Source organism: Gracilibacillus sp. Marseille-QA3620 (assembly GCF_054950035.1).
Map to the genome: position 1 here is coordinate 1,083,529 of NZ_CM143102.1, position 678,972 is coordinate 1,762,500.

The following is a 678,972-nucleotide window of genomic DNA, read 5'->3' on the forward strand; positions in this document are numbered from 1 at the left end:
ATCCAAATTGGTAAAGACATTTTAGGTACAAGTGCTAATACATTATTCTTTGCCTTTTTTGGCGGGTATATGGCCCTGTTGATTTGGTTTAAGGATTTAGACTATTCCTTTGGTGAAATCATCAATTCGAAGATTTTCAGTGCCGAAATGATGACAATATTCTGTGCAGGCACTGGAGTGGCATTAGTTATTCCAATGACCGCCTGGATTACAGCCTATGTCTTTACGAGAGTGAAGAAGACTGAGACATAGTAGAAATTATTGAATGAATTCTCCCTTTTCGGGGAGAATTTTTTTGTTGGTGTAAGTTGAATGCATTTGTAAATAGTTGTAAAATTATTGAGAGGACAAATATTTATTGGAGGACTTTTGATCAAAATCATTCTACGAAATTTATTAACTGTCTTAGTTGTAACAGTCTTTATTGCATTCCTCTTTGTTGGGTTTCTACTATTTATAGAAGAAATTCAATTGGTCGACATCATACCTTTTACGTTAATAACGATTATGTACACCTCCCTTTTAGTGTTTCGTTTTGGATTTGTATCCTCGATCATTGGTGAATGTTTTGCTTATTTTGCTCAAAACGAGCGTCATCGAATGGCTATAAAACTGCTAATCTATTGTTTATCCCTGTCTCTATTTTTATCTCTGGAGGAAAGTAACTTATTTTTCAATATCCTTGGTACCATTGGTGCGATAGCCTATATCCTCTTTGATGAGTTTTGGAGGAAAAGAAGCAGCATGGCAGCCGGTTTAGTCTAAGAGATGTCCGTTTATTCGTTTTCATTTACAAAAGAACAGAAGGAATATTCAGTGGATTAATGCCAGATGAAAGATACATAATTCTGTGTAATTTGGAGAATAGTGTATAATGAATGGTGGTAAATGGAAAAGAGAGGAGTGGATGGGAAGAATGAGAATAGTGAAACAGTTGATTTTGTTGAATCTGCTCGCTTTTTCTGCATGGAGTGCGGAGGCGAGTGCTGAGGGCAGACAGGTTAAATTACATAGTGAACAAAAGATTAGCATTGAGAACAAGGAAGTGCCGGCTGATATGAATCGCTTTCCAGGGGGGAACTATTCCTTTACCTATCCAGATGCGGTTCGGGGAGTTTATGTAACGGGCAATTCTGCCGGCGGGAGCAAATATCAAGAACTTGTCCAATTAATTGAGTCGACAGATTTGAATGCGATGGTCATTGATATTAAGGATGACCGCGGGAATTTGACTTATCTGCCGGATGAGTCGAAGCCTTATGCAAAAGCGGGAATGAACTTGATTAAGAATCCGGAGAAATTGCTGAAGGATATGGAAAAGCGGGAAATATATCCAATTGCCCGTGTGGTTGTCTTTAAGGACAGCTATTTAGCGAACAAGAAGCCGGAATGGTCCTTTAAGGACGGGGAAGAGGTTTGGAAGAATGGACGCGGGGAGTCCTTCGTAAACCCATTTGTGAAGGAAGTATGGGATTATAATGTCGACATCGCGATTGAAGCGGCTAAGATGGGCTTTGAAGAGATCCAATTTGATTATGTCCGTTTTCCTGAAGGATTTGAAAGAAGGGATAATGAGCTTAAATATTCCGTCGGCGATTACGGAGATAAAGCTGTAGATAATGTACAGCACCGAGTGAATGCTGTAACGGACTTTGTGGCTTATGCGAAGGAGAAGCTTGAGCCTTATGATGTTGAAGTGTCCGTTGATATATTCGGGTATTCGGCAACCTTGCCGGAGGCACCAGGAATTGGACAGAATTTCTCGAAGATCTCAGAGCATGTTGATGTCATTTCCTCGATGATCTATCCAAGTCATTGGACCTCTTATTTTGGTATCACGAAGCCAGACCTTGAGCCATACCAGCTGATTAAAGAATATGCCAAGCTTGAGAATAAAAAGCTTGGTGAATTGAAGAATCCACCGGTATCAAGGCCTTGGATTCAGGATTTCACCGCTACGTGGCTTGGCAAGGGCAATTATATGCCTTATGGAAAAGAAGAAGTAGAGGCTCAAATCAAGGCGTTGAATGAGGAAGGAATAGATGAATTCCTTCTATGGAATTCCGGTAATCGATACACCCCTGGGGTGGACTATACACCATAAAATGAAGAAAAGCAGCAAGACCGAAGCGGACTCGCTGCTTTTTTATTACTTTGGCTTGCCGCCGACCGACTTGAATCCTGCTTGTGACAGGCTTGTTTGTTTCACAAAGGAGTTTCTCTTCTGACGAGGGGAGAGGAGATGGCCGATACCGTTTGTAAGCGGGCCCATAAAGGCCGTTAAACCAATGACAAATAAAGCGAACAAGAAGAAATCAACTGCATATTCGGTCATTCAAGGGTCCCTCCAATATATTTCATGAATGTAAAGTTCTTTACAATTCCATTCTAGTCGGTTATTTAGCAGATGAAAAGGGAAAAAGTGTAAAGAATGTAAAAATGCGTGTTGCCGTTTGACTTAAGTGCAACCAGAAATCAAAGGAGAGAAGACAAGACACATGACTTGGTACAATAAACTAAAAGAGTATTTCCCAAAGGAAGAAATGAAATCTAAGGAACATTTTGATGCTCTATTGAATAATAAAAACAAGAATTATTACATTGATGAAGGAAAAAACCATATTCTACTGTATGCAGAAAGAGATGAGTTTATCTTCATTGATTATTTATATGTCATTGGCAATGTGAGAGGCAACGGGATAGGAAAGAAGCTGCTTGAGCAATTGAAGCTGAAGGGTAAGCCGATCTTTCTCGAAGTTGAGCCAGTTAATGAAACGGAGCAAGACACAGAAAGGAGACTTCGTTTTTATAAACGTGAAGGCTTCCAGCATGCGAGCTCTGTTTATTATAAAAAAACCTCCCCAGCAACAGAGGAGGAAGTGGAGCTTGAGATTCTTTATTGGTCCCCGGACCCTGCACTCATGGAGCATGATGTATTAAAGGGAATGCAAGATGTATATCGGGAGCTTCACACGTACAGGGATGAAGAACTATATGGCCGTTCGTTTGAACCGACAGAGCAGGCTTTAAAGATTCATGTTGATAAGGCAGATATATTAGAAGAAATCAAAAGCTGAGGTGTAATTGCCTCAGCTTTTGACCTGTGTAAGGGATGTTTACTCGCAATTGGCAGCGGGTATTAAATAGTATAAGGGGATTGAAATACTTTCCTATTAAGTCCATAGAAATGGTACTTTAGATTTGGTTAATATGACAAATATTTCATCAATATTATGTTTTGTGTAATATTGAGAAATTGAGGCAGGTTTTTCTAAAAAAATCTACCCAACCCAATATTTATCATGTATAATAAATTTAATGTGTTTCTTATTTATAATAATTACAATATAATCACATTACCAATATTATAAACCTATAACTTTACATAGTCGAATATAAAGCCACTGATGGATTTGCGAACTATAACGATAGGGAGAGTGACAGGGAATGGTAACACTATACACATCACCTAGCTGTACGTCATGTAGAAAGGCAAAAGCGTGGTTAGAAGAACACGATATTCCATATAAAGAACGTAATATATTCTCAGAAACATTGAGTCTTGATGAGATTAAGGAAATCCTTCGCATGACAGAGGATGGAACAGATGAAATCATCTCTACACGTTCAAAAACATTCCAGAAGCTGAATGTGAACTTAGATAATCTGCCATTGCAAGAACTGTTCACCATTATCCAGCAAAATCCAGGTTTGTTAAGAAGACCAATCATTATCGATGAAAAGAGATTACAGGTCGGCTATAATGAAGATGAAATTAGACGATTCCTTCCTCGGAAAGTCAGAACCTTTCAACTTCGCGAAGCTCAACGCCTAGTAAACTAACTGCATTACATTCTGCCCCTTGTTAAGCAGCAAGGGGCTTTTCACGTTCATTTAAATGGGCTTTTTGTTTATTTTAATAAAAATAGGTTATTTTGTTTCCCTCTGCCATATATTTATCATAAAATATAACTAGGACCACACTTGACGAAAGGTTCATCCATGATTAACATTTTTTAAAACAGGGAAAAGATATAACAACCTAGTTTGGGGGTAATCCCTTCAATTGACCTCAAACCAGAAGGGAGAGAGTGAATCATGGAAATCGAGCGTATTAATGAAAACACTGTGAAATTCTATATTTCATACGGAGACATAGAGAAGCGCGGCTTCGATCGTGAAGAGATCTGGTATAACCGGGACCGCAGCGAAGAACTATTCTGGGAAATGATGGATGAAGTGCACGAAGAAGAGGATTTTACAGTAGAAGGTCCACTTTGGATTCAAATCCAAGCACTTGAAAAAGGATTAGAAGTGTTAGTTACGCGTGCTCAACTCTCCAAGGACGGCCAAAAGTTCGACTTGCCGATTGACGACCCAGCCAATGCGGTTGATCTGAAGATTGAATCAATGCTGAATGAACATTTTCATCCGGAGCAATCAATGGATGAACAAGCTGTAGAAGAAGGACCGCTTCAGTTTGTCCTTACTTTCCAAGATTTTGAGGATGTTGTGGCACTCAGCAAAACAAATGGAGTCCATGGAGTACTCACGAAACTATACTCCTTTGAGAATAAATACTATCTTTATGTTGAATTCCCTGAAGGGGAATTTGAAGAAGATGAAATAGACAATATTTTATCCATCCTTCTAGAGTATTCGGATGAATCAAGGGTAACCATTCATCGAATTGAGGAATATGGTTCTGTCATTATACAGGAAGATGTATTTAAGACAGTTAATCAATATTTTGCATGATTGTAATCAGCTAGTTTCCATTTTGGGAACTAGCTTTTTATTATTCTTTAATAGCAAGCAGGGGTCAAAAACCCTGAAAATGGGTATAGAGGAAGGTCGTACTACATTTTGAGGATTAGGGTGAATAGGCATGAAGACCACGGTTAAAATCATTTTATTCTTATTAACCATTTTTATTGTTACTTATTTATACCGCGAGAATATTCAGAGTGATCTTGTCCAGTACATCAGTATTGGAGGGACATTATCAGTTATCTTTATCGGTTTTATTATTTTTATGGAAAATCGGCATCCGACGCAGACGCTGGCCTGGCTTGTAGTGTTAGGCGCTTTTCCATTGTTAGGATTTATCTTTTATTTATTATTTGGTCGCAATTATCGAAAGGAGAGAATGTTCAAGAAGAAATACTTCCTTGATAAAAAGGTTTATTTAGGGAGTAAAGCTCCGAAAGAAGGCTATACACATCCAGCGATTGGGGATGATGACTACGATAAACTTCTAGGACTCGCTGAAAAACTCGGCAATACGAATATTTCTATCTCCACTGAAACAGAAGTTCTGACAAATGGCCAGGAAACATTCGAGGCAATTAAAGAAGCCTTACGTTCAGCAGAGAATCATATACATATGGAATATTATATTGTACGAAATGATGAATTGGGGTCAGAGATAAAAGATATTCTAATTGAGAAAGCGAAGCAAGGGGTGAAAGTCAGGTTCTTGTATGATGATGTCGGTTCCTGGAGGCTTCCGGCTAAATTCATCCGTGAAATGAGAGCCTGGGGGATAGAAGTGGTTGCATTTGGACCCGTGAAGATTCCCTTCTTAAATAATAAATTTAATTTCCGTAACCATCGTAAAATTATCGTCGTGGATGGCTATATTGGCTTTGTCGGCGGATTGAACATTGGGGATGAGTATTTAGGAAAGGATGAATCAATTGGGTTCTGGCGGGACACTCATTTACGATTGAAGGGTGAGGGTGTCAGAGCCTTGCAGTTAATATTTATTCAAGATTGGTATTATATGACCGACCATAGCTTCTTGACGGAAGATTATTTAATGCCGAAGGAAACGCCGAATGAAATTCATGGCGGAGTTCAGGTTCTTGCAGGCGGGCCTGATAATGAATGGAGTGTAATCAAAAATATATACTTCTCTATGATCACGTCAGCGAAAGAATCAGTATGGATTGCCTCCCCTTATTTCATACCGGATGAGGATATATTCTCCGCCTTAAAGGTTGCGGCTCTGAGCGGAATTGATGTAAGGCTGCTGGCGCCTAGCAACCCTGACAGCCGTATTGTCTTCCATGCCTCCAGGTCGTATTACCCTGAATTACTTGAAGCTGGGGTGAAAATCTATGAATACAGGGAAGGCTTCATGCATTCTAAGATTATGATTGTAGACGGGCAGCTCGCTTCAATTGGTACATCCAATATGGATATGCGGAGCTTCCATTTAAATTTTGAGGTGAATGCGTTCTTGTATCGCACCAACAGTGTCAAAAAGCTTGTTCACGATTACTTGCATGACTTGCTTGTCTCTAATGAACTTCACAGTGAAACCTTTCAGAACCGCAACTTCTTCGTACGTTTCTTTGAGTCCTTATCAAGATTGCTATCTCCCTTCTTATAATTGCTTGCATAGGAGGATTATCAGCCCTTTTCTAGAATTAGAATAATGACCTTAATTCTAGAAAGGAGCTGTTTGGATGTTGATAGCGGCCGACGAAGAAGGAAGACTTGTTCATTCGACCCATTTGGCAGAACGAAAGAATCGAATATTCAAATGCCCCATTTGCCAAAAGCGTGTACTGTTCAAGGCGGGAAGCAGACGTATTCCTCATTTTGCCCATCAAAGAGAAGAGCGTTGTCCAGGCATGGATGAACCCGAATCCATTATTCATTTAGAAGGGAAAAATCTGATTTATGAATGGGCATTACAATGGGCGGAAAGGGCTGTGTTAGAGCAATATTACCATTCCATCTCCCAAAGAGCGGATATTGCCGTTCATGCGGATGGACTAGACTATGCGATTGAGTTCCAATGCTCAGCTCTTTCTGCAGAAAGACTTATCGAAAGGACAATGGGCTATCAGGAGGAAGGCATTGAACCAGTTTGGATTTTCCATTTACCCCTTCTTAAGAAAAAAGGCAGTATGGAGTGGTCACTGCCGGCATCTCTCCAATCGGCCATTCGATTATCCCCCTCAGGAGATTTATACCTCTTATTCTTTGATCCTCAAAACCCTAAAACCGTTCTTCTACTTCGAAATCTCATACCTATTACGAAAGAAATATTTTTTGGACAAGCTGAAAGGCTTCCGTTAAAAGGACGTACTATCCGACAATGGCTGAGGCCGAGAGCAAGACCTTTCTTGTATATACGGGAGTGGATGAGAAAGCGTGAAAGTCTGATTCGGAATGAGTGGAGGTATCAAGGAGCCAAGAATCCACTTCTTCGCAGCCTCTATTCCATTGGCATACAAGGCATGCTGCCGAAAATGATTGGCATTCCCCTCAAAAGTTCATTTCTGTATGGAAGTGCACCGCATCATTGGCAAGGGCTTGTCTTCATGGATTTGCTTAATTGCCAGCAAAAGCATGGAGAAATTACACACTGGGGAATCCGCCGGCATTTTATGGATAGACTACGTAAAAGAGAGATAGTGATCAGGAGCCTGCCCAGCGTAAAGATACCCTTCTTCGCTCCGGTAGAGGAATATATGAGATTTCTTGAAAAAACGGAATATTTAATAAAAAATAAAGAAAATAGCTATATAATAGAGGAAGGGTTTCTGACAAAAGAGATGCAGCATTCTACGATTAATCAGGTGGTGCTGGACTTTTTAAAAGAGGAACACAATGATTTATGGCGAAACTAATTTAGATATGTGATGAAATGGAGGGAATGAAATGGCAGCAGATGTAAACCAATTGCCAGAACGTAATGATATCCCGGTGGAGGACACATGGAGGCTTGAGGATATTTATGAAACAGATCAAGCTTGGGAGAATGAATTCAAGGAAATTCAGGAATCTCTTCCAAAGGGTAAACAATATCAAGGTAAATTAAGCGAAAGTGCAGATGTATTATGGGATGCCTTGCAATTTCAGGATGAGATGACAGAACGTCTTGGCCGCTTATATACATATTCTCACATGAGGTATGACCAAGATACGGGTAACACCTTCTATCAAGGTATGGATGACAGGGCCAAGAATCTGTATTCACAGGCTTCCAGCATTTTCTCTTATATCGTACCGGAGATTCTTTCAATCAATGAAGAAACAATCAATCGCTTCATGGAAGAGAAGGAAGAGTTAAAGCTTTATGCACAAGTACTGAAAGAAATTAATTTGCAAAGACCGCATGTGCTGTCTGCTGATCAGGAGGCAATATTAGCGCAGGCATCAGAAGCGTTAAGTGCCTCATCCAATACATTCGGCATGCTGAATAATGCCGATCTTCGCTTCCCGTCTATTAAGGATGAAAATGGTCAGGAGGTTGAACTCACTCACGGAAGGTATACAAGATTCCTTGAGAGCGCTGACCGCCGTGTGCGTAAAGATGCGTTTGAAGCGATGTACAAGACATACGGCCAATATAAGAATACATTTGCAAGCACACTTGCAGGAACGGTTAAGAAGGATAATTTCTATGCAAAGGTTCGTAATTATTCATCCGCACGTGAAGCGGCGCTTTCTGCCAATAATATTCCGGAAAGTGTCTATGAGAATTTAGTAGGTGCCATTCATGATAATCTTCATTTGCTGCACCGCTATGTCAGCCTGAGAAAGAAAATTCTAGGTGTTGATGAACTTCATATGTATGATCTGTACACGCCGCTTGTCAAGGACGTAAAGATGGAGATTCCATATGAGGAAGCGAAGGATTATGTCTTAAAAGGGTTGGCACCGCTTGGTGAGGATTATGTATCTGTTTTGAAAGAGGGCTTTGATAACCGCTGGGTGGACGTGCATGAGAACCGCGGCAAACGGAGCGGGGCTTATTCCTCAGGGGCATATGGAACGAATCCGTATATCTTAATGAACTGGCAGGATAATGTGAACAATCTGTTTACACTCGCACATGAATTTGGTCATTCTGTCCACAGCTATTACACAAGAAAGAATCAGCCTTATCAATATGGAGATTACTCCATTTTCGTTGCAGAGGTTGCCTCAACAACAAACGAAGCTTTACTGAATGATTATTTATTAAAGGAAATTGACGATGAGCAGAAGAAAATTTACTTATTGAACCATTACCTCGAAGGCTTCAGAGGCACAGTATTCCGCCAAACCATGTTTGCCGAATTCGAGCATTTAATTCATAAGATGGCTCAGGACGGAATTGCTCTGACGGCTGAAAGCTTTACAAAAACGTATTATGACTTGAATAAGAAGTACTTTGGCGAGGATATTGTGATTGATGAGGAAATCGGCTTAGAATGGTCTCGTATTCCACATTTCTATTACAATTACTATGTTTATCAATATGCAACTGGTTTCAGTGCTGCTGCAGCCTTGAGCAGTCAAATTCTCGAGGAAGGGCAGCCTGCAGTAGAACGCTATTTAGGATTCCTTGAGGCTGGATCGAGTGACTTCCCGATTGAAGTGCTGAAAAAAGCCGGAGTGGATATGACGTCTCCGGAGCCAATTGAGGCGGCATGCAAAGTGTTTGAAGAAAAATTAACCGAATTGGAACAGCTGTTAAATAAATAAACAAGGTAAAAGCGGAGGGCATATATCCCCTCCGCTTTCTTTCGTCTGGTCTAAAATCCTTTAAACCGTTTCTTATGCCGAATACCACAAATAAAAATCAGGAATGAAGCAAAAAGTATAGGAGAGGAAATGTAAAGCGGGATGACATGCATCAGCCCGAGAAGCTGCAGGAAGAAAGAAATCATGATGAGGCATAGCAAGCCGATGAGATAAAATTTTTTCATAAAGAATCCGTCCCTTTAGTTAATAAAATTTCGATGCTGCCTATTATTATCGTATGGCGGGCACGCAAATTTATGAAATGAATGTGACATTTTTGTGAATCGGTGAACAAAATGCTTGTCAGATTCATGAGGATTTGCTATATTAATATTGTGAAGTTGATCACTAGCAAACATTTACCCCTTTGTTTGACCGTGAAAAATTTCTCCCATCCCCTTTGTTCGTATGAAGAAGAAGACTCTGGCCGATTACAGAGTCTTCTTCTTGTATATTCAGGTATTTATTTTATTTTTATATAATATAGTAAAAGGGCTTTTTGAAATTTTTACCTATATCTCCAAAATGTTTCTGATTGCAGCGGAATATGCTCAACTGCCTGCTTCAACATTAATTTCTTCATTTCACGTTCAACCTCATGAGGCTCCATTTGATAAATATAGCTAAGCTCGGATGTGGTGACTACCTCAAATTCCTTTGCGCATTCTTCCAAGGCAGGCAATGCGTTGGCTTTCGGCTGGAATCCTAAAATCTCCTCAAGTATCTGCACATAAATCTCATATGGATAAGAGCCTGCGACCTTGATGCCTTCTTCCTCCATCTTCTGATTGAAGAAGACAAGGGAAGGGAGGTCCTGAACATCCATTTCCTCTGTTATCTTCAAATCACATTCCAAAGCTTTAATGGCACTATCTGATTGAAGGTCTCGAACGAATTCATCATAGTCGATATCTGCTTTCTCTGCACAAGTCAGAAGTGTATCAAGCGCATCTACGCATTCCTGGTTTATAAAAAGGGATTCTTGTATTTTCTTGAAATAACGATATCCTGCTTTTTTACCTTGAAGTTCTGCTGCCTTAATGGCAATTGATGTAATATGACCAGCAAATTCCTTCTCAATCCATAGCTTCTCACACGAAATGCCTGATTGAGAGGTCCTTGACTTCTCAGGCAGCCGTGTATGAGTTTGCTTGCTGAAGACATGCTTGAGCGCAAAATAATGGCCGTATTCTAGTTTCAGACGTTTGAGCGTGCGATCTAATCTGAAGCAGGAAGGGCAGGTAGGGTCAATAAATACATAGATTTCTAAAGGCTTTTCAAGAGGCTTGAAAAAATGATGCACGGTAGACCAATCATGCCAATTGGAAGAGGACGCTTTATGATTTGGCATAAAAATCACCGCTTCCAAAGGATTCTTTTGTGTTAATCATATGCTGGGCTGTCATCGTCAGCCGCCCTAATATATACTCTCTCAATGGATTTTCCACATTTACTGTATCCATCGCTCTTTCCATACACTCCAGCCAGGCCTCTGCCCGTTTTTGTGTTATTTCAAACGGCATATGCCTTGCTCGCAACATTGGGTGTCCATGTTCTTCTGTATAGATGGACGGTCCTCCAAGGAACTGAGTGAGAAACTGCTTCTGTTTACGTGCTGTTTCGCTCAGGTCTTTCGGAAAAATGGGAGCTAGAAGCGGATGGGATCCCACATTACCATAAAATTCATTCACTAATTCATGTAATTTAGCTTCTCCCAATGCCTCGTATGGTGTCAGATTTACTTCAGCCATACATCATTCTCCTCTATTTATAATTGGTTTTACATATAACCATAATTTTAGCAAGGGGGACCTTAATTTTCCAATATCCTGCTTTTCGACCGCGAATTGCTGAGCAAATAAAAGAAAAAGATGAGCATATGTTCGCTCACCTTCCTTACGCATAATATTGATGCAGCACCTTGTTGACATAGTTTTTTGTTTCCTCAAAAGGAGGAACTCCCCCGTATTTATCCACATTACCAGGTCCGGCATTATAGGCTGCAAGCGCAAGTGTGATATCTCCGTTATACTTGGAGAGCATATTCCGTAAATACTTCGTTCCACCCATAATATTATCATGCGGATCAAAGACATCAGATACCCCCAGCCAGGAGGCGGTGGAAGGCATTAACTGCATTAATCCGGAAGCACCTGCCATACTGACCGCGTCAGGGTCAAATCCGCTTTCTTGTTTGATGACAGCGCGTATTAACTTTTCAGGTACATCATAGGTTGTTGCTGCTTTACGGATGATATCGTCATAGTTCCCGCTTGCAGGATTGTATGATGCTTTAATCGTTTGGCTTGATGTCGGTTCTAAGCTGCCAAGCCCGGAATGAATCAAGGTTGCGATTGTTCCAAGCCCAAGTGATGAAGAATCATTGCTGGAACTAGAAAGCGCCTCTCCAAGCATAGATTGAAATAGGGCTGCTGTTTCTGGCCGGGTGTTGCTGTTTTGGCTTCCAAGTGTTGAAAAGGATTGAAGTGCCTGTATTTGCAGGGCGATAGGCAAGTCACTTGCCCTCATGTTGATCACTCCTCAAGTTTTTTCACTCTTTGCATCTCCATGAAAAAGCGTTTGACCTTATTATCGGTTGCCCGCGCTGGAATGTTTGCCGTTTGGAGCAATTCCTGAAAGATTATTTTTCCCTTCTCATAATGATTGGCTTCAAATTCAAGCTCATAATCAGTCACATCAAAATACGTGCTCTTATCAAAAACAAGCAGTCCATCTTCATAAGGGATTTCAGCTCTGGCAGTCGTTAAAGTTCCAAAGCAAGAGAGAAGATTTGGGTCAATGCCCATTAACCGGACTTTGTCATAAACTGGACCCTCTTGAATAGTTTCTCCTGAAAGGAGGGCTCTCGCTGCACCGGAATCAAGCGTGAGGTTTGTCTCAAGCAGTCCATGACCATCAGGCAGAGGCTGTTTCAAGGTCATTTCATACCGGCCGTTTTTTTCTCGGATACGAAGGGCGCTCTGGCAGTCCTTCAGGGCAAAGTTAGGCGTGTCGAAGTAATGGTTCTTCTGTTCAATAAATTGTTCATCGCTTATATGATGCGCCGCAATTAGGCGTTCGAATTCTGCATCCGACAATAAATTCTTAAATTCAATCTCAATTTGTTCAGACATGTTTTATTCCTCCAACTGTCATTAATGGTACCCTCTTATTATGACTTTTTGGTAAGTTTACATCAATCTTAGAAATGAGTTATATTCTTGTGATAAAATAGGAGGTAAGCAGCTAGAGAAGGAATGGTCATCACAATAAGTAACAAAAACTAAGTACATAATTGTTAAATAACAAACAGCCATAGGCTAATTTTGAATAGAACAGATAAAGACAGAACCGTATCCAGCTCGCTAAGGTATTGTTTATGAAAAGTAATCCAGGTGGTGGAGTCCATGAGTAGAAATTGGGATGAATTTTTAGCCCCGTATAAACAGGCAGTTGATGAATTGAAAATTAAGTTAAGGGGCATTCGGTCTCAATTTGATTTGGAAAACGAGCATTCTCCGATTGAGTTTGTGACTGGACGGGTTAAGCCAGTTGCAAGTATTCTAGATAAAGCATATCAAAAGCATGTACCCGAAGATAAATTAGAATCAGAAATCCAAGATATAGCTGGATTGAGGATTATGTGCCAATTCGTCGATGATATTAAACAGGTCGTTCTTCTGCTTCGGCAGCGAACCGATTTCACCATTCTCGAGGAACGGGACTATATCACCAATAAAAAGGCAAGCGGGTATCGCTCCTATCATGTCGTCATTGAATATCCGGTTCAAACCATTCATGGCGAAAAGAAAATCATGGCGGAGATTCAAATCCGGACGCTTGCCATGAACTTTTGGGCGACAATTGAGCATTCGCTGAATTATAAATACAATGGACAGTTCCCGGAAATATTGAAGAAAAGGCTTGAGAGTCTTGCAGAGGCTGCCTTTCACATGGATGAGGAAATGACCCAGATTAAGCTTGAAATTCAGGAAGCCCAAGCTTATGTCGTGAAAAAGAGGGGGAAAAACACTTAACAGGTGGGGATGAATATGAAGTATGCTGTCACGTCAAAAGGTGATACTAAATCAAATGAACTAATGCAAAAAATTAAAGATCAGCTGGACAGTCTCGGGGTCATTTATGATGAAGACCAACCGGATATTGTCATTTCCGTAGGCGGTGACGGGACATTGCTGTACGCTTTCCACCGGTACAGCTCCCGTCTTAATCGGACTGCCTTTGTCGGTGTTCATACAGGCCATCTAGGCTTTTATGCGGACTGGATTCCTGAGGAGATTGAAAAGCTTGCGACGGCAATCGCAAAAACGCCGTATCAGACGGTTGAGTATCCGCTGCTTGAAGTGACGGTCCGTTACAGCCATGGGGGCAGGGAGTCGAAATACTTAGCCTTGAATGAATCGACCGTAAAAAGTGTGGGCAGTACCCTTGTCATGGATGTGGAAATTAGGGGACAGTCCTTTGAGCGCTTTAGAGGAGATGGGCTTTGTGTGTCAACGCCTTCAGGCAGTACTGCCTACAATAAAGCATTGGGCGGTGCCATCATTCACCCATCCATTCCGGCGATTCAATTGACGGAGATGGCTTCCATCAATAATCGGGTGTTTCGGACAATCGGGTCACCGCTTATTCTGCCAGGGCATCATACCTGCATGCTGAAGCCGGTGACAAGCGATGATTTCCAAATTACGATTGATCATTTAAGTCTTTTGCATAAGGACGTGAAATCCATTCAATTTCGAGTGGCTGATGAACGTATCAGGTTTGCACGCTTCAGGCCATTCCCTTTCTGGAGAAGAGTTCGCGATTCCTTTGTGACAGACTGATTAGCAGGGGCCGAGTCATTCGGCCCTTTTTTCATGAGGTAAAGAAAGATTTGAAGATAAAGGATGAGTTTGATGGCAAAGCCGTTTATGTTACAATTCACTGCTGCAAAGGAGGAGGAGGGAATGCTCCTGCGCGAATTTCTAAACCGTAAAAAAATCTCCAAGGCGGCCCTGACTGATATCAAGTTTAGGGGCGGGAAGATCATGGTCAATGGGTGCATTGAAAATGTTCGGTATATCATTCAGCCTGATGATAGGATTATCGTTCAATATCCACCTGAAGCATGCAGTGAAAAGATGAAGGGAGATGATCTCCCGCTGACCATTAAATATGAGGATGATTATGTACTGGTCATTGAGAAGCCGGCAGGCATGAATACCATTCCTTCTCGGGAACATCCAACGAAAAGCCTCGCCAATGCTATTGTTCATTATTATGAGCAGATTGGGCATCAGGCGGCTGTCCATATTGTAACAAGGCTTGACAGGGATACATCTGGATTGGTACTGATTGCTAAGCATCGGCATATCCATCACTTATTTAGTCTGTTCCAGAAGGAGAAGTCCGTATCAAGGGAATATTATGCCTTAATTGAAGGACATATCCATCCTCCTGAAGGCCGTGTGGAAGGGCCGATTGGCCGTATGGCTGACAGTATTATAAAGCGAGAGGTCCGTCCAGACGGTCAAGCTGCGTTGACCCTGTACAAAACGATTCAGCACTATCCATCCTATTCATTGCTCCACTTGAAATTGATGACAGGTCGCACCCATCAAATACGGGTTCATATGTCACACATGGGACATCCTTTACTCGGGGATGATCTATATGGCGGATCGAGGGCTTTAATCAATCGGCAGGCACTCCATTGCGGTTTCTTGACATTCAATCATCCAATCACGGGTGAACAAATGCGGTTTGAGAGCGTCCTTTCACCAGATATGAGCTGCTTGATCAGCGAATAAGAAAAGAAGAAAGAGCTGAAAGGGAAGCGGTCCCATTCAGCTCTTTTCTCATTCGCTATAAACATGAAATTTCTCAGGCACAAATGGAAGAGAAGAATTCACTTGATAAAAGGTTTTCTCCGGATAACGAAGACCCGTCAATTTCCCTCCAAAAACAGCTCCTGTATCAATATTATACGTGTTGTTCTTCACTCTCGGCTCTAAAACAGGTGTGTGGCCATATACGATCATCGGATTGCCTGTATGCTTCAAGGCCCAATCGAGACGCTCTGGACGTCCATCCGGAAGACTTCTGCCCGTTATATCACCGTAAAGAACGAAGGTTTGCACCTTTTTATTCTTTACTCCAATTAGTTCCTTCTTGATACCGGCATGAGCGATGACAAGATTTCCTTTATCAAGGACGAGATATAACGGTGATTCCTCATATAGCTGGATGAATTTTTTTCCGACTTTTTTCCTTGTTTTCGAATCTAAGGCTTCAAGTTCAGCAACGGTAGTTTCCAATCCATGGGTAGCATGTACTTTATTCCCCAGGAAATACCGGTATAATTTATTGCAATGGTTTCCAGGCACATACAGGCCTTTTTTTTGCTGTATAACAAGCTCCCAAACAAATTCAATCATCTTAACGGATTCAGGGCCGCGGTCTGTAATGTCCCCAACAAATACAGGCAGATACCCTTCTGGATGATAGGGCATTCCATCCTCAAAGAGATAGCCCATCTTTTTCAATAGCTGCATGCATTCGTCAAAACATCCATGCACATCTCCGATACAATCATACATCATTGACCCTCCCATCCACTTCTCTATATCCTTCCCAGTGATTGCTTGTTTCAACTAAACCCTTTTTTGGTAAATGAATCATATAGAAATAGTATATCGTTCAACTAGCATGAATCAAAATGAACAATACTGTATTCACGAAAGGAGGCTAATCCAATGGACGACCATAAGGTTTTGACAGACGTGTATGGGGCATTGCTGGCAGAGGGAAAATATGACAGATTCAGGGAGCAATATTTAACCCTCCACCCATATGACCAATCCCAAATATACAGGCAGCTAAACCGAGAAGAGAGGACTATTGTCTCTTATTATCTATCACCGGAAGAAATGGCGGAAATAATGGGGAACCTCCTTGATGAGACAGAGCTGCTAGAGGATGCATTAAGCGATATGGACCCAAATTATGCTGCTTCTGTGATTGCCGATATGTATACGGATGACGCTGTTGACTTGCTCGAGAATTTAGAAAAGGAGCAGACCATTAGTTACTTAATGCTGATGGATAAGGACCGAGCAGAACCCATTCGCCATCTCCTTCATTATGAGGATTCAACCGCAGGAAGCATCATGACAACGGAGTACATTGGCGTCTCAGAGAATCAGACGGTCAGGGACGCAATGCAAATGCTTCGAAAAGAGGCATTGGATGCTGAATTAATCTATTATATTTATGTCGTTGACCACCAGAATAAGCTCACTGGAGTCATATCCTTGCGTGATTTATTGGTCGCTGCTGATGATACGTGGATCTTTGAATTGATGAATGAGCAAGTCCATTATGCAAAAGTAAGTGATGATCAGGAAACAGTTGCAAGGATGATGCGGGACTATGATTTCCTGGCATTACCCGTCGTCGATTTCCAATTGCATATGGTCGGAATTATTACAGTTGATGACATCATGGATGTTATGGACGAAATTGCCTCAGACGACTATTCCAAGCTAGCAGGGGTATCTGAAATGGAAAAGCTAGATACCAATCCGCTTTCCTCTGCTCGAAAACGATTACCGTGGCTGATTATCTTATTGTTCCTCGGATTGATCACAGCAAACCTAATTAGTCATTTTGAGAGTGCTCTATCTCAAAAAGCAATCTTAGCAGTCTTTATTCCATTGATTGCAGGGATGGCAGGCAATACAGGAACACAAAGCCTTGCCGTCATCGTGCGCGGGATTGCCACTGGCGAAATTGCAGAAGAGAATAAATGGCTCCTCCTGTTGAGGGAAGCAGGTACAGGTCTTATCACGGGTGTTACATGCGGAATTCTCGTGACAATCCTTGTCTTTGCCTGGCAGGATGATCTTTTCCTAGCCATCCTTGTCGGTAATTCCATTCTTGTTTCCCTAATGGTGGCTACATTAGCGGGCAGCCTTGTGCCGCTGGTTATGAATAAGCTCAAAATCGACCCGGCTGTAGCTTCAGGACCTTTTATCACCACAATCAATGACTTAATCAGTATCGTCATTTATTTCGGAATGGCCACCATTTTCATGAGTCGCCTAGGATAATTTAGGAAATAGGCTTTACATGAAGATGGTTATTAGTATAAATTAGTATCAGGTACTAATAATATGTATTAATTATGGGGAGGATTCCTTTTATGAACGTGAATGTGGATAATAAGACAATTGTCATCATGGGAGTAGCCAATAAACGGAGCATCGCATGGGGAATTGCGACTGCCCTTTATAAAGCTGGGGCCAGACTGATTTTTACATACGCCGGTGAACGGATGGAAAAGGGAGTACATGAATTAGTCGACAGCTTAGAGGGAGGGAAAGACACCTATGTCCTTCCATGTGATGTCACAAGCGACGCAGAAATCGAAAGATGCTTCGCCGATATCCGCGAAAAATACGGAAAAATCGATGGAATCGCTCACTGCATTGCTTTCGCCAACAAAGAAGAATTAAAAGGCGAATACTTAAATACAAACAGAGAAGGCTTCTTATTAGCTCAAAACATCAGCTCCTATTCACTGACTGCCGTTGCCAAGGCTGCCCGGGACATGATGAATGAAGGAGCGAGCATCGTCACTCTCACTTATTTAGGTGGAGAAAGAGTTGTCCAGAACTACAATGTTATGGGAGTTGCAAAAGCAAGCCTCGAAGCAAGCGTTAAATACTTGGCCAATGATCTCGGACCATCCGGCATCCGTGTAAATTCCATCTCTGCAGGAGCCATCCGGACCCTCTCAGCCAAAGGAGTCGGCGACTTTAATACCATTCGTAAAGTATTCGAAGAAAAAGCCCCGCTCAGAAGACAAGTCACACAAGAAGAAGTCGGAGACACAGCCCTATTCCTCTTTAGCCCGTTATCAAGAGGGATCACAGGAGAAAACATACATGTCGATTCAGGATTCCATATTTTGAGTTTATAATAGATTGGTCCAGAAAGGGAGAAGCAGTGGCTTCTCCTTTTTTATTTGGTTATTCATTCTAAGCATGCATGGGAGAGTAGTGGAAGGGTGGGAGAAAGGTGGGAAGAGCCATGCATAGCCCACCCCTTGCCCAGGCTGCGCATAGGAGAGGTGGTGGAAGAGTGGGAGAAAGGTGGGAAGAGCCACGCAAGTCCCACCCTTTGCCCAGGCTGCGTATAGGAGAGGGGGTGGAAGAGTGGGAGAAAGGTGGGAAGAGCCACGCATATCCCACCCCTTGCCCAGGCTGCGCATAGGAGAGATGGTGGAAGGGTGGGAGAAGGATGGGAAGAGCCACGCATATCCCACCTCACGCCCATGCTGAGCATAGGAGTGGTGGAAGAGTGGGAGAAAGGAGGAAAGAGCCACGCACATCCCACTTCACGCCCATGCTGCGCATAGGAGGGGTGGTGGAAGAGTGGGAGAAGGATGGGAAGAGCCACGCATATCCCACCCCTTGCCCATGCTGCGTATAGGAGGGGTGGTGGAAGTGCGGGAGAAGGATGGGAAGAGCCACGCATAACCCACCTCACAGCCAGGCTGCGTATAGGAGAGATGGTGGAAGGGTGGGAGAAAGGAGGGAAGAGCCACGCATATCCCACCCCTTGCCCAGGCTGCGTATAGGAGAGATGGTGGAAGGGTGGGAGAAAGGAGGGAAGAGCCACGCACATCCCACCTCACGCCCAGGCTGCGCATAGGAGAGGTGGTGGAAGTGCGGGAGAAAGGAGGGAAGAGCCACGCATATCCCACCTCACGCCCATGCTGCGTATAGGAGAGGTGGTGGAAGAGTGGGAGAAGGATGGGAAGAGCCACGCATATCCCACCTCACGCCCATGCTGCGCATAGGAGAGGTGGTGGAAGGGTGGGAAGAGCCACGCATATCCCACCTCACGCCCAGGCTGCGCATAGGAGAGGTGGTGGAAGAGTGGGAGAAAGGAGGGAAGAGCCATGCATATCCCACCCCTTGCCCAGGCTGCGTATAGGAGAGGTGGTGGAAGGGTGGGAGAAAGGAGGGAAGAGCCACGCAAGTCCCACCCTTTGCCCATGCTGCGTATAGGAGAGGTGGTGGAAGAGTGGGAGAAAGGAGGGAAGAGCCATGCATATCCCACCCTTTGCCCATGCTGCGTATAGGAGAGGTGGTGGAAGAGTGGGAGAAAGGTGGGAAGAGCCACGCATATCCCACCCTTTGCCCAGGCTGCGTATAGGAGAGGTGGTGGAAGGGTGGGAGAAAGGTGGGAAGAGCCACGCATATCCCACCCCTTGCCCAGGCTGCGTATAGGAGAACTGGTGGAAGGGTGGGAGAAGGATGGGAAGAGCCACGCATATCCCACCTCACGCCCATGCTGCGCATAGGAGAGATGGTGGAAGGGTGGGAGAAAGGAGGGAAGAGCCACGCATATCCCACCCCTTGCCCATGCTGCGCATAGGAGAGGTGGTGGAAGGGTGGAAGAAAGGTGGGAAGAGCCACGCAAGTCCCACCCTTTGCCCATGCTGCGTATAGGAGAGGTGGTGGAAGGGTGCGAGAAGGGTGGGAAGAGCCATTCATAACCCACCCCACGCCCATGCTGCGCATAGGAGAGGTGGTGGAAGTGCGGGAGAAAGCCAGTAAGTCGAGCTTATCCCCCCCTTTCGCTTAGTCAAATCTACTATCAACCTACTAACATTCTCCTAGGGTTTTATGCATGAATCTCTTCTTTTAACCATAAAAATAGACAGACTATTACACTATTTTATTAAAGGGAAAGACAAAGAAAAATTGGTAAGTAAAGTAAAAAAATCAAATAAATTGTAGTCATTTTTCAAAACCTGTGACATAATAAATCATAATATTTTAATAATTTATATTACTCAAATAATAATACATAATGTGCAGGAGGGAATTGTTTGGGGGACTCTGTGGTTTTAGATGTAAGAGAATTGACAATCTCATTTCGGACAGATGGTAAAGAGGTTCCTGCGGTTGAGAAGGTTGATTTTCAGCTAAAAAAAGGAGAAATCCTCGGGATTGTTGGAGAATCAGGGAGCGGGAAGAGTCTGACGTCCTTATCAATTATGGGACTATTGCCTAAGCCGCCGGCAATCGTTGATTCTGCTTCTTCAGTCATATTTAACGGTGAGGATTTGCTTAAATTGCCGGAGACGAAGATGAGAAAGATTCGGGGAAACCAAATTTCAATGATTTTTCAGGAGCCGATGACTTCCTTGAATCCGTTGTTTACGGTTGGACAGCAGATGACAGAAGCATATCGGCTCCATCATGATACGAATAAGAAAAAGGCATTTGCTGAATGTGTGGCGATGTTAAAGCAGGTTGGTTTGCCAAGGGCTGAGAGTATGATGAAAAATTATCCCCATGAGCTTTCAGGCGGGATGAGACAGAGGGTTATGATTGCGATGTCCATGGTGTGCCGGCCGAATATATTGATTGCCGATGAGCCGACGACAGCACTTGATGTGACGATTCAGGCGCAAATTTTGAAATTGATGAAGGATTTAAATGAAAAGACAGATACATCGATTATTCTTATCACGCATGATCTTGGGGTTGTTGCAGAGGTATGCGACCGAGTGCTCGTCATGTATGCAGGCAAGATTGTGGAGAAGGGGAATGTCAGGGATATATTTAAGAACCCGAAACATCCATATACAAAGGGGCTGCTAAAGTCTGTGCCTGATATTCGTCAAAAGGACAGCAAGCTGTATTCCATACCGGGCAATGTGCCTAAGCCAGGTACCATTGATAATGGCTGTGTGTTTGCACCGCGCTGTGAATATGCCATGCCGGCATGCGGTACCGTGTCTCCATCCTTGCAGAAAATCTCAAATGAGGGGCAGATGGTAAGATGCCTGTTATATCAAGGAGAGGGAGGGGAAGCGGCTCATGACGGAGCAGTTATTAAAGGTTAATGGCCTGAAGAAGTATTTCCCAATCAATGGAGGAATCCTCAGCCGCAAGCAAGGCGAGGTGAAGGCAGTAGACGATGTTTCCTTTTACGTGAAAAAGGGAGAAACACTAGGGATTGTTGGGGAGAGCGGCTGCGGCAAGTCGACGACAGGACGCCTCCTGATGAGATTGATGGATCCGACCGAAGGAAGTATCGTCTTTGAGGACAAGGAAATTATGAAGATGTCCAAAAGTGAGCTGAAGGCTGTTAGACGTGATATCCAAATGGTGTTCCAAGATCCCTATGCATCCTTGAATCCGCGCCATACGGTGAAGAAGATTTTAGAGGAGCCGCTAATTGTCCATGGAGTCGGTAATAAAGAGGAACGCAGAAAACGCATCCGGGAAATGATGGATGTCGTTGGATTAAGTACATATCATTTGGACCGCTATCCGCATCAATTCAGCGGCGGACAGCGTCAGAGAATTGGAATTGCCCGTGCCTTGATGACAAAGCCGAAATTAATTATCGCTGATGAACCTGTTTCAGCACTCGATGTTTCGATTCAGGCACAGGTTTTGAATTTACTTAAGGATATCCAGGCTGAATTTGGCCTGACCTATATATTTATCGCGCATGACCTTGGAGTTGTTCGGCATATCAGCGACCGCGTTGGTGTTATGTATCTCGGGAAATTGGTTGAATTGGCTGATAGTGAAGAGGTGTATACAAATCCGCTCCATCCGTATACGAAAGCTCTTCTTTCCTCCGTTCCCATTCCAGACCCGGATATTAAGAGGGAGAGAATTGAATTGACTGGTGATATTCCGAGCGCTTCAAATCCGCCAAGCGGCTGTGCGTTTCATACTCGCTGTGTCTATGCTATGGATGCCTGTAAATCCATTCATCCGGTCTATCAGGATGTTGAGAAGGGTCATTATGCTGCATGTCATCTATATGATGATGCCATCAGCAATGATAATAAAATCAAAAAATAGGGGGTTACACGTTTGATGAAAAAGAAGCTATTGCTAGCCATGGTAAGCATCATGATTGCCAGTTTGTTTCTAGCAGCCTGTAGTTCAGGTGATGAGGAAACAAAAGGAAAATCAGGCGAAAGCGGCGATAAGAAGGATACACTTGTATATGGCCGCGGCGGGGATTCTACCTCTTTAGATCCAATCACAACAACGGAAGGGGAATCTTATAAAGTAACCATTAACGTATTTGAAACGCTATTGACGTATGGAGAGCAGGATACGACTCTTCATCCTGGACTTGCAGAGAAGTGGACTCCGTCAGAGGATGGGCTGAAGTACACGCTCAAGCTTCGTGAGGATGTTAAGTTCCATGATGGAACTGATTTCAATGCAGAAGCAGTCGTCTTTAACTTTGAACGCTGGATGAACGGCAATGAAGAGCAATTCCCTTATTACACGATGTTTGGAGGCTACAAAGGGGATGAAGGGCATGTCATTAAAGAGGTAAAAGCAACGGATGAATATACAGTAGAATTTACGCTGAAGCGCCCGCAAGCTCCTTTCTTGAAGAACCTGGCAATGAGCAGCTTTGGAATTGCGAGCCCTACAGCGCTTAAAGAGCAGGGCGATGAGAATTTCAGCAAAAACCCAGTAGGAACAGGACCATTTAAGTTTGCTGAGTGGAAGGCAAATGACAGCATCGTTCTAGAGAAAAACGAAGACTATTATGTGGATGGCCAGCCAAAATTAAACCAATTGATCTTCAAAGTTATTCCTGATAACTCTGCAAGATTGAATGCATTATCTACAGGTGAGATTGATTTAATGGATGGTGTAAATCCAACTGACTTGGAGAAGATCAAATCTGACAGCAATCTTCAAGCAATTGAGCGACCGGCAATGAATGTCGGCTATGTTGGCTTCAATGTGACGAAAAAACCATTTGATAATGTCAAAGTGCGTCAAGCGCTCAGCCATGCAGTAGATAAACAATCCATCATTGATTCCTTCTATTCTGGACTAGCGGTGCCGGCAAAGAACCCGATGCCTGACTCCATTGAAGGCTACAATGATGAAATCTCTGATTATGAGTTTGACTTGGATAAAGCCAAGAAATTGCTCGCAGAAGCAGGCTATCCGGATGGATTTAAGGCAGAGCTATGGGCGATTCCAGTTGCACGTCCATATATCCCTGAAGGAAATAAAATTGCTCAAGTTATCCAAGAAAGCTGGGGCAAAGTTGGCGTAGACGTAGAAATTAAAACGGTTGACTGGGCAACTTATCTTGACCAGGCAGCTGCAGGGGATTACCCAGCTTATATGCTCGGATGGACTGGTGACAATGGTGACCCGGATAACTTCCTTTACACATTGCTAGATAAGGATTCCATTGGGTCCAATAACTATTCCTACTATGCCAATGATAAGCTCCATGATATCTTGATTGAGGCACAAACAGAAGTTGACCAAGAAAAACGGAATGAACTATATAAGCAAGCACAAGAAATCATTCACGAAGATGCTCCATGGATTCCACTCGTTCACTCTACACCATTATTAGCTGCCGCAGCGGATATCTCAGGCTTTGTGCCGCATCCAACTGGCTCTGATTATTTCAAAACCGTAGAGTTTAAGTAAAAGTTTATGAGGAAGGGGCACCCGATAAGCATGACAATCTATTGGGCTGTCCCTTTCATTATGGGGGTAAAGTGACATGCTATCTTACACGATTAGGAGATTATTATCCGTTATACCGGTTTTGATTGGCATGACGATCATCGTCTTTGCAATTGTACGGGCGATTCCAGGTGACCCTGCTCAGGTCATTCTCGGTCAACGGGCGACGGCTGATGCGATTGCCAATTTGACGAAGGAGCTAGGGCTTGACCGGCCTTGGTATATCCAATATTTCGATTACATAAAACAATTATTCTCCGGTGACTTGGGAACCTCTTTAAGGACGAAGACACCAATTGCAGAGGAAGTGTGGCCCTATATCGCCGCAACATTGGAGCTGACGTTTGTTGCTATGCTGCTTGCAGTGTTTATTGGCGTCAACGCCGGTATTATCAGTGCATGGTTTTCAAATTCTTGGTTTGATTACTTGGCGATGGTATTGGCATTGATTGGTGTGTCAATGCCAATATTTTGGCTGGGACTAATGGAGCAGTGGGCGTTTTCTATCCAATTAGGATGGCTTCCGACCTCTGGAAGGGAGAATGTCCGTGATCCGATTGATTCGATTACCAATTTGTATTTAATTGATACGTTGATACAAGGCAATTTCGGGCAATTTGTCACAGCTGTTAAGCATTTGATATTGCCAAGCTTTGCGCTTGCAACGATCCCGATGGCCATAATTGCCAGAATGACCCGTTCTACGATGCTGGAAGTGATGAAATCTGACTTCATCCGTACAGCAAGGGCGAAGGGGGTTAGCATGTTTTGGGTGGTGTACAAGCACTCCTTAAAAAATGCGTTCATCCCTGTCCTGACCGTTATTGGACTGCAGACAGGCCTTCTTCTCGGGGGAGCTATTTTAACTGAGACGATTTTCGCATGGCCTGGGATTGGAAGATACTTATATGATGCGATTAATTATCGGGATTATCCGGTTATACAATCAGGCATTCTTTTGATTGCGACAGCCTTTGTATTTATTAATTTAATCGTCGATCTTCTCTATGCACTAGTGGATCCAAGAATAAAATACTCCAAATAGAGGATGTGAATATAGTGGCGGAGTTGGCTGGAAAGACAGAATTACAGCTTGATACAAAACCGAAGTCTCCCTGGGTTGAGGCCTGGATTATTTTTAAGAGAAACCGCTTAGCGCTTGTTGGTCTCGGCATTGTTCTCTTCTTCGTGTTATTGGCGATATTTGCCCCGTTCATAGCGCCTTATGGCATCAATGAGCAAGATTTAACCAAGCGATTACTGCCTCCATCGGCCGATAATTGGTTTGGAACAGATGACTTTGGGCGGGACATTCTGTCTCGTGTCATCCATGGGGCAAGAATCTCGCTTTGGGTAGGATTCTTTTCCGTTTTAGGATCCGTTATTATCGGGGCTATGCTTGGTCTTATTGCGGGCTATTATGGAGGCTTGATCGATACGGTCATCTCCAGGTTCTTTGACATCCTGCTTGCTTTTCCAAGTATTTTGCTCGCGATTGCGATTGTATCTATTTTGGGACCATCTCTTCAAAATGCCCTTATCGCGATTGCGGTAATTAATATTCCGACCTTCGGAAGGTTAATCCGTTCGAGGGTACTAAGCGTAAAGCAGGAGGAATACATATTGGCAGCGAATGCACTGGGAATGTCAGATAGCCGGATTATCTTCCATCATGTCTTGCCAAACAGCATCACACCGATTATTGTTCAAGGAACATTGGCTATAGCGACAGCCATTATTGAAGCAGCAGCACTAGGGTTCCTTGGGCTTGGCGCTCAGGCTCCTACACCAGAATGGGGGAAAATGCTGGCGGATGCGAAAGGATATCTCGTTCAGGCACCTGGTACGCTTTTCTTCCCAGGTCTTGCCATCATGCTGACTGTACTTGGGTTTAACTTATTAGGAGACGGACTGAGGGATGCTCTCGATCCGAAAATGAAGCAGCAATAAAATAAGAAACGCCTCGTGTATGGGACTGTCATGCCGGGCGTTTTTTTCGTTCTTTGCAGCTTGGAAATATTCCTAGGCTTTTGCGCATATGAATGAGTAGGTAAAGTTCGCGGGTCAGGAGGGTATATGATGAGCAATAAACATGAGCAAGAAGGGATACTGCCGGCCAATGCCTGGCTTGATAAAGAACAATTAAAATTACGCATAATGGAAGAAGAAATAGTGGAGATTGATGATTTTTTTACGAATTTGGCAGCAAAGGAGATGATGGAACGAGCTGAAGGCGATTCGAAAGTGGAGGGGGTGCCATTTGATGGGGGTGAGGTGCCGACAGTGCTAAGTTTCGGTGTAGAGAAAAAGAAGGATGAACGTACTGAACTTTTGGATGCTGATGAGGCGACCTCTTACCTGAATGGTACGAAGCGCAAGAAACTAGAGGATATGACTAAGGATGAATTGGTTCGTTACTTGGCTCAAATACCAGCCTTGATGCCGAGACCCATCTGTGATTTCTTCATTGAGGAGAAGACGCTGAGGGGAACGGTTGAAAAGGTTAAAGGAGAATTTGTCTATATAAAGGTGGCGTTCGGGAAGAAGTGGATTAAACATCCGATTAAACAAATCAAAGGGATCAAAATCGTCCGTTTCTAACCATCTGACGAGTGAGGACATTTATAATAGACAAACCTCCTCCCTTTTTCATAAAGTATAGCATCTGGGGAAGGAAGGAGGACCTGAATAGTGAAAGGACAAAGAAAAGTCATTCAGCCGGTACCTAAGGTAGGAACCTCCGCGGTAAAGAAGAAAGGCTGCGGATGCGGGAAATGGAAGAAGGCAGTCCGCCAGCAAGGATAAATGAAGTGAAACGTCGCTAATGCGGCGTTTTTTTTATTTGTAAGCCTGCGGATAAAATTTCGAATCAGGCAGAGAATAAAGTCGAGTGAGTTTTATAGTAGGGGTGAAAAAATAGTGAGGAAAATCTATCTGGTATCAATAACCATGCTTCTTTTCTCGATTTTTTTAGGGGGATGTGCTGGTGATTCGAGCAGCAAGGAAGCCATTCGGTCGCTTATCTCATCAGTAGACATGGACCCTGTGTATTTGGGCGGGGATAAGGAAGCACCGCTCGAGAAAATCAAAAAGACCGTTGCCGATCATGATGAAATATATGATGTGGCGGTCGTGCAGAATGGAAAGGACATATTGGTTGCCTATAAGGTGAAGCATTTGAAACGCTTCAAGATGGCATCAATCGATAAAGACTTGACTAGTGATTTGAATAAGAAGTTTAAAGGTTATGACATTGTCATCTCGAGTGACATGAAAATATTCCTTGAGGTTGTCGAACTAATCGTTCAAGTACAGGATAAAGGTTATTCAAAAGAGAAGGCAAAGAAATGGTTTGGAAAGATAGAAAATCTTGAAAAAGAAATGACTTAGGTAGGTGAAGGGCAATGGCTAAAAACAATAAAACACCTGAGCAAAAACAATATGAGAAATTGGAACAAAAATATGAGACGAAACGTCCGATTTTAATGAATTGCTTAAAGGCCTTTTGGGTGGGAGGATGCTTCTGTTTAGTCGGGCAATTGATTACGTACTTTTATATTTTTTTCTTTAATTTCACAGAGCAGACGGCAGGGAACCCAACTGTTGCTACGATGATTTTCATCGCGATGCTTCTGACGGGCTTTGGTGTATATGACCGGATTGGACAATATGCCGGCGCAGGAAGTGCTGTTCCGGTGACAGGCTTTGGAAACTCAGTGATTTCAGCTGCGATAGAGCACCGTACAGAGGGGCTCGTCCTTGGTGTGGGAAGCAATATGTTCAAACTGGCAGGGTCGGTTATTGTATTCGGTGTATTCTCTGCCTTTGTCGTTGCGCTGATCAAGCAAATATATCAAATGATAATAGGAGGGTAATTATGCTGAGTGGCAAACAATCTTGGCTTTTTCAGAATCATCCTGTGATTACCTCCACGGGTGTCAGCGTAGGCCCCTTTGAAGGTCAAGGGCATCTTCGAGATGATTTTGACATTATTCATGATGATTTATGGCTCAATGAGGATTCCTATGAGAAAGCGCATCGTGTCCTCCTTGAAGAAGCGGCCAGCTGTGCGATAAAGAAAAAGGGCTTGAAAAATGAGGATATTCAATTCCTGTTTGCGGGAGATCTAGTGAATCAAATTACCCCGACAAGCTTTGCGGCAAGAACAATGGCGATTCCGTATCTAGGGCTGTTCGGTGCATGCTCAACATCGATGGAGGGGCTGGCACTCGCAGCCTTTGTCGTCAATTACCGAGGGGCGGAGAAGGTGCTGACAGGTGCATCGAGCCATAATGCGGCCATCGAGAAGCAGTTTCGCTATCCAACAGAGTACGGGGGGCAAAAGCCGCCGACCGCCCAGTGGACCGTGACTGGTGCAGGAACTGCCCTGCTTGAGCAGAATAAGAAAGCTGCTTCGAATCAAATTGTTGTGAAGAGTGCGACAATCGGAAAAGTAATTGATTTGGGGATGGCAGACCCGTTCAATATGGGAGGAGCGATGGCACCGGCTGCGGCAGATACCATTGCTGCTCACTTCAGCGATTTCAATTTAAAGCCCGACCATTATGATTTAATTGTGACGGGGGATCTTGGGAAAATCGGCCAAGCGACAGCTCAGGATCTATTAGAGCAAAAGGGTCTGAAGTTGAAGGAAGGGCAGTTTCGTGACTGCGGTCTTATGCTTTATAAGGATGACCAGAACGTACAATCTGGCGGGAGCGGGGCAGGCTGCTCTGCAACCGTCCTTTACGGCCATTTACTGAATGAGATGAAAAAGGGCACCTATAAACGGATTTTACTAGCGGCAACCGGGGCCTTGCTTTCGCCGCTAACGGTACAGCAGAATGAATCCATTCCATGCATAGCACACGCTGTGTCTATTGAGATGGAGTAGGGAAGGGAGGAAAGCTTATGCTAGCCATGTTTTTTTGGGCTTTTGTCGTTGGCGGGCTGATTTGCGTAATTGGCCAGCTTCTTTTTGACATTGCCAAGCTGACACCTGCCCATACGATGAGTTTATTGGTTGTAACTGGTGCGGTCCTTGGGGGCTTTAGGTGGTATGAACCACTTGCCAATTTTGCTGGAGCAGGAGCAACGATTCCGATTGTCAGTTTCGGCAATTCCCTTGTAAACGGGGCAATGCAGGAGGCAGGCCAGCATGGACTTGTAGGTGTATTGACTGGAATGTTTGAGATTACATCTTCCGGGATCTCTGCTGCTGTTGTTTTTGGTTTTCTTGCAGCCTTAATTTTTAAACCAAAGGGATAAATGAAATAAATGCTGGAACAAAAAAGACAAGGTTAAGCGCCTTGTCTTTTTTAGGGTTGCAGGCAAAGCTCTAACTCTTTCGAAGAGATTTGGTTTACCTTATTATATTTCTCTTTATACAAAACCTCGATGATATCCTCAGGTGTCAAGGATGCCGTCTCATCTAGAATATTCATTTGCAGATACAGCGGGACGGGAATCTGCCCGTGAAAAAGGGGAGGCTGTACATATTCTACTTCGGCAATCTGGAAGCCTAAGCTCTCAAAGAACTTTAGTCTTTTGAGGTTGATGGCATATTCCTCCTCATCATGGGCCGTTGTTTCTTTTTCTGTCTCCAGGACAACAGCGCTAAGAGATGGGTAGCCGCTTGCTTTTGCGTCTAGTTGAAGCCGCCTGCGCATTTCCTCAATCGTTTTCTTCCCTAATCCTATCCCGCGCTTTTCTGGGTGGGCAGCTAAATAGACGATGTATCCGAAATTGGCTCGAGCGAAATAATGGGCTGTTGCCATCGAAATCACCTTCCCATTCTCTAAGCCAACGAGAAAATGATAGACATTCTCGCTTGAGCTAAGGGTCAGGCTGCGTCGGAAAAGATCGTGGCTTTCACGCACTTCCTCTGGAAATGATTCATCATATAAGCGAAGAGCTTCATTAAGTAATGAATCTGAATCATGTAAGTCTAACTCTTTCCATTCAATATTCATAATGTCTCAATCCTTGCTGTGTTTTTACCTTAATTGTAGTGGATGTATCAAGGGTGAGACAAGGGCAAATTAAAATAGGTATTTGAAGCTGTAATTTAGCCCAGACAGGGAGACCGCTTTTCTCATATGTTATGAGTGTACTAAGCGAAAGCGAGGTGACTTACATGTTTGGATGTTACGGCTACGGCGGCGGCGGCTACGGCGGCGGCGGCTACGGCGGCAGCTGCGGCGGCGGTTATGGCTACGGCGGTGGAGGCTACGGTGGCGGATTAGGTTCTACTTTCGTGCTAATCGTTGTTCTCTTCATTCTGTTGATAATTGTCGGCGCAAGCTTCTGCTAATCTGAATATGGTTGTAAAGAAGAGATCCTGCTGTCTCTTCTTTACTAACAAAGTACAATGGAGGGTTCAGTCCAGCTGGACCCTTTTTGTATATAAATTCTTAAACACATCTTCAAGCTGGGCATCATATGATGGCATTATCGAGAAGGAGGCTGAAAAATGGATAACGGGTTCTTTAAAAACATGGAGAAGAAAACAGGCGTAAATATGAAAGAAATTATGGAATTGGCTAATTCCCTGCAGAATGCAAATTTCAAAGATGAGAAAACGGTCCGTTCCGTTATTAAGAAGGTATCCCAAATTGCTAATAAACCGGTTCCGAAAGAGATGGAGGACCAACTGGTCAATTCAATCATTAAGGACGGGAAATCCCTTGATTTTAATACAATCTCTAAAATGATGAACAAAAAATAAAAAGGGAAGGAGCCCCTTGCCCGCATGATGGAAACGGCCGCCGTTCTCCCGAATAAATCCGGGATACATAGGGACCCTTCCTTATTTTGCGGTCATGGCGGCTCCTTTTTTCAAGCTGTTTAAGAAACGGGAAGGTTTGGCTGATTTGCCGCGCCTTTTTGATGAAATGGACATATAAAGCTCAGAGCATGCACGGGTCACGGCTACATATAGAAGGCGTCTTTCCTCCTCAATAGGCTTTCGGTCTCCGTCACGCCAAGCTTCCAGCGCATAGTCATGAGGCATGCAGCCTTCCACGCATCCTAAGAGGTATACATATTTATACTCCAGCCCTTTGGAGCGGTGAATCGTGCCAAGCTGTATGGCGAATGGCTCATCCTTGGAACGTTTCTTGACCTCCTTAGACATCGCGACCATATGGGTAGCATGATCGACAAAGTCCTGCACAGATGTGAATTTGCTTGCGGCTACTTTCACATCCTTGATTTCATCAGATCCTTTATCCATCTTATTGCCCTCATTGCCGCGTTTTTTTAAATAGTTTTGGAAGCCGAGCTCTTTCTCGATTATTTCAATCGCGACATCTGGGCGCATCTCTTTCAATGTGCGGATAACGGATACAGCCTTCTCGATGGTTTTCTTTTGGAACGGCTTTAATCCGCCAATATGGGCTAAAGCGTCAAGCAAGGTGCAATCATTCAAGATGGATAGGGCCTTTGCATCCTGGGCTGCTGTTTTTCGCAAATAAAGGGGCGGGAGTAAGTCATTTAACATACTAGGGTCATCGGGATTCAGGCTTGCCTTCAGGAAGGCGAGAATGCCCTTGACGGCCCGGCGGTTATAAAATGAATCATAATCAGCATCTACTCTGAAAGGGAGGCTTGAGACAGCTAGGCGTTCAAAAATGGCTCGGCTCATCACATTTGTTCTATAAAGAATCGCAAAATCATTTGGCGAGGCACCATTTCGAATCTTTTCCATGATATCCGTCATAATCATCACACTTTCCATCTCCTCATCATGTGGATAAAACAGGACAGGAGCCGGTGATTGATCATGAAGAGCCCTCATTTTCTTTGGTGTGCGGACATGGTTTTGAGCAATGATTTGATTAGCGGTCTGGACGATCTTATGACCTGAACGGTAATTAGCGGCAAGATAAACCGTTTCAAGATCAGGGAAGTCAAGTGATAAATTCAACAGGAAGGATGAATCACTTCCGCGGAATGAATAGATGGCCTGATCATCATCACCTACGAAGCAGATGTGTTCGGCTCTGTCCGTCAGCAATCGCATAATTTCATATTGCACTCTATTAATATCCTGAAACTCATCCAAAAGAAAATAGCGGAAACGGTTTTGATAGGCTTTCAGAAGAGCTTGGTCAGATTTCAGAAGCGTATAGCAGCCAGTCTGCATATCATCAAAATCAAATTTATCGTGTGTTTCTTTATATTGCTCATATTTCTTGTAAAGCTCTAAAGCAGAGTGTTCGAAATCACCTTCTGGCCGGACATCGCTCGGCAGGTACAGGTCATTCTTCCATTTGCCAATTTGCTGTATGCAGGCATCAAACGCAAATTCCCGTTCATCAATTCCAAGCTCAGAAGCTGCCATCTTAAGAATATATTCTTTTTCTCCATCAAATTTAATTAGTTTTGCAGAGTTCCATTTATGCGGATCATGGTGCATGAGAATCCGATAAAAAATCGCGTGAAACGTACCGGTATACAGCGACTGCAGCATGGAAGGATTCATGCCTGGCATCTTTTTAAGTCGTTCCTTCATCTCAAGGGCAGCCTTAGAGGTGAAGGTGACAAGCATGACGGACTTAGGATTGACCTCCTTCTCAAGCAGAAGATAGGCGGTGCGGGAAGTGAGCACCCTAGTCTTACCGCTTCCGGCGCCGGCAAGGACCAGCAGATGGCTGGCATCGGTTGTTACGGCTTTAGATTGCTCCTCATCGAGCGGCCAGCCATGTTCCTTCAGCATCTCTACAAAGGGATGGGAGCTAGCGAGATGGCTGGCTGCCAACTGAACGAATGGAGGCAGGTTTTTAATGTGAAAGGATGGCTGCCAATCGTGATTCCGATCTGATTCAACAGCTGTGATGGAACGAGACTGAGGCAGTCGGAATCCTCCGTACTCGACACTTTCCTCTGTTGCAGGTACATCACCGCTTTTTGCTTTTGGCTTTTCAGGACAAGGAGGGACTGACAGGTCTTTATGAATAAAGTGGGGATTATCATGAATCCCCAAATAGAAAATAACTGCTTGATGGCATGAGGGACAATGCAATTCACCGTTCTTACCGGCCTCATGAACACGTGTATAAGCCTCTTTCGGCCAATCTTCCAATGTAATATATTCATTCTTCCAATAAGCTGTTTTCATTATCAGATTCCTCATTTATATCTTTTTTTGCCTTTGACAGACAAATATAATCTTAACAAAACGTAAGGTAGATTACAAAGAGGGATGACGGTTTCTTCTAGATAGAAAAGGGGTATGTTAATAGATGGGAAGAGGTGATACCGATGAGCTATATCATGCCATTCACGCAGTTTGAGTATGTTCAATATACGAATAGAACGGTATCTGCAGAGAGTATGAGGAAGAATGGCATCACCGGCTTAAAGGCTGTCCAGCCGATTCTTTTTCTTCGCAGGAATGAAAACGGAGTAACCCATACTGAAGAGAACAAAGAAGACCTGATTTACCCGATGCCTGGCTTAAATACAGGCAGCAGAAGCCACCGTATTCCTGAAGCATTAGTCAACCAGACGATGAGTGATCTTACCGGTGTTGGGAAGTTTATTAATTTGAGCATCTAATACTAAAAGCCTCTTGAGAAGATAAGAGGCTTTTTCTTGTGGAAAGAAAAACGAGAGACAATCTCCCGCCTGCTGGCAAGGGAGACAATCTCTCGTTGTCGTTACAGCCGTTTTTTCATTGTTCGATGAGGGATTCCGGCATCAAGAAATTCCTCAGATATAATGCCATAGCCAAGTGATTTGTAAAAAGGAATTGCCTGTACCTGCGCATTAAGCTTCGTAATCTCCAGTCCTTGTGAAAGGGCATGCTGCTCAATGGCTTCCATTAAGGAGCGCCCAACACCGGTTGAACGGGCTTGTGGCAAGACACAAATGCGTTCAACCTTCCCGTAGTTATCAACAATACGGAAGCGACCGGCTCCAATCGGTTCATCATTCTCATTCATGACGAGAAAATGAGTGGATTCCTCCTCAAGATGATCGATTTCTTCCTCAACAGGCACCTTTTGTTCATCGACAAAAACAATCTTTCGTACTTGATAAGCCTGTTGTAATTCTTCTTCGTTCGTGACGATCTTGATGTCCATCAATTACTGGTCCTTTCCAAGTAAGAATGTTTCATATACTGTCCATGTCCCATTTTCCAGCTGATAAAGAAGGTGGAAGCGATCAACGGTTTCTTCATGTTCAAATTTCATTAAGCTCAACTGGCCGAGTACATCATGCATTTCCTTATCAGAAAGGTCTTGGCCAATCGTTAAATGCGGAACAAATGTATAAGGCTTATCCGTGCCAAGCTCTTCCGTGTGAAGGGCTTCATGAAGATTGAACAGTTCCGGATTCGGGTCAATCTTTAAGTAAATGACGTTATTGATTGGTTGAAAGGTACTTACCTTTAAGACCTTTAAGGTAAAGGGCTCATGCTTGGTTGAAACTTCTTTTAGTATAGTTGAAATTCGTTTGATGTCTTCTTCTTCGGTGGATGAAAAGGTTGACTTGAGCGTTACATGCGGCGGAATGAATTTGTAGTGTGCATCGTAGCGTTTTCGATATGAATTAGCTAGGTCCTGCAGCTTTTTTGAAGGAAAAATGGCAATGCCAAAGTTCATGATTGTACCTCCCCGAATGGTTAATGATAAGGTGATTATATTATAGCAAAAGTTTAAAACATTCACTATTCAGGTTAATTCCCGAATAGCCATAACAGTGTTCGTTCCATATCTGCCTGCCAAGAGCGCCAAGTGTGATCGCCGCCGTCTATTTCCTCAAAGAAAGAGGGGAATCCTTGACTTTCAATAAGCAGGTTCAATTCCCGGTTAGGGGTTAGAAAATCAATGAACTCCTGCCTGGTCGTTTGAACCGCTGTTTCCTTATTGCCAATCACATGGTAAATATGCATGAGATGCGGATAAGAAAACTGTTCGACAGCCTCTAGAACGCTCTCGTTGACGAGAGGCGAATGGAGGGCAGCCTTTCCGAAGGTGTGCGGGTAATCAAGGGCGGTCATTAAAGAAACGGTTGCTCCGAGGGAGTCACCGATAAGCGCCCGGCTCATGCCAATATGATAGGTTGGATACTCCTCCTCTAGGTATGGCAGGAGCTCGCGGGCAAGAAACCGCTTATAGGCTTCAAATTTATCACCGCCAGGGTAGTATTTATCCCAACGGTCTTCGCTGTTACGATAAGGAATACCCACTATGATAATATTTTCGATTTTCCCCTCCTCTAGTAAACGGTCTGCTACTCTCCCAATCTTGCCCATTTGGAAATAATCCTTCCCGTCCTGTGCGATGAGAAGGGAATACTTATAGAGCGGAGAAAATGACGCAGGGAGATAGAGGAGTAAAGGGACCTCTTCCTGCAAAGCCTCGCTGTGAAACATCTTATCGATGATGGTGCCTGTTTGTCTGGACATTTATTTCACCTCATGTAATCGTATACATGTCTATTCTAGCATAAGATGGTAAATTTAATATATTTGAGATTTCAAAATGCTCTGAACCTTATAAATGGTATAATTAGAGAAAGCAAGTAAAGGAGTTATGAAGAGATGAAAAAAGAGCATGTACACAGTAAAACCGTCACGAAAGCCGCAAAGCAGGCTTTGCATAAACGTGGTGTCAGTATTGATTCTATTGCTAAAATTGTTTATCAAATGCAATTACCCTATAACGATAATTTAACGATGGAAGATTGTATATACAGTATCGAACGTGTTCTCATGAAGAGGGAGATTCAGCATGCCATTTTAGTGGGAGTGGAACTGGATATGCTTGCGGAGAAAAAGATGCTGTCTGAGCCTTTACAGTCTATAGTGGAATCGGATGAGCCGTTATTTGGCGTTGATGAAACCATCGCCTTTGGAGCAACCCTTAGTTACGGCAGCATTGGGGTGACGACATTTGGTCATCTCGACAAAAATAAAATAGGAATTATCCGCTATTTAGATACGAAGAAAGAAGGGAGCGGCGTTAACACATTCCTTGATGATTTGGTGGCAGCCATTGCTGCTAGCGCTGCATCGCGATTAGCTCATCGTGAACGTGACATAGAGGAATCCTTGACAGAAAAAGAAATAAAAGATATCGATCATGAAGAGTTGATAGGCTGAAGTGAAGAGGTACTTGCCGTACTATCCGGCAGGTGTCTCTTTTTTTATAGCGGGAGTATGGCAAGTGACAAGCCGCCATTTCATATGCTGTAGGGGAAACTTACACCCCCCGAGAGGAAGTGGATCAAATGAGCAATGGCTCACTGGCTTATCATGAGGCACTTGAGCTCCATGAATTAGTCGCAATGGAATCGAATATGCTAATGACGTTGAAGAAGGAAGTCGGCAATGTACCTTGTCAAGAATTAAAGAATCTTTATACTGCCACGATAAAGGTGATGCAGCGCTATTTAAAGGATTTGCTCGCCTTCTTTCCAAAGGCACCAACAAGAGAGGATGCCGAAGAGCGTGCCCAATTGGATAAGGGATATTATGCAGGAAGTATCTTGATTCAGGTCAAGACGCTAATCCGCTCATATGCCATTGCCATTACGGAAACAGCAACACCGGTATTGAGAAGAACCTTGGTGAATCAGCTGAATGGATTGATTGACCTGCATGCGCAAATCTTTCATTATATGAGCAAGAAAGGGTTGTATCATGCATTTGATATGCAGAAGCTGATTGATTCAGATATCAAGAACGCCAATAAGGCGATTGATATGAAGTACTAGTGAAAAGCTCCTGATGAGGGGCTTTTTCGCTTGTTTGGGAATCAACGTTCTCCCTGCTATAATGGGGGTAAAGAGGTGATTGTATGTGCGGGAGATTTACCTTATTTTCGACGTATGAAACAATCATTGAACGATTTGCGATTGCAGCAGGAGCAATCGATGAGGCAGACTTTGAGAAGAGCTATAATATTGCCCCTTCCCAGCAGGTGCTTGCCGTTATCAATGATGGCTCACAAAATTGGCTGGGCTATTTGCGGTGGGGATTTATTCCTTCCTGGGCAAAGGATGAACGGATTGGCTATAAAATGATTAATGCCCGTGCGGAGAGCTTGAGTGAAAAAAGGAGTTTCCGGAATGCGTATCAAAATCGCCGCTGCCTCATTGTTTCGGATGCCTTTTATGAGTGGAAAAGGACGGAGGAAGGGAAAACTCCCTATTGTATTACGCTGAAATCCAATGAGCCATTCGGATTTGCGGGACTATGGGAGACGTGGAAATCGCCGGATGGGAGTTCAGTCCATTCCTGTACCATCATTACAACTGATGCAAATGAAGCAGTTTCTTTCGTGCATGACCGTATGCCTGTCATTTTAAAGCAAGAGGCTGAACAGCTGTGGTTAAATCCGAGCGTTCATGATACAGCCATCTTGGACAAGGTGTTAACTCCGTACAATACGGATGAGATGGAAATCTTTGAGGTATCAAAAGAGGTAAACTCGCCGAGGAATAATTCATCCAAGCTGATTGAACGGATAGGCTGATCATCTTAGCTCATCCCTACTATACTTAGAACGATTGCAAGAAAAGAAAGGATGAGAGCCTTGCCTGCAGCAAAGAGAGAAGGCCTCTTTTTTGGCACAATGATGTGCTTTGGAATGGTACTTGTTATGACATTTTATAATATGTGGCTTAATGGGGTCTTAACGACTGTTACGTTTATGGAGCTATTATTAAGCTTCGCGGCTGGGTTTGTCATTGCCCTGTCACTTGATTTATTTGTCGTTGGTCCGCTTGCCAGAAAGGCTGCGTCAAAGGTATTTCCGACTAAAACGAAAAAAATTCACATGGTATTGAAAATGTCTGCATTTATGGTGTTTGGGATGGCGGCCACTATGTCTGTCTATGGGCTGATTACCGTTCATCTGCACGCAGGCACTGCCGGGGTATCTTGGCTAAGCGCGTATTTGTCCATCTTTTTAAAGAATTTCATTGCAGCCTTCCCATTACAATGGCTGATTATGGGGCCAATTGTTAGGTATTTGTTTGTGAAATTCATTAAAGAAGACACTTTGTCGGCATTAGAGGCAGAATGAATAGAAAAGACCGTCAACTTTATGGAGTTGACGGTCTTTTTTTGACTAATCGGCCGCTCATTGGACATTTCCCTATGGCCGGTTGATTGTCATCCGTTATCATGTACTGTTTCCATTCCCGCTTTTCTTCGTCATCATAAGCACCTAAATCGGGATGGATGGGCATTCCTTCAATTGCTTCTACTTTACGGCGAATGGCATCAATGGCTCGTTTTCCTTGGGGAGTCTCATAGGTGATATCCTGAAAAATTCTCCTTGGCTGAAAAATCAGCACAAGGCATGGACCGACATTCCTGGTTGTGTGCTTTTCGTAGATTGGCGCATTCGCGGAAATGAAAATCGGTTCACCCCCGAAGGAAAATTCCCATAATGGGTCATCTGGGTTGAGCGGAATGTTCTCTGGCCAAGGGAGTGGATCCTGTTCATGCAGGAAAGAAAGAACTTCCCAGAAATAATCATGGTAATCATCAAAGCTATTCCAGGTCTGACCTGGTTTCACAAAAAGAACGAGGGCATGGCGTTTTTCGGGGTGATTCCTAGAGAGTGTAAGAAATTGAATTAATGCCTCTGGCAGATGGGAGAGTTCCTGTTCCTCTGCAAAGCAGTAACGCAGATGATCTGCTTTCTCTGCCTGCACCCCAAAATGACAGGGGAAATGATAATCTGATACGATCTCATGCCATTTCTTGTAAGCTTCCTTGCCCCATGATGGAATGGCTGATTCGTTTGCAATGTCGGTCCGTTTATACATTCGTCTTTCGCTCATGACAGTATACACCTCAAAGCTGATTGTTATGGGTTGATGTTCAAAGCATATGAGCAGGGGAATGGAACGGGAACATGTCTTCATTCATTTGGTATAATGGACAATAATGAAAGCTGTACATAAGGAGTAATACGTATGGGAAAACAAACAGGATGGCTGGTCTATAACGGGGCATTGAATTCAGCCAAATTTAACGAAATTCATGAATGGTATCGGCAGACTGCCAAGAGAAAGAACCTTGCCCTAGAACTTGTGGCAAACCAGGAATTACTGAGTGTAATAGAGAATGGACAGGCTGTCGTTAAATGGGATAAACGGATTCCCTATCCTGATTTCATTCTATTCCTTGATAAGGATATCCGGCTTGCGAGGCAGCTAGAGAGACAAGGGTTCCGGCTATTCAATCGTGCTGATGCGGTTGCGGCCTGTGATGATAAGATTGCTACCTTTCAGAGGCTGGCAGGCAAAGGCATACGTATGCCGAAAACCATTTTTTCTCCGCTGATGTACGAGGGAACGAAAGAAAAGAATACTTCCTTTATTGACTTGGTTGAACAGGAGCTGAGTTATCCAATCATTATTAAAGAGGCTTATGGTTCATTCGGTGAACAAGTATACCTCGTTCGGAATCGAGAAGAATTGGCAGCAAGAAGAAATGAGCTTTTGTATTTGCCCCATTTATATCAAGAATTCATTGAAAGCAGTTTTGGACGGGATTGTAGAATTCATGTGGTTGGCAGCAAGGTGGTTGCGGCGATGATGAGAGTTTCCGAAACAGATTTCCGGGCGAATGTGACCAATGGAGGCGTGATGAGGCCGTTTCAGCCGCCCGCTGATTTTTGTGAGCTGGCGATAGCCGCAAGCGAACAGATTGGGGCAGAATTCTCTGGAGTGGATCTATTATTTGGACAGGAGGGTGAGCCAGTCTTATGTGAGGTCAATTCTAATGCCCATATTAAAAATATTTATGACTGCACAGGAATCGATGTTACTGAGGCCATCTTTGACCATATCATCCAGGCGGTAGGAAAATGATAAAAGGAATCATTCTTTATGAACGTGAGGACTATGAGAAGAATCAATGGTTTGCGAATCGTTTTATTGAGGAGGGGCCGAAGCATGGTCTGGAGCTGCAACTGATTTTGACAGATCAACTTGCTCTTGGTTCTGAGGGGGGCCGTTTATTTATTCAACAAGGAAAGGAAAAATGGGAGAGTGCACCCGATTTTGCCATTAACCGGAGCCGCAACAGCCGCCTTGCCCTGCAGCTTGAATGGATGGGCTGCAAAGTGTTCAATTCATCAGCTGTAACGGATATATGTAATGATAAGGCCAAGACACATCAGCTCATAAACGCACATGGCATTAGGTCTGTTAAGACCCTTTATGGGCTTTCAGACTGGGAAAACCACGGAATGGAATACCCGCTCATAGTGAAGACATTAGCTGGCCATGGCGGAAGTGAGGTGCATAAGGTTGACAATAAAGAGCAATTGACTGAATATGTGGACCAGTATGGGGTTGAACAAATCCTCATTCAGGAAATGTGCCTCAATCCGGGTACTGATATCAGAGCCTTTTGCATGGGCGGGGAGATCGTCGCTTGCGTGAAAAGACAGTCAACAGAAAGCTTTAAGTCGAACTATTCCTTAGGCGGGAGGGCTGACGCCTACTCCTTATCCTCCAAGGAACGAAGGTTGGTCATGAGCATCTTATCCATCATGAAATTTGATTTTGTAGGTATCGATTTCTTAATTGATGAAAAGGGTGAGCTCCTATTTAATGAAATTGAGGATGCTGTAGGAACGAGAACCCTTTATCAAAATTATGATATTGACATTGTACAAAAATATTTAGGTTATTTAAGGAATAATTTGGTAACATAGAGGGTAGGTGTTGAACAAAATCTATTGTGTGAGGCGATGTCGATGTCAAAAAGGGTTGTGTTAGCGGGAGGTACGGGATTCATTGGCCAATATTTCGAGAAAAAATATCGAGAGGAAGGATATGATATTGTCATCATATCCAGGCAAGAGCCCCATATAAATTGGAATGACCGTGAGGGGATATTGGAGGCTGTCGATGGAGCATCCCTTGTCATAAACCTAGCCGGAAAATCCGTAAACTGCCGTTATAATGAAAGGAATAAAAAGGAAATATTGAATTCGCGGATCGACACGACACTGATTATTGGCGAAACGATTGAGAAATGTGAAAACCCGCCTGCGCTTTGGATTAATTCGAGCACAGCAACAATCTACCGTCATGCAGAGGACCGCCCGATGACAGAGGATCATGGGGAAGAGGGCGAAGGATTTTCCGTTAATGTCGGGAAACGTTGGGAGGAAGTGTTCTTCTGCTTCAACCTGCCGTCTACCAGGCAGGCGGCCTTAAGGATTACCATTGCGTTAGGAAAAGACGGAGGAGTGATTCCTGTCTATCAAAACTTGGTGAAATTTGGTTTAGGCGGGAAGCAGGGGTCTGGCGAGCAGATGTTCAGCTGGATTCATATTGAAGATCTCTATCGAATCGTCCGTTTCATTGAAGCAAGGGAGGACATGAACGGGGTATTCAATTGCGGTTCCCCGAATCCGGTTCAGAATAAGGAACTCATGCGCTTATTAAGGCAATCCATGGGCAGGGATTTCGGAATGCCAGCCACTGATTGGATGTTAAAGGCCGGGGCGGTGGTCATTCGAACAGAGCCTGAGCTAATCCTCAAAAGCCGATGGGTGCTGCCAAGCCGTCTGCTTCGAGCAGGGTTCATATTCGCCTATCCAACCTTGAAACTGGCACTTGAAGAAATTAATTCTGAGAACATGAAAAACACCAATACAGCATAGATTGGTGTTGGTTAGAAAGGCTGCAGGATTACTGGCTGCCTTTGCCGTAATGCTCATTGTAAAAATCGATGTAAACTTGCAGCCTCTTGCTGATTTCAGCAGTACGCTCATGATAAAATCCATGCATAAAGATACAATCAGAATGTTTCCGTTTTAAATCAGTAATGCATTCTTTCAATTCCTCAGCAGACATCATTTTTAGTAGCAACTAAAACACTCCAAATAAATAAATTAGAATAATAATAATACTACCATTCTTAATATAAAATGTAAATTTTTGATTATTTTTACACATAAAAGACTAGATTATTTTAGTGCAGAAATAAACATATTACGTTTTGTATTAATATTAATATAACATAAAATCTGGAACGTTTCTCTGATTATACCTACACAAGATAAAAATGGGGCTGAATAACCAAGTATTTGTAAGTTGATGCAGTTGCTAATTGGCGATAAAGGGTGTATTATACTAATACAAGCTGCGTTGTACGTGATGCATAATTAAGTTTTAACCTTTAAGCTGTATTAGGGAGTTTTAAAAATTTATGGAAATGACAAGCCTCTGTCTAGATGACATGGGGGACATGCAGGAACATAATTGCGAACACCCACTTGTTGAAGTGGTGGTTTAAAACTTTCTTATAATGTAACGGCAAAGGCGGCTGTACAAACAACCGTAAACCAATTCCGATGAGGGATTGGTTTTTTTGTGCTTGATTTTTGGAGCGGAGTTGGGGGGCTATGAGACGTTCAATATTCAAACGGTATGGGCGATTCACATAGAAAAACGCTGCCATCATTCTTTGCTCCACTTCATTAAGTACCATGTCTGTTCAAATAAAAAACGGGGACAAAGCCCCGCCAATCTTATCGATTATCAATCTTCTCCGGATACATATCATGATTCATCAGGCGGTGCATAGCCATTTCCTCAAATTTTGTACCAGGCTTACCGTAGTTGCAATACGGGTCGATGCTAATGCCGCCGCGCGGGGTGAATTTGCCCCAGACTTCAATGTACTTGGGATCCATTAGCTTAATAAGATCCTTCATGATGATATTCATACAGTCCTCATGGAAATCGCCATGATTGCGGAAGCTGAAAAGATAGAGCTTCAACGATTTACTTTCAACCATTTTGGGTCCTGGGATGTAGCTGATGTAAATTGTTGCGAAGTCAGGCTGGCCTGTAATCGGGCATAGGCTTGTGAATTCAGGACAATTGAATTTCACCCAGTAGTCATTATCATTATGCTTATTGTCGAAGATCTCTAATATGGATGGATCATACGTATATGGATATTTTGTCCCTTGATTTCCAAGCAAGGTAACGCCATCTAGTTCTGCTGCATCTCTTCCTTCATGATTCATTGTGCATTCACCATTTTCCTTTTTTGATAGATATCTAGTCCGTTTTGTCTCAGCTTACAGGACGGGCATTCACCGCATCCATCACCGATTATGCCGTTGTAGCAGGTTAATGTTTTCGTTCGGATATATTCAAGCTTGCCGAAGGTATCAGCGAGCTCCCACGTTTCTGATTTGTCGAGCCACATTAGGGGTGTATGGACGACAAAGGGGAAGTCCATGGCAAGATTCATCGTGACATTGAGGGACTTGATGAATACATCGCGGCAATCCGGATACCCGCTGAAGTCCGTTTCACAGACACCTGTTACGAGATGGCTGGCTCCTTTTGTTTTTGCCAGGATACCCGCGAAGGTGAGAAACAGCATGTTCCGTCCTTCCACAAAAGTAGAAGGCAGTCCATTTTCATCTTCGGTTATGGCAATATCCTCTCTCGTGAGGGCATTTGGAGCAAGCTGGTTTAATAGGGACATATCTAAAATGTGATGTTCAATCCCAAGCTCGCGGGCGATGTCTGAAGCACATTCCAGCTCTAAATGATGACGCTGTCCATAGTCGAATGTAACGGCAATCACTTCATCGAATTTTTCCAGCGCCCAAAACAGACAGGTCGTTGAATCCTGGCCTCCGCTGAAAACAACAATAGCTTTATTACTCAATTTCATCCACTCCAATCAATTAAATCCTTACACTCCTCGCATATCCTTTGGCCAAATTACCTTATGAACCTGGACTTGCAGCCTGACATCATGCCATTTATGGTCAATCATGAATTCAACAATCCTTTTTGGCTCAGTGGATTCAACAACGGGACTGAGGAAAACCTGGCATTTCTTTGTTAGCTCATGCTCGCTGACGATTCTCCATGTTTCCTGCAGATCCTCTTCAGAGGCGATGACAAATTTATAAACATCCTCTTGTTCGATATGCTTGAAATTAGCTTCCTTCATTGTCATCTGCATCCCGCTGCCAGGTAGCTTGTAGTCAAGAATGTAATAAATATTTGTGCCGTGATATCGTTCCTTATACTTGCCAATATCCATAGCACCGTTTGTTTCAATATGAATTCTTAGTTCCGTATCGGCTGATAGAAGGTCCAATAATAGAAGGATATCCTTCTGCAAAAGGGGTTCCCCGCCAGTCAATGTCACATTGCGGGCACCGCTTTCCTTGATGTATTGATAAATTTCCTCTGCACTTTGTTCCTCATAGGCACATGAGCCGTCCCATGAATACTTCGTGTCACACCAGGTACAGCGAAGATTGCAGCCCTCAAAGCGAATAAAGGCCGCAAGCTCGCCGGATGTTGGACCTTCACCATCAATCGAAATAAATCGTTCAATCACCTTGAACATATGGGACCCTCTGAATATGTACAGCTATTAGTAGGCGTTTCGAAAACCTCAACTTCACAGACTTGTATATTCATTTCTTTCAAGAGCTGATATATATGACGGCTCATTTCCTCTGCTGTCGGGCGATAAGGAACCATGTATAAGTCAAAGTCAGTGGGGCCTTCCTGCAGTTGACGGGCAACTTCCTGACCTTCCGCGTTATCTTCAATCAATAGCTTATGGTCAAATAATTTCTCGATTTCTCTTAAGGCTTGCTTAATTGTCCCGAAATCTTCTACCATGCCCCTAAGCTGTCCCTCTGCATGTAAGCTTTCACTTGCCACCTTGGCGATTACGCGGTAACGGTGGCCATGCAGATTGGCGCATTTTCCGGTATAGCCGCTTAAATAATGGGCTGTGTCAAACTGGATTTCACTCTTTAGGATAAACATTGTTTTCCTCCTCTATATACACAAAAAAAGGATTTGCAGGCTAAACGTTTTTCAGCATGCAAATCCCCTGGAGTGCAAAAAAAGGGCCTAAAAAGGCCCATCTTACACTGTAGTTCATGTGTATATGCCTAGTTTTGTTTAGCGACAGGATGGTCTAACGAACTGTCGTATTTAATTCTTGCTAACTTTAGCACAAAACGTGACATTGCGCAATTATGAAAAGTGAAAAAATACAGATTATTCTAGTTGATTATCTTTAAGGAAAGGCTATTCATACTACGGTAATGAGGAATACATTTATGAGCCGGGGTAATGGTCAACAAAGGGTGATTATGGCTATTCTCCATTGAGAGTGAGATGTTTTTGCCAAGGAGGCGGGCAATCCTTTTCATGAAATTCAGGATGGCTATTAGCCCGTCAACATCTTTAATCTCCCTTGGGCACACATCAAATTCTATTTTATTCAGGTGTATGAAATGGAGGGCAAACCGCGCACCCTCGTAGGTAATATAAAGATAAATATGCTTATTGTATAGTTCTGCAAAAAGTCCATGGATCCTCTGCGGAAGTTTATGAGTTTCTTGTCCATCCACGACAAGGACTGAGCTGGAATTCTGAAGGATAAAATCCCACAGTTGGTTCCAGTCCTCCTTAGAGGTTCTTGTGACAAAAATGTCTCTTAATTTTCCATCATCCTTGAAAAATTGATAGAAAATATCCGTCGCAATGCTAGCCATTTCCTTCAGCTCCCTATTAGATGGTGATGTTCCAGAGATGACAATTTATTTCTCTCTAATCTTTACTTCGGCAGTTTCTTCGCAATATCAAGGGTGAAATGTAGGATGGTTGATAAATAGGGCTATATAAGCACTGTAGAGGACTGACGAATGGAATGGTGATATGATGAATGAGAAGGAAAACGATAAGATGGGGGCAAGGAAGAACGTGAATATCGTAATTATTGGGGCGTCGGGAAAAACAGGGCAATTGGCTGTTCAACAAGCATTAGATGCAGGCCATAACGTAACGGCATTTATGCGCACACCAGAAAAGCTCAAGCTGACTCATGAGCGGCTGACAGTCGTGCAAGGGGACGGAACAGATAGTGAAGCTGTTAATTCTGCCATAAAGGGACAGGAGGCGGTAATCTCCTGTGTAGGATCTAATAGTGGATTGGGAAAGACAACTATTCTGCGTGAAATGGCTGGTACGGTAGCAGAGGCGATGGCGCGTAATGGAGTGGACAGGATTGTTTACATGGCTTCTGCTGGAATTGACAAGGAAATACCAGGCATGATGGGGAAAATGACAATGAAGCTGCTTGGTAATGTCCTTGAAGACCATCGCCACGCAGTCGAGGTTTATAAGTCCTATGATTTCAAATGGACTATTGCTAGACCAATGGGCTTAACGGATAAGCCGCATACAGGGCGTTATGAAGAGACAACTGAAGGTATTCCGAGCGGTAGCCGCAGCATTTCCCGCGCAGATGTCGCAGATTTTCTCGTGCGTGCGGTATCGGATAATCGTTATATCTTCCAGTCTGTCGGACTCGCTTCCAAGGAATAAAAGGGAAAGGTACAAGCTGCTGGCTTGTACCTTTTTATTGATAATATTTCTTCAGTACATATTGTAAGGAAGGCTTAAAGGTAACATATAGGTTAAATTTTTCTTTATAAAGGATCTTGGCTAGCCGCGGGTTTGCACCAATAATTTGTACCTTATTCCCATTCATGAGATGAATGGTCTTGAGGAGGTCCATAAACTTGCTGATGCCACTCTCCTTAATATCCGCGATGGAGGTGAGATCTACCAGTACATCGTCATACTCACCAACAAAGATGGAATGCAGGACATTGGCAGAGATCACATGAATCATCTCCTCCGTTAGATCGCCGAATAAGGGGATATATCCCATCGTCGCCGTTAAGGGGATGAAGGGGCCGGATAGCGAGTTCAATCGGTAAATCGTTCTCTCCAATTTTTCCTTTTGTTCATATAGCTCAAAGTTTGTATTGGCCAGGCGGCTTTGCAGCTGCATGATTTGGTCGGTATAGCCTTGAGTCGTTTTATCCTTTGAGGCGAAAAGAATGTGAAGCTTATCCTCGTGATCCCATGAGATGAATAAATCAAAGAGGGAAAGGGGATTGCTTCGTGTTTTTAATACGACCTCAATGGGATGCTGCTCATCCTGCTGCAATGTGTTGGTGATTAATTTATTCATGCTTTCCTGGTCGATAATGTCATCAATTTGCTTGGTACGCAGGTCAAAGAGATTGAGTGCCCGTGAATTCGAGCTGACAATTTTGCCATTAGATTCAATCACTATATAAGGGAGGGGAAGCGGGATATCAATAAGCTGCATTTTCTTTTTCTCCCATTTGATAATTTTTCAGCCAATCATTTATGACTGTTAAATCTCCAACAATTTGTGTGTTTCTGCTAATATGACTGGTCAGGTCGTACTTGGCTCCCAATCTGCCTCCGGCAAATATTGTGGCAGAAGGGGAGATGGCTTCAAGCTGGTCACAATAGGATTTCAGCTTTGGAAGATTGGTGACGATGGATACAGAAAGGCCAATCGCGTCAGGCTCCCATTCTGCTGCGGTATGCCGGGCATATTCTAAAGGCAGGTTAGGCCCGAAATATTTCGTCTCCCAGCCGTGGTCGATGAACAGAAAATTAGCCATTTTCAAGCCAAGAAAATGCTGTTCTCCTTCTAAGCATAAAAACATGGCACGTTTACGGGGAGCTGAACCATGCCTTGACATATGAATGGAAGAAATCCGTGAGAGGACAAAGTCGCATACAGCGGTTGCTATATGTTCATCCGCGACGGTGATTTCATTGTTTTCCCAGAGTGCCCCTATTTGGTGCATGGCAGGTGTGATAATATTCTCATAGATTGTGAGGATTTCTTCATCCTTATACTTCTCTATATATTCCCACGCGAGAACAGAGTTGCCCTTTAGCAGAATATCGGCGAATTCGGTTGCTTTGTACATATCCTACGCCTCCTCTTTTGCTTTTTCAGCCTCCAATAGCTGTATACCTTCCAAAAGAAGAGCTTGATAGGCTTCTCTTCTCTCTAACGAAAGATCGGATTCCGGGACATGGTTTAATTCTTCTTCAAGGATTTCATAGTTATCCAGGAGAGTTTGCGTTCCCATATGGAATTTCTGAAGGATTCCATTCAGCCATCTAGTGTAATCTGTGAAAATGGTTGAATCCTTCAATTCTGAAGCGGTGTGGAGATGGTCTAAGTGATGCTGGTTGTCCGCTTTACATTTTGCAATGCCCTTTTCCCCGTATCGTTCTTTTAAGGAAGGGTCACGTTCGTATATACGAATGGTCACTTGATTGATTAATTGTGTCGTATTCATTAAGTTGCTACCACCTTATATTTTGTCACCTTTGGAATGATAGCAGCTAGTTCTTGATCCGGGTACTTCTTCTCTAAATCATGGATTTGTTTGAATTCCTTGCTTCTTGCCCAATTTAAATAATCCTCTTTCGTCTCGAAAAGAAGCTGGACAGTTAATTCACCTGATCGGCGATCGTTTTGCAGGAGCAGAAAGTCAATAAAGCCTGCAGCTTGGTCAACAAGCTTCGAACGATTTTGGTAGATTTGAATAACCTCATCCGCTTTTTCGTCTGGAACAAGGAAAGTTGAGAAAACAGTATACATGGTATCCCCTCCTGCAAGAAAAGTAATCTGCCTCATTTATGGATGGACAAGAGCAGGTCCGGTTGTTTATATACAGCAGATCATGCAGTGTTGGAACCTGTTTGTTTACCTAGTAAAAAAAGGAAAATGTGAATCTATTATATCATAGTTGATATCATAGCAAAATTACACGGCTTGCGATTCCCCGCAGCAGTGGTTCTAATGCTTCAGTGGGAAGCTATTTGAATTGAAACAATCAACGATATAATTCTTTGTTTAAGGAGAACACGTTTGATTACGTCGTTATTAGCTTATACGCCCAGCGGTGTCATTAAAACAATTGATTTTAGAAGATACACAAAAGAAAAGCCTGAACACGTAAGGGGTGTTCAGGCTTTTCCTTCCATTGGCTCAACAGGCAGCCTGATTATCGTCTTAAGCCGGTCCGTTCTTGTTCTTCTCGGGTCAGAAAGGTAGATTTCATGATGCTTTCTTTCACACGTCAATGGTCTTTGCAGCTGATGCTCTACCATGTATTCCTCCATTTGTTTGAAGGTTTCCTGTTCAGTATCATAGGATCCTATATGCATCATTTGGACCGTTCTGCCTTCCTTATATACGGACAGATAAACCTTTGTAAAGTCTAATGAAGGTTTTTTCCTGCTAGCTTCCTCCTTCGCCCATTTCACGGCCTCCTCATTAACGAAGCTTGGCTGGCGAATCATAGCAGTCCACAGGAAATGCTTCTTATCTGAGAGGTCATGAGGATTCTCTGTCCACCACAGTCCTTCAAGAGGCGGAACAACGTATTCAAAATAATGATCAATCGGATGACTTCCTTTCTTACTCATCTTAATTGTATATGAAAGGGTATAGAGCATCTCGACAGCCTTTTGGTATTCCCCTTTTTCATCATTTGGATCCCCGCTTCCGTCCACCATCAAAAAAGACATTTCAGGTACTTCAGCCATTACAGGCCGCGTCGGCGGGTTGTATAAGTTTTTCTCTATCTTCTTGAAGTCCACCTTGCTCACACTCATATCGGTCACCTACTATCTTTTTTCTTCTATTCTTACCCGCTTATACATCGCTTTAAATACCCACTATTTAGGTGTGATGATTTTCCAGTCAAGTCCTCAATTTTGTGTAAATTACTAAAACAACTGTTTTCCGCTATCTTAGTTTGATTGGTTTGTTGTTTCCCCCCTACATTTTTTTGAGCGAAACTTCCATGGTTCCCTAGCTCACAATCAGTGAAGGTTGTCAAAGACGCCCTTTCCTTTGACTACCTTCACTGATTGTGAAATCATCATGGATGGAAGTTTAAAATAGACCTATTTACCAAGAGATTTTTTCTTGTCATAGCTAGATTCTTGATAATGCATCAAAACAGCTCCCACTAACCGAAACGCAGATTGGGTGTTTGGAAAAATCCGTATGACCTTTTCTCTTCTGCGGACTTCCTGATTTAGTCGTTCCAGTGAGTTTGTACTACGGATATGAGGATGCATCTTCGCGGGATGACTCATGTATTGGATGGTATCTTCATATCCATCATCAAGTATTTCCAGGGCCTTTTCATACTTAGGTTCGTCACTAAATTGCTTCATTAATTCCTCCTTGAAACGCCGGCTATCCTCTATTTTTACAGCTCCGAATACTCGCTTGATCATGCTCCGTATTTCTTCCGAATTCTTTTTGGGAAGCTTCTCGATTATGTTGCGCTTAAAATGGACATTACATCTTTGCCAGCTAGTCCCAATGAACTCACGCTGGATGGCCTTCTGTAAACCCTGATGTGCATCGGAAATCACGAGTTTTGGGGATTGGAGACCACGAGATTTAAGCTGTTGGAAAAATCTCGACCAACTTTCGAAGCTTTCCACATGATCTATGCTCAAGCCGAGGATTTCCCTTTTGTTTTTCTCCGTTATAGCTGTCGCTATATAGACAGCTTTTGATACAACCCGATGGTTTTCCCGCACTTTAATGTACATGGCATCCACGAAAAGATAAGGATAAGTATCCATATTTAATGGTCTATTTGCCCACTCGTTCACAACGGGATCCAACTTTTGAGTAAGAGAAGAAACAAATGATTTAGAGACACTTTCACCGCAAAGCTGTTCGATGATATGTGTTACCTTACGGGTAGAGACTCCATTGATCACCATTTCCAGCATGGATAAGATGAAGGCTTGGTCACAACGAGCATATTTCTCGAAGACCGTAGGGGAGAAGTCACCACTTCGAGTTCTGGGAACCCTCAACTCAAGCTTGCCGATACTCATCGTCAACTCACGATCATAGTAGCCGTTTCGAAAATCACGTCGCTGGTTGGTGCGCTCATAAGCCGAGGCTTGGATGAACTCATCTCTCTCTTTCTCCATGTACTCGTTTAAGACCAATACAACCGCCGATTTAATGACAGTATCTAGATTAGAATTAATAACGGATTCTTTTAAAATGTCCATATCAAGGTTAAACTGTAACTGAGTCATTTATATTCCTCTTTTCCACTAATTTTTCGTAGCTGAAAACAGTGTTGCCAAGAGTGAATAAAATGACTCTCTTTTTTTACACAATTATATGGACTTAATCTGATTTTCCTGTATTAAAATCATTCTTTTGGAGTGTCCTAAGGATATATAGAGTAGATGTGCAGATGATGAAATGGGAAGAACGTTCTGTTTTTTATTAATCTGAGCTAGATTTTTTGTGAATTTTTCTAAACAGTGATATTCTAACTCAGCTAATTCCGGGGTGAATGAGTAGGAATTAAGTAGGATATAAATGAAATGGAGTAATTGGAGGTACTGAATAAATGACAAATGTGTTAGTGGTTAAGGCGAATAATCGTCCGGCGACAGAGGGAATCTCCAGCAAGATGTATGAAGTATTTATGGAGACCGTGCGAGAAGAAGGGAAACTGAATGTTTCCACTTATGATGTGTATGAAGAGGATACCCCTTATTTCGGGCAGACTTTATTCGATGCATTTGGCAAGAACCAATCAGGTGAAGAGTTAACTGAGGAAGAAAGCCGTCTGTTGAAAGCAAAGCAAAAAGCCATGGATGCCTTTGCTAGTGCAGATATTATCGTGTTTGCCTTCCCTCTTTGGAATTTAACCATTCCGGCAAAGCTGCAAACCTTTATTGATTACATTTATGCCTCAGGTTTTACCTTTAAATATGATGCTGAGGGAAATCTCGTGCCATTAATGCCAGATAAGAAAATTGTTCTTCTCAATGCCCGCGGCGGTATTTACTCTACTCCAGAAATGGCACCTATGGAGATGAGTGTTAACTATATGAGAACTGTATTCGGTTCATTGTTTGGAATGGAAATTATTCATGAGGTCGTCATTGAAGGTCATAACGCACAGCCTGACCAGGCAATGGAAATCATTGAAGAAGGTATGAATAGGGTGCGAAGTGCAGCACGTGAGCTTTCGAATACTTATCAAGTGAAAGCATAAATGGCTAGTAAGACAATCGATGCTTTTTGTCGGTTGTCTTTTTTAGATTAAATGAAAAGGCAGAGTGATTTTGGTCACTCTGCCTTTTCATGCTGTTCACTATATAACTCGTACTGATAAGCTGCCCATTTGCTGTGTGAATTTGCTTGAAGGTTCTTTAGCAATCCTTGGATAACGGCTTTTGGCAAAGTCATCTCCTCGAGATTTTGGCTAAGTAAGCTGATGGATTGCTCGATGATTTCATCTGTGATCTCGCCTTTCGTTTTCTCAAGCAGCTCGAGAAGCTGTTCCTTTGAAGGGGAGAGGCAGCTCAATAAAGGTGTGTTGAAATACTCTGCTGTGACGAATGGAATGGACGCTTCACGTGCAAGAATGATCGTTTTCTCCACAAGTGATTGACATAAGGAATCCAGGTCTACCGGGTAATTGGATAGGATGGATAATTCCGGATAGAATTTAGAGAAGCCTTTGATTGTATAGGCTAAATCTGCCCGCATATTTTCATTTAGCTGCGGGAATTGCTGATCGATGATAGAGAAAATAATAGAATTTATAAATTCATCGTACTTATTAAGCACGAGGAAGATTTCTTGGTTCAATGCGGTTAGATTTTCCTTCATGAATATCTTGGCATGCTGCGATTTCCCTTGGAATTGACTGAAAAATGAATAGAAAAAGTTATAGAGCAATTTATCTGAATTCATGGATTGTCTGACTGAACGGTCAATCTCTGCCACAAACTCACTAATGAAATGCTCAATCATCGCAAAAATTAATTCATCTTTTGATGTAAAGGAAAGATAAAATGCTCCTTTTGATATCCCGCATCGATCTGTTATTTGCTTGATGGATGTGGATTCAATCCCGTTTTCAGCGAATAGTTCCAATGCTGTATCCATGATTAGCTGTCTCTTCACCATGTTAACACTCCTGACTAAATGATTGACATATGACCGGCTGGTCATTATTATAAGTAATTGTAGGAATTTAGTCAATTGCACAAAAGGTGTGATTAGACAGAAAACAAGAATGTGAGAAAAATTACATACATGAGGATGGTGTGAACTTGAAAGGTTTAGTCAATTTTGTCCTGAAGAATAAGCTGGCAGTTTGGTTATTAACCATCATTATTACGGCTTCAGGCATTTATTCAGGAACGAGAATGAAGATGGAATCAATTCCTGATATCTCCATTCCTTACTTGATGGTAATGGATGTTTATCCAGGAGCTACTCCGGAACAAGTAATGAATGATGTATCGATTCCGATGGAAAAAGTAGTCGAGGGCTTAGAGGATGTAAAGGCTGTTTATTCAACTTCCTCCTCGATTGTTGCCCAAGTACAAGTGGAATATGATTATGGCGTTGATATGGATGAGAAGAAGAGAGAGCTTCAGTCCGCACTTGATAACGTGAACCTCCCAGAGGATGCTGAAGAGCCTTCCATCATGTCAATCAGCTTAAATATGATGCCAATCATGGCATTGTCCATAAGCAGTACGGAAGAGGATATTGTTGAATTGACATCAACAGTTGAAGATAGCATTCTTCCGAAAATCGAGAAGATTGACGGTGTTGCGTCAGCTTCCATCACAGGTCAGCATATTGAAGAAGTTAACTTTACCTATGATGAAAAGAAAATGGCTGATCTAGGTCTTGAAGAAGATGACGTGAAACAAATGGTTCAAGCGAGTGATATGGCATTATCACTCGGACTATACGAATTTGAAGATAAAGAAGAAGCCATCAGCGTAGATGGTAAGTTAAAAACAGTAGATGAGCTAAAGGAATTGCTGATTCCAGTAACCCCATCTGAAGCAAACCCGGCTCCGTTCGTGAAGCTAGGGGATATTGCTAAAATTGAAAAGGTGGGCAAGGTTGAATCTGTCTCCCGGACGAATGGCGAGGACGCCATTTCCATTCAAATCGTAAAGGGTCAGGAAGCGAATACCGTAACGGTTGCAAATGCCGTTAAGGACTTGATTAAAGATGAGCAAGAAAAAATGGACGGACTTGAAATCGATGTAACTCTTGACCAAGGAGAACCAATTGAAGAATCTGTCTTTACGATGGTCGAAAAAGCTTTGTTTGGCGGTTTGATTGCCGTCTTAATCATTCTTTTATTCCTTCGTGATGTGAAGTCTACGATTATCTCGATTATTTCCATTCCAGTATCTGTCTTCATGGCGCTTCTGCTATTGAATTGGCTGGATATCACATTGAACATTATGACATTAGGAGCGATAACGGTCGCAATTGGCCGGGTAATAGATGACTCCATTGTTGTTGTTGAGAATATATACAGGCGGATGCACCTGAAGGATGAGAAACTCCATGGGCGAGCGCTCATTCGTGAGGCGACCATTGAGATGTTCAAGCCGATTCTTTCATCCACTTTAGTCACGGTTGCTGTATTTGCGCCAATGATCTTTGTCGGTGGAATGGTTGGCGAGTTATTCACGCCGTTCGCACTGACGATGACATTTGCACTTGGTGCATCACTGCTTGTTGCAATCACGATTGTTCCAGTTTTATCCCATACACTTTTCCGCAAGAAATTGTATGGTGAGAAAGATGATAAGCAGCATAAAGAAGCTGGTAAACTGGCAAACTGGTATAAAGGTGTACTAGAAAAAGCATTGAACCATAAGATTATCACTTCTATCATTGCGGTTGTCCTCCTTGCAGGATCACTTGCCTTGATGCCGTTGATTGGCTTCAGCTTCCTCGGCTCTGAAGAGGAGAAAACGATGTATGTAACCTATTCTCCTGCAACTGGCGAGCTTGAGGATGAGACACTTGCCAATATTGAAGAAGTTGAGAAAGCATTAATGAAACGTGACGATATTGATATTCTTCAAGTATCTGTTACAGATAGTGAAAGTGCGGACCCTGCAGCCATGATGATGGGCGGCAGCGATGGTGCGTTAATGTACCTCATCTTTGACCCGGATATGAAGGACTTCCCGGCTGCGAAGGAAGAAGTGGAAGAGTATCTCTTCAACCTCGGCCAATCCGGTGAATGGAAAACACAGGATTTCACATCCATGTCTGTAGCATCCAATGAAGTCAGCTATACACTCTACAGTGAAGACTTAGATGATTTGAATAAGTCCGTTAAAGATATAGAAGCAGCTTTAGGGGATATCGATGGACTTGAGGATATTGAATCCGATGCCGAAGATCCATATGTAGAAAACGTCTTTGTCGTCGATCAGGAGAATGTGCTCCAATTTGGATTGACAACTGCTCAAATTGTTCAGGCACTTAATGAAAACTCCTCGAAGGAAGTATTGACAACTGTTGAAAGCAACGGTGAAGACATTGAGGTAGTCGTTCAGCATGAAGCAAAAGTACAGGCGAAGAACCTGAAGGAATTACTAGAAACAGAGATTCCAACAGCGACCGGAACACCAATGCCATTGTCTGAGCTCGTTGAAGTAGAAGAAGATACAACCTTAAATACGCTTTCTCGAAGCAAGGGAGAATATTATGCGACTGTAACGGCAACCATTACCGATGATGACATCTCTAAAGCTACCTCTGCAGCTGATAAGAAGATTGATAATCTCGAGCTGCCGAAGGGAGTTACGACTGGAGTAGAGGGTGTTGCAGCTGATATGTCTGAAACCTTCACACAGCTTGGAATTGCCATGATTGCTGCCATAGCGATTGTGTATTTCATTCTTGTTGTAACATTCGGTGAGGGTCTCGCCCCATTTGCGATTCTCTTCTCCTTGCCATTTGCGGTTATCGGTTCATTCGTTGGATTGTACTTGACCGATTTGACAATCTCCGTTTCCGTTATGATGGGTCTTCTGATGCTGATAGGGATTGTCGTCACGAATGCCATTGTCCTTGTCGACCGGATTATCCATATGGAGCATGACGGTATGGGCATGCGTGAGGCAATATTAGAAGCGGGTACAACTCGTCTTCGACCAATCCTCATGACGGCCATTGCAACCATTGGTGCAATGCTTCCGATGGCTCTTGGAAATGGCGGAGGCGGCCTAGTATCCCAGGACCTTGCCGTGACCGTTATTGGCGGGTTGATTTCATCAACTGCCTTGACACTTGTGATTGTGCCAATCGTCTATGAAATCCTCTCCAAGATGCTTAAGAAAAATCGTAAGGACGAACGTGAAGATTAAACAATAAAACACCGCCGGAAAGCATAAGGCATATTGCCTTACAGCTTATCCGGCGGTGTTTTTCTTTTAGGAGCGAGCGACGGCGATATAGTGCAAGCCTTCTTTATAAACCTCTGACGGCTCTAAGCAATTCCTCGCATCGACAATTGTATTCCCTCTCATCAGATCCTTCATCTGTTTGAAGTCAGCCTTCTTAAACTCGTCCCAATCTGTTGCGATAATGACGCAATCGACTCCTGTTATGGCATCTTTCATTGTGCTGTATTCTGTTACCTTTTCAATCGGAACAGGCAAATGAGCTTTAGGGTCATAAGTACGTATTTCTGCGCCAAGATCACTCAATTGCTCAATGAGTGCAATGGCAGGTGAATAGCGGGTATCATCTGTATTTGGTTTGAAGGCAATACCAAGTACCCCTATTCTTAACCCAGCCATATCAGGGAAATGCTCTTGAATCTTTTGCAGGTAGAGCTGGACCTGTGTTTGATTGGTTGTTTGTACAGCCTGCAGGATAAGAGGGATGATCTGCTTCTTCAAAGCACTGTGCTCAAGTGAGCGAACATCCTTTGGAAAGCAGGAGCCGCCATATCCAATACCGGATTGAAGGAAATGGGGACTGATCCTTGGATCAAGGCCAATGCCCTTTACGACATCCTCTATGTTGACGTGATATGAATCGCAAATACGGGCGATTTCATTAATAAAGGAAATTTTTGTAGCAAGGAAGGCATTGGAGGTATATTTAATCATTTCTGCTCCGGATAAGCTAGTCACCACAAACGGAGAGGCTAATTTTTTGTAGATTTCCTGCAGGATTGGAAGGGAACGACTGTCATCATCCTTTTTTCCAATGACAATCTTATCGGCATGGAACATGTCCTGTAAGGCAGAGCCTTCACGAAGGAATTCAGGATTAGAAACAACGGAGAAGAGTGCCGGGTCTACACCTTTAGCAATCAATGTATCATAAATCCATTCATTGGTTCCTGGAGGAACGGTGCTTTTCGTGATAATGGTCGTATAGGAGATTAGTGCACCAGCTAATTGATCGATGACAGATTGTACATAGGTAAGATCGGTTTGACCATCTATCATAGCAGGTGTACCAACGGCGATAAAAACAACAGATGATTGTTTAATAGCTTCTATTGGGGAAGAGCTGAAGGACAGGCGCTCCTTGTTCTTTACAACCAATTCCTTTAAGCCGGGTTCATAAATCGGTATCTCTCCTTGTGATAATGATTCGATTTTCTCTTTATTCGTATCCACGCAGCAAACGGCGTGACCTAAATCGGCTAATACGGCTGCCTGCGTTAAGCCGACATAACCAGCGCCGATTACACAAATTTCCATAATGCTAACCCTCCCGATGATTTGGTACTCCTTATCTTATTAAGAGAGGTAGATAAGCGTCCCTTGCATTCGCCTAATTTCCACAAATAACGTGTCCTCTTATCATTTTTTGAATATGATGTAGCAATCGTGCCAAGAAAGGGGGAGAGTTATTGATCAAGAAAGCCATCATCCCTGCAGCCGGTTTTGGTACAAGGAGTTTACCGGTTACAAAGGTTATCCCGAAGGAATTGTTCCCTATTCATAATAAACCTTCTATTCAATATGTTGTTGAAGAGGCAGCTGCAGCTGGCATTGAACAAATCCTGATTATTGTTTCACGGTCAAAGAATTTAATCATTGATTACTTCGATCATTCGCTAGAGCTGGAAATGTTTCTGCAGAAGGCTAATAAATCCGCTTTAATGAATAAGGTGAAATTACCCGATGTCAAACTATATTACACAAGGCAGCCACTGGCACGAGGGTTGGGAGATGCTGTGAGATTAGGGAGGGAATTTGTCGGAGATGATCCGTTCGCGGTTTTGCTTCCAGATGATATCGTTGTCGGGGGCGGTCTCGGGGAGCTGATTAAGGTTTATGAAGAGACGAAAAGTCATGTGGTCGCATTAAAGGCGGTAGAAGAAGAATTCCTGAAAAACTATGGTGTTGCTCAAGTGAAACAAGAGCGTGAGGATTTATTTGAAGTGCTGGACATGATTGAAAAGCCGCAAACAAACCCTCCATCTAACTTGGCGGTCATCGGCCGATATGTATTTAACTCTTCTATTATGGATGCACTCGCAGAGCAAAAGCCCGGAGCGGGTGCCGAAATACAGCTGACAGACAGCATCAAGAAGGTGCTTGAATCAGAGAGATGCTATGGCAAGGTTTTAACTGGCAAAAGGTATGACATAGCTATGACGGAGGAATACATCGCCCTGCAGCGATATTTACAGGATAGCGAAGATTAGTATTTTAAGAATGGACAAGACAGAAAGGCTAATACCACTGGAGCAGCTGCCAAGGGGCTTTGGCAGTTGCTTTAAAATGTCTTTTTTACAGTTTTGGGACAGACGTATATACGGATAGGGAGGAGGCGGCATTTATTATACGAAGAGGATGGTTGTGGAGTAAGTTTAATGCCATATATAAATACTTGAAGGCAAGGCGTGATTTAAAGGAGGGCAAAATGGAACCTCAGCATGTAAAAACACTACCGGAAGTGATGAGTGAATATAATTTATCTGGATCAGATTATGAGATTATTTCTGAATTAAAGCATGATAAGGTCTGGCTTATCAAGGATAAGAAGTACGGAAGAAGGCTTGTTGTTAAACGGTTAGAACAATCCAGGACCGTATTTCCAATTCTTTTGCACCAAAAATTATATGAAAGCGGCCTTTTAGTACCCCCTGTCCTTTTGACAAAAAATGGTGAGGCTTATGTTCGGAAAAATGACCGCTACTATTATGTGAATGAATTTGTTCAATCATTAGAGAGGATAACGATTGAAAGGCGTATAGAGGCACTTGCTGCTTTTCATAAAACAGCCAGATTTAAAGAATTAAGAGGAATTGATGAAAGTCTTGAAGGGATAAAGCTGGAAGATTTCATGAAGGATTACACCCTAAAGATAAAGGACATTATTTATTGGGGAGATAGGGTCAAAAATCCTGCTTTGAAAGCAGAACTAGTGGAAATGACCCGTATGGGTCTGAAGGTTTTTCATCATATTCAAAATATAGATGTTGAAAATTATCTGCAAAAAATGGAAGGAAGGCATATGATCTGTCATGCTGACTTCAACACGAATAATGCCTTCTTAACAAGAAAAGGAAATGTATTGGTGATGGATTTTGACTTTGCGCACTTTGGCCCGCCTATTGAAGATTTTCGTTTCTTGATGATGTCCTTCATGCGTAAAGAAAATCAAAATATGGAGAAATTGCTAGCCAGCTTGTTTACAATCTACTTCAAATTCTTAGAGGAAGATAAACCTTATATGGAGCTCTATCTTTTAGATTCTATGTTTCCGCACGATTTCCATAAGCAGCTCACAAGCATGCTGAAGTATGGGGACATAGGGGTGCTTGAGAAAAATAAAAAAAGCATCATATATTGGGCAGGCCGTGAAAAAGAGAAATACCGTTTTCTTTTAAAGGGGGTATTGAAATGAAGACAATTGCTGTATATATAAAGGAGAAGATTAAGAATCATCAACGATTTATTTACAACCAGATTGTTCATATCAAACGCTACAGAATGATTGTACTTGGTCCCTTTGATCAAACGGAGGATACACAATACCCGTTCGAGAATTTTTATAATATCAATAGAATCTCGGATTTAAAGACATTCTTTCAAGAAATGAATGTGATTGCCATTCATGCGCATCACGGCTCCCATGCCAATGAAATTCTCCCTGTCGCCGTGGAGCATAATATTCCGTTGATTGTCAGCATTAGGGGGAGAGATGGTTCGGCTGAGCCCGAAATCATTGAGCAAAGCATGAAAAGATATGAGTCCTTGAAGGAGCATGGAGCATTGTTCATTCCCGTTTGTGAATACTTGGCAGATGGGTTGAAACAAATGGGATTTCCAGAGGAGAAAATCCATGTTCTCTATGGAGGAATTGAGCTTGACCTTTTCCCCTTTATCGGTCATTCCCTGCCGAATAAAGGGGAAATTCGCATCCTTTCTGTCGGAAGGCTGGTTGAGAAAAAAGGGCACGAAACCTTAATCTATGCTTTCAATCTTATTCATTTCCTTTATCCAAATGCACGGCTCCACATCATTGGGGAAGGGAAAGATGAACAAAAGTTACGGGCGTTGATTGACCGTCTCATGCTGAATAATGTGGTCATATTGAGAGGAGCTTTGACCTCACCAAAGATTGCCGAGGAACTAAAGAAAGCCCATATTTTCTGTCTTGCCAGCCATAAGGCTTCAAGTGGTGATGTTGAGGGGATTCCTAACGCTATCAAGGAGGCAATGGCAATCGGCATCCCAATTGTCACGACAGAGCATGGCGGAATTCCGGAAATGATGAAGCATAAGAAAACCGGTTATTTGACACCGGAGAAGGATGTACTAGAACTTGCGAGAGGATTTCTTTATTACCTCGATAATCCAGAATTATGGGAAGGGATTACATGCAGGGCTCGCTCAGTTATTGAGGAGAAATTTAACTTCAACAAACAACTAAAAGAACAGGAGCGGTTGTATTCACTGCTTGATCCGAGTAAAAAAAAGGGGAAATCGAAGAAATAAAAAGGCTCGAATAAATTTTCGAGCCTTTTTACACGGACAATTAATCAACGGCTGTGGCTTTGACCGCATGAATGGTGCCTTTTGTGTTAGCGGAAAGATTTCGAATAGCGTCAATCTCTTCCGGATTGATGCAGTTACAGATGGATTGGTCAACCTGGCTCGCAAACTCGGCTGCAGATTTCTCAATTTTCTTAATTTCACGAGTGCGATCAAGCATGTATTTAACATTCTGCAAATGAAGGTCAAAGATCACATCGATGAGCTGCTGGTCACTGGAGGAAGAAAAAAATGAACCATCATGATATTCTTTGCTTAAAGAATCTATCTCAACATGACAGGAACGAATTTGTTCCAGAAGTTCTAGACTTACTTCAAATGCGGCTTTTCTCTTTGAATCTTTGCTAACCATGGTAAACACCCCTTGATGTTGGATTCTATTATTATTGTACAATGAACCTTTATCCTCATCATAGGTTTTCCATGATTTACTTGAACATTACGAATATTCCGCTTGGAAATAACAAGTTGTACAAAGTAATAAAAAGACTGTCTGATTGGATCAGACAGCCTTTAAAAACGTTCTTATTTCTTGCCGGATGGCTCACTTTGGAGTGATGGAATGACCACACGCTTTGGATTGTATTTCTTCCGCAGGAACATATTTTGGACGATTAAGAACAAGCCGCTCGTCGACCAGTATAGTGGAAGGGCGGCAGGTGCTGAGAATGAGATGAACATAATCATCATTGGGGAGATCAATCCCATAATTTTCATCTGTGCTTGCTGTTCCGCTGGCATTTGACTCATGGACATCTTGAATTGAAGGTAGTAGACGGCACCCGCAATTAAGGTCATGATAATATCTGCATCGCCAAGACTATACCAGAGGAAGCTATGGGTCGCAATCTCAGCCGAGCCTTTAATGGCAAGGTAGAATCCCATAAGAATGGGCATTTGAATCAGCATCGGCAGGCAGCCCATATTAAGCGGATTGATGCCTTGAGTTTGATAAAGCTTCATTAATTCTTGTTGAAGCTCTGACTTTTCGGCCATGTCTGTTGCTTTTTTCAACTTCTCTTGGATAGCGGCTACCTCAGGTTTGATGGTTTCCATCTTCTGCTTCATTTCTGCCTGGGATTTGTACTGCTTTGCCATTAAGGGAAGCAGCAGGAATCGAAGTAACAGTGTCGCAAGAATAATCCCAAGCCCATAATTTCCGTTAAATATTTGTGCATTAAATTCCAATAGATGTGTCAGCGGTGAAACAACAAGCTGATGGAAAAAGCCATCTCCTTGAGTGTTTGCTGAACAGCCAGTTAACAATAATGGAATAAATAAAAGTGCCATTCCTTTTTTCAATTAAATTCCTCCTCAAAGTTTGTATGGTTTATACAAAAGAGAAGGAATGAGCGTCTTCGTTATCCGTCGGCATGACTTTCAATCGGAATAAGGTGAAGAAGCGCTGTGTTTTTCTACGGTCCGCAACATTGCATTTATCATTAACATATAGAATGGACGCTTGAGATAAGCCAATTGTTTGGTCTTCTGCGAAAGATCCGTTATGGTTCGTGAAGTACATAACAGCAATCGGAAAGACAATCGTGAGTAGATAGGCAGCAAATACGGCCTGTCTAATGGCTTGATAATCTACGTCCATGAATAGTTCAAACATGGCACATCTCCAATTATTAAGGTTACATTCAATTCTATTTTTACCATTATATCAAATTGCAGACTGAATGTGGAGAGACTGATTTTGAAGTATCCTGTCTAGGTGAGACGGTAGAATGTAAGATAATGACAAACTTTTATTGATAATGATAATTATTTTCATTTATACTAAGAGTAGCAAATAGGTCATCTATCATAATAATAAGGAGATCATTATGAAAGAATTATTTGATATAACGATTATCGGCGGAGGACCTGCCGGTTTGTATAGTGCGTTCTACAGCGGATTAAGGGAGATGAAAACAAAGATAATTGAATGTCAGAACACCCTTGGTGGAAAGGTGAGAATTTATCCAGAGAAGATGATTTGGGACGTAGGGGGACTCAGACCTGTCCTCGCGCATGAATTTTGTGAAGACCTTATTGAACAAGGTTTAACCTTCCATCCTGCTGTATGCCTGAACCAGAAAGTTGAGCGGATTGAGAAAGAGGGAGGCTTATTCGTCATAACAGCAAGTGATGGAGAGGTTCACTATTCAAAAGCAGTTATTCTGGCTAATGGCGGCGGCATCATCTCCCCGCAAAAGCTGGAGGTTGAAGATGCCCACAAATATGAATTGACAAATCTTCATTATACCGTTGGAAGAATAGACCGGTTCCGAGGTAGCAGAGTGCTGATCTCCGGAGGCGGAAATACAGCTGTTGACTGGGCTGTAGAACTAATGAATGTAGCGAAGAACGTGACAGTTGTCTATCGAAAGGAAGAGCTGTCAGCCCATGAGGCACAGGTGAAGAAATTGAGGGAGAATGGAGTAGCCATTATTCTAAACGGAATGATTACTCGCCTGTATCCCAATGAAGAAAAGGATGTCATCGCTGCTGCCGCTATTACAGTGGATGGAGTAAATCAGCTTCTTGAAGTAGATGATGTCCTTATTAATCATGGATATCATCGGGAATCTTCTGTGAGTTTCGCCGAAGCCATTGAGCCGAGGAAAACGAATGAAGCTTATTTTGAGAGTACAGGAAAGGGAGTGCTTTCGGTCGAAGGATTGTTCGCTGCAGGTGATAATATTGCGTACGACGGAAAGGTATATATGCTCCTTGGAGCCTTTCAGGATGCAGTCAACGCGGTTAATAGCGCAAAGCAATATATTGACCCATCCTCCCATCCATCAGGCATGGTCTCCTCCCATAATGAAGTATTTAAGACAAGAAATGAAAAGCTCATTAAGGAGCGGCATGCATATGTAAATGGGTGAACTGGTCCAGATTATGGACCAGTTTTTTTGCTGGTTATTTTATGGAACATAGTACCTGTATTCATCCCGATATCTGAAGATTACAATGAATTGATTAAGTCTATAGATTGGACGGATGAAACCATGAATAGAATTGGATTTAGGAAGACAATCATTATCGGATTTACCGTAATCATGTTTGTATCTGCGATTGTTTTCTGTATTCTCATGGGAATGCTGAATAGTACCCGCAAGGATTTTTTGGAAATTGTTAATGAACGGTCCGAACAATTACATATTACACAAGAGATCCAACAAAACTATCAATACATTGATGCGATTCTTTCCCAGGTTGCGATTGAGAATGTACGTGATGTGAATGATGAAATGATAAAGTCAATCAGTGACCGACACATGGAGATTGAGCAGGGATAAGAAAAGCTGGATGACTTAACAGGCTCAGTCGAAGGACGAGCGTTTCTGATTGAATTGCGGTCGTTGTTAGATGTTTATTTCCAGAATGGGTATGGGATGATTGAAGATTTCTCGGAAGATGAGAGTAATTGAAGGCTATCCGGGCTAATAAGGCATTTGAGACGATTCCCATCCTGGTACTAACCGCCAAGGCATTTAAAGGGGATAAAGAAAAATGTCTTGAATGTGGTGCATCTGATTTACTAACAAAGCCAATCAATCTTGAACAACTATTCTCTACCATTAAGAAATGGCTCGTATAAAATGAGAAGGGCTCCCGTTCCACCATGAACGGAAGCCTTTCTTTATGGCTAATTCTTATCCTGATGATATTTCGTCCAAATGAGGGATGTAAGAAGAATTAACTCGAACGCATTCGTGATGGCTCCGCTTTCTATTGGAAGATCAACCAGGCTGCCGATAAGCATCAGGGCGACACCGATAAACATCCAAAACCATCCTGTCCGCTTCCAAAGAAAAATCGATGCAGCCAAAAGAGCAAGCGTAACCATCAAAATCATGACAGGCGGACCTGAAGGGGAATTTGTCGCTGAATACTTTAATATGCCAAATGTTGTTTCTGCTTTTAGGGTAAGACCGAGTACAACCGTAAACAGCTCAACGAGGAAAGCGATAAGCGTATAAATAACCGTGATCCACATGGCGGCAGACGTATTGGCCCAATTAATACGAGCTCTGCGAAGGACATCCAGGGAAAAGACAATTAACAGCGGGGTGAATATGGCATGCAGCCAATAGCGCGCCGCATTTAAATTCTTTAAAAGCTCTCCTTCTCCAATCCATTTCCCAATTCCAAGAATGGTATTGTCATATATCAATGGTGTTATGACAAGGATGAGAACATTAGACAAGACAGCTATACCGCTCCGTTTGATGGTTAGAAGCATGAAGATGAATAGGCCTAAATAGGCGAGGGCAAAAAGTAAATATAACAAAGTATCCATAAATGACCTCCTACTTTCTATACATTTCCTAAAATAAGGGCTATTTAAACATTTATTAAGCTTATGCAGAATAATCGATTGGTATTATTAAACTAGATTTGATGTTCTTATCAAAAAAGAGGCTGGGAAAATGGAGTAAATGATTTTCAAAAACGAATGATTGTCACTTATTCTTCCTATTCGGGTAGCAGTTGGAAAGACAAGTCCGTTCCATTCCGCTAGTCACTAATAGTAGAAGGTCACAATCAACTCATGCATAGAAAACAACAAATAAAGACCCGAAGGATCAGATGATAGATTCATTCATTTATCGTCTAATCCTTCGGGTTTATCATTGGCTGAGAAACTTATGTACCAGCCTCTTGGTGTTATTATTTATGCTTGTTCAAATTTATAAGGTGTTTGAAGGTATTCCGCGTAATGGTTCATATAAATATGAAATTCCTTGTTATCGAGCTCAGCGAAAAGCAATTCAATATATCGACTATTGGTTTTGGAAATTCTAGCCTTCAAATAGTTAATACCATCGTAGCTGAACCAAATCTGTTGATGAATACTAAATGGGCAGCGTCCGTAATGGGCGATCCCAGCCTTGTTATCCGCATAATAATGGAGCGGGAATTTCCTGGCTGCTCCATTGGCAGTTGTCTTGATTACCACATCAACGGGTGCATCTAATGAAATTTGCTCTGGCTTATGTGTGATCGGTTTCTGATAAGCAACATAAATGCATATGATTAACGCAAACAAATTAAAGACACTCCACATCATATTGATGAGGTAGGAAGGAAGCGTAATAATACCATTCTCAAGATAAAGATAGCCAGTATACCAGCTTACTAACGAAAGAACTGCCAGAATAATATGAGGAAGAACAATCCGGAGCTGGAAATATCCCTTCTTATATTCCGTCTCCTTTGGTGTTACATGAAAGGCAATCTTCAGTTTAAATAGTTGCTTAAGGATAGAAACCGTTAGATGAGGAGCCATTGCTGTATCATAAATATGGGACCATCTAATCGACCGTGTTTTCGGCGAGAGAGCTTTGAAGATTAATAATTGCCCGATAATAAACGGAATAAACAACATGATAAGGTCGTAAACCGAAGCATGAATAATAGGGATGGCAAAGATTAAAAAGAGAATTGGCATCATAAGGTAGATCATCTTTTGGATGCTCGAAAACCAATAAAGCAGCCCGTCAAAATAAGCAAGTCTTTGGGCCATGCTAAGACCCTTAGATGCTTTTGGCCAAAGCTTGTACATAATCTGCAGATTGCCGCGGCACCAGCGGTCACGCTGTTTCAATAGGTCTGTGTAGGTCTGGGCACTTATACCATATGCGAGCTCTTCATTGACGAAAACTCCTTTATATTGTTTGGCGTGCAGAAGCAAGCCGACCCCCATATCTTCCGTAATCGAACAAGTGGGATATCCCCCGATTTCCTCCACATACTTCTTTCTGAAGAGAGCGTTGGTTCCAACATGCAATACGGCATTGATTGCAGCACGAGCTTCCTGAACATCCCGCATGAAGAAATCCTGTTCATTTGGAATATCACTTCTGTAATTGTACTGATACATATCCATGTTGTAGAATACTTGCGGAGTTTGGACAAATGCAACGTCCTCGTCTGCGAAATAACCCAAGGTCTTGATGAGGAATTCCTTTTTCGGAATCATATCAGCATCAAGTACGAGAAACAGATCTCCAGAAGTCTTCGATAAGGCATGATTAATGTTTCCGGCTTTCGCACCTTTCGTATCCTGCCGGGTAATCCAATGACAGCCGTACTCTCGACATAAAGATCCAATCTCCTTTCGATTGCCGTCATCACAGACATATACATTCAGCTTATCTGCTGGATAATGCATATTTAAAGCAGCCACAAGTGTTTTCTTGAGCAAGGATGGAGATTCATTATAGGTACAGATAAGTACGTCTACTTCAGGTAAATCTTGATCCTTATAACTGTCCCATGATTTTTCCTTTCGATTGTATTTTCTAAGAAATAGGAACTGGAAGGTGAAAAATTGACATAAGCCAATTAATTCAGCAGCTATAAGCAAGATTCCGAGAATAAAGCTAATAACAGAAGAAAAAGAGATGGTTGTGAATCTCCAAATTATGTAGTTAAGAGAAATCATCGTATTGATGATGATTAGGTACTTCTGGTATTTTTTATTTTTCTTTGCCAGAAGGTATGACAAACCGAGTAAAATGAGAGCTGAAATACAAAAAATCACATAAACCTCCTGTTTCTTAAATTTTGCTTAATAATATTAAAATAATCCTTTATTCTTGCAAAGTGGTAAAATATCACAGGGGGATACAGCGGCATTTTACGGCAAAATAAGAGACCGGCGCAAAATCCACCATACAGATTTTGCGCCAGCCTTATCAAGTTAGGGGCTTATCCAATGAGAACGTAAATAAATGATCATAATCTCGTAAAACGCTGGCCGTTCCTGTCAGTTTGCTTAAATTATACACAGTGGACCATTGTGTAAAGCTCGTTGATTCCTCTGTTTTCTCCTGGCTGACGAGTTGGAGAAGGGACATCGCCTCGCCTTCCGTGAGCGCCTCTTTTTTGAACTCGAGCACGGATTGCAATATGCGATAACGTTCTACGCCATGACCATATCCATCCATGGAAGGGTCTAGATAGAAATTGGTGACATAATGTTCTTCCACGACAGAGAAGACATCGTGACAATATTCAAGCACGACTGCACGACCACTTGCATCTGCGACCAAGAAGTGGAACGACGATGTATTGCTCGATGCCTGCATATCATAGCCCTTGAATAATTCAATTGCCTCATCTACATTGGCCGCCCGGTCCAGTACGAGACGAATAGCTACGGTTGTTGAGATATTCTGCTTTCCGGTATTCTGTCTTGTTGGCGGTCCTTCCAGCTTCAAGACACTAATCACAAGTCCTTTTTCATTCATTCCATCCATGAGCAAATAAGGGAAGAGGACGGCTGGAGAAAGATCGGTCACTCCGTCGTCAAGGCTGCCCGCAAGATAGCCAATCCAGCCTGCATCCGCCAGGCCGATGGATGCATAGCCATTCTCTGGTCTTGTGCGAACGAGCACAGCGGTCATATTCATCAAATAATCGAAATTCCGCCCATAAATCATTTCCCCTGACCGGGTGGACGCTGTAAACGCACTGCAGCCGCCATTATTCGATCCGGCCTCCGCATTCCCATCATCCAAAAGCTCTCTATTCACAAACTCTACTAAGTGAGGAATATCGGTGATTCCAGCTGCAAGGATTTGATCAAGCTTGTAATCCGCCGTATATTCCATTGAATATAGCTGCCCATTTTTCAGGTTCACGATGGACTCGATGCTAGCTCGCTGGGCATCTGTTCGGAGGTGATTCGCTGGATTGGTTATCCCTGGATTTCTGGGGATATCATCAAATGCTGGGCGAATGTCTAGAAACCTATTCATGAATAATCACTCCTATTGATATATGAAATAATTATTTTAATATAACTGTTTGTTCTATACCCTGAGAGAGAGGGATTTAATCGAAAAGACTGGATCTGCATAAAAAAATGACTCAAGGTGTATACCTCGAGTCATTCATATGGGAGAAATTTTATCAAAGGGAATTTAGCCGGTGCTTAATGAAAAGGAGCAGAATGATGAAAACATGGATGATTGCAAGAATGCCGATATAAACAGAATTTAGAGGAACGACAAATCGATGAACCAAAAAAACAGCCAGACACTCCAGCCCAAAAGCGATGAGAACAGCCCCAATCCTCTTCGCTAATAACTTCTCATCTCGAATGGATCCCTCCTGATATCCGGCAATAAAATTCACGATTCCCTTCCTCGAGACATAGAGACCTATGAGGATGAAGAAGAGACTAAAAGTAACTACGATCAGGATAGACAAATAAACTCACCTGCCTTTTATCTAAAATCAGGTCTTGCTGTGAAAAAGTCCCTGAAGGATAGTTGAGAATGGAATGAGAAAGAAAATACTTTTTTAACTGGTGGTTAATTAAGTATATCAAATGATATGTAATTTTTTTACAAAAGAAATGTATCTGTATACATGATAAAGAAAATAGTCAGGAGGATGAGCTATTTTGGTATAGCTTGAGAATAGTAATTTAGTGTAATGTGCAAAAAATTCATAAAATTGGAAATAAATGATTGAAATATTCTGATAAATTATTATAATTAAAAATTGAGAGGTGATTCATATGTCAGAAAAGCTGGCGACAGAGGATAAGAGTTTGACTCCAAAAGGGTTAGAGACAAGGCAAAAAATCATCAATGCAGCTGAAGAAGTGTTTGGTCAGAAGGGCTATTATGAGACTTCCATTGTGAATATTGCACAAGAGGCTAAGGTAGCCCAAGGAACGTTTTATAATTATTTTCCATCTAAGAAGGACATCTTTGATGAGCTGATTCACATGTATAGCAGGGAATTACGAACAGCGATTAAGGAAGAGATGAATCATGCTAATACTTTTGAGGAAGCGCAGAGGGCAGGCTTCCATGCTTTCTTTAGCTGGGTAAAAAATCATCGTAATTTATACAGTATTGTGCAGCAAGCCGTTGTCGTCGATAGGGATTTGTACCGGTGGTATTATAATAAGCTTGCTAATGGATTTCTAAGGAGTCTTTCAGCTGGGATGGAAGCCGGTGAATTTAAGCAGCTAGATCAAGAGACGGTTGCCTATTGTCTCATGTCAATCGGCCAATTCTTAGGGATGAGATGGGTGTATTGGGAACAAGATGATGTTCCGGAGGAAGCTTTTGAAGCAGCCATGACGTTAATCTTTAATGGTCTAAACAAAAGGTGAAAGGGTGATTAGTAATATGAAAGGCATAGCCTACTGGATTGAAAAACGAGCAACCATTACGCCAGGGCGTATTGCCGTCATCACTGAAGAAGAGAAAATTACGTACAAAGCTTTACATAATAAGATAACAGATACGGCAGCTTTCTTGAAGCAATCGTATGGAGTAGAAAATGGCGACAGAGTCGCCATTCTCTCTCAAAATCGGCTTGAATATTTAGTGTTAATCTTTGCACTTGCTAAATTAGGTGCAATTGCCGTCCCGCTCAATATACGGTTAACGTCTAGTGAATTATGCTATCAGCTAAAGGATAGCGACACGTCTGTGCTAATCGCGGAGGGACTATTCTATGAGCAGGCTCAGTCCTTATTGCAAGAGACAGGGATTGAACATTTAGCGAAAATTGAAGCCTTTGCTGCTATAGAAAGTGCTGGGAATTACCCATTTCGAGAAGTAAATGAAAGCGCTCCCTTTATTATTTGTTATACGTCCGGCACGACAGGGAAACCAAAGGGGGCTGTACTGACGCAAGCAAATATGTTTTGGAACGCCATTAATAATGTCCTTGCCATTGATTTGACTTCGGCGGATCGCTCGATTGTTTTGTTGCCGCTCTTTCATATCGGGGGGATTGGACTCTTTGCCCTGCCGACGCTTTTTGTAGGTGGAACGGTGATAATTCCAGGCAAATTTGAACCACAAAAGGCAATCGCGATGATTGAGCAATATGAGGCAACGATTGTCATGGGTGTCCCCGCAATTCATAAGGCCTTAATTGAATGTCCTTCCTTTAAAAGAGAAAAAATGAAAGCAGTCCGCTGGTTTTATAATGGCGGGGCACCTTGTCCGCATGAACTCATCCAAACCTTTTTTGACCATGGCTTCTTATTTGGGCAAGGGTTTGGTATGACGGAAACCTCCCCTACTCTGTTCATGCTTTCAAGGGAGGATGCTCCAAGGAAGATTGGTTCGATTGGCAAGCCTGTTATGTACAGCAACTTCAAGCTCGTTAATCAAGAAGGGGATGTCGGAGAATTAGTCGTTAAAGGACCAAACATTATGACTGAATACTGGAGGAAGCCTGCGGCAACAAATGAAACCATTATCGATGGCTGGCTTTATACAGGTGATTTGGCGAGGATTGATGAAGAGGGCTTTGTCTATATTGTAGGCAGGAAGAAGGAGATGCTTATATCTGGAGGTGAAAATATTTATCCGCTGGAAATAGAGCAAGCCATCAGTCAACATACGGATGTGAGTGAGGTAGCTGTCACTGGAGTAGCCGACCCTGTTTGGGGTGAAGTTCCAGCAGCATTTGTGGTGAAGAAACCATCTAGTGAGTTGACGGATAAGGATATCATTGAGTATTGCCGAGATAAGCTAGCGAAATATAAGCTTCCAAAGGAAATTATTTTTATGGATGAGCTACCTAAAAACGCAACAGGCAAAATCCAAAAAAATCAGTTAGGGAAACTGATTCAAGAATAGGGGAGGAGAGATCAGAGGAATGGCTAATTTCACAGTGGGTCAGCAGGCAACATGCAGCAAGACGATAACCGAAACAGATGTCGTGATGTTCGCTGGACTGAGCGGCGATTTTAACCCTATCCATATTGACAGCGAGTATGCAAAGAATACAAGGTTTAACGAAAGGATTGCCCATGGCTTATTAACATCGAGTTTACTTTCGCAGCTCTTAGGAGTGCATTTACCTGGGAAAGGATCGGTTTATATGGAACAAACAATCAAATTTAAAGCACCGGTCTATATTGGCGATACAATCACGGCAACAGCGACAGTTCAGGAGTATATCAAAGAGAAGAGAATAATAAAGCTTCTAACAGAATGCCAAAACCAAAAAGAGGTGACCGTCTTAACTGGAACAGCTGTCATGATGGTACCAAAGGAAGGGGAAAGGATATGACGAAGATTGGAATCGAAGCGACAAGCACCTTTTTTCCGGCAGGGATTGAGTCGGCTAGCTTACTCGCAAATAAAACCGGCATCCCAGAAAACATCATAACGGATAAATTCGGATTATACGAGAAACATGTAGCTGATGAAACGATGCATGCATCTGACATGGCGATTGAGGCTGCTAGACCAATTGTTGACCAATACGGACCAGACACCATCGATGTCGTTATCTATTTCGGGAGCCCTCATAAAGACTACTATGTATGGACATGCGCTTCGAAAATTCAGCATGAGCTAGGGTTAAAGAAAGCCTATGCATTTGAAATCATGAATGTCAGCTCAGGATTCCCTGTTGCCTTAAAAGTTGCCAAGGATATGATAAAGGCTGATAACACCATTCAATCGATTCTATTAGTAGGAGGATGTAAGGAATCACAAATTGTTGATTATACGAATCCGCGGTCCCGTTTCATGTTCAATTTCGGTGATGGAGGATGCGCAGCTTTAATAAAACGTGATTCACTTGTCAGTGAAATTTTAGAAAGCGCTATCATAACAGACGGATCCTTCCATCAGGATGTTCGTATTCCGGCAGGAGGATCAAAAAACTTCGCTAGTCATGAAACAGTAGAACAACGGAAGCATTATATAGATGTCCACAATCCCGCTGATATGAAAGAAAGACTCGACCCTGTATCCATTCCTAATTTCGAAAAAGTCATACGAAAATCATTGCAAAAAAGCGGGTTATCTTCAGAAAATCTCTCACTATTACTTCCACTTCATACGAAACGATCGATGTTTAACCAACTTCTCTCTAGTTTAGACCTCCCAGAAGAAAAAGCCATTTATCTAGATCATCATGGGCATATGTCCTCACTAGACCCCTGTGTCGGGCTCCACCTCGCCCAAGAGCAGGGCAGATTGAGTCACGGCGATATAGCGGTTGCCGTTAGTGCGGGTACTGGATATACATGGGCTGCAACGGTGATTAAATGGATGGGAACAAAATGAAAGCAATACTCCGATTTAATATGCTCTTAGCCATGCTCTTGATTCTTAGTCTTTTCATTACTGGAATAAGTAGTGAACAACGGAGCAGGAAATTTAGATCCGCTTGAAAACTGGGGAGAAGAACCGGGCGATTTATTCTTGCCGATTGGTATGGCCATTGATAAAGGTAATCGAGTCTATGTAACAGATACCTCAAATAATCGCATGAATGTCTATGATTCGAACGGAAACTTCATTAAGGAATTCGGCCATTTTAGCGGGAGTGCAGGAAACTTCTTTTCTCCGCAAGGGCTTGATATTGGCAAGGATGGCAGGATTGTCATCGCTGATGGTTTATTGCACCGCATTCAGTTTTATAAATAAGGATAATTCGGGGAGGAATGAAAATGCCAGTAAAGCTAAGGATGTGTTTATCTGTCGTATTGTTGGGGTCAATGCTTGTTGCCGCAGGCTGTTCAGATGATGAAGCAAGCTCGAGTGAGGATACGATAAAAGTTGGTGTGCTTGCATCGATGACAGGTCCGCTTGAGGTCTATGGAAAACAAACGGTACAGGGATTTGAGCTTGGTCTTGATTATGCAACCGATGGCAAGATGGAGGTCGACGGCAAAAAAATCGAATTCATCGTTGAGGATACTGAAACGAAACCGGATGTGGCAGTCAAGCAGGCAACGAAATTGCTTGAGGAAGATGAAGTTGACTTCCTGGTGGGATCATCAAGTTCTGGCGACACGCTAGCTGTTTTGCCGCTTGCTGAGGAGTACGAAAAAATCATGGTCGTTGAACCCGCGGTAGCAGATAGCATCACAGGTGAGAACTGGAACCGCTATATTTTCCGGACTGGCCGCAATTCATCCCAAGATTCGGTGGCAGCCGCGGCTTCCATTGCAAAAGAGGGGGTGAAAATCGCAACACTTGCTCAAGATAGCGCCTATGGTAGAGAGGGCGTGCAAGCCTTTAAGGAAGGAGCAGAGAAACTGGGAGCTGAAATCATGAATGAACAATATGTTGATGCGAACGCAACGGATTTCACATCAAATATCCAAAATATCATAAGCTCTAAGCCAGATTATTTATACATTGTGTGGGCTGGATCGAATTCCCCATGGAAACAGCTGAAGGATATGAAAGTAGCAGAGCAAGGCATTAAGCTTTCAGCTGCTGCTCAAGACATTGCCTCGCTGAAGACGATGGATGCTCTTGTTGGGATGAGTGGATTCTCCATCTATTACTATACCCTTCCTGACAATGAGGTGAATGATTGGCTTGTGGAGGAGCATAAGAAAAAATTTGACGGCGAGGTTCCAGACCTCTTTACGGCAGGCGGGATGTCATCGGCGATTGCCATTGTGGAAGCTTTGAAGAACACAGAAGGGGATACGGATAGTGAGGCGCTAATTGAGGCGATGGAAGGAATGGAGTTTGACTCGCCGAAAGGGACGATGAAATTTAGAGCGGAGGATCATCAGGCACTGCAATCCTTATATGCGATCACTCTTGAAGAAGAGGATGGAGTCGATTATCCGGTACCGGTATTGGTTAGGGAACTGACAATGGATGAAACAGAGCCCCCGATTCGGAATAAGAAATAAATTTGAAGGAGGGGATTTTTCCCCTTTCTTCTCTATGAAAAGGAGGGATTCTTCTTGGAAACTATATTATCAACCGAACACCTTTCTGTTTCATTTGGCCAGCATGACGTGATTAAAAATCTGAACCTATCCATACCAGAGAAGAAGTTGATTTCAATCATTGGTCCTAACGGAGCAGGGAAAACGACGCTATTCAATTTATTGAGCGGTCAGCTTAAACCGACAAAGGGAGAGATTTATTTCAAAGGGGAAAATGTGACAGGCTATTCCATCCCGGAGCGGACGAGACTCGGGATAGGACGTTCATTCCAGCTGACAAATATCTTTCCGGAATTACCTGTGATTGAGAATATCCGGTTAGCCGTCCAAGCAGAGCAAAAGGATTTCTTCTGCTTCATACCAACGAAGAAGAAGTATCTGGTTCAACAGGAGGAAGCAAGGAGGCTGTTGAATGAAGTCATGCTTGAAGGAAAGGATGACGTTCTAGCAAAGGATCTTGCCCATGGGGAGAAACGGAAATTAGAGCTGGCCATGCTGATGGCCCTTAAAACGGAATTACTGCTCCTCGACGAACCGACGGCTGGAATCTCGATTGAAGAAGTGCCAGGCATTTTAAAGGTTATCGAAAAGATCAAAATGAACGGGTTAAGTACCATTGTGCTGATTGAACACAAAATGGATATGGTTATGCATTTGTCTGATCAACTAGCTGTCTTATTTCATGGTGAATTATTAGCTGAAGGCAGCCCCAGTGAAATCATGCAGGATGAACGTGTCCAAAATGCATATTTAGGGGGATTATACGATGACTCTCTTAAAAGTGGATGAGATGGAAACCTATATTGGCCAATTTCATATTTTGCAGGGTGTTTCCTTTGAAATTCGAGAGGGCAATATTACGGTATTGTTTGGAAGAAATGGAGCAGGAAAAACAACCACCTTACGCTCAATCATGGGCTTTCATCAAATCACCAAAGGAAATGTAACGTTTAAGGGTGAACAGTTGAATGGACAGCCCACACACACCATATCAAGAAAGGGAATAGGCTATGTTCCAGAAAACCAGGGGATCTTTCACCACTTAACGGTCGAAGATAATTTTTCCCTTGCCCAAGCGGTGAAATCGGATACGCAGGGAGAAAAAGCGGAGTGGATGCTCGCACTCTTCCCTGATTTAAAGAAATTTTGGCGAAAGAAGAGCGGTCTTTTAAGCGGCGGCCAAAAGCAAATGCTTGCGATAGCGCGGGCCTATATTAATAGTGAGCATTTATTGTTGATTGATGAACCAAGTAAGGGCTTGTCGCCGATTATGGTAGAGAAGCTGATGGAGTCTATCCTGGAAATGAAGAGCAAGACAACGGTATTACTGGTTGAGCAAAATTTTATCATGGCCAGCCAGATTGGAGACGACTACGCCATTATGGATGACGGGAAAATCGTTCATAAGGGCGGGATGGAAAGTTTGAAGGATGATACTGATACATGCAGAAAATATTTAGGAATCGCTTAACCGGCGAAAGGAGAGAACAATGGACATTTTAGTCAATTTATTCGTGAATGGAATATCGACCGGAATGCTTGTTTTTCTGCTTGCTTCTGGTCTAACTCTTATCTTTGGCCTAATGAGTGTCCTGAATTTTGCTCATGGGGGGTTGTTTGCCTGGGGAGCTTTTTCCGGGGTATGGATATTTGCTGAAACGGGAAGCTTTCTCATATCCATGCTAGGTGCCGTCGTTATTGGAATGGCATTGGGCTGGGTTTTAGAGAAATTCCTGATTAGGCCTGTCTATGGAAATCACGTCAGACAACTCTTGATTACGCTTGGAGGCATGCTGGTCTTAAGTGAGATGCTTAAAGTTATTTGGGGACCGAATCCGATTCGAGCCCCATTGCCTGAATGGCTTTCAGGAAGCTATCAATTAGGTGGAATCATTTTGATTAAATATCGTCTTTTTGTTATCCTGGTTGGTATTTTGATTTACATTCTCTTAATGCTCCTTTTGAATAAGACTAAGCTCGGACTCATGATTAGGGCAGGAGTGATGGATAAAGAAATGGTGCAAGCCCTTGGTATCAATGTCAAATCACTCTTTTCCTTCGTGTTTTTGCTCGGAGCAGGCGTCGCGGCACTTGGCGGTGTCTTGCTTGCACCCTATTCAGGAGTCGTATTTGCAGAAATGGGGATGCAATATGCGATATTGGCATTTGTCGTTGTCATTATCGGCGGCATGGGCAATTTGAAGGGGTCGGCTGTCGCTTCCTTGATCGTCGGCCTGGCTGGAGCATTTATGGCCTATTATCTGCCTGACTTTTCTCTGGCGCTCAATATGCTGCTGCTTGCTTTTGTCTTATTAGTGAAGCCTTCTGGTTTGTTTGGAGAGGAGGGCGAGGTATAGATGCGGGTGTTATCGAATAACCGATCTTTTGTGATTGGGCTTGTTGTCGTAGCATTCTTGGCTGTTATCCCGTTTGTAAATGATTCGCGAAGTATGCTTATTTTACTCACACAGGTCTTTATTTTTGCCATTTTCGCGATGAGCTTTGATATTTTGTTAGGGTATACCGGAATCGTCTCATTTGGCCATTGCCTCTTCTTTGGTATTGGTGCTTATAGCGTGGCATTATTATTTGATAGGCAGGGCGGGGAACTAATGTCATTTGCAGCAGGGATGGCCATCGCCCTTGTATTAGCCGTCGTCATTAGCTATATCATCGGAATGCTCTCGCTTAGATTGAAAAGCCATTTCTACGCGATGCTAACATTGGCCTTCTCTCAGTTATTCCTTGTCCTAGCTGAAAAATGGCGGACATTGACCCATGGAGGAGACGGATTTACCTTCATGGTCCCTAATCTCTTTAGAGACCGTCTCTCTTTCTATTACATTACCTTCATTTGTCTGATTGTTCTATTTATCTTATTAAAACTTTTCACCGAATCCTCAGCTGGGAAAGTTCTAAAGGCGATATCACAAAATGAACAAAGAGCAGAAGCGCTAGGATATAAAACGCTGCACTATAAGGTTATCGCGAGCATCGTCGCCGGTACGACTGCAGCGGTAAGTGGAGGGCTTTACGTGGTTACCCTGCGCTTTGTCAACACGACTGTTTTCTCAATCGATGTCACATTGGATGCCCTCTTAATGACTATGATTGGCGGAGTAGGAACGCTCGTTGGTGCCATAGCAGGAGCCGGCATCATCGAATACCTGCAGCATTATTTATCTGAACTAGGCTCAACCTACCCAATCTTCGAACGTTGGACCATTCTCCTTGGATTGCTGTACATCTTCGTCATTCTCGGTTTCCCAAGCGGATTAGCTGGATTGTTTAAGAAGGTGTCAAAGAGAAGAGGAAAGAAGAAATCAGCGGATAGAAATGGTGAGGGATTAGAGAAAACAGCTTGATTTATATACTATTTTCAGTAAGGAGCGGGGGATCGAATCGATTCCCCGCTTTGTCATCAAACAAATCATGTTTTAGATTTATGTTAGTTGGTGTGTGCGACGGCACGTATTTCAATCAATTGATGTGGAAACGCCAAGCCTGAGGTGCCAACGAGAGTACCAGCTGGCCGGTGGTCGCCAACATATTCTTTGAATAGAGTGACACACTGTTCAAAATGCTCTTCTGGGTTTGTCAGGAAGATCTCCATCTCAGCAATATTAGATCTGGTGACTCCGAAACCAGCAAGCACGGAATCAAGATTTTTCAGTGTCTGCCTTGCTTGTGCCTCAAAATCGCCCTCTCCAACAAATGATCCATCCATACTATGAGAAAATTGGCCTGAGATGTAGATGGTATCATTGGCCATGTAACCTTGCGTAAGCCCGAAAGCTTCCTCCCAAGACACTCCATGGTTATATGTTTTAATCATGTTTATGACCCCTTTCCATTAAAGTATGTTCAGTATAAACTGGAAACAAATAGAAAGGTAGTACGCACTTTATTGATAGATACTACCTGAAAGGATAGTGGGAAGATGGGCATGGAGGAGTATAAAGGGAAAGTGAAAAAGATTGAAGACACACCATTCGGTTACACCATATCTGTCATCGGGGGCAAATGGAAGATGGTAATCATTTATCTGCTGGCGGAAAACCAGCCGGTACGCTTCAATGCTTTAAAAAAGCAGATAGGAGCCATCACGTATAAAACATTGAGTTCGCAACTAAAGGAATTGGAGGCAGATGGGCTGGTGAAACGGAAGGAATACCCGCAAATCCCTCCAAAGGTGGAATACAGTTTGACGGAGAAGGCTGATACTTTGCTGCCGGTATTGGAGGAGTTGTGTGAGTGGGGGGCGAGATATCAACAGACAAGGAATTAATCATATGTTGATTCTGAACGTAAAGGAACAGGATGATAACTAGAAAAAAGGATTGAACCCTAATTGGATTCAATCCTTTTTTCTTTTATTCAACAACTACTGTGCCTTTATAAGGAGTATCTTCGCTGGAAGTCCCAACATATACAGTGTACTCGCCAGGTCTTACGACGAAGTCATGTTCATAATAGTCCCATACGCCCATTGGATGGTTCGTAGCAGCTGGGTCAATTGTGATTGTTACTTCACGTGACTCATTAGGCTCTAGGTGAACTTTTTGGAAGCCAACTAGACGTTTAGGCGGCTGTCCTTGGACAGGAATGCCTAGGTATACTTGAACAACTTCAGCTCCAGCCACTTTTCCTGTGTTCGTTACGGTTACTTTAACCGTGATAGGAGATTTGCCGTCTGTTTGTTCTGGTGTGACTGAGAATCCAGAAAGCTCAAAGGTTGTGTAGGATAGCCCATATCCGAACGGGAATAATGGCTTGATTCCTTGAGACTGGAACCAGCGGTAGCCCATGTTGAGGCCTTCAGAATAACGGATAACTGGGAAGCCGTTACCTTCATCTGTACCAGGGTAGCGCTCAGGCTTGTCTGCGTATAATAGGTCGCTTTCAGATGCCGCATAGGTTGTAGGAACCTTACCTGATGGGTTAACTACACCGAAGAGTAAATCAGCCACAACGTGACCATCTTCAGTACCTTGGTTCCAAGCTTCAAGAACTGCTTTAGCTTTAGAAATCCATGGCATCATGACTGGGCTGCTGTCTTTCATGACAACAACAGTTTGCGGATTGATATCCAACAATTCGTCAACCATGCGGTTTTGGTCGTTCAACATGTTTGGTGTTGGCAAGTCAAAGCCTTCAGAGGCAACCAAACCAGCCATTAAGATCACCATGTCTGCTTTAGCTGCAGCAGCTTTTGCTTCGTCAAGATTTGATAAATCGGAAGCAACTGTGAACTTGCTGACTTTAGAGTCTGAACCAAGACCTTGCAGTACATTCTGCATACCTTCTACTGGTGGTACAGTGTAGAGCGGAGTTACCTTGGAAGAACCGCCGCCGCCGTTGCATGCATCATCCACGAATTCAGATTGACCGATGATCACGATGGAGCCATAGGCTTTCGGATCAAGTGGCAGCATTTCATCCTCATTTTTTAGAAGAATCGCTGTTTGTGAACCGATTTTTCTAGATCTAGCTCCGTGTCCTTTCGCATCAATCTCACCTGGATTGTAAGGACGCTCGAATTGATTGAAACGGAACATTTGTGTATAGCGGCGAACCAATGCACGGTCAATCGTTTCAATTTCAAGGCTCGTGTCTTGAAGGGCATTCTTCACATTTGTCTCGTTCAACCATTTCGCATCCGGCATCTCATGGTCCATACCAGCATTCAATGATGCAGCAGCAGAACGGCAAGACCAGAAGTCAGATTGTACATACCCTTGGAAGCCCCACTCGTCACGAAGGATATCGTTAAGAAGGTAGCGGCTTTCCGTTGCGTACACACCGCGAACACGGTTGTAAGCGCTCATCATAGCGGCGATGTCACCGTCTTTGACTAACATTTCGAAAGGCAGAAGGTAAAGCTCGCGCAATACATGCTCATCCAACTCAACACTTGTGCGGAAGCGCTCGTACTCCTGATCGTTAACGGCAAAGTGTTTACCCATCGCAATAACATCATGCTCCTGAATCGCTTTCGTAACCTCAACGCCCATTACACCGGAAAGGTATGGATCTTCAGAGAAATACTCAAAGTTACGACCTGCGATTGGCGTTCTGTGCAAGCAAACCCCTGGTCCTTCAAGTACATGCTGGCCAAGCGTAGCCGTCTCAGAACCAATGATATCCCCGTACTCACGCGCTAGCTCAGGATCAAAGCCTGCAGCAAGACCAATTGTCATTGGCAGTGCAGTAGCTGGCGGGCTTGGATGACCATCCCCCATACCTACGCCTACAGGTCCGTTTGTAATACGGAAACGAGGGATACCCAACTCTTCAATACCCTTAACATGGCGCTGAACTTGGATTTGAGCCATAAGGCGCTCTTGCTCCTCAGGGCTCATCATATTCATTTCATCCATAGACGGCAAGTCATAGATGTTGATTGTATTCATGGCACCGTGCAGCTGGGCAATCTTTTGCTCCAAAGTCATAGCAGCAACAAGCTTCTCAGCACGCTCACGTGGTGAAAGTGACTTGTCCATCCATGGGAACTGCTCGGTCTTATCCATAACCATATTTTGTTGACTCATGTTGAACTCTCCTCACACAATAGTTTTCTTACTTTCTCTTTAAAACGCTTACATCGTTGAAATATCCAGGTAGCCTTCAAACAAAAAGGAAGATTTCTTCCCTTGTTATATCTGGATTAATATCATTTGTGAAGTTTTTCACTAATTATACTATAGTATTTTTCTTATCCTTTCTCTCGCACTATTTTTGTTATATTAGTACAAATTTGATGTGATTAGCAATTGGGAGTCAATGTATTATACTTTTTGGCTGGGTTGCAGAACATTCCTAAGGAACTATATGAATCTGCTGAAATAGATGGCGCCAAAAAGAGATTTATGATGAGGCCCAAGGGAAAATCGGTTATCGCGGCTTATATATGGAAGTCACCGAGAAAGCCGGTCAGCCAATGCCAATGAACCACAAGAAAATCCTTCGATTGATGCGCAAGTTTCACTTTTTTGCCAAGGTACGGAGAGCGAACCCTTACCCTACGATGGCCAAGGCAACAGAGGTTCACCGTCAGGTACCCAACCATTTGAACCGCCAGTTTGACCAACAGGAACCAGGGAAAGTCTTCTTGACCGACATCACCTACCTGCAATTCCGTGGTGGGAAGACGGCTTATTTGTCTTGCGTGAAAGATGTGGCGACACGAGAGATCGTCGCCTATGAACTCTCGACAAGCCTGCGGATGGAGATAGTCTACCGAACATTAACCAAGTTAGAAAGCTTTTATGAGAAACAATTACATCCAGAAGCAATGATTCATTCGGATCAAGGGTTTCATTACACGCATCCTGAATATCAGTCTTGCGTGAAAGAGATGGGGCTCTTACAGTCCATGTCACGAAGGGGAAACTGCCTGGACAACGCCCCTATGGAATCCTTCTTTGGACATATGAAGGACGAAGTTCCTTACAAGAAGGCAAACAGTTTGGCGGAACTAAAATATATGATTGATGATTATATGGAACGACTATAACAATACGAGAAAGCAATGGACATTAAAGAAGATGACTCCGGCAGCTTACCGAAGTCATCTCATCGCCGCATAAACACGGCACATCCCTTTTTATTAAGCTGTCTACTTTATAGGGTGCAGTTCATTCTTGCTTTCTCCTGCACTTCCTCATTCCGTATTTTAAATCTACTCCGTTATCCAAGATTACAACCTATGACATTGATCAGTTCTATGATGCCAAGCTACAGGAGGGTTTGGCGAATGCTACCGTACGAAAGATGCATAATCTCCTCTCAAAAGCTCTGCAGAAAGCTGTGAAATGGGGATTAATCAAGAGTAATCCTGCTCGTGATGCTACTCCGCCGACTGTTCATAAACAGCGTAAGCAAATATGGACGGTGGAAGAAGCGAAAACCTTCTTAGAAGTCTGTGAGCAGGAGGGTGAATTGATTCCATTCCTGTTGGCCATTTTCACTGGAATGAGACGTGGAGAACTGTTGGCGCTTAGATGGAATAACATTGATCTGGAGAATGGTGTGATTCATGTGGTCGAATCATTAGTAAGGACAAATGAGAAGGGCTTATATGTGAAGGAAGTAAAAACAGCTCATTCAGTACGAGAAGTTTTTCTCTCTCCGGATGTCCGTGATGCTTTAGTGGAGTATAAGAAAAGACAAAAACCAAATGAATTAGGAATCGTTATTGCTTCTTCTGCTGGCACATACATGGAACCGTGCAATCTGCTGAGAAAGTATCAACGCCTAATCAAACTGGCAAAAGTTCTTTATATGCCATTTCACAATCTTAGGCATACTCATGCAACGATCCTTATGCGGATGGGAGAGAATCCGAAAGTGGTTAGTGAGCGGCTTGGACATGCCAGAGTCGGAATTACACTCGATATCTATTCCCATACAAATGAAGAAATGCAGAAGCGGACAGAGAATCGGTTTGATGAACATTTTGAGCTTATTGGAAACACTAAAGGTAGCTGAAAATATTGGAATCATTGAGCTTATGCCGTCTCTTTGAACTTATGTACGTTCTTTTTGTAGAAATCGTCTCTTACTAATTCACTTTTAAGAAATAAAACCAATCTTCAAACACCGTTGATTGTAGTGGAAGGCGCTCGACTCCTGTGGGAGCAGCGGACAGGGGAGACCCCACAGACGCAGAAAGCGGCGAGGAGGCTCCCCGGACGCCCCACGGAAAGCGAGCGCCTGTAACGGAAATCAACACCTCATTTTAACGCGTTTATTGTATTTCAATAGAAAAAAGGCCTAAACCCATATGGTTTAAGCCTTCTCAAAATGTATGATCCCGACTGGGTTCGAACCAGCGACCCCCACCCTGTCAAGGTGGTGCTCTCCCAGCTGAGCTACGGAATCGTATATGTAAATGTTTAAGACAATATTTAATATAAATGCTTACAGGATAAAAGTCAATATACCTTGGTGACTTTTTTAATAAAATATTATTCATCCCTTTGTACGTATACAAAAACTCTCCTAATTAGATTTAATCCTATAATTTTTTCTTGTTTTAGAAGAGACATTGACAAGTCCGATAGAAAAATGGTATTTTTATCCTATAAATTCTTGGTAAAGAACAATTTAAAGGTATACATTTGACTATTCAATATAAGGGCTATAAGGATGAACGAATGACTAAACAATTTTAGTGTCATTTTGTATAAATCTAACAGCAATCACTGATTCAGAGGTCAGATAACAATCCTGGCACATTCCTGTCCAATGATGGAAACGTTGGTTTATTTGATCTTATCGTTCTTAATAAAGAATTTAGCGGGTTTGCTGAATAAGGAGATGGTTGCGAGAGATTGTCCTATTGAAGCTTTGTATACAATTCTATTGAAATATGTTCCCTCCTGACATATCGATGATAGATTATTTGCTTTATAATATGAGTACCCCCTATGAAATTGAATAGCTTGGCTGAAAGACCTGATCGTTTTATTTACCTGCCCTGATACTTGTTTTCCATTATTTAGGAATGTCTTTCCGAATGATTAAAGGAAAAGAAGGGTAGGAAGAATAATAACGTTCTTAACCATGTACTGTACATAAGCCATTGCTTTTTGATGTGATGATAGCGTTGTGGGATGGAGAGTAGGATTTCAATGTGCTTTCATAGCTCTTGGTTAATCTTACTTATTGTCCTTGAATACCAGAAATATCATCATAAGGAAGTGAATCGAAGGGGGAGACGACTGTGTTTCTATACTGAAACCGTCCGAACTCAAGGAGTGGGAATTAGATGAATTATATATTAGTGGGAGATGACAGTCATAGCAAGGTTGTCAAAGATATGATTGAAAGCACAGCTCCTGACAGGATTGCTGCGTACTTGGATAACCGATATGAAAAGCTGTTTAAGAAGGGTGACATTTATTATGGGCCGATTGCTGCGGCTAAATCTCTCTTAAGTCATGTGTTCTGTGCGAGGCTCGTTATCACAATTAGTGATAATTTAACAAGAAAAACGGTGGTTAATCAGTTGAATCTAGCGGATGACTGCTATACATCCGTCATTTCCAAGCGTGCGATCGTGAGCCCGAATGCTGAGATAGGAGTTGGCACGGTCGTGATGCCGGGGGCCATCGTGAATGCGGAGGCGAAGATTGGCAAGCACGGCATCATTAATACCGCTTCTGTCGTTGAACATGATTGTCATATAGATGATTTTGTCCAAATATCACCGCGTGCATGCTTGACTAGCGGGGTTAAAGTAAACCAAGGTGTATTGGTTGGGGCGAATGCAACGGTTATACCCGATGTGGAAATTGGGCGCTGGGCTGTAGTGGGAGCAGGTGCAACGGTGACAGCGGATGTTCCTGAATTTGCACAGGCTTTAGCGGTTCCAGCAAGGGTGTATAAGAAAGAAAAGGGTGGCGGTTTTAATACCAATGCGAGTTATTGACTCTGTCAAGACATAGATCGTTTAAATTGATAGGTTAAGTCGTCGATTGCCTAAAAAAGGCCGGATCCATTTCGGAAAGGAGACTTCCATGATTGGAAAAAACATTCAGCAAATACGGAAGAGAAAAGGGATGACCTTGACTCAGCTGGCAGTAAATGCGGGGATATCGAAATCTTATTTGAGCAATATCGAGCGGGGCGTCAATCAGAATCCTTCCATTGAAGTTCTTAAGAGGCTTGCGCTCGTCTTGCATGTTGATTTGAAGACATTGCTGAAGATTGAGCAGCAAATGGATCAAAGTGAAAACCTGAATGAAGAGCTGATTGATTTGATTGAGGAATTGAAGACGACTGTGATTGAAAAGGAGGACATGGAAGAATACAGGGCATTAGTAGAATATATTAAATGGAAGACGAAGAACGTAAAAAGCTGAAGAAATAGGAGCATGATTGTCCCAGTGTATAAGCGAAGTCCTTTTTGCGAGAGAAACGGAAAGTATACGATTGGCCAATGTAGAAATCATTCTCATAAATGATAGCTCAACCGTTTGACAGTGCCGGATAGATCTATTCTAACGGCAGAATGAACGACTCGCAGCCACATTGAATGGAGGTCGCTCGGGATGAGTGGAACCAGGCGGTGTTTGTTAGTAACACACATCCTTTTTTGATTCCGTGTGACGATTCCTTTGAAGAAAATATGGTGTAATGGAGACATTTGGGGCGGATGCGATGCATTCCGCTTTTTATTATGCTCATAATGGTAAGTTTCTCATGTTTTCAATATAAGCCATCAAGTGTTTGGAGGGCTGTTTCAGGAATGCGGAAAAGGTCAAGTACCAATAAAATAAGCCTAGCTGGCAGGCTAAGCATGCTAGCTCCTAGCATAGGCTGAATAAAGTTCAAATAGCTCATCTTTCATACGATTCAAATCTCTATCCATTAGGACCTGTGGAATCTTGTATCCGACAAATAATGGAGAGACAACAAAACGTGGGATGGCCTTGCAAATGATTTTATCTTGGAAGCGGTAAAAGAATAGATTATAGCTATTGCAGGCTTTATGAAAGCCATTTAATATATAGCGGATAAGTATTTGCAGCATATCAGGAAGCGTATCTGCCACATTGTCTGCTGCGGTCAGGAGATTAAATTCCGTAAACCCAATGATGGGGTATGCGGAAATGGTCATCTCTACACCCCTGCAGGTAAAGACATTTGTTCCTTCGAAGTCAGTCATGCTGATATTTTGATGGTAATCTACATGCTTCATTCCGATGATTTGCATATGGGGATGAAGGAGGCTTCCTCCTGAATATGGTCCATGATTCTTGAATAAGATGACAGATTCATACTCCTCTGTATCCTCGACCTCCTGCCATTTATTCAGGCAGAAGTTCATTAATCTCCTCATATGTGACCGGGAGTAACTCCTCATATCTGAGGTGCATTCATCTGTTTCGATGATGACGGTTTGGTACGTATCTTTAAGGGTGGGATACTTGTTCATGAGCCAAATGATTTCTCCTTCTCTTGCCAGAATATTTTGTAATTCATCCGGCTTGCAGAAGGGACACTCAGTCGATTTGTTGTGGATCGTATTCGGTTTATGACTGCTCATATCACTGGAAAAGAATAACTGCTGATGTTCCAATAACTACACCTTCCTTTAAGGCAATATGGATCGATAACAGTTCTTTTCTTTGATTTTAACCAAAATAAGGAAAATGCACAAATGAAAAAATCAAACTTAAGTGTAAATATTCATGAAAGCTCTCCGATAGTAACTATGTGATTGCTTATTTGACCAATAACAATTTAGTGAAAAGGAGATTTTGAGCCATGCATGCACAAAAGGAAATTGGCAAGATTGGTGATGTGATTCATTTCAAGAGAGGCAACTTATTTGTCATTGGCCAAATCATCTCGCTGAGAGAAGTAACCTGTATTGTTGAAATCTCGCAGGCATATGCAAATGAATTGAAACTTGAAACAACAAGAACGGTTGTACGACATGGGAATTACAAAATTATTGATGCTGTGAAGCAACGAGAAATGCCTCCATATGATTATACGCAAGAAGCAAGTGCAGTAATGCATACATAATTTTTTGAAATACGATTAACTGAAAATGCTGGCTAGAGCGACGAGATAACATAAAATAATGAATATAATCGTATAGCTGTGATTGTAAACAAAATTCTTAATCATTCTCATGATAAGAAGACTCCCCTTTTATCTACTGTTCTATTTCTATATCTGAACATAAATAATATTCGGGAATATTTTGAAAAATATGTCGGTTTAAGTAGAATAAAGTAAAAAAAATTGGGTATAAGTAAAATTTATATGTAAATGAGACTGGGATAAAAGGTTTCAGCCATTTTAAAAGCCGAACTATTATGAAGGGCCGTTTAAGCATCATTCGTAATAGTTCGGTTTTTTTGCTTTATACAATTGATCATATGGTTTGGGATACAGCGAATTTAGTTATGCCTCAGCCTCTTTTTTCTATTTAATGAGAGATCTTATTACTTGGAGCAGGGGGAAAATATTTATTCGCAACGTTTTGCAAAAACCACATCAAAGCCGCTGACAGCAAGCTGAGTGTGCCAATCATGATCCATGCCGAGGCAATTGAATTGGCTGAAATATAATTCCCCATAACCATTGGACTGACTGCATTCCCTGTTCCGATAACGAGAGGAAGAATGCTGCTCATCCTTCCTCTATGGGATGCGGGTGTCATATTAGCCATGAATGTGGATGCGTTGATGGCGATTAGAATCTCTCCGACAGTCATGATGAAGATAGATAAATAGAACAAGGGGAGAATCATTGTAAAAGCAAGCATGCCAAAGGCAAGGGCATAACAAAGGGCACCTCCTGCAATAACACGGATTGGACGGGCTTTCTGGGTGATTTTCGTCAGAAACGGTGTAAAGACAATCACTAAGATTCCGTTGAAGGAAGCAAGAATGCCGAAATAAGAAGCACCGACATCCCCGAATAATTCACCTAAATGCAGAGGAATAGAGAAGGACCACTGTGTATAGGCAAACTCGATGCAAAGCAGGATTAGGGCGAACATAATCAAAAGCGGTCGTGAAAGCAGGACCTTGAAGATGGAGCCTTCGACGGTACGCTCTAATATTCTTTCTGGCTCTACAGCTGCGCTTTTTGATTCTTTAATGAAGATAACAATCAGTGTGGTTGCGAGCAGGGTACATATGCCGTCAATGAGGAAGATAAGAGATAGATAATCTTTGAACAGCAGGCCGGCTATGGCGGGACCGATGGCAAACCCTAAGTTCCAACCCATATATAGGAGGGAATAGGCCCCTTTCCGATTATCCGGGTTTGTGAGATCTGCAAGAATGGCATCATAGGCTGGTGAACACATGATGAAGAAAAAGGATGCTCCCATGATCATATAGACCATTGTCATGGAAGGGGAGATAAATCCAGCAGCGATGTAAATGGATGCCCCCAATCCTTGGCAGATGCAGATAATCCATTTCCGGCCAAATGAATCGGCCAGCTTTCCTCCAAGAATCATCCCGGGTACAGCGATGAAGGAGATAAAGGTAATATATGTACCAGCAATGCCTGTATCCAAGCCGACTTTCTGAGTTAGGATTAATACAAGCAATGGATTAACAAATCCACCAAGACTGTTCATGACCCTGGCAACAAAAATGATGTAAATCTCCTTCGGTAAACCTTTATAAGGCGTAAATAATTGCTGCCCCATATTCATTTCAATTCCCCCAAAATGGCGTTTTTTTCTATTATCATATCATTATCATTGCATTGAAAAAATATGAAAGTTTACCAGAAATTTATTGACGGGGGTTTAGCGGCTCTTCGTTGTGATATAGTCAAAGTAGTACTTGTATCAGGAAATGGAAGAGAGAAGGGTAAGAAAGTTGGCTTTTTTTAATGTATTAATTCCTGTCTTTGCGATTTTTATTCTAGGCTACATAGGAGAGAAAAAAATCGGGTTTGACCCGAAATCCATATCAGCCATGTCCTTGTATATTATGACCCCGGTCCTTGTATTTAAGACCTTTTATACGAATATCGTAAACATCGATTATTTGTATATCACGGTATTTGCATTGACCCTTTGCATCGCATTGATTCTAATCATTTATCTTATTTCCTATATTAGAGGGTATTCCATTAAGGAGAAATGCGGGCTCATTCTTGGCTCTGTTTTTATGAATAATGGAAATTATGGTACCCCGGTAGCTTTATTGCTATTTGGAGCGGCTGGTTTTGATTACGCTGTTATTCTAATGGTGATTCAGACCATTGTAATGGCAACAGTCGGCATCTATTTTGCCGCACGCGGCAGCGATATTGGCGGAGGCTTTAAGGATACGCTTGGTGTAGTGATGAGGATGCCAATCGTTTATGGAGCATTGGCAGGCTGGCTCTTCCAAGTCACTGGCATCACGATTGGATCCTCATTCATGACAACAATAGACCTTGTTGGGAATGCAGCTATTCCGACCATTATGCTTGTCTTAGGAATGCAGCTTGCGAAGATTTCCTTAAAGAATGTGGAGAGAGAAAAAATATTATACGCCGTCATGATTAAGCTAGCTGCTGCTCCTGTCATTGCATGGGAAATCGCTTATTTTCTCCCGGTGGATACGCTGCTCAAACAATTGATGGTTATTATGGCAGGAATGCCGTCTGCTGCTAATACGACGATGTATGCCATTCAATTTAACACCGAACCGGAGTTTGTTTCCGTGTGTACATTTGTGACAACCGTTCTAAGCTTGATTTCACTCCCTGTGCTGTTTGCCTTCGTTTTGTAAGCTTTACTGCCCCTCTTACTTAAGGGTCAGGTGTTTTGTCTTTTCTTTGCCAAAATATAAATGGTGTCCCCATCATAAAAGTGAGGGAGGCAGATTATATATAGTAAGAAGAGACGGGAGGAGGAGATGGTTTGAAATATAGCGCTATCATTAAAGGGAATTATCGGTATTCTCTTAAAAGGGAATGGGATAACTATAATTTAAATAAAGCCGTTTTTGTCCTTTTAAATCCTAGCACGGCAGATGAAGCCCTTGATGACCGGACAACGCAGCGTTGCATCTCCTTTGCAAAGAAAATGGATTGCGGCTCCATGGAGCTCGTAAATGTGTATGCTTATCGTTCCACAAACTGGAGGGAGCTGAAGGAATTATCCATGGAAGAAGCGACTGGTCCAGAGAACCAATTCTATCTTGAGAATGCCTTGCACAGCGGGGCGAAAATACTGGTAGGGTGGGGAGAGAATTGTACGATCCATCATAAGGATTATGGTGAACTGGCAGAGTGGTTCAAAGGCTATACACCCTATTGTCTTGGCGTAACAAAGGATGGCCATCCAAGACATCCTTTATATGTGAAAAGTGATACTCCACTTGAAATCTATCGTTTTCCCGAATAATAAAGATATAATGAAAAGCTGCCGGTTTGGCAGCTTTACTTCGTTATCTGTGTATTTGAATCACCTGGAGCTTGATCGCCATTGTCCTTCTCTCCTTGATCAGGTGGAGGCTCTTCATTTGGCGGGTCTTCAGGCTTCACCTCATCTTCCTCTTTCCCTGGCTCGGCTGGTGCTTCTGTTTCAGGATCGTCTGCCGTTTCTTCTTCATCAGCTGGGTCTGTCTTAGGGTCAGCATCTGGTTTCGCAGGTTCTTCGGGCTTTTCCTTATCCGTATTTATCTGCTCATCAGGCTGTTTTTCCTCATCAGTTGTTGAATCTTTCTCCTCATCTGCTTCTTCTTGTTCATCTTCCTCTTTCTTGCCGCCGTTTTGGAGGCTTTTAATGATTTTCTTTAAGCCTTCTTCCCCTTCATCCTTCATTTGATTTGCATTTCCGGTCTCATAATTTAGGGAGAAGCTTGGCAGGTCAGCATAATCTGCTGTTTGTTTATAGGCTAATAGCTTCACATCCTTCATTCCGAGATAACCAAGCTTAGGGATGAAGATGCCTCCTAATTCAATATTGGTGATGCGGACTCTCATTTTCTTTAATTTAGTGACTCCGCCTGACTTTATGACTGTCGTGACCGGGCCATTGGGTGTTTGGGTGACCTTCTTGATAACAAGGTCTTTAATCTCGAGATTATCCATTGCTAGGTCAATCATCGGCACTGCCTTGCGGGTTGCCGTTTCTCCGATGACAATCAATGGAACACCCAATGTACCGGTAATTTCTTCAGCTTCTATGATAAATCCGTCTGTACCAGAGGAACTGGCTAAGATCGGTGGTGAAGAAGCGGTGAAGAGATAGAGTGTGAAGATGCTTATGATGGCTGCTAGTACTGATTTTTTCATACGATTCAATATCATCACCATTCCTAAGTACCTAACGTATTATTTATGAATCACGGTATTCTGGCCAGCTGCGATTTTCTTTTCCTCTTTGTTCGTTTGATCCTTCCTTTTCCTTTTTGCCGAAGCCTTTGGATATGGCCGCCAAGCCATAATCATGGAGCCGCCGATAATACCGAGCAGAGTGCCAATTACAAGACCGCCCATCGCCCCCATGATCGAAAGGATGGCACTGACCATGACGAAAGGTCCGAAAAAGACAGAGAATTGCGGCATAATATAAGTCATTATTCCGCCGAGCAGGACCATGCCTCCAAGGAAGAAACCAATAAAAAGGGTCGTTCCCGGCAATGCGGCAATCTCAATGAGCTGCAATGGAACATATAGAATAATTAAGCCGGAAAGGAGAGCAAGTGCTGCTCCCCAAAACGGCCGGCTTTTTCTCCAATTACGGAATCGTTGTCTCTTTGTGTTATTTGAAAGTGATTTAGCCATGATCATCATCCCAATTCCATATTTGATAGATTACAATTTCTCGAAATAAACTTTCATGCCAGGCAAGGTTAAAGAATCCTGATAAAGATAAAGCGTTTTTAGTGTTGCATCTGTTAAGACAATTTTTGGAGCAACTTGGGTGAATTCTTCCGCAATTTTCTCTTGCGGGTCCTTAATGTCTCCTACATAGTTTTCTTGCATGGTCAGCTTCTCAAATTTGGCATCGCCGTCAATTTGGGTTGCCTTTTGAATGAGTCCTTTGATTTCGACGGTTTGTTTAGGATCGGATTTAACGACAACACGTACACCAAGAGCGGGAATCTCCTTTGTGATGACCAAACCTTGGATTTTTACGTCTTTGATTCTGTTTGTCGCAACGACTGCGCCATTTTTCTTTTCGGCTGTATCAGCTAATCCGCCCAATAGCTTGAAATCCGTCCCTTCCATACGATCAAACTTGACGTTGAATTCTCCCATGCCGCCAATGGCAGCGGCAAAGATGGTACCGCTCATGCCGAAGTAGGTTAAGAGTCCCCCAAAGAATAAGAATCCGCTAAGAAGTGCTACCCAAAAAGTTTTTCTGGCCGTATGGCCGCCCAATTGAACTACTTCAGCATCAGTGTTCATCAACATTCCTCCTCATTCATTCTTGATAACGTATTCGGAAGTGGGAATATGCCTGTACGAATGCTTGTTTCGTAAGCGCTTCCACCTTCTTCCACAATTTTATGTGTTAATCTACCCTTCGTGAATACCTACATTTGTAGCTTTTTTCGCTTTGGATGGGAAGGAGTAAATGATTTTTGTCGAAATGAGACGAATGATATTTAGTGGTAGAGGAATTTACCAAATGGTTAGCGAATCATACACAAATAGCTGTTTTTAGATGAAAATGAGGTGAATGATGAATGTCTAAGTCTTTAACGAATCATATGAATACATTGTTATCAAAGGCCATTAAGCTGATGGCGGAGTATGAGGATGAGCTGCTAGCCGAGTGGAATGGGGTAAAGGATGATTTGGGCGAGGTCAATGATCGGTATATTGAAACTTGTGCGTTCATCATTGACCGGCTAGGTGCTTATATGATGGTGAATCGGTATGGAGTAGAGGCAACCTCTATTTTGAGCAGGATGAGAGAGGATGCACTTGAGTATTTTGCCTATCAGCCAGCGGCGGAGAAAATCATCCATATCTTAAATCTCTTGGAGAATGCAACGCACACTGTCCTAAAAGAGCATATTGAATTTTCGTCCAAGCTTCATCCGTCTATTCATTATTTATTTACGAAGCTTAGTGAGGTATTGGTGAACCTGGATACGGAGGATGAAATGAATTTAGACAAAATGTGTGAAAGTCTAATTCAGAATGCCAACTTGAAAATTGAGTGGATTGTGCGGGTAGAGGAGCAGCCAGATTGTTTTTCTATCAAAAAGATTCATGGAAAGAAAGAAACGCTCAGGGAGAACTGCTTTCCGACATGGTATGATGTGCTGAATGCGTTTGGAATTGACCATTCTACCCTGCCAATTACATATGAAAATGAGCTTTTATTGATTGGCTGTGAGAATGGGTTCCTGCATGAAAGCATGTCCATGCTGTTCAGTTTGATTGATCAGCATGAGAAGTCCTATTCTACCCAATGGAAGGATGCGGTCATCCTCTTTAATGAATGGATTATCAAATCGCAAACACTAGAGCAGTCATGTGAGAATATCTGTTTTGGATTCGGTGAATTTCTCCCATTTGAGAGATCAGCCTTATTCCGTTTTTCAAATATGGAACAAATTGCTGTCGGATTGTATGCACATCATCTTGATAAGGAAGAGGTGAAGGCCATTCGAGAGCAAATGATTGATATTCCAGCCATTCAGCATAAGTTGAATTTGCTGAAGCCGGTTGGTCATACGATGAGAAACTTTCAGCCCATTTATATCGAGGATGCAGCGTTTGGATTCCCGGAAAAGGTCGTAAAGCAATTTAATTTAGCCTCCTTGCTGATTGTTCCAATCTATGTGCCGGAAGAAGGACAAATGATTGGTGGCGTCCTCTTGGACCAAGGACCAGGCAAACACTTCCCGGTCGACCGTACGCTGTTTCCCGCCTTAATGAAGTTCGGACAAAGTGCAGGGGAACTGATGCTAAGATATATGAAGCCTGATTATGTGAAAGGAGATTTGGAAGCAGGGGATGAGCTCAGCTTCTCTCCAAGGGAAATTGAGGTCATTAAATTACTGGCTGAAGGTGCTTCTACCACCGAGGCAGCAGTCAAGCTCTATTTAAGTGAGTATACGGTCAGAGATTATATATCAACTATCATGAAGCGCCTAAATGCTAAAAATCGTACGGAGGTAGCCGTCAAGTCTATTAGAATGGGAATCATCGACTAGTCAGGAGGCAGCCTAGGTAAAGGATGGCTGCCTTTTAAATAAGTATTTTGTTATATAAGTATAATTAAGGTGCAGAATATGGTCGGTTGCTTGTCTAGTTATGGTTCTACGTCAATATGAATCCCTCATTGACATAAATGGATTTATATGGAAAAAATATAGGTTGTTAATCCTGATAAAACCCCAAATTGTGATACATAACGACATTTTGAAATATATTTGTAACATAACGATAACTTAATTGTTATGTTTACATGCTATACTTCAATTTGTTAGAACGTATAGGACGTAAAAAGTAGCTAAAAAGATAGGCTAGATAAATAGATAAATATTATCAGGGGGAAAAAACATGTTGAAGAAGAGTTTTATCGCACTGAACACGGCTTTACTGCTCGGTTTCGGAAGCTATGCGGCAGTTCCGTCAGCAAGTGCAGAGAAAGACCCAGTGAAGCAAGCTGCCGTAGACGAAGCACAAGCAGCGCTTGATAAAGTACAAGCAGAAATTGCTGCACTGAATAAGCGCATCAAGCAAGTGGATCAAGCTGTTAAGGATAACAAAGCCAAAATTGATTCAACTGAAAAAGAAATCACATCAACAAAGAAACAAGTGAAACGCCTTGAAACAGAGATTGCAGATTTAGAAAAACGCATTGAAGAGCGTAATGAAATCTTGAAACAGCGTGCCATTACATACCAACAAACAAATGGTGATGCTTCATACCTAGAAGTTTTATTTGGTTCTACTAGTTTCGGTGATTTCATTGAGCGTATCGGTGCTGTTTCAACAATCGTTAAAGCAGACCGCCAGTTGCTTCAAGAATCTCAAGATGACCAAGCAGCGCTTGAAGAAAAGCAAAAAACAGTTAAAAACAAGCTTGCTAATCTAAATGACATGAAGACAGAGCTTGTCGGCATGCAAGAGGACATTCTTGGACAGCAAGGCCAAAATGAAGCATTGAAAGCGACATTAAAAGAAAAAGAAGCAGAAAGCGAACGCAAATTAGCTGAAGCTGAAGCTCAAAATATTGATATCGTGATTAAAGAAGTGACCGAGGAAGCTGTCGTGGAAGCAGCAGCAACAACGGTTGCTAGAGCTGAATCTGGTTCATCTGAAACAACTACAGCGAAAAAAGAAGAAACGACGACTAGTGAAAAGACAGAAACACAAAAGGAAAGCTCTACAAGTTCTTCCTCTAGCACAAAGCCATCTAACACTAGCTCATCCAACTCAAGTTCATCTAACTCAAGTTCTTCAAGCTCAAACAGTTCATCTTCTAGCAGTTCTACTGCTTCATCCAGCAAAAGCATCCAAAAGGTTGTTTCAGCAGGCTATAAGTACATTGGAAACTCCGTTTATGTATTTGGCGGTGGACGAACTGAAGCCGATATCGCGGCAGGACGTTTTGATTGCTCCGGTTTCGTAAGCTGGGCATTCAGACAAGGCGGATACTCTGTTCCAGCAAGCACAAGTGCGCTTGTATCTGCAGGAACAAAAGTTTCTTACAGCAATATCCAAGTAGGAGACATGGTATTCTTCAATACGTATAAAACAAACGGCCACGTGGGTATCTACGTTGGGAACGGTAAATTCATCGGTTCTCAAAGCTCAACTGGTGTAGCAGTTGCCAGCATGACAAGCGGATACTGGAAAGATACATTCAGCGGACTAGTTGTACGCGTTCGCTAATATAGATTGAAAAGATGCCCCATCAGGTATTATCCTGATGGGGCATTTTTTTATCCTGCTGAACTTCTGATAGTCATCAGCGAGAGTTGAGGAGAAACTAGGCTGATGACTCTTTACTTGATTTGTTTGGCTATTCAGCCGAGCTTGATTATGCTGAGTTTCTTCTATTATATATAGATGCGTGTTTGTATCGGTAAAATGAAAACGTACCTAATGGATTTGTCCATTAGGTACGCAGAATGGTTACTTCTTCTTGACGGTTATTTTCTTTACCTTACTTGTATTGCCGGCCTTATCCTTCGCTGTTACAGAGAGGGTGGTGTCGGCTTTTTGTTTCTTGATCTTGACGGTGTAGGTACCATTTTTCTTTGCTGTAGCTGTACCGAGTGTTTTCTTGCCTGCTTTGACGGTTACCTTTGCTCCGGCTTCTGTTTTCCCTGTGACTTTTGTGGAGCTGATGGTTACTTTGTTGACTGAAGGTGCTGCTGGTGCTGTTTTATCCTTAACCGTTACTTTCTTTGCCTTGCTTGTGTTTCCAGCCTTATCCTTCGCTGTTATGGATAGGGAGGTGCCGGCTTTTTGTTTTTTGATCTTAATGGAGTAGGAGCCGTTTTTCTTGGCAGTGGCCGTGCCGAGTGTTTTCTTGCCTGCTTTGACGGTTACCTTCGCTCCGGCTTCTGTTTTCCCTGTGACTGTTTGTGTTTTATCTGAGACTTCTTTGACAGTAGGGACACCTGGAGCGGTTTTGTCCTTAACTGTAATCTTTGTTTTGGCGCTTACCAAGCCGGTTTTCTTATCTGTTGTCGTTGCATAAAGGATAGTACCGGCTTTCAGTTTACTTGGAAGCTTAATTGAATATTTACCGCTTGAGGCTGTTGCGGTAAGCTTCAATTTCTTGTTATCCGTAATAGTGACCTTTGAACCGGAAGCGGCTTTGCCTGTAATGGTCTTGCTGGCATCAGATACGGCATTGATGCTTGGTTTTTTTGGACCGGAAACTTTATGGATTGTAATCGTTTTGGTCACTTCATGTCCAACAAGATCTGTAAGCACAAATTCCACTTCATTAGCTCCACCTTCTAGTGGGATCGTAATATCTTTTGTTTTCTTAAATTCTTTATAGACTGGTCCATCTCCCATATCGACGAACGTATTGATTTCTTCATTTCCGTTAACCAATAGACGGAGTGCGTCATAATTATCAGCAGCTGTCACCGTTACTTTTTGGCTGGAGGATGATGTGTACTCCTTATACTTGATATCAAGCTTTGGAGCTGTTATGTCGATATAGATCTCACGATTGAAGTCAATTTTATTGCCAGCTATATCAGCTGCGAAGAAACGAATATCATGCTTCCCTTCCTTACTGAAGGTGAGGATGTCCTCAAAGTTATGACGTTTCTTTTCCTCATCCCAAACTAATGACAATTCTTTTGTTTTTCCCTCGTATTCAACCTTTACATAGGCTAGTTTGGAATCATCTGTTACATACCCTTTGATTGGAACCTCTAATGAATTAAATTCTCCAGCCGCTGCCGGAATATCGGAAACGATGTATGGGATGGTCTGATCATTGGATGTTTGGTAATCTTGGTTTCCGGCATAGTCATGAGCTGTTACTTTAATATCATCGCCATCTTCAATGACAACTGGTGTTTTGCTCTCTTTAAATGTGAAATCTGTCAGTTTAACGCGGTATGTCTTATCCTTCGTTGGTTCAACATGCTCCTGCAGCTCTTTTCCGTTGATGGAGAGGGAAATGTATTTAATACCCGAGCCTGAACGGGTGTCAGCTGCGTTGAAGGTGATAGACTTTGTTTCATCATCATATTTTAGTTTTGAGACTGTTGGGGCCGTATTATCTACTAGAATCGGTATCTTAAATACTTGCGGCTGCTTGCCTGCATAATCAATTGTTGATTTGATCTGGTAGAAATACTTCCCTTCAGCGACTAGTTTATTATTTGCCTTGCCATCCCACTTTGTCATGGATGGTTTGATAGATACACGGGTGGAGGCATAGTAATTCTTCCGCTGTTCCTTGTCTGTAAATAGTTTGCGAAGAACATTGCCCTTCGAATCGACGATAGAGTATTCTACTGTCTTTGCATTCCGTAAGAAGGAAAGGGCAGGTGCTGCTGTGTCATATACTCCGTCTCCATTTGGAGAGAAGGCAATTTGGTCAGGATTCAGCGTTTTCTTGAAAGGATTGATTCCGTAATATTCACCGGTAACAGGGTCAATAATGCCGGTATATCCATAGAAGGAGTCTGCTTCACTTGGCAGCGGGTCGATAATATTTGCTTTATTCCAGTCCCCTTTAAAGCCGACGAATGGGACGGACAGCGTTGGAAGGGAATCTTCCTTATTTTTGGCTTTCAAGAAGACAAAACCTTCTGTGAAGTAACCGTTTTTGAATGCTTTTTCAAGAGCTGTTTTGGCATTCTTTAAATTAATCGTAATGGTGATATCCTTAGATTTCCCTGCTTTGATGGTTACTGCTTTATCAGAGGTAACGACTGCTTTGGAAATTTCCTCTGGTGTCAATGCATTGTACAGGTCACCATCTATTTCATACAAGGCATCGGTTAGCACGCTTGTATCAATTGTATAGGCTGCATCCTTTTTGCTGAAGTTTGTGGCTGTTAAGGTGAAGGAGAATTGGTCTTTGGTAATTTCCTTCAAGGAGACCTTTCCTTCGTTTGTACCCTTTTGGACAACATAGACTGGTGTATGGATGGCTGAGTTCAACTGCATGACTCCTGCCCCTTGTCTACGTGGTGAATAATAGGTTGTACCTTCTGGATCCTTAATGGTTGAAGATGTATTCATTAATAAGGTTTTAGCGCGTTGGACCTTTTCTTTGCCTGTAAGCTTAGGGAAGGTCTTTTCAACATATTGGAGGACAAGTGCTGAACCTCCGGCTACATGTGGGGCAGCCATGGAAGTTCCACTCATAACACCGTATTTATCATTATTTAAAGTAGAATAGATTTTTCCGCCTGGTGCTGTAATTTCAGGCTTGAAATCAAGATTTGGTGTTACGCCCCATGAAGTAAAGGTAGATAAATGGCCGGCTGTAAGGTTTGCAAGCTGAATCATATCACCGGTGAATTTAACTTTTCCGTTACCGCCTGCTTCTTTTATTTTCTCCTCAAATTTCGTTCCGTCGTTGATTCGCAAGGATACGAGTGGAATCGTTGGATTGTTTAATGCCATGCTGACGAAGTCGCCATGTGCAGGTGTACCTCTTACGATGACACCGCTTGCTCCGGCATCTTCCGCTTGCTTTTGGATTTCTCCATAATTTGGATTTGCTGCATTTCTGACAGCAAAGACAATCTTGCCTTTAACATCCTTGCCCTCATATTTATCAGGGGCGCCATCGGCTACATAGACAACTTCCTGTTCAGCCTTTTTGAACACATCAAGCGGCAGCGGAGAAGATTGTGTTTTGTAACCCGCCTCATAGTCAACACCGCCGATAGTGAAGATGAATTTATCGACAAATACATGTGTGTTCTCTAGTGATGCAACAGAGAGAGAGTCCTTTGAAAGACTTGGTGCTCCAACCAATCCAATATCAGGGTTGGAAGCGAGCGGGTCATAATAGCCATCAGAGAACTGAGCAGAGTTCCCGGCAGAAATGGCCATAAGGACCCCATTCTTTACGGCTCTCTCAATCGCCATTTGCTCTGGGTTTTCAGCGTTCTGGAAGGAAGCTGTTGATCCTAGGCTCATATTGATGACATCAGCTCCAAGCAAGATAGCATCATCAATTGCCTTGATGTAAATATCTCCCCAAGTAGATGGCATCGCTGCATCATTTCCGAATACTTTCAGCCCCAATATTTGTGTTTCAGGTGCTATTCCCTTAATCCCGCCAGTTTCCTTTTGGCCATTAGCGCCAACCGTTCCGCTGACATGCATTCCATGCATGGATGCATCTGAACCGAGGTCAAGGATTTCTTGGTTTTTGTCATAATAATTGTAGCCATATGGTACTTTGGCTGTGTGATATTTACCTGGAAGCTTGTTCGTGGAGATGGATGCTTTTACATCATTTTCGGATAATTTGGCTTTCTTTTCATTGGTGAGAACCATATCCTTATGGCTAGGGTCAATGCCGGTATCGATGACACCAACAACGGTGCCAGTTCCATTATAGCCGTCGAGCCAAGTCTCCTCAGCTTGGACAATGTCTCCGCTTGAGACCATGTCTGGTTTAACTTTAGGACGTTCATATTCATTAGCAATATAAACAGATGAAACATTCGATAGGCTTTCAATCTTAGGAATATCAGAAACCTTTGTCTCTCCGCTGACACCATTAGCAACAACTGTGAAGGTATTCTCAACGGAGAAATTGATTTTCTTCTTCTTGATGGAGGAAAGAAGGCTTGATTGTTCCTCCTTCACGGGAGCTTGTAAGGTATTTTGTTTGGATTTCGATAAATCCTTGAAAAGGACACCTTGTTCGGTCGCATATTCAATGGCCGGGCTTCCTTCCAGTTCAATGATGATTCGGACCTTTTCATCAGGATGATCAAATTGGCTTAAATCCAGTTTTGTTTGAGCCTTGGTTTCTTGGGGGCCTGTGCTTTTTTGGTCATTTGAATTTGCACTTGCACTGCCAAGCCCGAAGAATAAATTGGAGAGTAATAGGATAACCGCCGCGATAACGGCTGTTCCCTGCTTGAACCTATTTTTCAACACGATTTCCTCCTTTTATTTGTTTGATAGAGAAGAAGAGATGCCCCCCTTTGCCTAGGTATGTAGTTGGAGTCATGAGACTACCAATATGTTAAATTTACCACTCTAGTTCTTTTAGATAAAGTAAATTTTGCAAATATTTAGTATATTAAGGATTTTGATGGGGAAGCATGTGATATCTTTGTTTCTTTTGTCACGCGAAAGTCGCAGAGGGCAATCGGTCTGGAGACCTAGCTAAAAATCAAGCTCAAGGTCGTTATTGTTAAAGGGGAAAGGAGCTAAACTTGAACTATAAGGAGGGAATGAAATTGAAAAATATCGGAATTATCATCATCGCCATCATCGCAGGCTTTATTGTCATTGGAAATATAGGATCCATTCTAGTCTTGGCCATCACATTGGGTGCGCTCTATTTCACCTTTAAGCAATATTTAAAGGCTGGGGACAAGAATGGGAAGATTATCTGGGGCATTATCGGAATCATTATCTTGATTGCCGCCATTAGCAATCTGCCTGCTTTCATCGGTCTAGCTGCCATGGTGCTCCTGTATTATCTATACAAAAATTATGAAGAAGAGAAGGCAGAAAAGAGAAGTAAGGAAGACCCATTCAAGAAGTTTGAAAGGGAATGGGAAGAGTTAAGCAAAAAATAAAAAAAGGAGTGCTTAGAGCATGAATGATTTATTCACAAAATTAAAAAGAACATTGGAAGCTGATTTATATGAAGCAATGGAGACGAAGGATAAGAAGCATCCTTTGTATAAGCTGAATCAATATTTACGGGAATCGGAGACGGAGGTACAGCAGGTTCAGCGATTGATTGAACGCCAGTATCGCTTGAAGGAGGAAGTGAAGCGCGAGCAGCAATCGGCTGCCGGAATGGCAGAGAAACGCAAAGGCCAAGCGGAAATTGCCCGCGCGACAGAGGGAGCAGAGGAATTGTATGAGTATGCGGTACGGGAACAGGCCATTTATGAGGACCGGGCTTCCCGGCTGGAGCATATGCTTGTACAGATTGATATTGACCTTAAGCAGCTGGAAGAGAAATTTACAACGATGAAGCAAAGCCTGAAGGATATGCAAATTAAAAGGCTTGAATTGATGGGTCAGGATAATTTATCCAAGGTGCATGGCAAGATTGATGGCTTGATTGAGAAGGGAGCCGCTCCGAACGGAAAGCGGAAATCTTCAAAAGGGGAAATCGACGGCTTAGATATGAGGGCAAGGACAAATCATTATGGAATGATTATGGATACGCGTCTTGCTGCGTTAGAGAAAGAGACAAAAAAGAATGAGGATTTGAATTAGAAAGATGGTATGCTAATAGATAGGGCGCAGGCTTTGTGACTTGCGTCCTATCGTATCTTTTTTAGCAGGGGGCAATGATATGTCAGGGACGAAGGAACAATCACAATTAAAAATCATATTGGTTGGCATATTAATTGCAGGCTTATTTGAGATTATATTCATCCGGTTTGATGAGCTGCTGTTCAATGGAATTGTGGCTGCTATCTGCCTGTTTTATGGATATAAGAAATACGCTACTTTAACCGGTAAGATTGTCTTATGGGTCGGCATTTTTTTTGCTTTGTCAGGGTTGATCAGCTTATTCGTCATACGTGCCATCATTTTTATTATATTATTAGTTTTTCTTGTTCATTATTTACAGAAAAGACGAAAGCCAGCTGAAATCACTCCTTCCTTTGAAGGGCATAAGGACGAAGCAAATTTTGTGACGGTTCATGGTCCCGTATCAAGCCGATTATTTGGGAACCAATCGACCCCTGAGGATATTTTCGAATGGGATGATATCAATATTGCTGTTGGATTTGGAGATGTGGTGATTGATTTAAGCAACACCGTGCTCCCGAAGGAAGAGTCGATTATCTCCATCCGAAATATCGCCGGAAATGTGGAGATTCTCATTCCATATGATATTGGTGTTAAGCTCTCCCATACAGCACTATACGGCTCGATACGCTTATTTGACCAGGAAAAACGCGATATACGCAATCAGCAGATTGCTTATAAAACGGAAGGATATGAGGAAGCGGGCAGCCGCATTAAAATCATGACCTCTATCGGTGCAGGAAGCATTGTGGTGAGAAGGGTATGAGTATCGTAAAACGCCAGATTCTCCTCTGTCTGACCATTGCCGTAATCGTTGTTATCATAATAGCAGGAGCCTATTATTATGTATTTAAGCCAGCTGACTGGGGGCCCTTCTATGAGAAAGATATTTATCATATTCCATTTATTCTATTTGTCCCGAGTGCCGCCATTGTCACTGGCTTGTTATTCGGGATTGCGAGCGGTTCCTTCTATAAAAGTGAGATTAAGAGTCTTGATGAGTCTCTACATAAGTTGAAGAAGGGGGAGTCTCTTGAGCACGGCAAGGAGCCGAAAATCACCGATATTCGGGAGGCGGCTGAGAAACTTCAGGATGTGCAGCTTATTCTGCTTGAACAGGTAAGACGAACCCAAGTCCTTGCCACGGAGAAGACGGAGGAGCAGGAGAAATTGGTACAAAGCATGGTGAGGGAGGAGCGGAACAGATTGGCGAGAGAATTACATGATTCAGTGAGCCAGCAGCTTTTTGCGGCCTCAATGCTCATCTCCGCCATTAATGAATCACCTGATGCATCAGAAGAATGGCGTACGAAGCAATTGAAGCTGACAGAGGGAATGATTCAACAGTCCCAGCTCGAGATGAGGGCGCTTCTTCTTCATCTCCGGCCAGTTCAGCTCAAGGATAAGAGCTTAAAAGAAGGGGTAGACAGCCTCTTACATGAGCTGAAGCAGAAGGTGCCCTTTGATGTTAACTGGAAGGTAGATGACCTCTTATTGGAGAAAGGGATAGAGGACCATCTATTCCGTATTCTGCAGGAATCTGTTTCAAACACGCTTAGACATGCTAAGGCCAGCAGGCTGGATATTTATATCGTTAAGCATGAACAATCGGTCATCATGAGGGTGATTGATGATGGCAAAGGCTTTGATACAACTTCTGCAAAAGCAGGCTCATATGGTTTGCAGAATATGAGGGAGCGGGCGCTCGAGATTGGCGGCACCTTCAAGATTATTTCATTTCCAAATCAAGGAACACGTGTGGAAGTGCGCGTTCCAATCGTGAATGTAGGTGATAGCAAATGATAAAGGTAGTATTGATTGACGATCATGAAATGGTACGGATAGGAGTCTCTGCCTACTTATCCTCACTTGTGGATATCGATGTTGTTGGTGAGGCGGGAACCGGTGAGGAGGGAGTAGCATTAGCGCTATCTCTGCGGCCTGACATCATCTTGATGGATTTGGTCATGCCTGGTATGGACGGCATTGAGGCGACAAAGCACATCATCGCTAAATGGCCGGAGGCGAAAATCATCATTGTCACGAGCTTCATTGATGATGAAAAGGTTTATCCTGCTCTAGAGGCTGGAGCAATCAGCTATATGCTGAAGACCTCAAAGGCGAGCGAGATTGCTGATTCCATCAGGGATACGTACAATGGTCAAACAGTCTTAGAGCCTGAAGTTACCGATAAATTGATGGCTAAGCTCAGAAAGCCGAAAACACATGAATTGCATGAGGAATTGACGAGCCGGGAAAAAGAAATCCTGCTGTTAATGGCGAAAGGTAAATCCAATCAAGAAATTGCGGATGAATTATTCATTGCCATTAAAACGGTTAAAACCCATGTAAGCAATATCCTGGGTAAATTACAGGTACAGGACCGGACGCAGGCCGTGATTTATGCATTCCGGCATCATTTAGTAGAAGCAGAGGGATAAGATAATCCTCTGCTTTTTGATGATAAGCAAAATGTTAGAATGTACGATAAAAAAGCTGCCCCCAGCAAGCCAAAATCCCTGGCTTTTTGGGGACAGCCCTCTTTATTAATCGCGATCGTGCATTCTTCCCTGATAGTCACGTGTTCTATTTTTCTGAGCAGCCTGCTCCTCAGGCGGCTGAGTGTTACGTTCAAGGTCTTCTGTATCTTCGCCCATACCGCGCAAGAATTCGATTAAAAGACTGATGGCACGGTTGACTTCAGGGTCCTTTAAGGTTTTGGCAAGTCCTAGATAACTGAGTGACTTGTCCGAATCCTTGTTCTCGGCCATGCGGGCAACACCGGCATTTAACTTTACGACAAATGGTTCAAGCTGCTGAACGTTGATTGTGCCGAGCACACCGACTAAGAGCAGCATATTCTTGATTAGATTGGTTGCTTCCGGGTTATCAAGTGCTTTCACGATGGTGTACATGACCTTATCTCCTTCAGCGAAAAGGCTTGCTGCCATCGTTAAGGCACCCCGATTATTGATATGCTTTAATAAATCAATCGTTTCAAGAATGGCGTCCTTGTTATCAAGAAGAGCATTTTCTATTTCGCGAAGGTCCTGAGCTCTTTTTTCTTCCTCTGTCATTTCAATCTTGACGACATTTTTAATTGCCTTAGCCATTGTTTTTCCGCCCCACTTTCGCTAAATCTCCAGGGAAGATATAATCTTTGCGCGCCCATTTGCGTTCAACCTCGACTCCCTTTTGCGGGTTGGGATTTCCGTTCCGGTGGTTGATGCGCGGAAGCGGGTTGTCGCCGTCATAGCTGATGATTTCCATCTTCGCTGAAATTTCCTTATAGGCTGGTGTATCTGTGTCTTTATCAGCAAAGCTTGATGTCAATAGATTGATTGCTCCATCGCCCGAATCATTTAATGGAAGATAGACTTCCTTCCCTTTAACTCGATCGGTGATGAGGCATTTAACCTTCGCAGAACCGTATGGAGAGGTCAAACGGACGAGCGTGCCATCCTTCAGGCCTCTTTCCTCGGCTAGCTCAGGGGACACCTCAAGGAAGACTTCTGGTGTTTTCGAGGTGATGCCTTTTGATTTATAGGTCATATTCCCTTCATGGAAGTGCTCGAGCAAGCGTCCGTTGTTAATATGCAAATCATATTCCTCATCAAATTCCAGCGGCTTTGTCCACTCGACTGGGAAGAGTCGGGCTTTGCCATCCGGGAACGGGAACCGGTCCTTGAATAGGAGGGGTGTATCGGTACCATCTGGTTCAACCGGCCATTGTAATGTATTGTAGCCCTCTAGTAAATCATAGGATACACCGGCATATAGAGGGGAGAGGGATGCGGCCTCCGCCATGATTTCACTTGGATGGTTGTAATTCCAGCCTGCTCCGAGCTTATTGGCGACCTCCATGATAATCTGCCAGTCCGGCTTGGATTCACCAAGCGGCTCCATGGCTTGATACAATCGCTGGATACGGCGTTCCGTGTTGGTAAAGGTTCCTTCCTTTTCAAGGCTCGGTGCAGCAGGGAGGACAACATCTGCAAACTCAGCTGTTTTTGATAAGAAAATATCCTGTACAACGAAGAAATCAAGCTTTTCAAAAGCGGCATGGACGTGATTGATATTGGAATCAACCAACCCCATTTCTTCTCCCTTAAGGTACATTGCTTTGAGAGAGCCGGCATGAATGGCTTCAATCATATCGTGGTTATTCAGGCCTGGCCGGTCGGTTAATTCTACGCCCCATGTTTTTTCATACTTTGCCCTTACATCTGGATCTGACACAAATTCATAGCCTGGGAACCGGTCCGGCATACTGCCGAAATCACTTGCACCCTGTACATTATTATGGCCGCGCAGCGGATAGGAGCCAGCACCTGGACGTGCATAGTTTCCGGTAATCAGCAATAGGTTAGAGATGGCTGTGCTTGAATCACTGCCGCCAAGATGCTGGGTGATTCCCATTGCCCAAAGCACACATACGCCGTCAGATTCATGAATCGTTTTGGCGATGGTGATTAAGTCTTCTTTTGAGATGCCAGTTACCTCTTCGGCATAATCAAGGGTGTATTTTTGAATGCTCTCGATATATTCTTCAAGACCATTTACTTTCTCATCAAGGAAGCGTTGGTCAGCCCAGCCCTGGTCTACGATGTATTTCGTCACCGCTGAAAGCCAAACAAGGTCAGAGCCGACTTTTGGCTGTACAAATAGGTCTGAACGATCGGCCATTTCATGCTTTCGGATATCGGCAACGATTAATTTCTGGCCGTGCAATTTATGAGCACGTTTCACGCGGGTTGCGAGCACGGGGTGAGACTCGGATGTATTGGAGCCAATGACGATTACGCAGCTTGCCTGTGCAATATCGGTAATGCTGCCGGAGTCTCCGCCATAGCCTACTGTGCGGAACAGGCCGACCGTTGCAGGGGACTGACAATAGCGGGAGCAGTTGTCCACATTATTTGTACCGATAATGCCACGAGCGAGCTTTTGCATGAGATAGGATTCTTCATTCGTACATTTTGAGGAGGTGATGAAGCTTAGAGCATCAGACCCGTGTTCCTCCTTAATTTCCGTGAATTTAGAGGCAATGAGACTAAGTGCCTCCTCCCATTCTGCTTCACGGAAATGGTCACCCTCCCGAATAAGCGGTTTCGTGAGACGCTCTTCACTGTTGACATAATCCCAGCCGAACTTCCCTTTTACACAGGTAGAGATGCCGTTGGCTGGCGCATCAACTTGCGGCTCTACTTTCAAGATTTGGCGGCCTTTTGTCCAAATATCGAAGCTGCAGCCCACACCGCAATAGGTACATACGGTTTTGGTTTTTTTGATTTTTGCATCACGCATAGCTGATTCTACATCCGAAACGGTGAGGATGGAGCCATAGCCTGTCTCTACTCCCTTGATGATTTCAATCATCGGGCGAAGGGTAGGCTTCTCAATGGCGGTAAGGAACCCGGCTTCCCCAACCATGCCTTTTTCCATCATGGCATTACATGGGCAGACAGTTGAACAATGTCCGCAGGAAACACAAGAGGATTCATTGATCGGTACATCATTATCCCAAATGACGCGCGGCTTATCGCTCTCCCAGTCTATGCTCAATGTTTCGGTTACTTGAACATCCTGGCAGGCTTCAACACAGCGTCCGCATAGAATACATTGGTCTGGGTCATAGCGGTAGAATGGATGAGAATTATCCTCCTGGTATGGCTTCGGCTCAAAAGGGGTGCTTTGGTGGTTGATTTTCATTTCTTTGACGGTATTATGTATCTCGCAGCCCCCGTTATTGTAATCGCAGACCGTGCAATACAGTTCATGCTTATGAAGAATCCGGTCCATCCCAATGACCTGGGCTTTCTTCACTTCCTTTGATGCGGTGTCGATAACGTCCCCTGGCATGACGATTGTTGAACAGGAACGCACCAATTCACCGTTCACGCTGACAATGCAGGTGTCACATGTTTCAATTGGACCTAAGCTCGGATGATAGCAAACACTGGGAATCTCAATTGAGCTATCTGAAAGCAATTGCAAAACCGATTGCTCATCCTTCAGCTCCATATCGACTCCATTGATTTTGACCTTATTATCGCTCAAATGGATAAACCCCTTTCGATAAAAAATACCCCATATTAAACACACTTATGGAATCTCTACCCCGTTTATGAGGGATAAAACACCAATTGTGGAATATGTGTCTATATATGTTTTTTTACCCATGGAAAGGGTATAGAACGGAAATGGCAGGTGAGTGATATGGCTAAGAACGTAACAAGCAGACAAAAAATCACGAAATATATAGATGGAAAATTAATAGAGAAAAGTGATGAAATGGCGGTAGAGTTTCCCTTTACGATTTACGTGAACGGGGAGGAGTTTGCGACCATGGTCTGTACACCATACCATTTGGATGAGCTTCTCCTTGGATTTTTGGCCTCTGAGGGTGTCATTCGGTCAAGGGATGATATGGAGGACTATCATATAGATGAGGGAAAAGGCTTTGGATATGTAACACTGCGCCATCATAATCCAGTCAGTCAGCTAGAGGCTGGGAAGCGATTCATTGGTTCATGCTGCGGTAAGAGCAGGCAGTTTTACTATCAGGTCGATGTGAAAACAGCGAAAACCTCCTATACAAACATTTGTATTACTCCTGAACAATGCATTAAAATGATGGAAGGGCTTCAAGAGGGCAGTGACTTATTCAAGCAAACAGGCGGGGTACATAATGCGGCACTCTACCATGATTCCGTCCTAATTGCGGCAAGGTCTGATATCGGCCGTCATAATGCTCTTGATAAACTATTAGGCTATTGTTTAATTCATCATATTCCAGTACGCGATGGAGTTATAGCCTTTAGCGGCCGGATTTCTTCAGAGGTTCTTCTGAAGGCGGCAAAGATTGGTGTAGGAGTCATTCTGTCAAAGTCGGCCCCGACCAATCTTGCGATTGAACTGGCAGATGATTTGAATATCACAGCTATCGGCTTTATCAGGGGAGAGAGCTTCAATATTTATTCCCATCCTGAGCGCGTAAGAGAGGGTATTAAGTAGGAAATTCCAGATAGATAACAGGATTGCCAATAAAAAATATAGAATTATATAAAGATATTCCGATATCATAGAAAGGGCAAAAGAATACGAGAGAAGGAATAACATGAGTGAACAGGTTCAACATGGTGTGAGTCAGCATGCTGTCAAAGAAAGAATATGGACACGCGATTTCATCTTGATATGCATCGCGAATTTCTTGATTTTCTTAGGGTTCCAAATGACATTGCCAACCATTTCCCTCTATGTAAAGGAACTAGGGGGAAGTGATCAATTAATTGGCTTCGTTGTCGGAATTTTTACTTTTTCTGCTCTTTTGATTCGGCCATTTGCCGGCAAGGCCCTAGAAACAAGAGGGAGGGGTCTTGTTTATATCGGGGGCTTAATTGTCGTTATTTTGACAGTTGGTACTTTTGGATTCTTGGCGAGTATCGCTATGCTTTTCCTTATGAGAATTATGCAAGGATTCGGCTGGGGCTGCTTAACGACTGCCTCTGGTACGGTCGCATCTGATGTAGTGCCTTCGACAAGAAGGGGAGAAGGCCTCGGGTATTTCGGCTTGTCAGGGAATTTGGCGATGGCGATGGGTCCTTCGATAGGACTTGCCCTCGTTGCAGTGCTTCCTTTTAATCAATTCTTTCTGATTTGTGCGGCTCTTCCAGCTTGCGCATTATTGGCAGCTTCTCAAATTCGCTTTAAGAAGGGAGTCGTCAAGAAGGCTCCAGCTGGCGGGAAACTGCTGGATTTATACGAGATGAGTTCATTAAAGCCGTCGATTCTAGCCTTTTTCATCACCTTCACCTTTGGAGGAATTGCGACTTTCTTGCCGCTTTATACGGCACAGAAGGGTGTTGAGGGAATTCAGTGGTACTTCTTGGTCTATGCGGTATCCGTGATGCTTACCAGGACTTTTGCTGGTCAGCTGTATGACCGGAAAGGACATAAAGCTGTATTCCTGCCGGGAACATTGCTAGTTGTCATAGCCATGTTCCTGCTTTCCTGGATGCCGGGAACAACCGGGCTCTTGATTGCAGCCTTCTTATACGGATTCGGATTCGGAAGCGTTCAGCCAGCCTTGCAGGCTTGGGCGATTGACCAAGCTCCAGCTGATCGCAAGGGGATGGCTAATGCAACCTTCTACTCCTTTTTCGATCTTGGAATAGGGATAGGAGCTATCTCCTTTGGGCAGATTGCCCATTCATTCGGATACGGAAGTATTTATATGACGGCTGGTTTTTCTGTCATCATGGCCATGATTTTATATGTAGTAATGACGAAGGAGAAAGCTGTTAAATAGATCGGCTGTTAAAAAGAATAAGCAAGGGATGAGGGAAGAGCATTGCCGGTGGCAATGCTCTTTTGGTGTCTGCGACTTACTTGAGAACATAGATTTCATTCTCTCTTTCTTTTGGCAAGAACGGTTTTCCTGCAGTATAAATAGTAATAGATTAAGTAAGTCTCTCTAGTATGGTAGGGAAAAGAATAAGCCGGCTGTTGAAAACAGCCGGCTTTCATATTCAATGACTCTTTAAATTTAATTCGCCTACTGTTGTCCCTTTCATCTGTTCATCCGCTATCTGATTAGGATTGAATTCTTTCTCAGACTTTGATATAACAACCGTAGCTACACCGTTTCCAATCAGGTTTGTGATGGAACGAGCTTCAGACATGAAGCGGTCTACACCAATGAGGAGGGCAATCCCTTCCACTGGAATCATCGGGAAAGCAGCTAATGTGGCTGCAAGGGTGATGAAGCCAGAACCAGTCACACCTGCTGCCCCTTTTGAGGTAAGCATCAGAATGCCAAGCAGTGTAAGCTCCTGCCAGATGGTCAGGTCAATTCCATATGCTTGTGCGATAAAGATGGCGGCCATTGATAGATAAATAGATGTACCGTCAAGATTGAACGAGTATCCGGTCGGAATGACTAAACCGACAACCTGCTTGGAACAGCCATAGTTTTCAAGCTTTCTCATCATAGCAGGAAGCGCTGATTCTGAGGAGGAAGTTCCTAGGACGAGCAGGATTTCTTCCTTAATGTAAGCCATGAACTTAAAGATGCTGAAACCATAATATTTGGCGATAGAGCCGAGTATGACCACGATGAATAGGAACATCGTGAGATAGACTGAACCCATCAATTTTCCAAGTGAGACGAGCGATCCGAGACCGAAGTTTCCAATTGTGTAAGCCATCGCGGCAAAAGCGGCGATAGGTGAAATTCTCATGACCATATTGACAATTTTAAAGAAAATATCAGCTACAACTTCAAAGAACGAAATGACTGGCTTCGCTCGCTCTCCGATAGAAGCGGCAGCAAGACCAAAGAGAATGGCAGAGAATAAGACTGGCAGTAATTCTCCAGAGGCAAGAGCACCAACTACATTCTCTGGGATTAGGTTCATGATGAATGCGCCAAAGCCTTGTTCTGTTTCCGATGCTTGGGTGGTGTATTGAGATACGTCACCTGTTTTCAAATTATCCGTGTTTAATCCGCTGCCAGGTTGAACGAGATTAACCACGATAATTCCAATCGCGAGTGCGACAGTTGAGACGATTTCAAAGTATAGCAAGGCTTTTCCGCCAATTTTGCCTATTTTCTTCAGATTGCCCATGCTTCCAATACCAATGACAACTGTTAGGAAGATAATGGGGGCAATCAGCATCTTAATCAATCGGATAAAGATGTCGGCTAGAATTTTTAGACTGGCGCCGAACTCGGGGAAGAGGGCTCCCACCATAATACCAAGGATAATACCTGTGACAACTTGGACGGTTAAATTCTTAAAGATTCTCAAAAGCCAACCCTTCTTTCCTGTTTTATAAAATTGTTAGCGCTTTCAGATATATGGTTAATCTTATAGGATAGAAAGGATAGAATGGGTTTATGGTTTTAAAAATCTTTTTGTTCTTTTTGGTCACGAAGAAGAGACCTTCTATCGAGAAGGTCTCACCGATTCAATTCCTCTTCAATTTCCTTTAAAAGCTTTTTATCATAATGATTCCTATAGTACTGGTAAAGAGGCTTGAAAGCTTCTTCCCATAGGCGTCTTTCTTCTTCGCTCAGCGTCCGGATTTGGAAATCAGGCCAATCTTCCATTTGAATGAGAGCATCCTGGTTCATGACTTCTGATTGCTTCATATTCCAGGCAGTCGCCTCGTCCATCGCTTCAGTTATGGCCTGCTGTACATGATTGGGAAGACTATCCCAGAATTCTCCATTGATCATCACGGCATAGCCAAGGATGCCATGGTTGGTTAAAGTCATATGCTCCTGAACTTGATAAAATCCCTTCGAATTAATATTAGAGATGGTGTTTTCCTGTCCGTCAAATTGCTCATCTTCCAATAGTGTATATACTTGGTCAAACGAGGCTTCCTTTGTTTCTGCACCAACAAGGTTTAACTGCCTTTGGAGCATCTTGCTCGGCATGGTCCGGAGGATAAGGCCTTGCAGGTCCTGCGGTTTTGAGACAGGGGTTTTGGCTGTCGTCATTTGTTTAAAACCATTATTCCAAAAGGCAAGCCCCTTAACATGGTAGTTGTCCAGCATTTGTAACAGCTGGTCCTTCGCTGGCCCAGTGAATATGGTTCGGATATCCTCTTGGTCCTCGAATAAATAAGGCAAGTCCAGAACCTGCCATTCCGGTATCCAATCTGTCACCTTCGAAAAAGAAGGTGCAATCATTTGTATATCCCCGTTTTGAAGGGCATTCAGTTCCTCGCCGTCAGAATAGAGCATGCTATTTGGATACACCTCGACTTGGACGGCTCCGTTTGTCTTCTCCTCTACCAGCTCAGCAAATTTAGCTGCAGTCAGTCCTTTTGGCGTGTTCTCAGCTACAACATGACTGAAGTTTATCACGATTTGATCATTTAAGCCTTCTTGTTCATGGTCAGCTGGCAAGCTTGCTTCCTCGCCAAAGCCATGCTTCACCCCAAGATAGATCGTTAATGCCGTAATGATTAGAATGGCTGTTATGATAAAGTTTCTCATTATGGTTCTCCGCCGCCTTTAAGCATTCTTGCTATTTATCCCGCATAAATGGACAGTAAGCCTCCCTCTAAAAGAGCTTAAGTAAATCGAGAAGCATAGGCGGGAGGAAACTGTCCATAAAAGCCCGATTGGTTCAACTAACCATCAGGGGGGATAAGGCTTCCCCTGATGGAAGTTTCACTTTATCCCGCATAAATGGACAGTAAGCCTCCCTCTAAAAGAGAGCTTAAGTAAATCGAGAAGCATAGGCGGGAGGAAACTGTCCATAAAAGCCCGATTGGTTCAACTAACCATCAGGGGGGATAAGGCTTCCCCTGATGGAAGTTTCACTTTATCCCGCATAAACGGACAGTAACCCTCTCCCCCTAAAAGAGCTTAAGTAAATCGAGAAGTATAGGCGGGAGGAAACTGTCCATAAAAGCCCGATTGGTTCAACTGACCATCAGGGGGGATAAGACTTCCCCCCTGAAGGAGGTTTCACTTTATTCTACCATGCTTCTTGGTGGTACAATGGAAAAAAGAGGGGGAGTGGGCTTTGGACAAAAGACCATTATCAATTCATTGGAAGGTTTTGTTCACGACTTTTTTCATCATCTTTTGCTCATTTACTGTTGCAGGTATCTTCGTGCTCGAAAGTGTTATGGAGATGAAGGAAGAGGAAATCAGCGAGCGAAGCCTCTTGCTATCTAGAACGGTTGCTGAGCTCCCTGAGGTGAAAGATCGGCTTGAGCAAAAGGATCCAATGAAGGCGGCAGAAGCGGTTAACCCGGTCGTTGAGCGAATCAGGGTCATTAATGATGCAGATTATGTCGTTGTACTGAACACTAACCGGATCAGACTCTCTCATCCGGTTAAATCAATGATTGGCACCAAATCACAAACGGCAGATGAGGATGCCGCTTTTACGGAACATACATATATTTCAAAGACGAAGGGTGAGAAGGGGACGGTCATCCGCGGTTTTTTCCCGATTATGGATGAAAATCACCGCCAGATTGGTGTAGTCATATCTGGATACCTATTACCGACGGTTTGGGAGATTATTTGGGGAATCCGATTAGAGATTTTTCTTACGGCAGGCTTTTCTCTATTACTTGGTGCTTTTGGAGCATGGTCCCTTGCTAAGAGTGTGAAAAGCCGGATGTTCGGGCTTGAGCCTCATGAAATAGCCCGTCTCTATGTGGAACGGAACGAAACCTTCAATGCCATGCATGAAGGAATCATTGCCATTGATAATCAGTTGGATATCACCATATTTAATGAAAAGGCCTATCAAATTCTCGGGGTGGATAAATGTGATGTGATAGGAAGGAATATTTACGATGTTCTCCCTGATACACGTTTGCCGGAAATTATTGATTTTAATCATCCTGTCTATAACAAAGAACTGTTAGTCAACCAGCATTCAATCTTAAGCAACCGGATTCCGATACAGGTGAATGGGAAGACGGTTGGGGCTGTTGCCGTCTTTCAGGACCGGACAGAGGTGAAGAAGCTGGCTGAAGAGCTGACAGGCGTGAAGGCGTTTGTGCGTGCACTTCGTGTACAAAATCATGAGCATAAGAACAAGATGCATACCATTGCCGGTCTTTTGCAGCTTGGTAAGCATGAGAAGGCGATGAACTATATCATACATGCTAATGAAGAATCTGATGAGCTTATGGATTTTCTTCATGGACATATTCAAGATGATAATCTTTCAGGTTTGCTGCTTAGCAAGATAAGAGAAGGCAAGGAACTGGGGATTGAAGTTGAAATCGATAAGAACAGCCGCTGGACGTATTTTCCTGATGGAATGGACCATCATGATTTTGTCATCATCATTGGCAATTTGATTGAAAATGCTTTTGATGCTGTGCAGAAGACAAGACATACAGACAAAAAGGTGTTTATCAGCCTGGATCAGACGGAGGATTATACATCTATATTGGTTGAGGACAATGGGATTGGTATGGATGAAGAAACAGCTGCACAAATTTTTAAGGAGGGCTTTACGTTAAAGAAGGATGAAGGTCATGGGATTGGCTTATATTTAGTGCAAGAGATCGTAGCGAAGGGCGGAGGAAGTATTGAGGCAGACAGTATTCCTGACGAGGGAACCAGCTTTGTCATTACATTTTAAGGGGGAAAGCACTCATGGATGCAATTACGGTTTTGCTGATTGAGGATGATCCGATGGTGCGAGAGGTCAACCGCGGTTTTATTGAAAGAGTGGAGAATTGCCGGGTCGTCGGCTATGCCTCCAATGGGCGGGAAGGACTGGAGCAGATTGAGAGATTGAAGCCAGAGCTGGTTTTTATGGATATATTCATGCCGGAACAGGACGGGATCTCCACCATACGTGCCATCAGAGAGAGAGAGCTTCCCGTTGAAGTGATTGCTGTCACTGCAGCAAATGATCGAAAAACCATCAGGCAGATTCTTCAATATGGGGCCTTTGATTATATTATGAAGCCTTTCACCTTTGAAAGGATGAAGCAGGCAATCTCTCATTTTAAGGAATACAGGGAGCGCTTTAAGAAGGGGGAACAATTAACACAGGATGAATTGGATAACCTTTTGCATGGTATTTCTTCGATAGAGGGGCTGGAGCATGGTGAACCGCTCCCTAAAGGGCTTAACCGTGCTACCTTGGAAAAGATTAATCATTATATTGAAACAAGAAAAGAACCAACCTCTGCTGAAGAGGTAGCTGAAGGGGTCGGATTGGCAAGAGTGACAGCACGCCGCTATCTCGATTATTTGGAAAAGCAAAACAAAGTCAAGCTAATCCTGCAATACGGCGGGATTGGAAGACCGGTTAACCGGTATGAAGCGGTTAGGGGTAACTAGAGCCTATGTAGACAAAAAGCCTGATGACTGAACCTTATGGAGGCTCTGTCAACAGGCTTTATTTCATTTCTGGATAGGCGGCTCATCCTCTATCGGAATTTCAGCTATATTCGCCTCTGTGTTCCGAGTAAAGAAAGCAAGGATGGGACGAGGAAGCGGAACTTCTGCAAGGACCATTCCAGCTAGGATAAATGCCGAGCCTGTAATGGCAGCAGGACCAAGCAGGGCACCGTTCCAGGCAAAGTCACCGATGACGGCAAAGATAGGCTCTGTGGCAAAAATGAGTGCGACATGTGCAGGCGTTGTGTATTTAATGTAATGTGTTTGGGCGATAAAGGCAAAAACGGTTGCGAGCAAGCTCGTAATCAATAGGGACATAATGACTATCGAGCTGCTGAAGACGGCGGCCTCTATGGCTGGTTCAAACAGTATGGATGAAATTCCGCTCAGCACACCAACCGTTAAGCACTGGATAAGGACAAGATTGGCTGTGTCAGCCTTGGTTGTATATTTGGCTGTATAGACGAGCTGCAGTCCGAAGCAGATAGCACAGATAAAGGTTAGCACATCTCCCAAGTTAATCGCGGAGAGGTCGGAAAAAGCCATGATATATAAGCCTGCAACGGCAAGCATTGTACCGAAAAGTGATTGCAGCTTAGCTCTATGTCCCAAAATGATAAAGGTCAGAAAGGGAACTAAGGCGACAGATAATCCTGTAATAAAGCCTGACTTGCCTGAGGTGGTATAGAGCAGGCCGTACGTTTGCAGGGCGTAGCCTGCAAATAGGAGTATGCCAAGGATAAGGCCGTACTTCAATTGCCCTGTTAATTTCTTCAGCTGTAGGGGCTTTGCCGGGTTGAATTGTAAATAGAGCCATAATAGTAGAGCCGCAAAACCAAACCTTAAGCCGTTAAAGGCGAAGGGAGGCAAAGTGACGATTGCATCTTGGATGATGACGAATGTTAATCCCCACACCATTGCGACGCTTAGTAAAATTGAATTGGCAACCCAGCGATTTCCTGCCATGTGTATTCCTCCGTGTTCTCGTATGATTTTTCCATTTTAGTGATTTTCTCACTATTTTGAACTTTCATCAAGTAAAAGTGATTTAGTTAGCAGGCAGATGGCGGATGGCATACAGGGCTGCCTGTGTCCGGTCCTGCAGGCATAGCTTCGATAAAATATTGGACACATGTGTTTTGACGGTTTTCTCACTGATAAAGAGAGCAGCCGCAATTTCTTTATTGCTTTTCCCATTCGTGATTTCCCCCAGAACTTCTTTTTCCCTGGCCGTCAGAGTTTCGAGCAATTGATGTTCCGGACTTTTTCTTGTGTTAAGGGCGGATAATAAGCCTTCAGTTACCTTTGGGTGAATTTGCTTCTCGCCATCCATCAGCTTCATAATGGCTCGTATAACCTCATCCGGGTCATTTTCCTTTAATAAATAGCCGGCTGCACCAGCCTCAAGGGCAGGAATGGCATGATTAGAATCAGAGAAGCTCGTCAGGATAAGAATCTTCATGTCAGGCTGCATACGGAGGATCTCCTTGGTTGCGGCAATGCCATCCATAATGGGCATGACTAAATCCATAAGAATAATATTAGGCTGCAGCTCTATGGCTTTCGTGACAGCTTCCTGACCGTTTGCTGCTTCACCAATGACCTCGAATCCACTATGGCTCGCCAGCAGCAAGCTCAGCCCTTTTCTAACAACCGAATGATCATCAGCAATAAGAATTTTGATTGGCATAGATTTTTCCCTCCTATTTTAAATGGGCAGTTCTATTACAAGAGTGGTGCCGTTTCCCCGTTCGCTGTTCATCGCTATTTTTCCATGAAGGCTTTTTACTCTTTCCTCCATGCTTTTCAGGCCGAGGCTGGGTAACCAGGCATTCTCCGTATAATTAAAGCCAATGCCTTCATCTGAAATCGTCATTTCTACTGAATCAGGTTTGAAGTGAAATGCTACATGGACTGTGCGTTCTCCTGAATGTTTTAAGGTATTGTGGAAGGCCTCCTGGGCAATCCGCCATAGGGTCTCCTCCTGGAGGGAGGAAAGCATCGAAACACCCTCAACGGATACATGGACGGCTAAACCAAGCATTTCTCCATATTTCTTCACCGAGCAAGCCAATCCTTCTACCAATCCTGCTGGCCGCAGCTGCCAGATGAGTGCTTTCATTTCTGCTTGGGCATGCTGGGATAATTTCTGGATATCTGCCATGATTTCCTTGATTGGCTCCTCCTTCGCTAACCGATTCCCTGCACTTGCCGTTACATTAATGGAGTAGAGCATTTGATTAACGGAATCATGCAAATCCCGCGCTAGGCGGTTGCGTTCTTCGGCGATTTTGATTTCCTGCTCCTTCATGGTCAGGTGAATCCGTTTTAAGGCGGTCCCGATTTGATAGGCAATAGATTCTAAGAGGGCAAGCTCGTGCTTTTCAAACGTCTCTTTATTCTTCACAGCGACATTTAATAATCCGAATTGCTCCTCGCCAGCCTTTAAAGGGACCGTCGCATGATAGACAAGTCCATATGTATCGCCCCAGTTCCCATTGCGGGCATTTTCCAGACGCTTACATTCTATTATATTAGATGCCTTTGTTAACGTCCCATTTCGAAACCGGTTGACACACCAGCAATCCCCCTCAGTAAGCGCATGATGCTGCGGGTTCGTAAGAGCAGGAGGCAGCGACTCGGCAGCAGCCAGCTCATAGCTTCCTTCGTGATTAATCAGAAAGATCCAGCCTGCTTCAAGCGAGGTCAGCTGGAGCAGCTTTCGCAAACAATCTCCGAGCATTTTTTTTAGCTCAGTGCCTTCATTCAATGTTTCGGCAATCCCCTTTAATAGCTCCAGTTCGGATAGAAAGATATCCCGTTTCATTTTCCCGTCTCCTTAAAGAATCGTTTGTTATTATTATACAGTTTTGCAAGGGAGTACAACTAAAGTTGTAGAAGGTTTCCTTCTAATCACTGATACTCGATTGCCGGAAGATTCCGTACCATAGATGTAAGAACAGTTATGGAAAGGAAGCGAGTATCATGAAAACAATTGTCATTACAGGCGGCTCGAAAGGACTTGGGAAGGCTTTAGCTCATGCGTTCTTAAAAAAGGGGAACCATGTTGCGGTTTGTGCAAGGGGAGAGGAGGAGCTGGAGCGATTGCGTCAGGAGACACAAACGTTTTCGGGTGAGCTCCTTGCGGTGGCAGCGGATGTGTCCATCGAAAAGGATGTGGAGCGATTTATTTCTATGACGGAGCAAAGATTCAGCCGGATTGATGTGCTCATCAATAACGCAGCCATTCTCGGTCCAAGTCCGATGCCTTTATTGCTTGATTATCCGAACAGGGATTTCCTTCACGTCCTAAAGGTGAACATCCTAAATCCTTTTCTCGTCACGAAGCGCGTACTGCCCGGCATGCTCGTTCAAGGGAGCGGGTCAATCATTAATATCACCTCAGAGGCTGGCGGGACTGGTTACGCAGGCTGGGGAGCCTATGGAATATCAAAATTCGGAATAGAAGGGTTAACAGAAACCTGGGCGGATGAATTAGCAGAAACGGCCATCCGTGTGAATATGGTTGACCCAGGGAGCATGGACACAGAGATGCATCATCTAGCCGTGCCGGAACGAGATTATGAGCTGCCAAAGCCGGAGGAAATATTGGATGTCTTTCTTTATCTTGCCTCTGATGATTCGCTTTTGGTTACAGGCAGACGCTTTGAAGCGCAGCAATTCGATGGCGGGGCGAAGGAATGATGAGGGCTGTGGAGCAACCATTCCTTCTGCCTGCTGACTTGAATGCTAGTTCCCCTCCAGAGGAGCGCGGGTTGAGAAGAGATCATGTGAAGCTGATGGTTCTTCAAAAGGAAACAGGAGCGGTAGCCCATGATGTCTTTTGTCATTTAGGCGATTATTTGCAAAAGGGCGATTTGCTCTTATTAAATAATAGCCGTACCCTGCCTGCTGTGTTAAAGACTATTTGCGGCAAGGAGGTGCGGCTGGCAAGGAAATGGGAGAATGGCGATTGGGATGTGCTCGTTATCGATGAGGGTACTAAGGAAGGTGACAACCTCCGCTTTCCTGGTAAATTAATGGCCAAGGTAATCAACAAGGTGGAGGGTATGCCGCTCTGGACTGTCTCGTTTAATCAGGCGGATGAGCTGTTTTATGATTGGCTTTATCGCTTTGGTGAGCCTATCCGCTATGAATATATTGATACACCCTGGGAGCTTGAGAGGTATCAAACCGTATATGCATCTGTACCTGGTTCGACAGAAATGCCTTCAGCAGGAAGAGCCTTTACTTGGGAGCTGCTTTTTGATCTCCAGAAGAAAGGGGTTCAGCTAGGTTTCTTGCAGCTTCACACAGGCTTAAGTGATTTTCTCGATGACCATTACCCCGTTAGACCAGAAGGGAATCCGGAGTATTATCATATTCCGGCAGAGACGCTCAATTGGATTCAAGGAACAAAAAAAGAGGGAGGAAGAATCATTGCTGTGGGAACAACGGTAGTCCGAGCAGTCGAATCAGCCATTCTAACTGGCAAAGCCTCTGGATTCACAAATCTATTTATTGGTGAGGATTATCAGCGGCGGACAATTGATGGCCTATTAACTGGTTTTCATGAAGCTGATGCAAGCCATCTTGATTTGCTCTCTTCCTTTATCGAATCTCATAAATTGATCCATGCTTATGAGATGGCCATTCAGAATAGGTATTTATGGCATGAGTTTGGAGATATGAATTTAATCATATAGGAGGGATGGGATGGAGTTTCATCATCTCGGGCTTGAGGTGAATTCCTTAGAGGAATCACTAGAATTCTATATACATCTATGCCGATTTCAACTAGAAGAGGAACTGACGTTAGCCGGGGAGCGGATCATCTTTCTAACGAAGGGGGAGCTGCGGCTGGAACTTACCGAGAATAAAGAGACTTCTAGCTGGCATATTTGCTTTGAGGTCAAAGAGTTCCCGGCTTTTTTGCCGGGTGCTGCTGATTATCAAAAATATGAAAATGGCTGGGAATCAGCTTTTTTTCATAGTCAAGATGATCATTTGATTGAGCTCCTAAAAAGGAATTGAATGTTTAGGACTCGAATATAGTTTGGGGTGGACGGATAAGAAAGGAGAGGAGCTTAATGGTTACGATCAAACGATTAAAGGACTGTACACTCCAAGATATACTTTCGGCATGGAATAGAGGGTTTGAAGGTTATTTTGTCCAAATGGAATTTTCCTATGAACAATTCATCAAGCGTATGGCTCAGGAGGAATTATCAGCTGAGCACTCCATCCTGTTATATGATGGGAGAATGCCTGTTGGGATTGTTCTTAACGGGATTCGTGAAGTACATGGAGAGAAGCAAGCCTGGAATGGTGGAACCGGAATCGCTCCTGAATACAGAGGCAGGGGCCTTGGACGTTTAGCTATCGCTGAATGCCTGCGTATTTATGAGCAGGAGGGGGTTAAAAAGGCAACGCTGGAGGCCATCCAAGATAATCACTCGGCTATTCATCTCTATGAAAAAATGAGATATAAACTCGTTGGCCGACTCATGAATTATGTCTGCAAGAATCCTATCCTATTAAAGGACACTTCTTCTTCCTATCGTGCAGAATTCCGCGCGCCAGCAGAAATAGCCAGACTCTCATTCTATGATGAACATATCCCGTGGCAGACACAGCGCAGAAGTATTCCAAATGGAGAAGGGCTTGTTATGATAGACGAGAATGGAAAAGAATGCGCTTATGCTATCTTTCAGAGGATATGGCAGGAGGATGGCGGTTTGCCTTCAGTTTATCTATATCAGTTAAGAATAGATGCAGAGGCAAAACCTGAAGCGGCTAAGGTTCTTCTTGAATCCGTTATGCAATTGAAAGCATCCAGCTTGTATGTCGTTAACCTGCCATTAGGAAATGATGTGATGGTTGAAGCGTTAAAGGAAATAGGCTTTGAAGAGACGATTGGTCAAGTATGGATGGAGCGGATTGTAGTTGATTGAATATTCTCCTTTTTTGGTATACTTAATGTGGTAGGAATAAAAGAAAAAGGAGGCATATAAACATGCACGATATCATTGTGATTGGCGGAGGCCCAGCAGGTGCGAGCGCTGCTATTCTGGCAGCGAAAGCAGGGAAGAAAACGGTTGTACTTGATAATGACAAAGGGGTAACAAAACGTGCCTGGTTCGAGAATTTCTATGGAATAGAGGAAATTAGCGGACCGGATTTAATTGCTATCGGCAAGAAGCAGGCTGTGAAATTTGGAGCAGGCTTCTTTGATGAAACGGTTATGAAGATTGAGTCTGGAGAAGACGGCGTGACCGTATTCACTGAAGGCAATTCATTCACAGCGAAAGAGGTCATCATCGCGACTGGGATGCTCGCAACGATCGCAGAGGCTTCCGGTATTAAGACAAAGCCTGGCACAGAGCCGCGCGTGAAGACCATTATTGATGTGGATGCTGAAGGGAAAACGAATATGCCGCATGTATGGGCTGCCGGAACAGTTGCAGGAGAGAGCATGCATGGCATCATTACAGCGGGGCATGGGGCAAAGGTTGCCATCAATGTCATTAGTGAATTGAATGGTGAACGTTATGTAGACCATGATGTGTTAAAAGGATAAGAGGTAGTAGAAAACAGGATTGCACCCGCAATCCTGTTTTCTTATAATCTTTGAAGCTCCTGATCAATCTTTTTAAGGAATTCGCCGGCCTTCTGCCTGTGGATGGCTAATTCTGCATAGAGGTCAAAGTCGGTATTTTATTACTTTTCTGTATTGTTTAATTGTTTATTAATTGTTAAAATAACGAATATTATATTAAAATAATTTTTTTGAAGGGGGATGTGATTGGCCTAGTAGAAAAATGAGTGCATAAAATCAAGATGTAAAAGAGAGGGTTTAGAATGAGGGACAGGTTAATGAGAAAAATGAATTATAACAAGTTTTATGCTGTATGTATTTTGCTAATAATGTCATTTATCATGACAGGGTGCGGAAGTAATAATAATAGTCAATTGGCAGCAAGCTTTTCTGCTAAGAATGCAATTAAAATTGAGGATATAGATTGGGGAGTTACAGAAAGTGTTTTAGATGGAGAAAGATTTATTTCCTTCAATTATACGAACAACAGTCAATATACAATACTGGATGTTGAAATGGAGTTTACACAAAAGGAAGGTACTACTGTAGAGCAGCTCGCAGTTTTTGATAAACTTAAGGAAGAACAAGAATGGACCGACGAGGAAGTTGAAGAAATTTATATTAAAGGCTATAACCGTAAATGTGCTGATCCGGGAGAAACAGTTACAGATTCTCCATGTTTAATAAATGGGACTTACACACTAGTTGAAAATATGGAGCAATATGAAATTATGGAGCCTAGTATGGTTACAATTGCATTTATTGGTCCTGATGAAAAGGGATATGCAATCTATTATGATTTCAAAACCCAGTCATATGGAGAATCGTCATCGGGTGCACAGGATTTACACCAATGGTCAGACAGTGAAATAAGTAGCCTCTTACCTAAGGCTGAGTATAAGGCGGTAATGGTAAGCACTGATGATGATGACCGATTCTTCTTCTATGCTTATGGAGTTTCCAGAGAAGAATTCGAGGCTTATGTTGAGTCAGTAAAATCAAAAGGCTTTACTGATGTCGGCTTTGATGGGAATAATTCTTATAGGGCAACAAATGAGGATGGAATTGAAGCTAATATTACATATAGTGCAGTAGAGGAAACAATGACAGGTTGTGTTGAAGAATAACTTATTTAGTTTAAAGGTTAACAATGTTTTACATGGTTGTTGCTTAGGAATTTCACTACAGAATTGATAAGCACCTGAGCTCATTTTATAAAAACTTCTAATGTGGTAAACAAAAGGAGTCTCCTGAGTCGGAGGCTCCTTTAATAGTTCAATAACGATCTAATCCTGTTTTCTTATAATCGTTGAAGCTCCTGATCAATCTTTTTAAGGAATTCGCCGGCCTTCTGCCTGTGGATGGCTAAGTCTGCATAGAGGTCAAAGCCAGTCGGCTCCATATTGACAATGACCAGCTTTGCGCCATGCTGCTTGGCAATGAGCGGGAATTGATTGGCCGGGGTGACAGTAAGAGATGAACCGATGACGATAAACAAATCTGCTCGTTCACTTTCCTCCTCTGCCATCAAGAACGGCGCCTCAGGCAGCATTTCGCCAAATAAGATGACAGATGGGCGCAGTTTTCCGCCGCATGCCTTACAAGCATAATTCTTCTCTAAATACATGTCACTACCATACTCTGCCCCGCATGACTGGCAGTGGACTTTTTGCAAGGTGCCATGCAGCTCTGCAACGCGCTTGCTTCCAGCCTCCTGATGGAACCCATCGACATTTTGGGTAATGATGCTTTTGACGAGCCCTTCATTCTCCCACTTTGCGAGAATGCGATGACCTTCATGAGGTCCATGTTCTTTCACTCCTACGACCCGTTCCCGGTAGAACTCAAAGAATTCCTTCACATTCTGATTGAGTGCGTCTGTGCTCGCAATTCGGCTCGGGTCTTTCTTTTTCCATAATCCCTTATCATTAGACCGGAAGTCAGGCAAGCCAGATTCAGTGCTCATGCCTGCTCCTGTAAATACAACCGTATAGTTAGATTCCTTCAGTAAAGCTGCTAAGTTGGACAAGATATCTGCCTCCAGTGTTATATTCCCTGTCATAATTGTTTCATAATTATATCATGAGCTAATCGGCAAACCTAAATGATTGGTTTCGTGAAAATCACATCCCTTATATGAGAGAATAAAAGAAACTAGCTTAAAGTTAAGGCGCTCGAAATATCAAGAGAATCGAGTTTGAATCCGTAGCCTTTCTTCTTTTTTCATTTTGTAAAGGAGGAACAACAGTATGAGTTTGATGAAAGCGAGCAGGTTCATGAGTATGATTCTTCGGCATAAACCAGACGCGATTGGCATTTCCCTAGATGAACATGGATGGGCAGATGTTGAAGAATTGATTAAGGGTGTTTCTAAGAAATATCCCTTTGATAGGAATATACTAGAGGAAATTGTGCGAACAGATGATAAGCAGAGATACTCGTTTAACGAGGATAAAACTCTTATACGAGCAAACCAAGGACATTCCATTCCTGTAGATGTAGAATTGGAGATCGTGGACCCGCCGGAGTTTTTATGGCATGGTACGGGAGAAAAGTACACGGAGTCCATTGAACGTATTGGACTCATTCCAAAGAGTCGTTTGTATGTTCATCTGTCAGTTGATGCAGAAACGGCAATCAACGTAGGAAAACGCCATGGGAAACCGGTCGTCTATCGTGTACGCAGTGGTGAAATGAGCGAACAGGGGTATGTATTTTATCGTTCGAAAAATGGTATTTGGCTAACGAAAGCAGTGCCGATTGAGTTTTTGGAGAAGCTGCGTTAAAAGTAGTTCGGGTAATAGTAGATCATTAATGTTCATTCCTTCCCCTTATGACGGTATATGTTATTCGTTCAGCCATTTCGCTGCCTCGATTGCGTATGCCTCTTGCGCTTTTGGAAGTTTTTTCGGGTTTTGCTTGAAACTTTAGCGAGGAGAAGTGATAATAGAATATAAAATTATCAGAAAATTACGCTTAGGGGATATGCAGAATGAAAGTAGTGAAATTTGGCGGTACATCTCTTGCTTCTGGAGACCAGTTGGAGAAGGTATATGATATTGTCGTATCCGATGATACGAGAAAACTAATCGTTGTTTCTGCTCCGGGAAAGAGATTTTCGAAGGATATTAAAGTAACAGATTTATTGATTGCCACCGCTCAAGCCTGGCTTGAGGGAAGTGAGGATGAGGATTTATTCCAAGCCGTCATTAATCGCTACCGATCAATCACGGATGATTTAGGGATGAGTGAAGAGGTGATTGAGCGAATTACGGCTGATTTGTTGGAGCTATTGAAGGGGGACCGCAGCAATCCAGAGCAGTTCATGGATGCCATTAAGGCGAGCGGGGAAGACAATAATGCGAAACTAGTCGCTGCTTATTTCCAGCATAAAGGGGTTGAGGCTTCCTATGTTAATCCGCGTGAGGCAGGCTTGATCGTGAGCAGTGAACCGGGAAATGCACAGGTGCTCCCTGAATCGTATGAAAGACTATCCCGCTTAAGGGAGAGGAACGGAATATTAATCTTCCCGGGCTTCTTCGGATATACAATCGATGACCGTGTCATGACATTCCCTCGCAGCGGATCCGATATTACAGGCTCCATCCTGGCAAATGCCGTAAAAGCGGATTTGTATGAGAATTATACTGATGTGGATGCGGTATTTACCGTCAATCCAACCATTGTTGATAACCCGAAGGAGATTCAGGTCTTAACTTACCGGGAAATGCGCGAGCTTTCTTATGCGGGCTTCAGTGTCCTTCATGACGAGGCTCTTATTCCTGCCTTCCGTGCCGGAATACCGGTTAATATAAAGAATACAAATAATCCCGCCTCTTTAGGCACAATGATTGTCAGCCAGAAGGAGAGTTCAAATGGACCGGTTGTTGGAATCGCTAGTGATAATGATTTCTGTAGCATCTATGTAAGCAAATACTTGATGAACCGGGAAATTGGCTTTGGCCGCAAGCTCTTGCACATATTAGAGGAGCTGCACCTATCCTATGAACATGTTCCATCCGGAATCGATGATTTGACTGTTATTCTGCGCCAAAATCAATTGGATCATGAGAGGGAGCAAATTATCGTCAATCGCATCAAGAATGAATTGGATGCGGATGAGGTAAAGGTTGAGCATAATTTGTCCTTAATCATGATTGTCGGTGAAGGTATGCGCTCCAATGTTGGTACAATGGCACGGGCATCTAGGGCTTTGGCTGATAAAGGCATTAATATTGAGATGATCAACCAAGGTTCCTCCGAGGTCAGCATGATGTTTGGCGTGAAGGAAGCTCAGGAGAAGCTTGCCGTCCAAGCACTTTATGAGGCGTTTTTTACGGAATTGCCGGTGTGAGGAAGAGAGGTGAGGACAGTTGGTAAAGGCGATTATATTTGATTTAGATGATACACTTCTATGGGATCAGCGGAGCGTAAAGGAAGCTTTTGCGGCAACATGCGAGGCAGCTAGGGAGAAATATGACCTAGACCCTGAGAGGCTTGAGGAGGTAGTCCGAATGGAGGCAGCCAAGCTCTATCAATCCTATGAGACATATGCATTTACGCAAATGATTGGTATCAATCCATTCGAGGGATTATGGGGAAATTTCCTTGATGAGTCTGATGATTTCAGGCAATTAGCTAAGGTTGTACCCGGTTACCGAAAAGAGGCATGGGTGAAGGGGCTGAAGGCGCTTGGAATTGATGACCCCGAATTTGGTGCTGATTTAGCCGAGCGCTTCCCAAAGGAGCGCAGGCAGCATCCGTTTATATATGAGGATACTTTTAAGCTTCTTGATTCTCTGCAGGGCCGCTATCAATTGCTGCTGCTGACAAATGGCTCACCCGATTTGCAGATGACCAAGCTTGAAATCACTCCGGAGATTGCTCCCTATTTTGATCATGTCGTAATCTCTGGAGCCTTTGGGAAAGGAAAGCCGGACCCGTCTATATTTGAGCATGCGCTCAGTCTGCTGGGCGTTACAGCTGATGAGGCCTTAATGGTAGGCGATAATTTGATGACCGATATTCTAGGGGCAAATCGAGCTGGTATTCCGTCTGTATGGGTGAACCGTCATGAAAGAATTGCGGAAGAAGTAAAGCCTGTATATGAAATTAAAAAACTTTTACAGTTAAATGAGTTGTTGCAAAGACTTCAGTGAAGGCAGGAGATGAGCTCCCGGATATAAATCCGGGGGCTTTTTTTAGCATTTTTCATCCAGGGTAGGGCAAACTGGATGATATTGACTTTTGGAGATGTATGGTGTAAAAAAATGTAAGGTGAGAAGGCGGTGAAGACCGTGGTTGAACGGTGGTCTCAAGAAAAGAGATATATGTTCATAGCAATCGTGCTATTAGGGATGTACCTAGCACCCATGTTTATTATGGGAGAGAATTCACATATCCGCCTGCATGATAATCTTGATTCAAATATAGCCTGGTATAAGGTACTGAAGGATAACCAGCAATTATTTGGGCCGATTGATGATACGATTGCCCAAATCATTAATGGACTGCCCCGTAATGCATTCGGGACGGAGTTCAGCGGAATTGAGTGGCTTCATTATTTCCTGCCCTCGATGACGGCTTATGCAATCAGTCAGGCGATTGTGAGAGTGTTTGCCTTTGCGGGAATGTACCTTCTCCTGAAGAAGCATTTCATGCAAGGGGAGGTGTTTGGGGCTATTCGTGTGTTTACGGCCCTCGCTTTCAGCTTGACCCCGTTTTGGCCGTCCGGCATGCTGTCGACACTTGGTCATCCGCTGGCCCTCTATGCCTTCTTGAATATTCGCAGCCGGGACAGCTCTTATAAGGATTGGCTGATCCTAGGCCTTCTTCCGTTTTATTCGAGCTTCGTGCTTGGTTTTTTCTTCTTTCTTTTTGCGATGGGGATTCTTTGGCTTTATGACGGAATCTTTCGAAAGGATTGGAATGGGCGGTTTTTGGGCGGAATCCTTTTTATGACGAGCATGTATTTATTGATAGAATACCGCCTCGTCTATTCACTTGTCTTTCCTGGAGAGCCGAATAGCCGGGAGGAATATTTTAGTGCCTATTTGAGCTTTAGGGAGTCAGTAAGGCTTATTTTCAAAAATTATGTAGTCGGCCATACACATGTACTCACTCTGCATCAATACGTCATTCTTCCGCTGTCCTTTTTAGCCCTTGGAATCATTCTTTGGAAGAAGCTATGGAAAAGGGAAAGACGATTTGTGTTCCTGTTTGTGCTCAATTTTGTCCTGTCCGCTTGGTATGCTTTTTGGTTTTATGAAGGCTGGGATTTGCTTAAAGAGCGGATATCCTTATTGAATGATTTCAATTTCGCTCGGTTTCATTTCCTGAGACCGCTAGTGCTTTATTTACTTTTTGCCCTCTCCTTGCGGGTGTTATGGACAAACGGAATGAAATGGAGGCAATTGGCCAAAATAGCGATGATAGCCCAATTGTTCATCCTGTTTCTTGGTAATCCTGAGGTGTATTATGGAAAAAGGAATACCCCTTCGTTTAAGGAGTTTTATGCACAGGAGCAGTTTGAGGAGATTAAGGCGTTCATCGGAAAACCTCAAGATTCTTATCGGGTAGCGAGTATCGGGCTCCATCCCGCTATCTCGCAGTATAATGGATTCTATACCCTTGATACATATAACAATTATTATCCGCTTTCTTATAAACATCAATTTCGAAAGATTATCGAAGCGGAGCTTGATAAGAATAAAAGGCTTGAAAATTATTTCGATAATTGGGGCGGCCGATGCTACATCTTTGTGGATGAACTTGGGAAGAAATATGACTATGGCAAGAATTCGAAAAAGCAGATTCGAAAGCTTGAACTTCATACAGAGGTATTCAAGGAAATGGGTGGAGAATATTTCTTCTCAAGCGTGCCTATCTTGAATGCCTCTGATAATCAGCTTAAGCTGCTGAAGGTATTTGACCATAAGGATTCTGCCTGGAGGATTTATTTATACCAAGCCGTCTAAAGGAGCGAGCGTGACATGAATATGCCAGTATTGACGATTGTCGTTCCATGCTACAACGAGCAAGAGATTCTGCCGAAAACAATGGATGAGCTAACGGCTGTCCTGCTGGAACTGATGGAGCTGAAGCTAGTATCCAATAGGAGTAATATTTTATTTGTCGATGATGGAAGCAAGGATCTCACGTGGAATCTGATTCAAGTGGAAAGCATGCAGAACCATTTGGTGCGAGGGATTAAATTAGCCGGTAATGTAGGTCACCAAAATGCCTTGCTTGCTGGCCTTGAGGCCGCGCAAAAACAATCTGATTGTGTTATATCCATCGATGCAGACCTGCAGGATGATATAAACGTTATACGAACCATGGTAGAGAAGTACAATGAAGGATATGACATTGTTTATGGAGTTCGAGACAAGAGGCAGACGGATACGTTCTTTAAACGGAATACAGCCTTGGCCTTCTACCGGGTGATGGGTACACTTGGCATTCGGTTAATCCCGAACCATGCCGATTATCGACTGATGAGCCGGCGAGCATTGACTGAGCTTCTTAGATACAAAGAAAGAAATTTATTCTTACGTGGAATGATACCCTTAATTGGATTTTCGCAAACGAATGTTTATTATGAAAGAAAGGAGAGGGAGCTGGGGGTTTCTAAATATCCTTTGAAAAAGATGCTTTCCTTTGCTTTTGATGGAATTACGAGTTTTAGTGTCGCACCAATTCGGTTTGTGACCTATTTAGGATTTATTACCTTGCTTGTCAGTGTGCTGGCCGGGAGCTATGCATTGCTTCAGAAATGGTTCGGAAACACGCAGTCGGGCTGGACAAGCCTCATGATATCTTTATGGATGATTGGCGGTTTGCAGTTGATTGGCATCGGGATTGTCGGTGAATATATCGGCAAGATTTTCAAGGAAGTTAAAGGGAGGCCGATTTATGCCATCGATGTTGACCACTACTCAGAAAAGTTAGATGATGCAGCGAACGAGGCTGCATGGAAACGGGAAGGAACCTCTTAACTGAAGAAGAAAGGGATTAAAATGATTTTAGACTTTATTTCACAATATATTCAGAGCTATGGTTATTTCGTGATATTTGGCGCCCTTTTCATCGCCATGATTGGCATCCCAGCTCCAGAGGAGACATTACTAGTCCTTATTGGAGGAATGTTATTAGAAAGCGGGCTGCATTTCATTCAAGTAATTGCAGTTGCCTTGCTTGCTGCCAATACGGCGATGCTTGTCACCTATCTCACTGGAAGGAAGTTTGGGAATCAACTCGTTAGCCGTTATGGACATAAGGTTCATATGACACCGGCTAAATGGGGAAGAATGAAACAGAAGCTAGAAAAATATGACGGGATAAGGGTAATATTCACCTATTTTGTTCCTGGTGTGCGTCAATTGGTCCCTTTTCTATCTGGTATACGAAAGGTATCCTACACGGCTTTCTTTCTTTTTACGTTTACGGGCAGCCTATTATGGACTGTATTCTATACAACTGTTGGCTATTATCTGGGAGGTACGCTTGGACCAGTCTTTCTAGGTTGGTTTGCCATTGGCATGTGTGTGCTGTTTGCAGGCCTCATCCTATCAAAGCGCTTTGCAAAAGGAAGTGCGAATGAAGATCATATCGTACATAAATAAGGGCCTGGGACAAAAGGTTTCCAATAACTAAAGACGCCGAACTATTTTAATGCGCAGTTTAAAATGGTTCGGCGTTTTTTATTTTGTTTAGTTCTGTTAAAGATGAATATTGTTAATAGAGTACCGGTGATTGTAGTGGAAGGCGGTTGACTCCTGCGGGATTAGCGGACAGGGGAGACCCCGCAGATGCTGAAAGCAACGAGGAGGCTCCCCGACCGCCCCGCGGAAAGCAACCGCCTGTAACGAAAATCACCGCTTTAGATTAACTAAGCCTAAATTTCAATGCAACATTCGGTATTAGACACAGCAAATGTTGTTATGTCCCAATCTATTATTTTATTTCTCTGAAAGCTCATCGTCGGTTACCCATTTGTGGTTGGTTACTTTGTCTCCGCCATTCGTTGGGGTGTAATCAATCATATAAACGGTCGTTTTTTCTGCTGAATCGATTTCAGCTAAAGCTCCGTTCATTCCATCCATATGGTCGGCATTGACGGTCACCTTTGTTCCAGGTTCGAGTGCTTCATCTCCTGTTGCTTCTTCAACCTCCTCTTGAATGACCCATTTATGGTCTTCAACTGGATCTCCTCCATCTGTTGGTGTATAGGTGATAGAATAGGCAATCGTCTCATAGGCTCCAACGATTGTAGCAGTAGCTCCTTTCATTCCATCCATATGGCCATCCTTTAAAATAGCTTCACTGCCAACAGGAAAGGCAGGGTTTTCACTTTCTTTAATGCCATCAGGCAAATCGCCTGAGCTTGAATGATTCATTGTTGAATGGTCCATTTCCTGTTTGTCCTCTTCAGGAGAAGAATTCGAACAGGCTCCAAGCAGAATGAGTGTCACAATAGATAACAGGATCAATAATCGTTTTTGCATGTTCCTCTCTCCTTTCATCAATATGAACATCATAACAGAGGAATTTATTTCCATTCAATGAATGTGCATGAGATAGGATGATGATCACAATAATCATGAAATTAGTCCGAATGACAATTGTAAAAATATGTATCCTGCACTATAATTGTTAGATAATTCCAACAAGTGAGAGGGAGGGGAATATGATGAAGATTTACATGTCTGTGGATATGGAGGGGATTACAGGGTTGGTGGACCATACTCATGTGTCCTCAAATCATCATAATTATGAACGGAGCAGGCGCATCATGACAGAGGAGGCCAATGCCATTATTACGAGTCTGTTCATGAATGGCAGTGAGGAGGTTGTCGTTAATGATAGTCATAGCAAAATGAACAACCTTCTCGTGGAACTCTTGCATCCCGATACACAGCTGATTACTGGAGATGTGAAGCCGTATTCGATGGTGCAAGGATTGGATTCCTCCTTTGATGGAGCTATTTTTGCCGGCTATCATGCAAGGGCCTCTATGCCAGGCGTCCTTTCACATACCATGATTTTTGGTGTTCGAAATATGTACATAGATGATAAGCCCATTGGTGAACTTGGCTTTAACGCCTATGTGGCTGGTTATTATAACGTGCCTGTTCTAATGGTTGCAGGAGATGACCAGGCGGCTTTTGAAGCTAGTGAGCTAATTGAACATGTTACAACAGCGGCAGTGAAAACAACAATTTCAAGATCAGCTGCGAAAACACTGACCCCGGCAAAATCAAAGCAGTTACTGGCAGAAGCGGCAAGTGGGGCACTTAAGAACCGATCGCGTGTCAAACCTTTGACACCGCCTAAACGCCCTGTTCTTAAGATTGAGTTTGCTAATTACGGACAGGCGGAATGGGCGAATCTGATGCCAGGGACGGAATTGATTGAAGGAACAACAATCGTTCAGTTTGAGGCAGAGGATATTCTTCAGGCTTATCAGGCCATGCTTGTGATGACGGAATTGGCCATGCGTACAACGTTTTGTTAGGGAAGAGGTGGCCCATCTGAATACATTTATTATCCGCCGCCTTGTCTCTATGCTTTTAACCTTATGGCTGATCATTACAGGTACATTTTTCTTGATGCATGCCGTTCCAGGCTCCCCATTTAATGAGGAAAGGACGACCAATGAGGCAGTACAGAGGAATTTGATTGCTTATTACCAATTGGATGAGCCATTAGTCGTTCAGTATGTGAACTACTTGAAATCGGTCATCACATTAGATTTTGGTCCCTCCATCAAAAAATCCTCACAAACGGTGAATGACATGATTTCTTGGGGATTCCCCGTTTCCTTAGAGCTGGGTCTTTACACTCTTATCGTAACCATTGTGTCAGGCATTACACTTGGTGTGATTGCTGCCTTGAGAAGAAATGGTATCATCGATTATTTGGCTATGACCATTGCTGTTTTAGGAATTTCTATTCCCAACTTTGTGTTGGCAACTTTATTTATTCAAGTGTTTGCTGTTAAGGCAGGATGGCTGCCGGCCGCAACTTGGACAAGCTGGCGTCATATGATTCTGCCTACTTTTGCCCTAGCGACAGGTCCAATGGCGATTATTGCGAGGCTGACCCGTTCGAGCATGCTTGAGGTGCTGACCCAGGATTATATCCGTACGGCCAAGGCGAAAGGATTGAGTCCAGCCAAAATCGTGTTTAAGCATGCCCTGCGTAATGCTCTTTTGCCTGTCGTGACCGTACTCGGGACATTGGCGGCAAGCATTCTGACCGGAACGTTCGTGATTGAGAAGATTTTCGCCATACCCGGGATGGGCAAGTATTTCATTGAAAGCATCAATAATCGTGATTATCCGGTCATAATGGGAACAACCGTTTTTTATAGCTCTGTCCTGATCATCATGCTTTTCTTGGTGGATATCGCCTATGGAATCCTTGACCCTCGCATTAATTTGAATAAGAAAGAGGGGTGAACGCTTTGCACGTGAAATCGAAACAACCAAAAGAAATACCAGATGAATGGTTTAAGCCCCTTGACCAAAAAGCTCTTGATGCAGAGGCTGTCGTTCGCCCAAGCAGGACTTATTGGCAGGACTCGTGGCAAATGCTTCGTCAGAATAAACTGGCGATGGCAGGGTTGGTGTTTCTCTCATTTCTTGTCATCATGGCCATTATCGGTCCTTCGCTCTCGCCAAACCCTATTGAAAAGCAATCCATCATGAATCAAAATATGCCTCCTTCATCTGAATATTGGTTTGGCACAGATGATCTTGGCCGAGATGTATTTGCGAGAACCTGGTATGGTGCCCGTGTCTCTTTATTTGTAGGAATCATGGCAGCCATGATTGATTTCTTTGTAGGCGTGATTTATGGGGGTGTAGCAGGCTATAAGGGAGGAAGAACTGACCATCTGATGATGCGAATCATTGAGGTGCTGTACGGATTGCCTTACTTGCTTTTGGTCATTCTTCTTGCGGTCGTAATGGGACCTGGATTATTTACCATCATTATCGCTTTGTCTGTGACAGGATGGATTGGAATGGCGCGGATTGTCCGAGGGCAGGTGCTTCAAATCAAGAACTATGAATTCGTGCTCGCATCTAAAACCTTTGGAACAAAGACACGAAGGATTATTCGTAGAAATTTATTGCCGAATGCAATGGGGCCGATTATTGTTCAGCTGACATTGACCATTCCATCGGCCATTTTTGCGGAAGCTTTTTTGAGCTTTCTCGGATTAGGCATTCAAGCCCCTCATGCGAGCTGGGGAGGAATGCTGAATGACGCATTGGGCGTTATATTGAGCGGATATTGGTGGCGTTTGTTCTTCCCTGCCCTGTTCATATCGATGACCATGTTTGCCTTTAATGTGGTTGGCGATGGACTTCAAGATGCACTCGACCCGAAGCTTAGGAGATGATTTAGATGGAGAAGGTTCTTCAAGTACATGACTTGTATGTTCAATTCTCGACCTTTGGCGGGATTGTCCATGCCGTACGCGGCGTGTCGTTCAGTCTTTACCGCGGAGAAACGTTGGCCATTGTCGGGGAATCAGGATGTGGAAAAAGTGTAACATCACAAAGCATAATGGGACTTATACCAACCCCGCATGGACGGATTACAAAAGGAAAAATTCAATATGGCGGAAGGGACCTTGCCAAGCTTAAGGAAGCGGATTTGCGGAAGATTAGGGGAGTCGATATCTCGATGATTTTCCAAGATCCTATGACGGCCTTGAATCCGACAATCACGATTGGCGAACAAATAACAGAGGGTTTAATGGAGCATCAAAAGCTATCAAAATCCTCTGCTAAGAGGAAGGGTCTTGAGTATTTGGAGATGGTGGGAATCGCCAATCCGGACATACGGTTTAAGCAATATCCGCATCAGTTCAGCGGCGGAATGAGGCAGAGAATCGTTATTGCTATGGCGCTTATTTGCGAGCCTGATATTTTGATAGCGGATGAGCCGACTACAGCGCTTGATGTCACGATTCAAGCTCAAATTCTCGACCTCTTTCGTCAAATACAAAAGCAGACAGGCGTCTCCATTATTTTGATCACTCACGATATGGGCGTTGTGGCCCAAGTGGCGGACCGGATTGCGGTTATGTATGCCGGAAAAATTGTAGAAACCGGCAGCAGAAGGGATATCTTCTATCATGCGCGGCACCCCTATACAAAAGGGCTTTTGCAGTCTATTCCGCGTTTGGACCAGGAAGGGGAACTCATCCCGATAGCCGGTTCTCCGCCTGATTTATTTGCACCGCCGCAAGGGTGTCCTTTTACCGCTAGATGTGATTATGCGATGGAGGTATGCGCCAGAGTATATCCGGAAAGAACACATATTCAGGATGCCCATCTTGTCAATTGCTGGCTGGAGGATGAAAGAGCTGGACTAGGGAGAAATGCAGCTGGAAAGAACAGCTATTATTAATTATTTAGGGGGATGAGGATGAAGAAAGCAATTTCTGTTTTAAGCATTTTGATGATGCTGGTGTTGAGTGCAGCTTGTACGGCGACAAAGGAATCTGGCAATGAAGACAGGAAGGGCAATCAAGATGGCGATGAAAAGGTTCTTTATTTGAATAATGGAGAAGAACCAACGTCCTTCGACCCGCCAATCGGCTTTAATGCGGTTTCCTGGAACGCACTTAATAATTTGATGGAAGGGTTGACGAGGCTTGGGAAGAACCATGAACCTGAAAAAGCAGCAGCTGAAAATTGGGAGGTATCAGATGATGGGAAGGTATATACCTTCTTTATCCGTGAGGATGCGAAATGGTCTAATGGCGATGATTTGACTGCCTCTGATTTCGTCTATGCGTGGAAACGGCTCTTAGATCCGGAAACGGCTTCTGGTGCTGCCTTTCTCGGTTATTTCATTGAGGGCGGAGAAGCCTTTAATACAGAAAAAGGGACTGCAGACGATGTAAAGGTTGAGGCGGTTGATGAAAAGACCTTTAAGGTAACATTGACAAGTCCGCAAGCATATTTCTTGAGTGTTATCACGAATCCAGCATTCTTCCCTATCAATGAGAAGACAGCCAAAGAGAATCCTGAGTGGTTTGCCGAAGCAGAAAGCTTTGTTGGAAACGGCCCATTTATCCTATCTGAGTGGAAGCATGACAGTCACATGATTATGAAGAAGAACCCGGAATATTGGGATGCTGATTCGGTCAATCTCGATAAAGTAAACTGGGCAATGGTCAATGATACAACGACCGAATATCAGATGTACACGAACGGGGAACTGGATACGTCTGATGTGCCTCCAGAGATGAGCGGTCAATTGATTAAGGAGGATAAAGTAAAGGTTGAAGAACAGGCCGGACTTTATTTCTTCCGTTTCAATGTTGAGAAAGAGCCTTTCCAAAATATCAATATCCGGAAGGCATTTGCGATGGCGACAGATCAAAAGCAGCTAGTTGATTATGTGACGAAGAATGAAGAGGAGCCCGCCTATGGATTTGTGGCTCCAGGATTCAAGGACCCTTCTGGCAAGGACTTTAGGGAGATAAATGGAGATTTAATGGTGACAGATGTGAACAAAGCAAAGGAATTGCTGGCTAAAGGGCTCGAGGAAGAGAACTATGACAAGCTTCCCGAGGTCACGTTAACGTACTCTACGGGAGATGATACGCATAAGAAGATTGCGGAAGCCTTGCAGCAAATGTATAAGGAGAATCTTGGCGTGGATGTGAAGCTGGCTAATTTGGAATCCAATGTCTTTGCAGAAGACCAAAAGGCGTTGAAGCTTCAGTTTTCCAGAAGCTCCTTCCTGGCAGATTATGCAGACCCGATTAACTTTTTGGAAAACTTCCAAACTGGCCACTCGATGAACCGGACTGGCTGGAGCAGTGAAAAGTATGATGAACTAATCAAGAAAGCAAAGCTTGAGAGTGATGAAAAGAAGCGTTATGAGTTGATGTATGAGGCAGAACAAATTCTAATGGGTGAAATGCCAATCATCCCAATTCACTTCTACAATCAATTGTATTTACAGGCAGATGGCGTCACGGACATCATTCGCCATCCAGTTGGCTATTTGGAATTAAAATGGGCGGATAAAAAGTAAGGTTGGTTAGAGCAAGGGTACGAATACAATAGGATAAAACCGATGAGAAGGATGTTCGATTGAGAACATCCTTTTAACAGATTGGAGTGTGCTGAATGGCTGTCAAACCAGAGAGACTTAAGAGGGGAGATAAGGTAGGAATCATTGCGCCTGCAAGTCCCCCTGACTTAGAGAAATTAAAAAGAGCTGTTCCATTTTTCGAGGAGGCTTTAGGACTGGAGCTGGTTGTTGGAAAGAACATAGAGAACCAATACGGCTATTTGGCCGGAAGGGATGAGGAGCGGGCAAGTGATGTGATGTCGATGTTCCTTGACCCGGATATTAAGGCTGTTTTTTGTGCCTGCGGCGGCTATGGAACGGCAAGAATCGCAGATTTACTCGACTATGAAGCTATTAAGAACCATCCCAAAATTTTTTGGGGCTATAGCGATATTACCTACCTTCATACCGCCATTAGACAGCGAGCTGGATTGGTGTCTTTCCATGGGCCGATGCTTGCCAGTGATATCGGAAATAAGGAGGTTCATTCCATAACGAAACAATCATTTAACCAATTGTTCAGTCCAGAGGGGCTTTGTTACACAGAGGAGATCTCAAGGCTTGACGTATTGGTAGAAGGGTCAGGAGAAGGGGAACTTGTTGGAGGGAATTTATGTTTGATTACCTCCTCGCTTGGTACGGAAAATGAGATTGATACGGATGGAAAGATTCTCTTTATTGAAGATATACATGAAGAACCCCGGAATGTTGACCGTTACTTGAATCAGCTGTGGAATGCCGGAAAACTTCAAGGAATCAAAGGGCTTGTTATAGGTGATTTCTCTGACGGAGAGCCGGAACGCCAAAAAACTTTAACGCTTGAAGAAGTTCTACATCATTATGCGGACTTAATTGGGAAGCCTGCCATGAGCGGATTCATGATTGGGCATTGTGATCCTCATTTTGCTATTCCACTTGGCACGGCATGTACCATCGACACAGCTGCAAAGGTGCTCAAGGTAGAAAGCGGGGTAGTAGCGAATGAAAGTAACAAATATTGATACCTTCCTCGTGAGGGTACCCCTTGTTAAACCATTTAAAACGGCGGTCCGTACCGTTCTGTCTGCAGACTCACTTGTGGTACGCCTTGATTGTGACAATGGAATTTCCGGTTGGGGTGAAGCTCCTGCGACGGTCGCCATTACAGGAGACTCCCTTTCATCCATAGATGCTGCGATAAAGGAGCATCTTGGTCCATTTTTGATTGGAAGGAATCTCTTAGCCTATGAGGAGGTGCTTACTGGATTATCGGGTGTTATGGTAGGAAACACAAGCGCTAAAGCGGCGCTCGATATGGCAGTCTATGATTGTCTTGCACAAAATAGTCATCTCCCATTATATGAATATTTGGGAGGCGCAGACGGAGAGCTTGAGACAAATATGACGGTCAGTGTGAACAGCCCCGAGGAGATGGGGGAGGATACGGAGCGTTATAAGGAGCAAGGTTTTTCTATTTTAAAGGTAAAGGTTGGTATAGGAGATATTGAACTTGATATAAAACGCGTGAGGGAAATCAGAAAAAAGGCAGGAAACCATATACGCATCAGGCTTGATGCCAATCAGGGGTGGTCCCCGAAAATGGCAGTCAGGGCTATAGGGCAGATGGAGGATGAGGGACTGGATATTGAACTGGTGGAACAGCCGGTAAAGGCTCATGATCTGCACGGTCTGAAGCAGGTCACTGATCATGTAAACACGTTGATTATGGCAGATGAGTCTGTGTTCTCCCCTAAGCAGGCGCTCGAGGTCATCAGAATGCGTGCGGCAGACTTGATTAATATCAAGCTGATGAAGGCTGGAGGGATTTATCAAGGGCTGAAGATCAACCAGCTGGCAGAAGCCGCTGGGATGGAATGCATGGCAGGAAGCATGATTGAAACGCATCTTGGCATTACAGCAGCAGCCCATTTTGCGGCAAGCAAGCAAAATATCACACGTTATGATTTTGATGCACCTCTCATGCTTTCAAAAAACATTCTTAATGGCGGGCTTTGTTATCAGACTAACAAGGTTCATTTACCGAAAGAGGCTGGCCTTGGAATCAGGGGAATTCATACGCAATAAGGGAGGAGATTAAATGGACGGAATACATATGCAAGTAGCTGTATCTGTTGCGACGGTCTGGACGTCTTCGGCAGCACCGCGGGAATTGGATCGTCCTGTCATCAGTCATCCAGCCAGAATTTCGGAGTGGCTTATGGGAATGACACTGGCGGATCAGTTGGATTTGCATGATTCCAATCGTATTCAAACGCAAGTGTTATTCGGTGAACATGTAATCGTGACAAAGGTTGAGGGAGATTGGGCATCCATCCATGTACCAGGTCAGCCTACATCGAAGAATGAGAAAGGCTACCCAGGCTGGGTTCCTTTGCGCCAGCTTAGAAAGTTCCAAAACGTTGAAGAAGAAAAGGGGACAGCTATTATTAAAAGCAAGACAGCCCTCTTAAAGATAGAGGGAATGGATTCGACCATCCCGTTATGCTATCAAACAGAGCTGCCTCTCATAAATGCAGCAGGGAACACCATTAAGGTTTTAACGCCCCTTGGCAAGGGTGAACTGCATCGGGATGATGTCCATCTCGGCAAGCCTGCTGGGAGGAAATCAGGAGAAGATATTTGCCGATCAGGTGAGCGTTTTATTGGTCTGCCGTATTTATGGGGAGGGGTGAGCAGCTATGGCTATGATTGCTCAGGCTTTGCCTATACCATGCTGAAGGCAAATGGTTTCCCTGCAGCACGCGATGCGGCCGACCAGGCAAGAGGAGGGAGAGAAGTCTCTTTAGATGCTATTAAGCCAGGGGACCTATTGTTCTTTGCCTATGAGGAGGGGAAAGGAGCGATTCATCATGTCGGAATCTATCATGGAAACGGGCGGCTGCTTCATTCCCCTAAGACAGGAAAATCGATTGAGAGCATACTGCTTGAAGGGACTATTTATGAGGGTGAGCTTTGCTGTGCCCGGCGGTATTATAAGGAAGCGGGGATGGAGGAATGAAAGGCGACAAAATACTGGAACTCCAGGAAGTGAAAAAGCATTTCCAGATTGGCAAAAAGCAGACAGTCAAAGCGGTTGACGGTATCACCTTTCATATCTTCGAGGGGGAATCTGTTGGTCTTGTTGGTGAATCAGGCTGCGGGAAATCCACGCTGGGCAGAACGATCATTGGGCTTTATAAACAATCAGAAGGACAAATTCTCTTCAAGGGAAGGAACACACAATCCTTCGGTGACAAAGAGAAGGCAGCGCTCCATCGGGATATGCAAATGATTTTCCAGGATCCATATGCTTCGCTGAATCCACGTTCGACTGTAATGGAGATTGTCTCTGAGCCGATGGAAGTCCATAAACAATATAAGAATAAAAAAGAGAGGGAGAAGCGTGTTATTGAGCTTCTGGAGGATGTGGGACTTAGTCGAGACCATGCCAATCGGTATCCGCATGAATTCAGCGGGGGACAAAGGCAAAGAATCGGCATTGCCAGGGCGCTTGCATTAAATCCTGATTTCATCATTGCCGATGAACCAATCTCCGCTCTCGATGTCTCTGTGCAAGCACAGGTTGTGAATCTGTTAAAAAGGCTGCAAAGGGAAAAGGGGCTGACCTATTTATTTATTGCTCATGACCTTGCTATGGTCAAACATTTAGCCGACCGTATCGGGGTTATGTATTTAGGCCGCCTCATGGAAATGACAGAGAGCGGAAAGTTGTATTCCAACCCGCTCCATCCTTATACAGAAGCCCTGCTTGGTGCGATTCCCATCCCAGACCCCGATGTGGAAGATGCTCGTGAGCGAACCTTGCTAAAAGGGGAAATACCCAGCCCGACTAATCCGCCGAGTGGATGTGTATTTCGTACGAGGTGTCCTTATGCAATGGAAGTCTGCAGTCGGCAAAAGCCTGCATGGCAAGAGGTTCATCAAGGACATTTCGTTGCTTGTCATTTATATAACGAGGAAGTGATGGGAGAAGAGGTCCGAACTCATATCGCGGCATCACGCTAGTAAGATGACCTTGCCGCTCGATGGTAAAATATTTTGTTATTACTATGTTAAAATAATGAATAGTAGACAAAATAAAAGAGGTGCATCATAATGCTTGATCAAGTGAAAGGCGGTTTATTTGGTGTTGCAATTGGAGATGCTTTAGGCGGAACAACCGAATTCATGACTGAACAGGAGATTAAGAATAAATACGGGAAATTGACTGAAATCATTGGTGGAGGAATATGGCACTTAAAGGCCGGTGAGATAACGGATGATACAGCGATGACGTTATGCGTCGCCAAAGGAATCATCGAATGTCCGGATGACCCAATCCCTCATATCGGAGAGGAATTCCTGAAATGGTATAATCAAAAGCCAAAGGATGTGGGCATAATCATCAGTCAGGTGCTGACCATGTTTACTGGGGACTGGGAGAAAGCGGCCAAGGAGGTTCATTACGAACTGAGCGAGAAGAGTGCAGGAAATGGCTCCTTGATGAGATGCCTGCCTATCGCGCTTGCTTACTCAGATCCTAAGGAATTAGAGGAATTGACTGTACGTCATTCAAAGATGACTCATTACGATGATTCAGCTGCGGAGGCCTGCCTGATTTACAACCGGATTGCCTCTCGCCTGCTAAATGGGGATACCTTGAAGCACTCTCTCCGTGAGGAAACAGCCGGTACCATCTATGAGGACCTACTCACAAATGAGCCTGATTGCCTGCCAGATGGGTATGTCGTACATACAATGAAATGGGTTGTTCACTTCCTCTCCAACTTGGAAACCTTTGAGGACGTAGCAGTGGCTGCCGCAAATAAGGGACATGATACGGATACCGTTGCTGCCATAGCCTGCGGACTTAAAGGAATCGAGACGGGCTACAACCGCCTGCCTGAACGGTTCAAGGAAAAGATTCTTGTAAAGAGGGAATTGAATCAGGTGGCTATCGATCTTTATGACATTCGCAAAGGCAGACAAGGTTAATAAATGCCTTTCAAAAATGAAAGGGTTAGCCATCATTAAATGTTCTAGTACCACTATTCTAGACATTGATGTCACTTGCCGGAGCATCTAAAAGAAGGCGCAAGAAGCGAGATAGTTGATGCGACCTGCCCGTGCACCTGAATGAAGGTGCAGGTTCTAAATATTATGGTTTTTCTTCAATATAGAAAAATACAGCTGAAGGAGCGGCTCCATCTGGAGCCGCTCCTATTTAATTTAATGATTTTCTCATTAGATTTAGACAGCATCTTCTTGCATCGACTTAATGTTGAGGATGTTCCATATTCCAGACAACAATCCCGTCTTCTGTTTTAATGCCCGTCAGGAGTACACGATCCCCATTAGTGAATTTCTTTTCGATATTCTCTTCTAATAAAGGACCTCTAAGCTGATAGGCTGCGGCAACTTGCTTGGGCAACGTGACTTCGATCGTATGTGAATCCGCCATGCCTGAATATGTACCCTCTATGTACTGAACTAGCTCACCTTGCTTATGTGTATAAATAATAGCGATATCTATGATTTTGTTCTGTCCGTTTTCATCTTGATAATAGTAGAGAACGATGCCATCCTCATCAGAAAGATTCTTTACCACTGATTCACATTTTGTGTTTCCCTGGCAATGAAAAGTTTTCGTCTTCCCATCTAAATCAACCTCAATGGTATGATTATCGGCTAATCCTATTACTTTTCCTTGTGCTTCTTTATAGGTAATGTCCTGTGAGGATGCCGCTAGAGAAGAAGAGGTTGAATCGGATTTTGAAGCATCCTTTGCCCACGAAAAGCTATCTCCCCAATTAGATAGGGAAAATCCTAGATACAGGCAGCCAGCTATCGTTAATAGTACCCCCATCTTAAGGAAACTGTTTCTGATTTTTTTTTGCCTTTTCTTTTTTTGACGTGCTCTTGTCACTCTCATTCTTTTATTGACCCTCCCTTTTACTATGGAACGGAAAAAATCCCATCCTTATAATAATTTGTTCTTTTTTCCTTCTATATGTCCGTCAGAGATAAAAAATTATTATGAAGTAGTAGCCTAGTGGTTCATTTAATGAAGTGTGTTATAGATATTTCAATAGTATGGGTGAAAAACGTACCCATTATCCTGCCGATAAAAAATGACTACCTCTTTTACTCATGGCAGGCATAGCTCTAACAAAAACGCTGGTTATCAATGTAGATTATTCAATCAAACCTTTTTGAAATAAACATGGAATATATTATACTGAATTCGAGATGTTTTAGGGCTGGCACAAACAAAGGGATGGTGGAAAACCATGATTGATTATTTTGCTAAAGGAAAAGATGAAAAGGCTCCTACGCTGTTTATGCTCCATGGAACCGGTGGAACGGAACGGGATCTTCTTCCCATTGCGGAGCACCTTTCTCCGGCATCCTCCGTGTTAAGTGTGAGAGGAAATGTTCTTGAACACGGGATGCCGCGCTTCTTTAGAAGACTTGCTGAAGGGGTTTTTGATGAAGAGGACTTGAAGTACAGGACAAAGGAGCTTCGGAATTATTTGGATGAGGCAGCTGTTCGATATGAGTTTGATCGTCACAATGTGGTTGCGATTGGTTATTCCAATGGGGCTAATATAGCCGCAAGTCTATTATTCCACTACGAGAACGTACTCGCTGGAGCCATTCTGTTTCATCCGATGGTACCAATCAGAGGAATCGAATTACCTGATTTGACTGGCCTTCCTGTTTTTATTGGAGCAGGAAAGAATGATCCTATCTGTCCTTCGGAGGAAACAAGCGAACTGGAACGAATACTTTCCGCACAACAGGCTGATGTCACTGTCCATTGGGAGAACTCTGGGCATCAGCTGACATATGCTGAATTAACTGCCGCGGCAAATTGGTTTGGGAAGAGATTTTCTTGAAGGGGGGAATAGCATGATTTCCTTAGATCCGACTGCTATGGGCGAGAGAGAAAATTATAAGTTTTTGACGGGAACGATTGTACCGCGCCCGATAGCGATTGTTTCCTCGATTTCGAATGAGGGAGTCGTTAATATTGCACCGTTCAGCTATTTTACGATTGTAAGTGCAAATCCGCCAATGATTGCTGTCTCGGTTCAAAGAAGGGATGGCCATAAGAAAGATACTTCCCAGAATATATTGGATTCACGTGAGTTTGTGGTCCATATCACGGATGAGTTGAATGCAGTGGATGCTAATCAGACAGCGGCGGAGCTGCCGTCCAATGTAAGTGAATTAGAAGTGTCAGACTTTAAGCTGACAGAGAGTGAAACAGTTCGTGTACCTGGGATTACCAATGCAAAGGTAAGGATGGAATGTACACTTTCTAAGGCGATTCCTCTTGGGGGACAGGTAGCAGATGATGCTAGCTGTGATCTGATTATTGGAAATATTACGCGGTATCATATTGACGAATCGATTTATGAGAATGGAAGAATTAATATAGATGAATTAAGACCTGTCAGCCGTCTTGCCGGCAATCAATATATGAAGCTAGGAGAAAAATTTATTCTGGAACGACCGAAATGAAATGTATAAAGAGACCGTATCTTTTATAAAGGATACGGTCTTTTTTTGGGTCTATTAGCCTGAAGGGTGATAAGGAATGCTTAAAATATTGGTTCTATACTAAATGTTGGGGTGTCCACAAAAAACGGACATAAAAAAAGAGCACACATGCTCCACTTTTCTTATACTTGAATTGTCGAGAAACAAGTCGAAAAGGAGATGTGTGCTCTTGAATTTTAACATAACATTGCCAGGTTTAGAAGACGTTAAGGTGATAAAGTCCAAGGTAAATGATCATGGTGTTTTTGAAATGACCGTGGAGATGCCCCTGACCCCGCATATTTGTCCAAGATGCGGCGAGAAAACAGGGAAGGTTCATGATTATCGCATCCAGTCCGTTCGACATCTGAAAATGGCGGAACGACCAACGATTCTCCAGTATCGTAAACGCCGGTATGCCTGTCAATGCGGGAAAAGGTTTGCCGAACAGAATCCGTTTGTCGATCGGTATCAACGCTTCTCAAAAGAATGGAACCAACAAGTACAAATACGAGCCATCAAAGCGAAGACATTCAAGGAAATCGCCGCTCAATACCACACATCCGTCAGTACCATCATCCGGCGGTTTGATGCCATTGTCCCGTCCTCCATGAAGGGGAAGTCAGCCTTACCAGAAGTGATTGCCATTGATGAATTCAAGGGGAATACAGGCAAGGAAAAGTACCAGCTCATCATCGCAAATGCCGAGACTCGCGAGCCAATTGACATCCTACCAAACCGGCGAAAGGACACCATCAAGGACTATTTGCGCCAATACGGCGCGAAGGTGAAAGTGGTGGTCATGGACATGAGCCAGGCCTTTAAAGCGGCGGTTCAACAGGCGTTGGATCGTCCCATCATTGTGGCGGATAGCTTTCACTTTGTGCGATATATGAATTGGGCGCTGGATCGGGTTCGAGTGAGGGAACAGGCCAGGTGGCATGAATATGACCGAAAGAAATGCAAGAAAGCCCGCTATATCTTTCATAAAGCTGCTCATAAATTAACGGAGAAAGACCAATGGCTTCTTCAGCGATACTTCAGCTTTTCCCCTGAGCTCCAGAAAGCGTATGAGCTCAAGGAAGCCTTTTATACTTGGTTTTATAAGGCAAAAGAAAATGGAGAAAATGGGATTGTGGAGACGCAGAAAGAACTTCGCAAGTTCTATCAGAAGGTAGAAGAGAGTGGCATTCCTGAATTGAGCAAGACAGTCCAAACGTATCGAAACTGGGAAAGAGAAATCTTAAATCGCTTCGAGTTCAATTACTCGAATGGGTTTGTGGAAGGCTTAAACAATTTGACAAAGGTCATGAAACGGAATGGATTTGGCTATCGGAATTTCACCCGATTCCGCGCGAGAATCCTTCTCCATCATCAATATAAAAACATCGGCGATTCATTAGGATAAGGGATAGAGCAAAAAGACTCTACCCCAACACTTGAAAAAGAACCAAAATATTGTATTAGTTTTACTTATCACAAGGAAGAAAAGTGTCAAATTATCTAAAATAATTACAAAATATCGAAATACTAGAAGGAATTTGAATGACCATTCAGAATATATATCATTTATACGAGTGGTTGCGCTTTCATAACCACCATGACATAGATATTTCGGACAAACTGGGGGTTAGATATGAACGAATATGGCAGCGGAAATCGATTTTCCGAACTTAGACAGCGAAGGGGTTTCTGGGTATCGATTATCGCCGTATTACTGGTTCCACTCTTATATGGCTTGATTATGCTCACTCCAAGCTGGGGCCCGTATGATAATCTGTCTAATTTGCCTGTGGCAGTCGTTAATAATGACGCAGGAACTGTAACAGACGGGAAGGAAGTAAATGTAGGAAGAGATTTAGTATCCAAACTGAAGGAAGGCAATGACTTAGGCTGGAGGTTTGTCAGCAGCAGCCAGGCACAACGCGGACTAAAAGATAATGATTATTATATGGTGATCGAGATTCCAGAGGATTTCTCGAGGAAAGTTGCGACAGTCATGGATGAGAATCCAGAAAAGCCTGAGTTAAAATACACGCAAAATGAAGGCCTTCATTTCATTGCGGCCACAGCAACGAACTCAGCTATCGAAAAGATAAGCAATCAGCTTTCAAACACGATTACTGAGACTTATACGGAAACCGTCTTTGCTTCCTTAGGGGATGTCGGAGAAGGCTTTTCCGATGGTGCAGCTGGTGCCAAAAAATTAAATGACGGATCTAAGAAGCTTCACGACGGAACAGGCACATTATTGGGCTCTTTAACTGGTAAAGCAGGAGACATCAATAAGCTGGCAGACGGGGCGAACCAAGTCGCTGACGGAAATGCACAGGTAAATGCAGGCTGGGGAACAGCGGTACAGGGGTCTGGCCAGTTGGCAAATGGAGCTGGACAAGTAGCGGCTGGAAGTAGGACGCTTAATCAATCGCTCAGTGCAAAATCAGGTGATATTGCCAGGCTTGCCGATGGTACAAAGCAGGTAGCAGGAGGAACGGCACAGGTAAATGCGGGCTGGGGAACAGCGGTACAGGGGTCTGGCCAATTAGCCTCTGGATCTAGCCAGGTAGCAGCTGGTGCAAAGCAGGTAGCAGGAGGAACGGCACAAGTAAATGCGGGCTGGGGAACAGCGGTACAGGGGTCTGGCCAATTAGCCTCTGGATCTAGCCAGGTAGCAGCTGGTGCAAAGCAGGTAGCAGGAGGAACGGCACAAGTAAATGCAGGCTGGGGAACAGCGGTACAGGGGTCTGGCCAATTGGCTGCTGGAGCTGGTGAAATTGTCGCCGGAAGCAGAACGCTTAATCAATCTTTAAGCGCGAAATCAGGTGATATTGCCAAGCTTGCCGATGGAGCCAAGCAGGTGGCAGGAGGAACAGCACAGGTGAATGCCGGCTGGAAAACAGCAGTTGACGGCTCCGGTCAGCTAGTAGATGGTGCAGGCCGATTGGCTTTTGGAAGCCTGACGCTTAACCAATCTTTAAGTGCGAAATCAGGTGATATTGCTAAGCTTGCCGATGGAGCCAAGCAAGTGGCAGGAGGAACAGCACAGGTGAATGCCGGCTGGAAAACAGCAGTTGACGGTTCCGGTCAGGTGGCAGATGGAGCTGGTCGATTGGCTGCAGGAACAAAGGAATTAAATGATTCCCTAAGAGCAAAATCAAATGATATTGCGACTCTCGCAGGCGGAGCGAAAAATGTAGCAAGCGGTTCAGAGACGCTTTATAACTCTTTGAGTTCTAAGGCTGGTGATATTGAAGCACTTGCCAAAGGAACGGCTGATTTGAAAAAAGGGTCAGAAGATATGTATGGTCAATTAACTGGCAACAAGGATAAGATTCAAAGATTGGCAGACGGCGGGCAAGCGGTGAATGCAGGGGCTCAGGAGCTTAGCAGGGGCACTTCTGATATGCTTGCAGGTCTAAATAAAGCAAAAGACGGAGCTGATCAGCTTGCCGGAAGTATGCCTGAATTAATCAATGGAAGTAAAGGAGTTTCAGATGGGCTGAATGGTCTTGCGGCTCAAACCCCAGGACTGAAAACAGGTTCTACGGGTGTTGTGGCAGGACTGGAAGAATTAGCGGCTCTATATCCTGATATGGCAAATGACCCTAAATTCCAAACGGTACTGGCAAAAGCAAGGGGAGTTCAAGGCGGAGTTGCTGCTGTTGATTCAAGTGTTGGTCAATTACAAGGCGGTGCATCCACTTTATCACAAAGCATTTCAACTAAATTAAGCCCTGGGGTCAATCAATTGGCTGATTCATTTAGTAGTCAGCTTATTCCGGGTCAACAGAAGCTTGTCGATGGCGCTAAGCAAGTAGCAGGAGGAGCGGCGGAAATACAAGCTGGGACGGCGACAGTGAATACAAGCTGGGATGCGTTGACAACAGGTGCTGCAGCATTGAATGGTGGACTGACCACTGTGGCTGCAGGGAATGCTTCTGTGAATGAGGGCTGGAAAACAGCTGTCGCAGGAACAAGTGAATTGGCGAATGGGGCAAAGCAAGTAGCTGCAGGTAATGAGCAAGTGAATGAAGGCTGGTCTGCAGCTGTTAATGGATCTGGTCAATTAGCCAGCGGCGCTGGAGAACTTGTATCAGGAAGCAAACTGCTAAACGGTACTCTAGCATCTAAATCTGGAGAAATTGAAACATTAGCAAATGGAGCAGCAGAGGTCGCGGCAGGAAATGCTTCTGTTAATGAAGGCTGGAAGACAGCCGTTGATGGCTCAGGACAAATAGCAAGCGGAGCAGAGGAGCTTGTGCTGGGCAGCAGACTGCTAAACAGCACCTTAGCGTCTAAATCCGGAGATATCGAAACACTTGCAGCAGGAGCCCAGGAAGTTGCTGCAGGAAACGCACAAGTGAATGAAGGCTGGAAGACAGCCGTTGATGGATCAGGATTACTTGCAGCCGGTTCTTTAAGATTGTTTGAGGGAAGTAAAGAATTGAACAGCTCATTGGCAGCGAAATCGAAAGATATCGAGACGCTAGCAGCGGGAGCGAAGCAAGTAGCAGCTGGCTCGGAGCAAGTAGCCGCTGGAAGTAAGGAACTAAACAGCTCATTGGCAGCAAAATCGAAAGATATTGCAACCTTAGCAGCAGGAGCAAAACAAGTATCTGACGGAGCTGGTCAAGTAGCCGCTGGAAGCAAAGAGCTGAACAGCTCATTAGCAGCGAAATCCGGAGACATTGCGACTCTTGCAGCAGGAGCGAAACAAGTAGCAGCTGGAAATGCTACAGTAAACGCTGGCTGGAAGACTGCGGTGGATGGATCAGGACAATTAGCTGATGGTTCGAAGCAAGTTGCCGATGGAAGCAAGGAGCTTAATTCATCATTAGCAGCGAAATCCGGCGATATTCAAACACTTGCAAATGGAGCAAGACAAGTGGCGGATGGAAACGCTACAGTGAAGACTGGCTGGGCAACCATGACTGACGGTGTTAAACAGTTGGATGACGGTGTCGGTCAAGTGAAGGATGGAACGCAGGAGCTGGCTTCTGGTTTAGGTGATGGGGCTGCAAAAGTGGCCGCCACGAACAGAGGGGATGAAAATAAATCCCAATTTGCAAATCCAGTACAGCTTGCAGGTGAGAAGATTAATGGGTATCCATTCTATCGCTATGCAAATGCTCCTTATATTTTGTCACTCGCTTTGTTTGTTGGAGCTTTATTAATGGTGATGGCCGTTGGTGTTAGAAGGCCTGCAGGCGAAGAAGTGTCACCGCTTGCTTGGTATGTGAGAAGATATGGATTTATGGCTGTATTGGTGGCTGGTCAGGCCATTTTGCTGACTGTCTTTACATCCTTCTATGTCCATTCAGGCTTCTTGAATACCGTATCCATGATTCCTTATGCGATTTTGGCGAGCTTAACATTCATGACAATAGCGTTCTTCCTTGTTATGCTGTTAGGCAATATTGGATTATTGATCGGGGCTGCCTTCTTGATTCTGCAGCTATCCACAACAGGTTCGGCATTGCCGGTTGATATGCTTCCTGAGTATTTGAGGAACTTGAGCCAGTTCTTGCCGATGTCTTATTCAATTGCCGGTTTCCGGTCATTGATTTCGCTCAATGATTTCGGCGGTATGATAACAAATGGCGGTATTTTATTGATCTTCCTTGCCTTGTTTGCGGGATTGGCCATTGCTGTATCGTACTTCAAGAAAGACAGAGCTGTTGAGGATAGTGACATGGCAGCGTAATAGAAAATTATAAGAAAACCCTTGTGTTGGTGATATATACCTTAATGGTGTATTATTTCCACGTAGGGGTTTTCTTTAGTTTGACAAAAATGGAGAAGTTGAGGCAAGGATTTGTGTCCATTTATGGTCAGGAGGTACTATGTTGAAGCAAAGTATTTTACCAGCATTATCAAATATGAAGGATTTTGAGAGGTTTCTAGATTCACCTTATGAGGCGGGTGTCATGCTAGAGATTCATCTTGGTCAAATCAAGCATGTCACCAAGATGGCAAATGCTCGAAATAAGAAATTATTTTTTCATATAGATTTAATACATGGATTGAAGAATGATGAATATGGCACTCAATATTTATGTCAGGAATTCCGTCCTTACGGGTTAATATCTACTAAATCAAGTGTCATCCAGCAAGCCAAAAAGCATGGTGTGGTAGCGGTTCAGCGTATCTTTATGATTGACAGTCATGCGATAGAAAGAAGCTTCAGGCTTGTAGAGAAATGCCAGCCGGACTTTATCGAAGTGCTGCCAGGTTCATTGCCAACCATGATCACAGAGGTCTCAAAGCGTTTCCGTATTCCTGTGTTTGCCGGAGGATTGATCCGGACTGAACAGGAGGCACAGGAGGCTCTGAAGGCAGGGGCGGTTTCTATTACAAGCTCCAATCATCTTTTGTGGGAACATTTTTCCGTAAAATGAGAAAAAAGTCATGATTTTGAAAGAAAAGTCGTTGACAGCGCTTTCAACTCGTTTTATACTGTGAGTAAGTTAATAATTCTGGTCGAGACTTGGAGACACAGGTAAGTGATGCCCTAAATTCTCATTGAATGGGTTCCCATACCTGTGCTCTTTTTTTGACCATATTTCAATGAGGGAGTGGTATTCATGACGCCATTTTGGGGTGAAGTGCTAGGAACAATGATCCTGATTATTATCGGGGCAGGGGTATGTGCTGGTGCAAATTTAACAAAGTCTTATGCAAAGGATGCAGGGTGGATTGTCATCACGCTTGCTTGGGGACTAGGGGTAACATTAGGTGTATTCGCGGTTGGAAGTATTAGTGGCGCTCATTTAAATCCAGCTGTTACAATTGGATTAGCGTTTGCAGGTGCATTTGACTGGAATCAAGTTCCATCTTATCTAGCTGCTCAAATGATTGGAGCTATCTTAGGTGCTGCTATTATCTATCTTCAATATTTACCACATTGGAAAGCCACTGAAGACCCTGGTACAAAGCTTGGTGTCTTTGCTACAGGGCCGGCGATTCCACATACATTCTCTAATTTATTGAGTGAAATTATTGGAACATTCGTCCTATTGCTAGGATTGCAATTTATCGGTGCCAATCAGTTTACGGAAGGTTTAAATCCAATTGCAGTTGGTCTATTGATCGTCGCAATCGGTATGGCACTTGGAGGAACAACAGGATATGCCATTAATCCAGCCCGTGACCTCGGTCCAAGGATTGCCCATGCGATTCTGCCGATAGCAGGTAAAGGACCATCCAACTGGGGATATGCGTGGGTACCAGTTGTCGGTCCAATTCTTGGAGGCTCATTAGGAGCATTATTCCATAAAGTAGTCTTTAATGGGGAAATGACCAATACATTCTGGTTCGTCCTTGCTGCGACAGTCGTTGTTCTATTGATTGCTTTAGCGATGAGCCCGAAGAATCAGGATGCGGCTATCCAAGCGGCGGAGGAACCAACAAAAGCGAGATTGTAAGGTTATAATAGATGAATAAACACTATTTTTAATAGGATGGGAGAGAACAAAATGGAGAAATATATTTTATCAATCGATCAGGGAACGACTAGTTCTAGGGCAATTCTCTTCAATAAAGCAGGAGAAATTGTTCATACATCCCAAAAGGAATTTACGCAATACTTTCCGAAACCAGGCTGGGTAGAGCATAATGCCAATGAAATTTGGGGCTCTGTCTTAGCGGTCATTGCAGGCTGTCTATCTGAATCGGGTATCTCCGCTTCTCAAATTGCCGGTATCGGTATTACGAATCAGCGTGAAACCGCTGTAGTCTGGGATAAAGAGACAGGCAAACCAGTTTACAATGCAATCGTATGGCAGTCACGTCAAACGAATGATATTTGTGAAGAATTGAAAGAAAAGGGCTATGATGATTTAGTACGCTCCAAAACTGGCTTGTTAATTGATGCTTATTTCTCTGGAACGAAAGTGAAGTGGATTCTTGATAATGTTGAAGGTGCGCGTGAAAAAGCTAATGAGGGCAAGCTCTTATTCGGAACTATTGATACATGGCTTATTTGGAAGCTTTCAGGCGGAAAAGCCCATGTGACGGATTATTCCAATGCTTCCCGTACCCTTATGTACAATATCTATGACTTGAAATGGGATGATGAGCTTCTTGAGATCTTGGATGTACCGAAATCTATGCTCCCAGAAGTACGTCCATCCTCTGAAGTATACGGAGAGACAATCGAATACCATTTCTTTGGTCAGAATATTCCAATTGCCGGAGTAGCAGGCGACCAGCAGGCTGCCTTATTCGGTCAAGCATGTTTTGAAACAGGAATGGCGAAAAACACGTATGGTACAGGCTGCTTCATGTTGATGAACACTGGCGAAAAACCAGTGAAATCCGAGCAAGGGCTTCTTACGACACTTGCTTGGGGAATTGACGGGAAAGTCCAGTATGCATTAGAGGGAAGTATCTTTGTAGCTGGATCTGCGATTCAATGGCTCAGAGACGGCTTGCGTATGTTTAAGGATGCGGCGGACAGCGAAGCCTATTGCAGACGGGTAGATTCCACTGATGGTGTCTATGTTGTACCTGCATTTGTCGGCCTTGGTACTCCATATTGGGATAGTGATGCAAGAGGAGCTGTATTCGGTTTGACGCGCGGTACGACAAAGGATCATTTTGTCCGTGCAACAGTTGAATCACTTGCATACCAAACAAAAGCAGTCCTAGATGCAATGGAAAAAGACTCAGGCATTGCTCTGAAAACGTTGCGAGCAGACGGTGGAGCTGTGAAGAATAACTTCTTGATGGAATTCCAAAGTGACATTTTAAATGTACCTGTTGAGATTCCAACGATTAATGAAACAACTGCCTTAGGTTCTGCTTATTTAGCTGGACTTGCGGTTGGCTTCTGGGATTCACAAGAGGAAATCGCTTCCCAGTGGGCAGTGAAGAAATCATTTGAGCCGTCTATGGAAGAGAATGTTCGAGAAGAGTTGGTTAAAGGCTGGGAGAAAGCGGTAGCAAGCACTCGGACATTTAAGTAATTTTACTGCCATTTGATCAAGAATGGTGATATACTAAAAATAAGTTAATAATTGGTTAGAGATTTCGAGAGACCACGAATACATTCTCCTGCTTAGGGTAATGTATTTTGTGGTCTCTTTTTTCATAATTTGGTAAGAAAATTGAGGAGGTACAAACAATGGAGCTAAATAGTTTGCATAGAAGTGAGTTTAAAAACGAGCTTAAACATACAACATTTGATGTATTGGTGATTGGGGGAGGAATAACTGGGGCCGGAATAGCACTTGATGCCGCTTCACGCGGAATGAAGGTCGCTTTAGTTGAAATGCAGGACTTTGCTGCAGGTACATCCAGCCGCTCCACGAAACTCGTTCATGGCGGACTGCGTTACTTAAAACAGCTGCAAGTAGGCGTTGTGGCTGAGGTTGGGAAGGAACGCGCGATTGTGTATGAGAACGGCCCCCATGTTACCACACCGGAATGGATGCTGCTTCCTTTCCATGAGGGAGGAACATTTGGCAAATTCTCTACTTCAATGGGCCTTCGGGTATATGACTTCTTGGCAGGTGTTAAGAAGAAGGAGCGCAGGAAAATGCTCACTGTGCAAGAGACGCTTGAGAGAGCGCCGCTTGTGAAGAAGGATGGACTGAAAGGCGGAGGGTACTATGTTGAGTATCGTACCGATGATGCCCGCTTGACCATTGAAGTGATGAAGGAAGCAGCTGCACAAGGTGCTGTTGTCATGAACTATATGAAAGCTGATCAGCTTGTTTATCATAATGGCAAAATTACAGGTATTATCGGCAAGGATTTAATTGACGGCGAGGAAATCACCATTCATTCACGCAAAGTCATCAATGCTTCCGGCCCATGGGTTGATACGATTCGTGAAATGGATCACTCGAAGAAAGGCAAGGTCCTTCAATTGACCAAGGGTGTTCATATTGTCATTGATCAATCAAAATTCCCGTTGCAGCAAGCGGTCTATTTTGATACGCCTGATGGGCGCATGGTCTTTGCGATTCCTCGAGATGGGAAAGCTTATGTTGGTACAACAGATACATTTTATGATACGGATCCTAAGAGTCCACAAATGACCGATCAAGACAGAGATTATATTCTTGATGCGATTAATTATATGTTCCCGACAGTCTCCGTCACAAAAGAGGATGTCGAGTCAAGCTGGGCAGGTGTTAGGCCGTTGATCAGCCAGGAAGGCAAGGGTGCTTCTGAGATCTCAAGGAAGGATGAGACATGGATTTCCGACAGTGGCTTGATCACAATCGCAGGAGGAAAATTAACTGGGTACCGGAAGATGGCGGAAACCGTCGTCAATCTTGTAGCTAAACAATTCCGCGATGAGGGCTATAAGCTATATTCCAGCTGTTCCACGGATAAAATGCCAATTTCAGGCGGACATGTAGGCGGATCCAGTCAATTTGAGAAATATATCGCTAAGCATGCAGACAAAGGTCTTCAAGCAGGATTGTCAAAAGAAGAGGCTGTTGCCATGCTTAGAAAATATGGATCAAATGCTCCTGTCATGTTCGAACTGGCAAAGGCTTATAAGGAAGAAGCGAAGCTATCAGGGCTCCCTCTTGATCTCTTTGTGGCACTTCGTTATTCAATCGAACAAGAAATGGTCGTCACACCGCTTGATTTCTTTAACCGAAGAACCGGAAAGCTCTTGTTTGATATCGCTTCTGTTTATAAGTGGAAGGATGCCGTCATCGAAGAAATGGCTAAGGTTCTCCACTGGTCAGATAAAGAGAAAGCATCTTATACAAAAGAACTTGAAGAAGAGATGAAAAAGGCGACAATTCCTATGCCTGCAGAAATGAATAAATAAGATAGCTGAACCCTTGAACTTATCTGTTCAAGGGTTTTTTTGTCCATGATCGGTCATCGCTTTATACTATTTGATTGAACATTGAACAAAAAGGGAATAGGGAATCATCGTTGGAGATTACAGATTGGAGGAAATGGAAGCCAATCATATTGATATGACTAACAAGAAGAAGGATATGGCTGTTACAACACTTTCAAATGTCAGCGGCTTAGATAAGCAGAATTCCGAGGAATACAGCAAGCGTTATTTCAATACCGGTACCTGCATGTGTGGAGGTTAAAAAAAGCTGATTTGACCTAGTCAAATCAGCATAAAAGGTTTAATTGGATTCTTGTTCTTGTAAATATTTCATGTATCCTGTATAGATACCGAGAACGATGATGGCCATCCCGCCGTTTAGCATGGCATATTGGATGTCCCATTGGCCAGTAATGAGATTCTTGACGGAAAAGACGCTAATCATAATAAGCATGACAGAGATTAACAGCTGGTAAGTTCTCATTTGCAACACCCCTTAAAAATATCAAACTGATTTTGTTCTCTATTGTACTATGAATTTAGAGAGAATATAAGTAAAAAAATGTCTATTTTATGTTTTTTTTTGTAAGATGGGGGTATAGAGCAAACTTACTTAATCGTTGCCAGGATAGATTCAAGGGTATTCTTATCTAATGGGCCAATCCATTTCTTTCGGATTATTCCGCTCGAATCAATAAAAAAACTTGTTGGCAGGGTGAGGATTTGATAAGCTTCACCCGTTTTTCCTTTCGTATCTAAGAGAATGGGAAAGGTCAGCTTATCTCTCTTGATAAAATTGTGGACATCATCAACGCTTTTCTCTGCGTTGGTCATATTAATGCTTAAAAGGCTGGCATTTTGTTTGTTGGATTTAAAATAATCTTCCAATGCGGGCATTTCCTCGCGGCACGGAGGGCACCATGAGGCCCAAAAGTTGATTACGACCTTTTGTCCGAGATAATCGGACAGGCGGACCTGTTTACCAGAGATGGTTAGAAGGGAAATGTCCGGAGCGGGCTGTCCGACCTTCACTGCTTGGGTAAGGGCTGCCGCGTGAATGATTTGTGTATGCTCTAAAGGCATATTTGCCCCTGAGAGAGGGGTTAAGAGAAAAATGGATGCAAAGCTGGTCAGCAGCTGTTTCTTCATTGGTTGAGCCTCCAAAATTACATTGTCTATCAGCAGTATTACCATATACAATATTCTCTATTATGAGAGTGATTATTAGTGGAAATGAGGGGATTCATGATGTTTTATATTGGGGTCGATATTGGGACAACTTCTACTAAGGCTGTTCTGTTCACCAAAGAGACAAAGGTTCATTGTATTAGTCATGTAGAATATCCGCTACATAGTCCTTCACCAATGATTGCTGAGCAGGACCCCGAAGAGATCTTCCAAGCAGTGGTTAAGGCAATCAAAGGTGTTGTCGATAAGAGTAGAGCAAGGGCTGAAGAAATCCGTTTTGTCAGCTTCAGCTCTGCCATGCATAGTATTATTGCAGTTGATGAGAGAGGACTACCTATAACGGCCTGTATTACATGGGCAGACAGCCGTGCAAAAACGTGGTCAGATAAGATTAAGAATGAATGGAATGGACATGAGATCTATAAGAGGACAGGCACCCCGGTTCATCCGATGTCCCCTCTTGCGAAGATTGCTTGGCTGACGCATGATTGCCCAGATATTGCGGCAGGGGCGCATAAATATATTTCCATCAAGGAATATGTGTTCCATAAATTATTCTCTCAGTTTGTGATTGATCATTCTGTTGCTTCCGCAACGGGTCTATTCTCATTAGCAGATTTAGATTGGGATGAGGAGGCCTTGCGTGTGGCAGGAATCACGAGAGAACATTTGTCACACCCTGTTCCGACTACTTGGTATGCAGCTGGGATGAAGCCTCAATATGCGGAGGAAATGGGGCTCTCGGTTCATACGACTTTTGTGATTGGCGCGAGTGATGGTGTACTCTCTAATCTTGGCGTGAATGCGATTGACCCGGGTATTGTCGCCGTGACTATTGGCACAAGCGGGGCAATTCGTACGGTGACAGGCCGGCCGGTGACAGATGAGAAAGGACGTATATTCTGCTATGCTTTGACAGACAAGCACTGGGTGATTGGGGGACCCGTGAATAATGGGGGAATGACCTTCCGCTGGCTTCGGGATGAGCTTGCTTCAGCAGAGGTAGAAACAGCGAGACGGCTTGGGATAGACTCCTACGAGGTTTTGACCAAGATTGCCGAAAGAGTGGCCCCGGGAGCTGAAGGGCTTCTTTTCCATCCATATTTGGCTGGGGAAAGGGCTCCGCTTTGGAATCCAGATGCCCGCGGATCATTCTTTGGTCTTGGTATGCATCATAAGAAGGAGCATATGGTCCGTGCGGTACTCGAAGGAGTAATCCTTAATCTGTATACGGTTTTATTAGCCTTACAGGAATTGATAGGAGTGCCTGAGAAGATAAGAGCAACAGGAGGCTTTGCCCGCTCTCCTTTATGGAGGCAAATGCTCGCCGATATCTTTAATCAGGAGGTCGAAGTGCCAGAAAGCTTTGAGAGCTCCTGCCTCGGCGCGGTTGTGCTTGGCCGCTACGCCCTCGGAGAGATTGAGGATTTCGCTGTTGTGAAAAGTCTTGTCGGAACAACCCATGTTCATAAACCGATTGAGCAGCATGTGCAAATCTATGAGGATTTAATTCCTATCTACATCAGTATCTATCGCAAGCTGGAGGAGGAGTACACAAGCATTACCGAATTTCAGAATAAATGGGCAAACAAACTAATTGAATAGTCTTTCTATTTCCTTTTTGAAAGACTTCTGTTGACAGTCTATGTTGCTAAATAGTATCCTTTACCTACACAAGTGAATAATTATACAAATCCTCATCAGAAAAGATGAGGTAGAGGTCGCGATATTTATCAGTACGCTAGTAACAAGAGCCGGAAAGCTTGATGACGCTAGCGGAAAGGAACTATCGCCGAAGCGCTGTTCTTTTCCGAGAATGGCAGCTGGGACTGCAGCCGAATAGGTGCAGGACTGTCATGGGAATACATACTTCATGCTCCCATGGAGAACTATCCGTTTTTGTCTGGTGTGAATCTTTTTTTAAGCACACCTGCTCCAAAAGGGTGTGTTTTTTGTTTTATTTGACGCTATGAATGGAAAGATTGCTAGATTACGCTTGTCTTCCTACATAGCTTGCCGACTAAAGAAAGTTCACATCTCATTTGGGCCAAAACATGGATAATCTGAATTGGAGAACATCAGTTTTGGAAGGGGAATGACCAGTGACACAGAATAAACAGCTTGGATTTTGGATTTTAACGGCCTTTGTGGTCGGGAATATGGTAGGCTCAGGAATCTTTATGCTTCCTCGTACCTTGGCAGAGGTTGCAAGTCCTGCCGGCGTCATTATGGCTTGGGGCTTAACGGGACTTGGTGTCTTGACGATTGCGCTTGTCTTCGGGAATTTAGCAATCCGGAAGCCGCATTTAACCGGAGGACCGCAAATTTATGCGAAGGAGCTCTTTAAAGAGGATTCAACTGCGTCGAAGCTATCAGGCTTCATGGCCACATGGGGCTATTGGATAGGTAACTTTGCGGGGAATATTGCCATTATAACAACGTTTGCAGGATATTTATCTACGTTTTTCCCGATTTTGACCAGTCAGGCTGTCTTGTTGACAGTCGGGGACTTTACGCTTAGGGTCGGAAACGCTCTTACATTCCTTGTTTGTACAATTATGCTATGGGGCGTTCACTACATCATCATGACAGGCATTAATCATGCTGGTAAACTGAACTTCATTGCAACAGCGGGAAAAGTGATTGGCTTTGGCTTATTTATCATCATCGGCTTATTTGCCTTTGAGAAAGCGAATATCCTGCCGTTTGTCGAAATGAAGGCAGATAGCAGCGGCGTCAGCCATGGGCTTCTAGGCCAAGTGAATTTGGCGGCTGTTTCGACCCTTTGGGCATTTGTCGGGGTTGAATCTGCCATTGTTTTTGCCAATCGGGCAAAACGGAAATCTGACGTGAAGGCAGCGACCATTGTCGGTCTTTTGATTGCTCTTGCCATCTACATGGGCATCAGCACACTCGTAATGGGTATGCTTACTCAGGATGCTTTGCTTGCCTCTGATAAGCCATTGATCGATGCAATTACAGGAGTACTCGGGCCAATCGGCGGAAAGGCACTCGCAGCCATTGGCTTGATCAGCCTCTTCGGTTCAACAATTGGCTGGGTGCTCTTAAGCGCTGAGATTCCGCATCAAGCAGCGAAGCAGGGTCTTTTTATCCCGGCTTTCATGAAGGAAAATAAAAATGGGGTACCGGCATTTTCAATGCTGGTTTCAAATGGACTAGGTCAGTTGTTCATCTTCTCGACCATATCAAACTCTATTGCCTCTGCCTTTGATTTCATTATCTATATTGCAACCTTGTCTTACTTGGTGCCTTATTTAATCTCTTCTACCTTCCAGTTGAAATTAGTTTGGACAGGGGATACGTATAAAGCCAATGACAACCGTTCACGAATTATCGATGGATTAATCGGGCTTCTGGCAACGGGATACTCCATCTGGGTCATCGTGAAAGGAACGGCTGACTTTGAAACCTTCCTATTTGGGGTCATCCTGCTTGCAAGTGGAATCTTATTCTACCGCCACGTACCTAAGAATCAAAAGGAAGCAGCGAGAATCCAGCATTCCTATCGGGAAGCGGCTGTTTCCGTTGACACAGAATAACAAATCAATTGTCATGAAGAATCAGATGATCATCTGGTTCTTCATGATTTTTTTTGGCTTATTTCGATAGACAATTCAGTCAATATTTTATGTTTTGCGGGATACAATGATATAATTTTGGTGGACATAAAATAGACATAAAACTTCAATTGACATACCTATGGGGGTATATTAAACTTCTAGCTATAGACCTATCATGAGGAGGAAACGAGATGAAGATCCTAATTGTCGGAGGGGTGGCAGGCGGTGCATCAGCAGCAGCACGTTTACGCCGTCTTAGTGAGAAAGATGAAATCATCATGTTTGAAAAAGGAGAATACATTTCATTCGCCAACTGCGGCCTGCCGTATTATGTCGGGGAAGTCATCCAAAATCGTAATAAATTGCTCGTCCAAACGGTGGAGGGTATGGGTACTCGTTTTAATCTTGATATCCGTAATTGGACAGAGATTATTCAGATCAATCGCGAGGATAAAACCGTTACGGCAAGAAAAGTTGCTACAGGCGAAGAATATACAGAGTCCTATGATGTATTAATCCTTTCTCCAGGTGCAAGTCCAATCAAGCCCCCAATTGAAGGGATTAGTGATGCGAATAATGTTTACACGTTGAGGAATATTCCTGATACCGATCGAATTAAAGAGAAGGTTGATAGGGAGAAACCTGAGAAGGCGGTTGTCATTGGCGGAGGCTTCATTGGCCTTGAGATTGCGGAGAACCTGCATGAGCGCGGAGTAGACGTGACCATTGTTGATAAGAGCAGCCAAGTGATGGCTCCGATTGATTATGAAATGGCTCAAATTGTCCATGCTCACCTGCGTGAAAAGGGCGTTCATCTCCTTCTTGAAGAGAATGTATCCGCCATTTTGGATGGAGGAAAGAAGGTTCGTTTAGATAGTGGAAAAGAACTCGATGCCGATATGATCTTGCTTGCTATCGGCGTGAAACCGGAAAGCATGATTGCCAAGGAAGCAGGTCTTGAGGTTGGGAGAAATGGCGCGATTAAAGTCAATGAGCATATGCAAACCTCTGACCCATCCATTTATGCTGTCGGTGACGTGATTGAAGTGAAGGATTATATCCATGGTACCGATACTTATATCCCGCTGGCTTGGCCGGCTAACCGTCAAGGACGATTGGTTGCTGACCATATTCATGGGAAAGAGGCGGTCTACAATGGAACTCTCGGAACATCCATTGCCAAAGTGTTCGACCTATCTGTCGCTTCAACCGGCAGCAATGAAAAGATGTTGAAAAGACAGGGAGTGCCGTATGAGGTCGTTCATGTGACGCCAAACAGTCATGCGGGCTATTATCCAGGTGCAGCCCAAATTAATTTAAAGCTGATCTTCGACAAGGAGAGCGGGCGGATTTACGGCGCACAAGCTGTTGGTAAAGATGGGGTTGATAAGCGAATTGATGTTATCGCGACAGCTATTAAGGGCAATATGACGGTTCTTGATTTGCCGGATATCGAGATTGCCTATGCGCCGCCTTATTCTTCAGCAAAAGATCCGGTCAATATGGCTGGATATGCCGCCACCAATATTATGGAAGGTATGGCTGAAACGGTTCAATGGCATGAAATCGACGAGATTGTCGCTAACGGAGGATATTTACTAGATGTTCGTTCTCCAGGAGAAGTAGCTAAGGGCGCTATTAAAGGCTCAGTGAACATCCCGATTGATGAACTCCGCGGCCGCCTCGATGAAATTCCACAGGACAAAGACTTGTATGTTACCTGCCAAGTGGGCATGCGCGGCTACTTAGCTGCACGTATCCTTGAAGGCAATGGAATAAGCGTGAAGAATCTAGACGGGGGCTATCATTTGTATTCCATCGTCCATCGATAAGAGAAAGAAAAGGAGCAGTTATTAAACTGGTACCTGTAGTTAGGACACTTGAAAAAGAGTGTCCTAGCTACAGGTTTTCTTATATACTAGAGGTCATGAAATAAGATACAAGGGGATACCATGAGTAAGATTACATTTACATCTAGAGAGATTAAACTACTTCAAAAAAACCCAAATGTACAACGTGTCAGCGAGCGATCCATCACCTATACAGATGCATTTAAAAATAGATTTATTGATGAGTATATGACGGGAAAGCTTCCCCGGCAAATTTTTATGGAGGGCGGTTTTGATGTCGACCTCATTGGAATGAAGCGAATCGAACAATCGGCCTATAGGTGGAAGAAAGCCTATGAAACCAATGGGTTACTTGGACTCACGGATTCAAGGAAAACGGCATCTGGAAGGCCGTTAAAACGGGAACTCTCACCATCTGAAGTGATTAAACGCCAAGAAGCTCAAATTAAGCTGTTGGAAGGACAAATAGAGCTATTAAAAAAGCTAGAAATGACCGAAAGGAGGCTGTTAAACGAAAGTCAAAACCTCGCTCCAAATAGAATCTATCAGCTGATTTATGAGACCTTGGAACAACATTCATTCAAGCGATTGACGGCATACTTTTGTGCCCTCTTAGGCGTATCCCGTTCGGGTTACTACAGTTACTTAAAGGCTTTTGAGGTCCGTAAAGCAAGAGAACAATTAGATTTAGAAGCGAAAGAGCTCATTTTAAAAGCGTTTAAACGACGCGGGTATAAGAAGGGGTCTCGCTCCATTAAGATGGTATTAGAAAATAAGTATGGAGTCCACTTTAGTCGAAAAAAGATTCAACGAATCATGAGGAAATATGGGATTGTCTGTCCTCACAGGAGGTCAAATCCTTATAGGAAAATCGCCAAAGCCACTAAGGAACACCAGGTCGTTCCAAACAAGTTGAACCGAGAATTCAAACAAGGAGTTCCTGGTAAAGTACTATTAACAGATATCACCTATTTGCCATATGCCGGAAGACAGATGGCTTATTTGTCGACCATAAAAGATGCCTCGACGAACGAAATCCTCGTTTACCATGTTTCAGACCGAATTACATTGGATATCGCCACGCAGACGATCCATAAGTTAATGAACAACAAGAAAGTAAAATTAGACAAGGATGCGTTTATCCACTCCGATCAAGGAAGCCATTACACAAGTCCTCGTTATCAAAAATTATTGAAGAAATATGGATTGGGACAATCCATGTCTCGCCGGGGAAACTGTTGGGACAATGCCCCTCAGGAATCGTTCTTTGGGCACCTCAAAGATGAAGTCGATTATCGATCTTGCCAGACACTGAATGAACTAAAGGCCAAAATAAAGCACTACATCAATTACTATAATCATGACCGTTATCAATGGAACTTAAAGAAGATGACCCCTGTTCAATTTAGGAATCATCTTCTCGTAGCTTAGTCTCTTTTTTTAATGTGTCCTTGACAGGGGTACCAGTTTATATCACTCTGCTCCTTTTTTCATTATTTTAAGATATAGTCGACTGCTTCCTTAAGATATTTGGTGAAATCCTCTGGAATTGTGTGTCCCATTCCTTTAATAGACATGAATTTATGCGGGATGTGATGATCTTCTAATAGCTGTACAAGCTTTACGGTTTGCCCATAGGCAGCATCCTGCTCACCAGCGATGATTACACCTTTTGCATCATTTACGTGGGCCTTTGCTAGTTTTTCCATCACAGTCATTTCTTTTATGTAAGGGATGACAGCAATAAATCCTTTGACAGAAGGATGGGTTAATCCAAGTTCAACTGCGAGCTTTCCTCCTTGTGAGCCGCCTGCAATAATCAAATCATTAATTGGATGATTTTTTTGAAACAGGCTTAACGTTTCTTCGATATCTGCTTTCGCCTGTTTTTCATCATCCCATACATAAGCATGACTGCCTGTCGCTTGAGAGGATTGGGCAAACCCAAAGGCGTATTGTTTTGCGGTTTCAGGAGTCAGAAACACTTCCGAAAAAATCTCAGCATTCGAGTATCTCATATGTAAGGCATAGATTCCTGTTTTAGCCTCCGGATTTCCTTTCTCCAATATAAGCGCTCTTGAGGATGCTTTCTTTCTGGCGAGTGCCTCATCAAATTGACGAATTAATTCTTTGAAATCGGCCGAGTGCTCGAGAGCTTTAAATTCATCATCCATATGAAACATATCAGGATTAATCCAATATCCTTTGTCAAAAGCTTGCTGCAAGGTCATGATAGCCTCTTTTTTCTTCCCTTCCGCCAGCTGGAGACTTGCCTTCCAAAAGGCAAGCTTATCTAGCATAAGTGGAAATTCGTGTTCCATTTCATGGAGCAATTGAGAACATTCAGCGTGTGCCCCCTTCGTGAACAATGTAATGATTTCCTGCTGCTTGTTTGAAAAATCAGTATATGTCGGCAAGGAATGACCTCCTTTGATTATGGTGCTAGTAAGGATTTCGGTTAGTAAGGTTGATATTCCTGCTTATCCGGCAAGTTTTGCCTCCGCTGGTTCAGAGAGCTTGCTGAGACTGAATACAGCAATGAAAAGAAACGCACCGCCCGTAATGTATGGGACATAAAAGGAGGGAATATAGTCAAGCAATAGCCCAAATAGAATCATCCCAAGGGGGGCAATGGCCGCTGAAATCGTTTCAACAAGTCCAAAGATACGGCCGCGCATTTCGTTTGGCGTCGTGCGCTGGATCAGAACCATGATTGGGATATTGATTATCATGATGGACGCACCAATTAGTCCAAGCAGGATAAGGTAGTAGCTGATATTAAACATGGAAGAATCGGATCCAAGCATTGGCGGGATTCCAATCAGGATGACCAGCAGTGATAGCAGCAGGAAGCCGTTACGAATCATTCGTATTTTTTGATTGTGTTCCTTCTGCTTCGAGATAATCAAAGAGGAAACCAGGGCACCGACTGAAACCATAGCTGCCGTTGTGCCATATGCCTGCGAGGAAAAATTCAAGGTTGTATTCAAGATATAAGGGATTGCGACATTAATTCCGGCAAAGAAAAAGTTAATCCAGAAAGCCATCTTCAGCAGGCTGAACAGAAGACTGTTTTCCTTGAGGTAGCGAAGTCCTCCAGCCAGGCTGTGTAAAAAGCGTTCCTTCTGGACAGGAGCTGATTTGTTCTCAAAGAGATTAAACTTGATAAAGTATTCGATGATGCCGGCACCAAAAAAGGTGATTGCTGTTAATAATACGATGAGGTCAATTGGCAGGAATGCATACAGAATACCAGCAATTAGAGGCCCGACAATCCCTGCCAGAGAAGAGGCAGATTGATTCAAAGAGCCGGCCTTTTGGATGTTGTGCTCACCTGCCATAGATGCAAGCGTAGAAGAGGCTGTTACTGAGAAGAAGGTCGAGGTGATGGCTAAAATGGCTTCGGATAAATAAAGCAAAACGAGCGGCAGTCCAAAAAAATGTCCATAGATTAAAATAAACACCATCAATAGTCCGCTCGTGACCTCAGATACGATGATGATCATCTTTCGATTCACCTTATCCGCAATAGTGCCGGCAATCGGGCCGAATAGAATCCGCGGCAATGAGGCACAGACCAAGGCAAGGGCAAAACTCGTGCCAAGACCGGTGACCTTTAAGATATAAAGCCCGATGACAAATGAATAAATGCTGGCGCCGGATAGTGAAATGAATTTTCCAATGACAAATAACAAGATATTTCTTTGGGCTAATCGTTCCTTTTTCTCGGCAGAGAGGGCGAGATTCACTTTTGTTCCTCCTTCATCCATTGAAGTTTAATTGGATTAAACTAATTATAGGATTGCTAAATTAAGGAAGTCAACGAAAAGTTTAAAATTATTAAACTTTTCGTTGTTGGCAACTAACTTATCTTATATAATTTTCCATATAAGGAGGTGGCAGAATGCTTGGTGAGAAAATCCTTCAATTTCGTAAGGCACGTGGAATGACGCAAAGTGAACTGGCTGGAGAACGCCTGACAAAAGGAATGCTTAGCCAGATTGAAAATGGAAAAGCTGCTCCCTCTATGGCAGCACTCGAGTATTTGGCCGGCCGTCTTGGATGTGAAGTCTCAGATTTAGTAGATAAGAAGAAAGATTACACAGGCCTGCTATCTGAAATGGAAGCACTGAAAGAGGAAGGCAATTATGAAACAATTGACCAAAGGCTTGCCGATACATTGCCTGTGAATATGGATGTTGATTTGGTCTTGGCAAAGCTATACGGTTTGTATGCTGAAGCCGGTTATAAGCTGAGAAAGAAAGACCGAAAGAGATATGCGGACCTGGCTGCTGAATTTTATCAGGCGAACGGATTATATGTAAACAGCGCGAAAATCCTTTGGGCTTATCATGAATATTGCCGCGATGAATGGCTTGATTGGAAAGAGTCTTATCATACATTAGAGCGAATTCGAAAGGAATACACGGGAAACGGACTTGAAGAGGATACGGTTTTTCAATTGAAGCTGCTGTTGGATGAAGCGATTGATCTTATGGCACTTGAAGAATATACAACTGCACATCAAAAGCTAAAAAGTGCGATTAAACTGGCTAATAAGACGAATATTTACTATCAAATGGATAATATTTACCGGATTGCAGCAAATGAGGCACTCCGAAACAATGATGGGGAGGAGTACTTACGGCTCCTTAAGAAATCAGAACAGTATGCCGTCTTTACAGAAAATGAGGCTTCGATTAAGATAATGCCTTTGCTGCGAGCGATGTACCACAATATGATTAAGCATGACCATGCTAGTGCAATGGCAGAGCTGGAGCAATATTCAGCTGAAGGAATGTTCCTAGAGCCGCTGTATCATTTAGAAATGGGCAGAACCTTGTTTGGTCTTGGCAGGATTGAAGAAGCGCTTATTTCTTTAAGCCAAGTTAAATTAGTTGATTACCTTATTCATCCAATTGATATTGCCATGCTGCAATCTGCCGGAATCTATCGTGCCCTTTGCTATGAACAGATGGGACGAGAGGAAGAGGCATTAAAGGAGATTGACCATGCAGAAAAGCAATTGAGAAGAATGCCGAAATCAATTTATTATCAACATGCAGTAAAGGTAAAGAAACGCCTTTCTGAAAAAAAGGGAACTGATGACTGAATCAGTTCCCTTTTATTTTAATGGAAAAGGGGAAGTTGTTAAAAAGGCAGAATGGGCTAAATGGCTCTGGGTCTTTTGTGGTGATTTTCTCTTCTGGGAATTCATTCGTTCTATAAGTCATTATATTGGATTGTCTAAATATTATTTTAGTAAAATAAATATAAGGTTAGTAGGGATAAGAGGTTTGTGTGTGGATGGGATTTCAGTATGGTACGGTGGCTTTGAAAAGGAAGGGTTGTAATATGAACTATTTGCGGATTCTCTTTTTGATGGCGGGCTTATGGCTGCTGCCGGCAGAAATAATGTCCGCTGAGACAAGCCTTCAGGAACAAATTAATGAAACACCCAGCGGGGGGAAGCTGATCATTCCAAGCGGGACATATGAAGGACCAATTGAATTGTCCAAGCCTATTGCGATTGAGGCCGAGAAAGGAGCGGTAATTCAATACAGCGGCAGAGAAACAGCTGTGTCCATAAGCGGGCAAGATGTTTCAGTACGTAATCTGACTATCAAGACGTCGTCAGATAAAGCTGTTGCAGCGGTTCAACTGACCGGTGATGGACATAAGCTGCTTGATTTGGATATTGTGACAGGCGCGACAGCCATCAGGATGGATCAAGCAAGTCAAGTACAGATAGAAGGGACAACGATTACCGGACAGTTCGGGGAGCATGCCATTGACTTGAACGAATCCAATGATAATGTCTTTGCGGAAAATAGCATTAAACGTGTGGAGGATGGATTCTACGTTGAGGACAGTGACCGAAACACCTTTACGGGTAATCAGGTCAGCGAGTCACATTACGGCTTCCATATCATGTATTCAGAAGAAGCTGCGCTTATAGATAATAAAGTGGCTGATAGCTTTACTGGTGCAATGGTAATGGGGGCAAGCGGGGGAATTATTGAAGGGAATGAGTTCAAGAATAACAATGAGAATGTTCATGCACAAGGCTTACTGTTATATGATTCTACAGGTGTGCGTATTGCGGAAAATCAGCTGATTAATAACCGAATTGGCTTATTTATTGAACAAGCTGATGCCAATGAAGTGAAGGACAATCTCTTCTTATCGAATTATATAGCGGTTCAGTTTCTAGAGTCTGCGAATAATATTATTTCAGAAAATGATTTTCGATTGAATTTAAACGAGGCACAAGCCATCAAAAGCAGCCAAAATGAGGTGAATGGAAATTACTGGGATTCAGCCGTGAAGGTGGATGTAAATGGGGATCAATACAGTGATCTGCCTTATGAAGCCGATCCATATTTCTTATCCTTGACTGACGAAGTACCGGAATATCAATTATTCTTTCAATCACCCGGTATGTTGATTTTGCAGAAGATGCTTAAGAGCACTAGCGGGGATTTGCTGATGGATAAGGACCCGCTGATGAAACCGCAAGCCATGGAAGTGACAAGGGGAGGAAGCCCTTGGCAGGTATGGGCCATAGCGACAGCAATGTTTGGAGTAAGTGCCAGTTTATTTCTGATAGGGAGGAAGAAATCATGAAAAAAACATGGATTGGAATTGGTTTATCTATACTATCAGTTTGTTTAATTGGGGTATTGCTGTTTCTAGGAGGCTGCAGCAAAGATGAGGTTGAGCCGCAAGCAATCGATCCGGAAACAGACATATGTTTGAACTGTAATATGTCAGTGCCTGATGACCAATATGCCACTGAGCTCGTCTTGGCTGATGGTAAATATATGAAATTTGATGATATTGGCTGTATGTACAAATGGATGGAAAAAAATCCAGATGAGAATATCGAACAAGGCTTTGTACGTGATTTCAATTCGAAGGAATGGATAGACGAAGAGGATGCCACATATGTGTATGGAATGGAGATAGAGACACCAATGTCATTCCATGTTATCTCATTTGAGGATGCAGATGATGCAAAGGATTATGCAGACAGTCACTCTGCGAAAGTAATGTCCTATTCTGACCTTGAAAACCATAAATGGGTCAAGGAAATGAAATCTGGCGATCATAACATGTAAAGAGCTTGAATGTAATAATGCAGGCAGCCAAATGCTGGTTGCCTGTTTGTTTAGGAGGTGGTTCATCCATGTGGACAATCTGGGGCTCTGAATGGAAAACAACATCAAGACAGAAATCCTATTACAGCATTCTCATTCTTTGGCTGTTTGTCATCAGCCTTTTAATTGCATTAGAAAGGTCGAATGGGTCCATATCTGGCTACACGAATATTACGGGTACGATTGTTAATATCATGCTGTATATATTGCCGCTCTTTATGCTTATTTATGGGTCATTTTCCATTGCCAATGAAATGGAGAATGGGCAGTGGCGTTTATTATGCACCTATCCGCTTGAGATGTCTTCATACTTTTTTGGGAAGCTGGGGGGACAGTTTACTGCTCAGGCTGTTGGTTTTTCGCTTGCCTATTGGCTCAGTATGCTGTTGGGCTTGATTACAGGCATTTCCATCTCGTTGAAATGGATGATCGTACTCTATCTATTTTCACTCCAGCTTATTCTCTTTTTTCTTTGTATTGGATTATTCCTTGGCTCCTTTGTCAAAACGAGATGGCAGGCTTTAACCCATTCTGTCGGGGTTTGGTTCGTACTCATCATGATATGGCCAACTCTGCTGATTGCCATAACGAGTGTACTGCCCTATCCCATGATTGGAACATTCATGAAGACAGCTATGTTTCTCAATCCAGCTGAATTCACCCGTTTTTTCCTCGCATCGAAGCTGAATGCGGGCTCTATCTTCGGGGTTGCCTATGATTCCCTTGTTCCATTATTTGAACAAGGCATTGTCTGGGGAGTGATTTTTCTTTATGGGTTTGCAGTGATTGCGCTGTTAGGAGGTCTTGCTATATGGAAGCTGAAGAAAAGGAGAGCCAATTAAGCGGAAAGCTAATGGTGAACGGTGTTTCCAAACAATATAAACGAACATATGCCCTTCATCCTTTTTCCATGCAAATGAGAGAGGGAGAATGCGTTGTCCTCTGCGGAGGGAACGGAGCCGGCAAAAGCACGATCCTGAATATTCTGGCTGGAATATCACGGCCAACCGCAGGCTCTGTCGCATTGAATGGCATTGAGATGATGAAGGAGAAGATGGCCTATGTAGCTGATATTGGCTATATGCCAGATGAATTTCTAGCGCAAGGAGAGATGAGTGTCTGGGAATTCCTTCGTTTCTATGCCTCTTTGCGTATGGTGGCTGATGACAGAATCGAACAAGTCCTGGGGCAAATAGGGTTGGAAGAGAAAAGGAGCGAGCAGGTTAAGGCTTTATCTAAGGGGATGCGTCAGCGCTTGCTGCTTGGGCAAGCAATCCTTGCTGATCCGGACTTGCTCATCATGGATGAACCGACAAATGGACTGGACCCTTTCTGGATAAATGAATTCGTCGAATTGGTTCATACCTTGAAGAAGAAGGGCATGATGATTGTTTTCTCCACTCATATGATGGATGTAGCAGCAGAGGTTGGTGACCGAATCATGTTTATCCACTCAGGGAAGCTGGCCCAGTCCCTTGTCAATGATGCGAAGGACATTCCTGGATTTACAAGGCGCTTATTGGAGCTTTATCGGTTGAATTGATAAGTGAGACCATGGCGATATGCCATGGTTTTATTGATTATGATGAATGTTCTTCTAGATGATCAAAGGGTGTTGATTATGAAGGACAGGCAGTTTTCTAACGAATAAAGCAGATAAAAAGATTGATTATTCAAAGCAAAGATAAGCAGGGTACTTGCCCTGCTTATCTTAAAATAAACAGTTCAGAAATATTCTTTTTATTTTGGTCTTCTAACAAGTTCACCGCCACAATCAGTGCGTATTTGTTTCATCACTTCAGTACAGAGCTTGCAAAATGTACATTCGTAAACGCAAATATAAGCAGTTGAGTTTTCGCTTAATGATGTTATCGGAACACTCACTTTTCTCTGTTCTCTCGCAAGGTAAATAGCGCGATTTATCTAGTCCCTGTATGAGTCATGAGTTGGACTAAACAAGTCTTCGGCTGAATTCCTAACAATGGAAAAGTGCTCATTATTGTCATGTCCATGAAGAGTGTCATTATGATGATTGATAATTTGTTTTGCGCTTAAAAAGTCACTGTCTGTTGTTGAATGGGCATCGCCGGCCAATGTAACATCAAAACCATTAATAGTGGCTGTTCTGACTGCGCTATCTATACAATGCTGTGTTTTACAACCTGCAATAATAATATGTTTTATCTCTTGAGATTTTAAGTGATCTAATAAGCCTGTTCCATGGAAGGAATTCGTTGCCGTTTTATCAAAAAACCTTAAATCTGCAGGCAGATTGATTTCATCGTGAACCTGAAACCCTTTACCTTTACCCTCAGCAACATCTAAATCCCTGACAAATACAATGGGAACGTTCAATGTTATGGCTTCTTTAATCAGTAAGTTAATATTCTTAATGAGTGATTCTTTATTAAAGACTTCACTTTCTTCTTGATTTCCATCTATTAATTCTTGTTGAGCATCAATGATTAATAATAGTTGATTCAAATCATTATCCCCTTTCGATTAGGTGGGGAAACGCTAATCATACTGGCTATTTAGTCGTAATCCCCTTGTGAATTTTGAAGTGAACATTTCTATTGATTGTCATAATACCTACCCCCTAAACGAAGTTTGACTGATACTGAGTGAATGATCAGACGATTAAATCATATCATGTTTTCATTATTAATCTTCAACAATTCGTAAATTTTTCCATCCTTCCATGGCGTGGTCGAGATAATGAGCCAGTCACGTCCTTTTGGCGATAGATTGATGAATATCACAGGTAAACTTAACACGAAAACAGTCTTCAGGAATGAAAGTCATGAAATGCTTCGGTAGTCATAAATATAATGTATAAAATAAGCGGATGAATGGAGAGAGTGAATGAATCAATTTGCTCTGATTCTAAAAGAATTAAGTCAAACAGATAGGGAATGCGTTTTGGTAACGGTCATACATGTTAAAGGATCCGCCTATTTAGGCGAAGGCACTACGATGTTAATTAAGAATGATGGCTCCTCTGTCGGAATCATTAGTCCGGGTTGTTTGGAAGAAGATGTGATGTTTCAGGCAGAAAATGTATTCCAGGATAAAAAATCCATGACTCTTATTTATGATATGGCTGACGCTGAAGGTTGGGGTATTGGGAACGGGTGTAATGGCATTCTCTATCTCACTCTTGAATACATCGATGAAGAATTGAAGCAACGATTAACTGAAATCCTCGCCAATTTGAATGATGGATTATATACCATCCATCAAAAGTACTTAAACGGCCAATATGAATTGGAACAGACTGTTTTTAAGGCTTTTAAACATCAGCCAGAAGCTTTTCAAGAACAAAAACTGCTACCCAATGGCTCCGGATATGTATTTACACATATGATTGAACCTAAAACACGACTGATTATCTTTGGAGCAGGAATAGATGCCAGACCATTGGTGGACATGGCTCGCCATTGTGATTTTCACGTGATACTGATTGATTCTAGAGTATCACTATGTAATAAGCAAAACATCCCGGGGGCAGATCAATATATTACTGCGCATCCCCTGGAGGCTATAAAAAAAATAAAGTTTAAAAGAAATGATTATATTGTGCTTATGACTCATCATTTCTTACATGATAAAAACATCCTTCAAAAACTGATAGGACAGAGCCTAGATTACATCGGAATTATGGGGACGAAAGAACGCTCGAAAAAGCTGCTGGATTCAAACATACCAAGTAATGTGTATACACCAGTCGGGTTGTCCATAGGTGCTGAAGGTCCATACGAAATTGCTGTTAGCATTCTTGCAGAACTGATTCATATTCGAAACGAAAAGAGAAAAACGGAATGAAGATCACTGGGCTTTATTTAGCTGCCGGTCACAGTCTGCGCATGGGTATGAATAAATTATCCTTGCCATTTGGAGATCATTTATTGGGAATGTGGGCCTTGGAAAAAGCAATTCACTCACAGCTTGATGAGATTATTATCATCTCCAATCAGGTGAATGTCTTACCATATAAAACGGCTGAAGACGAGAAATGTATGGTCAGCATGATAGAGGGAGAGGGGCGCAATCAATCTGATTCAATTAAAGCTGGCTTGGATAAGGCTATTGAATATCAGTCAGACGCCATTATGATTCTACTCGCCGATCAGCCCTTTATTTCTACTAAGATAATTAATCAATTAATCAATATTTATAAACAAGATCATACCAGGTCATTTGTTGCTCCATTAATGGATGAATCTATGAGACCGCCGATATTGCTATCAAAAACATTATTTAAGGATTTATATAAACTTGAGGGAGATCAAGGTGCTAAGCAAATCCTAATGGAAAAAAGGCAAGAAGGAGTGTTAGTGCCTTTTTGGGATAGAAAGATATTTGTAGATATTGACACGATAGATGAATATTTATTTTGGACACAAAATATACAATCAATGAGCCTAGAAGAATCAAATGAATAAAGGAGACTTCCATGGATACGATTGGTCAAAGTGTCATTCGCAAAGAGGCCTGGAATAAAGTGACTGGAAAAGCACTGTATACCGCAGATTTAGATACAGGAAATATTCTCTATGTCCAAAAGGTAATCAGTCCCTATGCGCATGCATGGATAGAGGATGTGGACATTAGTCAGGCTATGCTTGTTCCTGGGGTGCACAACATTGTAACAGGTCAGGATTTACCCTTAACCGGGGAAGAAATAAGAGACCGGTATCCGATAGCGTTTAAGAAAGTTCGTTACCACGGGGAAGTTGTGGCATTAGTCATTGCTGAAACTAAGAAAATTGCCAAAGCGGCTGCTGACCTCATACATGTTATTTATAAGCCGCTGCCGGTTGTCAATTCTCCAACCGAGGCACTTGAAAATAATGCCCCAATCCTTCACGAACAGTTAGGGGGGTATAAGAAAATACCTGATGTCATCCCTATACCAGGAACAAATATCGCTAACCATTCGAAAATCAGAAAGGGAAATAAAGATCAAGGGTGGATGGAAAGTGAAGTGACGGTTGAACAAGTTTTTTCCTTTAAACCATCCGACCATGCGGCTATGGAAACGAGATGCTCACTCGCAGAAATTACAGGCGAAGGTGAAATAATCATTCATTCCTCTTCACAGGCGCCATTTATGATTAAACGATTAATCAGTGAGTACTTTCAAGTGGAAATAGGCAAAGTTACCGTGCATACCCCATTGGTTGGCGGTGCATATGGAGGAAAAGCATCCATCCAGTTGGAACTATTAGCGTATATTGCGTCAAGAGCAGTTGGCGGTAGGAAAGTTAAGGTGATCAATAGCCGTGAAGAAGATATGCTGACTTCCCCTGGACATATCGGTCTTGAAGCGAGAGTTAAGCTGGGAGCTAACCGCAATGGACTGCTTAAGGTGGCTGAAATCACCTATTTGTGGGACGGGGGAGCATACTCTGATAAAGCAACAGATTTAAGTCGTGCCGGTGCAGTCGATTGCACTGGACCTTATCATATAGAAAATATCTATTGTGATTCCTTATGTATGTATACAAATCACCCGTATGCCGCACCTTATCGTGGATTTGCTCACTCAGAGGTGTTATTTGCATTTGAACGGACAATGGATATCTTAGCCCTTAAATTAAAGATAGACCCCCTAGAACTGAGGCAAATAAATGCCATCAAGCCAGGTGATGAGACACCTACTCAAGTGAAATTGAATTCAAGTACAGTTGGCAATCTTCCTGGTTGTATAAAAGAACTGAAGAAATTAATGAACTGGGAGGAAGGAAATTATAAAAGAATCAGTGAAACACAAATAAGGGCGAAAGGGATTTGCTGCATATGGAAAAACTCCACCATTGATCCGAATGCAAGCTCCGGCGCTATCCTTATCTTTAATCCGGACGGGAGCGTAAATGTGATCTCTGGCGTTGTTGAGATTGGGACAGGGACAAAGACAATCTTAGCACAAATGGTTGCTGATCAATTGAAAATGGATATCTCCCGAGTGTTTGTTCAAATGGACGTCTTAACCAAAAGCACACCGGAGCATTGGAAGACCGTTGCAAGCAGAGGAACATTAATGGCAGGCAGAGCGGTCAGTCATGCTTGTCAGGATGTCATCAATCAATTGAAAAGGATTGCTTCCATTGTATTGAAGGCTCCTGTTGAAGATATGGAGATTGGAAATGAAACGGTTTATTGGAGGGAAGAGCCTTCTAAAGCCTTATCCTATAAAGAGTTGGCCTATGGCTATTCTTATCCGGGAGGGAATGCCATTGGGGGGCAAATTATTGGGAGAGGGAGTTATATCATTCCGGGCATTACCACTTTAGATAAGGAAACAGGGGCTGGGAAACCAGGACCAGAATGGACGGTTGGTGCTCAAGGGATAGAAATCGAATACAATCCCCTTAATCATCGATATAAAATACAAAAAGCAATTTCGGTGATTGATGCTGGAAAAGTATTGAATCAAAAAATGGCAGAAGGGCAAGTGATGGGCGCCATGAGTATGGGGATAGCCTTTGCAGGGCGGGAAACCTTTTATTTTGATTTATGGGGGAGAGTTCAAAATCCTCAGCTGAGAACGTATAGACCATTAAGGTATGGAGAGCACCCACAGTATATTTGTCGGTTTCTAGAAACTCCTCACGTAGAAGCCTCTTATGGAGCCAGAGGGCTGGGAGAACATGGTTTGCTTGGGATGCCAGCTGCATTAGCGAATGGCTTATCCACCGCTGCATCTACCTCTTTGAATAAATTGCCCTTACTGCCTGAATTGATTTGGAGAAGTGTGGCAAAGGAGCTGGGGGAATGATCGCCTATGATTTTGATTACTATGAACCAGTAAAGATTGAGGAAGCCGTTGAATTATATCGAAATCTAAAAAAAGAAGGCAAAAACCCTTATTATTTTAGTGGTGGAACAGAAATTATCACTTTAGGCAGATTGAACTTAGTCAAACCAGATGCCGTTATTGATATCAAAAAAATACCGGAATGTAATCTGTTTCGTTATGATCAAGAACATCTCTTCATTGGTGCGGCATTACGTTTAAATGAATTTGAAAAAAACCGTTCATTCCCTTTATTATCAAGTGTTACAAAAGAAATAGCCGATCATACCTCGAATAACACGATTACCCTTGGCGGTAATATATGCGGCCAAATCTATTATCGCGAAGCTGTTCTTCCGTTCTTGCTTGCTGATAGTATTTGTATTACAGCCCGAGAATCTGGATTACAAAAGAGTAAGATAAACGATATGTTTAATAAGTATTTACTGCTGGAGGAAGGGGAGCTTTTAGTAAGCTTAGCTACCAAAAAAGACTATGTAGAAGCAAAGTCAATTAGCATTAAAGTAAGACAACAATGGAATACAGGATATCCGCTAGTCACTGTTGCAGCTCTAAAAATAGAAGGTTTTATCAGGATTGCCTTTAGTGGAGTTTGTTCTTTTCCGTTTCGTTCTGAAACAATGGAACAGATTCTTAATGACCGCAGCCGTTCTTTAAGAGAACGAATAAAAGCCGCCCTGCAACAAATCCCTGGTCCGGTGTTAAATGATATTGAGGGTTCTGAAGATTACAGATTATTCGTTTTGGAAAATACATTGACCACAATTTTTAAAAAGCTTGGTGGTGAATAAGTGGACGATAAACGAAACAGCCAGAAGCATATTGTGAAATTAATGGTGAATCAGCAGCCTTATTATAAAGAAGTTGAACCAACAGAACTATTACTGGAAGTATTGCGCCGCAAAATTGGCTTAACCGGTGCTAAGCCAGGCTGCCTTAATGGTGATTGTGGTGCCTGTACGGTAATGGTTGATAAACGACCAACCAAATCATGCTTAATGCTTGCTGTCGAAGCAAAAGATAAGGAAATTATCACGATTGAAGGACTGAATCATACACCGATTCAAGAAGCATTTGTTACACATTTTGCCTTTCAGTGCGGATATTGCACCCCTGGTTTTATTATGAATTGCCAAGCATTATTGGAGGATGACCCAAACCCTGCAGATGAAAAAATAAAAACATGGCTCTCCTCCAATATATGTCGATGTACGGGTTATGCTGAAATTGAAAAAGCAATCAAATCGGTGATCCATCGTGATGAAAGGAGTAGCAATAGGTAAAAGCGTGAATACGATGGATTACAGGGTGTGATTCATCTTGAATAACGAGAATATGAATGATGAGAACAGTAAAGCAATAATGGCCCTTCACCGAGTAATGGACATTATAACCGCCATTTTATTGTTGACGAAGCAAATTACGATTATAGGTGTATTTGTGAAACCGGGCAGATTTGCGATATCTGTCGGCGGTCCTATATTTGGCAGTTCTAGAATTTTGACAAAAAATAATCTGGCGATAGAGCAAGGCATTGTAGATATACTTGACATCCTATTGGCTATTCTTTTACTTTCAGATCAAATCACGATAACAGGTTTATTTATTTCGTCAGGCGAATTTACGATAAATGTTTCCGGCCCTCTATTTGGCTATCCGAAAGTTACCCCATCCACACTTATGCTTGATAATTATAAGCTCTTCCATTCGGTAGTCAAAGAACATTATACAGTCCCGCCGGAATTATTATCCAATACATTGTGGGAGTGATTGAAATGGACCATAATCAGCAGGAAAAAGAAAAAACGGTTCTATCGGGGAGATTTTTAATTGCTTTGCCAATTATTCTCTTTATATTCTTTTTTACCAAGCAAGAATCAGGTGAATTGCTCTAGGAGTTTTGTAGGCATTTTTTAACGATTCATGTAATTCAATTACTATATAGTTATTTTTAATTGTCCTATATGGAGCAAAGAGAATTACTAGGATGGAAGGACAATGACTGTGTCACATAAAAGGGAGTCCAATTCAAATGAAATTGAAAAAACGATTACGTTAGCTGATTTTTTAGCCATTATAGATACATTATCGGCATCGGCTAATCAGTCATTCTATATAAATAAATGGGATATATTTGAGAAGGAAAAGGCGACAACAAGCATACTTACAAACATTTTCGGTAAAAGAACCGGTTTAAAGGTTAATATCACCTTACTAATAGAAAATGTAGGCGACCGATTAACGGTCTATGATATAAAAGCCTTCTTTATCAATGAACGTAAAAAACAAAGAATGGCTGCTGATAGCCTAATGATTCATTCCAATAGTCTCAACAGCGATGATTTTGTTGTTATAGAAAAAGGTGAGGTAGCCTTAATGAATATTGCCGCCATTTTGAATAATCAACAGATTGAAATCCCTCTGGATTCATTTGAAAATCTCGAGCTCTTTTTTATGGCGACAGGCGGTTATAAAACGATTGTAATTCCTCTATGAAGTTATCATGTCACGTATTTCTAATTGGAGCAAAAATAGGGACGGAATCTTTTTATGAGGAGAGTTAAGCATATCAATAAGTTCAGTCACACTCTGTTTGGATGTGGCATTTTATCGTTTATCATGCGGCAAGGATATAAAAGGAAAGAGGGATAGGGCATCTTCCCTCTTTTCTTTATGCTTCCATTTCTTTAAACCGCCTGGCATCCTCCTTCGGCGGTACTCCGAACAGGCGGGCATATTCCCGGCTAAATTGTGTTGGGCTTTCGTATCCCACCTGATAGGCTGCTTCCTTCGCATCAGCTCTTTCGGTAAACAACAGCCGTCTGGCTTCCTGCAGGCGAAGCTGCTTTTGGAATTGGAGAGGGCTCATGGTCGTCAGTTCCTTGAAATGGCGATGGAAGGTAGCTGTACTCATATTCACGCTTCCAGCAAGCTCTTCAACCTTTATAGGCTCAGTATAATGGTCGAGCAGATAGGAAATAACCTCCTGAATATGACGGATGTGTGTGCCCGCCTTGGCAAGCTGCCTCAGGTTTACACCATGAGGTCCCTGTAAGACCCGATAAATGATTTCCTTCTTGTAAAGAGGTGAGAGCATAGCAATATCCTCAGGTGTCTCGGTAAGCTTGGCCATTCTGATGGCAGCATCAAGGAGGAATCTGTCCGCGCGTCCAATGTACAGAGCCTGCTTCTGATCTAAGTTTTGGGACTGATTTGTATGCGGCATATCCGCTATATCAAAGAGGTCTTGATGACTGAGCTCTAGCTTCATCGCTAGATATGGTTTCTCGGCAGATGCTTTGACGACATTCCCTGATAAGGGTAAGTCAATGGATGAGACAATATATGAGGAAGGCCCATAGCGATATTTTTCAGTACCAAGGAACACCTGCTTTTCTCCTTGTGCAACGATACAAATAGAAGGCTCATTCACTCGGTAAATGGGCTCAGATGGCAACGATTCTCGAATGAATGTCATGGTCGGTACAATGGTTTGGAAGACACCGTCTTCGTTGAGATGATTTGATAAGTATTGGGCAAGCTGTAGTTCACATGCAGGATGTACAGGCATCTTTTTTCTCCTTGTTTATATATAAGTTATGGTTTAATTCTATCTGCGGTTGATTCATTCTGTAAAGAGAAGATGAGAGGAATAGGCAAGCATTTGAGAGAAATATGCTACTGCTCTTCAATATGAATGGTACATAATAGAACAAGGATTAATGGTATCTTCTTAGAGAGCGGAGGTAATAGAAATGGATTATGTAAAACTGGGCCGTACAGGACTTGATGTTTCCCGGCTTTGCCTTGGATGCATGAGCTTTGGAGATAAAGAGAATTGGATACATAAGTGGCTGCTGGATGAAGCAGAAAGCCGTCTGATCATCAAGAAAGCCTTAGAGATGGGGATTAATTTCTTTGATACGGCAAACTCCTATTCAGGAGGCGTGAGTGAAGAAATACTAGGGCGGGCGATAAGGGATTATGCAACACGTGATGAGGTGGTTCTTGCGACGAAGGTGTTTTTCCCTATGCAGAAGGGACCAAACCGAGGCGGACTGTCCAGAAAGTCTATCATAAATGAACTGGATCACAGTCTCAAACGGCTTGGTACCGATTATGTGGATCTTTATATCATTCATCGCTGGGATGACCAAACTCCGATTGAGGAGACGATGGAGACACTTCATGATGTTGTAAAGGCAGGGAAGGCCAGATACATTGGCGCCTCATCCATGCAGGCGTGGCAATTCTTAAAGGCAAACCATGTAGCTGAATCCAATGGTTGGACGAAATTCGTTTCCATGCAAAATCATTACAATCTCTTATACAGGGAAGAGGAGCGGGAGATGATGCCTATGTGTGAAAGTGAGGGAATCGGGGTAACCCCATACAGCCCGCTTGCTTCTGGCAGGTTGACAAGGGCTGTCGGAGAAACAACCTATCGCTCGCAGACCGACCAAGTGCAAAAGGCAAAGTATGGCACGATGGAAGACTCTGATAATGAGATTATTACTCGTGTAGCATCAATCGCGGAAAGAAGAGGTGTCCTGCGCATGCAGGTCGCATTAGCCTGGCTGCTTCAAAAGCAGCCTGTCACAGCCCCAATCATAGGTGCAACAAAGCTTCGCCATCTTGAAGATGCCAAAGGAGCCTTGTCTATTAAGCTGACAGATGAGGAAATGTCTTTCTTGGAGGAATCGTATCTTCCGCATCCGGTAAGTGGATTTGCCTTAAAATGATTAAACGAAGAGGGAGATAGAATGTGTGATGCATCCTATCTCCCTCTTTCTATGGACATATTCATTCAATGACGGGTTTGTTCTCTTCCTTCTTCGTTTCGGAGCTGCTGATATTGGGAACTTCAAGCATATCAAGAATAAAGATGAAGATCGGAATACCAAGAATCAATCCCCAGATTCCAAGGAAATGCTCAGCCAGAACAAGGACAAGGAATGTGTAAAACGTCGGCAAATGGGTTTTGGCTGACATGAATTTTGGATTAAGAATATAGCTTTCAAGCGCATGAATGGCAGCAATTAAGACAATCACATACAGGACATGCATACCCTCGCCAATTTGATAAGCAATCGTGCATAAGGGAACTAATGAGATAATGACACCTGCAACAGGGATTAAGCCAAGCAGGAATATCATAATGCCTAGGCCAAGCAGCTGCGGGAAACCAAGGAAGTACAAAATAATCAGTGATAAGACAGCATTAACGGAAGCAATCAAGAATTGAACTTCGATCACTTTCCCAAAGGAATTGACAAACACAGTGCCTAAATGCTCAAGCTCCTTAAAAATGGTCCCCAGCTTACTGTTTTTGAATGTGCTGGTGAAACGGCCGATTTTCTCTTTCTCCAATAAGAAGAACAAGCTTAATAGGATTGAGATAAATAATTGAAGGCTGACTTTGCCGATATCAGCAGCATATGTGTATATGGCACTGGCGTTCTGTTCAATATCGGTTGGAGAAATCAGCTTGTTCATCGCGCTGATAATCACTTCAATGGCACGGTTATCCGGCGGGTCCTTATAGAAGGCTATTAAGGCTTGCACTAATTCCGTCAGCTGCATGGTGATAATGGGTATGTATTTATAAATAACCATGACCATGGAAGTGATTAAAACGGAATAGAGAATTAGGATAATCAATTGAGGACGTACCCTAAACTGAAGCGTTTTCCTTAATGTAGAGGAGATAAACCGTTCTAATCCGCCCATTAAAAAGATGAAAATAAAGGTAAATAGAATCAAATTAATCATGTCTCTTAATGTATAAAAGAGTATAATGAGAATTAAAAAAGTTAGAAAGCGAATAAATCCTCTGCTTTTAACTAGTTGGTTGACTGAATACATTTGACGGCTGGTACTCCTTTCGGCTCACTCCTGAATAATTCAATTATACCTGTAAGATGCTTGCTTTATAAGAGGGCGAGCAAAATTATTTAGGCAGATAACATTCTCAGTAAAACAAATATGTGGCACGTTTTAGATTTATGCTAATTGGATAAATAAGTGTATACACTGATGGGGGGAATGTTTAAATGGGTAATGTAGAGCAAAGAAGTGAGAAAGTTGCGATTGTGACTGGCGGCGGATCTGGTATTGGAGCCGCTGCAGCAAAAAAATTAGCGGACAGCGGCGTTCATGTATGCCTGTTGGATATCAATTATTCCGGGGCTGCTTCCGTTCGTTCATCCATTGAACAGAGCGGCGGCGGCGCTTGTATTTATGAGGTAGATGTAAGGGATGAGAATCAAATTAAAGAGGCAGTCAATGATATCGTGGAGAAGTATGGCAGATTGGATATCCTCTTTTGCAACGCAGGAATTAATGGAACCTTATCCTCTATTGAACACCTCGATGTCGCTGATTGGGACAGGACGATTGAAACGAATCTTAGAAGCACGTTCCTATTTGTGAAATATTCCATTCCTCATATGAAAGAGAGCGGCGGAGGCAGTATCATCATTACAAGCTCAATTAATGGAAACAGGCGGTTTGCCGGCTTTGGGATGGCAGCCTACAGTACCTCAAAAGCAGCCCAAATTGGCTTCATGAAGATGGCGGCACTGGAGCTTGCTCGTTATAAAATCCGCGTAAATGCCATCTGTCCAGGGGCGATTGAAACAAATATTGATGATTCTACCGATAAATCCGAAAGTGTGAAGGAAATCGAGATTCCAATTGAATACCCAGAAGGTATGCAGCCGCTGGCAAACGGTCCGGGACAGCCGGAGCAAGTCGCAAGCTTGGTAGCCTTTCTCGCTTCAGATGAAGCAAGCCATATATCCGGAACGGAGATATATGTGGACGGTACAGAATCCTTGCTCTAAACTATCTGGCATGAACAGGACTTATTTTAATAGGATATGTAAGGACTTCAGATTTTCTGAAGTCCTTTTTTACGTTGATTTTCATTCAGCTCGCAGTTTGATAACAAGTTTTAGGATGCACCATACGATGAATGTCCCAATAATGGTCATGAGGATGAAAGTTGAGAAGAAACCGCCAGAATAGCCGAAAGCGACTGAGCTGTCGAGGAAATGGACATTCTCATATTCCGTTATATCAGGCTGATAGCGGACTGTTTGAACATATGCCAAGGTTAGAACGCCTGCCATATACAGGATATTGATCAGGATAGATAAAAACATAGACATAAGTACAGTTTTCATGAATGATCACTTCCCGACTCTCTTTTTGCCATAATAGGACAAATCTGCCTGATTTGTAAACCTATAAAATAATCCGTTCATTAAAGCTCCATACTAACGGTATTACGAGACAAAGGAGGGACAGCTATGAAACCAATCATCCCTTTTGAACCTATCGCAGCTGCTGAAACACCCTTAAGTGGAGATTGGGTATTTCAGGTGAAATGGGATGGTGTGAGAATTCTCGTTTATAAGTCCATTTCTGGGACAGAGGTTATTAATCGCCATTTAAACAATCGTACCATTCAATACCCTGAATTGCTGGACACTGAAAGCTATTCTAAGGCTGATAGCTTTATTCTAGATGGTGAAGTGATTGCCCTTGTGGACGGGAAACCGTCCTTTCATGAGGTTATGAAACGTGATCGATTGAGAGGCGGTGCAGAGATAGAGATTAAAAAGAAAGAGATTCCGATTATTTATATGGTGTTTGATTGTCTTTATATGAATGGGGTATCCATGATGGATAAGCCCCTATATGAGAGGCAGAAAATGCTCCGGTCTATCGTTAAGGAAACAGAGCATATCCGATTGACCGAGAATTTCGAGGAAGGTGAAGGCTTGCTCCACGCTGTGAAGGAGCAAGGCCTTGAAGGAATCCTTTGCAAAGACTTGCATGCCTGCTATTTACCAGGGGGCAAGGATGCTCGCTGGCAAAAGATCAAGAACTACCAGGACGTGATTGCTGTTGTGTGCGGTTATATCCAAAAGGGAAGCGGACTTCGCTCCCTTTTGCTCGGTTTATATGACTCTGACGGTCAGCTTCATTATATAGGCAAGGCAGGCAGGGGTCGTTATAATGCACAGGATTGGAAAACCATCCAGCATTATCTTGAAAAAAGCAAACAGGCTTTTTCTCCTTTTGTTAAGGCCATTCATGAAGCAAAGGATTGTCAATGGGTAAGTCCAATTTTTACGGTAAAGGTACAATTTCTTGAATGGTCCGAGTCCAGAACATTGCGTCAGCCTGTCTTAGATTCCTTTGTCGAAAGAAATCCGCTTGATTGCCGGTTTGAGAAAGAGGGGAGTCAATGAGATACCATGCAGCAGCTTTTCTGCAGACTTTTGACCGGGTAAATGGGCTTATCTCTGTGGCTGTCCTAAAACATCAAAAAACGGAAACGATAGCAGTTGTGAAGGAGAGATTCAAGCAGGAGGAAAAGGATGCCCTTATCAAGCTTCTGTTGGAGAGAGGGTGCAGGGAAGAGGCAGAAGGATTTTCTGTGCCGCCTGGCATTTGTGTAGAAATCAGCTTCAAGACTGTAAAGAATGGGAAACTGCACGAACCGCGCTTTGAGCGGCTGCTATTCACTCATGACTGGCATGCATGTACGTGGGTTCATCTTCTCCTAGCTCAATATGAACCCGTTCAGCTGACAAATGCGCAAAAGGAAATCTGGCCATGTCATTCTGTCACAAAGGAGCGGTATATGGAATATTTGCTGGCTGTGAAAGACAGGATGCTTCCGTTCCTATCTGGAAGGCTGCTTACGGTTAAGCGATACCCGGAAGGAGTGGGGGCGAGCGGGTTCTATCAGAAAGCCGCCCCAGAGCATGCACCAGCATTTGTTCAGAAGGTGATAGTGGAGGATGATTCCCATATAATCTGCGGGAACGCACAAACACTGTTATGGCTTGGAAACCAGGCAGCTATTGAGTTTCACATTCCATTCAATACCGTGGATTCACTCTATCCATGTGAGATTGTTTTTGACCTTGACCCGCCCGCGCTTGGAGATTTGACACTTGCTATCAAGGCAGCCCTTGAGATGAAAAGGCTGTTCGATAACTTCAACCTCTTATCCTTCGTGAAATTATCCGGCCGTAAGGGAATTCAAGTTCATTTACCTCTTAATGATGGAATCCTCACGTACAGTGAAACGAGGATATTTACTGAATTTATTGCCTCCTATCTTGTTGAGCAATTCCCCGAGCAATTTACTGTGGAGCGGCTCAAAAAAAATCGAAGGGGCCGCTTATATGTAGATTACATCCAGCATGATGTTAAGAAGACCATCATTTGCCCTTACTCACCACGGGAAACGGAGGAGCCTGGGATTGCTGTTCCCCTATATTGGGAGGAGGTACGACAAGGAATGAAGACGGGTGATTATTTGCTGGAGGAAGTCCAAAAAAGGGTGATAAGGGGGATAGATCCTTTTGCTGAATATTTTACGGTCAATCAAGGAGTACAGATCAAGGAATTGATTGAAGTCCTTCAATCAACCTCATCATGAATCTGCAGGTTTTGGATATCATAAGAAAAAAAGAGAAGGTGTTCTTATGCATACAATCTGGAAAGGGACCATCAGCTTTGGTCTTGTCAGCATTCCCATTAAGCTTCATGCTGCAACCGAGAATCAAGATCTGCCGCTGCGCACTCTGCATGAAAAGTGCCATGCTCCAATTAAGTACAAGAAGGTATGCTCTGTGTGCGGGGAGGAAGTCCCGCAGGAGGATATTGTGAAGGCATATGAATATGTAAAGGGGAAGTTCGTGGTTCTTGATGAGGAAGAGCTGCAGGCCATCAAGAAGGAATTAGAGGAGAAGGCTGTTGAAATCATCGATTTTGTAAAGATTGAAGAAATAGATCCCATTTATTTTGAGAAGAGCTATTATATTTCTCCAAATGAAGGAGGGGTTAAGGCTTATACTTTGCTGAGAAGAGCCCTTAAGGATTCAGGAAAAGTAGGCCTAGCAAAAATCACTATACGGGCAAAGGAGTCAATGGCTGTCGTTCGGGTATATGAGCAGACATTATTGATGGAAACCATCCATTTCCCGAGTGAGGTCAGAAAGGCATCAGATGTTCCGAATATCCCGATGGTGGAGGAGGTCGTCCCTAAGGAGCTGGATACGGCTATCCTGTTGATTGACCAATTAACGACTGAGTTTGACCCTAGTAAATATCATGATGAGTATCGCTCAGCCCTCCTTGAATTGATCGAGCGCAAAAAGGCAGAGCAAACGGTCACACCGGCAGCATCGAATGCACCGAAATCGAATGTAGTGGATTTGATGGCAGCTCTTCAAGCTTCCATAGACCAAACAAAGCCGAAGACAAAGCCGGCAAGAAAGCGTGCGCCGCGAAAGAAAAGAGAGACATCATAAGAAAGGGAAGCCCGTCAAAAGACAGGCTTCCCTTTTGCTGTTTCTTATGCTTGGCAATTGACAATAATTCGTCCTTTTGCCTGACCTTGCAGTGGTATAGAGACTTTCTTTGGCAGCTCTTGCAGAGTTATCTCTTCTTGAATGAATACATCAAAGCTTGCTGGTTTAAAGTCATTTGCCAGACGGTTCCAAATGGCAAGTCTCTTTTCCATTGGACAATAAACGGAATCAATACCCAGCAGGTTAACTCCGCGCAGGATAAATGGGAAGACAGTTGCAGGGAGCTTCGTTCCGGCAGTCAAGCCGCTGACCGCAACAGAGCCTCCATATTGAATTTGGCTTAACAAAGCAGCCAGCGGCTCTCCGCCGACCGGATCCACGCCTGCCGCCCATTTCTGTTTCCCTAATGCTCGTACCTTTCCATCAAACACTTCATTTCGCGGGACAATGGAAGAGGCGCCAAGGCTGGTAAGGAATTCAGCTTCAGTCTCTTTGCCTGTGCTTGCCTCTACCGTGAATCCAAGGGTGGAAAGAATGGATACGGCAAAGCTTCCAACCCCGCCTGTTGCACCGGTAACGAGAACCTTCCCGCTTTCAGGCGTAATTCCATTATCAAGCAGCCGTTGAACAGAAAGAGCTGCCGTGAAGCCGGCTGTCCCGATGACCATCGCTTCCTTTAATGTCAAGCCTTCCGGAACGGGTACAATCCATTTGGCAGGAATGCGGGCATACTCACTATATCCGCCAAAATGAGAAACGCCGATTTCATAGCTGGTGGCAATAACCTCGTCCCCTTCCTTAAAACGTGAATCATTAGAAGAAACCACCACTCCTGCAAGATCGATGCCTGGGACGAATGGATAATGGCTAACGATGTTTCCATTTGGAATAGTCGCCAGGCTGTCCTTATAGTTTACACTCGAATAATGGGTGCGGATGAGCACTTCTCCTTGAGGCAGATCGTCAAGTGACAGCTTTTGAACATCTATCGAGAAATGTTCGTTCTCTTTGTTTACGACAAGGGCGTTAAATTTAGTAATCAACTAGATGACTCCCTTCCTATATTTATTGTATTCCTAGTATATAGAAGATACCCTTATTTCACTATAAGTAATGTCAAATATATACAGGAAATATTTCACTTATAGAGTAGATGATTCACCTATTTTTCTGAAGTAAATAAAATACTGATTATCTTACATCTAGGTGCATGCAATTTATCGGAAAATATAGAGTGTGATAGGATGTGCTAGAAGCGTAATTCACCTGAATAGGAGGAGAATAAGAAGAAAAATGACAGATGCAATTTGTCAGAATTTATTTGTTTTTGTCGGGCTGATAATTTGAGTTCCCCTTTTTGATTCGATAGACTTAGTCTTATATTCCTTTCATTATAGTAAGTTTTTCCTCAAAGTATAAAATAAGTAGTAATAAATCCTCAAAATTCAACATTATATTAATTTTTTTACAGACAAAAGATTCCATGAAATATAACTGTAATGTTTATATGGTGGAAATGAAATTATAGATTGATATAATAAGGACCGTACCAAACATTGGACTTATTGGAATATGTTGTTGATATTTGTCGATTGTTGAAAGAAGCTTTAATGGGTGAGATTGGTTTAGCAGATGGACTCTATATAGGTCTGAGAGTCTATTAAAACCATCAAGCACAGAAGAGTTTTTGAGTTAGATAGAGAGAAAGGGTCTTAGAGGCGGCTCTTTATTGAAAGGGGATCATCATTTGAAGAAGTCATTAATTGCTTTGAACATGGCTGTAGTTGTTGGAGCCGGTTCATTGTTCTCAGCAGGATCTGCATCAGCTGAATCCATTTCTGAATTGAAGAAGAAGGAAAGTCAGATTGAAGAGAATCGTTCTAAGGTTCATTCCAATATTAAGGATGCCGAGAAATCGATTGATCATGTAAAAGGTAAACAAGCAGATTTAGCATCACAGCTGGAAAAGCTTGAAAAGCAAATGAAAGAAACCGAGAACAAAATTGATAAGTTAACGGCAAAGATTGCTAAAACGAAAGAACAAATCGAAACATTGAAAAAAGAAATCAAGGTACTCGAAGATAAGATTGAAAAGCGTAATGAACTGCTGAAGGAACGTGCCCGTTCTTATCAAGCAACAGGCGGAAACATGAACTATCTCGAGGTCGTGCTTGGAGCAAGTGACTTCGGCGAATTTGTTGAGCGGTTAAGTGCTGTATCAACTATTATGGATGCAGACCAAGATTTGATCGCTGAACAAGAGCGAGATAAGAAAGCATTGGAAGATAAGAAGAAATCTGTTGAGCAGAAACTAAGCGATCTTGAATCTATGATGGCTGAAGTGAAAGAAATGAAAGCCAAGCAAGAACAGCAGAAAAAAGAGAAAAATCAACTTATGAAGAAACTGAAAGCAGAGCAGAAAAAGCTTGAGAAAGAGAAAATTGGCATGGAAGAAGAGGCAGACATTCTAGCAGGCCAAAAGGCGGCTATCAAGAAGGCTATTAAGCAAGAGGAAGCACGTCAAGCTGAGATTGCGAAACAAAAGGCCGCGGAGGAAAAACGCCAAGCTGAGCTGGCTAAACAGCGAGCAGCAGATGCGAAGAAGAAATCTTCCCAAAGCTCAAGTTCAAGCAAAAGCACGAATGCTGGTTCATCAAGCGCAAGCTCTAAGTCAAGTACAAGCTCTAAATCAAGTTCTAGTTCCACTTCAAGTTCTAGTCATACTGCTGCACCAGCACCATCCAGCAGCGCAGCATCCGGCATATTCATGAAACCAGCTGCAGGTTATTACTCTTCTGGCTTCGGCGGTAGATGGGGTACAAACCATAACGGTATTGATATTGCTGCATCTGGTTCTGTATCGATTATGGCGGCGGCAGATGGGGTTGTTTCAAGATCTTATTTCTCATCTTCCTATGGAAATGCGATTTTCATTACGCATTACATTAATGGCAAGCAATATACCACTGTGTATGCGCATTTAAGTTCACGTATGGTTAGTAATGGACAAACCGTCAAGAAAGGTCAGCAAATTGGCTTGATGGGGAATACAGGACAATCCTATGGCCAGCATTTACATTTTGAAATTCATGAAGGACCTTGGAATATCAATAAATCAAATGCGGTTAATCCGCGTAAATACTTCTAAGATGAAAAGGGAATCCGCTTAGGATTCCTTTTTTGTTTATTCTCAGCAAGAAAAGATGCGTGTATATGATAAATTTCTTATTTACCTAATTATCCCAGTGATGTATAATTTGCTTGTACTAAATAGTATAAATATTCCGTAAATTTGGAAGCGCTTCCCTAAAGGGAGCCGGAAAGGAGACGGATATATGGGAGAAAAGAAACCGACTTATAAGGAGGAGGGCAGCCGAACGAATTATTCGGCTATTGTTCAATCAGCTGATTTCCAGAAACTGCTGCAAATTAAAAAACGGTTCATCATTCCTTTCACATTGTTTTTCTTAGTCTTTTACTTCGCATTGCCGCTTATGACCTCTTATTCCACTGTTCTTAATCAATCGTTTTATGGAAGCATTACATGGGCGTGGGTATTTGCTTTTGGACAATTTATCATGACATGGGCTTTATGTATGATTTACTCCAAAAAGGCTGGACAATTTGACATACTTACGGATAAGATTCTTCAGATGAGAAAAGGAGAGACGTCCAAATGAATGTAGCTGCCTTTACAATGTTTCTTGGGATTGTTTTCATTACACTATTGATCACTTATTGGGCATCCAAACGAACGAGCAATGCAAGTGAATTTTATACAGCGGGAAGTGGTCTGACCGGTTGGCAGAATGGTCTGGCCATTGCTGGGGATTATATGTCAGCTGCATCATTCCTAGGAATTGCCGGTTCAATCGCTCTTGCTGGGTTTGATGGGTTCTTTTACAGCATTGGCTTTTTGGTTGCTTATCTAGTTGTTCTATATTTAGTGGCGGAGCCTCTTCGAAATCTTGGTAAATATACGTTGGCAGATATGCTGGCAGCACGCTTTGATACGAAGAAAATTAGAGGGTTTGCAGCCTTTAATACAATGGCAATTTCTATTTTTTATATGATCGCTCAATTGGTTGGCGCAGGAGCACTTATAAAATTATTATTAGGGATTGAATATACAACCTCCGTTTTAATTGTCGGCACCTTGATGACTATATATGTTATCTTTGGCGGTATGCATGCGACAAGCTGGGTCCAAATCGTCAAGGCACTTCTCTTGATGACGGGGACATTTATCATTTCGATTATCGTCCTGGCAAAGTTTAATTACAGCATCCCTTATATGTTTGAATCAATGAGATCAGCGACTCCGCTGAAGGAGGCTTTCTTAAATCCTGGAGTTAAATATACGGAGGGGCTTGATACACTCTCGCTAACAATGGGCCTTGTATTAGGTACAGCTGGGCTCCCGCACATTTTGGTCCGATTCTTCACGGTGAAGGATGCCAAGGCAGCGAGAAGCTCAGTCGTTGTGGCAACTTGGATTATTGGAGCCTTTTATGTCATGACCATATTCTTGGGCTTTGGGGCAGCCGCCTTTGTTGGCACGACTGATATCGTTGCAGCGAATGCAGCAGGTAATATGGCTGCGCCGCTTCTCGCACAGGCATTGGGCGGAAATATGCTATTTGCCTTCGTCTCTGCTGTTGCCTTTGCAACAATCCTTGCTGTTGTAGCTGGATTGGTTCTAACCGGTGCATCAGCGTTTGCCCATGATTTCTATAATGAAATCCTTCGTAAAGGTAAAGCGAACGAAAAGGAACAAGTCAAGATGGCGCGCTATGCATCTATTGGGGTATCTGTCATTTCCATTTTGCTGGCTTTAGTAGCTCAAAACTTGAATGTTGCTTTCCTTGTCTCTCTTGCCTTCGCTGTCGCAGCGAGTGCTAATTTGCCGGTCATCCTCTTTACGATCTACTGGAAGAAGTTCAACACAACTGGTGCAATCAGTGCCATGGTTGTCGGGTTAATTTCCTCCGTAGGACTGGTGCTGATTAGTCCGAACGTCTTTAGTCCGGATGGTTCAGCTATTCTGACTGGGGAAGCACTATTTCCATTGACGACGCCTGGACTTGTATCCATTCCGCTAGGATTTATTGCTGGCTATATTGGAACAATCTTATCAAGGCAGAAGGTGGATGAAGCGAAGTATGATGAAATTTTGGTTAAATCCAATACGGGAATGGATACCATTCACCGCATGTGAGAAACAGCCTAAATAATAGAAAGGAGGAGAAACAGATAATGTTTCTCCTCCTTTCTTTGATTTCCCAAGAAATAGTCTAGCCCATCTTGATGACAATCTTGCCCCTTGTATGGCCGGATTCACTGAGCTCTTGGGCATTTCTGACTCCTTTTTCGGAGAAAGGAAAGGTTTCAAGCGGAGCGGGCTTCAATCGTCCTTCCCCTAAAAGGGAGGCAAGCTCCTGCAACTGGTCTCCTCTCGGGATAAGCCAGAGGAATTGCTCTCTAATCCCATATTGGCCAGCCTTTTGTTCAGAGGGAGGTTCCACGATGGAAACAATTTTTCCGCCTTTACGGAGAACTTTCATGCTATTTAGAAGGGTCTGCCCACCTACCGTATCAAATACAGCGTCATACTCACTTAAGATTTCTTCGAATGATTCTGTCTTATAGTCAATGCATTGGTCAGCCCCTAATGAGGTTAAGTAGCCATGATTTTTCTTGCTCGCTGTTGTGGCGACATAAGCTCCTTTTAGTTTCGCCAGTTGGATTGCGTAGGTGCCAACACCGCCCGCCCCAGCGTGAATCAAGACTTTTTGTCCCTCCATGATTTCGAGCGCATCAAATAAAGCCTGATAGGCTGTCAAACCGGCTAAAGGAATAGAGGCAGCCTCGTCAAAGGATAGATTATCGGGAATCTTTGCGAGCAATAAGTCATCCACTACGGTATATTCGGCATATGTACCGAGACGGGTCAGCTCTGGCCGTGCAAAAACACGGTCGCCTATTTCAAAGCCTTGAACATGCTTTCCAACATCGGCTACTACACCTGCAACATCCCAGCCAAGTATGATGGGAAATTCAAAATCATAACGGTCCTGCAGATAGCCTTCTCTGAGTTTCCAGTCAATAGGGTTAACTGAAGCAGCTTTTACTTCCACAAGAACTTGATTATCTAGGGGGATTGGTTTATCAATGACTTTTTCCTTCAGTTCGTTTAATCCGCCGTATTCCTCGATTACAACGGCTTTCATATTATTCTTATGCATGCATACCCTCCTCGTATGTGATGAGGTAATTAAATCCTCTTGTTTCTTCATTCCCTTTTATAAGGAGAGTAATCATGAGATTTAGGACATGAATAGCGGAAATTCACATGTTTATGCTGAGGCGGCAAATTACTTGGGATGTGGAGGTTTCCTGCCCAATAAAAAGCTGACCCTGATGATCGAGTCAGCCCATATTAGACAGCAAATGATTTATGCAGGTGATTCTGCATTAATGCATTTGGCGATAAGAATGATAAGCAGAACAGATAGGATACTGAATGAATAGAAAAGATAGGATTCATTTTCTTTCAAGAAATAGGACATAAGGGGAGGTCCAGCAGCAACCCCGAAAAAACGGGCGGAACTATAGAAGGAAGTAATCGTTCCCCTTTGTTCCTTTTCAATATTTTCGGTAATAAGGGCATCCAATGAGGGAAGAATCGCTCCAAGCCCTGCTCCAAATATGGATAAAACGCCTATAAGTAAATAGAGATTATCGATATGAGAGGTGAAACAAATGGAAACACAGGAAATCACCAAGGAAATGATAATCAATATCTTCATGGCTTTAATATTATCCTTGATCTTCTTTCCTGTGATAAATGAGGCTATACATAAAAAGAACAAAGGAATGGCTAAAATAAATCCCTTTTTAATGTTATGGATATCATATTTAGATTCAAGGATATTTGATAAATAGAACTGTACTGCAAACAAAATCAACATGATAAAGGCACCGGTAATGAACACACTATAGAGCCATCTTCCATCGGTATGAAAAATCTTTTTAACCTGCTGTAAAAAATCTTTGAGCTTAGGAGGCTCATCCTTCTTTTTTGGAACTTTAATAAAGAATAGAACCATCAAAAAACTAATTAAACTGAAGACAGAAATAGAAAAGAAGGGGATATACCATATCCACAGGGCAAGGGCTGCGCCAAGAATCGGGCTCAATACTTTGCCAAATGTATTGGATGTCTCCACAATTCCTAAGCAGGCGCTTGCTTCATCATCGTCCTTATACAAATCACCCACAAGTGGAAGGATGATTGGAAAAGCGCCGGCTGAACCAATTCCTTGGATGATTCTGCCGATGATAATCACCATATAGGGATCACTCATTTTCCAGGAGGCAAAACCGGATACGAGTCCTCCGATAAATGTGATGGCAAGGCTGGGAAGTAAAATCATCTTACGCCCAAATCGATCCGATAAGTATCCTGCAATCGGGATAAGCAATATTGAGGCCACCGAATAACTTGTGATGATCAGGCTCGATTGGAAGGAGGATATGGAAACCTTTTTCTCCAATATGGGCAGAACAGGAATTAGCATGGAATTACCTAGTGTCATAATGAGCGGAACAGCAGCAATGCTGGCCAGGCACCATATGCTCACTTTTGACTGATCAGAATTAAAACTCATAATTGCACCCTCATTTCACTTTCATTCACTGCTTTAATAATTTGCGTAGAATGATAAAAAGTATGTACAACGATATGCAGGCAAAACTGGGCAAATAAAAAAACGCCGCAAAAGCGGCGGAAAACAGGTGGATATTCTTAATCTCTTGAAGAGAGCACTCCAATAAACTGAAGGATGTATATAAACAAGTTGACGAAGTCCAGATATAGATTTAACGCCATTAATGGCACAGCCTCATCTGATACCCCATATTGCTTCATCCTGTTTACGTCAAAAATGACATAACCGCTGAACACAAGAATGCCGATAAAGGAATAAACAAGAGTCGCTGTTGAGGATAAGGGTGAAAACAAGTTGAAAATGCCGATAACAATAAGTGCTAGCAAAGCAGCAGTTAGAAAGCCTCCCAAAAAGGAGAAATCCCGTTTTGTTGTTGAAGCATATAAGGAAAGTCCTCCGAAAATGGCAACAGTAGCAGCAAGACTCATGAGAACAGGCTTTGCTCCAATCGTGATTAAATAGCTAGTGACGATCGGAAACAGGGTGATTCCTGAAATAAAGGTAAAGGCATATAAAAATCCGTATGAAAGCATTTTTCTTCTTCGGACAAAGAAAGCCGCGATTAGCATAACGAACTCTAAAATCATGATTGGCAGGAATAAGGCGGGCGGAACAAAATTCCCGACGATAAATCCTAACAAAGAAACAGCCAATGACAGTGTAAATGTACGAAGTACTTTTGGAAGAGTATACCGATTTGATTCAATATATGTACTCATTTTCTTTCACTCCTTATGATGATTGGTTCTGTTTATCTTACACCATAGTTAAATTCTTATAGATAAGCACGTATTGCCACGATATTTTACCTATGTAAGAGTATATACGAAGGGCTATCAATAAAAGTTTCAATCAAGTATAACCTGCTTCTTGGAAAATGAAGGAGAATATTTTGGATGAACGTGATGCATAAACAGATAAAAGAGGGTATACTACGAGATAGATGGGAACATATGTTCTGTCTTTTGTTTCCAGATAGATAATTGGACTAAAATCTATGTTATTCTATCACTAAGAGTGAAGAGAACTTGATGATTGCTTATAAGGAGGAAAAGGAATAATGGATTTCACATTTATTCATGCCGCCGATATTCATTTGGACAGTCCATTAAAAGGGTTGTCTCGATATGAAGGCGCTCCGGTTGGACGATTACGAAGCGCCACCCGTGAAGCCTTTACCAATCTCGTTGATTTAGCCATTGAAAGGCAAGTGGATTTTATCATCATTGCAGGAGATCTGTATGATGGTGATTGGAAGGACTATAATACGGGATTATACTTTGCCAGTGAAATGGCACGGCTTCAAAAAGAGCAGATTCCCGTGTTCATGATCAAAGGAAACCATGATGCGGCAAGTGTAATCACGAAGGAAATTAAGCTGCCTGACAATGTTCATATGTTTGATGTGAAGAAATGCGGAAGCGTGAAGCTGGATGATATCGGCGTGGTCATCCATGGTCAAGGATTCAGCACGAGAGCGGTTCTTGATAATTTGGTCAAAGGATATCCCAATAGTGTGGATGGCTATTACAATATCGGCATTCTTCATACTTCTGCCGGCGGGCGGGAAGGGCATGAAAACTATGCTCCCTGCTCGATTGAGGATATGAAAGGAAAAGGGTACGATTATTGGGCACTTGGCCATATTCATAAGAGAGAATATCTGAGTGAGAAAGAGCCAGTTATCTTATTTCCTGGTAATATTCAAAGCCGACATAGTAAAGAAACGGGTCCGAAAGGCTGTACACTTGTTGAGGTCGAGGGCGGTACATTAAAAGATATGACTCATATGCCTCTTGATGTTCTCAGATGGGAGGTAATTGATGCGGATTTAACTGGAGTCACTCAGTATGAAGAGTGGATGGCACAAATCGAGCAAGAAATCGAAAAGGCCTATGATTTGGCGGATGGAAGGATGCTCGCTCTCCGCTTTATTCTGAATGGACAAACCCCTCTCCATTTTGAGCTGGCAAGTGATAGGGACAGGGTTCTGAATGATTTGCGTTCAATGGCTTTTTCAATTGGAAACGGAGATATATGGATAGAAAAGGTCAAGCTCAAGACAACTGCGTTGAATTCATTATCAGAAGCGTCCAATTCAACTCCGGTTACAGGAATATTGGAGTGGCTTGATGACATGTCATATGAAGAGATGCTTCAAGAAATCAAGGAGGAATTTCAATCGCTTCATAATGCGCTTCCTATGGACCTGAAACGCGGCGATGAGCCCGTTATACCAGATACGGCAGATGCTTTGAGAGAAAAAATTCAAGCAGCTAAAGATATCATTAATGAAGGATTGCTTATGGACAGGGGGAAACATTCATGAGGTTTGACAGGCTAGAAATTGAGGCCTTTGGGCATTTTACGAATTATTCGATCCCGTTTGATCAAGGACATTCCTTTCATGTGTTATACGGCAATAATGAAGCAGGGAAAAGTACCTTGCTGCGCTCGATTACCCAGCTTTTATACGGCATTCCTCACAATTCTAAGGATTCTTTCCTGCATCCGAATACAAAGCTTCGTATAGGAGGAACCATTTCGAATGCAGCAGGGGATACGATCAAGTTCTATCGGAGAAAAGGGAAGACAAAGACCCTTCTAGATGAGAATGGAGAAGCAATTCCAGATAACTCATTGGTACCGTATATCAATGTCTTATCAGAAGATACCTTTCGTTCTATGTTCGCCTTGAATCATGAAACCTTGCGTGAAGGCGGAGAAGCCTTGCTTGCGAGTAATGGGCATGTTGGTGAGAGTCTTTTTGCTGCTGCATCCGGCATCAATGCAATTAAACAAGTTATGGGGCAGCTAGACTCAGCCAGCAAGGAACTTTATAAGGCAGGTGGGTCAAAACCGCCGATTAATGAACTAATTCGTAAGGAAAAGGAATTAACGAAGAAAGCCAATGAATCTCTCATGCTGGCAAGGCGATGGAAGGAATTGGAGAAGGAATACACAGATGGAAAGGCTGTTATTTCAGAATTGAGGGAGAAACAGGCTCAAGTTTCCGCTCGAATTAATAAGCTTGAGAAGCTGCGCAAAGCTTCACCTAAGCTTGCTGAAAGAAAGCTATTATTGGACAAATTAGCCCCCTATGAATCGATTCCAACTCTTCCTCATGATTGTTCCCTCCAAAGGAGAGAACTATCCAAAATCATTCGCTCTTGTGCAGAAACGGCACAAACAGCAAAGGCAGAAGCGGACAAGCTAAAGGAAAAGCTGGCCCAGCTTTCAGTTGATGAGAACATATTGAAAGAAGAATCCGTTATCCAATCCTTAAACGGTGATATTGGTGCCTATGAGAAAGAAAAACGTGATTATGAGAATCTGAAAGAGCGGGCTGAAGTCTGCCGAAAACAATTAGATGATCTCCTTCAGAATATGGGCTTTATGAGCATGGAGGCTGTAGAAATGGAAAATCTTCGAATTCAGCCTGCACGTAAAGAGAAAATTCGTTCCCTGCATGAAAACCATCGAATCCTAAAAAGTTCTATTTCTGAGCTGCGCCTGCGGATTACGGCAATGGAAGAAGTTGTTTCTTTGAAGAAACAGGAATGGGAGAATTATGGCGAGCTTCATTCACTTGATGATTTACAAGCTGCATTAGCGGCTGCTCATGATGAAGGGAAACTTGAGGATAGGATTGCTGAATTGCAAGCTGAATTAAAAGATATGCAGGATTCCATTGATGAGCAATTAAAGACTTTGCCGCTCTGGAACGGAGGAAGGACGGAATTTGCCGGACTTCATATACCAATCTTAGAAGAGACGATTGAGCAATTCATGAAAGAAGAGAAGACATACAAGGAAGATGTTCTTGCTTGGAAACAAAAGTTTGTTACGGAGGAAGAATTGCTTTCCTCCGCCCGTGCTGCTCTCCGTGATCTTGAAGCGAGTACAGTTATCCCAACAGAGGAAAACCTAAAGAAAGCAAGACGAAATCGGGATGAGAGTTGGAAACTGGTTCGCCGTACATTAGATGGTCAGAAGTTGACGGAAGCGGAAATTGCCCGTTATGCAGGAGAAAACAAGCTTACCGACATTTATGAATCCCAATTAGAAAAAGCGGATGAATTGGCAGATGTTATGAGACATGAGTCTGCGAAGGTGGGCATGAAGCAGAAATACTTGAATGATATAGATGAAGCAGTAAACCGTATGGAAGGGTACAAACGTAAGCTGGAACACCTAGATGATGTGGGCCGTCAATTATATGGCAAATGGAATGCACTTTGGCAAGAGAATGGGATTACGCCCCTTTCTCCGCAAGAAATGAAGGCATGGATGTCTAAGTATAGAGAAATAAAGTATTTGCTTTCACAATGCCAAAAGAAAGAGCATGCCTGCAGCAAGCTGAACGAGCAGAGTCAACTGCTGAAGAAAAGGCTGTATGATGCGTTGGCATCTGTTACTAAGTTGAATGTATCCTATCAAGATTACTCATTGGCCCGCTGGATAAAGGAAGCGACTGTCTTTAAGGATAAAGAATCAGCCCGCAGCCTTGAAAAACAGGCATTGGAATCTGATTGGAAGAATAAGCGAATAGCTCTTCTCGAGATGGAGAATGAATTGAAAGAGAAGAATCGCCAATACGTAGACTGGAAGGATGAGTGGGCGGAAGCGGTATGTCCCATTCAGCTTGATGGGACGTGTCCAACGGATACGGCTCTTGAAAGAGTCGAACGTTATGACCGGTGTGTAAAGCTTTATGATGAATGGATTGAACTGAGTGCGAGAATGAATGCGAGCAGAATGTTTGTCCAAGATTTTGAACAGAAAATCGGCTATCTTCTTGATCAGGTAAACTGGCCGAAACAAGGCAATATTCAATCGTTGGTTTATAAGCTGGCGGATGAATTAAAGAAGCAGCTGCAGAATAAACGTGATAAAGAGGATTGGAATCGTCAGTTAGAGGAGTGCTTGGCTGGGTATGAAACAGCCTCTCAGAAGCAGCAAGCAGCTGAAGAATCGCTATGTGGCCTACTCTCACTTGCCGGTGTTCAGACAGTGGATGAATTACAGGCTGTGGAGGAGCAATATGCAGCTAAGCAAGATTTAACGAGAAGGATCAATGAGCTCGATCTCGTTCTTCAGGAAATAGCAGGAAGCGGGTCCATTGATGAACTTGAGCAGGAGATTGCAGAGCAAGATATGGAGCATCTTGAAGGGCACTTGACAGAATTGGAGCTTGAGCAAAAGGAGCTCGATGAAAACTGTTCTGCTGCCTACCAATCATTTGGGGTTTGTAAGAAAGAGTATGAAGAGAAGATTCACGGAAGTTCAGTTACGTCTGTTATGGCGACTGAAGAAAGGGAATCAGTGATAGCAGACCTTTCAGCCCTTTGTGAGCAATACGTCGAAAAGAGACTAGCTGTTATGATCTTGCAAAAGGGAATAGAATATTATCGAGCACAGAATCAAAATCCTATTTTAACGAGGGCTTCAACATTGTTTGCCCGCCTGACAGAGTATAGCTTTGAAGGACTTACCGTTGATTATAATGAGAAGGATGAGGAAGTTCTTCTTGGAATCAGGAATGGAGAGAAAATTGGGATTGATGCAATGAGCGATGGTACAATGGATCAGCTGTACCTGGCTTTGCGTGTTGCGAGCATCGAGAAATATTGTGAGGACAACGAACCGGTTCCGTTTATTGTGGATGATATTCTCGTTCATTTTGACAATAAACGCTCTAAGGTTACACTCGAGGTCCTGGCAGAATTATCAAAAGCAACACAAATCATCTTCTTTACTCATCATGCCCATTTAGTCGAACTGATAGAAGATACTTTAAACGAAACAGATTATCAGTTCATAGAAATTAATAAGGAAGCTGTCATGCAAGGATAAAAAAACGAGCAGATTATGTCGAGGGCACTGAAAAACTTCGTTTTTTTCATAAGTTAAGTCGACAAACATAAAAAAGACGGCTCAAGTTCAGAATATGAATTTTTGAGCCGTCTTTTATTATTTTTAAGGGATATATTCCATCCCTTTTAGTTCAATAGGGTCAATATCCGTTTCACATTTACGGCGAAAATAGCCATAGCCCCTTGTAATTGCATACCAATCAGACCCGAGGAATTGGCTACATCATACCCGTGTCTGTGTTTTAATTCACTATTCTTTGCCTCAATTTTATACCGTTCTTTCGATTTCTCTTTAAAATACTCACTTTCTTGGAATTGTATCTGTTCCGTGTGTACATTTGATTTGATGCTTACGGAATAACTCTTGGTTTTGGCTCCTTCCTTATAGCACCCGTCTCTAAAAGGACAGACTTTACATTTTTCCACATCAAAATAATAGGTATCAACTTGATTTTTGCTGCCCCCTTTTTTTCCTTGCCGAGCCTTTCGTATGGCCATATGACCAGCTTTACAGACATACATTCCAGCGTCTTTATTAAAATCAAAAACATCTTCGCTTTTACGCGTCCCTTGCGTTACCGCTGGATTTAACTTAGCCACAAGCATCATTTCACTTTTATTCGCATACTCGATATTTCCCTTTTCAGAATAGGCGGCATCACCAATGACGGTTTGAATGTCCATGCCGGCTTTTTGACTCTTCTCAATAAGCGATTTCAATTGCTTTCCATCGTTCTTTTCGCCAGTTGTAATAACGGCGGCCGTAATAATACGTTCTTCGCTCATGGCAAGATGTGTTTTGTAACCGAAAAAGGAAGAGTCAGCTGATTTATGCCCAACTCGTGCGTCTGGATCCTTGGATAATTGGAGCTGGTCATTTATATCCTCAATGGTTTCCTTCAGTACATTTATTTTTTCCTTGACTTTAGGATACTCTTGTAGGACTTCATTCTTTTCAATCACCTCGATAAGCTTTTGGCTATAGCTCACCTCATCCTCTAAGACCTCTGTCTTGGACTTGGCTGGCAGTTGATTTTTTATCTGTTCATCCACTTGATAAACGGCTTTTCGAAGCAGCTTTGATTTCTCTGCCAACAGCTCTTTAGGCGTCTTTTGGTTATATCTAGCCTTGGAATGGGTGGAATCAACGATGATAGAATGGCTTTTAATGATTTCCTTTTCAATGGCGATTTCGACCGTTTTATTGATAAGCAAGTCCAAAAGATTAAGATCTTTTAAACGGAGCTTACGGAATTTCGTTAAAGAACTAGGATCTATGACATCATCCTCAGGAGACAGGTCTAAAAAATATTTGAACGACATATCGTACCGTGAGCGTTCCACGATGTCCACATCTGATAAGTCATAAATGGCTTTTAGCAATAGATACTTAAACATTCGGATGGGGTGAACGGCATTCCGTCCATTGTCATGACAATAATGGTCTTTCAGTTCATCATATACGAAGGAAAAATCAATAAGCTCATTGATTCTTCGAAGAATATTATCGTTAGGAACTATTAAATCGTAAAGAGCCGAATAAGGACTTAAGTTCATAGACAGTTGACGTTGAATCATCGTTACACCCACTTTTTTGTGATAAGGTAAGAATTCGACAAAAAAGCCCCTGTTCCTTCCATAGATTGAAGGAACAGGGGCTTTAGTAAGATTTAAGGACTTTTTCAGTGCCCTCGATTATGTCTGCTCGTTTTTTGGTGATTATTATTTTGCTTTTTCTGCGATTTCATCTACGCGATTAAGATTATCCTCTAAGCTTAATTTTGTAGCAGATTTGCTTAAGAATTGATACAGCATACCAACGAAGACAGCGCCGCCGACAATGTTGCCGATTGTTACTGGAATCAGATTATAAATGGCTGCCCCAATGGAGATTGTATCAGGGTGTGGAGAAATCAACGCGATAGAGAATAAAGAAAGGTTTGCGATACTGTGCTCAAAACCGGAGCTGAAGAACAAGAATACGACAAGAACCATCATCGCCATTTTTGCTCCATCGCCTTTCACTTGCGTTGGCAAGAATACCGCTAAACATACGAGCCAGTTACAAAGAATTCCTTTGAAGAAAAGGGCCGTAACGGATCCGTGCATTTTATAAGAAACAATCTCATGTAATAAATGATCGTTTGGAATATGGCTGAAAATACCGGTGAAATAAAAGAGAATGGCTAAGAAAATAGCTCCAGCTGCATTCCCTAAATAACAAGCAACCCAGTTTCGTCCAATATCACGTAATTGAACCTCATTACGCATATAAGCAACTGTGAAATAGGAAGTATTGCCCGTAAATAATTCAGCACCGCCATATGTAATCAAAATCAAGGCGATACCAAAGAATAATGCCGGGAAAAGGTAAGCGAATGGCGAATCAGCCACACGGAAGTATTCACCTGTACGGAAGCATGTGACAATTAGGAATCCGACAAAGATACCTGCCAGCATAGCTCGAATAAAATAATGAAGTGGATAATGATCCAATAGTCTTTTCTTCTTGTGGGCAAGCGCCACAAAATACTTCAGACCTTGTTCTTCCATAATGTAGTCCTCCTGGTGTAGATAATTAGATATTTAGTAAGCATTAATTAACCTACTATACATGTCCTAAATTATCAATTCTATTTAAGGTAAAAAATTAATAGTAAATTCTTCTTATCCTTTTAAATGGTATGATTACCAATTCTTGATTACGGGTAATGTTCCTTAAAGGATGGTGATACTGATGAAGAATAGAGTCATGAAAAGAATTCTAGTCGCAGCAGCACCAGCTGTTATTGGCTATTTGTCTAAACGTTTTTTTGGGAAAAAGAAGCGAGTAGCATAAAGATTAATGACGGGCTATCGGCCCGTTTTTTTTAATGCCTTTTTGCCCTAAACATAATTTGCCCGGAAAATAGTCCTTTACTATTGATTTAGCCAATTGACTATATTTAACTTGATGTGAGAAAATATGTCTGTTTGACCAAGGATTTATTGAGGCAATTATTCACATAATGATTTCCTGCATGGTATAGTGGAAAGATGGACTTTTATATAAAGGATGGCATATATGACAAATTTAAAAGAGCAAATAGAATCTAGACGAACCTTTGCGATTATTTCCCACCCGGATGCGGGGAAAACAACATTAACAGAGAAACTGTTGTTGTTCGGCGGTGCAATCCGTGATGCTGGGACAGTTAAAGGACGGAAAACAGGAAAATACGCAACAAGTGACTGGATGGAGATTGAAAAGCAGCGTGGAATCTCCGTAACCTCCAGTGTTATGCAATTTGACTATAAGGGAACTCGGGTCAATATTCTCGATACCCCAGGTCACCAAGACTTCAGTGAAGATACGTATCGTACATTGATGGCAGTCGACAGTGCCGTCATGATTATTGATGCAGCGAAAGGGATTGAGGCGCAGACCTTGAAGCTTTTCAAGGTTTGCCGTATGAGAGGAATCCCTATCTTTACCTTTATTAATAAAATGGACCGCCAAGGGAAAACCCCGCTTGAGCTGCTTGCTGAGCTTGAAGAGGTGCTTGGTATTGAATCTTATCCGATGAACTGGCCAATGGGCATGGGGAAAGATTTCTTTGGGATTTATGACCGCTTCTACAATCGAATCGAAATGTTCAAGGCAGAAGAAGAGGATCGTTTCATCCCGCTTAACGAGGACGGAGAAGTAGAAGGAAACCACCACCCAGGCCTGGATGAAGCTTTGTATGAGGAAACGCTTGAAGAAGTGATGCTCCTAAATGAAGCGGGGAATGAATTCTCCCGTGATAAGGTATTAGAAGGTGAACTCATTCCTGTATTCTTTGGAAGTGCCTTGACGAATTTTGGCGTTCAAACATTCTTGGATACGTATTTAGAATTTGCTCCAATGCCTAGTCCAAGGGAATCCTCTGTTGGACCGATAGAGCCTGTTCAGGAAATGTTCTCTGGCTTTATCTTTAAGATTCAGGCAAATATGAACCCAATGCACCGTGACCGCATTGCGTTCTTCCGTATTTGCTCCGGTAAGTTTGAAAGAGGCATGAATGTGACGTTAAGCCGGACAGGAAAGCCGATGAAGCTCAACAATTCTACTCAGTTCCTGGCGGAGGAGCGAAATAATGTTTCAGAGGCAGTTGCTGGTGATATTATCGGTCTATACGATACAGGAACCTACCAAATCGGAGACACGCTAACATCTGGCAAGGAGGCCTTCTCCTTTGAGAAGCTGCCGCAGTTTACGCCTGAGATGTTCGTGAGAGTTAGTGCGAAAAACGTACTTAAGCAGAAGCACTTCCATAAAGGGATTAACCAGCTTGTCCAGGAAGGCGCTATTCAGCTCTTCAAAACAGTGGGGATTGAATCATATATCCTTGGTGCGGTAGGTCAGCTTCAGTTTGAAGTATTTGAGCATCGGATGAAGAATGAATATAATACTGAAGTTATAATGGAGCGCATGGGAGATAAGATTGCACGGTGGACGACAAATGAGAAGGTTGATGAGAAGCTTTCTAGCTCAAGAAGCTTGCTGGTCCGTGATCGTTATGACCAGTATGCCTTCTTGTTTGAAAATGATTTCGCCTTGCGTTGGTTCCAGGAGAAGAATCCAGATATTGAATTATATAATCCAATGGATCAGCATGAAAGATAATTACATTGCTGCCTCTTTATAAAGAGGCAGTTTTTTCATGGTGAAAAACAGTTGACATATTTTTCCGAATGTTCTTACAATGGTGTAAAGTCTTAAGGGAGTGGTTTAGGAGATGGATCATGTATATTTTTTTACAGGGTTTCCTGGTTTTATTTCAAATCAGCTTATACGGGAGTTGCTGGATACGGATAAGAGCTTCAATAAACTTGTGGCAATTGTTCTTCCCTCCCAGGTCGAAAAAGCGCAGAATGAAAGATACCAAATTATGCAGGAATTTCATTTAGGGGAAGAACAATTTCAGCTTGTAGCGGGTGATATCTCTAAACCGAATTTAAATATGACCGGAAATGAAATCGGTTTCAACAGAGAGGATATTACCCATGTCTTCCATTTAGCTGCCATTTATGATTTGGCTGTGCCGAGAGAGATTGCCTATTCAGTCAATGTGGATGGAACAAGAAACATGAATGAATTCGTCAGGTCCTTATCCAATCTTAAGCGCTATACATACTTCAGTACGGCATATGTGGCCGGCCGGCGGGAAGGGAATCTTTATGAGGATGAACTGGTCAGGCCAGAAGCATTTAAGAATTATTATGAAGAGACAAAATATGAGGCAGAGGTGCTTGTTCGGTCATTGATGCCTGAATTGCCAGTTACGATTATTCGTCCCGGAATTGTAAAGGGGAGTACGACGACAGGGGAAACCATCAAATTTGACGGTCCATATTTTATCTTGAACTTTCTTGATAAGATTCGTTTCATGCCAATCATTCCTTCTATTACAAAGTCGGTTTGTGTCATTAATCTAGTTCCAGTTGATTATATCATTCAGGCAACCGCTTACTTAAGCTTGAATGATAAAGGAAAAGGGAAAACCTATCATTTAACCGATCCAAAACCGTATACAGTTACCGAAGTTTATCGGATGTTTTCCACCATGTATAATGGAAAGGAACCGAAAGGCTATATTCCTTTCATACTGACGAAAGCGATGCTAAAGATCAAACCCGTTCGGAAATATTTTGGTGTGGAAGTGGAATCACTTGATTATTTCACCTGGAAGGGGTACTTTGACTGCAGCAATGCCAAGCGTGACCTTGAAGGGAGCGGGATCAGCTGCCCTGATTTTAAAGACGGGGTTATGCCTATGATTGATTACTATAGGGCTAATAAGAAGCGTACAGAATACCATATTGAGATTACATAAGGAGGAATGAAAGGTATGCAGGCTGTGAATAAAGAAAAGACGAAAGTATATGCGCCAGCTACTGGAGAGCTCATCATGGAATACGAGGAAACGCCTGCTATACAAGCCGCTGATATGATGGAAAGGGCCAAATCGGCCTTCTGGGGATGGAGTGCGTTATCTGTCCGTGAGCGTGTTTCCTATATCAAAAATTTACGAGAGGCAGTAGTAGAGGATATCGATGCTATTGCAGAACTAATCGCCAAGGATGTAGGAAAGGTAAGGACAGATGCCCTTGTCGCTGATATTATGCCGTCACTTGATGCCATGCTTCATGTTGAGAAGCATGCAGAAAAGACCCTCAGAAGCCAAAAGGTGAAAACGCCCTTTCTATTGATGGGCAAGAAATCCATGGTTGAGTACATGCCAATGGGTACGGTGCTTGTTATTTCACCGTGGAATTATCCATTCTTACTATCATTATCCCCGATGTTGTCTGCACTGGCTGCAGGTAATACGGTGATATTGAAACCATCAGAGGTTACACCAGCGGTGGGAATATTAATCGAATCCCTTTTTGAGAAAGCAAAATTCCCGCCGAATGTCGTTCAGGTTGCTCATGGCGGAAAAGAGCTCGGGGCAAGCCTGACAAATGCTAAGCCAGATTATATCTTCTTCACTGGCTCTGTCGCTACAGGGAAGATTATTCAGCAAGCAGCTGCGAGAGACTTAATTCCAACCACTTTAGAGCTTGGCGGCAAGGACCCAATGATTGTCTTGCAGGATGCTGACCTGAAACGTGCGGCAGAGGGAGCTGCCTGGGGTGCCTTTACGAACAGCGGTCAAGTATGTATGAGCGTAGAACGGCTGATTATAGAAGAAATGGTGATGGAGCCATTCTTAGAGGAGCTTCTGCCTCTCGTGAATCAATTAAAGCAAGGGTCCGGAGCGGATGATGATATCGGTTCGATGACCTCGCGCATGCAGATTGACATCGTTAAACAACAGGTTGAGGATGCACTTGAAAAAGGGGCTGTCCTTCTTGCAGGGGAACATCCATCCAAGTGGGATCTTGACTCCATGTTCATAAAACCCCTTATCCTCTCCCAGGTGACAGAGGATATGATGATTATGCAGGAGGAAACCTTTGGTCCTGTATTGCCTATTATTTCTGCAGAGGATGAAGAGGACGCTGTGAGGATAGCTAACGGGACTCGGTATGGACTGAATGCGAGTGTATGGTCTAGAGATAAGGAGAAGGCTCGGAGAATTTCATCGAGGCTTCAATCAGGGGCTGTTTTGATTAATGATGTGCTAATTACGGTTGCTAATAATAATCTGCCATTTGGCGGAGTAAAGGACAGCGGAATTGGAAGATATCATGGAGAGAATGGAATCCGAATGTTCTGTCATGAGAAAGCTGTGATGGAGGATTTGGGATACAAAAAATCGGAAATACAATGGTACCCTTATAAAGAGAAATATGAGTCATTCCGTAATCTTCTTGTTGCTAATTTTGGAAAGTCTCGATCCTTTAATGACGTATTGAAGGAATATCTAAAATTAATTAGAATGACTAAATCAAAATCTTAATTCTATCTTATCCTGCAGATTGCTAGACTGTAAAAATATTATACTTGCAGAAGTTGAGCATACCACCTATAATGAAACATACAAACCAATATGAACCCAATTCAAAGGGGAGTAGCGTTAGGGAAACCTAAAACAAAGTCGTCATTACATGGATCGTATCCATCGGCTTTGTTGGCATTTATTGATTTAAAAATGCTTAGCAAGACCTTTGCCAGTAAGTTTAATTACTAGGCAGGGGTCTTTTTTGTTGGATTGGAAAATAAAGGAGGTAATTATTTAGATGGATGCAGCATTAATACTAGAGTATGCATGGGTTTTATTAGTACTAATTGGATTAGAGGGAATTCTAGCGGCTGATAATGCGGTGGTTATGGCTGTTATGGTCAAGCATTTACCGAAGGAACAGCAGCGTAAAGCCTTATTCTATGGATTGGTCGGAGCTTTTGTATTGAGGATTGGTTCATTATTCCTGATTTCCTTCCTCGTAAATGTATGGCAGATACAAGCGATTGGTGCGGCGTACTTACTCTATATCATGATTAACTATCTAATCAAGCATTATATGATTAAGTCGGATAATGGCAAGGTCAAGGAAAGAAAACAATCCGGCTTCTGGATGACTGTTGTGAAGGTCGAAATTGCTGACCTCGCCTTCGCAATTGATTCAATGCTTGCGGCAGTTGCGCTTGCAGTGACTCTTCCTGAAGTGGGTAACTTCCATATTGGCGGTATTAACGGCGGACAATTTATTGTCATGTTCTTAGGCGGATTCGTTGGATTGATTATTATGAGGTTCGCTGCAACGAAATTCGTTGTATTGTTAAACAAACGTCCTTCACTTGAAACAGCAGCCTTCTTAGTTGTCGGCTGGGTCGGTGTGAAATTGGCAGTCGTTACTCTCGCGCACCCAAGTGTTGGTATTCTAAATGAACACTTCCCGCATTCAACTGTGTGGAAAGCAATCTTCTGGACAGTCTTAGTAGCCATTGTAGTCGTAGGCTGGTTTGTGTCCGGTAAATCAGTAGAAAGACAAGTTGGCGAAGATTCCAAAATCGATTAATAGGAAAAAATCCGTATGCTATTATGCATACGGATTTTTTTATGAGGAAATATTACCTAAATTTTCTCTCTACCCCCTTTAATTAAATAGGACAATCGAATCATATAGGGAGGCTGATAATGATCAGTAAAGGAGGGCAGCTAATCTAACATCCAGATAGGGTACAGAAAAAAGTTATAGAAAAGTGCATGGTTTTTAAAAATGTATCTATTCCCTCTATAACCTATTTTTACATCCTGTGGTATAATTTGTGCAGGGTGGGGTGAATTCTATGTTAGGAATGTTCTTTCCAAGTCTGAGGAAACGTCAGTGTCTGGAAGAAATGATGCATTCAATACAAAATGGGGATTTTGATCTACGCAATGACCTCATAGAACAATACAAACCGTTTATAAAAAAATCAGTCTCCTCCGTATGCAAACGATACATAACAGAAACAGATGATGAATTTAGCATAGGGTTAATTGCTTTTAATGATGCAATAGACCGATTCTCCTATGAAAAGGGGACGGCGTTATTGGCATTTGCTGATACGATGATTAAGCGTAGAGTCATCGATCATCTTAGATCACAATCAAGAAAAAACCAAGAACTATCGATAGAGTTCGGAGTTTATTCAGAGGAAGGATATGCACAAAGTCCTCTTGAAGCAGAAAGATCGATTGAATTCCATAAGGAAGAGCTCGATGCGGAGCAAAGAAGAGATGAAATATTACGCTTTACCAATATATTGACATCTTTCGGGATTACCTTCAGCCAATTGGTTCAAGCGTCGCCCAAGCATGCGGATGCGAGAAAGAATGCTGTCTCCATTGCCAGAATTGTGGCAGAGGATCCGCTCATGCTTGAGTATCTTTTTCATAAGAAGAAGCTGCCGCTGAAAAAATTAGAAGACAAGGTGAATGTTTCCCGTAAGACGATTGAAAGGAACCGGATTTATATTGTGGCAATGGTGCTGATTCTTACAGGTGATTACCAGTTTTTGAGTGACTACTTAAAGGGGGTGCTTAAGGATTGAAGCAAGGGGTCATTATGGATATTTCCGGAAACAAGCTGAAGGTATTGACACCTGATGGCGATTTTTTAGAAATCAAAAATGACAATGAATTTAATCAAATTGGGGACCTCGTCTACTTTGAACCTCAAGCTGCAACCAACCTTAAAAATAACCTCTCATCCAGGAAGGGAATAACAGCTAAAGCAATGCTCGCATTGGCTGTATCTATTTTATTGATTTTCAGCCTATTACCAATGGCTATGAATGACTCGACGGTTTATGCATATGTCAGCATGGATGTAGACTCAAGCATTGAATTAAGCGTTTCAGATGAGATGGAAGTATTGGATATAGAAGGTATTGATGAAGAAGGGGAAGAGATGCTCTCTGCTCTAGAGGGATGGCGGAATCAAGATATTGCTATTGTGGTCGCTCAAATACTCTTGCTCATGCAAAAGGAAGGAAAGCTAGGAGAGAACAATGAAATCGTATTCTCGACAGTAGTCCTTGATAAAGACAAGAACCTGGAAGAACATCTTGAAAGAAAGCTGTCCACTGTTGAAGAAAAAGGGATAAAATCTGTGGTTATAGAGACTCAAAAAGCAACGGTTGATGACAGGAAAAAGACGAAAAATGAAGATGTTTCAACTGACTCGTATATAGAGGATCAAACAGATATAGAACGAGAGAAACAAGTGGACAAGAAAGAAGCTGTTCCAAAAGAGGAAAGTCCAGAGACACCTTCAAAAAAAGAGGATAAAGCTTCAAGCGATAAGAAGTCATCGGGACAAATAGAGCGACAAAATGAACATCCAACTGATGAAAAGAAAACTTCTCCCAAAACGCCTGTGCAGAAAAAAGAAAAATCAAGAAATGAAAGCTCGTCTGCACCTGTAAAGGAAAAGAAAAATCAATCGCAAGGTCCAGTGAAAAGTTCCTCCAACAGCGTTCAAGCAAAAGAGAAAAAGGAAACAAAAAGACAAGAATCGCAAAAACATCGAAGTGTGCATGAAACAAAGCAAGGACAGTCTGATAAACGTGTGCAGCAGCGGGATTCAAATAAAAAGGAATCCAAAGAGCGAGAATTAAAGAAGAACAATGATAATCGGTCAAAGCACCAACAAAACAATCAAAGAAATGACTGGAATAAACCAAGCCATTCCGACCAAAAAAATGAAAAATTCACGGGGAATGGGCATAAAGAAAATCCTAAGGGAACTAATGGCAAAGAAAAAAAGCAGGAAGATGACAGAGGTCATCATGGTCATCGATAAATAAAAGAAATGCCCGGATACAGCTATCCGGGCATTTCTATGCCATCATTATTCAGTTTTACCTGACATTTGGGACTGAGCCAGTTTCACAAGCTGTTTAGTGATTTCTCCGCCAACAGAACCATTTGCACGAGCTACGGTATCTGAACCTAAAGTCACTCCAAATTCCGCCGCAATCTCATATTTATATTGGTCAAGCATCTCTTGGACACCTGGAACAAGCAATTTATTTCGGCTTGCCATTCTTATGCACCTCTATCTTTCATTATTGCTGGAATCTGATATTCCGCCTTCATAATATGCTTGTCAAACGGCCTCTTCATTCGGTTTAAACGATGGATGAGGAGGTATCGTTTCCCTTTCCGCACCATGCATGAATAGAGTGATTTGGACAAATAGTAATGGTGAGCTTTAGGAAGAAAGGACGATCATGATGAAGAGAAAAGCACAATTTGATGCCGCAGAGAAAACAAGCAAAACACCTAGAAGAAATTTAAGAGAGACTAATGAACATGAGACTGAGTTTTCTGCAGAGTTTTCTGGAGGAGAGGATGCGATGAAGGGCTTTAACCGCAACTCTAAGCATGGACGAAAAGGGAAATGAAGTGAAAATAAAAGAAGCATACTTGGCACCGTAAAAGGCGGTATCCCGAGTATGCTTCCATTTGGTTTAAGATAAAAGGGTCTCTGGTTCAGTAAAGAAGAGCTTGCTGCAGCCCTCTTTTGGATTGAAATAGGCTAGTACAAGATTTTTCTTGGAGCGGTACTCACCTGTTTGTTGATAATGTGAATAATCAATATCTATTTCTTCGATTAAGACATGCTTGTACATATCCTTTTCATTTAGCTTAAGCGAAGCGAAGTCGGCGCTTATTCGTTCAGGCTCTTGAATAGCTGCTTGATAATATGGCGACTTTTCCTGCTTGGTCATGGTTGTATCCCACCAAGGTTTGCGCGGCTTGAAGGAAAGGTTCTCTAGATAATCAACTTTTAGAAGGGATACAAGCATATCCTGGTTTTCTGGATAGGCCTGTTGATTAAATTCTACAAGGCGCTTAAATAGATCCTCCGGCTGATGGCCGATTCTTGACCAGTTCTTGTCCTCCCAATAGGAACCGAATTCCTGGAAGAAATCAAACGGAGATGGATATACCATGCTGACGAGATATTCTACGCCATGGTCCATGCGATGGTCATTCCAGTACTTCTCTAGAACATCTTCCACTTGTTTGATACGGATAATATCCGTAAATGGCATGACATTATTGCTTACAATTTCATATGGTGCTTGGTCCATGTATTCATAATTCCATTGCTTTGCCTGACTGCGAAGGCCCGTGCCGCGCAGCATCTTCAAGAATCCAAGCTGAAGCTCCTCTGGCCGCATTTCGAAAACATCATTAAAGGTTTTACGGAAGGAATCATAATTCTCCTCTGGAAGACCAGCAATTAAATCCAAATGCTGATCCACCTTAGCGCCATCCTTAATCATGGTGACGGTACGTTTAAGCTTCTCGAAATTTTGTTTCCGTTTAACGAGCTCGTTTGTATAATCATTCGTTGATTGAACTCCAATTTCAAAACGGAACAGCCCCTTTGGAGCTTCCTTGTTCAAATACTCGATGACCTCAGGCTTCATAATATCAGCGGTAATTTCAAATTGGAATACACAGCCGGGTTCATGCTCGCGAATTAAAAAGTCAAAAATATCAAGAGCATAGCTGCGGCTGATATTAAAGGTGCGGTCCATGAACTTAATGGTTTTAGCACCATTTTTCATGAGGAAGCGAATGTCATCCTTGATTCGTTCCCGATCAAAAAAGCGCACACCGGTTTCAATTGAACTTAAACAGAACTGGCAATTGAAGGGGCAGCCTCTGCTTGTTTCTATATACGTAATCCGTTTTGAAAGATTCGGAATATCCTCTTCAAATCGGAAGGGAGAGGGCAAGGTTTTTAAGTCAACTTTGGCAGCGGGCGGCGTGATGACCGGTTTGTCCCCTTCTAGAAAGGCAATCCCATGGACTTGGCGGAAGTCTTTCTTTCCATCTATTTCAGCAAGCAGGTTCTTGAAGGTGGCTTCCCCTTCACCAATGACAATAAAATCAACACCTGGTATTTCTCGCAGCCAAAAGAAAGGATCATAAGTGACCTCGGGTCCCCCGAGAATAATATGAACATTAGGAAGGACCTTTTTTAAGATTGTAACAACCTTTTTAATCTCTTCCATATTCCAAATGTAGCAGCTAAATCCAATTACATCAGGGTTTCGCTTATATAGGTCAGTGACTATGTTCATGACCGGATCTTTAATCGTGTATTCAACTATTTCAACATTGTATTCAGGTGCAGCATAAGCCTTTAAGTAGCGCAGGGCCAAATTCGTATGAATGTACTTGGCGTTAAGCGTTGTTCCAATAATTTTCATGTTCGTGCAATACGTCCTTTCAGCATGATTCTAGCACTAATCTTAACATATTTATGTATATGAGTAACAGGAATGGACGGAATTCCCTTTTTGTTTTTGAAGACAGACGAAGAGGCTAGGACAGAACGAAATAAAGGATCCTCAGAAACGAATGATTGGAACTTATTCTTCCTACTCAATAGCAGTTGGAAATATAAGTCCGTTCCATTTTGCGAAATGCACTCGCTTTCCTCTGCTTCCCGCAGGGGTCGTGCATGGCGCTCCATTCCACTAGTCACAAATAATAGAAAGCCACAATCAACGAATGCATCGAAAACAACCAATAAAGACCCGAATAATTAGACGATAGATTCATTCATTTACCGTCTAATTATTCGGGTTTATCATTAGCTGAAAGACTTATGTCCCAGCCTCTTTGTTTTAATCATTAACGATTTTCGTGAATTTTTCTTTATAGAAATAGGCATACCATTTCCAGTCTCCGAGCATTTTCTTTGTGTTCTTCCACTTCAGCTCGATAAATGGCTGTGTGACGGAAGTGACGAATTGACTGGATAGAATCATGGTCAGCAAGAGTGCAATGCCGGCAAGAAGTAAGTAGCTTTCAACTGTTGTGAAATATTCCTTTAAGCCTGTGAAGCGGAAGGTTCGGACAAAGAATCCATGTAATAAATAGACATAGAGGGTTTGAGTTCCCCATCTTGTAAAAAAGTATTTTCCCTTTGGTACTAAAGCCATAAAGCTGATGATCATTACAGCGTTTAGGCCAAACATCCCAAGCCTTTTGAACATGGAGATAAGGGAAGCTGTTTGTTCAATTTCTGAGTAAGGCTTTGACCCAAGCATCCATTGACTGTCAACAGTGATGAAATAGTAAAAGCAAATAAACAGAATGATGAACGGTACTAAAGCAATAATCCGGCTCCTAAAGGATGTCAGTCGTTCAAAGAATTCCTTCTTCATATGATATCCTGCAAGGAAGAACGGGAAAAAGACAAATGTTCGGGAGAGGCTCAAGAAATTGGAAATGGAATCCACATAGCCAATACCCAAGGCGACTATGACGGCAATCAACAGCCCGGTTGCCGGTTTAAACTTCGCATAAAGGAACAGCATTAGGTTCCAGAAGAATAAGCTTAGTAGAAACCATAGGGCCCAATTGGGGTTGAACGGCTCAATTTGAAAGGTTGAACGGTCGAATAAATAATAGTAGTAAATTGTATAGACAACCTGAAATATTAAATAAGGCAGTATCAATTTTTTTGTCAGTTTCTTTATATAGCCTGGTTTATTGAAGCCTTTAGCAAAGAAACCGGAAACGAGAATAAAGGCTGGCATATGGAAAGTATAGATGGTGCTGTATATGGCATAAATCAGTTCATTCTCATTAATATAGGTCCTGATGATGTGTCCAAAAACAACGAAAACCATTAAGATAAACTTTGCATTATCAAAGTAGCATGTTCTTTCTTTCATGATATCCTCCTGTAAGTCCATCTTAAAACCTTTTAGTTAGTTTTCCCATTTGGCCGTCCCCTAAAACAATCCTTATGTACCAAATTTAACTATGTGAATGAAATCACAATCATATTATAATTGTACTGGTTATCGTCATATGTCTTCAAGAAAATCAAACAATCCATGTTTGATTAAATATATAGATGTGAAGTTACGTAATTCCATTCTTTATGGAATGCATAGGTGAAATAGAGGAGGAAAGAATATGGCCATTCTGCCAAAAAAGAATGATAAAGGCTTCTATGAAATCAGGTTGGAATCCATTGGAGGATTAGGGGCCAATCTGGCGGGTAAAATGCTCGCAGAATCAGGTGTGCTTGGCTCGGGATTTAATGGCTCGAACTTTGCTTCTTATGGCTCGGAGAAAAAAGGGTCACCTGTGAAAAGTTTTATCCGCTTTGCGGATGCTGATACGGAAATCAGGGATCATAGCCCGATTGAAGAACCGCATGTTATCGGAATCTTCCATGAGGCTTTATATAAAATGGTTGATGTCGTAAGCGGCTTACAGCCAGATGGGATCGTACTCGTTAATTCAACGAGGGACTTTGATGAAATAAAAGATGATTTGAAGCTTTCTTATGGAACGCTTGCCATCGTTGATGCGCTAGGAATAGCGGTGGAGGAGAAAACGAAGGTTAATACAGCCATGCTTGGAGCGCTCTTTAGAATTTGCAGCTTTCTTGATGCTGAATCGATGAAAGATGTTATTAGAAGGACCTTCGAAAAGAAATACCCGCACTTAGTCGAGCCGAATATTCGCACGTTTGAACGGGGATATCAAGAAGTCCGCTTTAAAGAATATGAGGTACCGGCTGATGCTGAAGGGAAAAGCTTTACGAAGCCAGCTCCCCTGCTTGGTTATGAAACTCAACTGATAGGCGGTACCATCATTGCACAAGGCAATAGCCTGCTGAAAGACTTAAGCGGGTCCAGACAAGGGTTCCTGCCAAGCTGGGAACAAGAGAAATGTATCCACTGCGCTGCCTGTGATGTCGTTTGCCCCGACCTCTGTTTCGTTTGGAAGGAAGGGGAGGATAAACGCGGCCGTAAGCAAATGTTCCTTACCGGTATTGACTATCAATATTGCAAGGGCTGTCTGAAATGTGTGGAGGCTTGTCCGACAAGTGCTTTGGCCGATATGCGAGAAATGCTTGGGTTTGCCGAGGAACATAGTGTAAAGCATAACCACCCTTTAATAGCAGGGAGTGTTGAATAATGGCAGTGAATGAACTGGAAGTAAAAGAAATGAATGAAACCATGAAACCTAATCAAATAACGACCTTTGAATCAGGCAATGAGATGGCTGCCATGGCAGCAGCTCAAATTAATTATCATATAATGGGGTATTTCCCTATTACTCCATCAACCGAGATTGCACAATACTTGGACATGATGAAGACTAGAGGAGAGCATGATATCAAGCTGATTCCAGCTGATGGCGAGCACGGCTCTGCGGGAATTTGTTACGGAGCAGCGACGACGGGTGCCCGTGTCTTTAACGCAACGAGCGCCAATGGCTTGATGTATATGCTCGAGCAGCTTCCTGTTCAAGCGGGTACGCGTTTCCCGATGGTCATGAATCTCGTAACTCGTGCTATCAGCGGTCCGCTTGATATCCGCGGCGACCATTCTGACTTATACTATGCATTGAATACAGGCTGGGTGATCTTGACTGCACGCAGTCCACAGGCTGTTTATGATATGAATATTATGGCATTGAAGATTTCCGAGCATGCGGATGTGCGTCTGCCGGTAATTGTTGCCTATGATGGATTCTTTACTTCCCATCAAAAGCGGAAGGTGCAATATTTCAGCGACCGTACAGCTGTACAAGCGTTTGTCGGCGAGTGCCCAACGGAATTCCCTCATGTTGATGTGAATAATCCGATTACTATCGGCGCTCATATGAATGGGGATGACTTGACCAATAACCATTATCAGCAATCAAATGCGATGTACCGCGCCGGTGAGATTTTCAAGGAAGTGGCGAAGGAGTATGGCGAATTATCCGGCCGCCATTATGATACCCTTGATCTTTATCAGATGGAGGATGCAGAGGTTGCTCTATTCCTCTTAAACTCTGCCGCAGAAACGGCAAAGGATATTGTCGACAGCTTGCGTCAGCAGGGGATAAAGGCCGGTGTAATCAGCCCGAATATTATCCGTCCATTCCCGAAAGAGGAAATTAAAGCAGCTCTTAAGAATGTCAAGGTTCTTCTTGTCGGTGAAAGAGCCGATTCCTATGGGGCTAATGGACCGAACCTTACACATGAAGTGAAATCAGCCCTTCAAGAAGATAAGGACAATGAAACCCTTGTGCTGAGCCGTGTATTTGGTCTTGGCGGTAAAGATTTCTATCCAGAGGATGCACAGGCATTCTTTGACGAAACCTTACATGTACTGCAAACAGGAGAGATCGAAAAAGCGTTTGATTATTACGGTGTTCACAAGGGACAGGAAGAGAATAAACTGGAACCAATCATCACACCGCAAACAGGCGACGTTTATAAGACAGGGTTAATTCAAGTTACCCCTGATGAAGAGACGGGGAAACTGAAAGTCCGAATCCCTCCTATTCGTGCTCTTATGGAGAAGCCTAAACGGTTAGCACCAGGCCATGGAGCATGTCCCGGCTGCGGAATCTTCCCGGCACTGGAATTATTCTTCAAAGGAATAGAAGGAGATATTGTTGCCTTGTACCAGACGGGCTGTGCCTATGTCGTTACCACGGCTTACCCGCATAGCTCTCATAAGCAAACGATGATTCACAATCTATTCCAAAATGGTCCGGCAACCTTATCTGGAACATTGGAAGCATTCCTGGAGAAGAAACGCAGAGGTGAGATAGACATCAGCGATGACGCAACCTTTGTGATGATCACCGGTGACGGCGGAATGGATATCGGGATGGGATCTGCCATTGGTACGGCCCTTCGCAACCATAAGCTGATTATGCTTGAATATGATAATGAAGGATATATGAATACAGGATCTCAAATGTCCTATTCGACCCCAATTGGCAATATGACAAGCACAACAGGTGTTGGGAAAGGGCAGCAAGGTAAGGCATTCCACCATAAGGATACACCGCAAATCATGGCAGCGACAGGTATTCCATATGTATTTACCGGATCAGAGGCCTTCCCGCAGGATTTAATTAAGAAAGCAGCCAAAGCCCAATGGTATGCTCAGAATGTTGGAACCGTATATGGAAAGATTCTCATTACTTGTCCGTTAAACTGGAAATCTAATGAGAGAGACGGTACGAATATCATGGAGGCTGCCGTCAATTCCTGTTTCTTCCCTCTATATGAAGTCGAAAGAGGAGAAACAAGCATCACCTACAATCCAGAAGCAAGAAAGAAACGGATTGAATTAGCCGAATGGCTCAAATATATGGGCAAGACGAAGCATCTTCTTAAAGAAGAGAATGCGCACTTACTCCATGAGTTTGAAGAAGAAGTGAATAAACGCTGGATGAAGCTGCAAGCAAGACATGAAAATCCAGCTTTATAATGAAAGCAGTTAGAAGGCTGTCCCTTAGCGGACAGTCTTCTTTTTATAGGGAATGTTTTATCGGCATTCAATCGCTCTGTTCGAAGTTCAATAGACCCGCTTTAGGTAAAGGCGTCAGAACATCTCTTATTTCTAAAGGATATGGGAAATTTTGACCGTTTGTCACAATGTTTTCAAAAAGAAAAGGAATTGTCAGGATTTTGTAGAATTATAAAGGGATGAATGTCGGAAGCGAAAAGGAGGATTGTCTTGAGTGATGGTCAAATGATGAATCTAGATGAGGGGTTGAACCACCAAATCAAAGAGGATAATCAAAGGCTAAAAACAGAGATTCAATTATGGGAGAACTTTTACCAATTCCATTCAGAAGCCATAATTATGACGGATAAGGAATTAAATATCCTTTCTTTAAATACAAGGGCGAGCAAGCTGTATCAGCAATTAGGCCAAGTCGACCGGCCGCGGAATTTAAAAGATTTCTTTCATGATGTTTCCAGTGAATTGGTGAAATTTCAAGTGAAGAAACTAAACCAGCATGGTTATTCCTTTGATAAATGGACAACCTTTCTGCATGCCTCACACCCTCTTGAGATTGAAATTTTTGCTGCGGCAGACGGCAAGGAAGAGCTTGGAAACCCTGAAAAATTTATTTACATGTTGATGGTCAGCGACAATAATCTTCTTCCTTCAACAATCGGCAATCAAAATTTGTATGCTGACTTAATCAACGGTCTTAGCCATAATATTGTCATTCATAATGGCAAAGGCACTATAGTAGATGCAAATGAGGCATTTGCAGCCTTGCTGGAAAAGGAACAGTATGAATTGCTCGGGAATAGTTTTCTTAGACTTATGAAGGAAGAGAGTGCCCAATCCTTCCTGGATAACTTAGGGAATTTAAGAACAAGCAAGGAATGCAAAGGTTTTTTTTATGTGGAAATTAGGGGAGTATCCACAAGGTATGAGTATATGGCAAGCTATAATTTGCATAGCGGATTATATTATACGGTGTTTGCTGAGGCTCAAAAGCCGGCAATTACGCATTCGGTTATCCATTTAATAGAAGAAATATCTACACAGGTTGATGGAGCTGTCTTAATTGTTCAAAGGGATGGTCAGATTATCCGTGTCAATGAACAGGCCAGCATGCTATTCGGTTATCCAAGGTCAGAAATGATGAAACTTCATATACGGGATCTTGTACTGCAAGCTGGGGAGCTAGATGAAATGCTGCAAAATACAGCTGAGAATTGGTCATTTGAAACGTACTGCAGATGGCCTGATGGAAAGGCAAAGCTTATTGAAATTACGAACAAGCCCATCAAGGATTCTGAGTACAATCTGTTACTTTGCAAGATGCCGCATGGAATCTATCCATATGAAGATGACTGCTTTTTGTTCCACCAAAAGTTTCGCAGAATCTTTGATGGGACATTTGATGGACTCCTTATTTGGCGGGAGGACGGCCGGATTATTGACGTAAATGCTCCGGCATCTGATATTATCGGGCTGCCGTCAGAGGGGATGATTGGCCAAACCTTTCAAGAGATTTTTGACCTTGATTCAAATCAGAAGAAGCATCTGCAGCGTCATCTTTCTTTAATGGCTAAGAATACACAGCATAATTTTGTTTGTGAGTTGACCTGTAAGGATGGTCAGACGAAGCAATTGGATTTTCTCTCCCGCCCGGATATTATGAAGGGAATGCATTTGACCGTTTTTCGTGATATAACGGATAAGCTTAAGATGGAGGAACAATTAAAGAAATCTGATACATTAAATGTAGTGGGAGAGCTAGCCGCAGGGATTGCTCATGAAATTAGAAACCCAATGACAGCGCTGAAGGGCTTTATTCAATTGCTTGAGGGCAGTTTGAAGGGCGATTATGCCAGTTATTTTCAGGTTATCACATCTGAATTACAGCGGATTGAAACCATTATTACCGATTTTCTGATATTAGCTAAGCCTCAAGCTGTATCCTATCAAATTAAACAAGTAAATACCGTATTAAGCGAAACACTTGAATTATTGAGTGCTCAGGCAGCGATGCTGAATATCCAGTTTCAGACGAACTATGGTGAGCTGCCACTGGTGCATTGTGAAGCCAATCAATTGAAGCAGGTCTTTATTAATCTCCTGAAAAATGCTATCGAAGCGATGCCTGGCGGTGGAACGATTGATGTTTCCACAGAACCTTTTTTTGATAACCATATCTTAATATCCATCCAGGATCATGGCATCGGCATACCGAAGTCAGTCTTAAAGAAACTGGGCGAACCCTTTTATACGACGAAGGAAAAAGGAACCGGCCTTGGGTTAATGGTTACCTATAAAATTATTGAAGAGCACGAAGGCTGGATAGAAGTGACGAGTAAGGAAGGGGAGGGGACCCTCTTTCAAATCTATCTTCCAATCTTCCATGAATAACGTGAGAACCTTCTTTCGACAAGGAGGTTCATTTCATGTCCTTTATCTTAAGAAATTACAATTTAATGAATTATCATGGTTATTGATTTACATTTATTTGGAATTTTGGCATAATCCATACAGAAAGATTGCATAGGAGGAAACGTCGTGAAACAAGCGAACTTTGTTACTCTAGAAGCAGATATTAACATCGCGAGAGAGAAGATGATCAGCTATGCTTCTGAATATGGGTATTTAGATCAAGGGACAATCCAATTAAGCAGACAGCTTGACCAGTTAATCAATCAATATACAAGAATGAAATATAAGCGTACGTAATGCAGCCTTGAGTCCATACTTTGCTGGACCTGACTGCTAATCGGCTTTTGCGTTAAGGCATTCCGCCTCGAAATGAACCTCAAAACAGGCTGGCCGTCATAAACGTGACAGGTGGGCCGCATTTACTTTCCTCATCCTTTTTACCGATAAATAATTTACTTTTGTTTAGTTTAGAAGTATAATAACGCAAATCGAGATTCTTGAAGAAAAACGAATTCGGAGGGTAAGAGGAAATGGTCGAACCAAATCAATCACTAAAACTCTTTGTGGTGATGTCTAAAGCCTACAGAGCGATTAATGATTACACGAATAAATATATTCAAAAAGAAGGGGTCAACCCAACTGAATTTGCTGTACTTGAGCTTCTCTATCATAAAGGTGAGCAGCCCTTACAGCACATCGGGGATAAAATTCTCCTGGCAAGCGGCAGCATCACCTATGTGGTCGATAAGCTGGAGAAGAAGGGACTTCTGAAAAGGGTTGCCTGCCCTAATGACAGAAGGGTGACCTATGCACAAATCACTGAAGAGGGGACGGAATTCCTCGAAGGAATCTTCCCAGCTCATCAAGAGCGGATTGAAGAGATTATGAGCGTCTTATCAGATGAAGAAAAAGCGATTGCCATTGAGTGCATGAAAAAAATTGGCCAAGCTGCACCAGCTAAATAATCGTTCACGAAAAAGGATTGAATGGAAAAGATTCAGTCCTTTTTTTCATCTAATAGCTTAGCTCAGGGGTATGATTGATTTTTTTCCAGTTCTATACATAACAGTCCTTCTCCAGCATAAAGTGTCTATAGGCAGAGGAGGGACAAGTTTGAAAAAACAATGGATGAGCGTATTCCAGGTAGCTGCCGTATATGTTGGGACGGTAATAGGGGCAGGCTTTGCCACCGGTAAGGAAATTTATGAATTCTTTACGAAATACGGATCTTACGGGCTGCTTGGCATTATTTTAGCTGGATATATATTTATCAGTCTGGGCAGAAAGATGATGGTGATTGCCCTCAAGTATGATTTGAAAAATTATATGGAATTCAATGCGTGGCTATTCGGGAAACGTTTGGCCCTTTTTATTAATGTAATTGTTATGTTTATGCTCATTGGGGTGACAGGAGTCATGATGGCTGGAGCGGGAGGCCTTTTTGAGGAACAGCTTGGGTTCTCCAAAATGGGCGGAATGGTGTTTACAGCCTTTTTGGCAGTGGTTGTTATGAGCTGGGGTGTACATGGACTCCTCTCCATTAATACATTTGTTGTGCCGGCTATGGTCATGTTTAATATCATTTTAATGGTGGTTTCCCTTTTTACATTAAAGGGGGCTGCCCATTTAGTGCATATCCCTGACTTTGTGAGCATGAAGGCTTTCTTGTCCCCGTTTTCCTATACGGCCTTCAATCTTGCTTTGACACAAGCTGTACTTGTTCCGTTGGCGACAGAGATTGGGGATGAGAAACTGATTAGAAGAGGAGCCAATCTAGGGGGAGTCCTGTTAGCGCTCGTTCTTCTAAGCTGTCATATTTCCTTATCATCTGTCAGTGGGATTGGAGAGATTAATATCCCCACGGCCTATGTCATGAAGTCCATTGCCCCCTATTTGTACGGATTATATTTGTTCATTATCTTCGGTGAGATCTTTACCTCGCTTATTGGCAATGCCTTTGGGCTTGAGCGGCAATTAAAGAAAGTGACCGGGCTGCCCTCATGGTCACTTTATGTCTTCGTATTAAGTTTCTGCCTCCTGATTGGCCAATTCGATTATGGCCCGTTAATTTCTTACCTATATCCATTGTTTGGTTATATAAGTTTATCCTTCTTAGTTCTGTTGACGGTAAAGAAGGAATGAGATTATTGAAGCGGAAAGACAGCTAGAAGAAGCAGGTCAAATAGTAGGTGAGAGATAATGACCATTTGGAGGTTCTTCTTCCAGGCATACAGGGTACCCCATAATAATCCGCCGCCAATGCCGGCGAGTAAGAGCAGTATATTGCCTGAGAAAGCAAGAGGCAATGTATAAAGAAGGGCGGCGAGCAGGACAGAAGGGATGGTCGTTATATGACCGTGAATCTTCCTCTGGACAAACCCTCTCCAGAAAATCTCCTCACCCGGAATAATCAGCAAAATCAAGACAGCGTATTGCCATGCTGAAGCCGGGGAAAGAAGGCGATATAAATCCTCCAGCTGAATCTGAAGCGGAGGATAGAGCAACGGGAGCCATTTACTTGCCGTCCATGTAATGCCATACATAAGAGCGCCAGAAAGGCTGCCGTATAGAAGGCTATTTCTTAAGGGCTGCTTTTGACTGTCCGGGTGTTCGATAAGGAAGGAAAGTGTCATTAACAGGGTCATGGCTGCCGTATAGGTAAACCAGAATTTCGATAAATCTAGATAAGAAATGAATAAAAGCAAATAAGCAAGACATAAGCAAAGCAGAAGTGGATGGTCCTTGGCTGCATTCTTCATGCTTTTCCTCCTGTTCGTTGAATCATAATTATATGACAGAAAGAAAAGAGAAGGGATTCCTTCTCTTTTCGCTGTTTATTATAAAGTTAGGATGATTGGTTCATTTTTCGTGACAATAATGGTGTGCTCGCATTGTGCGACCAAGCTTTTATCCTTTGTGACATAGGTCCATCCATCTCCAAGCTCTGTTACCATGGATGCTTTCGTGGAGATGAAGGGTTCTACCGCAAGGACTGTCCCCTCATGGAGCAATTCGCTGTCCCAAGGATCAAAATAGTTAAGGATATGATCAGGGCTTTCATGCAAGCTTCTGCCGATGCCATGGCCAGTCAGGTTTTTGATGACATTGAAGCCATTGGCACGAGCGGTGTTGAAAACGGCCTTGCCTATCAGGTTTTTCTTAGAGCCTGCTTTTGCCTTTGAGATTCCGTTGTTAAAAGCTTCAACGGCACATTGGCATAGTTTGTCAATCTGTTCATCAGATTGACCTACCATGAAGGAGATGCCTGTATCCGCGTAGTATCCATCTAAGACGGCTGAAACGTCAATATTGACTAAGTCGCCTTCATTGATGACGCGCTTTCCAGGTATTCCGTGAGCAACTTCCTCATTTACGCTGATGCATGTATAGCCGGGGAAGTCATACTCATTTTTAGGAGCGGAAATAGCCCCGGTTTCATCAAATAATTGTTTGGCGAGCTGATCCAGTTCAAGGGTCGTTATGCCAGGTACGGTTGCGCTTTTCATTGTTTCCCTAACGCGGGATACAATCGCACCGATTGCCTTTAGGCCTTCTAAATCTTTATCACTTTTTACTATCATAATACTAAACCTGCTTTCTGTTCTGCTCTCTGCCAGAGGAGGAGCTTATTGAAAGGTTCCAAAAAGGAATCGGTTTTAATTATAGCGAAGTTTTCTTTAAATAGAAAGAGAGCGGCATGTACGAAAAAAACGAGACATAATGTCCCGTTTTACAGCTCGTTTACAATCGTATAGTTTTTATGGTTAACGACCGTTTTTTCTTCAAGCTCAAGGTCCCGGTAGTTCTCCATTAAGGTTAAATCGACAATAACGGAATTTTCATTCACTTTTTCGACAATTCCGCGCAAGCCATCACGGAATTCAATGATATTTCCTACATTGGCTTTATTCATTCTATTCACACCTTTTCTAGAGTTTATATGGAAATCATTAAAGCATGAAGTCTAATCCGTCATTTCTTTACTTTATATGCTTGTTTTTACCGTTAAGCGGATTATTATTGTCATTATAGTATAAAATTCAAAAATTGTAAGTCATTAAAAGGAATTTTTTGATAATTATTCAAAAGTTAAAACAACTTGAACCCCCTATTTAAAAAAATGTATGATGGAATCACATAAAAGGAGTTGTCAGAGGAATGAATCAAGAAGAAATTGAACGTCTTTTCGAGCAATTGAAGAGTGGGGAATTAACCCAGTTGGATGTAAGCAAGGAGGATTTTCTTGCCTTTCGATCGGTCTTGGTGAAACGGAATGATTTTAAGCATTTTCGAGGGATTGCTCATCTTGGGGGCAGTGTTACGTATGAATATTTGGAGGAACCGAGGAGCTAGCAGCAACAGGCCAATGATGAAAGGAATCATCATTGGCCATTTTTGCGGGTTAAAATGCCTCAGGATGCTGCCTATAGTAGGCTTGTAACTTTTTGATGGTTATTCGTTTCCATGATTTGACGGAGGCGGTTGTCGTTTGACAGTCTGCTGCGATTTCACGGGTAGTTTTACCATATTGAATGTGATGGATAAGCCAGCAGCTTTGATTTGATGTTAAGGTCTCGAGAAAGGCCTTAGGAATGAGCCAATCGAGCATGTGCATCATTTCTTCGTCTTGAATAAGATGATCCATTCCAGCTTCCTTCAACTGTTCGCGCATTTGAATTTTGTTTGATTTCTGCATATGAGACAGCATTCTTCCCTTTATGGTCATGAATGCGTAGGACATGAATTGCCCTTTTGCGGAATCATAGGCCTTACTTGCCTCCCATAGAGCAATCAATCCTATTTGTATAAATTCATCTTTATCTCTATAGATATTTAACCGTTTAATCATGTGATGGATGAGCGGGGTGTACTGCTCTGCAATTTTTTCGAATTCCTCCATTATTAGAAAACCAGCCTGCCTGAGGAGCGACCTCGTTTTATTCCCGGGTATCTATTAAGGTACAGAGGATTTGAATACGTGTAAAAAGGGGAAATGATGAAATAAGACAGCGTTATTGATGAAATTGAATCATTTAAACAGATAAATAAGTTGTTTATGCGCAAAAAGGCCTTCAAATATGAATTATTGGAGAAATTGAAACAATTATTGTTCAGAGGTGAAGAAATGGAGAATAAAGATGTAGTTGTATTGGTTACAGGAGCGGCCAATGGAATCGGAAGAGAGATTGCGATTCAGTATGGTAGAACTGGGGCGAGTGTCGTTTTGGTGGATCGTGACCAAAAAGGCGGTGAAGCAGCAATTGACTCAATGAAGGAGGCTCATTTGGATGCGCATTTCATTGCCGGGGATGTTGGTGAAGAGGATACGGTGCTTGAGGTAATGGAATATATTCGGAAGCAGTACGGACGGCTGGATGTGCTAATTAATAATGCAGGTGTATCCACATTTGTTCCCTTGCTTGAAATGACAACGGAGCAGTGGGACCGAATCATTCAGTCTAATTTGCGGTCTGTATTTTTGTTCGCACGGGAGGGGGCAAAATTGATGAACGAGAAAGGATGCATAATCAACATTGCATCGACAAAAGCGTTCCAATCTGAACCTGATTCAGAAGCCTATGCGGCAACGAAAGGAGGAATCATTGCCTTGACGCATGCTTTAAGCGCCTCCTTGGCCGAAAGACAAATCCGGGTTAATTCTATTAGTCCAGGCTGGATAGAGACAAAGGAGTATGATCATTTACGAGACATCGATCATGAACAGCATTTCTCTAAAAGGGTCGGGAAACCTGAAGATATAGCCAGATTATGTCTATTTCTAAGTGATTCCAGCAATGATTTCATTAATGGAGAAAATATAATCGTTGACGGCGGGATGACAAAGAAAATGATTTATGAACGATAAGTGGATTTTTGCGCAAATAGGATTAAAAGTGCATTTCTCCTAGTTGTTTTATTCTGTTCATCTAGTGTAAAATTAAAAAGGCCGCACGGCTACTTGCCATGTGACTGATTTCCTTGTTCGCTATAAATATGAATGACATACCATTTCGCGGGAAACGTGTGACATGCTTAATTGGATGTTTTATGTATGTCTCCGATTATGAACATCGATAGAAAACTCAATCCCAATGATAAGCAGCATGGTGGAAGAAATTTTTTCCTCCATAAATAAAAGCGTTGAACTCTTTGTCGATTTTCGGTACATTTTATGTGATGGGATACAACCTCTCCTATCACATAAAAGGGACGAAATTTTCGACTGCTAGACGCTTTGTACATAGAACCCGTAGAATTTGGGTAAAATCACATAAAGATGTAGCAGCTAGAAATTATATTGGCCTGAAATGAAATTAATTAATAAAGGAGCTTGATTATTTTGGTACAAAAATCTTTTCACGTAATCGACGAAACAGGAATTCATGCACGTCCAGCAACTTTGCTTGTTCAAACTGCAGGTAAATTCAACTCTGACATTAACTTAGAATATAAAGAAAAGAAAGTTAACTTGAAGTCTATCATGGGTGTTATGTCTCTAGGTATCGGCGCTGGCGCTGACATCACAATCTCTGCAGAAGGCAGCGATGAGCAAGATGCATTAAACGCAATCGAAGAAACTTTAGTTAAAGAAGGTTTGGCTAAGTAATGACAACGATGTTAAACGGAATAGCGGCATCAAATGGGATTGTCATAGCAAAAGCTTATCGTTTAATTGAACCTGATTTAACTGTTAGCAAGAAATCCATCACAGATGAGAAGGCTGAAATGGAGCGTCTTGATAGCGCTGTAAATAAAGCCCAATCTGAATTGGAATCAATTCGCGAGAAGGTAAAAGTAGAACAAGGTGCAGACAAAGCAGCTATCTTTGACGCTCACATCCTTGTTTTAAATGACCCTGAATTGCTTGGTGCTGTTAAAGAAAAAGTAAAATCAGAAAAAATCAATGCTGAATTTGCGATGCGCGAAATGGCAGACATGTTCATTATGATGTTCGAACAAATGGATAATGAATATATGAAAGAAAGAGCAGCTGATATCCGTGACGTTACGAAGCGTGTAATCAGCCACTTATTAGGCGTTCAAATCCCTAACCCAAGCATGATTTCTGAAGAAGTAATCGTTGTGGCAGAGGATTTAACACCTTCTGATACAGCTCAACTTAACAGAGATTTCGTAAAAGGGTTTACAACTGATATCGGCGGACGTACTTCTCACTCTGCTATCATGGCTCGTTCCCTTGAAATTCCAGCGGTTGTTGGAACAAAACAAGCGACTGAATCTATTCAAAATGGCGATATGATCATCCTTGATGGTCTGAAAGGTGAGGTTCACATCAATCCGACGCCTGAATTGATTGAAGAATACAAGAAAGCTGCTGATGCATATGCTCAGCAAAAGCTTGAATGGGCTAAACTTGTCAATGAGAAAACTGTTACAGCTGATGGCCATCATGTTGAGCTTGCAGCTAACATCGGTACACCGAATGATTTATCCGGCGTTATCTCAAACGGCGGGGAAGCTGTAGGCTTATACAGAACTGAGTTCTTATACATGGGCCGTGAAAACCTTCCTTCTGAAGACGAACAATTTGAATCTTACAAAGCTGTTCTAGAAGGCATGGAGGGCAAACCTGTTGTCGTTCGTACACTTGACATCGGCGGCGATAAGGAGCTTCCATACTTGGATCTTCCGAAAGAAATGAATCCATTCCTTGGTTTCCGTGCGATTCGTCTATGCCTTGAAGAAAAAGGTATTTTCAGAACGCAATTGAGAGCGCTTTTGAGAGCCTCTGTATACGGAAACTTGCGTATCATGTTCCCAATGATCGCTACATTGGATGAATTCCGTGAAGCGAAAGCACTCCTTGAAGAAGAAAAAGCAAAATTGATTCAAGAAGGTGTTCAAGTATCTGATTCCATCCAACTTGGAATTATGGTTGAAATTCCTTCCACAGCTGTTATCGCTGATCAATTCGCTAAAGAAGTTGACTTCTTCAGCATTGGAACAAATGACTTGATTCAATACACAATGGCTGCAGACCGTATGAACGAACGCGTTTCTTACTTATACCAGCCTTATAACCCTGCAATCCTTCGTCTTGTTAAGATGGTTATTGATGCAGCACACAAAGAAGGTAAATGGGCAGGCATGTGTGGAGAAATGGCGGGCGATGAGCTTGCGATTCCACTTCTTGTCGGCTTAGGATTAGATGAGTTCTCAATGAGTGCTACTTCTATTCTTCGTGCTCGTTCTCAAATCAAAACATTGTCATTAACAGACATGCAAGAATTAGCAGCAAAAGCTTTACAAATGCAAACAGCTTCCCAAGCTGTAGAACTAGTTAAGGAAGCAACAGCACAAAAATAATTTTTAGTAAAAAGATCTTTTTGTGTTTGATAAAAGAAAAATAGGGGTAACTTAAGTATGGACACAACAGCAACATGCTTTTAGTGACCCCCCTTTCTTAATCAACTGGGAAACCAGTTGATTTTTTTGTTTTCCTAAAGGATAAAGGTTATTTGCCGGCTGATTTCTATCCCTATATGATAGAATGAAGAAGAAAGATGATGTACTTTTGGAGGGCTTATTGATGCAGAAACAAACAATTGGCTTTATAGGTTTGGGTGTAATGGGCAAAAGCATGGCCAGGAATATTATGAAGGCTGGCTACCCGTTGATTGGTTATTCACGAACAAAAGAAAAGTGCGCAGATTTAATTACAGAGGGAATGAGATGGGCAGATACGGTTCAAGATGTGGCTGTTAATGCAGAGATCATCCTCACAATGGTCGGGTTCCCAAAAGATGTGGAAGAAGTCTATTTAGGTGAACACGGATTAATTAATCAGGCTAAGGCTGGTACATATTTAATTGATATGACTACCTCTGCTCCACAGCTTGCCAAGAAGCTATTTGCGGCCGGGAAGGAGAAGGGGATTCATGTGCTTGATGCTCCTGTATCTGGAGGAGATATCGGTGCAAGAAATGGTGCTCTCGCCATTATGGTTGGAGGGGAGAAGAAAGATTTCGACATGATTACGCCTTTGTTCCGTACAATGGGAACGAATATTGAGTATCAAGGGTCTGCGGGCTCAGGCCAGCATACAAAGCTTTGCAACCAAATGGCCATTGCAGGTACGATGATTGGCGTATGCGAATCACTTGTCTATGCTAAAAGGGCAGGTTTGGACCCTGAGACAGTGCTGAAGAGTATTTCTGGGGGTGCCGCAGGAAGCTTTTCGTTGACGAATCTTGCTCCGCGCATCTTAAAGGGCGATTTTGAGCCTGGATTTTACATAAAGCATTTTATAAAAGATTTAAAGATTGTCCTAGATGAAAGTGAAGCGCTTGGTCTTGATTTTCCAGGCGTGTCACTCGCTAAATCCTTGTATGAGGAGCTGGCAGAAGAAGGTCTGGGAGAAAAAGGGACACAGGCTCTATATAAATACTGGAAGTAAAGGAATAAGGAAAGGGAGGAGCGTTTAGACGCTCCTCCCCTTTTTCATTTTCCTTCAAGAAATAGTTCCAGCCGGTCCAGTCCTATTATAAGGGACTCCATGGATACAGCGTAGGAAAAACGGAAATAACCCTCGCCATATTCAGAAAAAGCTGATCCTGGGACAACGGCAACCTTCTTCTTGCGGACTAATTCCAGCGCAAAATCAAGAGAGGTGCTGAAACCATCTGGGATCTCTACAAAGAAGTAGAACGCTCCGTCAGGCATGACGGTTCTTAATCCCATCTTCTCCAAGCGACCATAAACATAATCCCGTCTATTTCGATATTCTTCTTTCATCATGACAGCATCATTCTTGCCGTTTTTCATCGCCTCAAGTGCGGCCATTTGTGATATGGAAGAAGCGCATGATACGTTGTATTGATGAACCTTAAGCATATGCTTGGCGATACTTTCGGGAGCCATTAAAAAGCCAATTCTCCAGCCTGTCATGGCATGTGATTTGGAAACCCCATTAATGATAATCGTTTGTTCTCTCAAGATTGTACCAATGGATATATGCTTTCGGTCAAGAGTAAGCTCGCTGTAGATCTCATCTGCAAGAACAAAGGTATTCCGGCCTCTCAGCAGGTCGGCAATTTCAGTTAATTCTTCCTTGGTCAAGGAAACACCGGTCGGGTTAGAAGGGTAGGGGAGAACAACGCATTTTGTCTTCTCTGTTAAGAGAGGGGCAATTACGTCTTTGGTCATTTTAAAGGATGTACCCGTTGTGTCGGCATAAACAGGTACTGCGCCTGCAAGCTTAATAAGCGGCTCATATCCAGGATAGACAGGGCCTGGAAGGATGACCTCATCCCCTTCTTTCAAAATGGTGCGAAAAGCAATATCAATCGCCTGGCTTGCTCCTACGGTCACGATAATCTCATTGTTTGGATTATAGGCCAATGAATATTTCTCAGACATAAAGGCAGCAGCAGCCTCGCGCAGTGTAAGCATGCCTGCGTTATGTGTGTAGGTAGTCATGTCATTCTCGATTGCCTCTATCGCTTGCTCTTTAATATGCAAAGGGGTAGGAAAATCCGGCAATCCAATCGTGAAAGACAGAACCCCGTCTATCTCTGAGACAAGATTATAAAACTTCCGGATGCCCGAAATTTCGATTTGTTTAACCTTTGGATTGATCAGGTGTTCCATTTTGGTTCTCCTCTCTAGTATGTATCCTTCTATTATATATTTGCTTCATTTACGTGTACACCATCCAGAATTTGATTCATGATTCTATATGAAAATAAATCCAGCTTGATTGGGGACGCTAGTAACTAACAGATGATGTCTGGAGGAATTAAGATGTATCGCATGCTGGGGAAGACACCATCCGGCAAGGTCGAGGAGGCAGATTATTCCCTTTCGAAATTAGGCGAATATGAATGGGTTTGGGTGGATCTTTCGTCTCCGACAAAAGAGGAAGCAGCAAGACTGTTTAGCCAATATCAGTTTCATCCCTTGGCAGTGGAGGATTGCTTAGATGCTATCAATCAACGGCCTAAAGTCGATTTTTTTGAGGATTATATGTTTCTTGTCATCTATGCACTTAAAGAGGATTATTTAATGGCCGAGCTAGATTTGTTTGTTAGTAAGCAATTTATTATTACTTATCATCAAATGACAATTAACGCAATACATGAGGTGTGGGAAACGGCTCTCGGTCAATCGCAGGATACCCCGATTGGTATCCTGCACCAATTGATAGACAGGGTAGTCGATGAATATTTTCCAAAGGCCTATGATATCGAGGAAAGGCTGAATGCTCTGGAGGAAAATGCAGATTTGCTCTCCATTAAGGAATTGATGAATCATTTATATGATCTTAGGATGATTATTTTCAGAATTAGAAGGGTCATACTTCCGATGAATGATTTACTTTACCGCATTACACATACGGAAAAAATGACCCTTGTTTCTGAGAAACAATATTATTTTAATGATGTGTATGACCATCTTTTGAAATTACGGGAGATGATTGAGGGATACCGGGATTTTTCAGCAGACCTGCGCGATAATTACATGAGTGTAAATTCCAATAATATGAATGAAACAATCATGGCGCTCACCATCATTACGACGATCTTTATGCCGCTCAGCTTTATCGCTGGTCTATACGGTATGAATTTCTCTTTTATGCCAATGGCCGGATGGAAACACGGTTTTTGGTATGTGATGCTCGTAATGGGAATTAGTGCTGTTGTAATGGTGGTTTTCTTTAAGGCGAAAGGGTGGGTTTTCCGGGCAAGAGTATATAAGAGAGGAAGGAATAAAGAGCATGGTGGATAGAACTGCTGAAACAATTAAATCAGCAGTTCTTATTTTTTCCACTCTGTATAAGGATAGCTTTCTCCAAGCCGTGCAAATGTTGGTTTATAGTATTTACGCGGTGAGTGCTGTTTTCTTCCAGTATCTTCGCTTTCCTCTTTAATGCCAGTGTAAATCATCAATCGCTGCTTGGCTTTAGAGAGAGGAATTTTTGAGGATGGATTACGAATGTTTTTTGATAGATGGCCTAAATGTGGCAAATTCGTAAAGTCCCCTTTGCATGGGGGGATATGAAAGGTATACTTTCCGCATTCAATCAGCACATCAGACTGCTGGAAACTGAGATGAGGGTGATCGGAGAATTGAAGCCCAAGCTTCTTCGCTTTTCCTTCTTCCAGCATTTTGGTTAATGAACACTTTTTTAAGTGATAAAGAAATTTTGGATTTGAGGCTGTTTTAGCATGCCTGTTTACAGAATAAATGGCTTCGGCCAAATCATCTGCCGAGTAGGATTTTTGATATCGGTTGTTCCCTCTCGTTTCTTTCATAAATTGTCCTTTCTATTCTTTCGTGTATTTTAGCGGTGAATACTAAGTTTGATACTAATAATTATACCGTGTCTAGCAAATGGATGAAAGGGAAAACATCGCTCGAGTTATCACCAATTGCTTAATGAATGAAGGGTTATTGCTTTTTTGATGAGGGATGAGTATTCTAAATGCATATCTTATACATAAGTGAGTGAATAAAATGATGAAGAATGGTCTACTAGCGTCTCTGGGCGGAGCGATAGGCGCATGCCTTCGGTACGGAATGAATGAGATCATCCCTTATACAGTTTTCCCCTTGGCGACATTTCTGATTAATAGTATCGGCTCTTTTATTTTAGCCTTTTTGACCTTTTCCTTATTTAGGGACGAGAGATTTTCGAATTTAAAACTTTTCCTGGGAACCGGATTATGCGGCGGATTCACCACAATGAGTACATATGCCCTGGAGACGGTCAGACTTTTGGATACAGATCCTGCAGCTGCACTTCTATATATGATGCTAACCTTATTCATTGGGGTCGGCATGGCCTTATGCGGGCTGGCGGCGGCTGCCTTACTTCGTAAAGGCAGGGGGGGAGTCAAATGATTTCAGTTATGTTAGGAGGATTCATTGGCACGTTCATACGATATGCAATAACAGAAGGGATGAAAGGGAGAACCTCTATCTTTCCTTCAGCAGTGCTGTTCATTAATTTAGCCGGTTCCTTCTTAATTGGACTCATGGCCGGGATTGGGTTGAATGCAGCATCTCCAGAAGGCAGATTGATCTTTACCGGATGTTTAGGTGCATTCACAACCTTCTCAACCTTTAGTGTGGAAACAGTTCAGCTTTGGAAGGAGAAGAGGCTAAGCACGCTTACTGTTTATCTTCTCTTGTCCTTGCTAGGGTCGGTGATGCTGTGTTTGACCGCCTATTGGCTGGGCCAAGCATTCAAATAATAGGCAGGCGTTTTAGAAACGCCTGCTGTTTCATGTTTCGGAGGGCTGCATGCCGGCTTCGCCATGATAAAGGTCAAAGACAGTAATCTCAGGCCTGCATAGCAGACGGTAAGGAATCCTGGTAGTTCCTAACCCTCGGTTAACATAGAGGGAGAAGGAATCGCTTAATTCGTATAATCCTTCATTGTATTCCTTAGCGTGCGGCGGTGTAATCAATGGACCTACCAAGGGAATCTGTACTTGTCCCCCGTGGCTGTGACCGCTCAATTGCAAATGAACGGGGTAGCGAGCGGCTTCGTTCGCATAATCTGGGGCATGGGATAAAAGAAGGGTAAACAGGTTTCTTGGTTTCCCAGAGAGTGCTTGGGCGATATCTGGTGCACCAAGACTAGAATCGTCTACACCGGCAATCAGCATGCTTTCCCCGTTCTTTTGAACGATATCAGAAGCATTCTTTAGTACTTTAAAGCCGCATTTGTCCATCGTTTGTTCATAAAGCTCTGTTCCATAACCTCCATGGTCATGATTCCCGTAGACAGCGTATTTTCCGAGAGGAGCTTTCAAAGAGTTTAGAAGGCTATATAATTCTGAGGGGACACTATATTCATCCGGATTGTCAAGTAAATCCCCTGCAAAGCAAATTAAATCTGGCTTGAAATCGTTAATAGTTTGAACGGTCTTTTTTAGATCAGTCAAGTCATATTGAAATCCGATGTGGGTGTCATTAAATTGGACGATACGGGTTTGGTTAAATGAAGGAGGAATCAGAAGATGCGAATATGTATACTGGTTGATTTCAACCCAATCAGGTTCTACTTCCTTCATATAGTATCTTCCCCCCGCTAATGAAGTGAGCAGGGTAACTCCATATAGCGCCCCTTTTTTTAGAAAAGAACGTCTTGAAAGTGTTTTCATGGCATTTCCCTTTTCTTCGCAATTTTGCTTTTTATATTCTTTCCCATCCTATCATGCAGGGCTTTGGTTTGTTAAGTAATTCGAATGCAGGAAGGACTTTCTCTCAATCTATGGTAAATTAGGATGGTTTAAGGTAAACTATAATAATAACCCTTATGCTTTTCATGTGGAAGGCTAACCATCAACGTACATTTCCCGAAGTCTAAAAGATGAGGATGTTGAAAATGAATAAAAGCAAAAGCAAGCAATATGAAATGTTGTATATTCCTTCAAAATTCGGGATGATTAAAGTATACATTTATGGTTTTAAACAGAACGGCAAGACAGGCCGAGTATTTATTGTGTTAAATGGTATAAAGGTTAACGGGAAAGGGATTCATAAGAAGCAGACATTGATCAGCACATTATCAAAATTTAATGAGATGATTAAAGCTTCTTAGGTGATTGGGAAATTCCCTTAAATACGATTAGTCCAACAGACGGATGACCATTTGGTTATTCGTCTGTTTTTTTGTTTCCTTGAAGGTCAATAGATAAATAGAGCTATTGCTCATCTATGCCGGAATTTAGGATTTTATTAACTTACATTTTTTTGGATGAAAATGTGGTAAAATTAATTGAATATTCTCAATAATGGAGGGATAGGATGAAGGGGAAGGTAGTTATCATTACCGGTGGTTCAAGCGGGATGGGTTTAGCCATGGCAAAGAAATTCATCTCGGAAGGGGCGAAGGTGGTCATCACGGGAAGAAACCGTGAAAGACTGGAGTCAGCAAAGGCAGAAATCGCCGCTAAAGAAGGAGAACTCTTGACCATTCAAATGGACGTCCGCCTGGTGGAGGATGTAAACGAAATGGTAGAAGAGACCGTGCGTACCTTTGGGACTGTGGATTTCCTGATCAATAACGCAGCGGGGAATTTTATCTGTCCATCAGAGGATTTATCTCCTAATGGGTGGAAGGCTGTTATTGATATTGTGTTAAATGGGACCTTTTATTGCAGCAGTGCTGTCGGAAGATACTGGATTGACCATCAGATAAAAGGATCTATCACGAATATGATTGCGACTTATGCTTGGGATGCAGCACCGCATGTCGTTCATTCTGCTTCGGCTAAAGCAGGTGTACTCGCTATGACAAGAACACTGGCTGTAGAATGGGGGCGGAAATATGGTATAAGAGTTAACGCCATTGCACCGGGTCCGATCGAGCGTACAGGAGGAGCGGGGAAACTGTTTCAATCTGAAGAGGCGGAAAAAAGGACGATTGAGCATGTCCCGCTTGGCCGTCTTGGAACACCTGAAGAGATTGCTGAACTTGCCTGTTTCCTTTTTATGGACCAGGCGCAATATATAAATGGAGAGTGCATTTCGATGGATGGGGGATCACATTTGCGGCAATATACTTTCTGATTTAGGGTGCAGGAAAGGGTTCTCTATCTTTTTCTAATGAAAAGTGTAAGGCCTTCATAAATGGGGAATAGCCTAATTATACGAACAAATTCCTACACTATAGGAGGATGAAGAATGAAGCATCTTTTGCGAACGTTTCTTGCGTCTTTAGCCATATTCATCGTCTTTCCTCTTTTGAATGTAAAAGCGGACAGGCCATTAAGTGAGGAGGAAGCCTTTCGTTTCCTGCAGGAAGCTTTTGATGCCCAATTAGCCATAACTGAAAACCCAAGAAGCATGGAAGAGATAGAAGAATCCCTTGGGCGTTACTTTACGAAGGAATACACAAAGGATTTTATTGAGATGAATGTGAAGGAGAATATGGATGGGGAAGGATATCTTGCCTACGGGACTGATTTTGCCCTTTATTATATCCCTTTCTTTACATATGATGAAAACACAAAGCTTGGCTATGACATAGAGCGGGATAAATGGTATGTGTATGAATGGTTTGAAGAATCAAGTGAAGGACCTGTAAGCTATGATGGACATTATGAGGCCGTTGGGCTGACGTTTGAAGACAATGAATGGGCCATTGATGACTATCAAATCAGCTTTGATCCCGAGGGATTAAGTGATAATCCTACGGTTGAAAAGAGTGAAAACGACCAATCAGAAGTTACTAAATCTGATGACGGAATCTGGGGAACCGTGCTTGGATTCATCAAATACGCATCCATTACACCATTTGCTTCCTTAGGATGGATATCAGTCGAATAATTGCTAAGGTATGACCATGAAAGCCACTCTAAGATCAGAGTGGCTTTTCCAATTAACCGAGCGCCTTGGTAATCCGCTCTTGATCGAAGCCGATGATGACTTCTCCATTAATGACGAAGGTAGGCGTCGAATAGGAATCATATTGATTCATTAATGTCTTTCGAGCTTTGGCATCCTTCTTGATATCAAGTAATGTATAGGCAATGCCGTGTTCATCAAAATAATTTTTTGCAAAGGCGCATGGCGGGCATCCGGGCTGTGTAAAGAATAGGATGGGTTCCACTACGCTCAACCCCTTTCTATAATCATCGTTTTACTCTTTGCTTATCGTAACATGGAAAAGAGGGCTTTGGGGTATATGAAAGAATCTGACCAAAAAATTCCGGATGAAAAAATAGGTGAGTGGAATTTTTATCCCATTGTTTTTATGTTAAAATGGGTAAGTCTCTTAAATTGGGTAACACATTGACATAAATGGCAAAGAATAAGTAAAGACTTTTGGTGTACAATTAAGGCTTATTCCACTATCCTATAAATGATGGATACCTAAGAGAAACTATTTGTTGGTAGTCACGAAAGGAGCATATATTAAATATGTCACGTTTACAAGGAATTCTTACACGATTAAAAAATTTGCAAGAGCAAGCGAAAGTATCTGATACAGCACAACGTGTGTTTGAAGTTGAAGGCCAGGTGAAATGCCAAGTCACTTTCTTTGATAAAACAGAAACATTTGAGTTGGAAATTTTCCAAGACAAAGGGAAGACTTTGAAATATCAATTTGATAATATTGATATGATCGCTATTGAGATTTTTGAGTTAATCTACAGCTAATTAGATCGATGAACATCATAAAAGGATGCTGCCACTAAAATCATAAAAAACACCGCCAAGAATAGCATCTGCTAATGATGGATGACTAGATAAAGGGGTTCTTTTCCATGTTGGAAATACAAAAATTAGATGGGTTTGAACTGGCTGTCAAAGATTTGATGATATCGTCTGAACGTGTGGCACATGTCCAAAAGGGTAATAATCTCGAACATGCCCTTCTTGTCCTGACAAGAAGCGGGTATACGGCCATACCTGTTCTCGACCATACATTTAAGCTTCAGGGCTTGATTAGTACACCCAAAATTATGGATGTCATAATGGGACTTGAGCGAATTGAGTTTGAGAAGCTTGACCAGATTAAGGTTGAGGATGTGATGAACGGTGACATTCCATGTCTTGATGTGAACGATGCCATTGAGGAAGCATTGGAATTGTTAATCGATCATCCGTTTATATGTGTGGTGGAGAATAAAGGGACATTTGCAGGAATTCTAACGCGAAGACAGATTTTAAAGCAAGTAAACCGATTGGTGAAGAAAATGAAATACAATTAATGAAGAGCCTCCATCGTTAGGAGGCTTTTTCTTATCTTTCTGAAGGAATATACAGGGAAGGGACTTTCTTGGATTCCTCGTTTTGGATACAATGGTTTTTAAGGGGGTTCTGTTTTGGAGACGAAAAAAACGAATAGTAAGAAAAGAAAAACGAACCGCCCGCTCGTTCTTATTTCCATTATTCTGGCAACCTTTATGAGTGCTGTTGAGGGAACAATCGTTTCAACGGCCTTACCGGAGATTGTCGGCGAGCTAGGGGGATTTTCACTATACAGCTGGGTATTTTCAGCCTATCTGCTCATGAATACGGTAACAGTGCTCATCTATGGAAAACTGGCTGACTTATTTGGCCGTAAGCCTGTATTGTTGTTTGGAATCTCTGTCTTTATGATTGGGTCTCTCTTTGCCGGTTTTGCCTGGTCAATGCAAAGTCTGATTTTCTTCAGGCTCATTCAAGGGTTTGGAGCTGGAGCGGTTACGCCCATTGCCATGACAGTGGTAGGTGATATTTACTCGCGAGAAGAGCGGGCAAAGATTCAAGGATATTTATCAAGCGTATGGGGAATCTCCGCGATTCTAGGACCTGCCCTTGGTGGCTTTTTTGTTCAGTATTCCTCTTGGAGCTGGATTTTCTGGATCAATATTCCCCTTGGACTTCTGGCCGTATGCGGTTTAGTCTTCTTCTTCCATGAGGAAGTAAAGCGGAAAAAGCATAAAATTGATTATTTGGGTGCAGCGCTGATTACAGGCTCTATTACGCTTTCTATGTATGTGTTTGTGGAAGGTGGCATCCGCTTTGACTGGCTGTCTTCGCAAAGTTTTCTGTACATAGGGATTATCGCTCTGTTGTTTTATTTGTTCGTTAGACATGAGAATCGATTTGAGGAGCCGGTGATGCCGTTTGCTGTTTGGAGAATCCGTCCCATTCTCATTGCTAATTTAACCTCTCTTTTGACTGGGATGATTTTAATCGGAATCTCAAGCTATCTGCCTGCCTTTGTTCAAGGTGTAATGGGGCTTTCACCCACGATTGCAGGGTTTACATTGACAGTCATGTCAATCGGATGGCCAATTGCCTCTACGGCATCTGGTTACCTGCTTTTAAAGATTGGGTACAGAAAAACGTGTATCCTTGGCGGTGTCTTTCTTGTGTTTGGAGGAACGATATTTATGCTTCTTCCCTCTCTTCCAAATCCTTTCTTAGCAGCATTTGGATCGTTCTTGACTGGCGCTGGAATGGGCTTGACAAGTACAGCCTTCATCGTTTCCATTCAGTCCACGGTGGAATGGGAGAGCCGCGGTGCGGCAACAGCGGCCAATATGTTTATGAGGAATCTTGGTAATACTGTTGGAGCGGCCGTGCTGGGAGGAATTCTTAACAATCGCCTTCAGGCATATTTTCTAAGTCACGATTATTCGGGTGAGAAGCTTGATCTCAATTCCGTAAATGAATTGTTAAGTGCTGAAGTACGCAGTACATTGGCTCCGGAAAAATTGAGCCAGCTGCAAAGCGGACTGACGCATGCCTTGGGATACGTTTATACAGGAGTCTTTATCCTTGCGCTTTGTGCGCTCATTCTTATCCTTTTCATGCCAAGAAAAGAAGTCGAAGAATCACGTGGTTAATGTTTGCGGTTACCTGAGGTTAGAAGGTACAATAAACTGTGCGTTCGATTAAAGGATATAGAGCAGTGAGGGAACCGAATGATGATAACCGATTTTGAACTATTGGACACATTGGCAGAAGAATTGAATTTGAGAAGGACGGCTGAAAGAATGTTTGTCTCCCAGCCGGCTTTGTCTCAGCGCCTTCAATCGATTGAAAGAGAGTGGGGTACCGCTCTTTTTATCCGTTCTCCAAAGGGAATGATGCTGACAGAGGCGGGAGAGATTGTCGTTCAATATGCGCGGGATTCATTGAAGTTAAAGAGTAAGGCGCGCGAAAGAGTGGATGCCCTTACACATGATGTTCAAGGGACCTTAAAGATTGCGAGCGCTTCTATCGCCGGTCAGTACTGGCTTCCCTCGGTTTTGAAGAAATATGTAGCAGCCTATCCCAATGTTAAAATCTCGCTTGTAACCGGTTGGAGCAGCGAAATGATCGAGAATTTATACAATGGGAATGCTCATATTGGTATTTTGCGAGGGAGCCCAGACTGGAGCGGATATAAGAAGCTGTTATTTAATGATCCTTTATTTTTGGTTGATACAGAATTGAGCCAGCTTTCAGACGCGATGGATACGGAGAAACCTTTTATTCTATTTAAGAGTGATTCAAACTATTATAGGGAAATCCAGAATTGGTGGATTCGTCATTATAGTATTCCGCCGACGCGGACAATCTTAGTCGACCAAATCGAAACCTGTAAACAGATGGTGATGAATGGAATTGGATATGCCATCTTGCCGGGAATCTCCTTAAGGGAAGAGGATGCTTCCTATTATAAGCTTCCTTTGTTTGATAAAGACGGGCAGGCGGTTGACCGGAAAACATGGATTGTCTGCAGTGAAGCGTCATTAGAACTTAGACAGGTAAAGGCATTTGTTGACCTTGCGCTTCAGATGATGACCGCTGAATCAAAATGTAAGGATTGACTTGAATTTCATTTTTTTGTTTGTTAAAGTTAAGAAAATTATGTAGTGGGAGATGAGGAATCAGCATGAAAATGATGGACGCTAATGAGATTATTTCTTTTATCGGAAATAGTGTGAAGAAAACCCCGGTGAAAGTATACATAAAAGGACAGCTGGAAGGACTTGATTTCGGTCCCGAAGCTTCTGCCTTTATTAACGGCAGTACTGGAGTTGTCTTCGGAGAATGGTCTGTAATCCAGCCAATACTTGAAGAGAATAAAGAGAAGATTGAAGATTATGTTGTAGAGAACGACCGACGCAACTCTGCTATTCCTCTTTTAGATCTTAAAGGAATCAATGCCCGTATTGAACCTGGTGCTATTATCCGTGACCAAGTGCATATCGGTGATAATGCTGTTATCATGATGGGTGCCTCCATCAATATCGGAGCCAGCATTGGCGAAAAAACGATGATTGATATGAACGCTGTGCTTGGAGGACGTGCAACAGTAGGGAAGAACTGTCATATTGGTGCAGGCTCTGTCTTAGCTGGTGTAATCGAGCCGCCTTCTGCGAACCCAGTTGTGATTGAGGATAATGTTCTCGTTGGGGCAAATGCTGTCATTCTAGAAGGTGTTCGAGTTGGCGAAGGAGCCGTTGTCGCAGCTGGTGCAATCGTTGTAGAGGATGTACCTGCCCATACGGTGGTAGCAGGTGTTCCTGCGAAAGTCATCAAACATATCAACGATGTTGAAAAATCAAAAATTGAAATCAAGGACGAGCTTCGACAGCTCTAATCCTGAATGAGAGGGCGCGGAAATGACTTTCCGCGCCTGTTTTCAGATGAAAGTCGAGGTGGAGAAAGAGTGGATAAGGATAAGCTGATTAAAATCCGGAGGGACCTGCATCAAATACCTGAACTTGGCTTCCAGGAATTCAAAACACAGGCCTATTTACTGGATTACATAAAAAGCCTTCCGCAGGAAAGTGTCGAATGGGAAACGTGGAAAACAGGTATCTTTGTTCGCGTCAAGGGACTTAGCCCGAAAAGGACAATTGGTTATCGAGCAGACATAGACGGGCTGCCGATTAAAGAGGAAACAGGTCTGTCCTGCACCTCTCTTCATGAAGGAAGGATGCATGCTTGCGGGCACGATTTCCATATGACCATTGCTCTAGGAGTGTTAACCCAACTTGTAAAAAATCCTATTAATGATCATGTCCTTTTTATGTTCCAGCCAGCTGAAGAAGGACCTGGCGGTGCGCAGGAAATGATTCAGACGGATATCTTCAAACGATGGAAGCCTGAGATGATCTTTGGGCTTCATGTGGCGCCTGAATATCCAGTTGGGACAATCGCGACGAAGCCTGGGCTGCTTTTTGCCAATACATCAGAATTATATCTTGATTTTATCGGTAAAGGCGGTCATGCCGCTTATCCGCATTTGACGAATGATATGGTAGTAGCTTCTTGTCAGTTTGTTAATCAGCTTCAAACGATTGTCTCTCGAAATATTAATCCGATGGATTCGGCTGTTGTAACCATTGGGAAGATTACGGGAGGAACGGTCCAGAATATCATTGCAGAAACCTCCCGTATTGAGGGAACAATCCGAACCTTGTCAGAGGATGCGATGGTATTAGTCAGGGATAGGATTAAGCAAATGGCGAAGGGTGCTGAGGTTACCTTCAATTGCCAGGTCAAAATAGATTTTGGGGCATCTTATTATCAAGTCTATAATGAAGAAAACGTCACGAAGGAGTTCATGTCATTTGTACATGAGCATAAAGAAGCTTCCTTGACCCAGTGCAAGGAGGCCATGACAGGGGAGGACTTTGGGTATATGATCAAGGATATCCCAGGCTTTATGTTCTGGCTTGGTGTTAATTCCCCGTATGGTCTTCATCATGCGAAAATGAACCCTGATGAAGCAGCAATTGAATTTGCCGTTAATCTTATCAGCGATTACCTGCATAAGGCATAATCTTGAGAAAAAAGGGCCAGGTCCGTTATATGGACCTGGCCTATTCTCTGTCCTATTCTGCCGCTTTTGCTGCTTCTTGTTTTCTAATCTCATCAATGGCAAGCTTGATTTGCTGGCGCAGTACACGCTCAACATATGCCTGCTGCCCATTGGTTGTTCTTGCAACAATCCGAATCGTGAAATCCGAAATGCCAAGCTCTTGAATACCGAGAATGTCTGGACCAAGGACGATATCGTCATTTTCCTCCGCCATTTTTCTGCAAATATCCTGAATGACCATGGTAATGAGATCGAAATGGTCATTCTCGCTTAACTTGATCTCAACCATCGCTCTCATTGTGCCTCGTGAATGATTGCTTACTGTGGCAATCTGTCTATTGGGGATGAAATGAAGGCTTCCGTCATAATCCCTTATTTGAAGGGTCTTAAGACCGACAACTTCAACGGTTCCCTTTATAAGTCCGATTGTCACCTCATCACCGACATCAATTTGTCTTTCAAGAAGGATGAAGAAACCTGTAACGACATCACTGACAAGGCCTTGTGCCCCGAAACCGACAGCAAGGCCGACAATTCCAGCACCGGCAAGGATGGCAGTTACCTTAATATCGAATAATTCCAGAATAGTGACGATTAATATGAATGAATAAATATAGCTGATAATATTTTTCGTCAATGATTCAAGTGTTTTTGTGCGGTTATCTGTTCCTTTGCTTTTCGCTTGCAGACGGGCAAAGATCGTTTCAACGACCTTGTTTGTGAAAATCTTGATTAATTTGTAGATGACATAGAAGAAAAGGACCCTTAATAATACCTCTCCTATGTCAATAAGCAGTTGCTCCCATTGGATATTAGCCCAATTGAATGCAGCCGACATGTATAAATTCATGTGACCATTTCCTTTCTCTTTCTCCAATAAAACATCTCCTCTAATAGAATAAAGGAAAAATTGATTGAAAAACAATAGTTTCCTATAATAATAAATGAAATTTCTCTATGATATCTGCTACTATTTAATGTAAAAGATGGTATTTTTAACTTTTCTGCTGTGCATGATAAATTTTCTTCGGTATTATTTAAAGTAGGCTATTTTGTCACAATTTATCCATATGAATCATTGGCTTAAAAACATTATAATGGTCAAATGGAGAAAACATAACGGAAAGAAGAGGCTAAGAGTCATGAGTGTTGAATTAGTCACAATGGGGATACTATGGTGCTACTTATATATTTATATCATCATTGCCTCCATTGAATTTGGAATCGGTTTTTTCGCCTATTATGGCAGATTTGTCAGCAAAAAACCAAGTGTACATAAACTTGAGAACGCTTATGATCCACGCCTATGGCATATAACGATTATCTTCTTTGTTCTATTTGTAGTAGGGTTGATTGGCTTTTTTCCAGATACGCTCGAATATTATGGGAGGGCTTTGATCATTCCCGGTATAGTTGTCGTCATCTTGATTTTGATTCGTTTTTTAGCCCACCTGCTATATAAGAAAGAAAAGAACACAGGCTGGTTTCTCTTCGTATATGGTTCAACCGGCTTATTGATTCCGGCGGCCCTTTCTATCGGCCTGACCATCTCTGAGGGAGGTTTTATCCGCAGAGAGAACGAAGTGGTGGAGCTTTTAAGCTGGAAGCTGTTTTTAAGTCCTTATTCATGGAGTGTTGTTTTCCTTGCGGTTGTGAGTGTTTTGTTTATCAGCGCATCATTTTTGTATTTCTATAAACAAAGAATGGGAGACATAGCCGCCAGTGAGACGACAAGGGGGTATGCTTTGTTTTGGAGCGTGCCGGCTATCTTTGCCTCTATCCTGGTTATTGTCTCGCTGAGAGGGCATAATATTCGCCATTTTGAGAGCGGTCTGGATGTATGGTGGCTGTTCGCCCTATCTCTTATCTTTTACTTTGGGGCTGTTTATCTGATTTATACGAGGAAGAGGCAGGGTCTGGCCTTCCTGTTTGTTCTATTGCAATTCTTGACGGCCTTTTTTGGATATGGAATTTCACATCTTCCCTTTATTTTGGACCCGTTTATTACGATTCAGTCTTTTAAGGGGGAGAGAGGCTGGGCGGCGCTTGCGGCACTGTTAATAATCGGAGTGCTCTTGATTGTCCCTTTTGGACGAATGGTCAGGAAACTGCTTGATGATAAAAAAGAATAATAATAAAAAGCGCAAGGCACCTTTAGAAAGGGCCTTGCGCTTTTGCGTTGTCGATTATACTTCCATGATAATTGGAAGGATCATTGGGCGCCGCTTTGTCCGCTCATATAAGAATGGTCCTAGTGTATCAGTTACTTGATTCTTAATTTCAGACCATTGAGTTGTTTTCTTGGCCATCGTTTTGTTCAAATGCTGGGTAATCAAGTTTTGAGCATCATTGATTAAGTCACCGGATTCTCTCATGTAGACAAAGCCTCTTGAGATGATATCTGGTCCGGCTGCAATCTTGAATTCCTTCATATTGATGCTTACAACAACGATTACCAATCCTTCCTCTGAAAGGATGCGTCGGTCACGCAGCACAATATTCCCGATATCACCTATACCGCTTCCGTCAATATAGACATTTCCAGAAGGTACCTTTCCGGCTACGGATGCGCTGTCCTGTGTAAGAGCGAGTACTTCGCCATTATCCATGATGAAGCAATTCTCTTCCTTTACACCACAATCAACAGCAAGCTGGACATGTGTGCGCTGCATGCGGTATTCCCCGTGAATCGGCATGAAGAATTTCGGCTTCATTAAGCGAAGCATAAGCTTTTGTTCTTCTTGTCCGCCGTGACCGGATGTGTGAATATTGCTGAGCGGCCCGTGAATAACGTCAGCTCCTGCGCGGTACAGCATGTTGATTGTCCGTGAAACGCTGATGGTGTTTCCAGGGATAGGGGAAGAAGAAAAGACAACCGTATCTCCTGGGATGATTTGAATTTGTCTATGTGTTCCGTTGGCAATCCTTGATAACGCTGCCATTGGCTCACCCTGTGATCCAGTACAAAGAATGGTTACTTCATTTGCTGGTGTCCGATTCAATGTCTGGGTATCAATGAATGTTTCCTTCGGTGCATTGATGTATCCGAGTTCAAGACCAATTTCAATGGCATTTTCCATGCTGCGGCCAAATACGGCAATCTTGCGTCCGTTTTCAACGGCTGCTTCTGTTACTTGCTGCAGGCGATGAATATTAGAGGCAAATGTTGCAAAAATAATCCGCCCATCCACTTTACGGAAGATATCCTGGATGCTTTCGCCCACTTTACGCTCAGACATGGTGAAATTAGGAATTTCACTGTTCGTGCTGTCAGACAAAAGGCATAGGACGCCTTCTTTTCCGATTTCAGCCATCTTTGTTAAGTTTGCAGGCTCTCCTACCGGTGTGAAGTCGAATTTGAAGTCCCCTGTATGAACGATGTTTCCTTGAGGTGTCTTTACGACAATCCCGTAGGAATCAGGGATACTATGGGTTGTCCGATAGAAAGTAACAGAAGTTTTACGGAACTTGATAATGTCATCCTCTTTAATTTCGTGGATTGTTGCTTGACGTAGCAGTCCGTGCTCTTCTAACTTTTTCTTAACCAGGCCGATGGCAAGCTTACCGCCGTATATAGGGATATTGATTTGTTTGAGCAAATAAGGGATCCCGCCGATATGATCTTCATGGCCATGTGTGATGAATAGTCCTTTAATCTTATCAACGTTTTTGACAAGATAGGAATAGTCAGGAATCACATAATCGATACCCAATAATTCATCCTCAGGGAATTTGATGCCGGCATCAATCAAGACGATTTCATCTTGGAATTGTACCGCATACGTATTTTTGCCGATTTCGCCAAGCCCTCCAAGGGCGAAAACAGCTGTTTGGTCATTTTTAACGAACTTCATATATTACTCAATCTCCATGATGCGGAAATCTGGGTTTTGCTTTTCAAACTCCAAGTATTCCGCATCAAGTACTTGTACAAATTCAATGTTAAAAGGAAGGCTTTTTAACTTTTGACGAACATCACGTTCAGATGTTCCTTCAACATAAGCAGTTTTTGTTTTTTCGCGTACAGGTACCTCAGCGGCATTTTCCTGAAAAAAAACTTTAAAAATCATAATAAAAATCTCTCCTAACTAAACTCTAATAAAATTTATAAATAAAGAGGCGGCATGGAGCAACAACCAGGCCACCTTATCTATTCAAAGTGTTTTCCTTTTTTGGTTTGTTCCTTTAGTCACTATTATAAGAAAATATCCTAACCATTGCATGTTTAAACCATTAATGCGTGGACTGTTATCTACTTTACCGAAAGAATAAGCCCTCCGCAAGGATATTTGAAGGGCTTTTCAAAAAATTATGCAATTGATTTCCTGCCCATCAGGTCCTTCCATTGTTTAAGAAGCTTTTTTCTGAGCTTTTTTAACATGGTTGACCATCTCCTTTACTTCTTATTTTAATGGTTATTTAATGAAAGTAAATACATCTGCAGATTTATATGCATGCTTTTCATTAATTTCTTATCTCGTTTGAATATTCATAGTATATGTCGGGCAGGTGCTGTTTAGTTTGTTATATATTGACAGTGTTTTATGGATGGTCATGTTTAAGTGACGGAGTGGAAGGGTCATTATATTAGTGATAGTATGAAGATGGGAAAAATCAAACGTATTTACATGCAGGCTGGAGGAAGGTCATGGGAAAGATTTGTTTTTTTGATATTGATGGTACACTGCTGGATTCAGAGAAGAAGATTCCACAGTCGACAAAGGAAGCTTTGCGTTTATTAAAGAAAAATGGTACTTATATTGCCATTGCAACTGGCAGAGCGCCATTTATGATCAAGGGCTTATTGAAGGAGCTGGAGATTGATTCATATGTGTCCTTTAATGGGCAATATGTTGTCTTTGAAGGTGAAGTGATTTATAGAAATCCTTTATCTAGAGAACAATTAACAAGACTTGAAATGGACAGCGGGCAGCATGGCCATTCAATGGTATTTATGAATGATGTGACGATGAAAGCAAATGTCAAGCATGACCCGTATATTGAAGAAAGTTTGGGAACCCTGCACTTCCCTCATCCGGAACTGGACCCGGTTTATTATAAGGAGCAGGATATCTATCAAGGGCTTCTTTTCTGTGAGGAGCATGAAACCGCGCTTTATGAGGGTAAATATCCAGATATTCAATTCATTCGCTGGCATCCTTATTCAATGGATGTCGTTCCATTAGGAGGTTCAAAGGCGAAGGGGATTGAACAGGTTATTAAGCGCAAGGGCTTCACGATGGATGATGTGTATGCCTTTGGGGATGCTCTGAATGATATGGAGATGATCCAAGCAGCTGGATGCGGAGTTGTCATGGGCAATGGTGTACAGCAGGTGAAGGAGCATGCTGATTTTGTTACAAAGAGCGTGGATGATGATGGAATCTATTATGCCTTAAAACAATTGAAGCTTATTTAAAGATAAGCTTTGTTAATCTTAAGTGTTGATTGCGGGCGGTGAAACCAAGGGCGGTCGGTGTGCCTATTCGAGTGTTTGGGCGCATCAGTTGGTGTCTTCCTATCCGCTGATTCCGCAGGAGTCAACCACACCTTCCGCTGCAATCAACAAACAGAGCCAAAGTTAAAATCCCTGCATTCCTATCATTTCTAGAGAGGAATGCAGGGATTTTTTGTTTGATTACCGTTCGATGATCACGGCATTGTCTACTTCGGCAAATGGTTGTTCTGCATTGATATGATCATAGAACATGACGCCATTTAAATGGTCGATTTCGTGTTGGATAATGATGGCCATTAATCCCGTTAAACGGATGGTAATCGGCTCGCCATCCATATTGAAGGCCTGAACCTTTACTTTATGATAACGAGGTACATATCCCGGAACAGGGCGGTCGACTGATAAGCAGCCTTCCCCTGAGGATAAATAAGCTTTTTGGACTGAATGACTGACAATCTTTGGATTGAACAGGGTATAGGAATGAAGCTTATCCTTCTCATCAGTTCCATAAATGGCAAGCATCCGTTTTGAAACATTGATTTGCGGAGCGGCTAGTCCAACTCCGGCTCTAAGCCCGAATTTGCCTGCTATCTCTGGATTCTGGCTGTTCTTTAAGTACTCAAGCATACTTTTCAGTGTTGCTTTGTCCTCCTCTGTTGGAGGAATTGTCACTTCTGCGGCCCTTTGACGCAGTGTCGGATGGCCTTCCTTAATGATATCTGCCATTGTAATCATTGTGTTTCACCTCATGAACATCTGCATTAATACCTTCTAGTGTATCAAATCAATTGATAAATGTTAATTAGCTTGTTAATTTAGCTTTAACGGACAGGAAGCATCCCGTCTAAAAGAACATGAGAAACCAAGATGAATAGGCGTGTGAACAACTGTCCATAAAAGCCCGATTGGTTCAACTAACTATCAGCGGAGAGGAGGGACACTCCGCTGTTGGAAGTTTCACTTAATCCCGCATTAACGGACAGTAAGACTCCCGCCTAAAAGAATGTAAGAAAGTCGAGAAGTATAGGTGGGAGGTCAATTGTCCATAAAAGCCCGATTGGTTCAACTAACCATCAGTGGAGAGGAGGAACACTCCGCTGAAGGAAGTTTCACTTTATGATAAAGATCTGCTTATTGGTATATATGATATAAGTTGTCAAAATATGACTGGTTAGATATAGTAATAGTGATAGGAGTGTAGAACAATGACAGGATTAAAAAAGTTACGGATTGTCCTGCTCGGAAGTGTGCTTGCAGTTGCTATTGCCGGCTGCAGCAGCAAGACTCCGGAAGAGGAGAGTTATGATCTTCTTGAGGAGCTGGCCTCCATTGAACAGGGGTATGAAGAACAGCATGAGCCGCTTCAAAAGCTTGAAGCAGAAGACAATGAGATTTATGCTCAAATCATTGAATTGGGCATGAAAGAGATGGATGAGATTAAGACTCTTTCTGACGAGGCAATCACCGGAATAGAGGAAAGAGAAGAATTAATGAAGAAAGAGAAAGAAAGCATCAACGAATCTCGTGAGCGATTTGGAGATTTTGATGGTCTTATCGAAGAGCTGTCAGATAAGAAGGCTCAAACAGAGGCTGCCGCTCTGCAAAAGATTATGAAGCAGCGATATGACGATTATGATCAATTGTATGATTTATATCTAGCAAGCCTGGCTGAAGAGAAAAAGCTTTATGAGCTTTTTAAGGATGAGAAGGCAACGAAGGATCAATTCGAAACACAGATTGAGAGTGTGAATAAGACCTATACAGAGCTATCAGAGGCTAATGCTCAATTCAATGAACAAACAGAAAAGTATAATAATAAAAAAATAAGCTTCTATAATCTTGCAGGAATTGAAGTAGATAGTGAACAACCATGACCGCCGCACAAATGCAGGCGGTTTTCTTTTGTCTGTAAATCTTAGGGTGTTTGAGGGTCAATAATCATGTGCGGATGTGTAATTCTATGAATGATAGGGAGAAAAATCTTATTCGATGTCCGATGGATTTTAATGCGATTTCAATGAATCTTATGGAAACACAACCAATGATTACCAATGTTTGTGCGGAAATTATACGTTTATAGGTGTTTTGGTCAGGTTGATATAGGGGACAATAATGATAGACAAACCCTTAGGATAAAAGTCTCTATCCAATCTGTACTAGTATAAATTCGTTATAATATATAACAGCGGCGAATGGCAATAGAGGATATAGATGGAAAATATCGGACAAAAACATATTAGTTGACTAGGTTCGTGTTGTTAGGTAAACTTTAACTGTTCATACAATTGTACTATTTTTGCCAGAGGAAATATTGATACAGATGACCTGTTAGAAATAACCTTTTAGTTTTCCTGTGGAAAACTAGTAGTTGTATACTTAATAATTTCACAATTTACTATATTGAGAAAGGGAGATGTGGAATCTTATGGCTTCTAAACAACAAAAAGTCCTGTTTGAGGCAGAGAAGCAATTGGACATCGTCAACGAGCAATTCAAAACGTTACAGATTTTGAATGAAGAGGGGGAAGTCGTAAACGAATCAGCGATGCCTGACCTAACTGACGAACAGCTTCAAGAATTGATGACACGTATGGTTTATACACGTATTTTGGACCAACGTTCCATTTCCTTGAATAGACAAGGAAGATTAGGCTTCTATGCACCTACTGCTGGTCAAGAGGCTTCTCAGCTTGCATCACAATTTGCGCTTGAAAAAGAAGATTTCATTCTTCCTGGCTATCGTGATGTTCCGCAAATGATTTGGCACGGTCTTCCATTAAGCCAAGCCTTTTTATTCTCTCGCGGACATTTTGCCGGGAACCAGATTCCAGAGGGCGTTAATGTAATTTCTCCACAAATCATCATTGGTGCTCAATACGTTCAATGTGCCGGAGTAGCTCTTGGCATGAAGAAAAACAATTCGAAAGCGGTTGCTGTTACGTATACAGGTGACGGCGGTACGTCCCAAGGGGACTTCTATGAAGGAATTAACTTTGCGGGTGCTTTCAAAGCTCCAGCAATCTTTATCGTCCAAAATAACCGTTTTGCCATCTCTACACCAGTTGAGGTTCAATCAGCTTCTCGCACACTAGCTCAAAAAGCGGTTGCCGCTGGAATCCCGGGTGTTCAAGTTGATGGTATGGATCCGCTTGCTGTATACGCTGTCGTTAAAGAAGCGCGTGAAAGAGCAATCAACGGTGAAGGTCCTACTTTAATTGAAACGCTTACTTATCGTTATGGTCCGCATACAATGGCCGGCGACGACCCAACTCGTTACCGTACAGCTGATCTTGACAATGAGTGGGAGAAAAAAGATCCGCTTGTTCGTTTCCGTAAGTTCTTGGAAGGTAAAGGACTATGGAGCGAAGAGAAGGAAAACGAAATCATTGAACAAGCAAAAGAAGATATTAAACAAGCCATTAAAGAGGCTGACAATACACCAAAACAAAAAGTAACAGACTTGATCACAAACATGTTTGAAACACTTCCTCCTAACTTAGAGGAACAATACGAAATTTATGCAGAAAAGGAGTCGAAGTAAGCCATGGCCCAAATGACAATGATTCAAGCCATCACAGATGCATTGCGCACAGAAATGCGCAATGACCCAAAAGTTCTCGTATTCGGTGAGGACGTCGGGGTTAACGGCGGGGTTTTCCGTGCAACTGAAGGATTACAAAAGGAATTCGGTGAAGATCGTGTATTCGATACTCCTTTAGCAGAGTCCGGAATCGGCGGTTTGGCAATTGGACTCGGCTTGCAAGGTTTCCGTCCTGTTCCTGAAATTCAATTCTTTGGATTCTTATTCGAAGTTATGGATTCCATCGCAGGACAAATGGCGCGTATGCGCTATCGTTCCGGCGGAAGATATCATTCTCCAGTTACGATTCGCTCACCATTTGGAGGCGGGGTTCATACACCAGAAATGCACGCAGACAGCCTTGAAGGTTTGATGGCTCAAACACCTGGTGTTAAAGTCGTTATTCCATCTACTCCATATGATGCGAAAGGGTTGCTTATCTCATCTATTCGTGACAACGACCCAGTCATTTTCTTGGAGCATATGAAACTATATCGTTCATTCCGCCAAGAAGTGCCTGAAGAGGAATACACGATTCCACTTGGAAAAGCGGATGTGAAAAGAGAAGGTACAGACCTTACAATTGTCACTTACGGTGCAATGGTGCAGGAATCTATTAAAGCAGCTGAACAACTTGAAAAAGAAGGAGTTTCTGCTGAAGTAATCGACTTGCGGACAATCAGCCCGCTTGATATTGACACAATCATCGCCTCTGTTGAAAAAACAGGAAGAGTAATTGTTGTTCAAGAAGCACAAAAACAAGCTGGTATTGCTGCACAAGTAGTGGCAGAAATTAATGACCGTGCGATTCTTAGCTTGGAGGCTCCAGTTCTTCGCGTAACAGCGCCTGATACAGTATTTGCGTTCTCACAAGCAGAGCCAATCTGGCTTCCAAACTATAAAGACGTACTTGAAACAGCGAAAAAAGTTCTAGAGTTTTAACTTTTTTGCAAAAGTCTCCCGCTTAAATAAACTGGTGAGATTGATGCAAGTTAAACAATAGACTTTATTGATGAGTGCAAACTCCTGCTGAATAAAGTGAAGCCTTCGGCGGATGGCAGAAAAGTTGAGTTGAATGAATGGCTTTCGGGCAAGGGCCCGAACAACTTTTCGCCGCAAAACGCCGAGGTGTTATTGATAGATAGGGGGGAGATGCGCAAGCATTTCCTCTCCCTAATAGAAAGAAATAAGATCTTAGGAGGATGATAGCCGTGGCTTTTGAATTTAAACTTCCGGACATCGGCGAAGGTATACATGAAGGGGAAATCGTTAAGTGGTTCATCAAACCAGGTGATAAGGTACAAGAGGATGACGTGCTTTGTGAAGTGCAAAATGACAAGGCAGTTGTAGAAATCCCATCACCGGTTGAAGGTACGGTTGAAAAGATTTTTGTAGAAGAAGGTACAGTAGCTGTTGTAGGTGATGTACTCGTATCATTTGATGCTCCTGGATATGAAGATGTACAATTTAAAGGGGAGCATGGGGAAGAAAAAACAGAAGCTCAAGTGCAATCAACACTTGAAAGCGGCCAAGATGTTGAAAAACAAGCTGCACCTTCTGAAAAACAAGACTCCCAAACCGGAGCCGGTGCTCAAGATCAAGTAGATGACGCATCTGATAAACGCATCATTGCTATGCCATCTGTCCGTAAATTTGCTAGAGAGAACGGCGTGAACATTCAGAAGGTTTCTGGCTCAGGCAAAAATGGCCGTGTGCTGAAAGAAGATATTGAAGCGTTCATGAACGGCGAAAGCCAACAAGAAGCAGCGCCAGCACAAACAGAGGAAAAAGCTGCAGAACAAAAAGCGGCTCCTCAGCCAATCCCTGCAGGTGAATATCCTGAAACACGCGAGAAAATGAGCGGTATCCGTAAAGCCATTTCTAAAGCTATGGTTAATTCTAAACATACAGCTCCTCACGTAACCTTGATGGATGAAGTGGATGTAACGAAACTTGTTGCTCACAGAAAGAAATTCAAAGAGGTAGCAGCAGAAAAAGGAATCAAGCTTACATTCCTTCCGTATGTCGTAAAAGCTTTGACAAGTGCTCTTCGTGAATATCCTGCACTTAATACATCTCTAGATGATGCTACATCTGAGATTATTCATAAGCATTATTACAATATCGGTATCGCTGCTGATACAGAAAGAGGCTTGCTCGTTCCTGTCGTGAAGGATGCCGATCGTAAATCAATGTTCGCAATCTCTAATGAAATTAATGAACTTGCTGGAAAAGCACGTGATGGCAAATTGGCTCCAAACGAAATGAAAGGTGCTTCTTGCACAATTTCCAATATCGGTTCTGCTGGCGGACAATGGTTCACACCTGTTATTAACCACCCTGAGGTAGCTATCTTAGGTATTGGCCGTATTGCAGAAAAACCAATCGTTCGTGATGGTGAAATTGTTGCAGCTCCGGTATTAGCATTATCTTTAAGCTTTGACCACCGTATGATTGATGGAGCTACTGGCCAAAATGCATTAAATCATATCAAACGCTTATTAAATGATCCAGAACTACTATTGATGGAGGGGTAAGACATGGTTGTAGGTGATTTTCCGATTGAAACAGATACTATAGTAATTGGTGCCGGTCCTGGAGGATATGTAGCAGCTATCCGTGCTGCACAGCTTGGACAAAAAGTAACCATCGTAGAAAAAGGGGAACTAGGCGGCGTTTGCTTAAACGTAGGATGTATTCCTTCTAAAGCGCTTATTACAGCTGGACATCGCTATCATGATGCGAAAAATTCAGCGGACCTGGGAATTTCTGCGGAAAACGTAAAAGTAGATTTCTCAAAGGTTCAAAAATGGAAAGGCACTGTTGTTGAAAAATTGACAAGCGGTGTCGGCGGCCTGTTAAAAGGCAACAAGGTTGAAATTGTCAAAGGCGAGGCTTATTTCGTTGATGCGAACAATATTCGTGTTATGACTGAAACCAGTGCCCAAACATACACATTCAAAAATGCGATTATCGCAACGGGCTCTCGTCCGATTGAATTACCTGCGTTCAAATATTCTAAACGCGTTATTCATTCAACTGGTGCTTTGAATCTTGACCATATTCCTGAGAGCATGGCCATCATCGGCGGCGGTGTAATCGGAATTGAGTTGGGATCTGTATATGCTAACTTTGGTACAAAAGTAACCATTCTAGAAGGAATGGATGAAATCCTTGCTGCTTTCGAAAAACAAATGTCTTCTATCGTTAAGCGTAACTTGAAGAAGAAAAATGTTGATATCTTTACAAAAGTGAAAGCTCAAGGCGTTGAAGAAACAGAAAATGGCGTCATCGTCACTTATGAAGAAAAAGGCGAAGAGAAAAAACTTGAAGCTGAGTATCTATTAGTGACTGTCGGAAGAAAACCAAATACAGATGAAATCGGCTTGGAACAAGTTGGTGTTGAGCTTGATGAAAGAGGCTTCATCAAAACAGACAAACAATGCCGTACATCTGTAGGCAATATCTTTGCGATTGGTGATATTATCACTGGACCGCAATTGGCTCATAAAGCTTCTTATGAAGGCAAAATTGCTGCTGAAGCGATTGCAGGACATTCTTCTGAAATTGATTACCTCGGTATTCCAGCCGTTGTATTCTCTGAGCCTGAACTAGCAACTGTAGGTTATACAGAAGCTCAAGCGAAAGAAGAAGGATTGGATATCGTTGCAGCGAAATTCCCATTCGCAGCAAATGGTCGTGCACTTGCGCTTAATGCGGCTGAAGGCTTCATGAAGTTGATCACTCGTAAAGAAGACGGCCTTGTGATTGGTGCGCAAATTGCCGGACCAGGAGCTTCTGATATGATTGCTGAGCTTGGACTTGCGATTGAAGCAGGTATGACTGCTGAAGATATTGCTATGACAATCCATGCTCACCCTACATTAGGTGAAATCACTATGGAAGCGGCTGAAGTAGCATTAGGAAGCCCAATCCATATCATTAAATAAATTCGTTTTATTCAAGCGCTGGAGACCTGCTGGTTTTCAGCGCTTTTTATTGTCTAAAGCTCGCATCACGAGGATTGGAATGGTAAAATTTAGTTGTTCATTCTAACTAGAGAAAGGCTTGGTTTACGTGAAATATAGTTCCGCCATCTTAGCTGTATCCTTCCTGATTCTTTCTGGCTGCTCTGAAAAGGATCAAGCAGAGGATCATTCGCAGAAAAATGAAACAGCACCAATTCAAAATGAAGAAGAAACGAAAGAAAAAGTGAAGCCGGAGGAAAAGGAGGAGCAGGAAGTCGCCGTGCAGCAAATCAAACAGGATTATGAAGTGAATACGGCGAATTGGAAGATCGAGCCGGTGGGTGATGAAAATAAAAAGGTCGCGCTGCTCACGATTGATGACGCTCCTGATGAACATGCTTTAGAGATGGCCAAAACATTAAAGGAATTAAATGTATCGGCAGTCTTTTTTGTTAATGGGCATTTATTAGAGTCTGATGATAAGAAGGATATCCTTAAGCAAATTGCAGATATGGGCTTTGAAATTGGCAACCATACATATAGCCATGCCTCTTTGCCAGATTTAACCGAACAGGAGCAGGTAGAAGAAATTCGCCGGGTTAACAGTTTGGTTGAAGAAATAACTGGCTCAAAGCCTCGATTCTTCCGTGCGCCATTTGGTCAGAATACGGATTTTTCCAAGAATATAGTCGAAGAAGAACATATGCAATTAATGAACTGGACGATGGGCTATGATTGGGAGAAAGGGTATCAAACGAAAGATGCCCTTATAGATGTAACGCTGAATAGTGAATACTTATTTGATGGAGCAAATATTCTCATGCATGATCGGAAGTGGACGAGTGAGGCCCTTGCTGAAATCGTGCAAGGCTTGAAAGATAAAGGATATGAAGTTATCGATCCGAATAGAATAAAATCATGATCAACACTTTGACTGGGCAGCAGACCAAGAGTATGACGATCAGCGATGGACAATTCTCTGTTCTTGTTGGTATAATTTACCTAAAGGAAGTGATTGTCTTTAAGTGATTTGTAACTCTGATATGAGGAAAGGTGGTTTTAAGTTGATTAAGGCACTGACTCCCTATTTAGTCACAAATGGCAATGGTCAAGAGGTTTTATCATTTTATGAACAAGCATTAGGGGCGGAGATTCACAATCTCCAGACATTTGGCGATTTACCAGATAACCCTGAAAATCCAATGCCTGAGGCGAACAAGAAATTGGTCCTGAATGCATTGGTTAAGGCTGGTGAAGCTGAATTCATGCTGTCGGACAATCAGCCTGGTCATCCATTTCATTTAGGTAACCATATTACGTTAGCCATACAGTCAGATGATGCAGAGGAGACAAGACGGCTTTTTGATCGGTTGAAAGAAAGCGGAAAAATCATCATGCCCTTGCAGGAGACCCCTTGGAGCTCCTTGTATGGTCAATTGATTGATCAGTACGGCGTTTATTGGCAATTAAACACATTAAGTCATCATATGGATTAAATTAAAGAGGACCAGCCCTTTCACGGGCTGGTCCCCTTTATTATTTGTGAAAGTGCATGATTCTGCCGTTAAAGAGCTGAAGGTCCCCTTGCTTCTTTTTAGCCATATATTTGGCCAGTTCATTTGCTTTTCCTTTATCTGCGAATGTCGAGTTTCTCTCAAGGCTAATTTCGATATAAGGGGATAAATCACCCTTCATACCGGGTATTGGCTCTTCGCCAATCCCTATTCTAATCAGGTGATAGTCAGGATCTTTTGAAGAGAGATAGAGACATTCGCCACTGCCTTGATTTTCAGGGGTGAAGATGGAATAGGGAAAAGCTTTCTCTTCATAGGAATAGTCTAATTGCTTACCAGTTTTTTGGACGGATTGACGATAGTCATCAATCATTTTCTGTACTTCTTCAATTGAGATGGTTTGATTTTGCAGTCTGATATAGGATCGAAGTGACATATAAGCCTCCTTTATTTGAATGGTAATCCTTGTAAAATAGTTTACCATGAGAGTTAGAGGTTCAGAAGGGAATTCTTAACAAAAGGGTTATGGGTAAAAGGATATATTATTTTTAAATATTACATACAATTTAGGCTTGTTTTTTTAAATGTGTTATATTATTATGGTGTATATAGTAGTAAAGCGCTTTCTTTATAAAGCGATTAAATTAATTGAAGGAGTGAAATGAATGGGTACAATCGTATGTACAGGATGTAATACAACCATTGATCATTTTGAAGACGAGAAAGTGACTGTATTATACGCTAATTGCGCTGATTGCCATAATTGCCACGAAAAGTAATCATTTGTCGCTGGACCGGTTCATTTCTTGCTAAATAATCTTATTTAACGATGAATCTAGTTAGTTACCAATCTGACTAAGAAATCATCTATGTTAAGAGCTAAGGCAGCCGCTGCTTATTGCAGGCTGCCCTTTTTGTTTCGTCCTGAGTTCATAATGGATGAAAATGGATATGGAAAGTATTGTATAATAGGTGTGTACAAGAAGGATTTCAAGGGGATACAATCATTGCGGGGAGGGAATGGTATGTGGGAAACGAGATTAACGGATTTACTCGGAATTAAACTGCCAATCATTCAGGGGGGACTTGCCTATTTGGCCTATTCTGATTTAGCGGCAGCTGTATCAAATGCTGGCGGGCTAGGTCAAATTACGGCCTTATCATTAGGCAGTCCAGAGGAGCTGGCTGAGGAGATTGATAAAGTACGGATATTGACAGATAAGCCGGTTGGGGTTAACTTTGCGATTGGGACACATGGAAGGCATTATGAAAGGTTTGTTCAAATTGCTGTAGATAAAGGTATTGAAGCCATGTCCGTAACTGGCGGTAATCCAGCTGCCTTTCTAAATATGCTAAAAGGGACTTCCGTGAAGAAGCTTGTTTTGACGGCTGGAGTCAGACAAGCTGTCAAAGCAGAGGAGCTTGGGGCAGATGCCGTAATGGTCGTTGGAAATGAGGGCGGGGGACATCTTGGAAGAGATGAGCTGAGCACGATGGTTCTTGTACCTAAAGTGGTGGATGCCGTTTCGATTCCAGTTGTTGCTTCAGGAGGTATCGCAGATGGAAGGGGAATGATGGCTGCTCTAGCACTTGGAGCGGAAGGGATTGAAATGGGTACCCGTTTTATTGCAGTGAAGGAATGTGTCCACGCTCATCCTGCCTATAAAGAAGCGATTATCCACGGGACAGAGAAGGACACTGTCGTGATCAAGAAAACCCTTGGAACTCCTGGCAGAGCTATTTCCAATGCACACACGGCCTCCATTCTTTCAATGGAGAGTAAAAGCTGTACATATGAAGATCTGAAGGATTATATTAGTGGGGAGACGAATAAGAAATTTATTTATGAAGGGAACCATGAGGCAGGCTTTGGCTGGGCTGGACAGGCGATTGGGCTTATATCTGATGAGCCGACCGTCGAGGAGTTGTTTGACCAAATGCTGAGCCAAGCCAAGGTAATCCGAACCCGATGGCAATACAGCTGACAAACGAAGAATATGACAGAAGAGGTGTATAGCATGGATTATCAATATCCAATCGATTATACGTGGAAAACAGATGAAATCGTTAAGGTAATTTCATACTTTCAAGGAATTGAAAAAGCCTATGAGAAAGGCATTCCACGTGAAGAGTTAATGATGCTTTATAAGGATTTTAAGCAGATTGTTCCTTCCATAGCGGAGGAGAAGAAAGTGTGCGGCGAGTTTGAGGAAGTGAGCGGTTACTCAAGCTATCGAGCTATGCAGAAAGCCAAGAAAAGCCAGGATGGAGAGCTTGTCAGAATGTAAATGGCGCCTTCTTTCAAAAGAAGCACACAAATGAAAATATAAACATGGAGGGACTGTTTTTCTAAACAGTCCCTCCATGTTTTTTGAGTTTATTCGACATTATAGAGGGGTAATAAATGTACAAACACATCACGGATCATCTCAATTAATTCATCCCCGGGAATCTTAACAGCCTCGTCACGAGATAGCTGGAAACCGCATAGAAGCTCCGCCTTCTTCACAGTAGCCAATCTCTCAAACATCTTGTTTAAATCTTCTGTGGATAAAGTATCATGATGAATGACATCGGGTTTCATATGATCGATTGACCAGACGTAATTTGCCGGGATGGATTCTTGGATTTCTTGTGTTCTTGATAAAAAGTGCTGTCCTATCGGTTCTTTCCCTTTTGCCTCATAAATGACAGCATACCAAATAAATAAATGGGTTTCCCATAGTCCTATTTGGAAGTGAGGAACCATTTTGTAGCCGCGCGGATTGGAAGAAAAGGCAATCCACGTATCATTAGGCGGGTTGATGGTGCGTCTGGCATGCTTAGCAATGTGAGGATACATGGGCTCTTTTGTTAATACTGAAAGCTCTTCCGTAAATACATCGCTTAACAGTTCGAACTTAGGGCGGATGATTGTTTTAATCGCATCCATCCGTGCATCTAAACCATCTATTTGAAATACATTAAAATCATCATTCGTAAAGCCTTTGAATGTCATAAGTTTCCCTCCTATTCTCGTTTATTTTACCATAAGAATACTATGGAGAAATAGGATAAAGCTTGGGTAACTGGGCATCTGTGCATTTTGGTTGCAAATGTATTGAGGAAGACATACTATATACAAATTACAATTAAATAACTGAATTTTCAAATATATTAAGGAGTGGATTTCTATGAAACAAGCAGTCAATCATGTTTTAAAAGCGACGGAAGTAGAAAGACATCGGAAAGCGGTCCTTAGAATGGAAATGGACTATGAGCTTGCCACCTTATTTGAGGCAATGGAGCAGCAAAATGAAAAGCAAAAGACGAAATCAAAGCAAAAACTTGAAAGAATACGAAGAGAATTGATGCGCTTAAAAGCGATTTGATTGATACGTACAAAGGCAATTTTGATGCGAAAAGCAAGCGGAAAAGACGGATTTCATGTTCATCTTTCATGGTCTGTCTTTTCTTGTTTATTTTGCCTGACGGGATTAAACTGTAAATTATATACATAATAAGGTCTGAAGGACTTTTGGATTTGAGGTGGGAGAAATGGCAGGTATGAAAGAAATACATGCACAAGCCGTTCAATGGATGAAAGAAGCCGGTCAGAGAATTATCCATTCCTTTGAAACGAGCCTGAATATAGAAACGAAATCAAACATGAATGATTTAGTCACGAATATGGACAAGGATGTTGAACAGTTCTTCTTGAAGCGAATTGCTGAGCGCTTCCCTGAGCATAAGGTGCTTGGGGAAGAGGGGGCTGGCCATGATCTAAAGGAGCTGGAGGGCATAGTGTGGATTATCGACCCGATTGACGGGACAATGAATTTTGTGCACCAGCAAAGAAACTTTGCTATCTCTATTGGAATTGTAGAGAATGGCATTGGAAGGATCGGTCTGATTTATGATGTGGTTCATGATGAATTGTATCACTGCATTAAAGGAGAAGGGGCCTACTTGAACGAAAAGAAAATAGCCCCTATGCAGGAGGCGAAGCTTGAAGAATCCATTGTTGGGCTGAACGCCATATGGCTGACAGATAATAAGAAAATCGATAAGAATATCACTGCTAAGCTTGTTAGAGACGTGCGGGGGACAAGGTCATACGGATCAGCAGCTTTAGAGCTGATTTATGTGGCTACTGGGAGGATGAACGCCTATATTTCCATGCGTCTCGCCCCATGGGATTTTGCCGGGGGAACGATTATCATTGAAGAGCTCGGCGGTATAGTGACGGATCTTCATGGAAGCCCTATTGATTATTTGAATAAGAGCTCGCTGATAGCGACTACTCCACAGCTTCACAAAGTTATCATGGAGCATTATTTAACGTGAATAAGCATGGAAAACGCCGGCAGGAATAGGCTTGCCGGCGTTAATTGGAGCATCCGGTTTAATAGCGGATGCTTTTTTGTTGCAAAAATAGATAAAATGTGGGAGAATTGCCTAATTATTGTATCGTACGGCTTTATAATTTTTCTCTCCAGCGTTTCTTTAGGGTGAATCCGCTGCCCATAATTGCGATGAATGCAGCTAAGCTGATCATGCTAAAAACGGCACTTCCCTCGGAAATGGAGATGGCAATGCCCGAAAGGCTGGCAACAGCCAATAGGGATAAAGCTAAGAAAACAATTTTAATATTCAAAAGTATCACACTCCAATCTTAATCATCATTGTACACAAAATGTTGGCGGTTTTCTACTTTCAGTATGGTATAATGGGAAGGTTGGTTACAATATGCATAAAAACTGGGAGTTGAAATAGGTTGCAATACAGAAATGATATTAAGAATATAGCGATTATTGCTCACGTTGACCATGGTAAAACTACATTGGTGGATCAGCTGTTAAAACAAGCTGGTACATTCCGTTCAAATGAGCAGGTCGCTGAACGTGCAATGGATTCAAATGATCTTGAAAGAGAACGCGGTATTACCATCCTGGCTAAAAATACGGCGGTTAACTATAAAGATACACGTATCAATATTTTGGATACACCTGGACATGCTGACTTTGGCGGCGAAGTAGAACGGATCATGAAAATGGTTGACGGCGTACTTTTAATCGTCGATGCGTATGAAGGCTGTATGCCGCAAACACGCTTCGTTTTGAAAAAAGCGCTTGAGCAAAAATTGACACCAATCGTTGTCGTCAATAAAATCGACCGTGATTTTGCAAGACCGGAGGAAGTAGTCGATGAGGTTATTGATTTATTCATCGAGCTTGACGCGACAGAAGACCAATTGGAATTCCCTGTCATCTATGCTTCAGGTATTAACGGAACGGCATCATTAAGCCCGGATCCAGCTGATCAGGAAGAGAATATGGAATGCTTGTTTGAATCAATCGTTCAAAACATTCCATCTCCTGTTGACAACCGTGAAGAGCCACTACAATTCCAAGTAGCCCTTCTTGATTACAGCGACTACTTAGGAAGAATTGGAATCGGACGTGTTTTCCGCGGAACCATGAAAGTTGGTCAGCAAGTCTCCTTGATGAAACTTGATGGTACAGCGAAAAACTTCCGTGTAACAAAAATCTTTGGATTCCAAGGATTAAAACGTGTGGAAATTGATGAGGCATTCCCTGGTGATTTAGTTGCTGTCAGCGGAATGGAGGACATCAATGTCGGTGAGACCGTCTGTCCTGTTGATGCTCAAGATCCGCTGCCAGTGCTTCGTATTGATGAGCCTACCCTTCAAATGACATTTGTCGTCAATAACAGCCCATTTGCAGGCCGTGAAGGGAAATGGGTAACATCCCGTAAAATCGAAGAACGCTTAATGGCACAGCTTCAAACGGATGTATCATTGAGAGTTGATCCAACAGATTCTCCAGATGCGTGGATCGTATCCGGACGTGGTGAGCTTCACTTATCAATCTTGATTGAGAATATGCGCCGTGAGGGATATGAGCTTCAAGTTTCAAAACCTGAAGTTATTATCCGTGAAGTTGATGGCGTAAGATGTGAGCCTGTTGAGCGTGTTCAAGTGGATATCCCTGAAGAGTATACAGGTGCCATTATGGAATCTCTCGGGGAAAGAAAAGGCGAAATGCTTGATATGATCAATAACGGAAGCGGACAAGTTCGCCTTGTGTTTAATGTTCCATCCCGTGGATTGATTGGATATACAACTGAATTCCTTACATTGACACGCGGATATGGAATCTTGAACCATACATTCGATTCTTATCAGCCAATGCAAGCTGGTCAAGTAGGCGGAAGAAGACAAGGGGTGCTTGTTTCCATGGAGACAGGAAAAGCAACCCAATATGGTATCATCCAAGTAGAGGACCGCGGCGTAATCTTTGTTGAGCCGGGTACGGAAATCTATGAGGGAATGATTGTCGGAGAACATAACCGTGAGAATGATTTGACTGTAAACATTGTTCGTGCGAAACAACAAACTAACGTACGTTCAGCAACCAAGGATAACACGGTGACAATGAAGAAACCAAGAATCATGTCACTTGAAGAAGCGCTTGAATATTTGAACGATGATGAATACTGCGAGGTTACTCCAGAATCCATCCGTCTGCGTAAGAAAATCCTTGAGAAAAATGAACGTGAAAAGGCAGCTAAGAAGAAGAAACTCGCTGAATAATCATTACCTTTTGGGGAGAGGGAGTGCTATTTAGAGTGGATATTACAAGTAATTTGCCGTTCTTTGCCGAGTTATACAGGGTAGGTGACCCAGCGTATACGAAGATTGGAATGTGGGCGTTATACTTGACCATTGTTCTACTTAGCGGCTTAGTTTTTAAGCTTGGCTTTGCGAGAAAGCTATCATGGGGGAAAACAATCGTTGTCTATGGGATCATGGCTTTTTCTTGTTCTTTCCTTACCTTCCTTGCTTTGTTTCTGCCGGTTACAGAAGTATTGGCAGTGGCGGCAGTATTCCTAGCGCTTTATAAATACCGCCTTCATAAAGAAATGAGACGGGAGATTGAGGAAGAAGGAAGGGATGCTGGCTGATGAATGTTCTAATGGATGCGGTCTATAATTGGCTTACCATTCGAATCGTTTATGATGTCAGGCCTGATGATACGGCAGCACGTGACACCGTTCAAATGTTCGAGAAGAACTTAGAGGAGGATCACGGGATTGACCGTTATGCCTATGAGAAAAAGGACGGCTGGTATACAGTCGTCTTCACAAAGGATGGAAAGGAAGATCAGTTCCGCTACCGTGAGGAGATGGTTGAGGTCATGCTTAAGCAGATTCTTAAACATCCGGAACGCTATGAACAATTTCCTTCCGAATAAAAAAAGAGAAATGGATCATCCATTTCTCTTTTTTTATTCACATTTCGCCTTTTACCAATTATCCTCGTTTTTTGCGGCACGATACAGGCGGAATTTCCCGGTTTCCTTCCTATCGTTCGTACGCTCTGTTATACGTTCACTGCATTCGTTGCACATATATGTATGAATGGGACGATTGCGAAGCCTTTTGGCCATCAATGTTTCGTCCTCGATGGATTCGATTTTATCGCAAATCACACATTTCACTCTCATGTTAACACCCCAATCCATTTCTCTTCCACCAGTATATCATTTTTGCAGAAGCTTGTAGAGAGGACGGACGTTTTTTGGGTGATGACCTGGCTCGGAATTTTGTCTTTTTTGTCATAGCCGTCTTTTTTTGAATGAAAGCTCATATATTTGAGCATGAAGATTGTCCCGGACATAAATTGTTATTGAAATAAAAAACATGGCTGGATAATTTACTGGGGACAGGAGGATATGGTTTGAGCAAAATCTATGTTCTGGATACGAATGTGCTGCTGCAAGATCCAATGTCAATTTATTCATTCTCTGATAATGAGGTGGTTATTCCGGCAGTTGTGTTAGAGGAATTGGATTCAAAGAAGCGAAATCTAGACGAAGTAGGAAAGAATGCACGCTATGTGTCAAGATTGATTGACCAGCTTCGAACGACCGGGAAATTGCATGAGAAAATCCCTTTGCATAATGGCGGGAAGCTGAAGATAGAACTGAATCATCGCTCGATCCAAAATGTTCAGGATTATTTCCTTGAGAAATCAAATGATAACCGTATATTGGCGGTTGCGAAAAATCTTTCTCTGGAAGAAGAGACCAAAGCAGATGGAAAAGCCGTTATACTCGTTTCAAAGGATATATTAATGAGAGTGAAGGCAGATGTTATCGGCTTGATTGCGGAGGATTTCTTAAGTGACCGTGTTGTAACGGTTAATCAGCAGTATGCAGGCTTCAAAGAGGCTTATGTAAAACGGGAGGCAATCAATCAATTCTACTCTAAAGGGGAAATCCCTCTTGAGGATGCATTGATTGGTGAAACGGTATACCCAAATCAGTTTATCATCATGAAAAACCATGAGGTTCCCTCTTTGTCAGCCATTGGGATTGTACGAGACGGAGATAGAATAGTGAAGTCGAGATACAACCATGAGCAAATATGGGGAGTAAAACCACGCAATGCTCAACAGCATATGGCTTTTGAATTGCTTCTGAGAAAGGATATCCAGCTTGTAACAATGACTGGTAAGGCAGGTACAGGAAAGACCCTGTTAGCACTAGCTGCAGCTCTTTTGCAAACCGAAGATCTAGGGGAGTACAATAAGCTTCTTGTATCAAGGCCAATCGTGCCAATGGGAAAGGATCTTGGGTTTCTGCCCGGAGAAAAGGAAGAGAAGCTGAGACCGTGGATGCAGCCTATCTATGATAATCTCGAGTACTTGTTCAATACAAAGAAACCAGGAGAACTAGATTCCATTCTAGCTGGTATCCATTCCATCGAAGTAGAGGCGCTGACTTATATACGAGGCAGGAGTCTGCCGGACAGCTTCATCGTCATGGATGAGGCTCAGAACCTGACGAAGCATGAGGTTAAAACCATCATGACGAGGGTAGGGGAGCGCAGCAAGATTATTCTTCTTGGCGACCCTGCACAAATCGACCACCCCTATTTAGATGAAGGGAATAATGGATTGACCTATGTTCTTGAGAAGTTTAAAGGGGAGCCGATTGCAGGGCATGTCAACCTGGTAAAGGGAGAACGTTCTGAACTGGCCCAGCTGGCTGCAGATCTGCTGTAAGGTGATATTAATAATAGGGAGCACCTTTTAATTGGTGCTCCCTATCCTTTAGATAACCGTAATGCTTATTATATTCTTAATGGGCTCATTTCGATTAGAGCCATCCCCTTTGTAGAGGTAAAGGGGTCCTCCCTCTTCATGTGAGAGCGGTTTGCCATTTGAGGAGAAGCCGGCGATAAAAGCCAAGGCTTCTTCTAAAGGATACTCCAGCTCTTCTGTGCGGGTATGTATGATGACCTTGGCAGCATCAGGCATAGGTTCAGTGTTCAAAATAAACGGCTTGAAAGCGATGACAAAATTTCCTTCAAGAAGCTCCTGCTTTTTCGTCTTTCGGGCAGGTTTTTCGCTTGGAGGAGGTGAGGAGCCCTCAATGATTTCCTTGTCCCATTGGGAAGAGACGGATTTCAAATAGCTCTCATGCTCGCTGTCATCCTTTGAATGCTCTTCAGGATGCCAGTCCTCTATATTGAATTTTCGCTCATCGAATATCCAAACACCTGCATCAATATAAATCGGGTATTTCACATTACCTTTAATCTGTATGACTTCTGCCATCCCACTCACTCCTTTACCTATTAATCTTATAATTCCTGCAAATTCTTGTACAGTAATACGCGTCTATCTTACATTCTTGTTTTTTTACATAAAAGAGCAATTGTCTGCCTCACTGTCCTTGCATTTTTGGGGTTTTAAGGGTAAAATTTTATAATAGATTGGTTCATTGGGCCATAATGGGGGGATTGTACATTGACATCTGATATCCTTGTCAATCATCAAGAAAAGGCCTACGCATTACTCAAGGCCGATGCTGATAAAATATTTAAACTTATTAAGGTTCAAATGGATAACTTGACTATGCCTCAATGTCCTTTGTATGAAGAGGTTTTGGATACACAAATGTTTGGCTTGTCCAGAGAAATTGACTTTGCTGTTAGATTAGGGTTAATAGAGGAACAAGACGGCAAAGGCTTGCTAGAGTTTCTGGAGAAGGAATTATCCGCTCTTCATGATGCTTCCATGAGAAAATAAGTAGAGTCGAAACTCAAACGATACAGTATTTGTTTGAGTTTTTTGTTTTATAAATATGTATGACACACCAAAATTCACTATGCGAATTAGAGCAAGGATGATTATGATGTTAAAACGAATAGTAAGATCGTATGATTATACGCTTATTGCTGTCATTCTCGTTTTGAGCATTTTTGGGCTTGTTATGGTATACAGCTCAAGTATGGTGACAGCTGTAGCTAGATGGGACTTGCCGAGCGATTTTTTCTATATGAAGCAAATTCGGCATTTAGTCATCGGCTTAATTCTCTTTACGATTATGGCAATCATTCCTTATCCGCTGTATAAATCAAATAAAGTATTGGTGCCTCTTGTGTTCGGCTCCATTGTTGGACTGTTTGCCTTGCAGTTCTTCGGTCATACAGCCGGGAATGCAGAAAGCTGGTTTAAGCTAGGGGCACTTGGGAGCCTGCAGCCATCTGAGTTTGTTAAGCTTGGCGTGATTATTTACCTGTCTGCTGTCTATTCCAAAAAGCAGAAATACATAAACGTATTTAATAAAGGAGTCATTCCTCCGCTGGTTTATTTATTGATCGTCTGCGGGCTGATTGTTCTGCAGCCGGATATTGGGACGGCGATGATTATCTTTATGGTCGCTTGTACGATTATCATTTGTTCAGGAATGAATTGGAAGAGCTTTGCAAAGCTTCTTTCTATCCTTCTGGGAACGATTCTGATCGCGATACCAGTCATCATCTTGAATAAAGATAAGATCTTCACAGAGAAGCGTTTAGAAAGGTTCACGGGTTTCCTTGATCCTTTCTCTACGGAGAAATATGAAGGATACCAGTTGGTCAATTCATATGTGGCTATCGGTAACGGCGGTCTGACTGGCGTCGGCTTCGGACAAAGCACCCAGAAATACGGGTATTTGCCTGAGCCGCACACAGACTTTATTATGGCTGTTATTTCTGAAGAGCTTGGCTTGATTGGTGTGGCATTTGTCATTATCTGCCTTGCGACAATTGTGCTGAAGGGGATCCGTACAGCCATTAAGAGCGACGATCCTTTCGGAAGTATGCTGGCAGCAGGAATTTCCAGTATGATTGGCATTCAGTCTATGATTAACTTAGGGGGAATCACTGGTTTAATCCCGATTACAGGTGTTACTCTTCCGTTTATTAGTTATGGGGGCTCATCGCTTATTCAGTTATTCCTATCAGTTGGAATATTGGTAAATGTATCTATGAAGACGAGGTATGATGCTTTTTATAAGAAAGGACAAGCCGCCCCGGAACAAATGGATGATAAGCGGATGATAAGTAGTAAATTGTGAGCAGGGACAAGTGTCCTGCTCATTTTTTATGTCTTTTTTACAGAAAACAGCAAAGAATAGCTGCTAGAGGAGTGGTAACTTGATGAAGAAGACAGAGGATTTAAAAAAGAAAAAAATAAAAAAGGTTCTTGTAGCAAATCGCGGAGAGATTGCTATTCGTGTGTTCAGGGCCTGCAATGAGCTGGGTATCCGGACTGTTGGAATCTATTCGAAGGAGGATTACATTTCTTATCACCGCTATAAAGCAGATGAAGCTTATTTGGTCGGTGCTGGTAAGAAGCCGATTGATGCCTATCTTGATATCGAGGGTATTCTTGAAATTGCGAAAATGAGCGGTGCGGATGCCATCCATCCGGGATATGGGTTCTTGTCAGAAAATATTGAGTTTGCCAAGCGCTGTCATGAGGAAGGTTTCATTTTCATCGGTCCTGGGATAAAGCATCTGGATATGTTTGGCGACAAGGTGAAGGCGAAGGAACAGGCGAAGCTTGCTGGTATTCCAATTATTCCAGGTAGTGACGGCCCTGTATCCGGGTTGGATGACGTCATCCGTTTCGGGAAGGAAAATGGCTTCCCGATAATCATTAAAGCTGCTCTTGGCGGCGGCGGACGAGGGATGAGAATTGTCCGGCAGGAGAGTGAAATTGAAGAAGGCTATCAGCGTGCTAAATCTGAAGCAAAGGCTTCGTTTGGAAGTGATGAAGTCTATGTGGAACGATTCATCGAGAATCCTAAGCATATCGAGGTCCAGATTCTTGGGGATCAATATGGAGATATCGTTCATTTATTTGAGCGTGACTGCTCCGTACAGCGCCGCCATCAAAAAGTCGTTGAAGTAGCACCGAGCGTTTCCTTATCCACAGACTTGCGGGAGAGAATTTGCCGTGCGGCTGTTCAATTAATGGAGAATGTCCAGTATGTTAATGCTGGCACGGTTGAATTCCTCGTTTCTGGAGATGAGTTTTATTTCATTGAGGTCAATCCTCGCGTTCAGGTAGAGCACACAATTACGGAAATGATTACAGGAGTGGATATTGTCCAGTCGCAAATCATGATAGCCGAGGGACATCGATTGCATGACAAGTATATGCATATCCCTGCTCAAGAGAATCTAAAAATAAATGGGTATGCCATTCAAGCAAGGGTAACAACCGAGGACCCACTGAATCATTTCATGCCGGACACAGGGCGCATTAAAGCATACCGTTCAGGAGGCGGCTTCGGTGTTCGCCTTGATGCAGGCAATGCTTATCAAGGGTCAGTCATTACTCCTTATTATGATTCCTTGCTTGTAAAGGTTTCTACCCATGCGTCTGAATTTAAACAGGCTAGTGCGAAAATGCTCCGCAATCTTCGTGAATTCCGGATTCGCGGCATAAAAACGAATATCCCGTTTCTTGAGAATGTTATAGGACATGAGAAATTTTTAAAGGGCGAATATGACACATCCTTTATCGATATGACACCTGAGCTCTTTGTCTTCCCAGAACAAAAGGACCGGGGAACAAAGATGTTGAACTACTTAGCCAATGTTACTGTGAACGGCTTCCCAGGAATCGGTAAAAAGGAAAAGCCGCATTTTGATCCGGTCAAAATCCCTGCTCTCCCAAAGGGGGTTAGCCATGAATCAGGAACAAAGCAATTGCTTGATTCAAGAGGACCTGAAGGATTAGCGGCATGGGTAAAGGAACAAAAGAAGGTCCTTATTACGGATACGACATTCAGGGATGCACACCAATCCTTGCTGGCAACACGTGTACGGACACAGGATATGCTGCGCATCGCTGAGCCGACAGCCAAGCTCCTGCCGAATTTGTTCTCGATGGAACTGTGGGGTGGAGCAACATTTGATGTAGCTTATCGATTCTTGAAGGAGGACCCGTGGGAGCGGTTATTAAAGCTGAGACAGGAAATGCCGAATCTGTTATTCCAAATGCTGCTTCGTTCTTCCAATGCGGTTGGCTATAGCAATTATCCAGATAATTGCATTAAAGAGTTCGTTACGAAATCGGCCTATGCTGGTGTAGACGTTTTCCGTATTTTTGATAGTTTGAACTGGGTGAAGGGGATGGAGAAGACCATTGAGTCAGTCCGTGATGTGAATCGAGTGGCAGAGGCTGCGATTTGCTATACAGGAGACATCTTAGACCCAACAAGAACAAAGTATGACTTGAATTATTATAAGGAGCTGGCAAAGGAGCTGGAAGCACAAGGGGCCCATATTCTTGCTATTAAGGATATGGCTGGACTGCTGAAGCCTGAAGCGGCGTACCGATTAGTGTCTGAGCTGAAAGAGGCTGTTGAACTGCCTATTCATCTTCATACACATGATACGAGCGGAAATGGAATCTTCCAGTATACAAGGGCTATTGATGTAGGAGTAGATATCGTCGATACCGCGCTTGGCTCCATGGCTGGATTAACCTCTCAGCCTGGATTGAATACGCTGTATTATGCACTGGAAGGGAACCCAAGGCAGCCACAGACAGATATTGCGGCAGTGGAGCAATTATCTCAATACTGGGAAGGCGTTAGAAGCTATTATCAGGACTTTGAGAGCGGCATGAAGTCCCCGCATACAGAAGTGTATCAGCATGAGATGCCGGGAGGACAATACTCGAATCTGCAGCAGCAGGCGAAGGGTGTAGGGCTATCCGACCGATGGGATGAAGTAAAAGAAATGTATGCCCGCGTAAACATCTTGTTTGGAGATTTGGTAAAAGTAACGCCTTCCTCAAAGGTTGTAGGTGACATGGCCCTATTCATGGTGCAAAATCACCTCTCAGAGCAGGATGTACTGAAACATGGTGATTCACTTGACTTCCCTGATTCAGTCATCGAATTATTCAGCGGTCAGCTTGGCCAGCCGTATGGTGGGTTCCCTGAGGAACTTCAAAGGGTAATCCTAAAAGGGCAAGAGCCGATAACGGTCCGCCCTGGAGAGCTTTTAGAGGATGTAAATTTCGAGCAATTAAAAGATGAGCTTGATGCTAAATTGACTCATCCTGCTACACAGTTCGATGTGCTTGCCTATGCGCTTTATCCAAAGGTCTTTCTGGATTACGAAACAGCGAGAAAGACGTATGGGGACCTTTCTGTTTTGGATACGCCGTCCTTCCATTATGGCATGAGAGTAGGCGAGGAGATTGAGGTTGAGATTGAAAGAGGAAAGACACTGATCATTAAATTAATCTCTATCGGCGAACCACTTGCTGATGGAACGAGAACCGTGTATTTTGAGTTGAATGGACAGGCTAGGGAAGTGTCGATTAAGGACGAAAGCGTTAAGTCAACGGCCGTTACCAAAAGGAAAAGTGACCCTTCCATCCCGGGACAGCTTGGGGCTACGATGCCAGGAACTGTCGTGAAGGTAAATGTACAAAAGGGAGACCATGTAAAAAAAGGCGATCATTTAATGATCACTGAAGCGATGAAAATGGAAACTACTGTACAAGCCCCATTTGACGGAGTTATCAAAATGATTAACGTAGTGAGCGGTGAAGCAGTAGAAACCGGAGATCTATTGCTTGAAATGGAAAAATAAATCATGAATAAAGCTGTACATCTGTGTTAGTAGCAGGTGTACAGCTTTTTTTTGTGGTGTTGTTAACGATGAATGTTGAGATATGAGAATACCGTCGAATGTGGTGGAAGGCGGTTGACGCCTTGCTTAGATTAGCGGACAGGGAGACCCTGCAGATGTGAACAAGCACTCAAGGAGGCTCCCCGAGTGCCCCTAGGTGCGCAGCCGTCTGCAACGAAAATCAACACCTTGAATTAACAGAGCCTTTTGTTTAGATGGTAACTCACTATTAAGCATCGATAGGAATCGGATGTATGATCCGTCATAAGGCCGTATAGGTTTTATCTGAATGCTCCTTGTTCGGATTGCTCCGGTCTGCAGCAGAAAGTCTCTGACTATTCTTCCGGTTTCTTGACACGAGTAAAAGAAAGTAAGAAAAGAGACCGAAAAGACATGAGATGAATAATGCATGCATTAAGGCTATATAAAGGTTTGAACGGGTATAGATAATAAAGGCGCCGGCAATCACTTGTAAAGAAACAAGTATGAGGGCAATGTTCCAGCCGTGAAACATGACCTTGATATGTCTATGATGACGCCAGATAACAAATGCCAGATAAACAATCCAAATAAACAAGAGGCCGGCAGCCAGGCGATGCCCCATTTGAATCCATTGGTACATATTATAGTTAAACCCGACTGCATTATTAAAGCAAAATGGCCAATCTGGGCAGACAAGACTTGCCTCCGTATGGCGAACGAGAGCACCCGTGTAGATGACTAGGTAAGAATAGATGGTTATGGCAATGAAATGAAAAGAAAGCCGTCTTGGGATAATCAGTTGATCTGCTTCGAATTTTTTGTCAACCTCAAAGATCAGCAGGGTGAGAAGCAGCACGGCAGCAAAAGAAATTAACGAAATTCCAAAATGAAGGGCCATGACAAAGTCTGATTGGCTCCAGATGACTGCTGCAGCACCGATTAATGCCTGAATAATGAGAAATGAAATAGACAGTACAGCTAGAAATTTTGTTTCTCTGATACGGCCGATTGCCTTCCATGACCAAAGGGCTAAGCCTGCAACCATGAATGTGCCGACACCGGAGAATACCCGATGAGCCAGCTCGATGACCAGCTCAGGTGTGATGTTTTCGGGAATCAGCTGTCCGTGGCACAGTGGCCATGAACGCCCGCAGCCCATACCGGAGTCGGTTTTCGTGACAAGTGCTCCCCCGAGGAGGATGCAAAGCATGACAAAGGTCGTCATAACAGAGAACCATTTTAACTTTGTATGCATGTTGATAATACACCTGCTTTATAGATAGTAGAGTAAAGGTCAAAATGAAAGGATGCATGCTTATGTAATATGATAAAAATACCAATCTTGGATAATCATTACTTACATATCATAATGAATATTTCTGGGAATTACAAAGGAAATATTCGATTTTGCTCTATTCCCTTGTTATTTGTGACAATAGATTTACAGGATATTGAATGAATATATTTCACGATAGGAAAGGGAAAAGGAGTTAGAACAGGTTTAAAGGGGGTTAATAGTTGAAAGTTCCGGTATAGTTTGTTAGAAATAAGGGAGAGTTTGCTTTTTCATATATTTGACAAATTGTCACAATATAATCATTTACAGGTTAATTTTGCCGCTATATAATGACAAGGGCACGCATATTACAAAATTTAGACAAATTTCATTCACATATTAGGCAATTTCTATGTTTAAATATATATAGGTAAAATATTGGAAAACGCATGCTTGGCGGTTTGGCCGAAATGGAATTTTCATAGATATGTTGGAATTTATTATTGATTGGGGGGATCATCCGTGGAATCGAAAGCAGCTGCACACACCTCATTTGAAAACCAAGAAGGCCTGAAAACGGAGAAGGAAACGGGGAACACTCTTTTGAAGGACTTTTTGGTATTAATTAAGATTGGAATTGTCAATTCCAATGTTATAACTGCATTTACAGGTATTTGGCTGGGATTATATTTCACTGATCAGCATTTTTTTGCTAATTTGGATATTGTTTTGCTTGGAGTTGTCGGCATCGCGCTTATTATCGGCGGGTCAGGATGCTTGAACAATTATATTGACCGGGATATTGACCTTTATATGGAGCGGACGAAGAAACGTCCAACGGTAACTGGCAAAGTTAATCCGTTAAAGGTTCTTTATACAGGGCTGGCTATGGTACTAATTGGTACGCTCATGCTATTTGCCGCATCACCGACAGCAGCATTGCTTGGATTGTTTGGAGTTTTTGCTTACGTAGTGATGTACACAATCTGGACGAAGAGAAAAATTGTATCGAATACGGTTGTCGGAAGCATATCAGGAGCAATGCCTCCGTTAATTGGCTGGGCAGTCGTCGATCCATCACTTCATCCAGTAGCCTGGGGGCTGTTTTTGCTGATGTTTGTCTGGCAGCCGCCGCATTTTTATGCACTGGCAATGAAACGGACGGAGGAATATCGGGCTGCAGGCATCCCAATGCTTCCAGTTGTGAAAGGATTCCATACAACGAAGGTCCATATGCTCGTTTGGGTGGTGTTATTGCTGCCAATTCCTGTTTTATTGGCGCCTATCGGCATGCCGATTGTCGTACTGGTTACTTTGTTGAACATCGGCTGGCTTCTATTAAGTATCAAGGGGTTGTCCTTTAAGAAGAAATTCACGAAGGAAGAAGATTTGAAGTGGGCTAGCAAGATGTTCATTTATTCCTTGAATTATTTAACGATATCATTCGTTACAATGGTTATCATTTCATTGATTAACCTTTTTTGAACAACGGGGGTTCTTTCTTTAAGAAATTCATTATATAAATGGTCCTTTGGAAAGAAGAAATTTTTCACGAAAGAGGGGTAGATCATTGCTATGAAAAAATGGCGAATTGCTTCCTTAATTGCAGTGTTCACGCTAATCTTATCAGGATGCGGGCAACCGTATTTGTCAGCGCTGAACCCTGCAGGCGAGGTAGCGAAGAAGCAATATGACTTAATGCTTTTAAGTACATCCATCATGGTTTTAGTCATCATAGTTGTCGTAATTTTGTTTGTTCTCGCACTTTTAAAGTTTCGTCGCAAGAAAGGGGACAACTCTATTCCGAAGCAGATTGAAGGCAATCATAAGCTGGAGATCCTTTGGACAGTCATCCCAATCGTATTATTGATCATATTGGCTGTTCCGACTATTTACTATACGTTTTATTTCTCAGACGTATCAGCAAAGGACGGAAAGGACGCCGATGGGAATCCTACTGCAGTACAAATTAATGTAAGGGCCAGTTTATATTGGTGGGAGTTTGAATACCCAAATGACGGCTTCATCACAGGGCAGGAGCTTGTCGTGCCGACTGATGAAAAGGTTTACTTTAATCTAAAGGCATCTGATGTTAAGCACTCCTTCTGGATTCCTTCAGCAGGCGGAAAGCTTGATACGAACACAGATAATGTGAACGAATTCTGGCTTGAGTTTAATGAGGGGAAAAGTGAAGAGGCTGGAAGGACGTTCTATGGAAAATGTGCTGAACTATGCGGACCTTCGCATGCTTTGATGGACTTCAAGGTAAAAGCATTGCCAAGGGATGAGTATGATGCATGGGTTGCGGAAATGAAAGAAACAAAGCAATCTGAAGTGGAATTGACAGATGCCACAGCAAAAGAGGGACAGGAGATTTTCAACAAGAGCTGTATTGGCTGCCATGCCATTGACTCCAACGACCAAAGGCCGGAACAGGCCAGACTTGCCCCTAGCTTAGCTAACTTTGCTGATCGTGCACTCGTTGCAGGATATCTCGAGAATAATGAGGAAAACGTAAAGAAATGGTTAGAGGATCCTGAGTCAGTTAAAGAAGGTAACAGAATGACAGATACATACGGAAAACTGACCGATGAGCAGATTAACGCGCTAACAAAATACTTGGGAACCTTATCCGTTGAAGATTAAGAGATTCTAAGGTTGCAAAGGGGAGGTTTATCAGTGAGTACTCTTACTCAGAAAAAAGGGGTTCTTGGGACGATTTGGGATTACCTGACAACGGTTGACCATAAAAAAATCGCCAAGTTATATTTAATCGCCGGAGGATTTTTCTTCCTCATAGGCGGTCTTGAAGCAATGTTTATCAGGATTCAGCTTGCAAAGCCTGAGAATGATTTTATCAGCGGCGGAACATTTAATGAAATTATTACGATGCATGGAACAACCATGATCTTCCTTGCTGCCATGCCGCTGTTATTGGGCTTTATGAATGCCATCATGCCGCTCCAAATCGGGGCGCGTGACGTCGCATTTCCATTCTTGAATTCCTTGGGCTTTTGGCTGTTCTTCTTCGGCGGGATTTTCTTGAATCTCAGCTGGTTTATGGGAGGAGCGCCGGATGCGGGCTGGACGTCTTATGCGTCCTTATCTCTTGAATCGGAGGGCCATGGGATTGATTTCTATGTACTTGGTCTTCAAATATCAGGTATGGGAACGTTAATCGGGGGTATTAACTTCTTAGTGACCATTATCAATATGCGTGCCCCTGGAATGACATTTATGCGCATGCCGTTGTTCACTTGGACGACTTTCGTGGCATCAGCGCTTATTCTTTTCGCGTTTCCTCCGTTAACGGTAGGGTTAACATTGATGATGTTTGACCGCATGTTCGGTTCGAACTTCTTCGTCACTGCTATGGGCGGTAACACGATTATCTGGGAGCATTTATTCTGGATATTTGGACACCCGGAAGTATATATTCTTATATTGCCGGCTTTCGGAATCTTCTCAGAAATTATTCCGACGTTCTCTCGGAAAAGATTGTTTGGTTATTCATCCATGGTATTCGCGACGATTTTGATTGGTTTCCTTGGCTTCATGGTTTGGGCCCACCATATGTTCACAGTAGGTCTTGGACCAGTAGCTAATGCAATCTTTGCGGTTGCCACAATGGCTATCGCTGTACCGACCGGTATTAAAATCTTTAACTGGCTGTTTACGATGTGGGGCGGTCAGATTACGTTCACGACTCCAATGCTTTATGCAGTGGCCTTCATACCTTCCTTTGTAATGGGCGGTGTAACGGGAATCATGAATGCGGCAGCACCTGCAGATTACCAATATCATGACAGTTATTTCGTCGTTGCTCACTTCCATTATGTTATCGTTGGGGGAGTTGTGCTGGCGCTGCTTGCAGGTACACATTTCTATTGGCCGAAAATGTTTGGAACGATGTTGAATGAATTCTGGGGAAAAGTAACCTTCTGGCTATTCTTAATTGGTTTCCATCTGACATTCTTTATCCAGCATTTCCTCGGACTGCTTGGTATGCCGAGACGTGTGTTCACTTATCTGAATGATCAAGGCTGGGATAATGCCAACCTGATATCTACGATAGGGGCATTCTTAATGGCTGTAGCGGTCATTATCCTATTGATTAATATTGTCATGACTTCAATCAAAAATGTTAGAGTCGGTAACGACCCATGGCACGATGGTCGTACATTGGAATGGGCTATTCCATCACCGCCGCCTGAACATAACTTTGACAGGACACCACTTGTAAGAGGTTATGATACATGGTGGATTGAGAAGATGGAAGGACGAAAAACATTGACACCGGCTGAACCGCTTGGAGATATCCATATGCCTAGCGGGTCTATTCTGCCAATCTTTATCTCACTTGGTTTATTCATTGCCGCATTTGGTGCGTTGTACAATGCGACAGATAAAGAGTGGACTGTACCGGTTATGATTATTGGTTTACTGATTACCTTTATAGCCATGCTGGTTCGTGCGATCAAGGATGATCCTGGCTATCATATTCATAAAGAAGACCTAATCGCTTCCGAGCATAATGACAATAAGGGGGTTGATCTATAATGGCAGTGCAGCAAAAATTCACTCCTGAAACATGGCCATCCCACCCGGAGCGATTCACTGAAGAAGGTAAGCATAAGTTTCTCGGGTTCTGGCTGTTTATTGCAGCTGAAACGGTCCTTTTTGCATCCTTGTTTGCGACCTATCTTGCTTTGAAGGACAGTGTACCGGCTAATAAAGAAATGGCACTTGCCTCTGATATTTATGGATTGGAGCTTGCTTTTATTGCAACCATGCTCCTTTTGACAAGTTCCTTGACCAGTGTGTATGCCATGTACCATATGAAGAATTTCGACTTTAAGCAAATGCAGTTCTGGTTATTTGTGACCGTCGTGCTTGGATTGGCCTTCCTTGGTCTTGAAATTTATGAGTTCAATCATTATGTTCATGAGTTCAATCATACATTTACGAGCTCTGCATTTGGCTCTGCCTTCTATACATTAGTTGGCTTCCACGGAGCCCACGTAACGTTTGGTCTCTTATGGATTATTACATTAATGCTGAGACACTCGAAGCGCGGCCTTAATTTAAATAATGCACCTAAATTCTATATAGCAAGTCTTTATTGGCATTTCATCGACGTTGTTTGGGTGTTCATTTTCACGGTTGTTTACTTAATGGGAATGGTGGGGTGATAGTAGATGGAAAATCATACAAATACTCATCTTAGTAAAGAAGCCCTGAAATATAGACGCAAAAAACATGCGGAAGATATGAAGCAGCAGGTCATTACCTTCGTGATGATGATCCTGCTGACAGTGATTGCCTTCTTTGCGGTTGGATATGACGGTTATTCTAAATGGTTTGTAAAGCCGTTCATCCTTCTCTTGGCAATCATACAAGTCATCTTTCAGTTGTATTACTTCATGCATATGAGTCAAAAGGGGCATGGAACGATTGCTACTTTCCTTTATACAGGTTTAATAATCGGTCTTTCTGCTGTTGTTGCTTTTGTTCTCATTGTATGGATCTAAAGAATGGGGAATCGGCTTAACGCTATCGTTAGGCCGATTTTTTTAGAAGGCTCTGTTAAACCATTGATTTGTATTACGGTACTCCTTTTGCGCTTCCTTGAGATTAGCTTAATCGATGCGTACCGTTTAACAGAGTCTTTTAAAATAGGAATCTGTCATTTCTGCCGCGAGCATAATTAATCATGATGTCAGAAAGAGGTGGGATTTGAAATGGATATACGAATATTTGGATTTGAGGCTTTGTGGAGCCCGTATCTGTTAGTCAGTACATTGGTGATCATCCTTGCGTATTTTTATGTGACATACATCAAATCAAGGGAGAGTTTCAAGAAAAAGGAAGGTTTTTATTTTACTAGTGCAATGATCCTTTTTTATATCATTAAAGGGTCTCCGGTTGATTTGCTTGGCCATTTATCATTCTCGGTCCATATGGTGCAAATGGCTTTCTTGTTCTTGGTTATTCCGCCGATTCTTCTTCTTGGGATTCCAGAATGGATCTACAGGAAGTTTGTCTTTAAGAAATGGTTTATTGCGATTTCCAATCCATTGTTTACGCTGATTTTCTTTAATGGAATCTTCTCCTTTTACCATGTTCCATCTATTTTTGACGTGGTTAAGGTTGATATGGTGCTGCATACCTTATTTACTGGGATATTATTTCTGTCCTCCTTATTCATGTGGTGGCATCTCGTTAATAAGGTAGAGGGCAGCGTCCGTCTGTCAGGCTTGAAGAAAATAGGCTATATCTTTGCCAATGGCATCTTAATTACACCGGCATGTGCCTTGATTATTTTTTCGAAGGTACCCATGTATGATACGTACGCAGACCCTGCTGTATGGGCAGAGGCATTGAAGCTTTGTGTGCCGGCTGGAACGCTGTCAGGCTTGAATTTAAGCGGTCCTGAAATGTTCATTTCTATGCCTGTATTAGAGGATCAGCAAACAGGCGGAGTAATCATGAAAATCATTCAGGAGATTGTTTATGGGATTATCCTGGCTACAACTTTCTTCACCTGGTTCAGAGAGGATACGAAAAAGAGCAATGATGCAACAGAGCAATATTTAGAGGCTAACCCTCATGTCAGACATTTGTAAGTTGTTTCAATATGATGAACATTTTTAATGTTCATTGAGAAATAGGTGAATATATTTTAAACTTAAGTAGTTAATAGAAATGCTAGAAACGAGGTTCAAGATTATGAGCAGTTCCATTCCTGTTTTGCCGACGATCAGCACTGCCTGTATTGTTATCAGCGCCATCTTAGTTGGCTTTGGTGTTTGGCAGATTAAAAAGAAAAATCGAGAAACACATGAAAAATTTATGTTTTGGGCTGCGGTCTTTGCAGTTGTGTTTTTTGTCATCTATGCAAGCAGAACAATCTTCATTGGAAACACAGCGTTTGGCGGACCAGACTCCCTGAAGATTTATTATACGATTTTCTTGATTATGCATATCACGTTTGCGACCATCGGAGCCGTGCTCGGCATTATGTCTTTGTATTACGGCTATAAGAAAAATTTCGTTAAGCATAGAACAATTGGACCGATAGCGAGTGCCATTTGGATACCAAATGCATTTGCAGGCGTGGCTGTATACTTGCTGCTCTATGTCATCTACAGCGGCGGGGAAACAACGAGCGTGTTCAAAGCCATTCTTGGGTTATAAATTTAGCATATGAAAAAAGGGCTGTCTCATAGTAATTAGAGACGGCCCTTTTTATTGAATATGCGGAGGTGTGACCATGAATGATCAGAGAACGGAGCATTTGGTGTTTATTCCATGCTCAATAGCAATGGCAAGGTCACTTTTGTTGCATGCAGAGGCTTTAAGGAAGAATGCTCCTGTCTATATTCCAGATTGTTTTCCTACCAGTCAGGCAAAGGCAACGCTGCCTTATGTAATTGAAGGACTTGAGCAGGAACGGGAACCATTGTCCTGGCTGTGGTTCGTGATAGATGTTGAGAAAAAAAGCCTAATAGGCGAGTTGATCCTTGGGAAGAAAAAGTCTGATGATACAACCGTTCAATTTACCTTTACCTTTGATACATTTGACCATGAAATCGCTTTTGGAGAGGAATGCGTCGATTGGCTGCTCTCTTTTTTGGCGAATAAGAAAATCATTTATGTAATCACTGAAATGAGGGAGGGGGCCTGTACGGCGCAATCGATGCTGGAGCAGAAGGGGTTTCATTGCTTTAATAAAAGTGGTTATATGCAGTTTATTAGAAAAATAAATGAAAAATAGCCTCCGGATACTAAGAACTATCCAAAGGCCTGCAGTCATTTATTCGAATACTTCAACGAATACATTGAGCTCAGCTTTAACAGCAGCCAAGGTTGTTTCGCATTGTTTCTGGAGTGATTCAGGGAAATACTCATTCTCACCATATTCGACACCATGAGGGTAATAATGTTTCCCAAGTACAGGCGTCAATAATTGAATAGTCGCACGGTGGGCGCCTACATCTCCTTCTACGGCATAGCCGAATACACGGAGATAATATGTACCATCCTTGATTTCGAACTTTTTATCATAGGATACACGTTCATAATCCCATTGTTCAGCACGAACAAGTCCATTTTCAAGCATCACCTCATCAAGACGATTGAGGTCAACTTGGTATTTTTCTAAACCGGTATTTTCAAATTTCATTTCTCCATTCCTCCTATCCTGTAAACGAGCCAAAAGATAAACAAGTTTTGGAAATTCTCATTTTTAATAATAGTATGAATTTGGCATAACTGCAAACAATTGTTTATATTTCTCTCTGTTTCGTCAGAAATAATATTCTTCCTTGTGTGTTTTTTTCTTTTTCATGACTGTTTAGCCATTCTTGCTTTAACTCGATGCCGTGTCCTAAGGTTAATGTGAACGGACTATCTTTTTTTTTCCTGTAGCTTTCAGAAGTGTAATCGTATATTTTAGATAGAAGATAATGTTATACTAATAGCGATATATAGTAATAAATGTTAGGAGGGCTACCTCTGAAAGCTCTTTTTAGAATATTGATTAGCTTGATTTTCATTTTGGCCGGAACCCTGTATTTCTCCATCCAGAAGGAGGAACCGGATGATCAGGCATTAATCGAGGATAATTCCGTTAACCAAGAGGACCAACAAGAAAAAAAGAAAGAATCGATAGAAAGTTTTACTGATGAAGATACCAATCCAAAGCAAGGACTTTCAACGTGGATAGGGAGGACGGGGGAAGATTTGATTGAGGATATAGGAGAGCCGGATCGTGTCGATTTATCTGCCTATGGGTATGAATGGTGGGTTTATAATGAATCACTCAGCAGCTATGTGCAATTCGGGGTAGATGAAGATAATAAGATTGTCACGCTTTTCAGTTCAGCAGAAGAAGTGAATCTCTACCCGTTTTATATAGGTCAGGAAGTGGATAGCCTTTATAAGAAGCTGAATATGAGCAGCTTTGTGGAGGTTGAATACAGCGGCACAACCTATCGCTTTGAATTATCTGAAGAAGACCTGCATTATCGTCCTCTTGTGAAATTAGGGGATATTTATGCACAGGTGTATTTGGATAAATTCTTGGGGGAAATATCCGGCGTTAGATATTTGGATAAAGAAACGCTCGTTCTTCACCGTCCATATGAATTGACCTATCGGGGCAAGCTGCACGAGGCACCTGAACCGAGTGAGAATGAGTGGAGGCAGATTGAGTCTGGCAGTGAAGCCCAAGTGCTGGATTTGACTAATATTATTCGTGTACGTGCGGGTCTGTCACCTTTAGATTCGGATAAAGGGGCCGCTGAAGTAGCCTATTTGCATAGTGAGGATATGATGGAAAATGATTATTTCTCTCATGAATCCTTAGATGGAAGTACATTAGCCGACCGGCTGAAGGATGGTGATGTCTCCTACACGACAGCTGGCGAAAATATAGCAGCCAACTATTCGGATGCTGTTGCTGCCGTTGAGGGATGGCTTAACAGCAAGGGGCATCGTGAAAATATCCTGAATAAGGATTATACGCAACTAGGCGTGGGTGTCTATCATAAATATTATACACAGAATTTTATCGGCATTCGTTGATGAATGAATAGAGCTTATAAGGGATTTCCTTGTAAGCTCTATTTTTAGTTATCGAGCAGGAACGAGCAGGGGAGATACACACATTGGCACATCACAACATATACTGTGGCATAGGCGAATGTCTTGTGATGAGGTGAGGGAAATGGATGACTCTAAGCTGCATCCTTCCGTGAGGGAATTCAAACAATTTTTAAAGGATAACCCCAAAATAGTCAAAGATGTGAGGCTTGGCAAAAAGACATGGCAGGATCTTTATGAGGACTGGTCCTTGCTTGGGGAAAAGGATGAGCGATGGACAGAATATATGGATGATGATGTCAAAGCGCCAAAAGCTGTTGAGGAGAGCCCGCCAAAAGGAGAGAAGGTTGAATTGATATCGCAGCTGTTTAGCCAGTTGAAGAATATGGACCCTGATCAAATACAAAAGCAAATATCGAATATCAGCCAAGCGCTAGGGGCCATTCAAGGTGTTATTTCCCAGTTTCAATCCTCTCCAGGGAAGAATGAGCAGCCTTCATCCGCACCGGTAAGCAAGAATCCATTCAGTTTTCGTCAAGACTAAAAGAAGGGGTGAGTACCTCTGAGGCAGGATGTGTATGAACAGATTCAAGGAAACGAGGATTTGCAGAATTTTTTGAGACAGCAGCCGATGTGGTATAAACGATTGTCCAGGAATCCTCAGGATTTAGCCGTCTTTGAAACGGAGGCAAAATATTTTTTTAAGAAATCTATCCCAGACCGAGTCTTGCAGCTGTCGAACAGCGTTCAAATGGCCTCCATGATGGTTTCAATGTTCCAGTCCATGTCTATGAACAGCGGTTCTTGAACCGCCTATCTCAGCAGTTGAAGGGAGGACATCCCTCGCTGCTTTTTTTTATTTGCCCGCTAATCTTTCTGCAAGTGGGACAGAGGCTGGAACGATATGTCAGGAAGATTCGCATCTGTCATAAATACATGTTAAAATAAGGCGGGAGGTGAGTATTTTATGCTTGCAACTATTGAAACCGTAGAAATAATGGATCATGCGGAAAGACTAGCACAGGAAATTATCCAGTCAGAGGTTGGACTTCATTACTTAGACAGCCTCAAGAAGATGAGACTGGATCAGGCTGCACAAGAAAAAATACGAACCTTCAATTCCATGAAGGATTCCTATGAAGAGGTTCAGCGTTTTGGAAGATATCATCCGGATTACAGAACGGTGACGAAGGCCATTCGCGAGGCAAAAAGAGAAATGGATTTACATCCATCCATTATAGAATATAAACAAGCTGAGAATCATTTGCAGCAATTGCTTGATGAGGTTAGTGTGCTGATCGGGCATTCTGTATCTCCGCATATTAAGGTGCCGACGGGCAATCCTTTCTTCGAGTCTTCCTGTGGAGGAGGCTGCGGAAGCGGCGGCAGCTGCGGCTGCTCATAACGTCTATCTTACGGCGGAAAAAGGCAATCCTGATTTTAGACAGGATTGCCTTTTTCTATGATGGGGGGAGAAGGCGGATGCAATCGATGCATCCATTTCCGCAGCAAAACATTTTCCGCTGCGGGACAAGAAATCGATGCTTGAAGACATAGAGGGATGCTTCATTGCGAACGAACTGGGTTTTAGAATGAAGCTGTTTCCCCTTCATGACCCTTCCTGCGCAAAGAGAGATTGTTCTTTCAAGCTCACTTCTGGATACTTGATCGTTCTTGGTGGTAATATATAGAAATGGAATGCCTGCGTAGGTCATTCGCTTTGCTTCTAAGATGGAAGCAGATTGTTCGAGACTGGTGAGAAAGCTGAGCCAAATGACGTCAAGGTCCATGATTGTCATCCTTTCCCCTAAACAATTTGTAAGTATTGATACCCATTTTAAACTTGTGGTACACTTAACATAAATGGCAGCTTAAAGGGGAATGAATATGTTTGTAGAAAGACAAAGCCTGGTAGTATGGCTGCATAGTTTAAAACAGGTGAAAACGCTGCGTAAAATTGGGAACCTCCATTATGTTTCGCGCAAATTAAAATATGCTGTATTATATGTAAATATGGACGATATTGAGGCAGTCTCGCAGAAATTATCCTCTTATTCGTTTGTCAAACGGGTGGATCTTTCGCAGAAGCCGTTCATTAAGACTGAGTTTGAAAGCAAGAAGCATGAAAAAGAGAAAGATGAATATAAGATAGGCATATAAAGAAACCGGACAAGTCTTGTCCGGTTCTTTTGTTATTGCAATGGCGGCAGGTAGCGGTTCATTCTTAAAATACCGATTAAGTATTGATAATAAAGCTCCCGGTCGGCAAATGTATCGGAATGGCGTACCTCCATATGTATAACGGTCTTGCTTTGCTCTTTGGCGGCCTGCTCAAATAACTCATATCGCTTGGTGAGTTTCCCTTCAAGCACGGGAATGCCTTCCCGGCAAATATATAAAGGAATGAAATCGCCAAAAGAGGATTTCTTCAGAATAAGCACAAAGGACATGCTTTTTTTGCCTGTAGAAGATACGGCCTCTAAGCATAAGAAGTAATTAGTCCTGTATGCATTTGACTTGGCGAGCTCGAGCAGCTCATACAGGTCTGAAAAGCCTTGTCCCAGCTCAATAAAACGTTGATTCATTATTAAACCTCCTCCTCGGATTCCTACACCAACAGTGTACCATAAAAAAAGCCCTGCGAATCGGAATTCGCAGGGTCCTTCTATATTCCTCCAAGCGTTGGAGGGCAGAAGGCAAAGGGAGAGGAGAAACCGGAGGAAGAACTTATGGGGAAACGTAAGTCTTCTCCGCGGTTGGCAACAACATCAGTTAGAGATGCTGTTACTAACAGTATGACCATAAAAATCAGGGCTATTCATGGATAGCGTAAATTTCCCCATCTGAATTGTGAAAGTGGGAAATTTTGTGGTAGGATATTTGAGAAGTTGAATATTGAAGAAATTTGGTGACAAAATCATGAGAGTCATTTCAGGTGTATGCAAAGGAAGGCCGTTAAAGGCTGTCCCAGGCATGACAACGAGACCTACGACAGATAAAGTGAAGGAATCATTATTTAATATTATAGGCCCTTACTTTGAAGGTGGAGAAGTGCTGGATTTATTCTCAGGCAGCGGTTCACTAGGTCTGGAAGCTTTGAGCAGAGGGATGGAGAAAGGGATCTTTGTAGAGAAAGACCCGAAAGCCCTGCAGGTAATCAAAGCCAATATCCAAGCCTGCCGAATGGAAGAGGAATCAGAGGTGCTTAGAAGCGATGCGCTCCGTTCTGTAAAGACGCTTGGTGCGAGGGGGATTCAATTCAGTTTGATTTTAATGGACCCTCCATACAAAGTGGCTAATACGATTCCGGCCATCCTGAACGAAATTGAGGAAAATCATCTATTAACGAAGGATGGATTGATTATATGTGAGCATGGTGAGGAGCTGGACCTGCCTGAGGAGGTCGGTGTTTTCGTTAAATACCGCCAAGAGAGGTACGGAATTACGGCTATTTCATTTTATCGACATCAGGATGAAGCATAGAAGAGAGAATGTTGCGGGGAGGGAAATAGGTTGAAAAAAATTGCGATATGTCCGGGGAGCTTTGATCCGATTACATACGGTCATTTGGATATCATTCAGCGAGGCGCAAAGATCTTTGATGAAGTCTATGTAGGAGTACTGCATAATTCGGCTAAAAAGTCGCTGTTTACTTTAGAAGAGAGAGTAAGGTTGATTGAAGAGGCGGCGGCACATATCCCCAATGTGAAAGTGGAAAGTTTTCAGGGATTGACGGTTGATTATGCTAAGAGCAAAAATGCATGTGCGATGATAAGGGGACTGAGGGCTGTAACGGATTTCGAATATGAAATGCAAATTACCTCCATGAATCGTGTATTAAATGAGGATGTCGAGACGTTCTTCATCATGACCAATAATCAGTACTCCTTCCTAAGCTCTTCTATCGTTAAAGAAGTAGCGAAATACGGCGGAGATATAACGGAGCTTGTGCCGGAGCCGGTACAACTAGCGCTGTCCAGGAAAATGCAGGCTTGACTTAATTAATAAAAGAAGGATTCCATTTGTACGGAATCCTTCTTTTATTTGAGGTGAGCCTGCCTGTGGGCATGCAGCAATAATAGACAATAAGCCAGCAGGGTGAGCAGGGTTATTAAAGGACCACTTTGGGCAAGGAAGCTAAGAATCTCTTCGGCCTTTCCATGGGAGGCTGCAAAGGTCTCCTCAACGTTGGAATTTTGACTTCGGTTTCTAAGACCCACGTAGATGGGGTTAAATAACAGCCAGGTTATTAAGCCGGATAAAAGGGTATGAAGCAGCCTTGCCAGGAAGAAAGGCTTAAAGCGGATGTCTGTTTCAGCGAGGATACTGGCCACCTGTGCCTGGATACTGAAGCCGCCAAAGGCCAACAGGGCGCTTGTAATGACAGCCTGCTGCATAAGTGTGACATTTTCGACCTGACTGGTGAGCTGGCTGCCCAGGGTGATTTCAAAAAGACCTGAGACAAAGGGAATACTTAACGTTTGCGGCAAGTCCAAAAAGACAAAAATACTTGAAAACAGGCTGGCAGCAAAAGCGGTGATATGTAAATGGAATAAAACTTTATTAATGACAGAGAAAATAATGATAAATCCACCGATCATTAAGAGCGTCTGGACAGAGGAATTAACGGCTTCTCCAAGAATTTTCCCAAAAGGGCGCTTATCATCCAAACGCGTACGATGCATGATTTTGAAGGCCTCTAAAATAGAAAAAGGCTTTTTGCTCCCTTCTTCTTCAAGCTGTTTCTTTTCCTCATTGCGGCCATAGAACCGCATCATCAGTCCAACGCCAATATTGCTGGCATAATGAGAGATCGCAAGCAGAATGCCGAGCTCGGGATTAAGAAAAAAACCTACCGAAACAGCGCCAAAAATAAACAAGGGGTTAGAAGAGCTCGTGAAGGAAACTAAGCGTTCCGCTTCTACCCTTGTCAGCTGACCATCCTGTCTGAGGCGTGCAGTTAGCTTGGCGCCGGAGGGGTTGCCTGAGGCAAGGCCCATAGCCCAGACGAAACCGCCGGCACCTGGTACCTTGAATAAAGGACGCATGAAGGGCTCGAGAAAAACCCCGAGGAATTTGACCACGCCAAAGGCAATCAGCATTTCTGATATGATGAGAAATGGCAATAAGGAAGGAAAGACAATTTCAAGCCAAATATCAAGACCGCGCACGGAAGCTTCAAAGGATTCCTCGGGCATGATAATAAGAGCAGAGGCCATTAAGACAGCGGCACCTGCCAGGGTGATGGATTTAAAAACCGATTTATTCAACATAGATCCCTTCCCTTATCTGGTTTAACCTTACTGAATGAGGTGCTACAATAGATGATGAATATCCGTCTTTTATTGGCGGGAGTTTGTCCTCTATACTTGAAAATATGCTTATGCATCATGCTTTTAGAACTCAGGAAACTTACTTTAGGATGAAGGGAAGGCTGGAAATGAGAAATCCTAAAATCGGCCTTGCGCTCGGTTCTGGAGGAGCACGAGGATTTGCGCATATAGGCCTGCTCAAAGAGCTGGACAAAGAGGGTATTCAGGTTGATTATATTGCCGGGAGCAGTATGGGCGCGCTGATGGGCTGCTTCTATGCCAGCGGAAGTGATTTGGAATTATTAGAGAAGGTGTCCCTCCAATTCAAACGGAAATATTTCCTTGATTGGACGGTTCCAAAGATGGGATTCGTGGCGGGAAAGAAAATAGAAGAATACATAAGGCTCTTCACGAAGAATAAAAGGATTGAAGATCTCTCCATTCCACTTGCAGTTATTGCGACTGATATTGAAAAAGGAGAGAAGGTGGTGTTCAGAGAAGGACCTGTTTATGAAGCTGTCCGAGCGAGCATCGCGGTTCCTGGAATCTTTGTGCCAAAACGAATTGGCGGCAGATTACTCGTTGACGGCGGAGTGGTTGATAGGGTCCCTGTATCGGTTGCACAGGAAATGGGGGCTGATATCGTCATTGCTTGTGATGTATCAAGCTCCTATGAAGAAACAGAGATACAATCGATTTATGATGTTATTATGAAAAGCTTGGATATTCTGCAAATGGAAGTGGTGAAGGCAAGGGGAATCAAGGCAGATGTAACACTTGACCCAGCGGTTAAAATGTATAATTCTATGGCATTCACCAATATCTCAGAGATTATTGAAGCTGGTGAGGAAGAGGCGAGGAGAAGAATGCCTGAAATTAGAGATGTGATACAGCAATGGAAGGAGCAAAAATGATTGAATAAGAAACGTCGGTTATTTTCAGGAAAGATTTGGATTATCCTTTTGGCAATGATTGTGTTGGCAGCATTTTATAAACTGCCTTATTATGTATCGGCACCAGGCTCAGCTGAAGTGATCAGCGATTATGTAGAAGTTGAGGATGGAAACAATTCAGATGGGGAATTCATGTTTACGACCGTTCGGATGGGCCGGGCTAATATCTATTCCTATCTATGGGCGAAAGTGGCAGATTATCATAAAATCTATAGGCTTAATGAGGTGCGTTCTGAGGAAGAGACTGATGAGGAATATGCTGTACGGCAATTAAAGATGATGGATGAAAGCCAAATCACGGCTATCCTGAACGCTTATAAGAAAGCCGGTTATGAAGCGAAGGTCAGAACAAATGGTATTTACATATTGCATGTCGGAAAAGGGACTCCTGCTGAGGGGAGTCTAAAGGCAGGAGATCGAATTCTCGAGATAGACGGTAAAACGATTGCTTCACAGCAATTCTTTGTTGATTACGTATCAGGGAAAGAAGCCGGTGATGAAGTTAAGGTGAAGGTAGAGCGTGAGGATGAAACGATGGAGAAAACTCTTACTCTTGAGCGATTAAAGGAAACGGGCAAGATTGGAATGGGGATATCGCTCGTTGAGGATAGAAGTGTTGAAGCGGATCCAGAGGTGAAATTCAATACAGAAACAATTGGAGGTCCCTCTGCTGGTCTCATGTTCAGCCTTGAGATCTACAACCAATTAACGGATGAGGATTATACGGACGGTAAAAAAATCGCCGGTACAGGAACCATTTCGGAGGATGGGAAAGTAGGACCAATCGGAGGCATCGACCAGAAAATAGTTGCAGCAGATGAGGAGGGAGCAGAAATTTTCTTTGCGCCAAATGAAGAGGGGGCGGAGGATTCTGATTATCAAACAGCCCTTAAAACAGCCAAGGACATTGACTCAGATATGGTCATCGTTCCTGTTGATACATTTGATGATGCTATTACCTATCTTGAACAACTGAAATAAACAGAGGCAATGGGTGTGTAGTGCACCTCATTGCCTTTTTGTTTTCTTAAGACAGCATAACAGGCGGCTGATATTCCCTTTTTTGCACCTGCTGCCACAGCTGGGGAGGAAGAATGGAGGCATGAACATTAGCTGCACGCTGTTCAATAGCTAAGACAGGATCGTTGGAAGCAGCTGGGCGGGTGAGGAATAAATGCCCTTTCTCTTTCTTTAGTGACTGCATATATTCTCTGCCTTTTGGGGAAAAGCCGAGAACTCGGATGTAGCTTGGTTTAAGCTCCGTTGGCACTTCCTCCTTTATGAGATTCATGAGCAGGTAGGTGAGGAGGCGCTGCAGCCTTGTCCATGTATACCTTTTCGTCTTTATCTTATTCATAAATTCAAGGAAGGTTGTTGAAGTCTGGGCTGCACTCACCAATCGGTTTTCAAGCCCCTCCTTCATTTCGTATATTTCCTTGAGGGCAGAGGGCGGGGTTGTTAGGAGCTTCAGCTTTACGAATGGCCAATACTGATCCCATGTGTGCCATATTTTCATTTCTTGCTCATACTCGCAAAGAACTTTAAATGAAGAATCTGGCATGTACTGCGCCACATCCACTAATCTTCCGTTTGCGGTTAATTCTTTTCTTATGGCTGTCGCACTTGCAATGGCATCCTTCGGCAGCGAGGGGTCGTGATAACCGGCTCCTGTTCGTTGAATGGTCGTCGGCTTAATGGATAGATGATTCTTTAATACAGCTGATACGTAATGAAAGCCCAGGATATTATTTGGCTGGTCCAAGGTCAGCATATCGGGGTGACTTTTTTTTAGTTCTCCATATGAGAGGGCCATTGCTTTTGGGTAACTATATCCCTCAGCCATGAATCGTTTTGCATAATCATCAATAAAATGAGCATTTTTCTCTAATAATGTATATGTATTGATAAAAGGCTCAATCGTACCTTGTTCACTGCCGAAGCATACCCATTCGCATTGGAGCTCCTCGAGCAGAAGGACAGCTGCTTCAGAGAAATATTCTGCTTTTTGGACAGCGTGGACGAAAGGCAGCTCGACAATTAGGTCTACCCCCGCCAGCAAGGCCATTTTAGCTCTTGCCCATTTATTAACAATGGCGGGCTCGCCTCTTTGGAGGAAATTACCGCTCATGACACCTATCGCCAGGTCGGCTTTCGTATGTTTGAGGGATTGGGCAAGATGATAAAGATGCCCATTATGAAACGGATTGTATTCAACGACAAGTCCTGCTGCTTTCAAAATAATGTACCTCCTTACAAGTTCTTTGTGTCTTAATAGTATATGACGAGAAACACTGGTTGCAAACGGTCAGACTGATCGGGGAAAATCCCTTGTTTTCAAAACGCTCAGATTCGGGTAAAATAACAAGACAAGCGCTTAAAATATGGATAAGGGTATCACTTATGGCTGTAAAGAAAAAACATTGACAAATGAGTTTACCAAAGCTATAATTACCTTTGTTGCCTTAGAGGTGATAGGATTTGAAATGGACAATTCCACAACTGCAAAAATTCCGCGATAATGGATTTACAATTGATGAAACGGCTGATATGTCGGAGTTAATGAAAATTGACCCGCAAATACGCCGCATTTCACCAATACGAGTATTTGGCAAAGCTGATCTTGGCTCTAACCGAGTAACTTTTCATTTGAAAATATCAGGTACATTAACATTGCCTTGCTCAAGAACTTTGGTTGACGTTCCATTCCCAATCGATGTACAGACAACAGAAACATATTTGTATAACCGATTGGACGGCATGGAGGATGAAGACGGGGAGTTCCATTTAGCAGAAGGTGATGTAGTGGATTTGACGCCGGTCATTCAAGAGATTATCCTTACAGAGATTCCAATGCAGATTTTCTGTGATTCAGATAATCCTGTGAACGGAGCTCCGCAATCAGGTGATGATTGGGAAGTAATCTCTGAAGATCAGCAGGTCAAAAAGGTGGATCCAAGACTTGCAAAGCTAGCCCAGCTTTTTGACAACCATGATCATGACAAAGACAAATGAAAGACTACATACAGTCTTCCATAGAACCATCGTTTTTTAAGGAGGTGTAAAACATGGCTGTACCTTTTAGAAGAACTTCTAAAACTAGAAAGAGATTGCGTCGTACGCATTTCAAACTTCAAGTCCCTGGTATGGTTGAATGCCCAAACTGCGGTGAAATGAAATTGGCTCACCGTATCTGTAAAGCATGTGGAACATACAAAGGAAAAGAAGTTGTAAATAAATAATCAACTCAGGAAAACACAGGGAGACCTGTGTTTTTTTGTTGTTATGGATAGGGAAAGCATGGATTTGACAAAAGGGGGAGATTGTTCTGAGTGCAGTTGAAATTGAGCGTTTAGATGGATGTTTAGTGGCGGTTTTGAACAGGCCGGAGGTACGCAATGCCGTTAATTTCGAAATGATGGACCAACTGGCTGCTGCCATTCAGCTTGCTTCGGAGGATGAAGGAGTTAAAGCCTTTGTTTTAACCGGAGCGGGCGAGGATGCCTTTTGCTCGGGAGGAGACTTGCGTGAATTTCATCAGCTGCATACCTTCCAGGATGCCCATAGAATGCTCTTCAAGATGTCTAATGTGTTAAGGCAGCTGGCTTTCCTGCCGAAGCCATGCTTTTGTTTCGTGAATGGAGCAGCAGTCGGCGGAGGTCTGGAGCTAGCGACTGCATGTGATTTTCGATTTGTCAAAAAGGGGGCCCGACTTGGGTTTATTCAGGTTCGCCAGGCGATTACCACAGGCTGGGGAGGAGGGAGTCTGCTGCTTGAGAAGCTTGATTCCCAAAGAGCGCTTGATTGGCTCATGAGCGGCCGGATTATTTCGGTCGAGGAAGGGGTTGAATCTCGTTTTATCCTCTCCTCTATGGACACGATGGAAAAGGATGACATGATGAACAAGCTTGAGCCATATATGCAGCATGAAGGAACAGCCGTGATGGCATACAAAGAAATGCTTATCCGCAAATGGAGAGAAACCGGTCTTGCTGAGAGAATGGAGCAGGAGGTGGAGCGGTGTGCCCTTTTATGGGAAAAACCTGCCCACTTAGAGGCGGTCAATCGTTTTATATCCAAATAAGAAATCCTTATTTGGTAGAATCTTTCTTCATTCTATCTATCCTACCAACCGCATAAGCATGAATATATAACCATGCAAGGGATGGGAGGAGAATAGATGTCAGGGTCGAGGCAGGATGGCTGGACAGAAGATGAAGATGCCTATTTGGCAGAAGTGGTGCTAAGACATATCAAGGAAGGGAGCACGCAGCTTAAAGCATTCGAAGAAGTGGGCAAGGGAGTATCAAGAACCGCAGCTGCTTGCGGATTCAGATGGAATTCATTTGTCAGAAAGCAGTTCAAGAGTGAGATTGAAGAAGCTAAGAAAATTCGCAAGGGCATGAAGACGCCGGCTTCGGTGGATGACAGCGTTGGTGTTCCTTTGGCTATGCCAGAAGGGCGGACGGCAGAAGCTGAGGCGGCTGAAGAAAGAAGAGACCTAACGCTTCAGGAGGTTATTGCTTATTTAGCCGAGCTGGCAGGGATGCTGGAACAGTATTCGGTTGAATCCTATAAAGAGCTGCAAAAGGCCCATGAACTGCTGAAAAGGCATGCTGATGTATTAATGGAGGAAAAGAAAAGGCTTGAGGAGCGTTATGCGTTGATTGAATCAGAGTATTACGGACTATTGGAAGTGCTTGAGAAGGCTAGAAGATTCTCTGCGGGGAAATAGTAGAAAAAGAGCACATGCTGATGATGTGCTCTTTTTAGCGGTTTGTTCTTGATTTATCCGTTATTTTTATTTTTCAAGCAGATTGATTCCTTCTGGGCGCCAGATGAGTGGATTCTCTCCAAGGTCTCTCTCTACATCATATGAGACGGATTCAAACCCTTGCTTTTCCCAGAAGGTTCTTGAGTGAACCCTTGGATTTGTCTTGATTGGAAGACCGAAAGATTTGGCGAAATCAACAAGCAAGGTCCCGTACCCCTTGCCCTGGTAATCTGGCAGTACTTCGAGCTTCCAAATTTCATAGTAATCATGCGGGGGATTGAAATATTTATCAAAGCGTGATTCGATTTTGTAAAGGCTCATGCGTGCCACTAGTTTGTCTCCGTAATAGATGCCATAGAAAGGTGACTCACTGTCATCCTCGATAAGGTTTGCCTGCAAGTCTTCAAGCATGGATAATTCCTGCAGTCCGTATTCCTTGAATTTCTTGAATTCCTCTAATGTACGATAATTTACCAGTAATCTCTCAACATTTACACTCATCCCATGTCCTCCCCTTGTTTGTATCTCACCCTTATGCTTCCATTATATATAAAATGAAGGAAAATTCATATTGTTTAGTCAAGGGGGGCATTTCAGCTATGAACGTTGATTGGCTATCTTTCCATGATACAAAGGTTTTGTTACAATTATGACAAAAGGGCTGATGGAGGTATATATGAGGATCGGAATTATTGGCGGAGGTTCCATCGGCTTACTCTTGGCAGGGAGATTGGGCAGGGGACATAAGGTTACCGTGTTCACGCGTACGGAGAGTCAAGCTGATGCAATAAATTGTGCCGGAGGAATTAACATTAAAGGCATTCATCCAGTCTTCACTGAGTGCAAGGCAGAGACCCTTTCTCCATCGAGTACGGTTGGTGATCAAGAGCTTCTGATTGTTACAGTGAAGCAAGGAGCGATTGAGGCGGTTCTGCCTTCCATTCATCATCTGAAATCTCCGATTGTTTTCTTGCAAAATGGGATGAGCCATTTAAAGAAATTAGATAGCTTACATAGTGCCTCTGTCTATGTTGGGATTACGGAGCATGGGGCCCTCCGCAATCATGAGACAGAGACCATTCATACAGGCTTAGGTTCCGTACGAATAGGTTTATATAAAGGAGAAAGAAGGGATGATATCTTTGATGCCATTCATCATGAATTCCCTATCGAGATCGTCTCCGATATTTACCCGAGATTAATAGAAAAGCTTGTTGTTAATGCTTGCATTAATCCGTTGACAGCTGTCCTTGGTGTGAAGAATGGCGAATTAATCACTAATTCATATTTCCGGCGATTGCTGTGTGAGATATGCAAGGAGGTGTGCCGCGGTCTCGGTATTGAGGAAGGGGAGCATCGTGATTATCAGGAAAAGGTCCTCCTTATATGTGAGCGAACAGCTGACAATAAATCATCCATGCTTCGTGATATGGAGCTGCAAAGAAAAACAGAGATCGAGTCCATTCTTGGCTTTTGCCTGGAGGAAGCGGAAAAACGCAAGGAAAAGGTGGGTATGGTCTCTTCTTTATATATGATGGTAAAAGGACTGGAAGAAAGCGGGGGGAAGTGAATGGGAAACTTGGTTGCGGGTCTGATTGCTGTATGTGTGATTGTACCGGCATTCGTTTATATAATTGTATACACCATTGCGAAATCGGCATACGGAAATAACAGAAGAGCAGCAAAGCTTTCGGTTGATGTGACAACATTCTTTCTTATATTGGCCGTGCATTTTGCCGTACAGGCAATGCTTGGAGAATCGTATATTTGGCTGATATTCATAATTCTTGCCTTGACAGCATCCATTGTCTTAATTGTGCAATACAAAAAGAAGGACGAGGTCGACTTCCCCCGGTTTGTGAAAGGATTTTGGAGGATGACGTTTTTGCTGTTTGCAGCAGCCTACTTCATCCTTTGTCTGGCTGGGATAGCCGGAAGAGTGATAAAAGCGTTTATATAAATTAATCAGTGAAAAATGATGGATGGATTCTTTCAATATGAGTCCATTCTTCTTTATTTTATGAAGCATGTGATTTCATGGTTTTATAGGTAAATGCTATACTGAATGATAATATGAAATTGTTTAAAAGGAGACAACCTTGATGGATTACATAAAAATGAATCTGCCGGCGTTAAATCGCTTTGCCACAGATTATATGAATGGCAAATTGAAGAAGGGAGACTTCTTTCAATACGATTGGCGGATGGAGAGTGACGTTGCCAAGCGAGCAGAATGGCTTGATTCAAAATCGTTTCCGCGCGAGGAAGCAGCCTCCTATATAGAATCGTATATGGAGAGATTTGGAATATCAGAACGTTCCAAGATGAATATTGATGCTTTGCGTAAAGATGCCCTGGTTGTCATTGGGGGGCAGCAGGCAGGTCTTTTGACTGGACCGCTCTATTCCATCCATAAGGTCATCTCAATTATTAAATTAGCGAAGGAGCAAAGCGCTAAATTAAAGAAAACGGTTATTCCTGTGTTCTGGATTGCTGGTGAAGACCATGATTACAACGAGGTCAATCATGTATACGTAGATACAGAAAGCACCATGCAGAAGCTGACATATCCAGGCCCGCCAACTGGGAAAAGGATGGTATCCGATATTAAGCTTGAAAAAGAAACAGCAATGGAATGGGCAGAGGCTGTATTTGCTGAGCTTGGTGAAACAGACCGGACTTACATGCTAATGGATTGGGTGGAGGATGTCATCAGCCGCTCAGAAACCTTCACTGATTTCTTTGCCTTCTTAATCAATGATTTGTTTCATGATACGGGTCTTCTGCTGGTTGATTCCGGTGATCCAAGGTTTAGAAGGCTTGCGGCTCCTTATTACCATCAGATTGCCTTTGAAGGAAACGGGATAAGCAGTGAAGTGCTCAAGCAGCAAGCAAGCCTTAGAGAGTCTGGCTATAAACCAATCATTGAGATTGATGATGCATGCTGCAACCTTTTCTATTATGAGCCGTCTACACAAAATCGAATCTTGCTGGAGAGAAAGCCTGGAACAGATGAGTTTGTCGGAAAAGGGGCCAATATTGCCTTTACGGAAGCGGAATTAGACCGCCTTCTCTCCAAAACGCCAGAGAACTTCAGTACGAATGTTGTGACAAGACCATTGCTGCAGGAGAAAATATTCCCTGTGTTAGGCTTTATCGGCGGTCCAGGTGAGATTGCCTACTGGAGTGAAATTATGCCGGTCTTTCAAATGCTCGGTGAACAGATGCCGCCGATCTGGCCTCGTTTATCCTTCACGCTCCTTGAAGGTGCGATTGATCGATTGCTGAAGGAATTGAACTTATCCCTAGAGAATGTGCTCGTCAATGGCTGTTCTGCTGAAAAGGAGGCGTATCTGGAGGAGCTTCGCAAAAATGTACCAAATACATATGCTGCGATAATAAAAACGTTGGAAAGTGATCATTTAAAATGGCAGGAGGAAACCGCTCCGCTTGATGCCGGCTTAGAACCTCTATTCGAAAAAAACCGTCAGATTCTCGTGAACCAACTGCTGTTTATGCAGAAAAAGGTAGAAGAACATCTGGCTAGGAAGAATGCTGATACAATAGGTAAATATAACCGTGTCGAAAACAGCTTGCATCCACAAGGGGGCTTGCAGGAACGGATTTGGAATCCGTTTTATTTCCTTAACCATTACGGTTCTTCATGGATTGAGGCACTTCTTGAGGAAGATTTGGCCTTTGATGGTTCCCATTATGTCATTTATTTATAGATAGGACTTAGGACCTTCTTTTTCAAGAAGGTCTTTTTTTGTGGCTTCCATTGAAGTGGCAGAGAAAATGTGAACTCTAGGTTTACTTTGCACACTTAGATGGTAAATTGTGTGTGTATTAGCAATGAATAACTAGTTTAAATTGAATATTTAGATACTTTACCCGGATACCAAAGTTTTTTTGGTGAAATGGTGGTGAAAAGTGGGGGGATGTGGTACATTAAGGTGGAGAAGTGGGGTGAAGGACATGTTTTTGGGTGAATACCATCATTCTATTGATAATAAGGGACGCATCATTATCCCCTCTAAATTCCGTGAGACTTTAGGGGAGACGTTTGTGCTTACACGCGGCCTTGATCAATGTTTGTTCGGGTATCCCATGAATGAATGGTCCGAGCTTGAAGAGAAGCTGAAAGGTCTCCCGCTTACGAAGAAGGATGCGAGGGCATTCACCCGTTTCTTCTTTTCCGGTGCAACGGAATGTGAGCTTGATAAGCAAGGGCGAGTGAATATCCCAAGTTCGCTTTTAAACTATGGAAAATTGGAAAAAGAATGCGTTGTTTTAGGTGTATCAAACCGTATAGAAATTTGGAGCAAGTCCATTTGGGAAGAGTATTTTGCTGAGTCAGAGGATTCTTTCTCAGAGATTGCTGAAAACATGATTGGTTTTGATATTTAATGCGCATACTTCCTTTCAGGAAGGTGAAGAAAGAAATGTTTAATCATACTACTGTACTGTTACATGAAGCTGTCGATGGACTAAATATAAAGCCTGACGGAATCTATGTGGATTGCACGCTTGGCGGGGCAGGGCATAGTGAACTGATAGCGAAAGCTTTATCTGAAAAGGGCAGGTTAATTGCTTTTGATCAAGATATTACAGCACTCGAAAATGCCAAGCAGAAGCTTGGAGCCTATATGGATCGGGTTACCTTGGTGAACAGCAATTTTGTCCACTTCGATGAAAGACTGAAAGAACTGGGCATTGAGAAGATTGATGGAATCCTCTATGACCTTGGTGTTTCATCTCCACAGTTTGATACGCCAGAAAGAGGATTTAGTTATAATTATGACGCTCCTCTTGATATGAGGATGGACCAATCAGCTCCGCTAAGTGCCTATCACGTTGTCAATGAGTGGTCTTATGAAGAATTAGTCAAGGTGTTCTTTAAATATGGAGAAGAGAAGTTCTCCAAGCAAATTGCGAGGAAGATTGAGCAGGCGAGAGAAAACAAGCCGATTGAAACAACATTTGAGCTAGTAGAGTTGATTAAAGAAGGAATTCCGGCTCCAGCCCGCCGAAAAGGCGGACATCCTGCCAAACGTATATTCCAGGCAATCCGCATAGCGGTCAACGATGAACTAAGAGTATTTGAGGTTTCTTTAGAAAAGGCCCTTCCTATGCTGAATAAAGGCGGAAGAATTTCTGTAATTACCTTCCATTCACTCGAAGACCGGATTTGTAAGAGCTTCTTTAAGGAAAAGTCTGAATTGCCGCCAATGCCGCACGGCTTGCCGGTTATCCCGAAAGAATTTGAGCCAGAGCTTAAATTAATTACGAGAAAGCCGATTATACCGAGTGAGGAAGAATTGGCCGTTAATAACCGTGCCAGGTCTGCCAAGCTCAGAGTAGCTGAAAAGATTAAATAGAACAGATTTTATTAGGAGGGGATAAACATGAGCAGTTTAGCGAGAAAACTTCAACAGGAACAAAATAAACGCACCGAAGTCAAGACGAAGAAAGTGATCATACCTAATGGAATTACATTAGGAGAGAAGGTTCTGTACATAAGCTTTGCTTTGTTTATCGCTTTCTTTGCTGTCAAAATTATCTCAACACAGGCTGATATTTATGCCGTTAACCGCGACATCGTGTCTGTTGAATCGAAAATAGAGAATCAAACGAAAGAGAATAAAGATTTAACCGACCAAGTCAGTGAATTGAAAACGTATGATCGAATTTGGGAAAAGGCCAAAAAGCTTGGGCTTACTCTGAAAGATCAAAATGTTAAGGTCGTGGAAGATTGATGAACAATAAAAAGAGCCGGAACAAAGGGGCAGCCTTCTTATTCATGATATTTGGGCTGTTTTTTTGTGTAGTATTTGTACGATTCCTGATCATCCAATATACCGGGGTTGCCGGCGGGGAGGAATTGGCTGCAAAGGCGCAGGATAAGTATCAGGTTAGCAGAACCCTGACTGCACAGCGGGGGTCGATTGTAGATACAAACGGAGAGGTACTCGCACGTGATACCTCTTCATATAAATTAATCGCCATCCTGGATGATTCCATGACAGAGGATGAGGATAATCCTCAGCATGTGGTTGATAAAGAGGAAACGGCGAGAATCCTTGCGGAACATATTGATATGGATGAAAGTGAGATTCTTGCTAAGCTTCAAAAGAAGAATGTTTACCAAACAGAATTTGGCTCTGCAGGCCGCGACCTGTCCCATCAGACAAAGCTGGCTATAGAAGAACTGGAGCTTCCGGGAATCACCTTTATTAAAGATTCGAAAAGATTTTACCCAAATGGGATCTTTGCCTCTCATGTAATCGGATTTGTGGAAGAAAATGAGGATACAGGCAAGGTAACTGGAGCGCTTGGTGTCGAAAAGATGCTGGATAAATATTTGCAGGAAGAGGATGGATCTATTACCTTCCAAGGGGATTTATGGCGTAATATTCTGCCGAATAAGCAAACGGAGGTTGTGGAGCCATCAGATGGGGCTACTATTCAATTGACGTTGGACAGCAAGATTCAAATTTTCCTAGAGGACGCGATGTCTCAGGTCAATGAGGAATACAGCCCTGCGAAGATGATTGGAATCGTGGCAGATCCGGACACAGGAAAGATACTTGCCATGTCCCAGCGTCCAACCTATGATTTAAATACAAGGCAAGGTCTTGAAAACACATGGCAGAACCTTGCGGTAGAAGAATCCTATGAGCCTGGTTCAACAATGAAGGTATTCACGCTTGCAACCGCGATTGAAGAAGGGGTCTGGAATGCAAATGAAACCTATCAATCAGGCACCTATAAAATTGACAAATCGACGACAATTGGCGACCACAATGGAAAAAGAGGCTGGGGTGCCATTACGTATTTAGAAGGTGTGCAGCGCTCCTCCAATGTAGCCTTTGCAAAACTGGCCGTCGAGAAAATTGGGTCAGATACCTTACTTGAATATTTGGAGGAATTCGGGTTTGGCAAGAAAACCGGAATTGATCTTCCGGCTGAAACAACAGGGGCGTTCGCCTATAAATGGGAGTCTGAGAAAGTGACGACTGCCTATGGACAAGGTACAACCGTTACCCCTATTCAGTTGATTCAGGCAGCGACAGCCATTGCTAATGACGGTAAAATGATGAAACCGTATGTCGTAGAGAAAATCACGAATGCAGCGACAGGGAAAACCATTAAGGAAACGAAGCCGACTGTGGTGGCCAAGCCTGTATCAAGCGAAACAGCCGGTGAGGTAAGAAACATTTTAGAGACGGTTGTCACCTCAGAAAAAGGAACAGGTAAACCCTATAAGATTGATGGATATGATGTTATCGGCAAAACAGGTACAGCCTCTATTTATTCAAGTGAAAAAGGCAGTTATTTGACAGGTCAGAATAACTATATATTCTCATTCCTGGGAATGGCACCTAAGGATGACCCGGAAGTGATTGTCTATATTGCTGTACAGCAGCCTCAGCTGAAGCCGAATGAATCAGGCTCGGCGCCTGTTTCAAAGGTATTCAATAGTGTCATGGAAAATACATTGAAGTATTTAAATATCGAATCAGAGGAAACGGATACGAAAACATCCGTTGAGATACCTGATGTAACAGGAACAAATAAAGAGCTTGCCAAGACACAGGTAGAAAAAGCAGGTTTGACCCCGGTAGTCATTGGCAGCGGGACGAGAATTAAGGAGCAGTCGCCGAGCGGTACATCGGTTATAGAAGGAGAGAAAGTTCTCCTGTTGACTGATGGTGAGCTGACCATGCCGGACTTTACGGGCTGGTCAGTAAGGGATGTCATGAAAGCAGCCTCTCTAATGGGGGTTGATTTAAATACATCCGGATCGGGATATGCTTCAAGCCAAAAGCCGAAAGCAGGCACGGCTCTAAAATCAAACCAATCAATCGTTGTGCAATTTGAAGATCCGGAAACCATTTTTGAGAAATCAAAAGCAAAAGCGGATGATGAAGAAGTAGAAGAGGAAGGCGGATGATGAGTCCGCCGCTAAATCTGAAATAGAAGCAAGCCGTAAGAGTAATAGGTTAATTAGGAATCCAGCTGATGCAAAGGAGCAACAGCTGGATTCTTTTTTTGCTTTAGATGGGTGTGTGTGCAAAAGGGATTTCGGTTCAGTTCTATTTCTGCTCGTACAAGCATAAAGTGGAATGTGCTTGTATTGGAGGGATAAATAGTGAGGGCATCAAATCATACGGTTCGCAAACGATTGATTGCGGCTTTGTTAATTGGGTTAGGCGTCTTCTTAGTCATTGACCTGCGGCTTGGATATGTACAGATTTATATGGGGAATTACTTGACGGACCTCGCAAAGGATTCGTGGAGTCGTAACATCCCGTTTGAGCCGAAAAGAGGAGAAATTAAGGACCGAAACGGTGTGGTGTATGCGACGAATAAATCGGCCCCGACCGTATGGGTAGTGCCGAGGCAGGTAAAGGACCCGGCAGAAACAGCTAAGCAGCTTGCAGCCGTGTTGAATATGCAGACGGAAAAGGCGTATAAGTTAATCACTACGAACACCTCAATCGTCAAGATTCCTGAAGGAAGGAAAATCAGTCATGGCAAAGCGAAGGCTGTTCGCAACCTGGACCTCTCTGGTGTATATATTGCCGAGGATTCGATTCGCTATTATCCGAAAGGCTCGGCGCTTGCCCATGTTCTCGGATTTGCCGGAATCGATAATCAGGGGCTTATGGGCCTTGAGCTTGCCTATGAAGATGAATTAAAGGGGAACAAAGGGTATGTGAAATTTTATGCGGATGCTAAGGGCAAGCGGATGGAGAATATGGCGGATGACTATAAATCTCCGCTGAACGGGTATGACTTAACCCTGACGGTGGACAACCGCATCCAAACCATTATTGAAAGAGAGATGGATATTGCTCAGGAAACCTATAACCCTGATGGAATTGTCGGTGTTGCCGTCAACCCGAACACAGGAGAGATTCTGGCCATGTCCAGCAGGCCGACGTTTGACCCGGCTAATTTCCGCAATGTCGCACCGGAAATTTACAATCGGAACCTGCCTGTCTGGAGTACGTATGAGCCTGGTTCAACCTTTAAGATCATTACGCTTGCTGCTGCGCTTGAAGAGAAGAAGGTGGACCTTCAAAATGACCGATTCTATGATGGTGGATATGTCAAGGTAGGCGGAGCCAATCTTAGGTGCTGGAAAAGGGGCGGACATGGTTCAGAGAGTTTTCTAGAGGTAGTTCAGAATTCATGCAACCCTGGTTTTGTTGAGCTTGGGGAGAGACTTGGAAAAGATAAGCTTTTTAATTATATACATGATTTCGGATTTGGGGAGAAAACGGGAATTGACTTACAAGGGGAGGGAAAAGGGATTCTCTTTAATGTGGACAGGGTCGGTCCAGTTGAGCAGGCAACGACGGCATTTGGCCAAGGTGTCTCTGTAACACCAATTCAGCAGGTGATGGCTGTATCGGCTGCCGTGAACGGCGGGACATTATATACTCCCTATATCGCAAAGGAAATAAAGGATCCCGCGACAGGAGAAACCATCATGAAAAAGAGTCCGAAGGCGAAAAGGCAGGTTATTTCAAAGGAGACATCGAAGGAAATAAGGAGAGCTCTTGAGACGGTTGTGGCAAAGGGGTCCGGGAAGGGTGCGTTTGTGGATGGCTATCGTGTGGGCGGTAAGACAGGGACTGCCCAGAAAGCACAAAACGGCCGCTATCTAGAAAACAATTTCATCGTTTCCTTTATCGGCTTCGCTCCAGCGGATGATCCTCAAATTGTTGTCTACATTGCAATCGATAATCCAAAAGGGACCGTACAATTCGGCGGTGTCGTTGCCGCGCCGATTGTAGGCAGAATCATGAAGGATAGCTTGCCGGCCCTTGGCATCAAGCCGAGGAAAGATCAGGTGGAAAAGGAAAAAACATATCTTGATCCCGTGGAGGAGGAGGTACCTGATTTAGTCGGGCTGACATTAAGGGATCTAAGTGAGCAATATTCAAGGTTTAAAATCGTCACTTCCGGCAAGGGGAGCCGGATAGTCCAGCAGTCGCCAAAACCAGGTGTTAAGTTAAAGGAGGGTTCAACCATCCGCATTTATCTGGATGAGGATGAGTGACAGAGATTCTGAGCTTTGGCGGCTGATTTTATCGGCCGCCATTTTTTTCTGCACGGCAAGCTGTCAATTTTTTAAAGCTTGAATATATACTTTCTTATTTCTTATAGCATTAAATTACGATACAATAAGGAAGATTGCTTTAAAAAGAAAGGAACCTGTTTTATGAGACTCGATGATTTAATCAGTATAATACCGTTTAAGCAGAAACAGGGTGAAGGGAACCCCCTCCTGTCATCTGTTGAAAATGATCACCGTAAAGTGAAAGAAGGCAGCTTGTTCATCTGTATTAAAGGGTATACCGTTGATGGGCATGACCTGGCACCCGATGCCGTTAAGAATGGGGCCGCAGCAATCATTTCCGAGAAGCCGCTGAATGTGGATGTTCCCGTTGTGATTGTAAAGAATACGTCTAAGGTTATGGCGCAAGTAGCGGATCAGTTTTACGGGCATCCTACACAAAAGCTAACCTTAATAGGGATTACCGGTACGAATGGCAAAACAACAATCAGTCATCTTATTGAGAAGCTGTTCAACGATAAGAACCAAACGACCGGGTTAATTGGAACCATGTATACAAAGATAGGTAAAGAAATTTTTGAAACAAAAAATACAACTCCTGATAGTCTTACACTCCAAAAGACCTTCCATCAGATGGTGGAAGCAAGTGTCGAGACAGCGGTCATGGAGGTCTCCTCTCATGCCCTTGATATGGGCCGTGTCTTTGGGTGTGATTATGATATCGCTGTATTTTCAAATCTGACCCAGGATCATTTGGATTACCATGGGACGATGGAGAACTACCAGTATGCGAAAGGCCTCCTCTTCTCTCGTTTAGGTAATACCTATACAGACGGAAAACCGAAATACGCCATATTGAATGCCGATGATCAGGCATCCCTTATGTATGAAAAGGCAACTTCTGCGAATGTCGTTACATATGGGATTCACCAAGCAGCAGATATTAAAGCGGAGAATATCCGGATTACCGCTCAAGGGTCGTCCTTTAAGCTGATAACGCCTAATGAGAGCGTAGAGGTCACTCTGCCGCTGGTTGGGAAATTTAATATTTATAACTGTCTTGCAGCCATTGCTGTCGGATTAGTATCAAATATACCGCTTCATGAGATTATTCAGTCTCTCAAGGAAATCAAGGGTGTTTCAGGAAGATTTGAAAGAGTATACGGCGGACAGGATTTCACCGTGCTCGTTGATTATTCCCATACACCAGACAGTCTTGAGAATGCCTTGAAAACCATTAATGAATTTGCAGAGAATAAGGTCTATGCCATTGTTGGATGCGGGGGAGACAGAGATAAGACGAAGCGTCCTCTCATGGCTCAGGTGGCCTGTGAATATAGCACGAACCCAATCTTTACATCTGATAATCCGCGCAGCGAAGACCCAGAGGCCATTCTTGATGATATGACAGATGGCGTGCCCGGCATGAGCTACGAGAGAATTACTGACCGGAAGGAAGCCATTTATGAAGCAATCCGGCAGGCTCAGCCAAAGGATGTCATCTTGATTGCCGGCAAAGGGCATGAGGATTATCAAATTATCGGCAAGGAAGTCATCCACTTTGATGACAGAGAGGTCGCGATGGAAGCGATCCAAGAAAAATTGAATAGTCAGCAGAAAGAAGAGAGGGTTTAAGACAATGCTTGAACAAGTTTTATTTTTTACGATACTCGTATCATTTTTAATTACGGTTCTGCTCTCTCCTATATTTATCCCGTTTCTTAGGAGGCTCAAATTTGGGCAAAGCATAAGGGAAGAAGGGCCTAAATCACATCAGAAGAAAACGGGTACACCGACGATGGGAGGCGTTGTCTTCCTTCTTGCTATTCTTGTGACAACCTTGGTTATGACAGGGAAATTCACAAATGTAAGTGAAGAAACCTATTTGCTGTTATTTGTGACGATTGGCTTCGGTCTTCTGGGCTTTTTAGATGATTTTATCAAGATTGCCATGAAGCGTAATCTTGGTTTAACATCCAAACAAAAGTTCTTGGGCCAGGTTGTGATCTCGGTTATTTTTTATCTCATTTGCCGCCAAAGCAATATGTCTACGGCCATTGAGATTCCATTTACCAATTATGAGCTTGATTTTGGTTGGTTCTATGTATTTATTGTCATCTTTTGGCTTGTTGGGTTCTCAAATGCAGTCAATTTGACAGATGGATTGGATGGACTGGTTTCTGGTACTTCAGCCATTGCATTCGGTGCTTTTGCGGTACTTGCGTGGAACCAGCAAAACTATGAGGTTGCCCTTTTCTGTGTGGCAGTTGTCGGAGCGGTATTAGGTTTCCTTGTGTTTAATGCCCACCCCGCGAAGGTGTTTATGGGGGATACTGGTTCCCTTGCTCTTGGTGGGGCCCTTGCAACTGTGGCTATTTTATTAAAGCTTGAATTATTGCTCGTCATTATCGGCGGCGTGTTTGTTATTGAAACATTATCCGTCATTTTGCAGGTGGCTTCCTTTAAAACGACCGGTAAACGGATCTTTAAGATGAGTCCGCTGCATCACCATTATGAATTAAGCGGCTGGTCAGAGTGGCGTGTTGTTGTCACGTTCTGGTCTGTTGGCCTGTTGTTATCCATTCTTGGAATTTATATAGAGGTGTGGTTATAAAATGAAACCTATTAATGACTATCTTCGCAAGAAAGTATTGGTATTAGGTTTAGCTAAAAGCGGAGTGAGTGCAGCAACCTTGCTGCACAAGCTCGGTGCATTTGTTACGGTAAATGATTTTAAGCCGTTTGACGAGAATCCGGAGGCACAGGGTCTTTTGGAGGAGGGGATTAAGGTAATCTGCGGCTCACATCCAATTGAGCTGTTAGATGACGGATTTGAGCTGATTGTCAAAAATCCAGGTATCCCTTACACGAATCCAATGATTCAAGCTGCCATGGAGAAAAACATACCGGTTATCACGGAGGTTGAGCTTGCCTATAAGATTTCAGAGGCGCCGTTTATCGGTATTACGGGAACAAACGGCAAGACGACGACAACCACGTTGATTTATGAAATGCTGAAAGAGGGCGGCAAAAATCCACTGATCGCCGGAAATATCGGGACAGTAGCGAGCGGAGTGGCTCAAGAAGCGACAAAAGACAATGTGATCGTTATCGAATTATCCTCCTTCCAATTGATGGGGATTCAGGAATTCCGTCCTCATATAGCCGTATTCTTAAATCTGTATGATGCCCATTTGGATTATCATGGTTCAAAGGAAGAATACGGAAATGCAAAGGCGCGTATAACCGCTAACCAAACAAATGAAGATTACTTTATCTATAATGCTGACCAAGAGGTGACAACGGCTGTTTCTCAGGGGTCTTCTGCTGTTTCCATGCCATTTAGCACGGACACGATTCAAAGAGACGGTGCCTATGCAGAAAATGGGTACATATGCTTCCGTGAGGAACAGATTATGCCGATCGTAGACATTGTTCTTCCAGGAAGGCATAATCTTGAGAATATATTATCCGCTGTCGCAGCAGTTAAATTATACGGTGTAACCAATGAAGCTATTAGGAAGGTTTTGACGACCTTTGAGGGTGTTAAGCACCGTACTCAATTTGTCCGCGAGCTGAATGGACGCAGATTTTACAATGATTCTAAAGCAACTAATATCCTTGCTGCCAGTGCAGCCATCTCATCCTTTGACGGTCCGCTGATCCTTCTTGCTGGAGGTCTTGACCGTGGAAATGGATTTGATGAGCTTATCCCATTGCTTCAGAATGTGAAAGCAATGGTCGTCTTTGGCGAAACAGCGGGAAAACTTACAGATACAGCGAAAAAAGCAGGAATATCCATCATTAAACATGTCGATAATGTAGGAATAGCCGCTCGTGAAGCATACGAGCTATCCGAGAGCGGGGATACTATTTTGCTTTCTCCTGCATGCGCAAGCTGGGACCAATACAAAACTTTTGAGGTCCGCGGTGACATGTTTATGGATGCCGTGCATAAGCTAAAATAGGGGCTTGTTCCAAAGCAAGGATGTATGTTCTTTGCTTGCGAATGCAGAAAAAGAGACGATTACGAGGAATAATCGTCTCTTTTTGTTACTAGCCGGTTCATCCCTAATTTAGAATGCGTGAGGTGCATGCCAAGTGCCTGCTAAGAAAACGACACCTGATTTTATCCTAATCATCGCCATGCTGAGCTTATTGTCAATTGGTCTAATCATGGTTTACAGTGCCAGTGCTATATGGGCGACGTATAAATTTGACGATACCTTCTTCTTTGCGAAGAGGCAGCTGTTATTTGCGGGTGTGGGAATTGCTGCAATGTTTGTCATAATGAATATCGATTATTGGAATTGGCGCAGATGGGCCAAGCCAATCATCATTCTCTGTTTCATCTTGCTTTTAGTAGTACTGATTCCGGGGATAGGGACGGTTCGGAATGGCTCAAGGAGCTGGATTGGGGTAGGAGCCTTTTCCATCCAGCCATCAGAGTTCATGAAGCTGGCGATGATTGTGTTCCTGTCTAAGTTTCTGTCGGAGCGGCAAAAATACATAACCTCCTTCAAAAATGGACTTGTTCCATCGCTCGGTCTTGTGTTCATTGCCTTTGCACTCATTATGCTTCAGCCTGACCTTGGGACAGGAACCGTAATGGTAGGGACATGCATAGCGATGATTTTTATCGCTGGAGCAAGAATCAGCCATTTTGCCGGCCTTGCGATGATTGGGGTCATAGGCTTTATCGGGCTGGTGGTTTCAGCCCCGTACCGGATGCAGCGGATTACCTCATTTCTTGATCCATGGCAGGATCCGCTCGGAAGCGGCTTTCAAATCATCCAGTCACTGTATGCTATTGGACCGGGCGGTTTGTTCGGGCTTGGTCTTGGGCAAAGCCGGCAGAAGTTCTTCTACTTGCCTGAGCCGCAAACGGATTTTATCTTCGCGATTCTGTCTGAGGAGCTTGGTTTTATTGGAGGGTCACTAGTCATCTTCCTGTTTGCGCTGCTCCTTTGGAGAGGGATACGGATTGCCCTTGGTGCCCCTGATTTGTTCGGTACCTTCCTTGCGGTTGGAATCATTGTGATGATTGCGATTCAAGTTATGATCAATATCGGGGTGGTGACTGGCCTGATGCCGGTAACGGGAATCACTTTGCCATTTCTCAGCTATGGAGGCTCTTCTCTCACTTTAATGCTGATGGCGGTAGGGGTGCTTTTAAATATCAGCCGATATTCAAATTATTAAGGGGACTGCTTGGATAAGTCCCTTTTTTTATGTTATTTTATATTTTGTCTACACTTGCAGCCAGATGCCATTCATATGTCATCAGGTTAGATGGGCTCTGATTAGCAGTTGGTGTAAAGATGAATAATATGTAAAAGATACTATGTAAACGACGTTTATAGTGTAGTAGAATATGGGTAAACAGTAGAGTTGCTATATTAGCATTGAAAGGTGAATATAAATGAAAATTGTATTAAGCGGCGGTGGCACCGGAGGACATATTTATCCGGCACTTGCCTTGGCGAGAGAAATTAAGAAATTAAATCCAGAAGCAAGCTTTTTATACATAGGTACTGAAAAAGGGTTGGAAAGTGATTTGGTCAGAAGAGAAGGAATTCCATTTGAAGCAATCGAGATTACAGGGTTCAAACGCTCCCTAAGCTTTGAGAATATTAAGACCATCACGAGATTCCTCACAGGTGTTTCGAAGAGCAAGAAGCTCTTAAAGGAATACAAGCCTGATGTCGTAATTGGAACAGGCGGTTATGTGTGTGGTCCTGTAGTCTATGCAGCCTCCCGCTTGAAAGTCCCTACCATTATCCATGAACAAAACAGTGTGCCTGGTTTAACCAATAAATTCTTGAGCCGCTATGTGAGCAAGGTTGCCATCAGTTTCGAGGAATCTGCTCAATTCTTCCCAAAAGATAAAGTCATCTTAACAGGTAATCCCCGCGGATCAGAGGTTGTCTCTCATATTGGATCGAAAGAAATTGAATCTCTCGGTGTCGATCCAACGAAACCAGTTGTGCTGATCTTTGGCGGCAGCCGCGGTGCGAAGGCGATAAATGAAGCTGTCTTAAAGAATATTGAAGCCTTGAAGGATAAACCATATCAGGTGATTTATATAACGGGTGAGGTTCATTATCAATCTGTGAAGGATGAGTTGGATCTTGTAGGTACACCGCCGAATATTATTGTGAAACCGTTCATCCATAATATGCCGGAAATCCTGCCGGCGGTTGATCTGGTCGTTTCCAGAGCTGGAGCAACAACCATTGCAGAGCTGACGGCCCTTGGTATTGCCAGTATCCTTATTCCGAGCCCATATGTCACCAATAACCATCAAGAGAAGAATGCGCAGGCACTTGTTGCTGACGGAGCCGCGATGATGATCAAAGAAAATGAGCTGAATGGAAACACCTTGCTCAAGACCATTGATGACATCATGCTTGATGAAGATAAGAATACAATGATGAAAGAGGCTGCCAAGCGAAAAGGCATGCCGGATTCAGCTGAACGTCTGCTTCAAATCATTAAAGATTTGCAGAAATGAGGCTTTAAGCTGAAACCGATGAGGATGGAACCGGGAAAAGGTTGGGTGTAAGAATCGCCAATTTGGCAGTATCTGCATTCATCCTTTTCTTTTCCATAATGGAACAAAATTCCCTTTTAAGGTTGTTAAACAACCCGGAATCACCAGCTTGCTAAGCTGTATTTCAGCCCCTGAAAATCATTTGTGCATGAAATAAAAAAAATAGAAAAATATAGAGTGCGATATGTTATAATTTTCTCATAATTAGGCATCATTTGTGCCTTTTCTTTTGGTCTTTATAAAGGCAAAAGAATAATAGAAGTATTTGGCTGAAATGTTCGCTCCATGCTTTTTCATGGGTGTTCATCTCAGCAAACTGCCGCAACAGGACAGATAATAACCAAGAACCACTTGACCTTTTACAGGGGAAATGGGTAATTTGATAAAGAAAATATACCAACCATGGGTGTACAATTTCATCAGTGCTATTGTTGCCGCTTGGATTCTTGAGTGTTTCAGCAGAGTTTAATAGGCCGGTTATTACTTCTTTAGGCTGAGCAGGTATTAACACGTGATGAAGTAGAGGTGTATGGGTTGGAAAAAAATATTGTATCTATAGAAGATAGAATTCCAAAATTAAAGCAAATGCGGAAGAAGAAAGCGAATAGAAGATTGATTACCTTATTGACCATTTTCTTTTTGCTCATATTCAGCATTATCTATTTTCAATCGCCATTAAGCAGAATTAAAGCTATAAAGGTTGAAGGTAATTCATATTTGACCGATAAGGAAATTGTTGAGGCGAGCGGCATCCAATTAAATGAAAACTTCTGGGAAGTGAAAAAAGAGGCAGCCGTTACCGCTATTGAGAAGAATCAAGAGGTTAATTCCGCCGAGGTGTCGAGGCAGCTTCCTAATACTATTGTCATCACGGTGAATGAATATGATTACAGCGCATATGTACAAAAAGGCAAGGATTATTATCCAGTTTTAACGAACGGGACAATCTTAAAGAAAAAAGTAGAGTCTATTCCGGATTCTGGTCCGCTGCTTGTCTCCTTTAAGGAGGGAAAGGCGCTTCAAAAAGTGATCGAACAGCTGGATAATCTTTCACCGGAAATCATGAATTCTATCTCCGAGGTTCATTATAGTCCGCGTGAAACAGATCCTTATAGAATTATCCTCTACATGAATGACGGCTATGAAGTAACAGCGAGCGGAGAAACGCTCGCCAAAAAAATGGTTCACTATCCTGCCATTATCAGTCAGCTTGGTGAAGAGGATAGAGGTGTCATTGATTTGGAGGTAGGCTCTTATTTTAGAGCATATGATACCGATATAGAAGAAGAGGGAGCATCTGAAGAAGAAGAAGGGTAAGATGAACTCCGTTTTTCTCTTAAATCTCCCTAGGACTTTAGCTGTAGTTCATTTGTCTTGGTTATGACATTTAAGACGAGAAGATAGACCTTTTGTCAATGGAAAATCATCAAAATGCAAAAAAAGTAATAAAATTAAATAAATTTTAATGAAGATTCTTTTGTAATATCATTTTCGCTGTAAATATGGCTTTTCTAGGCGTTCATCTTAGTGTAGACTTGTATTTATCAAGGGTATTTTTAGCATAATGGAATTACTTTTGTGAAATAGTGCAAATTGAAACCAAATACCTTATAAATTGCAAGTAAATGCCAAAATGAAAACAGGATATCATAAATTTTTGGCGAATAGTATTCTTAAGACAAAAAATGTGACATATAGGCTATGTCAGACATTTTGCTTTTCTGACTAATCATATCTGTAAATCAATAAAGGACATGAGTAGATAAGCAGAAGCGGCAACACCCGTGTCTTGTACGCAGACCAAGATTAGAGAGGGACAAGCGTCCGGCATAAACCTGATAATAAATAGAGAATAGCTATATTAAAAGGAGGTGCCAAAGGGTGCACAACAATGAATATTATGTGAGTTTGGACATCGGTACATCCACTGTGAAAGTGATTATAGGAGAGATGGAAAACAACTCCTTAAACATTATCGGCGTGGGGAATGTTGCATCTGAAGGCTTGAAAAAAGGACAGATCGTTGACATCGATGAAACGGTCAAGTCGATTCGAAAAGCAGTTGAGCAGGCTGAAAGAATGGTAGGTATGACAATACAGCGCGTAATTGTTGGCATCAGTGCAAATCATGTACGCTTACAGCCTTGCCATGGGGTTGTAGCTGTCTCAAATGAAAACAAGGAAATTACGGAAGCAGATAAGCTTCGAGTGAAGGAGCAAGCAGAGCTTGTGACGATTCCTTCTGACAGAGAAATTATCGACTGCATTCCAGTAAGCTATAAAGTTGATGAAATTGAAGATATAAGCGATCCAAAAGGTATGACCGGTGTTCGTTTGGAAATGAAAGGTGTTTTAATAACCGGACTCAGAACCATTTTACATAATACTCTGCGCGCGGTTGAACGGGCAGGTTTAGAAATAACCGATATTGCTTTGCAGCCTATGGCAGCCGGTTCACTAGTTTTGTCCAAGGATGAAAGAAATCTAGGAATAGCCCTGGTTGATATTGGAGGGGGCTCTACTTCTGTCGCTGTATTCGAGGATGGCGAGCTGAAAGGGGCTTCTGTTATCCCGCTTGGCGGCGATGCCATTACGAAGGATATCAGCATTGTGCTTAAGACGCCAACAGAGGAATCGGAGAAGATAAAGATTCGATATGGGCATGCATTCATTGATGATGATGCTGAAGAAGAGATGTTCACTATTCCTGTGATTGGCAGCGATAAAATGCAGAAGTGTAATCAATTCGTTGTTTCTGATATTATGGAGGCAAGACTCATTGAAATCTTTGAAATGGTAGAAGATGAGATTGCCAAAATGGGAGTAAAAGAGCTTTTAGGCGGCTATGTCTTGACTGGCGGTGTTGTCAAAACACCGGGAGTGCTCGATTTGGCACAGCATGTTTTCCAAAATCGTGTACGAGGAGCAGAACCGAATTATATCGGTGTAAGGGAGCCGCAATACACCACCTCTGTCGGCCTCATTACATATGCATGCAGAAAAGCGAGATCACAAGGGCTGCAATTAGGAGCGCATACGGTAGCTGCTGCTAGTGAGCCTGCTGAAAAGAGACCATCTCAAAAAGCGCCACAAAAAGAAAAAGCACCGAAAAACCCAGAAGATAAAATGAGCAACAAGATGAAGAAATTCTTTGGAGTGTTTTTTGAATAGCGGATATATTTAACTGAAAAAATAGGAGGACTATCCATGCTAGAATTTGATACAAATATTGATTCGTTAGCAACTATAAAGGTAATCGGAGTAGGTGGCGGCGGTAATAATGCCGTTAACCGAATGATTGAACACGGCTTGCAAGGGGTCGAATTCATTGCCGTGAATACAGATGCTCAAGCGCTTAACCTCTCTAAGGCAGAAGTAAAGATGCAAATCGGCGGAAAGCTGACACGCGGTCTTGGAGCTGGAGCAAATCCAGAAGTCGGAAAAAAAGCAGCTGAAGAAAGTAAAGAACAAATTGAGCAGGCTCTAGAAGGAGCAGACATGGTGTTCGTCACAGCTGGGATGGGCGGCGGAACTGGAACTGGTGCTGCACCGGTTGTCGCACAGATTGCCCGCGAACTTGGGGCTCTAACGGTCGGTGTCGTAACAAGACCGTTTACGTTTGAAGGCCGCAAGCGTTCCACACAGGCCCAAGGCGGTATTGCTTCTATGAAGGAATCCGTTGATACCTTGATTGTCATCCCGAATGATCGATTACTTGAGATTGTTGATAAGAGCACACCGATGCTTGAAGCATTCCGTGAGGCAGATAATGTCCTTAGACAAGGTGTTCAAGGGATCTCTGACTTGATTGCCGTTCCTGGACTTATCAACTTGGACTTTGCCGATGTGAAGACAATCATGTCCAATAAAGGATCTGCTTTAATGGGTATTGGGGTAGCATCTGGTGAAAGCCGAGCAGCTGAGGCAGCTAAAAAAGCCATTTCCAGTCCGCTTCTTGAAACATCCATTGACGGTGCTCAGGGTGTTTTGATGAACATTACAGGCGGAACGAACTTGAGCTTGTTTGAAGTACAGGAAGCAGCAGACATTGTCGCATCAGCCTCCGACCAGGAAGTAAACATGATCTTTGGTTCCGTTATTAATGAGAATCTAAAGGATGAAATTGTCGTGACAGTCATTGCTACTGGCTTCAGTGAGGTAGAGCAGGCACGTCCGGCGGCAAGGCCGAATTTTGGTCAAAGCAGACCTGCTGCAAACCCTAATCCTGTGAAGAGAGAAGCGCCGAAACGGGAAGAGAGAGAAACGTATGCACAGGAGCCTAGCAGAAGCAATCAAACGTCAAACCAAGGTAATCAGGATGAGGCTTTAGACATTCCAACATTCTTGAGAAACCGCAACCGCCGCAGATAAGTAAATAGATGCAGCTGAAGAAGGCTGCTTCATGTTGTCTATTAAATGACAATGTGGAGCAGTCTTTTTTTACTTTGTGACATTTCTCATCCTCCTCGACAAATACCGTTGAAATTACAAATAAAAAGAGCCTGTCCTCTTTACAGAAAGTGACAACCTTTTAGGAGGAGGGGCTGTATAATTTCTAGTATATTCTGCATTACGCTTATGGGGGATGGGTGCATGGAAATCTATATTGATGCCATCTGGCTCCTGAATGTTGTCTTTGATTCTCTGCTCCTCGTTTGGTCAGCTTTGCTTTTGAGAGAAAAGGTTAACTGGATGAGGATCTTTGGCGGAGGATTGGCAGGTTCCATGATTATATGGCTGTATATCACACCTTATGCGTATTTAGCAGATCAAATATGGCTGAAGGGCTCATTTTCATTCGTTATGGTTCTTGTCTCTTTTGGATTCCGGGCGCCAGGTATCTTTTTGAAGCGGTTGTTGACCTTATATGCCGTGACTTTCATGTCAGGCGGTATTCTGCTAGGATGCTATTATTTTTTCAATTTTAAGGCGGCAGGCTATCTTAATGGATTCGCGAGCGGATCTGGAAGCTTTGGTGATCCTGTCAGCTGGATATTTGTCATCATTGGATTCCCGCTTGCCTGGCACTTTACGAAGAAGCATATCCAAGTGCTTGAGCTTGCCAATTGGAGTGATAAACAATCCGTCCTGCTGCGTATTGCATTAAACGGCCTGACCTTTGAGGCGAAGGGGCTTGTGGATACAGGGAATCAACTGATGGACCCTCTTACCGGCAGTCCGGTTTGCATCATTTCAATCCACGGGAAAGAAAAGCTTCTTCCAAAAGAAGTCGTAGCGGTGATTGAAAAGGGCGTAGAGAACATGAGCATGGAAAGCAAGGAACTTCCTGATGGGTGGCAGGGGAAAATGAGAATCATCCCTTGTAGGGTTGTCGGCGAGGATAACCAGCTCCTAATAGGATTTAAGCCGGATGCACTCTATATTGAAGTTTCAGGTGAATACAAGGAAGCCTCCAAATGTGTGATTTCTTTTACGAAGCAGCAGTTGTCATCTGATGGAAATTTTGACGCCATTATACATCCGAAGCTTGTGCCGGAAGCAACGACGGTCCATGCCTCATAAGGATGCCAAAAAAGGGGAAAGGGCGGTCCTGTAAATGAAAAATATCCGATTCAAGATATCATACTATTGGACAAAAATTCTGGTGAAGTTAAGAATCAAGTCAAAAGAGGTCTATTATATTGGAGGAAGTGAGGCGCTGCCTCCTCCGCTCAGTAAGGAAGAGGAAGAGATTCTCATTCATAAACTCCCAAAAGGGGATGAAACGGCAAGAGCGATACTGATTGAACGAAATCTAAGACTGGTCGTTTACATAGCGAGGAAATTTGAGAACACAGGCATAAATATTGAGGATCTCATCAGTATTGGAACGATTGGGCTGATTAAGGCAGTAAACACCTTTAATCCGGAAAAGAAAATCAAACTGGCAACATATGCATCACGCTGCATAGAGAATGAGATTTTAATGTACTTACGCCGCAACAGCAAAACACGCTCGGAGGTCTCTTTTGATGAACCGTTGAACATTGATTGGGATGGAAATGAATTGCTGCTTTCAGATGTTCTTGGGACAGATGATGATATCATCACAAAAAATCTGGAATCCTCTATTGACAAGAAGCTCTTATCGAAAGCGCTCGATCAATTGAATGACCGGGAGAAACAAATTATGGAGCTAAGATTCGGACTCGTCGGCGGAGAAGAAAAAACGCAAAAGGATGTGGCAGATCTGCTTGGGATTTCACAATCGTATATTTCAAGACTAGAAAAGAGAATCATTAAGCGCCTTCGCAAAGAGTTTAATAAAATGGTTTAATCAAACCATTTTATTTTTTTGCCTCAGGCAATTAAACAGACTCGCTGAAAAGAGAAGAAAAAGTTTGCCATTGTCTTTTTCCGTTTGTGCCAGTATTCATGAGCCTGCAGAAGCATCACATACCGTTTCTTCATTTTTTATATGAATATAATTTCTCCTCAGGGAGATACTTTACTTTGTATATCAGTTCCTGCTAGGAGGGAATGGATTGACTCGAAACAAAGTAGAGATATGCGGTGTGGATACATCCAAATTACCAGTATTGAAAAATGAAGAAATGCGGGAATTGTTTAAGGAGATGCAGGCTGGTGAGAGAAGCGCCAGAGAAAAGCTCGTTAATGGAAACCTGAGACTAGTTCTAAGTGTTATTCAGCGTTTCAATAACCGCGGTGAATTCGTCGATGATCTATTTCAGGTCGGCTGCATCGGGCTGATGAAGTCCATTGATAACTTCGATTTAAGCCAGAATGTTAAATTCTCAACGTATGCTGTACCGATGATTATTGGAGAGATTCGCAGGTATTTACGCGATAATAATCCTATCAGGGTTTCCAGATCACTCCGGGATATTGCTTACAAGGCTCTTCAAGTAAGGGAAAGATTGACGAGTGAAACGTCTAGAGAACCAACTTCAGAGGAAATCGCCAAAGAACTGAATGTTACGTATGAGGAAATTGTCTTTGCCCTTGATGCTATTCAAGATCCTGTATCCCTGTTTGAGCCTATCTACAATGATGGGGGAGACCCTATTTATGTGATGGATCAGCTGAGTGATGAGAAAAGCAAGGACAATACTTGGATCAATGAAATTGCTCTAAAGGATGGTATGAGACGGTTGAATGAACGAGAAAAAATGATACTGAAAAAGCGTTTCTTCCAAGGGAAAACTCAAATGGAAGTGGCAGAGGAAATTGGAATCTCTCAAGCGCAAGTGTCAAGACTTGAAAAGGCAGCCATTCGACAAATGAATAAAAATATATAATGCCCTATTGCCGAAGGCCAAAAAAGGATGGGACAAGCAGCTAATACCTCGTTCTTTTATATTGGCGGACAATATGGATAATTCTCATCATTATTTAATGGAAGAGAGCGTTTGCTCCCTTCCTTTTTTTATGGGCTTGTTACGCTTATGTGTTGATTTTCGCTGCAGTCGGCAGGAAAACAAGGGGCGGGGAGCCTCTTTGAGGTGTTCCCAGGCATCTGCTCAGTCTCCCCTGTGCGTTAATTCCCCCAGAGGTCAACTGCCTGATACGTGATGGGCGGTATACGACTATCAATTAACCAAGCCATTTTATATACAGGCAAGTTGTTTTCAAGCAGCCAGGCTGGGGAATATAGAATAGGTAAGCCCTTGTCAAAGCATGAGGTTCTGTAAACTGCCCTAATGGCATATACTGTCCTAAATCTCTTTATGGGAATAGGATGGGATGAGCATGATTAAAATATCAGATTTTCAAGTGAAGGATATTGTGAATACTCTTGATGGAAAAAGGCTCGGAAATGTAGAGGATATCGATATTAACCTTCATACCGGAAAAATTGACAGCATCACGGTGGGAACAGGAAAAATGCTATCCTTTTTGAATAAAGAAGAGGAAGTCATCATCCCGTGGAATAAGATTAAAATGATCGGGGAGGATGTCATATTGGTGGAATTCCGACAATAGGAAAAACCTTGGGTAATAGAGCGCAAAACGACGGTTTATGATAAAATAAAAGAAAAAGTCAAGGAGTTTACCAGTGGAACCGTTTGTACAAACATCTGAATCAATTTTGTCCATTACACCTTGGATTGCTGATTGTCCCTCACTTACGGCAGGATTTACGACGAAGCACGGGGGAGTCAGCAAAGGGCCTTTTCATTCAATGAATCCGGCTTTTCATGTTCATGATTTAGCCGATGATGTTGTAAGGAATCGAAAAATAGTGGCAAATAGCATACATATGCCCGCTGAGCGCTGGGCAGGAGCTGAACAGACACATGAAACGAATATTGCTAAAATAACGGCTGAAGAAGCCGGGTTGGGCGCTTTGGACTATGATACGGCACTAAAGCGGACAGATGGCATGTATACTAGTGAATCCGGCATTTTATTGACGCTTTTATTTGCTGATTGTGTACCGGTGTTCTTTTTCGCCCCTAAGCATCACCTAGTCGGCGCAGCACATGCCGGCTGGAAAGGAACCGTAGGAGGAATCTCTGCTGCCATGGTCGAAAAATGGACAAAGGTGGAGGGAGTGCCTGTTGAAGATATATTTGTCGCAATCGGACCTTCTATTTGCCCAAAATGTTACATGGTCGACAAAAAAATAATTGACTTATTGGAGCTAATACTAGAAGAAGAGACAAAAACCGCTTATAATCAAATTACAGACACACAATTCGCGCTTGATTTAAAAAAGGCCAACGCGTTAATTCTTCGTAAATCCGGTATCTTAAAAGAGAACATCATCACAACAAGGTTCTGTACAAGCTGCGACGAACAGCTCTTTTTCTCCCATCGCAGGGATAAAGGGAAAACTGGGCGAATGATGGGCTTTATTGGCTTTAAGGAGGAATAGACGCAATGGATGTAGCAAGCAATCTACATAATATTGAAAAGCGCATCAATGAGGCGGCGGCACGGGCAGGACGTAATCCCAAAGAGGTGAAGATCATTGCCGTGACGAAATACGTCACAGCCGAACGTGCCAAAGAAGCGTATGAAGCAGGAATCCATCATCTTGGGGAAAACCGCTCTGAGGGTATACTCGCTAAACGCGATTCTTTTGACGAACAGCCAGTATGGCATTTCATCGGCTCGCTTCAATCAAGAAAGGTCAAAAGCATCATCGATAAAGTAAATGTGATTCATTCGCTTGACCGTATCTCCCTTGCTGAAGAGATTCAAAAAAGGGCAGAGAAGCCTGTCGATTGTCTCGTACAGGTCAATGTCAGCGGAGAAGATACTAAACATGGAATAACCCCTCAAGAAACAATAGAATTTGTTAAACAACTTGCAAGTTTTGATAAAATCAGGGTAATAGGATTAATGACAATGGCTCCGTTAACCGATAATAAAGCTGAAATACGACAATGTTTCAGAGATTTGAAAGAACTGCAGGTCCAAATACAAAATTTATTGTTGCCATATGCCCCTTGCCACGAATTGTCGATGGGAATGTCAAATGATTTTGAGATTGCCGTTGAAGAAGGTTCAACCATGGTCAGAATTGGAACTGCTCTGGTAGGGAATGAATAAAAGAGAGGTGTAAAATATGTCAATCGTATCTAAAGTGAAAACTTTTTTTGCTCTTGATGATGAAGAATATGAATATGAAGAAGAATATGTGCAAGAAAAAGAAGAAGCAACTCCAATGAAAACAACAAATAAAGCAGTGAACCAAGCGCATAAACAGCAAAATGTCGTAAGTTTACAAAGCATCCAGAAATCATCGAAATTAGTTCTGCTTGAGCCTCGGGCGTATGCCGATGCTCAGGAGATTGCCGACCATCTCAAGAACCGCCGCGGGGTTGTTGTTAACCTGCAACGGATTTCTCCTGATCAGGCTCGCCGTATCGTAGACTTTTTAAGCGGTACCGTCTATGCAATTGCTGGGGATATTCAGCGTATCGGCTCTAATATCTTTTTATGTACTCCTGAGAATGTTGATGTTTCTGGTTCGATTTCCGGCTATGCGCAAGAGGATGAGCTGGAGGATGTAAGGTGGTAGTTAAATAAATGAGTCTAATTATTAATATTCTAGGTTCTTTAATAGAAATATACAGCTGGGCATTAATTATTTATATTTTAATGTCTTGGTTCCCAGGTGCACGGGAGTCGAGCATTGGCTCATTCCTTGCCCGTATTTGTGAGCCGTTCCTTGAGCCATTTAGAAGGATTGTTCCGCCGCTTGGCATGATTGATTTATCTCCATTAGTGGCTATTATCGTTTTAAATTTGGCAGGCCAAGGAATTTACGCTTTACAATTTTATTTCTAAAACTGTAAGCTCCCGCTGAAAAAGGCTTGGGAGCTTTTGTTTTTCGGCAAGGAGGACCAATATGGATATTTATCAGCATTTTCGTCCAGAGGAGAAGGACTTTATCGATCAAGTGCTCGGCTGGGCTGATCAGGTAAGGGAACAATATGCACCTAAATTGACTGATTTCCTGAATCCGCGTGAGGCAGAAATCATTCGTATGCTCATTGGAAAAGGGGGAGATGTACTCGTTTCCTTTTTCGGAGGGGCACCTCATGCGGAAAGGAAGCGCGCGATGATTTATCCGGACTATTATACACCGGAGGAGGAAGACTATGAGATTGCTTTCTATCAGTTGTCCTATCCATCCAAATTCACGACGATTGATCATCGCCAAGTACTAGGGACGCTGATGTCACTTGGGTTAAAGAGGGAAATGTATGGTGATATATGGGTTGAGGGAGAAACGGTTCAATTTGCGGTCGCGAAGACAGTGTCGCCTTATATGGAAGCTAATTTGACAAAGGTCGGCAATGTAGGTGTGAAATGTGAATCAATCAACCATGAGAAAATCATTGACGTAACGGAGACTTGGAGGGAGGCGGCGATCACGTCATCATCACTGCGTTTAGATACTATTATCGCAAATGCGGCCTCATTCTCCCGTCAAAAAAGCCAGCTGTTGATCGGGCAAGGCCGTGTCAAGGTGAACCATCGTCAGATTGAATCCCCCTCCTACGAATTGAAGCAAGGTGATATTCTTTCCATAAGAGGAACAGGCCGGATGAAACTTCTTTCTATTGAGGGGAAAACAAAAAAGGATAAATGGAAAGTTGTCATAGGATTACAAAAATAATTGAGAAATTCACAGGATTATCACCATTCGTGTCGAAAGCATAGTATAATAATATAGATAAGACTTAGTATTCGGAGGTGCAGTATATGCCATTATCACCGCTAGACATACATAATAAGGAATTCGGCAGAGGATTCCGCGGTTACGATGAAGACGAAGTAAATGAATTCCTCGACCAGATTATTAAGGATTATGAATTGGTCATTAGAGAAAAGAAGGAACTCGAAGACAAAGTTGTAGAATTGGAACAGCGCCTTGAGCACTTCTCGACCATTGAGGAGACTTTGAATAAATCCATCGTGATTGCACAGGAAGCAGGAGAGGATGTTAAACGCAACTCTCAAAAAGAAGCGAAGCTCATCATGAAGGAAGCCGAAAAGAACGCTGACCGTATTGTAAATGAAGCTCTCTCTAAAGCAAGAAAGATCGCTATTGAGATTGAAGATTTGAAAAAGCAATCAAAAGTATTCAGAATGCGCTTTAAAATGCTCGTTGAGGCTCAGCTTGACCTCTTAAACAGCGAGGATTGGGATAAGCTTTTGAAATATGATGTCGATGCAACCGAGCTTAATATTAATTTAGAAGAAGAAATGTAAGGACCTCTTGACTTTTGAGGTCATAATTGAATATAATACCTTAACGAATCAATTGAAAATATCACAAAACGAAGACGGGAACAGTACATCAGCCAATCTTTTTTAGCGAGCCGGGAAGGGTGGGAGCCTGGTAAAAGACGCTGCATGGAAGATCATCCCCGAGTCCTCTTTCGAAATCCTTTCTTGATTAGGTGAGTAGGATGAGGCGAGTCATTCACGTTACGAATTCCAAGCGGAATATTATTCTGACCAGAATGGTATTCTATAAGGGTGGTACCGCGGAAATTCAAGCCTTTTCGTCCCTTTACCGGGATGGAAGGGCTTTTTGTATTTTAAAAAGATTCTAACAGATTGTAGAATCTCGACTGGAGTGAATGGAATGGAATTAAAAGACACGTTATTAATGCCGAAGACAGAATTCCCAATGCGCGGGAATCTGCCAAACAGAGAACCTCAAATGCAAGAAAAATGGAATGAAGAAGATATCTACAAACAAGTGCAGGAACGCACGAAAGACCTTCCAAAGTTTGTCCTTCATGATGGCCCTCCATATGCAAATGGGAATATCCATATTGGGCATGCAATGAACAAAATTCTGAAAGACTTCATCGTCCGCTATAAGTCTATGAGCGGCTTTAATGCCCCATATGTACCTGGCTGGGACACACATGGTCTTCCAATTGAAACGGCCCTAACTAAAAATAAAAAAGTGAACCGCAAGGAAATGTCTATTGCTGAATTCCGTAAGCTTTGTGAGGAATATGCCTACACACAAATCCATAATCAGCGTGAACAATTCAAGCGCCTTGGCGTTAGAGGGGATTGGGAAAATCCTTATATTACCTTAAAGCCTGAATATGAGGCTGAGCAAATCAAGGTATTCGGTGATATGGCGAAGAAAGGCTATATTTATAAAGGCCTTAAGCCGGTATATTGGTCCCCGTCAAGTGAATCTGCACTTGCTGAGGCAGAAATTGAATATCATGATAAGAAATCAGCATCCATCTATGTAGCCTTTGATGTAAAGGATGGAAAAGGCGTGGTGCCTGAGGATGCAAAATACATCATCTGGACAACAACCCCTTGGACCATTCCGGCGAACCTTGGTATCTCCGTACACCCTCGCTTAAACTATGTGGTTGTAAACGTAGAAGGGACTCGCTATATTGTGGCAGAAGCTCTATTGCCTTCTGTGAAGGAAACGTTAGGCTGGGAAACAGCTGAGGTAGAGAAAACCGTTAAAGGAAGCGAGCTTGAATACACGGTTGCTAAGCATCCTTTATATGGCCGTGATTCCCTCGTTATGAACGGAGAGCATGTTACGACTGATGCTGGTACTGGCTGCGTACACACCGCTCCAGGCCACGGGGAAGATGACTTTATGATCGGTCAGAAATACAATCTAGGCGTACTTGCTCCAGTGGATGAGAAAGGTCATATGACAGCTGAAGCTCCAGGGTTTGAAGGCTTGTTCTATGATAAAGCAAATAAAGCAATCACTGATAAGCTGGCTGAAAATGGCGCATTGCTAAAACTAGATTTCATCACACACTCCTACCCGCATGACTGGAGAACGAAAAAACCGACCATCTTCCGTGCTACGGATCAATGGTTTGCTTCAATTGATCAAATCAGGGAGCAGCTGCTTGACCAAATCAAGGCAACGAAATTTGTTCCAGCATGGGGCGAAACGCGTCTATTCAATATGGTACGCGACCGCGGTGACTGGTGTATTTCCCGTCAGCGTGCATGGGGCGTTCCGATTCCGGTCTTCTATGCAGAAAACGGGGATGCGATTATTACAGATGAAACGATTGAGCATGTAGCCCAATTATTCAAAGAGCACGGGTCTACTGTCTGGTTCGAAAGAGAGGCGAAGGATCTTCTTCCTGAAGGCTTCACTCATGAGGGCAGCCCGAACGGTAAATTTACAAAAGAAACGGATATCATGGATGTTTGGTTTGACTCCGGTTCTTCTCATCAATCAGTCCTAGAGGCAAGAGAAGATCTCGTCAGACCAGCTGATTTATACCTTGAAGGCTCTGACCAATACCGCGGCTGGTTCAACTCTTCCTTGACGACGGCTGTAGCTGTTACAGGAAAGGCGCCGTACAAAGGCATTCTATCCCACGGGTTCACACTTGATGGAGAAGGCCGTAAGATGAGTAAATCACTTGGTAATACAATCGATCCATTGAAAGTTATCCAGCAAATGGGGGCAGATATCCTCCGTCTATGGGTAGCATCTGTTGATTATCAAGCAGATGTGCGTGTGTCTGATAATATCTTGAAGCAAGTTTCTGAAGTGTACCGCAAAATCAGAAATACATTCCGCTTCCTATTAGGAAACTTGAATGGATTCAATGCTGCTAGTGATGCAGTAAGCTATGAAAACCTTCGTGAAGTGGATCAATATATGCTGATCAAGCTAAACCGTTTAGTGGAGCAAGTACAAAACGGCTATGATCGTTATCAATTTGCTGATGTCTATCACGGAATCAATAATTTCTGTACGCAGGACTTAAGCTCCTTCTACCTGGATTATGCGAAAGATATCCTCTATTGTGATGCTGAAGCAAGCACTGGCAGAAGAGCCATCCAAACGGTTCTGCACGAATGCTTAATTAAGCTTGTGAAAATGATTGCCCCAATTCTTCCGCATACAGCTGATGAGGTATGGGCATTCATCGATGATGCAGCAGAAAAAAGCGTACAATTGACAGATATGCCATCTGTTGAAACCTATGAGAATGCTCAGGCTATTGAAGAGAAATGGGATCGCTTCATGGATCTTCGTGATGATGTCCTGAAGGCATTAGAAGAAGCGCGTAATGCAAAAGTAATCGGTAAGTCACTCAATGCGAAAGTGACGCTCTACCTTGGCGAAGAAATGAAAGAATTGCTCGCTGACATTCATGAAAGTCTTGAGCAGTTATTCATCGTTTCGAAAGTGGAGCTTGCCGGCTCTGTATATGAGGCACCAGAAAATGCTCTTAAATTGGAGCATGCCGCAATTCTGATTGAAAAAGCGGAAGGCGAAACATGTGAACGCTGCTGGAATATCAGCGGATTGGTTGGCAAAGTTGAGAAGCATCCAACGTTATGTGAGAGATGCGCAACTGTGGTAGATGCTGAATATCCGGAATTAGGATAAGGATGTAGAAACATTTAGGCCCTTTTCTTTATGCGGAAAGGGCCTATCTGTTTGTCCAGGTTCGTTTTTTATGGAAGGGTATGCTACAATTTTTATGCGTAGTCAGGACATTATAAGCAGGCAGGGGGGCGTTTGTAAGGTGTTGCGTTTATATTACGGAATAGCCTTGGCAATCATACTGGTCGATCAAATAACGAAATGGATGATTGTGAAATATATGGAGTACGGGGAAAGCATCCCTGTCATTGAGAACATCTTCTACATTACATCGCATCGCAACCGGGGAGCGGCGTGGGGCATCCTGCAAGGGCAGATGTGGTTCTTTTATATCGTGACAGCTGTTGTCATCGTTGGGATTATCTATTATATCAAGAAATATGCTGGTGATAAGCTGACAGGGGTATCCCTTGGTCTCATATTAGGAGGCGCTGTCGGGAACTTCATCGACCGCTTGTTCAGGCAAGAGGTAGTGGACTTTTTCCACGTGTATATTTTTTCATACAGCTTCCCGGTATTCAATGTGGCAGATGCATCCTTATGTGTAGGTGTCGTCTTATTGATTATCGCGATGTTTATGGAAGAAAGAAGAGTTAAGGAGTTAACGAATGGACAATCAAAAGATCAAAATTAATGAAGAACAAAAAGGGCAAAGGCTTGATAAGATCCTTTCCCTTATCAATGAAGAATGGTCCCGCTCACAGGTGCAGCAATGGATCAAGTCCGGAAATGTAACGGTAAATGGGGCTTCCTCTAAGGCGAATTATAAATGCCAGGAGGGCGATGAGATTGAGGTAACGATTGAGGAGCCGGAAGAGCTTGATATTGTGGCTGAAGATATCCCGCTTGATATTTACTATGAGGATGCAGATGTCATCGTTGTGAATAAGCCGAAAGGAATGGTCGTGCATCCTGCGCCGGGTCACACAGGCGGTACACTTGTGAATGCGCTGATGTACCATTGCAAGGATTTATCAGGCATTAATGGGGTAATGCGCCCAGGTATCGTTCACCGGATTGACAAGGATACATCAGGCCTATTAATGGTCGCGAAGAATGATATGGCCCATGAGAAATTGGTCAAACAGCTCCAAGAGAAAACAGTGACCAGAAAGTATAAGGCGCTTGTTCATGGAGTTATTCCTCATGATGCCGGTACGATTGACGCTCCTATCGGACGTGATAAACGCGATCGTCAAAGCATGACCGTAACGGATGAAAACTCCCGTCATGCAGTCACTCATTTCCATGTGCTTGAGCGGTTCCGTGATTTCACGTTTGTGGAATGTCAGCTTGAAACGGGAAGAACACACCAAATCCGTGTCCATATGAAATATATTGGTTACCCGCTTGCAGGCGATCCGAAGTATGGACCAAGAAAAACAGTTGATTTAAATGGACAGGCTCTTCATGCAGGTGTGCTTGGATTTGTCCATCCGCGGACAGAGGAGTATTTAGAATTTGAAGCCCCTCTGCCTGAATACTTTGTCGAATTTTTGGATACTTTACGAATAGATCGTTGACAAGTACAACGTATGAGGGTATGATATACCTAATTGAATAAGTCCTTTAATACAGTCCAGAGAGGCTGAAAAGGTACGTGATGATACTTGAACATGGAGAAATACTGTATTTTTCTATGATGATTGCGATCTGAATCCTTTTGCCTCTGGCAAAAGGATTTTTTATTTTCTCAGAAAGGATGCTTCGTATGATAGAAAAAGCAACATTGCTTGATGACAAGGCTATTGCGAGATCGTTAACGAGGATTGCCCATGAGATTATTGAGAGGAACAAGGGCGTGCAGGATTGTGTGCTTATTGGAATCAAGACGCGCGGCATTTTCCTTGCGAAACGGCTTGAACAGCGAATTGCAGAAATCGAAGGAACAAAGATTCCTGTCGGGGAACTGGATATTACGCTTTATCGTGATGACTTAACGAAGAACACGGAAAGCGGAGAACCTGAAGTAAAAGGAAGCGATGTATCCTTCTCGATTGAGGATAAAAAAGTCATCCTTGTGGATGACGTACTCTACACGGGACGAACGGTCCGGGCCGCGCTCGATGCGCTTGTTGACCTAGGGCGGCCGAGCCAAATACAATTGGCCGTATTGGTTGACAGAGGCCACCGGGAATTGCCTATTCGTGCAGATTATGTAGGTAAGAATATTCCTACTGCCAAGAATGAAAAAATCGTTGTAAAGCTTAAAGAAATGGATGGCGGCGAACAGGTTGCCATTTATGAATAAACATCCTTTTTAATTGCAGTCCAGAGAGGCTTGCAAAGAGGAGAGTTCAGTAAAAATTAAATGATGCTTGAATTCTTCTCCTCGAAACAACTTGTTTTTTCTTAATTCAGAGGAGGATTACAAATGGAATCGAATGAAACAACCCAAAAACCTGCGAACATCCGGCTTGATGTCCAGGAAAAACCAACACCAAGACAATGGCTTACCTTGAGTTTGCAACATTTATTTGCAATGTTCGGCTCAACCGTGCTTGTTCCCATTTTGACAGGGCTTGATCCGGGAATTGCCTTATTAACAAGTGGTATTGGTACGCTCGCATACCTCTTGATCACGAAAGGACAAATTCCTGCTTATCTTGGTTCATCGTTTGCCTTTATTGCTCCGATTGTGCTCTTAAATGAGAACAGCGGGGTAGGCTCGGCACTCGTCGGCGGGTTCTTGATTGGGATTATCTACGCACTTGTTGCCTTACTGGTCAAGGCTGTAGGTCCGGGAACGATTCTGAAATTCCTTCCGCCTATCGTAGTCGGACCGGTTATTATGGTCATTGGACTTGGTCTTGCTTCAACAGCCGTGAATATGGCTATGTATGAGGACTCAACAGCAAAAGTGCTGGTTTATAGTTCAAAGCACTTTACGATTGCACTAATTACACTGGGCATTACCCTTTTCTGCTCAGTTGCTTTTAAAAACTTTCTGTCGCTCATCCCTGTATTGCTGGGGATTGTCGGCGGGTACATCGCATCCTTATTCTTTGGAATCGTTGATTTCCAAAAGGTAATCGATGCACCTTGGTTCCAAATACCAAATTTCACAGTCCCGTTTGTGGATTACACTCCACATTTAACTTGGGAGATTATTCTGATTATGGTACCGATTGCGATTGTTCCAATCTCGGAGCATATCGGAGACCAATTGGTGCTTAGCAAGATTGCTGGAAAGAATTTTGTTGAAAAACCTGGTTTGCACCGTTCTTTATTCGGTGACGGTATCTCCATTATGATTGCCTCATGTCTTGGAGGACCGCCGAATACCACATATGGTGAAAATATCGGGGTTATGGCTCTGACTCGCGTCTTCAGTGTTTATGTCATTGGAGGAGCAGCTGTATTCGCCATCGCCTTCGGGTTCATCGGCAAAATTTCAGCACTGATCCACTCTATTCCTTCTGCGGTTATGGGCGGAGTATCCATCTTGCTATTCGGAATTATCGCTTCAAGCGGGCTGAGAATGTTGATTGACAGCAAAGTTGATTTGTCTGTCAACAGAAATTTGGTCATATCATCCGTCATCTTAATCATTGGTGTCGGTGGAGCATTCCTCAAACTAACGGAGAATGCTTCCATCTCCGGCATGGCTCTTGCTGCCATCGTCGGTGTCATACTAAATCTTATATTGCCTGGAAGAGAGAAAACGTCAACTGAACAATAGAGCAGATTGAGCATTTTCAAAAAGCAGGGATAAAGATTAAGGTAAGACAAATCCAATGATGCAGGAGGATTTGTACCTTATCAAAGGCCCTGATTCGTATTAATTCGAATGAGGGCCTTTTTTTGAAAAGATTCATTGGCAAAAATCTATCGACAATAGTAAGAAAATAGATAAGAGTGGGAAGGATGAGAAAGATGAAACATTTGTTGACGATGAATGATTTATCAATCGAAGAGATTATGCAGCTACTGTCAGACGCGGAGCAATTTGCAAAAGGTGAAACATGGCAGCCAAAGAGACCATACTTCATATCCAACCTTTTCTTTGAACCGAGTACAAGAACGAAATCAAGCTTTGAAATGGCTGAAAGAAAATTAGGCTTGGAAATCATTCCTTTTGAAGCCCATACATCTAGTGTTTTAAAGGGTGAGACCCTCTACGATACAGTCAAAACGTTAGAGTCAATCGGAGTTGATTCAGTCGTTATTCGGCATACTGAAGATAATTACTTTGCCAAATTAATACAAGATGGTGTATATTTATCCATAATGAATGCTGGTGATGGATGTGGTCACCATCCTACACAGTGTTTATTGGATCTACTGACAATTAAACAGGAATTTGGCCAATTCAAAGGACTGAAGGTCGCTATTACAGGTGATATCAGACATAGCCGGGTAGCGCGCTCCAATGCAGAAACATTAAGGAGGCTCGGTGCAGAAGTTGTCTTCTCAGGTCCAGAAAACTGGGCAACGATTAATGGCTCCGATATTCCGTACGAACCAATTGACAGAGCTGTAAAAACAGCGGATGTGTTCATGCTGCTCAGAATCCAGCACGAACGCCATTCAGTTGAAATGCCATTGACAAAGGAAGAATATCTCGACCATTATGGACTAACATTTGAAAGAGAAAGCCAAATGAAACAAAATTGCATAATTATGCACCCTGCACCAGTGAATAGGGGAGTGGAGATTGACAGCGCCCTTGTTGAATGTAAAAGATCAAGAATCTTCAAACAGATGGAGAACGGTGTATACGCAAGAATGGCAGCGTTAAAAAACAGCATCGAGCATAAGGAAGGAGCAGGTCTAAATGAAACTATGTATACGAAATGCCAAATTGTTGGCTGAGGATCAAACTCTCGTCAAAACCAATATTGTTATAGAGGACGGCATTATCCAAGAAATAGGGAGTAATGTGGACACAGAGGGTGCTGAATATATGGATGCTAATGGCTGTCTTCTTTCACCAGGGTTCGTGGACTTGCATGTCCATTTGCGTGAACCCGGCGGAGAGAAGAAGGAGACGATTGAGACTGGCACGATGGCAGCTGCCAAGGGCGGATTCACGACTGTCGCGGCTATGCCGAATACTCGTCCTGTTCCAGATACACCGACGCAAATGAATTGGCTGACTAATAGAATCAAAGATAAAGCAGCAGTACGTGTTCTCCCCTATGCCTCTATCACCATTCGAGAACTTGGGCAGGAGCTAACTGACTTTGAAGGGCTGAAGGAAGCTGGAGCCTTTGCTTTCACAGATGACGGTGTCGGTGTCCAGTCTGCAGATATGATGCTTCAAGCGATGAAAAAGGCAGCGGCGATCGACATGCCGATTGTAGCTCATTGCGAGGAGAATACACTCATCCATGGCGGATGTGTCCATGAGGGAACGTATTCTGCTAAACATAACCTGCCGGGCATCCCTTCTATATGTGAATCGGTGCAAATCGCTCGTGATTGTCTGCTGGCAGAAGCGGCCCGCTGCCATTATCATGTGTGCCATATTAGTACGAAGGAATCCGTCAGAAGCGTACGTGATGCGAAGAGAGCGGGTATTCATGTAACAGCTGAAGTAACTCCCCATCATCTCTTGCTCTCAGAGAATGATATTGCCGGGGAGGACACCAATTATAAAATGAATCCGCCGCTCAGAGGGGCTGATGACCAGCAAGCTTTAATAGAAGGACTGCTTGATGGAACGATTGACTTCATTGCAACCGATCACGCTCCCCATACTGAGGAGGAGAAAGCGCAAGGAATGAAGCTTTCGCCATTTGGGATTGTGGGACTTGAAACAGCGTTCCCTCTTCTCTATACAAATCTAGTGAAAAAAGGCGTGCTGACTCTGCAGCAATTAATTGATTTCTTAACCATTAAACCTGCAGAAGCGTTTAATCTTACATATGGAAAATTAGAAAAGGGAGCACCGGCTGATCTTGTCTTGCTGGATTTGGAAAGCGAGCATGAAATCAATCCGGAGGAATTCCTCTCTAAAGGTAAAAACACCCCGTTTGCAGGCTGGAAATGCCAAGGATGGCCGGTAATGACGATGGTCGAAGGAAAAGTGGTTTGGCAGAAAGGAAGAATGCTAGTATGAAAAGACAATTAATCCTAGAAGACGGCACCATCATGATTGGTGAGGCATTCGGCGGAGAAATAGATAAAATTGGCGAAGTCGTTTTTAACACGGGAATGACTGGCTATCAAGAAATTCTATCCGATCCATCCTATTGCGGACAAATCATTACAATGACCTATCCGCTGATTGGGAATTACGGAATTAATCGCGATGATTTTGAATCCATCATGCCTAGTTTGGCGGGCTTGATTGTCAAAGAGGTTGCTGACTTTCCTTCCAATTGGAGAAGCGGCTTCTCATTGGATGAATATATGAAAATCAAGAATATTCCTGGAATCTCTGGGATTGATACACGTAAATTGACACGAATGATTCGGGAAAGAGGAACGGTAAAAGGGGTTATTTGCTCGATTACGAAGGACCCTGAAATGATGCTTCATCAAGTAAGAGCAACCGTACTTCCGAAAAACCAAGTACAAAAAGTTTCTACGAAGAAGCCTTATCCAAGCCCAGGTCGCGGCCATCGTGTCGTAGTTGTTGACTTTGGCATGAAGCATGGCATCCTTCGGGAATTAAATAACCGCGGCTGTGATGTGATTGTTGTACCGCATAACACAACTGCTGAAGAAATCATGACCTTATGTCCAGACGGCATTATGCTCACAAATGGACCTGGAGACCCGGAAAATGTTCCAGAGGCTATCGAAATGATTAAGGAAGTCCTTGGAAAGGTGCCTTTGTTCGGAATTTGTTTAGGGCATCAATTATTCGCTCTTGCCTGCGGGGCAGAGACGGAAAAAATGAAATTTGGACATAGGGGCTCCAATCACCCTGTTAAGGATCTTCGTACAGGAAAGGTTGCACTCACCTCCCAAAATCATGGCTATACCGTTAACCCTGATTCTGTCATCGGAACGGAAATGGAAATCACTCATATTGCCTTAAACGATGGAACAGTTGAGGGACTGAAGCATAAAGAGTTTGATGCTTTTACCGTTCAATATCACCCTGAAGCATCTCCAGGACCAGAGGATGCGAATTACTTGTTCGACCAATTTATCACGATGATTGAACAGGCTAAATTGAAGGAGGCAGCAGCACTATGAGTAAACGTACAGATATCAAATCCATCCTAGTCATCGGTTCCGGTCCAATCGTTATTGGGCAGGCAGCTGAATTTGATTATGCTGGGACCCAGGCCTGCCTCGCACTGAAAGAAGAAGGATACCGAGTCATCCTGGTCAATTCCAATCCGGCTACGATTATGACTGATACGGAAATTGCCGATGCCGTCTACATAGAACCCTTGACGTTAGAGTTTGTCAGCAAGATTATCCGCAAGGAAAGACCGGATGCTCTTGTTCCGACGCTTGGCGGCCAAACAGGCTTAAACCTCGCTGTTGAACTGGCGAAATCAGGTGTGCTTGAAGAGTGCGGCGTCGAGATTCTTGGCACGAAGCTTTCTGCCATTGAACAGGCTGAAGACAGGGACTTGTTTAGAAGTCTCATGAATGAACTTGGTGAACCTGTACCAGACAGTGAAATTATTCATACATTGGAGGAAGCACTGGCATTTGTTGAAATAGTCGGATACCCAGTCATCGTTCGTCCTGCCTATACGCTTGGCGGTACGGGAGGCGGTATCTGTACAAATGAAACAGAGCTGCGTGAAATCGTAGCAAATGGCCTTAAAAGCAGTCCTGTAACTCAATGCTTGCTTGAGAAGAGCATTGCCGGATTCAAGGAAATTGAATACGAGGTCATGCGCGATTCCAATGATAACGCAATTGTCGTATGTAATATGGAAAATATCGACCCGGTTGGCATCCATACGGGAGATTCCATTGTTGTCGCACCTAGCCAAACCTTAAGCGACCGTGAATACCAGCTGCTTAGAAATGCCTCATTGAAAATTATTCGTGCCCTAAAGATTGAAGGAGGCTGTAATGTTCAGCTGGCGCTTGACCCGCATAGCTTTAACTACTACATCATAGAGGTTAATCCGCGCGTAAGTCGTTCTTCTGCTCTAGCATCAAAAGCAACTGGATACCCAATTGCTAAGCTTGCAGCTAAAATTGCTGTCGGCTTAACGCTGGATGAGATGATCAACCCCGTTACAGGCAGAACCTATGCCAGCTTTGAACCAGCCCTTGATTATGTGGTCACGAAAATTCCAAGATGGCCATTTGATAAATTTGAAGAAGGAAATCGTATCCTTGGCACGCAAATGAAAGCAACGGGAGAAGTCATGGCTATTGGACGCAATCTTGAGGAGTCCCTTCTAAAAGCGATCCGTTCTCTTGAAGCGGGAATCCTGCACTTTGAGCTGCCAGGCGGAAGTATGGTAAGTGATGAGGAAATAGAGAAGCAAATCAAGGTAGCGACAGATGAACGCTTGTTCTACCTTGCAGAAGGATTGAAGCGAGGTTTATCCATTGAGACCATTCATGACTGGTGCAAAATTGACCTGTTCTTCCTTTACAAATTCCAAAAAATCGTTCAAATGGAAAGCAGGCTGAAGGAATCTCCGTTCAATCAAGAGGTTTGCCGAGAGGCGAAGAAAATCGGCTTCTCCGATTTTGCCTTGGCGAATCTTTGGGGCTGTACGGAGCTGGACGTTTACAATTGGAGAAAAGAAAAGGAAATTCGCCCGGTTTATAAAATGGTTGATACATGTGCGGCAGAATTTGAGTCAGAGACACCATACTTCTATTCCACCTATGAGGAAGAAAACGAATCTCTTGTGACAGACAAGAAGAGTGTGGTCGTGCTTGGGTCCGGCCCAATTCGCATCGGCCAAGGGGTAGAGTTTGACTATGCAACCGTTCATTCTGTCTGGGCCATTAAAGAAGCCGGATATGAGGCCATTATCATTAACAGCAACCCTGAGACGGTTTCGACTGACTTCAGTATCTCCGATAAATTATACTTTGAGCCGCTCACAATTGAGGACGTTATGAATGTCATAGATTTAGAGAAGCCAGAGGGTGTCATCGTCCAATTTGGCGGACAGACAGCGATTAATCTTGCTTCTGCCTTAGTTGAACGCGGCATCAAGATTCTTGGAACATCTTTAGAGGATGTTGACCGCTCAGAAAACCGGGATATGTTCGAGCATGCCCTGTCTGAGCTTCATATTCCGCAGCCGCTTGGGAAAACGGCGATGTCTGTTGAAGAAGCCGTCGCGGTCGCTGAGTCAATCGGCTATCCAATCCTTGTGCGTCCATCCTATGTTCTCGGCGGACGGGCGATGGAGATTGTCGACCATAAGGAAGAATTGCTTCATTATATGAAGAACGCCGTTAAGGTCAATCCGAAGCATCCGGTCTTGATTGATCGGTACCTAACAGGAAAAGAGATTGAAGTTGATGCCATTTCAGACGGCGAAACAGTCGTCATTCCAGGCATTATGGAGCATATCGAAAGAGCAGGGGTACACTCTGGAGACTCCATCGCTGTCTATCCGCCGCAAAGCATAACGAAAGCTATCAAGGACCGCATTGTGGATTACACGATCAAGCTAGCTAAAGGGCTAAACATCATTGGATTGTTCAATATTCAATATGTTGTATCCAATAATGAAGTGTATGTCATCGAAGTCAACCCGCGTTCAAGCCGGACGGTGCCTTTCTTGAGTAAGATCACGAATGTGCCGATGGCCAACTTGGCGACGAAAGTCATCCTTGGACAAAAGCTTGCTGATCATGGCTTTGAAAACGGCATGGTTGAAGAAAAAGCAGGTGTATACGTAAAAGCACCGGTCTTCTCATTTGCTAAGCTGCGCCAGGTTGAAATAACGCTTGGACCTGAAATGAAGTCTACAGGCGAAGTCATGGGCAAAGATGATACACTCCAAAAAGCACTGTATAAAGCCTTGGTTGCCTCAGGCATCCATATTAAGCAGCATGGCTCAGTCCTCCTCACAGTTGCTGATAAGGATAAGAAAGAAGCGGTTAAACTAGCCAGCCGATTCCATGAAATCGGATATCGTTTGCTTGCAACGAGCGGAACTGCTCAAGTGCTGGCAGATGCAGGCATCCCATGCTCCGTAGTCGGCAAAATAGGCGGCCCTGAACCGAATCTATTGAACATTATTCAGGATGGAAATGCACAATTGGTCATCAATACATTGACAAAAGGCAAGCAGCCGGAGCGTGACGGGTTCAGAATTCGCCGTGAATCTGTTGAGAATGGAATCCCATGCTTGACCTCACTTGATACAGCCAATGCCATTCTTACTGTGCTTGAATCCATGACATTCTCAAGCTCGCCTATGAACCAAATGGAAAAAACGCGGGAGGCAGTAAATCTATGATTGGGCAGCAGCAGATGACGGTCATCAGCCAGACCTTACTTGCTCCGAATATTTATGAATTGACGATGGAGGGGACACTTGTCTCCTCCATGACAATGCCCGGACAATTCGTCCATATTAAAGTATCCGACTCATATGACCCATTGTTGAGAAGACCTATCAGCATTTGCCAGATTGATCAAGAATCATCCCGGTTCACGGTTGTATACCGGGCGGAAGGAAAAGGAACAAAGCGCTTAGCTGAGAAGAAAGCCGGTGAGAAAGTGGATGTACTCGGGCCGCTTGGTAATGGTTTTTCACCGGAAGAGGTGGAGCCGGGAGGCAAGGCTTTATTAATCGGCGGAGGCATTGGAATTCCTCCCCTCCTCCAGCTTTCAAGAGAGCTGGGTGCGAATGGAGTCAAGGTAACCCATATACTTGGTCTCCGCACGGCTGTGGATGTTTTTTATGAAGAAACGTTCAAGGAGCTGGGTGATACGGTTATTACGACGGAGGATGGATCGAAAGGAATTAAGGGTTTTGTGACAAGTGTAGACCTGTTGGAAGAATATGATGCGATTTATACATGCGGCCCAACTCCCATGCTAAAAGCGGTTATGCAAAAGTATGCAGGGAAAAAGGTATTCATTTCTCTAGAGGAGCGCATGGGCTGCGGAATTGGCGCATGCTTTGCCTGTGTGTGCAAGACACCTGATGGTGGATATAAGAAGATTTGCAGTGATGGACCTGTATTCCGTTCAGAGGAGGTATTGATTTAATGACAAGCCCATTAACGATTGAACTGCCCGGACTGAAGTTGAAGAACCCAATCATGCCGGCGTCTGGATGCTTTGGATTTGGCCGGGAATTCGCAAATCTTTATGATTTGAGCAAGCTCGGTGCCATCATGATTAAATCAACCACCCTCGAACCGCGCTTTGGAAACCCGACTCCTCGTGTAGCGGAAACCAATGCCGGCATGCTGAACGCAATTGGGCTGCAGAATCCAGGATTGCAAAAGGTGATGGATGAGGAGCTGCCATGGCTTCAATCATTTGATGTCCCCATCATTGCCAATGTAGCCGGTACGGCCATGGAGGATTATGTGGAGACCGCAAAGGAGATCAGCCAAGCGCCCAACGTACATGCACTCGAACTCAATATTTCCTGTCCGAATGTGAAATGCGGCGGCATTCAATTTGGAACAGATCCAGAGACTGCAAAGGAATTGACGAAAGCGGTCAAAGGGGTATCAGACGTACCTGTCTATGTGAAATTATCACCGAATGTCAGTGACATCGTATCGATTGCGAAGGCGGTTGAGGACGGGGGAGCGGATGGTTTGACAATGATTAATACATTGGTCGGCATGCGCATTGATTTAAAGACAGCGAAACCGGTGTTAGCGAATAAGACAGGTGGGTTGTCCGGCCCAGCCATTAAGCCTGTGGCTATCCGCATGATTCATGATGTTTCACAGAATGTATCCATCCCAATCATCGGAATGGGCGGAATCTCGACCGCAGAGGATGTCGTGGAATTCTTCCTCGCAGGAGCAAGTGCTGTAGCAGTTGGGACAGCAAACTTCGTCAACCCATTTGTCTGCCCGGAAATCATTGACGCTTTGCCTGAATTAGTAGAAGAACTTGGGTATGAGCATATATCAGAATGCACGGGAAGGAGCTGGAAGCGGCATGAACAATACACCGGTTATCGCGCTTGATTTTGCCGGAAAGGAAGAGGCACTGCAATTATTAAAAAGGTTCCCTGATGAGAAGTTAGCGGTGAAGATTGGGATGGAGCTTTATTATGCAGAGGGTCCATCAATCGTGACCGCCATAAAGGAAATGGGCCATGATGTATTTCTGGATCTGAAGCTGCACGATATTCCAAATACGGTCAAAAAGGCGATGGAGCGCCTTGCTGTTCTCGGAGCTGATATGGTCAATGTCCACGCAGCAGGAGGTCAGGCGATGATGGAGGCCGCCTTGGAAGGACTTGATAAGGGGACTTCCGCTGGGAAATGCCGTCCATTATGCATTGCGGTTACCCAACTGACGAGCACGACAGAGTTTCAGATGCAAAAAGAACAATTAATCAAGGAGTCATTGACAGAGAGTGTGCTGCACTACGGCCAGCTGGCAAAGGCAGCCAATTTGGACGGGGTTGTTTGCTCCGTGCATGAAGCGATGGACATACATAAACATATAGGGACGGATTTCCTGACAGTAACCCCGGGAATTCGTCTGGCAAATGATCAAAAAGGTGATCAGAAGCGAATTGCAACACCAGCAGAGGCTAGAAGACAAACGAGCGACTTCATCGTTGTTGGAAGATCAATCACAGCGGCTGAAAATCCGCTTGAAGCCTACCATACAATCTTAAAGGAATGGGAGAGAAACAAATGAACAAACAAACAATCGCTGAACATTTATTAAACATCAAGGCTGTTTCCTTAAAGCCGAATGATCCGTTTACTTGGTCTTCCGGGTTAAAATCTCCCATTTATTGCGATAACCGCCTCACCCTATCTTATCCCGCAGTGCGCAAAGAGATTGCTCAAGGCCTAGCAGAGCTGATTCAGACAAAATTCCCGCAAGCAAAGGTTGTTGCAGGTACAGCAACAGCTGGAATCCCGCATGCCGCATGGGTAAGCGAAATCCTTAACCTTCCAATGGTCTATGTACGCTCCAGCGCAAAAGGCCATGGGAAAGGAAACCAGATTGAAGGAATAGTAAAAGAAGGCGATAAGGTGGTCGTTGTCGAAGATTTGATTTCCACTGGCGGAAGCTCTATTACATGTGTGCAAGCATTGCGAGATGCCGGATGCCATGTTGAAGGAGTCGTCTCAATCTTTACATACGAGCTGGAAAAAGCAACGGCTGCATTTAAGGAAGCAGATATCCCTTATTTCTCGCTAACAGATTTCACTACACTGACTGATGCGGCCAAAGAAAAACAGTCCATCTCAGAAGATGAACTGGAAAGCTTAAGGAAATGGAAAGCCAACCCTGCTGAGTGGGGGAAATAAGAGACCGAAACCGGTGAGCCAAAAAGGGCGCACCGGTTTTTATTTTCTTCCAATTGTCCCTTTACAGCAGGAGATTTATTTAGTAGTATTTAAGTAATTACTTAAATACTTATTTTTTATAAGTAAATTAAAAGCGGGGATCAAGATGAACGATACCTTTAAAGCATTATCAGACCCAACCAGAAGAAAAATTTTGGACCTATTGAAAGACGAGGACTTAACTGCCGGAGAGATTCACCAGCATTTTGACATGTCAAAGCCAAGTATCTCCCAGCATTTGAAGATCTTAAAAGGAGCGGGCCTTGTCCATGACATTAAAAAAGGCCAATATGTCTATTACTCGCTGAACACAACCGTTTTGCAGGAACTGATTTCGTGGGTTTACGATATTACCGGCTCAGAGAAGAAAGACTAAGAGAAAGGGGATACTATGAAAAAACATCTACTATCCATCATCCTGATTGCCATCTCGGCAGCGACATGGCTGGTCTGTTTCCCATCCTTGCCAGAGCAGGTACCGGTTCACTGGGGAGCAGATGGAGCAGACGGCTATCAGCCAAAAGCTATGGCCTTCTTCACCCTGCATGCACTTATGATTGGCATCTACCTCTTTATGACAGCCATTCCGAAGATTGACCCGAAGAAAAAGAATTACAAGTATTTTTCCAAAGCTTACTATGTGACAAACCTCAGTATCGTTATTTTATTCTTTATCATTAATATGCTGATTCTTCTAACCTCTCTTGGGTATGACATCCCAATGAAAAGCTTGGCTGTGCTGCTCGTTGGCCTGCTCTTTCTAGTCATCGGTAATTATATGCAGCAGGCAAAGCAAAACTTCTTCTTCGGCATCCGTACACCGTGGGCATTAATGGATGAAACCAATTGGAGAAAAACACACCGTCTCGGCGGGAGGCTGTTTATGATTGGCGGGGTCATGATCCTGCTGACCTTCTTCCTGCCAGCAAACTATGAAATGTATATCATATTTTCAGTCGTTGCAATGGTCTCCGTTATACCAATGGCATACTCCTATTTATTATTTCGGAAGATAGATAATCAAGGGTAAGAATGACGAGCTCCCGGCTTGAGGCCGGGGGCTCTTTTGTGGTTTTGGAGAGTGGAGGGGGGAGAGGTGTGGGATAAGCCACGCACTACCCACCCTTTCCCCAGGCATTGGGCAGGAAAGGTGGGAAAGGGGTGGGAGGAGTGTGGGAAGAGCCAGGCACTGCCCATGCTTTCCCCAGGCTCGTGGCAGGAAAGGTGGGAAAGGGGTGGGAGAGGTGTGGGATAAGCCAGGCATTGCCCATGCTTTCCCCAGGCATTGGGCAGGAAAGGTGGGAAAGGAGTGGAAGAGGTGGGGGAAGAGCCAGGCATTGCCCATGCTTTCCCCAGGCTCGTGGCAGGAAAGGTGGGGAAGGAGAGGGAGGAGTGTGGGAAGAGCCAGGCATTGCCCATGCTTTCCCCAGGCTCGGGGCAGGAAAGGTGGGAAAGGAGTGGGAGGAGTGTGGGAAGAGCCAGGCATTGCCCATGCTTTACCCAGGCTCGGGGCAGGAAAGGTGGGAAAGGGGTGGGAGAGGTGCGGGATAAGCCAGGCATTGCCCATGCTTCCCCCAGGCTCGGGGCAGGAAAGGTGGGAAAGGAGTGGAAGAGGTGTGGGAAGAGCCAGGCACTCCCCACCCTTACCCCAGGCATTGGGCAGTAAAGGCGGGAAAGGGGTGGGAGAGGTGTGGGATAAGCCACGCACTGCCCATGCTTTACCCAGGCTCGGGGCAGGAAAGGTGGGAAAGGGGTGGGAGAGGTGCGGGATAAGCCAGGCACTCCCCACCCTTTCCCCAGGCATTGGGCAGGAAAGGTGGGAAAGGGGTGGGAGAGGTGCGGGATAAGCCAGGCATTGCCCATGCTTCCCCCAGACTTCGAGTAGGAAAGCTGGGACTGGAGTGGGATAAGTCTGGGTCAAGCAACGCCCCCTGCCTCTATTCCGCAAATGAGACAAGAAAAACCCTTCTCATCCGCCAAATAAAAAAGATGCCTCTCTACTACAGGAGGCATCTTTTTTGAAATAATCATTACTTCTTTAATGAAAGCACAAGTTCTTCATCTGGTGTCACATAATATGTTGTTTGATTATCATAGGTGACGAATCCGGGTTTTGCGCCGGCTGGTTTTTTGACATGTCTGATTAAGGTTGAGTCAACTGGTACCTGGCTTGATTGGCGTGCTTTGCTGAAGTAGGCAGCGAGGGTGGCCGCCTCTTTGATTGTCTGGTCCGATGGTTCAGCATCCCGGATGACGACATGGGAGCCTGGGATATCCTTTGTATGGAACCAGAGGGCATTCTTTGGTGCAAGCCGGTTGGTCAGGTATTCATTTTGCTTGTTGTTTTTACCGACGAGAATTTCGGTGCCGTCACTTGAGACATAGGTGTCGAGTGTTGGTTTCAAGTCTTTTTTCTTGCTGCCTTTTTTGCTGACGCGCTTCTTGACGTAGCCGCCTTCCTCGAGTTCCTCGCGAATCTCCAATAAGTCCCTTGGGGAAGCGGTGTTCATTTGGTGAATGAGATTATCGAGATAATCGATTTCTTTTTTCGTGAGCTCGATTTGTTCGTTTACATAGCTGACGGATTTTTTCGCCTTTTGGTATTTGGCGAAATATTTTTGAGCATTCTCGGATGGTGTAAGCCGTTCGTTCAACTCAATCGTGAGGCTCGGCTGGTTTTCATCATAGAAGTCGATAACCTCTGCTTGCTTCATGCCTTTTTTCAAGGCGTATATATGGCTTGTGATCAGCTCGCCGTATTTCTTGAAGATTTCTGCCTTTTCAGAATCAGCAAGTGTTTCCTCGAGCTTTAGCAATTTCTTCTCATTTTTTTCTTTTTCGTTTTGCAGGAGACGTTCAAGGTCATGGGCTTGCTGTTTAACGCGGTCCCTGTCTGCCTTTTGGAAATAGAAGCGGTCGAGGAGCTCGCTTAATGAGTCATAATGCTTTTTTGAGCCTTTTACATGTTCTAGATCAAGGAGGTAGAAGGCTTCCTTCGGCCCGCCGCTGATTAAGGTTGGTTCATATTGATGGGAATCAATCTGCTCCATTACGCTTTTGAAGCTTTCGGGAAGTGTTTCCCTGTTTACCAATCCTGCTCGATACGTAATCTCCTTGGCGAGGAGTGGGGACATCCCTTGAAAGGTTGAAACAAGCTGTTTGTCTAATCGCCCGGCAAAATAATCAAGGTGGGTTAATCCCTTCTCCATGTCTGTCAATGGGCTGAATTTATCCTGCTCAGGCGGAAGAACATATGGGTGGCCAGGCAGCAAGGTCCGGTAGCTGTTTAAGGATGGGGGAACATGCTTGATACAATCAATGATCATGTTCTTTTCCTCATCAACAAGGATGATATTGCTGTGTTTCCCCATAATTTCAATAATCAACAGCTTTGGAGCGAGATCCCCGATTTCGTTACGCCCATTGACCTTAAAGGTTATGAGCCTCTCAAGGCCCGGCTGTTCAATTCTTTCTATAAAATATCCTTCCAAATGCTTGCGAAGCAGCATGCAAAACATTGGGGCGTCTGTTGGGTTTTCATAGCTTTCTCCTGTCAGCTGAACACGCGCATAGCTTGGATGGGCAGAGAGGAGAAGCTTATGGTTTTCTCTTCCGGCTCTGACAACGAGAATTAATTCATTCTTATATGGCTGGTGAATCTTCGTAATTCGTCCGCTTTTGAGCGTGGCGGATAGTTCCTCCGTCATGGCTCTAGTGAAAAATCCGTCAAAGGACATGTCTAACACCTTCTTCATTATGGCAGCTGTGTATCTGCCAGTCTCTTTAAATTTCTATAGCCTAACAAGTATAGCATTTTTCGGGACAACTCTGAATAAACATGTACAAAAGTAAGTCATTCGGATTGTAGAAGGAGGTTGTACTCGTTACATGAAGTTGGTAGAAATGGACAAAGAACAGTTACAATCCGCTTTTAATGTCGATATGAAAAAGGGATTGAGCCATCAGGAGGCAAAGAAACGCTTAAAGCAATACGGACAGAATGAACTGGCAGAGGGTGAGAAGCAGTCTGCGCTCATACTGTTCTTCAATCAATTTAAGGATTTCATGGTTTTAATCCTGCTTGCGGCCACCCTGGTGAGCGGGTTGCTTGGAGAGTATGTTGATGCCATTGCGATTATCATGATTGTGCTTGTTAACGGATTTTTGGGTTTTTTCCAAGAACGGAAGGCAGAGAAGTCTTTATCTGCGTTAAAGGAAATGGCAGCGCCGCAAATGATGGTGCAAAGGGATGGTTTATGGACGAAGGTTCAGGCTAAGGACTGTGTTCCGGGAGATATCGTTAAATTTGTCAGCGGTGACCGGATTGGCGCAGATATCCGCATCACGAAGGCGCAAAGCCTGGAGGTGGAGGAGTCTGCCTTAACCGGTGAATCTCTTCCGGTTATGAAATCGGAAGGTGCAATGGTAAAGGAAAGCGCAGGTATTGGTGATCAGGTGAATATGGCCTTTATGGGAACGCTCGTGACGAGAGGGTCTGGCGAGGGAGTGGTTGTTGCAACTGGGATGAAAACAGCGATGGGACAGATTGCTGATTTACTGCAGAATGCCCAAAGTCAGCAAACTCCGCTGCAAATTCGGCTTGAGCAATTAGGGAAGATCTTAATTGTGGCTGCCTTGTTCCTGACCTTATTAGTGGTTGGTATTGGCGTTTTGCAAGGAAATAATTTATATACAATGGTTCTTGCCGGAGTATCACTCGCTGTTGCGGCTATTCCAGAAGGATTGCCAGCCATTGTCACGGTTGCTCTCTCGCTCGGCGTGCAGCGTATGATTCGAAAAAATGCCATTGTGCGCAAGCTGCCTGCGGTTGAGACGTTAGGGTGTGCATCGGTTATTTGTTCAGATAAAACCGGGACCATGACCGAGAATAAAATGATGGTGACAAGGCTCTGGATTGGCGGCCGGGATTGGACGGTTACCGGTAAGGGGTTTGAACCTTCAGGTGAGTTTGAATGCTTGCAGGGAAGCACGGATGACACAGAGGTCAGGCAGCTTTTGACTTACGGAATTCTTTGTAATAATGCTGAATTGAAATTAAAGAAAAAGAATTATTATATAGAAGGCGATCCGACTGAAGGGGCCATGCTTGTTGCAGCTATGAAAAAAGGAATCGATCGTCAGCTTCAATTTGAGAATTATCAGCTATTAAAGGAATTTCCGTTTGAATCTGAGCGGAAGCTGATGAGTGTAATGGTTAAGGATGCGAATGGCAGACAATTTGTCATTACAAAGGGAGCCCCGGATGTGCTGCTTGGCCGATGCGGCTCTGTACAAATGAATGGGCGCATGCAGCGGATGGATGAGAAGATGCTATCAACCATTATGGCCTCAACAGAGCAAATGGCTGAACAAGCCCTGCGAACGATTGCGGTTGCTTATAAAAGTGTTCCTGCCAATACGGCGATCCTTGATGAGAATGATGCGGAATGTGAACTCGTTTTCCTTGGATTGCAGGGAATGATGGACCCGCCGAGGGCAGAGGTGGCCCAGGCTGTTCAGGAATGCCGGGATGCGGGAATCAAGACGGTGATGATTACAGGTGACCATATGATAACCGCAAAGGCAATAGGAGAGAACCTCGGCATTTATCGAAAAGGCGACAGAGTCATTTCTGGAGCGGAATTGGACAAAATGTCAGCTGAGGACCTGACGGAGGTCGTGGAGGAAACATCCGTGTTTGCACGCGTGTCTCCGGAGCATAAGCTGAAGATTGTATCTGCATTCCAGGAAAGAGGCCATATCGTCGCAATGACAGGAGATGGCGTCAATGATGCTCCGGCAATCAAGGCAGCTGATATTGGCATTGCGATGGGGATTTCTGGTACAGATGTTGCAAAGGAGACCTCCTCTTTAATTCTCTTGGATGATAATTTCGCCACGATTAAGGCAGCGATTAAGGAAGGGCGGAATATTTACGAAAATATTCGAAAGTTCATCCGTTATTTGCTCGCCTCAAATGTTGGGGAAATCTTGGTCATGTTGTTTGCCATGATCATCGGGCTGCCGCTTCCGCTCTTGCCAATCCAAATTTTATGGGTCAATCTCGTAACAGATGGGTTGCCGGCAATGGCACTTGGGCTTGATCAGCCGGAGGAAAATGTAATGAAACGTCCGCCGCGGCACCCGAAGGAGGGGGTATTTGCCAGAGGACTTGGCTGGAAGATTATCTCGAGGGGATTTTTGATTGGTTCGGCGACCTTGCTGGCATTTGTTACGGTCTATAAGTCAAATCCGGATAATCTCCAATATGCCCAGACTGTTGCCTTCGCCACTTTAGTGCTAGCACAGTTGATCCATGTATTCGACTGCAGGAGCGAGAAGTCGATCTTCTCACGCAATCCCTTTGGGAACAAGTACCTCGTGTGGGCTGTGCTCTCCTCTATTGCGTTAATGGTCGTCGCGCTTTATTATCCGCCGCTTCAGGCAGTGTTCCATACCGTCTCGATTGAACCTCGGGATTGGCTCTTGATTGTTGGTATGGCATCGATTCCAACTTTTTTGCTGGCTGGAACATTTTATGTAAGTAAATCGAAATAAATTGTGATATAATTTTTAAGGTAGTAGAGGGTTCTCTATTACCTTTTTATTTTTATATGGTTTCATTTTAGATAGTGAAACGGTGTAGATTGGAGCTGTTGCTAAATGATCTTAAGCATGACTGGTTATGGAAGAGCAAAAAACGAAGATGATACATTGGCTATTACTGTAGAGATGAAAAGTGTCAATCACCGTTTTTTTGAGTGCAGTATCCGATCGCCTCGACAATTAATGATGTATGAAGACAGAATGAAAAAGATTATTCAGCAAAAGTTACAAAGGGGTAGAATTGAAGTCTTTATCAGCCTCCAAGGAGAAGGGGCTGTTAAGCGGGTTGTAACGCCTAACTGGGAACTAATGGACCAGATTATGAATATATCATCTGAATTCAACAGCAGGTTCAGCGCTTTTACAGAAACGAAGCTGACCGACCTGCTCCAGCTTGAGCACTTCATTCAGATAGAGGAAAAAGAACAGGACAACTCAAGTCTCGAAGGCTTGCTGTTGAAGACTGTGGAAGAAGCAGCCGCACATCTATCCTCCATGAGGGAGAAGGAAGGCCAATTTCTAAAACAGGATTTATTGGGACATTTACAAAAGCTTCAGGGGGAACTTGAGGTTGTCGAAAGGCTTGCTCCGACTGTGCCGAAAGCTTATGAAGCACGATTGAAGCAAAAACTTGAAGAAGCTGTCGGGGATGCTTATGATAAAAATAGGCTGCTGACTGAGATTGCTTTGTTTACGGATAAAGCGGATATACATGAAGAAATCTCAAGGCTGAAAAGCCATATTGTCCAATTTGCTGAGGGTCTGGAGGCATCCGGTCCTATTGGAAGAAAGCTTGATTTCATCATCCAGGAAATGAATCGTGAAACCAATACAATTGGTTCTAAGGCAAGTGATTCAGGCATCGCAAAAGAAGTGGTCGAAATGAAGGCGATTCTTGAGAAAATGAAAGAGCAAGTCCAAAATGTAGAATAAACAGAGTTTATGACCATACATACAAGCAAACAATAGGGATGGAGGCTAATCAATGTCAATCAAATTAATCAATATCGGTTTTGGGAACATCGTTTCCGCCAATCGTATTGTAACCATTGTTAGTCCGGAGTCGGCACCTATAAAGAGAATTATCCAGGATGCAAGGGATAAAGGCTCATTAGTGGATGCCACGTATGGAAGAAGGACGCGCGCAGTCATCATTACAGATAGTGACCATGTCGTCTTATCAGCTGTTCAGCCGGAAACGGTAGCAGCAAGATTACATGATCGAGATGAAAGCGTGTCGGAAGGATAGGTGAAAGTGTTGGAAGAAAAAGGATTATTAATCGTATTATCGGGGCCATCAGGTGTTGGAAAAGGAACGGTAAGAAAAGCCATCTTTGACCAGCCTGATGTTAATTTTGAATATTCTATCTCAGCGACCTCCCGTAAGCCTAGGGAGGGAGAGGTTCATGGGGTTGATTATTTCTTCAAAACGCGTGAGCAATTTGAAAACATGATTGCCAATGATGAACTGCTTGAGCATGCTGAATATGTTGGCAATTATTATGGCACTCCGATTGAGTACGTTAAGAAGACCTTGGAGGAAGGAAAGGACGTCTTCCTTGAGATTGAAGTACAAGGGGCAAAGCAAGTTAGAGAGAAATTCCCGGATGGGCTGTTTATTTTCCTTGCGCCTCCAAGTCTGAAGGAATTGGAGAACCGCATCGTGACAAGGGGAACGGAAACGGATGAGTTAATCCGCAACCGCATGAAAGCTGCTCGTGAAGAAATTGAAATGATGAACCTATATGATTATGTGGTCGAAAATGATCGTGTCGAGCATGCATGTGAGCGAATCAATTCTATTGTTGTTGCTGAGCATCTCCGCCGTGAACGTGTGGAAAAACGATATCGAAAACTATTGGAGGAAGAAAAATAATATGTTATATCCATCTATTGACGCATTGTTAACGAAAATTGATTCAAAGTATTCTTTAGTATCTGTGGCAGCTAAGCGTGCCCGCTTCTTACAGGAATCAGGCGAGCCTTCTAGAATCGCAAAGCCGGTTTCACATAAATATGTCGGCAAAGCGCTTGAAGAAATCCATTCAGGCGACCTTACCTACAAAGTTGTTTCAGACGAAGTTCTAGATTATTGATATAACAGAAAGAAAACAACCTTACAGCTTCTGAAGGTTGTTTTTTTTGCTGGCAGTAATACCGTGCACCGTTTATAGTAAAGAATAATAGGAATAAGTTTGCGGGAAAAGCATTTCCCGCTTTTTTTAGAAGACTGTACGGAAAGCCCGTATAAAGCTGGGTGAACAGCTGGGAAGCACAGTCTGCAGAATAGTTGATGGCGGAGGGAAAGAAATGCTGAAAGATAAGAAAATCCTTTTGTTTGTTACCGGCGGAATTGCCGTTTATAAAGCAGCGACCCTAACGAGCAAGCTTGTGCAGGCAGGGGCAGAGGTTAAGGTTGTTATGAGTGAATCTGCCATGAAGTTTGTCACACCGCTCACGTTTCAGTCCTTGTCTAGAAATGACGTCTTCTTTGACACATTTGATGAAAAAATCCCTGGGAAGATTGCTCATATCGATTTGGCTGATTGGGCAGATGCTGCTGTTATTGCTCCTGCGACAGCCAATATCATTGGGAAATTGGCGAACGGGATTGCAGATGATATGGTGTCTACCATTCTGCTTGCTGTAACGGCTCCACTTTTCATTGCACCAGCGATGAATGTCCATATGTATGAGCATAAGGCAGTGCAGCGCAATATGAATCGCTTGCGTGAGGATGGCTATTCCTTTATTGAACCGAATGAAGGATATCTGGCCTGTGGTTATGTCGGAAAAGGCAGGCTGGAGGAGCCGGAGGCTATTGTCGAAGTGCTGAGCGCGCACTTTGATCCAGGTACACGTCCTTTATATGGGAAAAGGATCCTTATTACGGCAGGACCGACCCGAGAGAAAATTGACCCAGTCCGATATGTATCTAATTATTCAACAGGAAAGATGGGCTATTCTCTGGCAGAGGCAGCGCTGAAGATGGGGGCTGAGGTCACCGTGGTAAGCGGTCCAGTTACCGTCATACCGCCGTCTGGTGCCCGAGTCATTTCAGTTGAGAGTGCATTGGAGATGTATGAGGCAGTCATGGAGGAAATGACAAATGCAGATATTATCATCGGCACAGCCGCTGTGGCAGATTATAAACCGCTTCAAGCAGCAAGCCAGAAGGTCAAGAAGCAGGATGGAGATATGAGCCTGGCGATGACCAGGACGAAAGATATTCTAGCGGAAGCCGGGAGACGAAAAAACGGACAAATTCTAATCGGTTTCGCTGCGGAAACGAATAATGTGGAAGAGTACGCCAAGAAAAAGCTTGTGAAGAAGAATGCGGATATGATTGTGGCCAATGATGTCATGAAAGAGGGAGCAGGCTTTGGCACAGACACAAATATTGTGACACTTTACAAGAAAGATGGCACCTCGGTGGAATTGCCGTTAATGAGCAAGCTTGAGACTGCAGAGGCAATTCTGAATGAAGCAGCCAGGATGGAACCCATCGAGGCAAATGTGTAATGATAGCTGAAGTCATTGTCGATGTGCCGGCCCAGCAAACGGACCGGCCTTTTGATTACCGTGTCCCCGATAAATGGGCCGGAATGATTCAAGAAGGCATGAGGGTTACAGTACCATTCGGACCGCGTAAGCTGCTTGGTTTTGTGGTGAGACTGAAGGAGACCTCTGAGTTTAAGGCGTTAAAGAGTATCAGCGGTCTTCTAGATATAGAGCCAGCTCTGAATAAAGAGCTCCTTGAACTCGGGCATTGGCTGGCTGATGAGACGATGTGCTTTAAGATCTCCGCCTTCCAAGCAATGCTTCCGGCAGCCATGAAGGCGAAATATGAAAAGCAAGTCAGGCTCTCAAGGGACATGTCAGCAGCAGATCTGCTGCCGGAGCTCCAGTCTGCCTTTCAAAAAACAGGAACCGTTAAATGGGATGATGTCCAAAATGATGCGTTATTGCCGCTCATAAAAGCTGAAATGGACCGTGGAGTGCTAGAGCTCTCCATCAAAGTCAGCAATAAAGGAAATGTAAAAAAGGAAAAATATATTAAGCCTCTGCTCGACCGGGACGGCCTGATAAATCAGCTGAATGCAACGGCCAAAACCGCTAAGAATCAAAGGCTTGTGCTGAATTATTTCTTAGAGAACAACGAGGAGGTCTCCCTGTCAAAAGTTTTGAAGGAGACAGGTTTATCCGGCTATTCAGCACTTAAACCGCTCGTCAATAAAGGTGTTCTTCACATGGAAGAACGAGAATCCTACCGGGATCATTATGACCAGCAGGAATTTGAGGCAGATGCTACCCTGCCCCTGACAGAAGAGCAGCGTGGTGCAATGGGACCGATTGAGAGGGCTGTAGCGGAGAAAAGGAATGAAACCTTCCTGCTGTACGGGGTAACTGGAAGCGGCAAAACGGAAATCTATCTCCAATCCATCAAGCGCATTGTCGATCAAGGGAAAGAAGCCATTGTGCTTGTGCCGGAGATATCGTTAACCCCCATGATGGTTACACGCTTTAAACGCCGCTTTGGCAATTTGGTTGCCGTGTTACATAGCGGATTGTCCACTGGTGAAAAATATGATGAGTGGAGGAAAATTCAGCGTGGCGAGGTGAAGGTTGTCGTTGGGGCAAGATCTGCTGTATTCGCTCCGTTTACGAATATCGGCCTGATTATCATTGACGAGGAGCATGAGGGCAGCTATAAGCAGGAGGAGACACCGAGGTATCATTCAAGGGATGTCGCTTTGAAACGGGCAGGCCATCATCATTGCCCGGTTATCCTAGGCAGTGCCACTCCGTCGCTTGAAACCTTTGCCCGTGCAAAAAAAGGGGTATATACCTTGCTCACGCTGAAAAGCCGTGTCAATCAGCGGGCCTTGCCGGAAGTGTCTATCGTTGACATGAGGGATGAAATGAGAGGCGGGAATCGTTCTATGTTTTCTGAGCTTCTATTTGAGAAGCTGAAGGAGCGAGTGGAAAAAGGTGAGCAATCCGTCTTAATGCTTAATCGGCGCGGACATTCATCCTTTGTCATGTGCCGCAATTGCGGTTTGGTTGTTACTTGTCCAAACTGTGATGTGTCAATGACCTTCCACCGCGTCCAGTCGCTCATGAAATGTCACTACTGCGGGCTGGAAGAGAGAGTGCCGGATGTATGCCCTGATTGTGGAAGTGACCATATCCGCTATTTTGGAACCGGTACGCAAAAGGTTGAGGAGGAACTTGGCAAACTGATGCCGCATGCAAGAGTCATCCGGATGGATGTTGATACAACAAGTCGTAAGGGAGCTCATGAGGCTTTATTGAAGAAGTTTGAGGATGGACAGGCTGATATTCTGCTCGGCACGCAAATGATTGCTAAGGGCCTGGATTTCCCGAAGGTAACGCTCGTCGGTGTTTTATCGGCTGATACAATGCTCCATCTGCCGGACTTCCGGGCATCTGAACGAACATTCCAACTGCTTACACAGGTGAGCGGACGTGCGGGCAGGCATGAGCTGCCTGGCGAGGTCGTCATCCAAACCTACACGCCAGAGCATTACAGCATCCAGCTCGCCGCCGAACAGGATTATGAGGGATTCTTCATGCGGGAGATGTTTCTAAGGAAGCAAAATGATTATCCGCCGTATTATTATATCGCCCTATTGACCGTATCTCATGAGGATGTGCTAAAGGCAATGGATACGGCAGATAAGATTACGACATTCATTAAGAGGAATGTCGGCCCGCATACAGTGGTGTTCGGACCATCTGCTTCTCCTATGTCCAGAATCAATAATAGATATAGATACCAATGTCTGATAAAATACAAGCGGGAACCGAAACTAACGGAAATCTTAAAAACATTAAATGAAACATATGGACGAAATGCTGCACAATCCGGTCTTCAACTGTCGATTGATGTGAATCCGTTTATTATGATGTAGAAAGAAGGAAAAAAGAAGTGGCTGTATTACCAATCGTGAAACATCCAGACAAGAGGCTGGAGACAATCTGCAAGAAGGTAGAGGTCTTTGATAAGAAATTAGCAAAGCTGCTTGATGATATGTACGATACGATGATTGAGGCTGATGGCGTAGGTCTTGCTGCTCCTCAAATAGGCAAAAATATTCAAGTAGCCATCGTTGATGTGGATGATGAATCTGGAACAATTGAATTGATCAATCCCGAACTCATTGAAAGTAATGGGAAGGATACGGATATAGAAGGGTGCTTGAGCTTCCCGGGAATTTACGGGGAGGTTGAAAGACCGACATTTGTAAAGGTTCAGGCACAGGACCGCTTTGGCAGATGGTGCGTGATAGAGGCGGAGGATTATATGGCAAGAGCGATTCTCCATGAGATGGACCATCTGGAGGGAGTGCTGTTTACCTCGAAGGTAAGCCGTTATGTGAGTGAAGAAGAGTTGGAAGGATATGAAGCAGAATGACAAGAATCGTATTTATGGGCACGCCGGATTTTTCCGTAGGCGTCTTGGAACGTTTAATTGAAGATGGGTATTCAGTTGTCGGGGTTGTTACGCAGCCAGACCGTCCTGTAGGCCGTAAACGTGTGCTGACACCGCCGCCAGTCAAGGTGACCGCCGAAAAGCATGGTATTCAAGTGCTTCAGCCTGAGAAAATCAGACTGGATGAAGAGGTCGATAAAGTATTGGCGCTTGAGCCAGATTTAATCGTGACAGCTGCATTTGGACAAATTCTGCCGAAACGTCTGCTTGAGGCACCTAAATACGGCTGCATTAACGTCCACGCGTCCTTGCTTCCAGAACTGCGCGGTGGAGCGCCTATTCATTATGCAATCATACAGGGGAAAGAGAAAACCGGCGTGACAATCATGTATATGGTGGAAAAATTAGACGCAGGAGACATGCTTGCAAAAGTAGAAGTGCCAATCGAGGAAACCGATCATACAGGAAGTCTGCATGATAAATTAAGCGCTGCTGGGGCAGAGCTGACTTCAAAGACAATTCCAGCCCTTTTAAACGGGGAAATCACTCCTGTGAAGCAGAATGAGGAAGACGCGACTTTCGCTTCAAATATTAAACGGGAGCAGGAATTAATCGATTGGACAAAAACCGGCGAAGAGATTTATAACCATGTACGTGGTTTGCATCCGTGGCCAGTCGCCTATACTTTATTTAAAGGGAAAGTCATTAAGATTTGGTGGACAGAAAAAGTATCCTCCACAAAGGCTGGCGAACCTGGAGAGGTGCTTGAACTTCTTAAGGATGGTATCCTTGTGAAGACTGGCAATCAAACAGCTATTAAGATTACGGAATTACAGCCTGCCGGCAAGAAAAGAATGAGCGCCGAGCAAATGCTAAGAGGTGCACATGACTTTGCGCCAGGAATGAAATTGGGAGAATAAAGAATGCCTCAAAAAAAGAATGTCAGGGAAATTGCCCTGGATATATTAACGGCTGTACAAAAGAATAAAGCATACAGCAATCTATCACTTAACCACGCTATTAAGGAATCGGAGCTATCTTCAAAAGATGTCGGCTTATTAACCGAACTTGTGTATGGCACGATTCAGCGTGAAATGACATTGGACTATTATATAACCCCATTTATCAAAAATCCTAAAAAAATGCAGCCTTGGGTACTGAGTTTATTGAAAATGACCGTCTTCCAGATGCAATACTTAGATCGCGTGCCAGACAGGGCAGCCATTCATGAAGCGGTCGAAATTGCGAAGAAAAGAGGCCACCGGGGTGTAGCATCGCTTGTGAACGGTGTGCTTCGCTCCATTCAGCGTGAAGGAGTGCCTGATATCTCAGCAATCGAAGACCCGCTTGAGAGGATTTCCATTTCAACAAGCCATCCGCTCTGGCTCGTGAAGCAATGGGCTCAGCAATTTGGTTTGGAGAAAACGGAACAAATGTGTGAGGAAAACCTGCATGCACCAGTTCAGACAGCAAGGGTTAATAGCCTGAAAACAACGAGGGAAGAGGTTCTGAAAATCCTTGCAGAGGAAGGATTTACGGCGGAGCCGAGCCTCTTGAATGAAGATGGTATCCGGTCCTTGCGCGGCAATCTGGCATTGTCTGATGCATATAAGAATGGACTGATCAGCATTCAGGATGAGAGCTCTATGCTTGTTGCCCACGCGGTTTCACCAAATGGAGAAGAGATGGTGCTGGACAGCTGTGCCGCTCCTGGCGGTAAAACAACGCATATGGGTGAGAGAATGGAGAATGAGGGGAAAATTATTGCCCTTGATTTGCATGCTCATAAGACAAAATTAATTGATGAACAGGCAATGAGACTTGGTTTGTCGAATATAGAGACTAGACAGATGGATGCACGAAAAATTGCAGAGTTTTTCGAGCCGCAAACATTTGATAAAATATTAGTAGATGCCCCATGCTCAGGCCTTGGTGTGCTGAAGAGAAAGCCGGATGCCAAATATACAAAAACAGAGGCAGACCTTCATTCTTTATCAGCCATCCAATTAACGATCCTAAGGAAAGTATCCGGACTCGTAAAGGCTGGGGGAACAATCACGTATAGCACATGCACGGTAGGCAGAGAAGAAAATGAAGCGATTATCGATGCCTTTTTAGAGGAGAACAAGGAGTTTGAACGAGACCTTACCCTTGCAAGTCGACTGCCTGAAGCTGTCAAGCCATATGTCAACGAGAACACTGTACAAATACTACCACAATATTTCGGAAGTGATGGATTCTTCATTGCTTCCATTCGAAGGAAGGCTTAATAATGGAACAATCAAAAGTGAAGGCAGTAAAGAAGCAGGATGAAAAGCCGTCAATCTACTCCTTGCAGCTAGATGAACTAAAAGAATGGCTCGAACAAAATGGCGAAAAGGCATTTCGAGCATCACAAATATATGAATGGCTATATGAGAAGAGAGTATCCTCCTTTGAGGATATGACGAATCTTTCAAAGGGTCTTCGCACCAAATTGGCGGAATCCTTTACCTTAACAACCTTAAACACGCTTATTCAGCAAACATCTAAGGATGGCACGATCAAATTCTTATTTGAGCTGCATGATGGCTACTCCATTGAAACGGTTCTAATGAGACATGATTACGGTAATTCAGTCTGTGTTACCACTCAGGTTGGCTGCCGGATTGGCTGTACGTTCTGTGCATCCACATTGGGCGGGCTGAAACGAAATCTGGAGGCAGGAGAAATCGTCGCACAGGTCGTAAAAGTACAGCAAGCGCTTGATGAGCTTGGTGAGCGCGTCAGTTCCGTCGTTATCATGGGTATTGGCGAGCCGTTCGATAATTACGATAATATGATGTCCTTCCTGCGCATTATCAATCATGATAAAGGGTTGAATATCGGTGCCCGTCATATTACGGTGTCAACGAGCGGAATTGTACCGAAGATCTATAAGTTCGCCGATGAGAAGCTTCAGATTAACTTTGCTATTTCCCTTCATGCGCCGAATACGGAGCTGCGAAGCAAATTAATGCCAATTAACCGGGCTTATAAGCTTCCTCAGCTGATGGAGGCTGTTAAGTATTATGTGGATAAAACAGGCCGGCGTATCACGTTTGAGTATGGTTTATTCGGCGGGGAGAATGATCAGGTTGAGCATGCGGAGGAATTGGCTGCCTTAATTAAGGGATTGAAATGCCACGTAAACTTAATTCCGGTCAACTATGTGCCGGAGAGAGACTATGTACGTACCCCGAAAGAGCAAATTAAACTATTTGAAGATACGCTTAAAAAGCATGGTGTGAACGTAACGACAAGAAGAGAACAAGGGCATGATATTGATGCGGCATGCGGACAGCTGCGTGCGAAGGAAAGGAAAGAAGAGACGAGGTGAAGGGATGAAGGCTGTTTTTAGGACTGACCGGGGAAAGGTTAGAGTGCATAATGAGGACCAAGGAGGGATCTTCTTTCGAGAAGAACCCTCTTATATGGCTTTTGCCATCATTGCTGATGGGATGGGCGGTCATCGAGCAGGAGATGTCGCAAGCGAGATGACTGTTTCTATCTTGAAGGAAGCGTGGGAGAAAACGGACCTTGATGAAGCGCCTGCTTCCATCGAATCATTTTTACAAGACCAAATTCAAATCGCTAATCGTGAGCTTCACCGCCATTCTCAGACACATGAGGAATGTGAAGGAATGGGAACGACCATTGTTGCGGTACTTTGCACCGAGCGGAGTGCAACAATTGTTAATGTGGGTGATTCTCGATGTTATTTGTTTAATGAAGATGGGTTTAAACAAGTTACGGAAGACCATTCTTTAGTTAATGAATTAGTGCGTTCCGGTCAAATATCCAAAGAAGACGCCGAGCATCATCCAAGAAAGAATGTCATCCTCAGAGCACTAGGTACAGAAGCAACTGTGGAGGTAGATGTCCGGACGATTGTGTTTGAGGAAGGGGATTTACTCCTCCTATGTTCGGACGGCCTTTCTGATAAATTATCAGAAGCAGAAATACGGGATATCCTTATGAGCGGCCAATCGCTTGATGAGATGGCAGATACGTTTATTCAAAGGGCGAATGATAATGGGGGAGAAGATAATATCACTCTAGCAATCCTTCTTCACAACTTTGAAAGTGAAAGAGGGTGAGTTGAATGTTGATAGGGAAAAGAATCAGCGGCCGTTATAAGATCATCCGCATGATTGGCGGCGGCGGCATGGCGAATGTATATCTGGCGAGAGATATGATTCTTGACCGTGATGTGGCATTGAAGGTTCTCCGGATGGATTTCTCTAATGATGAAGAATTCATCAAGCGGTTTCACCGTGAGGCACAATCGGCAACCAGTCTGACTCACCCGAATATTGTCAGTATTTATGATGTCGGTGAAGAGGACGGTATTTATTATATCGTGATGGAATATGTTGATGGCATGACGCTTAAGCAATACATCCAGGCTTTTTCTCCGATACCTGTAGAGAAAGCACTCGACATTATGAAACAAATTACGTCCGCTTTAGCGCTTGCACACCAAAATCACATTGTACATAGAGATATCAAGCCTCATAATGTTTTGATCGATCATGAGGATAATGTGAAAATAACGGATTTTGGCATTGCGATGGCGCTGAGTGCGACATCTATTACTCAAACAAACTCTGTGTTGGGCTCTGTCCATTATCTTTCCCCAGAACAAGCGAGGGGCGGGATGGCAAACAAAAAGTCTGACATCTACTCCCTTGGGATCGTCATGTTCGAGCTCCTGACAGGCAGGCTGCCTTTCTCGGGAGAGTCGGCTGTTTCCATTGCTTTAAAGCATTTGCAGTCCGAGACACCGTCACCAAGAAGGTGGAACCCAGCTATTCCTCAAAGTGTAGAGAATATCGTCTTGAAAGCAACGGCTAAAGATTCCTTCCACCGTTATGCAAGTGTGGAGGAAATGGCAGAGGATTTGAATACGGCTCTCAACCCGGAAAGGCTGAATGAAAGCAAGTTTGTCATACCGGAAGATGATGATGTCACGAAAGCCATTCCAATTATCACGAATGATGAACTGTTCCAGAATCAGGATGAGACGAAGGTTATAGCTGAACAGGATGATACAGTCGCATCGGGTGCATCATCAAAAAAGAGCAGTGACGGCAAGAAGACCAAGAAGGACAAAAAAGAAAAAAAGAATAAGAAGGCAGATAAAGGGAAAAAGCCGAAGAAGAAACGAAGCTGGGTAAAGATTACGGCCATTATCTTTGGTATTATGGTTGTCTTGGCTGTTTTGGCCGTCCTATTCCTGCCCGGAATTCTGGCTGCGAAGGATGTAGAGGTCCCGGATGTTTCAGATACTCAACTGGACAAGGCCCTTTCCGCTTTGGGAGCATCAGGCCTTGAAATTGGTGAAGTCATCGAGAGAGAGGATGATGAAATCGAAGACGGCAATGTGATTAAAACGGAGCCAGAAGCAGGCAGCATCGTGAAGGAAGGCTCATCGGTCGATGTATACTACAGCATTGGGAAAAAGAAGGTTGAAGTGCTGAATTACATTGGGCGTGATTATGAGGACATTGAAAACCTGCTGGAAAACTTCGGCTATAAAGATATCGTTATTAATAAAGTGAATGATGAATCTGAGGTTGGAACGGTTCTTGAGCAGGAGCCTGGCAAGGGAGAGAGTGTTATTCCATCAGAGACGGTTTTGACGCTGACAGTATCCAATGGACCAGCCAAGGTGAATTTGAAAGACTTAACGGACTATACGAAGAAGGCTTTGGATGATTATGCCGCAGATACAGGTCTAAGAATCACGTTCGCTGAGGAACAATACAGCGATTCCGTTCCTGCAGGCCAGGTTATTTCTCAATCTCCAGCAGCAGGAACTGCTCTTGAGGTGGGTTCCGAGGTGAATGTTGTTCTCTCTAAAGGAGCGGAAGAAATCCCGCCGCAGGAGGAGACGAAGGAAGTAACCATTACGTATGATGAAGAACTTGAAGGAACACCTCAGACAGTGACCATCTTAATTGAGGACCTTGATAATACGATGACAGAACCCGTAGAGACATTCGAAATAACGGAAACGGTTAAGAAAACCTTGCATTTCAGGATTCCGTACAAGGGACGAGCGGGGTATAAAATCATTAAGGATAACAGTGTGTATGACGAAGGCGTCATCAATTATTCCGGAAATGATTGAATAAAGGAGTGAATATATGCCTGAAGGCAAAATCATTAAAGCATTAAGCGGCTTTTATTATGTTATGGATGGTAACCAGATCATCCAGTGCAGAGGACGCGGTGTTTTCAGAAAGAAGAAGGTATCTCCTTTAGTTGGTGATATCGTTGATTTTCAAGCAGAAAACCCGACAGATGGCTATATCATGGAAATTAAGGAACGGAAGAATGAGCTAGTCCGTCCCCCTATCGCCAATATTGATCAAGCCATTCTTGTCTTTTCTGCCGTAGAGCCCGAATTCAGCCCTGGATTGCTTGACCGCTTTCTTGTGCTGGTTGAATCAAAGGCCATTGCGCCAATTATATGCATCAGCAAGGTAGATTTGTTGGATGAAGCTGGATTAACTCAGATTGAGGGATATGCAGAGCATTACCGGAATATCGGCTATAAGGTGATTCTTACCTCTTCCAATGAGGAAACAGGCGTTGCAGACCTAATGCCGTTTATCCACGGAAAAACATCCGTTTTTGCCGGCCAATCGGGCGTAGGAAAATCCTCTTTATTGAACGCTCTTGATCCGGAGTTGAATTTAAAGACAAACGAAATTTCTTCGCATTTAGGACGAGGCAGACACACGACAAGGCATGTTGAATTAATCAATATTGGAGACGGCTTGATTGCCGATACACCGGGATTCAGTTCTCTAGAATTCACCGATATTGATGCGGTTGAGCTTAGTGATTGCTTCCCTGAGATAAGAGAAAAGAGTGCAGAATGCAAGTTCAGGGGATGCATGCATGTGAAGGAACCGAAATGTGCGGTGAAGGAAGCTGTTGAATCCGGTGAGATAGAGTCCTATCGATATGACCATTATCTGCAGTTCCTAGAAGAAATTAAAGATAGAAAGCCGAGGTATTAATTATGGTAAAGATTGCACCATCCATTTTATCAGCTGACTTTTCTAAATTAGGAGAAGAAATCAAGGATGTTGAACGCGGCGGGGCTGATTGGATTCATATTGATGTGATGGACGGGCATTTTGTTCCGAATATCACGATTGGTCCGTTAATTGTTGAAGCGATCCGTCCGATTACGAAGCTCACTCTTGATGTCCATTTAATGATTGATAATCCAGATCAATATATTGAAGCTTTTGCAAAAGCGGGTGCTGATTATATTACCGTTCATGCAGAGGCCTGCACACATTTGCACCGGACCATTCAGTTGATCAAGTCATTCGGCGTGAAAGCTGGTGTGGTGCTGAATCCTGCAACACCGGCTTCTGTGCTGGAATATGTGCTGGAAGAGCTTGATATGGTCCTTCTCATGACTGTCAATCCAGGCTTTGGAGGACAAGCCTTCATTCCATCAGTGCTCGATAAGATCGAACAAGTCCGCAGCATGATTGATGAGAAGGGATTGGCTGTTGAGATTGAGATTGACGGCGGTGTTAATCCTGAGACGGCAAGACAATGTGTCGAACGCGGGGCAACCGTGCTTGTGGCAGGTTCGGCTATCTATAACAAAGCAGACCGAAAACAGGCAATTGCCGATATTCGCGGATAAGGCGAAGATATAAGGAAGATATAGTGAAAAATCACCGATGAAAGGGTGATCCGATTGGGCCGCTTGGCTTATGCCGGATCATCCTTTTTCTTCAGAAGGAGGAATTGATGTGAATATTCGAATTGTCGCAGGAGGACCAGAGGAGGGGCTGCCTGACCTGAAAGCAATCGCAGCCATGGAGGATAGGCAGCTCTGGTGCGGAGCCGACAGAGGTGCTTTGGTACTTGCTGAGAGGGGCATTGAGATGGAAGCAGCCTTTGGTGATTTTGATTCCGTTACGGAGGAGGAAATGGACACAATCCGTCAATTTGCCAAGGAAGTCTATCCATACCCGGCGGAAAAGGATGAGAGTGATCTTGAGCTTGCTGTTGAATGGGCTTATGGGTTAAACCCAGACAAGATAACCATTTATGGAGCTACAGGCGGAAGGATGGATCATGCCATGGCTAATATGATGCTTCTTGCAAGCGAGGAACACCTGAAGCAGCCGGTAAAGACAGAGCTTGTGGACAATCAGAATGAGATCTCCTTTTATGAGCCTGGGGTTTATACAATTCACGAACAAGAGAAGCGTTATGTATCCTTCCTGCCTATTAGTAAAGAAATATCCGGCATGACACTTACCGGCTTTTTGTATCCTTTGACAAATGATACGTTAATCCGGGGCAGAACACGGTCAATCAGCAATCAATTAAATTCCCCTACCGGTACTTTTTCGTTTACCTCCGGCATATTAATGATGATAAGAAGCACAGATTAATATGCTCTAGATAGGCTAATAGCATTTATAGATAAGCCATTAATGCAGGATGAACCAGGAAAAGGATCAGTTTCAGGCTAGCATTAAGGAGGGACAGAATGAAATTTTATACGATTAAATTGCCCCGCTTTTTAGGCGGGATTGTCAAGGCTATGTTAGGAGCATTCAAGAAAGGATAAGGGATGGCGGGCTTTTTTGCCTGCCGGCCTTCGAAATTTATACACTGTTTCGCACCCGTCATTTTCATGAGGGTGTTTTTTTATGAGAAAGTTTTGTTCCTTAAGAGGGTTAATTTGGTGAATAGGGGAAAAATGAAAAAGCATCCTGCCTTGACAGGATGCTTTGTTTCGCTTGATTAAACGCGTTCAACTTTGCCAGATTTAAGCGCTCTTGCAGAAACGTATACTTTTTTCGGTTTTCCGTTTACAAGAATACGTACTTTTTGAACGTTCGCTTTCCATGTACGTTTGTTAGCGTTCATAGCGTGAGAACGGTGGTTTCCGGAAGTTGTTTTTCTACCAGTGATAACACATTTGCGTGCCATAGCCAAATTCCCTCCTTACGTGCTTATGTTAATGAGTTCTTTTAGTCGGTCTCTTCAAAAGATACCTTAATAATTTAACACACCTCCTGAGAGATTGCAATACAATTGGGACGGTCTTTCAAGAAAAAAGCCTTGACATAAGATTTTAACTTTGATTAATTGAAATAGGATAAAGACTTTCCATTCAAAAGTGATTATAGTAAAATGTTTTTAGCTATGGTTAACCTAAAGGGGGAATTAGTATGTCCATTGAAATGAGCACCAAATTCGGACAAATAGATATTTCGAATGATGTAGTGGCAATCATTGCAGGCGGTGCAGCGGTTGACTGCTACGGTATTGTTGGCATGGCATCAAAGAACCAAATTAAAGACGGACTTAGCGAAATTCTTCGTAAAGAAAACTTCTCCAAGGGAGTTGTGGTCAGACAAGAGGAAGATGAAATACACATTGATATGTATATCATCGTGAGCTATGGAACAAAAATCTCAGAGATTGCTCACAACGTACAATCTAAAGTGAAATATACGTTGAATCAAACTGTAGGACTATCGGTTGAATCCGTTAATATTTTTGTTCAAGGGGTTCGTGTGACGAATCCGTAATTTAAGGAGGAAATTTTAGTGGTTATAACATCTATTGACGGCAAAAGATTCGCCGAAATGGTCATACAGGGAGCAAACAGGCTTTCTGCCAACGCAAAATTAGTTGATGCGTTGAATGTCTTCCCTGTACCGGACGGAGATACAGGGACGAATATGAACTTGTCGATGACTTCTGGAGCGAATGAAGTTAGAAATAATGTGCAAGATCATATCGGAAAAGTAGGATCTTCCCTGGCGAAGGGTCTTCTAATGGGTGCGCGAGGCAACTCCGGCGTTATCTTGTCCCAGTTGTTCCGCGGATTTGCAAAGAACATTGAAGCGAAAGCGACGATTAACAGCAAAGATTTTGCACAAGCGTTCGAAGCTGGGGTAGAAACAGCTTATAAAGCGGTTATGAAGCCTGTTGAAGGTACCATTCTTACGGTTGCAAAAGATGCAGCTAAAGCTGGTATGACAGCTGCTGAGAAGGAAGAAAGCATTACAGCTGTTATGGAGGCTGTTCTTGCAGAAGCGAAGGCTTCCTTGAAGCGTACGCCTGATCTATTGCCGGTTCTTAAGGAAGTTGGCGTTGTTGACAGCGGCGGGCAAGGACTTGTATTTGTGTATGAAGGTTTCTTAGCAGAGCTAAGAGGTGAGAAATTAGCTGAAACACCAGATAGCAAGCCGAAAATGGACGAGCTTGTCAAGGCTGAGCATCATATGAGCGTTCAAGGCCATATGAAAACCGAAGACATTGAGTTCGGCTACTGCACAGAGTTTATGGTTCGCTTTGAGCCGGAGAAGATTGCAGAAAACCCATTCAATGAAGAAAAATTCCGTCAGGATTTAAGCCAGTTTGGAGATTCCTTGCTTGTTATCTCAGATGATGACATTGTAAAGGTTCATATCCATGCTGAGAATCCTGGAAATTGCTTGAATTATGGGCAAAAATACGGCAGCTTGATCAAAATCAAGGTTGAAAATATGCGTGAACAGCATTCCACGATTTTGAATGAAACAGATAACCAATTACGTGAGAATACAGTTCCTGCGCAAACAGAAAAGAAACCATTCGGCGTTGTTGCCATCGCCATGGGAGAAGGAATCGCTGACCTGTTCCGAAGCATCGGCGCTGATATTGTCATCGAAGGCGGTCAAACAATGAACCCGTCTACAGAGGATATCGTTAAAGCGGTTGAATCAATCAATGCGGACCACATCTATATCCTTCCGAACAACAAAAATATCATTATGGCGGCTAACCAAGCCTCTGATGTGAGCGAGAAGGCTGTAACAGTGATTCCAAGTAAAACAATCCCTCAAGGATTAACAGCTCTTCTTTCCTTCAACCCTTCTGCAGCTGCACAAGAGAATGAGGAATTGATGAACGAAGCTCTGCAAAATGTCGTGACTGGACAAATTACATTTGCTGTTCGTGACACAAGCATTGAAGGCCTTGAAATTGAGAAAGACGATTACATGGGTCTGATCGACGGCAAGATTAAAGTCAAAAATAAGGATCGAGTCGAGGCGGCAAAAGAAGTTCTAAGCACGATGCTGGATGACGCTGAGATTTTAACGATTCTATATGGTGAGGAAACTTCCGAGGATGAAGTTGATGCCCTTGTTGATTACTGCGGCGAAGAATACCCGGATCTTGAAGTAGAGGTCCATAATGGTAAACAACCGCTTTATTCCTATATTTTTGCGGCTGAATAAAAAGAGCATAATGTGGAAAAGAGAATAGAAGGGGTCTCGCCCCTTCTATTTCATTATGTACAGATATTTAAGATATTTATCGGATATCGTAGGAGGAGAGGATACACACATGAAATATAAAAGTGTCTTTGATATTATCGGTCCTGTCATGATCGGTCCCTCAAGCTCGCATACAGCAGGAGCTGCCCGTATCGGCCGAGTTGCACGCAGTCTATTCAATCGCCAGCCTGACTGGGCGGTTGTTTCCCTGTATGGATCATTTGCCAAGACCTATAAGGGACATGGGACAGATGTGGCCATCATTGCCGGATTGCTTGATTTTGACACCTCAGATCCCCGCCTGCCACAGGCATTGGAAATTGCCAAGAAAGAAAATCTGAAAGTGACATTTATTGAAGAAGAGGCCATTACAGATCATCCGAACACGGCAAGAATTCGCATGGGTGATAGTGAAGGAGAAATGGAACTGGTGGGAATCTCCATCGGCGGCGGGAAAATAGAAATCCTCGAATTAAACGGCTTCGAGCTGCGTCTCTCCGGCCATCATCCGGCCATCCTCGTTGTCCATGATGATAAATTTGGCGCCATTGCCAGTGTTTCCAATGTGTTGGCACGTCATCAGATTAATATCGGCCATATGGAAGTATCCAGAAAAGAGGTTGGAAGCACAGCCTTGATGACGATTGAAGTGGACCAAAATATCGGGCAGGACATATTGGATGAAATCACTCAACTAGACCATATTACAAGAGTAACGAAAATAGCTGATTAAAGGGAGGGTAATGGATGTTTCGCAATGTAGCTGAGCTGGTTGAATTAGCCGAAACGAGACAAGTGAAAATAGCTGAAGTGATGATTCAGCAGGAAATGGATGTGACAGGCAGATCGCGCGAGGAAGTCATCCAATTTATGGACCGCAACCTCACTGTCATGGAAGAAGCCATCGAAAGAGGCCTTAAAGGAGTTAAATCCCATTCAGGATTAACCGGAGGGGACGCGGTGCTGCTTCAAGAATATATTAAGAAGGGGAAAAGCCTTTCCGGCGAAGTATTGCTGGATGGAGTCAGCAAGGCGGTCGCGACCAATGAGGTAAATGCAGCGATGGGGACAATTTGTGCAACCCCGACAGCAGGGTCTGCCGGTGTCGTGCCAGGTACCTTATTTGCCGTTAAAGAGAAGCTGAACCCCACGAGACAGGAAATGATTGAATTTCTTTTCACATCAGGAGCATTTGGATTTGTCGTAGCCAATAATGCCTCCATTTCAGGAGCTGCCGGCGGATGCCAGGCTGAAGTAGGCTCTGCCTCTGGTATGGCCGCTGCGGCAATTGTGGAGCTTGCCGGAGGTACACCATCCCAATGTGCTGAGGCGATGGCAATCACGCTGAAAAACATGCTGGGTCTTGTTTGTGATCCGGTAGCAGGTCTTGTCGAGGTACCTTGTGTTAAACGGAACGCAATGGGAGCAGCCAATGCGATGGTTGCAGCTGATATGGCCCTTGCAGGCATTAAGAGCAGGATTCCATGTGATGAGGTAATTGACGCGATGTACAAAATTGGTCAGACGATGCCGGTTGCACTTAGAGAGACTGCTCAGGGCGGTTTGGCTGCTACTCCAACCGGACGCGAGCTGGAAGCAAAAATATTCGGGATATCGCTGGAGAAGAAATGAACCCGTTAGCACAGCTGTCGGTTGAAGAAGTAAAAGGAGTGGGAAATGAATCAAGGATGCTTTTGGAGTCCATTGGAATTCATACAGTGGATGATCTTTTGAACTATTTCCCATACCGTTATGAGGATTATCGCGTCAAGGATATCGTTGAAGCTGCTCATGATGAGCGAATTACCATTGAGGGAATTATCCAATCAGCTCCGAATGTATCTTATTTCGGCCGGAAAAAATCAAGGCTGACCTTCAAGCTGCTGACCGGCCGCCATCTCATAACCGTTATCTTCTTCAATCAGCCTTATATCAAGAACAAGCTGGTATTAAATGAATCCATTACCGTTACCGGCAAATGGGATAAGAACAGGCTGACGCTGACTGCGTCGGAGTACAAGCTGAATGCAGTTGCTCGTACCCATGAATTTGAGCCTGTTTATCATACGAGAGGCGATTTATCGGTCAAAATGCTCCGCAAGTGGATCAAACAGGCCTATGCCGATTATTATGCAGATATCCCAGAAATTTTGCCGGAGCGTTATTTGACGGAATATAAGCTTCCGCCGCGAAGTGTGGCAATGAGGTATTTGCATTTCCCAAAAGACAGCATGGAAGTGAAGCAGGCACATCGCCGTTTTGTCTATGAGGAGTTCTTGTTATTCCAGCTGAAAATGCAGGCGCTTAGAAAGGTGAACCGCGAAAGCTCAAATGGGAAGGTGCATGCCTTCAATAATGAGAAGGTCAAGGATTTTATTGCCTCCTTGCCATTTGAGCTGACTGATGCTCAGAAGAAGGTCGTGAATGAAATTCTTGCTGATATAAGGTCTCCCTACCGCATGAATCGTCTCCTCCAAGGAGATGTTGGCTCAGGTAAAACGGTTGTCGCTGCCATTCTCCTATATGCGGCCGTTACGGCAGGCAGCCAGGGTGCCTTAATGGTACCGACAGAGATCCTAGCGGAGCAGCATGCAAACTCGCTGTATGATTTGCTGACACCGTTTGGAGTCGAGGTTGCTTTGCTCACATCAAGTGTGAAGGGGAAACGCCGCAAGGAAATGATGGACCTGCTGGCACAGGGTGAGATTGATATTTTGATAGGGACTCATGCGTTAATTCAAAAGGATGTAAACTTCAAGGATTTGGGATTGGTCATTACGGATGAGCAGCATCGGTTTGGTGTAAGCCAGCGCCGAATCCTCCGTGACAAGGGCGAAAGTCCGGATGTCTTATTTATGACAGCAACTCCAATTCCCCGCACGCTTGCTATCACAGCCTTTGGAGAGATGGATGTATCTATTATCGATCAGCTCCCTTCTGGAAGGAAAACGATTGAAACGTATTGGGCAAAGCATTCCATGCTAGGGCGGATTCTTCAATTCATGGAGAAGGAATTAGCTAAAGGAAGACAGGCGTATGTCATTTGCCCGCTGATTGAGGAATCGGAAAAGCTTGATCTTCAAAATGTACTTGATGTCCATGCAGCCATGACTCAATATTTCACGCCGAAATATACAGTCGGACTCATGCATGGCAAGCTGCCGGCTGATGAGAAGGATGAGGTGATGCGGGGATTTGGAAAGAATGAGATTCAAATCCTTGTCTCTACTACAGTCGTTGAAGTTGGTGTGAATGTGCCAAATGCAAGTGTAATGGTCATTTATGATGCCGAACGATTTGGATTATCACAGCTGCATCAGCTGAGAGGACGGGTCGGGCGCGGAGCTGAACAATCCTATTGTGTTTTGATTGCAGACCCGAAAACAGAAGTAGGTGTGGAACGGCTGAATGCCATGTGTGAGACGGCAGATGGATTCGTGTTGAGCGAGAAGGATCTTGAACTAAGGGGTCCTGGTGATTTCTTTGGAAGCAAGCAAAGCGGCCTTCCTGAATTTAAGATGGCTGATATGGTTCATGATTACAGGGCATTGGAGACAGCGCGCAAGGATGCAGATGAATTAGTCAATTCCACGGAGTTCTGGGAGTCGGATGAATATATCTATTTAAGAGAATACTTGAATGCATCAGGTATTCTCGAGGGAGAAAAACTAGATTGACTAAACAGATTGCGCCGGAGTTATCAGGTAACTCTTGCAATCTGTTTTTTTAGATTATATACTACTATTAGTACCTAGTCATAAATAAATCGGAAGGTGAATCATCTTGAGACGTAATAAAAAAGACCGCCAAGTCTTGCTGACAGAAATGATTGAGACAAATCCTTTTATTACAGATGAGGAATTGGCTGACAAGCTTGAGGTCAGTATCCAGACCATTCGATTAGACCGCCTTGAATTATCAATTCCTGAACTTAGGGAGAGAATAAAAACAATGGCGGAAAAGAAAATGACTGATGACATTAAATCATTGCCGGTTGAAGAAATCATCGGCGAGATTATTGATATTGAAATGGACCACAGTGCCATCTCTTTGTTGGATATCCGCTCAGAGCATGTCTTTAAACGAAATGGCATCGCACGGGGGCATCATCTATTCGCACAGGCTAATTCCCTTGCAGTCGCTGTCACAAATGATGAATTGGCATTGACGGCAAAGGCAAATATTCAGTTCACTCAGCCGGTTCATGAAGGAGACCGCGTTATTGCAAAGGCACGTGTAATGGATGTGGATAAAGAAAAGGGGAGATCGCAGGTTGCGGTCCGAAGCTATGTTGGAACAACCCTCGTCTTTAAAGGCGAGTTTAATATGTATCGAGCTACTATGACAAAAAAGGATGAATAGAACATGATTATTGCATTGGATGCTATGGGTGGAGATCACGGACCGAAGGAATCGGTTAAGGGAGCAGAAAAGGCTATACAAGCGTTCCCGGATTTAGAAATTTTGCTGATCGGTAATGAAGCTGAAATCAAGAAATATCAAACCGTCACAGAACGGATAACGATTATACATACTGAAGAGGTCATAACCGGAGATGATGAGCCGGTAAGAGCCGTAAGAAGAAAGAAGAATGCCTCAATGGTTCTTGCAGCACAAGCCGTAAAAGACAAAAAGGCAGATGCCTGTATTTCTGCGGGCAACACAGGAGCCCTGATGGCAGCTGGATTATTTGTTGTTGGGCGCATTGATGGAATCGATCGTCCGGCCTTGAGCCCGACATTGCCGACTGTTGACGGGAAAGGCTTTGTCCTTCTTGATGTCGGAGCTAATGCGGATGCTAAGCCGGAGCACCTCTATCAATACGGATTAATGGGTTCAGTCTATGCAGAAAAAGTACGCAATATTGAAAAGCCGCGAGTAGGATTATTAAATATCGGTACAGAAGACAAGAAGGGCAATGAATTAACGAAGGCAGCGTTTGCTTTGTTGAAAGAGGCTGATTTCAATTTCATCGGGAATGTAGAGGCGCGTGAATTATTAAATGGTGCAGCTGATGTTGTCGTAACGGATGGATTCACCGGAAATATGGTGTTGAAAACAACCGAGGGAACAGCAGGGGCACTCTTCAAGATGATGAAGGAAGCTATGACAGCAGATTTAAAGAGTAAGCTTGCTGCAGCGGTCCTCAAACCTGCATTGAAGGAACTGAAGAATCAAATGGACTACTCCGAATATGGCGGAGCAGGGTTGTTCGGCCTGAAGGCGCCTGTTATCAAAGCACACGGATCATCAGATGCCAATGCCTTCTATAATGCTATCCGTCAAGCGAGAATTATGGTGGAGCACCGCGTGACTGAAACGATTCACGAGACTATTAACCAAGCATAAAGGAGGATATGATGACAAAACTTGCTTTTGTTTTTCCGGGCCAGGGTTCACAGGTTATTGGTATGGGACAGGATGTGTATGAACAGGTACGTTCAGCAAAGGCCTTATTTGATAAGGCGGATGAATGCTTAGAACCGGGGTTCACAAACCTGATCTTTAAAGGGGAGAAGGAGACACTGACTTTGACGCAAAATGCCCAGCCTGCTTTATTAACAACGAGCATGGCGCTTTATCAGACCTTTCTGGAAAGAGGGGGCATGAAACCTGATTATGCTGCAGGACACAGCCTTGGTGAATATACGGCTTATACGGCAATGGGAGCCATATCGTTTGAGGATGCGGTTAAACTCGTCCGCCGCCGAGGTTTGTATATGGAAGAAGCCGTTCCGAAGGGGGAGGGTGCAATGAGCGCCATCCTCGGAGCGGACGAGAATATGCTTGCAGATGTCGTCGGCTCCGTTACGGAAGGCGGACATCCAGTTCAGCTCGCCAATATAAACAGCCCGGGACAAATTGTCATATCCGGTACTGCTGAAGGAGTAAGGCTTGCCTCAGAGCTCGCCAAGGAAAGAGGAGCCAAACGGTCCATGCCGCTTGTTGTCAGCGGACCGTTTCACTCTTCGCTCATGAAGCCGGCGGCAAGAATGCTGGAAGAAGCTCTTTCAGACATTCAAATGACAGAGCCTGACTCACCGGTTGTGGCTAATTATACAGCGAAGCCTGCTGTCGCAGAGGAAATAAAAGCAAGTCTAGTTCATCAGCTCTATTCGCCGGTCAAATGGCAGCAATCCGTTGAATACATGATTGGAGAAGGTGTAGATACCTTTGTGGAATTTGGACCTGGTACCGTCTTATCCGGCTTGATCAAGAAGATTAACCGGAAGGCTCGTACATACTCCATTAAGGATTTAGAGACGTGTGATCACGTGATTGCACAATTGAAGGGGGGAAAGGCGAATGAGTAATTTATCCGGAAAAGCCGCACTTGTCACAGGTGCATCTAGAGGGATCGGAAAAGCTATTGCACTTGAACTCGCACGTCAAGGGGCTGATGTGGCCGTTAATTATGCGGGGAGTGCCGACCGAGCGGCAGAGGTTGTGAAGGAAATCGAGAGCCTTGGAGGGAAGGCCATAGCCATTCAAGGGGATGTGGCTGATTCGAAAAGAGTTACTGAGATGGTTCAAGAAACCATCCAGACGTTCGGCCGTCTTGACATATTGGTCAATAATGCTGGAATCACAAGGGACACGCTGCTCATGCGCATGAAGGAAGAAGATTGGGATGCTGTAATTAATACGAACCTAAAAGGAGTTTTCTTGAGTACGAAAGCTGTCACAAGGCAGATGATGAAACAGAGGAGCGGCAGGATTATCAATATCGCATCAGTCGTTGGACTTGCAGGAAATGCCGGACAGGCAAACTATGTTGCTGCCAAAGCTGGCGTGATTGGTCTGACCAAAACAACGGCTCGTGAACTCGCTCCAAGAGGGATTACCGTCAATGCCGTAGCACCTGGGTTCATAGAAACGGATATGACAGGAGCACTTCCAGAAGGTGTTGCAGGAGACATGCTCGGGCAAATCCCGCTTGGAAGGTTCGGGGCACCGGAGGATGTGGCCAAGCTTGTTGGTTTCCTAGCTTCAGATGATGCTTCCTATATGACAGGGCAGACGCTGAATGTTGATGGCGGGATGGTCATGCAGTAATTGAAGGATTGAATATACTTGTTAACACATGTACAATAGATTGGACAACTTGAAGGGAGGTGAAGTTGTGGCTGAAGTATTAGAAAGAGTAACGAAAATAATCGTAGACCGCCTTGGCGTTGAAGAATCTGAAGTAACACTTGAAGCTTCATTTAAAGATGATTTAGGCGCTGATTCACTAGATGTAGTGGAATTGGTGATGGAACTTGAAGATGAATTCGGCATGGAAATCTCTGATGATGATGCTGAAAAAATTTCAACTGTTGGCGACGCGGTGAACTACATAAAAAGCCAAAGCTAATCAGCACCCTTTAAGCCCCGTAGTATAGCGGGGCTTTTCGTATGATAATCCGCATGAGTTTTCGTGGATGGCTTTGTATATCCTTTTTGAATATAGTAAATTCTAATTTGTACCTTTTCCAAACGTATGGATTTATATATACTTAATGTGGGAATCTTTTTTTAGAAGGATTTAAGCGGGGGGACACTATGCATAAAAACAGAAAAAAAACATATTCAGACAATCACTTTAAAGTGTTTCAGGAAAGAATCGGTTTCACATTTTCCGATATCTCCTTGCTGAAACAAGCATTTACGCATTCATCCTATGTGAATGAGCATCGTCGTAAACCATATGAAGACAATGAACGGCTTGAATTTTTGGGTGATGCCGTACTAGAATTAACGGTATCTCAATTCCTGTACAAAAACTTCCGGACGATGAGTGAAGGGGAATTGACGAAATTAAGAGCGGCTATTGTTTGTGAACCTTCATTGGTAAAGTTTGCGACAGAGCTTTCTTTTGGTCCGCTGATCCTGCTCGGTAAGGGCGAGGAAATGACTGGCGGACGGGAACGGCCGGCACTGCTTGCGGATGTTTTTGAGGCATTCATCGGTGCACTCTACCTTGACCAAGGGTTAGAAGCGGTTATTGAGTTTCTGAAACAATGGGTATATCCGAAGATTCATGACGGTGCTTTTTCTCATGTGATGGATTATAAGAGCCAATTGCAGGAGTTGGTTCAAAAAGATGGAGTGGGTATATTAGAATACCGTATCCTGCAAGAAAAGGGTCCTGCTCATAACCGGGAATTCGTGGCGAAGGTTTCGCTCAATGGGACGGATTTCGGTACGGGAAAAGGCAAATCAAAAAAAGAAGCAGAACAGCATGCTGCTCAGCAAGCGTTGATTCATTTGCGTAAAAGCAGCAAATCCTGAGGAAAAAAGGCAGTTGGATACCATGACAGTAGATAATCAATTGTTCTTGAAACGATTAGATGTAATAGGATTCAAGTCGTTTGCAGAACGCATTTCAATAGAGTTTGTTTCTGGTGTGACAGCTGTAGTGGGTCCGAATGGAAGCGGGAAAAGCAATATCACCGATTCTATTCGCTGGGTTCTTGGCGAGCAATCAGCCAAATCGCTGCGAGGAGCGAAGATGGAGGATATTATTTTTGCCGGCAGTGATTCCAGGAAGCCGCTGAACTTTGCAGAAGTTACACTAACCTTAAATAATGAAAGCAAGTTTCTTCCCATCGATTTTCATGAAGTTAGTGTCACAAGAAGGGTAACCCGTTCCGGTGACAGTGACTTTTATATTAATAATCAGCCATGCCGGCTGAAGGATATTATTGATCTTTTCATGGATTCCGGTCTTGGCAAAGAGGCATTCTCTATCATAAGCCAAGGGAAAGTGGAAGAAATATTAAGCTCAAAGCCTGAGGAGAGAAGAACCATCTTTGAAGAGGCCGCAGGTGTCCTGAAATATAAAACACGAAAGAAAAAGGCTGAGGCCAAGCTTGAGGAAACTAGGGCAAATCTCAACCGAGTTCAGGATATCCTTCATGAGCTTGAAGGACAGGTGGAGCCATTAAAGATACAGGCCTCCATTGCACGCGATTACCTTCAAAAGAAAGAGGAGCTTGAAGAATTCGAGGCGGCTCTGCTTGTGTATGAAGTGGAAGACCTTCATAGAAAGTGGACAAGCCTAAAAGAGCAGCTAGAAGGTCATCAAGCCAATGAAGCTGACTTCAGCTCACGCATTTCGGCTAAAGAGCAGGAGGTTGAGAGGAATCGAGAGAAGCTGGCTTCCCTTGATACGAGACTGCAAGAACTACAGTCTGCCCTTTTGCATGTCAGTGAAGAGCTTGAGAAGGTAGAAGGAAGAAAGCAAGTTCTAAAGGAACGCATGAAAAATGCGAGCCAGAATAAAAGTCAGCTTGAGAGGACACTTTCCGCTTCTAAAGAGAAAATTAGTCTTCTCATTCAGAGTAAAGAGGAGAAATCTAACGCTCTATCCTGCTTGAAGCAAGAAACAGAAGCAGCAAAAAGAGAGCTTAATCAGAAGCAAGGCATTTTAAGAAATTTTGCCGGTGATCTTGAGGCTAAGATTGATGCCCTGAAAAGCGACTATATTGAATATTTGAATAAGCAGGCAGCAGCCAAGCATGAACTGGTGTATTTGAAGCAGCAGGTTGAGCAGCAAACGAATAAACACGAGAAGCTCGACCAGGATAATGAAAAGCTTTTACAGGCAAGAGAAAGCGTGACCTCCCGTTTGAATGAGGCAGAAGCTAGATTGAAAGCTGTCCAGCAGGATTTGACCAATCAAGTCCATCGTTACCGGGAAACGGAACGCTCACATGATAACCTGAAGCGTCAATATGAAAAGCAGGAGAAGACGCTTTATCAAGCTTATCAATACTTGCAAAAAGCAAAGTCGAGAAAAGAAATGCTAGAAGAGATGGAAGAGGATTACTCGGGCTTTTTCCAAGGAGTCAAAGAAATCCTGAAGGCAAAGGATAAACAGCTGCCGGGCGTCCATGGTGCCGTGGCTGAACTCATTCAAGTGCCAAAGGATTATGCGCTTGCCATTGAAACCGCACTCGGCGGGGCTTTGCAAAACATTGTCATGGAAGAAGAGAGCCATGCACGTAAGGCAATCAGCTTCTTAAAGAAAAATAGGCTTGGAAGAGCTACCTTCCTGCCGCTATCCACCATTAAAGGCAAGTATATACCGGCGCAGACCATCCAGGCTATTTCGTCCCACCCGGCATTTATTGGCGTAGGTGCGGAGCTTATCCACTATGATTCCCGCTATAAGGACATTATGATGAGCCTGCTTGGTAATGTCGTCATTGTAAAGGACCTTGTCGGAGCCAATGAGATTGCCAAAATGGCAGGCTACCGATACAGGCTTGTGACGCTTGAAGGGGATGTCGTCAGTCCGGGCGGTGCCATGACAGGCGGTGCGAGCAGACAGTCAGGCTCGTCCATTCTCTCCAGAAAAGGAGAAATCGAAGAGCTCATAGAAAAGCTTGGCCAGATGGAAGAGCAAACAAGCAAGCTTGAAGCACATGTAAAAGCCTTGAAAAACGATGTAGCGGCCTCAGAGAAGCAGTTGAACCGTCTTCGTGAGGCTGGGGAAACCCTCCGTGTCAATGAGGAGGTCATCAAGGGACAAATTCGTGAATGGCAAAGCGAGCAGCGTAACGTGAATGAACGCTTAACCATCTATGATATGGAGAAGTCTACCTTAGATGAGGAACAGTCGTACCGAGAAGGCCGCATTCATGAACTCGAACAGGAACTGAGTCGTCTTGAGCAAGCCATCATGGAGATTGACCGTGATATTAATCTGTTTACTGAGCAGAAAAAGACCGACCAATCAAATAAGGATGAGCTGAGCGAAGAGGTGAATGAGCTTAAGGTACGCCTCGCATCCAAATCAGAGCAGCTTCAGCATCAGCAGAATGAAGTAATCCGTTTGACGGATGAAATAGAAGCGCTGAAGCAGACTGTAAAAGAAGCCGAAGAAGACTTGGCTCTGTTAAATGGGGAAATGACCTCCAGTTCAACAGGTGAGAACAATCTTGTTGAAATGGCAGCTGAGAAACTGAAGGTGAAGGAAGAAACCGTTCAAGATATTGCAGAACTTCAAGGGAAACGGCAGGAGCTCGCCAATATAATTGAAGAAACGGATTATCTATTGAAGGAGTGGAATCGTCAATATAAGGGATTATCAGAGACGCTGCGTGATGAGGAAATCAAGCTGAACCGTCTTGATGTCGAGATGGACACGCGTCTTGACCTTCTAAGGGAAGAGTATATGCTCACCTTTGAAGCGGCGAAAGAAAAGTATCCGCTGACCATTGAAGCTGAGGAAGCAAAACGGAAGGTGAAACTAATCCGTCTTGCCATCGAAGAACTAGGAACGGTTAACCTTGGGGCGATTGATGAGTATGAGCGTGTGTCCGAACGCTATGAATTCCTTGTTACACAAAAGGATGATCTCCAGGAAGCGAAGGATACCCTCTTTGACGTAATCGATGAGATGGATGAGGAAATGAAGCGCCGTTTTGAAATTACCTTTAATGCCATTAAGAAGGAATTCAATTTCGTATTCCCGTCATTATTTGGAGGGGGAAGAGCGGAGCTGAAATTGACAGACCCGGCAGACCTTCTAAATACAGGTGTCGATATTATTGCACAGCCGCCAGGCAAGAAGCTTCAAAACTTAAGCCTGCTATCTGGGGGAGAACGTGCTTTGACAGCGATAGCCCTGCTATTTGCCATTTTGCGTGTGCGGCCTGTTCCATTCTGTATTCTTGATGAGGTCGAAGCAGCGCTTGATGAAGCCAATGTGTATCGCTTCAGCCAGTATTTGAAGAAGTTCAGTAAAGAAACCCAATTTATCGTCATCACCCATCGTAAGGGAACGATGGAGGAAGCGGACGTCCTTTATGGCGTAACCATGCAGGAATCAGGCGTATCAAGGCTTGTTTCGGTGAAGCTGGAGGAAACGAGAGAATTGGTTGAATCAAAATAAAGGTGGTAGACCGATGAGTTTTTTTAAGAAGTTAAAAGATAAGTTCAGCGTGCAAACGACATCCACAACGGATAAGTTTAAACAAGGCTTGGCTAAGACCCGTAATTCCTTTTCTGAGAAGGTCAATGATTTAGTTGCCAGATATCGAGAAGTAGATGAGGACTTCTTTGAAGAGCTTGAAGATGTCATGATCCAAGCCGATATCGGTGTGGAAACAGTCATGGAGCTCATTGATAAACTGAAATTTGAAGTGAAGCGACGCAATATTAAAGAAACAAAAGAAGTACAAAGCGTTATCTCTGAAAAGCTCGTTGAAATCTATGAATCTGGTGAGGAAAGCTCAGCTGAGATGAATATCCAGGAGGATGCCTTGACAGTTGTGCTCTTTGTCGGCGTGAACGGGGTTGGGAAAACGACGACAATCGGCAAGCTTGCCCATAAATATAAGGCTGAAGGAAAGAAGGTTCTCTTGGCTGCTGGAGATACATTCCGTGCGGGAGCAATTGAACAGCTTGAGGTTTGGGGAGAGCGTGTTGGCGTAGAGGTCATCAAGCAAGGAGCCGGCTCTGACCCGGCTGCCGTGATGTATGATGCCGTACAAGCCGCCAAATCAAGAAAAGCGGATATCCTGCTTTGCGATACAGCCGGCCGCCTTCAGAATAAGGTCAACTTGATGAAAGAGCTTGAGAAGGTGAAAAAGGTAATTGAACGCGAGATTCCCGGCGCCCCTCATGAGGTCCTGCTAGTACTTGATGCGACAACAGGGCAAAACGCTCTTATGCAGACAAAAACCTTCAAGGAAGCGACTGACGTAAGCGGCATCGTCTTGACGAAGCTTGACGGAACAGCTAAAGGCGGGATTGTTATCGCCATTCGTCATGAGCTTGGAATTCCTGTTAAGTTCGTAGGGCTTGGCGAGCAGATGGATGATTTGCAGGAGTTTGATGCTGAACAATTTGTATACGGCTTATTTGCTGACTTAGTTGATAAAGCTGAAGAATAAGCATATAATGGCAGACCAGGAATTCTTTTAGAGAGGTTCCTGGTTTTTTTGCATGTGGCCGTGGAGCGGGATGGAGAAAGCCTAATGAATCAGCTATTTTGTTAAGGATGGGTCCTTGACATTCTTTGATTTTCCCTTTAGAATAAATTTTTGTAAAGGTATTTCACTTAACACAGTTGGAGGGTCAGTAATGCTCGAGAAAACAATGCGTATGAACTACCTATATGACTTTTATCAATCATTGCTGACACCAAAGCAGAAAAGTTACATGTCTCTTTATTATCTGGACGATTATTCTCTTGGCGAGATTGCTGATGAATATGAGGTGAGCCGCCAGGCCGTTTATGATAATATTAAACGAACAGAAGCGATGCTTGAAGAATATGAGGCAAAGCTGCTGCTCTTTCAAAAAGCGCAGGAACGCAGCCTTTTACTCAATAAGTTAGGCAATTTAGCGGATGGATTATCTGATAAACATGTTCAACAACAACTGATTGAGATAATAGCATCTCTTGAAAAGTTAGATTAGGAGGCGGCAGAATGGCATTTGAAGGTTTAGCCGACCGACTGCAAGGCACACTTCAAAAGATCCGCGGCAAAGGAAAGGTTACAGAAGCTGATGTAAAAGAAATGATGCGTGAGGTTAAGCTCGCACTTCTTGAGGCTGATGTTAACTTTAAGGTTGTAAAGGATTTTATCAAGCGTGTCAATGAAAGGGCCATCGGTCAAGAGGTATTAAAGAGCTTGACTCCAGGTCAGCAGGTTATCAAGGTCGTCAAGGAAGAATTGACGGAATTAATGGGTGGAGAGCAGAGCAAGATTGCTGTATCCAACCGACCGCCGACCGTTATCTTAATGGTTGGTTTGCAAGGTGCCGGAAAGACAACAACTACCGGTAAGCTTGCTAATCTGCTTCGGAAGAAATATAATCGCAAGCCGATGCTTGTCGCTGCGGATATTTATCGCCCGGCGGCAATTAAGCAGCTAGAAACGCTTGGGAAGCAGCTGAGTTTCCCTGTCTTTTCATTGGGAGACCAGGTCAGCCCGGTCGAAATTGCCAAGCAGGGTGTCGCAAAAGCGAAAGAAGAGCATTGCGACTACGTCTTGGTCGATACGGCTGGACGCTTGCATGTTGACGAGAATTTGATGGGAGAACTGGCAGATATTAAAGAAGCCGTGAAGCCGGATGAGATCTTCCTTGTTGTCGATGCGATGACAGGGCAGGATGCGGTCAATGTGGCAAAAAGCTTTAATGATCAGCTGGATATTACCGGTGTTATCTTAACGAAGCTTGACGGGGATACACGAGGAGGGGCAGCCCTTTCCATTCGCTCTGTGGCGGAGAAGCCGATTAAATTCGTTGGTATGGGAGAAAAGATGGATGCGCTTGAGCCATTCCATCCAGAACGCATGGCATCACGAATTCTTGGCATGGGAGATGTGCTTACCCTCATTGAGAAGGCCCAAACAGATGTGGATGAAGCAAAAGCGCGTGAACTCGAACAGAAAATGCGTACAGCAACATTTACATTAGATGATTTCCTTGAACAGTTGAGCCAGGTTAAGAAAATGGGACCGTTGGATGATATCTTGAAGATGCTCCCAGGTGCAAACAAAATCAAGGGCATGAATAATCTGTCCATTGATGATAAGCAAATTGCCCATGTTGAGGCAATCATTCAATCAATGACACAAAAAGAGAAAGACCAGCCTGAGATCATCAATGCCAGCAGGCGCAAACGGATTGCGAGAGGAAGCGGAAGACCGATTCAAGAGGTCAACAGGCTGCTCAAGCAATTTGAGGAAATGAAGAAAATGATGAAGCAGATGGCTGGAATGCAGCAAAAAGGCAAGAAAAAAGGCGGCTTTAAGTTGCCATTTATGTAAAAAAGTTGTGTGTTAAGAAAAAAGACTTTACAAGGGTATATGGATTTGGTAATATACTTACTTGTGTGATACTATTCGGAGGTGCAATAAAACAATGGCAGTAAAAATTCGTTTAAAACGTATGGGAGCTAAAAAGTCTCCTTTCTATCGTATTGTAGTAGCAGATTCTCGTTCCCCTCGTGACGGTCGTTTCATCGAAACAGTTGGAACTTACAACCCAGTTGCTAACCCAGCTGAAGTGAAAATCGACGAGGAACTAACTTTGAAATGGCTTCAAAATGGTGCTAAACCTTCTGACACAGTTCGTAACTTGTTGTCTAAAGAAGGCATCATGGAGAAATTCCACAACGCTAAACAAGGTAAGTAATATAAAGGTCCGTTATGATAGAGCTTATTAAAACAATCGTAAAGCCTCTCGTCGATCATCCGGATGACGTGACCGTATCAATGGATGAGCAAGCCAAGAAAATTATCTATACGCTTTCTGTTAATCAGCAAGATATGGGAAAGGTTATTGGCAAACAGGGGCGGGTAGCGAAAGCTATTCGGACGGTAGTATATACTGCTGCATCCAAGAGTGACAAAAAAGTCTATTTGGAAATAAGCGATTGAAGCGATAAAAAGGAGGGAATCATTCCCTCCTTTTTCTTATATTCACTGGTCCTATAGAGCCTGATAGAGGAATGCGAAATCATTATAGGCGACCTGCTGCAGGAAACGGGATGAAACAAGTACAGGAGCCTTAGGTTTATCTAAAGACTGACAAAAAAGCTGCCCTATCAGGAGAAAAAAGTTTCCGTTCAAAGGGATTTTGCTTCATAATGATTGGTAAAGAGGAAAAAAGTATACATAGTATCATGTCTGAAAAAAGAACCACATAATTTTTTGAATGGATGTCCATGATCAATTTTAATGTAGCATCTGTATCAACACCAACATTGTCTAAACAGAGCCCGGATGTTAATGAACCTATGATACGGCAAGACGAAAGAGGTGGGTAAATGTGAAAATTTTGCAAAATGTCATTGTAAAGCAAATACTGACTGAGAAAAGTAAGCTTGAGCTCCTAGACCAATTCAACTCAAAAAAAGCAATCCTGAAGAAAGAATGCGACCAGCTTCGTTTTGAACTGAAAAAACTAGAAAAGACCAAGAAATTTCAGCCTGTAAGCCTGAAGACTCACTTCGAGAAGGAAATTGACGTCAGGAAAGAGAAAATCAAGCTTCTTGATTTTCAAATTCAGCAGCTAGATATCCTTCCGTATGGGAGTGAATTAAAGGAGCGGGAGGTCCAAGCAATCGTGGATGTAGAAATCGGACAGAATTGGGAAGAAATTGTGCAAACTAAGACCATCATCGTGAAAGATGGAGTTGTCGACGAATTTAAATAGAGGTGAACATAAAGAATATGCAAAAATGGTACAAGGTTGGAAAGATCGTGAATACTCATGGAATCCGGGGCGAGGTGCGTGTTGTATCTTCTACTGATTTTCCAGAGGAACGCTATCAAAAGGGCAGCACTCTTTATATCTTTAAGAAGAATGCAACAGAGCCGATTGAGGTTGTTGTTGCTTCCTCTCGCCAGCATAAGAATTTTTATTTGCTGACGTTTGTTGGCCATGAAACGATTGAGAAGGTAGAAGGATATAAAGAAGGTGTTCTGAAAGTATCGGATGAACAATTGGGTGCATTGGATGAAGGAGAATACTATTACCATGAAATCATTGGCTGCACAGTTTCAACAGCTGGTGGAGAAGAGCTGGGAGTAATTAAGGAAATTCTCTCGCCTGGAGCAAATGATGTGTGGGTTGTGAAGGCGAAATCCGGCAAGGAGCTCCTTATTCCTTATATTGATGATGTCGTAAAGGAAATCAATGTGGATGCCAAGTCTATCATCATTGAGCCAATGGAAGGGTTGCTGGATTGATGAGAATAGATGTATTGACATTATTCCCGGAAATGTTTGAGGGTGTTTTTGGTTCCTCGATCCTCAAGAAGGCGGCTGAGAAGCAGGCGGCAGAATATCATACCCATAACTTCAGGGAATTCTCTGATAATAAGCATCAATCGGTTGATGACTATCCTTATGGCGGGGGAGCAGGCATGGTCTTGAAGCCGCAGCCAATCTTTGATGCGCTTGAGCAAATCGCTGCCCCGTCGGCAGAAGGGAAGAAGCCGCGTGTAATTTTGCTCTGCCCTCAGGGGGAACGCTATACTCAAAAGAAAGCTGAGGAGCTTGCGAAAGAGGAACAGCTGGTCTTTGTGTGCGGTCATTATGAGGGATATGATGAGAGAATCAGGGAATTTGCCGTAACGGACGAAATCTCCATCGGTGATTTTGTCCTGACAGGCGGAGAACTTGGCGCGATGGTGATCATTGACAGCGTCGTCCGCTTATTGCCTGGCGTGCTCGGCAATGAGGACTCTCCTGTCCTTGATTCATACAGCTCAGGCCTTTTGGAACATCCTCATTATACAAGACCAGCTGATTTTAGAGGGATGAAGGTGCCAGATGTACTTTTGTCCGGCAATCATAAGCATATTGATGAATGGCGGCAGAAGGAGTCTCTAAGAAGAACCTATGAACGCCGTCCCGATCTGCTGGAGAGCTATGAGCTATCCCCAGCGGAAGAAAAATGGCTGGAAGAGATAAAAAAAGAAAATAGGTAGTTGCAAAACTTCTGTTTTATATGGTAAGATAGAGCCTGTGAGTTAAGGTGTAAAGCCTTTTCTCTTTATAACAATGTTCCGCTGCCATTCATCAATCAGGGTTGGCAAGAGCATTGCTTGGAAGGAGTTGAATACGATGCATAAATTAATCGAAGAAATCACGAAGGAACAACTTAAAACTGACCTTCCTTCTTTCCGTCCTGGTGATACAGTACGTGTACACGTGAAGGTAGTTGAGGGAACTCGTGAACGTATTCAGGTATACGAAGGCGTAGTAATCAAGCGTCGTGGAGGCGGAATCAGTGAAACTTTCACAGTCCGCAAAATTTCCTACGGTGTTGGTGTTGAGCGTGCATTCCCATTGCACACACCACGCATCGCTAAATTGGAAGTTATCCGCCGCGGTAAAGTACGCCGTGCGAAGCTTTACTACTTGCGTAACCTACGCGGTAAAGCAGCGCGTATCAAAGAAATCCGATAATTACGTGATGAACGTGAGTGGATACAAGGAGCTTGTGCTAACACAAGCTCCTTTTTCACATCATGGAGATATTGATTGCTTTTTGGTTGTATTGGTTTATATTTAAACGTATAGACAGATAGATGATACGGGGTGTTGACATGGCTAAGCGTAAGGAAAAAAATGAAATTTTTGAATGGGTTAAGGCTTTGGTGATTGCTGTTTTGCTTGCGGCGATTATTCGGTACTTCTTTTTTGCCCCCATCCTAGTTGACGGATTATCAATGATGCCGACATTAAAGGATCAGGATCGCATGGTCGTGAATAAGATTGCCTACAAAATCGGTGATCCGGAACGTTTTGATATTGTCGTCTTTCATGCGACCGAAGAAAAGGATTATATTAAACGGGTAATCGGCCTGCCGGGTGACACAATAGAGTATAAGGATGATACGCTTTACATAAACGGCAAGGCGTATAAAGAGCCTTATTTGGATGAATATAAGGAACAGGTAATTGACGGACCGCTTACAGAACCGTTTACGCTTGAAGAGATTACTGGAGAGGCAACGGTGCCTGAAGGAGAAGTGTTCGTCATGGGTGATAATAGACGCTATTCGAAAGACAGCCGTCATATCGGAACGGTGAAAACCAGTGAAATACTCGGCAAGACAAGCCTTGTATACTGGCCGATGGATGACTTTGGTTTAGTGGAATAAGAGTTGAAGGTGAAAGTATGACTATACAATGGTTTCCCGGGCATATGGCAAAAGCCCGGCGTGAAGTAACAGAGAAATTAAAGCTAGTGGATATTATCTTTGAACTGGTGGATGCTAGACTTCCTCAATCTTCAAGGAACCCGATGATTGATGAAATCATTCAGCATAAGCCGCGCTTAGTTATATTGAACAAAGCAGATATGGCAGACCAGCAAAAAACGAATGAGTGGCTGGCTTATTTCGCAGAAAAAGGAATTAAGGCCGTTGCGGTCAATGCCCACCAAGGGACAGGCTTAAAGAGCATCATGTCAGGGGCGCAGGAAGTACTAAAGGAAAAAATCGATAAAATGAAATCACGCGGTATTAAGCCCCGTGCTATCCGTGCGATGATTGTCGGTATCCCGAACGTTGGGAAATCAACCCTTATTAATCGTCTTGCCGGAAAGAATATTGCCAAGACCGGCAATATGCCAGGGGTGACGAAGGCCCAGCAATGGATTAAGGTCGGCAAGGAGCTTGAGCTTCTTGATACCCCGGGAATTCTTTGGCCGAAGTTTGAGGACCAAGAGGTTGGGTACAAGCTTGCTGTGACAGGCGCCATCAAGGATACCATCCTGAACTTGCATGATATTGCTATCTATGGACTCCATTTCCTTGAAGAGGAATATCCGAACCGCCTGAAGGAACGCTATGATTTAGATGAGATTCCGGAAGAAGTCGTTCAGGCCTTTGACCAAATTGGCGCTAAGAGAGGCTGCTTGGCTGGCCGTGGATTGGTGGATTATGATAAGACTGCAGAACTAATCATTCGCGATATCCGTACAGAAAAATTCGGAAGACTTACTTTTGAACGACCAAATGATTCAGATGATGTATAATAAATAAAGAAATGAAGAGACCCCTTATTAAACGGGGTCTTTATTTATGCTGATAGACAAGTTGAAAGGAACAGGGTTATGCTGACTAAGTTGACGATTGCAGAAATAAAGGGAAGGCTGAACGGAATTAGAGACCTAGAGGACCCGTTTGTAGCTGAGTGCAGAAAGGACGGCCGTAAAGGGGTTCAGCTGGCTCTTAAAAGCCTAGAGAAGGCAATAGACAAGGAACAGATGCAAAGGGAGCATTTCGAGTCAATCTGTGCCTATGAGAGGGATTTAAGGAGTGAGGGATACCAATTCATTGCCGGCGTGGATGAGGCGGGCAGAGGGCCTTTAGCGGGACCGGTAGTAGCTGCTGCGGTTATCCTGCCGGAGGATTTCTATTTACCTGGCTTAAATGATTCCAAGCAGCTATCTGCTTTGCAGAGAACCGAATACTTTGATTTTATCCATGAGCATGCTGCCGCAGTATCAGTCGGCATTATTCATAGTCATGAAATTGATCAAATTAATATATATGAAGCAGCAAGGAAAGCAATGCTTGAGGCCATTAGACATTTGCCGTTAGCCCCGGATTATTGCTTGATTGATGCGATGGAGGTTCAAATCCCAATAGGTCAGCTTTCTTTAATAAAAGGAGATGCCAAATCGGCCTCTATTGCAGCTGCATCGGTTATCGCAAAAGAAACACGTGACCGAATGATGATTGAGTATGGTGCTCGTCATCCCCAATATGGGTTTGAGAAACATATGGGATACGGAACAAAAAGCCATTTAGAGGCTATCAATCAATATGGCCCGACTGATTGGCACCGAATGACGTTTGCCCCCCTTAAGCATTTAAACGGGAGCGGCTTTCAGCAATCGAAGTAATGGCGGCTCAGCTGGAATGCACAATCGATTTTCGTATTTTGATATGTGTGCTTGAAATGGATTAGGTGAGTTTTCCTGTGTATTTATATGGAAAACAAGAATGACGGATAATGGCAGATAGGTGCCTTCAGGACCTATCTGCTTTTTTTATGCAATGATACTTCCCTGTAGTATAGGTCCTGAATATCACCGATTGTATTAATATTTCGGAATATCAATTAACGGAGTTATCACGGTGATGCTAAACTCATCTTTACGAAGTGAAAAGGGGATAGCTGCGGCAGGGTTGCAAGATACCTCACTTGAATAAACCATTAACTCCTATTCTATGAAACTAGCTGGCTTATGAATAAATACTGACCCATCCGCTTATAGGCTGGTGTCCCCTCCTTTCTACCGCTATCTTTTCTTCTTAAAAGCTGTACTAAAAAGAAATACCGAAGAGAATGGTAAAGCCGGCTGTCGGTCTATAAATCACATAAAATGGTTTAGCTGAAAAATGATCCTCCTCAATAAGCCATTACTCGTTTTTAAATAAGGGGAAGGTGGTTCGGAAGATGACGATTGAAATAGAGTCATTAAAGAGACCATCATGAAGAATCCTTTACCGTCTGTATACTGTATAAATATTCATAATCGGGATTAGGGAACCCTTCAAAAACAAAGGAGAAATAATATGCCAAGATAATATCAATGAAAATCTTTGTTATCTGACCAAAAAGAGAAAAAGAACCTGTTATTCCTATAGCTATGGTGAAATGACCTATAGCGAAAATACCGCCAGAGAAAGGGAAATGAGGGAAGGTGAAAGGAACTATTTGTTATAAAATACCGAATTATGGCTGTATTTGCTCTCAAATATTGGACTTTAAATACTAGATTTAATACAATGAAAAAGCAGTATATTCTTTATAGTTTGAAAGTTCGATAGGGGGATAAACAATGAATATCCATGAGTATCAAGGTAAAGAAATCCTCAGACAATACGGGGTTAAGGTCCCTAATGGCAAGGTTGCCTTTTCGGTAGATGAAGCTGTGAATGCAGCAAGTGAGCTGGGAACACCTGTAACCGTTGTCAAAGCGCAAATCCATGCAGGCGGAAGAGGGAAAGCCGGCGGGGTTAAGGTCGCTAAATCACTTGATGAGGTTCGTACCTATGCAGACGAGATTCTTGGCAAGGTGCTTGTCACACATCAAACGGGTCCTGACGGTAAAGAAGTTAAACGCTTACTTATCGAAGAAGGCTGTGATATTAAGAAGGAATACTATGTTGGGCTTGTATTGGACCGTGCCACTTCAAGAATCGTCCTGATGGCATCTGAAGAAGGCGGAACGGAGATTGAAGAAGTAGCCGAAAAAACACCAGAGAAAATTTTCAAAGAGGTAATCGATCCGGTTGTAGGATTGACGGCTTTCCAAGCTAGAAGAATTGCATTTAATATCAATATACCAAAGGAATTAGTCAATAAAACAGTTAAATTCATGATGGGCTTATACAATGCATTTGTTGAAAAGGACTGCTCTATTGCGGAAATCAATCCATTAGTCGTAACTGGCGATGGTGAGGTAATGGCACTTGATGCCAAGCTGAATTTCGACGAAAATGCCTTGTATCGCCATAAGGATATTGTCGAATATCGAGATCTTGATGAAGAGGATCCAAAAGAAATCGAAGCATCCAAGTATGACTTAAGCTATATATCCCTAGACGGAAATATTGGCTGCATGGTAAATGGAGCCGGCCTTGCTATGTCCACAATGGATATCATCAACCATTATGGCGGAAATCCCGCTAACTTCCTTGATGTTGGGGGCGGTGCGACAGCAGAGAAGGTAACCGAAGCATTCAAAATCATCCTATCTGACAAAAACGTTAAAGGGATTTTTGTTAACATTTTTGGCGGCATCATGAAATGCGATGTCATTGCAGAAGGCGTTGTAGAAGCTGCGAAGCAAGTGAGCCTTGATGTTCCATTGGTTGTCCGTTTAGAAGGAACGAATGTAGACCTCGGTAAGAAAATTCTAAGAGAATCCGGTATCGATATTACGGCTGCGGAATCTATGGCTGATGGTGCACAAAAAATCGTTTCGTTAATAGGTTAAGACTGGAGGATAAGGAAATGAGCGTATTTGTTAATAAAGATACAAAAGTTATTGTGCAAGGAATCACTGGTTCAACTGCACGTTTTCATACAAAACAAATGCTTGAATATGGAACGCAGATCGTTGGCGGTGTAACTCCTGGTAAAGGGGGCACTGAAGCGGAAGGAGTGCCTGTTTTCAATACGGTTATTGAAGCGAAGGAAGCTACTGGCGCTAATGCATCTGTTGTCTATGTGCCTGCTCCGTTTGCAGCTGATTCTATTCTTGAAGCGGTAGATGCTGAGCTTGATTTGGTTATTTGTATCACCGAGCATATTCCAGTGCTGGATATGGTCAAGGTAAAACGATATATGGAAGGCAAGAAAACAAGGCTTATTGGACCAAACTGTCCGGGTGTTATTACACCAGAAGAATGCAAAATCGGCATCATGCCAGGTTATATCCATAAAAAAGGTCATATCGGTGTAGTGTCCAGATCCGGAACTTTGACTTATGAGGCTGTTCATCAGCTCAGCCAAGCAGGATTCGGCCAATCATCTGCCGTAGGAATCGGGGGAGACCCGGTTAATGGAACCGACTTTATTGATGTCTTGAAGGCATTCAATGAAGACCCAGATACTTATGCTGTTATCATGATTGGAGAAATCGGGGGAACAGCAGAAGAAGAAGCAGCACAATGGGTGAAAGAAAATATGACTAAGCCAGTAACAGGCTTTATCGGCGGAAGAACTGCCCCTCCAGGCAAGAGAATGGGCCATGCTGGTGCCATTATCTCCGGCGGTAAGGGAACAGCTGATGAGAAGATCCGCATCATGAATGAGTGTGGAATTAAAGTGGCTGAAACACCTGCCGTAATGGGAGAAACAATGCTTCAAGTGCTGAAAGAAAAAGGCTTGTACGACAAATGTAAAACACATTAATCAATCATAGATAGGGTGTTCTCTTCGGGGGGCACCCTTCCTTGCTATCTTTTTTTGGAAAAATACTCAGAATTAAAGGAGAGATTACATGGATGTATGGAAGAATCGGCTGGTGCATTTGGACCATTGTCGAGGTATGTCGTGGAAGGGACTATACCAACTATTAAAGGATGATCCTGAATTGCTGAAAATCTACGAAAGGCCCCTGCTATATTGGAAGAAGCTCCTTCATTTAGAATCCCCTAATCTTCAACTCTTCATAAAAGACCTTCATAACATAAAGCTCTCCCAGATGCCCTCAGTTTATGAGCAAGATGGAATCCATTGTCTATCTTTTCTTGATGAGGAATATCCGATTACCCTCACTAATATTTATCAACAACCTTGGGTTTTATATGCAAAGGGAAATGTCAGCCTATTGACACACGAGAGAATTTTAGCCATTATAGGAACTCGAGCACCGACAGAATATGGAAGTGAGGTGCTGAAGAGATTGGTTCCGGATTTTGTCCAGGCTGACATTAGTGTTGTAAGCGGCTTAGCAAAAGGGATTGATTCCCTGGCTCACAAAATAACACTTGCAAATGATGGAGATTGCCTTGCGGTTATCGGAGGAGGCCTTCATCATATTTATCCGCGGGAAAACATTCATTTGGCCCGTTTAATTATGCAAAAAGGACTTATTATTTCTGAATACCCGCCGGTTGTTCGTCCTAAGCCCTGGCACTTCCCTATGAGAAATCGATTAATCAGTGGTTTATCAAAAGCGATTTTAGTGGTAGAAAGTAAGCAAAAAAGCGGTACGTTTATTACGGTTGAACGCGGGCTTGAACAAGGAAAGGATATTTTTGCTGTTCCGGGGAGCATCTTTTCCGAGCCTTCCTCAGGTACAAACGCCTGGATCAGGGAAGGGGCAAAGCTAGTTACGTGTGCGGAGGATATCTTGTCAGAATGGGAATAAGAGAGCAGGAAAATGACTGGAAATGAATATGACAAAACAGTTATATAAGGTTTTTAAGGTTGCAAAAAAAGTATTTCTGTTATACATTGTGCTTCAGACAAGGTTTTTTTTGGCATCTTGATGAATAAGTCTGAAATAACAGATTGTTTGGAATTGAATTAAAACAATGATTGACAGATACGAAATGAAACCTGCATAATCATACATGCATGATAATAGAGAATAGAGAACCTCTTAAGGAGGAAAAAAATGGCGGATTATTTAGTGATTGTGGAGTCGCCCGCAAAAGCGAAAACCATAGAAAAATACTTAGGAAAAAAATATAAAGTGAAAGCATCCATGGGGCATGTTCGGGATTTACCGAAAAGCCAGACAGGAGTGGATGTTAAACATAACTATGAACCGAAATACATTACCATTCGTGGTAAGGGTGATGTATTGAAGGAATTGAAAACGGCCGCAAAGAAAGCAAAGAAAGTCTATCTCGCAGCCGACCCCGACCGCGAAGGGGAAGCGATTGCTTGGCATTTAGCGCATAGCTTAGGGGTTGACATCAACTCTGATTGCCGGGTTGTGTTTAATGAAATTACAAAGGATGCTATAAAGGAATCCTTTAAACATCCCCGCCCGATCAAGATGAATCTTGTTGATGCCCAGCAGGCAAGACGAATCCTAGACAGATTGGTAGGCTATAATATCAGCCCGCTATTATGGAAGAAAGTGAAAAAAGGGTTGAGTGCAGGGCGTGTTCAATCCATTGCGGTAAGACTTGTCATTGACCGCGAAAAAGAAATTACGAAGTTTATCCCGGAAGAGTACTGGTCCATTAATGGAACGTTCCTGAAAGGAAATAAAGAGTTTGAAGCAAACTTCCATTCTCTTAACAAGGAAAAGGTACAGCTTTCCAATGAAGAGGATGTTAAAGGAATTCTTTCAAAAATAAAAGGTAATGAGTTTACGGTCCAAAAAGTGACCAAAAAGGAGCGGAGACGTAATCCAGCGCCGCCGTTTACGACCTCATCCCTTCAGCAGGAAGCAGCCCGCAAGCTAAACTTCCGTGCGAAGAAGACGATGATGATTGCCCAACAGCTCTATGAAGGAATTGAGATTGGCAAAGAAGGAACGGTCGGTTTGATCACCTACATGCGTACTGATTCAACACGGATTTCTGAAACCGCTCAAACAGAAGCCCGCGGCTGGATTGGATCCCAATACGGTGAAGAATACCACTCACAGGCACCGCGTAAAGACAAGCAGAGCAGCGGCGCACAGGATGCTCACGAAGCTGTGCGTCCAACCAGTGTTCACAGGGATCCAGCCTCCATCAAGGAATTCCTTTCAAGAGATCAGTTCCGCTTATATAAGCTAATATGGGAACGTTTCCTTGCGAGCCAGATGGCGCCTGCGGTCATGGATACAATGGCAGTTGACTTAACGGCTGAGGATGTTTTATTCAGAGCCAATGGCTCCAAAGTGAAATTTCCTGGCTTTATGAAGGTATATGTTGAGGGGTCAGATGACCAGACTGAGGAGAAAGAGAATCTGCTGCCGGAGCTATCCGAGGGAGATATCGTTTATTCAAAGGATATTGTCCCAAATCAGCACTTTACACAGCCGCCGCCACGCTACACAGAGGCAAGGCTTGTGAAGACATTGGAGGAACTCGGTATCGGCCGTCCTTCCACATATGCTCCAACGCTTGACACGATTCAAAAGCGAGGGTATGTTGCTCTCGATAATAAACGGTTTATACCGACAGAGCTTGGAGAAATCGTGAATGATATCATGATGGAGTTCTTCCCGGATATCCTTGATGTTGAATTCACGGCTAAAATGGAAAGCGATCTTGACCATATTGAAGATGGCGAAGTTGAATGGGTCAATATCATTGATCAATTCTATCAAGGCTTTGAGAAAGATTTGGAGAAAGCCGAAGTAGAAATGGAGAAAATCGAAATTAAGGATGAGCCGACGGGAGAAATGTGTGAGGAATGCGGATCTCCAATGGTCTACAAGATGGGCCGTTACGGCAAATTCATGGCTTGCAGCAATTTCCCTGATTGCCGGAATACGAAGCCAATCGTAAAGGAAATTGGGGTTAAGTGTCCGAAATGCCATGAGGGCAATATCGTTGAGAGGAAAAGCAAGAAACGCCGCATTTTCTATGGATGCGACCGTTATCCGACCTGCGATTTTGTCTCCTGGGATAAGCCGCTTCAGCGGCCATGTCCAAAATGTAATGGTCCGCTTGTCGAGAAAAAACTCAAAAAAGGCGTCCAGGTGCAATGCACCAATTGCAGTTATAAGGAAGAGACACAGGCATGAGGAAGGAAGGGCAGCGGCCCTTCCTTCTCTTCATGTTTATAAAGAATCGCATTGAAATGAAACTTTTTCCTTTGGAATACGTAGGAATATAGTATATAGTATTGCTTGCATATTGCTGCTATTCTGTAAAATAATAGTGTGATGAAATAAATTACTGGCGTATTCTACATAGTACGACTTCGTGGAGGTTTATTAATGAAAAAAAGTGTTACAGTAGTAGGAGCGGGACTCGCAGGCAGTGAAGCTGCGTGGCAAATCGCTCAAAGAGGAATCCAGGTGGATTTATATGAAATGAGACCAGTGAAGCAGACACCTGCCCACCATACAGATAAATTTGCTGAATTGGTATGCAGTAATTCCTTGCGGGCCAACACGCTGACAAATGCGGTTGGAGTATTGAAGGAAGAAATGCGTCACTTGAATTCCTTGATCATTGACTCTGCCGACCATTGTTCCGTCCCTGCCGGGGGAGCATTAGCTGTTGATAGACATGAATTTGCGGGTCGTGTAACAGACACACTCAAAAATCATCCGAATATCACGGTTCATCATGAGGAGTTGACAGAGATTCCTACAGATGGTATCACGATTATTGCAACAGGTCCGTTAACCAGTGAAGCGCTTTCGAAGGAAATCAGCAAGCTGACGGGTGAAGACTATTTTTATTTCTATGATGCGGCAGCGCCCATTATTGAAAAAGACAGCATAGATATGAATAAGGTGTATTTGAAATCCCGTTATGATAAAGGGGAAGCGGCTTATTTGAACTGCCCAATGACGGAAGAAGAGTTCAATACTTTCTATGAGGCTTTGATTAGTGCAGAAACGGTTCCATTGAAGGAGTTCGAGAAGGAAATATTCTTTGAAGGCTGTATGCCAATTGAAGTCATGGCAAACAGAGGAAAGAAAACGATGCTCTTTGGTCCAATGAAGCCGGTTGGCCTTGAGGATCCTAAGACAGGGAAACGCCCTTATGCAGTCGTGCAATTGAGACAGGATGACGCAGCGGGAACCCTTTATAATATTGTTGGATTCCAAACACATTTAAAATGGGGACCTCAAAAAGAAGTCATCCGTTTAATTCCTGGCTTGGAAAATGCAGAAATTGTCCGTTACGGCGTCATGCACCGGAATACATTCATCAATTCTCCAAAGGTATTGAAGAGTACCTACCAATTGAGAGAGCGGGAGAATCTTTTCTTTGCGGGGCAAATGACAGGTGTAGAAGGCTATGTTGAATCCGCAGCATCTGGATTGATTGCTGGGATTAATGCCGCAAGATTAGCAGAAGGCTTAGAACCAGCCGTTTTCCCTGTAGAAACAGCAATGGGAAGCATGGCGAATTATATAACGACAACCAATGCGAAGAACTTCCAGCCGATGAACGCGAACTTCGGTCTTTTCCCAGACTTGGGAAGACGGATTAAATCGAAGCAAGAGCGTGCAGAGGCCCATGCAGGACGTGCATTAGAAACGATTCAAAACTTTTCGAATAGTTTGTAAAATTTATTGCCTGGGTCACGAAAATGTGATAACATTTAGTGACCCTTGTGCGGGGTGAATATTATGAACATTGAAACTTCTATAGAAAATTATATAAAGTATTTACAAATTGAAAAAAACTATTCAAAATATACAATTGCAAGTTATCAAAAGGATATTGAAGAATTTGTTTTGTTCATGGATGAGCAAGCAATTTCTTCCTTTGATATCGTAAGGTACCCTGATACCCGATTATTTATCACTAATCTAACCGAACATAATATGTCTAAAAGGAGTATAAGCAGGAAAATTTCATGCTTGCGCTCCTTTTATAAATTTATGATGCGAGAGAATATTGTCTCCGAAAACCCGTTCGCAAGTGTTTCACTTCCTAAAAGGGAGCAAAGACTTCCGAGATTTAAATATGAGGAAGAAATGGAAGTTCTCTTTGATTCCATTGATGGATCAACCCATCTTGGAAAGCGGGACCTGGCATTGGTAGAATTATTGTATGCAACAGGCATGCGGGTCAGTGAGTGCTGTAATGTTGAAATGAGTGATGTAGATTATTCCTTAATGACTGTCCTTGCTCATGGTAAAGGCAGTAAAGACCGTTATATCCCATTTGGAGAGCATGCAAAAAAAGCGCTCATTGAATATATCGGCGATTCAAGAGCAGAGTTGATGGCGAAGAACAGCCAGACGCATAATTTTCTGTTCGTGAACCAGAGAGGCACGCCTCTCACTCCGAGAGGGGTTCGCTACATTTTAACAAATATAATGGAAAAGGCATGTGGTAATACCAATATTTACCCCCATATGCTCAGGCATAGTTTTGCAACCCATTTATTAAATAACGGAGCGGATATCCGGTCGGTGCAAGAGCTCCTTGGGCATTCCTCTGTACAATCGACCCAAGTGTATACTCATGTAACGAAGGAAAGACTGAGAGAAGTATATAATAATAGTCATCCCAGGGCTTAAGAAGATTTAAATAAGTCCTAATCAAGAGTAAGGAGTTGTATGATGGAACAATTTCACGCTACTACTATATTTGCCGTTCAGCATAATGGGGGTTATGCCATGGCTGGCGACGGGCAAGTGACAATGGGAAACGCAGTTGTGATGAAACATACGGCAAGAAAGGTTAGAAAACTCTTTAACGGCAAGGTTCTTGCCGGCTTTGCCGGTTCTGTAGCTGATGCTTTTTCGCTGTTTGAAATGTTTGAGAGCAAATTGCACGAATACAACGGAAATCTACAAAGGGCAGCAGTTGAGCTGGCAAAGGAATGGCGAAGTGACAAGGTGTTAAGGAAATTGGAGGCTATGCTGATTGTCATGGATACAAACAGTATGCTTTTGATCTCAGGAACAGGAGAGGTTATTGAACCTGATGACGGCATCTTAGCAATTGGGTCAGGCGGAAATTATGCATTGTCTGCAGGCCGTGCATTAAAACGATTCTCCGGTGATAAAATGACAGCAAGGGAAATTGCGCATGCTTCATTAACGATTGCCTCTGAAATTTGTGTATATACGAATTCAAATATTATTTTGGAAGAGCTATAAGGCAAAGGAGGATACATGATGAAACCGGATGTACGTAATTTAACTCCAAGACAGATCGTAGAAAGGCTCGACCAATACATAATCGGGCAGAATGATGCGAAAAAGGCTGTTGCTGTTGCGCTTCGCAATCGTTACCGGAGAGGCTTGCTTTCTGAGGAGCTTCGAGATGAAATTGTACCGAAGAACATCTTGATGATTGGACCGACAGGAGTCGGTAAAACAGAAATAGCCCGTCGAATTGCAAAGATTGTGAAAGCCCCTTTCGTTAAGGTGGAAGCAACGAAGTTTACAGAGGTCGGCTATGTCGGACGTGATGTAGAAAGCATGGTCAGAGACTTGGCTGAAACAGCTGTCAGGCTTGTGAAAGAGGAACGGATGCTTGAGGTGAAGGATAAGGCTGTTGAAAATGCCAATAACCGAATCGTCGAGCTTCTTGTCCCTTCAGCGAAAAAGCAAGCAGGCTTCAAAAATCCGCTGGAGATGATCTTTGGGGGTTCATCCAATGAAGCAGACTCATCTGAACATGATGAAGATGAACAAAAGTCCATCAATGAGAAGAGAAGAATAATCAAAGATAAGCTGTTCAAGGGCGAGCTTGAGGAAGAAATCATTACGGTTGAGGTTGAAGAACAGCCGCCGTCTATGTTTGATATGCTTCAGGGCTCCGGCATGGAACAAATGGGTATGAATATGCAGGATGCCTTTAGCAATCTTATGCCGAAGAAGCAAAAGAAACGGAAGCTTGCTGTCAAGGATGCACGAAAAGTCTTGGCTAATGAAGAAGCTCAAAAATTAATTGATATGGATGAAGTGACCCAAGTAGCGCTTGAGCGTGCAGAGCAGAATGGAATCATCTTTATTGATGAAATTGATAAGATTGCTTCCAAATCTGCCGGCGGGTCTTCTGCAGATGTCTCTAGGGAAGGTGTACAAAGGGATATTCTACCTGTTGTTGAGGGGTCGACTGTCGTGACGAAATATGGCACTCTTAAGACAGACCATGTCCTGTTTATTGCTGCAGGGGCATTCCATATTGCTAAGCCGTCTGATTTAATTCCTGAATTGCAAGGGCGCTTCCCAATTCGTGTTGAATTGAAGAAGCTATCTGTTGATGATTTTTATAAAGTATTAGTGGAACCTGATAATGCGCTTATTAAACAATATATCGCTTTATTAGAAACAGAAGGTATACAAATTGAATTTTCAGACGAAGCTATTCGTAGAATAGCGGAAGTTGCATTTGAAGTGAATCAAAATACGGATAATATCGGAGCACGCAGACTGCATACCATTTTAGAAAAGTTATTAGAGGACCTATCCTTTGAAGCACCTGAGATCACGATGGAAAAAATCATGATAACGCCTCAATATGTGGACGAAAAGCTCGGGGAGATTTCTAAAAACAAGGACTTAAGTGAATTTATTCTATAAGACAACATGTTTTAAAAGCACCCTTTTGGGTACATACAAATAGTTTCAATTTACTCGAAAATTATCCAATTCACTTAATGCATTGGTTTAATAGTTATAAGGACAATATCTAGGAGGAAGAATAATGGATTTACTAAACAAGACAAGAAAGATTAACTCGATGCTACAGCAAACTGGAGGGAAACCAGTTAACTTTAAGGAAATGGCTGAGAGCTTGAGTGAAGTCATTAATGCGAATATTTTCGTTGTATCCCGCAGAGGGAAATTGCTTGGCTTCCAAATCAATCAGCAAATCGAAAATGACCGTATGAAGAAAATGCTCGAGGATCGTCAATTCCCAGAGGAATATACAAATAATCTTTTCAATATTAAAGAAACATCTTCCAATATTGATATCAACAGTGAATATACAGCATTCCCTGTTGAAAACAGAGACTTGTTCAAAGCAGGCCTAACAACGATTATTCCAATCGTAGGCGGCGGTGAGCGTCTTGGTACACTTATTCTTTCCCGTGTTGAGCAGCAGTTCTCTGATGATGATTTAATCTTAGGTGAATACGGTGCGACAGTTGTAGGAATGGAAATTCTTCGTGAGAAAGCTGAAGAAATTGAAGAGGAAGCAAGAAGCAAGGCTGTTGTACAAATGGCAATCAGCTCTCTTTCTTACAGCGAATTAGAAGCGATTGAACATATCTTTGAAGAATTAAAAGGCAATGAAGGATTGTTGGTTGCATCCAAAATTGCTGACCGTGTCGGAATCACACGTTCTGTTATCGTAAACGCACTTAGAAAGCTTGAGAGTGCCGGTGTAATTGAATCACGTTCACTAGGTATGAAAGGAACATACATTAAAGTATTGAATGCCAAATTCTTGAATGAGCTTGAGAGCTTGAAACGCTAATCAAATGATAAAGCCCGTTCTCCATAGTAGGAGGACGGGCTTTTTTTATGTTCAAAAATTTATATGGAGGGGTGAAAAAGGACTATATAGGACGAATGATATGTCAATAAAATAAAATAATGTCGAAAATTAGGACTATTGTACTTATCATTTTTGTCCTATTTTATTTATTATTATTTATAACAATTAGTTGATAAATATTCGAATTTTGTCATATTTGACATATTTTTAGCTTTTCTTGTAATAAAAGGGAAGCGTGTTGTGGGTATTTCGTTAAATGGAGGTCTTTTGAACTACTTTTAACCTTGTGTGTTATAGGAAAGGAGAAGGAACGATAGAAATGAATTTATTCTCAAATACGATCACAGCCCTGCAGCAAGGGCTCCAGTATTCATCCATTAAGTCTGAAGTTATATCACAAAATATTGCTAATGCTGATACACCGAATTACAAGGCGATGAAGGTCGGTTTTCGGACAGAGCTGGATGCAGCTATTGAGGTTGCCTCTGTTAAATCGGATGAGAGACATTTTGATTTTCAGGCAAGCAAAGCTAGCCCAATAAAAATGGGACGGGATAGTCAAAACTATAATAGTACGGGCAACAGTGTGGATATGGACAGCGAAATGAGTGAGCTCGCACAAAATCAAATCTATCATCATGCATTGATTGAAAGGCTGAATGGTCAATTCAATACATTGCGTAACGTCATTAAAGGAGGGAATTAACGATGGGTATCTTCAATAGTCTCTCCATCACCTCGAGTGCATTAACTGCACAAAGACTGCGAATGGATGTAATCTCCTCCAATATGGCTAATGCCGAAACAACGAGAGGTGAATATGTAGATGGCCAGTGGCAGCCCTATAAGCGAAAGTCTGTTGTACTTGAAACAAAGAATAACGGTTTTTCTGGTTATTTACACCAAGCGATGGGATCAGGCACATCCTTCGGTGGATCGGGTGTTCGTGTGAAAAGCATTAAAGAAGAAACCAACAGGGTATACGATCCAGCAAATCCAGAAGCGAATGCTGCTGGTTATGTGGAGGAGGATAATAGCAAATTAGTCTATGATCCCTCTCATCCCGATGCAGATCCTGAGACAGGCTATGTGAAAATGCCGAATGTAGATACACTCAGGGAAACGGTTGATCTAATTAGTGCCACAAGGTCATATGAAGCCAATGTAACTGCTTTTAATGCATCGAAGAGCATGATGATGAAGGCACTCGAAATTGGAAGATAAGGAGGGTAATTCTTGGATATATCAGTACTATCAAATTCTGTCTCATCTGTGTTTACTCAGAATAAAACAGATGAAATGCGTTCTAATACAGCATACGAAGCGCAAACATCTTTTGCGTCCGTTCTTAAAGAAACAATTTCAGAAATTAACACTGCTCAAAATGCATCAAGTGACTTGACTCAAAAATTAGCTCTTGGGCAAGACGTGAGTCTCGAAGATGTCATGATTACCGCTCAAAAGGCGAGTATAACACTTGAGGCAGCAATGCAATTCAGAAATAAAGCAATTGAAGCTTATCAGGAAATGATGAGAATCAGCATGTAAGATGGCTGTTACGAATGGAAGTTCGATATACATAACAAGCCCCTTCATTACGGGTAGAAGAATTTTTAACGAAGGTGTTATTCATCGCAGGTAGGATCTTTCTATCATATTTGAATACCAGCCTATTGTGATGCAAGAAAGATAAGTTCGGGGGATCATGATGAAGGAATCATTGGATAAATATAAAAGTCAACTGACAGATTACTGGAAGGGGCGTACAGGTAAACAGAAAACAATGTTTATCACGATGATGGCAGGAATCGTGCTTCTGGCGGCTGTCATTACGTATTACATGACAAGAACAACACTTGTTCCTCTATACAGCAATCTTTCTCCTTCTGAGACAGGAGCAATTAAGGAAAACTTGGATGCAAAAGGTATCCAATCAGAAATAAGTGAGGGTGGTACATCTATCCTTGTGCCTGCTGAAATGACAGAAACATTATTAGTGGAATTGGCAGCAGAGGGCCTTCCTGAGTCGGGAAATATTGACTTTTCCTATTTCAGTGAGAATGCAAGCTTTGGGATGACGGACAATGAATTTGACGTCATTAAACAAGATGCCCTGCAAAATGAAATCGCTGCACTAATCAAAGGAATTGATGGTGTGCAAGATGCGAAGGTTATGCTGACGATACCGGAAAAAGAAATCTTTGTCAGTGATGAGGCAGCAACTGCTTCTGCCTCAATCGTCCTTAACACAAAGCCTGGTCAGGAATTTGAGGATTCCCAAATTCAGGCGCTCTACCATCTAGTCGCCAAAAGTGTGACAAACCTTCCTGTAGAAAATATCGTCATTATGAATCAATACTTTGAGTATTTTGACCTAAACAATTCAGGGAACGGTACATCTGATACATTTGCCTCACAAAGCGGTATCAAGAATGAGGTGGAAAAGGATATTCAAAGGCAAGTTCAAACGATGCTTGGCACCATAATGGGGCATGACAAGGTTGTTGTGTCCGTGACAGCTGATGTTGATTTCACGCAGGAAAACCGTGAAGAGAACTTAGTTGAACCTGTTGACAAAGAGAATATGGAAGGTTTAGCCATAAGTGCTCAAAAACTAACGGAAACCTATAGTGGAAACGATGCGGCTGAAGGAGGAACACCGATTACCGAGGACAGCTCAGATTCTTTAGGGACGCAATATTTAGAGGGGTCGAATGGCAACGGTGACTATGAGAAAACAGAAGAAACAATTAATCATGAGGTTAATCGAATTCGCAAGGAGATCATAGAATCCCCATACAAAATAAGGGATCTTGGAATCCAAGTCATGGTTGAGCCGCCTGATGCTGCAAATGCCGCTTCACTGTCGGCTGAACAAATCGAGGATATCCAAAATATCCTAGGGACAATCATTCGAACCAGTATTGATAAATCGACTATGGAGGAGGAATTGACTGAGGAACAGGTAGAAGAAAAAATCGTCGTATCTGTTCAGCCGTTTAATGGCAAGATAACCTTCGATGAAGAAGAAGTACGCTCAGGTATTCCTGGGTGGATTTATGCGATTGGCGGTTTCTTATTGGTCTTCATTCTCTTGCTCATCTTCTATATCATCCGCTCCCGCAAGGAAGAGAAAATGATAGAGCCTGAATATGAAGAGCTATTAGCGCCGGCAGAGGTGCCTAACATTGAGGAAGAGGTTGAAACAGAGGGGACCATGAGGAGAAAGCAATTAGAGAAATTGGCGAAGGAAAAGCCTGATGAATTTGCCAAACTATTGAGATCGTGGATTGCAGAAGATTAAGGAGGATCAAGGATGTCAATTAGAGAGAAGAGAAATACGCTGACGGGTAAGCAAAAAGCAGCCATTCTGCTCATCTCCTTAGGTCCGGATGTGTCAGCCAATATTTATAAGCATCTATCGGAAGAAGAAATTGAGAATTTGACGCTTGAAATTTCGAGTGTCCGTAAGGTTGGACCGAAGGAAAAGGACGCTGTCCTTGAAGAGTTTCACACGCTTGCTCTGGCACAGGAATATATCTCGCAAGGCGGAATCGGCTATGCGAAGACCGTTCTGGAGAAAGCGCTGGGGGGAGACCAGGCAAAGGCTATCATTAATCGCCTGACGACATCTCTCCAGGTTAGACCGTTCGATTTTGTACGAAAAGCCGACCCAGCACAAATCTTGAATTTCATTCAAAATGAGCATCCTCAGACAATAGCTCTTATCCTATCCTATTTGGATGCTGCCCAGGCAAGCCAGATTCTCTCGGCACTGCCTAATGATATGCAGGCAGATGTGGCTAAAAGGATTGCGCTTATGGATAGTACATCGCCGGAAATCATTAGTGAGGTTGAGCAAATCCTCGAGCGAAAGCTGTCTGCTACTGTTACGCAGGATTATACACAGACCGGGGGCATAGAAGCAGTGGTAGAAGTGCTGAATGGAGTAGACCGGTCAACAGAGAGGACCATACTTGATGCACTTGAAATCCAGGATCCTGACCTGGCAGAGGAAATCAAGAAAAGAATGTTCGTCTTTGAGGATATCGTTACCCTTGACAATCGTGCCATTCAGCGAGTAATTCGTGACGTTGAGAATGATGATCTTCTTCTCTCACTCAAGGTGGCTAGTGAGGAGGTCAAAGACATTGTTTATAAAAATATGTCTAAACGAATGGTCGAAACCTTCATGGAAGAAATGGAATTTCTCGGGCCAGTTCGTCTTCGGGATGTTGAAGAGGCTCAATCAAGAATTGTCGCCGTCATTAGGCGATTAGAGGATGCTGGTGAGATTGTGCTTGCACGAGGCGGAGGAGATGACATCATTGTCTAGAATCATTAAATCCCATTCTGCCTATTATGGAAGTGTAACGAATAAGGTTTTGGCTCTCCGTTCTGTCACAGCACAGAAGTCTGGTGTGATGAAGGAGGAAGCAAGCACCATCCCCTTGCCGGAGGATTTGCTGGAAGAAGCGAGGATGAAGGCAGAGGAAATGATTATGCAGGCAAATGAACAAGCAGCTCTGATAAGGGAAGAGATAGAGACCGAAAGAGCTGCCTGGGAACAGGAACGCAATGCGATGAGTGAGAAAGCATGCCGAGAAGGCTTTGATGCCGGTTTCAAGCATGGAATGGAACATGGCCAGAATGAGTATCAGGAAATGATCCGTCTCGCAAAGGCAACTGCAGAAGATGCGCGTTCAATCTATTACAAAACGATTAAAGAGGCTGAGAGAACAATTTTAGACATATCCATAGAGGTCGCTGAAAAAATTATGGCCCATCAGCTTTACGGGGATGAGAATACGTATTTTGCCTTTGTTCGAAACGCAATCAAGGAGTCAAGAGAATATAAGAATATTGAACTTCATATCCATCCTGCCCACTATGAGCATATCAATCGGAAGAAGGATGAATTGATATCTTTATTCCCGAGAGAGACGGCTTTTTATATTTATCCTGATGAAGAGCTGTCAGAGGGAGACTGCTATATTGAATCCTCAAACGGGCGCCTGAATGCGAGTGTGGATATCCAGCTTGCCCAAATTAAGAAGATTCTTCTTGAATTATTAGAGGAGGAGAGAGGATGAGAATTACTGAGCTTTCTTCTTATGTTAAACAAATTGATTCCTTTAAGCGTTTTGGCAGAATCAAACGAGTTGTCGGATTGATGATTGAATCACAGGGCCCGGTAAGCTCGATTGGGGATGTCTGCTATATACATACAAACAGCCATCATCGGAATGGAACCATAATGGCTGAGGTTGTTGGTTTTAAAGAAGAGATTGTCATCCTGATGCCATATACAACGGTCAATGATATTTCGCCAGGGGCAATCGTTGAGGCAGCCGGTAAGCCGCTTGAAATAAAGGTTGGGCCAGGGCTGGTCGGGCTTGCTCTTGATGCACTCGGAAATCCGCTTGACGGCACCTCCCTTCCAGGGGGACTGCAGGCTGTCTCAGTTGATCAAGAGCCTCCAGGACCCATGATGCGCCCTCCCATCTCGGGAGCGATTGAAACAGGTGTCACAGTGATAGACAGTCTTCTGACGGTCGGCAAGGGGCAGCGTGTCGGCATTTTTGCCGGAAGCGGTGTCGGAAAAAGCACACTTCTCGGTATGGTTGCGAGGAACAGCTCGGCGGATTTAAATGTGATTGCGCTTGTTGGGGAGCGGGGAAGGGAGGTACGTGAATTCATTGAACGCGATCTTGGTGAAGAGGGATTGAAGCGTTCAATCGTCATCGTCGCTACCTCTGATCAACCTCCTTTAATGAGAATCAAGGCTGCTTATACAGCAACAGCCATTACGGAATATTTTCGCGACCAAGGGCTTGATGTCATGCTCATGATGGACTCGGTCACTAGGGTCGCTATGGCGCAGAGGGAGATTGGACTTGCGGTCGGTGAACCGCCAACGACGAAGGGCTATACACCATCTGTATTCAGCATCCTCCCGAAATTGCTTGAGCGGACGGGAACGAATGATCATGGAAGTATCACGGCCTTCTACACGGTATTGGTAGATGGGGATGATATGAATGAACCAATTGCTGATACGGTAAGGGGGATTCTTGATGGCCATTTTGTCCTTGATCGAAAGCTGGCCAATAAAGGTCAATTTCCGGCAATCAATGTGCTTAAGAGTATTAGCAGAGTCATGTCCCATTTGTTTGAACCGGAGCATGCAAAAGCAGCGGAGTCAGCCAGGCAATATCTATCCTCCTATCTAGATGCAGAGGATTTAATCAATATTGGCGCCTACAAGAAGGGCTCCAATCAGATGATTGATGAAGCGATTAGTAAATATCCCCATATTGTTGAATGGATGAAGCAGGGTGTCGAGGACAAGGTGACCAAACAACAGTCAATGGAAAGATTGCTTTTATTAACGAAGTCAGGTGGATGAATAAATGGTCTATCGATATAAGTTTGAGAAAATTATGAGCTTAAGAGAAAAAGAAAAGACAGAATCGCAGACGAAATATACAGAAGCCGTCAAAGAGTTCGAAACAGAAGCTGAAGGATTGTACCGCATGCTGAAAAAGAAGGAAGAACTGCTTGATAAGCAGGCTGAGCAGCTGAAAAAAGGGCTGTCTGTCCAACAGGTACGGCATAATCTGTCCTTCCTTGAGAATCATGAGAGACAGATACGTCATTATCAAAAGCGGGTTGTCGAGACGCGCAACAAAATGAACTTCTTTCATCAGGTGCTTGTTGAAAAAAATATTGAAGTGAAGAAATACGAAAAGATGAAAGAAAGAGATCGACAGGTCTTTATGGAACAGCAGAATCAAATGGAGAATCGGCAAATGGATGAAATCTCAATCCAGCAATATATGGGCCGTACCTAAGTCGCGGAGGGGAGCATATGAAAGAATACGAGAAAAAGGGCTTCGGACTGCCGGCAATCTTTCTAACGTTACTGGTTATCCTCCTTCTGTTTGGTATCGGCATAGCCGCCGTTTTCTTTCTCTCCGGTAACAGCCCTGAGGAGGTTTCTGGGGCTATTTGGAAGGATAAGGGGGAGGCTGGGGAGCCCAAAAAGCTTGAGGAGAACTATACAAAGGAATTGAAGAAGCTCAATCAAAAGCTGAAAGATGCAGAGGCAGAACGAACAAGTCTAGAAAAGATGCTCGATTCTAAGGAACAGGAAGCTTCGAAAAGTGAGCACACGATAGCTCAGCTTGAGAGCACAATGAAGAATCTAGAGGAATCTGCGGGGGAAAAAAATCAGGCGGCAGGGGAAATGATTGCCACCTATGAACATATGGCGCCAAAGAGAGCTGCCCTCATTCTGCAGGAAATGAAAGAGGATGAGGCAGCAAAGGTACTGTCTGCGGTGACAACAGAAGCGAGAGCAGCCATATTAGAAAAAATGGATCCAGCTTTAGCTGCATCGCTGATGGTTAAAATCTCGGCGGAGGCTGATTAATCTCAAGAGATGAAAGAGTGAAAGAGGGGTGGAGAGTTGAGTCAGTTTATATTTCCCGTGCAGAATGGATTTCCATCATATCCTGTGGCTGATGATCATCAGACGGTAGGGGAGAAGGAGAAACGCACCTCCGTGTTTATCGGTCATCTAAAGAGACAGCTTTCTGGGGAGGGAATGGAGAAGGAATCAGTCATGATGACTGATGAAGGACAAGAGGAAGAGCAAAATGAGCTCATAAGACTTCTGCAGGCAGAAGATTGGGAGGATGTGCCAGAGGTCTTTGAATTACTTGCCCTATATCAGGATGGAAATGTAACAGGGGAAATTATGCCGGTCAATTTGACTGCTTCATTTGGAGAGGAGCCGATAGAATCGGTTCTGACAGCCGTTCAAACGCTCGCGGAATTAACGGGATTAAAGGTGCCGGAGAATATCCAAATGAACCCGCCTGATGAAAAAAGCCTGGAGATGCTTGTCTCTATCCTGCAGCAGTCATTGGGTATTAATGATGATGTATGGATGGACAATGCTGTACGTAAGCCATTGCAAATGATTTTGAAATGGAGCAAGCTTGCAGCCCTTGCCGGCACGGTGAACGGAACGGAACCAAGCCTACTAGAATCGAAAGAAAAGCTGGCAAATGCCCTTGATAAATGGTCTGAAAGGATAGGGAGTCTCTTCACTTCTGCACAAGGCACAGAAAAGGATCAAAATCCTAAATCTGATTCGTCCACCCTGCATAATATGCCGCGGGATTCAAGTTTTGGGCTGAGAAGCGGGGTGCCGGAAATGGCCGTTAATCAGACGATTCTTGCTAAAGATCTGCAGAGAATGGATAGCGGACCGCTGATTGTCATGAAGAATGGACAGCCGGTTGAGTCAAATGAATGGATGAAGCAATTGGATACCATTCTTTCAAAGGCGAAGCTTACCTCTTTCAATGGTTTGCAAAGACTGCAAATCCAGCTTGCACCGGAACATCTAGGCACTTTGCAAATTGAAATGATCAAGAAGAATGGTCAGATTACCGCAAGTATCATCGCCAATACTCAGCAGGGGAAAGAAATACTTGATTCTCATTTAAACCATTTGAAGATGACGTTATCGAATCAGGGTATTCAGATGGACAGAATTATTTTGCAAGATTCACATGCAGCCTTTGATGAGACTTTGAAGGACCATCAGCAAAGGAAAGACCAGGATCAGGAACTGCTAAAGGAAGAAGAGGAGCTAGAAATGGCCAGCTTCCTCGATGAGCTTCAGCAATTATTAATAAATGAAACGATATAAAGGAGGGAGATTCCGTGACCTCAATTGATACCAGCCTGATGTACAGCTCGGTTGAGAATAAAGTAAGAGAAGCAAACGGCAATCTTGATAAGGATGATTTCTTAAAACTGTTAATTACCCAGCTGCAAAATCAAGACCCAACGAGTCCGATGGATGATACAGCCTTTGTTTCCCAGATGGCGACATTTTCGAGTCTTGAGCAAATGAGCAATATGAATACCGTGCTTGAATCGATGCTCCAGTCGCAAACGGAAAATTTATTGCTGGGGTATTCGCAATTCGTTGGCAAGGAGATAACCTACCATAATATCCGTTCAGATGACGGATTGAGCAATGGCGCTATACAAGAGGGGAAAGGAACGGTCGCCGCCGTCCAATTTAACTCAGGGAAAGCTGAGTTCACCTTAGAGGATGGAACCGTCTTAAGCCCTGCAAATATTTCATCCTTAAATGCCTCTAATTCTGAACACCGCCCTAATCTTGCTGAAGCAAGCAGGCTTATCGGCAGAAATGTCACATGGTTGGATGACCAGCAAAAGGAGGCAGCAGCTGCAGTATTGTCCGTTTTCTTAAAGGATGGGCAATTGAGTCTGGAAGTTAATGATGAGAAAAAAAGCATTCTTTCCATTGACCAATTGATACGAGTCAGCTGAGGATTTGGGCAATGAGCAAACCATCTAATTTTGATGGAGGATTGTATGTTGGCTTTGCCATAATGGCATCGATTTAAAGAAAGAAGTACGGGCACAGCCCAGGCTGTCAAACCAATCGACAGCCGAAAGAAAGGGGAATGTTCACATGTTGCGTTCAATGTATTCAGGTATTAGCGGGTTGAAAAACTTTCAAACCAAATTAGATGTCATTGGCAATAACATTGCCAATGTGAACACGTATGGCTTTAAGAAAGGCCGCGTCACCTTTAAGGATGCGATCAGTCAAACCACGGCAGGAGCAAGCACATCTACAGATGCAAGAGGGGGGACAAATGCGGTTCAGGTTGGTCTTGGAAGCTCGATTTCCTCCATTGACACCGTTGATACAGCAGGCAGCCTGCAAAATACATCAAGGACGTTGGATCTTGGCATTCAAGGAGACGGCTATTTCATCGTGAAGGAAGGCACGAATAACTATTATACAAGAGCTGGTAATTTCTACTTGGATGAAGAGGGAGTTTTAGTAACGGGTGAGGGCTATAAGGTTCAAGATATTAACGGCAGTGACATCCAATTGAATATCGCTGCTCTCCAAAGCTTCAGTATTGCTCAAAATGGGGACATCAATATTGTTACAACAGGTGGTGCCAATCAGGTTGCAGCCACGATTGCTCTGACTAAATTCAGTAATCCGGGCGGATTGGAGAAGGCGGGGAATAACCTATTCCAAGAATCTGTGAACTCAGGCGCCCCACAAATCGGAGCTTCAGGAACGGACGGAAGGGGTACCCTCTCTTCAGGAAGATTAGAGATGTCAAATGTCGACTTATCTGAAGAATTCACGGATATGATTGTGGCGCAACGCGGATTTCAGGCCAACACGCGCATTATCACGACATCTGATGAAATATTGCAGGAGCTTGTTAATCTGAAACGATAAGGACTAGGAGGAAAGGGCTGAAGGCTGCTTTAGCCCTGTACATATGATTAAAGTTAGAAAGCTGAATGGAAAAGAATATTACTTAAATGCTCTTTACATTGAATCAATTGAGTCAAATCCAGATACAACCTTGACATTGACAAACGGCAAGAAATTGGTGGTTGCAGATGATGAGAAAATGCTCGTTCACTCTGTCATGAATTTTTACAGGCAAGTTAATCTTTTGAAGGTGCCGCAAGAGGAGGTTCTGGATAGTGAGAAATAAGCTGATGGCTGCTGGGGCTATATTGATGGCCGTAATCATCCTGCTTGGTGCAGGGGCAGTTTTCTATTATATAAAATACATAAATAATGAGAGTCAAGAGGAGCTCAGCATTGAGCAAGTGATCAAGCATTCGGTTGAGGTGCCTGAAATAACGACTAACTTAAATGATGACACACTCATCCAAATCTCATTCATGATTGAGACGGATGGAAAGAAAGCACGTGAAGAATTGGAGAAGAGAGAGTTTCAAATTAAGGATATCGTGATTAATGAATTATCGGAAATAGATGCTGATCAGCTGAAAGGGAAGAAAGCAAAGCAGGATTTAGAAGATAAGCTGACAGAACAAATCGATGGATTGATGCAAGAAGGAAGGATCGTTCAAATTTATACAACATCCTCCATTCTCCAATAACAATGCTCGGTTGACGGAAATGCAGGAGGTGAAAGTATTGTCTAGTGAAGTGTTATCCCAAAATGAAATTGATGCCTTATTGTCTGCCATCACCAAAGGGGAGATGGATGCTGATGAGCTTAAGAAAGAAGAAGATGAGAAGAGAGTAAGAGTTTATGATTTTAAGAGAGCCCTTCGATTTTCCAAGGATCAAATCCGCAGCCTTACGCGTATCCATGAGAATTTTGCCCGTCTGCTTACAACGTATTTCTCAGCACAGTTACGCACATATGTACAAATCAATGTTACTTCAACAGACCAGCTTCCATATGAGGAATTTATCAGGTCCATACCGAAAATGACCATTCTGAATGTGTTTGAAGTACCGCCGCTTGACGGTCGTATCTTGATGGAGGTTAATCCTAGAATTGCCTACTCTATGCTTGATCGGGTGCTTGGCGGCACAGGAGACAGCGTCAATAAGGTCGACAGCCTGACAGAAATAGAAACAAAAATCATGTCTAATTTGTTCGAGCGTGCATTTGAGAACCTGCGGGAAGCTTGGTCTACGATTGCGGATATTAACCCTGTCCTCTCAGAATTTGAGGTTAATCCGCAGTTCTTGCAAATGGTAGCTCCAAATGAAACAGTCGTGGTCATTTCCTTCAGTATCACGATTGGGGAAATCAGCGGCATGATTAATATTTGCATTCCTCATGTTGTATTGGAACCAATTATTCCGAAATTATCTGTTCATTACTGGATGCAGACGAGCAAAAAAGAACGTGAACCCGTAGAGCTTCAAATGCTGGAAAACCGGGTTCAGAAGGCCGAACTTCCCATCATAGCCGAGCTTGGACCGACAGAAATTTCTGTGTTGGATTTTTTGAATTTAACCATAGGAGATGTTATTGAACTAAGGCATCCCATTGATAAGCCGTTAAGTATTTCAGTAGGAGAAGTGCCGAAGTTCCTTGGACAGGCGGGGAGAGTCAATAAGAGAATGGCTGTACAAATAGTAGAAAATCACCTAGGAGGAGGCGAGGATGATGAATCATGAGAAATTAACAGAAGAAGAAATTGAAGCCTTATTAAAAAACACAAATGAGGAATGTGAGGCTTCTCCCATGATAGGAGATTATTTTTCCATCATGGACAGGGACACAATTGGAGAGATAGGAAATATTTCCTTTGGCAGCTCAGCTACTGCTTTATCTACTCTTTTAAATCAAAAGGTTGAAATCACAACACCGAATGTCTCACTTATTCTCAAAGAATCCCTAGTGGATGAATTCCCGCAGCCGTATGTGGCGGTTGAGGTCGAATATACAGAAGGGTTTACAGGCTCTAATCTGCTTGTGATCAAACAGTCGGATGCCATGATTATTGCAGATTTAATGCTTGGGGGAAGCGGCACGGCTCCGGCAGAACCATTGTCAGAGATTCATTTAAGCGCCATCCAGGAGGCGATGAATCAAATGATGGGGTCAGCCGCCACAGCTATGTCCACAGTCTTCAATAAGCGGATTGATATTTCTCCTCCTTCTATTGGCATCATGGATTTGCCTAGAGGGGCGGGTCATGAAATTCTTCCACAGGAAGACATGCTTGTGAAGGTTTCCTTTCGATTGACCATTGGTCAATTGGTAGATTCTCATATTATGCAGCTTTTGCCGCTTTATTTCGCCAGGGGCATGGTAGACGAATTGCTGGAGCATTCATGGGAGTCTGCCGAAACGGGTGCAGATGATCGCCTAAAACAAAAGAATATAAACGAAGGAGATGACAGTATGAGGGAGCCGATTCCTTCTGGCAATCTTCATTCAGCATACAACCAAGCAACGACAGAGACTGCAGCAAGTCATAGTTATTATAGCGATATCGAGTCGATGGGAAATCAACAGGAAAGAGTACAGCATACGCGAGAAGTGCATGTTCAGCCAGTAGAATTTTCGTCTTTTACCCCTGAACGTCATCTAATGGGTCAGGAAGCCAATAATCTAGATATGCTCCTTGATATTCCGCTTCAGGTCACCGTGGAGCTTGGAAGAACGACTCGTTCGGTTAAAGAAATTCTCTCCCTTTCCTCGGGCTCAATCATTGAACTGGATAAGCTAGCAGGGGAACCAGTAGATATCCTCGTGAACAAGCGCTTGATTGCCACTGGTGAAGTGGTTGTCATTGATGAGAATTTTGGGGTGCGTGTGACAGATATTATTAGTCAAAGCGACCGGTTGAAAAAATTGAAATAAAGAGGGTGATTTTAATGGCACATAAAATATTGATTGTGGATGATGCAGCATTTATGCGGATGATGATTAAGGATATTCTCGTGAAGAACGGCTATGATGTGGCCGGTGAAGGTGCGGATGGTAAGCAAGCGGTTGAGCTGTATAAAGAAATTAAACCTGACTTGGTTACGATGGACATTACAATGCCGGAAAAGGATGGCATAACAGCCTTGAAGGAGATCCGTGCGATCAATCCCGATGCGAAAATTATTATGTGCTCCGCAATGGGACAGCAAGCTCTAGTTATTGATGCCATCCAAGCGGGGGCTAAGGACTTTATTGTGAAGCCGTTTGCTGCTGACCGTGTCCTTGAAGCCATCAGCAAGGTGCTCGATTAATCATAGAAAGGAAGATTCGAGTGCTGCAACTTATGAAAGACTGCCAAAAGGCAGCCGGCTTGATCATTCTGACGTTTTCGCTGCTTTTATGGGGGGCTCTCCCTATAGCAGCCGAAACGGATGCCGGCAGCAAGAGTGTAGATGAATATTATCATAACAAGGAATCAAACGGGACAAGCCAGGCGGATGACGATGGAGTTGGACAAGATATGACCAAACAAGAGGCTGCAAACGGAGAAAAGGTCGGTATCACGGCGGGAGATGTCATGAAAATGATTTTTGCCCTCCTTTTCGTTATAGGTCTTTTGTTCCTTCTATTGAAATTCGTGGGTAAGAAGAGCCGGGGATTCCACCGCGGGCAAATGATTCAAAATATGGGCGGAGCTCCTCTTGGAGGTAATCGTTCTCTTCAGGTCGTGCGCGTAGGGGGAAAAATCCTTGTGCTTGGAGTCGGTGAAAACGTCCAGCTGCTCGATTTGATTGATGATGAGAAAGAGTATAACAGAATGATAGACGAGTTTAATGAGAGCAGTGAACCAATCTCCGCAGGCTTTGCTCCAAAATGGCTTCAGGGCAGGAAGGGAATGCAAGGGACTGAGACACAGTCATTTGCGGGTCAGCTTTCTGCACAGCTTGAAGGCATGAAAGCAGAGCGGAAAGTGCTGTATGAGAATCTAAGGAAAACGGGGAGCGGGCAGGATGAATGATGTAATGAACATATTCAGCGCAAGCGATCCCGGTACGGTATCGACTTCTGTGAAGCTGCTTTTGCTCTTGACTGTCCTATCCCTTGCACCAAGTATCTTAATCTTGATGACATGTTTTACGCGTATTGTCGTTGTGCTGGGTTTTGTCAGAACAGCCTTATCAACACAGCAAATGCCGCCGACCCAAGTGTTGATCGGCCTATCCTTATTCATCACATTCTTCGTGATGGCTCCAGTCTTCTCTGAGGTTAATGAAGAGGCGCTTCAGCCTCTCTTTAAGGATGAGATTAAGCTGGATGAGGCATATTCACGCGCAGCTGAACCAATGAAGGAGTTTATGGCCAAGCATACGAGACAAGCTGACCTGCAATTATTCTTGGATTATACGAAAGCGAAAGCACCTGCTTCCATTGAGGATATCCCGCTTACAACGCTTGTTCCGGCATTTGCTATAAGTGAATTGAAGACAGCCTTTCAAATAGGCTTCATGATCTTTATTCCTTTTTTGGTCATCGACATGATTGTTGCAAGTGTGCTCATGTCCATGGGGATGATGATGCTGCCGCCAACAATGATTTCTCTGCCCTTTAAGATTTTATTATTCGTGATGGTGGATGGCTGGCATTTAGTGGTTAAGTCGTTATTACAGAGTTTATAGGCAGGTGAAGAATATATGACAGCAGAAACGGTCATCACACTGGCGGAAAGAGGTGTGTGGACAGTTCTCATAATAAGTGCGCCTTTATTGATATTGGCATTAGGGATTGGGTTGATTGTAAGCATTTTTCAAGCAACTACTCAAATTCAGGAACAGACTTTGGCGTTTATTCCAAAGATTGCGGCGGTTCTTCTTGGTATCGTGTTCTTCGGTCCATGGATGCTTGGAAGAATGATGTCTTTTACGCTTGATATCTTTACGAATTTAACGAAATTTGTGGGATAGAAAATGGCGGAAATCGTACCTAAATTCAGTGTATTTCTACTTATTTTTGTTCGGGTGGCAGCCTTTTTCGTAACAATGCCCATTTTCTCATACCGGACCATACCTGCTATGCATAGAATCGGCATCAGTGCCATTTTAGCATGGATCATGTATTATTCCGTCCAATCACCGGGCTATGAGATTGATATGCTTTATTTCTTGATGATCCTGAAGGAGTGCCTCGTAGGATTGGCAATCGGTTTCTTTGCTTACATGCTCCTTTCTGCCATACAGATGGCAGGAGGATTGATTGATTTTCAGATGGGCTATTCAATGGCAAGCGTCATTGACCCGCAGACCGGTGTGCAGACACCGCTGACTGGGCAGTATCTGTACACATTTGCCCTCTTGTTTCTGCTTTCGGTCAATGGCCATCATTTATTGCTTGACGGCATTTACTACAGCTATCAATTCATTCCTCTTACCAGCGGTTTTATGTCATTTGGAAGTGAGGGGCTGCTCACCTTTGTCGTTGAATCATTTTTGGCGACCTTTCTGATTGCCTTTCAAATGGCCATTCCGATTGTCGGAAGTCTCTTTTTGGTGGATGTCGCACTAGGTATCGTGGCAAGAACTGTTCCGCAGATGAACATTTTTGTGATTGGCTTTCCGGTGAAGATTCTTGTCGGTCTTATTCTGCTGATGGTGATGATGAGCGGACTGCTCTTTTTGGTCAAGGATCTGCTCGGTACGATTTTGGAAGGTCTGCGCACATTGATGCACTTGCTTGGAGGTACATAACATGGATTGGCTGAAACTTGATCTGCAATATTTCTCAGGAGAGAAAACAGAAAAGGCAACCCCAAAGAAACGGCAGGATTCAAGGAAGAAAGGGCAGGCTGCTAAGAGTCAGGATGTGAACACGGCGATTGTCTTGTTTGGAGTATTCCTTCTGCTTTCTATAACCGGGGGATTTTTACGAGACCGATTAATTGATCTATTTGTCTATCCGATTAAAGAGATCCAGACATCTGAGTTGACGATTGATGGGCTTACTATTCTATTTATCGGCGTGCTGGTCAAAATGATTAGTGTTATAGGACCAATTATGCTTGCGGCCCTTGCCGCTGGCATTCTTGCTAATTTCATTCAAGTGGGTCCTATGTTTTCGGCAGAGGCCATACACTTTAAGCTGGAGAAAATCAATCCAATTAAGGGCTTTAAGCGGATTTTTTCGATGAGAGCGATTGTTGAATTGCTGAAGTCCATACTTAAGGTTCTCATTATTGGTCTGGTTACCTTTTATTCAATCTGGCAAAGACTCGATGAGATTATGCTTCTATCCTATAAAAATATCGGAGAAAGTCTCGCAACGATTGCGGACATAACGGTAAAGACCGGATTGCTTGCTTCGGGAGCTTTATTATTTCTGGCGGCTCTGGATTATTTGTACCAGCGCTTTGATTATGAGAAGAGCATCAGGATGTCTAAGCAGGAAATCAAACAAGAGTACAAGACAATGGAAGGAGACCCCATCATAAAATCTCGAATCAAGCAAAAGCAAAAGGAAATGGCAATGTCGAGAATGATGCAGGAAATTCCAAAGGCGGATGTGGTCATTACCAACCCGACCCATTATGCCGTTGCGCTGAAATACGACGATGAGAAGATGGATGCCCCGTACGTTGTCGGAAAGGGACTGGATTTTGTTGCACAGAAAATCAAGCTCGTGGCTAAAGAAAATGATGTTCCCATGATGGAGAACCGGCCGCTTGCCAGGGCTCTATATAGTCAAGCGGAGGTCGGCCAGGCTATCCCTGAGGAATTCTTTAAAGGGGTCGCAGAGATTCTGGCCTATGTATATAAAATGAAAGGCAAAACGTCATGAACGTTAGTTTGTTTATGAAAGGTTAGGGGAGAGAGCATATGAGAGCAAGGGATTTAACGGTACTAATAGCCGTCATTATGGTAGTGGCTATGTTAATCATTCCGCTTCCGACATGGCTTTTAAGCTTTTTGATCATGGTCAATATATCTCTTGCCTTATTAGTATTATTGACATCCATGAATACGAAGGAACCATTGCAATTCTCGATATTTCCATCATTGCTGCTGTTGTTGACCTTATTCAGGCTTGGATTAAATATATCCACAACAAGGGCAATTCTCACACACGGAGATGCCGGGGGAGTTGTGGAAGTGTTCGGAAGCTTTGTTGTCGGCGGACAAGTTGTGGTCGGTCTTGTCGTCTTCCTCATCTTGATTATTATTCAGTTTATTGTCATTACAAAGGGCTCTGAGCGTGTGGCAGAAGTTGCTGCCCGTTTTACGCTTGATGCCATGCCAGGGAAACAGATGAGCATTGACGCTGATTTGAATGCCGGCATGATATCTGAACAGGAAGCGAGGATGCGTAGGGATAAAATATCCCGCGAAGCCGATTTCTTTGGTTCGATGGACGGCGCAAGCAAATTTGTGAAGGGGGATGCGATTGCGAGCATCATCATTGTCATGATTAACCTGATCTTTGGGATGGTCATTGGGGTTATGCAGATGGATATGAGCTTCGGCGAAGCAGCCGTTCATTTCTCCCTGCTTTCCGTTGGTGATGGTATCGTCAGTCAGGTCCCGGCGCTCCTGATTTCAACCGCAACCGGAATCATTGTCACCCGTGCGGCCTCGGATGGGAACCTGGCTTCTGATATTACAGGTCAATTATTCGCTTATCCGAAAATGTTATACATAGCAGCAGGGACTATTCTTCTTCTTGGAATTTTCACTCCTATTAATTTGTTTTTAACCCTCTTAATTGCAGGGCTGCTCGCGCTTGGTGCCTATAAGGCTAATGATGCACAGAAGATACAGGATGGAGCAGAAGTGTTTTTAGAAGAGGAAACGGATACGGATGAAATGAAAAGTCCAGAAAGTGTCATCAGCTTGCTGAGTATTGATCCAATTGAATTCGAATTTGGCTATGGGCTTATCCCGCTTGCGGATACGAACCAAGGGGGAGATCTTTTAGACCGTGTCGTGATGATCAGGAGGCAATTGGCCATTGAACTCGGTCTTGTGATCCCGGTCGTACGTATCCGTGACAATATTCAGCTGAAGCCGAATGAATACCGTCTGAAGATTAAGGGGGCGGAAATGGCACGGGGAGAGCTTCTTCTTGATCATTATATGGCCATGGCTCCTGGGATGGATGATGAATCGGTGGAAGGGATTGATACAGTGGAGCCTTCGTTTGGGCTTCCGGCAAAATGGATTACAGAAGAAACGAAGGAATACGCCGAAATGCTCGGCTATACGGTTGTTGATCCTCCTTCTGTCGTTTCCACACATATTACCGAGGTCATTAAGGCAAATGCTTATGATCTCATTGGTCGTCAGGAAACGAAACAATTAATCGAGCATTTAAGGGAAACAGCACCAATCCTAGTGGAGGAAGTCACTCCTTCCCCGCTGGCTGTTGGGGATATCCAAAAGGTATTGGCTAAGCTCTTGAAGGAAAAAGTATCCATTCGCAATTTGCCGATTATCTTTGAGACATTAGCTGATTTCGGAAGGGTAAGCAACGATCCGGATGTATTGACTGAGTATGTACGGCAAGCGCTTGCTAGACAAATAACGAGTCAATACGTCTCTGGGGAGAGCTTAAAGGTTATTACCTTATCAGGGAAAGCGGAGAAGGCGATTGCAGATAGTGTTCAGCAAACAGAGCATGGAAGCTATCTCTCTATTGATCCGGATTCCTCACAGAAAATCCTGCAATCGATAGGGACAAGGCTTGAAGAGAATGCGCTTCTCGATCAATTGCCGGTGCTATTGTGTTCTCCGGCTGTCCGGATGTATGTCCGCCAACTGATTGACCGATACTTCCCGCAGCTTCCGGTGCTTTCTTATAACGAGCTTGAAGCAAATATTGAGGTGCAAGCAATAGGGGTGGTGAATATGGAATGAAGGTCATGAAATTTACTGGCAGTAACATGCAGGAGGTCATGGAACAAATTCGTTCTAAAATAGGATCTGATGCCGTTATCTTGAATTCAAAAACGGTCGAAAGCTCTGGATATTTCGGCCTTTTCAAGAAAAAAAGCCTGGAGGTGCTAGCTGCCATCGATGAAAAGCCGCCAGCACCAGAAACCATTCCGTCTGGAGGATATACCGTAAAAAAGGAGGATTCGATTGAGTCAGAGCGGATTCTAAAGGAATTAAAACAGATGCAGGGACTGCTGCAGGAAAATATGTCCAGGAATCAGTCCCCTGACAAGTATGAATGGTATCCGAAAGAACTGAAAGTCATATACTCACGGCTTCAAGAACGGGGCCTTGGCAGCAGGCTGCTGGACGATCTGATGCCATTGCTTCTTAAGGAATGGAAGCGTTCATTAGCCAATGCTGAATGGGCGGAGGAAGACATTGAGCAGCTGGCCAAAAAAATCATGATAGAGAGGCTTCAAGTCTTCTCTGCTCCTCGCGGTGAATCGAACCGGAAATACATTGCGATAGTCGGTCCTACTGGTGTAGGTAAAACAACCACCATAGCGAAGATAGCGGCAGAATATATGTTGAATAAGCAAAGGAAAGTTGCCTTCATCACAACAGACACCTATCGAATTGCTGCCATTGAGCAATTACGGACATATGCACAAATATTGGGAATCCCTTTGGAGGTTGCCTATAATTTGGAGGATTTCGTTCAGGCATCTAAACGTTTTGCTCATTATGACCATGTATTTATAGATACAGCCGGCCGGAATTTCCGAGATTCTGTCTATGTTGAAGAACTGATGAAAATCATTGATTTTGACTTAAATCTGGAGACCTTTCTCGTTTTAGCGGCGACTGCTAAGGAAGAGGATATGAACAAGATTTACGAGCAATTTGATCTCATGAATATCAATGGCCTGATCTTTACGAAAACAGATGAAACAGAAAGCTTAGGCGGAATGATTAATTTCATTATGAATTACTCTGCTCCCGTTGCATACATAACGAATGGGCAGGATGTACCGGATGATATACAAGCAGCAACTCCGGAAAATATCATCAATATGGTTTTTGGAGGAAGAGAGCATGTCCGATCAAGCTGATATGCTGAGACGAAGATTAGAGGAGCATAATGGGAAACGAGGGAAGGTCATTGCCGTAACAAGCGGAAAAGGCGGCGTTGGAAAGTCCAATTTCTCCATCAATTTCGCTGTTGGGCTGGCGCAGGAACGGTACAGGGTGCTGGTCATTGACTTTGATATTGGGATGGGAAATATCCATCTTTTAATCGGAAAATCAAATCGATATACAATTGCCGACCACTTCGAAAGGGGTGTTCCTTTAACAGGTATTATCGAACAAGGTCCTGGTGGTGTCCATTATATTGGGGGCGGAACAGGCTTAACGCAATTATTGTCCCTTAGTGATCGGCTTTTTGAACGGTTCAGTGCTGAATTTGAACAAATTCTTGGGCGTTATGACTATATTTTGATGGATATGGGAGCGGGAGTGTCTGACCAGTCTCTTCAATTCATGATAGCGGCGAATGAAGTCTTCATTATCACGACACCGGAGCCGACAGCCATTACGGATGCTTATTCAATGATGAAATTTTTGACGAAGCAGGCAGCTGATATTCCTTTTTATCTGATTTGTAATCGTGCTCCCTCCTATAAGAATGGCGAGGAGGTATTGACCAGGCTCGCAGGTGCTGCCGGAAAATTCCTGAATAAGGATGTCTCAAGTCTGGGAGTTATTCCGGATGACAGCAGTGTCAGCAGAGCGGTATTGAGGCAAGTTCCGTTTTTGGAACTGGAACCAAAAGCACGGGCGAGCACGGCACTTAAACAATTACAACAATCCTATTTAGGAAATGAAAACAAAGGGACTGGTCAAGAGTTGTCCTTTATGAGCAAGGTGAGAGGATATCTCTTTATTAGACAGTAGAAATGGCAGATACGAGATTTTTCGTATGTGGAAGGGTGAGTATGAATGGATTTGGGCCAATATCTAGATATTTTTATTGAAGAGAGCAAGGAACACTTGCAAGTATGCAATCATCAGCTGCTTCTGCTGGAAAGGCAGCCAAATAATCATAGATTGGTAGATGAAATATTTCGTGCAGCCCATACATTAAAGGGGATGGCTGCTGCGATGGAATTTGAAGATATCACACAGTTAACCCACGAAATGGAGAATGTCCTTGATGAAATTCGGCACGGGCGACTTCCTGTCACACCTGTTTTACTCGATTCTATATTCCAAATGTTAGATGCTCTGGAAAAGAAGCTTTTATTGATAGAGAAGGGGAGTGACGGTACGGTCCAGTCACGTGCCGCTGTATTGGAGTCTCAAAACTCCAGCGGTGGCCGATCAGAGACAATCCATCATCAAGAAGCTGCACCAGCAAAAGAAGGGCGCAGCATAGCTCACTTTGAATATGCAAGCCATGAACGATTCGTTATGGAAGAGGCAGTAAAGCGGCAATTCAATGTTTACCATCTGGAAATCTCCTTAAGAGAGGATTGCCAAATGAAAGCAGCACGTGCTCTGTTGGTTTTTCGGCTGCTTGAATCCATGGGGGAGATTATTCGTGCAGTCCCTGCAGCAGCTGATTTGGAGCAGAAGCCTTTCGAAAGGATGTTTACGGCCACTATTACATCAAAGAAAGATATCGCACAGGTGCATGAAAAGATCATGGACATCGCTGAGGTCGAAAGGGTCAGAATCCGCCCAATCTCTTTAAATAAGCTTTTGGAGAGTTCTCCTGTTGCTAGGAAAGAACACTCTGAAAGGCTGAACATACTCGATAAACCAATCCAAAAATCGATACGCGTCAATATTGAGAGACTAGATGGACTAATGTCGGCATTCGAGGAATTAATCATTTACCGCAGCAGGCTAGAAAAGCTAGCTCAGGAGATTGATCATCCACGGTTGATAGAGGCTGTTTCTGGCATGGCGGGTACGACGGCAGAAATGCAGAGCATCCTGCTGAATATGCGAATGGTACCTGCCGAGGGCATTTTTAATCGTTTTCCAGCGATGGTTAGACGCTTATCGAAGGAATTAGATAAGGAGGTCAGGCTGGAAATAACAGGGGCTGCAACTGAAATTGATCGTTCTATTATTAATGAAGTTGGGGATTCTGTGCTGCATTTCTTAAGAAATGCCCTTGATCATGGGATTGAAAATCCCAAAACAAGAAAACAGTCAGGTAAACCATCTGAGGGAACTATTGCTATTCGCGCCTATAACAGCGGGAATGATGTCATGGTGGAAATCGAGGATGATGGTGCAGGCATTGATGAAGAGGTGATTGTAAGAAGAGCTGCTGAACTGGGGATTGTGTCTTCTATTCAGGCAGATAGGATGAGTGCGGAAGAAAAACTCCAGCTAATATTTGCTTCTGGATTCTCAACGGCCGAGCAAATATCGGATATTTCCGGACGTGGAGTGGGGCTTGATGCAGTAAAAACCATGATTGAATCCTTGGGCGGTGAAGTGATGGTCCAGTCGATGCGGGGCGTAGGATCTCGCTTTACGATTAAACTACCGCTAACCCTTTCCATGCTTCCAGCCCTGCTCGTGAAAACGAAGTCAGAGACATATGCCTTTCCGCTTATCTCGGTTATTGACTGTCTCATGATTGAAGGTGCCAATGACGAATCTGGAATCGGATCTAGCATGATTTATCAAGGGGAATCCATTCCAATCATCCATCTTGGGGAAGTATTTGGTCTGTGCAGCTCATCATTGAAGGATACACGAAAAGCTGCTGTCTTGGTTATTCAAAAGGGAAATAAGCTGGCGGCTATTGCGGTGGATGAATGTATTGGACAGCAGGAAATAGCTGTTAAACCTCTTGAATCTAAAGCTGATGCCCGTATTTCAGGGAAGGCGATTCTTGGTGGCAAGCCTGTATGGATGGTTGATGTGCAGGAGCTATTGTTTATGATTCATTCTTAAAAGGATAGAAGGCTTCATGAATGAGACGTATGTGAAAAAATAGATAAAAAGTTGCAGGGGGGAACGCATGGTGCCTCAAGTAAATGTTTGTGAGGAACAGCAGTGTTGGCATGCTTGGCTTGATGGCCGTGATGAGCAGGCTGGAGATATATTGGCGAAGAAGTATTTGCCTTTAGTGAATTATCATGTTCAGCGGATTTCTGTGAATCTGCCTAAAAGCGTTAACAGAGATGATATTCGCAGCCTTGGATTGATGGGGCTTTTTGATGCGCTGGAAAAATTCGATCTATCCCGCGACCTGAAGTTTGAAACATATGCTTCCTTTCGGATACGCGGTGCCATCATTGACGGGCTTAGAAAAGAGGATTGGCTTCCAAGAAGCACAAGGGAGAAGGCCAAGCTAATAGAAGCAACCATTGAACAGCTTGAACAGAAGAAAATGAGGAATATCTCCATGGCAGAGCTGGCAGAGGAATTGGGTATGGCAGAGGAGGAGGTCAATTCTGTTGTAAATGAAAATTTCTTTGCGAATGTTCTCTCCATGGATGACCAGCCAAAGGAGCACCAGGAAGGGGAAGTACAAACCTTTATTGTAAAGGATGAGCAAGCCGTATCTCCTGAGGAAGCGCTTATGAAAAAAGAAACAATCGCTGAAATGGGAAGGCAAATCCAGACATTAGGGGAGAAGGAACAATTGGTGCTTGACCTGTTCTATCATAAGGAGCTGACATTGACTGAAATTGGACAAATTCTCAATCTTTCTACTTCAAGGATATCGCAGATTCATTCACGTGCATTGTTCAAGCTGCGCAATGTATTGCAGAAATCAGTCTATCTATAGGTGGAGGATGCAGGGTGGATATTCCATTTACGTTAACGGTATCAAGAGATCGAATGAAGGCATGGGTACATATCGAACAAGATGTCATAATCAGGGAGTCGCCTGAAGAAGTGGAAAAATGGCTGAATGACCAAGGAATCACAGCAGGAATCATGAAAGATGAGCTAGTACGCCTATGCCATGGAGACATCAGCTTGAAGCCTTTTCTCGTTGCACGCGGAAAACAACCAATCAACGGGAAGGACGGAAGGGTTATTTTTCATGTATCTCCCCAGCTTGAGAGAAGAGAAGAAGGAGCTGATTTCCGAGATGTCATTCATATCCCGTCTGTCCAAACAGGGGACCGTATCGCGACGATAAAAGACCCAGAAAAGGGTGTGTGCGGGACAGATATATACGGAAACCGCCTCCTTCCTAGGAGAGGCAAGCCGGCTGCCATAACGCTTGGTCTAAATGTCATTCAGCACGGAAATGAAATCATGGCCGTTTCAGATGGTGAGGTAAGCTTTAATTGGAATGTGATTCAAGTCAATCCTGTTTATGTGGTAGACGGTGATTTAGATTTATCAGTCGGAAACATTGAATTTATCGGAAATGTAACGATTAAAGGCAATGTTCCGCCGGGCTATAAAATACGCGTTGGAGGAGATTTGAAGGTTTTCGGTCTCATTGAAGGCTCGGATATACAGGCGGATGGCTCCATTTATGTTCAAGGGGGCATATCGGGTGAACAGGATTGTCAAATTCGAGCAGGAGCTACGCTTAAATCCCTCTATATTAATCGAGCAAATGTGCTCGCTTTTGGTGATATTGAGGTCAAACATTATATCCTGCACAGCCAAGTGACCTCCTATGGCTTGATACGGTGCAGGAGGGGCCAGTTAATTGGAGGAGCTATTCAAGCTGTTAAAGGAGTGGAAATCCGAGATGCGGGCAACATCCATTATGCACACACACTGATTCATATCGGACAAACAGAGGCGATTGAACGGCATAAATCAGAATTAGACATGCGGGCAAAGCAGTTGTTTGAAACGATTTCGAAGCTGACGATGATTGCAGCGAAATTTGAAGTGATGAGACAGGAAACGGGAACAGTTGGAGTCAGGGAGACAATCCTTCTTAAGAAGCAGCAAAGAACAAGGGAAGTGCTTGAGCAGGAGCTGTCTGGCATAAGGGAGGAACGGCTGCGGCTGGAATACGGTGTGAACGAAATGGATGCTGAAATTATCGTTCATGGTATTTGTTACCCAAATGTACATATTCAGATTGGCAAGTATACGAAGCCATTGAATCAAATCTTTAAATCTGTCAGATTTACGGAAAGCGGAAGGGAGATCTCTGTTCATCCTTTATAACGTCAGAGGTTTCACCTTTAGGCGATTCAGACGAATGATAGAGCTGCCAATCATCAAATAAGGGGCGGAGCGGAGGAGGAAAACACCTCATCCGTTTATCCGTTGATTAAGGGAAAAAAGACTATTCGGGGTGAGAGGGTAGATGGTATTAGTACTAATCGTGAGCATGATGGTAAATCTGGCTGCTATCCTGGCAATTATTATCTTATATCTCCGGCAAAACCGGCTGTTCCAGATGGAAGAAAACATGCATGCCAACACAGAGAATATAGAGAATCTGCTTACAGCTTTCTTAGTTGAGATGAAGGAGGATAATGGCAGGCTGAAGGCCGCTCTTGTGGAGAAAGCAGATGTAGGACAGATAAGCAAAGAAGAGGGTGCGGCAGATTTGTCAGCTGAGGAAAAGGAGAGAGAGCTGCCTGAGAATTCAAGAGAGAACTTTCTCCTCCTTCAGGCACTGAGGCTAAAGGGCCAAGGCAATACCGTGGAGCAAATTGCGAAGGTAATGGGCAGAGGCAAAACGGAAATCGAACTTTTGATCAAAATGAATGAATAAGGCTTGATTGTAAGATGACAGTATGCTATATTATTTCATGGTGTTATTACACACGCTTATTGATTTGGACTGATGGTGCTGCCATTTGAGGCAGTTTCAGCCTGAAAATGATTTAAGCGGAGGAAAAAACAAAACCATAGGAGGAAGAAACATGTCTGTTATTTCAATGAAACAACTGCTTGAAGCAGGTGTACACTTCGGGCACCAAACTCGTCGTTGGAACCCAAAAATGAAAAAATATATCTTCACGGAGCGTAATGGTATCTACATCATTGACCTTCAAAAAACGGTTAAAAAAGTAGAAGAAGCTTACAACTTCGTAAGAGACCTAGCAGCAGATGGCGGCACAATGCTATTTGTTGGTACTAAAAAGCAAGCTCAAGATTCCGTTAAGGAAGAAGCAGCTCGCGCTGGTATGTACTACGTTAACCAACGCTGGTTGGGCGGTACATTAACTAACTTCGTAACAATCCAAAAACGTATTGCACGTTTGAAAGAAATCGAAAAAATGGAAGAAAACGGCACTTTCGAAGTACTTCCTAAAAAAGAAGTTATTCAATTGAAGAAAGAACAAGAACGTCTTGAAAAATTCCTTGGCGGTATCAAGGATATGAAACAAATCCCTGATGCATTGTTCATCATCGACCCACGCAAAGAGCGTATCGCTGTTGCAGAAGCACACAAATTGAACATCCCTATCGTTGGTATCGTTGATACAAACTGTGATCCGGATGAAATCGATTATGTAATCCCTGCGAACGATGATGCAATCCGCGCTGTTAAATTGCTTACTGGAAAAATGGCTGACGCTATTCTTGAAGGTAAACAAGGTGAAGAAACAGCTCCAGTTGCAGAAGCAGCTGAAGTTGAAGCTCCTGCAGAAGCTGAAGAAGCTACTACAGTAGAAAATGCTTAATTGATTTTTTAAAGGTGATAAGAGGATGGTGCCTTTTATCACCTTTTTTTGAAATAAAGAAGCAGTGTATACGTCAACTTATACTGCTACATACTGATTTTATGGACAATTAAAGGAGGAAGACCAAATGGCTATTACAGCTCAACTGGTTAAAGAATTACGCGAAAAAACTGGTGCAGGTATGATGGACTGCAAAAAAGCTCTTCAAGAAACAAACGGAGATATGGATAAAGCAATCGACTACCTTCGTGAGAAAGGTATCGCAAAAGCTGCTAAAAAAGGCGATCGTATCGCTGCTGAAGGCTTAACTTCTATCGTTGTAGACGGCGAACAAGCTGTTATCCTTGAAGTAAACGCTGAAACTGACTTCGTTGCTAAAAACGATGCGTTCCAAACTCTTGTAAAAGAATTGGCTGCTCACCTATTAGCAAGCAAACCAGCATCTGTTGAAGAAGCTCTTACACAAACAATGGAAAATGGTGCGACTGTTCAAGATCACATCAATGCTGCAATCGCTAAAATCGGAGAGCGTATCACACTTCGCCGCTTCGAAATCAAAACAAAACCTGAAAACGGCGCATTCGGTGCTTACATTCACCAAGGCGGACGTATCAGCGTATTGACAATCATCGAAGGTTCTGCTGATGAAGCTGTAGCGAAAGATGTATCTATGCACATCGCTGCTCTAAACCCTAAATACGTTTCTCGCGACCAAGTAACTGCTGAAGAAGTAGAACATGAGCGTCAAGTATTGACTCAACAAGCGTTAAACGAAGGCAAACCTGAAAAAATCGTTGCGAAGATGGTTGAAGGACGCCTTGGCAAATACTTCGAAGAAATCTGCGTATTGGATCAAACATTCGTTAAAAACCCTGATCAAAAAGTTGGTCAATATGTACAAGCTAACGGTGCTACAATCGTAGAATTCGTTCGTTACGAAGTTGGGGAAGGTATCGAGAAGAAACAAGATAACTTCGCTGAAGAAGTAATGAGCCAAGTTAAAAAAGACTAATTAATCTAAAGCAGATACAGCAAGAAGATGAAATAGGGAACACATTGTGTTCCCTATTTTTCAAGAATTCTTCTTTAAGCAGATGGAAAGTATTCTTTCCAAGAAGATTTTTTGCACAAGAATTGAGATGTATGGGAAAATAATTATGGACGATATAATTGGTTCCTACTTTAACATTGGTGGAGGTTTATATGAGCAGCGTAAAGTATAAAAGAGTTGTATTAAAGTTAAGTGGAGAGGCTCTCGCAGGGCAGCAGGGCTTCGGGATTGACCCGGTTATCATCTCTTCCATTGCGAAACAGGTAAAGGAAGTAGCTGAATTGGGCGTAGAAGTAGCCGTTGTCGTTGGCGGGGGCAATATTTGGAGAGGGAAGACGGGAAGCGAGCTGGGCATGGACCGTGCAACTGCGGATTACATGGGTATGCTTGCGACTGTCATGAATTCCCTTGCTCTACAAGACAGCCTAGAACAGCAGGGCATTGGAACACGTGTGCAAACATCCATTGAAATGCGTCAGGTTGCAGAGCCTTATATTAGACGCAGAGCCATTCGTCATCTAGAAAAGAGCCGTGTTGTTATTTTTGCAGCAGGTACAGGCAACCCTTATTTCTCCACTGATACAACAGCAGCTTTACGAGCTGCTGAAATCGAAGCAGATGTTATCCTTATGGGCAAAAACAATGTTGACGGCGTATACAGCGCTGATCCGGTAAAAGACAGCAATGCTGTGAAGTTTGACCAATTATCATATCTTGATTTAATCAAGGATGGTTTGGCGGTCATGGATTCAACTGCGTCATCACTTTGCATGGATAACGATATTCCACTAATCGTCTTCTCAATTATGGAAGAAGGAAATATTAAGCGCGCCGTACTTGGCGAAACTATCGGGACTGTTGTTAGGGGGAATAAATAATGGCAAAGCAAGTTATTTCTAATACAAAGGAAAAAATGGACAAATGCATTCAAGCATTTTCACGTGAGCTGGCTTCTATTCGTGCCGGTCGTGCCAGCGCATCATTGCTGGACCGATTAACGGTTGATTATTATGGTGCTCCAACACCGATTAACCAAATGGCTTCTATTAGCGTACCAGAAGCTCGTATGCTTGTGATTCAGCCTTATGATAAATCCATCCTTGGTGATATCGAGAAAGCCATTCTTAAATCTGATTTAGGGCTGAACCCTGTCAATGACGGGTCCATCATTCGCTTGAGTGTACCAGCTTTAACTGAAGAACGCCGCCGCGATCTTGTTAAACAAGTGAAGAAAGAAGCGGAAGAAGCAAAGGTTGCTATCCGTAATGTTCGCCGTGATGGAAATGACGATTTGAAGAAGCTCGAGAAAAATGGCGATATCACAGAAGATGCTCACCGCGGCTATTCTGAAGATGTTCAAAAAATGACAGATGAGCATATTGCAAAAATCGATCAAATGGCTAAAGATAAAGAAAAGGAAATTATGGAAGTCTGATTGATCTAAATCAGTGAGAGCCCCTTTTTTTAGAAAAGGGGCTTTTTCATATCAAATTGTCCTTGCAGGACAAAATTTATCATATACAGAGTAGATTTGGGGCTTTAGCCTATAATGTAGATAGACCTGTATGTAAGTAGCGGTTATACAATCTTTTTATATGCACAATGTTCATGATATATAATTATGGTATGATTGTAATGGTTTATGAAATACATACACATAAACAGGTTCGCACGGTGAACCTGGTGGAGGAAAAAACATGTTTCGATGGAAGAAAGAAAAAAAGAAAGAAGACCAGCTGACCATAAATGAACGAATGGAACGCGTTAAGCAAGGAGAGGTACCGGAGCATATTGCCATCATTATGGACGGGAATGGAAGATGGGCTAAAAAACGTGCATTACCACGAATTGCCGGCCACCATGAAGGAATGAAGACGGTTAGAAGGACAACCAAGCTAGCTAATGAGCTGGGTGTAAAAGTATTGACCGTATATGCTTTTTCCACAGAGAACTGGAAACGACCAAAGGATGAAGTCGATTATTTACTTCGGCTGCCTGAAGAGTTTCTCGGGACCTTTCTGCCAGAGCTGATTGAGGAGAATGTAAGGGTCCAAATAATGGGCGACCAAAAACGGCTGCCTTTGCATACGGTTAAGGCGGTTTCGACAGCGCTTGAAAAGACGAAGGATAATGATGGGCTTGTGCTGAATTTTGCCCTGAACTACGGAAGCCGTGCTGAAATACTTGAAGGAATTAAGCAGGCTGCCAAGGATATAGAAGATGGGAAGCTTACAGCTGAAGATCTATCTGAGGACCGTTTTTCAAGCTACTTAATGACGAGCGGCATGAAGGATCCTGATCTTTTAATCCGTACAAGCGGAGAGATTCGGTTGAGCAATTTCATGCTCTGGCAGCTCGCTTATACAGAATTTTATTTCACGGACGTACTATGGCCGGATTTTGATGCTGATCATTTCATTGATGCTTTGGAGGTATTTCAAGGACGTTCAAGAAGGTTTGGCGGAGTCTAATGTTGAAGGTGAGGATATAAGACATGAAACAAAGAATTATTACGGCAGTCATTGCAATGGCCTTGTTTTTGCCAATCTTAATCTATGGAAATCTGCCTTTTCTGTTCTTAATTTACGCGATGGCTACCATTGCGCTTTATGAACTGATTAAGATGAAAAAGCTCCCGTTGATGACGATATCTACCCTGTTGTCATTCCTGATGCTATGGGTATTGCTCATTCCGGATGAGTTTGATTCGTTCTTTTCGATGATTCAATATGACAAAATGGATTTATTCATTATTGGCGCATTCTTGCTGCTAATTGTCACGGTTATCTCCAAAAATGCTTTCACATATGATGATGCGGCATTTTTGCTGCTGTCAGTACTATACATAGGAATTTCCTTTTATTATTTCTACCATACGAGAGCAGGAGAAGCAGGACTTGCGACAATCTTATTTGTACTCGTCACAATCTGGGTAACGGATTCAGGTGCTTATTTCGTCGGCCGTTCACTTGGAAAAAGGAAGCTTTGGCCTGAGATTAGCCCGAACAAAACGGTTGAAGGGTTCTTTGGCGGAATTACATGTGCGATAATTGCATCGATTTTGTTCTATTTCTTCAATGTATTGGATTACAATATAGGTAAGATGATTATTGTCGCGCTCTTGATTGCCGTTTTCGGCCAATTAGGCGACCTTGTGCAATCTGCTTATAAAAGACATTATGGTGTGAAGGATGCCGGCAATATATTGCCGGGTCATGGCGGAATATTGGACAGGTTTGACAGCTTGCTGTTTGTCCTGCCAATCCTGCACTTCTTCATCTTTTAACGATATTATAGGAGACATGCTGGGAGAGGATTAGTTTTGAAGAACATCAATTTGCTAGGCGCAACAGGTTCGATTGGCATGCAGACAATCGATATCATTCGAAATCACCCTGAAGAATTTAAACTAACGGCTGTATCAGGAGGGCGGAATATTGATGGAATTCGGGCAATTGTAAGAGAGTTCAAACCTGAATTGGTTTCCGTTCTCAACAAAGAGGATGCTGACCGTTTAAAGAGTGAGTTTCAGAATGTGATCATCATGCATGGAGATGAAGGGCTGATTGAGACAGCTGTGTACCATAAAGGCGATGTGGTCGTAAATGCTGTCATGGGCAGCATTGGATTAATTCCTACGATGAAAGCAATGGAAGCCGGGAAGACGATTGCCCTTGCAAACAAGGAAACTCTCGTCACAGCCGGCCATATCGTTATGGCGGCATCAGAAAAGTATGGGACACCCATTCTTCCAGTAGATAGTGAGCACTCGGCTATTTTCCAAGCGCTGCAAGGGGAGAAAAGCAAAAATATCGAACGATTGATTATCACTGCCTCTGGCGGAAGCTTCCGGGATAAGACACGCGAGGAGCTGACGAATGTAACCGTTCGGGACGCACTTAACCATCCGAACTGGTCAATGGGCGCAAAGATTACCATTGATTCAGCTACCATGATGAATAAAGGGCTTGAGGTTATTGAAGCCCATTGGCTATTTAATCTGCCATATGAGCAAATTGATGTGCTGCTTCATCAGGAAAGCATCATTCATTCCATGGTAGAATTCCATGATTCAAGTGTTATTGCTCAACTGGGAACACCTGATATGAGAGTGCCGATTCAATATGCACTCACCTATCCGGACCGACTGCCGCTTGTTTCGGCAAAAAGGCTTAATCTGGCTGATGCAGCAGCCTTGCATTTCAAAAAGATGGACTTTGACCGCTTTCCTTGTTTACAATACGCTTATGAAGCTGGCAAAGCAGGCGGTACGATGCCAACGGTTTTAAATGCTGCAAATGAAGCAGCAGTTGGCCTATTCTTAGGAGGAAAGATTCCTTTCTTGACGATTGAAAGTCTGATTGAGCAAGCGATGAAGCGACATAAGCTAATAGAAAACCCAGGACTTGAAACCATTCAAGAGGTCGATCAAGACACTAGAACGTATATCGAGTCACTATATTAAAAGGATGGTCGATTAAGTGCAAACAATAATAGCGTTTATCCTCATATTTGGCGGATTGGTGTTTTTCCATGAATTGGGCCATTTAATCTTTGCCAAGAGGGCAGGAATTCTTTGCCGTGAATTTGCCATTGGTTTTGGTCCGAAAATATTTACGATTACAAAGAATGAAACCGTCTATACCATTCGTCTCCTTCCTCTCGGGGGTTATGTCCGGATGGCAGGAGAGGATGCTGAAGCGATTGAATTGAAGCCTGGACATCGCATAGGTATTTTATGCAATGAAAAGGATGAAGTCGATAAGATCATTGTCACTAATAAGGATAAGTATCCTGAAGCGAGAATGATTGAAGTAGAAGAGGCGGACCTTGATCATCAATTGATTATTCGCGGTTATGAAGAAGGGGAGGAAGACTCCCTTAAGACCTTTAAGGTTCATCCGAAGGCCATTATCGTAGAGGATGGACTGGAGCTGCAAATAGCCCCTTATGACAGGCAGTTCTCTTCTAAGACAGTCGGACAGCGGGCATTGGCCATATTTGCGGGTCCGATGATGAATTTTGTGTTAGCTGCTGTCATTTTCATGATTATCGGGATGATTCAAGGCGTTGTCGTCAATGATCCTGTTTTAGGTAAATTGACAGAGGATGGTCCAGCCATCACCTCAGGATTGAAAGAAGGAGATGTCGTCAAGTCCATTAATGGAGATGAAATGGGATCTTGGGAAGAAATCCAAAAAACAATCCAGAAAAACGCCAATAATGAATTAGATTTCATTGTTGAACGTGATGGGGCAACAGAGGAATTGACCGTCACTCCTAAATTAGTGGAGGATGCAGCCGGTAAACGCGGCATTATCGGGGTATATGCCCCAACCGAAAAATCATTTGTGAAAGCGGTGGGCCACGGGTTTACGGAAACGTATTTGTGGACGAAACAGATCTTCATTATACTTGGAGACTTAGTAACAGGCGGTTTTGATATTGATCAATTATCCGGCCCTGTTGGTATTTATGTATCAACCGAGGAAGTGGCTAAATCAGGTACGATTTATTTATTGAAATGGGCAGGCGTATTGAGCATTAACCTAGGGATTATGAACCTGCTCCCGCTTCCGGCTCTTGATGGAGGGCGATTGCTGTTCATTGCCATCGAAGCTGTTCGAGGAAAGCCAATCGATAAGCAGAAGGAAGGAATTGTCCATTTTATTGGATTTGCCCTCTTGATGCTCTTGATGATTGTGGTAACATGGAATGATATACAGCGCTTCTTCTTTTAAAAGAGAAATGTGACGGAGGAACAGCAGGCAGGCTGGATTCCTTCAGAGCTTCTTAATAAACAAATCTTGATAGGGGCTGCGTAAAAGCCCCTATCATCTATGTATGAAGCCCAATTGTGATTGATAGAAAGGTGAAATGATAATGAGACAAAGTATGACGATTATCCCTACTTTGAGAGAGGTGCCGTCTGATGCTGAAGTAAAAAGCCATCAGCTTTTACTTCGTGCTGGATTTATGCGTCAAACAGCCAGCGGAATTTATAGCTACCTTCCGCTTGGATTAAAGGTAATTCAAAATGTAGAAAAAATCATCCGTGAAGAGATGGAGCGAGCAGGAGCGGTAGAATTATTAATGCCGACCTTGCAGCAGGCTGAGCTGTGGCAGGAATCCGGCAGATGGAATTCCTACGGACCGGAGCTTATGCGCATGCATGACCGCCATAATCGTGAGTTTGCTCTTGGGCCGACACATGAGGAGGTCATTACAAGCCTTCTTCGCGATGAGGTTAAATCCTACAAGAAATTACCATTGACACTTTATCAGATTCAAACGAAATTCCGCGATGAAAAACGTCCTCGTTTCGGATTGCTTCGCGGCAGAGAATTCATTATGAAGGACGCTTATTCCTTCCACTCAAGCCAGGAAAGCCTAGATGAGGTTTATGACCGCTTATTTACGGCATACTCCAATATCTTCAGTCGCTGCGGTTTGAATTTCCGTGCTGTCATTGCCGATTCTGGAGCAATGGGCGGTAAAGATACGCATGAGTTCATGGTTCTCTCAGAAATCGGTGAGGATACAATCGCGTATTCAGATACATCGACTTTCGCTGCCAACATCGAAATGGCGCCTGTTGTCAATACAGCCGTTAAAGCTGGGGAAGCAGCAAAGGAATTAGAAAAAATCGAAACGCCAGATCAAAAAACGATTGAAGAAGTGTCCAGCTTCTTAAATGTACCGGCTGAGAAATGCATCAAAACATTGCTCTGGAAGGTTGATGACCAATTTGTTGTTGTATTGGTCAGAGGCGATCATGAATTGAATGATATTAAGCTCAAAAATATGTTCAATGCGGCAATCGTTGAACCGGCAACACCGGAAGAAACGAAAGAAATCCTTGGAGTCAGCTTCGGATCACTCGGGCCTGTCCACATGAAGACAAGCGATGTGAAGGTCGTGGCAGATGCAGCTGTTGAAATGATGGAAAATGCCGTATCCGGCGCCAATGAAGATGGATTCCATTATGTGAACGTCAATCCGGACCGTGATTTCCCATCCGTACAATATGAAGACTTGCGCTTCATTCAAGAGGGCGACCCTTCTCCAGATGGACAAGGAACCATTCAATTCGCAAAAGGGATTGAGGTTGGACATGTCTTCAAGCTTGGCACCCGTTACAGTGAATCCATGAACGGGATGATTCTTGATGAAAATGGACGTCAAAAGCCAATGATCATGGGCTGCTATGGAATTGGTGTATCCCGTACCGTTTCTGCCATTGCAGAACAATTCAATGATGATAAAGGCTTAATTTGGCCGGTAAATATTGCTCCATATCAAGTTCACCTGATTCCGGTGAATATGAAGGATGAAGCACAAAAGCAATTAGGTGAAGACTTATATGAACAGCTCTCTAGAGCGGGTTATGATGTGCTCATTGATGACCGCCCAGAGAGAGCGGGTGTTAAATTCGCTGATTCTGACCTAATTGGATTGCCGGTTCGTGTGACAGTCGGCAAGAAGGCATCTGAAGGCATTGTCGAAGTGAAGCTTAGAAAAAATGGCGAAAGCTTTGAGATTCCTGCAGGTGAATTACTTGAGCGTCTTAAGACCTTAATCGGCTGATAAAAAGCGATAATGATGGCTCTCCCTGGCAGGTCAGGGAGAGCCTATTCTTTCTTTTCAGGCTGTTGCCGATAATGGCGATAAAGTGAAACTTCCATCAGCGGGCATCTTCAAGCCCGCAGGTGGTTAGTAGAACCAATCGGGCACTTACGGACAGTTGAAGCCCGCCCTATATGCTTCTTGATTTCCTTATGGTTAATAGGAGGAGGGATTACTGTCCGTTAGTGCGGGATAAAGTGAAACTTCCATCAGCGGGAGTTCTTCAAGCCCGTTTAGTGCGGGATAAATCGAACTGTATGGAAGATTGAATCTTTAAAGGACAGGCATTATCGAAAACAGACTTATGTTATAATGACTAGACGAGTATGAGAATGACTTTTGGGAGAGATTGATATGGAAGAGAATTCTCGCATGAAACAAGATAAATTCAGAACGCTTCTTCAACAGCTTCAGCTGACTGAAGATGCCGTCGTACAGCATTTTCATAACGCAGAAATTGAGAGAGTGGTCATAGAAAAGGTTGCCCGCAAATGGCATTTCTTCTTCAGCTTTGACCAAATCATTCCTTGCAGCGTATGGACACGCTTTACGACACAATTGATTCAATCCTTCTCACCAATCGCTTCTGTAGGGTATTCTGTAACGGTAAGAAATCCCTTGCCGTCAAAGGAATTAATTATAGAATATTGGAAGAATTGTATAGGAGAAATAGATGGCATCTCACCTGCAATCCTAGAGCTTCTTCATGGCCAAAGTCCTTCGGTTGAGGGGAATAAAATCATTATTAAGGCAAGGAATGAAGCAGAGGCAGGACAGCTGAAAAGAAAGTATGCCGGATTGATATCAGATGTGTATCAAGGCTTCGGCTTCCCGCCCCTTCAGCTGGATGCGGTTGTTGATTCCTCCATTTTCAGTGATGAGATGGAAATCTTCAGGAAGAAAAAGCAAGAAGAGGACGAAGCGAAAGCAATGCAGGCCGTTCAAGAGATGCGAAAAGCGGCTGAATCGAAGGATGATGCCCCAATTGATGATGGACCGCTTGTCATTGGGTATAAGATTAAGCCTGATGCGGATTTCAAGGCAATCGATGAGATTGTGGAGGAAGAACGCCGCATTGCCATTGAAGGATATGTATTTGATGCAGAGACTCGTGAATTAAAGAGCGGACGGACACTGCTTACCTTCAAGATTACCGATTATACAAACAGTATCCTTGTAAAGGTGTTCTCTCGTGATAAAGAGGATGCTGTTCAATTGGCACGCGTGAAAAAAGGCATGTGGATGAGGGTGCAAGGAAGTGTGCAAAATGACACCTTCGTTCGTGACTTAGTCATGATTGCCAATGATATTAATGAAATCGCCGGCAAACAGCGTGTTGACCAAGCACCTGAGGGAGAAAAGCGTGTTGAGCTTCACCTTCATACACCGATGAGTCAAATGGATGCCGTTACTCCTGTCTCAGCCCTTGTTGCACAGGCAGCGAAATGGGGTCATCCGGCGGTTGCCGTCACCGATCATGCCGTTGCTCAGTCCTTCCCTGAGGCTTATTCAGCCGGTAAGAAGAACGGAATCAAGATTCTGTACGGGGTTGAGGTTAACTTGATTGATGATGGTGTGCCGATTGCCTATAACCCGCAGGATCTCGTATTAGAGGACAGCACCTATGTCGTTTTTGACGTTGAAACGACAGGTTTATCGGCCATTTATGACACAATCATTGAGCTTGCTGCTGTTAAGATGAAAAACGGAGAAATCATTGACCGTTTTGAGTCATTTGCCAACCCGCACCATAAGCTGTCTTCAACGACCATTAATTTAACGGGCATTACGGACGATCTTGTTGAAAATGCTCCAGAGGTCGATGAGGTACTGACAAAATTCAAGGATTGGGCCGGAGACAGCATTTTTGTTGCCCATAACGCAAGCTTTGATATGGGCTTCTTGAACATGGGCTATAAGAAGCTGAATTTCGGCAAAGCCGAAAATCCGGTTATTGACACGCTTGAATTAGCACGTTTCCTCTATCCGGATATGAAGAACCACCGCTTGAACAATTTGGCGAAGAAATTCGATGTCGAGCTCGTTCAGCATCACCGTGCCATCTATGATGCTGAAACGACCGGACATTTGCTCATGAAAATGCTGAAGGATGCTAATGAGAAAGGCATCGTTAACCATAATCAGCTGAATGACAATATGGGGAAAGGCAAGGCCTTCCAGCGGGCAAGACCATACCATTGCACCTTGCTTGCGCAAACCCAGGAGGGCTTGAAGAATTTATTCAAGCTTGTCTCCATCGCTCATTTGAATTATTTCTATCGTGTGCCGCGTCTGCCTAGGTCTATCCTGACGAAATACCGGGAAGGCATCCTAGTCGGTTCAGGCTGTGACCGCGGTGAAGTGTTTGAGAACATGATGCAGAAATCCTTTGAAGAGGCAGAGGAAGCAGCTGAGTTTTATGATTATCTTGAGGTACATCCGAAGGAGGTCTATGCGCCTCTGATTGAAATGGAGCTTGTGCGTAATGATAAAGCACTTGAATCCATCATTGCGAATATCGTGAAAATCGGCGAAAGACAAAATAAACCGGTTGTGGCGACGGGTAATGTTCATTATTTAAACCCGAACGATAAGATCTACCGCAAGATTTTGATTAACTCGCAGGGTGGTGCCAATCCGTTGAACCGCCATTCCTTGCCGGATGTTCATTTCCGCACGACAGATGAAATGCTCCGCGCGTTCTCTTTCCTTGGTGAGGAAAAAGCAAAGGAAATCGTTGTCTCCAATACACATAAGGTCGCAGATATGATTGAAGAGATCAAGCCAATCAAGGATGACTTATATACACCGAAGATTGAAGGAGCGGATGAAGAAATTCGTTCCATGAGTTATGGCAGGGCAAGAATGATTTATGGGGAGAACCTGCCGGAAATTGTTGAAGCACGACTTGAGAAAGAATTGAAGAGTATCATCGGCCATGGGTTCGCCGTTATTTATTTGATTTCGCATAAGCTTGTTAAGAAGTCGCTTGATGATGGATACCTCGTTGGTTCCCGTGGTTCAGTCGGGTCTTCCTTTGTTGCGACAATGACAGAGATCACCGAGGTAAATCCGCTTCCGCCGCATTATGTATGTCCGAAATGCAAGCAATCGGAATTCTTTAATGACGGTTCCGTCGGCTCTGGATTTGACCTTCCTGATAAGGAATGTCCGGATTGCCATGTGCCGTACATTAAAGATGGACATGACATTCCGTTTGAAACATTCCTAGGGTTTAAAGGAGATAAGGTACCAGATATTGACTTGAACTTCTCAGGTGAATATCAGCCGCAGGCCCACAATTATACGAAGGTATTGTTCGGGGAAGATTATGTGTACCGTGCGGGAACAATCGGTACGGTCGCAGAGAAAACAGCCTATGGCTATGTCCGCGGTTACGCTAATGATAATAATCTTCATCTTCGTTCAGCTGAGACGGATCGTTTAGTCAGCGGCTGTACAGGTGTTAAGCGGACAACTGGTCAGCACCCGGGCGGGATTATCGTTGTACCTGATTATATGGACATCTATGATTTCACCCCTATTCAATACCCGGCAGATGATAGTGATTCAGAGTGGAGAACGACCCACTTTGATTTCCACTCCATCCACGATAATATTTTGAAGCTGGATATACTGGGACACGATGACCCGACCGTTATCCGGATGCTTCAGGATTTAAGCGGCATCGATCCAAAGACGATTCCAACGGATGATCCGGAAGTCATGAAGATCTTCAGCTCGCCGGAGGTGCTCGGTGTCACGGAAGAGCAAATTAATTGTAAGACCGGTACGCTCGGCGTTCCTGAATTCGGGACACGATTCGTCCGCCAAATGCTTGAGGATACAAAACCAACTACATTTGCGGAGCTTGTTCAGATTTCCGGTCTATCCCATGGAACAGATGTATGGCTAGGCAATGCCCAGGAGCTCATTCAGGAGAATATTTGTAACCTGAGCGAGGTTATCGGCTGCCGTGATGACATTATGGTCTACTTGATCTACCAAGGGCTGGAGCCATCCCTTGCCTTCAAGATTATGGAGTCCGTTCGTAAGGGGAAAGGACTGACAGAGGATATGGAAGAAGAAATGCTTAAGAACAAAGTTCCGGCTTGGTATATTGGGTCCTGTAAAAAGATTAAATACATGTTCCCGAAAGCCCATGCCGCGGCCTATGTCCTTATGGCGGTTCGGATTGCCTATTTCAAAGTCCATCATCCGCTTCTCTACTATGCGGCATACTTTACAGTCAGGGCGGAGGATTTCGATATTGATGCCATGGTGAAGGGATCTCAAATGATTCGTTCCCGTATCGATGAGATCAACCAAAAGGGTCTTGATGCGAGCACGAAGGAGAAGAACTTGATGACGGTGCTTGAGATAGCCTTGGAGATGTGTGAGCGCGGATTCAGCTTCCAGAAGGTAGATTTGTACCGCTCAAGCGCAACAGAATTTATCATTGAAGGGAATACGCTGATCCCGCCGTTTAATTCGATACCAGGACTTGGTACGAATGCTGCCTATAATATTGTGAAAGCTAGAGAAACAGGCGAATTCTTATCCAAGGAAGACTTGCAGCAAAGAGGTAAGGTATCAAAAACTATCTTAGAATACTTGGATAATCATGGATGCCTTGAAAATATGCCAGATCAAAACCAGCTATCCTTGTTCTAGGAAAGGCACGGTTATTTGCAAATTCGATAACTTTATGTTATATTCAAGTAAGAATTACTGCTGATACGTATGTGCTAAAGAGTGGGGAAACCCACTCTTTCGTTTGTATTAGGATGATATTCAGTCGCATACATAGGCCGTAAAGGAGTGAAGGTATGAGCAAGAAAGTAACAGAGATCGTCGAGGAGATGGCTGCCCCGATCCTTGAAGAGTTAAACCTCGAGCTCGTGGAAGTTGAATATGTTAAAGAGGGCAGAAATTGGTTCCTTAGAGTGTATATCGATAAGGACGGAGGCGTGGATATTGAGGAATGCGGCCTCGTTTCTGAGAAGCTGAGTGAACAGCTGGATGAAAAGGACCCTATTTCCAATAATTATTTCCTAGAGGTTTCTTCACCAGGGGCAGAGCGTCCTTTGAAGAAAGACCAGGATTATATAAAGGCAATCGGCAAGAATGTCCATGTCAAAACGTATGAGCCGATTGACAATGAGAAAGAGTTTGAAGGCACCCTGAAGGATTTTGACGGTTCTCAGGTTACGCTTGAAATCAAAATTAAAACACGTAAAAAGGAACTTGTCATTCCCTATGATAAGATTGCAAAGGCAAGACTTGCCGTCAGCTTTTCATAAGGGGTAGATTTTAGGAGGGGATTAGTAAGATGAGTAATGAATTACTCGATGCACTGACCATTTTAGAAAAGGAAAAAGGCATTTCAAGAGATGTTCTTGTAGAAGCCATTGAAGCTGCTCTTGTATCAGCATACAAAAGAAACTTTAATCAAGCGCAAAACGTTCGCGTGGATTTCAATTTAATGAATGGATCCATGAGAGTGTTTGCTCGTAAAGAAATTGTGGATGAAGTATTTGACTCCCGTCTTGAAATTTCCCTTGATGAGGCTAAAGGCATCAATCCAAACTATGAGCTTGAAGATGTAGTCGAACTTGAGGTTACGCCAAAGAACTTTGGCCGCATCGCAGCACAAACAGCTAAACAGGTCGTCACACAGCGTGTCCGTGAAGCTGAAAGAGGAATCGTCTATAACGAATTCATTGATCGTGAAGAGGATATCATGACAGGCATTGTCCAACGTCGTGATTCTAAATATATTTATGTGGCTCTTGGCAAAACGGAGGCTTTGCTACCAGCAAATGAGCAAATGCCAAACGAAAGCTACCAGCCGCACGAGCGCTACAAAGTATTCCTGACTAAGGTGGAGAAAACATCTAAAGGGCCGCAAATCTTTGTATCCCGTACACACCCAGGATTATTAAAGCGCTTGTTTGAGCTTGAAGTGCCTGAGATTTTCGATGGTACGGTTGAAATCAAATCTGTTGCACGTGAAGCGGGTGACCGTTCTAAGATCTCCGTGTATTCTGATAATCCAGAAGTTGACCCGGTCGGTGCATGTGTTGGTCCAAAAGGGCAGCGTGTCCAAGCGATCGTCAACGAATTAAAAGGCGAGAAAATCGATATTGTTAAATGGTCTGAAGATCCTGTCGTATTCGTTGCGAATGCACTTAGCCCTTCTAAGGTGCTTGAGGTCATCGTGAATGAAGAGGAAAAAGCTACTACAGTTATCGTACCAGACTATCAATTATCACTCGCTATCGGAAAACGCGGTCAAAATGCCCGCCTTGCTGCGAAGCTGACAGGCTGGAAGATTGACATCAAGAGTGAAACAGATGCGCGTGAAGCAGGTATCTACCCTGTCGTGCGTGACAATGAAGAAGAAGAAATGGAATTCACCGGGTTCACATTTGGACTCGATGACGATAGTGAAGAGTAAAAAGTATTGGTGAGGTGATGATGGTGAACAACCGTAAAAAGATACCATTAAGGAAATGTATCGGCACCGGTGAAATGAAGCCAAAGAAAGAAATGATCCGGATTGTTCGTTCCAAGGAAGGAGAGGTATCAATTGATCCAACCGGGAAGAAATCCGGCCGTGGAGCCTATTTGAGCCTTTCTGAGGAAGCCATTAACGCTGCCAAAAAGAAAAACAGCCTGTCAAATCATTTAGATGCTGACGTGCCTGCTTCCATTTATGATGAACTATTGGAACTGGCGGCTAAGGAGAAAAAATGACGACAATGAACAAGAAGTGGATGTCCCTTTTGGGACTCGCATATCGAGCGAGAAAAGTTATTTCCGGGGAAGAATTGGTCATAAAGGAAATTCGTTCCAATCGGGCGAAATTGGTTTTATTATCAATGGATGCTTCTGTTAATACGGAAAAGAAAATCACCGACAAATGTCATTTTTACGGAGTGCCGCTTCGAAAGGTCCAAGATCGTTCCATGCTTGGAGAAGCAATTGGAAAAGAAGCGAGAGTGGTCGTCTCCGTACAAGATGAGGGATTTGCACAGAAATTAAACTCCTTGCTCGATTAACTAATTCGGGGGTGAAGGAATGGGTAAAGTACGTGTATATGAATATGCGAAGAAGAACAATGTGTCTAGTAAAGTAGTGATTAATAAACTGAAGGATATGGGGATTGAGGTCTCGAATCACATGACGGCCTTGGAAGATAATGCAGTTGAAAGGCTTGAAAAGCTGTTCAATCCTGCATCATCAAAGTCCCAGTCTTCTCCAGCTGCTCAAACTAGAGACAATCAAAACCAGAACCAAAACCGAGTGAATCAAAACGGGCAGCAAAAAAAGCCGCAGACAAATCGAAGCGGCCAAGCAAATACCAGACCTGCAGCGAGTGCAGCACAAGGTCAAAGGCAAAACCAATCTGGGGGAAGAAACAACCAGAATTCAACAAATAATAATAATACAAAGAATAAACCGGCAACTAAGGGTAATGAAGGGAAAAAAAGCGTGCAAGATAATCAAAGAAGAGGAAACTTCAAAAATAACAGAAATAATAAAAATAAACGTGGCAATCAACGTCACCAAAATAAATCACAGCATCAGCCAACTCCAAGGAAAGAACGTGAATTACCAGAAAAAATCACGTTTACAGAATCACTTTCTGTCCTTGAACTAAGTAAAAAAATTCACCGTGAGCCGAGTGAAATCATCAAGAAATTATTCATGCTTGGTGTAATGGCAACCATTAACCAAGAACTGGATAAGGACGCGATTGAATTAATCTGTGCAGACTACGGTGTAGAAGTAGAAGAAATCATCAAAGTCGATGTTACTGACCTTGAAGCGGTCATTGCAGACGATGAAAATCCAGAAGAAAATACGGTGGAACGCCCAGCAGTCGTTACGATTATGGGACACGTTGACCATGGGAAAACAACCTTGCTTGATGCCATCCGTAATACAAAGGTAACGGAAGGCGAAGCAGGCGGTATTACCCAGCATATTGGTGCCTACCAAGTAGAAGTAGACGGCAAGAAGATTACCTTCCTTGATACACCAGGACACGCCGCCTTTACTACGATGCGTGCACGTGGTGCTCAAGTAACAGATATCACGATTATTGTCGTTGCAGCAGACGATGGTGTTATGCCGCAAACGATTGAAGCAATCAACCATGCAAAAGCTGCAGAAGTGCCAATCATCGTTGCTGTCAATAAAATGGATAAAGAAGGTGCCAACCCTGATCGCGTGAAACAGGAATTGGTGGAAAATGGCCTAGTACCAGAAGAGTGGGGCGGGGATACTATCTTTGTTCCGATGTCTGCTAAAAAAGGCGAAGGAATCGATCAATTGCTTGAAATGATCTTGCTTGTCAGCGAGGTAAATGAATATAAAGCCAATCCTAATCGTAAAGCAATCGGTACCGTTATTGAAGCAGAGCTTGATAAAGGCCGCGGTTCAGTAGCGACACTGTTGGTGCAAAATGGAACACTTCGCGTTGGTGATCCAATCGTTGTCGGCGATACGTTCGGTAAAGTACGTGCAATGGTCAATGATTTAGGCCGCCGTGTGAAAGAAGCCGGCCCATCTACTCCAATTGAAATCACTGGATTGAACGAAGTGCCGCAAGCAGGCGACCGCTTTGTTGTCTTTAGTGATGAGAAGACTGCTCGTCAAGTCGGGGAAGCTCGTGCACAGAAACAATTGCTTGCTTCTCGTAATGAAAGCTCCCGCGTGACGCTTGAAAACTTGTTTGACCAGCTTAAACAAGGGGAAGTTAAAGAAATTAACATCATCGTTAAAGGTGACGTACAAGGCTCTGTTGAGGCTGTAGCCGCTTCTCTTCAAAAGATTGAAGTAGAAGGCGTGAAAGTGAAAATCATCCATGCTGGTGTAGGGGCGATCACTGAATCTGATATCATCCTTGCAGCTGCATCCAATGCGATTGTCATCGGATTTAACGTTAGACCTGATGCTAACGCAAAACGCGCTGCTGAATCTGAAAAAGTGGACGTACGTCTTCACCGTATTATCTATAAAGCGATTGAAGAGATTGAAGCTGCGATGAAAGGGATGCTTGACCCTGAATATGAAGAAAAAGTCATCGGGCAAGCAGAGGTTCGCCAAACGATTAAAATCTCTAAAGTCGGTACGATTGCCGGAAGCTATGTGACTGACGGTAAAATCACGCGTAACAGCGGAATCCGCCTTATTCGTGAAGGAATCGTTATCTTTGAAGGAGAGCTAGATACGCTTAAACGCTTTAAAGATGATGTGAAAGAAGTCGCTCAAGGCTATGAGTGCGGTATCACAATCAAGAACTTCAATGACATTAAAGAAGGCGACGTTATTGAAGCCTATGTCATGGAGGAAATCAAACGAGCATGATTGGCGCCGCAGAATGTGAATGTCTGATTCCTGATGTGCATTCATTAAAGGAAAAGAGAGCAGTTCTGCAAAGGGTCATCACCCGTTTGAAACAAAAATTCAACGCTTCTGTTGCAGAAGTGGACTTTCAGGATACATGGCAGCGAACGGTGATCGCCATCGTCGTTGTCTCCTCCTCTAAGGTCTCTACGGAAAGGGAATTACAAAGAGCTATTGCTTATTTGGATTCTTTCCCGGAAATCGAACGTACAGTTACATCAATAGAATGGTTTTAAAAGAGGTGAAAATATGAGCCTTAGATCGACCCGTGTTGGGGAACAAATGAAAAAAGAACTTAGCGATATCCTTGGTCGTAAGCTAAAAGACCCGAGGGTAGGATTTGTGACGGTCACTGATGTTGAAGTATCAGGCGATCTTCAGCAGGCAAAAGTGTATATCTCTGTTTTGGGAGACGCTGAAAAGAGAGAGGATACGCTTAAAGGCCTTGAGAAAGCAAAGGGATTCATCCGCTCCGAGCTTGGACAGCGTATTCGTCTGCGCAAGACGCCGGAATTGCTGTTTGAATTCGATGAATCCATCGATTATGGAAATCGAATCGAAAGCCTTCTCCACCAAATTCATAAAGAAGAGAAGAATGAGGAAGAGTAGGATAGACATTTATGTCTATCCCTTTTCTGTGTGAGCGAAATTTTTTATGGAAATGATGTGATGAAGTGAGTGAATTAAATGGAATTCTCATTTTGAATAAGCCGGCAGGAGCGACCTCCCACGATTGCATTATTAAGGTGAGGAAGATTCTCAAAATGAAAAAGGTCGGACATACAGGGACCCTTGATCCCGATGTGACAGGTGTTCTGCCAATCTGCCTCGGAAAGGCTACACGGGTTGCAGAGTATATTACCGATGCCGGAAAGGAATACATAGGGGAAGTAACGCTTGGCTGGTCTACAACAACGGAGGATGCCTCAGGCGACATTGTCAGCGAGAAGAAAGTGGACAGGGTGATTAAGCGTGAAGAGATTCTAGCCATTTTCGACTCCTTGACAGGGGAAATTACGCAGACACCCCCCATCTATTCAGCGGTGAAGGTGAATGGAAAACGATTGTATGAGTATGCGTTAAAAGGCCAGGAGGTAGAGATCCCATCAAGAAAGGTGCGAATCTATGAGATAGAGCTTCTTGATGACAGAGATGTGTTCGAAGGGGACTCCATCTCGTTCAAATTCCGTGTCGCTTGCGGAAAAGGAACGTATATCCGAACCTTATCCTGCATGATTGGTGAACAATTAGGCTTTCCCGCACATATGTCTAAATTAGTCCGTTCGAGGTCGGCGCGCTTCACACTGGAGGATGCCATCAGCTTAGAGCGCTTGAGCGAACTAGCAGAAAATGGGGAAGTCCAGAGCGTTTTAAGACCTATTGAAGAAGGAATCGTGGACCTGCCAAGGCTTCAGGTGTCTCCAGACATTGCCTCAAGGGTTCAAAATGGCGCTGTTCTGTCTGAACGCGATCTCCTGGCAGGGGAAATACAAAGTCCTTTTGCGGTTTTGAATGAACAGGAAAAACTCTTGGCTGTCTATCATCATCATCCGGAGAAGAAAGGGTTATGCAAACCTGTTAAAGTTATACCAAATGTATAGTAAACTATTGGTGGAGACTAGATAAAAGGGGAATCATTATGCAAATAATCAAGATTCATCATCCCCATACATTTAAAGGGGATGAATTTCCCCCGTTAGCCATTGCCCTTGGCTATTTTGACGGTGTTCACACAGGGCACCGCCAAGTCATACAAACGGCTATAGAAGCGGGAAAGGAAAAAGGACTTCAGACGGCTGTCATGACTTTTGACCCTCATCCGTCCGTTATATTAAATAAGGAAGTCAAGCATGTCAGACAGTTAACGCCCATGAATGAGAAAGTGGCTCTCATCGAGCAAATGGGGATTGATTATTTATTTATCGTTCATTTTACGAAGGAATTTGCAAGCCTGAGTCCGGAGGCTTTCGTGAAGGAATATTTAATTTCCTTGAATGTGAAGCATATCGTGGCTGGATTTGACTATACGTATGGGCATCGCGGCAAAGGGACAATGGAAGACCTCCCAATGTATACACATGGACAAATCGCTCAGACGATTGTTTCCAAGCAGGAGCTTGACTCCGAGAAAATAAGCTCAACAAGAATACGCAAGGAGCTTATAAGCGGGAATGTGGAAGAGACGGCACGCCTCTTGGGAAGACCATTCAATGTGAAGGGACAGGTGGTTGACGGGGAGAAGAGAGGGCGTCTGCTCGGCTTTCCGACAGCCAATGTGGAAGTCGACCCTGATTATTATTTGCCTGGTGTGGGTGTGTATTGTGTACGAATGCTCGTAAAAGGAGCATGGCATAATGGCATTTGTAATGTAGGGTACAAGCCGACCTTCCACTCTGAGAAAGAGGAGATTCCGACCGTTGAGGTCCATCTATTAGATTTTGAGGATCATATATATGGTGAGGAAGTCACTGTTAAATGGTGTACACGAATTCGTGATGAGAAGAAGTTTGAAGGTCTCGATGCCCTCATTGCCCAGCTGGAGCAGGATAAAAGGTTTGCAGCTGAATATTTCGAAAACTTTTAAGCACTTGCTTTTTCAAGCAGATAGTAGTATTCTAGTAAACGTATCAAATGAACCTTTCCTTGGCAGTGCGCATCACCAACGCCCGCTCAGGAACAGGGGATTGAAAAATTAGGAGGTGAATTAGGATGGCATTAACGCAAGAGCGTAAAAATCAGATCATCAATGAGTACAAAACTCATGAGAGCGACACTGGGTCTCCAGAAGTTCAGATCGCTGTCCTTACTGAACAAATCAACACTTTAAACGAACACTTACGCACACACAAGAAAGATCACCACTCTCGTCGTGGCCTTTTGAAAATGGTAGGTAAACGTCGTAACTTACTTACTTATTTGCGTAACAAAGACGTTACTCGTTATCGCGAATTAATCAACAAGCTTGGTTTACGTCGATAATCTACTCAGAAAAAGCGGGATTTATCCCGCTTTTTTGTTATACATAGAGGGTAATGAACCACTTTGTGGACACTTTAGCTTTTTAAACTGGGCAACAATAGAGTATACTAATAGTAATTTGGTGTTAAAATCCCACTTTTGTCTGTCAAGGACAAGATATTAGGATAAATTATGCAAGCTTAACGCAGTAGAGAGGAGTAATAGAAGAAATGGAGCAAACAAAACGCACATTTTCTTTAGATTGGGCAGGCCGTCCATTGACGGTTGAAATTGGCCAATTAGCAAAGCAGGCTAATGGCGCTGCCTTAATTCGATATGGCGACTCGGCAGTATTAAGTACAGCCGTAGCGTCAAAAGAACCAAAAAATATTGATTTCTTCCCATTAACAGTAAGTTATGAAGAGAAATTATATGCAGTAGGGAAAATCCCGGGAGGATTTATTAAACGAGAGGGCAGACCAAGTGAAAAGGCTGTTTTAACAAGCCGCTTGATTGACCGCCCGATTCGCCCTTTATTCGCAGATGGATTCAGAAATGACGTCCAGGTTGTCAGCATGGTCTTATCTGTCGATCAAGACTGTCCGACTGAGATGGCCGCTATGTTTGGTTCTTCTCTTGCTTTATGTGTATCAGACATTCCGTTTGAAGGTCCGATTGCAGGAGTCATTGTCGGCCGAGTAGATGGCAAATTCGTTATTAACCCAACGATTGAACAGCTTGATAAGAGCGATATTCACCTGACTGTTGCAGGAACGATGGATGCTATTAACATGGTTGAAGCCGGCGCAGATGAAGTTCCGGAAGAAACGATGCTAGAGGCGATTATGTTCGGACATGAAGAAATCAAGAAATTGATTAAATTCCAACAGGAAATCGTTGAGGCAGTCGGTAAAGAAAAACGTGAAATCGTCCTTTATGAATTAGATGCTGCATTGGTTGATGAAGTCAAAGGCATGTGTCTAGAGGAGATGAACGGTGCCGTTCAGGTACAGGAAAAACATGCACGTGAGGATGCTATTTCCGCTGTGAAAGATAAGGTCCTTGCTGTATTTGAAGAAAGAGAAGCAGATGAGGATACGCTGAAACAAGTAAAAGAAATCCTCAGTAAATTAGTAAAAGATGAAGTTCGCCGTTTAATTACGGAAGAAAAGGTTCGTCCAGACGGAAGAAATCCAGAAGAGATTCGTCCGCTATCATCTGAAGTCGGCCTCCTGCCTCGTACACATGGTTCAGGTCTCTTCACACGCGGACAAACACAGGCGCTTTCCATCGCAACGCTTGGTGCTCTTGGAGACGTTCAAATTCTTGATGGCTTAGGCTTAGAAGAATCCAAACGATTCATGCATCATTATAACTTCCCGCATTTCTCTGTCGGTGAAACTGGACCAATCAGAGGACCAGGCAGACGGGAAATTGGTCATGGTGCATTGGGAGAAAGAGCTCTGGAGCCGGTTATTCCTAATGAAAATGATTTCCCGTATACCATTCGTCTTGTATCTGAGGTACTTGAATCTAATGGTTCTACATCACAAGCAAGTATTTGTGCGAGTACGCTTGCCCTTATGGACGCAGGTGTACCGATTAAAGCACCGGTTGCCGGTATTGCAATGGGCCTTGTTAAACAAGGTGAGCATTATACCGTCCTATCTGATATTCAAGGTATGGAAGACCATCTCGGCGACATGGACTTTAAAGTGGCTGGAACGAAAAAAGGTGTTACAGCCTTACAAATGGATATTAAGATTGCTGGACTTACCCGTGAGATCCTCGAAGAAGCTCTCATGCAGGCTCAAAAAGGACGCAACCATATTCTTGAACATTTAATGGGTACACTTGACCAGCCGCGTAATCAGCTTTCCCAATATGCTCCGAAGATCTTGACTATGACAATCAAGCCGGATAAAATCCGCGATGTCATTGGACCAAGCGGTAAGCAAATCAACAAAATTATCGAAGAAACTGGCGTTAAGATTGATATCGAGCAGGATGGTACAGTCTATATCGCTTCTACCGACCAAGAGATGAATGAGAAAGCGAAGAGCATCATTGAAGATATCGTGCGTGAGGTAGAAGTTGGCCAAATGTATTTAGGTACCGTCAAGCGCATTGAGAAATTCGGCTGCTTCGTTGAAATCTTTAAAGGAAAAGATGGTCTTGTTCATATTTCTGAACTAGCTGAAGAACGTGTCGGCAAAGTAGAGGATGTCGTGAAGATTGGCGACGAAATTCTTGTTAAAGTTACAGAAATCGATCGACAAGGCAGAGTAAATCTTTCAAGAAAAGCAGTATTGAAAGAGCAAAAAGAAAAAGCAGAACAGCAGTAAATGCAATTGACGGCTAGGAGACATATGTTTCCTAGCCTTTTCATTCATCCTATGAAAGTGAATAGCTGCTTATACGCATTCTATAGAGACTGACTAACAATATCGCTGCCAAGCTATTCTCCCGCATAGAAAGTTCTAACATGTCCACCTCCCTCATACATTTTCCTTATAGGGGGGAGAACGTGTTGAATAAAAAATTGTCGCAATTTCTTGCAATATGTGCCATTGGCAGTTTATCATGGGTGTTGGTGCAAAATTCATGGACAGAAAGCTATCTGACAGGAATGAAAAAAGAATCATCTGTCCCTGCAGCTGCTGTTCAAGACCGTTTGCATGAAGAAATCCAGCAGGCTGCAGAGAAATATAGCGAAAAGCCAGTGGATGCTGTTGTCGATCGCGTTTGGAAAAAGACACCCGGGTATAATGGAATAGAGATAGATGTTGATAAATCCTATAAAAAAATGAAAGCAAAGGGTACATTCAAGGAGAATATGCTTGTCTTCAAAGAAATAGCCCCCTCTGTTCATTTACAGGATTTGCCGCCATCACCGATTTACAGAGCAAACCCTAATAAACCTTCCGTTTCTTTTATTATCAATGTGGCATGGGGGAACGAATACATAGACTCAATGTTAGACACATTAAAAAAGCATCATATTAAGGCAACATTTTCCCTTGAAGGACGATGGGTCAAGAATAACCCGGAAATGGCTAGAGCCATTGCGAAAGAAGGTCATGAGCTTGGTAATCATTCCTATACACATCCTGATATGCAAAGGCTCTCCATGCAAGCTGCGGTGAAGGAAATCGTGGATACGAACAAGGTCATCGAGGAGGTCACAGGGACCAAGCCGGCATTGTTTGGACCGCCGAGCGGAAGCTTTAACGATACGACTGTCAAAGCTGCAGCAAGTGTGGGAATGGAAACCATTCTTTGGACAGTGGATACGGTGGATTGGAGAAAACCGACACCTGAGGCCTTAATCAACAGGGTAGTTCCCAAGCTTCATAACGGAGCTCTAGTACTGATGCATCCGACTGACTCGACAGCAAAATCACTCGAGACATTAATCACATCTATTGAGAAAACCTATGTGATCGTTCCTGTCGGAGAGGCACTTTTGGAGGATAGAATCAGACGATAAGGGTGTTTCTTGATGATTGGGTAAATATTCTCTTATTTAGGGTGGAATGTTTATACATAATGGGTATGTTTATAAGAAGAGCAACATGAATAGGAGGAAGAATCGTTGATAACTAAATATACATGTCAAAATGGCGTTCGCGTAGTATTAGAACCCATCCCGACAGTTCGCTCAGTAGCGATTGGAATATGGATTAAAACGGGCTCACGAAACGAAGGCCCGATTAATAATGGTATTTCCCATTTCTTGGAGCATATGTTTTTCAAGGGGACAACTACACGTACAGCGAAAGAAATTGCTGAATCATTTGATCGTATCGGCGGGCAAGTCAATGCCTTCACATCCAAGGAATACACATGCTATTATGCGAAGGTGCTCGATGACCATGCTGACTACGCACTTGATGTGCTTGGCGATATGTTTTTCAACTCTACCTTCGCTAAAGAAGAACTGAAAAAAGAAAAGAATGTCGTATGTGAAGAAATCAAAATGTATGAAGATACACCAGATGACATCGTGCATGATTTATTGAGTCAAGCTGTTTTTGAGAAGCATCCGCTAGGGTATCCGATACTCGGAACAGAAGAAGTGCTTGATACGATTACGACAGATACATTAAAGCAATATGTTTACGATCACTATACCCCTGATAAGGTTGTCATATCAGTTGCCGGTAATGTAACGGAGGCTTTCGTCAAACAGGTAGAAGCCCTGTTTGGACATTATGAAGGCGGAAAGGCAAGACCGGAGCTTGAGAAGCCGTCCTTCCATGCGAATAAGCTCGTCCGTAAGAAAGATACGGAACAATCACATCTTTGTCTAGGCTATAATGGCTATGATGTTGGCCATGAGAATATCTACAGCCTCATAATCTTAAATAATGTACTCGGGGGCTCTATGAGCAGCCGTCTCTTCCAAAGTGTGCGAGAAGAGCGCGGACTTGCCTACAGCGTATACTCTTATCATACTTCGTACCAGGATAATGGTCTTGTGGTCGTATACGGCGGAACAGGAGCGAATCAGGTGAAGGAGCTGTTCACCATCATTCAATCTACATTGGATGTTCTCTCAAACGAAGGCATTACAGCAAAAGAATTAGAGAACTCTAAAGAGCAGCTTAAAGGCAGCTTAATGCTAAGCCTTGAAAGCACGAACAGCAGAATGAGCCGTAATGGCAAAAATGAATTATTATTGGGTCGTCACCGCTCGCTCGATGATATCATTGAATTAATCGACAAGGTTACAATCGACAGTGTAGATCAATGTATTAATGATGTGTTCAAGGGTCCTTATGCGGCAGCTCTCATTGGTCCGCAGGATACATGGAATTTATAATCTGAAATATCAGCAGGCGCTGCAGGCTTTCATAAAGCCGTGCTGCCTGCTTTTTTTGTGCTTGTCTAACGTTTTCCCCTGGATAAGGAAAAAAACCTTCTAAACAGGCTTGAACGCCATATAGATAGTTATATAGATCATCTGGCAGAAAGAAGGGAAAGCATGAAGCTGAGTGAATTAAGCGGGAAAGAAATCGTGGATGTGAAGCGCGCTGAAAGATTGGGTGTTTTAGGGCAGACTGATCTTGAAATTAATGAATTAACGGGCCAGATAACGGCTTTAATTATCCCCTCTGGCAAATGGTTTGGTTTCCGTAAGCAGGGCAATGAGGTGAGGGTGCCGTGGTCGCATATCCAAAAGATTGGCACAGATATGATTATCATTGATATTCCGTCAAATGGAGAATTTCAAGGAGAATAGAATGCAGCAGCCGAAAAAACGCCGAGGGGCGTTTTTTTGTTTGTCTATAAATAGCACCCCTTCAGGAAATGGTCATATGATGTGAGAGAACTATATGCACTTAGTGAAAGACTGTGTCAAAGCATGTTTCATTTGTATTGATAGATGACGGCTTCAAAGGGTTGAGAAGAAAAGCCATAAGACCTTTTGAAAAGCGGCGTCATCCATTTGACTAAACACAACCAAACAAAGAAGAAGGTGAACCTCCTCCATGCTCACAGGGATGCAGATTGCTGTCCTTGGCGGAGATGCCAGGCAGCTTGAAGTAATTCGAAAGTTGACAGAATTGGATGCAAAAGTGTATTTGACTGGATTTGAACAATTGGCACATGCCTATACAGGGGCGGTGAAGGAAGGGCTTGAGGACCTGCCTGTAGGTGAGTTGGATGCAATCATTTTGCCGGTAGCAGGGACCAATATGGAAGGGAAAATTGAAACGATTTTCTCCAACAAACAAGTCGTTCTGACAGAAAGCTTCCTAAACAATACACCTGAGCACTGCACCATATATTCCGGAATCAGCAATGATTATTTAACAGAAGTCACTGCCAAAACAAACCGAAAGCTCATCCAACTCTTTGAAAGAAACGATGTAGCCATCTATAACTCCATTCCAACAGTTGAGGGTGCAATCATGATGGCAATCCAGCATACCGATTTTACCATTCATGGTTCAAATGTCATTGTGTTAGGTTTGGGTAGAACAGGAATGAGTGTGGCGCGAAGCTTTCATGCCCTCGGAGGTAAGGTCAAGGTTGGCGCCAGGAAAACAGAGCATATTGCCCGGATAACGGAAATGGGACTAACTCCTTTCTTTACGGCTGATTTAGAGAAGGAAGTAGAGAATGTGGATATTTGTATTAATACGATTCCGCATAAAATTATTACGGCCAATGTCCTCGCCAAAATGCCTTCACGTACATTAATTATCGACCTAGCCTCAAAGCCTGGAGGGACCGATTTCCGTTATGCTGAAAAAAGAGGCATAAAAGCCATTCTGGCACCAGGATTGCCGGGTATTGTTGCTCCAAAGACAGCCGGAAAAATCCTGGCCAATGTCCTTGGACAGCTATTGTATGAGGAACATGAGATAGGAAAGGGGAAACAATCATGAAAATCAGCGGCAAGCGAATCGGCTTTGGTTTAACAGGCTCCCATTGTACTTACGATGAAGTCTATCCACAAATTGAAAACTTGGTAAATGAGGGAGCGGAGGTTATTCCTGTTGTGACCCATACCGTGAAAAATACAGATACGAGATTTGGAAAAGGAGAGGACTGGATAGCTAGAATTGAAAAGCTGACGAATCGTAAAGTCATTGATACAATTGTAGATGCAGAGCCTCTTGGTCCGAAGATGCCGCTCGACTGCATGGTCATTGCCCCAATGACTGGAGTTTCTATGAGTAAATTTGCCAATGCGCAAAATGATTCACCAGTACTGATGGCAGCAAAGGCGACATTACGTAATCACCGCCCAGTTGTACTTGGTATCTCGACGAATGATGCTCTTGGTCTTAATGGGGTTAATTTGATGAGATTATTGAGTACGAAGGACATTTTCTTCATTCCATTTGGCCAGGATGATCCTTATAAGAAACCGAACTCAATGGTGGCAAGAATGGAAAGCTTGATTGAGACAGTCGAACATGCGTTGGAGATGAAGCAAATCCAGCCAATTTTAATCGAAAGATTCTCTTGAAAACCGCGATAATCGACAAAAATATAGTATAATAGGTTTTTAAAAGAACTATTTGCTATCTGCTTTGAAAAATGTTGCTCTTTTTCGTAATGGATATGATAATAGTTGTGATAATTATTTAAATCTTTACTACAGATATAGTGCAAAATTCTATCTATAATTGCTCAAGGAAGGGGTAACAAACAAATGACGCAAAAACTATTCCATGTGGCTGTCGTAGGCGCAACAGGCGCAGTCGGACAGCAAATGATTGAGACACTCCAAAAAAGAAACTTCCCAATTGGGGAAATTAGTTTATTATCCTCTTCTCGTTCTGCTGGAAAAGAGATTGAATTTAATGGGAAAAAGGTTACTGTACAGGAAGCTCGCCCAGAAAGCTTTGAAGGCGTAGATATCGCCTTATTCAGCGCAGGGGGAAGCATCTCGAAAAAACTTGCTCCTGAAGCAGTAAAGCGCGGGGCAATCGTAGTTGATAATACAAGTGCTTTTCGTATGGATGAGAATGTACCGCTTGTGGTGCCTGAGGTGAATGAAGAGGACCTCCGCGGACATAATGGAATCATCGCCAATCCGAATTGCTCCACCATACAAATGGTAGCGGCACTAGAGCCGATCCGTCAGGCATACGGACTGAAGAAGGTTGTCGTTTCAACTTATCAGGCTGTTTCTGGAGCGGGTGCTGCTGCGATTGAGGAATTAAATAATCAGACAAGGGCGATTCTCGGCCAAGAGGAGCCAAAAGCAGAGATCCTTCCGGTTAAGGGAGCAGAGAAGCATTACCAAATTGCATTCAATGCCATTCCCCAAATCGATGTCTTTACCGATAACGGATTTACGTTTGAAGAGATGAAGATGATCAATGAAACAAAGAAAATCATGCATATGCCGGAATTGAAAGTATCTGCTACATGTGTGAGATTGCCGATTGCAGTCGGCCATTCAGAATCCGTTTATATTGAAATTGACAAGGACGGAGTCACAGCTGAACAGATCAAGTCACTTCTTAAAGAAGCGCCAGGTATTGTCCTGCAGGATAACCCTGAAAATCAAGAATATCCGATGCCGGCTGATTGTGTTGGCAAGAACGATGTATTTGTAGGTCGTGTGCGGAAAGATTTGGATGAGGAGAAAGGATTCCATATGTGGGTCGTTTCCGATAATCTATTAAAAGGGGCAGCGTGGAACTCTGTTCAAATTGCTGAGAGTCTTGTTCGTTTAGGAATTGTCAACTAATGAATAGATGCGCCAGCCGAGCTTTTGCATAAGGCTCAGGGTTGGATGTTTTAAACCATTAATCAACAATGTATATCTGGCCTTTTTGATCTATGCCGTTCAAAAAGGCCGATTTCGAGGTGTAGAAATGAAAATAATCATTCAAAAATTCGGCGGTACATCCGTTCGTGATCCAAAAAGCAGAGAATATGCCTTAAATCATATAAAGAGCGGATTGAAGAAGGGGTATAAGGTTGTTGTAGTCGTTTCTGCCATGGGCAGAATGGGAGACCCTTATGCAACCGATACTTTGCTGTCTCTTGTCAATGGTCCGAGTACTCTTTTGAATGAACGGGAACAGGACTTGCTTTTATCCTGCGGAGAAGTCATCTCTTCGGTTGTTTTCACGAATATGCTTCTTCAAAACGGCATAAAAGCAACAGCATTGACTGGCGGACAGGCTGGGTTCCGTACCAGCCAGGATTATACCAATGCGAAAATATTGGAGATCGATACTGACAGGCTCCTAAATGAACTGGAAAATGCAGAGGTGATCGTTGTTACCGGCTTCCAGGGCGTTGCTGAAAATGGTGACGTCACGACGATTGGCCGAGGAGGAAGCGATACATCTGCGGCGGCTCTTGGAGCAGCTTTAGGAGCAGAATATGTAGATATCTTTACAGACGTAGAAGGTATCATGACAGCCGATCCGCGCATTGCAGAAAAAGCCCGCCCGTTGTCAGTTGTCACATATACAGAAGTGTGCAACATGGCTTATCAAGGGGCGAAAGTTATTCATCCAAGGGCAGTGGAAATTGCCATGCAGGCAAAAGTGCCAATGAGGATCCGTTCCACATATACTGATGGAGAGGGTACTTTGGTTACAAGCTATCCGAAGCACCGCCGCGGCAGTGATATTCAGGAGCGCCTTGTTACCGGAATTGCTCATGTCGGACAGATTACGCAGATTAAGGTACAAGCGAAGGAAGGTCAGTATGATCTGCAGTCTGAGGTATTCACAGCTATGGCGAATGCCAGAATCAGCGTGGACTTCATTAATATTTATCCGAACGGTGTAATCTACACGGTTTCAGACAAAGATGCTGATACGGCCATCTCTGTCTTGAAAGAACTTGGCCACGATCCGATTGTCGAGCCGAATTGTGCCAAGGTATCGGTTGTCGGCGCCGGAATTACGGGTGTGCCTGGTGTGACGGCAAAGATTGTGACCCCATTATCGGAGAGAGGAATCCAAATCCTGCAATCTGCTGACAGTCATACGACCATCTGGGTTCTAGTAAAGGAAAAGGACCTGGTTGAAGCCGTTAATGCCCTGCATCATGCATTTAATCTCCATCTTGAGGATGAAAACACAATCGATTGGGCAGTCGATTACTGAGATAATTTTTAATTTTAACTAAAGGGAGTGGAAGTATGGGTCTATTTGGCCGCGTATCCACAGCGATGGTTACCCCTTTTGACAACAAAGGGAACATCGACTTTGCTAAAACAGCTAAATTGATTGATTACTTAATTGAAACAGGCAGTGATTCACTTGTTGTGTCTGGCACAACAGGGGAATCTCCGACTTTAACGACAGAAGAGAAGGTTGCATTATTCGAGTATGTCGTGAAGATTGTCAATAAGCGTGTACCGGTCATTGCCGGTACTGGAAGCAACAATACGTATGCGTCTATCAGCTTAACGAAGAAAGCCGAAGAGGCTGGAGTGGACGGGATTATGCTCGTCGCTCCGTACTATAACAAGCCAAGTCAGGAAGGGCTGTACCAGCATTTCAAGGCAGTCGCTGAATCTACAAGCCTTCCAGTGATGGTTTATAATGTACCGGGCAGAACGGTGACAAATATTTCTCCGGAAACAGTCATTCGTCTTTCAGAAGTGCCGAATATTAAAGCGGTTAAAGAAGCCAGCGGGAATTTCAATGCGATGACCAAAATCATCGCCAACACACCTGATGATTTTGATTTGTACAGCGGGGATGACGGGTTAGCGTTGCCGGTGCTTGCTATCGGCGGTGCAGGTGTCGTTTCTGTTGCCTCTCACATTATCGGTCGTGATATTCAGGATATGATCCAGAAATTCCTTTCTGGTGAAAAGGAAGAGGCTGCAAAGATCCATCAGCGCGTTCTTCCAATTATGGAAGGGCTGTTCATGGCGCCTAGCCCGGCACCTGTCAAGACGGCCTTACAAATAAAAGGAATTGACGTAGGATCCGTTCGTCTGCCTCTTGTACCTATGAATGAAGTGGAAAGAAACACGCTTATTCAGTTATTGAACACACTGTAAGCTTGTCAGTTTCCTTTTAGTTTCTTATGGACAAAAGCCAATCCAGCGGGGTTGGCTTTTGCCTTATATTTATCATCTAGTCATACATACCAGCAGTAAAAGAGTCGTTTCAATTGATTGATTTATTGAAAAAGTCCGTCTGGGTAGCGCAAGGAAACGGATTTCGGTTATAATGGTTTCAATTGGAAATGGACGAGCAGTTAATACAGGAGGAACTAAATTGGTAAAACAACTAACACAAAACATAAAAGTAATCGCCCTAGGCGGTGCGGGGGAGATTGGCAAGAACATGTATGTCATCGAAGTAGATGAGGATATCTTCGTTCTTGATGCCGGATTAATGTTTCCGGAAACAGAGATGCTCGGTATCGATGTAGTCATCCCTGACATTACTTATTTAATCGAAAACAAAGAACGTGTCCAAGGTATATTCCTTTCTCATGGACATGAGGACCATATTGGCGCTTTACCATACATCATTGAAGTGCTCGATGCCCCTGTGTATGGGACAAGGCTGACAATCGAATTGGCGAAAGCCAAAATTGAGGAAATCAAAGGAAGAGTAGATGTTGAATTTGAAGTGGTGGATTCTAACACGGCACTTCGTTTTGCGACATCGAGAATAACCTTCTTCAAAACGAATCACAGTATACCGGATTCTGTTGGTATCTGCATCGATACAAAAGAAGGAGCAATCGTATATACAGGTGATTTTAAATTTGACCAAGCTGCTCAAGGACCATATAAAGCCGAAGTAGGTAAGATGGCGGCAATTGGAGAAGCAGGGGTTCTTTGCTTGCTGTCTGACAGCTCAGGCGCTGAGAAGGTCGGTTTTACGCCGTCTGAATCCCTTGTAGCTGCGCAAATGTCAGATGAGTTCTATAAGGCAAAAGGCCGTATTATTGTTGCCTGCTATGCATCCAATGTTAACGGATTGCAGCAAGTGTTCAATGCAGCGCGGGACAACGCTAAGAAAGTAGCGGTCGTCGGTAAATCCATGCAAAAGGTGCTCGATATTGCCCTTCGCTTCAATTACTTAGAAGTAGCAGAGGAAACACTTATCCCGGTTGATCAGCTTGAAGGCTATAATGACAATGAGATTGTTATTCTCGCTGCCGGTCTTCAAGGTGAGCCGTTTGAAGCTCTGCAGAAGATGGCTAAGCATGCGCATAAGCAAGTGAACATTAAACAAGGTGATACGGTATTGCTTGCGGCGAATCCTCTTTATGGGGGAGAGCTGCTCATGTCAAGAACGATTGATCTTCTATTTAGGGCAGGAGCCATGGTGGTCGCTGGAAAGAATCGCATTCATGTATCAGGCCACGGCAGCCAGGAGGAGCTCAAAATGATGCTCAATCTGATGAAGCCTAAGTATTTCATCCCGATTCAAGGGGATTACAAAATGCTGATTGCCCATAGCCGTATTGCCAAGTCCATTGGATTTAAACCAGAACAAATATTCATCCCTGATAACGGTGAGATTATCTCCGTATCAAAGGAACATATTGAGAGCCTTGGCAAAGTAACGACTGGCAATGTCTTGATTGATGGAAGCGGTGTAGGTGACGTCGGTAATATCGTGCTTCGTGACCGCCGTCTATTATCACAGGATGGAATTCTCATTGTCGTTGTGACACTAAGCCGTTCTGATAAAAGCATTGTCGCAGGTCCTGAAATTATCTCAAGAGGATTTGTTTATGTACGAGAGTCAGAATCCTTAATGGAAAAATCCAATTCTATCGTTCGTGAAATCGTCCTGAAGAATACATCCAAGGACCATTTTGACTGGGCAGGTATGAAGCAGGAGATCCGTGATAATCTTCATTCATTCTTATTTGAAAAAACGAAACGCCGTCCAATGATTTTACCGATTATTATGGAAGTCTGAGCATCTGCTGAAAGGATTGCTCTTTGAATAGGTTGCTTGCAAGCAGGTAAAAAACAGATTGTTTTTTACCTGCTTTTTTCTTTTGCTGCATCCATTTTTAATAGCATAATCGATATGGCAGGAATGCGCCCTTGCAGTTTTCGGCTTCAATCATGGACTTTACATTCCTTTTCCTGAATGAATAAAAAAATAAAAAAATGTTTGCAAGCGGTTTCTTTTTATGTGAGCCGGGTAAACTATAAATGAAAGGAGGATAGGAAAGAAATTAAAAAGAAAGCAGGATTAACACCTCAGGCGACTCAATCATATAGTGTTTCGTTCCGTGCAAGTACCAGTAAGAAGTAAATAAGCAAGAAACGTGAACGTTGGCTATATACCTGAATTGCCATGCGAAGAAGGGTTGCATGAATGGTCTAATGAAGATGTGGAGATATGGATTGCAGACCTGGAAGTAAAGGATATTCTGGCTTATAAACATAACTCAATCGGGAGAGGATGGAAGGGCTGATTTGGCAGACAGCTAGTGGGGATGTCACAAAAGGCCTGAATAGAATCGACCAAAAGCCTTTTATCGGATTTTCATTATAAAGGTGGCGTTATGGATATTACTTTACTTAAGGACAATCATCGATAAGCCCGATAATGACACTATTCATTGAGACATGGAAGATTGATTCCACATGTCAACACCAATCAAGTCGCAAAAGATGGGTTGAGTAACCAATAACTAAATATCAATGCAGTGTGTGTAATGTTTAGAACAAAAGGTGTAAAGAAACCTTTTATTAAGCGGAAGAAACACACTTCAGCTGAATGCAGGAACGTAAAGTACCGGACAGGAAAGTTAAGAATATAACCAGTTTATATTTAAATCAGCTGATGCATGGTTGAGTCACCTAAGGTGTTAAGAGAAGGGGAACCCTATAAAAAGGGTTCCTTTTTTGTATGCAGTGTGTTTATGACTAAACGTATGATTTCATCGTGTTTGCCCATACTAATGAGAAGCGTTTGCTTGATTTAAGAAGGGAGCCTGTGAAAACAATGGATAAAGCTGAAGAGGTGCCACGTGAGGAAAAGGCTGCTGATGAGAAGGGGGTTTCCCCAAGCAGCTTAATTGATAAGATTCAATCCCTGGGACAGACGAATGTGCCGCAATTACCAAAGGATTCAAATATTCATTGCTTAAATATCATTGGGCAGATCGAAGGGCATATGCAATTGCCTCCCCAAAATAAAACAACAAAATATGAACATGTCATTCCACAGCTTGTAGCGATTGAGCAGAATCCTGCCATTGAGGGACTGCTAGTCATCCTGAATACGGTAGGGGGAGATGTGGAAGCTGGACTGGCAATATCTGAAATGATTTCTTCTTTATCTAAGCCGACTGTATCAATAGTTCTTGGCGGAGGCCATAGCATTGGTGTTCCCATTGCGACTAGCTGCAATTATTCCTTTATCGCAGAATCGGCGACCATGACGATTCATCCCATTCGTCTGACAGGCTTGGTCATAGGTGTTCCGCAATCATTTGAGTATTTGGATAAGATGCAGGACAGGGTCGTTAATTTCGTCGTAAAGCACTCCAGTATTGATGAGGAAACCTTTAAGGATTTGATGTTTGCCCGCGGGAACCTAGCCCGTGACATCGGCACGAATGTCATCGGGGAAGATGCGGTGCGAACAGGCTTAATCAATGAGGTAGGAGGAATCGGGAGTGCCATTGCCAAGTTGAATGAATTAATCAAGGCAGGCAAAGAACAGGAGGGTACACCTATCCAATGACGTACTACACAATCATACCTGAGGAATTATTATCGATGGATCAGACGAACGTTGATTACCATAGCGTCTTTAACAAAGGCGGTGTGCCATTTGTTGGCGAGAGATTGCCTGATGGGTCCGTCCGGGTACACCGTATCATTAGCACTGAACCGAATGATTATTTATCCACTTCTCTATCCCCCGGCAATATAATTTATCATCCGGAATAAAAGGATTTGAAAGGCCAAATATGCTATAATTAAGGGAACAGGGATAGGCAGCCGGGGCCAGGCTGCTTTCTTTGTTTTCCTTAAGCGTTATGTCAGCACTTTTTCACCAAGAAGTACATACATAGACAATTGGCTGATATGAAGCTGCTAATTTTAGAAAGAAATACGGGTGGTTGGATGGCTAAAAATAAACGAAAACCTAGGTCTAAGAAGAAAGACCAGATCAAGTCTACCTTAAAATACGAAATATCCGGACTCGCCTTATTTGGCTTTGCAGCGATTGCCATGGCCAGGCTGGGTGCAGTTGGAACTTCATTCGTGATTTTGGCTCGCTTTTTCATGGGAGAATGGTACATATTATTATTATTAGGCCTTATGATATTCAGTATATACTTGATATACAAACGGGAGATTCCGTTCTTCTTTAAAAGGCAGCTTGTCGGCATTTACTTAATGGTATTGGCGATTCTTTTATATCATCATACGATTTTGTTTGAGCATCTAGCTTCATCTGCAAACGATGCTCTGCGCCCTAGTGTCATTTTGAATACGTGGGAAATCTTTTGGATGGAAGTGAATGGCTCAGCCAGTACGATTGATTTAGGAGGGGGAATGATTGGTGCATTCCTTTATGCGGCTTTCCATTTCCTATTTGCTGATGCCGGAAGTAAATTTATTGCCTTTCTATTCATCGTTGGCGGCATCATACTCATAACCGGCAGGGGACTCATGGATTCCATCGGCAAGGTTATCTCCTCCTTTGGACGTTTCATTAAGAAACAGTGGGATGCCTTTATAGAGGATTTCCGCAGTTCCAAGACAACAAGGAAAAAGGCAGACAAACGAGCGACACGCAAGACTGAGCCGGTCATGAAAGACATAGATGTTGAGGTGCCTGGCGAGAATGCGGCAGAAGAGGTGCCATTCGAGGAAAGAATCATTTCCAATTTCGCAGACCGAGCTTATCAGGAAACGGATGGAGTGTCTGAGCCGGTATCAGATCAAGCTGATGTCCGGCCGAAAGCTGGAGAAGGGAATGCGGCTGAAAAGGAAGAGCCTATGACCTTCATGGAAGTGGAAAATGTCGACTACCAGCTTCCAAAGCTGTCATTATTAAAATCGCCTAAAAAAGCAGACCAAAGCGGGGAATATGAGCTGATTCATACGAATGCCGAGAAACTTGAGAGCACCTTTAAGAGCTTTGGGGTGAAAGCGAGAGTGACTCAGGTTCACTTAGGACCTGCTGTAACGAAATATGAGGTTCATCCTGATGTCGGCGTGAAGGTATCGAAGATTGTCTCACTGGCAGATGACCTTGCGCTGGCCCTGGCTGCGAAGGACATTCGAATTGAGGCCCCGATTCCGGGTAAATCAGCTATCGGAATCGAGGTTCCGAATTCAGATGTAGCCGTTGTTTCCTTGCGGGAGGTTCTTGAGGTCCAGCCGTCTGAGAAAAGCGGGTCTAAGCTCTTGATTGCACTTGGACGAGATATCTCTGGAGAAGCTGTTTCGGCCGAGTTGAATAAAATGCCCCATCTTCTTGTCGCAGGGGCGACAGGAAGCGGGAAAAGTGTCTGTATAAACGGCATCATCACCAGCGTATTAATGCGTGCAAAGCCCCATGAGGTAAAAATGATGATGATTGACCCGAAAATGGTTGAGTTAAATGTCTATAATGGTATTCCGCATTTGCTGGCTCCAGTTGTTACGGACCCTCACAAAGCGGCTCAAGCCTTAAAAAAGGTCGTAAGCGAGATGGAGCGGCGATATGAATTATTCTCTCACTCTGGTACGAGAAATATAGAAGGGTATAATGATCTAATTACACGCCAGAACTTGGAGGAAGGAGAGAAAAATCCTCTCCTGCCATATATTATTGTCATTGTGGATGAATTGGCTGATTTAATGATGGTTGCGTCAAATGAAGTGGAGGACGCGATTACGCGTCTCGCCCAAATGGCCAGGGCTGCTGGGATTCATTTAATTATCGCGACTCAGCGTCCGTCTGTTGATGTTATTACAGGGGTCATTAAGGCCAATATTCCTTCGAGGATTGCCTTCAGTGTATCCTCTCAAATCGATTCAAGAACGATTCTCGATATGGGCGGCGCAGAGAAGCTCCTGGGCCGAGGGGATATGCTCTTTATGCCGGTCGGGGCATCCAAGCCAATCCGTGTGCAAGGGGCTTTCCTGTCTGACCAAGAGGTAGAGGATGTGGTTGATTTCGTCATTTCTCAGCAGAAGGCGCAATATCAGGAGAATATGATTCCTGAGGATATACCGGAGCCGAGCAAGGAGACCACAACAGATGAACTGTATGATGAAGCTGTCCGTTTGATTGCAGATATGCAGACGGCATCAGTATCCTTGTTGCAGCGCCGCTTTAGGATAGGTTATACACGTGCGGCCAGGCTGATCGATGAGATGGAAGCACGAGGGGTCGTTGGCCCTTATGAAGGCAGCAAACCGCGTGCTGTCCTGGTGCCAAAGGATTTTGACCAGGCGAGTAATTCTTAATAAAGAGGACTGAAAAGGACTTCAGCGTATATAGGCTGAAGTCCTTTCGTTTTGTCTGAGTATTCGATCATATATAGGCTGATTAATTACCGGGTTATTATCGAACTAGGATGACTAAATGGTTAGATAAACATGAATAAGGTTATATTATTATATCAATAAATGATTTTGTTTATTCTTTATTATCAGGCAATATAATCGATTGATTACATATTTATCAATATTTTCTGTAGATTTCAACAGAGTTCCAAAAATTTAAAGTGTAACATTATTTTATATTAGAAAAACATATTCATTTTTTCTTTAAACCATGTTAAATTATCATTTGTTAGTAGACTTTCTATACGCGTCTGTTTTATTCATGATGTGAACTCCATGCGAAAGCATTGGAAACGTACAAGATACGGAATCATCTTAAGGCCTAAATACATATATAGATCACGTTGAATGAGGGTATCTTTTTATTACCTAATTGATCAATGGAGATTTTACTCATAAATGCCGAAAAAATAGCTCATATTAAAAAGGCTACTGACTAGATTATTTTGGAGGTTAATGCAGTGAAGAAAAGAAAATTTGGAATTGCGCTTTCACTTGTTTTAGCGGCAAGTACCTTTATGAGTGCTTGTGGAAACAATGATGACAGCAGCAAAAATAATGCAGACAAGGATCATTTCACCGTTGCTATGGTGCCTGATACTGGAGGAATCGATGATAAATCCTTTAACCAATCAGCTTGGGAAGGGCTTCAAGCCTTCGGTAAGGAAAATGGCCTGGAGAAGGGCAAAGATGGATACAACTATCTGCAATCAGAATCTGATGCAGATTACACAACAAATCTAAACCAATTAGTACGCCAGAACTTCAACTTAATTTACGGGGTAGGATTCACAATGGATGGAGCCATTAAAGAAGTGGCTAATCAGAATCCTGACACAGAGTTTGCCATTATTGATTCAGTTGTAGAAGAAGATAATGTGGCAAGCATCATGTTCAAGGAAAATGAAGGTTCCTTCCTTGTAGGGGTTGCTGCTGGGTTGAAGACAGCCTCTAACAAGATTGGATTTGTTGGCGGAGTGGAAAGTGAACTCATTAAGAAGTTTGAAGTTGGTTTTATTGCCGGCGTTAAATCAGTTAATCCTAAGGCGGATGTCCAAGTGAAATATACAGGCACATTCAGTGATGCTTCCTTAGGAAAAGCGACTGCAGAAGCGATGTATAAATCAGGCATTGATGTCATTTATCATGCGGCTGGAAATAGTGGTAATGGTGTATTCACTGAAGCCAAAAACATAAAGAAAAATAATCCTGATAAAGATGTTTGGGTAATTGGGGTCGATAAGGATCAAGCCGATGAAGGAAAAATTTCCGGAACAGATATGAATGTTACGCTGACATCTATGGTAAAACGGGTAGACCTAGCTGTACAACAAGTATCAAAAGATGCGAAGAATGGGAAATTCCCAGGTGGTGAAACAGTCGAATTTGGTCTTGAAGAGGATGGGGTGGATTTAGCTCCGTCGAAGGATAATCTATCCGATGAGATCATAAAGGCTATTGATGATTATAAAGAGAAAATCAAAAAAGGCGATATTAAAGTACCGGCAAATGAAAAAGAGCTGGCTTCCTTCTTGAAATAAGGATATATCACTTCCTTATAAACAGATGGATAGAAGCAGACAGACTTCCTTTTGAGAAGGGTTTGTCTGCTTTTTTGATGGTTCATCAGCTGACTATAAAGAAGTCGTTTTTATCCATTAGTGAGCCTATTATAGGGGGATACGAACGAATATATATTATTTTAGGATAGAATTAGTATGGCGTAATGGTTGATCGGAAGCAGAAGTTTTATTAAGGTATACTGTTTAGAAATTACCGGATAATACACCATATGATATGGGAAAAATAGGTAGTTATGTTTTCGTAAACAGGTTTTTAAGCTGCTTTAGGATGGCTTATATACAAGAAAACGTTTTTAATAGGTCATGCTAAATGGAATAGAACGAAAATTTCAAAAATATAATCTTTTGGATGGTACAAAAGTCCTTTCAGTTAAAAAACATTGATTTAATAAGGTTTACGGCGCTTACATGGCGAAAATTCGTCAATTCGACAAGTGTGACATTATTTATATTTTAGGCAAACCTATTTATTTCTTCCAAAATCCATGATAAATTATGATTGGTTAGTAGATTTGTATCTTTTAAATGATTAGGAAATAAGTAACTTGGAGGAAAAAGGATGTCTATCAAACAGGACAACCGGCAGCTTTATCTGCAGGTAATCGACAAGATTAGACAAGATATTAGCTCGGGTGTCTATAGGGAACATGAGAAGTTGCCTTCAGAGTTTGCATGGGCAAAAAAACTTGGTGTAAGCAGAGCGACATTAAGGGAAGCACTTAGGGTTCTAGAAGAGGATAAGGTGATTATTCGCAGGCATGGGGTCGGTACCTTTGTTAATGCGACACCGCTATTTACATCCGGCATAGAACAACTTAATAGTGTAACTGATATGATTCGGGAAGCAAACATGACTCCAGGGACGATATTTCTTTCATCATCCATTGAAGGTGCAACGGAAGAAGATATGGAAAGGTTCAACTGTAAGAAAGACGAAAAGTTTCTGATAATAGAGCGAGTCAGAACCGCAAACGGAGATCCGGTAGTCTATTGCTTGGATAAGATGCCGATTCATGTGGTATCGGATGCTTCCATGTTTCAAGAAGAGTCGATGCTGGCCTTGCTGGAAGAGAAGGCGGGCGTGAAGATTACATATGCTGTCGCTGACATCGAGCCTATTGGCTATGATGAAAAGGTATCGCCTCTATTGAACTGTAATCCGGAGACAGCCCTTCTATTACTGAAACAAACTCATTTCGACAGTCAGGACAAGCCATATCTCCACTCTGCCAACTTTTTTAGAGCTGATAAGTTTCATTTTCATATTCTGCGTAAAAGAATTTGAGAAGGCTCATACTAAAAAAGCTACTGCCAAAATTATTTAGGGGGTTAAGAACGTGAAAAAACGCAAATTTGGAATGGCGTTGTCTCTCGTACTAGCTGCAGGAACTATTCTTGGTGCTTGTGGAAACAATGATGACAGCAGCAGCAGTGAAGGTGATTCAAAAAAAGATAATTTCACCGTCGCAATGGTTACTGATACTGGTGGCGTTGATGACAAATCCTTTAACCAATCTGCATGGGAAGGCTTGCAAGCTTTCGGTAAAGAAAATGGTTTGGAAAAAGGCAAGGACGGCTACAACTATTTGCAATCAGAATCTGACGCTGATTATACAACTAACCTAAACCAATTAGTCCGCCAAAAATTTGATTTAATCTACGGTATTGGGTTCTTATTGGAAGGCGCAGTAAAAGAAGCGGCAGATCAAAACCCTGACAGCCATTTTGCAATTGTTGACTCTGTAGTTGATGCAGACAATGTTGCAAGTATTACATTCAAAGAACATGAAGGTTCTTTCCTAGTTGGTGTAATTGCTGGTTTACAATCTAAATCTAATAAAATTGGATTTGTTGGCGGAGTGGAAAGTGAACTTATTAAAAAATTCGAAACTGGTTTCGTAGCCGGTGTTAAATCAGTAAACCCTGATGCAAATGTTCAAGTGAAATACACTGGAAGCTTCAGTGATGCTTCTCTTGGAAAAGCAACAGCAGAAGCTATGTACAAATCCGGCATTGATGTTATTTACCACGCTGCAGGCGCAACTGGTAATGGTGTATTTACAGAAGCGAAAAATATCAAGAAAAACGACCCTGATAAAGAAGTATGGGTAATCGGTGTAGACAAAGACCAAGCTGCCGAAGGTAAAATCGACGGTACTGACATGAACGTTACGTTAACTTCTATGGTTAAACGTGTTGACCTTGCAGTTAAGCAAGTTGCAACAGACGCTAAAGATGGCAATTTCCCTGGCGGTGAAGTTGTTGAATTCGGTCTTGATTCTGACGGTGTAGATATCGCTCCAACGACTGATAACTTAACTGAGGACATGATCAAGTCTGTTGACGAATACAAAGAGAAAATTAAGAATGGTGAAATCAAAGTTCCTGCTACTGAAAAAGAACTTGATGAATTCTTAAAAAAATAAAGAGAACGATGAAGGGATAAGGGCAACATCCTTATCCCTTCATTACCCTTGCATATGACTGTCTGACATCAGACCTCTTAGGGAAAATGGTAAAGGAAAGGTAGCGCAAGGGTGTAACATTGGGTTGCTTTTCTTTTGCCATCTTGCTTATGAATCTTCATGGAAATTAAAAGGAGTGAATATCCGTGAACTATGTTATTGAGATGTTAAACATCCGTAAAGAGTTCCCCGGCATTGTAGCCAATGATGATATTACCCTGCAGGTTAAAAAGGGTGAAATCCATGCGCTGCTAGGTGAAAATGGTGCGGGAAAATCTACATTAATGAATGTCCTGTTTGGTTTATATCAGCCAGAAGAGGGCGAAATCAAAGTAAATGGTGAAGCGGTTCGCATCACAAGTCCTAATATTGCGAATGACTTGGGAATCGGTATGGTCCATCAGCATTTCATGCTGGTTGACACGTTCACTGTTACAGAGAACATCATTCTAGGTAAAGAACCAACAAAAGCTGGCAAAATTGATTTGAAAGAGGCTTCTAGAGAAGTCCGCGAGCTATCAGAGCGCTATGGATTGAAAATTGACCCGGATGCGAAGATCTCTGAAATATCTGTTGGAATGCAGCAAAGGGTAGAAATATTGAAAACCCTCTATCGCGGAGCTGAAATCTTAATCTTTGACGAGCCGACAGCTGTATTGACTCCTCAAGAAATTAAAGAACTAATCCAAATCATGAAGAATCTAATTGCTGAAGGTAAATCCATCATTCTTATCACTCATAAGCTGAAAGAAATTATGGAAGTATGCGACCGCTGTACAGTTATTCGTAAGGGTAAAGGAATCGGAACGGTTAATGTCAGTGAAACGAATCCAAATGAACTGGCAAGTCTTATGGTTGGCCGTGAGGTAGTATTCACAACCGTTAAGAAGGATGCCAAGCCTGCTGAGGATGTTCTCAAAATCGATAATCTCGTTGTAAAGGATTCAAGAGGTGTTGACGCAATTCGAGGCTTGAATCTATCTGTACGGGCTGGAGAAATTGTCGGCATTGCCGGTGTTGATGGCAATGGTCAGACTGAATTAATCGAAGCTATTACAGGTCTTCGCAAGAGTGAATCAGGAAGCATTACCATTAATGGAAATGATATTATGAACAAGAAACCGAGAAAAATCACGGAAACCGGCATTGGTCATATTCCACAGGACCGACATAAGCATGGACTTGTTCTTGATTATTCTATTGGCGAAAATATGGTGCTCCAAACCTATTACAAAGAGCCATTCTCAAAGCATGGCATCTTGAAATTTAAAAATATCTTTGATAAAGCGAAGCAGCTTATTGCAGAATTTGATGTACGGACGCCGAGTGAGTTTACCCCGGCACGTGCCTTATCAGGCGGGAACCAGCAAAAAGCCATCATTGCAAGGGAAATTGACCGTAACCCTGACTTGCTGATTGCTGCACAGCCGACACGCGGACTCGATGTCGGAGCTATTGAATTCATTCATAGACGTTTGATTGAACAGCGTGATAAAGGCCGCGGGGTCTTGTTAATTTCATTCGAATTGGATGAAATCCTGAATGTAAGTGACCGAATTGCCGTCATCTATGAGGGGGCTATCGTAGCAGTTGTCGATCCTAAGAAGACAACAGAGCAAGAGCTTGGTCTCTTAATGGCAGGAAGTAAAGTGAAGGAAGCGGGGCAGGAAACACATGTATAAACGTCTATCAAATATACTAATCCCTGTAATCGCCGTTATTTTGGGTCTTATTGCAGGTGCTATCGTCATGCTGGCGAGCGGTTATAGCCCTGTAGATGGATATATCGCATTATGGGAAGGCATATTCAGTGACACATATTTTATGGGAGAAACCATTCGTCAAGTAACTCCCTATATCTTAGCAGGTCTAGCAGTAGCATTTGCTTTCAGAACGGGTCTATTCAATATTGGTGTTGAAGGACAATTCTTGATGGGGTGGCTTGCATCCGTATGGATTGGAACCTTATTCACCGATCTTCCACGACTCATTCACCTTCCGCTGGCTGTATTGGCAGCAGCAGTAGCCGGTGCGCTATGGGCATTCATTCCAGGCTTGCTGAAAGCGAAATTCCGAGTTCATGAAGTTATTACGACAATCATGATGAACTATATTTCTCTGCATGTTGTCAACTATATTATTTCGAATGTACTGACTGACCGATCTGATAAGACTGAAGCAATCGCGGGTTCTGCGACACTGCGTTCGGAATTCTTTGCAGCATTGACAGACAACTCAAGGATGCACTGGGGCTTTGCTATTGCCATTGCCGGTGCAATCATTATGTGGTTCCTATTAGAGAAGACCACAAAAGGATATGAACTGAAGGCGGTTGGGTTCAACCAGCATGCTTCTGAATACGCAGGAATCAGTGTTAATAAAAATATTATTTATGCCATGTTAATCTCCGGTGCATTTGCTGGTCTAGCTGGTGCGATGGAAGGTCTTGGAACATTTGGTTACATTGGTGTTAAAGGCGCTCATACAGGTGTCGGATTCGACGGTATCGCTGTTGCCCTTCTAGGTGCAAACACAGCCCTTGGTGTTGTTCTTGCTGCATTACTATTCGGCGGGCTGAAATATGGCTCATTGAACATGCCGCTTGAGACAGGCATTCCAACCGAGATTATTGATGTTGTCATAGCCCTGATTATTTTCTTTGTGGCTTCAAGTTATATTATTCGCGTCGTAATCAGCAAGTTTAGCAAGAAGAAGGGGGTGGAATAAGTGAGTTTCGTAGAAATTTTAGCTATACTTGTTCCTTCTACACTTGTCTATGCAGCTCCGCTTATTCTTACCGCTCTTGGCGGCGTGTTTTCTGAACGATCTGGTGTTGTTAACATCGGGTTGGAAGGGATCATGATTATTGGTGCATTCACAAGTGTCGTATTTAACTTAACATTCTCCGATTCATTAGGAAGCTGGACCCCTTGGGTTTCTCTAGTGGTAGCCATGGTTGTTGCGGGGATTTTCTCCTTGCTTCATGCCGTTGCGTCCATTACATTTCGTGCGGACCAAACGGTCAGTGGTGTCGCGATTAACATGCTGGCGCTTGGGGCGTCTCTGTTCCTCGTGAAATTAATCTATGGTGCTGGTCAAACAGACAAAATTGCTCAGCCTTTCTATAAGGAAGATATTCCGGTTCTTAGCGACATTCCGGTATTGGGCGATATTCTTTTCTCTGATGTTTACTATACTTCCATCATCGCAATCTTCATTTCGGTGATCGTGTGGTATGTTATTTATAAAACGCCGTTTGGGCTTCGTCTTCGCTCTGTTGGGGAACATCCAATGGCGGCAGATACGATGGGAATCAATGTAAATCGTATGAGATATATCGGGGTGTTCCTAAGTGGTATTTTAGGTGGTTTAGGCGGTGCTGTTTACGCGACGACCATTGCCCTAGATTTCAACCATGCGACCATTTCAGGCCAAGGGTTCATGGCCCTTGCCGCAATGATTTTTGGTAAATGGCATCCAATTGGTGCGATGGGTGCGGCATTATTCTTCGGATTTGCTCAATGTTTGAGTATCGTAAGCTCGATGCTTCCGTTCTTCAGTGAGATTCCGAACGTCTACCTGCTCATCCTTCCATATGTTTTAACCATTCTTGCCCTTACTGGATTTATCGGGCGTGCAGATGCACCGAAAGCATCCGGGCAACCATATATCAAAGGCAAGCGATAAGAATGAACGTTCAAGCAGGCAAAGGAAAAGGGGAAAATCCCTCTTACCTTTGCCTGCTTTTTTTATTCGAAACGATCATCATTGATTGTAAGCCCGCTCCTTTCTACATAAGTATAAGTAGGCGGGGCAGGTGCTGTCCCTTGCTTTATTTTCATTCAACCATGTATATTCAAACTAAAGGTTTAAAATCATTCTGTGAGACGAACAATATGGATAATTTAAGGATCAATCTCATATAGGGAGGTCAATGTTATGGCCGTATTAACTGAAAGAACGATAAAGCATCAAGGTGTAACTGTCCACTTTGTGCCTACGAGCAAGTACAAGACAAATACTTTGGTATGGAAAATGAAAGCCCCTTTAAAAGAAGAAACCGTTACACTTAGGGCGCTTCTTCCCAATGTACTCCAAAGCAATACGGAAACATTTCCAACCTCAACTGAATTCCGAAATCATCTTGACGGGCTATACGGGGCCAGCCTTTTTGCGGATGTAGGAAAAAAAGGCGAATATCACATCATGAGCTTTCAAATGGAGATGGTCAATGAAAAGTATCTATCCCATAAGGAGCCGTTACTCGAGCAAGCATTTGGGCTTTTAGCAGAGGTTTTGACGAAACCAAATGCCAAGGGAGGTCAATTCGACTCCAATACGGTTGCAAAGGAAAAGAGAGCGCTTAAACAAAGATTAGAATCCATCTATGATGATAAAATGCGCTATTCATCCCTTCGATTGACACAAGAGATGTGCGTGGAGGAGAATTACCGACTTGATGCAAACGGAATTGCCGACAGAGTTGAGGAGATTACGCCTGAATCCTTATATGCCTATTATGAACGTGCTTTCGCAGAGGATGAACTGGATTTGTATGTAATCGGGGACATTGAAGAAGAGCATGCAATGGATGTGGTCAACCGCTACTTCCAATTCGGTGAAAGAAAACCAGAGAGCGTATCGTACATAAATCATCAAGTACAAGAGGCGAAGGAGCTTCAAGAAATCCAGGACATAAAACAAGGAAAATTAAATATCGGGTACCGAACAAATATTACGTACAAGGACCCGGACTATTTTGCCCTGCAAATGTTCAACGGCATATTTGGCGCCTTCTCTCATTCAAAGCTGTTCATTAATGTACGTGAGAAAGCGAGCCTTGCTTATTACGCAGCTTCCAGGCTTGAAAGCCATAAAGGACTGCTTATGGTTATGTCCGGAATTGACAACAAGAATTATGAGCAGGCCGTTACAATCATTAAGGAACAAATGGAAGCGATGAAGCGCGGTGATTTCACAGAACAGGAAATCGTGCAAACAAAAGCAATCATTAAGAATCAATTGCTGGAAACGATTGATACCTCACGGGGGCTGACAGAGGTCCTCTATCATAATGTTGTGGCAGATCAGGATATTACGCTCGATGAGTGGCTCAGGCGCGTAGATGAAGTGACTAGAGAAGATATTATTGCCTGCGGGGAGAAAATTGTGCTCGATACAATCTACTTCCTTCATGGAATGGAGGTGGCTGAATAATGGAAAAACAAATCTTTGAACAGCTGCAGGAAGAGCTATATGTTGAACAGATGGATAATGGATTATCGGTTTATATATTGCCGAAGCCTGGTTTCAACAAGACTTATGCCACTTTCACAACGAAATACGGCTCTATTGATAATCATTTTAAAGAACCAGGGGCTGAGGATTTCTCACGTGTGCCGGACGGCATCGCTCATTTTCTTGAGCACAAGCTGTTTGAAAAGGAGGATGGCGACGTATTCCAGCAATTCAGCCGACAGGGAGCTGCGGCTAATGCATTCACCTCCTTTACACGTACAGCTTACTTATTTTCCAGTACCTCTGATGTCGAAAAGAATCTTGAAACCTTGATTGATTTTGTGCAGGAACCGTATTTCTCTGACCAAAGCGTGGAAAAAGAGAAAGGAATCATCGGACAGGAAATCATGATGTATGATGATAATGCTGATTGGCGGCTTTATTTCGGCATTATCGAGAATCTGTATCACAATCATCCAGTCAAAATCGATATTGCTGGTACGGTGGAATCTATTGCTGGAATTACGAAAGAGCTGCTCTACCAATGTTATAATACCTTCTATCACCCAAGTAATATGCTCCTTTTCATCACGGGGCCGGAAGATCCGGAAACAATCATGAAGCTTGTCCGGGATAATCAGGCGAAAAAGGAATTCACGAAACAAGGAGAAATCAGCCGCAAATTTGATGATGAACCGGCATCAGCAGCGATTAAGGAGCGCTCCATTCAAATGCATATACAGTCACCTAAATGTGTCGTCGGTATAAAAGCCGCTGACACAGATCTGCAAGGGATGGAAATGCTTAAACAGGAGCTATCAATCGGCCTGTTTCTCGAATGCACTTTTGGCAAGAGCTCTGAGTATTATGAGAGCCTGTTTGAGTCAGGAATGATCGATAATTCCTTCTTTTATGATTATACACAGGAATATGGCTTTGGCTTTGGGATGATCGGCGGTGATACACGGGAGCCTGATCAATTGGCTGAACGAATTAAATCCATCTTATTTGAAGTGAAAGAGGGCGGGTTCTTGACGGAAGAAAAGCTCGATGCCGTTAGAAAGAAACGAATTGGCGGCTTTCTTCGCTCATTAAATTCATTGGAGTCCATCGCGAATCAATTTACACGGTATGCTTTCAATGAAATGGAGTTATTTGATGTCGTTTCTGTCCTTGAGGAATTGACATTGGCCGACGTGCAGAAGGCGGTTGACGGGTTGATTGAGAAGGACCGCCTCTCCGTTTTTCAAATACTTCCTTCTTCATCTTGAAGACTTTCTGTTCCATATGCTTGGTTCACACCAGCATATGGAACAGTTTTTTTATGCAGCAGAGTCAGAAACAATTTACCAATTGAGATTGATGGTTTTCCTTTTAGCCGCCAACCTTTATAATGAAAAGGATTGTTAGTGTTTATTGAAGTAAGGGGTATGGTAAGATGTCAGAAAAATTCGCACTCATCACGGGTGCCAGCGGAGGAATCGGCCGTGCTATTGCCCGCCGGATGGCATCAGAGGGCTGGAATCTATATTTACACTATCACCAAAACGAAGCCGGAATTCATGCACTGGCAAAAGAGCTGGAGCAGTATTCGGTTAAGATAGAATTGATTCAGGCTGACTTGGGCAGCCAAGATGGGCATCTGCCCATTGTGAAACGGATTTCAGACCTTGATGCGGTGATCCTGAACAGCGGAGACAGCTATTTTGGCCTAGTGACAGATATGTCTGATGAAGAAGCCCGGAGGATGATAACACTCCATGTGACAGCTCCGTTCTTACTTACGAAAGGGCTGCTTGGCAGGCTTATTCAAAAGCGGTCTGGAAATATTATTGCTGTTACATCTATCTGGGGGGAAATAGGTGCCTCCTGTGAAGTGCTGTACTCCATGGTTAAAGGCGGGCAGAATACGTTCGTGAAGGCACTGGCAAAAGAAGTGGCTCCCTCAGGGATTCGAGTAAATGCCGTATCACCGGGTGCGATTTCAACACCGATGCTTGCTCATTTTGACGAGGACGAATTGAGCGAATTGGCTGAAGAAATTCCAATGGGAAGACTTGGTCGTCCTGAGGAGGTAGCGGGTGCGGTATCCTTCCTGCTATCAGAGGATGCTGCCTATATGACAGGGCAGGTTTTGTCTGTGAATGGGGGATGGAGCACAGCCTAAAATGTCAGATTGGTTTTTTTACTTTTCAGTCCACTGGAAATCAGATATGATTAGACTTAAGGAAAATATTGAGGGAATTTGTCAAATGATTTTTCCTTTGGAGGGGACGAAATGGAGAAGAAAGAATGGTATTTTGAGTACGAGATTCAAATTAACCGTCCCGGTCTGCTAGGGGACATTTCGTCATTGTTGGGGATGCTTTCCATTAATATCGTAACAATCAACGGTGTTGATGAAGGACGGAGGGGCATGCTCCTTCTCGCGAAAGATCATCGTCAAATCGAGAGGCTCGAATCAATTTTAAATACAATGGACACGATAAAGGTAACGAAATTGAGAGAACCAAAGCTGAGAGACCGCTTAGCTGTCAGACACGGCCGGTACATACAACGTGACGCGGATGACCGCAAAACCTTCCGTTTTGAACGGGAGGATTTAGGGCTGCTTGTAGATTTCATGGCAGAGCTCTTTAAGCAGGAAGGACATAAAATGATTGGCATCCGGGGTATGCCGCGTGTTGGAAAGACCGAATCGATTGTAGCGGCAAGCGTGTGTGCCAATAAGCGCTGGCTGTTTGTGTCCTCGACCCTGCTAAAACAAACCGTGCGCAATCAATTGATTGAGGATGAGTACAACGAAAACAATTTATTTATTTTAGATGGAATCGTATCGACAAGAAGAGCTAATGAAAAGCATTGGCAGCTTGTCCGGGAAATTATGAGGCTTGATGCAATCAAAGTGATTGAACACCCAGATGTATTTATACAAAATTCTGAGTATACGATGAATGATTTTGATTATATTATTGAACTCCGCAATGACCCAAATGAGGTCATCACCTATGAGACTGTCAATAATCAGCCTCTTTTTGGTGAATCAGAATTTGGTTCGTTTGAATTTTAAGAACTATAGTGAGTAGAAGGTGTTTAAATGACTGAACTAGGAAAAATATTAAAAGAAGCTCGTGAAGCCAAGGGGCTGTCATTGGATGATTTACAGCAAATCACCAAAATACAGAAGCGGTATTTAGTTGGAATTGAAGAGGGAAACTATGACATGATGCCGGGCAAGTTCTACGTCCGTGCCTTCATTAAACAATATGCAGAAGCGGTTGGCTTGGATGCGGAGCAATTATTTGCAGAGCATCAGACGGATATTCCAAAGGCAGTCCAGCAGGAGGAAGTTCCACAAAATCTTTCTCGTGTTCAATCCAAAAAGTCAACATCAATCGCTGTTCAGGACTCTAAATGGGTTGACCTTCTTCCGAAGATTTTGATTGCCGTTGTCCTAATCGCCGTTGCTGCGGTGATCTATTATTTCGTGGCCAAGGCAATCAGCAATAACGATGGAAGCGAAACGCCAAATGAAAGCAACCAGCAGGTTCAGGTTGAACAAGGAAAAAACAATGCTCCTGATACAGAGGAGAAGGCAACAGAGGAAACAACAGAAGACGAGAAGCCAGCAAAAGAAGATGAGGCGGATTCTGAGGATGATAAAGAGAATGAAGCAGCTGCCGGTGAGCTCAAACTAGCCTCTTCAAGCGGTAATTCCTCCACATATGAATTATCGAATGCTGACGAGTTTAAGGTATCTGTCAAATCTACAGGCGAGACGTGGGTTACTGTGAGGGATTCAAACGGAAAGACGCTGTTTAATAATATGATTACAGCCGACAATCCTCAGGAATTTGACCAAACAGACGACACCAAAATCACCTTGAATATTGGACGCTCAACAGATACAGAAGTATATGTCAATGATGAGAAAGTTGACTATGCATCAGATTCCATCGTTCAAAACATTACCATTAATTACACGAAGGAATAACCGCAGGAGGTCATCAATGGTGATGGCCTTCTCATCTTTCCTTATACATAATAGGCAGGCATGCCAGGAAAATAAAAAGCAAAGTGAGGAACATCAAGTGAATTTACCAAATAAGATTACTGTATCAAGAATTTGTATGATTCCTATTTTCATCATCATCATGATGCTTGATTGGGGAGTTTGGACAATCAACGGAGTAGAGCTTCCAATCGCTCATTTTGTCGGTGCCCTGATTTTCATTATTGCCTCAACGACAGACTGGGTTGATGGATACTACGCTAGAAAGCATAACCTCGTTACCAACCTTGGAAAGTTTCTGGATCCTTTAGCGGACAAGCTGCTCGTATCTGCCGCTTTAATTATCCTAGTTGATTTGCATGCAGCGCCTGCATGGATTGTCATTTTAATTATCAGTCGTGAATTTGCTGTAACCGGCCTGCGTCTTATTTTGGCCGGTGGAGGAGAAGTCGTTGCTGCCAACCAGCTGGGCAAGATCAAAACATGGACACAGATTATTGCCATCTCAGCTTTGCTGCTTCATAATCTGCCGTTTGAATGGATTTCATTTCCGTTTGCTGACCTTGCCCTTTATGTAGCTTTATTCTTTACAATTTGGTCTGGGTGGGACTACTTTGCAAAGAATAAACATGCGTTTTCAAATTCAAAATAAGGGTATCATTCCCATATAATTCGCTGAATGGAAGGTGTATGGAATGAATGCTGAGATTATAGGCGTGGGTTCAGAATTGCTGCTTGGCCAGATTGCCAATACAAATGCGCAATTTATCTCCAAAGGCTTAGCAGAGATTGGTGTGAATGTTTATTTCCACACAGTGGTAGGAGATAATCAAGAACGATTGAGACAAGCCATTGAGACAGCGGAGCAGAGAGCTGACCTGATTATATACACGGGAGGCCTTGGACCGACCAAGGATGATTTGACGAAGGAAACCGTTGCTGAATACATAGGGAAGACCTTGATTACAGATCATAAATCAATGGAGAACATTGAAGATTACTTTGCGAAGGTCGGACGCCCGATGACGGAGAATAACCGCAAGCAGGCTCTCGTGATCGAGGGCTCTGAAATCCTGCCTAATAATCACGGTATGGCTCCTGGGATGGCCGTTTCTCATGGGAATATTATTCATGTGCTTCTTCCCGGGCCGCCAAGCGAAATGCAGCCGATGTATAAAGATTACTTAGAGCCATTTCTTTTGAAGGATATGGGAAGAAGGGAGCGGATTGAATCAAGAGTTCTCCGCTTTTTCGGAATCGGGGAATCCCAGCTTGAAACCGATATCGAGGATCTTCTTGATGCACAAACGAATCCGACCATTGCCCCTTTGGCGGCGAATGGAGAGGTTACCCTTCGAATTACGGCCAAGCATGAAACAGCTGCGGGGGCTGAGGAGCTGATTAAGAAGGCGGAAGAGGAGATTCTCAGCCGTACAGGGCAATATTTCTATGGGTATAATGATACGACGCTCATGAAAGAAGCCATCGCCTTATTGAAGGAACGTGAATGGACAATCTCTGCAGCGGAAAGCCTGACAGGAGGCATGTTCCAGGAAGAGCTCACACGAATTCCTGGAGCGGGTCTCATCTTGAAAGGCGGGATTGTCTGCTATACGAATGAAGCTAAGCAAAAACTCCTTCAAATTAAAGAATCAACCATTAACGAGCATGGAGTTGTCAGTGAGGCATGTGCAATCGAGATGGCCGAAAACATCAAAAAACTGCTTGGCTCTGATGTCGGCATCAGTTTTACTGGAGTAGCAGGCCCGGATGAACTGGAAGGAAATCCGGTTGGGACTGTCTATATAGGCCTCTCTCTGCCAGGCAGAAAGCCTTTCGCCAAGAAATTAAACCTTGGCGGAATGCGTGAAGGAAACCGGGTACGCAGTGTGAAATATGGCTGTCACTTCTTGGTGCATGAGCTGAAACAATAAGCAGGAATTGATTGATTATGAAGGCTCCCCGAGCGCAGCTTAGGATCGCCTCCGACTGAAACGAAAATCAACCCGTAAGATTAACAGAGCTATTGTGAAAAGGGACTTAGAAGATGCTTCTTAGTTCCTTTTCTTTTTGTCTGCTGCAATGTTTCTTATTGTTTCTTAATCAAGTAAAATGAACATTCAGTTCATTTTTTGCTGGGAAAAGACAAATATATATAGGGAATATCGCCTTTTCAGCCTATATTGCTGGACGAAAACTATGCGAATAAATGTTCGGTTTTTACTTGGCAAATGGACGTGGATGAGGTATAGTATAGATATGTACTAACAAGATTATAGGCAATTGTTTTCATATAGATATGGGGAGGAAATAAATAGTGAGTGATCGTCAAGCTGCGCTGGATATGGCGCTAAAACAAATCGAGAAGCAATTTGGTAAAGGTTCAGTCATGAAATTAGGAGAAAGAGCTGACAGAAAGGTATCGACCATCCCAAGTGGTTCCTTAACCTTGGATGCGGCTCTTGGTGTCGGCGGATATCCGCGGGGAAGAATCATTGAAATCTACGGACCAGAGAGTTCTGGTAAGACAACAGTTGCTTTGCATGCAATTGCTGAAGTTCAGGCTCAAGGCGGACAAGCAGCATTTATCGATGCTGAGCATGCACTAGACCCTGCTTATGCACAAAAGCTTGGGGTAAATATTGATGAATTATTGCTTTCACAGCCAGACACAGGCGAACAAGCGCTTGAGATTGCTGAAGCTTTAGTACGAAGCGGGGCAGTTGATATTATCGTTGTTGACTCCGTTGCGGCTCTTGTTCCAAAAGCAGAGATTGAAGGAGAGATGGGTGACGCTCACGTTGGTTTGCAAGCGCGCTTAATGTCTCAAGCTTTGCGTAAATTATCAGGGGCAATCAACAAATCTAATACGATTGCCATCTTCATCAACCAAATCCGTGAGAAGGTCGGAGTTATGTTCGGAAACCCTGAAACAACTCCTGGCGGACGTGCGCTTAAATTCTACTCTACAATTCGACTTGAAGTAAGACGTGCTGAGCAGCTGAAACAAGGCAATGATATCGTCGGAAATAGAACGAAGATCAAGATTGTCAAGAACAAGGTTGCGCCGCCATTCCGTGTGGCTGAAGTAGACATCATGTATGGAGAAGGAATTTCAAGAGAAGGAGAAGTCATTGATATTGGCTCAGAGCTGGATGTCGTTCAAAAGAGCGGTTCTTGGTATGCGTATAATAACGAACGCCTTGGACAAGGCCGTGAGAACGCCAAGCTATTCCTGAAGGAAAATCCAGATATCCGTGCGGAGATTACACAAAAAATCCGTGCAGAATATGGCTTAGACACTGATGCAACTATTGAAGCATCTCGAGAAGATGATGAAGCACTAGATGGTTTCGACCTTTCAGAATAAGGAATTACTGTGAAAGAGGCAGCCGATTTTTGGCGCCTCTTTTTTACCATCAGTAATTTAAGAGGGGTGCAAGAATAGAGCTGTCTTATTGAATCAGCGTAATTTTGTTTTCACAAATTTGAAAAGATGGAAATATCATGGAAAGAAACGATTGAGTGAATATAATTTCTTTATTTTCGGAAAATGAGCCTGAGTCGCGTTCTGACTTGCTCTTGACAACAAATTTTCATAACTTTACAATAGAAATGTATTAATTTCTTTTTAAAAGACATGCGTGATATTAATGATGCTGTATATTTTAAAAGCGATGTACAAGCAAGAGTGAAAATGTAGTAAAAGAGATTAAAAAAGATTATAGCAAGAGGAGGTGTATTGATGGATCCAATCACTATCATCTCCATTTTGCTTGGCCTAATTGTTGGTGCAGTTGTTGGCTATTTGTTAAGAAAATCCATAGCGGAATCCAAAATTTCCGGTGCAACAAATGCGGCTGAAAAAATTATTGAAGACGCAAAACGGGAAGCGGATGCCTTGAAGAAGGAATCCCTTTTGGAAGCAAAGGATGAAATTCATAAACTTCGGACTGATGCTGAAAAGGAGGTTCGTGAAAGACGAGCTGAATTACAGAGACAGGAAAACCGAATTCTGCAAAAAGAAGAGAATCTTGACCGCAAAGCGGATTCACAGGATAAACGTGAATCTGTTCTTGAGAAAAAGGAAGATTCTCTAAACCAAAGACAACAGCATATTGAACAGATGGAAAGCAAAGTGGATGAGATAATTCGAGCTCAGCAATCTGAACTTGAACGAATTTCGAGCCTGACTAGAGAAGAAGCAAAATCCATCATCCTTGATCGGGTAGAAAAGGATCTTTCACATGACATCGCGGTCATGATTAAAGAAAGTGAAAACCGAGCGAAGGAAGAGGCGGACAAAAAAGCGCGTGAAATCTTGTCACTTGCCATTCAGCGTTGTGCTGCTGACCATGTCGCAGAAACGACGGTTTCAGTCGTCAATCTGCCTAATGATGAGATGAAGGGCCGGATTATCGGACGTGAAGGGCGAAATATTCGTACGCTCGAGACGCTTACAGGGATCGATTTAATCATCGATGATACACCTGAAGCTGTTATTTTGTCAGGTTTCGATCCAATCCGTCGGGAAACAGCAAGGCTTGCCCTTGAAAAGCTTGTTCAGGACGGACGTATCCATCCAGCACGTATTGAAGAAATGGTGGATAAAGCCAGAAGAGAAGTGGATGAGCATATCCGCGAGATTGGGGAGCAAACCACATTTGAAGTGGGTGTTCATGGCTTGCATCCGGATTTAATTAAAATCTTGGGCCGCCTTCGTTATCGTACGAGCTATGGTCAAAACGTGCTTAAGCATTCCATGGAGGTTGCCTATCTTTCCGGTCTTATGGCCGCGGAGCTGGGTCAGGATGTTACCCTAGCTAAACGTGCGGGCTTACTTCATGATATTGGGAAAGCAATTGACCATGAAGTGGAAGGAAGTCACGTTGAGATTGGAGTCGAGCTGGCGACGAAATATAAGGAGCATCCGGTTGTCATCAATAGTATTGCTTCCCATCATGGAGACACAGAACCACAATCGATTATTGCGATTCTTGTCGCGGCAGCTGATGCATTATCAGCAGCTCGTCCTGGTGCGAGAAGCGAGACGCTGGAAAATTATATTCGCCGTCTTGAGAAACTCGAAGATATCTCAGAATCTTATGAGGGTGTTGAGCGATCATTTGCTATCCAAGCTGGACGTGAAGTGCGAATTATGGTCAAGCCTGAAAGCATTGACGATTTAGAAGCGCATCGACTGGCGCGGGATATCCGCAAACGGATAGAGGATGAGTTGGATTACCCAGGACATATCAAGGTAACCGTTATTCGTGAAACAAGAGCAGTTGAATATGCAAAATAAAGCGGTGATTTTCACCGCTTTATTTTTTTGAATAAGCCCTTAGGTTAAGCTTAGTCTTTTGTGAGATGCTAGAGCTAAAGCAACCGAGGTTAAGAAAGGAATTCAAGCAAATGAGGTTATTATTTATCGGCGATGTTGTCGGTTCGCCGGGAAGAAATATGGTAAAAGAATATCTTGGAAAACTGAAGGATAAATACCGTCCGCAATTTGTCATTATCAATGGTGAGAACGCAGCAGCAGGTCGGGGAATCACAGAGAAGATATACAAGGAATTACTCGAGTATGGTGCAAATATGATCACACTTGGTAATCATTCTTGGGATAACCGAGATATCTTTGAATTTATCGGTGAGGCGAAATACTTAGTTCGCCCAGCGAATTTCCCAGAAGGAACACCTGGGTCAGGACTTAAATTCATTAAGATGAATCAATATGAATTGGCCGTCATCAGTGTTCAGGGGAGAACGTTTATGCCGGCATTGGATGATCCGTTTTTGGCCGCTGATAAACTAGTGGACGAGGCGGCAAAGCGCACGCCATTTATTTTTGTTGACGTCCATGCGGAAGCCACAAGTGAAAAGCAGGCAATGGGCTGGTATTTAGACGGCCGGGTATCTGCGGTTGTAGGAACCCATACACATGTACAGACAGCGGATAATCGCATTCTGCCGAATGGTACAGCTTACATGTCAGACGTCGGGATGACAGGTCCGTATGATGGTATTTTAGGGATGGAAAGAGAAGCGGTTATTAAAAAGTTCCTCACGTCTATGCCAGTGCGTTTTGAAGTGCCAAAAGACGGCCGTGCCATCTTGAGCGGGGTCATTATTGATTTAGACCCAAAAACAGGCAAGGCAGTTAAAACAGAAAGAATCTTAATCAATGAGGACCATCCATTCTTCTATTAATCAAGCATTGGAGGACCGGCTATTTATGGCCGGTCCTTTTTGTATGGCATAACTCATCCGCCCTTTGAATATAGTTAACAGAAAATGCAATTCCACCAGGGGACATGTATTGGAATAAGATGAGGAGGACCAGAAATGGAAATATTAAAAGTATCAGCGAAATCGAATCCAAATTCTGTTGCCGGAGCACTGGCAGGTGTATTGCGTGAAAGAGGTGCAGCAGAAATCCAGGCAATAGGAGCTGGAGCCCTCAATCAGGCAGTAAAAGCAGTGGCGATTGCAAGGGGGTTTGTCGCGCCAAGCGGCGTTGATTTGATTTGTATTCCAGCATTCACAGATATTTTGATCGATGGCGAGGAACGAACAGCGATAAAATTGATTATTGAGCCCAGGTAAGCAATGGATAGAGCGGACTCATGAAGTGATGTTTAGGATATCGACTTCATAAGGGGATGCTCTTTTTTGTTGCTTTTTAGGAGGGTCGGGGGATGAAGATATTTGATGCTCATTGTGATGTTTTAATGAAAATGCTGCTGGAACCAAAGATTGATTTTATTCAAGCTTCTTCCTTGCAGGTAACAAAGGTCGGCATGGTAAAGGCTGGAATAAAAGTGCAGGTCTTTGCCATTTATGTACCAGAAGCGATTCATCCTTCCATGCGGTTTGAAGCGGCTTTAACGATGATTGAGCTTTTTTTTGAGCGAATCATAAAGGGAGCGGGCTTGACGTTTATTCAGCAAGAAGAGGATCTTTTCTCCTTGAAAAACGGAGAGATAGGGGCTGTTTTGGCTCTTGAGGGCTGTGATTGTATTGAGCAGGATCTATTGCGTTTACGAACGCTCCTTAGACTTGGAGTCCGCTCTGTCGGGTTGACTTGGAATCATGCTAACGCTCTTGCTGACGGAGTACTAGAAGAGCGAAACGGAGGGCTGACAAGACTCGGGAAGCAAGCTGTTTCCCTTCTAAGCGAAAGAAACTGCTGGTGTGATGTATCCCATCTTTCAGAAGCGGGTTTTTGGGATTGCCTTACACTTCATAACAAAATCATTGCCTCTCATTCTAATTGTCAATCCATTAAACCTCATCCTCGAAACCTGACGGATGAACAAATTCAAGCGCTTATTCACCACGGGAGTCCAATTGGAATTACGTTTGTCCCAGAATTCCTTACAAATAGACCGAACGCGCGTATTTCTGATGTGATTCAGCATGTAGAGCACATATGCTCACTTGGAGGGGTCAAGCATATTGGTTTTGGATCTGACTTTGATGGGGTTGATAATACGGTTATTGGCTTAGAAAGAATAGAGTCCTATGAAAACTTGATCAATGAATTGCTGAGACATTACGCTGAGGATGATGTACAAGGTTTCTTGTATAAGAATTTCACGAACCGCTTTTGAGGTTATATTTTTATAATTTTTTGACAAATTGTCTGAAAAGGGTTGCGCTTTTTATGGTCTGCCCTTAATATTAAATACGTTTAGATGGTTTCTTTTGATAGATTTGGAAGTATATTCATAAGAGATTTCATGTACGTATTTCTGATGGAATAGAAGGGGTGTAGGGCAAATGATCGATCAACTTTCATGGAAAGTTGGAGGGCAGCAGGGCGAGGGCATAGAAAGTACAGGAGAAATATTTTCGATTGCTTTAAATCGGCTAGGCTATTATTTATACGGGTACCGCCATTTTTCTTCTCGAATCAAAGGCGGTCATACGAATAATAAGATCAGGGTCAGTACGAAAGAAATACGTTCCATTGCAGATGATTTAGATGTACTGGTTGCATTTGATCAAGAAACAATAGATGTTAACTATAAGGAATTACATAGCAATGGGATCATATTAGCGGATGCTAAATTTGGTCCTGTGGCACCGGCGGATACAAATGCCGTGTTATATGCGGTTCCTTTTACGGAAATCGCCCAGGATTTAGGGACATCCTTGATGAAGAATATGGTGGCTATCGGAGCGTCCAGCGCCGTGCTAGGCCTGAATATTGGCGTCTTCACTGAGGTAATTGATGAGATTTTCGGCCGTAAAGGACCACAGATTGTCGAGAAGAACTTAAATGCTGTCAAGGCAGGGTATGACCATATGATTGAGAAGATGGGCGACAAGGCAGGTGTGCTGCAATTAGCGGAAGCAGATGGCCAGAAGCGTTTGTTCATGATTGGCAATGATGCGATAGCAATGGGTGCTCTTGCAGGAGGAGCGCGCTTTATGGCGGCCTACCCAATCACGCCAGCATCCGAAATTATGGAATATTTAATTAAACATTTGCCAAAGTTCGGCGGCACGGTCATCCAGACTGAGGATGAAATTGCCGCTTGTACGATGGCTATTGGCGCCAACTATGCAGGAGTCCGCAGCTTGACCGCATCTGCGGGTCCAGGACTTTCACTCATGATGGAGGCCATCGGTCTCTCCGGAATTACCGAAACACCGTTAGTCATTGTTGATACGCAAAGGGGAGGCCCTTCTACCGGAATGCCGACGAAACAGGAACAATCCGATTTGATGGCCATGATCTATGGCACCCATGGAGAGATTCCAAAGATTGTCGTAGCGCCAAGCACCGTTCAGGAGGCCTTCTATGATACCGTAGAGGCTTTTAATTTGGCAGAGGAATACCAATGTCCTGTCATCGTCTTATCCGATTTGCAGCTGTCTTTAGGCAAGCAGACTGTTGAACCGCTTGATTTCAGCCGGGTTGAGGTCAGACGCGGTAAATTGATGCAAGAGGAGTTGCCGGAGATAACGGATAAGTCCTATTTCAAACGATATGAAGTGACAGAAGACGGCATATCTCCACGAACATTGCCAGGTATGAAGAATGGGATTCACCATGTGACAGGCGTAGAGCATGATGAGACTGGAAAGCCATCTGAGGTAGCTTCTAACCGTGTAGCTCAAATGGATAAGCGTATGAGGAAGATTGAATCCGTCCATTTCAAGAACCCCCTTCATGTCCATGCTCCGCATGAAGAGGCAGATCTTCTTTTCGTTGGGTTTAACTCAACAAGGGGAGTGATTGAGGAAGTGATGGAGCGCCTTGAGGCTGATGGCGTGAAGGTTAATCATGTCCATGTCAGGCTCATTCACCCGTTTCCAAGCTCGGAGATTCTGCCGCATATTGAGAAAGCGAAAAGAGTCGTTGTCGTCGAAAATAACGCAACAGGCCAATTGACTAATCTGATGAAGATGAATGTCGGCCATGCTCATAAAATGACGAAGGTATTGAAATATGATGGCAATCCTTTCTTGCCGAATGAAGTATATTTTACATGCAAGGAGCTGGTTTAATTGGCTACATTCAAGGATTTTCGCAATAATGTCAAACCAAACTGGTGCCCTGGCTGTGGAGATTTCTCTGTTCAGGCATCTATTCAGAGGGCTGCAGCTAATATTGGCCTTGAACCGGATCAATTAGCCGTTATTTCAGGGATTGGCTGTTCAGGCCGTATTTCAGGCTATATTCAGTCCTATGGATTTCATAGCATTCACGGCAGATCCCTCCCTATAGCACAAGGGGTCAAGATGGCAAACCGTGAATTGACCGTTCTTGCCTCAGGCGGGGATGGGGACGGCTTCGCCATTGGAATGGGGCACACGGTCCATGCTATACGGCGAAATATTGATATTACCTATATCGTCATGGATAACCAAATCTATGGATTAACAAAGGGACAAACATCCCCGCGGTCCGCTGCCGGCTTTAAGACAAAATCAACACCGTCAGGCTCCATTGAACAAGCCATCTCACCGATGGAAATGGCTCTGTCAGTTGGAACAACCTTTGTTGCGCAAAGCTTCTCCAGTGATTTGAAGGACTTAACTGCACTGATAGAGGCCGGAATCCGTCATAAGGGATTCTCCTTGATTAATGTGTTCAGTCCTTGTGTCACGTATAATAAAATCAATACGTATGATTGGTTTAAGGAGAATTTAACAAAGTTAAGCACAATTGAAGGCTATGACCCTCATAATAAGGAAATGGCCATGCAGACATTAATGCAGCATGATGGGCTCGTGACGGGCTTAATCTATCAAAATACTGAACAGCCATCTTATCAGGAATTGGTATCCGGCTATTCAGAAGAACCATTATCCGAAGCAAATTTAACCTTATCACAGGATGATTTTGATCGCCTAACCGCGGAATTCATGTAATGGAATCCTAATCTTTCTTTATCTATTTTATATTAGGCAGGAACGCGATAATCCAGGGCGTTCCTGCCTTTTATTATGCTTTTCCTGTTCCTGTGAATCTTTCATAAGCAGGTATTATACAGTGATTGCCAAGAGAGGGATAATTTTAGCTGTTTGTACCATTGCTTCAGGGGAAATAGAGTATAAATATACTTTTTTATGAATGTCGTATGAAAGGCAGAATCTGTATGAATAAGACAGCAATGATTTTTACTGCAGCCATGTTTCTATCTGTATCCGTCTTGATTATTGATAACGGGGATTCTTATCATTCAAATGCCGAGGCAAAGATAAGTTTTTACTTGAATGAAATTGACGAAGGGGAATTACAGGAAGATAGCCTGTTTGGTCTTTTTTCCATCCTGGGCTTTGATAAGCCGTATATTAGGCAATTTACCGGTGCCATTTGTTTATTGCTTGCGTGGCTTCTGTACAGCTCAGGAGGGGATTGACATGATGACAAATAAAAGAATAGTGATTTTACTGCTGTCTTTTATAGGGCTGTATCTTTTGTTATCTCCTTTGGTAAATGTTATAAGGGATAGGTACTTAGCACAGGAGGTCTATGAAGTGGAGGAAGGTCAGATTTCCAGTAGTGCTGAGAATCAACAGAGCGGGAAAAACGATAATAAGAATAAGATCACAGAACCGCCATATGAGGATGGAGACATCATCGGTCAACTGATTATTCAAAAGCTTGGCTTGGAAATTCCAATTGTGGAGGGGGTCCTTCAGAAAGACTTACAGAATGCGGTGGGGCATTTAGTGGAGACGGCCTATCCGAATGAAGGAGGCAATATCGTGATTGCCGGATATAGAACGACTGATTCGGGTCCGTTATTTAATAAGCTGACAAGGCTTGAGGTGAAAGATCAGGTTGAGATTATTGATTTTCAACAAACATACATATATGAGGTAACAAATATTTGCATCATTGATAAGGACGAACAAGAGGATTTGCTCGATGAAATCAATGAGCAGCTGGCACTTGTCACAAGCACATGTGATGGAGAGGGAAGGATTGTTGTTATCGCCAATAAGGAAGAGAGATGAGGAACTGCATGATCTAAATGGATCATGACAGTTCTTTTTTTTGCCTTGAAATAAGCAGAGAAGCATCATTATTTGCCCTGTATAGGGAGATGTCTGGAAAAATTATCATAAAAAAATATCCATCATAGAGGCAGTTGTCTATACAGGGAGGAAACGCCCTTTACAAAAGATGGCAACTATTCTAAAATTTCTGTGATATTGAGCTGTCGTAAAGGATGTGTATGCAAGTTGGATGGGAAAATGAAGGCAATTGTAAAAACCAAAAGGGGTTATGGTGCTGAATTAGCAATGATTGATGTTCCATCAATCCAGGATGATGAGGTGCTCATTAAAGTGAAGGCCACCTCCATTTGCGGAACAGATGTGCATATTTATACGTGGGATGACTGGGCCAAGAACAGAGTGAATCCCCCTTATGCGTTCGGACATGAATTCTCAGGTGAAGTTGTGGAAGTGGGGGCTGCTGTTTCGGGTATCCAAATAGGGGAGAATGTATCGGCAGAAACCCATATTATTTGCGGGAGATGTCCTCAATGCATGACAGGGCAATTCCATATTTGTCAGGAAACAAAAATCATCGGTGTGGATACACAAGGCTGCTTTGCTGAATATGTAGCCCTTCCGGCAAAGAATGTATGGGTAAACCCGAAGGATATGCCGGCTGCCATGGCTTCAATCCAAGAGCCGATGGGAAATGCCGTTCATACGGTTCTCTCAGGAGAGGTTACCGGCAAGAGCGTTGCCATCATCGGGTGCGGACCAATTGGCATTATGGCAGTGGGAGTAGCTAAAGCCGCTGGTGCATCGAAGGTGATTGCACTTGATGTGAATGAATATCGATTGGAGCTTGCCAAAGGCATGGGAGCGAGTGCTGTCGTTAACTCTGCAAAGGAAGATGTTTTAAACCAAATGAAGCGGTTGACAGATGGATATGGTGTCGATGTCGTTTGTGAAATGAGCGGTCATCCAGAAGCCATCAATCAAGGATTTAAGATGGCGACAAATGGCGGAAGGGTTTCTATTCTAAGTCTTCCTGTCAAGCCGGTTTCTATTAATATTACGGATGATATTGTGTTTAAGGGGTTGACGGTACAAGGTATTACAGGAAGACAGATGTTTAAGACATGGGAACAAGTCTCTCGGTTATTGGAATCAGGCTTAGTAGATGCTGGAAAGGTCATTACACATCAATTTCCGCTCGAGGAGTTTGAGAAAGGCTTTGATTTGATGATCAAAGGGCAGTGCGGCAAGGTAGTCTTATTGCCATAATGAAAGGTAACGATAAATGATTAGTGAGGAGGAATTGGGAATGAAGGGTTTTGAGTATTTGCAGGCTGAGCTTGATGATATGAAGGAAAAAGGGGTGTTTCGCACACTCGTGCATTTGGAAACGGCTCAAGGGTCGAAGGTTCAAATTGATGGGAAATCGGTTATTCAATTATCATCAAATAATTATCTGGGCTTAACAGCTCATCCTAGGCTGCGTGAGGCAGCACTGGAAGCCGTCAAGACATATGGAGCAGGTACAGGATCGGTAAGGACGATTGCGGGTACATTCAATATGCATGGAGAGCTTGAGCGAAAGCTTGCTGAATTTAAGCATACGGAAGCGGCATTAGTCTTTCAATCGGGCTTTACGACGAATCAAGGTGTTCTTTCTGCTATTTTGACAGAAAAGGATGTTGTCATTTCCGATGAGTTAAACCATGCCTCAATCATTGACGGAATACGTTTGACAAAGGCAGCCCGCCGGGTTTATTCACACGTCAACATGGAGAGCCTTGAAGTAGCCTTGAAGGAAACACAATCCTATCGGAGGCGCCTGATTGTAACGGATGGTGTCTTCTCCATGGATGGCAATATCGCTCCCCTTCCTGCTATTGTAGAATTGGCGGAGAAATATGACGCCCTTGTGATGGTTGATGATGCTCATGCCTCTGGTGTTTTAGGAAAGAACGGACGAGGAACGGTCAATCATTTTGGGCTGGACGGTCGAGTTCATATTCAGGTCGGTACGCTAAGCAAGGCAATCGGTGTTCTTGGAGGCTATGTGGCAGGCCCCAAGACCTTGATTGATTATTTAATTCATAAAGGCCGTCCCTTCCTCTTCAGCACCTCCCATCCGCCCGCAGTGACGATGGCGAATATAGCAGCAATTGATGTGCTGCTGTCTGAGCCTGAGCTGATTGATAAACTATGGGAGAATACACGGTTTTTTAAAGAGGGACTTCATAAGCTTGGCTACGACACAGGAAGCAGCATGACACCCATAACACCTGTCATTGTCGGAGATGACAAGGCAGCATACGAGCTGTCCGATCGATTGTTTGAGTATGGGGTTTTTGCACAAGGGATTGTCTTCCCAACGGTTGCGAAAGGGAAAGCGAGAGTACGAACAATCGTGACAGCAGAACACACGCGTGAGGAATTGGCCGAAGCGTTACGCATATTTGAACAAGCAGGAAAGGAATTGAAGCTAATAAAATAGCGTTTTAATAGAAGTCACTTGGTGCGAATCAGGTGGCTTTTTATATTTTTCGGCGAGGGATTTGACGGCATTTCGTTTGCTCGTTGATTTTTGGGGAAATATTGGTAAGGAGAGAGTGAGAAGCCCTGCAAAAGATCATTGGGGAAGGTGTAAGTTAGAGGAATGAATAACCGTAAAGTATCAAGTGAACTTGCATCATGGCTGAAGGCTATTCTAATCGCGGTTATTGTGGTGCTTGTTTGCCGTCAATTTGTCTTCACACCCACAACGGTTAAGGGGAAATCAATGATGCCAAGTCTACAGGATGGCAATCGTGTCATCCTTAGCAAGATTACCCATATCGACCGCTTTGACGAAGTTGTATTCCATGCGACCGATTCACCGGATAAATATGTCAAACGGATTATCGGCCTTCCTGGAGATAAAGTGGAAATGAAGAATGACACCTTATACATTAATGACAAGCCATACGAAGAAGAATATCTAGATGAGCTTAAATCCAGCCTGGATGACGCTGGTCTATTTACGGAAGATTTCACATTAAAGGAACTGACCGGTGAAGAAGTCGTTCCGGAAGGAGAAATGTTCGTATTAGGAGATAATCGCCCATATAGTAAAGATAGCCGTGTGTTCGGATTTGTTCCGATGGAGCGGATTGTTGGAGAAGTAAAGATACGCTATTGGCCGATTAAGGATATAGGGATTGCCTTATAGGATAGTCACAGCCGTGCTCAACTGCTTGAGTACGGCTTTTTCTTTCCTCTAGTGCTATATTGTGAAATTTCGCTAAAAGCTTTATACTTACTTAATGTAAACTTACCTATTACCAATCAAATGGAATTCGATCCATAGATGACGATATTGGATAGAAAGGGGATTTTTTATGAACGAACAGCAACGATTAGATTCGGCCGCTGCTAAATCTGAAAAGAAACCTGATAAGGATTACAGTAAATATTTTGAAGCTGTCTATATGCCTCCTTCATTAAAGGATGCAAAGAAGCGCGGGAAAGAAACGATAAGTTACCATCAAGATTTCAGCATCCAAGACCAATACAGCCGCATGGGAGAAGGGCGTAAATTCTATATTCGCACGTACGGCTGCCAAATGAATGAGCATGATACAGAGGTGATGTCAGGAATCTTAATGGCTTTAGGATATGAACCGACGGATAAGGTGGATGAGGCTAATGTGGTGCTGCTGAATACCTGTGCCATCCGTGAAAATGCAGAGAATAAGGTATTCGGTGAGCTTGGCCACTTGAAAAGCTTAAAAAGAAATAAACCGGATTTATTGCTCGGTGTATGTGGATGTATGTCTCAGGAAGAATCAGTCGTTAATAAGATTCTCCAAAAGCATGCGTTTGTCGATATGATTTTTGGCACTCACAATATTCATCGTTTGCCTGAAATTCTGATGGAAGCCTATATGTCTAAGGAAATGGTCGTTGAGGTTTGGTCTAAGGAAGGCGATATTATCGAGAATCTTCCGAAGGTGCGTAAAGGAAATATTAAAGCTTGGGTCAATATTATGTATGGCTGTGATAAGTTTTGTACATATTGTATCGTTCCTTACACACGAGGGAAGGAACGAAGCCGGAGACCAGAGGATATTATTCAAGAGGTCCGCAGCCTGGCAGCTCAAGGATATCAGGAAATCACCTTGCTAGGTCAAAATGTAAATGCTTACGGAAAAGATTTTGAAGACCGTGATTATCGTTTAGGTGATTTAATGGAGGATATCCGCAAGATTGACATACCGCGTATCCGCTTTACGACAAGCCATCCGCGTGATTTTGATGATCACCTGATTGAAGTGCTGGCTAAGGGAGGCAATATGATGGACCACATCCATCTGCCTGTACAGTCTGGTAATAACGAAGTATTAAAGATCATGGCTCGAAAGTATACCCGTGAGCAATATTTAGAGCTTGTCAGGAAAATCAAGGAAGCGATTCCGGATGTGAGTTTAACGACGGATATCATTGTCGGTTATCCAAATGAAACGGATGAACAATTCGAAGAAACACTCTCCTTGTATAAAGAAGTGGAATATGATCTTGCGTATACATTTATTTATTCACCGCGAGAGGGTACTCCTGCAGCGAAGATGAAGGATAATGTGCCGATGGAAGTGAAAAAACAACGGCTGCAGCGCTTGAATGCTGTTGTCAATGAAACTGCACTCAAGAAAAATAAGCAATATATCGGACAGGTTCTGGATGTACTTGTTGAAGGGGAAAGCAAGAACAATCCAGATGTACTTGCAGGCTATACGACGAAGAATAAGCTAGTCAACTTTGCTGGGGATAAATCTTCTATTGGCAAGATTGTCAAGGTCAAAATTACCGATGCAAAAACATGGTCACTAAATGGAGAGATTGCAGTTGAGCCGGAAACAGAAATTATAGGGGTAAAGGCGGGAGTATAAATGGAAAAATTCACGAAAGAACAAATTATTGATAAGGCAAGAGATTTAGCACGGATGATTTCAGAAACAGAAGAAGTAGATTTCTTTAAAAGAGCAGAAGAACAAATCAATGGCAATCAAACGGTTGCTGAACTTATGTCTGTCATTAAGGGGCTTCAAAAGCAGGCGGTCAACTTCCAGCATTATGGAAAGACAGAAGCATTGAAGAAGACGGAGGAAAAGCTGGCGAAAGTGGAAAGAGAGCTTGATGAAATTCCTGTCGTTCAGGAATTTAAGCAATCACAGGTGGAGGTAAATGACATGCTGCAAATGGTTGCAAACGTCATTTCCAATACGGTTACAGACGAAATCATCAAATCCACAGAAGGTGACCTTCTCCATGGAAAGACAGGCTCTAAGCTAAAAAGCGAAGAGGGCAGCCACAGCTGTTAATAAAAGAATCCAGTACGGTACTTTAACCTTACTGGATTCTTTTTTTGTTCTGCTTTCCCTTGCCATTCACAATAAATCATGGCTTCTTGTACATACTAACAAAAAATAACGGCTTAATAGGAGTTAGCTATGATCAAGAAATGTATATATACAGTCTTATGGGCACTAGGGATGTTCCTGCTTTTTTTGGCCATGCTTTTAACTTGGATCCATCATGATATTCGAAAAGGGAGGGAAGCTGCTAAGGATGACAGCAGCCCGGTTATCTACCCCTTGAGGCAGAGTAACTTCGAGTTATTTACTGAATGGGATACATTTTATCCGCAGTTCGCTCGGGATATTGAACAGGCGAAGGAGTATGTGTATATCCATTTCTTTTCGATTGGAAGCGGGGAAGCCAGTGATCAATACTTTGATTTATTAAAGAAAAAGGCAAAAGAAGGAGTACAGGTGTACTATTCTGTTGACCGCGCTGGTTCTCTTAAGGGAAATCGAGCATGGTTCAAGAAGCTTGAAGAAGCAGGTGTCCATGTCACCTACAGCAATGATCCTCATTTTCCGCATATTTGGTATACCATTCAGCACCGTAATCACCGCCGTATAGCCATTATGGATGGCAAGGTGGCTTATACAGGCGGAATGAACGTCGGAGAGAAGTATACGAAATCAAGCTGGCATGATTATCAGCTGCGGATGACAGGGGAAGGCATACAGGATTTTGAAAAGCAATTCTGTCATGACTGGAAAATAAACACGGGAGAATCCCCGCCTCTGCACATGGTACGGGCTTCTGCAGGCGTCACCCCGCATTACTTGAAATCGTATTCAAGCGGGTATGAGGTAGTCAATGATCTTATTCAGGCCTTTCATTCAGCTAAAGAGGATATTCTCATTGCCACGCCTTATTTTATCCCGGATAATGAAGACTTCATGGATGCGCTCAAGAAGGCTAAGAAGCGGGGAGTAGAAATCACGATTATGTGGCCGAAGCATTCAGACGGCCTTATGCTCACGCAAGCTGCTTATCCCTTTGTGAAAGAGGCACTCAAAAATGGAATGAACGTATATCAATATGAAAAGGGAATATTTCACGGAAAGCTAGTGCTGATCGATCGCAAATACCCTCTCATTGGAACAGTGAATATTGATTCTCGCTCCTTACGCTTAAATGATGAAATGACGCTGTTTATGGATGATTCTCCATTTACGGATCGTATCATTAATCAAGTGGAGCGAGATTTGGATGACTCATCTAAAATTACGCTGGATTATTTCAAAAAGCTTTCGACAAAGGACAAAATCCTCATGAAAATTGCCAAATGTGTTGATTATTATTTATAATAGACCTATCGACAAGAGCGAACACCAAAATTGGGAATCGCTCTTTTTTTGATATCGATTCAAATCCAGCTGAAGGGAGCAAGGAAATGAGTAAAGTGAAATGGGGAATTTTAAGTACGGCTAACATTGGACAAACACAAGTTATTCCTGCCATCAACCGTTCAAAGCTGGGGGAAGCAATCGCTATCGCAAGTTTGAGCGGCAGAGCACAGGAGGCAGCCGACAAACTGGGCATACCAAAGGTTTATGAATCCTATGAGGCACTATTGAGTGATGAAGAGATTGATGCCGTCTACATTCCCCTCCCAAATCATCTCCATGCCAAATGGGTAATGGAGGCAGCAAAAGCCGGCAAGCATGTGCTTGTCGAAAAGCCTGCTTCATTGACAGCGCATGAAATGGAAGAGATGTTGGATGTATGTAACCGTCATGGTGTCATTTTTATGGAAGCATTCATGTATCAATTCCATGCCCAGCATAAGCGGGTTAGGGATATATTGAAAACGGGTGAGATTGGCGAAGTGAAATATATGTATGCCAGCCATTCTTTTTTCCTTGATGATGAGGAAAATATCCGCCTTTCACCAGAAAAGGGCGGGGGTGCATTATATGATGTAGGCTGTTACAATATCCATGCTTTCCGTCATATCCTGCAGGCTGAACCAAAAGAGGTGCGAGTATTCTCTAAAATGAATAATTCTTATCATATTGATATGACGACAACCGGACATCTTTGGATGGATAATGGCGTTCAGGCCATGTTTGATTGCAGCTTCGAGATGAAAACGAGGGATGAGTACAGGGTAGTAGGTACGAAGGGAGAGATTATCTGCCAGCATGCCTATCGTCCAGATCGTAAAGACCATAAAGGGACCTTGATCATCAAAACGAATGAGGAAACAAGAAAAGAAATCATCTCCTGTGATCAATACCTTATGCAGGTGGAGCATTTTGCTGAGTGTGTGATTGAAGGGAAACAACCGCAATATACGGGGACTGATACCTTGCAGAATATGAAGGTGATTGACGCTTGCTATGAATCCATCCGGACAAATCAAACCGTAACGTTTCTCTAAGTAACCGAAGCTGATCTAATAAGCTCCATAAAGGAGTTCTTTGGATCAGCTTCTTTTCATACTAAGGCTGATGGCAGACAAACTGTTCAAACGAATCAAACCTAACCAAAAAAAGCAGGCAGAATCCTAAATGGGAATTCTGCCTGCATAGGCTGACATGGTTTAATCACCAGCCGCGGGAAGCACCGCCTCCGCCTGATGAACCTCCTCCTCCGCCTCGAGAGCCGCCCCCGCCTCTACCTCCGCCGTTTCTTGCGATTGCCGAGAGTATATGAAGCAGCATGTACGTAAAGGTCCCGCCAAAGAAGGTCATGTCGATGATAATAAAGATGATAATGATGGCTGCAATCAAGATTTTTTTCCAAGTGGCCATTCCGCTTTCTTGGCCCGCGTTGCTGGAATTCTCCGTTAAGCTATAGTCACTGATAGAATCAGCCGTTTCATCAAGACCATATTCAGCAGCTACCTCGTTAAATAATTGCTCATATGTAAGGATGATAGCTTGGTCAGGCTTGCCCTCTTTCCAATATGGCATTGTGTATTCATCAAGGATACGGCCAACCTTGCCATCCGGCAGTGCACCCTCAAGTCCATAGCCGACTTCAATCCGGGCTGATTTATCGGAGTCGTTTTCCTCAAAGGCCATGAGAAGAAGAACGCCATTTTCCAGTTCCTTGTCACCAAGACCATATTTCCGGAACGCTTCAAGTGCATATTCTTCTGGAGTGGAACCATCTAAAGAATCAATGGTCAGCACAGCAATTTGTGCTTTTGTCTGATCCTCCAGTTTTCTTCCTAATTGATTGAGTCCTTGCTTTTGTTGTTCAGATAAGATTCCGGCAAAATCTTGAACATAAATATCTCCTTTAGGTTCCGGGACTTCAGCATGAATGATATTCCCTGCGAAGCTTGATGCAATCACTGCAAGCATGCTCAGAATCAGGAATAGTTTTTTGCACATCAGTCTGTACCAAAATCAACTGTCGGAGCTTGATCAGCGCCTTCAGAAGAACGGAAATATTCCTTTTCATCAAAATTGAACACACCCGCAATCATGGAACCTGGGAATCGCTTAACCTTTTTGTTATAGGAAGCCACTTGATCGTTATAATCCTTGCGAGCTACCGCAATACGATTTTCGGTGCCAGCCAGCTCATCCATTAATTGCTGATAATTCTTGTTAGCCTTCAGATCAGGGTAATTCTCAACCACAACAAGTAATCGATTTAAAGCACCAGTTAATTCATCATTGGCAGTTGCCTGATCTTCAGGGGTTCTGGCGCCGGCTAAATTTGCCCGTGCCTGTGTGACATCATTAATGACTGATTCCTCATGGGATGCATACCCTTTAACTGTGTTTACTAGGTTGGGAATCAAATCAGCTCTTCTTTGCAGCTGTGTCTCAATCTGGGAATAAGATTGATCGACGTCTTCCTCAGCTGAAACAAAGCCGTTATAGCTGGAGGCAAACATGGCAATCAGGATGCCTACCACAGCAATGCCGCTGATAAGGATAATTGTTCCTCTTTTCATACTGTACACTCCTTTCAATTCATAACCTATATAACGTTTCACATGCGGAAAGGTTTCACTTCACCATTTTACCCTGAAAACAGCTTCTGCAACCTTATAGCAAACGTTGTTTAAATTTGGCAGGGTTAGGGGATAACATGCTAAAGGGACGGAGAGAGAAGGAGGGATAAGATGAATTGGAAGGTATGGAATACGATTGTTTTCGTGTTGGTAATTGCCATGAATGCACTTGCTAATCTTCTCCCCATCAATGGGAAGACAACAGGAGAAATATCTAATCAAATCAATGTATTAATTACACCGGCAGGATATGCCTTTTCTATATGGTCGCTCATTTATATACTGATTGGCATTTGGATAATCCGCCAGTTCATCGGTGACAGGGGAGAATCTCCTGTATATACAAATACATGGCCTTGGTTTATCATGAGCGGTTTATTCAATATCGGGTGGCTTCTTGTATGGCATTATGAATTGTTCCTGTTAAGTATTGTGTTTATGCTGATGTATTTGATCAGTCTTATCATGCTATATAGAAGGCTGACTGAAGCACGAGCCACAATCCTTGAAAAGGCTCCCTTTTCCATTAATCTTGGCTGGATTAGTGTGGCGACGATTGTCAATATCGCTTATGTGCTGAAAGTGAATGGCTGGAATGGGTTTGGGCTGACTGATGAGATATGGACAATGATCATGCTTGCTATAGGAGCTGTTCTGGCAGTCCTATTCAGGATAAGGGAAGGGGATTTTCTCTACCCGCTTGTTTTCGTATGGGCTTATATAGCGATTGGAGTAAAGAATATGGGGGAAGCTGAAATGGCGGCATTTACGGCCTTTATAGCAGCCGTTGTTATTCTTATAGCCGATATAATCCCTTGGCGAAAAAAAAACTAGGAGACTCAAGGCATGTGCCGGGTACAAGACCAATTAATGGAGCTGTTATGGATGAAGCTATTCATAGGGGGCTGCTAGACGATAAGATTCAGACAGAGGGGAATGGTCGAGTTAATCTCAAGTGAAAAGCAAAGTGATAATCAAAGGATGCCCAGTCTTAAACCATTATTGATAGGGGAAAAGGAGCGCTCAGAATAACGCTCCTTTTTCTTATGCTTATATGGATACTTCCTTCATTTCATTCTTTGCATAAAGACGGTACATCAAGAGATAGATACCAGCTGAAAGGAAAGCGACGACTGCTAAGATATAGGTCGTTTCCCGGGAGCCAATCAAGCCCGTTAAAGTAATGGATAGAGGAGCTAGTACTCGGCCAATGCTGAAACGGAGCTGTGCGGCTGAGAAATACATGGCTCGCTGATGCTTTGGCGCAATGACAGAGACGAAATTCTGGGCTATTCCAACGGTCATCAGCTCAGCAAGGCTGAAGATGATAATACTCACTATATACATCCATGGATAAGGGAATAAGCCCATTAATAGAATGGATATCCCATATAAGATTGAGGAGCCGGCGAATACATATTTCTCCCGATAAGTCATCATCCACTTCGTCACAAGAACGGTGCATAGGGCGACAATTCCGCCATTTAACGCCACAACAAAGCCGAAGAGCTCTGTTGCGCTCAAGGAGACGATCAAATTTCCTAAGGAAAGCAAGTTTGCTTCATCTACGGTCTCGGTAATATGTATGGGTATGAATAAATCCAATTGCATAAAGGTTTGCGAAACCAGGATTCCAGCGAGAATAAAAAGCAGCAATACCCGATCGGTAAATATAACTCGGTAATCAGCAAACTGTCCTTTGACGACCTGCTTGAAGCTGAGTGATTTGCTGGTTGCTGCTTCTCTGTCAGGAATGGTTTCCCGAGAGAAGAAGTAGAGGAGCAGGAATAAAAAGATCGCTCCGCAAGTAACAATCACAAGCAGCCAGAATCGGTGATTGGTGAAGAAAATGGCTCCTATTATCGGACCAACGACGACCGCAATATTAGTCATCATATAAAAGATGGAAAATACATAGCTTCTATTCTTGGGCTCAACCACATCCGCAACCATTGCCTGGGCTGCAGGCTGATAAATATTCGAAAATAAACTGGCAATGGTAAAGCCAATAAAGCCAAACATAGCTGAATCAATGGCAGGGTGACTGGCTAAAGCAAAGATGCCGTAACCCATGGCCTCCCCTCCAATAGCGATGAGCATCATTCGTCTCCTTCCAAAGTGGTCGGCAAAAAAGCCTCCGAATAATCCACAGACAACCGCGATTACTTGTGACAGCATCAAAAGTGCACTTGCGGTTGTGATTCCCATTGTCTCTGCAAAATAAATGGCAAGGAAGGGAAAGACCATCCAAAAAGCTATTTGTACAAATGCCTCACCAAGCAACCGAACCTTCAGGTTGGTGTCCCAATGTCTAATACTCATATGTTTACTCCTTCTACTGCTATCTGTTTCTAGTGAGCTGTTTAATAGTAAATAAAAAATTATCGCACTATTATTTATTCTTATATAATAGATGATTCTTGTAAACACTTAAATTATTTTAAACTGCTCTGTTCATTTTAATGGTAGTTCTACAGCAGGTGAAACCAAGAGGTCTTGTCTGTCCGCTAATCCAGCAGTCATTCGCCTAAAACGTATGGAGCGGAGTTCTACTATCGCCATTCATCTTTAACAAAGCCAAAAAAAAGAACCTCTTTACAGAGGAACTGTTCTTTCATTATGGGGCGATTTTGACCCCATAATTTCGCAGGGCCTGCTTTAATGTGCTTGAGGTGGAAAAATGACTTAAGTTAATGCCTGATTGGATTGTATACAGTGCGACTTCCGGTTTCATTCCTGAAATGGTGGCGGAAATACCGAGAAGCTTGAGCATTTTGGTTAATCTGGAGAGCTGCTCTGAGATGAGGACGTCAATAACGGGGATACCGGACATATCGATAAAAAGATGATTGACCTCGAGATGAATACACTGGTTTGGGACAGCCTTTAGAACAAATTCGAATCGTTCAGAATCCATCTGTCCGGTTAAAGGGAGGACGCCGATTTGATTGATTAATGGAATAACAGCCGTACTCAACTCATTGATAAGCCGCTGCTGTTCAGACAACTGACGGTTCTTGTATATATCCATCCGGTGGATAAAATGAGATAGCATCCGGTCAAATCCTTCATTAATGAGAGAAAACCAATGACAGGTGATGCCGAGGGTCAGCTCTTTTCCTTGGCTAAGGATAAATTGTTCAATATATTGACAATAGATTCGACGGTCATGTGTTAGAAGGTCGGCAAGGTAAGAAACAGAGATATTCAACTGTAAGCTTCTTTTCATGACAATGTCTGCCCATTCTTTCAAATGTGATTCGAAAAATCGAGAGCTGTCCAACAGACGGCTGTTAATTGTCTTAACGGTAGTGTTGGCTATTTCTTTTAATATATCTGCCGGCAGGCTCTCGCGGTTGGTGTCCATTTGGATCATATCATTCAGAATGGATTCATGATTATCTTTTAAAAAGTCATACAGTTGGATATCTGTTAGTGGTTTCATTTGATTTCCCCAATTCTTAATTTGATGTCTCCATTGGCGCTGTTAAGCCTAGTGTATCGTATGATTTCAAAATTCGATACTTACAAATAATTTAAGGGGGGTTAGAAGAGGGGGCTATTTCTGTAGCTAACGGTCGAAAAATCTTGATGAATCAACGTTCTTTTTGAAAAAAATAGCCAAAAAGAGGAGAAAATCCTATCTTTTAAAGGCGTTTTTACCCTTTTTGAAGAGAATTTTCAAGCGGATTGAGCGAAAGCTCTATTGTATCCATACCGATGTGGAATTGGATAGGTGTCGAAAAATTTTCATCTATTTCTTGAAAGAAAGGGTAAAAATTTGTGAGATTACCAAATATTGATTAGAATATAAGAGAGTGTTGGAATTCTTTGTTAGCAATAAGGTTAAATAATAAAGACTGAATATTCAGAACAACACGATCGATTAGCGACGAGGAGGGTTTTGATGGTCACAAAGCAGGATACAAGTTTGCCCCTTCGCAAGGAAGTTAAAATGCTTGGCAATATTCTAGGGGAAATATTAATCTATCAAGGCGGACAAGAACTGTTTGATACAGTTGAACGGATCAGAATCATGTGTAAGTCCCTTCGTCTACATGTAGAGGATGAGACATACCATGATTTAAAGAAAGAAATTGCTTCCTTATCACCATTGATGAGGATGCAGGTTATTCGGGCATTTTCTGTTTATTTTCATTTAATCAATGCAGCGGAACAGAATCATCGAATAAGACGACGCCGTGATTACCAATTAAATTCAGAGGATGAGCAGCCTGGTTCAATTGAACAGGCGATTCAATCCATGAAGGATAAACAAATATCCGGAGAAATTATCCAAGATGTTCTTAAACGTTTGTCATTAGATTTAATTATCACAGCCCACCCGACTGAAGCGACGAAGAGATCGGTTCTTGAGATACAGAAAAGGATATCCAATCTGCTTATTCGTTTAGACAGTCCTCTCTTGACGAATAAGGAAAGAAAGAATATCGAGGAAAGCTTATATAATGAGATTACGACATTATGGCATACAGACGAATTAAGGGATCGAAAGCCGACTGTTATTGATGAGGTTCGTAACGGACTCTATTATTTTGATAAGATCTTTTTTGATGTCCTTCCTGAAATACATCAAGAGGTGGAGGACAGCCTGAAGGCGCATTATGAGGATGATGACTGGAATGTGCCGACATTTCTCCGTTTTGGATCATGGATTGGCGGAGATAGGGATGGCAATCCCTTCGTAACGCCAGAAGTGACATGGGAGACATTGACAAGACAGCGTGGCCTTGTTCTGAGAAAGTATGAAAAAGTATTAATTGAATTAATGAAACGCTTATCGCATTCCAGTGCGAGAGCCCCAATAAGTGAAGCGATTTTGCAATCGGTCGAATACGGCGAGTCAAACTATATAGCAGCAGATAAAAGATGGCCTGTACATAATGAAACCTATCGTCGTATGCTTGCCATTGTAATCGAAAGACTGCGAATGGTTGGTGAAAGCTCTCTGGGATATAAAAGCGCCAATGAACTATTGGACGATTTACAGATGATCAAGGAAAGTATTTATGGTCACCACCCAAAAGCGCATGAATTGAAGCTTCTTCAGAAACTTATCCGTCAGGTTCAATTATTTGGATTCCATCTTGGTACATTGGATATCCGGAATCATAGTGAAGAGCATTCTGCCGCATTAACGGAAATATTGAAGAAGGTTAATGTAGAGAAGAATTATCAGGCTCTTACAGAAGAGCAGAAGCTGGATTTGCTTGAGAACCTGCTGACAGACCCTCGGCCATTATTGCTTGCTCGTGAGGAATACAGCGAGGAAACGAGGGAAATGATTGAGGTATTTGACCTGATCAAGAGAGCACATAAAGAATTTGGTAAGGAATCAATCTGTGTTTATATTGTCAGTATGACCAGATCAGCGAGTGATTTGCTTGAAGTGCTGCTGCTGGCCAAGGAGGCAGGACTATATAGACTCCATGTTGATGGGACAGTTGAGAGCGATTTGAATGTTGCCCCTCTGCTTGAGACGATTGAGGATCTATCCAATGGTTCAGCCATCCTTCAGACATTGCTGCAAATGCCGGTATATCGTGAGCATTTACGCATCTTGAATAACCAGCAGGAAATTATGCTGGGCTATTCAGATGGAAGTAAGGATGGAGGCACATTGACAGCAAATTGGAAGCTGTACAAGGCCCAGATTGAACTGCATGATATAGCGAAGGAATATAGTGTATCAACGAAGTTTTTCCATGGACGCGGCGGTTCACTTGGCAGGGGCGGCGGTCCGCTTAGCCGAAGCTTATTATCACAACCGCTTGAAACGCTTGGGGATGGAGTGAAGATTACCGAACAAGGCGAGGTTCTCTCATCTCGCTACCTCATTAAAGATATAGCTTTCCGCTCACTGGAACAAGCGGCTTCAACCTTGATTGAAACGGCGGCTAATGTGTCGAAACGTTCAGAGCAAGGTCATTTCCGTGATCCATCGTGGGTGAGAGCAATGGAGGAAATTTCGGACATTTCCTATCAGAAGTATCAATCTCTTGTATTCCATGATGAAGGTTTCTTAACTTATTTCAACCAAGCTACTCCTCTAAAGGAAATCGGTGAGCTCAACATCGGTTCAAGGCCAATGGCGAGAAAAAATAGTGACAAGTTTGAGAACTTAAGAGCCATTCCATGGGTGTTTGCCTGGACGCAAAGCAGGCAGCTATTCCCTGCCTGGTATGCAGCCGGATCCGGCTTAATGAGATATGTTGAACAGGCACAGGGAAATATTCATATCTTGAGAGAAATGTATCAGGACTGGCCATTTTTCCGTTCCACGGTAGATAATTTACAAATGGCACTTATGAAGGCAGATTTAAAGACTGCGAAAGAATATGCTGCTTTAACAAGTGATCCGGAGATTGGGACAAGAATCTTTGCTAATATTGTAGAAGAGTACAACCTTACGAAAAGGGTGCTGCTTGATATTACCGGTGATGAGGAACTTCTTGAGCAAACGCCGAATATTAAGGATTCGGTTCACCGCCGAAATCCATATGTTGATCCTCTGAACTTCATACAAGTGCACTTAATCCATGAATTACGGGAAAAGGACGGGAAAGATACGGATTTGCTTATCCAGGTTCTGCACACAATCAATGGAATAGCTGCAGGGCTTCGTAATACGGGTTGATTAATGCAGATATTCAGTAGGAATGCCACTCCCTACTGTGAAAGAGGCGGGGAATCATTATGGTTCTTCGCCTTTTAAGCTGTTTTAAATCGTGCGGGCTAAAGGAATTGGGTAAAGCGGCAAGGATGCAGTCGGTTGAGGAATGAAAAATAAGATGGGGAGTGCATGATGATAGCTAAAAAAACATGGCGGTTACTAGGGCCAATTATTTTAATCAGTTCCGTTGCAGCAGGATGTTCCATTAATGAAACGGATTTAGAAGAAGTAAAAGGTGCTGGCCTTACGTATAGTGAGTATTTCAAATCCTTTGACGGGCTGGACGAGAGGGAAAACATTCATTATTACAAACCTATATCACTTAGCGACGGAGAATCCTCTTTACTAAATGATATAGAAGAGAGGATGAATTCGTTTAATTCCGAAAAGCTGCCCTTCCATGTTGATGAGGAAAAAGCGTATTTGGTGACCTCAAAGGATGAGAAAGGTAAACCCAAGGATGAGGTTCAATTGAGCTATTTCGGAAGCACATCAGAGGAGTTTTTTATCATTTCTGTCACAGAGGTTGATGAGAATCCACTTGAAGGATATGTTTATGCGGATAGCTATGATTCAATAGGAAACCAATTGAAAAAAGAAATCCTAACGGATGATTTCCCGATTTATCAACAGATTGTGACGACGAATAGTGCTTTATTATACTCCTACTATGATTATGATGAAACGAATAATCGTATTGATACTGTTGGGACGGCAGCTAATGAAATGTATGCTTATTATAATAAGTGTATTTATCATATCGGTTATCTCATCGACCAAGAAAAGAATACAGAGGAAATGCAGGAAAAGATGCTTCATTTAGCTCGTGAATATATTTTAGGAAGTCATTTGTAAGCATGCACTGAAGACAACTGAATATTTAAAGCCGACCGCTTTCAAATGGAGCGGTTTTTTTGCTTCTTAACACGCTAATAGTCTATATAGAAGAATCACAAAGAAGTGTTTTAACGATCAGTGTATCTGAATGATAAACAAATCCTCAAGAAAAACAAAAGGGAAAATTTGGAGAATTCAGAAAGTTAGTGTATAATATTGGAAAATGATAGGATAATAGCCTTGCTACTAAAGATGGAGGTGTGGAGGTTGAAATAATACACGAGACTGCAAAAAAACTCCTTTGCTTGCCGAAGAGACAGAATCATTACTCGCTTGACCATTTTTGTAGAGTAGGTGGATAGGATGAATGATTTATTAAATCAATACATAGGGGTTGGGACTCAAGCTTTGTTTCCAGTATTTGAAAACGGGTATCCGCTAACGAAGGTTTATTCCGTTAGCGGCGAATCAATTATACAAATGTCTACCATTCAGTTGATTAAGGAAAGTATTATTCGGTATGGTTCCGATTATGATGGAGCAATGAAGAGCTCGAAACATCATTTGGGTAAAAGCTATGTACTTCCGCTGCAAATCAGTGGTCATTATAAGATTTATATGTTTCCAACAAAAGCTTGCCTTCAAGCGGACTGTGTTTGGATTGCTCTTGATCATTATAAGGGCTGTGAGAAGGTGGACAATCAACATACTCGCATTTATTTATCTCATAATACTTCTATTATTGTTGAATGTAAGGCTACAATCCTCATGCATCGTTTCAATAAAGCCTTAACCTTAAAAAACAAGATTGATAACTTTCTTATAAGCATGAAATCCTGATAGAAGAAACCCGCTGTATTTGGCGGGTTTTTCTTTATAATATCCCAAAATGTGTTACTATATAATTATTCAGAATTTTCTATACATAATAGTACTTTAGGGTATTTTTTAGAAAATAGGAAATAGGACACTGTTTTTTGAAAACTTAATTGATTCTCAATACTAAATGTGATAAATTCTATGTATAAAGTTATAATTTACACTTTTTTAAATATTTATATGGTATAAAAGTCATGTTATCTCAAAGAGTCATTAGGAGGAGAAGAAAAATGGAAAAGGGGCAACCCAATGAAAATTTACTCGCAAATATGGCTAATATTGGTGATGTGGTAGAGTTTAAACGTCGAGATTTAAATATCATTGGAAAGGTATCACTAGTGAAGGAACTATCCTGCATTGTTGATATCGACTTGGATGTAGCAACTTATTTCGGCTATGAGACTCCTAAAACGGTTGTTCGCCATGGTAATTACAAAATTATTTCCAGTCCAGAAAGTGTCTATAGCAGCAAACTTCATGCTGCTGAACTGTAATGTGTAAATCTCCATAACATAGGTAAAATAGGCAAGAGTGTATACATACTGAATAGGGAGAATGATTCAATTATGGATAGTACCTTGATTATGCCCAAAAGAATGAGTTTGGCCATGTCACTCATGCTATCATAATAATAGTTAGACCCCTATTTTTTGCACCCAGTGAAGACTGGGTGTTTTTTTTGTTTATTTACAATAATTGGTAGGAATTCCCGGTGTATTTGGAGAAATAAAACACGAAGCGGGCTTCAGCATCATAGGTATTCGGAGGAGCTCGTGATTGATGTAGGGGGCGACAGTGACAAATAAGCTGGAGAGGGGGAGAGATTCCTAAAGGGAAGACATTCTACTAGGAAAGGGAGAGATAGAATGAGGTTGTCATTTTTGTTGGATCAGAATATTCAAGAGTTTGGCGAGTATCCCTTTTTATACTATGGTGAAAAGAAATTCACAAATGTCGAGACAAGAGCATATGCCAATCAGTTAGCGATAGAGTTACAGCGGTCAGGAATCAAAAAAGGAGACCGTGTGATCGTTATGATGCCGAACAGTCCAGAAGTTCTCATTGCCTATCAAGCGATAACAAGAGCTCAAGCGGTCATTGTTCCAGTACTCTTTACTCTCCACCCGAAGGAAATCGCCTATATAGCTGAGTATTGCAAGGCAGCTAGAATACTTTCATCTTCCTCCATCCAAGGTCAAGTCAATCAGATTGAGAAAGAACTGAGTACAAATATCCCCATTGTCATGATAGAGGATTTGAGTGATCAGACATCCCCCTCGGTCCGAGTAGAGGAGAATGACGGCGTGCATGTGCCAGACTTCAATGATGATGAGGTAGCAGTCATTTTGTATACATCAGGCACCACTGGCAGTCCGAAAGGTGTCATGCTTACTCATAGGAATTTATATAAGAATGCGGTTAACTCCTCCTCTCATGCTAATGTGGAACGCGGGTCCACAATTGGGGCTTTGCCTCTTGCTCATGTATTTGGTCTGACCATTTCACATGCGTGCTATGTGACAGGGAGCTCAATTGTCATCTTTCCCCGTTTTATTCCGAGTGAAATCTTTTCGGCAATTGAGAGATATCAAGTAAAGTCATTTTCAGTCGTTCCAGCCATGATTTATGCCATGATGGCTTCAAATGATGCTGAGCGTTTCAACTTAACTAGCCTGGAATCGGTCAGCTCAGGCTCTGCGCCGCGCCGCTCCCTGTTTCATTGCTGCAAGCCTTTGAGAAGAAATTTGGCGCTTCTGTATATGAAGGGTACGGTTTATCTGAGGCAAGTCCCATTGTAACGGCCCATAAGAAAGGAATACCCATTAAGCCTGGGTCTGTCGGTATTCCGATTCCGGGAGTAGAATTAAAGGTTGTCGATGCGACAGGACAGGAGGTTCCTAGAGGGGTTATTGGCGAAATCGTTTTAAGGGGAGAGCATATCACCCCGGGATATTTTCAGAATGAACGTGAATCAGAGAAGGCAATTGTTCAAGGATGGCTTCATACGGGTGATATTGGCCAGATGGACGATGAGGGGTATCTCTATATCGTTGACCGGAAGAAGGACCTTATTATTAAGAATGGATTTAATATATATCCACGGGATTTAGAAGAGGTTCTCTCAAGACATAAAGCGGTCATTGAAACAGCGGTCATTGGTGTTCCTGATCAACAGTCCGGTGAGGAGGTCATGGCCTGTGTCGTTAAAAAGCCTAATGAAGAGGTTACGGAAGAGGAGCTCATCGCTTATTGTGCAGAACAGATAGCTAAGAATAAGCTTCCAAAGCATATTGTATTTCTCTCGGAGCTTCCGCGTAATGGTGTCGGAAAGGTATTGAAGGCAAGTTTACGTAAATCGATTGCGGAGGGAAAAGTCTAATTGAATAAGCATGAAGGAGTGAGTACGCTATGCGTAAGACAATCACGGCGACGCCCAGGGGGTTAATGGTTGATTCCTTCCCTTATCGCCTTTATCAAAAAGCCAAAAAAGTTGGTACGTGGAATCCGGCAGAAATTGACTTCACACAGGATGCGAAGGATTGGCAGGCGGCAACCGACACTCAAAGGCAGAGTATATTACGCCTTCTCTCCCAGTTTCAGGCTGGAGAGGAAGCGGTTACACTTGATTTGCTTCCTTTAATCATGGCGATTGCAAAGGAGGGACGGATAGAAGAGGAGATGTTCTTGACAACCTTCCTGTTTGAAGAGGCGAAGCATACAGAATTTTTTCGAACGGTACTGGATGCGATTGGCGAAAAAGGTGAATTGAATCTGCTTTTAAGTGACTCCTACAAGCAGGTTTTCCATGTGATTCTTCCTGAAACGATGGACCGTTTGATTACAGATCAGTCTCCTGAAGCCATCGCAGATGCTTCGACGGTATACAATATGTTTGTGGAAGGTGTATTAGCTGAAACGGGCTATTTTTCCTTCTATAAATCGTTGGAGGAGTCAGGGATTATGCCTGGTTTGCTGGAGGGCATCGGGCATTTGAAGAGAGATGAGTCTAGGCATATTGGCTATGGAACCTTCCTTTTACAAAGATTGATTTGTGAGCATCCACATCTTTTAGATGAGGTTATTTTGAAGAGAATGGCTGAAATGACTCCTTTAGCCCTTCAAATTGTTGAAGAAGGATTTGATGATGCAGATATGGAAGCCTTTGGTGCAGAGCCAGAGGAAGTCATGAATTTTGCCATGAAGCAATTGCAGGTTAGAATGGATATCCTGCAGCGAGCTAAAGGAAAACAGCTGAATGAAATCTATGCGGCAAGTAATCATGACCTGAGCCTGATTTAAGGTCTCATTGGATGAGCGTCTATTAATCTTTCAGCCTGCATTCCCTTTTAAATAGCTATATTCTCGAAGAAGAAGGAGAATTGAAGCTTTTTGGCGAAAATAGTAAGCGATTACATTTTTGGGATGGAGGCATTTTTTGATGAGTGAGAGATTTATCGGAAGAACAGCGGTCATTACAGGAGGCAGCAGGGGAATCGGCAAGGCAATTGCTGAGCAGCTGGCATCAGAAAAGGCTGCAGTGGCAGTGCTGGATATTAATGAAGATGCGTTAAAGGCATGTGAAGAGGATTTTAAGTCAAAAGGGTATGATATTATCGTGAAAAAAGCAGACGTCACTTTATCTGCTGAGGTTAATAAAGCAGTCGAGGAAATCGCCGAGCAGTTTGGACAGATTGATATTTTGGTCAATAATGCGGGTGTCATTCGTGATAATCTGCTTTTCAAAATGGAGGATGCTGATTGGGATATGGTCATGAATGTGCATTTAAAGGGCTCCTTTAATATGACGCGAGCGGTTCAATCCCATATGGTAAAGCAGAAATACGGAAGAATCATCAATATTTCCTCTACATCAGCGTTAGGAAACCGTGGACAAGTCAACTATTCAGCTGCAAAAGCAGGACTGCAAGGCTTTACGAAGACATTGGCCATTGAGTTGGGCCGATATGGGATTACAGCTAATTCCGTGGCTCCTGGTTTTATTGAAACCGATATGACAAAAGCCACAGCAGAAAGGATAGGCATAACCTTTGAGCAATTAATCGAAGCAAGCGTATCCGCCATCCCAGTAGGGAGGAGCGGGAAACCAGAGGATATTGCCAATGCTGTAGCCTTCTTTGCGGATGAGAAGTCATCCTTTGTAAGCGGACAGGTGCTCTATGTGGCTGGAGGACCCAAAAATTAAGGAGGAAGCTCTATGTTTGAGACGGCAATAGGGAAACAATCAAAACGGGTTAAAAATATCGTGGATCGAAATCGGGTTAAGCTATTCGCCCATGCTATCGGTGATGAGGCATCGATTTATTTGGATGAGTCAGTGGGGGAAGCTTCGCGATATGGCGGTAACATTGCCCCGCCTACATACCCAAGGGTGTTTGATTATGGACAGATTGATGGGTTGAAGCTTCCTTCAAAGGGATTAATTCATGGAGAGCAAATTTATCATTATGAACGTCCGCTTCTTGTCGGGGAAGAGGTATACTGCTATGCGAGAGTCGCAGATTACAAGGAGAGGCAAGGACAGAACGGCAGAATGGGCATTATGCGTATCGAAAACAACGGAGAAGATGCCAATGGACAATCGATCTTTTCTTCAACGGTTGTCATTATCATAAACGAAGCGGCTATAAAGGGGATGAATGAATGTATATGATGGAACGGCTGCAGGCTGGTGAAGGAATTGAACCTATCCAGTTATCTCCGGTAACACCAGAGATTTTGATAGAGTATGCAGAGGCGTCTGGAGATCATAATCCGATTCACCTTGATGAGAAAGAGGCAAAGCAGCTTGGGCTCCCTGGCATCATTGCCCATGGCATGTGGACGATGGGCAATTTAGCGAAACTGTTTACACCTTATTATGAGGAAGGTTTTTTACAGGATTATCAAATTCGGTTCAGGGGAATGGTGTTTTTGGGAGACATCATCACCTTGCAGGCAGAGCTTATGTCAAAGAATGATCGGCTGTTAACATTCCAAGTATCTGCGGTCAATCAACATGGCATTGATGTACTAAAAGGAAAAGCTGTCTTTAAATTATTCCATTAAACAAGGAGAAAGAGGAACCGGTGTTTATACTGGATCCTCTTTCTCCTTTCTACCGATAGAACAAGCCCAAGGAAATATCTAGCAGACGCTGTTTTTCATCCTCGGTCAATGTCCTGCCATAAAGAATGACTTCATTATCATGGAATAATTGATGTAAATCATAGGCCCCTTTTGGGTGGATATGTGTTGCTGACTCACGTAAATCTGAATTTCCCAGCAAATAATCCACAGAGACTTCAAAATAATGAGCCAATTGTAAGATACCTTCAATACTTGGTTCGCGTGTCTCTCTTTCATAAGAGCCTAGAGTGGACTGGGCTACCCCAATGATCGATCCCAGCTCTTCTTGTGATAATCGTCTTTCTTTTCGCAATTCTTTTAATCTAGATCCAAAAGAAGATGTCATCGCAGCTCCCCACCTTTTTACGGAACGTATTGTATACTATTATTATAGGACAAAAGAGCTAAATGAGCGAGTGATAGGGTGTAAAAAGAATCTAATTATTACAAATTTAAATGATTATAAGATAGAGTCTTAAGGTCTATACTTTTAGTCATTTAGTCATTGGCAGGATATTAGGGTATAGCCGTAATCCTTGGCAAATATGATTTGTATAGGTGCTTATATCCCTTCAGTATTATAGACTTTTTTGGAGTCTAAATTGACCCCATACCAGCCCTGAGTAGCCATATGCTGAGATTCTCCATCATCAATGACTTCATAAACATGAATACAAATATCGCTGCTGCCCGGCACATTGCCTTCTATATCAAAGTGGATATTCGAATCATTCGTATAACCGACATACTCTTTAACGAGTTTAATGGCTTCTGTGGATTCTTTAGAAGTGGAGGTGTCTGACTGCTCATCTGACTCTGTATCAGCTGTTTCTTCAGTCGACGGCTCTGAAGAGGAATCCTCTGTGCTGTTTGAAGCTTCGATAGATTGATCATCCTTATTCGTTTCGGCTTTATTCGTTTCAGTCTCATTTGTTTCGGCCTTATTTGTTTCAGTCTCATCGTTAACTTCTGCTTCAGCCGTATCCTCTGTGTTCTCGTTTGAATCGGCATTTTGTAGTTGTTCTTCTAAATCTGTGATGGTTTCCTCAGCTTTTTTAATTTCCTTCTGTTGGTTCTCGTTTTCCTTCTTTTGTTCCGCTAAGGACTTTTTTAAACTTTCGATTTGTTTTGTCTTTTGTTCCAGTTCATTGATATGGCCGCGATGTGGCAGCAGATAACCTATCATTGTACCAAATAATAAAAATGTGATACCCATTACGAGCAGGGCAATGGTTCTTCTTTTTTTTCTATTCACGTAAATCCTCCCTCATAATATGTATAGGTCTATTATAGCTGATAAAATTTTTCTAATATAGTTTAAACCTAAACAAAATAGTGAAAAAATACGATAATTCATAAAAAGTGAAATAAAAAGGTGATTGATCATGCAGGTTTATTTACAAACGGAGAGAACGGTGATGAGGGAGATTGTGTTAAAGGATGCAGATGAACTGCTGGCCATTTGTCGACAGCCTTCTATTCTTAAATGGCTTCCTCAATGGAATGTTAGCTTGACTCAATTGCGGAATTGGATTAGGAAGGTGAATGCAAATCCATTCCAAGAGGGGACAGGGACTGGAAGAATGGTGCAGGTCATTTGTTTAAAAAACGAGGGAACCATGATAGGACTGTTGGCAGCAGAGAGGAAACCAGATGTAGATAACCAGCTGGAGATTGGGTATTTTCTTGTGGAGGAATATAGGGGAAATGGGATTATGACGGAAGTACTCGAGGCTTGGATTTCATGGATGAGGGAAAGGTATTGGCAAGGCTCTTTCATCGCTCTTGCCAACCCGGATAATGAAGCTTCTCAAAGGCTTCTTCACCGGATTGGTTTTTGCCGAGTTTCAACCATAGCAGTGAATAGGGAATATGATGGGAGGGTGGTTTATGATTGTTTTCAGCTAATGCTCGGACGGTCCTTAAAAAAGCTAACGCAAAAAGCCAGGGGCATCAAGTATGAACCTGGCTTACGAGTATCTTATATTATTTATTTTCGGCTGCCGTCATCGGAATCGCTTTCATAAATAAACCGGATATAAGCAGCAGCAGGCTCCCAGCCATAATCGTCGTATGGAAGACCAGGATGCTTGAAGAACCAGCTTCACCGATTAAGGAATAGGATACGCGGAAAAGTACACGGTAGAAGAAAAGCATGAACAGGAAAATACCGACAGAGTATAGTATTCTGTCCATCCGTTGATTAGAAGTGGTAAGGAAGCAGAGGGCAATCACAAATACAGCTAAAGCAAACGCAAGAGTTACATACATCATATATTCCTCCTTCGCAAGTCCTTTTACATAATTTTACTATATCGGATAATTTAATGAAAGGTAATTTTCACTAAATTGTTATAAATATTTATTTTAATCCATTGACATGAAGTTTATTTTATGATTTTTACATTTCTTTTCCTCACAAGGGGATTGACGTTTAGACAGAGGATTTAAGAATCTTTGTTTGCTGCTGCAGCTTTAGTGTTTGTCTCGGAACCAATGTCAGCATTGCCTTTAATACTGATCTCAAAAACAAAAAGACTGCAGACTTATTTATCCTAATTGGATGTTGTCTGCAGTCTAAGAATCCTCATGGTTAATAAGAGGACTTATGGAGTCCCTATACTGCGCTTAGCATTCATCTCTATGATGAAGACATGATTGGTAAGCGCAGCGTCCAATCATGACATAACGGGTACTCGGATGGAACGAATCACATTATTTATATATTTTCTGCGTTTGTAAATAAAAGATTTTAACTCTTCGATGGTTAAAGGTGTTTCAGCTACATCACAGTAATTGGGCCCTTTTCCGTGAGTTGTCCATTTCTGTGCATCCTCATAAAACATTAATGTCCACTGTCCGCCTCTAATATGGTCCTCAAAGACGAAATAAAATTTGTTACCTACTTCATCCAAAGAAGAGATTGACTTAAAGTTTTCTAAGAAGTGATCAACATCTTTTTTGTACACTATGACTTTCATCCAATATCCCTCCAATTAAGTAATGAGTCTACTCATTTCATCTTTTCTTATTTAATTATATAGATTTATCAAATTTTTCTCCATAGCAATATAATTGAAGTTTCTTCCTCGTCTTCTTTTCCTACCAATGAACCAAGACAAACGGTTTATATTGAAAGGAGACAGGGGAAAGGGGAGACCATTTAAAAAGAGAAATTATGATGGATGATAAGGAAAAAATCGTGTTTTTTATTTTTGGTGCTTCATCTTTCCTCTTTTCTAACGAAATAAAGAATAGGTAGTTCTTTTGTTGCTTGAAAAGGGGGTGGCTTGGTGGAATGTAGAATTTGCGGCAGGAATATGAAGGCGAGGGGACATTATTGCTATGATTGCGGAAGAAAAAAGAAAAGGAAACGCTCCAACTTTATTGCAATAATCCAAATCTTTTCGCTCTTCTTGCTTTCATTTACTCTCTTTCATTTATTCTCGAACCGACCAGAAAAGACAGTGATAGGAACAACTCCACAAGTATCCATAGAAAAGCCGGAAATGGCAGAGATAAAACGGGAAGAGGAAGAATACCTTGATGATGAAGAGCATTTATCAGGTGAGACAGAAGAGAAGAGGTGCCGGCACCAAAAAGAGAGGATATTTCAGCAGTCTCAAAGCCGCCTGATGAAATAACGGATGATGTGCAGAGAGATCTATCTGCTCTAATTCAAGATTCACACCAAAAGGTATATACGATTTACACGGATCAAAATCAAGGTTCTGGATTTTTGATCAATGACCAAGGTGATGTACTGACAAATGCGCATGTAGTAGAGGGATTTTTTACGATTACAGCTGTTGATTCCTCTAATCAAGCCTTTGTAGGCAATGTTATCGGCTATTCCAATGAGACAGATATTGCTGTTATCCGTTTTCCAGCATTAAGCGGACAGGTATCACTTAGGCTGGATAAACAAAATAAGTATGGAATTGGTGTAGATGTGTTAGCTTTAGGAAGTCCTAATGGGCAGGCAGGAGCCGCAACATTAGGGCAAATATCCGGTATTGAACGGAGCTTTTACATTGGTGAAAGAATATATGAGAATCTATATCAAATGACAGCAAAGATTGGTCAAGGATCAAGCGGCGGACCCTTGTTATCCATTCAAAGCGGTGAGGTCATCGGCATAAACTCCGCAAGGTCTTTGGAGGATGATTCAGTTGGATTTACAATTCCTATGACAGATGTATATCCGCTCATAGAGAGATGGATTGCGTCGCCTCTTTCTGCAGATGATGTTATGGCTTTATTCTATAATGAACATGGGAAGCTTTATTATGAAGAAGAGCAGGAAGACGTGAAAGAGAAAGAATGGTATTTTGATGGTGGAGAAAAAACAGATGATGAAAAATCCTATTATGAAATTCCGGAAGAATGGTATTTGGAAGAAGAGTTGACGGACCAAGAGACAACTGATAACCCTAAAGAGGGTACTGGACGGTCAGCAGATAATGAAGAAACACTTTCACTGGATGAGGAATAAAGGTATTTTGGGAAGTAAGGCCAAACAGGTTGGTTTGGCCTTTTGGTTCCTTCCGTTAATCATTGATTTTTCCAGTGCCGCCGCATTCTGGGCAATCCTTTACAGCTGGATATAGACGTATTGCGCGGTTAAAAGCATCCTCATATGAAAAATGACTCACTTCTGTCAGGCGGATAATCTCTCTGTCCAATTTCTCATATTGTTCATGCTGTTCATCATAGATCTTCCCATTAAAACAATCTCTGCAATTCCCCAATATCCCAAGCCTCCCAATTTCTATTTATATCCATTGTATCGAATGGACGATTTGGGGGCAAAGAGACAGCTTATTGAATATATTTAAAGGATATTTTAGCAAGATTTAAATAAACTGGCCTAAAGTTTGAAAGATATTATGAATAAAATAGATTCATGATATGCGCTTTACATAAAGGGGCATTCAATATATCAACCAGCAGTAGAAAGAAATGGCTGGGTCAGTCAATAGAAGATGTAAAAAGGAAAGTAACCGGAATAATCGGTGTGGAAGATGTTAAAGGTGATATCTTTATTCTCGATTTTGAAGAAAAAAACACCTCTCAAGAACTGGATGTAAACTCGAGAGGTGTCTAGGGTGGTTAATGTTTAGTTTAAAACTTGTACTTCAACTGTTTTGCGTCCCCATTGCATGGCTTGATCATGTGATGGGATGAATACATCAATTTTGTTGCCTTTGATAGCGCCGCCTGTATCAGCTGCAGTCGCATATCCATAGCCTTCAACATAGACTTTAGAGCCTAATGGAATGACACTTGGGTCAACAGCGATAACTTTTGCATCTGGATTTGCTTTCAGGTTAACACCAGTGGCGGTGGTACCTGAACATCCGTTACAGTTTGCCGTATAGGCTGTTGCTGATACTGTAATGGTTTTTCCGGCATTTTCCTTCTTAGTAGTAGAAGTCTTTTGAACAGGTGTTGTCTTTTTGGTTGTTGTTTGAGTAGTTTGTTTAGTCTGCTTAGCCTTTGCTGGTTGTGCTGTGTTTGCGCTGGCTGCTTGACCATCACCTGCTAGTTTAAGAACCTGTCCTGGGTGTATAACATCAGATTTTAATTGATTCCAAGAACGCAGTTCATTGATTGATACATTCTTAGTATTGGAGATTTTCCATAAGCTATCTCCTTTTTTTACTTTATAAGTTGGTGTGTCTGCTTCTTTTTTGACCACCAATCTAGTATTTTCGATGATTGTATCTGAATCGAGATCATTCAGTCTTTTTATATTTTCTACTGATGTGTCGTATTTTTGAGATATTCCCCAGAGAGTATCTCCTTTTTGTACTTTAATTTCTTGAGCGGATGTTTTTTGCCCACTCATAGCAACGGTGATGGAAGCTACCGCTACAAACGATAATAACGTTTTCTTCATGTAGTTTTAACCTCCTAAAATTGTTTGTATCAGCTAACATTGACAATCTTAACAGGTTTCTCCAAAAGAAGTAATAACGAGGAGATGATAAATACGTTACCGATATAACGCGATTATGTCAGGAATATGTCTATTTGTCAGAAAATTCAAATAATAAGGGGCAATAAAAGAGGGGGATGGACTGGTACTATTACCTTTTTCTTTACTTGGCAAATACTGATATTTTGTCATAATTGTAACACAAATAACCATTTGTTGTTTAAAATGGTAAATATTTCAAGTGTTTTTTTAGAGAGAAAAAGGCAAAAATATTAAAAAAGAGGTTTAAAAATTGAAATATCTGGTAATGAATTGGGTGAAAATGTCAATTGTATTTACCGTAAGGTCGTTTTCTTGAGCAGAAAAAGCGAAAAGGATGATTGGAGAATGTCGGTCAAATGACCAGAGGTATTCTATAGAAGGAATCAATCATTTTCGATTTTCAACTTAGAGAATTACATATTTATAGTATAAACTAAATTCTGACAAAAATTAAGCCTTTTTTGAAAAAGTTGTAGAAATTTTCCCTTCATATTTATATATCAGTTTATATATTTATAGAAGAAACTCGATATATCGCTTTTTGGCCATCTTTGTTGCGGGGATTAGTTTATGTCTGTTCTTAGAATTCGACAAACAAAGATACAGAGATAAATTAAAATAAAGGTGAACAGAAGAACGGCTGGAAAGGGGATGAGGATTAAATCGAGAAAAATCAAAGTCTGTTTGCTGGTGCTTGGAGCTGGATTAAGACACTGACTGTTGCCATTCTTCTGATACTGATCGTACGGACATATATTTTGACGCCTTATAAAGTGGATGGACTTTCTATGGAGCCTACTTTGCACCATCAGGAGAGAATTCTTGTAACACCCAGTATAGGAGATGCTGCCTTTAGCCGCGGAGAGATTGTTGTGATAAAAGGAAATGGCTATGAACGATATGTAAAGAGAGTGATTGGGCTGCCAGGTGACAAGGTTGAAGTGAAAGAGGATGAATTATATATCAATGATGAGAAATGGAAGGAAGCATACCTCAACGAAACTGGTACGGGGGATCTTTCTCCTATACTTGTACCAGAGCAGAGTTACTTTGTAATGGGAGATAATCGGATGGTGAGTATGGATAGCAGGAATGGGCTTGGATTTATTCACGAAGATCGGATTATTGGGAAAGGAAAAGTTGTTTTCTATCCTTTTCGAAATATGCGGGTCATTCAGTAAAAACATTGTTTTCGAAGGTGGATGGGTGGATAATACCGAGTTTCTTCTATATAAATAGTTCACAGCGGATAATTAATCATAAAGTCTGAAGGGAAATGCATTCTTTCGGAGAATCATAAATACTATTAAGAGCTTTGGAGGGATGAAGTATGCTAAAAAGGCATGAAGTTCTGATTAAGCAGCTAGCTGATTATCGGCATGAGTTTTTGGAAGCGGTTTCGGTCATTGGGGAAGAGGAGGCGGATGTTATTCCTGAGGGGTATCAGGATAATATCCGTTGGCATATGGGACATGTATATGTGAATCAATATTTATGGATCCAGCATTTAACGAAGGAAGAGATTGTCATGCCAAGGAATTTCATTAAATGGTTTGGATTTGGTACAAGTCCTCTGGATTGGGAAGAAGAGATTCCAAGCTTGGATTATTTAAAAAGACTGCTTGCCATTCAGCCGTTTATGATTCGTGATTTATATGGGGAGCGGCTGGAGGAACAATATCCTACTACTGAATCAGGTATCCACACAATTGCTCAAGTGTTGGTCAGGACCATCCATCATGAAGGAATTCATTTAGGAAACATTCAAGCGATTAAGAGGGCCATTTCTGCTAGTAAAGTATATGATTAGAATTCAGACTGGGACTATTTCAGGGCACGAATGATGTGGTTTGTTACTATTCTGTCATAATTCACTTATTGAACGATTGATTTTGTCTTGTAATTGTCATAGTGATGAAAAAAAGCATCTGCCTGCATGGATTATGCAGGCAGATGCTTTTATTTATGAGACTCCTTTTTCTCTTCATTATAGTCCTCCAAGCGGACCTCTTCTTTGTAGGCGATTTTGTGCTTTGTGTCGTTGATTGGGTCTGTCTGTTTTTTGTCTGTGGAGCCTGTCATCGCTGAATCAAAGGGAGTATATTGATTGTTTGGTACTTTATGATTCCTTTTCATTTTAAAGAAAGAATAGCCGATAAAGACAGCGAGCAGTAGAATGACGATAAATTCCATCATGACAAATCACCTCTTCATAAGTACTTCTTTTCATATAATCCCCTTAACATTCTGTAACTAAACGGATGGATTTAGTAGAATGAATGGCACGAATGGGAGTAAATGGGTATGTGAATAGAGTTTTTTAGAGATAATCTCTTGTTTTATCCACAAGTATATTTATATTTATATACTTTTATTACATAAAGGTTACATTGAATACATCAGTCTTACAATAACGTTATAATCTGATGAATTGATTTATTTCTCACTCATGATTTTGGTATAGTACAAGAGTAGCAAGCAAGACGTTTAAAAAAACGCGAACAAAAAGGAGTATCTATGAAAAACAATCAAAGAAAAAGACTGACTAAACTGTTCATCATTTCGATGTTTGTTGTTGCTCTTGTCCTAAGTACAGCTTTACCAGGAAAAACAAATACAGTAGAAGCAGCAGGCTTCAAGTATTCAAGTAAAGTGCCACTATCAAAAGCCAACCAGAAATATTTATATGATCTTTGTGTAAAAAGAGGATTGAACTACAAACATACTTTAGCTGTCATCAAGCATGAGAGCAATTTCAAAGCAAAGGCTAAAGGCGGTTCAAACTATGGTTTGTTCCAAATCAATAAAGTGAATCATAAGAACCTAGCAAAAGTGACCAAAACAAAGAATAGCCCATATAATGTAAAGGTAAATATGAACTGGGGTACATACATGCTTTCCAACCTTCAAAAAAAGTATGCAAAAAAAGGCTACAAAGGAACAGCCCTTCGTGAAGCCGTTTTAAGTGCTTATAATAAAGGGGAAGGCGGATTTGCCAAATATGGTAAAGCGACAGCTTATATTAAGCGTCATAATCAAGCTTATAAAGTCGTAAACTCTTGGTTATAAGATCAGAAAAGCGTTCAACCTGTAATGGTTGAACGCTTTTTTTGGCCAAATTATAAAGGTTCTATACTAAATGTTGGGGTGTCCACAAAAAATGGACATAAAAAAAGAGCACACATGCTCCACTTTTCTTATACTTGAATTGTCGAGAAACAAGTCGAAAAGGAGATGTGTGCTCTTGAATTTTAACATAACATTGCCAGGTTTAGAAGACGTTAAGGTGATAAAGTCCAAGGTAAATGATCATGGTGTTTTTGAAATGACCGTGGAGATGCCCCTGACCCCGCATATTTGTCCAAGATGCGGCGAGAAAACAGGGAAGGTTCATGATTATCGCATCCAGTCCGTTCGACATCTGAAAATGGCGGAACGACCAACGATTCTCCAGTATCGTAAACGCCGGTATGCCTGTCAATGCGGGAAAAGGTTTGCCGAACAGAATCCGTTTGTCGATCGGTATCAACGCTTCTCAAAAGAATGGAACCAACAAGTACAAATACGAGCCATCAAAGCGAAGACATTCAAGGAAATCGCCGCTCAATACCACACATCCGTCAGTACCATCATCCGGCGGTTTGATGCCATTGTCCCGTCCTCCATGAAGGGGAAGTCAGCCTTACCAGAAGTGATTGCCATTGATGAATTCAAGGGGAATACAGGCAAGGAAAAGTACCAGCTCATCATCGCAAATGCCGAGACTCGCGAGCCAATTGACATCCTACCAAACCGGCGAAAGGACACCATCAAGGACTATTTGCGCCAATACGGCGCGAAGGTGAAAGTGGTGGTCATGGACATGAGCCAGGCCTTTAAAGCGGCGGTTCAACAGGCGTTGGATCGTCCCATCATTGTGGCGGATAGCTTTCACTTTGTGCGATATATGAATTGGGCGCTGGATCGGGTTCGAGTGAGGGAACAGGCCAGGTGGCATGAATATGACCGAAAGAAATGCAAGAAAGCCCGCTATATCTTTCATAAAGCTGCTCATAAATTAACGGAGAAAGACCAATGGCTTCTTCAGCGATACTTCAGCTTTTCCCCTGAGCTCCAGAAAGCGTATGAGCTCAAGGAAGCCTTTTATACTTGGTTTTATAAGGCAAAAGAAAATGGAGAAAATGGGATTGTGGAGACGCAGAAAGAACTTCGCAAGTTCTATCAGAAGGTAGAAGAGAGTGGCATTCCTGAATTGAGCAAGACAGTCCAAACGTATCGAAACTGGGAAAGAGAAATCTTAAATCGCTTCGAGTTCAATTACTCGAATGGGTTTGTGGAAGGCTTAAACAATTTGACAAAGGTCATGAAACGGAATGGATTTGGCTATCGGAATTTCACCCGATTCCGCGCGAGAATCCTTCTCCATCATCAATATAAAAACATCGGCGATTCATTAGGATAAGGGATAGAGCAAAAAGACTCTACCCCAACACTTGAAAAAGAACCATTATAAATAAGATTTGCGAGTTTGAAAGTCTTCCTTCGGATAATACGCATTTTTGACCAAAACATTAGGACCTAAGCATTTTACAGCTGGACAATGGCAATTCAAAGAGCGGGCAAGCTCCGTATCCATCCATTTCTGATAAATCTCAGGTAAAGAATGTTCAAGGATATTCCCAAGAGCAGGGGCATCACCGAAGTCGGTCACGATTACCTCGCCGCTAAAGATATTAACGTTCAAACGGGAACGTCCATCAGGATCATTTCGAATGGTCACGTTCTTGCTCGCATATAATCGCTCTAATAAGAGGAGATCCTCTTGATTGCTGCTGCATGGATAAAACGGCAATGTACCAAAGAGCATCCAAACCTCTTCTTTCCTGCAATCGAGCAAATGGTGAATGGCTTTTCGGATTTCATTTAGGGACAGGGATTCAAGTGCAGAAGCGAAATCACTCGGATACATTGGATGAATTTCATGTCTTCTGCAGCCCATTTCTTCGGTTATTTGTTTATGTATCTTCTCTAAGTAGGGAAGCGTCCTTTTATTGAGCATCGTTTCAGCAGAGACGAGTACACCAGCTTTATTCAATTGAATCGAATTCGTAATGATATTTTGAAAAAGGGCTTCTCGTTGTTTATAGGTGGGTTTTCGCTCCATCATGGCAAAGCCGCCTTCTACAAATTCATCGATGGTTCCCCAATTGTGGGAGATGTGTAATACATCCAAATAGGGGATGATGGATTCATATCGTTCAAGCGGCAGTGTGAGGTTTGAGTTGATTTGTGTACGGACACCTCGCTCGGCTGCATATTTCAGCAACGGAACAACATAGTTCTCAACACTTTTCTTGGCAAGCATCGGCTCACCGCCCGTAATACTGATTGACCGTAGATGAGGAATTTCCTCAAGTCTTTGAATTAGTCGTTCCAGCGGAATAGCATTCGGGTCTTTCGGCTGCAGGGTGTAGCCGACTGCACAATGCTCACAGCGCATATTGCAAAGGGTTGTTGTAGTGAACTCTATATTAGAAAGAGTCATTTTGCCATATTGTGATACGTCCATATAGGCTTCCCACGGGTCAAAATCTGGACTGATTGCCGCTTGAGCCTCTTTGTTAACACTAATCATGATCGATCTCCTCAAGGTTAATTTTCATACCCCATATTATGGTCACTTTGGATAAATTATGTCAATTAAACAAAACTGAATAGAATAGCCAAAGAAACAGGAAGAATACGCTTGATGTCAATCATAGGTCATTCCTGTGAAAAAACGTAACAAATCGAATGGACCATTGATTATAGGTTTGCTTATAGAAGATAATGGAAATGGTAGTAAGGAGTTCCGTCTCTATCCTATCAAGGCGAAGGATGGAAAAGGTTCATTTGACCGAAGCATTAAAAGACGTGTCAGGAAAGCTTGATGATGTTTTAACAGCTGCTCAATCACTTGAAGAATAAGAAGGAGTGAACGTATTGAGAAGATTTACGAAGAGCACGATAGGGTTCTTACTAGTCATTGGACTTGGCTATGCAGCAGGGACATCCATTTATGCCGGTTCGAATGAATCAGCGGAGAATGACTTGCCAAAGACGAAGGTGGATTATAAAGGAGAGCCCATTCAAATTTATATTGGGAATCCTGATGAGGAGAACAGCAAAGATATATCAGACTGGGCTGATGGGCTCTCTGAAAAGACCATTCAGAAGGCCTTGGAGGAGTTTGAGAAATCAACAGGCATTCCTCTGAATGAAATGGATGAGAAACAGGCAAATTGATTAATTCCTCTTTTAGAGCACTTAATGTAAAATGAATAGTACAGCTCGTTAGAAAGAGAGGAATGGAAAATGGAAGTTGTAAAGTCAGTAGAACAATTTAATGAACAAATCGCACAAGATCACTTAACAGTGGAAATCTTCACAACAACATGGTGTCCAGACTGCAAGCGTTTTGATATGTTTATAGATGAGATTGTGGCAGAACATCCAGATAAGAAATGGTATAAGGTTGATAAGGATGAATTTCCTGAACTAGCTGAGCAATACGATGTTATGGGGATTCCAAGTCTTCTCCTATACAAAAATGGAGAAAAAGTAGCGCATTTGCATAGTGCTCATGCGAAGACGCCTGATCAGGTTCGGGCATTTTTGAATGAATGGGCATGAAGAAATAGGAAAGCACAAGACCGTTTACGGTCTTGTGCTTTTTTAGGCTTCTTATTGTTTTATGGAGCTGGATTGCTTAGCTTCAGAAAGGAGTCTGAGAAAATGTGTCTCATCGAGCATTTTGATGGGGGAACCATTTTCCTGAAGTTCACGAGCCTTGATTTCCTTTGAGCTGATTCCTTTACCGCTGACTAATGCTTGATCCTGTGTTCCAATGATCAGGTAATCGGTCTTTTTACTAACACTTGATTTTAATATCCCTCCGAAATTGACAACCAACTGCATGGCTTCTATTCGTTCCATGGAATCTAGGTCGCCCGTGAATACGAAGGTCTTCCCATAAAGAAGATTGGACTCATCTGCTTCTTTCGTTGGTGTGACATCGCCTATTTTAATTGATTGAGAGAATTTTCTGCCCGCAGTTTTTTTCTCTTTACTGAATGAGTTCATTGGTTTCAGCTCGGATAATCGCTTAACTGGTAATGTTGGATGGGCATGCTGAAATTCTGTGAATGAATGCTGACCAGTGGCTTCCATGCTTTTAAGAACCAGCTCAGCACAGGCTCTCGCATCTGCTAAAGCATGATGATGCTCCTCTATCTGAATGCCAAAAAAATTTGTGCGCTCTTTTAAGGATTGCTTGACTCGCTCTCCCTTAATAGCACGATTGGAGATAGGGATACTGCAGCAATAGCTCATATCAGGTACTGGAATTTGGTATTCTTTCAGACAGGCTTTTAATACACTCATATCGAAATAGGCATTATGGGCAATAATCATTGTATCCGTAAAATCTGCCTTAATTATTTCCCATACATCCTTAAAAGAAGGTGCATGTGTGACATCATCAGCTGTAAGACCGTGCACTCGTATATGATTAGGATCGAAATTCATGATAGGCGGCCGGATTAGAAAATATTTTTCGTCTTTGATGGTTTGATTATCCACATAGACGATGCCAAGTGAGCAAGCGCTATTGGGATACCGATTGGCTGTTTCGAAATCAATCGCAATAAAATCCACGCAAATCCTCCTAGAGCTGTCACGCTAGACAGGTTTTTTAGATTATCTTCTATTATATCAGGTATTGGAAGAGAGAGAGTTTGGAGAGCTTGAAAATGAGTCTAGCTTTTCTTTCATATTATTGTACAATATATGAATGAAGAATCGATAAAATGAATAGTGGAGTAGTGATGGGTTTGGCGTCCAATCAGAATGATTGCTTAATAAAGGCTGTTCTTTTGGCCGGCAAAATTATGCTGGAAAATGGAGCGGAAACAAGCAGGGTAGAGGATACGATGGAAAGGATGATGTGCAAGGCACTCTGCAAAAACCAAAACGAGGAGACCTTCACCTACATAACCTTAAATGGGATTTTTGTCAAAACGGATATGCACAATACGAGTTTTGTCCGGATTGATAACCGTGATTACAATCTTGATAAAATCACCAAGGTAAATCAAATCTCTCGTTTCTTTACAGAAGACCTTTTGACTATTGAGGAAGTGTACGCAAGATTGCAGATGGTCGATAAAGAACAAATGGGCTATTCCCTCTTGATGAAATTTATTTTTACAGCCATTCTAAGCGGCAGTGTTATGCTGATCATGAATGGCACCTTCATTGATTTGCCAGCAAGCATGATTGGCGGATTAGTCTGTTATTTGGCTTATTTGCTTGCCTATCGGTACTTGAAAATTCCATTTATTACGGAATATATAGCAGCCTTTTTGGGCGGTCTGGCAGCTTTCATCGTCAATAGTATGGTGGGGAGCCACTTAAGTTCTGTCATGATCGGAACGGTGGCACCCCTTGTTCCTGGTATAGCCATTACGAATGCTATTAGGGACATTTTAGCGAAGCACTATATTTCGGGCTCCATCCGCATGGTAGAGGGAATCTTTATTGCCGGATCGATTGGCACAGGAATAGCAACCGTTTATTATATTTTCATACAGTAGGAGTCAAATAGGATGTCAAATCTCGTTTTTCATATGGTGTTTAGTTTTCTATCATCCATCTCATTTGCCATTATATGCAATGTACCAAAGAAGTCGATCCCGATGGGCGGGATTGTAGGTATGCTCGGCTGGATGGGATATGTTCTCTTAAGCATGAATGGGTACGGTGTATTCCCGGCAAGTGTGGTTTGCTCCTTGCTGCTGGCCTTTGCCGGGCAAATAGCCGCTAGAATTTTTAAAATGCCGTTGACCGTTTTTTATGTGCCAGGGTTGGTTCCAATCGTTCCTGGTATTTCGGCATTCCAGGCATTTAGACAATTGACCCTCCATGATTATGAGGCAGCAGCCACGGGTTTTTTGAATGTCGGATACTGTGCGGTTGGGATCGCCTGCGGCATTGTCATTTCAGATATGTTGTTCAGATCCATTCTCGGTCTGTATCGAATAGTGAAACGAAGAACAGCAGCTTAATAAACAAGAGAACAGCTTGAGCGGCCAGTTTGGAAACTCAAGCTGTTCATATGATAGCTGCTAGTTTTGCCCTTGTCTAAATAATTTACGAACCTTCTCAATCTCTTTTAATTCTTCCCAGCGTTCCTCTGCAACATATTCTTCTTTATCACATTTCGGACAATAGATTCCAACGATTAAATTACCTTCCCGGCCAATTCGATGCCATTCGTGAGTACATAATTTTTGTTTAACCAGCTTGTACAAACCCATCTTTACGTCTCCTTTAATCTTGTTTCTTCTCTGCCAAAATAGCAAGAAAGAAGGACCCTTGCCTCGTTCATGAATCTAGCACGCAAATTTGTGATGAAGCCATCTGCTATACTAATTTCATTAGTTGACTAGCGTTAGACATGAAAATCTGTTTTTCTATATATTGTAAATTATACAGAAAGATTGAAAGAAGAAAAGGGATGATTTTCCGTTATCTTGTCGAATTTAAAAAAATGTTTATGAAAACATAATCTAGGAAGTGAATGAGATGATAATTCGTCAGGCAAATAGCTCAGATGCGCCTTCGATTGCAAGGGTGAATGTGGAGAGCTGGCATTCAACGTATAAGGGAATCGTCCCAAAAAGATATCTGGAGGCCATGTCCGCTGAACAATATGCAAAAAAGTGGGGGAGAATCATTGAAAATCCAGCCTCCATTGTCCTGGTTGCAGAAATAGACAGCCAAGTAATCGGATACATAAGCGGTGGGATGGAACGAAGCGGAAAATTGCCTTATGAAGGAGAGCTTTATGCCATCTATCTCTTAAAAGAGCACCAAAGAAAAGGGATAGGGAAGAAGTTGGTTAAGAAATGGCTGGGAGAAATGAGGAAAGAAAAATTTCAGAATATGATGGTGTGGGTGATAGATGAAAATCCTTCAAAAAGGTTTTATGAAGCGATGGGTGGAAAGACCTTCATTCAGGAGAAGCTGCTTATTTCAGGTAAGGAACTGAAGGAGCTTGGTTATGGGTGGTCAAGCTTAGATGATGTACTTATATAGCCTGGAGCCCGCTATCGATCAGCGGGCTTCATCGGTTAGGCTGTTGGATGCAGATACCCTTTGATAATATCTGCTAAGCAATCGATGAATAGCGGGTCGTCATTGGCAGCACTTAAATAATGATAACTTTCACCGCCATTATCCAAGAACAATTGCTTGTTTTCATGCGCAAGCTCCTCAAGTGTTTCAAGGCAGTCAGCTGTGAAGCAGGGAGAGATGACATGGACATTCTTCACATCTGTACGGGCCAAATCTATTAATATTTCACTTGTCGAGGGTTCAAGCCATGGCTCTTGTCCAAATTTTGACTGATAGGAAATCATGAAATTTATACCCGGCATCCGATCCTTCAGCGCTTGTGCAGTCGTATGGCATCGATAAGGATAATCATCTCCTCCGAAAGTATATCGCTTAGGAATTCCGTGATAAGAAAGGAGAATCACATCTGGTTTTCCGTAGGCTTTCGCACCGTCTTCAATTCGTTTCTTTAGCAATTCAATCCATAATGGATGATTAGCAAAATCCCGCAAGAACACCACCTCAGGTATATCCCTCCACTTAGATATTTCCTTTGTCACATGATCCCACACGGAGGCTGTTGTGGTGGAAGAGTATTGTGGGAAAAGGGGCAGTATAATTAATTTTCTAACTCCCCATTTATGTAATTTTTCCAGCTCATCTGAGATAGAGGGGGTCCCATAATTCATGGCTAAAGATATTCTTGTATTCTTATCTAGGATTTTTTCTTCCAATGCTTCCCGTTGTTTCATGCTGTAATAAAGAAGTGGAGATCCCTCATCTGTCCAGATTTGTTGATAGACTGATTCATTTCTTTTTGACCTTGAAGGCAGAATAAAGCCGTGTAAGATAGGCATCCATTTCCATCTTGGCAGGTCGATGACGCGTCGATCTGAAAGAAATTGCTTTAAATAAGGTCTGATTGATGATGAGACTGGTTTGTCTGGTGTTCCTAAATTGACTAATAAGACAGCTTTCTTATCCATAAGCCAAACACCTCGCTAGAATATCAGTTTGATAATATTATTTTAGCATAATTGTTTCTACGGGCGCTAAAATAAGAAGTTTGAATGATGATTAAATAGGTAATTTTACCTATTTATGCGTTTTGCCTGTAAGGTGAAGGGTATACATAACATATAGGTATTTTATTTAAAACAGTAGGAATAAACAGGTGGAGAAAAACATATGGTCAAATAAGACCAGATAACTGGTGAATTAGAGGAAATCAGAACACGGGCAATCATTTGCGGGAAGGTGAAGCGAATGGCTGATACAAAAACAGAATTTTATATTGCGATGGATGGAAACATCGTCGCTCAATTGGAATTTGTCCCTTGTGTTAGGGAGCGCGATCATAAGGAGGTTATCTTGATTAATCACACACTTGTAGCCGACAAATATAGAGGCAGGGGGCTAGGGCGTGAATTAATCAATCGTGTAGTGAAATATGCTCGTGCAGAACAGATGCAAATCATTCCTGTTTGCCCGTTTGCGAAGATGATTTTGGAAAGTGATGCGAAATATAAGGATGTTTTGATAACAGGCTTTTAGGCTCCTATCTAGTTCGTAAGGATTAGATAGGGGTCTTTTTGTTTCGACAAAAAAGCTGAATAGTGGATATTCTCCTTTTCCCGTCGTATGATAAAAATATCGATTAGCATGATTGGGAAATGTACATAGGTCGTAGGAGGATGAAGAAGAAATGAAAGCAGTTGGTTTATCTGGGGCAATTATTGGTTCTAAAACAGCAAAATCAGTGGAAGAGGTTTTAGCAGCCATCAATCAATATGATGAGAATGTAGAGACGGAAATGGTTGATTTACGCGATTATGAGGTTGAATTTGTCCGCGGTATCCCCTTCGCAGAATATAATCAAGACACACAGGATGTTGTAAACAAGATTAATGAAGCAGATGTGCTCGTGATAGGAACACCGATTTATCAAGCTTCCATCCCTGGTGTTCTAAAGAATGTCTTTGATCATCTCGCACCGAATTGCTTTAAAGGGAAAGTAGCGGGAATCGTGACAAACGGGGGATCAGAAAAGCATTTTCTTATGAGTGAATATCAACTAAAGCCTATTCTTTCTTATTTCAAAGCTATTTTGCCATTGAATAATGTATTCTTGCATACCTCTTGCTTTGGACCGAATAATGAAATCATCAATGTGGAAGAAAAAGAACGAATTGTAAAGCTGGCGAAGGAGCTAATTGATTTAAAGAAATTGTATTAGAACGGTGCTAACACTCGAAAAATAATAGTGAGATAGCGGGAAAAAACTTGGTGTGCACAACCAAGTTTTTTTGCTGGCGGCAATGAATGAATGGCGCTTTATTTTGAACAGCGGAGTAAACGTTAGCCTTGCTGCTGTTTGCTCATTTGAGCTTCATTTTCATGCGCAGCTGTTCGTAATCGCAGGATTAATGATGTTCGCCGTTTATTGAAATCATTCATCGAAATCGTATGAAAGTCATAATAGTTTTGATAATTGATTCGCAGTTCATTCATTATTTGGTTGTACATTTTGTTTGAACGCAAATCATTCACCTTCCTCACGATATTTTGTATATTAATATAATATCATAAATAATTATGGGATTCATCACAAATTTTAAAACATGCAAATATTTCTGATAATTATATTTTTTTCGCTAATCCTTTGATATTCTAAAAAAAAACACAGAGCCATATTGAAATGCACCCTTATTAGACATATAGTGGGGCAATCGGTTTGGACTCTGTGTTTTTCTTTATTATTCAGCTGGCAAACTGGCTGTTATAAAGGTCGGCGTAAAAGCCATTTTGGGCCAGAAGATCATCATGTGTCCCTTGTTCGATTACCGTTCCTTTATTCATGACCAATATAAGGTCGGCATCCTTAATGGTGGACAATCGATGGGCAATGACAAAGCTTGTCCGGTCTTCCATCAGTCGATTCATGGCTCTTTGGATAAAGAGTTCAGTTCTTGTATCCACACTGGAAGTGGCTTCATCTAGAATAAGAATGGCCGGGTTGGCGAGAATGGCCCTGGCTATCGTAAGCAGTTGTTTTTGTCCCTGTGAAATATTGGTGGCTTCCTCATTTAAAACGGTCTCAAATCCCTCTGGAAGAGTACGGATGAAATGGTCGGCATGAGCGGCTTTAGCCGCCTCGATGATTTCCTCATCTGTGGCACCGATTCGGCCATATGCGATATTCTCAGCAATCGTTCCGTTGAAAAGCCATGTATCTTGGAGAACCATTCCAAATAGGCTGTGAAGTTCGGAACGTTTCATATCCTTAATATTGACACCGTCAATTCGTATCGCACCGCCTTGAATTTCATAAAAACGCATCAATAAATTGATGAGGGTTGTCTTTCCAGCGCCGGTTGGTCCGACAATAGCAACCTTCTGCCCCGGTGTAACGGTAATATTCATGTTCTTAATGAGCAAATGATCAGATTTATACCCGAAATCAACATTCTCGAATGTCACATATCCCTTAGGATGCTCGAGAGAAATTGGTTTTTCTGATTCTGCCTCTTCTTCTTGTTCGTCTAACAGCTCAAATACTCTTTCAGCCGATGCAATCGTTGATTGAAGGATGTTGGCGATGTTGGCTGTTTGCGTGATGGGCTGAGAGAATTGACGCGCGTATTGAATGAATGCCTGGATGTCACCAACGGTTATTCTGCCGTTAGCTACGAAGACACCGCCAACGACACAGATTAGGACATAACCAAGATTATTGACAAACTGCATGAGCGGCATAATAGCGCCTGAAATGAATTGAGCTTTCCATGAGGATTGATAGAGCTGCTCATTGATTTCGTCAAATTCTTCAATAGCCTTTTGTTCCTGGCCAAATGCTTTGACAACCTCATGTCCGGTATAGATTTCTTCAACATGCCCATTTAGTTGTCCAAGAACCTTCTGCTGGGCTCCAAAATAGCCTTGTGACTTTTTGGCGACAAGTACGGCAATAATCCCGCTCAGCGGCAGTGTCAGCAGTAAAATGAGGGTCATCGTTACACTGATTGAGAGCATCATGATAATCACACCAATGATGGTGACCACACTCGTAATAATCTGCGTTAAGCTTTGCTGGAGGGTTGTACTGATATTATCTACATCATTGACGACACGGCTTAATGTTTCTCCTGTTGTCGTGCTGTCAAAGTACTTTAATGGAAGTCGGCTGATTTTTGCCTCAGCTTCTTTCCGCAGCTGGAATACAGTTTTTTGGGCAACGCTTGCCATGATGAAACCTTGTATGAAGGTGAAAAGGGAACTAAATAAATAGAGAAAGCCTAATAGGACGAGAATGCGGGCTATATAGTTGAAATCAATTCCAGCACCCGGGACTCCGTTCATTTTCAATACAATACCCTCAAAGATCTTTGTAGTCGCCTTACCAAGGATTTTTGGTCCGATAATCGTAAAGAGTGTACTGAGAACAGCTGTACCGAAAACAGCTGCAAGCCTCCATTTATATGGAGCTAAATAGCCAATCAATCGCTTGAACGTCCCTTTGAAGTCCTTCGCCTTCTGAATGGGTGCACCGGGTCCTCCCCGCGGGCCAAAGCTTGGATTTGCTTGACGTTTAGTCATCTTGCTCATGCTATCTCCTCCTCAGATAACTGGGATTTGACGATTTCTTGATAGGTTTTATTTGTATGCAGCAGCTCCTCATGTGTCCCAATGCCCATCACGTTACCTTCGTCCAGCACAATAATGCGATCTGCATCCATTACAGTGGATACACGCTGAGCAACGAGCAGTACAGTAGAATGTTCCGTGACTTCTTTTAAAGCTTTACGAAGTTTGGCATCTGTTTTGAAATCAAGTGCAGAGAAGCTGTCATCGAAAAGGTAGATCTCAGGATTTCTGACAAGAGCCCTTGCAATCGATAAACGTTGTTTTTGCCCGCCAGACACATTGGTGCCTCCTTGTGAAATCGGACTATCAAATCCCTCGTTCATTGCGGTGATAAAGTCATAGGCTTGAGCTACCTTTGCGGCATGAATGACGTCTTCATCGGCAGCCATCTCATTGCCAAACCGGATGTTATCCTTGACAGTGCCTGTGAAAAGGACAGCTTTTTGCGGGACAAGTCCGATTTTGTTCCGCAGGGCATCCAACGGATAATCCTTTACCGGTACACCATCAATAAGGATGGAACCTTGAGTTGGTTCATAAAAGCGCGGGATTAATTTCAGCAGCGAGGATTTACCTGAGCCGGTGCCCCCGATGATAGCCGTTACTTCACCCGGGAAAGCCTTGAAGGAAAGATTCTTTAAGGCTGGTTTTTCCGCACCGGGATAATAGAAGCTGACATCTTTAAACTCGATGGTGCCTAGCATGCTGCTATCATGAGCTGAGGGGGTTTCCTGGATGCTTGGGTGAATGGCAAGCACTTCATTGATCCTTGCGGCAGATGCAGATGCCCGGGGGATCAAGACAAACATCATGGAAAGCATAATCATGGAGAACATAATTTGCATGGCATATTGCATAAAAGCCATGAGATCTCCGACCATCATATCCCCTGCATTAATCCTTACTGCACCAAACCAAACAATGGCGATTGTTGTAAAGTTCATGACAAGCATCATAAAGGGCATAAGGACGGCAATTAACTTGTTAACCTTAATGGTTGTGTCGCGCAAAAGGGCATTTACCTGCCCAAAACGCTGCTTTTCGTAATCAATGCGATTAAAGGAACGGATAACCCGTACTCCTGTAAGTCCCTCTCTCAGCACTCGATTTACTGCATCTAACCGTACCTGTACCTTTTTAAAGAGCGGGACCCCCCGCCAAATGACAAGGGCGATACCAATAATCAGGATGGGAACAGAGACAACGATAACGATGGAGAGTCCGGGGTTAACGGAGACAGCCATGATAATACCGCCAATAGCCATTAACGGAGCGGAAATCATCATGCGAAGCAACATATTTAAGACGACCTGGATTTGGATGATATCGTTGGTCGTCCTTGTGATCAAGGAAGCGGTCCCGACAGTTCCAAATTCATGCAAAGAAAATCCTTCTATATGGGTAAACACCTTAGAGCGCAGCATTTTCCCGAAAGACATGGCAATCCTTGCGCTGAAATAACTGGCACTGACAGAACAAATGGTTCCAGCGAGCGCGACAGCAATCATGAGGCCCCCGATCTTCCAGATGAAGGGGATATCATGCTTCACTACACCAGTATCAATAATTTTGGCCATTAATGTGGGTAGGTAAAGCTCGGCCATGGATTGGATAAATACGAGCCCAATAACGAAAGCAATGGGGCCTTTAAATGAAGTCAAATAACGAAATAATTTCCGCACCTCTCTCAGCTCCCTATTGATAATGGCAGTTCGTCCCAATCGTTTAAGACGAACTGCTTCAGAGTATAGTCAGTTTGTGCAGGATACGAGCCTGGTATCCTGAAAAAAAGAAGCTGGTCAGGATTGGCATAAAGCAGTCGATTTCGTCTATTAAGAGGTATAATGATTGAAGAAGAATGGTTGAGTTTTTTAGTCTTTGGAAAGAAAGGAGAAATAAATATACGTGAAAAAGGAAAAGAGCTATAAAGGAAATTATCGCCGTTTCGTCCGGCTGATTCATCAATCTAATCCATCATATAGTCAACTAGGGATTGCTCTCCTATTGAGCATCATGACGACCATTGTGGGATTAACCATCCCTATCCTGACGAAGAACCTTGTCGACGGCTTCAGTATGTCGTCTCTATCAAAAGTTCAGGTTATCGGAATTATCGCCGTTTTCCTCATTCAAGCAATCCTGAATGCGTATTCGACCTATGTGCTTGGTCTCAATGGGCAAAGGATTATCGCTGGCTTAAGAGAACTTCTTTACCAAAAATTAATGAGGCTGCCCGTATCCTTCTCAGACAAGGTAGGTTCAGGCGAGATGATCAGCCGAATGACAAATGATACGATGGTCGTTAAAGAATTGATTACAACTCATTTAATTGGAGCTGTAACAGGGATTATTTCTGTCCTTGGGTCCATTATCATTTTATTTGTCATGAACTGGAGACTGACCTTATTAATCTTTATTGTATTCCCTATTGCAGCTGCTATTTTGATTCCCATTGGAAGATTTATGCTTCGAATCTCTAAGGAAACGCAAAAAGAGACGGGTATTTTTACAGGAGTATTGAATGAGGTTCTGCCAGAGATAAAGCTAGTGAAGGCATCAAACGCTGAAAGGGTCGAAATAGAGCGGGGAAAGAAAGGAATCAAACGGCTGTTCAATCTTGGGAAAAAGGAGGCTAAGGTTCTTGCCCTTGTATCACCGATTATTACGCTTGTTTTAATGGCCGCATTGGTCGGTGTTATTGGTTACGGGGGGATGCAGGTCTCCAGCGGATTGATTACGGCAGGTTCATTGGTCGCTTTTATTTTGTATTTGTTTCAGATCATTATGCCAATGGGGCAAATTACGACCTTCTTTACTCAATTACAGAAATCCATTGGTGCCACAAGCCGAATTATCGAAATCTTAAATGAAGAAGAGGAAGCACTGACGGAAGGGTTAGAACTGAAAAAGGCTGATCGAACCATTACTCTTCAGAATATTTCCTTTGGGTATTCAGAAGAGGAACCTATTTTACAAAACATTGATGCATCTGTTGAAGCAGGAAAAGTTACGGCTATCGTAGGGCCCAGCGGGAGCGGAAAAACGACACTTTTCAAATTGCTGGAGCGATATTATCAGCCTTCAAAGGGTGAGATTCTTATCGGTGATCATTTGATTACGGATTATTCTCTTCATTCGTGGAGAAGTCATATTGGCTATGTATCCCAGGAAAGTCCGCTTCTTGGCGGGACCATTCGTGATAATATTTGCTATGGTGTTGATCGTGCGGTCGATAATGAGGAGCTGGTCAATGTGGCAAGGATGGCCAATGCTTTAGGGTTTATTGAGGAGCTTCCTCTTCAATTCGATACAGAGGTTGGTGAACGAGGGCTGAAGCTTTCTGGGGGACAGAGGCAAAGAATTGCGATTGCCAGAGCGCTTCTTCGCAATCCAAGCCTCTTGATGCTTGATGAAGCGACGTCCAGCCTGGACAGTGAATCCGAACAGCTGGTTCAGCAAGCGTTGGAGAAGCTAATGGAGGGCCGGACAACGGTGATTATTGCCCATCGTCTTTCGACCGTGATAGATGCAGATAAACTCATCTTTCTCGAGAAGGGGCGGATAACAGGAATGGGAACCCATCGTGAACTAATGGAAACTCATGAGCTTTATCGTAAATTTGCCAATAGACAGTTTAAGTTGAATGATGAGTTGAATGAAAAAAAGCTCTAATCTACCTAGTGGCGGATTAGAGCTTTTTTCATTTCTTAATGGGCAGGGAACCAAATTAATTGAATGATGAATAAAATACCAAACACATAGATGAGCGGTGGTACTTCTCTTCCTTTTCCACCGAACAATTTAAGTAATGGATAAAGGATAAACCCAAATGCGATTCCAGTTGAAATGCTTGAGGTTAAAGGCATAGCTAAGATAATGAGAAAAGCGGTAAAGGCTTCGTCAAATTCAGCCCAGTTAATCTTCGCAAGGCTACCCATCATGAAGCAGCCGACAATAATTAAGACGGGTGACGTGATGGCAGCTAAGCTAGAAATAGCTGAAATAAATGGCGAGAAGAACATAGCCACAACAAACAGGCAAGCAACTGTAACAGCTGTTAATCCAGTTCGTCCACCTGCAGCAACACCCGCAGAGGATTCAACATAGGCTGTTGAAGGACTTGTACCAAATGCTGCTCCAAGCGTAGTGGCAATGGAATCGCCAAGGAAGGCCTGCTTTGCTCGCGGCAGATTTCCGTCCTTCATGAGTCCCGCTTGTTCAGATACGGCTACCATTGTTCCTGTCGTATCAAAGATGGTAACAAGCAAGAAGGAGAAGACGACAGAATACAAACCATTTGAGAATACCCCAGCCAAATCCATATCAAAGAATACGGGCATAGGAGGCAGGGAAGGAATCAAATCAGATCCAGTCAGGTTCAGCATACCAGTAAAATAACCAATTACAGCCGTGATGATCATTCCGATAAAGAGAGCTCCTGGGACTTTTCGGACCATAAGAAGCAGCGTAATCAACAATCCAGCGATGGTTAAGAGCGGCATAGGTGCTGTTAAATCGCCAAGGCCGACCAAGTTACTTTCGTTAGCAACAAAAATCTGTGCTTGTCGCAGTCCTAAGAAAGCAATGAATAACCCAATCCCAGCAGAAATTCCATATTTAATGGATGGAGGAATGGAAAGGATAATCAGCTCCCGCAGTCGGCTGAAGCTAAGCAGTAAAAAGAGGATACCAGCAATAAATACTGTTCCAAGGATGATTTGATAGCTTAATCCGTTTGTTCCAGCTACTGTGGCAAAGTAGGCGTTCAACCCCATGCCTGGTGCAATAGCAATTGGATATTTGGCGAATAAACCCATAATGAGCGTACCGGCAACAGCTGAAATGATCGTTGCCATAAATACTTGCTCAAACGGAATCCCGGAAGCGGATAAAATCGCCGGGTTAACAATGATAATATAGACCATCGTGAAGAATGTGGTAATTCCTGCCAAAATTTCCGTTTTCACAGATGTTTGATGTTTTGAAAGTGAAAAGAATTGTTCAAGCAAAATGGAAACCTCCAAATATAATTTCGTCAAACACGAACGTTTGTGACGACCCTTAATATATTATTCGCTATTGGGGGAAATTTCAACCCAGAATAGAAGAAAAACACCTTGAGAATATATTTCCAGTAGCAACGTAGATATATACAGGTTATTATTTTTTTCCAATTATGGTTAATGGATTCATTCAGTACTACTTTTAAAAACACACGATATATATTATAGTAAGAAAGTATAGAGGGAATAAGTTAGAGGTGATTTGCCATAAGAATGTTAATATTGGAGGATGAGCCAGTAGCACGAACGGTTCTGAAAAAAAGACTCGAACTTCAAGGATACAAGGTGGATGATTTTGATGATCCTGAAGAAGCAATCAAGGCTTGTGAGGAACATGACTATGACCTTTTAATATTTGACATCACTATTCACGGGGCTATCATAGATGGACTCGAAGCAGCCTCCATTATTAGAAGCAAGAAAAATATCCCATTTATTCTTGTGACGGGCGCAGATTCATCGGATGCTAGGTTAAGAGGTCTACAAGAGGGGGCTCTCCTTTATTTCACGAAACCATTCAGTTATAAAGAACTAGTCTTAAACATTAAGAATTTGATGGATAATACAGTGAGAAAGAGCCACGAATACATACATGCTGGTCATAAAATTGAACCGTTAAAGGGGACTATCACCTTGAAGGATGGTTCAATTGAGTCACTATCCAAGATTCCAATGCAAGTATTAACGTATCTCCTTGACCATAAGCATCAAATTGTCACGAAGAAAGAATTATGGGAAGCCATTTGGTCCGAACATGGTGAAATGAGTGAGGATATTATTAATACAACCATCAATCGAATTAGACGAAAGCTTGGCAGGGAATTCATCAGCACTATCAAAAATGTCGGCTATGAGATTCGGGAATATTAAGGTGGTTTATGCCTTTTAAGATGGATAAGCATACATGAGCAGTATAGATTGCTTTCAAGTGCTTATATAACAATCAAACGGCTTGTTCTAACAATTTTGTTAGTATCCCAAAATCGCAAAAACATTATGCTAATATAGAGAAGTGAAATTTATGAAGTAATGTTTTAGAGGTGATTTTGATGGAAAAACACATAACCAGCACAGGTTTGAAAAGTATGATCGGCATTGAAATTTTAAAAGCGGAACGAATGGTTGACCACTCCATTACATCGGATGTCTATCAACGGAAAATTAAAGAATACAAAAGAGCCAAGCAATTGAAGAGGCTGCTGCAGGAATTTGACAAAGGACAAGAGTATGTAGCTAGAGAATATGAACAGCTTTCAGGAAGAGAAGTAATGCTGTAAATGAATAATAATCTTTCTATATATTTTAGCAAACCCCCTTGGGAATAAGGAATCTATTCTTTAACCAAGGGGGTTTTTGTGTGTGATTTATACAATGAGACAGAGGGTGCCTGCCGTAATAACTAGACCGCCAATTATTGTATTCCTTGAAAGCTTTTCCTTTAATAGAAGGACGCCAAGAATGATTGTTAATACTGTACTGAATTTATCAATAGGTGCAACGATGGATACTTTACCAATCGAAATAGCCCCGAAATAGCATAACCATGATAAACCCGTTGCAGCACCTGACAGGATGAGGAAAAGGAAAGACTTCTTAGAGACAGTCTTCAGCTCTCGGTAAGTCCCCTGCCAGAAGACAATGCCCCATGCAAAGAACAGAATGACAATCGTCCGAATAAATGTCGCTAGATTTGAATCGACATTCTCAATCCCAATCTTGGCCAGTATACTTGTCAAGGCAGCAAAAACCGCAGACAACAACGCAAGAAATATGTATGACTGCTTCAAATGCCCTTTCTTTTTGGCCGTTTTTGTTTTTCCAATTAAGATGAAGGTTCCTGCACTAATCAGCAAGCCTCCTATGACGACCATCGGAGTCAGCGGCTCTCTAAGGATGATAAAGGAAAGGATTATCGTTAAGACGATACTTGATTTATCGATTGGCACCACCTTGGAGACATCCCCTAGCTGGATAGCCTTAAAGAAGCATAGCCATGATAAGCCTGTCGTCAAGCCTGAGAGAACAATGAAAATCCATGACTTGATTGATATGGAACCTATTGTATGCCAAGTGTCCGTAATGAGAACCACAATGGCAGCCATGATGAGGACAACGATTGTCCGGATGGCTGTCCCTAAATTGGAATCCACATTTGTTATCCCGATTTTGGCGAGAATGGAGGTTAATGCGGCAAAGATTGCTGCCAGGAGGGCGAGTATAATAGTCATCTTTGAATCATCTCTTTTTCTTTTGATTTGCCCATATGTTCTACTGAATACTATACAGGATACAATCCAAGAAGTGCAAAGGGGTCCAATGGCAGTAACATACAAAGGGTCAAAATACACGGGGAACATCCAGAATAATCCACCCCTTTTGTGAAAACTTTCTTAATATGTAAAAAAAAGCACGAATCATGTTTATCCAATTTCTGTGAGGGGAACTGAAAACTGATGTTTACTTTTCAAAGGGGGAATATTAGTGGATCGATCAAAAGATGAAATGAATCAGAAACAACATTCAGATGCGCCAGAAAACCGCGAAGAAGATGTGCTGACTAATCGTCAGGGTCATAAGATTACCGATAATCAAAATGTCCGGACGGTTGGAAACCGCGGACCGATGACGTTGGAGAACTATCATTTCCTGGAGAAAATCTCTCACTTTGATAGAGAACGGATTCCCGAGCGCGTCGTTCATGCAAGAGGAGCTGGAGCTTATGGATATTTTGAGGCTTATGGAAAAGTGGGGGATGAGCCTGTCTCAAAATATACTCGGGCCAAGCTGTTCCAGGAGGCTGGGAAGAAAACACCTGTCTTTGTCCGTTTCTCCACAGTAACTGGTGCACGTGAATCGAGCGAAACAGCCCGTGATCCGCGCGGATTTGCGGTTAAATTCTATACAGAGGATGGAAACTGGGATCTGGTTGGGAATAACCTGAAAATATTCTTTATCCGCGATCCGCTCAAATTCCCTGATATGGTCCATGCCTTTAAGCCAGATCCAGTCAATAACCTCATGCATCCAGAGGGCATGTTTGACTTCTTCTCGAAATCACCAGAAAGCATCCATATGGCTACATTCCTGCACTCTCCTTGGGGAATACCCGCGAATTACAGACAGATGCAGGGTTCAGGTGTTAATACGTACAAATGGGTAAACAAAGAAGGGGAAGCCGTTCTTGTTAAATATCACTGGGAGCCAAAGCAAGGGATTAAAAACCTTACACAGGCAGAGGCAGAGAAAATCCAAGCCACGAATGTTGCTCATGCGACACAGGATTTGTATGAGGCTATTGAGCGAGGAGATTACCCGGAATGGGAACTTTGCATGCAAATCATGAGTGATGATGAGCATCCAGAACTGGATTTCGATCCGCTTGACCCGACAAAATTATGGCCGCAGGATCAATTCCCATTCCTCCCGGTTGGAAGAATGGTCTTGGACCGCAACCCAGTTAACTATTTTGCTGAGGTAGAGCAGGCTGCATTTGGTACAGGGGTGCTTGTTGATGGACTCGACTTCTCAGACGATAAACTCCTGCAAGGCCGGACCTTCTCGTACTCTGATACCCAGCGTTACCGTGTAGGATCTAATTATCTTCAATTGCCGGTGAATGCTCCGAAAACAAAGGTAAGGACGAATCAATCAGACGGTCAGATGGCCTACTCAGTTGATTTTGCGAGTGAATCCAACCCGCATGTCAATTATGAGCCGACCAATCTTGGCGGTTTCGCTGAAGCGGAGAAAGATGGAAAAGACCATGAACCGCATTATAATGATCGTCTAGTCAGACAGAAAATTGAGCGTGCCAATGATTATAAGCAGGCAGGAGAAACATACCGAAACTTTGAAGATTGGGAAAAGGATGACCTCATCAATAACTTGGTCAATGCCCTTAAGGTATGTGCCCCAATCATTCAAGAAAAAATGATTGAACACTTTACGAAGGCAGATGAAGAATATGGACGCCGAGTAAAGGAAGGGCTTGCAAATGTCTTAGAGGAAATGGAACAGGAGAATGTTACGAGCTCCCCGCGGGCTGATGAAGCGGTCAAAAAAGCTGAAGACATGGGTCATGATGCTGAACCTTATTAAACAAAAGAAAGACTCTGCGAGTTCGCAGAGTCTTTTCTTATTCATTCAGCTTCTTTAACGGGCTGACAGCTGGTCCTTCAATGACTTCACCATTTGTATCAAAACGTGAGCCATGGCATGGGCAATCCCATGAACGTTCGCCGCTGTTCCATCTTACCTCGCAGCCCAAATGGGTACAGGTTGTATCTAGTATACAGAGATTCCCCTCTTTATCCCTGTAGGCACCTGCTTTCTTGCCTTTAAACTTAACATGGCCGCCTTCCTCAGGCTTCAATTCATCGAGATCTACTTCATTAGGATTGATTTTCCCTTTGATTAATTCCTTGGCAACATTTGAATTTTCTTTTATGAAGGTAGATACGCTTGCTAGATTCGTCTCGGAACGGCTAGGTGAGAAGAGGTCGGCATATGGATTCTCCTTACCGGTAATTAAATCACTAAGAATTAAAGCTGCGGCAGCTCCGTTAGACATGCCCCATTTGGCAAAACCTGTCGCAACATATAGATGATTCTTTGAGTCAGAGTAGGCGCCAATATACGGGATTTTGTCTAACGTGACTAGGTCCTGTGCTGACCATCTGTATGGGTACTCCTTGACCGTGTAATAGTTATCCGTAAAGTCTTGCAGAGCGGTGAAATAAGCTTGTTCGTCCTCAGACTGACCTGTTTTATGGCTTTCTCCGCCGATTAGAAGCAGCTTTTGCCCATTATAGTCTGTGTAACGGAGGGAACGAGTCGGTTTATCTGCACTGATATACATACCATCGGGAATATTCTCCTCGGTGGCAGCTGCGATGATATAGGAGCGAAGCGGATGCAGCCTTGAAAAGTAAAGTCCCTTCATATCATAGAAAGGATAATGGGTGGCGATAATGATGGCCTTCCCGCTGATTTGATGTCCATTTTCGAGCACGGCATGATGACCTGAATCATCCTCTTTTATGTCTTTAACAGGTGAACGCTCATAAATGATTCCGCCCATTTGCTCAAATGAAACGAAAAGATTGCTCAATAGCTTGAGCGGGTGAAATTGAGCTTGACCATTCATAGAGACCGCTGATTTGATTGGGAAGGGTAAGGGCAATTCAGTATGAAAGGCTCCATCTATACCAAGCTTTTCATATGCCTTGAATTCGGCTTTGATTTTGTCAGCATATTCATCTGTCGATGCATACGTATAAGCGGTTTGTTCGGAGAAATCACAAGCGATGTCTTCTGTATGCACAATATTTTTGAGGTAGTTTACACCATCCATATTAGCTTGATAGTATAGCCTTGCCGTTTCTTCACCATGCTTTTTGATGAGTTCATCATAGAAGAGACCATGCTGAGCTGAGATTTTTGCTGTTGTGTGACCTGTCGTTCCATAAAGAATACGATCAGCTTCAAGCAGAATGACCTTTCTGCCCCTTTTTGCCAGCTCATAAGCTGACAGAACGCCGACGATTCCGGCTCCAATAATGACAATCTCTGTTTCCTCATCCTTAACCGCCTGCTGATAGACAGGGGATTCCTTGCGATCAATATAATCCGTCCAATAAGATTTTGACTCTGTTGGGATTTTTGTCATAATGCACCTCCGGTTTTCCAATATAGTTTATACATACCCGTGATTTTCTAAAACAATCTATCACTCATCTGTCATATAAAAATCAATCGAATGGCCTATCGTTAGAACAGTCCGTTGACTGGAAGTAAATGGTATAATAAGGGTGCTGATAACAAATTCAGGAGAGATGCTCATGGTAGGAAAAATTTGTGTCGCTCTCATTGTCTTATTTGCCATTTATTCATGTGTGATGGCAATCGTACGACCAAGCCAATTTGATTTGAACTTAAAGAAAAAGAGGAGAGTTCTATATACCATCTTTATTGCGACGACAGGCAGCGGAGTGGTTTTTGGCGGTCTTGAGCTTGACGATTGGCCCTATGTAGTGAGTCTCGCCTCCATTGTCGTCTTTACGGATCTTGCTGTGCTGCTGACTCCAAGCATCCTGAGAATATGGCAGGCTGAATTTCTTCATGGCTCTGAGCTTCTTGAAGAAACCTTAAAGGAGAACGAACGGCTTATTCGGGATATGATGGCAAAGGTTAGTTTTATGTCCTTTCTCATCCAAGATGCCATTTATTATTTCGAGAAGAAACCAATCCCTGAGACAGATGAGGATTATCTGGCAGAGCTGGAACAATACCTGCAGCAATATGGGGATCGTTTTGGCTTGAAAATCGATGTACGGCAGTACGAAATCGATCCGAATACCGATCTTGAAGTCTCTGTTCAAGCGAAGATCCGGCAAGAGCTTCTAATTATGAAGGATATGCATAATATAGGGATGGAGGTCTCAAGACTAGAAGAATATATTGTTTCCATTTATAATGGAGAAATTATCACATTAGAAGAGGATGAAACCTTTATCGTCCCTGTTCAGCTTCCTAAATATCACTTTATTGTCGTGATCAAGAAAGGAAAGGGAACACCGATAGAAATTGACGGGATTCATACCGCAAATTTGGTTCATATATATGATTCTTTTATGTAAAATGATGGTATAATATAATGAGGAAGAATTGACGAGGGGGATTAGCATGAAACAAAGGAGAAGAGACCGGTTGAATGAAGGGGCGATGAATCAGACGGACTTAATCGCAAATGCAGCTTCAATTGGCGCAAAACCAACACATCTCTCCAACAAGTCAATGAGCAAGCAGACTAAACGATTAAAGGAATTAAATAAGCAGGCCTTAGCCTATATTCAATCAGTGAAATAAGAATACTTCGTATTCTGAGGGACGGGAAATCAGAGAATCTCCTGTCCTTTTCTTGTGCCATTAAAAATGGAATATGCCGCAGCTATTTTCTTGTGTAGGTTCCCTCCGACTTGCATATTCTATAGAAAAGCAGCAGAGAATGGGGCAGATGGAATAGTGGAAGCGAGAAGAGAACAGGATAAAGGAAAGAAAAAGCCGTATACGACTTTAGTGCGCAATCCGAAGATGCTGAAGAAAAACAAAGAGGCGCTTAAATGGTTGAAATCCATTCGCGGCCGGCTGGGGTAGCTCGGATGCAGTCATAAAGAAAGGACTTCAGAGTTATCTGAAGTCCTTTTTAATTTCTTAAGACCAAGGTAATAAATAGAAAAAGATACTAAGGAAATGACAGGCACTTCCTGCAAGAACAAATAGATGCCAGATCGCATGATGGTGCTTAAAACCGCGCCACACATAAAAGATAGATCCTGCAGTATATAGAATGCCGCCTGCTACAAGCAGGACAATTCCATTAGGAGCAAGAAACTGTGATAATGGGCCCCATGCAAATACAATCATCCAGCCCATAATAATATATAATATCGTGGAAAAAAGCATGTACTTCTTCACGAAAAAGGATTTAAAAACGGTTCCCCCAATGGCAATTCCCCAAACGATTCCAAAGATTGTCCAGCGTGCCCATCCATCTAGAGCTATGAACAAGAAGGGGGTATACGTACCCGCAATAAAGAAATAAATGGATGTATGATCGAAAATTTGGAAGAGATCCTTTAGCTTTCCTTCAGGCAAGCTATGGACAAGGGTTGAACATAGATACATTAACAGCATTGTACTGCCGAAAATGGTAAAGCTCACCACATGCCAAGCAGTTCCGTATTGAGCAGAATAGATGATTAAGAGCACAAGAGCAGCTAAGCTGAGCAGAGCACCCAATCCATGAGTGATAGCATTCACGATTTCTTCACTTTTCGTATAAACATGGGTTTCATTCATTGCGAATTCCTTCTTTCCTCCGATATGTTTAAGCTGGCTGAAAACGGATGTATCATATGTAGTGATAACATGTAGTTTTCGATACTATATAACAAAGTATAGGTGGTAATTGCAGGAGAGTCAAGTTATTTAACAGCAAAAAAAAGAAGGGGGGATGATGGTGATCCCGCCTTCTCTTTTTTTACAGATAGATGATTGGAGATTCGTCTATTTCAGTATAGTTTGGATTAAAACGGGGTCATGATCACTTGCACGTCCATGCTCTTCCATAAAAGCCGCATTAATATGGACAATATCAACTGCTGTTCGTAAAGAAAGGTTTTTTGAGACTAGAATGTGATCGAGCACTTGTAAATTCCCTTGGTATGCATACGTGTAACGGTCAACGGAAGGGATAAGGTCAATCATATTTGTCATTTCCTTGCCTTTAAGGGTTTTGAGTGTTTGGGTGAATTCAAAGTCATTCATATCCCCAAGGGCAATAATATTAGCATTTCGATCCTTTGATTGTATATCCTTTATGAATTGGTTGACGATCGCTGCTATTTTGACACGCTGTTCTTCACTTGATAGGACGGCAGGCTGTGTCTTACCGAATAACGGTAAGTCTCCCCCTTTAGAATTGAAATGATTGGCAATTACGACCACCTTATCCCCATTAAAGGAAAACTGTGCGGCCAGCGGTTTACGGCTGCTCTTAAATGCAGCGTTATTCGGCTCTATGCGTCCAGGATTCAAGGTGAGTTTTCCGTTCTCATAACCGACTGCTTCATTTGCTGTTCCTTTTGGCGCATCGACAAGGGATACACGCTCTGGATTATAGAGGAAACCAACACGGATATTGGCACCAGGAGCACCGCCGTCCTCGTTATTATTTGGAGCGATATCGGTATAGGCATAAGTTGGACCGCCAAGTTCCTTAATCTGATCAATCAGTACCTGGTAGCTTTTGCTTGCATCTGTATTTCCACTGTTTGTGGCACCGTCATTGTCCTGAATTTCTGTCAGTCCAATAATATCGGGCTGATTTAAGTTTTCTGCAATAGCCTTGGCCAGCTTTGTCGTTTTCTCCATACTTGTTTTCGGCGAGAAGTTCTCGACGTTATAGGAGGCAACGGTTAACTTCTTCGCATGCTGCTTCAATTTCGTCTTTTCCTGCTTTAGTTTTCCTTCTTTTAAATCAGGCAGAGTTTCATGATCTGCGAAGATTCGGTAGTTGCTAAAACCATAGCTGACGACCCCGGCAATATCGCCAGTAAAGGAATCACCGGTTTTGGCCACGAAGCTGGAATCATCGATATCAATAATTAGCCGTTCTGGATTAAAGTCATCCTCCTTAATTCTTAGACCTTTAGCCAAAGTGTTGACCGGCGTGTACTTGGAGACAACATATAATTCGCCATAATCCTGTGGAGCAATTACCTTCGGTTTTGCAACCTTGACGAGCATGCCCTCCAGGCTTTCATAATAATCAATACCGTCCTGCCTTGGATCAAACTTTGTGAATTGATCATTGTCAATGATTTTTGTCGGTTGTCCTTTAAGCGGGCTGATTTCAACCGGCTTTGGCAGGGCTTGTCCTGTAGCTGTGACCGTTATGGAAGTAGCGTTAATTTCGGTGACAGGAAGGTCTGTCTTTAATTTTTCAGAATATCCTTCCAACACCCATTCCTTCACCTGTCCGCTTACTTTTACCATATCTCCGGCAGATAGGCCGTGATTTCGTTTATAAACAAGAATTCCTTCTGATGTGGCCGGGTCGTTATCAGGCTTTAGTGACTGGATATAGACATTACTGGCATCAGCCACATATGTGACAACTCCCTCTACATCAGCTACATATTGATTCTCATAGGGAGAGTAGTGGGCTGCTCCTTGGATGTCATGTATTTCTAAGCCGTTTAAGGCAATGTAGTACGTAAATGTTGCGATATCGCTATCCTTAAATCCATCAGCAATCACAACAGCTTTAATGGTTGTATCCTTCGTGATTTCGATAGAACCGGAATAGCGTGTACTATCTATAGTTGGCACAGTGCCATCTGTCGTATAATAAATCGCGCCGTTCTCCGTGTCTGATGTTAGCGTGATCGTTGTACCGGATGTGACGGCACCTGAAGGGACGGAGCTGACAGGTTCAGCCGCTTTTGGTGCAGGGTCTGATTCATCAACTAACGTAACTGCCGTTGGGTTTTTTAAACCAGGTACGGTGAAATAGGCTTCAAGGGAACCTGTGACTTGAACCTTGCTTCCAATTTTTGTCGGGTTTGTCTGCAGGCCGAATTCGGCACGGAAGCTTGCTGGCAGTTGAACAGGCAGCAGCTTAGATTTGTCCTTTTCATTTGGTGTATCAGCAAGGGCGAAATTGAAATCGTTTCCAAATGGCGCATCGAAATCATAGCTGTTATTCCCGGTTGTATGAGCGACGATATACCCTTCAACGGTCGCAGAGCCAGAATTATTGGCAATCGCTTCAGCAACTGAAATAGGGGCTGCTGCATGAGAAACTGTGCTTGGAATTAGAATCGAAAAAAGGAAGAAAAAGAGTAAACTTGGCATGAAAAAACGTCTTTTGAAAAACGTCAGCATGTGACACGCTCCTTTATCATTTTTGTCAGTTCATCCATATACTACAAAATACGTAGAAGGCTAGATAGTGTGGGAAGTATCATCTTTTGACTGATAAATGGCAGTGGTGTAGGCGGAAAGAACTAGTCGTCTTGTCTGGTTAACATAGAGAATAAAGACCATGTTTATGAATGCTTAGTGCAAAGGAATCGGAATAAGCCTCAAAAGTGCAGCTTATGGACCGTATTTCGCAAGATAGGGAACATATCTTGCGGTTTATCGATAGAGGTATGACATTACTTGGAAACTTCCTTATTATTGGTATATAGGAAAATCATAGGGGAGATTGAGGGGGTGTTTTGAGGGGATGAGACTTATCTTAAATATTGATAGGGGATTTAAGGAAAAGAAAGTGATCATTGAGGCACCTCATTTAGATGAAGAGGTACAAGGAGTCATTAACGCTGTGCAAGAAAGGGAACACCCATTCTTGATAGGCAGGAAGGGGGAACGGCAGCATGTCCTGCATGTTACAGATATTCATCTTTTTCATTCTGAGAAAGACCATGTGGAAGCTGTGACAAAGGAAGAATCTTTCATGATTCGTGAAAAACTGTATGAGCTTGAAGAGATGCTTCCAGCGAATCGCTTTATCCGTCTGTCAAAATCGGCTATCGCCAATTTATATGAGCTAAGCCATTTTGAGGCCTCCTTCAATGGAACTCTCTGTGTCCATTTTAAATCTGGTAGGAAAGAATATGTGTCGAGGACTTATGTTCCAGCAATTAAAGGAGCATTGCGAATGAATAGGAGGAAAACAAAATGAAGACGTTTATTTACCGCAGCTTCATAGGTGTTTTTTTTGGAGGATTCCTTCATGTTTTAATGATCAGTTTAGGAATTCTCCTCTCCCAGGCAGAGACCATCAATGCGGATTTATTTTTGAAGAATGCACTTGGAGTCATCATTTGTGCCTGGTTTTTTACAGTTAGTCCGATGTATTTTGAGATAAAAAAATGGAGTCTGCTTCAGCAAACGCTCCTGCACTTTATGACTGTCAGCACTCTTTTTTTCCTTCTTGCTTTCACAATTGGCTGGATTCCGATCTCTATGCCAATTATATTGAAGCAAATGGTGATATTTATCGCAATCTACCTGATTAGTTGGACAATTTTCTTTCTCTATTTCAAATATCAAGAAAAGGTACTGAATGAGCATTTAAAGCGATTGTAATACCCTAATTCCTATGAATAGTCAAAAAAAGACAAAAAACATACCGGAATTTTTCATACGGTGTATAATGAGGAGTGTGTCAGCTTGTTTGGCCAATTATTCAGTGGATTGAAATAGGAGGCAAGTACATGACGATTATGACAGAAACAATAATGGAGCTCATTTCAGTAGAGCAATGGGAAGAGGCCTATCCAATCATCACGCAATTGCGTACGAATCTAGATAAGCATTCCTATTTTGAATTAATGGATGAGATGAGAAAGGATGGCTATCGCTTATTCGCTTTTTATCGAGGTGAAGAGATGGCTGCAGTCATTGGCATAAGCGTACGTGTGAATTTCTATAATAAGCGTCATGTGATGGTGCATGATTTGGTAACAAACGAAGAGGAACGCTCCCAGGGCATTGGAGAGAAGCTTCTCGCTTTTATCCATGATTGGGCGAGAGAAAATGGTGCGAAGTATGTTGCACTTGAATCAGCCCTGCCACGAACAGATGCCCACCGGTTTTATGAAGAGAAGCTAGATTATGATAAATGGAGTTATTCCTTCAGGAAAGAATTGTAAATATCCTATGTAGACAATCGGCCCCATTTCGCCGATTGTTTTTTTATGTCCGGCCTGTCAAAAGGACTGCTTCCATATCATGGTCAAAGTCAGATTGGCACTGCTATTAGAAGGATTTGCAGGGAGAATGCGGACGACAATTGCCCCTGGTGAGAAGGTAACCTCAGGCCGGTGGGTAAGAGGGAGGCTGTTAATCAGTGCGATGACTTGATTCCTTTGTCCTCGCTGGGCAGCCTCCATTAATTGGCGGGCAAAGGTCGGATTGCTCTCGACTTGATTGGTGATGGTATAAAGATCACTAATCATTTCCTTAGATAAATTGGCGGAATTCACAAATACCTGTGTATTAATAGGCGGATATTGCTGTCTTTGCTCAAGATTCATGCTCATGTGACTCCTTTACTTGATTTGTCCTGTTTGGAACCATCGATTTATTCCGTTCATTCATATACCTATGCTGCGGGGCTCTTTTGGGTGATAATCATGAGCAATCCGTTGTTGGGAAGGAGAGGGATAGCTGAAGCATCCGGTCAATGATACATTTCGGACGTGTATGAGAGAAGAGAGACTATCTAGATGAAAAACAATGATGGTAAGGCGTTGATATACTCGTCTGAATTAACAGGCTGAAAAAAGTGATCATCGGTAACAATTATTTATTTCATAAAACGAATACAAAAAGCCACCTTTCACTGGGCACTCAAATTAAACTGGATGTATCTTTAAAAGTAGAGGCGGGTAGCGAGCTTGAGGCAATGATGAAGAACCAGCAGCAAGTGAATGTAATAACGATTGGGAGAAGCGTTATTAACTCTTATCATAAATGGTGGGAAAGTGTTAGCTCCAAATGTACACATGATAAGCAACCAAGGCTTTGAAGTAATCGAGGACTAATCTCATCATGAATAAAACTACATACAGTTGTGATTGCTCAGGGTTTTCATTTACAGCCATTGTAGTAGAGGGATGTAAATTGCCGCAGATAATGGTTGAAATACCGCGAAGGCTTGATGAGGTACAGGATAACAATTTATCCTTCTCGCAAATAAGAAACCTCCATTTCGAAACGGATTGCTCTAAAAATTGAGCAAGTATTGAGAGAACAAATAAAGGACTCCATCTTTAATTAGGTGGAGTATCCCAATACTGGGAGGATAGTAAAGTCAGAAGAAAAGGATATCTTGGAGTGTAGGGGAGTATGCATGTGTAATAATAATGATTTAATAAATAGCTCCAAATGAAATGGATTACTCATCATATATATATCTTATATAACCCATCTGTAAATGACCCATATTACACTTCCCTCTACAAACACGGTAAGCAAGAAAACTAAAAAGGCAAAAACAATACTGACACCTTTATTGATTCCTACAACATCATACAGAAATGAGTAAATAAACTTAGGAAATAGAAACGGTGCCGTAAAAGGTAATGCTAATATCATAATAAACGACCCTGTAGCCATGATTATAAAAGGAACCATTACAACAACAACGATGCCTATAACAACTATAATGAAAATCATTCCTGCAGTATCCATTTCATCACCTTCTTGTTGCGTAAAATTATCTGATTATATTTTATAAATACCCCCCAAAAAAAAGACCAATCGGATGATTGATCAAAATTGAGAAAAGATTGTATATAAGAAAACTATTACTATCAAAAACAATGCAGTAAGCCATATGAATCCATTTTTACTTTGGCCTACTTGATACCTATTAAACTCTTCTTCGCTTATCTCATCATGTGTTACACTGTTTCCTGTTTTAGTCTCTCTAATAATCTTTCCATCTTTGATGTAATGTTTTACTTTTGCCAATTGTGACTCCCCTTTTATGTATGAATTACTGTGAAAATTATTCTACCATATGCAACACCGGGATAAGGCGTTTTGTAATATTTTTTAACAAAAATGACCAACTGCTTGATTAAACAGTAATAATTGTTACTTTTAAGCTCAATACAAACTGATAACAGATGATGTATAAAATTATGTGTAAGGTCTTTTATTAGACAAAACAAAAAAAGACAAAGTACTCTCCAAGTTATCACCACAATAACCCTTGAGAGGAGCGCTTTGTCATGAATGGTCATAACACAAATACTTGAGATTTATCGAATGTTGTACAATCCCTAATGAATGACCTCTTTAAAGAGAAAATTGAATTAATCTTAGAGGAAGAGATCAAAAACGTCTTAATGAGCGAGAACCAGTGGGAATAGACAATTCACGTAATGGCTACTACAAGCGTTCAATGGATACCATGTATGGCCGGCCAGAAGACCTTTCGGTTCCCCTGACCGTAAAGGTGATTACCAAACTACACTGCTTGAACCTTATTAACATCTGATGGTCGCTGTGGATGAATTGGTTGTACAGCTCTACCAAAACGGGGGTTAGTGTGCGTCAAGTAGGTAAAATCATGAAGAACTTATTAGGAGACCAATATTCAGCTGGGACCATCTCTAATATCACCTCAGCTGTCATGGGAGATGTGGAGAAATGGCAAAAGAGACCGTTGAATACTCAATACTTTGCGATTTACCTAGATGCTCTCTTCGTCAAATTGAGCAGAGACGTAGTCGACAAGGAAGCTATTTATATTGCCATGGGCATCACTCCTCATGGGAATCGAGAGATTTTGGGTTTTTACGTAGGTGGAAGGGAAACTTCGAATGGGTGGAGAAGGATTCTAATGAATTTTTATGGTCGTGGGGGCAGGGAAGAGCTTCTTGGCATATTTGATGGATTGACGGGTCTGGAAGAAGCCTTTCGGGAGGCATTTCCAAGGGCTGATGTCCAACGATGCGTTGTTCATAAAGTTCGCCAGACCCTAAATGTCGCCAGAAAGAAAGACCAATCCGCCCTTAGCGAGGATTTGAAGCGCATTTATAGAGCATCTTCTTTTGATGAAGCAGAAAAGGCCCTGCAAGAGAAGTTAAGAAGAAATGGTCAAAGACCTACAAAAAGGAGTTAGAGTCCTGGGAGAATGATTTACCTGTCCCAACGGCATTTATGAATTACAGTTCCTACATCAGGCCCAATCTCTATACAACCAATTTAATTGAACGTTTAAACAAAGAAATCCGGAAACGATTAAAGATGATGAACAGCCTCCCGAACATTGAGGCAGCTGAGAAAATCGTCTATTTGACGGGACCAAATACAAAGACTCATGGGTAACGAGAAAATTAAGCGGGTTTGTTTGGCCAGAGGATTCATTGAACGGAATTTCAAAGAGAAATACCTGTTGAGGGATATGTATAAGGATGAAACATTGGGTATAGGGAGGGTCGATGGGAGAATACATATTAGAGGTGTGAGAAATGGAGACAAACATCAAACAGAAAAAAGTGACTCGGCAGCAGAAAATTGTACTTAAAGGTAATGTAGTGTTTAAGAATGATCCCAACTTTGACCTCATGGCTCAAGCATACATACTTACATCACAAAACTAAGCACTACTTAGATAGTAAACGTGTTGATAAAAAGAAACCACCTTAACAAATGGAATATTCCATTTGTTTGTAGGTGGTTTTTGCACTATTTTGATCCATCTTAAAACGTATTCGCTTCATATGTTTTTCGGCTGATTTTCTCAATGACCTGATGGAGATCATCCGGCTTATGGAACTCAATAGGGGAGAAGCCTTTCTCAAACAGAATGGTGTCAGCCTCAATGACCAGGACATAGCGGTTATTGATTTTCGCTAAATGGATGGTCTCTCCGAAATCGGCGAGCAGACCCTTAATGCTTGTGCTGTCGAGCTTCATTTTCAGCTCAACTTCTGGTTCCCGCTCAACTAATTGGGCTGCTGCTTCGACGACCTGCTCTGTTGACAGCTTTTCTTGCAGCTCCCGCTTCGGGCTCTCAGCCCAAATCTCAATGGCCTCCTCGAACTGGCGTCTTTCCTCGCTTTCAGGTTCATATACCTCTCCAATATGCTCTTGTACCATTTCCATTACATGATTCTTCATGATTTCCTGCTTGGACTCCCCATATTCGACGAATTTCAAGAAGTCCTCAAAGTAACGGGCATGGGAGGACTGGTGGATTTTCAGCTCGTTTTCCTCAATCATTCCTTCCTCAGGCATATGCGGATAGAGGATGGATTTCATATTCTTGGTCGTAATGGCCATTTCAACATTGCGAATCAATGTTTTCTCATCAGAGATGGAGGCAACCTTCGGCTCGAAATCACATTTCATGATGAAGAGGAAACGATGCTCAAAGAATTTCCGAGGCACTGCTGATGCTAGGAGGAAGACGCCTCCTCGCACAGCGCTCGTGTCCAAATAAGAATGAACAAACTCCTCACTGCAGCTTTGGAACTCCTCTTTGCTTTCGGCATAGCGGGTTCGGTTAAAGGCGTTATAATTCGGGTTTGAATCGAGCGCATGGCCTGGCTCGATAATAAAATGCCCAAGCTTGGTCGGAACTTGTTCGGAATTCGGGTGGCGTTCCACCTTTCTTTTGACGATTTTCTTAAATTCCCCGTCAAGGAAATCCTTCAGAGCGCTTTCTTCGTATTCAGCTGTGTCAAGTGTTTGATAAAGCTTGGCTGTCGGCTGCTCTTTATTTTCAGTTTCAATTACGAAAAAGGATAAAAAACGTATCTCAAATTCCATCATTCACACCTAATTTCTTGTTTAGTCAGCCTTCTCAGTATCCCAAAAGCTCAAGATTTCGTCAATTTCCTTTATCGTACCCAAGAGCCTATAAACAGAATCCAAGAGGGTATGACAGTCTTTGTGTTTTGATGAAACATTTACCAAGCCTTTTCATGCTAAAGCTGGGGTATAGGGTGTTAGAGGTGTATGAACTGTTTAGGAGGTGGAGGACATGGAAAGATGGGCTTTCTTTTTCGTCCTGTTGGTGGGAATCCTTGTGTCTATCCTCTTGATTAGCTTGATGGTGGTCGGAATAGCCTCTTGCATCAAGTGGAACCGTGACAGGAAACAGCAGCAGCATGCCATCCTTCGTAATTTTCCTTTCTTGGCTAGGGCACGCTACGTATCTGAACAGGTCAGTCCGCAATTGAAGCAATACTTCTTTGAGGGGGATTTGACAGGGAGACCATATTCTCATCACGATTATGTAGCAATCGTCAAGACGGCGAAATATGCGAAATCTGTTGTCGCGTTAGGGAGCAAACGGGATTTTGACAAGCCTGGATTCTATATTCGTAATGCGTTTTTTCCAAGGCTTTTGAAGGATATGGGGGCAGATCAAACACCGCTCATCCATTCAAAGAAATACATAATTGATGAGGAGACCCTTCTATCAAGGAAGGAGCATATGGTAGAAACCGATTTGAAGCCTTGGCTTTATGAGGATGAAGATGCTGTTATCATTGGGGCTGATACTTGCCGCAAGCCGTTTCATTTGAAGAGTCCTGTAGGGATGAGCGCAATGAGCTATGGAGGACTAGGCAAGAATGCCATCAAGGCTCTGTCATTTGGCGTTCATGATGCACGAGCGTTTATGAATACCGGCGAAGGTGGAATCTCTCCCTACCATCTGGAGGGAGGAGCAGATTTAATCTGTCAAATCGGTCCTGGTAAATTTGGCTTTAGGGATAAGGAAGGAAATTTCTCTTGGGATGAGCTCTTGGAGAAATCCAAGCTGGATCAGGTAAAGGCATTTGAATTGAAATTAGGCCAGGGGGCAAAAATACGCGGGGGCCATATTGAGGGAGTAAAAGTTACTCCGGAGATTGCGAAGATACGAAATGTCGAGCCCTATAAGACGATTGATTCCCCAAATTGCTTTGAGGAGTTTGACAGCTTTGACTCTATGCTGGATTTCATAGAAAGAGTCAGGGAGGTTTCCGGTAAACCGGTTGGAATCAAAATGGTTATCGGTGCAGAAGAAACGTTTGAAGAATTTGCATCTTATATGAAAAAGAGTGGGCGTTATCCTGATTTCTTATCCATTGACGGTGCTGAGGGAGGTTCAGGAGCAACCTATAAGGCTATGTCCGATTCAGTCGGACTTCCGATTGTCCCATCTATTATGATTGCCAATCGTCTATTGAAGCAATACGGAATCAGGAACAAGATGAAGATAATCGCCAGCGGTAAGCTCTTCTCTGCTGACCGGATTGCATTGGTTCTATCTCTCGGCGCTGATGCCGTGCAGGTGGCTCGCGGATTGATGATTGCCGTAGGATGCATTCTCGCTGAAAAATGTCATACAAATCAGTGTCCAGTAGGGGTGGCAACGACAGATCCTAAGCTGCAAAAAGCCCTTGTCGTTGATGAAAAAAGGTATCGGGTAACCAATTATCTTGTTGGTCTTCGGGAGGAATTATTCATGCTGGCCGCCTCTGCCCATTTGAAGAGCCCGCGTTATTTCGGTGAAGAGGATATCGTGTTTGTAGATGAGCACTATCAGGTGAAGAATCTGAAGGATATCCAATTTGAACCAGGATGGGAAGAGCTTGTAACAAAATAAAAATAAGCGGGAAGGAATGGCTGGCATTCTTCCCGCTTATGATAAATGATAGGTTTGCTCACCAGTATTAGGAGGCTTCGATGGAGGTATCTTTTTTATTAAGTGCTCTGTTCATATGAAGTAAACGCTTTTTGATTTCATTGGCATAAATGATATCATTGTCCTTGATAGCAAGGCTTAATAAATCGAGCAGATCATCCAGCGTCAAGCTTTCTGTATTCTGTTCGTCAATTTCCCCTTCTTCGAACTCGTTAACAATCAGTTTTTCTGAATCCTTTCGTTTCTCTTCTTCTTGATAATGGGAAACGAAAATTTCAACAAGCATAGCATCCGTGATTTTCTCCCCGGTTGTCTCTGGCAGCATATCCAATATTTCTAATTCCTCAACAATCATATCAAAGCATTTGTCTGAAAGGGTGTATTCGGCCTTTCCTCCAAATAATTTTTCAAATACAGTCAGTAATACGGGAGTCGTTAAGGAAGTCAGTAGTTTTTCATATACTGTGTTGGTTTGTCTAACTTCTGCCAGAATAATCTCTTTCGTCTTGCTCCGCATAAAAATCCCCCTTGTATTTAAAGTCATGATTGAAATCATTTTCTAGGATAATAGTAGCATGAAAAAAAGAAGAATGATAATTTCGTGAACTGAGAAACGAGAAATGTCACAATATAGTAAGTAAATTCCTTTTGTGGCAGATATCAACCTGTAATTCATTGAGAGGTCTGTATGAAAATGGCAAACCATATTGTTATTCCGAAATAATATAAAGGGCTGTTTACCTGTTATCCTATTGGTTTGCAAAGGGCACTGAGACGATTTTTAATATCATTCATATATTCCTCATCTCCTTCTTCCTTCGCAAATAGGAGCAAATCCAGCAAATCATCTACCGTAAGCATCAAGGTATTCTGGTCATGTGAATCATCGCTAATCAAGCTGGAATCAGAGGAAAGATGCCTGCCGATGACATTGTAATAGAGATGGACCAAGGTAGAGCTTGAATACGGCACAGCCATTTCGGGAAGGGGATGGTCTGTTTTCTCCAGCTCGTTTTTCAGTGCCAGATAGGTATTCTCTGATAGAAGATGAGTGCCTGATGGTCCAAATAGATTGTAAAACATTTTTACAACGATTGGCGCGCTTAATGTTTGCACTAATTTAGGAGATACTTGGCCTGTGTTCATTATTTCATCTGTTATCAAAAGGTATGTATTCTTCTTCATCAATCTTCTATCCTCCTTTATGGAATCTATCATAAGCTATTTTTTGGAGAATTTAAACAATTGCGTCTTGGGTTTCTTGATGGAACGTTTAATCGTCATGATGATCAGGATTGGAACTAAGGGTTCAAAAGGACCCCCTTACCGGTTCGATAGTCTGCTTCCCGCACCTCTAGTGGAACCATGTTTCCGCCTGTAGACCAGATGACATGGACAGCTGTTTCTGGCAGGTCATATTCCTTTGAAGATAAAAATGGTCCGTAAAATCCCGTCAGTGCAGACGGTTCGGCATATATGCCTTCCGTATCCATCAGCTCTGCAAGGTAACGGTAAATACGAGTGTCTGATACTGTAAAGGAAGCGTTTAAGCAATTAATCATATATTGGCTGGATAATTCAGATGGCCTCCCGACCGCTAGACCATCAGCTGCAGTCCGGTTTGTAAGGCCAAAATCATGAACAGATACTGAGCTATAAAGCTTTGTGGCCATCCCAAGCAGAAAGCAGGGAGACTCAACAGGTTCAGCAAAGGTCAGATGGACGTGTTTCCCGAATTCCTGCCTTAATCCATAGGCAATCCCGCCTGGTGCCCCTCCAACTCCGCATGGAAGATAGATAAAAAGGGGATGTTTCTCATCAATTTGAACACCTAGATCCTTCAATTGATTTTTGAGCCGGCGGGCTGCTGTTGCATACCCAAAGAAAAGGTCGGCAGATTTCTCATCATCAATGAAATGACAGAGGGGGGATTTCTCAGCTTCCATTCTCCCTTGTTTGACGGCTTCCCCGTAATCTGATCCATGTTCAACGACATTTACCCCACGTTTTCTGAGTAAATCCTTTTTCCATTGTTTTGCATCCGAGGACATGTGAACATTGACCTGGAAACCGAGTGTGCGGCCTATTAAGCCAATACTCAAACCAAGATTTCCGGTAGAGCCAACGATAATCGTATAGCGGGAATAGAAGGACCGGAAAATAGACGAATCGATCTTGCTGTAATCATCTGTTATCTTTAGGAGCCCTTGCTGTACAGCCAACTGTTCTGCGAGTTTCAACACCTCATAAATCCCGCCTCTAGCCTTCACCGAACCTGATATAGCGAGAGCATGGTCGCATTTGAGAAAAAGCTTGCCTGCAATGGCTTGGTTATGGAGCTGTTCGAGACGGTCTTGCATATGTTGTACCCTTACTAAGGGTGACTCAATCAAACCTGATTGTGCTTTTGTCTCCGGGAATTTATGGGCAAGATAGGGGGCAAAGCGATTTAAGCGTTCTTCAGCCTCATCGATTTTCGAACAATCTAAATGAAGAAGTGGATTAGGATGGTTCACCCAGTAACATTCTTTTCTTTCCGAAATATCCTGCAAGATAGGCAGTTCCTTCAGCCATTCATCCTTCGTTTTGCCATGAATTTTTTTCATCAATCAAACCATCTCCTTATGTGCGCATTTCAATAACATTACTTTCATTAAACATGATAATGCCTATTTTTTGAAATAGTCTGTCACATTATTTGGTTAATATGATATAATTATGATATCACTTTGATATATAGGAGATGGTGTGATGGCCGAGAAAAAGGCATTCAAAATCAATGGATACTTAGGTATCCTCATTGGAGCGATATTAGTTGGAATGGGGATTTACCTGTTTATCATGTCTGGTGGAGCAGGGCTGGGACTTGTTATTCCTGTTATCCTCGTCATTCTAGCTGCCTTGATTTTTTCTGGAGTAACCATTGTCCAGCCAAATGAGGCAAAGGTACTGACACTGTTTGGTACGTATGTCGGTGTTATTCGGGAGCAAGGCCTTTGGGTAGCGCTGCCGCTAACGATGAAATCAAGCGTATCATTACGGGTGATTAACTTTAACAGCGACAAGCTTAAGGTCAATGATTTAGAAGGAAATCCAATTGAAATTGCGGCTGTTGTCGTTTATAAGGTACAAGATAGCGCAAAGGCCACCTTTGATGTAAAGGATTATAAAGAATTTGTTCAGATTCAAAGTGAAACGGGCATTCGTCATATCGCAAGCCAGTATGCTTATGATCATTTTGGCCATGAATCGGAAATGTCCTTACGTAAGAACAGTGATGAGATTGCTGTTTTCTTATCAGAGGATTTACAAAAACGTTTGTCTGTAGCGGGGGTAGAAGTTCTTGAGGCCCGTATTATGCATCTAGCTTATTCTTCTGAAATCGCTTCAGCCATGCTGCAAAGACAGCAGGCACAAGCAGTCCTATCTGCACGGAAGGTTATCGTGGACGGGGCAGTCGGGTTAGTTCAAAGCACGATTCATCAGTTGGCGGACTCTGGGGTTGTCGAACTGGATGAGGATCGGAAGGCACAAATGGTCAACAACTTAATGGTGGCGATTGTGTCTGATAAGGGATCTCAGCCGATTATTAATACAGGCAGCATCCATTAAGGAACTGGTTTAAATGACAAAAAGAAAAGCTTATCCGCTTAGGATTGACCCCAAGCTTTATGACGCATTAGAAAAATGGGCAGAAGACGAATTGCGAAGCGTAAATGCACAAATCGAAATCATACTAAAGGATGCGGTTAAGAAAGCTGGAAGGCTGAAAAATGAAGATCATAAGCAATAGAGTGGATAGGAGGCTTCTGCGCTATGGAGGCCTCCTTTTTGTTCCGGTTCATCAAAGTGGGAAATAGGGAGAAAAATGATATTGATTAATGATGACTTCCATAGTACATTCTTATATAGCTGATTATGAATGAAACATTTCATTTCTTCATTAAGTGGAGAGAAATATTGATCAGTAATCCGTAAAATAAATGGCATGAAAGTCAACGATATGATAGTATAATGGTAATTGTTGGATAATTCCGAATGGTTCGAAAAGAGTGTTTCATTCAATGAGAAGAGGTCATTCCATGATGGGGTTTGTTCGTGAGGTCTTTTATGCTGTATGCATCGGTATTCTTTCGGTGGGAGCGATAGGGTTTATCCTATATGCCTTTATGTTTATCGAGGAGCTAATCTTTTAAGATAACCGAGCAAAACATGATGTAATGGACATGCTCCTGCCGGATGCAGGACAAAAAAGATGCAGGCTCATAATGCCTGCATCTTTTTTGTATTATGGGAAGTTAGGAAGAGGGTCCAGTATGCTAGGGAGAGGCTTTTTTGTTCGGTACAACAATTCAGAGATGGTGACACTTTTGTACCCGTTATCCTTTAATAGTTTTAAGATAGGCTCCATTGCCTTAACCGTCTCTGAAGAACGATTCATGTTCCAATCATGCAGAATAATGATATCACCAGGGCTTAATCCCTTCTGAACATGATCGACGATTTTAGCTGCCTTCGGATTTCTCCAATCAAGTGCATCTTGGTCCCAAGACCATAAAATCACATCAAAGCCTTTTTTGTGAGCGGTTTCGATAATCGTATCATTATAAACTCCCTCAACAGGCCGATAAAGGGTCGGTTTCCTGCCGATGATTTTTTCAATTGCTTCATCCGTCTTATCAAGCTCCATCGATAATTGAAGGGAACTCATGCGCCTGCTTGAGAAGTGGTGAAAGGTATGATTGCCGATTTCATGTCCTTCATCTGCTTCTCTTTTTAATACCTTTGGATATAACAAAGCGTTTTTACCTGTAACAAAGAATGTGGCTTTTGCATCGTACTTTGCAAGCAAATCAAGGATTTGCGGTGTGAAAACCTCATGAGGCCCATCATCAAATGTGATTGCTACTAATTTTTCCTTTGTATTCGTCTCCCATATGACACGCCCTGTCTTCTCATATTCCTCCCTGGGTTTTATTGATGCATATACCCGTGGTTCCTGAATGAGAATGAAGAAGAGTACGAACCATAATAGAAGAAGTTTCTTGCCCATCTACATAACATCCCTTCATCTATGCAAGTAAGGATTAGTATATGGAATTTAGGAAGAAATATTTAAGGGGTTAATTAACATAAAAATAAATGGGAGATACATCCATATACCCTACTCACGGACTTGTCTTTGTGTGAAAATATGGATATAAACAAGAGGCAGGTGGGAGAAGGATATGTCGAGAAGCAAGAAATCGCTGTTTGTGATATGGATGGTTGTCCTCTTAGGTATATTACCGCTGGCGCAGTACACCGAACATCAAGAAGCCCATGCAGGTCCCCAATCAGAACTTGGGACCAAAATATCGAAAGTATTAAGTCATGAGGATCTAAAAGGAGCTGTGACAGGAATCAGCGTGAGGGAGGCTAAGACAGGGAAGATTATTTACCAAAAGAACGGGGATACCAGATTTCGGCCTGCTTCAAGTCTTAAGCTTGTGACGAGCGCGGCAGCCTTAAAGCTTCTTGGAGGAAATTATCGTTTTAAGACAGAAGTTTATACGGACAAAAAAGCAGTTAATGGGGTTCTAACGGGTAATTTATATTTAAAGGGGTATGGCGACCCTACTCTTACGACAGCTGATTTAGACAAACTAAGCAAGCAGCTGAAGAAAAAAGGTATACGCAAGGTGAAGGGGAATCTAGTTGCTGATGACAGCTGGTACGACAGCACGAGACTTTCTCTTGACTTGCCTTGGAGCGATGAACAGGAATATTATGGAGCACAAATATCAGGATTGACCGTATCCCCAGACACTGATTATGATGCTGGAACGGTCATCATTCAGGTCGCACCAGCAGCCAAAGAAGGGAAAGCGCCGAGCATAAAGGTATTGCCGAAAACAAGCCATATCAAGTTATCTAATAAGGCTAAGACAGGGAAGGCTGACAGCAAGAAAACGATCAAAGTAACGCGTAAGCATGGAACAAACCAATTATTTATAACGGGCAGTATTCCGAAGAACAGCTCTGCCTCTAAATATTGGATAGCCGTTGAAAATCCAACAGGTTATACCTTAGAGCTATTTAAGCGTTCCCTTGCGAAAGAAGGCATCAAGACTGCTGGTAAAATGACTGCAGGGAAGGTACGTCCAGGTGCAGTAAAGCTCGCATCAGACCAATCAGCTCCTTTAAAAGAAGTCGTGAAACCATACTTAAAACTAAGCAATAACACGATTTCCGAAGTCCTCGTGAAGGAATTAGGCCGCGTAAAGGGCAAGGGAGGAAGCTGGGAGCACGGGCTCTCTGTTATTGAAAAACAGTACAATTCCCTTGGAATTAACCATAATAATATCCTCATGAGGGATGGGTCTGGTGTGTCGCATGTGAACCTCATCACGCCAAATACACTGAGCAATGTCCTCTTTAAAGCTCAGTCTGCTTCTTGGTATAAAATTTATCTTAATTCCTTGCCTGTTGCTGGAAACAGTGACCGTTCTGTCGGAGGAACGCTGCGCAATCGAATGAAAGGAACACCTGCTGAAGGCAAGGTCATGGCAAAGACCGGTTCCATTTCTACCGTAAGCTCTCTTTCAGGGTATGTGAAAGGCAATGCAGGGAATAAATATACCTTCTCCATTATCATCAATAATGCGATAGAAGAGGATCATCTGAAAACCATTGAGGATCAGATTGCTGTCATTCTCGCAAGCGAGTGAGGTTCTTTCATGGGCTGCTTCTAGAGCAGTCCTTTTTCTATGGGCAGATATCGTTAAGGAGGCTTTAGCTCTTGGTCATTTTACCGTGGAGGAAAGGTAAAGAGAAAAGAATATAAAATAACACCTTTTCGATAAAATGAAGGGGCCAACAAACACCCTACCGAAAGGACGTTTTTTAATATCTACCCATCATCCCGCATCTCCATCGAAGAGGAAACACTGCAAAGAAGGTCGCATGTGAAATGGAGGAATTGGAACGGGAAGACAATAGCCAAGTGCGAAAAGAGGAAAGAAGAGCCCTCCGTAAAGTGGAGGACGAAAGCGTGTTCGGTCATTCCAGCGTTTTTTCCTCTGAAATCTCCTGAAATCCCAAATGGAATTCGGGATTGACGCCATAGACCATAACTTCCTGAAAGTAGCCCAGCTACTTTCAGGAAAGTTCTTTCATAAATCAAAAAACAGGTGGCGAAACCAATTTAGTTTCGCCGCCTGTTTCATTTATTAGGGACTTATGAGACAGCCGCTTTCATTTATGATTAACCTGGTTCGTAAGCCTTAGGAATACAAAGCAATATAGATACGTAATGAAAAAATGATGGCTAATAGAATGATAAATTTAAGAACGGCATACTTTGAAAAGGATTCGATGAACAGGATAGCCAAGACGGCATACAAACAACTGGCTACCACAAAGACCCATTCTGAAAATCCAACCATTAACTGAAGTATAGCGATCATTAATATCACTAAGAAGTGCAACCCATCGAATCTGTCTGTCTCTCTGCGCACCTGAAAATCACTCCCTTCCTTACCATCCTATTCACGACACCCAGGATTGGAGCATCTCCCAATAAGGGAATTTTGTATAATGGAAATTATTGTTTTGTGCAGATAAAAAGGGAATATGATTGGCGCAACGATGATTTAGACGGATGAAATGAACCCAGCAGGAGGAGACAAAATGAAAATGAATCGATTTATCATCACCATGTATTTGGTACTCGTCGTCATAACATTTACCTTTCCGCCTTCTGATGAGGCGGAAACGGTTCCGAATCTGGAGCAAATGATTGACGCCCGGCAAAAGTATTTCGGAGGATTGATTGGAAAAGGGTGAATCATTTGGTTTGTTGGGCAATGCGGGATTCCATCCAATGGACATTGGCGGCTATGATTATGGGTTGTTGAGCGAATTCATGAAGTGTATAAGCCGTTCAACGAAATGTCTCTCTGCGGCCAATAAACAGGCACATACAATCAAAGGAAGGCGGCATAGGAGGAGAAACATATGAAGGGGTATATGCAGATAAGATTTTGATGCTTTAAGTCTAGAGAGAGAATGGCGGCTTATATCGCTTTTTTTCATCTGAATGGAACCCCATGTTTATTCTCGGTTGGACATCTAAATCTATTTTAGTGTATTTTTATTATATGAAAATAACATATAGGTGGGTATTAGATTTGCGAAGTGGTAAATAAGAATAGGAGCAATAATCAAAAGCCTATCTATTATCAAAGCAAAATACAAAAATAGAAGGAGGGTAAAAGATGGATGATTTGTTTATAGTACTATTCTTACTATCTATTGTAGCTTTGATTGTGGGTTTAATAAAACCAAGCCTCGTATTGAAATGGCTGCCTGAGAACAAAAGGAAAAGAAAGTCTGCACTTTTGATTTTTGGTGCCGCAGCCATACTGTTTTTCGTCTTATTTGGTGTAACTGCACCTCCGGTAGAGGAAAATACGAATAGTGACTCACAGGCAGAGCAACAGCAAGAAGAAGCCAAAGAGAAGGAAGAAGCTAAAGCGAAAGCCGAGGAAGAAGCGAAGGCCAAAGAAGAGGCAAAGGCTCAGGCAGAAGCGGAAGCCAAAGCTAAAGCTCAGGCAGAAGCTAAGGCTAAGGAAGAGAAAGCAAAGAAAGAGGCTGAAGAAAAAGCCAAAGCCAAAGAAGAGGCAGAGGCTAAAGAGAAGGAAGAAGCAGCAAAGAAAAATACAGAGACACAGTTCGCAGGATACAAACAAATTGAAGTGGATGGCGGTGATACGTCCGGATACCGTCAAGCTAACGTTGTTGTTGATATTGGCTTTGGGGACCGTAAATATTGGGCATTCACTAATGAATACGGGCAACTAGTACGTGTCATTGCTGACAAAATTATTCTGCAAGACGACAGCAGCGAACCTGTCAATTCGTCTGGAAGATACTACTCTGATGAGGCAAAAGTACCCGGTGTGGAAAGTGATCGTTATGATGAAGGACATATAATAGCTGATTCTCTCGGAGGGGTATCGAATGCGTATAATATTACCCCGCAAGAAAGTATATTGAACAGGCATGGGGACCAAGCTTATATGGAAAAAGTGATTCGTGATGCTGGTGGTGCGACAAATTTTGAAGCAATTATTACTTATCCGAATACAAAAACACAGATTCCTTCAAGCTACCAGTATACGTATACCGTAAAGGGCAACAAGGTTGTGGATAAATTTGATAATGTTAACCCGGATAAAGTAAACGAATCAAGTGGTTTAACAGAAAACAAATCTTCTGGTTCAACTAGTTCAAATAAAAACTCAACTGGTTCAAACAAAAGCGGTGATCTTTCTAGTGTCGATAAGAATGGCAATGGTGAGGTGACGATTCAAGAAGCAAAAGATGCAGGTTACAGCATGCCTATTACGAAAGACCACTGGTTGTATCCTTATATGAGGGATAATGATGGTGATGGGCTGGTAGGTGAGTAGACACCTAGAATCCAATAAATCAAATAGTAAACAAGAAAGCTTGGGGTTTCTTCCCAAGCTTTCTTGTTTATTTTAGGGAAAGTTCTGTTTGCGCCTCATAAATAAACCTGTAGTTGGGAGGGCTCATTATTCATTCTTCTAATTTCTCTTTAATCTGTTTCCGCTTATGCCAGATTGTATCCCGATGATAACCCATGATATTACTGACTTCTTCATAGGTGTATTTCGTATCCTTGTATAGGGAATGAAGGGGGCGTTCAAATGTGGTGAGTTGGCCAAATGGATCGGTAGCAGTGTTTGATTTGGTCCTCCATTTTCCTATCAAACAAACCCATCATCCCATACAACCAGAATCACCTACGGAAGACTTCTGTATGAAAAGCACCTTAAATGAGTACAGCAGCTTTATCTGGAAAGTCAATATACGGATTCCGGTTTCCTTGAAGATGATGAATGCACCAATTTCGATGCTTTTCATAAAGGGTAACGGGATTTTCTTCATGCCATTTAATCAGCATGGGGATATCAATGGCTTTCCGCCGGTCTTGAGGCAAGATATCCGGATACCTGGTTAGGAAATATAAATTTGCCCTCGCAACGGCCCCTTTTCCATTTTGCGGCTCAAAGCGTTCTTCCCCATCGCGTTTGCCGCAATCATTGCGGATGATTTCCTTAGAAGCGCTTGGATAATCGTCAAAATCATAATAAGGGATATTGCTTCTGAAAGAATTACAGGTTGTTTCACAGGTGAATAAGTGGTTTAAATCACCGACCATTGGGCTTGCTTTATCAAACCAGGATTGTGGGATGATATGTTCAACATTTAAAGCCAGGGCAGTTAGAACTGATTCAAGAAGGTCCTCTTGGGAACCGTTCAAATTTTGTAAGGAAGGATACTTACTGATTTCCTCGCGAACGGCCGCTTCATATACCAAGTCATATGAAAGCAAGGTGCCGGCTTCTAAGCTCTTGCCTGAGTAAATACTTCTTGCCTTCCCATCTTCATGAAGATCGACTAAGGAATGAAGCAACTTCTTGCTCCGTGAATAGGGGAGCGGATTTGCGTGTGTAGTGGAGATTAAGTTTGTAAGACTGTTCAGCAGCTCTTCTTTGGGGGCATCCCATGAAAGGTCCTGGTAGTAGGCTGCTTTTAGCTGATTATCTGAAGTTTCATCATAATACTGATCTAGAATTTCTTTCAAGGGGTCCTCTATCGATTGAACAGCGTTTGATTCCGCATACATATTAGGTAACAGTTTCATTATCTGTTCGCCAAAAATGGATTCATCAGGGATTCTATGCTGCAGAAAATGGGATGCGGCCTCTTGAAGGTCTTGTTCTTTGGCACGGACTGCTTGGAGGATGATACTAATGGCTTGCTGATCAAGCTTCATACTCTATCAACCCTTTCCTTTGTATCCTATCCATGAGGAGAATTGTGGTGCCATTAACATAGCAATTCTCCCCATATTTGTAAATGTGAATATTGACATAATTGACATTATAGATGTGAAAATTAAGTGAAAATTTTAAATAAAATTACTTTTTCGCTATGTTCAACTATGCAGAGACACCTGTATGAAAACGTTATATACTTTTAACTAATGAGGATAAAAGGAGTTGAAGAAAATGGTTACTGGCATCAGAGAAGAAGTGGAAAAAGAAATTTTGGCATTACAGGAAGAACATGCACAATTGGAAGATCCACCGGTAGATTTCTTCACAAATGCACCATATTTGTATCAAAGCAATAATGGAATCATGTTTGCAGCAATCATTGAAGAAAACTCTGTTTTATTTACAAAGGATGAATCTTCTTGGGGAAATAAAATGATTCGTTTCACTAAGAGTCAGGCTGAATCCGCCATTATCCAGCTGAAGCTGGAAAAAGAGGGAAGGCTTGATAAAGAATCCATTGATATGATGAATCCTCTAAATACAATTTTACTAAGCACGGGGGAAACCTTATTCCTGGCTTCTGTGCTGCAGACGGCTATAGAGAAATGGAGAAGCCCGAGAACGAACCTGAACTTATAAATAATCCAATGACCATCAAGCATTCCATGCTATGATGGTTTTTTTTTCACCTCAATTCTGTTTCTATCTTTTATAGAAGGGAATAAAAATAAAAAGTAAGAGGGGAAGAGTGGTGTCCACCTTTTAGAACAATGATGCTCTAAATGAGACTCATTGATGAAAGGGCGGGTGAGAGAAATGGCATATTTGTTTATGATCATCAAGATTATTTCTGGATTTATATCCCTCATTGTCATTATCCGATTAATGGGCAAGAAGGAACTGGCTGAGGCAAGTCCGCTGGATATTGTATATTCAGTGGCTCTGGGAGATTTGGTAGGGGATGCAGCATATGATCCAGCTGTGAAATTTTACGACATCTTCATTGCGGTTGGTGTATGGTCATTTCTTATTTATTCAACTGATTTGGTCTCTCGTAAGGTTTCGTTTCTCGGACGCAGGATTAAAGGAGAATCTGAATTATTGATTCATAATGGTCAAATAATGAAGAAGGTAATGCGGAAAAACCGTCTGTCAGAGCACGAAGTAGAAAACCTGCTGAGGCAGAATGGTGCCTTTCACTTGGAGGATGTGAAGGTGGGAATATTAGAAGCGAACGGCAAGCTTTCTGTTTTAAAGGAGTAAATCGGGATTAGATGGTCAATACCAAGAAGGGATTAAACCATCCTTGTTGAATTACTGAAAAGAGACGAGATTCAGAAAGGGGATAAATATGAAAAAAGCATGGGTGTTTCTCGTGTGCCTTTTAATCCTTTCGGCCTGTGGAGATGATAATCAGAATTCCAATACAGCGAATGAGGGGAATGGAGGAGAACCAGTGAATGTTCAGCCTGATCAAAGCGGTGTGACTGCAGAACATTTAAAGGCAAGCTTAGTTGAAAGGAAACAAGAGAATGATACGTATCAATTTGAATATGCGGTTGAAAACAAGTCAGATAAAACCATTCATTTAACGTTTAACAGCGGTCAGAAGTTCGATTATATACTCCGAAATGAAGCGGGAGATATAATCGAACAAGGTTCAGAGGGCAAGTTCTTTACTCAAGCCCTGGTAGAGCAGGATTTGAAGCCTGGTGAACGATTAACCTTCGAGATTCCATTGAAGGATTTACCCCCGGGCAGCTATACGCTTGAAGCATGGCTGACAGCTGGAAGTGAGAAAACAGATTATAAGCAGCTGCTTAAGTTTACGATTGAATAAAAAAGCGGAGGGGCCCTTTTGTAAGGCCTCTCCGCTTTCCATTAGGAACGCTGTTCAAATAACTGAACTAATTCCACGATGACTTCAGATGCTTTTTCCATGCTTTGGACGGAAACGTATTCGAATTTACCGTGGAAATTCTCGCCCCCAGCAAAAATATTTGGTGTCGGAAGCCCCATGAAGGACAGTTGGGAGCCGTCTGTACCGCCGCGAATCGGCTTAACAATTGGTTTAATTCCTAGGTTAACCATTGCTTGATGGGCAACATCAACGATTTCCTTCACAGGCTCAATTTTCTCGCCCATATTGTAGTATTGGTCATTTACTTCAAGGATGATGTTTTCTTGACCATACTTTTCTTGGTATTTTGCTGCAATTGCTTGCATAGTTGATTTTTTCGCTTCGAATTTAGCACGGTCGTGATCACGGATGATATAGGAGAGATTCGTTTGTTCAACATCTCCGTTCATTGCCAGCAAATGATAGAAACCTTCATAGCCCTCAGTGAATTCAGGTGCTTCTTCCTTTGGAAGCTCAGCGTGGAAGTCCATCGCAATCTTCATGGAATTGACCATCTTATTCTTCGCGGAGCCTGGGTGAACATTAGTGCCCTTTACAGTAAGCTTGGCTGCTGCAGCATTAAAGCTTTCAAATTCAAGCTCTCCAAGCGGTCCGCCATCCATTGTGTAGGCAAAGTCAGCATTGAAGCGTTCAACGTCGAATTTATGCGGTCCGCGGCCAATCTCCTCATCAGGAGTGAACGCAACGCGGATCTTGCCATGCTTGATTTCCGGATGCTTGATTAAATAGTCCATTGCAGTCATGATTTCTGCGATGCCTGCTTTATCATCTGCCCCAAGCAGGGTAGTACCATCTGTTGTAATGAGTGTTTGGCCTTTATACCCCTCAAGCTCTGGAAAATCCTTTGGTGATAGAATGATGTTGAGGGCTTTGTTCAATACAATGTCCCCGCCGTCATAATTGTCAACGATTTGCGGCTTAACATTTGCGCCAGTGAAATCAGTCGCTGTATCCACATGTGCCAAAAATCCGATGGTCGGTACGTTTTTATCCGTATTCGCTGGCAGGGTAGCGAATAAATAGCCATTTTCATCAAGGGTGATTTCTTCCATTCCGATGGAGGTAAGTTCATCCTTTAGCAAATTCAATAAATTATATTGTTTTTCAGTGGAAGGCGTTGTTTGGCTTTCCTCGTTAGATTGAGTATCCACCTTCACATATGTAAGAAATCGTTCAACTAATGGGTTGTTCATGATATCCATTCATCTCCTTTATGAGTTCTATTATAGCGAAAATTATATTATTTCAGCAAAAACTTCTTATATTTTCTTAGGTTTATTTTTCCTTTAACCGGGTGATTTATTTCTTTTGTTTATTTTAATATAATGTTTTTGTGAAAAAAGAAGGTGGATATGTGTTCCAATCGACTTTCTCGGGTATCACTGAGGGAAAGTCAAAAGGAATTTGCCCCATAGAGTTTGTACGGAGAGAAGGGATTGACGATGTTTACGATTGGAAGCAGAACGGTGAAAACGGCGATTGGAGGAATGATTGCCTTATCCATTGCCCAGATGCTTGGTTTGGAGAATGCCAGCACGGCTGCTGTGATTACGCTTTTAAGTGTGCAGAGCACACAGCGGAAAAGCATCTTGATTGCCTGGAAAAGGCTTTTGGCCTGCTTGCTTGGGATGGGCCTTGCTATCCTGATATTTGAAGGCTGTGCCTATACACCCGTTGCAGTTGGACTTCTCCTATTTATTTATGTACCGTTAATGGCGAAGCTTGGCCTTCAGGACGGGATTGTTCCAGGCTTTGTAATTGTCATGCAGCTTTTCATGTCGTATGCCATTACAGAGGCGCTTCTCATCAATCAATTATGCATTGTATTGATTGGGATTCTTGTGGCCCTGCTATTTAATCTATATATGCCAAGTGTAGAGGGAGATATCAAAAAAATCATGCAGGAGCTCGATGGCAACTTCGAAATTATATTCCTGCAATTCAGCCGCTTTATCCGTAAAAAGGAGCGGGTTTGGAATGATGAATATATTATTCGGACGAAGAGGCTTCTTGAGATGGGAATGGATTTAGCCAGAAGAAGTGAGGAGAATTCCTTCTTTAAAAGAGAATCCTTCTATCTTCCCTATTTCTCAAAACGGCTCCAGCAGTTCCAAATTGTCGAACGGATGGTACCGCTGATTATTCATTTGCCAACCACCTTTGAGCAAAATGATATGATTGCTGATTTAGTAGAGGAATTTGGAGCAAATCTTAAAGAACCAGAAATCATGCTCGAGAAGCTCCAATCCTTGAGGCAGCGGTTTGAAAGCATGGACCTTCCAAAAACGCGAGAGGAATTCGAAACTCGCGCTGCCCTATTGATTCTACTGAATAAGATCGAACAATTCATTGAACTAGAACAATGAAAAAACGGGTGCTTCAATTGAGATGGGGCACCCGTTTTTATCGGTTATTTAATATTGACGAGGGCAGGATGAAGACTCTCACAGTATTCACGGATAAGCTTCCAGCCTGTTTCTTCCTTTCTGAACCGCTGAATAAACAGCTTGACAACATCCTTTGAAATCCCATCCATCTCAAACGTTACCCAAAACATAGCGATTACTTCGTTTTCTGATGCTTGGGCTATCTTTAATGGATGGAACGTCCATTTCGGATCATGCCCGCAATATTCTTCGAAAGCCTCCGCCCAGCCGAGGCAGGCCTCCTTATAGCCCCAATCAGCCACTGTTCCGTCAGCCTGTGCCCAGCGGACAGCAATATCAGGGGAGAGGCGTTCAATCATTTCTTCCGTGTGACAGCTGTTCCAAATTCGCTGAAACTCAACAAAGAATGGTTCAAAGTCTTCGAGAAGTGTATTCTTCATTCGTATCCTCCTGTATAGGAATAGAATTCGTTTTATACCACCATATTCTCCGTGCGGTGGCGGATTTCCTCTCTTTTGTCATCAAAATGTTAATTATGCAAGAAAAACGGTCTAATAGAAGTATTGTTTCTATTTACTCTGTATGAAAAGCTTTTAAGACAAGTCTATTAGGAAAAAGAAATACTATCATAATGAAGTTGCTTTATCCCTGAAAAACGCCCTTCAATAATTTGAATTGTGTGAAAATTTACCTTATAATGAAAACGTTTCCAGCATAAAAATATATAATTTGGAGGGATAGTTATGGCAACCACACTAAGTCCCAACATCAGCCCAAAACTAGCAAAATTTTTAGAGGGCACAAAACAGTTATATATCAATGGAAAGTTTGTCGAAGCAGCAGGAGGCAAGACATTTGATACGATGAATCCGGCAACAGGGGAGGTACTCGCAAAGGTGGCAGAGGCTGAGGCAGAAGATATTGACCTCGCTGTAAAGGCTGCCCGCAAGGCCTTTGAAGAAGGTCCATGGAGCAGGATGAGTGCCTCACAAAGAAGCCGGCTTATTTATAAGTTAGCTGATTTAATGGAAGAGAATAAAGTCGAGTTAGCTCAGCTTGAAACATTAGATAATGGAAAGCCGTATTCGGAAACCTCTAAAGCGGATGTTCCGCTTGCGGTGGAGCATTTCCGTTATTTCTCCGGGTGGGCCACGAAGATTGTTGGACAGACCATCCCGGTTCAAGGGAACTACTTCAACTATACAAGACATGAGCCGGTGGGAGTCGTCGGACAAATCATCCCATGGAATTTCCCGCTTCTCATGGCTGCCTGGAAGCTGGGAGCAGCACTGGCGACAGGCTGTACGGTTGTCTTAAAGCCGGCGGAGAATACACCGCTTTCTGCTTTATACTTGGCTGAGTTGATCCAGGAAGCTGGTTTCCCGGATGGAGTGGTGAATATTGTTCCAGGTTATGGACAAACAGCTGGCCAGCCGCTTGTTGACCATCCAGATGTTGATAAGGTAGCTTTTACCGGGTCGACGAAGGTTGGGAAATCCATCATGCGTTCTGCAGCCGACACATTAAAGAGAATTACGCTTGAGCTTGGAGGGAAATCTCCGAATATCATCCTGCCTGATGCTGATTTAAAGAAGGCTGTACCTGGCGCTTTGATGGGAATTATGTTCAACCAAGGGCAGGTTTGCTGTGCGGGAAGCCGTCTTTATGTCCAAAAGAAATTGTATGACAACGTCGTTGCTGACCTTGTCTCTAACACAAAGAACATTAAGCAAGGAAATGGGATGGAAGAAGGTACGACCATGGGTCCGCTTATCTCATCTACCCAGCAATCCCGTGTTAAAGGGTATATTGACAAGGGAATCGAAGAGGGGGCAGAAGTGCTGACAGGCGGAGATATTCCGTTTGATAAGGGCTATTTTGTTTCTCCAACCATTTTCGCGGATGTTAACCACAGCATGACGATTGCTAAGGAAGAAATCTTTGGTCCTGTTGTGGCGGCCATGCCGTTTGATGATATCGATGATTTGGTCGAGAAAGCCAATGACAGCATGTACGGCCTTGCAGCCGGCGTTTGGACGCAGGATATCAAGAAAGCCCATTACATTGCGCATAAACTGAAGGCAGGAACTGTCTGGGTGAATACGTATAATACATTTGATGCCGGATCACCATTTGGAGGCTATAAACAATCAGGCCTTGGACGTGAGATGGGCAGCTACGCCCTTGATAATTATACGGAAGTGAAGAGTGTCTGGATCAATATGAATTAATAGAAAAAGCGGTGCCCGGCATAATTGCATGGGCACCGCTTTTATGTGTGGAAAACGGGTCAGACAGTAACGATGGTCACGTCAATATTCCCTCTTGTTGCCTTGGAGTATGGGCAAACTTGATGCGCTTCTTTTGCATATTTTTCTGTTTCTTCTTTTGATAAATCAGGAATCGATACATCTAGTCTGACTGCTAGCTTCAGTCCCCCGTCAGCTTCATCTTTCCCGATTGTCACATTAGCGGTAACCGTTGTATCCGCTTTGATTTTGTTTTTTCGCAGCACGAGGTTGAGTGCACCGTCAAAACAGGCGGCATAACCAGAGGCAAAGAACAATTCCGGATTGGCTGCTTCCTCACCTGATCCTCCTAATGCTTTTGGCTGGCGTACATCTAAGTCGATGATGCCGTCCTCTGATTTTACATGTCCTTCTCTTCCGCCTGTCGCCGATACAACAGCTGTATATAATGGTTCCATTTCTTCATCCCCTTTTTCAAGCAATTAGTAGACTTTTCCCTATTGCTCGCTTCCTAAACGGAGCGGGAGACAAAATTTAAAAGAAATAGGAAATCTCTCTTTTGGCGAAGGTCATCCTTAATGAATATTCGATTCTGGATTTATGATGGTGATCAGTTTAGTTTGTGTATTTTGATGGAATTTTCAAAAAATACAATCATTTATGGATTCCAGCTGCTCAATCAGAATATAATAATAGTAATGACATTTTGAAAAGAGTGGGTTCATGGATACAGAAATACTGAAAATATTTGATGAGCAGGGAAGGCAAATTGGAACGACAGCACGTGATGAAGCCCATAAAAAGGGACTTTGGCATGAGACCTTTCAGGTTTACTTTATCGATGTCAATCCAGAAGGAAGTACGCTCTATTTGCAGCAAAGGAGCCATAGGAAAAAGGATTTTCCTCGTTTATTTGATATGACGGTCGCTGGACATTTAATGGAACATGAATCTGTACATGACGGTGTCCGTGAAATCGAAGAGAAAGTCGGAATTCATGTCAGTATTGCGAGCTTATTTACCTGGGGAAAATGAAGAACATCATTAATACCAATAAGATTGCGGACAAGGAATTCAGCCATGTGTTTCTGTATGAATGTAAGATACCGCTAGAGTCATTTTCTCTTCAGAAAGAGGAGGTAGATGGGATGGCCAAGGTGGATCTGCATGATTTCATCCAATTTTACTACGGTAAATGTAACCAATTGACGGCAAAAGGATTTATGACTGATCAAGACGGGAAAAAAGCGATGTATACACGTGTGTTATCAAAGGATGAATTCGTCCCTCATTCAAAGGAATATACGGCAGCCGTTGCTGAGGCTATGAACAGTCATTTATCAGGGAAGCTAGATTAGTCAATGATATGACTTGCTGCAATAAAGGATGAGGATCGCGCACGAATAGAATCAGAGAGTAGGGGTAATCATGAAAAAATTTCTCGTTTATGGCATCATCATTGCTTGTATTGATATTTTCATATTCGCTCTATACCGTGATGTGCAGCTGCTGCCAATTCTAACGGGCATTACTGGCGGGATCAGCTTGCTTATTGCCCTGTTGATGGTTGGCTCAGCCCCAGCAAAGGAGCTTGCAGATGACTTTAGTAAGGCCTCGCATCTCAAATCAACATGGTCAAACAGCTATTTTCTTGTAGCTTTGCCTAGCTTGGCTATCTGTCTTCTTTCAACACTGATTATTTTCTTATGAGATTGTCATACATACTTTTTGAACAATAGATGATGGGATCGAGAGAAAAGGGGAGTTTATGTTTAAGAATGTGATCCAAACGAGAGAGGCTTTACAGGACCTTATGGGGAAACCAAGCTCCCTTGCTGTCAATAAAGTAATTGACTGCTTGGACGAGCATTGCAAGGCATTTATCGCTAAATCTCCCTTTCTTGTTTTAGCTACATCTAACAAGGCGGGAAATGCGGATGCTTCACCACGCGGAGATCAGCCTGGTTTTGTTTCCGTACTAGATCAGAAGCATTTGCTTATTCCAGAGAGGATGGGGAATAAGCGGCTCGATTCCTTGTATAATCTACTAGAAAATCCTCAGGTTGGGATTCTTTTTCTCATACCCGGTTCAAGGGAGACGTTAAGAATCAATGGTAAGGCATCTATTGTAACCGATCAGGAGCTTCTGTATCCGCTGGCAGCATCTAATAGCATTCCCTCAGTCGGGATTGGCGTCAAGGTCGAAGAATGCTTCCTTCATTGCGGGAAAGCCATTATCCGCTCTAATCTATGGGAGCCGAGTTCGTGGCTGGCGCTTGACGACATGCCAAAAGCAGGGGAAATCCTTGCTGCTCATGCAAAGGCAGCCGAAAAAACAAAGGAAGAAATAGAGGTAAGCTTAGAAGAAAGCTATATAAAGAGATTATACTAGGGTAGAAAGGAAGCCCCTCAATTGGAAGAATCCAATATGAGGGGCTTTCCCTATTCATCCCGCATTAACGGACAGTAAGACTCCCACTGATGGAAGTTTCACCTTATCCCGCATTAACGGCCAGTAAGACCCGCCTAAAAGAAGGGAGGAATATCGAGAAGCATAGGCGGGAGGTCAACTGTCCGTAAAAGTCCGATTGGTTCAACTAACCATCAGCGGGAGAACACCGACTGATGGAAGTTTCACCTTATCCCGCATTAACGGCCAGTAAGACTCTCACCTAAAAAGGGAGGAATATCGAGAAGTATAGGCGGGAGGTCAACTGTCCGTAAAAGCCCGATTGGTTCAACTAACCATCAGCGGGAGAACACCGACTGATGGAAGTTTCACCTTATCCCGCATTAACGGCCAGTAAGACTCTCACCTAAAAAGGGAGGAATATCGAGAAGTATAGGCGGGAGGTCAACTGTCCGTAAAAGCCCGATTGGTTCAACTAACCATCAATGGGAGAATTCCGATTGATGGAAGTTTCACCTCATCCCAATTGTTTTCCGAGATATTTAGCCAGCTCAAGCATTCCATATTTTCCTGCTCTGCTTTCTGCCTCTGAATGATAATTCGTATTGGTGTTAATGTCATACGTATAGATCGTGCCGCTGGCATCTCGAATAAATTCTATCCCTGCTACATCAATTTGAGCTTCTTTTAGAAAGGCCTCGTATTGACTGATTATAGGATGGTGGAAATCTTCTATAATATCAAATTGCGGCTTTTCTACTGCCTCTTCACTAGTTGGGCAGTAGAGATCATTAATCTGGCAGGCGTCTGCAGGACAAAGTTCAAAGCCGGTTGATGTATCAACATTCACAGCATAGAAGAATTGGCCGCCAATGAATTCGGCCCTTGTGATAGTGGATTCCGGTGATTGAATGTATTCTTGAATGAGAGTAATTCCATCAATAGGTTCCACGAATGCTGGGCTGTTCAAATAAGACTCCAAGGCTTCAATAGACTGGAATAATTGGACGCCTAGTCCCTTTCCGGCCCGGTTATGCTTGGTGATGAACGGAGTTTTTCCAAGCCTTTTGGCGGCTTCGATAATGTTTTCCCTGCCTGTAGCCGCTACTGTTGCTGGTGTTTTGATCCCAGCTTTCGTCAAGGCTGTATATTGTCTTATTTTACTAATCTCAAAGGAAAGGGCTTTTGAACCGTTCACAATGGTGCGATTATGCTGTTCAAGCCAATCAAGCACCCCGCCTGCCATTTCTGGGGCATAACGATGTCCCCGTGTATGGGAGGAAGCACTCATTCGATTATAAAAGACTCCCACAGGCGGCTCGGCAGTAAGGTCAATAAGCCCCTCGTGCAAATGCCATTCCTCATAGGGAAGCTTCAATTCTTCCAATCTGTTTGTCAGATGTCTTGTCCATTCTTGATTTTCGTGAATGATATAAATGGATGGCATGTCAATAGTCTCCTTTTATGGCAGATTATTATTATAGTATCACCCAAAAAAGTGCATGGTCAATTCTCGAAAAATCATAAAAAGGGCTGTTCGGGTGGAAAAACAGCTTACCAAAGTTTATACTGATGAATGAGAAAGAGAAAAAGGGAGATACCCATGCCAAATTTTTCACCATACCGTTACTTTTCGAAAAAAGAATGGGCTAATTTACGTTTTAATACACCAATGACACTCACGCAAACGGAAATCGAGGAACTTCAAGGCGTGAATGAGAAATTATCTGTAGAAGAGATTACAACGATTTATTTGCCGCTGACCCGTCTGCTAAATTTATATGTCAATTCCTCTCAAATGCTTCATGCCGTTACGGATACTTTCTTTGGCAATACAACGAGAAAGGTGCCTTATGTCATCGGCGTAGCTGGAAGCGTCGCCGTCGGCAAGAGTACGACAGCAAGAATTATTCAGGCACTCCTTTCAAGATGGCCAAACACACCAAGTGTAGAGATTATCACAACGGATGGTTTTCTTTATCCGAATGACGTATTGAATGCCAAGGGAATCATGGATAAGAAGGGATTCCCAGAGAGCTATAATACAAAAGAATTAATTAAAGTTCTATCTCGAATTAAGGCTGGACATCCAAAGGTTAAAGCACCAGTCTATTCTCATCTCTATTATGATATTATTCCAGGAAAATATACGGTCATAAAGCAGCCGGACATCGTGATTGTTGAAGGGATTAATGTGCTGCAGACACCAAAGCAGGAAGCACATTCTCATAGTGTCTACGTATCGGATTTCTTTGATATCTCCATCTATGTCGATGCGGATGATCGGAACATTTATCAATGGTATGTTGAGCGGTTTAAGACGCTTAGAAAAACGGCGTTTGCCAATCCGGAATCCTACTTCCACCGCTATGCTGATTTGACGGATGAAGAGGCAGACCGAGTTGCAACGGATATATGGAATCGAATCAATAAGGTTAACTTAGACCGTAATATAGCGCCGACAAGAAACCGTGCCAATATCATTTTGGAGAAGGATGCGAATCATTCAATTTCTTCTGTTCGGCTTCGGAAGATCTAAACGCTAAAAAAACGAGAGGGGCTAGCCATATGACAGAAAAAGAGAAAATGATCAATGGGGAAATGTATCGTTCAGCAGACGATGAACTGGTCAGAGATCGGATGGAAGCGAGAAAGTGGACGAGGATCTATAATCAAACGATCGAGACAGATTTAAAGGAACGAGAAGGCATTTTAAAACAGCTGCTTGGTTCCACTGGCAAGAATATCTATATTGAACCAAACTTCATTTGTGATTATGGCTATAATATCTTTGTCGGGGAGAACTTTTATGCAAATTTTGACTGTCTCATATTGGATACATGCCCGGTAGTCATTGGTGATAATTGCATGCTTGCCCCTGGCGTACATATTTATACGGCGACCCATCCCTTAATGCCGGATGAGCGAAATTCAGGATTGGAATATGGCAAGCCGGTCAAGATTGGACACAATGTCTGGCTTGGCGGCAGGTCGATCATTAATCCTGGCGTGACGATTGGCGATAATGTTGTCGTAGCCTCAGGAGCCGTAGTAACGAAGGATATTCCGGATAATGTTGTTGTTGCCGGTAATCCAGCAAGAATGATTAAACGAATTGATGATCAACCAGAAACAAATCCTATCGTATAAGGGAATTCATTTCAGTACGAAAAATTGATTCGAACCTCTCCTGTTTTGACAGAGGGGTTTCACCGTTTATGGGAAGGTTTTTTCGTTCTTCTGAAGGAGAAAGGATACAAACTGACATAATTTTGTTAAAATACAATTAGAAAACAATTGCAATCATACGAATACTGGTGTGACAGATTGAGGATGTGACGAATGATCAAACAAATACCGAACTTATTAACCTTAGGAAACCTGTATTGCGGGTATTTATCTATTTCCTACATAATTAGCGGCGATGTAAGGAATGCCACCATTCTAATATTTATTGCGTTAATGTTAGATATGCTTGACGGAAGAATGGCACGTATACTAGGCGTTGCCAATGATATGGGCAAACAGCTCGATTCACTGGCCGATATTGTCTCCTTTGGAGTGGCGCCTGCTTTCCTGGCATCCTATACATTCTTTTCCGATTTCAACCAATATGGAATATGGATGGCTGGATTATTCCCGCTGTTTGGGTGTTACAGGCTGGCAAGATTTAATATAACCCCGACAGAGGAGTCAATGAAGCATTTCAGGGGGATTCCTATTACATTTGCAGGAGGCATTGTAGCCTTTCTTGTCTTGCTGGAGAACTATATCCATATCAGCTTATTCATCATCTTATTCTTCGGACTGGCTGTCCTAATGGTCAGTACAATCAAGATTCCGAGCTTTAAGAAGGTGAAATTGAATTATTATACAGTCATTATTACTTTATTTTTGCTCTATATGTTCTATCTAATTGCAAGGTCTGGTTTTAATAGTGTTCCGGAATTTTTCTATGTAGCTATCGCTATTTATGTTGTCTTTATTATCGCTCGATATATTAAAGCTAGGACACCGAAGTTTCAGCTGAAGAAAAGCAGAACAATCAGGCTTCCGCGCAAGGATAAGCTGCGAAAGAAGAAGGTAAAACGCTGATAGAAGCCTCACCTAACATGAGCGGCTGTGAGGTCTGGTGTTTAACCTAATGGAAGAAAGGTCCAAAGATTTTATATGTAGGGCGTGCGGGCTTGGTATCGTACGCCCTTTTATATGTCAATAGAAAGAATATGTGGGAAGTGGATATGGATGAAATCAGCAGCAGGGTTATTTAAGTATTTTCGACCATACCGTTTCATCGTTCTGCTCGGTCCTTTATTTATGTGCCTGGAGGTTGGAATGGATTTAATCCAGCCGACCATTATGCAAAAGATCATTGATAATGGAATTGCTGCGGAAGATAACGGTTATGTATTGACAATGGGGTTATTCATGTTTGGAGCAGCATTGCTCGGTCTTGTTGGAGGAGTTGGAAGCAGCATCTTCTCGACACGGGCAGCGGTTCATTTCTCGACTGATTTGCGGAGAGATGTTTTCCGGAAGATTGATTATTTCTCTGGTCCTAATATGGATAAGTTTGGAGCAGGCAAGCTGATTACGATTATGACTAATGATATAACAGCCGTGCAGCAGGCAGCTATGATGACATTAAGGATATTTGTCCGCGGCCCGATCATGTTTATCGGAAGCATCGTAATTGTTTACTTAACAGCGAGAGAGTTATTCCCCATTTTACTTGTCATTGTCCCTATTCTAGTCGTGCTCATTGTATTATTCACCTTCAAGGCAGGTACGTTGTTCGGTCTTGTTCAGAAAGCGATTGACCGAGTTAATACGAAGACACAGGAGCACTTGGCCGGAGTAAGGGTCGTCAAAGCATTTGGCACAGAAAAATATGAGATGAAACAATTCACAGAGGTGAATGATCATCTAACAAAAGTGAATATTCGGGCTGATTTGACGATTATGGGATTAATGCCTCTCCTCCAGTTTATCGTAAACATGGGCATCGTCATTGCTATCTGGATGGGAGCCATTAAGCTTGATAGCGGCTCGATGGAGGTAGGGATGATCATTGCGTTTGTCAATTATTTAACGATTATTCTAAACTCCTTGATGACAAGCAGTGCGGTTCTTATGCAAATCACTCGTGCTTTTCCATCAGCTGACCGGATTATGGACGTTCTGGATACGACTGGCGATATCGAAGAGCCCGTTCGGCCGGTATTACTCAATGAGCATAAGGGTGAAGTAGAGTTCAAAAATGTCAGCTTCAGCTACAGTAAAAATGGCGAGCATGTATTATCCGATATAAATGTTCGTATTCCTCCAGGAGAAACGCTCGGAATTATAGGAGGAACGGGAAGCGGGAAAACAACACTTGCCAAGCTCATCCCAAGATTATATGAAGTGGAAGCGGGTCAGGTGCTGGTAAACGGCATGGATATTCGAAAGATTTCCTTGGATGAACTGAGAGAATCGATTGGCTTTATTACACAAAAAGCCATGCTGTTTTCAGGAGCTATTCAATATAATCTGAAGATGGGCAAGGATGATGCAAGCGTAGAGGAAATGACGGCAGCACTTGAAGATGCACAGGCTTGGTCTTTTGTGAAGGAATTAGACGGCATATTTGATTACGAGCTTATGCAGGGAGCAACCAATCTATCAGGGGGTCAAAGGCAGCGCCTCTCAATAGCGCGCGCGCTCGTTCGCAAACCAGAGATACTGATCATTGATGATGCTACCTCTGCTGTAGATGCTATTTCAGAAGCCGCGATTCAAGCTGCTCTGAAGGAGCATTATCCAGAGTCTACGAAGATTATTATCTCCTCAAAGATCTCATCCGTTAAAGAGGCTGATCAAATATTAGTCCTTGAGGATGGACAGGAAGCGGCTCTTGGAACACATGAAGAGCTGTTAGCTAATAATCCGCTTTATCAAGAAATCTGCCGTATTCAAGGATTGAAGGAGGAATCATATGAGTCAGCAAGAAAATAACCGCCAGGCTCCTCCTAATTTTCGAGGTCCGCGCCACAGCTTTGGACCGAAAAGGAAGGCGAAAAACCAAAAGGAAACCATCCTGCGTATTTGGAATCAGCTGAGCAAACACCGGTTGAAGCTTTGGTTGACATTATTTTTTGTCTTAGCGTCAACGATTTTCGGCTTGCTTGGACCGTATTATTTAGGCATTACAATTGACCGCTATATTCTCATACAGGATGTACCGGGCGCTATAAAAATGGCTGTATTACTTGCGGTTATTTACTTAGCTGCCTCCTTGTTTACATGGCTGCAGCAGGATATGATGGTCCGCATTTCACTAACAACGATCCGCACAATCAGAGAAGAATTATTTGCGAAGCTGCAGCAGTTAAGCCTGCGTTTTTTTGATACCCGTTCACAGGGGGACTTGATGAGCCGGGTGACGAATGATATTGATAATTTGAATAATGCCTTAAGCCAGAGCTTGGTTCAGATTATCTCTTCCGTCTTGACGATTGTGGGAGTCACGATTGCGATGTTCAGCCTGAACTGGATGATGGCGGTCGTATCGTTTTTAATCATTCCGGTTATGCTGTTTGTTTCACGCAGAATCATCCGCGTCTCCAGTCGTAACTTTGCGAAACGGCAAGCTGATTTAGGGAGACTGAACGGCTATATAGAAGAAGCAATCAGCGGCAAAGAAGTGATTACCCTGTATGGCCAAGAGAAAAAGACCATCCAGGAATTCCATGAAATCAATGAGGACCTTCGGCAGTCAGCCATGCTTGCCGAAACCTTCAGCGGCTTCCTTGGCCCAGTCAATAACTTTATTAATAATCTAGGCTTTGGGCTGATTATAGCTACAGGCGCCATTCTTACATTGAACGATATGGCGTCAATTGGGGTTATTGCAGCCTTTGTCACCTATTCAAAGCTGTTCTTCCGTCCCATTAACCAATTAACGAATCTCATGAATACGATTCAATCGGCCATTGCCGGAGCGGAGCGTGTATTTGAGATCATGGATGAGGTGCCGGATTTACAGGACAGCCCGAATGCTGAGTCTGTGACAGGCTTTAAGGGGTATATTGATTTCAAGAATGTTTCCTTCGGCTATGAGAAGGATCAGCTTATCTTAAAGAATATTTCCCTACAAGCAGAGCCAGGGGAAACCATTGCCCTGGTCGGCCCGACAGGTTCTGGGAAAACGACGATGATCAATTTATTATCCCGTTTCTATGACCGCTCTTCCGGCGAACTGCTTATTGATGGACAATCAATAGAACGGTACAAAATGGCAGATTTGAGAAAGAGAATCGGCATTGTTTTACAGGAAACCTATCTCTTCTCGGGTACTATAATGGAAAATATTCGGTATGGAAGACTTGAGGCAAGTGATGAGGAGGTCATTAAGGCTGCAAAGGTCGCAGCTGCTCACAAGTTCATCAAGCATTTGCCAGACCAGTATGAAACGAAAATAACCTCAGGCGGAACCAATCTTAGCCAAGGTCAGCGCCAGCTGCTTGCGATTGCACGAGCCATTCTAGCAGACTCGGACATTCTCATATTGGATGAAGCAACCTCAAGCATCGATACTAGAACAGAGATTGCCATTCAGGAGGGGCTGAAGAATCTTACGAAGGGAAAAACGACCTTTATTATTGCCCATCGTTTGAAGACAATCGAGAAGGCTGACCGAATCTATGTCATTGATTATGGTCAAATAAAGGAAAGCGGAACCCATGAGGAGCTCATTGCTTCAAAAGGTTTTTATTATCAGCTCTATTCCCAGCAGTTTAAGGAAACGATATAAGGTAGAATAAATGATGAGAGTAGCTGCCCTGACAGCTCCGGTAAACGGACTATGTCAGGGCAGTTTTTAATGTAGGTCTATCGCCCATACTTTCAGATTTCCGCCCAGACCTAATCAGTATTGCCCATAGCAGATCATTTTCGCCCAATACCTATAGATAGCGCCCATCCCCCTTTATTTACGCCCATAAAACATGAAATCATGCTGAATCCTATTCATAGAAAACCCATCACATAGCTCCTTAACGTAAAAAGACTAGTAATTGGATGGATAGTAATCAATGCAGGATAAAAAATGACCATTTCAGCGTAATACAGTCTGAAAAGAACAGCTTTGAAGTCTATCAAAGGATATAAATGGAGTATAATGGAATAAAAGGTTGGTAATAGAAGAATTTGGAGGGTTGTATGAGGTTGAATTGGTTCATAGCCGTACTTATTGGCATTGTACTGGGAATTATTCTTTGTTTTATGGACCCCTTATATGGAATGGTCATTGGATTTGGCATTATTGCAGGCAGTTTGTTTCGGGCATTATTCTTACTCAATGATATTCAGAAGAGATTATCAATGATATCGTCTAAGCCTGTTAGGATAAACAAGGTGCAGCAGGCTATGGATGATTACCTAAAGGAAAGAGACCAGAATCAAGGATAGAGATGTTCATTCTCTATCCTTTTTTTTCTGCCGCAAAAAATTTTCTAAGTGATGATCCTTTTCTATCGCCAGCTTATATATAGAGGGTGAGAGGGAGGTGAGAACATGAACGAACAATTCTTAGAGGCAACGAAATTACAGATTGAATTCGCGATTGGGACAGATTTGCTTGGTAAGCCTGTCACAAAGAAAAAGCTTTTCTCCAATATGAATAGTGCAGCTAGTGGAAACGCTTTGAAACGATGCGCAGATGCTATCGTATCCCTGCAAAAGCATACGGCTATCGGTGTGAAAAGGCTTGATACTTGGGGCCTTGAATCGTAAGCCGCTATTATTCAAAAACAATAAGAAAGGAGTGGAGTAAATGGACAAGGTGCTAGAATTATATTTTATAACAGCTGATGAGAAAACAGCCAAAATTCAGATTGAAGATCCTATTGAGCCGGTAGATGAGGCGAAAGTACGCGCCGCGATGAATGAAATGATTGCTTCTCAGGCCTTTAAAAATAGTGCAGGACCCTATGTGTCTGCAAAAGAAGCACGTTTGGTTGCAACGACGAAAACGACGTATTTATTCTGATGATTACACACGTTGAAAAGCTAATCCCTGCAAAGGGTTAGCTTTTCTTTTTAACAAGATAGATTAGAAAGGAGGTTCTTCAGTGGACGAACTATTGCTGTTTATAAAGGATGTTGGTTTCCCAATCGTTGTCACCATTTATCTATTGTACAGGATAGAAGGCAAGCTCGAAGCCCTTAATATGTCTATCCAATCATTACCTGTTCTGCTCAGTGAATTAATGAAGAATCATGCATCATAGAGAGTATTCGATAGACATATGACCCCTTTTGGGGGAGAAATCGCAATGATCGTTCGTTGCGATTTTTCTTGCATCTTCCTTCTGTTAATTGTTCAAATAACAAATTTCTACTAGAGCATAAACCATGGATTGACTCCCCAAAAAGCTGAAAAGCCGCACTGAAAAATTCTTAAGTGAATAGACAAATATCCGATAATATGGCTATAGTTGTTTAGTAGATGGAGTTACCTTTTCTGTAAAGGGGGGATTTAGATGCTTAAGGGATTTATTCAATCTTTTTTTGAGAGCGGCAATACGATTCGATTTGAGTTGGATGATTGGTATAAATGGTATAAAGAACCCCGGAAATTTCATGATGCTGTCGTTTCACACCTAGAAAATGAAGGGAGAAGAGTAGAGACGATCTCTGTTGTGAAGATTGTGAGAAGCAATAGAGTTTCAATTCTAGCCATAGATGGAATCAAATATGAGCTTTCAGTAACGAATCAACCTCATTTCGGTCCAACACAATCTGTAGTCTTGAGTAAGTTGAAGAATGAATAGAATAAAGCATAAAAAAATGGCAAGCTCATAAAGGGCTTGTTTTTTTATGTGAAGCGAATGCTGAGATTACCTTTTAAAGATTTCTTCCAGGTTATGGAGAATAGATAAAAATATCAGATTTTCTGTCTATTGGCATGGCTGTGTCTAAAAGGCGAATTGTTTAAAGTGGAATGTACGTTTCCTATAGCTTGGATACACCATCTGGGTCCTTTGGCATAGTTTAACAAAAAATACCCAGGGTACTTCAAAAGAAAGGAGAACCTACTATGCCCAGTTATTTAGTACATAATAATAGTTTTCCAAAATAGCATAATGAAAGGATGATTTCGTTGGCTGACAATAAAAAAGATGAGCAATTAGAGGAGTACAGAGTCAATAATGATGGGAAAAAACTGACGACCAATCATGGTGTCCGTGTATCAGAGGATGAGCATTCATTGAAGGCTGGGGAAAGAGGACCCACTTTGATGGAGGATTTTCATTTCAGGGAGAAGATGACTCATTTTGATCATGAACGTATTCCCGAGAGAATTGTCCATGCACGCGGCTTTGGTGCACATGGGTATTTTCAGGTGTATAAATCGATGGCTGAGCTGACGAAGGCGGACTTCCTGCAGGATCCTTCGAAGAAAACCCCTGTCTTTGTCCGTTTTTCTACTGTCGCAGGATCAAGAGGATCCGCTGACTCTGTTCGGGATGCGCGAGGATTTGCCACGAAATTTTATACAGATGAAGGCAATTTTGATTTAGTCGGAAATAATATTCCCGTCTTCTTTATCCAGGATGCGATTAAGTTCCCGGATTTAGTGCATTCCTTCAAGCCGGAGCCCCATAATGAAATGCCTCAAGCAGCTACGGCTCATGATACCTTTTATGATTTCATTGTGAACAATACAGAGTCTGCCCATATGGTGCTTTGGACGAATTCAGATCGTGGAATTCCGCGCAGCTATCGGATGATGGAAGGGTTTGGTGTTCATACATTCCGCTTAGTCAATGCAGAAGGCACTTCGCATTTTGTGAAATTCCATTGGAAGCCGCTGCTGGGTGTCCATTCCCTTGTCTGGGATGAGGCACAGAAGATTGCGGGGAAAGACCCGGATTTTCATCGGCGTGATTTGTATGAGGCGATTGAGCTTGGAAATTACCCAGAGTATGAGCTCGGTATCCAAATCATCAAAGAGGAGGATGAATTTACGTTTGACTTTGATGTTTTGGATCCAACGAAAATCTGGCCGGAGGAGCTCGTGCCGGTTCACCGGATCGGAAAGATGACACTGAATAAAAATGTTGATAATGTCTTTGCGGAAACGGAGCAGGCAGCCTTTCACATTGGACACGTCGTACCTGGTATTGACTTCACGAATGACCCGTTATTACAGGGACGTCTTTTCTCTTATACCGATACACAGCTTTTGCGATTAGGAGGCCCGAACTTCCAGCAGATTCCGATTAATCGACCGGTATCTCCTGTGCATAATCATCAGCGGGACGGCTATCATCAGATGAGAATCGACCAAGGGCAGGTCAGCTATCATAAAAACGGGTTAGCTGGGAATTCACCAGAACCGGCAAGTCCGGAAGAAGGCGGATATGCTCATTATCAAGAAAAGGTAGAAGGACATAAGGTAAGAAAGCGCAGTGATAGCTTTAAGGATCATTACAGTCAGGCAAAGCTATTCTGGAACAGTATGTCGATGCCGGAGAAAGAGCATATTATTGAAGCCTTTCAATTTGAGCTCGGGAAATGTCTCAATAAAGATATTCAGCAGCAGGTCGTGAATATGTATGCTCATGTTGATCACTTCCTTGCTGAGCAAATTGCCTATGGTTTAGGCCTTGAGGTACCTGAAAAAGGAAGCGGTGAGCCGTCCGTAACGGATCAATCACCTGCCTTAAGCCAGCTCAATACACCAATGAGTCCAAAAACGAGAAAAGTGGCGGTTTTAGCTCATAATGGCTTCAATGGCGAGGATTTAATGAGTGTGCTCAAAGCCTTTGATAATGCTGGTATGATTGCTGAGATTGTCAGTGAGCATCAAGGGAAAATTAAGAGTGCGAATGGGGCTGAGCTTAAGGTTGACCAAACCTTCCTTACAACAGACTCCGTCCTCTATGATGCTGTCTTCATTGCAACAGGTGAAGAAAGTGTCAATTCCTTAAAGAAAAATAAGAAGGTGAATGAATTCTTGATGAATGCCTTCAGTCACTATAAAGCAATTGGGGCTCCCAAAGAAGGTTCAGCTCTTATGCAGGCATTCCTGATGGAATCAGAGGCTGCTAGTATAGGAGTTGTCACGTCAGTACCTGATGATCCAATAGAAGCTGTTACTGACACATTCATCCAAGCTGTTGCGAAGCATCGTCACTGGGAAAGACAAATCTAAAAGGAAATAAACATAGCTAAAGGGCATTTGGCTCCTTGTCATAAAGGGGCTGAATGCTCTTTTTTAATGTAAGGTTGTTTTCGTCTAGATTGTTGCTTTTGAATAATAAGGGGAAAATCAATTTTGTGATATCATTAAATGGAGATACCTTCTTCAACTAACGGGCATTGAGCGACTAGTATAGCTTATTTTAAAAAACAGGGGCCTGATCTAGGATATTCAGAGTTTTATGAATCTGTGGATACGATTATACTTGGTAAAAGGACTTTCAAATGGACTATGAAACAAGATACAGAGGTATATCCACACAAATAGAAAGAAGGCTACGTATTTACCAAGTCTTCCATTGAGGATACTGAGGATGTAACATTTATTAATGAAGATGTAAATACAAGGGGATAGCGACTAATTAACAAAGTTGTTTAGCAATTCCCCTAATTTTGAAAGGGGAAATTATGAATACTGAAGATGTAAAAATTGTAGAGGTAAATGCGGAAAACTGGTATGAATGTTGTAAATTAGAAGTATCAACAGAACAAAAAGAATACATTGAGTCCAACGCTATATCAATAGCTCAGTCAAAGTTTGAGCATACATTAAAGCCATACGCTATTTATGCTGGAGAAAAAGTAGTTGGATTTTTAATGTACAATTCTGTCCAAGAAGAACTTGACGGTTATTGGATCTATAGAATAATGGTCGATAAAGAATACCAAGGTAAGGGGATAGGAAAAGCTGCAACTAAGTTGATGATTTCTGAGATGGCTAAACTACCTAATGCCAGAAAAATTATTGTTGGTTATCACCCTGATAATACGGAAGCACATAATTTATACTCAAGCCTTGGATTTATAGATAAAGGAAATAGGTTCGGCAAGGAAATGGCAGTGATCAAAAAGGTTAATGAGAGTTAGAAAATGGAATAAAAGCGAAGAAAGGACCAAAAGAATGGTCCTTTCTTCGTTTACTAGAGGGACAGTTTAGTTGAAGAAGGTATTTGTTTTAACTATCTAGAATATACTCCCTTACCTATAAAAAAGAGGGGGAGCTATAATGAAAAAATAATTATTGGTACGATAGTTTTGTTTGCACTTTTGGTAGTACTCTCATTATTTTTCAATATCAACGTATCGTATTTGTTTCCCAATGTAATCGAATGGTCTACCAAGTTCATTCTGCCTTGGATAATTCTGTACTGGGTCATCAGATTGGTTCAAATGTTAAAACACAAATAAGGATGTCGCTTAGGGCATTGAGCTAAGAAGGGTGAATACGCTTATCTGTTGAATTGCGTATGGAAGTAAGAGGCAGATTAGCTGAACAAAGAGGATTGAAAGGAAAGGGATTTATACTGTTTCAGAAGTGTCTTAAATAATATCTTACTTGCTTTTGTATAAGTTCAACGAATTGATCACTGATAATACAATAATGGCAATGGTCATATAAGTATAGTTATTTACATTTAAATTTATCTCGTCAGCAGCATAACCTAAAAAGATTAGAAGTAACCCTGAAACAACAATAGAAATGCAAGATGCACTGATAACTGTAAACCAATTAATCAACTTTTCGTTTCTTTTCATTAAGGTTATTGAAATAAGCAAACCTACCTGAATGATGATAAAGAAGATAAAAATATAATTAATGTAACTAAAAGATTCATTTGAGAGCAGAAAAGTCAGGGGTAAGATTGTGAGAAAATACACTTAAACAAACGGAGCGTTAATCTAAGAAGGATTAATGCTCTCTTTTTTGTTGAATTCCTTATGGAAGAAAAGGGTCAGTTTAGTTGAACAAGAAAAAACATAAATAGACTAAGACTGAAAAAAATATAAAACCCTCCATATATACACCAGCTAAAAACTTTTTAGTAAACTGGGTGATACATAAAAAAGGAGGGTATTTCGTGACGGACACAAGTGAAATTGCTTATCTTGAAAAAACGTTAAAACAATTAACAAAGGCATATAAAAAGCTTTCGTCAGACATTAATGATCAAGACCACAATTTTAAGAATTTACAAAAATATATGGTTGAATATAAAAATGAACTTGATAAATTCGAGGTGTATAATTATCAGCAAACCTTAAATATGATCGACAAGCGAGGTTTCGCACAAGTGATGGAACGTAAGCAGGTAAGAAAGCTTATAGAATCCCCATACTTCGGACGATTTGACTTCTTATATCTTGGTGATCATCCTAGTGAGACAGAGACGATTTATATCGGGCGTTTTGGTTTTGCTGATGAAGAAGGGACACAATATATCTATGATTGGCGTGCACCTATTTGTAATATGTACTATGAATTTGAAATTGGCAAAGCCTATTATGTTGCGATGGATCAGCAATTTGACGGTGAACTTACAAAGAAGCGTCAGATTAAAATTGAAAATTCAGAGCTTCAATACGTGCTTGATAGTTCATTAACGATACAAGATGAGGTTCTACAGCAAACATTAAACCAGCATTCAAATGACAAGATGAAAACAATCGTCACTTCCATTCAACGTGAACAAAATAAAATTGTACGGAATGAATCAGCGTATAATGTCATCATTCAAGGAGTGGCTGGTTCTGGAAAAACAGCTGTTGCCTTACACCGCATCGCCTATTATTTATATAAATTCCGTGATACGTTACATGCAGAACGTATTTTTATTTTGTCACCAAATAAAGTATTTGGTGATTATATTTCTACCGTTTTACCAGAGCTTGGTGAAGAGCCTATTCGCTCCTTTACATTGGACGAGCTCACGACAAATTTATTGCCAGCTGCTGTAGCGTTTCGGTCATTTGAGGAAGAAACAAAAGAGATTTTATCGAATCCAAATGGGGCATTGGCTTCACGTGCAAAAATTAAGGGAGATTATTCGTTTGTTGAAAAGCTACAATCCTTTTTATTTAACTTAGACTCAAGATTACTTAAAAACGAAAGCATCTCGATTGCGGGTGTAGTGCTACAAGCTGATTATTTACAAGGCCGCTTCCTTCAATATCGAAAAGAGCCGGTTGTTACACGTTTAGAGCTTATGGCGGATGATATTATTCAAGTACTTAAATCGAAATGGGATAGAGAAGGGAAACTACCGAGTAAAAATGAAATCATAAAGCGTTTAAAAAAACGGCTCTTGTTTGCTTCCCCGTTGGCGATTTATCGCGATTTTACCGGATTACTTGGGGAAAACTCATTTAAGTTTTCGAAACAACGTTTTGAATTTAATGATGTATACCCCTATCTATTTGTACAGCTTTACTTTAAAGGAATTAAGCAGTATGAGTCCGTTCAACACTTTGTCCTAGATGAAATGCAGGATTATACACCGATCCAATATGCTGTATTATCTAAAGTGTTTACCTGTAAGCGAACAATCATTGGTGATTTTAGTCAGGCTCTCTTGCCATATGAAACGATATCAAAAGAGGCATTTGAAGCCATGTTTCAAAATCTTGAATACGTAGAATTAACAACCACCTATCGGTCATCGTATGAAATTGCGATGTATGCAAAAAAATTCATGCGTAATGGGGAAGTCCATCCAATTGCAAGGCACGGGAAAGAACCAGTAGAATGGATGTATTCGACACTTGAGCAAATGCTGAAACAGATTCATGAAAATGCGATGAATGATTATCGAACTACGGCTATTGTCTGTAAGACGGAAAAAGACTTACAGTTTTTGCAGGAACGTTTACATTTACCTTTTACTGTACTGGACGGACATACGGAAAAGTTTGAAATAGGTCTCCTTTTAACAACGATTCAATATGCGAAAGGTCTTGAATTTGATGCCGTCATCGTACCTTTTGTGAACGAAACCAATTATCGAACTGAATTTGATCGTGGACTCCTGTACATTGCCTCAACTAGAGCAATGCATGAATTAACAATATTAGTGGATAAAGAAGCACCTTCACCATTATTGTAATTCTGCTTAAATAGTGATGATTGATTTCACATCATTCATCGCTATTTTTAATGGATTCATTTTTTGAAATCAATCAGCAATGCTAGTTATTGAGAAATGTGCCCTACGCAATATGCGGATTATCAGTATTTTTTGCATATCATGCTCTATGTAGAGTCTTCGATTTTGTGGATTTCTTTCAACAGTATATACATGATTTCGTTCCCAATTTCGTAATGTTACTTCTGTTAAATGAAGTATTGAAGCAGCAGACTTGTGGGAGTACGTTTTACCTGTAATCGATTTGTTTTCTAATAAATGTTTTACCGTTTCAATTGCTTTTAAAGAATAGTCATATTCTGTTTGCAAATAGGCTAAAAAGGATACTGCTGCTTCTAAGCTCTCCTTGAACTGTTCTCGACCGCTAAGTCTACAATTTTTGTTGCCCTTTTACGAAGATTATTCTGTATAAATTCTTGTCTAAAAGCATGTCTAGCAATTTTCATTTGTTTGAGATTAAGATCAGAATAAACTCTGTAACCGTTTGATTTTCTTGGTATAAGCGAAATAAACTGCCATTCTTCATACAGCCGTACTATATTTGGATGAACCTTAGATAATTCGGCAATTTCACTAGAGTATCATTGCGTTTCTTTTTGAGGGTCGAAAGCATTATGGCTCTATTCGTTTTTAAATGCAAAGTGCAAGGAAAACAAACATAATCCTTCATATACAAGCGATTATATTAATCCCCTTATGGAAGTAAGGGGGCAGTTTAGCGGAAGAAGGATTAATACTTTTTTAGGTTGAATTTTTATAGTTAGCAAGGAACAGATTAGTAAAGAAAAGGGGTGGATGAATGACAACAATAGGACTAATCAGACACGGAATAACTGACTGGAACTACTTAGGGAAGGCACAAGGGGTAAGTGATATTTCTTTGAATAAAATAGGTAAAAAGCAAGCATCTGCTATTGGAGATAGACTATCTAAAGAAGAAAAATGGGATTTGATTATTACAAGTGACTTGTCGAGAGCAATTGAAACAGGAAAAATTATTGGAAATAAAATCGATTTAAATATTTCACATATTGATAAAAAAATTCGAGAAATAAACTGTGGAAAAATTGAAGGGACAACTGAAGAGGAGAGGATTCAAATATGGGGAGATAACTGGCGTGAATTAGATCTCGGAATGGAAGAGCTTGAGGAAGTGTCAAAGAGAGGAATCGATTTTATCGAAGAGATTAACGGTTTATATAGAGGAAAAAGAGTTTTAGTAGTGAGTCACGGTGCTTTGATTGGGCTAACATTAAAACGTTTGTTACCCGAAAGGTTTCCAACAACTTATATTGATAATACTTCGCTTACTATTTTAAATTATGCAGAAGAAAAGTGGGATTGTATTTTATATAACTGTACCAACCATCTAAATTAAAGTTATCTTCCGTTAAAGGGGCAGATTAGTTGAAGAGTGATGATAAGCCTTCAACAAGGGAGTTAGAATGTTAATAACAATTAGTAAAAAAACTTGTACGAACTATAAAGTACAACAAAGAAGGAATAGCGAGAAAAATCATCTGCTATTCCTTCTTTGTTTATTAATATTTTGATTTCAAAAGGAAATATGATATCCAGTAAATAAACAATTGACCACAGAGAACCAATGAAATTACTTGAGCAATTTCTGGTATATCCATTATATAAAAGATAATAATTGCAGCCGCTTCTAATAGAATCGAATAATAAAAAGTGGTAGAACGAGCTTTAGTAGCGAGAAATTGATTACGTTCATCATTGTTTTTGATTGTTATTTTTTTTGAATATTCGTCATTGTTTTTGTAACGTGCGATTTGTACTAAACGAAGCACAGAAACAATGACAAACCCAATTCCCATACCGCTCCAAAAGTTATCAATTACCCCAATTAACTCGGCGAATATATATAGTATAGTTCCTACAAGTAAAAGTGCTGTATACCATAATGTTCTGCTTTCTATGTTTTTCATAGTTATCGCTCCTTTATTTTTCTTCAAAGATAAATACTTCTTCAATTGTTTTTCCGAATAACTTGGCTATTTGGTACGCCAACAAGATAGATGGGTTATACTTTTCATTTTCAAGAGAAATGATGGTCTGGCGTGAGACACTTAACTTCTCAGCCATTACTTGCTGAGTATATCCCGATTGTTTTCGCAACTCTGGGATTCTATTCTTCATATGTACCCCCCTCTCTCTCTGTGTTGTAAAGCTAACTTTACATATATTATATAATGATTGGAACAAGAAGTAAAGTTTGCTTTACATTTTACCGCCATCTAAACATCAGAAGAACATCATATCGAATGAAATGGAATTATAGTGAATTGAATAGATGTTGCGGAATATGTCAATTAAACTATTGGGGGTATTAATCTGAGGAGGATTAATGCTCTTTTTTGTTGAATTCCTTATTGTAGAAACGGGGCAGCGCGACAAGTTTTGTTATAAGCACTCCGGTGCGAAAGACGAGGAATTTCCACAGAAATTCTAACTTTATAACCGAGGATAGGAATGATAAAACCATGTATTTTGAAACTATCCCATTGATACTCCTGCATGCGTCATAATGGACAGATTATGGGGTATGAAGCTCAGGTGAAGTCGGCAGAACAAAGGCTAAAGCCATTCCTTTCAGGATAAAGGTATGCCAATGGATATGCCGGATGGCTGAAAAACTAAATAAGGTGAGAATTTTCTTACACAAAGAACGGACGAACTTCCGAATGTACAGGTCTAGAGTTTCGAACAATAGGAAACTATTGTACCACCCTTACGGTGGTGTGAGTGATGTGGAGTAAAAATTGCCCCTCTGAAACACGTTATATCGAACAATGGCGGTATCCAGCTCACAGGCTTACAGGAAGCACCTACGTTTAGATAGATAGCTAAGTTATAAGGGACTTGGAAAGTAAGGAACGTTGATTCGAGGGCTGTCACCCAAAACGGTTGCTATAAGTAATTGAACGAAATGCACTTGTCCTTATGAGGGTAGGGGTACGACTGATGAAGCTTCTGTAACGGAGGTAGAGGAACAGCCCCAAGTCTAGTGATTGGCAACGATTATTTTTCAATTGTGCATTGCACCGGTCGGGTAAGAACGTGGGAACATCACCTCACAAAGGAATGATGCCACAGTGCAAGCTCTACGATACTGGGATTACTATGATATGACCGACACTTTTACTGACTTGTACCACCGAGCTAAAAATAAAGAAACATTCCATCACTTATATGACGTCATCACGTCGAGGAATAACATTTTATTAGCTTATCGGACTATCAAGTCAAATAAGGGGTCTAAGACCCCCGGTACAGATGGAAAAACCATCATCGACATAGAGAGACTAACAGAAAATGATTTAGTAGAAAAGATACAAAAACAGCTCAAGAATTATCGCCCGAAGAAAGTCAGACGAAAATTAATTGAAAAAGATAATGGTAAAATGCGACCTCTAGGCATTCCATGTATCCTCGATAGAATCATTCAACAGTGTTTCAAGCAAGTATTGGAGCCAATTACGGAAGCGCACTTTTATAATCATAGTTACGGTTTTAGACCTTTACGGTCTACACATCATGCGATGGCAAGAGTTCAATTCCTTGTTAACCATTCTAAACTTCACTATGTTGTTGATGTTGATATCAAAGGCTTCTTTGACAATATCAATCATACATTGCTCATTAAACAGCTGTGGAATTTAGGTATTTATGATAGAAAAGTTTTAGCTTGCATTTCAAAAATGTTAAAAGCTGAAGTTGATGGTGAAGGCATTCCGGAAAAGGGTTCACCGCAAGGTGGACTACTATCCCCGTTATTATCTAATGTGGTTTTGAATGAATTAGATCAATGGATAGCGAATCAGTGGGAACTCTTCCCTCTTGATAAGCCATATACGACACGCGAAGGTGAACGCTATGCAAAGATTCACACAAAGTTAAAAGAAGGTTATATAGTTCGCTATGCCGACGACTTTAAAATCTTATGTCGGGACTGGAAGACAGCCGAAAAATGGTATCATGCCGTTAAGCTTTTTCTGAAAGAGCGTTTAAAACTTGACATTTCACCGGAAAAATCAAAAGTAATTAATCTGCGGAAACATGAATCAGCCTTTCTTGGATTTACGATACGTGCCATTCGCAAAGGTGAAAAACGTGTGGCCCATACTTTTGTGAAAGCCGAAAAGATACAGAAAATAAAAGATGAAGCGAGGAAACGAATTGAGGCACTTCGAGCCTCACCAACGACTCAAAATGCTTTGCGATTTAATAGCTTTGTCTTAGGGCTGCATAATTACTTTAATCGAGCTACACATGTCAACTTAGCCTTCTCACGTCTTGCTTATGATATAGGTGCATCTATGTACAATCGTCTTAAACCAGTCGGGAAATACGCCCATCCAGCGAATCCGCCGCCAACCTATAAGAAGTTATACAGTTTGAGGTTCAAGACATTTGAAATTGCTGGTATTCATCTCTTCCCTCTTGCGAATGTTCAGACAAAGAACACTATTTGTTTCACACAAAGTCTGACACTATTCACAGTTGAAGGCCGAGCGCTAATTCATAAGAATTTGCATAAGAATATCAAGCAAGAAATTGCCTTGCTAATGGAGTCAAATATCCCGACACGAAGTGTCGAATATATGGACAATCGAATCAGTCGATATAGTATGAAACAAGGAAAATGTGAAATTACAGGACAATTTCTACAAGCACGGGATGTACACTGTCATCACTACGTGCCAGTACATCTCGGCGGAAATGACAAGTTCAATAACTTACGCATTCTCTACAAAGAGGTACACAAACTAATCCATATGACAGATACAACTAAGATGAATATACTCATAAAAAGTTTGGATATCACGCCACCGATATTAGAGAAAATCAATAAATATCGGGAAAAGTGCGAGTTAGAACCTATCATATAATCCAAATCAATAAGAGTAACTTGAAACTTATAATCAAAACCATCGCCAGATGGAACGCGGAATGCTTGGAAACTGGCACGTTCCGTGTGGAGCAGGGGAAAAGCCGGAGATAACTTCAAACGCTTACCTATTGCTACATTTAGTTGAGGAAGGTATTGTAAAAAGGCTAATAGTATTGAAATTTTAAAAAAAGAGTAGGTGTCTGTTATGCTTCAACAGATTAAAATAGCAAATTGGGTAGTAGAAGTTGATATCTCTAAGACACGAGAATTTTATAATAAAGGTATTAGTGTATGTAATTGTTTAGACTGTAACAATTTTGTAGAAGCTTGTAAGCATTTAGATACTTCCGTAGCTAATTTTTATAACAATTTGGGAATTAATCCTGCTATGCCAGCAAATCTTTCTATATTTCCAACCAGAGAAACTATGATAAAACAATATATAGGGAATTATCATATTGTAGGTAGAGTGTTAAAAGGAGAATTTAATACATTTGAAAATGCTTTCGAAATCAAAACTTTTATGTTTGAGTTTTCGGATGACTTAGCGTTTGTTCCAGAAGATTTTCCTGATCCTGTCCTTCAGTTAGATTTTGATGCTGAAATCCCTTGGGTTCTTGATGAACATCCAGATGAAATTTAAATGGACGATGATTTTAATTCAACAAATAAGGTTAAAAGAATAAAAAAGAAACTCCGTTTTTTTAGCTAATGTGGGCAAAAACAGAAGAACAAAGGTGTTAAATTGACGTTTTAATGCTACAAACAGAGCAGCATTCCTGTAATGAATGAAGTAAGTTTGTGAAGAAACGTACTTAAACTATCGGGGCCGTTAGCTCAATAGCAAATACAGCCACTTCCTATCTGGAGGTGGCTGTATTTTCATAGTAGATAAAATAAAGCGATAGCAACAATCCTTACAAAACAGCCTAATTTAATGAAAAAACGGACAGGGGAATGAATGAACAATAGAGAAATAGTATTTAAGAAAAGAGGACTGAGCTGTTTGGCATTCTGCTCAGTTCAAAAAGGAGGAGCGCCTTTGTTTCCACTGCTAGAAACGGAGAGATTGATCTTAAGAGAAATAACACAGGAGGATGTGGGGGAGGTATTTGCCTGCTTTTCCAATGAACAGGTAATCCGCTATTATGGTCAGGAAAAAATGAAGAGCGTGGCAGAAGCTTCAGCCATAATCGATTTCTTTGCTCAGAGCTTTAAGGAGGTAAGAGGGATTCGATGGGGAATGGAGAGAAAGGGTACGAAAGGAATCATTGGGTCCATTGGGTGGAATGCCTTCGTGCCAAAGCATAGGAGAGCTGAAATTGGTTATGAGGTTCATCCTGACTTTTGGAGGAACGGGTATGCCGAGGAGGCTGTTTCTGCAGTGTTATCCTATGGGTTTGGCCAATTAGAGCTGAATCGAGCGGGTGCAATTGTTTTTATAGAGAATGAGGCATCGAGCCGGTTATTGAAGAAGCATGGTTTTCTAGAGGAGGGTATTCTTAGGCGGTATTTGCAGCAAAATGGCATGGCTAAGGATGTCATCATGTATTCATTGCTCAAAGAGGATTACTTAAGACAAAGGAAGGAATGAAAAAAGAGGGCGCCTTTAAGGGAGCCCTCTATAAGAAGCATTAGGAAACCTTTACTTCCTGCTGCAGTTTATGTGCAAATTTCCGTTCCCATGGACGGGAGAGCCATCTTTTAACGGCAAAGATGGCCCTGAACCATTCATCGACCCCTTGGGCAATCCAAATGCCGAGCAAGCCCAAGCCAAATGTGACGCCTAATACATACCCGAAGCCAACCGTGAAGAGCCACATGGAAAAGATCCCAATAATGACAGGGAACCTGACATCGCCGGCAGATTTCAGGGAACTCATTAAGACAATATTAACCGCTCTTCCTGGCTCTACGAAAGCAATGGCCCATAAGACAGGAATGGCAATGGCCAGAATCGTGCCATCTGAGCTGAACAGTTGTATGACTGGATCTCCAATTAAGGCAAAGGACAATGAGACAGCCGTTGAGGCAAATACGGCAATCCTGACCGTTTTAAGGCCGCGCTTCAATGCCATGCTGAAATGACCTGCACCAATATAGCGGGCGACCAGGAGCTGGGTTCCTTCGCCTACTGCTACACTAAATAAGTAACAGAGCATGGTAATATTGGTTAAATAAACTCTCGCTGCCAATGAAGCATCTCCAAAGGTTGCAACAATGCCGGTCACCATTAGCTGGGAGAAATGATAGGATAGATTCTCTCCAGCAGATGGGATGCCAATTTCGAATAATTGTTTCATATCCAATCTGTTAATATGAATAAGGTCGGCCCACTTAAATCTCAAGGCAAGCTCCTTGGCAACAATGTAAAAGAGAGCGGCAACTGCGATTGCCCTGGCAATGACAATCGTCCATGAAACGCCGACAACTCCTGTAACAGGCAGGTTGAAGATCCCAAATATGCTAATACAATAGCCGATTGTGCTGATTAGATTCATCAGCAGGGAGACATACATCGGCTCCTTCGTACGGCCATGGCTGCGAAGGATGGCGCCTAGGACAAGCGATAAGCTTTCTAAGAATAGGGAAAGCCCGACAATTCTTAGAAACAGGGAGGCATAAGTGAAGACCTGGTCACTGACATCAAATAATGTCAGAAGATAATCCCCAAACACGAGCATAAGGATAGATAGAATAAGACCAAACCAGAAGTTTAGACTAAGAGCGGAACGGGCTAACTGGCGGGCTTGTTTGTATTCGCCCGCGCCAATTCTATGCCCGATTAAGATCATCGCTCCAATGGCGGTCACGTTAAAGACAAGGATAAAAATATTCATAAGCTGGTTGGCTACGCCAACACCAGCAGCCGCCAAATCAGAATAATGTCCCAGCATGAGCGTAGCGAGAAGCCCCATGCCCATATGTAAGGATAGTTCGATGAACAGCGGCCATGATATGGAATAAAGTGATTGCTCACGTAGTTTATTTGTATGCAATGTTGTTATTCTCCTCTAATGTAATAAGTCCTAAAGAACTATTCTAGCTTGAAACTTCATCCTTGAGAAGAAAAAAATTCTGGTTATCACATGAGAAAGATAGCTTATCTTCTGAAATGGTTTATCAAAAGAAAAAATGATCATCTAATGGTCTCTTTTACTATTTTATTGATTTAATGCGGAAATGGGTGGGAATGTATGCGTGCAGTATTAATAGGGATCTGTTCGGCTTTGTTTTTTGCTTTTACCTTTGTGCTGAATCGCTCGATGGAATTAGGGGGAGGCAGCTGGTTATGGAGCGCATCATTACGCTATTTCTTCATGCTCCCTTTTCTGTTCATCATTGTTGGCTATAAAAAGGAGCTGAAGAACTTATTCTGTATGATGAAGGAAAATCCAAGAGAATGGTTAATTTGGAGTTTTGTAGGATTTGGTTTGTTTTATGCCCCCTTATGCTTTGCTTCTGCATACTCTCCAGGCTGGCTTATTGCAGGCTCCTGGCAAATGACCATCATTGCAGGGACATTACTGGCTCCCTTATTCATCTTAAATCAAAATGGGCCTATTCAGAAGAGGGCAGGAATACCTCTTAGAGAATTAGGCTTCTCACTCATAATATTAGTAGGTGTAATTATTATGCAGGCAGATGTGATGAGCGGGCTTCCTATGAAGGATTTTTTGCTTGGTTTTCTGCCGATATTGATTGCGGCTTTCGCTTATCCGCTTGGAAACCGTAAGATGATGGAGCTGACCAATGGACGCTTGACGGCCTTTCAGCGTGTGTTAGGCATGACCATTGCGAGCTTGCCGCTTTGGATTATCCTTGCTGGTGCCGCTCTTGTGACCGATGGCATGCCAAGTGGAATGCAGACCTTGCAATCGCTTGTTGTAGCACTTGCTTCCGGCATTATTGCGACTGTCTTGTTCTTTAAAGCGACGGATTTGGTCCGTCATGATATGAAGAAGCTTGCAGCAGTGGAGGCAACGCAATCGATGGAGCTTATTTTTGCTCTAGCAGGTGAAATACTTTTCCTGTCTGCAGCCTTCCCGTCTGTGATCTCGCTCGCCGGCATCGTTATAGTCATGGCTGGAATGGCTCTCCACAGCTATGGTACTGCGCTGGCAGTGAAGGACGATAGTAAAAAAATGGCTGAAACTGATTGCTAAATACCTAGGTATAAAAACGGAAATGCAAAACCCCTTTCTTCTCGTAAAGAATGGGGTTTTGTGTATAAATATAAGGTTTCTCATCAATTCTTGTATATTGAAAAAACATCAAATGCTATATTGTATGAAATCAAGCGAAAATTTACCTAAAATTTCAGACAATTACTTGCCTATTGATAAAAAAACATTGTATTATGGGGAAAGAAGTTTCTGAAGGTGAATGAATTGCCATTCATCTAGTCGTTTTTTGTATTTTGTTAGGCTCTTCCACTTATTCACAACGATTGACTGCATTGCTCCATGCTCACGTTTGCTTCGAAGAATGACTCCAAATACGAAAACCGCCGTTCATTCATTAGTAAATACGATAAGTTCAAGGTCGGAAGGAGTACTTAGAAAGAATGAACTATGCTATTTTTCAAAATTACGAGGAATTGTCTTATTCAGCCGCTGAAATAATTGTTCAAGAAATCCACGAAAAGCCGGACTTGTTTATCTGCCTTCCAATGGGTCATACGCATAGAAGATTGCTGGAGATTCTGGTGGATTATTATCGGGAAGGAAGGGTAGATTTCTCCCGCTGTCGTTTTGTCGGGTTATTTGAATGGGTTGGCGCATCGCCATATAAATACGGAAGCAGCCGTCATTTCTTATATAACTCGTTCTTTTCAAAGGTTCATGTACCCAAGAATCAGGTCTATTTATTTGATGGAAAGGCAGCCAATTCATACGATGAATGCATGAAGATGGATCAATTCATTTTCAAGGAAGGCGGAATTGATTTAGTCGTGCTTGGGATTGGGACAAACGGACATATTGGCTTTAATGAACCGGGGAGTTCTTTTGCTGCGTATTCGCATATTTCGCACATAGGACAGAACGCAAAAATATTTGGGCAAACGGTTGTCCGAGAGGGTGGTTCTCTGACGAAAGCGTATACATTGGGGATTAAGCACATATTAGGGGCTGGAGAAATTATTGTTCTGGCAAATGGATTTGATAAAGCAAAGATTATCCGGCGTACCTTAAATGAAAAATTTGATCCGAACACACCATCAAATGCCTTAAAGCTGCATCGTAATACAACATTTTTGTTAGACCGCGAGGCTGGCAGCCTGCTGCGGATATTTTAAGATTATGCGGAGGAAATGATGAGGAGATATGAAGTCATCCTGTTCGATTTAGATGGAACACTCACAAACCCCTTTATCGGAATCAGTCAGTCTGTCCAATATGCCTTGAAGAAAATGGGGATGGATGTACCTCATACTGATGAGCTGCATTCCTTTGTCGGGCCTCCTATCCAGGAATCCTTCGTTCAAAAATGTCATATGACAGAGCCTGAGGTTAAAATGGCTATTTCTTATTATCGTGAGCGGTACACTGATAAGGGGATTTTTGAGAATGAAATCTATCCGGGAATAGAGCAGCTGTTAGGTCTGTTGAAGGATGAAGGGTACCACCTCATTATCGCAACCTCTAAGCCGACGGTCTTTGCTGAACGAATTGCCGCCCATTTTGGTCTTGATCAGTATTTTGACCATATTATAGGAAGCTTCCTTGATGGTAACCGTTCGAATAAAGAAGCGATTATCAATCATATCATCGCTCTTTATCCAGAGTATAGGCCAGCTGATTTCTTAATGGTAGGAGACCGTATGCATGATATCATCGGTGCTCATAAGGCTGGAATTGATTCCATCGGAGTCTTATATGGCTATGGGTCAGAGAGTGAGCTTAGGCAGTCAAAGCCCTTATTCCTGGCTGAATCAATAGGTGAACTAGTCAGCATATTTGAAGCCTTTAAAAGGGTGAATACTTAATTGGAGCCTATATTTTCTTCTATTTAAACAAAAATCAGTGCTTATGTATCTGTTGGATTAAGGTGGAAATTGTTAAAATATGGGTATCTCCATTGCTTTACCATGTTAATTCCAATAGGAGGGAAGAAAATGAAGCGAGGAGTACGTGTTATACCTTACCAGGTTCACAATGAAATGGAAGCTGTCAACGAATTGCCGAAGGGAATTGAAATCATTAAGGCGCCGGAACTCTGGAACGAGACAAAGGGAGCCGGAATTACAGTAGCTATCCTGGACACAGGAGTGGACACCGATCATCCGGATTTGCAGGGCAGAATTGTCGGAGGAAGAAATTTCACGACAGATGATCAATCGGATCCCACTAACTTCGAGGACTATAATGGTCACGGTACCCATGTAGCAGGGACGATTGCGGCTACCAATGATGAGAAGGGTGTTGTCGGGGTGGCGCCTGAAGTCTCTTTGCTTATTGTCAAGGTACTTGATAAGAATGGTTCCGGGCAATATAAGTGGATTATCGATGGAATCAACTATGCAGTCGCTCAGAAGGTCGATATCATTTCGATGTCACTTGGAGGTCCTGAAGATGTTCTTGAATTGCATCAGGCTATTCAAAATGCGGTAATGAACAATGTCTTGGTCATTTGTGCGGCCGGAAATGAAGGAGATGGAGACGACACCACGGAAGAATTAAGCTATCCTGGCTGTTACAATGAAGTCATCGGTGTCGGTGCCGTAGACTTAGACCGGAATTCCTCTCCCTTTACGAATTCCAATACTGAGGTGGATCTTGTCGCACCTGGTGAAAAGATTCTCTCCACCTACTTGAATGGAAAATATGCTACCTTGTCTGGCACGTCAATGGCTACTCCTCATGTGTCAGGTGCAATGGCATTAATTAAGGTCATTGCTAACAAGTACTTTGAACGTAAACTCACCGAGCCTGAGCTTTATGCCCAGCTGATTAAACGGACAATCCCGTTAGGCAACTCTCCTAAGCTTGAAGGAAATGGACTGCTGTATTTAACGGTTCCTAAACTTCTCGCAGAACTTGCCAAAGAAAAATCAATTCAAAAAATGATACAATCATAGATTCTTATTGAGACCGAACTGAAGACAAGCCCATTGTCTTCAGTTTTTTTATATCTCATTTTCTCGTTTGAACATGTCGTTGTGATTCTTAGTATGGCCAATTGACTAGATTGGAGGAGCATGTACGCCGGCTCCCATAGCCTGTGCTATATGAACCGAGGAATGTTCATCACACCCTTTTCTTATTTATTTGTCTTCGTTTGCATGAATGATTGCCAACCCTTATGAAATAAACAGAGAACGAAGCTGCTCAAGATACATGCGGCTATCCAAACCTCAATCGAATCAGGAATATGGGAGAAAGGAGAGAACGTAATACGTGCTTTCTCTAAATATTGGGATAGAAGAAATATAATCAATGCGAGTATGGATAATTCTCTGCATAGGGAGAAAAGGGTTAACCTCTTCTGGTCCCAACGGATGAGAAACACGGCTATCGCAATGGAGGCAAATAAGTTCCAATCCATCCTTACACCACCTAATTATGGGTTCATATTTGAGACTGCAAGGCTTGCAGTAAATGAGTAAGTATAATCCTTCTGCATTAATTGTTTGGAAGGGCAGGAATCAGGATTATGGATGTAGAAAGAAATGGTGAAGACATTTTTGGTTGTTAGTTATGTTGATTGTAGGTGCAGTCAGTGCATTGAACGCATGCCGTGGAAGATGTCTTTTATTCGGAGAAGGGGGGCGGTTAGATGAATTATTCACATCTATATTTTTCGGACAGTTTCTTTTCCACCGGCCAGAAAGATATTTATACAAAGAATAAAGAGGTCGTCGGGAAACTCGATTTGAAGAGTGCATTCACCTCAACGATTGATGTGCTCGATCTAAAGGGGAATGTTTTGATCAGCGGGAAATTTCCTATCTTCAGCAATAAATGGGTGGTAACGAACCAAGCGGGCGAAGAGCTGGGATTTGTTCGAGCCCGTTTTAGTTTCTTTACAAAGAAATATGAATATACCGCACATAAGAGGGGAATATACCGCATTGAGTCAGAAACTTTCTCCAAAACGTATGAAATCTTTCAAGAGAATGGAAAGCGGGTTGGCCAATTTAAGAAAGTGAATTCCATCTTCAGCACACCGGCTTTTGAGATGAGCCAGGACAAGCAAGATATAGAGATTGGAGAGATGATTGCTGTTGTCATGGGTGTCAATGCTATTCAAAAGCGGAGTCATTCTGCTGCTAATAGTACGGTTTAATCAAGTTAGATAAAGATGATTAGCACTAATACGTAAAGAAGAATTATACTGTGACCAGCCATGGCGATAAATCGATGAATCGTCCAGGAATGAGGCGGTCTGGCCAGCAGGAAGATTGATAGGATACTGATGAGCGGACAAACGATACCGCCAAGTGCTGAAAAGGAAATGGATAAGGAAGGATTGTAGGTTTCAAACAGTAATGGTAATAAAATAAATAGATTCAGCGCAAGAATTCCATATAATTGTTTTATTCTGACCATAAATCTCCTCCGAAAAGAGAAAGTGGGTTACACTATATATATGATGGGGATGACGGAATATCCATCTTGAATGTGGAAGCTTCATAGATAGATCATTTTTCATCTTCCATATTTAGAGTTCAATTCGTTGGGAGTTGAGCTCTTTTTCTTTTTTAGGTATAAAATGTTCGTCATGCATAAAGGGGGAACGATTGGATGAACTGCTTAGGATGTCAATTGGCCAATCATCAAAGAACTGTCTATTTAATTTGGGAGAATGAGGATGTCTCCTGCATTTTGGATTATATGCCGTTTAATGAAGGTCATGTTCTCATACTGCCTAAAAGGCATGCTCGTTTCTTGGATGACTTGGACGAAGCCGCTGCAAGCTCGGTTTTCCAAGCTGCAAAGATGGTCACGCGTGCAATCAGGGAATTATATCGGCCAGATGGAATTACGGTATGTCAGAACGGAGGGGTATTTGATGAATTGACGCATTTTCATCTCCATATAATTCCTAGATATGAAGGGCAGGATTTTGCTGAATTTTACAAAGAGGATTTGGATGCTGTGCCCCTTGAAGCCGCTGTGCTGGAGGAAGTGCGGATGAAGCTGTCTGAGAAAATACGGATCTGTGAGAGGGATGAATAAGGGAAAAAGCCTAGTTGGCAATACAATAAGCAAACTAGTTTACCGATAGTCTGTTAGTTTGTTAAAATTCTGGTAATTATAATTCATTTAGGAGGTACTTGAAGTGGAAGCAGCCTTTGAAACAGGTACGTATATAAAAAACTATTTCCAGGAAAATCGGGATTATTTTGAAGAGCAATTACTTTCAGAGGCGGTTAATGTTAGGGATAAGATTGAGGAAATATTGTTGATTGGCAATATTGATTTGTTAAACAATGCCCATAAACTTGTCATGTATGTCATGGATCAAAGCGATCAAGATGTACGGGATTTTGCCAAGCAGGAAGGAATTGCATGGGCGACACATTCGATTAGCTTGACGTTCAAGCTTGAGTGGGTGCAGGCCATCCGAAGAACATTGTGGAATTTGCTGCATAAATTCCTTGACGAGCGCCATATGCCGTTTGAACCGGATGATTTCTTTATCCTTGAAAAACAAATTAACGATCAATTGGATCAATTCTTGAATACGTTCTTTATTTGTTATTCTGACTACAAGGATAAGCTGCTCGAGAAGCAGAAAGAGCTCGTTGAGAATTTATCTGTTCCAATTATCCCTATTACGGAGGATATGTGTATTTTGCCGCTGATCGGAATCTTGGATGACCAGCGTTCCAAAATTATCGAGGAGAAGGTTTTTAATGCAATCGGAGACTTACATATTGAGACACTAATCATTGATCTTTCTGGTATTGCTGAAATGGACGGCAATATCATTGATCACTTCTTGAAGATGATTGACGGAACGACCATGATGGGATGTAAGCCCGTCATAACTGGATTGCGACCTGAAATTGTCCGCCAAATGGTTACTCTCGGAATCTCCTTTGAGGAAAGAGCTCTTACTTCAGGTACCTTGCAGTCTGCCATAAAAAGATACACATCCCTCGGTTAAATGAATACATGAAAAAACGATGTCACCTTTCATTTTGGTGACATCGTTTTTTGGTTAGATGAAAAGCAGAAGGCTGACTGCCATGAGAGCCATGCCTGCAATAAGTCCATAGATAGCATGGTGGCTTTCATCGTATTTCTTCGCAGCCGGCAATAGTTCATCAAGTGAAATGAAGACCATAATTCCAGCTACCGCTGCAAAAATGAATCCGAACATTAAATCAGTTAAGAATGGCATGAGAATTAAATACGCGAACAGGGCGCCGACAGGTTCTGCCAGTCCAGAGAGGAAGGATAGCTTGAATGCCTTCTTTTTGTTGCCTGTCGCAAAATAGATGGGAACAGCGACGGCGATTCCTTCTGGGATGTTATGGATCGCAATCGCTATGGCAATGGCAATGCCTAGCCCAGGGTCTTGCAGTGTTGAAGTAAAGGTGGCAATTCCTTCCGGAAAGTTATGAATGCCAATCGCAAGAGCTGTGAACACACCCATCTTCATTAGCTCCTGATTATGAATCTCACTGGCCGGTTTATTCATATCCTCGATCTTCTTTGGTTCATGGGGATTCCCTTGCTTTGGAATAACCCTGTCAATAAAGGCAATCAACAGAATTCCGAAGAAGAAACCGAGCACAGTCATGGTATAGCCTCGTTCATACCCAAGCTCATTAACGAGGGCATCCTTCGCCTTAACAAATATCTCGACCATTGATACATAAATCATGACACCGGCAGAAAAGCCAAGTGATATCGATAGGAATGCTTTGTTCGTGCGGGTCGTCAGGAAGGCAAGTAAGCTTCCAATCCCTGTAGCCAATCCCGCCATCAAGGTCAGAGAAAAGGCTAATAATAAAGTTGAGTCCATATAGGATAAACCTCTTTCTATAAATGTATGTATCTCACAAACATAATCTCTTAACTCCTAATCATAACGGCAAAAGCTATCATACGTCAAAAAGAAGATAATGTCATAGACGGAGGGAATCTAAATTATATATATGTATTAAATGGCTAAACATGCAAGTTCATGATGAAGAGGTGAATGGAAAAGGAAGCAGAGGAGGATGGCACAATCCTTTGGAAAAGGCCTAAAAGGTACGGATTAATCACGGAAGTTTATAAACCGCGCAACTCTGAGCGTCTGTATGACATTGTACCATATCGTTAGCTGCTTGATATCAAATGGATTAGAATACTGGCATAATAAAAGCTGGGGAAGGACCCCAGCTGTTTATTTCTATAAGCCAAACATCATACTCATAATTTTACGTTTTTTCTTACGCTTTAAGGTGGAGGGGACGTCTAGTGAGATGGGCTCAACCTTCGCAGGCGGTTTTTTTGATTTATTCATTTGTGTCTCAAGCTGTTCAATTCGTTCTTCAAGCTTATCGACGACAATGAGCAAATCTTCAATCTCACGGCGGTGCTGCAGCAGCTGGACAGAAGTGACACCATCCGCTTTATTGTAGAGCTGCAACTCTAGGGCTTGAATCTTATCTTCAAGCTTGAGGACTTGCTCATCCTTCTCAGCTGGAAGGAATGAGATTGGATTCTCCTGCTTCAGCTGATCCTGATGAAAGGCTTGAAGCTGGTCAAACTCGCTTTGTGTGTAGATAAAGTGACCTTTGGCATTACGGCTCGGTTCGATGCCTAATTGTTTTACCCATCGTTTCACCGTGCTTGAGGAAATGCCCAATGCACTGGCAATATCATTCGTATTCATCATCTTTTCACCTTTCTTTTTCTTTAGATTTATCCTTAAGATTTACAGTTGTTTATTTGCTTTTTCTTCGGAAACTCCACCACTTTTTTTCCGCTGGTGCGGCTTCTTGAACAGGAGCCTTTTTGGAGGCTTTGCTTTGTACGGTCTTCAGCTTGTCCTTTGCCTTTTCCTTTTTATGCTCCTTTAGCTTAATTGGTTTCGTTTTTTCCTTTTCTTTCGTCGGCGCTGCATCACGGAAGCTTGTGACCATTTGCTGGAACGCCTCTTCACGCTGCTTGATATCATGTCTGTATTGCTCAAGCTCCTTATTCATCGTCTCAAAATATTGTTCCCGGTCCTGATAAATAGCCTCAGTCACGCTTTTGATTTCGTTTTGAGCCTCTGAAACGGAGGATGAGAGATCTGATAATAGCTCACGATAGCCATCAGCTGCTGCTTCCGAAATCCGTTTGGAGAACGATTCGAAGGCCCCCTCTGAAGATCTCGCAATACTCCGAGTCAAGGTTTCGACCGTTTCGGATGTACGTTCTGAAGAATTCGAAACGTTCTGAGAAAGCTTCTTCAGCTCGCTGTTCGTTTTCAATGAGGAACGCTGAATGGATTTTGATAAACCTTTGATTGTATCGATAGACCCCTGCGAAATCTCTTTCTTGACCTCCTCGATCATCATGTTGCGGTTATTACGCATCTCATTGCTCATTTCCTTCATGAATTGCGTCTTATAGGCATCCATGGCATGAAGAAACTCCTCAAGCTTCGGCTCAGCCGGCTTCTCAACAACAGCAACAGAAGTAGAGGCTGCGGGTGCGGACGCTTCGGAAGGAGGGTTCGAACTGGCATGATTACTGAGGTTTTGTCCATCCTTCAGATGCTTCTGAAGCATCTCTTTAATGATATCCTTGCTTAAATTCTTATCCCGCATTTCCTTAATTCTTTTTAAGATCGCGATTTCTACCTCTGTATAAAAACGTGAGCCCTGCTTTGAACGGGGAATGACCAATACTCCTGTTAAGTCCTTCTCCCACTGGCGGATTGTCCCTGCAGGTACATTAATCTTCCGTGAAACCTCTTTAATAGAAAATGCTCTTAGAATTTGATTGTCCTTCATATTTAAACAGTCCCTTCAACTTGTAATTGGAATTATTTTTCTCTTGTGTCATGTATTCTTCATCCGGACCAAACTTTTCCTGCCTCATGACAAAAGCTATCAAAACAAGTTGTTATTCATCAGAGGAGGCTCTTTTCTAGCGGAATTCGCCTTTATATATGAAGGAAAATGAAAATGGTGGAGAATAAGCGTGGGAGCGGGGCAAAGAAGGAGGAAGGGGCAGGCGAAATGTGGAAGGATGGAGGTTTTTCTTTAGTGCGAGAGGATGATGTCAGTTCTTGAAGAAGGGGGATGGAATCTCCTAGGGGCTGTATGAGCTGGTTCTGAGCTTCAGAAACATAAATCTTGATGTGGGGGACTAGGATAAAGGGAAATAGGATTCATCACTATCAATCTGCATAATGATTCGTAAATTTGTAACTATTTTGAAAATTATTCGTAGTAATTATAGAACATAGGAGGAGGGAGTAAATGAAAAGAATCATAAGATGGACAATGGTTACCTCGATCATTATTGGTCTAGCTGTCTGGATGGCAAGTGAAATGATACCTTTTTCGTACACAGAATGGAGCTTTTTTATTGGCTTAGGTTTAACTGGGATATTGTTTCTCTTTAATAGCACCGGAGGTTTTTTATCAAAAAACACCACCCTCGAAGTGAGTGAGGCAGTATGGAAGGTACAAAGAGAAGATAATCAGTTGAGGGTTCATGTAGGCGGGGTTTTTTATGGGGCAGTTCTATACACCATTGTCAGTTTGATTGTGATGCTCGTTGTATATTTTTAATCTTTGAATACTAAAACAAGAGCATCAGCTTTAATTTTGTTACATGTAAAGACCTCCATCCAGGCTTTATGGAGGCTGATAAAAAGGAATACTTAAAATGTCTTTATTGTACTATATATTAGAAAAGCCAAAAATCATTATTTGCCACAAAAAAAGCCTCCGCATGAAGTCTGCGGGAGGCTTTTATGTCATTTAAGCGGTCTCTTTCACAATATGATAAAGAGAGTAGAATAGAATGCCCATTCCGACGAAGAAAAGGACGCCGCCTAAGAAAACTCCGTTTGAGATGCTTGATAAGACAGAAGGGTTAGAATAAACTTCAATCCCTTTTGGCTGTACGCTTGTGGATACTTGGAAATGACCGATTATGGCAATGATGATTGAAAAGATTAATAATCCGTATTGTTTGATTTTCATACAATCCCATCCTTTATAGGAATTATTTGATAATGCAAATTGTTACAATTATAGTAACATATTGTGAATAAATTGTGAACAGATATGATTTTCTGTATTCAAGAATTTTTACACTTTTAAGCTATTAAATATTGATTGTTGATTTGAATATGCATCCCTTTTAGCGGGGTAATGGGTTTGTGGGGTTCATGCTCTTTTGTGCTGCATTTCTTATTCGGGAAACAGGACAGGATTTCTGTAGAAAATGAAAATGAGATGAGAGCATGAAAGACCTCTAGAGATGATGAAAATGTCCTCACTGGCTGGCCAGCTAAAAGGACATGTCAATCAATACAGGTTAAAAACAATTTTTCAGGAGGAGACTTTGGAAAAGAAATGATGGATTGTGGAGGGTTCCAGGTGAATGTAATGAATGATGGGAATGAACAAAAAGGCAGGAAAAAGAGAGGCTAATGAAATTTTCAAATGATCACTTTAATATTTCAATGTATTAAATGCTTGGGCCGCTTTCTTTGCGAAAGATATTGGTGGTTCAACAGATTGAAAGTGAACATAAAGAATGGTAGGATGCGTATATACCCAATGGTTATGTATGGCACTAATGATTAAATTGTTTATCGCTAATGTTTTTACAAATTCAGGTAACTCTTCTTGGAGAACGACTACTTCACCAAGATTTAAAGCATTTCCATGTTGATCTAATGATTCGAATGATATTTCGGCATGTAACTCTGATGTGCTGGGGCGCCCCTGGATGGTTACTTTTAGATTACGCTGAAACTCTACTGAGCAAATCCCATTTTTGACATTTGCTTTCCCGTTAACTTCTTTAGCAAATTGATTACATAGGTCTTGAATGTTTCGCATAGTCAAACACCTCCATAGGTAAAAGGTATGTTAAATTTTTTGTTTTAGTAGTAAGAAATAAAATGGCATATCGATGGATTCTTATACTCCTTTTGATGAAGCATTGATTCAAAATGGATTCATGTTCTTTTCTATCGAGTAGTGAAACTTCTATTGTAGAAATGGAGCAGGTTCGTAAAAAAGGATATTTACCTATTAATAACGAATTGATGATGAACACAGTAACGAATACACTCAAATTGATTAAAGACATTTAAATGGTGACAAATTTTATTTATAGGGTGATAAGCCGATGATAGGGATAAGTATTGCAACGAAGTGGGAATATGAAGCGACATTGAAATACTTTAGCGTAAAGAATAACGAACGTTTTGGTTATCCATATGGCGAATATTTCATAAAAACAATTAATGATACTGAAATTGTTTTTTATCGGACAGGTGTAAGAAAAGTGAATGGTGTTGGTGGTAATCAGTATATGATTTCTAAATTTCATTTAACTAAAGTGATCGTTGCTGGAACGTGTGCAGGAATAGATGAGAAGTTCAATGTTCTGGATATTTTTGTACCCGATAAAGCCGTTCAATATGATTGCACAGTAAAAGAAATTGAGCCTCTTATTAAACAATCCTTCATCGTCAATATGGATCTATCAAAATATGGAGATGATTTTTATAAAGGAACAATTGGCACCGCTGATAAAGCGGTAGTTATGTGGAAGGACTTTTTAGAACTTAAAGAAAACGAAATTACCATAGCCGATACAGAAGCAGGGGCAATAGCTTATATCTGTAGGAAGAATGATGTTGAATGCATAATCATTAAAGGAATATCTGATTTTCCAACAGATGAAAGTAACTCTGATAAATTCGAATCGAACATGGAACAAATAAATGTTTATTTAGAAAACACCCCTAAAGTTATGAACAAAATATTTGACGAATATTTAAAGAGATTTATTTAATCAAATTTATCGTTTCATGAAAGATTGATAAAGCCTGGTTCCTATTGAACGGTCGTTCTTTGTTCGTTCCAAATCCATTCATTTTTGTGCTTACGGTAAATACATTATAAGACCAACACATATATCCCCACATAATAAAGGCAGGAAAGTTGGCGTGGTAAACTCTCCTTGCAGATAAAAATGATGAATGGGTAAGAAGATCATTAAACTCTTCTTAATGTAGAAACGGGGGGCAGTTTAGCGAAAATCATTTGCCTTACTCATCTTACTTATAAAAAGGAAAGGAGAGTTTCGTATGAAGATTTATTGGTTATTCGTATTTTTAATCTTTATCATTTGGTACAGTGTATCTCTACAATATCTCGAACCAAGTTGGTGGTCTATCTTTTCTTCCAGCCGTTCAACGCATACATCTATGATGGAACAAATTTCTTTCATTAAAGTTACTTTTATAGCACTTCTATTTATGACTTTGGCCTATCCTCTGCGTCAAATAATTCAAAAGTGTCATTAACTCTGTTTTACTGAGGTGCATTAAGCAAGGAGGGGGGAGTAATCCTGTAAAAAATAAAGAGTGTGACGTTAGTTTCTGATGCGATGTCCTCAAATAAAGGTCTGTTCGTGCAAAAATAAACACAGCAACTTTCTTCATGAAGGCGGCTGTTATCCCTTTTCAATTAAATATGGTCTTTACGAAAACAGCCTTCTTTTTACACCGGAAATAGTCTATACTATAATTAAGTCTTTACTTAAATACTTAATTATATAAATTGAGGTGATTGAGATGAGTGAACAGCTGCAAATCATTCTTCCGCTTCTTGTGATGGAGTTCATTTTGAAGATTATTGCTTTAGTGGATTTGGCTAAGCGTGATAAACGGGGAGTTAAGGGTGAGAAGAAATACATTTGGGTTATTGTGATCTTGCTATTCTCGACAATAGGTCCTGTGCTTTATTTAGTGGCAGGTAAGAAGGATTATACATGGGATGAGGATGATCGTAATGATTCAATGTGAGAACGTGACTAAATCCTATAAAGGCTTCCGGGCTTTGAAGGGCATTAGCTTTTCGATTGAAGGACCGGGATGCTTCGGTTTCATTGGAAGCAATGGCTCTGGAAAGACGACGGCCATTCGTATTATGGCCGGACTAGCAAGAGCCACGTCAGGGAAGATTCAAATCGAGGGTTATGATGTGGAGGAGGATCCGAAGAAAATTGCCAGAGTAATAGGTTATCTGCCGCAGAATCCGTCCTTTTATGATTATATGACAGGTGAGGAATGGATGATGTTTACGGGTAAGCTCTTTGGCATGTCGAAGAAAGACAGCAGCGTTCGTGCTGAGGAGCTGCTAAAGAGATGCGGGATATGGGAGGCAAGAAGGCGCAAGATCGGCGGGTACAGCGGGGGAATGAAGCAGCGGCTTGGTCTCGCGCAGGCGCTGATGAATGATCCGAAGCTTCTTCTTCTGGATGAGCCTGTCTCTGCGCTTGATCCGATTGGACGCCATCAGGTCCTTGAATTGATTGAGGAATTGAAGAAGGACCATATGATTTTCATGTCCAGCCATATTCTAGACGATGTGGAGAAAACAGCTGACCATATCCTCATCCTGCATAAAGGGAAGTTATTATTATCCTCCTCCAAGCAGGAACTGATGAAGGAGTACGCAGGCTCCTCAATTACATTCCAGCTCCTTGACTCAAATGATTCTTTAGCGGAAGCGCTCTCCAGCGAGAACTGGGTGGAGAGGGTTGCTGTTACAGACCGTTCTTATCGAGTCATTGTCAAAGATGTCGTGCGGGCAAGGGCTTCCCTGCCCTTAATGATCCACGAGCAAGGCGGCATCATTACGGATTACCGGATGGAGACCTTGTCGCTGCAGGATATATTCTTCAAGGTGGTGAATCAATGATGGGGATGTTCTGGGCTATGCTTTGGAAGGAATGGATTGAATTAAAACGCTCTTATAAGCTCATTATTGTGCCATTTGCCTTTGCCATCATCATGGTTACTCTGCCGATTACGATGAAGCTTCTGCCGACACTTATTCAGCAGGACTTGCCGGAAGGAGCCGTCATCTCTGTACCAGAAAGCTCCGCAACTGACATTGTCAGTGGAATCTATGCAAACTTTGAACAGCTTGGCTTGATTGTGCTGATTCTTGTCATGATGGGCACGGTAGCCTCCGAGCGAGAGAAGGGGAGTGCCGCGCTTATATTATCAAAGCCAATTGGTCGCAGCGGGTATTTATTGGCGAAATGGACCGCTTATGCGCTATTATCAACCGTTTCATTCCTCTTCGGCATGGGATTAACCGTTTATTATACAAGAATCCTTTTTGACGGGAAAATGGAATGGACGGCTATTGCAGAGGGAACGCTTCTTTACCTTGTGTTAATCCTTCTGTGCGTCACACTCACCCTGCTTTTTTCTTCTATTATGAAGAGTGCGGTATTGGCGGGATTTCTAAGCTATGCTGTTTACCTAGCACTGACGAAGCTGGGCAAGTATCTTCCTGATTCCCTTGAGAAATATACGCCAACGGCATTCACGGACGCAGCAGGGAATATCATCCTTGGCAAGGAAGGGCAAATTATGGCACCTCTTTTGATTCTACTGGCCGTTATCGTCCTCATGATCATCTTGACGATTCTTTTATTTAAAAAAGAGGAAATCTAGAATGAATGATTCGATAAGTAAAAAGATGGTAAAAATGCATAAAAAGCGGTATATTCATTAGGGAAACGCGATAAATCATCAAAAGGTATTGAAGTGACCGCCTATTTCGTATTACTATTCTTGAGTAGATATATAAGAAAGAGAGTGTTTATACATGGGACGTAAATGGAATAACATTAAAGAAAAGAAAGCTGCCAAAGATGCGAACACAAGCCGAATCTATGCGAAATTCGGCCGTGAAATTTATGTGGCAGCCAAGCAAGGGGAGCCAAACCCAGAATCTAATCAAGCGTTAAAAATGGTCCTAGAGCGCGCGAAGACGTACAGCGTACCGAGACATATTATTGACCGTGCGATTGAAAAAGCAAAAGGCGGTTCAGAGGAAAGCTATGATGAGCTCCGCTATGAAGGCTTTGGCCCAAGCGGCTCCATGGTCATCGTAGACGCTTTGACAAACAATGTTAACCGTACAGCATCAGATGTTCGTGCCGCTTTCGGCAAGAATGGCGGAAACATGGGTGTGAGCGGTTCCGTTTCTTACATGTTTGATGCGACAGCCGTGTTCGGAGTAGAAGGAAAAACGGCAGATGAAGTATTAGAAATGATGATGGAAGCGGATGTTGATGTTCGTGACATTCTGGAAGAGGATGACGCGGTTATCGTATACGCAGAGCCAGATCAATTCCATGCCGTTCAGGAAGCCTTCAAGAATGCAGGAATTACTGAGTTCACTGTGGCGGAATTAACCATGCTTGCACAAAACGACATTTCGCTTGATCCAGAAGCGCAAGCTCAGTTTGAGAAGATGATTGATGCAATTGAGGACCTGGAGGATGTACAACAGGTTTACCATAATGTAGATTTAGGTGAATAATGCCTGAAAAGAATAGCTGCCATTTGGAGCACCTTGCTCTGATGGCGGCTTTTTTTGTTTAAGGATTCGGATATATGGAAATATAGGGAGAAAAAGGAGGAGTGTATGATGCCGTATCAATCCAAGAAAGACCTGCCGGATTCTGTGAGAGATTCGCTGCCAAGCCATGCGCAGGAAATCTTTAAGGAAGCGTTTAATTCTGCATCCAAGGAATATGATAAAGAAGAAACGGCCTTCAAGGTAGCATGGAGCGCTGTTAAAAATAAATATGAGAAAAATGATGATGGAGATTGGGTTGAGAAGAACTAAGTATTGCTGGATTCTCCTCGTTTTTTCTCATAAAGGTTCTTCAGCTCCTGAAAGCTGGGCTGCTCGAGTAAATGAAGATTACCCGCTTGGAGAATCTCCTTCAGCGCTTCTTCCTTTGAAATAAGATAGCCAATGCTTTCCTGCTCTACCCATTTTCTTTGCTCGATGATCATATAAGTACCGTCCTCAAGAACGGACAGACCCTTCTGATAGCTCATGGAATGATGGGGATGAGCCCAATAATCCTTTTCTGTATGGCCGGGAACCCCCGTATATAATACATGAAAATGGTGGTTCTTTCCCAATTGGTCCGCCTCCTTGCCATCCGGTTTACGGATAGAATGTGCAATTGGTCGAAGTCTATTCATCTGTCTCTAACATAAAAAAACCCGAATGAAAAGAAGCTTCATTCGGGTATCCTTCTATTACAGACTGCGTGCGCCTAGATATCTTGAGGACCAGTAAGAGGATCCAAGACTTGATTCTGTTACGCCGCTAGAACCGGCATGGATAAATTTGTTGTTGCCAATATAAATCCCCATATGGGATGGACCAGTTGTATACGTTTCAAAGAAGACAAAATCTCCGACTGCCGGGCTGCTGACTTTCTTCATGGAAGAATAGTACCCAGCTGTATTTGTGCGAGTGAAATTACTGCGCTCCTGCTTCACCACATAGTAGATAAAGCCACTGCAATCAAAACCGCTCGGTGTTGTACCGCCCCATACGTATGGGGTGCCAATCAAGCTTTTTGCTGTTGCGACCATGCGCTGAGCTTCGCTTGAAGTGGACGTGCTGGAACCGGAGCCGCTTGTAGAGCCGGATGTTGAACCGGAAGTCGTTGCGCCAGCTTTGCTGACAATCAAGACTTGTCCAGGGTAGATTGTGTCGCTTTTTAAGTTGTTCCATGATTTAAGCTTTGCCACGGTTGTATTGTATTTAACCGCGATTTTCCATAAGGAATCTCCGGATTTCACTGTGTATTTTTTCGTAGTCGATGCTGATGTTGATGAAGAGGATTCTCCGATTTTTAACGTTTGACCTATGTAAATCATATCAGATGTCAGGTTATTTTCATTTTTAATAGCTGATACAGTTGTATTATATTTAACAGCCAATTGAGACAGAGTATCTCCCTTTACGACTTTCACAGTAGCGGCAGAGGCAGCATTGGCAAAAAGGACGGACGACAAAACAGCAGTTGCAGTAACGGATAAAACTTTCTTATTCATGATGACCCCCTACATAGTTAGTAATTTTTTTTGAAAATACTAGCTAAGTTTAGACCAATCGACAAAAAATTACTAGTTTTGTAGGCAAAATGTAATAGAAAGGAAAGTTTATTGTAATATAAATGAGTTTTCTGTAAAATGATAAAATTTACCTAATTTCAAACGACGAGAAAATATCTGGTGTCTGTTCTACCATTTGCACATCAATCACTCGGCTGAATCCAGGACCTTTTTTAATCTCTTCTATGAATGCATATAAAGGTTCTTCGTGCCCTTGCGCTACAATTTCAACGGTCCCATCGGGTAAATTTCGAACCCAGCCTTTTATTTTATAGGAAAATGCGAGCCGTTCAGTATAATAACGAAAACCAACCCCTTGTACGAAGCCGGATACAATTAGATGATATTGCTTCATGGAAAACACTCCTTTCTCCTATCTATTCCTATTATAGCGGAATAGGATGGTTAGAAGAGGTAATTTGATATAATGGAAGAATCTATAAAATGGGATGGCGGGAGGATGAAAATGAAGCATGTTTTTTTAATGAGGCATTGTCAGGCAAAAGGGCAGGATGCCTCATGCAGGCTGACGGAGAAAGGAAGCGCTCAGGCTATTGAGCTCGCGCATTTCTTTAAGGGGATGCGAATTGAACGGATAATTTCTAGTCCATATCAGCGGGCGCTGGAATCATGCCGACCAATTGCACAGGACAAACAAATGATTGTAGAAGAGGATATACGCCTGGCAGAGCGGGTGCTTTCAAATGTAGATTTACCTAATTGGCAGCAGCTGCTGGAGGAATCCTTTCAGGATCTGGAGAAAAAGCTTGAAGGAGGGGAATCCGGAGCAGAGGCTGCAGCTAGAGGGCTTGAGGTGCTTGAAGAGGCTATTAGCGGTCCATGTGACCTTATTGCGATAATGACACACGGGAATCTGCTGACTTTAATGCTTCAGCAATTGAATCCAACATACGGCTTTTTGGAATGGAAGAGGATGACAAACCCAGATGTCTTTCATCTCATGATTGATAATGGACAATGTCAGATTGAACGAATATGGGATAAGTAATGTTTAGTAGGGCAAAACTTTCTTTGGTGAATAGAAGGTTTTGCCTTTCTTTCTGAATATTAATATTATCTTAATATTACAGAAATATGACTATTTATTTACATTTAATGATTTTTTATGACAAGGGTTTACATTTTTCGATATTGTTTTTTGTTTTTCCTATGAAAGTGATATAGTATTTCTAGTGCTTTCCAACAGTGCCAATATTTATTAGTTTGGTGATGCTGGAGATCCCAAGATGAATAAATATGGAATTTTCAGAAATGAAGAAATGAACGGTATGAATAGAGCAGAAGAAGGTGTAATGGAATGAGGAAGAAAAAAAGGAAGAGGAAGAAGAACTGGAAGAGAATCATTGGGGTGCTGTTGCTTCTGATGATTATGGCAGGCTGCACATATGGTGTGTCATTCTATCAATCTATGACTGGGGCAGTAGACTCCATGTATAAAGAAACAGAAACGACAGAGATGCGGGAAGAGGAGATATCCCTTGAAGAGCTTGAGCCTTTCTCCGTCTTACTCTTGGGTGTTGATGAGAGGCAGGGAGATAAAGGCCGCTCAGACAGCATTATGGTGCTGGCTGTCAATCCAGAAAAGGAATCCGTTGAAATGGTCAGTATCCCGAGAGATACCCGGACAGAAATTGCCGGTAAGGGAATAACAACGAAGATCAACCATGCCTATGCTTACGGTGGTGTAGAGACAGCAACGGATACCGTTGAACAATTTCTCGATATCCCAATTGATTACTTTGTTCAGATTAATATGGAAAGCTTCAAGGGAATCGTGGATGCCTTAGGAGGCATCACCGTAATGAACTATGAGGAATTCACCCATGCAGGAACTCATTTTGCAGAAGGAGAAATTCTCTTAAACGGCAAGGAGGCATTGGCCTTCTCAAGAATGAGATATGAGGATGTACGCGGTGATTTTGGCCGGCAAACAAGACAGAGGGAAGTTCTTGAAGCCATCATTGAAAAAGGGGCAAGTTTCTCAACGCTGACGAAATACCAAGATATATTCAACACCCTCGGAGATCATATAAAAACCAATTTGACCTTTGACCAAATGATGGATATTCAGAAAAATTACCGCTCCGCTGCCCAATCCATTGAACAAATTGAGATGGAAAGTACCAGTGAAAAGCTATATGATGAAGGGTATGGAAAAGAGTTGTACTTTGAGATCATCACCGATGAAGAGCGTTTAAAGGTTCAACAGCATCTCAAGGAACAATTAGAATTGCAGTAAATGAGGTGGCGTGATGAATTTAGCTGAGTATTCCCGCTATGACGGGTTAGGTTTGGCTGAGCTGGTGAAAAAGGGTCAAATCAGTACGAAGGAATTATTGGAGGATGTCAGTAAAATGACGGATGACATCAATCCAGAACTGAATGCGATTGTGCGCACACGATTTGAACAGGTATTAACCGAAGCAGGAAAAATGGATTTCAACAAACCATTTGCAGGTGTTCCGATTTTCTTGAAAGATCTTTCCCAGTCTATCGCGGGGGAGAGGGCTACAGCTGGGACGAAGCTATTGAAGGACCGGGTAGCCAACATTGACTCCCATTATGTGAGAAAAATCCGAGAAGCCGGCTTTCTTATTGCCGGGCAGACGAGCACGCCTGAATTCGGGCTGAAAAATATTACGGAGCCGGCTCTTTACGGGCCTTCACGGAATCCTTGGAATCCAGCGTATTCACCAGGCGGTTCGAGCGGTGGTGCTTCTGCAGCCGTTGCAGCCGGAATTGTCCCAATCGCCGGAGCAAGTGACGGAGGAGGGTCCATTCGTATACCTGCCTCCTTCACCGGGCTTGTCGGGTTAAAACCGACAAGAGGCAGAACACCGGTTGGACCAGGTGTAGGAAGGCAATGGCATGGTGCTGCTGTGGACTTTGTCCTCACGAAAACAGTCAGGGACAGCGCGGCCATGCTTGATGTCCTGCAGGTACTGCAGCCAGAAGCTGCTTTCAACGTGCCGCTTTATCAAGGAAGCTACTTAGAAGATTTGAACAATGATGAGCGGAAATTTCGAATTGCCTTTTCAGTGAAATCTCCAGTCGGTACTCCGGTTTCAGCTGATGCTGTGAAGGCTGTACATAAAACCGTTAAATGGCTCGAAGAACAAGGCCATCATGTGGAAGAAAAGGAGCCTGAAATCGATGGAATCAGGCTTATGGAGAATTACTACATCATGAACTGCGGTGAAATGGCCGCAGATATCAGGTCCATCGAGGAATCCATTGGCCGTAAAGTAACAAGTGAAGATATTGAAATTGTCTCCTGGGTTCTGAAAACAGCTGGAGAACAGGTATCAGCCATCCAGTTCACCAGAAGCATTGCTGAATGGGATACGGCAGCGGCCCAAATGGCTCACTTCAACCAAACCTTTGATTTATACATCACGCCGGCTACTGCCAGCACCGCTCCTCGGATAGGTGAACTGACCCATTCGAAGAAAGAGGAAGAGGAATTGCTTCAAATTGAAGAAGCATCCCCGTCCGAACAATTAAGAATGGTCTACGATATGTTTCTCCCAAGCTTAACCTATACACCGTTTACTCAATGGGCAAACATTATTGGCCAGCCAGCAATCAGTTTACCTGTTCATATGGGTGACAATGGACTGCCAATCGGCGTCCAGATTATGGCTCCAAAGGGAAGAGAGGATTGGCTATTAGGTTTAGCCGCACAAATGGAGGAATCTCCGATTTGGGTTGGATTGAAGGGGATGTAAGGGGAAAAGCAGCGGATTTTGTCCGCTGCTTTTTACAATGAGCTCTACAGTCAATTAATGATTTATTGGGTTTCCTATTAATTTTAAAGATAAAATATGGACAATACAGTTCAATAACAATTAATCATCATTTAACTATTTTACTTGAATACGACAAATCATATAAAGAAGAGATGGGATGTACTCAATATGGTAGAGTATAAATATGGGGTGAGATCAATAATGAATAGGACAAAGATTCAACCGTTAATTTTATTAAGTCTATTGATAAATGCGATTGCAATGGGATTGTTTGCTTATGATAACTATCATGAAAAGAATATAGGCTACACGGTCACTTTTATCGTTCTATGCCTATATTTAATGAGTCTTGCCATTTACGGATTAGTGAGAAACAGTCAAGTAAGCCGTACCAGCAAATAAGAGAAGCTACGTTTTTGATTCTGGAAATTTATCTTACGGTTTTTTATTTTTTTTAAATAGCATTGGGAATTCCTTGATTCGGTCTTAATTCTATAACTAGTAGAAAACACAAAGGGAGCTGGCAGAATAGATTGCTAGTCCTTTTTAAATTGCTCACTTACAATATTTTTATCCCCCAATTGTTTCACACACTTACTTGTCTAGCATGAGCCATATCTCACAAGGACATGCCATAATAGCTTAATATCCTGCGTGATTTCCTTCATGGTTCCGTAGTCAGACCATTGATCAGGCTGTGAGTACATAACTTTCATGGCAGAGCCAATTATCCGTGCATTTATATCGTTGGTTTCGGCAATACGTTTTGCGAGAACAGGCATTTTTACACCTCTAAAATCAGAAGGTACTTCCTGCACTGTAAGGTGAAAGCCCCTTCGCCAATGTAGTTGGATGGAATACTTTGAGCATAGCTGCTCCATAATTCCCCCAATATCCGTTCCTCTAAATGAGGTGTCTGCAACGAGTATTTCAACGTCATTTCTAAGTGAGATGGGCTCATGGATTTGGGCTTCTATGTAGTGGTCAAGATTACGATGGATTTTTTGTTCATAGAGATATTTTTGAGGGTCTGAAAGATTCGTTAATAAATGATTGAATAGCTTAGGAGGGCGAATTTGAGCTTCTCCTAATGCAAATTCTCTTGAAAATGAATCCTCCAGAAGTGCTGCGAGTATTAAATCAAATTCCTGAAATGTTCCCTTTTCCTTTAATTCCAGATGGAAATCTAAATAGGTAAAAGTAGAACGATGAGAGACTGATGGATAAAGGAGGAAATAGCATGAACCAAAGCGGGGAGCAGGTCCATCTGAAGGAAGCATCAAATTCAGCGCCCCGTATTTAGGGCGGTCTTTCATGGCTGCGTCTTCACCATGGTAGGCCCCTCCAAATAACCTTCTCTCCCAAAGGTCCCGTTCGCCGCCTGGAAAGGCAGAAACACTTCCGGCTGAGATAAGCGTTTCGAATTGGCTTTTATACTCTCCTTGTATGAATAATGATTGGACAACGCTGTTAAAGCTGGAAACGAGCCGGTCTGGATGAAAATGCAAGGCAATTCTGGCGTTTGCCTTAATAGCATCAAACGTTTTTTCGAATGTATCTGTTGAGACGTTTGACATCTTTAAAATATGATGAATGCTTGATCTCGCCTCATGCTTATGTTTTTTTGCCTCAGTTTCAATATACGCTAGAGCTGATTTTTGTGAATTTGATAATGGCATAAATGTATACACTCCTCTTTATCCAATTCAAGAAATTTACTCGGATGTTCAACCTGAAGCATTATTCAAGAAGTCCAATCAGCAGATTTCGATGCTCCGAGGCTAAATCCACTAAAGGAAAATTCCCTGTACAAAGCAAGCTTTTCACCCTGCCTGCTTCCTTCCAAGCAAGATCATACAGCTCTTTATGAATGATTCTGCTCTTATAGGCAGCCTCCAGTTCATCCGTATCCTTTACGAAAATCTCCCCAGATGGGAAGAGAATGAGATCGATATACAAGTCATCCATCCATGGTCTGCCGTCATCACAGCCATTGCCGAGGCAAATGTCAATATACCATTGTACAACCCTTCCTTCTGCATCAAACATGGTCGTTACGCTATGGCGGGCGTCTTTTGGAAATTGCTGAAGCCACGTATACTCTTTATCTGCAATGCATACGGACTTTTTTTCGTATTGGACGATGAGGGGGGAGGTGAGCTCAGTTAGTTGAAGTAAGGTAATCTATCCGGTATATTCATTTGTTTCGAGGAAGACTTGGGCAAATTTTCTTTGTGTAATCCGTTTCCAATCTGACCGGTCTCCATATTTTCTCTTTAACATGTCGTGCTCCAATCCAGGGATGATTAATATACAGAAGAAGGGAGGGTGCACAATTCGTCACCCTCCCTCAGCTTGTTCTTTCCTTCATGAGTTTATCTCCTCTTGAACAGGTTCAACCGGGCTGAAGGACAAGGGAGAAGACAGCACGATGGAGGTATTGACATTCCCATAAGGATTCAGTCTTTCAATGACTTGGTTGAGCTGTTCCATTCCAGGTACAGCCGCTTTCAATAAGTAACTGACAGGCCCGGTTAAGCGATGGATTTCAATGATGTCGGGATCATCTAAGATTTTCTTTTCGAATTCAGCATAGGAGGCCGTCTTGAAGTCGCTTAATTGGATAAAGACGATAATATGTCTGCCGACAGAACGGGGACAAACCCTCGCACTGAACCCCTCGATGACTCTCTTTTCCCGAAGCCGGTTCAATCGTTCGGTCACACTTGGTCTGCTTAAGGCTAGCTGCTTGGATAAATCACTTATTGTTATGCGCCCGTCCTTTTGAAGAATAGCGAGAAGGCGAACATCTAATTGATCCATAATCCATTCCCCATTTTAAAATGAAGTTAATTGTGATGAAACTTATGCAAAATAGATATTTACTATATGGAATTTTATTCAATTTGTTATGTTACTGATTTTTATTATAACGTATCCTAAATGATATAAACATAATTTTCTAAATTTTTTCACTTTATTCAAAGGAAATCTCCATTTCTATACGGATCGAGACTATATTCTTCATTCCAGTTGAATAAAGTGAAAGCCTCCGGCGGATAGCAGAAAAGTTGAAAAGGAGGTCTTCGGACAGGAATCCGAACAATCTTCCTCTGCCATTACGCATGAGGCATTATGAATCCTGAAAATTATACAAAATGGCTGCTTAAACAGGCGTTGTAAAGGAGGATATGATGAAAGAAGGCTTGCAGATTGGAGCAAGGGCTGAAGTGACGGCCAAGGTGAGTGAAGAGATGTTTGCTCAATTCGAAGGACAGATTGTTCATCGTGCCTATTCGACGGTTGCGATGGTTTATCACATGGAATGGGCTTCACGAAAAATTATCTTGCCCTATCTAGAATCACATGAAGAGGGAGTTGGCGGGGCAGTGACAGTGAAGCATATCGCGCCTACAGGGGAGGGAACGATTGTTCATGTCACGGCTGTCGTAACAGACATCACCGATCATTGCGTTGTGACAAGTGTAGAGGTCCATAATGAAACAGGATTAATCGGCGTAGGGGAAGTGAAGCAAGGAATTGTTATGAAAGAGTCAATGGAACGGCGTCTAAAGAAATCAATGAGCCATCAAGAATAGATGATTAATATGAAAGCGCTTACTAGATAGAGGCAGATATATGGAGGGAATGGCGAATGAGTACGATCAACCAATCAATACAATGGAATGAACAATTGTTAGAAAGCATGCAGGACCATGAACAGGTTATGTTCTGTCAAGATCCATCCACTGGGCTTAAAGCGATTATCGCTATTCACAACACGGCACTCGGTCCGGCACTTGGGGGATGCCGGATGCAGCCCTACAAAGGGATGGCAGATGCTCTTTTGGATGCCCTGCGTCTATCCAAAGGAATGACCTATAAATGTGCGGCAGCGGATGTGGATTTCGGAGGCGGGAAGGCGGTCCTAATAGGTGATCCGCTTAAGGATAAAACACCAGCCATGTTTCGGGCTTTTGGACGATTTGTGGATTCCTTAAATGGTCGATTCTATACGGGAACAGATATGGGGACCAATATGGAGGATTTCGTTCATGCCTCGAGGGAAACGAGCTGTATTACAGGAATTCCGGAAGCCTATGGCGGCGGAGGTGATTCCTCCATACCAACCGCAACTGGCGTGATCTATGGATTACAGGCGACCAATAAGGCAAGATTCGGCATGGAAGAGCTTGAAGGCAGAACTTATGCCATTCAAGGACTCGGGAAGGTCGGCATGAAGGTGGCTGAACAGCTTCTTGCTGCAGGGGCGGACTTGTATGTAACAGATATTAATGAAGCTGCCATTGAACAGGTGAAAGAAGCTGCCAGACGTTATAACGGAGTGGTCAGACCGGTGGGGAGTAAGGAGATTTACGCTGCAGAGGCTGATGTATTTGTTCCTTGTGCAGGGGGAGGAATCATCAATGATGACACGATTGATGTCATGAAGGTGAAGGCGATTGCCGGTTCCGCCAATAACCAGCTCTTAACCGACAGGCATGGAGAAGCATTAAAGCAAAAGGGGATCCTTTACGCACCGGACTATATGATCAATTGCGGAGGCCTTATTCAGGTGGCAGATGAATTATATGGCTTCAATAAGGAGCGGGTATTGACCAAAACAAAAACAATCTATCATTCCTTATTGGAAGTTTACGAGCAGGCAGAGCTGGATCATGTGACCACTGCTGAGGCGGCAAACCGTTTATGTGAAAAGAGGATTGAGGAGCGGAAAAGGCTCAATCATTTCTTTACACGCAGTACACCGCCGAAGTGGGATGTTCGCATATGAAGGAAAAATAATTAAATGAGGTGATGGAATGAGCATGGAGTTTCCAATCTATCAAATGATTGATGAAGACGGGCAGCTTGTGAGGGAAGAGGATAAGGAAAGACTGACAGATGAGTTAATTCGAGAGTTCTATTATCATATGGTTCGCATTAGAACCTTTGACCGTAAGGCAATTAGTCTGCAGCGTCAAGGGAGGCTGGGTACATATGCGCCCTTTGAGGGACAAGAGGCATCGCAGGCAGGGAGTGCCCTTGCTCTTGGAGAGGAGGATTGGGTATTCCCAACCTATCGCGATCATGGGGCAACCTTAACCTATGGCGCCAATATGGCCCGTACCTTTCTCTATTGGAATGGACGGGTGGAAGGCTGTGTTCCAGAGGAAGGGAAGAGAATCTTTCCTCCAGCAGTACCAATTGCCACGCAGCTTCCCCATGCTGCCGGTGCGGCGCTCGCGGAGAAGCGAAAAGGAACGAAAAATGCAGCGATTGCCTATTTTGGGGATGGGGCGACTTCTGAGGGAGATTTTCATGAAGGAATGAACATGGCAAGTGTCTTTCAAGTTCCGGCAGTCTTTTTTAACCAAAATAATGGGTTTGCTATTTCTGTCCCGATTGAGAAGCAAATGAACTCCGCGACTGTGGCCCAAAAGTCCGTTGCCTATGGCATACCAGGAGTACGGGTGGACGGCAATGATATAGCGGCTGTTTACTTTGAGACGAAGAAGGCATTGGAGCGGGCACGGAATGACGGGGGACCGACATTGATTGAAGCCGTTACATGGAGATACGGAGCCCATACAACGGCAGACGACCCGACAAAATATCGGAATCAGTCCATCAGTGATGAAATAAGAGAAACGCGCGACCCGCTCATGCGACTGGAGAGATACATGAAAAATGCCGGTCTATGGGATGAAGAATGGACCAGCCGGGTGCAAAGGGAGATTAAAGATGAGGTAGAACAGGCGATACGCGAGGTCGAGAGTTATCCGAAGCCGAAGGTAGAGGATTTATTCGACCATGTCTTTGAAACACCGACCTGGACAATTGCTAAACAAAAAGAAGACTATTTCCGCTTGTTAGGAGGAGAAAACGAATGGCGATAAAAGAAGAATGGCTGCAAGCCGGCATCAAAACAAACAAAATGACACTCATTCAAGCCATCACGGATGGATTGGCCACCATGCTTGAGGCAGATGAACGCATTCTCTTGCTTGGGGAAGATATCGGAAAGAACGGGGGCGTATTTCGGGCGACGGACGGATTGCAGGAACGATTCGGCCAAGAGCGCGTGATGGATACACCTCTCAGTGAATCAGGGATTATCGGAACCTCAGTCGGTCTCGCAGTCAATGGATTTAAGCCCATTGCTGAAATGCAATTCTTTGGATTTGTCTATCCGGCCTATGAGCAGATCATGACCCATGTATCTCGTATTCGAATGAGGACGATGGGGCGTTATACGGTGCCGATGGTCATCCGTGCACCATATGGAGCCGGTATCCGTGCACCGGAGATTCATTCAGACAGTGTTGAGGCTTTATTTACCCATATGCCTGGTATAAAGGTGGTCTGTCCATCCACCGCTCACGATGCAAAAGGACTCTTGATAGCATCTATTGAGGACCCAGATCCGGTTCTGTTTCTAGAGCCGTTAAAGCTCTATCGTTCTGTGCGGGATGAGGTGCCGGAAGGGAAATACATGGTTGAGATTGGCAAAGGCAAAAAGGTGAAGGATGGGGATGAGGTTACGCTCATTGCCTGGGGGGCAATGGTACAGGTGGCCATGAGTGCGGCCGAACAGGCTGAGAAAGAGGGCATTACCTGTGATGTCATTGACTTACGAACCCTATATCCGATTGATCGGGAGATTATTGCAGAATCTGTCCAGAAAACAGGCCGTGCGGTCATCGTGCATGAGGCGCATGAAACCGGAGGAGTGGGCAATGATATTGTGTCTATTATTAATGATACATCCTTCCTGTATATGAAATCACCGATTGAACGCATTACAGGCTTTGATGTACCGGTTCCATTCTTTGCACTTGAAGAGCATTATCTGCCAACACCAGCGAGGGTGTTCCAGGCAATTAAAAAAACTGTCCATTTCTAGGAGGGGAATTAGTTGGTTGAAGTGAAGCTGCATGATATAGGAGAAGGAATGACTGAAGGGGAGATTATCCATTATTTCGTAAAGGTGGGGGATGCCGTTCGGGCTGACCAGCCATTGGTGGAGGTCCAAACCGATAAAATGGTGGCGGAGCTTCCTTCTCCAGCTGCCGGTGTCGTAAAAGATATTGTCATTGATAAAGGACATACAGTGGCAGTCGGGACGACTCTGCTTGTTCTTGAAGAGGAAGGGAAAAAAGAAGCACCCATCCCTGCAGAGGGGAAAATGGAGTATTTAGCACAGCCAAAAGCACAGCCAAAAGCGAAGACGGAGCGTGTCTTCATTAAGGCGGCCCCCTATACAAGAAAGATTGCACGAGAATTCGGCGTAGATATTCAAGCGGTTAAAGGAACGGGCACGAATGGCCGGATTACTGTAGAGGACGTATATAATTTCGTGAAACAAAATGACAGAAAAGAGCCGGTGAAAACGCCAAACGAAAAAGTTAGCATACCAGTAAGCACAGAAGAAAAGGCTACGGCCGAGGAGCAACAAAGCAGCCGGGCGAATGCGGAGACGATTCCATTCAGAGGGCGCCGCAAGCAAATTGCTAAGAATATGGTGAAATCCCTCTATACCATTCCGCATGTGACTCATTTTGAAGAGGTGGATATGACTGAGCTGCTGGCCTATCGCAGCAAGGTGAAAGAAATGGGCAGGTCTATTTCCGTGACAGCCTTTTTGATCAAAGCAATCACGCAAGCCTTGAAGCAATATCCGGTCTTTAATGCTCGATTAGATGAAGAGAATGAAGTCATCCTTCTTGAGAAGGAGTACCATATCGGAATGGCGGCAGATACCGAGGATGGTCTCGTTGTTCCCGTCATTCATCACGCTGACCGCCTGTCTATCCAGGAGATTCATACGAAACAAAAGGAGCTGACGAAAAAGGCTGTAGACAACCAGCTGACAGGTGCGGATATGAGAGGCGGCACATTCACGATCAGTAATGTCGGTCCGCTTGGAAGCATGGGGGCGACACCGATTATTAATTATCCACAGACAGGGCTGATTGCTTTTCATAAAACGAAGAAAATGCCGGTCGTGATGGAAGATGATGAGATTGCCATCCGTTCCATCATGAATATTTCCATGTCCTTTGATCATCGTGTCGCAGATGGCGCGACAGCAGTGGCGTTTACGAATGCCTTTAAACAATATATTGAAAATCCAGCCTTATGGCTGATTGATATGAACTAACAAAGAATCATAAATAGAGAGAGTCATATGCGGGGGTCTGCTTTATAGAACAAAGGAGGAAGTGGTTGTGATTTCGAATCAAAATGAAATGCTTCAAAAAAGACTCTTGCCTCGCCATATTACGATGATGGCGATGGGCGGAGCGATTGGCACAGGTATCTTTAAGGGCAGTGCCGAGACCGTCACATTAGCAGGGCCGGGGGTTATATTAACCTATGTATTTGCCGGCCTGCTCCTGCTAGTTGTGATGGGAGCCATTGCAGAGATGGCTCTTGTTTATCCGAACACAAATATGAAAGGATTCATACATAAGGCGTTTGGGAAGCGGGTTTCCTTTGTCGTCGGGTGGATGTACTGTATCATGTGGCTTGCCGTCTGTGTCATCGAGGTGGTTGTGGCAGGGAGCTTCCTGCAGTATTGGTTCCCATCGATCCCGTTATGGGTTTTAAGCCTTGCTTGTACAGCCTTCGTAATCGGCATCAATATGATGAATGTCAAGAATTATGGAGAGTTCGAATTCTGGTTTGCCGGGATTAAAATCACGATGATCATGGTCTTTATCGTCCTTGGGGCTAGTATTTTATTTGGAATCATTCCGAGCAATGAATCGAATTATCTGCAGAATTTCACCGGACATGGCGGCTTTTTCCCGAATGGGTGGACATCCATCTTTGCGGCCCTTCTCATTGTTATGTATTCTTACGGGGGTTCTGAATTAATCGGGGTTACCGTAAATGAAGCGAAGGATGCGGAGCGGGTTCTTCCGAAGGTAATCAAGAGCTTCATCTGGCGAATTATCTTATTCTATACGCTCCCTATTTTAGTCATTTGCGGACTCATACCTTGGAATCAAATTAGCGATACATCGAGTCCATTTGTACAAGTATTATCGATGGCCGGACTTCAAGGGGCGGCCCATATTATGAACTTCATCTTAATTACGGCCGTTCTCTCGGCTGCTAACTCTGGTTTATACGGCTGTACGCGGATGCTGCATTCCCTCGCAACCGGGGGAGAGGCTCCTAAGTCCTTTGGACATGTCACCTCTAAAGGAGTTCCATTCTACAGCCTAATGTTCAGTGCAGCTGTTCTTGTTGGCGGTTCGATGATTGCTTTCTTTGCGCAGGACCGGGTATTTACCTTATTGATGGCTTTTCCTGGCTTTGTTGTCTCACTCGTGTGGATTAGTGTTACTCTTGCACAGCTTAAGCTCCGCAAATCCTATCCAAAGCAGCCAAGCTTTCGAATCTGGGGTTATCCGTATATTTCCGGCTTTACGGCATTGACCTTAAGTGTCATTACGGTGATCTTTATGTTCAACGATAGTCATCGCCCAAGCGTCATTACCTGTCTGTTAACGATTGGCACGCTGATTGTCATCTCCATCGTGAAGTTTCGTGATAAGGAACCAGCCGTTACGGAGGAGAAGGCGATTCTATAAAAGAAAAAACCATGGTCCCGGATAGGGGTCCATGGTTTTTTATGATATTAGGATAAGGAGCTGTGTTCTTTAAGCAGATTGGTTCCTTTTTGCAGCTGCAGGGCAGCTTCTTCCATCATGCTTTTGAGCAGCTCCTCGACAGAAGGAATCGTCGTAATCAGACCAGCAACCTGTCCGCTGTTGAGGAAGCCTTCTTCTAGATTACCTTCCATGGCGGCAAGGACATGCTTGTCCTCATCTGTCAGATTGGCGTATTCTTCCAGTGTCAAGCCTTGCTGCTCGGTTTGCATGAGTTTATCTGCATAAGGGGTATGAAGGATTCGTCTGACTCTGCCGACTGTTCGTCCGAAGATCAATGTATCTGTATCCGCGGCATCCAGCAGCTTTTGCTTATACGCTTCATGCATGGGAGCTTCTTTAGTGGCAATAAACCGAGTACCCATTTGAATTCCGCTGGCACCAAGGGTAATGGCTGCAGCCATTCCGCGGCCGTCACCAATGCCGCCGGCTGCTATGACTGGTATTTGGACAGCGTTCACGATTTGAGGTATCAAGGTGAAGGTCGTGAGTTCAAGGCTTGAATTAATGCCAGCTGCTTCAAAGCCTTCTGCCACGAGCAAGTCAGCACCAGCTTCCTCTGCCTTTCGGGCATGCTTCACTGAGGCGACGACAACGATAACCGTGATCCCCTCCTTATGGAGAATCGGAATTAGTTTACCGGGGTTTCCGGCAGAAAGGGTAACGATTGGAACATGATGAGCAATGGCGAGTTCAACCATTTCTTTTGCGTAGTTTGTCACAGTAATCGGGATGTTGAGGGCAAAAGGTTTGCTTGTCCGCTCCTTTACTTCCAGAATCATTTGGTCAATTTCTTCTGGGGTACGGGTGCCGACACCTATTGTGCCCAGCCCCCCGGCTTCTGAAATAGCAGCGGTGAGGATGGGGTTGCTGATGTTTCCCATGCCTCCTTGGATAATCGGATAAGGAATATGTAATAATTCACGAATTGTTTTCAAATCATCTTCTCCTTTTTTCACTTATGTTATAATAAAATGAAAATTATGGCAATTTAGGAGGTTTTTGTATGATAGTACCTTATGGCAAAAAAGAAGCGGTCATTCATGAGTCTGTTTTCATTGCACCAGGCGCATACATTATTGGAAACGTGTCAATCGGAGAGCAATCATCTGTCTGGTTCAATGCAGTCATGCGCGGGGACGAGGGTCCAATCGTGGTTGGAAAGCGGACAAGCATTCAAGATAATACGACCTTGCATTTATATGAGGGCCAGCCTTTAAATATTGGAGATGAAGTGACTGTCGGCCATAATGCAATCTTACATGGCTGCACAATTGGCAATCGTTCCATCATTGGAATGGGATCAACGATATTGGACGGGGCAGAGATTGGGGAAGAATGCATCATCGGCGCCAATACATTAATCTCACCAGGGAAGAAAATTCCGCCGCGCTCACTAGTTGTCGGTTCACCAGGTAAAGTTGTGAGGGAGCTGAATGAGAAGGATCTCCAGCTTATTCAACTTTCCATTGACACCTATGTTCAGAAAGGAAAGGAATTCAAGGAGATTCTCAGTCATCAATAAAAAGGTATTCGGCGGATAAATGAGTCCGCCGATTTTTTATCGTAAAAAAATGTTTTCTAATTATTTACAAAATTGTGATAGTGTGTTAGTTTTTATATAACGAATTCACATCGATGACAAATATATCGTTATATGTTTTATTTTTTCTTATTATATGAAAGCGCTTTAATTAGTGTGAAGGAGGAATAAGATGATTCTCCATGAAGCTGAGACCATGTCCAAGGACCGGATAGAGGAAATTCAGTTAACGAGACTGCAAGAAACAGTGAAAAGGGTCTATGAGAACGTATCTTTTTACCGGGAAAAATTCGAAGAGCTTGACCTGCTGCCGGAATCAATTACATCATTAGCTGATTTAAAGAGACTCCCATTTACGAAGAAAACCGATCTTCGTGAGCATTATCCATTTGGATTAACGGCTGTAGACCAAGGAGAAATTGTTCGAATCCATGCTTCATCGGGTACGAGCGGAAAGCCGACCGTTGTCTGTTATACGAAAAAGGACATTGACATGTGGGCAGACCTAGTCGCTCGCTCCATCTCCATTGCAGGCGGCAATCGCGGTGAGGTCTTTCATAACGCATACGGATATGGCCTGTTCACTGGCGGTCTCGGCCTGCATTATGGAGCTGAACGGCTTGGGATGGCAACCGTCCCTGTATCAGGGGGAAATACGGAACGGCAGATTGGGTTAATAGAGGATTTCAAGCCATCGGTCATTGCAGGAACACCCTCGTATATTTTGAATATCATTGAGAGAATGGAGACGCTTGGATTAGATCCGGCGGATACATCCCTGCAATACGGCATTTTCGGTGCGGAGCCTTGGTCAGAGGAAATGCGAAAAACACTCGAGGATAAACTCGGCATAAAAGCCTGTGATATTTATGGATTGAGTGAAGTGATGGGCCCTGGGATTTCAATGGAGTGTCATGAAGCACAGGACGGTCTCCATATTGCCGATGACCATTTCTTGGTGGAAGTAATTGACCCGAACACATTGGAGCCTGTTCCAGATGGAGAAGTCGGGGAACTGGTCTTTACAAGCTTGACGAAAGAGGCACTGCCAATCATTCGCTACCGGACGGGAGACCTATCCGCCATTAAGAGAGAAACGTGCTTATGTGGCCGGACCACTACAAAGATGGCGCGTATCAAGGGCAGAATAGATGACATGCTTATCATCCGCGGCGTAAATGTTTTTCCTTCAGAAATTGAGCATCATTTACTGCGGATTACGGAGCTTTCTCCCTATTATCAAGTCCACCTGCATAAGAATGGTGTCCTTGATGAATTAGCCTTGCATGTAGAGGTCAGTGAGACATTCTTCCAAACAGTCGGCGGTGATTTGCATCACCCGCAGATCAATAGGCTTGCGAAGGACGTCTACCAATCTATGAAGAATAACTGCCTCGTAGCGATGGCCGTTCAAATCCTTCCGCCAAGAAGCATTCCCCGTTCTGAAGGGAAAGCCATTAGAGTCATAGATAAACGCTCAGAGATCATCCAGTTAGAAACGCAAGGGTGAATTTTGTTGATTTATATAACAGAAAAATAACGATATTTCAATAATAGTTATGAAGGAGTGAAAAGAAACATGGCAGAAATGCTACCAGCGATGACCGAGGATGAAGAAAAGCTTCATCGGTTTGAACAAAGGATTGCCAATGGGGAAAAGATTGAAGCGGATGACTGGATGCCGGATATTTACCGAAATACGTTGATTAAGCTGATTTCGATGCATGGAATCAGTGAAATTATGGGAGCGCTCCCCGAAAAGGAGTGGGTACCGAAAGCACCGACCCTTCATCGAAAGCTTGGCATTATGGCAAAGGTGCAGGATGAAATGGGTCATGGTCAATTATTATTGCGGGTTGCGGAGGACTTGATGAAGCCATATGGCAAGAAGCGGGAAGACATCATGCAAGACCTCTTTAACGGAGATTTAAAGTTTCATAATGTCTTTCATATGGAGGCTAAATCCTGGGGAGATGCGGGGCTGATCGGCTGGCTTGTGGATGGTGCCGCCATCATCACGCAAACAGATATGCTTGGTGCATCTTATGGGCCGTATGCACGTGCTCTGCAAAGAATCTGTGCAGAGGAGGTCTTCCATGCCCAGCACGGAGAAGGCATCATCATGGCTCTTGCCGAAGGGACGAATGAGCAAAGGCAAATGGTTCAGGATGCCATTGATTATTGGTGGGAATCCTTGCTTCTCTTCTTCGGTCCGCCAAGCAAGAATGAGATCGGTGCATCGAAACAGGATATAACGATTAAATACCGGATACGTACGAAAACCAATGAGCAGCTGAGACAGTCCTTCTTAACCAAGTATGTGAAGCGCATCCGCTCCCTTGGCTTTACGATTCCTGATGAGACACTCCGTTTTGATGAAGAAACAGAAAAATGGATTTATAGGCAGCCAGACTGGACGAAGCTAAAGCTCATTGCCAAAAATGAAGGACCAAAATCACAGGAGCGCTTAAACCTAAGAAGAAGCTCCTATGCCGCAAACCAATGGGTACGGGAAGCGCTGGCTCCAAAGGCGAACTAAAGGAGTGTGAGATTCATGACAAACGAACAAGGCAGTTTTTTTGAGGAATACGATGTATTCAGCCGTAAGACCCCTACAGGTCCAGTGCAATATCAGTTTAATCTGCTTGCACCGAATGAAGAGATGGCCATGATGATGGCACAGGAGAATTTCATGCGGAGGGAAGCGGTCGCAGATATTTGGGTCGTGAAAACGAGCAGCATCCGGAAGATGACCCATGAGGAGAAGCAAACGCTCGTCCGCTTGGATAATAAGGATTACCGGACGACGAAGGGCTATGGCTATCTGAAGAAGAAGTGGCGTCAGTATGAACAGGAAATGCTCGATGAGAAAGAGATCATGTCATGGGCAGGAGGTGTGAAGGATGTCAAAAGAGGAAATGGCTAACACGGATGCAGTCAAAGAGCTGCTGTACCAATTGGCGGATGATGATTTTATCCATTCCTATAGAGGGTCTGAATGGCTCGGGCTTGCTCCGCATATTGAAGAGGATGTGGCCTCTGCCTCTATTACGCAGGATACGATGGGTCATGCGGCTATGTTCTATCAATTGCTTGAGGAGCTTGGTGAAGGGGACGCCAATCAATTAGCCCATGAGCGTCCGGCTTCAAAACGGCGTAATGCCATTATTCTGGAGCTTGAAAATGGTCCCGGCCATTATATGGGCGAGCCCGCTTATGATTGGGCCTTTGCTGTTGTTAGAAATTACTTCTATACACAGGCAAAGATGCTGAAGATCCAGTCCCTGCAGTCAAGCGCCTATCAGCCATTAGCTGACGTGGCTGCAAAGGTGCGGATGGAGCTTCATTACCACTTAATGCACTGGAGAACCTGGTTCATTCAATTAATGGGCTCAGGGCATGAAGAGGCTCTTTCGAGAATGAAAGCGGCTATTGAGAAGACATCACGCGATTTCAAGGGAGTATTCTCTTATGGAGAATATGGGGAAGCCTTTGTCAGCCAGGGGCTGATTGAAGAAGAGGATATTCTCCTTGAAAGATGGCATCAAGCCTTGGCGCATCCACTGGAAAGCGTTGCTCTTACGAGAGTGGAGCTTAGTCTCTCTTCAGGAGATGGTCGTTCAGGGACACATACAGGTGATTTAGACCGAGCACTTGAAACGTTAAGGGAAGTATATGCAATCGACAAAGCTGCATCCTGGTAAGGCTGCGATATAGGAGGGGAATGACAAATGACAAATCGATTGATAACAGCTGAAGAGGTTTATGAGGCACTTGAAGACGTGAAAGATCCCGAAATCAATACAGTCAGTGTGGTTGATTTAGGAATGGTCGAGGATGTGCTTATTACGGATTCCTGCATAACCGTCAAAATGCTGCCGACCTTTCTCGGTTGTCCCGCATTGCCGATTATTCAGAAGAATGTAGAGGCAAGCCTTAAGAAGCTGCCACACACAAATGAGGTAAAGGTGGAGTTTCTGCATTCGCCATCCTGGACCTCTGACCGCGTCTCTGAAAAAGGCAAGGCAGGCTTAAAGGCATTTGGCATATCCCCTCCTCCAAAGCATATGGCCGATGACGGCTCCTGGCATGTAGATTGCCCATACTGCGGTTCAACCTATGTGACGCTTGAGAATATTTTCGGCCCGACGGCATGCAGAAGCATCCTTTACTGCAAGTCATGCAAGAACCCGTTTGAAGCAATGAAACCAATGATTAAATCTATGTAAAAAAAATGGAGGAATAAAAAATGGTCAAATTAATCGCTCTCTATAAACAACCGAAGGATAAAGAAGCATTCGATGAACATTATTTCAATGTGCACGGTCCAATCACAGAAAAGATTCCAGGCTTGCAAAGAATGGAAGTAACGAAAATTGTCGGCACGCCGATGGGCAAGGAGTCTGACTACTATATTCTTTGTGAAATGTACTATGAGAATCATGAAGCCCTTCAAAATGGCATGCGCTCTGCAGAAGGAAAGGCATCAGGCAAGGATTTAATGGGATTTGCAGGTGACTTAGTCACATTGATGATTGGCGAGGAAGTGTAAGATGCACGGGTTTCAATTCATTGAAGCATCGATTGAGGCCCCTATCGGCCATATTGTCCTAAATCGGCCTAAGCAGCTTAATGCATTAAATCGACAAATGGTCCATGAAATTGTCACGGCGGCAGAGAGCTTTGACGCTGATTCTACCGTTCGGGTCATCCTGATATCCGGCAATGGACAAGCCTTCTCGGCTGGTGCAGATATTGATGAGATGGCTGATGAGACAGCCATAGAGATGGAGCTGCGCAATCAATTTGCGGATTGGGACCGATTAAGTCTCGTGAAGAAACCAATCATCGGTGCGGTTAAGGGATATGTGCTCGGCGGTGGATTTGAACTAGCCTTAGCCTGCGATCTCTTAGTGGCTGGAAGTGATACCCGTTTCAGTTTTCCTGAGGTCACACTTGGGGTGATGCCGGGTGCCGGGGGAACACAAAGGCTGACGAAACTGGTTGGGAAGACGAAAGCGCTCGAATGGATGTTAACAGGGGAAAGAATAAAGGCCGAAACGGCCCTGCAATATGGCATCATCAATCGGATAACGGAGCCGGAGAACGTCCTTGAAGAAGCAAAAGGAATGGCAGGGCGCATCGCTGCTCAAGCACCGCTTGCTGTTCGGCTGATTAAGGAATCGGTACATAAGGCCGTTGATTATTCCCTTTATGAGGGCATGCAATATGAGCGGAAGAATTTTTACATGCTATTTGCCTCGGAGGATCAAAAGGAAGGCATGAACGCATTTGTAGAGAAAAGGAAACCAAATTTCATCGGCAGATAAGGGGTGTTATCCATGTATGAAACCATAAAGTACAAGGTTGAGAGCGCTGTCGCCTGGATTGGGTTGAACCGGCCTGAGAAATTAAATGCTTTCACACGCAGGATGAATGAGGAAATCCAGCAGGCTGTAAAAGAATCCGAGGAAAATCAGGAAGTACGAGCCATTGTCATTACAGGGGAGGGGAGAGCCTTCTGTGCCGGGCAGGATTTAACAGAGGTAACACCTGAAACGAATTTGGCGGATGTTCTCCTTGATTCATATGGTCCCATGATCAAGGAAATTGCCAACTGTGAAAAGCCGATAATCGCTGCCATCAATGGCGTGGCTGCTGGAGCTGGGTTCAGCCTGGCACTTGCCTGTGATTTCCGTCTAGTGTCCGAGAAGGCAAGCTTTGTAAATGCGTTCGTCAATATCGGATTAATACCAGACTGCGGGAATTTGTATTATCTCACGAGGATGATTGGCCAAGCAAAGGCCATCGAGCTTTCCTTGCTTGGTGAGAAAGTATCTGCTGCACAGGCAGAACAGCTGGGACTCGCGACAAAAGTGATTGAGGTAGAGGAATGGAAGGAGCAGGTTGCTGCTTTTGCTGAGAAGGTGGCCAGTAAGCCAACGAAGGCAATCGGCCTGATCAAACAATCATTAGAAGCCTCTTATCATCTATCATTTGACCAGTATTTAAAGGTCGAAGCAGAAGGCCAGCGTTTAGCAGGCTTAACGAAGGATTATAACGAAGGCGTAACAGCCTACCTGGAAAAACGAAAACCGCACTTCATTGGAGGGTAAGTTGAGCCAATCGGGCGTTTACGGGCAGGTAAATAGGTGCCATTCAAACAAAAAATTACGACAAAGGGGTAGATTCCAATAGCTAAAGTAGAGGATAAACGACAAATGGAACAAATGGACATGAAGCGGGATTTTTATCATTTGATCATTAACGGGGAGCGAGTGGAAAGCTCTAACGGCGGGACCATTGAGGCATTTAATCCAGCAAGTGGAGAATTGATTGCCAAGGTGGCAAAGGCGACGAAGGAGGATGCGGAGAAAGCTGTGCAAGCAGCAAGGGAAGCGTTCGACCATGGGAAATGGAAGAAAACATCGGTCAATAAACGGTCCCGTGTATTGAACAAGATTGCCTCCATTATGCGCGCCCGATTCAATGAATTAGTTGAATTAGAGATATTGAACAGCGGAAAAACGATTTCAACGGCTCAAGGGCAGGTTATGCAGGCGATTGAGGATTTTGAATTCTATGCCGGCGCGATTGTCGGACACCGCGGGTCGGTCAATAATGTTGCCGGGCAATTTCAAAACTATACGGAAAAGGAACCGGTAGGTGTTTGCGCACAAATTATTCCTTGGAACTATCCGATGATGATGGCTGCCTGGAAGATTGCTCCTGCCATCGCAGCTGGCTGCTCAGTTATCGTGAAGCCGGCATCCTTAACACCGCTAACCGCTATTATTCTCGGGGAAATCTGCTTAGAGGCCGGTGTTCCAAACGGTGTGGTTAACATCATTCCTGGTTCTGGATCTGAGGTAGGCAATTATCTGGTTGAACATCCAAAGGTTGATAAGGTCGCTTTCACCGGCTCCACTCCTATCGGCAGGGACATCATGGGCAAGGCTTCACAGACATTGAAGCGGGTCACGCTGGAGCTGGGTGGAAAATCCCCTAATATCGTGTTTGAGGACGCAGATATCGATGCGGCAGTAGACGGGTCTTTATACGGAATCTTCTATAATACTGGCCAATCCTGTGAGGCAAGGTCAAGGCTTTATGTACACGAGGATATTTATGAGGAGTTTATCGCTAAATTTACGGAGAAGACGAAAAAGCTCCAATTAGGAGATCCGTTCAGTAAAGGATCCCATGTAGGTGCGGTCATTGACCAAAATCAGCTGGATGTCATTGACGGTTATGTGAAGTCAGCTATTGCTGATGGAGCGGAAATCCTGACAGGAGGCAAGGCAGCCGTCGTAGAAGGGTATGAGAATGGCTATTGGTATGAGCCGACGGTCATCACAAATGTGACTCATGAAATGAAAGCGGTACAGGAAGAAATCTTCGGACCGGTTGTTGTTGTCATGACCTTTAAGGATGAAAAGGAAGCGGTCAAACTCGCTAACGACACGGAGTATGGACTCGGCTCAGCTGTCTGGACAAAGGATGGGGCCCGTGCTACACGTGTCGGCAATCAAATCCAGGCGGGAATTGTCATGGTTAACTGTCCATTCTCAGCGTTCCCGGGTACACCATTTGGCGGCTACAAGCAATCGGGCTTCGGACGTGAGCTATGTATAGAAACACTAGACTTATATACGGAGACAAAAAGCATTGTTTCCTATTATGGAAGCCGTCCGTTAAACCCGTTCGGTATTCAGTGATTCGTTCATTAATAGAATGTGAGAGTATGCGGAAAGGTCATTTGCAAAAATGGCCTTTCTAATATGAAAGGAGAAGATGGCTATTATTACGAATATCACGGTAGTAGGCTCAGGTGTCATGGGAAGAGGCATTGCCTATGCAGGAGCGGTGGGCGGCTTCAGGGTGACGATTGTTGATGTGAATTCAGCTGCGTTAGATAGTGCCCAAACAGAGATTGAAGCCATTATGGAAAAAGGGATTCAGTATGGCAAGCTCAGTCCGGAGAAGGCTGAGGAGGCGAAAGGGCGTTTATTCTTTTTATCCTCACTTGAGAAAGCAGCTGAAGAGGCAGAGCTGATCATTGAGGCGGTTCCTGAAAAGGAGCAGATTAAGAGGGCGGTCTTTGAAACGATTGAACAGTACGCGAAGGCAGATTGTTATTTTGCCACTAATACCTCAACAATGAGTCCGACAGAAATTGCCTCTTATGCTAATCGTCCAGAGAAGACCATTGCGATGCATTTCTTCAACCCGGTTCACAAAATGCCGCTCGTTGAAATTGTCAAAGGACTTGAAACGAGTGATGAGACCGTAGCGGTTGTGAAGGATGTTGCGGAGAAAATGGGGAAAGAGACTGTCGTCATTAATGAATTCCCTGGCTTTGTCACCAGTCGAATCAGCTGCCTTGTTGGAAATGAGGCATTTTATATGCTTCAGGAGGGGCTTGGTACTCCGGAAGAAATCGATAAAGCGATAAAACTAGGACTGAACTATCCAATGGGTCCATTTGAGCTGGTTGATTTGGTCGGTTTAGATGCGCGGCTCAATAATATGAATTATCTACATAGCAAGCTTGGGGAAAAATATCGTCCAGCTCCCCTTCTGGAACAATACGTCAAAGCCGGCCGATTAGGCAAAAAGTCAGGCAGGGGTGTCTATGATTATCGAAATAAGGAGGAAGAGAAATGAGAGAAGTAGTCATTGTTGATGCGGTCCGTACACCAATCGGGCGATATAAGGGCGCACTCAAAGCCGTTCGGCCGGATGACTTGGCGGCAATCGTCATCAAGGCCCTGCTTGAGCGAAACCCAGAGATAGCGCCATCCGCAATCGAGGAAGTCGTACTTGGCAATGCGAACCAAGCAGGAGAAGATAATAGAAATGTCGCCCGGATGGCGGCTCTCCTCGCAGGGCTTCCAGTGGAGGTGGCAGGAACAACGATTAACCGCCTCTGCGGCTCAGGTCTGGATGCGGTCATCTATGGAGCAAGGGCTATTGCAATGGGAGAAGGGGATATCTTCATTGTAGGCGGAACCGAAAGCATGACGCGTGCCCCCTATGTAATGGCAAAGCCTGAACAGGAATTCCCGCGCGGGTCAATGGAGCTGCAGGATACGACGATTGGCTGGCGTTTCACGAATCAAAGATTAGAAGAAATGTTTGGGGCAGAAACCATGCCGAAGACAGCTGAGAATGTAGCTGAGCGTTTTCATATAAGCCGTGAAGACCAGGACCAATTTGCAGCCGAAAGCCAGGCTAAGGCACAGAAAGCGATTGAAGGAAATCGTTTTGCCGATGAGATTGTCCCGGTAGAGTTTCATGACAGAAAAGGAAATCAAATGCGAATCGATCAAGATGAGCATCCACGCTTTAACACAACCGCCCAAAAGCTAAGCCGTCTGAAGCCCATATTTGCTGGGGGATCCGTTACGGCCGGTAATGCTTCGGGGGTGAATGACGGTGCCTCCGCTCTTCTAATCATGAGTGCTGAGAAGGCGCAGGAGCTTGGTGTTAAGCCGCTCGCAAAATATGTAGCAAGTGCCGCGGCCGGAGTTGAGCCATCTGTAATGGGAATTGGGCCAATCTATTCCACGAGGAAGGTACTGAAGCGGGCAGGTTTAACAGCAGGAGATCTCGATCTGATTGAGCTAAATGAGGCATTCGCCTCCCAATCGCTGGAGTGCATTCGCCAATTAGAGCTCGATTCTGAAAAGGTAAATGTGAACGGCGGAGCAATTGCCCTTGGGCATCCGCTTGGAGCTAGCGGAGCAAGAATCCTCACAACGCTCATCCATGAGATGAAAAAGACAGAGGCAAGGTATGGGCTTGCAACCATGTGTGTAGGGGTTGGCCAGGGCATCTCACTTATTGTCCAAGGAACAGACTGACCTTTTTGAATTTACTGAAATAACAGAAAGATGATAAAATGAAACTAATTGGAGTGTACGGAAGATAGGATTCGTCCTGAACGTTCCTAACGACGGAAATAGACGCTCTGCTCTTAAGTGAGACTGAATATAGGCAGATAGAAAGAGTGATGACATGCCGGACAATACACAATCAATGATTTTCACGTTATATGGAGATTACATTCGACATTATGGGAATAAAATTTGGGTCGGTAGCCTCATTCAGCTCCTTGACGCATTTGGCCATAATGAGCAGGCAGTCAGGGTAGCTATGTCCCGTATGTACAAAAGCGGCTGGGTCCAATCAGAGCGAATTGGCAATAAAAGCTATTATTTCCTGACGGAGCAAGGCATCAAACGGATTGATGAGGCCGGAAAACGGATTTTCCGCGTAAAGCCTCACTCCTGGGACGGGAAATGGCGAATTCTCATTTATTCCATTCCCGAGGACAAACGACACTTAAGGGATGAGCTCAGAAAGGAATTAATTTGGAGCGGCTTTGGCAGCTTCACGAACAGCGTGTGGATTACCCCTAACAATCTAGAACGCGAGGTTGAACTCATTTTCAAAAAGTATGAAATTGAGGAATATGTGGATTTCTTTATTTCCGAATATTTGGGTCCGCATTCCTTCGAATCCATTGTGAGACGAAGCTGGTCACTCGAACAAACGGATGAGAAGTACAAGGACTTTATCACGAAATACAGTGAAAAATATATCATCCACCAAAATATGCTCCAAAAAGGTCAATTGAGCGATGCGGAATGCTTTGTGGCAAGAACCTATTTGGTGCATGAATATCGGAAATCTTTATTCGTAGACCCAGGACTGCCAAAGGAATTACTGCCTGAAGTATGGTCCGGAAGCCCAGCAGCGATGCTCTTTAAGCAATACTATGAATTGCTGGCCGAGCCGTCATCCCGCTTCTTCGAGCATATCTTTGAAAAAGATAATGAATTGAGGAATAAGGATAAACAGTATGATGCCTATGCTCATCCGTATATAAGCGAGTGATGAATAGAAGATGTTAGGCCTTTCCTTCCTCCAAAAGTGGAGATATCTCGGCTGTCATTTTGACAGCTTTTTCTTATGCTCCTATGCAGGTGGAAGAAGGATTTTTGATTTTAATAGGGAATACTTAACTGATTATGCATTTTGTGGATTCCGCATTTAGTAAGAACGAAGCTGAGAATCATAGGGTTTATCCGATTGATACTTAAGGCTGTTAGTGAAGTGCGAATATCTTACTTGAAGGCAATGGTCAAAGGGAGCGGAAACGATGATAAGCTATGAAATTGATGAAGAGGTATCTCTAAAACTATTTACAGAGGATGATAAAGAAGAATTTTATCAATTAATTGCTCATTCAAAGGAGCATCTGAAAACTTGGGTTACGTGGATCGATTCTGTTAATAGCCAAGAAGATACAAACGTAAGTTTACAATTAAGGATAGAAGGAACAGTTGAGAACGGTGGATACCCAATGTGGTTTGCCATTATGTATAAAGGGCAGATGGCGGGGACAATCGGGTTTAATGAGGTTGATAGGACGAATAGAATAGGAGAAATAGGCTATTGGATAGGAAGGGATTTTCAAGGAAAAGGGATTATGTCAAGGGCATTCAGCGCAATTATTCGTTACGGATTTGAACTTATGAAGCTAAATAGGCTCGAGGTATATATTGCTGCTGGAAATGAACGAAGCAGGGCATTGCCAGAGAAATTCGACTTTAAAGAAGAAGGGCAGATAAGGCAGGCAGAATGGTTATATGACCATTACGATGACCAAATAATCTATGGGCTTTTGGCTGAGGATTGGAAACAATCTCACTAATGACGAAAAGACATACATATAGGGCAGCATGTATTGAAGGCTACCCAATACCAGACATTCAGTTGTGTTAAGAGAAGCGGTTATTAGGTAGTTTAATAAGAATTGGAGGGATTTAGTGTGGAGGAAAATCAAACAGAGGCAACGAAAATTTCACCAGAGGAATTCGGAGAAGCTTTCCTGAACGGAAAATATTCTATTCTCTATCATCAGTTTACGGACGAGTTTAAGAATGTTATATCCTTACAACAATTCATTGAATATGGAAAAGAATTTAATGCTGGGGTCCAAAAGTATACATTAGAAATGATAACGAATTTAATGGAGGACATTAAGCAATATGTTTGGCTTGATGACACGAGGAACAAGGCCATAAGTGTGTCTTTTGGAGGCGATGATACTATTTATGGTATTCATCTCGCTCCTTTTGCTGCCTTCCCGGAAAGTGATTGCAGGTATACAAAAAACGAATATAGGATGCCAATCCAAGGTGAATGGTTTGTTTTCTGGGGTGGTACGAATCAGTTTGTCAATTATCATTATGTTTATGAAGCTCAAAGATACGCATATGATTTACTTATTTTGAAGGATGGAAAATCCTATAGAGATTCTAGGGAGAAAAATGAACGCTTCTATGCGTTTAACAAGGAAATAATGGCGCCTGCTGATGGCGTTGTCGTAAAGGTGACGGATGGAATCGAGGATAATGTACCAGGGGAAATGAATCCTGATATCCCTGAGGGAAATTGTATTATCATGGAACATTCCAACTCCGAATATAGTATGATGGCTCACCTGAAAAATCATTCAATCCTTGTGAAAGAAGGAGAACGAGTAAAGAAAGGACAAGTTATCGGTTACTGTGGGAACTCTGGCAATTCTACTGAAGCTCACTTGCATTTTCAAGTGATGAATGCAGCTGATTATTTGAAAGGGCAATCCATCCGCATTCTATTTGAAAACGGAAAAGAACCCATTCAAGGTGATTTTATTCACGCTCATTAACGAACAGCTTTTGTCCATATCTAGTGTTTTGCCTAAAAAATATTGCAGCTGAAAAGAGATGAAATTCGATGATAAAGCCAGACGCCCTAAAAGCAGGTGATCGAGTAGCGATTATTGCACCAGCTGGATTACCAGATAAAGAGCAGTTGATACAAGGAATACATGTACTAGAAGAAATGGGGCTTGAAGCAGTTTTGGGTCGACATGTCCTTGAAATGGAGGAGGATTTTTCCGCTTTGGATTAAATGAGGCTTGCTGATTTGCATGAGGCATTTTTCGATCCTGCTATTCGCGGGATTTTTTGTGCGAATGGAGGATTCGGGACAGCGAGACTCGCTCCTATGCTGGATTATGCAAAGATACAGAGAAATCCTAAAATATTCTGTGGATACAGTGATATTACGTATCTGTTAAATGCCATTCAAACGTTCAGTGATTTGGTTACTTTTCACGGACCGATGGTGGCATCCGACCTGAATGACGAGCAAAGAACAAGCGAAACGGTTTCCTCCTTTTCCTCTTTATTCACGGGAGAACCGATGACGTATGATGCTGTCCACTCACCTCTAAACAGCATCGCCTGCGGTACAGGTGAAGGGCGGTTGGCAGGAGGAAATCTAACATTGCTTACCAATGGGTTAGGCACGCCTTATCAGGTGAATACAGACGGTGCGATCCTGTTAATTGAGGATGTTGGGGAACCAGCGTTTAAGATAAATTTAATGCTTACTCACCTTGAGCATGCAGGGGTATTTGATGGTGTCGAAGGTGTCGTTATTGGTTCTTTTCAAACAGAGCCGGAGGAATCGGCGAAAACTAAAAAAGTGCTTAAAGATTTCTTTGCTACTGCCTCTTTCCCTGTTGTTGAGAATTTTCACATCGGTCATTGCCAACCTAATTATGCGGTGCCGCTCGGAGCTAATGCAAAACTTACAACTTCTCCGCCTCGATTGGTGATCGAGTCAGGTGTGAAGTAAAATCTAATGGTCGTTTGAGGCGAAGATTAAGAACAGCGATAGAATAGTGTCTACTGGAGGATGTTTGTATGCAGATTCGTGAAATACAAGAGAAGGACAATGAACGAATGGAACAGATCATTAAACGTTCCTTGGAATCATTTGATTTAAATATTCCAGGAACCGCTTATTATGATCCACAGCTTGGAAATCTAGCTCAATTCTATAAGGAACAACAACCTCATGCAAGGTATTGGGTTATCGTAAATGAACAGGATGAAGCAGTTGGCGGAGTCGGGATTGCACCATTTGGATTGGAGCGGGATGTATGTGAATTGCAAAAGCTGTATATAGCACCCGTTGCTCAAGGTCAGGGCCTGTCGAGAATGCTGATGAATATAGCTCTCAACTTTGCTGAGGAACATTATACATATTGTTACTTAGAAACAATGAAGAAACTCCAGGTGGCAAATCTCCTTTATGTCAAATATGGGTTCCGACAGCTTGATAAACCGCTGGATGGCTCAGAGCATAATACGATGGACGCCTGGTATCTAAAAGAATTAAATTACGGGGGATAAGCAGCTTAGAATAATGAGAGGTACGACTGAAGTGTGAGTGAATCGGAATTATTCGAGGTCTATTCCTAGTGCTGACTCATATTAAGATCGAAGTAATACGCATTGATTCATCTTTGTATGGGGTGAGTAGGGCACCTCATAAAAGATAAATAAAATTGAGGCTGGGACATAGGTATTTCAGCCAATGATAAACCCGAATAATTAGACGATAAATGAATGAATTCTATCGTCTAATTATTCGGGTCTTTAATTGTTGCTTTCTACTATTAGTGACTAGTGAAATAGAGCGAAATGCACTCACTCCAGCGGGAAGTAGGGGAAAGGATGAGACCCCCGCAGGCGTAGGCGCCGAGGAGGCACAGCTTCCTCCCCGCGGAAAGCGAGTGCATTTCGCGGAATGGAACGGACTCGTATTTCCAACTGCTATTGAATAGGAATAATAAATGACTATCATTCGTTTTTGAGGATCATTTATTTTGTTTTGTCCCAGCCCCAAATATGAATAAGTGACACTGGCACTTATCCTTGGGAAATTTTTAACCACGTTAAGGTTTCTTTCATTATTTCATCCTGCTGTTCTTTATTGGATATGGTCGCTGTACCATCACCTTTTTGTGATCCATACATTCCAAATTGGGCATGGTTTCCTCCTTTGACTTCATAGAGGGTTGCTTCAGAGGAAAGTAAATGTTTCGTATCATTGATTTTTTCAGTTGTTGTTAATCCATCAAACTCGGCATAGAGGGATAGGGTAGGCAGGTCTGTTTCGGAAAAATCACTGGAATTGCTCGGATAGGAAGCCAATAGGATTAAGCCTTGGATATCTTTAAGATTGTCGTATGCATAAGTTGCAGCAGCTACTCCGCCAAGTGAATGCCCGCCTATATACCAGTTTGTAATGTCACTGAACTCATCCATTATGACATCTGCTTGGTTTATATCTAAAAGAGCAAAGTTCAAGGTAACCTTAGGGACGATGACTAAGTAATCATTGTCTGCCAGACCTTGAGCATAGTAGCTATATGCTTCAGGTTCTACCTTTGCTCCAGGGTATAGAATAATACCGCCTTTTGGTTGAGCTTTTGGCTCAACTACTAGCCAGTTATTTTCAGTCTTAATATCATTTACATTTACATAGGAAGTAAGCTCTTCAGATGCATCGTATGTTTGTTGTGACCAAATATAAAAGCCTGTCATACCGAGTACAACAATCATCAATAGGACACCTAAACTAATCATAAATTTTTTCATAAAAGGTTCTCTTCTCTTTCATATATAGTGTGCAAATACAATTTTAGCATATACAATTCATTCGCTTTGTGTAAATTCATTCCATACCAGCAATACAGGCTATCACTATAACGTACGTACATTTTAGCTGTATATGCCTGTTTATTGATTGCACGTCAAAAATGCTAATCAATCATGCAACTAAAAAGAAGATGACTCCGGCAAGCAGGCCGGAGTCATCTCATCGCCGCTTAAACACGGCATATCCTTTTTATTAAGCTGTCTGCTTATCAGGGAGCAGTTCATTGGTTATTCAAACTGTCATCAGATAAGAATTATCCGGTATCGTTACCCTAAACGTTAAACACCCATGCGTTTCCGCTGGTTGTTTGGTTTTTTTGTCAGTTGGCTTTGCAATTCCTTCGTCTTTTTGACAGGACCCGTTGAATGGCTGCCAGTCTGGCTGACCTGGTTCTTAGCCGCAAGCTTTTGTTTAATGGCTTCTTGAAGACTTACTTTTTTAGACATATGATAAGGTTCTCCTTAAATGAATTTCCTTAATAATATCCCCAAAAAGCGATAACATCAAGATTTCTCTTCCGAAATCCTTCTTCAGATGACTTTTTCAAGATTGTTCATTATTCTGGGGGGACAATTTTTCTGTATGTGATTAGTAAACTATATTGCTCTGCAGCAGTAAACACGGGGGCAATTGAGAATCACTGTGGAAGAAGGTTTTGGCTATGTTCTAAAAGAACTTATACGCCACTTTTCCCCTTTTGAAAACTCTTAAATAGATAGAATCCTCCTAGGATAAGGACTAGAATAATGACGACTGAAATCGCACCGAATTGTAGAAAAGCTTTTGCTGATGCTGATAAAAAGCTCTATTATCCCCCTTAAGAAATAGAGTATGAGTAAATTATAACATCAGTAAAGGGGATAATTGTAAATGATGGAAACTGAGCTTCTATACCCTGATTGGGCTGTTTATTTATCTTATCTTTTGTTCATTTGGCAGTAAAACTCGGTTCCTGATCAAGATCTTCAATAATCCATATCCCATGACTGCTCCTGTGACGGAACTGATGGTGAAGGCAGGGATGAGTCCAAATAATGTTGCTTCTTTTCCAAAGAAAAGAACGGCAATGGGGTAGGTCGCCATGGCTCCTAGAAGTCCTGTGCCGATTACTTCTCCTGTGGCTGCGAGCCCGATTTTCTTTGTTTTGCTGTAAAGAATAGCGGCTAAGAAGGCGCCAATCATGCTGCCTGGATAGGCAAACACGCTGCCTGTTCCTGTGATATTTCTGATTGTGGAAGAAAGGAATGCCTGCATAACCGCATAGGCTGGGCCAAGAAGGACAGCTGAAAGTAAATTAACGAGATGCTGTATGGGAAAGATCTTGGCAAAGCCGATAGGGATGTAAATCAGGCTGCTTGTTATAGTTGTGATCGCCGTTAGTAAAGCGGTCATGGTCAATTTGGTAATCGTGGACATTAAGGTTTCACTCTCCTATCTGTCTATGAATTAGCTTGATTTCGACGCTTAAATGGGCCAATCCAGCTGTTTGTCATTCATTTCCCAAAACAAATATTCATATTTGGATGTTACCTGAAAATATTCCTCAAGCTTAGCTAGTTCACGCTCCGGTTTTCCTTCTGCCAGTTCATCCATCAGTTGAATGAGCGATTTCGTACCTTCAGCAAACTCGATAGAGTCATAGGTTTCAATCCAATTGGCATAAGGGTTGGAGGTGAGCTCGTCTCCATATTGTTTTCTGAGTAATTTTCCGATTTCCCAATAATCCCAGGCACATGGTAATAAGCAGGCGACTACATCAGCTAAGCTGCCATTTTGAGCGATATTCAGCATATAGCTTGTATACGCTACATTAGTGGGGGTTGCTTTGGTTGACTCCAGCTCATGCCGGCTGATTCCGAAGCTTTCTGCATATTGCCGATGCAATTCCATTTCGACATGCAAAGTGTCATGTAAGATAGCAGCGAACGTATTCATCGTTTTCAGGTTGTGCGCTTTGATGGCACCGATGGCAAATAATTTTGCATAATCGATTAAATACACATAATCCTGTTTTAAATAATGAACGAACTTCTCCTTCTCTAAAGTACCTTTCCCTAATCCTTGCACGAATGGATGACGATGATTTCGTTCCCAAATCGGTTGTACATTTTGATACAGTCTTTCCGTGAATGTCGTCATTTCATATCCTCCTTTAATAGATAGAGCTGATTCTCTTCGGCAAAGCAGCTAGTGAATAGCAACAGAAATAAACAAAATAAAAACCACCTCCCTATACGGGAAGTGGCTAATAACGATCGAAATAGTAGTCGTCGAAATCATTCCTACTTCCCTCCGCTAGTATTAACTAGATCAGGTTCAAAGGGTTCATCTCAGCCGATTGGCGCCCCTAGTAAGTGCGAATATGAAGGCAGAACAGGAGAGAAATATCTTCTCTCAAACATCTAACCTTATTTCTTATAGCTTAACATATTATTGGATGGAAACAACCATTATTAGGAAAAAACGAGAGTGTTATAGGGAAACGAAAAACCACCTCTGGTATATCCAGCAGGCGGCTTCATCGTTTTAAACTTTTATAGTCCTTTTACAAGATTACGAACAATCTCGGCGGAATTCTCAGCCGCTTTCTTTTCGAATTCCTCGTATGTGACATCTGCTTCGCCGTTGGCAAGGTCAGAAATGGCGCGGATAATAGTTACAGGAATCTGATTAACACTTGCTACATGAGCAATGGCCGCTCCTTCCATTTCAGCTGCATACGCATCAAAAGACTCAATCAATTCTTCCTTCAAGGCTTGGTCGCTTACAAATATGTCACCTGAAGCGATTGTGCCGATATAGGCCTTGTTATCCTCCATAACCTCATTAGCGATAGCTTGAGTTTTTTCTGCAAGCTCTTTATCTGTTTGGAAATAGGTTGCCTTTCCATCCTCAGACATATCAGAAATATATCCTTTCTCATGGCCGAAAGCGGTGATATCCATATCATGCTGTACCGCTTGATTGGATACGACGATATCTCCTACCTCTAATTCGCTGTATAATCCGCCTGCCACACCTGTATTGATTAATGTATCAACATTAAACTCATCAATCAAGATTTGGGCACAAAGGGCAGCGTTAACTTTCCCAACTCCTGATTTGACGATAACAACATCTCGGTCGTTTAATTCTCCAGTATGGAATTCGAGACCCGCTATTTCCTTCACTTCAGCATTTGCCAATTCCGATTGGAGGCTAGTGACCTCAGAATCCATGGCTCCGATAATGCCGATTGGCTTTACTTCCTCTGCTTGATTTCCTTCATTGTTCGCGCTGCAGCCTGCCATTAATACAAAGGAAGACAAGATGACCGCCAATGTTTTTTTCATAAATAAATCCTCCAATACCGAAATAAATAATACAACACTATCATTATATTTATATATAAACACTTGTCAATAAATAAAACATATGTTTATTTAAAATTTTTTATTATTGTTCGTATATATGGCATTTTGGTTTAAAAAATAAAGGGGATAACATCTTAATGGGATTGAAATCCGAACGTTGGGTTCGTGCCATCAAACTAATCAAGCCCCGAAGTTTATTTAGCAATCAACCGTATTAGGAAGAAGCATGGTTGGGTATAAAAGGAATAGAGATATATAGGAGAGGAAGATGCGGGATGGAGTTAAAAACCATATTATTTGATTTTGATGGAACGATTGCAGATACCCTGCCGGCAGCATTTGATGCATTTCGATATGTATTCAAGAAATACGACGGAAAAGAAATGACGGATGAGGACATCGTACAGTATTTTGGTCCGATTGAGGATGAGATGCTGAGAAAGCATCTAGAACATAAGGATAAGCTGAACCAAGCCATTGAGGATTTTTATGAGCAATATGAAAAAGGGCATGACCGAGAATTTGAGGGTCTGGAGAAAATCCAGGAGATGCTTGAGCAATTCAAGGAGATGGATCTCAATCTTGGGATTGTAACAGGTAAGAGCAGAAGATCCCTAACCTTTTCGCTTGAAGCATTAGGGATATATGATTACTTCGACGTTACCATTGCGGGTGATGATGTAAAGAACCCGAAACCGGATAAGGAGGGGGTTGAGAAGTGTATGAAGCTTCTCCAAAACAAGCCTTCAGAGGTCTTATTCGTCGGTGACAGCGAGTCGGATATGGCTGCCGGAGCAGCTGCAGGTGTGAAGACGGCGGCAGCCCAATGGTTCAGTACGGTTCAAACATCTGATTTTAAAACCGAACCGGATTATACGTTCACTTCTATCTCCGATTTTTGTCAGTATATCGAAGGTCATCAGCAGGCTAAAAAAGAAAAAAAGATTCATTGAAGCTTAAAAACTCCTTGTCCAAATGGATAAGGAGTTTTTTGTGTCGGTTAATAACGCCTCATTTGCTATAATAATGATAGTGATTGGAAGGAGGCAGAATCTTTGGGCAAAAAAAGTATTCTAGCAAGCTTTTTATTTATATTACTATTCATATCAGTCGGGTGCAGCGATGACTCTGTTCAGCCAGAAAGCCGGCTGAATGACTATGTGAAATTGTGGAACAAGCAGGACTTTGAAGAAATGTATACAGATTATCTTTCGGCTTCCACAAAAGAATCCTACAAAAGTGAAGACTTCATCGACCGTTACGAAAAGGTTTACAGTGATCTTGGCATAACCGATTTAAAGGTGGAGACCGCATTTGAAGGGGAGCAGGATCGTGAGGACAAGGAACAGGTCACACTTCCGATAAAGGTGAAAATGAACTCCATTGCAGGAGAAATTGAGTTTGATAAGGATGTTGAATTAAAGAAAGAGACACGTGATGAGGAAGAGAATTGGTATATCAATTGGGATACAACCTTCATCTTACCAGATTTACAAAAGGACGAGAAAATTGGCATTAAATCTAGGAAAGCGCAAAGGGGAGAAATTTTTGACCGAAATGGAAAGGGTCTTGCCATAAACGGGACTGCCCAGCAGGTTGGAATCGTACCAGAGCAATTCGATGATACGAAGAAGGCAGAAGTTGCAAAAATTCTAGATAATACGACAGAATACATTGATAAGCAATTAAATCAAAGCTGGGTAGAACCATCTCTATTTGTGCCAATCCAAAAGATTGCCAAGGATGATAAGGAACGAATCGAACAGCTTAATGCAATTGACGGAGTTCAGTTCAGTGAAACGGCCGTTCGTGAATACCCTTATAAGGAAAGTGCTGCCCATTTGACCGGTTATGTTGGGACAATCACTGCCGAAGAGCTTGAGAAGCATAAGGATAAGGGATATTCAGCGAGCAGTGTCATTGGGAAGCGTGGACTCGAGGAATTATTGGAGGAGCAGCTCCGGGGCAAGGATGGCTATACCATCTATATTGACCGCGAAGAACCGGCCGTAATCGCAGAAACAGAGCCTGAGGATGGTCAAAGCGTCACATTAATGGTTGATGCTGACCTGCAGAAGACAGCCTATACGAATATGAAAGGTGTTGCCGGTACGTTCTCAGCTGTCCAGCCTGAAACAGGAGATGTACTTGCCTTAGTTAGCTCTCCATCCTTTGACCCAAATGATTTCATCTTAGGTATGAGTGCCGAGAATTATAAGAAACTAGAGGAAAATGCAAAGCAGCCTCTATTGAATCGTTTTGCAGCGACCTTCTCACCAGGGTCATCCATAAAGCCGCTCATTGCCATGATAGGCCTTAATGCTGGAACACTTGATCCGAATAAAACAATCGATATCTCCGGGCTGAAATGGTCCAAGGGAGAGGAGTGGGGAAATGCTTCCATTACGCGCGTGACCGATCCAAAGCGCCCTGTTGATTTAGAAGCGGCTCTCCAGTACTCTGATAATATTTATTTCGCCCAGACAGCTCTAGCCATTGGGGAAGATAAATTAATAAGTGGTTTGAAGGATTTGGGAGTAGGAGAGGAAAAGTTCCCGCTTGAATACCCGATAAGGGCCTCTCAAATTTCCAATGATGGGAAACTGACGAGCAGTAAGCTACTCGCAGATACCGGGTACGGCCAAGGAGAAGTACTCATGAGCCTTGTTCATCTTGCTTCCCTTTATGGCGGTATCGTTCAAGATGGTACACTTATGAAGCCGCGATTATTTGAGACAACAGAAGCAGCTGTTTGGAAGGAATCCATCACCTCAAGCGACAATGCCGCTTTGCTGAAGAAGGATATGCGCAAGGTCGTCACAGATGGAACCGCAACGGCAGCCAAGTCGGATCAGTTTGCTTTAGCAGGAAAGACCGGTACAGCAGAATTAAAGAAAAGTCAGGATGAAAAGGGACAGGAAAATGGCCTCTTTGTCGCCTATGACCAAAATAATCCTAACGCCGTCATGTCCATCCTAGTGGAGAATGTCCAAGATGAAGGTGGAGGCAAGGCTGTTCAGAAAATGGTCCTGCAAACATTCGAGAACTGGGAAGCAGAAGGACGGAATTGAATAAGATAAAACACCAGCTGTCAGGATAGCTGGTGTTTTTTTATGGGAGGCATAGGAGAGCGGAAGATAGAGCTGACTTGAATAACTGGGTCTAGCTAGGCAGATTCGTTCAACTAGGATTTACCTGAAAATAACAAAATGTTACAATTGAGGCAGTGCAGCTTTCCTGCAAAAGGGGGAAAAGGAGGTACATGCTTTGTCTATTGGATTTCTTGCCCTTATCACGATGGCCATATGGGTCATCCAAATGAATGAATTAATGAAGCCTGAAGAAAAGCAAGACAATAGAAAAACCATCGTCTTCACTTCCTTCGGCTGCTTGTTAACAACCATCTTAACCGTCCAGATTTTTCAACATTTCATCGCTTGAAAAGTAATCAGAGGTTTCTTTATATAGAGCTATTTGAGAACGGGTGCTTTTCTCTACGATCGGGAGCTGATTGATCAGCTCTTTTTTTTATGCTGGAAATGAGCAGGTTCGCTTTGAAAATCAGTATCATCTATAAATGATAACAGTTGGTGGATTCATGTGATTGAGGAGTATTCGAAATTTTACTTATAAAAGGCTGAACATCTGAATATATTAGTAAGATTAACAGCTGCCCAAGCAGGCTGTATAAAATGAAAGCCATTCCTAAGTTAATTTACATAATATTTTTATTTTCAAAATTAACAAACAATACTGCTAAACAGCCCCTTATTGATAATCTGCCTGTTTAATCGAGAAAATGAACAAAAAAAGGGAGATACTTTGTCGAAAAGTATCTCCTAATAATTGAGAATATAGTTTTGCAAATGAGAATAGAATTTGTTAAATTTAGTTGCTTACAGTTCTATTAAACTTCTTCTGGAATGTTAATTCCAAGACCAGCGGCTACAAGTGTACCGTATTCTGGGTCTGCTTTGTAGAAGTGCTGGATTTGACGTTCAATGATTTCAGGAATCGTTACGCCTTTCATAGCTCCAACAATGTTGTTGACAAGGTTCGCGCGTTCTTCGCTGCTCAATAAGCGGTAAAGATCGCCTGCTTGAGTGTAGAAGTCATCGTTGTCGTAAGGTGTGCTTGCAGCATAGCCTTCGACTTCATAGGCAGCTTGCTGGTCTTGCTTGGACTCGTATGGTCCGCCAAAGCTGTTTGGCTCATAGTATACAGAGCCCCCGCCATTGGATGTTGGGTTCATTTGACCATCGCGTTGGTGGTTGTTCACTTCAACAGCAGGGCGGTTGATTGGCAAGTGGTTATGGTTCGCACCAACACGGTAGCGGTGAGCATCCGCATAGGCGAACAAACGGCCTTGCAATAATTTATCTGGTGATACATCTACGCCAGGTACTAGGTTACCAGGGGAGAATGTTGCTTGTTCTACTTCAGCGAAGTAGTTTTCAGGGTTTTTGTTAAGAACCATGCGGCCTACTTCGATTAATGGATAGTCTTTTTGAGACCATACTTTTGTTACATCGAATGGATCGAAGCGGTATGTGTTTGCATCTTCAAGCGGCATGATTTGGACACATAGCTTCCAAGATGGATAGTCTCCAGCTTCGATTGCATTATGAAGATCTTCGATATGGTAGTCAGGGTTCGTACCAGCTAGCTCTGCTGCCAATTCAGAAGATAGGTTCTTGATGCCTTGCTCGGATTTCCAGTGATACTTGATCCATACGCCTTGACCTTCAGCGTTTGTCCATTTGAATGTATGGCTTCCGAAACCATGCATATGGCGCCATGTTGCCGGGATACCACGGTCAGACATAAGAATGGTTACTTGGTGCAAGGACTCAGGAGACAGGCTCCAGAAATCCCAAACGGCATTTGGGTTTTTCAAGTGGGTTTTTGGATCACGCTTTTGCGTATGTATGAAATCTGGGAATTTGATCGCGTCACGAATGAAGAATACTGGCGTGTTGTTACCAACGATATCGTAGTTTCCTTCTTCAGTGTACAATTTAACGGCAAATCCACGCGGGTCACGCAAGGTGTCAGCTGCACCTAGTTCTCCGGCTACTGTAGAGAAACGGATGAATAATGGTGTTTTCTTACCGACTTCAGATAGGAAAGCCGCTTTCGTGTATTGTGTCACATCATTTGTTACTTCAAAGTAACCATGAGCGCCGCCGCCTTTTGCGTGAACAACACGTTCAGGTACTCTTTCACGGTTAAAGTGTGCCAATTTTTCTAATAGATGCACATCTTGGATTAGCGTAGGTCCGCGTCTGCCTGCTGTGATGGAGTTTTGGTTATCTCCAACAGGAGCGCCCCAGCTAGTTGTTAATTTTTTGCTCATTTTCCATATCACCTCTTGTTTAGGATAAACCTATTATATTAATTTTTATTTAGATTATCAATTAAAAACATCTATTTAATTAAAATTATTATAAACTAGGAAATTATTAGGCGGTGGAGGATGAGGTTTAAACAAGGGACAATTTTGTTGCCCCTGTCTAACAAAATTGGAAGATAGAAATGAGGATTTTGCTAGTATGCTTATGGGAGATGAAAAACATCAGGTAAGATCAGTGTCAAAAGGGTGAAATGAAACATGTTAGAAAGGGAAAGAAAGCTATTAAGTGTGATCTCAAGACAAATGTCTGTTGAAGGAGGATATGTTACCCATCGGTCAGGCACCTCGGATGACATGCCAATCGTAGCTGAAATCCATGGGGTCAAACAAGATGAGGCAGTCAATATATTGAAGAGATTTGGTGCATTGATTGAAACATCTGTCTCTAAAAGGACATATCAAATTCTTGGTTATTTGATTTATTTCTCCTTACACCAATGATTCATTCAAAGTGTATGTTCATTATATCATTCAGATGAAAATCTTTCCAATTGCATATAGATAAGATAAAATATTTATTAAACACATAAAACATATTGGAGAGGTGTGATTTAATGGCTGAGCAAGTTCGAACGATTCCGCGGCCGTTAGTACGTTTGAATCAATGGTTTATCTTTTTGAGTGTTGTGCTGACATGGGTGACGGGAATCCATGAGATATTAGCCATTCCGCTTATCGCGGGCTTAATGGGTCTGGTATTTAATTTTAATCCGATTATGAGAGCGGGAAGATTATTCTTGCGCAAAAAAACTTCAGAATATATCCCGGAGGAATGGGATCAGCAGCAATTCAATCAAACGATTGCGGTCATATGCTTAAGCGGCGGCTTGATCAGCTTTTATGCAGGCTGGAACGCGGTTGCCTATGTATTTACAATGATGGTTGCGGCTGCTTCCTTTATCGCCATTCTCGGATTTTGCATTGGCTGCTTCATCCGTTTTCAATGGAAGCAGTATAGGTATAAACGCTCCATTAAAAAGGCGTAATTCAATTATTGGCTACTTCAGGCAAGCCTCTATGACGGGTTTGTCTTTTCTTTTTGGTTAAAGGGTTCGCTGAACCTGCTTTTTAGAGAAAGAATCGATGAAAGGCTACATATAATGTGAAGACTTGTTCCTTTTTAGTTCAAGAGGTCACCATTCCTTCTGCGACTCATAAACTGTACCATGCATTCCTAGTTGACTAATATTTGAGGACGCACACTGGACGTATATCACGCATAGGATGAATTGAAAATGTTTGAGGAGGGTAACCTTGTATGTCACAATATAGAGATATCATTGCAAAGGCAGTAGTGGCAAAGGGACGAAAGTTTACGAAGGCCAATCATACGATTTGTCCTGAAAATGGCCCAACCAGCATTCTGGGCTGCTGGATCATTAATCATACGTATGAAGCCAAGAAGATTGGCAAGAAAGTAGAAATTGCAGGGTACTATGATGTCAACATCTGGTATTCATATTGCAAAAATACCAAAACAGAGGTAAAAACGGAGAAGGTTCCCTATAAAGATGTTATCAAGCTGAAATACAGGGACCAGACCGTTTATGATGACAATGAAGTCATCGCAAAGGTTGTGCAGCAGCCGAATTGCATTGAATGCTTGATATCCCCTTGCGGAGAGAAAATTGCGGTTCATGTTGAACGCGAGTTCCTGGTTGAAATAATCGGGGAAACCAAATTATCCGTAGCTATCCTGGAAAATGTATCGAGCGACGAAGAAAGCTGGGAATTTGATGTGGATGATGAAGAATTAGAGGATATTAATCCGAATTTCCTTCATGATGAAGAATCATCCTCCTCTGAACACGAAGAGTCAAGCGGCGGAATGCCCCCTCGAAAAAGACCAGTAAAAGATAATAGGGACTGAGCACTAGAGAGGGAACTCTCTAGTTTTTTTATGGAATCTTATGGATGAGACAGGCAACTTTTTTCGGCGGATGTACTTGAGTGCTATGTTATAATATTTTATGATAACTCCTCTCTGAACTCAGGCGCATGAAGCTTTAGACGATCTGCCTGGGACAGAGCTTTAGATAAAGAAGGAAAAGAAAGGTTTTGGGAAAATGGAAGTGGCTGCATACACGCCGATGATACAGCAATATTTACGGATAAAAGCCGATTACCAGGACGCGTTTTTGTTTTTCCGTCTTGGTGATTTTTATGAAATGTTTTTCGAGGATGCGATGACAGCCTCAAAGGAATTGGAAATTACTCTTACCGCCAAGAATGGGGGCGGAGACCAGAAAATTCCGATGTGCGGGGTCCCGTATCACTCGGCACAGTCTTATATTGAAACGCTAGTGGACCGCGGTTATAAGGTGGCCATTTGTGAGCAAACAGAAGACCCTAAAGCAGCAAAGGGCGTTGTAAAACGTGAGGTTGTGCAGCTCGTTACTCCGGGAACGATGATGGAGGGCAAAGGTCTGTCTGATAAGGAAAATAATTACCTTGCCTCTATTTCCGAAATTCCAGGAGGATATGGGGTCGGCTATCTTGATTTAACAACCGGCGAAAACCGGGTTACGCATTTTGCTGACTTCAAGGAAGTCTTGAATGAGGTATCGGTCATTGGATCTCGTGAGGTCGTTGTCGCACCGGACTTAGGCGCTGAAAGGGAAGTTCAATTAAAGGAACGCGGGATTTCTGCGATTTCCTATGAAGCAGATCAAGAGATAAAGGAGCCATTCGCTGCCTTGCTGGCAGACGTTAAACAGGACGGACTGCCTGAGACGCTGGCTCGTCTCTTCAATTATATAGAGCGCACGCAAAAACGCAGCCTCGATCATATCCAGGCAGCTGAGCATTACCGATCAGAACAATATTTAAAGATTGATTATTTCTCCAAGCGAAATCTCGAGCTGACGGAAACCATTCGCTCGAAAGGGAAGAAGGGTTCTCTTCTTTGGCTTCTGGATGAGACAAAGACGGCCATGGGCGGAAGAAGACTAAAGCAATGGATTGAGCGGCCGCTTATCAATGAAACAGAAATAGAAGCACGCCTATCCATGGTGGAAACCTTCATGGATCGATTCTTCGAGCGCGAGGAATTGCGGGAGCTGCTTCATGAAGTCTATGATCTGGAACGATTGACAGGTCGAGTTTCGTATGGGAATGTGAATGCCCGTGACCTTTTACAGCTGAAGCGTTCCTTGCAGCAGGTTCCCGCCATCATTGATGTCATGGGCCGTCTGCCGAATGAGGCAGCGCAGACAATCGCTGCCAGAATGGACCCTTGTGAGGAAGTGACGGACATCCTTGAGCGTGCTCTTCATGAAAGCCCGCCTATCTCCATTAAAGAAGGCGGCATTATTCGCGAAGGATATAATGAAGATCTTGACCGCTACCGTGATGCATCAAAGAACGGAAAGACATGGATTGCTCAGCTTGAGCAGCAGGAGCGAGAGCGGACTGGCATTCGTTCCTTGAAGGTCGGCTATAATCGAGTATTCGGTTATTATATTGAAATTACAAAAGCGAATCTTCATCTCCTCCATGATGACCGCTATGACCGCAAGCAAACATTGGCCAATGCAGAGCGTTATATCACTCCTGAGCTGAAGGAGAAGGAAACAATCATCCTTGAGGCAGAAGAGAAAAGCACGGGACTTGAGTATGACCTCTTCTGTGAGCTAAGAGATCATATTAAGGAATATATTCCGCGTTTGCAGCAGCTGGCTCAAGAAATCAGTGAGCTGGATTGCCTGCAATGCTTCTCCACGATTAGTGAGCGCCAGCATTATGTGAGGCCAACCTTCTCGCATGATAAGACAATGATAATTGAGAATGGACGCCATCCGGTGGTCGAAAAAGTTCTTAAAACACAGGAATATGTGCCGAATGATTGCAAAATGGACAAGCATAATGAGATACTCCTGATTACTGGACCGAATATGGCCGGTAAGAGTACGTATATGCGCCAAATTGCCTTAACATCCATCATGGCGCAAATCGGCTGCTTTGTTCCGGCAGATAAAGCCGTTTTGCCGATTTTTGACCAAGTATTCACGCGTATTGGTGCAGCCGATGATTTGATTTCCGGCCAAAGTACGTTCATGGTCGAGATGCTAGAGGCCAATCATGCGATTACGAATGCGACAGAGCGAAGCCTGCTTTTATTTGACGAGATTGGACGCGGCACATCCACCTATGATGGAATGGCGCTTGCACAGTCCATCATTGAATACATCCATAATCATATTGGGGCAGCGACTCTCTTCTCGACGCACTACCATGAAATGACCGTGCTTGCCGATAAGCTGGATAACCTGAAGAATGTTCACGTTCGAGCGGTTGAGCAAAACGGCAAAGTCATCTTCCTGCATAAGGTAGTTGATGGGCCGGCAGACCGTAGCTACGGTATTCACGTGGCTCAGCTGGCAGAAATGCCGCAGGCGGTTATTACAAGGGCGAAGGAGATCCTAACCGTTCTTGAGGATGGGAAGAAGAAAGCGCCTGAGGTGAAAACAGCGGAGGTCCAAACTCCAGCACGTGAGGAAGCAGCGGCTGAACAAGCGCAGCTATCCTTCTTTGGTGCGGCGGATGAAAAGGAAACGAAGAAACCGTTAAAAGGAAAAGAACAGAAGGCCATTGAGGAATTGAAGTCATTATCCGTCTTGGAAATGACACCGCTTGAAGCGTTGAATGCCCTCTATGCGCTGCAGAAGAAATTGAAATAATACATGAACGGAAAGGAGCAGGCCAAATGGGAAAGATAGTGCTGTTAGATGATTTATTGTCCAACAAGATTGCAGCCGGGGAAGTGGTCGAACGGCCATCCTCGGTCGTGAAGGAATTGGTTGAAAATGCTATCGATGCTAACAGTACGGTCATCGAGATCTATGTCGAGGAGGCCGGCTTGCAATCAATCCGGATTATCGATAATGGCGAAGGAATGGAAGAGGACGATGCCGTCAATGCCTTCCACCGCCATGCAACAAGTAAAATCAAGGATGAGAACGACCTCTTCCGAATCCGGACGTTAGGGTTCAGAGGAGAGGCTCTTCCTTCCATTGCCTCTGTCTCAAAGTTTGAGCTGAAAACATCAACCGGGGAAGGTCCCGGCACGAGAGTCTATCTAGAAGGCGGAAAGCTGGTCACGAAGGAATCGTATTCAAGCCGTAAGGGGACGGATATTGTGGTCAGTGAGCTCTTCTTTAATACACCTGCTAGACTGAAGTACGTCAAAAGCGTGCATACCGAGCTCGGGAATATCACGGATGTGGTAAACAGACTGTCCTTGTCACATCCGGACATTTCCTTTAAGCTCGTTCATAATGACCGAGTCTTGCTGCAAACCTCGGGGAATAAAAACCCGCTCCAAGTGCTCGCAGGCATTTATGGGATGCAGACCGCTCAGAAGATGCTGCCATTTGAGGCGTCCACTCTTGATTTCTCTATTAAGGGCTATGCCGGTTCACCCGAGATGACACGTGCCTCGCGCAATTATATGACCATTCTCGTGAATGGGCGCTTTATTAAGAATTTCGTGATTGCTAAGGCCATCCTTGAAGGCTATCATACATTATTGCCGATTGGGCGCTATCCGATTGTTCTCTTGAATATTGAAATGGACCCGCTCCTGGTTGATGTCAATGTCCATCCATCGAAAATGGAGGTTCGTTTCAGCAAGGAGCAAGAATTGATGGAGCTCATTCGGGACGCAATTAAACAAACCTTTAAGAAGGAAACGCTCATCCCAAGCGGTGCGCCGGTAAAGCGTGAAGAAAAGCCGAAATCTGAACAAGCGCAATTCACGTTTATGGAAAGACCGTCACCTGAGAAACAGCCTGTCGTTCCGACTCCTCCAGCTATCCCATCAGGTACGGATGGATTCTCGGTAATCTATGAGCCGCCTGAAACAGCTAAGGAGCCAACAGAACACATGGCACCTATCCCAGAACAGCCTGCACACGCTGAAGAGCCACCCGTTTGGCAGGATGAGGAGCCTGAACAAGAGGTGAGTCATACGGACGAATCAGCAGAAATCGAGCAGGATGAGCCGACTCAACAGGCACAGCCGAAAGTGGAGCGGGAAAGCCGGATTCCGCCGCTCTATCCAATTGGCCAGCTGCATGGCACCTACATCCTTGCCCAGAATGATCAAGGCTTGTACATGATTGATCAGCATGCTGCCCAGGAACGGATTAAATATGAATTCTTTAAGGAAAAGGTCGGAGAGGTTAATAAGGAGCTGCAGGACATGCTCGTTCCGCTCACACTTGAATACTCAACAGATGATTTCATCAAGCTGGAGGAGAATAAAAGTGAGCTTGAGGCGGTTGGAGTATTCCTTGAGCCGTTCGGCCAAAACAGCTATATCGTCCGTTCCCACCCAACCTGGTTCCCAGCTGGGATGGAGGAGCAAATCATCGACGAAATGATCCATCAAGTACTGACGCTGAAAAAGGTAGATATCAAAAAGCTGCGCGAAGAAGCAGCCATTATGATGAGCTGTAAAGGCTCCATTAAGGCTAACCGCCATTTGCGCAATGATGAGATAACCGCCTTGCTTGATGAGCTGCGGCATACGAATGACCCATTCACATGCCCGCACGGACGCCCAATCATTATCCACTACTCGATATATGAGCTGGAAAAGATGTTTAAGAGGGTTATGTAAGAGGATGGTTTTTAGGAAGATGATCTCTGAATGAAAACAGGGATCATCTTTTTTATTTATGGATGTTTATGTTCGGTTCTATATAGGCTTCCTTGTGGTGATCCTGCTTCTGGCTGACTGGTTATGGTTCATAAAGATTGTAACCATGGTTCTGAGGATGCAGTTGAATTCGCCACCAGCTTCTCTTTGTACAGGTGGCGAATTCGAATTTTACTAAGTAGATTCTAAGACGGAAAATGAATAAACGAGCAGAAAGCTTAGCTTCCTGCTCGTTCTTTTATTACTGCCTCTGTAGTAATGCCCGAATTTGTTCTGTCGCTTCTGATACATTGTCTGCTTTAATATGAATGGTTTTCTCGGCTGCATATAGCTCAGCAGAATGCTTATATAATGGATCATAATAATATTCGAGCAATAAATGAACGGCTTGAGAGAATTCACCTTCTGCCAGATGTTTCTCGATATCGGCAGCGATTGGCGTATGAATGCGTCTTTTTATCTTTTGAAAGGCTGCCTCACATTCATTTTTATGTTCTGCGGGATGATAATCTTCTAGAATCGTTTTTACACGTTCCTCCATCGGTATGCTCAGAAAAATATGCGTACCGCTGCCTTTTTTCTCAAGAAGAAATGGTGGAAGAACCGCTTTCCCGATGCGTTTGCTTTCGGCTTCAAAAAGGACGTAAGGTGATTCTTTCGTTTCATACAATCCATTAAAGAGCAGTGCTTCGAACATTCTTTGATTATTGGCTACCATGCCGATTTGTCCGAAGGCAGAGCCTCGGTGATTGGCCATTTTTTCAAGGTCCAGAACAGGATAACCATCGCTTTGCAAGCTGCGTAATATTTTCGTTTTGCCGGAACCTGTATAACCATTCAGAACAAGGGCGTTAGGCTTATATGCCATATTTTTCAGCTGTCCTGTCACGTATTCACGATAAGCTCGGATGCCGCCTGCAAGCCGGTTAATGGATATCCCCATTAAATCGACGACCGTAGCCGCCGTTTTACTTCTCATGCCGCCTCTCCAACAAAATATGACTTTCTCACCCTCAAGTTCTTTGACCGCTTTGATAAATGCCGGAAGTTTGGCTGAGAAGATTTCCAGACCTCGTTCTTTCGCTGCCTCGACACTTACCTGCTTATAAATTGTGCCGATTTCAGCACGCTCATCATCAGTGAATACAGGGATATTTTTAGCGCCCGGTATAGTAGCTTCTTTAAATTCTGATGGGGATCGCACATCAATCCAAGTGATTTTGTTAAACTTTTCGGATTCTATTAATTCGGTAATAGCTAGATCTTGAAACAATTAGAACGAATCCCCTTTCTAGGATGAAATTTTTCCGGTGTTTTTCTCCCCAATTTGATTCCTTGTGTTCATTCTCGAAATTTTGAAGGGAGAATTAATGCTCAGTCAATACGAAATGAACATTATTTCACTTCGATTTTTCCTTGATGTTCAGCAATCACTTCCCCAATCAGGCTTGCTTCCACACCTTCGTTCCGTAATTCTGTCAACAATTTGTCAGCTTCTTCTTCAGCTGCAGAAATTAAAAGCCCTCCGCTTGTAACAGCGTCGCATAGAATCCATTGGTCGATTTGATCCATTTCTTCAGGGAATGTAACAACGCCTTGCAAGTGGGCGTAATTATTTTTTGTCCCCCCAGGAATGATGCCTAATTCCGCTATCTCTCTAACCCTTGGAAGCACAGGGACATCGACTTTATTGATGCGTATTCCGACATTGCTTCCTTTGGCCATTTCTGAAGCGTGACCTAACAGACCGAACCCGGTCACATCTGTACATGCATGAATCTCAAAAGGCTCCATTACTTCAGCAGCTACTTTATTTAATGTCGCCATCACTTTTGTGACGCGGTGGATTTCATCCTCTTGTAAAAGTCCATTTTTAATAGCAGAGCTTAAAATGCCCACACCGATTGGTTTCGTTAAAATTAATTTGTCTCCTGGTTTCGCATGGCTATTGGCCCGTACTTTTTCAGGGTGGACCATACCGGTCACAGCTAAACCGAATTTCGGCTCCTTATCATCAATCGAATGCCCGCCAATAAGGGCAACACCTGCTTCGGCAAGCTTATCGGCAGCCCCTCTTAAAATATCGGCTAATATACTTTTGTCTAGCGAAGAGATAGGAAATGCAACGATATTTAAAGCGGTTATTGGTTTTCCGCCCATGGCATAAATATCGCTAATCGCATTTGCTGCGGCAATTTGCCCAAACGAATAAGGATCATCGACAATTGGAGTAAAGAAATCAAGCGTTTGTACAATAGCTAAATCATCCGTTAAACGATATACACCTGCATCATCACTTGTTTCTAGTCCGACTAACACGTTTGGATTAGGGACAGCGGGAGGCAGCATCCGGATGACTTGGGCTAAATCAGAGGGTCCAATTTTGCACCCGCATCCTCCTTTTGAAGATAGAGCTGTTAGTTTTATCGTTTCAGACTGTGTCATAAGACGCCAACCTTTCCATTGTTAATTTAGATACCTTTCTATTATAGTGCAAATAAACTAGAAATTCGAAAGTGTCGCGCTTTTCCGGAAGTAAGAAAAGCGTGAATTTCGGTTTTGCGAAAGAATAGTCATTCCTGCGGAGGAGGAGTAAAGAAAATCTGCTTCACCTAACTCTGTCCCATCAAGAACACTATTTTTTATGCCAAAGGTTTCATAATCTTTGGGTATTGGTTTGTAACTTCAACTAAAAGTGTCGGAAGTGAATGAAATAGATTATGAATTTTCATAAAATCAATTAGGATATTGTCAATAATCTGAAGATGGTTAATAATATTTACAATAATGCAGTGAATTGATTGAGGAAAGGAATTAAGCTATTGTGAGCATGGAAGAGGAATATGAGAGCCTAAATGTATGTGAAGGGCAGTTGAATTACGCAAAAAGAATTCAAAGATTGTTATGTGAAAGATTGGATATGGAATTACCAAATGAGTATGAGCTATCCGATATAATAATGGAACAGGCGTTGTTTGTTTATATCGATGTTCTGGAACGATATTATCGATTGGATGGAAAAGCGTGGGAAGAGTTCTATGAAAAATATCACGGAGTAACGAATATTCCTAGAAGGTTAGAAGATTTTAAAGAACTGAAAAAAGGGAGCTTAGATTTATTAGGTGAAAATTAATCCTTATTGTCATTCACGTAGAAAGGCAATACAAGAGTAAAGCAGCTAACTAGAAAAGGTGTAAACCAGGTGGTCATGAACATTTCTCTATAAATTATTCACATTGTGTGATTCCATACTGCTAAAGGTACTGTTTTGACTTCTGATTAAAGAAATCGAGTCGCTAGTTGAGTACAAGGAAAAGCCACTTCCTATCTGGAGGTGGCTATTTAATCATCAATAGTCATCATTGATGTGTATTCGATTTTTTATTTAATCTCCTCTGGTGTTTCAATCGTGTTCTCCTGTTTTTCACTCCAAAGCTTATATTTCTCTAAATCATCTTTCACCTGCTTTGCCGTAAAGGCGATAACGGCAGCATCATCGGCAAATCCAAGCCCAAAGATGAAGTCTGGTATAACATCAATCGGTGTCACGAAGTAAAGAATAGCTGCGATGATGGCCAGGATGGAGCGGGTGGGTATTTCTGTATACTCTCCTTTGGCATAGGAGCGGAACATGCTGAAGAGGAGCTGTAGCGGCTCCCATACGCCATCGAGAGAGCTGCGATTCTTCGATGATTTTTTGTTTGCATCGTCTAGCAGTTCACTTGATTTCTCAGTATTTCCTAAGATTGATTTGGCTCTTTCGATATATTTTCCTAATGAGAAAGGTTCCTTTGTTTCTTTTGTTTCTTCCGTCATAGTGGTTCCTCCAATAGTTTACTTCCTTTTATTTTAATGGAAATATGGGGTGGTTACAATTAATCCTACCCAGAATTGGATGGGTTGAACCTTCTATGGTGTAAGATAGATAGAAAGGACGGTTGTCCTTGTGAAAGGCGTACCCTGCTCGGTTGTTCCTTCGATATCTACGGTAATATTATAGGTCCCTTCCTTTGTGATGGAAGGGAGAGGGTGCTGTGCTGCCCCTTGGGCTTTAGTGGTAAATTCATGGATGAGGGTGCCGCTTCGGTCAATCATTCTCCATTGGCAGCTGTAAATAGCTTTCTTACTTGATTGGCTCCTGAATAGGAGTTTTTTCTTTGAGTTCATGATTGTCAAGGCGGGCAGGATGATTTGTACTGGGCTTGGCAGGTGGATGTTACCGATAAATAGGAATGCGTCATTCTTGGGGGATTGCAAGGAAAGCTCCCAAGTACCCGGCTCTGCATGGTCCAGTTCAAAAGGATGAAGCCATGCACCTCCGAAATACGATTTCTCCAGCAGGGCAATAGGTTTTTGTGCTGGAATAATCGTGCCGGAGGGGGAGCGAAGGGTCACTTTGGTTTCTTTGTCAGCGCTCATCGTAAAAAGGGTAACTTCCGCTTCTTTTTCGATCGAAAAGGAGAGCTTGACAAACTGTCCGGCAGGCAGCGGTCCGCCGCGTATGATATGGTTCGCTTCCGTTTCAAGGGATTCTTCTGGAATGGGTCCTTTTGTTAGAATAGAGGAAGGTTCTGTGCTTTTTAAGAAAGGCTCTGCTTTTGAGAAGAAGCGCGACCCAATTCGGATGCTGTCATGATCAAGGCTTTGATCTGTGAATAAATGTTTTCCGTATGGAAGCACCGTGCTCCACACATTTACGAGGCCGTCGTTCTCCCCGTAGGAGGATAGGTAGGCTCCGCCTAAGGATAAGCTTGAAAAGGCAGGACCGCGGCTAGCTCCGGCTGCAGTGAAATAGGTGTTTTTATCGATGTTTTTGTTTTGATCGGTCAGGGAGCGGAAATGGGTCATTTCCCCTGTTTGGAGGGAAAACGTGCCATCATCCTTTTGGCCGAGCAATTCGGCAAGCCAGGAGGCATACCAGCTGTAGGATAAGTCAGCTAAATGAGATCCTTTATGTGGAGCAGATAAGCTTAGGACTCGGCCGGTGTATGGATAGGCGTCATAGTGAATGAGAGCTGCTTGCACATCAATTCCGCCCTTGCTATGGGCAATGATATTAAGCTTTTGCCCAAAATAGGTTGAAATCTCTTTTAATATAGTAGAAAGTAACTTTCCGTTATCCCATTGACTGCGTGATCCTTTGCCTTCAGAATCATAGAGCTCGACGAAAACGGATTGATACCCGGCCAAACATGCGATTCTTTCCATATCATTTAAACCGTGGTAGATCGTTTCTTCATTCCAGCTGCTGGCTGAACTGTTTCTTCCTTGAACAAAAACAATTGGCGGGTAAGACGGGGTGCGGACGTCTGGAGCTTTACCTAGAAACCACTTTCCTGGAACAGCCTGTGAATCAATGACAATCACTCCCTTTCGCATAATTAACAGCTCTATGTTTGAAAAGGTAACAAAGTTCAAGGATATGGGCAACGGTCCTCAGTCCCAGCGATGATAAAATTTCTTCAATCGGCTGGTATATTATCAAAATCTGCTGTCCATAATGGACAGGTATCCATTAACATTATTCGTTCATATCCCGTTTTATGGTAAGATAATAAAAAAGATATAGGGCAGTGAGAAATACATATGGATAAACAAAAACTAATCGTCATCATCGGACCGACAGCGGTTGGTAAGACCAAGCTATCGATTGAACTGGCAAAGCGGTTTGATGGAGAAATCATCAGTGGAGATTCTGCACAGATCTTTAAAGGGATGGATATCGGGACAGCAAAAATCAGTGAAGATGAGGCTGTAGGTATTCCGCATCATTTAATTGATGAGAGGGAAGCAGGCGAATCCTATACGGTTTATGAATTCAAGGAAGCAGTCCAAAGGGAGATTGCAGACATTGCGAGCAGGGGGCGTATCCCTATTATCGTAGGCGGAACGGGACTTTATATTCAATCGGTGCTTTATGATTATCAATTTCCGGAAACCGCTGCAAACCCCGAAATCAGAGCTGAACTGGAAGAAAAAGCTGAAACAGAGGGACGGGACGCTTTATATGCAATCTTGAAAGAGATTGACCCGGAAGCGGCTGAGAAGATTCATCCTAATAACGTCAAGCGGGTCGTTAGGGCGCTTGAGGTCTATTACACATCAGGTGTGCGTTTCAGTGAACAGCAGCAATCCGCGGACAAAACGGAGAATTACGATGCAGCCGTCATTGGATTGACGATGGAGCGGGATTTGTTGTACAGCCGAATCAATCAGCGAGTTGATATCATGATGAAGGCTGGTTTAGTCGATGAGGTCAAGAGGTTTTACGACCGTGGATTAATGGAAACACAATCCTTGCAGGCGATTGGCTATAAGGAGTTTAATGGATATTTTGAAGGGAAAGAAACAATAGAACAAGTATCAGAAGCTATTAAGCAGAACACAAGAAGGTTCGCAAAAAGACAATTTACATGGTTTCGTAATAAAATGGATGTAAATTGGTTCGATATGTCCGATATAGACCATATCGATGATAAAATAGAAGAAATATCCGCTTATGTGGCAGGAATGCTGCGCTTAAAAGCGAATAGATAAATATAGAGAGAAATGAGGAGGCAAAAATAATGAAACAAGGAATTAACATTCAAGATCAAATTTTGAATCAGCTTCGCAAGGAAAACATCTTTGTTACCATTTTCCTATTAAACGGGTTTCAGTTAAGAGGGCTTATCAAGGGCTTTGATAATTTCACTGTCTTAATCGAAACAGAGGGCAAGCAGCAACTGGTGTATAAGCATGCGATTTCTACTTTTGCTCCTCAAAAAAATGTACAAATTGACCTTGAAGGTTAAGGACTGATAGAAAAAACAGGTTCCAGGAATATTCCTGGGCCTGTTTTTTGGTTATATGGAAGATTGGGAGTAAGGAGCATCTTTTACGTCTTTATTTGGCTCCAGGGGAATAGATATAAAAGAAGGCAATTATTTTCCGGGAAAGCGCAGAATGTGACAATGGAGCTGCCTGCGCCGGAGAAATAGCAATTTCCATGTAAGATAAAGAGGGCTGGTGTCCGATTCTGACTAAGAATTGTCGAAAAGAAGAGGAGAAGCTTTGGCATAATGAGGTGATAAGGTGGAAAAGCAGCCGATGCGCGTGAGAAATAATGGACAAATCAACGTCGTGTTAAAGAATGACCACTCAAAGAAGCTTGAGAAGCCGTTCATATCAGCGCCGATACCAACTCGGGAAATTCCTTCCCACCATATTGCTTTAAAGGAAATAGAGGAAGAACTGAATGAATTGGTCGGCATGGAGGAAATGAAACGTGTGATCAAGGAAATATATGCGTGGATCTATGTGAATAAGCAAAGAGAAGAGGCTGGTCTGAAAACGCAAAAACAAGCTTTGCATATGATGTTTAAGGGGAACCCGGGCACAGGGAAGACAACGGTGGCAAGGCTGATTGGGAAATTATTCGTGAAAATGAATGTATTATCCAAAGGGCATCTAATAGAGGCGGAGCGGGCAGACCTTGTCGGGGAGTACATCGGTCATACTGCACAAAAGACACGTGACCTAGTAAAGAAGGCGATTGGAGGCATTCTATTTGTGGATGAGGCCTATTCGCTTGGAAGAGGCGGAGAGAAGGACTTTGGAAAGGAAGCCATCGATACGCTTGTCAAGCATATGGAGGACCGTCAGCATGAGTTCATCCTGATTCTTGCTGGCTATTCGCAGGAAATGAATCATTTCCTCACCTTGAATCCAGGCCTCCATTCACGCTTTCCTATCGTGATTGATTTCCCGGATTACTCGGTCGATCAATTAATGGAGATTGCCTCAAGAATGCTCGCAGAGAGGCAGTATGCTTTTTCACTCGATGCCAGCAGGCAGCTCCGTGAACATTTGTATGCATTAACAAGTATTCTTAGATTGTCAACCTTCTCGAATGGGCGATATATTCGTAATATCATAGAACGGGCCATTCGAACCCAGGCGATGCGCCTTTTGATGAGTGATCAATATGACCGGAAGGAATTAATGACACTCAGGAGCAGTGATTTGGACTTTGAATCAGAGGTATAATAGAAAAGCAGCGATTAATCGCTGCTTTTTTGCATCCGGACAACTGGCAGCTGCCAGTTGTTTAAGTAGGACAGCATCCTAAGGGCCGTGACGATTAGGAATAGAATTAATAGCTGTATGTTGGACGTCAATAGGCCAAAGCCGATGAGAAGCCCGGCAATCCCAGCCCAAATGGCGTAAATCTCTGATTGCAGCAAGATGGGCTTGCGTCCTGCCAGTACATCTCGGACGATGCCGCCGCCGCTTCCGGTAAGAATGGCCGCAAATGTGACTGCCACAATTGGCGCATCCATCTCTACAGCTTTCAAAGCTCCTTGTATAGCAAATGCACTGAGGCCGATCGCATCAAAGAAATTCCCCCATTTATTCCAGTGGGGAAGCAGTGACCGGTGGAAGAGGCAGGTCAATCCGATCGAGATAAAGGCAATCAAGAATAATTGATCCTGATGCCACAACTGGGCAAGGGGAATTCCGAGCAGGATATTTCTGACCGCCCCTCCTCCAAACGCTGTTACATACCCTAATAAATATATGCCGAACAAATCATATTCCTCTTCCATAGCGACAAGTGCACCACTGATGGCAAAGGCAATTGTCCCAATGATACTTAATAAATCCCAACTCATCTATATCCCTCTTTTTTTCCTTAAAAAATGAACTATTTTATAATATCACCTACTTTGGAGGTTTGGAACGGTTTATTTTTTTGGTATGATAAGAAAATGACATCGTATATAGGAAGTGAACAGATGGAAGAAACATATGAAAAAGCGATACTTGTCGGCTGTCAAAGAGAAGGTGTGGAGGATGAGCGATTCCAGTACTCGATGGATGAGCTTGAGTCCTTGACTGAGACAGCTGGAGGAAAGGCATTGGTGACGATTTCACAAAAGCGCGTCAAGCCCCATCCGGCGACATACATAGGGAAGGGAAAGGTGGATGAGCTGATTCCGCTCGTGGAAGAGCTCGAGCCTGATGTTGTCATCTTTAATGATGAGCTTTCCCCAAGTCAAATCCGCAATCTTGGCAAGGAGCTGGGTGTGCGGATTGTCGACAGAACCCAGCTGATTTTGGATATCTTTGCCCAGCGCGCCCGCTCGAAGGAAGGGCAGATGCAAGTCGAGCTTGCTCAGCTACAATACATGCTTCCTCGCCTTGCCGGGCAGGGGACAGAGCTTTCCCGCTTAGGGGGCGGAATCGGGACGAGAGGACCGGGTGAGACGAAGCTTGAGTCAGACCGCCGTCATATCCGCCGCCGGATTGATGAAATTAAGCGTCAGCTTGAAGCCGTCGTGAAGCACCGCGAGCGCTACCGTGCGCGCCGCAAGCGCAATAACCGCTTCCAAATGGCGCTTGCCGGTTATACAAATGCCGGTAAGTCAACGTTGTTCAATCAATTATCAGAGGCCGATTCGTATGAGGAGAACCAATTATTCGCGACACTAGACCCTATGACGCGCGAATGTATGCTGCCAAGCGGCTACAAAATTCTGATCAGTGACACGGTCGGTTTCATTCAAGACCTGCCGACCTCCCTGGTTGCTGCGTTCCGTTCTACTCTAGAAGAGGTGACTGAGGCTGATGCCATCATGCATGTGGTTGATTCCTCCCACCCGGACGCCTTCCATCATGAGGAGACGGTCCAGAAGATCATTAAGGACCTTGGCGCAGAGGAGATCCCGCAGCTGATTGTCTATAATAAAAAGGATATTGCCGACCCGGGATTTGTGCCAACCTCACGAGAGAAATCCATCCATATCTCTGCGCGCAAAGAGAAGGATATTCACATCCTGCTTGCTGAAATGGAGAAGATGGTGGAGAGCTTTATGGAGCCATATGCGGTCATGATTCCGGCAAGGGAAGGGAAAATCATTTCCCGGCTGCAGGAGGAGACAATTGTGAAGTCAAGGGAATTCAATGAAGCGAATGAAACCTATGCCATTGAGGGTCTTGCCCTAACGGATCATGCCATCATGAGTGTTATCAAAAATTATGAATAGAAGAAGGTATTAAGATGTTTGAACAATTAAAGAACGGCGAGAAAATTAGAGAAACCGTTCGTGAAGCAGAACAGCTGATCCGTGAGCGGACAGCTGAAATTGAGGAAGTAGTGGATTACAATACCGCAAAGGTACTCCGTGCCTTTCAGAAGAATAAGGTGAGCGATGCTCATTTCAATCCTTCGACTGGCTATGGATATGATGATATTGGTAGAGATACATTGGAGCGCATTTATGCGGATGTGTTCTCTGCTGAAGCGGCCCTAGTCCGCCCGCAGATTATTTCAGGAACACACGCCATCTCCACCTGTTTATTCGGTGTACTTCGTCCGGGTGATGAACTCGTCTATATGACAGGCAAGCCATACGATACACTGGAGGAGATTGTCGGCATCAGGGGAAGCGGCGTTGGCTCCTTGCGTGAATACCAAATTGGTTATCAATCCGTTAGTTTGACTGAGGAAGGGCAGATTGATTATGAGGCTGTTGCACAAGCGATTAAGCCGACTACAAAGATGATTGGCATTCAGCGTTCGAAAGGATATGATACACGCCCATCCTTTACCGTTGACCAGATCAAGGAAATGATTCAATTCGTTAAGACAATCAAGCCGGATGTCGTTGTGTTTGTGGACAACTGCTATGGTGAGTTTGTTGAGCGAATGGAGCCGACAGATGTCGGGGCCGATCTGATGGCAGGATCGCTTATCAAGAACCCTGGCGGCGGTCTCGCCAAAACCGGCGGATATATTGCAGGACGTGCTGACTTGGTTGAGCGATGCGCCTTCCGTCTTACATCCCCTGGAATCGGGGCAGAAGCAGGGGCCTCCCTTTACAGTCTGCTTGAGATGTATCAAGGGTTCTTCCTTGCTCCTCATGTAGTAGGGCAGTCGCTTAAGGGAGCTCTCTTCACAGCAGCAATGCTAGAGCGCTGGGGCTTCAATCCAACGCCATCCTGGCAGGAACCGCGTACCGACTTGATTCAAGCGGTCCAATTCCATGACAGGGACAAGATGGTTGCCTTCTGTCAGGAAATCCAGTATGCTTCACCAGTAAATTCGCATGTTACCCCATACCCGGCCTATATGCCTGGCTATGAGGATGATGTCATTATGGCGGCTGGTACGTTCATCCAAGGGGCGAGTATTGAACTGACAGCAGATGGTCCGCTTCGTCCGCCATACACAGCCTTCGTGCAAGGCGGATTGACGTATTCACATGTTAAGATTGCCGTTTGTACGGCGATTGATCGCTTAATAGAGAAGAAAATGATCTGATTAAAATCCATGTTGAATGAAGCGGGCGGGAAACTCAAATGGGTTTTCCGCCCGCTTTTTTGACGCGTGAAAACAAGCTGCTCTTATCTGTGTGCCATTCATGCACAATGATGGATAGATATGTTATCATAGTCAAATCATGAACAGGGGGTAATCAACGTTGATTAAGTGGAGTATATTCCTTGAAACGGAATTTTGGATAGACTTAGGAATTTCCATTGGGGTTTTCTTGCTGTTCCTCATCTTCCGCAAACTATTCGCCAAATATGTTTTCGCTCTCATGTTAAGGGTTGCGAAAAAGACGCCGACAGAATTATTGACTAATATATTTTTAGCCTTTGAGAAGCCCATTCGATGGGGGTTCTTGTTTATCGGGCTGTATTTCTCCGCTAAATACTTCCCGTATTTTAATGAGAAAAGTGATTTCTTCCGTAAGATTATGTCATCATCTGTCATCATCTTCCTCGGCTGGGGGCTATATAATCTTGCGGCCTCTTCCTCGGCTATTTTCACGCGAATGAAAGGCCGTTATATGCTGGATGCAGACGATGTATTAGTGCCGTTCTTCTCTAAAGCACTCCGCTTTATCATTTTCGCGATTGGTTTTAGTATGATTGCTTCTGAGTTTGGCTACAACATCGGCACATTTGTTGCTGGATTAGGACTTGGCGGTGTAGCTATTGCATTTGCGGCTAAGGATGCGTTATCCCACTTGCTGGGCGGCTTTGTCATCATTACCGAGAAGCCCTTTAAGATTGGGGACTGGGTCATGACGCCAGATGTAGAGGGGACGATTGAAGACATCTCCTTTAGGAGCACGAAGATCCGAACGTTTGCGCAGGCTGTGGTCACGATGCCGAATGCAACGCTCGCAAACGGCCCGATCACGAACTGGAGCCAGATGGGCAAAAGGCAAATCAGCTACCATTTCACACTTGCTCCGGATACGTCGAAGGACCAGCTGCAAAGGATTGTCAGTGAAATTGAGATGTATCTAAAGAACAATGATGAGGTCCATCCGGAAACCATTCTTGTGAAGTTTGACCATTTCAATGAAATGGGCTTCAGCATCATGGTGTATTTGTTTACGAAAACAACCGTATGGTCCGATTATTTGCAGGTGAAAGAGGAATTGAATCTGAAGATTGTGGAGCTTCTCGAGAAAGAGGGCGCTGCCATTGCCTTACCTAGCAGGAGGGTATATGTGGACCAAGATTCAGAGTTTGCGAAAGCGCTAGATTAGAAATGAATAGGTTAGGCATCAATGGGTTTCTTCATCGGAAGAAGCCCATTATTTATGCAGAATGGTGAATATTTTATGAAAATAAAGCGGGTTACACAGATTTACACCTAATTTTCTGTATAATCAGAATTGTTGCCAGGTAAAGGGGAAGGGAGAAATTATGACAATCAGAGGGATTAATCATTTATTGTTTTCTGTGTCTGATTTAAATCGCTCCATTTTATTTTATCAGCAGGTGTTCGACGCAAAGTTGCTTGTCAAGGGGAGGACGACCGCCTACTTTGATTTGAATGGAATGTGGCTTGCCTTGAATGAGGAGGGTGGTATTCCCAGAAAGGAAATCAATGAGTCCTATACCCATATTGCCTTTTCAATCGATGAAGCAGATTTTCAGCCTATGCTGGAAAAGCTGAAAAAGCTTAATGTGAATATACTTGAGGGGAGAGAGCGGGATAGGAGGGATCGGCGTTCCATCTATTTCACCGATCTGGATGGGCATAAATTTGAATTCCATACAGGCACTCTCAAGGAAAGACTCGACTATTATCGGGAAGAGAAAGGGCATATGACGTTTTATTTGGATGACGATTGATCTAGGGATGATAAAAAAGACCTGTATGCCATGTTTCTCGGAAGAAAAGGACATAAAAGGGTTTAAGTGTGGTGGATTAAGGAAAAATGAAAAAAGTCGCAATCGTTCGATCAAAAAGTATGTAAGAAAACCTAACATGGAATTGACAATTAAATTTACATACCATACACTATAATTATCCTATTAATGATTAAGGAGGAGGCAGTGGTGAGCGGTAACATTAGAAGAACGATGCCACTTTTTCCAATGAGTATTGTTATGCAGCTGACCGATTTAACCGCGCGGCAGATTCGCTATTATGAGGAACATGAGTTAGTACAGCCTGCCAGAACAGAGGGCAACAGGCGAATGTTTTCATTGAATGACATCGACCGTCTGCTTGAGATCAAGGAGTTGCTTGACCAAGGAATCAACATGGCAGGTATTAAGAAAATCCTTGGTGGTTCTGAGGTCGTTTCGGAAGAAAAGGACGAGCCGAAAGAAACGCCAAAGCCTGAGCTGACAGATGCCCAGCTTCGCAAGCTTTTGCGAGATGAGCTTCTGCAAGCGGGACGCTTCACGACAAGAGGAGGCGCTCGTTCAGGAGACATGCACCGGTTTTTTCATTAAATTTAAATAAATGAGATTCACATTCAAGGAGGAAGAGGTAAATGGGGAAATATACTGCAGACGATATTAGAAAGTTAGCGAAAGAGGAAAACGTCAAATTTATTCGTTTACAGTTCACGGATATTTTGGGAACGATTAAGAATGTAGAGATTCCAGTAAGTCAGCTCGACAAAGCTTTAGACAACAAAATGATGTTTGACGGATCTTCTATTGAAGGATTTGTCCGTATTGAAGAATCTGATATGTACCTATATCCAGATTTAGATACATGGGTTATTTTTCCTTGGACTGCTGAAAAAGGAAAAGTGGCTCGTTTGATCTGTGACATCTACAATCCAGATGGTACGCCATTTTCCGGAGATCCCCGTGCGAATCTTAAACGCATCTTAGGCGAAATGAAAGAACTTGGCTTCACAAACTTCAACGTAGGGCCTGAGCCGGAATTCTTCCTGTTCAAATTAGATCAGGCAGGGGAGCCGACGCTTGAACTGAATGATAAAGGCGGATACTTTGACCTTGCGCCAACTGATCTTGGCGAAAACTGCCGCCGCGATATCGTGCTTGAACTTGAAGAGATGGGCTTTGAAATCGAAGCATCTCACCATGAGGTTGCTCCTGGTCAGCACGAGATTGACTTCAAATATGCAGATGCAGTCACAGCTTGTGACCAAATCCAAACTTTCAAGCTAGTCGTTAAGACAATCGCCAGAAAGCACGGCTTGCACGCAACATTCATGGCGAAACCATTATTCGGTGTTAACGGCTCCGGAATGCACTGTAACCTTTCCTTATTCAATGAAGGTGTAAACGTGTTCCATGATAAAGAAGGAGAATTGGAAATGAGCGATGCCGCTCGCCAATTCATCGCAGGAATTATCGAACATGCTCCTGCCTTCACAGCCGTGACAAACCCAACGGTTAACTCATACAAACGCCTTGTGCCTGGCTATGAAGCGCCTTGCTATGTTGCATGGTCCGCACGCAACCGCAGCCCGCTTGTCCGTATCCCTGCTTCTCGCGGATTGAGCACACGCGTAGAAGTGCGCAGTGTTGACCCGACAGCAAATCCATACCTGGCAATGGCTGTTCTATTGAGCGCCGGATTAGACGGAATCAAAAACAACAAACAAGCTCCAGCGCCAATTGACAGAAACATCTATGTCATGAATGCAGCTGAGCGCGCTGAGGAGGGCATTAAAGACCTGCCGGCAACTCTATACCAAGCCCTTCAAGAGCTTCAAGGTGACCAAGTCATCACTGATGCGCTAGGAGAGCACATCCTTGAGCACTTCATTGAAGCGAAAGAGATTGAATGGGATATGTTCCGCACCCAAGTGCATCCATGGGAAAGAGAGCAATACCTGCAAATGTATTAAGAATAAAGTACCCCTGATACCATTGGTGTCAGGGGTTTTTGTTTGACTGGGGGTGGGAAATAATAGAAAAATAGATTGGTGCTAAGTTGATTGAGTGGGAAGCTATGAGTTTGTCTGAGTGGGTTTTATTAGGGTTGACAGCGGCGGCCGCGTTCGTGGCGATGCTCTTTAAGCAATGCCGGGTCTTATATTTCTTCGTTTTATGTAGCTTCAGTTCTGGCCTGTCGTTGCCTCTAGCTTCCTTCGAGTTGTCCTTTGGTTTCGTGAGCATTATATGTTTTGGCAAAAAGACGGTCTGTATCAAAGAAAAAATCGTAAACCATTAATGAGTACATATCATTAGTACATTCCCATCTGGATCTTGGAAGTTGAAATACGCAAATTCTCCGATTCTCTCGATCTCCCGTGTAATCACTGCTCCTGTACCTTTCACATAATGATAGGCTTCATCAATGTCTGCTGCATACAGGTTGAAAAGAACATGGCTGGAGGGATTTAGTTCAAATCCGGGATCGAAACGATGGTCATCTAATGTCAGACCTGTCTCAGATGTGACGGGAATATTGTATACGGGTGATTTAACTTCTTCTATATGGAAGGGTGCGCCAATCAGTCTGCAATACCATTCAGAGGATTTCTTCAGGTCGCTGACATGAATGAATACATTGTTGATCTTGGATGAAAGTGGTGAAGAATGCATAGGGATTCCTCCTTTGTTTAGCTGTCGGTATTATTTATTCGAGATGAAAGTGGGAATTCCCTTTTCTTTTTGAAATACAGGAAAAGGATGCTTTCGGGTTTGTTGCAGCTAGATGTGGAAAAATATTCGTGTTGGCGAAGGCTATTGAACGAATTATAATGTGACAATCCAGTTATCGGGCAGATTAATAGAAGAATAGAGTGATTGTTAGATAAGATGGCAGAAATGAAAATTATGCAAAAAATAAGAAGAGTTCTTAAGGCAGCGATGGCTGAACGAGCAAGACAGGTGATTCAACATGAAGAGATTGAAAAGTATGATCATCTGTACATCGATTATCTAAATCAATTAACGAACGATGAAGAAAAGAAAGAGAGCATATGAAACGCTCTCTTTCTTTGTCTAACTGCGATGTTCTACCAAATCAATTGCGCCTAAAACGATATGCGCCAAACCGAAGCCAATCACTGTGTCGGCAATCATCTTGTTGCTGCCTCGCATTTGTTTAAATGCATATCCTCCGGCGGTGACGGCAGAACCTAATACGGCTGGAATTAAACCTTCACGAATGTTCAATTTGAATTCCTCCACATCGAAGTTAGTGAGTGTGCAGAACACACTGGGATTAATATGTCTCATTAGGGAAGGGGTTATGTGTTTTGAAATAAATACCATTGTCTTATAACGAGGTATCATGCTATTATTCTCTAGTCGCTTCTTAGTGGAGAGGGATGACATAAATTCTTTTTAAAAAAGTCTTGCACAAAAGAAGAAAAGCAGGTATTATATAAAAGTTGCTTCTGAAAAACGAGATAAAAACTTTTTAAAAAAGTTCTTGCTTTTAAGAAGTGATGAGAGTATAATAAATAAGGTCGCTAAGGCGATTGAAAAAAGATTGTTCTTTGAAAACTAAACAAAACGAAACGCTAAGCAAGTCTTAAAACTTGAGAGTTTAACTCTCGTCAATGTTTTATTTTTAATAGCTAGATCAAACATCTTTTGGAGAGTTTGATCCTGGCTCAGGACGAACGCTGGCGGCGTGCCTAATACATGCAAGTCGAGCGAATCAGATGGGAGCTTGCTCCCGGATGATTAGCGGCGGACGGGTGAGTAACACGTGGGCAACCTGCCCGTAAGATTGGGATAACTCCGGGAAACCGGTGCTAATACCGAATAGTTTCTGACACCTCATGGTGTCAGAGGGAAAGTTGGCTTTTAGCTAACACTTACGGATGGGCCCGCGGCGCATTAGCTAGTTGGTGAGGTAACGGCTCACCAAGGCGACGATGCGTAGCCGACCTGAGAGGGTGATCGGCCACACTGGGACTGAGACACGGCCCAGACTCCTACGGGAGGCAGCAGTAGGGAATCTTCCGCAATGGACGAAAGTCTGACGGAGCAACGCCGCGTGAGCGAAGAAGGCCTTCGGGTCGTAAAGCTCTGTTGTCAGGGAAGAACAAGTGCCATTCGAATAGGTTGGCACCTTGACGGTACCTGACCAGAAAGCCACGGCTAACTACGTGCCAGCAGCCGCGGTAATACGTAGGTGGCAAGCGTTGTCCGGAATTATTGGGCGTAAAGCGCGCGCAGGCGGTCCTTTAAGTCTGATGTGAAAGCCCACGGCTCAACCGTGGAGGGTCATTGGAAACTGGAGGACTTGAGTGCAGAAGAGAAGAGTGGAATTCCACGTGTAGCGGTGAAATGCGTAGAGATGTGGAGGAACACCA

The 678,972-nt window shown here is 42.9% G+C and carries 678 protein-coding genes, 1 tRNA gene, 1 rRNA gene, 1 other RNA gene, 6 pseudogenes, 3 riboswitches and 1 other annotated feature (2 of these 691 cut by a window edge); of the genes and pseudogenes, 519 read left to right on the top strand and 168 right to left on the bottom strand.

Annotated features, from left to right (window positions below):
- The 3 genes from ACY8DX_RS05525 to ACY8DX_RS05535 form a co-directional block, all read left to right on the top strand.
- A protein-coding gene (locus tag ACY8DX_RS05525; RefSeq protein ID WP_049671769.1) for a YibE/F family protein crosses the window boundary here: on the top strand, positions 1–252 show its 3' portion. It extends 516 nt beyond the left edge of the window; 252 of the gene's 768 nt are visible here — the last part of the coding sequence; its start codon lies off the left edge, out of view; it ends in the stop codon at positions 250–252.
- Positions 253–369: 117 nt separating this feature from the next.
- Positions 370–765: a hypothetical protein gene (locus ACY8DX_RS05530; protein WP_462406335.1), complete on the top strand. Its 396-nt coding sequence runs from the start codon at positions 370–372 to the stop codon at positions 763–765.
- A gap of 151 nt (positions 766–916) precedes the next feature.
- The gene (locus tag ACY8DX_RS05535) at positions 917–2,104 is read left to right on the top strand and encodes a putative glycoside hydrolase (RefSeq protein WP_439802329.1); all 1,188 of its coding nucleotides are present in this window, start codon (positions 917–919) and stop codon (positions 2,102–2,104) included.
- A gap of 45 nt (positions 2,105–2,149) precedes the next feature.
- Here the strand turns inward: ACY8DX_RS05535 and ACY8DX_RS05540 are convergent, their stop codons facing one another.
- Positions 2,150–2,335 (bottom strand): hypothetical protein, encoded by a 186-nt coding sequence (locus ACY8DX_RS05540; RefSeq protein ID WP_049671767.1) that lies wholly within the window; start codon positions 2,333–2,335, stop codon positions 2,150–2,152.
- 127 nt (positions 2,336–2,462) lie between these two features.
- Here ACY8DX_RS05540 and ACY8DX_RS05545 point away from each other — a divergent pair, with 127 nt between their 5' ends.
- The 6 genes from ACY8DX_RS05545 (at position 2,463) to pepF (ending at position 9,489) form a co-directional block, all read left to right on the top strand.
- Positions 2,463–3,077 (top strand): GNAT family N-acetyltransferase, encoded by a 615-nt coding sequence (locus ACY8DX_RS05545; protein ID WP_462406336.1) that lies wholly within the window; start codon positions 2,463–2,465, stop codon positions 3,075–3,077.
- Positions 3,078–3,447: 370 nt separating this feature from the next.
- Complete coding sequence (spxA, locus tag ACY8DX_RS05550) at positions 3,448–3,843, top strand: transcriptional regulator SpxA (RefSeq protein ID WP_049671765.1); 396 nt, start codon at positions 3,448–3,450, stop codon at positions 3,841–3,843.
- A 255-nt stretch (positions 3,844–4,098) separates the two neighbouring features.
- Positions 4,099–4,758, top strand: coding sequence for an adaptor protein MecA (gene mecA / locus ACY8DX_RS05555; RefSeq protein ID WP_049671764.1), 660 nt, complete (start codon positions 4,099–4,101; stop codon positions 4,756–4,758).
- Between the two features lie 130 nt (positions 4,759–4,888).
- The gene (gene cls / locus ACY8DX_RS05560; RefSeq protein ID WP_049671763.1) at positions 4,889–6,397 is read left to right on the top strand and encodes a cardiolipin synthase; all 1,509 of its coding nucleotides are present in this window, start codon (positions 4,889–4,891) and stop codon (positions 6,395–6,397) included.
- 76 nt (positions 6,398–6,473) lie between these two features.
- On the top strand, positions 6,474–7,646 hold the full coding sequence (locus ACY8DX_RS05565; RefSeq protein WP_049671762.1) for a competence protein CoiA: 1,173 nt from the start codon (positions 6,474–6,476) through the stop codon (positions 7,644–7,646).
- A gap of 31 nt (positions 7,647–7,677) precedes the next feature.
- The gene (pepF, locus tag ACY8DX_RS05570; RefSeq protein ID WP_049671761.1) at positions 7,678–9,489 is read left to right on the top strand and encodes an oligoendopeptidase F; all 1,812 of its coding nucleotides are present in this window, start codon (positions 7,678–7,680) and stop codon (positions 9,487–9,489) included.
- A 50-nt stretch (positions 9,490–9,539) separates the two neighbouring features.
- Here the strand turns inward: pepF and ACY8DX_RS05575 are convergent, their stop codons facing one another.
- From ACY8DX_RS05575 to ACY8DX_RS05595, 5 genes are all read right to left on the bottom strand, one after another.
- Positions 9,540–9,713, bottom strand: coding sequence for a hypothetical protein (locus ACY8DX_RS05575; RefSeq protein WP_197089942.1), 174 nt, complete (start codon positions 9,711–9,713; stop codon positions 9,540–9,542).
- A 323-nt stretch (positions 9,714–10,036) separates the two neighbouring features.
- The gene (locus tag ACY8DX_RS05580) at positions 10,037–10,879 is read right to left on the bottom strand and encodes a DsbA family protein (RefSeq protein WP_053103770.1); all 843 of its coding nucleotides are present in this window, start codon (positions 10,877–10,879) and stop codon (positions 10,037–10,039) included.
- Entirely contained in the window at positions 10,866–11,279 is a 414-nt protein-coding gene (locus tag ACY8DX_RS05585) for a globin domain-containing protein (protein WP_049671760.1), read from the bottom strand. Before ACY8DX_RS05585 ends, ACY8DX_RS05580 begins: the two co-directional genes overlap by 14 nt.
- A 145-nt stretch (positions 11,280–11,424) precedes the next feature.
- Positions 11,425–12,057 (bottom strand): lytic transglycosylase domain-containing protein, encoded by a 633-nt coding sequence (locus tag ACY8DX_RS05590; protein ID WP_049671759.1) that lies wholly within the window; start codon positions 12,055–12,057, stop codon positions 11,425–11,427.
- A 5-nt stretch (positions 12,058–12,062) separates the two neighbouring features.
- Complete coding sequence (locus tag ACY8DX_RS05595; protein ID WP_049671758.1) at positions 12,063–12,662, bottom strand: CYTH domain-containing protein; 600 nt, start codon at positions 12,660–12,662, stop codon at positions 12,063–12,065.
- A gap of 273 nt (positions 12,663–12,935) precedes the next feature.
- On the opposite strand from ACY8DX_RS05595, the gene ACY8DX_RS05600 reads away from it, so the two are divergent.
- From ACY8DX_RS05600 to ACY8DX_RS05610, 3 genes are all read left to right on the top strand, one after another.
- Complete coding sequence (locus ACY8DX_RS05600) at positions 12,936–13,565, top strand: GTP diphosphokinase (RefSeq protein ID WP_049671757.1); 630 nt, start codon at positions 12,936–12,938, stop codon at positions 13,563–13,565.
- A gap of 15 nt (positions 13,566–13,580) precedes the next feature.
- Positions 13,581–14,375 (top strand): NAD kinase, encoded by a 795-nt coding sequence (locus ACY8DX_RS05605; RefSeq protein ID WP_439802331.1) that lies wholly within the window; start codon positions 13,581–13,583, stop codon positions 14,373–14,375.
- 72 nt (positions 14,376–14,447) lie between these two features.
- Positions 14,448–15,341: an RluA family pseudouridine synthase gene (locus ACY8DX_RS05610; RefSeq protein ID WP_049671755.1), complete on the top strand. Its 894-nt coding sequence runs from the start codon at positions 14,448–14,450 to the stop codon at positions 15,339–15,341.
- 48 nt (positions 15,342–15,389) lie between these two features.
- Here the strand turns inward: ACY8DX_RS05610 and prpE are convergent, their stop codons facing one another.
- Positions 15,390–16,133 (bottom strand): bis(5'-nucleosyl)-tetraphosphatase PrpE, encoded by a 744-nt coding sequence (gene prpE, locus ACY8DX_RS05615; protein ID WP_439802334.1) that lies wholly within the window; start codon positions 16,131–16,133, stop codon positions 15,390–15,392.
- Positions 16,134–16,286: 153 nt separating this feature from the next.
- Between prpE and mgtE the strand changes: the two genes are divergently transcribed.
- The 12 genes from mgtE to spoVAE all read left to right on the top strand — a co-directional run bounded on the left by mgtE (position 16,287) and on the right by spoVAE (position 29,360).
- Complete coding sequence (mgtE, locus tag ACY8DX_RS05620; protein WP_462406337.1) at positions 16,287–17,642, top strand: magnesium transporter; 1,356 nt, start codon at positions 16,287–16,289, stop codon at positions 17,640–17,642.
- Positions 17,643–17,734: 92 nt separating this feature from the next.
- Entirely contained in the window at positions 17,735–18,514 is a 780-nt protein-coding gene (gene fabI / locus ACY8DX_RS05625; protein ID WP_439802333.1) for an enoyl-ACP reductase FabI, read from the top strand.
- Between the two features lie 1,920 nt (positions 18,515–20,434).
- Positions 20,435–21,457 (top strand): ABC transporter ATP-binding protein, encoded by a 1,023-nt coding sequence (locus tag ACY8DX_RS05630; protein WP_439802512.1) that lies wholly within the window; start codon positions 20,435–20,437, stop codon positions 21,455–21,457.
- The gene (locus ACY8DX_RS05635; RefSeq protein ID WP_439802513.1) at positions 21,432–22,433 is read left to right on the top strand and encodes an ABC transporter ATP-binding protein; all 1,002 of its coding nucleotides are present in this window, start codon (positions 21,432–21,434) and stop codon (positions 22,431–22,433) included. The genes ACY8DX_RS05630 and ACY8DX_RS05635 overlap by 26 nt, the downstream gene beginning before the upstream one ends.
- Positions 22,434–22,448: 15 nt before the next feature.
- Positions 22,449–24,053: an ABC transporter substrate-binding protein gene (locus ACY8DX_RS05640; protein ID WP_049671747.1), complete on the top strand. Its 1,605-nt coding sequence runs from the start codon at positions 22,449–22,451 to the stop codon at positions 24,051–24,053.
- A 76-nt stretch (positions 24,054–24,129) separates the two neighbouring features.
- Positions 24,130–25,137, top strand: a complete 1,008-nt coding sequence (locus tag ACY8DX_RS05645) for an ABC transporter permease (RefSeq protein ID WP_439802515.1) — start codon at positions 24,130–24,132, stop codon at positions 25,135–25,137.
- A gap of 14 nt (positions 25,138–25,151) precedes the next feature.
- Positions 25,152–26,042: an ABC transporter permease gene (locus tag ACY8DX_RS05650; protein WP_462406338.1), complete on the top strand. Its 891-nt coding sequence runs from the start codon at positions 25,152–25,154 to the stop codon at positions 26,040–26,042.
- A gap of 126 nt (positions 26,043–26,168) precedes the next feature.
- On the top strand, positions 26,169–26,693 hold the full coding sequence (locus ACY8DX_RS05655) for a CotO family spore coat protein (protein ID WP_462406339.1): 525 nt from the start codon (positions 26,169–26,171) through the stop codon (positions 26,691–26,693).
- Positions 26,694–27,011: 318 nt separating this feature from the next.
- Positions 27,012–27,482, top strand: coding sequence for a YhcN/YlaJ family sporulation lipoprotein (locus ACY8DX_RS05660; protein ID WP_049671743.1), 471 nt, complete (start codon positions 27,012–27,014; stop codon positions 27,480–27,482).
- Positions 27,483–27,496: 14 nt separating this feature from the next.
- The gene (spoVAC, locus tag ACY8DX_RS05665) at positions 27,497–27,967 is read left to right on the top strand and encodes a stage V sporulation protein AC (protein WP_462406340.1); all 471 of its coding nucleotides are present in this window, start codon (positions 27,497–27,499) and stop codon (positions 27,965–27,967) included.
- Between the two features lie 2 nt (positions 27,968–27,969).
- Positions 27,970–28,986, top strand: a complete 1,017-nt coding sequence (gene spoVAD / locus ACY8DX_RS05670) for a stage V sporulation protein AD (protein ID WP_462406341.1) — start codon at positions 27,970–27,972, stop codon at positions 28,984–28,986.
- Positions 28,987–29,003: 17 nt separating this feature from the next.
- Complete coding sequence (spoVAE, locus tag ACY8DX_RS05675) at positions 29,004–29,360, top strand: stage V sporulation protein AE (RefSeq protein WP_049671740.1); 357 nt, start codon at positions 29,004–29,006, stop codon at positions 29,358–29,360.
- A gap of 50 nt (positions 29,361–29,410) precedes the next feature.
- Here spoVAE and ACY8DX_RS05680 read toward each other — a convergent pair whose 3' ends face one another.
- A complete protein-coding gene (locus ACY8DX_RS05680) occupies positions 29,411–30,064 on the bottom strand; it encodes a GNAT family N-acetyltransferase (RefSeq protein ID WP_462406342.1) in 654 nt (217 codons plus the stop codon).
- Positions 30,065–30,228: 164 nt separating this feature from the next.
- Between ACY8DX_RS05680 and ACY8DX_RS05685 the strand changes: the two genes are divergently transcribed.
- A complete protein-coding gene (locus ACY8DX_RS05685; protein ID WP_462406896.1) occupies positions 30,229–30,405 on the top strand; it encodes a YjcZ family sporulation protein in 177 nt (58 codons plus the stop codon).
- A 159-nt stretch (positions 30,406–30,564) separates the two neighbouring features.
- The gene (spoVIF, locus tag ACY8DX_RS05690; RefSeq protein WP_049671737.1) at positions 30,565–30,819 is read left to right on the top strand and encodes a sporulation-specific transcription regulator SpoVIF; all 255 of its coding nucleotides are present in this window, start codon (positions 30,565–30,567) and stop codon (positions 30,817–30,819) included.
- Between the two features lie 81 nt (positions 30,820–30,900).
- On the opposite strand, the gene ACY8DX_RS05695 is transcribed toward spoVIF, so the two are convergent.
- Positions 30,901–33,213, bottom strand: a complete 2,313-nt coding sequence (locus tag ACY8DX_RS05695; RefSeq protein WP_462406343.1) for a UvrD-helicase domain-containing protein — start codon at positions 33,211–33,213, stop codon at positions 30,901–30,903.
- 143 nt (positions 33,214–33,356) lie between these two features.
- Between ACY8DX_RS05695 and ACY8DX_RS05700 the strand changes: the two genes are divergently transcribed.
- Complete coding sequence (locus ACY8DX_RS05700; RefSeq protein ID WP_462406344.1) at positions 33,357–33,653, top strand: hypothetical protein; 297 nt, start codon at positions 33,357–33,359, stop codon at positions 33,651–33,653.
- Between the two features lie 101 nt (positions 33,654–33,754).
- Here ACY8DX_RS05700 and ACY8DX_RS05705 read toward each other — a convergent pair whose 3' ends face one another.
- The 3 genes from ACY8DX_RS05705 to ACY8DX_RS05715 all read right to left on the bottom strand — a co-directional run bounded on the left by ACY8DX_RS05705 (position 33,755) and on the right by ACY8DX_RS05715 (position 35,508).
- Positions 33,755–34,180 carry a GNAT family N-acetyltransferase gene (locus ACY8DX_RS05705; protein ID WP_462406345.1) on the bottom strand — a complete coding sequence of 142 codons (426 nt, stop codon included), beginning with the start codon at positions 34,178–34,180 and terminating at the stop codon, positions 33,755–33,757.
- Positions 34,181–34,183: 3 nt separating this feature from the next.
- Positions 34,184–34,702 carry a 2'-5' RNA ligase family protein gene (locus ACY8DX_RS05710; protein ID WP_049671734.1) on the bottom strand — a complete coding sequence of 173 codons (519 nt, stop codon included), beginning with the start codon at positions 34,700–34,702 and terminating at the stop codon, positions 34,184–34,186.
- A 74-nt stretch (positions 34,703–34,776) separates the two neighbouring features.
- The gene (locus ACY8DX_RS05715) at positions 34,777–35,508 is read right to left on the bottom strand and encodes an alpha/beta hydrolase (RefSeq protein ID WP_462406346.1); all 732 of its coding nucleotides are present in this window, start codon (positions 35,506–35,508) and stop codon (positions 34,777–34,779) included.
- A gap of 135 nt (positions 35,509–35,643) precedes the next feature.
- On the opposite strand from ACY8DX_RS05715, the gene ACY8DX_RS05720 reads away from it, so the two are divergent.
- The 4 genes from ACY8DX_RS05720 (at position 35,644) to ACY8DX_RS05735 (ending at position 38,131) form a co-directional block, all read left to right on the top strand.
- On the top strand, positions 35,644–36,204 hold the full coding sequence (locus ACY8DX_RS05720; protein WP_049671732.1) for a phosphatidylglycerophosphatase A family protein: 561 nt from the start codon (positions 35,644–35,646) through the stop codon (positions 36,202–36,204).
- 128 nt (positions 36,205–36,332) lie between these two features.
- Positions 36,333–36,818 carry a spore coat protein gene (locus ACY8DX_RS05725; protein WP_049671731.1) on the top strand — a complete coding sequence of 162 codons (486 nt, stop codon included), beginning with the start codon at positions 36,333–36,335 and terminating at the stop codon, positions 36,816–36,818.
- Between the two features lie 83 nt (positions 36,819–36,901).
- Entirely contained in the window at positions 36,902–37,579 is a 678-nt protein-coding gene (locus tag ACY8DX_RS05730) for an SOS response-associated peptidase (protein WP_462406347.1), read from the top strand.
- Between the two features lie 60 nt (positions 37,580–37,639).
- On the top strand, positions 37,640–38,131 hold the full coding sequence (locus tag ACY8DX_RS05735) for a DUF2798 domain-containing protein (RefSeq protein ID WP_462406348.1): 492 nt from the start codon (positions 37,640–37,642) through the stop codon (positions 38,129–38,131).
- A gap of 19 nt (positions 38,132–38,150) precedes the next feature.
- Here the strand turns inward: ACY8DX_RS05735 and ACY8DX_RS05740 are convergent, their stop codons facing one another.
- Positions 38,151–38,897: a YqcI/YcgG family protein gene (locus tag ACY8DX_RS05740; RefSeq protein ID WP_462406349.1), complete on the bottom strand. Its 747-nt coding sequence runs from the start codon at positions 38,895–38,897 to the stop codon at positions 38,151–38,153.
- Positions 38,898–39,032: 135 nt separating this feature from the next.
- On the opposite strand from ACY8DX_RS05740, the gene ACY8DX_RS05745 reads away from it, so the two are divergent.
- The 3 genes from ACY8DX_RS05745 to ACY8DX_RS05755 are packed head-to-tail and all read left to right on the top strand — an operon-like array spanning position 39,033 to position 41,740.
- On the top strand, positions 39,033–39,932 hold the full coding sequence (locus tag ACY8DX_RS05745) for an ATP-grasp domain-containing protein (RefSeq protein ID WP_049671728.1): 900 nt from the start codon (positions 39,033–39,035) through the stop codon (positions 39,930–39,932).
- Positions 39,929–40,783 (top strand): ATP-grasp domain-containing protein, encoded by an 855-nt coding sequence (locus tag ACY8DX_RS05750; protein WP_462406350.1) that lies wholly within the window; start codon positions 39,929–39,931, stop codon positions 40,781–40,783. The genes ACY8DX_RS05745 and ACY8DX_RS05750 overlap by 4 nt, the downstream gene beginning before the upstream one ends.
- 42 nt (positions 40,784–40,825) lie before the next feature.
- Complete coding sequence (locus ACY8DX_RS05755; protein WP_462406351.1) at positions 40,826–41,740, top strand: TIGR01777 family oxidoreductase; 915 nt, start codon at positions 40,826–40,828, stop codon at positions 41,738–41,740.
- A 28-nt stretch (positions 41,741–41,768) separates the two neighbouring features.
- On the opposite strand, the gene ACY8DX_RS05760 is transcribed toward ACY8DX_RS05755, so the two are convergent.
- Positions 41,769–41,948 carry a hypothetical protein gene (locus ACY8DX_RS05760; protein WP_462406352.1) on the bottom strand — a complete coding sequence of 60 codons (180 nt, stop codon included), beginning with the start codon at positions 41,946–41,948 and terminating at the stop codon, positions 41,769–41,771.
- 268 nt (positions 41,949–42,216) lie between these two features.
- On the opposite strand from ACY8DX_RS05760, the gene ssrS reads away from it, so the two are divergent.
- A non-coding RNA gene (ssrS, locus tag ACY8DX_RS05765) (6S RNA) lies at positions 42,217–42,412 on the top strand.
- A gap of 198 nt (positions 42,413–42,610) precedes the next feature.
- Here ssrS and queF read toward each other — a convergent pair.
- The 5 genes from queF to ACY8DX_RS05790 form a co-directional block, all read right to left on the bottom strand.
- Entirely contained in the window at positions 42,611–43,114 is a 504-nt protein-coding gene (gene queF, locus ACY8DX_RS05770) for a preQ(1) synthase (RefSeq protein WP_049671723.1), read from the bottom strand.
- A complete protein-coding gene (queC, locus tag ACY8DX_RS05775; protein WP_197089988.1) occupies positions 43,111–43,776 on the bottom strand; it encodes a 7-cyano-7-deazaguanine synthase QueC in 666 nt (221 codons plus the stop codon). The genes queF and queC overlap by 4 nt, the downstream gene beginning before the upstream one ends.
- 21 nt (positions 43,777–43,797) lie before the next feature.
- Positions 43,798–44,466, bottom strand: coding sequence for a putative 7-carboxy-7-deazaguanine synthase QueE (gene queE / locus ACY8DX_RS05780; RefSeq protein ID WP_462406353.1), 669 nt, complete (start codon positions 44,464–44,466; stop codon positions 43,798–43,800).
- The gene (locus ACY8DX_RS05785; RefSeq protein ID WP_462406354.1) at positions 44,454–44,897 is read right to left on the bottom strand and encodes a 6-pyruvoyl trahydropterin synthase family protein; all 444 of its coding nucleotides are present in this window, start codon (positions 44,895–44,897) and stop codon (positions 44,454–44,456) included. Before ACY8DX_RS05785 ends, queE begins: the two co-directional genes overlap by 13 nt.
- Positions 44,898–45,139: 242 nt before the next feature.
- Positions 45,140–45,634 (bottom strand): hypothetical protein, encoded by a 495-nt coding sequence (locus tag ACY8DX_RS05790; protein WP_049671720.1) that lies wholly within the window; start codon positions 45,632–45,634, stop codon positions 45,140–45,142.
- Between the two features lie 163 nt (positions 45,635–45,797).
- Here ACY8DX_RS05790 and ACY8DX_RS05795 point away from each other — a divergent pair, with 163 nt between their 5' ends.
- Positions 45,798–46,466 (top strand): NAD(P)-dependent oxidoreductase, encoded by a 669-nt coding sequence (locus tag ACY8DX_RS05795; protein WP_462406355.1) that lies wholly within the window; start codon positions 45,798–45,800, stop codon positions 46,464–46,466.
- Positions 46,467–46,500: 34 nt separating this feature from the next.
- On the opposite strand, the gene ACY8DX_RS05800 is transcribed toward ACY8DX_RS05795, so the two are convergent.
- From ACY8DX_RS05800 to ACY8DX_RS05825, 6 genes are all read right to left on the bottom strand, one after another.
- Positions 46,501–47,262 carry an STAS domain-containing protein gene (locus ACY8DX_RS05800; protein WP_462406356.1) on the bottom strand — a complete coding sequence of 254 codons (762 nt, stop codon included), beginning with the start codon at positions 47,260–47,262 and terminating at the stop codon, positions 46,501–46,503.
- The gene (locus ACY8DX_RS05805) at positions 47,249–47,902 is read right to left on the bottom strand and encodes a cobalamin B12-binding domain-containing protein (RefSeq protein ID WP_462406357.1); all 654 of its coding nucleotides are present in this window, start codon (positions 47,900–47,902) and stop codon (positions 47,249–47,251) included. The genes ACY8DX_RS05800 and ACY8DX_RS05805 overlap by 14 nt, the downstream gene beginning before the upstream one ends.
- A 3-nt stretch (positions 47,903–47,905) precedes the next feature.
- Complete coding sequence (locus ACY8DX_RS05810) at positions 47,906–48,280, bottom strand: hypothetical protein (RefSeq protein ID WP_462406358.1); 375 nt, start codon at positions 48,278–48,280, stop codon at positions 47,906–47,908.
- Complete coding sequence (locus ACY8DX_RS05815) at positions 48,280–48,585, bottom strand: antibiotic biosynthesis monooxygenase family protein (protein WP_439802530.1); 306 nt, start codon at positions 48,583–48,585, stop codon at positions 48,280–48,282. Before ACY8DX_RS05815 ends, ACY8DX_RS05810 begins: the two co-directional genes overlap by 1 nt.
- 368 nt (positions 48,586–48,953) lie before the next feature.
- Positions 48,954–49,604, bottom strand: coding sequence for a GyrI-like domain-containing protein (locus tag ACY8DX_RS05820; RefSeq protein WP_462406359.1), 651 nt, complete (start codon positions 49,602–49,604; stop codon positions 48,954–48,956).
- A gap of 294 nt (positions 49,605–49,898) precedes the next feature.
- Complete coding sequence (locus tag ACY8DX_RS05825; protein ID WP_462405874.1) at positions 49,899–51,065, bottom strand: IS256 family transposase; 1,167 nt, start codon at positions 51,063–51,065, stop codon at positions 49,899–49,901.
- A gap of 323 nt (positions 51,066–51,388) precedes the next feature.
- On the opposite strand from ACY8DX_RS05825, the gene ACY8DX_RS05830 reads away from it, so the two are divergent.
- Positions 51,389–52,042 carry an FMN-dependent NADH-azoreductase gene (locus ACY8DX_RS05830; RefSeq protein ID WP_462406360.1) on the top strand — a complete coding sequence of 218 codons (654 nt, stop codon included), beginning with the start codon at positions 51,389–51,391 and terminating at the stop codon, positions 52,040–52,042.
- 74 nt (positions 52,043–52,116) lie between these two features.
- Here the strand turns inward: ACY8DX_RS05830 and ACY8DX_RS05835 are convergent, their stop codons facing one another.
- Positions 52,117–52,962, bottom strand: coding sequence for a TetR/AcrR family transcriptional regulator (locus ACY8DX_RS05835; protein WP_462406361.1), 846 nt, complete (start codon positions 52,960–52,962; stop codon positions 52,117–52,119).
- 146 nt (positions 52,963–53,108) lie between these two features.
- Here ACY8DX_RS05835 and ACY8DX_RS05840 point away from each other — a divergent pair, with 146 nt between their 5' ends.
- On the top strand, positions 53,109–56,195 hold the full coding sequence (locus ACY8DX_RS05840; protein ID WP_462406362.1) for an efflux RND transporter permease subunit: 3,087 nt from the start codon (positions 53,109–53,111) through the stop codon (positions 56,193–56,195).
- Between the two features lie 66 nt (positions 56,196–56,261).
- Here the strand turns inward: ACY8DX_RS05840 and ACY8DX_RS05845 are convergent, their stop codons facing one another.
- Positions 56,262–57,548 carry a UDP-glucose dehydrogenase family protein gene (locus ACY8DX_RS05845; protein ID WP_462406363.1) on the bottom strand — a complete coding sequence of 429 codons (1,287 nt, stop codon included), beginning with the start codon at positions 57,546–57,548 and terminating at the stop codon, positions 56,262–56,264.
- 152 nt (positions 57,549–57,700) lie between these two features.
- On the opposite strand from ACY8DX_RS05845, the gene ACY8DX_RS05850 reads away from it, so the two are divergent.
- The 3 genes from ACY8DX_RS05850 (at position 57,701) to ACY8DX_RS05860 (ending at position 60,800) form a co-directional block, all read left to right on the top strand.
- The gene (locus ACY8DX_RS05850) at positions 57,701–58,501 is read left to right on the top strand and encodes a UTP--glucose-1-phosphate uridylyltransferase (RefSeq protein WP_462406364.1); all 801 of its coding nucleotides are present in this window, start codon (positions 57,701–57,703) and stop codon (positions 58,499–58,501) included.
- A 218-nt stretch (positions 58,502–58,719) separates the two neighbouring features.
- Positions 58,720–59,706 carry a phosphotransferase gene (locus tag ACY8DX_RS05855; RefSeq protein ID WP_462406365.1) on the top strand — a complete coding sequence of 329 codons (987 nt, stop codon included), beginning with the start codon at positions 58,720–58,722 and terminating at the stop codon, positions 59,704–59,706.
- A complete protein-coding gene (locus ACY8DX_RS05860; RefSeq protein ID WP_049671708.1) occupies positions 59,703–60,800 on the top strand; it encodes a glycosyltransferase in 1,098 nt (365 codons plus the stop codon). Before ACY8DX_RS05855 ends, ACY8DX_RS05860 begins: the two co-directional genes overlap by 4 nt.
- A 40-nt stretch (positions 60,801–60,840) precedes the next feature.
- On the opposite strand, the gene ACY8DX_RS05865 is transcribed toward ACY8DX_RS05860, so the two are convergent.
- The 3 genes from ACY8DX_RS05865 to ACY8DX_RS05875 all read right to left on the bottom strand — a co-directional run bounded on the left by ACY8DX_RS05865 (position 60,841) and on the right by ACY8DX_RS05875 (position 62,472).
- The gene (locus ACY8DX_RS05865; RefSeq protein WP_462406366.1) at positions 60,841–61,209 is read right to left on the bottom strand and encodes a hypothetical protein; all 369 of its coding nucleotides are present in this window, start codon (positions 61,207–61,209) and stop codon (positions 60,841–60,843) included.
- 173 nt (positions 61,210–61,382) lie between these two features.
- A complete protein-coding gene (gene yidC / locus ACY8DX_RS05870) occupies positions 61,383–62,159 on the bottom strand; it encodes a membrane protein insertase YidC (RefSeq protein ID WP_439802533.1) in 777 nt (258 codons plus the stop codon).
- Between the two features lie 28 nt (positions 62,160–62,187).
- A complete protein-coding gene (locus ACY8DX_RS05875; RefSeq protein ID WP_049671706.1) occupies positions 62,188–62,472 on the bottom strand; it encodes a hypothetical protein in 285 nt (94 codons plus the stop codon).
- Positions 62,473–62,686: 214 nt separating this feature from the next.
- Between ACY8DX_RS05875 and ACY8DX_RS05880 the strand changes: the two genes are divergently transcribed.
- From ACY8DX_RS05880 to ACY8DX_RS05890, 3 genes are all read left to right on the top strand, one after another.
- Positions 62,687–63,733, top strand: coding sequence for an NAD(P)/FAD-dependent oxidoreductase (locus ACY8DX_RS05880; RefSeq protein WP_462406367.1), 1,047 nt, complete (start codon positions 62,687–62,689; stop codon positions 63,731–63,733).
- Between the two features lie 90 nt (positions 63,734–63,823).
- Complete coding sequence (locus ACY8DX_RS05885) at positions 63,824–64,147, top strand: hypothetical protein (protein ID WP_462406368.1); 324 nt, start codon at positions 63,824–63,826, stop codon at positions 64,145–64,147.
- A 128-nt stretch (positions 64,148–64,275) separates the two neighbouring features.
- The gene (locus tag ACY8DX_RS05890) at positions 64,276–64,449 is read left to right on the top strand and encodes a response regulator (protein ID WP_462406369.1); all 174 of its coding nucleotides are present in this window, start codon (positions 64,276–64,278) and stop codon (positions 64,447–64,449) included.
- Positions 64,450–64,497: 48 nt separating this feature from the next.
- Here ACY8DX_RS05890 and ACY8DX_RS05895 read toward each other — a convergent pair whose 3' ends face one another.
- From ACY8DX_RS05895 to ACY8DX_RS05910, 4 genes are all read right to left on the bottom strand, one after another.
- Positions 64,498–65,151, bottom strand: a complete 654-nt coding sequence (locus ACY8DX_RS05895; RefSeq protein WP_462406370.1) for a hypothetical protein — start codon at positions 65,149–65,151, stop codon at positions 64,498–64,500.
- 375 nt (positions 65,152–65,526) lie between these two features.
- Entirely contained in the window at positions 65,527–67,398 is a 1,872-nt protein-coding gene (locus tag ACY8DX_RS05900) for a glycosyltransferase family 2 protein (protein ID WP_462406371.1), read from the bottom strand.
- A gap of 154 nt (positions 67,399–67,552) precedes the next feature.
- The gene (locus ACY8DX_RS05905) at positions 67,553–68,617 is read right to left on the bottom strand and encodes a linear amide C-N hydrolase (protein WP_462406372.1); all 1,065 of its coding nucleotides are present in this window, start codon (positions 68,615–68,617) and stop codon (positions 67,553–67,555) included.
- Between the two features lie 154 nt (positions 68,618–68,771).
- Positions 68,772–68,996, bottom strand: coding sequence for a hypothetical protein (locus ACY8DX_RS05910; RefSeq protein WP_049671700.1), 225 nt, complete (start codon positions 68,994–68,996; stop codon positions 68,772–68,774).
- Positions 68,997–69,384: 388 nt separating this feature from the next.
- Between ACY8DX_RS05910 and ACY8DX_RS05915 the strand changes: the two genes are divergently transcribed.
- From ACY8DX_RS05915 to ACY8DX_RS05960, 10 genes and pseudogenes are all read left to right on the top strand, one after another.
- Positions 69,385–69,990: a TetR/AcrR family transcriptional regulator gene (locus tag ACY8DX_RS05915; protein WP_049671699.1), complete on the top strand. Its 606-nt coding sequence runs from the start codon at positions 69,385–69,387 to the stop codon at positions 69,988–69,990.
- A 16-nt stretch (positions 69,991–70,006) separates the two neighbouring features.
- Positions 70,007–71,476, top strand: a complete 1,470-nt coding sequence (locus tag ACY8DX_RS05920) for an o-succinylbenzoate--CoA ligase (protein WP_462406373.1) — start codon at positions 70,007–70,009, stop codon at positions 71,474–71,476.
- A gap of 19 nt (positions 71,477–71,495) precedes the next feature.
- Entirely contained in the window at positions 71,496–71,912 is a 417-nt protein-coding gene (locus ACY8DX_RS05925; protein WP_462406374.1) for a MaoC family dehydratase, read from the top strand.
- Entirely contained in the window at positions 71,909–72,919 is a 1,011-nt protein-coding gene (locus ACY8DX_RS05930) for a 3-oxoacyl-ACP synthase (RefSeq protein WP_049671696.1), read from the top strand. The genes ACY8DX_RS05925 and ACY8DX_RS05930 overlap by 4 nt, the downstream gene beginning before the upstream one ends.
- A gap of 75 nt (positions 72,920–72,994) precedes the next feature.
- Positions 72,995–73,282 (top strand): annotated as a pseudogene (locus ACY8DX_RS05935) (6-bladed beta-propeller); the annotation flags it as partial.
- Between the two features lie 17 nt (positions 73,283–73,299).
- Entirely contained in the window at positions 73,300–74,511 is a 1,212-nt protein-coding gene (locus ACY8DX_RS05940) for a substrate-binding domain-containing protein (RefSeq protein ID WP_049671695.1), read from the top strand.
- 54 nt (positions 74,512–74,565) lie between these two features.
- A complete protein-coding gene (locus tag ACY8DX_RS05945) occupies positions 74,566–75,339 on the top strand; it encodes an ABC transporter ATP-binding protein (RefSeq protein WP_462406375.1) in 774 nt (257 codons plus the stop codon).
- On the top strand, positions 75,317–76,021 hold the full coding sequence (locus ACY8DX_RS05950; protein WP_049671693.1) for an ABC transporter ATP-binding protein: 705 nt from the start codon (positions 75,317–75,319) through the stop codon (positions 76,019–76,021). Before ACY8DX_RS05945 ends, ACY8DX_RS05950 begins: the two co-directional genes overlap by 23 nt.
- 19 nt (positions 76,022–76,040) lie before the next feature.
- Complete coding sequence (locus ACY8DX_RS05955) at positions 76,041–76,907, top strand: branched-chain amino acid ABC transporter permease (protein WP_049671692.1); 867 nt, start codon at positions 76,041–76,043, stop codon at positions 76,905–76,907.
- Positions 76,908–77,915, top strand: coding sequence for a branched-chain amino acid ABC transporter permease (locus tag ACY8DX_RS05960; RefSeq protein WP_439802542.1), 1,008 nt, complete (start codon positions 76,908–76,910; stop codon positions 77,913–77,915).
- Positions 77,916–77,998: 83 nt separating this feature from the next.
- Here ACY8DX_RS05960 and ACY8DX_RS05965 read toward each other — a convergent pair whose 3' ends face one another.
- The gene (locus ACY8DX_RS05965) at positions 77,999–78,385 is read right to left on the bottom strand and encodes a RidA family protein (protein ID WP_462406376.1); all 387 of its coding nucleotides are present in this window, start codon (positions 78,383–78,385) and stop codon (positions 77,999–78,001) included.
- Between the two features lie 105 nt (positions 78,386–78,490).
- On the opposite strand from ACY8DX_RS05965, the gene ACY8DX_RS05970 reads away from it, so the two are divergent.
- Positions 78,491–78,838, top strand: a complete 348-nt coding sequence (locus ACY8DX_RS05970) for a winged helix-turn-helix transcriptional regulator (RefSeq protein ID WP_462406377.1) — start codon at positions 78,491–78,493, stop codon at positions 78,836–78,838.
- An 85-nt stretch (positions 78,839–78,923) separates the two neighbouring features.
- Here ACY8DX_RS05970 and ACY8DX_RS05975 read toward each other — a convergent pair whose 3' ends face one another.
- Entirely contained in the window at positions 78,924–81,101 is a 2,178-nt protein-coding gene (locus tag ACY8DX_RS05975) for a beta-glucosidase family protein (RefSeq protein ID WP_462406378.1), read from the bottom strand.
- Positions 81,102–81,323: 222 nt separating this feature from the next.
- On the opposite strand from ACY8DX_RS05975, the pseudogene ACY8DX_RS05980 reads away from it, so the two are divergent.
- The 3 genes and pseudogenes from ACY8DX_RS05980 to ACY8DX_RS05990 all read left to right on the top strand — a co-directional run.
- Positions 81,324–81,422 (top strand): annotated as a pseudogene (locus ACY8DX_RS05980) (arabinose transporter permease); the annotation flags it as partial.
- Positions 81,410–82,139, top strand: a pseudogene (locus ACY8DX_RS05985) (IS3 family transposase); the annotation flags it as partial. The pseudogenes ACY8DX_RS05980 and ACY8DX_RS05985, both read left to right, overlap by 13 nt.
- Positions 82,140–82,299: 160 nt before the next feature.
- Complete coding sequence (locus ACY8DX_RS05990) at positions 82,300–83,040, top strand: tyrosine-type recombinase/integrase (RefSeq protein WP_462406379.1); 741 nt, start codon at positions 82,300–82,302, stop codon at positions 83,038–83,040.
- Between the two features lie 320 nt (positions 83,041–83,360).
- Here the strand turns inward: ACY8DX_RS05990 and ACY8DX_RS05995 are convergent.
- Positions 83,361–83,433 (bottom strand) — tRNA-Val (locus ACY8DX_RS05995).
- 889 nt (positions 83,434–84,322) lie between these two features.
- Between ACY8DX_RS05995 and ACY8DX_RS06000 the strand changes: the two genes are divergently transcribed.
- Together ACY8DX_RS06000 and ACY8DX_RS06005 are read left to right on the top strand one after the other, a co-directional pair.
- Positions 84,323–84,985 carry an acetyltransferase gene (locus ACY8DX_RS06000; protein ID WP_462406380.1) on the top strand — a complete coding sequence of 221 codons (663 nt, stop codon included), beginning with the start codon at positions 84,323–84,325 and terminating at the stop codon, positions 84,983–84,985.
- An 88-nt stretch (positions 84,986–85,073) separates the two neighbouring features.
- The gene (locus tag ACY8DX_RS06005; RefSeq protein ID WP_049671685.1) at positions 85,074–85,418 is read left to right on the top strand and encodes a helix-turn-helix domain-containing protein; all 345 of its coding nucleotides are present in this window, start codon (positions 85,074–85,076) and stop codon (positions 85,416–85,418) included.
- Positions 85,419–85,858: 440 nt separating this feature from the next.
- On the opposite strand, the gene ACY8DX_RS06010 is transcribed toward ACY8DX_RS06005, so the two are convergent.
- Entirely contained in the window at positions 85,859–86,638 is a 780-nt protein-coding gene (locus tag ACY8DX_RS06010; protein ID WP_462406381.1) for a DUF4931 domain-containing protein, read from the bottom strand.
- Between the two features lie 188 nt (positions 86,639–86,826).
- Here ACY8DX_RS06010 and ACY8DX_RS06015 point away from each other — a divergent pair, with 188 nt between their 5' ends.
- Positions 86,827–87,090 (top strand): DUF2187 family protein, encoded by a 264-nt coding sequence (locus ACY8DX_RS06015; protein WP_462406382.1) that lies wholly within the window; start codon positions 86,827–86,829, stop codon positions 87,088–87,090.
- Between the two features lie 409 nt (positions 87,091–87,499).
- On the opposite strand, the gene ACY8DX_RS06020 is transcribed toward ACY8DX_RS06015, so the two are convergent.
- Positions 87,500–88,744 carry an MFS transporter gene (locus ACY8DX_RS06020; protein ID WP_462406383.1) on the bottom strand — a complete coding sequence of 415 codons (1,245 nt, stop codon included), beginning with the start codon at positions 88,742–88,744 and terminating at the stop codon, positions 87,500–87,502.
- Between the two features lie 169 nt (positions 88,745–88,913).
- Here ACY8DX_RS06020 and ACY8DX_RS06025 point away from each other — a divergent pair, with 169 nt between their 5' ends.
- On the top strand, positions 88,914–89,816 hold the full coding sequence (locus ACY8DX_RS06025) for an AEC family transporter (RefSeq protein WP_462406384.1): 903 nt from the start codon (positions 88,914–88,916) through the stop codon (positions 89,814–89,816).
- A gap of 131 nt (positions 89,817–89,947) precedes the next feature.
- On the top strand, positions 89,948–90,433 hold the full coding sequence (locus tag ACY8DX_RS06030) for a DUF1643 domain-containing protein (RefSeq protein ID WP_462406385.1): 486 nt from the start codon (positions 89,948–89,950) through the stop codon (positions 90,431–90,433).
- A gap of 35 nt (positions 90,434–90,468) precedes the next feature.
- On the opposite strand, the gene ACY8DX_RS06035 is transcribed toward ACY8DX_RS06030, so the two are convergent.
- From ACY8DX_RS06035 to ACY8DX_RS06045, 3 genes are read right to left on the bottom strand one after another with little or no spacing between them, the layout of a single operon-like run.
- A complete protein-coding gene (locus ACY8DX_RS06035) occupies positions 90,469–91,326 on the bottom strand; it encodes a hypothetical protein (RefSeq protein ID WP_462406386.1) in 858 nt (285 codons plus the stop codon).
- Between the two features lie 39 nt (positions 91,327–91,365).
- A complete protein-coding gene (locus ACY8DX_RS06040) occupies positions 91,366–91,818 on the bottom strand; it encodes a DUF6114 domain-containing protein (protein WP_053103768.1) in 453 nt (150 codons plus the stop codon).
- 30 nt (positions 91,819–91,848) lie between these two features.
- Entirely contained in the window at positions 91,849–92,445 is a 597-nt protein-coding gene (locus tag ACY8DX_RS06045) for a DUF6230 family protein (RefSeq protein WP_049671678.1), read from the bottom strand.
- A 281-nt stretch (positions 92,446–92,726) separates the two neighbouring features.
- Here ACY8DX_RS06045 and ACY8DX_RS06050 point away from each other — a divergent pair, with 281 nt between their 5' ends.
- Positions 92,727–94,208 (top strand): LuxR C-terminal-related transcriptional regulator, encoded by a 1,482-nt coding sequence (locus ACY8DX_RS06050; RefSeq protein ID WP_462406387.1) that lies wholly within the window; start codon positions 92,727–92,729, stop codon positions 94,206–94,208.
- 349 nt (positions 94,209–94,557) lie between these two features.
- Positions 94,558–95,895 carry a C40 family peptidase gene (locus ACY8DX_RS06055; protein ID WP_462406388.1) on the top strand — a complete coding sequence of 446 codons (1,338 nt, stop codon included), beginning with the start codon at positions 94,558–94,560 and terminating at the stop codon, positions 95,893–95,895.
- Between the two features lie 243 nt (positions 95,896–96,138).
- Here ACY8DX_RS06055 and ACY8DX_RS06060 read toward each other — a convergent pair whose 3' ends face one another.
- Positions 96,139–100,608 carry an Ig-like domain-containing protein gene (locus ACY8DX_RS06060; RefSeq protein ID WP_462406389.1) on the bottom strand — a complete coding sequence of 1,490 codons (4,470 nt, stop codon included), beginning with the start codon at positions 100,606–100,608 and terminating at the stop codon, positions 96,139–96,141.
- A gap of 302 nt (positions 100,609–100,910) precedes the next feature.
- Here ACY8DX_RS06060 and ACY8DX_RS06065 point away from each other — a divergent pair, with 302 nt between their 5' ends.
- The 5 genes from ACY8DX_RS06065 to ACY8DX_RS06085 all read left to right on the top strand — a co-directional run bounded on the left by ACY8DX_RS06065 (position 100,911) and on the right by ACY8DX_RS06085 (position 104,399).
- Positions 100,911–101,261, top strand: coding sequence for a lmo0954 family membrane protein (locus ACY8DX_RS06065; protein ID WP_462406390.1), 351 nt, complete (start codon positions 100,911–100,913; stop codon positions 101,259–101,261).
- A 19-nt stretch (positions 101,262–101,280) separates the two neighbouring features.
- Positions 101,281–101,916 carry a PspA/IM30 family protein gene (locus tag ACY8DX_RS06070; protein ID WP_439803392.1) on the top strand — a complete coding sequence of 212 codons (636 nt, stop codon included), beginning with the start codon at positions 101,281–101,283 and terminating at the stop codon, positions 101,914–101,916.
- A gap of 79 nt (positions 101,917–101,995) precedes the next feature.
- Positions 101,996–102,724, top strand: a complete 729-nt coding sequence (gene liaF / locus ACY8DX_RS06075) for a cell wall-active antibiotics response protein LiaF (RefSeq protein ID WP_439803393.1) — start codon at positions 101,996–101,998, stop codon at positions 102,722–102,724.
- Positions 102,721–103,761: a sensor histidine kinase gene (locus ACY8DX_RS06080; protein ID WP_439803394.1), complete on the top strand. Its 1,041-nt coding sequence runs from the start codon at positions 102,721–102,723 to the stop codon at positions 103,759–103,761. The genes liaF and ACY8DX_RS06080 overlap by 4 nt, the downstream gene beginning before the upstream one ends.
- Positions 103,758–104,399, top strand: a complete 642-nt coding sequence (locus ACY8DX_RS06085) for a response regulator (RefSeq protein ID WP_049671671.1) — start codon at positions 103,758–103,760, stop codon at positions 104,397–104,399. Before ACY8DX_RS06080 ends, ACY8DX_RS06085 begins: the two co-directional genes overlap by 4 nt.
- A gap of 105 nt (positions 104,400–104,504) precedes the next feature.
- Here the strand turns inward: ACY8DX_RS06085 and ACY8DX_RS06090 are convergent, their stop codons facing one another.
- On the bottom strand, positions 104,505–105,071 hold the full coding sequence (locus ACY8DX_RS06090; RefSeq protein ID WP_049671670.1) for a helical membrane plugin domain-containing protein: 567 nt from the start codon (positions 105,069–105,071) through the stop codon (positions 104,505–104,507).
- Positions 105,064–107,982 (bottom strand): formate dehydrogenase subunit alpha, encoded by a 2,919-nt coding sequence (fdhF, locus tag ACY8DX_RS06095; RefSeq protein WP_462406897.1) that lies wholly within the window; start codon positions 107,980–107,982, stop codon positions 105,064–105,066. The genes ACY8DX_RS06090 and fdhF overlap by 8 nt, the downstream gene beginning before the upstream one ends.
- Positions 107,983–108,177: 195 nt before the next feature.
- Between fdhF and fdhD the strand changes: the two genes are divergently transcribed.
- Together fdhD and ACY8DX_RS06105 are read left to right on the top strand one after the other, a co-directional pair.
- Positions 108,178–108,975 carry a formate dehydrogenase accessory sulfurtransferase FdhD gene (fdhD, locus tag ACY8DX_RS06100; RefSeq protein ID WP_049671669.1) on the top strand — a complete coding sequence of 266 codons (798 nt, stop codon included), beginning with the start codon at positions 108,178–108,180 and terminating at the stop codon, positions 108,973–108,975.
- Positions 108,976–109,078: 103 nt separating this feature from the next.
- On the top strand, positions 109,079–110,269 hold the full coding sequence (locus ACY8DX_RS06105) for an MFS transporter (RefSeq protein WP_462406391.1): 1,191 nt from the start codon (positions 109,079–109,081) through the stop codon (positions 110,267–110,269).
- Positions 110,270–110,489: 220 nt separating this feature from the next.
- On the opposite strand, the gene ACY8DX_RS06110 is transcribed toward ACY8DX_RS06105, so the two are convergent.
- Positions 110,490–111,713, bottom strand: coding sequence for a dicarboxylate/amino acid:cation symporter (locus ACY8DX_RS06110; RefSeq protein ID WP_049672987.1), 1,224 nt, complete (start codon positions 111,711–111,713; stop codon positions 110,490–110,492).
- A gap of 209 nt (positions 111,714–111,922) precedes the next feature.
- Entirely contained in the window at positions 111,923–112,969 is a 1,047-nt protein-coding gene (locus ACY8DX_RS06115) for a DctP family TRAP transporter solute-binding subunit (protein ID WP_462406392.1), read from the bottom strand.
- A 535-nt stretch (positions 112,970–113,504) separates the two neighbouring features.
- Between ACY8DX_RS06115 and ACY8DX_RS06120 the strand changes: the two genes are divergently transcribed.
- A complete protein-coding gene (locus tag ACY8DX_RS06120; protein ID WP_462406393.1) occupies positions 113,505–115,091 on the top strand; it encodes an ATP-binding protein in 1,587 nt (528 codons plus the stop codon).
- Positions 115,092–115,105: 14 nt separating this feature from the next.
- The gene (locus ACY8DX_RS06125) at positions 115,106–115,801 is read left to right on the top strand and encodes a response regulator (RefSeq protein WP_462406394.1); all 696 of its coding nucleotides are present in this window, start codon (positions 115,106–115,108) and stop codon (positions 115,799–115,801) included.
- Positions 115,802–115,864: 63 nt separating this feature from the next.
- On the opposite strand, the gene ACY8DX_RS06130 is transcribed toward ACY8DX_RS06125, so the two are convergent.
- The 3 genes from ACY8DX_RS06130 to ACY8DX_RS06140 all read right to left on the bottom strand — a co-directional run bounded on the left by ACY8DX_RS06130 (position 115,865) and on the right by ACY8DX_RS06140 (position 118,688).
- The gene (locus tag ACY8DX_RS06130) at positions 115,865–116,827 is read right to left on the bottom strand and encodes a DMT family transporter (RefSeq protein ID WP_049671665.1); all 963 of its coding nucleotides are present in this window, start codon (positions 116,825–116,827) and stop codon (positions 115,865–115,867) included.
- Positions 116,828–116,909: 82 nt separating this feature from the next.
- Positions 116,910–117,551 (bottom strand): response regulator, encoded by a 642-nt coding sequence (locus ACY8DX_RS06135; protein WP_439803140.1) that lies wholly within the window; start codon positions 117,549–117,551, stop codon positions 116,910–116,912.
- A gap of 18 nt (positions 117,552–117,569) precedes the next feature.
- The gene (locus ACY8DX_RS06140; protein ID WP_462406395.1) at positions 117,570–118,688 is read right to left on the bottom strand and encodes a GAF domain-containing sensor histidine kinase; all 1,119 of its coding nucleotides are present in this window, start codon (positions 118,686–118,688) and stop codon (positions 117,570–117,572) included.
- A gap of 158 nt (positions 118,689–118,846) precedes the next feature.
- Here ACY8DX_RS06140 and ACY8DX_RS06145 point away from each other — a divergent pair, with 158 nt between their 5' ends.
- From ACY8DX_RS06145 to ACY8DX_RS06170, 6 genes are all read left to right on the top strand, one after another.
- Positions 118,847–119,566: an SDR family oxidoreductase gene (locus ACY8DX_RS06145; protein ID WP_462406396.1), complete on the top strand. Its 720-nt coding sequence runs from the start codon at positions 118,847–118,849 to the stop codon at positions 119,564–119,566.
- Positions 119,563–120,567 carry an S-adenosylmethionine:tRNA ribosyltransferase-isomerase gene (locus ACY8DX_RS06150; protein ID WP_462406397.1) on the top strand — a complete coding sequence of 335 codons (1,005 nt, stop codon included), beginning with the start codon at positions 119,563–119,565 and terminating at the stop codon, positions 120,565–120,567. Before ACY8DX_RS06145 ends, ACY8DX_RS06150 begins: the two co-directional genes overlap by 4 nt.
- A 10-nt stretch (positions 120,568–120,577) precedes the next feature.
- Positions 120,578–120,895 carry a VOC family protein gene (locus ACY8DX_RS06155; protein ID WP_462406398.1) on the top strand — a complete coding sequence of 106 codons (318 nt, stop codon included), beginning with the start codon at positions 120,578–120,580 and terminating at the stop codon, positions 120,893–120,895.
- A gap of 56 nt (positions 120,896–120,951) precedes the next feature.
- Positions 120,952–121,815, top strand: coding sequence for a GNAT family N-acetyltransferase (locus tag ACY8DX_RS06160; protein WP_462406399.1), 864 nt, complete (start codon positions 120,952–120,954; stop codon positions 121,813–121,815).
- 62 nt (positions 121,816–121,877) lie between these two features.
- Positions 121,878–122,441, top strand: a complete 564-nt coding sequence (locus tag ACY8DX_RS06165) for an FAD-dependent oxidoreductase (RefSeq protein WP_439803145.1) — start codon at positions 121,878–121,880, stop codon at positions 122,439–122,441.
- A 281-nt stretch (positions 122,442–122,722) separates the two neighbouring features.
- Positions 122,723–123,586, top strand: a complete 864-nt coding sequence (locus tag ACY8DX_RS06170; protein WP_462406400.1) for a DUF6591 domain-containing protein — start codon at positions 122,723–122,725, stop codon at positions 123,584–123,586.
- A 173-nt stretch (positions 123,587–123,759) separates the two neighbouring features.
- On the opposite strand, the gene ACY8DX_RS06175 is transcribed toward ACY8DX_RS06170, so the two are convergent.
- Positions 123,760–124,425 (bottom strand): NAD-dependent protein deacylase, encoded by a 666-nt coding sequence (locus ACY8DX_RS06175; protein ID WP_462406898.1) that lies wholly within the window; start codon positions 124,423–124,425, stop codon positions 123,760–123,762.
- A 283-nt stretch (positions 124,426–124,708) separates the two neighbouring features.
- Here ACY8DX_RS06175 and ACY8DX_RS06180 point away from each other — a divergent pair, with 283 nt between their 5' ends.
- The 6 genes from ACY8DX_RS06180 to ACY8DX_RS06205 all read left to right on the top strand — a co-directional run bounded on the left by ACY8DX_RS06180 (position 124,709) and on the right by ACY8DX_RS06205 (position 131,083).
- Complete coding sequence (locus tag ACY8DX_RS06180) at positions 124,709–125,245, top strand: RNA 2'-phosphotransferase (protein WP_462406401.1); 537 nt, start codon at positions 124,709–124,711, stop codon at positions 125,243–125,245.
- Positions 125,246–125,451: 206 nt separating this feature from the next.
- On the top strand, positions 125,452–126,813 hold the full coding sequence (locus tag ACY8DX_RS06185; protein WP_462406402.1) for an aspartate kinase: 1,362 nt from the start codon (positions 125,452–125,454) through the stop codon (positions 126,811–126,813).
- A gap of 19 nt (positions 126,814–126,832) precedes the next feature.
- Positions 126,833–127,618 carry an HAD family hydrolase gene (locus ACY8DX_RS06190; RefSeq protein WP_462406403.1) on the top strand — a complete coding sequence of 262 codons (786 nt, stop codon included), beginning with the start codon at positions 126,833–126,835 and terminating at the stop codon, positions 127,616–127,618.
- A 171-nt stretch (positions 127,619–127,789) separates the two neighbouring features.
- A complete protein-coding gene (locus ACY8DX_RS06195) occupies positions 127,790–129,436 on the top strand; it encodes a DUF6044 family protein (protein ID WP_462406899.1) in 1,647 nt (548 codons plus the stop codon).
- A gap of 15 nt (positions 129,437–129,451) precedes the next feature.
- Entirely contained in the window at positions 129,452–130,456 is a 1,005-nt protein-coding gene (locus tag ACY8DX_RS06200) for a glycosyltransferase family 2 protein (RefSeq protein WP_049671654.1), read from the top strand.
- Between the two features lie 21 nt (positions 130,457–130,477).
- Complete coding sequence (locus ACY8DX_RS06205) at positions 130,478–131,083, top strand: DedA family protein (protein ID WP_049671653.1); 606 nt, start codon at positions 130,478–130,480, stop codon at positions 131,081–131,083.
- A 336-nt stretch (positions 131,084–131,419) separates the two neighbouring features.
- Here the strand turns inward: ACY8DX_RS06205 and ACY8DX_RS06210 are convergent, their stop codons facing one another.
- Positions 131,420–131,965 carry a YdhK family protein gene (locus tag ACY8DX_RS06210; RefSeq protein WP_439802287.1) on the bottom strand — a complete coding sequence of 182 codons (546 nt, stop codon included), beginning with the start codon at positions 131,963–131,965 and terminating at the stop codon, positions 131,420–131,422.
- A gap of 185 nt (positions 131,966–132,150) precedes the next feature.
- Here ACY8DX_RS06210 and ACY8DX_RS06215 point away from each other — a divergent pair, with 185 nt between their 5' ends.
- From ACY8DX_RS06215 to ACY8DX_RS06260, 10 genes are all read left to right on the top strand, one after another.
- Positions 132,151–132,975 carry a M55 family metallopeptidase gene (locus ACY8DX_RS06215; RefSeq protein WP_462406900.1) on the top strand — a complete coding sequence of 275 codons (825 nt, stop codon included), beginning with the start codon at positions 132,151–132,153 and terminating at the stop codon, positions 132,973–132,975.
- 49 nt (positions 132,976–133,024) lie between these two features.
- Positions 133,025–133,921: an ABC transporter permease gene (locus ACY8DX_RS06220; protein WP_462406404.1), complete on the top strand. Its 897-nt coding sequence runs from the start codon at positions 133,025–133,027 to the stop codon at positions 133,919–133,921.
- Positions 133,918–134,868: an ABC transporter permease gene (locus ACY8DX_RS06225; protein ID WP_439802288.1), complete on the top strand. Its 951-nt coding sequence runs from the start codon at positions 133,918–133,920 to the stop codon at positions 134,866–134,868. Before ACY8DX_RS06220 ends, ACY8DX_RS06225 begins: the two co-directional genes overlap by 4 nt.
- A 5-nt stretch (positions 134,869–134,873) precedes the next feature.
- Complete coding sequence (locus ACY8DX_RS06230; protein ID WP_462406405.1) at positions 134,874–135,884, top strand: ABC transporter ATP-binding protein; 1,011 nt, start codon at positions 134,874–134,876, stop codon at positions 135,882–135,884.
- Positions 135,885–135,902: 18 nt separating this feature from the next.
- Positions 135,903–137,525 (top strand): peptide ABC transporter substrate-binding protein, encoded by a 1,623-nt coding sequence (locus ACY8DX_RS06235; protein ID WP_462406406.1) that lies wholly within the window; start codon positions 135,903–135,905, stop codon positions 137,523–137,525.
- A 95-nt stretch (positions 137,526–137,620) separates the two neighbouring features.
- A complete protein-coding gene (locus ACY8DX_RS06240; RefSeq protein ID WP_462406407.1) occupies positions 137,621–138,565 on the top strand; it encodes a S66 peptidase family protein in 945 nt (314 codons plus the stop codon).
- On the top strand, positions 138,546–139,628 hold the full coding sequence (locus ACY8DX_RS06245) for a dipeptide epimerase (RefSeq protein ID WP_462406408.1): 1,083 nt from the start codon (positions 138,546–138,548) through the stop codon (positions 139,626–139,628). Before ACY8DX_RS06240 ends, ACY8DX_RS06245 begins: the two co-directional genes overlap by 20 nt.
- Positions 139,629–139,641: 13 nt before the next feature.
- Complete coding sequence (locus ACY8DX_RS06250; RefSeq protein WP_462406409.1) at positions 139,642–140,562, top strand: C40 family peptidase; 921 nt, start codon at positions 139,642–139,644, stop codon at positions 140,560–140,562.
- Positions 140,559–141,569 (top strand): ABC transporter ATP-binding protein, encoded by a 1,011-nt coding sequence (locus ACY8DX_RS06255; protein ID WP_439802294.1) that lies wholly within the window; start codon positions 140,559–140,561, stop codon positions 141,567–141,569. Before ACY8DX_RS06250 ends, ACY8DX_RS06255 begins: the two co-directional genes overlap by 4 nt.
- A gap of 90 nt (positions 141,570–141,659) precedes the next feature.
- Positions 141,660–142,538, top strand: coding sequence for an ADP-ribosylglycohydrolase family protein (locus tag ACY8DX_RS06260; RefSeq protein ID WP_462406410.1), 879 nt, complete (start codon positions 141,660–141,662; stop codon positions 142,536–142,538).
- 280 nt (positions 142,539–142,818) lie between these two features.
- Here the strand turns inward: ACY8DX_RS06260 and ACY8DX_RS06265 are convergent, their stop codons facing one another.
- Positions 142,819–143,475, bottom strand: a complete 657-nt coding sequence (locus ACY8DX_RS06265) for a hypothetical protein (protein WP_049671643.1) — start codon at positions 143,473–143,475, stop codon at positions 142,819–142,821.
- Positions 143,476–143,833: 358 nt separating this feature from the next.
- Between ACY8DX_RS06265 and ACY8DX_RS06270 the strand changes: the two genes are divergently transcribed.
- From ACY8DX_RS06270 to ACY8DX_RS06310, 9 genes are all read left to right on the top strand, one after another.
- A complete protein-coding gene (locus ACY8DX_RS06270) occupies positions 143,834–144,442 on the top strand; it encodes an alpha/beta hydrolase (RefSeq protein WP_462406411.1) in 609 nt (202 codons plus the stop codon).
- A gap of 13 nt (positions 144,443–144,455) precedes the next feature.
- Positions 144,456–145,070 carry a flavin reductase family protein gene (locus tag ACY8DX_RS06275; RefSeq protein WP_462406412.1) on the top strand — a complete coding sequence of 205 codons (615 nt, stop codon included), beginning with the start codon at positions 144,456–144,458 and terminating at the stop codon, positions 145,068–145,070.
- Between the two features lie 202 nt (positions 145,071–145,272).
- Positions 145,273–146,496: an ISL3 family transposase gene (locus ACY8DX_RS06280; protein WP_462406874.1), complete on the top strand. Its 1,224-nt coding sequence runs from the start codon at positions 145,273–145,275 to the stop codon at positions 146,494–146,496.
- Positions 146,497–146,724: 228 nt separating this feature from the next.
- Entirely contained in the window at positions 146,725–150,792 is a 4,068-nt protein-coding gene (locus ACY8DX_RS06285) for a YhgE/Pip family protein (protein WP_462406413.1), read from the top strand.
- 139 nt (positions 150,793–150,931) lie between these two features.
- A complete protein-coding gene (locus tag ACY8DX_RS06290; RefSeq protein ID WP_439802817.1) occupies positions 150,932–151,486 on the top strand; it encodes a glycerol-3-phosphate responsive antiterminator in 555 nt (184 codons plus the stop codon).
- A gap of 186 nt (positions 151,487–151,672) precedes the next feature.
- Positions 151,673–152,512 carry an MIP/aquaporin family protein gene (locus ACY8DX_RS06295; protein WP_049671638.1) on the top strand — a complete coding sequence of 280 codons (840 nt, stop codon included), beginning with the start codon at positions 151,673–151,675 and terminating at the stop codon, positions 152,510–152,512.
- A gap of 51 nt (positions 152,513–152,563) precedes the next feature.
- A complete protein-coding gene (gene glpK, locus ACY8DX_RS06300) occupies positions 152,564–154,054 on the top strand; it encodes a glycerol kinase GlpK (protein WP_049671637.1) in 1,491 nt (496 codons plus the stop codon).
- Positions 154,055–154,212: 158 nt separating this feature from the next.
- Positions 154,213–155,883, top strand: coding sequence for a glycerol-3-phosphate dehydrogenase/oxidase (locus ACY8DX_RS06305; protein WP_049671636.1), 1,671 nt, complete (start codon positions 154,213–154,215; stop codon positions 155,881–155,883).
- A gap of 124 nt (positions 155,884–156,007) precedes the next feature.
- Positions 156,008–156,163 (top strand): hypothetical protein, encoded by a 156-nt coding sequence (locus ACY8DX_RS06310; protein ID WP_462406414.1) that lies wholly within the window; start codon positions 156,008–156,010, stop codon positions 156,161–156,163.
- Positions 156,164–156,202: 39 nt separating this feature from the next.
- Here the strand turns inward: ACY8DX_RS06310 and ACY8DX_RS06315 are convergent, their stop codons facing one another.
- Both ACY8DX_RS06315 and ACY8DX_RS06320 read right to left on the bottom strand, forming a co-directional pair.
- Positions 156,203–156,385 carry a hypothetical protein gene (locus ACY8DX_RS06315; RefSeq protein ID WP_049671635.1) on the bottom strand — a complete coding sequence of 61 codons (183 nt, stop codon included), beginning with the start codon at positions 156,383–156,385 and terminating at the stop codon, positions 156,203–156,205.
- 125 nt (positions 156,386–156,510) lie between these two features.
- Entirely contained in the window at positions 156,511–157,050 is a 540-nt protein-coding gene (locus ACY8DX_RS06320) for a peroxiredoxin family protein (RefSeq protein ID WP_462406415.1), read from the bottom strand.
- Between the two features lie 96 nt (positions 157,051–157,146).
- Here ACY8DX_RS06320 and gntK point away from each other — a divergent pair, with 96 nt between their 5' ends.
- The 4 genes from gntK to ACY8DX_RS06340 all read left to right on the top strand — a co-directional run bounded on the left by gntK (position 157,147) and on the right by ACY8DX_RS06340 (position 163,951).
- Complete coding sequence (gntK, locus tag ACY8DX_RS06325) at positions 157,147–158,694, top strand: gluconokinase (protein ID WP_462406416.1); 1,548 nt, start codon at positions 157,147–157,149, stop codon at positions 158,692–158,694.
- A 102-nt stretch (positions 158,695–158,796) separates the two neighbouring features.
- A riboswitch (Lysine riboswitch) is annotated at positions 158,797–158,989 on the top strand.
- Between the two features lie 202 nt (positions 158,990–159,191).
- A complete protein-coding gene (locus tag ACY8DX_RS06330; protein ID WP_049671633.1) occupies positions 159,192–160,649 on the top strand; it encodes an amino acid permease in 1,458 nt (485 codons plus the stop codon).
- A 212-nt stretch (positions 160,650–160,861) separates the two neighbouring features.
- Positions 160,862–162,502, top strand: coding sequence for a CoA-disulfide reductase (cdr, locus tag ACY8DX_RS06335; protein ID WP_462406417.1), 1,641 nt, complete (start codon positions 160,862–160,864; stop codon positions 162,500–162,502).
- Positions 162,503–162,622: 120 nt separating this feature from the next.
- On the top strand, positions 162,623–163,951 hold the full coding sequence (locus ACY8DX_RS06340) for an IS3 family transposase (protein WP_049672034.1): 1,329 nt from the start codon (positions 162,623–162,625) through the stop codon (positions 163,949–163,951).
- 62 nt (positions 163,952–164,013) lie between these two features.
- On the opposite strand, the gene ACY8DX_RS06345 is transcribed toward ACY8DX_RS06340, so the two are convergent.
- Positions 164,014–164,937: a serine aminopeptidase domain-containing protein gene (locus ACY8DX_RS06345; protein ID WP_462406418.1), complete on the bottom strand. Its 924-nt coding sequence runs from the start codon at positions 164,935–164,937 to the stop codon at positions 164,014–164,016.
- A gap of 63 nt (positions 164,938–165,000) precedes the next feature.
- On the bottom strand, positions 165,001–166,269 hold the full coding sequence (locus ACY8DX_RS06350) for an MFS transporter (RefSeq protein ID WP_462406419.1): 1,269 nt from the start codon (positions 166,267–166,269) through the stop codon (positions 165,001–165,003).
- A 155-nt stretch (positions 166,270–166,424) separates the two neighbouring features.
- Between ACY8DX_RS06350 and ACY8DX_RS06355 the strand changes: the two genes are divergently transcribed.
- The 6 genes from ACY8DX_RS06355 (at position 166,425) to ACY8DX_RS06380 (ending at position 171,223) form a co-directional block, all read left to right on the top strand.
- Complete coding sequence (locus ACY8DX_RS06355) at positions 166,425–167,633, top strand: helix-turn-helix domain-containing protein (protein ID WP_462406420.1); 1,209 nt, start codon at positions 166,425–166,427, stop codon at positions 167,631–167,633.
- On the top strand, positions 167,626–167,874 hold the full coding sequence (locus tag ACY8DX_RS06360; protein WP_462406421.1) for a hypothetical protein: 249 nt from the start codon (positions 167,626–167,628) through the stop codon (positions 167,872–167,874). Before ACY8DX_RS06355 ends, ACY8DX_RS06360 begins: the two co-directional genes overlap by 8 nt.
- Before the next feature lies 1 nt (position 167,875).
- Positions 167,876–169,147, top strand: coding sequence for a right-handed parallel beta-helix repeat-containing protein (locus tag ACY8DX_RS06365; protein WP_439802824.1), 1,272 nt, complete (start codon positions 167,876–167,878; stop codon positions 169,145–169,147).
- Positions 169,144–169,641, top strand: coding sequence for a nitrous oxide reductase accessory protein NosL (locus tag ACY8DX_RS06370; RefSeq protein ID WP_462406422.1), 498 nt, complete (start codon positions 169,144–169,146; stop codon positions 169,639–169,641). Before ACY8DX_RS06365 ends, ACY8DX_RS06370 begins: the two co-directional genes overlap by 4 nt.
- Positions 169,642–169,709: 68 nt before the next feature.
- Positions 169,710–170,522: an ABC transporter permease gene (locus ACY8DX_RS06375; RefSeq protein WP_049671625.1), complete on the top strand. Its 813-nt coding sequence runs from the start codon at positions 169,710–169,712 to the stop codon at positions 170,520–170,522.
- Positions 170,492–171,223 (top strand): ABC transporter ATP-binding protein, encoded by a 732-nt coding sequence (locus ACY8DX_RS06380; protein ID WP_049671624.1) that lies wholly within the window; start codon positions 170,492–170,494, stop codon positions 171,221–171,223. Before ACY8DX_RS06375 ends, ACY8DX_RS06380 begins: the two co-directional genes overlap by 31 nt.
- A gap of 197 nt (positions 171,224–171,420) precedes the next feature.
- Here ACY8DX_RS06380 and ACY8DX_RS06385 read toward each other — a convergent pair whose 3' ends face one another.
- Positions 171,421–171,564: a DUF1272 domain-containing protein gene (locus tag ACY8DX_RS06385; protein WP_462406423.1), complete on the bottom strand. Its 144-nt coding sequence runs from the start codon at positions 171,562–171,564 to the stop codon at positions 171,421–171,423.
- Between the two features lie 39 nt (positions 171,565–171,603).
- Positions 171,604–172,164 (bottom strand): cysteine hydrolase family protein, encoded by a 561-nt coding sequence (locus ACY8DX_RS06390; RefSeq protein WP_049671623.1) that lies wholly within the window; start codon positions 172,162–172,164, stop codon positions 171,604–171,606.
- A 381-nt stretch (positions 172,165–172,545) separates the two neighbouring features.
- On the opposite strand from ACY8DX_RS06390, the gene ACY8DX_RS06395 reads away from it, so the two are divergent.
- The 7 genes from ACY8DX_RS06395 (at position 172,546) to ACY8DX_RS06425 (ending at position 178,996) form a co-directional block, all read left to right on the top strand.
- Positions 172,546–173,505, top strand: a complete 960-nt coding sequence (locus tag ACY8DX_RS06395; protein ID WP_462406424.1) for an XdhC family protein — start codon at positions 172,546–172,548, stop codon at positions 173,503–173,505.
- Positions 173,502–174,125, top strand: a complete 624-nt coding sequence (locus ACY8DX_RS06400; protein WP_462406425.1) for a nucleotidyltransferase family protein — start codon at positions 173,502–173,504, stop codon at positions 174,123–174,125. Before ACY8DX_RS06395 ends, ACY8DX_RS06400 begins: the two co-directional genes overlap by 4 nt.
- 11 nt (positions 174,126–174,136) lie before the next feature.
- Positions 174,137–176,461, top strand: coding sequence for a xanthine dehydrogenase family protein molybdopterin-binding subunit (locus ACY8DX_RS06405; protein ID WP_462406426.1), 2,325 nt, complete (start codon positions 174,137–174,139; stop codon positions 176,459–176,461).
- Positions 176,458–177,291: an FAD binding domain-containing protein gene (locus ACY8DX_RS06410; RefSeq protein ID WP_462406427.1), complete on the top strand. Its 834-nt coding sequence runs from the start codon at positions 176,458–176,460 to the stop codon at positions 177,289–177,291. The genes ACY8DX_RS06405 and ACY8DX_RS06410 overlap by 4 nt, the downstream gene beginning before the upstream one ends.
- Positions 177,292–177,333: 42 nt before the next feature.
- Entirely contained in the window at positions 177,334–177,783 is a 450-nt protein-coding gene (locus ACY8DX_RS06415) for a (2Fe-2S)-binding protein (protein WP_462406901.1), read from the top strand.
- Between the two features lie 37 nt (positions 177,784–177,820).
- The gene (locus ACY8DX_RS06420) at positions 177,821–178,270 is read left to right on the top strand and encodes a hypothetical protein (protein ID WP_231589537.1); all 450 of its coding nucleotides are present in this window, start codon (positions 177,821–177,823) and stop codon (positions 178,268–178,270) included.
- A 228-nt stretch (positions 178,271–178,498) separates the two neighbouring features.
- The gene (locus tag ACY8DX_RS06425; protein WP_049671618.1) at positions 178,499–178,996 is read left to right on the top strand and encodes a hypothetical protein; all 498 of its coding nucleotides are present in this window, start codon (positions 178,499–178,501) and stop codon (positions 178,994–178,996) included.
- Positions 178,997–179,171: 175 nt separating this feature from the next.
- On the opposite strand, the gene ACY8DX_RS06430 is transcribed toward ACY8DX_RS06425, so the two are convergent.
- Complete coding sequence (locus tag ACY8DX_RS06430) at positions 179,172–180,071, bottom strand: AraC family transcriptional regulator (protein ID WP_462406428.1); 900 nt, start codon at positions 180,069–180,071, stop codon at positions 179,172–179,174.
- A 184-nt stretch (positions 180,072–180,255) separates the two neighbouring features.
- Between ACY8DX_RS06430 and ACY8DX_RS06435 the strand changes: the two genes are divergently transcribed.
- The gene (locus tag ACY8DX_RS06435; RefSeq protein ID WP_462406429.1) at positions 180,256–181,242 is read left to right on the top strand and encodes an aldo/keto reductase; all 987 of its coding nucleotides are present in this window, start codon (positions 180,256–180,258) and stop codon (positions 181,240–181,242) included.
- A gap of 61 nt (positions 181,243–181,303) precedes the next feature.
- Here the strand turns inward: ACY8DX_RS06435 and ACY8DX_RS06440 are convergent, their stop codons facing one another.
- Positions 181,304–182,365: an AI-2E family transporter gene (locus ACY8DX_RS06440; protein WP_049671614.1), complete on the bottom strand. Its 1,062-nt coding sequence runs from the start codon at positions 182,363–182,365 to the stop codon at positions 181,304–181,306.
- A 188-nt stretch (positions 182,366–182,553) separates the two neighbouring features.
- Here ACY8DX_RS06440 and ACY8DX_RS06445 point away from each other — a divergent pair, with 188 nt between their 5' ends.
- Positions 182,554–183,345 carry an SDR family oxidoreductase gene (locus ACY8DX_RS06445; RefSeq protein WP_049671613.1) on the top strand — a complete coding sequence of 264 codons (792 nt, stop codon included), beginning with the start codon at positions 182,554–182,556 and terminating at the stop codon, positions 183,343–183,345.
- Between the two features lie 81 nt (positions 183,346–183,426).
- Here ACY8DX_RS06445 and ACY8DX_RS06450 read toward each other — a convergent pair whose 3' ends face one another.
- Positions 183,427–183,687 carry a hypothetical protein gene (locus ACY8DX_RS06450; protein WP_049671612.1) on the bottom strand — a complete coding sequence of 87 codons (261 nt, stop codon included), beginning with the start codon at positions 183,685–183,687 and terminating at the stop codon, positions 183,427–183,429.
- A gap of 126 nt (positions 183,688–183,813) precedes the next feature.
- On the opposite strand from ACY8DX_RS06450, the gene ACY8DX_RS06455 reads away from it, so the two are divergent.
- Genes ACY8DX_RS06455 through ku form a run of 3 tightly spaced genes read left to right on the top strand, consistent with a single transcriptional unit; the run spans position 183,814 to position 186,837 of the window.
- Positions 183,814–184,761 (top strand): ATP-dependent DNA ligase, encoded by a 948-nt coding sequence (locus ACY8DX_RS06455; protein WP_462406430.1) that lies wholly within the window; start codon positions 183,814–183,816, stop codon positions 184,759–184,761.
- Positions 184,758–185,963 carry a non-homologous end-joining DNA ligase gene (gene ligD / locus ACY8DX_RS06460; RefSeq protein WP_049671610.1) on the top strand — a complete coding sequence of 402 codons (1,206 nt, stop codon included), beginning with the start codon at positions 184,758–184,760 and terminating at the stop codon, positions 185,961–185,963. The genes ACY8DX_RS06455 and ligD overlap by 4 nt, the downstream gene beginning before the upstream one ends.
- A 46-nt stretch (positions 185,964–186,009) precedes the next feature.
- On the top strand, positions 186,010–186,837 hold the full coding sequence (gene ku, locus ACY8DX_RS06465) for a non-homologous end joining protein Ku (RefSeq protein WP_049672978.1): 828 nt from the start codon (positions 186,010–186,012) through the stop codon (positions 186,835–186,837).
- 44 nt (positions 186,838–186,881) lie between these two features.
- Here the strand turns inward: ku and ACY8DX_RS06470 are convergent, their stop codons facing one another.
- Positions 186,882–187,880, bottom strand: a complete 999-nt coding sequence (locus tag ACY8DX_RS06470) for an NADPH:quinone oxidoreductase family protein (RefSeq protein ID WP_462406431.1) — start codon at positions 187,878–187,880, stop codon at positions 186,882–186,884.
- 704 nt (positions 187,881–188,584) lie between these two features.
- On the opposite strand from ACY8DX_RS06470, the gene ACY8DX_RS06475 reads away from it, so the two are divergent.
- The 3 genes from ACY8DX_RS06475 (at position 188,585) to ACY8DX_RS06485 (ending at position 192,055) form a co-directional block, all read left to right on the top strand.
- On the top strand, positions 188,585–189,985 hold the full coding sequence (locus tag ACY8DX_RS06475) for a murein hydrolase activator EnvC family protein (RefSeq protein WP_049672977.1): 1,401 nt from the start codon (positions 188,585–188,587) through the stop codon (positions 189,983–189,985).
- Positions 189,986–190,172: 187 nt separating this feature from the next.
- Positions 190,173–190,517, top strand: a complete 345-nt coding sequence (locus ACY8DX_RS06480; RefSeq protein WP_049671608.1) for a DUF485 domain-containing protein — start codon at positions 190,173–190,175, stop codon at positions 190,515–190,517.
- Positions 190,514–192,055, top strand: coding sequence for a solute symporter family protein (locus ACY8DX_RS06485; RefSeq protein ID WP_049671607.1), 1,542 nt, complete (start codon positions 190,514–190,516; stop codon positions 192,053–192,055). The genes ACY8DX_RS06480 and ACY8DX_RS06485 overlap by 4 nt, the downstream gene beginning before the upstream one ends.
- Before the next feature lie 76 nt (positions 192,056–192,131).
- Here the strand turns inward: ACY8DX_RS06485 and ACY8DX_RS06490 are convergent, their stop codons facing one another.
- The 3 genes from ACY8DX_RS06490 to ACY8DX_RS06500 form a co-directional block, all read right to left on the bottom strand.
- Positions 192,132–193,067 carry an NADP-dependent oxidoreductase gene (locus tag ACY8DX_RS06490; protein WP_049672976.1) on the bottom strand — a complete coding sequence of 312 codons (936 nt, stop codon included), beginning with the start codon at positions 193,065–193,067 and terminating at the stop codon, positions 192,132–192,134.
- Positions 193,068–193,292: 225 nt separating this feature from the next.
- Positions 193,293–194,507 carry an MFS transporter gene (locus ACY8DX_RS06495; protein ID WP_049671606.1) on the bottom strand — a complete coding sequence of 405 codons (1,215 nt, stop codon included), beginning with the start codon at positions 194,505–194,507 and terminating at the stop codon, positions 193,293–193,295.
- 137 nt (positions 194,508–194,644) lie between these two features.
- On the bottom strand, positions 194,645–195,286 hold the full coding sequence (locus ACY8DX_RS06500) for a Bax inhibitor-1/YccA family protein (protein ID WP_049671605.1): 642 nt from the start codon (positions 195,284–195,286) through the stop codon (positions 194,645–194,647).
- A gap of 341 nt (positions 195,287–195,627) precedes the next feature.
- Between ACY8DX_RS06500 and ACY8DX_RS06505 the strand changes: the two genes are divergently transcribed.
- A complete protein-coding gene (locus tag ACY8DX_RS06505) occupies positions 195,628–196,896 on the top strand; it encodes a metallophosphoesterase family protein (RefSeq protein ID WP_049671604.1) in 1,269 nt (422 codons plus the stop codon).
- Positions 196,893–200,423, top strand: coding sequence for an AAA family ATPase (locus ACY8DX_RS06510; RefSeq protein WP_462406432.1), 3,531 nt, complete (start codon positions 196,893–196,895; stop codon positions 200,421–200,423). Before ACY8DX_RS06505 ends, ACY8DX_RS06510 begins: the two co-directional genes overlap by 4 nt.
- Positions 200,424–200,569: 146 nt before the next feature.
- On the opposite strand, the gene ACY8DX_RS06515 is transcribed toward ACY8DX_RS06510, so the two are convergent.
- Both ACY8DX_RS06515 and ACY8DX_RS06520 read right to left on the bottom strand, forming a co-directional pair.
- Complete coding sequence (locus tag ACY8DX_RS06515; protein WP_049669787.1) at positions 200,570–202,021, bottom strand: IS1182 family transposase; 1,452 nt, start codon at positions 202,019–202,021, stop codon at positions 200,570–200,572.
- A 144-nt stretch (positions 202,022–202,165) separates the two neighbouring features.
- On the bottom strand, positions 202,166–202,996 hold the full coding sequence (locus ACY8DX_RS06520) for a formate/nitrite transporter family protein (protein WP_049671602.1): 831 nt from the start codon (positions 202,994–202,996) through the stop codon (positions 202,166–202,168).
- A 511-nt stretch (positions 202,997–203,507) separates the two neighbouring features.
- Here ACY8DX_RS06520 and ACY8DX_RS06525 point away from each other — a divergent pair.
- The 7 genes and pseudogenes from ACY8DX_RS06525 to ACY8DX_RS06555 all read left to right on the top strand — a co-directional run bounded on the left by ACY8DX_RS06525 (position 203,508) and on the right by ACY8DX_RS06555 (position 211,204).
- Complete coding sequence (locus tag ACY8DX_RS06525) at positions 203,508–205,091, top strand: peptide chain release factor 3 (protein ID WP_049671601.1); 1,584 nt, start codon at positions 203,508–203,510, stop codon at positions 205,089–205,091.
- A gap of 112 nt (positions 205,092–205,203) precedes the next feature.
- A complete protein-coding gene (locus tag ACY8DX_RS06530) occupies positions 205,204–206,301 on the top strand; it encodes an SDR family oxidoreductase (protein WP_049671600.1) in 1,098 nt (365 codons plus the stop codon).
- A 6-nt stretch (positions 206,302–206,307) separates the two neighbouring features.
- Complete coding sequence (locus ACY8DX_RS06535; RefSeq protein ID WP_053103764.1) at positions 206,308–207,873, top strand: aldehyde dehydrogenase family protein; 1,566 nt, start codon at positions 206,308–206,310, stop codon at positions 207,871–207,873.
- 94 nt (positions 207,874–207,967) lie between these two features.
- A riboswitch (yybP-ykoY riboswitch) is annotated at positions 207,968–208,071 on the top strand.
- Between the two features lie 82 nt (positions 208,072–208,153).
- Positions 208,154–208,933 carry a TerC family protein gene (locus ACY8DX_RS06540; protein ID WP_049671599.1) on the top strand — a complete coding sequence of 260 codons (780 nt, stop codon included), beginning with the start codon at positions 208,154–208,156 and terminating at the stop codon, positions 208,931–208,933.
- Positions 208,934–209,195: 262 nt separating this feature from the next.
- Complete coding sequence (sigI, locus tag ACY8DX_RS06545) at positions 209,196–209,951, top strand: RNA polymerase sigma factor SigI (protein ID WP_439802837.1); 756 nt, start codon at positions 209,196–209,198, stop codon at positions 209,949–209,951.
- A gap of 14 nt (positions 209,952–209,965) precedes the next feature.
- Positions 209,966–210,019 (top strand): annotated as a pseudogene (locus tag ACY8DX_RS06550) (hypothetical protein); the annotation flags it as partial.
- A 246-nt stretch (positions 210,020–210,265) separates the two neighbouring features.
- On the top strand, positions 210,266–211,204 hold the full coding sequence (locus ACY8DX_RS06555) for an anti-sigma-I factor RsgI family protein (RefSeq protein WP_462406902.1): 939 nt from the start codon (positions 210,266–210,268) through the stop codon (positions 211,202–211,204).
- 48 nt (positions 211,205–211,252) lie between these two features.
- Here the strand turns inward: ACY8DX_RS06555 and ACY8DX_RS06560 are convergent, their stop codons facing one another.
- Positions 211,253–211,447 carry an alpha/beta-type small acid-soluble spore protein gene (locus ACY8DX_RS06560; protein ID WP_049671596.1) on the bottom strand — a complete coding sequence of 65 codons (195 nt, stop codon included), beginning with the start codon at positions 211,445–211,447 and terminating at the stop codon, positions 211,253–211,255.
- A gap of 187 nt (positions 211,448–211,634) precedes the next feature.
- Between ACY8DX_RS06560 and ACY8DX_RS06565 the strand changes: the two genes are divergently transcribed.
- Entirely contained in the window at positions 211,635–211,808 is a 174-nt protein-coding gene (locus ACY8DX_RS06565; RefSeq protein WP_197089939.1) for a hypothetical protein, read from the top strand.
- A gap of 66 nt (positions 211,809–211,874) precedes the next feature.
- Here the strand turns inward: ACY8DX_RS06565 and ACY8DX_RS06570 are convergent, their stop codons facing one another.
- Positions 211,875–213,632: a B12-binding domain-containing radical SAM protein gene (locus ACY8DX_RS06570; protein ID WP_439802839.1), complete on the bottom strand. Its 1,758-nt coding sequence runs from the start codon at positions 213,630–213,632 to the stop codon at positions 211,875–211,877.
- Positions 213,633–214,052: 420 nt separating this feature from the next.
- Positions 214,053–215,108, bottom strand: coding sequence for an acyltransferase family protein (locus ACY8DX_RS06575; RefSeq protein ID WP_462406433.1), 1,056 nt, complete (start codon positions 215,106–215,108; stop codon positions 214,053–214,055).
- Between the two features lie 247 nt (positions 215,109–215,355).
- Between ACY8DX_RS06575 and ACY8DX_RS06580 the strand changes: the two genes are divergently transcribed.
- The 6 genes from ACY8DX_RS06580 (at position 215,356) to ACY8DX_RS06605 (ending at position 223,259) form a co-directional block, all read left to right on the top strand.
- Positions 215,356–216,369: a 2-oxoacid:acceptor oxidoreductase family protein gene (locus ACY8DX_RS06580; protein ID WP_049671593.1), complete on the top strand. Its 1,014-nt coding sequence runs from the start codon at positions 215,356–215,358 to the stop codon at positions 216,367–216,369.
- A complete protein-coding gene (locus tag ACY8DX_RS06585; RefSeq protein WP_439802841.1) occupies positions 216,369–218,669 on the top strand; it encodes a thiamine pyrophosphate-dependent enzyme in 2,301 nt (766 codons plus the stop codon). The genes ACY8DX_RS06580 and ACY8DX_RS06585 overlap by 1 nt, the downstream gene beginning before the upstream one ends.
- A gap of 249 nt (positions 218,670–218,918) precedes the next feature.
- Positions 218,919–221,096: a PAS domain S-box protein gene (locus ACY8DX_RS06590; RefSeq protein WP_462406434.1), complete on the top strand. Its 2,178-nt coding sequence runs from the start codon at positions 218,919–218,921 to the stop codon at positions 221,094–221,096.
- 147 nt (positions 221,097–221,243) lie between these two features.
- Positions 221,244–221,414, top strand: a complete 171-nt coding sequence (locus ACY8DX_RS06595) for an aspartyl-phosphate phosphatase Spo0E family protein (protein ID WP_082197145.1) — start codon at positions 221,244–221,246, stop codon at positions 221,412–221,414.
- Positions 221,415–221,647: 233 nt separating this feature from the next.
- Positions 221,648–222,082, top strand: a complete 435-nt coding sequence (locus ACY8DX_RS06600; protein ID WP_049671590.1) for a MarR family winged helix-turn-helix transcriptional regulator — start codon at positions 221,648–221,650, stop codon at positions 222,080–222,082.
- Between the two features lie 148 nt (positions 222,083–222,230).
- Complete coding sequence (locus ACY8DX_RS06605) at positions 222,231–223,259, top strand: YkvI family membrane protein (RefSeq protein ID WP_231589535.1); 1,029 nt, start codon at positions 222,231–222,233, stop codon at positions 223,257–223,259.
- Positions 223,260–223,261: 2 nt separating this feature from the next.
- Here the strand turns inward: ACY8DX_RS06605 and ACY8DX_RS06610 are convergent, their stop codons facing one another.
- The 3 genes from ACY8DX_RS06610 to ACY8DX_RS06620 all read right to left on the bottom strand — a co-directional run bounded on the left by ACY8DX_RS06610 (position 223,262) and on the right by ACY8DX_RS06620 (position 225,030).
- Entirely contained in the window at positions 223,262–223,876 is a 615-nt protein-coding gene (locus ACY8DX_RS06610; protein WP_462406435.1) for a CPBP family glutamic-type intramembrane protease, read from the bottom strand.
- A gap of 78 nt (positions 223,877–223,954) precedes the next feature.
- Positions 223,955–224,698 carry a type I methionyl aminopeptidase gene (gene map, locus ACY8DX_RS06615; protein ID WP_049671588.1) on the bottom strand — a complete coding sequence of 248 codons (744 nt, stop codon included), beginning with the start codon at positions 224,696–224,698 and terminating at the stop codon, positions 223,955–223,957.
- A 149-nt stretch (positions 224,699–224,847) separates the two neighbouring features.
- Complete coding sequence (locus ACY8DX_RS06620) at positions 224,848–225,030, bottom strand: YkvS family protein (protein WP_049671587.1); 183 nt, start codon at positions 225,028–225,030, stop codon at positions 224,848–224,850.
- A gap of 245 nt (positions 225,031–225,275) precedes the next feature.
- Here ACY8DX_RS06620 and ACY8DX_RS06625 point away from each other — a divergent pair, with 245 nt between their 5' ends.
- Positions 225,276–225,470 carry a hypothetical protein gene (locus ACY8DX_RS06625; RefSeq protein ID WP_049671586.1) on the top strand — a complete coding sequence of 65 codons (195 nt, stop codon included), beginning with the start codon at positions 225,276–225,278 and terminating at the stop codon, positions 225,468–225,470.
- Positions 225,471–225,519: 49 nt separating this feature from the next.
- Here ACY8DX_RS06625 and ACY8DX_RS06630 read toward each other — a convergent pair whose 3' ends face one another.
- Positions 225,520–226,017, bottom strand: coding sequence for a sigma-70 family RNA polymerase sigma factor (locus ACY8DX_RS06630; protein WP_049671585.1), 498 nt, complete (start codon positions 226,015–226,017; stop codon positions 225,520–225,522).
- 186 nt (positions 226,018–226,203) lie between these two features.
- Between ACY8DX_RS06630 and ACY8DX_RS06635 the strand changes: the two genes are divergently transcribed.
- From ACY8DX_RS06635 to ACY8DX_RS06650, 4 genes are all read left to right on the top strand, one after another.
- Positions 226,204–226,983, top strand: a complete 780-nt coding sequence (locus ACY8DX_RS06635) for an SDR family NAD(P)-dependent oxidoreductase (RefSeq protein ID WP_462406436.1) — start codon at positions 226,204–226,206, stop codon at positions 226,981–226,983.
- Between the two features lie 474 nt (positions 226,984–227,457).
- Positions 227,458–227,724: a phosphocarrier protein HPr gene (locus ACY8DX_RS06640; RefSeq protein ID WP_049671584.1), complete on the top strand. Its 267-nt coding sequence runs from the start codon at positions 227,458–227,460 to the stop codon at positions 227,722–227,724.
- Positions 227,724–229,445, top strand: a complete 1,722-nt coding sequence (gene ptsP, locus ACY8DX_RS06645) for a phosphoenolpyruvate--protein phosphotransferase (protein ID WP_049671583.1) — start codon at positions 227,724–227,726, stop codon at positions 229,443–229,445. The genes ACY8DX_RS06640 and ptsP overlap by 1 nt, the downstream gene beginning before the upstream one ends.
- A 184-nt stretch (positions 229,446–229,629) precedes the next feature.
- Positions 229,630–230,535: an NAD(P)-dependent oxidoreductase gene (locus ACY8DX_RS06650; RefSeq protein ID WP_462406437.1), complete on the top strand. Its 906-nt coding sequence runs from the start codon at positions 229,630–229,632 to the stop codon at positions 230,533–230,535.
- Positions 230,536–230,579: 44 nt separating this feature from the next.
- On the opposite strand, the gene ACY8DX_RS06655 is transcribed toward ACY8DX_RS06650, so the two are convergent.
- Positions 230,580–231,728, bottom strand: coding sequence for an aminotransferase A (locus ACY8DX_RS06655; RefSeq protein ID WP_462406438.1), 1,149 nt, complete (start codon positions 231,726–231,728; stop codon positions 230,580–230,582).
- A gap of 153 nt (positions 231,729–231,881) precedes the next feature.
- On the opposite strand from ACY8DX_RS06655, the gene corA reads away from it, so the two are divergent.
- Positions 231,882–232,865, top strand: coding sequence for a magnesium/cobalt transporter CorA (gene corA, locus ACY8DX_RS06660; protein ID WP_462406439.1), 984 nt, complete (start codon positions 231,882–231,884; stop codon positions 232,863–232,865).
- Between the two features lie 29 nt (positions 232,866–232,894).
- Here the strand turns inward: corA and ACY8DX_RS06665 are convergent, their stop codons facing one another.
- Positions 232,895–233,392 carry a YkyB family protein gene (locus ACY8DX_RS06665; protein ID WP_462406440.1) on the bottom strand — a complete coding sequence of 166 codons (498 nt, stop codon included), beginning with the start codon at positions 233,390–233,392 and terminating at the stop codon, positions 232,895–232,897.
- 265 nt (positions 233,393–233,657) lie between these two features.
- Here ACY8DX_RS06665 and ACY8DX_RS06670 point away from each other — a divergent pair, with 265 nt between their 5' ends.
- Positions 233,658–233,981, top strand: a complete 324-nt coding sequence (locus tag ACY8DX_RS06670) for a fluoride efflux transporter FluC (protein WP_462406903.1) — start codon at positions 233,658–233,660, stop codon at positions 233,979–233,981.
- Positions 233,978–234,334: a fluoride efflux transporter CrcB gene (crcB, locus tag ACY8DX_RS06675; RefSeq protein ID WP_439802848.1), complete on the top strand. Its 357-nt coding sequence runs from the start codon at positions 233,978–233,980 to the stop codon at positions 234,332–234,334. Before ACY8DX_RS06670 ends, crcB begins: the two co-directional genes overlap by 4 nt.
- A gap of 30 nt (positions 234,335–234,364) precedes the next feature.
- Here crcB and ACY8DX_RS06680 read toward each other — a convergent pair whose 3' ends face one another.
- Positions 234,365–235,159 (bottom strand): metallophosphoesterase, encoded by a 795-nt coding sequence (locus tag ACY8DX_RS06680; protein WP_231589534.1) that lies wholly within the window; start codon positions 235,157–235,159, stop codon positions 234,365–234,367.
- 314 nt (positions 235,160–235,473) lie between these two features.
- Between ACY8DX_RS06680 and ACY8DX_RS06685 the strand changes: the two genes are divergently transcribed.
- The 3 genes from ACY8DX_RS06685 (at position 235,474) to ACY8DX_RS06695 (ending at position 237,419) form a co-directional block, all read left to right on the top strand.
- The gene (locus tag ACY8DX_RS06685; protein ID WP_049671576.1) at positions 235,474–235,689 is read left to right on the top strand and encodes a hypothetical protein; all 216 of its coding nucleotides are present in this window, start codon (positions 235,474–235,476) and stop codon (positions 235,687–235,689) included.
- A gap of 206 nt (positions 235,690–235,895) precedes the next feature.
- A complete protein-coding gene (fadH, locus tag ACY8DX_RS06690) occupies positions 235,896–236,660 on the top strand; it encodes a 2,4-dienoyl-CoA reductase (protein ID WP_439802849.1) in 765 nt (254 codons plus the stop codon).
- Positions 236,661–236,774: 114 nt separating this feature from the next.
- Positions 236,775–237,419: a DUF3993 domain-containing protein gene (locus ACY8DX_RS06695; protein WP_439802850.1), complete on the top strand. Its 645-nt coding sequence runs from the start codon at positions 236,775–236,777 to the stop codon at positions 237,417–237,419.
- Between the two features lie 52 nt (positions 237,420–237,471).
- On the opposite strand, the gene ACY8DX_RS06700 is transcribed toward ACY8DX_RS06695, so the two are convergent.
- A complete protein-coding gene (locus ACY8DX_RS06700) occupies positions 237,472–237,702 on the bottom strand; it encodes a glutaredoxin family protein (protein WP_049671573.1) in 231 nt (76 codons plus the stop codon).
- A gap of 311 nt (positions 237,703–238,013) precedes the next feature.
- Here ACY8DX_RS06700 and ACY8DX_RS06705 point away from each other — a divergent pair, with 311 nt between their 5' ends.
- From ACY8DX_RS06705 to ACY8DX_RS06730, 6 genes are all read left to right on the top strand, one after another.
- Positions 238,014–238,253, top strand: coding sequence for a YkuJ family protein (locus ACY8DX_RS06705; RefSeq protein ID WP_049671572.1), 240 nt, complete (start codon positions 238,014–238,016; stop codon positions 238,251–238,253).
- 107 nt (positions 238,254–238,360) lie between these two features.
- Positions 238,361–238,807 (top strand): cyclic-di-AMP-binding protein CbpB, encoded by a 447-nt coding sequence (cbpB, locus tag ACY8DX_RS06710; RefSeq protein ID WP_049671571.1) that lies wholly within the window; start codon positions 238,361–238,363, stop codon positions 238,805–238,807.
- Between the two features lie 114 nt (positions 238,808–238,921).
- Positions 238,922–240,433: an MDR family MFS transporter gene (locus ACY8DX_RS06715; RefSeq protein ID WP_049671570.1), complete on the top strand. Its 1,512-nt coding sequence runs from the start codon at positions 238,922–238,924 to the stop codon at positions 240,431–240,433.
- Between the two features lie 78 nt (positions 240,434–240,511).
- Positions 240,512–241,402 (top strand): transcriptional regulator CcpC, encoded by an 891-nt coding sequence (locus ACY8DX_RS06720; RefSeq protein WP_049671569.1) that lies wholly within the window; start codon positions 240,512–240,514, stop codon positions 241,400–241,402.
- A 65-nt stretch (positions 241,403–241,467) separates the two neighbouring features.
- Positions 241,468–242,178, top strand: a complete 711-nt coding sequence (dapD, locus tag ACY8DX_RS06725; protein WP_462406441.1) for a 2,3,4,5-tetrahydropyridine-2,6-dicarboxylate N-acetyltransferase — start codon at positions 241,468–241,470, stop codon at positions 242,176–242,178.
- Between the two features lie 69 nt (positions 242,179–242,247).
- Entirely contained in the window at positions 242,248–243,366 is a 1,119-nt protein-coding gene (locus ACY8DX_RS06730) for an N-acetyldiaminopimelate deacetylase (protein ID WP_439802851.1), read from the top strand.
- 52 nt (positions 243,367–243,418) lie between these two features.
- On the opposite strand, the gene ACY8DX_RS06735 is transcribed toward ACY8DX_RS06730, so the two are convergent.
- A complete protein-coding gene (locus ACY8DX_RS06735; protein WP_053103763.1) occupies positions 243,419–244,282 on the bottom strand; it encodes a mechanosensitive ion channel family protein in 864 nt (287 codons plus the stop codon).
- A gap of 265 nt (positions 244,283–244,547) precedes the next feature.
- Here ACY8DX_RS06735 and ACY8DX_RS06740 point away from each other — a divergent pair, with 265 nt between their 5' ends.
- Positions 244,548–245,537: a cytochrome d ubiquinol oxidase subunit II gene (locus ACY8DX_RS06740; RefSeq protein ID WP_439802852.1), complete on the top strand. Its 990-nt coding sequence runs from the start codon at positions 244,548–244,550 to the stop codon at positions 245,535–245,537.
- Between the two features lie 54 nt (positions 245,538–245,591).
- Here ACY8DX_RS06740 and rnjA read toward each other — a convergent pair whose 3' ends face one another.
- Together rnjA and ACY8DX_RS06750 are read right to left on the bottom strand one after the other, a co-directional pair.
- Positions 245,592–247,259: a ribonuclease J1 gene (rnjA, locus tag ACY8DX_RS06745; protein ID WP_049671565.1), complete on the bottom strand. Its 1,668-nt coding sequence runs from the start codon at positions 247,257–247,259 to the stop codon at positions 245,592–245,594.
- Between the two features lie 3 nt (positions 247,260–247,262).
- Positions 247,263–247,475, bottom strand: a complete 213-nt coding sequence (locus ACY8DX_RS06750) for a DNA-dependent RNA polymerase subunit epsilon (protein ID WP_049671564.1) — start codon at positions 247,473–247,475, stop codon at positions 247,263–247,265.
- 578 nt (positions 247,476–248,053) lie between these two features.
- Between ACY8DX_RS06750 and ACY8DX_RS06755 the strand changes: the two genes are divergently transcribed.
- Entirely contained in the window at positions 248,054–248,824 is a 771-nt protein-coding gene (locus tag ACY8DX_RS06755; RefSeq protein WP_049671563.1) for a Cof-type HAD-IIB family hydrolase, read from the top strand.
- A gap of 219 nt (positions 248,825–249,043) precedes the next feature.
- Here the strand turns inward: ACY8DX_RS06755 and def (ACY8DX_RS06760) are convergent, their stop codons facing one another.
- The gene (def, locus tag ACY8DX_RS06760) at positions 249,044–249,598 is read right to left on the bottom strand and encodes a peptide deformylase (protein WP_049671562.1); all 555 of its coding nucleotides are present in this window, start codon (positions 249,596–249,598) and stop codon (positions 249,044–249,046) included.
- 470 nt (positions 249,599–250,068) lie between these two features.
- On the opposite strand from def (ACY8DX_RS06760), the gene ACY8DX_RS06765 reads away from it, so the two are divergent.
- From ACY8DX_RS06765 to ACY8DX_RS06795, 7 genes are all read left to right on the top strand, one after another.
- A complete protein-coding gene (locus tag ACY8DX_RS06765; protein ID WP_049671561.1) occupies positions 250,069–250,737 on the top strand; it encodes a YkyA family protein in 669 nt (222 codons plus the stop codon).
- A 551-nt stretch (positions 250,738–251,288) separates the two neighbouring features.
- Positions 251,289–252,404: a pyruvate dehydrogenase (acetyl-transferring) E1 component subunit alpha gene (gene pdhA, locus ACY8DX_RS06770; protein WP_049671560.1), complete on the top strand. Its 1,116-nt coding sequence runs from the start codon at positions 251,289–251,291 to the stop codon at positions 252,402–252,404.
- Between the two features lie 3 nt (positions 252,405–252,407).
- On the top strand, positions 252,408–253,385 hold the full coding sequence (locus ACY8DX_RS06775; protein WP_049671559.1) for an alpha-ketoacid dehydrogenase subunit beta: 978 nt from the start codon (positions 252,408–252,410) through the stop codon (positions 253,383–253,385).
- A gap of 269 nt (positions 253,386–253,654) precedes the next feature.
- Positions 253,655–254,980, top strand: coding sequence for a dihydrolipoamide acetyltransferase family protein (locus tag ACY8DX_RS06780; RefSeq protein WP_049671558.1), 1,326 nt, complete (start codon positions 253,655–253,657; stop codon positions 254,978–254,980).
- A 3-nt stretch (positions 254,981–254,983) separates the two neighbouring features.
- A complete protein-coding gene (gene lpdA / locus ACY8DX_RS06785; RefSeq protein ID WP_049671557.1) occupies positions 254,984–256,393 on the top strand; it encodes a dihydrolipoyl dehydrogenase in 1,410 nt (469 codons plus the stop codon).
- A gap of 127 nt (positions 256,394–256,520) precedes the next feature.
- Entirely contained in the window at positions 256,521–257,333 is an 813-nt protein-coding gene (locus ACY8DX_RS06790) for a polysaccharide deacetylase family protein (RefSeq protein WP_462406442.1), read from the top strand.
- A 121-nt stretch (positions 257,334–257,454) separates the two neighbouring features.
- Positions 257,455–257,907: a VOC family protein gene (locus tag ACY8DX_RS06795; protein WP_462406443.1), complete on the top strand. Its 453-nt coding sequence runs from the start codon at positions 257,455–257,457 to the stop codon at positions 257,905–257,907.
- Positions 257,908–257,947: 40 nt separating this feature from the next.
- Here ACY8DX_RS06795 and ACY8DX_RS06800 read toward each other — a convergent pair whose 3' ends face one another.
- Positions 257,948–258,361: a DUF1885 family protein gene (locus ACY8DX_RS06800; protein ID WP_049671554.1), complete on the bottom strand. Its 414-nt coding sequence runs from the start codon at positions 258,359–258,361 to the stop codon at positions 257,948–257,950.
- A 229-nt stretch (positions 258,362–258,590) separates the two neighbouring features.
- Here ACY8DX_RS06800 and ACY8DX_RS06805 point away from each other — a divergent pair, with 229 nt between their 5' ends.
- The 3 genes from ACY8DX_RS06805 (at position 258,591) to ACY8DX_RS06815 (ending at position 260,213) form a co-directional block, all read left to right on the top strand.
- The gene (locus ACY8DX_RS06805) at positions 258,591–258,704 is read left to right on the top strand and encodes a GapA-binding peptide SR1P (protein ID WP_082197143.1); all 114 of its coding nucleotides are present in this window, start codon (positions 258,591–258,593) and stop codon (positions 258,702–258,704) included.
- Between the two features lie 246 nt (positions 258,705–258,950).
- Entirely contained in the window at positions 258,951–259,910 is a 960-nt protein-coding gene (locus ACY8DX_RS06810; RefSeq protein ID WP_049671553.1) for an NAD(P)H-dependent flavin oxidoreductase, read from the top strand.
- Between the two features lie 33 nt (positions 259,911–259,943).
- On the top strand, positions 259,944–260,213 hold the full coding sequence (locus ACY8DX_RS06815) for a UPF0223 family protein (RefSeq protein ID WP_049671552.1): 270 nt from the start codon (positions 259,944–259,946) through the stop codon (positions 260,211–260,213).
- Positions 260,214–260,302: 89 nt separating this feature from the next.
- Here the strand turns inward: ACY8DX_RS06815 and ACY8DX_RS06820 are convergent, their stop codons facing one another.
- Complete coding sequence (locus tag ACY8DX_RS06820) at positions 260,303–260,923, bottom strand: YktB family protein (protein ID WP_049671551.1); 621 nt, start codon at positions 260,921–260,923, stop codon at positions 260,303–260,305.
- Between the two features lie 175 nt (positions 260,924–261,098).
- On the opposite strand from ACY8DX_RS06820, the gene ACY8DX_RS06825 reads away from it, so the two are divergent.
- On the top strand, positions 261,099–261,296 hold the full coding sequence (locus ACY8DX_RS06825) for a hypothetical protein (protein ID WP_049671550.1): 198 nt from the start codon (positions 261,099–261,101) through the stop codon (positions 261,294–261,296).
- 166 nt (positions 261,297–261,462) lie between these two features.
- Positions 261,463–262,251, top strand: coding sequence for an inositol monophosphatase family protein (locus tag ACY8DX_RS06830; protein ID WP_049671549.1), 789 nt, complete (start codon positions 261,463–261,465; stop codon positions 262,249–262,251).
- 133 nt (positions 262,252–262,384) lie between these two features.
- On the opposite strand, the gene ACY8DX_RS06835 is transcribed toward ACY8DX_RS06830, so the two are convergent.
- On the bottom strand, positions 262,385–262,561 hold the full coding sequence (locus ACY8DX_RS06835; protein ID WP_439803422.1) for a DUF5325 family protein: 177 nt from the start codon (positions 262,559–262,561) through the stop codon (positions 262,385–262,387).
- Between the two features lie 120 nt (positions 262,562–262,681).
- On the opposite strand from ACY8DX_RS06835, the gene typA reads away from it, so the two are divergent.
- The 3 genes from typA to ACY8DX_RS06850 are packed head-to-tail and all read left to right on the top strand — an operon-like array spanning position 262,682 to position 265,181.
- Positions 262,682–264,520, top strand: a complete 1,839-nt coding sequence (typA, locus tag ACY8DX_RS06840; RefSeq protein ID WP_049671548.1) for a translational GTPase TypA — start codon at positions 262,682–262,684, stop codon at positions 264,518–264,520.
- A gap of 35 nt (positions 264,521–264,555) precedes the next feature.
- On the top strand, positions 264,556–264,891 hold the full coding sequence (locus ACY8DX_RS06845) for a YlaH-like family protein (protein ID WP_049671547.1): 336 nt from the start codon (positions 264,556–264,558) through the stop codon (positions 264,889–264,891).
- Complete coding sequence (locus tag ACY8DX_RS06850; protein ID WP_439803421.1) at positions 264,891–265,181, top strand: hypothetical protein; 291 nt, start codon at positions 264,891–264,893, stop codon at positions 265,179–265,181. Before ACY8DX_RS06845 ends, ACY8DX_RS06850 begins: the two co-directional genes overlap by 1 nt.
- Positions 265,182–265,232: 51 nt before the next feature.
- Here ACY8DX_RS06850 and ACY8DX_RS06855 read toward each other — a convergent pair whose 3' ends face one another.
- Together ACY8DX_RS06855 and ACY8DX_RS06860 are read right to left on the bottom strand one after the other, a co-directional pair.
- Positions 265,233–265,433 (bottom strand): YlaI family protein, encoded by a 201-nt coding sequence (locus ACY8DX_RS06855; protein ID WP_049672970.1) that lies wholly within the window; start codon positions 265,431–265,433, stop codon positions 265,233–265,235.
- Complete coding sequence (locus ACY8DX_RS06860; protein WP_462406444.1) at positions 265,430–265,606, bottom strand: hypothetical protein; 177 nt, start codon at positions 265,604–265,606, stop codon at positions 265,430–265,432. Before ACY8DX_RS06860 ends, ACY8DX_RS06855 begins: the two co-directional genes overlap by 4 nt.
- Before the next feature lie 60 nt (positions 265,607–265,666).
- On the opposite strand from ACY8DX_RS06860, the gene ACY8DX_RS06865 reads away from it, so the two are divergent.
- On the top strand, positions 265,667–266,995 hold the full coding sequence (locus ACY8DX_RS06865; RefSeq protein WP_439803420.1) for a PhoH family protein: 1,329 nt from the start codon (positions 265,667–265,669) through the stop codon (positions 266,993–266,995).
- Between the two features lie 48 nt (positions 266,996–267,043).
- Here the strand turns inward: ACY8DX_RS06865 and ACY8DX_RS06870 are convergent, their stop codons facing one another.
- Positions 267,044–267,550, bottom strand: a complete 507-nt coding sequence (locus tag ACY8DX_RS06870) for a hypothetical protein (protein ID WP_049671544.1) — start codon at positions 267,548–267,550, stop codon at positions 267,044–267,046.
- A 192-nt stretch (positions 267,551–267,742) separates the two neighbouring features.
- Here ACY8DX_RS06870 and ACY8DX_RS06875 point away from each other — a divergent pair, with 192 nt between their 5' ends.
- The 3 genes from ACY8DX_RS06875 (at position 267,743) to pyc (ending at position 272,883) form a co-directional block, all read left to right on the top strand.
- A complete protein-coding gene (locus tag ACY8DX_RS06875; RefSeq protein WP_049671543.1) occupies positions 267,743–268,024 on the top strand; it encodes an Fpa/YlaN family protein in 282 nt (93 codons plus the stop codon).
- A 106-nt stretch (positions 268,025–268,130) separates the two neighbouring features.
- Positions 268,131–269,339: an FtsW/RodA/SpoVE family cell cycle protein gene (locus tag ACY8DX_RS06880; RefSeq protein WP_462406904.1), complete on the top strand. Its 1,209-nt coding sequence runs from the start codon at positions 268,131–268,133 to the stop codon at positions 269,337–269,339.
- 82 nt (positions 269,340–269,421) lie between these two features.
- On the top strand, positions 269,422–272,883 hold the full coding sequence (pyc, locus tag ACY8DX_RS06885) for a pyruvate carboxylase (protein WP_462406445.1): 3,462 nt from the start codon (positions 269,422–269,424) through the stop codon (positions 272,881–272,883).
- 301 nt (positions 272,884–273,184) lie between these two features.
- Here pyc and ACY8DX_RS06890 read toward each other — a convergent pair whose 3' ends face one another.
- The gene (locus tag ACY8DX_RS06890) at positions 273,185–274,159 is read right to left on the bottom strand and encodes a COX15/CtaA family protein (RefSeq protein WP_049671540.1); all 975 of its coding nucleotides are present in this window, start codon (positions 274,157–274,159) and stop codon (positions 273,185–273,187) included.
- A 543-nt stretch (positions 274,160–274,702) separates the two neighbouring features.
- On the opposite strand from ACY8DX_RS06890, the gene cyoE reads away from it, so the two are divergent.
- The 8 genes from cyoE (at position 274,703) to ACY8DX_RS06930 (ending at position 281,957) form a co-directional block, all read left to right on the top strand.
- Positions 274,703–275,665, top strand: a complete 963-nt coding sequence (gene cyoE, locus ACY8DX_RS06895) for a heme o synthase (RefSeq protein ID WP_439803418.1) — start codon at positions 274,703–274,705, stop codon at positions 275,663–275,665.
- A 90-nt stretch (positions 275,666–275,755) separates the two neighbouring features.
- Positions 275,756–276,826, top strand: a complete 1,071-nt coding sequence (gene coxB, locus ACY8DX_RS06900) for a cytochrome c oxidase subunit II (RefSeq protein WP_049671539.1) — start codon at positions 275,756–275,758, stop codon at positions 276,824–276,826.
- Between the two features lie 33 nt (positions 276,827–276,859).
- Positions 276,860–278,740, top strand: coding sequence for a cytochrome c oxidase subunit I (gene ctaD / locus ACY8DX_RS06905; RefSeq protein WP_049671538.1), 1,881 nt, complete (start codon positions 276,860–276,862; stop codon positions 278,738–278,740).
- Positions 278,740–279,372: a cytochrome (ubi)quinol oxidase subunit III gene (locus ACY8DX_RS06910; RefSeq protein ID WP_049671537.1), complete on the top strand. Its 633-nt coding sequence runs from the start codon at positions 278,740–278,742 to the stop codon at positions 279,370–279,372. The genes ctaD and ACY8DX_RS06910 overlap by 1 nt, the downstream gene beginning before the upstream one ends.
- 6 nt (positions 279,373–279,378) lie before the next feature.
- A complete protein-coding gene (gene ctaF, locus ACY8DX_RS06915) occupies positions 279,379–279,711 on the top strand; it encodes a cytochrome c oxidase subunit IVB (protein WP_049671536.1) in 333 nt (110 codons plus the stop codon).
- Between the two features lie 210 nt (positions 279,712–279,921).
- The gene (gene ctaG, locus ACY8DX_RS06920; protein WP_049671535.1) at positions 279,922–280,806 is read left to right on the top strand and encodes a cytochrome c oxidase assembly factor CtaG; all 885 of its coding nucleotides are present in this window, start codon (positions 279,922–279,924) and stop codon (positions 280,804–280,806) included.
- Between the two features lie 103 nt (positions 280,807–280,909).
- The gene (locus ACY8DX_RS06925) at positions 280,910–281,377 is read left to right on the top strand and encodes a DUF420 domain-containing protein (protein ID WP_462406446.1); all 468 of its coding nucleotides are present in this window, start codon (positions 280,910–280,912) and stop codon (positions 281,375–281,377) included.
- A gap of 76 nt (positions 281,378–281,453) precedes the next feature.
- Positions 281,454–281,957, top strand: a complete 504-nt coding sequence (locus tag ACY8DX_RS06930) for a hypothetical protein (RefSeq protein ID WP_049671533.1) — start codon at positions 281,454–281,456, stop codon at positions 281,955–281,957.
- Between the two features lie 39 nt (positions 281,958–281,996).
- On the opposite strand, the gene ACY8DX_RS06935 is transcribed toward ACY8DX_RS06930, so the two are convergent.
- Positions 281,997–282,365 carry a YugN family protein gene (locus ACY8DX_RS06935; protein WP_049671532.1) on the bottom strand — a complete coding sequence of 123 codons (369 nt, stop codon included), beginning with the start codon at positions 282,363–282,365 and terminating at the stop codon, positions 281,997–281,999.
- Between the two features lie 362 nt (positions 282,366–282,727).
- Here ACY8DX_RS06935 and ACY8DX_RS06940 point away from each other — a divergent pair, with 362 nt between their 5' ends.
- From ACY8DX_RS06940 to ACY8DX_RS06955, 4 genes are all read left to right on the top strand, one after another.
- The gene (locus ACY8DX_RS06940; RefSeq protein WP_231589532.1) at positions 282,728–283,768 is read left to right on the top strand and encodes a CAP domain-containing protein; all 1,041 of its coding nucleotides are present in this window, start codon (positions 282,728–282,730) and stop codon (positions 283,766–283,768) included.
- A 142-nt stretch (positions 283,769–283,910) separates the two neighbouring features.
- Positions 283,911–284,330: a YlbD family protein gene (locus tag ACY8DX_RS06945; RefSeq protein WP_049671531.1), complete on the top strand. Its 420-nt coding sequence runs from the start codon at positions 283,911–283,913 to the stop codon at positions 284,328–284,330.
- A 60-nt stretch (positions 284,331–284,390) separates the two neighbouring features.
- Positions 284,391–284,594 carry a YlbE-like family protein gene (locus tag ACY8DX_RS06950; RefSeq protein ID WP_439803417.1) on the top strand — a complete coding sequence of 68 codons (204 nt, stop codon included), beginning with the start codon at positions 284,391–284,393 and terminating at the stop codon, positions 284,592–284,594.
- 159 nt (positions 284,595–284,753) lie between these two features.
- Complete coding sequence (locus ACY8DX_RS06955) at positions 284,754–285,191, top strand: YlbF/YmcA family competence regulator (protein WP_049671529.1); 438 nt, start codon at positions 284,754–284,756, stop codon at positions 285,189–285,191.
- Positions 285,192–285,246: 55 nt separating this feature from the next.
- On the opposite strand, the gene ACY8DX_RS06960 is transcribed toward ACY8DX_RS06955, so the two are convergent.
- Positions 285,247–285,585: a hypothetical protein gene (locus ACY8DX_RS06960; RefSeq protein ID WP_231589531.1), complete on the bottom strand. Its 339-nt coding sequence runs from the start codon at positions 285,583–285,585 to the stop codon at positions 285,247–285,249.
- An 88-nt stretch (positions 285,586–285,673) separates the two neighbouring features.
- Here ACY8DX_RS06960 and ACY8DX_RS06965 point away from each other — a divergent pair, with 88 nt between their 5' ends.
- On the top strand, positions 285,674–285,946 hold the full coding sequence (locus ACY8DX_RS06965; protein ID WP_049671528.1) for a YlbG family protein: 273 nt from the start codon (positions 285,674–285,676) through the stop codon (positions 285,944–285,946).
- A 32-nt stretch (positions 285,947–285,978) separates the two neighbouring features.
- Here the strand turns inward: ACY8DX_RS06965 and ACY8DX_RS06970 are convergent, their stop codons facing one another.
- A complete protein-coding gene (locus ACY8DX_RS06970; protein ID WP_049671527.1) occupies positions 285,979–286,371 on the bottom strand; it encodes a DUF7147 family protein in 393 nt (130 codons plus the stop codon).
- Positions 286,372–286,705: 334 nt separating this feature from the next.
- On the opposite strand from ACY8DX_RS06970, the gene rsmD reads away from it, so the two are divergent.
- Both rsmD and coaD read left to right on the top strand, forming a co-directional pair.
- Positions 286,706–287,269: a 16S rRNA (guanine(966)-N(2))-methyltransferase RsmD gene (gene rsmD / locus ACY8DX_RS06975; protein WP_049672966.1), complete on the top strand. Its 564-nt coding sequence runs from the start codon at positions 286,706–286,708 to the stop codon at positions 287,267–287,269.
- A gap of 30 nt (positions 287,270–287,299) precedes the next feature.
- Positions 287,300–287,782: a pantetheine-phosphate adenylyltransferase gene (gene coaD, locus ACY8DX_RS06980; RefSeq protein WP_049671526.1), complete on the top strand. Its 483-nt coding sequence runs from the start codon at positions 287,300–287,302 to the stop codon at positions 287,780–287,782.
- Positions 287,783–287,826: 44 nt separating this feature from the next.
- On the opposite strand, the gene ylbJ is transcribed toward coaD, so the two are convergent.
- Entirely contained in the window at positions 287,827–289,056 is a 1,230-nt protein-coding gene (ylbJ, locus tag ACY8DX_RS06985) for a sporulation integral membrane protein YlbJ (protein ID WP_049672965.1), read from the bottom strand.
- Positions 289,057–289,226: 170 nt separating this feature from the next.
- On the opposite strand from ylbJ, the gene ACY8DX_RS06990 reads away from it, so the two are divergent.
- Positions 289,227–290,012, top strand: coding sequence for a patatin-like phospholipase family protein (locus tag ACY8DX_RS06990; RefSeq protein ID WP_049672964.1), 786 nt, complete (start codon positions 289,227–289,229; stop codon positions 290,010–290,012).
- A complete protein-coding gene (locus tag ACY8DX_RS06995; protein ID WP_439803416.1) occupies positions 290,013–291,032 on the top strand; it encodes a SepM family pheromone-processing serine protease in 1,020 nt (339 codons plus the stop codon). It abuts the gene before it with no gap.
- A gap of 46 nt (positions 291,033–291,078) precedes the next feature.
- On the opposite strand, the gene ACY8DX_RS07000 is transcribed toward ACY8DX_RS06995, so the two are convergent.
- Positions 291,079–292,287, bottom strand: a complete 1,209-nt coding sequence (locus ACY8DX_RS07000) for a nucleotidyltransferase (RefSeq protein ID WP_439803415.1) — start codon at positions 292,285–292,287, stop codon at positions 291,079–291,081.
- Positions 292,288–292,529: 242 nt separating this feature from the next.
- Here ACY8DX_RS07000 and ACY8DX_RS07005 point away from each other — a divergent pair, with 242 nt between their 5' ends.
- The 4 genes from ACY8DX_RS07005 to ACY8DX_RS07020 all read left to right on the top strand — a co-directional run bounded on the left by ACY8DX_RS07005 (position 292,530) and on the right by ACY8DX_RS07020 (position 294,783).
- The gene (locus ACY8DX_RS07005) at positions 292,530–293,063 is read left to right on the top strand and encodes a YceD family protein (RefSeq protein ID WP_049671524.1); all 534 of its coding nucleotides are present in this window, start codon (positions 292,530–292,532) and stop codon (positions 293,061–293,063) included.
- 53 nt (positions 293,064–293,116) lie between these two features.
- Positions 293,117–293,290: a 50S ribosomal protein L32 gene (rpmF, locus tag ACY8DX_RS07010; protein WP_049671523.1), complete on the top strand. Its 174-nt coding sequence runs from the start codon at positions 293,117–293,119 to the stop codon at positions 293,288–293,290.
- A gap of 125 nt (positions 293,291–293,415) precedes the next feature.
- Positions 293,416–294,132: an enoyl-CoA hydratase/isomerase family protein gene (locus ACY8DX_RS07015; protein ID WP_462406447.1), complete on the top strand. Its 717-nt coding sequence runs from the start codon at positions 293,416–293,418 to the stop codon at positions 294,130–294,132.
- Positions 294,133–294,228: 96 nt separating this feature from the next.
- The gene (locus tag ACY8DX_RS07020; protein ID WP_049672962.1) at positions 294,229–294,783 is read left to right on the top strand and encodes an RsfA family transcriptional regulator; all 555 of its coding nucleotides are present in this window, start codon (positions 294,229–294,231) and stop codon (positions 294,781–294,783) included.
- 66 nt (positions 294,784–294,849) lie between these two features.
- Here ACY8DX_RS07020 and ACY8DX_RS07025 read toward each other — a convergent pair whose 3' ends face one another.
- Positions 294,850–295,323: an N-acetyltransferase gene (locus tag ACY8DX_RS07025; RefSeq protein ID WP_049671521.1), complete on the bottom strand. Its 474-nt coding sequence runs from the start codon at positions 295,321–295,323 to the stop codon at positions 294,850–294,852.
- Between the two features lie 175 nt (positions 295,324–295,498).
- Between ACY8DX_RS07025 and ACY8DX_RS07030 the strand changes: the two genes are divergently transcribed.
- The 42 genes and pseudogenes from ACY8DX_RS07030 to ACY8DX_RS07235 all read left to right on the top strand — a co-directional run bounded on the left by ACY8DX_RS07030 (position 295,499) and on the right by ACY8DX_RS07235 (position 340,750).
- Positions 295,499–296,392 (top strand): 2-dehydropantoate 2-reductase, encoded by an 894-nt coding sequence (locus ACY8DX_RS07030; protein ID WP_049671520.1) that lies wholly within the window; start codon positions 295,499–295,501, stop codon positions 296,390–296,392.
- The gene (locus ACY8DX_RS07035) at positions 296,393–296,782 is read left to right on the top strand and encodes a DUF3397 domain-containing protein (RefSeq protein ID WP_462406448.1); all 390 of its coding nucleotides are present in this window, start codon (positions 296,393–296,395) and stop codon (positions 296,780–296,782) included.
- A 142-nt stretch (positions 296,783–296,924) separates the two neighbouring features.
- The gene (bshC, locus tag ACY8DX_RS07040; protein ID WP_462406449.1) at positions 296,925–298,553 is read left to right on the top strand and encodes a bacillithiol biosynthesis cysteine-adding enzyme BshC; all 1,629 of its coding nucleotides are present in this window, start codon (positions 296,925–296,927) and stop codon (positions 298,551–298,553) included.
- A 247-nt stretch (positions 298,554–298,800) separates the two neighbouring features.
- Positions 298,801–299,232 carry a division/cell wall cluster transcriptional repressor MraZ gene (gene mraZ, locus ACY8DX_RS07045; protein WP_049672961.1) on the top strand — a complete coding sequence of 144 codons (432 nt, stop codon included), beginning with the start codon at positions 298,801–298,803 and terminating at the stop codon, positions 299,230–299,232.
- Positions 299,233–299,267: 35 nt separating this feature from the next.
- Positions 299,268–300,203: a 16S rRNA (cytosine(1402)-N(4))-methyltransferase RsmH gene (rsmH, locus tag ACY8DX_RS07050; RefSeq protein ID WP_049671517.1), complete on the top strand. Its 936-nt coding sequence runs from the start codon at positions 299,268–299,270 to the stop codon at positions 300,201–300,203.
- A gap of 27 nt (positions 300,204–300,230) precedes the next feature.
- A complete protein-coding gene (gene ftsL / locus ACY8DX_RS07055; protein ID WP_049671516.1) occupies positions 300,231–300,581 on the top strand; it encodes a cell division protein FtsL in 351 nt (116 codons plus the stop codon).
- A complete protein-coding gene (locus tag ACY8DX_RS07060; RefSeq protein WP_439803413.1) occupies positions 300,581–302,779 on the top strand; it encodes a penicillin-binding protein in 2,199 nt (732 codons plus the stop codon). The genes ftsL and ACY8DX_RS07060 overlap by 1 nt, the downstream gene beginning before the upstream one ends.
- 198 nt (positions 302,780–302,977) lie before the next feature.
- The gene (locus ACY8DX_RS07065) at positions 302,978–304,897 is read left to right on the top strand and encodes a stage V sporulation protein D (RefSeq protein WP_049671514.1); all 1,920 of its coding nucleotides are present in this window, start codon (positions 302,978–302,980) and stop codon (positions 304,895–304,897) included.
- A gap of 162 nt (positions 304,898–305,059) precedes the next feature.
- Positions 305,060–306,550, top strand: coding sequence for a UDP-N-acetylmuramoyl-L-alanyl-D-glutamate--2,6-diaminopimelate ligase (locus ACY8DX_RS07070; RefSeq protein WP_462406450.1), 1,491 nt, complete (start codon positions 305,060–305,062; stop codon positions 306,548–306,550).
- 4 nt (positions 306,551–306,554) lie between these two features.
- Positions 306,555–307,529: a phospho-N-acetylmuramoyl-pentapeptide-transferase gene (mraY, locus tag ACY8DX_RS07075; RefSeq protein WP_462406451.1), complete on the top strand. Its 975-nt coding sequence runs from the start codon at positions 306,555–306,557 to the stop codon at positions 307,527–307,529.
- Position 307,530: 1 nt separating this feature from the next.
- Entirely contained in the window at positions 307,531–308,883 is a 1,353-nt protein-coding gene (murD, locus tag ACY8DX_RS07080; RefSeq protein WP_462406452.1) for a UDP-N-acetylmuramoyl-L-alanine--D-glutamate ligase, read from the top strand.
- 133 nt (positions 308,884–309,016) lie between these two features.
- Positions 309,017–310,117 (top strand): stage V sporulation protein E, encoded by a 1,101-nt coding sequence (gene spoVE, locus ACY8DX_RS07085; protein ID WP_439803410.1) that lies wholly within the window; start codon positions 309,017–309,019, stop codon positions 310,115–310,117.
- A gap of 220 nt (positions 310,118–310,337) precedes the next feature.
- Positions 310,338–311,429, top strand: a complete 1,092-nt coding sequence (gene murG / locus ACY8DX_RS07090; RefSeq protein ID WP_049671509.1) for an undecaprenyldiphospho-muramoylpentapeptide beta-N-acetylglucosaminyltransferase — start codon at positions 310,338–310,340, stop codon at positions 311,427–311,429.
- 564 nt (positions 311,430–311,993) lie between these two features.
- Positions 311,994–312,785 carry a cell division protein FtsQ/DivIB gene (locus ACY8DX_RS07095; RefSeq protein WP_231589529.1) on the top strand — a complete coding sequence of 264 codons (792 nt, stop codon included), beginning with the start codon at positions 311,994–311,996 and terminating at the stop codon, positions 312,783–312,785.
- A 155-nt stretch (positions 312,786–312,940) separates the two neighbouring features.
- Positions 312,941–313,024 (top strand): annotated as a pseudogene (locus ACY8DX_RS07100) (small basic protein); the annotation flags it as partial.
- 325 nt (positions 313,025–313,349) lie between these two features.
- Positions 313,350–314,639: a cell division protein FtsA gene (ftsA, locus tag ACY8DX_RS07105; protein ID WP_439803409.1), complete on the top strand. Its 1,290-nt coding sequence runs from the start codon at positions 313,350–313,352 to the stop codon at positions 314,637–314,639.
- Between the two features lie 36 nt (positions 314,640–314,675).
- Complete coding sequence (gene ftsZ, locus ACY8DX_RS07110) at positions 314,676–315,839, top strand: cell division protein FtsZ (RefSeq protein WP_049671506.1); 1,164 nt, start codon at positions 314,676–314,678, stop codon at positions 315,837–315,839.
- Between the two features lie 222 nt (positions 315,840–316,061).
- Entirely contained in the window at positions 316,062–316,991 is a 930-nt protein-coding gene (gene spoIIGA, locus ACY8DX_RS07115; RefSeq protein WP_049671505.1) for a sigma-E processing peptidase SpoIIGA, read from the top strand.
- A gap of 34 nt (positions 316,992–317,025) precedes the next feature.
- Positions 317,026–317,745, top strand: coding sequence for an RNA polymerase sporulation sigma factor SigE (gene sigE, locus ACY8DX_RS07120; protein WP_049671504.1), 720 nt, complete (start codon positions 317,026–317,028; stop codon positions 317,743–317,745).
- A 208-nt stretch (positions 317,746–317,953) separates the two neighbouring features.
- The gene (gene sigG / locus ACY8DX_RS07125) at positions 317,954–318,727 is read left to right on the top strand and encodes an RNA polymerase sporulation sigma factor SigG (RefSeq protein ID WP_049671503.1); all 774 of its coding nucleotides are present in this window, start codon (positions 317,954–317,956) and stop codon (positions 318,725–318,727) included.
- Between the two features lie 451 nt (positions 318,728–319,178).
- Positions 319,179–319,412 (top strand): YlmC/YmxH family sporulation protein, encoded by a 234-nt coding sequence (locus tag ACY8DX_RS07130; protein ID WP_049671502.1) that lies wholly within the window; start codon positions 319,179–319,181, stop codon positions 319,410–319,412.
- 73 nt (positions 319,413–319,485) lie between these two features.
- Positions 319,486–320,307 (top strand): peptidoglycan editing factor PgeF, encoded by an 822-nt coding sequence (pgeF, locus tag ACY8DX_RS07135; RefSeq protein WP_053103762.1) that lies wholly within the window; start codon positions 319,486–319,488, stop codon positions 320,305–320,307.
- A gap of 5 nt (positions 320,308–320,312) precedes the next feature.
- Positions 320,313–320,987, top strand: coding sequence for a YggS family pyridoxal phosphate-dependent enzyme (locus tag ACY8DX_RS07140; protein ID WP_049671501.1), 675 nt, complete (start codon positions 320,313–320,315; stop codon positions 320,985–320,987).
- A gap of 16 nt (positions 320,988–321,003) precedes the next feature.
- Entirely contained in the window at positions 321,004–321,459 is a 456-nt protein-coding gene (locus ACY8DX_RS07145) for a cell division protein SepF (RefSeq protein WP_049671500.1), read from the top strand.
- 8 nt (positions 321,460–321,467) lie between these two features.
- On the top strand, positions 321,468–321,728 hold the full coding sequence (locus ACY8DX_RS07150; protein WP_049671499.1) for a YggT family protein: 261 nt from the start codon (positions 321,468–321,470) through the stop codon (positions 321,726–321,728).
- Between the two features lie 61 nt (positions 321,729–321,789).
- Entirely contained in the window at positions 321,790–322,563 is a 774-nt protein-coding gene (locus ACY8DX_RS07155; RefSeq protein WP_049671498.1) for a YlmH family RNA-binding protein, read from the top strand.
- A gap of 86 nt (positions 322,564–322,649) precedes the next feature.
- Positions 322,650–323,159 (top strand): DivIVA domain-containing protein, encoded by a 510-nt coding sequence (locus ACY8DX_RS07160; RefSeq protein WP_049671497.1) that lies wholly within the window; start codon positions 322,650–322,652, stop codon positions 323,157–323,159.
- Between the two features lie 62 nt (positions 323,160–323,221).
- Positions 323,222–323,466, top strand: a binding site (T-box leader).
- A gap of 72 nt (positions 323,467–323,538) precedes the next feature.
- On the top strand, positions 323,539–326,313 hold the full coding sequence (gene ileS / locus ACY8DX_RS07165) for an isoleucine--tRNA ligase (RefSeq protein ID WP_462406453.1): 2,775 nt from the start codon (positions 323,539–323,541) through the stop codon (positions 326,311–326,313).
- A 142-nt stretch (positions 326,314–326,455) separates the two neighbouring features.
- On the top strand, positions 326,456–326,944 hold the full coding sequence (lspA, locus tag ACY8DX_RS07170; protein WP_462406905.1) for a signal peptidase II: 489 nt from the start codon (positions 326,456–326,458) through the stop codon (positions 326,942–326,944).
- The gene (locus ACY8DX_RS07175) at positions 326,919–327,833 is read left to right on the top strand and encodes an RluA family pseudouridine synthase (protein ID WP_049671495.1); all 915 of its coding nucleotides are present in this window, start codon (positions 326,919–326,921) and stop codon (positions 327,831–327,833) included. Before lspA ends, ACY8DX_RS07175 begins: the two co-directional genes overlap by 26 nt.
- Before the next feature lie 188 nt (positions 327,834–328,021).
- Entirely contained in the window at positions 328,022–328,561 is a 540-nt protein-coding gene (gene pyrR / locus ACY8DX_RS07180) for a bifunctional pyr operon transcriptional regulator/uracil phosphoribosyltransferase PyrR (RefSeq protein WP_049671494.1), read from the top strand.
- A 123-nt stretch (positions 328,562–328,684) separates the two neighbouring features.
- Positions 328,685–329,992, top strand: coding sequence for a uracil permease (gene uraA / locus ACY8DX_RS07185; protein WP_049671493.1), 1,308 nt, complete (start codon positions 328,685–328,687; stop codon positions 329,990–329,992).
- Positions 329,993–330,186: 194 nt separating this feature from the next.
- Positions 330,187–331,125 (top strand): aspartate carbamoyltransferase catalytic subunit, encoded by a 939-nt coding sequence (locus tag ACY8DX_RS07190; RefSeq protein ID WP_049671492.1) that lies wholly within the window; start codon positions 330,187–330,189, stop codon positions 331,123–331,125.
- A complete protein-coding gene (locus tag ACY8DX_RS07195; protein WP_462406454.1) occupies positions 331,088–332,374 on the top strand; it encodes a dihydroorotase in 1,287 nt (428 codons plus the stop codon). The genes ACY8DX_RS07190 and ACY8DX_RS07195 overlap by 38 nt, the downstream gene beginning before the upstream one ends.
- Positions 332,371–333,462: a carbamoyl phosphate synthase small subunit gene (locus ACY8DX_RS07200; RefSeq protein ID WP_049671490.1), complete on the top strand. Its 1,092-nt coding sequence runs from the start codon at positions 332,371–332,373 to the stop codon at positions 333,460–333,462. The genes ACY8DX_RS07195 and ACY8DX_RS07200 overlap by 4 nt, the downstream gene beginning before the upstream one ends.
- Entirely contained in the window at positions 333,459–336,671 is a 3,213-nt protein-coding gene (carB, locus tag ACY8DX_RS07205) for a carbamoyl-phosphate synthase large subunit (RefSeq protein ID WP_462406455.1), read from the top strand. Before ACY8DX_RS07200 ends, carB begins: the two co-directional genes overlap by 4 nt.
- A complete protein-coding gene (locus ACY8DX_RS07210; RefSeq protein WP_269431804.1) occupies positions 336,671–337,429 on the top strand; it encodes a dihydroorotate dehydrogenase electron transfer subunit in 759 nt (252 codons plus the stop codon). The genes carB and ACY8DX_RS07210 overlap by 1 nt, the downstream gene beginning before the upstream one ends.
- A complete protein-coding gene (locus ACY8DX_RS07215; protein WP_049671487.1) occupies positions 337,429–338,373 on the top strand; it encodes a dihydroorotate dehydrogenase in 945 nt (314 codons plus the stop codon). Before ACY8DX_RS07210 ends, ACY8DX_RS07215 begins: the two co-directional genes overlap by 1 nt.
- Positions 338,345–339,058: an orotidine-5'-phosphate decarboxylase gene (gene pyrF, locus ACY8DX_RS07220; RefSeq protein WP_439803423.1), complete on the top strand. Its 714-nt coding sequence runs from the start codon at positions 338,345–338,347 to the stop codon at positions 339,056–339,058. Before ACY8DX_RS07215 ends, pyrF begins: the two co-directional genes overlap by 29 nt.
- Positions 339,055–339,681, top strand: a complete 627-nt coding sequence (gene pyrE, locus ACY8DX_RS07225) for an orotate phosphoribosyltransferase (protein WP_049671485.1) — start codon at positions 339,055–339,057, stop codon at positions 339,679–339,681. The genes pyrF and pyrE overlap by 4 nt, the downstream gene beginning before the upstream one ends.
- Positions 339,682–339,826: 145 nt before the next feature.
- Positions 339,827–340,096, top strand: coding sequence for an autorepressor SdpR family transcription factor (locus ACY8DX_RS07230; protein WP_439803405.1), 270 nt, complete (start codon positions 339,827–339,829; stop codon positions 340,094–340,096).
- A 15-nt stretch (positions 340,097–340,111) separates the two neighbouring features.
- Positions 340,112–340,750, top strand: a complete 639-nt coding sequence (locus tag ACY8DX_RS07235; RefSeq protein ID WP_462406456.1) for an SdpI family protein — start codon at positions 340,112–340,114, stop codon at positions 340,748–340,750.
- A gap of 1,000 nt (positions 340,751–341,750) precedes the next feature.
- On the opposite strand, the gene ACY8DX_RS07240 is transcribed toward ACY8DX_RS07235, so the two are convergent.
- Positions 341,751–343,457, bottom strand: a complete 1,707-nt coding sequence (locus tag ACY8DX_RS07240; protein ID WP_462406906.1) for an Rqc2 family fibronectin-binding protein — start codon at positions 343,455–343,457, stop codon at positions 341,751–341,753.
- Between the two features lie 151 nt (positions 343,458–343,608).
- Between ACY8DX_RS07240 and ACY8DX_RS07245 the strand changes: the two genes are divergently transcribed.
- The 17 genes from ACY8DX_RS07245 (at position 343,609) to spoVM (ending at position 361,421) form a co-directional block, all read left to right on the top strand.
- Positions 343,609–346,278: a calcium-translocating P-type ATPase, SERCA-type gene (locus tag ACY8DX_RS07245; RefSeq protein WP_049671480.1), complete on the top strand. Its 2,670-nt coding sequence runs from the start codon at positions 343,609–343,611 to the stop codon at positions 346,276–346,278.
- Between the two features lie 105 nt (positions 346,279–346,383).
- Positions 346,384–347,259, top strand: coding sequence for a YicC/YloC family endoribonuclease (locus ACY8DX_RS07250; RefSeq protein ID WP_439803031.1), 876 nt, complete (start codon positions 346,384–346,386; stop codon positions 347,257–347,259).
- Positions 347,260–347,311: 52 nt separating this feature from the next.
- Positions 347,312–347,575, top strand: coding sequence for an extracellular matrix/biofilm regulator RemA (gene remA / locus ACY8DX_RS07255; RefSeq protein WP_049671478.1), 264 nt, complete (start codon positions 347,312–347,314; stop codon positions 347,573–347,575).
- Between the two features lie 9 nt (positions 347,576–347,584).
- The gene (gmk, locus tag ACY8DX_RS07260; protein WP_049671477.1) at positions 347,585–348,202 is read left to right on the top strand and encodes a guanylate kinase; all 618 of its coding nucleotides are present in this window, start codon (positions 347,585–347,587) and stop codon (positions 348,200–348,202) included.
- Between the two features lies 1 nt (position 348,203).
- Entirely contained in the window at positions 348,204–348,422 is a 219-nt protein-coding gene (gene rpoZ / locus ACY8DX_RS07265) for a DNA-directed RNA polymerase subunit omega (RefSeq protein ID WP_049671476.1), read from the top strand.
- 214 nt (positions 348,423–348,636) lie between these two features.
- Positions 348,637–349,848 (top strand): bifunctional phosphopantothenoylcysteine decarboxylase/phosphopantothenate--cysteine ligase CoaBC, encoded by a 1,212-nt coding sequence (coaBC, locus tag ACY8DX_RS07270; RefSeq protein WP_462406457.1) that lies wholly within the window; start codon positions 348,637–348,639, stop codon positions 349,846–349,848.
- Positions 349,848–352,262 (top strand): primosomal protein N', encoded by a 2,415-nt coding sequence (priA, locus tag ACY8DX_RS07275; RefSeq protein WP_462406458.1) that lies wholly within the window; start codon positions 349,848–349,850, stop codon positions 352,260–352,262. Before coaBC ends, priA begins: the two co-directional genes overlap by 1 nt.
- A gap of 17 nt (positions 352,263–352,279) precedes the next feature.
- The gene (gene def / locus ACY8DX_RS07280; protein WP_462406459.1) at positions 352,280–352,765 is read left to right on the top strand and encodes a peptide deformylase; all 486 of its coding nucleotides are present in this window, start codon (positions 352,280–352,282) and stop codon (positions 352,763–352,765) included.
- The gene (gene fmt / locus ACY8DX_RS07285; protein ID WP_462406460.1) at positions 352,762–353,703 is read left to right on the top strand and encodes a methionyl-tRNA formyltransferase; all 942 of its coding nucleotides are present in this window, start codon (positions 352,762–352,764) and stop codon (positions 353,701–353,703) included. Before def (ACY8DX_RS07280) ends, fmt begins: the two co-directional genes overlap by 4 nt.
- A gap of 3 nt (positions 353,704–353,706) precedes the next feature.
- Entirely contained in the window at positions 353,707–355,053 is a 1,347-nt protein-coding gene (rsmB, locus tag ACY8DX_RS07290) for a 16S rRNA (cytosine(967)-C(5))-methyltransferase RsmB (protein ID WP_462406461.1), read from the top strand.
- A 2-nt stretch (positions 355,054–355,055) separates the two neighbouring features.
- Positions 355,056–356,141: a dual-specificity RNA methyltransferase RlmN gene (gene rlmN / locus ACY8DX_RS07295; protein ID WP_439803028.1), complete on the top strand. Its 1,086-nt coding sequence runs from the start codon at positions 355,056–355,058 to the stop codon at positions 356,139–356,141.
- Positions 356,142–356,145: 4 nt separating this feature from the next.
- The gene (locus tag ACY8DX_RS07300; RefSeq protein ID WP_049671469.1) at positions 356,146–356,901 is read left to right on the top strand and encodes a Stp1/IreP family PP2C-type Ser/Thr phosphatase; all 756 of its coding nucleotides are present in this window, start codon (positions 356,146–356,148) and stop codon (positions 356,899–356,901) included.
- A gap of 5 nt (positions 356,902–356,906) precedes the next feature.
- Positions 356,907–358,937, top strand: a complete 2,031-nt coding sequence (pknB, locus tag ACY8DX_RS07305; protein WP_462406462.1) for a Stk1 family PASTA domain-containing Ser/Thr kinase — start codon at positions 356,907–356,909, stop codon at positions 358,935–358,937.
- A gap of 16 nt (positions 358,938–358,953) precedes the next feature.
- A complete protein-coding gene (rsgA, locus tag ACY8DX_RS07310; protein WP_049671467.1) occupies positions 358,954–359,835 on the top strand; it encodes a ribosome small subunit-dependent GTPase A in 882 nt (293 codons plus the stop codon).
- A 2-nt stretch (positions 359,836–359,837) separates the two neighbouring features.
- Complete coding sequence (gene rpe, locus ACY8DX_RS07315; protein ID WP_439803027.1) at positions 359,838–360,482, top strand: ribulose-phosphate 3-epimerase; 645 nt, start codon at positions 359,838–359,840, stop codon at positions 360,480–360,482.
- Between the two features lie 109 nt (positions 360,483–360,591).
- Positions 360,592–361,242: a thiamine diphosphokinase gene (locus ACY8DX_RS07320; protein ID WP_462406463.1), complete on the top strand. Its 651-nt coding sequence runs from the start codon at positions 360,592–360,594 to the stop codon at positions 361,240–361,242.
- A gap of 98 nt (positions 361,243–361,340) precedes the next feature.
- Positions 361,341–361,421, top strand: a complete 81-nt coding sequence (gene spoVM / locus ACY8DX_RS07325; RefSeq protein WP_049671465.1) for a stage V sporulation protein SpoVM — start codon at positions 361,341–361,343, stop codon at positions 361,419–361,421.
- Positions 361,422–361,597: 176 nt separating this feature from the next.
- Here the strand turns inward: spoVM and rpmB are convergent, their stop codons facing one another.
- The gene (gene rpmB / locus ACY8DX_RS07330; protein WP_049671464.1) at positions 361,598–361,786 is read right to left on the bottom strand and encodes a 50S ribosomal protein L28; all 189 of its coding nucleotides are present in this window, start codon (positions 361,784–361,786) and stop codon (positions 361,598–361,600) included.
- A gap of 242 nt (positions 361,787–362,028) precedes the next feature.
- Here rpmB and ACY8DX_RS07335 point away from each other — a divergent pair, with 242 nt between their 5' ends.
- The 124 genes from ACY8DX_RS07335 (at position 362,029) to ACY8DX_RS07950 (ending at position 493,680) form a co-directional block, all read left to right on the top strand.
- Positions 362,029–362,391 (top strand): Asp23/Gls24 family envelope stress response protein, encoded by a 363-nt coding sequence (locus tag ACY8DX_RS07335; RefSeq protein WP_049671463.1) that lies wholly within the window; start codon positions 362,029–362,031, stop codon positions 362,389–362,391.
- 18 nt (positions 362,392–362,409) lie between these two features.
- Positions 362,410–364,089: a DAK2 domain-containing protein gene (locus tag ACY8DX_RS07340; RefSeq protein ID WP_049671462.1), complete on the top strand. Its 1,680-nt coding sequence runs from the start codon at positions 362,410–362,412 to the stop codon at positions 364,087–364,089.
- A 109-nt stretch (positions 364,090–364,198) separates the two neighbouring features.
- Positions 364,199–364,861: an L-serine ammonia-lyase, iron-sulfur-dependent subunit beta gene (gene sdaAB / locus ACY8DX_RS07345; RefSeq protein ID WP_049671461.1), complete on the top strand. Its 663-nt coding sequence runs from the start codon at positions 364,199–364,201 to the stop codon at positions 364,859–364,861.
- Positions 364,862–364,875: 14 nt separating this feature from the next.
- Positions 364,876–365,760, top strand: coding sequence for an L-serine ammonia-lyase, iron-sulfur-dependent, subunit alpha (gene sdaAA, locus ACY8DX_RS07350; protein ID WP_049671460.1), 885 nt, complete (start codon positions 364,876–364,878; stop codon positions 365,758–365,760).
- Positions 365,757–367,805, top strand: coding sequence for an ATP-dependent DNA helicase RecG (gene recG, locus ACY8DX_RS07355; RefSeq protein ID WP_049671459.1), 2,049 nt, complete (start codon positions 365,757–365,759; stop codon positions 367,803–367,805). The genes sdaAA and recG overlap by 4 nt, the downstream gene beginning before the upstream one ends.
- A 106-nt stretch (positions 367,806–367,911) precedes the next feature.
- On the top strand, positions 367,912–368,490 hold the full coding sequence (fapR, locus tag ACY8DX_RS07360; protein ID WP_049671458.1) for a transcription factor FapR: 579 nt from the start codon (positions 367,912–367,914) through the stop codon (positions 368,488–368,490).
- Between the two features lie 3 nt (positions 368,491–368,493).
- The gene (plsX, locus tag ACY8DX_RS07365; protein ID WP_049671457.1) at positions 368,494–369,477 is read left to right on the top strand and encodes a phosphate acyltransferase PlsX; all 984 of its coding nucleotides are present in this window, start codon (positions 368,494–368,496) and stop codon (positions 369,475–369,477) included.
- A gap of 11 nt (positions 369,478–369,488) precedes the next feature.
- Entirely contained in the window at positions 369,489–370,442 is a 954-nt protein-coding gene (fabD, locus tag ACY8DX_RS07370; protein ID WP_462406907.1) for an ACP S-malonyltransferase, read from the top strand.
- The gene (fabG, locus tag ACY8DX_RS07375) at positions 370,435–371,184 is read left to right on the top strand and encodes a 3-oxoacyl-[acyl-carrier-protein] reductase (protein WP_049671455.1); all 750 of its coding nucleotides are present in this window, start codon (positions 370,435–370,437) and stop codon (positions 371,182–371,184) included. The genes fabD and fabG overlap by 8 nt, the downstream gene beginning before the upstream one ends.
- Positions 371,185–371,251: 67 nt before the next feature.
- Positions 371,252–371,485, top strand: coding sequence for an acyl carrier protein (locus tag ACY8DX_RS07380; RefSeq protein WP_049671454.1), 234 nt, complete (start codon positions 371,252–371,254; stop codon positions 371,483–371,485).
- A gap of 188 nt (positions 371,486–371,673) precedes the next feature.
- Positions 371,674–372,402 (top strand): ribonuclease III, encoded by a 729-nt coding sequence (gene rnc, locus ACY8DX_RS07385; RefSeq protein WP_049671453.1) that lies wholly within the window; start codon positions 371,674–371,676, stop codon positions 372,400–372,402.
- 40 nt (positions 372,403–372,442) lie between these two features.
- Entirely contained in the window at positions 372,443–376,012 is a 3,570-nt protein-coding gene (smc, locus tag ACY8DX_RS07390; RefSeq protein ID WP_462406908.1) for a chromosome segregation protein SMC, read from the top strand.
- Positions 376,013–376,025: 13 nt separating this feature from the next.
- Positions 376,026–377,015: a signal recognition particle-docking protein FtsY gene (gene ftsY, locus ACY8DX_RS07395; RefSeq protein WP_049671452.1), complete on the top strand. Its 990-nt coding sequence runs from the start codon at positions 376,026–376,028 to the stop codon at positions 377,013–377,015.
- Between the two features lie 190 nt (positions 377,016–377,205).
- The gene (locus ACY8DX_RS07400) at positions 377,206–377,544 is read left to right on the top strand and encodes a putative DNA-binding protein (protein ID WP_049671451.1); all 339 of its coding nucleotides are present in this window, start codon (positions 377,206–377,208) and stop codon (positions 377,542–377,544) included.
- Positions 377,545–377,555: 11 nt separating this feature from the next.
- A complete protein-coding gene (ffh, locus tag ACY8DX_RS07405; protein WP_049671450.1) occupies positions 377,556–378,902 on the top strand; it encodes a signal recognition particle protein in 1,347 nt (448 codons plus the stop codon).
- A 94-nt stretch (positions 378,903–378,996) separates the two neighbouring features.
- The gene (gene rpsP, locus ACY8DX_RS07410) at positions 378,997–379,269 is read left to right on the top strand and encodes a 30S ribosomal protein S16 (protein WP_049671449.1); all 273 of its coding nucleotides are present in this window, start codon (positions 378,997–378,999) and stop codon (positions 379,267–379,269) included.
- A gap of 14 nt (positions 379,270–379,283) precedes the next feature.
- Positions 379,284–379,514 (top strand): KH domain-containing protein, encoded by a 231-nt coding sequence (locus ACY8DX_RS07415; RefSeq protein ID WP_049671448.1) that lies wholly within the window; start codon positions 379,284–379,286, stop codon positions 379,512–379,514.
- A gap of 391 nt (positions 379,515–379,905) precedes the next feature.
- Positions 379,906–380,292, top strand: coding sequence for a YlqD family protein (locus tag ACY8DX_RS07420; RefSeq protein WP_049671447.1), 387 nt, complete (start codon positions 379,906–379,908; stop codon positions 380,290–380,292).
- Positions 380,293–380,309: 17 nt separating this feature from the next.
- Positions 380,310–380,828 carry a ribosome maturation factor RimM gene (gene rimM, locus ACY8DX_RS07425; protein ID WP_439803380.1) on the top strand — a complete coding sequence of 173 codons (519 nt, stop codon included), beginning with the start codon at positions 380,310–380,312 and terminating at the stop codon, positions 380,826–380,828.
- Entirely contained in the window at positions 380,828–381,571 is a 744-nt protein-coding gene (gene trmD / locus ACY8DX_RS07430) for a tRNA (guanosine(37)-N1)-methyltransferase TrmD (RefSeq protein WP_439803381.1), read from the top strand. The genes rimM and trmD overlap by 1 nt, the downstream gene beginning before the upstream one ends.
- Before the next feature lie 136 nt (positions 381,572–381,707).
- A complete protein-coding gene (rplS, locus tag ACY8DX_RS07435) occupies positions 381,708–382,052 on the top strand; it encodes a 50S ribosomal protein L19 (RefSeq protein ID WP_049671444.1) in 345 nt (114 codons plus the stop codon).
- 140 nt (positions 382,053–382,192) lie between these two features.
- Positions 382,193–382,750, top strand: coding sequence for a signal peptidase I (gene lepB, locus ACY8DX_RS07440; protein ID WP_049671443.1), 558 nt, complete (start codon positions 382,193–382,195; stop codon positions 382,748–382,750).
- 17 nt (positions 382,751–382,767) lie between these two features.
- The gene (gene ylqF / locus ACY8DX_RS07445; RefSeq protein ID WP_049671442.1) at positions 382,768–383,628 is read left to right on the top strand and encodes a ribosome biogenesis GTPase YlqF; all 861 of its coding nucleotides are present in this window, start codon (positions 382,768–382,770) and stop codon (positions 383,626–383,628) included.
- Between the two features lie 81 nt (positions 383,629–383,709).
- Positions 383,710–384,501: a ribonuclease HII gene (locus tag ACY8DX_RS07450; RefSeq protein ID WP_462406909.1), complete on the top strand. Its 792-nt coding sequence runs from the start codon at positions 383,710–383,712 to the stop codon at positions 384,499–384,501.
- 942 nt (positions 384,502–385,443) lie between these two features.
- Positions 385,444–386,604 carry an ADP-forming succinate--CoA ligase subunit beta gene (gene sucC, locus ACY8DX_RS07455; protein ID WP_049671440.1) on the top strand — a complete coding sequence of 387 codons (1,161 nt, stop codon included), beginning with the start codon at positions 385,444–385,446 and terminating at the stop codon, positions 386,602–386,604.
- Between the two features lie 17 nt (positions 386,605–386,621).
- Positions 386,622–387,524 carry a succinate--CoA ligase subunit alpha gene (gene sucD / locus ACY8DX_RS07460; RefSeq protein WP_049671439.1) on the top strand — a complete coding sequence of 301 codons (903 nt, stop codon included), beginning with the start codon at positions 386,622–386,624 and terminating at the stop codon, positions 387,522–387,524.
- An 88-nt stretch (positions 387,525–387,612) separates the two neighbouring features.
- Positions 387,613–388,485 (top strand): DNA-processing protein DprA, encoded by an 873-nt coding sequence (gene dprA, locus ACY8DX_RS07465; protein ID WP_462406464.1) that lies wholly within the window; start codon positions 387,613–387,615, stop codon positions 388,483–388,485.
- 249 nt (positions 388,486–388,734) lie between these two features.
- A complete protein-coding gene (topA, locus tag ACY8DX_RS07470) occupies positions 388,735–390,810 on the top strand; it encodes a type I DNA topoisomerase (RefSeq protein WP_049671437.1) in 2,076 nt (691 codons plus the stop codon).
- Positions 390,811–391,005: 195 nt separating this feature from the next.
- Complete coding sequence (trmFO, locus tag ACY8DX_RS07475) at positions 391,006–392,313, top strand: FADH(2)-oxidizing methylenetetrahydrofolate--tRNA-(uracil(54)-C(5))-methyltransferase TrmFO (protein ID WP_049671436.1); 1,308 nt, start codon at positions 391,006–391,008, stop codon at positions 392,311–392,313.
- A gap of 60 nt (positions 392,314–392,373) precedes the next feature.
- A complete protein-coding gene (xerC, locus tag ACY8DX_RS07480) occupies positions 392,374–393,276 on the top strand; it encodes a tyrosine recombinase XerC (RefSeq protein WP_049672955.1) in 903 nt (300 codons plus the stop codon).
- 42 nt (positions 393,277–393,318) lie between these two features.
- Entirely contained in the window at positions 393,319–393,861 is a 543-nt protein-coding gene (gene hslV / locus ACY8DX_RS07485) for an ATP-dependent protease subunit HslV (protein ID WP_049671435.1), read from the top strand.
- Positions 393,862–393,879: 18 nt separating this feature from the next.
- The gene (gene hslU, locus ACY8DX_RS07490) at positions 393,880–395,292 is read left to right on the top strand and encodes an ATP-dependent protease ATPase subunit HslU (protein ID WP_462406910.1); all 1,413 of its coding nucleotides are present in this window, start codon (positions 393,880–393,882) and stop codon (positions 395,290–395,292) included.
- A gap of 124 nt (positions 395,293–395,416) precedes the next feature.
- On the top strand, positions 395,417–396,193 hold the full coding sequence (gene codY / locus ACY8DX_RS07495) for a GTP-sensing pleiotropic transcriptional regulator CodY (protein WP_049671433.1): 777 nt from the start codon (positions 395,417–395,419) through the stop codon (positions 396,191–396,193).
- Between the two features lie 340 nt (positions 396,194–396,533).
- Positions 396,534–396,920: a flagellar basal body rod protein FlgB gene (gene flgB / locus ACY8DX_RS07500; RefSeq protein ID WP_049671432.1), complete on the top strand. Its 387-nt coding sequence runs from the start codon at positions 396,534–396,536 to the stop codon at positions 396,918–396,920.
- 2 nt (positions 396,921–396,922) lie between these two features.
- The gene (locus ACY8DX_RS07505; protein WP_049671431.1) at positions 396,923–397,438 is read left to right on the top strand and encodes a flagellar basal body rod protein FlgC; all 516 of its coding nucleotides are present in this window, start codon (positions 396,923–396,925) and stop codon (positions 397,436–397,438) included.
- A gap of 75 nt (positions 397,439–397,513) precedes the next feature.
- The gene (gene fliE, locus ACY8DX_RS07510) at positions 397,514–397,762 is read left to right on the top strand and encodes a flagellar hook-basal body complex protein FliE (RefSeq protein WP_049672954.1); all 249 of its coding nucleotides are present in this window, start codon (positions 397,514–397,516) and stop codon (positions 397,760–397,762) included.
- A gap of 160 nt (positions 397,763–397,922) precedes the next feature.
- Positions 397,923–399,518 carry a flagellar basal-body MS-ring/collar protein FliF gene (fliF, locus tag ACY8DX_RS07515; RefSeq protein WP_462406911.1) on the top strand — a complete coding sequence of 532 codons (1,596 nt, stop codon included), beginning with the start codon at positions 397,923–397,925 and terminating at the stop codon, positions 399,516–399,518.
- Positions 399,519–399,530: 12 nt separating this feature from the next.
- Positions 399,531–400,550: a flagellar motor switch protein FliG gene (gene fliG, locus ACY8DX_RS07520; protein WP_049671429.1), complete on the top strand. Its 1,020-nt coding sequence runs from the start codon at positions 399,531–399,533 to the stop codon at positions 400,548–400,550.
- Entirely contained in the window at positions 400,543–401,307 is a 765-nt protein-coding gene (fliH, locus tag ACY8DX_RS07525) for a flagellar assembly protein FliH (protein ID WP_462406465.1), read from the top strand. Before fliG ends, fliH begins: the two co-directional genes overlap by 8 nt.
- Positions 401,304–402,623, top strand: a complete 1,320-nt coding sequence (fliI, locus tag ACY8DX_RS07530) for a flagellar protein export ATPase FliI (RefSeq protein WP_462406466.1) — start codon at positions 401,304–401,306, stop codon at positions 402,621–402,623. Before fliH ends, fliI begins: the two co-directional genes overlap by 4 nt.
- Positions 402,624–402,627: 4 nt before the next feature.
- On the top strand, positions 402,628–403,068 hold the full coding sequence (gene fliJ, locus ACY8DX_RS07535; RefSeq protein WP_462406467.1) for a flagellar export protein FliJ: 441 nt from the start codon (positions 402,628–402,630) through the stop codon (positions 403,066–403,068).
- A 17-nt stretch (positions 403,069–403,085) separates the two neighbouring features.
- The gene (locus ACY8DX_RS07540; RefSeq protein WP_462406468.1) at positions 403,086–403,649 is read left to right on the top strand and encodes a MotE family protein; all 564 of its coding nucleotides are present in this window, start codon (positions 403,086–403,088) and stop codon (positions 403,647–403,649) included.
- 36 nt (positions 403,650–403,685) lie between these two features.
- The gene (locus ACY8DX_RS07545; protein ID WP_462406469.1) at positions 403,686–404,939 is read left to right on the top strand and encodes a flagellar hook-length control protein FliK; all 1,254 of its coding nucleotides are present in this window, start codon (positions 403,686–403,688) and stop codon (positions 404,937–404,939) included.
- 14 nt (positions 404,940–404,953) lie between these two features.
- Complete coding sequence (gene flgD / locus ACY8DX_RS07550) at positions 404,954–405,592, top strand: flagellar hook assembly protein FlgD (RefSeq protein WP_049671423.1); 639 nt, start codon at positions 404,954–404,956, stop codon at positions 405,590–405,592.
- A 145-nt stretch (positions 405,593–405,737) separates the two neighbouring features.
- Positions 405,738–406,532 carry a flagellar basal body rod protein FlgG gene (flgG, locus tag ACY8DX_RS07555; protein WP_462406470.1) on the top strand — a complete coding sequence of 265 codons (795 nt, stop codon included), beginning with the start codon at positions 405,738–405,740 and terminating at the stop codon, positions 406,530–406,532.
- 43 nt (positions 406,533–406,575) lie between these two features.
- The gene (locus tag ACY8DX_RS07560; protein ID WP_049671421.1) at positions 406,576–406,797 is read left to right on the top strand and encodes a flagellar FlbD family protein; all 222 of its coding nucleotides are present in this window, start codon (positions 406,576–406,578) and stop codon (positions 406,795–406,797) included.
- Entirely contained in the window at positions 406,787–407,212 is a 426-nt protein-coding gene (gene fliL, locus ACY8DX_RS07565) for a flagellar basal body-associated protein FliL (RefSeq protein WP_439803041.1), read from the top strand. The genes ACY8DX_RS07560 and fliL overlap by 11 nt, the downstream gene beginning before the upstream one ends.
- A gap of 37 nt (positions 407,213–407,249) precedes the next feature.
- Entirely contained in the window at positions 407,250–408,251 is a 1,002-nt protein-coding gene (fliM, locus tag ACY8DX_RS07570; RefSeq protein WP_462406471.1) for a flagellar motor switch protein FliM, read from the top strand.
- Positions 408,238–409,443 carry a flagellar motor switch phosphatase FliY gene (gene fliY, locus ACY8DX_RS07575; RefSeq protein WP_439803043.1) on the top strand — a complete coding sequence of 402 codons (1,206 nt, stop codon included), beginning with the start codon at positions 408,238–408,240 and terminating at the stop codon, positions 409,441–409,443. Before fliM ends, fliY begins: the two co-directional genes overlap by 14 nt.
- 14 nt (positions 409,444–409,457) lie before the next feature.
- Complete coding sequence (locus ACY8DX_RS07580; RefSeq protein ID WP_049671417.1) at positions 409,458–409,820, top strand: response regulator; 363 nt, start codon at positions 409,458–409,460, stop codon at positions 409,818–409,820.
- Positions 409,821–409,840: 20 nt separating this feature from the next.
- The gene (locus ACY8DX_RS07585) at positions 409,841–410,527 is read left to right on the top strand and encodes a flagellar biosynthetic protein FliO (protein ID WP_462406472.1); all 687 of its coding nucleotides are present in this window, start codon (positions 409,841–409,843) and stop codon (positions 410,525–410,527) included.
- Positions 410,520–411,185 carry a flagellar type III secretion system pore protein FliP gene (gene fliP / locus ACY8DX_RS07590; protein ID WP_462406473.1) on the top strand — a complete coding sequence of 222 codons (666 nt, stop codon included), beginning with the start codon at positions 410,520–410,522 and terminating at the stop codon, positions 411,183–411,185. Before ACY8DX_RS07585 ends, fliP begins: the two co-directional genes overlap by 8 nt.
- A 15-nt stretch (positions 411,186–411,200) precedes the next feature.
- Entirely contained in the window at positions 411,201–411,470 is a 270-nt protein-coding gene (gene fliQ / locus ACY8DX_RS07595; RefSeq protein WP_462406474.1) for a flagellar biosynthesis protein FliQ, read from the top strand.
- Between the two features lie 3 nt (positions 411,471–411,473).
- Positions 411,474–412,250, top strand: coding sequence for a flagellar biosynthetic protein FliR (gene fliR / locus ACY8DX_RS07600; RefSeq protein ID WP_462406475.1), 777 nt, complete (start codon positions 411,474–411,476; stop codon positions 412,248–412,250).
- 1 nt (position 412,251) lies between these two features.
- Positions 412,252–413,337: a flagellar biosynthesis protein FlhB gene (flhB, locus tag ACY8DX_RS07605; protein WP_462406476.1), complete on the top strand. Its 1,086-nt coding sequence runs from the start codon at positions 412,252–412,254 to the stop codon at positions 413,335–413,337.
- A gap of 38 nt (positions 413,338–413,375) precedes the next feature.
- On the top strand, positions 413,376–415,409 hold the full coding sequence (flhA, locus tag ACY8DX_RS07610) for a flagellar biosynthesis protein FlhA (RefSeq protein ID WP_462406477.1): 2,034 nt from the start codon (positions 413,376–413,378) through the stop codon (positions 415,407–415,409).
- Complete coding sequence (gene flhF, locus ACY8DX_RS07615) at positions 415,406–416,542, top strand: flagellar biosynthesis GTPase FlhF (RefSeq protein ID WP_462406478.1); 1,137 nt, start codon at positions 415,406–415,408, stop codon at positions 416,540–416,542. The genes flhA and flhF overlap by 4 nt, the downstream gene beginning before the upstream one ends.
- Complete coding sequence (locus ACY8DX_RS07620; RefSeq protein WP_462406479.1) at positions 416,526–417,386, top strand: MinD/ParA family protein; 861 nt, start codon at positions 416,526–416,528, stop codon at positions 417,384–417,386. The genes flhF and ACY8DX_RS07620 overlap by 17 nt, the downstream gene beginning before the upstream one ends.
- 45 nt (positions 417,387–417,431) lie before the next feature.
- Positions 417,432–419,408 (top strand): chemotaxis protein CheA, encoded by a 1,977-nt coding sequence (locus tag ACY8DX_RS07625; RefSeq protein ID WP_462406480.1) that lies wholly within the window; start codon positions 417,432–417,434, stop codon positions 419,406–419,408.
- Positions 419,409–419,475: 67 nt separating this feature from the next.
- Positions 419,476–420,249, top strand: a complete 774-nt coding sequence (locus ACY8DX_RS07630) for a FliA/WhiG family RNA polymerase sigma factor (protein WP_462406481.1) — start codon at positions 419,476–419,478, stop codon at positions 420,247–420,249.
- A 14-nt stretch (positions 420,250–420,263) separates the two neighbouring features.
- On the top strand, positions 420,264–421,607 hold the full coding sequence (locus ACY8DX_RS07635) for a FapA family protein (RefSeq protein ID WP_462406482.1): 1,344 nt from the start codon (positions 420,264–420,266) through the stop codon (positions 421,605–421,607).
- Positions 421,608–421,749: 142 nt separating this feature from the next.
- A complete protein-coding gene (locus ACY8DX_RS07640) occupies positions 421,750–422,163 on the top strand; it encodes a hypothetical protein (RefSeq protein WP_462406483.1) in 414 nt (137 codons plus the stop codon).
- Positions 422,164–422,314: 151 nt separating this feature from the next.
- On the top strand, positions 422,315–423,079 hold the full coding sequence (gene rpsB / locus ACY8DX_RS07645) for a 30S ribosomal protein S2 (protein WP_049671405.1): 765 nt from the start codon (positions 422,315–422,317) through the stop codon (positions 423,077–423,079).
- Positions 423,080–423,206: 127 nt separating this feature from the next.
- A complete protein-coding gene (gene tsf / locus ACY8DX_RS07650) occupies positions 423,207–424,091 on the top strand; it encodes a translation elongation factor Ts (protein WP_049671404.1) in 885 nt (294 codons plus the stop codon).
- A 191-nt stretch (positions 424,092–424,282) separates the two neighbouring features.
- Complete coding sequence (pyrH, locus tag ACY8DX_RS07655; RefSeq protein WP_049671403.1) at positions 424,283–425,008, top strand: UMP kinase; 726 nt, start codon at positions 424,283–424,285, stop codon at positions 425,006–425,008.
- Complete coding sequence (frr, locus tag ACY8DX_RS07660) at positions 425,008–425,565, top strand: ribosome recycling factor (RefSeq protein ID WP_462406484.1); 558 nt, start codon at positions 425,008–425,010, stop codon at positions 425,563–425,565. The genes pyrH and frr overlap by 1 nt, the downstream gene beginning before the upstream one ends.
- Before the next feature lie 262 nt (positions 425,566–425,827).
- Positions 425,828–426,601 (top strand): undecaprenyl pyrophosphate synthase, encoded by a 774-nt coding sequence (locus tag ACY8DX_RS07665; protein ID WP_049671401.1) that lies wholly within the window; start codon positions 425,828–425,830, stop codon positions 426,599–426,601.
- Positions 426,602–426,624: 23 nt separating this feature from the next.
- Complete coding sequence (locus ACY8DX_RS07670) at positions 426,625–427,416, top strand: phosphatidate cytidylyltransferase (protein WP_049671400.1); 792 nt, start codon at positions 426,625–426,627, stop codon at positions 427,414–427,416.
- A 36-nt stretch (positions 427,417–427,452) separates the two neighbouring features.
- Positions 427,453–428,595, top strand: a complete 1,143-nt coding sequence (gene dxr / locus ACY8DX_RS07675; protein WP_462406485.1) for a 1-deoxy-D-xylulose-5-phosphate reductoisomerase — start codon at positions 427,453–427,455, stop codon at positions 428,593–428,595.
- 16 nt (positions 428,596–428,611) lie between these two features.
- Positions 428,612–429,871, top strand: a complete 1,260-nt coding sequence (rseP, locus tag ACY8DX_RS07680; protein WP_049671398.1) for an RIP metalloprotease RseP — start codon at positions 428,612–428,614, stop codon at positions 429,869–429,871.
- A gap of 142 nt (positions 429,872–430,013) precedes the next feature.
- Entirely contained in the window at positions 430,014–431,717 is a 1,704-nt protein-coding gene (locus tag ACY8DX_RS07685; protein WP_439802932.1) for a proline--tRNA ligase, read from the top strand.
- Between the two features lie 393 nt (positions 431,718–432,110).
- Positions 432,111–436,430: a PolC-type DNA polymerase III gene (locus ACY8DX_RS07690; protein ID WP_439803437.1), complete on the top strand. Its 4,320-nt coding sequence runs from the start codon at positions 432,111–432,113 to the stop codon at positions 436,428–436,430.
- Between the two features lie 155 nt (positions 436,431–436,585).
- Positions 436,586–437,059, top strand: a complete 474-nt coding sequence (rimP, locus tag ACY8DX_RS07695) for a ribosome maturation factor RimP (protein ID WP_049671395.1) — start codon at positions 436,586–436,588, stop codon at positions 437,057–437,059.
- 29 nt (positions 437,060–437,088) lie between these two features.
- Entirely contained in the window at positions 437,089–438,216 is a 1,128-nt protein-coding gene (gene nusA / locus ACY8DX_RS07700) for a transcription termination factor NusA (protein WP_049671394.1), read from the top strand.
- Between the two features lie 23 nt (positions 438,217–438,239).
- Complete coding sequence (gene rnpM / locus ACY8DX_RS07705; protein WP_049672952.1) at positions 438,240–438,515, top strand: RNase P modulator RnpM; 276 nt, start codon at positions 438,240–438,242, stop codon at positions 438,513–438,515.
- 5 nt (positions 438,516–438,520) lie between these two features.
- A complete protein-coding gene (locus ACY8DX_RS07710; RefSeq protein ID WP_049672951.1) occupies positions 438,521–438,820 on the top strand; it encodes a YlxQ family RNA-binding protein in 300 nt (99 codons plus the stop codon).
- Between the two features lie 19 nt (positions 438,821–438,839).
- Positions 438,840–441,134 (top strand): translation initiation factor IF-2, encoded by a 2,295-nt coding sequence (gene infB / locus ACY8DX_RS07715; protein WP_462406486.1) that lies wholly within the window; start codon positions 438,840–438,842, stop codon positions 441,132–441,134.
- Entirely contained in the window at positions 441,131–441,409 is a 279-nt protein-coding gene (locus ACY8DX_RS07720) for a DUF503 domain-containing protein (RefSeq protein ID WP_439803436.1), read from the top strand. Before infB ends, ACY8DX_RS07720 begins: the two co-directional genes overlap by 4 nt.
- A gap of 13 nt (positions 441,410–441,422) precedes the next feature.
- Entirely contained in the window at positions 441,423–441,782 is a 360-nt protein-coding gene (gene rbfA / locus ACY8DX_RS07725) for a 30S ribosome-binding factor RbfA (RefSeq protein ID WP_049671391.1), read from the top strand.
- A gap of 65 nt (positions 441,783–441,847) precedes the next feature.
- On the top strand, positions 441,848–442,774 hold the full coding sequence (truB, locus tag ACY8DX_RS07730; protein ID WP_462406487.1) for a tRNA pseudouridine(55) synthase TruB: 927 nt from the start codon (positions 441,848–441,850) through the stop codon (positions 442,772–442,774).
- 38 nt (positions 442,775–442,812) lie between these two features.
- Positions 442,813–443,757, top strand: a complete 945-nt coding sequence (locus ACY8DX_RS07735; RefSeq protein ID WP_049671389.1) for a bifunctional riboflavin kinase/FAD synthetase — start codon at positions 442,813–442,815, stop codon at positions 443,755–443,757.
- Positions 443,758–443,882: 125 nt separating this feature from the next.
- Positions 443,883–444,152, top strand: a complete 270-nt coding sequence (gene rpsO / locus ACY8DX_RS07740; protein WP_049671388.1) for a 30S ribosomal protein S15 — start codon at positions 443,883–443,885, stop codon at positions 444,150–444,152.
- Between the two features lie 209 nt (positions 444,153–444,361).
- Complete coding sequence (gene pnp, locus ACY8DX_RS07745) at positions 444,362–446,476, top strand: polyribonucleotide nucleotidyltransferase (protein WP_049671387.1); 2,115 nt, start codon at positions 444,362–444,364, stop codon at positions 446,474–446,476.
- Between the two features lie 185 nt (positions 446,477–446,661).
- Positions 446,662–447,621 carry a polysaccharide deacetylase family protein gene (locus ACY8DX_RS07750; RefSeq protein WP_462406488.1) on the top strand — a complete coding sequence of 320 codons (960 nt, stop codon included), beginning with the start codon at positions 446,662–446,664 and terminating at the stop codon, positions 447,619–447,621.
- A gap of 105 nt (positions 447,622–447,726) precedes the next feature.
- A complete protein-coding gene (locus tag ACY8DX_RS07755; RefSeq protein ID WP_462406489.1) occupies positions 447,727–448,956 on the top strand; it encodes a M16 family metallopeptidase in 1,230 nt (409 codons plus the stop codon).
- A 162-nt stretch (positions 448,957–449,118) separates the two neighbouring features.
- On the top strand, positions 449,119–449,376 hold the full coding sequence (locus tag ACY8DX_RS07760; RefSeq protein ID WP_049671385.1) for a YlmC/YmxH family sporulation protein: 258 nt from the start codon (positions 449,119–449,121) through the stop codon (positions 449,374–449,376).
- A gap of 250 nt (positions 449,377–449,626) precedes the next feature.
- Positions 449,627–450,529 (top strand): dipicolinic acid synthetase subunit A, encoded by a 903-nt coding sequence (gene dpaA / locus ACY8DX_RS07765; RefSeq protein WP_049671384.1) that lies wholly within the window; start codon positions 449,627–449,629, stop codon positions 450,527–450,529.
- The gene (gene dpaB / locus ACY8DX_RS07770; protein ID WP_049671383.1) at positions 450,526–451,116 is read left to right on the top strand and encodes a dipicolinate synthase subunit B; all 591 of its coding nucleotides are present in this window, start codon (positions 450,526–450,528) and stop codon (positions 451,114–451,116) included. The genes dpaA and dpaB overlap by 4 nt, the downstream gene beginning before the upstream one ends.
- A gap of 186 nt (positions 451,117–451,302) precedes the next feature.
- On the top strand, positions 451,303–452,349 hold the full coding sequence (gene asd, locus ACY8DX_RS07775; protein WP_049671382.1) for an aspartate-semialdehyde dehydrogenase: 1,047 nt from the start codon (positions 451,303–451,305) through the stop codon (positions 452,347–452,349).
- Positions 452,350–452,476: 127 nt separating this feature from the next.
- Positions 452,477–453,727 (top strand): aspartate kinase, encoded by a 1,251-nt coding sequence (gene dapG / locus ACY8DX_RS07780; protein WP_049671381.1) that lies wholly within the window; start codon positions 452,477–452,479, stop codon positions 453,725–453,727.
- Between the two features lie 35 nt (positions 453,728–453,762).
- The gene (gene dapA, locus ACY8DX_RS07785) at positions 453,763–454,635 is read left to right on the top strand and encodes a 4-hydroxy-tetrahydrodipicolinate synthase (protein WP_439803433.1); all 873 of its coding nucleotides are present in this window, start codon (positions 453,763–453,765) and stop codon (positions 454,633–454,635) included.
- A gap of 220 nt (positions 454,636–454,855) precedes the next feature.
- A complete protein-coding gene (locus tag ACY8DX_RS07790; RefSeq protein WP_049671379.1) occupies positions 454,856–456,523 on the top strand; it encodes a ribonuclease J in 1,668 nt (555 codons plus the stop codon).
- Positions 456,524–457,564: 1,041 nt separating this feature from the next.
- Entirely contained in the window at positions 457,565–458,308 is a 744-nt protein-coding gene (locus ACY8DX_RS07795; RefSeq protein WP_049672949.1) for a ClpP family protease, read from the top strand.
- A complete protein-coding gene (locus ACY8DX_RS07800; RefSeq protein WP_049671378.1) occupies positions 458,305–458,517 on the top strand; it encodes a YlzJ-like family protein in 213 nt (70 codons plus the stop codon). The genes ACY8DX_RS07795 and ACY8DX_RS07800 overlap by 4 nt, the downstream gene beginning before the upstream one ends.
- 177 nt (positions 458,518–458,694) lie before the next feature.
- Positions 458,695–461,034: a DNA translocase FtsK gene (locus tag ACY8DX_RS07805; protein ID WP_049671377.1), complete on the top strand. Its 2,340-nt coding sequence runs from the start codon at positions 458,695–458,697 to the stop codon at positions 461,032–461,034.
- 560 nt (positions 461,035–461,594) lie between these two features.
- Positions 461,595–462,674, top strand: coding sequence for a BMP family lipoprotein (locus ACY8DX_RS07810; RefSeq protein WP_049671376.1), 1,080 nt, complete (start codon positions 461,595–461,597; stop codon positions 462,672–462,674).
- Positions 462,675–463,275: 601 nt separating this feature from the next.
- Positions 463,276–464,001, top strand: coding sequence for a GntR family transcriptional regulator (locus ACY8DX_RS07815; RefSeq protein ID WP_049671375.1), 726 nt, complete (start codon positions 463,276–463,278; stop codon positions 463,999–464,001).
- Positions 464,002–464,053: 52 nt separating this feature from the next.
- Positions 464,054–465,142, top strand: coding sequence for a BMP family lipoprotein (locus ACY8DX_RS07820; protein ID WP_462406490.1), 1,089 nt, complete (start codon positions 464,054–464,056; stop codon positions 465,140–465,142).
- Between the two features lie 185 nt (positions 465,143–465,327).
- On the top strand, positions 465,328–466,863 hold the full coding sequence (locus ACY8DX_RS07825) for an ABC transporter ATP-binding protein (RefSeq protein ID WP_049671373.1): 1,536 nt from the start codon (positions 465,328–465,330) through the stop codon (positions 466,861–466,863).
- Positions 466,856–467,908, top strand: a complete 1,053-nt coding sequence (locus tag ACY8DX_RS07830) for an ABC transporter permease (protein ID WP_049671372.1) — start codon at positions 466,856–466,858, stop codon at positions 467,906–467,908. The genes ACY8DX_RS07825 and ACY8DX_RS07830 overlap by 8 nt, the downstream gene beginning before the upstream one ends.
- Positions 467,909–468,868: an ABC transporter permease gene (locus tag ACY8DX_RS07835; protein WP_462406491.1), complete on the top strand. Its 960-nt coding sequence runs from the start codon at positions 467,909–467,911 to the stop codon at positions 468,866–468,868.
- A 252-nt stretch (positions 468,869–469,120) separates the two neighbouring features.
- A complete protein-coding gene (gene yfmF / locus ACY8DX_RS07840) occupies positions 469,121–470,398 on the top strand; it encodes an EF-P 5-aminopentanol modification-associated protein YfmF (RefSeq protein ID WP_462406492.1) in 1,278 nt (425 codons plus the stop codon).
- Positions 470,398–471,690: an EF-P 5-aminopentanol modification-associated protein YfmH gene (gene yfmH / locus ACY8DX_RS07845; protein WP_462406493.1), complete on the top strand. Its 1,293-nt coding sequence runs from the start codon at positions 470,398–470,400 to the stop codon at positions 471,688–471,690. Before yfmF ends, yfmH begins: the two co-directional genes overlap by 1 nt.
- 167 nt (positions 471,691–471,857) lie before the next feature.
- Positions 471,858–472,586 (top strand): elongation factor P 5-aminopentanone reductase, encoded by a 729-nt coding sequence (ymfI, locus tag ACY8DX_RS07850; protein WP_462406494.1) that lies wholly within the window; start codon positions 471,858–471,860, stop codon positions 472,584–472,586.
- Between the two features lie 111 nt (positions 472,587–472,697).
- Entirely contained in the window at positions 472,698–473,489 is a 792-nt protein-coding gene (locus tag ACY8DX_RS07855) for a DUF3388 domain-containing protein (RefSeq protein ID WP_049671367.1), read from the top strand.
- A 27-nt stretch (positions 473,490–473,516) separates the two neighbouring features.
- Complete coding sequence (locus ACY8DX_RS07860; protein WP_462406495.1) at positions 473,517–474,413, top strand: helix-turn-helix domain-containing protein; 897 nt, start codon at positions 473,517–473,519, stop codon at positions 474,411–474,413.
- A gap of 97 nt (positions 474,414–474,510) precedes the next feature.
- Positions 474,511–475,083 carry a CDP-diacylglycerol--glycerol-3-phosphate 3-phosphatidyltransferase gene (gene pgsA / locus ACY8DX_RS07865; RefSeq protein ID WP_049672948.1) on the top strand — a complete coding sequence of 191 codons (573 nt, stop codon included), beginning with the start codon at positions 474,511–474,513 and terminating at the stop codon, positions 475,081–475,083.
- Positions 475,084–475,126: 43 nt separating this feature from the next.
- Positions 475,127–476,365, top strand: coding sequence for a competence/damage-inducible protein A (locus tag ACY8DX_RS07870; RefSeq protein WP_462406496.1), 1,239 nt, complete (start codon positions 475,127–475,129; stop codon positions 476,363–476,365).
- 383 nt (positions 476,366–476,748) lie between these two features.
- Complete coding sequence (gene recA, locus ACY8DX_RS07875; protein ID WP_462406497.1) at positions 476,749–477,801, top strand: recombinase RecA; 1,053 nt, start codon at positions 476,749–476,751, stop codon at positions 477,799–477,801.
- A 375-nt stretch (positions 477,802–478,176) separates the two neighbouring features.
- Positions 478,177–479,736 (top strand): ribonuclease Y, encoded by a 1,560-nt coding sequence (rny, locus tag ACY8DX_RS07880; protein ID WP_049671363.1) that lies wholly within the window; start codon positions 478,177–478,179, stop codon positions 479,734–479,736.
- A 110-nt stretch (positions 479,737–479,846) separates the two neighbouring features.
- On the top strand, positions 479,847–480,644 hold the full coding sequence (locus tag ACY8DX_RS07885; RefSeq protein ID WP_049671362.1) for a TIGR00282 family metallophosphoesterase: 798 nt from the start codon (positions 479,847–479,849) through the stop codon (positions 480,642–480,644).
- 135 nt (positions 480,645–480,779) lie between these two features.
- Positions 480,780–481,040: a stage V sporulation protein SpoVS gene (gene spoVS, locus ACY8DX_RS07890; protein WP_029281188.1), complete on the top strand. Its 261-nt coding sequence runs from the start codon at positions 480,780–480,782 to the stop codon at positions 481,038–481,040.
- Positions 481,041–481,132: 92 nt separating this feature from the next.
- Entirely contained in the window at positions 481,133–482,047 is a 915-nt protein-coding gene (locus ACY8DX_RS07895; RefSeq protein ID WP_462406498.1) for a dipeptidase, read from the top strand.
- 169 nt (positions 482,048–482,216) lie between these two features.
- Entirely contained in the window at positions 482,217–483,953 is a 1,737-nt protein-coding gene (locus ACY8DX_RS07900) for a 2-oxoacid:acceptor oxidoreductase subunit alpha (protein ID WP_439802259.1), read from the top strand.
- The gene (locus tag ACY8DX_RS07905) at positions 483,954–484,820 is read left to right on the top strand and encodes a 2-oxoacid:ferredoxin oxidoreductase subunit beta (RefSeq protein ID WP_462406499.1); all 867 of its coding nucleotides are present in this window, start codon (positions 483,954–483,956) and stop codon (positions 484,818–484,820) included.
- A gap of 227 nt (positions 484,821–485,047) precedes the next feature.
- Complete coding sequence (locus tag ACY8DX_RS07910) at positions 485,048–485,311, top strand: hypothetical protein (protein ID WP_462406500.1); 264 nt, start codon at positions 485,048–485,050, stop codon at positions 485,309–485,311.
- A 118-nt stretch (positions 485,312–485,429) separates the two neighbouring features.
- Positions 485,430–485,912 carry a sortase gene (locus ACY8DX_RS07915; RefSeq protein WP_462406501.1) on the top strand — a complete coding sequence of 161 codons (483 nt, stop codon included), beginning with the start codon at positions 485,430–485,432 and terminating at the stop codon, positions 485,910–485,912.
- A gap of 240 nt (positions 485,913–486,152) precedes the next feature.
- A complete protein-coding gene (gene tdh, locus ACY8DX_RS07920) occupies positions 486,153–487,181 on the top strand; it encodes an L-threonine 3-dehydrogenase (RefSeq protein ID WP_462406502.1) in 1,029 nt (342 codons plus the stop codon).
- Between the two features lie 40 nt (positions 487,182–487,221).
- Positions 487,222–488,400: a glycine C-acetyltransferase gene (locus tag ACY8DX_RS07925; protein WP_049671356.1), complete on the top strand. Its 1,179-nt coding sequence runs from the start codon at positions 487,222–487,224 to the stop codon at positions 488,398–488,400.
- A gap of 162 nt (positions 488,401–488,562) precedes the next feature.
- Positions 488,563–489,114 carry a signal peptidase I gene (gene lepB, locus ACY8DX_RS07930; RefSeq protein WP_439802260.1) on the top strand — a complete coding sequence of 184 codons (552 nt, stop codon included), beginning with the start codon at positions 488,563–488,565 and terminating at the stop codon, positions 489,112–489,114.
- A gap of 169 nt (positions 489,115–489,283) precedes the next feature.
- Positions 489,284–490,831 carry a tRNA (N6-isopentenyl adenosine(37)-C2)-methylthiotransferase MiaB gene (miaB, locus tag ACY8DX_RS07935; protein WP_439802261.1) on the top strand — a complete coding sequence of 516 codons (1,548 nt, stop codon included), beginning with the start codon at positions 489,284–489,286 and terminating at the stop codon, positions 490,829–490,831.
- A complete protein-coding gene (locus ACY8DX_RS07940; protein WP_049671353.1) occupies positions 490,832–491,263 on the top strand; it encodes a YlbF/YmcA family competence regulator in 432 nt (143 codons plus the stop codon).
- 192 nt (positions 491,264–491,455) lie between these two features.
- On the top strand, positions 491,456–492,604 hold the full coding sequence (locus tag ACY8DX_RS07945) for a phospholipase D-like domain-containing protein (RefSeq protein WP_462406503.1): 1,149 nt from the start codon (positions 491,456–491,458) through the stop codon (positions 492,602–492,604).
- Between the two features lie 86 nt (positions 492,605–492,690).
- Positions 492,691–493,680, top strand: coding sequence for a Gfo/Idh/MocA family protein (locus ACY8DX_RS07950; RefSeq protein ID WP_462406504.1), 990 nt, complete (start codon positions 492,691–492,693; stop codon positions 493,678–493,680).
- Positions 493,681–493,846: 166 nt separating this feature from the next.
- Here ACY8DX_RS07950 and ACY8DX_RS07955 read toward each other — a convergent pair whose 3' ends face one another.
- Positions 493,847–494,641: a TPM domain-containing protein gene (locus ACY8DX_RS07955; RefSeq protein ID WP_053103759.1), complete on the bottom strand. Its 795-nt coding sequence runs from the start codon at positions 494,639–494,641 to the stop codon at positions 493,847–493,849.
- A complete protein-coding gene (locus ACY8DX_RS07960) occupies positions 494,641–495,213 on the bottom strand; it encodes a LemA family protein (RefSeq protein WP_049671350.1) in 573 nt (190 codons plus the stop codon). Before ACY8DX_RS07960 ends, ACY8DX_RS07955 begins: the two co-directional genes overlap by 1 nt.
- Positions 495,214–495,384: 171 nt before the next feature.
- Between ACY8DX_RS07960 and ACY8DX_RS07965 the strand changes: the two genes are divergently transcribed.
- A complete protein-coding gene (locus ACY8DX_RS07965) occupies positions 495,385–496,107 on the top strand; it encodes a hypothetical protein (protein WP_049671349.1) in 723 nt (240 codons plus the stop codon).
- A 216-nt stretch (positions 496,108–496,323) separates the two neighbouring features.
- Here ACY8DX_RS07965 and ACY8DX_RS07970 read toward each other — a convergent pair whose 3' ends face one another.
- Together ACY8DX_RS07970 and ACY8DX_RS07975 are read right to left on the bottom strand one after the other, a co-directional pair.
- Entirely contained in the window at positions 496,324–497,595 is a 1,272-nt protein-coding gene (locus ACY8DX_RS07970) for an MDR family MFS transporter (protein WP_439802264.1), read from the bottom strand.
- A gap of 295 nt (positions 497,596–497,890) precedes the next feature.
- Positions 497,891–498,718 (bottom strand): STAS domain-containing protein, encoded by an 828-nt coding sequence (locus tag ACY8DX_RS07975; RefSeq protein WP_462406505.1) that lies wholly within the window; start codon positions 498,716–498,718, stop codon positions 497,891–497,893.
- A gap of 462 nt (positions 498,719–499,180) precedes the next feature.
- On the opposite strand from ACY8DX_RS07975, the gene ppc reads away from it, so the two are divergent.
- From ppc to ACY8DX_RS08025, 10 genes are all read left to right on the top strand, one after another.
- Entirely contained in the window at positions 499,181–501,931 is a 2,751-nt protein-coding gene (gene ppc / locus ACY8DX_RS07980) for a phosphoenolpyruvate carboxylase (protein WP_462406506.1), read from the top strand.
- A 165-nt stretch (positions 501,932–502,096) separates the two neighbouring features.
- The gene (locus ACY8DX_RS07985; RefSeq protein WP_462406507.1) at positions 502,097–502,822 is read left to right on the top strand and encodes a hypothetical protein; all 726 of its coding nucleotides are present in this window, start codon (positions 502,097–502,099) and stop codon (positions 502,820–502,822) included.
- Between the two features lie 345 nt (positions 502,823–503,167).
- Positions 503,168–503,644, top strand: coding sequence for a competence protein ComK (locus ACY8DX_RS07990; protein WP_462406508.1), 477 nt, complete (start codon positions 503,168–503,170; stop codon positions 503,642–503,644).
- Between the two features lie 269 nt (positions 503,645–503,913).
- Positions 503,914–504,177, top strand: a complete 264-nt coding sequence (locus tag ACY8DX_RS07995) for a DUF2187 family protein (RefSeq protein WP_231589526.1) — start codon at positions 503,914–503,916, stop codon at positions 504,175–504,177.
- Positions 504,178–504,549: 372 nt separating this feature from the next.
- Entirely contained in the window at positions 504,550–505,482 is a 933-nt protein-coding gene (locus tag ACY8DX_RS08000) for a class I adenylate-forming enzyme family protein (protein ID WP_462406509.1), read from the top strand.
- Positions 505,404–506,063: a class I adenylate-forming enzyme family protein gene (locus tag ACY8DX_RS08005; RefSeq protein WP_462406510.1), complete on the top strand. Its 660-nt coding sequence runs from the start codon at positions 505,404–505,406 to the stop codon at positions 506,061–506,063. Before ACY8DX_RS08000 ends, ACY8DX_RS08005 begins: the two co-directional genes overlap by 79 nt.
- Positions 506,064–506,092: 29 nt before the next feature.
- Positions 506,093–506,983 (top strand): R2-like ligand-binding oxidase, encoded by an 891-nt coding sequence (locus ACY8DX_RS08010; RefSeq protein ID WP_049671342.1) that lies wholly within the window; start codon positions 506,093–506,095, stop codon positions 506,981–506,983.
- Between the two features lie 139 nt (positions 506,984–507,122).
- A complete protein-coding gene (locus tag ACY8DX_RS08015) occupies positions 507,123–507,887 on the top strand; it encodes a beta-ketoacyl-ACP reductase (RefSeq protein WP_462406511.1) in 765 nt (254 codons plus the stop codon).
- Between the two features lie 12 nt (positions 507,888–507,899).
- On the top strand, positions 507,900–508,355 hold the full coding sequence (locus ACY8DX_RS08020) for a MaoC family dehydratase N-terminal domain-containing protein (protein WP_462406512.1): 456 nt from the start codon (positions 507,900–507,902) through the stop codon (positions 508,353–508,355).
- Positions 508,346–508,750 carry a MaoC/PaaZ C-terminal domain-containing protein gene (locus tag ACY8DX_RS08025; RefSeq protein WP_462406513.1) on the top strand — a complete coding sequence of 135 codons (405 nt, stop codon included), beginning with the start codon at positions 508,346–508,348 and terminating at the stop codon, positions 508,748–508,750. Before ACY8DX_RS08020 ends, ACY8DX_RS08025 begins: the two co-directional genes overlap by 10 nt.
- Before the next feature lie 49 nt (positions 508,751–508,799).
- Here the strand turns inward: ACY8DX_RS08025 and ACY8DX_RS08030 are convergent, their stop codons facing one another.
- Positions 508,800–509,156 (bottom strand): helix-turn-helix domain-containing protein, encoded by a 357-nt coding sequence (locus ACY8DX_RS08030; protein WP_049671338.1) that lies wholly within the window; start codon positions 509,154–509,156, stop codon positions 508,800–508,802.
- A 216-nt stretch (positions 509,157–509,372) separates the two neighbouring features.
- Positions 509,373–510,065: a hypothetical protein gene (locus tag ACY8DX_RS08035; protein WP_049671337.1), complete on the bottom strand. Its 693-nt coding sequence runs from the start codon at positions 510,063–510,065 to the stop codon at positions 509,373–509,375.
- 130 nt (positions 510,066–510,195) lie between these two features.
- Between ACY8DX_RS08035 and ACY8DX_RS08040 the strand changes: the two genes are divergently transcribed.
- Positions 510,196–510,837 (top strand): GNAT family N-acetyltransferase, encoded by a 642-nt coding sequence (locus ACY8DX_RS08040; protein WP_462406514.1) that lies wholly within the window; start codon positions 510,196–510,198, stop codon positions 510,835–510,837.
- On the opposite strand, the gene ACY8DX_RS08045 is transcribed toward ACY8DX_RS08040, so the two are convergent.
- Positions 510,797–511,084 carry a hypothetical protein gene (locus tag ACY8DX_RS08045; protein WP_156185629.1) on the bottom strand — a complete coding sequence of 96 codons (288 nt, stop codon included), beginning with the start codon at positions 511,082–511,084 and terminating at the stop codon, positions 510,797–510,799. The two genes, ACY8DX_RS08040 and ACY8DX_RS08045, sit on opposite strands and share 41 nt — an antisense overlap.
- Positions 511,085–511,488: 404 nt before the next feature.
- Positions 511,489–511,791: a hypothetical protein gene (locus ACY8DX_RS08050; protein WP_462406515.1), complete on the bottom strand. Its 303-nt coding sequence runs from the start codon at positions 511,789–511,791 to the stop codon at positions 511,489–511,491.
- Positions 511,792–512,103: 312 nt separating this feature from the next.
- Here ACY8DX_RS08050 and ACY8DX_RS08055 point away from each other — a divergent pair, with 312 nt between their 5' ends.
- Together ACY8DX_RS08055 and ACY8DX_RS08060 are read left to right on the top strand one after the other, a co-directional pair.
- Positions 512,104–512,454, top strand: coding sequence for a hypothetical protein (locus tag ACY8DX_RS08055; protein WP_462406516.1), 351 nt, complete (start codon positions 512,104–512,106; stop codon positions 512,452–512,454).
- Positions 512,397–513,305, top strand: coding sequence for a S1C family serine protease (locus ACY8DX_RS08060; RefSeq protein ID WP_462406517.1), 909 nt, complete (start codon positions 512,397–512,399; stop codon positions 513,303–513,305). The genes ACY8DX_RS08055 and ACY8DX_RS08060 overlap by 58 nt, the downstream gene beginning before the upstream one ends.
- Before the next feature lie 55 nt (positions 513,306–513,360).
- On the opposite strand, the gene ACY8DX_RS08065 is transcribed toward ACY8DX_RS08060, so the two are convergent.
- A complete protein-coding gene (locus ACY8DX_RS08065; protein WP_462406518.1) occupies positions 513,361–513,561 on the bottom strand; it encodes a hypothetical protein in 201 nt (66 codons plus the stop codon).
- A 368-nt stretch (positions 513,562–513,929) separates the two neighbouring features.
- On the bottom strand, positions 513,930–514,712 hold the full coding sequence (locus ACY8DX_RS08070; RefSeq protein ID WP_462406519.1) for a 3D domain-containing protein: 783 nt from the start codon (positions 514,710–514,712) through the stop codon (positions 513,930–513,932).
- Positions 514,713–515,455: 743 nt separating this feature from the next.
- Here ACY8DX_RS08070 and lepB (ACY8DX_RS08075) point away from each other — a divergent pair.
- Both lepB (ACY8DX_RS08075) and ACY8DX_RS08080 read left to right on the top strand, forming a co-directional pair.
- Complete coding sequence (gene lepB / locus ACY8DX_RS08075; protein ID WP_082197135.1) at positions 515,456–515,974, top strand: signal peptidase I; 519 nt, start codon at positions 515,456–515,458, stop codon at positions 515,972–515,974.
- Between the two features lie 149 nt (positions 515,975–516,123).
- Positions 516,124–516,603, top strand: coding sequence for a DinB family protein (locus ACY8DX_RS08080; RefSeq protein ID WP_049671328.1), 480 nt, complete (start codon positions 516,124–516,126; stop codon positions 516,601–516,603).
- Between the two features lie 149 nt (positions 516,604–516,752).
- On the opposite strand, the gene ACY8DX_RS08085 is transcribed toward ACY8DX_RS08080, so the two are convergent.
- Positions 516,753–516,989 carry a hypothetical protein gene (locus ACY8DX_RS08085; protein WP_462406520.1) on the bottom strand — a complete coding sequence of 79 codons (237 nt, stop codon included), beginning with the start codon at positions 516,987–516,989 and terminating at the stop codon, positions 516,753–516,755.
- 321 nt (positions 516,990–517,310) lie between these two features.
- Here ACY8DX_RS08085 and ACY8DX_RS08090 point away from each other — a divergent pair, with 321 nt between their 5' ends.
- Both ACY8DX_RS08090 and ACY8DX_RS08095 read left to right on the top strand, forming a co-directional pair.
- Positions 517,311–517,862 carry a phage tail tip lysozyme gene (locus ACY8DX_RS08090; RefSeq protein ID WP_082197134.1) on the top strand — a complete coding sequence of 184 codons (552 nt, stop codon included), beginning with the start codon at positions 517,311–517,313 and terminating at the stop codon, positions 517,860–517,862.
- Positions 517,863–518,031: 169 nt separating this feature from the next.
- Positions 518,032–519,255: an ISL3 family transposase gene (locus tag ACY8DX_RS08095; RefSeq protein WP_462406874.1), complete on the top strand. Its 1,224-nt coding sequence runs from the start codon at positions 518,032–518,034 to the stop codon at positions 519,253–519,255.
- 45 nt (positions 519,256–519,300) lie between these two features.
- Here ACY8DX_RS08095 and yfkAB read toward each other — a convergent pair whose 3' ends face one another.
- Positions 519,301–520,428: a radical SAM/CxCxxxxC motif protein YfkAB gene (gene yfkAB / locus ACY8DX_RS08100; protein WP_462406521.1), complete on the bottom strand. Its 1,128-nt coding sequence runs from the start codon at positions 520,426–520,428 to the stop codon at positions 519,301–519,303.
- A 194-nt stretch (positions 520,429–520,622) separates the two neighbouring features.
- Here yfkAB and ACY8DX_RS08105 point away from each other — a divergent pair, with 194 nt between their 5' ends.
- The 3 genes from ACY8DX_RS08105 (at position 520,623) to ACY8DX_RS08115 (ending at position 521,465) form a co-directional block, all read left to right on the top strand.
- Complete coding sequence (locus tag ACY8DX_RS08105) at positions 520,623–520,760, top strand: hypothetical protein (RefSeq protein WP_462406522.1); 138 nt, start codon at positions 520,623–520,625, stop codon at positions 520,758–520,760.
- A gap of 15 nt (positions 520,761–520,775) precedes the next feature.
- Positions 520,776–521,078 (top strand): hypothetical protein, encoded by a 303-nt coding sequence (locus tag ACY8DX_RS08110; protein ID WP_462406523.1) that lies wholly within the window; start codon positions 520,776–520,778, stop codon positions 521,076–521,078.
- 69 nt (positions 521,079–521,147) lie between these two features.
- A complete protein-coding gene (locus ACY8DX_RS08115; protein ID WP_049671324.1) occupies positions 521,148–521,465 on the top strand; it encodes a thioredoxin family protein in 318 nt (105 codons plus the stop codon).
- Between the two features lie 51 nt (positions 521,466–521,516).
- On the opposite strand, the gene ACY8DX_RS08120 is transcribed toward ACY8DX_RS08115, so the two are convergent.
- Entirely contained in the window at positions 521,517–522,488 is a 972-nt protein-coding gene (locus ACY8DX_RS08120; protein ID WP_049671323.1) for an exonuclease domain-containing protein, read from the bottom strand.
- Positions 522,489–522,640: 152 nt separating this feature from the next.
- On the opposite strand from ACY8DX_RS08120, the gene ACY8DX_RS08125 reads away from it, so the two are divergent.
- Both ACY8DX_RS08125 and ACY8DX_RS08130 read left to right on the top strand, forming a co-directional pair.
- Positions 522,641–523,426 carry a threonine/serine exporter family protein gene (locus ACY8DX_RS08125; RefSeq protein WP_231589525.1) on the top strand — a complete coding sequence of 262 codons (786 nt, stop codon included), beginning with the start codon at positions 522,641–522,643 and terminating at the stop codon, positions 523,424–523,426.
- 12 nt (positions 523,427–523,438) lie between these two features.
- On the top strand, positions 523,439–523,897 hold the full coding sequence (locus ACY8DX_RS08130) for a threonine/serine exporter family protein (RefSeq protein ID WP_049671321.1): 459 nt from the start codon (positions 523,439–523,441) through the stop codon (positions 523,895–523,897).
- A gap of 60 nt (positions 523,898–523,957) precedes the next feature.
- On the opposite strand, the gene ACY8DX_RS08135 is transcribed toward ACY8DX_RS08130, so the two are convergent.
- Positions 523,958–524,149 carry a hypothetical protein gene (locus ACY8DX_RS08135; RefSeq protein ID WP_049671320.1) on the bottom strand — a complete coding sequence of 64 codons (192 nt, stop codon included), beginning with the start codon at positions 524,147–524,149 and terminating at the stop codon, positions 523,958–523,960.
- A gap of 268 nt (positions 524,150–524,417) precedes the next feature.
- Between ACY8DX_RS08135 and ACY8DX_RS08140 the strand changes: the two genes are divergently transcribed.
- Positions 524,418–524,930, top strand: coding sequence for a GNAT family N-acetyltransferase (locus ACY8DX_RS08140; protein ID WP_049671319.1), 513 nt, complete (start codon positions 524,418–524,420; stop codon positions 524,928–524,930).
- A gap of 35 nt (positions 524,931–524,965) precedes the next feature.
- Here ACY8DX_RS08140 and hemH read toward each other — a convergent pair whose 3' ends face one another.
- On the bottom strand, positions 524,966–525,934 hold the full coding sequence (gene hemH, locus ACY8DX_RS08145) for a ferrochelatase (RefSeq protein WP_049671318.1): 969 nt from the start codon (positions 525,932–525,934) through the stop codon (positions 524,966–524,968).
- A 280-nt stretch (positions 525,935–526,214) separates the two neighbouring features.
- On the opposite strand from hemH, the gene ACY8DX_RS08150 reads away from it, so the two are divergent.
- Positions 526,215–526,502, top strand: coding sequence for a GNAT family N-acetyltransferase (locus ACY8DX_RS08150; protein ID WP_053103758.1), 288 nt, complete (start codon positions 526,215–526,217; stop codon positions 526,500–526,502).
- 151 nt (positions 526,503–526,653) lie between these two features.
- Positions 526,654–527,184, top strand: a complete 531-nt coding sequence (locus ACY8DX_RS08155) for an NADPH-dependent FMN reductase (RefSeq protein ID WP_049671317.1) — start codon at positions 526,654–526,656, stop codon at positions 527,182–527,184.
- Between the two features lie 122 nt (positions 527,185–527,306).
- Here ACY8DX_RS08155 and ACY8DX_RS08160 read toward each other — a convergent pair whose 3' ends face one another.
- From ACY8DX_RS08160 to ACY8DX_RS08170, 3 genes are all read right to left on the bottom strand, one after another.
- Entirely contained in the window at positions 527,307–527,459 is a 153-nt protein-coding gene (locus ACY8DX_RS08160; protein WP_462406524.1) for a hypothetical protein, read from the bottom strand.
- Between the two features lie 249 nt (positions 527,460–527,708).
- Complete coding sequence (locus ACY8DX_RS08165) at positions 527,709–529,553, bottom strand: ABC transporter ATP-binding protein (protein WP_049671315.1); 1,845 nt, start codon at positions 529,551–529,553, stop codon at positions 527,709–527,711.
- A complete protein-coding gene (locus ACY8DX_RS08170; protein ID WP_049671314.1) occupies positions 529,550–531,274 on the bottom strand; it encodes an ABC transporter ATP-binding protein in 1,725 nt (574 codons plus the stop codon). Before ACY8DX_RS08170 ends, ACY8DX_RS08165 begins: the two co-directional genes overlap by 4 nt.
- Positions 531,275–531,497: 223 nt before the next feature.
- Here ACY8DX_RS08170 and ACY8DX_RS08175 point away from each other — a divergent pair, with 223 nt between their 5' ends.
- Positions 531,498–533,264: an ABC transporter ATP-binding protein gene (locus ACY8DX_RS08175; protein WP_462406525.1), complete on the top strand. Its 1,767-nt coding sequence runs from the start codon at positions 531,498–531,500 to the stop codon at positions 533,262–533,264.
- 35 nt (positions 533,265–533,299) lie between these two features.
- Here ACY8DX_RS08175 and ACY8DX_RS08180 read toward each other — a convergent pair whose 3' ends face one another.
- On the bottom strand, positions 533,300–534,601 hold the full coding sequence (locus tag ACY8DX_RS08180; protein ID WP_462406526.1) for an NCS2 family permease: 1,302 nt from the start codon (positions 534,599–534,601) through the stop codon (positions 533,300–533,302).
- A 267-nt stretch (positions 534,602–534,868) separates the two neighbouring features.
- Here ACY8DX_RS08180 and ACY8DX_RS08185 point away from each other — a divergent pair, with 267 nt between their 5' ends.
- Both ACY8DX_RS08185 and ACY8DX_RS08190 read left to right on the top strand, forming a co-directional pair.
- Positions 534,869–535,525, top strand: a complete 657-nt coding sequence (locus ACY8DX_RS08185; RefSeq protein ID WP_049671311.1) for a response regulator transcription factor — start codon at positions 534,869–534,871, stop codon at positions 535,523–535,525.
- A 179-nt stretch (positions 535,526–535,704) separates the two neighbouring features.
- The gene (locus tag ACY8DX_RS08190) at positions 535,705–535,932 is read left to right on the top strand and encodes a hypothetical protein (protein ID WP_462406527.1); all 228 of its coding nucleotides are present in this window, start codon (positions 535,705–535,707) and stop codon (positions 535,930–535,932) included.
- Positions 535,933–536,019: 87 nt separating this feature from the next.
- Here the strand turns inward: ACY8DX_RS08190 and ACY8DX_RS08195 are convergent, their stop codons facing one another.
- Positions 536,020–536,883, bottom strand: coding sequence for an EamA family transporter (locus ACY8DX_RS08195; protein ID WP_049671309.1), 864 nt, complete (start codon positions 536,881–536,883; stop codon positions 536,020–536,022).
- Positions 536,884–537,157: 274 nt separating this feature from the next.
- On the opposite strand from ACY8DX_RS08195, the gene ACY8DX_RS08200 reads away from it, so the two are divergent.
- On the top strand, positions 537,158–538,753 hold the full coding sequence (locus ACY8DX_RS08200) for a catalase (protein WP_462406912.1): 1,596 nt from the start codon (positions 537,158–537,160) through the stop codon (positions 538,751–538,753).
- A 37-nt stretch (positions 538,754–538,790) separates the two neighbouring features.
- Here ACY8DX_RS08200 and ACY8DX_RS08205 read toward each other — a convergent pair whose 3' ends face one another.
- A complete protein-coding gene (locus ACY8DX_RS08205; protein ID WP_462406528.1) occupies positions 538,791–540,323 on the bottom strand; it encodes an FAD-dependent oxidoreductase in 1,533 nt (510 codons plus the stop codon).
- Positions 540,324–540,495: 172 nt separating this feature from the next.
- On the opposite strand from ACY8DX_RS08205, the gene ACY8DX_RS08210 reads away from it, so the two are divergent.
- From ACY8DX_RS08210 to ACY8DX_RS08220, 3 genes are read left to right on the top strand one after another with little or no spacing between them, the layout of a single operon-like run.
- Positions 540,496–541,293 carry a type II toxin-antitoxin system SpoIISA family toxin gene (locus ACY8DX_RS08210; protein ID WP_462406529.1) on the top strand — a complete coding sequence of 266 codons (798 nt, stop codon included), beginning with the start codon at positions 540,496–540,498 and terminating at the stop codon, positions 541,291–541,293.
- Between the two features lie 46 nt (positions 541,294–541,339).
- Positions 541,340–541,522, top strand: coding sequence for a hypothetical protein (locus ACY8DX_RS08215; RefSeq protein ID WP_049671306.1), 183 nt, complete (start codon positions 541,340–541,342; stop codon positions 541,520–541,522).
- 54 nt (positions 541,523–541,576) lie between these two features.
- Positions 541,577–541,810 carry a hypothetical protein gene (locus ACY8DX_RS08220; protein ID WP_462406530.1) on the top strand — a complete coding sequence of 78 codons (234 nt, stop codon included), beginning with the start codon at positions 541,577–541,579 and terminating at the stop codon, positions 541,808–541,810.
- A 57-nt stretch (positions 541,811–541,867) separates the two neighbouring features.
- On the opposite strand, the gene trhA is transcribed toward ACY8DX_RS08220, so the two are convergent.
- Both trhA and ACY8DX_RS08230 read right to left on the bottom strand, forming a co-directional pair.
- Entirely contained in the window at positions 541,868–542,515 is a 648-nt protein-coding gene (trhA, locus tag ACY8DX_RS08225) for a PAQR family membrane homeostasis protein TrhA (RefSeq protein ID WP_049671305.1), read from the bottom strand.
- A gap of 207 nt (positions 542,516–542,722) precedes the next feature.
- The gene (locus ACY8DX_RS08230; protein WP_462406531.1) at positions 542,723–545,074 is read right to left on the bottom strand and encodes a DUF6359 domain-containing protein; all 2,352 of its coding nucleotides are present in this window, start codon (positions 545,072–545,074) and stop codon (positions 542,723–542,725) included.
- Between the two features lie 376 nt (positions 545,075–545,450).
- Between ACY8DX_RS08230 and ACY8DX_RS08235 the strand changes: the two genes are divergently transcribed.
- From ACY8DX_RS08235 to ACY8DX_RS08245, 3 genes are all read left to right on the top strand, one after another.
- Positions 545,451–545,909, top strand: a complete 459-nt coding sequence (locus tag ACY8DX_RS08235) for a LytTR family DNA-binding domain-containing protein (protein WP_462406532.1) — start codon at positions 545,451–545,453, stop codon at positions 545,907–545,909.
- Positions 545,906–546,316 carry a DUF3021 domain-containing protein gene (locus ACY8DX_RS08240; protein ID WP_462406533.1) on the top strand — a complete coding sequence of 137 codons (411 nt, stop codon included), beginning with the start codon at positions 545,906–545,908 and terminating at the stop codon, positions 546,314–546,316. Before ACY8DX_RS08235 ends, ACY8DX_RS08240 begins: the two co-directional genes overlap by 4 nt.
- A gap of 128 nt (positions 546,317–546,444) precedes the next feature.
- A complete protein-coding gene (locus tag ACY8DX_RS08245) occupies positions 546,445–546,882 on the top strand; it encodes a GNAT family N-acetyltransferase (protein WP_082197132.1) in 438 nt (145 codons plus the stop codon).
- A gap of 57 nt (positions 546,883–546,939) precedes the next feature.
- Here the strand turns inward: ACY8DX_RS08245 and ACY8DX_RS08250 are convergent, their stop codons facing one another.
- The 3 genes from ACY8DX_RS08250 to ACY8DX_RS08260 all read right to left on the bottom strand — a co-directional run bounded on the left by ACY8DX_RS08250 (position 546,940) and on the right by ACY8DX_RS08260 (position 548,707).
- Positions 546,940–547,266, bottom strand: a complete 327-nt coding sequence (locus ACY8DX_RS08250) for a YuzC family spore coat inner layer protein (RefSeq protein WP_049671302.1) — start codon at positions 547,264–547,266, stop codon at positions 546,940–546,942.
- An 883-nt stretch (positions 547,267–548,149) separates the two neighbouring features.
- Positions 548,150–548,425 (bottom strand): hypothetical protein, encoded by a 276-nt coding sequence (locus ACY8DX_RS08255; RefSeq protein ID WP_462406534.1) that lies wholly within the window; start codon positions 548,423–548,425, stop codon positions 548,150–548,152.
- Positions 548,426–548,506: 81 nt separating this feature from the next.
- Positions 548,507–548,707 (bottom strand): hypothetical protein, encoded by a 201-nt coding sequence (locus ACY8DX_RS08260; protein WP_049671299.1) that lies wholly within the window; start codon positions 548,705–548,707, stop codon positions 548,507–548,509.
- Positions 548,708–549,024: 317 nt separating this feature from the next.
- On the opposite strand from ACY8DX_RS08260, the pseudogene ACY8DX_RS08265 reads away from it, so the two are divergent.
- Positions 549,025–550,095: pseudogene (locus tag ACY8DX_RS08265) on the top strand (IS256 family transposase); the annotation flags it as partial.
- 352 nt (positions 550,096–550,447) lie between these two features.
- Here ACY8DX_RS08265 and ACY8DX_RS08270 read toward each other — a convergent pair.
- Positions 550,448–551,518 carry a DUF3900 domain-containing protein gene (locus ACY8DX_RS08270; protein WP_049671298.1) on the bottom strand — a complete coding sequence of 357 codons (1,071 nt, stop codon included), beginning with the start codon at positions 551,516–551,518 and terminating at the stop codon, positions 550,448–550,450.
- Between the two features lie 214 nt (positions 551,519–551,732).
- On the opposite strand from ACY8DX_RS08270, the gene ACY8DX_RS08275 reads away from it, so the two are divergent.
- Positions 551,733–553,346: a glutamate synthase-related protein gene (locus ACY8DX_RS08275; protein WP_462406535.1), complete on the top strand. Its 1,614-nt coding sequence runs from the start codon at positions 551,733–551,735 to the stop codon at positions 553,344–553,346.
- 67 nt (positions 553,347–553,413) lie between these two features.
- Here the strand turns inward: ACY8DX_RS08275 and ACY8DX_RS08280 are convergent, their stop codons facing one another.
- From ACY8DX_RS08280 to ACY8DX_RS08290, 3 genes are all read right to left on the bottom strand, one after another.
- Positions 553,414–553,902, bottom strand: coding sequence for a hypothetical protein (locus tag ACY8DX_RS08280; RefSeq protein WP_462406536.1), 489 nt, complete (start codon positions 553,900–553,902; stop codon positions 553,414–553,416).
- A 227-nt stretch (positions 553,903–554,129) separates the two neighbouring features.
- Positions 554,130–554,570, bottom strand: coding sequence for a hypothetical protein (locus tag ACY8DX_RS08285; RefSeq protein WP_156185625.1), 441 nt, complete (start codon positions 554,568–554,570; stop codon positions 554,130–554,132).
- Between the two features lie 116 nt (positions 554,571–554,686).
- Positions 554,687–555,991 (bottom strand): D-serine ammonia-lyase, encoded by a 1,305-nt coding sequence (locus ACY8DX_RS08290; protein ID WP_462406913.1) that lies wholly within the window; start codon positions 555,989–555,991, stop codon positions 554,687–554,689.
- Positions 555,992–556,136: 145 nt separating this feature from the next.
- Here ACY8DX_RS08290 and ACY8DX_RS08295 point away from each other — a divergent pair, with 145 nt between their 5' ends.
- Together ACY8DX_RS08295 and ACY8DX_RS08300 are read left to right on the top strand one after the other, a co-directional pair.
- Complete coding sequence (locus ACY8DX_RS08295; protein WP_049671294.1) at positions 556,137–556,997, top strand: SPFH domain-containing protein; 861 nt, start codon at positions 556,137–556,139, stop codon at positions 556,995–556,997.
- Positions 556,998–557,010: 13 nt separating this feature from the next.
- Positions 557,011–557,178: a type II toxin-antitoxin system antitoxin gene (locus ACY8DX_RS08300; RefSeq protein ID WP_156185624.1), complete on the top strand. Its 168-nt coding sequence runs from the start codon at positions 557,011–557,013 to the stop codon at positions 557,176–557,178.
- Positions 557,179–557,673: 495 nt separating this feature from the next.
- Here ACY8DX_RS08300 and ACY8DX_RS08305 read toward each other — a convergent pair whose 3' ends face one another.
- A complete protein-coding gene (locus ACY8DX_RS08305) occupies positions 557,674–558,438 on the bottom strand; it encodes a polysaccharide deacetylase family protein (protein WP_462406537.1) in 765 nt (254 codons plus the stop codon).
- A 175-nt stretch (positions 558,439–558,613) separates the two neighbouring features.
- On the opposite strand from ACY8DX_RS08305, the gene dacB reads away from it, so the two are divergent.
- Positions 558,614–560,095: a D-alanyl-D-alanine carboxypeptidase/D-alanyl-D-alanine endopeptidase gene (gene dacB / locus ACY8DX_RS08310; RefSeq protein ID WP_462406538.1), complete on the top strand. Its 1,482-nt coding sequence runs from the start codon at positions 558,614–558,616 to the stop codon at positions 560,093–560,095.
- A gap of 555 nt (positions 560,096–560,650) precedes the next feature.
- Here dacB and ACY8DX_RS08315 read toward each other — a convergent pair.
- A complete protein-coding gene (locus ACY8DX_RS08315; protein ID WP_462406539.1) occupies positions 560,651–560,833 on the bottom strand; it encodes a hypothetical protein in 183 nt (60 codons plus the stop codon).
- 223 nt (positions 560,834–561,056) lie between these two features.
- Between ACY8DX_RS08315 and ACY8DX_RS08320 the strand changes: the two genes are divergently transcribed.
- Both ACY8DX_RS08320 and ACY8DX_RS08325 read left to right on the top strand, forming a co-directional pair.
- Positions 561,057–561,212, top strand: a complete 156-nt coding sequence (locus ACY8DX_RS08320) for a hypothetical protein (RefSeq protein ID WP_462406540.1) — start codon at positions 561,057–561,059, stop codon at positions 561,210–561,212.
- A 431-nt stretch (positions 561,213–561,643) separates the two neighbouring features.
- Positions 561,644–562,840, top strand: coding sequence for a DNA/RNA non-specific endonuclease (locus tag ACY8DX_RS08325; RefSeq protein ID WP_462406541.1), 1,197 nt, complete (start codon positions 561,644–561,646; stop codon positions 562,838–562,840).
- A gap of 130 nt (positions 562,841–562,970) precedes the next feature.
- On the opposite strand, the gene ACY8DX_RS08330 is transcribed toward ACY8DX_RS08325, so the two are convergent.
- Together ACY8DX_RS08330 and ACY8DX_RS08335 are read right to left on the bottom strand one after the other, a co-directional pair.
- Positions 562,971–563,165, bottom strand: coding sequence for a hypothetical protein (locus tag ACY8DX_RS08330; RefSeq protein WP_462406542.1), 195 nt, complete (start codon positions 563,163–563,165; stop codon positions 562,971–562,973).
- Positions 563,166–563,226: 61 nt separating this feature from the next.
- Positions 563,227–564,234, bottom strand: coding sequence for an endonuclease I family protein (locus tag ACY8DX_RS08335; RefSeq protein WP_462406543.1), 1,008 nt, complete (start codon positions 564,232–564,234; stop codon positions 563,227–563,229).
- A 235-nt stretch (positions 564,235–564,469) separates the two neighbouring features.
- Between ACY8DX_RS08335 and ACY8DX_RS08340 the strand changes: the two genes are divergently transcribed.
- The 3 genes from ACY8DX_RS08340 (at position 564,470) to ACY8DX_RS08350 (ending at position 566,078) form a co-directional block, all read left to right on the top strand.
- A complete protein-coding gene (locus ACY8DX_RS08340; protein ID WP_049671288.1) occupies positions 564,470–564,877 on the top strand; it encodes a hypothetical protein in 408 nt (135 codons plus the stop codon).
- Positions 564,878–565,054: 177 nt separating this feature from the next.
- Positions 565,055–565,501, top strand: a complete 447-nt coding sequence (locus tag ACY8DX_RS08345; protein ID WP_462406544.1) for a DUF421 domain-containing protein — start codon at positions 565,055–565,057, stop codon at positions 565,499–565,501.
- 88 nt (positions 565,502–565,589) lie between these two features.
- On the top strand, positions 565,590–566,078 hold the full coding sequence (locus tag ACY8DX_RS08350) for a BsuPI-related putative proteinase inhibitor (protein ID WP_439802871.1): 489 nt from the start codon (positions 565,590–565,592) through the stop codon (positions 566,076–566,078).
- Positions 566,079–566,119: 41 nt separating this feature from the next.
- Here the strand turns inward: ACY8DX_RS08350 and pepT are convergent, their stop codons facing one another.
- Complete coding sequence (pepT, locus tag ACY8DX_RS08355) at positions 566,120–567,352, bottom strand: peptidase T (protein ID WP_462406545.1); 1,233 nt, start codon at positions 567,350–567,352, stop codon at positions 566,120–566,122.
- A 249-nt stretch (positions 567,353–567,601) separates the two neighbouring features.
- On the opposite strand from pepT, the gene ACY8DX_RS08360 reads away from it, so the two are divergent.
- The gene (locus tag ACY8DX_RS08360) at positions 567,602–568,525 is read left to right on the top strand and encodes an aromatic acid exporter family protein (protein WP_462406546.1); all 924 of its coding nucleotides are present in this window, start codon (positions 567,602–567,604) and stop codon (positions 568,523–568,525) included.
- Between the two features lie 44 nt (positions 568,526–568,569).
- On the opposite strand, the gene ACY8DX_RS08365 is transcribed toward ACY8DX_RS08360, so the two are convergent.
- Positions 568,570–568,986, bottom strand: coding sequence for a hypothetical protein (locus ACY8DX_RS08365; RefSeq protein ID WP_049671284.1), 417 nt, complete (start codon positions 568,984–568,986; stop codon positions 568,570–568,572).
- A 303-nt stretch (positions 568,987–569,289) separates the two neighbouring features.
- Here ACY8DX_RS08365 and ACY8DX_RS08370 point away from each other — a divergent pair, with 303 nt between their 5' ends.
- Entirely contained in the window at positions 569,290–570,777 is a 1,488-nt protein-coding gene (locus ACY8DX_RS08370; protein WP_049671283.1) for an aldehyde dehydrogenase family protein, read from the top strand.
- Between the two features lie 59 nt (positions 570,778–570,836).
- Here the strand turns inward: ACY8DX_RS08370 and ACY8DX_RS08375 are convergent, their stop codons facing one another.
- The gene (locus ACY8DX_RS08375) at positions 570,837–571,253 is read right to left on the bottom strand and encodes an organic hydroperoxide resistance protein (RefSeq protein WP_462406547.1); all 417 of its coding nucleotides are present in this window, start codon (positions 571,251–571,253) and stop codon (positions 570,837–570,839) included.
- Positions 571,254–571,518: 265 nt separating this feature from the next.
- Between ACY8DX_RS08375 and ACY8DX_RS08380 the strand changes: the two genes are divergently transcribed.
- The 4 genes from ACY8DX_RS08380 (at position 571,519) to ACY8DX_RS08395 (ending at position 573,187) form a co-directional block, all read left to right on the top strand.
- The gene (locus ACY8DX_RS08380) at positions 571,519–571,830 is read left to right on the top strand and encodes an NUDIX hydrolase (RefSeq protein ID WP_462406548.1); all 312 of its coding nucleotides are present in this window, start codon (positions 571,519–571,521) and stop codon (positions 571,828–571,830) included.
- On the top strand, positions 571,827–572,153 hold the full coding sequence (locus ACY8DX_RS08385) for an NUDIX hydrolase (RefSeq protein ID WP_462406549.1): 327 nt from the start codon (positions 571,827–571,829) through the stop codon (positions 572,151–572,153). Before ACY8DX_RS08380 ends, ACY8DX_RS08385 begins: the two co-directional genes overlap by 4 nt.
- Positions 572,154–572,223: 70 nt before the next feature.
- A complete protein-coding gene (locus ACY8DX_RS08390) occupies positions 572,224–572,505 on the top strand; it encodes a hypothetical protein (protein ID WP_049671280.1) in 282 nt (93 codons plus the stop codon).
- A gap of 58 nt (positions 572,506–572,563) precedes the next feature.
- Positions 572,564–573,187 carry a pyridoxamine 5'-phosphate oxidase family protein gene (locus ACY8DX_RS08395; protein WP_462406550.1) on the top strand — a complete coding sequence of 208 codons (624 nt, stop codon included), beginning with the start codon at positions 572,564–572,566 and terminating at the stop codon, positions 573,185–573,187.
- Positions 573,188–573,722: 535 nt separating this feature from the next.
- On the opposite strand, the gene ACY8DX_RS08400 is transcribed toward ACY8DX_RS08395, so the two are convergent.
- Entirely contained in the window at positions 573,723–574,652 is a 930-nt protein-coding gene (locus ACY8DX_RS08400) for an ATP-grasp domain-containing protein (protein WP_462406551.1), read from the bottom strand.
- A gap of 156 nt (positions 574,653–574,808) precedes the next feature.
- On the opposite strand from ACY8DX_RS08400, the gene coaA reads away from it, so the two are divergent.
- From coaA to ACY8DX_RS08465, 13 genes are all read left to right on the top strand, one after another.
- A complete protein-coding gene (coaA, locus tag ACY8DX_RS08405; protein ID WP_231589523.1) occupies positions 574,809–575,744 on the top strand; it encodes a type I pantothenate kinase in 936 nt (311 codons plus the stop codon).
- A 29-nt stretch (positions 575,745–575,773) separates the two neighbouring features.
- Positions 575,774–576,355: a sugar O-acetyltransferase gene (locus ACY8DX_RS08410; protein ID WP_462406552.1), complete on the top strand. Its 582-nt coding sequence runs from the start codon at positions 575,774–575,776 to the stop codon at positions 576,353–576,355.
- A gap of 192 nt (positions 576,356–576,547) precedes the next feature.
- Positions 576,548–577,300, top strand: coding sequence for a CDP-diacylglycerol--serine O-phosphatidyltransferase (gene pssA, locus ACY8DX_RS08415; protein WP_439802657.1), 753 nt, complete (start codon positions 576,548–576,550; stop codon positions 577,298–577,300).
- Positions 577,301–577,450: 150 nt separating this feature from the next.
- Entirely contained in the window at positions 577,451–579,202 is a 1,752-nt protein-coding gene (locus ACY8DX_RS08420; RefSeq protein ID WP_462406553.1) for an ABC transporter ATP-binding protein, read from the top strand.
- The gene (locus ACY8DX_RS08425) at positions 579,183–581,000 is read left to right on the top strand and encodes an ABC transporter ATP-binding protein (RefSeq protein WP_462406554.1); all 1,818 of its coding nucleotides are present in this window, start codon (positions 579,183–579,185) and stop codon (positions 580,998–581,000) included. Before ACY8DX_RS08420 ends, ACY8DX_RS08425 begins: the two co-directional genes overlap by 20 nt.
- A 407-nt stretch (positions 581,001–581,407) precedes the next feature.
- Positions 581,408–581,656 (top strand): hypothetical protein, encoded by a 249-nt coding sequence (locus ACY8DX_RS08430; protein WP_462406555.1) that lies wholly within the window; start codon positions 581,408–581,410, stop codon positions 581,654–581,656.
- Positions 581,657–581,761: 105 nt separating this feature from the next.
- Positions 581,762–581,980: a DUF1659 domain-containing protein gene (locus tag ACY8DX_RS08435; protein WP_439802654.1), complete on the top strand. Its 219-nt coding sequence runs from the start codon at positions 581,762–581,764 to the stop codon at positions 581,978–581,980.
- Between the two features lie 40 nt (positions 581,981–582,020).
- A complete protein-coding gene (locus ACY8DX_RS08440) occupies positions 582,021–582,236 on the top strand; it encodes a DUF2922 domain-containing protein (RefSeq protein ID WP_439802653.1) in 216 nt (71 codons plus the stop codon).
- An 82-nt stretch (positions 582,237–582,318) separates the two neighbouring features.
- Entirely contained in the window at positions 582,319–582,477 is a 159-nt protein-coding gene (locus ACY8DX_RS08445; RefSeq protein ID WP_049671269.1) for a YvrJ family protein, read from the top strand.
- Between the two features lie 252 nt (positions 582,478–582,729).
- Entirely contained in the window at positions 582,730–583,020 is a 291-nt protein-coding gene (locus ACY8DX_RS08450; protein WP_462406556.1) for a hypothetical protein, read from the top strand.
- Positions 583,021–583,340: 320 nt separating this feature from the next.
- Entirely contained in the window at positions 583,341–585,407 is a 2,067-nt protein-coding gene (locus ACY8DX_RS08455; RefSeq protein ID WP_462406557.1) for a catalase, read from the top strand.
- A 455-nt stretch (positions 585,408–585,862) separates the two neighbouring features.
- On the top strand, positions 585,863–586,321 hold the full coding sequence (locus ACY8DX_RS08460; protein ID WP_462406558.1) for a GNAT family N-acetyltransferase: 459 nt from the start codon (positions 585,863–585,865) through the stop codon (positions 586,319–586,321).
- Between the two features lie 992 nt (positions 586,322–587,313).
- A complete protein-coding gene (locus tag ACY8DX_RS08465; protein WP_462406559.1) occupies positions 587,314–589,335 on the top strand; it encodes a HelD family protein in 2,022 nt (673 codons plus the stop codon).
- Between the two features lie 69 nt (positions 589,336–589,404).
- Here the strand turns inward: ACY8DX_RS08465 and ACY8DX_RS08470 are convergent, their stop codons facing one another.
- On the bottom strand, positions 589,405–589,683 hold the full coding sequence (locus ACY8DX_RS08470; RefSeq protein WP_462406560.1) for a MerR family transcriptional regulator: 279 nt from the start codon (positions 589,681–589,683) through the stop codon (positions 589,405–589,407).
- Positions 589,684–589,709: 26 nt separating this feature from the next.
- Positions 589,710–589,943, bottom strand: a complete 234-nt coding sequence (locus ACY8DX_RS08475; RefSeq protein WP_462406914.1) for a MerR family transcriptional regulator — start codon at positions 589,941–589,943, stop codon at positions 589,710–589,712.
- A 230-nt stretch (positions 589,944–590,173) separates the two neighbouring features.
- On the opposite strand from ACY8DX_RS08475, the gene ACY8DX_RS08480 reads away from it, so the two are divergent.
- Entirely contained in the window at positions 590,174–590,752 is a 579-nt protein-coding gene (locus ACY8DX_RS08480) for a histidine phosphatase family protein (RefSeq protein WP_462406561.1), read from the top strand.
- Between the two features lie 163 nt (positions 590,753–590,915).
- On the opposite strand, the gene ACY8DX_RS08485 is transcribed toward ACY8DX_RS08480, so the two are convergent.
- The gene (locus ACY8DX_RS08485; RefSeq protein WP_462406562.1) at positions 590,916–591,323 is read right to left on the bottom strand and encodes a hypothetical protein; all 408 of its coding nucleotides are present in this window, start codon (positions 591,321–591,323) and stop codon (positions 590,916–590,918) included.
- A gap of 13 nt (positions 591,324–591,336) precedes the next feature.
- Positions 591,337–591,534 carry a helix-turn-helix transcriptional regulator gene (locus ACY8DX_RS08490; protein ID WP_462406563.1) on the bottom strand — a complete coding sequence of 66 codons (198 nt, stop codon included), beginning with the start codon at positions 591,532–591,534 and terminating at the stop codon, positions 591,337–591,339.
- Positions 591,535–592,523: 989 nt separating this feature from the next.
- On the opposite strand from ACY8DX_RS08490, the gene ltrA reads away from it, so the two are divergent.
- The 3 genes from ltrA to ACY8DX_RS08505 all read left to right on the top strand — a co-directional run bounded on the left by ltrA (position 592,524) and on the right by ACY8DX_RS08505 (position 595,883).
- The gene (ltrA, locus tag ACY8DX_RS08495; RefSeq protein ID WP_225231404.1) at positions 592,524–594,287 is read left to right on the top strand and encodes a group II intron reverse transcriptase/maturase; all 1,764 of its coding nucleotides are present in this window, start codon (positions 592,524–592,526) and stop codon (positions 594,285–594,287) included.
- Between the two features lie 207 nt (positions 594,288–594,494).
- The gene (locus ACY8DX_RS08500) at positions 594,495–594,932 is read left to right on the top strand and encodes a hypothetical protein (RefSeq protein WP_462406564.1); all 438 of its coding nucleotides are present in this window, start codon (positions 594,495–594,497) and stop codon (positions 594,930–594,932) included.
- Positions 594,933–595,331: 399 nt separating this feature from the next.
- Positions 595,332–595,883, top strand: coding sequence for a GNAT family N-acetyltransferase (locus ACY8DX_RS08505; RefSeq protein ID WP_462406565.1), 552 nt, complete (start codon positions 595,332–595,334; stop codon positions 595,881–595,883).
- 40 nt (positions 595,884–595,923) lie between these two features.
- Here ACY8DX_RS08505 and ACY8DX_RS08510 read toward each other — a convergent pair whose 3' ends face one another.
- The gene (locus tag ACY8DX_RS08510) at positions 595,924–597,288 is read right to left on the bottom strand and encodes an MATE family efflux transporter (protein ID WP_049671261.1); all 1,365 of its coding nucleotides are present in this window, start codon (positions 597,286–597,288) and stop codon (positions 595,924–595,926) included.
- A 198-nt stretch (positions 597,289–597,486) separates the two neighbouring features.
- Between ACY8DX_RS08510 and ACY8DX_RS08515 the strand changes: the two genes are divergently transcribed.
- The 4 genes from ACY8DX_RS08515 to ACY8DX_RS08530 all read left to right on the top strand — a co-directional run bounded on the left by ACY8DX_RS08515 (position 597,487) and on the right by ACY8DX_RS08530 (position 601,370).
- Positions 597,487–598,455 (top strand): DMT family transporter, encoded by a 969-nt coding sequence (locus tag ACY8DX_RS08515; RefSeq protein ID WP_462406566.1) that lies wholly within the window; start codon positions 597,487–597,489, stop codon positions 598,453–598,455.
- Between the two features lie 401 nt (positions 598,456–598,856).
- Complete coding sequence (locus tag ACY8DX_RS08520; RefSeq protein ID WP_462406567.1) at positions 598,857–599,588, top strand: glucosamine-6-phosphate deaminase; 732 nt, start codon at positions 598,857–598,859, stop codon at positions 599,586–599,588.
- Positions 599,589–599,603: 15 nt separating this feature from the next.
- Positions 599,604–600,278 (top strand): HAD hydrolase-like protein, encoded by a 675-nt coding sequence (locus tag ACY8DX_RS08525; RefSeq protein WP_439803193.1) that lies wholly within the window; start codon positions 599,604–599,606, stop codon positions 600,276–600,278.
- A gap of 129 nt (positions 600,279–600,407) precedes the next feature.
- On the top strand, positions 600,408–601,370 hold the full coding sequence (locus ACY8DX_RS08530; RefSeq protein WP_462406568.1) for a S8 family peptidase: 963 nt from the start codon (positions 600,408–600,410) through the stop codon (positions 601,368–601,370).
- Positions 601,371–601,552: 182 nt separating this feature from the next.
- Here the strand turns inward: ACY8DX_RS08530 and ACY8DX_RS08535 are convergent, their stop codons facing one another.
- Positions 601,553–601,837, bottom strand: a complete 285-nt coding sequence (locus ACY8DX_RS08535; protein ID WP_049671256.1) for a hypothetical protein — start codon at positions 601,835–601,837, stop codon at positions 601,553–601,555.
- A 231-nt stretch (positions 601,838–602,068) separates the two neighbouring features.
- Between ACY8DX_RS08535 and ACY8DX_RS08540 the strand changes: the two genes are divergently transcribed.
- Positions 602,069–602,578 (top strand): LURP-one-related family protein, encoded by a 510-nt coding sequence (locus ACY8DX_RS08540; RefSeq protein WP_049671255.1) that lies wholly within the window; start codon positions 602,069–602,071, stop codon positions 602,576–602,578.
- Between the two features lie 5 nt (positions 602,579–602,583).
- Here ACY8DX_RS08540 and ACY8DX_RS08545 read toward each other — a convergent pair whose 3' ends face one another.
- Positions 602,584–602,841 carry a hypothetical protein gene (locus ACY8DX_RS08545; protein ID WP_049671254.1) on the bottom strand — a complete coding sequence of 86 codons (258 nt, stop codon included), beginning with the start codon at positions 602,839–602,841 and terminating at the stop codon, positions 602,584–602,586.
- Between the two features lie 195 nt (positions 602,842–603,036).
- Here ACY8DX_RS08545 and ACY8DX_RS08550 point away from each other — a divergent pair, with 195 nt between their 5' ends.
- Complete coding sequence (locus ACY8DX_RS08550) at positions 603,037–603,471, top strand: HIT family protein (RefSeq protein WP_049671253.1); 435 nt, start codon at positions 603,037–603,039, stop codon at positions 603,469–603,471.
- 103 nt (positions 603,472–603,574) lie between these two features.
- Complete coding sequence (locus ACY8DX_RS08555; protein WP_049671252.1) at positions 603,575–604,405, top strand: STAS domain-containing protein; 831 nt, start codon at positions 603,575–603,577, stop codon at positions 604,403–604,405.
- 54 nt (positions 604,406–604,459) lie between these two features.
- Here ACY8DX_RS08555 and zupT read toward each other — a convergent pair whose 3' ends face one another.
- The 3 genes from zupT to ACY8DX_RS08570 form a co-directional block, all read right to left on the bottom strand.
- Entirely contained in the window at positions 604,460–605,269 is an 810-nt protein-coding gene (zupT, locus tag ACY8DX_RS08560) for a zinc transporter ZupT (RefSeq protein WP_049671251.1), read from the bottom strand.
- Between the two features lie 372 nt (positions 605,270–605,641).
- A complete protein-coding gene (locus ACY8DX_RS08565) occupies positions 605,642–606,130 on the bottom strand; it encodes a MerR family transcriptional regulator (RefSeq protein ID WP_082197130.1) in 489 nt (162 codons plus the stop codon).
- Between the two features lie 49 nt (positions 606,131–606,179).
- Positions 606,180–607,235 carry a MerR family transcriptional regulator gene (locus tag ACY8DX_RS08570; RefSeq protein ID WP_462406569.1) on the bottom strand — a complete coding sequence of 352 codons (1,056 nt, stop codon included), beginning with the start codon at positions 607,233–607,235 and terminating at the stop codon, positions 606,180–606,182.
- Positions 607,236–607,706: 471 nt separating this feature from the next.
- On the opposite strand from ACY8DX_RS08570, the gene ACY8DX_RS08575 reads away from it, so the two are divergent.
- Positions 607,707–608,021, top strand: coding sequence for a hypothetical protein (locus tag ACY8DX_RS08575; RefSeq protein ID WP_462406570.1), 315 nt, complete (start codon positions 607,707–607,709; stop codon positions 608,019–608,021).
- 192 nt (positions 608,022–608,213) lie between these two features.
- Here ACY8DX_RS08575 and ACY8DX_RS08580 read toward each other — a convergent pair whose 3' ends face one another.
- Positions 608,214–608,438, bottom strand: a complete 225-nt coding sequence (locus tag ACY8DX_RS08580; protein ID WP_049671247.1) for a hypothetical protein — start codon at positions 608,436–608,438, stop codon at positions 608,214–608,216.
- 474 nt (positions 608,439–608,912) lie between these two features.
- On the bottom strand, positions 608,913–609,305 hold the full coding sequence (locus tag ACY8DX_RS08585) for a DUF1259 domain-containing protein (protein WP_049671246.1): 393 nt from the start codon (positions 609,303–609,305) through the stop codon (positions 608,913–608,915).
- Positions 609,306–609,597: 292 nt separating this feature from the next.
- On the opposite strand from ACY8DX_RS08585, the gene ACY8DX_RS08590 reads away from it, so the two are divergent.
- The 6 genes from ACY8DX_RS08590 (at position 609,598) to ACY8DX_RS08615 (ending at position 614,132) form a co-directional block, all read left to right on the top strand.
- The gene (locus tag ACY8DX_RS08590; protein ID WP_049671245.1) at positions 609,598–610,269 is read left to right on the top strand and encodes a 5'-methylthioadenosine/S-adenosylhomocysteine nucleosidase family protein; all 672 of its coding nucleotides are present in this window, start codon (positions 609,598–609,600) and stop codon (positions 610,267–610,269) included.
- Between the two features lie 784 nt (positions 610,270–611,053).
- Positions 611,054–611,284: a PLD nuclease N-terminal domain-containing protein gene (locus tag ACY8DX_RS08595; protein WP_049671243.1), complete on the top strand. Its 231-nt coding sequence runs from the start codon at positions 611,054–611,056 to the stop codon at positions 611,282–611,284.
- Complete coding sequence (locus tag ACY8DX_RS08600) at positions 611,271–612,182, top strand: ABC transporter ATP-binding protein (protein WP_231589522.1); 912 nt, start codon at positions 611,271–611,273, stop codon at positions 612,180–612,182. Before ACY8DX_RS08595 ends, ACY8DX_RS08600 begins: the two co-directional genes overlap by 14 nt.
- The gene (locus ACY8DX_RS08605) at positions 612,179–612,949 is read left to right on the top strand and encodes an ABC transporter permease (RefSeq protein ID WP_462406571.1); all 771 of its coding nucleotides are present in this window, start codon (positions 612,179–612,181) and stop codon (positions 612,947–612,949) included. Before ACY8DX_RS08600 ends, ACY8DX_RS08605 begins: the two co-directional genes overlap by 4 nt.
- Positions 612,950–613,103: 154 nt before the next feature.
- Positions 613,104–613,823, top strand: a complete 720-nt coding sequence (locus ACY8DX_RS08610; RefSeq protein ID WP_049671241.1) for a YebC/PmpR family DNA-binding transcriptional regulator — start codon at positions 613,104–613,106, stop codon at positions 613,821–613,823.
- A 108-nt stretch (positions 613,824–613,931) separates the two neighbouring features.
- Positions 613,932–614,132 (top strand): ChaB family protein, encoded by a 201-nt coding sequence (locus ACY8DX_RS08615; RefSeq protein WP_049671240.1) that lies wholly within the window; start codon positions 613,932–613,934, stop codon positions 614,130–614,132.
- Here ACY8DX_RS08615 and ACY8DX_RS08620 read toward each other — a convergent pair.
- From ACY8DX_RS08620 to ACY8DX_RS08630, 3 genes are all read right to left on the bottom strand, one after another.
- Entirely contained in the window at positions 614,129–614,500 is a 372-nt protein-coding gene (locus ACY8DX_RS08620) for a hypothetical protein (protein ID WP_462406572.1), read from the bottom strand. The genes ACY8DX_RS08615 and ACY8DX_RS08620 overlap by 4 nt on opposite strands.
- Positions 614,501–614,557: 57 nt before the next feature.
- A complete protein-coding gene (locus ACY8DX_RS08625; protein ID WP_049671238.1) occupies positions 614,558–615,364 on the bottom strand; it encodes a C40 family peptidase in 807 nt (268 codons plus the stop codon).
- Positions 615,365–615,512: 148 nt separating this feature from the next.
- A complete protein-coding gene (locus tag ACY8DX_RS08630; protein ID WP_049671237.1) occupies positions 615,513–615,779 on the bottom strand; it encodes an acylphosphatase in 267 nt (88 codons plus the stop codon).
- Between the two features lie 111 nt (positions 615,780–615,890).
- Between ACY8DX_RS08630 and ACY8DX_RS08635 the strand changes: the two genes are divergently transcribed.
- From ACY8DX_RS08635 to ACY8DX_RS08650, 4 genes are all read left to right on the top strand, one after another.
- On the top strand, positions 615,891–616,433 hold the full coding sequence (locus ACY8DX_RS08635; RefSeq protein WP_462406573.1) for a histidine phosphatase family protein: 543 nt from the start codon (positions 615,891–615,893) through the stop codon (positions 616,431–616,433).
- A 309-nt stretch (positions 616,434–616,742) separates the two neighbouring features.
- On the top strand, positions 616,743–617,684 hold the full coding sequence (locus tag ACY8DX_RS08640) for an LCP family glycopolymer transferase (RefSeq protein ID WP_439803058.1): 942 nt from the start codon (positions 616,743–616,745) through the stop codon (positions 617,682–617,684).
- A gap of 13 nt (positions 617,685–617,697) precedes the next feature.
- Positions 617,698–619,173 (top strand): amidase, encoded by a 1,476-nt coding sequence (locus ACY8DX_RS08645; RefSeq protein WP_462406574.1) that lies wholly within the window; start codon positions 617,698–617,700, stop codon positions 619,171–619,173.
- Between the two features lie 222 nt (positions 619,174–619,395).
- Entirely contained in the window at positions 619,396–619,596 is a 201-nt protein-coding gene (locus ACY8DX_RS08650; protein ID WP_156185622.1) for a hypothetical protein, read from the top strand.
- A gap of 200 nt (positions 619,597–619,796) precedes the next feature.
- Here the strand turns inward: ACY8DX_RS08650 and ACY8DX_RS08655 are convergent, their stop codons facing one another.
- The 3 genes from ACY8DX_RS08655 to ACY8DX_RS08665 all read right to left on the bottom strand — a co-directional run bounded on the left by ACY8DX_RS08655 (position 619,797) and on the right by ACY8DX_RS08665 (position 622,017).
- Positions 619,797–620,873 (bottom strand): DUF3626 domain-containing protein, encoded by a 1,077-nt coding sequence (locus ACY8DX_RS08655; RefSeq protein WP_462406575.1) that lies wholly within the window; start codon positions 620,871–620,873, stop codon positions 619,797–619,799.
- A 61-nt stretch (positions 620,874–620,934) separates the two neighbouring features.
- Positions 620,935–621,243 (bottom strand): ribonuclease FAU-1 family protein, encoded by a 309-nt coding sequence (locus tag ACY8DX_RS08660; protein WP_462406576.1) that lies wholly within the window; start codon positions 621,241–621,243, stop codon positions 620,935–620,937.
- A 318-nt stretch (positions 621,244–621,561) separates the two neighbouring features.
- Positions 621,562–622,017, bottom strand: coding sequence for an Lrp/AsnC family transcriptional regulator (locus tag ACY8DX_RS08665; protein WP_462406577.1), 456 nt, complete (start codon positions 622,015–622,017; stop codon positions 621,562–621,564).
- 371 nt (positions 622,018–622,388) lie between these two features.
- Here ACY8DX_RS08665 and ACY8DX_RS08670 point away from each other — a divergent pair, with 371 nt between their 5' ends.
- From ACY8DX_RS08670 to ACY8DX_RS08695, 6 genes are all read left to right on the top strand, one after another.
- Positions 622,389–622,793 carry a thioesterase family protein gene (locus ACY8DX_RS08670; protein ID WP_462406915.1) on the top strand — a complete coding sequence of 135 codons (405 nt, stop codon included), beginning with the start codon at positions 622,389–622,391 and terminating at the stop codon, positions 622,791–622,793.
- A gap of 56 nt (positions 622,794–622,849) precedes the next feature.
- On the top strand, positions 622,850–623,989 hold the full coding sequence (locus ACY8DX_RS08675) for a Leu/Phe/Val dehydrogenase (RefSeq protein ID WP_049671229.1): 1,140 nt from the start codon (positions 622,850–622,852) through the stop codon (positions 623,987–623,989).
- 28 nt (positions 623,990–624,017) lie between these two features.
- A complete protein-coding gene (gene pdhA, locus ACY8DX_RS08680) occupies positions 624,018–625,094 on the top strand; it encodes a pyruvate dehydrogenase (acetyl-transferring) E1 component subunit alpha (RefSeq protein WP_049671228.1) in 1,077 nt (358 codons plus the stop codon).
- Positions 625,085–626,101, top strand: a complete 1,017-nt coding sequence (locus tag ACY8DX_RS08685) for an alpha-ketoacid dehydrogenase subunit beta (RefSeq protein WP_049671227.1) — start codon at positions 625,085–625,087, stop codon at positions 626,099–626,101. The genes pdhA (ACY8DX_RS08680) and ACY8DX_RS08685 overlap by 10 nt, the downstream gene beginning before the upstream one ends.
- Positions 626,102–626,113: 12 nt before the next feature.
- A complete protein-coding gene (locus ACY8DX_RS08690) occupies positions 626,114–627,358 on the top strand; it encodes a dihydrolipoamide acetyltransferase family protein (protein ID WP_439801992.1) in 1,245 nt (414 codons plus the stop codon).
- A 124-nt stretch (positions 627,359–627,482) separates the two neighbouring features.
- The gene (locus ACY8DX_RS08695) at positions 627,483–628,799 is read left to right on the top strand and encodes an amino acid permease (RefSeq protein ID WP_439801996.1); all 1,317 of its coding nucleotides are present in this window, start codon (positions 627,483–627,485) and stop codon (positions 628,797–628,799) included.
- A gap of 47 nt (positions 628,800–628,846) precedes the next feature.
- Here the strand turns inward: ACY8DX_RS08695 and ACY8DX_RS08700 are convergent, their stop codons facing one another.
- Complete coding sequence (locus ACY8DX_RS08700; RefSeq protein WP_462406578.1) at positions 628,847–629,815, bottom strand: NAD(P)H-dependent flavin oxidoreductase; 969 nt, start codon at positions 629,813–629,815, stop codon at positions 628,847–628,849.
- Positions 629,816–629,883: 68 nt separating this feature from the next.
- On the opposite strand from ACY8DX_RS08700, the gene ACY8DX_RS08705 reads away from it, so the two are divergent.
- From ACY8DX_RS08705 to ACY8DX_RS08790, 18 genes are all read left to right on the top strand, one after another.
- Positions 629,884–630,402, top strand: coding sequence for a gamma carbonic anhydrase family protein (locus ACY8DX_RS08705; protein ID WP_049671226.1), 519 nt, complete (start codon positions 629,884–629,886; stop codon positions 630,400–630,402).
- Between the two features lie 190 nt (positions 630,403–630,592).
- On the top strand, positions 630,593–631,930 hold the full coding sequence (locus ACY8DX_RS08710; RefSeq protein WP_049671225.1) for a phenylacetate--CoA ligase family protein: 1,338 nt from the start codon (positions 630,593–630,595) through the stop codon (positions 631,928–631,930).
- 69 nt (positions 631,931–631,999) lie between these two features.
- Entirely contained in the window at positions 632,000–632,959 is a 960-nt protein-coding gene (paaA, locus tag ACY8DX_RS08715) for a 1,2-phenylacetyl-CoA epoxidase subunit PaaA (RefSeq protein WP_462406579.1), read from the top strand.
- 15 nt (positions 632,960–632,974) lie between these two features.
- A complete protein-coding gene (gene paaB, locus ACY8DX_RS08720) occupies positions 632,975–633,346 on the top strand; it encodes a 1,2-phenylacetyl-CoA epoxidase subunit PaaB (RefSeq protein WP_439801989.1) in 372 nt (123 codons plus the stop codon).
- Positions 633,324–634,124 (top strand): 1,2-phenylacetyl-CoA epoxidase subunit PaaC, encoded by an 801-nt coding sequence (gene paaC / locus ACY8DX_RS08725; RefSeq protein ID WP_462406580.1) that lies wholly within the window; start codon positions 633,324–633,326, stop codon positions 634,122–634,124. The genes paaB and paaC overlap by 23 nt, the downstream gene beginning before the upstream one ends.
- A 27-nt stretch (positions 634,125–634,151) precedes the next feature.
- A complete protein-coding gene (gene paaD, locus ACY8DX_RS08730) occupies positions 634,152–634,649 on the top strand; it encodes a 1,2-phenylacetyl-CoA epoxidase subunit PaaD (RefSeq protein WP_049671221.1) in 498 nt (165 codons plus the stop codon).
- 20 nt (positions 634,650–634,669) lie between these two features.
- The gene (locus ACY8DX_RS08735) at positions 634,670–634,972 is read left to right on the top strand and encodes an EthD family reductase (protein ID WP_049671220.1); all 303 of its coding nucleotides are present in this window, start codon (positions 634,670–634,672) and stop codon (positions 634,970–634,972) included.
- A 1-nt stretch (position 634,973) separates the two neighbouring features.
- Entirely contained in the window at positions 634,974–635,750 is a 777-nt protein-coding gene (locus ACY8DX_RS08740) for an enoyl-CoA hydratase/isomerase family protein (protein WP_462406581.1), read from the top strand.
- A gap of 12 nt (positions 635,751–635,762) precedes the next feature.
- Positions 635,763–636,536, top strand: a complete 774-nt coding sequence (locus tag ACY8DX_RS08745; protein WP_049671218.1) for an enoyl-CoA hydratase-related protein — start codon at positions 635,763–635,765, stop codon at positions 636,534–636,536.
- 105 nt (positions 636,537–636,641) lie between these two features.
- Positions 636,642–638,138 (top strand): aldehyde dehydrogenase family protein, encoded by a 1,497-nt coding sequence (locus tag ACY8DX_RS08750; protein WP_462406582.1) that lies wholly within the window; start codon positions 636,642–636,644, stop codon positions 638,136–638,138.
- A gap of 82 nt (positions 638,139–638,220) precedes the next feature.
- Entirely contained in the window at positions 638,221–639,087 is an 867-nt protein-coding gene (locus ACY8DX_RS08755; protein ID WP_439801995.1) for a 3-hydroxyacyl-CoA dehydrogenase, read from the top strand.
- Positions 639,084–640,286: an acetyl-CoA C-acyltransferase gene (locus ACY8DX_RS08760; RefSeq protein ID WP_439801987.1), complete on the top strand. Its 1,203-nt coding sequence runs from the start codon at positions 639,084–639,086 to the stop codon at positions 640,284–640,286. The genes ACY8DX_RS08755 and ACY8DX_RS08760 overlap by 4 nt, the downstream gene beginning before the upstream one ends.
- 154 nt (positions 640,287–640,440) lie before the next feature.
- Positions 640,441–641,322 carry a phenylacetic acid degradation operon negative regulatory protein PaaX gene (paaX, locus tag ACY8DX_RS08765; RefSeq protein ID WP_462406583.1) on the top strand — a complete coding sequence of 294 codons (882 nt, stop codon included), beginning with the start codon at positions 640,441–640,443 and terminating at the stop codon, positions 641,320–641,322.
- Between the two features lie 265 nt (positions 641,323–641,587).
- On the top strand, positions 641,588–642,142 hold the full coding sequence (locus tag ACY8DX_RS08770) for a GNAT family N-acetyltransferase (RefSeq protein WP_462406584.1): 555 nt from the start codon (positions 641,588–641,590) through the stop codon (positions 642,140–642,142).
- A gap of 117 nt (positions 642,143–642,259) precedes the next feature.
- Positions 642,260–643,144 (top strand): M23 family metallopeptidase, encoded by an 885-nt coding sequence (locus ACY8DX_RS08775; RefSeq protein WP_462406585.1) that lies wholly within the window; start codon positions 642,260–642,262, stop codon positions 643,142–643,144.
- 68 nt (positions 643,145–643,212) lie between these two features.
- On the top strand, positions 643,213–643,389 hold the full coding sequence (locus ACY8DX_RS08780; RefSeq protein WP_462406586.1) for a hypothetical protein: 177 nt from the start codon (positions 643,213–643,215) through the stop codon (positions 643,387–643,389).
- On the top strand, positions 643,390–644,121 hold the full coding sequence (locus ACY8DX_RS08785) for a S66 peptidase family protein (protein ID WP_462406587.1): 732 nt from the start codon (positions 643,390–643,392) through the stop codon (positions 644,119–644,121). It abuts the gene before it with no gap.
- Between the two features lie 68 nt (positions 644,122–644,189).
- Positions 644,190–644,681, top strand: a complete 492-nt coding sequence (locus ACY8DX_RS08790; protein WP_462406588.1) for a GNAT family N-acetyltransferase — start codon at positions 644,190–644,192, stop codon at positions 644,679–644,681.
- A gap of 519 nt (positions 644,682–645,200) precedes the next feature.
- On the opposite strand, the gene ACY8DX_RS08795 is transcribed toward ACY8DX_RS08790, so the two are convergent.
- From ACY8DX_RS08795 to ACY8DX_RS08815, 5 genes are all read right to left on the bottom strand, one after another.
- Positions 645,201–645,932: an alpha/beta hydrolase gene (locus tag ACY8DX_RS08795; protein WP_462406589.1), complete on the bottom strand. Its 732-nt coding sequence runs from the start codon at positions 645,930–645,932 to the stop codon at positions 645,201–645,203.
- A gap of 339 nt (positions 645,933–646,271) precedes the next feature.
- A complete protein-coding gene (locus ACY8DX_RS08800) occupies positions 646,272–646,439 on the bottom strand; it encodes a hypothetical protein (protein WP_462406590.1) in 168 nt (55 codons plus the stop codon).
- A 466-nt stretch (positions 646,440–646,905) separates the two neighbouring features.
- Complete coding sequence (gene thiW / locus ACY8DX_RS08805) at positions 646,906–647,409, bottom strand: energy coupling factor transporter S component ThiW (protein WP_439802402.1); 504 nt, start codon at positions 647,407–647,409, stop codon at positions 646,906–646,908.
- Between the two features lie 48 nt (positions 647,410–647,457).
- Complete coding sequence (gene tenA, locus ACY8DX_RS08810) at positions 647,458–648,132, bottom strand: thiaminase II (protein WP_462406591.1); 675 nt, start codon at positions 648,130–648,132, stop codon at positions 647,458–647,460.
- A 131-nt stretch (positions 648,133–648,263) separates the two neighbouring features.
- Positions 648,264–648,352, bottom strand: a riboswitch (TPP riboswitch).
- Between the two features lie 175 nt (positions 648,353–648,527).
- Positions 648,528–649,325 carry a 5'-methylthioadenosine/adenosylhomocysteine nucleosidase gene (locus tag ACY8DX_RS08815; RefSeq protein ID WP_462406592.1) on the bottom strand — a complete coding sequence of 266 codons (798 nt, stop codon included), beginning with the start codon at positions 649,323–649,325 and terminating at the stop codon, positions 648,528–648,530.
- A 296-nt stretch (positions 649,326–649,621) separates the two neighbouring features.
- On the opposite strand from ACY8DX_RS08815, the gene ACY8DX_RS08820 reads away from it, so the two are divergent.
- From ACY8DX_RS08820 to ACY8DX_RS08830, 3 genes are all read left to right on the top strand, one after another.
- A complete protein-coding gene (locus ACY8DX_RS08820; RefSeq protein WP_439802405.1) occupies positions 649,622–650,299 on the top strand; it encodes an HAD family hydrolase in 678 nt (225 codons plus the stop codon).
- 102 nt (positions 650,300–650,401) lie between these two features.
- The gene (locus tag ACY8DX_RS08825; protein WP_462406593.1) at positions 650,402–652,417 is read left to right on the top strand and encodes a penicillin-binding transpeptidase domain-containing protein; all 2,016 of its coding nucleotides are present in this window, start codon (positions 650,402–650,404) and stop codon (positions 652,415–652,417) included.
- 196 nt (positions 652,418–652,613) lie between these two features.
- On the top strand, positions 652,614–652,787 hold the full coding sequence (locus ACY8DX_RS08830; protein ID WP_439802407.1) for a hypothetical protein: 174 nt from the start codon (positions 652,614–652,616) through the stop codon (positions 652,785–652,787).
- A gap of 466 nt (positions 652,788–653,253) precedes the next feature.
- On the opposite strand, the gene katA is transcribed toward ACY8DX_RS08830, so the two are convergent.
- Positions 653,254–654,702: a catalase KatA gene (katA, locus tag ACY8DX_RS08835; RefSeq protein WP_462406594.1), complete on the bottom strand. Its 1,449-nt coding sequence runs from the start codon at positions 654,700–654,702 to the stop codon at positions 653,254–653,256.
- Between the two features lie 255 nt (positions 654,703–654,957).
- On the opposite strand from katA, the gene ACY8DX_RS08840 reads away from it, so the two are divergent.
- From ACY8DX_RS08840 to mutL, 5 genes are all read left to right on the top strand, one after another.
- On the top strand, positions 654,958–655,200 hold the full coding sequence (locus tag ACY8DX_RS08840) for a hypothetical protein (RefSeq protein WP_049671206.1): 243 nt from the start codon (positions 654,958–654,960) through the stop codon (positions 655,198–655,200).
- A gap of 113 nt (positions 655,201–655,313) precedes the next feature.
- Positions 655,314–655,745: a DUF4395 domain-containing protein gene (locus tag ACY8DX_RS08845; protein ID WP_462406595.1), complete on the top strand. Its 432-nt coding sequence runs from the start codon at positions 655,314–655,316 to the stop codon at positions 655,743–655,745.
- A 272-nt stretch (positions 655,746–656,017) separates the two neighbouring features.
- On the top strand, positions 656,018–656,629 hold the full coding sequence (gene cotE / locus ACY8DX_RS08850; RefSeq protein ID WP_082197125.1) for an outer spore coat protein CotE: 612 nt from the start codon (positions 656,018–656,020) through the stop codon (positions 656,627–656,629).
- 202 nt (positions 656,630–656,831) lie between these two features.
- Positions 656,832–659,438, top strand: coding sequence for a DNA mismatch repair protein MutS (gene mutS / locus ACY8DX_RS08855; protein ID WP_462406916.1), 2,607 nt, complete (start codon positions 656,832–656,834; stop codon positions 659,436–659,438).
- Between the two features lie 26 nt (positions 659,439–659,464).
- Positions 659,465–661,381 carry a DNA mismatch repair endonuclease MutL gene (gene mutL / locus ACY8DX_RS08860; protein ID WP_462406596.1) on the top strand — a complete coding sequence of 639 codons (1,917 nt, stop codon included), beginning with the start codon at positions 659,465–659,467 and terminating at the stop codon, positions 661,379–661,381.
- A gap of 280 nt (positions 661,382–661,661) precedes the next feature.
- Here mutL and mnmH read toward each other — a convergent pair whose 3' ends face one another.
- Both mnmH and selD read right to left on the bottom strand, forming a co-directional pair.
- Positions 661,662–662,693, bottom strand: a complete 1,032-nt coding sequence (gene mnmH / locus ACY8DX_RS08865; protein WP_462406597.1) for a tRNA 2-selenouridine(34) synthase MnmH — start codon at positions 662,691–662,693, stop codon at positions 661,662–661,664.
- A 122-nt stretch (positions 662,694–662,815) separates the two neighbouring features.
- Positions 662,816–663,865, bottom strand: a complete 1,050-nt coding sequence (gene selD / locus ACY8DX_RS08870; protein ID WP_462406598.1) for a selenide, water dikinase SelD — start codon at positions 663,863–663,865, stop codon at positions 662,816–662,818.
- Positions 663,866–664,250: 385 nt separating this feature from the next.
- Between selD and ACY8DX_RS08875 the strand changes: the two genes are divergently transcribed.
- Positions 664,251–664,553, top strand: a complete 303-nt coding sequence (locus tag ACY8DX_RS08875; protein ID WP_462406599.1) for a hypothetical protein — start codon at positions 664,251–664,253, stop codon at positions 664,551–664,553.
- Positions 664,554–664,801: 248 nt separating this feature from the next.
- Here the strand turns inward: ACY8DX_RS08875 and ACY8DX_RS08880 are convergent, their stop codons facing one another.
- Positions 664,802–665,236 carry a YkvA family protein gene (locus tag ACY8DX_RS08880; RefSeq protein ID WP_462406600.1) on the bottom strand — a complete coding sequence of 145 codons (435 nt, stop codon included), beginning with the start codon at positions 665,234–665,236 and terminating at the stop codon, positions 664,802–664,804.
- Between the two features lie 93 nt (positions 665,237–665,329).
- Positions 665,330–666,799, bottom strand: a complete 1,470-nt coding sequence (locus tag ACY8DX_RS08885; RefSeq protein ID WP_462406601.1) for an esterase/lipase family protein — start codon at positions 666,797–666,799, stop codon at positions 665,330–665,332.
- Between the two features lie 207 nt (positions 666,800–667,006).
- On the opposite strand from ACY8DX_RS08885, the gene miaA reads away from it, so the two are divergent.
- From miaA to spoVK, 3 genes are all read left to right on the top strand, one after another.
- A complete protein-coding gene (gene miaA, locus ACY8DX_RS08890; protein WP_462406602.1) occupies positions 667,007–667,957 on the top strand; it encodes a tRNA (adenosine(37)-N6)-dimethylallyltransferase MiaA in 951 nt (316 codons plus the stop codon).
- A gap of 29 nt (positions 667,958–667,986) precedes the next feature.
- On the top strand, positions 667,987–668,214 hold the full coding sequence (hfq, locus tag ACY8DX_RS08895; protein WP_049671198.1) for an RNA chaperone Hfq: 228 nt from the start codon (positions 667,987–667,989) through the stop codon (positions 668,212–668,214).
- A gap of 280 nt (positions 668,215–668,494) precedes the next feature.
- Positions 668,495–669,448 carry a stage V sporulation protein K gene (gene spoVK / locus ACY8DX_RS08900; protein WP_462406603.1) on the top strand — a complete coding sequence of 318 codons (954 nt, stop codon included), beginning with the start codon at positions 668,495–668,497 and terminating at the stop codon, positions 669,446–669,448.
- Between the two features lie 14 nt (positions 669,449–669,462).
- Here the strand turns inward: spoVK and ACY8DX_RS08905 are convergent, their stop codons facing one another.
- Positions 669,463–670,074, bottom strand: coding sequence for a trimeric intracellular cation channel family protein (locus tag ACY8DX_RS08905; protein ID WP_049671197.1), 612 nt, complete (start codon positions 670,072–670,074; stop codon positions 669,463–669,465).
- Between the two features lie 123 nt (positions 670,075–670,197).
- Between ACY8DX_RS08905 and hflX the strand changes: the two genes are divergently transcribed.
- The 6 genes from hflX (at position 670,198) to glnA (ending at position 676,545) form a co-directional block, all read left to right on the top strand.
- Entirely contained in the window at positions 670,198–671,448 is a 1,251-nt protein-coding gene (gene hflX, locus ACY8DX_RS08910; RefSeq protein WP_049671196.1) for a GTPase HflX, read from the top strand.
- 14 nt (positions 671,449–671,462) lie between these two features.
- Complete coding sequence (locus tag ACY8DX_RS08915; RefSeq protein WP_049671195.1) at positions 671,463–672,725, top strand: methionine gamma-lyase family protein; 1,263 nt, start codon at positions 671,463–671,465, stop codon at positions 672,723–672,725.
- 160 nt (positions 672,726–672,885) lie between these two features.
- Positions 672,886–673,968: a mechanosensitive ion channel family protein gene (locus ACY8DX_RS08920; protein WP_462406604.1), complete on the top strand. Its 1,083-nt coding sequence runs from the start codon at positions 672,886–672,888 to the stop codon at positions 673,966–673,968.
- A 160-nt stretch (positions 673,969–674,128) separates the two neighbouring features.
- Complete coding sequence (gene fosB / locus ACY8DX_RS08925; protein ID WP_439801949.1) at positions 674,129–674,560, top strand: metallothiol transferase FosB; 432 nt, start codon at positions 674,129–674,131, stop codon at positions 674,558–674,560.
- A gap of 207 nt (positions 674,561–674,767) precedes the next feature.
- Entirely contained in the window at positions 674,768–675,169 is a 402-nt protein-coding gene (locus ACY8DX_RS08930) for a MerR family transcriptional regulator (RefSeq protein WP_049671193.1), read from the top strand.
- Positions 675,170–675,210: 41 nt separating this feature from the next.
- Positions 675,211–676,545: a type I glutamate--ammonia ligase gene (glnA, locus tag ACY8DX_RS08935; protein WP_462406605.1), complete on the top strand. Its 1,335-nt coding sequence runs from the start codon at positions 675,211–675,213 to the stop codon at positions 676,543–676,545.
- Between the two features lie 322 nt (positions 676,546–676,867).
- Here glnA and ACY8DX_RS08940 read toward each other — a convergent pair whose 3' ends face one another.
- Positions 676,868–677,245: a VOC family protein gene (locus ACY8DX_RS08940; RefSeq protein WP_439801948.1), complete on the bottom strand. Its 378-nt coding sequence runs from the start codon at positions 677,243–677,245 to the stop codon at positions 676,868–676,870.
- 225 nt (positions 677,246–677,470) lie between these two features.
- On the opposite strand from ACY8DX_RS08940, the gene ACY8DX_RS08945 reads away from it, so the two are divergent.
- Positions 677,471–677,629 carry a hypothetical protein gene (locus ACY8DX_RS08945; protein ID WP_462406606.1) on the top strand — a complete coding sequence of 53 codons (159 nt, stop codon included), beginning with the start codon at positions 677,471–677,473 and terminating at the stop codon, positions 677,627–677,629.
- Between the two features lie 18 nt (positions 677,630–677,647).
- On the opposite strand, the gene ACY8DX_RS08950 is transcribed toward ACY8DX_RS08945, so the two are convergent.
- Positions 677,648–677,821 (bottom strand): hypothetical protein, encoded by a 174-nt coding sequence (locus tag ACY8DX_RS08950; RefSeq protein ID WP_049671188.1) that lies wholly within the window; start codon positions 677,819–677,821, stop codon positions 677,648–677,650.
- Between the two features lie 420 nt (positions 677,822–678,241).
- On the opposite strand from ACY8DX_RS08950, the gene ACY8DX_RS08955 reads away from it, so the two are divergent.
- Positions 678,242–678,972 (top strand): 16S ribosomal RNA (locus ACY8DX_RS08955); it runs 825 nt beyond the window's last position.

What these genes read in the sequence shown, in the direction of transcription:
- rplS (WP_049671444.1), top strand. Translation starts at nt 381,708, where the DNA reads ATGCATAAATTAATCGAAGAAATCACGAAGGAACAACTTAAAACTGAC.
- prpE (WP_439802334.1), bottom strand. Translation starts at nt 16,133, where the DNA reads ATGATGTATGATTGTATCGGAGATGTGCATGGATGTTTTGACGAATGC.
- ACY8DX_RS06945 (WP_049671531.1), top strand. Translation starts at nt 283,911, where the DNA reads ATGGATGACTCTAAGCTGCATCCTTCCGTGAGGGAATTCAAACAATTT.
- ACY8DX_RS07025 (WP_049671521.1), bottom strand. Translation starts at nt 295,323, where the DNA reads ATGAGTGTAAATGTTGAGAGATTACTGGTAAATTATCGTACATTAGAG.
- hslU (WP_462406910.1), top strand. Translation starts at nt 393,880, where the DNA reads ATGAAACCGGATGTACGTAATTTAACTCCAAGACAGATCGTAGAAAGG.
- ACY8DX_RS05730 (WP_462406347.1), top strand. Translation starts at nt 36,902, where the DNA reads ATGTGCGGGAGATTTACCTTATTTTCGACGTATGAAACAATCATTGAA.
- ACY8DX_RS06150 (WP_462406397.1), top strand. Translation starts at nt 119,563, where the DNA reads ATGATGAGGGCTGTGGAGCAACCATTCCTTCTGCCTGCTGACTTGAAT.
- ACY8DX_RS06320 (WP_462406415.1), bottom strand. Translation starts at nt 157,050, where the DNA reads ATGAAGAAACAGCTGCTGACCAGCTTTGCATCCATTTTTCTCTTAACC.
- mgtE (WP_462406337.1), top strand. Translation starts at nt 16,287, where the DNA reads ATGGACGACCATAAGGTTTTGACAGACGTGTATGGGGCATTGCTGGCA.
- sdaAA (WP_049671460.1), top strand. Translation starts at nt 364,876, where the DNA reads ATGTTTCGCAATGTAGCTGAGCTGGTTGAATTAGCCGAAACGAGACAA.
- ACY8DX_RS06125 (WP_462406394.1), top strand. Translation starts at nt 115,106, where the DNA reads ATGGATGCAATTACGGTTTTGCTGATTGAGGATGATCCGATGGTGCGA.
- ACY8DX_RS07960 (WP_049671350.1), bottom strand. Translation starts at nt 495,213, where the DNA reads ATGAAAAGAGGAACAATTATCCTTATCAGCGGCATTGCTGTGGTAGGC.
- ACY8DX_RS08945 (WP_462406606.1), top strand. Translation starts at nt 677,471, where the DNA reads ATGAAAATTATGCAAAAAATAAGAAGAGTTCTTAAGGCAGCGATGGCT.
- ACY8DX_RS06260 (WP_462406410.1), top strand. Translation starts at nt 141,660, where the DNA reads ATGCTTGATCAAGTGAAAGGCGGTTTATTTGGTGTTGCAATTGGAGAT.
- miaA (WP_462406602.1), top strand. Translation starts at nt 667,007, where the DNA reads ATGGATAAACAAAAACTAATCGTCATCATCGGACCGACAGCGGTTGGT.
- glnA (WP_462406605.1), top strand. Translation starts at nt 675,211, where the DNA reads ATGGGGAAATATACTGCAGACGATATTAGAAAGTTAGCGAAAGAGGAA.
- murG (WP_049671509.1), top strand. Translation starts at nt 310,338, where the DNA reads ATGAAAATTGTATTAAGCGGCGGTGGCACCGGAGGACATATTTATCCG.
- fabG (WP_049671455.1), top strand. Translation starts at nt 370,435, where the DNA reads ATGAGTAATTTATCCGGAAAAGCCGCACTTGTCACAGGTGCATCTAGA.
- ACY8DX_RS06065 (WP_462406390.1), top strand. Translation starts at nt 100,911, where the DNA reads ATGAAATTGAAAAATATCGGAATTATCATCATCGCCATCATCGCAGGC.
- ACY8DX_RS08905 (WP_049671197.1), bottom strand. Translation starts at nt 670,074, where the DNA reads ATGAGTTGGGATTTATTAAGTATCATTGGGACAATTGCCTTTGCCATC.
- cdr (WP_462406417.1), top strand. Translation starts at nt 160,862, where the DNA reads ATGAAGATCCTAATTGTCGGAGGGGTGGCAGGCGGTGCATCAGCAGCA.
- ACY8DX_RS06250 (WP_462406409.1), top strand. Translation starts at nt 139,642, where the DNA reads ATGGACGGAATACATATGCAAGTAGCTGTATCTGTTGCGACGGTCTGG.
- ACY8DX_RS05700 (WP_462406344.1), top strand. Translation starts at nt 33,357, where the DNA reads ATGAGCTATATCATGCCATTCACGCAGTTTGAGTATGTTCAATATACG.
- ACY8DX_RS05975 (WP_462406378.1), bottom strand. Translation starts at nt 81,101, where the DNA reads ATGAGTCAACAAAATATGGTTATGGATAAGACCGAGCAGTTCCCATGG.
- ACY8DX_RS08645 (WP_462406574.1), top strand. Translation starts at nt 617,698, where the DNA reads ATGAATTTAGCTGAGTATTCCCGCTATGACGGGTTAGGTTTGGCTGAG.
- trmFO (WP_049671436.1), top strand. Translation starts at nt 391,006, where the DNA reads ATGAAAAAAAGTGTTACAGTAGTAGGAGCGGGACTCGCAGGCAGTGAA.
- yfmH (WP_462406493.1), top strand. Translation starts at nt 470,398, where the DNA reads ATGGAAAAACAAATCTTTGAACAGCTGCAGGAAGAGCTATATGTTGAA.
- ACY8DX_RS05955 (WP_049671692.1), top strand. Translation starts at nt 76,041, where the DNA reads ATGGACATTTTAGTCAATTTATTCGTGAATGGAATATCGACCGGAATG.
- ACY8DX_RS08635 (WP_462406573.1), top strand. Translation starts at nt 615,891, where the DNA reads ATGAAGCATGTTTTTTTAATGAGGCATTGTCAGGCAAAAGGGCAGGAT.
- ppc (WP_462406506.1), top strand. Translation starts at nt 499,181, where the DNA reads ATGGTCACAAAGCAGGATACAAGTTTGCCCCTTCGCAAGGAAGTTAAA.
- ACY8DX_RS08400 (WP_462406551.1), bottom strand. Translation starts at nt 574,652, where the DNA reads ATGCCATCCATTTATATCATTCACGAAAATCAAGAATGGACAAGACAT.
- cotE (WP_082197125.1), top strand. Translation starts at nt 656,018, where the DNA reads ATGTCACAATATAGAGATATCATTGCAAAGGCAGTAGTGGCAAAGGGA.
- ACY8DX_RS06410 (WP_462406427.1), top strand. Translation starts at nt 176,458, where the DNA reads ATGATCGCCTATGATTTTGATTACTATGAACCAGTAAAGATTGAGGAA.
- ACY8DX_RS08360 (WP_462406546.1), top strand. Translation starts at nt 567,602, where the DNA reads ATGTTTACGATTGGAAGCAGAACGGTGAAAACGGCGATTGGAGGAATG.
- ACY8DX_RS06445 (WP_049671613.1), top strand. Translation starts at nt 182,554, where the DNA reads ATGGGTAATGTAGAGCAAAGAAGTGAGAAAGTTGCGATTGTGACTGGC.
- glpK (WP_049671637.1), top strand. Translation starts at nt 152,564, where the DNA reads ATGGAGAAATATATTTTATCAATCGATCAGGGAACGACTAGTTCTAGG.
- mutL (WP_462406596.1), top strand. Translation starts at nt 659,465, where the DNA reads ATGGGAAAGATAGTGCTGTTAGATGATTTATTGTCCAACAAGATTGCA.
- ACY8DX_RS08450 (WP_462406556.1), top strand. Translation starts at nt 582,730, where the DNA reads ATGCTTAAGGGATTTATTCAATCTTTTTTTGAGAGCGGCAATACGATT.
- ACY8DX_RS06400 (WP_462406425.1), top strand. Translation starts at nt 173,502, where the DNA reads ATGAAGATCACTGGGCTTTATTTAGCTGCCGGTCACAGTCTGCGCATG.
- fliJ (WP_462406467.1), top strand. Translation starts at nt 402,628, where the DNA reads ATGGTCTATCGATATAAGTTTGAGAAAATTATGAGCTTAAGAGAAAAA.
- ACY8DX_RS06415 (WP_462406901.1), top strand. Translation starts at nt 177,334, where the DNA reads ATGGTGAATCAGCAGCCTTATTATAAAGAAGTTGAACCAACAGAACTA.
- ACY8DX_RS08745 (WP_049671218.1), top strand. Translation starts at nt 635,763, where the DNA reads ATGTATGAAACCATAAAGTACAAGGTTGAGAGCGCTGTCGCCTGGATT.
- ACY8DX_RS08785 (WP_462406587.1), top strand. Translation starts at nt 643,390, where the DNA reads ATGAGGCTTGCTGATTTGCATGAGGCATTTTTCGATCCTGCTATTCGC.
- ileS (WP_462406453.1), top strand. Translation starts at nt 323,539, where the DNA reads ATGGAATTAAAAGACACGTTATTAATGCCGAAGACAGAATTCCCAATG.
- ACY8DX_RS06630 (WP_049671585.1), bottom strand. Translation starts at nt 226,017, where the DNA reads ATGGAGGAATTCGAAAAAATTGCAGAGCAGTACACCCCGCTCATCCAT.
- rsgA (WP_049671467.1), top strand. Translation starts at nt 358,954, where the DNA reads ATGCCTGAAGGCAAAATCATTAAAGCATTAAGCGGCTTTTATTATGTT.
- ACY8DX_RS05830 (WP_462406360.1), top strand. Translation starts at nt 51,389, where the DNA reads ATGACAAATGTGTTAGTGGTTAAGGCGAATAATCGTCCGGCGACAGAG.
- recG (WP_049671459.1), top strand. Translation starts at nt 365,757, where the DNA reads ATGAACCCGTTAGCACAGCTGTCGGTTGAAGAAGTAAAAGGAGTGGGA.
- flgG (WP_462406470.1), top strand. Translation starts at nt 405,738, where the DNA reads ATGTTGCGTTCAATGTATTCAGGTATTAGCGGGTTGAAAAACTTTCAA.
- ACY8DX_RS08420 (WP_462406553.1), top strand. Translation starts at nt 577,451, where the DNA reads ATGAAATCAGCAGCAGGGTTATTTAAGTATTTTCGACCATACCGTTTC.
- ACY8DX_RS06380 (WP_049671624.1), top strand. Translation starts at nt 170,492, where the DNA reads ATGGAAGCTGAAGAAAAGGAGAGCCAATTAAGCGGAAAGCTAATGGTG.
- ACY8DX_RS06255 (WP_439802294.1), top strand. Translation starts at nt 140,559, where the DNA reads ATGAAAGGCGACAAAATACTGGAACTCCAGGAAGTGAAAAAGCATTTC.
- ACY8DX_RS07160 (WP_049671497.1), top strand. Translation starts at nt 322,650, where the DNA reads ATGCCATTATCACCGCTAGACATACATAATAAGGAATTCGGCAGAGGA.
- ACY8DX_RS08020 (WP_462406512.1), top strand. Translation starts at nt 507,900, where the DNA reads ATGTTTGAGACGGCAATAGGGAAACAATCAAAACGGGTTAAAAATATC.
- ACY8DX_RS06070 (WP_439803392.1), top strand. Translation starts at nt 101,281, where the DNA reads ATGAATGATTTATTCACAAAATTAAAAAGAACATTGGAAGCTGATTTA.
- ACY8DX_RS05820 (WP_462406359.1), bottom strand. Translation starts at nt 49,604, where the DNA reads ATGAGTGTGAGCAAGGTGGACTTCAAGAAGATAGAGAAAAACTTATAC.
- ACY8DX_RS06040 (WP_053103768.1), bottom strand. Translation starts at nt 91,818, where the DNA reads ATGGCTAAATCACTTTCAAATAACACAAAGAGACAACGATTCCGTAAT.
- ACY8DX_RS06090 (WP_049671670.1), bottom strand. Translation starts at nt 105,071, where the DNA reads ATGGCTAAGGCAATTAAAAATGTCGTCAAGATTGAAATGACAGAGGAA.
- ACY8DX_RS08675 (WP_049671229.1), top strand. Translation starts at nt 622,850, where the DNA reads ATGAGTACGATCAACCAATCAATACAATGGAATGAACAATTGTTAGAA.
- ACY8DX_RS05685 (WP_462406896.1), top strand. Translation starts at nt 30,229, where the DNA reads ATGTTTGGATGTTACGGCTACGGCGGCGGCGGCTACGGCGGCGGCGGC.
- ACY8DX_RS06145 (WP_462406396.1), top strand. Translation starts at nt 118,847, where the DNA reads ATGAAAACAATTGTCATTACAGGCGGCTCGAAAGGACTTGGGAAGGCT.
- mecA (WP_049671764.1), top strand. Translation starts at nt 4,099, where the DNA reads ATGGAAATCGAGCGTATTAATGAAAACACTGTGAAATTCTATATTTCA.
- ACY8DX_RS05790 (WP_049671720.1), bottom strand. Translation starts at nt 45,634, where the DNA reads ATGGCTAGCATTGCGACGGATATTTTCTATCAATTTTTCAAGGATGAT.
- ACY8DX_RS08800 (WP_462406590.1), bottom strand. Translation starts at nt 646,439, where the DNA reads ATGTCTAAAAAAGTAAGTCTTCAAGAAGCCATTAAACAAAAGCTTGCG.
- spoIIGA (WP_049671505.1), top strand. Translation starts at nt 316,062, where the DNA reads ATGGAAATCTATATTGATGCCATCTGGCTCCTGAATGTTGTCTTTGAT.
- ACY8DX_RS07965 (WP_049671349.1), top strand. Translation starts at nt 495,385, where the DNA reads ATGAATTGGAAGGTATGGAATACGATTGTTTTCGTGTTGGTAATTGCC.
- coaBC (WP_462406457.1), top strand. Translation starts at nt 348,637, where the DNA reads ATGCTGAAAGATAAGAAAATCCTTTTGTTTGTTACCGGCGGAATTGCC.
- ACY8DX_RS05725 (WP_049671731.1), top strand. Translation starts at nt 36,333, where the DNA reads ATGAGCAATGGCTCACTGGCTTATCATGAGGCACTTGAGCTCCATGAA.
- mraY (WP_462406451.1), top strand. Translation starts at nt 306,555, where the DNA reads ATGCTTGAACAAGTTTTATTTTTTACGATACTCGTATCATTTTTAATT.
- ACY8DX_RS08025 (WP_462406513.1), top strand. Translation starts at nt 508,346, where the DNA reads ATGTATATGATGGAACGGCTGCAGGCTGGTGAAGGAATTGAACCTATC.
- ACY8DX_RS08570 (WP_462406569.1), bottom strand. Translation starts at nt 607,235, where the DNA reads ATGAAGGACAATCAAATTCTAAGAGCATTTTCTATTAAAGAGGTTTCA.
- ACY8DX_RS08780 (WP_462406586.1), top strand. Translation starts at nt 643,213, where the DNA reads ATGATAAAGCCAGACGCCCTAAAAGCAGGTGATCGAGTAGCGATTATT.
- ACY8DX_RS06440 (WP_049671614.1), bottom strand. Translation starts at nt 182,365, where the DNA reads ATGTATTCAGTCAACCAACTAGTTAAAAGCAGAGGATTTATTCGCTTT.
- ACY8DX_RS08345 (WP_462406544.1), top strand. Translation starts at nt 565,055, where the DNA reads ATGGCATATTTGTTTATGATCATCAAGATTATTTCTGGATTTATATCC.
- rsmH (WP_049671517.1), top strand. Translation starts at nt 299,268, where the DNA reads ATGTTTAATCATACTACTGTACTGTTACATGAAGCTGTCGATGGACTA.
- ACY8DX_RS07855 (WP_049671367.1), top strand. Translation starts at nt 472,698, where the DNA reads ATGGAGAAGAAAGAATGGTATTTTGAGTACGAGATTCAAATTAACCGT.
- ACY8DX_RS07235 (WP_462406456.1), top strand. Translation starts at nt 340,112, where the DNA reads ATGAAAAAACATCTACTATCCATCATCCTGATTGCCATCTCGGCAGCG.
- ACY8DX_RS05785 (WP_462406354.1), bottom strand. Translation starts at nt 44,897, where the DNA reads ATGTTTATCCTAAAGAGTGAAATCCAGTTTGACACAGCCCATTATTTA.
- ACY8DX_RS05710 (WP_049671734.1), bottom strand. Translation starts at nt 34,702, where the DNA reads ATGAACTTTGGCATTGCCATTTTTCCTTCAAAAAAGCTGCAGGACCTA.
- ACY8DX_RS06510 (WP_462406432.1), top strand. Translation starts at nt 196,893, where the DNA reads ATGAGGTTTGACAGGCTAGAAATTGAGGCCTTTGGGCATTTTACGAAT.
- yfmF (WP_462406492.1), top strand. Translation starts at nt 469,121, where the DNA reads ATGGCCGTATTAACTGAAAGAACGATAAAGCATCAAGGTGTAACTGTC.
- pdhA (WP_049671560.1), top strand. Translation starts at nt 251,289, where the DNA reads ATGGCTTCTAAACAACAAAAAGTCCTGTTTGAGGCAGAGAAGCAATTG.
- ACY8DX_RS06175 (WP_462406898.1), bottom strand. Translation starts at nt 124,425, where the DNA reads ATGAGCACTGAATCTGGCTTGCCTGACTTCCGGTCTAATGATAAGGGA.
- ACY8DX_RS08240 (WP_462406533.1), top strand. Translation starts at nt 545,906, where the DNA reads ATGAAGACGTTTATTTACCGCAGCTTCATAGGTGTTTTTTTTGGAGGA.
- ACY8DX_RS08410 (WP_462406552.1), top strand. Translation starts at nt 575,774, where the DNA reads ATGACAGAAAAAGAGAAAATGATCAATGGGGAAATGTATCGTTCAGCA.
- paaC (WP_462406580.1), top strand. Translation starts at nt 633,324, where the DNA reads ATGTCAAAAGAGGAAATGGCTAACACGGATGCAGTCAAAGAGCTGCTG.
- ACY8DX_RS08185 (WP_049671311.1), top strand. Translation starts at nt 534,869, where the DNA reads ATGTTAATATTGGAGGATGAGCCAGTAGCACGAACGGTTCTGAAAAAA.
- ACY8DX_RS08545 (WP_049671254.1), bottom strand. Translation starts at nt 602,841, where the DNA reads ATGGTCAGAATAAAACAATTATATGGAATTCTTGCGCTGAATCTATTT.
- ACY8DX_RS07215 (WP_049671487.1), top strand. Translation starts at nt 337,429, where the DNA reads ATGACAAGCCCATTAACGATTGAACTGCCCGGACTGAAGTTGAAGAAC.
- ACY8DX_RS06540 (WP_049671599.1), top strand. Translation starts at nt 208,154, where the DNA reads ATGGATGCAGCATTAATACTAGAGTATGCATGGGTTTTATTAGTACTA.
- ACY8DX_RS08045 (WP_156185629.1), bottom strand. Translation starts at nt 511,084, where the DNA reads ATGATGTATGTAACTCTTGCGTTTGCTTTAGCTGTATTTGTGATTGCC.
- ACY8DX_RS06045 (WP_049671678.1), bottom strand. Translation starts at nt 92,445, where the DNA reads ATGAACACTGATGCTGAAGTAGTTCAATTGGGCGGCCATACGGCCAGA.
- ACY8DX_RS07885 (WP_049671362.1), top strand. Translation starts at nt 479,847, where the DNA reads ATGAGGTTATTATTTATCGGCGATGTTGTCGGTTCGCCGGGAAGAAAT.
- dacB (WP_462406538.1), top strand. Translation starts at nt 558,614, where the DNA reads ATGTCGAGAAGCAAGAAATCGCTGTTTGTGATATGGATGGTTGTCCTC.
- ACY8DX_RS05865 (WP_462406366.1), bottom strand. Translation starts at nt 61,209, where the DNA reads ATGGTTAGCAAAGATTCAAAGAGAAAAGCCGCATTTGAAGTAAGTCTA.
- ACY8DX_RS06230 (WP_462406405.1), top strand. Translation starts at nt 134,874, where the DNA reads ATGGAGAAGGTTCTTCAAGTACATGACTTGTATGTTCAATTCTCGACC.
- ACY8DX_RS06600 (WP_049671590.1), top strand. Translation starts at nt 221,648, where the DNA reads ATGGTCGAACCAAATCAATCACTAAAACTCTTTGTGGTGATGTCTAAA.
- ACY8DX_RS08685 (WP_049671227.1), top strand. Translation starts at nt 625,085, where the DNA reads ATGGCGATAAAAGAAGAATGGCTGCAAGCCGGCATCAAAACAAACAAA.
- rnc (WP_049671453.1), top strand. Translation starts at nt 371,674, where the DNA reads ATGCATAAAAACAGAAAAAAAACATATTCAGACAATCACTTTAAAGTG.
- pyrF (WP_439803423.1), top strand. Translation starts at nt 338,345, where the DNA reads ATGAACAATACACCGGTTATCGCGCTTGATTTTGCCGGAAAGGAAGAG.
- ACY8DX_RS05600 (WP_049671757.1), top strand. Translation starts at nt 12,936, where the DNA reads ATGAGTAGAAATTGGGATGAATTTTTAGCCCCGTATAAACAGGCAGTT.
- lepB (WP_439802260.1), top strand. Translation starts at nt 488,563, where the DNA reads ATGAATAACCGTAAAGTATCAAGTGAACTTGCATCATGGCTGAAGGCT.
- ACY8DX_RS07640 (WP_462406483.1), top strand. Translation starts at nt 421,750, where the DNA reads ATGGTATTAGTACTAATCGTGAGCATGATGGTAAATCTGGCTGCTATC.
- asd (WP_049671382.1), top strand. Translation starts at nt 451,303, where the DNA reads ATGACGCAAAAACTATTCCATGTGGCTGTCGTAGGCGCAACAGGCGCA.
- dapG (WP_049671381.1), top strand. Translation starts at nt 452,477, where the DNA reads ATGAAAATAATCATTCAAAAATTCGGCGGTACATCCGTTCGTGATCCA.
- ACY8DX_RS05880 (WP_462406367.1), top strand. Translation starts at nt 62,687, where the DNA reads ATGAAAGAATTATTTGATATAACGATTATCGGCGGAGGACCTGCCGGT.
- sdaAB (WP_049671461.1), top strand. Translation starts at nt 364,199, where the DNA reads ATGAAATATAAAAGTGTCTTTGATATTATCGGTCCTGTCATGATCGGT.
- ACY8DX_RS05825 (WP_462405874.1), bottom strand. Translation starts at nt 51,065, where the DNA reads ATGACTCAGTTACAGTTTAACCTTGATATGGACATTTTAAAAGAATCC.
- ltrA (WP_225231404.1), top strand. Translation starts at nt 592,524, where the DNA reads ATGACCGACACTTTTACTGACTTGTACCACCGAGCTAAAAATAAAGAA.
- ACY8DX_RS06290 (WP_439802817.1), top strand. Translation starts at nt 150,932, where the DNA reads ATGTTGAAGCAAAGTATTTTACCAGCATTATCAAATATGAAGGATTTT.
- ACY8DX_RS06315 (WP_049671635.1), bottom strand. Translation starts at nt 156,385, where the DNA reads ATGAGAACTTACCAGCTGTTAATCTCTGTCATGCTTATTATGATTAGC.
- ylqF (WP_049671442.1), top strand. Translation starts at nt 382,768, where the DNA reads ATGACTATACAATGGTTTCCCGGGCATATGGCAAAAGCCCGGCGTGAA.
- ACY8DX_RS08530 (WP_462406568.1), top strand. Translation starts at nt 600,408, where the DNA reads ATGAAGCGAGGAGTACGTGTTATACCTTACCAGGTTCACAATGAAATG.
- sigE (WP_049671504.1), top strand. Translation starts at nt 317,026, where the DNA reads ATGAAAAATATCCGATTCAAGATATCATACTATTGGACAAAAATTCTG.
- ACY8DX_RS06990 (WP_049672964.1), top strand. Translation starts at nt 289,227, where the DNA reads ATGAGAAATCCTAAAATCGGCCTTGCGCTCGGTTCTGGAGGAGCACGA.
- fliG (WP_049671429.1), top strand. Translation starts at nt 399,531, where the DNA reads ATGTCAATTAGAGAGAAGAGAAATACGCTGACGGGTAAGCAAAAAGCA.
- ACY8DX_RS06200 (WP_049671654.1), top strand. Translation starts at nt 129,452, where the DNA reads ATGAATATGCCAGTATTGACGATTGTCGTTCCATGCTACAACGAGCAA.
- hemH (WP_049671318.1), bottom strand. Translation starts at nt 525,934, where the DNA reads ATGGATAAGAAAGCTGTCTTATTAGTCAATTTAGGAACACCAGACAAA.
- ACY8DX_RS06505 (WP_049671604.1), top strand. Translation starts at nt 195,628, where the DNA reads ATGGATTTCACATTTATTCATGCCGCCGATATTCATTTGGACAGTCCA.
- ACY8DX_RS07400 (WP_049671451.1), top strand. Translation starts at nt 377,206, where the DNA reads ATGCTCGAGAAAACAATGCGTATGAACTACCTATATGACTTTTATCAA.
- ACY8DX_RS06050 (WP_462406387.1), top strand. Translation starts at nt 92,727, where the DNA reads ATGTCTAAGTCTTTAACGAATCATATGAATACATTGTTATCAAAGGCC.
- ACY8DX_RS06610 (WP_462406435.1), bottom strand. Translation starts at nt 223,876, where the DNA reads ATGAAGAATGCAGCCAAGGACCATCCACTTCTGCTTTGCTTATGTCTT.
- tdh (WP_462406502.1), top strand. Translation starts at nt 486,153, where the DNA reads ATGAAGGCAATTGTAAAAACCAAAAGGGGTTATGGTGCTGAATTAGCA.
- ACY8DX_RS06750 (WP_049671564.1), bottom strand. Translation starts at nt 247,475, where the DNA reads ATGATTTTTAAAGTTTTTTTTCAGGAAAATGCCGCTGAGGTACCTGTA.
- ACY8DX_RS06340 (WP_049672034.1), top strand. Translation starts at nt 162,623, where the DNA reads ATGAGTAAGATTACATTTACATCTAGAGAGATTAAACTACTTCAAAAA.
- frr (WP_462406484.1), top strand. Translation starts at nt 425,008, where the DNA reads ATGGCAAAGCAAGTTATTTCTAATACAAAGGAAAAAATGGACAAATGC.
- fmt (WP_462406460.1), top strand. Translation starts at nt 352,762, where the DNA reads ATGACAAGAATCGTATTTATGGGCACGCCGGATTTTTCCGTAGGCGTC.
- ACY8DX_RS06965 (WP_049671528.1), top strand. Translation starts at nt 285,674, where the DNA reads ATGTTTGTAGAAAGACAAAGCCTGGTAGTATGGCTGCATAGTTTAAAA.
- sucD (WP_049671439.1), top strand. Translation starts at nt 386,622, where the DNA reads ATGAGCGTATTTGTTAATAAAGATACAAAAGTTATTGTGCAAGGAATC.
- ACY8DX_RS07620 (WP_462406479.1), top strand. Translation starts at nt 416,526, where the DNA reads ATGTCCGATCAAGCTGATATGCTGAGACGAAGATTAGAGGAGCATAAT.
- ACY8DX_RS07805 (WP_049671377.1), top strand. Translation starts at nt 458,695, where the DNA reads ATGGCTAAAAATAAACGAAAACCTAGGTCTAAGAAGAAAGACCAGATC.
- ACY8DX_RS08210 (WP_462406529.1), top strand. Translation starts at nt 540,496, where the DNA reads ATGGTAGGAAAAATTTGTGTCGCTCTCATTGTCTTATTTGCCATTTAT.
- ACY8DX_RS07150 (WP_049671499.1), top strand. Translation starts at nt 321,468, where the DNA reads ATGAGTCTAATTATTAATATTCTAGGTTCTTTAATAGAAATATACAGC.
- ACY8DX_RS08090 (WP_082197134.1), top strand. Translation starts at nt 517,311, where the DNA reads ATGAAAAACAATCAAAGAAAAAGACTGACTAAACTGTTCATCATTTCG.
- sucC (WP_049671440.1), top strand. Translation starts at nt 385,444, where the DNA reads ATGAATATCCATGAGTATCAAGGTAAAGAAATCCTCAGACAATACGGG.
- ACY8DX_RS06205 (WP_049671653.1), top strand. Translation starts at nt 130,478, where the DNA reads ATGATTTTAGACTTTATTTCACAATATATTCAGAGCTATGGTTATTTC.
- coaA (WP_231589523.1), top strand. Translation starts at nt 574,809, where the DNA reads ATGCCAAATTTTTCACCATACCGTTACTTTTCGAAAAAAGAATGGGCT.
- lpdA (WP_049671557.1), top strand. Translation starts at nt 254,984, where the DNA reads ATGGTTGTAGGTGATTTTCCGATTGAAACAGATACTATAGTAATTGGT.
- ACY8DX_RS08820 (WP_439802405.1), top strand. Translation starts at nt 649,622, where the DNA reads ATGGAGTTAAAAACCATATTATTTGATTTTGATGGAACGATTGCAGAT.
- ACY8DX_RS08770 (WP_462406584.1), top strand. Translation starts at nt 641,588, where the DNA reads ATGATAAGCTATGAAATTGATGAAGAGGTATCTCTAAAACTATTTACA.
- ACY8DX_RS06425 (WP_049671618.1), top strand. Translation starts at nt 178,499, where the DNA reads ATGACTGTGTCACATAAAAGGGAGTCCAATTCAAATGAAATTGAAAAA.
- ACY8DX_RS05860 (WP_049671708.1), top strand. Translation starts at nt 59,703, where the DNA reads ATGAAGACAATTGCTGTATATATAAAGGAGAAGATTAAGAATCATCAA.
- ACY8DX_RS07985 (WP_462406507.1), top strand. Translation starts at nt 502,097, where the DNA reads ATGATGATAGCTAAAAAAACATGGCGGTTACTAGGGCCAATTATTTTA.
- ACY8DX_RS08425 (WP_462406554.1), top strand. Translation starts at nt 579,183, where the DNA reads ATGAGTCAGCAAGAAAATAACCGCCAGGCTCCTCCTAATTTTCGAGGT.
- ACY8DX_RS07940 (WP_049671353.1), top strand. Translation starts at nt 490,832, where the DNA reads ATGGAAAAATTCACGAAAGAACAAATTATTGATAAGGCAAGAGATTTA.
- ACY8DX_RS05875 (WP_049671706.1), bottom strand. Translation starts at nt 62,472, where the DNA reads ATGTTTGAACTATTCATGGACGTAGATTATCAAGCCATTAGACAGGCC.
- ACY8DX_RS08255 (WP_462406534.1), bottom strand. Translation starts at nt 548,425, where the DNA reads ATGGATACTGCAGGAATGATTTTCATTATAGTTGTTATAGGCATCGTT.
- ACY8DX_RS08315 (WP_462406539.1), bottom strand. Translation starts at nt 560,833, where the DNA reads ATGATCGCTATACTTCAGTTAATGGTTGGATTTTCAGAATGGGTCTTT.
- rpmF (WP_049671523.1), top strand. Translation starts at nt 293,117, where the DNA reads ATGGCTGTACCTTTTAGAAGAACTTCTAAAACTAGAAAGAGATTGCGT.
- ACY8DX_RS08795 (WP_462406589.1), bottom strand. Translation starts at nt 645,932, where the DNA reads ATGAAAAAATTTATGATTAGTTTAGGTGTCCTATTGATGATTGTTGTA.
- ACY8DX_RS07955 (WP_053103759.1), bottom strand. Translation starts at nt 494,641, where the DNA reads ATGTGCAAAAAACTATTCCTGATTCTGAGCATGCTTGCAGTGATTGCA.
- ACY8DX_RS06180 (WP_462406401.1), top strand. Translation starts at nt 124,709, where the DNA reads ATGAGTTTGATGAAAGCGAGCAGGTTCATGAGTATGATTCTTCGGCAT.
- ACY8DX_RS06395 (WP_462406424.1), top strand. Translation starts at nt 172,546, where the DNA reads ATGAATCAATTTGCTCTGATTCTAAAAGAATTAAGTCAAACAGATAGG.
- plsX (WP_049671457.1), top strand. Translation starts at nt 368,494, where the DNA reads ATGATTATTGCATTGGATGCTATGGGTGGAGATCACGGACCGAAGGAA.
- katA (WP_462406594.1), bottom strand. Translation starts at nt 654,702, where the DNA reads ATGAGCAAAAAATTAACAACTAGCTGGGGCGCTCCTGTTGGAGATAAC.
- ACY8DX_RS05895 (WP_462406370.1), bottom strand. Translation starts at nt 65,151, where the DNA reads ATGGATACTTTGTTATATTTACTTTTTGCCCTCGCCTATTTAGGCCTA.
- ACY8DX_RS06085 (WP_049671671.1), top strand. Translation starts at nt 103,758, where the DNA reads ATGATAAAGGTAGTATTGATTGACGATCATGAAATGGTACGGATAGGA.
- ACY8DX_RS08435 (WP_439802654.1), top strand. Translation starts at nt 581,762, where the DNA reads ATGAACGAACAATTCTTAGAGGCAACGAAATTACAGATTGAATTCGCG.
- ACY8DX_RS08010 (WP_049671342.1), top strand. Translation starts at nt 506,093, where the DNA reads ATGCGTAAGACAATCACGGCGACGCCCAGGGGGTTAATGGTTGATTCC.
- ACY8DX_RS08275 (WP_462406535.1), top strand. Translation starts at nt 551,733, where the DNA reads ATGGAAAGATGGGCTTTCTTTTTCGTCCTGTTGGTGGGAATCCTTGTG.
- ACY8DX_RS06560 (WP_049671596.1), bottom strand. Translation starts at nt 211,447, where the DNA reads ATGGCAAGCCGAAATAAATTGCTTGTTCCAGGTGTCCAAGAGATGCTT.
- ACY8DX_RS06210 (WP_439802287.1), bottom strand. Translation starts at nt 131,965, where the DNA reads ATGCAAAAACGATTATTGATCCTGTTATCTATTGTGACACTCATTCTG.
- fliY (WP_439803043.1), top strand. Translation starts at nt 408,238, where the DNA reads ATGATGAATCATGAGAAATTAACAGAAGAAGAAATTGAAGCCTTATTA.
- ACY8DX_RS08375 (WP_462406547.1), bottom strand. Translation starts at nt 571,253, where the DNA reads ATGGAACCATTATATACAGCTGTTGTATCGGCGACAGGCGGAAGAGAA.
- ACY8DX_RS06105 (WP_462406391.1), top strand. Translation starts at nt 109,079, where the DNA reads ATGAGTGAACAGGTTCAACATGGTGTGAGTCAGCATGCTGTCAAAGAA.
- ACY8DX_RS08550 (WP_049671253.1), top strand. Translation starts at nt 603,037, where the DNA reads ATGAACTGCTTAGGATGTCAATTGGCCAATCATCAAAGAACTGTCTAT.
- ACY8DX_RS06755 (WP_049671563.1), top strand. Translation starts at nt 248,054, where the DNA reads ATGGGAAAGATTTGTTTTTTTGATATTGATGGTACACTGCTGGATTCA.
- ACY8DX_RS06670 (WP_462406903.1), top strand. Translation starts at nt 233,658, where the DNA reads ATGAATGAGATCATCCCTTATACAGTTTTCCCCTTGGCGACATTTCTG.
- ACY8DX_RS07830 (WP_049671372.1), top strand. Translation starts at nt 466,856, where the DNA reads ATGTATAAACGTCTATCAAATATACTAATCCCTGTAATCGCCGTTATT.
- ACY8DX_RS05745 (WP_049671728.1), top strand. Translation starts at nt 39,033, where the DNA reads ATGGGAAAACAAACAGGATGGCTGGTCTATAACGGGGCATTGAATTCA.
- ACY8DX_RS06960 (WP_231589531.1), bottom strand. Translation starts at nt 285,585, where the DNA reads ATGACAATCATGGACCTTGACGTCATTTGGCTCAGCTTTCTCACCAGT.
- ACY8DX_RS05805 (WP_462406357.1), bottom strand. Translation starts at nt 47,902, where the DNA reads ATGTACAAAGCAACCGAATTCGCCGATATTCTGCTAAAGGGCAACTCT.
- pepT (WP_462406545.1), bottom strand. Translation starts at nt 567,352, where the DNA reads ATGAACAACCCATTAGTTGAACGATTTCTTACATATGTGAAGGTGGAT.
- ACY8DX_RS06685 (WP_049671576.1), top strand. Translation starts at nt 235,474, where the DNA reads ATGAATAAAAGCAAAAGCAAGCAATATGAAATGTTGTATATTCCTTCA.
- ACY8DX_RS07415 (WP_049671448.1), top strand. Translation starts at nt 379,284, where the DNA reads ATGATAGAGCTTATTAAAACAATCGTAAAGCCTCTCGTCGATCATCCG.
- ACY8DX_RS05585 (WP_049671760.1), bottom strand. Translation starts at nt 11,279, where the DNA reads ATGGCTGAAGTAAATCTGACACCATACGAGGCATTGGGAGAAGCTAAA.
- ACY8DX_RS08525 (WP_439803193.1), top strand. Translation starts at nt 599,604, where the DNA reads ATGATGAGGAGATATGAAGTCATCCTGTTCGATTTAGATGGAACACTC.
- hflX (WP_049671196.1), top strand. Translation starts at nt 670,198, where the DNA reads ATGGAAGAAACATATGAAAAAGCGATACTTGTCGGCTGTCAAAGAGAA.
- trhA (WP_049671305.1), bottom strand. Translation starts at nt 542,515, where the DNA reads ATGAATGAAACCCATGTTTATACGAAAAGTGAAGAAATCGTGAATGCT.
- zupT (WP_049671251.1), bottom strand. Translation starts at nt 605,269, where the DNA reads ATGGACTCAACTTTATTATTAGCCTTTTCTCTGACCTTGATGGCGGGA.
- ACY8DX_RS05905 (WP_462406372.1), bottom strand. Translation starts at nt 68,617, where the DNA reads ATGAATAGGTTTCTAGACATTCGCCCAGCATTTGATGATATCCCCAGA.
- ACY8DX_RS05740 (WP_462406349.1), bottom strand. Translation starts at nt 38,897, where the DNA reads ATGAGCGAAAGACGAATGTATAAACGGACCGACATTGCAAACGAATCA.
- ACY8DX_RS06135 (WP_439803140.1), bottom strand. Translation starts at nt 117,551, where the DNA reads ATGCCAATCAAAATTCTTATTGCTGATGATCATTCGGTTGTTAGAAAA.
- ACY8DX_RS08350 (WP_439802871.1), top strand. Translation starts at nt 565,590, where the DNA reads ATGAAAAAAGCATGGGTGTTTCTCGTGTGCCTTTTAATCCTTTCGGCC.
- ACY8DX_RS08735 (WP_049671220.1), top strand. Translation starts at nt 634,670, where the DNA reads ATGGTCAAATTAATCGCTCTCTATAAACAACCGAAGGATAAAGAAGCA.
- ACY8DX_RS07800 (WP_049671378.1), top strand. Translation starts at nt 458,305, where the DNA reads ATGACGTACTACACAATCATACCTGAGGAATTATTATCGATGGATCAG.
- ACY8DX_RS05855 (WP_462406365.1), top strand. Translation starts at nt 58,720, where the DNA reads ATGGAACCTCAGCATGTAAAAACACTACCGGAAGTGATGAGTGAATAT.
- ACY8DX_RS08845 (WP_462406595.1), top strand. Translation starts at nt 655,314, where the DNA reads ATGGCTGAGCAAGTTCGAACGATTCCGCGGCCGTTAGTACGTTTGAAT.
- gntK (WP_462406416.1), top strand. Translation starts at nt 157,147, where the DNA reads ATGATGTTTTATATTGGGGTCGATATTGGGACAACTTCTACTAAGGCT.
- fliE (WP_049672954.1), top strand. Translation starts at nt 397,514, where the DNA reads ATGCGTTCTAATACAGCATACGAAGCGCAAACATCTTTTGCGTCCGTT.
- ACY8DX_RS07240 (WP_462406906.1), bottom strand. Translation starts at nt 343,457, where the DNA reads ATGTCCTTTGACGGATTTTTCACTAGAGCCATGACGGAGGAACTATCC.
- ACY8DX_RS06140 (WP_462406395.1), bottom strand. Translation starts at nt 118,688, where the DNA reads ATGAAACGGGATATCTTTCTATCCGAACTGGAGCTATTAAAGGGGATT.
- ACY8DX_RS07690 (WP_439803437.1), top strand. Translation starts at nt 432,111, where the DNA reads ATGGAAGAGAATTCTCGCATGAAACAAGATAAATTCAGAACGCTTCTT.
- rpe (WP_439803027.1), top strand. Translation starts at nt 359,838, where the DNA reads ATGGTAAAGATTGCACCATCCATTTTATCAGCTGACTTTTCTAAATTA.
- ACY8DX_RS06110 (WP_049672987.1), bottom strand. Translation starts at nt 111,713, where the DNA reads ATGGTGGGAGCCCTCTTCCCCGAGTTCGGCGCCAGTCTAAAAATTCTA.
- tenA (WP_462406591.1), bottom strand. Translation starts at nt 648,132, where the DNA reads ATGACGACATTCACGGAAAGACTGTATCAAAATGTACAACCGATTTGG.
- ACY8DX_RS05800 (WP_462406356.1), bottom strand. Translation starts at nt 47,262, where the DNA reads ATGCAGCTTATTGATATCCCGCTTCCCCTCCCTTATATAGTGATTGAA.
- ACY8DX_RS06405 (WP_462406426.1), top strand. Translation starts at nt 174,137, where the DNA reads ATGGATACGATTGGTCAAAGTGTCATTCGCAAAGAGGCCTGGAATAAA.
- ACY8DX_RS06115 (WP_462406392.1), bottom strand. Translation starts at nt 112,969, where the DNA reads ATGAGAAACTTTATCATAACAGCCATTCTAATCATTACGGCATTAACG.
- ACY8DX_RS05940 (WP_049671695.1), top strand. Translation starts at nt 73,300, where the DNA reads ATGAAAATGCCAGTAAAGCTAAGGATGTGTTTATCTGTCGTATTGTTG.
- ACY8DX_RS07560 (WP_049671421.1), top strand. Translation starts at nt 406,576, where the DNA reads ATGATTAAAGTTAGAAAGCTGAATGGAAAAGAATATTACTTAAATGCT.
- ACY8DX_RS06720 (WP_049671569.1), top strand. Translation starts at nt 240,512, where the DNA reads ATGATGATAACCGATTTTGAACTATTGGACACATTGGCAGAAGAATTG.
- ACY8DX_RS08320 (WP_462406540.1), top strand. Translation starts at nt 561,057, where the DNA reads ATGAAAATGAATCGATTTATCATCACCATGTATTTGGTACTCGTCGTC.
- ACY8DX_RS06655 (WP_462406438.1), bottom strand. Translation starts at nt 231,728, where the DNA reads ATGGAACACCTGATCAATCCAAAGGTTAAACAAATCGAAATTTCGGGC.
- thiW (WP_439802402.1), bottom strand. Translation starts at nt 647,409, where the DNA reads ATGTCCACGATTACCAAATTGACCATGACCGCTTTACTAACGGCGATC.
- rbfA (WP_049671391.1), top strand. Translation starts at nt 441,423, where the DNA reads ATGAGCCTTAGATCGACCCGTGTTGGGGAACAAATGAAAAAAGAACTT.
- ACY8DX_RS08630 (WP_049671237.1), bottom strand. Translation starts at nt 615,779, where the DNA reads ATGAAGCAATATCATCTAATTGTATCCGGCTTCGTACAAGGGGTTGGT.
- ACY8DX_RS08250 (WP_049671302.1), bottom strand. Translation starts at nt 547,266, where the DNA reads ATGAATCTTGAGCAAAGACAGCAATATCCGCCTATTAATACACAGGTA.
- dapA (WP_439803433.1), top strand. Translation starts at nt 453,763, where the DNA reads ATGGGTCTATTTGGCCGCGTATCCACAGCGATGGTTACCCCTTTTGAC.
- ACY8DX_RS06235 (WP_462406406.1), top strand. Translation starts at nt 135,903, where the DNA reads ATGAAGAAAGCAATTTCTGTTTTAAGCATTTTGATGATGCTGGTGTTG.
- ACY8DX_RS07670 (WP_049671400.1), top strand. Translation starts at nt 426,625, where the DNA reads ATGAAACAAAGAATTATTACGGCAGTCATTGCAATGGCCTTGTTTTTG.
- ACY8DX_RS07815 (WP_049671375.1), top strand. Translation starts at nt 463,276, where the DNA reads ATGTCTATCAAACAGGACAACCGGCAGCTTTATCTGCAGGTAATCGAC.
- ACY8DX_RS05715 (WP_462406346.1), bottom strand. Translation starts at nt 35,508, where the DNA reads ATGTCCAGACAAACAGGCACCATCATCGATAAGATGTTTCACAGCGAG.
- ACY8DX_RS08650 (WP_156185622.1), top strand. Translation starts at nt 619,396, where the DNA reads ATGAATAGGACAAAGATTCAACCGTTAATTTTATTAAGTCTATTGATA.
- fdhD (WP_049671669.1), top strand. Translation starts at nt 108,178, where the DNA reads ATGGCTAAGAACGTAACAAGCAGACAAAAAATCACGAAATATATAGAT.
- ACY8DX_RS06880 (WP_462406904.1), top strand. Translation starts at nt 268,131, where the DNA reads ATGTTAAAACGAATAGTAAGATCGTATGATTATACGCTTATTGCTGTC.
- ACY8DX_RS07860 (WP_462406495.1), top strand. Translation starts at nt 473,517, where the DNA reads ATGACTGAACTAGGAAAAATATTAAAAGAAGCTCGTGAAGCCAAGGGG.
- ACY8DX_RS07900 (WP_439802259.1), top strand. Translation starts at nt 482,217, where the DNA reads ATGATCGATCAACTTTCATGGAAAGTTGGAGGGCAGCAGGGCGAGGGC.
- ACY8DX_RS07230 (WP_439803405.1), top strand. Translation starts at nt 339,827, where the DNA reads ATGAACGATACCTTTAAAGCATTATCAGACCCAACCAGAAGAAAAATT.
- ACY8DX_RS05590 (WP_049671759.1), bottom strand. Translation starts at nt 12,057, where the DNA reads ATGAGGGCAAGTGACTTGCCTATCGCCCTGCAAATACAGGCACTTCAA.
- dprA (WP_462406464.1), top strand. Translation starts at nt 387,613, where the DNA reads ATGGATGTATGGAAGAATCGGCTGGTGCATTTGGACCATTGTCGAGGT.
- ACY8DX_RS08740 (WP_462406581.1), top strand. Translation starts at nt 634,974, where the DNA reads ATGCACGGGTTTCAATTCATTGAAGCATCGATTGAGGCCCCTATCGGC.
- flhA (WP_462406477.1), top strand. Translation starts at nt 413,376, where the DNA reads ATGAGAGCAAGGGATTTAACGGTACTAATAGCCGTCATTATGGTAGTG.
- ACY8DX_RS08515 (WP_462406566.1), top strand. Translation starts at nt 597,487, where the DNA reads ATGCGTGCAGTATTAATAGGGATCTGTTCGGCTTTGTTTTTTGCTTTT.
- rny (WP_049671363.1), top strand. Translation starts at nt 478,177, where the DNA reads ATGGATCCAATCACTATCATCTCCATTTTGCTTGGCCTAATTGTTGGT.
- ACY8DX_RS06220 (WP_462406404.1), top strand. Translation starts at nt 133,025, where the DNA reads ATGCTTTTAACCTTATGGCTGATCATTACAGGTACATTTTTCTTGATG.
- ACY8DX_RS08710 (WP_049671225.1), top strand. Translation starts at nt 630,593, where the DNA reads ATGATTCTCCATGAAGCTGAGACCATGTCCAAGGACCGGATAGAGGAA.
- ACY8DX_RS06815 (WP_049671552.1), top strand. Translation starts at nt 259,944, where the DNA reads ATGGATTATCAATATCCAATCGATTATACGTGGAAAACAGATGAAATC.
- ACY8DX_RS07925 (WP_049671356.1), top strand. Translation starts at nt 487,222, where the DNA reads ATGAAGGGTTTTGAGTATTTGCAGGCTGAGCTTGATGATATGAAGGAA.
- ACY8DX_RS08500 (WP_462406564.1), top strand. Translation starts at nt 594,495, where the DNA reads ATGCTTCAACAGATTAAAATAGCAAATTGGGTAGTAGAAGTTGATATC.
- ACY8DX_RS08290 (WP_462406913.1), bottom strand. Translation starts at nt 555,991, where the DNA reads ATGAAAAAAATTCATGGCAAAACGAAGGATGAATGGCTGAAGGAACTG.
- ACY8DX_RS08695 (WP_439801996.1), top strand. Translation starts at nt 627,483, where the DNA reads ATGATGGCGATGGGCGGAGCGATTGGCACAGGTATCTTTAAGGGCAGT.
- ACY8DX_RS06705 (WP_049671572.1), top strand. Translation starts at nt 238,014, where the DNA reads ATGTCACGTTTACAAGGAATTCTTACACGATTAAAAAATTTGCAAGAG.
- ACY8DX_RS08485 (WP_462406562.1), bottom strand. Translation starts at nt 591,323, where the DNA reads ATGAAAAACATAGAAAGCAGAACATTATGGTATACAGCACTTTTACTT.
- ACY8DX_RS07300 (WP_049671469.1), top strand. Translation starts at nt 356,146, where the DNA reads ATGAAGGCTGTTTTTAGGACTGACCGGGGAAAGGTTAGAGTGCATAAT.
- ACY8DX_RS08430 (WP_462406555.1), top strand. Translation starts at nt 581,408, where the DNA reads ATGAGGTTGAATTGGTTCATAGCCGTACTTATTGGCATTGTACTGGGA.
- ACY8DX_RS08285 (WP_156185625.1), bottom strand. Translation starts at nt 554,570, where the DNA reads ATGAAGAAGAATACATACCTTTTGATAACAGATGAAATAATGAACACA.
- ACY8DX_RS08660 (WP_462406576.1), bottom strand. Translation starts at nt 621,243, where the DNA reads ATGTTTGATGCAGAAGGAAGGGTTGTACAATGGTATATTGACATTTGC.
- ACY8DX_RS05610 (WP_049671755.1), top strand. Translation starts at nt 14,448, where the DNA reads ATGGCAAAGCCGTTTATGTTACAATTCACTGCTGCAAAGGAGGAGGAG.
- ACY8DX_RS06910 (WP_049671537.1), top strand. Translation starts at nt 278,740, where the DNA reads ATGGCAGTGCAGCAAAAATTCACTCCTGAAACATGGCCATCCCACCCG.
- ACY8DX_RS08335 (WP_462406543.1), bottom strand. Translation starts at nt 564,234, where the DNA reads ATGAAGCTTGATCAGCAAGCCATTAGTATCATCCTCCAAGCAGTCCGT.
- ACY8DX_RS06925 (WP_462406446.1), top strand. Translation starts at nt 280,910, where the DNA reads ATGAGCAGTTCCATTCCTGTTTTGCCGACGATCAGCACTGCCTGTATT.
- dapD (WP_462406441.1), top strand. Translation starts at nt 241,468, where the DNA reads ATGAAAATGATGGACGCTAATGAGATTATTTCTTTTATCGGAAATAGT.
- ACY8DX_RS08595 (WP_049671243.1), top strand. Translation starts at nt 611,054, where the DNA reads ATGAGTGAACAGCTGCAAATCATTCTTCCGCTTCTTGTGATGGAGTTC.
- ACY8DX_RS05695 (WP_462406343.1), bottom strand. Translation starts at nt 33,213, where the DNA reads ATGAAAACAGCTTATTGGAAGAATGAATATATTACATTGGAAGATTGG.
- ACY8DX_RS06055 (WP_462406388.1), top strand. Translation starts at nt 94,558, where the DNA reads ATGTTGAAGAAGAGTTTTATCGCACTGAACACGGCTTTACTGCTCGGT.
- pdhA (WP_049671228.1), top strand. Translation starts at nt 624,018, where the DNA reads ATGAGCATGGAGTTTCCAATCTATCAAATGATTGATGAAGACGGGCAG.
- ACY8DX_RS05565 (WP_049671762.1), top strand. Translation starts at nt 6,474, where the DNA reads ATGTTGATAGCGGCCGACGAAGAAGGAAGACTTGTTCATTCGACCCAT.
- ACY8DX_RS06365 (WP_439802824.1), top strand. Translation starts at nt 167,876, where the DNA reads ATGAACTATTTGCGGATTCTCTTTTTGATGGCGGGCTTATGGCTGCTG.
- ACY8DX_RS07060 (WP_439803413.1), top strand. Translation starts at nt 300,581, where the DNA reads ATGAACAATAAAAAGAGCCGGAACAAAGGGGCAGCCTTCTTATTCATG.
- ACY8DX_RS08885 (WP_462406601.1), bottom strand. Translation starts at nt 666,799, where the DNA reads ATGCGAAAGGGAGTGATTGTCATTGATTCACAGGCTGTTCCAGGAAAG.
- ffh (WP_049671450.1), top strand. Translation starts at nt 377,556, where the DNA reads ATGGCATTTGAAGGTTTAGCCGACCGACTGCAAGGCACACTTCAAAAG.
- rpsO (WP_049671388.1), top strand. Translation starts at nt 443,883, where the DNA reads ATGGCATTAACGCAAGAGCGTAAAAATCAGATCATCAATGAGTACAAA.
- ACY8DX_RS06240 (WP_462406407.1), top strand. Translation starts at nt 137,621, where the DNA reads ATGGCTGTCAAACCAGAGAGACTTAAGAGGGGAGATAAGGTAGGAATC.
- ACY8DX_RS06870 (WP_049671544.1), bottom strand. Translation starts at nt 267,550, where the DNA reads ATGGCAGAAGTCATACAGATTAAAGGTAATGTGAAATACCCGATTTAT.
- ACY8DX_RS06165 (WP_439803145.1), top strand. Translation starts at nt 121,878, where the DNA reads ATGCACGATATCATTGTGATTGGCGGAGGCCCAGCAGGTGCGAGCGCT.
- ACY8DX_RS06525 (WP_049671601.1), top strand. Translation starts at nt 203,508, where the DNA reads ATGACAAATTTAAAAGAGCAAATAGAATCTAGACGAACCTTTGCGATT.
- ACY8DX_RS08190 (WP_462406527.1), top strand. Translation starts at nt 535,705, where the DNA reads ATGGAAAAACACATAACCAGCACAGGTTTGAAAAGTATGATCGGCATT.
- ACY8DX_RS07580 (WP_049671417.1), top strand. Translation starts at nt 409,458, where the DNA reads ATGGCACATAAAATATTGATTGTGGATGATGCAGCATTTATGCGGATG.
- ACY8DX_RS06805 (WP_082197143.1), top strand. Translation starts at nt 258,591, where the DNA reads ATGGGTACAATCGTATGTACAGGATGTAATACAACCATTGATCATTTT.
- ACY8DX_RS06360 (WP_462406421.1), top strand. Translation starts at nt 167,626, where the DNA reads ATGACTGAATCAGTTCCCTTTTATTTTAATGGAAAAGGGGAAGTTGTT.
- ACY8DX_RS06970 (WP_049671527.1), bottom strand. Translation starts at nt 286,371, where the DNA reads ATGAATCAACGTTTTATTGAGCTGGGACAAGGCTTTTCAGACCTGTAT.
- ACY8DX_RS06455 (WP_462406430.1), top strand. Translation starts at nt 183,814, where the DNA reads ATGAAACCAATCATCCCTTTTGAACCTATCGCAGCTGCTGAAACACCC.
- ACY8DX_RS08160 (WP_462406524.1), bottom strand. Translation starts at nt 527,459, where the DNA reads ATGAATGAACTGCGAATCAATTATCAAAACTATTATGACTTTCATACG.
- ACY8DX_RS06305 (WP_049671636.1), top strand. Translation starts at nt 154,213, where the DNA reads ATGGAGCTAAATAGTTTGCATAGAAGTGAGTTTAAAAACGAGCTTAAA.
- ACY8DX_RS07685 (WP_439802932.1), top strand. Translation starts at nt 430,014, where the DNA reads ATGAGACAAAGTATGACGATTATCCCTACTTTGAGAGAGGTGCCGTCT.
- ACY8DX_RS06185 (WP_462406402.1), top strand. Translation starts at nt 125,452, where the DNA reads ATGAAAGTAGTGAAATTTGGCGGTACATCTCTTGCTTCTGGAGACCAG.
- ACY8DX_RS06080 (WP_439803394.1), top strand. Translation starts at nt 102,721, where the DNA reads ATGAGTATCGTAAAACGCCAGATTCTCCTCTGTCTGACCATTGCCGTA.
- fliR (WP_462406475.1), top strand. Translation starts at nt 411,474, where the DNA reads ATGGCGGAAATCGTACCTAAATTCAGTGTATTTCTACTTATTTTTGTT.
- ACY8DX_RS07335 (WP_049671463.1), top strand. Translation starts at nt 362,029, where the DNA reads ATGTCCATTGAAATGAGCACCAAATTCGGACAAATAGATATTTCGAAT.
- ACY8DX_RS06555 (WP_462406902.1), top strand. Translation starts at nt 210,266, where the DNA reads ATGGAAGTATTGGATATAGAAGGTATTGATGAAGAAGGGGAAGAGATG.
- ptsP (WP_049671583.1), top strand. Translation starts at nt 227,724, where the DNA reads ATGACAACGATGTTAAACGGAATAGCGGCATCAAATGGGATTGTCATA.
- ACY8DX_RS07945 (WP_462406503.1), top strand. Translation starts at nt 491,456, where the DNA reads ATGCTTTTAACTTGGATCCATCATGATATTCGAAAAGGGAGGGAAGCT.
- ACY8DX_RS05750 (WP_462406350.1), top strand. Translation starts at nt 39,929, where the DNA reads ATGATAAAAGGAATCATTCTTTATGAACGTGAGGACTATGAGAAGAAT.
- ctaG (WP_049671535.1), top strand. Translation starts at nt 279,922, where the DNA reads ATGGATATACGAATATTTGGATTTGAGGCTTTGTGGAGCCCGTATCTG.
- ACY8DX_RS08535 (WP_049671256.1), bottom strand. Translation starts at nt 601,837, where the DNA reads ATGGATTGGAACTTATTTGCCTCCATTGCGATAGCCGTGTTTCTCATC.
- rlmN (WP_439803028.1), top strand. Translation starts at nt 355,056, where the DNA reads ATGGAACAATCAAAAGTGAAGGCAGTAAAGAAGCAGGATGAAAAGCCG.
- ACY8DX_RS05535 (WP_439802329.1), top strand. Translation starts at nt 917, where the DNA reads ATGAGAATAGTGAAACAGTTGATTTTGTTGAATCTGCTCGCTTTTTCT.
- ACY8DX_RS06450 (WP_049671612.1), bottom strand. Translation starts at nt 183,687, where the DNA reads ATGAAAACTGTACTTATGTCTATGTTTTTATCTATCCTGATCAATATC.
- ACY8DX_RS07070 (WP_462406450.1), top strand. Translation starts at nt 305,060, where the DNA reads ATGAGACTCGATGATTTAATCAGTATAATACCGTTTAAGCAGAAACAG.
- ftsY (WP_049671452.1), top strand. Translation starts at nt 376,026, where the DNA reads ATGAGTTTTTTTAAGAAGTTAAAAGATAAGTTCAGCGTGCAAACGACA.
- ACY8DX_RS08215 (WP_049671306.1), top strand. Translation starts at nt 541,340, where the DNA reads ATGAAACAAAGGAGAAGAGACCGGTTGAATGAAGGGGCGATGAATCAG.
- ACY8DX_RS05930 (WP_049671696.1), top strand. Translation starts at nt 71,909, where the DNA reads ATGACGAAGATTGGAATCGAAGCGACAAGCACCTTTTTTCCGGCAGGG.
- ACY8DX_RS06490 (WP_049672976.1), bottom strand. Translation starts at nt 193,067, where the DNA reads ATGAAAGCCGTTGTAATCGAGGAATACGGCGGATTAAACGAACTGAAG.
- ACY8DX_RS08620 (WP_462406572.1), bottom strand. Translation starts at nt 614,500, where the DNA reads ATGAATAGACTTCGACCAATTGCACATTCTATCCGTAAACCGGATGGC.
- ACY8DX_RS06530 (WP_049671600.1), top strand. Translation starts at nt 205,204, where the DNA reads ATGGATCATGTATATTTTTTTACAGGGTTTCCTGGTTTTATTTCAAAT.
- ACY8DX_RS07970 (WP_439802264.1), bottom strand. Translation starts at nt 497,595, where the DNA reads ATGAGTATTAGACATTGGGACACCAACCTGAAGGTTCGGTTGCTTGGT.
- ACY8DX_RS08665 (WP_462406577.1), bottom strand. Translation starts at nt 622,017, where the DNA reads ATGGATCAATTAGATGTTCGCCTTCTCGCTATTCTTCAAAAGGACGGG.
- ACY8DX_RS08325 (WP_462406541.1), top strand. Translation starts at nt 561,644, where the DNA reads ATGGATGATTTGTTTATAGTACTATTCTTACTATCTATTGTAGCTTTG.
- ACY8DX_RS05925 (WP_462406374.1), top strand. Translation starts at nt 71,496, where the DNA reads ATGGCTAATTTCACAGTGGGTCAGCAGGCAACATGCAGCAAGACGATA.
- ACY8DX_RS05835 (WP_462406361.1), bottom strand. Translation starts at nt 52,962, where the DNA reads ATGGTGAAGAGACAGCTAATCATGGATACAGCATTGGAACTATTCGCT.
- ACY8DX_RS06620 (WP_049671587.1), bottom strand. Translation starts at nt 225,030, where the DNA reads ATGAATAAAGCCAATGTAGGAAATATCATTGAATTCCGTGATGGCTTG.
- pepF (WP_049671761.1), top strand. Translation starts at nt 7,678, where the DNA reads ATGGCAGCAGATGTAAACCAATTGCCAGAACGTAATGATATCCCGGTG.
- fdhF (WP_462406897.1), bottom strand. Translation starts at nt 107,982, where the DNA reads ATGGAGCTGAAGGATGAGCAATCGGTTTTGCAATTGCTTTCAGATAGC.
- ACY8DX_RS07505 (WP_049671431.1), top strand. Translation starts at nt 396,923, where the DNA reads ATGGGTATCTTCAATAGTCTCTCCATCACCTCGAGTGCATTAACTGCA.
- ACY8DX_RS07975 (WP_462406505.1), bottom strand. Translation starts at nt 498,718, where the DNA reads ATGAAACCACTAACAGATATCCAACTGTATGACTTTTTAAAAGATAAT.
- trmD (WP_439803381.1), top strand. Translation starts at nt 380,828, where the DNA reads ATGAGAATAGATGTATTGACATTATTCCCGGAAATGTTTGAGGGTGTT.
- lepB (WP_049671443.1), top strand. Translation starts at nt 382,193, where the DNA reads ATGGCTAAGCGTAAGGAAAAAAATGAAATTTTTGAATGGGTTAAGGCT.
- flgB (WP_049671432.1), top strand. Translation starts at nt 396,534, where the DNA reads ATGAATTTATTCTCAAATACGATCACAGCCCTGCAGCAAGGGCTCCAG.
- spoVM (WP_049671465.1), top strand. Translation starts at nt 361,341, where the DNA reads ATGAAATTTTATACGATTAAATTGCCCCGCTTTTTAGGCGGGATTGTC.
- ACY8DX_RS06515 (WP_049669787.1), bottom strand. Translation starts at nt 202,021, where the DNA reads ATGATTCAACGTCAACTGTCTATGAACTTAAGTCCTTATTCGGCTCTT.
- ACY8DX_RS08130 (WP_049671321.1), top strand. Translation starts at nt 523,439, where the DNA reads ATGTCAAATCTCGTTTTTCATATGGTGTTTAGTTTTCTATCATCCATC.
- ACY8DX_RS08480 (WP_462406561.1), top strand. Translation starts at nt 590,174, where the DNA reads ATGACAACAATAGGACTAATCAGACACGGAATAACTGACTGGAACTAC.
- rimP (WP_049671395.1), top strand. Translation starts at nt 436,586, where the DNA reads ATGAGCAAGAAAGTAACAGAGATCGTCGAGGAGATGGCTGCCCCGATC.
- ACY8DX_RS08540 (WP_049671255.1), top strand. Translation starts at nt 602,069, where the DNA reads ATGAATTATTCACATCTATATTTTTCGGACAGTTTCTTTTCCACCGGC.
- ACY8DX_RS05915 (WP_049671699.1), top strand. Translation starts at nt 69,385, where the DNA reads ATGTCAGAAAAGCTGGCGACAGAGGATAAGAGTTTGACTCCAAAAGGG.
- paaD (WP_049671221.1), top strand. Translation starts at nt 634,152, where the DNA reads ATGACAAATCGATTGATAACAGCTGAAGAGGTTTATGAGGCACTTGAA.
- ACY8DX_RS08460 (WP_462406558.1), top strand. Translation starts at nt 585,863, where the DNA reads ATGAATACTGAAGATGTAAAAATTGTAGAGGTAAATGCGGAAAACTGG.
- ACY8DX_RS07760 (WP_049671385.1), top strand. Translation starts at nt 449,119, where the DNA reads ATGAAGCTGAGTGAATTAAGCGGGAAAGAAATCGTGGATGTGAAGCGC.
- ACY8DX_RS06015 (WP_462406382.1), top strand. Translation starts at nt 86,827, where the DNA reads ATGCATGCACAAAAGGAAATTGGCAAGATTGGTGATGTGATTCATTTC.
- miaB (WP_439802261.1), top strand. Translation starts at nt 489,284, where the DNA reads ATGAACGAACAGCAACGATTAGATTCGGCCGCTGCTAAATCTGAAAAG.
- fosB (WP_439801949.1), top strand. Translation starts at nt 674,129, where the DNA reads ATGACAATCAGAGGGATTAATCATTTATTGTTTTCTGTGTCTGATTTA.
- ACY8DX_RS08205 (WP_462406528.1), bottom strand. Translation starts at nt 540,323, where the DNA reads ATGACAAAAATCCCAACAGAGTCAAAATCTTATTGGACGGATTATATT.
- ACY8DX_RS07795 (WP_049672949.1), top strand. Translation starts at nt 457,565, where the DNA reads ATGGATAAAGCTGAAGAGGTGCCACGTGAGGAAAAGGCTGCTGATGAG.
- queC (WP_197089988.1), bottom strand. Translation starts at nt 43,776, where the DNA reads ATGAAATTGAGTAATAAAGCTATTGTTGTTTTCAGCGGAGGCCAGGAT.
- ACY8DX_RS08380 (WP_462406548.1), top strand. Translation starts at nt 571,519, where the DNA reads ATGGATACAGAAATACTGAAAATATTTGATGAGCAGGGAAGGCAAATT.
- remA (WP_049671478.1), top strand. Translation starts at nt 347,312, where the DNA reads ATGTCAATCAAATTAATCAATATCGGTTTTGGGAACATCGTTTCCGCC.
- ACY8DX_RS08295 (WP_049671294.1), top strand. Translation starts at nt 556,137, where the DNA reads ATGGCCGAGAAAAAGGCATTCAAAATCAATGGATACTTAGGTATCCTC.
- ACY8DX_RS08150 (WP_053103758.1), top strand. Translation starts at nt 526,215, where the DNA reads ATGGCTGATACAAAAACAGAATTTTATATTGCGATGGATGGAAACATC.
- flhB (WP_462406476.1), top strand. Translation starts at nt 412,252, where the DNA reads ATGGATTGGCTGAAACTTGATCTGCAATATTTCTCAGGAGAGAAAACA.
- ACY8DX_RS07020 (WP_049672962.1), top strand. Translation starts at nt 294,229, where the DNA reads ATGTCAGGGTCGAGGCAGGATGGCTGGACAGAAGATGAAGATGCCTAT.
- queF (WP_049671723.1), bottom strand. Translation starts at nt 43,114, where the DNA reads ATGAATCATGAAGGAAGAGATGCAGCAGAACTAGATGGCGTTACCTTG.
- ACY8DX_RS06765 (WP_049671561.1), top strand. Translation starts at nt 250,069, where the DNA reads ATGACAGGATTAAAAAAGTTACGGATTGTCCTGCTCGGAAGTGTGCTT.
- ACY8DX_RS07030 (WP_049671520.1), top strand. Translation starts at nt 295,499, where the DNA reads ATGAGGATCGGAATTATTGGCGGAGGTTCCATCGGCTTACTCTTGGCA.
- ACY8DX_RS06625 (WP_049671586.1), top strand. Translation starts at nt 225,276, where the DNA reads ATGAATCAAGAAGAAATTGAACGTCTTTTCGAGCAATTGAAGAGTGGG.
- ACY8DX_RS05965 (WP_462406376.1), bottom strand. Translation starts at nt 78,385, where the DNA reads ATGATTAAAACATATAACCATGGAGTGTCTTGGGAGGAAGCTTTCGGG.
- ACY8DX_RS07200 (WP_049671490.1), top strand. Translation starts at nt 332,371, where the DNA reads ATGAAAAGACAATTAATCCTAGAAGACGGCACCATCATGATTGGTGAG.
- ACY8DX_RS08115 (WP_049671324.1), top strand. Translation starts at nt 521,148, where the DNA reads ATGGAAGTTGTAAAGTCAGTAGAACAATTTAATGAACAAATCGCACAA.
- ACY8DX_RS06580 (WP_049671593.1), top strand. Translation starts at nt 215,356, where the DNA reads ATGGCCATTCTGCCAAAAAAGAATGATAAAGGCTTCTATGAAATCAGG.
- ACY8DX_RS08670 (WP_462406915.1), top strand. Translation starts at nt 622,389, where the DNA reads ATGAAAGAAGGCTTGCAGATTGGAGCAAGGGCTGAAGTGACGGCCAAG.
- spxA (WP_049671765.1), top strand. Translation starts at nt 3,448, where the DNA reads ATGGTAACACTATACACATCACCTAGCTGTACGTCATGTAGAAAGGCA.
- dpaA (WP_049671384.1), top strand. Translation starts at nt 449,627, where the DNA reads ATGCTCACAGGGATGCAGATTGCTGTCCTTGGCGGAGATGCCAGGCAG.
- ACY8DX_RS06650 (WP_462406437.1), top strand. Translation starts at nt 229,630, where the DNA reads ATGAAGAAGAAAGATGATGTACTTTTGGAGGGCTTATTGATGCAGAAA.
- ACY8DX_RS07870 (WP_462406496.1), top strand. Translation starts at nt 475,127, where the DNA reads ATGAATGCTGAGATTATAGGCGTGGGTTCAGAATTGCTGCTTGGCCAG.
- ACY8DX_RS07665 (WP_049671401.1), top strand. Translation starts at nt 425,828, where the DNA reads ATGTTTCGATGGAAGAAAGAAAAAAAGAAAGAAGACCAGCTGACCATA.
- ACY8DX_RS06130 (WP_049671665.1), bottom strand. Translation starts at nt 116,827, where the DNA reads ATGGCAGGAAATCGCTGGGTTGCCAATTCAATTTTACTAAGCGTCGCA.
- ACY8DX_RS06375 (WP_049671625.1), top strand. Translation starts at nt 169,710, where the DNA reads ATGTGGACAATCTGGGGCTCTGAATGGAAAACAACATCAAGACAGAAA.
- ACY8DX_RS07710 (WP_049672951.1), top strand. Translation starts at nt 438,521, where the DNA reads ATGAACAAGAAGTGGATGTCCCTTTTGGGACTCGCATATCGAGCGAGA.
- ACY8DX_RS06020 (WP_462406383.1), bottom strand. Translation starts at nt 88,744, where the DNA reads ATGAATATGGGGCAGCAATTATTTACGCCTTATAAAGGTTTACCGAAG.
- ACY8DX_RS07130 (WP_049671502.1), top strand. Translation starts at nt 319,179, where the DNA reads ATGATTAAAATATCAGATTTTCAAGTGAAGGATATTGTGAATACTCTT.
- ACY8DX_RS06535 (WP_053103764.1), top strand. Translation starts at nt 206,308, where the DNA reads ATGAAAGGTATGCAGGCTGTGAATAAAGAAAAGACGAAAGTATATGCG.
- mraZ (WP_049672961.1), top strand. Translation starts at nt 298,801, where the DNA reads ATGTTTTTGGGTGAATACCATCATTCTATTGATAATAAGGGACGCATC.
- ACY8DX_RS08140 (WP_049671319.1), top strand. Translation starts at nt 524,418, where the DNA reads ATGATAATTCGTCAGGCAAATAGCTCAGATGCGCCTTCGATTGCAAGG.
- ku (WP_049672978.1), top strand. Translation starts at nt 186,010, where the DNA reads ATGCATACAATCTGGAAAGGGACCATCAGCTTTGGTCTTGTCAGCATT.
- liaF (WP_439803393.1), top strand. Translation starts at nt 101,996, where the DNA reads ATGTCAGGGACGAAGGAACAATCACAATTAAAAATCATATTGGTTGGC.
- ACY8DX_RS08370 (WP_049671283.1), top strand. Translation starts at nt 569,290, where the DNA reads ATGGCAACCACACTAAGTCCCAACATCAGCCCAAAACTAGCAAAATTT.
- ACY8DX_RS05605 (WP_439802331.1), top strand. Translation starts at nt 13,581, where the DNA reads ATGAAGTATGCTGTCACGTCAAAAGGTGATACTAAATCAAATGAACTA.
- ACY8DX_RS08155 (WP_049671317.1), top strand. Translation starts at nt 526,654, where the DNA reads ATGAAAGCAGTTGGTTTATCTGGGGCAATTATTGGTTCTAAAACAGCA.
- ACY8DX_RS08655 (WP_462406575.1), bottom strand. Translation starts at nt 620,873, where the DNA reads ATGCCATTATCAAATTCACAAAAATCAGCTCTAGCGTATATTGAAACT.
- ACY8DX_RS07735 (WP_049671389.1), top strand. Translation starts at nt 442,813, where the DNA reads ATGCAAATAATCAAGATTCATCATCCCCATACATTTAAAGGGGATGAA.
- ACY8DX_RS08705 (WP_049671226.1), top strand. Translation starts at nt 629,884, where the DNA reads ATGATAGTACCTTATGGCAAAAAAGAAGCGGTCATTCATGAGTCTGTT.
- ACY8DX_RS08280 (WP_462406536.1), bottom strand. Translation starts at nt 553,902, where the DNA reads ATGCGGAGCAAGACGAAAGAGATTATTCTGGCAGAAGTTAGACAAACC.
- hslV (WP_049671435.1), top strand. Translation starts at nt 393,319, where the DNA reads ATGGAACAATTTCACGCTACTACTATATTTGCCGTTCAGCATAATGGG.
- ACY8DX_RS05635 (WP_439802513.1), top strand. Translation starts at nt 21,432, where the DNA reads ATGACGGAGCAGTTATTAAAGGTTAATGGCCTGAAGAAGTATTTCCCA.
- ACY8DX_RS08135 (WP_049671320.1), bottom strand. Translation starts at nt 524,149, where the DNA reads ATGGGTTTGTACAAGCTGGTTAAACAAAAATTATGTACTCACGAATGG.
- ACY8DX_RS06855 (WP_049672970.1), bottom strand. Translation starts at nt 265,433, where the DNA reads ATGAGAGTGAAATGTGTGATTTGCGATAAAATCGAATCCATCGAGGAC.
- ACY8DX_RS06195 (WP_462406899.1), top strand. Translation starts at nt 127,790, where the DNA reads ATGTTCATAGCAATCGTGCTATTAGGGATGTACCTAGCACCCATGTTT.
- infB (WP_462406486.1), top strand. Translation starts at nt 438,840, where the DNA reads ATGGGTAAAGTACGTGTATATGAATATGCGAAGAAGAACAATGTGTCT.
- ACY8DX_RS05810 (WP_462406358.1), bottom strand. Translation starts at nt 48,280, where the DNA reads ATGAATACGACACAATTAATCAATCAAGTGACCATTCGTATATACGAA.
- ACY8DX_RS08610 (WP_049671241.1), top strand. Translation starts at nt 613,104, where the DNA reads ATGGGACGTAAATGGAATAACATTAAAGAAAAGAAAGCTGCCAAAGAT.
- ACY8DX_RS08575 (WP_462406570.1), top strand. Translation starts at nt 607,707, where the DNA reads ATGAAAAGAATCATAAGATGGACAATGGTTACCTCGATCATTATTGGT.
- ACY8DX_RS08385 (WP_462406549.1), top strand. Translation starts at nt 571,827, where the DNA reads ATGAAGAACATCATTAATACCAATAAGATTGCGGACAAGGAATTCAGC.
- ACY8DX_RS06695 (WP_439802850.1), top strand. Translation starts at nt 236,775, where the DNA reads ATGAAGCATCTTTTGCGAACGTTTCTTGCGTCTTTAGCCATATTCATC.
- spoVAC (WP_462406340.1), top strand. Translation starts at nt 27,497, where the DNA reads ATGGCTAAAAACAATAAAACACCTGAGCAAAAACAATATGAGAAATTG.
- ftsZ (WP_049671506.1), top strand. Translation starts at nt 314,676, where the DNA reads ATGCTAGAATTTGATACAAATATTGATTCGTTAGCAACTATAAAGGTA.
- rsmD (WP_049672966.1), top strand. Translation starts at nt 286,706, where the DNA reads ATGAGAGTCATTTCAGGTGTATGCAAAGGAAGGCCGTTAAAGGCTGTC.
- bshC (WP_462406449.1), top strand. Translation starts at nt 296,925, where the DNA reads ATGGATTACATAAAAATGAATCTGCCGGCGTTAAATCGCTTTGCCACA.
- spoVAE (WP_049671740.1), top strand. Translation starts at nt 29,004, where the DNA reads ATGCTAGCCATGTTTTTTTGGGCTTTTGTCGTTGGCGGGCTGATTTGC.
- map (WP_049671588.1), bottom strand. Translation starts at nt 224,698, where the DNA reads ATGATAGTAAAAAGTGATAAAGATTTAGAAGGCCTAAAGGCAATCGGT.
- carB (WP_462406455.1), top strand. Translation starts at nt 333,459, where the DNA reads ATGAGTAAACGTACAGATATCAAATCCATCCTAGTCATCGGTTCCGGT.
- ACY8DX_RS08880 (WP_462406600.1), bottom strand. Translation starts at nt 665,236, where the DNA reads ATGACGGAAGAAACAAAAGAAACAAAGGAACCTTTCTCATTAGGAAAA.
- ACY8DX_RS08070 (WP_462406519.1), bottom strand. Translation starts at nt 514,712, where the DNA reads ATGAAGAAAACGTTATTATCGTTTGTAGCGGTAGCTTCCATCACCGTT.
- ACY8DX_RS08750 (WP_462406582.1), top strand. Translation starts at nt 636,642, where the DNA reads ATGGAACAAATGGACATGAAGCGGGATTTTTATCATTTGATCATTAAC.
- ACY8DX_RS07625 (WP_462406480.1), top strand. Translation starts at nt 417,432, where the DNA reads ATGGATTTGGGCCAATATCTAGATATTTTTATTGAAGAGAGCAAGGAA.
- ACY8DX_RS08395 (WP_462406550.1), top strand. Translation starts at nt 572,564, where the DNA reads ATGTTTAAGAATGTGATCCAAACGAGAGAGGCTTTACAGGACCTTATG.
- ACY8DX_RS08365 (WP_049671284.1), bottom strand. Translation starts at nt 568,986, where the DNA reads ATGAAGAATACACTTCTCGAAGACTTTGAACCATTCTTTGTTGAGTTT.
- ACY8DX_RS07720 (WP_439803436.1), top strand. Translation starts at nt 441,131, where the DNA reads ATGATTGGCGCCGCAGAATGTGAATGTCTGATTCCTGATGTGCATTCA.
- ACY8DX_RS08815 (WP_462406592.1), bottom strand. Translation starts at nt 649,325, where the DNA reads ATGAAAAAAACATTGGCGGTCATCTTGTCTTCCTTTGTATTAATGGCA.
- ACY8DX_RS06680 (WP_231589534.1), bottom strand. Translation starts at nt 235,159, where the DNA reads ATGAAGGAAGTAGAACCTGATTGGGTTGAAATCAACCAGTATACATAT.
- ACY8DX_RS08245 (WP_082197132.1), top strand. Translation starts at nt 546,445, where the DNA reads ATGACGATTATGACAGAAACAATAATGGAGCTCATTTCAGTAGAGCAA.
- paaX (WP_462406583.1), top strand. Translation starts at nt 640,441, where the DNA reads ATGCCGGACAATACACAATCAATGATTTTCACGTTATATGGAGATTAC.
- ACY8DX_RS08125 (WP_231589525.1), top strand. Translation starts at nt 522,641, where the DNA reads ATGAATAGTGGAGTAGTGATGGGTTTGGCGTCCAATCAGAATGATTGC.
- priA (WP_462406458.1), top strand. Translation starts at nt 349,848, where the DNA reads ATGATAGCTGAAGTCATTGTCGATGTGCCGGCCCAGCAAACGGACCGG.
- ACY8DX_RS06830 (WP_049671549.1), top strand. Translation starts at nt 261,463, where the DNA reads ATGGCAGGTATGAAAGAAATACATGCACAAGCCGTTCAATGGATGAAA.
- cls (WP_049671763.1), top strand. Translation starts at nt 4,889, where the DNA reads ATGAAGACCACGGTTAAAATCATTTTATTCTTATTAACCATTTTTATT.
- spoVIF (WP_049671737.1), top strand. Translation starts at nt 30,565, where the DNA reads ATGGATAACGGGTTCTTTAAAAACATGGAGAAGAAAACAGGCGTAAAT.
- ACY8DX_RS06860 (WP_462406444.1), bottom strand. Translation starts at nt 265,606, where the DNA reads ATGTCCGGGACAATCTTCATGCTCAAATATATGAGCTTTCATTCAAAA.
- ACY8DX_RS06585 (WP_439802841.1), top strand. Translation starts at nt 216,369, where the DNA reads ATGGCAGTGAATGAACTGGAAGTAAAAGAAATGAATGAAACCATGAAA.
- ACY8DX_RS08015 (WP_462406511.1), top strand. Translation starts at nt 507,123, where the DNA reads ATGAGTGAGAGATTTATCGGAAGAACAGCGGTCATTACAGGAGGCAGC.
- ACY8DX_RS06480 (WP_049671608.1), top strand. Translation starts at nt 190,173, where the DNA reads ATGGGAGAAAAGAAACCGACTTATAAGGAGGAGGGCAGCCGAACGAAT.
- ACY8DX_RS06155 (WP_462406398.1), top strand. Translation starts at nt 120,578, where the DNA reads ATGGAGTTTCATCATCTCGGGCTTGAGGTGAATTCCTTAGAGGAATCA.
- ACY8DX_RS06245 (WP_462406408.1), top strand. Translation starts at nt 138,546, where the DNA reads ATGAAAGTAACAAATATTGATACCTTCCTCGTGAGGGTACCCCTTGTT.
- ACY8DX_RS06430 (WP_462406428.1), bottom strand. Translation starts at nt 180,071, where the DNA reads ATGCCTGTACATCCTGCATGTGAACTACAGCTTGCCCAATACTTATCA.
- ACY8DX_RS06810 (WP_049671553.1), top strand. Translation starts at nt 258,951, where the DNA reads ATGTGGGAAACGAGATTAACGGATTTACTCGGAATTAAACTGCCAATC.
- ACY8DX_RS08200 (WP_462406912.1), top strand. Translation starts at nt 537,158, where the DNA reads ATGAATCAGAAACAACATTCAGATGCGCCAGAAAACCGCGAAGAAGAT.
- ACY8DX_RS06370 (WP_462406422.1), top strand. Translation starts at nt 169,144, where the DNA reads ATGAAAAAAACATGGATTGGAATTGGTTTATCTATACTATCAGTTTGT.
- queE (WP_462406353.1), bottom strand. Translation starts at nt 44,466, where the DNA reads ATGTTCAAGGTGATTGAACGATTTATTTCGATTGATGGTGAAGGTCCA.
- ACY8DX_RS08565 (WP_082197130.1), bottom strand. Translation starts at nt 606,130, where the DNA reads ATGATGAATACGAATGATATTGCCAGTGCATTGGGCATTTCCTCAAGC.
- ACY8DX_RS07175 (WP_049671495.1), top strand. Translation starts at nt 326,919, where the DNA reads ATGGACAATCAAAAGATCAAAATTAATGAAGAACAAAAAGGGCAAAGG.
- ACY8DX_RS05845 (WP_462406363.1), bottom strand. Translation starts at nt 57,548, where the DNA reads ATGGAAATTTGTGTAATCGGCGCTGGTTATGTCGGCTTAACGCAGGCA.
- fliQ (WP_462406474.1), top strand. Translation starts at nt 411,201, where the DNA reads ATGACAGCAGAAACGGTCATCACACTGGCGGAAAGAGGTGTGTGGACA.
- ACY8DX_RS05755 (WP_462406351.1), top strand. Translation starts at nt 40,826, where the DNA reads ATGTCAAAAAGGGTTGTGTTAGCGGGAGGTACGGGATTCATTGGCCAA.
- ACY8DX_RS05960 (WP_439802542.1), top strand. Translation starts at nt 76,908, where the DNA reads ATGCGGGTGTTATCGAATAACCGATCTTTTGTGATTGGGCTTGTTGTC.
- ACY8DX_RS06665 (WP_462406440.1), bottom strand. Translation starts at nt 233,392, where the DNA reads ATGAAAGAAACGAGAGGGAACAACCGATATCAAAAATCCTACTCGGCA.
- ACY8DX_RS06795 (WP_462406443.1), top strand. Translation starts at nt 257,455, where the DNA reads ATGAGGAAAGGTGGTTTTAAGTTGATTAAGGCACTGACTCCCTATTTA.
- ACY8DX_RS06005 (WP_049671685.1), top strand. Translation starts at nt 85,074, where the DNA reads ATGATTGGAAAAAACATTCAGCAAATACGGAAGAGAAAAGGGATGACC.
- dpaB (WP_049671383.1), top strand. Translation starts at nt 450,526, where the DNA reads ATGAAAATCAGCGGCAAGCGAATCGGCTTTGGTTTAACAGGCTCCCAT.
- ACY8DX_RS06355 (WP_462406420.1), top strand. Translation starts at nt 166,425, where the DNA reads ATGCTTGGTGAGAAAATCCTTCAATTTCGTAAGGCACGTGGAATGACG.
- ACY8DX_RS05950 (WP_049671693.1), top strand. Translation starts at nt 75,317, where the DNA reads ATGACTCTCTTAAAAGTGGATGAGATGGAAACCTATATTGGCCAATTT.
- crcB (WP_439802848.1), top strand. Translation starts at nt 233,978, where the DNA reads ATGATTTCAGTTATGTTAGGAGGATTCATTGGCACGTTCATACGATAT.
- ACY8DX_RS08040 (WP_462406514.1), top strand. Translation starts at nt 510,196, where the DNA reads ATGCAGGTTTATTTACAAACGGAGAGAACGGTGATGAGGGAGATTGTG.
- ACY8DX_RS06935 (WP_049671532.1), bottom strand. Translation starts at nt 282,365, where the DNA reads ATGAAATTTGAAAATACCGGTTTAGAAAAATACCAAGTTGACCTCAAT.
- ACY8DX_RS05680 (WP_462406342.1), bottom strand. Translation starts at nt 30,064, where the DNA reads ATGAATATTGAATGGAAAGAGTTAGACTTACATGATTCAGATTCATTA.
- rpsP (WP_049671449.1), top strand. Translation starts at nt 378,997, where the DNA reads ATGGCAGTAAAAATTCGTTTAAAACGTATGGGAGCTAAAAAGTCTCCT.
- fabD (WP_462406907.1), top strand. Translation starts at nt 369,489, where the DNA reads ATGACAAAACTTGCTTTTGTTTTTCCGGGCCAGGGTTCACAGGTTATT.
- topA (WP_049671437.1), top strand. Translation starts at nt 388,735, where the DNA reads ATGGCGGATTATTTAGTGATTGTGGAGTCGCCCGCAAAAGCGAAAACC.
- ACY8DX_RS05655 (WP_462406339.1), top strand. Translation starts at nt 26,169, where the DNA reads ATGATGAGCAATAAACATGAGCAAGAAGGGATACTGCCGGCCAATGCC.
- tsf (WP_049671404.1), top strand. Translation starts at nt 423,207, where the DNA reads ATGGCTATTACAGCTCAACTGGTTAAAGAATTACGCGAAAAAACTGGT.
- murD (WP_462406452.1), top strand. Translation starts at nt 307,531, where the DNA reads ATGAAACCTATTAATGACTATCTTCGCAAGAAAGTATTGGTATTAGGT.
- ACY8DX_RS06570 (WP_439802839.1), bottom strand. Translation starts at nt 213,632, where the DNA reads ATGAAAATTATTGGAACAACGCTTAACGCCAAGTACATTCATACGAAT.
- ACY8DX_RS06820 (WP_049671551.1), bottom strand. Translation starts at nt 260,923, where the DNA reads ATGACATTCAAAGGCTTTACGAATGATGATTTTAATGTATTTCAAATA.
- ACY8DX_RS08580 (WP_049671247.1), bottom strand. Translation starts at nt 608,438, where the DNA reads ATGAAAATCAAACAATACGGATTATTAATCTTTTCAATCATCATTGCC.
- ligD (WP_049671610.1), top strand. Translation starts at nt 184,758, where the DNA reads ATGAGATACCATGCAGCAGCTTTTCTGCAGACTTTTGACCGGGTAAAT.
- cbpB (WP_049671571.1), top strand. Translation starts at nt 238,361, where the DNA reads ATGTTGGAAATACAAAAATTAGATGGGTTTGAACTGGCTGTCAAAGAT.
- paaA (WP_462406579.1), top strand. Translation starts at nt 632,000, where the DNA reads ATGGCAGAAATGCTACCAGCGATGACCGAGGATGAAGAAAAGCTTCAT.
- ACY8DX_RS06215 (WP_462406900.1), top strand. Translation starts at nt 132,151, where the DNA reads ATGAAGATTTACATGTCTGTGGATATGGAGGGGATTACAGGGTTGGTG.
- ACY8DX_RS06170 (WP_462406400.1), top strand. Translation starts at nt 122,723, where the DNA reads ATGAGGGACAGGTTAATGAGAAAAATGAATTATAACAAGTTTTATGCT.
- ACY8DX_RS05920 (WP_462406373.1), top strand. Translation starts at nt 70,007, where the DNA reads ATGAAAGGCATAGCCTACTGGATTGAAAAACGAGCAACCATTACGCCA.
- ACY8DX_RS08590 (WP_049671245.1), top strand. Translation starts at nt 609,598, where the DNA reads ATGATAGGGATAAGTATTGCAACGAAGTGGGAATATGAAGCGACATTG.
- ACY8DX_RS08875 (WP_462406599.1), top strand. Translation starts at nt 664,251, where the DNA reads ATGGAAGAGGAATATGAGAGCCTAAATGTATGTGAAGGGCAGTTGAAT.
- pnp (WP_049671387.1), top strand. Translation starts at nt 444,362, where the DNA reads ATGGAGCAAACAAAACGCACATTTTCTTTAGATTGGGCAGGCCGTCCA.
- ACY8DX_RS05795 (WP_462406355.1), top strand. Translation starts at nt 45,798, where the DNA reads ATGATGAATGAGAAGGAAAACGATAAGATGGGGGCAAGGAAGAACGTG.
- fabI (WP_439802333.1), top strand. Translation starts at nt 17,735, where the DNA reads ATGAACGTGAATGTGGATAATAAGACAATTGTCATCATGGGAGTAGCC.
- pknB (WP_462406462.1), top strand. Translation starts at nt 356,907, where the DNA reads ATGTTGATAGGGAAAAGAATCAGCGGCCGTTATAAGATCATCCGCATG.
- spoVS (WP_029281188.1), top strand. Translation starts at nt 480,780, where the DNA reads ATGGAAATATTAAAAGTATCAGCGAAATCGAATCCAAATTCTGTTGCC.
- ACY8DX_RS08915 (WP_049671195.1), top strand. Translation starts at nt 671,463, where the DNA reads ATGTTTGAACAATTAAAGAACGGCGAGAAAATTAGAGAAACCGTTCGT.
- ACY8DX_RS08340 (WP_049671288.1), top strand. Translation starts at nt 564,470, where the DNA reads ATGGTTACTGGCATCAGAGAAGAAGTGGAAAAAGAAATTTTGGCATTA.
- ACY8DX_RS08615 (WP_049671240.1), top strand. Translation starts at nt 613,932, where the DNA reads ATGCCGTATCAATCCAAGAAAGACCTGCCGGATTCTGTGAGAGATTCG.
- ACY8DX_RS06265 (WP_049671643.1), bottom strand. Translation starts at nt 143,475, where the DNA reads ATGAGAGTGACAAGAGCACGTCAAAAAAAGAAAAGGCAAAAAAAAATC.
- corA (WP_462406439.1), top strand. Translation starts at nt 231,882, where the DNA reads ATGTATCGCATGCTGGGGAAGACACCATCCGGCAAGGTCGAGGAGGCA.
- ACY8DX_RS05580 (WP_053103770.1), bottom strand. Translation starts at nt 10,879, where the DNA reads ATGCCAAATCATAAAGCGTCCTCTTCCAATTGGCATGATTGGTCTACC.
- pssA (WP_439802657.1), top strand. Translation starts at nt 576,548, where the DNA reads ATGATCAAACAAATACCGAACTTATTAACCTTAGGAAACCTGTATTGC.
- ACY8DX_RS08455 (WP_462406557.1), top strand. Translation starts at nt 583,341, where the DNA reads ATGATTTCGTTGGCTGACAATAAAAAAGATGAGCAATTAGAGGAGTAC.
- codY (WP_049671433.1), top strand. Translation starts at nt 395,417, where the DNA reads ATGGATTTACTAAACAAGACAAGAAAGATTAACTCGATGCTACAGCAA.
- fliI (WP_462406466.1), top strand. Translation starts at nt 401,304, where the DNA reads ATGAGAATTACTGAGCTTTCTTCTTATGTTAAACAAATTGATTCCTTT.
- ACY8DX_RS07250 (WP_439803031.1), top strand. Translation starts at nt 346,384, where the DNA reads ATGATCTTAAGCATGACTGGTTATGGAAGAGCAAAAAACGAAGATGAT.
- ACY8DX_RS06160 (WP_462406399.1), top strand. Translation starts at nt 120,952, where the DNA reads ATGGTTACGATCAAACGATTAAAGGACTGTACACTCCAAGATATACTT.
- ACY8DX_RS08050 (WP_462406515.1), bottom strand. Translation starts at nt 511,791, where the DNA reads ATGAAAGTCATAGTGTACAAAAAAGATGTTGATCACTTCTTAGAAAAC.
- pyrH (WP_049671403.1), top strand. Translation starts at nt 424,283, where the DNA reads ATGAGCAGCGTAAAGTATAAAAGAGTTGTATTAAAGTTAAGTGGAGAG.
- ACY8DX_RS08165 (WP_049671315.1), bottom strand. Translation starts at nt 529,553, where the DNA reads ATGAGCAAGATGACTAAACGTCAAGCAAATCCAAGCTTTGGCCCGCGG.
- ACY8DX_RS06435 (WP_462406429.1), top strand. Translation starts at nt 180,256, where the DNA reads ATGGATTATGTAAAACTGGGCCGTACAGGACTTGATGTTTCCCGGCTT.
- ACY8DX_RS06575 (WP_462406433.1), bottom strand. Translation starts at nt 215,108, where the DNA reads ATGAAAGAAAGAACATGCTACTTTGATAATGCAAAGTTTATCTTAATG.
- flhF (WP_462406478.1), top strand. Translation starts at nt 415,406, where the DNA reads ATGAAGGTCATGAAATTTACTGGCAGTAACATGCAGGAGGTCATGGAA.
- ACY8DX_RS06775 (WP_049671559.1), top strand. Translation starts at nt 252,408, where the DNA reads ATGGCCCAAATGACAATGATTCAAGCCATCACAGATGCATTGCGCACA.
- ACY8DX_RS06495 (WP_049671606.1), bottom strand. Translation starts at nt 194,507, where the DNA reads ATGAGTTTTAATTCTGATCAGTCAAAAGTGAGCATATGGTGCCTGGCC.
- ACY8DX_RS07630 (WP_462406481.1), top strand. Translation starts at nt 419,476, where the DNA reads ATGGTGCCTCAAGTAAATGTTTGTGAGGAACAGCAGTGTTGGCATGCT.
- ACY8DX_RS07245 (WP_049671480.1), top strand. Translation starts at nt 343,609, where the DNA reads ATGAAGTTGGTAGAAATGGACAAAGAACAGTTACAATCCGCTTTTAAT.
- fliP (WP_462406473.1), top strand. Translation starts at nt 410,520, where the DNA reads ATGAATGATGTAATGAACATATTCAGCGCAAGCGATCCCGGTACGGTA.
- ACY8DX_RS08195 (WP_049671309.1), bottom strand. Translation starts at nt 536,883, where the DNA reads ATGACTATTATACTCGCCCTCCTGGCAGCAATCTTTGCCGCATTAACC.
- ACY8DX_RS06035 (WP_462406386.1), bottom strand. Translation starts at nt 91,326, where the DNA reads ATGAAAAAATCAGTACTAGCAGCCATCATAAGCATCTTCACACTCTAT.
- ACY8DX_RS07035 (WP_462406448.1), top strand. Translation starts at nt 296,393, where the DNA reads ATGGGAAACTTGGTTGCGGGTCTGATTGCTGTATGTGTGATTGTACCG.
- fliF (WP_462406911.1), top strand. Translation starts at nt 397,923, where the DNA reads ATGAAGGAATCATTGGATAAATATAAAAGTCAACTGACAGATTACTGG.
- ACY8DX_RS05815 (WP_439802530.1), bottom strand. Translation starts at nt 48,585, where the DNA reads ATGTATACTGTTTTCTCAACTTTCCTTGTTCCAGACGAAAAAGCGGAT.
- ACY8DX_RS07155 (WP_049671498.1), top strand. Translation starts at nt 321,790, where the DNA reads ATGGATATTTATCAGCATTTTCGTCCAGAGGAGAAGGACTTTATCGAT.
- rpsB (WP_049671405.1), top strand. Translation starts at nt 422,315, where the DNA reads ATGTCTGTTATTTCAATGAAACAACTGCTTGAAGCAGGTGTACACTTC.
- ACY8DX_RS08490 (WP_462406563.1), bottom strand. Translation starts at nt 591,534, where the DNA reads ATGAAGAATAGAATCCCAGAGTTGCGAAAACAATCGGGATATACTCAG.
- ACY8DX_RS07990 (WP_462406508.1), top strand. Translation starts at nt 503,168, where the DNA reads ATGAATGATTTATTAAATCAATACATAGGGGTTGGGACTCAAGCTTTG.
- ACY8DX_RS08270 (WP_049671298.1), bottom strand. Translation starts at nt 551,518, where the DNA reads ATGGAATTTGAGATACGTTTTTTATCCTTTTTCGTAATTGAAACTGAA.
- ftsL (WP_049671516.1), top strand. Translation starts at nt 300,231, where the DNA reads ATGAGCAGTTTAGCGAGAAAACTTCAACAGGAACAAAATAAACGCACC.
- ACY8DX_RS06520 (WP_049671602.1), bottom strand. Translation starts at nt 202,996, where the DNA reads ATGGAAGAACAAGGTCTGAAGTATTTTGTGGCGCTTGCCCACAAGAAG.
- ACY8DX_RS06485 (WP_049671607.1), top strand. Translation starts at nt 190,514, where the DNA reads ATGAATGTAGCTGCCTTTACAATGTTTCTTGGGATTGTTTTCATTACA.
- ACY8DX_RS07540 (WP_462406468.1), top strand. Translation starts at nt 403,086, where the DNA reads ATGAAAGAATACGAGAAAAAGGGCTTCGGACTGCCGGCAATCTTTCTA.
- ACY8DX_RS06500 (WP_049671605.1), bottom strand. Translation starts at nt 195,286, where the DNA reads ATGAGTACATATATTGAATCAAATCGGTATACTCTTCCAAAAGTACTT.
- ACY8DX_RS08305 (WP_462406537.1), bottom strand. Translation starts at nt 558,438, where the DNA reads ATGGGCAAGAAACTTCTTCTATTATGGTTCGTACTCTTCTTCATTCTC.
- fadH (WP_439802849.1), top strand. Translation starts at nt 235,896, where the DNA reads ATGAAGGGGAAGGTAGTTATCATTACCGGTGGTTCAAGCGGGATGGGT.
- ACY8DX_RS07145 (WP_049671500.1), top strand. Translation starts at nt 321,004, where the DNA reads ATGTCAATCGTATCTAAAGTGAAAACTTTTTTTGCTCTTGATGATGAA.
- ACY8DX_RS05705 (WP_462406345.1), bottom strand. Translation starts at nt 34,180, where the DNA reads ATGGACATCAAGATCGTCACGAACGAAGAAGAATTACAACAGGCTTAT.
- ACY8DX_RS06800 (WP_049671554.1), bottom strand. Translation starts at nt 258,361, where the DNA reads ATGTCACTTCGATCCTATATCAGACTGCAAAATCAAACCATCTCAATT.
- ymfI (WP_462406494.1), top strand. Translation starts at nt 471,858, where the DNA reads ATGTCAGAAAAATTCGCACTCATCACGGGTGCCAGCGGAGGAATCGGC.
- ACY8DX_RS08080 (WP_049671328.1), top strand. Translation starts at nt 516,124, where the DNA reads ATGCTAAAAAGGCATGAAGTTCTGATTAAGCAGCTAGCTGATTATCGG.
- ACY8DX_RS08030 (WP_049671338.1), bottom strand. Translation starts at nt 509,156, where the DNA reads ATGACATCTTCTTTTGGATCTAGATTAAAAGAATTGCGAAAAGAAAGA.
- rimM (WP_439803380.1), top strand. Translation starts at nt 380,310, where the DNA reads ATGCAAAAATGGTACAAGGTTGGAAAGATCGTGAATACTCATGGAATC.
- hfq (WP_049671198.1), top strand. Translation starts at nt 667,987, where the DNA reads ATGAAACAAGGAATTAACATTCAAGATCAAATTTTGAATCAGCTTCGC.
- ACY8DX_RS07140 (WP_049671501.1), top strand. Translation starts at nt 320,313, where the DNA reads ATGGATGTAGCAAGCAATCTACATAATATTGAAAAGCGCATCAATGAG.
- ACY8DX_RS08640 (WP_439803058.1), top strand. Translation starts at nt 616,743, where the DNA reads ATGAGGAAGAAAAAAAGGAAGAGGAAGAAGAACTGGAAGAGAATCATT.
- ACY8DX_RS08105 (WP_462406522.1), top strand. Translation starts at nt 520,623, where the DNA reads ATGGAAATGGTAGTAAGGAGTTCCGTCTCTATCCTATCAAGGCGAAGG.
- ACY8DX_RS06000 (WP_462406380.1), top strand. Translation starts at nt 84,323, where the DNA reads ATGAATTATATATTAGTGGGAGATGACAGTCATAGCAAGGTTGTCAAA.
- ACY8DX_RS08300 (WP_156185624.1), top strand. Translation starts at nt 557,011, where the DNA reads ATGACAAAAAGAAAAGCTTATCCGCTTAGGATTGACCCCAAGCTTTAT.
- ACY8DX_RS07950 (WP_462406504.1), top strand. Translation starts at nt 492,691, where the DNA reads ATGAGTAAAGTGAAATGGGGAATTTTAAGTACGGCTAACATTGGACAA.
- ACY8DX_RS08000 (WP_462406509.1), top strand. Translation starts at nt 504,550, where the DNA reads ATGAGGTTGTCATTTTTGTTGGATCAGAATATTCAAGAGTTTGGCGAG.
- ACY8DX_RS07190 (WP_049671492.1), top strand. Translation starts at nt 330,187, where the DNA reads ATGAAACATTTGTTGACGATGAATGATTTATCAATCGAAGAGATTATG.
- nusA (WP_049671394.1), top strand. Translation starts at nt 437,089, where the DNA reads ATGAGTAATGAATTACTCGATGCACTGACCATTTTAGAAAAGGAAAAA.
- ACY8DX_RS08585 (WP_049671246.1), bottom strand. Translation starts at nt 609,305, where the DNA reads ATGCGAAACATTCAAGACCTATGTAATCAATTTGCTAAAGAAGTTAAC.
- ACY8DX_RS08625 (WP_049671238.1), bottom strand. Translation starts at nt 615,364, where the DNA reads ATGAATAAGAAAGTTTTATCCGTTACTGCAACTGCTGTTTTGTCGTCC.
- ACY8DX_RS05645 (WP_439802515.1), top strand. Translation starts at nt 24,130, where the DNA reads ATGCTATCTTACACGATTAGGAGATTATTATCCGTTATACCGGTTTTG.
- ACY8DX_RS06275 (WP_462406412.1), top strand. Translation starts at nt 144,456, where the DNA reads ATGATTTCCTTAGATCCGACTGCTATGGGCGAGAGAGAAAATTATAAG.
- pyrE (WP_049671485.1), top strand. Translation starts at nt 339,055, where the DNA reads ATGAACAAACAAACAATCGCTGAACATTTATTAAACATCAAGGCTGTT.
- coxB (WP_049671539.1), top strand. Translation starts at nt 275,756, where the DNA reads ATGAAAAAATGGCGAATTGCTTCCTTAATTGCAGTGTTCACGCTAATC.
- yfkAB (WP_462406521.1), bottom strand. Translation starts at nt 520,428, where the DNA reads ATGATTAGTGTTAACAAAGAGGCTCAAGCGGCAATCAGTCCAGATTTT.
- ACY8DX_RS06740 (WP_439802852.1), top strand. Translation starts at nt 244,548, where the DNA reads ATGAGTGTTGAATTAGTCACAATGGGGATACTATGGTGCTACTTATAT.
- ACY8DX_RS08520 (WP_462406567.1), top strand. Translation starts at nt 598,857, where the DNA reads ATGAACTATGCTATTTTTCAAAATTACGAGGAATTGTCTTATTCAGCC.
- rnjA (WP_049671565.1), bottom strand. Translation starts at nt 247,259, where the DNA reads ATGAAGTTCGTTAAAAATGACCAAACAGCTGTTTTCGCCCTTGGAGGG.
- pyc (WP_462406445.1), top strand. Translation starts at nt 269,422, where the DNA reads ATGAAGAAGACAGAGGATTTAAAAAAGAAAAAAATAAAAAAGGTTCTT.
- ACY8DX_RS05575 (WP_197089942.1), bottom strand. Translation starts at nt 9,713, where the DNA reads ATGAAAAAATTTTATCTCATCGGCTTGCTATGCCTCATCATGATTTCT.
- ACY8DX_RS08600 (WP_231589522.1), top strand. Translation starts at nt 611,271, where the DNA reads ATGATTCAATGTGAGAACGTGACTAAATCCTATAAAGGCTTCCGGGCT.
- ACY8DX_RS06565 (WP_197089939.1), top strand. Translation starts at nt 211,635, where the DNA reads ATGATGAAGAGAAAAGCACAATTTGATGCCGCAGAGAAAACAAGCAAA.
- ACY8DX_RS08440 (WP_439802653.1), top strand. Translation starts at nt 582,021, where the DNA reads ATGGACAAGGTGCTAGAATTATATTTTATAACAGCTGATGAGAAAACA.
- spoVAD (WP_462406341.1), top strand. Translation starts at nt 27,970, where the DNA reads ATGCTGAGTGGCAAACAATCTTGGCTTTTTCAGAATCATCCTGTGATT.
- ACY8DX_RS07195 (WP_462406454.1), top strand. Translation starts at nt 331,088, where the DNA reads ATGAAACTATGTATACGAAATGCCAAATTGTTGGCTGAGGATCAAACT.
- pyrR (WP_049671494.1), top strand. Translation starts at nt 328,022, where the DNA reads ATGATAGAAAAAGCAACATTGCTTGATGACAAGGCTATTGCGAGATCG.
- rsmB (WP_462406461.1), top strand. Translation starts at nt 353,707, where the DNA reads ATGCCTCAAAAAAAGAATGTCAGGGAAATTGCCCTGGATATATTAACG.
- ACY8DX_RS05720 (WP_049671732.1), top strand. Translation starts at nt 35,644, where the DNA reads ATGAAAAAAGAGCATGTACACAGTAAAACCGTCACGAAAGCCGCAAAG.
- ACY8DX_RS08790 (WP_462406588.1), top strand. Translation starts at nt 644,190, where the DNA reads ATGCAGATTCGTGAAATACAAGAGAAGGACAATGAACGAATGGAACAG.
- ACY8DX_RS06955 (WP_049671529.1), top strand. Translation starts at nt 284,754, where the DNA reads ATGCTTGCAACTATTGAAACCGTAGAAATAATGGATCATGCGGAAAGA.
- ACY8DX_RS08235 (WP_462406532.1), top strand. Translation starts at nt 545,451, where the DNA reads ATGAGACTTATCTTAAATATTGATAGGGGATTTAAGGAAAAGAAAGTG.
- ACY8DX_RS08085 (WP_462406520.1), bottom strand. Translation starts at nt 516,989, where the DNA reads ATGATGGAATTTATCGTCATTCTACTGCTCGCTGTCTTTATCGGCTAT.
- ACY8DX_RS05970 (WP_462406377.1), top strand. Translation starts at nt 78,491, where the DNA reads ATGGGCATGGAGGAGTATAAAGGGAAAGTGAAAAAGATTGAAGACACA.
- ACY8DX_RS06295 (WP_049671638.1), top strand. Translation starts at nt 151,673, where the DNA reads ATGACGCCATTTTGGGGTGAAGTGCTAGGAACAATGATCCTGATTATT.
- ACY8DX_RS05640 (WP_049671747.1), top strand. Translation starts at nt 22,449, where the DNA reads ATGAAAAAGAAGCTATTGCTAGCCATGGTAAGCATCATGATTGCCAGT.
- rpmB (WP_049671464.1), bottom strand. Translation starts at nt 361,786, where the DNA reads ATGGCACGCAAATGTGTTATCACTGGTAGAAAAACAACTTCCGGAAAC.
- ACY8DX_RS06825 (WP_049671550.1), top strand. Translation starts at nt 261,099, where the DNA reads ATGAAACAAGCAGTCAATCATGTTTTAAAAGCGACGGAAGTAGAAAGA.
- paaB (WP_439801989.1), top strand. Translation starts at nt 632,975, where the DNA reads ATGACAAACGAACAAGGCAGTTTTTTTGAGGAATACGATGTATTCAGC.
- ACY8DX_RS06850 (WP_439803421.1), top strand. Translation starts at nt 264,891, where the DNA reads ATGAATGTTCTAATGGATGCGGTCTATAATTGGCTTACCATTCGAATC.
- ACY8DX_RS07910 (WP_462406500.1), top strand. Translation starts at nt 485,048, where the DNA reads ATGAATAAGACAGCAATGATTTTTACTGCAGCCATGTTTCTATCTGTA.
- ACY8DX_RS05595 (WP_049671758.1), bottom strand. Translation starts at nt 12,662, where the DNA reads ATGTCTGAACAAATTGAGATTGAATTTAAGAATTTATTGTCGGATGCA.
- def (WP_049671562.1), bottom strand. Translation starts at nt 249,598, where the DNA reads ATGATTACAATGGCAGATATCATTAAGGAAGGCCATCCGACACTGCGT.
- rpoZ (WP_049671476.1), top strand. Translation starts at nt 348,204, where the DNA reads ATGTTATATCCATCTATTGACGCATTGTTAACGAAAATTGATTCAAAG.
- ACY8DX_RS06285 (WP_462406413.1), top strand. Translation starts at nt 146,725, where the DNA reads ATGAACGAATATGGCAGCGGAAATCGATTTTCCGAACTTAGACAGCGA.
- ACY8DX_RS08940 (WP_439801948.1), bottom strand. Translation starts at nt 677,245, where the DNA reads ATGCATTCTTCACCACTTTCATCCAAGATCAACAATGTATTCATTCAT.
- ACY8DX_RS08840 (WP_049671206.1), top strand. Translation starts at nt 654,958, where the DNA reads ATGTTAGAAAGGGAAAGAAAGCTATTAAGTGTGATCTCAAGACAAATG.
- ACY8DX_RS05540 (WP_049671767.1), bottom strand. Translation starts at nt 2,335, where the DNA reads ATGACCGAATATGCAGTTGATTTCTTCTTGTTCGCTTTATTTGTCATT.
- ACY8DX_RS07895 (WP_462406498.1), top strand. Translation starts at nt 481,133, where the DNA reads ATGAAGATATTTGATGCTCATTGTGATGTTTTAATGAAAATGCTGCTG.
- ACY8DX_RS07995 (WP_231589526.1), top strand. Translation starts at nt 503,914, where the DNA reads ATGGAAAAGGGGCAACCCAATGAAAATTTACTCGCAAATATGGCTAAT.
- ACY8DX_RS08605 (WP_462406571.1), top strand. Translation starts at nt 612,179, where the DNA reads ATGATGGGGATGTTCTGGGCTATGCTTTGGAAGGAATGGATTGAATTA.
- uraA (WP_049671493.1), top strand. Translation starts at nt 328,685, where the DNA reads ATGGAATCGAATGAAACAACCCAAAAACCTGCGAACATCCGGCTTGAT.
- ACY8DX_RS06270 (WP_462406411.1), top strand. Translation starts at nt 143,834, where the DNA reads ATGATTGATTATTTTGCTAAAGGAAAAGATGAAAAGGCTCCTACGCTG.
- selD (WP_462406598.1), bottom strand. Translation starts at nt 663,865, where the DNA reads ATGACACAGTCTGAAACGATAAAACTAACAGCTCTATCTTCAAAAGGA.
- ctaF (WP_049671536.1), top strand. Translation starts at nt 279,379, where the DNA reads ATGGAAAATCATACAAATACTCATCTTAGTAAAGAAGCCCTGAAATAT.
- ACY8DX_RS08760 (WP_439801987.1), top strand. Translation starts at nt 639,084, where the DNA reads ATGAGAGAAGTAGTCATTGTTGATGCGGTCCGTACACCAATCGGGCGA.
- ACY8DX_RS08230 (WP_462406531.1), bottom strand. Translation starts at nt 545,074, where the DNA reads ATGCCAAGTTTACTCTTTTTCTTCCTTTTTTCGATTCTAATTCCAAGC.
- ACY8DX_RS06890 (WP_049671540.1), bottom strand. Translation starts at nt 274,159, where the DNA reads ATGCATACAAAGTTAAAATGGTTCTCTGTTATGACGACCTTTGTCATG.
- ACY8DX_RS08390 (WP_049671280.1), top strand. Translation starts at nt 572,224, where the DNA reads ATGAAAAAATTTCTCGTTTATGGCATCATCATTGCTTGTATTGATATT.
- ACY8DX_RS06930 (WP_049671533.1), top strand. Translation starts at nt 281,454, where the DNA reads ATGAATGATCAGAGAACGGAGCATTTGGTGTTTATTCCATGCTCAATA.